At 36.0% G+C, this 922746-nt stretch carries 747 protein-coding genes, 10 tRNA genes, 3 rRNA genes, 10 pseudogenes and 2 riboswitches (2 of these 772 only partly in view); of the genes and pseudogenes, 298 read left to right on the plus strand and 472 right to left on the minus strand.

Annotation, left to right across the window (positions count from 1 at the left end; all coding sequences use genetic code 11):
• A protein-coding gene (locus AC0L5Q_RS06775) for a diguanylate cyclase (protein ID WP_473616196.1) crosses the window boundary here: on the minus strand, positions 1 to 409 show its 5' portion. It extends 224 nt beyond the left edge of the window; the window shows 409 of its 633 coding nt (coding positions 1-409); the start codon lies at positions 407 to 409; its stop codon lies beyond the left edge, outside the window.
• A gap of 128 nt (positions 410 to 537) precedes the next feature.
• Between AC0L5Q_RS06775 and AC0L5Q_RS06780 the strand changes: the two genes are divergently transcribed.
• Positions 538 to 915 (plus strand): YkgJ family cysteine cluster protein, encoded by a 378-nt coding sequence (locus tag AC0L5Q_RS06780; protein WP_473616201.1) that lies wholly within the window; start codon positions 538 to 540, stop codon positions 913 to 915.
• A gap of 90 nt (positions 916 to 1005) precedes the next feature.
• Here the strand turns inward: AC0L5Q_RS06780 and AC0L5Q_RS06785 are convergent, their stop codons facing one another.
• Both AC0L5Q_RS06785 and AC0L5Q_RS06790 read right to left on the minus strand, forming a co-directional pair.
• The gene (locus tag AC0L5Q_RS06785) at positions 1006 to 1329 is read right to left on the minus strand and encodes a hypothetical protein (protein ID WP_473616205.1); all 324 of its coding nucleotides are present in this window, start codon (positions 1327 to 1329) and stop codon (positions 1006 to 1008) included.
• A gap of 92 nt (positions 1330 to 1421) precedes the next feature.
• Positions 1422 to 1766, minus strand: coding sequence for a PBPRA1643 family SWIM/SEC-C metal-binding motif protein (locus AC0L5Q_RS06790; RefSeq protein ID WP_473616208.1), 345 nt, complete (start codon positions 1764 to 1766; stop codon positions 1422 to 1424).
• A gap of 257 nt (positions 1767 to 2023) precedes the next feature.
• Between AC0L5Q_RS06790 and AC0L5Q_RS06795 the strand changes: the two genes are divergently transcribed.
• Positions 2024 to 2947 (plus strand): GGDEF domain-containing protein, encoded by a 924-nt coding sequence (locus tag AC0L5Q_RS06795; RefSeq protein WP_473616213.1) that lies wholly within the window; start codon positions 2024 to 2026, stop codon positions 2945 to 2947.
• A 40-nt stretch (positions 2948 to 2987) separates the two neighbouring features.
• Here the strand turns inward: AC0L5Q_RS06795 and AC0L5Q_RS06800 are convergent, their stop codons facing one another.
• On the minus strand, positions 2988 to 3263 hold the full coding sequence (locus tag AC0L5Q_RS06800) for a GNAT family N-acetyltransferase (protein ID WP_473616218.1): 276 nt from the start codon (positions 3261 to 3263) through the stop codon (positions 2988 to 2990).
• Between the two features lie 28 nt (positions 3264 to 3291).
• The gene (locus tag AC0L5Q_RS06805) at positions 3292 to 4281 is read right to left on the minus strand and encodes a GGDEF domain-containing protein (protein ID WP_473616223.1); all 990 of its coding nucleotides are present in this window, start codon (positions 4279 to 4281) and stop codon (positions 3292 to 3294) included.
• A 559-nt stretch (positions 4282 to 4840) separates the two neighbouring features.
• Between AC0L5Q_RS06805 and AC0L5Q_RS06810 the strand changes: the two genes are divergently transcribed.
• Positions 4841 to 5782 (plus strand): DnaJ C-terminal domain-containing protein, encoded by a 942-nt coding sequence (locus tag AC0L5Q_RS06810; RefSeq protein ID WP_473616227.1) that lies wholly within the window; start codon positions 4841 to 4843, stop codon positions 5780 to 5782.
• 88 nt (positions 5783 to 5870) lie between these two features.
• Here the strand turns inward: AC0L5Q_RS06810 and AC0L5Q_RS06815 are convergent, their stop codons facing one another.
• A complete protein-coding gene (locus AC0L5Q_RS06815; protein WP_473616231.1) occupies positions 5871 to 6473 on the minus strand; it encodes a DNA-J related domain-containing protein in 603 nt (200 codons plus the stop codon).
• 33 nt (positions 6474 to 6506) lie between these two features.
• A complete protein-coding gene (locus AC0L5Q_RS06820; protein WP_473616234.1) occupies positions 6507 to 7286 on the minus strand; it encodes a Crp/Fnr family transcriptional regulator in 780 nt (259 codons plus the stop codon).
• A 342-nt stretch (positions 7287 to 7628) separates the two neighbouring features.
• Between AC0L5Q_RS06820 and dnaK (AC0L5Q_RS06825) the strand changes: the two genes are divergently transcribed.
• From dnaK (AC0L5Q_RS06825) to AC0L5Q_RS06880, 12 genes are all read left to right on the plus strand, one after another.
• A complete protein-coding gene (gene dnaK, locus AC0L5Q_RS06825; RefSeq protein WP_473616239.1) occupies positions 7629 to 9533 on the plus strand; it encodes a molecular chaperone DnaK in 1905 nt (634 codons plus the stop codon).
• Between the two features lie 424 nt (positions 9534 to 9957).
• The gene (locus tag AC0L5Q_RS06830) at positions 9958 to 11313 is read left to right on the plus strand and encodes a dicarboxylate/amino acid:cation symporter (RefSeq protein WP_473616241.1); all 1356 of its coding nucleotides are present in this window, start codon (positions 9958 to 9960) and stop codon (positions 11311 to 11313) included.
• Positions 11314 to 11390: 77 nt separating this feature from the next.
• Entirely contained in the window at positions 11391 to 12278 is an 888-nt protein-coding gene (locus tag AC0L5Q_RS06835) for an LOG family protein (RefSeq protein WP_473616246.1), read from the plus strand.
• A 12-nt stretch (positions 12279 to 12290) separates the two neighbouring features.
• The gene (locus AC0L5Q_RS06840) at positions 12291 to 13286 is read left to right on the plus strand and encodes a 2-hydroxyacid dehydrogenase (RefSeq protein ID WP_473616250.1); all 996 of its coding nucleotides are present in this window, start codon (positions 12291 to 12293) and stop codon (positions 13284 to 13286) included.
• 238 nt (positions 13287 to 13524) lie between these two features.
• Complete coding sequence (locus AC0L5Q_RS06845) at positions 13525 to 14937, plus strand: RICIN domain-containing protein (RefSeq protein ID WP_473616254.1); 1413 nt, start codon at positions 13525 to 13527, stop codon at positions 14935 to 14937.
• A 96-nt stretch (positions 14938 to 15033) separates the two neighbouring features.
• Complete coding sequence (locus AC0L5Q_RS06850; RefSeq protein WP_473616258.1) at positions 15034 to 16419, plus strand: hypothetical protein; 1386 nt, start codon at positions 15034 to 15036, stop codon at positions 16417 to 16419.
• Positions 16420 to 16947: 528 nt separating this feature from the next.
• Positions 16948 to 17538, plus strand: a complete 591-nt coding sequence (gene betI / locus AC0L5Q_RS06855; RefSeq protein WP_473616262.1) for a transcriptional regulator BetI — start codon at positions 16948 to 16950, stop codon at positions 17536 to 17538.
• A 45-nt stretch (positions 17539 to 17583) separates the two neighbouring features.
• On the plus strand, positions 17584 to 19047 hold the full coding sequence (gene betB, locus AC0L5Q_RS06860) for a betaine-aldehyde dehydrogenase (protein WP_473616266.1): 1464 nt from the start codon (positions 17584 to 17586) through the stop codon (positions 19045 to 19047).
• Between the two features lie 61 nt (positions 19048 to 19108).
• Positions 19109 to 20794, plus strand: a complete 1686-nt coding sequence (gene betA / locus AC0L5Q_RS06865; RefSeq protein ID WP_473616270.1) for a choline dehydrogenase — start codon at positions 19109 to 19111, stop codon at positions 20792 to 20794.
• Between the two features lie 245 nt (positions 20795 to 21039).
• On the plus strand, positions 21040 to 22257 hold the full coding sequence (locus AC0L5Q_RS06870) for a BCCT family transporter (protein WP_473616273.1): 1218 nt from the start codon (positions 21040 to 21042) through the stop codon (positions 22255 to 22257).
• A gap of 18 nt (positions 22258 to 22275) precedes the next feature.
• Positions 22276 to 22980: a TorF family putative porin gene (locus tag AC0L5Q_RS06875; protein ID WP_473616277.1), complete on the plus strand. Its 705-nt coding sequence runs from the start codon at positions 22276 to 22278 to the stop codon at positions 22978 to 22980.
• Between the two features lie 183 nt (positions 22981 to 23163).
• Positions 23164 to 24486 carry an aspartate aminotransferase family protein gene (locus AC0L5Q_RS06880; RefSeq protein ID WP_473616281.1) on the plus strand — a complete coding sequence of 441 codons (1323 nt, stop codon included), beginning with the start codon at positions 23164 to 23166 and terminating at the stop codon, positions 24484 to 24486.
• A 114-nt stretch (positions 24487 to 24600) separates the two neighbouring features.
• On the opposite strand, the gene AC0L5Q_RS06885 is transcribed toward AC0L5Q_RS06880, so the two are convergent.
• The 4 genes from AC0L5Q_RS06885 to ppsA form a co-directional block, all read right to left on the minus strand.
• The gene (locus AC0L5Q_RS06885; RefSeq protein WP_473616286.1) at positions 24601 to 25470 is read right to left on the minus strand and encodes an MYG1 family protein; all 870 of its coding nucleotides are present in this window, start codon (positions 25468 to 25470) and stop codon (positions 24601 to 24603) included.
• A gap of 224 nt (positions 25471 to 25694) precedes the next feature.
• Positions 25695 to 27014 (minus strand): type II toxin-antitoxin system HipA family toxin, encoded by a 1320-nt coding sequence (locus AC0L5Q_RS06890; RefSeq protein WP_473616290.1) that lies wholly within the window; start codon positions 27012 to 27014, stop codon positions 25695 to 25697.
• On the minus strand, positions 27008 to 27358 hold the full coding sequence (locus tag AC0L5Q_RS06895) for a helix-turn-helix transcriptional regulator (protein WP_473616293.1): 351 nt from the start codon (positions 27356 to 27358) through the stop codon (positions 27008 to 27010). Before AC0L5Q_RS06895 ends, AC0L5Q_RS06890 begins: the two co-directional genes overlap by 7 nt.
• A 270-nt stretch (positions 27359 to 27628) precedes the next feature.
• Positions 27629 to 30007, minus strand: a complete 2379-nt coding sequence (gene ppsA / locus AC0L5Q_RS06900; protein WP_473616296.1) for a phosphoenolpyruvate synthase — start codon at positions 30005 to 30007, stop codon at positions 27629 to 27631.
• Positions 30008 to 30248: 241 nt separating this feature from the next.
• On the opposite strand from ppsA, the gene ppsR reads away from it, so the two are divergent.
• Positions 30249 to 31058: a posphoenolpyruvate synthetase regulatory kinase/phosphorylase PpsR gene (gene ppsR, locus AC0L5Q_RS06905; RefSeq protein ID WP_473616300.1), complete on the plus strand. Its 810-nt coding sequence runs from the start codon at positions 30249 to 30251 to the stop codon at positions 31056 to 31058.
• Between the two features lie 164 nt (positions 31059 to 31222).
• On the plus strand, positions 31223 to 32323 hold the full coding sequence (locus AC0L5Q_RS06910) for an endonuclease/exonuclease/phosphatase family protein (protein ID WP_473616304.1): 1101 nt from the start codon (positions 31223 to 31225) through the stop codon (positions 32321 to 32323).
• 169 nt (positions 32324 to 32492) lie between these two features.
• Here AC0L5Q_RS06910 and AC0L5Q_RS06915 read toward each other — a convergent pair whose 3' ends face one another.
• The 9 genes from AC0L5Q_RS06915 to zapE all read right to left on the minus strand — a co-directional run bounded on the left by AC0L5Q_RS06915 (position 32493) and on the right by zapE (position 43304).
• A complete protein-coding gene (locus tag AC0L5Q_RS06915; protein WP_473616308.1) occupies positions 32493 to 34022 on the minus strand; it encodes a DEAD/DEAH box helicase in 1530 nt (509 codons plus the stop codon).
• A gap of 101 nt (positions 34023 to 34123) precedes the next feature.
• On the minus strand, positions 34124 to 34735 hold the full coding sequence (locus AC0L5Q_RS06920; protein WP_473616313.1) for a trimeric intracellular cation channel family protein: 612 nt from the start codon (positions 34733 to 34735) through the stop codon (positions 34124 to 34126).
• Between the two features lie 160 nt (positions 34736 to 34895).
• Positions 34896 to 35753: an RNA polymerase sigma factor RpoH gene (rpoH, locus tag AC0L5Q_RS06925; protein WP_473616317.1), complete on the minus strand. Its 858-nt coding sequence runs from the start codon at positions 35751 to 35753 to the stop codon at positions 34896 to 34898.
• Between the two features lie 2 nt (positions 35754 to 35755).
• A complete protein-coding gene (locus AC0L5Q_RS06930) occupies positions 35756 to 36034 on the minus strand; it encodes a hypothetical protein (RefSeq protein WP_473616321.1) in 279 nt (92 codons plus the stop codon).
• A 120-nt stretch (positions 36035 to 36154) separates the two neighbouring features.
• A complete protein-coding gene (locus AC0L5Q_RS06935) occupies positions 36155 to 37084 on the minus strand; it encodes a DUF4340 domain-containing protein (RefSeq protein ID WP_473616324.1) in 930 nt (309 codons plus the stop codon).
• A gap of 9 nt (positions 37085 to 37093) precedes the next feature.
• Entirely contained in the window at positions 37094 to 39997 is a 2904-nt protein-coding gene (locus AC0L5Q_RS06940) for a Gldg family protein (RefSeq protein ID WP_473616326.1), read from the minus strand.
• Positions 39987 to 40949, minus strand: coding sequence for an ABC transporter ATP-binding protein (locus AC0L5Q_RS06945; protein ID WP_473616330.1), 963 nt, complete (start codon positions 40947 to 40949; stop codon positions 39987 to 39989). The genes AC0L5Q_RS06940 and AC0L5Q_RS06945 overlap by 11 nt, the downstream gene beginning before the upstream one ends.
• A gap of 255 nt (positions 40950 to 41204) precedes the next feature.
• Positions 41205 to 41699 carry an Hsp20 family protein gene (locus tag AC0L5Q_RS06950; RefSeq protein WP_473616334.1) on the minus strand — a complete coding sequence of 165 codons (495 nt, stop codon included), beginning with the start codon at positions 41697 to 41699 and terminating at the stop codon, positions 41205 to 41207.
• A gap of 360 nt (positions 41700 to 42059) precedes the next feature.
• On the minus strand, positions 42060 to 43304 hold the full coding sequence (gene zapE / locus AC0L5Q_RS06955) for a cell division protein ZapE (RefSeq protein WP_473616339.1): 1245 nt from the start codon (positions 43302 to 43304) through the stop codon (positions 42060 to 42062).
• A 149-nt stretch (positions 43305 to 43453) separates the two neighbouring features.
• Between zapE and AC0L5Q_RS06960 the strand changes: the two genes are divergently transcribed.
• Positions 43454 to 44056, plus strand: coding sequence for a peptidylprolyl isomerase (locus tag AC0L5Q_RS06960; RefSeq protein WP_473616342.1), 603 nt, complete (start codon positions 43454 to 43456; stop codon positions 44054 to 44056).
• Between the two features lie 172 nt (positions 44057 to 44228).
• Here the strand turns inward: AC0L5Q_RS06960 and AC0L5Q_RS06965 are convergent, their stop codons facing one another.
• Together AC0L5Q_RS06965 and AC0L5Q_RS06970 are read right to left on the minus strand one after the other, a co-directional pair.
• Complete coding sequence (locus tag AC0L5Q_RS06965) at positions 44229 to 46004, minus strand: M14 family metallopeptidase (protein WP_473616345.1); 1776 nt, start codon at positions 46002 to 46004, stop codon at positions 44229 to 44231.
• Positions 46005 to 47015: 1011 nt separating this feature from the next.
• Positions 47016 to 47546, minus strand: coding sequence for a hypothetical protein (locus AC0L5Q_RS06970; RefSeq protein ID WP_473616349.1), 531 nt, complete (start codon positions 47544 to 47546; stop codon positions 47016 to 47018).
• Positions 47547 to 47968: 422 nt separating this feature from the next.
• On the opposite strand from AC0L5Q_RS06970, the gene AC0L5Q_RS06975 reads away from it, so the two are divergent.
• Positions 47969 to 48937, plus strand: a complete 969-nt coding sequence (locus AC0L5Q_RS06975) for a DUF2914 domain-containing protein (RefSeq protein ID WP_473616353.1) — start codon at positions 47969 to 47971, stop codon at positions 48935 to 48937.
• 408 nt (positions 48938 to 49345) lie between these two features.
• Here the strand turns inward: AC0L5Q_RS06975 and AC0L5Q_RS06980 are convergent, their stop codons facing one another.
• Positions 49346 to 49501 (minus strand): hypothetical protein, encoded by a 156-nt coding sequence (locus AC0L5Q_RS06980; protein WP_473616357.1) that lies wholly within the window; start codon positions 49499 to 49501, stop codon positions 49346 to 49348.
• A gap of 18 nt (positions 49502 to 49519) precedes the next feature.
• Entirely contained in the window at positions 49520 to 50242 is a 723-nt protein-coding gene (locus tag AC0L5Q_RS06985; protein WP_473616359.1) for a zeta toxin family protein, read from the minus strand.
• A gap of 834 nt (positions 50243 to 51076) precedes the next feature.
• Between AC0L5Q_RS06985 and AC0L5Q_RS06990 the strand changes: the two genes are divergently transcribed.
• Together AC0L5Q_RS06990 and AC0L5Q_RS06995 are read left to right on the plus strand one after the other, a co-directional pair.
• Positions 51077 to 51469 (plus strand): hypothetical protein, encoded by a 393-nt coding sequence (locus AC0L5Q_RS06990; RefSeq protein ID WP_473616361.1) that lies wholly within the window; start codon positions 51077 to 51079, stop codon positions 51467 to 51469.
• 12 nt (positions 51470 to 51481) lie between these two features.
• Positions 51482 to 52132, plus strand: coding sequence for a hypothetical protein (locus AC0L5Q_RS06995; protein ID WP_473616365.1), 651 nt, complete (start codon positions 51482 to 51484; stop codon positions 52130 to 52132).
• A 109-nt stretch (positions 52133 to 52241) separates the two neighbouring features.
• On the opposite strand, the gene AC0L5Q_RS07000 is transcribed toward AC0L5Q_RS06995, so the two are convergent.
• The 12 genes and pseudogenes from AC0L5Q_RS07000 to nhaA form a co-directional block, all read right to left on the minus strand.
• Entirely contained in the window at positions 52242 to 52538 is a 297-nt protein-coding gene (locus AC0L5Q_RS07000) for a hypothetical protein (RefSeq protein ID WP_473616368.1), read from the minus strand.
• A gap of 139 nt (positions 52539 to 52677) precedes the next feature.
• Positions 52678 to 53723: pseudogene (locus tag AC0L5Q_RS07005) on the minus strand (IS630 family transposase).
• Between the two features lie 556 nt (positions 53724 to 54279).
• Positions 54280 to 55365 carry a hypothetical protein gene (locus AC0L5Q_RS07010; protein WP_473616372.1) on the minus strand — a complete coding sequence of 362 codons (1086 nt, stop codon included), beginning with the start codon at positions 55363 to 55365 and terminating at the stop codon, positions 54280 to 54282.
• Between the two features lie 102 nt (positions 55366 to 55467).
• Positions 55468 to 58386, minus strand: a complete 2919-nt coding sequence (gene gcvP / locus AC0L5Q_RS07015) for an aminomethyl-transferring glycine dehydrogenase (RefSeq protein ID WP_473616375.1) — start codon at positions 58384 to 58386, stop codon at positions 55468 to 55470.
• Positions 58387 to 58824: 438 nt separating this feature from the next.
• Complete coding sequence (gene gcvH, locus AC0L5Q_RS07020) at positions 58825 to 59211, minus strand: glycine cleavage system protein GcvH (RefSeq protein WP_473616380.1); 387 nt, start codon at positions 59209 to 59211, stop codon at positions 58825 to 58827.
• An 85-nt stretch (positions 59212 to 59296) separates the two neighbouring features.
• Positions 59297 to 60385, minus strand: coding sequence for a glycine cleavage system aminomethyltransferase GcvT (gcvT, locus tag AC0L5Q_RS07025; protein WP_473616385.1), 1089 nt, complete (start codon positions 60383 to 60385; stop codon positions 59297 to 59299).
• Positions 60386 to 61044: 659 nt separating this feature from the next.
• The gene (locus AC0L5Q_RS07030) at positions 61045 to 61317 is read right to left on the minus strand and encodes a YfcL family protein (RefSeq protein WP_473616387.1); all 273 of its coding nucleotides are present in this window, start codon (positions 61315 to 61317) and stop codon (positions 61045 to 61047) included.
• A 35-nt stretch (positions 61318 to 61352) separates the two neighbouring features.
• Positions 61353 to 61763 carry a hypothetical protein gene (locus AC0L5Q_RS07035; RefSeq protein ID WP_473616391.1) on the minus strand — a complete coding sequence of 137 codons (411 nt, stop codon included), beginning with the start codon at positions 61761 to 61763 and terminating at the stop codon, positions 61353 to 61355.
• Positions 61764 to 61773: 10 nt separating this feature from the next.
• The gene (locus AC0L5Q_RS07040) at positions 61774 to 62508 is read right to left on the minus strand and encodes a M23 family metallopeptidase (RefSeq protein WP_473616395.1); all 735 of its coding nucleotides are present in this window, start codon (positions 62506 to 62508) and stop codon (positions 61774 to 61776) included.
• A gap of 164 nt (positions 62509 to 62672) precedes the next feature.
• Positions 62673 to 63890: an ATP-NAD kinase family protein gene (locus tag AC0L5Q_RS07045; protein WP_473616399.1), complete on the minus strand. Its 1218-nt coding sequence runs from the start codon at positions 63888 to 63890 to the stop codon at positions 62673 to 62675.
• A gap of 16 nt (positions 63891 to 63906) precedes the next feature.
• The gene (locus tag AC0L5Q_RS07050; protein ID WP_473618264.1) at positions 63907 to 64419 is read right to left on the minus strand and encodes an elongation factor P hydroxylase; all 513 of its coding nucleotides are present in this window, start codon (positions 64417 to 64419) and stop codon (positions 63907 to 63909) included.
• Positions 64420 to 64615: 196 nt separating this feature from the next.
• Positions 64616 to 65788 (minus strand): Na+/H+ antiporter NhaA, encoded by a 1173-nt coding sequence (gene nhaA / locus AC0L5Q_RS07055; protein WP_473616401.1) that lies wholly within the window; start codon positions 65786 to 65788, stop codon positions 64616 to 64618.
• Between the two features lie 164 nt (positions 65789 to 65952).
• On the opposite strand from nhaA, the gene AC0L5Q_RS07060 reads away from it, so the two are divergent.
• From AC0L5Q_RS07060 to AC0L5Q_RS07070, 3 genes are read left to right on the plus strand one after another with little or no spacing between them, the layout of a single operon-like run.
• Positions 65953 to 66507, plus strand: coding sequence for an RNA polymerase sigma factor (locus AC0L5Q_RS07060; protein ID WP_473616404.1), 555 nt, complete (start codon positions 65953 to 65955; stop codon positions 66505 to 66507).
• A gap of 14 nt (positions 66508 to 66521) precedes the next feature.
• On the plus strand, positions 66522 to 67241 hold the full coding sequence (locus tag AC0L5Q_RS07065) for a hypothetical protein (protein ID WP_473616408.1): 720 nt from the start codon (positions 66522 to 66524) through the stop codon (positions 67239 to 67241).
• A 20-nt stretch (positions 67242 to 67261) separates the two neighbouring features.
• Positions 67262 to 67789, plus strand: a complete 528-nt coding sequence (locus tag AC0L5Q_RS07070) for a hypothetical protein (RefSeq protein ID WP_473616412.1) — start codon at positions 67262 to 67264, stop codon at positions 67787 to 67789.
• A gap of 167 nt (positions 67790 to 67956) precedes the next feature.
• Here the strand turns inward: AC0L5Q_RS07070 and AC0L5Q_RS07075 are convergent, their stop codons facing one another.
• The 6 genes from AC0L5Q_RS07075 to AC0L5Q_RS07100 all read right to left on the minus strand — a co-directional run bounded on the left by AC0L5Q_RS07075 (position 67957) and on the right by AC0L5Q_RS07100 (position 77038).
• Complete coding sequence (locus tag AC0L5Q_RS07075; RefSeq protein ID WP_473616416.1) at positions 67957 to 70290, minus strand: agarase; 2334 nt, start codon at positions 70288 to 70290, stop codon at positions 67957 to 67959.
• A gap of 77 nt (positions 70291 to 70367) precedes the next feature.
• Entirely contained in the window at positions 70368 to 71957 is a 1590-nt protein-coding gene (locus AC0L5Q_RS07080) for a LamG-like jellyroll fold domain-containing protein (protein ID WP_473616419.1), read from the minus strand.
• Positions 71958 to 71960: 3 nt separating this feature from the next.
• Positions 71961 to 72533, minus strand: coding sequence for an RNA polymerase sigma factor (locus tag AC0L5Q_RS07085; protein ID WP_473616423.1), 573 nt, complete (start codon positions 72531 to 72533; stop codon positions 71961 to 71963).
• 220 nt (positions 72534 to 72753) lie between these two features.
• Positions 72754 to 73968 carry a glycoside hydrolase family 117 protein gene (locus tag AC0L5Q_RS07090; RefSeq protein WP_473616427.1) on the minus strand — a complete coding sequence of 405 codons (1215 nt, stop codon included), beginning with the start codon at positions 73966 to 73968 and terminating at the stop codon, positions 72754 to 72756.
• Between the two features lie 34 nt (positions 73969 to 74002).
• Positions 74003 to 75703 carry a sodium:solute symporter family protein gene (locus AC0L5Q_RS07095; RefSeq protein ID WP_473616431.1) on the minus strand — a complete coding sequence of 567 codons (1701 nt, stop codon included), beginning with the start codon at positions 75701 to 75703 and terminating at the stop codon, positions 74003 to 74005.
• A gap of 60 nt (positions 75704 to 75763) precedes the next feature.
• Positions 75764 to 77038, minus strand: a complete 1275-nt coding sequence (locus AC0L5Q_RS07100; protein ID WP_473616434.1) for a family 16 glycosylhydrolase — start codon at positions 77036 to 77038, stop codon at positions 75764 to 75766.
• 478 nt (positions 77039 to 77516) lie between these two features.
• Here AC0L5Q_RS07100 and AC0L5Q_RS07105 point away from each other — a divergent pair, with 478 nt between their 5' ends.
• Complete coding sequence (locus tag AC0L5Q_RS07105; RefSeq protein WP_473616438.1) at positions 77517 to 78002, plus strand: hypothetical protein; 486 nt, start codon at positions 77517 to 77519, stop codon at positions 78000 to 78002.
• A gap of 111 nt (positions 78003 to 78113) precedes the next feature.
• Here the strand turns inward: AC0L5Q_RS07105 and AC0L5Q_RS07110 are convergent, their stop codons facing one another.
• Together AC0L5Q_RS07110 and AC0L5Q_RS07115 are read right to left on the minus strand one after the other, a co-directional pair.
• Positions 78114 to 79109, minus strand: a complete 996-nt coding sequence (locus AC0L5Q_RS07110) for a response regulator (RefSeq protein WP_473616441.1) — start codon at positions 79107 to 79109, stop codon at positions 78114 to 78116.
• Entirely contained in the window at positions 79099 to 82452 is a 3354-nt protein-coding gene (locus tag AC0L5Q_RS07115) for an MHYT domain-containing protein (RefSeq protein WP_473616446.1), read from the minus strand. Before AC0L5Q_RS07115 ends, AC0L5Q_RS07110 begins: the two co-directional genes overlap by 11 nt.
• A 320-nt stretch (positions 82453 to 82772) precedes the next feature.
• On the opposite strand from AC0L5Q_RS07115, the gene AC0L5Q_RS07120 reads away from it, so the two are divergent.
• Positions 82773 to 83240, plus strand: a complete 468-nt coding sequence (locus tag AC0L5Q_RS07120; protein ID WP_076421007.1) for an Lrp/AsnC family transcriptional regulator — start codon at positions 82773 to 82775, stop codon at positions 83238 to 83240.
• A gap of 121 nt (positions 83241 to 83361) precedes the next feature.
• On the opposite strand, the gene AC0L5Q_RS07125 is transcribed toward AC0L5Q_RS07120, so the two are convergent.
• The 4 genes from AC0L5Q_RS07125 to AC0L5Q_RS07140 all read right to left on the minus strand — a co-directional run bounded on the left by AC0L5Q_RS07125 (position 83362) and on the right by AC0L5Q_RS07140 (position 87292).
• On the minus strand, positions 83362 to 84750 hold the full coding sequence (locus AC0L5Q_RS07125; protein WP_473616453.1) for a DUF3300 domain-containing protein: 1389 nt from the start codon (positions 84748 to 84750) through the stop codon (positions 83362 to 83364).
• Between the two features lie 82 nt (positions 84751 to 84832).
• Positions 84833 to 86230, minus strand: coding sequence for an ATP-binding protein (locus AC0L5Q_RS07130; protein WP_473616457.1), 1398 nt, complete (start codon positions 86228 to 86230; stop codon positions 84833 to 84835).
• Between the two features lie 70 nt (positions 86231 to 86300).
• Entirely contained in the window at positions 86301 to 86978 is a 678-nt protein-coding gene (locus tag AC0L5Q_RS07135) for a response regulator transcription factor (protein WP_473616460.1), read from the minus strand.
• 14 nt (positions 86979 to 86992) lie between these two features.
• A complete protein-coding gene (locus tag AC0L5Q_RS07140; protein ID WP_473616464.1) occupies positions 86993 to 87292 on the minus strand; it encodes a PepSY domain-containing protein in 300 nt (99 codons plus the stop codon).
• 263 nt (positions 87293 to 87555) lie between these two features.
• Between AC0L5Q_RS07140 and AC0L5Q_RS07145 the strand changes: the two genes are divergently transcribed.
• Positions 87556 to 88446 carry a choice-of-anchor H family protein gene (locus AC0L5Q_RS07145; protein ID WP_473616468.1) on the plus strand — a complete coding sequence of 297 codons (891 nt, stop codon included), beginning with the start codon at positions 87556 to 87558 and terminating at the stop codon, positions 88444 to 88446.
• Between the two features lie 111 nt (positions 88447 to 88557).
• Here the strand turns inward: AC0L5Q_RS07145 and AC0L5Q_RS07150 are convergent, their stop codons facing one another.
• The 4 genes from AC0L5Q_RS07150 to grpE all read right to left on the minus strand — a co-directional run bounded on the left by AC0L5Q_RS07150 (position 88558) and on the right by grpE (position 93721).
• A complete protein-coding gene (locus AC0L5Q_RS07150) occupies positions 88558 to 89373 on the minus strand; it encodes an alpha/beta fold hydrolase (RefSeq protein ID WP_473616472.1) in 816 nt (271 codons plus the stop codon).
• 121 nt (positions 89374 to 89494) lie between these two features.
• On the minus strand, positions 89495 to 90628 hold the full coding sequence (gene dnaJ, locus AC0L5Q_RS07155; protein WP_473616476.1) for a molecular chaperone DnaJ: 1134 nt from the start codon (positions 90626 to 90628) through the stop codon (positions 89495 to 89497).
• Between the two features lie 311 nt (positions 90629 to 90939).
• Positions 90940 to 92856 (minus strand): molecular chaperone DnaK, encoded by a 1917-nt coding sequence (gene dnaK / locus AC0L5Q_RS07160; RefSeq protein WP_473616479.1) that lies wholly within the window; start codon positions 92854 to 92856, stop codon positions 90940 to 90942.
• A 244-nt stretch (positions 92857 to 93100) separates the two neighbouring features.
• A complete protein-coding gene (gene grpE / locus AC0L5Q_RS07165; RefSeq protein ID WP_077340561.1) occupies positions 93101 to 93721 on the minus strand; it encodes a nucleotide exchange factor GrpE in 621 nt (206 codons plus the stop codon).
• A gap of 205 nt (positions 93722 to 93926) precedes the next feature.
• Here grpE and nadK point away from each other — a divergent pair, with 205 nt between their 5' ends.
• The 3 genes from nadK (at position 93927) to AC0L5Q_RS07180 (ending at position 95579) form a co-directional block, all read left to right on the plus strand.
• Positions 93927 to 94808 (plus strand): NAD(+) kinase, encoded by an 882-nt coding sequence (gene nadK, locus AC0L5Q_RS07170; RefSeq protein ID WP_473616485.1) that lies wholly within the window; start codon positions 93927 to 93929, stop codon positions 94806 to 94808.
• Positions 94809 to 95141: 333 nt separating this feature from the next.
• Positions 95142 to 95218: transfer RNA gene (locus tag AC0L5Q_RS07175), tRNA-Met, on the plus strand.
• Positions 95219 to 95502: 284 nt separating this feature from the next.
• Positions 95503 to 95579 (plus strand) — tRNA-Met (locus AC0L5Q_RS07180).
• Between the two features lie 625 nt (positions 95580 to 96204).
• Here AC0L5Q_RS07180 and AC0L5Q_RS07185 read toward each other — a convergent pair.
• From AC0L5Q_RS07185 to aspS, 20 genes are all read right to left on the minus strand, one after another.
• The gene (locus tag AC0L5Q_RS07185) at positions 96205 to 96918 is read right to left on the minus strand and encodes an SIR2 family NAD-dependent protein deacylase (protein ID WP_473616488.1); all 714 of its coding nucleotides are present in this window, start codon (positions 96916 to 96918) and stop codon (positions 96205 to 96207) included.
• Between the two features lie 85 nt (positions 96919 to 97003).
• Positions 97004 to 100117: an efflux RND transporter permease subunit gene (locus tag AC0L5Q_RS07190; RefSeq protein ID WP_473616492.1), complete on the minus strand. Its 3114-nt coding sequence runs from the start codon at positions 100115 to 100117 to the stop codon at positions 97004 to 97006.
• Positions 100114 to 101391 carry an efflux RND transporter periplasmic adaptor subunit gene (locus tag AC0L5Q_RS07195; RefSeq protein ID WP_473616495.1) on the minus strand — a complete coding sequence of 426 codons (1278 nt, stop codon included), beginning with the start codon at positions 101389 to 101391 and terminating at the stop codon, positions 100114 to 100116. The genes AC0L5Q_RS07190 and AC0L5Q_RS07195 overlap by 4 nt, the downstream gene beginning before the upstream one ends.
• Before the next feature lie 2 nt (positions 101392 to 101393).
• Positions 101394 to 102797, minus strand: coding sequence for a TolC family protein (locus AC0L5Q_RS07200; protein ID WP_473616498.1), 1404 nt, complete (start codon positions 102795 to 102797; stop codon positions 101394 to 101396).
• A gap of 987 nt (positions 102798 to 103784) precedes the next feature.
• Positions 103785 to 103872, minus strand: a tRNA-Ser gene (locus AC0L5Q_RS07205).
• 116 nt (positions 103873 to 103988) lie between these two features.
• Positions 103989 to 105038, minus strand: coding sequence for a quinolinate synthase NadA (gene nadA, locus AC0L5Q_RS07210; protein ID WP_473616502.1), 1050 nt, complete (start codon positions 105036 to 105038; stop codon positions 103989 to 103991).
• A gap of 208 nt (positions 105039 to 105246) precedes the next feature.
• Positions 105247 to 105322, minus strand: a tRNA-Lys gene (locus tag AC0L5Q_RS07215).
• 54 nt (positions 105323 to 105376) lie between these two features.
• Positions 105377 to 105452 (minus strand) — tRNA-Lys (locus AC0L5Q_RS07220).
• A gap of 44 nt (positions 105453 to 105496) precedes the next feature.
• A tRNA-Lys gene (locus tag AC0L5Q_RS07225) sits at positions 105497 to 105572 on the minus strand.
• 144 nt (positions 105573 to 105716) lie between these two features.
• A complete protein-coding gene (ybgF, locus tag AC0L5Q_RS07230; RefSeq protein ID WP_473616506.1) occupies positions 105717 to 106502 on the minus strand; it encodes a tol-pal system protein YbgF in 786 nt (261 codons plus the stop codon).
• Positions 106503 to 106514: 12 nt separating this feature from the next.
• The gene (pal, locus tag AC0L5Q_RS07235; protein WP_473616510.1) at positions 106515 to 107057 is read right to left on the minus strand and encodes a peptidoglycan-associated lipoprotein Pal; all 543 of its coding nucleotides are present in this window, start codon (positions 107055 to 107057) and stop codon (positions 106515 to 106517) included.
• 38 nt (positions 107058 to 107095) lie between these two features.
• Positions 107096 to 108442, minus strand: coding sequence for a Tol-Pal system beta propeller repeat protein TolB (gene tolB, locus AC0L5Q_RS07240; RefSeq protein ID WP_473616514.1), 1347 nt, complete (start codon positions 108440 to 108442; stop codon positions 107096 to 107098).
• Positions 108443 to 108476: 34 nt separating this feature from the next.
• On the minus strand, positions 108477 to 109373 hold the full coding sequence (gene tolA, locus AC0L5Q_RS07245) for a cell envelope integrity protein TolA (protein WP_473616518.1): 897 nt from the start codon (positions 109371 to 109373) through the stop codon (positions 108477 to 108479).
• Between the two features lies 1 nt (position 109374).
• Positions 109375 to 109803 (minus strand): protein TolR, encoded by a 429-nt coding sequence (tolR, locus tag AC0L5Q_RS07250; protein ID WP_077340601.1) that lies wholly within the window; start codon positions 109801 to 109803, stop codon positions 109375 to 109377.
• 21 nt (positions 109804 to 109824) lie between these two features.
• The gene (gene tolQ, locus AC0L5Q_RS07255; RefSeq protein ID WP_473616524.1) at positions 109825 to 110499 is read right to left on the minus strand and encodes a protein TolQ; all 675 of its coding nucleotides are present in this window, start codon (positions 110497 to 110499) and stop codon (positions 109825 to 109827) included.
• Positions 110489 to 110896 carry a tol-pal system-associated acyl-CoA thioesterase gene (gene ybgC / locus AC0L5Q_RS07260; protein ID WP_473616528.1) on the minus strand — a complete coding sequence of 136 codons (408 nt, stop codon included), beginning with the start codon at positions 110894 to 110896 and terminating at the stop codon, positions 110489 to 110491. Before ybgC ends, tolQ begins: the two co-directional genes overlap by 11 nt.
• Before the next feature lie 457 nt (positions 110897 to 111353).
• Positions 111354 to 112361, minus strand: a complete 1008-nt coding sequence (gene ruvB / locus AC0L5Q_RS07265) for a Holliday junction branch migration DNA helicase RuvB (protein ID WP_473616532.1) — start codon at positions 112359 to 112361, stop codon at positions 111354 to 111356.
• A gap of 61 nt (positions 112362 to 112422) precedes the next feature.
• Positions 112423 to 113040: a Holliday junction branch migration protein RuvA gene (gene ruvA, locus AC0L5Q_RS07270; protein ID WP_077340609.1), complete on the minus strand. Its 618-nt coding sequence runs from the start codon at positions 113038 to 113040 to the stop codon at positions 112423 to 112425.
• Positions 113041 to 113128: 88 nt separating this feature from the next.
• A complete protein-coding gene (gene ruvC, locus AC0L5Q_RS07275) occupies positions 113129 to 113671 on the minus strand; it encodes a crossover junction endodeoxyribonuclease RuvC (protein ID WP_473616540.1) in 543 nt (180 codons plus the stop codon).
• A 114-nt stretch (positions 113672 to 113785) separates the two neighbouring features.
• On the minus strand, positions 113786 to 115567 hold the full coding sequence (aspS, locus tag AC0L5Q_RS07280; RefSeq protein WP_473616545.1) for an aspartate--tRNA ligase: 1782 nt from the start codon (positions 115565 to 115567) through the stop codon (positions 113786 to 113788).
• A gap of 241 nt (positions 115568 to 115808) precedes the next feature.
• Here aspS and cmoA point away from each other — a divergent pair, with 241 nt between their 5' ends.
• Positions 115809 to 116543, plus strand: a complete 735-nt coding sequence (gene cmoA, locus AC0L5Q_RS07285; RefSeq protein ID WP_473616548.1) for a carboxy-S-adenosyl-L-methionine synthase CmoA — start codon at positions 115809 to 115811, stop codon at positions 116541 to 116543.
• Entirely contained in the window at positions 116540 to 117505 is a 966-nt protein-coding gene (gene cmoB / locus AC0L5Q_RS07290) for a tRNA 5-methoxyuridine(34)/uridine 5-oxyacetic acid(34) synthase CmoB (RefSeq protein ID WP_473616552.1), read from the plus strand. Before cmoA ends, cmoB begins: the two co-directional genes overlap by 4 nt.
• A gap of 57 nt (positions 117506 to 117562) precedes the next feature.
• Here cmoB and AC0L5Q_RS07295 read toward each other — a convergent pair whose 3' ends face one another.
• Entirely contained in the window at positions 117563 to 118261 is a 699-nt protein-coding gene (locus tag AC0L5Q_RS07295; RefSeq protein WP_473616556.1) for a substrate-binding periplasmic protein, read from the minus strand.
• Between the two features lie 290 nt (positions 118262 to 118551).
• Here AC0L5Q_RS07295 and AC0L5Q_RS07300 point away from each other — a divergent pair, with 290 nt between their 5' ends.
• Positions 118552 to 119898: an anti-phage deoxyguanosine triphosphatase gene (locus AC0L5Q_RS07300; protein WP_473616558.1), complete on the plus strand. Its 1347-nt coding sequence runs from the start codon at positions 118552 to 118554 to the stop codon at positions 119896 to 119898.
• A gap of 65 nt (positions 119899 to 119963) precedes the next feature.
• On the opposite strand, the gene AC0L5Q_RS07305 is transcribed toward AC0L5Q_RS07300, so the two are convergent.
• Positions 119964 to 120803, minus strand: a complete 840-nt coding sequence (locus AC0L5Q_RS07305; RefSeq protein ID WP_473616562.1) for an HDOD domain-containing protein — start codon at positions 120801 to 120803, stop codon at positions 119964 to 119966.
• A 233-nt stretch (positions 120804 to 121036) separates the two neighbouring features.
• Between AC0L5Q_RS07305 and AC0L5Q_RS07310 the strand changes: the two genes are divergently transcribed.
• The 3 genes from AC0L5Q_RS07310 to AC0L5Q_RS07320 all read left to right on the plus strand — a co-directional run bounded on the left by AC0L5Q_RS07310 (position 121037) and on the right by AC0L5Q_RS07320 (position 127267).
• Positions 121037 to 122788, plus strand: a complete 1752-nt coding sequence (locus AC0L5Q_RS07310) for an autotransporter assembly complex protein TamA (protein WP_473616567.1) — start codon at positions 121037 to 121039, stop codon at positions 122786 to 122788.
• Entirely contained in the window at positions 122788 to 126624 is a 3837-nt protein-coding gene (locus tag AC0L5Q_RS07315) for a translocation/assembly module TamB domain-containing protein (RefSeq protein WP_473616572.1), read from the plus strand. Before AC0L5Q_RS07310 ends, AC0L5Q_RS07315 begins: the two co-directional genes overlap by 1 nt.
• 181 nt (positions 126625 to 126805) lie before the next feature.
• The gene (locus tag AC0L5Q_RS07320; protein WP_473616576.1) at positions 126806 to 127267 is read left to right on the plus strand and encodes a CPBP family intramembrane glutamic endopeptidase; all 462 of its coding nucleotides are present in this window, start codon (positions 126806 to 126808) and stop codon (positions 127265 to 127267) included.
• A 272-nt stretch (positions 127268 to 127539) separates the two neighbouring features.
• Here AC0L5Q_RS07320 and AC0L5Q_RS07325 read toward each other — a convergent pair whose 3' ends face one another.
• The 5 genes from AC0L5Q_RS07325 to rppH all read right to left on the minus strand — a co-directional run bounded on the left by AC0L5Q_RS07325 (position 127540) and on the right by rppH (position 134010).
• Positions 127540 to 129120, minus strand: a complete 1581-nt coding sequence (locus AC0L5Q_RS07325) for an FMN-binding glutamate synthase family protein (RefSeq protein ID WP_473616581.1) — start codon at positions 129118 to 129120, stop codon at positions 127540 to 127542.
• Positions 129121 to 129236: 116 nt separating this feature from the next.
• Positions 129237 to 130070 carry a thymidylate synthase gene (locus tag AC0L5Q_RS07330; protein ID WP_473616584.1) on the minus strand — a complete coding sequence of 278 codons (834 nt, stop codon included), beginning with the start codon at positions 130068 to 130070 and terminating at the stop codon, positions 129237 to 129239.
• A gap of 86 nt (positions 130071 to 130156) precedes the next feature.
• Entirely contained in the window at positions 130157 to 130951 is a 795-nt protein-coding gene (locus AC0L5Q_RS07335) for a sulfite exporter TauE/SafE family protein (protein WP_473616588.1), read from the minus strand.
• A 62-nt stretch (positions 130952 to 131013) separates the two neighbouring features.
• Positions 131014 to 133284 (minus strand): phosphoenolpyruvate--protein phosphotransferase, encoded by a 2271-nt coding sequence (gene ptsP, locus AC0L5Q_RS07340; protein ID WP_473616592.1) that lies wholly within the window; start codon positions 133282 to 133284, stop codon positions 131014 to 131016.
• 219 nt (positions 133285 to 133503) lie between these two features.
• Positions 133504 to 134010 (minus strand): RNA pyrophosphohydrolase, encoded by a 507-nt coding sequence (gene rppH, locus AC0L5Q_RS07345; RefSeq protein WP_473616596.1) that lies wholly within the window; start codon positions 134008 to 134010, stop codon positions 133504 to 133506.
• Between the two features lie 140 nt (positions 134011 to 134150).
• Here rppH and mutH point away from each other — a divergent pair, with 140 nt between their 5' ends.
• Positions 134151 to 134825: a DNA mismatch repair endonuclease MutH gene (mutH, locus tag AC0L5Q_RS07350; RefSeq protein WP_473618265.1), complete on the plus strand. Its 675-nt coding sequence runs from the start codon at positions 134151 to 134153 to the stop codon at positions 134823 to 134825.
• Between the two features lie 5 nt (positions 134826 to 134830).
• On the opposite strand, the gene AC0L5Q_RS07355 is transcribed toward mutH, so the two are convergent.
• The 12 genes from AC0L5Q_RS07355 to rnm all read right to left on the minus strand — a co-directional run bounded on the left by AC0L5Q_RS07355 (position 134831) and on the right by rnm (position 146704).
• Positions 134831 to 135769, minus strand: coding sequence for a D-hexose-6-phosphate mutarotase (locus tag AC0L5Q_RS07355; protein WP_473616599.1), 939 nt, complete (start codon positions 135767 to 135769; stop codon positions 134831 to 134833).
• A 196-nt stretch (positions 135770 to 135965) separates the two neighbouring features.
• Positions 135966 to 137369, minus strand: coding sequence for a Re/Si-specific NAD(P)(+) transhydrogenase subunit beta (pntB, locus tag AC0L5Q_RS07360; RefSeq protein ID WP_473616603.1), 1404 nt, complete (start codon positions 137367 to 137369; stop codon positions 135966 to 135968).
• A 9-nt stretch (positions 137370 to 137378) separates the two neighbouring features.
• Positions 137379 to 138914 (minus strand): Re/Si-specific NAD(P)(+) transhydrogenase subunit alpha, encoded by a 1536-nt coding sequence (locus AC0L5Q_RS07365; RefSeq protein ID WP_473616608.1) that lies wholly within the window; start codon positions 138912 to 138914, stop codon positions 137379 to 137381.
• Between the two features lie 411 nt (positions 138915 to 139325).
• A complete protein-coding gene (locus AC0L5Q_RS07370; RefSeq protein WP_473616612.1) occupies positions 139326 to 139862 on the minus strand; it encodes a YcgN family cysteine cluster protein in 537 nt (178 codons plus the stop codon).
• A gap of 43 nt (positions 139863 to 139905) precedes the next feature.
• Positions 139906 to 140919, minus strand: coding sequence for a lytic murein transglycosylase (locus AC0L5Q_RS07375; RefSeq protein ID WP_473618266.1), 1014 nt, complete (start codon positions 140917 to 140919; stop codon positions 139906 to 139908).
• Positions 140920 to 141014: 95 nt separating this feature from the next.
• The gene (locus AC0L5Q_RS07380; protein WP_473616615.1) at positions 141015 to 141290 is read right to left on the minus strand and encodes a YcgL domain-containing protein; all 276 of its coding nucleotides are present in this window, start codon (positions 141288 to 141290) and stop codon (positions 141015 to 141017) included.
• Between the two features lie 134 nt (positions 141291 to 141424).
• Positions 141425 to 142576: a ribonuclease D gene (gene rnd, locus AC0L5Q_RS07385; protein WP_473616619.1), complete on the minus strand. Its 1152-nt coding sequence runs from the start codon at positions 142574 to 142576 to the stop codon at positions 141425 to 141427.
• Between the two features lie 96 nt (positions 142577 to 142672).
• A complete protein-coding gene (rluB, locus tag AC0L5Q_RS07390; RefSeq protein WP_473616624.1) occupies positions 142673 to 143530 on the minus strand; it encodes a 23S rRNA pseudouridine(2605) synthase RluB in 858 nt (285 codons plus the stop codon).
• A 119-nt stretch (positions 143531 to 143649) separates the two neighbouring features.
• Positions 143650 to 144234, minus strand: coding sequence for an SMC-Scp complex subunit ScpB (gene scpB, locus AC0L5Q_RS07395; RefSeq protein WP_473616627.1), 585 nt, complete (start codon positions 144232 to 144234; stop codon positions 143650 to 143652).
• A 24-nt stretch (positions 144235 to 144258) separates the two neighbouring features.
• Complete coding sequence (locus AC0L5Q_RS07400; protein ID WP_077340653.1) at positions 144259 to 145065, minus strand: segregation and condensation protein A; 807 nt, start codon at positions 145063 to 145065, stop codon at positions 144259 to 144261.
• Positions 145066 to 145155: 90 nt separating this feature from the next.
• Positions 145156 to 145776, minus strand: coding sequence for an L-threonylcarbamoyladenylate synthase (locus AC0L5Q_RS07405; protein WP_473616632.1), 621 nt, complete (start codon positions 145774 to 145776; stop codon positions 145156 to 145158).
• Positions 145777 to 145801: 25 nt separating this feature from the next.
• Complete coding sequence (gene rnm / locus AC0L5Q_RS07410; RefSeq protein WP_473616636.1) at positions 145802 to 146704, minus strand: RNase RNM; 903 nt, start codon at positions 146702 to 146704, stop codon at positions 145802 to 145804.
• Between the two features lie 331 nt (positions 146705 to 147035).
• On the opposite strand from rnm, the gene AC0L5Q_RS07415 reads away from it, so the two are divergent.
• Genes AC0L5Q_RS07415 through trpA form a run of 6 tightly spaced genes read left to right on the plus strand, consistent with a single transcriptional unit; the run spans position 147036 to position 153880 of the window.
• On the plus strand, positions 147036 to 148706 hold the full coding sequence (locus AC0L5Q_RS07415; protein ID WP_473616640.1) for an anthranilate synthase component 1: 1671 nt from the start codon (positions 147036 to 147038) through the stop codon (positions 148704 to 148706).
• Complete coding sequence (locus AC0L5Q_RS07420) at positions 148706 to 149368, plus strand: aminodeoxychorismate/anthranilate synthase component II (protein WP_473616645.1); 663 nt, start codon at positions 148706 to 148708, stop codon at positions 149366 to 149368. The genes AC0L5Q_RS07415 and AC0L5Q_RS07420 overlap by 1 nt, the downstream gene beginning before the upstream one ends.
• A 10-nt stretch (positions 149369 to 149378) precedes the next feature.
• Positions 149379 to 150422 carry an anthranilate phosphoribosyltransferase gene (gene trpD, locus AC0L5Q_RS07425; protein ID WP_473618267.1) on the plus strand — a complete coding sequence of 348 codons (1044 nt, stop codon included), beginning with the start codon at positions 149379 to 149381 and terminating at the stop codon, positions 150420 to 150422.
• A gap of 1 nt (position 150423) precedes the next feature.
• The gene (trpCF, locus tag AC0L5Q_RS07430; RefSeq protein ID WP_473616648.1) at positions 150424 to 151827 is read left to right on the plus strand and encodes a bifunctional indole-3-glycerol-phosphate synthase TrpC/phosphoribosylanthranilate isomerase TrpF; all 1404 of its coding nucleotides are present in this window, start codon (positions 150424 to 150426) and stop codon (positions 151825 to 151827) included.
• Between the two features lie 2 nt (positions 151828 to 151829).
• Positions 151830 to 153050, plus strand: coding sequence for a tryptophan synthase subunit beta (trpB, locus tag AC0L5Q_RS07435; protein WP_473616652.1), 1221 nt, complete (start codon positions 151830 to 151832; stop codon positions 153048 to 153050).
• Entirely contained in the window at positions 153050 to 153880 is an 831-nt protein-coding gene (gene trpA, locus AC0L5Q_RS07440) for a tryptophan synthase subunit alpha (protein ID WP_473616656.1), read from the plus strand. Before trpB ends, trpA begins: the two co-directional genes overlap by 1 nt.
• Before the next feature lie 113 nt (positions 153881 to 153993).
• On the opposite strand, the gene AC0L5Q_RS07445 is transcribed toward trpA, so the two are convergent.
• The 13 genes from AC0L5Q_RS07445 to AC0L5Q_RS07505 all read right to left on the minus strand — a co-directional run bounded on the left by AC0L5Q_RS07445 (position 153994) and on the right by AC0L5Q_RS07505 (position 173839).
• Positions 153994 to 159978, minus strand: coding sequence for a calcium-binding protein (locus tag AC0L5Q_RS07445; protein WP_473616659.1), 5985 nt, complete (start codon positions 159976 to 159978; stop codon positions 153994 to 153996).
• Positions 159979 to 160212: 234 nt separating this feature from the next.
• A complete protein-coding gene (locus AC0L5Q_RS07450) occupies positions 160213 to 161406 on the minus strand; it encodes a hypothetical protein (RefSeq protein WP_473616663.1) in 1194 nt (397 codons plus the stop codon).
• A gap of 41 nt (positions 161407 to 161447) precedes the next feature.
• On the minus strand, positions 161448 to 162086 hold the full coding sequence (locus AC0L5Q_RS07455) for a hypothetical protein (RefSeq protein WP_473616667.1): 639 nt from the start codon (positions 162084 to 162086) through the stop codon (positions 161448 to 161450).
• Positions 162087 to 162097: 11 nt separating this feature from the next.
• Positions 162098 to 163639: an HlyD family type I secretion periplasmic adaptor subunit gene (locus AC0L5Q_RS07460; RefSeq protein WP_473616671.1), complete on the minus strand. Its 1542-nt coding sequence runs from the start codon at positions 163637 to 163639 to the stop codon at positions 162098 to 162100.
• Positions 163629 to 164585 (minus strand): peptidase domain-containing ABC transporter, encoded by a 957-nt coding sequence (locus AC0L5Q_RS07465; RefSeq protein WP_473616675.1) that lies wholly within the window; start codon positions 164583 to 164585, stop codon positions 163629 to 163631. Before AC0L5Q_RS07465 ends, AC0L5Q_RS07460 begins: the two co-directional genes overlap by 11 nt.
• The gene (locus AC0L5Q_RS07470) at positions 164576 to 165844 is read right to left on the minus strand and encodes an ABC transporter transmembrane domain-containing protein (protein WP_473616679.1); all 1269 of its coding nucleotides are present in this window, start codon (positions 165842 to 165844) and stop codon (positions 164576 to 164578) included. The genes AC0L5Q_RS07465 and AC0L5Q_RS07470 overlap by 10 nt, the downstream gene beginning before the upstream one ends.
• A 221-nt stretch (positions 165845 to 166065) precedes the next feature.
• The gene (locus AC0L5Q_RS07475; RefSeq protein ID WP_473616684.1) at positions 166066 to 167946 is read right to left on the minus strand and encodes a putative bifunctional diguanylate cyclase/phosphodiesterase; all 1881 of its coding nucleotides are present in this window, start codon (positions 167944 to 167946) and stop codon (positions 166066 to 166068) included.
• 486 nt (positions 167947 to 168432) lie between these two features.
• A complete protein-coding gene (locus tag AC0L5Q_RS07480) occupies positions 168433 to 169113 on the minus strand; it encodes an aspartate/glutamate racemase family protein (RefSeq protein ID WP_473616688.1) in 681 nt (226 codons plus the stop codon).
• A gap of 7 nt (positions 169114 to 169120) precedes the next feature.
• Positions 169121 to 170068 carry an L-histidine N(alpha)-methyltransferase gene (locus tag AC0L5Q_RS07485; protein WP_473616692.1) on the minus strand — a complete coding sequence of 316 codons (948 nt, stop codon included), beginning with the start codon at positions 170066 to 170068 and terminating at the stop codon, positions 169121 to 169123.
• A 34-nt stretch (positions 170069 to 170102) separates the two neighbouring features.
• A complete protein-coding gene (egtB, locus tag AC0L5Q_RS07490) occupies positions 170103 to 171284 on the minus strand; it encodes an ergothioneine biosynthesis protein EgtB (protein WP_473616694.1) in 1182 nt (393 codons plus the stop codon).
• A 116-nt stretch (positions 171285 to 171400) separates the two neighbouring features.
• Complete coding sequence (locus AC0L5Q_RS07495; protein ID WP_473616696.1) at positions 171401 to 171781, minus strand: nuclear transport factor 2 family protein; 381 nt, start codon at positions 171779 to 171781, stop codon at positions 171401 to 171403.
• Between the two features lie 186 nt (positions 171782 to 171967).
• Positions 171968 to 172471: a nuclear transport factor 2 family protein gene (locus AC0L5Q_RS07500; protein WP_473616700.1), complete on the minus strand. Its 504-nt coding sequence runs from the start codon at positions 172469 to 172471 to the stop codon at positions 171968 to 171970.
• A 480-nt stretch (positions 172472 to 172951) separates the two neighbouring features.
• The gene (locus AC0L5Q_RS07505) at positions 172952 to 173839 is read right to left on the minus strand and encodes a helix-turn-helix domain-containing protein (RefSeq protein WP_473616704.1); all 888 of its coding nucleotides are present in this window, start codon (positions 173837 to 173839) and stop codon (positions 172952 to 172954) included.
• Positions 173840 to 174088: 249 nt separating this feature from the next.
• Between AC0L5Q_RS07505 and ycaO the strand changes: the two genes are divergently transcribed.
• On the plus strand, positions 174089 to 175843 hold the full coding sequence (ycaO, locus tag AC0L5Q_RS07510) for a 30S ribosomal protein S12 methylthiotransferase accessory factor YcaO (protein WP_473616708.1): 1755 nt from the start codon (positions 174089 to 174091) through the stop codon (positions 175841 to 175843).
• A gap of 84 nt (positions 175844 to 175927) precedes the next feature.
• Here the strand turns inward: ycaO and AC0L5Q_RS07515 are convergent, their stop codons facing one another.
• From AC0L5Q_RS07515 to AC0L5Q_RS07525, 3 genes are all read right to left on the minus strand, one after another.
• Positions 175928 to 177712 (minus strand): DEAD/DEAH box helicase, encoded by a 1785-nt coding sequence (locus AC0L5Q_RS07515; RefSeq protein ID WP_473616711.1) that lies wholly within the window; start codon positions 177710 to 177712, stop codon positions 175928 to 175930.
• Positions 177713 to 178035: 323 nt separating this feature from the next.
• Positions 178036 to 180423, minus strand: coding sequence for an AAA family ATPase (locus tag AC0L5Q_RS07520; RefSeq protein WP_473616714.1), 2388 nt, complete (start codon positions 180421 to 180423; stop codon positions 178036 to 178038).
• 130 nt (positions 180424 to 180553) lie between these two features.
• The gene (locus AC0L5Q_RS07525) at positions 180554 to 181048 is read right to left on the minus strand and encodes a zinc ribbon-containing protein (RefSeq protein WP_077338116.1); all 495 of its coding nucleotides are present in this window, start codon (positions 181046 to 181048) and stop codon (positions 180554 to 180556) included.
• Positions 181049 to 181256: 208 nt separating this feature from the next.
• On the opposite strand from AC0L5Q_RS07525, the gene leuS reads away from it, so the two are divergent.
• The 13 genes from leuS to lipA all read left to right on the plus strand — a co-directional run bounded on the left by leuS (position 181257) and on the right by lipA (position 194989).
• Positions 181257 to 183845, plus strand: coding sequence for a leucine--tRNA ligase (leuS, locus tag AC0L5Q_RS07530; protein WP_473616718.1), 2589 nt, complete (start codon positions 181257 to 181259; stop codon positions 183843 to 183845).
• Positions 183846 to 183972: 127 nt separating this feature from the next.
• Positions 183973 to 184482 (plus strand): LPS-assembly lipoprotein LptE, encoded by a 510-nt coding sequence (locus AC0L5Q_RS07535; protein ID WP_245825360.1) that lies wholly within the window; start codon positions 183973 to 183975, stop codon positions 184480 to 184482.
• A gap of 54 nt (positions 184483 to 184536) precedes the next feature.
• The gene (gene holA / locus AC0L5Q_RS07540) at positions 184537 to 185580 is read left to right on the plus strand and encodes a DNA polymerase III subunit delta (protein ID WP_473616723.1); all 1044 of its coding nucleotides are present in this window, start codon (positions 184537 to 184539) and stop codon (positions 185578 to 185580) included.
• Positions 185580 to 186269: a nicotinate-nucleotide adenylyltransferase gene (gene nadD, locus AC0L5Q_RS07545; RefSeq protein WP_473616726.1), complete on the plus strand. Its 690-nt coding sequence runs from the start codon at positions 185580 to 185582 to the stop codon at positions 186267 to 186269. Before holA ends, nadD begins: the two co-directional genes overlap by 1 nt.
• A 172-nt stretch (positions 186270 to 186441) precedes the next feature.
• Positions 186442 to 186759 carry a ribosome silencing factor gene (rsfS, locus tag AC0L5Q_RS07550; protein WP_077338120.1) on the plus strand — a complete coding sequence of 106 codons (318 nt, stop codon included), beginning with the start codon at positions 186442 to 186444 and terminating at the stop codon, positions 186757 to 186759.
• 11 nt (positions 186760 to 186770) lie between these two features.
• On the plus strand, positions 186771 to 187241 hold the full coding sequence (gene rlmH / locus AC0L5Q_RS07555) for a 23S rRNA (pseudouridine(1915)-N(3))-methyltransferase RlmH (protein WP_473616729.1): 471 nt from the start codon (positions 186771 to 186773) through the stop codon (positions 187239 to 187241).
• Between the two features lie 6 nt (positions 187242 to 187247).
• Complete coding sequence (gene mrdA / locus AC0L5Q_RS07560; RefSeq protein WP_473616733.1) at positions 187248 to 189224, plus strand: penicillin-binding protein 2; 1977 nt, start codon at positions 187248 to 187250, stop codon at positions 189222 to 189224.
• A complete protein-coding gene (gene rodA / locus AC0L5Q_RS07565; RefSeq protein WP_473616736.1) occupies positions 189221 to 190336 on the plus strand; it encodes a rod shape-determining protein RodA in 1116 nt (371 codons plus the stop codon). Before mrdA ends, rodA begins: the two co-directional genes overlap by 4 nt.
• Before the next feature lie 29 nt (positions 190337 to 190365).
• Positions 190366 to 191130, plus strand: a complete 765-nt coding sequence (locus AC0L5Q_RS07570) for a septal ring lytic transglycosylase RlpA family protein (protein WP_473616740.1) — start codon at positions 190366 to 190368, stop codon at positions 191128 to 191130.
• Between the two features lie 322 nt (positions 191131 to 191452).
• Positions 191453 to 192634, plus strand: a complete 1182-nt coding sequence (locus AC0L5Q_RS07575; protein WP_473618268.1) for a serine hydrolase — start codon at positions 191453 to 191455, stop codon at positions 192632 to 192634.
• A gap of 356 nt (positions 192635 to 192990) precedes the next feature.
• Positions 192991 to 193254, plus strand: a complete 264-nt coding sequence (ybeD, locus tag AC0L5Q_RS07580) for a DUF493 family protein YbeD (RefSeq protein WP_473616744.1) — start codon at positions 192991 to 192993, stop codon at positions 193252 to 193254.
• A gap of 117 nt (positions 193255 to 193371) precedes the next feature.
• Complete coding sequence (lipB, locus tag AC0L5Q_RS07585) at positions 193372 to 194031, plus strand: lipoyl(octanoyl) transferase LipB (protein ID WP_473616747.1); 660 nt, start codon at positions 193372 to 193374, stop codon at positions 194029 to 194031.
• Positions 194021 to 194989: a lipoyl synthase gene (gene lipA / locus AC0L5Q_RS07590; RefSeq protein WP_076418822.1), complete on the plus strand. Its 969-nt coding sequence runs from the start codon at positions 194021 to 194023 to the stop codon at positions 194987 to 194989. Before lipB ends, lipA begins: the two co-directional genes overlap by 11 nt.
• A gap of 102 nt (positions 194990 to 195091) precedes the next feature.
• Here lipA and norR read toward each other — a convergent pair whose 3' ends face one another.
• A complete protein-coding gene (gene norR, locus AC0L5Q_RS07595; RefSeq protein ID WP_473616754.1) occupies positions 195092 to 196690 on the minus strand; it encodes a nitric oxide reductase transcriptional regulator NorR in 1599 nt (532 codons plus the stop codon).
• 284 nt (positions 196691 to 196974) lie between these two features.
• On the opposite strand from norR, the gene hmpA reads away from it, so the two are divergent.
• Positions 196975 to 198156 carry an NO-inducible flavohemoprotein gene (hmpA, locus tag AC0L5Q_RS07600; RefSeq protein ID WP_473616758.1) on the plus strand — a complete coding sequence of 394 codons (1182 nt, stop codon included), beginning with the start codon at positions 196975 to 196977 and terminating at the stop codon, positions 198154 to 198156.
• Between the two features lie 138 nt (positions 198157 to 198294).
• On the opposite strand, the gene AC0L5Q_RS07605 is transcribed toward hmpA, so the two are convergent.
• From AC0L5Q_RS07605 to prmB, 3 genes are all read right to left on the minus strand, one after another.
• Positions 198295 to 199455 carry an MFS transporter gene (locus tag AC0L5Q_RS07605; RefSeq protein ID WP_473616762.1) on the minus strand — a complete coding sequence of 387 codons (1161 nt, stop codon included), beginning with the start codon at positions 199453 to 199455 and terminating at the stop codon, positions 198295 to 198297.
• A gap of 555 nt (positions 199456 to 200010) precedes the next feature.
• Complete coding sequence (gene aroC, locus AC0L5Q_RS07610; protein ID WP_473616766.1) at positions 200011 to 201102, minus strand: chorismate synthase; 1092 nt, start codon at positions 201100 to 201102, stop codon at positions 200011 to 200013.
• Positions 201103 to 201145: 43 nt separating this feature from the next.
• Positions 201146 to 202081, minus strand: coding sequence for a 50S ribosomal protein L3 N(5)-glutamine methyltransferase (gene prmB / locus AC0L5Q_RS07615; protein ID WP_473616770.1), 936 nt, complete (start codon positions 202079 to 202081; stop codon positions 201146 to 201148).
• Between the two features lie 54 nt (positions 202082 to 202135).
• Here prmB and smrB point away from each other — a divergent pair, with 54 nt between their 5' ends.
• On the plus strand, positions 202136 to 202675 hold the full coding sequence (gene smrB / locus AC0L5Q_RS07620; RefSeq protein ID WP_473616773.1) for an endonuclease SmrB: 540 nt from the start codon (positions 202136 to 202138) through the stop codon (positions 202673 to 202675).
• Positions 202676 to 202698: 23 nt separating this feature from the next.
• Here the strand turns inward: smrB and sixA are convergent, their stop codons facing one another.
• Positions 202699 to 203175, minus strand: a complete 477-nt coding sequence (sixA, locus tag AC0L5Q_RS07625; RefSeq protein WP_473616776.1) for a phosphohistidine phosphatase SixA — start codon at positions 203173 to 203175, stop codon at positions 202699 to 202701.
• 210 nt (positions 203176 to 203385) lie between these two features.
• On the opposite strand from sixA, the gene AC0L5Q_RS07630 reads away from it, so the two are divergent.
• The 3 genes from AC0L5Q_RS07630 (at position 203386) to AC0L5Q_RS07640 (ending at position 211523) form a co-directional block, all read left to right on the plus strand.
• Complete coding sequence (locus tag AC0L5Q_RS07630; protein ID WP_473616780.1) at positions 203386 to 206181, plus strand: insulinase family protein; 2796 nt, start codon at positions 203386 to 203388, stop codon at positions 206179 to 206181.
• Positions 206182 to 206401: 220 nt separating this feature from the next.
• Positions 206402 to 210979 (plus strand): EAL domain-containing protein, encoded by a 4578-nt coding sequence (locus tag AC0L5Q_RS07635; protein ID WP_473616784.1) that lies wholly within the window; start codon positions 206402 to 206404, stop codon positions 210977 to 210979.
• 244 nt (positions 210980 to 211223) lie between these two features.
• Entirely contained in the window at positions 211224 to 211523 is a 300-nt protein-coding gene (locus AC0L5Q_RS07640) for a hypothetical protein (protein WP_473616788.1), read from the plus strand.
• A 607-nt stretch (positions 211524 to 212130) separates the two neighbouring features.
• On the opposite strand, the gene fadJ is transcribed toward AC0L5Q_RS07640, so the two are convergent.
• Together fadJ and fadI are read right to left on the minus strand one after the other, a co-directional pair.
• Positions 212131 to 214299 (minus strand): fatty acid oxidation complex subunit alpha FadJ, encoded by a 2169-nt coding sequence (gene fadJ, locus AC0L5Q_RS07645; protein WP_473616791.1) that lies wholly within the window; start codon positions 214297 to 214299, stop codon positions 212131 to 212133.
• Complete coding sequence (fadI, locus tag AC0L5Q_RS07650; protein ID WP_473616793.1) at positions 214299 to 215606, minus strand: acetyl-CoA C-acyltransferase FadI; 1308 nt, start codon at positions 215604 to 215606, stop codon at positions 214299 to 214301. The genes fadJ and fadI overlap by 1 nt, the downstream gene beginning before the upstream one ends.
• A gap of 342 nt (positions 215607 to 215948) precedes the next feature.
• On the opposite strand from fadI, the gene AC0L5Q_RS07655 reads away from it, so the two are divergent.
• The 9 genes and pseudogenes from AC0L5Q_RS07655 (at position 215949) to AC0L5Q_RS07695 (ending at position 226091) form a co-directional block, all read left to right on the plus strand.
• Positions 215949 to 216905 carry an AAA family ATPase gene (locus tag AC0L5Q_RS07655; protein ID WP_473616795.1) on the plus strand — a complete coding sequence of 319 codons (957 nt, stop codon included), beginning with the start codon at positions 215949 to 215951 and terminating at the stop codon, positions 216903 to 216905.
• A 29-nt stretch (positions 216906 to 216934) separates the two neighbouring features.
• The gene (locus AC0L5Q_RS07660; protein ID WP_473616797.1) at positions 216935 to 217957 is read left to right on the plus strand and encodes a DUF58 domain-containing protein; all 1023 of its coding nucleotides are present in this window, start codon (positions 216935 to 216937) and stop codon (positions 217955 to 217957) included.
• Positions 217945 to 218460 carry a DUF4381 domain-containing protein gene (locus tag AC0L5Q_RS07665; RefSeq protein WP_473616800.1) on the plus strand — a complete coding sequence of 172 codons (516 nt, stop codon included), beginning with the start codon at positions 217945 to 217947 and terminating at the stop codon, positions 218458 to 218460. The genes AC0L5Q_RS07660 and AC0L5Q_RS07665 overlap by 13 nt, the downstream gene beginning before the upstream one ends.
• The gene (locus AC0L5Q_RS07670; RefSeq protein WP_473616802.1) at positions 218457 to 219452 is read left to right on the plus strand and encodes a vWA domain-containing protein; all 996 of its coding nucleotides are present in this window, start codon (positions 218457 to 218459) and stop codon (positions 219450 to 219452) included. The genes AC0L5Q_RS07665 and AC0L5Q_RS07670 overlap by 4 nt, the downstream gene beginning before the upstream one ends.
• 1 nt (position 219453) lies before the next feature.
• Positions 219454 to 221364 (plus strand): vWA domain-containing protein, encoded by a 1911-nt coding sequence (locus AC0L5Q_RS07675; protein WP_473616805.1) that lies wholly within the window; start codon positions 219454 to 219456, stop codon positions 221362 to 221364.
• Positions 221358 to 223049 (plus strand): BatD family protein, encoded by a 1692-nt coding sequence (locus tag AC0L5Q_RS07680; RefSeq protein WP_473616808.1) that lies wholly within the window; start codon positions 221358 to 221360, stop codon positions 223047 to 223049. The genes AC0L5Q_RS07675 and AC0L5Q_RS07680 overlap by 7 nt, the downstream gene beginning before the upstream one ends.
• 224 nt (positions 223050 to 223273) lie before the next feature.
• Complete coding sequence (locus AC0L5Q_RS07685) at positions 223274 to 223789, plus strand: sigma-70 family RNA polymerase sigma factor (protein ID WP_473616812.1); 516 nt, start codon at positions 223274 to 223276, stop codon at positions 223787 to 223789.
• Positions 223782 to 224494: pseudogene (locus AC0L5Q_RS07690) on the plus strand (DUF3379 family protein). Before AC0L5Q_RS07685 ends, AC0L5Q_RS07690 begins: the two are co-directional and overlap by 8 nt.
• A gap of 376 nt (positions 224495 to 224870) precedes the next feature.
• Positions 224871 to 226091, plus strand: coding sequence for an EAL and HDOD domain-containing protein (locus AC0L5Q_RS07695; protein ID WP_473616815.1), 1221 nt, complete (start codon positions 224871 to 224873; stop codon positions 226089 to 226091).
• 101 nt (positions 226092 to 226192) lie between these two features.
• On the opposite strand, the gene AC0L5Q_RS07700 is transcribed toward AC0L5Q_RS07695, so the two are convergent.
• Positions 226193 to 228766, minus strand: coding sequence for a glycoside hydrolase family 3 protein (locus tag AC0L5Q_RS07700; protein WP_473616819.1), 2574 nt, complete (start codon positions 228764 to 228766; stop codon positions 226193 to 226195).
• A gap of 349 nt (positions 228767 to 229115) precedes the next feature.
• Here AC0L5Q_RS07700 and AC0L5Q_RS07705 point away from each other — a divergent pair, with 349 nt between their 5' ends.
• The 3 genes from AC0L5Q_RS07705 (at position 229116) to AC0L5Q_RS07715 (ending at position 233234) form a co-directional block, all read left to right on the plus strand.
• Positions 229116 to 230444, plus strand: coding sequence for a GH1 family beta-glucosidase (locus AC0L5Q_RS07705; RefSeq protein WP_473616822.1), 1329 nt, complete (start codon positions 229116 to 229118; stop codon positions 230442 to 230444).
• Between the two features lie 88 nt (positions 230445 to 230532).
• Entirely contained in the window at positions 230533 to 232059 is a 1527-nt protein-coding gene (locus AC0L5Q_RS07710; RefSeq protein WP_473616826.1) for an MFS transporter, read from the plus strand.
• A 173-nt stretch (positions 232060 to 232232) separates the two neighbouring features.
• Positions 232233 to 233234 (plus strand): LacI family DNA-binding transcriptional regulator, encoded by a 1002-nt coding sequence (locus AC0L5Q_RS07715; RefSeq protein WP_473616829.1) that lies wholly within the window; start codon positions 232233 to 232235, stop codon positions 233232 to 233234.
• Between the two features lie 178 nt (positions 233235 to 233412).
• Here the strand turns inward: AC0L5Q_RS07715 and AC0L5Q_RS07720 are convergent, their stop codons facing one another.
• Positions 233413 to 234222 carry a helix-turn-helix domain-containing protein gene (locus AC0L5Q_RS07720; protein ID WP_473616832.1) on the minus strand — a complete coding sequence of 270 codons (810 nt, stop codon included), beginning with the start codon at positions 234220 to 234222 and terminating at the stop codon, positions 233413 to 233415.
• A 136-nt stretch (positions 234223 to 234358) separates the two neighbouring features.
• On the opposite strand from AC0L5Q_RS07720, the gene AC0L5Q_RS07725 reads away from it, so the two are divergent.
• Both AC0L5Q_RS07725 and AC0L5Q_RS07730 read left to right on the plus strand, forming a co-directional pair.
• Positions 234359 to 235126 (plus strand): phytanoyl-CoA dioxygenase family protein, encoded by a 768-nt coding sequence (locus tag AC0L5Q_RS07725; protein ID WP_473616835.1) that lies wholly within the window; start codon positions 234359 to 234361, stop codon positions 235124 to 235126.
• Positions 235127 to 235373: 247 nt separating this feature from the next.
• Positions 235374 to 236474 (plus strand): NHL repeat-containing protein, encoded by a 1101-nt coding sequence (locus AC0L5Q_RS07730; RefSeq protein ID WP_473616839.1) that lies wholly within the window; start codon positions 235374 to 235376, stop codon positions 236472 to 236474.
• A gap of 214 nt (positions 236475 to 236688) precedes the next feature.
• Here the strand turns inward: AC0L5Q_RS07730 and AC0L5Q_RS07735 are convergent, their stop codons facing one another.
• The 3 genes from AC0L5Q_RS07735 to AC0L5Q_RS07745 form a co-directional block, all read right to left on the minus strand.
• Entirely contained in the window at positions 236689 to 237957 is a 1269-nt protein-coding gene (locus tag AC0L5Q_RS07735) for a glycerate kinase type-2 family protein (RefSeq protein ID WP_473616842.1), read from the minus strand.
• Positions 237958 to 238011: 54 nt separating this feature from the next.
• Positions 238012 to 239592: a sodium:solute symporter family protein gene (locus AC0L5Q_RS07740; protein ID WP_473616845.1), complete on the minus strand. Its 1581-nt coding sequence runs from the start codon at positions 239590 to 239592 to the stop codon at positions 238012 to 238014.
• 169 nt (positions 239593 to 239761) lie between these two features.
• Positions 239762 to 242242, minus strand: a complete 2481-nt coding sequence (locus AC0L5Q_RS07745) for a TonB-dependent receptor domain-containing protein (protein WP_473616848.1) — start codon at positions 242240 to 242242, stop codon at positions 239762 to 239764.
• 292 nt (positions 242243 to 242534) lie between these two features.
• Here AC0L5Q_RS07745 and AC0L5Q_RS07750 point away from each other — a divergent pair, with 292 nt between their 5' ends.
• From AC0L5Q_RS07750 to AC0L5Q_RS07765, 4 genes are all read left to right on the plus strand, one after another.
• Positions 242535 to 243803: an MGH1-like glycoside hydrolase domain-containing protein gene (locus AC0L5Q_RS07750; RefSeq protein ID WP_473616851.1), complete on the plus strand. Its 1269-nt coding sequence runs from the start codon at positions 242535 to 242537 to the stop codon at positions 243801 to 243803.
• A gap of 21 nt (positions 243804 to 243824) precedes the next feature.
• Positions 243825 to 244817: a carbohydrate kinase family protein gene (locus AC0L5Q_RS07755; protein ID WP_473616854.1), complete on the plus strand. Its 993-nt coding sequence runs from the start codon at positions 243825 to 243827 to the stop codon at positions 244815 to 244817.
• A gap of 15 nt (positions 244818 to 244832) precedes the next feature.
• Complete coding sequence (locus AC0L5Q_RS07760; RefSeq protein WP_473616858.1) at positions 244833 to 246008, plus strand: AGE family epimerase/isomerase; 1176 nt, start codon at positions 244833 to 244835, stop codon at positions 246006 to 246008.
• A gap of 171 nt (positions 246009 to 246179) precedes the next feature.
• On the plus strand, positions 246180 to 247337 hold the full coding sequence (locus AC0L5Q_RS07765) for an ROK family transcriptional regulator (RefSeq protein ID WP_473616862.1): 1158 nt from the start codon (positions 246180 to 246182) through the stop codon (positions 247335 to 247337).
• A gap of 21 nt (positions 247338 to 247358) precedes the next feature.
• Here AC0L5Q_RS07765 and AC0L5Q_RS07770 read toward each other — a convergent pair whose 3' ends face one another.
• On the minus strand, positions 247359 to 248189 hold the full coding sequence (locus AC0L5Q_RS07770; protein ID WP_473616865.1) for a helix-turn-helix transcriptional regulator: 831 nt from the start codon (positions 248187 to 248189) through the stop codon (positions 247359 to 247361).
• 158 nt (positions 248190 to 248347) lie between these two features.
• On the opposite strand from AC0L5Q_RS07770, the gene AC0L5Q_RS07775 reads away from it, so the two are divergent.
• The 5 genes from AC0L5Q_RS07775 to AC0L5Q_RS07795 all read left to right on the plus strand — a co-directional run bounded on the left by AC0L5Q_RS07775 (position 248348) and on the right by AC0L5Q_RS07795 (position 258205).
• Positions 248348 to 248644: a SemiSWEET transporter gene (locus tag AC0L5Q_RS07775; RefSeq protein WP_473616868.1), complete on the plus strand. Its 297-nt coding sequence runs from the start codon at positions 248348 to 248350 to the stop codon at positions 248642 to 248644.
• Between the two features lie 416 nt (positions 248645 to 249060).
• Positions 249061 to 250767, plus strand: coding sequence for a methyl-accepting chemotaxis protein (locus AC0L5Q_RS07780; RefSeq protein ID WP_473616871.1), 1707 nt, complete (start codon positions 249061 to 249063; stop codon positions 250765 to 250767).
• A 393-nt stretch (positions 250768 to 251160) separates the two neighbouring features.
• A complete protein-coding gene (locus tag AC0L5Q_RS07785; RefSeq protein WP_473616874.1) occupies positions 251161 to 253920 on the plus strand; it encodes a sensor domain-containing protein in 2760 nt (919 codons plus the stop codon).
• Between the two features lie 211 nt (positions 253921 to 254131).
• Positions 254132 to 256678: a glycoside hydrolase family 2 TIM barrel-domain containing protein gene (locus tag AC0L5Q_RS07790; RefSeq protein ID WP_473616879.1), complete on the plus strand. Its 2547-nt coding sequence runs from the start codon at positions 254132 to 254134 to the stop codon at positions 256676 to 256678.
• Between the two features lie 363 nt (positions 256679 to 257041).
• The gene (locus tag AC0L5Q_RS07795) at positions 257042 to 258205 is read left to right on the plus strand and encodes a serine hydrolase domain-containing protein (RefSeq protein WP_473616882.1); all 1164 of its coding nucleotides are present in this window, start codon (positions 257042 to 257044) and stop codon (positions 258203 to 258205) included.
• Between the two features lie 17 nt (positions 258206 to 258222).
• Here AC0L5Q_RS07795 and AC0L5Q_RS07800 read toward each other — a convergent pair whose 3' ends face one another.
• Positions 258223 to 258849: a LuxR C-terminal-related transcriptional regulator gene (locus AC0L5Q_RS07800; protein WP_473616885.1), complete on the minus strand. Its 627-nt coding sequence runs from the start codon at positions 258847 to 258849 to the stop codon at positions 258223 to 258225.
• 157 nt (positions 258850 to 259006) lie between these two features.
• Here AC0L5Q_RS07800 and AC0L5Q_RS07805 point away from each other — a divergent pair, with 157 nt between their 5' ends.
• Entirely contained in the window at positions 259007 to 259492 is a 486-nt protein-coding gene (locus AC0L5Q_RS07805; protein WP_473616887.1) for a hotdog fold domain-containing protein, read from the plus strand.
• Positions 259493 to 259556: 64 nt separating this feature from the next.
• Here the strand turns inward: AC0L5Q_RS07805 and AC0L5Q_RS07810 are convergent, their stop codons facing one another.
• The 3 genes from AC0L5Q_RS07810 to AC0L5Q_RS07820 form a co-directional block, all read right to left on the minus strand.
• A complete protein-coding gene (locus AC0L5Q_RS07810; RefSeq protein WP_473616891.1) occupies positions 259557 to 264749 on the minus strand; it encodes a DNA repair ATPase in 5193 nt (1730 codons plus the stop codon).
• A 65-nt stretch (positions 264750 to 264814) separates the two neighbouring features.
• Entirely contained in the window at positions 264815 to 266797 is a 1983-nt protein-coding gene (locus tag AC0L5Q_RS07815; protein ID WP_473616893.1) for a flotillin family protein, read from the minus strand.
• A gap of 75 nt (positions 266798 to 266872) precedes the next feature.
• The gene (locus tag AC0L5Q_RS07820) at positions 266873 to 267505 is read right to left on the minus strand and encodes a hypothetical protein (RefSeq protein WP_473616896.1); all 633 of its coding nucleotides are present in this window, start codon (positions 267503 to 267505) and stop codon (positions 266873 to 266875) included.
• Positions 267506 to 267785: 280 nt separating this feature from the next.
• On the opposite strand from AC0L5Q_RS07820, the gene AC0L5Q_RS07825 reads away from it, so the two are divergent.
• From AC0L5Q_RS07825 to AC0L5Q_RS07855, 7 genes are all read left to right on the plus strand, one after another.
• Entirely contained in the window at positions 267786 to 268211 is a 426-nt protein-coding gene (locus AC0L5Q_RS07825) for a hypothetical protein (protein ID WP_473616898.1), read from the plus strand.
• A gap of 340 nt (positions 268212 to 268551) precedes the next feature.
• Complete coding sequence (locus AC0L5Q_RS07830) at positions 268552 to 269013, plus strand: (2Fe-2S)-binding protein (RefSeq protein WP_473616900.1); 462 nt, start codon at positions 268552 to 268554, stop codon at positions 269011 to 269013.
• Between the two features lie 3 nt (positions 269014 to 269016).
• Entirely contained in the window at positions 269017 to 271191 is a 2175-nt protein-coding gene (locus AC0L5Q_RS07835; RefSeq protein WP_473616903.1) for a xanthine dehydrogenase family protein molybdopterin-binding subunit, read from the plus strand.
• A 327-nt stretch (positions 271192 to 271518) separates the two neighbouring features.
• Positions 271519 to 272583, plus strand: a complete 1065-nt coding sequence (locus AC0L5Q_RS07840; protein WP_473616906.1) for a GGDEF domain-containing protein — start codon at positions 271519 to 271521, stop codon at positions 272581 to 272583.
• Positions 272584 to 273061: 478 nt separating this feature from the next.
• Entirely contained in the window at positions 273062 to 273541 is a 480-nt protein-coding gene (locus tag AC0L5Q_RS07845; protein WP_473616910.1) for a hypothetical protein, read from the plus strand.
• Positions 273531 to 275144 carry a GMC oxidoreductase gene (locus AC0L5Q_RS07850; RefSeq protein WP_473616913.1) on the plus strand — a complete coding sequence of 538 codons (1614 nt, stop codon included), beginning with the start codon at positions 273531 to 273533 and terminating at the stop codon, positions 275142 to 275144. Before AC0L5Q_RS07845 ends, AC0L5Q_RS07850 begins: the two co-directional genes overlap by 11 nt.
• Entirely contained in the window at positions 275137 to 276612 is a 1476-nt protein-coding gene (locus AC0L5Q_RS07855; protein WP_473616916.1) for a ferritin-like domain-containing protein, read from the plus strand. The genes AC0L5Q_RS07850 and AC0L5Q_RS07855 overlap by 8 nt, the downstream gene beginning before the upstream one ends.
• Before the next feature lie 302 nt (positions 276613 to 276914).
• Here the strand turns inward: AC0L5Q_RS07855 and AC0L5Q_RS07860 are convergent, their stop codons facing one another.
• From AC0L5Q_RS07860 to trmJ, 12 genes are all read right to left on the minus strand, one after another.
• The gene (locus AC0L5Q_RS07860; protein ID WP_473616920.1) at positions 276915 to 277457 is read right to left on the minus strand and encodes a hypothetical protein; all 543 of its coding nucleotides are present in this window, start codon (positions 277455 to 277457) and stop codon (positions 276915 to 276917) included.
• Positions 277457 to 279949: a LamG domain-containing protein gene (locus tag AC0L5Q_RS07865; RefSeq protein ID WP_473616923.1), complete on the minus strand. Its 2493-nt coding sequence runs from the start codon at positions 279947 to 279949 to the stop codon at positions 277457 to 277459. Before AC0L5Q_RS07865 ends, AC0L5Q_RS07860 begins: the two co-directional genes overlap by 1 nt.
• A 720-nt stretch (positions 279950 to 280669) precedes the next feature.
• Positions 280670 to 281992, minus strand: a complete 1323-nt coding sequence (locus AC0L5Q_RS07870) for a hypothetical protein (protein ID WP_473616926.1) — start codon at positions 281990 to 281992, stop codon at positions 280670 to 280672.
• Between the two features lie 237 nt (positions 281993 to 282229).
• Positions 282230 to 282568, minus strand: a complete 339-nt coding sequence (gene fdx / locus AC0L5Q_RS07875; RefSeq protein WP_473616928.1) for an ISC system 2Fe-2S type ferredoxin — start codon at positions 282566 to 282568, stop codon at positions 282230 to 282232.
• Positions 282569 to 282572: 4 nt separating this feature from the next.
• On the minus strand, positions 282573 to 284447 hold the full coding sequence (gene hscA / locus AC0L5Q_RS07880; RefSeq protein WP_473616931.1) for a Fe-S protein assembly chaperone HscA: 1875 nt from the start codon (positions 284445 to 284447) through the stop codon (positions 282573 to 282575).
• Positions 284448 to 284461: 14 nt separating this feature from the next.
• Positions 284462 to 284989, minus strand: coding sequence for a co-chaperone HscB (gene hscB, locus AC0L5Q_RS07885; protein WP_473616935.1), 528 nt, complete (start codon positions 284987 to 284989; stop codon positions 284462 to 284464).
• Between the two features lie 26 nt (positions 284990 to 285015).
• Entirely contained in the window at positions 285016 to 285339 is a 324-nt protein-coding gene (gene iscA / locus AC0L5Q_RS07890) for an iron-sulfur cluster assembly protein IscA (protein ID WP_076419319.1), read from the minus strand.
• 17 nt (positions 285340 to 285356) lie between these two features.
• Complete coding sequence (gene iscU / locus AC0L5Q_RS07895) at positions 285357 to 285737, minus strand: Fe-S cluster assembly scaffold IscU (RefSeq protein WP_473616940.1); 381 nt, start codon at positions 285735 to 285737, stop codon at positions 285357 to 285359.
• Positions 285738 to 285837: 100 nt separating this feature from the next.
• Positions 285838 to 287052 carry an IscS subfamily cysteine desulfurase gene (locus AC0L5Q_RS07900; protein ID WP_077340741.1) on the minus strand — a complete coding sequence of 405 codons (1215 nt, stop codon included), beginning with the start codon at positions 287050 to 287052 and terminating at the stop codon, positions 285838 to 285840.
• 36 nt (positions 287053 to 287088) lie between these two features.
• On the minus strand, positions 287089 to 287601 hold the full coding sequence (gene iscR / locus AC0L5Q_RS07905) for a Fe-S cluster assembly transcriptional regulator IscR (protein ID WP_076419316.1): 513 nt from the start codon (positions 287599 to 287601) through the stop codon (positions 287089 to 287091).
• A gap of 184 nt (positions 287602 to 287785) precedes the next feature.
• A complete protein-coding gene (gene cysE / locus AC0L5Q_RS07910) occupies positions 287786 to 288595 on the minus strand; it encodes a serine O-acetyltransferase (RefSeq protein WP_473616947.1) in 810 nt (269 codons plus the stop codon).
• A gap of 33 nt (positions 288596 to 288628) precedes the next feature.
• Positions 288629 to 289384: a tRNA (cytosine(32)/uridine(32)-2'-O)-methyltransferase TrmJ gene (trmJ, locus tag AC0L5Q_RS07915; protein WP_473618269.1), complete on the minus strand. Its 756-nt coding sequence runs from the start codon at positions 289382 to 289384 to the stop codon at positions 288629 to 288631.
• Between the two features lie 410 nt (positions 289385 to 289794).
• Here trmJ and suhB point away from each other — a divergent pair, with 410 nt between their 5' ends.
• The gene (gene suhB / locus AC0L5Q_RS07920; protein WP_473616951.1) at positions 289795 to 290598 is read left to right on the plus strand and encodes an inositol-1-monophosphatase; all 804 of its coding nucleotides are present in this window, start codon (positions 289795 to 289797) and stop codon (positions 290596 to 290598) included.
• 146 nt (positions 290599 to 290744) lie between these two features.
• On the opposite strand, the gene AC0L5Q_RS07925 is transcribed toward suhB, so the two are convergent.
• The 6 genes from AC0L5Q_RS07925 to AC0L5Q_RS07950 form a co-directional block, all read right to left on the minus strand.
• Positions 290745 to 292052 (minus strand): hypothetical protein, encoded by a 1308-nt coding sequence (locus AC0L5Q_RS07925; protein ID WP_473616955.1) that lies wholly within the window; start codon positions 292050 to 292052, stop codon positions 290745 to 290747.
• 8 nt (positions 292053 to 292060) lie between these two features.
• On the minus strand, positions 292061 to 292681 hold the full coding sequence (locus AC0L5Q_RS07930; protein WP_473616958.1) for an energy transducer TonB: 621 nt from the start codon (positions 292679 to 292681) through the stop codon (positions 292061 to 292063).
• 2 nt (positions 292682 to 292683) lie between these two features.
• Complete coding sequence (locus AC0L5Q_RS07935) at positions 292684 to 293097, minus strand: ExbD/TolR family protein (RefSeq protein WP_076419312.1); 414 nt, start codon at positions 293095 to 293097, stop codon at positions 292684 to 292686.
• 115 nt (positions 293098 to 293212) lie between these two features.
• Positions 293213 to 293740 (minus strand): MotA/TolQ/ExbB proton channel family protein, encoded by a 528-nt coding sequence (locus tag AC0L5Q_RS07940; protein ID WP_473616963.1) that lies wholly within the window; start codon positions 293738 to 293740, stop codon positions 293213 to 293215.
• 3 nt (positions 293741 to 293743) lie between these two features.
• A complete protein-coding gene (locus AC0L5Q_RS07945) occupies positions 293744 to 295129 on the minus strand; it encodes a MotA/TolQ/ExbB proton channel family protein (protein ID WP_473616967.1) in 1386 nt (461 codons plus the stop codon).
• A 22-nt stretch (positions 295130 to 295151) separates the two neighbouring features.
• On the minus strand, positions 295152 to 295940 hold the full coding sequence (locus AC0L5Q_RS07950; protein ID WP_473616971.1) for a DUF3450 domain-containing protein: 789 nt from the start codon (positions 295938 to 295940) through the stop codon (positions 295152 to 295154).
• Between the two features lie 322 nt (positions 295941 to 296262).
• On the opposite strand from AC0L5Q_RS07950, the gene AC0L5Q_RS07955 reads away from it, so the two are divergent.
• Both AC0L5Q_RS07955 and AC0L5Q_RS07960 read left to right on the plus strand, forming a co-directional pair.
• Positions 296263 to 296904 carry a sulfotransferase family protein gene (locus tag AC0L5Q_RS07955; protein WP_473618270.1) on the plus strand — a complete coding sequence of 214 codons (642 nt, stop codon included), beginning with the start codon at positions 296263 to 296265 and terminating at the stop codon, positions 296902 to 296904.
• Positions 296905 to 296926: 22 nt separating this feature from the next.
• A complete protein-coding gene (locus AC0L5Q_RS07960; protein ID WP_473616974.1) occupies positions 296927 to 297664 on the plus strand; it encodes a dienelactone hydrolase family protein in 738 nt (245 codons plus the stop codon).
• A gap of 111 nt (positions 297665 to 297775) precedes the next feature.
• Here the strand turns inward: AC0L5Q_RS07960 and eno are convergent, their stop codons facing one another.
• A complete protein-coding gene (gene eno, locus AC0L5Q_RS07965; RefSeq protein WP_473616978.1) occupies positions 297776 to 299074 on the minus strand; it encodes a phosphopyruvate hydratase in 1299 nt (432 codons plus the stop codon).
• Between the two features lie 187 nt (positions 299075 to 299261).
• Positions 299262 to 300899 carry a CTP synthase gene (locus AC0L5Q_RS07970; RefSeq protein WP_473616982.1) on the minus strand — a complete coding sequence of 546 codons (1638 nt, stop codon included), beginning with the start codon at positions 300897 to 300899 and terminating at the stop codon, positions 299262 to 299264.
• Positions 300900 to 301218: 319 nt separating this feature from the next.
• Between AC0L5Q_RS07970 and AC0L5Q_RS07975 the strand changes: the two genes are divergently transcribed.
• Positions 301219 to 302931, plus strand: a complete 1713-nt coding sequence (locus tag AC0L5Q_RS07975; protein WP_473616983.1) for a two-component system response regulator — start codon at positions 301219 to 301221, stop codon at positions 302929 to 302931.
• Positions 302932 to 303137: 206 nt separating this feature from the next.
• The gene (locus tag AC0L5Q_RS07980) at positions 303138 to 303518 is read left to right on the plus strand and encodes a response regulator (protein WP_473616986.1); all 381 of its coding nucleotides are present in this window, start codon (positions 303138 to 303140) and stop codon (positions 303516 to 303518) included.
• A 2-nt stretch (positions 303519 to 303520) separates the two neighbouring features.
• On the opposite strand, the gene AC0L5Q_RS07985 is transcribed toward AC0L5Q_RS07980, so the two are convergent.
• The 3 genes from AC0L5Q_RS07985 to AC0L5Q_RS07995 are packed head-to-tail and all read right to left on the minus strand — an operon-like array spanning position 303521 to position 309190.
• Positions 303521 to 305461 carry a CHASE domain-containing protein gene (locus AC0L5Q_RS07985; protein WP_473616989.1) on the minus strand — a complete coding sequence of 647 codons (1941 nt, stop codon included), beginning with the start codon at positions 305459 to 305461 and terminating at the stop codon, positions 303521 to 303523.
• A 32-nt stretch (positions 305462 to 305493) separates the two neighbouring features.
• Positions 305494 to 306576, minus strand: coding sequence for a PAS domain-containing protein (locus tag AC0L5Q_RS07990; protein WP_473616991.1), 1083 nt, complete (start codon positions 306574 to 306576; stop codon positions 305494 to 305496).
• Positions 306577 to 306619: 43 nt separating this feature from the next.
• Entirely contained in the window at positions 306620 to 309190 is a 2571-nt protein-coding gene (locus AC0L5Q_RS07995) for an EAL domain-containing protein (RefSeq protein ID WP_473616995.1), read from the minus strand.
• A gap of 395 nt (positions 309191 to 309585) precedes the next feature.
• On the opposite strand from AC0L5Q_RS07995, the gene AC0L5Q_RS08000 reads away from it, so the two are divergent.
• Positions 309586 to 310170, plus strand: a complete 585-nt coding sequence (locus AC0L5Q_RS08000; protein WP_473617000.1) for a DUF4202 domain-containing protein — start codon at positions 309586 to 309588, stop codon at positions 310168 to 310170.
• A 40-nt stretch (positions 310171 to 310210) separates the two neighbouring features.
• Here the strand turns inward: AC0L5Q_RS08000 and AC0L5Q_RS08005 are convergent, their stop codons facing one another.
• From AC0L5Q_RS08005 to AC0L5Q_RS08020, 4 genes are all read right to left on the minus strand, one after another.
• The gene (locus AC0L5Q_RS08005; RefSeq protein ID WP_473617004.1) at positions 310211 to 310594 is read right to left on the minus strand and encodes a YbaN family protein; all 384 of its coding nucleotides are present in this window, start codon (positions 310592 to 310594) and stop codon (positions 310211 to 310213) included.
• Positions 310595 to 310676: 82 nt separating this feature from the next.
• Positions 310677 to 311681: an ABC transporter permease gene (locus tag AC0L5Q_RS08010; protein WP_473617008.1), complete on the minus strand. Its 1005-nt coding sequence runs from the start codon at positions 311679 to 311681 to the stop codon at positions 310677 to 310679.
• A 3-nt stretch (positions 311682 to 311684) separates the two neighbouring features.
• On the minus strand, positions 311685 to 312566 hold the full coding sequence (locus AC0L5Q_RS08015) for an ABC transporter ATP-binding protein (RefSeq protein ID WP_473617011.1): 882 nt from the start codon (positions 312564 to 312566) through the stop codon (positions 311685 to 311687).
• 50 nt (positions 312567 to 312616) lie between these two features.
• Positions 312617 to 314800: a tRNA(Met) cytidine acetyltransferase TmcA domain-containing protein gene (locus AC0L5Q_RS08020; protein WP_473617015.1), complete on the minus strand. Its 2184-nt coding sequence runs from the start codon at positions 314798 to 314800 to the stop codon at positions 312617 to 312619.
• Positions 314801 to 314953: 153 nt separating this feature from the next.
• On the opposite strand from AC0L5Q_RS08020, the gene AC0L5Q_RS08025 reads away from it, so the two are divergent.
• Together AC0L5Q_RS08025 and pdxH are read left to right on the plus strand one after the other, a co-directional pair.
• On the plus strand, positions 314954 to 315136 hold the full coding sequence (locus AC0L5Q_RS08025) for a PA3496 family putative envelope integrity protein (protein WP_077340779.1): 183 nt from the start codon (positions 314954 to 314956) through the stop codon (positions 315134 to 315136).
• A 107-nt stretch (positions 315137 to 315243) separates the two neighbouring features.
• The gene (gene pdxH / locus AC0L5Q_RS08030; protein WP_473617020.1) at positions 315244 to 315900 is read left to right on the plus strand and encodes a pyridoxamine 5'-phosphate oxidase; all 657 of its coding nucleotides are present in this window, start codon (positions 315244 to 315246) and stop codon (positions 315898 to 315900) included.
• Positions 315901 to 316028: 128 nt separating this feature from the next.
• On the opposite strand, the gene AC0L5Q_RS08035 is transcribed toward pdxH, so the two are convergent.
• The 7 genes from AC0L5Q_RS08035 to csrA all read right to left on the minus strand — a co-directional run bounded on the left by AC0L5Q_RS08035 (position 316029) and on the right by csrA (position 320748).
• Entirely contained in the window at positions 316029 to 317162 is a 1134-nt protein-coding gene (locus AC0L5Q_RS08035) for a sodium ion-translocating decarboxylase subunit beta (RefSeq protein ID WP_076419292.1), read from the minus strand.
• Positions 317163 to 317170: 8 nt separating this feature from the next.
• Positions 317171 to 318946, minus strand: a complete 1776-nt coding sequence (gene oadA, locus AC0L5Q_RS08040; protein WP_473617025.1) for a sodium-extruding oxaloacetate decarboxylase subunit alpha — start codon at positions 318944 to 318946, stop codon at positions 317171 to 317173.
• A 20-nt stretch (positions 318947 to 318966) separates the two neighbouring features.
• On the minus strand, positions 318967 to 319230 hold the full coding sequence (locus AC0L5Q_RS08045) for an OadG family protein (protein ID WP_077340785.1): 264 nt from the start codon (positions 319228 to 319230) through the stop codon (positions 318967 to 318969).
• A gap of 785 nt (positions 319231 to 320015) precedes the next feature.
• A tRNA-Arg gene (locus tag AC0L5Q_RS08050) sits at positions 320016 to 320092 on the minus strand.
• An 85-nt stretch (positions 320093 to 320177) separates the two neighbouring features.
• Positions 320178 to 320254 (minus strand) — tRNA-Arg (locus tag AC0L5Q_RS08055).
• A 60-nt stretch (positions 320255 to 320314) separates the two neighbouring features.
• Positions 320315 to 320406: transfer RNA gene (locus tag AC0L5Q_RS08060), tRNA-Ser, on the minus strand.
• A 150-nt stretch (positions 320407 to 320556) separates the two neighbouring features.
• Complete coding sequence (csrA, locus tag AC0L5Q_RS08065; protein WP_473617031.1) at positions 320557 to 320748, minus strand: carbon storage regulator CsrA; 192 nt, start codon at positions 320746 to 320748, stop codon at positions 320557 to 320559.
• A 707-nt stretch (positions 320749 to 321455) separates the two neighbouring features.
• On the opposite strand from csrA, the gene AC0L5Q_RS08070 reads away from it, so the two are divergent.
• From AC0L5Q_RS08070 to AC0L5Q_RS08090, 5 genes are all read left to right on the plus strand, one after another.
• Positions 321456 to 322865, plus strand: a complete 1410-nt coding sequence (locus tag AC0L5Q_RS08070; protein ID WP_473617034.1) for an aspartate ammonia-lyase — start codon at positions 321456 to 321458, stop codon at positions 322863 to 322865.
• 34 nt (positions 322866 to 322899) lie between these two features.
• Entirely contained in the window at positions 322900 to 324174 is a 1275-nt protein-coding gene (locus AC0L5Q_RS08075; RefSeq protein WP_473617038.1) for a dicarboxylate/amino acid:cation symporter, read from the plus strand.
• Between the two features lie 59 nt (positions 324175 to 324233).
• Positions 324234 to 325286, plus strand: a complete 1053-nt coding sequence (locus AC0L5Q_RS08080) for a putative porin (RefSeq protein ID WP_473617041.1) — start codon at positions 324234 to 324236, stop codon at positions 325284 to 325286.
• 282 nt (positions 325287 to 325568) lie between these two features.
• The gene (locus AC0L5Q_RS08085) at positions 325569 to 327212 is read left to right on the plus strand and encodes a transporter substrate-binding domain-containing protein (RefSeq protein WP_473617047.1); all 1644 of its coding nucleotides are present in this window, start codon (positions 325569 to 325571) and stop codon (positions 327210 to 327212) included.
• Positions 327209 to 328615: a sigma-54-dependent transcriptional regulator gene (locus AC0L5Q_RS08090; protein ID WP_473617050.1), complete on the plus strand. Its 1407-nt coding sequence runs from the start codon at positions 327209 to 327211 to the stop codon at positions 328613 to 328615. Before AC0L5Q_RS08085 ends, AC0L5Q_RS08090 begins: the two co-directional genes overlap by 4 nt.
• Positions 328616 to 329323: 708 nt before the next feature.
• Here AC0L5Q_RS08090 and topA read toward each other — a convergent pair.
• Entirely contained in the window at positions 329324 to 331990 is a 2667-nt protein-coding gene (topA, locus tag AC0L5Q_RS08095) for a type I DNA topoisomerase (protein ID WP_473617055.1), read from the minus strand.
• Positions 331991 to 332384: 394 nt separating this feature from the next.
• Between topA and AC0L5Q_RS08100 the strand changes: the two genes are divergently transcribed.
• Positions 332385 to 333494, plus strand: a complete 1110-nt coding sequence (locus AC0L5Q_RS08100) for an arginase family protein (protein ID WP_473617058.1) — start codon at positions 332385 to 332387, stop codon at positions 333492 to 333494.
• 77 nt (positions 333495 to 333571) lie between these two features.
• Here the strand turns inward: AC0L5Q_RS08100 and AC0L5Q_RS08105 are convergent, their stop codons facing one another.
• A complete protein-coding gene (locus AC0L5Q_RS08105; protein WP_473617062.1) occupies positions 333572 to 335875 on the minus strand; it encodes a beta strand repeat-containing protein in 2304 nt (767 codons plus the stop codon).
• A 170-nt stretch (positions 335876 to 336045) separates the two neighbouring features.
• On the opposite strand from AC0L5Q_RS08105, the gene AC0L5Q_RS08110 reads away from it, so the two are divergent.
• Positions 336046 to 337386 (plus strand): dicarboxylate/amino acid:cation symporter, encoded by a 1341-nt coding sequence (locus AC0L5Q_RS08110; protein WP_473617066.1) that lies wholly within the window; start codon positions 336046 to 336048, stop codon positions 337384 to 337386.
• Between the two features lie 112 nt (positions 337387 to 337498).
• Here AC0L5Q_RS08110 and AC0L5Q_RS08115 read toward each other — a convergent pair whose 3' ends face one another.
• The 7 genes from AC0L5Q_RS08115 to AC0L5Q_RS08145 form a co-directional block, all read right to left on the minus strand.
• Positions 337499 to 337975 (minus strand): FKBP-type peptidyl-prolyl cis-trans isomerase, encoded by a 477-nt coding sequence (locus tag AC0L5Q_RS08115; RefSeq protein ID WP_473617070.1) that lies wholly within the window; start codon positions 337973 to 337975, stop codon positions 337499 to 337501.
• Between the two features lie 36 nt (positions 337976 to 338011).
• On the minus strand, positions 338012 to 339571 hold the full coding sequence (locus AC0L5Q_RS08120) for a glycogen synthase (RefSeq protein ID WP_473617074.1): 1560 nt from the start codon (positions 339569 to 339571) through the stop codon (positions 338012 to 338014).
• Between the two features lie 140 nt (positions 339572 to 339711).
• Entirely contained in the window at positions 339712 to 341934 is a 2223-nt protein-coding gene (gene glgB, locus AC0L5Q_RS08125) for a 1,4-alpha-glucan branching protein GlgB (RefSeq protein ID WP_473617078.1), read from the minus strand.
• Between the two features lie 19 nt (positions 341935 to 341953).
• Positions 341954 to 343219 carry a glucose-1-phosphate adenylyltransferase gene (gene glgC / locus AC0L5Q_RS08130; protein ID WP_473617082.1) on the minus strand — a complete coding sequence of 422 codons (1266 nt, stop codon included), beginning with the start codon at positions 343217 to 343219 and terminating at the stop codon, positions 341954 to 341956.
• Between the two features lie 55 nt (positions 343220 to 343274).
• The gene (locus tag AC0L5Q_RS08135; protein WP_473618271.1) at positions 343275 to 345683 is read right to left on the minus strand and encodes a glycogen/starch/alpha-glucan phosphorylase; all 2409 of its coding nucleotides are present in this window, start codon (positions 345681 to 345683) and stop codon (positions 343275 to 343277) included.
• A gap of 46 nt (positions 345684 to 345729) precedes the next feature.
• Positions 345730 to 347832, minus strand: coding sequence for a glycogen debranching protein GlgX (gene glgX / locus AC0L5Q_RS08140; RefSeq protein WP_473617085.1), 2103 nt, complete (start codon positions 347830 to 347832; stop codon positions 345730 to 345732).
• Between the two features lie 263 nt (positions 347833 to 348095).
• Positions 348096 to 348392 (minus strand): isoamylase early set domain-containing protein, encoded by a 297-nt coding sequence (locus AC0L5Q_RS08145; RefSeq protein ID WP_473617089.1) that lies wholly within the window; start codon positions 348390 to 348392, stop codon positions 348096 to 348098.
• Positions 348393 to 348968: 576 nt separating this feature from the next.
• Between AC0L5Q_RS08145 and AC0L5Q_RS08150 the strand changes: the two genes are divergently transcribed.
• Both AC0L5Q_RS08150 and AC0L5Q_RS08155 read left to right on the plus strand, forming a co-directional pair.
• Positions 348969 to 351953, plus strand: a complete 2985-nt coding sequence (locus AC0L5Q_RS08150; protein WP_473617093.1) for a TonB-dependent receptor — start codon at positions 348969 to 348971, stop codon at positions 351951 to 351953.
• A gap of 545 nt (positions 351954 to 352498) precedes the next feature.
• Positions 352499 to 353989: a tryptophan halogenase family protein gene (locus AC0L5Q_RS08155; protein ID WP_473617096.1), complete on the plus strand. Its 1491-nt coding sequence runs from the start codon at positions 352499 to 352501 to the stop codon at positions 353987 to 353989.
• 113 nt (positions 353990 to 354102) lie between these two features.
• Here AC0L5Q_RS08155 and sohB read toward each other — a convergent pair whose 3' ends face one another.
• Positions 354103 to 355146 carry a protease SohB gene (gene sohB, locus AC0L5Q_RS08160; RefSeq protein ID WP_473617099.1) on the minus strand — a complete coding sequence of 348 codons (1044 nt, stop codon included), beginning with the start codon at positions 355144 to 355146 and terminating at the stop codon, positions 354103 to 354105.
• Positions 355147 to 355308: 162 nt separating this feature from the next.
• The gene (locus tag AC0L5Q_RS08165; RefSeq protein WP_473617102.1) at positions 355309 to 357708 is read right to left on the minus strand and encodes a VolA/Pla-1 family phospholipase; all 2400 of its coding nucleotides are present in this window, start codon (positions 357706 to 357708) and stop codon (positions 355309 to 355311) included.
• A gap of 239 nt (positions 357709 to 357947) precedes the next feature.
• On the opposite strand from AC0L5Q_RS08165, the gene AC0L5Q_RS08170 reads away from it, so the two are divergent.
• The 5 genes from AC0L5Q_RS08170 to AC0L5Q_RS08190 all read left to right on the plus strand — a co-directional run bounded on the left by AC0L5Q_RS08170 (position 357948) and on the right by AC0L5Q_RS08190 (position 361570).
• Positions 357948 to 358697, plus strand: a complete 750-nt coding sequence (locus AC0L5Q_RS08170; protein WP_473617105.1) for a YciK family oxidoreductase — start codon at positions 357948 to 357950, stop codon at positions 358695 to 358697.
• A 419-nt stretch (positions 358698 to 359116) separates the two neighbouring features.
• Positions 359117 to 359377 carry a DnaJ domain-containing protein gene (locus tag AC0L5Q_RS08175; protein WP_473617109.1) on the plus strand — a complete coding sequence of 87 codons (261 nt, stop codon included), beginning with the start codon at positions 359117 to 359119 and terminating at the stop codon, positions 359375 to 359377.
• Between the two features lie 21 nt (positions 359378 to 359398).
• A complete protein-coding gene (locus tag AC0L5Q_RS08180; protein WP_473617111.1) occupies positions 359399 to 359860 on the plus strand; it encodes a hypothetical protein in 462 nt (153 codons plus the stop codon).
• A 56-nt stretch (positions 359861 to 359916) separates the two neighbouring features.
• Positions 359917 to 360564 carry a hypothetical protein gene (locus tag AC0L5Q_RS08185; protein ID WP_077340810.1) on the plus strand — a complete coding sequence of 216 codons (648 nt, stop codon included), beginning with the start codon at positions 359917 to 359919 and terminating at the stop codon, positions 360562 to 360564.
• A 70-nt stretch (positions 360565 to 360634) separates the two neighbouring features.
• The gene (locus tag AC0L5Q_RS08190) at positions 360635 to 361570 is read left to right on the plus strand and encodes a DUF6178 family protein (RefSeq protein WP_473617117.1); all 936 of its coding nucleotides are present in this window, start codon (positions 360635 to 360637) and stop codon (positions 361568 to 361570) included.
• A gap of 113 nt (positions 361571 to 361683) precedes the next feature.
• Here AC0L5Q_RS08190 and AC0L5Q_RS08195 read toward each other — a convergent pair whose 3' ends face one another.
• Entirely contained in the window at positions 361684 to 362565 is an 882-nt protein-coding gene (locus AC0L5Q_RS08195) for a LysR family transcriptional regulator (RefSeq protein WP_473617121.1), read from the minus strand.
• Positions 362566 to 362710: 145 nt separating this feature from the next.
• Here AC0L5Q_RS08195 and AC0L5Q_RS08200 point away from each other — a divergent pair, with 145 nt between their 5' ends.
• From AC0L5Q_RS08200 to AC0L5Q_RS08225, 6 genes are all read left to right on the plus strand, one after another.
• Complete coding sequence (locus AC0L5Q_RS08200) at positions 362711 to 363430, plus strand: outer membrane protein (protein ID WP_473617124.1); 720 nt, start codon at positions 362711 to 362713, stop codon at positions 363428 to 363430.
• A 54-nt stretch (positions 363431 to 363484) separates the two neighbouring features.
• Positions 363485 to 363991 (plus strand): nuclear transport factor 2 family protein, encoded by a 507-nt coding sequence (locus AC0L5Q_RS08205; protein WP_473617128.1) that lies wholly within the window; start codon positions 363485 to 363487, stop codon positions 363989 to 363991.
• Positions 363992 to 364181: 190 nt separating this feature from the next.
• Positions 364182 to 364598, plus strand: coding sequence for a MoaF-related domain-containing protein (locus AC0L5Q_RS08210; protein ID WP_473617131.1), 417 nt, complete (start codon positions 364182 to 364184; stop codon positions 364596 to 364598).
• 98 nt (positions 364599 to 364696) lie between these two features.
• Positions 364697 to 365401, plus strand: coding sequence for an outer membrane protein (locus AC0L5Q_RS08215; protein WP_473617134.1), 705 nt, complete (start codon positions 364697 to 364699; stop codon positions 365399 to 365401).
• Between the two features lie 145 nt (positions 365402 to 365546).
• A complete protein-coding gene (locus tag AC0L5Q_RS08220) occupies positions 365547 to 365939 on the plus strand; it encodes a hypothetical protein (protein WP_473617137.1) in 393 nt (130 codons plus the stop codon).
• A gap of 245 nt (positions 365940 to 366184) precedes the next feature.
• Entirely contained in the window at positions 366185 to 367990 is a 1806-nt protein-coding gene (locus AC0L5Q_RS08225; RefSeq protein WP_473617141.1) for a YfiR/HmsC family protein, read from the plus strand.
• Positions 367991 to 368104: 114 nt separating this feature from the next.
• Here the strand turns inward: AC0L5Q_RS08225 and AC0L5Q_RS08230 are convergent, their stop codons facing one another.
• The 6 genes from AC0L5Q_RS08230 to AC0L5Q_RS08255 form a co-directional block, all read right to left on the minus strand.
• Positions 368105 to 368692 carry a Tll0287-like domain-containing protein gene (locus tag AC0L5Q_RS08230; protein WP_473617143.1) on the minus strand — a complete coding sequence of 196 codons (588 nt, stop codon included), beginning with the start codon at positions 368690 to 368692 and terminating at the stop codon, positions 368105 to 368107.
• 57 nt (positions 368693 to 368749) lie between these two features.
• Positions 368750 to 370483, minus strand: coding sequence for a thiol reductant ABC exporter subunit CydC (gene cydC / locus AC0L5Q_RS08235; protein WP_473617148.1), 1734 nt, complete (start codon positions 370481 to 370483; stop codon positions 368750 to 368752).
• Positions 370480 to 372225 (minus strand): thiol reductant ABC exporter subunit CydD, encoded by a 1746-nt coding sequence (gene cydD, locus AC0L5Q_RS08240; protein ID WP_473617152.1) that lies wholly within the window; start codon positions 372223 to 372225, stop codon positions 370480 to 370482. The genes cydC and cydD overlap by 4 nt, the downstream gene beginning before the upstream one ends.
• 68 nt (positions 372226 to 372293) lie before the next feature.
• The gene (gene cydX / locus AC0L5Q_RS08245) at positions 372294 to 372419 is read right to left on the minus strand and encodes a cytochrome bd-I oxidase subunit CydX (protein ID WP_076419258.1); all 126 of its coding nucleotides are present in this window, start codon (positions 372417 to 372419) and stop codon (positions 372294 to 372296) included.
• 36 nt (positions 372420 to 372455) lie between these two features.
• Positions 372456 to 373610 carry a cytochrome d ubiquinol oxidase subunit II gene (gene cydB, locus AC0L5Q_RS08250; protein WP_473617159.1) on the minus strand — a complete coding sequence of 385 codons (1155 nt, stop codon included), beginning with the start codon at positions 373608 to 373610 and terminating at the stop codon, positions 372456 to 372458.
• Between the two features lie 10 nt (positions 373611 to 373620).
• The gene (locus AC0L5Q_RS08255; protein ID WP_473618272.1) at positions 373621 to 375207 is read right to left on the minus strand and encodes a cytochrome ubiquinol oxidase subunit I; all 1587 of its coding nucleotides are present in this window, start codon (positions 375205 to 375207) and stop codon (positions 373621 to 373623) included.
• A 328-nt stretch (positions 375208 to 375535) separates the two neighbouring features.
• Between AC0L5Q_RS08255 and AC0L5Q_RS08260 the strand changes: the two genes are divergently transcribed.
• Positions 375536 to 376303 carry a sigma 54-interacting transcriptional regulator gene (locus AC0L5Q_RS08260; RefSeq protein WP_473617162.1) on the plus strand — a complete coding sequence of 256 codons (768 nt, stop codon included), beginning with the start codon at positions 375536 to 375538 and terminating at the stop codon, positions 376301 to 376303.
• Between the two features lie 347 nt (positions 376304 to 376650).
• Here AC0L5Q_RS08260 and AC0L5Q_RS08265 read toward each other — a convergent pair whose 3' ends face one another.
• A complete protein-coding gene (locus AC0L5Q_RS08265; protein WP_473617166.1) occupies positions 376651 to 377988 on the minus strand; it encodes an MFS transporter in 1338 nt (445 codons plus the stop codon).
• Positions 377989 to 378159: 171 nt separating this feature from the next.
• Positions 378160 to 378849 carry a glycerophosphodiester phosphodiesterase gene (locus tag AC0L5Q_RS08270; RefSeq protein WP_473617170.1) on the minus strand — a complete coding sequence of 230 codons (690 nt, stop codon included), beginning with the start codon at positions 378847 to 378849 and terminating at the stop codon, positions 378160 to 378162.
• 592 nt (positions 378850 to 379441) lie between these two features.
• Here AC0L5Q_RS08270 and AC0L5Q_RS08275 point away from each other — a divergent pair.
• From AC0L5Q_RS08275 to AC0L5Q_RS08285, 3 genes are all read left to right on the plus strand, one after another.
• The gene (locus AC0L5Q_RS08275; RefSeq protein WP_473617174.1) at positions 379442 to 379579 is read left to right on the plus strand and encodes a hypothetical protein; all 138 of its coding nucleotides are present in this window, start codon (positions 379442 to 379444) and stop codon (positions 379577 to 379579) included.
• Positions 379579 to 381834, plus strand: a complete 2256-nt coding sequence (locus tag AC0L5Q_RS08280) for a TonB-dependent receptor (RefSeq protein ID WP_473618273.1) — start codon at positions 379579 to 379581, stop codon at positions 381832 to 381834. Before AC0L5Q_RS08275 ends, AC0L5Q_RS08280 begins: the two co-directional genes overlap by 1 nt.
• A gap of 108 nt (positions 381835 to 381942) precedes the next feature.
• Positions 381943 to 383919, plus strand: a complete 1977-nt coding sequence (locus tag AC0L5Q_RS08285; RefSeq protein ID WP_473617178.1) for a tetratricopeptide repeat-containing sulfotransferase family protein — start codon at positions 381943 to 381945, stop codon at positions 383917 to 383919.
• Between the two features lie 521 nt (positions 383920 to 384440).
• Here AC0L5Q_RS08285 and rimO read toward each other — a convergent pair.
• Positions 384441 to 385883, minus strand: coding sequence for a 30S ribosomal protein S12 methylthiotransferase RimO (rimO, locus tag AC0L5Q_RS08290; protein WP_473617182.1), 1443 nt, complete (start codon positions 385881 to 385883; stop codon positions 384441 to 384443).
• A 370-nt stretch (positions 385884 to 386253) separates the two neighbouring features.
• Here rimO and AC0L5Q_RS08295 point away from each other — a divergent pair, with 370 nt between their 5' ends.
• A complete protein-coding gene (locus AC0L5Q_RS08295) occupies positions 386254 to 386844 on the plus strand; it encodes a PEP-CTERM sorting domain-containing protein (RefSeq protein ID WP_473617185.1) in 591 nt (196 codons plus the stop codon).
• Between the two features lie 154 nt (positions 386845 to 386998).
• Here AC0L5Q_RS08295 and AC0L5Q_RS08300 read toward each other — a convergent pair whose 3' ends face one another.
• From AC0L5Q_RS08300 to fabB, 8 genes are all read right to left on the minus strand, one after another.
• Positions 386999 to 388480 carry a CotH kinase family protein gene (locus AC0L5Q_RS08300; protein WP_473617189.1) on the minus strand — a complete coding sequence of 494 codons (1482 nt, stop codon included), beginning with the start codon at positions 388478 to 388480 and terminating at the stop codon, positions 386999 to 387001.
• Between the two features lie 317 nt (positions 388481 to 388797).
• On the minus strand, positions 388798 to 389649 hold the full coding sequence (locus AC0L5Q_RS08305) for an SDR family oxidoreductase (RefSeq protein ID WP_473617192.1): 852 nt from the start codon (positions 389647 to 389649) through the stop codon (positions 388798 to 388800).
• Between the two features lie 276 nt (positions 389650 to 389925).
• Positions 389926 to 390312, minus strand: coding sequence for an SMU1112c/YaeR family gloxylase I-like metalloprotein (gene gloA2 / locus AC0L5Q_RS08310; RefSeq protein ID WP_473617195.1), 387 nt, complete (start codon positions 390310 to 390312; stop codon positions 389926 to 389928).
• The gene (locus AC0L5Q_RS08315; protein WP_473617199.1) at positions 390305 to 391360 is read right to left on the minus strand and encodes a sensor domain-containing diguanylate cyclase; all 1056 of its coding nucleotides are present in this window, start codon (positions 391358 to 391360) and stop codon (positions 390305 to 390307) included. The genes gloA2 and AC0L5Q_RS08315 overlap by 8 nt, the downstream gene beginning before the upstream one ends.
• A gap of 97 nt (positions 391361 to 391457) precedes the next feature.
• On the minus strand, positions 391458 to 394904 hold the full coding sequence (locus AC0L5Q_RS08320) for a FimV/HubP family polar landmark protein (RefSeq protein ID WP_473617202.1): 3447 nt from the start codon (positions 394902 to 394904) through the stop codon (positions 391458 to 391460).
• Between the two features lie 278 nt (positions 394905 to 395182).
• Positions 395183 to 396202 (minus strand): aspartate-semialdehyde dehydrogenase, encoded by a 1020-nt coding sequence (locus AC0L5Q_RS08325; RefSeq protein ID WP_473617205.1) that lies wholly within the window; start codon positions 396200 to 396202, stop codon positions 395183 to 395185.
• A 23-nt stretch (positions 396203 to 396225) separates the two neighbouring features.
• A complete protein-coding gene (locus AC0L5Q_RS08330) occupies positions 396226 to 397344 on the minus strand; it encodes a 4-phosphoerythronate dehydrogenase (protein ID WP_473617209.1) in 1119 nt (372 codons plus the stop codon).
• Positions 397345 to 397518: 174 nt separating this feature from the next.
• Positions 397519 to 398730 (minus strand): beta-ketoacyl-ACP synthase I, encoded by a 1212-nt coding sequence (gene fabB / locus AC0L5Q_RS08335; RefSeq protein WP_077339572.1) that lies wholly within the window; start codon positions 398728 to 398730, stop codon positions 397519 to 397521.
• Positions 398731 to 398906: 176 nt separating this feature from the next.
• Here fabB and mnmC point away from each other — a divergent pair, with 176 nt between their 5' ends.
• Positions 398907 to 400952: a bifunctional tRNA (5-methylaminomethyl-2-thiouridine)(34)-methyltransferase MnmC2/FAD-dependent 5-carboxymethylaminomethyl-2-thiouridine(34) oxidoreductase MnmC1 gene (gene mnmC / locus AC0L5Q_RS08340; protein WP_473617215.1), complete on the plus strand. Its 2046-nt coding sequence runs from the start codon at positions 398907 to 398909 to the stop codon at positions 400950 to 400952.
• A gap of 93 nt (positions 400953 to 401045) precedes the next feature.
• Here mnmC and AC0L5Q_RS08345 read toward each other — a convergent pair whose 3' ends face one another.
• Genes AC0L5Q_RS08345 through napF form a run of 6 tightly spaced genes read right to left on the minus strand, consistent with a single transcriptional unit; the run spans position 401046 to position 405647 of the window.
• Complete coding sequence (locus AC0L5Q_RS08345; RefSeq protein WP_077339570.1) at positions 401046 to 401636, minus strand: NapC/NirT family cytochrome c; 591 nt, start codon at positions 401634 to 401636, stop codon at positions 401046 to 401048.
• Positions 401637 to 401657: 21 nt separating this feature from the next.
• Complete coding sequence (locus tag AC0L5Q_RS08350) at positions 401658 to 402116, minus strand: nitrate reductase cytochrome c-type subunit (protein ID WP_077339569.1); 459 nt, start codon at positions 402114 to 402116, stop codon at positions 401658 to 401660.
• A gap of 33 nt (positions 402117 to 402149) precedes the next feature.
• Positions 402150 to 404639 (minus strand): nitrate reductase catalytic subunit NapA, encoded by a 2490-nt coding sequence (gene napA, locus AC0L5Q_RS08355; RefSeq protein ID WP_473617223.1) that lies wholly within the window; start codon positions 404637 to 404639, stop codon positions 402150 to 402152.
• Entirely contained in the window at positions 404636 to 404935 is a 300-nt protein-coding gene (locus AC0L5Q_RS08360) for a chaperone NapD (RefSeq protein WP_076420502.1), read from the minus strand. Before AC0L5Q_RS08360 ends, napA begins: the two co-directional genes overlap by 4 nt.
• Positions 404936 to 404995: 60 nt before the next feature.
• Positions 404996 to 405133 (minus strand): TIGR02808 family protein, encoded by a 138-nt coding sequence (locus tag AC0L5Q_RS08365; protein WP_473617229.1) that lies wholly within the window; start codon positions 405131 to 405133, stop codon positions 404996 to 404998.
• Complete coding sequence (gene napF / locus AC0L5Q_RS08370; protein WP_473617232.1) at positions 405120 to 405647, minus strand: ferredoxin-type protein NapF; 528 nt, start codon at positions 405645 to 405647, stop codon at positions 405120 to 405122. The genes AC0L5Q_RS08365 and napF overlap by 14 nt, the downstream gene beginning before the upstream one ends.
• 309 nt (positions 405648 to 405956) lie before the next feature.
• On the opposite strand from napF, the gene AC0L5Q_RS08375 reads away from it, so the two are divergent.
• The 5 genes from AC0L5Q_RS08375 (at position 405957) to AC0L5Q_RS08395 (ending at position 414286) form a co-directional block, all read left to right on the plus strand.
• Positions 405957 to 408488 carry a glycoside hydrolase family 2 TIM barrel-domain containing protein gene (locus AC0L5Q_RS08375; protein WP_473617235.1) on the plus strand — a complete coding sequence of 844 codons (2532 nt, stop codon included), beginning with the start codon at positions 405957 to 405959 and terminating at the stop codon, positions 408486 to 408488.
• Positions 408489 to 408678: 190 nt separating this feature from the next.
• Complete coding sequence (gene prfC / locus AC0L5Q_RS08380) at positions 408679 to 410259, plus strand: peptide chain release factor 3 (RefSeq protein WP_473617238.1); 1581 nt, start codon at positions 408679 to 408681, stop codon at positions 410257 to 410259.
• Positions 410260 to 410478: 219 nt separating this feature from the next.
• On the plus strand, positions 410479 to 412248 hold the full coding sequence (gene argS / locus AC0L5Q_RS08385; RefSeq protein ID WP_473617241.1) for an arginine--tRNA ligase: 1770 nt from the start codon (positions 410479 to 410481) through the stop codon (positions 412246 to 412248).
• Positions 412249 to 412271: 23 nt separating this feature from the next.
• Positions 412272 to 413387 carry an HDOD domain-containing protein gene (locus AC0L5Q_RS08390; protein WP_473617245.1) on the plus strand — a complete coding sequence of 372 codons (1116 nt, stop codon included), beginning with the start codon at positions 412272 to 412274 and terminating at the stop codon, positions 413385 to 413387.
• Between the two features lie 17 nt (positions 413388 to 413404).
• On the plus strand, positions 413405 to 414286 hold the full coding sequence (locus AC0L5Q_RS08395; RefSeq protein WP_473617249.1) for a TatD family hydrolase: 882 nt from the start codon (positions 413405 to 413407) through the stop codon (positions 414284 to 414286).
• Here the strand turns inward: AC0L5Q_RS08395 and AC0L5Q_RS08400 are convergent.
• The gene (locus AC0L5Q_RS08400) at positions 414239 to 414847 is read right to left on the minus strand and encodes an AhpA/YtjB family protein (protein ID WP_473617253.1); all 609 of its coding nucleotides are present in this window, start codon (positions 414845 to 414847) and stop codon (positions 414239 to 414241) included. The two genes, AC0L5Q_RS08395 and AC0L5Q_RS08400, sit on opposite strands and share 48 nt — an antisense overlap.
• 192 nt (positions 414848 to 415039) lie before the next feature.
• Here AC0L5Q_RS08400 and serB point away from each other — a divergent pair, with 192 nt between their 5' ends.
• On the plus strand, positions 415040 to 416107 hold the full coding sequence (gene serB, locus AC0L5Q_RS08405; protein ID WP_473617257.1) for a phosphoserine phosphatase SerB: 1068 nt from the start codon (positions 415040 to 415042) through the stop codon (positions 416105 to 416107).
• A 50-nt stretch (positions 416108 to 416157) separates the two neighbouring features.
• Here the strand turns inward: serB and AC0L5Q_RS08410 are convergent, their stop codons facing one another.
• The gene (locus tag AC0L5Q_RS08410; RefSeq protein ID WP_473617260.1) at positions 416158 to 418608 is read right to left on the minus strand and encodes a PilZ domain-containing protein; all 2451 of its coding nucleotides are present in this window, start codon (positions 418606 to 418608) and stop codon (positions 416158 to 416160) included.
• 335 nt (positions 418609 to 418943) lie between these two features.
• Between AC0L5Q_RS08410 and radA the strand changes: the two genes are divergently transcribed.
• Positions 418944 to 420323, plus strand: coding sequence for a DNA repair protein RadA (radA, locus tag AC0L5Q_RS08415; RefSeq protein WP_473617264.1), 1380 nt, complete (start codon positions 418944 to 418946; stop codon positions 420321 to 420323).
• Between the two features lie 77 nt (positions 420324 to 420400).
• Here radA and metH read toward each other — a convergent pair whose 3' ends face one another.
• From metH to AC0L5Q_RS08450, 7 genes are all read right to left on the minus strand, one after another.
• Positions 420401 to 424093, minus strand: a complete 3693-nt coding sequence (gene metH / locus AC0L5Q_RS08420; protein WP_473618274.1) for a methionine synthase — start codon at positions 424091 to 424093, stop codon at positions 420401 to 420403.
• 88 nt (positions 424094 to 424181) lie between these two features.
• A complete protein-coding gene (metA, locus tag AC0L5Q_RS08425; protein ID WP_473617267.1) occupies positions 424182 to 425123 on the minus strand; it encodes a homoserine O-succinyltransferase MetA in 942 nt (313 codons plus the stop codon).
• 234 nt (positions 425124 to 425357) lie between these two features.
• On the minus strand, positions 425358 to 426395 hold the full coding sequence (gene recA, locus AC0L5Q_RS08430; protein WP_077339552.1) for a recombinase RecA: 1038 nt from the start codon (positions 426393 to 426395) through the stop codon (positions 425358 to 425360).
• A 249-nt stretch (positions 426396 to 426644) separates the two neighbouring features.
• Positions 426645 to 427193 carry a phosphoglycerate mutase family protein gene (locus AC0L5Q_RS08435; protein ID WP_473617272.1) on the minus strand — a complete coding sequence of 183 codons (549 nt, stop codon included), beginning with the start codon at positions 427191 to 427193 and terminating at the stop codon, positions 426645 to 426647.
• Between the two features lie 20 nt (positions 427194 to 427213).
• Positions 427214 to 427966: a sulfite exporter TauE/SafE family protein gene (locus AC0L5Q_RS08440; protein WP_473617276.1), complete on the minus strand. Its 753-nt coding sequence runs from the start codon at positions 427964 to 427966 to the stop codon at positions 427214 to 427216.
• Between the two features lie 113 nt (positions 427967 to 428079).
• Positions 428080 to 431142 carry an efflux RND transporter permease subunit gene (locus tag AC0L5Q_RS08445; protein WP_473617278.1) on the minus strand — a complete coding sequence of 1021 codons (3063 nt, stop codon included), beginning with the start codon at positions 431140 to 431142 and terminating at the stop codon, positions 428080 to 428082.
• A gap of 8 nt (positions 431143 to 431150) precedes the next feature.
• On the minus strand, positions 431151 to 432245 hold the full coding sequence (locus AC0L5Q_RS08450) for an efflux RND transporter periplasmic adaptor subunit (protein WP_473617282.1): 1095 nt from the start codon (positions 432243 to 432245) through the stop codon (positions 431151 to 431153).
• Positions 432246 to 432839: 594 nt separating this feature from the next.
• Here AC0L5Q_RS08450 and AC0L5Q_RS08455 point away from each other — a divergent pair.
• The 5 genes from AC0L5Q_RS08455 (at position 432840) to AC0L5Q_RS08475 (ending at position 441060) form a co-directional block, all read left to right on the plus strand.
• Positions 432840 to 435356: an EAL domain-containing protein gene (locus AC0L5Q_RS08455; RefSeq protein WP_473617284.1), complete on the plus strand. Its 2517-nt coding sequence runs from the start codon at positions 432840 to 432842 to the stop codon at positions 435354 to 435356.
• Between the two features lie 125 nt (positions 435357 to 435481).
• Positions 435482 to 437260 carry a thiamine pyrophosphate-binding protein gene (locus tag AC0L5Q_RS08460; RefSeq protein WP_473617288.1) on the plus strand — a complete coding sequence of 593 codons (1779 nt, stop codon included), beginning with the start codon at positions 435482 to 435484 and terminating at the stop codon, positions 437258 to 437260.
• 95 nt (positions 437261 to 437355) lie between these two features.
• Positions 437356 to 439461, plus strand: a complete 2106-nt coding sequence (locus tag AC0L5Q_RS08465; RefSeq protein WP_473617290.1) for a TonB-dependent receptor plug domain-containing protein — start codon at positions 437356 to 437358, stop codon at positions 439459 to 439461.
• Positions 439461 to 440258, plus strand: coding sequence for a citrate synthase family protein (locus tag AC0L5Q_RS08470; RefSeq protein WP_473617294.1), 798 nt, complete (start codon positions 439461 to 439463; stop codon positions 440256 to 440258). The genes AC0L5Q_RS08465 and AC0L5Q_RS08470 overlap by 1 nt, the downstream gene beginning before the upstream one ends.
• A complete protein-coding gene (locus tag AC0L5Q_RS08475) occupies positions 440251 to 441060 on the plus strand; it encodes a citrate synthase family protein (RefSeq protein ID WP_473617297.1) in 810 nt (269 codons plus the stop codon). Before AC0L5Q_RS08470 ends, AC0L5Q_RS08475 begins: the two co-directional genes overlap by 8 nt.
• Before the next feature lie 17 nt (positions 441061 to 441077).
• Here the strand turns inward: AC0L5Q_RS08475 and AC0L5Q_RS08480 are convergent, their stop codons facing one another.
• The 4 genes from AC0L5Q_RS08480 to AC0L5Q_RS08495 all read right to left on the minus strand — a co-directional run bounded on the left by AC0L5Q_RS08480 (position 441078) and on the right by AC0L5Q_RS08495 (position 445320).
• A complete protein-coding gene (locus tag AC0L5Q_RS08480) occupies positions 441078 to 442637 on the minus strand; it encodes a sensor histidine kinase (protein ID WP_473617300.1) in 1560 nt (519 codons plus the stop codon).
• 5 nt (positions 442638 to 442642) lie between these two features.
• On the minus strand, positions 442643 to 443560 hold the full coding sequence (locus AC0L5Q_RS08485; protein ID WP_473617302.1) for an ABC transporter substrate binding protein: 918 nt from the start codon (positions 443558 to 443560) through the stop codon (positions 442643 to 442645).
• A gap of 554 nt (positions 443561 to 444114) precedes the next feature.
• Positions 444115 to 444519 (minus strand): hypothetical protein, encoded by a 405-nt coding sequence (locus AC0L5Q_RS08490; RefSeq protein ID WP_473617305.1) that lies wholly within the window; start codon positions 444517 to 444519, stop codon positions 444115 to 444117.
• Positions 444520 to 444603: 84 nt separating this feature from the next.
• A complete protein-coding gene (locus AC0L5Q_RS08495) occupies positions 444604 to 445320 on the minus strand; it encodes a peroxiredoxin-like family protein (RefSeq protein ID WP_473617308.1) in 717 nt (238 codons plus the stop codon).
• A 163-nt stretch (positions 445321 to 445483) separates the two neighbouring features.
• On the opposite strand from AC0L5Q_RS08495, the gene yegD reads away from it, so the two are divergent.
• Both yegD and def read left to right on the plus strand, forming a co-directional pair.
• Positions 445484 to 446839: a molecular chaperone gene (gene yegD / locus AC0L5Q_RS08500; protein ID WP_473617311.1), complete on the plus strand. Its 1356-nt coding sequence runs from the start codon at positions 445484 to 445486 to the stop codon at positions 446837 to 446839.
• Positions 446840 to 446861: 22 nt separating this feature from the next.
• Positions 446862 to 447401 (plus strand): peptide deformylase, encoded by a 540-nt coding sequence (def, locus tag AC0L5Q_RS08505; RefSeq protein WP_473617316.1) that lies wholly within the window; start codon positions 446862 to 446864, stop codon positions 447399 to 447401.
• A gap of 72 nt (positions 447402 to 447473) precedes the next feature.
• Here the strand turns inward: def and AC0L5Q_RS08510 are convergent, their stop codons facing one another.
• Entirely contained in the window at positions 447474 to 449417 is a 1944-nt protein-coding gene (locus AC0L5Q_RS08510; RefSeq protein ID WP_473617321.1) for an alpha/beta hydrolase family protein, read from the minus strand.
• Positions 449418 to 449632: 215 nt separating this feature from the next.
• Between AC0L5Q_RS08510 and AC0L5Q_RS08515 the strand changes: the two genes are divergently transcribed.
• Complete coding sequence (locus AC0L5Q_RS08515; RefSeq protein ID WP_473617324.1) at positions 449633 to 450220, plus strand: TetR/AcrR family transcriptional regulator; 588 nt, start codon at positions 449633 to 449635, stop codon at positions 450218 to 450220.
• Between the two features lie 125 nt (positions 450221 to 450345).
• Complete coding sequence (locus AC0L5Q_RS08520; RefSeq protein ID WP_473617327.1) at positions 450346 to 450951, plus strand: MlaC/ttg2D family ABC transporter substrate-binding protein; 606 nt, start codon at positions 450346 to 450348, stop codon at positions 450949 to 450951.
• Positions 450952 to 451259: 308 nt separating this feature from the next.
• Here AC0L5Q_RS08520 and AC0L5Q_RS08525 read toward each other — a convergent pair whose 3' ends face one another.
• Positions 451260 to 451718 (minus strand): RNA methyltransferase, encoded by a 459-nt coding sequence (locus tag AC0L5Q_RS08525; protein WP_473617331.1) that lies wholly within the window; start codon positions 451716 to 451718, stop codon positions 451260 to 451262.
• Between the two features lie 150 nt (positions 451719 to 451868).
• Here AC0L5Q_RS08525 and AC0L5Q_RS08530 point away from each other — a divergent pair, with 150 nt between their 5' ends.
• Positions 451869 to 452381 (plus strand): YgjP-like metallopeptidase domain-containing protein, encoded by a 513-nt coding sequence (locus tag AC0L5Q_RS08530; protein ID WP_473617335.1) that lies wholly within the window; start codon positions 451869 to 451871, stop codon positions 452379 to 452381.
• A gap of 32 nt (positions 452382 to 452413) precedes the next feature.
• On the opposite strand, the gene AC0L5Q_RS08535 is transcribed toward AC0L5Q_RS08530, so the two are convergent.
• Positions 452414 to 453121 (minus strand): pseudouridine synthase, encoded by a 708-nt coding sequence (locus AC0L5Q_RS08535; RefSeq protein ID WP_473617339.1) that lies wholly within the window; start codon positions 453119 to 453121, stop codon positions 452414 to 452416.
• Between the two features lie 201 nt (positions 453122 to 453322).
• Here AC0L5Q_RS08535 and AC0L5Q_RS08540 point away from each other — a divergent pair, with 201 nt between their 5' ends.
• The 3 genes from AC0L5Q_RS08540 (at position 453323) to AC0L5Q_RS08550 (ending at position 455253) form a co-directional block, all read left to right on the plus strand.
• Entirely contained in the window at positions 453323 to 454303 is a 981-nt protein-coding gene (locus AC0L5Q_RS08540; RefSeq protein WP_473617343.1) for a methylenetetrahydrofolate reductase, read from the plus strand.
• A gap of 57 nt (positions 454304 to 454360) precedes the next feature.
• Complete coding sequence (locus AC0L5Q_RS08545) at positions 454361 to 454987, plus strand: DsbA family protein (RefSeq protein ID WP_473617346.1); 627 nt, start codon at positions 454361 to 454363, stop codon at positions 454985 to 454987.
• Between the two features lie 74 nt (positions 454988 to 455061).
• Positions 455062 to 455253 carry a hypothetical protein gene (locus AC0L5Q_RS08550; RefSeq protein WP_245825421.1) on the plus strand — a complete coding sequence of 64 codons (192 nt, stop codon included), beginning with the start codon at positions 455062 to 455064 and terminating at the stop codon, positions 455251 to 455253.
• A 174-nt stretch (positions 455254 to 455427) separates the two neighbouring features.
• Here AC0L5Q_RS08550 and AC0L5Q_RS08555 read toward each other — a convergent pair whose 3' ends face one another.
• Both AC0L5Q_RS08555 and AC0L5Q_RS08560 read right to left on the minus strand, forming a co-directional pair.
• Positions 455428 to 455772 carry a YajD family HNH nuclease gene (locus AC0L5Q_RS08555; RefSeq protein WP_473617352.1) on the minus strand — a complete coding sequence of 115 codons (345 nt, stop codon included), beginning with the start codon at positions 455770 to 455772 and terminating at the stop codon, positions 455428 to 455430.
• Positions 455773 to 456004: 232 nt separating this feature from the next.
• The gene (locus AC0L5Q_RS08560) at positions 456005 to 457654 is read right to left on the minus strand and encodes an electron transfer flavoprotein-ubiquinone oxidoreductase (protein WP_473617356.1); all 1650 of its coding nucleotides are present in this window, start codon (positions 457652 to 457654) and stop codon (positions 456005 to 456007) included.
• A gap of 303 nt (positions 457655 to 457957) precedes the next feature.
• On the opposite strand from AC0L5Q_RS08560, the gene AC0L5Q_RS08565 reads away from it, so the two are divergent.
• The 4 genes from AC0L5Q_RS08565 (at position 457958) to AC0L5Q_RS08580 (ending at position 460873) form a co-directional block, all read left to right on the plus strand.
• Positions 457958 to 458710: an electron transfer flavoprotein subunit beta/FixA family protein gene (locus AC0L5Q_RS08565; protein ID WP_473617359.1), complete on the plus strand. Its 753-nt coding sequence runs from the start codon at positions 457958 to 457960 to the stop codon at positions 458708 to 458710.
• Positions 458707 to 459633, plus strand: coding sequence for an electron transfer flavoprotein subunit alpha/FixB family protein (locus tag AC0L5Q_RS08570; protein WP_473617363.1), 927 nt, complete (start codon positions 458707 to 458709; stop codon positions 459631 to 459633). Before AC0L5Q_RS08565 ends, AC0L5Q_RS08570 begins: the two co-directional genes overlap by 4 nt.
• A 78-nt stretch (positions 459634 to 459711) precedes the next feature.
• On the plus strand, positions 459712 to 460038 hold the full coding sequence (locus AC0L5Q_RS08575) for an SUI1 family translation initiation factor (protein WP_473617366.1): 327 nt from the start codon (positions 459712 to 459714) through the stop codon (positions 460036 to 460038).
• A gap of 37 nt (positions 460039 to 460075) precedes the next feature.
• Entirely contained in the window at positions 460076 to 460873 is a 798-nt protein-coding gene (locus AC0L5Q_RS08580) for a response regulator (RefSeq protein ID WP_473617368.1), read from the plus strand.
• Positions 460874 to 460949: 76 nt separating this feature from the next.
• Here the strand turns inward: AC0L5Q_RS08580 and AC0L5Q_RS08585 are convergent, their stop codons facing one another.
• The 3 genes from AC0L5Q_RS08585 to ylqF all read right to left on the minus strand — a co-directional run bounded on the left by AC0L5Q_RS08585 (position 460950) and on the right by ylqF (position 462890).
• Positions 460950 to 461111, minus strand: coding sequence for a TyrR/PhhR family helix-turn-helix DNA-binding protein (locus AC0L5Q_RS08585; protein WP_473617370.1), 162 nt, complete (start codon positions 461109 to 461111; stop codon positions 460950 to 460952).
• Between the two features lie 414 nt (positions 461112 to 461525).
• Positions 461526 to 461948 (minus strand): HIT domain-containing protein, encoded by a 423-nt coding sequence (locus tag AC0L5Q_RS08590; RefSeq protein WP_473617374.1) that lies wholly within the window; start codon positions 461946 to 461948, stop codon positions 461526 to 461528.
• Positions 461949 to 461957: 9 nt separating this feature from the next.
• Complete coding sequence (gene ylqF, locus AC0L5Q_RS08595; RefSeq protein ID WP_473617378.1) at positions 461958 to 462890, minus strand: ribosome biogenesis GTPase YlqF; 933 nt, start codon at positions 462888 to 462890, stop codon at positions 461958 to 461960.
• A gap of 165 nt (positions 462891 to 463055) precedes the next feature.
• On the opposite strand from ylqF, the gene AC0L5Q_RS08600 reads away from it, so the two are divergent.
• The 6 genes from AC0L5Q_RS08600 to AC0L5Q_RS08625 all read left to right on the plus strand — a co-directional run bounded on the left by AC0L5Q_RS08600 (position 463056) and on the right by AC0L5Q_RS08625 (position 466345).
• Entirely contained in the window at positions 463056 to 463451 is a 396-nt protein-coding gene (locus AC0L5Q_RS08600) for an ExbD/TolR family protein (protein ID WP_473617381.1), read from the plus strand.
• A 51-nt stretch (positions 463452 to 463502) separates the two neighbouring features.
• Positions 463503 to 463985 (plus strand): helix-turn-helix domain-containing protein, encoded by a 483-nt coding sequence (locus AC0L5Q_RS08605; protein WP_473617385.1) that lies wholly within the window; start codon positions 463503 to 463505, stop codon positions 463983 to 463985.
• A gap of 1 nt (position 463986) precedes the next feature.
• Positions 463987 to 464364, plus strand: coding sequence for a transposase (locus AC0L5Q_RS08610; RefSeq protein ID WP_473617388.1), 378 nt, complete (start codon positions 463987 to 463989; stop codon positions 464362 to 464364).
• Positions 464365 to 464406: 42 nt separating this feature from the next.
• Positions 464407 to 464889, plus strand: coding sequence for a helix-turn-helix domain-containing protein (locus AC0L5Q_RS08615; RefSeq protein WP_473617392.1), 483 nt, complete (start codon positions 464407 to 464409; stop codon positions 464887 to 464889).
• A complete protein-coding gene (locus AC0L5Q_RS08620; RefSeq protein ID WP_473617395.1) occupies positions 464886 to 465263 on the plus strand; it encodes a transposase in 378 nt (125 codons plus the stop codon). The genes AC0L5Q_RS08615 and AC0L5Q_RS08620 overlap by 4 nt, the downstream gene beginning before the upstream one ends.
• A gap of 102 nt (positions 465264 to 465365) precedes the next feature.
• Positions 465366 to 466345, plus strand: a protein-coding gene (locus AC0L5Q_RS08625; RefSeq protein WP_473618254.1) for an IS630 family transposase whose coding sequence is annotated in 2 segments (ribosomal slippage) — positions 465366 to 465764 and positions 465767 to 466345 — 978 coding nt in all. Because the reading frame shifts where the segments join, the coding sequence is not laid out codon by codon here.
• A 112-nt stretch (positions 466346 to 466457) separates the two neighbouring features.
• Here the strand turns inward: AC0L5Q_RS08625 and rrf are convergent.
• The 5 genes from rrf to pssA form a co-directional block, all read right to left on the minus strand.
• A 5S ribosomal RNA gene (rrf, locus tag AC0L5Q_RS08630) occupies positions 466458 to 466572 on the minus strand.
• A gap of 141 nt (positions 466573 to 466713) precedes the next feature.
• Positions 466714 to 469604, minus strand: a 23S ribosomal RNA gene (locus AC0L5Q_RS08635).
• A gap of 450 nt (positions 469605 to 470054) precedes the next feature.
• Positions 470055 to 470130: transfer RNA gene (locus AC0L5Q_RS08640), tRNA-Ala, on the minus strand.
• 153 nt (positions 470131 to 470283) lie between these two features.
• A 16S ribosomal RNA gene (locus AC0L5Q_RS08645) occupies positions 470284 to 471826 on the minus strand.
• Together the 16S, 23S and 5S rRNA genes with 1 tRNA gene alongside form the textbook arrangement of a ribosomal RNA operon.
• A gap of 918 nt (positions 471827 to 472744) precedes the next feature.
• A complete protein-coding gene (gene pssA, locus AC0L5Q_RS08650) occupies positions 472745 to 473557 on the minus strand; it encodes a CDP-diacylglycerol--serine O-phosphatidyltransferase (RefSeq protein WP_473617399.1) in 813 nt (270 codons plus the stop codon).
• A 213-nt stretch (positions 473558 to 473770) separates the two neighbouring features.
• Here pssA and AC0L5Q_RS08655 point away from each other — a divergent pair, with 213 nt between their 5' ends.
• Positions 473771 to 474217 carry a DUF4124 domain-containing protein gene (locus AC0L5Q_RS08655; protein WP_473617400.1) on the plus strand — a complete coding sequence of 149 codons (447 nt, stop codon included), beginning with the start codon at positions 473771 to 473773 and terminating at the stop codon, positions 474215 to 474217.
• A 45-nt stretch (positions 474218 to 474262) separates the two neighbouring features.
• On the opposite strand, the gene clpB is transcribed toward AC0L5Q_RS08655, so the two are convergent.
• The 3 genes from clpB to rluD all read right to left on the minus strand — a co-directional run bounded on the left by clpB (position 474263) and on the right by rluD (position 478746).
• Entirely contained in the window at positions 474263 to 476839 is a 2577-nt protein-coding gene (clpB, locus tag AC0L5Q_RS08660; protein WP_473617403.1) for an ATP-dependent chaperone ClpB, read from the minus strand.
• 184 nt (positions 476840 to 477023) lie between these two features.
• Positions 477024 to 477785 (minus strand): peptidoglycan editing factor PgeF, encoded by a 762-nt coding sequence (gene pgeF / locus AC0L5Q_RS08665; RefSeq protein WP_473617406.1) that lies wholly within the window; start codon positions 477783 to 477785, stop codon positions 477024 to 477026.
• The gene (gene rluD / locus AC0L5Q_RS08670; RefSeq protein WP_077341230.1) at positions 477772 to 478746 is read right to left on the minus strand and encodes a 23S rRNA pseudouridine(1911/1915/1917) synthase RluD; all 975 of its coding nucleotides are present in this window, start codon (positions 478744 to 478746) and stop codon (positions 477772 to 477774) included. Before rluD ends, pgeF begins: the two co-directional genes overlap by 14 nt.
• A 221-nt stretch (positions 478747 to 478967) precedes the next feature.
• On the opposite strand from rluD, the gene AC0L5Q_RS08675 reads away from it, so the two are divergent.
• A complete protein-coding gene (locus AC0L5Q_RS08675; protein ID WP_473617411.1) occupies positions 478968 to 479729 on the plus strand; it encodes an outer membrane protein assembly factor BamD in 762 nt (253 codons plus the stop codon).
• 58 nt (positions 479730 to 479787) lie between these two features.
• Here the strand turns inward: AC0L5Q_RS08675 and glnB are convergent, their stop codons facing one another.
• Positions 479788 to 480126 carry a nitrogen regulatory protein P-II gene (glnB, locus tag AC0L5Q_RS08680; protein ID WP_076421106.1) on the minus strand — a complete coding sequence of 113 codons (339 nt, stop codon included), beginning with the start codon at positions 480124 to 480126 and terminating at the stop codon, positions 479788 to 479790.
• A 186-nt stretch (positions 480127 to 480312) separates the two neighbouring features.
• Here glnB and nadE point away from each other — a divergent pair, with 186 nt between their 5' ends.
• The 3 genes from nadE to AC0L5Q_RS08695 all read left to right on the plus strand — a co-directional run bounded on the left by nadE (position 480313) and on the right by AC0L5Q_RS08695 (position 482448).
• Complete coding sequence (nadE, locus tag AC0L5Q_RS08685; protein WP_473617415.1) at positions 480313 to 481146, plus strand: ammonia-dependent NAD(+) synthetase; 834 nt, start codon at positions 480313 to 480315, stop codon at positions 481144 to 481146.
• A gap of 92 nt (positions 481147 to 481238) precedes the next feature.
• Positions 481239 to 481802, plus strand: a complete 564-nt coding sequence (locus tag AC0L5Q_RS08690) for a GspH/FimT family pseudopilin (RefSeq protein ID WP_473617418.1) — start codon at positions 481239 to 481241, stop codon at positions 481800 to 481802.
• Between the two features lie 73 nt (positions 481803 to 481875).
• Positions 481876 to 482448 carry a GspH/FimT family pseudopilin gene (locus AC0L5Q_RS08695; protein WP_473617421.1) on the plus strand — a complete coding sequence of 191 codons (573 nt, stop codon included), beginning with the start codon at positions 481876 to 481878 and terminating at the stop codon, positions 482446 to 482448.
• A 255-nt stretch (positions 482449 to 482703) separates the two neighbouring features.
• Here AC0L5Q_RS08695 and AC0L5Q_RS08700 read toward each other — a convergent pair whose 3' ends face one another.
• The 12 genes from AC0L5Q_RS08700 to murJ form a co-directional block, all read right to left on the minus strand.
• Positions 482704 to 483030 (minus strand): hypothetical protein, encoded by a 327-nt coding sequence (locus AC0L5Q_RS08700; protein WP_473617424.1) that lies wholly within the window; start codon positions 483028 to 483030, stop codon positions 482704 to 482706.
• Between the two features lies 1 nt (position 483031).
• On the minus strand, positions 483032 to 483442 hold the full coding sequence (locus AC0L5Q_RS08705) for a type IV pilin protein (protein ID WP_473617427.1): 411 nt from the start codon (positions 483440 to 483442) through the stop codon (positions 483032 to 483034).
• A 5-nt stretch (positions 483443 to 483447) separates the two neighbouring features.
• Positions 483448 to 487038: a pilus assembly protein gene (locus AC0L5Q_RS08710; RefSeq protein ID WP_473617431.1), complete on the minus strand. Its 3591-nt coding sequence runs from the start codon at positions 487036 to 487038 to the stop codon at positions 483448 to 483450.
• 1 nt (position 487039) lies between these two features.
• A complete protein-coding gene (locus AC0L5Q_RS08715; protein WP_473617435.1) occupies positions 487040 to 487504 on the minus strand; it encodes a PilX N-terminal domain-containing pilus assembly protein in 465 nt (154 codons plus the stop codon).
• The gene (locus AC0L5Q_RS08720) at positions 487495 to 488484 is read right to left on the minus strand and encodes a PilW family protein (RefSeq protein ID WP_473617437.1); all 990 of its coding nucleotides are present in this window, start codon (positions 488482 to 488484) and stop codon (positions 487495 to 487497) included. Before AC0L5Q_RS08720 ends, AC0L5Q_RS08715 begins: the two co-directional genes overlap by 10 nt.
• A gap of 8 nt (positions 488485 to 488492) precedes the next feature.
• The gene (gene pilV / locus AC0L5Q_RS08725) at positions 488493 to 489035 is read right to left on the minus strand and encodes a type IV pilus modification protein PilV (RefSeq protein WP_473617440.1); all 543 of its coding nucleotides are present in this window, start codon (positions 489033 to 489035) and stop codon (positions 488493 to 488495) included.
• Between the two features lie 377 nt (positions 489036 to 489412).
• Positions 489413 to 490342, minus strand: a complete 930-nt coding sequence (gene ispH / locus AC0L5Q_RS08730; protein ID WP_473617443.1) for a 4-hydroxy-3-methylbut-2-enyl diphosphate reductase — start codon at positions 490340 to 490342, stop codon at positions 489413 to 489415.
• A gap of 23 nt (positions 490343 to 490365) precedes the next feature.
• Positions 490366 to 490797, minus strand: coding sequence for an FKBP-type peptidyl-prolyl cis-trans isomerase (gene fkpB / locus AC0L5Q_RS08735; RefSeq protein WP_076420188.1), 432 nt, complete (start codon positions 490795 to 490797; stop codon positions 490366 to 490368).
• A gap of 31 nt (positions 490798 to 490828) precedes the next feature.
• Positions 490829 to 491335 carry a signal peptidase II gene (lspA, locus tag AC0L5Q_RS08740; protein ID WP_473617448.1) on the minus strand — a complete coding sequence of 169 codons (507 nt, stop codon included), beginning with the start codon at positions 491333 to 491335 and terminating at the stop codon, positions 490829 to 490831.
• Positions 491336 to 491483: 148 nt separating this feature from the next.
• Positions 491484 to 494321, minus strand: coding sequence for an isoleucine--tRNA ligase (ileS, locus tag AC0L5Q_RS08745; protein ID WP_473617452.1), 2838 nt, complete (start codon positions 494319 to 494321; stop codon positions 491484 to 491486).
• Positions 494322 to 494413: 92 nt separating this feature from the next.
• Positions 494414 to 495346, minus strand: coding sequence for a bifunctional riboflavin kinase/FAD synthetase (ribF, locus tag AC0L5Q_RS08750; protein ID WP_473617455.1), 933 nt, complete (start codon positions 495344 to 495346; stop codon positions 494414 to 494416).
• Positions 495347 to 495497: 151 nt separating this feature from the next.
• Positions 495498 to 497066 carry a murein biosynthesis integral membrane protein MurJ gene (gene murJ / locus AC0L5Q_RS08755; RefSeq protein WP_473617458.1) on the minus strand — a complete coding sequence of 523 codons (1569 nt, stop codon included), beginning with the start codon at positions 497064 to 497066 and terminating at the stop codon, positions 495498 to 495500.
• Positions 497067 to 497334: 268 nt separating this feature from the next.
• Between murJ and rpsT the strand changes: the two genes are divergently transcribed.
• Positions 497335 to 497595 carry a 30S ribosomal protein S20 gene (gene rpsT / locus AC0L5Q_RS08760; RefSeq protein WP_076420193.1) on the plus strand — a complete coding sequence of 87 codons (261 nt, stop codon included), beginning with the start codon at positions 497335 to 497337 and terminating at the stop codon, positions 497593 to 497595.
• A gap of 175 nt (positions 497596 to 497770) precedes the next feature.
• Here rpsT and AC0L5Q_RS08765 read toward each other — a convergent pair whose 3' ends face one another.
• The 4 genes from AC0L5Q_RS08765 to AC0L5Q_RS08780 form a co-directional block, all read right to left on the minus strand.
• Positions 497771 to 498217 (minus strand): DUF3010 family protein, encoded by a 447-nt coding sequence (locus AC0L5Q_RS08765; protein ID WP_473617462.1) that lies wholly within the window; start codon positions 498215 to 498217, stop codon positions 497771 to 497773.
• 340 nt (positions 498218 to 498557) lie between these two features.
• Positions 498558 to 499343: a DUF2884 family protein gene (locus tag AC0L5Q_RS08770; RefSeq protein WP_473617466.1), complete on the minus strand. Its 786-nt coding sequence runs from the start codon at positions 499341 to 499343 to the stop codon at positions 498558 to 498560.
• 354 nt (positions 499344 to 499697) lie between these two features.
• Positions 499698 to 499904, minus strand: a complete 207-nt coding sequence (locus tag AC0L5Q_RS08775; RefSeq protein WP_070376065.1) for a cold-shock protein — start codon at positions 499902 to 499904, stop codon at positions 499698 to 499700.
• A 608-nt stretch (positions 499905 to 500512) separates the two neighbouring features.
• Positions 500513 to 501034, minus strand: a complete 522-nt coding sequence (locus tag AC0L5Q_RS08780; protein WP_473617471.1) for an RNA methyltransferase — start codon at positions 501032 to 501034, stop codon at positions 500513 to 500515.
• 226 nt (positions 501035 to 501260) lie between these two features.
• On the opposite strand from AC0L5Q_RS08780, the gene AC0L5Q_RS08785 reads away from it, so the two are divergent.
• Both AC0L5Q_RS08785 and AC0L5Q_RS08790 read left to right on the plus strand, forming a co-directional pair.
• Positions 501261 to 502001, plus strand: coding sequence for a DUF748 domain-containing protein (locus tag AC0L5Q_RS08785; protein WP_473617474.1), 741 nt, complete (start codon positions 501261 to 501263; stop codon positions 501999 to 502001).
• Between the two features lie 76 nt (positions 502002 to 502077).
• The gene (locus AC0L5Q_RS08790; protein WP_473617476.1) at positions 502078 to 502677 is read left to right on the plus strand and encodes a hypothetical protein; all 600 of its coding nucleotides are present in this window, start codon (positions 502078 to 502080) and stop codon (positions 502675 to 502677) included.
• Between the two features lie 3 nt (positions 502678 to 502680).
• Here the strand turns inward: AC0L5Q_RS08790 and AC0L5Q_RS08795 are convergent, their stop codons facing one another.
• The 10 genes from AC0L5Q_RS08795 to iscX form a co-directional block, all read right to left on the minus strand.
• Positions 502681 to 503187: a thioredoxin family protein gene (locus AC0L5Q_RS08795; RefSeq protein ID WP_473617477.1), complete on the minus strand. Its 507-nt coding sequence runs from the start codon at positions 503185 to 503187 to the stop codon at positions 502681 to 502683.
• A gap of 31 nt (positions 503188 to 503218) precedes the next feature.
• On the minus strand, positions 503219 to 504355 hold the full coding sequence (gene tyrA / locus AC0L5Q_RS08800; RefSeq protein ID WP_473617479.1) for a bifunctional chorismate mutase/prephenate dehydrogenase: 1137 nt from the start codon (positions 504353 to 504355) through the stop codon (positions 503219 to 503221).
• 45 nt (positions 504356 to 504400) lie between these two features.
• Positions 504401 to 505471, minus strand: a complete 1071-nt coding sequence (locus AC0L5Q_RS08805) for a 3-deoxy-7-phosphoheptulonate synthase (protein WP_473618275.1) — start codon at positions 505469 to 505471, stop codon at positions 504401 to 504403.
• A gap of 265 nt (positions 505472 to 505736) precedes the next feature.
• A complete protein-coding gene (gene acs, locus AC0L5Q_RS08810; protein ID WP_473617482.1) occupies positions 505737 to 507683 on the minus strand; it encodes an acetate--CoA ligase in 1947 nt (648 codons plus the stop codon).
• A 190-nt stretch (positions 507684 to 507873) separates the two neighbouring features.
• Positions 507874 to 508227, minus strand: a complete 354-nt coding sequence (gene rplS, locus AC0L5Q_RS08815) for a 50S ribosomal protein L19 (protein WP_077341269.1) — start codon at positions 508225 to 508227, stop codon at positions 507874 to 507876.
• Positions 508228 to 508239: 12 nt separating this feature from the next.
• Positions 508240 to 509022 (minus strand): tRNA (guanosine(37)-N1)-methyltransferase TrmD, encoded by a 783-nt coding sequence (gene trmD / locus AC0L5Q_RS08820; protein WP_473617486.1) that lies wholly within the window; start codon positions 509020 to 509022, stop codon positions 508240 to 508242.
• A 30-nt stretch (positions 509023 to 509052) separates the two neighbouring features.
• Positions 509053 to 509586: a ribosome maturation factor RimM gene (gene rimM / locus AC0L5Q_RS08825; RefSeq protein ID WP_473618276.1), complete on the minus strand. Its 534-nt coding sequence runs from the start codon at positions 509584 to 509586 to the stop codon at positions 509053 to 509055.
• A 26-nt stretch (positions 509587 to 509612) separates the two neighbouring features.
• Entirely contained in the window at positions 509613 to 509861 is a 249-nt protein-coding gene (rpsP, locus tag AC0L5Q_RS08830; RefSeq protein WP_076420269.1) for a 30S ribosomal protein S16, read from the minus strand.
• A 245-nt stretch (positions 509862 to 510106) separates the two neighbouring features.
• Positions 510107 to 511798 carry an NAD-dependent malic enzyme gene (locus AC0L5Q_RS08835; RefSeq protein WP_473617488.1) on the minus strand — a complete coding sequence of 564 codons (1692 nt, stop codon included), beginning with the start codon at positions 511796 to 511798 and terminating at the stop codon, positions 510107 to 510109.
• 131 nt (positions 511799 to 511929) lie between these two features.
• The gene (iscX, locus tag AC0L5Q_RS08840) at positions 511930 to 512130 is read right to left on the minus strand and encodes a Fe-S cluster assembly protein IscX (protein ID WP_473617490.1); all 201 of its coding nucleotides are present in this window, start codon (positions 512128 to 512130) and stop codon (positions 511930 to 511932) included.
• A gap of 224 nt (positions 512131 to 512354) precedes the next feature.
• On the opposite strand from iscX, the gene AC0L5Q_RS08845 reads away from it, so the two are divergent.
• The 4 genes from AC0L5Q_RS08845 (at position 512355) to AC0L5Q_RS08860 (ending at position 517475) form a co-directional block, all read left to right on the plus strand.
• Positions 512355 to 512600 carry a DUF2164 domain-containing protein gene (locus AC0L5Q_RS08845; protein WP_473617493.1) on the plus strand — a complete coding sequence of 82 codons (246 nt, stop codon included), beginning with the start codon at positions 512355 to 512357 and terminating at the stop codon, positions 512598 to 512600.
• A 102-nt stretch (positions 512601 to 512702) separates the two neighbouring features.
• Positions 512703 to 513908: an NnrS family protein gene (locus AC0L5Q_RS08850; protein WP_473617497.1), complete on the plus strand. Its 1206-nt coding sequence runs from the start codon at positions 512703 to 512705 to the stop codon at positions 513906 to 513908.
• 95 nt (positions 513909 to 514003) lie between these two features.
• Entirely contained in the window at positions 514004 to 514957 is a 954-nt protein-coding gene (locus tag AC0L5Q_RS08855) for a D-2-hydroxyacid dehydrogenase (RefSeq protein ID WP_473617501.1), read from the plus strand.
• A 118-nt stretch (positions 514958 to 515075) separates the two neighbouring features.
• Complete coding sequence (locus tag AC0L5Q_RS08860) at positions 515076 to 517475, plus strand: Ig-like domain-containing protein (RefSeq protein WP_473617504.1); 2400 nt, start codon at positions 515076 to 515078, stop codon at positions 517473 to 517475.
• An 81-nt stretch (positions 517476 to 517556) separates the two neighbouring features.
• On the opposite strand, the gene AC0L5Q_RS08865 is transcribed toward AC0L5Q_RS08860, so the two are convergent.
• Positions 517557 to 519101, minus strand: coding sequence for an aminotransferase class V-fold PLP-dependent enzyme (locus AC0L5Q_RS08865; protein WP_473617508.1), 1545 nt, complete (start codon positions 519099 to 519101; stop codon positions 517557 to 517559).
• Between the two features lie 319 nt (positions 519102 to 519420).
• Positions 519421 to 520677, minus strand: coding sequence for a molybdopterin molybdotransferase MoeA (moeA, locus tag AC0L5Q_RS08870; protein ID WP_473617512.1), 1257 nt, complete (start codon positions 520675 to 520677; stop codon positions 519421 to 519423).
• Between the two features lie 349 nt (positions 520678 to 521026).
• A riboswitch (molybdenum cofactor riboswitch) is annotated at positions 521027 to 521173 on the plus strand.
• Between moeA and moaA the strand changes: the two are divergent.
• The 10 genes and pseudogenes from moaA (at position 521160) to AC0L5Q_RS08920 (ending at position 528041) form a co-directional block, all read left to right on the plus strand.
• Positions 521160 to 522130: pseudogene (gene moaA / locus AC0L5Q_RS08875) on the plus strand (GTP 3',8-cyclase MoaA). It overlaps the preceding riboswitch by 14 nt.
• A 3-nt stretch (positions 522131 to 522133) precedes the next feature.
• Positions 522134 to 522850 carry a molybdenum cofactor guanylyltransferase gene (gene mobA, locus AC0L5Q_RS08880; protein WP_473617516.1) on the plus strand — a complete coding sequence of 239 codons (717 nt, stop codon included), beginning with the start codon at positions 522134 to 522136 and terminating at the stop codon, positions 522848 to 522850.
• Positions 522851 to 522852: 2 nt separating this feature from the next.
• On the plus strand, positions 522853 to 523395 hold the full coding sequence (moaB, locus tag AC0L5Q_RS08885; protein ID WP_077341295.1) for a molybdenum cofactor biosynthesis protein B: 543 nt from the start codon (positions 522853 to 522855) through the stop codon (positions 523393 to 523395).
• Positions 523395 to 523931, plus strand: coding sequence for a cyclic pyranopterin monophosphate synthase MoaC (gene moaC, locus AC0L5Q_RS08890; RefSeq protein ID WP_473617522.1), 537 nt, complete (start codon positions 523395 to 523397; stop codon positions 523929 to 523931). Before moaB ends, moaC begins: the two co-directional genes overlap by 1 nt.
• Complete coding sequence (locus AC0L5Q_RS08895) at positions 523928 to 524176, plus strand: MoaD/ThiS family protein (RefSeq protein WP_473617526.1); 249 nt, start codon at positions 523928 to 523930, stop codon at positions 524174 to 524176. The genes moaC and AC0L5Q_RS08895 overlap by 4 nt, the downstream gene beginning before the upstream one ends.
• Positions 524177 to 524180: 4 nt before the next feature.
• A complete protein-coding gene (gene moaE, locus AC0L5Q_RS08900) occupies positions 524181 to 524660 on the plus strand; it encodes a molybdopterin synthase catalytic subunit MoaE (RefSeq protein ID WP_473617531.1) in 480 nt (159 codons plus the stop codon).
• A 1-nt stretch (position 524661) separates the two neighbouring features.
• A complete protein-coding gene (gene modA, locus AC0L5Q_RS08905; RefSeq protein ID WP_473617535.1) occupies positions 524662 to 525450 on the plus strand; it encodes a molybdate ABC transporter substrate-binding protein in 789 nt (262 codons plus the stop codon).
• Positions 525447 to 526163: a molybdate ABC transporter permease subunit gene (modB, locus tag AC0L5Q_RS08910; RefSeq protein ID WP_473617539.1), complete on the plus strand. Its 717-nt coding sequence runs from the start codon at positions 525447 to 525449 to the stop codon at positions 526161 to 526163. Before modA ends, modB begins: the two co-directional genes overlap by 4 nt.
• A complete protein-coding gene (gene modC, locus AC0L5Q_RS08915; protein ID WP_473617542.1) occupies positions 526163 to 527293 on the plus strand; it encodes a molybdenum ABC transporter ATP-binding protein in 1131 nt (376 codons plus the stop codon). The genes modB and modC overlap by 1 nt, the downstream gene beginning before the upstream one ends.
• 1 nt (position 527294) lies before the next feature.
• Positions 527295 to 528041 (plus strand): HesA/MoeB/ThiF family protein, encoded by a 747-nt coding sequence (locus AC0L5Q_RS08920; protein WP_473617546.1) that lies wholly within the window; start codon positions 527295 to 527297, stop codon positions 528039 to 528041.
• Between the two features lie 81 nt (positions 528042 to 528122).
• Here AC0L5Q_RS08920 and rmf read toward each other — a convergent pair whose 3' ends face one another.
• From rmf to tviB, 9 genes are all read right to left on the minus strand, one after another.
• Positions 528123 to 528296: a ribosome modulation factor gene (gene rmf / locus AC0L5Q_RS08925; RefSeq protein ID WP_076420222.1), complete on the minus strand. Its 174-nt coding sequence runs from the start codon at positions 528294 to 528296 to the stop codon at positions 528123 to 528125.
• A 307-nt stretch (positions 528297 to 528603) separates the two neighbouring features.
• Positions 528604 to 529563, minus strand: coding sequence for a DHH family phosphoesterase (locus tag AC0L5Q_RS08930; RefSeq protein WP_473617552.1), 960 nt, complete (start codon positions 529561 to 529563; stop codon positions 528604 to 528606).
• A gap of 46 nt (positions 529564 to 529609) precedes the next feature.
• Positions 529610 to 530212 (minus strand): adenylyl-sulfate kinase, encoded by a 603-nt coding sequence (gene cysC, locus AC0L5Q_RS08935; RefSeq protein ID WP_077339442.1) that lies wholly within the window; start codon positions 530210 to 530212, stop codon positions 529610 to 529612.
• Positions 530213 to 530265: 53 nt separating this feature from the next.
• On the minus strand, positions 530266 to 531993 hold the full coding sequence (locus tag AC0L5Q_RS08940) for an SLC13 family permease (protein WP_473617557.1): 1728 nt from the start codon (positions 531991 to 531993) through the stop codon (positions 530266 to 530268).
• A gap of 60 nt (positions 531994 to 532053) precedes the next feature.
• Positions 532054 to 533463, minus strand: a complete 1410-nt coding sequence (gene cysN / locus AC0L5Q_RS08945; protein WP_473617561.1) for a sulfate adenylyltransferase subunit CysN — start codon at positions 533461 to 533463, stop codon at positions 532054 to 532056.
• Between the two features lie 125 nt (positions 533464 to 533588).
• Positions 533589 to 534488 (minus strand): sulfate adenylyltransferase subunit CysD, encoded by a 900-nt coding sequence (gene cysD, locus AC0L5Q_RS08950; RefSeq protein WP_077339436.1) that lies wholly within the window; start codon positions 534486 to 534488, stop codon positions 533589 to 533591.
• Positions 534489 to 534683: 195 nt separating this feature from the next.
• Positions 534684 to 535580: a UTP--glucose-1-phosphate uridylyltransferase GalU gene (galU, locus tag AC0L5Q_RS08955; protein ID WP_473617565.1), complete on the minus strand. Its 897-nt coding sequence runs from the start codon at positions 535578 to 535580 to the stop codon at positions 534684 to 534686.
• Between the two features lie 58 nt (positions 535581 to 535638).
• Positions 535639 to 536658, minus strand: coding sequence for an NAD-dependent epimerase/dehydratase family protein (locus AC0L5Q_RS08960; protein ID WP_473617568.1), 1020 nt, complete (start codon positions 536656 to 536658; stop codon positions 535639 to 535641).
• A gap of 232 nt (positions 536659 to 536890) precedes the next feature.
• A complete protein-coding gene (gene tviB / locus AC0L5Q_RS08965; protein WP_473617570.1) occupies positions 536891 to 538171 on the minus strand; it encodes a Vi polysaccharide biosynthesis UDP-N-acetylglucosamine C-6 dehydrogenase TviB in 1281 nt (426 codons plus the stop codon).
• 369 nt (positions 538172 to 538540) lie between these two features.
• Here tviB and AC0L5Q_RS08970 point away from each other — a divergent pair, with 369 nt between their 5' ends.
• The 4 genes from AC0L5Q_RS08970 to serA all read left to right on the plus strand — a co-directional run bounded on the left by AC0L5Q_RS08970 (position 538541) and on the right by serA (position 542921).
• Positions 538541 to 540061, plus strand: coding sequence for a peptide MFS transporter (locus AC0L5Q_RS08970; protein WP_473617573.1), 1521 nt, complete (start codon positions 538541 to 538543; stop codon positions 540059 to 540061).
• Positions 540062 to 540152: 91 nt separating this feature from the next.
• The gene (locus tag AC0L5Q_RS08975) at positions 540153 to 540752 is read left to right on the plus strand and encodes a 5-formyltetrahydrofolate cyclo-ligase (RefSeq protein ID WP_473617577.1); all 600 of its coding nucleotides are present in this window, start codon (positions 540153 to 540155) and stop codon (positions 540750 to 540752) included.
• 157 nt (positions 540753 to 540909) lie between these two features.
• Positions 540910 to 541566, plus strand: coding sequence for a ribose-5-phosphate isomerase RpiA (gene rpiA, locus AC0L5Q_RS08980; RefSeq protein ID WP_473617580.1), 657 nt, complete (start codon positions 540910 to 540912; stop codon positions 541564 to 541566).
• Positions 541567 to 541685: 119 nt separating this feature from the next.
• Positions 541686 to 542921 carry a phosphoglycerate dehydrogenase gene (gene serA / locus AC0L5Q_RS08985; RefSeq protein WP_473617583.1) on the plus strand — a complete coding sequence of 412 codons (1236 nt, stop codon included), beginning with the start codon at positions 541686 to 541688 and terminating at the stop codon, positions 542919 to 542921.
• Positions 542922 to 543017: 96 nt separating this feature from the next.
• Here serA and AC0L5Q_RS08990 read toward each other — a convergent pair whose 3' ends face one another.
• The 4 genes from AC0L5Q_RS08990 to ribH all read right to left on the minus strand — a co-directional run bounded on the left by AC0L5Q_RS08990 (position 543018) and on the right by ribH (position 545513).
• Positions 543018 to 543485, minus strand: a complete 468-nt coding sequence (locus tag AC0L5Q_RS08990; protein WP_473617585.1) for a phosphatidylglycerophosphatase A family protein — start codon at positions 543483 to 543485, stop codon at positions 543018 to 543020.
• A gap of 2 nt (positions 543486 to 543487) precedes the next feature.
• Positions 543488 to 544459 (minus strand): thiamine-phosphate kinase, encoded by a 972-nt coding sequence (gene thiL / locus AC0L5Q_RS08995; protein WP_473618277.1) that lies wholly within the window; start codon positions 544457 to 544459, stop codon positions 543488 to 543490.
• Between the two features lie 106 nt (positions 544460 to 544565).
• Positions 544566 to 544982, minus strand: coding sequence for a transcription antitermination factor NusB (gene nusB / locus AC0L5Q_RS09000; RefSeq protein WP_473617589.1), 417 nt, complete (start codon positions 544980 to 544982; stop codon positions 544566 to 544568).
• Positions 544983 to 545048: 66 nt separating this feature from the next.
• Positions 545049 to 545513 carry a 6,7-dimethyl-8-ribityllumazine synthase gene (ribH, locus tag AC0L5Q_RS09005; RefSeq protein WP_473617592.1) on the minus strand — a complete coding sequence of 155 codons (465 nt, stop codon included), beginning with the start codon at positions 545511 to 545513 and terminating at the stop codon, positions 545049 to 545051.
• A 221-nt stretch (positions 545514 to 545734) separates the two neighbouring features.
• Between ribH and AC0L5Q_RS09010 the strand changes: the two genes are divergently transcribed.
• From AC0L5Q_RS09010 to AC0L5Q_RS09025, 4 genes are read left to right on the plus strand one after another with little or no spacing between them, the layout of a single operon-like run.
• A complete protein-coding gene (locus tag AC0L5Q_RS09010) occupies positions 545735 to 546925 on the plus strand; it encodes a glycosyltransferase family 4 protein (protein ID WP_473617596.1) in 1191 nt (396 codons plus the stop codon).
• Positions 546922 to 548163, plus strand: a complete 1242-nt coding sequence (locus tag AC0L5Q_RS09015; RefSeq protein ID WP_473617600.1) for an O-antigen ligase family protein — start codon at positions 546922 to 546924, stop codon at positions 548161 to 548163. The genes AC0L5Q_RS09010 and AC0L5Q_RS09015 overlap by 4 nt, the downstream gene beginning before the upstream one ends.
• A complete protein-coding gene (locus AC0L5Q_RS09020) occupies positions 548153 to 549067 on the plus strand; it encodes a glycosyltransferase family 2 protein (protein WP_473617604.1) in 915 nt (304 codons plus the stop codon). Before AC0L5Q_RS09015 ends, AC0L5Q_RS09020 begins: the two co-directional genes overlap by 11 nt.
• Positions 549067 to 549789 (plus strand): WecB/TagA/CpsF family glycosyltransferase, encoded by a 723-nt coding sequence (locus AC0L5Q_RS09025; protein WP_473617607.1) that lies wholly within the window; start codon positions 549067 to 549069, stop codon positions 549787 to 549789. Before AC0L5Q_RS09020 ends, AC0L5Q_RS09025 begins: the two co-directional genes overlap by 1 nt.
• A 345-nt stretch (positions 549790 to 550134) precedes the next feature.
• Here AC0L5Q_RS09025 and AC0L5Q_RS09030 read toward each other — a convergent pair whose 3' ends face one another.
• The 65 genes from AC0L5Q_RS09030 to AC0L5Q_RS09350 form a co-directional block, all read right to left on the minus strand.
• Positions 550135 to 551052 carry a GNVR domain-containing protein gene (locus AC0L5Q_RS09030; RefSeq protein WP_473617611.1) on the minus strand — a complete coding sequence of 306 codons (918 nt, stop codon included), beginning with the start codon at positions 551050 to 551052 and terminating at the stop codon, positions 550135 to 550137.
• A gap of 151 nt (positions 551053 to 551203) precedes the next feature.
• Positions 551204 to 552505: an oligosaccharide flippase family protein gene (locus AC0L5Q_RS09035; RefSeq protein ID WP_473617614.1), complete on the minus strand. Its 1302-nt coding sequence runs from the start codon at positions 552503 to 552505 to the stop codon at positions 551204 to 551206.
• Entirely contained in the window at positions 552495 to 553736 is a 1242-nt protein-coding gene (locus AC0L5Q_RS09040; protein ID WP_473617618.1) for a glycosyltransferase, read from the minus strand. Before AC0L5Q_RS09040 ends, AC0L5Q_RS09035 begins: the two co-directional genes overlap by 11 nt.
• Complete coding sequence (gene wcaK / locus AC0L5Q_RS09045; protein ID WP_473617622.1) at positions 553733 to 554983, minus strand: colanic acid biosynthesis pyruvyl transferase WcaK; 1251 nt, start codon at positions 554981 to 554983, stop codon at positions 553733 to 553735. Before wcaK ends, AC0L5Q_RS09040 begins: the two co-directional genes overlap by 4 nt.
• Before the next feature lie 97 nt (positions 554984 to 555080).
• Positions 555081 to 557144 (minus strand): secretin N-terminal domain-containing protein, encoded by a 2064-nt coding sequence (locus AC0L5Q_RS09050; RefSeq protein ID WP_473617626.1) that lies wholly within the window; start codon positions 557142 to 557144, stop codon positions 555081 to 555083.
• Entirely contained in the window at positions 557131 to 557631 is a 501-nt protein-coding gene (locus AC0L5Q_RS09055; protein WP_473617630.1) for a hypothetical protein, read from the minus strand. The genes AC0L5Q_RS09050 and AC0L5Q_RS09055 overlap by 14 nt, the downstream gene beginning before the upstream one ends.
• The gene (locus AC0L5Q_RS09060) at positions 557628 to 558173 is read right to left on the minus strand and encodes a hypothetical protein (RefSeq protein ID WP_473617634.1); all 546 of its coding nucleotides are present in this window, start codon (positions 558171 to 558173) and stop codon (positions 557628 to 557630) included. Before AC0L5Q_RS09060 ends, AC0L5Q_RS09055 begins: the two co-directional genes overlap by 4 nt.
• Positions 558170 to 559336, minus strand: coding sequence for a hypothetical protein (locus AC0L5Q_RS09065; RefSeq protein WP_473617638.1), 1167 nt, complete (start codon positions 559334 to 559336; stop codon positions 558170 to 558172). The genes AC0L5Q_RS09060 and AC0L5Q_RS09065 overlap by 4 nt, the downstream gene beginning before the upstream one ends.
• A gap of 77 nt (positions 559337 to 559413) precedes the next feature.
• Complete coding sequence (locus AC0L5Q_RS09070; RefSeq protein ID WP_473617641.1) at positions 559414 to 560280, minus strand: hypothetical protein; 867 nt, start codon at positions 560278 to 560280, stop codon at positions 559414 to 559416.
• A complete protein-coding gene (locus tag AC0L5Q_RS09075) occupies positions 560270 to 561016 on the minus strand; it encodes a PulJ/GspJ family protein (protein ID WP_473617645.1) in 747 nt (248 codons plus the stop codon). The genes AC0L5Q_RS09070 and AC0L5Q_RS09075 overlap by 11 nt, the downstream gene beginning before the upstream one ends.
• On the minus strand, positions 560964 to 561425 hold the full coding sequence (locus tag AC0L5Q_RS09080; protein ID WP_473617649.1) for a prepilin-type N-terminal cleavage/methylation domain-containing protein: 462 nt from the start codon (positions 561423 to 561425) through the stop codon (positions 560964 to 560966). Before AC0L5Q_RS09080 ends, AC0L5Q_RS09075 begins: the two co-directional genes overlap by 53 nt.
• Entirely contained in the window at positions 561425 to 561898 is a 474-nt protein-coding gene (locus tag AC0L5Q_RS09085) for a type II secretion system protein (RefSeq protein WP_473617652.1), read from the minus strand. Before AC0L5Q_RS09085 ends, AC0L5Q_RS09080 begins: the two co-directional genes overlap by 1 nt.
• Before the next feature lie 14 nt (positions 561899 to 561912).
• The gene (locus AC0L5Q_RS09090; RefSeq protein ID WP_473617656.1) at positions 561913 to 563112 is read right to left on the minus strand and encodes a type II secretion system F family protein; all 1200 of its coding nucleotides are present in this window, start codon (positions 563110 to 563112) and stop codon (positions 561913 to 561915) included.
• Positions 563109 to 564809, minus strand: coding sequence for a GspE/PulE family protein (locus tag AC0L5Q_RS09095; protein ID WP_473617659.1), 1701 nt, complete (start codon positions 564807 to 564809; stop codon positions 563109 to 563111). The genes AC0L5Q_RS09090 and AC0L5Q_RS09095 overlap by 4 nt, the downstream gene beginning before the upstream one ends.
• Entirely contained in the window at positions 564784 to 565221 is a 438-nt protein-coding gene (gene gspG, locus AC0L5Q_RS09100) for a type II secretion system major pseudopilin GspG (protein WP_473617663.1), read from the minus strand. Before gspG ends, AC0L5Q_RS09095 begins: the two co-directional genes overlap by 26 nt.
• A 110-nt stretch (positions 565222 to 565331) precedes the next feature.
• On the minus strand, positions 565332 to 566135 hold the full coding sequence (locus AC0L5Q_RS09105; protein WP_473617667.1) for a DsbA family protein: 804 nt from the start codon (positions 566133 to 566135) through the stop codon (positions 565332 to 565334).
• A gap of 128 nt (positions 566136 to 566263) precedes the next feature.
• Positions 566264 to 568003, minus strand: a complete 1740-nt coding sequence (locus AC0L5Q_RS09110) for a hypothetical protein (protein WP_473617671.1) — start codon at positions 568001 to 568003, stop codon at positions 566264 to 566266.
• A 445-nt stretch (positions 568004 to 568448) separates the two neighbouring features.
• Positions 568449 to 569501, minus strand: a complete 1053-nt coding sequence (gene wecA, locus AC0L5Q_RS09115) for a UDP-N-acetylglucosamine--undecaprenyl-phosphate N-acetylglucosaminephosphotransferase (protein WP_473617675.1) — start codon at positions 569499 to 569501, stop codon at positions 568449 to 568451.
• Positions 569502 to 569636: 135 nt separating this feature from the next.
• Entirely contained in the window at positions 569637 to 572381 is a 2745-nt protein-coding gene (locus AC0L5Q_RS09120) for an SLBB domain-containing protein (RefSeq protein ID WP_473617677.1), read from the minus strand.
• Positions 572382 to 572539: 158 nt separating this feature from the next.
• The gene (locus tag AC0L5Q_RS09125; RefSeq protein WP_473617680.1) at positions 572540 to 573301 is read right to left on the minus strand and encodes an MlaA family lipoprotein; all 762 of its coding nucleotides are present in this window, start codon (positions 573299 to 573301) and stop codon (positions 572540 to 572542) included.
• A 145-nt stretch (positions 573302 to 573446) separates the two neighbouring features.
• Positions 573447 to 573836, minus strand: coding sequence for a DUF2802 domain-containing protein (locus tag AC0L5Q_RS09130; protein ID WP_473617684.1), 390 nt, complete (start codon positions 573834 to 573836; stop codon positions 573447 to 573449).
• A gap of 81 nt (positions 573837 to 573917) precedes the next feature.
• Positions 573918 to 574412, minus strand: coding sequence for a chemotaxis protein CheW (locus AC0L5Q_RS09135; RefSeq protein ID WP_473617687.1), 495 nt, complete (start codon positions 574410 to 574412; stop codon positions 573918 to 573920).
• A gap of 47 nt (positions 574413 to 574459) precedes the next feature.
• Complete coding sequence (locus AC0L5Q_RS09140) at positions 574460 to 575230, minus strand: chemotaxis protein CheW (RefSeq protein WP_473617691.1); 771 nt, start codon at positions 575228 to 575230, stop codon at positions 574460 to 574462.
• Positions 575230 to 576009, minus strand: a complete 780-nt coding sequence (locus AC0L5Q_RS09145; protein WP_473617694.1) for a ParA family protein — start codon at positions 576007 to 576009, stop codon at positions 575230 to 575232. Before AC0L5Q_RS09145 ends, AC0L5Q_RS09140 begins: the two co-directional genes overlap by 1 nt.
• 64 nt (positions 576010 to 576073) lie before the next feature.
• The gene (locus AC0L5Q_RS09150) at positions 576074 to 577165 is read right to left on the minus strand and encodes a protein-glutamate methylesterase/protein-glutamine glutaminase (RefSeq protein WP_473617697.1); all 1092 of its coding nucleotides are present in this window, start codon (positions 577163 to 577165) and stop codon (positions 576074 to 576076) included.
• A gap of 11 nt (positions 577166 to 577176) precedes the next feature.
• A complete protein-coding gene (locus AC0L5Q_RS09155; RefSeq protein ID WP_473617700.1) occupies positions 577177 to 579246 on the minus strand; it encodes a chemotaxis protein CheA in 2070 nt (689 codons plus the stop codon).
• A gap of 11 nt (positions 579247 to 579257) precedes the next feature.
• A complete protein-coding gene (locus AC0L5Q_RS09160; protein WP_473617704.1) occupies positions 579258 to 580001 on the minus strand; it encodes a protein phosphatase CheZ in 744 nt (247 codons plus the stop codon).
• A 45-nt stretch (positions 580002 to 580046) separates the two neighbouring features.
• Positions 580047 to 580430, minus strand: a complete 384-nt coding sequence (gene cheY / locus AC0L5Q_RS09165; protein ID WP_473617708.1) for a chemotaxis response regulator CheY — start codon at positions 580428 to 580430, stop codon at positions 580047 to 580049.
• Positions 580431 to 580481: 51 nt separating this feature from the next.
• A complete protein-coding gene (locus tag AC0L5Q_RS09170) occupies positions 580482 to 581201 on the minus strand; it encodes an RNA polymerase sigma factor FliA (protein ID WP_473617711.1) in 720 nt (239 codons plus the stop codon).
• Between the two features lie 26 nt (positions 581202 to 581227).
• Positions 581228 to 582070: a MinD/ParA family ATP-binding protein gene (locus AC0L5Q_RS09175; RefSeq protein WP_473617715.1), complete on the minus strand. Its 843-nt coding sequence runs from the start codon at positions 582068 to 582070 to the stop codon at positions 581228 to 581230.
• 173 nt (positions 582071 to 582243) lie between these two features.
• On the minus strand, positions 582244 to 583764 hold the full coding sequence (gene flhF, locus AC0L5Q_RS09180; RefSeq protein ID WP_473617719.1) for a flagellar biosynthesis protein FlhF: 1521 nt from the start codon (positions 583762 to 583764) through the stop codon (positions 582244 to 582246).
• A 40-nt stretch (positions 583765 to 583804) separates the two neighbouring features.
• Positions 583805 to 585910 (minus strand): flagellar biosynthesis protein FlhA, encoded by a 2106-nt coding sequence (flhA, locus tag AC0L5Q_RS09185; RefSeq protein WP_473617723.1) that lies wholly within the window; start codon positions 585908 to 585910, stop codon positions 583805 to 583807.
• Between the two features lie 95 nt (positions 585911 to 586005).
• Positions 586006 to 587136 carry a flagellar biosynthesis protein FlhB gene (gene flhB, locus AC0L5Q_RS09190; RefSeq protein ID WP_473617727.1) on the minus strand — a complete coding sequence of 377 codons (1131 nt, stop codon included), beginning with the start codon at positions 587134 to 587136 and terminating at the stop codon, positions 586006 to 586008.
• Positions 587136 to 587918 (minus strand): flagellar biosynthetic protein FliR, encoded by a 783-nt coding sequence (fliR, locus tag AC0L5Q_RS09195; protein ID WP_473617731.1) that lies wholly within the window; start codon positions 587916 to 587918, stop codon positions 587136 to 587138. The genes flhB and fliR overlap by 1 nt, the downstream gene beginning before the upstream one ends.
• A 15-nt stretch (positions 587919 to 587933) precedes the next feature.
• Complete coding sequence (gene fliQ / locus AC0L5Q_RS09200) at positions 587934 to 588203, minus strand: flagellar biosynthesis protein FliQ (protein ID WP_076416947.1); 270 nt, start codon at positions 588201 to 588203, stop codon at positions 587934 to 587936.
• Positions 588203 to 588925: a flagellar type III secretion system pore protein FliP gene (gene fliP / locus AC0L5Q_RS09205; RefSeq protein ID WP_473618278.1), complete on the minus strand. Its 723-nt coding sequence runs from the start codon at positions 588923 to 588925 to the stop codon at positions 588203 to 588205. The genes fliQ and fliP overlap by 1 nt, the downstream gene beginning before the upstream one ends.
• Before the next feature lie 94 nt (positions 588926 to 589019).
• Positions 589020 to 589439: a flagellar biosynthetic protein FliO gene (gene fliO, locus AC0L5Q_RS09210; RefSeq protein WP_473617736.1), complete on the minus strand. Its 420-nt coding sequence runs from the start codon at positions 589437 to 589439 to the stop codon at positions 589020 to 589022.
• 10 nt (positions 589440 to 589449) lie between these two features.
• Entirely contained in the window at positions 589450 to 589842 is a 393-nt protein-coding gene (gene fliN / locus AC0L5Q_RS09215; RefSeq protein WP_473617740.1) for a flagellar motor switch protein FliN, read from the minus strand.
• A 74-nt stretch (positions 589843 to 589916) separates the two neighbouring features.
• The gene (gene fliM / locus AC0L5Q_RS09220) at positions 589917 to 590984 is read right to left on the minus strand and encodes a flagellar motor switch protein FliM (protein ID WP_473617745.1); all 1068 of its coding nucleotides are present in this window, start codon (positions 590982 to 590984) and stop codon (positions 589917 to 589919) included.
• A gap of 75 nt (positions 590985 to 591059) precedes the next feature.
• Positions 591060 to 591608, minus strand: a complete 549-nt coding sequence (gene fliL, locus AC0L5Q_RS09225; protein WP_473617748.1) for a flagellar basal body-associated protein FliL — start codon at positions 591606 to 591608, stop codon at positions 591060 to 591062.
• A gap of 78 nt (positions 591609 to 591686) precedes the next feature.
• Complete coding sequence (locus tag AC0L5Q_RS09230) at positions 591687 to 593693, minus strand: flagellar hook-length control protein FliK (RefSeq protein WP_473617752.1); 2007 nt, start codon at positions 593691 to 593693, stop codon at positions 591687 to 591689.
• Positions 593694 to 593797: 104 nt separating this feature from the next.
• Complete coding sequence (gene fliJ, locus AC0L5Q_RS09235; protein WP_473617756.1) at positions 593798 to 594238, minus strand: flagellar export protein FliJ; 441 nt, start codon at positions 594236 to 594238, stop codon at positions 593798 to 593800.
• 57 nt (positions 594239 to 594295) lie between these two features.
• Entirely contained in the window at positions 594296 to 595651 is a 1356-nt protein-coding gene (gene fliI / locus AC0L5Q_RS09240; protein ID WP_473617759.1) for a flagellar protein export ATPase FliI, read from the minus strand.
• Positions 595652 to 595680: 29 nt separating this feature from the next.
• On the minus strand, positions 595681 to 596457 hold the full coding sequence (gene fliH / locus AC0L5Q_RS09245; protein ID WP_473617762.1) for a flagellar assembly protein FliH: 777 nt from the start codon (positions 596455 to 596457) through the stop codon (positions 595681 to 595683).
• A complete protein-coding gene (fliG, locus tag AC0L5Q_RS09250; protein WP_473617766.1) occupies positions 596457 to 597515 on the minus strand; it encodes a flagellar motor switch protein FliG in 1059 nt (352 codons plus the stop codon). The genes fliH and fliG overlap by 1 nt, the downstream gene beginning before the upstream one ends.
• On the minus strand, positions 597508 to 599229 hold the full coding sequence (fliF, locus tag AC0L5Q_RS09255) for a flagellar basal-body MS-ring/collar protein FliF (protein WP_473618279.1): 1722 nt from the start codon (positions 599227 to 599229) through the stop codon (positions 597508 to 597510). The genes fliG and fliF overlap by 8 nt, the downstream gene beginning before the upstream one ends.
• Positions 599230 to 599302: 73 nt before the next feature.
• Positions 599303 to 599644: a flagellar hook-basal body complex protein FliE gene (gene fliE / locus AC0L5Q_RS09260; protein ID WP_473617769.1), complete on the minus strand. Its 342-nt coding sequence runs from the start codon at positions 599642 to 599644 to the stop codon at positions 599303 to 599305.
• 203 nt (positions 599645 to 599847) lie between these two features.
• Positions 599848 to 601191, minus strand: coding sequence for a sigma-54-dependent transcriptional regulator (locus AC0L5Q_RS09265; RefSeq protein WP_473617772.1), 1344 nt, complete (start codon positions 601189 to 601191; stop codon positions 599848 to 599850).
• On the minus strand, positions 601178 to 602404 hold the full coding sequence (locus tag AC0L5Q_RS09270) for a sensor histidine kinase (protein ID WP_473617776.1): 1227 nt from the start codon (positions 602402 to 602404) through the stop codon (positions 601178 to 601180). The genes AC0L5Q_RS09265 and AC0L5Q_RS09270 overlap by 14 nt, the downstream gene beginning before the upstream one ends.
• Positions 602405 to 602649: 245 nt before the next feature.
• A complete protein-coding gene (locus AC0L5Q_RS09275) occupies positions 602650 to 604116 on the minus strand; it encodes a sigma-54 dependent transcriptional regulator (protein WP_473617779.1) in 1467 nt (488 codons plus the stop codon).
• A 125-nt stretch (positions 604117 to 604241) separates the two neighbouring features.
• Positions 604242 to 604970, minus strand: coding sequence for a nucleotidyltransferase family protein (locus AC0L5Q_RS09280; RefSeq protein ID WP_473617782.1), 729 nt, complete (start codon positions 604968 to 604970; stop codon positions 604242 to 604244).
• Entirely contained in the window at positions 604967 to 606451 is a 1485-nt protein-coding gene (locus AC0L5Q_RS09285) for a PfkB family carbohydrate kinase (RefSeq protein ID WP_473617785.1), read from the minus strand. The genes AC0L5Q_RS09280 and AC0L5Q_RS09285 overlap by 4 nt, the downstream gene beginning before the upstream one ends.
• 15 nt (positions 606452 to 606466) lie before the next feature.
• Complete coding sequence (locus AC0L5Q_RS09290; protein WP_473617789.1) at positions 606467 to 607510, minus strand: alcohol dehydrogenase catalytic domain-containing protein; 1044 nt, start codon at positions 607508 to 607510, stop codon at positions 606467 to 606469.
• A 13-nt stretch (positions 607511 to 607523) separates the two neighbouring features.
• Positions 607524 to 608291 (minus strand): phytanoyl-CoA dioxygenase family protein, encoded by a 768-nt coding sequence (locus tag AC0L5Q_RS09295; protein ID WP_473617793.1) that lies wholly within the window; start codon positions 608289 to 608291, stop codon positions 607524 to 607526.
• A gap of 1 nt (position 608292) precedes the next feature.
• Entirely contained in the window at positions 608293 to 609150 is an 858-nt protein-coding gene (locus AC0L5Q_RS09300; protein WP_473617797.1) for a sugar nucleotide-binding protein, read from the minus strand.
• Positions 609151 to 609209: 59 nt separating this feature from the next.
• Entirely contained in the window at positions 609210 to 610034 is an 825-nt protein-coding gene (locus tag AC0L5Q_RS09305; RefSeq protein WP_473617801.1) for a phytanoyl-CoA dioxygenase family protein, read from the minus strand.
• Positions 610035 to 610036: 2 nt separating this feature from the next.
• The gene (locus tag AC0L5Q_RS09310) at positions 610037 to 611113 is read right to left on the minus strand and encodes an alpha-ketoacid dehydrogenase subunit beta (RefSeq protein WP_473617805.1); all 1077 of its coding nucleotides are present in this window, start codon (positions 611111 to 611113) and stop codon (positions 610037 to 610039) included.
• Positions 611106 to 612101: a thiamine pyrophosphate-dependent dehydrogenase E1 component subunit alpha gene (locus tag AC0L5Q_RS09315; protein WP_473617808.1), complete on the minus strand. Its 996-nt coding sequence runs from the start codon at positions 612099 to 612101 to the stop codon at positions 611106 to 611108. Before AC0L5Q_RS09315 ends, AC0L5Q_RS09310 begins: the two co-directional genes overlap by 8 nt.
• Before the next feature lie 8 nt (positions 612102 to 612109).
• Entirely contained in the window at positions 612110 to 612763 is a 654-nt protein-coding gene (locus AC0L5Q_RS09320; protein ID WP_473617812.1) for a class I SAM-dependent methyltransferase, read from the minus strand.
• An 8-nt stretch (positions 612764 to 612771) separates the two neighbouring features.
• Positions 612772 to 613764 carry a GDP-mannose 4,6-dehydratase gene (locus AC0L5Q_RS09325; RefSeq protein WP_473617817.1) on the minus strand — a complete coding sequence of 331 codons (993 nt, stop codon included), beginning with the start codon at positions 613762 to 613764 and terminating at the stop codon, positions 612772 to 612774.
• A gap of 18 nt (positions 613765 to 613782) precedes the next feature.
• Positions 613783 to 614439 carry a class I SAM-dependent methyltransferase gene (locus AC0L5Q_RS09330; RefSeq protein WP_473617820.1) on the minus strand — a complete coding sequence of 219 codons (657 nt, stop codon included), beginning with the start codon at positions 614437 to 614439 and terminating at the stop codon, positions 613783 to 613785.
• A gap of 28 nt (positions 614440 to 614467) precedes the next feature.
• Positions 614468 to 615595 carry a class I SAM-dependent methyltransferase gene (locus AC0L5Q_RS09335; RefSeq protein ID WP_473617824.1) on the minus strand — a complete coding sequence of 376 codons (1128 nt, stop codon included), beginning with the start codon at positions 615593 to 615595 and terminating at the stop codon, positions 614468 to 614470.
• 8 nt (positions 615596 to 615603) lie between these two features.
• Entirely contained in the window at positions 615604 to 616167 is a 564-nt protein-coding gene (locus tag AC0L5Q_RS09340) for an SIS domain-containing protein (RefSeq protein WP_473617827.1), read from the minus strand.
• Positions 616164 to 617108 (minus strand): NAD-dependent epimerase/dehydratase family protein, encoded by a 945-nt coding sequence (locus tag AC0L5Q_RS09345; RefSeq protein ID WP_473617829.1) that lies wholly within the window; start codon positions 617106 to 617108, stop codon positions 616164 to 616166. The genes AC0L5Q_RS09340 and AC0L5Q_RS09345 overlap by 4 nt, the downstream gene beginning before the upstream one ends.
• Positions 617109 to 617122: 14 nt before the next feature.
• Positions 617123 to 618658 (minus strand): TIGR04372 family glycosyltransferase, encoded by a 1536-nt coding sequence (locus AC0L5Q_RS09350; RefSeq protein WP_473617832.1) that lies wholly within the window; start codon positions 618656 to 618658, stop codon positions 617123 to 617125.
• A 251-nt stretch (positions 618659 to 618909) separates the two neighbouring features.
• On the opposite strand from AC0L5Q_RS09350, the gene AC0L5Q_RS09355 reads away from it, so the two are divergent.
• Positions 618910 to 621408, plus strand: a complete 2499-nt coding sequence (locus tag AC0L5Q_RS09355) for a 6-hydroxymethylpterin diphosphokinase MptE-like protein (protein WP_473617835.1) — start codon at positions 618910 to 618912, stop codon at positions 621406 to 621408.
• A gap of 55 nt (positions 621409 to 621463) precedes the next feature.
• Here AC0L5Q_RS09355 and AC0L5Q_RS09360 read toward each other — a convergent pair whose 3' ends face one another.
• Positions 621464 to 624676: an ATP-binding protein gene (locus tag AC0L5Q_RS09360; protein WP_473617838.1), complete on the minus strand. Its 3213-nt coding sequence runs from the start codon at positions 624674 to 624676 to the stop codon at positions 621464 to 621466.
• 499 nt (positions 624677 to 625175) lie between these two features.
• On the opposite strand from AC0L5Q_RS09360, the gene AC0L5Q_RS09365 reads away from it, so the two are divergent.
• From AC0L5Q_RS09365 to AC0L5Q_RS09375, 3 genes and pseudogenes are all read left to right on the plus strand, one after another.
• Positions 625176 to 626465 carry an ammonium transporter gene (locus tag AC0L5Q_RS09365; protein WP_473617842.1) on the plus strand — a complete coding sequence of 430 codons (1290 nt, stop codon included), beginning with the start codon at positions 625176 to 625178 and terminating at the stop codon, positions 626463 to 626465.
• Positions 626466 to 626891: 426 nt separating this feature from the next.
• Positions 626892 to 627770 (plus strand): annotated as a pseudogene (locus tag AC0L5Q_RS09370) (sugar-binding domain-containing protein); the annotation flags it as partial.
• A gap of 96 nt (positions 627771 to 627866) precedes the next feature.
• A pseudogene (locus AC0L5Q_RS09375) lies at positions 627867 to 629957 on the plus strand (glycoside hydrolase family 2 TIM barrel-domain containing protein); the annotation flags it as partial.
• A gap of 411 nt (positions 629958 to 630368) precedes the next feature.
• Here AC0L5Q_RS09375 and AC0L5Q_RS09380 read toward each other — a convergent pair.
• From AC0L5Q_RS09380 to AC0L5Q_RS09400, 5 genes are all read right to left on the minus strand, one after another.
• Complete coding sequence (locus tag AC0L5Q_RS09380) at positions 630369 to 633617, minus strand: choice-of-anchor I family protein (protein WP_473617845.1); 3249 nt, start codon at positions 633615 to 633617, stop codon at positions 630369 to 630371.
• 143 nt (positions 633618 to 633760) lie between these two features.
• Positions 633761 to 634798 carry a TIGR04552 family protein gene (locus AC0L5Q_RS09385; RefSeq protein ID WP_473617847.1) on the minus strand — a complete coding sequence of 346 codons (1038 nt, stop codon included), beginning with the start codon at positions 634796 to 634798 and terminating at the stop codon, positions 633761 to 633763.
• Positions 634799 to 634909: 111 nt separating this feature from the next.
• On the minus strand, positions 634910 to 635668 hold the full coding sequence (locus AC0L5Q_RS09390; RefSeq protein WP_473617851.1) for a hypothetical protein: 759 nt from the start codon (positions 635666 to 635668) through the stop codon (positions 634910 to 634912).
• Between the two features lie 114 nt (positions 635669 to 635782).
• Positions 635783 to 637597: an alkaline phosphatase family protein gene (locus AC0L5Q_RS09395; RefSeq protein ID WP_473617855.1), complete on the minus strand. Its 1815-nt coding sequence runs from the start codon at positions 637595 to 637597 to the stop codon at positions 635783 to 635785.
• 10 nt (positions 637598 to 637607) lie between these two features.
• A complete protein-coding gene (locus AC0L5Q_RS09400; protein ID WP_473617859.1) occupies positions 637608 to 639194 on the minus strand; it encodes an alkaline phosphatase in 1587 nt (528 codons plus the stop codon).
• A gap of 151 nt (positions 639195 to 639345) precedes the next feature.
• On the opposite strand from AC0L5Q_RS09400, the gene AC0L5Q_RS09405 reads away from it, so the two are divergent.
• The 3 genes from AC0L5Q_RS09405 (at position 639346) to AC0L5Q_RS09415 (ending at position 643153) form a co-directional block, all read left to right on the plus strand.
• The gene (locus tag AC0L5Q_RS09405; protein ID WP_473617861.1) at positions 639346 to 640476 is read left to right on the plus strand and encodes an aldose epimerase family protein; all 1131 of its coding nucleotides are present in this window, start codon (positions 639346 to 639348) and stop codon (positions 640474 to 640476) included.
• A gap of 292 nt (positions 640477 to 640768) precedes the next feature.
• Positions 640769 to 641884: a phosphoserine transaminase gene (locus AC0L5Q_RS09410; RefSeq protein ID WP_473617865.1), complete on the plus strand. Its 1116-nt coding sequence runs from the start codon at positions 640769 to 640771 to the stop codon at positions 641882 to 641884.
• Between the two features lie 99 nt (positions 641885 to 641983).
• On the plus strand, positions 641984 to 643153 hold the full coding sequence (locus tag AC0L5Q_RS09415) for a phosphoglycerate dehydrogenase (protein WP_473617868.1): 1170 nt from the start codon (positions 641984 to 641986) through the stop codon (positions 643151 to 643153).
• 85 nt (positions 643154 to 643238) lie between these two features.
• Here the strand turns inward: AC0L5Q_RS09415 and ffh are convergent, their stop codons facing one another.
• The gene (gene ffh, locus AC0L5Q_RS09420) at positions 643239 to 644627 is read right to left on the minus strand and encodes a signal recognition particle protein (protein ID WP_473617872.1); all 1389 of its coding nucleotides are present in this window, start codon (positions 644625 to 644627) and stop codon (positions 643239 to 643241) included.
• 247 nt (positions 644628 to 644874) lie between these two features.
• On the opposite strand from ffh, the gene AC0L5Q_RS09425 reads away from it, so the two are divergent.
• Together AC0L5Q_RS09425 and AC0L5Q_RS09430 are read left to right on the plus strand one after the other, a co-directional pair.
• Complete coding sequence (locus AC0L5Q_RS09425) at positions 644875 to 645678, plus strand: cytochrome C assembly family protein (RefSeq protein WP_473617875.1); 804 nt, start codon at positions 644875 to 644877, stop codon at positions 645676 to 645678.
• Positions 645679 to 645761: 83 nt separating this feature from the next.
• Positions 645762 to 647048: an HlyC/CorC family transporter gene (locus tag AC0L5Q_RS09430; protein ID WP_473617879.1), complete on the plus strand. Its 1287-nt coding sequence runs from the start codon at positions 645762 to 645764 to the stop codon at positions 647046 to 647048.
• A 562-nt stretch (positions 647049 to 647610) separates the two neighbouring features.
• Here the strand turns inward: AC0L5Q_RS09430 and AC0L5Q_RS09435 are convergent.
• Together AC0L5Q_RS09435 and AC0L5Q_RS09440 are read right to left on the minus strand one after the other, a co-directional pair.
• Positions 647611 to 649140 carry an OmpA family protein gene (locus AC0L5Q_RS09435; protein ID WP_473617883.1) on the minus strand — a complete coding sequence of 510 codons (1530 nt, stop codon included), beginning with the start codon at positions 649138 to 649140 and terminating at the stop codon, positions 647611 to 647613.
• A gap of 1023 nt (positions 649141 to 650163) precedes the next feature.
• A complete protein-coding gene (locus AC0L5Q_RS09440) occupies positions 650164 to 650772 on the minus strand; it encodes a transglycosylase SLT domain-containing protein (RefSeq protein WP_473618280.1) in 609 nt (202 codons plus the stop codon).
• Between the two features lie 193 nt (positions 650773 to 650965).
• Here AC0L5Q_RS09440 and bluB point away from each other — a divergent pair, with 193 nt between their 5' ends.
• Positions 650966 to 651610 carry a 5,6-dimethylbenzimidazole synthase gene (gene bluB / locus AC0L5Q_RS09445; protein ID WP_473617886.1) on the plus strand — a complete coding sequence of 215 codons (645 nt, stop codon included), beginning with the start codon at positions 650966 to 650968 and terminating at the stop codon, positions 651608 to 651610.
• 164 nt (positions 651611 to 651774) lie between these two features.
• Here the strand turns inward: bluB and gshA are convergent, their stop codons facing one another.
• Positions 651775 to 653346: a glutamate--cysteine ligase gene (gene gshA, locus AC0L5Q_RS09450; RefSeq protein ID WP_473617889.1), complete on the minus strand. Its 1572-nt coding sequence runs from the start codon at positions 653344 to 653346 to the stop codon at positions 651775 to 651777.
• A gap of 252 nt (positions 653347 to 653598) precedes the next feature.
• Between gshA and AC0L5Q_RS09455 the strand changes: the two genes are divergently transcribed.
• Both AC0L5Q_RS09455 and AC0L5Q_RS09460 read left to right on the plus strand, forming a co-directional pair.
• Positions 653599 to 654960, plus strand: coding sequence for a Na+/H+ antiporter NhaC family protein (locus AC0L5Q_RS09455; RefSeq protein WP_473617891.1), 1362 nt, complete (start codon positions 653599 to 653601; stop codon positions 654958 to 654960).
• A 3-nt stretch (positions 654961 to 654963) separates the two neighbouring features.
• Positions 654964 to 655671 carry a TIGR01621 family pseudouridine synthase gene (locus AC0L5Q_RS09460; RefSeq protein ID WP_473617894.1) on the plus strand — a complete coding sequence of 236 codons (708 nt, stop codon included), beginning with the start codon at positions 654964 to 654966 and terminating at the stop codon, positions 655669 to 655671.
• A gap of 11 nt (positions 655672 to 655682) precedes the next feature.
• Here AC0L5Q_RS09460 and AC0L5Q_RS09465 read toward each other — a convergent pair whose 3' ends face one another.
• On the minus strand, positions 655683 to 656561 hold the full coding sequence (locus tag AC0L5Q_RS09465; RefSeq protein WP_473617898.1) for a LysR family transcriptional regulator: 879 nt from the start codon (positions 656559 to 656561) through the stop codon (positions 655683 to 655685).
• A 122-nt stretch (positions 656562 to 656683) separates the two neighbouring features.
• On the opposite strand from AC0L5Q_RS09465, the gene trxA reads away from it, so the two are divergent.
• On the plus strand, positions 656684 to 656995 hold the full coding sequence (trxA, locus tag AC0L5Q_RS09470; protein WP_076416989.1) for a thioredoxin: 312 nt from the start codon (positions 656684 to 656686) through the stop codon (positions 656993 to 656995).
• A gap of 108 nt (positions 656996 to 657103) precedes the next feature.
• Here trxA and AC0L5Q_RS09475 read toward each other — a convergent pair whose 3' ends face one another.
• Together AC0L5Q_RS09475 and AC0L5Q_RS09480 are read right to left on the minus strand one after the other, a co-directional pair.
• Entirely contained in the window at positions 657104 to 658450 is a 1347-nt protein-coding gene (locus AC0L5Q_RS09475; RefSeq protein WP_473617905.1) for a sodium-dependent transporter, read from the minus strand.
• Positions 658451 to 658700: 250 nt separating this feature from the next.
• Positions 658701 to 659183, minus strand: coding sequence for a YajQ family cyclic di-GMP-binding protein (locus tag AC0L5Q_RS09480; RefSeq protein WP_077339278.1), 483 nt, complete (start codon positions 659181 to 659183; stop codon positions 658701 to 658703).
• Between the two features lie 235 nt (positions 659184 to 659418).
• Between AC0L5Q_RS09480 and AC0L5Q_RS09485 the strand changes: the two genes are divergently transcribed.
• Entirely contained in the window at positions 659419 to 659718 is a 300-nt protein-coding gene (locus AC0L5Q_RS09485) for a VanZ family protein (RefSeq protein ID WP_473617910.1), read from the plus strand.
• Positions 659715 to 660659, plus strand: coding sequence for a ketopantoate reductase family protein (locus tag AC0L5Q_RS09490; RefSeq protein WP_473617914.1), 945 nt, complete (start codon positions 659715 to 659717; stop codon positions 660657 to 660659). The genes AC0L5Q_RS09485 and AC0L5Q_RS09490 overlap by 4 nt, the downstream gene beginning before the upstream one ends.
• Before the next feature lie 21 nt (positions 660660 to 660680).
• Here AC0L5Q_RS09490 and thiI read toward each other — a convergent pair whose 3' ends face one another.
• The 3 genes from thiI to pomA form a co-directional block, all read right to left on the minus strand.
• Positions 660681 to 662135, minus strand: coding sequence for a tRNA uracil 4-sulfurtransferase ThiI (gene thiI / locus AC0L5Q_RS09495; RefSeq protein ID WP_473617918.1), 1455 nt, complete (start codon positions 662133 to 662135; stop codon positions 660681 to 660683).
• Positions 662136 to 662322: 187 nt separating this feature from the next.
• On the minus strand, positions 662323 to 663261 hold the full coding sequence (locus AC0L5Q_RS09500) for a flagellar motor protein MotB (RefSeq protein ID WP_473617922.1): 939 nt from the start codon (positions 663259 to 663261) through the stop codon (positions 662323 to 662325).
• A gap of 11 nt (positions 663262 to 663272) precedes the next feature.
• Complete coding sequence (gene pomA / locus AC0L5Q_RS09505; protein ID WP_077339274.1) at positions 663273 to 664037, minus strand: flagellar motor protein PomA; 765 nt, start codon at positions 664035 to 664037, stop codon at positions 663273 to 663275.
• 223 nt (positions 664038 to 664260) lie between these two features.
• Here pomA and AC0L5Q_RS09510 point away from each other — a divergent pair, with 223 nt between their 5' ends.
• The 4 genes from AC0L5Q_RS09510 (at position 664261) to AC0L5Q_RS09525 (ending at position 668600) form a co-directional block, all read left to right on the plus strand.
• Positions 664261 to 664512 (plus strand): exodeoxyribonuclease VII small subunit, encoded by a 252-nt coding sequence (locus AC0L5Q_RS09510; protein WP_473617927.1) that lies wholly within the window; start codon positions 664261 to 664263, stop codon positions 664510 to 664512.
• Positions 664513 to 665403: a (2E,6E)-farnesyl diphosphate synthase gene (gene ispA, locus AC0L5Q_RS09515; protein ID WP_473617931.1), complete on the plus strand. Its 891-nt coding sequence runs from the start codon at positions 664513 to 664515 to the stop codon at positions 665401 to 665403.
• 36 nt (positions 665404 to 665439) lie between these two features.
• Positions 665440 to 667302: a 1-deoxy-D-xylulose-5-phosphate synthase gene (dxs, locus tag AC0L5Q_RS09520; RefSeq protein ID WP_473617935.1), complete on the plus strand. Its 1863-nt coding sequence runs from the start codon at positions 665440 to 665442 to the stop codon at positions 667300 to 667302.
• Positions 667303 to 667601: 299 nt separating this feature from the next.
• Positions 667602 to 668600 carry a LamG domain-containing protein gene (locus AC0L5Q_RS09525; RefSeq protein WP_473617940.1) on the plus strand — a complete coding sequence of 333 codons (999 nt, stop codon included), beginning with the start codon at positions 667602 to 667604 and terminating at the stop codon, positions 668598 to 668600.
• Positions 668601 to 668788: 188 nt separating this feature from the next.
• Here the strand turns inward: AC0L5Q_RS09525 and AC0L5Q_RS09530 are convergent, their stop codons facing one another.
• The 8 genes from AC0L5Q_RS09530 to AC0L5Q_RS09565 all read right to left on the minus strand — a co-directional run bounded on the left by AC0L5Q_RS09530 (position 668789) and on the right by AC0L5Q_RS09565 (position 681544).
• On the minus strand, positions 668789 to 671728 hold the full coding sequence (locus AC0L5Q_RS09530) for a TonB-dependent receptor (RefSeq protein ID WP_473617941.1): 2940 nt from the start codon (positions 671726 to 671728) through the stop codon (positions 668789 to 668791).
• Between the two features lie 806 nt (positions 671729 to 672534).
• Positions 672535 to 673611, minus strand: coding sequence for a class II fructose-bisphosphate aldolase (fbaA, locus tag AC0L5Q_RS09535; RefSeq protein ID WP_473617946.1), 1077 nt, complete (start codon positions 673609 to 673611; stop codon positions 672535 to 672537).
• A 17-nt stretch (positions 673612 to 673628) separates the two neighbouring features.
• Positions 673629 to 674246, minus strand: a complete 618-nt coding sequence (eda, locus tag AC0L5Q_RS09540; protein ID WP_473617950.1) for a bifunctional 4-hydroxy-2-oxoglutarate aldolase/2-dehydro-3-deoxy-phosphogluconate aldolase — start codon at positions 674244 to 674246, stop codon at positions 673629 to 673631.
• An 87-nt stretch (positions 674247 to 674333) separates the two neighbouring features.
• The gene (locus AC0L5Q_RS09545; RefSeq protein WP_473617954.1) at positions 674334 to 675293 is read right to left on the minus strand and encodes a sugar kinase; all 960 of its coding nucleotides are present in this window, start codon (positions 675291 to 675293) and stop codon (positions 674334 to 674336) included.
• A 4-nt stretch (positions 675294 to 675297) separates the two neighbouring features.
• A complete protein-coding gene (locus AC0L5Q_RS09550; protein ID WP_473617958.1) occupies positions 675298 to 676599 on the minus strand; it encodes an MFS transporter in 1302 nt (433 codons plus the stop codon).
• Positions 676599 to 676976 (minus strand): cupin domain-containing protein, encoded by a 378-nt coding sequence (locus tag AC0L5Q_RS09555; protein ID WP_473617962.1) that lies wholly within the window; start codon positions 676974 to 676976, stop codon positions 676599 to 676601. The genes AC0L5Q_RS09550 and AC0L5Q_RS09555 overlap by 1 nt, the downstream gene beginning before the upstream one ends.
• 12 nt (positions 676977 to 676988) lie before the next feature.
• Entirely contained in the window at positions 676989 to 679262 is a 2274-nt protein-coding gene (locus AC0L5Q_RS09560) for a heparinase II/III domain-containing protein (RefSeq protein WP_473617966.1), read from the minus strand.
• Positions 679262 to 681544, minus strand: a complete 2283-nt coding sequence (locus tag AC0L5Q_RS09565; protein WP_473617970.1) for a chondroitinase-B domain-containing protein — start codon at positions 681542 to 681544, stop codon at positions 679262 to 679264. The genes AC0L5Q_RS09560 and AC0L5Q_RS09565 overlap by 1 nt, the downstream gene beginning before the upstream one ends.
• A 630-nt stretch (positions 681545 to 682174) precedes the next feature.
• Here AC0L5Q_RS09565 and AC0L5Q_RS09570 point away from each other — a divergent pair.
• Positions 682175 to 682915, plus strand: a complete 741-nt coding sequence (locus AC0L5Q_RS09570) for a FadR/GntR family transcriptional regulator (protein WP_473617974.1) — start codon at positions 682175 to 682177, stop codon at positions 682913 to 682915.
• 221 nt (positions 682916 to 683136) lie between these two features.
• On the opposite strand, the gene AC0L5Q_RS09575 is transcribed toward AC0L5Q_RS09570, so the two are convergent.
• Together AC0L5Q_RS09575 and AC0L5Q_RS09580 are read right to left on the minus strand one after the other, a co-directional pair.
• Complete coding sequence (locus tag AC0L5Q_RS09575) at positions 683137 to 684018, minus strand: NAD(P)-dependent oxidoreductase (protein WP_473617977.1); 882 nt, start codon at positions 684016 to 684018, stop codon at positions 683137 to 683139.
• Positions 684019 to 684604: 586 nt separating this feature from the next.
• Positions 684605 to 684982 carry a PH domain-containing protein gene (locus tag AC0L5Q_RS09580; protein WP_473617981.1) on the minus strand — a complete coding sequence of 126 codons (378 nt, stop codon included), beginning with the start codon at positions 684980 to 684982 and terminating at the stop codon, positions 684605 to 684607.
• A 234-nt stretch (positions 684983 to 685216) separates the two neighbouring features.
• Here AC0L5Q_RS09580 and AC0L5Q_RS09585 point away from each other — a divergent pair, with 234 nt between their 5' ends.
• Positions 685217 to 685582: a DUF4156 domain-containing protein gene (locus AC0L5Q_RS09585; protein WP_473617985.1), complete on the plus strand. Its 366-nt coding sequence runs from the start codon at positions 685217 to 685219 to the stop codon at positions 685580 to 685582.
• Positions 685583 to 685711: 129 nt separating this feature from the next.
• Here AC0L5Q_RS09585 and ribBA read toward each other — a convergent pair whose 3' ends face one another.
• The 8 genes from ribBA to AC0L5Q_RS09625 form a co-directional block, all read right to left on the minus strand.
• Positions 685712 to 686821 carry a bifunctional 3,4-dihydroxy-2-butanone-4-phosphate synthase/GTP cyclohydrolase II gene (ribBA, locus tag AC0L5Q_RS09590; protein ID WP_473617989.1) on the minus strand — a complete coding sequence of 370 codons (1110 nt, stop codon included), beginning with the start codon at positions 686819 to 686821 and terminating at the stop codon, positions 685712 to 685714.
• A gap of 10 nt (positions 686822 to 686831) precedes the next feature.
• A complete protein-coding gene (locus AC0L5Q_RS09595; protein ID WP_473617993.1) occupies positions 686832 to 687491 on the minus strand; it encodes a riboflavin synthase in 660 nt (219 codons plus the stop codon).
• Positions 687492 to 687535: 44 nt separating this feature from the next.
• Positions 687536 to 688672, minus strand: coding sequence for a bifunctional diaminohydroxyphosphoribosylaminopyrimidine deaminase/5-amino-6-(5-phosphoribosylamino)uracil reductase RibD (gene ribD, locus AC0L5Q_RS09600; protein ID WP_473617998.1), 1137 nt, complete (start codon positions 688670 to 688672; stop codon positions 687536 to 687538).
• Positions 688673 to 688693: 21 nt separating this feature from the next.
• A complete protein-coding gene (gene nrdR, locus AC0L5Q_RS09605; protein ID WP_473618004.1) occupies positions 688694 to 689155 on the minus strand; it encodes a transcriptional regulator NrdR in 462 nt (153 codons plus the stop codon).
• A gap of 108 nt (positions 689156 to 689263) precedes the next feature.
• Entirely contained in the window at positions 689264 to 690520 is a 1257-nt protein-coding gene (glyA, locus tag AC0L5Q_RS09610; RefSeq protein ID WP_473618008.1) for a serine hydroxymethyltransferase, read from the minus strand.
• Positions 690521 to 690843: 323 nt separating this feature from the next.
• Positions 690844 to 692007: an ABC transporter permease gene (locus AC0L5Q_RS09615; protein ID WP_473618012.1), complete on the minus strand. Its 1164-nt coding sequence runs from the start codon at positions 692005 to 692007 to the stop codon at positions 690844 to 690846.
• Complete coding sequence (locus AC0L5Q_RS09620; RefSeq protein ID WP_473618015.1) at positions 692004 to 692753, minus strand: ABC transporter ATP-binding protein; 750 nt, start codon at positions 692751 to 692753, stop codon at positions 692004 to 692006. Before AC0L5Q_RS09620 ends, AC0L5Q_RS09615 begins: the two co-directional genes overlap by 4 nt.
• A gap of 10 nt (positions 692754 to 692763) precedes the next feature.
• Positions 692764 to 694212, minus strand: a complete 1449-nt coding sequence (locus tag AC0L5Q_RS09625; RefSeq protein ID WP_473618019.1) for an alpha/beta fold hydrolase — start codon at positions 694210 to 694212, stop codon at positions 692764 to 692766.
• Between the two features lie 66 nt (positions 694213 to 694278).
• On the opposite strand from AC0L5Q_RS09625, the gene AC0L5Q_RS09630 reads away from it, so the two are divergent.
• Positions 694279 to 695190 carry a PhzF family phenazine biosynthesis protein gene (locus AC0L5Q_RS09630; RefSeq protein ID WP_473618022.1) on the plus strand — a complete coding sequence of 304 codons (912 nt, stop codon included), beginning with the start codon at positions 694279 to 694281 and terminating at the stop codon, positions 695188 to 695190.
• A gap of 59 nt (positions 695191 to 695249) precedes the next feature.
• Here the strand turns inward: AC0L5Q_RS09630 and AC0L5Q_RS09635 are convergent, their stop codons facing one another.
• Both AC0L5Q_RS09635 and AC0L5Q_RS09640 read right to left on the minus strand, forming a co-directional pair.
• Positions 695250 to 695972 (minus strand): DUF1499 domain-containing protein, encoded by a 723-nt coding sequence (locus tag AC0L5Q_RS09635; protein WP_473618025.1) that lies wholly within the window; start codon positions 695970 to 695972, stop codon positions 695250 to 695252.
• Between the two features lie 444 nt (positions 695973 to 696416).
• Positions 696417 to 696602: a nitrate- and nitrite sensing domain-containing protein gene (locus AC0L5Q_RS09640; protein WP_473618281.1), complete on the minus strand. Its 186-nt coding sequence runs from the start codon at positions 696600 to 696602 to the stop codon at positions 696417 to 696419.
• 23 nt (positions 696603 to 696625) lie between these two features.
• A riboswitch (cobalamin riboswitch) is annotated at positions 696626 to 696830 on the plus strand.
• A gap of 127 nt (positions 696831 to 696957) precedes the next feature.
• Here AC0L5Q_RS09640 and AC0L5Q_RS09645 point away from each other — a divergent pair.
• The 8 genes from AC0L5Q_RS09645 to AC0L5Q_RS09680 all read left to right on the plus strand — a co-directional run bounded on the left by AC0L5Q_RS09645 (position 696958) and on the right by AC0L5Q_RS09680 (position 704095).
• Positions 696958 to 697770 carry an ABC transporter ATP-binding protein gene (locus AC0L5Q_RS09645; protein WP_473618028.1) on the plus strand — a complete coding sequence of 271 codons (813 nt, stop codon included), beginning with the start codon at positions 696958 to 696960 and terminating at the stop codon, positions 697768 to 697770.
• On the plus strand, positions 697767 to 698771 hold the full coding sequence (locus AC0L5Q_RS09650) for a FecCD family ABC transporter permease (RefSeq protein WP_473618031.1): 1005 nt from the start codon (positions 697767 to 697769) through the stop codon (positions 698769 to 698771). The genes AC0L5Q_RS09645 and AC0L5Q_RS09650 overlap by 4 nt, the downstream gene beginning before the upstream one ends.
• A gap of 12 nt (positions 698772 to 698783) precedes the next feature.
• Complete coding sequence (cobT, locus tag AC0L5Q_RS09655) at positions 698784 to 699824, plus strand: nicotinate-nucleotide--dimethylbenzimidazole phosphoribosyltransferase (RefSeq protein ID WP_473618035.1); 1041 nt, start codon at positions 698784 to 698786, stop codon at positions 699822 to 699824.
• 302 nt (positions 699825 to 700126) lie between these two features.
• Positions 700127 to 700999 (plus strand): adenosylcobinamide-GDP ribazoletransferase, encoded by an 873-nt coding sequence (locus tag AC0L5Q_RS09660; protein WP_473618037.1) that lies wholly within the window; start codon positions 700127 to 700129, stop codon positions 700997 to 700999.
• Positions 701000 to 701004: 5 nt separating this feature from the next.
• Positions 701005 to 701712, plus strand: a complete 708-nt coding sequence (locus AC0L5Q_RS09665; protein WP_473618041.1) for a histidine phosphatase family protein — start codon at positions 701005 to 701007, stop codon at positions 701710 to 701712.
• Positions 701713 to 701733: 21 nt separating this feature from the next.
• Complete coding sequence (gene cobO / locus AC0L5Q_RS09670; protein ID WP_473618046.1) at positions 701734 to 702339, plus strand: cob(I)yrinic acid a,c-diamide adenosyltransferase; 606 nt, start codon at positions 701734 to 701736, stop codon at positions 702337 to 702339.
• A gap of 5 nt (positions 702340 to 702344) precedes the next feature.
• Entirely contained in the window at positions 702345 to 703247 is a 903-nt protein-coding gene (locus AC0L5Q_RS09675; RefSeq protein WP_473618051.1) for a cobalamin-binding protein, read from the plus strand.
• A 179-nt stretch (positions 703248 to 703426) separates the two neighbouring features.
• Positions 703427 to 704095: a hypothetical protein gene (locus tag AC0L5Q_RS09680; RefSeq protein WP_473618055.1), complete on the plus strand. Its 669-nt coding sequence runs from the start codon at positions 703427 to 703429 to the stop codon at positions 704093 to 704095.
• Positions 704096 to 704117: 22 nt separating this feature from the next.
• On the opposite strand, the gene AC0L5Q_RS09685 is transcribed toward AC0L5Q_RS09680, so the two are convergent.
• Positions 704118 to 705716: an AAA family ATPase gene (locus AC0L5Q_RS09685; RefSeq protein WP_473618059.1), complete on the minus strand. Its 1599-nt coding sequence runs from the start codon at positions 705714 to 705716 to the stop codon at positions 704118 to 704120.
• Positions 705717 to 705852: 136 nt separating this feature from the next.
• Here AC0L5Q_RS09685 and AC0L5Q_RS09690 point away from each other — a divergent pair, with 136 nt between their 5' ends.
• Positions 705853 to 707094, plus strand: a complete 1242-nt coding sequence (locus AC0L5Q_RS09690; protein WP_473618282.1) for a multifunctional CCA addition/repair protein — start codon at positions 705853 to 705855, stop codon at positions 707092 to 707094.
• Between the two features lie 158 nt (positions 707095 to 707252).
• Here AC0L5Q_RS09690 and AC0L5Q_RS09695 read toward each other — a convergent pair whose 3' ends face one another.
• Entirely contained in the window at positions 707253 to 708728 is a 1476-nt protein-coding gene (locus AC0L5Q_RS09695; protein WP_473618063.1) for a tetratricopeptide repeat-containing sulfotransferase family protein, read from the minus strand.
• A gap of 75 nt (positions 708729 to 708803) precedes the next feature.
• Positions 708804 to 711428, minus strand: a complete 2625-nt coding sequence (locus tag AC0L5Q_RS09700) for a TonB-dependent receptor plug domain-containing protein (protein WP_473618283.1) — start codon at positions 711426 to 711428, stop codon at positions 708804 to 708806.
• 912 nt (positions 711429 to 712340) lie between these two features.
• On the opposite strand from AC0L5Q_RS09700, the gene AC0L5Q_RS09705 reads away from it, so the two are divergent.
• Positions 712341 to 712559 carry an EF-hand domain-containing protein gene (locus AC0L5Q_RS09705; RefSeq protein WP_076417046.1) on the plus strand — a complete coding sequence of 73 codons (219 nt, stop codon included), beginning with the start codon at positions 712341 to 712343 and terminating at the stop codon, positions 712557 to 712559.
• Between the two features lie 63 nt (positions 712560 to 712622).
• On the opposite strand, the gene AC0L5Q_RS09710 is transcribed toward AC0L5Q_RS09705, so the two are convergent.
• From AC0L5Q_RS09710 to guaB, 3 genes are all read right to left on the minus strand, one after another.
• Positions 712623 to 712973: a RidA family protein gene (locus AC0L5Q_RS09710; protein WP_473618068.1), complete on the minus strand. Its 351-nt coding sequence runs from the start codon at positions 712971 to 712973 to the stop codon at positions 712623 to 712625.
• Positions 712974 to 713442: 469 nt separating this feature from the next.
• Positions 713443 to 715020 carry a glutamine-hydrolyzing GMP synthase gene (guaA, locus tag AC0L5Q_RS09715; protein ID WP_473618072.1) on the minus strand — a complete coding sequence of 526 codons (1578 nt, stop codon included), beginning with the start codon at positions 715018 to 715020 and terminating at the stop codon, positions 713443 to 713445.
• Positions 715021 to 715238: 218 nt separating this feature from the next.
• Positions 715239 to 716711: an IMP dehydrogenase gene (gene guaB, locus AC0L5Q_RS09720; protein ID WP_473618076.1), complete on the minus strand. Its 1473-nt coding sequence runs from the start codon at positions 716709 to 716711 to the stop codon at positions 715239 to 715241.
• A 180-nt stretch (positions 716712 to 716891) separates the two neighbouring features.
• Between guaB and xseA the strand changes: the two genes are divergently transcribed.
• Positions 716892 to 718244 carry an exodeoxyribonuclease VII large subunit gene (gene xseA / locus AC0L5Q_RS09725; RefSeq protein WP_473618080.1) on the plus strand — a complete coding sequence of 451 codons (1353 nt, stop codon included), beginning with the start codon at positions 716892 to 716894 and terminating at the stop codon, positions 718242 to 718244.
• A gap of 5 nt (positions 718245 to 718249) precedes the next feature.
• Here the strand turns inward: xseA and AC0L5Q_RS09730 are convergent, their stop codons facing one another.
• The 12 genes from AC0L5Q_RS09730 to AC0L5Q_RS09785 all read right to left on the minus strand — a co-directional run bounded on the left by AC0L5Q_RS09730 (position 718250) and on the right by AC0L5Q_RS09785 (position 731423).
• Positions 718250 to 718927, minus strand: a complete 678-nt coding sequence (locus tag AC0L5Q_RS09730; RefSeq protein ID WP_473618083.1) for a PilZ domain-containing protein — start codon at positions 718925 to 718927, stop codon at positions 718250 to 718252.
• 146 nt (positions 718928 to 719073) lie between these two features.
• Positions 719074 to 720537: a ribosome biogenesis GTPase Der gene (der, locus tag AC0L5Q_RS09735; protein WP_473618087.1), complete on the minus strand. Its 1464-nt coding sequence runs from the start codon at positions 720535 to 720537 to the stop codon at positions 719074 to 719076.
• Positions 720538 to 720674: 137 nt separating this feature from the next.
• Positions 720675 to 721880 carry an outer membrane protein assembly factor BamB gene (bamB, locus tag AC0L5Q_RS09740; RefSeq protein ID WP_473618090.1) on the minus strand — a complete coding sequence of 402 codons (1206 nt, stop codon included), beginning with the start codon at positions 721878 to 721880 and terminating at the stop codon, positions 720675 to 720677.
• Positions 721881 to 721988: 108 nt separating this feature from the next.
• Positions 721989 to 722624, minus strand: a complete 636-nt coding sequence (locus AC0L5Q_RS09745) for a YfgM family protein (protein WP_473618094.1) — start codon at positions 722622 to 722624, stop codon at positions 721989 to 721991.
• A gap of 9 nt (positions 722625 to 722633) precedes the next feature.
• Positions 722634 to 723908 (minus strand): histidine--tRNA ligase, encoded by a 1275-nt coding sequence (hisS, locus tag AC0L5Q_RS09750; protein WP_473618098.1) that lies wholly within the window; start codon positions 723906 to 723908, stop codon positions 722634 to 722636.
• Between the two features lie 111 nt (positions 723909 to 724019).
• Complete coding sequence (ispG, locus tag AC0L5Q_RS09755; RefSeq protein ID WP_473618102.1) at positions 724020 to 725138, minus strand: flavodoxin-dependent (E)-4-hydroxy-3-methylbut-2-enyl-diphosphate synthase; 1119 nt, start codon at positions 725136 to 725138, stop codon at positions 724020 to 724022.
• A 31-nt stretch (positions 725139 to 725169) separates the two neighbouring features.
• Complete coding sequence (locus AC0L5Q_RS09760) at positions 725170 to 726102, minus strand: RodZ domain-containing protein (protein ID WP_473618107.1); 933 nt, start codon at positions 726100 to 726102, stop codon at positions 725170 to 725172.
• Between the two features lie 13 nt (positions 726103 to 726115).
• Entirely contained in the window at positions 726116 to 727504 is a 1389-nt protein-coding gene (gene pilW / locus AC0L5Q_RS09765; RefSeq protein WP_473618110.1) for a type IV pilus biogenesis/stability protein PilW, read from the minus strand.
• 52 nt (positions 727505 to 727556) lie between these two features.
• Positions 727557 to 728714 carry a dual-specificity RNA methyltransferase RlmN gene (gene rlmN, locus AC0L5Q_RS09770; protein ID WP_473618113.1) on the minus strand — a complete coding sequence of 386 codons (1158 nt, stop codon included), beginning with the start codon at positions 728712 to 728714 and terminating at the stop codon, positions 727557 to 727559.
• A gap of 263 nt (positions 728715 to 728977) precedes the next feature.
• Complete coding sequence (ndk, locus tag AC0L5Q_RS09775) at positions 728978 to 729409, minus strand: nucleoside-diphosphate kinase (protein ID WP_473618116.1); 432 nt, start codon at positions 729407 to 729409, stop codon at positions 728978 to 728980.
• Positions 729410 to 729600: 191 nt separating this feature from the next.
• Positions 729601 to 730071, minus strand: coding sequence for a transcriptional regulator ArgR (gene argR / locus AC0L5Q_RS09780; RefSeq protein ID WP_473618121.1), 471 nt, complete (start codon positions 730069 to 730071; stop codon positions 729601 to 729603).
• A gap of 161 nt (positions 730072 to 730232) precedes the next feature.
• Positions 730233 to 731423, minus strand: coding sequence for an acyl-CoA dehydrogenase (locus tag AC0L5Q_RS09785; protein ID WP_473618125.1), 1191 nt, complete (start codon positions 731421 to 731423; stop codon positions 730233 to 730235).
• Positions 731424 to 731670: 247 nt separating this feature from the next.
• Here AC0L5Q_RS09785 and AC0L5Q_RS09790 point away from each other — a divergent pair, with 247 nt between their 5' ends.
• From AC0L5Q_RS09790 to AC0L5Q_RS09830, 9 genes are all read left to right on the plus strand, one after another.
• Entirely contained in the window at positions 731671 to 733749 is a 2079-nt protein-coding gene (locus tag AC0L5Q_RS09790; RefSeq protein WP_473618129.1) for a TonB-dependent receptor, read from the plus strand.
• Between the two features lie 152 nt (positions 733750 to 733901).
• Complete coding sequence (locus tag AC0L5Q_RS09795; protein ID WP_473618132.1) at positions 733902 to 734792, plus strand: MipA/OmpV family protein; 891 nt, start codon at positions 733902 to 733904, stop codon at positions 734790 to 734792.
• Positions 734782 to 735195, plus strand: a complete 414-nt coding sequence (locus tag AC0L5Q_RS09800; protein ID WP_473618136.1) for a DUF3019 domain-containing protein — start codon at positions 734782 to 734784, stop codon at positions 735193 to 735195. Before AC0L5Q_RS09795 ends, AC0L5Q_RS09800 begins: the two co-directional genes overlap by 11 nt.
• Positions 735196 to 735204: 9 nt before the next feature.
• The gene (locus tag AC0L5Q_RS09805; RefSeq protein WP_473618140.1) at positions 735205 to 735912 is read left to right on the plus strand and encodes a response regulator; all 708 of its coding nucleotides are present in this window, start codon (positions 735205 to 735207) and stop codon (positions 735910 to 735912) included.
• On the plus strand, positions 735912 to 737210 hold the full coding sequence (locus tag AC0L5Q_RS09810) for a sensor histidine kinase (protein WP_473618144.1): 1299 nt from the start codon (positions 735912 to 735914) through the stop codon (positions 737208 to 737210). The genes AC0L5Q_RS09805 and AC0L5Q_RS09810 overlap by 1 nt, the downstream gene beginning before the upstream one ends.
• Before the next feature lie 15 nt (positions 737211 to 737225).
• Positions 737226 to 738377 carry a phosphotransferase enzyme family protein gene (locus tag AC0L5Q_RS09815; protein WP_473618148.1) on the plus strand — a complete coding sequence of 384 codons (1152 nt, stop codon included), beginning with the start codon at positions 737226 to 737228 and terminating at the stop codon, positions 738375 to 738377.
• A gap of 149 nt (positions 738378 to 738526) precedes the next feature.
• A complete protein-coding gene (locus tag AC0L5Q_RS09820; protein WP_473618151.1) occupies positions 738527 to 739150 on the plus strand; it encodes a sigma-70 family RNA polymerase sigma factor in 624 nt (207 codons plus the stop codon).
• Positions 739147 to 739839: a ChrR family anti-sigma-E factor gene (locus AC0L5Q_RS09825; protein ID WP_473618154.1), complete on the plus strand. Its 693-nt coding sequence runs from the start codon at positions 739147 to 739149 to the stop codon at positions 739837 to 739839. The genes AC0L5Q_RS09820 and AC0L5Q_RS09825 overlap by 4 nt, the downstream gene beginning before the upstream one ends.
• An 18-nt stretch (positions 739840 to 739857) precedes the next feature.
• Positions 739858 to 740811 carry a YbgA family protein gene (locus AC0L5Q_RS09830; protein ID WP_473618157.1) on the plus strand — a complete coding sequence of 318 codons (954 nt, stop codon included), beginning with the start codon at positions 739858 to 739860 and terminating at the stop codon, positions 740809 to 740811.
• A 95-nt stretch (positions 740812 to 740906) separates the two neighbouring features.
• On the opposite strand, the gene AC0L5Q_RS09835 is transcribed toward AC0L5Q_RS09830, so the two are convergent.
• On the minus strand, positions 740907 to 741407 hold the full coding sequence (locus tag AC0L5Q_RS09835; protein WP_473618284.1) for a methyl-accepting chemotaxis protein: 501 nt from the start codon (positions 741405 to 741407) through the stop codon (positions 740907 to 740909).
• A gap of 36 nt (positions 741408 to 741443) precedes the next feature.
• Positions 741444 to 742205 (minus strand): annotated as a pseudogene (locus AC0L5Q_RS09840) (PAS domain-containing protein); the annotation flags it as partial.
• Positions 742206 to 742628: 423 nt separating this feature from the next.
• Here AC0L5Q_RS09840 and phrB point away from each other — a divergent pair.
• Positions 742629 to 744035: a deoxyribodipyrimidine photo-lyase gene (phrB, locus tag AC0L5Q_RS09845; RefSeq protein ID WP_473618161.1), complete on the plus strand. Its 1407-nt coding sequence runs from the start codon at positions 742629 to 742631 to the stop codon at positions 744033 to 744035.
• Positions 744036 to 744393: 358 nt separating this feature from the next.
• Here phrB and AC0L5Q_RS09850 read toward each other — a convergent pair whose 3' ends face one another.
• The 3 genes from AC0L5Q_RS09850 to AC0L5Q_RS09860 form a co-directional block, all read right to left on the minus strand.
• On the minus strand, positions 744394 to 745857 hold the full coding sequence (locus AC0L5Q_RS09850) for a tetratricopeptide repeat protein (protein ID WP_473618165.1): 1464 nt from the start codon (positions 745855 to 745857) through the stop codon (positions 744394 to 744396).
• Positions 745858 to 746155: 298 nt separating this feature from the next.
• Positions 746156 to 747895 (minus strand): Ig-like domain-containing protein, encoded by a 1740-nt coding sequence (locus AC0L5Q_RS09855; RefSeq protein ID WP_473618169.1) that lies wholly within the window; start codon positions 747893 to 747895, stop codon positions 746156 to 746158.
• An 86-nt stretch (positions 747896 to 747981) separates the two neighbouring features.
• Complete coding sequence (locus AC0L5Q_RS09860) at positions 747982 to 751734, minus strand: TonB-dependent receptor (protein ID WP_473618173.1); 3753 nt, start codon at positions 751732 to 751734, stop codon at positions 747982 to 747984.
• Positions 751735 to 752225: 491 nt separating this feature from the next.
• Between AC0L5Q_RS09860 and AC0L5Q_RS09865 the strand changes: the two genes are divergently transcribed.
• From AC0L5Q_RS09865 to AC0L5Q_RS09910, 10 genes are all read left to right on the plus strand, one after another.
• Complete coding sequence (locus AC0L5Q_RS09865; protein WP_473618177.1) at positions 752226 to 752690, plus strand: nuclear transport factor 2 family protein; 465 nt, start codon at positions 752226 to 752228, stop codon at positions 752688 to 752690.
• Positions 752687 to 753415: an SDR family NAD(P)-dependent oxidoreductase gene (locus AC0L5Q_RS09870; RefSeq protein ID WP_473618180.1), complete on the plus strand. Its 729-nt coding sequence runs from the start codon at positions 752687 to 752689 to the stop codon at positions 753413 to 753415. Before AC0L5Q_RS09865 ends, AC0L5Q_RS09870 begins: the two co-directional genes overlap by 4 nt.
• 4 nt (positions 753416 to 753419) lie before the next feature.
• A complete protein-coding gene (locus AC0L5Q_RS09875) occupies positions 753420 to 754691 on the plus strand; it encodes an NAD(P)/FAD-dependent oxidoreductase (protein ID WP_473618184.1) in 1272 nt (423 codons plus the stop codon).
• Between the two features lie 2 nt (positions 754692 to 754693).
• On the plus strand, positions 754694 to 755476 hold the full coding sequence (locus AC0L5Q_RS09880) for a DUF1365 domain-containing protein (protein ID WP_473618185.1): 783 nt from the start codon (positions 754694 to 754696) through the stop codon (positions 755474 to 755476).
• A gap of 12 nt (positions 755477 to 755488) precedes the next feature.
• The gene (locus AC0L5Q_RS09885) at positions 755489 to 756751 is read left to right on the plus strand and encodes a class I SAM-dependent methyltransferase (protein WP_473618186.1); all 1263 of its coding nucleotides are present in this window, start codon (positions 755489 to 755491) and stop codon (positions 756749 to 756751) included.
• The gene (locus AC0L5Q_RS09890; RefSeq protein WP_473618187.1) at positions 756726 to 757229 is read left to right on the plus strand and encodes a DUF2878 domain-containing protein; all 504 of its coding nucleotides are present in this window, start codon (positions 756726 to 756728) and stop codon (positions 757227 to 757229) included. Before AC0L5Q_RS09885 ends, AC0L5Q_RS09890 begins: the two co-directional genes overlap by 26 nt.
• 45 nt (positions 757230 to 757274) lie before the next feature.
• The gene (locus tag AC0L5Q_RS09895; RefSeq protein WP_473618188.1) at positions 757275 to 757889 is read left to right on the plus strand and encodes a chalcone isomerase family protein; all 615 of its coding nucleotides are present in this window, start codon (positions 757275 to 757277) and stop codon (positions 757887 to 757889) included.
• A 62-nt stretch (positions 757890 to 757951) separates the two neighbouring features.
• Entirely contained in the window at positions 757952 to 758485 is a 534-nt protein-coding gene (locus AC0L5Q_RS09900) for a DUF3833 domain-containing protein (RefSeq protein WP_473618189.1), read from the plus strand.
• 128 nt (positions 758486 to 758613) lie between these two features.
• Positions 758614 to 760254, plus strand: coding sequence for a FecR domain-containing protein (locus tag AC0L5Q_RS09905; protein ID WP_473618190.1), 1641 nt, complete (start codon positions 758614 to 758616; stop codon positions 760252 to 760254).
• Between the two features lie 23 nt (positions 760255 to 760277).
• The gene (locus tag AC0L5Q_RS09910; protein ID WP_473618191.1) at positions 760278 to 762710 is read left to right on the plus strand and encodes an EAL domain-containing protein; all 2433 of its coding nucleotides are present in this window, start codon (positions 760278 to 760280) and stop codon (positions 762708 to 762710) included.
• A 982-nt stretch (positions 762711 to 763692) separates the two neighbouring features.
• Here the strand turns inward: AC0L5Q_RS09910 and AC0L5Q_RS09915 are convergent.
• The gene (locus AC0L5Q_RS09915) at positions 763693 to 765780 is read right to left on the minus strand and encodes a putative bifunctional diguanylate cyclase/phosphodiesterase (RefSeq protein ID WP_473618192.1); all 2088 of its coding nucleotides are present in this window, start codon (positions 765778 to 765780) and stop codon (positions 763693 to 763695) included.
• Between the two features lie 301 nt (positions 765781 to 766081).
• Between AC0L5Q_RS09915 and AC0L5Q_RS09920 the strand changes: the two genes are divergently transcribed.
• The 19 genes from AC0L5Q_RS09920 to AC0L5Q_RS10010 all read left to right on the plus strand — a co-directional run bounded on the left by AC0L5Q_RS09920 (position 766082) and on the right by AC0L5Q_RS10010 (position 790104).
• Entirely contained in the window at positions 766082 to 767287 is a 1206-nt protein-coding gene (locus tag AC0L5Q_RS09920; RefSeq protein WP_473618193.1) for a hypothetical protein, read from the plus strand.
• On the plus strand, positions 767287 to 767718 hold the full coding sequence (locus AC0L5Q_RS09925; RefSeq protein ID WP_473618194.1) for a hypothetical protein: 432 nt from the start codon (positions 767287 to 767289) through the stop codon (positions 767716 to 767718). Before AC0L5Q_RS09920 ends, AC0L5Q_RS09925 begins: the two co-directional genes overlap by 1 nt.
• Positions 767719 to 768261: 543 nt before the next feature.
• Positions 768262 to 769977: a DUF4856 domain-containing protein gene (locus AC0L5Q_RS09930; protein ID WP_473618195.1), complete on the plus strand. Its 1716-nt coding sequence runs from the start codon at positions 768262 to 768264 to the stop codon at positions 769975 to 769977.
• A gap of 123 nt (positions 769978 to 770100) precedes the next feature.
• Positions 770101 to 771351 (plus strand): imelysin family protein, encoded by a 1251-nt coding sequence (locus AC0L5Q_RS09935; RefSeq protein WP_473618196.1) that lies wholly within the window; start codon positions 770101 to 770103, stop codon positions 771349 to 771351.
• Positions 771351 to 773651: a TonB-dependent receptor family protein gene (locus AC0L5Q_RS09940; RefSeq protein WP_473618197.1), complete on the plus strand. Its 2301-nt coding sequence runs from the start codon at positions 771351 to 771353 to the stop codon at positions 773649 to 773651. Before AC0L5Q_RS09935 ends, AC0L5Q_RS09940 begins: the two co-directional genes overlap by 1 nt.
• Before the next feature lie 13 nt (positions 773652 to 773664).
• Positions 773665 to 774666: a sterol desaturase family protein gene (locus AC0L5Q_RS09945; RefSeq protein WP_473618198.1), complete on the plus strand. Its 1002-nt coding sequence runs from the start codon at positions 773665 to 773667 to the stop codon at positions 774664 to 774666.
• 225 nt (positions 774667 to 774891) lie between these two features.
• Positions 774892 to 775614: an ABC transporter ATP-binding protein gene (locus AC0L5Q_RS09950; RefSeq protein WP_473618199.1), complete on the plus strand. Its 723-nt coding sequence runs from the start codon at positions 774892 to 774894 to the stop codon at positions 775612 to 775614.
• Entirely contained in the window at positions 775611 to 777035 is a 1425-nt protein-coding gene (locus tag AC0L5Q_RS09955) for an ABC transporter permease (RefSeq protein WP_473618200.1), read from the plus strand. Before AC0L5Q_RS09950 ends, AC0L5Q_RS09955 begins: the two co-directional genes overlap by 4 nt.
• A complete protein-coding gene (locus AC0L5Q_RS09960) occupies positions 777035 to 778306 on the plus strand; it encodes a DUF3526 domain-containing protein (protein WP_473618201.1) in 1272 nt (423 codons plus the stop codon). The genes AC0L5Q_RS09955 and AC0L5Q_RS09960 overlap by 1 nt, the downstream gene beginning before the upstream one ends.
• 27 nt (positions 778307 to 778333) lie before the next feature.
• On the plus strand, positions 778334 to 780472 hold the full coding sequence (locus AC0L5Q_RS09965) for a TonB-dependent siderophore receptor (protein ID WP_473618202.1): 2139 nt from the start codon (positions 778334 to 778336) through the stop codon (positions 780470 to 780472).
• 433 nt (positions 780473 to 780905) lie between these two features.
• Entirely contained in the window at positions 780906 to 782594 is a 1689-nt protein-coding gene (locus AC0L5Q_RS09970) for a phosphoethanolamine transferase (RefSeq protein WP_473618203.1), read from the plus strand.
• Positions 782594 to 782959: a diacylglycerol kinase gene (locus AC0L5Q_RS09975; protein ID WP_473618204.1), complete on the plus strand. Its 366-nt coding sequence runs from the start codon at positions 782594 to 782596 to the stop codon at positions 782957 to 782959. Before AC0L5Q_RS09970 ends, AC0L5Q_RS09975 begins: the two co-directional genes overlap by 1 nt.
• A 119-nt stretch (positions 782960 to 783078) precedes the next feature.
• The gene (locus AC0L5Q_RS09980) at positions 783079 to 785070 is read left to right on the plus strand and encodes an LTA synthase family protein (protein WP_473618205.1); all 1992 of its coding nucleotides are present in this window, start codon (positions 783079 to 783081) and stop codon (positions 785068 to 785070) included.
• 80 nt (positions 785071 to 785150) lie between these two features.
• Complete coding sequence (locus tag AC0L5Q_RS09985) at positions 785151 to 785447, plus strand: hypothetical protein (RefSeq protein ID WP_473618206.1); 297 nt, start codon at positions 785151 to 785153, stop codon at positions 785445 to 785447.
• 233 nt (positions 785448 to 785680) lie between these two features.
• Positions 785681 to 786247 (plus strand): CBS domain-containing protein, encoded by a 567-nt coding sequence (locus tag AC0L5Q_RS09990; RefSeq protein ID WP_473618207.1) that lies wholly within the window; start codon positions 785681 to 785683, stop codon positions 786245 to 786247.
• A gap of 127 nt (positions 786248 to 786374) precedes the next feature.
• On the plus strand, positions 786375 to 787619 hold the full coding sequence (gene nhaD, locus AC0L5Q_RS09995) for a sodium:proton antiporter NhaD (RefSeq protein ID WP_473618208.1): 1245 nt from the start codon (positions 786375 to 786377) through the stop codon (positions 787617 to 787619).
• Between the two features lie 14 nt (positions 787620 to 787633).
• On the plus strand, positions 787634 to 788305 hold the full coding sequence (locus AC0L5Q_RS10000; protein WP_077340891.1) for a YoaK family protein: 672 nt from the start codon (positions 787634 to 787636) through the stop codon (positions 788303 to 788305).
• 327 nt (positions 788306 to 788632) lie between these two features.
• On the plus strand, positions 788633 to 788932 hold the full coding sequence (locus AC0L5Q_RS10005) for a hypothetical protein (RefSeq protein WP_473618209.1): 300 nt from the start codon (positions 788633 to 788635) through the stop codon (positions 788930 to 788932).
• An 80-nt stretch (positions 788933 to 789012) separates the two neighbouring features.
• On the plus strand, positions 789013 to 790104 hold the full coding sequence (locus AC0L5Q_RS10010; protein ID WP_473618210.1) for a hypothetical protein: 1092 nt from the start codon (positions 789013 to 789015) through the stop codon (positions 790102 to 790104).
• An 88-nt stretch (positions 790105 to 790192) separates the two neighbouring features.
• On the opposite strand, the gene AC0L5Q_RS10015 is transcribed toward AC0L5Q_RS10010, so the two are convergent.
• From AC0L5Q_RS10015 to AC0L5Q_RS10040, 6 genes and pseudogenes are all read right to left on the minus strand, one after another.
• Positions 790193 to 790507: a hypothetical protein gene (locus AC0L5Q_RS10015; RefSeq protein ID WP_473618211.1), complete on the minus strand. Its 315-nt coding sequence runs from the start codon at positions 790505 to 790507 to the stop codon at positions 790193 to 790195.
• 284 nt (positions 790508 to 790791) lie between these two features.
• Positions 790792 to 793926 (minus strand): efflux RND transporter permease subunit, encoded by a 3135-nt coding sequence (locus AC0L5Q_RS10020; protein WP_473618212.1) that lies wholly within the window; start codon positions 793924 to 793926, stop codon positions 790792 to 790794.
• 17 nt (positions 793927 to 793943) lie between these two features.
• Positions 793944 to 795443: an efflux RND transporter periplasmic adaptor subunit gene (locus tag AC0L5Q_RS10025; protein WP_473618213.1), complete on the minus strand. Its 1500-nt coding sequence runs from the start codon at positions 795441 to 795443 to the stop codon at positions 793944 to 793946.
• A 2-nt stretch (positions 795444 to 795445) separates the two neighbouring features.
• Positions 795446 to 796876: a TolC family protein gene (locus tag AC0L5Q_RS10030; RefSeq protein ID WP_473618214.1), complete on the minus strand. Its 1431-nt coding sequence runs from the start codon at positions 796874 to 796876 to the stop codon at positions 795446 to 795448.
• Positions 796877 to 797022: 146 nt separating this feature from the next.
• Complete coding sequence (locus tag AC0L5Q_RS10035) at positions 797023 to 797397, minus strand: hypothetical protein (protein ID WP_473618215.1); 375 nt, start codon at positions 797395 to 797397, stop codon at positions 797023 to 797025.
• 265 nt (positions 797398 to 797662) lie between these two features.
• Positions 797663 to 798202, minus strand: a pseudogene (locus AC0L5Q_RS10040) (PhoH family protein); the annotation flags it as partial.
• A 110-nt stretch (positions 798203 to 798312) separates the two neighbouring features.
• On the opposite strand from AC0L5Q_RS10040, the gene AC0L5Q_RS10045 reads away from it, so the two are divergent.
• The 11 genes from AC0L5Q_RS10045 (at position 798313) to AC0L5Q_RS10095 (ending at position 811283) form a co-directional block, all read left to right on the plus strand.
• Complete coding sequence (locus tag AC0L5Q_RS10045; RefSeq protein ID WP_473618216.1) at positions 798313 to 801585, plus strand: hypothetical protein; 3273 nt, start codon at positions 798313 to 798315, stop codon at positions 801583 to 801585.
• Positions 801575 to 803944 (plus strand): hypothetical protein, encoded by a 2370-nt coding sequence (locus tag AC0L5Q_RS10050; protein ID WP_193332411.1) that lies wholly within the window; start codon positions 801575 to 801577, stop codon positions 803942 to 803944. Before AC0L5Q_RS10045 ends, AC0L5Q_RS10050 begins: the two co-directional genes overlap by 11 nt.
• Positions 803937 to 804641, plus strand: a complete 705-nt coding sequence (locus tag AC0L5Q_RS10055) for a hypothetical protein (RefSeq protein WP_473618217.1) — start codon at positions 803937 to 803939, stop codon at positions 804639 to 804641. The genes AC0L5Q_RS10050 and AC0L5Q_RS10055 overlap by 8 nt, the downstream gene beginning before the upstream one ends.
• Positions 804642 to 804644: 3 nt before the next feature.
• On the plus strand, positions 804645 to 805097 hold the full coding sequence (locus AC0L5Q_RS10060) for a hypothetical protein (RefSeq protein ID WP_227009439.1): 453 nt from the start codon (positions 804645 to 804647) through the stop codon (positions 805095 to 805097).
• On the plus strand, positions 805088 to 807319 hold the full coding sequence (locus AC0L5Q_RS10065) for an AAA family ATPase (RefSeq protein ID WP_473618218.1): 2232 nt from the start codon (positions 805088 to 805090) through the stop codon (positions 807317 to 807319). Before AC0L5Q_RS10060 ends, AC0L5Q_RS10065 begins: the two co-directional genes overlap by 10 nt.
• Positions 807312 to 808661 carry a hypothetical protein gene (locus AC0L5Q_RS10070; protein WP_227009438.1) on the plus strand — a complete coding sequence of 450 codons (1350 nt, stop codon included), beginning with the start codon at positions 807312 to 807314 and terminating at the stop codon, positions 808659 to 808661. The genes AC0L5Q_RS10065 and AC0L5Q_RS10070 overlap by 8 nt, the downstream gene beginning before the upstream one ends.
• Before the next feature lie 450 nt (positions 808662 to 809111).
• Entirely contained in the window at positions 809112 to 809291 is a 180-nt protein-coding gene (locus AC0L5Q_RS10075; protein WP_473618219.1) for a hypothetical protein, read from the plus strand.
• Between the two features lie 134 nt (positions 809292 to 809425).
• The gene (locus AC0L5Q_RS10080) at positions 809426 to 809803 is read left to right on the plus strand and encodes a MerR family transcriptional regulator (RefSeq protein WP_193332408.1); all 378 of its coding nucleotides are present in this window, start codon (positions 809426 to 809428) and stop codon (positions 809801 to 809803) included.
• A 60-nt stretch (positions 809804 to 809863) separates the two neighbouring features.
• Positions 809864 to 810253, plus strand: a complete 390-nt coding sequence (gene merC, locus AC0L5Q_RS10085) for an organomercurial transporter MerC (protein ID WP_008109712.1) — start codon at positions 809864 to 809866, stop codon at positions 810251 to 810253.
• Positions 810241 to 810465: a GDCCVxC domain-containing (seleno)protein gene (locus AC0L5Q_RS10090; RefSeq protein ID WP_227009437.1), complete on the plus strand. Its 225-nt coding sequence runs from the start codon at positions 810241 to 810243 to the stop codon at positions 810463 to 810465. Before merC ends, AC0L5Q_RS10090 begins: the two co-directional genes overlap by 13 nt.
• Positions 810466 to 810530: 65 nt before the next feature.
• On the plus strand, positions 810531 to 811283 hold the full coding sequence (locus AC0L5Q_RS10095) for a phosphoribosyltransferase family protein (protein WP_138628172.1): 753 nt from the start codon (positions 810531 to 810533) through the stop codon (positions 811281 to 811283).
• Positions 811284 to 811516: 233 nt separating this feature from the next.
• Here the strand turns inward: AC0L5Q_RS10095 and AC0L5Q_RS10100 are convergent, their stop codons facing one another.
• From AC0L5Q_RS10100 to cadR, 41 genes are all read right to left on the minus strand, one after another.
• The gene (locus tag AC0L5Q_RS10100) at positions 811517 to 813259 is read right to left on the minus strand and encodes a hypothetical protein (protein WP_193332407.1); all 1743 of its coding nucleotides are present in this window, start codon (positions 813257 to 813259) and stop codon (positions 811517 to 811519) included.
• A gap of 47 nt (positions 813260 to 813306) precedes the next feature.
• A complete protein-coding gene (locus AC0L5Q_RS10105; RefSeq protein WP_193332406.1) occupies positions 813307 to 813981 on the minus strand; it encodes a hypothetical protein in 675 nt (224 codons plus the stop codon).
• 1 nt (position 813982) lies between these two features.
• Positions 813983 to 814645 (minus strand): Cap15 family cyclic dinucleotide receptor domain-containing protein, encoded by a 663-nt coding sequence (locus AC0L5Q_RS10110; protein ID WP_193332405.1) that lies wholly within the window; start codon positions 814643 to 814645, stop codon positions 813983 to 813985.
• Complete coding sequence (locus AC0L5Q_RS10115) at positions 814645 to 815562, minus strand: nucleotidyltransferase domain-containing protein (RefSeq protein ID WP_193332404.1); 918 nt, start codon at positions 815560 to 815562, stop codon at positions 814645 to 814647. Before AC0L5Q_RS10115 ends, AC0L5Q_RS10110 begins: the two co-directional genes overlap by 1 nt.
• Positions 815563 to 815611: 49 nt before the next feature.
• Positions 815612 to 815857, minus strand: a complete 246-nt coding sequence (locus AC0L5Q_RS10120) for a hypothetical protein (protein ID WP_085282030.1) — start codon at positions 815855 to 815857, stop codon at positions 815612 to 815614.
• A 76-nt stretch (positions 815858 to 815933) separates the two neighbouring features.
• A complete protein-coding gene (locus AC0L5Q_RS10125) occupies positions 815934 to 816080 on the minus strand; it encodes a hypothetical protein (protein ID WP_175474806.1) in 147 nt (48 codons plus the stop codon).
• A 296-nt stretch (positions 816081 to 816376) separates the two neighbouring features.
• On the minus strand, positions 816377 to 816943 hold the full coding sequence (locus AC0L5Q_RS10130) for a hypothetical protein (RefSeq protein WP_085282028.1): 567 nt from the start codon (positions 816941 to 816943) through the stop codon (positions 816377 to 816379).
• Positions 816944 to 816981: 38 nt separating this feature from the next.
• Positions 816982 to 817911, minus strand: coding sequence for a hypothetical protein (locus AC0L5Q_RS10135; protein ID WP_193332403.1), 930 nt, complete (start codon positions 817909 to 817911; stop codon positions 816982 to 816984).
• Positions 817912 to 817931: 20 nt separating this feature from the next.
• Complete coding sequence (gene qatD, locus AC0L5Q_RS10140) at positions 817932 to 818711, minus strand: Qat anti-phage system TatD family nuclease QatD (protein WP_193332402.1); 780 nt, start codon at positions 818709 to 818711, stop codon at positions 817932 to 817934.
• On the minus strand, positions 818708 to 820042 hold the full coding sequence (gene qatC, locus AC0L5Q_RS10145; protein WP_193332401.1) for a Qat anti-phage system QueC-like protein QatC: 1335 nt from the start codon (positions 820040 to 820042) through the stop codon (positions 818708 to 818710). Before qatC ends, qatD begins: the two co-directional genes overlap by 4 nt.
• The gene (locus tag AC0L5Q_RS10150; RefSeq protein WP_473618220.1) at positions 820035 to 820922 is read right to left on the minus strand and encodes a hypothetical protein; all 888 of its coding nucleotides are present in this window, start codon (positions 820920 to 820922) and stop codon (positions 820035 to 820037) included. Before AC0L5Q_RS10150 ends, qatC begins: the two co-directional genes overlap by 8 nt.
• A 1-nt stretch (position 820923) precedes the next feature.
• Entirely contained in the window at positions 820924 to 822684 is a 1761-nt protein-coding gene (locus tag AC0L5Q_RS10155; RefSeq protein ID WP_473618221.1) for a KAP family P-loop NTPase fold protein, read from the minus strand.
• Positions 822685 to 822695: 11 nt separating this feature from the next.
• Positions 822696 to 823271: a recombinase family protein gene (locus tag AC0L5Q_RS10160; protein ID WP_473618222.1), complete on the minus strand. Its 576-nt coding sequence runs from the start codon at positions 823269 to 823271 to the stop codon at positions 822696 to 822698.
• 154 nt (positions 823272 to 823425) lie between these two features.
• Complete coding sequence (locus AC0L5Q_RS10165) at positions 823426 to 823800, minus strand: hypothetical protein (RefSeq protein WP_473618223.1); 375 nt, start codon at positions 823798 to 823800, stop codon at positions 823426 to 823428.
• A 19-nt stretch (positions 823801 to 823819) separates the two neighbouring features.
• Positions 823820 to 824077, minus strand: a complete 258-nt coding sequence (locus AC0L5Q_RS10170; RefSeq protein ID WP_473618224.1) for a DUF5676 family membrane protein — start codon at positions 824075 to 824077, stop codon at positions 823820 to 823822.
• 36 nt (positions 824078 to 824113) lie between these two features.
• Entirely contained in the window at positions 824114 to 824374 is a 261-nt protein-coding gene (locus tag AC0L5Q_RS10175; RefSeq protein WP_473618225.1) for a hypothetical protein, read from the minus strand.
• A 137-nt stretch (positions 824375 to 824511) separates the two neighbouring features.
• Positions 824512 to 824883 carry a cation transporter gene (locus AC0L5Q_RS10180; protein ID WP_473618226.1) on the minus strand — a complete coding sequence of 124 codons (372 nt, stop codon included), beginning with the start codon at positions 824881 to 824883 and terminating at the stop codon, positions 824512 to 824514.
• Positions 824884 to 824893: 10 nt separating this feature from the next.
• Positions 824894 to 825316 (minus strand): hypothetical protein, encoded by a 423-nt coding sequence (locus AC0L5Q_RS10185; RefSeq protein ID WP_473618227.1) that lies wholly within the window; start codon positions 825314 to 825316, stop codon positions 824894 to 824896.
• Complete coding sequence (locus AC0L5Q_RS10190) at positions 825300 to 825965, minus strand: methyltransferase family protein (protein ID WP_473618228.1); 666 nt, start codon at positions 825963 to 825965, stop codon at positions 825300 to 825302. The genes AC0L5Q_RS10185 and AC0L5Q_RS10190 overlap by 17 nt, the downstream gene beginning before the upstream one ends.
• A complete protein-coding gene (locus tag AC0L5Q_RS10195; protein ID WP_473618229.1) occupies positions 825958 to 826293 on the minus strand; it encodes a DUF2933 domain-containing protein in 336 nt (111 codons plus the stop codon). The genes AC0L5Q_RS10190 and AC0L5Q_RS10195 overlap by 8 nt, the downstream gene beginning before the upstream one ends.
• Positions 826283 to 826621, minus strand: coding sequence for a P-II family nitrogen regulator (locus AC0L5Q_RS10200; protein ID WP_473618230.1), 339 nt, complete (start codon positions 826619 to 826621; stop codon positions 826283 to 826285). The genes AC0L5Q_RS10195 and AC0L5Q_RS10200 overlap by 11 nt, the downstream gene beginning before the upstream one ends.
• Positions 826622 to 826644: 23 nt before the next feature.
• Positions 826645 to 826998 (minus strand): cupredoxin domain-containing protein, encoded by a 354-nt coding sequence (locus AC0L5Q_RS10205; protein ID WP_473618231.1) that lies wholly within the window; start codon positions 826996 to 826998, stop codon positions 826645 to 826647.
• 25 nt (positions 826999 to 827023) lie between these two features.
• A complete protein-coding gene (locus tag AC0L5Q_RS10210; RefSeq protein WP_473618285.1) occupies positions 827024 to 829267 on the minus strand; it encodes a heavy metal translocating P-type ATPase in 2244 nt (747 codons plus the stop codon).
• A gap of 101 nt (positions 829268 to 829368) precedes the next feature.
• Complete coding sequence (locus AC0L5Q_RS10215; RefSeq protein ID WP_473618232.1) at positions 829369 to 829782, minus strand: MerR family transcriptional regulator; 414 nt, start codon at positions 829780 to 829782, stop codon at positions 829369 to 829371.
• An 82-nt stretch (positions 829783 to 829864) separates the two neighbouring features.
• Entirely contained in the window at positions 829865 to 830392 is a 528-nt protein-coding gene (locus AC0L5Q_RS10220; protein ID WP_473618233.1) for a c-type cytochrome, read from the minus strand.
• Between the two features lie 13 nt (positions 830393 to 830405).
• Entirely contained in the window at positions 830406 to 831611 is a 1206-nt protein-coding gene (locus tag AC0L5Q_RS10225) for a porin (protein WP_473618234.1), read from the minus strand.
• A 113-nt stretch (positions 831612 to 831724) separates the two neighbouring features.
• A complete protein-coding gene (locus tag AC0L5Q_RS10230) occupies positions 831725 to 832147 on the minus strand; it encodes a hypothetical protein (protein ID WP_473618235.1) in 423 nt (140 codons plus the stop codon).
• Between the two features lie 146 nt (positions 832148 to 832293).
• Positions 832294 to 833145: a formyltransferase family protein gene (locus AC0L5Q_RS10235; protein WP_473618236.1), complete on the minus strand. Its 852-nt coding sequence runs from the start codon at positions 833143 to 833145 to the stop codon at positions 832294 to 832296.
• A complete protein-coding gene (locus AC0L5Q_RS10240; protein ID WP_473618286.1) occupies positions 833133 to 833792 on the minus strand; it encodes a heparan-alpha-glucosaminide N-acetyltransferase in 660 nt (219 codons plus the stop codon). Before AC0L5Q_RS10240 ends, AC0L5Q_RS10235 begins: the two co-directional genes overlap by 13 nt.
• Positions 833793 to 833805: 13 nt before the next feature.
• The gene (locus AC0L5Q_RS10245) at positions 833806 to 834279 is read right to left on the minus strand and encodes a YybH family protein (RefSeq protein ID WP_473618237.1); all 474 of its coding nucleotides are present in this window, start codon (positions 834277 to 834279) and stop codon (positions 833806 to 833808) included.
• 29 nt (positions 834280 to 834308) lie between these two features.
• Complete coding sequence (locus AC0L5Q_RS10250) at positions 834309 to 834773, minus strand: YybH family protein (RefSeq protein WP_473618238.1); 465 nt, start codon at positions 834771 to 834773, stop codon at positions 834309 to 834311.
• A gap of 21 nt (positions 834774 to 834794) precedes the next feature.
• Entirely contained in the window at positions 834795 to 835691 is an 897-nt protein-coding gene (locus tag AC0L5Q_RS10255) for a copper resistance D family protein (RefSeq protein WP_473618239.1), read from the minus strand.
• A gap of 18 nt (positions 835692 to 835709) precedes the next feature.
• On the minus strand, positions 835710 to 836057 hold the full coding sequence (locus AC0L5Q_RS10260; RefSeq protein WP_473618240.1) for a copper resistance CopC family protein: 348 nt from the start codon (positions 836055 to 836057) through the stop codon (positions 835710 to 835712).
• Positions 836058 to 836081: 24 nt separating this feature from the next.
• Positions 836082 to 837914, minus strand: coding sequence for a 2Fe-2S iron-sulfur cluster-binding protein (locus AC0L5Q_RS10265; protein ID WP_473618241.1), 1833 nt, complete (start codon positions 837912 to 837914; stop codon positions 836082 to 836084).
• The gene (locus AC0L5Q_RS10270) at positions 837914 to 838534 is read right to left on the minus strand and encodes a PepSY domain-containing protein (protein ID WP_473607314.1); all 621 of its coding nucleotides are present in this window, start codon (positions 838532 to 838534) and stop codon (positions 837914 to 837916) included. Before AC0L5Q_RS10270 ends, AC0L5Q_RS10265 begins: the two co-directional genes overlap by 1 nt.
• A 79-nt stretch (positions 838535 to 838613) precedes the next feature.
• Entirely contained in the window at positions 838614 to 841778 is a 3165-nt protein-coding gene (locus AC0L5Q_RS10275; protein WP_473607318.1) for an efflux RND transporter permease subunit, read from the minus strand.
• 15 nt (positions 841779 to 841793) lie between these two features.
• Entirely contained in the window at positions 841794 to 843551 is a 1758-nt protein-coding gene (locus tag AC0L5Q_RS10280) for an efflux RND transporter periplasmic adaptor subunit (protein WP_473607322.1), read from the minus strand.
• Complete coding sequence (locus AC0L5Q_RS10285) at positions 843551 to 844978, minus strand: TolC family protein (RefSeq protein WP_473607326.1); 1428 nt, start codon at positions 844976 to 844978, stop codon at positions 843551 to 843553. The genes AC0L5Q_RS10280 and AC0L5Q_RS10285 overlap by 1 nt, the downstream gene beginning before the upstream one ends.
• Positions 844978 to 845475: a DUF411 domain-containing protein gene (locus tag AC0L5Q_RS10290; RefSeq protein ID WP_473607328.1), complete on the minus strand. Its 498-nt coding sequence runs from the start codon at positions 845473 to 845475 to the stop codon at positions 844978 to 844980. The genes AC0L5Q_RS10285 and AC0L5Q_RS10290 overlap by 1 nt, the downstream gene beginning before the upstream one ends.
• A 107-nt stretch (positions 845476 to 845582) precedes the next feature.
• A complete protein-coding gene (locus tag AC0L5Q_RS10295) occupies positions 845583 to 845822 on the minus strand; it encodes a hypothetical protein (RefSeq protein ID WP_473607330.1) in 240 nt (79 codons plus the stop codon).
• Positions 845823 to 846448: 626 nt separating this feature from the next.
• Positions 846449 to 846838: a Cd(II)/Pb(II)-responsive transcriptional regulator gene (cadR, locus tag AC0L5Q_RS10300; protein WP_473607334.1), complete on the minus strand. Its 390-nt coding sequence runs from the start codon at positions 846836 to 846838 to the stop codon at positions 846449 to 846451.
• A 78-nt stretch (positions 846839 to 846916) separates the two neighbouring features.
• Between cadR and AC0L5Q_RS10305 the strand changes: the two are divergent.
• From AC0L5Q_RS10305 to AC0L5Q_RS10315, 3 genes and pseudogenes are all read left to right on the plus strand, one after another.
• Positions 846917 to 847576, plus strand: a pseudogene (locus AC0L5Q_RS10305) (cation efflux transmembrane domain-containing protein).
• Between the two features lie 10 nt (positions 847577 to 847586).
• Positions 847587 to 848312, plus strand: a complete 726-nt coding sequence (locus tag AC0L5Q_RS10310; RefSeq protein ID WP_186507792.1) for a transglutaminase-like domain-containing protein — start codon at positions 847587 to 847589, stop codon at positions 848310 to 848312.
• The gene (locus AC0L5Q_RS10315; RefSeq protein ID WP_473607340.1) at positions 848305 to 849198 is read left to right on the plus strand and encodes a cation diffusion facilitator family transporter; all 894 of its coding nucleotides are present in this window, start codon (positions 848305 to 848307) and stop codon (positions 849196 to 849198) included. Before AC0L5Q_RS10310 ends, AC0L5Q_RS10315 begins: the two co-directional genes overlap by 8 nt.
• Positions 849199 to 849265: 67 nt before the next feature.
• On the opposite strand, the gene AC0L5Q_RS10320 is transcribed toward AC0L5Q_RS10315, so the two are convergent.
• The 5 genes from AC0L5Q_RS10320 to AC0L5Q_RS10340 all read right to left on the minus strand — a co-directional run bounded on the left by AC0L5Q_RS10320 (position 849266) and on the right by AC0L5Q_RS10340 (position 856689).
• Entirely contained in the window at positions 849266 to 852394 is a 3129-nt protein-coding gene (locus AC0L5Q_RS10320; RefSeq protein WP_473607345.1) for an efflux RND transporter permease subunit, read from the minus strand.
• Positions 852395 to 852404: 10 nt separating this feature from the next.
• A complete protein-coding gene (locus AC0L5Q_RS10325) occupies positions 852405 to 853295 on the minus strand; it encodes an efflux RND transporter periplasmic adaptor subunit (RefSeq protein WP_473607349.1) in 891 nt (296 codons plus the stop codon).
• Between the two features lie 52 nt (positions 853296 to 853347).
• On the minus strand, positions 853348 to 854640 hold the full coding sequence (locus tag AC0L5Q_RS10330; protein WP_473607353.1) for a TolC family protein: 1293 nt from the start codon (positions 854638 to 854640) through the stop codon (positions 853348 to 853350).
• 437 nt (positions 854641 to 855077) lie between these two features.
• On the minus strand, positions 855078 to 855725 hold the full coding sequence (locus AC0L5Q_RS10335; RefSeq protein WP_138522019.1) for a class I SAM-dependent methyltransferase: 648 nt from the start codon (positions 855723 to 855725) through the stop codon (positions 855078 to 855080).
• A 61-nt stretch (positions 855726 to 855786) separates the two neighbouring features.
• Positions 855787 to 856689, minus strand: a complete 903-nt coding sequence (locus AC0L5Q_RS10340) for a cation efflux transmembrane domain-containing protein (protein WP_138482548.1) — start codon at positions 856687 to 856689, stop codon at positions 855787 to 855789.
• A 178-nt stretch (positions 856690 to 856867) separates the two neighbouring features.
• On the opposite strand from AC0L5Q_RS10340, the gene AC0L5Q_RS10345 reads away from it, so the two are divergent.
• The 4 genes from AC0L5Q_RS10345 (at position 856868) to AC0L5Q_RS10360 (ending at position 863071) form a co-directional block, all read left to right on the plus strand.
• Positions 856868 to 857221: a hypothetical protein gene (locus tag AC0L5Q_RS10345; RefSeq protein ID WP_193332377.1), complete on the plus strand. Its 354-nt coding sequence runs from the start codon at positions 856868 to 856870 to the stop codon at positions 857219 to 857221.
• An 82-nt stretch (positions 857222 to 857303) separates the two neighbouring features.
• The gene (locus AC0L5Q_RS10350; RefSeq protein ID WP_473607364.1) at positions 857304 to 858521 is read left to right on the plus strand and encodes a TolC family protein; all 1218 of its coding nucleotides are present in this window, start codon (positions 857304 to 857306) and stop codon (positions 858519 to 858521) included.
• A gap of 54 nt (positions 858522 to 858575) precedes the next feature.
• Positions 858576 to 859859 carry an efflux RND transporter periplasmic adaptor subunit gene (locus tag AC0L5Q_RS10355; protein WP_184424877.1) on the plus strand — a complete coding sequence of 428 codons (1284 nt, stop codon included), beginning with the start codon at positions 858576 to 858578 and terminating at the stop codon, positions 859857 to 859859.
• 11 nt (positions 859860 to 859870) lie between these two features.
• Positions 859871 to 863071, plus strand: a complete 3201-nt coding sequence (locus AC0L5Q_RS10360; RefSeq protein ID WP_473607372.1) for an efflux RND transporter permease subunit — start codon at positions 859871 to 859873, stop codon at positions 863069 to 863071.
• A 157-nt stretch (positions 863072 to 863228) separates the two neighbouring features.
• On the opposite strand, the gene AC0L5Q_RS10365 is transcribed toward AC0L5Q_RS10360, so the two are convergent.
• The 6 genes and pseudogenes from AC0L5Q_RS10365 to AC0L5Q_RS10390 form a co-directional block, all read right to left on the minus strand.
• Entirely contained in the window at positions 863229 to 863576 is a 348-nt protein-coding gene (locus tag AC0L5Q_RS10365) for a hypothetical protein (RefSeq protein WP_064435649.1), read from the minus strand.
• A gap of 13 nt (positions 863577 to 863589) precedes the next feature.
• Positions 863590 to 863907, minus strand: a complete 318-nt coding sequence (locus tag AC0L5Q_RS10370; protein ID WP_064435648.1) for a hypothetical protein — start codon at positions 863905 to 863907, stop codon at positions 863590 to 863592.
• Complete coding sequence (locus AC0L5Q_RS10375; RefSeq protein ID WP_473607381.1) at positions 863904 to 864941, minus strand: hypothetical protein; 1038 nt, start codon at positions 864939 to 864941, stop codon at positions 863904 to 863906. The genes AC0L5Q_RS10370 and AC0L5Q_RS10375 overlap by 4 nt, the downstream gene beginning before the upstream one ends.
• Before the next feature lie 208 nt (positions 864942 to 865149).
• Positions 865150 to 865512 (minus strand): hypothetical protein, encoded by a 363-nt coding sequence (locus AC0L5Q_RS10380; RefSeq protein WP_193332372.1) that lies wholly within the window; start codon positions 865510 to 865512, stop codon positions 865150 to 865152.
• Between the two features lie 194 nt (positions 865513 to 865706).
• A complete protein-coding gene (locus AC0L5Q_RS10385; RefSeq protein ID WP_193332371.1) occupies positions 865707 to 867089 on the minus strand; it encodes a PhoH family protein in 1383 nt (460 codons plus the stop codon).
• Between the two features lie 258 nt (positions 867090 to 867347).
• Positions 867348 to 868193: pseudogene (locus tag AC0L5Q_RS10390) on the minus strand (PIN domain-containing protein); the annotation flags it as partial.
• A gap of 604 nt (positions 868194 to 868797) precedes the next feature.
• Between AC0L5Q_RS10390 and rapA the strand changes: the two are divergent.
• The 3 genes from rapA (at position 868798) to AC0L5Q_RS10405 (ending at position 873766) form a co-directional block, all read left to right on the plus strand.
• Positions 868798 to 871707 carry an RNA polymerase-associated protein RapA gene (rapA, locus tag AC0L5Q_RS10395; RefSeq protein ID WP_473607390.1) on the plus strand — a complete coding sequence of 970 codons (2910 nt, stop codon included), beginning with the start codon at positions 868798 to 868800 and terminating at the stop codon, positions 871705 to 871707.
• Entirely contained in the window at positions 871707 to 872375 is a 669-nt protein-coding gene (gene rluA, locus AC0L5Q_RS10400; protein ID WP_473607394.1) for a bifunctional tRNA pseudouridine(32) synthase/23S rRNA pseudouridine(746) synthase RluA, read from the plus strand. Before rapA ends, rluA begins: the two co-directional genes overlap by 1 nt.
• Positions 872376 to 872833: 458 nt before the next feature.
• Positions 872834 to 873766: a DUF3530 family protein gene (locus tag AC0L5Q_RS10405; protein WP_473607398.1), complete on the plus strand. Its 933-nt coding sequence runs from the start codon at positions 872834 to 872836 to the stop codon at positions 873764 to 873766.
• Between the two features lie 27 nt (positions 873767 to 873793).
• Here the strand turns inward: AC0L5Q_RS10405 and djlA are convergent, their stop codons facing one another.
• The 3 genes from djlA to AC0L5Q_RS10420 are packed head-to-tail and all read right to left on the minus strand — an operon-like array spanning position 873794 to position 876408.
• Complete coding sequence (gene djlA, locus AC0L5Q_RS10410; protein WP_473607402.1) at positions 873794 to 874594, minus strand: co-chaperone DjlA; 801 nt, start codon at positions 874592 to 874594, stop codon at positions 873794 to 873796.
• A gap of 33 nt (positions 874595 to 874627) precedes the next feature.
• Positions 874628 to 875359 carry an N-acetylmuramate alpha-1-phosphate uridylyltransferase MurU gene (murU, locus tag AC0L5Q_RS10415; RefSeq protein WP_473607405.1) on the minus strand — a complete coding sequence of 244 codons (732 nt, stop codon included), beginning with the start codon at positions 875357 to 875359 and terminating at the stop codon, positions 874628 to 874630.
• On the minus strand, positions 875356 to 876408 hold the full coding sequence (locus AC0L5Q_RS10420; RefSeq protein WP_473607409.1) for an aminoglycoside phosphotransferase family protein: 1053 nt from the start codon (positions 876406 to 876408) through the stop codon (positions 875356 to 875358). Before AC0L5Q_RS10420 ends, murU begins: the two co-directional genes overlap by 4 nt.
• Positions 876409 to 876586: 178 nt before the next feature.
• On the opposite strand from AC0L5Q_RS10420, the gene lptD reads away from it, so the two are divergent.
• The 7 genes from lptD to AC0L5Q_RS10455 all read left to right on the plus strand — a co-directional run bounded on the left by lptD (position 876587) and on the right by AC0L5Q_RS10455 (position 885377).
• Positions 876587 to 878875: an LPS assembly protein LptD gene (gene lptD / locus AC0L5Q_RS10425; RefSeq protein ID WP_473607414.1), complete on the plus strand. Its 2289-nt coding sequence runs from the start codon at positions 876587 to 876589 to the stop codon at positions 878873 to 878875.
• 16 nt (positions 878876 to 878891) lie between these two features.
• Positions 878892 to 880193, plus strand: a complete 1302-nt coding sequence (gene surA / locus AC0L5Q_RS10430) for a peptidylprolyl isomerase SurA (RefSeq protein ID WP_473607418.1) — start codon at positions 878892 to 878894, stop codon at positions 880191 to 880193.
• Complete coding sequence (gene pdxA, locus AC0L5Q_RS10435; RefSeq protein ID WP_473607422.1) at positions 880193 to 881173, plus strand: 4-hydroxythreonine-4-phosphate dehydrogenase PdxA; 981 nt, start codon at positions 880193 to 880195, stop codon at positions 881171 to 881173. Before surA ends, pdxA begins: the two co-directional genes overlap by 1 nt.
• Positions 881173 to 881988, plus strand: a complete 816-nt coding sequence (rsmA, locus tag AC0L5Q_RS10440; protein WP_473607426.1) for a 16S rRNA (adenine(1518)-N(6)/adenine(1519)-N(6))-dimethyltransferase RsmA — start codon at positions 881173 to 881175, stop codon at positions 881986 to 881988. The genes pdxA and rsmA overlap by 1 nt, the downstream gene beginning before the upstream one ends.
• 3 nt (positions 881989 to 881991) lie before the next feature.
• Complete coding sequence (gene apaG / locus AC0L5Q_RS10445) at positions 881992 to 882375, plus strand: Co2+/Mg2+ efflux protein ApaG (RefSeq protein WP_473607430.1); 384 nt, start codon at positions 881992 to 881994, stop codon at positions 882373 to 882375.
• 1 nt (position 882376) lies between these two features.
• Positions 882377 to 883204, plus strand: a complete 828-nt coding sequence (locus AC0L5Q_RS10450; RefSeq protein ID WP_473607434.1) for a symmetrical bis(5'-nucleosyl)-tetraphosphatase — start codon at positions 882377 to 882379, stop codon at positions 883202 to 883204.
• 154 nt (positions 883205 to 883358) lie between these two features.
• A complete protein-coding gene (locus AC0L5Q_RS10455) occupies positions 883359 to 885377 on the plus strand; it encodes a methyl-accepting chemotaxis protein (RefSeq protein ID WP_473607437.1) in 2019 nt (672 codons plus the stop codon).
• A 78-nt stretch (positions 885378 to 885455) separates the two neighbouring features.
• Here the strand turns inward: AC0L5Q_RS10455 and folA are convergent, their stop codons facing one another.
• From folA to rplU, 4 genes are all read right to left on the minus strand, one after another.
• Positions 885456 to 885944, minus strand: coding sequence for a type 3 dihydrofolate reductase (gene folA / locus AC0L5Q_RS10460; RefSeq protein ID WP_473607441.1), 489 nt, complete (start codon positions 885942 to 885944; stop codon positions 885456 to 885458).
• Positions 885945 to 886051: 107 nt separating this feature from the next.
• Positions 886052 to 887212: an Obg family GTPase CgtA gene (gene cgtA / locus AC0L5Q_RS10465; RefSeq protein WP_473607443.1), complete on the minus strand. Its 1161-nt coding sequence runs from the start codon at positions 887210 to 887212 to the stop codon at positions 886052 to 886054.
• A gap of 257 nt (positions 887213 to 887469) precedes the next feature.
• A complete protein-coding gene (gene rpmA / locus AC0L5Q_RS10470) occupies positions 887470 to 887727 on the minus strand; it encodes a 50S ribosomal protein L27 (RefSeq protein ID WP_076417120.1) in 258 nt (85 codons plus the stop codon).
• Between the two features lie 15 nt (positions 887728 to 887742).
• The gene (rplU, locus tag AC0L5Q_RS10475) at positions 887743 to 888054 is read right to left on the minus strand and encodes a 50S ribosomal protein L21 (RefSeq protein WP_076417121.1); all 312 of its coding nucleotides are present in this window, start codon (positions 888052 to 888054) and stop codon (positions 887743 to 887745) included.
• Positions 888055 to 888288: 234 nt separating this feature from the next.
• On the opposite strand from rplU, the gene ispB reads away from it, so the two are divergent.
• Positions 888289 to 889260 (plus strand): octaprenyl diphosphate synthase, encoded by a 972-nt coding sequence (gene ispB / locus AC0L5Q_RS10480; protein WP_473607449.1) that lies wholly within the window; start codon positions 888289 to 888291, stop codon positions 889258 to 889260.
• Between the two features lie 67 nt (positions 889261 to 889327).
• Here ispB and AC0L5Q_RS10485 read toward each other — a convergent pair whose 3' ends face one another.
• The 3 genes from AC0L5Q_RS10485 to mdh all read right to left on the minus strand — a co-directional run bounded on the left by AC0L5Q_RS10485 (position 889328) and on the right by mdh (position 894411).
• Entirely contained in the window at positions 889328 to 891223 is a 1896-nt protein-coding gene (locus AC0L5Q_RS10485) for a sulfatase-like hydrolase/transferase (protein ID WP_473607453.1), read from the minus strand.
• Between the two features lie 31 nt (positions 891224 to 891254).
• Positions 891255 to 893135: a sulfatase-like hydrolase/transferase gene (locus tag AC0L5Q_RS10490; RefSeq protein ID WP_473607457.1), complete on the minus strand. Its 1881-nt coding sequence runs from the start codon at positions 893133 to 893135 to the stop codon at positions 891255 to 891257.
• A 340-nt stretch (positions 893136 to 893475) separates the two neighbouring features.
• Entirely contained in the window at positions 893476 to 894411 is a 936-nt protein-coding gene (gene mdh, locus AC0L5Q_RS10495; protein WP_473607460.1) for a malate dehydrogenase, read from the minus strand.
• 216 nt (positions 894412 to 894627) lie between these two features.
• Between mdh and argR (AC0L5Q_RS10500) the strand changes: the two genes are divergently transcribed.
• Positions 894628 to 895101 carry a transcriptional regulator ArgR gene (gene argR, locus AC0L5Q_RS10500; RefSeq protein ID WP_473607463.1) on the plus strand — a complete coding sequence of 158 codons (474 nt, stop codon included), beginning with the start codon at positions 894628 to 894630 and terminating at the stop codon, positions 895099 to 895101.
• 87 nt (positions 895102 to 895188) lie between these two features.
• On the opposite strand, the gene AC0L5Q_RS10505 is transcribed toward argR (AC0L5Q_RS10500), so the two are convergent.
• From AC0L5Q_RS10505 to AC0L5Q_RS10530, 6 genes are all read right to left on the minus strand, one after another.
• The gene (locus tag AC0L5Q_RS10505) at positions 895189 to 896112 is read right to left on the minus strand and encodes a Dyp-type peroxidase (RefSeq protein WP_473607467.1); all 924 of its coding nucleotides are present in this window, start codon (positions 896110 to 896112) and stop codon (positions 895189 to 895191) included.
• A 112-nt stretch (positions 896113 to 896224) separates the two neighbouring features.
• On the minus strand, positions 896225 to 896908 hold the full coding sequence (locus AC0L5Q_RS10510) for a 2'-5' RNA ligase family protein (protein ID WP_473607470.1): 684 nt from the start codon (positions 896906 to 896908) through the stop codon (positions 896225 to 896227).
• Between the two features lie 126 nt (positions 896909 to 897034).
• Positions 897035 to 898318, minus strand: coding sequence for an ammonium transporter (locus tag AC0L5Q_RS10515; RefSeq protein ID WP_473607474.1), 1284 nt, complete (start codon positions 898316 to 898318; stop codon positions 897035 to 897037).
• Between the two features lie 13 nt (positions 898319 to 898331).
• Positions 898332 to 898670: a P-II family nitrogen regulator gene (glnK, locus tag AC0L5Q_RS10520; protein ID WP_076417128.1), complete on the minus strand. Its 339-nt coding sequence runs from the start codon at positions 898668 to 898670 to the stop codon at positions 898332 to 898334.
• Positions 898671 to 898977: 307 nt separating this feature from the next.
• A complete protein-coding gene (locus tag AC0L5Q_RS10525; protein ID WP_473618287.1) occupies positions 898978 to 899823 on the minus strand; it encodes an HDOD domain-containing protein in 846 nt (281 codons plus the stop codon).
• 97 nt (positions 899824 to 899920) lie between these two features.
• On the minus strand, positions 899921 to 900754 hold the full coding sequence (locus AC0L5Q_RS10530; RefSeq protein ID WP_473607481.1) for a DUF2797 domain-containing protein: 834 nt from the start codon (positions 900752 to 900754) through the stop codon (positions 899921 to 899923).
• 163 nt (positions 900755 to 900917) lie between these two features.
• Between AC0L5Q_RS10530 and AC0L5Q_RS10535 the strand changes: the two genes are divergently transcribed.
• Positions 900918 to 901193 (plus strand): GIY-YIG nuclease family protein, encoded by a 276-nt coding sequence (locus AC0L5Q_RS10535; protein ID WP_473607484.1) that lies wholly within the window; start codon positions 900918 to 900920, stop codon positions 901191 to 901193.
• 151 nt (positions 901194 to 901344) lie between these two features.
• Positions 901345 to 902052, plus strand: coding sequence for a DUF3581 family protein (locus AC0L5Q_RS10540; protein WP_473607488.1), 708 nt, complete (start codon positions 901345 to 901347; stop codon positions 902050 to 902052).
• Between the two features lie 31 nt (positions 902053 to 902083).
• On the opposite strand, the gene AC0L5Q_RS10545 is transcribed toward AC0L5Q_RS10540, so the two are convergent.
• Both AC0L5Q_RS10545 and AC0L5Q_RS10550 read right to left on the minus strand, forming a co-directional pair.
• Entirely contained in the window at positions 902084 to 902326 is a 243-nt protein-coding gene (locus tag AC0L5Q_RS10545; protein ID WP_473607492.1) for a PGPGW domain-containing protein, read from the minus strand.
• A gap of 150 nt (positions 902327 to 902476) precedes the next feature.
• A complete protein-coding gene (locus tag AC0L5Q_RS10550) occupies positions 902477 to 902977 on the minus strand; it encodes a hypothetical protein (RefSeq protein ID WP_473607496.1) in 501 nt (166 codons plus the stop codon).
• 113 nt (positions 902978 to 903090) lie between these two features.
• On the opposite strand from AC0L5Q_RS10550, the gene AC0L5Q_RS10555 reads away from it, so the two are divergent.
• The 3 genes and pseudogenes from AC0L5Q_RS10555 (at position 903091) to AC0L5Q_RS10565 (ending at position 904535) form a co-directional block, all read left to right on the plus strand.
• Positions 903091 to 903246: a hypothetical protein gene (locus AC0L5Q_RS10555; RefSeq protein WP_473607499.1), complete on the plus strand. Its 156-nt coding sequence runs from the start codon at positions 903091 to 903093 to the stop codon at positions 903244 to 903246.
• Between the two features lie 12 nt (positions 903247 to 903258).
• Positions 903259 to 903921 (plus strand): annotated as a pseudogene (locus AC0L5Q_RS10560) (DNA ligase); the annotation flags it as partial.
• Positions 903921 to 904535: a LysE family translocator gene (locus AC0L5Q_RS10565; protein ID WP_473607503.1), complete on the plus strand. Its 615-nt coding sequence runs from the start codon at positions 903921 to 903923 to the stop codon at positions 904533 to 904535. The pseudogene AC0L5Q_RS10560 and the gene AC0L5Q_RS10565, both read left to right, overlap by 1 nt.
• A 244-nt stretch (positions 904536 to 904779) precedes the next feature.
• Here the strand turns inward: AC0L5Q_RS10565 and AC0L5Q_RS10570 are convergent, their stop codons facing one another.
• From AC0L5Q_RS10570 to AC0L5Q_RS10585, 4 genes are all read right to left on the minus strand, one after another.
• On the minus strand, positions 904780 to 905673 hold the full coding sequence (locus AC0L5Q_RS10570) for a class I SAM-dependent methyltransferase (RefSeq protein ID WP_473607506.1): 894 nt from the start codon (positions 905671 to 905673) through the stop codon (positions 904780 to 904782).
• A 98-nt stretch (positions 905674 to 905771) separates the two neighbouring features.
• Positions 905772 to 907190, minus strand: coding sequence for a sodium-dependent transporter (locus AC0L5Q_RS10575; RefSeq protein WP_473607510.1), 1419 nt, complete (start codon positions 907188 to 907190; stop codon positions 905772 to 905774).
• Between the two features lie 199 nt (positions 907191 to 907389).
• Positions 907390 to 908235, minus strand: a complete 846-nt coding sequence (locus tag AC0L5Q_RS10580; protein WP_473607514.1) for an HDOD domain-containing protein — start codon at positions 908233 to 908235, stop codon at positions 907390 to 907392.
• A 98-nt stretch (positions 908236 to 908333) separates the two neighbouring features.
• Complete coding sequence (locus tag AC0L5Q_RS10585; RefSeq protein ID WP_473607519.1) at positions 908334 to 908816, minus strand: winged helix-turn-helix transcriptional regulator; 483 nt, start codon at positions 908814 to 908816, stop codon at positions 908334 to 908336.
• A gap of 140 nt (positions 908817 to 908956) precedes the next feature.
• On the opposite strand from AC0L5Q_RS10585, the gene putA reads away from it, so the two are divergent.
• Positions 908957 to 912799: a bifunctional proline dehydrogenase/L-glutamate gamma-semialdehyde dehydrogenase PutA gene (putA, locus tag AC0L5Q_RS10590; RefSeq protein ID WP_473607523.1), complete on the plus strand. Its 3843-nt coding sequence runs from the start codon at positions 908957 to 908959 to the stop codon at positions 912797 to 912799.
• Between the two features lie 87 nt (positions 912800 to 912886).
• On the opposite strand, the gene AC0L5Q_RS10595 is transcribed toward putA, so the two are convergent.
• Positions 912887 to 915466, minus strand: coding sequence for a sensor domain-containing phosphodiesterase (locus tag AC0L5Q_RS10595; RefSeq protein ID WP_473607527.1), 2580 nt, complete (start codon positions 915464 to 915466; stop codon positions 912887 to 912889).
• Positions 915467 to 915718: 252 nt separating this feature from the next.
• On the opposite strand from AC0L5Q_RS10595, the gene AC0L5Q_RS10600 reads away from it, so the two are divergent.
• Positions 915719 to 916558 (plus strand): 2OG-Fe(II) oxygenase family protein, encoded by an 840-nt coding sequence (locus AC0L5Q_RS10600; RefSeq protein WP_473607531.1) that lies wholly within the window; start codon positions 915719 to 915721, stop codon positions 916556 to 916558.
• A gap of 66 nt (positions 916559 to 916624) precedes the next feature.
• Here AC0L5Q_RS10600 and AC0L5Q_RS10605 read toward each other — a convergent pair whose 3' ends face one another.
• A complete protein-coding gene (locus AC0L5Q_RS10605) occupies positions 916625 to 919846 on the minus strand; it encodes an efflux RND transporter permease subunit (RefSeq protein ID WP_473607535.1) in 3222 nt (1073 codons plus the stop codon).
• A gap of 2 nt (positions 919847 to 919848) precedes the next feature.
• Positions 919849 to 921045: an efflux RND transporter periplasmic adaptor subunit gene (locus AC0L5Q_RS10610; RefSeq protein ID WP_473607539.1), complete on the minus strand. Its 1197-nt coding sequence runs from the start codon at positions 921043 to 921045 to the stop codon at positions 919849 to 919851.
• A gap of 358 nt (positions 921046 to 921403) precedes the next feature.
• Here AC0L5Q_RS10610 and AC0L5Q_RS10615 point away from each other — a divergent pair, with 358 nt between their 5' ends.
• Together AC0L5Q_RS10615 and AC0L5Q_RS10620 are read left to right on the plus strand one after the other, a co-directional pair.
• On the plus strand, positions 921404 to 921856 hold the full coding sequence (locus AC0L5Q_RS10615; protein WP_473607541.1) for a tellurite resistance TerB family protein: 453 nt from the start codon (positions 921404 to 921406) through the stop codon (positions 921854 to 921856).
• A 398-nt stretch (positions 921857 to 922254) separates the two neighbouring features.
• Positions 922255 to 922746, plus strand: partial view of a CvfB family protein gene (locus tag AC0L5Q_RS10620; RefSeq protein WP_473607545.1) — the 5' portion only. The gene runs 339 nt beyond the window's last position; 492 of the gene's 831 nt are visible here — the first part of the coding sequence; its start codon is at positions 922255 to 922257; the stop codon falls past the right edge of the window.

The following is a 922746-nucleotide window of genomic DNA, read 5'->3' on the forward strand; positions in this document are numbered from 1 at the left end:
GTAAAGAACCTAAATAGGTATGCGCATGCATTTCCCATATTGATATTTCACGCTTTGGAGCAGCATAACGAACATCCCAATGAGCAACAATTTCATGCGATATCCAAGTTATAATACAAATAAGCAAAATAAGTACGTTCACTTCAAACATCAAGCACATCAATATAGGAACCCCCATTTGAATGCCCATTAAAGAATGCATTAACGATTCTTGAATACCCGAAGTAACTTCAATTTTTGTTGCTCGATGACAACACCAATCCGCAAAGCCCGCAATTCCCCACAAAGGTAAAAATACATACAACATCGCATTAATCAGTAATACCGAGGTGTCCATTTCAATAATTCCATTATTTTTGAAAAAAACAAATACTACTTGAATCAGTACTAAATATATAGGTGTTGCCATTGAAGATATATATTTAGTAACACCCCATACAAAATGGTTTAATCATCATTTAGACTCGATTCAAATAAATCCCCCTCATCAATGATACAATACGCTATTAATACCTATCAGTGACTTATAAATAGCCTATGAAAGATTGTAATCAATGCGGTAAATGTTGTATCAAATACGGCGGAGAAGATCTTTCAGTAACAAAAGAAGAAGTTGACCTTTGGGAGATGTTTGAACCAGACATATTCAAATTTATTAAAGATTACAAAACTTGGTTTGATCCTGAATCTGGCGTTAGGCTGAAACAATGCCCGTTTCTTGAAATAGCACCTAAAGAAAAGCCTCTTGCTGTTAATAAGTATACTTGTAGTATTTACTTCAACAGACCTGAAGATTGTCGCCTTTACCCTAGTCTTATTCCTGAAATGATCAGAGATGAATGTGAAATGATTGAAGCCGTAGATATAGCAAATCCAAAACAAGCTCAAATAAAATTAGATGTATTGATGATATAACGCTATCAGTAAAAAGAATAAGCTTTACTGATAGCGTTGAGCTACCAGTAAAGTAAAACTAACGCCAACATTTAGATAACATGAGCAAACTTAGCGTTTTGCGCCACCTGTTTTTTTCATTTGTACAACTTTTCGCGCTATGGCTAGTAGTTCTGGTGCAATATCGTCTGCGCCATCTTTTATTAATTTACTTACATCGCCCGACGAAAAAAATGAACCTCGTTCAGCTTTAATACCCAAAGCCCTCACAAAGTCTTTAGTTTTTCCTGTACTACCTGTATCTATATATTTAAAGATGATTTGTTCGTTAAGACTATGAGGCTCTTGCTTTAACATAGTGACATCATCTGTAAGCTCTTTTATTTCAGCTTCTAAATTTTCAATTAATTCGGCAATATTATTGTATGGCTTCATTCAGTGTTAACTCTCTTAATTATCGCTATAGCGAAAAACGGGTGTGCTACTAAAATATAAACATTGTAACGCTAAAATTTAATGAGTAGGTATTAACCACAACACTTTTTATACTTTTTACCACTACCACACGAACAAGGATCGTTGCGACTAGGTGTTTTTTCAAAAATAGTCGTAGTGGGTTTATTCAGAATAGCGTTAAGTTCATTAATATTTTCATCAGCATCGCTGTTTAAAGCACTATCAACAGTAATATCTGCAAACAATTCGTTATCAATAACTAAAGTTGCTACTTCTAGTTTTCTTTCTTCACTGGCAACAACCAGTGTTAAAGGATTTTTTTCTGTGCCAAGTTTAACGGTACGCTTAGTGTTATAACCTGTTGTTACATGATTTTCTCTGGTATGGATACGCCCTTTGTAATACAGATCGTGCATATATGCTCCGCTAATAAAAACCTTGAACTGAGCGCGGCAGTATAACGGAATACGATAAATAGTCACTGGATAATAAAAGGAATTGATATTTTTATACTGCTTTAGTAAATAACTGACTTATTTTTTATTTTTTCAGAGCACATTATAAAAAATAACCTACTATTTAAAGTAAGGTTATATATCAACTCCAATCTTCTGTATAATAAGCATTAAAAAGATATATTGGCGTAACATGAACAAAAACATGGACTTAATTAGTGTCAAAATTGACAAATAATAAAATTAAAAAAATATTAATCGAATCATTATTATTAACAAAAGATGGTGTAGGCCTTTTTGATCCCGACGATCGGCTTGTATTTTGTAATGAAGCTCTTGGTGAATTCTTTGGCTCATCTGCGAGCAAAGCACTCAATAAAACCTTTTCTGAGTTATGTTTAGGCTGTTTTAAAACAAAAAAAGGCGCCCACATAGAAACCGATAATTTTGAAACATGGATCAAAAAAGCATTAGCAAATAGAAGAAGCCGTAACTATAGAACCTTTGAAACAGATACAGTAGACGGGAAATACTTTATCGTTACTGAACAAATGGCCCAAGAAAATTTTTTATATTTATATATTACAGATATAACAGAAAAGAAAAAAAGCGAGCTTCAATTAAAACTTATGTCGCAAGAACTAGAAGAACTTGCAACAACTGATTATTTAACTGGTATACGAAACCGCCGCTACTTTTATCAAATGGCTCGAGCCGAATTTAATCGTAGTAAAAGAAAGTCTATTACCCTATCACTGCTTATTTTAGATCTTGATAAGTTTAAATCAATAAATGATAACTATGGACATAAAGCAGGCGATCTCATATTACAAACAGTTACACAAACTATAAGTAAATTATTGAGGGAATATGATATTTTTGCGCGTATAGGCGGTGAAGAGTTTGCTATTTTATTACCTTCAACAGATTTAAACTCAGCCTATATTATCGCAGAGCGAATCCGAAAGTCTGTAGAGTTAATAGAAGTTGTATTCGAAGATAAAACGTTAACCATAACTACGTCCATAGGCATGACTGAGAGTTCAGAACACATTACCTCTTTTGATCAGCTCGTACAAACAGCAGATAAATACTTAAATCAAGTTAAAAACCAAGGAAGAAACAAAGTATTATTTGGTTAGTCCTGCTTCTTCCCTCTTACATCGCATCTCCCTAAAAAACTTAAACAAAAAACTCACTTTTTTCAGGATACTTTTCTTGGTATTTAATAATGTAAGTACATTGCGCCACGGCTTTTTTATTATCTTTTTTAATCTGCTCAAGCACATCTTCTAACAATGTTTTTGCTAATCCCTTACCAGCTAACTCATCAGGTACAAAGGTATGGGTTAAGTGCATTTCGCCGTTTTGATCATCATAAATAATATAGGCGATATAACCATCAATATGGTATTCATATTTACATTCTTTAGCATTATGTATCAGTGTGTAAGGCATAAATTTTAAACTCTTTAATTAAGTGGCTTTAGGAGGTTTGTGTTTTAAATGCACATTTTTCAGCGTACATACTTTTATCTGCCTGATGAATAAAATCATCTGGTGATAAATAAGCTTCAGGCCCAGTTTGAGCATAACCTATACTCATGGTTAATTGATCTAATTCATTATGTACGTTTTCTAATAACCTCTGCCCGTAGCTATTTTTTGCTTGTTCTAAAGTACAATTTGGAAAAACAATACAAAACTCATCTCCACCATATCTAAAAGAATGATCTTCAGCGCGAGTAATACTCTTTATAGTATTAGCCACGCTTAAGAGTATTTCATTACCTTTTTGATGGCCCTGAGTATCATTTATTTTCTTAAAATCATTAAGGTCTATATAAGCGATAGTAACTGATTCACCACGACGTTCAGCACTATACAAAACAGAAACAAGAATCTCATTTAAATTTCTTACATTTAACAACCCTGTTAGTGGATCTTTTGTTACTTGCTCTTTTAACCGAGCAATAACCGCTTCACTTTTAGATTCGTACACATAAACCATCGACCAAATAGCTATTACACAAAGTCCAAAATTCCCCATAACAATCCAATGTATATCTGAGTTCATTTGAAATACTAAACGCCCAAGAACCCCTAAACCAACAAATACACTTATTGTTGTTAATATGGTTCCTACTTTACGTCCTAAAAGTAAATAAGAAATGATAGGGAAAATAAAAAGCCAAGCAAATAAACCACTTCGATAATTAGAGAAATAAATTCCATATAAAACAAGAGAATAAAAAGTACATAAATAGATAAAAGACCAACGTTCCAAATGTTTTGTTGTTGATACAATACTCAGAATATAGAGCCAAAAAAGCGCTATAACCCCTTCCATAATAGCGAAAGAGTGCCACCCGCTTATCCAGTTTTTTATCGCAAAAAATGTTGCAGAAAAAATAGTGACTATCAACAGTATACGTAAAGCGAATCGCCTGTAATCATAGCTTTCTTGTTTAATCATTAAAATTTACCATCATAAAAATCAATTAAATATTTAATTGGTTACCTAAATAATCCTAATAAAAGTTCATTTAAAACGCAGCTTCCCATTATTTAAATATATTGATTAACATAAATACTATGTGGAGTGTAAATTTTTGAAAAATCATTGCTGGTAGTATCTAAATTCAGATGTTATATAACGACAACAAGCTAATGATGTTATTCATACATCTATAACGCTCACGGTATGGGCATTTACAACAATCCTTTAGTTGTACTGTTATTACTAGCATAGCTGATAAAATTGAATTTGTTTATTGAATATAAAAATATTTATTGTGAAAAATTAATATGTTGAACAATAGATAACGAGTCTAAAACCTAATTACGGAGATTTTTTTAAGTGTCACATAACTGACATTCATTATTTTTAATTGTTCTATAATACCATCACATTGGCTCATTTTTTCCACCTAGTTTGGACTAAATAGTTATACACACTGTTTTTAATCCGCTTATCTACAATTAAAACAAATCTGTAGTAGCTAACTTAGGTGTTATTTACGCAGGAGGTTATCGTGAATTATAAAGATTATTATAAAATTATGGACGTTTCTAAAACAGCGTCTCAAGATGAGATCAAAAAATCGTATCGCAAATTAGCACGAAAATTTCATCCTGATGTTAGTAAAGAAAAAGACGCAGAAAGTCGCTTTAAAGATATAAACGAAGCTTATGAAGTACTGCGCGATAAAGAAAAACGCGCCGCTTACGATCAACTTGGTAGCAACTGGAAATCAGGTCAATCAGGATTTACACCTCCACCTAATTGGAAAGATCAATTCAACCAAGGTAATACTAACGCAGGTGACCAAGGTGACTTCAGCGACTTTTTTGAATCACTCTTTGGAAGCGGTTTTGCTGGGAATCAGCGTGCTCCAAGAGGCCGAGGCTCGTATCAAAAGCAAGGTCAAGACAGCAATGCGAAAATCATGATAGATTTGCAAGACTCATACACAGGAGCCACACGAAGTTTTACTCTGCAAGATCAAGTTATTAATCAACACGGACAATCGCAACCTAAAGAGCGCACGTTAAAAATTAATATTCCAAAAGGGATAAAAGCAGGCCAAAAAATTCGCTTAAAAAGTCAAGGAGGGTCTGGCGTTGGCGGTGCAAACAACGGCGATTTATATATTGAAATAGGCTTTAACCCTACTCCATTATATGAAGTTGATGGAGCAAATATTACAACAGAAGTAAACATTAGCCCATGGCAGGCAGCCTTAGGTGACAAAGTTAAAGTACCTACACCAACAGGAGTTATCGACTTAAGCGTGCCTAAATTAAGCAACAGCGGTAGTAAAATGCGTTTAAAAGGTCGTGGATTACCGAGTAAAGTGCCAGGAGATTTTTTTGTAAAACTGAAAATTGTTCTACCAAAAAGTTTATCCACTGAAGAAGAAAAGCTGTATCAATCTTTAAAAGCGCTAACGGCTAATAATAAGGAAAAGGCATAAGCCAAAGAAAATATTTAGCTATTCCCATAACACTTCAAGCTCCAACTTATGTATCTTGAAGTGGCATGGGGATAAGATTTTCTAATCTTTACAAAAGCTTATCTAAAACCGTTTTAGCTTGGCGAATTTTACTAAAGGTTTCAGCACAACCGCCTTTATCTGGATGATGCTTTTGAGCGAGATGTAGGTACTGAGATTTAACCATTTTTGCATCGGCATTCGCCGGAAGATTTAACGTTTCAAGCGCCTCTTTCTTGTGGTCTTGTGCGATATGTTTTTGCCAAAATGATTTGAGCATGTCATTTATTTCGTCTTCTTGTGTTTCAAAATAATGCGTTGAATTTAAGTAATAACTTTCTAGGGGATCGATTGTTTCAAGTATTGTTGGTAACTCATTATTGCTTAGCCTAGGTTCATTTATCGCTGTTCTTTGTATTCGTACCGACTCAATCATAAGTTCAAAGGTTTGCTCGCAACGATATTGTTTTTTTAAATGATAAAGCCCGTGCATACAAAGAAAATGCGCACTAAATAAATCTTTAGTATTCGCCAATGAAAAACACTCAAAAGGTGCTACTTTATTATCCTGCAAATGCTTGATTATCTCATATTCATTGGTTAGTGGGGAACTATTCAAGAATTGATCTATTTCATCAAGTATTGGGGTTAAGTAAGGATTTAATGTCTGCATTTAAATAGCTCTGTTTAACATAAGTTTCAGCTATTAGTTTTTAAAAAATGAGTTAGTTGATAAAGGCGCATTAGGTAAAACCTCTGTGTACTTAGCTTCTTTTTCTAATGCTTCTAAATCTTTAATAATTAACTGATTACGTTTTTTATCAAGGGTGTCTTCTTGCTTCCAAAGTTGTAATTGTTTATTAATGACCTGCCGTACAGATCCCGTCATTCGCGCTAAGGTTTCATCGTTTAAACCATTCACTAAATGATGCTGATGCTCTTCTTCTTTCGCACCCGTATAAAACTTAATTTTATTAATATGTTCTAAAATAATTCGACTTAAACGTGTAGGAACATCGTGCAATATTAAATTGCTTGCCTGCTGTTCTTTTTCACGCATTTTTTTAGCTAAATAAGGCATAAACTGCTGGTTAAATTCAGGATATGTCCACAACCAATGGCGCATGGTTGCCAACTTAACCGACAGTAATTTAACCGTTGTTAAAGGTGAAATAATAACATCGTGTGGTTGGTCATCAAACAGCACCATTAAATCAAAACAATCGCCCGCATAAAGCATGTCTAACGAGGCTTCTCGACCGGTTTCAGCATTGCTTTGTTTAATTTCTAATTGCCCTTCAATCATCACAAAAAAGCGCTGAGTCAGTATATTTGAATTTATATATTCACCTTTATGCCATTCGTTCAGTTGAAATTCTTGTTGAAAATCTTCAATCAGCTTGGTAGGTAAATCAGCAAAAAGATTGGCTTGCTTTACTAAAACGGGGCTGGCTTTTTGTGGTAAATGATTAACATCTTTATTCATAGATAAAATGATTTGGGCCGTAACATAAGCGAGTGTTTTTATTCTACCTAGATGTTGATATATAGCAAAAACTAATAACCTAACTTAGGTAATTCACTTTAACGATTATCTCTTAATTCAATAAATTTCCATTATAAAAATAAAGTTTTATTAACTGTCACTTTTGTGACAGAAGCATTTCTCCAGCTCCCCTATTATAGCCTCACTAACCAAGCAACCTTGTATAAGCCATCAAAACAGTAGATTTATACAAGGTTGTTTATCGGGTCAAATTGCTGATTTGGACATTACCAAAAGCATAAGACTTTTTATTAAATACTTTCAAAGTAACAGGTGATTATTATGACTAAAACAATTGGTATTGACTTAGGTACAACAAACTCATGTGTAGCAGTTATGGAAGGCGGCAAAGCACGAATTATTGAAAATGCAGAAGGTAGCCGTACAACCCCTTCTATTGTTGCTTATGCAAACAACGAAACCTTAGCGGGCCAACCAGCCAAAAGACAAGCAGTAACAAACTCAAAAAACACCTTATTCGCTATTAAGCGATTAATTGGTCGTAAGTTTGATGATAAAGAAGTGCAAAAAGATATTAAATTAGCCCCTTATAAAATCATAAAAGCAGACAACGGCGATGCTTGGGTTGAAGTAAACGGCAAAGCGTTATCGCCACAAGAAGTATCAGCGCAAATTTTACGTAAACTGAAAAAAGATGCTGAAGCTTATTTAGGTGAAACAGTAACCGATGCCGTTATTACAGTACCCGCTTACTTTAACGACTCGCAACGCCAAGCAACGAAAGATGCAGGTAAAATTGCCGGCCTTAACGTAAAACGTATTATTAACGAACCAACCGCAGCAGCATTAGCTTACGGCGTTGATAAAAACAGTAAAGCCGACCAAAAAGTTGTCGTTTACGATTTAGGGGGCGGAACATTCGATGTATCGATTATTGAAATAGCCAATGTAGACGGTGAAAAACAATTTGAAGTATTAGCTACTAACGGCGATACCTTTTTAGGTGGTGAAGATTTTGACTTACGCCTGATTAATTACCTTGCAGATGAGTTTAAAAAAGAAAGCGGAATTGATGTGCACGAAGATTCTTTAGCTTTACAGCGTATTAAAGAAGCGGCTGAAAAAGCGAAAATTGAATTATCATCAGCTATGCAAACCGACGTAAATTTACCGTACATAACTGCAGATGCAAGTGGCCCTAAACATTTAAACGTAAAAGTTACACGTACTAAATTAGAGTCATTAGTAGAAGACTTAGTAAAAAGTACCATAGCGCCATGTGAGCAAGCGTTAAAAGATGCTGGTATAAGTAAAGGTGATATTAGCGAAGTTATTTTGGTAGGTGGTCAAACACGTATGCCAAAAGTACAAGAAGCCGTTAAAAACTTTTTTGGTAAAGAACCACGTAAAGATGTAAACCCAGACGAAGCCGTTGCCATAGGTGCAGCCATTCAAGCGGGAGTGTTATCTGGAACGGTTGGCGATGTGTTATTACTTGATGTAACACCACTATCGCTAGGTATTGAAACCTTAGGCGGTGTAATGACCAAGCTTATTGAAAAAAACACTACAATACCAACACGTGCTTCTGAAACCTTCTCTACAGCTGAAGACAACCAAGCCGCGGTAACCGTGCATGTATTGCAAGGCCAACGCGAAATGGCAAGCGATAATAAATCGTTAGGTCAATTTAACTTAACGGATATTAAACAAGGTCCGCGTGGTTCTGTACAAGTTGAAGTAACCTTTGATATTGATGCAGATGGTATTTTAAATGTATCGGCTAAAGACAAAGCTACAGGTAAGGAGCAAAGTATTAAAATTACCGCATCGAGTGGTTTAAGCGAAGATGAAATTAACAGCATGGTAGAAGATGCCGAAAAACACGCAGCTGAAGACAAACAAAAACGCGAGTTAGTTGAGCAACGCAACCAAGCAGATCAATTAATTCATACCGTACAAACCTCGATGACAAGTTTAGCTGAAGATCAGCAAACAGAGCTTAAAACATTAATTGAACAACTAAAAATGGCAGTTAATGGCAATGATAAAGCAGCAATTGAAATACGAAAAAATGCATTACAAGAGGCCTACAGTAAAATGCAAGCCGAGCAAGCACAGTCACAACAAGCTGAGCAACAAGGTAATACTACCAATAGTGCAGCAAACGACGGCGCCAAAAGTGAAGATGTGATAGATGCCGAATTTGAAGATATATACCCGTAACCATTCAAGATGCAGGTTTCAGTGGGAACAAAAAACAATTTAGGCAAGGCATTAAGTTTACGTCATGGTTATTCCCTTACTAAAGTTAATAACGCGGCATAAATTGTTTTTAGACCCATCGAAGAAGCGCTTGAGCAAAATCACTTCGTCGTTAATGCTTTTTATAAGGGAACGACCATTATTGCAAAGCATTGCCTTGAATTGATATCGCTCAAGCACTCTGAAATACGCATATTGATTGGTAACGGGTATAAGTAACGGTTAATCATTTAAATCTTAAATCTTAAAGCTTTAAATATTAACTAATATTGATTCATATCAGTATATATCCATGAATAAAGTGCCAAACTCTTAATCGAGCTTGGCACTTTTTTCTAATAGCTAATATCTATTGTTAAGCGTACTCAAACACACGGACTATAAAATGAATACTAAATTTTCGAACCCACTAAAAAATCTTTCAAATCAGTTTGAAAATATGGTTAGAGGACGCCTTTGGTTAAAAGTATTATTTGCACTCGCCCTTGGTGTAATTGCAGGTATTCTCTTAGGGCCAGATCTCGGTTTACTTTCAGCTGACACAGTAAAAAATATTACCTCATGGCTTGCCCTGCCTGGCCAAGTGTTTTTAGCTATCATTCAAATGATTGTTGTACCGCTTGTACTTGCTTCAATCGTGCTCGGCTTAGCAGCAAACAATAATCCCGACGCAATGAAGAAAAATGGCGTAATCGCAATTCTTTTCATTATGTTTTCAACCGCATTAGCTGCCATCATAGGTATTGCCTTAGCATTAAATATTCAACCGGGTAATTTTGTTGATGCCTCAGCGTTAATGGAAGCAGGAACTGACCAAGTTGCAAATGTAGCAGCCAAAGGCTTCCCGTCTATGGCAGACTTACCGAGTAAAGTTTCGGGTCTTATTCCTAAAAATCCTTTAGCTTCTATGGCCTCAGGCGAAATGCTACAAGTTATACTCTTTTCAGCTGTACTCGGTGCGGCTTTATTATCTATTCCTGCAAAGCAATCTAAACCCTTATTTGATCTACTTAGCGCACTTCAAGAAGTGAGTTTACGCATTGTATCTTGGGCGATGTTATTAGCGCCTTTAGCTGTTTTTGGTTTAATTACTCGCTTAGTTGCCAACCTTGGCGTAGAAGTTCTCGGCGGTATAGCCGTTTACGTATTAACCGTGCTAATAGGCTTATTACTGGTTGCCTGCTTTTACTTTATTGTGGCTAAAATAACCACTAAACAAAAATTCAGCCTATTTTTCGTTAACGTTAGAGAATTATTATTGCTTGCATTTTCAACCAGTAGTTCAGCCGCTGTTATGCCAATATCTCTAAAAGTTGCTGAAGAAAAGCTAAACATTAAACCCGAAATATCACGATTTTTAGTACCACTGGGCGCCACCATAAATATGACAGGTACAGCTATGTATCAAGGCGTTGCAACAGTATTTCTTGCACAAGTGTTTAATGTCGATCTTAGCTTGTCGAGCTACTTATTTATTATCACCATGTCGGTTGCCGCATCAATCGGTTCACCAGCTACTCCCGGCGCTGGCATCATTATTTTAAGTATGGTGTTAGAAGGTGTTGGTATTCCAGCAGCTGGTATCGCGATTATTCTGGGTGTAGACCGCATACTCGACATGTGCCGAACCTCTATCAACGTACTTGGCGATATTGTTGCCTGTACCACGGTGCAATATTTTTCTAAAGAAAACGTTATTGAAGATAAAAACATAGTAATTTCAGAGCAACCACTTAAATAATCTAATACACTGATTACAATTAGAGAGTTAAAAAAATAACCTCTGCCCTGAAGTTAATAACGAGATAACGTTTAAGTATGAACAATAAAGAAAACAACAATAGCGCAACACCAACACAACAGTTAGAAACACAAAGACAAGCCATTATGGATAGCGAATCTTATAGTTTAGCCTACACTGATAACGACTTTATTTTACGTGACGATTTAAAAGCGGTGCGTTTACAGCTTGAAATGCTAAAAGCCGATTTAATTCTAAAAGAAAACCAAATTGAATCAACCGTAGTGATTTTTGGTGGAGCACGAATACTTGAAGACCACAAAGCAAAGGCAGCTTTTGAAGAAGCCAGTAAAGCATTATCTGAAGATCCTGAATCAGCGATTAAACAGCAAAAAAGCAAACTTACCGAAAACGCAGTAAAGCACAGTTATTATTACAATGAAGCGCGAATATTAGGCCAAAAAATTACAGAACTCTCTTTGCAACACCAAGGTAAGCAATTCGTTGTGGTTACCGGTGGAGGCCCTGGTGCAATGGAAGCAGCAAACCGCGGAGCGGCTGATGTAGGCGGCAAGAGTATCGGATTAAATATAGTGCTGCCTTTTGAGCAAAAACCTAATCCCTACATTACGCCTGAGCTATGTTTTCAATTTGACCATTTTGCTTTACGTAAAATTCACTTTCTTAAACGAGCAAAAGGTTTAGTCGCCTTCCCCGGTGGTTTTGGAACCCTTGACGAATTATTTGAAGCACTAACCTTAATACAAACTAAAAAAATAAAACCAATCCCCATTGTATTAGTAGGAAAAGACTACTGGAGCAAATTGATAAATTTTGAGTTTTTAGTTGAGCAAGGCGCTATAGCAGAAGCCGATCTTAAAATATTTCATATTGTAGATACCGCAATAGAAGCGTATGAATATTTAGAACAGCACTGGCCCCAAAATAACAACAGTAAATTATAGGATTAAAATAGCATGAAAATATGTATGTATAGCAGCAAACCTTACGATGAAAAATTTTTCGGTTTGAATAACCCTAAAAATTTAGAAATATCATACTTTTCATCGCACCTAAACGAAAAAACAGCAAGCATGGCGCAAGGCTTTGATGTGGTTTGCTGCTTTGTAAACGACAATCTTAATGCTGAGGTTTTGGAACAATTAAAAAACCAAGGCGTTCAATTAATAGCTCTACGTTGTGCAGGCTTTAATAACGTAGACCTAAAAGCGGCTAAAGCACTTAACCTTCCAGTGTGTAGAGTTCCTGAATATTCCCCATACGCAGTCGCAGAACATGCTTGTGCTTTAGTACTTGATTTAAATCGTAATATACACCGAGCCCATAACAGAATACGCGAAAACGACTACTCCCTCGATGGCCTTTTAGGTTTCGACCTACATGGAAAAACCGTAGGCGTAATAGGAGCAGGAAAAATCGGACGTGCCTTTGTAAAAATAATGAAAGGTTTCGGCTGTAATGTACTAGTGTACGACCCATTTCTTAAAGAGCAAGATGTTAACGACAACTTCACTCAAGCCAGCTTACAAACCTTATTAACCCAATCCGATATTATATCGTTGCATTGCCCATTAACGACTGACACCCACCATTTGATCAACGCTCATGCAATAGCATCAATGAAACCCAATGTTATGCTCATTAATACCAGTCGAGGTGGATTAGTTGATACCGTTGCTATAATTAAAGCACTTAAATTGAAACAAATCGGTTATTTAGGTATTGATGTTTACGAAGAAGAAAGTGAAATTTTCTTTGAAGATTTATCAGATACCTTTATTCAAGACGACGTCTTCGCACGTTTACAAACATTTCCTAATGTTATTATTACTGGGCACCAAGCTTTTTTTACGAAAGAAGCTTTAAATAAAATAGCTGATACAACACTTACTAATGTCCAAAATTACTTTGCTGGAAACCTTGAAAGCGCGAATACAGTCAGTTTAGATTAATCCAATAACATCTTGTTACACCTAAGTCATTATAAAATATAGAAAAATCAAAATAACGATATAAAAACCAATATATATTGGAATATTTCAATATTAATACATATTCTTAATCCGTTTCGGAATAACTACCTTAACAGCAGTATCGCAATTCAAAATGTGCCAATTTGTTATGCAAGAAATAGCATCAAGGCAAATAGCACATAATCAACCACAAATATTCAAATAAGGCGTAGAAAAAATGGAAAAATCTCTAACACTTATAATGATACTTGGATCTTCTACATTAACTTCATATTCATTTGCTCAAGACCAATGTAACACAACAAACCAATGCGTCACTACCTATGGTAATCAAGCTACAGATTGCCGAGATAGTGCAAGTAGTAATAGCATTTGTATGTGTGGAACAGCAAGTTGTGATTCAATAGTTAGCCCTCCTCCCTTAAGTGAAGGGAGTGTATTTTTACGTAAGCGTAATGCCTCAAGCTTTGCCATAGATGGAGGTAATGGCGGTGCCAATAATCAAAATGTTTACATATGGTCAGCTAATACTGCAAACGTAAACCAAGCTTGGGTAGAAATCGATCGCGGTAACGGCTTTTTCAGCTATCAAAAACAAGACACAAATTACTGTTTAGATGGAGGCGATGGCGGTAGTAATGGACAAAACGTTAGACTATGGACCTGCTCCGATACTAATCAAAGTCAACACTGGAACAAAGTAAATATCTCTGCTAATAATTATCGACTAGAAAAACGTAATGCGTCAGGATATTCAATTGATGGGGGTAACGGTGGAGCCAACGGCCAAAATCTCTATTTGTGGTCAAGTAACAATACCAATCAAAATCAACATTGGACATTTAGCGATGTGAACTCAGATGGAAGCAGCGACATACTTGGGCGCTTTGATAAGAGTAAAGACTTATTGCTCTGTAACTACGATGGTAAACCAGATGAAGATGATCTACATTCTGTTGCTGGTTTAGCTACAATGCTAAGTGATGCACGTTTTTCAGGAGTACAAATTCATTGTACCGCTGGGGCATACGGGATCCAAGGTGGCACCTTTTTAGAAGAAAACAATTTGTTTAATTTAGCTTTTGGTGATCGATGGGCAAGCGCCCACAACAACTACAACAATGCCGTAGATCAAGCTTATAATAAAGTTGCTACTACGTTAAATGCAGGTGGCGATATTTGGGTTGCCGAAGCTGGACAATCTGACTTTACTGCGGATGTTGTACGTAAAGTAAAATCAGAAATGCCTAGTATTAATACCAACAACCGCATTCATGTAGTTCAGCATAGTGATTGGAATGAAGATCAAACGACTCCAGCCGATTTAACTTATACCAAAAATAATACTGATTACAATAAAATTGCAGATGGAAACTCCCAAGGTAATGGTACACCTGGTTTAGCAAGTACTGACGGAGGAGAGTGGACACGAGCAACAAGCGATACACAGGTTGGCCCAGTATGGACAGAAGCCAGAGCAGCGGCACTGCGCTGGATGGGTATTAATTGGGATAACGAAAAAATTAAAAGTGGAGGTATGGACTTTTCAGACACTGTTGAACCTATGTGGATCTTCGGATTTGAAGCACAAACAGGTGGTATTACAGGCTTCTTTGATGCCTACCTATAGCTCTATAAACATCTAATGAGTAAGTATTAAAAAGGAATACCTAATGTATTCCTTTTTAAATAATATCTTTTTATTCATCCTACATTAAAAAGGGAAATGATGACTATCATTAAGACACGGATTTTCAACGTCAAAAATATTCTCCACACAGTTATATTGTTACTTGCCTTCATCTTAGGTATTTTCACACATAAATATTTATTAAATGAGAACAAAGCAACTAGACTTGATTCAAGCTCACATAATCAACACTCACTTTCATTCAGTAACTCCCAACAACAAACCAATACAAACCTAGAGTCAATTGAACAAACGAATACAATTCAAGATCAGCAAAGTAGCGAAAAATTTAATAACAAAGCCCGTGAATTAGCTGAAAAAAAACCTAATATATTGAATAACTCTATGCTCAATATTACTATTGCTTCTTGGGCAATAGAAGATCCTATTGCCGCGTTAGAATTTGCTTTATCTCACCAAAATCATTTCATCCTAGCAGATTTAGTTATGTCGATTAGCGGAAAAAATCAAGAGCCTATAATACTAGAATGGCTTTTAGCAAATAAAAATCACCCGCAGTACACCTATTTAGAGCAAAGTTATTTTACCGCTTTTGCTACAGAGGATCCTCTACTGGCATTAGATAAAATGCAAAACGCTTACCCAGAAAAAGCGCAAGGTAATATTTTAATGGCCATAATTGATTCTTGGGCAACACAAAATGCTGAAGCCGTTCTTACTTGGTTAGACTCAAGAGAAAAAAATGCACTTACCGTAGATCTTCAAAACATAGCAATGAATCACTATATTAAACAAAATCCACAAGATGCTGCAATCGACATAACACACATGCGTACTGGAGATAATAAAAGGCAGCTTATTTCAGCAGTAGCCGATACATTGGCCAAACAAAATATTGATGAAGCAATAAAATGGGCTGAAACTTTACCTATAGAAGAACAAAAAAATGCCATTTCAACAGTCATGAATCAGTGGGTAACAAATGGTTACTCTGAAACAGCTTTAAATTATTTACTTGCTCGAGACGACCTGCAAGCTGATGCCACATTGCTAAGTTCAACCATAATAAATATTGCTCAAAATGATACCGATTTGCTTATTAATCGACTCGAAGAATTTTCAGACAATAATAAAAATATGGTAATACAAGAAATAGCTTCAGCATTAATTTATCAAGGAAATAATAGCGATTACGAAAATTGGTATCAAAGTTTACCTATGGGAGCAGAAAGAGAAGCCGCAAGTATACCTGTTATAGAAGCCAATATTCGTACAGATCCTGAACTTGCTTTTAGATACGCTGAAAATATTATTTCAATAAACACTCGAAAACTCTACCTAATAGAAGCAGCAAAATCTTGGGCAAACTACGATCCTAATCAAGCTCGCTCGGCAATAGAATCAAGTGATGTGCTCACTGTAGCGCAAAAAAATGAAATACTTGCCGAGTTTCAATATTAGAGCCTGTTGATCTTTTCTGATTATTTTTACAGCGGTTTATTACAAGGTAAATCATATGTTTCGTCGTTATTCTACTCTAAAGTGCGATAACGTAGTAGAAATGGCTAATATACCCATAACCATTCAAGATGCAGGTTTCAGTTGGAACTAAAAACAATTTAGGCACAGATTTTACGTTCCAAACAAAATCTAAGGTCTACATCCATACAGAAACCTGTCTAAAGTTAATCACGTGGCAATTCCCTTATAAAAACAGTCATTTTAAACATAAAAAATTTTTACATACGTCAAAACACACGCTAAAACCCTAAAAATATAATTAGAACTCTAACCTTTGATTAAAAATAACAAACCTATTCAGTAACTAACACGACTAAATAACCGTTATCTCCTGCATAAAAAACAATAAAAAGCCTAATAAATAAGGTTTTTTGTTAATCTACACCTTAAAAACCTCATTTGATTATTACTACAAAAACCATTAGTATAGTTATTAATTGAGCGTTCAATAAAAAAGACACCAAGCATATGCCCAAAGTTGGAATGAAGCCCATACGCAAACAACAACTTATCGATGCCACATTAGAATCGATAGGAGAATACGGTTTACAAAGTACAACCATTATTACTATTAGCCGCATTGCAGGTTTATCATCAGGCATTATTAGTCATTACTTTGGTGGTAAACAAGGTTTGATAGAAGCTACGGTTATGCACCTTTTAGAGCAACTGAGATTATCTTTACTTGTGCGTATTTCAGTTAAAAGCCTTACAGCAGATGAACGTTTAAAAATAATTATAGAAGCCAACTTTACGCAGTTTCAACAATCAACCCCGGCAATAAAAACTTGGCTTAGCTTTTGGACAGAGTCAATGCACGACCCTAAGTTGAAAAGACTACAACATATTAATAGTAAGCGTTTATACAGCAACCTGCTTTTTTCATTTCGTCAAATATTAGACGAAAAGGCCGCAAAAAACACAGCTAAACAAACGGCCGCTATGATTGATGGATTTTGGCTACGTTGTGCTTTAAGCCCAAATCCAGATGAAGAATTTAAACAAGCTGAGCAGTTATGTAAAAGCTTTATAGATGCTCAACTTAACTTAGCAAAATAACCCTATTCAAATAAACAAATACATTAACGAAAGCGGAGATATTACTTGTCATTAATACGCCACAAAAATTATGTCGATGGTACTTATATTGAAAATACTCATGGTGAAACCTTTGATGTGATCAACCCTGCAACGGGAAAAGTTATTTATCAAGTTGAAATTGCCGACGAACAAGTGAAAGAAAAAGCGATAGCAAGTGCTAAGCGCGGCTTTGCTACTTGGTCTGCTATGAGCGCTATGGAACGTAGCCGTATTTTATTAAAAGCCGTTGCCTTATTGCGTGAACGTAATAACGAGTTAGCCCAAATTGAAGTACTTGATACAGGTAAACCATGGCAAGAAGCCTCCGTAGTTGATGTGTTATCAGGTGCTGACTCTATCGAATTTTTTGCTGGATTAGCCCCTGGCGTTGAAGGTAATCAACAATCAGTAGATGGCGACTTTTACTACACACGTCGTGAACCATTAGGTATTTGTGCTGGCATTGGCGCTTGGAACTACCCTCTTCAAATCGCCTGTTGGAAAGCCGCACCTGCATTAGCTTGCGGTAATGCTATGATTTTTAAACCATCAGAAGAAACACCACTTGGCGCATTAAAGCTAGCGGAAATATTCACTGAAGCCGGTGTTCCTAACGGCGTATTTAACGTGGTTCAAGGTGCTGGTGAAGTGGGTGCATGGTTAACTCATCATCCTGAAATAGCTAAAGTTTCTTTTACCGGCGAAGTAGGCACAGGTAAAAAAGTGATGACAGCCTCGGCGAGCACACTTAAAGATGTCACTATGGAGCTTGGTGGTAAATCACCCTTAATTATTTTTGATGATGCCGATATCGACAATGCCGTTTCTGCTGCTATGTTAGGCAACTTTTATACTCAAGGCGAAGTGTGTACAAACGGTACTCGCGTATTTGTACAAAAGTCTTTATACCCTACCTTTATTGAAAAATTGATTGAACGCACCAGCAAAAATATTGTAATTGGTGATCCTATGGATCCTAACACCAACTTTGGCGCACTTATTTCTGAAAAACATCAAAAACTCGTACAAAGCTATATAGATATTGGCATTAAAGAAGGCGCTACATTACTGCACGGCGGTAAAGCACTTCAACCAGAAAACGCGCCTAATGGCTACTTTACTGCTCCCACTATTTTTGGTGATTGTACTGACGACATGACCATTTGCCGCGAAGAAATTTTCGGGCCAGTTATGAGCGTACTCACCTTTCATGATGAAGACGAAGTGATCCGCCGAGCTAATAACACAGAATTTGGTTTAGCCGCAGGTGTATTTACCCAAGATATTACGCGCGCTCATCGTGTTGTTCATCAAATAGAAGCAGGGATTTGTTGGATCAATAGCTATGGCGCATCGCCAGCACAAATGCCTGTTGGCGGTTACAAGCAATCAGGTATTGGTCGAGAAAATGGCCTTTCTACACTGAACTACTTTACCCAAATTAAAGCGGTATATGTAGGCATGCAAAAACTTGATAGCCCTTTTTAGCAGCTAAATAGCTAATAAAATTTCAATCTCTACTTCTTCACATTATTAAAACGGGTTTTAAATGAATAGCGAAAATTTTGATTACATTATTGTAGGTGCTGGTTCTGCGGGTTGCGTATTAGCAAATCGTTTAAGTGAAGACAGTACTAACAATGTATTGCTTATTGAAACAGGCGGTAGCGATAAAAGTATTTTTATTCAAATGCCAACAGCCTTATCTATTCCAATGAACACAAAAAAATATGCTTGGCAATTTGAAACACAACCTGAGCCATTTTTAGATAACCGTCGTATGCATTGTCCTCGCGGTAAAGTATTAGGTGGTTCTTCTTCAATCAACGGCATGGTTTATGTGCGTGGACACGCTAAAGATTTTGATGAATGGCAACAACATGGCGCACAAGAGTGGGATTATGCTCACTGCTTACCTTATTTTAAAAAGTCTGAAGATTGGGCTTTTAGAACAAACGAGTATCGTGGAAAAGCAGGACCTCTTGGTGTAAACAACGGCAACAAAATGAAAAACCCACTTTACAAAGCCTTTGTTAATGCAGGTGTTGAAGCGGGTTATTTTGAAACTAAAGACTACAACGCCGAACAGCAAGAAGGCTTTGGCCCAATGCACATGACCGTTAAAAACGGTGTTCGTAGCTCAACAGCTAACGCATATTTGCGCCCTGCTATGTCGCGCAGCAACTTAACCGTTGTTACTCATGCATTGGTACATAAAGTACTGCTTGAAGGCAAAAAAGCCGTTGGCGTTAGATACGAACGCAAAGGCAAAGTAGTTGACGTAAAAGCCAATAAAGAAGTTGTTTTATCTGCAGGCCCAATTGGTTCTCCACATTTATTACAACTTTCAGGCATAGGCCCTAAAGCGGTACTTGAAGCGGCAAATATTGAAGTAAAACACGATCTACCCGGTGTTGGCCAAAACCTACAAGATCACCTAGAGTTTTATTTTCAATTTAAATGTAAACGCCCTATTACCCTTAATGGCAAACTAGATTGGTTCAGTAAGTTAAAAATAGGTGTGCGCTGGATTTTAACTAAAAAAGGTTTAGGTGCCACTAATCATTTTGAGTCTTGTGGTTTTATTCGCTCTAAAGCGAGTGTTGAATGGCCTGATTTACAATATCACTTTTTACCAGCAGCAATGCGCTACGACGGTAAAGAAGCCTTTGCAGGTCATGGTTTTCAAGTACATATTGGCCATAACAAACCTAAAAGTCGTGGGTATATTAAGGCTATTTCAGCCGATCCTACCGCGCATCCAGAAATTTTATTTAACTACCTTGAACACGAAGAAGATCGTGAAGGGTTTCGTGCTTGTGTTCGCCTAACGCGCGAAATTATTAATCAACAAGCGCTTGATGAATACCGCGGCGAAGAAATTCAACCGGGTACACATATTCAAACAGATGATGAAATAGACACCTTTGTGCGTCAATCTGTTGAAAGTGCTTACCACCCTTCTTGCTCGTGCAAAATGGGTACAGACGAAATGTCAGTAGTTGATCCACAAACACGAGTTCATGGCATTGAAGGTCTACGCGTTGTTGACTCGTCTATCTTCCCAACCATTCCTAATGGTAATTTAAATGCGCCTACTATTATGGTTGCTGAGCGCGCAGCCGACATTATTCGTGGTAAAGATCTGCTTGCACCTTCAACAGCGGCTGTAACGATAGATCCTAATTGGCAAGAACAACAACGTTCAGCAGTACCTAAAAGAACAATCAGCTAAATTTTATAATATATCCCCGTAACCATTCAAGATACAGGTTTACACATCTTGAATGGTTACGGGTATAAACGCGAGTATCTTTCATCTCTTAATTTTCGTCATCTTATATTTTATAAGACCGCGGAAATTAAGCTTTGAAGCCTATAGTAACAACTATTATTAGGCGATTCTAAATACTCAAACTATAAACAGAAACAGGAGTAAATCATCTCTAAATTTATTGAAATAACCACCAAGGAGCTATCATGACACCTTGGCTATCTGCAGGCATATTATTCACCTTTGCCGCTATCATATTTGTACTATATCGCTGGGGAAATATTCGCTGTGTTGGCGTAACCCCAGTTAGAACCTTCACCTTTATTGCTATTTTGTTTACTTCAGGACTTGATGTGGGACTTATTATGTTCCCGCTCACAGAGTTTGCTGGCTATGCCGATTTAGCCACCAGCCCTGAATACGGATTCACCAATCCGTTAGCGGTAGAATTTGGTTTTTGGGCCTTTCTTATTTGGGCTTTTTACTTTTTAACCTGTTTTTACTTTTGTGTACTTGAACCCCGCGTACGCTTTTTTGAACTCCCTTTGGTTAAAATTATTAACAACATTGTCATCATAGGTACTTGTGCCTTTACCGCCAATTTATTACTGATCAACCTACCTTGGTACATGCCAGAACTTGGCGATGGCGAATCTATTATTGCTAGCTTTTATGCCATTGTTTTCTTAGTTATAGCCTTTGCTGTTTATTCAAGTACCAACATACGCTACGTGCGTATTTTAAGTTTAGCCACTACTTGGCTTTTTCTTGGCTTAATCGCATTAATGTGGAGCGGCGCTTTTCTTGGTGAAAACTCAAGCATCGGCGAGTTTGCGAACACCTTTGCCATGCTCGGCGGTTACTTTGGTAACATTCACGAATTTGTTTTACCTATGAACGACTACCACGAGTTTTACCTTTATTGGTGGTTTGCATGGAGTATTATGATCGGCCAATTTACGGCTCGTTTTGTGGGTGGTTTACGTACCTACCAAGTACTTGTGGCTATGATGGTATTTCCGTCTATCCCAATTGCTATATGGTTTACCGTATTGTACTACTACAACTTAAACGGCATAGAAACAGCCGGTTTCTATAACATTGCCATGGTTGTTGTGGGTATTACCTTTGTGATCAACTCACTCGATTCATTAGTGCGTTTATATACCGACAATTTGAATATTGGCGTTGCTCGTATAGGTAAAGTGAAATACTTAATAGGCAACCTCGTTGCACTTAGCTTACTCACTTTATTATTTAAACTCGATTTTTTACAAATTCAATGGGTTGGTGCTGTAGTGATCGGATTATTCTTCACCTGTTTTGGCTATATTTTATTCGCCAAATTCAAAGAAGTAGCAGCAATAGAAAGCTCGCCGAAAGAAAACAAAATCGATTTCACCAAAATAGAACACGTGACTTAATAAATGAGAATTAAATTAATGAAAAAAAGCATTATCACACTAGCAATAAGTTGTTTACTAGCGCTATCTACCAACGCCTTAGCTGACGTTTCTTCAACCGTTAACTTAACGTCTGACTACACTTTTAACGGTGTAAGTAACAGCGACAATGGCCCAGCATTACAAGCCAGTTTAGATTACTCAAACGACAATGGTTTTTACACCGGAACATGGGCAACCAACGTAGACTTTGGTAGCGGAGATAACACTCAACTCGAATGGGATATTTACGCCGGACAATACTTTCAGTTAAACGAAAAAGTAGGACTTAATGCAGGTATTGCTTACTACACTTACCACGGTTATTCAGGAGCAGATGAGCTAAATTACCCTGAGGCTTATGCCAAATTTGGTTATAACTCATCGGTGGGCGATACCGAACTCAACTTCTGGTACAGCTGGGACTATTTTGGTCTTGATGTTGGTCACTACATTGCTATGGTTGCTCATACCTTTGAAATTGCACCAGGACATAACGTTAGAGCGAGTTTCGATCGTTCTACCTCACGTGATGAAAACAAATGGGCATGGAATGGTAAAGAAGCTTACAACCACGTTCGTCTTGAATACATGAGCAGCTATAAAGGTTTTGATTTTAACCTCGCGCTTGAAGACACCAATATGAACATAGATACCGCAGATACGCGCGTTGTGTTTTCTGTATCTCGTACTTTTGGTTTATAAAAATCTGAATCTAGTTTTATGATGACATGACTCATCTTTTAAAGCTCTTACATGTCGCGTGTAAGAGCTTTTTTATTGATAAATAACCTTTAACACTTCCTGCTGTCTTACTATCCCTGTATTATCTGCGCCATAAATTTCGACAACCTTTGTTGACACCCATCCTTTAGATTGGACCCTGTTATGACCAAAACACACAAACCCAATAGTGCCGCTATGCTTAAAAGAGCTCACCAAAATATGCCTTTAGGCGTTGCTGATAGTTACAGATATTGGGGCGAAGACAACACCGTATTTTTAAGTAGCATGAAAGGCTGCACGATTACCGATTGCGACGAGCAAACTTTTGTTGATTTTCGGTTAGCTTACGGCCCTATTATATTAGGTTATCGCGATGAACGTGTGGATAACGAAGTGATAAATGCCATTACTAACATTGGTACTATTTCTGGTTTTTCTACGGGTCTTGATTCTGACGTTGTTGAATTGGTTAAGTCGCTCTGCCCTAACATTGACCAAATGCGCTTTGCTAACTCAGGTACTGAAGCGGTAATTGGCGCGGTACGTACAGCGCGTGGTTTTACTCAACGTAATAAAATTGTTGTAGTTGAAGGTGGATTTCATGGTTTGCATGACGAAGTGATGTGGAAATCAGACGTTGATAACTGGGAAGTAAGCGATAACAAATCGCCCGAAATCATTCCTTTTGGCGCAGGTATTCCACAAAGTACACGCGAACATCAAGTTAGCGTACCGTTAAACGACTTTGATGCGATTGACGCGGTATTTGCAGAATATGGTAACGATATTGCAGCTATTTTAATCGAACCAATTATGGGTAACTGTGGCTCTATTGCTTCTACACAAGAATACATGCAAAAGCTACGTGATATTTGCGACAACAATGGCTCGTTATTAATTATGGACGAAGTTAAAACGGGCTTTCGCGTAGCTAAAGGTGGCGTACAAGCTTTATATAACATACATGCCGATATAACCACTTACGCAAAAGCTATGGGTAATGGTTACCCTGTTGCAGCTTTTGGTGGCCGTGCAGATGTAATGAGTGCAATTTCGTTTGATAAAAATGGCGTAACACATGGCGGTACTTATACTGCAAACATGGTGGCGTTAAGTGCAGCAAAAGCAACGTTAACCTTACTAAAAGAAACCGATGCGCTAGCAACTATCGACCATGTTGGCGAAAAAATTCAAGCCTTGCTTTCTCGTGTATTTACTAAGTTTGATGTTGAACATTGCTTCGCAGGACCTAATGCTATGTTTGGTGTGCATTTTGGCGCTAACGTTCCACAAAATTATCGTGACTGGAAAAAAACCAACAGCGATTTATATACGCAATTTGCCATGAATTTAATCGACAATGGCGTAATGCTAGAACCCGATTCGCGCGAACCTTGGTTTATTTGTGAAGCGCATCAAACGTTAGATTTTGAATGGTTAGAACAAGTGGCTGAAAAATCGATGGCTGCGGCAATTAACGCATAAGCAGTTAAAAAATTAACGCGTAAAACAGTAAACAATCAGCTGTATTTAGCACAATCTTTATCATTCAAATTGATTAAATACAGCTCTATTCTTACATTCGAAGCTTACTGTTTATTATGCTTCAAGTGCAATAGAAGCCATTTTCATGGTACTTTCAAACGATTCAGCGCCGGCAATAAATAAACCGTTATGACAGAACATAGCGTCGTTAAGTCCCGTAACTTCTTTCAACTTATCACCCGACAAACCAGCCCATGGTGCAGGTAGCGATTTTCTATCTTCAAATGATCCAGGTTCTACAGGTACGGTTTGAATGCGCCATTGACCCGATTGAGATGGATAAACCATATATAACGCTTCAGTAGATAGCGCATGTACGGTTCTTTTCCATGGTGTGTATTTGTCTAGCACGATAACTCGTGGATCTTTTGCATTATCAATGGCTTTCGCCACAATATCTTTTGCGCTAATTCCACCACTAGCTGACGCTATAAATCGCGTTAAAATACGCGCAGCAAACTCAACGGCTTCATCAAAGCAAGTATCAAAATGACTGTCTTCTTGCCATGTAGGGTTAAACATTGAAATGGTTTGGCTAAGGCTAATACCTTGAGCAACACCTTCAGCATAACCACAGTCAATAGCGTCAATCGTTGACACTAAGCCCGCATCAACCGCATCAGCGACTTCTTGATTGTTTTGGCATATTTCTAAACCATATTTTTGCCAAATTAAACCAAACGAAGAATAAGGAATACCATTTTCACGTGCGCCAGCACCACCACGTTGATGATGATCAAAACGCCCTGCGTCTGCGTTATATTCGCCACCTACATCAATCACAATATCAGCCTTGCCGATAATCTCTAAATCACGCGTACGTATCAACTTAAAAGAAGGAATAATGCACTTAAGTGCAGCAACACTAAACACATCGTCTGCATGAAAATTACCATCGTGAGTTGCTATTGTTTTATCAGTCATTTGTATTCTTAATTTAAATAGTGATTTTGAGAAAGGGATAAGAAGATATCGCGAGTTAAATGTTACGTTTAAAAATAAGTAACCAGTAATACTTGTCAGTAAAATTACACGGCGAATTCTATACGAAGACGCCTAATAACAACAGTTAGTTTTTAAATATCGTACCTAAACAATACCTAAAGATACTCAATATTTATCTCAACATCATGAATAAAAAACGATAACTACAAGAAAAGTCTTAAATTTTTACTGACCTCTTGAATAAGTGATTTTGGCACTTCTTGTTCTTTGGCGAGTTTGTCCCAATGTGATACTGCTTCAATCGTTTGATTTAAAACATCATCTATCTTTCGTTTACTAAAAATAGGGCTAAGTTTTTCAAAGCTATAAAAATCATCTCTTGTGAAATTATCTTGCTTTCCGTTAAGTGTCATCCAGTGTTTACTTACCCAATGGCTATCAGGTTTATAACTATAGGCTAGATCGTAAGCGGGAGCTAATTGCCACTTATTATTTTTATCTAATGTAAAACCAAAGTTTTTAGCGTGATCATCATGGTTTCGAGCAACGACATTAAACACCATACGTTTAAATAGCTGCATAGCATCGTCTGGATTAAGACTAAGCTTTCTTGCTGTGCCAAATAATTCCGCATAAGAATACGAACCTATTTTTTTATAACTAACATGTTCAAGCCCATTAAGCGTTTGAACATGTATTTTGTCATTACCGCTGCGATCAAATCGTTCGGTGATAAAGTGCCTGCGTTTTCCTTCATTAAGGAGATGACACGGCATCATGTCTATACCGCACTCTTTAGCTAATAAGTGATAAGTATATTCCATAGCCCCATATCCCATAGGATCACCAAAGGTTTCCTGATTTTTGTTGTGCTCGCTAACACCATCAAATTTCATGAGGTAGTGAGTAAAGCTATCAGGTGCATCTGTTTGACCTGATCTTACTTGAGTAAAATCTTTATTAAAGGCAAGCACAGCTTTAGGTCTTGCTCCACCAGCGCTCATACCCACAGACATAAGAGACATCATTGCTTCTTTATTTTCTTGTCCGTTACTTGTCAAATTAACGCTAAATTGCGCGCGTTTATCTAACACCTCTTGAGCTATAGAAATAAGCGATTCAATATGTATTGGCTGAGAAGCATTAAGATTTTTTCTTTTTATCGCGGGCGAAAAAGTTAAAGCTCCCATACCGCGCATACCTGTATACTGTAAGCGCTGTAAAGGTGTTATATCACTTGTTGATTTACCTTGGCTGGCTATCCATGCATTCATAACAGCATTACCAAAATCATCAGGTAACGAATCGGCTATAAGTCCGGGTAAACCTTTGAAAGTGGCATGATCTATTTGAGGAAATGAGTAAATCTTTTTAGCTAAAGGCATTTTAATGGGAGATAATTCAATACCTGTTTTAATGAAACTAGGAAAGTATTCAAATGCTCCTATTTGAGTATCTGCATTATAACTAACAGCACCAACGTCGTACTCTTTATAATTAACCTTTATGACTTCAGTTACCATTTTAGAGTGTCCTTACTTGGCTTATTATTATGACTTTGCTTATTACTTAGAGTGGAACCTGTAGCTCTCTTTCGTTCCTTTCCCATCATTTCGATAAGTTGAATTGGAGATATTTCTTGTTTTGGTATAAAAAAATTTAATTGCTCTGTTATTTCAAGCCCAATTAGAATAGCGATTAGTGATTCAAGCGTTGATTTCCCTTTTTCACTATTAATTACAGCTTTAAGAGAGACTCCCGATTTTTTAGCTAATTCTTTTTGAGTAAGATTAGCATTAAGTCGAGCCATTTTAATTCTATCGCCCATTTCATTTGCAATGGCATGAGGTGTAAGTTCATCAAACATAACAATAACCCTTAAAAGAAGTATTATAGTAAATATACGCAGTAATAATCCCTACAAGGATTATTACAAGATAAAGAACAAAATACAACCATTAACCACAAAAAACCTTTTAAGGATAATTAAATCAATAAAAATAGATAAAAACCCCTTAAAGGACTTTTAACTTACACAGCAACAAATATATTTATTTACTTGTTAGTTACCCTAATAACAAAAAGGTGAGCTAGTTGCTCACCTTTGTGTTTATAACATGTTGGTTTTACTTAACAATTAAGCTTTACCATGCTGCTCAGCTAGGTATAACCAAGTTGGTATAACGGTATCTGGGTTTAGTGATACGCTATCGATACCTTGCTCTACCAGCCAAGCGGCAAAGTCTTCGTGGTCGCTTGGGCCTTGGCCACAAATACCCACATATTTACCTCGTGCTTTACAGGCTTTAATCGCCATAGACAATAAGGCTTTTATTGCAGGGTTGCGCTCATCAAACAAATGCGCAATTAAGCCTGAGTCTCTATCTAAACCAAGCGTTAACTGAGTTAAATCGTTAGAGCCAATTGAAAACCCATCAAAGTGATCTAAAAACTGATCAGCCAATAAAGCGTTTGAAGGCAGTTCACACATCATAATAACGCGTAAGCCATTCTCGCCACGTTTTAAGCCATGTTCAGCTAATATATCAATTACCTGTGTTGCTTCTTCTAATGTGCGAACAAATGGGATCATTATTTCTACATTGGTTAAATCCATATCGTTACGTACACGTTTTATCGCTTCACACTCAAGAGCAAAACAATCTCTAAAGTCTTTAGAAATATAACGCGCTGCACCACGGTAGCCAATCATAGGGTTTTCTTCTTCTGGCTCGTATTCTTCACCACCCACTAAATTTGCGTATTCGTTCGACTTAAAGTCAGACATGCGCACAATCACTTTTTCAGGTGAATAAGCAGCCGCTAAGGTAGAAATACCTTCGGTAAGTTTAGCAATGTAAAATTCTACAGGGCTATCGTAACCCGCGATAATATCGGTAATTTCTTCTTTTAAATCTATCGATTGTTCATCAAAGTTAATCAGTGCTTTAGGATGCACACCAATCATTTTGTTAATAATAAACTCTAAACGCGCTAAACCTATACCTGCATGGGGTAAACGAGCAAATGCAAAAGCTCTGTCTGGATTACCCACGTTCATCATTATTTTTAGTGGTAACTCAGGCATTTTGTCGACTTCAGAGGTTTTAACCTTGTATTCAAGCTGTCCTTCATAAATAAAGCCGGTATCACCTTCAGCACACGACACGGTTACTTTGTCGCCATTGGCTATTTTACTGGTTGCATCGCCACAACCTACTACAGCAGGAATACCCATTTCACGGGCAATAATAGCAGCATGGCACGTACGGCCACCACGGTTGGTAACAATGGCTGAAGCACGTTTCATGATAGGTTCCCAGTCAGGATCTGTCATGTCAGTTACTAAAACATCGCCCGGCTGGATCTTGTCCATTTCATCAAGCGAGGCAAGCACTTTGGCTTCACCACTACCAATTTTATGGCCAATTGAACGACCTTCAGCAATAACTTTTGCGGTTTCTTGTAATTGAAATTGTTCTATTACATTAGTGCTTTCACGGCTACGTACAGTTTCAGGTCGAGCTTGTACAATATATAGCTTTCCGTCGAGGCCATCTTTTGCCCATTCAATATCCATAGGACGTTGATAGTGCTTTTCAATAATAACGGCTTGTTTCGCTAAATTCATTACCTCATCGTCGGTTAACGAAAAGCGATTAGATTGCGCTTCGTCTACATCAACAATTTCAACTTGCTTGCCATGTTCAGGGTTGTCTGCGTAAATCATTTTAATAGCTTTACTACCAATATTTCGGCGAACAACAGCAGGTTTACCTTTAGCTAACGTAGGTTTATGTACATAGAATTCATCTGGGTTAACAGCGCCTTGTACCACCATTTCACCAAGACCTAAGCTTGAAGTTACAAACACTACATCTTCAAAACCCGATTCAGTATCGATAGAAAACATAACACCGCTTGACGCAATATCACTGCGCACCATACGTTGAATACCCGCTGAAAGCGCCACACCACGGTGATCGTAACCTTGGTGTACTCGATATGAAATAGCTCGGTCGTTAAATAAAGAGGCAAATACATGCTTGATAGCAATCATTACTGCGTCAAGTCCACGTACATTTAAAAAGGTTTCTTGTTGTCCTGCGAAAGAAGCATCAGGCATGTCTTCAGCCGTTGCAGATGATCGCACAGCAAAAGAAGCTTCATTTGAAAATTCACCGGCAAGCTTAGCATAGGCTTGCTCAATGTCAGTCTGCATTTGTGGTAAGAATGGCGTATCAATAATCCATTGACGAATAGTTGTACCGCATTCGCCTAGTGCGTTTAAATCATCTACATCAAGAGTATCTAAAAGTTGATAAATTTTGTCGTTTAATCCGCTTTGCTCTAAAAACTCGTTAAATGCAAACGAGGTAGTAGCAAAACCTCCTGGCACCTGTACGCCAACATTGGCTAAGTTAGAAATCATTTCGCCTAATGATGCATTTTTACCGCCTACGCGATCAACATCATTCATTCCAAGCTCTTCATACCAAAGTACATATTCTTGCACGACAACATCCTCAAGTTATTTAATTAAAAGTGTATAATTAAAAAACTTTATTCAAATAAAACATTAACATATGAAAAGTTTCTTAGGTATAAACTTTATTTTTAAACGATTAAGTGTTTATGTTCAAATATTACTTATTCGTAATTAAATAAAAATCATTGATGTTTATAGAGTAAACATTCTACACTGTGATCAATAAAATCAAAACCCCTTTCGTAAGTTTTCATACATAGGAACAAAAATGAGAGCAGCTTTTTATATTTCAGACGGAACAGCGATTACTTCAGAAGTATTTGGTCATGCGTTGTTGTCGCTATTTCCTATGGAATTTGAACATCACACCATTTCTTTTGTTGAAAGTACCGAACAAGCTTTATTAGCCAAAAAACAAATCAATAAAGCGAGTAAACGCGCAGGCGAGCCACCTTTAGTTTTTCATACCTTTGTAAACCCTGAAATAAGAGAGATTATTGATGGCTGCGACGCCATTATTTATAACTTTCTTGAGCATTTCATTCCTCCTCTTGAAAAAGAATTAGGTATAAAAGCGAACCCGCAACCTCATAGAACGCACAGCATTCATGAAAAAAGTTATGATAATAGAATTGACGCCGTTAACTTTGCATTAGCGAATGACGACGGAACAAATATCAGTAACTACGAACATGCCGACGTTATTTTAGTAGGTGTATCTCGTTCAGGAAAAACCCCATCAGCTCTATATCTGGCCTTACAATATGGCATAAAGGCGGCAAACTACCCTTTTATCGACGAAGACATGGAACATTTAAGAATTCCTGAATTTTTAAGAAAATTTAAAAAGAAAATATTTGGTTTAACCATTGATGCCGACCGATTGATGGATATTAGAAACAATCGAATGTCTAACAGTAAATATGCATCGTCACGTCAATGTAGAATGGAACTAAGAGAAGTTGAAAAGCTTTACAAAAAAGAGAAAATTCCGTTTATAAACACCACTAAATTTTCGGTTGAAGAAATTACCGCCAAAATTCTTTCAGAAATGAAGCTACAACGAAATAAGTATTAATATCAATACCACGAGTAAAATAGATAATACAAAACTAAAGCTTTATTTTATAAACAATGAGGTATAATTGTATCTCATTGTTTATTTGAGTTAATACCATCAAACATACTGATCTAAAAGAAAATCTACCCGTCATTACTTCAAGCGCTGAAGCAAGTTCAAATATGCCCGTATCAGAAAACAACACCCAGTTAAAAATTGCCACGTTTAACTTATTTAATTACCTTGAGCCACCTAATGCTTGTTACGAATTTGAGCGTATTTATAGCGCAGAGCAATGGGCTAAAAAGCAAAACTGGATCACTACATATTTACAAGAATATCAACCTGACATTATTGGTTTTCAAGAGGTATTTAGCCCTGATTCGTTAAAAGCACTCGTGGCAAAGCAAGGTTATGAGTATTTTGAGGTAGTTGATCAACCTGAAATAGTTGACGACTTTATTTACCGCAGCCCTGTTGTAGCTATAACCTCTCGTTACCCTATTGTTGATATAGCTAGCGTAAAACCCAATATGGAACTGGCACAAAGTTTAGGGTTAACTGACGACTTTTCTTTTAGCCGAAAAGTGTTAAGAGCCACCGTTAATGCTCCTCATATCGGCAACACAGATTGCTATGTTGTGCATTTTAAGTCGAAACGTTCAATGTTTGAAATAGACGAACAAAATAATACATGGTCGCCAGAAAAAACCATTATTGAAAGCCTAAAAGCTAACGTTGCAGGTAGTTGGGGTTCAACCATACAACGCGGCAGTGAAGCGACCTTATTAATGATTGAGATGATAGAACGCCGAGAAGCGACTAATTACCCTATGGTGTTAATAGGCGATTTTAACAATACACTCACCGATGGTGTGTTGAGTCATTTACTTACCGACACATTACGCTTTGTTTCCGCTATAGATCGCGATGCCTATTTGGCTAAATATTGCTTACAAGACGCTTGGAATTTATTTGAAGCAGTTATTGTTAATGACAATAAAGAGATTTCAGAAAGTGATGAGGCTGTTGATTCGAACAAATCTGCTGACATAAATCAGCTTACCGCAGCTAGAACACCTACCCATTATTACGGCGCGAGTAATTCAGTGCTTGATTACATCTTGTTGTCGTGTGAGTTTGATGCCAGTTATCACGATAGTCTTTATCAAGTCAGCGATCATCACACTTACGATAGGCATTTAATTAATCCTATTTTTGATCGGGATGGCGAGAGTACAGATCATGGGGTTGTGTTGGTGACATTGGCATTGAGATCGTAATACGTCTAGCCTATTTGAGTGTTGTTAGTGTAGCTATAACACAAATTTTAACGATGGTTTACCTTTCTTTGTCGTGGTAATGACAGCACTCAAAAGACGGCAGTCTCACTTGTTTTTTTGAAATAAGCGCTATTATTAAAATGTTCACTAGCGCTCTTATATTCCTGTTTTACAACGAAGCCAACAATTCTTTCTTAGCAATGGCGGTGATCAAGTTACTCACTCGGGTTAATAAGCCTTTTATAGAATTATTTTGAGCATGTAGTTCTTCAACTAAATCAACACAACTATCAACTAATGCATCACTGTAGGCGAAGCCGATAAGCGCAACAATTTTAACCATTTTTTCTTGTTCAAGCATTTTATGCTCGTCGTTTTGTTGTTCGTAAACGGCATTTACTAACTCAATAGTACTGACTAGTTTTTCCATTTTAGGGCTTAGTCTAATTAATGCATCTGCCCGCTTACTTTCTGTTTTTTCAATTTGTGCTTTACTTACTACGACTCTAGGTCGAGGCTTTTTACGTGACGGTTTCTTTTTAATGACTTTACGTTCAATTGAATCGCTATAACTAAACTCGCCATCAACAAACTGATGAATGTTGGTAACACTCAATCGTTCAGACATGATAGCAGCAGATTTAGCGGTTTTACGGGTAAAGTCGCGGTGATCTTCAGCAAAACCATGTGTAGATATACATTGTGCTAAATCGAGTATCAACGCGTCTTTCTTGCCTTCAGATGCACGTAAGCATCGGCCGATAATTTGTAAATACAATCTTAATATTTTGGTGGGTCTTGCTAGTACAACACAATCAGTTTCAGGATCATCGAATCCAATGGTCAGCATAGACATATTAATAATCAGTCTAACTTCGTTTGATTTGTATCGGCGTATGCTTTCATTATTTTCATCAATTGAACGTTTTGAATGAACACGGTCATGCTTAACACCCAACAAGTGAAACGCGTCAGAAAGTGCTTCTACATGGTTGATTGAGTTCGCAAAAAGCATAACCTTACGACCTTTTGAAAGCGCGTTATCAACGGTTTGTTGCGCAACAACAGAACATTGTTCAAGTAGTATTTGATCTAGGCCTGAAACACTAAAGTCGCCTCGGTACATTTTTACAGCGCTGTAGTCTATTTCTTGAGAAAGGCTAGGTACTTTGTACACGGGCTTAGCCAGTTCGCCTCGTTCTATAAGCTGTTTGGTAGTGGTTTCTTCAATGAGTTGCATTGACGGGTCAATATAAACACCAAGCCTATCAATGGGGGTAGCAGTTAAGCCTATAATTAAATCTGGCGAGAGTTCTTCGCGCATGGCGATGTAAACGCCCCCCATGCAACCTACATGATATTCATCGCGCAGTAATACATCGCATTGTATGTTTAAATGCTTTCTTCGGGTAAAAGACTGTTCCATTACTAAGGTGACATCACCACCAGCAACGTATTTGTAGCCTGATTTAACAACACTAACGGTTAAACCATTAACGGTTAAGGTGTTTAATAATTGAGGAATTAATGCTGCATTACGTAGGCTAACAACCACTTTTTTGTTAGACATTGCTTGGCACAGTTTGAGTATACAAATACTCTTACCGCCCCCCGTAGGTAGTGCGATAATGGAGTTAGTTCCTGCTTCTATCGCTTTGCGAACACTGTTAATTTGGTAATCTTTTTCTAATATCTGCACGCAATACAACTCGGGCTTATTTCTAGTGTTGGTCTGCTAAACCTGTTATTTCTGAAGTTAACTTTATCACATACGAGCCTGTACCATAAGCATGATACTGATTATTTGTTCTTATACGTAAATACATGCAAAGCCAATTGCCATTTTATTGCCATTAATCTCACGAATAAAATAATAGTAAATGCGACAGAAGCACTAATGGTATCTGAAAAATAGGGGATTAAAAGTACATAAGCTGAACCACCAGCAATACAGCAAGCGGCGTAGAGTTCTTTTCTAAATATCAGAGGAATTTCGTTGGCTAACACATCTCTGATCATGCCACCGAAACAGCCGGTTATAGTACCCATAATTACCGCAATTAATGGTGGTGCACCTGTACCTAAAGCCTTTGCAGTACCCATAACAACAAACAACGCTAAACCTAATGCATCGGCTATTTCTAACGATTTTTCGGGTAATTTTTTTGAGCTATTAATCCATAAAATAGCAATTAAACTAGAACAAATAATCGCATATATATAGCTAGGTTGAGTTACCCAAAAAACAGGTACGTTTAATAATAAATCTCTTACTGTTCCACCACCTATAGCGGTAACGGCACCTAAAACAATAACGCCTATGCCGTCCATCTTTTTTTGATAGGCAATAATAGCTCCCGACAATGCAAAAACGCCGCATCCGATGAGATCAAACATAAATATGTAAGACATTTTATTTCTCTTAAAAAATGTTGTTTATTTTTCTATAAAAAAAGGCAAGTCAGTAACTCGCCTTAATCAGATCAATATAACATTTTACTCAAGTTTGTTAATACACATTCGAACGTTCATTTTCATTCTTGTAACCAATAGCCTCTTTGAGTAATAAAAACTAGGCAGCAAATATCGCCATTTTTTTTCTAATGTTATTTATGGCTCTTTCTTCTAATTGTCGAATACGTTCATGAGAAATCCCATATTTATCTGCAAGAGATTTATGGGTTTGTCGCTCTTCAGATAACCATCGGTTAATAAGAATATCTTTACTGCGATCATCTAACGTATCGATAAACTCTTTAACTTTTTCTAAGGATTTTTTGGTAAAGTCTTCGTTTATGAGTTTGTTAGAAAACGATTCAGATTTGTCTTCTAGTAAATGGCCTAAAGTAGAAGATGAACCTTCTTCGTCGTTATCTGCTGAAGCATCAATAAAAACATCAGGCTGACTTAACTGCACCTCCATATCGTTAACATCGGCTTCGCTAACACCTAAATGATCAGCTATCTCTTTTTTTTCTTTATAGCTTAACCATTCAGTTTTCGCTTTTAAACTTCTTAAATTATAAAACAGTTTACGCTTCGCCTTTGTGGTTGCTGATTTAACTAACCGCCAATTACGCAGCACATATTCTTGTATTTCAGCTTTAATGTAATGCACAGCAAAACTCGCTAACCTCACGCCAAAATCGAGGCTAAATTTTTTTACCGATTTCATTAATCCAATAGTCCCTTCTTGAACCAAATCTTCTATGGGTAAACCATAGCCTTGATATCCTTTGGCTATATAAGCAACAAAACGTAAATGCGACATAATAATTTGTTGCGCTGCGGCTAAGTCATTATTTTCTTGGTAATTTGAAAACAATGTTTTTTCTTGCTCTTCATTCAACGCCGGTATGCTATTAACATGCGTTAAGTATGATTGAAAACACCCTGTATTGGTTAAGGAAATAGGAAGTTGAATTGACATAGTTATCCCTCCTTATGACTAGATTTGTTTGTTAACGTTTTATTTAAAAAGCGCGAATTAAAGCGCTTAGTTCCCGGTACGAGCATACTTAGTTCTTTTTGCATTTTTCTATCTAATGTTGAGGTGTTAACCAAGCGTTTTTGTATATGACTTTGCTGTGGGTAAGTACTTTTAATTGTTTGGTTTTGTTTAACAGTAGTAAAAGCGGAAACTCCTATACCTATAACAACCGTTAATAACACCAGTAAAATTTTGAATATTGATTTATTTTTTGAAGTCATGATATATCCTCATTTAAGCAATATAAAACAAGCTCAAATAATGTACTTTAAAAAGCTACACGTATTTGTAATAGTCGTAAATGGGGCTTAATATTTTTGAATAATACCTGCCCCATTGTATTACTCTGAAATATTATTTGCTTCGTCCTCCTCTGGTTCTGAAGTTTCTGAAATAAACTTATCTACCGATATATTAGCCAGGGTTTCAAATTTTAGCTTAGGTATAGTAAACCATTGGTTAATATCGTTTCTTTTTACAAAGTAATTATCGTTATTAGCAGAAAATGAGTAGATATACTCTGTATTTTTATCATCATGAATAATCAGTTTATTTGTCGCTTCGTATGTTTCGTCTGCAATTCCCGATACCGTTAAGCTCGTTAATTGATTAACCAAGTCGGTTATGTTTTCTGTATTTAACGATTGCTGATCATTAAGTTTGGCAGGCGATGTTAACTGCCACTCATTGTCATGCTTTTCTAAATTAACGGTTGAATGGCTTACTTTGCTAATGCCGTTAATTGAAAGTAACGACTTATCTAACCAGTCGCTTGCCTTAGTACTCAATTGATAAGCACTATACTCGATAGAAAAAACCTCATCTTCATCCGCATTACGCACATAAAGCTGCTTATAACTGGGCGATTCACCCAATAATAACTCGTGCTTATTGTTGTTTTTATCTGTAAACACAATGCGTTTTTCAAAGTTATCTTCAGCAACTTTAAAGCGCTCATGACTACTTGCGGTACGCGTGACAGGCCAAGTGACTTGCGTACCTGTTAATTCAGAAGTTAAAGAGGCTATTTTACTTGCCACTAGAGGTAGCTCTGGATGCTCCTTTAATCGCCAATCTCCTTCATGTTTAGTGAGTATGAGTTCAGTATCCTTGGCAATTATTTGTATCTGGTTCAACTCGTTTTTATCCATATGAACAAGTGATTGAGGGTTTATATTACTTTGCATCCCTGAATTAGTAGAAAACAATAGACCCGCAATAATTAATTGCAATAAAAATAAGGCCGACAATGTAGTAATGTGTTTGCTCATTTTATTCCCCTATTGTGCTAACCAAGTTAAATAATGGCGTTGTTTGTTCTTTCTACGTTGCCGCTCTAATATCGCAATCCCCGCTAACATAACAAGCGCTAAAATATAGTTACCGTATTCCCAAAACAGCTGTTCGCTATGCTCCATTGGCGGTAATGTTCTATTAAAGTTACCGCGAGAACGAATACTCATTAGCGCTCGGTCTTCTAGAGACCAATCAATAGTATTCACTAAAAGCTGTAAGCTATTTAGGTAGTCGGTTTGCGATACTCCCCCCGTAAACTGTAGTACTTGGTCTTGAACAAAATCATTCGAGCTAAACAAAATAATACGCGCACTTTCAGGTGCATGATTAATAACGCTAGTAACATCGAATGAATTTTCTTCTGGGTTAGATGACGCAGAACTTTCTTCTGCTGTGTTTTTGTTTTCAGCCGTATTGTTTTCAACAAGTAACGGTGACTCTTTATCAGCAAAATAAGACGTAAATTTACCTTGAGCAATAACTCCCATTAACTGCTCTTTGGTGTCACCCTCGGCACTGTAATTTGTTTCACCTAATTCATTCACCGTAGGCATAATATTAAGTGAAGACGATGTCCATGCTTCAGCTGAACTTGATACTAATGGAGTAAAGCTAACATTCGACTTTTTGTCATCAATATTTATTGGCGAAGACCATGCCATAGTTAACTGCGGAAGTTCAGACGTTATTAAGTTGTCTTTATTTAACCCCGCTCTAATGTCGGCAAAATATGGATAATCTAGCATGCGCATTTCTTGTAGCTGAAAACCGCCAACATTACGAGTAACAGGGATAGGAAACGAAGCATTACTTGGGTCCATCACTAAACTGTTTTCAATACTTAAACCATGATGCGATAACCATTGAGATAAGCCACTTTCAACAGGCGACATAGATAAACTACCACCGCTAAAATTAACGCTATATGGCGAAGTTGCCGCGATAACCGTACCGCCTTTCATCAAAAATTGGTCAACCGCAAAAAGTTGTTTTTGATCTAATGATTTGGGCGACATTAACATAAGAATATCAGCTTCGCCGGAAACACTCCCATCAGATAAATCTTCTTTTAATACATTAAACTCAGCACCTAACATGCGCTCTAGTTGACTATATTTAGCGCTAGGCATTGCATAGCCGTTGTAGGGTTCTGCATCGGGAGTAACAAGGGCTACATTTTTATTAAAACCTGAAGCAAAACGTTTAATGGCGGCATCTAAGTTTCGATCAAAGCTTGCTTCGCTAAAGTCATCAAGTGGTATTTGAACCATTTGTTCGCCACCCACAAGTGTTAAATAAAAGTAGAACGATTGGTTTGAAAATATGCTGGTAGACATAGGTTGAAAACCGTAATCTTCAGCAATTTGTTTAGCTAAGCTGCCACCATTTTTTTCAGGTTCAACAAAGTTAACCGTGAGTTTGTTGTTTGATTTAAGTTTTATGTTTTCAAGCTGTTGTTTAACCGTTTTTTTAAATTCGATTAATTGTTCAGGGAGTTTATCGTTTGCTGATATATAACCTGTAAACGTTATATTTTGCTTAACGGTATCAAACAAGTTACCCGCACTCTGATAATTTTGTAACACCGTTTTTATTGCACGTGTAATATCATGTTCAGGGTTACGTAAAAGCACTTCGACATCTGACTCTGCACGAGCGCTTACTTCAATTAAATCTCTAAAACCTAACACCTCATGCTCGTCACCATATTGCACAAGTACATTAAAATATGAACTCACAATAGAAGCTTGATAACGGTCTGCTACTTGGAATGGCATAGGTTTTATACCAAAGCTGGTGTTGGCTTCTTCTTCAAGTTCTGGATTTTTTTGTGGGTCTATAAATTCAACTCTTACTCTGCCCTTAGCTGCGACTTCATATTCTTGTAGTAGATCTTTTATTTGCGGTACAAGGGGGGCCAGTAAAGGGTGCGTTTTTTCACTAAAATAACCACGGATCAACATAGGCTCTTGTAATTGAGTAAGATAACTTTCTGTAGCCTCAGAAATAGAATACTGTTTACCCGCTGTAGTATCCCAACGTAATTGAGGTAACTGGCTAAGCCATAAATTAGCTGCCAGTAAATTTATGGCGAGCAAGCTGGTAATAAACTGCCAATTTTTATGGTGTTGAGTTTTTTGCTGAGTAACCCAACGCTCTTTCTCTAAAAAGTATGTGTTAAGCGCTAAAAACACGAACGTTAAAGAAACGTAATAATACAAATCTCGCAGGTCAATAACACCACGCGTAATATCTTCAAACCGAGATCCGGTACCTAATTGTCTTAAAAATTCAGCGCTTTGATGATCTAAAAAACCTGTAATAGCAGCAGAACCAATAAAATAAAATAAACCGCAAATAAAACAAGCTGTAATTAAGCTTACTATTTGATTATCACTTCTTGCAGATACAGCCAAACCAATGGCTATATACGCACTACCAAGTAGTAATACCGCTAAATAGCCTGATACAACCGGCCCCCAATCAAGATCCCCTAAAAAGCTAACGGTTATAGGTAAAGGTATGGTGATAAGCAGTGCTATGGCTAATAAAAACAAACAACTTAAAAACTTACCGATAACAAAATGCCAAAGAGGCACTGATAAGGTATGAACATATTCTATGGTGCCACTGCGTCTTTCTTCGCTCCAAAGCTTCATCGTTAAAGTTGAACACAAGAAAATAAGAAGCAACGGCATCCACTCAAACATAGGACGAACATCAGCAATGTTTCTTGAGAAGAAAGCCTCGCCCCAAAAAAATATAAATAAAGTAATCGCAACAAAAGCGCCAATAAATAGGTAAGCAATAGGTGATGAAAAAAACAACGCTATTTCTTTTTGTGCAATACGTAATGTATTAAATTGAGCTGATTGATCAGGCTGCATTTTTAGCCTCCTTGCCTTTTTTAACCGCTTGTTTTTTACTTGAATAAACATCGTTATTAATTTGATTAAATACGGTTTCTAAATCTCTTTTTTGTGGGTAAAGCGCAAATAAATTAGCGCCAGCTTCAACAATAACTTTACTCATATCACTACAAATAGTGCGCGAAAACTCTTGTTTAGATATTTCGACAAGTAAGGTGTTGTTATTATTTACTTCAATATTTTTGACACCTGAAACCTTTTTCAACATGTCTAAGTTTTTACAATCTGTTTCAACAATAAGGTGCTTGCTGTGTTGCAGTACATCTAATTTTTCGTCAAGCACAAGCTGCCCAGATTTAAGTATGAGAACACGATCACACAAGGCATTAACTTCTTGCATAATATGTGTTGAAAGAATAACCGTAGCCTCTTGCGCAATATCTTTAATTAACTGGCGCATATGCTGTGTTTGTTCAGGGTCTAAACCATTCGTTGGCTCGTCTAATATAAGTAATTTAGGTTTTCCTAAAATCGCTTGTGCAACCCCTACCCTTTGTTTATAACCTCGCGAAAGTGTTTGAATAGGTGCCAACAATTTAGCACTTAAATCAGTGGCTTTGATCACTCGCTTTATTTCTTCAACTTTTTCTGTAATTTTTAACCCTTTTAGATCAGCTGCATAATCCAAATATTCAGCCACACTCATTTCAGGATAAACAGGTAAACTTTCAGGTAAATAACCTAAATGCTTTTGTAATAGTTTGGGATTTTTTTTAAGAGAAATACCGTTAAAAGATACTTCGCCTTGGTCAGCTTCAAGGTATCCGCTCACTATTTTCATAATAGTGGTTTTACCTGCACCATTGTGTCCGAGCAGACCAATGATCTCACCTTTTTTAATTGAGAAACTCACATCATCTACAGCAACAAAACTGCCATAGTTGCGAGTTAAATGACTCACGTTAAACATGGTAGTCTCCGAAAATTACTGAGAAAGAGTTATATTAATTATTGGTTTTACAAGATTAGTTTTTAACGTACACATTACGTTAAAAAGGGTCGAATAATACATTGTTAAAATCTCCATAGTTATAAAGGGAATATTCCCAAAACAAAGTACATAACGAGTTAAATGGCTTGATATGGTCTAAAAATAAAAATTCAATAACACCAACTAACACCCAAAAAATAGTTTGAGGGTGTAATAACTACACCCTCAATTTTTTTAGGCCACTTTATCTGCTTTTGATTCTTTAGTGGCTTTTGGATTGTCTTGCGTTTGATGTTCAATCGCTTTTGCCTGTTGATTAATTGCAATCGACTTAGGCTTCATCGCTTCAGGAATTTCTTTCACTAAGCTAATAGTGAGCAATCCATTAGAAAGATCCGCATTGGTTACTTCAACATAATCAGCCAAGTTGAACTTGCGCTCAAAACTACGGTTTGCAATTCCTTGATACAGGTATTTACGCTCTTCTTTCGCGTTTTTATTACCTCGTACCGTTAGCACGCCTTTTTCAACCTGAATATCGAGTTCGTCTTGTGTAAAACCAGCTAATGCTAACGTAATGGCATATTGGTTTTCGTCAATAACCTCAATATTGTATGGGGGATAAACACTAGCGGATGTGTCTGATGTAAAAGCATGGTCAATTAACGATGCTAAACGATCAAAGCCAACGCTATTGCGGTAAAGTGGGGTTAAATCAAGTGAGTTCATAATATATCCTCCGTTAGAAGCAACATAAAAATAAAAACAATTTAAGTGATTAATACCAAACGCATTAATGAATTGACCTATTTTATACGAAGAATAAATTGTCAAATACAAGGCATTTATTTTAATAACTAGTTGTTCTAATTATTAAATAAATAACGATGTAATTGGCCATTTAGACAAGTATAAATGATCAATTGGTTATTGTGATTGGTATAGAGTTCTTTTAAAGACACCTCTATCACAGTGATTTATTTAGGGTCTTTGAAAAGTAAAACAAGACTTTTTTTTATAAAAATTTTAAATAAAAAAATAAAATTTTATAATGCTGAGGAATATTTATCTCGGTCTAATAAAGGGGTTTTACAATAGAGTATTATCTCTATATTCCACCGAAGCCATTTCTCTTAACCGGCTTTTGGTACGTTCAAATTCAAACATTAATGAACCACTATTATAAAGTTGCTCTTGTGGCACGTAAGCCGTTATAAATACATTCAAATTACAATCGTAGCATTCATCAATTAGGGCAATAAAGCGTCTTGCAGCATCGTCCATAGGCGCTAACATAATTTCACGCTCACCTGTTGTTCCTGCTGACACATTGATATTTGAACCATTATCTTCGGTGCCTCTCGCTTTTATTCTTTCATAGGTTTGCCCACTCATGGGTGGAACATTAAACAATAATAGGGTGCTAAACTGTTTCGCTAATTCTATGTAATCAAAATGGCTACGCGCGCCTTGGCATAGCTGGGGAAAGTCAAAACAAATAACAGGTTTATTTATTTGAGTGTTTTTAGCAATGTAGTTAATTTGTCGGCCTAAAATATTAATCGAACGATGTTGATCAAACTCAGGCTGAGTTTCTTCCAAAGCATTCAAATTAAATCGGCTTAATAAGTTTTGATGCAGTTCAATTTGCTGCTGGGCGCTATGAGGTAATTCAAAATAGTTTTGAGCATAAGTTAACGCACGGTGGCGATGATCTTGTTCTCCATTTAAATGTAATACTTGCGTGTGCTGTTTAATAGCCGCAATGGCAGGTAAAAATCGATCTCGCTGTAAGCCATTTCGGTACAACTCGTTAGGCGCACAATTACTGGTACTTACCACAACAATGTTCAACTCGAACATAAATTGCATTAAATTACCCAGCAGCATAGCGTCACCAATGTCTGAAACAAAAAACTCGTCAAAACATAAAACCCGATATTGCTGACTAAATTTTTCAGCAATACTTTTTAATGGCTCGGGTTTACCTGAAAGCTCTTTAAGTTGGCGATGTACGTCTTGCATAAAGTGATGAAAATGTTGTCGCTTACATACTGTATCAAGCTCTTTGTTAGACTCTTTATTAGGTAATGTATTAGCCAAACTACTTACAAATAAGTCCATTAAAAAGGTTTTGCCACGCCCTACTTTCCCCCACAAATAAAGGCCTTTAACAGCTGTGCGACTTTCGCTGTTTTCACTAAAATTTTCTGATTGAAGCGTTACATATAGTTGTTGCAACAATTCAACCGCTTGTTGCTGAGCAGGATCAAAGCTTATTTTATTTGAACTAACTAAAGCTTGGTATTGTTTGATAGGTGAACTATTTGGCATTGGATATAGATATTTAAGCGTAATGAATAACAAGTGTATTCTATCGTAAAACACGAATGGCGTCAGCGAATGTGTTTTATCTTAATTTATAAATAACATCTGTTAAAATAAATCAGACTTCCTCAATTCCATAATAAAAAGGGTTTTACGTGTTTAGAATTTCACTACTTATTATTAGCGTACTCATGTCGTTTCAATTATTGGCGGCTAATACCAAAGGCCAATATATTCAACCTAATAACCTATCTCCTAAAGTACGTATAGAAACTTCAATGGGTAATGTGGTTATTCAGCTTGATCGATATCGAGCTAAAATTACTGTTGATAACTTTTTAGGCTACGTAACTCGCGGACAATACGATAAAACCTTAGTGCATCGTGTAGAAGAAGGCTACCTTATTCAAGCGGGTGGCTTTATGACTAACTACCAAGAAATTGAACCCGACACGCCTATTTTTAATGAGTCTGGCAATGGATTAAAAAATAAAGAGGCGACGATTGCTATGGCAAAACAGCTAAGCGATGCACATTCAGCCACTAGCCAATTTTTTATTAACTTAAACGACAATAGCAATTTAGACCCTGGAGTATCGTGGGGCTATGCCGTTTTTGGTGAAGTGATAGAAGGTTACGATATTCTTGAAGCAATTGCGCAGGTTGAAGTAGGTTATAGCGAACAGTTAGGTTATCCAACAGTACCTAAAAAAATGATCACTATTAACAGAGTGGTTATTCTTGATGAAGAAAAATAGATAAAATTTATTTGTTATTGTACCAACAGACCCAGAGTGAACGTATCACTGTTACCCATTTTTTAGTATACAAAAAATGTCACCAACCTTTTATTCAAAAGTAGGTGACATTTTTAATTGCAACAATCAAGGTATGTCTTAGTCAACAAAGATATTGAATTAAATACCTTATTTATAAGGCGACTACTTTTCTAACTATACCTGCACGTTGACCATTCACCTTAATTTCAACTTTAGAGTTTTTGTTTGTTTTTTCTACAATAAGTTCAATAAATTTAACGTTTCTTCCGCCTTCTTTTCGATTTGCTTGAGTAACTTTCGTGTCTTTCCATCCATCTAGCTGACCCAGCACTAACCCTGAGCTACCATACAAATGACCTGATTCGGCTCCAGTCATTGCTAGTACAGAAGCGCCAGAACTCTCTACTGTTAAAAATATGGGTTTAACCATTTCGGTAGTAAGCGCACGATTTGTTACGTTAGTAGGCATATAACCCGTGTTAGATATTTTTACTATAATTTTATACTGATTTTTCTTTAAGGCTTTAACATTTGTGTCAACCGCTAAGTAAGGAAGTTTTTGCCATACTTGTAGCATCCAAGTTGTTATTTCATCAGCAACGCGCTCTACATATTTTCCCATTGGATTATTAGGCATTGGCTTGTTCCAACCTCCTAACTCGACGGTTCCCAAATCAGGATGCTCAACTTCATACCAATCGGTCCATACTTTAGGCCCAAAATTCTTAAGCGCCCAATCGATTTTTTCACTTTCTGTCGCATTATTTCGTGTTTTGTTATTTTTATCGAATGGGAAGTTCCACAACTCTGGCGCAAAAGAAAATACACCGAGATGCTGATAGGCCCAGTCAATCATTATTCCATTGCCATATATTCCACGTTTACCCGCTGCCTGTCTTTTAGATAGCGGAGTCCATACTGCGCCGTTAGTGACATTAGTATATAATTTTCCCATAACCTGATAGTGATTTAAGTCTTGCAGATCCATCATTTCGTCCGTATAAACGGATGAGGGACGATACAGAATATTTCCCGTCGAGTGTAAGTCGATAATCATGCCAATATTCGGATGATTTAAATAAAATTCAGCTAGACTTCGCGTTTCAATTTCAGAAAGCGGGTATGGCCCAGCCCAGTCCTGAATGTACTCTTGTTTCCAATGCGCCGGCCAATTTCTATTTGGATCAATGCCTCCAAGAGGATCTTCATTAATCAAGCCATCTTTGTCATTGTCGATACCTTCTCGTGGATAGAAATCATAAAAAGGTCCATTGTTATTCAAAGCTAAAGGATCACGAGCAACCATTACACGAGGATCAGTCTTACTTAATTGGTAGCGACCCAATGGATTTTTTACACGCATATTCAGCACTCTACCGTCACCGTCGATATCATCTTGGTCATCTTCGTCGACAAGGCCATCATTATCGTTATCGTAGGGACGTGTAGTGGAATCTCGAACATTAGCAGGGAGGTGATGATAGCGCTCAGATTGATCAGGAATAAGATTAGGTAAGAGATATAAGGTATAAGAATCGACAAGCTTAGTGATATTTTCGTCAGCTCCATATTTAGTGAGTAATTTATTCAATAAATACATAGCTGACTGTGTGGAAATGACCTCATCAGAATCAATTCCGCCTTGTACATATAATGCGGGTTTATCTTGAGCAGCCCCTTTTTTTGAATTAGTAACCGTAACTAGCCAAAGCTCTCTCCCCTCATAACTTTTTCCAATAGAAGATAGCGAAGTTAATTCTGAATTATTAGATGTCCATTTTTTTAAATAGTTGGTCATCTCCTTATAATCCATGTAATCCGCCCAGCGAACTTCCTGAGCCATAGCGCCAATATGAATATTGAACAACCCCGAAAACAACAAAATCGTCCACAAAAAACGACCTTTAGAAACCATATTTATCAACATTAAAATTCCCCCTTTTATGTGATTTATCATCGCAATAAACATCAAAAAATAAAGAGACTGATGCATGCAATGACCAATAAACATATCATCGTTTTAGTTGATTTAATATTCTTTGGCACATCGGGAAAACAATGAAAATTAAGTAATTATTTTGTTTTTTTATTACCTAAAATGACAATATCAATGCAAATATAGAAGTATTATTTAGCTATACAGTTTCTAGTTAAATAGTAAAAAAAGAGACATTATTTTTAATAACTATTTCTTTGATTTAGGTGGGTTACAGCGAACAATTAAGTTAATTAATCTACCTAAAAATAAATGAATTAATAGCAAAGAGATTAAAATTGAAGATGATAATTTTTCGTATGATATTGAATATAACTGGACGTTTTTCTTTACAGAATCTTATTTAGTGTAATAAAAAATTATCGTATAAAGTCTGTTATACGATAATAATACCAATTGTATTAAGTTTGCTAATAAACCTCAGCTCGGGATAAGCAAAGTTACTCAACAAGCTATTTTTATGCCTAACTTCGTTGAATTTATTACTAATAGCTAGCTATTAGATAGAAAAATTCGCCTTGTTATACACAAAAATATCAATGTTGAGAGACTAATATAACTTAGGAAAACAACGGTACAGGTTAAGGTTTTGATAAATAATAATTTTAATTCATTATCTAACATTCATTAACCCGAGTTGAGGTTAATAAGCTCCCAAGCGAGAGTTAAAAAATTTAATGGACTTGGTATAACATTTTACTTTCTTTAGGGTGTGTTGAACTTCGCTGATTATTTTCACAGCTGTTTATTAGCCTTTTATACAGGCAGGCATATGTTTGTCGTTATCCTACTCTAATATGCATGGCGTAGTAGAAATGGCTACTAAACGCTGTCCTACGGATCCGCTTAAATGCTTATTACTCATTGTTGCAAGGAATTTACATAAAATAACTAGGCTCACTCCTTGCGCCGCGATCAACAGACCTTAGTATACCTTCTAATTTATTGAGTGAAAATTACACTTCCCCCCACAACTTCAAAGGTATTTTGACCATACTCAGGTAAAGATGGGCAGTTATTGATTACACCTTTCAACAAAATAAAACTTCCCTGCTCAATACCCGCATAAATACCAGTACCGGCTACTAAGTGTAGGGTTTCTTCAATTTCAAAAGGTATTGAACCTGTACCATTTTCACACGTTGCATCGCCCGCCAAAATATTAGTCATGGAGTCATTGGCAGTATATAGAACACCTGTTCGTTCTTTATTCACAAATGTATGATTTAAGGTAAAGTTAGAGTTTAAAATCCCTTTAATTGTCCCTTTTAAAACCAGTTTTTCTGCACTAAGTTCTCCTCCATCCCGACGAGACTTTAATACCGCTTTAAATTTACCTAACTGCTCTGTTTGAGATACAGAGAAAGTTTTTGCAAAGCCACGTTTTACTTCAAAAACTTTCGTTGTATTGTCAGCTAAAACGTAAAAACTGGTTAAAGATAATAAAGTTGCACCTACTAATGTTTTTTTCATAATAATATTCCTTTAATTTTAATTATATCCATTGATTTTTATTGTAATAATTATTTCACTCATGTTTTTAAGATGATATTGCATGTAAACATCCAAAAAACAAAGAAAAAATATCATAAGGATTGGGGACTAGCAATAAAATGTATTATACCAATTCCATTAAGTTTGCTCTCAACTCAGAGCTACATTAGCGAGCTTAAAACAAGCAAAATCACTATTCTATATTTCATTAACTTTGTACCATTATAAGCTTACTAATGACCTCCCAAGAGTGAGTTTAACAGGCTTATATGTCGTTTTATCGATTTTGACAAGGAGACACCACATAAACAGCATTTTTTAAAAACTCACATCTAATTCATTTCGCTTTTTAGTTCACACTGTTTTATTATGCAGCCCCAGACAACAAAGGGAGTTAAGCTGTGCAGCTAAAAATTAAAATTAACGTATCTAAAGAACCAATATCACCACCTGAGCCTGCGCCATTTGATCCTGTAAAAATTAGAAACTTTTTATTACTCCTCATTACTTTGTTCAGCCTTATAGGTTTTGGCGTTTACAGCTTGTGGACTAAAAAATCAGAGCCTTCTTCACCTAGTACACTTAATACTCCAAACAATGTCTTATCAAGTAAAACAGTGGTAAACGATACTGATTCAAATAACAATAACGTGAATACCGCCGAGTCAAACAGCACCACAATAAATACAAAAACTTTTGCAAGCTCAACACTCACTGAAGATACAATCGCTAATACAGTCGACAGCACAACAGCTAATGCAGCTATGAACACAACCAGCCATACCGTAAGGGATACAGCAACTAATGTAATGCATACTGAATTACTTAAAAACAACATCACAAGCAATGAAGCAGTAACACAAACTAAAACAACAATAGCCATTACCTCTGACGCTTCAGCACAAGAAACTGATAAAACCGAACCTGAACTAGTAGCAGAAACCAAACCAGAAATAAAAACACAAAGCCCAGTTAACGTCACACCAAAAACAGTGAACAACGTTGAGCAGAAAGAAGCTGATTTATTAGCACCTACTCAAGCCATAAATAACGGTGTTTACCGAGCACAATTAACCTCAAATATACTCTCTAGAGAACCAAGCGATAATATTCAACACCTGAGTTTACAGGAGCAAAATAAGTTATATTTCTTCACTGAAATTCACGGAAAAAACAACCAAAAAATTTATCATCGTTGGATATTTAAGAAAAAACGCTTAGCTGAAATAACACTCAACATTAGCAATGAACAATGGCGCACTTATTCAAGTAAAAACTTTGATGAAACTATGGTTGGTCAATGGGAAGTTCAGGTGGTTGATCAGAATGATAATATTTTGAAAACGGTCATGTTTGAGGTTTCACGATAGAAAAGTACTAAAGAATATAGAAGTATCAGATAACGCCCTACCAGTTTAAACAAGCAAAAGAAAATGTCGCATAAACGCAATATTGTCGTATAAATGGTTTTATGCGACAAATAATAATATGGCTAAATCACCGCTAAGTAACCTCTATTTAACTCTGTAAGATCTTCTATAACCTCAAACAGTCTTTGCCCATTAATTATTTAGCTCTAAATGGCTAAATCATTACAATTAGCCATAATTGAATCGCTGAGATAGGAAATGGTGATCGCGGAAATTTTTCGGAAAAAGGTTTAGCTAATATCAAATTGGCTAACCCTTTGATCTTTTATTAATTTTTCTGAGAAATACTTTATAGATCAAAAAAGCCGCTTTATAAGCGGCTTAAAGTTTAAAAGTATAACTACAAAATTAACTACAAACTTTAGACTTTTCAATCATAGCCTTTTGCACTGCAACTGTCTCTTTAATAACTTTATCAAAGAATTTACGTTTATCTTTAGATGAAGCATTACGAACGAATTCAGAAAAAGGTGTAGACTTAACTTTTTCACGGGATTTAAACATGTCGTACTCCTAATTAATTTATGTTGATTTGGTTATGCCGGCAATGGCTTCAAGTGAGGCGCGATTATACTTTTTGCCAAGTAATACGTCAATATCCGTTACATTAAAGTAAGGCTTTTCTCTCGTACCATCAAGGTTTTTTTCCATAAATATTATATCTACTTGATTAGTGAATAATTTTTTAAGTTCACTTACAACTTGTTGAGATTCTAAAAACTGATTAACAAAAACCTCTGGTGGTACACGCCTTCCTTCAACAATTTCACGTGCCTTAACTAAACACCAAGCTTGCTCAGGATCTTGATACACAAATATGATTAAAACATATCGATCTTTTTTCAAAGATCTCTCAATATTAGATTTTGCTTTTTCAAAACTAGAAAGTGTTGAATCAAGTAAAAAGCTGACCTTCTTCTTTAACGCCCTATCGTGTATTGCCTCCACTAAAAGTGTTGCAGGTGTTTGAAAAAGAGGGGAATTTAAACCCTGATAGTCTTCAAACTCTTTCCTTAACTCATCATTTTCAATATGAACAACTTCAACATTATGCTCTTGCCTAAATTGAGATATTATACTTTTAGCTGTTTCTGTTTTTCCTGCGCCTGGTGAACCAGCCATAAAAACAGAAACGGCACTCTCCTCCTCAGGTAAATGATCAATCATTCTTTTAGCTATTTTTTTCTTTAAAGACTTAGCTTGAACTATTGCCTTTGCTGTAATTTCATCATCATTAAGAGGCATAATTTTAACCTAGTTTTCATTTTGATATAATCGTAAACATTATAAATTGAGTATCATAGATCCTTGTACTGTTATGATTTACTCTATCATAAAAGTACAACGTAATTTATTAGTCTTTTTATCTCTTAGTTTTAGTAATAGCTAATCTCTATCTGTCGCGGTGGCGACGGCACCCAAGGGGCGTTACACGCCAAAAGCCCCTCTGGACTCCCCATGGCGCCCTTCTCAGTGAAAACATAAATATCTATTTTGAGCTTACATTCAATACCTGCCGAATATCATCCCTGAAAAGCGGCAGTCTTCGACTTCCTGTCTCGGGTCGAGGCCTACTATCGCTAATATCTAATTGAATCGCTGAGATGGGAAATGGTGATCGCCAAAGATCCACAGAAAACACTTTGAACATAAATAGCTCATAGTTCTCAGCATATAAAAATATAAAAGATGGAATACATAAACTTCAGCTAGCGCCTAGTCTGCTTGAACAAACGCTGAAATGAAAAAAAGTGTTCACGTATTTTCATCATGGATGATGAAAAAAGCGATGTAGGGTTGGATTATGTTCAGGACGAACGGTAAAACGCGATGCCATGGATGGCAAAGAGCGTAGCCCGTTCAGCGCTTTTACGTCGAAAACACTTTTATGAGTGAAATAATACGTTTGTTAGCAGCGCCATGGGGGTTCAGAGGAAGATAAAGAGTGGCGTTAGCGTCACTCTTTTCTTTTTCTGTGTAGTCGCCACCGCGACAATAATTTAACTTATATAGAATTCAAAACAATTATGATCTTTTTACTTCTTAAGCAGATATCAAGTTTGCTGACCCCTTGATATTATGAAGGCTGACCCTATATTAGGCGCTAGAGCAGATGGTATTGTAACCGGCCCTGTTGGAAAGAGTTTTACCGTACCTGAAGAGCAATTTGCTTATCGTATAGAATTTACAGGTGAGTATAAAACAAGAATAAGAGAAGGAATACAGTATGAAGTACCTGTTTATACCGAAACACAAGTTAATGTCATTACGTTAGACAATACCGGTACTGCAATATTAGAAATTAAAACAGGTGCTTCATCTAAACTCACTATTAATCAAGCTGTTGAATACCAAATGGCATTAGATGGTTGTGGAACGGTTTGTGGACCAAAGTCTAATGATTTACAACTTTTTAGTAATGGCAATAAAGCGCCTACTGTAGGGTATATTATTCGTGATACCGAACTTTAAATAGGAAAAATAATGGCTTCTCACAAACCTAAAATACTTGCCTTGTGTAAAAAAATTGCTAGCGAACATGACGGTTGGCAATTTATCGGCGGTAAATTTGTAAATAAAATCGGTAAAGATGTACATTTCATTATCAACCCGACTTTTACTTTCAAAGGCAGTTACATGTTTTTTAGCGTGTGGGGGGGGGTAAAACTGCCTAAAATTTGTAAAATGGTAGATAAACTTTCAAGTTTATCTTTTAAAATAAATATTACAATTAATGAACAGCTACATGAAATTGACCTAAACTCGTCAACGGGGGCTAGTTCATTTACTTTTGAAGGCAGTAATACCGACAGTGATGAACTTATTATCCAAGAAATTCACCGGTGGATAAATACCGCCAGTGAATACCTTACCCAAAAATGGCCTGTTGATAATTACCATACGTTATTTGAAGCAATGAAAAAGCACCCTCCTTGTTATATGGGGGCATACGGAACTTCACTCTATTGTTTAGCAGCCTATTTAGGTCAATTCGACTTCATTGAACAGTACTTTGCTGGCGAGTTAGAGTATGCTGATATAAGACCCATCAAAAAAGACACAGACGAAAGGTTATTAGCTATATTGCCTGAATGGAAAGCCGAGTGGGAGAAAACAGGCACAATAAAAGTATAAAATAAAATTAAGGAGGTAAAAAGGGACACTCCTAAACGGTATTAATTTTTAACTTTCTACGCTTAGCCTTTTTGATGTATTTTTCATCAAAAAGGCTAAGCGTAGAAAGTTAGTCTTTACAACGAATTGTCATCAACATTGTTTGGTATGAGGTGGAATGCCCTGTTGAATAATTTTTTTGCTTAGCCCATGTTGTACCTTCTCTAGCTAATCGTTCATAGCCTTTGCCGCTACATAAAAAATCAGCTTTTTTATTAATTTTTTCTTTCATTTTATCTCGAGAAGCAAAACTATTACCGACAGCGCTAATAGTGAAAACACCTTCTTCAACTTCATGTACGTTTGCAGGAAACCATGCTGCGCAGCCTGTTAATAAGGCGATAAACATTAAGCTTAAATATTTCATTTTTTCATTCTCTATTTAAAGTTAATATTGCGTATAAACAAGTATCACAGTAATGAATATGGAGATAAATGGCTAATTCTTTAGATTCTCTGAATTTTATTCAAAAAACGGTACGAATTGGCTGTTATACCATTCCATCTTAAGTTTTCCCCACCTTAATCCAATCTCTACTACACATTTTCATGACCCGCTTTGCATCACTCACAAATGAGTTCCATGCATCAGAGCAAGCATCGAGGATGTCATCATAGCCTTGAAAGCACCTATTCGCTAAATGATGTTGGCGCAACCAACTCCAAACTTGCTCTATTGGATTCAACTCGGGTGAATACGGTGGTAACTTAATGATCGTTACGTTGCTAAATTTATCAGCAAGGTAAACTTGGTGCCATGCAGCACCATCGACAACGATCACCGCATGTCGTCCTTCTTGAGTTTTTTGAGAAATTAAAGCCAAATGTTGTTCCATTACATCCATGTTCATTACTGGAGAAATCAGTGCCTCAGTTGCGCCTGTTGATGGGCAAACAGCACCAAAAAGGTAAGCGTATTCAAACTGTTGTTGCCTAACGGCTCTCGGTCTTGTTCCTTTCTCTGCCCAGAGCCTTGTCGTTGTATTTTGCTGTCCAAAACGTGCTTCGTCTTGGAACCACACATCTATCTCTTTAAGCCTCACATTCCATGGGAGCGTGCGGATCATTTCACTTTCGAATTTTTTTAAAATCTTCTTGTACTTCATCAGACTGTTTTGGGTGTCGTGAGCGACTTGTTATCCAGCTAAATCCCATTGATTTTAATAACTTATAAATGGCGTTGGGATGATAATCAACATCAAAATTAGCGTTGATATATAGTCGGATACACTCACCCGTTAGTCGTCCACCCATATCGGATTGGCATTGAGCCTTTATATATTGACTCAATATTTCTTTATCTTGCTCTGTAAGATAGCTAGGTCGCCCTGTAGGTTTTTTACTCTCAAGACCAAGTAAACCTTTGCTGATGTAGTTCGCAACCCAATCATTAACAATTCTTCTACTTATATTAAGTGTTCTAGCAACTTCTGATCTATTCTTACCCGATTTAAAGTGTGAAACGGCTAGCAAGGCGCAGCCTCATTCGATGATCTTTTACTTTGTTGGAGAGTATTTTTAATTCTTGTGAGCTATGAGTGTTCAATGTCATTTATTATGAGTAAATAAATGACATTAGATCACATAATTAGACTAATTGGTATAAACCTCGAAACCTGCCGATTTGTCATCCATGAACAGCGGCAGCCCTCGACGTCCTGTCTCGGGTCGAGGCCTACTATCGCTAATATCTAATTGAATTGCTGGGATGGGAAATGGTGATCGCTTGAATTAAAGCGTAAATAAAAAAGCATGGTGGATTACGATATCAGTAGCTAGCGCCTAATCTGCTTGAACAAACGCTGAAATGAATAAAAATGTTCACGTATTTTCATCATGGATGATGAAAAAAGCGATGTAGGGTTGGATTATGTTCAGGACGAACGGTAAAACGCGATGCCATGGATGGCAAAGAGCGTAGCCCGTTCAACGCAATTACGTCGAAAACACTTTTATTAATGGAAGAAAACGTTTGTTAGCAGCGCCATGGGAGTCCAGAGGGAGGTAAAGAGCTGCGTTAGCGTCACTCTTTTCTTTTTGGGTGTCGTCGTCACCGCGACCAATTTACTTGTTTCGCAACACTTACACACTTATTAAACAAAGGAGTTTTATCTAAATTCGAACTGAACTTCTTCATTGCCTGTAAGCATTTCTAAACTACTTTCAACGTGTCGTTTTTTTAATTTAGATGTTTTTGGCTCTAGTAGCGCTTTTAATAAAGATTTATACCGAGCATTTTTACTTTGGCCTAGTATTTTACATAACCATGCTACCCCATCAAGCATATACCTGTCTTGATGATTTCTTTCTTTCCAAATTTTCTCTGCAAAAACGTCTAGTATTTTAACATCTTGAATATTCATACCGTAATACTCCTTTGCAAGCTCTCTAATTGTTCTTCCTGTTGCGGGCTCAATTAAAGCCCTTACTGAACCTACCGATAAACTATCATCATTAATAGTTGGTATGGTCATATACACATACGCTTCGCTTTTTGACTGTCTTATAAACTTAACTTGCCCTAGTCCATTATAAATAAAAGTAGAATTTTTATTTGGATGTAATATTTCATCAGGTTCTCCAAATTTATAAGTGATTAACTGATAACTTTCCCCTGTCATAATTGTTGAAAAAAGTTCTTTTTGAGTCTTATTAACTTTATTATTTTTATCGAGCTTTAAATTAAATTTTTCATTTCTTGCCTGTTCATTTGTCAAATACTCAGATTCAACTAATTCTGAAACAATATTACCTCGCCCATCTTCTATCCATACAGCTGTGTAGTTTTTTAAAATAACGCCATTAACTAAATAGTGTTTACCTACTTCTGGAGTAAATGAAATTTGGCCATTAATGTTTGAATATCCTTCATCAGAAGCTAAAGTATTAAATAATGTCCTAAATAGTTTTTGTGCTGATATTGTTAAGTTCAGCTCTTTTGCTTCTATATTTCGAGTAAAGCCTAATTGACTATAATTATTTGAAGACTTATTCCTATCACGCTGGAAAGCGTTATAAACCTTTGAATCGTCGATTTTTTCAATAAAGAAATAATCAGTACCTCCACCAAAACTTCCGTTATTACGATAGCTATCATCCATCACAGCATAATTACCGTTGAAAGTATTTTTAGGTTGCGTTGTAACACAAGAAATAATAAAAAAACTGCATATAAATATTAAAGCTATTTTCATTTTAAATTCCTTTTCATAATCTAGAGAATAATTAATATAACAATATATAACAAAAAAACGAGCATTAAGCTCGCTTTTTAATATTAATTTTCAACCAGTTAACTAGTCTTTATACGCATCAACCGGCGGACAAGAACAGATCAAATTCCTGTCCCCAAACACGTCATCTATACGATTAACCGTTGGCCAAAATTTATTTGCCGCAGCGGCTGGCACTGGGAATACTGCTTCTTGAATTGTGTAACCACGATCCCATGTATCGGTAATATCCGCTAACGTATGCGGTGCATTGTGTAATGGGTTGTCGTCGCCACTCCATTCACCTGACTCAACTTTACGTACTTCGTCACGTATGCACACCATAGCTTCAATAAAGCGGTCTAGCTCTACTTTCGACTCTGATTCTGTAGGTTCAATCATAAACGTACCGGCAACTGGGAACGACATAGTTGGCGCGTGGAACCCGTAATCCATTAAACGTTTAGCCATATCTACTTCTGTAATACCTGATTCCGCTTTAATTGGGCGTAAATCAATAATACATTCGTGCGCTACACGGCCATTTTTACCTGTATACAAAATGGGGTAATGTTGGCTTAATTTTTTAGCTAAATAGTTGGCGTTGGTAATCGCGTATTTAGTTGCGTCTGTTACGCCTTTTTTACCTAACAATGCGATGTATAAGTAAGAAATACATAAGATACCTGCACTACCGTAAGGTGCTGCTGATACTGCGCCGTTACCTTTGTTAGCTTCGTTTACATTCACTAATGCGTGATCAGGTAAGAATGGAGCAAGATGCGCTTTAACACCTATTGGTCCCATACCTGGGCCTCCGCCGCCATGTGGAATAGCGAAGGTTTTATGTAAGTTAAGGTGCGAAACATCTGCGCCAATAAAGCCTGGAGATGTTATGCCTACTTGTGCGTTCATGTTTGCGCCGTCAAGATAAACTTGTCCGCCATGTTCATGAATAATATTACAAATTTCAGCAATGGTACTTTCGTAAACACCGTGTGTTGATGGGTAGGTGATCATGATACATGCTAGGTTTTCAGCCATTTCGCTTGCTTTGTTACGCAAGTCGGTCATGTCTACGTTACCTTGTTTGTCGCAGTCTACTACTACAACTTTCATGCCTACCATTTGTGCTGACGCTGGGTTTGTACCGTGCGCTGAAGCTGGTATTAAACACACGTTACGATGTGCATCGCCACGACTTTCGTGGTATTTAACAATGCTGATTAAGCCTGCGTATTCACCTTGTGCACCTGAGTTAGGTTGCATTGAGATGTTGTCGTAGCCTGTTAGTTCAACTAACCAGTCGCCTAGTTCGTCGATCATGTGCTTGTAACCTAGAGCTTGATCAACCGGTGCAAATGGATGCATGTTGGCAAATTCAGGCCAAGACACTGGTATCATCTGCGCTGTTGCGTTTAATTTCATGGTACAAGAACCTAATGAAATCATTGAGTGGTTTAACGCAAGATCTTTGTTTTCAAGCTTTTTGATATAACGCAGCATTTCAGTTTCGCTGTGATACGAGTTGAATACTGGATGCGTTAGTATTGCTGTGTCGCGCACTAAGCTGTTTGGAATTGAATCACTGCCGTTAGCAATTACTTGCTGGTCTAAGTCTTCAACACTTAGGTTGTGCCCTTCACCTAATAAAATAGTAAATAAGGTATCGATGTCGCTACGCGTTGTGGTTTCGTTAATTGAAATGCTGATTTGATTTTCAACATCAATACGTAGGTTTACGTTGTTTGCTAAGGCACGCGCTACGATAGTTTCTTTACTGTCGAAACCTGAATTACCTAACTCGTTTAAGTTAAAGGTAAGTGTGTCGAAGTAGTTGCTGTGCAATGGTGTTAAACCTTTGCTTAATACGCCAGCCGCTAAAATATCGGTAAAACGATGAATACGTTCTGCAATAACTTTTAAGCCTTTAGGACCATGGTAAACCGCATAAAACGCTGCCATGTTGGCTAATAATACTTGTGCTGTACAAATATTTGAGTTGGCTTTTTCGCGACGGATATGTTGCTCGCGTGTTTGCATGGCCATACGTAATGCTGGGTTGCCGCGTGTATCGCGTGATACACCGATAATTCTACCCGGTAACGAACGTTTGTATTTGTCTGATGTTGTGAAAAATGCAGCATGTGGTCCGCCGTATCCCATAGGAACACCAAAACGTTGGCTTGAACCAATAACCGCATCAGCACCTAAATCACCTGGCGCTTTTAACAATACTAAGCTCATGATGTCGGCAGCTACAGCAACAATACCTTTGTTGTCGTGAATTTTAGCAATAAGGTCGCTAATGTCTGTTACTTCACCCGTTGCACTTGGGTATTGAAGTAAAGCACCAAAAATGTCGTGGTCAACTGCTTCGTTTGCTGGAGCAACAATTATGTCGAATCCGAACATGTCAGCACGTTGTTTAACAAGATCAATCGTTTGTGGAAATACGTCGTTTGAGATAAAAAACAAGTTTGATTTTTTATTTTTAGAAACACGTTTTGCTAGCGCCATTGCTTCGGCTGCTGCTGTACCTTCATCAAGTAACGACGCTGATGCTAGGTCTAATCCTGTAAGGTCTAAACACATTTGTTGGTAGTTTAATAAAGACTGTAAACGACCTTGTGCAATTTCAGGTTGATATGGTGTGTAAGCGGTGTACCAGCCTGGATTTTCTAACACGTTACGTAAAATAACGTTTGGCGTTAATGTTGGGTAGTAACCTAAACCAATGTAGCTGTTGTTAACTTTATTTAAGCTGGCGACTTTTTTTAAATCAGCCAGTGCTTGTACTTCAGTTTTGCTTTCTTCAATCGCTGGCAAGTTAGCTAAACGAATATCGCTTGGCACAATTTCGTCAATTAATGCATCTACCGACTCTGCACCAATGTCGTTTAACATGGCTTGAGTTTGCTCTGCGTTAGGCCCTATATGTCGGCGAATAAAACCTTGCGATTGTTCTAATTCGTTTAACGTTGATTGAGATTGAGTAGTCATAAAACAGTTTCACTTAAATAATGTTACTAATAAAAATAAAGCCTCTGTTTCAATAGAGACATGAGGCTTAAAATATTTTTTGGTTCGTTTCTACTTTGCAAAGATAATCGAGAATTAGGCACAGGTTTTACGTTCCTGACAAAACCTAAGTACCTACATCCATGTAGGCAACTCGATTAGCGAAGCAATAATTTGTAAATAGTCTGTTGTTAGGCAAGGCACTGAAGTTGTGAGACATTTGAGCTTAGTGTACTAAGTGATAATGTCGAGCAACTAAAGTAACGAAGTATAACTACAGAATATGACCAAATATTTTGCAAAGATAATCGAGAATTAGGCAAAGCCGTCAAACGTTAAAGAGCATGAGCTTAGTGTACTAAGTGATTGCGATTTAACGTGTAGACAATGAAGCATAAACTCGATTAGCGAAGCAAAAAGTTATTCAGCGATAGACGCTGCATACCCCTCTGCATCAAGCAAGCTATCTAACTCACTTTCGTCTGCCACTTTAACTTTAAATAACCAACCTTCACCAAACGCGTCTGAGTTTACTAGCTCTGGTGAATCTTCTAATTCTTCGTTTATTTCTACTACGGTACCTGTAATTGGTGCGTAAATGTCTGACGCCGCTTTAACTGATTCTGCTACCGCAACATCATCGCCTGTACCTATTTCGTCATCCACGTCTGGTAATTCAACAAATACCATATCGCCTAATAGCTCTTGTGCGTGTTCAGTAATACCTACAGTTACAATACCGTTACCGTCGTTACGTACCCATTCGTGAGTCGTTGCATATTTTAATTCTGAAGGGACATTGCTCATTTTTATTAATCCTGTATGTAAATATTATAAATTATGTTTGGCTACAGCTAATTACTATAGCTTAAAAATAGTACGCTTTTAACGATTAAAAAACTTTTTTACCATTACGAACAAAGCTTGGTTTGATCACTTGCACATCAACGAGTTTTTTACGCATTTCTACTTGAATTGTATCGCCGAATTTTACTGAACGAGGTACACGAGCCATAGCAATACTATGACCTAATGTAGGAGAAAATGTACCTGAAGTAATAATACCCTCACCATCTGGTGTGATAACTTTTAAGCCCGTACGTAATACGCCTTTTTCTTCAAAAACTAAACCAACAAGTTTAGGTTGGTCGCCAGCTTCTTTTTGCGCTTCAAGCACTGAACGACCAATAAAATCGCGGTCTGTTGGTTCCCAACTAATAGTCCACGCCATGTTAGCGGCAAGTGGAGACACTGTTTCGTCCATGTCTAAGCCGTATAAGTTCATACCTGCTTCTAAACGTAGTGTATCGCGAGCACCTAAACCACATGGCGTTACGCCAGCGTCTAATAATTTTTGCCATAAGTCAGCAGCCTGCGCTTCTGGTACTACAATTTCGTAGCCGTTTTCGCCCGTGTAACCGGTAGTGGCGATAAATAGTTCGCCTGTTTGCACACCAAAAAATGGCTTCATTCCTTCAACTGCCTTTTTTTGCTCAGGAGTCAGAATCGTTGCAACTTTTTCGATAGCTTCAGGGCCTTGCACAGCGATCATGCCAAACTCAGGACGTTCGGTGATCATTACATCAAAGGTGCCTGCTTGTTTATTCATCCATGCTAAATCTTTTTCACGTGTTGCAGAGTTAACCACTAATTTATAACGTGTGTTACTAAAGTGATAAATAATAAGGTCATCTATTACACCACCTTCTTCATTTAACATGCCTGTGTATAAGGCTTTACCTTCAACAGTTAGCTTGGCAACATCGTTTATTACTAGTTTACGTAAGTAATCTTGAGCGTCAGCACCTGTTATATCAACTATGGTCATGTGCGAAACATCAAACATGCCTGACTTTTGACGAACAGCATGATGTTCTTCTATTTGAGAGCCATAGTTAATTGGCATTTCCCAACCATAAAAGTCGACCATTTTAGCGCCGGCTTCAATATGTTTTGCATGTAAAATAGTTTTGTTGCTCATATAACATCGCCTAAAAAAAGTGTGTACGGAAGTAACTCGATTATAACCACTGATTTCTGTTGATTCAACAACAAAATAGCAATAATTGAAATATAAACCCACATAAAAACATTAAACAGAATTATATTTTATAAAACGCAATTATAAAAAATAATAATCGAATTTCAGTTAAGTGAATATGCTGTTTTTGTGAATAATTTTAAAGAAAAAATAAATAAATTTTCAAAAAAATATAAATACTCAGTTTGAATATCCCCTTTACCAATTAAGAGGCTATTTCAGAGCACTTGAATGGTTACGGGTATAAATAAGATTAGAAGCTCTTAAGAAAAGAGTATTTAACCTCAGCTCGGGATAAGCAAAGTTACTCAACAAGCTATTTTTATGCCTAACTTCGTTGAATTTATTACTAATAGCTAGCTATTAGATAGAAAAATTCGCCTTGTTATACAAAAAAATATCAATGTTGAGAGACTAATATAACTTAGGAAAACACGGTACAGGTTAAGACTTTGATAAATAATAATTTTAATTTATTATCTAACATTCATTAACCCGAGTTGAGGTTATTTAGTTTTGATAGGTAATAAAATATATCCGTTGTACTTCAAGGTGCTGAATTCAGCTGAAGCCTGCACCTTGAAAGATATAAGAATGGGTTACGCACCAAAAAAACTTTTTAGTTCTGCCCAATAATTACTGATGATTTGTTGGTCTTGCGGTGTTAACTCTGAACGCGAAGCCGTGAGTTTTTCAGAAATATCGCTAGCTAGTTCAGCAGATAATACTTGAGTTTCGTCACCAAACTGACTGGCTGATAAGGCAATAAAACCTCTTATGTAGCTACTTGCAAACAACTCATCGTCGTTATTTTCTTTCAAACATAAATCGTCAAAGTGTTGATATAGTGCGTTAAGGTTTTTAATTGACATGCTTTTTCCTGTACTAATAATATTCTAAATTGAAGCTAATTTTTTAATTTACAATCGACTTCCGATTTTTTACGTATTTTAATAATTTGATTAACATAAATATTTCCGTCATAGCTAGCCGCAAAGCCATCATCAGATTGCGCTAATAATTTAGCCGTTAATTCAACATATACGTCTTGGTAAGGCTTTACTTTAAGAGCGTCATAGCTTTTTTCTAGCTGTTCTAAAGTATTACTATTGCCTTCAACCCAAAACTGCTTGTCACTTAAACAAGGTTGAAATGAATTAACTTCATGTCCAAAGGTATAGTGTCCGAAAAATACTGTTTGGTCGCTTATGTCTTTAGTAGGTGAGTTATTTGATAAATTAACACTATCTGCTGAATAACAAGACTGAAACAATACAGAAATAAATAAAACAAGAATGCTGGCAGTTAAATTTTTCATAAATTATTACTCACTTGATCACTATACTAGGGTCAACTTTTGATCCATTTCGATTTTGAATTCGCACATGGACATGATCAGTAATACCATTTTTATAGCGATTTTTTAGAGTTCTAGCGATACCGATACAACTAACGCCCGCTTTAACAACGGTTCCAACAATGTTTGCTGCAGGTTGCATATACCATATCCAACATTTAGTACCATCTGAAGAAATAATTTGCACACCTGATAATTCTTTCGCATCAATACCTGATGAGTAAGGTTTAGATATTCTGCTAACCACTCCTGATAAAGGTGCCTTTACTGGCTGCCCAGGTATAGAATTATAATCGGCCCCATCATGTGTTCTATTTCCTCGAGAAGCACCAAAAGCGCCGGAGCCATAAGCATCAGAACCTCGAATCGCTAACCCTGTAGGTTTTCCATAAATACTAGGCCACATTTTTGTTATAGTAAGACCATATGGTTTAATACAGCCGTTAAATATATACAAAATACCACCGGGTTCTTTTTTATATATAGATTCGATGTCATCTATAATTTTTTGTAATTCTCGACTATATTTTCCATCTTCAGCTACAAGAGGCATAGGCTTGAGTAGTAGAGCTGGTAACATAAAGCCCAACGTATTTAACTTGGCTATTGCAACTCGTAAATCAACGCGTAAATTGATTATTTGCTGAATAATTTTAACATCTTTTGATTTATTCTCGCCTCTTCTACCCACTGAACTTTCTAACATAAATATCCCTATTATTTCCATTGTATTAATTGAGGTTATTATTAAATAACCTTTCCATTCGTAATTTATTTCAAAAATATAATATTGAAACTGAAATAAATATAATACGATCCTAACGTAGTTCTACAAAAAAGTAATCTATTGTTTATCCACTAAACAATCACCTATACAGGGCTACTAGCCGGATATAAAATCTGATCTTTATAACCCGTAATAATAGGAAAATAGCCTGATAAAGCTTGATCAAGTTCAGTATCGCCAGTATCTATAATAAGAGGTCGGCTATTTAAGCCTGCCAGTTTTGTTTTAGTGGCAACAATAATGATATTGTCTTTACCTATCGCCTTAATAACTCTTGGACTAAGTTGTTGATTGCCACGACCGAAGATATGCCCTTGCCCACCAATTAAAGTGATAACTAATTTAATGGTTTCTTTTGCAGAGCTGTTATCAGCTGTTTGGTTTTCTAAAAGGTGATTTTCTATCAGCGACCATAATTGAGGCTCCGTTACATCGTTTGCAATTACAGCATGGTCTTGCAGCACATCTACACCTAATAAGGTATTGGTTTCGCCTAACTCATCCATTATAAAAGCAGTAGTTGAACCTGACCCCATAATATAAAGCTCGTCGTCCATGGTTTCTATTATGTGCGCGGCTATGTCTTGTAAAACTAATTCGTCGGTCTCTTTACCGCCAGATTTAACCGCTTGTACATAACGTAACTCACTAGGTATTTGCATTTCACCATAACGTTTAGCTTTTACTACGCCTTGCCTAAACAAACTTTCGTCTATATCCATTACGTCGGCGTCCATTAACGTAACCAGTTGATTAGTAACTAACATTTCAACCACTCGCCCTGCTGCTTTGGGCGTTACGGCATAAACCCCTGAATGAATTTTACAACCCGCTGGAATGCCTAATACCGGAAATTTATCGTTAACAGTTGCGCAAATATCGCGAGCCGTTCCATCGCCGCCAGCAAATAAAAGTACGTCTACTTGGCTTTCCATTAAGGCAACTACTAGGTTTGTAGTGTCTTGCGGGCTTGTGTTTATATTCTGTGGTGAACTGTTTTGCTGTTCTGCTAATGCTGGCTTTTGTGTTAACTCAGAAGAGTGATAAACAACTTCAACTTCAAAACCTAATGCTTTAGCGCAGGTTTCGCCCATAGAGGCATTTGCCGTATAAATAACAATTTGATTTTTATAAGGCTCAAGCACGCTTAACGCCGTACTTGCGCGTTGATTAGCTTTAAACTCTGCACCTAACGACAAGGCTTTTTCGGGTGTAGATTCTCCGTCGCTTCCTTTTAAAGCAACGCTTCCACCGACTCCAGCAACAGGATTAATAACAAAGCCAAGTTTGAACTTTTTCATGAGAATAACCTTAAGCCTATTTAAATTGAGTTAATGATAGCGTTGAAGACATAGCAGCAGAGGTTTGATAAAAAACAGCTAGTGCATCAATAAACTGTTGTGCTCTTTTTGGAAAGCCTTTTTCAATATAATGTTCTACCTGCTTAAATACAGCGGCTTTGAATGCCTTTGTATCGGCTTCTGCACCATTTAAATTATCAGCAGACACCGTAAATTTTTTATTAGCCGCAACGCAGAACGCCCACTCAATGGCTTGTGGTTTTATTTCTACCGATTCAAACTCTTTTTGTTGTTGTTCATTTCTACCATCGGGTTCATACCAATAACCAAAATCTTCTTTTAATCGACGTTCTTTACCCGCAATACACCAATGAGCGATTTCATGTAAGCCACTTGAATAATAACCATGAGCAAAAACAATTTGATGATATGAACACTTATCTGATGCTGGTAAATATACCGGTTCGTCGTCACCTTTAATTAATAACGTATTATAATCAGTAAAAAAAGTTGCTGAAAATAACGCCATTAAGTCTTGGATATTATGTGTTTTTTCCGTTTGTTCATTAACTTGTAAAACATTAATAGACAAAGGAATGTGAGATGGTGTGTGTTGCATGTACAAAAAGTTCTACGGTAAGACAAACGCTATTTTTGCGTCACTCTAACAAAAATCGGCGATAGATGCATCGCCGATTTAATATTACCAACCTAAAATACTTTGGTTATTTTTGTTTATTTAAACCATTCCTAATAACAAAATAGCCTAGTACTCCAGAAATTAGTGAACCAATAACAATACCTAATCGGTCTTGAAATAATGAAGAATTGACAGATTGTTCAAACGCTAAAGAGCCAATAAATAAACTCATGGTAAAACCGACACCACAAAGTAATGCTACGCCATACAAGAGTTGCCAGTTAACATTTTCAGGTAATTTAGCTAAACCTAATTTTATTGCGATAAAACAAAAACCAAATACACCTAACTGTTTACCTAGTAATAGCCCTGCAATAATACCTAATGGTACAGGTGCAACAATTTGGTCGATACCAATTCCAGTAAAGTTAATACCCGCATTCGCGAAAGCAAAAATAGGTAACACAATAAAAGCGACGGTTGAATGTAAATTATGCTCTAAAGACTTTAATGGTGACGGTTCTCCTTCTTCCCCTTTGATAGGAATAAAAAAGGCTAAAACAACACCTGCTAATGTTGCATGTACACCCGATTTAAGTACGGCCACCCAAAGTACAATACCGAGGAAAATATAGGGAGATGTACTTGTTACACCTTTTCGGTTTAAAACAAATAAAATAGAAATAACAATCGCTGAAACCACTAATGAAAGTACAGATAGTTGTTCGGTATAAAATAAAGCAATAATAATAATTGCGCCCAAATCATCAAAAATAGCGAGAGATGTTAAAAACACTTTTAACTGTAATGGTACTTTACTGCCAATAATGGCTAATATACCTAAAGCAAAAGCAATATCAGTTGCTGTAGGAATTGCCCAACCATTTATTGCAGCAGGATCGTTATAGTTTAGTGCGACATAAAAAAGCGCAGGGGCAACCATTCCACCAACAGCCGCTATAGCAGGCAACGCCACTTGGCTAGGTTCAGATAAGTTACCCTCTAAAAATTCGCGTTTAAGCTCCAATCCTACTAAAAAGAAAAACAATGCCATAAGGCCATCGTTTATCCATAATAATAGAGGTTTTGCTATTTCAAAGCTGCCAACAGCAATAGCAACAGGTACATCAAGTAGTAAATCGTAGTAATTTGCCCATGGAGAGTTTGCTAAAATCATAGCAAAAACAGCAGCAAACATAAGTATAATGCCGCTAGAGGCTTCTTGTTTTAAAAAGTTTTGAATAGTTGAAAGTGCCATAGTTCCCTTAAATAAAATAAATAATAGTAACAGCGAGACATAATATGTCATACGTTAGCACTATTTGTAAAGATCATATACAGTTAAAAGGATGCAACCTTTCTGCATGTTACTTCGTTAATAGTAGTATAGATGGTTAAAAACATATTGGATTAGCTTATTTTATGAGTAAAGTTTTGTCTTTTTTAGGCATAAAAGAAAAAGAGCAATCGTTTGAAGCGATAATATTTCCGCACATGAGTAATTTGTTTAAAGTGGCTTATCAATACACTGGCACAAAACATGATGCTGAAGATTTATTGCAAGACTTGCTTGAATATTTATTTACCAAACAAGCTGAATTGCGAAAAGTTGATAAACTCAAGCCTTGGCTTATGCGCTGTTTATATAACAGATTCATCGATTTATATCGTAAAAATCAACGTCAACCAAATTTAGAAGATATTGATGACGAAAAAATACAACCTTTATTTCGTCATGTCGATAATCATCACCGAAGCGATCAAAACAAAGAAATTTTCCAAGCCATGAATCAACTATCAGCTGATCAACGTGCCTTAGTCACTTTACACGACATTAACGGGTATACCCTTCCTGAGCTGGCTAACATCATGGATACTCCATTAGGTACATTAAAATCCAGCTTACATCGTGCACGGGGTATATTAAGACAAAATATTAGTTTGCAACCTTCTGAACTTAACGTTCGTCATTATTAACAGAGGATAAAATTATGAATTGTAAACGTGTTAATAATACGATTGAAACACTTAACCTAGCTGATTTCACGTCAGGTTTAGATAGCCAATTAACAACACATATAAAAACTTGCGAAGCTTGTGAAAAAGCATTGCAAACGCAGCATTTATACTTGAAAAAAATGTCGCAAATACAAGCGCCTGAATTTAGCGAAAGTGAAGCTTCTGCCATGCTAAGTCATGTGGTTAATTCAGCCCGCAATAATATAGATACCAACAAGCCAGCTAAAAACGATAGTGGTTTTTTACGAGGATTTATTGCTGCATCCGTGTTAGCTATTTCGGTATTTGGTGCATGGAACATATTTAATACTTCTCCTGAACAAGCGCCTTTAATTGCAGATGCAGCACCAGAGTATTTTACAACCGAAGTCGTATTAGTTATTAACGCGCCTGAAGATATGTACGATGCCGATTTAAATCTTGTTTTACCGCAACAAATTGCTTTAGAAGGTTACGATAACATTCAAGACTTAAGCTGGCCTGTAGATTTAAAAGCAGGAACCAACACGCTATCTCTGCCTATTCGTGTAAATAAAAACAAAGGGATAGAACAACCAATAAGTATAATGGCAACCCTTTATCATTATGCTGAAGAACGTGAGTTTGAAATAACAGTAGACCTTGAAAAAATGCAAGCACAACAAAAAAATTCAGCGCATTTAGTACCCGAAAATAACACGACACGTGTTTAGTAACGTAAGTGAGTATTAATATGAAAAACAGCCAAATAAAAAATAACTACTATGTATTATGCTTATTAACCTTTGTATTATTTAGCATCGCATTTACATTAATAGCTGCTGAAGACATGGACAATGTTACAATGGAAATAGCCACAAAAGAGGCTAAGTATGGTCATCGTATTCATATGTATAGTAACGATATTATTTCAGATTATATGATAAAAAAAGGAGACATTACTGTTGAAGAAGTTAAAGAGAAAAAACGTAAGCGTAATCTACAACGTGAAGAATTAAAAACACTAAAACAAGAAGGTGATAGAGAAGCGTTTAAAGCTCGTTTAATGGAAATAAAAGCAGAACATTATATTGAACGTAAAAAACTCGAAGAATACATTAATAATAATGATGAATTAAAGCAACAACTCAACGAAAAACGAAGTAAATATAGAGATAAAAAAGCAAATGACATGCATGACCGCCACCGTAAAGAAAAGTTCTTTAAAAGGTGGGATGACAACCAAGAAAGGGAACGTCATCAATATCCGCATCCCCAATAATGAATAGACTGGTTATAACAACTTCTTTCACCTTAAAGAGCTTATTCTACCTCTTGAGAAGAAATAAATAGAAAAGCATAAAAACCCGTTATCATTCAAGATGCAAAAATATGCATATTGATTGGTAACGGGTATATCTCTTTCTCAATCCTACTTTAACAAAGCTATTATTTAATATCGCCATAGCGTCGACGATATAACTTTGTATGAATATCTTTTGCTGCAGACACCATATACGGAAACGGAATATCAGTCGTAGTAACAAAACCGACATTATAATTTTCACCGTCATGTGCCCGCCCTGTTAATGGCGAGTCAATATACTGAAACCAATGCGCACCAATAACATAAGGGTTATCAATAGCGGTGTTCATATAGTCACGATACATGTCAGCACGTACTTTTTGATTAGGCGCATGGATAATTCCGGGATTAGGATGACCTACATCGGTGGAACCAATATGATATTCGCCAATAATTACCGGAGCATCTAGCTCTTTTAAGAAAGACCAAGTCATTTCATCAAGTCCTTCTCTGTAGTAATTATAACTCACCACATCTGCATACTTTTTAGCGGCTTTAAGTGCTTCTGGTGCGGTTCCCCACGTAGTAAAACGCGCTCCCATATACATATGATTAGGTAATACGTCTTTAATTGCATTTTTAACAACTTTGAAGTATTCGTCAGCATAAGTTTGAAGTAACCAACCAAGATCCACTAGCATTTCGTCGCTGTAGCCATCATCTTTTTTATAATTAACGCCTTCTGATAACTGCTCCCATGAGGCTAGATTTTTACCCCATACAATATTCAATGCATGTATATTTTCATATTTCTGCTTAAGCATTTTTACAAAAACCGCTTTGCTTGGGCTTTTTTTTGCATTTTTTGATAAAGCATCAAAAACAATACCGTAACGACGAATAGGCGGTCCTTCTCCTCCCCAACTTTGTTCGTTATCAATAAATATTCCAACACACCAAGGGCTATCTTTAATTTCTTGTGCAATAACTTGCGTGGTAATGTGAGCACGACGAACAAATTCAGGATCAAACACATCAGGCATTTTACCCCATATATCAAACCCTGAACTTAATGTTTTGAATTCACCTATGATCCAGCCATTAGCAAAGTAAGGCATTTTTTTATTGTCGTAGAACATAGGATCTGTCCAGTTACCAAAAGAGGTAAAACCCCAGTCAACCATGCGATCTAACGTTGTGTCATGCCAGTTTTTCAGATAAGACTGTTCAGTGGTTTCACCATATCGTCGTTCTAAATTTGCTTGGTAGAAGCTATAAACCTCACCGTGTTCCATTGGCCCTTTATGCGCTTTTCGACGATACCCGTAATGATTAGCTAGCTCGTTGTCGTAATCAGGCAACCACTCAAACATATTTCTCCGCTGTTGATTGGCAACATAACTCGTTTTTTGAGCTTGACGATAGTTACCACTAATACCTTGTGAATCTTCTGGTGTTACATCATTAGGGTCAATGTAGCGTACCGAGTCATCTTTATAATCAATCCCTGTAAATGTAGAGGTGTTCGACATACGTGAATTAGCAATACCACTAGAAAAATATAAATAGCCCTCAGGATCTATTAACGCCCATTTATTTGCTACTTTTTGGGTACGAAAGTAACCTGTAGCATCAAAACGAGGACCTTCTTTCCAGCCACCAAATTGACTGCGATCAGGCCAGCCTTTTGAGTTTTTTAGCGCGATCAATTCTTTATCAGCATAAGCTTTAAGCTCTGCTGTTGATTTAACCTTTAGATCAAAATCAATATCAGCACGCTGGCCAAACTTATCAACAATATGAGTTACATAGTTTTTATTAGGTGTTGGCGTTGTTTCAAAACGTAAGTTATCAATAACAATTTCGGTGGGCTTTATTTGTGTTTCAGTATAGATTTTAATCGCATGTACTTGAGAAAAATCAATGATCTCTTTACTACCACGTATAGGCATTTTTCGAGCGGTTGTTTTAAAAGCAGGAGGCGTGTCGCGTAAGCCTGTATCGTGATCTAATTCAAAACCTTTTAATTCAAAATAAAGCGTAATTGTTTCGTCTTTATCTACGGCAACAGTACGTCGCTGAGTTTTATTATTTTCACCGGTAATATTCACACTTAGCATGATAGATGATTCACTGGTATTCTTTGCTGCAAACATAAAAGCATTATTACCTAGATGAGACGTTACCCATGGTTTTTCAGGTTTAAGTTCGATACCTGATGAAGCATGCTGAGTAGAAAATTTTATTTTTAACGCCTGACTATTTAACGCGTTTTTATTCAATGATATTCCAGCATAAAATGGCTGTACCAAGGTAGTTAATTGAGCTGGTTCAAAGTCAGCGACCATAACACTTTTTGTAGGTTTTATATTTACAGGTGCAGAATTATTCACCTCGGAATTACAAGCGGCTAATAAAGATAATATAGCTGCGCTAGCGACAGCAAACGTTACTTTTGATGGATTAAAATACTTCACAAAATAGTATACCTTTTAATAGAGTTTACTAAAGATGTAAGTAAACAATAAAAGTGACACTATTTTTTAAGTGAGTTTTAATTAAACTTATTTTTTAGCATCAACTGTTTTATCTGTTTTGGCTCTAGAGCTGCTTCAACAATAAATAATTCATCGACACTGCCCCTAAAATGATTTTTATTCAAGCCTTTTGAGTGGTTGATATAACCAATATCCCTTCCAAGACTTAATGAACGAGATAAAGGGTCATTTAATGTTGTGTTAATTTTAGCTATAGATTTTTTCTGTGTTTTTTCTAATTTTCCATCAACATATAATAAAACGTGTGTGGAAATATCTGATTGTTCGCCACCGTATAATACAACCGCGATATGATGCCATTGCCCGTCACGTAAATCCGTAGAACCAACCACCTGAGCTTGAAAAGTACCAATACGTAACCGACCTAGTGGACCATCAACCGTTTCGGGGTTAGGAGATATTTGCCAAGCGGCATAATCTTTATGTAAACCCCAACTAACAATGCCGTAAGCTTCATCAACTGAAAAATCGTTTGGTACTTTCACCCAAAAAGCCACCGTACGGGGATCATCACTTCCTATACCGGGAAAGTCAGTTGTAAGCCAATTTGTTTTTCCGTCAAAACTCAATGCTTGCCCAAATTTACCGTCAACTTCTGCTATTTTTTCCATATTAGAAGACTTATCAACAGCTAAGTAATGTTTACCGTCTATACCTTTACCAATAGAAGAGTAATTATCGCCATTTTTATCATCAAAAGACCAATGCAAAAAGTCGGGGTTATACACTGACTCTCCTGGTAGTACTCGCATGAACTCACCTGTTTCATTTTTGATACTGACCATTTCATTTTTTAAATTAAACGATAATGCTTGGTTTTTTCTGACATGTTGATAGCTTTGTAGGTTATCTGCTCGCGCCTTTACTTCACCTTCGATAACATGAACTTGCGACTCACCATTTTGGCTAACTTCAACACCAAACTCAGTTCCTAAGTCGATAATTTCAGCACTTGGTGTATCAATACGAAAACCAATAGCTTTTTGGGGTACACGAGCAACTAATTTTCCTTGTTGTAAAATAACTTGATTAACTGATTTTAAATCAAGCCTGATAGGCGCTTCCAGTACCAAAACCACACCATTATTTAATTTAATTTCACTATAGCCTTCGCTAAGTTCAATCTCTCCACGGCCAAGGTTTCTACCTAATTGTAAAACTTGTTCTGTAGGCGAAACCGCTGCTATTTTAGTCACTAATGCAAAATCAGATTGAGAATTAATATAGCTAGAAATAAATAATGTTCCTACTAAAAAAGCAATACTAGCCGCCATTGCCCATGGTTTACCAAACCAATTTCTAGAAGCGTTACCTGCTAATAAATTTTTATTAACAGTAGGCGTAATATCTGGTTTAGATCGCAAGTTAATACGTGACATGACACTGTGAGTGAATTGTTGTTTTTGACTTAACTGTTCAAGTTCAAAACTTAATAATCGATCGTTAATAACTAACTTGCTCACTTCTTCTAAAAGCATCGGATCTTTTTGGCAAGCTGTTAACAATTCTTCAGCAACATTTTCTCCAGCTAAGTATGCCGCTATGAGTTTTTCTTGCGCTGACGACAATTGATAATGGTTACTCATCACTTAATCCTTCATCTTATTTTCGACACAATTTTTAAGTTTTTGTCTTAGTCTATACATACGCATGGTCATAGCAGAATGACGATCCTCATATTTACGGCAAAGTTCAGCCAATGAAAATCCTAAGGTGTAATGTTCAGTTAATAACGTACGCATTTTATGATCGAGTGCATTTAAACAAAGATGTAAATATTCTAATAATTCCGATTCGTTATTTTGATTAAGATGCTGTTCAACTTGCTGATCTATTAATAACTCTAATTCTGCGCTTCCCCCTATAGCTAAAGCTTTTAGCTTACGTTGATGATTGCGTAGCAAATTAATTGCAATACTTCTAAGCCAACCTTTAAAAGAAGCATCATAATTAAAGTCATTCAACTTATCGTAGGCAAGAATAAAGGTTTCTTGCGCTAGATCTTCAGCTTCATGAGAGTTACTGAGTCGCGATCGTAAACACGCACGCACCGAAGAACCGTAGCGTTGTACTAACACGGAGTAAGCTTCAATTTCACCAGACTTAGTAAGCTCTATGAGCTTTTTATCATTATGTTCTATTATCTGTACGTCTCTCATCATAGCGAAGAATAAAAGTTAATCTTTATATTACCGTTAATCTTCAACTTTATTTTATCCGTTACAATAAAGGTTAAGCTTATAAATTTATTAAGAATATTTTGTTAAAGAGTTTCCCCCTTCAAATTTAACTCGAAGATAATGGTGTAATTTAAAGCTCAAATTACACCATAAGTACATACGATAAATATAGGAACTAGCTCCTACAATAACAAAATAAGTGTTAGCTATTTTTACTTTTTAGAGCGATACGCTGTGCTTCTTGACTTCGTTGTTGACGAATTTCTTCACTTAAGCCTTGCGCAAAGAATACACTAGGATCATGAATAACATCAGTATTATTCGCTACTTTTGAACGTGGCATTTTGTTCTGTAAATCACAATCAAAACGCCCTAAAAAGCTAAATTTATTCTTAACAGCTTTATGATCACAAAAATGAGATAGACCCCAAGTAAAGCCTTGTCCTTCACCTTCACTAGTAAAAATATCAGGTATATAAGGGCCAGCTCCCACTGGCATTAACGATGTAACCGCTGCTATATCAAAATTTACACCGTCTTCAGAATATTGAATGGTGTTCGCCTCAATTCCATTACGAATAGCAAAAGCAGCAATGCCTTTACCAAAACGAAACATAGTGGTTTCATGACCAGAGTTGAGTATTGGATTTAATGGATGCTTGGTATATGGCCCAAGAGGATCATCAGCAATAGCTAATCCATTACCCACCAGGTAATCAGGTCGAACGCCTAAAGCCGCTTTGTAATAAACATAAATTTGATCGTTTACTACCATAGGATATGGCCCATGAACTGAATACTGATCCCAATCGCCTTCAGGTCCATTACCAACAACGATATGGCCACATGGTGTCCAAGGTCCGTCTGGCGAATCAGCATAAGACACAGTTACTGGACAATTGTCTCCCTTAGTTCCACTGGCTTCTTCAAACGCTTGGTAATATAAATAATACTTCCCTTTCCATATTAAAATGTCTGGTGTGCAAACCGCTCGCCATCCTAATGCTGGTTTTTTAGGGCGAGGCACTGCAACACCTTGTTCTTGCCAAGTAAAGCCATCTTCACTTGTTGCATACCACACTTCACTTAAATCCCAATCCATTGATGGTATTTCATCAGTACATAGATCAGCTCCTTGTGGAGGTGAAATAGTGTCGCGCTTGGTATACCAAATATAATAACGGCCATTTTCACAGATGATTTTTGAAGGATCACGACGTGAAATTTTTCCATCTCTATCACCGTAATCAAAGCCTTCAATTTCAGTATATTTAAAGCTCGTAAATAACGGGTTATCTTCTGGCCTAGGCGTTGGGTATTTACTGTAAAGGCGCTCCATTGCTTGACTTAAATCACGTTCAGGCCGAGTTGGGGGCAAGTGCCAAGGAAAACCTTCGGTGTCATATTTACTCTTCATAAAATCCTCTAAGAATTCAATTTAATTTAATTTTTTAAATAATTTGATCGGTATTTTGTTGATCAATTGAAATTGGCTTTTCACGGCAAACATAAAAGATTATTGCCCCCAATGCCAAAATAATAGCCCCCATGATCGCAACAACTAGTTGTCCTTTATCAGCTATAATCGCTAGTGATAACATAATTGCGCCAATTGCCGTGATCCCAAAACCAATCACTTTAATACCTTTAGCATTATCTGATTGATGTTGTTCATTTGAAACGAATTCCGCAGCTGCGGTTCTCACTTCTGTTGCTTCAATATAGGCTTGATACAATGGAGCTTGTTTTTTACGAGCACGTAAAATAAGTTCAAAAACAGCTAAAATAACCATAGGTAAACCAACACCTAACATCATTTCTTGAGCACGATCTAACGATAATGATAATAATGTAGGGCTGACAAATTTAAAGAAGCCATTCACGGCTAATGACACTATAGTTGTGGTTAAAATGCTCGTACCTGTTTGATAGCGTGAGAACAATAACCAAATGGGTGGTAAAAACAGTGCTCCACCGGTTAATGCTGCCATAGTCATTACAACCTCAACCACGCCTCCCATGTAAGGGACTAATAGGGCTACAACAATAGTAACAACACCTAATACCCCTGTAGCAATACGCCCTACTTTAACTAATGTTTTTTGAGATGCATCAGGTTTGAAGCGCTTAAAAATATCATTAGTAATAACACCTGCGGCAATATTTAATGAGGTATTTATAGAACTAGAGGTAGCAAAGATCATCGCCCCTAACATTAGACCTAACATTCCAATAGGCAATACTTCTTTACTCATTAATAAGTAAGCGCCTTCATTTTCAAAGCCTGCTAATTCAGGATTTAACGCACGATAAATCATTGGTGCAATCATCCAAATTACAGGGCTAATTAAGTATAAACCGCCAAACAACCAACCCACTTTTTTAGCGTCTTTAGGCTTAGAAACACTAGTAAAACGTTGAATATAAGCCCAGTTTCCCGCAATAAAAAATAGGTTGTATAAACCAAATGCAACAATAAAGCTCCACGAGTATTCGCTATTCGTCAGGTTGAAAAAACCTTCAGGTGCTTTATCAATAAAATTACTAATGCCGCCTATTTTATCTAACGATAACGGAACAACGATTAACACGGCAGCCGTTAACACTACAAACTGTAAAATATCGGTAACAATTACAGCCCATAATCCACCAATAGCGGTATACAATAAAATGAGCAAACCTAGTGCAACAATTGTATATTCAATTGATAATCCGGTAGAAACTTCCACAATCTTAGCCACTGGGTACAAAAAAGCACCTGTTGAAAAACTCGCTATGGCTAAAAATATATAGGTATATACTTTTTGTACCTTGATACCCAATCGATCTTTAATAAACTCAGCAGCAGTTAATACTCTCGTTTTTTGCCATTTAGGCGCAATATAAAAGCCAATAATGAGGCCAGCAATACACATGGTCCATTGAATAGTGACAGCCACCCAACCATGTTTATAAGCAATTGAGCCCCAAACAACAAAAGTGCCTGCCGAGAAGAAGCTCATAAATAACGATAAGCCGCTCATCCACCAAGGCAGTGCTCCACCAGCAGAAAAAAAGCTTTTCATATTTTTACCTGAGCTTGAAAAGCTTAAACCACAACCAACAACTAACAAGGTGAATAGTAAAATGACACTTAGATCAATGATATTCATCGTTTACATCCTAATATATTGTTAAAAAAAGTACTTCCATCGTGAAATATAATTAGGACACTAAGGTTTTTTGGTGTAATAACGCACCCAATCAATCGCCATACTCGTACCATCAATATCATCAGTAACAGGGCCAGCAATAGCGGCTTTTAAAATAGCTAAGCTAAATAACATAGTCGTTTCACTGAAACAAACATCGTTACGCATAGTGTGATAAAGTTTTCCATCAAAATAGAATTTAAAATAATCTTCATCCCAAGCTATACCATAAGTATGATATTCCTCTGAAAAGTCGGCAACATTTGCAGAATCATAATTAGCAATTTCAACCCATTCATTACCATTGTGATATTCAATTACATAATCACTGATCAAATTACGGTATAAACCTTTAGATGGACCCGACTCTTGTAACCAGCCATTGATAAATTGCACCGCTCCTATGTTTTTTTCTGCATTCCAGTTAAGCTCTATAAATTTATCGCCATGCTTATCAGATACCCAGCGAGTGTCTATGCGATCATCAATAGCATATTTTTCTTCAGACACTAATCGCTTATATATACCGTTAGTAGCTAAGGTCATATCTTTGGCTAAAGCATGGTTTGTTAATGTTTTTACTTGCTCTTCATCAAAAGCTTCAGGGTAACCTGAGGCAGAAGGAGCAAAGACTCTAAACTCATTAATATGAATAGATGCTGGATTTTGTGAACGTAAACGAATTCTTTTAGTTTTTATAGGTTTTGCTAAAACAATTGTGTGATCTGGTTGACCAATTAAAGTATGGTGCAATTGATTATCTGAGTGACTAACACGGCCATTAGGCAAGGTATAAGTATCAGTCCAATTATGAACATTGGTATTCATTATATTAGGGTAGTGGCCTTCATTAATATCCACTTCACAGGCTTTTTCACCTTCGCTAACCCCTTGTTTAGGCCAAAACCAAAAAGAGTTATTGGTACCGTAAGCGCCAGCGTATTTATAACGAGCTTCAAAATAACCATAATGAAATGCACGTTTTGACCAAACATTTCCTGTTGTCCATTCTTGTCCGCCACGACTTTCTTTTTTACTCATTAAATGCAAAACACCGTCTTTTACAATAGCGTTATCTCGCCAGCGACTACTTAGCACCCATGCGTTTTCTGTAGGTCCATTTTGAGATATCCAATTACGGTCTAATTGCTTATTAGGATAATTAAATTCATCACTCCAATTTAACTGCCATTGACTTAAATCTATCGCGTTGTCATTTGCTAATGATGTTTTAGATAATGATAATATAAATACCAATACCGTAATAACATTGCGCATTACAATCTTTTTTTCCATGTTGACACCTATTAATTTCACTGTATTTAGCCGTATATACGTTTGAGTTAATAGGTAATGTTATCAATGAAAATAAGTGACACTTATTTTTTATGTATTAAATAACCTCAGATCGGGATAAGCCATGTTACTCAACAAGCTATTTTTATGCCTAACTTCGTTGAATTTGTTACTAATAGCCAGCTATTAGATAGAAAAATCCGCCTTGTTACACACAAAAATATCAATGTTGAGAGATTAATATAGCTTAAGAAAATAACGATACAGATTAAGTTTTGATAAAGAAGGGTTTTAATTCATTCTAACATTCATTAACCCGAGTTGAGGTTAAATAAAATAATGGAAAACGTTAACGATCGACTTTTAATTATTTGCTCAATATGCAACCTTTTATATTTTATTTACGTTAATAGTTATGAAAGCAGCAAACAACCTAAGACTTAATTCCACAAACAAATACAATATAGAAAGGTGTTTTATGAAAATTAAATTAATTTCAATCGCAGCGATTTTAGCTCTTACAACAGGATTTACAGTAAACGCATTTAATACTGACAGCACAGCGACCGACGTTAAAAAATCAGCATTTAAACACGGTCATAAAATGAAACATCATCATAAAGGCAAGCATCACATTAGTGAGATAGTTAACAACTATATGCTAGCGCAAGGTGATATTACACAAGGCGAAATTGACCTTCAAAAAATTGAACGCGAAACAACACGTACTGAATTGAAAGCGATGAAAGAAGCTGGAGATAGTGAAGGGTTAAAGGCTAAAAAAGCTGAATTAAAAGCCAAGTATGAAGCGCGTAAAACAGCAATGAAATCATACATTGATAGCCACGAAGAACTACAAACATTAATTAAAGAAAAGAAGCAAGAGTTTCGTGCTAAAATGAAAGAGCGCCGTAAAGAAAAAGAGAAGCAAGATCAAATGAAACTTCTGAAAGTTAACATTTAATCTGCGCTTACTCACGAGTAAAATGGAGAGTTTCATTTTGCTCGTGAATACTTTTTTATATCACTTTATAATGCTCCGTCTCTCCTTATAATAATTCACAATAAACTCACTTTATTCATCAAGCCATTTTTCTTTAATACTTAATATTTTATCAAGCTCATTTTCTATAACAATAACAAGTTCTGGATCAAAGTGTTTACCGCTTTGATTACGAATATAATCCATGGTTTTTTCTACGGTCCAAGCCTCTTTATATGGGCGCTTACTTGTAAGGGCATCAAACACATCAGCTAAAGCAACAATACGTCCTTCAATAGGTATTTCTTCACCTTTTAATTGATTAGGGTAACCTGTACCATCCCATTTTTCATGATGAGTTAACGACACTATTTTAGCTAAACTTAATAATTCAGAATCAGTTTCACCTAAAATTTCAGCTCCTATTTGAGGGTGTGTTTTCATAATAGAAAACTCTTCATCTGTGAGTTTTCCTGGCTTGAGCATTATACTATCAGCAATGCCTATTTTACCTATATCATGCATAGGAGCCGCATTAAGAATGTTTTCAGAGTGAGCTTTAGATAATCCGTAAGCTAAAGCAATTACTTGAGAATAATGACTCATGCGCATAACATGCATGCCCGTTTCATTATCTTTGTACTCAGCAGCCCGACCTAAACGTTGAATGATTTGCAACCTAGTTCGTCTTAATTCTTCTGCCTGCACTAACGACAAATGTGTTTTTACACGCGCTCTAACTACTGCCGGTGAAACGGGTTTGGTTATATAATCAACCGCTCCTACTTCAAAACCTTTAGCTTCATCTGTATCGTCGTTCAAAGCAGTAACAAAAATAATAGGTATAGACTTTGTTTTATCAATATTTTTAAGCGTAGAGCACACTTCAAAACCTGTCATCCCAGGCATCATAACATCAAGCAAAATAAGATCAGGCTGTTCTTTTTCTGCAAATTTCAGCGCGTCTTCACCGTTTTTAGCAAAAGATAATCTATAACTGTCTTGAAGAATTTGTTGAAGTACTCGTAAATTAGTAGGCTCATCATCTACTACTAATACTTTATACTGATGCTCTTTCTCATTTCTCATTAACAGCTCCATCTTTTTTTACTAGGGTAATTAGTTCCTGTATTAGACTTTTTGCACTTTCATATTCAAAGTCGTTCACCGCGAGTATTAACTTTTGACTTAATTCTTGTATCGATGAGTAAGCTACGTCATTTAAAGTGTTGAGTAAGGCTTCATCAAAACCTTGACGTTCAATCATTTTTTCAAGCTCATAGAGTAAGTTCTGCCACTCTTGTTCGGTTAACTTCACAAGTTTATTTTGTACTAGTGTAATGTTCTCGTCGTTTGGTTTATTGGTAATAAATTCTTTCAAACTTATTAATGTAGCATCAATATCATCAATACATACAATACATGATTTTTCGTCTTTATTATTCGCCGATTGCTCAATACCTGAAAAAAGTCGATGTAACTTAGTTAACGCTAAATTGCCACTTAAGCCTTTAAGTTTATGGCCTTCTTCGGCTAACTTTTTCCATTGTTTATTTTTACATAAGTTTATTAATTGTTGAGTAATATCACCATAATTTTTAACAAATAAGCTAAGCTCTTGAATTAGTCTTTGTTGGGTTCCCCATAATACCTTCCCTTTTTCATAATCAATTAATGCTGAAGGAGATACTTCGTTTACGTTATTTATCTCAGGTTGTTCAAGCTTAATTCCTAATGAATGGGCTAACTCTATATAAACTATATCAATATCGACAGGTTTGCTTGCAAAACCATTCATACCTGCATTTTTAGCTGCGCGTCTATCATCTTCAAGTACGCTAGCAGTTAAAGCAATGATGGGAATATTTGGAATGTTATTACTCGTTTCATATATTCTTCTAGCTCTTGCCGTAGCTAAGCCGTCCATAACGGGCATTTGAATATCCATTAACACAGCATCAAATTCCTCTGCTTCCATCATTTGTAGAGCTTGTTTTCCATCTAAAGCAGAATTCACACTATGGCCATCACGCTGCAGTAGCCTTGTTAGTAATTCAATGTTTTGCACAATATCATCAACAACTAAAATATTTAGTGGGGGTAACTGAATTTTTGTACTAGGTTTAATTAGCACTTTATTTGCTGATGCCTTTAGAGGAATAACAAAGGTAAATGTAGAACCTTTATTTTTTTCACTTGTCGCTGAAAGTGTTCCTCCCATAAGCTCGACTAGTTGCTTACTTATTGTAGTACCTAACCCAGTGCCGCCATAAATACGACTCATAGAAGCATCAGCTTGAGAAAAGGCATCGAATACTTTATTAAGCTGCTCAGGAGACATTCCAATGCCTGTATCTGTTATCGAAAATTCAACTGTATTATCTTCACGTGGTTTTACACATAAGGTGACTTGTCCTTTTGCTGTAAATTTAACAGCATTACCAATTAAATTGGTTAGCACTTGTCGTATTCTGTCTGACGCACCGTGGTAAATAGGAACAAGTTGCGGCGATATATCAAGTGATAGTGCTAAGCCTTTATGTCTTGCTTCTAACCATAAAGTTGATACGACTGTATCTATCTCTTCAATGAGTGAAAAGTCTCTAAATTCGAGTTCAAATTTACCCTTGTCCATTTTGGCACTGTCTAAAATGTCATTCAGTAAATGGAGTAGAGACTTAGCAGATTGATTAATGCTTTTTAAATGCTTAGTGTCTGATGTATCTTTTGCTTCATCTAACATTATGTCGCTAAAGCCAATAATTGCATTCATTGGGGTGCGAATTTCATGACTCATATTGGCCAAAAATGATGTTCTAGCTGCTACCGCTTCTTCTGCTCTATTTTTCTGGTTAACTAACTCTTCTTCCATTTTTTTACGATCAGTAATATCCATAATAAAACCGTCTAACCAATGTTCTTCTTTTGATGGGCTTTGTATATGGCTACCTTGCCCTATCAACCATTTTATAGACCCAAAGCGATCCGTTATACGAAATTCTAAATCGAAGTTATTTTTTTTAAGCGCCATTTTTTTTTCAATTTCAGGTATATCTTCTGGGTACACTAAATCAGAAAAGTAGCGGACAGGGTTAGGTAAAGTAAAGTCCTTGGCAGGGTAACCTGTAATACGTTCAACAGCGTCACTAATAAATATCATCGGTCTTTTTTCAGTAACTACACAACGGTAGGCTATGCCAGGAATGTTAGTAATAAGAGAACGGTATTTTTCTTCATTTTCTTGTCGTTGACGTTCTAAAGATAATCGTTGGCGTATATCCGTTACAAAGGCAATAAAAAAATCATCGTTATCTATTTTTACATGTCCAATGGATAGCCTTACAGCAATTGTTGAGCCGTCTTTATGTAATGCTTCAATATCTCTTTCTACAGCAACGGTTGTTACTTGTTTGGTTTCAATAAATCGCTCAAAGTAGTTTTCATGCTCAGCTTTAAAAATTTCTGGCGCTATAACATACACATGTTTACCAATAAGCGCTTCACTAGACCAACCGAGTAAACGCTCAATTGCTTTATTTGAACTAATCACTCTACCTTGTGAGTCAATTGTAAGGATCCCATCAGCCGCGGTATCCATCATGGCTGTTAATCTAACTTCTCTATCTTTTATAGCTGCAGATATATCTTTGTATTTTAAAAGTATATTAGCGCCTAAAACCAACGCTGTAATAACCAGTGTAGCTACAGTAACTAAAATAGCTAAATACATTGAAATACTGGAAGATTGACTTGAAAGCTCAAACCCTTCAGGGCGAACAAATCTTGCTGCCGCCATACCTGTATAATGCATACCAGCTATAGCAGACCCCATAACAATACTCGCCAAAAGAGATATTTTAGTATCCCCCAAATAGCTATATCGGCTATCGCGTAATCGAGTATAAACCCACAAAGACAGCATAGCTAAAGCTGCAGCAACAACAATAGATAAAGCAAACATAGGTAGGTCGTATCGTAGTAATAATGACATTTCCATAGCAGCCATACCTACATAGTGCATGGTACCTATACCTAAACCCACTAAAGTACCGCTAACCGCTAATTGGCTCCATGTTATTTTAGACCGAGTGATCATATTCAATGTTACCCACGAAGCGAAAACACTAGGCAACATAGAGATTAACGTTAATTGAAACTGATAGTTAACAGGGGTACATAACTGAAAGGCGATCATACCAATAAAGTGCATTGACCAAACACCACCGCCTAAAGCAATACTGCCAATTAACAACATGAATTGACGCCAAAAATCAGAGCGATTATTAGTAGCATGCGAAGCTACATGCATGCCCATAAAAGAAGAAAAAATAGCGATAGCAACAGATAAAACAACCAACCACGGTTTAAAGCTACCAACAATGAGTAAATTATCTGAGGGGTACTGGAAAAGGGCTAAAATAGTATCAAACATACGCTATAAACCTTGATTTACGAAAGACTAATAATTTCATAAAGTTATTTGTTGAGTACTATAATATAAATGAATATAGCCATTAATTTAACGTTTATTTCCTTATATTAAAGCGCACACGCTTATTTAGTATATATTCCCCGCTGTAGTTATTATGTTTTCTAATAAAAATTCGGTATAAATCAATTTTAACGAAAATAATTCAATATAACTCAACCCTCCCCTTTAATTTCTGTATTAAATAAGTATAGTAAACAACACTTAATTTAACTAAGGTAATTTATGTTGCTTTAGTTAACCGCTGCTGAGGTAAATAATTTTTGAAAAAACTAGACGATATAGATTTACGTATTTTAACCCTACTGTATAACGATGCAGACATTAATAATAAAGACTTAGCCGCTAAAATTGGTATTGCCCCTTCTACCTGTTTAGAGCGTGTAAAACGGCTTAAATCAAGCGGTATTATTAAAGGCTCATTTATCGAAGTTAATCTTAAAAGCATTGGTGGTAATATAGAAGCGATAGCAGCTATTCGTTTACAGCCATATTCTGAAGAGATTGTGAACAAACTCCGTGACGATTTACTTCAGCTACCTGAAATAATCAGCTTATATCACATGGGGGGTAACTACGATTATTATATACACATGTCGGTGAGCGATAGCGAGCATTTAAGGCAATTTGTTTTCCAAGAAATCACCTCGCGCGACGAAGTACAAACAGTTGAAACTTCTTTAGTTTTTGAACACAGTAGAAGTTCTGTATTGCCTCAATTTGATGATTAATATTAACTCTCTTCAATGGTTTATTACCTATTTTTACAATAATTAGAAACAAAAAGCGGAATAACTTATCATTTAAATTTAATAAGTTATTCCGCTTTATTTTAGCTATTGACTCTTTCGACTAACGACGTTCGTGATGGCCGCCTCGTGAACGTGATGATTGGCCTGAATTTCTTGAACTTGAATGTGATCTACGTACTTCTGTGCGTTGTGTTCGTTGAGGCTTAGATTGCATTTTTACTGTTGTTTCTCTTTTTACAACTCGATTTGGCTGAGTTTCTTTAAACACAGGTCGTTCTGTTCTGTGTTGAACGGTACTTTCTTTTCTTACTGTTTCTCTATTTTTACTATATGTTTTTTTTTGCTTAACATCTTTTTGTTGTTCTTGCTTTTGTCTCCGATCAGAACCTTTATTTACCACCTGATTTTTTACCGTATTTTTATGTACAACAGCTGCCGATTTATGTGCTGGTAAAATATTACGCGTTTTGAATTTATTTTGTAACGCTTCATGCTTGGTAACTTTATGACTCTTATCTTTATACTTAACAACTTGTTTGTTACTACTTTGGTGAGTTCTATAATCCTTTTTATGAGGATAAAGCTCAGGGCTGTTGTAGTGTTTAGTTACCGTTTTACGAACAACTGGACGATTAGTGCTATAACGTTTATTTACTTCGTTATTACGGTAACTTACACCTCTTCTATGGTGTGGATTATGAACCCAACGATTAGCATAACCACTTCTAACAATACTTCTTTTCGGTGTATAGCGACTCGTATTTCTATGGTTAATAACAACTACATGTCTGTTACTCCAGTGAAAATCACTAAAAAAATAGTTCCACGAAATATGTATCCCACTGTGCCAGCCAAAAGGTCTACGATGCGAATAACTTACGCTATGTCCCCAATCCCAATATATTGGTGGGTTTAATGACCAATGCCAGTTACCGTAAACATATCGCGTATCGTAATAAGGTACGTAAATCACTTCTTTTTGAATAGGTTGAATAATAATATCTTTATCTTCGCGACTTACTTTTACGTTTTCCATTTTGTCTAAGTTACCCGCTTCTTGTGCTTGGTAACGCAAATCTTGAATAGCTTGAAGAACGCTTTCTTCGCTTTGTAAAAAAGCATCGCCTAGTTGCTGAGTCCAGCTTAAATCTTCACTTAAGCGCTTTAATACTGGAGGAAACATAACTAATGCTTTTATCGAAGGCTCCCAGTCTTCACCTTCTAATTTATTTGCTATTTGAGATGCCGATAGATCTTTGTTTTTTGTGATCCAGCGATCCGCTTGAACCACTTCAATGGGGTAAGTAGATGCAATAAGAATATGCGTTAATAAACTGTCAGGATATAGTGCCACAGGTGCTAACATTTGAGCTAGCTGTGCTTGGTTATATTCAGTGTCAGCCGATACTTCTTTAGCACTTAATGTTGTGCTTAATAAACTAAACGTTAAAGTAAAAAATAATCCGATACCTAAAATTAATTTTTTCATTGTTATGTCCTTTAGGGAAAATACATTACATACGCTATATTAGCTAAAGTAAACTGAACGCTTCCTGAACACTAAAATAGATTTAAATAAAAGTAATCACAAATAATGCACCACCTAAGGCTGATGAGTTTTGAATAGTAAGCTCGCCATTATAACTACTCACTAAGTCTCGCACTATGGCTAAACCAATGCCGTGACCTTTATCGTAAGTATCAGCGCGCGTTCCTCGTTCTAAAATCGCTTTCCGTTGTGACTCTTCAATACCTTGCCCATCATCAGCGATGGTAAAACGTAAACAATGAGCATTAAAACTTACGTCAAAATCAATACGCGACTTTGCGGCTTTGCAGGCGTTATCGAGTAAGTTACCTAGTATTTCCATTAAGTCAGCTTCATCACCTTTAAATAAGGCTTTATTTTGTATATTAACGGATATATCTAGCTGCTTATCTCGATATATTTTATTTAGGGTATTTACAAGTTTATCTGTGGTTTGTTGAATATTAACGCCTAAATGCCAAGCTGATTCTCCTGCACTTTGCGCTCTTTTAAGTTGATGCTCTACCATGTTACTGATATTGGTTATTTGCTCTTTAGTTTCTTGTGGTAGTGCCTGTTGGCTTTGAATAACAGCTAAGGGTGTTTTTAAACTATGCGCTAAATCAGACAAAGCATTTCGATACCGTTTGCGCTGATTTTGTTCGGTGCTCAATAAAGTATTTAGCTGCGAGGTCACTTGTTCAAGCTCTAACGGATAAGCTTTTTCAAGGGCGTTTTGTTTTCCTTGTTCAACTTTTTCTAGTTCAGCCGTTAATGTGTTTAATGGTTTTAATGTCCATTTCAGCCAAATAAACTGAGCAATAATAAAAATAACAATCAGTAAAATTAACCATGTCCACAGCTGTTGCTTAAAACCGTTGGTAATTGCAAGAAATTCAGCTTGGTTTTTAAAAATATGTAAAGTCACTGGAAAAGCTTGATCTAATTCACCAAAACTTACACTAATGCTGTAAGCCATATGTGGCTCATTTTCTATCAACATTTCAGTAAATACAAAATCGCCTATTTTAGGTGACGGTAAATGATTGCTAAGGTGAATACCTAATAAGGAGTCTGATTGCCACAAACTTTTTGAAACTCGTTTAAGTTGAGCTTTTTTACTTTTTAAAGTATCTGGATGTATGCTGTTTATTTGTGCGTAAAGACCTGATTGAATCACGTTAAATTGATTTTCAAGTAACATTTCTGGCATGACTAGTTGATTATCTTCAACTTCAGCCACAGAGAATATTGAGTAGCTGTATGCACGCAATTCGTTTTCTAAAGCACTTTGTAATTGATCGTTAAACGCATTACTTAACGTAATACCAATAACGGGTAACATAACTACAACCATAAACATGGCACTTAACATTAAACGTACTTTAAGGGATTGCGTTACCCAATGTTTAAACGAATAAAGTTTATTGAAAAGTTTCAATTTTTCACTTCTCAGGTAGGGTGGAGAAAGTCGTTCGGTTTGACTGTATATTTGAAGTCATAACAATCAACTAATCCGTTAAGGCTTTCATTTTATAACCTTGGCCACGTAATGTTTCAATAAAACCATATTTACCATCAGGATCAAGCTTTTTGCGTAAACGCCTAATAAATACTTCAATCACATTAGAATCTAAGTCGAAGTCTTGATCGTAAATATGTTCGGTTAAAACCGTTTTCGATTTAACCTCATTAATATGCATCATAAGATATTCAAGCAGTTTGTATTCGTAGCTACTTAAACTTACGTCACTACTATCAACACTTACCGACATGCTTTTAGTATTAATACTAATAGGTCCGTTTTCTATTACGGGGCTTGCTTGCCCTACCGAACGCCTAATAAGTGCATTTAAACGTGCTGTTAATTCTTCAGGGTGAAATGGTTTGGTTAAATAGTCGTCTGCGCCGGCATCTAAACCAGCGACTTTGTCTTGCCAACTATCGCGTGCTGTTAAAACAATTATGGGAAAGGTAAATTGTTTATCACGCAAAGATTTAATCACGCTAATGCCATCAATAATAGGTAAACCAATATCGATAATCGCCGCATCGTAAGGATGTTCCATACCTTGGAATAAACCTGACTCACCATCACTTGCAACATCTACTGAATAGTTTTCAAGTATCAACTGCTTTTTTAAATTACTTTGTAATTCCAAATCATCTTCTACTAAAAGTAAGCGCATATTATATCCCTTTACTATTTACCTTTTACTCGGCCTGACTTTGCATCTACCGTAACATTAATAATATGACCATCATCTTTTATCACTTTAACTTTGTATCCTGAACGTCCATCATTTTTAACTTTTAGTACTTTTCCACCCACCCTGCTTTTAACAATACGGGCAGCTTGGCTAGAATTTTGAACTTTATTTTGTTTAGACGACGAACCATCTGCTCTTATAAATGGCACACTATCTCCACCCAACGCAAAAACAGGTAAAGAAGAAAATAAAATAATGGAAATAACCAACACAATGGCTGTAGTGTTTTTCATTGTACTCCTCAAAATCTTTTAGAAAGCTTTGTAACAATCAACTCATAATAACAGTGTAAAAGATTGATCGCCTAACGAGAATCAATAAATTTTCTGTACTCTATATTAACAATAAATAACTGAACCAAAGCTGAACGAATAAAAGCTTTAAAATGTTCAGGTTACGTTCAGATAAAATAGGTTTTAATAGCATCATCAATAACGCTCGGTAGATAAAATTAATGCAACAACATGAGCTTTTAAAACGATTAAGGATATTTGTTATGAATAAAAACCCAATCACATTAAATACACAAGAAAGACCATCACAACAAAAACGTGTACATAAAGTTAATATGTTAAAAGGCATTGCACTTTCACTGGTTGTCTTAGGGTTTCTTGGTTTTACAATTAGCAATGTATCCGCTAACGAATTAAACCAAGCGAGTATTTCATATGGTGGTAAAACAAATCAACTTGACGACGACACGCGTAATTTAGTGATTGCACAAAACGGTCATTCAAAAGTTTATGACCAATTAATAGGTAAAGCTAAAACGAAAACCAGAGCTCAAGTGATCGCTGAAAAACAATCAACACCTGCAACCAAAGCAAAAACCTTTAATGGTATTGAAAAAAGCTTTGCACCTTTCAATACGCGTGTTTATACACCTGAATTTACCGTATACGACGCGACTTCATTTCTAGAAGATGATATTGACGGTGATGGCTATTACCAAACTTTTGGTGTGGTATTTGATGTCGATGTATATAACCCTAATGGTAATGAAAACAGCGTAATCTATGCTGAGCTATACATAAGTTCAGACGGCGTTAACTGGGAACATTACTACACCACTGACGATTTTTTAATTCAAGGAAGTAACGACCAAGATCAGTTTGAAGTGATCACAACATTTGCTGAAGGTTACCGTACTAATCATTACGATATTTTAATTGATATTTACGAAGTTGGCTTTGCCGATATTGTTGCAACGTATAGCTCTGACGATAATAATTCGCTGTATGCATTACCTTTAGAAAGTGCGGAATACGATAGAGTTTATGTTGAAGAAGTTGTGGTGCATGCGGGTAGCAGTTCGATACCTTTCGTACTATTTATTGTATTAATGGCTTTAGTAAGAATAGTAAGAGTTCGATCAAAAACAGCCTAGTAACAAAACTGATTAACAGAATCATTCCCAAAAGCTTTATACAAACATCCCGCTTATTATTTAATAATAAGCGGGATGTTTAATTTTAGCATCAGCTTAAATCGGCTAGTTTTAAATATTGTTTAAAACAAAATCAGTAACTGAGGTTAATACCTGTTCTGTTTTTTCTTTATGAGGAGCATGACCACAATCTTTTAGCATAACGAGAACATTCTTATTTCTATTTGCCCCCCCGCTATTAGCAACTTTATTAATAATAAATTCAGGGAAGGCTTTAGATCCATATTCATCTTTATCACCATGTAGAGCTAATACAGGACATTGTATTTTGCCAATACAATTTTCTAAACTCCACGTTGAAAACTCAGCTGAAAGCCAAATATTAATCCACGAAGACAACAACCATTTTGCTCTAGCGCCATGGTATTTTTCTAAGCGTTGCATTTGCTCAGCGTTTTGGAACATAGCCTGCGCTTCTTTTATTCCCTTTCGAGTTAACGGTTCAACAAAAGCTTGGGAAGAAATAGTAATTACACCTTGGCAATCAGCATCATTAGCCGCAATATTAATAGCAATAACACCACCAACACTATGGCCTAATAATAAGTAATCACGAATATTTAATTGTTTTTTAAGATGTGGAAAATGTTGAAGAGATTCTTCTTTTATAAAATTTTTTGTTGCCAGTGTTGTACACTCGCTTGATTGACCAAAACCTAATCTATCATAAGCAATTACCCGTTTAGATAATGCTGTAGCAAGTGTTTTGGGGAATGAACGCCAAAGTTCAACACAACCTAAAGAGTCATGCATTAACACTAAAGGAACGTTATCTACGAGGTTATTTGGGATCCATTCTTTTACAAAAATATTCCCTTCAATCCCTGAAAACACATATTCTTTTGTTTTAATATTATGTTCAGTCAAGCTGACTCCTCAAAAAAAGTTAAACAGATATAAAAAATCCCATTTATTTTATTCAAATAAATGGGATTTTATTTAGCAAATCAAGTTAAGTTAAGTTAAGTTTCAATAAATTTTGTAAAGCTTAGCCTTTTAAATCATCAAAAAAGCTTTTTACGCTGTCAAAAAAACCTGACTCTTTAGGACTATGTTTGCTATTGGTTCCCATTTTAGTCTCAAGCTGTCTTAATAAATCAGCTTGATCACCAGAAAGGCTAACCGGTGTTTCTAATACCACTTTACACATTAAATCGCCCGTTACATGACTACGTACTGATTTAACACCTTTGCCACGTAAACGGAACATTTTACCTGTTTGTGTTTCTTTAGGTATTTTAAGTTTAACTTTACCAGCAAGTGTCGGTACTTCAATCTCACCACCTAATGCAGCGGTAGTAAAACTGATTGGCATTTCGCAATATAAGTCATTCTCATCACGCTCAAAAATCTTATGCGCTTTTACATTCGCTTGAACATATAAGTCACCTGCTGGTGCTCCATTCTCGCCTGCTTCACCTTCACCAGTTAAGCGAATACGATCACCAGTATCAACACCTGGTGGAATTTTCACTGATAGTGTTTTGTTCTTTTGCACGCGCCCTTGACCATGACATGAGTTACAAGGATCAGAAATAACCTTACCTTGACCATTACACGTAGGACATGTTTGTTGAACAGCAAATAACCCTTGGCGCATTTGCACTTGGCCATGACCATGACAAGTAGAACACGTTTTTGCACTGCTACCTTTTTTAGCGCCACTACCATCACACGGCTCACACGCCACGTATGTTGGCACTTTAATTTCTAACGTTTTACCTTTAACCGCTTCTTCAAGCGTAAGCTCTAAATTGTAACGTAAGTCAGAACCACGTTGTTGACGTTGACGTCCGCCACCGCGACCACCACCAAAGATATCACCAAAAATATCACCGAAGTCTTGAGCACCACCGAAGCCGCCGCCAAATCCACCGCCGCCACCGTGACCACCTTGTTCAAACGCTGCATGACCATATTGATCGTAAGCTGCACGTTTTTGATCGTCTGTTAATATTTCATAAGCTTCTTTAACTTCTTTAAACTCTTCTTCTTTGCCTTTGTCACCTTGGTTTCTATCAGGGTGCAATTTCATAGCTAAGCGTTTATAAGCTTTTTTAATATCTCTTTCTGGTGCACTTTTAGATACACCAAGTACTTCATAGTAATCGCGTTTTGACATAGTGAATTCTTTTACTTACTTTGTAGTTAATACCAATTTTCTTAACAACTTTTATCTGTAAAGATAAAACGGGTCGTTGTACCCTTTCGATTAAATTCGGCTAAGAAAATTAGAATTAATATTAAACGGTTAACATAACAAAGCGCCGATATATCGACGCTTTGTAATTTAGTAAAGTTCAACAATATTGTTGATGATTCAGATTAAGCTGTTTCTTTTAAGTTCAAGGAGAAGGCACGGAGCTTAGTTCACTAAGTGAGTACCTTCGACAAAGAAATTAGAATGAAACAGCAACAGCTGAATCTATCAACTTATTTGTCTTCCTTTACCTCTTCAAATTCAGCGTCTACAACATCATCGCCAGCTTGACCAGCATCTGATGCTTCTGGAGCTTCGCCACTTTGTGCTTGTGCTTTAGCTTGGGCAATTTCCATTAACTTAGCTGAAGCTTCAATAGCCGCTTGTTGCTTCGCGTCAATCTCTTCTTTGCTATCGCCTTTAATAGCTGTTTCAAGCTCAGATAATGCAGTTTCGATTTTCTCTTTATCTTCAGCAGGTAAATCATCACCAGCTTCAGTAATTTGAGTACGAGTTGCGTGAATCATACCATCAGCTTGGTTACGAGCCGTTACTAGTTCTTCAAACTTTTTATCTTCATCAGCGTTAGCTTCTGCGTCACGTACCATTTGATCAACTTCTTCATCAGATAAACCAGATGAGGCTTTAATAGTGATCTTCTGCTCTTTACCTGTATTTTTGTCTTTCGCCGTTACATGTAAAATACCATCAGCATCAATATCAAAAGTTACTTCAATTTGAGGTGTACCACGTGGAGCAGCATCAATACCTTCAAGGTTAAATTGACCTAAAGATTTGTTTGCAGACGCTTGCTTACGCTCACCTTGTACAACATGTACAGTTACTGCTGACTGGTTATCTTCAGCTGTAGAGAATGTTTGTGACTGTTTGGTTGGGATAGTTGTGTTTTTGTCGATAACTTTAGTCATCACACCACCCATAGTTTCAATACCTAGTGATAATGGTGTTACGTCTAATAATAAAACGTCAGTTACATCACCAGCTAAAACACCCGCTTGAATCGCAGCGCCCGCAGCTACCGCTTCATCAGGGTTAACATCTTTACGAGGTTCTTTACCAAAAAAGTCTGTTACTGTTTTTTGTACTAGTGGCATACGTGTTTGACCACCCACTAATATAACATCGTTTACGTCACTAATAGATAAGTCTGCATCTTTAAGTGCTTGTTTAAGCGGTTCTAAAGTCGCTTTAACCATGTCTTCAACTAATGATTCTAATTTTGCACGACTGATCTTAATGTTCATGTGCTTAGGACCAGAAGCATCAGCAGTAATGTAAGGTAAATTTACATCTGTTGATTGTGCTGATGAAAGTTCACATTTAGCTTTTTCTGCGCCTTCTTTAAGACGTTGCATTGCTAATGGATCTTTTGTTAAATCCATACCTGAATCTTTCTTAAATTCAGCTACTAAGTAATCAATTAAACGGTTATCAAAATCTTCACCACCTAAGTGAGTGTCACCGTTAGTCGCAAGTACTTCAAATGTGTGCTCGCCTTCAACTTCATCAATTTCAATAATTGAGATATCGAATGTACCACCACCTAAATCGTAAACAGCAACAACTTTATCGCCTTCCTGTTTATCCATACCGTAAGCTAATGCAGCAGCAGTAGGTTCGTTGATAATACGCTTAACATCTAAACCAGCGATACGACCAGCATCTTTAGTTGCTTGACGTTGTGAATCGTTAAAGTATGCAGGAACCGTAATTACGGCTTCAGTTACTTCTTCACCTAAGTAATCTTCTGCAGTTTTTTTCATTTTCTTTAAAACTTCAGCAGAAACTTGCGGTGGAGCTACGTTTTTATCACGAGCTGTAACCCATGCATCGCCGTTATCAGCTTTTACAATACCAAATGGCATAATGCCGATATCGCGCTGAACTTCTTTATCTTCAAAGCGACGACCAATTAAACGCTTAATTGCGAATAATGTGTTTTTTGGGTTAGTTACTGCTTGACGTTTAGCAGGTTGACCAACTAATGTTTCGCCTTCTTCTGTGTAAGCGATAATTGAAGGAGTTGTACGATCCCCTTCTGCATTTTCAATAACACGCGCTTTACCGCCATCTAGTACAGCAACACAAGAGTTTGTTGTCCCTAGGTCAATACCAATTATTTTGCCCATCTTTAGGATCTCCGAATACTATTATAAAAAATATGGTTTAATCTTTCGATGAACAATTAGTGGGGGCAGTAAAAAGTGTTTTCAATAGAAAAATTAAAAAAAAGTGTTTTTTTTGAAAGAAAATATGAAAACCACGGTGTAATGCTAAAAATAGCGCAAATTAAAGAAAGAAAATCGATAAGATCAAAAAAGCCAAACAATTTGTTTGGCTTTAATAATACAAAAATTTGAAGTTACAAGTTAATTAAGCGCTAGTATCAACACTTGCTGCTTTTGAAACCATTACCATTGCAGGACGAACTAAACGACCATTTAATTCGTAACCTTTTTGCATAACAGCAATAACCGTATTAGGTGCTACACCTTCTACTTCTTGCATTGACATAGCTTGATGTAACTCAGGATTAAATGGCTGGTCTTGAGGATCAACAACTTTAATACCAAATTTATCTAATCCAGCTAATAAACCTTGTAACGTTAGCTCAACACCTTCACCGATAACTTTTTGTTTTTCGTCTTCAGCATCAATGCTAGCAATAGCACGTTCTAAATTATCAACGGTTGGTAATAATTCAGCCGCAAATTTTTCTAAAGCAAATTTACGTGCTTTTTCTACGTCTTGTGCTGCACGTCTACGTACATTATCAACTTCAGCCTTTGCACGTATTACAGAATCTTTTTGATCAGAAACTGTCGCTTGCGCTACAGATAAAGCTAATTCAAGCTCATTAATTTTTTCTTGCTCTTCACTAATGTTCTCAGCAGCGGCTTCAAACTGTTCTTCAACTTGTTCTTCAGCTTGTTGAACGATTTCATCAGCTAAAATTTCTTCAGCGCTTCTATTATCTGTTGACTCATTTGTCATGAAAAACTCCAAGGTAAAACGTACTTTTTAATAAAGTTTATAAACGTAATTAAAATATAATTAACGCTAATTATGGGGATTTGTTTCCACGATTCAAGCTCAAATGTGAATCATTTATAAAAAAGTCGACTTTACAATGAGATAAATACCAGCGAAACTTTGTATACTACTTAGCATCACTACTCAAAATCATAATAACAACACTATGTCTCAATTATATAAAACAGTAGGATTAATAGGCAAACCTCATCATGAGGGTGCAAAAGCCACCATTGAGGCATTGCACGAATATTTACGTTTACACCATTACCACGTGGTAGTTGAGTATTCTTTAGCGCAATCAGTTGATATTAAAAACATGTCTGTTCATCCATTAACTGAAATAGGTGAATTAGCAGATCTTGCTATTGTAGTTGGCGGCGACGGTTATATGTTAGGTGCTGCAAGAGTGCTAGCTTGTTATGATATTGGTGTAATTGGTGTAAACCGAGGCAACTTAGGTTTTTTAACTGATTTATCTCCTGATAATGTAATAGAGCCACTTGAAGCAATTTTAAAAGGTGAATCTCGATCTGAACAACGTTTTATTATTGAAGCAGAAGTTTACCGACACGGGAAACTGAAAAGCTCTAATAGCGCTGTAAATGAAGCGGTTTTACATGCGGGCAAAGTTGCCAACATGATTGAGTTTGAAGTGTATATAGACAATAGTTTTATGTTTAGCCAACGCTCAGACGGTTTAATTATTTCTACGCCTACAGGTTCAACAGCTTATTCTATGTCTGCAGGTGGGCCAATATTAACACCTAATTTGAATGCTCTGTCGTTAGTGCCTATGTTTCCACACACATTAACAAGTCGACCTATTGTAGTAGATGGTAATAGTGAAATTAAGTTAGTACTCGCTAATGAAAACTACGAAAATCTGCAAGTAAGTTGCGATGGCCACGTAATTTTGTCTGTAATGCCAGGTGATGAAGTTATTATTAAAAAAAGCGCAAATGCGATCAGATTAATTCACCCACTTGATCACGACTATTTTACGGTATTACGTAATAAATTAAGCTGGGGTAATAAACTTTATTAAAATCTGTTTAATCTAAATTCGGGTTATTTATTCTTTACGTTACATAGCTGAATAATTTTTCAGCTATGTAACACTCATAAATTCTCATTTCCTTAGTCATAAATTCCTTCCTACTTTAATATAGTATTCAAATAACGAACGATTTGATTAAAGAATCAACTAAGTCGAAAAATTATCATAAAAATGACATAAACTAGTTGCAATATTCTTTAACAATCCTTAGTATACGCCTCGTTCTCAGGGGACAGGTTTCAAACCTCCTTTTGTTAACTTTCTTTAGTAATAGAAATAAATAATTACTGGCTTGTTTAAGTTTTACTTAAACCATTCGGACGCGGGATGGAGCAGCCTGGTAGCTCGTCGGGCTCATAACCCGAAGGTCGTCAGTTCAAATCTGGCTCCCGCAACCAATTCTTTATATTAATTAGAATCAAAATAAATTAATGATGGGATATACGACCTAGGTCGTCAGTTCACTCTTTTCAAAATAAGTGGCTCCCGCAACCAATTCTTTATATTAATTAGAATCAAAATAAATTAATGATGGGATGTACGACCTTGGTCGTCAGTTCACTCTTTTCAAAATAAGTGGCTCCCGCAACCAACTTTTTACTCAAGTATAAAAGAGTTGTTCTTCTAAAGAGAATTAAAACCTTTAGGGCTTTCTTCTTATTTCTTAAGAAGTTCATTCGGACGCGGGATGGAGCAGCCTGGTAGCTCGTCGGGCTCATAACCCGAAGGTCGTCAGTTCAAATCTGGCTCCCGCAACCAATTTCTAATATTCTATATAAATACTCGAAAATACTGTTAACTATTAGTCACGACTTATCGTCAGTTCACTCTTTTCAAAAATAAGTGGCTCCCGCAACCAATTTCCATATATCCATATATATCCATATATATCCATATATATCCATATATATCCATATATATCCATATATATCCATATATATCCATATATATCCATATATATTCAAAAAAATACCGTTAACTTTTGGTCACGACTTATCGTCAGTTCACTCTTTTCAAAAATAAGTGACTCCCGCAACCAATTTCCATATATCCATATATATTCAAAAAAATACCGTTAACTTTTGGTCACGACTTATCGTCAGTTCACTCTTTTCAAAAATAAGTGGCTCCCGCAACCAATTTCCATATATCCATATATATTCAAAAAAATACTGTTAACTATTGGTCACGACCTATCGTCAGTTCACTCTGTTCAAAAATAAGTGGCTCCCGCAACCTATTTCTAATTTCTATATAAATACTCAAAAATACTGTTAACTATTAGTCACGACTTATCGTCAGTTCACTCTTTTCAAAAATAAGTGGCTCCCGCAACTAATTTCTATATAAATACTCAAAAAATCAAGTTAAACAATACGCTAAATTATGAAAAGCTTTCTTTAAGTGCTTTAACTAACTCTGGAACACCAATAGCAGCTGTATTTTTAATGACAGTAAGGTTTGCGACTGATTCAAGCTCTATATTTGTAGCGGGATCAGCATCGATATAATAGACAGGAACATTAGGTCGTATAAACGAAACCAAACCTGCTGCAGGATAAACTTGTAAAGAGGTTCCGATAATAATGAGAATATCTGCTGACATAACTTCTGCTATTGCATTGTCTAGTTTATCAACCGCTTCACCAAACCAAACAATATGGGGTCTTAGTTGACTACCTAACGGGCATCTATCGTTTAAAGTTATATCGCCTAAACAATCAAAAGTGAGGTTGGGGTTAGCTGAACTTTCACTTTTCAGTAATTCACCGTGTAAATGAATGACGTTTTTACAGCCTGCTCTTTCATGTAAATTATCTACATTTTGCGTAACAATAGACACATCGGCATGTTCGGCTAACTCAGCTAGCGCGATATGCCCTAAGTTAGGAGATACATTTAATAAGTGGCGTCTTCTTTCGTTATAAAAATCAAGAACCAATTGGGGGTCTTTACGCCAACCATCTAGAGAAGCAACCGTTAAAAAATCATGTCCTTCCCATAAACCATCAGCATCTCTAAAGGTATTAATACCGCTTTCTTCGCTCATTCCAGCGCCAGAAAAAACAACAACTTTTTTACTCATAGGTCTAATCATTCATATTCCGTTATTTCAAATATAATAAACGTGAATTAGCTCAGATAGCAATTGAAGTATTTTATTCTCTTATACTTTTATTTAGTTATTCTTTTATCGCTGGAATATCTTCATTGAGCATACGGCTACGCCACTTTTGCCAGTTTTCAGTTAACTCAACACTTGCCCAATAAAGACACGGTACAAAGACTAAGGTAATAATAGTTGCCGCAATAACACCATAAGCAAGTGACACTACCATGGGGATCAAAAATTTAGCTTGAACACTTTGAGCTGACAGCATAGGCATTAAACCAATAAAAGTAGTTAAAGATGTTAATATAATAGGTCTGAAGCGAGTTTTACACGCCAAGAAAACTGCATCTTTGGCGTTTTTACCTTCTTTAACAAATCGATTAATCGCATCGACCAACACTAAGTTATCGTTTATAACAACACCTGATGCAGCCAAAATACCTAACATTGAAAACATCCCATAACTTACATCATGAATAAGGTGTCCTAATAAAGCTCCCAAAAAACTAAAAGGTATAGCTGACATAATAAGTAACGGTTGGCTATACGAGCGGAATGCAACAGCCATTAACATATAGGCAACCATAATAGCTAAGCCTTCTAACACGATTACCGTTTGCTGAAATTCATCTTCAGCTTGCATTCTTTCGCCACGACCAAAACCTACCTGTGGATGTCGTTTTTGCCACTGAGGTACAAAGTTTTCTCTGATATCTTTTATCATGGCAGCTCTTTCATCACCTGAATATTCGCCGTAAACATAACCCGATTTATAACCGTCTATACGAATAATACGTTGAATACCTGCATGAATTTCTAAATCGACAACCGCCATAAGAGGAATAGTTCTGCCATCCCGACTTCTTATTTTTAAGTTATTTAACGTTTCAATCGACTCTCGCTCTACTTGCGAGTACATCACTTTAACTTTTACATCGCCACCTACTTTGGGGAGTCGTTGAACCTCTTGACCAAAATAAGCTTGCTTAATTTGTTTACTAACCTCTTTAATACTTAAACCTAAAGCTTCTGCGCCTGGCTTTAAGTGAAAAACCATTTCCTGACTGCCTTTATCCATATTATCGCGAAGTAAATAAACGCCTGAATAGGTAGCTAAATGTAATTTAAAATCTTCTACTGCATCTTTTAATGCTTCAATATTTTGAGAATTAAAACTAAACCCAATTCTAGGCTCTTGTGTATTTAAGGTCGATTTTAGCTCTATTTCTTCCGCATCAGGTATATCTCCAATAAACTCTTGTAGCTTGGCTGAGGCCTCTTCAATATTCATCGCCCTTTGCTCAAAGCTTACTAATTTAATTTCACTAACTATTCGTGTAGAAGATAATTGAGTATAAGCATGTTCAACAAGTTGAGGGTTTTCCATTGTTTCAACATAAGACAAAAGCGATTGTTGCCCTAATTGAATTTGATTAAGTACTTGCAACATACGATCGTGAGTCGCCGTAGGTGGCAAATTTACAATAAGTCGTATTTTGTCATCAGCTATTTGTGGCATAAAAGATTTATGAATGTAGTTATTATTTAATAAACTTAACCCAATAAATAGGCTGCCAATAAATAAAGCTAAAACACTGTGTTTGTGTTTATAACTCCATGTAAGAGTAGGTATATATAGATGTTTATTTAACCACTCCAAACTTCCTGCAAACTTAGCTTGTATTCGCGCTAATTTTGATTGCTTCGCATTAGGATCTTGGTGCTTTAAGTGTCGAAGATGCGAAGGTAAAATACATAAAGCTTCAAAAAGTGAAAACAATAAAGATAAAATAACTACGGTTGCGATAGCGCGAGTAAACTCCGCGGTATTACCCGGTAAAAAAACCATAGGAGCAAATACCACTACCGTAGTTAATACACCAAACAATACAGGTTTTGCAACTTGAGCAACGCCTTCAATTACCGCCTCTTCTCCATCTAATCCTGCTTCATGACTTAAATGAACACTTTCGCCAATAACAATCGCATCATCAACCACAATACCTATAACCATTAAAAAAGCGAAAAGGGAGATCATATTTAACGACACATCAAACGTAGGTAACAAAGCGAAACTAGCAGCAAATGCAGTACCAATACCAGCACTTACCCATAAAGCAATTTTAGGTTGTAAAAAAAGTAAAAGTAAAACAAATACCAGCGCGAGGCCACTTAAAGCATTGGTAAAAATAGTCGATAAACGTCCTTGATAAGCTTCGTTCCAATCAGACCAAATAGTCAGTTGTACGCCTTCAGGTAATTGCGCATTTTTTTTATTAACAAAGTTATGAACATTTTCAGACATGCTAGGAATGTCCATATAATCGCTGTTCAGTACATCAATTAAAATGGCAGGTTCACCATCAAATGTGGAAATAAAACGGGTATCAGCCAAACCGTCTTTTACCTGCGCAACATCACGCAGGTATAAAGTAGCGCCGTCTTTATTTTGCCTAATAACAATATCTTCAAACTCTTGTTGTTCATCTGCTCGGTTTCTTACCGACAGCATTAATACACCGGCTTCGTCCCGAACGGTACCGGTAGAAATATTAATAGATGAATTACGAATAGCTGTGGAGACTTCATCAATAGCAATATCATAGGTCGACATCGCTTCTTCAGTTACTTCGATAGCAACCTCATATCTACCCTGCCCCTTTAAAACCACACTAGAAATAAGCGGTAAAGCTGAAACTTGCTGACGAATTTGATGGGATAAAGCAGCTAAGGTTTCTCGCTCCATTTGCCCATGCAGCGCAATGCGGATCATTTCTTTACGATTAGTTCTTTCTGTTACAACAGGGCGCTCAGAGTCACTAGGCAAACCATTAACTGAGTTTATTTTTTCTCTTATTTCTTCTGCAAATTTACGCTTATCAACACGTTCCTTACCTGTAACAGTTACTGAAGCTCTACCTTCTGAAGCTCTAGATACAACGCGTTTTATGCCTTCAACATTTTTAATCGCGTCTTCAAAGCGCACAATGATTTGGTCTTCAATATCTCTAGGACCTGCCCCCGGCCAACGCATGTTAATATCCATAATAGCCATTTTCTCAGTTGGAAAAGGCTCTTTTTCAATACTGTAAAAATAGCTAACTAAACCTGCAACAATAAGGCAGACCATAGCAAGGTTAGCGGCAATAGGATTTCTTACCCACCAAGTGACGACTGACCTCATGCCCCTAGTCCTTCATTGGTGTTTTGCTTTTTTCTGTTTTTTGGGTTCTTTTTAACGACGTTGCCAGTCTTTATTTCTTTAGTATTTGTATCATCCGTTATATTTGCGTGTTGAAGCTCTGTTGTATGTATGTTTTTTAATGGTTTGACAGCCATCCCTGGCGTAGGGGCAACTAAGGCTGAAATAATAATATCGGTATTGTTAGCAATGCCTTTAACCACAACCGATTGGTTATCTCTATGAATAAGCTCGATCGTTTTAACTTGTAAATGACTTTCTTCGTCAACATACCAAATTCTATTACTCGATCTGACAGCAGTACGAGGCAAGGTACTAGCGTTTTTAACAACACGACCTTTTATTTTTCCGTTTACAAATAAACCGGGTAAAATATTACTGTGGTTTTGATCTTGATGAATTTCAGCAATAACATTTAAGGTACGAGTACGCGGATCAAATTGACCCGAAGTACGAACAATACGACCTTGCCACGACAATATTTTATTCCCCATTTCTGCACTAAAAGTAACATCAACACCTTTATTGTAATCTTCCTGATAAAAGTCGATAGGCAATTCTAAAATAGAAAGCTGCTTGCCATTTAAAGCTAAATTAACTTCCATTATTTCAGCATTATAAATAGAGGTTAGTGTCGTATTTTTATTAATTTGCTGGCCAACATTTACATTTTCACTTCTTACTACGCCGGAAAATGGCGCTAAAATTTCTGTACGTTCTAAATCTAACTTGGCTTTGTCTAACTGTGCTTTAGCTGATTTAAGCTCAGCTTCAGCATGCTCTAATTGTGGTAACCAACGAGCTAAGTCATTTGCATTATCACGCCCTAAATTGACCAACTCTTGCTTAGCTACATTAGCTTGCGCTTTTACTTTTTCTAACTGTTGTTTAGCTTGTGCTACTTTAGCTTCACTTTGAATAACATTTAGCAAGTAATCGCTATCATCTACTTTTAATAGCAATTGGCCTTTATTCACTCGACCTCCTTCTACTAAATTAGCTGCAACAAAAAGTAATCGCCCTTCTACTTGGCTACGTAAATCAACTTGTTGTTTCGGTTTAACTTCTCCTTGGCTGTAAGCAAAAAGCTGTATATCTTGCAGATGTGATTTTTCAACAAACACTTTAAGTTTTTTGGGTTTGTAGTTATTTTTTTCAGCAACGGGCTTAAATACATCTAATGCATATAATGTCGTTAAAATAAGGCTTACGATAACGATAAAGGGTATTGAGTCGACAAGTTTAACTTTTAACATAATTATATAGACTTAGTTAATGATTGAGGTACGCCTAAGGCGAGAATGAGTTGAATTCTATTTTTCAGTCGAGCTGTTGATAATACCATCAGGTCTACTTCTACTGCTGTACGTGTTCGTTGTGCTGATAATAATTCAAAGCTATTTGTTACCCCCACGTTGTACTGATCTTCTGTTTGCCTTTCTGCTTCTTTCGCTTCATGAAAAGCTTTTTCTAATAATTCTTGGCGACGGCTTAATAAACTTTCGTTTTGAATAGCCGCTTCAACTTGTTGCCAAGCATCTAACAACGTGGCTTTGTATTGTTCAAATTGTATTTGTTGCTGTAAATAAGCTTTTTCAGCTTGCTTACTTAATGTGCCTTGATAAAAAACAGGTTGCACTAATGAAGCCGTTAAAGAACCTAACCAGTAATTAATATCGAATAATTCACTAACATCTGCACGTCGAGCATCGTAGTTAAAATTAAGCGTTAATTTAGGTAACATTTTTTTCTTGGCGACGTCCCAACTATATCCCGCAGCAATCAGTGTTGCTTCTGCTGCTCTTACATCAGGTCGGTTAAGTAAAATATCTTTAGGGGCTAGTAGATTAATGCCTTGCTGCAATTCTGGTAGAGTAAGCTGTAGTTCTAATTTTTGTTCTGAGTAATTACCAAGTAATAAATTGAGTCGACGCTTAGCTTGCTCACGTTTATAATTTATTCTTTTTTGACTTTCTAACAAACGGTACAAATTGGTTTTAGCGTTACGTATATCAATACCTGTAGATAAACCATTATCTAACCGCGTTATCGACATATTTAAACGACGTTTTTGGTTTTCTATATGATTTCTATTTAATTTAAGCAGATTGTTTTGCTCAATAACTTCTAAGTAAGTTATTAATACTTGAGATTGTAACGACTGCCTTGCCGCAACAAGAGCAAACTGCTGTGCTTTAGCGGTCCATGTTTTTTGTTTTTCAGTGCTGGCTAACTTTTGCCATAAGTCGAGCTCCCAATTAACACCAACACCTAACGTTGCTAATTGATTAGTCGATTTATTTAAATCAGCATCTGACGATAAACTTTGATTAACACGTTTTGAGCTTTGTAAATTAATTTCAGGCCATAGTGACCCTGAGGCTATTTCATAATCGGTAATAGCTTGCTTTACTCGTAACGCGGTAATGCTTAATTGAGGGTTGTTTTTTTCAGCTAGTAGTAATAATTCTTGTGCTTGTGTTGGGAGTTGCATACCCCATTGTAAATCTTCACCTTCAGGTAAGAATTGTTGTGACTGGTTTAACCAATTGGTAGAAGCTAAATCAGCCAGATGTGAAACTGACTGTTGTTGTTCTTGGCTAACGTTAGTACTACAGCTTGTTAACAGAATGAGAAGGAAAATACTGAAAGTTCTGAACATGTACGTACTTAAGTAAAACGATTCCCCTAAACTCCATTTATTTTTCAACATACACAATTTATCATACCTAAATTCCACCTGTTTAATTAGATTTAACATAAAACAATGAGTCACACCTTATTTTACCTATAAAAAACAAATTTCAAAAGAGAAATGAGTTTTTATTAAGATAATACCATTCACTTTGCAAAAATCTGTTAATTATTTTGCTGAAAAATAAACGTGATTGGAGGATAAAAAGATTTTGATAGAGATAACACCAAACCCATTAATGAATTAACCGATTTTATACGAAGAATAAATGGCCAACATCGTTCCAGCCTGAACCTAAGCACCTACGTCCTTTAGCCGAGGCATTTATTTTAATAAGGGGTGTTCAAATGATTAAATAAATAACGATGTAATTAACCTCAGCTCGGGATAAGCAAAGTTACTCAACATTGATATTTTTATGCCTAACTTCGTTGAATTTATTACTAATAGCCAGCTATTAGATAGAAAAATTCGCCTTGTTATACACAAAAATATCAATGTTGAGAGACTAATATAACTTAGGAAAACAACGATACAGATTAAGGTTTTGATAAATAATAATTTTAATTCATTATCTAACATTCATTAACCCGAGTTGAGGTTAATTAACTCGAGTTGAAGTTATTGCGATGAGTATGATAGGTAGGTTTCAAAAAAACTCTTCTGCTGAGCATTCAGCAATTGTCCTGTTTCAATACAGAGACGATGTTAAACTTGATAGATTTTAATGCGTTACAAGGTAGCGAACAAACAGAAAATTCAATTTTGATAATGAGAGTAGTTTAGCAGGAGGTACACTAATTATAAGCAGCTATTGGTTATTTACTTCTTAGACAATATAACCTGATGAAGATAAATTTAACGAATTAAAGCAACGCTAAACAACTAATGAAAGTAAAATGTAAAGACGATTTACAGCTATTAACATTCGATCTTTAAATAATTATACGAGAATGGCGGTGAGGGAGGGATTTGAACCCTCGAAGGCTTGCGCCTTACACACTTTCCAGGCGTGCTCCTTCGGCCACTCGGACACCTCACCATTTGAAACTTTGTTTTATTCTTTATTGCTCTGGAAAAAGCAGCGCTATGGTAGGGAAATTAACAACATAACGCAACTACTAAGTGTTTTTATTCACTTATTTATCAATAATATTTTTAGTTTTGGCTCGCGGCTAATTCTGCATTAAAATTTAACATTCTGTTTAACGACTTTAATGCCCCCTCACGTAAAGACATATCGACAAAAATTTCTTTACCTGAACTATCTTCTAGTGCTTCTTGTATTGCTTTAAGACCATTCATTGCCATCCAAGGACAATGAGCACAACTTCTACAAGTAGCACCTTCTCCTGCAGTTGGCGCTTCAAAAAATTCTTTATCAGGACACAACTGCTGCATTTTATAAAAAATACCGCGGTCAGTTGCCACAATAAATTTATTGTTAGGTAAGTTTTGAGCGGCTTTTATTAATTGGCTTGTAGAACCTACAGCATCGGCTAAATCAATAATGTCAGCAGGTGATTCAGGATGAACTAATATAGCAGCATCAGGATGAAGCGATTTCATGTCACTTAATGCTTTCTTTTTAAATTCGTCATGAACAATACAAGCACCTTGCCACATTAACATGTCGGCACCTGTTTGCTTTTGTATATAAGCCCCCAAATGGCGATCTGGGCCCCATAAAATCTTTTCGCCTAATGAGTCTAGGTGTTCAACTATTTCTAACGCACATGAGGATGTGACAATCCAATCAGCTCTTGCTTTAACTGCTGTAGAGGTATTCGCATAAACAACTACTGTTCTATCTGGGTTTGCATCACAAAATTCGTTAAATTCTTTTATAGGACAACCTAAATCTAAAGAACAAGTCGCTTCTAAATCAGGCATAACAACTGTTTTATTAGGTGTTAATACTTTAGCAGTTTCCCCCATAAACTTAACACCAGCAACAATTAAAGTAGTCGCTGGATGATTATTACCAAAGCGAGCCATCTCAAGTGAGTCTGCTACACAGCCACCAGTTTCTTCGGCTAATGCTTGAATTTCAGGGTCTGTATAGTAGTGAGCAATAAGTACGGCATTTTTTTCAATCAATAATTTTTTAATTCGATCTTTATACTCAACTTTTTCATTAGGTGATAAAGGTAAAGGTTTCGCAGGAAAGTGAAAATCAAACTCTACAGCTAAATTAGATTGTGACATGAATATTCTCGAATTGATGATTGAATTTAACACTGAAATTATACGGTAATATTATTGTAATGTGTATAACGCGTTTAATTATCTTATAGTATTAATTAAGATAAGAAGAAACACTGAAATAGTTAAACTAGATAATAATGAAAAAGATGAAATAGTAGATTGGATATTAAGGATTTTGTAGGATTAATAAATCAGACCAGAAAAGAAGTGGTCGGTCGTGAAGGATTTGAACCTTCGACAAATTGGTTAAAAGCCAACTGCTCTACCAACTGAGCTAACGACCGATTTAAAACTCCCAAATGAATATATTCACTACCTAATACTTTAGTAAAGAGAAGTGGTCGGTCGTGAAGGATTTGAACCTTCGACAAATTGGTTAAAAGCCAACTGCTCTACCAACTGAGCTAACGACCGATATATATTCTACAAATGCCAACCACATACCTTGGTAAAGTAAGTGGTCGGTCGTGAAGGATTTGAACCTTCGACAAATTGGTTAAAAGCCAACTGCTCTACCAACTGAGCTAACGACCGACATTTGTTCGCGTCACACTACTCGTCTAACGCGCCGCATATAATACTCATAATTTCTTTTAGTGCAACAACAAATTTAAGTTTTTTCAACATATGCGTTTGTTTGCATAAAAAGAAAGCAAAAAGGATAAGGAACCAACAACTTTATGGTAAGTTTGCCAATCTTGGTTTGGCTAACTTAGCCGCACTAGATGTTGGATACTTAGCAATAAGCTCTTTCAATAAACTTTTAGCGGTTGCCATATTGTTTAATTTTTCTTCAACAATCGACAATTTAAGCATTGAATCACTTCTTTTTGGAGAATCTTTAAATTGATTATAAACAATTTCAAATTCAGTTTTGGCTGCAGCTAAATCGTTTTTATTAAAAAGTAACTGTCCTAACCAATAATGAGCATTGGCTGCATAAGCAGAATTAGGGAATTTTAAATTAAACGCTTTAAATTCTGGAATAGCTTCTTCATAACGCCTTTCTTTCAGCACTAGATTAACAGCCCTGTCGTAGGCTTCATTTTCTGGTACGTCAGAACTATACACAACGTCATTAACATTAGATGCATTATAAGTAGGCGTAGCTACTGGGGCAGGCGTTGCTGTAAGGGCTTGTGACACTCTTCTATCAAGCTCTTGGTATAGTTCGCGTTGACGTTCTAATACCTGACTAAGCTGATGAGTATGTAACTCTGTAACACCACGCAATTCATTCAATTCATTTTGTAAATCATCTAATTGCCTTTGAACATTAACTTGAGCTCTATTACGAGCATCCATTCTTTGTTCTAAGTTTTCAATTCGTTCAGATATACTTTTAGATGAAGCGTTTGAACCGCTATGTTGACTGATATCGACAACTGGAGCTGGCTCCGCTGCCAGCACACAAGATGTGCTAACAGACAGAATCATTCCAAATAAAACTTTATTCAGTTTCATTTACATTCCTGATTAGTAAACTAATACTGCACGACGGTTTTTAGCAAAAGCACTTTCACTACGATCTTTAACCATCGGCTTCTCTTCACCGTAGCTAACTACAGAAATTTGAGAAGAAGAGACACCCATATTTTCTAAATAAGTAACAACAGCTTTAGCTCTACGCTCGCCTAATGCAATGTTATATTCTGGAGTACCACGCTCATCGGCATGACCTTCAATTAAAACGTTTACATTTGAGTTTTCAGTTAAAAATTTAGCATGAGCATCTAGTAAAGATGCAAACTGGCTGTTTAATGTAGACGTGTCAAAATCAAAGTATACGATATGTTCAGAACGTAACGCTTCAAGTTGCTGACGTTTTTGCTCTGCAATTTCAGCTTCACGTTGTGCAGCTGATACTTGAACATTGTCAGTTTGTGTATCAGTAGAAACTTGTGTATTTGTATCTACTTGGCTTTGTCCTTCAGTTTCGTCAGAAGTAGAACTACATGCAGCTAATGCTAACATGGGTAATGCAATAGCAAGAGCTTTAACAGTTTGATTCAAGCGCATTTTATTATTCCTTATGTTTCAATAAATTTACTTTTGTTTTATAAAAAAGGTGACCATGCGGGAGCTTTTACTTCCCCGTTTTTAACAGGCAATCTAGCTTTAAATCGCCCATCAACAGACACTAAGCTTAGTACCTGCCTATTATTATGTAAGGTACTATAAATAATCATCCCGCCGTTAGGAGCAACACTAGGAGATTCATCTAAACGAGTTGTCGTTAAAACTTGGAAAACATTAGAACTTAATTCTTGTTTTGCCAAATGATACTGACCCCTTGTTCTATTAACCATAATCAATTGACGGCCATCAGGCGTTAGAGAACCGCCAAGATTCATTTCGCCGTCAAATGTTAGACGTCTTTTTTTACCGTCGACTAAATTTACGCGATAAAGCTGAGCTTTTCCACCCCGTTCTGAACTAAATATCAATGAATTACCATCAGGCGACCAACTTGGCTCTGTATCGATAGCTCTATGACGAGTAATTCTTCGTAATTTTCGAGTGGCTATATCCATCACATAAATTTCAGGGTTACCATCTTTTGATAATACCATGGCAAGTTGTTTACCATTAGGTGACCATTTAGGTGCACTATTAATGCCTTTGTAAGATGTCAACATTTTGCGCTGACCGCTATATATGTCAATACTATAAATTTGTGCTTGGTGGTTTTCAAACGTTACATAAGCTAATTGGTTACCATCTGGACTCCAACTAGGCGACATTAAAGGTTCTTTTGAGCTTAATAATACATGCTCATTAAAACCATCATAATCAGCGATAACTAATTGATATGGATAATTACCACTATCTCTAACAATTACGTAAGCGATTTTAGTTAAAAACGCCCCTCGAGTTCCTGTTAATTTTTCATAAACAACATCACTAATAGTATGAGCATAACGTCTAAATTGGCTTGCCGTAATTTCAGCAGATTTATCAACATAAATATGATCAGTCGCTTTTACTAATTGGCCATTACTCATCATTTGAGTTTTACCACCCGTAATTTGACCTCGAATAACATCAACTAATTGATATTTTACGAGGTATCGACCAATTGAAACCTCACTTACTTCACCAACTAATACCGCTTCTACGCCTTTGTTAGCCCATGCAGAATAATCAATTTGGTGAACAGAGCTTGGTCTTTGGGGAAATGTAGCTGCTGAAATAGGATTAAACTTCCCACTGCGACGAAGATCATTACTGATCACACTAGATAAGCTTTCAGGCATAGCACCAGAACCATTCCATTTAAATGGAAGTACAGCGATAGGCCTAGCACTATCGACCCCTTCTGTTATTACAATTTCTAAAGCAGCAAATGCTTTAGGAGTAAGGCATAAAATAATTAACGCGATAAATGTATTAAGTTTCTTCATATGAATATTTTATAATCTACTTAGTGAATAATGGTTAAAATTCAGGAACTACCGTTAAACTGATCGTTCTCATCTCTTTAAAAACTTCTGGGTCTTTCGAAACAGGTAAAGTACCGGCTTTATATATAGCAGTTTTAGCTGCTGCACAAACCGTTGGATTACCTTGCCCTAATTGAACGTTAGTCACAAAACCTGATGGTGCAAGACTTATGGTCAATTTACAAGACTTTCCTTCCATTGTGCTTCTATCAGTAATTAAATTACGAATTATCGTTTGTTTAATTAAAGCGGTATAACGACCTATTTCAGTCATAACCTGCTGTCTTCTCGCTTTTTGTCGAGATGCCATTTCTGAAGCCATTTGCTCTGCCAGCAACTTATCTTGTCGTTCACGTTCTTTGGCTAGTTGTTCTTGACGTTTTTTCTCAGCGGCCTTTTTCTTTCTTAAATCTTCAGCTTTTTTAGCCTCAGCTTGCTCTTTAAGCCTTTTGGCTTTTGCATCAGCTGCCGCTTTTTCTGCTTTTTGCTTTTCAGCTACTTTTTTCTTACGCTCTTTTTCTGCTGCTGCGGCTTTAGCCTTAGATTTTTTAGCTTCAGAGTCAGCTTTTTTCTTTTCTAGTTCTTTCTTCTTGCGTTGTCTTTCTAAATCTTTAATGCGTTGTTCTTCTTTTGCTCGATTCTTTTTAGCTGAAGCAACTTTTTGTTCAAGTTCTTTTAACTTACGTGCGTCATCAGCCTTTTGTTGCTTAATTTTTTTAACTTGTTCTTCTACTTTACTTTTATCAACGGCAACAGCTTGAATAGGCTCCATAGGTGCAGGAGTAGGAATGGGTTTCGGCTCTGAAGTAAAATCACCTAAAAATAAGAAAATGGCTAATACTAAATGTAAAGCCACGCTCAAGAGCAATGCAATAGAAAACTTTTTATCCACGTTATTTTTTCTCCTCAGAGTCAGTCATAAGACCAACCGAAGGCACGCCCGCTTTCTTTTGTAATAACACCATAAGTTGAATAACAGCATCATAAGAGACGGCACCATCACCATTAACAACCACAGGTGTACCAGGTTCCACTTCTAAATGTGCAGCAACTAACGTGGCAACTTCTTCTGCAGACATAGGTTCATTTTTACTGGTTCCTACCGCTAAATAATACTTTCCATCAGCATCAACCGAGGCAACTAAAGGTACTTTACTATCTTTATCTAGTGGCTCTGAATCAGCTTTGGGTAAGTCAACTTTTACTCCCTGAGTAATTAAAGGAGCTGTAACCATAAAAATGATCAGTAGTACCAACATTACATCTATATATGGAACAACATTTATGTCAGCAACTTTACGACGTCTAGCTCTTTTATACATAAGGTAAACCTATTAACTCAATTATTCTGACGTTGCTTGACGTTGTAAAATACTCGAAAACTCGTCCATAAAGTTACCGTAACTATTCTCTAGTTTCTCAACTTGATGACTAAAACGGTTAAATGCCATTACAGCAGGAATAGCAGCAAACAACCCCATGGCTGTTGCAACAAGAGCCTCAGCAATACCCGGAGCAACTTGTGCTAACGTTGCGTTTTCTGCAGACCCCAAAGCAATAAATGAGTTCATTATGCCCCATACTGTTCCAAACAAACCGATATAAGGACTAATAGAACCAACAGTTGCCATAAAAGGTAAACTTTTTTCTAAACCGTCAACTTCTCTAGACATAGCAACACGCATTGCTCTGTATGTTCCGTCAACAATAGCATTAGAGGAAGTGATGTTACTTTTTCTTAATTTTGCAAATTCTTTAAAACCAGCAACAAATAAACTTTCTATGCCTGTTACCTTACTGCGAGCTGAAATTTCATTAAACAATTTACTTAGATCAGCTCCGCTCCAGAATTTATCTTCAAAGACTTTTAATTGAGTTTGTGCTTCTTTTAAAATTTTTATACGTTGAAAGATCATTGCCCAACATGCAACTGAGAATCCGAGTAAAATCAACATAACTGATTTTACTAATAAACTCGCTTGTAAAAATAAATCTAAAATAGAAATTTCAGCTGACACTTTTAAGGGCTCCTAATATGCTTTCGGGGATAGAACACGGTTTAGCTAATAGTAAATTAACACAAGCAATACGAATTTTAGCAGTACATATGACTTGTTGATTTTTCATTATTTTTTGTTGAAAAATCAAACTAGCTCGCTTAATTTCACTAATTTCAGAAACCACAACAAGTGCGTCATCAAGTTTTGCAGAGGCAAGATTATCCATTTCGACCTTTCTGACTACAAATCCTAAATTTTGTTCTAAAAAGAATGATTGATGTATATTTAATTTTCTTAGCCATTCTGTTCGTGCACGCTCAAAAAATTTCAAATAATTTGCGTAATACACTATACCACCTGCATCGGTGTCTTCGTAATAAACGCGTATTTCAAATTGATCTTGAGTCTCTAACATTAAAAACAGTCACTTGTGTATAACATTTACGGCTAGGTTAATAAATTTATGGTTATACTAATAGATAACCCCTTTAAACAACAAGCGTTTAAACGCTTTGAGTTAAATATTTTTTGTTATTTAATCAATAATTAGCTAATTATTTTGTATCAATTTATTAATATGATTGTTAAAAACAACAAATACATTAGTTTTTCTAATGCAAATTTATAATTTAAATAGTTTGAGACATGCTTTTAAAATAACTAAAATACCTTATCTTTCTGATTCACAGATGAAAGCATCTAATTATTCATATGTATTGTGGGTAATGCTATTGATGAAGAAAGTTCCTCTTTTGATATTTTATATATTTATTCCCTCGAACAACTTACTATAAGTTGGCCCACATAATTATGTGGGCTTTTTTTTGTCTGAAATAAATGAAAATTGAAAAATAATATATGAGGATTGTTGATTATCTGTCAGGTTTGTCTAACCCAAAATGTTGATAGGCTAAATCTGTTGCAATTCGCCCTCTAGGAGTTCTTTGCAGAAAGCCTTGTTGAATTAAAAAAGGCTCGAGTACATCTTCAATGGTTTCTCGCTCTTCGCCAATAGCTGCAGCCACATTATCTAAACCTACGGGTCCACCCATAAATTTATGAATAATAGCTTCTAGCAGTTTTCTGTCCATAATATCGAAACCTTGGTGATCCACTTCTAGCATATCAAGCGCTAAAGCTGCGGTCTCTTGGCTCACAATCCCATTAGTTTTTACATCGGCGTAATCTCGAACTCGCCTTAATAAACGGTTAGCGATACGCGGTGTACCACGAGAACGTCTTGCTACTTCAAAACTGCCTTCATGATCTATTGTTAAATTTAGGAAGTGAGCGGAGCGTTTTACAATTTCAGTAAGATCTTTGGTGTTGTAAAACTCCAATCTTTGTACAATACCAAAACGGTCTCTTAATGGGGATGTTAATGCTCCAGCACGTGTCGTTGCACCTATTAGAGTAAAGGCAGGTAAATCCAGCTTTATTGATCGTGCTGCGGGTCCTTCACCAATCATTATATCTAATTGGTAATCTTCCATTGCGGGATATAAAATCTCTTCAACTACAGGGCTTAAACGATGAATTTCATCAATAAACAACACGTCGTTTTCTTCAAGATTGGTAAGTAAAGCAGCTAAATCTCCGGCTTTTTCTAGTACAGGACCTGAAGTTGTTCTAATACTAACGCCCATTTCGTTAGCAACAATATTGGCTAATGTTGTTTTTCCAAGTCCAGGAGGTCCAAAAATAAGTAAATGATCGAGGGGTTCTTCGCGTTTAATTGCCGCTGAAATGAATATTTCCATTTGTACTTTAACGTGATCTTGACCAGTATAATCAACCAACATTTTAGGACGTATAGCGCGATCTATGGTTTCTTCTTCGTGCATAACTTGTGGTTCAATTAAGCGGTCAGCTTCAATCATTTCAATATTTCTCTGTAATTATTTGGAGTTTTTCTATTAATATAAAAACTATAGTGTCATTTTATAGCATGGCTTTTAGTGCATTGCGTATGATGTTTTCGCTTTTCATGCCTTTTTCAAATACCGACTTAACAGCCTTATCAGCTTGGGATTGATTATAGCCTAAAGAGATCAAAGCATTAATAGCATCGCCTCTCTCATCATTAACGAAAGTATTCTCAATTTTATTAGGTACTAAAATGTTATCAATTTCTGAAGAGCTATTATCAAGTTGCCAATCTTTTAATCGATCACGCATTTCTATCAATAATCGCTCTGCTGTTTTTTTACCGACACCGGGAATTTTAACTATGGTAGATAAGTCGTCATGAATTACGCAACTCACAAATTGATCAGCAGACATGCTAGATAAAATAGCTAAGCCTAATTTAGGACCAACACCGTTTACTTTCATCAAAAGTCTGAATAATTTACGCTCTGTTTTATTGGCAAAACCATACAGTAACTGAGCATCTTCTCTTACAACAAAGTGAATATAAACAATCGCTTCTTGATTTATTTCAGGTAAGGTGTAAATGCTCGTCATTGGCATAGTGACTTCATAACCCACGCCATTACACTCAATTAATACTTCAGGTGCTGTTTTCTCAAGTAAACAACCTCGTAAACGACCTATCAAAACATTCTCCAGATAATTTATTTTTCCATACGATAACACTAGTTATATATACAGTAAACTTTTAACTAGTGGATTATTACTGAAGTATTTATCTTAACCTTCCCCTAACCGTTTTAAGTCCTTGACCCGACATTTTTCCTAACAGTTCGTAACTATGAGCATGGCATAAGGCTACAGCTAAAGCATCGGCAGCATCGGCTTGCGGTGTACCGGGTAGTTTTAATAAGGTTTTAACCATATGCTGAACCTGACTTTTATCTGCGGCGCCGGTTCCTACAACTGATTGTTTAATTTGGCGGGCTGAATACTCTGCAATAGGAAGACCTCTATTAGTGGCAGCAACAATTGCAGCCCCCCTCGCTTGACCCAACTTAAGCGCACCACCGGGGTTTACGCCCATAAATACTTCTTCTATCGCAAATAATTCAGGTGAGAATTGCAATATTAATTCTGAAACGCCAGAAAAAATGGTTTGTAGTCTATCGCTAAACTGATTATCTCCGTCTTCTTTTGAAGTAGAAAATGCCTTGATACAACCGCTACCAAGATAGGTTAGCTTACGACCTTCAGTTTTAATAACACCGTAGCCAGTGATTCGAGAGCCTGGATCAATGCCAAGAATAATAGTCAAAAAATTAACCACCTTATTCGGGTTAGATACTTATACATAGGTAATATACATAAAAAATGCAGTTAAGATTTATCTTAACTGCATTTTATTTTCACTCAACATTACAGATAATAATTAACTATCAGTTTCAGTCTTTTTTTCTTTAGGCAAGATAGCAATACCTAGTTCAGTTAACTGAGCAGGATTAGCTTGACCTGGAGCGTTAGTTAAAGGACATGCCGCTGTTGTTGTTTTAGGGAATGCCATTACGTCTCTGATAGAAGTAGCGCCAGTCATTAACATAACTAAACGGTCTAAACCAAACGCTAAACCAGCATGCGGTGGAGCACCATATTGTAATGCTTCAAGTAAGAAACCAAATTTCTCTTGAGCTTCTTCGTCACTAATACCTAAAATTCTAAATACTGCGGCTTGCATATCTTGATTATGGATACGAACAGAACCACCACCTAATTCACAACCGTTTAATACCATGTCGTATGCGTCAGATAACGCACCAACAGGATTAGCTTCAAGTTGTTCAGCGGTTAAATTAGTAGGTGCTGTAAATGGATGATGAATAGCGTGCATATGCCCGTCTACTTCTTCAAACATTGGGAAATCAACAACCCATAACGGCTTCCATTCACCTTGCAGTAAGTCTAAGTCTTCACCTAATTTAAGACGTAAAGCACCTAAAGACTCTGTTACTACGTTGTATGTGTCTGAACCAAAGAATACAATGTCGCCATCTTTTGCATTAGCTCTATCAAGTAAAGCATTAACAGACTCTTCAGTTAAAAATTTAAGAATTGGCGATTGTAAACCTTCAAGCCCTGCAGCTCTGTCGTTCACTTTTAACCAAGGCATACCTTTAGCACCGTAAATACCAACAAACTTAGTTAAGTCGTCGATGTTTTTACGTGAAAACTTAGATGCGCCATCTGGTACACAAATAACGGAAACACGACCTTTAGGATCGTTAGCTGGACCTGAGAATACTTTAAATTCAACGTCTTTTAAAATATCAGCAACGTCTACAATTTCTAATGGATTACGTAAATCTGGCTTGTCTGAACCAAAACGCGTCATGGCTTCTGAGTAAGGCATACGTGGAAATTCACCTAAATCTACGTTTAGTAGTTTTAAGAAAAGCTCACGGATCATCTTTTCAGTAACAGCCATTACTTGATCAGACGACATAAATGAAGTTTCAATATCTATTTGCGTAAATTCTGGTTGGCGATCAGCACGTAAATCTTCATCACGGAAACATTTTACGATTTGGTAGTAACGCTCCATACCCGACATCATCAACAATTGTTTAAATAATTGTGGAGATTGTGGCAATGCAAAAAATTGACCTTTATGAGTGCGACTTGGTACTAAGTAATCTCTTGCACCTTCAGGGGTTGCAGCCGTTAAAATTGGTGTTTCAATATCTAAAAAGCCTAAGTTTTCTAACGATTCACGAACTGAAGCAGTAACTTTTGCGCGGAAACGTAAACGCTCTGTCATTTCAGGACGACGTAAATCTAAATAGCGATATTTTAAACGTTGCTCTTCAGAGTTTGTTTGGTTTGAATCTAATGGTAATGGAGCGGCTTTGTTTAAGATGTTTAGCTCTAAACCTAATATCTCAATTGCGCCAGTTGCCATATCTTTGTTGATTTGACCTTCAGGACGTGCACGAACTTTACCTTTAATTTGAACACAAAATTCGTTTCTTAAGGTATTCGCTTTAGCGATAACTTCTGGTAAGTCTGGATCATAAACAACCTGAACCATACCTTCTCTATCTCTTAAATCTAAAAAGATAACTGCGCCTAAATCACGACGGCGATTAACCCAACCACAAAGAGTAACTTCTTGACCAACATGAGATTCGTTAACCTCACCACAATACATAGTACGCATTTAGCAATTCCTGAGCATTTGCACTTGTGATTAATTCACAAGCTAATGAATATAAAAATTGGCGATATTATATAGTAATGAGTCGCAATGTCACCTCTGCAAGACTAATAAACTCTATCAGGGAATGATAATTAAAATAACAAATATCCATGCGAGTTAATTAATCGTGCACTGTTTATGGTTTGCCTTATAAATTTCAGTTAAAATAAGCGCAATAAAGCTATTTTCTTAAAGATTTTGCATGATAAATTCTGATACTGATCTCATTTTTTCAAGTAAGAAAGCTCAAATAAAAGACTTTGCCTTTGATAAGCAAGTTGTTGAAGTTTTTCCTGACATGATTTCGCGCTCTGTACCTGGTTACAATACCATTATTAATACCATTGGTAATTTGAGTAAAGAGTACGCGCAAGCCAATACCAACATTTACGATTTAGGTTGTTCCTTAGGTGCTGCAACACTGGCGATGAAAAAGTCGATCACCGTAAAAAACTGTTCAATCATCGGTATAGATAACTCTTCAGCTATGGTTGAACGTTGTAAAATGCATGTAAATGCGTTTAAAGGTGAGTCTCAAGTTGAAATTTGTGAAGGTAATATTTTAGACATTGAGCTTAAAAATGCTTCTATGGTCGTGCTTAATTTTACACTGCAATTTATCGAACCCGATGCACGCCAAAACCTCATTCAAAAAATTTATGATGGTTTACAACCCGGTGGTATATTAGTGTTATCTGAAAAGTTAAAAGCTGCAGATGATGTGTGTAATGAACTATTAATCGATTTACATCATAATTTTAAAAGAGAAAATGGTTACAGCGAGTTAGAAATCGCTCAAAAAAGAACGGCGATTGAAAATGTAATGCGCCCCGATACTTTAGAAACCCATTTATCTCGCCTTCAAGACTCAGGTTTTAATCACGTTAATCAGTGGTTTCAATGTTTTAATTTCATGTCACTTGTTGCAATAAAATGATCTCATTTAATAAGTTTTACCAATTAATCGCACAAAACCGTTTAAGTTCTTGGCTCAATGTTTTACCTGCTCAATTAACCACTTGGCAAAAAAGTGAGTTACATGGTGAGTTTTCTCACTGGGAAAAAACCTTAGATGCTCTGCCTAATACTACGCCTTCTTCAATCGATTTAAGTAATAGCGTAACCATTGGAGCAGAAACAGATATTAATGCCGGTGAGTTTAAGCGCATTGAAAACCTACTTAAAAAGTTTAAACCTTGGCGTAAAGGTCCTTACCATATTCACGGATTACACGTAGATACCGAGTGGCGATCAGACTTTAAATGGGATCGACTCGCTCCACACATTAGTGACTTATCAAATCGATACGTTTTAGATATTGGCTGCGGCAGTGGTTACCATTTGTGGAGAATGCGTGGTGCGGGCGCTAAATTTGTAGTGGGTATAGATCCTACTCAATTATTTTTTATGCAATTTAATGCTGTCAAACATTTCGCACAAGACGATAACGTACATTTATTACCCTTAGGCGTTGAAGATTTACCTGAGCTAAAAGCCTTTGATACGGTGTTTGCTATGGGTGTGCTTTATCACAGAAGATCGCCTATCGACTTCTTATACCAATTAAAAGCACAACTGGTTAAAGGTGGCGAATTAGTATTAGAAACTTTAGTGGTTGATGGCGATATTAATACCGTATTAGTACCAGGCGAACGTTACGCAAAAATGAGAAACGTTTGGTTTTTACCAAGCTGTGACGCTATGGTTGCTTGGATGGAACGTTGTGGATTTAAAGACATTAAAGTGGTAAATACCGACGTTACTGCCTTAGATGAACAACGAAAAACTGATTGGATTGATACAGAGTCTTTAGAAGATTTTCTTGACCCTAACGATCCAACTAAAACAATAGAAGGTTACCCGGCCCCTAAACGCGCAATTTTTATAGCTCATACTTAATCAAGTTACCATGGTACAAGTACGATTAAGTATTTGTACCATTCAATAAAATAGATATCACCACAAATACTTAGACATAAGTTTATCGTATAAACCACGGTATTTTATTTCATCAATACCTTTATCAAACTTATCTTTAAGTTGCTCAGACTTAAAACCAGCCGAATACTGCTTTTCATCAAAAATATAATGTACTTTAAATGAATTCTGATACATGGATTTTTCATGACTGTTACAAAAGTAAATAAAAATATTTAAGTCCAAAATAATCACTTCTGCTTCACCCGTGAACAACATATCTACTTGTTCTCGTTGCTCTGCCACCTCTCTATACTGATATGAACTCGCAACTTTGAGGTTATATTCATCGCCCATGTGCTTACGGGCTCTTTGAAAAGCCACGATTGTTAGTCCAGCTAAATCATCTATGTCCTCAATAATTAATTCTCTTTCCGCTAACGAAACTGCAACATTTTGATAAGTAATATAAGGTTTTGAAACGTACATACCCGGATATATGTAATTTGATGGTACGATTGATATAGCATCTACATTAGATTTTTGAAATCCTAAAACAGTTCGAGATAGCTGGACATGCTGAAACTCAGGCACAATATTTTGAGTTGATAACGCATCTCTAATAATATCCATTTGTAAACCACCACCATTTTCACTCGTAATAAATGGCGGCTTAGGTAATCCCGCTAAGAACAATACCCTTTCACGTTCGCCAGAAACTGCAGCACAGCATTTCACAGCAACAAAGGTAAAAGTAGCAGCTACAACACGATATTTAGCTTTTTGAAAAATACTAATTATAGACTCCTCTATAAATATAACTTTAAGCAGGTAAAAACATCATATAAAGTTGAGGGGGTGGGTAATATCCAGATATACCCGTTACCAATCAAGATGCGTATTTCAGAGCTGCACCTTAAATGGTTACGGATGCACACATATTGTATACTGTATACCTAAAACTGGTCAACCACCTTGTTAACATTATCACATGATTTACGACATTTTTATTACAATAAAGGAAGAATATGGAAACGCCTTGGTTAGAAAGACGACAATTAAGTATGACAAAGCGTCAAAATGATCATAGAACACCATTTCAAAGAGACAGAGCAAGGATATTGCATTCTGCAGCATTCAGACGTTTACAATCTAAAACACAAGTAATGGGAAGTGGGCAAAGTGATTTTTACAGAACACGACTCACCCATTCATTAGAAGCCGCACAAATAGGTTCGGGGATCACTTCACAGCTTCGTTGCAAATATCCTGATGTTTGTAGCAGTATACTTCCTGATGACGATACGTTGATTGAATCAATTTGTTTAGCCCATGATATTGGACACCCACCTTTTGGTCATGGTGGAGAAGTCGCTTTACATTATATGATGCGTAACCACGGTGGATTTGAAGGCAATGGTCAAACCTTAAGAATTGTTGCTCGGTTAGAACCTTTTAGTAAAGATTGTGGTATGAACCTTACACGAAGATCTCTACTGGGTTTACTAAAATATCCGCAAACTATTGATGTATTAAATACTCAAAAAAATCAGGAAGAACCTAAATCATTCAGGCAACTAAAAGCTTCCCAGTGGCATCCACCTAAAGGTATTTATTCTGATGATTTAGATATTTTATCTTGGATTTTACAGCCATTATCAGAGCTAGATAGACAACATTTCCAACAAATTCAAAGCCAAAAGAATAAACACCATAAAACACAGTTCAAATCATTTGACTGCTCTATTATGGAGTTAGCCGATGATATTGCTTACGGAATACACGATTTAGAAGACGCGATAGTTACAGGTGTAGTGAGTCAAACTGATTTCGATATTCATGTTATTGATAAATTAAAAGCCATAAATAACGAATGGTTGTCTGTGTATTGTAACGATTTATCTAGTAAACTTTTTAGTGACCAATTCTATTTACAAAAAGAAGCTATTGGTGGTTTAGTTAATTACCTGATCACTGAAATTATATTAGTGGATTTAAACGAGTTAGAATCTTTAAGCTTTGCAGAACCATTATTACAACACAACGCTAAACTTCCTGACGTTGCGGCAAAAGTATTACAGGTTTTTAAAGATTTTGTTTTTGAATTTGTGATCAAACAAACAGATATTCAAAGACTTGAATATAAAGGCCAACAAATTGTTATGGAATTATTTGAAGCGTTTGAATCAGATCCTTTACGATTATTACCTAAGCCTACGGCTAAGCGCTGGCAATATGCCAAAGATAACAACCTGAATCATCATAGAGTGATTGCCGATTATGTGGCTGGAATGACGGATGATTACGCAACAAAACTCTATAAGACCTTATTTATACCTATGGCGCAAAACAGTATTAAAGAAAACAATTACTAATAAAAATGCCAATCAGTACAACTGATTGGCATTTTCTTTTCAATAAACAATTATTAACAACAGCATTAAAACATTTTTTTAACGTCTGCTACCGTCGATAAAAACTCATCGCTTTGCATAAATTCAACATCAGGTATAAGACCTTTATCTACATAACTTTTTATCAATACTTTACAGGTTGATTCATTTTTAAAGATATCATTAGCAATAGCTCCAGCTCTGATAAAATCGATATAATGAACTTCTTCAGGGAGCATGGTTAAGTCACTCCAACTTTTTACTAATTCAATAAATTGATCTGAAAAACCCCAAGCTTTTGTTACTTCAGCACCAATGTTACTTGATAATTTAACAATAGCTTGCTGTAAAAAAGTAGGATTAGCAAAAACGTCTGGATGATTTTCAGCTTCAGTTAATATAGGTAAAACACCAATAGAGTGTACTAAAGCAGCAAGAGTTAGCTCGTCTAAAGACAAGGAACTATGTTTATTTTTTTGTTTATAAAATGTCATCAATGCAATAGCAACAGAGGCCACATCAATAGTTTTTTTCCATGATTTTTTCAAATACATTGCCACTATTTTATTTTTAGAAACAAAAACTTGCTCTATAGCCATAGCGGTTGCAATACTTTTAATTTGCCTCAAACCTATACGAGTAACGGCTTGATTTACCGTTTCAACTTTTACAGCGCGCCCAAGTAAAGGGCTATTAGCTACCTTTATCATACCTAATGAAAGCGCAGGGTCATTCGCAATAATCTCGCTCATTTGAGCTAAGTTAACATCGGGATCATCTGCTGACTCACGTACTTTGAGTGCTATTTTTGGCAGCGTGGGTAATACCAATGCATCTTGTTTAATCTTTTCAACTAAAATGGTATATAGTGCGTTTTCAGTTCCCATAAAATGACCTCTAATTTTTATTAAGTACAACTTTAACATAGCACATTATGATTAAATCGATAGTTAATTTTTATAAAAATATATAACTTTTTCAACTAAATATATTATCATTTAAACTGCTAGTTCACTTTCAATATTCTGTTACTAAAGCTTACTTTATTGTGTAATAACTTTTCGAACAATACGTTATAATGAACCGTTATTTTTAGTCTATTTACTCATAAAGGAATTTTATGTTGAAGTTATACGTTTGCTTTTTTACCCTACTCTTTGTAGGTAAAATATTTGCGAGCAATATAGCCTTATCACTACCTGAAAACTTACCCGATGAAGTTAAAAGCAACATCAAAGCTTATTTAGGTGAACTTCCTGATAACCCTCAATCTAGAGTGTCTTTTATTTACTCAGCAAAAAATAACACAATTAAAGCACTACAAGCTTTAGGTTATTATCGTTCAGTGGTTAGCACTAACTTAATTAAAAGTGAAGACGATACTCCGTGGAAGCTTGCTTTAACCATACAATTAAAAGAAGTGACTTTAGTTAACTCTATTAACGTAAATATAAGTGGTGAAGCGCAAAACGATAAAATGTTTAATTCACTCACGTCAAACTTGGCAATTAAACCGCAAGATCGTTTACATCATGGTAATTACCAAAAAATAAAGTCAGAGATTATCGCGTTAGCGCTACAACGAGGTTACTTCGATGGCTATTTCGAAACCGCTAAAATAGCTATAACGCCAGAAAATACCGCAGATATTTCTCTTACCTATAAAAGTGGTAAGCGCTATAAATTTGGTAAAATTGAATTTATAAATAACACCATAGATCAAAATTTTATCAATAAATTAGTCCCCTTTACTTACGGAGACGATTATCAAGTATCTACACTTCAACAATTTCAAAATAACTTAGAAAAAACTCAATATTTTAGCAATATTGTTATTGTCCCTAACCAAGATGATCCATCTGCAGCAAAAGATAAGTTTGTTCCTATTCAGGTCACATTAAAAGAAGCTAAAAAACACTATTTTGATATAGGTTTAGGTTACGCTACTGATACAGACTTTAGGATTTCTGGTGGCTGGAGAACACCATTAGTTAACAAGTATGGCCATAGACAAGAAACACAAATAAAGTACTCAAAAATAAATCCAACAGGACGTTTTATTTATTCAATTCCCATCAATGGCTCTCTTAACGATACGATTCAATTCAAACTACTATTAGAAAATAATGAATATGGTGATGTTGATAGTAATTATTGGTCATCTAGAATAAGTAAAATAAAAGTAAGTGATACTGTAAATTCTGAATACTATGTTCGTTTTCTTCATGAAGAATGGGATATAGACACTTTAGACGACATGGCCGACTATTTTTTATTGGGCTACAGTTGGTCTAATACACACAGAGATGGCAGTTTAATAGATCCCAGTGATGGCTTTAGTCAATATTATAATATTGAAGGCACTCATACCGAGATATCTTCTGAAACGAGTTTTTTAAAATTTTATGCCCATTGGCGATATATAAAAACCATCAAACCCAAACACCGTATCGTTACACGTGCTGAAATAGGCTATACCTTGTTAGATAGTTCAAATGCTGAAGAATTGTCACCTTCTTTACGTTTTTTTGCGGGCGGAGATCAAAGTATTAGAGGCTTTGCCTACCAATCGATAGGACCTACACGCCGACAAGTCAATTCAGATCAATCAAGTGAAGATCTCGTTGTGGGCGGTAATCGATTAGCTGTAGCAAGTATTGAATATCAATATTATTTTACACCTACCATTAGAGGCGCAATATTTGCTGATATAGGAAGTTCATTTGATACAGGATTTCAAAAGAAATACTCTGTAGGACCTGGTATTCATTATATATCGCCTATTGGCGCGATAAAACTCGATGTAGGATACAGCTTAAGTGAAGATAATCCTTCGTGGCGATTACATTTAAACTTAGGTGCTGAACTATAATGACATCACCTAAAGTAACCCCAAAAGACGCTAGTCCAACCAAAATAAAAAACAAGAGCTTACGCCGTAAAGTAACTTCTTATACGGCTATTTTTATTACGAGCTTACTCTGCTTGTTAGCCATCCTTTACAGTAGCCCATGGGGAACTCAGGCCAGTATTTCACTCATTAATAAATTTTCTGATGTGACATTAATTTATAAAGGCGGCATGTTTTCAGAAAAAATAGAATTTTCAGATTTTATTTATCAAAACGATGACGTAAAAGTGCACGCTAAAAACGTGACATTAAAATTTCATTTACGCTGTTTTTGGCAAAAGCAACTATGTATTGATAGTTTAAACATAGGCGATTTGTCATTAAAAATTAAATCATCAAATACGCCAAAGTCAGAATTTACTCTGCTTGAAATACCTATTGCGATAAAGATCAAAAAACTGTTAGTTGCAAAAACAGCGATAGAGTTAACTGATCAAGTAATTAATATTACTGGCTTTACTTCTCCTATTAATATTAAAAAAAGTACCTTTACCTTTAATAGTCCGAGTATTAAAGAAATTGCTGTAGCTGATTTTGTGAATAACAAGGTTGCAGGAAAAACAGCAGCAACTAAACCAGCAATAATCAATAAACAAAAAAGCGATACCTCTACGTTAGCTTTACCTGAAATAGAGCTTCCATTTGAATTAAAGATCATCAATTTTAAAATGGATACGTTATCAAATAACCTTGCTACATTAGATAACCTACCTAACAAAATAACTGATATAAATATTGGTTTAACATGGTTCAAAAATGATCTATTTATTACCTTATTCAAAGTAAATTATGGTACTGGATTAGCTGATATTAATGGCAAATTATCATTAATCAAAAACTACCCGCTAGACATTCAACTTAAACATCAGCTAAACAATAATACTTATTGGCCTGAAGTTAACAACTCTGCACAAATAGTTAATATTAAAGGTGATTTATCTCAACTTGATTTGCAGTTTAAAAGTGAAGGCAGCTTAGCGCTTACAGGTAACGCTAACCTTAATATTATCGACAATAACTTCCCTTATAATCTTAATTTAGAAGCAACTAAACTCCCTGTATATAATCAGGTAAGTCAGCACCTTCACCCTTCTGTGTTGTCTTTAACATCACAAGGCGACATTAATAAGCAAATATTATCATTAAATAGTGTACTCAATGGCTTAGGCTATAAAAATGCAAAAACATCGTTAAAGCTTACACATAACAAACTCATAGAAAATAAAATAACGATTGAAGAATTTGGCTTAAATGATGCGAAAAACAACCTGAGCATCAAAGGTCATATTGCTTTAAGCGACAAACCATCGTGGAATTTAAAAATCAAATCTACAGGCTTTACTTTTCCTCAATTTAAACATTTAGATGCTCAATACGACAATATTAAAGAATGGTTATCAGGACGGATCAAAGGTAACTTAGATACCACGGGCATATATGATAAAGAAAATTCATCCATCACATTAACTAACACCCATCTCACGGGTGACATTAATAAAATGCCTTTTGAATTATCAGGCGAAATAAATTTAAGTGAAAACTTACAACTTAAACCCAGTAAATTAAATTTATCGCTTTTTGATTCTCGCATGAGTTTTTCTGGCTATAGCGATAATGAGTGGCACGTAAAAGGAAATATAGAGGTTCCAAGTGCTAATAAATTTTATTCTGAAATAAACGGCAGTGTTTCTACTCGTTTTGATGTAACGGGTAATATCGATAAACCCAATATTTTATTTAAACATGATATTACTGACTTTGCTTTCAAGAAATCAGCCTCTCCTTTTATTACCATTCAAGGCAGTTATTCTCCCTTTGAAGAGCACTTAATCAATGCACAAATAAAAAGTAAAAGCATAAATTGGTTAAGTACCGAGTTAACACAAGTTGTTGCTAAAATTAACGCTGATATGAATCAACAAACATTTGATGTTAAGTGGGAAGGTGACTTTAAAAGTAAGTTTTTACTTAATGGTCTACGAAATGAAGACTCAAAAAATTGGGTAGGTATTATTGCTGGTGCTGAATTTAATTACTTAACTCAACATTGGCAGCCTGATACAGACATTATTATTGATTATAACGATCAAACACAAAAATTATCCTTGAATAAACATTGCTGGAACAATCAAGGGCTTAACATTTGTTTGCCTAAAGAAGTCTCATTTTTAGACTCAGGAAGCATTCCTCTAACTTTATACCTGAATAGTTCATACTTTAACGAAACCTTTGCCCCTAACGACATACTCGTTAATACCATAATTGAAGGTGGTGCAACGATAAATTGGACACCTGATAAACATTATGTAATAGAAGGCGATTTATCGGTTTTAGCAGGGAATATTTTACTTGATGAAAAAGAAATAGGTTTACCTGTTAAAGTATTAAGTGCTTGGGATCAAGGTCGATTAACCTTTAAACTTAACGATGATTTTGTACAAACACAACTAACGTTAACCCCAGATAAACAAACTAATGCCAATAATAATTATGACTTTTATTCAAATATAAATTTAGCAGGTAAAGTCACATTTAAAGATGATTTTCCCATATCTGCAAATATCGATATAGATAACTTTAATTTACGGCCGTTTCAATCAATCAGTCATGAAATCACCTTGCTTGAAGGCACTCTACATACTCAAGTTAATGTAACAGGTGATCTTAAAAACCCTAAAATTAATGGTGAAATTAATTTAGACAAAGGCCGTGTAAAATTATTAAAGAGTCCTAATGTAATTAACGATGTAAAAGTTAACTTAGCTCTTGAAAACACCAACGCCAAACTTGATGGCACCTTTAATATTGATAAAGATACTGGTTTTATTACAGGTGATGCTGACTGGAAAAAAGAAAAGTTACTTAACCTAAGCGTACATGCTGACCGTTTATCTATACTTGTTCCACCACAAATAGAGGCAACTATCGCTCCGCAGATTAATGCGGTGTTAACGCCAAACAACCTAAAAATATCAGGTAAAGTTAATGTGCTTAGCGGAATACTACGCGTAATTAACTTACCAGAAGGTAGTGTAGAGTTAACTAATGACGTTATTTTTGTTGATACCAAAGGTAACGAAATAGTTAAAGAAAAACGCTTTAATATTGAGTCTGATATTAGAGTATTCATTGATGAAGCTTTTCAACTTACAGGCCAAGGATTTAACGGTAACTTAGCAGGTGATATACGAGTACAGCACAGCAACCAGCAACCCATACAGATATTTGGTAATTTAAACATTCCTGATGGTCGCTATCATGCTTACGGACAACGCCTACAAATAGAACGAGGTAAAGTCGCGTTTAATGGCCCTATGGAAAACCCACATATAGATATTAAAGCCACAAGAACTATTCCTAAAGAAAACATAAAAGTGGGTGTTGAAATTAAAGGATTAGCAAACGCCCTTACACTCAAGCTTATTTCTACACCAGCACTGTCGCGAGCACAAACTTTGTCTTATTTATTAAGAGGGCAAGGACTCAAAAATGACGCTCCAGACGATTCAGGTATAGGTGTGGCTTTAGGTGCAGCTTTAGCAAACTATTCTGGCATTTTAAAGCAAATAGACAAACTACCGCTTATTAACAATGTTGAAATAGAAGGTGATAGCAGCCAAGTATCCATAGCCGGATATTTAGGTAAACGCATTTATGTAAAATATGGTGTTGGCGTAAACGAACCGGTTAATGAGTTAACCGTTAGATTATTTTTAATGAGTCGATTATGGGTAGAAACGATTTCAGGCTTAGAGAACTCGGCAGATATTTATTATTCTTTTGATTCAGATTTGTAATAGGTTAATTTAATTAATGCAGTCTTTACGCTATAAAATAATCGAACTTTTTATCTTATTCATAATATTGCCGAGTAGTTTTACTCTACATTACCCAGTTTGGATAAAAGTAATTATGGGTGTTATTGGGTTCTCATATATTATATTTGTGCTTTTAAAAGTAGAAAGTTACAAGTTCAAAATGACTACGAATGTAAACTGGAAAGCATTTTGGAAGCGTGTTGTTTTACCTCTTCTCATTATCACAACTGTAACTACTTTTTATGTTTGGTCTACTGATAAGGCACAACTTTTTCATGTTATGTTAAATAATCCTAAACTCTGGTTATTTATCTTATTTTTTTATAGCCTATTTTCAGTATACCCACAGGAATTACTCTACAGAACATTCTTTTTTAAACGATACCAAGCTTTGTTTAAGAGCGAATGGCTATTCATTATTGTTAACGCTGCCCTATTCTCTTTAGCGCATATTTTCTTTAAAAACACATTAGTTATATTGCTCACGTTTATTGGTGGGATCTTATTTGCTTTAACTTTCAAAAAAACTAAATCGACCTTATTAGTTTCTATTGAACATTCAATTTATGGTTGTTGGTTATTTACGGTAGGCATGGGGAATATGTTAGGCTTTCCTTCTTAAAGTTAACACTCAAGTCATATGAGTAACTCGAGATAACCTGAGTTCGGTTTAAGATATTGTTAACTCATTGAAAAGTAATCACTAAAAACTCGGTTCGCTTCTAGCTTGATAGTTTTACTTAATTCAAGGCAAATTTACGCGTCAATATCTGGCCTATTGCAAGTGAATTTAACGCAGAAGTTAGTAAAAGTAGCTGCTAGAAGAACATTTATTAAGCCGAACTCAGGTTAGATAGTTACACTGGTTATCTACTTTATCTTATCTAAAAACAATTAGTTCCAAGTTTTTTCCGACACTAAATGCCAATCATATTGCCATTCTGGTGGAATATTTTGTTCATCAAGTAAACTATCCGGAGCAATATAGTTATAGCGTTGCCCTAAATGTTCAATACTATTTTCTGAAACACGTGTTTGAATATGGTGTGGCTTAATATCACTTACATTTTCTAAGCCCGCGGCTCCTACTAATTCAGCTAAGTTTTTGATCATAGCCGCATGAAACTTATAAACTCTCTCGCCCTTCTCTTCATAATCTAAAGCGTTATAACGGGCCGCGTCTTGTGTTGCTATACCTGTTGGGCAGGTATCATTATTACAATGACGAGACTGAATACAACCTAAGGATAACATCATAGCTCTAGCACTATTCACCGTGTCTGCTCCTAAAGCTAATAATCGCAATACGTGAAAAGCAGAGAGTGCTTTCCCTGAAGCGATTAATCGCAATTTATCTCTAACACCACAGCCAACCAGTGCATTTTGTACAAAAACCAAAGCATCTCTTAAGGGCATCCCCACTGAATTAGTAAACTCGATTGGCGAAGCACCTGTACCGCCTTCACTACCGTCAATAGTAATAAAGTCAGGAGAAGATCCTGTCACTACCATAGCTTTACATAAGGCTAAAAATTCACGTTTACTACCTATACATAATTTAATGCCAACAGGCTTTCCTCCTGAAAGCTCTTTTAAACGATCAATAAAAGCTAAAAGCTCTATTGGCGTATTAAAGCTGCTGTGTGCAGGGGGAGAAATAACGTCTTGGCCCAAAGGTACTTTTCGAATTGCTGCAATTTCAGGGGTTAGTTTTACTGCAGGTAAAATACCTCCATGTCCGGGTTTAGCGCCTTGCGAAAGTTTAATTTCTATCATTTTCACATAATCTTGGTTCGCTGTTTCTAAAAATAAAGGCTCACTAAAATTACCTTTGTTGTCTCTACAACCAAAATACCCTGTACCAATCTGCCATACCAAATCTGCGCCATATTGAAGATGATAAGCACTTATGCCGCCTTCACCAGAGTTATGATAAAACCCACCTTTTTTAGCGCCTTTGTTTAACGCTAATATGGCATTTTTACTCAATGCACCAAAGCTCATAGCTGAAATATTTAATAGCGAAGCTTTGTAAGCTTTTTCTCCATGCCCAAAGGTAACTCTAGGGTCTTGATCTTTAAGGTGTGTAGGCTTTATCGAGTGGCTCATCCACTGATAGCCCACTTTATAAACATCAAACTGAGTACCAAAAGGACGTGTGTCGTTTACTCCCTTTGAACGTTGATAAACAAGATCTCTAAATTCTCGATTAATGGGTCTACCACTTAGATTAGTTTCAATAAAATATTGTTGAATTTCAGGGCGAAAAGATTCTAATAAGTACCTAATATGACCTACAACTGGATAAATGCGTAAGATGGTGTGTTTACTAAAAAAAATATCATGCAAACCCAAGATGATTAAAGGCAAGGCAATCACCAACAACCAAACAACACTAGGCCAATAAAACTGACCAAAAAAGATAACAGCAAGAGAAGCAACTGAAATAAAATAAAACCACTGACGAGCAAGCATAACTACGATCCTAAATACCTAAGTAGAATAATCCTATATGGAGTCTTTTGTTAAATAAAGAAAATAAGCCATTGTTTTATAACAATGGCTTAGCTTTGAAGTTTGTATCTAAAAATTTAAACTGAAATAGGCGCTTTAATATGTGGGTGAGCTTCGTAACCTACCAATTCAAAATCTTCAAAGGTAAAATCAAAAATACTCGCTACATTTGGATTAATTTTCATTGTAGGCAATGGCAAAGGCTTTCTTGAAAGCTGCTCTTGAACTTGTTCCATATGGTTTGAATATAAATGAGCATCGCCAAAGGTATGGACAAAGTCACCTAATTCTAAATCACACACTTGAGCAATCATCATAGTGAATAAAGCGTAGCTCGCAATGTTAAATGGTACACCTAAGAATATATCAGCACTGCGTTGATATAGCTGACATGACAACTTTCCATTTAATACATAAAATTGAAACAAGGTATGACACGGCGGTAAAGCTTGCTTACCTATTGCCGCATTTTCTGATGGTGATATTGAAGTATCAGGCAATAACGCAGGATTCCACGCTGTAATAATATGCCGGCGAGAATCAGGATTTGTTTTAAGGTCATGAATAAGTTGCGCTAGTTGATCAATAGTTTCACCATTTGATGCAGGCCAATTACGCCATTGCACGCCATATACGGGGCCTAACTCACCTTCTTGCGTTGCCCATGCATCCCAAATTTTAACGCCATTTTCTTTAAGATAAGCAATATTAGATTCACCTTTTATAAACCAAAGTAATTCATGAATAATTGATTTTAAATGACATTTTTTTGTAGTCACTAAAGGAAAACCTTTAGCTAAATCAAACCGCATTTGATAACCAAAAACACTGCGTGTTCCTGTACCTGTTCTATCTGATTTATCTACACCGTTATCGTGTACATGTTTCATTAAATCTAAGTACGCTTGCATGAAAATATCCTATGAAATAGCGTTTAAGGTGAAGTTTATTACCTAAAAATTAGTGACGTTATAATAATAGATTAGTTAATTATTGGCTAACTAAAGATCATTTTCAGCGCGACAATTAATAAGAAAAAAGAAAATAAGCGCTTCAATGTTTTTACTGGTAGCTTATTCGCATACTGCACACCAAAAGGTGCAAAAAAAGTAGACGTAATAACTATAGATATTAATGCAGGCAAATAAACATACCCCATACTCCATGGCGGAAGTTCATTTACACCAATACCTGATATTATGTAACCTGCGCTGCCAAATGCTGCCACCAATGCACCACACATAGTAGCAAGCCCTATAGCATGACGAACCGATACACCAAAAATAGTTAAAATAGGGATCAAAATAACCGCGCCTGAAATTCCCATTAAACTTGCCAATACACCACAAGCATAAGCAATGATAAAAATAGCAGCGTCATTTGGTAAAGGCCAAGTCTTAACAACCCTAACTGAAAGCAACATATAAAGGGCCAAGGTGCTAACCGCTACGGCAAATATAGTTTTTAAAACCGTAACCGAGAGTAAATCAGCAACTAACGCCCCACTTAAAGAACCTAAAGAAATCGCGACAATAAATTTTTTCGTTAATGACCACGGAATATTACTGTTTTTATAATGAGATAAAGTCGCTGCAGATGAAGTAACAACAATAGAACACAAAGACGTACCTAATGCTAAAGGCAATACAACGTCCATAGGAAGATCTAATAAAGGAAGTAAATAAATAAGTGCAGGAACAATGATCAGCCCTCCACCAATGCCTAATAAGCCTGATAGGAAGCCAACAACAATGCCGATTAAAACACATGATAAAAGAATAATACTTAGCATATAGCCTTTTAAGTTCGCCCTTTGGAAGCTTTAAGTAAAAACGTTACTATTTTAAATAGCAATTACATACCTGCGCGAACAAAGCCGCCAAGCCCTAAATGCTCTAATTGTTCCCTCATATAACCATGTACTTGTTTAGTAGAACTAAGCGATAAAACATGCGCTAAAATAACTTTCATTTTATGTAGTTCTACATGGCGTATAACCCATTTAATTCTAGAAATATTATGTGGATTCATACTGAGTTTATCGTAGCCCATTGCGAGTAATAATAAGGCTCCTGCAGGCTCACTAGCGAGTTCACCACATAAGCTTAAAGGAACTAAGTATTTACTTGATTCTTGGGCTATTGTATTTAACGCACGCAATACCGCAGGATGATATGCGTCGTATAAGTCAGACACTTGTGCATTATTACGATCTACCGCTAACAAATATTGAGTTAAATCGTTTGACCCTACAGAGAAAAAGTCTACTTTACTTGCAAACTCTCTTAATTGAAAAATAACTCCTGGTACTTCAATCATCATACCTATTTTAGGTTTTACAAATTTAGATTTATCAGTAATATCTAATTCTGACGAAAGTTCGTAATAGGCTTGATTGATTAAACGAGTCGCTTCATCAACTTCAGATATATTAGAAATCATAGGTAACATAATTTCTAAATTGTTATGCCCATAATTCGCTTTAATCATGGCTCTAACTTGTTGTAGAAAAATTTCAGGGTGATCTAAAGTAATTCGAATACCACGCCAGCCTAAAAAAGGATTATCTTCAACAATAGGAAAATAAGGTAAAGCTTTATCACCACCTACATCGAGCGTACGCATAGTGACATTTTTTTTAGGAAAAGCCGCTAACACTTGTCTATATAAATCAGTTTGCTGTTGTTCAGAAGGAAAGCAACTCTGATTCATAAAAGGAATTTCGGTTCGATACAAACCAATACCCATAGCACCTGTTGACGATGAATGCTCAAATCCAGAAGACAAACCCGCGTTTAATTGTAATTCAATACATTTACCATCAAGTGTAATAGCCGGTAGCTTTTCAACCTGCTTTACTTTGTCAGCTAGTGCATACTCTTCTTCAATTAAGTGCTTATATTCTTTTAGTAACGAATCGTTAGGCGCAACATATAACTCACCACTATAACCATCTACAATGGCTATTTGCTTATGTAATTGCCCAAGAGGTATTTTGTCTACCCCCATAATTGCAGGTAATCCAAGCGCTCTGGCTAATATTGCTGCATGAGAGTTATTTGAGCCAGTTAAAGAAACAATGCCTTGTAGGCCAAAGTGTTGGTACTCAGCTAACATTGAAGCCGTTACATCTTCAGCAACTAAAATAAAAGCATCAAGTGGTTCATTAACTTGGCTATTTTTTTCAAGCAAATTCGCTAAAATTCTATTTCCTAGATCTTTTATATCACTTGCTCGTTCGCGTAAATAGTTATCATCAAGTGCTTCAAACTGAACCACATAACTATCTACAACCAGTTTTAACGCACTTTGTGTATTCCAACCGTCATTAATTTTATTTTCAACTTCATGGCCAATATCTGCATTACCTAAAAGCTGCTTATACATTTCAAAAATATCTAAACTATTATCAGATATGACTCGACTTAACTCTTCAGCCATTCTTTCAAATTCATGACGAGTATCAGAAATAGCTTGTTTAAAACGTACTAATTCTGTTTCTTGATCGGTATGTTTTTCTAATGTAACTGATTGCAGCTGTACGGTTGGCTGAATAACAAATAATGGACCAATAGCGACACCTGAAGAACCACTAACGCCTTTTAGCTGCCTTGTATACTGGTTATTTTTTTCAGTTAATCCATAGCGAACTTCAGCATTAGCTAACGCCATAGCTAATTGCGCTGAAAGCGTAACAACAAAAGCTTCTTCATTTTCAGTAAAGTGTCGAGATTCTTTTTGCTGAATAGACAAAATCCCCAAAACTTTACGTTGATGAATAATAGGCGTACCTAAAAAAGCATTCAGTTCATCTTCTTGTACAATTGGGGTTTTAATAAATTGAGGATGTTTATGTGCATCGGAGATATTTAAAGGTTCTTCACGTTGGCCAACTAAACCAACTAAACCTTCTGAAAATCCTATACGAGTATTACCTAGCGCATCTTTGGCTAAACCATCAGAGGCCATTAATACAAAATGTTCGGTAGCGTAATCGGCTAAATAAATTGAACAACAGTCTGTATTTAATGCTGTTTTTACCTGAGTAACCATGCGAAATAAAGCACTTTCTAAATCAGCATCTTGGCTAAATTCAAGTATAATACGTCGTAAAGTGGTTAACATATCTCTCCTTGGTTTATACCAATCTCACTAATAAATTGATCGTATTTCTTCTAAAAAATACGGTAAATCTAATAACGCAACGGGTATTATATCATTATATAGTCAATAAAAATGGGAGTTTTTTAATCCTGTAATTTTGTACAAAAACAAAAAAATCTAGTGTTTAAGATAAAAATAGCCTACATAAATGTAAGCTATTAAATTATAACATAATAATAATCAGGCTCGACGTTTGCGTCGATCTGAACGATATGTGGGTAATGCCTGTAATGAAAACTCTTTCATTACTTTTCTATAAACCTCACGCTTAAACGATACAACTTGCCTTACTGGATACCAATAGCTTACCCATCTCCAATCATCAAATTCAGGGTGCTCTGAATGTAGTAAATCTACAGATGATTCTTTAGACGTTAGCTTAAGCAAAAACCACTTTTGTTTTTGCCCTATACATAACGGTTTACTGTCGTGTCTAATTAAACGTTTCGGTAATTTATATCTAAGCCAATGTTTAGTCGAAGCAACAACGCTCACATGTTCAGGTTTTAGCCCCACTTCTTCATGAAGTTCCCTGTACATAGCTTGTTCTGCTGATTCACCCTTATCTATACCACCTTGTGGATATTGCCAAGAATGTTGACCATAACGTCTTGCCCAGAATACTTGTCCCCTATCATTGATTATTACTATGCCGACATTGGCTCTATAGCCATCAGCATCGATCAAAGGAGCTCCCGACAAATTTCAATAGTTAACTGATTCTTCCATACAAACGGCTTTTGAGCAAATAAATATTTCACTTGATACCATACATTTAGGCTAAGATAATAGGCATATTAGATAAAACGACTTAACGATATACTCCTATTAATATAATTATTCCTCAAGACGAAAGTGCCTTATTAGAACGTGCGTATACTTTATCAGGTTTAACCTTAGGTGAAGTGGCAAAGAATGAGGGTATTAAAGTCCCTAAAGATTTAAAAAAAGAAAAAGGCTGGGTAGGATTACTACTTGAAAAAGTATTGGGTGCTAGTGCTGGCTCTAAACCTGAACCAGACTTCCCACACTTAGGTATTGAGCTTAAAACCCTACCAATTAATAGAGAAGGAAAGCCTTTAGAAACTACCTTTGTTTGCGTAACTCCCCTTAAAGATCTTGTGGGTGCTACATGGCAAAACAGTCATATTAAAAATAAATTAGCACGTGTTTTATGGGTACCTATTATTGCTGAACGCTCCATTCCTATTCCAGAACGTATTATTGGTACACCATTTATTTGGTCACCATCGCCTGAAGAAGAACATTTAATGGCAATGGACTGGCAAGAATTAACCGATATGATTGTGTTAGGTGAAGTGGAAAATATTACCGGTAAACACGGGCAAGTCCTTCAAATAAGACCAAAAGCCGCTAACAGCCATGCAAAAACACAAGCGATAGATAAAAATGGGCAACCTTTTATGACATTACCCAGAGGATTTTATTTAAAAACAGCGTTTACACATAAACTCATTAAAAAACACTTACGTATAAATTAACTTATCTACAAAGAACGAATAACAACCTTTTGAGCAAAACTGACTTTTGAACCTGCAGGTATTGATATAGGCTTTGTATTTGCTGCTTCTAAGCAAACATATTCGTTTTCACCACCAGCATGAATATCCACCATGTTTTGAGCGGTTTCATGACCAGGATTCCATAAAACCCATTGATGACAATCAGATGAACTAACCTCAATAATACGATTCCAATCTTTATCAATAATGTCTATGACACGATTTGATTCATAAACTCTATCAATGGGACCTTCGCAATTATTTAAGATTGAAATATTATTATAAGTACCGGTTAATTTATCAAAATACTCAACATCAGATAATTGATTAATATGTGTATTTTTAGGATTTCCTACAGCAAAATAACTGTGTAATGCTCCTGTATATTCAACATCTTTAGCGGATTTGTTTTCAATAAATAGTTTTTGTGAAAATGACTCACCAAACACAAGTTCTTGCTTTAACTCGTAGGCTATATCCCATGCAGGCGTTTGGTTTTCACCTTGTTTAATTAAAATAATGGTTACTGATTTTTCCGTAATTTCAATGTTTTCTACTTGCCACAACGATGTTCTAGCAAAACCATGGTTAGCAACTAAAGTTTTATTCACATCGGTAAAATCAACGCTTTTATTATGTTTAAATAAATCATTTTCAAAATCACCAAACCAAGGTAAACATACAGGTATACCACCTCTAATACCTTTTGCGTTACCAAACAGCGTGTCATTACTCAACCAAAAAACAGGTTGTTGATTTTTAGGCTGCCAAGTTAATACATGACCACCATATAAACTAAGCGATGCTTGGCAATCTTGATGTTCAATCAATAAACCTTCAGTAGTAGTTAACGAATTTTGATCTAAAAATACGCTTGTTGTTACTTTCCCAAACGCATTGTTTTGAATAATGTCTGAAGACATGGAGACCCTAATAAAAAATAAAGCAGATAATAAATCTATTTTAAAGCATAGTTATAAGGTGTGAAAGGATAAAAGTTTTCTTGAATTTGTTAACCAATAAAAAACAAAACCACTTTTCAATCAAATTACTGATCAGAAAAGTGGTTTAAACTTTCATTAAATAAATTTTAGTTTATCTCTAAAGCAAGCTAAAACCTTATAAAGAACGACAAATGGCTTCTACTGAGTCTTTGGCATCGCCAAATAACATTTGTGTATTATCTTTAAAGAATAATGGATTTTGAACACCAGCGTAACCTGCACTCATTGAACGTTTAAATACTACAACATTCTTAGCATTCCACACTTCAAGTACTGGCATACCTGCTATAGGGCTAGTAGGGTCTTCTGCCGCAGCAGGGTTGACCGTATCGTTAGCACCAATAACAAGCACTACATCAGTTTCAGGGAAGTCATCATTAATTTCCTCCATACCTAATACAATGTCGTAAGGCACTTTTGCTTCAGCTAATAACACGTTCATATGGCCCGGTAAACGACCTGCAACAGGGTGAATAGCAAACCTGACATTAATACCTTTATCTTTTAATATTCGTGTCATTTCATACACAGGGTATTGTGCTTGAGCAACGGCCATGCCATAACCTGGAGTAATTATTACCGATTTCGCATCACTTAATAAAGCAGCTACCGCTTCTGCTGTCGCTTCAACATGCTCACCATAGTCTTTATCTGTATCGAGAACTACGTCAGTACCAAAACCACCGGCTATAACACTAATAAACGAGCGATTCATTGCCTTACACATAATGTAGGATAATATAGCACCTGAAGAGCCCACTAAAGCACCTGTAACTATTAATAAGTCGTTACTTAACATAAAGCCTGCCGCCGCAGCTGCCCAACCAGAATATGAATTAAGCATAGATACAACAACGGGCATATCAGCTCCACCAATTGATGCAACAAGATGCCAGCCAAATAAAAGCGCAACAATAGTCATAATATAAAGAGCTGTTGCGCTACCATCATCCCCAACAAAACTTAACATCAACATAAAAGAAAACAATAAAGCGGCAAAATTAAGTTTATGACGGTGAGGTAACATAAGCGCAGCTGAATTAATAAGCCCTCGTAATTTAGCAAAAGCCACCACAGATCCTGTAAAGGTAACCGCACCAATAAACACGCCTAAGAAAATCTCAGTTAAATGAATATTGTTTTCCATTTGCTGAGCAGAAGTTAAATATCCAAGATGGTGTTCAGACATTTCATAGAAGCTATTAAAGCCCACTAAAACAGCCGCTAAACCAACAAAACTATGTAATATAGCTACAAGTTCAGGCATACCTGTCATTTCAACTTTTTTCGCTAAACGTAAACCAATAACTGTACCAATAATCATAACAACAATAATAACGCCTACGTTTGATACTCTTTCATCGGCAATGGTCGCGATTAACGCGATACTCATACCAACAATACCAAACCAGTTACCTCTTTCTGCTGTTTCTTGCTTACTTAAGCCTGACAAACTAAATATAAAAAGTAATGCCGACACTAGGTACGCAGCACTAATAAATCCACTAGAAAATTCCATAAGTGCCTCCTATCGTCTAAACATTTTTAACATACGTTTTGTTACCATAAAACCACCAACAATATTAATGGTGGCAATAAGGACGGCTATCGCAGCTAAAATTTGAATTAAGGTATTGTCTTGCCCTATTTGTAGTAAAGCGCCAACAATAATAATGCCTGAAATAGCATTGGTTACACTCATTAAAGGTGTATGCAGTGAATGACTAACATTCCAAACAACGTTGTAACCAATAACACAAGATAAAACGAAAACCGTAAAATGAGAGATAAAATCAGCAGGAGCAACACTCGCTACCCAACCAAATAATAAAGCAGCTGCCGCCATTAACCCGTATTTTTTAGCTGGATTAGTGGGCACTTCAGGCTCTGGTTCAACTTTAATAGCTGGTTTAGGTTTTGCAGCTGGAGCCGCACTCACTTGAATAGGCGGTGGCGGGAAAGTGATTTCGTTACCTTTTACTACTGTCATATTTCTAACAACAACATCGTCAAAATCAACTTGAATAGTTCCGTCTTTTTCAGGACATACAAGTTTAAGTAAATTAACTAAGTTATTTGCGTAAAGTTGTGAAGCTTGATTCGGCAGACGAGAAACAAGATCGGTGTAACCAATAATATGTACGCCATCAACATCTGTTACTTTACCAGCAACAGTTAGTTCACAGTTACCACCACCAGCAGCAGCTAAATCTACAATCACAGAACCGGTTTTCATTGATTTAACCATTGCTTCAGTGATCAGCTTAGGCGCTGGTCTACCTGGGATCATTGCAGTAGTAATAATAATATCAACATCTTTAGCTTGAGCAGCAAAAAGTGCCATTTCAGCTTCAATAAATGCCGCACTCATTTCTTTAGCATAACCATCACCAGAACCAGTGTCTTCTGGCTCTTCGTAATCAAGCTCTAGAAACTCAGCCCCCATACTTTCAATTTGTTCTTTAACTTCTGGGCGAGTATCAAAAGCTCTAACAATAGCACCTAAACTACTAGCAGTTCCTATCGCGGCAAGACCTGCAACACCTGCACCAATGATCATGACTTTAGCCGGTGGCATTTTACCAGCAGCGGTAATTTGCCCAGTAAGAAAACGACCAAAATTATGAGTGGCTTCAATAACCGCGCGATAGCCTGCAATATTTGCCATTGAACTTAAGGCATCCATTGACTGAGAGCGTGTCATTCTTGGTACCATTTCCATGGCAAAGGTCGTAATAGATTTTTCTTTTAAAGCTTCAAGTAATTCAGGAGATTGGGCTGGCGCAATAAAACTAATTAAAAAACCACCATCTTTCATTTGAGCAACTTCATCTAATGTGGGTGCGTTTACTTTTAATAATGTGTCTGACTTCCAGCAATCTGCTTTAGTTACAACGTTTGCACCTGCATCAATAAATTCTTGATCAGTAAAGCTAGACTTTTTTCCTGCCCCTTTCTGAACCTTTACTTCAAATCCAAGTTTTATAAGCGCTGCAACAGAGGTTGGAGAGGCCGAGACCCTATTCTCTCCAGATAGCACCTCTTTAGGTATACCAATATTCATAAATCACCTTTTTCTTATTATTAATAACTTGCTTAATATTAATTAGCCAAAGTATGAATGATGTTCATACTTTAAGCCTTTTATACCGTATCAAACACAACCCAACAATGAAAGAAAAAAGTTACAAAAAGAAAGGTATAACTTTCGTTTTGTTCGGAATGTATATTGACTATAAAATAAATATAATCAATTACATTTAAAATGCGAGAATAATAAAGAAGTAAACAAACAAAATATTGTTGATTGTATTTAAAAATCAATAACTTGATATATATCAAATGAGTTTAGGAAGTAATAAGTGTGAGAAATAAACACAAAAGAAGCTAGCTCTACGTGTTGTTCACATTAGAGCTATAAGGAAAAATATATGGGAATAATAAATAGTGGGGGAATGTTACCTAAAAAACTTAATTAATCAATATCTTCTAGAGGCCACGAAACAATATAGTCTTCAAAATTAACAATACTTACATCGTCATCTTTTACTATTTTACCTCGAACAGACATGCCAGCATTATGCATAGCTGTTTTTTTACCTTTGTGAAGTAATGGATGCCACGAAGGAATTCCACGCCCTTCTTGTAACCTTCTGTATGTACAACTCGGCGGCATAAAAAACACACCATCTAAGTTATCTTGTGTTAAACGCACACAATCAGGAACTAACTTGGTACGTTCTTCATATTTAGTACATTGACATGACTTTTCATTTAAAAGAAAACAAGCAATATTAGAGTAATGAATTTGCTCGCCTTCTTGAATATGTGTAGTAGGTAATAACTCGGTTGACTCATCAGTCGTTTCATCATCAATAAATTTATTTAAGCAGCATTTAGCACAACCATCACATAAAGACTCCCACTCTGGACGAGACATTTCTTGTAAGGTTTTAGTTTCCCAAAAAGGCTCAATAACTTTTACTGAAGCCTTTACTGCTTTTTTAGACATATACTTTTTCTCTACTTCTAGATGTTAGAAATAATTAGCTGAATTACTTAACTGGCGGAAATTTAATACGATCTGACAAGTGCCCTACTGAACTAACAAAGTAATAGCTTAAATTCCAATGCATTAAGCTTTTATAATTATCGTAAGCTAAATAAGCACGTCCACTTTCATCATCAGGAAAAACCAAAGCAGCAGTTAAATCTGCATTAGGTAAATTAGTACCATCTGTACGTCTTACTCCTAATGCTTGCCATTGGGCTAATGTTTTTTCTGTTTTGCTCCAAGCTTTTAACCAGTTAGCTCGGCTGCCTGTATTTTTAGGAATGGCAAGTTTAGTATCAAAACCTTCGGGTAGCTTAACTTGGCGTCCCCAAGTAAGTTCATCATTCCAGCCTTCATTTTTTAAATAATTAGCCATTGAAGAAAACACATCGGCATAGTTTCCCCAAATATCTTTCTTACCATCACCATCGCCATCAACGGCATAACTTAAAAAAGAGGTTGGCATAAATTGATTTTGCCCCATAGCGCCAGCCCAAGAGCCTTTCATATTTTCAATAGAAATATGACCTTCTTCTAATATGGTTAATGCTGCCCAGAGTTGTTTCTTAAAGAATGCTTCTCTGCGTCCTTCATATGCCATAGTTGATAAAGCTGAGATCACGTTATAGTTACCCATGATTTTACCAAAATTGGTTTCAAGGCCCCATAAAGCAACAATAAATCGAGGTTGAACACCGTATTTTTCACCAATTTTAGTGAGTAACTCTTTATGATTTTTATATTCGTTACGTGCTCGCTCAATTTTCCAATTGGGTACACGTTTAGGTAAATAGGTATCTAAAGTCTCCACTTTTTCAGGTTGACGTTTATCTGAACTGACAGCTCGTTGATGAAAGGTCACCTTTTCGAAGCTACTGTTAATAATGGCAGGTGAATAGCCTTTTTCAAGGGCTTCTTTTTTAATTGCTTCTATATAGGTTTCAAAGCTTGGTTTTTCGTTAACCGCATCGTTCGCAGTTAAATAGCCACTAAAAAGCAGAGCACCGCTAAGCATAACTTTACTGAATATAGATCTTAAAAGAGAACTTGGTAATGAATGATCTTTATTATTTTTCAAAAATGAGATGTTTTGCACAAAGGTAATTCCTTTTATTGATGAGTCTGTTGAGCTTTATGTTGATCAAGTAAATTTTCTTCAGGAGGCGGTAACTGTAAATAATAACCTTTATCTTTCAGGTTTTCTTTTACGGTATCAATATCAGATATGGCTAATTTTGATTTACCCGCAAGGTTCATCACAGTCACTAATACAGGTGTTCCAAATACCGACATTAAGCCCTCTGGCACATCAGAAAAATCGTTTCTCTTATTTACAAATAAATATGTTTGCTTTTTTTTAGAACTTTTATAAACGGAGCACAACATGATTAAACCTACGACCTATGGATATCTATTAAAAATATTTATGAGAAGAATATAACACGCCATTCAACGTGCTTTCACGTAATTTAACATAATAACTATGTGAGTATTTGTAACGAATACTTTATCTATATTCGCTATTTAAACCCATTATTAGCATAAGCCTGAAGTTTTTCACCAAACAAAGCTAAACGCCAACCATATAAAACATCAATAATCCCTTCATATTTATCAACGTTATTAATTTTGAAGTGGTAACTTAAAAACTGATTGATCTGTTTTTTAGAGGCTAGATTTTCAGGTAATAAATCAGCATTTTTTGCAGCAGTTGCAACAAAGGTTTTTACCTGCTTAAAGATTTGTTTGTATGCGGGGTATTCATCTAATCGAATAATAGGCTGCGGGTATTCGCTTTCAGGCACTTTATTGGCTTGGTTAAGCACTTGTAACATGGCTTTGCCTTTGTGCTTTATATCTAACAGCTCTACACCTTCAATACTAAGCATGGCGCCTACACTTATTGGGTTACGTTGTGCAACGCCTATTAAAGTATGGTCTTTAGCAATAAAGCCTAATGGCATATCTCTTTTTTGAGCTTGCTGGTAACGCCAAGCAGCTAAATATTTTAATGCATTCAGCTGTTTTGCATTTAACTTCCAATTCATTTTAATGTTTAGATACATTAAGTTTTCATCTATTGGAGAAAACTTACGGTCTATCATCAGTTGAGTTTCTTGTTGAGCTGCTTCTAACCAGCCAGCATCGATAACCAGTTGGTGAATTTTTGGATAAATTTGGTGTAGATATTCAACGTCAGCTTCAGCATAAGTTTTTTGGCGTTCAGTCAAAGGTCGTTTGATCCAATCGGTTCTCGATTCTGACTTGTCTAATTCAACGCCGGTAAAATGTTGCACCATAGCCGCATAACCTAACGATAAGCCATGACCTAAAAATGCCATCATAATTTGGCTATCAATTAAGTTTACGGGTTTACAGTTAGCTGCCGTTAAAAATACTTCTAAGTCTTCTGAACAAGCATGTAGTACTTTACAAATATCTGCATTTGTCATTAACGCCCAAAATGGAGATAAATCGTCTATAGTTACCGGATCAATGAGCGCGATAACTTCACCATCGCTAACTTGTAACAACCCAAGTTTAGGGTAAAGCGTACGGGTACGTACAAACTCGGTATCAATAGCTAACATATTTGATTTTTCTAGTGTTTTACACAATTCAACCAGAGTAGAATAATCTTGAACGTATTGTCTTTGTATTATTTTTTCCACGGAAAACCTTGAGAGTTATGAGATAACAACACTGATTGACGACGTTTATTAATGATGACAGAACTTTATGACAATTTAATAAACGCCCACAGCGCTTTACTTACGACGACGAAGTGCTTGTTGTCTGGTTTGATGTTTTTTAACTGAGCGGCGAATACGGCGGCTTTTCGCGTTGTCCATTGCCTTTTCATCCACTTTTACTTTACTTTGTGTTTCTAAGGGTAAGTTTACTAATTTACGGTAATAGTTAACATCTTTTAACGGAAGTTCAGTCCAACCACCTAAAGGTAATTGACGCTTCATTTCCATATCGCCATATCTTACACGGATCAATCGACTTACTTGTACTTCTTGGCTTTCCCATAAACGTCTTACTTCACGGTTTCTTCCTTCAGAAAGTACAACATGAAACCAATGGTTTCGGCCTTCACCACCTTTGTAAGTAATTTTTTGGAATTTAGCCAGGCCATCTTCTAGCTTAACGCCAGCACGAAGCGTTTGTAACATAGCTTCGTTTACTTCACCAAATACACGTACAGCATATTCACGCTCTACTTTTTGAGAAGGATGCATTAATCGGCTAGCTAACTCGCCATCGGTAGTAAATAACAACATACCTGAAGTGTTAATATCTAATCGACCTACAGCAACCCATCTTCCATCTTGTAGCGGTGGTAGTCGGTCAAATACCGTAGGACGACCTTCTGGATCTTTACGCGTACACATTTCGCCTTCAGGCTTGTTGTACATAAGAACACGACATAAATCGTCTTCTTTCGCTTTTATACTGACTAAATGACCATCTATTTTAATTTGTTCGTTGCCTTCAACACGATCACCTAGATAAGCAACTTTGCCATTAACGGTAATACGGCCTGCGCTAATGAAGGTTTCAAGTTCTCGGCGTGAACCTTTGCCTGCACGAGCTAGGACTTTTTGTAATTTTTCAGACATGTTTTTTCATTCTCGTTCGTCAGTAACTTCACCAATGCTAATAAAAGCATTGCTACGTTTCTGTCTCAAATAGTTGAATATATGTTATCTAATATATCCCTTAACATCAGTGTTAAACATTAAGGTTCATCAGACAAACTAAATTCAGTTAACGGTACTTTTTCTATAGAAAGAGGTTCGGGTAAATCACTCAATGTTTCAAGTGAAAAATAATCAAGAAATACCTGAGTAGTTGCATAAAGTGCTGGCTTACCCGGAACCTCTTTATATCCGACTATATCTATCCAATCTCTTTCTAATAAGGTTTTCATAATAGCGCTGCTCACGGCAACGCCTCTTATATCTTCTATTGCGCCACGCGTTATAGGCTGTTTATATGCAATAAGTGACAATGTTTCTAGTAATGCTCGAGAGTACCTTGGAGCTCGCTCTTTAAATAAATTAGCGAGTTCATTACTAAACTTAGCAACCGCTTGAAAACGATAGCCTGTAGCCACTTTTACTAGTTCGATACCACGGTTTTGATAATGCGCGCGTAGTTCATTAATTTGGGTAATTATACGCTTATTAGACACATTGTATTGCTCTAATACTGTTTTTTTAAATAATTGAACAGACATCGGCTTTTCAGAAACAAAAAGTGCGGCTTCAATTAAACATTTTAGTTGTTCGTCATTTAGCTGTTTATTATTAAGAAGAGCCATTATTTAAAAACCTAGTATAAAAATTTAAACTGTTTCTGGGTGTTTTAATTTAAGTTGAATAGGACCAAACACCTGCGCCTGAATACATTCTATCAAAGACTCTTTTAATAATTCTAAAATAGCTAAAAAAGTTACAACAACCCCTTGCCTACCTTCTTTAATATCAAAAAATTGGCTAAATTCGATATAAGGATTGTTCTGGTTCGCTTCAGTCAGTTTATTCACAATAAAGGCCATGCGCTCTCGAGTAGATAGGGCTTCTTTTTGAATATGATGATGTTCTAGCGCTTTGGTTCTATTCATTACATCTTGCAACGCGCTAATTAAATCAGACAGTTCAACATCAGCGTCTATTGTGCGTAATTGAAAATTATCAGGTACATTGGCGTGGCCAATAAAAACATCTCTATCTAATCGAGGAAGTTGATCAAGCTCTTGGGCTGCATGTTTAACTATTTCATATTCTTGAAGACGCCTTACCAATTCCGCTCGCGGATCTTCTTCGGTGTCTTCTACAGTTTGTTTTGGTAGTAATAAACGCGATTTAATTTCAGCTAGTATAGCTGCCATCACTAAATACTCAGCTGCAAGTTCGAGTTTTACATCTTTCATTAACTCAACGTAAATCATGTATTGCTTAGTAATAGGTGCAATAGGTAAATCTAAAATATCAAATTTTTGTTTACGAATTAAATACAGGAGTAAATCTAACGGGCCTTCAAAAGATTCTAAAATCACTTCAAGGGCATCAGGTGGAATAAACAAGTCTAAAGGCTTATCAATAAAAGCCTTACCGTGGATCATAGCCAAAGGTAAAACCTGTTGGATCATTTCTCCATCGTTTACTGTTGAAGTATCTTTCTGCAAAAATTTATCCACTTAAACTAACACTGTCGACTAACTAAAATGTAGTTAATCCACTTATTCGAACGGTGTTGGGTCACCTTCACCGACTCTAATGATAGAGATATCTCCATCAGAAAAGTCAACAACGGTTGTAGGATGTTCGCCTAAATGACCACCATTAATAATAAGATCAACTTGGTGTTCTAAAATGTCACGAATATGTTCTGGATCGTATTCTGCTCGACTTTCACCAGGCATAATTAACGTTGTCGACATAATAGGTTCTTTAACTTCAGCGAGTAACGCTTGGGCAATATTGTTGTTAGGAATACGTATACCTATAGTTTTACGTTTTGGATTTAATAAACGTTTAGGTACTTCTTTAGATCCTTTAAAAACAAAGGTATAAGGGCCTGGCGTATTACTTTTTAATAATCGGTAAGCGGTATTGTCTACACGGGTATATTCAGAAAGCTGAGACAAGTCGCTGCAAATAAGCGTGAAGTTATGGTTTTTCTCTAAATTTCTAATATTACAAATACGTTCTAAGGCTTTTTTATCGCCCATGTGGCAACCGATAGCGTAGCCAGAATCAGTAGGATAAACCACTACAGCGCCATCATGAATCATAGCAGCAGCTTGTTTCATTAAACGCCCTTGCGGATTATCAGGATGTACGTAAAAAAATTGGCTCATAATATCACTCCATTTTATTGAGGGTCTAACGCGTTAGCATTTCAGATCGCAGTTTTTCAGGCCACAGCGACCAAATGGGTAATGCTTTTTCTGGCATACGTAAATTACGCCCTAAATCGCTCCATTTATTTGGATGATGAAAGTCAGATCCCATTGAGGCATGTAAGTCATACTCTAAACAAAAGTTTAGCATTAATTGCCTTTGGTCGTTACTCATTTGTGGAAGAACAATTTCTAAACCATCGCCTCCCTCTTCTTTAAACTGAATAACTAAACGCCTAAGCCACTTGGTTGAAAGGTCATATCTAACAGGATGCGCCATAACGGCAGTACCACCTGCTTGATGAATGGCATCTATCGCTTCTTTAATACTGCACCAGTTAGGTTTTACATAAGCACGCTTACCTTTACCTATGTATTTGTCAAAAGCTGCCTGCATTTTAGATATACTGCCTTGCTGTAATAATACCTTAGCAAAATGCGCACGAGTTAAAGATCCCCCATTAGCAAGCTCTTTCGCTTTTTCGTAAATACCATCGAAACCACATTTGGCAAGTTTTTCACCCATAGTAATTGCTCTGCTTTCTCGAGCAACTTGTTGGCTTTCAATTAAGCTTAATAAAGCAGGATGAGTTCGATCAATATTTAAGCCTACAATATGTATTTCAAAACCTTGCCACGCCGTTGAAATTTCAATGCCGTTAATTAAATTTAGTGCGTATTTTTTTTCGCTTATATAATTATTTGCAATATCTAAGGCCGATACCGTATCGTGATCGGTAATCGCTAACACATCAATTTGAAAGTTAGTCGCCCTTTCTATAAGCTCTTGCGGAGTTAAACCACCATCAGAAAATTTAGTATGGCTGTGTAAATCAATGCGTAAATTTGAAAAATCTTGAGATTCTATGGTTGACATAACATCCATAATGAGTTCTTCTATAGGGGATTTTATTTGCCTAGTGGCAAGTTTACTGAGATGACAAAGATAATGATACAAACAAAACAAACTATTTTATTAATTTGGTGGTGGCATAATTCTACATAAGTAGGTTATGGCGATTGTTTGTATGTAAATTATACTGAAAAATAAATTCCAAAAAACCTGCTTTGCTAGCGGGTTTTTTACGTTTTACGCATTTAGAAAATAGAGATTAAAATGATAATAGTTAAAGTTAAAAGTTGGTTTATGTGGTGGCTTTTGCCTATTTACGCAGGATGACAAAACACATAGTTAATACCAAGAATTAGGAAGCACAATGAATACTCAAAATACAATGAATACAAAAAGCATTGGTCAAGTACATACACTGACTGACAATGCGAATTATCAAGCTGATCCCCTAGCGATTTACCATAAAATATGTGGTGCTAATCATCATAACATTCTACTTGAATCAGCTGAAATAGATAAAAAACATCAATTAAAAAGCTTACTCCTAACAGATGCCGCATTAAAAATCGTATGCCAAGGCAACGAAGTTACGTTTACCGCGTTAACTGATAATGGTTTAGCTGCTTTAACTTTTGCCAAACAAGCTTTAATTCAACATGCTGAACTTAAATTTTCTCAAAATAAACTCGTTGCCATCTTCCCTGAAGTTACTCAGCAACTTGACGAAAAATCTCGTTTATTAGCGGTTAATCCTTTTCAATGTTTACGTTTATTTAATGACTTAGCGCCAGCAATATCTGATGAGCTTCATGATTTTTCTGTATTTTTAGGTGGTGTATTTGCTTTCGACATGATGTCGATGAGTGAAAAACTGCCAGATGTTTCTGAAGGCGAAAACACCTGTCCTGATTTCGTATACTACTTGGCTGAAACACTGATTATTATTGATCATGAAGAGCAAACATCTGAAGTTATTGGTAATATATTTTCTGGTCCTGATGTAGAAAAAAGCAACCAAACCATTCGAGCACGACTGGCTGAGTTAAAAAAATTACTCTCTCAAAACTACACCGCGGTTCAAACAGATAAAACATCAAACCGTGTTGAATTAGAGGTAGTTACCGATATTTCAGACGAGCAGTTTTGTGCCAATGTAAATCAGTTAAAAGAAAACATTAGAGCTGGCGATATTTTCCAAGTGGTTCCTTCTCGCACATTCAGCTTACCTTGTTCAGATACACTTAATGCTTATAAATCATTAAAACAAAGTAACCCAAGCCCTTACATGTTTTATTTAAAAGACAGTGACTTTTGCATGTTTGGCGCGTCTCCAGAGTCAGCTTTAAAATACCAACATAAAAATCGCCAAGTAGAAATTTATCCAATAGCTGGCACAAGACCTCGTGGTTTTAATCCTGACGGTACGCTTTCTCCTGATTTAGATAGCCGTATTGAACTTGATTTACGTTTAGATAAAAAAGAACTCGCTGAACACATTATGCTTGTAGATTTAGCGCGTAACGATATTGCACGTGTAAGCCAAGCAGGCACGCGACACGTAGCCGATTTATTAAAAGTAGACCGCTACTCTCATGTAATGCATTTAGTTTCACGCGTTTGTGGCACGCTAGATTTAGATTTAGACGCCCTACATGCTTATCAGTCGTGTATGAACATGGGGACGCTCTCTGGCGCACCTAAAGTTAAAGCAACAGAGTTAATTAGAAACATAGAAGGTAAACGCCGTGGTAGCTATGGCGGAGCTGTTGGTTACTTAACAGGTAAAGGCGAGATGGATACATGTATTGTTATTCGTTCAGCTTTTGTTGATAACAAAGGTATGGCGCAAGTACAAGCTGGTGCTGGTGTTGTTTACGACTCAGATCCTCAATCAGAAGCTAATGAAACCAAACAAAAAGCACAAGCGGTAATTAGCGCAATTAAATTAGCTGAAAACACAGAGCTAGTGGTAGAAAACTATTCGCCTCAAAGCGCCCCTTCACTCAATACGGCTGCAACAAAGGAGAATAGATAATGACTTCTCTTAACAAAGCTATACCTAAAACGTTATCTACAATAATCATGTTAGATAACCTAGACTCTTTTACTTATAATCTGGTAGATGAGTTTCAATGTTTAGGCTACGAACCGCTTATTTACAGAAATACTTTACCTGTAGATTACATTCTTGAACAACTTAATAAAGAAGCTAACAATAACCCACAAGGTGTTATTTTAGTGTTATCACCTGGGCCCGGAGATCCAAGTCATGCAGGTTGTTTAATGGAATTAATTGCAAAAACAGTAGGACAATTTCCTATTTTAGGTATTTGTTTAGGTCATCAAGCACTTATTCAGCATTACGGTGGTGTTATTGGCCGCGCACCAGAAATTGTGCATGGTAAATCATCAAACGTAGAACACACAGGTACAGGCGCTTTTTTAAATATTGCTAATCCATTACCTGTAGCGCGTTATCATTCATTAGTTGCCACAAAAATGCCAGATGCTATTGAAATGATTGCCCAATTTACCACTGATAATAACGATGTATTACCTATGGCAGTTCAGCATTCAAAAGATGCTGTTTTAGGATTTCAGTTTCATCCTGAGTCAATACTCACCACCTACGGTAGTCACTTATTAGCACAAAGTTTAGAACATTTAATCGCTTTGAATCAGCAGAAAGCAAGTTAAGGAATTTATGATGTCGAACTCTCACTTATTACAACAACTCGTTGATGGTCAATCGTTAAGTCAGCAAGAAGCTGAACAGTTTTTTACCAATACCTTTAATGGCAATGTAGATCCATCTCTATTAGCTTCCGCCCTTACCGCCTTAAAAATAAAAGGTGAAACAGCCGAAGAAATTGCTGGTGCAGCTATTGCGGTGCGCGCTTGCGCTACTGATTTTCCAAAGCAAACAAATGATGTAGCAGACTGTGTTGGCACAGGTGGCGACGGCGCTAACACCATCAATATTTCAACTACAGCGGCTATTCTTGCTGCGGCGTGTGGTTTAAAAATGGCTAAACATGGTAATCGCAGTGTATCGAGCATGTCTGGCTCTGCTGATTTGTTAGAAGCCTTAGGTGTTAATTTATCTATGTCGCCTGAAACGGCAAGCGAGTGTTTAGCACAAGCCAATATTTGCTTTTTGTATGCGCCAGCTTATCACCCCGGTTTTAAATATGCCGGCCCCGTTCGCAAAGCCATGGGGATAAGAACCCTGTTTAATATTTTAGGGCCATTAGTTAATCCTGCATTTCCATCAACCATGCTACTTGGTGTTTATACGCCAACGTTAATTCCTGTTATTGCACAAAGTTTATTATTAACAGGCGTAAAACGCGCTTGGGTTGTACATGGTAGCGGATTAGATGAAATAGCTTTGCATGGCGAAACGCAGCTTATTGAAATAGCTAATGGTACAATGCAAGAAAAAACCATTTCGCCTGAAGATTTTGGTTTATCACGTTACACCCTTGAAGATATTAAAGGCGGAACACCTGAAGAGAATGCTCTTTATATTAAAGACATATTAAAAGGTAATGGGCTACCTGCTCATAACGCTGCGGTAATCATCAACTGTGCAGCATTGTTATATTTGCATGATAAAGCTGACAACTTAAAAGATGCAGCAATTATGGCAAAAGACGTTTTAGCATCAGGCATAGCATTCGATACACTTAGTAAACTGGTTGAAGTGTCGAACCAAACACCGAATGAAGCAGTAAAGGTAGAAAAATAACATGGCAAATATTTTAGAAAAAATCGTCGCAGATAGACGCATTTCAATTGAAGCATTAAAGAAAACTTTACCACTAGAATCATTTAAAGATTCACTTGTTCCTACAAACAAAAGTATGTACAAAGCGCTAACACGCACTGAAGAAAAACCATATGCTGGCTTTATTTTAGAATGTAAAAAAGCATCGCCATCAAAAGGCCTTATTCGTGCTGACTTTGATGTAAAAGAAATTTGCACCATTTACGACAAATATGCGGCTGCAATATCAGTACTTACTGAAGAAAAGTACTTTCAAGGTTCATTTGAATATCTTGAAATAGTAGCGAACACTGTAAAATGCCCTGTGCTTAACAAAGACTTTTTTATTGATACTTACCAAGTTTATTTAGCTCGCTATTACGGCGCTGATGCCATTTTATTAATGCTAAGTGTTCTATCTGATGAAGAATACAAAGAGCTAGCAGCCGTTGCAGAGCAATACAATTTATCTATTTTAACTGAAATCTCTACTGATGAAGAACGCGACCGAGCAATTGCGTTGGGCGCAAAACTTATTGGTATAAATAATCGTAATCTACGTGATCTTTCTACCGACATATCTCGTACATTTGATTACGCGCCTACAATTCCTAACGACAGACTCGTTATTTCAGAATCAGGTATTTATACCAATGATCAAGTAAGAGAGCTAGCTCCTGCTGTAGATGGCTTTTTGGTAGGTAGTTCAGTTATGTCGCAAAACGACATCGACCTTGCCTGTAGAAAACTCATATTAGGTAACAACAAAGTATGTGGTTTAACAGCGCCAGAATACGCACAAGCAGCACGTGAGTCAGGTGCTGTATACGGTGGATTAATATTTGCTGAAAAATCTCCACGTTATGTTACCAGCGAACAAGCAAAAGAAATCGTAACGCAAGAAACATCACTGAACTATGTGGGTGTTTTTGTAAACCACCCGATTGAAGAAGTTGCGACACGCGTTAAAGCCTTAAACCTTTATGCGGTTCAGCTACACGGACAAGAAGATCAAAACTACATCAACAAGTTACAAGCACTATTAAATGAAAATGGCGCAAGTACTTGTGAAATATGGAAAGCGCAAGGTGTAGAAACCACAATACCTGAATTATCGCTAACCAATATACAGCACACTGTTTTAGACGGTAAAAACGCAGGCAGCGGTCAAACGTTTAACTGGCAAGGGTTAGCCGATAGCGAGCAAGATTTATCAAGCTGCTTTTTAGCAGGCGGACTGAACGTTGAAAATATAAAACAAGCAGTCAACTTACTGACTGAACACGACTTATTCGGCTTAGACCTCAACTCTGGTGTTGAAGCTAGCCCTGGCATTAAATGCAGCGAGAAGCTTACTCAAGTTTTCGCAGAAATACGGAACTATTAGCAATGACAACTAATACAGAAACAACAGAAGTTAAAAAATCATTACCCGCTTACTTTGGTGAGTTTGGTGGCATGTTCGTAGGTGAATTATTAGTACCTGCACTTGAACAGCTTGAACAAGAATTTATCGCGTCGCAAACAGACGAAGCATTTTTAGCAGAATTTAATAAGCTACTTACAAGCTACGCAGGCCGACCAACGCCTTTAACCCTTTGTAGAAACTTAGTTAAAAATCCTTTAGCTAAAATATACTTAAAGCGTGAAGATTTATTACACGGTGGTGCTCACAAAACTAACCAAGTATTAGGCCAAGCTTTACTGGCTAAACGCATGGGGAAAACTGAAATAATTGCTGAAACAGGTGCAGGTCAACATGGTGTTGCTACTGCTATTGCTTGTTCATTATTAGGTTTAAAATGTCGAGTTTACATGGGCGCCGTAGATTGTGCTCGCCAACAACCTAACGTATTTAGAATGGAATTAATGGGTGCAACGGTTATTCCTGTAACCGCAGGTAGCGGTACATTAAAAGATGCCGTAAACGAAGCACTTCGCGACTGGTCTGCTAATTACGAAGACGCTCATTACCTTTTAGGTACCGCAGCTGGCCCTCACCCATTCCCGACGATTGTTCGTGAATTTCAGAAAATGATCGGTGAAGAAGCTAAAGCACAATTACTTGAAGAAGAAGGTCGACTACCTGATTACGTAGTTGCTTGTGTGGGCGGTGGTTCAAACGCTATTGGTATGTTTAACGATTTTATTGAAGATAAAGACGTTAAATTAATTGGTGTTGAAGCAGGTGGTAAGGGTGTAAATACTCATCATCACGGTGCAACATTAGTCGCAGGCACCAAAGGTATGTTACACGGTAATTATACCTACATTATGCAAGACGATAACGGTCAGATAGAAGAGAGTTACTCTATTTCAGCAGGTTTAGACTACCCTGCTGTTGGTCCTCAGCACGCATTTTTAAAAGATACTGGTCGTGCACAATACGTACCTATTAATGACGATGAAGCTTTAAACGCTTTTCAAGCATTAGCCATGAATGAAGGTATTATTCCTGCGTTAGAATCTTCTCACGCACTGGCTCATGCGCTTAAAATGGCTGATGCCGTTACTGAAGAAACCATTATATTAGTGAACTTATCAGGCCGTGGCGATAAAGATTTAGCTCACGTTCATACCGTTTTAGAAGCTCAGAAAGGAGAAGCGTAATGACTCAATCAACTAACAATGCCGGTTATCGTTACGACCAATGCTTCGCAGACCTAAAAGCTAAAAACGAAGGCGCTTTTATCCCATTCGTTACCATTGGCGATCCAAACGCAGAACAGTCATTAGCAGTAATTAAAACCTTAATTGATGCCGGTGCCGACGCCCTTGAATTAGGTATTCCTTTTTCAGACCCAAGTGCCGATGGTGTAACCATTCAAATGGCTGCTTTACGAGCCATTAATGCAGGTACAACAACGGATACATGTATTGATATACTCACTAAAATACGTGAATACGCACCTAACATTCCTATTGGCTTATTACTTTACGGCAACTTAATTTTTGCTCGTGGATTAGATAAGTTTTATGGCGATATGGCAAAAGCCGGTGTCGATTCAGTATTAATTGCTGATTTACCGATAAGAGAATGTAAACCTTTTAGAGAAGCCGCACTTAAACACGGTATAGCCCCTATTTTTATTGCACCACCTAATGCAAGTGAAGAAAGCTTACAAAAGGTTGCTGAAAACGGTTGTGGCTACACTTATGTATTAAGTAGAACAGGAGTTACAGGCGCAGAGACTAAAGCGGCAATGCCAGCCAATGCGTTAATTGAAACCCTAACTAAATACAAAGCAGCTCCACCGGTATTAGGTTTTGGTATATCAGCACCTGAACAAGTTAAAGAAGCACTTTTAGCAGGTGCAGCTGGAGCGATAAGTGGTTCAGCCGTAGTTAAAATAATTGAGAATAATTTAGAAGATTATTCAGCAATGAATAAAGAATTATCTACTTTTATTAGCAGTATGAAAGCCGCGACTAAAGCATAGTTATTTATATAAGTTTTACAAAAAACATATCGCTTAATCAAAAAAGGCTTCTAATAAAATTATTAGAAGCCTTTTTTCTCAAACGTACTCAGTTAAGCAAACGTTTTAAAACACTAAGAAGTTGTCCATACTTCACTCCATACTGCATCTAAACTACTCAAAGCTTCTGAACTTATAGAGCTACCTTCGCCAATAGGAGCATCGTATGTCGACATTGCTGTTACAAGTTGTTCTAACTGACTATTTAATAATACAGAGTCTCCAACTTCTATTTGATCAAGCTGATGTTCATTGCCAGTAAACCAATCGTTAATCGTAATTTGATCATCGGTTCCTACAATATTTATTTGTAAGTCGTCAGCACTTTGACTAAACCATAGATCATTAATCGAAACACCATCCTGAATAATTAATATATCATTACCTGCTGCATCATTTTGCATAATAGTGTCTTGCCCATCACCCACATTAAACATGTAATAATCATTGCCTTCACCGCCAATCAAAGTATCGTTACCCGCTCCGCCAGCGATTATATTGTTACCTGCTCCGCCGATGAGTAATTCATCACCCGAAGATCCAAATAAGCCTTGATCTGATGAGTCACCCTGTATTACTTGTGTGAACTGTTGTTGATCAGGAAGTAGTACCGCTTGATCTGACTCAGTAACACTTGGTACAGGTAAACCATACGCACCAAAAATTTGTGCTGCAGATAATTCACCACCAGACTCAAATGTAAACTTATCTACTGCGTAATCGCCACCAAGAAAGAAGTTAGTAATAGTTACTTGGCTATCACCACTGCCTAGCACCAAATCATTACTTCTCTTCATTAAAGATGAAGCTATATCACCAAAAGAAATACCGTTATTAAAATGAATAGTATCTAAACCACCACCTGCTGCATTCACTGTATCTTGGCCATCACCAGCGTTTAAGACGTAAATGTCATCCCCTTGACCACCAATTAATAAATCGTTACCTAAACCACCTATTAAAGTGTCATTACCACTTTGTGCGTTAATTGTGTCATTACCCGATGTACCATTAATGGAGTTATCCGTTAAGTCACCAAAAATGACCTCGGTCTCAGCTTGTGGTATTGCGGTTGCTTCAGCTAAACCATATGCCCCAAAAATTTGTGCTGGCGTTAAATTACTACCATCAGAAAAACGGAAATCGTTAATGGTATTACTGCCATAAATAAAGAAGTCTGAAATAGTGACTTGGTCTGGCCCGCCCGCTATTTTTAATACTAGATCATCGCCTGATTTAAGTAAGTTAAAGGCAACATCTTGCCAACTAATATCACTCGCGAATTCAATAGTGTTAACACCACTACCTACAGCAATAACATCTTGTCCGTCGCCTTTTGCAAAAACAAAAGTATCGTTACCATTACCACCTATTAATAAATCGTTCCCTTTACCACCATTAAGTTGGTCATAACCTTCACCACCAAATAAAATATCATTGTTCATTGTACCAACAATAATATCGTCACCACCAACGCTTGGTGTAGGGGTCGGTTCTGGTTCTGGTTCTGGTTCTGGTTCTGGTTCTGGTTCTGGTTCTGTAGGAATAGTATCAGTAAGTGTATTAATATCATCAGTATTTAACCAAACACCGCCTTCGGTATAAATTCTATCTAAAGCAGATTCACCACCTAAAAAGTGTTCTAAAACACGGATGGATTGTGTAACACCATCACCCACTACTATTAACAAATCATCTCCCTCACGCGTAAAAGTTAATGATGATTGATTTAAGTCTTGTAAATACAGTGTGTTTTGTCCGCCATCAGCAACATTAATAATGTCATGTCCGTCGCCAACATTAATAAAGAAGTTGTCATTACCTGCTCCACCTACAAAAGTGTCATTACCCATGCCGCCGGTAATAGAGTCGTTACCATCACCACCTATAAGAAAATCGTCACCACCTTGACCAAATAATTGATCGTCGCCCCCCAAGCCTAATATTTTATCATTACCGGTCGAACCCACTATTTGTTCGGCGTTTTCTGTACCTAATTGCACAACAAGGCTTTTCACTTCATCTACATTTAAAGATGTGCCATCATTGAATTGAAAGTTATTCACTAAGAAGTGTGCTGTATATGTTTGAAACCAGTTTTCGATGGTTACGCTGTCAGATGTGCCCTCTAACTTTATAACTAAATCGCTACTTTGACGTGCAAATATCAAGTCGCTAGTAGCAATACCAGCACCAAAAATCAAGGTATCGTTAGAGGCTGTAAAATTACTATATGCTTGAGTTGAGCGCGTTTCAATAATACGGTCTTGACCATCACCCAAATTAAATTGATAAGTGTCATCACCAAAAGAACCGTAGAGGGTATCATTTCCTTGCCCACCGATGAGAATATTACTACTGTTGTCGTAAATATTATCAAAAGAAATTAAGGTGTCGTCACCTTCACCTCCATTTAATACATCACTGCCTTGACCGCCTTCTAAGGTATCATTACCTAGGCCGCCAAATAGCTCGTCGTTATCGCTTCCTCCGATTAAGGTATCATTACCGGCCCCCCCCCTTAAAATATCGGCACCGCTCTCCCCTTGGAGCATATCATCACCAGTACCGCCTTCTAATGTATCAACAGAATAAGAGCCTATTAAAATATCATTACCTGCATCACCATATAAATAATTATTGCCACTTCCTGTAACACTTATCGCATCATTACCTTCACCGCCATATGCGACATCATTACCTTCACCAGCATCTAACGTATCATCTCCAGCGCCACCAGAAAGATTATCATTTCCTATACCACCATTTAGTGTGTCATCCCCTTCAAGACCATTTAGTTCGTCATCTCCTCCATGACCATTAAGAACATCATTACCTTCACCACCATTAATCGTATCATCAATAAGGTGAATACTGTCGCCTTCTATCTGAGTATAAATCTCAGCGGCAGTCCACGTAACACCATCTGAAAAGACAAAAGAATCTATTATCGTATTGCTTTGATCATAACTAAACTGAGAGTTAACTGTTAGTTGGTCTGTACTACCTAAAAAACTAATAAGTAAATCATTTCTACTAGAACCTTCTATAGCATTACGCTGAAAAACAACATCTGTAGAAGCAATATCAGTAAACTTTAAAATATCTGCGTCTACGACATTATCAGTGATTAAGTCCCATCCATCCCCCAAATTAAAGAAGTATGTGTCTCTGCCATCACCACCATTAAGTATATCATTACCACTATTACCTATGAGCCAATCATTACCTTCGCCAGCGTTAAGTATATCATTACCATCACCACCACTTAGTGTGTCGTAACCAGTCTCACCGTTTAACGTATCATTACCACTTTCACCGTATAACATGTCATCATCACTACCACCGTTGAGTGTATCATTTCCCCCACGACCATAGAGCTTGTCTTCAAAGCCAAGACCATTGATAACATCATCACCACTACCCCCGTATAAAAGGTCATGAATAGTATTAGAACCATCAATAACTTGATTTAATTCTCCATTTCCCGCTATAGAAGCATAAATCTCAGTGGCCGTAATTGTAACGCCATCTGAAAAGACAAAAGATTCAATGACAGTATTAGCTGAATCGTACATAAATTGTGACCCCACAATTACACGATCGTCGCTACCAGAAAAAGTAATAAGTAAATCTTCAATACTATAATTTTCAAGATTATTAAGCTGGAAAGTAACATCTGAGGAAGTAATATTAGTAAATTCAATAACATCAATACCTACTTCACTATCAGTATAAACGTCATCGAAGAAAACATCTTGACCATCGCCAGCTGAATATATGTACCTATCGTTACCATTACCGCCAGAAATAACATCGTTTCCTGTTCCACCAATTAATGTGTCATCTCCACCATAACTATATATATAATCGTTTCCAGCTTTACCTGATATAACATCATTTGTTGTATAACCAACAAGCTCATCATCGCTATCCGTTCCGGTAAGAACAGCCAACTTTATACCCTCTACATCTAAAACAGTACCATCAGAAAATACGATTTCATTTATAATATGTTGATGAATTCCTTCAACAAAGAAATTTGGTACTGTAACTTTGTCATCAGAATTATTAATGCTAATAATTAAATTACCACTGCCTGTTTCTCTTAATAAAGTAATATCTGATAAATTAATATCGTCGCCAAAGGCCAAGGTATCAAAATAGTCTATGTTGGAACTAAATAAGCTTTGCACAATAGAATCTTGCCCATCACCTCTAGAGAAGTGATAAGTATTATTGCCACCACCACCATTTAGAACATCATTTCCAGTGCCACCAATAAGTATGTCATCGCCAAGTTTCCCATATAATATGTCATCGCCCAGACCACCATCAAGCGTATCGTTTCCGTCTCCTCCGTCTAACGAATCACTCTCTGCGTCACCAGATAATATATCATTACCTGAATTACCATAGAGTGTGTCACTACCTGTACCACCAATAAGGGTATCATCTCCGCCATTGCCTACTAGTGTGTCATTGCCCTCAAAACCATTTAGAACGTCATCACTCTTATAACCGATGAAGTTATTCACACCATCATCCCCAAGCAGTACTTCCGCCCTCATGTCATCAAAGCTTAAGCTACTGCCGTCATCAAACGCAATACTATCAATTGCATTAAACGTAGAATAGAAAAAGGAACCTATTACAATTTGATCTGTTGTTCCATTAAGTTTCACTAATAAGTCATAATCAGAGCGCGTTAAATTAATATCCGCGGCACTAATTCCTGCACCTAAACGTAACGTATCGACACTATTTTCATCCAAATCATAATTCTTTATTATATCTTGACCATCGCCTATATTGAAAAGATAGGTATCACTACCACTATTACCAATTAAGGTATCATTACCCACTCCACCAGTTAAAGTATCATCACCTGAGTTACCAATGAGCGTGTCGTCACCTTCACCGCCACTTAAGCCATCATAACCTTCCCCACCAGTAAGGTTATCGTTACCTGCCCCACCAATTAAATTATCACGCCCTTCGCCGCCATCGAGGTTGTCATTACCTGCTCCACCATTTAAAGTATCATCACCTGAATTGCCTGTAAGTGTGTCGTCACCTTCACCACCACTTAAGCCATCATTACCTTCGCCACCAAAGATATGGTCAATACCACCTAAGCCGTAAAGAATATCGTTGCCAAAAGAGCCTGATATATTTTCATTATCAGTTGTGCCTATAAATATATCATCGCTATTAGTGGTTGAATCAGTTAAGCCAAATTCACTTAACGTTGTAATTAATTCAGGTGTTAATGCTATATTCTCAAATGCTTGAGCAAGATAACTATAAGCATCAAAATTCATAGACATTAGCTGCGCCCCTGAAAACTTCGCTAATTCCATTAAATCAATTAACCCATTAACTTGATCTGTAGAAATATTACTATCAAGCATGCTTACAAGTTCAGAAGAATCGAAAGATAACCCACTTTCTTCAGAATAAGCTAAATCGACACTCTCCAAATAAGGTTTTAAACGAGTTTGTATAACAAGCGAGGCGTACACTGACTCGATTAAAGTATCATAAGCAACATTAAGCCCTTGATTATTAAATCTAAAATTACTCAACATCAATTCCAAGTTAGGAACAGAGTTATTATCCAAACCAACGGACTCAATACGAAGTAAACCTCCATCAATATTTATTAGCCTACCGTTAAAAGCTTCCAGTATAGCTATTTTTGATAGATCACTCCCCAGTGAAAACCTATTGAGATCAAAAGGTGCATAATTTCCACTTTCATCGCTATCTTTTTGATTAAAATCAACTGCTACACCATAAGAAGTTATCGTGTTAGACGTTAATGACCACTCCCATAAAATTTCATCTAATAGTCTTTTTTGTTCTTGAGCTGTTGTAGTTGCGCTGAATAACTCTAACTGATTTACTAACTCAACATTTAACGTTGCAGCTTCACGTAAACTTCTTAAACCACCAGAGCCTTCTATATTGGGTAAATGTTCTATTTCTTCAGGAATATCTAATACATCTAAAAACTCTGAATCGAATGTATTTGCAGAATAATTTACTTGCCCCACCTCATATTCTTCACCATTACGGACAAAATTAGAGGTGATCGATATTTGATTGCCATTTTGATTAATATTAACGTTTTCAGTTTGATTAACTTCAATTGAGGTTATGCCAAGATTGGCTAATGTTTCTAATTCGTTTACTTGACTAATACCATCTTGGTTAACATCTTGCCAGACTTGTAGTTGGCTATAAACACTATCATTTTCATCAATAACACCATCATCGTTATTATCAAGTTATTTAAGCGCAGCAAAGCCATTTTCTGCATTTGTGCCATCAGTAAGTAACGTGTTATCACCAAAAAGTTCACGACCTGAATCAATAGCACCATTTCCATCAATATCTAATACTAATAAACCGTCATCAGCGGCTACCCACCCTGTTCCTTGTTTCAAACCATCAGCAGTGTGATCAAATAAAACCCCTATATCAATATTAACCGTTTCAATACCATCGCCATCCAAATCAAGTAAGAGTGGATCCTTAATAATAGGACTAGCAGAGGCTTCGACTTGAGTAAATTGAGTACTCACAGACTCCGGCATAAAATGAATAAATAAATTACGATAAAGAGTCTGAGCTAGCACATTCATCAATGATATTTCTGGATTTTCAAGAAGAAGGTTAAACGGAGTCCCTGGCGGTTGATTTGCTTGAATAAAATCCCACATTTCTTGACGTACACCACCTAGAACTGAATTAAGGTAAAGTTCATCATGGCTTGCAACTAAAGGTGATGCTCTTAAACTTTTTCTCCAGAAGTCATCCAAGAAATCCGCATCATATTCATTTCCATTAAGGTTATGGTGATTTTCCTTATCATTAATAAATACAATATGGTTATTGAAACTATCGTATACAATCTCAAGGTTAGATGTTTCCTCGTGAAAATATCGCGGGCTGTTATAATCGTTAAGCCGTTTTCCTAACGCTACAGCAAAGCTCGCCATGCCAGCATGTAATGTTCCAATAGAAAAAAATAAAGCTAACGAATCATCAAGAGGGGCTTGAATATTACCAGGAAATAAGTTGCCCATACCTTTGCGTCTCCATACCTCATAGTCTGCTGTTTGCATTTGTTCTTCATTTAATATACCTCCATTACCATTTGGATCATTAAAATCATTTACTATAGCTGCAAAAGTTCCTAACACGATATCATTCGAGAACTCGTCTAACGTAAGGGTATAATTTACAGGATCGGTAGATTTAGCAAGGTAGTTTCCTGCCGCAGCAGCGCCTCCCCAAGCACCACTGTACGTTGTAATTTGGGCTTGAACAAGTGCTTGAACCTCTCCTGTAAGTTCATAATAGTGAAGATAAAAACCGCCTCTATCTCCATCAGTAATAAACTGCTGAAGTTCATTAATATGATCTTGTGTTAATGTATCTACTCTTTTACTCGTGTCTTCTTCTAATTCTAATGACATAATAAATTCCTTTTTATAAACTTTACTTTTTATAGATAATGTTAAGATGGATCAAACATTGTTATTTGATATTTTTTATAACTGGTTTTATATTTTTTTATGAAGGTAGGAATAGCTGGTATAAGCTCACTAAAACAGGCTTTATATCGTTCAGGAAAACTAATTGTAGCTGTTAACATATTCTCATCAAGTAATGCTATCTCACAATTTCCAGAATTTACACATAATAGGTAAATTTCAGGTTCATATTCCATTATGGGTATTAAGCCATAATCAAGGTAACTATATTTAAAATCATCTACGTATATAAACACGTCATTTTTATCTCTTACCTTACCAGCATCTATAATTCTCTTATTACCGTAAAAATTATGACCTTTCATCTCTGGTGAAATAAATAAGCTTAACCTGTAGTTAACTTTTATTTGTGCTTTTTGATTTTCAATACATAAATAATAATTAGAGAATATGGTATCTCCTTCTGAGCGATTATCTGGCCAAATAAGGCTCATAAACGCGTTCTCTTTAGATATTCGATTGTGATATTTTGTTGGATAAGAAAAGGTCCACTCACTGTTTTTGTCAACCAGTGTTACTGTGGTGTTTCGTTCACAGCCGCTCAAAGTAACAACTACGGTAGCAACAACAAAAAATAAAAATAGTTTTACTAAATTACTCATAGAACACTCCATCATCTTTCTCTCACCCCTTCACTCACACCTTTCATCAATGGCGCAAGCAAGAATTCCATTAATCGTCGTGAACCTGTTTTTATCTCAACCGTCACCGACATGCCCGGTTTAAGTTGTACCCACTTACCATTGACATTAATTTGTTCTGTTTTCATTAACACTTTAAGAGGAAATAACAAACCGCGTTGTTCGTCTTCAATTGCATCGGCTGAAATATCCATCACCTCACCGTCAATCACGCCATATTTGGTAAAAGGGAAACTATCAATTTTAATTTCAGCGATTTGTCCTGTTTCTACAAAACCAATGTCTTTGTTGAATAAACCTGCTTCGACTTCAAGGGTTTGATTGTTAGGCACAATACGTAATAGTTCTTGTGCTGGGGTCACAATACCACCAATCGTGCTCACCACTAGCTCTTCAACCACGCCATCTACAGGTGATGTAAGTATTCTCAGTTGTGTTAGTCGATTAGCTTTATGCAATTCTTGCTCAAGGCTGTCACGTTGACGCGTTAATTGATTGATTTCTTGTAAGGTATTACGACGCATTTCTGATTGATAGGCGTAAAGGTTTTGTTTCGCTGATTCAATACTTGCACTTATTTGCTCTACATTCGCACGTTGCAGTAATAAGCTTTCTTCCTGGTCGATACGTTGTTGCTTTAACTCTAGGTATTGATTACGCGATACAGCAGAGGTTTCTAATAACGAGTAATAGCTTTGCTCTCGCTCTATTACTAACGGTAAAGTTTTTTCTAAACGGCCTACGTCTATTTTTCGGGATTTTTTTTCAGCGTTAAGTTTGGTTATTTCGCTGGTAAAACTGTTAAGTTTTGATTGGTATTCTTGCCAACTACTGGTTAAGAGTGATTGTTGGTTGATGGGTAACAATGAAAAAGCAGTATCGTAAAGATCTTGCTCCTGTTGTTTATTAGTAGCCTTATTGTTTATGTCAGTATTATTGGTTTGTAGTGTTTCTTCTTGAGACTGTTTAAGCTTTTCTATAACAAAATTGAGTTTTTCAAGAAAAAACGTTTGTCTTGCTAAGTCTTCTTTATAGCCCGTTAATTCATTGATTAATCGGTCGGCATCGGCAACATTAGAGGTGTTGTCTAAGGCAATTAATTTATCGCCTGCTTTAACATGTTGCCCTTCTTTGACAAAAATGGTTTTAACCACCCCTGTTTCATACGGCTGAATAACCTTTACTTGCCCGCTGGGGACTATTTTCCCTTGAGCAGTCGCAATAATGTCTATTTCGGCCCATGAGGCCCAAATAATCAATATGACGATTAAGCCCATAATCGCCCATAACAGTGAACGGCTCCATTTAGCCGGAGGTGAGGCTTGAATTTCTAAAGCTGCAGGTAAAAAAGCCAGTTTTTCTAACGAGATTGATTTAGCTGCTTTTTCAGTGGTATTTGAGGAGTGAACGTTTGACGAATTAACCTCTGCTGAACCATCAGGTGCATTATTTTTTGTTGCTTGGCTATTATTTAAGGCTTCGCTGTTATTGGCTGTTTCATTATCAGGTTGCATTGTCGCTCCCCTTTAATGTCGCTTGGTTTGCTGTTTGAGTTTTAGCGTGGTTTTGGTTCTGCATTGTTGGTTTAGCTGCCATACCTAAACCATGATGACTTTGTATGGAGTACAACTGTGCGTATATACCACCATGCTTAACCAGTTGGTCATGATTGCCTTGTTCAACTAAGCGACCTTTATCAACCACCATAATACGGTTTGCATCTTTTACAGCTGATAGCCTGTGAGCAATAATGAATACTGTACGCCCTTGACTAATACGGCGCATATTCGCTTGAATAATACTTTCAGACTCGTAATCTAAAGCACTGGTTGCTTCATCAAAGATGAGTATTTTAGGGTTAGTAACAAGTGCCCTAGCAATGGCAATTCTTTGGCGTTGTCCGCCTGATAATGATGAACCTTGCTCACCTACTACGGTATCGTACCCTTCAGGAAGTTCTAATATAAATTCATGTGCGCCCGCAAGCTTTGCTGCATTAACAACATGTGCCATGAGCATTCCAGTATCAACGAGTGCGATGTTTTCACGTACGGTGCGATTAAATAAGAAGTTTTCTTGTAGTACTACGCCCACTTGACGGCGCAGCCATGCAGGTTCAACCATGGCCAAATCTACACCGTCTATCATCACCCTGCCTGACTCAGGCACATAAAGGCGTTGAATAAGTTTAGTTAAGGTACTTTTTCCTGAGCCTGAACGGCCAACAATACCAATCACTTCGCCAGGGCGACATTGAAAGCTAATATTGTTTAGAACTGGTGCACGGTTTGGCCCGTATCTAAACAGTACATTGTCGAATAATACATGGCCTTTTATATCGGGCAATGTTGCGCGATTAGGGTCGTACCCTGGTTCTGGTGGTGCGTTTAGCACATCACCTAAGCGTTGAAGGGATATGTTAGCTTGTTGAAAGTCTTGCCATAAGTTAACTAAACGCATAATAGGCCCACTAACGCCTGCGCTAACATATTAAAGGCGATAAATTGTCCTATAGTTAACTCACCTGTAACTACGGCAATAGCGCCAAAATAAAGGGTAAGTAACCCACCCACCTTATTGATATAAGACGCCACTTGGCTATAAATATTATTGAGGTTACTGGTTTTGAATGAGGTATTAACGTAATCAGCTAGCTTGTCTTCCCATGCATTTCTTAATTGGGGTTCAACCGCCATGGCTTTGATGGTTTCAACGCCGTTAACTGATTCAACAAGAAAGGAGTGATTTTCTGCACTACGTTGGAACTTTTCATTTAACCGTTTACGTAAGGTAGGTGTAATAATAAGGGAAAGAACAAAATAAAATGGAATAGTCCCGATAATTATCCATGTTAAGAGTGGTGCGTAATAAAACATAACGCTGAAAAAAACAAAGCTAAAAAACACGTCTAATACAACGGTGAGTGAAGAACCTGTTAAAAACTCACGAATGCTATCTAACTCTTTTACACGAGCGACAGTATCACCAACACGTCGGGCATTAAAGTACGCAATGGGGAGCGATAACATGTGTTTATATAACTTGCTACCTAATTCAACATCAACGCGGTTGGTGGTGTGTGAAAACACATAGGTTCGAAGCCCTGTTAAAACAACTTCAAAGGTAATAACAATAAAGAAGCCAACCGCTAAAACATCCAATGTTGTCATGCCTTTGTGTACAAGTACTTTATCAATCACCACTTGGAAGAATATAGGTGTTGCTAGTCCTACAAGTTGAATAAAAAATGAGGCTATAAATACATCAGAAAAATACGGTTTGTATTTAATAAGTGCAGGGATAAACCAAGAGAAACCAAATTTAGCGCTTTCGGTTAATAAACCATTACGTTTTGAGAGTAAGAGTAAGTCACCTGTCCAAAAGTCACTGAGTTCTTCATGAGTATGAGTAACAGGTTTACCTTGTTGTAAATCTTGAATAAGTACATCATCGTCAGTAATTTTGGCGATGATAAAGAAGTGGCCTTCTTTATGTCGAGCAATAGTGGGTAATGTTTCTGCCTTTAAATCTTTAACGGTATCAACAATAAATTTGGCTTTGAAACCTAAGCTTTTTGCGGCACGTATTAGGTTAATGTCGGCTAACGATTCATCTTCGTGTTGAAATTCTCGAAGTAACGCACTGGGCTCGGCTGGAATTTGGTGAAAACGGGCAATCAATGATAAACATTGAATACCCGAGTTAAAGTAACTCGACATCTTTTCCTTGATATTAAATATCATCCATAATTAATTGCCGGATATATTAATAGATAAGAGCTATGGTGTATAGATGAAAAAACATCCTTTCTTTTGGATATACTACTTATTTCTACTTATCTAATTAAAGCTAATGCCTTTAAGTTTTGCTATATTCAAAATTACTAAAAATAGGAATAAAAGTATTTAAGTCGGCATCAATTTGAAATGGTTAATTACTATCAAATAACACGCGATGTTGATGGTGTCCAAGTTCCGGTCCCTAACTGTGCTAAATGATTCATTCCTTGCTTTAACACTTTATCCCCCACGTTTCTTGAACTTTCAGGACGACTAATTAAATAGCCTTGAATATATACAACACCTAAAGATTTTAATAACTCTAGCTGTATTATTTCTTCAATACCTTCAGCAACAATTTTTAAATCTAAACGTTGAGAAAGCTCAACTATCGATTTTAATATTTTGCGGTATTTTTCGTTATGACTCGCTTCAGATACAAACATACGATCAATCTTCAACACATCTACAGGCAGTGTAGCTAAAACAGAAAGTGAACTAAAACCGGTACCAAAATCATCAATGGCAATAAAAACACCTTCTTTTCTGAGTTTTTCTAACTCCGAAATAATATTTTCTGAAATATCGATAAAGCATGACTCAGTTATTTCCAACATTAAAGAGCTTGGTGGTAGGCCTGTTTTATTGAGAGTTCCCATAACCCAATCATAAATGGGTCGATGTTTTAATTGTACGCCAGACACATTCACAGATATTTTAGTTTTAGTCATACCTGCATTATGCCAAGCAGCCATTTGACGACACGCTTCGATAAGGATCCAATCACCTAGCACCAAAATTTGATTTGAATCTTCGGCAATAGGAATAAACTCAGCCGGTGTAACAATACCTTCAATCGGATGCTGCCATCTAACTAATGCTTCAAAATAACTAATGACACAACCATCAACATGAATAATAGGTTGAAAAGCTAAAAAGAAGCTATTTGATGCTATACCTAACCTCATTTCTTCTAATAAATAATGATAACGTCTTAATTTACTGCCCATTTCTGGTGAGTAAATACGATAAATACCACGTCCTTCTTTTTTAGCTCGGTACATTGCAACATCTGCCATTTGCACAAGTGCTTCAGGACTATTAGCACTATCAGGATATGCAGCAATACCAATACTGGCACTAATCTTAATAAGCTTATTACCTAAAATAAAGTCGCGCTCTAACTCTTTTAATACATGTTTAGCTATATTTACGGCAATCTCTGGTTCTTCAATATTTTGAAGGAATAAAGTAAATTCGTCTCCGCCTAGTCGTGATAAGTTATATTCTTTATCTTCTTCGTTATCACTAAAATTTAAATTTTGGCTTCTTACAACACTTTTTAAACGTTCTGCTACCTGAATTAATACTTCATCTCCAAACGAATGCCCAAACGAGTCATTCACTTGTTTAAAGCCATCTAAATCGATAAATAATAAACCGCATCTTATTTTTGTTTCATCTGCAATAGAGATTTGTTCGTTAATATGTTCTAAAAATTTATGCCGGTTAATGAGCGATGTTAACTTATCGCAATACGCACTTTGTTCAGAGTTGGCTTGATAAATTCTTGCGTATTTAGTGAGATCTTCAATATAAATATTAAGTTGCGACAATGTTGAATATGATTTTTTTTCGGTGCTATTACTACCAAAAGTATCAATTAAATTTTTGGCTTGATCACACATTGGCATTAAAATTTTATCTAATTTTCTAGATTGATAATTAATTGCTACCGTAAAAACGACATACGATATAATGAAAAATGCAGAAATAGGAAATAATAACCCAAGCAAAACAATAAAAGTAAGATGTTGTAACGGTATAACTAATCCTGCATCTGTATTTAAAGAAATTAGTAGTTGGTTATTTTGTTTTTTTAGAGGAAGTAATAAAGCGCTACTGATAAGACTATCTATAGTATTTAAGGGGTCTGATTTTTTTAATGTAAAGGTTTCATTTGGATAATTAAAAAATGGTGAGTTAACCTCTTTAGCTAATTCAGTGACAAATAAAACATAAATAAATATAATAAAAATCACCGATAGCAATCCTAGCATCCTCCAAAACTTAGTTCTTACACTTGTCAAAGTAACATCCTTTCTGCTCGTCAGTAAATTTATAGGCGTTTCATTATTAAATTGTTCTATTTTAACCAGTAAAAATACTCAATTAATAGGTGAGGTTTTCGCACTAGTTGTACTTAATAACCACAAGCCAACTCTTAAAAAAACGTCCCCTACCTAATAAATAACTATATTTATTATTAATCAAGATAACACTCAAAGCGCTTGAACAATATCAAGCCAAAACAGCGCTTGTAATTATGCTTGTTCTAAATAGTGTTACCTCTTCACGTGTGTTTTGATAGGCCTAAAACTACACCTTAAATGACAACAAATATACACTCTCTTAATCGTATAACATATATATAAAAAGAATAACATAATGAAAATGACAATAAAAAGCAAAGACATAAATTTTTGATATTACAATATAGCGTCCCTTTCAACCTCAATATGCCAAATTTAGTGGGGATAAACTATAGCTGCCTGTATCTGTATTCTTGCCATATCAAAAACAGAACATATAGCTTCTTCATCGAGTAATATTGACAGTTCAGTACAAGCAATAACAGCAGGCGCTATTTGCTGATAATGCTTGATTAAAGCGTTATAGTTTTTTTTATCATGTTCTGTTTCTTGCCCTAGATAAGTGCGCTTTCGTATTTCATCAATTTGTTCGATATCCTCATTATTAGGCCTAATAACAAGAATGTTGCTTTGACTAAAATACTGCTCTAAACGAGATGATAATACGCTGTATTTTGAAGCGATTAGCGTAATAGTTTTTATTTTCTTAGCTTGTAAGCAACGTATGGTTTCAGTCACTGGATGTATAATTTCAATGCTAGAGAATAATGTAAGATCTACTTGCTCAATTGCTTCATGCAAGGTGATATTAGGTACTATTAGGGTATTAACTTTTGCATGAATGCATTGCTGAAGAGCTTCACTCACAAGGGGCTTAAGATAATCGAATTGGTCAGGTAAATAATTATTGATCACTGAAAAGTCGGCAGGAATCATTAACAAACTACAGGCCATTTTGGGATGGTTTGTCGTTTGATGAAAGATTTCTTCTTTATAAAAACTAACCGTGCGCTTACCTAATTCCATTAAGCCCACGTTACACAATGTTTCTGTCATTGTTGTTCTACTTTTTACTTAATATATAATCAGCAAAATAATTCTTTTTATCTGTCATTTTTTCACAAAGTTTTAGCTTAGTGCCTGTAATAATTTGATCAATAATGCTGTCGTTATATTTCCTAGAAATTTCAGTATGAATCTTTTCACCAGCACTAAATTGGTAAACTTTACCTGTTGCTTTAATTGCTACATTTTGGTCACTCTTACTTTTCAAATAACTTTTAGCAATGCCATCTTCTTCATCATATTCAGGCGCATGTTCAAACTCTTCAATATTAAATGTTGCCTCTAGCTCATTATTAATTCTATGTAATAAATTAATATTAAAGGCACGAGTAATTCCACTTTCGTCATTGTAAGCAGGCATAATTACCGAAGCAGGTTTAATTAAATCAACACCAAGTAACAATTTGTCACCCGTATTTAAATCATTGCTCAGTTTTTGTAAAAATTGTTGCGCTACATTGTCAGGCATATTACCTATATTAGAACCTAAAAAGAGAACCACTTTAGGGTGGTGGCTATTTTTTAACGAATGTAAACAATCAAAGTAATCACCATGTTGAGGTTTTATTGAGGTGTTTGGCAACTCAGTTGCAATACTGTCAGCTAATGTATCTACTGCATTTCTAGATATATCAATAGGGATATAATCATAACGGTAACCTTGTGCATTTAGGGCTGCTAATAGCTTTTTAGTTTTAGTTCCGTCACCGGCTCCTAACTCAATTAATTCAAAATGGCGTGTATGGTCTAACTCTAAGTGTTGTATCATCTGAGACGTTTGTTCTGTAAATATTTCTAGTTCAGCTCGAGTAAGATAATATTCAGGCATATTCATTATTTTAACGAATAATTCATCGCCTTGTTTATTATAAAAATATTTAGATGATAGCTTTTTTTCAGTACTGCTTAATCCTTCATCTACATCTTTTGCAAATTGTTCTATCATTACTTTATCTCTTTCTTTTTAAATAATGGCTTAGCTATTTATTTTCTGTTACCAGACGGATACCGGTATATTGCCACTGAAAACGTGGATGAAAAAAATTACGATACGTTGTTCGAGAATGTTTAGGTGAAGTAATACTAGAAGCTCCTCGCAATACCATTTGGTTAATCATAAATTTACCATTATATTCACCAACAGCCCCTTCGCTAACTTTAAAGCTAGGGTAAGGTAAATAAGCAGAAGACGTCCATTCCCAACGTTTCCCCCAATTGAAATGGCTACTTGCAACCTCCCATTCAAATTCAGTAGGTAAACGAGCTCCTTTCCAATGTGCGTACGCATTGGCTTCATAATAAGATACATGGCAAACCATTGCATCCAAATCTATGGCCTGTAAGCCTGCTAGAGTATAGTAAAACCACTCACCATTAATTTTATGCCAATATAGTGGATGCGTAATATTATTACTACGCACCCAAGACCAACCTTCATCTAGCCAATATGAAAACTTTTCATAACCTCCTGCTTCAATAAAAGCGATAAACTCTCTATTAGTCACTAATTTTGTTGATATATCGTAAGATTGTAAATAAACCTTATGTCGTCCTAGTTCATTGTCAAAACAGAAACTATCTCCTGTATGACCTATAGCATAAACACCTTCATCAATGCTAAGCCAATCATTTTCAGAGGCTATATTTTTATCCCCCACAAAAGCAGTATTTTCATCATAAACGGGAAAAGTAGGGTTATATGAAAGTGTGTACTTTAAATCGCTAAGGAGTAATTCTTGATGCTGTTGCTCATGTTGAATTCCTAAAGTGATGAGTTCGTGAATACGTACTTGTAATGCTTTATTCATTGTCACTAGGGCAACGTTTAATAACTGAGTAATATATGTATCTACATATTTTCTATATTCATAAACGCTAGCTACAGTGGGACGGGTCATAAGGCCTCTTTGACCACGCACTGCTCGTTCACCAACCCCTTGATAATAACTATTAAACAAAAAACTAAAATCAGTATCAAAAACAACGTAGCCTTCAAGGTATTTGTTTAGCAGCATTTCTTCAAAAAACCATGTCGTATGAGCTAAATGCCATTTAGGAGGGCTAGTAAAATCAGCAGATTGAGGAATATAGTCTTCAATATTCAATGGTTTACAAAGTAATTCCGTGTACTTTCTCGTGAGATTAAATTGTTCTAGTAACATAACCTGTGTCCGTAATTCGCAAGTATTAATAAAGAAAGGAAAATTGAATAGTTAACAATACAAACGACTATTATCTAATTTAAGATTTGGTGATATTATCTCGTGTTAACAGAGATTTAAAATTTGCCTGCGTTAACTAAATCTTTAGTCTCAGGAACGGGTTCTGAAGCATCCCAATGTTCGATAATTTTATCATTTGCATCGGTATCAAAAAAGTCCATCGTGATCCATTTAGCTTCACCGTGATTTAAGCTTTGGTAAGCATGAACAAATACATACTTGCCATCTTCAAATGTTCGAACAATATCAATACTGCGAACAGGGTTTCTTTCAATAAATGGCATAAAGAACTCAATAAACCCTTCTTTACCGTCACGTACACCCGTTGAATGTTGAGTGTATCTATCGCCGGTATATTTTTCGACAGCTTCTTTTACATGACCATCTCGAATACCTTCAAGGTAAAGTAATTTTGCATTTTGGATTTTTTGACTCATATATATCCTTATTTTATTAATGAAGTTTGTAGCATCTGCATTGATGCAAAAAAACAACTAATGCCTAGTTAATTAATTTATTATTCAAGCTGGTATATAATTAACCGTTATATTAAAGGCTGATAATTTCCATATATGCCCGAAAATTAACCAGCCTTTACTTGCTCTGTACTCAATTAATAAAAACTATTTTTTTGAATGGTATGCTTCTGACACTGCGTAACTGTTTTCAAACCAATTCCAGCTTTTCACTTTTCCATTTTCAACATGTACACGAACAGCCCAACTAAATTTACCGGTATCAACTCCACTGTTATTAGCAATGGCACTCATTGTTCCCATAAATACAGCTTGGTCACCATTTGAAAAACTATAATCAGTAGTCCAACTGGTTACTTTTAATCCTGCGCCAAACTTTGGTAAAAACTTATTCAATACAGTGTCCTTGCTTTTCCAATTACCTATCCAAGGAATTTGTTTATCACCTTCATTATGCCAAACAAAATCATCAGCCATTAATTTGTCTAATGTTGCCATATCACCACTTCCTGCAGCAGCAAGAAAAGCATTAGCTGTTTTTAATGTTTGAGCCGATTGCATATCAAGCGCTTTATCATTAGCGCTAGACGTTATTGTAAAAAAAGTTAAAAAAGAAGATATAAGCAGTATTGCAAACTTTTTGTTAATCATAGTTTTTCCTAATATAAGAGTTATTTGAGTTAATTTTTAAATTATACTTTTTATTATTCAACTTTAAGTAAATATAAAAAGTAATATGCTCGTTGAAACAACACCATAATATCTTATTATATTTATCTTCGAGCGTACTGACCTTTTGAGTATAAATTTTATTCAAATTAAACACGATTTAATTTAGGCGTTGTGATTGTGGCATAGTCATGCCATGTAAAAGAGCAACAACAACGAGTAAATCGCGTTTAAATAAACCTGTAAGGCAAGGCGAGTTTGGCATTTCTGCTGTGTTATCGTTTTTTTATGTAGAATAACGGCATATCAAAAACGAAGCCTTACATAATAACCTAACTAGCTGTAGCAAAAACATACCGCAAAGGTCAACTCGCGCTAATAATTTAACAATAAAATATGACAATATGATGTTATGAAAACAAAGAAAAAAGGAGGTGTAACTCAACCTTAAAATGGTAAATATCAAACATTATCTCTAAAATGACTAGGAGATATTTGTGTATGTCGCTTAAAAAATTTAGTGAAATTTGTGGTTTCTTTAAAACCTAGGTATTCAGCTAAGCTATCTATATCACATTGTTCAATCACCAATCGCCGCTTAGCTTCAAGAACAACATAACGATCTATATAAGATTTTGCAGTTACCCCACTTATTTTTTTACATAAAAGATTTAATGTCTTATAAGTGATCCCTAACTTATCCGCATAAAATCCAGCTTCTCTGGTGTCGTTATAATGACTCTCAATTATTTTTTGAAACGCAACAAACTTTTTAAGATGTGAACTAGGTAAGGTATAAGTTAAATTTTTTCTTTCCCTTGATAGTATCATTATCAAGGCACCAAATAGAGATATTATAATTTCAAGAAATGGATTAGCTTGACTGATTTCAACATTCAATTCATCGATTAATCGCATCGTACTTTGTTCCAAACTTTTATTTAAACTTATATGAGGAACAAAAGTCTTAGGCATAGTCGAACCTAAAGAAAATGGAATAGATAATTTACTATGTAAACGAGTAAGAAATAACTCTGTATAAATAATGACTTTACCTTTTAATTTATTAGAAAAATCAAATGCCTGTATTTGTCCCTTATTCACAAAAAGAACACTACCCGCTTGAAAATATGTTTTCTCAAAATCTATTAAGTGATAACCAGTTCCTTGTTCAATAACAATCAAAATATTAAAACCAAGTCTGTGTGGTAAATTAGGTCGAGTTTCCCATTGATTAGAGCGTTGTTGAAGAGTTTCTAATTCCACAACCTCCAATTCAAACGCATCAGACCTATAGTAAAATGACACTTCTGGCACATATTTAATTTTAGACTTTTGTTTAGAAAGCATATAGCTTTATCCTAAAGGTAATGAAACAAGAACTGATATACCCGTAGCCATTGAATATGCGGGGATAAAATAAAAACAAAGCTAGCCACACAATAATACGATTAGAGCCACTAACTATACCCGTAACCTTTAGCGTGTCTTAATATTAAAAGTAAAATCTTACACTTTGAATGGTAACGAGTATAGCTTTCGGTATAATAATCTTCATAATATGCATTAACTTAATATACCCACTGCCGAGACATTTTCATGACTGAAAGCACAAACGAAAAAACCTTTATTAAAGGTAAAGATCGCGACCTTGAATCATCTATTTCTACCATGCAAGAAAAGCTTGTTTCTTTCGGTTTTGATATTGTAGAAGCGTCATGGTTAAACCCGCTTGCTAATTGCTATTCTGTTCACATTAAAGATGCATCATGCGGATTAATGTTCACTAACGGTAAAGGTTCTTCCGCAAAGTCATGTTTAGCCAGTGCTTTAGGTGAGTATTTTGAGCGTTTAAGTTGTAATTACTTTTTTGCTGATTATTATTTAGGTGAAGAAATCTCGAATAGTGAGTTTGTTCACTACCCAAATGAAAAGTGGTTTTTCAGCGAAGACGATACCATTCCAGAAGGTATTCTTGACGAAGGTTTATGGGATTACTTTGATCCTAATAAAGAAATAACCGTTGATAAACTTTACGACATGAACTCAGGTAACGGTGAGCGTGGGATTTGCGCCCTACCTTATATAAGAGAGCGTGATCAAAAAGCTATTTATGTGCCTGTAAATGTTATTGGTAATGTGTTTGTTAGTAATGGTATGTCGGCAGGTAATACCCAAAACGAAGCGCGCGTACAAAGCTTGTCTGAAGTATTTGAACGCTACGTAAAAAATAAAATTATTGCAGAAGGTATTTGTTTACCTGAAGTACCTCTAGAAGTATTAGAGCGATTCCCAACTATTTTAGCCGATTGTAAAGAACTAGAAAGCCATGGTTTTCACTTACGTATTGCTGATGCATCCTTAGGTGGCTTATACCCGGTAATGAGCGTAACCTTAATTAACCCTAAAGACGGAAGTGTATTTGCGTCGTTTGGTGCTCATCCAAGTTTTGAAGTGGCATTAGAACGTACCGTAACTGAATTATTACAAGGTAGAAGTTTAGATCAATTAGACGTATTTCAACCGCCAAGTTTTGATGAAGACGAAATAGCCTCACCTCATAACATTGAATTACACTTTATTGATTCAAGTGGCTTTATTTCTTACGACTTTTTTAAAGAAACGCCTGATTACGAATTTGTTGATTGGGATTTTGACGCCGATACACAAAGCGAATATGACAACCTTGTAAAAATTATTCACGACATGGGTCACGACATATTGATATCTGACTATAACCATTTAGATGTATACGCTTGTCGTATATTAGTACCTGGTATGTCAGATATTTACCCTGTAGATGAAATTGTTTGGAACAACAATAACGACGGGGCCTTATTCAGAGAAGCCTTTTTAACATTAAAAGATGGTGATCCAGAGGAATGGCTAGAAATTTTAGACGCATTAGAGCAAGGCGGATACAACGACGCACTTGCTGCCGCAGAATTTATTGGTTTAGCGCCAGACGCTGGGACAACGTGGGCAGACTTCCGCTTGGGAGAGATGAAAGCTGTACTTGCACTAGCAGCACAGGATGAACAAGCACTTGATTGGGTTAACTGGGCATTACATTTAGACCAAAACAATGAAGAAAACACACGTAAATATCGTTGTTTACAAGCACTACTTGAAATAAAGTGGGATGAATCGCGTGACTATAGCCAATACATGACCTCTTTAGGATTAATGTACGGTAAAGAGCTTTCAGAGCGTTGTTTAGATATTGTTGAAGGTAAGATAGTATTTGATGGTTTACATTGCCCAGGCTTGAGCTTAGAAGGTTTTGAAACGCATCAAAAGCTACTTGAAGGATATAAAAAGCTGCAAGCTGCAAAAGTTAAAAACTGGAAGTAATAATTATATTTCAATCATAAAAAAAGACGCTAATTAGCGTCTTTTTTTGTTTCTGTCACCCTAATGAGGATGAATCAAACTAAATTAGCTTGGTCTACGTTCTGTACGACGAGGACGTTCTGCTGGTGCAGCTGAAGCATCAGAAACACTAATATCAATAGCTTGACGACGAATACGTACATTCTTCAATTGCTTAAACGACTTCTCAGGCATACCTTTAGGTAACTGAACAAAACTATGTTTTTCGTGTAAGTTAATTGCGCCAATATAGCTGCTATCAAGAGAAATTTCGTTAGCAATAGCACCAACAATATCGCCAGGCTTAGCGCCATGCTCTTTACCTACTTCTAGGCGGTATGTTTGCCAATCAACGTCTGTACGGTTTTCTTTCGCTTTACGAGGAGCTCTTTCACCACCACGACCAGCATCTCTTCCGCCACGACTATCTCTTGCGCCACGCTCATTTCTTCCACCACGGTCATTTCTAGCGCCACGATCATTTCTGTCGTTACGTTCACGAGTATCACGACGAGGCTTAGGATCTTCTTTTGGTTGTAACGGCTGGTTAATCTGTCTTTCAAATAATAATGCTGCCGCTAAGTCTGTCATTGAAAGCTCTGACTGTTCAGCCATTTGCTCAACAATTTCACGCATTGCTTTAATATCTCTATTAGCAACAACATCAGCTATTTTAGTACGAGTACGTTCAATACGTGCTTTACCAATATCTTCAATATTTGGTAACTCATAAGTATTGATTGTGCCAGACGTTAAACGTTCATAATGACGTAATGAATACATTTCACGAGGACGACAGAAAGCAATTGACATACCTTCACGACCAGCACGGCCTGTACGACCAATACGGTGAACGTAAGCTTCGTTATCACCTGGTAAATCGTAGTTAATAACTAAAGTAATACGAGGAATATCTAAACCACGAGCTACAACATCTGTTGCTACTAAGATTGAAGATTTACCTGATTTCATTTGATCAATAGTACGTTCGCGTTGTTGCTGGTTCATATCACCATTCAACGGAAGTGCTGGGTAACCTGCGCGTTCTAATTTTTCAGCAACATCTACAGTATCGTTACGAGTACGAACAAAAACAATCATTGCATCGTATTCAACACTTTCAGCAATACGTTCAAGTGCTGTAATTTTGCTAATGCCACTAACTTTCCAAGCAAACTGTTGGATGTTTGCTTTAGATTTTTTAACAGCTGCAATTTTAATATGTTCAGGATCTTTTAAGAAACGGTTAGCGACTTTACGAATTTGCGCAGGCATAGTCGCAGAGAATAACGCCATTTGCGTTTGCTTAGGTAAATGCTCAAGGATCCATTCAATGTCTTCTAAAAAGCCCATGTTTAACATTTCATCTGCTTCATCTAATACACAGAAAGAAAGGTTATCTAGTTTTAAGCTTTTACGACGTAAGTGATCCATTAAACGACCAGGAGTACCTACTACAACTTGTGCGCCACGCTCAAGTTGTTGAAATTGTGGTTGGTAAGATTGGCCACCATATAAAGTAGCAACCTTTAAACCTTTCATGTTTTTAGCAAATGTTTCAATAGCTGCGGCTACTTGAATTGCTAATTCACGCGTTGGTGCTAACACCATTAATTGAGGTTTTTTAATTGATGTATCAATTTTTGCTAAAGCAGGTAAGCCAAACGCAGCAGTTTTACCTGTACCAGTTTGCGCTTCACCTAAAACATCTTTACCCGCTAAAAGTGGCGGAATAGTTTGTGCTTGGATAGCAGTTGAAGATTCAAAACCTAAGGTTTTTAATGCAGATAATAAAGTTTCAGGCAAGCCTAAAGAGTCAAAGCTCACAGGAGCATCGTTAGTTGTTGTCATAATATTGTCTTCTCTTGGCAAGATTTGATTCAGGGAAAAAATATTTTAATCAAAGATCTCGCATACATATATACGAGGAAACCACCAGGAAGACTTAAGGCACAATCGGGATGCTAAATATGAACATTTAGCTAGGCAAGTCTATTGGGCGGATATACCCCACTCATTTCACATCAAGCATTGCTTATTGAAGTCAGCTTAAGTGAGGCGCGCATTATACAGACTATACAATTTTATACAAGATAAATATGAGTATTGTGTGTAAATAATAGACTTCTCTTTTATATTATTGAATATTTACTCTAACTTTTTACGTACTGACCTTACTCACCACCTTCTAACATATCAGCAAAAGAAGAAAGTTTTTCTAATGCTAAGCTATGCACTGTTTTTCTTGGATATCGTCCTAAACTATTCGCTTTTCCCGCAGTAACTCCTAGCAGTAATTCTAACGATTGATCAATATCTTCAACAGCATGTATAGCAAACACGCCTTCTTCTACCGCATTAATCACTTCATCAGACAGCATGAGGTTGATGACATTGGTGTGAGGAATGATAACCCCTTGTTTTCCAGTTAAACCTCGGTCTTTACATAAACGATAAAAGCCTTCTATTTTTTCATTCACGCCGCCAATAGACTGTACTTCACCGTGCTGATTAATTGAGCCTGTAATAGCAATCCCCTGATCAATAGGCAGTTGGGTAATTGATGAAATTAATGCGCACAATTCGGCCATTGAGGCACTATCACCATCAATATGGCCATACGATTGTTCAATCGCAATATTAGCTGAAATTGAAACAGGAAATTCTTGACCGTATTTATGCCCCAAATACCCCGTCAACAATAAAAATCCTTTTGAATGAATAGATTTTCCTAAATCGACTTCGCGTTCAATATCAGTAACACCTTGGCTACCAGCATACACAGTAGCGGTAATACGGGCAGGAGTACCAAAAACACTCTCACCAATTTCAAGTACAGTTAAACCATTTACTTTGCCCACTTGCTTACCTTGCGTGGTAATAAGTACTTGTCGTTCTTTAATTTCGCTCAACCATGTTTCACTAATACGTCCTGTTCTTCTTTCCTTAGCCGCAAGCGCTAACTTGATATGTTTAGCGGTAAGTTCACCTTCTTCTTTGAGCTTATTCCATAAATAATGAGCTTCATCTAATAAGTCGTTAGAATGAACGATATTAGCTGATATTTTATGTTGATGTTCTTCTCTTCTTAGCGCGTACTTTATCAGCTCCACAATGGCATCGTTTGATACCGTTGGATATTGATTTTTTTGTGCGCGTTGTCGAATTAAATTCGCATAGGCTATAAGGTTATCGTCGTTTTTATCAAGGTATCGATCAAAATCAGCAAGCACTCTAAACAGCTCGTTAAACTCTTGATCGTAAGCGTGCAAGGTGTAATAAATGTCAGCGTCGCCTAAAAGTATAATTTTTACTTTTAACGGAATTTTTTCAGGTTGAAGGCTATACGAACCAGGCTGAGAAAACTCAGAATATGGATTTTCTATAGTAACTTCTTGAGTTTTTATCGCTAATTTAAGGCGTGCCCACACTAATGGCTGGTTTAAAATTTTCTCAGCATCTAATAATAAATAACCACCATTAGCTTTATGTAGAGCGCCCGGTCGAATCAAACGATAACTCGTATAAGAACTGCCTTGAAAGCTAGCAAAATCAACATGCCCAAATAAGTTTTGATAAGTTGGATTTTGCTCATAAACAACAGGAGCGCCGCCATTCGCTTCTCGCGAAACTAATAAGTTAGGTAAAAAATGCTCTACCATAAGTTTGCGATTATCTTTGGCTTTTTGTTTTTCGTTATCTTCCCCTACTAAAATATCAAGTACCGTATCAACTACGTGCACTTTTACTTTAGATAAGTATTTTAAAACACCTAAGTTACTCGAAAACTCATGTTCTAACTCTTTTAATAAAGGCTGAATACTTTGAGCTGCAGTTTCATTTTTAAGCTTTTTAAGTTTATCAGTAGATAAACGTTTCCACTTAGGCAGTTCGATTAACTCTTCCGAGAGTAGGTTTTCTAACTCTGTTAACGACTGATAAAATGCGCTGCGCTTTTCTTCATCTAAGCTTGCTAGTTCGTTTTCACTTAACGGCTTTCCATCAACAACAGGAGAAAAACCAATCTCGCCGTTTTCTTCAAATAACATAACGTTGCACTTTAAAGCGGTTTCTTCAACTTTACTGATCGCTTCATCATACTGTTGGTTAAATTCACGATCGATTGCTGCTTTTTGACGCTGATAACTAGGGTTATCAAACAGCTCTGGAAATAATGCAATTAAATCATCAATAAAAGTATTAATACGAGCAACCAGTTGTTTGCCATCTCCCGGACTTAAATATAACTTATACGGGGCATGAGTATCATCAAAGTTATTGATATAACACCATTCTTCAGGCGTATTTTGATTTTTAGCTGACTCGGTAAGCATTTGTTTTATTAATGTTTGTCTACCCGTTCCATGCTCCCCCATTGCAAACACATTAAAACCAACTGAGTTCATGGCTAAACCAAATTCTAACGCTTCTTTAGCTCTTTCATGCCCAACAAAAGGCTGTTTGATTTTTTCAATATCGTCTGACTGAGTGAATAGAGATTCTGGTAATTGCGCCGTTAATTTTTGAGGTTTGACCAAGGTGGTAACGGTTTCTGATGTCATGAAGATCTCACTATAAAGGTTAGGAAAACAAGCACTTTGCTGGGAAAAAGCTATTTAAAGCCATAATAAAGGCATAGTGTACTCTTACATTAAGCTAGATAGCAAAGCACAGATTAAAAAATAAATATATTTATGGTGTTAAGCTTTTTCGACAAAAAGTCGTACCATTACATTTGATACAAGATGAGAGAATAGTGACGTGGTGTATTTGCTGTAAATGATGACAAGTTAAGCATTCTACTTCGCCAAAGCCAATATAGTCGCCTTCCTTGTACAAACCATCATGAACAAAGTCTTCTTGAAGTTCAGCCCATTCAACACGTGTTTGGTCAGTTACGCACGCAAGATTTTTCCAAAAAGTTTCTTTTAATAATTGAAGATATAAAGAATGTTGAATATCTGATTGTGACTGTTGATAAAACTCGATTAAATCTAACTTAAAGTTAGCGATAAATTGTTGGTACTTTTCTTCTGGAATACTTTCGGCAGATTTTACCCACTTTTTAGCTTCTTCTACTAATTCAACTACATGCGTAAGCTCATGTGATTTTAAATCATCAAACCAGCTTACTAAATCATTACCGCTAGTATGTGAATTATTGTGAGTGTTAGACTTTTTAGTCATATTATCCCCTTCAGCTAAACTGATAACAAAGTGACATACAGCTAATTTGAGTATAGACAATATTCCTAAAATACTTAAATTAGTTTATTTATAGTGTGTAGATAAGGTATTCTATAGGTATTAATTTATCCCCTTATATGATCAAGAATGCAATCAATAATTTCTTGAAAATAATAAGCAATTTTTTTGAATACCTGAGAAATCGTTAATGGAATCCATCTACAATCCCCAATCTATAGAAGCCGAAGTTCAACAACATTGGACCGAAAACAAAACATTTGCTGCAGTTGAAAAACCTGAGCAAGAAAAATTTTATTGTTTAGCCATGTTCCCTTACCCAAGTGGTAAATTACATATGGGCCATGTTCGTAACTATAGCTTAGGCGATGTTATTTCTCGATATCAGCGTATGCAAGGCAAAAACGTAATGCAACCTATGGGCTGGGATGCGTTTGGTTTACCTGCTGAAAATGCGGCAATCAAAAACAAATCAGCACCTGCTAAATGGACTTACCAAAACATTGACTACATGCGTAATCAATTAAAGTCGTTAGGTTTTGGTTACGATTGGGACCGCGAATTTGCTACCTGCGATAAAGACTACTACCGCTGGGAACAATGGTTTTTCACTAAACTTTACGAAAAAGGCTTAGTGTACAAAAAAAATGCTACTGTGAATTGGGATCCTGTTGATCAAACCGTTCTTGCTAACGAACAAGTTATTGATGGCAGAGGATGGCGTTCAGGTGCAATAGTTGAGCGTAAAGAAATCCCACAATGGTTTATTAAAATTACCGATTATGCTGAAGAGTTATTACAAGATTTAGATCAATTAACTGACTGGCCTGAACAAGTAAAAACTATGCAACGTAACTGGATTGGTCGCTCAGAAGGTGTTGAATTAACCTTTAATGTTGCCGATTCAAACGAAAGTTTTGATGTTTACACAACTCGCCCAGACACTTTAATGGGTGTAACGTATGTAGCCGTAGCTGCACAACACCCGCTAGCTTTAGAGGCGGCTAAAAATAACGCTGACGTTGCTGCGTTTATTGAAGGTTGTAAAACCAATAAAGCTACTGAAGCCGACATGGCAACAATGGAAAAGAAAGGTGTTGATCTTGGCTTAAAAGCTATTCACCCGATTACCGGTGAGTTAGTTCCTGTTTGGGCAGCAAATTTTGTATTAATGGATTATGGTTCAGGTGCTGTTATGTCGGTTCCTGGACACGACCAACGCGACTGGGAATTTGCTACTAAATATGGCTTAAACATTACGCAAGTGATTGCGGGTGCTGAAGGCGAAGATATTGCAACAGCTGCTATTACAGAAAAAAATACCTTAATTAACTCAGGTGAATTTGACGGATTAAACTTTGAAGAAGCTTTTAAAGCCATTTCAGATAAATTAATTGCTGAAAACAAAGGATCTATTAAAGTTAACTATCGTCTACGTGATTGGGGTGTTTCTCGTCAACGTTATTGGGGCACACCGATCCCAATGATCAACTTAGCTGATGGTACCTCTGTTGCTGTTCCTGAAGATCAGCTACCTGTAGAGTTACCTGTAGACGTAATTATGGATGGCGTAACATCGCCTATTAAAGACGACCCAACATGGGCTAAAACAACATACAATGGCGAAGACGCACTACGCGAAACCGATACATTTGATACCTTTATGGAATCGTCTTGGTATTACGCACGTTTTTGTTCATCTGACGATAAAACACAAATGCTTGATCCAGAAAAAGCAAACTATTGGTTACCTGTTGACCAATATGTTGGCGGTATTGAGCACGCTATTTTACATTTACTTTATGCGCGTTTTTTCCATAAATTATTACGAGATGTAGGCCTAGTTGATTGTGACGAACCTTTCAAAAAGTTACTCTGTCAAGGTATGGTATTAGCGGATACTTATTACCGTGAAGCTGAAAATGGCTCTCAAGACTGGATAGCACCAACAGACGTAGAAGTTGAACGTAACGAAAAAGGCCAAATAACAGCAGCTAAAAGTAAAATAGACGGTGAAGCGGTTATTTCAGCGGGCATGAGTAAAATGTCTAAATCTAAAAATAATGGTATTGACCCACAAGCAGTTATACAACAATACGGTGCTGATACCGTTCGTTTATTTATTATGTTTACTTCACCACCGGAGCAAACGTTAGAATGGTCTGACTCAGGGGTTGAAGGCGCACATAGATTCTTAAAACGTGTTTGGAAGCTTGCTTACGACTTTACTCAAGAAGAAGCTTTAACACCTGAACAAACACTAGCAAATGTGACATTAAATGCAGATCAAAAAGCATTACGTCGCGAATTACATAAAGCAATTGGTAAAGTAAGTGATGATATTGGTCGTCGTAATACCTTTAACACGGCAATTGCTGCGATTATGGAGTTAATGAACCATTTAACCAAAGCAAAATTAGATACGGTTGAAGATCGCGTTGTCATGCAAGAAGCCGTCAGAGCTGTTATTTTAATGCTTACTCCTATTGTTCCGCACTTAAGTCATCATGTTTGGAACATTATTGGCGATGGTAATGCTGTTGAAAATACACCATGGCCTGCCGTTGATGAAAGTGCCTTAGTTGAAGACAAAAAACTAATTATCGTACAAGTAAACGGTAAATTACGTGCAAAAATTACCGTTGCAGCCGATGCAACTAAAGAGCAAGTAGAAACAATAGGTTTTGCAGACGAAGTTGTCGCTCGATTTATTGAAGATAAAACGATACGTAAAGTGATATATGTTCCAGGTAAGTTATTAAATATAGTCGCTAACTAAAAACACATATCTATTGTAATTCAAGGGTAGAAATATTATTTCTACCCTTTTAATACTTAATTTTATTATTAAAAATTCATATCAACTCATTCGTAAAAGTTGGTAGAACAATCAGAGAAATGTAACATTGAAAATAAACGTTAAATCAAATAGCTGCACTTTATGGTTATGCTTAATTTTAACATTCGGCTTAATTCAAGGATGTGGATTTCAATTACGCGGCGATTATTTACTTTCTCCTCAATTACAAAACATCTATGTAAGCTCAGTTGATAAACATGGCGAGCTAACACGTTTAGTAAAGCAACATTTATTGTTTAATAAAATAAACATTACTCCGCAATTAACACAACAAACACCTGAATTACGTATTTTAAATGACACCTTAGATAGAAGAACCCTCTCGGTATTTTCTAATGGTCAGGTAGCAGAATACGAGCTTATTTATTCAGCTAAATATCAATTGATTTTTGAAGACCAAGAAGTCAGAGATTATGAAATTGAATTAAATAGAGATTATCAAGACGATCCTAATTTAGCGCTTGCAAAAAGTCGTGAGTTAACGCTAATGTTAAGTGAAATGCGTCAAGAAGCAGCAGATAAAATTTTAAGAAACTTATCAAGTTTAAAATTATAAGTTTTACTGTTTACGCTGTTCTAAATACCACACAAAGAAACTAAGCTATTCATTATGCGTATTTACCATAACAATTTGTCAGGTACACTTAATCAAGGCTTCAAACCTGTTTGGTTAATATTTGGTGATGAGCCATGGCAAAAAAATGATAGCTTAGCCACAATTAAAAACACTTACTTACAACAAGGCTTTGACGAGATTATTCGTTTTACTGCCGATGATAAGTTTGATTGGTCAAATGTCACTTATGAATACCAATCAATGAGTTTATTTTCCAGTCAACGTATTATCGAAATAGAAATAATATCCGGCAAGGTCAATGAAACCGCAAGTAAAGCACTCATAGCGTTAAGTGAACAATTTAATAACGATGTTATTTTAATTATTCATGGTGCAAAGCTTGATGCCGCCCAACAAAAAAAGAAATGGTTTAAAACCTTTGAAAACCTAGGTTGCTTTTTACCTTTATACGATATTGAAGGTAAACAACTCCACCAGTGGCTAAACCGCCAAATTAAGCAGCTTAATCTAAATATTCACCCTGATGTTCTTCCCTTGATGATTGAGCTATTTGAAGGTAATTTACTAGCTTTAGATCAAGAACTTCAAAAGCTTTCTATTTTGTTTGGTCAAAATCTAATAACAATACAAGACGCTGAAAAAATCATTATTAATCAGGCTAAATTTAATCCTTTTCAAGTGATTGATACCTTATTAATAGGCAATTTAAAAAAATGCGTTTCTATTCTTGATCAGCTTCAACATGAAGGGGCTCCAATAGGTCAATTAGTGTGGTTTATGCACAAAGAAATATCTCAATTAATTGCAATGCAAGAAAGGCTTAAACAAGGCGAATCAATCAACGATTTGTACAAGTTTTATCGTATATGGGATAAGAAAAAGCCCTTATATCAAAATGCCTTAAACAATATGAGTATGCATAATTTACAGCAGGGTTTAAGTCGATTAGCACAAGTTGATTTGATCAGTAAAACCGCCAGCGACTTTAATCCCTATTTGTTACTTTCAGATGTTTGTATCACCTTATATTTTGGGCAAACAACGTCAAACTTACCGTTAGATTACGAATATAGTTAATGAACACCTCAGAGAATATAAAAGATAAAGCACTAAAAATAGGCATTTTAGGTGGTACTTTCGATCCTATTCATAAAGGCCATATAGAGCCTGCTAAACAAGTCATCAAACAGTTTTCTCTCGACAAAGTCCTCGTAATTCCGGCGCATAAGCCACCTCATAAAAATAGTACAAATGCTTCAACAGAACATCGTGTAAACATGGCAAAACTGGTTTGTAAAAAAGAACCTTTTTTTGAGTTAGACATAAGAGAAATAAAACGCTCTACCCTATCGTACACAATAGATACGTTGAAAGAAATTAAAGCAGAATACCCCACAAGTGAACTGTATTTTATTATGGGAATGGATTCATTATTAAGCTTTACCACCTGGTATTTATGGCAAGAAATTCTGCAACAATGCCATTTAATTGTGAATACTAGGCCCGGTTACGATTTATCAACCATTAACAATGAAAGCAAAAAATTATTAGCTACACACCAATATTTATCTTCTTCTGCGGATATCACTACAGATAATAACGCAGTAAAAAAGTCAGGATATATTTTTTTACACAATTGTGACGACGTAAATATTTCATCCACTGAAATTAGAAAAAATCTAGTCAATAACCTTGACTGCTCACAATGGTTACCTAGCGATATTATTGAATATATTAACGCTAATCAGTTATATAGAAATAAATAGCCCATATTAAAAACAGACCATAGTTCTCTTTTATTCATCGAACGTGCTAATAACTACTCTAAATTATTAAGTAAGTTTTCGATTCAAGTAAAATGCACGCTTACCTAAGAATTTAAAAAGTGATATTATGTAGCTCATATATAACCATTAATAAAACCAAAGAGAACACACGTTGGAAAATACCGCACTTAAAGCCTTTGTTATTGAAAAACTAGAAGACATGAAAGGCCGAGATATTACCGTTTTAGATATATCAAAAAAATCAAGTTTTGCTGATTACATGATCGTATGTTCAGGCAACTCAAACAGACATGTAAAATCAATTGCCCAATCAGTTGCTATGGAATGTAGAGCTGAAGGTTTAGAACCTTTAGGCATTGAAGGAAATGATGTGGGCGAATGGTCACTCGTAGATCTAGGTGAAATTATCGTTCATGTTATGACTGACCCTACTCGAGATTTATACCAAATAGAACAATTATGGGAATAGTATAGTTTATTATGCGTATTACCCTTTACGCGGTAGGCAATAAAATGCCATCGTGGGTCACGGAAGGATTCAACGAGTATTGCCGAAGATTTCCGCGTGATATGTCATTTCATTTAGTTGAGATCCCTCCAGGTAAACGGGGGAAAAACGCAGATATTTCTCGTATTCTCGAAAAAGAAGGTGAACTAACCTTAGCGGCTATTCCAAAAGGAAACCGTATTGTTACCCTTGAAGTAGAAGGCAAACCTTGGACAACACCTCAATTAGCTCAACAACTTGAACGCTGGCACCACGACAGCAGAGATGTTGCGTTGCTTGTGGGTGGACCTGAAGGGCTAGCACCTGCTTGTATTCAAGCATCTGAACAAAAATGGTCTTTATCACCACTCACTTTACCTCACCCTATGGTAAGAATAGTTGTTGCTGAAAGTTTATACCGTGCGTGGAGCATTAATAACAACCATCCATACCACAGAGAATAACCTTAAGTGTCAGCACGTAAACGCATTTCTATAAAAAACCATACGGCAGAAGCTAACTTATTTGCACGTAGAGCTTTTATTTCATTTATCGGAATACTAATTATGTTGCTGATCTTATTCAGTAATATATATAGTCTTGAGGTTAATTCTTACGATAAATACCAAACAAAATCTAACTCTAATCGTATAAAGTTATTGCCTGTTGCTCCTAACCGCGGTCTTATATTTGATCGAAACGGCGTTTTATTAGCTGAAAACAAACCTATTTATAGTTTAGAAGTCATTCCTGAAGATGTTAAAAACATACAAGAAAAACTAACAGAAGTAAGTCAATTATTAGATATTAGCGCAGAAAAACAAGAAAAAGTTCTAAAGTCAATTCGTAGCAAACGACGTTTTAAACCTGTTGAAATACACTCTAGGTTGAGTGATCAACAAGTTGCAACTTTTTCGGTAAATCAACATAAATTCCCTGGTTTTTTTATTGATGCTCGATTAAAACGTTACTACCCATTTGGTGATTTAACGACACATTCAATAGGTTATGTGGCTAGAATAAACCAACGCGACAACATAAAACTTGAAGATCAGGGTAAAGCTGATAACTATGCTGCAACCCGTAATATAGGCAAATTGGGCTTAGAAAAATATTACGAAGACGTGCTACATGGCACCATTGGTCACCAAGAAGTAGAAATAAATAACCAAGGTAGAATAATAAGAACCCTAAGCTTTAATCCTCCTGTACCAGGAAAAGACATTACACTAAGTCTTGATATTGAATTACAAATGGTCGCTAAACGCGCCTTATCGGGAAAACGCGGTTCAATCGTTATTATGGATCCTCGCAATGGTGAAATACTCGCAATGTATTCAAACCCTAGCTACGACGGTAATTTATTTGTTCACGGCATTAGTAGTAAAAATTACAATAAATTAAGAAACTCTAAAGACTTACCTTTTATCAATAGAAGTACGCAAGGCCTATTTCCGCCAGCTTCAACCATAAAACCTCTTATCGCCTTAACAGGTCTAGAAGAGAAAATGATCACCCCAGAATATGAAATTTTTGATCCCGGCTTTTATCAACTTAAAGGTGTGAAAACCAAAAGGCGCGATTGGAAAAAATGGGGGCATGGTAAAGTCAATTTAACCAAATCTTTAGAAGAGTCTTGTAATGTGTATTACTACGACCTTGCCTTTAGATTAGGCATAACGCGTATAAGTAACATGATGGAAAAGTTTGGCTTTGGTGAGTATAGCGGTTTAGATATTCATGAAGAACGAAGCGGTACTATGCCAAGTATTGAATGGAAAAGAGCTAAATATAATCAACAATGGTATACCGGCGAAACGCTATCTGTGGGTATAGGGCAAAGTTATTGGACAGTAACCCCCATTCAACTCGTTAATGCAATTACAATTTTGGTCAATAAAGGTGAAGTAAAAATACCACATTTATTAAAATCAACGACCGAAACAACCAATATCATCATTGATAATAAAAAATCAGTGTCTACTGTCACTAAAGATGTCATTTACGAAGACAAACCCCCTATCATTATACAAGATCCTAAAAATTGGGATTTAGTATTAGATGCTTTACATAACACTGTTCAAAAATACGGAGCAACAGGTTATAACGCATTTAAAGGAACAACTTACGATGCAGCAGGTAAAACTGGTTCAGCGCAAGTTGCCAATATTAAACAAGATGAAAAATACGATGCTGAAACTACACAAGAGAATCAACGCGATAACGCTATGTTTATCTCTTTTGCTCCCTATGAGTCACCAGAAATAGTCGTAGCGGTTGCTATAGAAAACGTAGCAAAAGGTGGTGGTGCATCAAACGCAGCGCCAGTAGCAAGACAAATGATGGATCAGTATTTTGGTGACAGAGTGATTATCAGTAAAGATCCAAGTCGCCACCCACATCACACAAAAGTTTATGGTGAAAAAAACGTGAGTAACCACAAGTGAGAACAGCAGGCCAAGATCATCAAAGGCATAGAACCCTACTTCAACGTATTCATGTCGACCTTCCTCTATTAATTGGTATTGTATGCTTAATGATATTAGGCCTCTTTGTTGTATACAGTGCTGGTGGACAAGAATTAGATATTGTCATTAGACAATCTATTCGCTTAGGCATAGCCTTAGTCGTTATGTTAGTTGTAGCACAAATTCCACCTATGTCTTATCAAAAATGGGCTGTACCTATGTTTGTTTTAGGCTTAATGTTACTTGTGTCTGTACTCTTATTTGGACACATAGGTAAAGGTGCGCAACGCTGGTTAGACCTAGGTTTTATGAAATTTCAACCCTCTGAAATAATGAAACTTATTGTACCTATCACCATCGCTTGGTACGTAAGCCAATACGATCTACCAGCAAAAATATCTAATATCATTATCGCTTTTATTTTAGTACTTATGCCTACACTACTCATCGCTAAACAACCCGACTTAGGCACCTCTTTACTGATTGCTTGCTCAGGTATATTTGTTATATTTTTAGCAGGCGCTAGTTGGAAGTTAATTGGTGTTTGTGTGGGTTTAGCTTCAGGCTTTGCACCTATTTTATGGTTTTTCTTGATGGAAACTTATCAAAAGCAACGTGTATTAACCTTCTTAAATCCAGAACAAGATCCTTTAGGCAGTGGATACCATATTATTCAATCAAAAATAGCTATAGGTTCAGGAGGAATTCATGGCAAGGGTTGGTTACAAGGTACACAATCTCAACTGGAATTTTTACCTGAACGACATACCGACTTTATTTTTGCCGTATTTAGTGAAGAATTTGGTTTAATAGGCGTTTCTGCATTACTGGCCGTTTATCTAGCCATAGTTATACGAGGGCTTTACATTGCCATTAATGCTCAACAAGCCTTTACTAAATTGTTAGCGGGTAGTTTAACCTTAACTTTTTTCGTTTATGTTTTTGTTAATATTGGTATGGTTTCTGGTTTATTACCTGTTGTAGGTGTCCCCTTACCTCTTGTAAGCTACGGTGGTACATCTATGGTAACCCTAATGGCTGGGTTTGGCATGATCATGGCAATAAGCACCAATAAACGCGTACATGCATAATAAGTACAAATAAATAAACAAGGCTGAGTATGAGACACGAGAAATGGTTAGTTTTATTAATAATATTGATTAGTGCTTGTAGTACTCAAACAGGTCGATACCACCAGAAAGATGACAGCACCCCCACTCGAACACCTACAGCGGCTGAATTGTTAGATGCAGTACCCAGAAATGAAGCCCATAGTAGAGGTGGAAATAAAAATTACAATGTCAGAGGTAAAAACTATCAAGTTATAGAGTCTGCCAATAACTTTAAACAAACGGGTGTTGCTTCTTGGTATGGCAATAAATTTCATGGTCATTTAACATCAAATGGTGAAGTTTATAACATGTATAGCATGAGTGCTGCCCATAAAAACTTACCCCTGCCCACTTATGTAAAAGTAACAAACCACCTCAATAAAAAATCAGTGGTTGTTCGAGTAAACGACCGTGGTCCTTTTCATGAAAACAGAATTATAGATTTATCTTACAGTGCGGCCTACAAACTTGATATGCTAAAAAAAGGTACGGCAATCGTTACCATTGAAGCCATTAATACTGATCAAACTCTTGAGAAAAACACATCTCCCATCGGTTATATTCAAGTTTTTGCAACTCAGCATAAACATATAGCGATAGAAACATCTAATGCCTTAAAAAAACAATATACCTACAAAATTAGCACTCCATATCAAGACGGGGTTTATCGAGTAAAAATAGGCCCATTCATCAGTCAAATGAAACTTGAACAAGCACTCACTAAAATCAAACAAAGTGGGTATCCGAAAGCATTTAAAAGCTACATAGAATAGTCTAAGTTAAAGATAAATAACCGCAGCTCACATTATTATTTATCTTCAATTAACTTTATTTGGAGTAAATACCCTTTACCACTTAAGAGGCTATTTCAGAGCATCTTAAATGATAACGGGTATATAAAGCTAAAATTTAACCAGCGACTACCACTAAAAATAATAAAAATATCAATTCACTCTATATTTTTTGTATAAAATACACGAAAAGTAACAACTTCCTCCTTACTAGACCATAGTAATAAAGAATAATAATGCTATACTGCTGAAAAATATTTTGGCTTTTATAACAGTAGAATAAAGGAACATTATGCTTATTTTTATGACGAAGAAACTGCTTTCGTCACGCGCAAAAATCTTCACATTACTAGGTACATTATCTCTTAGCGCATTCTCCCCCGTACATGCAAATAATATTATTCCAGCTCCACCAACTGTAAACGCAAAAGCACATATATTGATCGACTTTACAACAGGTAAAGTTATCTCTGAAGAAAATGCTGACAGTTTATTAGCGCCTGCTAGTTTAACTAAAATGATGACAAGCTATATTATCGGTAAAGAATTAACCTCTGGTAATATAAAAAATACCGACAAAGTCACCATTAGTGAATCAGCTTGGGCAAAAAACTTCCCTGAATCATCTAAAATGTTTATTGAAGTAGGCACTGAAGTATCCGTAGAGCTACTTAACCAAGGCATTATTGTTGCGTCAGGTAACGATGCCTGTGTTGCCATGGCAGAACATATTGCAGGTAGCGAAAGCGCCTTTGCTGATTTAATGAATGCTCATGCAGAACAACTCGGTATGAACAGCAGTTACTTTGAAAACAGCCATGGCCTAGACAGCCAAGAACACAAAACTACAGCACGCGACATGGCCACTTTAGCCAAAGCTCTTATTAACGATGTACCTGAAGAATATAAAATATACAAACAAAAGTCTTTTACTTACAACAACATAAAACAATATAACCGTAACAGCTTGTTATGGGACAAAAGTATGAATGTTGACGGCTTAAAAACAGGACACACTTCACAAGCCGGTTACAGCTTAGTAACATCTGCAACTAAAGGCGATATGCGTTTAATCAGTGTGGTTATGGGTACCGAAAGCGAAAGAGCACGTAAAGTAGAAAGTAAAAAACTACTCAATTACGGCTTTAGATTTTTTGAAACTTATACACCATACAAAGCAGGCGAAAAATTTGTTACCAATCGCGTTTGGATGGGTGATGTTCCTGAAGTTGACTTAGGCATTATGGTAAGCACTCCAATTACCATTCCTCGCGGACAACGTAAAAATTTAGAAGCTAATTTTGAATTAAGTAAACAACTTACGGCACCTTTAGGTAAAGGCGAAGTCGTAGGTAAAGTATTTTTACAACTTAATGGCGAAGATATAGCAGAATATCCACTAGTAACCCTTCAAGAAATTAATGAAGGTAGTATGTTTAGTCGTTTAATGGACTACGTAAAGCTACAGTTTGCAGATCTACTTTAAACAAAATTAAATCTTATCGACTAAATTTGAAGGGATACGTTTAACGTATCCCTTTTTCATTTTCAGTAAACTAAAGTATTGTCGGTCTTGAGTTGAGCCAACTCTTATTTTATCTTTATAACAAGTAGTTAACTATCTCTTAAACCCAATTCAGGTTAAATAAATATTCGTTTTCGATCATCACTCTTTATTTTGAATAAAATATCTCATGAATGAAACAAGTATAAACTGTGTTTTCAGCTTTACAGTAGTAGCAGCTAAATTTCAAAAACATATCAGATGAGGTTAGCGCTAAAGCGCAAATTAGTGATAAAATAGTTTATATCACTATAATCTGAAAGTCCCTAGGTACAAAAATGCAAACTAAGTTTGATGAATTATTAGAGTTTCCTACCGTTTTAAACTTCAAAGTAATGGGTGTTGCTTGTGATGAGCTGCCAGATCTTATTATTGCTGAATTACAAAAACATACTCCGGATGATTATTCTCCCAAAATAAAACCTAGTTCGAAAGGAAACTATCATTCAGTTTCAATTGCGGTAACAGTAACAAGTAAAGATCATATTGAAACAATTTATAAAACACTTACTGCTATTGAAGAAGTACGTTACGTACTTTAATACGAATAATCGCACCATAAATATAAATCCTTATAAGCTGTACAATGTAATGTCATTTTTATTCTTTTATAATACGTTTAACACATCAGTCCGTTTACTATATACCAAGGCCAATGTATGAATGACTCCTTGATTGTTAGACAATTAAATCAAACGGATTACACAACCGTTTGGCATGCCATGCAGAGCTTTACGGATAATCGTAATGATGAAACATTAGATGAAATTTGGTTAGTTGAGCACCCTGCTGTTTTTACACAAGGACAAGCAGGTAAAGAAGAGCACATACTAAGTACAAGTAATATTCCTATTGTAAAAGTAGATCGTGGCGGGCAAGTAACTTACCACGGACCAGGACAGCAAGTTTTATACGTATTAATTAACCTTCGTAGAAGAAAAATGGGTGTAAGAAATCTTGTTACACTAATTGAAAATGCGATTATTGATTCACTTAATGACTATGGCATTACAGCAGTAGCAAAACCTGATGCTCCAGGCGTTTATATAGATAACAAAAAGGTAGCATCGTTAGGCTTAAGAGTAAGAAAAGGTTGTTCTTTTCACGGTTTAGCATTGAACGTTAACATGGATTTGTCACCATTTTTACTCATTAATCCATGTGGCTACGCAGGTTTAGAAATGGTTCAAACCTCTACCTTAAATGGACCAAAAAACGTATTAGAAGCAGGAGAGTCTTTAGTTAAGCATATAAGCACTCTTTTAAACTCAAACACTATTGTATATAAAACAGGGTTGGAAACATTAAATGACAACTAAATCATCACGTATAGAAGCTGGTACTAAACTGCGTGACGCCGATAAAATGGCGCATATCCCTATTAAAGTTGTTCCTTCTGAAAGAGAAACAATGTTACGTAAACCTGAATGGTTACGTATAAAATTACCAAGAACAACAGATCGTATCGACGCGATAAAGTCAGCTTTACGTAAACATGATTTACACTCAGTATGTGAAGAAGCCTCATGCCCTAACCTATCTGAATGTTTTAACCACGGTACAGCAACCTTTATGATTTTGGGTGATATTTGTACACGTCGTTGTCCGTTTTGTGATGTAGGTCACGGTCGTCCTTTAGCCGTAAATCAAGACGAACCTAAAAAACTAGCTCTTACCTTGAAAGACATGGCACTTAAATACGTAGTTATTACCTCAGTAGATAGAGATGATTTACGTGACGGCGGTGCACAACAATTTGCTGAATGTATTAAAGAAATTAGCGTACATTCTCCACACACCAAAGTTGAAATATTAGTTCCAGATTTTCGTGGTCGTATGGATAAAGCATTAGAAATACTGAACGCTCATCCTCCTCATACTTTCAACCATAATATGGAAACAGCACCACGCTTATATACCAAAGCTCGCCCAGGTGCCAACTACCAATGGTCATTAGATTTATTGAAGAAATTTGGCGAAGCTAATCCTACTGTTCCTACTAAATCAGGCCTTATGGTTGGTTTAGGTGAAACTAACGAAGAAATACTAGAAGTAATGCGTGATTTACGCGCTCATGGTGTAACCATGTTAACCATTGGTCAATACCTACAACCAAGTAAGCATCATTTACCAGTTGAACGTTACGTACACCCTGACGACTTTGACATGTTTCAAAGAGAAGCTATGAAAATGGGCTTTGACCACGCAGCCTGTGGCCCACTAGTTCGCTCTTCTTACCATGCTGATAAACAAGCTGCAGGTGAAGAAGTTAAGTAATTTCTATTACTTTTAACCTTGATAAAGGTGAACTGAATTCAGTTCACCTTTTTTATATCTATTTTTCGTTAACAACGACCTATTCCTAATACAATAATATATTTAGACGACTGTTTTTATTACATTAACCCCCAATCTTTTTGCTAAACGATTTAAATTTGCTCTATCCGTATTTAAACGTTTAGCGGCCATACTCCAACTCCCCTTTTCTTCAGTTAATACTTTACTGATCAACATCTTTTGAAATTCATCGACTTCATGCCGTAAGTTCATTGACGACTGAACAGAGCTTTCAGCTATTCTTTTCATTTTTTCTTGGAGAGTTGTTCTATTTTGATTAAAAAACTCATTACTTAAATTATCACAATCACTTAATGTTATTTTAACCACCGCTTTATTTTTTTGTTTAGCAAAAGCCTTTAAAGCGGCTCTGCTTAATAAATGTTCTAACTCACGAATATTACCCGGCCAATGATAAGCAGATAAATACTCAATAACATCTGGTGATGTTTTAAGTTGCTTAATACCTAATTTACGTTTCGTTTTTTCAATAAAGAATCCTGTTAATAAGGCAATATCCCCTACTCTTTCTCTTAGAGGTGGGACTTCAATTGGATACACATTTAAACGATGAAATAAATCGGCTCGAAAGTTTCCTTTTTCAACTTCATTTTGTAAATTACGATTAGTGGCTGCAATAATTCTTACATCTACAGTGATTAGTTTGTCTTGCCCTACTGCTTGAATTTCATTACTTTGAATAGCTCTAAGTAGCTTACTTTGTGCAGCTAAAGGTAACTCACCTACTTCATCCAAAAACAAAGTACCACCATCAGCAATAACAAACTTCCCTGCTCTATTTTTATCAGCTCCGGTAAAAGCGCCCTTAACATGACCAAATAACTCACTTTCGATTAAATTATCAGGTAATGCGGCACAATTAACATAAACAATAGGTAAAGTGTTTCGAGAAGATTGTTGATGAATGTCATGTGCCACTAGCTCTTTGCCTGAACCACTCTCACCTTGTATTAATACGTTGTAATGTGATGATGCCACAAGTGTTATTTCTTTCTTCAAATGTATCATTTTGGCGCTTTGGCCAATTAATTCATTTTGTTCAGAAACAACATTAGGTTGACTTAATGCAGCAACAACTTGGTTGGAATGATCAATATTTCGCTCTAACTGTTCAAGTGTTAAAGCAGTATTTAAACTCACTGAAGCCATTGCGGTGATCAATTCCAATGTACGTTCAGGAATGTTGTCAAAAAGTTCAGGAATTAAACTATCTAAAGTCAAAATACCAATTAATCGGTCTTCAAAGTGTAGCGGTATCCCCATACATGAATGAATAGGTAAATCGCCGTCATGAGCAATTAACAAACCATCATACGGATCGGGTAATGGGCAATTACTTGGAAACCTAACAAATTTTTCTGATTGGCAAATTTTAGTTAAACGCGGGTGTTCAGCTATAACAAAGCGTCTCCCTAGCGTGTCTTTACTTAACCCTTGTAGCGCTAAAGGCACCAAGTATTCACCTTTAACTGCAAGTACAGCAACGGCTTCGCAAGTAATAGCTTTTCTGATCGTCGATAACAAATTATCAAAACGATCATTACTAGTGAGACTTTTAGTTAAATTTAACGACAATTCAATAAGTGCCGCTGAAGAAATTTCATTCATAGCATCAATCATTTAAGTAAAACACAGTCCCAGTGTGTCAAATAAAAAACAAAAAGTCAAAAAGACACAAAAATCAAGGAGTCATTTTGACTCTTAAAATCAATAAAAAATACAAATAAAAACATAAACCTTTGAAATTAAAATATAAATAAAAGATGGCTCAACTATTGTAATGCTTAATTCATTACGTTTTTAACAATAATTTACCCATTTTTTAATTAGGCTTTATTTACCTTGTAGCAATGTAAATGAACTAATAGGTGGGCATTACATATTTAATCACTTAGGAGCCATTAATGTTAACTACCGAACATATTGCTGTTGTAAAAAGTACAATTCCTTTATTAGAAGCTGGCGGGCCAGCTATTACCGATCACTTTTATCGACGTATGTTTACTCATAATCCCGAATTACAAAATATTTTTAATATGAGTAACCAAAAAACAGGACGCCAGAAAACCGCTTTATTTGAAGCAATTTTAGCTTACGCTAAAAATATTGATAATTTAGCCGTACTAAAACATGCCGTTGAGCGCATTACACAAAAACATACGAGCTTTCATATTCAACCAGAGCATTATCAAATTGTAGGCTTGCATCTTATTGAAACCTTACGAGAGCTCCTGCCTGAACAATTTACTGAAGAAGTAGAGTCTGCGTGGACAGCTGCTTATGGCGTATTAGCTACCATATTTATTAACCGCGAAGAAGAGTTATACCGTGAACGCGAAGCAAGCTATGGCGGTTGGCGAGGCAAACGTGCTTTTTGTTTAGTGGATAAAACAGTGGAATCAGCCTTAGTTACAAGCTTCGTTTTTGAACCAATGGATCAACAACCTGTTCTTGATTATCAAGTAGGGCAATATATTGGAATAGAATTAACACCCTCAGGTAGTGAACATATAGAGATACGCCAATATTCTCTGTCCGATAAGCCAAATGGTAAAAGCTATCGTATTTCGGTAAAACGAGAGCTAGGTGAACAAAATGGTTTAATGTCTAATCACTTACACGACAACCTAAATGTTGGCGATTTAGTAGATTTACATGCACCAGCGGGTGACTTCTTTTTTGTGAATCGTGAAGCGCCAGTGGTTTTAATTTCTGCAGGTGTAGGTATCACTCCTATGCAAGCTATGTTAGAAAAACTGGCTGATGAAGATTACGACAATCAAATTCATTATATTCACGCTTGTGAAAACGAGGATCAACATTCATTCGCAAAGCGTACTCAAGATTTATGTCACAGCAAGGGCTGGTCTTACAATACTTGGTATAAAGAGCAAGCTATCGAAAAAGAAAATACTCATCATGGTTTTATTAATTTTAACCAAGTTGATCTACCGTTAAACGATGGTAATTTTTACTTATGCGGACCTGTTGGTTTTATGAAATTTGCTAAAACAGACTTGATGAAACTAGGTGTTTGTGAAGAGCGTATTCATTATGAAGTGTTTGGCCCTCACGCTTCATTGTAATATGAATTAATCTCAGGAAAACCTGTAGTTTCCCTGCTCATAGAGCCGACTAGAGCTCCCTCTAATCGGCTTCAATTTATGCTTAAATAGATTAACGACTTTTTTTAATCTAATAAAAAATCAAATAATTAAATCGGATTAAGTCTTTTTGTCTCGATCACTTACCTTAATAAATAAAGCGAGAATAGCACCAATAAATGCAGCAAGCATGGCCATATCAAAAGCAGTAGTTGAACCTGCACCATTTAACCAAAGCACACCCGCTAAATACGCACCTATTGCACCACCAATACCATAAACACCACCAATATATACGGCTTGACCTCTGTTTTGTTGACTAGGATCGAAATGTCGTTGTAAGAACTGTATTGACGCACTGTGATATAAACCAAAACTTGCGGCGTGTATTGCCTGAGATAGGATCATAACTAACATAGAGTCACCTAAATGCCCCATCAAAAACCAGCGAAAAGATGTTGTTATAAGGCTAAAGACTAAAATATTTTTAATACTAAAATGTTTAAATATTTTACCTGCATAAATAAAAATAGTGATTTCAGCAATAACCCCTAAAGAAATTAATATGCCTACGGCAAAACCGGGATATTGCAAGTCTCTTAAATACAAAGCAAAAAAACTATAATAAGGACCAAAACTTAATTGTAATAATAAACCCGCAATAAAAAACACAGCAAAATTTATATTGAAAAGTTTCCTTTTAATGGATGAGGTTTTGGTAATTTGAGACTGCTTAATTTTAGACTGTTTAATTAATAACGTAGATAAAAACAAACCCAATAAAATAATAAAACCTATGTAAGTAAAAGCTTCCGAACTAAATTGCTCAATGACTTCCCCTGCTACAACGGCAAAAAATATAAAACCAATACTTCCCCACAATCTAATACGTGCGTAAATTTTGGCACTTCGCCTGATAGAGTTAAGTGTCATAACTTCAAGCTGAGGTAAAATTGCGGTCCAAAATAGGCTGAAAGTTGCTAAACAAAAAACAACGGGCCAATAATCATTTAGCCAAAAAAGAAACGTAAAAAAAGCACAGGCTAAAAAAGCCCCTAACCTGATAATTCCTAGCTGCTGGCCTGTTTTATCAGCCAAAACAGCCCATAATGTAGGCCCAATAATTTTAGTTGCTGTAAAAATAGCAAGTATTTCTCCTATCTCCACAGACGAAAAATTTTTTCCATCTAAAAACAGTGGTAAAAAAGGAATGATCAAGCCAAGTAAGCCAAAATACCAAAAGTAGCTAAATGACGAACGTAAAAACAATGCAGACTTCATTTATTTTCCTAAGAACAATCACAATAACCAATTGACCATTTAGCTTCGTTTAAAATAAGTCTATTCATTAATGCGCTTGATATATACCCGTTACCACTCAAGCTGCGTATTTCAGAGCACTTGAGCGATATCAATTCAAGGCAATACTTTGTAATAATGGTCGTTCCCTTATAAAAAGCATTGTTGATGAAGTGATTTTGCTCAAGCGCTTCTCCGATGGGTCTAAAAACAATTTATGGGGCTTATTAACTTTAGTAAGGTTCCTACACGAATGTAGGACATTAGGGTAACGCAGGAACAGTTACCGAGAATAACCATGACGTAAACTTAATGCCTTGCATACATGGATGTATGTACTTAGATTTCGTCTGGAACATGAAATCTGTGCCTAAATTGTTTTTAGTTCCCACTGAAACCTGCATCTTGAATGATAACGGGTATAAATAACGCTTGAATGAGAAGCAAAAACATAAAAAAGTAAGCCAATATAAAGTAAAGTTTTATATCGGCTTATGATGATAAATTATACTATTCCCCTTAAAGGAATAGGATTAACTATTTTGATATATCAGGCGTTTCGCACATAACATCAGCATTTTGCGCTCTATTACGCATATAATGGTCCATTAACGTTAACGCCAGCATAGCTTCAGCAATAGGAACAGCTCGAATACCAACACACGGATCGTGTCTACCTTTAGTAATTAAGTCAGTAGACTCACCTTGTTTGTTAATGGTTTTACCACTAACACCAATGCTTGATGTAGGTTTAAGTGCAATATGTGCAACAATATTTTGACCTGAAGAAATACCGCCTAAAACACCACCAGCACTATTTTTGGCAAAGCCATTAGGCGTAAGTTCATCACGGTGTACAGAGCCTTTTTGATTAACTACTTCAAAGCCGTCACCAATTTCAACACCTTTAACGGCATTAATCCCCATTAGCGCATGAGCAATATCAGCATCTAATCGATCAAAAATTGGCTCACCTAAACCAACAGGCACATTTTCAGCAACAACCGTTAATTTGGCGCCAATAGAATCTTTTTGGCGCATAATGTCGCGTAAGTATTCATCAAGCTGTTCAAGTTTGTTGGCATCAGGGAAGAAAAACGGATTAGTTTCTACAATATCCCAATCGTACGTTTCCGCTTTTATATCAGCAATTTGTGTTACACAAGCACGAATAACAATACCGAGTTTTTCTTTTAAGAATTTTTTAGCAATAGAGCCTGCGGCCACTCGCATAGCAGTTTCACGAGCAGAAGAACGCCCGCCACCACGGTAATCACGAATACCGTATTTTTGCCAATAGGTATAATCAGCATGCCCAGGGCGAAAGCTTTCAGAGATATTGCCGTAATCTTGCGAACGCTGATCTTTATTTTTGATCACTAAGCCAATTGGCGTACCTGTTGTTTTACCTTCAAATACACCTGACATAATGGTAACTTCGTCATCTTCGCGACGAGCTGTAGTAAATCGAGATTGACCAGGTTTACGTCGATCTAAATCAACTTGCAGATCTTCTTCCGTTAAGGATAAACCAGGGGGGCAACCATCAATAATGGCGCCTAAACCTAAACCATGGCTCTCACCATAAGTGGTTACTGTAAATAATTTTCCGAACGTATTACCTGACATACTAAATTAACTACCTTTACTGAAAATAAAACTCAAAATAAATCTATACATTTTGTTTAAAAATGTCTGAAAATTCTTCTAATTGTGCTTTGGTTAACATAAACACACCATGACCACCATGTTCAAACGTTAGCCACTTAAACGGTACTTCGGGATATACTGATGCAACATGAATTTGTGAGTTACCTACCTCACAAATTAATATACCATTTTCTGATAGGTACGCTGCACTTTCCGCTAATATTTTTCTAACAATGTCTAACCCATCTTCGCCACATCCCAAGCCCATTTCAGGCTCATGTAAATACTCTTGCGGAAGGGAATCAACATCATCTTGATCAACATAAGGAGGATTAGTCACAATTAAATCATAAACTTGCCCTTCAACCCCAGAAAAAACGTCAGATTGAATTGGAATAACTTGTTCTGATAAACCATGATTTTCTATATTAATGTTGGCAACATTTAGCGCATCAATCGATAAATCAACAGCATCAACTTCAGCTTCAGGGAATGCATAAGCACATGCGATAGCGATACAACCGCTACCTGTACATAAATCTAAAATTCTATGAGGTACGCTGTTTTCATCAATTAAATTTACAAATCTATTTTCAATTAGCTCTCCTATAGGAGAACGAGGTACCAAAACACGTTGATCAACATAAAAGGGTAAATTGGCAAAAACGGCTTGATTAGTTAAATACGCAGCAGGGATTTCTTCAACAATACGTTTTTCAATAATCGATAATACGTTGTTTTTTTCGTCTGAGGTTAACTGACAAGAAAAAACTTGCTCAAATAAACTTTCAGGTAAATTTAGCGTAAACATAATTAATGAAATAGCTTCATCCCAAGCGTTATTTGTACCATGCCCAAAATAAAGATCTGCCTGATTAAATTGGCTTGTTGCAAACCGAACAAAATCGCCTGTTGTATTTAATTGTTCATTAATAGATGAAAAGTTCAACTCTTTCACATGTTTTCCTATAAGAGGCTTGTGATTACTGATAGATGTTTTTAAACTGACGACATGAAACTAAAAGACAGCTTAACGCCAGAAGAAAAACAACTATTCAAAGATGCTGTAGGTAAAGTAAAGCCTATTGTACAGGATAAAATTCAACCCTCAAAGAAAAGCACTAAAACCAAAAGAATTATTAAAGATAAAGAATCAAATAAACAAAATGCACAATTTTATTTTTCTGATGACTTTGAGCCGGATCTTAATCAGCAAGGACCATTAAAATATATACGTGAAGATGTGGACACATTTGAAGCTAAAAAATTACGCAGAGGTGATTACGCGCCGGATCTTATATTAGATTTGCATGGACTTGATCAGCAACAAGCTAAATTAGAAATTGCGTCTTTATTATTTGCCTGTCAAAAAGAGCATGCTCACTGTATTTGCATCATACATGGGCTAGGCTCTCGAGTACTCAAAAACAAAGTACCTCATTGGTTGGTACAACACCCTGATGTAATGGCATTTCATCAAGCACCATTAGAATGGGGGGGAAATGGCGCCATTTTAGCGCTAATTGAAATAGAAGATAAGTTTACTCTATAAAAACCAGCTAAACTTATCACAAATTAACACAGCTCATTTGGAGAAGTTAAACTTACCATATGCCCTTTCATACGTTTTGTATCGTAATCAATATGAGCAATTCCAGCGGTTTGAAAAATAGGCCCATTACCATCAACGGTTAACTCTGCCACCAAGTAACTAACTAATGGCATATGAGAAACGATAAGCAAGGTTTTGATCTTATCCGTAACACATACACCGTCTATATAATCATGCATTTGCTCAGCAGAGCCTGAAGGAGTAATAAAATCTAGCGTGGTAACTAATATATCGTCACCTAAATAACTAATTAACTCTTTTGTGGTTTCCTGAGCTCTGATAAATGGACTTACAATAATTTGATCGATAGAGATTTTTTCAGAATCTAGCCACTTAGCCATAACGTGAGCTTCTAACTTACCTTGAACCGTTAATCCACGAAGTGCGTCACTACTACCCGAAGTAAATGCTTGACCATGACGCATTATATAAACTTGCATAAATTATCCACGCATACTCAATGTATGCAACAGCTTTCCCAAATTGAGGCTATAGTAAAGCAATACAACTTTTTTTTATAACAACTGTTAAGAATATAATGGACTCATCTTATTCCATACGGTAATTTAAAAGCTAAAAATAGATTACAACACATCGCTTAGTTTTCGTGTGACGTATAAAAATACAACAAACTAAAGCGGGAGCCTCCTTTGAAAACAAGCCCTAATGATCATAAGCACTATTTAGCTATTACGTTAAATAACGGTTTACGTGTTTTATTAATAAATAATAATGAAACCAAAAAGTCTGCAGCGGCACTAGCTGTTAATGTTGGTCATTTCAGTGATCCTTGTGACAGGCAAGGCTTAGCTCACTTTTTAGAGCACATGTTATTTTTAGGAACTGAAAAATATCCTGATGGTAGTGAATATCAAAAATTTATTAGCCAACACGGCGGAAGCAATAATGCATGGACAGCAACAGAGCATACTTGTTACTTTTTAGATATTAATCATCAATTTTTTGAAGAAGCTTTAGACCGTTTTAGTCAATTTTTTACCTCTCCCCTTCTCTCTGAAGCATTTGTACAATCAGAAAGAGAAAATATTGATGCTGAATATAAATTAAAATTAAAAGATGATATTCGACGACTTTACGATGTGCATAAAGAAACCATCAATCAAGCGCACCCTTTTTCAAAGTTTTCTGTTGGAAATCACGAAACACTTGCTGATAGAAACAACAAAAGTATCCAACAAGAAATAAAAGCATTCTATAACAAGTATTATCAAGCAACAGCAATGACACTTGTTATTGAAGGCCCTCAATCACTTAGCGAGTTAAAAGTATTAGCTGAATCTAAATTTTCAAATATTCCCAACACTAAAAAACAGATCAATAAAATCAATTCCCCATTATATTTACCAGAGCATCAATCAACATTAATTAATGTAAGCCCAGTTAAAAACGATCATCAGTTAATTATTAGCTTTGCAATGCCAGCGATAGATGATTTATATAGAAATAAACCCGAATCAATTTTAGCTTACTTATTAGGGCATGAAGGTATAGGAAGTATTTATTCTTTATTAAAGAAAAAGCAATGGATAATAGGGTTAACGGCGGGTTCTGGAATTAATGGTTCGAACTTTAAAGATTTTAATATCAGCTTTCAGTTAACACCCATAGGTGAGAAATACATAAACGACATTGTCACAATTGTTTTTCAATATATTCAATTAATGAAAGAAAAACCTTTAGCTGGTTTTTATTATGAAGAAAAACAAACCTTAGCTAATATTGCTTTTCAGTATGCTGAAAAATTAAAACCGCTAGACTCCGTTTGTCAATTAGTCATCAACATGCAACATTATCCAGAAAATGACTACATTTTTGGTGATTACGCTATGGATGAATACCGCCAAGAAGAAGTGAACAATTTACTGCAATACTTATCTCCGAGTAATATGCGTCTTATTCATATAAGCAAAGAAAATACCTTTGATCAAACTAGTAAATGGTATGAAGTTCCTTATATGGTATCTAAAATTAACACTGAATTATTAAATCTTTGGGAAAATTGTCAAACTATCGACGCTTTATCACTTCCCGGTAAAAACCCTTACATAATTAAAAATCCGTCAGTATTATCAAATGAGCTTACCGAACAAGAAAAACAAAGTTTACCTTCAGTACCTACATGTATCGACAAAGAGAATGGTTATGAACTGTGGTTTAAACAAGATGCAACATTTAGTGTTCCAAAAGGTTACGTATATATCGGTATTGACTCGCCTATAATCATTCAATCAAATGAAAACATTGCAATGACTCGGTTATTTGTTGATCTATTTAGCGACTCTATTATAGAAAAACATTACGACGCAGAAATAGCAGGCATACAATATCATTTATATGCACATCAAGGAGGAATGACACTACAACTCTCAGGTTTTACTGACAAACAAAGTCATCTACTTACACGATTATTGGAAGACTTAAAACAAAGTGAATTTACTAAAGAGCAATTCTCTTTACTAAAAAAACAATTAATTCAACATTGGAAAAATACTGATACAAGTAAATCAATTTCACAACTTTTCTCTTTTTTAAGTTCATCAATTCAACCTAACAACCCAAGTAGCAAAGAATTAGCAAATACATTAACAAAAGTAACATTTGAGCAATTCACTCTATTTATCAATAATATTTTTGAACATGTTTCTGTAAAGTCATTAATACATGGAAATTGGCACAAAGAACACGCTAAAAATATAGGGAATATAATTAAAGAGTTTTTCATCAATAATATAGATAGAAAAAACAGCGTTAGTCCTTCAGTAATTACAATAAAAGATCAAGGTAGAATCACCTTTCCTATTGTATTACCGCAGCATGATCATGCCACAATCACCTATTACCCAATGCCAAATAAAGATTTACAGTCTGTAGCAAAAAGCATGTTAACCAGCCAATTGTTATCTCCTTTATTTTTCCAAGAAATGCGTACCGAAAAACAATATGGTTATTTAGTAGGTGTTAATTTTATTCCTATTAATAGATACCCCGGTATTGCTTTTTATATCCAGTCACCTAATACGGAATCTACACACTTATCAATAGCGATTGATACTTTTATTAATAACGCCTATGAAAATATTGAAGAAATGGAAACCGAACATTGGGAACATGTAAAACAGGGGCTTGCCAGTCAGTTATTAGAAAGAGACTCTAGTTTACGTATTAAAAGCCAGAGGTTTTGGGCTGCTATTTGTACCGATGAGTGTAATTTCAATCAAAAAAAACAACTCATCAAAGAAATTAATAAATTAACCTTACCTGAGATAAAAAGCTTTTTGAAAGAAACATTAAAAACAACAAACTCACCAGACAGAATTAATTTATTATCTTTTACAGACAAAGATCAATTAGAAAGTAGTCACTTAGAAAATAAAAACATTACAAATACTTTATATTTATTAAATAATTACGCAAGAAAACATTAAACCTGCCGATAACATTAATACATGGGTCAGTCTATTTATGTCACCTCCTTATATTATGCCAGCTCTAGTGAAGAGTTGACTTAATCACAGTCATGACTTTAAATAGCAGTGTGATACCAAAATAATTATAAAATCATAGTGATTACGCGTTTAAAATATGAATAATTTAGACGAGTTATTGTGATCATTTCTAAACGCATATACTTTCAAGGCTGTTGTAGTGTTTATTGTTTTAAGCCGTCTTTGGGCTACCCCATTAAAAAAAGTGATTTTTACTTTCTCATTATTTTTTGCGCTGTTAAGCTCAATAAATTACGTATTTGCTAATGAAAGCATTAGTGCCCCTCAATTAAAATTCAAATCATTAACAATCAAACAAGGTTTATCACAAAGTTATGTTTTCGATATAGTCGAAGATAAACAAGGCTTCATGTGGATAGCTACACAAGAAGGCCTCAATAGATACGATGGTAAAGAGTTTGTTCATTATAAAAATAATATATTAGACAAAAATTCAATTGCTAATAATTTTATACGAAAAGTTTTTATTGATAACACTGGCGTACTTTGGATAGGCACCCAAAATGGCTTAAGTCGATATAATGCTAACACCGATAATTTTGAAAACTTCTATCATGATAAAAACAATACAGCGACTCTCCAAGATAATATTATTTGGGATATATACCAAGATCAAGAAAATGTAATTTGGGTAACGACCGCATCAGGTATTCATTACTATACCGAAAAAGATAATAGTTTCAATCCAGTTAGAATTCGAAATCATGAGAAAAAACTTAAAGAAATCAAAGTTTTTTTTCAAGACAGCCAAAAAAACTATTGGTTAGGTACATACGAAAATGGCATTTATATCTTAGGTGAAGACTTAACAAACGCTATATCATTACAATCAGAAAACAAGTGGGGGTTATCGATTGATGCTAACAAGTTATCTGATATTACCGTAGTAGATAATGATTATTGGCTAGCTACAGACAAAGGAGTGTTTATAGTTGGTAAAGACTATAAGCTCAAAAAACATTTGACTACAGAGTCAAAAAACTCTCCTATTTCATCTAATATTATTAAATCAATTATTCAAAAAGATGATACTCAAGTTTGGATTGGAACACAAAACGGCTTAACAACCTTTAATTTGCATAATCAAACAACCGTTCAATATAAGGTAGACGAATCAAATAATTCTTTAGTAAATGATCTTATTCATAATTTATATAGAGATTCATCCAATAAAATATGGATATGTACGGATGGGGGGCTTAACACATTTTCTCCTATTTCGATGAGTTTTAAACATCACCTGTTTGATAATAAAGCAAAAAGTCAAATATTAGATGCTTTGGCTGAATTACCAAATGAAAATATACTTTTAGCTAGAGGTGATGGAGCTATATTTAGTTTCAATAAACAAGAAAGCCATAAACTTCCAATTCAACTTGAAGAAAGTATATTCAATATACTCAGTCAATCTTCCGACAATATTATTGTTTTAACCATTAATAACAACTTATTTGAATATAATTTAGTTAAAAACGCATTAACACCACACAAAAAATGGAAATCAAACTCTAATTACCCTTACGAAAGTAGTATTGTTTTAGCTAACAATGCTCTTTGGTACTTCAATAATGAGAACATACTCACTAGCTACGAATTATCAACACACGAATTTACTAAATATCAAACGAATATTAACAACCAAGCCTACCGCACCAAAATAACAAGCCTTTATTTAGATAAAGCTGAAGATGGAAATTTTATTTGGGCGACTTCAATAGATAATGAAATCGTAAAGTTTTCATTAGAAACAAAATTATTCACAAGCATTTATAATATACAAACCAATAATTACCTGATTAGTAACTCAAAAAGTTTAATAAAATCAGGTAAGTGGTTGTGGTTAGGTTCTTTTGATCAAGGCATTTTATTGTTTGACACCGAGACACAAGAATCTCAGGTATTTAACGAAAGTAATAAATTAACTAACAATACCATCAATGGTATGTTTGTTGATGATAAACATAATGCTTGGTTTAGTACCAACAAAGGTATTTCCTCAATTAATCCCTTTAAAAAAACAGCAATTAATTATGGTGAACAATTTGGTATTGAAGCAAATGAATTTATTAACGGTAGCATTTTATATTCATCTGAAAAGGTAGCCTACTTTGGCGGACTCAATGGATTTCATAGTGCTAATTTAAATGAAGTAACAAGTATAAAACAAAAAATACATCAGCCTATTATTACCAATTTATTAATCTCTAATAAAAAGGTTGATATTAAAGCTAAAACCGAAAATGATAATCAAATCAACCAATCAAAATTTACATTGGCCAGCCACTTAAATAATACAGACACACTGACCTTACAGCATGAACAATCACCATTTAGTTTAGAGTTTATCTCACCTAATGCTAAAATCTTGAATCAGATAGAATACCGATATCGTTTAAAAGGTTTAGAAACAAACTGGATTGAAACCGACGTTAATAACCGGAGGGCCACTTATACCAATTTAGACGCGGGTTCCTACGTATTTGAAGTTCAAGTTATAGACTTATTAAACCCAACAATAAGCCAAACTAAAACATTAAACATTACCATCATGCCCCCTTGGTGGTTATCTAAATCAGCTATTATCTTATATACCTTATTTACCCTTCTTTTGTTTGGCTATTTCATATTTCAATTAAGACAAAAACGTTTATCTCATCTTCAAATAGAACTCAGTGAAGAGCGCTTAAAGCTTTCGTTATGGGGAAGTGGTGATGAAATGTGGGATTGGAATATTAAAAGCGGTAAAATATTCCGTTCTAATATATGGGGAATATTAGAATTCCCTCAAGATGGAAAAAGAAACGTCGGTGCAGAACAAACCAATATACACCAGCACGATATTCCTAGAGTTAGAGAAGCCTTAGAAGCGCACTTTAACAAACAAACCGATCACTTTGAGGCAACCTACCGAGTAAAAGATAAAAACGAGCGATGGATTTGGGTGCTTGATAGAGGAAAAATCGTAGAGCGAGATGATACTGACTCTCCAACACGTATGACAGGTACCTTAAAAGATATTAGCCAAATAAAAAGAGCGGATGAACGATTAAAATTATTTGCAAAATGTATTGAAAATATATCTGATGCTGTTGTTATTTTTGATCGTCAATTTACAATTGTAGATGTAAACAAGGCCTATCAACGTATTACCCAAATCAATAAAGCGGATATGCTAGGTAAAAGCTTACGATTTGTACAATATCCAGAAAGCTTCACTCAAAACATCAAAAAACATCTCATTACACAAGGTGGTTGGCATGGTGAAATTGAAGATAAACACGCTAACGACGATATTTATATCATCGATTTAAATATCGACATCATTAAAGACGAAAACAATAATATTTCTCATTTTGTTGGTGTATTTTCAGATGTTACAGAGCGTAAAAGAAATGAAGCCGAATTAAGAAAACTGGCTAATTCTGACACCTTAACAGGATTACCTAATCGCTCTTATTTCCAAGCGAATCAAACACGATTAGTAAAAACTAAAGTCCCTCATGCTTTATTAGTTTTTGATCTAGATAATTTTAAAAAAATAAATGATTCAATGGGTCACGGTGTTGGCGATGCTTTATTATGTAAAGTTGCGCAACGCATTATTGCCTCAGGGAGAAAAAAAGATACTGTATATCGCCTTGGTGGTGACGAATTTAGTATCATTGTTGAAAACACCAATGATATTCACACCATAACCACTATAGCTAAAAACATACTTAAAACTATCGCTCAACCGATGAAATTAAAAAATCAGGAAGTGGTACTTTATAGCAGTATCGGTATTGTTTTATTTCCTGAAGATGGCGCTTCGTCACAAGAATTACTTAAAAATGCAGATACAGCGATGTATCACGCTAAAAATACAGGTGGTAATAAGTATCAATTTTTCAGTGAGTCTATGAACAAAAAAGCCGTAAAAAGACTCCAAATTGAAAACTTAATTCGTTATGGATTAAAAGAAGATTATTTCTCTGTATTTTATCAACCTAAAATAGAAATAAGCACAGGAAAAATTGCAGGTATGGAAGCGCTAGTTCGGTTTGAAACACCTTCAAAAGGGATCATCAGCCCTGTTGTTTTCATCCCTGTATCAGAAGAAACAGGCCAAATTATTGATATTGGTGAAATCGTTTTAAGAAAATCTTGTTTTGCCACTAAAAAATGGGTCGACTCAGGTCTCTTTGAAGGCAGGATAGCCGTAAACCTATCTGCTGTTCAATTTACCCAACCCAATTTGGTAGGCATGATTTCAGATATACTCAAAGAAAGTCAACTGCCTGCAAAACATCTAGAATTAGAAATAACAGAAGGAACTGTTATGGACTCACCACAACAAGCCATTGATACTATGTTACAAATAAGAGCTATGGGTATTCACTTATCATTAGATGACTTTGGTACGGGGTATTCTTCTTTAGCTTATCTAAAAAAATTCCCATTAAATACCTTAAAAATAGATAAAGCCTTTGTCGATGATATTGAAACATCAGAACAAGGAAGAAATATGGTAGCAACTATAGTAACAATCGCCCATAACTTAGGTTTACACGTTGTAGCAGAAGGGGTTGAAACCAACCAACAACTCAGTTTTTTATCGGGTTTACGTTGTGAACAACTTCAAGGTTATTTATACAGCAAACCTTTACCTGAAAATGATTTTCAAAAATATTTGCTGTCACATCAAATCACTAATAAATCGACTTCATTTAATAACTAGTCAGACTCATACTAATCCCCTCTTACTGCTCAAGATGCATATTCAGAATATTGACTGCAAACTATCTCACTAATTAATTGAACGGTATTACTCGCGTCAAAATTACGACTTATCACTTCACCATTTAATTGATGTCTTGCTATACAAGATGTAGAGCCAACATTTAATTAATGGCATGTATTTCGCTTTACTCATTATGCTAATAACAATAGCACTAATAATAATTAATAAACGAGGAAGAAACATGCTAAGTTCAATTATTTTATCACTAGTAATGGCACAACCAGCTCCAGTTGCAGATGTAAACCAAATCGAATTAAAAGAAGCTGCTCGCCGTGGTTACCGCATGCACGATACATTTTCTATCGATGAGGCTGCTCGTCGTGGATACCGCATGCACGATACATTTTCTATCGATGAAGCTGCTCGCCGTGGATACCGCATGCACGATACATTTTCTATCGATGAGGCTGCTCGTCGTGGATATCGCATGCACGATACATTTTCTATAGAAAAAACGGCTCGTCGTGGCTATCGCATGTAGGAGGCAATATGATTTCAATTTTTAAAGCTTTATTCACTCAAAAACCAAAAGAAAAAACTATTGCTGATCGCATTGAGATTAAAGAAATGCCAGCAAATTCATGGTGGTCTTAATCATTGATTACTCATTATAAATAGCGTCACAGGGATGTTCGCCATTTTATTATTTATACTTATCTACTTTAATATTAAGCTCTAAATATCAAACTATTAAACCCAAACTTCTTATTTATTTTCATTCTCTTTTGCATACAAAACATTGGCCATATAAATGGACCAAACAGCATACCAGCTAGAGTCCAACGCTTATAACCTAAGCCACTTCTTAATGCCTGACAATAAAAAAAAGCCGCACAAACTATCCCAACAACGAATAAAAGAAACAACATAAATACAGCCAACCTCAAGAAGAAAATAGAGTATAAACTCTTAATATTTTATGGGTGCGAAATATAGCAATTATCAATCACTGCCTCAAGACAAAAGCTAGAACAAATTCAACTATCTATATACAAAAAAAAGAGGCATTAAATTACCTCTTTTATGGAAAAAACAGTCCTATAATGCGGCTATTTCTAACCTATCTGCTACTTTTTAAATAGACTTAATCAATGCTGCTCTTTATTCTCTTGTGCCATTTTGATCAAAGCTTCACATGGAGTATAACGCTCACCGTACTCTTGTGCCCAAAACTTTAATTTTTCAACAATATAATTCGCTCCTATTTTATTTATATATTGAAACGGACCACCTAAAAATGGAGGAAAACCAATACCAAATATAGCACCAATATCACCATCTCTAGTACTTCTTATAATTCCTTCATCTAAACATCGAGCAGCTTCGTTTAGCATTAAAAATACAGCGCGTTGACTAATAGTTTCATTTGATAATTTAGCGTTTTTAACAACCCCTAATAAAGCATAAATTGATTCATCTGCTTGTTTACCTGTTACTTTTTTTCCATAACTGTAAAAGCCCTTGTTTGATTTTTTACCTAAACGACCATCATCAATTAATTTATCAAACGCAGGAGGAGTGGCAAATCGATCACCTAACTCATTATATAAAATAGGACTGATTTTTGAACCAACATCAATACCTACTTCATCAAGTAGTTGTAATGGTCCAACAGGAAAACCAAATGACACTAATGCCTTATCTATGGTTTCAATAGCTTCACCTTCTAGCAGCATAAATGCAGCTTCATTTACATAAGGCGCTAAAATTCTATTCACATAAAACCCCGCTTTATCGGCTACAACAATAGGCGTTTTACCTTGTTTTTTAGCAAATTCAACGGTAGTAGAAATCGTTTGTTCTGAAGTGTTTGCATGAGGAATAATTTCTGCCAAAGGCATTTTATCTACTGGTGAAAAATAGTGTAGGCCAATAACATTTTCAGGCCTTTCGGCTTTTTCTGCTATTTTTCCAATAGGTAAACTTGAAGTATTACTCGCAAAAATAGTCTCTTCACTACAATTTAGTTCTACTTCTTTAACCATATTCTGTTTCAAATCTAAATCTTCAAATACAGCTTCAATCACCATATCGCAATGTTTAAAACCCGTATAATCAGTAGATCCTGTAATAGCTGAAAGCTGTTTTTGCATTTCGCTCGCACGAATAAATCGACGTTGAACTTTTTTATTCAATAGCTTGTAGGCATACTTAAGTGCGTAACTAATCCCTTTATGTGAAATATCTTTAATACGAACGGGAACATTCGCTTTAGTTGCTGTTACAAAGGCGATACCACCTCCCATCAGCCCACCGCCTAATACACCTACACTGTTAATTTTTTTAGGTTTAACACCCTTAACACCGTATTCTTTCTTCATTTCAGTTGTAGCAAAAAACAACTGACGTAACTGCCCTGAAATCTCACTCTTAGCTAATTCACCAAAATGATTAGCTTCTGTTTGATAGCCTTTAGCTGAAGCTTCTTGAACTCCCACTTTTACGCAATCAATAATCTTAAGGGGAGACGGATAATTCCCTTTTGTTTTAGACAAAACAGTTTTCTTAGCTTGACTAAAAATAATACTACGACCTAATGCATTGCCTTCTAACAACTTATCCATCAAAGATATTTTACGTGTTGTATTTAAATAGCGTGCGTTGACAGACAAAGACACCTTGTTAGATAAAATAATATCTTCAGCTGTTTTTATTAATATACTTTTAGGAACTACATGATCAACCAAGCCAGATTTTAATGCTTGAATTGGGCGTAAGTGTTTACCTGTTAGCATCATATCTAAAGCTTTTTGAATACCAACAAGTTTAGGTAAACGTTGCGTACCACCACCGCCAGGTAGCAAACCCAGCTGAACCTCAGGTAACCCTAAAGCCGTTTCAGCACTATCGCTACATACTCGTGCATGACAAGCCATAGCTAACTCTAAGCCACCACCTAAACATGCACCATTAATCGCCGCAACAATAGGGATAGATAAAGTTTCAATTTGTTCAAAAACCGCATGTGCTTGTCGAGACAAAGCTTTAGCTTCTTCTACAGACTCACAATTAGCAATCATTGTAACATCTGCACCAGCAACAAAAGAGCTTGGTTTACCGCTAAGCAGTACAATACCTTTAATTGAATCGTCAGCTTTTATTTCAGACAACACACCCACAACTTGTTCAGCAAATTCAGCTTTTAGCGTATTCATAGCATCGCCAATAACATCCATAACCAAGTGGGCAATACCGTTATCCTGTTTGATCAATGTGAATGTACTTTGAGGGTTTTCTTTAATTGCTGTTTTAGTCATTAGTCTGTCTCCACTATCATTGCTACGCCTAAACCACCTGCCGCACATGCCGTGGTTAAACCTGTTCCACCACCTCTTCTGTTTAATTCATTTAACGTTTGAACAATTAAACGTGTACCTGTGGCCGCAAACGGATGTCCATAAGCTAGCGAGCCTCCCATTACATTAAATTTGTCCATATCTATTTCACCTATCGCTTTATCTCTTCCTAAATGTTTTTGAGCAAATGATTGACTACCAAACATTTTCACGTTAGCTAAAGCTTGTGCAGCAAAAGCCTCATGCATTTCAATTAAGTCTAAATCTTTTAACTCCATGCCCGCTCTTGCGAGTGCAATAGGTGTTGAAAAACTCGGTCCCATCAACATATCTTCCCAAACATCAATGGCAGAAAAACCATAACTTTTAATATAACCTAACGGCTTATAACCTAGCTCTTTTGCTCTCCCCTCACGCATAAGTAAAATAGCAGAAGCGCCATCGGTTAACGGTGAGCTTGTTGCCGCTGTAACACTGCCATATTTACGATCAAATACAGGGCGTAATTTCGCGTAGCTTTCCAAAACAGAATTTTCACGAATACAATTATCTTTATCAATAAAGCCATTATAAGGTTCGCTATGAGCAACCATAACCTCACCAGCCAACTTCCCTTCAGCCCAAGATTGCGTGGCTAAAGTATGAGAACGATGAGCTAACGCGTCTTGCTCTTCTCTTGATATGGAATAAGTTTTTGCCATTTGCTCAGCCGTTTGCCCCATTGAAAGACCCGTTGAGTATTCAGCAACAGCAGGGGGAACAGGAAGCAGATCTTTAAAACCTAACCGTCTAATTAAGGCTAATTTTTGCCCTAGCGTTTTCGTTTTAGTTAAATCTAATAAGGTTTTTGCCAGATTTTTAGTGACCCCAACCGGCGCTACCGAAGTAGAATCAGCCCCCCCAGCAACGCCTACATCAATCATACCTGCCATAATAGACTCGGTAATATTTACGGCTGATTGAAAGCTTGTTGCACAGGCCCTCGATACACTGTAGGCATCGGTACGAACATTCATACCTGTACCTAAAACTATTTCGCGTGCAATGTTAGGAGCTTCAGGCATTTGAACCACTTGACCAAAAACTAACTGCTCAATAATATCAGGATCAATGTCATGCTTTTTAAGGAGTTCATTAACAACCATTTTACCTAAATCAACAGCAGGCACTCCATGAAATGCAGTTGCTTGTTTTGCAAATGGTGTACGTAGTCCAGCGACAACTGCGATACGCTCGCCACTTGATGTGACTAACTTAGTTTGTTTCATATTATTTCCCATTGATAGCGATTGGTATAAATTCTAGCCATAAAATCTTAAAACATCTTTTTATATTATTTAAAGCCAAGAGGTCCGACCTCTTAACTATTGATTTAATTCTAACCTTTTTTTTCAAATATTCAATAAATATAACGTCTCTTAATTTGTTTACGTTGTTAAATTTTTAAATATTAAATGAAAAACTTACTTACAAATTGAGACTAGCAGTTGTTTTCTAAATGATTAACCATATATCTGTACAAACTATGAGTGCTTTATCGTTAATTTTGCAAAAATCGTTAACATTAAAGCCTTTTAACCCCAAAACTAAGAACTAATTAAGTATTCGTTATGGCAATAGCACATTTCTCATCGTTAAAAGAACATTTATCTGAACAAATTATTGGACAAAAAGCATTAGTAGAAAACTTACTTATTGCTTTATTAGCTAATGGACATTTAATTGTTGAAGGTCCTCCAGGCTTAGCAAAAACTCGAGCAGTAAATGCGTTAGCAGATGGTTTAGAAGCAGACTTTCATCGTGTGCAATTTACTCCTGACTTATTGCCAGCAGATTTAACCGGTACCGATATTTATCGTCCTGAAGATGGAACCTTTGTATTTCAACCGGGCCCACTTTTTAGGAACTTAGTATTAGCAGATGAAATTAACCGTGCGCCAGCGAAAGTACAATCAGCTTTATTAGAAGCGATGGCGGAAGGACAAATAACTGTTGGTAGAAAAACGTATCCGCTACCTGAACTTTTTCTAGTTATGGCCACACAAAACCCTATCGAACAAGAAGGTACTTACCCTTTACCTGAAGCACAACTCGATAGATTTTTAATGCATCTTGAAATTGATTACCCCGATGCTGAAAGTGAGTTAGCTATTTTAAAACTGAATCGCGGCGAAGCCTTAAAAGAAGCTAAAAAAGCCATCAGTGTTATCTCGCAAGCCGATATTTTTTCAGCTCGCGACGAAGTCATGAAAATTCATATGGCGCCTAGTATTGAAAACTATATTGTTGATTTGATCATGGCAACTAGAGCACCTGAAAAATACGACGATAAATTAAAGCTTTGGTTAGCTTATGGCGCCAGCCCAAGGGCAACTATTGCTTTAGATCGATGTGCACGAGCCAGAGCATGGTTACATAACAGAGACTTTGTCAGCCCTGAAGATGTTCAAGCCGTATTTCATAACGTATTAAGACACCGAATTTTACTGACATACCAAGCTGAAGCTGAAGGTATAACCAGCAATCAATTACTTGATCATTTATTAAGTTTAGTTGCTGTTGCTTAGCCCCATTTATATAAAACAAGAAAAACATTATGTGGTTTAGTCAGAAAAAACAAAAAGTAACGCAACATAATACAACGCAAGTATTAGCGAATATACTCTCAAATGGTATTGATGTGTCAATTAATGAACTCATTCAATACCAAACGAAAACCTCACTAATTAATTTAGCCGCTCGAAAAGATCTACACGGTAAAATGTCAGGTAATTACCTTGCCCGAAGTAAAGGGCGTGGAATGGAATTTGATGAAGTAAGACACTATCAAACCGGCGACGATATTAGAGCTATTGATTGGCGAGTTACAGCGAGAACAGGCATAACCCATACAAAAGTATTTCGTGAAGAAGTAGAACGCCCCGTATTTATTGCAACCGACTTAAGCGACAACATGCTTTTTGGTAGTCAATTGTTATTTAAATCAGTTCAAGCATCACATTTAGCAGCATTGGTTGCATGGCATGCAAAAGAACGCGGCGACCGTATTGGCGGAATTGTGTTTAATCAGTATAAACATACGGAATTAAAGCCTCGCAGCCGCCAGCAAGGCGTTTTACATTACCTGTACTCGTTATCAAACATTCATCAAAACACCTCTGAAGCATTATTTAATAAGCACTCAGAGAATGGTATAAACGAAAATTCAGCCCAAAAATCTTTTGATGAAAACTGTGGACGAATAAGACAGCTATCTAAACCCGGAAGTTTAATTTATTTAATTACTGATGGTAATCATTTATCGCAAGAATCACTTAGGCACTTAACCAATATAAGTCGTCATTGTGAGCTCGTTGTATGCCTGATTAGTGATCCACTTGAAGTCGAACTTCCAAAAAGTGATAAAAAAATCAATGTAGCAGTAACTGATGGTAAGAAAAAACAGCAGCTATTAATTGGCGATAAAAACTTAGCTCAAAAATACAAACAGCAAGCAGAAGAATTAACCCAAAATAAAGAAGCATTACTCGCTAAAGCGGGTGCTCGTATTTTACATTTTTCTGCTGGTACAACCTTAGAAACTCAATTAAAAAATGGGATTACGTCGTGGACCCGTTAGCACAACTGCAAGATATTCAACTACCCGATAAAATACACAACTACCCAATTGCAATTGGTTGGTGGATTTTAGCTATTATTTGTATAGCGCTGCTCTTATTTATTAGTTTTAAAATAATTAAAAATAAAAAGCTAAAACACTCTCAGCAGCAAGCCATATCAAAACTTAGCTCTACCGAAACAACGATAGAAGAATGTGTTACGGTACTAAAATGGGCCGCTTTACAGTATTTTCCAAGAGAAAACATTGCAAATTTATACGGCGAAGGGTTTCATTTGTTTCTACAAAATACACTGCCATTACAGCATCAAGAAAAATTTAAAACATTAAGCGCCGACTCATTACAAAACATGTACCAAAAAAATAGCTCAGTTGAAGAGAATGATAATTTTCATCAAGCATCAATATATTGGCTGAAGCACGCATTACCTCCTAAGAACAATGTAGCTACTACAACAAATAGTTTAGCGACAAATGAAGCATTACCGGAGAGCAAATCATGATCCATTTTGAATGGCCATACCTATTTTTTGCTCTACCACTTCCCTTACTTATTTACTGGTTACCGTCAAAGAACAAATCAGAAGTTGTTCCTTTAAAGGTACCTGTATTACTCGAAGGTATGAATAGCGCTACCGCTACTACTTCAAATAAAAAAGCATCATTAATATTACTCTCTATTATTTGGATATTATTAGTGCTGGCATCTACTAGACCACAATGGCTGGGTGAAGCAGTAAATATTCCTTCGGAAGGTCGAGAAATGATGATAGCCGTTGACCTTTCAGGCAGTATGCAAGTTGAAGATATGTCATTAAACGGTCGAGCCGTGAATCGCCTTGATATGCTCAAAGTGCTATTAGGTGACTTTATTGAAAGAAGAACAGGCGATCGCCTAGGTTTAATTCTTTTTGGTGATGATGCTTACATGCAAACGCCCATGACTTTTGACCGTAAAACCGTACAACAAATGCTCGACGAAACAGTATTAGGCTTAGTAGGTCAACAAACAGCCATAGGTGACGCTATCGCTTTAGCAGTAAAGCGGTTTAACGAAGCAGAAGAATCTAACCGTGTTTTACTGCTACTTACCGATGGGCAAAATACCGCAGGAAAAATAACACCTGAAGAAGCATTAGAAATCGCTATTGCTAAAGATGTTACCATCTACTCAATTGGTATAGGGGCTGATGTTATGCTTCAACAGTCTATTTTTGGTACTCGACAAGTTAACCCTTCAAGCGACTTAGATGAAAAATCTCTTAAAAATATGGCCGAAAAAACAAATGGGCATTATTTTAGAGCGAGAAGCAGCGCTGATTTAGCACAAATTTATCAATTACTCGATACACTAGAACCCGTAGAACAAGACCAAAAACAAATGCGCCCTCTTAGCGCTTTATACTACTGGCCTTTAGGCATAGCACTGGCTTTATGCTTTATTTACTTAAGTTTAATAAATATTACTTCTCGCATATCAAATAGGAGTATCTAGCATGGCTGATTTCCACTTTATTCGTCCCTATTGGTTTTTAGCACTTATTGCGCTATTTATTGCCCTTTATTTATTAAAAAAAATGAGAATAAGCCAATCAGGTTGGCAAGGTTTATTACCTAAACATTTAGCTAATGTATTAATTAAAAACGCTCAAGAAAGTAAACCACTTTCATTAATTATACCTTTTATTATTGGGCTATTAGCCATTATCTCGATGGCAGGTCCTAGTTGGCAAAAACTTCCTCAACCTGTATACCAACTCGCTCGTGGCTCGGTATTGATCATGGATATGTCTTATTCAATGTATTCAACTGACTTATCACCCAACAGGCTAACGCGAGCACGTTATAAAGCGATAGATTTACTCGATAATATTAACGAAGGCGAGATGGGCCTAATAGCCTACGCTGGTGATGCTTTTATAATAAGCCCGTTAACGGAAGATATTAATAATATAAAACTATTACTCCCCTCTCTTTCTCCCGAACTTATGCCAGAGTTAGGAAGTGATCCTATGAGAGCACTCACTCTTGCCGATGAAATGTTAAAAAATGCAGGACATATAGACGGAGATATTTATTGGTTTACTGACGGTATTGAAAACAGCGAAATTCAAGATATTACCGAGTGGTCTAGAAACCATACCTATCGATTAAATATTTTAGGCGTAGGCACAAAAAACGGTGCGCCAATTAAATTAAGCAATGGCGAATTTATGAAAGACAACAATGGCGCTATCGTTGTTCCTAAATTAAAAGGTAATTCACTAAAAGGTTTAGCTGAACGCGGTAACGGCCAATACGTTAAATTACAAACTAACAGTGACGATATTAAAAAATTACTTAAAAATGCCAATAGTTTATCCGATAACAAAGAAACTGAGAAAAAGGAAAGCTCCAATACAGGAGACCAATGGGAAGAAGCTGGTCCTTATATTATTCTCATTATTTTACCCTTCGTATTAATGTATTTTAGACGAGGCCGATTACTCGCTTTATTTCCGCTAGCTATACTATTAACTCCTACAGACCAAGTCTACGCAGATGTTTGGGATGACTTATGGAAAACTAAAAATCAACAAGCACAAGCAAAGTTTGATCAAAAACAATACAAAGAAGCCGCAGAACAATTTAATGATCCGCTTTGGCAAGGCAGTGCTCAATACAAAGCTGGAAACTTTGAAGAAGCCTTAAAATCATTTCAACAAAGTGATACAGCCCAAGCCCTATACAACCAAGGCAATGCTTTAGCAAAATTGAATAAACTCGATGAAGCAATACAGCATTACGAAAAAGCACTCGAAAAAGATCCAAATCTTGAAAGTGCTAAAGCCAATAAAGCGTTGATCGAAAAACTAAAAGAACAGCAACAACAATCAGATCAAAATCAAAAAGGTGATAATCAAGAAGAAAAAGATGGCGATCAAGAGCAATCAGAACAAGAAAGCCAGAATAGTGAAAATAATCAAGATAATAACGAAAACAGTGAAAATCAGCAGCAAGGTGATCAACAAAATAGCCAGCAGCAAAACGACCAACAAAATGGTGAACAAGATGACTCGCAATCGCAAAATGAAGAAAGCGATGAAACAGATTCAGAGCAAACAGAAGAACAAAACCAATCTGAACAAAACGAATCTGAACAGGAGTCAGAAGAAAGCAAAAATAACGAGCAATCTCAAAGCGTAGCCGAACAAGAAGGTGAAAACGATTCAGAACAAACTGAAGAACAAAAAGCACAAGCAATTAGAACAGCTGAAAAACTCGCTCAAGAATCGGAACAAAAACATCAACAAATATTAAATAAAGTGACTGACGACCCTTACCAATTATTACGCAATAAAATGCAATTGGAATACAAAAAACGTCGTCAAAACAGAAGTAATTTAGGAGCAACTAAAAAGTGGTAATAAATTTTATTCGTTTAATAGCTTTATCAACATTAACAAGCTTATTACTTATTCAGTCAGCTTTTGCATTAACGCAAGTCACAGCTACAGTTGATAAAAATCCAGTAATGGAGAAAGAATCCTTTATTTTAGAAGTTACTGCTGATGACGATGTTGATACCAATGCATTAGATACGTCTCCCCTGCTGAAAGATTTTATTGTTGGGCGAACATCAGTAAGCTCACAAACCAGTATGGTTAATTTTAATACCACGCGCACAACAAAATGGACAACAGTTCTTATTGCTCGTACAGCAGGTAATTTTACTATTCCAGCGTTAACGGTAGAATCCTTATCTACCCGCCCTATCTCATTAGAAGTACTAAAAACAAGTAATCAAACAACGTCAGCTTCTCAAGATATTTTTATTACCACAGAGGTTTCATCAAAAGAAGTTTACGTACAAGAACAGCTCACCTTAACTATCAAGCTTCACTTTGCTGCAGAATTAAAACGTGGCAGCTTATCAGAACCGACTTTAGATGGCGCATCAATCACTCAAATAGGTAAAGATAAAGAAAGTGATACCATCATCAACGGTAAAAGATATCGCGTTATTGAACGAAATTATGCAATCAACCCACAAAACAGTGGTGAATTTATTATAAAAACACCAGTTTTTTCTGGTGAAATCATCTCACAAACAAATCGTAGAAGTAATTTTTTAAGCTTTGCTGACACTAAACCCGTCAGTGCGCTAGGCGAAGATATTAACTTAACAGTCAAACCTATTCCTGATAACTATCAAGGCTTTTGGTTACCTAGTGAAATACTCACCTTACACCAAGAATGGCAACCTAATAACGAAAGTTTCATGGTAGGCGAGCCAATAACAAGAACAGTAATATTGACGGCCGCAGGCCTATCTGAAGAGCAACTACCCAAAATTGAAATGAGTGTTCCATCAGGAATAAAAGTTTATCCTGATCAAGCCGAACTTCATACCGGTATGAATAACAACAAGTTGGTCAGCCAGAAAAAACAAAATTTTGCACTCGTTGCAAGTAAAGTAGGAACTTATCAGTTACCTGAAATTCGTATTCCTTGGTGGAATACCGTCACCAATAAAATGCAATATGCGGTTATTCCAGCAAAAAACATAACCATTACTCCTAATGAAGAAATGGCTAATGATAAACAAAATAACAACGTAACCAATAACACTGCACAAGCTATCCCTACAACGGTTAATGAAAATAAACCATTAGAAACTAAAACCGTTATAGTTAAAGAAGCCTCGTGGCTACAATGGCTATTTTTAGCCCTTTGGTTACTAACCTCCTTTGCTTGGTTAATCTCTTCATTTAATAAAAAGAAGAAAAACACTAAAACAATAAAAACAGTCACTCAAAATAGTTATAAAGCTTTACTTAATGCGTGTGACAAAAATAACGGAGAAGAAGCTCTACAACTTATTGTGCCATGGAGTATAGAGTTATTTTCTAATCCGAACATTTCAACATTAGAAGACGCGAAAAACATTATTAATCAAGCCGAATTTAACCAAGCAGTAGCTGATGTGCAACAATGCTTTTATGGTAAAACAGCGCAAAATTGGAATGGTAGTACATTAAAATCACTTATTGTCGATATCAATAAACACCCTAGTAACACTCAAAGCCAGACAATAACACTCAATCCGTAATACTCCCCCCTATCTTTTATCAATCCAAAAGATAGGGGTTCGCAAAATCACGCAAAAATGTCATAGTAGCCCCCAGCTATCCTTTGTTATCCCCGTTACCATTCAAGATACGTATTTCAAAATATCTTGATTAGTAACGGGTATAGAAACCACCTTATAAAATTATTTGAATGATAAAAAAACTATTTGGAAATAAAAAAGCTTCCTCTCAGGTCTCTTCTAACATGACTACTAAACAAGTTAGATACGAAGCACTCGTTAAAGCTCTTCATGCCGATATATATCGTTATGCATACTGGTTATGTCACGAAAAACAAGTCGCAGAAGACCTAGTGCAAGAAACCTTTTTACGTGCTTGGCGCGCTTTAGATTCGTTAAAAGATGAAAAAGCAGCTAAGTCTTGGCTGATCACTATTTTAAGACGTGAAAACGCTCGTCGTTTCGAACGAAAACGTTTCGATATGAGTGAATACGAAGAAGCCACGATAACAGATACCCAATCGATTAGTTCTGAGCAAGATATTGAAAATCATTGGTTACGTGAAAAGATTGGCTCACTTCCAGAAGAATACAGAGAACCTCTAGTTTTACAGGTGATAGGTGGTTTTAGCGGAGAAGAAATTGCAGGCCTTCTATCTTTAAACAAGAACACAGTAATGACACGCTTATTCAGAGCAAGAAATCAGCTGAAAGAAGCATTAGAAAAAGAACCAGAAGTACGAGGTACATACAATGGATGATTTGCAGTTTAGACGAAATATATACGCAGATCCTCAATGCGCAGACGAAGATATTATTAACGCAAAAGCGTCAGATCCTAGTAAACAAAAATTTGCTAGAGAAATAGAGCTATTGGATCAACAAATATTAAACGCACTTAAAGTGCCTGTTCCTGATGATATGGCGCAAAAACTTATTTTACGCCAAGCGCTCGATAGTCATCAGCAGCAAAAAAGAAAAAAAGAATTCATTTAGCTTTAGCGGCATCAGTAGCGTTTGCTATGGGATTAACCATTAACTTCATGCAATTTTCAAACGCTTATACAAATATGGGTGACTATGCGTTTGCACATACAGCTCATGAAGCTGAATATTTTTCGAATAATGACGAAGCCACAGTTACCCTAGCCTCATTAAACAAGAAAATGGCTTCGTTTCATGGTAATTTTTCAGACAAACTAGGTAACTTGATTTTTGCGGATTACTGTCGCTTTGATGGGATGAAAAGCTTACATTTAGTCTATAAAGGTGAAAACTCACCAGTTAACGTTTTTATTATCCCTAAAAGTGAGCATTTAGCCTTTATTAATAGTTTTTCTAATCAACAGCTAAACGGGAAGTCTCTACAGTTTAAAGAGGCTGATATTATTGTTGTAGGCGATAAAACCGAGTCATTACAAAAATGGCAGGAAAATATAAAATCGAATGTAACTTGGTCAATCTAATTTTTTGATTATTAGTTATAAAAAAGGTCAACAGCCCCTAGTCTCTCAATATTGATGTTTTTGTGTATAACAAGGCGAATTTAGGCATAAAAATATCTTGTTGAGTAACTTTGCTTATCCCGAGCTGAGGTTAATTATACAATTGAGTAAGCTATTATTAATAATATGACTTTTAAACAAAAAAAGTAAAAAAATTAATGAAATAAGTTACTAATTCAAATATATTCTTATTACTCGTTAAAATCTCTAAGTAAATCACTTTTTTACTTATTTTTTAATCTTCCTAGGCAAAATTTTGGATCTCAGTGTATAGTTTCTCTGTAGAGGAAAATTTTTCAGAGTAATTAGGACTAATAAATAGAATACTAGGAGTAATATGTATTTTTACGCGGCTAGACAGCCCATTTTGGATCTAAACAAAAAATTATATGCTTACGAATTACTTTTTCGAGATAGCATTGATAATGTTTTTCCTGATGTTGATGGTGATGAAGCAACCAGTAAAATGGTTGAAGCTAGCAAGTTCAATATGGGTATATCTGAATTCACTTCAAACAAACCAGCCTTTATTAATTTTACACTTGAAACATTAAGTAAGGGTTATCCTGAAATGTTAACTACTGATGAAGTAGTTGTTGAAATTTTAGAAACAATAAAACCAGGAAAACGCTTATTAGCCTTATGTAAAGATCTATACGAAAAAGGATATACACTCGCACTTGACGATTATCAACATCAAGCTGTTTGGGCGCACTTTTATCCTTATATAAAAATAATCAAAATAGATTGGCAAATATCCACTGTTGATGAAATTAAAGAAGTTATTAGCGCAATAGAAAAATTCCCTCATATAAAGTTACTGGCTGAAAAAGTAGAAACATATGAAGAATATAACCAAGCCGTAGAGTTAGGCTGTGAATTATTTCAAGGGTTCTTTTTTGCAAAACCTGAAATGATAAAAACAAAAACATTATCACCTTCACAAATGGCAATGGCAGAGCTCCTTTACGAAACATCAAAACCTGATTTAGATTTAGTCAATATTACCTCTGTTTTTGAGCGTGACGTAACACTGTCTTATAAACTCTTACGCTATGCTAACTCAGCTATTTTTAGAAGAAGAGCTGAAATATCTACCATTAAACAAGCTTTAGTAACCCTTGGATTAGTGGAGTTAAAACGATTTATAGGGTTAATGTTTACCGCAAACGTAAATCCAGATAAACCTTCTGAGTTAATTAATTCAGCGATGGCACGAGCTAAGTTTTGTGAACTTGCCGCTGAGAATATAAAACATAATTTAGACAGTTCAATAGCTTTCTTAACAGGTTTACTTTCATTGATAGATGCAATACTTGATGAAGACATTGAAAGTGTTTTAGCCAAGCTACCACTAGCCCAAGAAATTAAAGATACATTACTAACAAAGCAAGGCGATATGGCCCAATTAATTCAATTGGTTGAATTTATAGAACATGCTCAATGGGATGAATCTGCAGCCACAATGGAAAAGCTAGGATTAACAAAAGATCAAACGGTGGAATATTACAACCAAGCACTCTCTTGGGCTGATGAGCAAAGTTTATTGGCTAGTTAATATTAAAATCAAAGCATAAAATTATAAAAAAGGGCTCGTTAATTCATATTAACGAGCCCTTTTTTAATAGCTTAAAAATATCAAAGTCAATTTACTAAAAACTAACGGCAACTTATTGTTAAAGCATTTGTCTTAACGGGTTCAATCCTTATATTAGCTAAACCTAACGATACTTTACCTTGAGGCATTAACTTAAATGGAACCACTAAATCGCCCATTTTCATACCAGCTTTACTAAAGCAAGCTAAATCAATTGATACGGTTTCCCATGTATTCGGCGTTAATTGATTTAATGCCTCATTAATATCCATAGACGCACCACAGCTGCCCTCACCTTCGCACTCCATAGACAAAGCTAACCCTTGCGTAATTTTACCTGTAGTTCTCACCATAAATTTAAGTGCAGAACCTTGAGCTAAATCAGGTCGAAAATCTTCCCTGAAGCTACTTTTACTCGCAATCATAATACCTGCCTGTAGCGTTCCATCTAATTCAATTTGCATCGCATCTTCTTGAACAATACGATCTATCGTTCGGTATTTTAATCCCTCTAACGTATGTGAATTTGCATTCACTTCAACTTGCTTATTACCAGACAATAACCACAACAACCAAGGTTTGTGCATTGTTCCGGTGTATATTCCTCGAGTAATCGTTTCTGAAGTGTTCCACTCAAACGTTTCATTTAAATGATCAGCTAACACATTTTTATCGCCGTAGCTCAAACCAAAGCCATAGGGTAGTAACGGATCATAAATAGCATCATGCCTATTAACGGCTGTTTGATTAGGTAATTTAGGCCAAGAAAATGAAAGCTTCCCAGTAAAGTCATATTGAATATTATCGTCTGTTGACTTTAATATAACATCAGCAACCCCTTGCCCTTCTGAGCCCGGTAACCAAATAGCGACAAAAGCGTCTGAGGCGTTTATTTCTGCATTTACCCACATAGGTCTGCCACTAATAAATAACGCAACAACAGGTATTCCCTTTGATTGAAATGACTTCAGTAAGGCTAAGTCTTGTTTTTCACCTAACTGAAACTCAAGATTTGCTCTATCTCCATGGCCTTCTGCATAAGGATCTTCTCCAAAAACAACAACTGCAACATCGGGTTTTTGTGAATATTGCCCATCAATACTTAATGTAGTTGTGCCCCCCGCTGCTTTTACTTGCTCTGCAATTCCTTGATAAATAGAAGTTCCGCCTGGGAACTCAGCATTGGTATTTTGTGTACCTTGCCAAGTTACCGTCCAACCACCTGATTGTTTGGTAATATTATTGGCTCCGTCTCCTGCCACTAAAATATGTTGCTTAGGAGAAAGGGGTAAAATATTATTTTTATTTTTTAACAACACTAAAGACTGACGCACAGCATCTCGAGCTACCGCTCTATGCTCTTTCGCACCTATTAACTCTGTTTTTCCAGACAATGCTCTATTAGCTGGGCTAGGTTTATCAAATAAGCCTGCTCTTAATTTAACGCGTAAAATACGGCTAACCGCATCGTCAACACGAGAAACTAGAATTTCACCTGCTTTAACTTGAGCAATCGTATTTTCAAGCAAAGGCTTCCATGCAGAAGTAGGTACCATAAATATATCTAACCCTGCATTTACAGCTTGAGCACAACTTTCATTTGAGCAACCTTTGACTTGTCCGTGGCCATTCCAGTCACCCACAACAAAGCCGTCGAAGCCCATTTTTTCTTTTAAAACATCATTCAATAAATACTTGCTGCCATGATTTTTTTCACCGTGCCAACTATTAAAAGAAGCCATCACAGACTGAGACCCAGCAGATAATCCCCCCATATAACCTTGCGCGTGAAGTTTGAAAAGATCTTCTTCTGAATCAATATTATCACCTTGATCATCTCCGCCAACGGTTCCGCCATCACCTAAAAAATGTTTAACGGTACTAATAACCCGATTATCTCCTAGAAAGTCTTTATCCGCATGGCCTTGCAAACCTTTAACGATAGACGCAGCATATGTTTTCACTATGTCAGGATCTTCAGAATAACCTTCGTAAGTTCTTCCCCAACGATCATCACGTACTACAGCAACTGTTGGTGCAAACACCCAATCAATGCCCGTTACCATAACTTCTTTAGCTGTGATTGCAGCAATTTTTTCGATTAAATCAGGGTTATTAGCAGCACCTAAACCAATATTATGTGGAAACAAAGTAGCGCCAATAACATTGTTATGGCCGTGTACAGCATCAGTCCCCCACATGGTTGGAATATTAATACCATCTAAACTGTCATCTACTGACGCTTGATACATATCCTCTGCAAGCTTTATCCAATCATTTGGTGTTGAATGTTTGTTACCATTTGGGAAAGAGCCGCCGCCATTTAAATACGAACCAAAGCCATATTTACGCATATCGTCAACGGTAATATCTCTAATTTCAGGTTGTATCATCTGAGCAACTTTTTGCTCTAACGTCATACTATCCACTAAAGCTTTTACTTTACGCTCTAATTCAGGATCGGTTTTCACTTCGTATGCTAATTTTGGCCAAAGCTGATTGTTATTCTGTTCAAGCGCACCTTTAATCTGCTTTGATGATTGCTCTTCAATTTTGTTATGTTCAACGCTATTACACCCCTGAATAAGGAATAATAAGGTAAAACTTAACGCTAATGTTGAATTATATTTTTTCATAAAGAAACCCAGAATATTTAGAAAATATTATTGTGTTTATTCGCCTATTTATATAAATAGACGAACAAGCGCCATATAAATATTTTCTTTAAAAAACAGTTATTAATCGTTATAAATAAAAAGAAAAATAAAGACTTACTTCAAACTCAAACAAATAGTAAATAATTTGTAGATAGCGTATTAAATAAAACTTATTGACCTTTTAGGTATAAAACACTAACCTAAATGTAAGCGCTTTCATAGTGGTATTTTAAATAATAGCAATTTTGATAAATCGTTAAAATATTGAATCACTAATATTCAATAAAAATTACAGAACTAAATTCTTCTACTATTTCTTGGACGTAAAATGAGAAAACTATCTTTACCCGTAAATTCTAAAATGCTTACACCTTCGTTTACCTTTGGTGTAGCAACAGCTTCATTTCAAATAGAAGGAGGTATCGATTCAAGATTGCCCTGTATTTGGGACACATTCTGTGCAACCCCAAATAAAGTAGCTGACGGCTCTAATGGTGCAACCGCTTGCGATCATTATAATTTATGGGAAGATGATTTAGATTTAATTGAATCTTTAGGTGTAGATGCATACCGATTTTCAATTTCTTGGCCCAGAGTTATGCATAAAAATGGGGAATTAAATCAAGAAGGTGTTAATTATTACCTGAATATTTTAGAACGCTTAAAGCAAAAAAACATCAAAGCGTTTGTAACGCTATATCATTGGGATTTACCGCAACACCTTGAAGATAATGGCGGTTGGCTAAACCGTGAAACAGCTTTCGAATTTGCTGACTATACAGATAAAATAACACAAGCTATCGGCCATAAGGTTCACTCTTTTGCGACCCTAAACGAACCCTTTTGTAGTGCCTATTTAGGCTATGAAATTGGCGTACATGCCCCGGGTAAAATGGGGCAAGGGAACGGAAGAAAAGCAGCACATCATTTATTATTAGGCCATGGTTTAGCTATGGAAAAACTCAACAAAAACTGCCCTCATGCTCTTAACGGCATTGTACTTAATTTTACGCCTTGCTATCCCGCTAGCGAAAAAGAAGAAGATATTAAAGTGACTCAGTTCGCTGACGACTACTTTAATCAATGGTACGCAAAGCCAATATTTGATGGTGAATATCCGGAAATATTACACGAATTACCTGAAGAAAATCGTCCAGAAATATTAGCCGGAGACATGGAGATAATTTCTCATCCAATTGATTTCTTGGGTATTAATTTTTATACGCGTGCTATATACAAAGCTGACGACACTGAACATTTTATTCAATTAGCTCCACCATCACCTAGAACTGATATTGGTTGGGAAGTATATCCACAAGCACTCAACAAACTACTTACATCACTTAATGAAACCTATAAACTGCCACCTGTTTACATCACCGAAAACGGTGCTGCTATGGCTGATATAATGGAAAACGGCCAAGTAAATGATTTTGATAGAGTTAACTATTACCAACAACATTTAACCGTGGTAGATCAAGCAATTAAAAATGGTATCACCATTGACGGTTATTTTGCTTGGAGTTTAATGGATAATTTTGAATGGGCAGAAGGTTACTTAAAACGCTTTGGTATTGTTCATGTTGACTATGAAACACAAAAAAGAACCATTAAAGCTAGCGGACATGCCTTTAAATATTTGATATCTAATAGATAGTTAAAAAGTTAAATTATTATCCGTAATCAGATACGATGAAGTTAATATTCATCGTTTACCATAAACTAACAATAATAAGATAATCAATATGACCAAACTGCCATTCTATGAAAAAGTCGGTTACGCCATGGGAGATGCTGCTGCTAATTTAGTGTGGCGTGGAGCGTTAGCTTACTTAGCCGTATTTTATACCGACACGTTTGGAATCACCGCCGCCGCCGCCGCCATGCTATTTTTAGTGGTTAGATTATCTGACGGAGTTACGGATATTGTAATGGGCATGATCGCCGACAGAACAAACACGCGTTGGGGTAAATTTAGACCTTGGATTTTATGGTCTACTCCCGTTCTTGGCTTATTTATGGTGCTATGTTTTACCACACCGAACTTTAGCGATAATGGCAAACTAGTTTATGCCTACTTTACCTACATAGGTTTAACCTTAGCTTACACATTAAACAACGTGCCCTACTCTGCCTTGATGGGTGTGATGACAGACAGCGATACAGAAAGAACAAGCTTATCGGGCTTCAGATTTGCTGGAGCATTTTTAGGAGGCCTTTTAGTGATGGGATTTCTGCCTGATTTAGTCGCTTACTTTGGTAATGGCAACGATGCTCAAGGCTATCAATATACTATGTACGTATTTGCATCGTTACTTATTGCTTTAATGGTGATTACATTTGCAACAACAAAAGAGCGCGTAGAAGCTCCGGTTGATCCAAACTCTAATTTAAAAACAGAGCTTTGGGATTTAACCAAAAACCTACCTTTTATTATTTTACCCTTATTATCAATGACCTTATTTTTTTACTATCGCGAAATATACAGCGGTATATTCTTCGTTGTTGTAATGACAGCTATGGCTATTTTTATCAAAAAACTCGTCAAAAACACACCTGAAAACATGACAGGAACTCAGCGCGACATGGTTGATTTGTTAACCAACAAACCTTGGTTAATTCTTCTTGGTATGGGATTCTTAACTATGATGTTTAATGGCATAAAATACGGTGTAATCGCCTACTATTTTAAATACCATGTAGGTGACGAACTTATGGCAGGTCAGTACTTTGTTGCTTTGCTTATTGTTTCTATTTTAGGTGCTTTAGCCACAGAACACTTATCTAAATGGCTGGGTAAAAAGAAGGTATTTATTATCTCACTCATACTGAGCGGCCTTTTAACAGGCGCTTTTTATTGGGTACCACAAGGCAATGTTACCGCTATTTTTGTTTTAGGTTGTTCCGCTGAATTTTTCGCCGCTATGATGCCAACGTTATTTTTTACTATGCTAGGTGATTCAGCCGATTACTCTGAATGGAAAAACAAAAGAAGAGCCACTGGATTAATTTATTCCGCGGGTACTTTTGTACAAAAAACAGGTGGTGGTTTTGCCGGAGCGTTAGTATTAGTTGTACTGGCGAGTTACGGCTATAACGGTATGGATGCATCAACAATTGATCAGTCTTTACCTGGCATGCAATTATTAATGAGTTGGATCCCCGCCAGTTTTGCTTTTATTGCTGCAGGACTTATGGTTTTATATCCATTAACAAGTCAGCAAAATGCATTAATTGGTTCTGATCTAATGCAACGTAGAGTAGAAAACTAAAGAGATAAACTTTTTAGTCTACTGACCTCTTTAAGAAGAATCATGATAAAATATAAAAATTAATTTATAACCTATTTTTAACATGTCACCTAACGTAAAATAGACACTTAAATAACATTATTGTATAAAAATAGTTTACCCCGAACAGGGGTTAATAATAACAATGGATAATCATGGCAACTATTTACCAAGTTTCTGAACTTGCAGGTGTATCATTAGCAACCGTATCTCGTGTTTTAAATAAAAATACCCGCGTTAGTGATAAAACACGTGAGAAAGTTGAGAATGCCATGAATGAATTAGGCTATCGACCTAACTCTATCGCTCAATCTCTTGCATCCAATCGCTCAAACAGCGTTGGTATCCTTGTCGCTGAACTGCACGGCCCTATTTTTGGTCATATGATGGCAGGGGTAGAATCTGAATTAAGAGCTGCAGGTAAACACGTTATTATTACCACCGGTCACAGTGAAGAAGAAAAAGAAAAAGACGGTATAGAATTTTTACTCAGTAGAAATTGCGATGCACTTGTTTTGCATGTTGAGGCTGTTTCAGATGAGTTCTTAATCGAATTAAGTAAAGGTAAAGTACCTGTTTATTTAATGAGCCGTTACGTAAATGAACTAAAAGATCACTGCATTAGTATAGATAACCGCTTAGGTGGTTATTTAGCAACTCAAGCCGTTTTAGCGCAAGGTCACACCGAGATTGCGTACATTACAGGTCACCAATATAAAGCCGACTCTGTTAATCGTCTTATTGGCCATAAAAAAGCATTAGCTGAAAAAAATATAACTTTTGATGAAAACCTATTTTTTGTGGGCGACTACAAAGAAACAGGCGGAAGCGCAGGATTAAAACACTTTATTGATAATAAACGATCATTTTCAGCTTTAGTTTGCGCCAACGATGAAATGGCATCAGGTGCCATGAAATATGCACGAGAGCATGGTTATGAACTCCCTGAAGACTTATCAATAATGGGCTTTGATAATGTTATTTTTGCTAACTATTTATATCCTAAATTAACCACCATTGATAATCCCGTAAACGAGATGGGAAAGATGGCGGCTAAGTTAGTCCTTAAAACCGTGTATAACCAGAAAAATATTGAGATTCAAAATATCTTTGAACCTAAAGTTATTATGCGTAAGTCTGTTATTAAATATAAATAACACTCATTAAAGTGATGTATCCCCCTTCAGTGCACGGCATCTGAGCAGTTCATTGTCAAAAATATATTTTTATCAAGCCTTATTCAATTTAACCTGACTCCTACATGAATGTAACGCATGACGTTGAACGCAAGATCTGTTATTGCGACCAATCACAATAACCAATTGATCATTTATCTTATCTCACAGGATGTTTTAGCTTACATGGAGGCTTCCCATTTACACCTACATAAGCTCGATAAAACGAAGAATAATCCCCAAAGCCTACATCTAATGCAGCATTCAACAGCGATAAATTTGGTTTAGATCTAATAGCGGCTTCAATCGCATTGAGCCGTAATTGAGTCCTATAAGCCGTCATTGTTACCCCTACTTCACGCTTAAACACTTGACCTAAATGAGTATTACTCGCCCCAGCTTGATCCGCTACTTGTGCAATAGTTAATGTTAGATCATTTCGCATTAGCCTTAATGCTCTTGCAACTGCAGGGTGTGCAGTTAAAGTTGTAGTATGCTGAGCTTGCTTCCAATGCTGATGCATACGATACAACCACCAACCTAGCCCAATATTTAGTGCATCCGCATCATGAGTATTAATTAATATATCCGACAAAGATACCAATTCATCTAAAGCTACTTCAGATAAACGTCGTGGTATATGAGAAGAGTCTCCATATTCCTCTGGGTGTAAGGGAGGAGACATTAATAACGATGGTGAAATTGCTGCAACAATCATATCAGCGTCATCATCCTCTTTTACCAAAAAATGTGCATCTGCCGCCCGCGCTAAAAGCAAAGTACCTCGACCTAAAACAATCAATTCACCATTGATAAAATACTGTATCTGCCCAGTCAGACCAATAAAAATATTTAATTCTGGAATACGTCTAGGGGCAGGATCAAATAATCGTCTAGTGCTACGTCGCCATATACGACCTCGCTCATCAGGTGCTAAGAGAGGAATTAATGGAGGCGGATTATTAATCAACAGATATTCCTTATATAGAAAAACGCAATGATATACATGTAAAACGCAAATAATACGGGGTTATTCTCTGATATTGTACACTTAAAAGCAATATAACCAATATAACTAAACAAAACCAAATTTAAGGAAAACTAAAATGTCAGATATCGCCACTCAGTTTGCCGAAAATGGCTTTTACCATGCTAAAGGTTTATTCAACGCAGCTGAAGTTAGTGTACTTGAGAAAGATTTTGAACAAATTGTTACACAACTAAATAACAGTAATGAAAACATCGACGCTACATGGAACGGAACAGAAACCAGACGTATAGCGTCTAAAAACGATACCATCTTGCATACTCATAATGTACAAAAGTATTCACGCAACTGGCTCGATGCATTCTTACACTCAAAATTCTTACATGTCGCTGAGCAAATATTAGGAAATGATATTATATTGCATCACTCTAAGCTGTTTCAAAAACCATCTGAAAATGGTTCTCCTTTCCCAATGCATCAAGACTGGTCATATTTCCCTACAGTCAAAGACACCATGATCGCAGGCATTATACATGTGAGCAATGCTACTGATGAGATGGGTTGCTTAAGAGTTTATCCTGGCTCCCATAAACTGGGAAGGATCGAAGGATCGAATGGCCGTCAGCCTAATAAGATTCTGGATCAATATCCTATTAAAAATGCTCAAGTGATTGAAGCCGAACCTGGTGACGTCGTTTTTTTCCACTACTTCACATTACATGGCTCCATGCCCAATCGCTCGAATAAAGTACGTAAAACTGTTCTTTGTCAACTTTATAATGGAGCTGATCATGTTGAACCAGAGAACAACCACCCCAACGAACGACTGGTGCTGCAAGGATGGAACCATCATATTTCTCGAGATGAAGCAGGCTACAAACTGTAAAGCAACTTCATAAAAACTCTTTAATTTTTCGTTGAAGATAGTGCTATTTTAATCAAAATTACCAGAGCCAGTTGACCTTTACGGTATGTTTTTACAACCGCTAGTTTGGCCTTTATACCAAGCTAGCATTACCTTACAGGTTTGTTTAAACAAAATTCATACCCAAAAGTTCAAAAACCTCTAGCATCTAACTTATATTGATTGCGATAGGGTTATCTTCAACATTTAAGCTTTCAAGTGATTAATAATGTCAACAATAAAAAATGCTATTACCCCTCCACATAACCTTACATCTGAATCAATAATTAACCCACACGGTATGATAGTTGGTGAAGGCAAATTTAAATATCGAATAAACACCAATTGGGGAAAACTTGATCCAGCAAAAATACCTGTGGAAAATTGTCACGACATCACCCTAGATTCAAAAGACCGAGTTATTATGGTGACTGATAATATTCAAAACAATTTTATTATTTACAACAAAAATGGAGAGTTACTCGAGCATTTTGGTACCGAATTCCCTGGCGCGCATGCCATAAAAATTGTTCACGAAAATTCTGAAGATTTTATGTATATTGTTGATAGCGGCTGGAAGTTAAATAGAAACTGGGATGGAGTAACAACTGGCAAGCCTGACTCCCCTTACAACAAAGTTATTGGCCAATCAGGCTTCATTGCCAAATTAAATATGCAAGGCGATATAATATTCACTATTGGTCACCCGCAAACTATTGGAATATATACACCAGACATGCCGTTTAAGCCAACTGATATAGCAATAGCCCCTAATGGGGACATATATATTACTGACGGATACGGCTCCGATTACCTTATACAATACGATAGTCAGGGGCGATATATTCACCATTGGGGTGGTCACGATAATACAGATACTCACTTAAACTTATCAAATACACATGGAATCAATATCGATTTACGAAATCCATTAGATCCCCACCTAGTGGTTAGCTCTAGAGCTGAACGAGCATTAAAATTATTTTCATTAAATGGTGAATATCGTAAAACTATTTCTGTACCAGGAGCATGGATTGGAGGTCCTGTTTTCAAAGGTGAATATTTTTATGCCCCCGTTTGTTGGTCTGATGTTGACGGTAAAAAAACTGATAATTCAGGGTTTATTTCTATTTTTGATAAAAATAATCAAGTAATAGCTAATATTGGTGGTGAAAAGCCAATATATATAAACGGCGAACTACAGCCAATGAAAAGCACCAAGGATATATTTCATCATTGCCATGGAGTGTGTGTAGATGATGATGGAAACTTATATGTTAGTCAGTGGAAGGCAAATCATACATATCCGATTAAACTAGAAAAAATATAATTCATAATGATTTAACCTGAACTCGCTTAATAAATGCTTCTCTAGCAGCTATTTTTTATATTTCAATTTGTTAAGCATCTCTTAAACCGAGTTCAGGTTAATTAAATGCTGTTGATCTTTACAATAAAAAAGTAAACAACATTTGGGGCAGTTATGATGATTTAACATAACGCTCCCAAATGTGAGATTTATATTAACAGTAGATAACTAGAAATTACTGCCTAGGCTCAACCATAATAACTCTAAAGTCATTCACATTGGTATGTGTTGGGCCTGTAATAATTAAATCATTCAGCGCTTCAAAAAAATGAAAACTATCATTCTTCATTAAATAATACTCAAGCGACAACCCTTTCTCTTGTGCTCGTTCTAACGTAGCTTCATCAATAAAAGCACCAGCAACATCTTTATTTCCGTCAACGCCGTCTGTATCACACGCTAACGCTGATATTCCTTTAGCACCCTTTAATTCTTTAGCTAACGCAAGCATGTATTGTTGATTAGGTCCGCCATCCCCAGATTCTTTATCTAAAGTAACCGTAAGCTCTCCACCTGAAAAAAACAATGTGGGTTCATTCAACGTTTGCGCTTCTAAAGCGATTTTTGCATGTTCTGCGGCGACTTTATTCGCATCACCCACTTCATCATAATTAAGAACTTTAATTTTCCATTTCGACAAATCAACACTCGCAATCGCTTTATCAATAGACTGTCGAGCATTAGCCATAATAGTAAAATTTTTAATAAGCTCTGGAGATATTGACTGATCAGAAATGCTTTCTTTAGCGGGTTCAGCAAGCAGCGCCTTTTCGACTGAAGCAATAGGCTCCCAATGGTATTTCCTTAATACACTAAGAGCTTGTTCACCTGTAGTAGAATCTTTGACCGTAGGACCCGAAGCTATAGTTGCAGGATCATCGCCTACTACGTCAGAAATAATTAAGGTATAAAACTCGCCTTTAATGGCTTGAGCTAGCTTGCCACCTTTTATTTGAGACAGTTGTTTGCGCACACAATTAATTTCGTCAATAGAAGCTCCAGAGCCTAATAAAAACTTATTTAATTGCATTTTTTCTGCAAAACTAACACCTTCAATAGGTAATGAAAGTAAAGCAGAACCTCCGCCTGAAATTAAAAAAACGACTGGTACATCTTTAGGTACGCTCTGAGCTAAAGCTAAAATTTCTTTACCTGCGTTAATACTCCCTTCATCAGGAATAGGATGACCTGCCGTTAATATTTTAATACGACCAATACTTGAGTTATTGGTATAGCCATGGCGAGTAACAACCGTTCCATAACATTTTTCTCCAAAGAACTCGTGCATAGTATTAGCCATATCCACAGCGGCTTTTCCTGCTCCTATTACACATAAACCGTTACTGGCATCTATATTTTCAAGATGTTTTGGCATACATACCGACGGTAGACTTTCGTTTACTGCGATTTCAAATAAATTTTGTAAGAATTTTTTAGTTTTCATTGTATTACACACATAAAATAAAAAACAAAGGACCTTTCGATCCTCTGTTAAAAGCTAACTAAATAACAGCGGGATTGATAAACAAATAGCGATCATCACAAAAAAGTAAGCCACTAAAATAACGATATCTTTTTTTGTTAAAATAGCAGGAGTATCAGCTAAAGAAGTTAATGATGGGTTATAAGCCATACGCTCTGTTTTATTAAAAAGTAAAATTCCATATGCAACAACACAAGTCACAATTAACCCAACCAAGTTCCACCAAAACCAAAACAATTCAGGCACGCATAACCAGAGGAAAATATTAAATGCTACCCCCGAAAGAAGTCCAATATTAATCTGTAAAGCACATAAACGTTTATCAAAAACAGCCAATAAGAAAATGGCTAAAATAGGTCCATAAAAAACAGAGCCCACTTTATTTATAGCTTCAATCACGGTTGCGGCGATATCACCTGCATACAGAGAAAGTGTTAAAGTAACCACTCCCCATATAATCGACGTATATTTCGCGTATTTCATATACGTTTCATCGTCAGGCTTCTTACCAGAAATACGACAATAATCCTCTACCGTAACCGCTGATAATGAATTAATAGTTGAACTTAATGACGACATTGCCGCAGCTAAAATAGCCACAATTAAAATACCTATCATGCCATGAGGAAGATAGTTAATAATAAACACAGGCATCATCATATCGCTTTTATCTTGCGGTATTAACTCAGCAAAACTTGCATCAGTTAAAGCTAACGTACCAATAATTAAGCCTGAAAAACAATAAAGTAAAGTAACAGGAAAGCGTAAAAAGCCATTCGCCATCATCATTTTTTTAAGTTGGCTGGGATCTTTTGCCGAAAGTGCACGTTGGGTTTGAGTTTGGTCACAACCGTAATAAGAGGCATACAAAACGATACCGCCGAATACCATAGGTAAAAAACCAAAGCCATCACCTTCCACACCATAGGATGAGAAATTAATCGCCTGTAAACGAGATTGATCTACGTTTTCCAATAAACTACTAATACCACCGAGATGACTTAAGCCAAAATAGATACAAGCAACCGTACCTAATACGATAATAATCATTTGAATCGCATCACCATATACAACGGCTTTCATTCCACCCTGAAGTGAATATAACAGAGTGATAACACCTACCAATACAATAGACTGCCATAATGTTATGCCCATAGTAGCAATAAGAATAAGTGACACAGCATAAATCATGATACCGGTAGAAAAAGCACGGCTAAATTGAAAAACAAAACTGATAACCAATCGGGAAGAACGCCCAAACCGTTGCTCTAGATAGTCGTAAATACTAACAACCCCCGAACGATACAAAACGGGTAATACAGTAGATAAAACCAAAATCATAGCTAGTGGAACAGCTAATTCGTAAGACAACCACTGCATTCCACCACCTTCTCGAAGTCCAACAAACGCAGGTGCAGATACAAAACTAATCGCCGAAAGTTGTGTTGCCATTACTGACAACGTTAGAGGCTTCCAGCCTAGTGTTCTACCACCTAAGAAATAATCAGATTTAGTTGATTGTCCCCTAAGTTTGAATCCCATATAAACAAGTAGGAAAAGATAAACAGCAATAATGCCATAATCAAGAATATTCATTGAAGTAACAGCCTTAGCCCAAATTTAGTGATTTAAGCAAGAATAAAATATAGTTATATGCTTTTACGCTGTGTAAATTACATCGGGTATTTTTTACATAACGTATAACTTTATGAAAAAGGCAATACTTTTATTGGTATTGCCTTTTATTGGTATAACTTAATATTGATTAAAAGTCATATCTTGCTGTAATACTAACTCTACGAGGTAACACAGGACGGCCAACGAAGAATTCACCACCATTTACTTGACTATTACCTTGTCGTGGAGACCCTTCAGAAATACCTTCACTATCAAATAAATTCCAAACCCCTAAACCTAAACGGATTTGTTGTTCATTCATAAGCTCCCATGTATAACCTAATTCTAGTGTTGAAATAGTATGACTGTCTAATACAACACTATTACTGTCGTTAGCAAAAGCTTCGCCAAAATAGCTAAATGCTATACGAGCATCAACTGCGCCGTTATTATATGCAAAGCCAATATTACCTGATAAATCTGGCTGTCTACTTGGTTCTTTACCGTCGTTATTTCCTTCTGCAAATTGAGCATCTTGATAAGTTAAGTTACCATCAATAATAAACTCATCAGAAATATTCCATCGAGCAATAACTTCAACACCCGTTGTTTCAGTTGATAGCGTTGTTACTGTTTCAACAATCTCACCATTAAGGCCATTTTCAAACGTAACGCCACGTCGATTATCTAAATTCGCCATAAATATTGATGCATCAATATATAAATCATCAGGAAAATACTTAATACCTAAAGTTGCTAAGGTAATATCTTCACCCTCGTAACTTTGCGGCTCACCATTTTCATTAAATTGAATACTTCTTAATTGCGGGAAGAAATACCCTTTTGAAGCATTACCATAAAGGTTAATGTCATCATCTAATTTATATAAAGCGGCTACTGAAAATGCAGCTTCTGTAGTACTAACTTCACCGTATAAAAACTGCCCATTACCAGTAGTATTAACTTGTAAATTTGGTGCTAAACTTGGGTCATCATTTACAACAACACTTGTACTGCCTTCTGATTTTTGAGTTCCTTCAGAACGTTCAATCCTCATACCCACGTCAAACGCCCAATCATCATTTTCCATTTGATCGGTAATATATAATGCAGTACGGGTATTAGTAAGTTGCTTATTGGTATAACCAATTCCTGGCCCAACAACACCATTTTTAGAATATTGAACTACATTTCCTGCACCATCTGTAAATGATAGATCAACTAAACGAGCATTTTTACCATCACTAAAATCAGCTAAATAACTTGAAGTTATATTATAATCCATTTGTTCAGCATGAATAAAAAACGTACCTATATTTAACGTATGCTCAAACCCACCGCCTTCTAAAGTACCAGTAAGGTTAAATTCAGTACTGAAAAAACTACCATCACGTTGGCGATCTAATAACCTATTACCAAATAATAACGTATCATTAGGTACAGCTTTGCCTGTTTCAGACCATGTATAGCTAGGTGTACCATATAAATCTGTTAAAGATTGTTTAGTACCATCACCATTCACATCAAAACCATGAGCTGCATTATCGGCATAACCTGCTAACGGCTCTGGAGAATTAGCAATACCATCACCATCTAAAAAGAGGTTAAATTGATGGTCATAATCAGCTCCTTTTGCTTTAGCATTTAATGTCCAGCTATCATTTAAGTCTTTTTCAAACTCAATAGCAATTGAGCCACCAATTGTAGAAACACCATTTCTAATAGGTGATTCATAAGTACCATCTGCTGTTGGATAAGATAACTCAGCAGCAGAAACTGTTTGACCTACATAAACGGTACCACCATCATTACCTGTTAACCTTTCTCTGCTCTCTCCATCAAGAGGTAATGGTAAGAAAAACTGTACTTGATCATCGATCATTTGACCTGATATTTTGAAAAAACCATCATCAAATTCTTTAAGAATGTTACCGCGTAATTGATAACCTTTGGTAGGTAAGCCTGAATCTAATGGCCCTTCGTCGTATCTATAATATCCAGACATAGCATAATATAGATTATCTTGGCTTGATAATGGTCCGCTAGTATAAAAATCGGTTCTTAAACGACCATCTTCTGCAATTTCTACTTGAACGGTACTTTCTGGATCATCTGATCCCGTTTTAGAAATATAGTTAATAATACCAACTACAGAGCCAGGTCCAAATAAGTTAGAGACACCACCGCCAACAAATTCAACACGTTCGATACCTATATCTGCACGATAATAAACATCTTGTGCTGAAGATGTTAGTCCAGACTGAAATGTTGGCATACCATCAAAATTTAAAGGTGTAAATTGAAATTGCCCGCCAGAAGGTAAGCCTCGAACAAAAGCGTTAGTTGCAACTTCACCACCACCGCCTTCAACTTTTATTCCCGGAACACTCATTAGCATATCAGCTTGGCTACTAAAACCTTTACGAGCCATATCTTCATTACTAAACCATGTAGTTTTTGCTGGAGTATCAGCTTCAGTACGCTGTACGCTTGAACCTGTTACAAGAATAACTTCAGTATTTTCTGCTGCTTTTTTCTTGTCTGCAGACACTTCTTCTGCAGCCCACGTAAATGTAGATGATGTAGCTAAAGCAACCATAATAACTTTAGATAATATATTTAATTTCATTTCTTACTTCCCCGTATAACATGTTGATATTTAATTGTTTTAAAATTCATGTCCAGTTATTAATAAACAAAATGTTTGCAGTTAACTCAATTTAATATAGTTCATTTCACGATAAATTCTATCTTAGATTTTAGTTAACCTATTTTTTGCTTGTTTACTAATTACTCACTACAGTAAAACATATAGTTTTTTTCATTTCAACCCAAAATAGGTTTTATTTATCTTGATATCGAGTTCGATTTAATGATTTAATACCCATAACGAGTTATTTATATTTAGAGAGAGTATAAAAATGACAGATAAAAATGCATTAATAGAGCAAGCAAAAAATATTTTAAAACGGAACGATGTAGACGGTTACACAGTGCCTACACATGACTTATATCCCTTTCAGTGGAATTGGGATGCCGCTATTACCGCCTTAGGATGGATGAAATTTGATGAAAGCCGTGCATGGCTAGAAATAGAAATGCTATTAAAAGGTCAATGGGATAATGGCATGGTGCCACATATTATTTTTCATAAGCCTGTAGATACCTATTTCCCAGGACCAGATGTTTGGGGGGTTAAAAATGAGATCCCAACAACGGCAATATCACAACCTCCTGTACTTGTTAGTATAGTTAAAATTATGGTTGAGCAAGCAACTGACAAAGCCCTAGCTGAAAGCAAGTTAGCTGAAATGTTACCTAAACTTATTGCCTATCATCAATGGTGGTACAACGACCGAGATCCCGAAAACACAGGCCTTGTTGTGAGCTATCATCCATGGGAATCGGGTATGGATAACAGCCCAGCTTGGGATGAAAGTTTAGCTGCCGTACCTCCGGTAAACTATACCTATAAACGTAAAGATCTCGATCATGTTGATTCAGACGAACGACCTCATGCAGAACAGTATGACCGCTACCTTTACCTTGTTGATTTTTTCAAAGAATCAAACTTTGACAGTGAAATCATTTATAAAAATTGTCCATATAAAGTCAATGACTTAGGTATCATTACAATACTACACAAAGCCACTAAAGATCTTATTTCTCTTTGTAAAAAATCAAACTCAAACGAGCAAGAAGTGACTTGGTTTAATGAGCAATTGGCATTAACAGAAAAAGGGATTAATACCCTTTGGAGCAATGAACATAACAGCTTCTTGAATAAAGATGTTATCACTCAAAAATTATCTCCTGTGTTAACCACCGGAACCATGCTCGTTATTTATGCTGAACTTGCTTCAACCGAACAAATGAATGTTCTGAAGCCTTTATTAAATGACTGGTTAAACGAAACTAAATATTGTATGTCTTCAACCTATGCTAAATGTGAAGCGTTTGAGCCACAAAGATATTGGCGCGGTCCAGTATGGTTACATATTAACTGGATGATCGCATTAGGCGCTGACAGCTATGGCTTAACCGAAGAAAGCGCACAATTAAAAGCAGAATCAGAAGAGCTATTAGTAGAGTTTGGTTACTTCGAATATTTCAATAGTAAAACAGGTGTAGGCTGTGGCGGTGACGATTTTTCGTGGACTGCAGCAATCGCATTACATTGGTTTTTATAAAGTATAAAGAGAGATAGACTAATGAAATCAGTCATTTGTTTTGGTGAAGCCCTTATCGATTTTTTAAATACTAATCGATTTGAAGAAAAGCCTTTATGGTTAAATGAGTTTCGACAATACCCCGGCGGCGCGCCAGCAAATGTTGCTGTAGCCATAGCAAGGTTAGGTGGAACATCTTTATTTGCAGGACAAGTAGGTAAAGACAGTTTCGGTGATTTTTTAGAGCAAGCACTTACTTGTTATCAAGTAGACACTCGATTAATGAGCCGTCACCCCACTGCAAAAACAGCACTTGCGTTTGTTACACTCGATGAAGAAGGTGATAGAAGTTTTACCTTTTTCAGAGAAGCTACAGCTGACTTATTGTTTAAACCTTCTCAAGTAGATGAAAACTGGTTTACTCACTCTTCTATCTTTCATTTTTGTAGTAATACGTTAACCAATGCAGATATTACCGAAACCACACAATTTGCAGTAACTATGGCGAAAACAAAAGGACTAACCATTAGTTTCGATGTTAATTTACGCCATAATTTATGGCTAAATGAATCGGTAAACATTGAACGTGTTAATGCCTTAGCTGAACAGGCTCATGTATTAAAATACTCAAAAGACGAATTAGATTTCCTCGCCCAAGGAAAGCAAAAAGCTTATATCAACAAATTAATCACCCAAGGTGTAATGCTGGTGCTTGTAACTGATGGCCCTGATACCATTCATTACTATAGTAGTACTTGTGCTGGAACGGTTAATCCACCATGTGTAAATGCTGTAGATACTACCGCAGGTGGGGATGCCTTTATTGGCGGCTTTTTATTTGGTTTAAACAAAATTAGCCAAACAAGCTCAACTAAACAACATCTAACTTCAGTAAACTCAATCATTCCTTTAATCAACTTTGCAGCAGCTTGTGGTGCGCATGCCGTTACTAAACCCGGCGCATTCCCAGCACTCCCAATATTTGATGATGTATCTTCAAGTTGGCAATTAAACTCATTCGATAATAAATCGTAAATAAAAAGGCCGAATATGAATTTTTATAGCTCTGAATTTTTAACACAACATAGCCAATCTATTCTTGATTTTTATGACAATAGTGTTGTTGATCAAACTGGCGGTTATTATCAAAATTTTTATGATAATGGCGAAGTTTTTAATGGGGGTTTTCGCCAATTAGTCAGTAGTACACGTATTATTGTTAACTATGCTATGGCAGGAATAGCCTTTAATAAACCAGAATACTTTACGATTGCAAAGCATGGTCTTGATTACCTAGAACAAATACATTGGCAAGAAAAAAGCCAAACCTATGCATGGACTTTAGAAAATCATCAGCCTCTTGATATGACACAACAAGCCTATGGTTACGCATTTGTTTTATTAGCCTATGCCGCTGCTAAAAAAGCCAATATTATAACAACCGATGAGCCATTATTAAAAACTTATCAGTTATTAGAGCAACGCTTTTGGCAACCTGAATTTGGTTTATACGCCGATGAAATTAACATGCATGGAGAGCTGAATGACTATCGTGGCCAAAATGCCAATATGCATTTATGTGAAGCTATGATTGCCGCTTATGAAGCAACCCATAATAATTTATTTTTAGACAGAGCTTTTCTCATTGCTGAAAATATAGCTCAACGTCAAGCAAGTTATACCAATGGTTTAATTTGGGAGCATTATAAAACCGACTTTTCTCCTGATTGGGAATACAACAAAAATGATCCTAAAAACTTATATCGTCCTTGGGGATTTCAGCCAGGTCATCAAACCGAATGGACAAAGCTATTATTAATGCTTAACCGTCACAAACCGACTGCTTGGTTAGTTGACACAGCAAAAGTATTATTCGATAAAGCGATGGATGTTGCATGGGATGAAACTCACGGCGGACTTATTTACGGTTTTGATCCTCAAGGAAATTGGTGCGACGACGACAAATACTTTTGGGTACAAGCAGAAAGCTTTGCCGCTGCCGCCATGTTACATAAAGCAACAGGTGAAGAAATCTATTTAACTCATTACAATAAACTGTGGCAATATAGCTGGGATCACATGATCGATCATACCTATGGCGCATGGTTTAGAGTGTTAACGCGTGATAATAAAAAAATGTCTGATGAAAAAAGTAGCGCTGGTGCAAAATGCGACTACCACACGTTAGGCGCTTGTTTAGAAGTATTAAGAACAATAACACCCTAATGTTAAAAATACTTGTTATCTCAATATGCGTGTTACCTAAAGCACGCATATTAATAATTCAGTAGATAACAATATCTGATTAAACAAAACAAACCACCAAAGGTTTTAACTTATTCTAAAAAAGATGTTTTAATAACTGCCTGTTACATAATATAAATTTTGGTTACTTGAATGCTAGCGTACAATGATAAAGGTTTACTTAGGTCTGGCTTTACTCTAGGCAAAGGAGATAAGCTTTTTCAACATAATGAGCGTGCAATATTAAAGCACGTTTTTTGGAATAAAAATGTCACCCAAAGCCAAATAGCAGAAGTGACTAAAATACCACAACAAACCATGTCTCGTATGGTTAAATCTCTTATTGATCTAGGCGCATTAAATCAAACTGATACCATCAGCTCTTCATCTCGCGGTAAACCAGGTACGAACTTAGAACCTAATCCTAATTACGCATATACCTTTGGTCTTTCTATTTTATTAAATGCAATAGCCATTACCGTGATGAACTTTAAAGGTGAAGTGGTAGGTACACAATTAATAGAAATGGAAGACATGAGTATAAAACACGTATTAAAAAACGTGAGTCTATTAATTGATGAATTATCGTTAAAGTATGAAATTCCGTATGAACGCATATTAGGTATGGGCGTAGGAATATCAGGATTTTTTAGTTCTATGGATGGAAAAATGAACACTCACCATGCATTAGAAGAATGGGCGCAAATTAACATAGCCAAAATAGTAGCAGATACTTTTAACCTACCTACATGGGTAGTGAACGATGGTACAGGCGCTGCTGCAGGAGAAGGTATTGTAGGAAAAGGCAAAGAATATAAAAACTTTGTTTACTTATTTATTTCTTCGGCTTTTGGTGGTGGGTTAATTAACAATCTCGATATACTAAAAGGCACATATGGTAATGCTGGAGAGATAGGTGACATGCTGCCTCCTAAACTCTATAGCCACCCTAACTTAGAACTATTTCGCCGTATTTTACTTAAAAATGGCATTGAGATGCCGTCTATTTATAGCTTAAACGAAACTTACGATCCCCAATGGCCAGGTGTAGATGAATGGATATATAAAGTACAAGACTCGTTTGATCTAGTTGCAACCTGTAGCTCTGCCCTATTAGATACTCAAGCCATTATTATTGGTGGGCATATCCCGAAACAACTCGCTGAAAAAATAATTCCCCGCATTGATGTTTATGCTCAGTTTCGTCGCGGAGAAAAAAGACCGCAACCTAAAATTGTATGTGCCGAAGTTGTTACTAACCCTGTAGCTGTAGGTGCTGCAACACTCCCATTACGTGATTGGTGTTTTTAAGTTAAACAACCCGCATTCGGGTTAAATAAGATCAGTTTTCCTAAATAATCCTGGGGGCAAACCAATTGATTTTTTGAAACGTTTTGAAAAATTAAAAACATCTTTGTAACCCACTTGTTCCGCTATTTGTTCAATTGACCACGTGGTATTTTTTAATAAATACTTTGCCCGCTCCATACGTAAAAAGATCAAATGCTGGATAGGACTCCTCGTAAAATGTTTTTGAAATAGTCGATATAAATGTGGCGATGAGTAATGAATAATCTTCCCCATATCTTCAACAGTCCAATTGAAATGAAGTTTTTTTTCAATATCTCGTATAAGTTGAGCAAGTTTTTGATGATCAGATGCACCTAAAGACTCTGCACATAAGGTTTCGTCTAAATAGTATTCAAGCTGTTTAACTGAAGGCTGTCGTAAAATACTGGAACGTTCGTAATAAATAAAACTTAATATATGAAAAATTTGCCTACCGCTTTCACACAATGCGACCGAAGGTCTATTCTCACATAACGTTCTCCAATGTAAGCAATCGTTTAAATCAAACCATACCATCGAAAAACTTTCACACTGTAACTCTATTAAAAAAGGTTTATGAGCAGGAAGCGTAACTAAATGGCCTTTATCAATGGTTTGTTGACCTTTTTCAGTGTGTAGCTCTAATGAACCATCAACAACATAAAAGATGGTATGGCACATAGGATCTGCCCTACCCACACAATACTTACCTGATAAAAATGAAACGCCACACAACTTAATTTCAAGCTTGTCTAACTCAGGCACTTTATTACACTCAACAAAGCGTTCATTGCATTCTGGGCCAATTTCTAATACATCTAACCATTCGGCCATACATGCTCCTTTTTCGAACAATGATAGTTTTGGATAAATATAAGATAGATTCCCCCATAAAACAATAATCCATTACATATTAAAATAGCATCAGTAGTTAGTTAACCCACTAACAAGTTTTTACTTAGTAAGATATATTTTTATTTGAGGAGTCACTTATGACCAACATTGAAATCTTAGGATTTACATCAGCATTTTTAACAACATTTTCTTTTCTTCCTCAAGCAATACAAGTGATAAAAACACGTGATACTGCATCGTTGTCTTTAGCTATGTATAGTATTTTTACGGTAGGTGTTGGTTTTTGGTTAGTATATGGAATAATTAAAGAAGACAGTGCCATGATAGTTGCTAACATGATCACTTTTATTTTATCTTCTATAATATTATCAATAAAAGTATATAACGATTTACAGGTTAAACGTCATACAGAGCCCTTGACTGAATCTATATAATGATCACAGATTAAGGTAATAACCTTATGTTTATTACCTTAATTAACCCCTTCTAACCATACTATTCATTTTCTATTCATCACGTACAAGTCACAAAACTAAAAAACTCCCCCACTAAATTTAAGTTATTCATTTTTTGTGCAAATTAAAAAATAGATACTATAGTTTTTAATAATTAGGAATAAATAACCTAACGCGGTTTAAAATTTTTTAATAAATTGAAATACGTAATATTCTTTCAACTGATGATCTAACTTGATAATTTTTCTTACTTCAAAAAAATTTCGCGTCCGTAGCGGGTCTATTGCAAATAAATTTAACGATGAAGTTAGCAAAATAGTTACTAGAAAACATTTATTAAACCGAGCTGAGATTTAATAGTACTAACCTTCTACTATAGTTAATAAGGAATTTACATGACGATAAAGACTCGCCTAATGGCAATACTTATTGCCATTATCATCTTACTACTTGGCGGCATTGCTGCGGAAAACATAGCAAGCCACAAAAATACAATTCAAACAAAAAGTAGTACAACTCGTTACCTTTCCTATCTACTTGCCGATGAGTTTCGTCAAACATCAATGGATCTTACGAGACTTTGCCGTACTTTCGTCGCAACCGGTAACAATGAATACTGGGAAGCTTACTGGGATATTGTTAAATGGCGAAATGGTGATATTGAAAGACCTGAATATGTGGATGTAAATTTATACCGAGGAAAAAAGAAAAAACAAAGTGACATCATGAAAGAATTAAACTTTTCTCGTGCTGAATTCGCCTTACTAGACGAAGCAAGTAAAAATTCCAATGGATTAATAGAAACAGAAACACAAGCAATGGAATCAATAAAGGCAGGTAAAATTGTAACAGGCCCATTTAAAGCTTTACCTAACGAAACTGTTAACGATTTTGCATTACGTATCGTTTTTAACAAAGCCTATCATCAAGAAGTAAATAATATAATGGCACCTGTCGATAAGTTTTTCTCTAATCTTGATCATCGAACTTCAACTGAATTGAAAAATTCTCAACAGGAAGCTGCTTTTTGGCTAAATATCAGCTTAAGCATTCGAATACTTATCGCGCTTCTAGTGATCGCATTAATGTTTTTTATCATTCAAACATTATTCAAGCCTCTAAAACACGCTACTTCTGCTATGTTAAATATTGGCGAAGGTGATGGTGATTTAAGTAAACGTTTAGATGAAAGTGGTAAAGATGAACTATCTTCTTTGGCTCGTGGTTTCAATTTATTCGCTAACCATATTCAACAAGTTGTAATAGAACTACGCGACGCTATTAATGATATTTCAGCATCTTCCTCTCAATTAAGTTCTACGGTAACTCAAACTGACCAAGCAATTTCAGAGCAAAAAAATGGTATCGAAAAATTATTAAAATCTCTAGAAGACATATTACCTGCCGTTCAAGAAATTGCGACAAATGCCTCTCAAGGTGTTGAGTTAGCAAAAGAATCCAATCACGCTGCAGCAGAAGGATTAAAAGTTGTTGATCAGGCTATCAATAATATTAACTTGTTAGATACCGATATAGAGAATGCCTCCGATGTAATAGACACATTAGCAACCGACACAGATAACATTGGCTCGGTATTAGATGTTATACGAGGCATTGCAGACCAAACTAATTTATTGGCATTAAACGCCGCGATTGAAGCGGCAAGAGCTGGTGAACAAGGCCGAGGATTTGCCGTTGTCGCTGATGAAGTTCGTACCTTAGCCCAAAGAACCCAAGACTCTACATCTGAAATTCAATCAATGATTGAAAAGCTACAGGTAGGCGCTAAACAAGCCGTTGAAGTGATGTTAGAAAGTAAAAACCGCACCGCAGCCTGCGTCAGTAATACAAGAGATACTGGCGATTCACTAGGAAAAATAACAGAGTCTGTCGCATCTATAATGCATATCAATACGCAAATAGCTTCTGCTACTGAAAAGCAGAACAACACAATAGATGAAATAAAAAGTAATGTAGACAATATTAACCAACATATTGAACAAACAGCTCAAGGCTCAAGAGAAACCGCAAATAATAGTCAATATACGAGTCAATTATCTGGAAAAATCAAAATACTCGTTGATCAATTTAAAACGTCATAAGCTACAAAACTTAAGCTTTGTCCATATCACTTCGAACTGTTTGAAGTGATATGGAGTATCAATAAAGATTGAATCACCTAAAGCAACTTATAAAAATATCTCCACCCTATAATATTCAACGAAAATCAAAAAAACTTCCTTTCAAAAGTGGCAAAAATTTCAAATGTAACTAAGACTTAGAGTAATACGCATATCAATCACGAAGTGCTTAACAAAAAATTAAAAACAATGAAGTAATAGCAGCTAAATTAAGGTCTGCAGATCTATTTGATACAAAATAAAACTGCCAACTACAACGTACATGAACTTATTCCCCTAAAGATAAGTTTATTAGCAAATAGCTATAACTCCTTCACGGTAGAATTAGAATTAGGAATGAAAAAGGTTAGTTATTTGAAATCACGCCAACAGTCTATTAAAAGCAACATTCAAAGCGTGGTGTTAAGAGCATTAATGCTCTGTTTACTATTAGTTTTTATTGCCGTTTTAACTGTTGAGTACCTCAATACAGACACCATCTTTCGCCAAAACATTAAAAACATATCATCTTTAGTCGCCAAGTATAGCGCTCCTACTTTGATCTTTGATGATGAACAAGAAGCAAACAATACTTTAAAAATTTTAGAAATAGACGATAGAATAATAAAAGCTCAAATCAATAAAAAAAATGGACAAACATTAGCTGAAAAAACTTTTTTACCTAAAAAAAACTTACGTAGTGCCTATGTTGTAAACGTAGATATTATAGAAGACGAAGTAAAATTAGGCGTACTAACATTGTGGGTTGACTTATCTGCTCAGCAATTCAATCTCATCAAAATATTTTTTATTTTACTTTTATTAAGCTTATTAAGTTTATTTATTGCGTTTATTCTTAGTAAACAACTCCCCTCACCAATTACACTCGCTATTTCAAGTGTTGTTAATATTTTTAAAGAAATCCGAAAAACACAAAATTTCGGTCGACGAGTTGAAAGTTCCAATATATCGGAAATGAATACCATTATTGATGGTTTAAATGCCATGTTAGAACAACTTAATAGTAGAGATTATCAACTCCAACGACATAAAGAAAAATTAGAAATAGCGTTAAAAAGTAGTGGCGAAGGTATTTGGGAATTTGATCCTAGATTAAAAATAATCACCAGCGATCACACAACTCAACTCATTATAAAAAATACTGAAAACAACACCTTTACCGATAAAAAATCAACACATTACGAACACCATTACATTACATGGTTAAAGCGTTTTTATCGAGAAGATAGAGCAGCCATTTACAACAATATTAAAAATTTACTGCAAGGAAGTATCAGCGGATTTAAAATTGAATGTCGAATAAAGCTTACCGAAAACTCTTTTCATTGGGTTAATATTCATGGCTTATTATCTTATGATCAAACAGGTTATCCCGCGAGTATAATAGGTACTATTGTTGATGTGCACGAACAAAGAAAAGCACTACAAGAAAGCCAACTACTCTCTGCTATATTTCAACAAACGCAAGATCCTGTTGTTGTTATAAATTCAAATTTTATTATTCAAGCAGCTAATAATGCTTTTAGTAAACACACACATATTAAACCTCAAGGACAACACCTAGAGCAATTTTTCGATAAAAAATATCACGACAGATACTTTTTTGATCGTATCAAAAATTCAATATTAAAAAAGCAGACTTGGGAAGGAGAGCTGCGCTTTCTAACAGCTAACAAGGAAGAACGACCTATATGGCTATCTCTTGTTCCTGTCAGTAAAGGTGAAAATATCAATTATTTAGGAACTTTTTCAAAATTAACTCAACGTCAAAGTATAGAAGATGAATTACGCTATTTAGCCCACTACGACAGTTTAACCGACCTGCCTAATAGGCGTATGTTTAACGACCGCCTAAATCAATGTTTAAAAGCATCTAAACGAAACAAATATAATTTCGCCATTGTTTTTATCGACGTAGATGACTTTAAAAATATTAATGATACTTTAGGTCATAAAGTGGGTGACGAAATATTAATTGCTTTCGCTAAAGCCTTAAAAATTCCCTTACGAAATGTTGATACCGTGTCACGCCTAGGTGGAGACGAGTTCGTTGTTTTATTAGAACAATGCGGACTTAGAGAGCAAGTTGCAGCGGTAACCGAACGACTATTAGATGAAATATCAAAACCACTTTTACTGCAAGGCCATAAACTTAACCCTACATCAAGTATTGGTGTCGCATACTATCCTGACGACGGACGTACTGCTGAAGAGCTCATGATAAATGCTGATTTAGCCATGTATAGAGCTAAAAAAGATAAAAAGTTACCTTATCGTTTTTTCAAAAAAGAATGGGGAAAAATTGCAGAAAGACAATCAAAGCTCCGTTACGCCCTTGCAACAGCCATTGAGCACAATGAGCTATTTATTACATTACAGCCCAAGTTTGATCTGCAAACACTACAAATAGAATCTGCAGAAGCACTGCTGCGTTGGGTACACCCTGAATATGGTTTTATATCACCAGTAGAATTTATTCCGTTAGCTGAAGATAGTGGTTTTATTGAAGAGATTGGTAACTGGGTCTTACATCAAGTAGCGGCTATTTTAGAACGTTGGAAAGAAACAAATCTATCTCACATCAGTATTGCTGTTAATGTTTCAGCAGTTCAGTTTGATGAAGACAAGCTCCTTAAAGAATTAAAAATATTAATAAATTGTTATGATTTCCCTATCGACAAGTTAGAACTAGAATTAACTGAATCTATCTTATTAAAATCTGAATCTAAAGCCACTGAAATACTTAATCAGATTAAAAATATGGGTTTTGTTATATCTATTGATGATTTTGGAACAGGTTATTCATCCCTTCAATATTTAAGTAAGTTCCCTGTGCAAGCACTGAAAATAGATCGTAGCTTTATAATTAATTTTGAAAATGATCCAAGAAATAACACCATAGTTAAAGCCATTATAGCTATGGCTCAAGGGCTTGAAATGAAAGTAATCGCTGAAGGCGTAGAAAACCTGAACCAATTGCAGCTGTTGGCCAAAATGGGAGCCAATATCGGCCAAGGCTATTGGTGTTCAGAGCCTATAAAAATAGTTAAATTTGAAGTATTTGTTCAAGAATGGAGTATAAAAATACTCGATAAAAATTTAAAGACTAATTAAGGAATACAACCTTACCTGTGCATTTATTTTCCCTGTTCTAACAATTTTAATACCCGTTACCACAAATAATAGCTGTTTTAGCTATTATTTTTTAGCAACATTGTATGAGCAAAATCGTGATATATTTTATATTTAAAGTAACATATTTACAAATAAACAGGTGTTATAGTGAATATAGATTATTTGACAATAAAAAATAACAAGGTCTTACATGATCCCAAAAACACATAGAACGCTATCAACACTGTTCATATTGTTCTTATACAGTATATCTATGCTGGCTCAGGCAAAATCAATTGAAGACTTCAACTTCAATTGGAAGTTTACCCTAGAAAAACAACAAGCTGCCCACCAATACACTTTTGATGACAGCACATGGTTCCCCGTCAGATTACCACACGATTGGGCTGTTGCATTACCCTACACTAATGAAAATGCAGCAGCGAGTACAGGCTTTAAAGCAGGTGGAATTGGCTGGTATCGTAAAACATTCAACTTACCTAAATCAGACAAAAATAAAAAAATATGGGTTGAGTTTGATGGTATTTATAACAACTCGGCTATTTGGCTTAATGGTCACTATATTGGTGGCAGACCTTATGGCTATTCCAGTTTTCAAGTAAATTTATCCCAATACGCCAACTACGGTGACAAAGCTAACGTTATCACTGTAAAAGTGGATCGTACCGCATATGCAGATTCACGATGGTACACTGGGTCAGGTATATACAGAAATGTACGTCTAGTTAAAACCGAGCCTGTATATATACCACAGTGGGGTATGCAAGTTACAACCCCTGAGGTTTCCTCGAAAACAGCAAAAGTAAGCATAAATACCCAGATTATTGCCAATAAATATCAAGGCGAACATGCTAAATTAAAAATTGAGTTATTCGACCAAAAAGGTAAAAAAGTTGCTCAAGATAAAGAGTCGTTTGATCTAAGTCATGAGAATAAAATCACTCAAACTCTTACAGTAAAAAAACCTCAATTATGGTCGTTAGAAACACCTCATCTTTACACAGCGAAAGCTACTGTTTATGTTGATGGCGACAAAACAGAAGCAGATATAACTACCTTTGGTATTAGAACCATCAAGTTTGATAGCAATAAAGGGTTTTTCTTAAATGGTGTTAACACAAAACTTAAAGGTGTTAACTTACATCACGATGCTGGTGCAGTAGGTGCGGCTGTTCATAAATCTATTTGGCGTTCTCGATTAGAAAAACTGAAAAGTATTGGTGTAAATGCTTTACGATTATCACATAACCCTCATAACCCAGGGTTACTTGAATTAGCTGATGAAATGGGATTTTTAGTGAACGCTGAAGCCTTTGATGATTGGGATAGAGCTAAAGAAAAAAGCAAAGTGCATGTTGGCGATAATAAAGCGAAAGGAGATTCTGTAATATCATACAGCAAACATTTTAATGAATGGGCTGAACGTGATTTAAAAGATCTTGTTCGTCGAGATTTTAACCATCCGTCTATCATAATGTGGAGTATAGGAAACGAAGTAGAATGGACTTATCCTTATTATAGAAAATCAGCATCTTATGAAGAAGACGGTACAACATATTTTACAGACGCTGCTGACTTTAACCCTTCGCGTATAAAGAAAAAAATTAAGAAATACAACCCTGACAAAATTGACAATTTACCTATCATTGCAAAAATGCTGTCTGGTTTTGTTAAAGAAATAGATACAACCCGTCCAATTACCGCAGGACTAGTTCTTCCATCAGTTGGCTTTGCAACAGGTTATGCCGACGCTTTAGACTTAGTTGGCTTTAATTACCGCGCACCTTCTTATGAAGCGGCTCATAAAATGTATCCCAATAAAGTTATTTATGGATCTGAAAATTGGGGGACATTATCAGAATGGCTGAATGTAAAAGATAAAGATTATATGTCTGGTATTTTTATATGGACAGGTTTTGCTTACAAAGGTGAAGCTGGTCCCTTACCTAAAATGGGATTAGAAATATCTCTGTTTGATTATGTAGGCAATAAAACACCCAGAGGACATTTTTTCGAAACTTTATGGGGTAATAAACCCAAAATATTTTTAGGTACTACATCGGCTAAAGAGTCTGAATTTTCTTATTCAAACGATAATGGATGGATATTTACAAAACGTAAAATACCTGAACATTTATGGCAAGGACTTCGTCGTTGGGAGTGGTTTGATATTTATGAAATGTGGAAGTACAAAACAAATGAAAACATTGTTGTACAAAGTTATACCAATACAGAATCAGCCGAATTATTTTTAAACGGAAAGTCTCTTGGCCGTAAACAACTTAAAGACTTTGATGATCAAATTATAAAATGGATGGTGCCCTATCAAGCAGGCGAGCTAAAAGTTGTTGGGTATAACAGCGGTAAAGCAGTAACTCAAAGTATTTTAAATACTCATGGTAAACTTGCTTCCATTGAACTTAATGCTGAAAAACAAAGCTTAACTGCAGATCAATACGATACAACCTATATTCATGCTACTTTGTTAGATAAAAACGGCAACCTATTGTCTGATGCCGAAATTGACATAAAGTTTACAGTTGAAGGCAACGCTAAAATAGCAGCTGTAGATAACGGATGGGAAAATAATATTCAAGATGTATTAACTGATCATGTTATTACCCATAAAGGCAAAGCGGCACTATTGTTACAAGCACAAGATAAAGCAAGCCAAGTAAAAGTGTATGCAACAGCTAACGGCGTAAAATCTAAGCCTATTTTGATTAACCTAAACTAGGCTTAATTAAGGTCTGTTGACCTTTCATGTTTAAATTTTGTTCGGATTAAAGGCTTGTTAGTCGCGGCGCAAGGGAACTAGCATAATTGTTCTATGTAAATTCCTTGCAACAATGAACAAGAAGCATTTAAACGACCTCATAGGACAGAAAAATCAACAAACCTTAATTTCCTTCAAGATAAAAGTAAAACGATAAAAAACCTACTTTAGCAGAGTTAAAGTAGGTTTTTTAATTACATACCTTAGGAAAGTATAAAGAATATTCGTTAAACCCTGTAAAATAATATAAACTCCTTCCCTTATTTTTAATCGCCTCTGTTTATGTATCGAGTAAATTAGCGTTTACTTGCAAGGTTTACTGTTATGCTTTTTCGTATTATCTTTATTTTTTATTGCCTTATCTTTATCCCTTTATCTTACGGGAAAGATTTTACTGAAGTTAGAAAAAAGTTTTCAAAAACAGTCGCCAGCGAATTAAAAAAACATAACATTCCTGGTGCCGCCTATGTCATTATTCAAAACAATAAAGTCGTTGCGTTAGAAACCTTTGGTTATACAGATAAAAGTAAATCAAAAAAAATAAACGCCGATACAGTTTTTAGATTAGCATCAGTTTCAAAACCTTTTGCAGCAACAATTACCACCATGCTAGCGCAAGAAAAGCGCTTAAACTTATCAGATCCTATTACCCAATATATTCCTAACTTTGTACTTGCTAAAAAAAACGCATCTAAAAAAATTCAAATTAAACACCTATTAAGTCATTCAAGTGGTTTAATGCCTAACGCTTACGACAACTTATTACATGAAAACTGGAATATGCAAAAAATCATAGGCAGATTTGATCGCGTAAGCCCTATTTGCCAACCTGGAATATGCTACGGATATCAAAATATTGCCTACGGTTTTTTACAGTTTGCTATAGAAAATAGTCAACCTAAAAGCTACGCAACGCTATTACAAGAACGTATATTTACCCCTTTAAAAATGGATAATGCTTCAGTAGGTATTGATAACTTTTTAAACAATAAAAATATAGCAAAACCACACGTACTTATTAGAAGTAAAAGAACCGGTAAAAAAGATAAAAACGGAAGATACATCAAGCAAAACGTATGGCATCCCGTAAAAGTACAACCTGACTATTACAAAGTTGCGCCAGCAGCCGGAGTTAACGCTAGCATCACAGATTTAGCTAAATGGTTAAATGCTAATATGGGTAATAATCCTGATATTTTATCACCCAACTTACTTAACGAATTAACAACACCCAGAATAAAAACCAAAAAAGATTTAAGACGTAGATACTGGAAAGAAAGCCTTAAAGATGCCTATTACGGCTATGGATGGCGTATTTACCAATTAGACAAAAGCTCCATAATTTACCATTCTGGCTGGGTACAAGGCTATCGCGCAGATATTGGCTACTCGCCTGAACTTGGGATAGGTTTTGCTATGCTAATGAATGCAGAATCTAACTTAATCAATAAGTTGTCTCACGATTTTTGGAAAGCAGTTCAGCAGTAAAACAACGACCTTTTGACTTAACTCGGCTCAACAACAGACATTAAAGCAAGGTTACGTCCTTCAAGATCTTCGAAAAACACCATCCACTCTTCAGATCCATCATCATGTTTATGGATCATATGGGGTGCATTAACAAATTTAACTCCTAGCGTGGTTAATGTTTCGTATGAAAAATGTATATCAGAAACCCTGAGGTACAAAATTGATTCAACGGTATTAACGTCTTCACTCTCAGACAGCATTAATCGAACGCCCCCTAAATCAAAAAAAGCTAATTTTCCAAAGGTATACAAATGAGCTAGCCCTAAAACATCACGATACCAAGCCTCTGATTTTTTAATGTTTTTAACGGTTCTGGCCGTTTGCCCTAAAGCTAAAATACTATGTTGGTTATTCATATTTTCTCCTTGGATTATCAGTAAACTCTCTTTAGGTACTCCCACCCAACACATTAAAGCTTTACGGTTTTTTAAACCTAATTTAGCTATTGCATTTGCAACGTGATATTTCACTCCGTCTAAACTAATCTTTTCAAGATCAGCAATTTGCTGATTGGTTAAGCCATGGCGAACAGCATTAGCTGTTCGCCATTCAGCAAGAGTGAGAATATCTTTATGTGGCGGTCGACCGCGTAATTTTTTCATATGAATAGATTAGCTTATTAAAAGTTTATTTACCCTCCCCTTTTTTAACCTTTTTATTCCTATAAATAACACAGAGTAATAACACTAACATTGACATATTCATATTATTGAAACAAACTCATTAGACCAGTTGTTTTTTATTTAGGAATAAAGATAAATGTCGTATAAACCTTCCAAAAGTCTCATGCTAAAATTGTGGAAAATATTCGGTGGTTTCACTATAGGACGGTGGATTGTAGGTAAGGCTTTATGCTTTACAGCTCCTTATTTTGGTACGATTAAACCTAAGTTAATTATTGTAAAACCGGGTCATGTAGAACTTACCATTAAAAAACGTAGGGCTGTTTATAATCATTTAAAATCAGTTCATGCCATTGCCATGTGTAATGCTGCTGAACTTTCTGCAGGTGTTTGTATAGACATATCTTTAAGCGATGATCTACGCTGGATACCTATTGGTATGACGGTTCAATACTTGAAAATTGCCAAAACAGACTTACGCATAATTTGTAAAATAGATAGGTTTGATTGGGAGAAAGCCGAAGATGTCGTGCTACCTGTTGATGTTTATGATACGGAACACAACAAGGTTTTTCATGCTGATATTACTATGCGAATTTCACCAAAACCATCACAACCATAAATGAAAAAGGTAATAACATTCTCTGCTATTACCTTTTCATAATTAACCTATAGCCATAAAGGTTTTAATCAAAAATGGCTCCTCCTGTATTATGACTCTCTCTACTTGTTGCCAACTCTTTAGTAACTTTTTGAACCGTCATAAAATTAAGAGTTTTTAATGTCTCTATTATTTCTAAATCAACATTTTTATTGCTGTTAAGTACAGATAATAACGGCGTTATAAACGATTCCATATGCTGCGTAAATAAAGACAAGGTTTGTGTTAATTCAGCGTTATCTGGCTTTTCAACATTTACTTGTAACTTTAAACTAGACAGTGTTTCGTTCAATGTGTCTAAACTACCAGACTGAGACTGTTGCAGTACTTGGCTAATTTGATTCAATCCCTTTTGCAATAATGATATTTGGCTCGCAATAGCAGCCATTGGATTGTCGTTATTACCTAAGTTTTGATGACGAACAAAATCATCTTTTATGATTTTCCAGCGCTCTGCTTGCTCACTAGTTTGGTTATTACGAAGTTCAGCTAATTTAAGTAGATTTTCTTCAGCACCTATTGTTAATGTTTGAGCTTCACCTCGGTAATGATCTGCAATCAGTTGTTCAACTTCTTCGTCAGTCATCACAGGTACAATTTTTTCTACCATTTTATTCATGTTTCGGTAGCTACCTTGTAACTTAAAGGGTGGCTCGGTTCTGTATTTGTCGTCTTGGGCAGCAGATGCAATATATTGTTCATTCGCTTTTAAAACGGTTTCTTGAACCTTGCGAATACGCTTAATAACCGCAACAATTTCATTCACTTCGGCTTGTGAATAACTATGTTTAAGATCCGTTGCAGCAACCGGTTCTCCATCTGCCATTTTAACTAAATTATACAAGTCATCCATATCGCGTGTAGCAAGTGGCGCAATGTAAGAGTTACTGGTTAAGCTATTTTCAATAAAACTTAAAGAAAACTCATGTTCACGACCACTTAGCGTATCACCCAAATTATAAATATCAGCACGGTTAGCTAACATGTCTGGAATACTAAATGCTTCGCCTGACTCGGTATACGGATTACCCGCCATAACAACTGCAAACTTTTTACCACGCATGTCGTAGGTTTTACTTTCGCCATTCCACACACCATCTACCCGTCTTGAACCATCACAAAGAGAAATAAATTTTTGTAAAAACTCAGGATTAGTATGTTGAATATCATCAAGGTACAACATAACGTTGTTACCCATTTCAAAGGCTAAGTTGATTTTTTCTACTTCATTCTTTGCCGTTGAGTTATTTGCCTGCGCGGGATCAAGCGATAATTGGTCGTGTCCAATAGACGGACAGTTAATTTTAACAAAGGTCATACCCAGCTTACTGGCTACGTATTCGATTAATGTTGTTTTACCGTAACCCGGAGGAGAAATAAGTAATAATAACCCCATTAAATCTGAACGTTTGTTATTACCTGCAGCACCAATTTGTTTAGCTAAGTTAGTACCTATTATTGGAAAATACACATCGTTAATCAGTTTATTTCGTACAAAAGAAGATAACGCTCTAGGTTTGAACTCTTCAAGTTGTAGTCGTTTACGCTGTTTTTCTAATACCTGTTGTTTGGTTTGATGAAACTGCTTAAATGCAGGTACATGTTCATACGTAAATTTACGTAACTTTGTGATAAATTCTTGATAGTTAATTTTTAATTTTCGATCATTAATCTGTTTATGCTGACCCAATAAGCCTTCTACAATACAATAGGTTTTAGCCGCAGAAGTATAAAACTCACTGTGCTGCTCTAACGTCATCAACATAGAAGCTTCAATTAATACATCTAAATGAATGTCTAATTTTTGATGATGAGCAAAAGCTTGTAACCACGCTAAATGGAGTTGATATTTTTGTTCTAAAGTTGAACAGCCTGATAGCGCGCTTTCAATTTGCTGTTCTAAGCTCTTATGTTTAAGTTGTGATTTTAGTTGTTTAACTAGATCTACACTTTCTTCTTTTATAACAAACTTTTGTTCAGCTAAAGCAAGCTCTTGAATAAGATACGTTGCTGATAAGACCGTGTCGCCGTTTAACCAAGGTTGCTCTTTAATATAGGTAGTTAATACACTTGACAATTCATCCGTTAGCTGTTGCCTAAGCTGATTATCGCCGAAGGTTTCTTCCATTAAGTGTAAGTTATGACAACGCTGTACTAAGTCTTTACGTTGGTTATCTTCTAATTTTGTTGAAAAGAAAAACACAGCGAGTTTTCTCTCTAACGCGGGGTAAGCTAATAGGCCTATAGATTCTCGTAACGATAATAGCTGTGTTAAAATTAAAGCGGCATCGGCGTCATGTACACCTTTATCATAACCTTCTTGATAGCGTGGCTCTGCCGCTTTTCTAATAAACTCTACTAATTGATTATTTTTTACCGCGTCTTTTAAGTGATCAATTTGAGTTTTACCAGACAATTCAGCTTCAAATAATAAGCTAGCGGCTAAGTATTCACCTCGGTATACATCACCACATTCAGAAATAAGTTCTTGCTGCCATAAATATTCAGTACCCGCAAATAGTTCAGCGTCTAGGTTTTCAAAATACTCACTGCCACTAATGTGTAATACCATTGCCTTGTCACGTGGCAATAAGGTTAGTTCTAGTTTTTGCTTATTAACCGAGAACTGATGTTCGCCTATTTTAACTAAGCTACCGTCGGCTGAATAAATATCGGTTTTATCTCTAAGAGCTCTTATGCCTTGTTCTTTAGCATTTTTTAGCTGAGCATCAATGTCATCAGCTCTAACATTGTCATCAAGTTCTCTTAATTGCTCTATCAGTTGTCTTAACTTAGACACCATAGGGTCGCCAGCAAAATAACTATTGAGCTTGTCTTGATCATTAAAACCTTGGCTACGACGAATAACACCTTCGATAATACGCTGTGCCGCTGTCATTAAATTAAGACAACGACGCTGCTGAGAATCCATAAGCTGTTGTTTATGTTGCTCGAAGTTATCGTAAATTTCGTCTCGTTTAGCGAGGATCTCAGTATAAAACTCCTCATAATCGCTAAATTGACTTTCTAAGTCTTCAAGCTGAATAAGTATTTGAGAGAGTTGTTGATCGCAAGATTGCGGTGTATCACTCGCATTTAAGCCACTGGTAACACTTTGGCTTAGTAGTTTAAATCTGGCACCAAATTCGGCTCTAGCCTCTTCACTGCCTACACTTTTTGCGGCTAAATCTGCGTTCGCTTTAACACGATTAATTTGACTAAATACACCTGATATATCTTCGAGTATACGTGTGCGCTGCCTGCTGTCTTCAATATCTAAAGACAGCATGGTGCGATTAAGTAATTCTAAACCTTGAATAAGCTCTTCAATGGCTAAACGTATAGGTTTTAATGCGGTGATTGACTCACTATCTGTAATCGCTGCTTCTAATTCTGCGATGGTAGTTTGGTAAGGGGTAAGTGCATTATCTTGCTGTAAAAAATCAGCCGTTGCTTGGCTAAGTCCTTTAGTGAGTTCGTCTAAAGTAACTTCCATGGTGTTAATTTCATCTACGTCAACATAACGTAATTCTTTATGAGAAATTAACTCGCCTTTAAATTGTGCTAACTCAGATAAATTATCAACAAATTGCTTAGCGTTATTAAAGCGATTTAATTGGAGATTTTTGGTTAACTCAGTAAGCTTATTTCGAGCTTCTGACATAACGGCATCAGAGCTTGCTTTAATGCTAACGACTTTTTCAAACTCATCTAATACGAGTTCTGAAGTCGTAACAACTTGTTTGATCAGATCATTTAGAGTCGATAAGCTTGTATCATTCAACCAATGATATTTATCAAAAAGCTGCTTAGATTCTTTAACTAAATCGTTAAAATGATGCTCGCTAGGCGCTTCAATAGAAATTAATTTAACAACGCTATATAAATCAGACACGCCTCTAACAAGTTCAGGATTACCTATTTTGCCAAAAAAACTTGTGTCGGTAGGTTGGTTGCTCGCATATTCTTCGGTACAAAATGGGGTTTGCCATATTTGCATAGCATGCACACGCGAAGGTTCAGATTCTGCACTAAAAACTACAGCCCTTCCATTATCGTACAAGCTTTGACCGTGACCATAAATAGGGTTTTGTAATGTTCTCGTGATCAGGTTATAGCCAAATAAAGCATACTGACCTGCATTAGGTTCATAAAATATATAAAGAAAATCTTCACCGTTGGGTGATTTAACTACACGGTGCAGTTGAAGATCTTCAGCATTGTCTTCAAAACTCTTATGTTCTCCATTTTGCAGATAGTATCCACCAGGAAAAATAATACCGTGATCTTCAGGTAATTGAATACACGCATGTGCGATTGCGTCTTGGCGTAATACAGTTTTGGTTTTGCAGTTAAAAATTAAATGTCGGGTTTGCTCTTCACGGTAGGGCTTTATTTTTAATAAAATAAGTTCGCCCACTTTAGCGTAGCGAATATCCGCATCGTCTAAAGATTGGTGTTCATCATCAACAGGCTCTGAATATATACCTTGCCCTGCTTCGGTATTATTTTCTACTTTAAGGGTAAGTGACCCGCCCATGGTTTCAACAAAAAGCATATCAAATAAATTAAAGTGCGGATGCTTACCTTGCTCTTGTTGTTCTCGTGATACTTTATGCCATTCAAAATCAAAATTTTCTGGCTGTTTTATATCTCTTTCACCACGGTTATCAATGTAAGTGACTTTATAATCTGGGTCGATCCCCCAGCGAAAAACACGTATGTCATCAATACGCTCACCAATTTGAAATATTGCAAAAACTTTGCTGCCTTGACGGTAAACATGAGATAAAAAGGTTTTTTTATAGTAGGTATATAGCTCATCAAAATCGCGAACAAATTCAGGATCATCAAGAAAGCTACCTTGTATTGGCAAGTCTACAATTTCAATCTCACCATTGTTATCTTGAAGTTGATGCAAACTAAATACATCAGAAATGGTGATATTACGTTGTAAACCTAAAAAAACGTTATACCCAAAAAGTAAGGTGTCTCCAATAGCCGCTATGTCTCTCGCAACACAATTATGCTCGGTTCTCACTCTTACACGAGCATCAACGTTCATATCAGTTGAGCCAAATGTTGAAATACGTTCATCATTTAACTGTTTTATTTGTGTATTAAGTTCACTACCTAAGGCGGATAGTCGGCGTTGTATTAGCTCGTATGAGCCACCTTCTGCAACGGCTTGATTGGTGACACTTTCCTTATTTGTCATTTAAGACTCCATGATGCTGTATGAAGCCTTTAATGGTAAAGGCTTCATCTATTTACTGAAAAAATTTACTTAACGTCTGAAGTATTTTGGCTACCTAAATTTAATAGCGCCGCCAAAGCACCTTTTTGTGTGTCATCAGCATTATTTAATGTTGATAACAGTTTAGACATATTGAAATTTTTCATGGTTTCACTTGTTTGTGCAGCACCTGATAACACACCACTCAAATCGTCCATAATATTACGATCACCATTTAAATGATCTTTAAGTAAGGTTTTTACTGTATCGCTTTCATTGACTAAACCATCGATAGATTTACCAACAGTAATAGACTTCATAAATTGATGTAGGAACTCACCGTCTCCTCCCATAATATTTATGTTAGCTTCGCTTAATGCTGTCGCTAAAACGCCTGCTTGTTTCTCAGCTAAATCTACGCTGTTGTCTAGTCTAGCTAAGGTAAGTTCTCGCTCTTGATTTAAGCGTAAACCAAAAGTTTCAAACTCACGTGCTTGTTCAGACATTGCGTTAAGCACTTCTTGCTTCTCACGTAAGCCAGCTGCTTCAGCAAATGCTTTTTCTTGAATACCTTTCGCCTCGGCGGTTAGTTTTAACTCAAGCGCTTTAGCTTCAGCTTCACCTTGTCTTTCATGTGCATCGGCTTGTGCTAGCGTTATTTGTGCTTCTGCTAACCCTTGTGATGCAGCTTCAGCTTGGTGCCCTTCTGCTAATATTTTTTTAGACTCAGACTGCTTGCTGGCAGTTTTTAATTCAGCTTCAGCAATAGTTTGCATTTTTCTTGCGGTATGCTCTGCGGCTTGCTCTTGTGCTTTAGCTGATTCAATATCTTTCACTAAAGCTTCTTCGGCTTCACCTTTCGCTTTAATCACTTTTTCATCTTTCTGGCGATTAGCTTCAGACACTACACGTAAATCTTTAATACGCTCTTCTTCTTCTGCAACGCTTTTATCTACCATAATTCGTTCTCTTTGAACTTCGGCGATGTTTTTGCGCTCAACCTCTAACGCTTTTTCTTTATCAATGCGTAGCGTTTCCACTTCTTTTTCACGGTCAATTGACTCAATTTGACGTGCTCGTGTTACTTTTTCTTCTTCGATTGCAACGGCTCTGAAGCGATTTTGTTCTGCAATATCAGCCTCACGTTGTTTATTTTCTTCGGCAACGGCAATTATTTGTTCAGTGCCGATTCTTGCTTGTTCAGACTTACAACGCTCTTCTTCAACAATTTTTGCAGTTTCGGCTTCTTCGCGCGCTTTTACTGAAGCTATTTCTCTAGTTTGTTTAGCTTGCGAATCAGCTAATTGTCGTTCTAACTCTAAGCTTTTTTCTTCTGCTTCAATATTTTGACGTTTAATACGAATTTCTTCTTGGCGTTTTAAGTCATTCGTTTGTACACTTTGTTGAGCCGTAAGCTCAGTTATACGTCGAATACCTTCTGAATCCATTATATTATTAGGGTCTAAATCACTAATTGATGTTTGCTCTAAAAAGTCGATTGCAACATCTTCAAGTACGTAACCAGATAAGTCTTGACCGATCACTTCTTTAATCTTGTCTCTAAACCTATCGCGCTGGGTAAATAGTTCGGTAAAGTTAAGTTGTTTACCTACGGTTTTAAGGGCTTCTGAAAACTTAGCTTCGAATAATTCTTGTAATGTTTCAGGGTAAGATGAACGTTCACAACCTACCTGTTTCGCAACTCGTAAAATGTCTTCTTTGGTTTCGTTTACTCGAATATAAAACGTAATAATAATATCGGCGCGAATGTTGTCTTGACAGATCAAACCTGAGCGCCCTTTACGTTCAAGCATCATACGCTTGGTTGAAATATCCATAATTTCTTTTTTATGAATAATAGGAATAACCAAGCCGCCTGTGGTGCTTATTTCAGGCTCTGCTCGCAATTTGTTAATAATTAACGCCTGCCCTTGTTCTACTTTGTTATAAAACTTTGCGACCATGATTAACAATGAAAAGACGAAAAGAGCGCCAATTCCGATAGCTAAATAAAGTGGTTCCATTACCATGTGTTTTTCCTCTTATTTAAAACATAGCCACACTATTGGCGGCCAAATAGATTGTAATTTTGTAAAATGAATAAGTTAGTGAGAGTAAGGTGCAACAATATAAGTGTGGCTGTCTTTTAGGTACTCAATTACGAGTACTTCATCCCCCTTTTTTAGCGTGTGCTGCGGATCACAGCGTACATCAAAGAGTATTTCGGCCCCCTCGTTAAATAAACGTGCTTGGCCAAAGCTGTCGCTTACGGTACTTGTAGCTATAATGGCATTTTTACCAACTAGATGATGACTTGTCGTAGTTTCAACGCTTGTAAACATGCCCTTTATAGGACGAAGAATGACCGCAGCAATGGGAAGTGATATTGCAAAAACAATAACATCAGTTATAGCCCCCATCACGTAATATAACCAACCGTCAGGTAACCAAGTAAGTAGGTATAATTGAAGATAAAAACTGATCAACCAACAAATAAGAACAATAATGCTGATCACAAGTGTAAAAGGCACGCCAGTTAAACCAAAAGTAAGCATTAAGCCGGTGAGTCCACCAATAGAAATTTCAGGATCCAGATCTATATCAAGTTCAGCATCACCTGAAAAGCCTAAATCGACAAGTCCCAACATACCTACAAGCCAATACACGACCACAACACCTAGTAGGGTTGAATATATAACAGTGGGGAATTGTGAAGCGACTTGAAGCAGTTGTTCCATATTTCATCCTTAAAATAAATAACATAACGCTTATATGTTTTGTTATTTTGAAATTTGATTTTGTGTAGATTAATCATACCCATTTGACATAATATGTCAAATGGGTATGATGACTAACATCTTTTATTGGGATAAATTATCATATAGCTTAGTTAAAATCATTTAATAAAATATTCATAGGTAAATTATTTGATTCATTTATCTAGTGGCATGTATTAACCAATAATTATATGATTAGTCTAAACATTTCAACATAAAATAACGTTAATAAGGATTTTAAATGAGAGGCGCAGGTGGTACTTCAGGTGGATTAGGACACTTTTTTATTGGCCTAATTATGATGTGTGGTGGCTTTTATATGTTATTAAATGCAATCACTGTAACGTCAAGTTTTGGCATGGGCATGCGGTTATATGGCTTTTCAGCGGGTGGTGGAAGCTTTAATGTAACGAGCGGTATGATCATGATCCCTTTTATTTTTGGTGTGGGTTTAATTTTTTATAACAGTAAAAATATTTTAGGTTGGGTGTTATCTGTAGGCTCGATAACCGCGTTAATTTTTGGTGTTATCTCTTCTATTCGTTTTTCTTTTAGAACCATGAGCTCATTTGATCTTATCGTTATATTGGTTTTAGCTGTCGGCGGCTTAGGTTTGTTTTTACGTTCTTTAAAAACATTAGATCAAAAATATCCTGATCAAAAATAAAACGATTAAATAAAGAGGAATTTTTCAAAATAACATAGGTATAAAAACAGGCCGTTGCCCCTAAGGTACACCATAGAATAGCGAATACCAGTTGATCGATTTATTATTCAAAAGGTATTCGTGATTTTTTAGAATTGAAAGAATAACTACTTTATCCCTCCCCTATCTGGCGCTAAAAGCGAGAGTAAACTAAAAACTTACAATATAGTAACTTATATATTTTAAGTTACAATTTTTGCTTGTAATGTTTCATCTGCTATTTATATGCTATGTTAAAATCCTTGTCTTTAAAATAAATTACATTTTATTTCAATCTGATTCTAACGAAGGACTAATAGCAATGACGTTAAAACTTAATATTAATGGCGTTAAAAAAAACGTGGATGTTAGTGATGACACTCCCTTATTATGGGTTATACGTGATGAACTCAAGCTTACGGGAACAAAATTTGGCTGCGGTGTAGCTCAGTGTGGAGCTTGTACTGTACACATTGATGGGCAACCACAACGTTCATGTGTATTTCCAGCTAAATCCGCTGAAAATATGGAAATAACCACGATTGAGTCTGTATCAGGTAAAGAAGCTCAAGCGATTCAAGCGGCATGGCAAGAGTTAGATGTTCCACAATGCGGTTATTGTCAATCAGGACAAATTATGAGTGCTGTTGGCGTATTAAAAAACACCCCTAAACCAACAGACAACGATATTGACGCAGGCATGTCAGGTAACTTATGTCGTTGTGCTACTTATGTGCGCATTCGTAAGGCTATTCATTTAGCAGCTGAAAAATTAGAGGGATAAAAAATGTCAGATTCTATTAAAGAAATATCTAAATCACGTCGTCGCTTTTTAAAAGGTAGTGCTGCCAGTCTAGTTATCAGCATGCATCTCCCTATGTTACTTTCCAATCGTGCTATAGCAAATATAAAAGAAACAAAATTGACTGCGAATGCATTCATTAAAATTTCAGAAGATAATACCGTTACCGTATTAATAAAGCATATCGAAGTAGGACAAGGCGCATTTACAGGTTTAGCATCTTTAGCCGCAGATGAAATGGATGCTAGTTGGTCACAAATACGTGCTGAACATGCACCTGCTAATATAAAACTTTATGCTAACTTGTCTTTTGGAGTTCAAGGTACAGGTGGTTCAACTGGACTTGCCAATAGTTATATGACTATGCGTAAAGCTGGCGCAACAGCAAAGCAGTGGCTCATAAATGCAGCAGCCAAAAAATGGCAAGTTAATGCTAATGAAATATCCGTACAAAACGGTATTGTTAGCCACCCTTCTGGAAAACAAGCCAGCTTTGGTGATTTAGTCGCTATAGCAGCAACCCTTTCGGCTCCTACAGAAGAGCCTAAGTTAAAAAATGCCAACCAATTTACATTCATTGGTAAAGAGTTACCTAGGTTAGATACCAAAGGAAAAACAACAGGTAGTAGCATATATGGTTTAGATATCCATAAACCTAATATGATAACGGCAGTTGTCGCTCATCCTCCAGCTTTTGGTGCAACAGTTGCTTCATTCGATGCAACTGAAGCAAAAAAAATTGAAGGCGTGAAAGATGTTAAGGCGATTCCATTTGGTATTGTGGTATATGCAAACAGTACCTACAACGCTATTAAAGGTCGTAGAGCCTTAAAAATAGAATGGGACTATAGCAAAGCTGAAACCCGTACGAGTAAAGAACTATTCAAAACATTTAGTACAACGGTATCTAAGCCAGGTATTCAAGTAACCAAAAAAGGTAACGCTGAAGCGGCAGTAACTCAGGCTGATAAAAAACTTGAGATTGAACTATCTTTTCCTTATTTAGCTCATGCGGCAATGGAACCATTAAATGCGGTAATGCAATTTAAACGTGGAAAAGTTACGGCTTGGTTTGGTAGTCAAATCCCCACTTTAGATCAAGGCACTATTGCAAAAGTATTTGGTATAGAACCAAGTAAAGTTGATATTCAAACACAAATCACTGGTGGGAGCTTTGGCCGCCGTACTCAACCTGACGGAAGTTTTGCAGCAGAAGCGGCTTATGTAACAAAAATGGCTGACGAAGGTGTGCCCGTAAAATTAGTTTGGACAAGAGAAGACGACATTCAAGGTGGACATTACCGCGCGATGTCAGTACATAAGATGGCTGGTGCACTAGACGAAAAAGGTAAAATAATAGGATGGAAACATAGCATTGCGGTTCAATCTATTAGAAAAAATAGTCCTTTTGAAGCACAAATTAAAAACGGTATAGATGAAAGCTCTGTTGAGGGAGCTGAACACATACCATACGCTTTACCCAACATAGATGTGCAACTGCACAACATGGAAACTGGCGTCCCCGTACTTTGGTGGCGTTCGGTAGGTCACTCCCACACGGGTTATGCCGTTGAAACAGCGATTGACTTATTATTAGATATGGCAGAAAAAGATCCTATCAAAGGTCGCCTTGAGTTGATGGAAGAAAACTCAAGAGAAGCACAAGTACTAAAACATGTTGCTAACATGGCAGAAAAGTCAGGACCTGTACCTAAAGGACGAGCCAGAGGTGTTGCTGTAGTAGAGTCTTTTGGCAGTTATGTAGCTGAAATAGCTGAAATTTCAAAAGATAACAACGGCATGCCTAAAGTACATCACGTTTGGTGTGCGGTTGACTGCGGAATTGCCGTCAATCCCGATATTGTTAAAGCTCAAATGCAAGGTGGCATAGGTTTTGGTTTAGATGCTGCGCTTCATGGCGAAATAATTTTAGGTGAGAAAGGAAAAGTAGAACAAAGTAATTTCCATAATTATACAGCCTTACGAATAACAGAAATGCCAGAAATTGATATAGAGATATTACCATCAGACGCCGCACCTACAGGTGTTGGTGAACCAGGCACACCACCAATAGCACCAGCCGTATCTAATGCGTGGCGCCGTTTAACCGGACAATATGTTACTACACTTCCCTTCAGTAAAGGAACAAAGCTAACTTAGCAACAAATGGGATAGGCGCTTAATCTGCCGTCTATCCCTTTATTAATATACCTTCACTTATCACGTCTCAAGCAATATGGTGTTTTTACATTTATACAGCTATAGTTTTAATTTAAAATTCACTTTTTATACGAAGAATAAATGGTCAAATACACAGCTTAATCGTTCCAGACTGAACCTAAGCACCTACGTCCTGTAGGCGAGGCATTTATTTTAATAAGGAGTGTTCTAATTTCTAAATAAATAACGATGCAATTGGTATTAAACATATGAAAATCATCTTTTAAGCAAGAATATACTATATTCTTAGAGGAATAGTTTACTGTAATGAAAAACTATGAATTAAAGCTTAATACAACTCGATGGGTGTTACTCGCAGTAACAATCGCCATGGGTTTATTTGCAATTTTAGACCTATCTATTTTACCAACGCCCCTACACGATGAGTACATAACAAGCCGATTTTTGATTCAAGTTCCAACAATGATAGCCCTTCTGTTATCTTCATACTTTGACCACTTTAAAAAGCACCGACATAAGCTTTATTTTGTTGTATTAACGACCCTTTCTCTATCGAATATTTGGTTTATAAAACAAGCATGGGTGATAGACATGTTTAGTTTTCCTTATGATGGGCTACTCATTTATTCTGTGTTTGCCTTTTTTGTACTTCGGTTAGATTTTAAACTATCAATTTTATATGTACTGTTGTGCTTTTTAGCTTTGGCCAAACTATTAACTTTATATCCAATTTATGCTGACCTTAACTCAATTTACTTAGGTTTTTATTCTATTGTAAGTTTAATTTGTTTAGTGGGATTATATACCACTGAAAACTCTTTCAAGCGGGCTGAAGAACTAACAAATAAGCTTGAAGAGCAAAGTCAAACAGACCAACTATCAGGCTTACTTAATCGAAGAGCTTATGAAAAAGAAGCATTAAAGTGTTTTACATCTGATGATAAGAATAAGCCAGTCTCTATATTTTTAATCGACATCGACGACTTTAAAAAATTTAATGACAAGTTTGGACACCTCGAAGGTGATGTCATCATTAAAACGCAAGCAGATATATTAAAAGAAGTATTTAAAAGAGACCAGGATATTGTTGGTCGTTATGGCGGAGAAGAATTTATTGTTATAGCACCAAATACCCCTATTACTGAAGCTGAAAAAATGGCAGCTCAAGTAAATAATTTATGGCAAAAGTTTAATCAGGAAAATGAAAAATATAGTGATCTTTCTTGTTCAATTGGCTTGGTTAACCTCAAAGATTTGTCAATTAATTGCGATTTAAAATCATTTATTTTACAAGCAGACAAAGCCCTTTATCTTGCAAAAAACAGTGGTAAAAATTGTTATAAATCGACTGATTATTCGATATCAGAATAATGCTATATTTTTTCATTTCCTTACACAACATCTATACCGTTACCATTCAAGAGGCTATTTCAGAGCGCTTGAATGGTAACGGGTATATAACTATTATCGCATTTTAAGGCATAAATTGAGACCATAAAATAAGACAATTACTCTTGATTTAGTTTTTATTCTAAAATTAGACTACAGTTAGTGATGGCTATAAAATTTAAATATTGTATAAAATAGCCAATACCAGTGCAAAAACTGATATAAATAAAAAACGTTTAGTGATATTACTTTTTATTTGCTGAGTATAATTCGAAATTTAACAATCTTTGTTAGGATACAAAGTTATATAAAATGGATTTTTAAATAGTGCTCTTTTTAAATCCCTCTTATATTCCCCATAATTCTACAATATAAAACTTTTGTTTATATTTCTTATACTACCTTTTAAGTCATTGATAACTTAATGTAAGTTTATCAAAAACATGGAATGGAATATAAAATGAATAAACAACCTGTCATTCACCCTATTAGTAAAAACTTTGAAAAACTAAACCAAGATATCTTTGAAACCATGTTCAAGTTATTTGAGCATATAGGTGTCTATTGGAAAAACATGGATAACTCGACCCCCTATCGATCAGAGCTCTATGTTTTTATGCAAAACCGAATAAATTTATACCCCATTTATCAAGAATATTATAAAACAGCTTACACCACGATTAATCAAATGATTTTAGAAGTAGGAGCTGAAAATTGTTACGAAATAATATTTACGGATCCTTACGCTAACCTCCCTCCTGTAGATTCAAATTTATCTATTGTTAGACAAAAAGTATCAAACGAATTTATTGATTTTCAACTCTCTATTGGTGGATTTAAATCCTTTGGCGCTAAAAATTATCCTGGATATATTGGCGGAGCTTTTATCCCTGGAGAAGCAGTACCTTACCGAACTATGGAGAATAACAATGAAATATGATCTAGTTATAATAGGCTCTGGGATCGCTGCTACAGCTCTTTCCCATAAGGTATTAGAAAAAAATAAAAATGCATCTATTTTAATGTTAGAAGCTGGACAAAAAGTAAAAATGCAAGATGCAGCCCTTTGGCAAGATTACATTGTAAGCGGCAAACTACCCTACTCTAAATTTAATGATCAAGCATACCCAGAAAGAGATATACCAGGACAAAATCAAAATATTGGAGCAACCGTAGTTCCATTAGCGGGGTCAAGAGTAATGACATATGGAGGATCAACAATACATTGGGGTGGTTGGTCTTTCCGTTTAAAGCCTGAAGATTTTTTAATGAAAACCAATACCAACACAAGTATTGATTGGCCCATTGATTACGAGACTCTAGAGCCTTATTACGGACAGGCTGAACACTATATTGGCGTTTCTGGAGATTCAAAGAACTTAAATCCACCACGCTCCACACCTTATCCATTTCCTGCGTTTCCATTCACATTTGAAGACAGCAGCATAGCTTCAGCAATAAAATCTCTTAATATGGACTTTTCAAATGTACCTATTGCAAGACACGGTATATTAAGTAGCTCAACGTTCAACGCACCTTGTAAAACAACCGGTACATGTAAATATTGTCCTTTTGGTGCTAGGTACGCTGCCACGAATTTTTTAAATCATATGAGTGATGAAAAAGATTACCCTAATTTAGAAATTCGAATTAACAGCATAGTTAATACCATTGATATGGATACTAAACAAAGAGCAAAAGGAGTGACTTATTTTGATAAAACAACTAAAAAAACTATGAGTGTATCCGCTAAAATAGTAATTGTGGCTGGTGGAGCTATCGAATCTCCTAAATTATTACAACGTTCAACATCTGACTTTTGGATAAATGGAATAGGTAATGATGAAGGAAATGTTGGTCGCTACTTTGTTACTCACCCTTACTTTATTTTTAGCGCCAATATCGCAGAAAATAAATCCCTTAAACAACCAGAAATGAACTTCCCTACACTTTGTAGTCGTCACTACGACAATGAATTTGAACAAAAAAAAGGAAAATTTATATTAATACACCCACCTAGTTCACCTCAAATTGATATTGCCACTTTAATGAAAAACGGTAATACGCGAGAAGAAATTGAAGAAAGTATTAGAGGTTCAAACACGGTTCAAATACACGGAATGGTGGAAATATTTAGCGAATATAAGAACAACATAACTAACTTACCAGGAGCCAAAAACCAAATAGGTCTACCTCAAACCATTGTAGATTATTCTCAATCGCCAGAATTTAACGATCGTATGACTTATATTCAATCCAAAGTTGAAGAGATTTTTAAAAAAATGGATGCAAAAATACAAGGAAAACCAACAATTTCATGGCGAGCGGATCATTCTGCATGTACTTGTAGAATGAGTGAAGACCCCAAAAAAGGTGTTACAGATAAAAACATGAAAATACATGGCGTTGATAATATATATGTTTGCTCAAATGCTGCATTTACCTCTACGGGTGCAATCAACCCCACATTAACATTAACCGCTTTATCTTTAAGGCTTGGCGATCATATAAACACACAACTGGAGGCGTTAGATCATGAATGATTTACAACTTCGCAAACAAGAGTTAATTGATAATTTGCATAAAGCACTGGAATTAGAGTTATCAACTATACCGCCTTATTTAACTGCACTTTTAAGTATTAAGCCAAATACTAATAAAAAGTCTGCCGCACTTATTCATAGTGTAGCCATGGAAGAAATGTTACATATGCTTCTCGTGTGTAACTTAATAGCGAGTATAGGTGGCAAAGTAACCTTTAATAAAAAAAACGTTCCCACTTACCCTCTTACATTAGAATTTAAGGGGGAAAAATTTAAAGACCGTGAATTTGAGATTAACTTAGAAAAATTCAGCGAATCGGCAATTGACACATTTTTAAAAATAGAAATGCCGACTGAATTTATTGGTCGTAAAAAAAGTATGCTGCGTTCATCAGAAATGGAAATTCCGGGTATTACCATTGGTGCATTTTATGAACAGCTAAAGCACCAACTCAATGAAGCGTGTGATGTATTTTCTGAACCAGAAGTCTTTAGCGGAGATCCTGCCAATCAACTCGGTGAGAACTTTTATTGGAAAGGCGATGGCGAGCCAATTAAAGTAGTAGATTTAGCATCAGCCCATAAAGCAATAGACCTAATAATAACCCAAGGTGAAGGTTGCTCAGATTCAATTTTTGATTTAGACACTAAATACTTTAATCAAAGAGCAGATATAGCACATTACTTTAAATTTAATGAAATAAAGCACCATAGATCATATCAAGAAACGGATACACCAACAGAGCCACCTACTGGTGAAGCCTTTGATGTTAATTATCACCAAGCTTATCCATTATTAAAAAACCCAACAACACAAAGTTATGAAAACAGCCCTGTACTATCAAGCTTAAACAAGCAATTTAATAGCAACTATTCAGTTATGCTGTATCAAATTGCTGAAGCGTTTAATGGCTCACCTAATGTGTTGTACACAGCAATAAATAATGGCATGAGAAGCTTAAGCCCTATTGCACTGCAAATGATGGAAATACCCGTTCCTAACCATGAAAACTACCGTGGCACCCCCTCCTTCGAATGGATAGAACCCGAATTTGATAAAAAGAGTCAGGTTCAAGAAATATCACTTATTTCAAAATGGCAATTATTAGATGGCTGCCCTCCTGAGTTATATCAAGAGCTAAACAACCTAGCTAATAAAGTAAAAGAAGAAGCTGGCACATTGATGTACTTAGTACATCTACAATCGGAAAAGCCGCTTAATCAGGAGAGTAAACCTATAATACCCGAGCCTTCAGAAATCCCCTTAACACAACAAACCGAAGTTATATTTATAGAAATATATAAAGATGCTCAAGCTTTTAGTGATCATGTAACAGGTGAAATTTTTAATACATTCAAAGATAAATATTTTAAATATTTCAAGCCTGATCCAATAACAAAAGGCTGGCCATTAACCAAAACAGAATTTTTAACTCGTAGATCTGGTTTTATTAAAAACGGAATTTGAGCATTTCCAAAACACAATTTTAGAAATAGCCTAAAATAATAGAAAAGGGTAATAACATCGCTGTTGTTACCCTTTTTAATATTCTTTACTTTTTGCAATCATTAAAATACTAGCTATTTTCAGACATCGTATTAATGGTATATACACATTAAAACAAATTAAAATTACAACTTATCTTAGGCTATCTAATAATAAATTCAGACTTATAAAAACCTGTGTTGTATTATTAGACGCCTTTATTAAAGAGAGTAAACTAACATTGTTTTTAATCATTAGATTACCCCGTTTAGACGGTATCTAGATTACTTATTTTGACACTTTTGAACTAAATACTTTCTTAACAATATAAAAACACCTAAAGCAAATAATGCGATTGCAGGAGACTCAGGAACCTCCTGTGCGGCAATTGATTCACCTAAAAAGTTTTGCACATCTAAGTAATCTAAGCTGGTATTTATTGGCGAATTAGTATCCATCAACGCAGTAAAACTAGCAGTACCTAATTTGAATGAGGTACTTAACTCGTTTTGCCAGTCATCTAAAAACTCAACTTGTAACGTTAACGGTGAAAACCCAAAATCGTCAAAAGCATCGGTATAGGTACTATTATTGAAAACGTTATTATCAAAAATAAAACCATCAAAAGCTAAATCAGCGTCATTGAATGATAAATCGAATTCCAACCAATATGTTTCTGAATTTATTGAATTAACAAAAACATCCATCGTAACTATATCATCTTTGTTATATGTAACTTCATCAAAATCAACAATGATTAATGATGCCGTACTAGCCCATGAAACAAAGAGTGAAATCACGGCAAGGCTTTTTATTAAATTTAACATTATTGAACTCCACAACGGCTATATGTACATAAGTTAACTAAGTAACGACTGTCTTGACGATTAATCACACCATCATTATTTAAGTCATATACTTGATGTAAATTATGAGTGCCTCGTAATGCAGAGGTAAATGCTCTGACATCCATAGTATCAACATCTTGATCACCGTCTAAGTCACCTAAAACACCTATGTTCTTATCAAACGGTAAGTGATCAATCTCATCATTAACACCATCGTTATCATCATCTGAATCAATAAGGTCACCTAAATCATCATTATCAAAGTCGTTATCAATAGTTAATCTTGCAATGCCTTTATCGTATGTTTTGCCATCAGAAGCCGTGAATTGTGCATATAAGAAATAAAAGTTTCCTTCAGGAAGCTCGCTGTTAGCTTTTGCTCCCGCCAACGGAATAGAGAGTGTTGAAGTCGCGGTTTGTTCTCCAATAACGCTACCGTCAATTACCACTATATCGTTCACCAAACTCCAATCAGAACGAAGTTCGCGTAAAAATACTTTTAAACCGCCAACACCATCTGTAACAAGGTTACCAGTCCCCGCTTCAACATTAACTTTTACCTGCATAGGTTTAGTCGTTAAATGCGTTGTATTACGGTACTTTGCGTCATCATCAAATGAAAGAGATGGTTCTACCGGTGTAGGTTCTGGCTCAACACTTACACAACCTTCACATAACAATTTAAAAGTACGTACGTAGTCATATGATGTAGTACGTTGCTCTTCTGTACCAGCTTTAACCATTCCACCATCTTCTGGCACTTCATTCCAGTCATAGGTTTCTATTGCCATTTGAATCCACATTTCCTGATCAAATGCAATGGGATGCACTATGCTGTAAACAAGCTGACCATCTAAGTAAAAGTCGATTTCATTCTGTGATTTCCAGTGAGCGCCATAGATATAATAACGTTCAGTTGTTTTCTTGCCAGCTGGCACCATTGTAGAATTTTGTCGTCTGTTTTCGTCATTACAACTTGTTTGACGATGAAACATATTTGAATGATAAATATGTTCCCAATCCATTGCCCAACTGTGAGTCAAACCTTCGTTAACTTTACCGATAGTTTCTTGGATATCAATCTCGAACATTGTCTTACAATCACTATTTTTACTCATTAACCAAAACGTTGATGACATTTCTGTTTGGTTAGCTTTCATTTTGGCTTCGTAGTAATAAGATACACCGTCCTTAGGTGCGCTTGTTGGGAAAATAGAACGAATTATTGCGCCTTTATATTTAAAGTAGGCTTGTTTAAAGTTTCCATTTGCATCTTTATAAGGAGTATCTAACCATTGCGGACCACCTTCTAATTCATCAACGGTAATTTTTAAGTTGCCGTCATTAACGCTAACCGTATCTGTAGTAAATAAACCTGGTGCTCTACCTGTCCATAACCAACCGTTTCCTACTGGCTCTACTTGCCATTTATCAGCATTAATATTAGCACCTTCAAATTCGTCAGACATGTTATCGATTTTCAGCCAATTCATACCTGGAAAAGCCGGTGTTTGTACCCCTTGGAAAAACGGAACGTCAGTTATTGCACCAACACTAGCGTTTCTTGGCGCTGAATCTATTTCATCACTCGCACCATCATTATCGTCATCTGTATCAATTGAATCGACAATACTGTCACCATCAAAATCACTATCGATATTAATATTTGCGATACTACTGTTATAAACATTTCCATTTGATGAACCAAATTCAGCAAATAAGAAATAGAAATTTCCGTCAGGAAGTTGATTGCTTGGTACTAAACCATTTAACGGAATCAGAATATTTGAAACGGCTGTTTGCTTACCAATTACACTATCATCGAAAACTACAGTGTCTTTTACTAGCTGCCAATTAGATTTTAATTCGCGTAAATAAACTTTAAGACCACCTTTAGTATTATTTACAATATTGCCAGCACCCGCTTCAACATCAATAGTTACGTTAAGTGAACCTGTATTAGCATAAGTGCTAGTTTTTATATGATCACTTCCTTGAATAGTCAAAGAAGGAGCGACTTGTGCAGCTTCTATGTTTATACCGGCTACATTTACTGTGTAAGCATTTCCATCTGAAGAGAAAAACTTTACAAATAGGAAGTAAAAGTGCCCATCAGGAAGGTTTGCTGTTGCTGTTAATCCTTGTAAAGGGATCTCAACATTTGAAGTGCCACTCGTTTTGCCTATTGCTGATGCATCTGAAACAATTGTGTCTTTCACTACAGACCAATTTGAACGAAGTTCTCTTAAAAAATATTTAACTCCTCCTAATTGGTTCGTAACCGTGTTGTTATCACCAGCATGATAATTCACACTTACAGGTAAAACGCTATTGGTTTGATATACGTTTTGCGTATATTGTGTTGCATTGTCAAAAGTTACCGAAGCTGCAGTTTGAGCATTACTCTCAAACGGGAGCCACGACAAAACGACGGTCAAAAATATTCCGAACATTGTTATTGTTTTATTCATTATATTTACCCTATTAATTGATCACTAAATAAACCTAAATTAAGGTATTTATTAGAAATCAAATATTGATTTTTTAATCTAGTGTTCTTGTTACTTAGTTTGTTATAAAAATTTGTAACATTAGCCACTGCATAGAAACGTAATAAAAATATAATATTTTTCTTTAGTCATAACCATGGAACTCATTAATTGAAAGCTCCAAAATAGACCAAAGATAAAATCCCCGATTTATCAGCGTTACCTTCATAAATTCCTCGACTTTACTTCCCTATAGGAGTTAATAGTTAAGGATAATTACTCTTAAATACTATATTTTTAGGTTTCTTTAAATCAATTCATTTACTTACTTTTAACATGTAAGCCAATGTTTTAACTTACGTTTACTAACAGTAAAGTTTGGTAATGGAAGGTAAGGACTCTTTGGCTTACGTAATTTAACGTTAAACACGTAGAAACAGTTTTAAAATGAATAAATAAGTAACTCTTACTATAAAAAAACACTGAGCAAACATTCATATGTCAGTTTAGCTCGAATTAAAAGAACCCTTTAAGATTAATAGGTTTCAAAGGTTCTGAATATTTTGTTAAATTTGTTGTGTTTTTTAACAGAATTGTTTTTAACAGATGCTAAAAGGCCAGTGATTTCTAAAAAAAACACTGCATAATTAAGTGAAGCCTATCTTATTGAATCTAAGCGACATCACGTTAAGAGATGATCAGCTAATCATTATTATTCCAGATTGCATTTGCATCTACTTTATCAATACTCAAAATTTTGGAATTTAGGTGTGAATGATTAAAACTAGCGACTTCAAAAAGTATTTCGAAATTAGTTAAAGATTTATCTGATACATTTGCTGAATCAACATCTAAATTAAGAGAAGATAAATTTTTTGGATTTGTTATGAATTGGGAAACAGACATAATAGCAGCATCAGTAAATCCAGATATTATGTACAATACATTACCTGTCGCTCCCTGATATTTCGAAAAAAGACCATAATCAGTATAGCCTGAATAAAATGGTGGAATTAATTTATAGTTTTTACCTGTTTTCTTATTTATAAAATTAAACTGTGCGCTTAAATCGTAATTTGACCCCTGATAAAAGCCATATAACTGGTCAAAATCTACAAATTTACCTATATACACAATGTTATAATTATTGATCTCTTCAGCAGATAAATCTGATGACATTTTTACTTTATAAAGCTCCTTGTTTTGAATAATAGGTACTATGTCAGCCAACGCAATTACTGCACCTTTTGGTGCAAATTTTTTATTGGGTAGGTTCTGAAAATTTAATTCAGGTTTTTCCTTAAGAAATGTCATTAACTCAGTTGTACCATTCACAAAATGATTTCTCATTAAGCTTTCTATTTTTTTAGGTGAGTTATCTACAACCTTATAGAAAAATGAATCACCAATAACAATAAGCGTTTTTTTGTTATTTTCGTTTAAGTCTTTCCATATAGGGTGATTTTGTATAACCATTTCAGGATCATTATTTAGATAATCGTTATTAATAATCACGAATATATTCAATAATAGGGATAATGAAAAAATAACACCTAACGTCCAAATTAATGGTGAACTATTTAATTGATACTTTGGCTGAGGAATATTTAATAGAGAGTTTTCGACAACATCTATGTTCGCTAAGTCAGCTGATTGTGATTCAGTTTTAAAAAAGGTTAATTCATACTTCCCATGAGGTATGGTTAGTTGAAAGCGTTCATTTTCACCTTCATTTACATAATATCTTTCTAATTTTTTTCTTAAGTTTGAAATGTAAACTCTGACTGAAGCGTCGTCGGAAGGATTATATTCATCCCCTTTATTAAATACTGCTTTAGCAATCATCACTTCGCTAGGCGGCGAAGACGTTTCTGATTCTGCTGCTATTTGCGCTACCGTATTGTCTACAAGGTAATTAAGTAATGCTATATATTTGTCTGAACGACCGAAAGACTGGCTATCCTTTATCCGTTCTAGCTGAACAAGTAACTCTTCCTTTTGAGGAAAGAACTTTTTTTGCTTCATTAATCACCCCTTATTTTGTATATAAATTAACAATATCATATTCAATAGAAATAAGTCACTGCATGTTTATTTAGCAGAAGGGCGAACTTCAAGTTAAGTTAAAACTGTTCTAAATTTTTAGTGAAAAATACTGGAGAAATATAGGAATTGAAGTTAAAAATCTAAAGTAAAAAAGGATAATAACATCACTATTATTATCCTTTTTTTTATCATTCTTTTTTCACAATCAGTACAATATTAGTGGTTTTCAGACACCATATTTACCGTGTATTTTGGAATTTCAACAACAAGATCAATATCACCAACAATGGCTTGGCAACCTAAACGAGAATCAGGTTCTAAACCCCATGCTCTATCTAGCATGTCTTCTTCAAGCTCGTCGCTTTCTGCAATAGAGTCGAAACCTTCACGAATAATAATATGACATGTTGTACATGCACATACTTTTTCACAAGCGTGTTCAATACCTATGTCGTTTTTTAGCGCAACATTCAGTACACTTTCGCCTGGTTCTGCATCTAATACAGCACCGTCTGGGCAAAGTTCTTCGTTAGGTAAAAATATAATTTTTGGCATGTTACTAAACCTCGTCTACTGAATGGCCTGCTAATGCTGTTTTGATGGATGAATCCATGCGTCTTTCAGCGAAAATAGCAGTACTTTCGTTTAATTTGTCGATAGCCGATTCAATATCATCAGCTACATCTGATTGTATAATTTTATTTAATGCTGTAATAGCTTCGTTAATAACATTCGCTTCATCTTCGCTTAATAAGTTGCCATCTGCAGCTAAGGCCGATTGAACAGACTCTATTACGCGCGCTGCTTCAACTTGTTGCTCTTTTACCATACGTGCTTCTATGTCTTGTTTAGCATTGCTCATAGAAGCTTTTAGCATAGAAGCAATTTGATGCTCTTCTAATCCGAATGAAGGTTTAACTTCGATACGTGATTCTACGCCCGTAGATTTCTCCATAGCTGACACTTCGAGTAAACCGTCGGCATCAACTTTAAAGGTTACACGAATATGCGCCGCGCCAGCAGTCATTGCTGGAATACCACGTAATTCAAAGCGCGCTAATGATCTACAGTCTTCAACTAATTCACGTTCACCTTGTAAAACATGAACAGCCATAGCCGTTTGTCCGTCTTTAAAAGTGGTAAATTCTTGTGCTTTGGCTACAGGAATTGTGGTGTTTCGTGGAATAACTTTTTCAACCAAACCGCCCATGGTTTCTAAACCAAGCGATAGTGGAATTACGTCAAGTAATAACATGTCGCTATCAGGTTTATTACCCGCAAGTATATCCGCTTGAATTGCAGCGCCTACGGCAACAACTTTGTCAGGGTCGATTGAAGTAAGAGGCGTTTTCTTGAAGTATTTTTCTACTTCTTCACGCACTAGCGGTACTCTTGTAGAACCACCAACCATAACCACTTCTAGTACTTCTTCTGTTGTTATATCAGCATCTTTCAATGTACGTTTACAAGCTCGTAGTGTTTTATTTACTAGGCTTGAAATTAAGCTATTAAAAGTTTCTTTGGTTAAAATACCTTGCCATTTTTCACCGTTCTCTAATACTAAGTTGATCTCGGTTGAGTCATTTTGGCTTAATTGTTCTTTAGCATTACAGGCTTGTTGAGAAAGCTGACGCTCTAATTTACGTGATAAAGGTCGTGTAAGCTGTGCTTGTTCAATAAGGTGATCAACAAGTGTTACGTCGAAATCATCGCCACCTAACGCGGCATCGCCACCTGTAGATAAAACTTCAAATACGCCTTTATTTAAACGTAATACTGAAATATCAAAGGTTCCACCGCCTAAGTCGTAAACAGCAATAACGCCTTGTTGCTTACCTTCATGTTTAGTATCTAACCCATAAGCAACAGCCGCCGCAGTTGGTTCGTTTAATAAACGTAATACATTAACATTAGCTAACTTGGCTGCATCTTTAGTGCTTTGGCGTTGTGCATCATCAAAATGAGCAGGTACGGTAATAACGACACCTTTAAGCTCTCCACCTAATGCATTTTCAGCACGGGCAACTAAGGTTTTAAGAATTTCAGCTGACGCTTGAACCGGATTTATCGGCCCGCGACGTGTGTTAATTTCAGGATGGTTTTCGTCACCACAAAAATCGTAAGGTAAAGATGGATATTTAGATTGAATATCACTCAACGAACGACCAATTAAACGTTTTGCAGAAACAATAGTATTTTCAGGATCGTTAACAGAAAACGCTTTTGCTGCGTTCCCTACTAAAATATTGTCGGCTTGGTAGCTAACAATTGACGGTAGAATGTCTATACCCTGTTCGTCTTGTAGAGTTTCAGCTAAGCCACTTTTTACGCTAGCCACAAGTGAGTTTGTTGTACCCAAATCAATACCTGCTGCTAGATTATGTTCATGGGGTACTGTACTTTGTCCAGGTTCTGCAATTTGTAATAAAGCCATAGGGGATCTTTTAATTAATCATCTAATAGAGAGTCTTCGAGACGATCTAACTCTATATGAAGTTTTTGATAAAATTTAAGTTTGCGTAAATTGTCACACGCTAGCGTATTCGATTCTGGTGAGTTTTCATTTAACTGAGCTTGCATCATTTTAAAGAGCTGTTCGTATTCAGTGTCTAATGTTTCAGTTGCACTAAATATTTCAGCTTCTATGTCATCGGATCCTTTGATCTCAGATAACATTTCGCGTAATTCCATTTGATGCATTAAAAAAGCGGTATCACCAAATGATGCTTGTTCATTTGGCATTTCAGTTCCGCGCTGCGTTAATATATAAGTCGCTCGAGTAAGCGGATTTTTTAATGTTTGATATGCATCATTGATCATTGACGACTTTTGAACAGCAAGTAATTGCTCTTGTGAAGATGCACTAGCAAAACGGTCTGGATGAACCGTTTTTTGTAATGATTGATATACTTCAGCTAATTTTGTTGTATCGAGATCAAAGTGGTCTTCTAAACCAAATAATTGAAAGTAATTCACTATAAATCCAGTATTAATACAATAAATTAAACGTTGAAGCTTTCGCCACAACCACACTCACCTTTTGCATTAGGATTGGTGAACTTGAAACCTTCGTTTAGTCCTTCTTTAATGAAATCTAGCTCGATACCACTTAAGTAAACTAAGCTTTTAGCATCAATAATGATATTCACACCATTAATGCTAAAGAGTTCATCGTCTTCGTTAAGGTCGTCTACAAACTCAAGTACATATGCTAAGCCAGAACAACCTGTAGTTTTTATACCTAAACGTAAGCCAAGACCTTTGCCTCGGTTAACCATGAACGATTTTACTCGTTCAGTGGCTGCAGGAGTCATTGTAACACTCATACTAATAACCTCTTTTACTAAACTTTTTTACTGCGGTAATCTGCAATCGCTGCTTTGATAGCGTCTTCAGCTAAAATTGAACAGTGAATTTTTACTGGCGGTAATGCTAATTCTTCAGCAATAGCTGTGTTTTTGATTTCGCCAGCTTCGTCGATAGACTTGCCTTTAACCCATTCAGTTACTAATGAGCTTGAAGCAATAGCAGAACCACAACCGTATGTTTTGAATTTTGCATCTTCAATAATACCGTCTGCAGAAATTTTAAGTTGTAACTTCATTACGTCACCACATGCTGGTGCGCCAACCATACCGGTTGCTACATTTGGATCATTTTTATCCATTGAGCCAACGTTACGTGGGTTTTCATAATGATCGATTACTTTTTCGCTATAAGCCATGATATTTCTCCTAAGTTGTTTAAGTGACTTATTATTCGCCTCTTACAGGCATGAAAATAAATAATAAGTCTGTAAACAATACTTGTTTAATAGGTGCTAACTAGTGAGCAGCCCATTCGATTGAATCTAAATCAATACCATCTTGGAACATTTCCCAAAGTGGTGACATGTCACGTAAGTGACCAATAGATTGTTGAATGATGTTAATTGCGTGGTCAATTTCTTCTTCGGTAGTAAAACGACCAAAGCTGAAACGAATTGAACTATGCGCCATTTCATCATTTAAACCTAAAGCACGTAATACGTACGAAGGCTCTAAACTTGCTGATGTACATGCTGAACCTGAAGATACGGCTAAGTCTTTAAGTGCCATAATTAATGATTCGCCTTCAACAAAGTTGAAGCTTACATTTAAATTACCAGGGTAGCGTTTGTCTGCATCACCATTAATGAAAACTTGTTCCATTGAGCTAATACCAGCCCAAAGACGATCTCTCATTTTCGTTACGTGAATACGGTCTTGCTCTAATTCTTCTTTAGCAATTCTAAATGCTTCGCCCATTCCCACAATTTGATGAGTAGCTAAAGTACCAGAACGCATACCACGTTCATGACCACCGCCGTGTGTTTGAGCTTCTAAACGAACACGTGGTTTACGGCTAACATACAATGCGCCAATACCTTTAGGCCCGTATATTTTATGTGCTGAGAATGACATAAGGTCAACTTTCAGGTTTTCCATATCGATAGCAATTTTACCTGCACTTTGTGCGGCATCAACATGGAAAATAATCTTTTTAGCACGACACATTTCGCCAATTTCAGCGATGTCTTGAATTACACCAATTTCGTTGTTTACATGCATGATGCTTACAACAATAGTGTCTTCACGAATCGCGTCATTTAGCTTATTTAAATCAATTAAACCGTTTGATTCAGGATCTAAATAAGTAACTTCAAAACCTTGGCGTTCTAATTCTCTACATGTATCTAAAACAGCTTTGTGCTCAGTTTTACATGTAATGATGTGCTTACCTTTTTTCGAATAAAAGTTAGCTGCACCTTTAATCGCTAGGTTGTTTGATTCTGTCGCGCCTGATGTAAATACAATTTCACGAGGATCGGCGTTAATTAAATCAGCAATTTGGTTACGAGCAATGTCTACTGCTTCTTCAGCCTGCCAACCAAACTTGTGTGAACGAGACGCAGGGTTACCGTAAAAACCATCAGTAGTCATATACTGCATCATTTTTTCAGCAACACGCTTATCTACAGGTGTTGTTGCTGAATAATCAAAATAAATAGGAAGCTTCATAAGCTAACTCTCTCCAACTTTGTAGATCGGCAAATATTATTGCAAATCAGGTAAAATGCTTTGGGTTGTAATTAAAATATTATTTGAATGAGTGCTTTCACGCTTTTGTTTATGCATGTCGTCTTGGCGTTGTGAAACCATTTTAACGTTTCTTTCCTCAACGAGCTCTGAAAGCGAAATATTCTGTAAAAAATCTTCTATGCGTACGCTTAAATCTTCCCATAATGAATGGGTTAAACATTGGTTACCACCTTGGCAGTTACCTTGTCCGGAACATTTAGTTGCATTAATGCTTTCATCAACCGCAAAAATAACGTCTGCTACAGCAATTTGAGCTGAACATCTACCTAAGCGATAACCACCACCAGGACCTCGCACGCTATTAACCAAACCATGTTTACGTAAACGCGAGAATAGCTGTTCTAAATACGACAATGAAATACCTTGTCGTTCAGATATGTCAGCTAATGATACAGGACCTGAAATGGCATGAATGGCAACATCAAGCATTGCGGTAACCGCATAACGCCCTTTTGAAGTCAGTTTCATTATGTTCTCCTGTATTTTTGCTGCGCATTTTACATAACCATGTAAAATAATCAACTATATAACCAAGTAATTTAGTCAAGTATTTTACGCGAGATAAAAATAGAGTCAACATAAATACCTGAGTATTTTACTCAAGTATTTATGTTTAGCATAATGGCTTACCCCAAATTAGGGTTAACTAATATTATATTTCAGGATCGAAGGCAGTAACGATAGATTCTCTACGTTTTGCAGCTTCTTTTTCGTCTTCAACAAATTCACCAACACGTAATTCAGGTAACGATTGCTGACAAACATTACCCCCGAGTTGATTCACTTCTTTACATAAATCTTCTACTTTGGTGTCCATTAAATGCATGTGATCTAATAAACGTCCTATCGCTTTCGCGACAGGATCTGGATTATCGCCAGAGACAGCATAAGCATCGAAGCCAAATTTTTGCGCTGTTTTTTCTCGTTCAGACATTTCTGCTTCAGACTTCTTAATATTAACAATGCGGGCTGGTATACCAACCGCGGTTGCATTATCGGGTAAGTCTTTTACAACAACAGAGTTAGAGCCCACTTTGCCACCATGACCAATAGTAATAGGCCCTAAAACTTTAGCTCCAGCTCCAATAACAACGTTATTACCTAGTGTAGGGTGGCGCTTACCTGCATTCCAACTTGTACCACCTAAGGTAACACCGTGATATAACGTACAATCTTCACCAATTTCGGCGGTTTCACCAATCACAACACCCATACCATGATCAATAAAGAAACGTCTACCTAATGTTGCGCCCGGATGAATTTCAACACCCGTTAGCCAACGAGAAAAAGTTGATAATAAGCGAGCTATAAGTTTCCAATCAGCTTTCCATAACTTATGACTTACCCTATGTATCCATATCGCATGCATGCCAGGGTAATTAGTTAAAACTTCAAACGAATTACGCGCTGCGGGATCTCTATCAAAGACGCTTTTAATGTCTTCTCTAATACGGCTAAACATATTTTATCCTTTACTCTTAATGCTTTTTATCAATTAGGCTTTATTTTTTGCTGCGCGTTCTACTGACGCTAACATACCGCGTAACATTTTAACTTCTTTGTTATCGGGTCTTGCACGATTTAATAAGCGTCTTAATTTTGTCATCACTAAACCTGGATGGCTTGGCACAATAAATCCTGTTGCTTTTAAAGCATCCTCGAAATGTTGATATAAACGTTCAGTTTCTTCTAATACTGGGTACTCTTCATCTTCTTCAACATTTGTTGCTTTAACTAAAACATTATTATGCTTTTGGTTTTCAAGCGCTAAATAGCTCATACGAACTTCATAACTTAGTGTTTGAACCGCCATAGCTAAGTTCAATGAGCTGTATTCAGGATTTGCAGGTATCTGTACATGAAAGTGACACAGTTGTAGTTCATCGTTTGTTAAACCACTACTTTCACGACCAAAGACAAGAGCTACAGGAAAGTTATGTGCTTCTTCAATCAGCTTTTCACCACAACCTCTTGGTTCTAACATTGGCCATGGTAATGTTCTTGAACGCGCACTTGTACCTACAACTAAACCACAGTCAGTAATAGCTTCTTCTAGTGTGCTAACCACTTTAGCATTGGCTAAAACATCTGATGCACCTGCAGATAAAGCTTGAGCTTGACCATTTGGCATCTCAATCGGGTCAACTAAAACGAGTTGACTTAACCCCATTGTTTTCATTGCTCGAGCGGCAGAACCAATATTTCGACAATCTGACGTGTTCACTAAAACAATACGTACGTTATCTAACAAACTTCCTAAAGAAGGATCTAACATTATTTTTTACTCTCAAAATTTGGGGTAATTTATATAAAATTAAAGACCGTGATTTATTCTTTTTAACTTCACAAATGATAGATAGTGAAAATCTGAATATAAATTATCTATCTAGACGTCTAAAACTATAAAATAATTTTATCACAGAACCTTTCACTTGTACTGAGAAAAATCATCTTGTTTCATCCCTTTGATTAGCGCAAAACAATCTGATTTATGTCGTTAAATTATAATTAACACGGTATTGCTCAACATAAAATTCCGCGCCAGTGAATTTTGGTCGCCATCTAGTATTTATTTTGCTATACTTCGCGCCGCTTGATTTTCGCTCTGCGTTCAAGTTTCTCGTTCTTTTAAAATGCTGTTTATAAAATAAGGTAGTTGTTATGCATCCTATGCTTAATATCGCTATACGTGCGTCTCGTGTGGCTGGAAAAGTAGTTGTTCGTGCTTTTGAACAAGTTGATAAAATTGAAGTTCAATCTAAAGGCACAAATGATTTTGTGACTAACATTGATGTAAGCGCTGAAGAAGCTATTATTGAAACGATTCGTAAGTCTTACCCTGATCACACAATTATTGGTGAAGAAAGCGGTATATTAAAAGGTAAAGACGATGACTACCAATGGATTATTGACCCGCTTGATGGCACAGCTAATTTTATAAAAGGCATTCCTCACTTTGCAGTTTCTATCGCATTAAAAGTAAAAGGTAAGTTAGACCAAGCAGTAATATACGATCCTATTCGTGGAGAGTTATTTACAGCAAGCCGCGGTAAAGGCGCACAACTAAACAACTTTAAAATTAGAGTTAAAGCAAATAAAGAACTAGGCGGCACTGTACTAGCGACTGGTTTCCCGTTTAAATGTAAGCAACACACAGATGCTTACTTAAATATTTTTAAATCATTATTTATGAAAACAGCAGACATACGTCGTGCAGGCTCTCCAGCACTCGATTTAGCTTATGTAGCTGCTGGCCGTATTGATGGTTTTTTCGAAATTGGTTTAAAACCATGGAATTCAGCTGCTGGTGAATTATTAGTGATTGAAGCCGGCGGATTAGTAACAGACTTTACGGGTGGTCATAATCACACATCGTCAGGCAATATTGTTGCTGCTAGCCCAAGATTAGCAAAAGAAATTTTACAAGACATGCGTCCTCAATTAGGTGAAGCATTAAATAAATAATTTACCTTATTGATTAAAGAACGAGTAAAAAGACACAAAAAAAGGCTAAAGAAGATATTCTTCTTTAGCCTTTTTTCTGTTTAAATTTAAGTGCTATACCGAGTTGTTCAATATGTTATTTAAATTGATATGAGTGATATTTATTTTTACTCATTTAACATCGCTAATTGCATTTCTGCACTTTGCTCACGCTTAACGTATTGATACCATTGTTCCGCTGTTTTTGCCGACTCTTTTAACTTTTGGGCATCAGCAAATGCAGTTAAAGACGCATCAAACTTCTTTAAGTTAAAGTTAGACATGCCAATCACTAAATGCATGTTCCCTAAACGATCGACCCCACCACGTTTAATGGCTTTTTTAGCTGACGCTATTGCAAGATCCCACTTTTCTAAATTCAAGTACGATTGTGCTAAGAAAGCGTCAAACTTACCTGTTTCTGCAATTTCAGAAGCTTTAACTAATACAGGAATAGCTTTTTCGTCATTTTTAGCAGAAATATAAGATTGAGCCAGCATATCTAAATACTTTTCTTCTGCTGCTACTTGTCCTTTATCTATAGCAGTAGAAAGTAGTTTAGCGGCTTTATATGGTACGCCATGAAAACGATACAATTGCACTAAAGTAATAATATCTTGTGATGAAGTAACGTAACCGGCTTGATATGCACTTTCCATAACCGCAAGTTGTTTTTCTTCTTCACCTATTTCACCGTACATACCACTTAACTGTATCCAATATTTAGGTTTATCGTGAAAACGCACTAAATCTTCAATCACCTTTACAACATTTTCAGGTTGCTTAAGTTCATAGTAATTTGCACGTTGTAAAATAAACCAGTTTTCTTTAGGCACTTCGTCTTTAGAAAGAGAAAGTTCAACGGCTTCATTTACATATTTTAGTGAATTTTTGTAATCTTTATTTTGGTAATAGATTTGTGCAAATAATACTTGTTGTGTACTGGTTAACGGCTTAGCGTTAATTTTTTTCCACTGTCCTAAATACTTTAACGATTGATTATAATCTTGTTGCTGCATAGATAATTGCGCTAAAGAATATAAAGTTGATGTACGTAAAGTAAGAGGAATCGCTTCTTCAGCGATAACTTTTTCAAAGCTTTCAATAGCTAAAGGTAAGTTGTCACTACCGTAATACATAAAACCATAAAAGTTCCATAACATGGCTTGCTCGTAGCTATTTAAACTACTAATGCGATCTTTTACTTCGTCGAGAACTTCTAGCCCTTCTTTCTTGTTGCCTTCATCAGCCAGCTTTTGTGCACGAGCTAATTGCGAATAAACACGATTACGCATGGCGGGGACTTTAACAGTTTCAGTACTTTGCGCTTTTTCTTCTGCCTGCGCTACCGCTCCACCAAGTTCATTGGGTATGAAACTCGCCGTACTAAAAAGTACTGCTGCTGAAATTAAAGATAATGATAATTTTTTAATCATAATGTCTCCTAACCGTCTATTTGGAACGATATTTTATTTTGTACGCCAGCGACTTCCATAGCGACACCGTCAACAACGCGCGGCTTGTATTTAAATTTAAGTGCTGCGTCCATTGCTGCTTGGTCAAAAATGCTTTCTGGGTTTGATTCAACCACTTTAGCGTCTCGCACTGAGCCATTTTTAGTTACAACAAACTCTACAATTACGTAACCTTCAATACCTCTTGATTGTGCTCTTCGTGGATAAATAGGCGCCACTTTAACAATAGGTAAATAATCTCCATCACCTGTATCTAAACTTAACCCACCGCCTAAAGCCGTATCCGCTTGTACATTGGCTGCAAAACTTGTACTTACTGCATCGGCATTAGGGTTAGCTTGTTGCATTTGTGGTTGCTCCATTGGTGGTGGAGGCGTTTTAGGTTTAGCCGGCTTTTGTGGTTTACGTTCTTTCTTAGTTACGTCTTGCTCTTTCTTTAATCGAATAAAGTCTAGTACGTTACCTCTTGGTGCTTCGGTTAATGCATTGTTACCGCCAGAAATAAGCGCCTGCATTCCCCACAGTAAAGCAAAGGTAACAACAACAGCGAAAGATAAGCCAAATAAATAACGGCCACTTTTATTCATCATGGTTAGGCCTCTTGCGCCGCAATTGAAACATCGTAAACACCAGCTGCACGAGCTGAATCCATTACTTTTATTAATACGTCTGTTGTTGCTTTTTTATCGGCTTGAATAACCACCGTACCTTGTGGATTTTCAGCTTTTAAACGTTCTATGTTGGCTTGTACAGCACGAACATCTACACGACGTTTATTGATCCAAATTTCACCTTTGTCACTGATGGCAACTAATATATTTGCTCGTTCTTTTTTAACGGCGGTTGCTGCTTCAGGTCGGTTTACTTCAATGCCGGCTTCTTTTACAAATGAAGCGGTTACAATGAAGAAAATTAATAGAATAAAAACAACATCTAGCATAGGCGTCATGTTAATTTCTTCTGCTTCTTCTTGCTCTTGCAATACTTGTGATAATTGAGAACGCATCTTTTTACCTTACTGTAAACTTTTTATGTAAATCTCCTTGAGATCATTACCAAGGAGTATTCATTATTTCCTACGGCTTGAATTAATTCAGCCAAGTAGAGTTAAAATTTTTAAATTAATGAGCCAATGGCAAACTATCTTCAAGCTGTTGAGTTCTGCGTTTGATCTTGCGTTGTAACCAAGTAACAACAAAAACACCCGATAATGAACCCACCATGCCAGCCATTGTTGGAATAGTTGCTCTTGAAACACCTGACGCCATAGAGCGTGCATTACCACTACCCGAAATAGCCATAACATCAAATACTTCAATCATGCCAGTTACTGTTCCTAATAATCCTAATAACGGACATAAAACCACTAAACTTTGAATAAGCGCGACATTTTGCTTTAGCATTTCAGTCACTCTTGAAACATTGGCTATTTTAATTTGTTCAGCACTCCATGAGCTTTTATCTGTTCTTTTTTCCCAACGTTGAACTATGTCGGCTTTTACGTATTTATAGCTACGTAAAAAGAAATACATGCGTTCAAATATTAAGAGCCACATCAAACAAATAACAAAAGCGATAACGGTGAGCACTTGCCCACCTGTATCAAGAAACTCACGAATGCTATTCATCATTTCGATGAATAAAATCATGATTTACGCTCCTTTACCTGTATTTTCATCTTCAAAACGCTCAGCAAGAATACCAGCACTTTGATGTTGTAAAATATTAATAATGCCACGGCTACGCGTGTTTAAGATGGTAGAAATAAATACCATTGGAATAGCAACAACCAAACCTAATACCGTGGTAACAAGTGCTTGCGAAATACCGCCAGCCATAAGTTTAGGGTCGCCTGTACCAAATAACGTGATTGCTTGGAAGGTGTTGATCATACCCACAACTGTACCCAGTAAGCCGATAAGTGGCGCAACAACGGAAATAATTTTAATAAAAGTTAAGCGTGTAGTAAGTACCGGAACTTCTTGCAGTATACGTTCAGAAAGCTTGAGCTCTAACGTTTCAGCATCTGAACTCTTGTTTTCGTCTTTAACTAACATAACGCGACCAAGTGGGTTGTTTTTAGACGCTGTAGTGTTTTTAAGTTGGCTGTTAACTTTACCACCAATAATGGTTAATGAGATAAAACGCTCTACACCAATGAGTAAACCAATTAAGCCTATCGCTAAAATCACATAACCCACTGAACCACCTTGGTCTACGCGCTCTTGAAGGTTCGGAGCTTGTACAAGTAAACCTAAAATTGAACCACCTGTTGGGTCTAAAGCAAAAGGTACAACGCCTGATGTATTAGATGTTAATTCTGCTGCGCTTGCTAAATACCGATCTGAAGGTTGTCTCATTAATTCAACAACACTACCTGTTTCGTCTACATATTCTAAGTATTTGCCATCAGAAATTAAGTTAAAACCGCCCACTCGAACAACATCTGTTTTTAATTTTTCGCCGTTTGCTGTAACCACTTCACGACTAAATTTATGTACTTTACCGCTTTGCGTCATTTCACGTTGTAGTTCAAACCACAGGCGTTCAATTTCTTCGATTGAGGCTAATTTTGAAGAAGATCCCATGCTTTGAGCAAAATCATCTAAAAACACGCCACGGTCTGCTATTTGAGCCGAAATTACAGAGGTTTGAAATTTACTTCTTGTATCACCAGCAACTTGCTGAAGTACACCAAACAGCTCTTTTAATTCACCCATGCGTTTCGTTAACGCTTCTGATTTATTTGCTAATTCAATTTCGTTATCTTGAAATGTTGCTTCTAATTCAGCACTTACCTTGACTTCATTATCACGTATATTTTTAGCTTGTTTAAGTAAGTTTTCTTGCTCTGACTTTTTAGCATTAAACTCAGCCTCACGTGCTGTATTTTGTTTGGTTTGAGCAATTTTACCTTGTTCAAGTTGCTTTAATAATTCATCTAATGATGAAGCATCCTGAGCACTTGCGCTTGTTGTTATACTTGTAACTGATAGAGCTAATACAACCAGTGAAAAAAGTTGGCTTAATTTTTTCATTTTATAATTCCTATTACCGTACTTATTCGGCTGAGTTTTGCGCTACTGGCACAATGATTAAATCTGGGGCAAGCTGTTTACGTGCAATGCGTAAACCCTTATTGATGTTTGAACGATATTCTGCAGGAAGATCATCCCAAGACTTAGTCTCGTTATTCCATAAACCTAATTTTTGACCATCACGTGTTTGATACACTAAACTCACACGACCAATACGTAAAAAGTCTACGTCACGTTCGCTGCCATCAATTGTTAATAAACCGTTGTAAGCTTCAATAGTACGACCATATTCAACTTCAACTTGGTAAGCTTCTAATACACGACGAAATTTTTCAGATACTGAAACGTCAGCGCGTTCCATCATTTTCTTTAAACCTTCAATTCGTTCGCTACGCTCAGTCGGTAAAAACTGAACATCTAAACCAACAAAAGCTTCTAATGTATCTATCATACGTGCCATAAGTGGTGAGATTTGACGTTCGATAATACTCACTTGTTCCATTGAAACTGCTAGCTGAGTTAATTCTTTTAGCTGATTATCAATTTGAGTATTCATTTGTTGGTTGTAAACGCGTAAACCATCAACTTCTTTATTCACGGTTTTAAATTGTTGAAGTTTGGTTTGAATTTGTTCGCTAATATTATCTACACGACGTTGTGATTTATTTGCAGACTGGTTGATTTTTTTGCCAGCATCTACCACTTGTGATAAGGGTTCATCGTCAGCTGGAGCGGCATTTACAAGTGTAGGTAGGCTTAGTGCACTTGCACTTAAAAGCAAACTTGCTTTAGCCAAAGTAGACAATTTCATATTAAAACCTTTTGTTGAAATTCAATAGTGTTAAACGCTTTTAGCAAAACGCCTATTCAATATACTGCTATAATTGGGCACATTTTAAAGGCCAAATATGACAACTTGGTTTCACGAATATTGCATATTTGTTACATGACAGTTAGGTGACATTTTTTTTACAGGAAAGGTTTTATTAACAAAGCGTTAATCGTTATAAGGTTATATTTAAAGATTTGAGATAGTGTTCATCATCACTTTCCCCTAAAATGCGGTAACGTAAATCAGTAATAAATTAGATCACCCAACATGAGTTACCTTTAAACCTACTGTTATGAATAAACTGTCAAAAATATTCGTTTTAGGATTACCTCGAACAGGTACAACGAGCATTTGTTCTACTCTACTCTCTCTTAACTATTGCGTAGCTCATACTGCTTATACTCAAACAACGTTCGATAAAGCTAACGCGATAGCAGACACTCCTATTTTTAATGACTACAAAGCTTTACATCAACATTACCCTAACAGTAAGTTTATTTATTTAACGCGCGATGCCCAAAAGTGGCTCCCTTCAATAAAACAGCTTTTATTACGTATGTATAACAATGTAGTACGAGATGATGGTGGGTTTAACCCCATAATTAAGCGTTGTTATACTGAAATATTTTCCCCTTTTACCTTAGATAATATTAATAACGATGATTTCTTATTAACTTGCTACAACACGCATAAAGCCGCAGTTACTCAGTATTTTGAACAACAAGGCCACCCTGTGCTATTTATTGATATATCTAAACAAGGTGATTATCAAAAGCTATTAACGTTTTTGAATAAAGAGGATAACGATCCTAATACTTCAAACTCAGATTTTCCTGTACTTAATCAGGGCGGGAAAGTCACTGCATGGAAAGATTTAAAACATCCGCTTAAAGTTGATTCAACTAAAAATGGCCGTTGCTCTACCCTAAACCATATTCAATAAATATTAAGGACTTATACACACCATGATCATTACCCATAGCCAACACGATATTGCTACCCCAACAGGTGATATGCGCACTTATATTTATCAGCCTGAAGAACAAGGTAACTATCCTTGTGTTATTTTCTATTCAGAAATATTTCAACAAACAGCCCCTATAGCACGTAGCGCAGCTATTATGGCAAGCCATGGTTTTATTGTATTAGTGCCTGAGGTTTTTCATGAACTAAACCCTATTGGTACTGTATTAGGGTACGATGATGCAGGTAAAGACAAAGGCAATGAAGATAAGTGGGCAAAACTTTTAGAGCATCACGACTCAGACACTCAAGCATTAGTAAACTTCGCTCAAACACTTGATAATTTTTCAGGCAAGGTTGGTGCAATGGGCGTGTGTATTGGTGGTCATTTAGCTTATAGGGCGGCATTAAATAACAATATTTTAGCGGCGGCGTGTTTATATCCTACCGACATTCATTCAAACACATTACCTTGTAATAAAGGTAACGACTCATTAACGAGAACACCCGATATTAAAGGTGAACTATTAATGATTTTTGGTAAACAAGATCCTCATGTACCAGATGAAGGACGAATGAAAATTCATCAACATTTATTAACAAGTAAAAACACATTTACTTGGCATGAGTTTAACGCACAACATGCGTTTATGCGTGACGAAGGTGAACGTTACGATGCTGCTTTAGCCATAAAAGTTTACTTAATGGCTGTCGAGTTATTTAAACGAAAACTCACTTAAATCATTCATAATTTGTCATAAAAAGCGTACATAAAAAAACCCGACATTACTTTGTAATATCGGGTTTTAAATTTTTAAGGTTTACTTAATTAATAACGAAAGCGTTATTAATTACTGACCTTTAACTTCAGATAAACCGTTAAAGATAGCTTTATCACCTAAAAATTCTTCAATTCGTAATAATTGGTTGTACTTAGAAACACGATCAGAACGACATAAAGAACCTGTCTTAATTTGACCTGCAGCAGTACCAACCGCTAAATCAGCGATAGTTGCATCTTCTGTTTCACCTGAACGATGAGAGATAACAGCAGTAAAACCAGCATCTTTAGCCATTTTAATAGCCGCTAATGTTTCAGTTAAAGAACCAATTTGGTTAAACTTGATTAAGATAGAGTTACCAATACCTTGCTCAATACCACGAGCTAAAATCTTAGTGTTTGTAACGAATAAATCATCACCAACGATTTGGATTTTGTCGCCAAGTAATTTAGTTTGGTAAGCAAAACCATCCCAATCTGACTCGTCTAAACCATCTTCGATAGAAACAATAGGGTATTGCTCACAAAGTGTTGCTAAGAAATCAGAGAATTCGTTAGCTGTAAATTGCTTGCCTTCACCTTTAAGATCGTAAATACCTTTGTCTGCATCGTAAAATTCAGAAGCAGCACAATCCATTGCTAAAGTAACATCTTTACCTAATTCGTAACCAGCAGCAGATACAGCTTCTTTGATTACCGCTAAAGCATCAGCATTTGAAGCTAAATCAGGAGCAAAACCACCTTCATCACCAACAGCTGTATTTAAACCTTTTGCTGATAATACTTTTTTAAGTGCATGGAATATTTCAGCACCCATACGTAAAGCTTCGCGGAAGTTAGGAGCGCCAACAGGTTGTATCATAAACTCTTGAATATCAACGTTGTTATCAGCATGTTCACCACCATTGATGATGTTCATCATAGGTAATGGTAAAGAGTAAACACCTGGAGTACCGTTTAGGTCAGCAATATGTTCAAACAATTGAACGTTTTTAGCATTAGCAGCCGCTTTAGCTACAGCTAAAGAAACAGCAAGAATAGCGTTAGCACCAAATTTTTCTTTGTTTTCTGTGCCATCTAAGTCGATCATGATTTGATCAACTTTTGCTTGTTCTAAAGCACTTTGACCTAATAAAGCAGGAGCAATACTGTCATTTACTGCCGCTACTGCTTTTAAAACACCTTTACCTAAATAACGAGCTTTATCACCATCACGTAACTCTAAAGCTTCGCGTGAACCAGTAGATGCGCCAGAAGGAGCAGCAGCTCTACCCCAAGCACCTGATTCTAAATAAACATCAGCTTCAACAGTTGGGTTACCACGAGAATCCATGATTTCACGAGCAATAATCTTACTAATATTCGACATTTTTCATCCTATTTTATTAAAAAGCCGCTCGGTATTTATATACAGCGAGCTTATAAATACTATTAACGACAACATTCATACTAATTATATCTAATTGAATATTTTTTTTTAGAACATTCAATTATTTTAAATACCCTAAATAACAATTTTAAATAAAAAACCGCAGCTCAAGGCTACGGTTTTAATATTATGATTGTTTATTTTTTTGATGCTCAAATGAAGCAGCAACAAAACTTTCAAATAAAGGGTGTCCATCACGAGGTGTAGAATTAAACTCAGGATGGAACTGCCCTGCTATAAACCAAGGATGGTTTGGTATTTCAATAACTTCTACTAATGTTTTATCTGTAGAAAGACCTGAAAATACTAAACCAGCTTGACTTAATTTATCTCTATAGTTGTTATTTACTTCATAACGATGACGATGTCTTTCATAAATTGTGTCGCTACCATACACTTCATGCACTTTAGTATTTGGCGTTAAATGACACAATTGAGAACCCACACGCATAGTACCACCTAAATCAGAATCTTCGTGACGGTATTCCACTTGCCCTTCTTCATCTAGCCATTCATTAATTAAACCAACAACTGGGGCCGATGTTTCTGGATTAAACTCTGTACTGTGTGCGTCAGTTAAACCAGCAACATTACGAGCATAATCGATAAGAGCAACTTGCATACCTAAACAAATACCTAAGTAAGGGATTTTGTTTTCACGGGCATATTTTGCCGCTAATATTTTACCTTCAACACCACGTTCACCAAAGCCACCAGGAACAAGAATCGCATCAAGTTCTTCAAGAATATCAGCACCTTTACTCTCTACATTTTGAGAATCAACGTATTGAATATTTACTTTAACTTGATTTTTAAGTCCTGCATGTTTAAGGGCTTCGTTTACTGATTTGTAGGCATCAGGTAATTCTATGTATTTACCCACCATACCTATAGTCACTTCACCTTTTGGATTAGCTTCTTGATAAAGTACTTGTTCCCATTCACTTAAATCAGCTTCAGGTACGTCTAATCCAAAACGTTTAACCACTAATTCATCGGTGCCTTGCGCTTTTAATAAAGCAGGTACTTTATAAATACTGTCAACATCACGCATTGATACAACAGCTTTTTCTTCTACGTTGGTAAATAACGAAATTTTTGCACGTTCATTGGCAGGAATAGCTTGTTCGCTACGACAAACTAAAATGTCAGGAAAAATCCCAATTGAACGTAATTCTTTAACAGAATGCTGTGTTGGCTTAGTTTTAATTTCGCCTGCAGCGGCTATATATGGCACAAGAGTTAAATGCATAAACATAGCGCGTTCACGGCCTAACTCAACACCTAACTGACGAATAGCTTCTAAGAAAGGTTGTGATTCAATATCACCTACTGTACCGCCAATTTCAACCATAGCAATATCGTAACCTTCAGCCCCCTCAATAACGCGACGTTTAATGTCGTTAGTTATGTGAGGTATAACTTGTATGGTTGCACCTAAAAACTCACCTTTACGTTCACGCGCAAGAATATCTTGATAAATACGGCCTGTGGTAAAGTTGTTACGTTTAGTCATTTTGGTACGAATAAAACGCTCATAATGACCTAAATCAAGATCGGTTTCAGCACCATCTTCTGTAACAAATACTTCGCCATGCTGAATCGGACTCATTGTACCTGGGTCAACATTAATATAAGGATCAAGTTTAAGCATAGTGACATTAAGGCCACGGGCTTCAAGAATTGCAGCTAATGATGCAGCAGCAATACCTTTTCCAAGAGACGATACAACGCCACCTGTTACAAAAATATATCTAGTTGTCATGTGATACCAAAGTCAGAATAAGCAGAATTTTGCGTTAAATTGATAAACTGTTTAGTGAAACAATTCAATCTAACAGGACGGGAAAGCATTATACTTAACTTACCCTTAAACGACAATATATTAGATAGGTTGATCTTTGATTTTTACATTTAAATAACCTAAATATAAAACGCGAAAGCATTATTTGAAATTAAGGCTATAATTATGAAGTGTTTTTGCGCAAACAAGCATAAAAAACAGTTATGCACCCAATAAAAAAGACTATAGGTAATAATGTTGACTTTATTATAAATCAACATCATTAACATAAGGAATTCATGTGAATATACTCTTAGTCGACGATGATGAAGTCGATAGAAAGCTAATTAAAAGAGCGCTTACAAATGACGTGAATGTTAGTAACTTATGCGAGGTTTCTTCGGCTATTCAAGGCCTTAAACTTGCTGAAGATGGTAATTTTGATGTTTTATTACTTGACTATATGATGCCTGAGATAGATGGCATTGAAATGGTAATAGAAATTAGAAATAGACCAAACTTAGGCGAAACAGCCATTATAATGATGAGCTCATCTGAAGATGAAGAATTAGCCTTAGCCTGTTTACATGCTGGTGCTCAAGACTTTATTACCAAAAAAGAAATAACCTCATCCAAATTAAAACGTTCAATTCTTCAAGCTAAAAAACGCTTTGAGATGGAAAAAAAGCTTCATGATAGTTTTTGCCAAGTAAGAGAATTAGCTGAAAAAGATTCGCTAACGGGGCTTTCAAATAGATACCATTTTGAAGATGCACTGAATGTTTCAATTAATAATAACAAAAGATCTTCAGATATTATCGCTTTACTCTTTTTAGATCTTGATCACTTCAAAAATATAAATGATACCTATGGTCATGAAATGGGTGATTTGTTTCTCAAAGAAGTCGCCCGACGTACAAATGAATGTTTACGTGGAAACGAATTATTTGCTCGCTTAGGCGGTGATGAATTCGCTATTTTATTAACCGGATTAAAAAATGATCATGATGCCACAACAGTAGCTAGGCGAATTATAAAAACACTTGGAAACCCTGTAGAAATTAATAATAACCAACTACAATGTGGCGTTAGTATCGGAATAGCCTTGTATCCAAGTGATGCTGATTCAGCAGAAACCCTTAAAAAATATGCTGATATTGCAATGTATCGAGCCAAAAAAGAAGGTCGTAATCAACTTTGTTATTTTGAACCTTTAATGCAACAGCAGTTTTCACGTAACTTTCAAATTGAAACTGAACTCAAAAAATCAATCAAAAATAATGGTTTTGAATTACATTACCAACCCGTAATTAGTACTTCCCATAAAGAAATCATAGGTGTAGAAGCATTGATTAGGTGGCCTGACTGCCCCTTTATATGTTACCCAGATGAATTTATACCCGTTGCGGAACAATCTCGTATTATAGAAGAAATTGGTAAGTGGGTATTAGACACGGCCGTTAAACAACTTTCTATTTGGCAATCTAGTTTTGGTAATGAGTTCACAATGGCTGTGAATATTTCAGCCATCCAATTAGAAAACAACAGACTTGTTCCTACCATTGAGGGTGTACTAAAAACCTATAACGTTCCCGCTAAATCTTTAATACTAGAACTGACAGAAACCGCATTGTTTGTTCAAGATGAGAGTAACCACATACAAATCAATCAACTTTGTGATCTTGGTTGTAAATTAGCTTTAGATGACTTTGGTACCGGATTTTCTTCACTTTCTCATTTAGTCAATTTCCCAATTAACACGGTTAAATTAGATAAATCATTATTACCAACATCAAACGATGAGGTAAGGCACTTATCTATAGTAAAAGGCATTACAAAAATGGTGAACACCATTGGGCTACATATTATTGCGGAAGGTGTTGAAACAGAATATCAATATGAGCTGTGTAAAAGATTAGAGATAAGTGAATTACAAGGTTACTTTTTTGATAAGCCGATGCCTGCAAACGAATTAGAAAAGAAATGGTTACTCTCAAACCCTAATCAAGTTTAATTAACCTGAATTTGAGTTAATTAAAAACTTATCACCTATGCCCATAGAAACGTGGGCATTCCTTCTAAAAACAATGTATTTTATATAAACACTCTATTTTTACAAAGTAAACCTTAACGTCAAGATACCTGTGATCAATTTAAATTATATTAAAATATCCTTGGCAAGAAGAGAAAGTTTGATTTTATATTTTCCAAAAGAGCTTAATGATGACAGATACCGTAAATATTTTTTATGTAGAAGATAGCAAGGATGAAGTGGAGTTAATGTCTTTATACCTCAACAGGTATAATCTACAGCCCAAAATAGTGCTGCATGTAGCCGACACCGTTGATGAAGCCAAACAAATATTTAATTTAGAAAAGTTTTCTATGGCGTTAATTGACTGGAATTTACCTGACGGTACTGGTGATGAAATTGCTATGTATATACGTAATCAAACTCAATCTTTCCCCATTATATTTTTAAGTAGCTTAGTCACCGATACTCTTATTAATCAAGCAAAAGCATATACACCTGAAAATTTTTTAGAGAAAGGTTATAACAAAAAGTTCATTGAAGAAATTTATGCCATTTTAAAAAGATAACATTAAACCTCACTGACTAACTTTGGCACAGCTATATCCTTTTTACATTCCGTTATATTTTTAGGCCACGTAAAATAGAATGTACTTCCCTTTCCTATTTCTGACTCTACTGATACATAACCACCATAGTACTTTACAATTTTTTTAATTATAGCGAGTCCCATTCCACTTCCTTCAACATCATCACGAGGCTTTAGTGTTTTAAACATTTTAAAAATATTAATGTGATTATTATGGCTAATTCCTGGACCATCATCTTCAATGAAGAATTTATAATAGACATCCTCTTCATCACAGCTTACGGTTATATTGCCGTTATTTTTGTCATGATGTTTAATGGCATTATTTAATAAATTACGAAGCACTTGTTCAAATGGAGCACTAACCGTTAAAAAGTCAGGAAGGTTTCCTTTAATATGTAATTGAAAGCCCTTAGGTGGGGCGATAAGAGCAAATAAATCTTCAATTAACTCATTACAATGAATGTGGGTTAGCTTGTATTCTTGCCGATTAGCACGGGAATAATCCAACAAATCATTCAACAATGAATCTAAACGCTGAACTCGAGAACGCATTAATCTGATGTTTTCAGGTACTTCATCTAAATTTCCTTCTTCAACATCTTCAGCTACCCAATTTGCCAGTTGATCAATTCCGCGTAAAGGCGCTTTTAAATCATGGGAAGCGATATAAGCAAATTCATCTAGCTCTTTATTTGATCGCGCTAAATCTTTTGCTTGTTCTTCAGCATTATTTTTCGCCACTTTAGCTTCAATCATTAATGCCGAAAGCGTTTTACGCTGCTGAGTTAATTCTTCAACATGCTCGTTAAGCTGAATGTTTTTCTGCTCTAGCAGCTTTGTTCTTTCTTCTACTGTTGCTTCTAATTGATTATTTTGGTCCTTTAACTGCTTACTCAACTTTTTAATGTGTTGAGAACGGTAAACAACAACTTGCAAACCGTATATACATAAAGCTAACAACACACTTATCGTGATACCAGAAATTAACACCCCATAAACAATAGCGGGCGATTCAATGCTACGCAATAAGTCCTTATTAAGCGAAACCTCCAACTGCCAACGGCGATCAGGAATAGTTACATCAAAAGTAAAAGCTGTACTTTCATTCCCGTTGCCATACAAAATCCCTCCATTATCACTTTCTACATCGAGCAATGTTAAAATCAAACCTTCTTTATCTGCTTTTTCTCTAACATTTTCCATTAAGTTATTAATGCGAAACACGCCTGTTGCATAACCAATAAGGAAATTAGAGCGTTCCGCTTCTGTAGTCACAGATACGTTAGTTCGATAAACAGGGGCTATCATTAAAAAACCATAAGAGTCTTCGTTTTCTTGTACAAGATTTATTTTAGACGTAGCTGTTATTTGCCCTGTATTTTTAGCTTTTTGTAAAGAAACTCTACGAATACTATTACTACTTAAATCAAAACCTTGAGCAGCTTGGTTGATATCATAAGGACTAATAAAGGTAACGGGGGTATAGTAAGGTTTGTTGCTACTAACAATTAACTTACCTGTTTCTGTCCGTTCAGTAATATTAAAATTAGGATGTTTAATTTGAATATTGGCTTCAAAAATTTTTCTATCTTCTGCAGCAATATAAGGAACCCAGCTTAGTGCCTGAATATAATGACGCTTTTCAATATTGACTACGTCCATATAACGATCAAAATTATCTTGAGAAAGATTATCTTGGCTTGAACTATAAAATGCCTGTAATGCTTGTAAATCATTAACAGACATATCAATAGCATCTTGAAAACGAATTGAAACTTGTTGAGCAATATTTTTAAGTTTAAGATAACTTTGTTTTTTTAATTGCTCGCCCACTTGTATTGATAAGTAATAAGTACTACAAACTCCCATACAACCAATAATAATAGAAAAAAACAAAGCTCTAATTAATAATTTACTCATTATGTTAATAGCTCAAACGGTTAATATTATGCTTACATTTCAAATTGCTGAACAATGCTTCTAATTTCCTTTCTTTCCAATATATAATCAATACACCTTATTAATAATGCTTTAGATAAGTCATTTTTTTTAATAGAGTCATTAATTTCATTCATTAAAAATTCATTATCCATTGTTGACTCTTCTTGGCCAGATAACAAAATAACCGGTACATCAATTTTTTGAGACTTTAATGCTCGGGAAAAGTCTTCAGCTGTATTACCGCCAAGTTGATAATCCAGTAAGCAAACGTCTATATCCTTTTGTTGTAATATTGCAATGGCTTCATCGATACCTGAAGATTCAATTATTTGATATTCACGCTCATTAACGTCTTTTAAATAGCGCTTAATTATTTTGCGATCAATAACATCATCGTCAATAACAAGCACCGTTATGTTTTGGTTTTTTTCGATACGGTGGTGTAAACGCTCTGAACGACTAATTAACAAACTTTTAAATTGCTCTTGTGCTTGAGTTAAAGCATTTTCAACAAATTTCAAACGAGAAATATTTGTAATCGTAATTAACACGCCTTGTTTTACTTCGTGAGTATGTTCATCAAGGGTGTGAGGCATTATTTTTAATAGAACGGCTTGTCCTGATTTAGTCAGTATATCTCTTTCAATACTGATGTTTTTACTACGAACAATAGCAATTTGGATGAAAAACTCACTGTAATCTAATTGGTGCGTAATATCTTGTATAGGATGACCAATATCGCTTGGTCTTAAATTAAAGTAATGAGTAGATTGTAACGTATATTTTCGGATGGCTAATTGCTCATCTAAAAAAACGATACCAATATCAATAGAGTTGATCACATTATCAAGATCTGTGTTGGCTTCAGTTAATTGAGTAATTTTTTCTTGGTATTCATTATTTACGGTATACAACTCTTTATTAACTAATTGTAATTCGCTATTCGTTGTTTCTAACTTTTCTATTGCTAATTTTAAACACTCAAGCTCTTTGTTAGGCTCACCTTTCAAAACATCATTTCTTTTTTGAGTTGTTTCTTCTGTTTCAGCAGATGCATGATATGAGCTTTTCAATGTTTGTGATGACTTGTCCATTAAAGATCCACTTAAATTTTATTTATCATTTATAGCTAAATTATCAACTTGCTATAGTAGCGAGTGCGGCAGCATTAAGGAGTAACGATTGAGTATCAGTTTTCGTTAATGGTCGATTAAAGTAATATCCTTGATGGGTATAACAATCGTTGGCAATCAACCAATCTTTTGTTTGTGCGTTTTCAACACCTTCAGCAATAACACCTAAATTTAACATTTTACATAACCCTATAATCGCTTTAACAATTTTAGCTGTATCATCATCAGATAAAACATCTTTAATAAAGCTACGATCTATTTTTATGTAATCTAACGGCATTCTTCTTAATAAATTTAAAGATGAGTATCCTGTACCAAAATCATCTAGAGCAATTAAAAAGCCAGCTTTTTGAAGTTTTTTCAAATTTTTGCCCGCAATAGTAGGATCTTCAATAAAAGCGGTTTCAGTAACCTCTAGAGTAAACCACGTCGGTGATATATCTTTACTGGCAAATAAGGTAATAACTTGATCAGAAAAATCGTGGAAGTGTAACTGCTTAGCAGACAGATTTATCGCGATCCTTTGAGGTTGCTTAATAAGCCCTACTTTAACCCATTGACTCACCGTTTTGATAGCTTCATAAAATAACCACAATGAGAATTCATAGATTAAGTTATTATCTTCAACAAGTTTAATAAATGTATCAGGACCTATATGACCTAAAATATCATTATTCCATCGCGAAAGTACCTCAAATCCTGATATTTTATTTGAATTAATGTTTACTTGTGGTTGAAATACAATGGTAAATTCATTTTTTGATGGGTTATTTAAACTTTCACGAAGCCTGTTTAGCATAGTGATATTATGTTCAAGCTGACTATCATAAAAATAAAATTGATTTCGCCCTAATTCTTTCGCTTTATATAAGGCTAAATCCGCTTTATTTAACATATCTGTTGGAGTATGAAGCATCTTATCTTCATCGGTCATTGCAATACCAATACTACAAGACATAGCTATAGGATGCTCATCTACTGTAAAGGGTAAGTGCACAGCATTCACAATTTTTTGAGCGATTGAAGCAAGCACATGAATTGTTTTTATATCAGTAAAAATAATAGCAAACTCATCTCCTCCCAGACGAGCAATGGTATCTTCATTTCTTACCGTTGATGCCAAGCGTGAAGCCACTTCTTGAATAACTTTGTCGCCAACAGGGTGGCCTAAGGTATCATTAATATTTTTAAACTTATCTAAATCTAAAAACATCAATGCCGTAATACCATGCCGACTAGAACGCGACAATGCTACCGCTAATCGGTCATTAAAAAAGCTCCGATTAGACAAGCCCGTTAAATGATCATAATTAGCCATTTTTTCTAATTTTTCTGCATGGAGATAACTCTCTGAAATGTCATGCAAGGTCAATATAAAACCAGTTAACTCACATTTATCATTAAATAAACCAATGGCATTAATAGACACCCATAAATTAGATTGATCAATTCTTTTTAATTGTATTTCTCCTGTATAGTTTTTGGCGTAAAAAGTGACTCTTTGTATAGTAGGTAATATTTCTTGAATGTCAGATTGATGTAAACAAGAGAGCCAACCTTGCTCTTTTGAGTCTTTAATATGTTGTCCTGTATATCGTCCCCATGTTTCATTTACATAAGAACACCGCCAATGCTTATCTAGTTGTAAAATAGCCATAGGAACAACACTGGTTAAGGCATTAAATCGTTGTAAACTCGAAAAATAATCTTGTGCTGTAATTTCCGCATCATATTTTTCGTTCAGCATTACCCCAAAACATTGAGTGCCTAAATATTCTATTTCAAACAACTGAATATCAACCTTAACTGATTGGTAAGAATTGTGTTCAAACTTAACATCACACCACTGTTCTTTATTTAAGTGTCCAAGAAAGCCATATTTATTAATTGTATTAAGTAAAGCTGTTGCAACGCTCGGTATAGATTTTTCGAGTAGCTTATCCATAGTAGGCCAGCCACGTTCAATATTTGAATGAAATAATTTCTGTGAAGCCGAGTTAGCTTTCAATACTTTGAATTCGTCATTAAATATAAACGTTGGGTGAAAAGTGTTTTTTAATAAAGACTCTACAGCTTTTCTATCATTACCTATGTTTGTTTGGGGGAGTTTAACGGGGTAAAGTTCAGTGCCTTTGATTGAATGTTCGAACGACTTTAAAGAAGAGGCAACGAGTGATGTAATATCAGGTAATTTTTGAGTGACTTTAGATAGCTTCACATTAACTAATAAAATTACGGCGTAAATCCCTAACTCGTCCTTAATAGGAATATAGCGTATATTATTGATATTTTTGTTATTTAATACATTTGAATTGTGAAGGTTACTGTTTTTATCAAAAAATAGTGTTTCTCCTGTACAAGCTTGCTCAAAGAAGTTTCGTTCTAAATGGCGAGTTAATTTAATAACATCTTTTTCAGGTAAATCGAGAGAATTAATAACAACCTTTGTTTCTAAATGCACAAAGTTCGGTTTTACTGTAGTACTGACCACAAAACCCAAAGCAAACTCCGCATTGTTTAATTCAACAAATGCTTCAATACATTCTTTAAAAATATAATGGCTTATACTATTCATACTTAGATTTTCAACCTAATTTCATCCTTGGATAACATAAAACATAGCGCTAAAGTTAAAGCGCTTCTCTGTATTTTAAAGTTAATTACTTACATATTAGTGTATATCAGTGAAAAAGCGAGAAAGTAGAGCTTTTCATTACAATTTATTTGAATACGCATTTTTAGCTCGTCATAACTATTTATAAGCTTGTAAAGAAAATGAATAACCACTTAACTTTCATGATTTAAAGAGGACATACTTATAAATAAAAATCATATACTTACAGCTTTAAATCACAACTAAAAGTTAATGAATTATAAATAATTAAAGTCGACGCTAGAGTTAAATAGAGTATTACTGGAAAATAAATAATAAAAAGCTAAAATGTAACTCTTTATTTTTTAGGTACGATCATGAAAAACACCCAACTACACTCTGTTTTCACTGCAATTGACGATATTAATTCCGAAGATCCTAATACCACAATTGTTAACGGAAAAACTCAACCTAAAGAATTATTATATGGTCAGTACATGAGTGCATGTATTAATCAATATTGGCCAGAAGCCAATGAACTATTACAAATAGCGGTTCGTGCACAACATATCAAACGCTGGCACCTAAAACGAACTGAATTTGATGTGGGTAAAGCAGGTTATTTAAAATGGCGAATTGAGCAAGGTAAGTTTCACGCAGAATTAACTAAAAATATTATGATTGAACATGGATATTCTGAAGAAGATGCAGAAACTACGGCCAAGCTATTACGCAAAGAAAAAATCAAATCAAACCCTGATACTCAAACTTTAGAAGATGTTGCTTGTTTGGTGTTTTTACAGCATTACTTTGATGAGTTTGCAGCAAAACATACCGAAGAAAAAATCATTCGAATATTACAACTTACGTGGCGAAAAATGTCAGACCAAGGGCATGAAATAGCGCTTAAGCTAACACTACCTGAACATTTAGCCGCTTTAGTAGGTAAAGCCTTAGCATAATTTTTGTATTTAGATTGCAAACTAACAAACTCTAGACTATTTATTTGCTTGCTCGTTTAGCAATAGGTAGTCTATAAACGAAAATGGCTGGCCCTATCATTAGAACAATAACTAAAACCTTTAACCATATATTGCCCAGCATGTAACACGACCACGCCCCAGCTAACGCCATAGAACATAAAGAAATCATTTTAGACTTTTGCGATATAGATCGTGAATCTTGCCAATCTTTGATCAACTGACCAAACAATTTACTGTTTAATAATTTGTTATGAAAATAAGGTGACGACTTTGCAAAGCACCCTGCTGCTACCAACAAAAATGGCGTTGTCGGTAGCAATGGCAAAACAGCGCCTAAAATAGCTAAAAAAACAAATATACAGCCAGTGCTTTTTAAAAGAAAATTTTGAATAGATAACCTCATATCTCATCAATAAATCTATACCTTTAAGTATAGCTAAAAAGAAAGCCGCTTCAATAGCTCCGTTTGTTATAATCAACTAAGCTTATCGTTCTGTATTCCAACTAAATAAATAAGAACCTAAAATTAAAAACAATGAACACATAGCTACCAAGCACCATATGTGAAAACTAATATCAGCCAAACTAGCCCCTTCCGTAATAATTTTACGTGCTCCTGTCACAATATGAGTTAAAGGCAAGAAATTAGAAAACATTTGAATCGCACTTGGCGCTCCTTCTAAGCTAAACCAAACACCTGATAATAACATCATAGGCCATGAGGTTAAGTTTAATAAACCACCAATGAGCTCTTCACTTTTACTCCTGCTCGCCACTAAAAGTCCCAAGGTTATTAAGCTAAAAGCACCTAAAGCGCCAATAATAAAAAGATCTAAATAGCTACCTAACATGTAAAAATCGAAAAAAACGTTACAACCAATATAAACAACACTCGACATAAACATAACAATAAACAATCGCGATACAAGTTGGGCTGACACAAATTCAAAAGCGGATAAAGGAGTTGCCTTCAAGCGTTTTAACACTGAGTTTTTTCTGTACCTAACAATAACGTAGCCAACACCAAACAAGCAGCTAAACATCATATTCATACCTAAAATACCAGGTAAAACCCAATCAACATATCTAATAGGCTTTCCTTGTGTAGTTAAACGCTGATAGTTTGTATGTTCACTTTGAAATATTTTTTCCACTAAATAGCTATTAGGCGCACCTTCATTTACCCAATATTTCTTTAGGGTAAAATCTACTAAAAAATCAATTCCATGATGCTCAAGTTTAGTGGTAGCTAACGCCACATCGTTATAGTTAACAAAGTCTATGTGTTTGGTTTTAATAAAGTTTGATTGTGCTGTAGGTAAATTAATCACCCCTACTTTATAAACACCACGACCATCTCCTGAAAAAACAAACGACAAGCCCGCGAGCATTAATACAGGAAAAAGTAAATTCCATCCTAAAGAAGATCTGTCTCTAAAGAACTCAAGATTACGGGCCTTTACTACGGCTAAAAATCGCTTAAAATTCATCAATTAATCCCTCAAAGAATAGCCCGTTAGTTTTAAAAACAAATCATCTAAATTAGCTGACTTCACATGTAATCCTTCTAATGAAACGTTATTCTCAATTAATAGCGTTAAAGTTTTTTCCACATGTTGTGTCGTTATTTCGACTCTATCGCCTTGTACTTCACCATCAAACTTATCAATTAACTCAACACTGAGGTGTATTGCAGGCAAGTAAATAAAAATGCTTTCAAAGTGCTTATTTAATAGGGTTTCAGGTGTACCCGATTCAATAATTTTACCGTGATCCATAATTACCACTTCATCACACAGCTGTTCGGCTTCGTCCATATAATGCGTGGTTAAAATAATGGTTTTATCTTCTGCTTTAATATTTTTAATAAGTTGCCAAAAGTTACGTCGTGCTTGTGGATCTAAACCTGTAGTTGGTTCGTCGAGGAAAATAATTTCAGGATCATTAATCAAAGCAAGTGCTAGCAATAATCGTTGCCTTTGCCCCCCCGAAAGTAATCGATTATTTTTATTTAAAAATTCACTTAAATCGCACAACTCAATAAGTTTATTTTGAGGTACCGTTTTATCATAAAAAGCAGCAAATAAATTTAATGTTTCTTTTACTGTTAAAAAATCTTGTAGTGCAGTATTTTGAAATTGAATACCTATTTGTTGAGAAATAGACGGGTCAACGTCCTTGCCGTTATAAAGGACATTGCCTTTAGTAGCGGGAATAATACCTTCCATTATTTCAATCGTGGTTGTTTTTCCTGCTCCATTAGGACCCAACAGTCCAAAACAATGACCTTTTTTTATTGAAAAACTCACATCGTCCACAGCATTCAATTCACCATACTGTTTTACTAAGCTTTCAACTTTTATCACTTCCTGCATATTTTTTCCTGTTGTCAAACCACAAACGAGTTATATAAAAACAAAATATCTTATTTGCTCTGCTTTTGATAATAGCTTTGTGTAAATTGAATTAAATGATTATTAAATGCTTTTTTACCTGTAAATCCATAAGATTCAGCTAGGTTTGAAATTTCTTTCCGTTGGAATATTTTACTAATAATAGGGGCCATAGCGGGATCAAAAGGCATTATCATTTGATGCTGTAACCATTTATGTAAATGATAAACACAAACACTATATTGACGTTTTTTAGTAAAAAAATCTTCTATAGCTTTTAAATCTGAGTTATTCAATATAGGCAAAGAAGATAATGGACAATACGTCATAATTTGCCAAACAAGATCTGGCATCAGCTCTTTATATTGCTCAGCTAATAAGTAGTCAAAACTCTGATAAAAACTATTTTCAATTTTATCGAGGTATTCACTGTGTTGTTGATTAATGACTTTTAAGAGTAACGCCGAATGTTCACCGCTGGCTTTATCTTTAGTAAAACCTATGCGAGCAATTTTATAGTCTTGCTTTTGCCAAAAGTTAAGTAGAGATTTATTTGCACCAAAACTTGTTCCAACAAAGTCTACTTTCGTTTGTTTAGCATATTCTTCAATACGCGATAAAAACACACTACCTAAACCTTTCTCTTGTAGCTCTGGCACAATAGCAATACGCATAACTCTTAAATATGAATAGTTAAAACTACTCTCTTCACCGCAATGCGTGAGCAATGATTGTGGAATAAACTGATCTTTTAAACGTCTTTGATTCGTCTGAATTAACCCTTTTAATTGTTCATTTGCATTTGAACCTTCTTTTAATAATAAGGCGACACCCAGTAATTGCTTTTTATACGACAGAGTCACTAAAGTAATGTTGTTGTTATCAAGCAATAATCTAAGGTCGTTGGGCGACGTTTGATAATGTGCGGTAACCAGCACTGCAAAAACTTGCTCTAAAAGTAACTCGTTCAACATTAAAGCCTCTGTACTTACCTGTTCAAACTCAAGAGTTCTTTGCTCATTAATATTTGAAGATAACAACTGCGGCAATGAAAAATTTTCAGGTAACGGTGGCACCTCAGCATTCAACAAACAAAGTTCATAAATAAAAGTTTCAACAGGATCATTTTCTGCCCACCTAATTGGCTGACTAATATTTAAGGTTTTACCTTCAGGATATTTTTGTACGACATGCTTTTGAAATTTTAATGTAAAACTTCTGCCTGCTCCCTCGTATCCATGAACCGTACTAGCAAAAACCATTCGATGATGTTTCGCCAATAATTGATTTAAAAAATACAAAGGTATCGAAGCGGCTTCATCCACTAAAACTAAATTAAACACAGTTTTAGTTTTTATTAATTCATCTACAGCAATAAATTGTACATAACCGTTTTTATGCTCTAATTGGTTGGCATCCATACGAGTTTTATTTTTTTGCGCTAAACTTTTTGCTAGCTGCATAAAAAACACATCTAAAGATTTTCTATGAGTCGCCGTAATAGCTATCCTTAATTCAGACTTTGTATTATCTAATAAGTGAGCACATGCTATAGCTAAAGCTGATGACTTACCTCTTCCTCGATCGGCTGTTAATATTAAAGGCCTATTTCTATGACCTTTTACCACTTGGATAATATGTTTGACTGCAATGAATTGTTCTTCAGTTACGCAGTTCATTGCTATAGGATATTTTTTGAAAACAGTTGGATGAGTTACTGATTTTGGTATAAAGCTGTTTTCTATATTTAAACGACTTGAATCAACTTCTTTTATAATTTTAAAGGTCGAATCATTAAATATTTTATTAGCCAAACGTTGATTGAAGAAGCTATTTTTAAAAAAGCTTGAGTCCTCTATCTTGTTAGGTAAAACGATAAAAAGAACACCTCCCGCAACCAAGGTTCCAGATAAGGCAGCCAAAGCATCTACATTAAGCTCTTCACTATAAAAAACGACAAAATGACTTTCTGTGCCTAGCTGATTTCTATACGTTTGTTTATTTACATTGCCCCGTTTTAAATTATCGCTGTAAATATACCAACGTTTAGTTTGCTTATCTTTTTCCTCTTCAACAAAAGGATATGAATCAATTTTTTTAAGTAACGAATTAGCCCATTGCTCACTTCCTTGTAAAATAACTAGCTGCCTCTTAAAACAATTAAAAGCATTTATAGATACGTTATTTATCCACGAAGAAAAGTTGGTTAGAGTCATTTATGTACATCTAGAATATTAAATCAACATTTAGTTTATCAAGCTATTAAAAATATCTAAACAAACATAAATAAATTATTGATATTCAAATTTGAAAAGTTATAATTTTTTACCTATGTTCAAAGTATAAAGTTGTAAAAATTTAGGTGTTATATGAGTGATGATCTAGATAGTAGTGATGAAATAGATAGCATTGACGAAAGTGATTATGATAAAGATCTAGCAAAAGGAACAAAAGCAGAGCGTAACAGCAAAGTAAGAAGACGTATCGACGACCTTTTAGAAAGAAAACGCTTGAAAGAATTATTAGACGATAGCGATGATTGGGAGTTATAAAAAGCAAAATACACTATATAATCAATACCTTTAACCCCCCTTATTATTTTTATTATCCTTAGTATCTAAAGCTGATAAAATAGTAAAAAATCATTTGAATTAACTTAATGAATTTACTCGAAAAACTAAAATGTTTACTCACCTTTGGTCAAGGGGTCGCTCTACCTTTACCTGATATTTCTTCAGAAACCGATCCATTAGCATTATTTGAGCAGTGGTTTAACGATGCCCAAAAATCGGGAATATTGTTACCTGAATCTATGTCGATCAGTACTTGTGATACAAACGGTCAGCCACGTTCTAGAATGGTATTACTTAAAGAATATAATGCTGATGGTTTTGTTTTTTATACAAACTATGGCAGCAGTAAAAGCCAAGAATTAGAAGCAAATAATAAAATATCACTGCTCTTTCATTGGAATGTTTTACAACGCCAAATTCGTATAGAGGGTGAAGTATCAAAAACATCGGCCGAGCAATCTAAACGGTATTTCCATAGCCGAGATAGGGGTAGCCAAATTGGTGCTTGGGCGTCTAAACAAAGTACTAAGTTAATATCTTCTGATGAGTTAAAAGAACGTGAAGCTTATTATAAGAAGAAGTTCGCAGGTTTAGCTGAAATTCCTTACCCTGAGTTTTGGGGTGGTTGGAATGTTAAACCTACTTATATTGAATTCTGGCAAGGTAGAGCGAGTAGATTGCATGATAGGATCTGCTTTGAAAAAAATGACAATGCATGGACTCACTTCAAACGTCACCCATAGCAATTTGAATTTATTACACACATAATAAAAAACTAAGATAATAATCTTAGGGCAATAAAAAACGCAAACAGTAATGTTTGCGTTTTTTGTTTTATAACACGTTAATAATTCTTTAACGCTTAGTTGCTTTAACCGCCAACTAAGGCTAATAAAATCCCCGCAGCAACTGCAGAACCTAGTACACCAGCAACATTTGGTCCCATAGCATGCATTAACAAGAAGTTATGCGGATTAGCTTCTAAGCCAACCTTATTTGCTACACGAGCCGCCATAGGTACAGCAGAAACACCTGCAGCACCAATTAAGGGGTTGATAGGGTCTTTACTCACTTTATTCATAAACTTAGCCATCAGTACACCTGATGCAGTACCAATTGAGAATGCAACAGCACCTAAGCCTAAAATACCTAAGGTTTCCACGTTTAAAAACGCATGAGCACTTAATTTAGAACCAACACCTAAACCTAAAAATATCGTCGTAATGTTAATTAATTCGTTTTGAGCTGTTGTACTTAAACGATCAACAACACCCGATTCACGCATTAAGTTACCTAAACAGAACATACCAACCAACGGAGTAGCTGACGGTAAAAAGAATATTGTCATTAGCAACACACCTAATGGGAATATAATTTTTTCTATCTTAGTAACATGGCGAAGTTGAGCCATTTCAATTTTACGTTCATCAACACTGGTTAAAGCGCGCATAATTGGTGGTTGAATAATAGGAACAAGCGCCATGTATGAATACGCGGCAACAGCGATAGCCCCCAATAATTCAGGCGCTAGCTTAGAAGCTAAAAATATTGCTGTAGGCCCATCGGCACCACCAATAATCGCAATAGCAGAAGCGTCTTTCAGTGTAAATTCAATACCTGGGATCGCATTTAAAGCAATAGCACCAAATAAAGTAGCAAATATACCAAACTGAGCAGCAGCACCTAAAAACAACATTTTAGGGTTAGCAATAAGCGCCCCAAAGTCTGTCATGGCACCTACCCCCATAAATATAATGAGAGGGAATATACCCGTATCAATACCTGCGTAGTAGATATAATGTAATAATCCACCCACTTCTGAAAAACCAGCAACAGGAATATTCGTTAATATTGCACCGAATCCCATAGGAAGTAACAATAAAGGTTCAAAATTGCGAGCAATGGCTAAATACAATAAGCCACAACCCACCAGCATCATTACCACTTGGCCAACTTCAAAGTTAGCTAAGCCAGTAGACAACCATAATGTATGTAATGCTTCCATTATTTCACCTATGTCAAACTTAGTAAGGTGTCGCCAACTGTTACAGAGTCACCCTCTCTAACGTGTACAGCAACAATTTCACCTGCGCTTACAGCACGAATTTCTGTTTCCATTTTCATTGCTTCCATCACAATAACAACTTCACCAGCTTCAACCGTTTCACCTTCATTCACTAACACTTTAAAAATGTTACCTGCTAATGGTGCATTTAGTGTTTCTGCAGCACTAACCGACGTTGACTGCTTAAGCATTTCACCACCGGGAGCATGTGAAACACTTTCAAGGCTTCCACCTGGAGCAACAACAACATCATAAACTTTACCGTCTACGCTTACCGCATAATTCTCAGTAGGCTTATCTTCTTTCGATGCTGGAGCAGAAGCTTTAGCTGATTCTTTAGTAGGAACCGGTTCAAAAGCAGATGGATTGTTACGGTTTTCTAAAAACTTCAAACCAATTTGCGGGAATAATGCATAAGTTAATACATCATCAATTTCATCATCAGCTAGCGTGATTGACTTCTCTTTCGCTAAATTAGATAACTCAATTGATAAAGCGTCCATTTCTGGTTCAATTAAATCAGCAGGACGACATGTAATGGCTTCAGTACCATCAAGTACTTTAGCTTGTAGCTCAGCATCAACAGGAGAAGCAGTAGCGCCATATTCGCCTTTTAAGATACCAGCAGTTTCTTTTGTAATAGACTTATAACGTTCGCCTGTAAGTACGTTTAGTACGGCTTGTGTTCCAACAATTTGAGATGTAGGAGTAACTAAAGGAATATTACCTAAGTCTTTACGTACACGAGGGATCTCTTTTAATACTTCATCAAATTTATCTGATGCGCCTTGCTCTTTTAATTGGCTTTCCATGTTAGTTAACATGCCACCAGGTACTTGAGCTAGGAGAATACGAGCATCTACACCTTTTAAGCTACCTTCAAATTTTGCATACTTTTCACGTACGTCTCTAAAATATGCAGCTACTTCAGCCATTTTAACTACGTCTAAGCCTGAATCACGTGGCGTACCATCAACAATAGATGCGATAGTTTCTGTTGGTGAATGCCCATATGTTTGGCTCATTGAAGAAATTGAAGTATCAATTACATCAATACCCGCATCAATTGCTTTCATGTGTGTTGCAACACTTAAGCCTGTTGTAGCATGACAATGTAATGAAATAGGTAAAGCTACTGTTTCTTTTAATTTACCAATTAACTCAGCTGCAAAGTAAGGTTTGAGTAATCCAGACATATCTTTAATACATAAAGAGTGAGCGCCCATATCTTCTAACTTTTTGGCCATAGTTAACCAGCCTTCAAGCGTATGAACAGGGCTTTCGGTATAACTTAATGTTCCTTGAGCATGTGCTCCAACTTTAACCGCAGCTTTAATTGATGTTTCTAAGTTACGAACATCATTCATAGCATCAAAAATACGGAAAACGTCAACACCATTTACGTGTGCACGCTCTACAAATTTTTCTACTACGTCATCAGCATAATGGCGGTAACCTAAAATGTTTTGTCCACGAAATAACATTTGTTGTTTCGTTTTAGGCATCGCTTTTTTCAGGGCACGAATACGCTCCCAAGGATCTTCACCTAAATAACGAATACATGAGTCGAAAGTTGCTCCACCCCATGACTCGATTGACCAATACCCAATTTCATCTAATGTAGAAGCAATGGGTAGCATATCTTCAAGGCGTAATCTTGTCGCTAATAGTGATTGATGACCGTCACGTAGAACGACCTCAGTGATACCTAAAGGCTTTGACATGAATATGCTCCTATCTATTTTTAATTATGTTGACTACGATATTTTGAAACAGCCGAAGATATAGCAGCAACTACACTTGGCGAAACACTATCTGTAGACTTGTTCGAAGCTTTATTAGCTCTCGATGATTTAGTTTGAGGTATAGCATCCGGATATTTAATTGCTAACTTAGCTAATACAGCGTTAATAAACACTACCAATAAACCAAGAAATGCAAAAACAAAAACCATACCAGCAAGCATTAATGTGCCTGCTTCAATAAATAATTCGTTTAGATGTTCCATTTTATAACCTCAGGTCACTCTAAAGATAATTAGAATAATCACTCCAATAACTAAAAACAAATTGTTTTTTCTATTTTCAGAAAAATAACATTTAGTCAATAGCATAAAATACTTAATATTCACTATTATTGATAATTATTCAGAACATAGTATTACAAAAAACAAATTGTATACAATTTAGCGTCAACAGAAACAAGAGCTATAGAGGATAATTTTATTTTTGTATACAATATACATAAGACGTATCTGTAATCATAATTATTCATATTTATGTGAATAAAATTTACTATATAAACGATGTTTTTCGTATTAAGTGTTCATTAAATATGATTAATCAATCAGAAAAGAATAACCTAACTTACTGTAATAATTTTAGGCTTAGCTATGACATGCAACCAATACAACTTATCTGCTCGTATCAGTCATTAAATATTAAATAGGATAACTTTATTATTTTTATGAGCGCTATATAAGCTAATCAACTTAACATTAACCCCAACTCGGGTTAATAAATGTTAGAGAATGAATTAAAACTCTTATTTATCAAAAAATTAATATGTATCGTTGTTTCCCTAAGTTATATTAACCTCTCAACATTGATATTTTTCTGTATAGAAGGGATTTTTCTATCTATATAGCTGACGATTAGTAATAAATTCAACGAAGTTAGGCGTAAAAATAGCTTGTTGAGTAACTTTGCTTATCCCGAAGTAAGGTTAACATTATTAACTTCATAAATTTTAGGCGAAAAAAAACCAGTCATAAGACTGGTTTTCTTTTTAAAGTGGCGGACGCGGCAGGAGTCGAACCTGCGACCGCCTGGTTCGTAGCCAGGTACTCTATCCAGCTGAGCTACGCGTCCGCAATAAACTTGTTTTGTATCTACGTTAAAAGATAAATGTTCACCGTATTCTCGGTCTTTTATGTTTAGCCACTTAAAAGAAAAGTGGCGGACGCGGCAGGAGTCGAACCTGCGACCGCCTGGTTCGTAGCCAGGTACTCTATCCAGCTGAGCTACGCGTCCGTAATAAACTTTTTTTATATCTACGTTAAAAGATATTTTCTTCACAACCATTATAAATAATGGCGGAGAGGGAGGGATTCGAACCCTCGATCCGGGATAAACCAGATACTCCCTTAGCAGGGGAGCGCCTTCGGCCACTCGGCCACCTCTCCAATGGACGCGAATATTAATAGATATAAAAAATAAGTCAAACGTTTTTTGTAGATTTATTTCTGTTTGGTGAGATTTCAGGCAAGACGTTTAATTTTCAGCCATAAATATACAAAAAGCCGACAACAGCCGGCTTTTAAGATTTATCAGAATTAACTATCTGTTTGCTCTGCGTTGCCTTTTTCAGATTGAATTCTCATATAAATTTCTTCTCGGTGTACTGAAATTTCTTTTGGGGCATTTACACCTATTCTTACTTGGTTGCCTTTAACACCTAAAACAGTAACGGTAACTTCGTCACCAATCATAAGAGTTTCGCCTACACGACGCGTTAATATTAACATATTGATTTCCTTTTTATTTAATTCGGGATCCACTAAAGATTTATAAGCTAGTAATAAATTTAAATTTAGTCTAAAAATTATAATAAAGCACTATATCTATTCAAAAAACTTTAAATTTTTTCTAAAAAAGCATTTTAATATTTAAATACCACTAATATATCCAAATATTAATAACAAAATTAAAGCAACAGTAAGTACATATATTATTATTGTGTATATTAACAAGCTTATCGTTGCAATAAACACCAAAATTTCTATTTTTTGTATAATATTTTATAAACGTCTTAAAAATAGTTGTAGCAAACACACCAAATAAATGTAATTGACTATCATGTAGAGTAAAACTCCAACTCTAAGTTGAACAATTTATAATTCCAATTACTCTAAGTTCCCATTGAGTATGAATGGTACTAAGTATTAGGATAATACTCTTTTATACCTCTCCTCTCCCCTTATAACTTTAACTATAAATATAATAAAAGTTATAATCACACCTAAGCAACTGATAACAAACAAAAAAAATAAAAAAATAAATACTATTACTAAATATTACAAAGATAATTCCATCTAATTATTACAAAAGTTATACATTTGAAAAACGTCAAAAAAAAACAATAAAACACAAATAAATCAGCAACATAAAATATAAATAAACTCTGGTATCAATAATGCTATACAACATCTAATTAACAATGTGGATGTACGCTATGTCTCTAGATACAAATACTCGACAAGAAAAAGACTTACTTGGTATGGCTAACGTTCCAGCTAATGCCTTGTATGGCATTCAAACGCACCGAGCAATTGAAAACTTCACTTTAAGTGGTGTTCCTATTAATCACTTTCCTGAAATGATTAAGGCACTCGCTATGGTAAAACAAGCTTGTGCTATAGCAAATAATCAACTTGGTTTATTACCCACTGAAAAGTTCAACGCGATAGTAGTCGCTTGCGAAGATTTAAAACAAGGTAAGAATCATGATTCTTTTCTTGTTGATATGATCCAAGGCGGTGCTGGTACTTCCACCAATATGAATGCAAATGAAGTTATTGCTAACCTTGCTCTTAAAAACCTTGGTCATTCATTAGCAGATTACAAATACCTTCACCCAAATGATGATGTTAATCTTTCACAATCAACGAATGATGTTTATCCAACAGCAGTACGCTTATCTATTTTAATGAGCCACGGTGCCTTAGTGGAGTCGCTAAAGTCATTACGAAACGCTATGACAGTTAAAGCTAACGAGTTCACTCATGTAATTAAAATGGGTAGAACGCAATTACAAGACGCTGTACCTATGTCGTTAGGTCAAGAGTTTCAATCTTTCGCTTCCACTTTAACTGAAGATGTAGATCGAATAGCTCACTTATCTGAGTTATTAACAGAAATCAACTTAGGTGGTACGGCAATTGGTACTGGCATCAATGCTCACCACGAATTTGGCGAAATATCAGTTAAAGCATTACGTGAATTATCAGGTTTCCCTATGGTATTAGCCAGTGACTTAATCGAAGCAAGTTCGGACATGGGTGCCTTCGTATTGTTTTCGAGCATGTTGAAACGTCTGTCGATCAAACTATCAAAAATTGCCAACGACTTACGTTTATTAAGTATGGGACCTCGCGCAGGTTTAGGTGAAATAAATTTACCGGCACAACAACCGGGTAGCTCTATTATGCCTGGCAAGATTAATCCCGTTATTCCAGAAGCAGTATCCCAAGTAGCTTACAAAATAATTGGTCATGACTTATCAGTCACTATGGCTGCAGAGGCTGGTCAATTACAGCTAAACGCTATGGAACCTTTAATTGCTTATAGCGTACTAGATTCTATTGCTCTACTTACAAGAGCAATGCATATGTTTGAGCATAAATGTATCAGCGGTATTACAGCCAATGAAGAACATTGCCGTGCTCAAGTTAACAATAGTATTGGCATTATTACCGCTGTGAGTCCGTATATTGGCTACGAAAATGCTTCTCGCATTGCAAAACTAGCCTTAAATAGTGGTAAAGCCGTTTTAGATATAGTGAGAGAAGAAGCTCTTCTTAGCGAAGATAGATTACTTGAAATAACCGATATAAAAAACCTTATAAACCCAGTAGTAAAATAATCTTTAATTAATATAAAAAAAAAGGAAGATAAAAATGACAAACACAATAACTCCCCCCAACAGTGCATCTAAAAAGATGCCTTTATGGTTAAAAATACTCGTAGGCATGATTGCCGGTATTATTGCAGGTTCTTTACTAGGAACCGATGCAGAATTACTTAAACCGATAGGATCACTATTTATCAGTGCGATAAAAATGTTGATAGTTCCTCTTATCTTCTGTTCATTAATTGTAGGTGTTACCTCGATACAAGACACTTCAAAAATGAGTCGTATAGGCATAAAGTCAATGGCTATATATCTTTGTACTACAGCGGTAGCCATTTCTATTGGTCTAGCACTTGGAACTTTTTTCGAACCAGGTGCAGGCTTAAATATGGTAGCAACTACAGTTACTGAGGCAAAAACGGCTCCAAGTATAATTGATACATTAGTTGGTTTGGTTCCTAAAAATCCAGTAGGAGCATTAGCAGCAGGTAATATTCTACAAATTATTGTATTTGCGCTTGGTTTAGGTATAGCACTAAACTTATCAGGCGAAAAAGCTAAGCCAGCCATTAAAGTTTTCGAAAGCTTAGCTGAAGCAATGTATAAGATGACTGAACTTGTTATGAAATTTGCTCCTTACGGTGTTTTTGCATTAATGGCATGGGTATCTGGTAAGTACGGCTTAGATATTCTATTACCATTAATTAAAGTTATTGCGCTAGTTTATATTGGCTCTATCCTCCATGTATTATTCTTAGGTGGTGGCTTAGTTGGCCTAATGGCTAAACTTAACCCTACACGTTTTTATAAAGGCATAATTGAAGCACAAATCATTGCATTTACCACCACAAGTAGCTCAGGAACATTACCCGCTAGTATAAAGTGTGCAACTCAAAACTTGGGTGTATCACGTAGTATTTCAAGCTTTGTTTTACCTATGGGCGCTACCATCAACATGGACGGTACTGCACTTTACCAAGGCGTATTAGCACTATTTATTGCTCAAGCTTTTGGTGTTGACCTATCAACCGCTGATTACTTAACAATTATTGCTACAGCAACATTAGCTTCTATTGGTACTGCAGGTGTACCAGGTGCAGGACTTATCATGTTATCACTTGTTCTTAGTACCGTAGGTTTACCGCTTGAAGGGATTGCTATTGTAGCCGGTATTGACCGTATTCTCGATATGGCTCGCACTACTGTAAACGTAACAGGTGACATCATGGTTACCTTGTTAATAGGCAAGAGTGAAAATGAACTTGATCTAGATATATACAACGGTACAGGGACTAATAAGCCTCCCCTAGAGACTAAGTAATTAAAACTAACTTACAACTTAATAATTAAAAAAATAACTATAATAATAGGAACAACATAATGTTAAATAAATCCTTATATTTGTCGTTAGTGTCAGCTGCACTAGCAACAATTAGCCCAGCACAAGCAGATGTTTCAGTTAACGGTGTTGATGCAGTTAAGCTTTTTGGTGATATGCGATTACGCTTTGAACGTACTGATGGCGACACTATTGATACAACAAGTCGTGCGCGTTTACGCGCTCGTTTTGGAATTAAATATGCGGTTAATGATGATTGGTCTGCAGTAATGCGCTTTAGAACAACATCAAGTGCACATGATTCAACTCACCAAACGTTTGGCATTACAGATACTAGTGACAATGACGACTTCGGTCTTGATAAAGCGTACATGACATACAAAGGTATAGAAAATGCAACAATAGTTATTGGTAAAGCATCACCTGTATTTATGCACTCTTCAGAATTATTATTCCGAGATGATATTGCGCTTGAAGGTATCCAAGGAAGTTGGAGTAATAATGGATTTAGCGTTAATGCTGGCCACATTATTCTTGAAGAAAACAAAGATAATGGTGATGGTAAACGAGATGCTAGCTGGCAACAGTTACAAGGTGTTTATGAGGGTAAAATTAACAACGTTAAATACAAATTAGGCCTAGGTAAGTTATTTGTATCAGCTTCAGATAGTGCCTATTCTAGCGCAGAATCAGGACTTCATGCAGATCAAGCTGGCGATGTTATGACAATGAATGCTGACTTTAGAATGGGAGCTTTTCGTTTAGCTGCCGATTATTACACCAGCGATGCCGATAGTGAAGATACAGCTTATACAGTACACGCTCGATACCAAATGAATGATGTGATCGGTATGCGTTTCTATGTGATCCATACCGAAGCTTATGCCCTACCAATGAATGGGGCGTTTACACAAACAAATACTCCGGGTTCATACACCAACATTAAAGGCACTCGTTTACAGTTCGATTATAAAGTAGCGGACAATCTCAATGCTGACTTAAGATGGTATAGTGTTGATAATATTAACGAAAGCCTTCCAACCAACAACGCTGGTCGTGACCGCTTTCAAGTTAATTTAAATATGAAATTCTAACAATTATTCTATAATGCATAAATTAAAGCGACATAAAGGTTTATAAATGTCGCTTTACACCATTCAAAGCTAACGCATCTACTTTACTAATACTCAAAACATTATAATTTAGTACTCACTCACTTTATAACATAGTAATATTATTAAACTTATGATTTTTATTCATCGATTATTAAGCTTTTCTCAAAAGAACAAAAGCTACCTGAATCAAAAGGAATAACCACATTGTTTTCATACCGCCAAGCGCTATATCATCTTATTGATATCATACTAAAGAGCCTGATGATATGTAGTATTGGGGGATTTTTCGTATATGCTGATGAACAACCGATTAAAACAATTATTATTGGTGGCGATTATAGTTATCCGCCCTACGAGTTTGTTGATAAAGATGGTAAAAGCACTGGCTACAATGTCGAGTTAAGCCAAGAAATTGCCGAAGTAATGAACCTAAAGATAAAAATAAAGCTCGGTAAATGGTCAGATATTAGAGCACGATTCGATGAAGGTGAAATTGATATTATGCAAGGAATGTCTGCCACTAAAGAACGTGTAAACCTTTATGAATTTAGCCCTCATACTTTTGTTAATCAATCAATCTTTTCTCGCGATAATAGCTCAAATATTAATTCACTTAATGATTTAGAAAATCATGAAGTTATTGTGCAGCACAACGGCTCAGTTTATGACATGCTCAATAATTTAAACGTAAATATTAAAATCATTTCAGTTGAAAGTCACGCCGACGCTTTACGCTTATTATCTTCAGGTAAACATGACTATGCGATGGTATCTAACCTTCCTGGGCTCTACATTGTTCGAGAACTTGGCCTATCAAATATAAAACCAATATTTAATATCGAAGGGATAAGTAAATACGGCTACGCAGTGAAAAAAGGAGATGAGGTATTACTTTCACAATTCGCTCAAGGGTTAGCCATTTTAAAAAATACGGGCCGGCAACAAGCACTATACGATAAATGGTTTGGTGTTTCACAACGAACAGCTTGGTCAGAGTTTGGGTTAATTGCCGCGGCTATTGCCGTAATGCTGCTATTTATAAGTACTGCCGTTGTTATTTGGAATAAAGCGCTACGTAAAAAAGTTGAAAGCAGAACCCAAGAACTCAAAGCTCAGCAACTACAGTTATTACACGCCGATAAAATGACATCCTTAGGGGTTTTAGTCTCTGGTGTTGCCCATGAAATCAATAACCCTTGCAGTATTCTAACGCTCAATTTTCCATTTATAAAAGAGGTGTTTGAGCAGATTTCTGAAATTTTAGACGAGTACGAAACAGATGATCTCACCATTGCAGGTGTAAAATACAATAGACTAAAAGAAGTACTCCCAGAAACACTAGAAGACATGCATTTAGCCAGCGGTAAAATCCGAGGGATTGTAGAAGATTTAAAACATTTTGCACTTAAAGACGACGCAACGGTTAGTTTAACCGAATCACTAGATATTAATACGTTAGTTAAAGTATCAATTCGCCTAGTGGCCAACCAAATCAAAAACTCCACAGATAGTTTTGAGGTTAACTTTAGTAATAACATCCCAAATTTTAAAGGTGCAGGACAACGAATTGAACAAGTTATTATTAATTTAATTCTTAATGCCTGCCAAGCATTAACCAATAAAACTCAAAAAATCATCGTAACAACTTATTTTGATATAAAACGACAGCATGTGGTATTAACTGTTACTGACCACGGGGTTGGTATAAAAGAAAGTGATTTAAATAAATTAACAGATCCTTTTTATACCAGCAAACGTAAACAAGGAGGTACAGGTTTAGGCTTATCGATTTCTGCAGGGATCATAAGAGATCACCAAGGAATATTAAATTTTAGCTCCACGGAAGGTAAACACACTAAAGTAAAATTATCACTGCCATTATCCCATCAAAAGAGTAAGTTATGAGCACGAATCTATATCCTAATTTTCAAGTATTAATTTGTGACGATGATACTAGTTTTTTACGTAGCATATCTTTCGCCATAGAGCGCTACAGCGGGATCAATAATATTATCCAATGCAGTGATAGTCGAGAAGTACTGACTCATTTAAATACTGGTAACATTAGAGTAGTTTTACTTGATTTAAATATGCCACATATAACCGGAGATGAGCTACTTCCTCAAATCATTGAACTACATCCACATGTTTCAGTGATTATTATTAGTGGTATCAATCAAGTAAAATCAGCAGTGCAATGCATTAAATTAGGGGCCTATGATTATCATATAAAAACTGAAGAACCAGAACGTTTAAGTAGTAGTATTCTTCGTGTAATTAGGTTTCAAGAGTTAAGTATAGAAAATAACGCTATGCGTGGCTGTTTACTTAACAATCAAAAAGATTTACACCCTGCTTTTGCAAAAATAATTAGTATTAATAAACAAATGATCTCCATATTCCAATATATTGAATCACTTTCTAATAGCCGACAACCTATACTCATCACGGGAGAAAGTGGGGTGGGTAAAGAGTTAATTGCACAAGCAATTCATCAGACAAGTGGTTGTAGTGGAGAGTTGGTATGTGTAAATGTTGCAGGGTTAGACGACCACTTATTTTCAGACACTTTATTCGGCCATAAACGAGGTGCATTTACAGGCGCGGAACAAGCAAGAAAAGGAATGATTGAACGAGCTTCTGACGGCACGTTATTTCTCGATGAAATTGGCGATTTAAGTTTAGCTTCTCAAGTTAAATTATTGCGTTTATTACAAGAAAACGAATATTACCCCGTAGGAAGTGATACACCAAGACGTACCAATGCACGGATAATTTCAGCAACTCATCAAAATCTTCACATAAAAAAAGAACAAGGGCTATTTCGTAACGATTTATTTTACCGCCTTAAGATCCATCATGTTGATATTCCCCCACTTAGACAACGTAAAGAAGATATCAGACTCCTACTTGAACATTTTTTAACTCAAGCAGCTAACGAATTCAATAAAACTGTTGCTACTATACCCAAAGAGCTCATTCTGTTATTAGAAAATTATGTCTTTCCGGGTAATATTAGAGAGTTACGAGCTATGGCCTTTGATGCAATGAGCACGCACCAATCGGGGGTTTTATCGATGAAAACATTTAAAGTAGTTATTGATTCAATACCAGAGGCTGATAAATTAACTCAACCCGAGTCATTTTTTGTTACCTCATCAACGTTACCTACTCTTAAACATTCAGCCGAATTATTAGTTGATGAGGCAATGAAGCGATCTAATGGAAATCAATCATTAGCAGCACGGTTACTTGGAATATCTCAGCCCGCTCTCAGTAAAAGATTAAAAAAAACATTAGATAATTAATATCAATCGCAATAACACATTGATCATTTAATCATTAGAATAACTAGGGGCTGTTGAACTTTCATGTTTAAATTTCGTTCGAATTAAATGTTTATTGCTCGCGGCGCAAGGTATGTAACATAGTTGTTCTATATAAATTCCTTAACAATGAGCTGAAGTATTTAAATGGATCCGTAGGACTGCATTTATTAGCCATTTCTACGACGTTATAGCCTATTAGAGTATAATAACGGTGAAACATATGATTTGCCTTGTATAACAGACTAATACACTGCTGAAAAAACATTCAGAAAAGTTCAACAGCCCCTAGTTAACCTGAACTCGGCTTAACAAATTCTTCTCTAGCAGCTATTTTTCCTAATTTATGCGTTAAATTTACTTGCAATAGACCAACTATTGACGCGAAATTTGCCTTGAATTAAGAAAAAATATCAAGCTAGAGGAACAATAAAACTATTTTTTTTCTTATATTTCATTTTGTTAAGCATCTCTTAAACCAAGTTCAGGTTAGTTATTTGAATGCCTCGCCTACAGGGAGTAGGTGCTTAGGTTCAGTCTAGAACGATGAACCTGTGTATTTGACCATTTATTCTTCGTATAAAATAGGTAAATTCATTAATGTGTTTGGTATAATACGAACAGAAATAACAATATTAAAAAGCACCAAAAGGTGCTTTTTAATAAAATAGAACAATACATCAAATAAACTTAAGCTTTTACGGCTTTCTTAGCTTTAGGCTTCGCTTTAGCCTTTACGGCTTTCTTTTTAGCTTCTTCAACCCATTTATTATCAATGTACTTTGCCGTCCACCCTGTTGCTTTACCGTCAACTTCAGTCATAACATACTGCTCTTTAGTTTTACGGCTAAATCGAACAACAGCTAAATTCCCATCAGGGTCTTTGACTGGAGCATCAGCTAAATAATAAAATTTAGATGATATTCTATCTCTGAACCTCAGAAGCTCTTCTACTTTAGGCGCTCTAGTTTCACGTGATTTAGGAAAAGTATTCGCGGCTAAAAATATTCCAGCAGCGCCATCTCTTAGAACAAAATGTGCATCAGATTTTTCACAAGGTAACTCAGGTAATTGTACTGGGTCTTCTTTCGGCGGCGCAGCTTCACCGCTTGCTAAAAGCTTACGTGTATTTTTACATTCGCTATTTGTACAATCAAAGTACTTACCAAATCGACCTGATTTGAGTTCCATCTCAGATTCACAACGATCACATTCTAAAATAGGCCCTTCATAGCCTTTTATTTTAAATTCGCCCTTTTCAACTTCAATACCATCACATACTGGGTTATTACCACAGACATGTAATTTTCGAGTTTCATCGATAAGATAACTGTCCATTGCTGTATTACATTTTTTACAGCGATGCATAGCTCTTAGCGCTTCAGTTTCTTGATCTTCAGCTAAAACACTTACGGCTTCTTCACCCGGAGTCAGGTTCATTGTTGTTGTACAACGCTCCTTCGGAGGTAAAGCATAACCCGAACAACCTAAGAAAACTCCGGTTGAAGCGGTTCTAATCCCCATTTTACGCCCACACGTTGGACACTCAATATCAGTTAAAACAGGTTCGTTGTTTCTCATGCCACCTTCTTCTGTTGGCATGTCAGCTACACTTAACTGTTTAGTGAAGTTACTATAAAAATTATTTAGAACATCTTTCCAATTCGCTTTACCACCTGCAACCTCATCAAGCTCTTGTTCCATATTTGCAGTGAAGTCATAACTCATTAGGTTAACAAAACTTTCAGATAAACTGTCGGTAACGATTTCACCCATTTTTTCAGCATAGAAACGTTTTTTATCTAAACGCACATAACCACGATCTTGAATAGTAGAAATAATCGATGCATAAGTAGAGGGTCGGCCAATAGAACGTTTTTCTAATTCTTTAACCAGTGAAGCTTCACCAAAACGTGCTGGTGGTTTAGTAAAATGCTGAGAAGGATTAAGCTGTTCAAGCGTTAGCACTTCACCTACCGATAAATCAGGTAAATGTTTATCATCACCTTTAGACAACTGAGGGTGAACACGTGTCCAACCATCAAATTGCATGACACGACCTTTAGCTTTCAAATCAAATCTTTCGGCACCTATAGTCAGCGTACTAACCGTATATCTTGCCGCTGTCATTTGACATGCAACAAACTGACGCCAAATTAAGTCGTAAAGTTTTTTAGCATCGGCTTCAATACCTTCCATAAAGGCAGATTCCATCTTCACATTTGATGGACGTATCGCTTCATGGGCCTCTTGTGCATTACTTTTACTACTATATAATTTCGCTTTCTCTGGTAAATAATTTTCACCAAACGTATCAGCTATGTAGCCTCTACACATTTCAACAGCATCTTTACTTAAGTTGGTCGAATCAGTACGCATATAAGTAATATGACCTGCTTCATATAAACGCTGAGCCAAGCCCATAGTACGTTTAACACCAAAACCTAATTTAGTACTTGCCGCTTGCTGTAATGTAGAGGTAATAAATGGAGCTGACGGTGTACTTTTTGACGGTTTATCTTCACGTTTATCAACCGTATAAGTCGCGTCTTTTAAAACAGATAAGGCTTTATCTGTATCTGCCTTATTTGTCGGTTTAAATGCTTTTTTATTTTCATGGGTTACATCTAGTTCAAAATCTAACCCTGTATTTGTTTTAGTATCTGCGGTAATTTCCCAAAACTCTTCAGGAACAAACGCTTTAATTTCACGTTCTTTTTCTACAACTAACTTAACCGCAACTGATTGAACGCGCCCTGCGGAAAGACCACGAGCAACTTTCTTCCACAGTAAGGGGCTTACCATAAAACCAACAACGCGGTCTAAAAATCGACGAGCTTGTTGAGCATTAACACCCGGCATACTTAATTCGCCAGGTGTTGAAAAAGCTTGCTGTATTGCGTTTTCTGTTATTTCATTAAAAACAACACGTTTAAACTTGTCATCATCACCACCAATTATCTCTTTTAAATGCCACGCGATTGCTTCTCCCTCGCGGTCCAAATCGGTTGCGAGATAGATAGTATCTGCGGTACTGGCTAATTTAGTGAGTTCAGTAACAACTTTTTCTTTACCTGGAAGTATTTGATAGTTAGCTTCCCAATCTTTATCTGGGTTAATCCCCATTCGATTAACTAAAGCTTCTTTATCTCTTTTTTCTTTATATTTAGCTTTGGCTGCTGGTGTCATTTTACGAACTTCGGCAGGAGATTTTGCAGGAACTTTTTTACCAGTACTTCCATGGGGTAAATCACGTACATGACCTACACTAGATTTTACAATAAAGTCTTTACCAAGGTATTTGTTAATTGTCTTCGCTTTGGCTGGTGATTCGACAATTACCAGAGATTTTCCCATATGATTTTACATTCCTAGTCACTAATTGAACTAAATCAATTAGATATTATATAGAGTTTAAACTGTTCAATAATTAGGCGAGCAACCAATATATGAGAACAATTCACAATAAAATTGATGATTTAAGTGCTATTTACTATTAGATATATCTGCAATTATACAAAGTAACAAGCAAATATTTTGATTATATTCGCCTGCATTAATGCTTTTAGCTATAATGCTTGAGTAATTTCTGGCGTAATCATAATCGACTTTTATAAAAAAAATAAGGGCAAATGAAAATAATCATTAATTAATTTTCTTTTACAGCCCTTAAAAAACAATGAACCGCTGCATTCCTCCATAATTATTACTTTTATATATTTATCATTAACACAACATAGTGAGATCTCACATGACCACATCATGGCTAAATTTAAAAAATAAATTTACGCATTGTTTATGTCCTCCAGGAAACGGAGTTTTTACAGTAAACACGGCTAAAGAAAGAAAAGAAAAGCTACATCAATCACTTTTTGGACAAACTGAAAATATTGAACAACTATGGGCATCATCTTTAGATAATTTACCTTCTTCATCTAACGCTGTTATTTTAGGTATAGCTTCAGATTGTGGTGGCGGCATATTAAGGGGAGCAAATTGGGGACCTTTATTTGTTCGTTCAACGTTATTAGAACAATACAGTGGATTAAGTGCTTATGATTTAGGTGATGTGAGAGTTATTCCGCACTTATTACACGATAAGTACTTAAATGAGGCCACCATTTCAAATTGCCGAAAAGCATTATATAAAGATGAAAACAGTGAATATCCTGTTAGCCCTTTAACAATAACAGAAGATGTATTACACGATTTTTATGCTGAATTTCCTAAAAAAGGGATATTTGGTATTGGTGGCGATCATTCAGTGAGTTATCCGCTCACTAAAGCCTATTTACAAGCTAAAAAGAAACAAGGTATACGTGCTGCAATAATTCATTTTGATGCCCACACAGACCTATTAGTGGAACGCTTAGGGATAGATCTCTGTTTTGGCTCATGGTGTACACACATACTTGACGATTTACATGACCATAGTCATTTAATTCAAGTGGGCATTCGCTCAAGTGGAAAACCAAAGTCTCATTGGGAAAATACCTTTGGCGTAAAACAACATTGGTCTCATGAAATAAAAGAAAATGGTGTTGAAAGTATCATTGAAAATATTTTAAAACAGCTAAAAGATGAAAACATTGATGAGTTATACGTAAGTTTTGATATTGACGCACTTGATGCATCAATTGCATCAGCTACAGGCACTCCTGAACCTGATGGCATGGATATGAAAGATACAATGCTGATACTACGTTCATTAGGTCAAAAGTATCCGATTACTGGTGCTGACATGATGGAAATAGCTCCATTTACCGATAGCTCAGGTTTAGGTGAAGAAAGCAGAAACAAAACATTAACAGCCTGTGCTGAGATATCTGCATTTTTGATTGAAGAGATGTCGAAAACCTAATTTATAACTTTTTAAGGCTATATTTAGAACAATAAAAAAGCTCCTTGAGGAGCTTTTTTATTCATCCCTATTTTATCTTAATTAGCAGTATTACAATTATTTACATAGCCAAAGGGGCTATTTAAACCAATACCAGCAGTAGGCGGAGTAACATCTTCATCCAGAATATCTTCAGCCGATGTCGATAATGTAAATGTTGTCTTAGTTTGGCTTTCGGTGCCATTAACTTTCGCTGAAACAATTAAGTCTATATCAGCCCAACTACCACTACTTTGAGGATATCGAATATCAATAATGGCTTTACCTTGATCATCAGTTACAATGTTACCTAAAGCACCAACTACATTACCAGGAGTTAATGCCCCGTTACCATTAGTATCTTCCCCTGCATCCAATATACCATTAATATTTCCATCTTCATTGGCGCATGCAAAACTTCCATCATAACCTGTTAAATTTCCATCAACATCAAAAGTCAAATTACTCGCAGTAATCCAGCGTACAAAAGTTCCACCTATATCATAAAGTCTTATCCAACTACCTTTATAATAAGTTTTAGGAACAGCAGATACAGTCAATTCAACATTTTCAACAGGAGTAGAATCAACATCTGTAACAAATACACTAAACTGCTTGTTATAATTGGTAATATCTATTTCTTCAATGGTATTCCCCGTACCTAAAGTAATGAATAACTCTCTATCAGCTACTGTTAATGTAACCGTATCACTTACATTGGTTGTACCTATTGTATCCCTTACAACTGCTTTAATAGAAACAGCGTTTTGAGCTGATACTGCATTTGATGTATACACTGTAGAAGCATTACCGTTACTATCGGTTGTTGCACTAGCAGGAAAAATTGAACCGCCGTTAGTATCAGTTAGAGTAAAATCAATTTGCTTATTTTTAACCAAATTACCTGTAGGATCTTTAACTACGACTGAAATTGTAGATTTTTGCCCATTAGGTCCAATTGAATTTGGTGAAGCTTGTGCTACTACTCTTTCAGCTGTTTCGGCAACAAATTCAAACTCTAATTGATTATTTAAAGCAATATCACCATCGACCCCACTAAAGGTGACTAACGATTTACCTGCATTATTAGAAGTTAAGGTTGTTGATACTTTACCGTCAACAGTTGTTGCTGAGGTTGAAGACAAGTCACCTCTTGTTGCGGTAAAGCTAACTAGAGTACCATCAGGAACTAAGACACCATTTCGAGACCATGTTAATGTTAATGTCGCTGTTTTTGATAGCAACACATCAGGGATCGCACTTAAGTCTTGAGTGCTTAAGTTAATATTTGTACCGTTACCATCATTAAATGAAGAGAACAAAAAGGAATCAGCTTGAACGGCTACATTTTGAGTTGCTATAGCACCTAAAGCACTTGCTACAATGCTATTAACTCCTCCTGTTGTACCAACAACGGAAACTGTTGCCTGACCAGTAAAGTCAGTTGTTACAGATTCCGGAATTGTAATCCCTGCAGCTGTACTTCCATTTGAACTATTACTCGTTGATAACATAACTAAAGTATTAGCAATTCCCTTACCATCGGAATCAAGTACTCTTACAATAAAGTTATTTGAATCGTTAATAGCTAAAGAAGAAGATCCAGTTAGCTGGATACTAGTTCCTACAACTTGAACATCAACAGAGTCAGAAAATTGTGCCGTTGTTGCTGTAGTATGTATAATACGATTAGTCGGTTCATTACTTGTTTTTAGCGTTGCTGTTGCCTTACCATCAGCGCCTGTCAATGCTTTAACGACTTCAATCTGTCCAGAAGTTGCAGCAAATGTTACTAGTACATTTTCTAATAAGTTATTGTTCGCATCTTTTGCTATAGCTGAAAGAGTAACCTCTTGTGCACCACTCGATGCAATTTGTTGGCTACTTGCAAATAAAGAGATATTAGATACATCAGGTGTTGTACCTGTATTAGCGTCACCAGCACTATTAAAAGAAAGTGTTGCAATAACCTCTTCATCTACAGCTAAAATTGTCGCACTAACTTGCCCTGCACCAGCTGTTCCACCGGCATTAAGTGTCATAGTAGCAATCCCATCAGCGTCGGTTACACTAGTACCGAAGGTAGGAGTAAAATTAGCTAAAACGTCTGCGCCCTCGCTTAATGTAAAAGTAACAAGTACATTTTGCTCTGGTTCACCATTTTTTAGAACCGTAGCATTAATAGTTGCGGGGCTGGCATCTGATATATTTTGATCTGATATAGTCAAAGACATTGTAATAACATCTTTATCCTCTGGGTCTTCTGGATCTGGAGTTGTAGTTCCAAACCCCCCTTCACCACCTCCACAGGCCACTAACGTAAAAAGTAGTATGATTAAACTAAAGCGTTGAAGTAGCGCCATAAAAAGCATCTCCCTGGTAAATTTTTATTATCAACTTTGCCATCTTAACTGAAAAATCACAAAAAGGTCACTACCTTATTAAAAAAACTGACAATTGTTGCCTTTTTAATAATAACTTTTACTGTTAATCTTACAAATTAAACTCTAAATATAAGAAGTAATTCTAAATTATGACAAATAAACCTTCTTCAAGCCTTACTACACGCATCGTTATTGCAATGGTTGCCGGTATTTCAGTGGGCGCGTTCTTGCAGTGGTTAATGCCTGATCAATCAGACGTAGTTGTTCCTCTTTATTTGTTTGACCTATCCATTAGAGGAGTATTGGTTGACGGAGTATTTGAAGTGGTTGGCAAAATATTTGTTGCCAGCTTACAAATGCTTGTGGTTCCTTTAGTCTTTGTTTCACTTATTTGTGGTACATGCTCACTAAAAGATACAACAAAACTGGGTCGAATTGGTGGTAAAGCCATCGCGTTGTATTTAATAACTACAGCCGTTGCTATTAGTTTTGCTATGTCGTTAGCTTTATTTATAAACCCAGGTGAAGGCGTTAACATGGTGGCTAACACAACATTTGAGAGTCGAGAAGCGCCATCACTTGCTCAAGTACTCATTCAAATGTTTCCAAGCAATCCTTTTGAAGCTTTTGCTCAAGGTAATATGCTACAAGTTATCGTATTTGCATTACTTTTTGGTATTTCCATTGCATTATCGGGTAAAGCAGGTGAAAGAGTAGCAAGTCTATTTGAAGACTTCAGTGTCGTTATAATGCGCTTAGTTACCGTATTAATGAACATTGCACCATACGGTGTTTTCTGTTTATTAGCCGGATTGTTTACTGACGTTTCAATAGAAACCTTTGGTAATTTAATTAAATACTTCTTAGTGGTTTTTGTTGCTTTAATTTTACACGCGACGGTAACCTACCCTGTTTTACTGAAATTATTAACGGGATTAAATCCGCTTATTTTCTTAAGAAAAATGCGTAATACAGCTATTTTTGCTTTTTCAACATCAAGCAGTAATGCAACGCTTCCTATTACCATGGAAACTGTTACTAAGAAGATGGGCGTTAAAAACTCTATCGCTTCTTTTACTGTGCCTTTAGGGGCAACAATAAATATGGATGGCACGGCTATTATGCAAGGTGTGGCCACAGTATTTATTGCACAAGTCTTTAATGTAGATTTAACCCTTTCTGATTATTTGATGGTTATTCTTACCGCAACATTAGCGTCTATAGGCACAGCTGGCGTACCAGGTGTAGGATTAATTATGCTTGCCATGGTACTTGATCAAGTCGGTTTACCTGTTGAAGGTATTGGCTTAATTATAGGTGTTGATAGATTATTAGATATGACTAGAACAGCTGTAAATGTTACAGGTGATAGCATGGTTACTTTAATTGTAGGTAAATCTGAAAATCAATTTGATGAAGAGGTATATAAAGATCTTAATGCAGGTCAACAAATTGAGGATATTGATTTTAGTGATTTAAAACATAATTAATCTACATTTTAATAAACCGATACTTATCAGCTACGACAACTATTATACAAATAAAAAGGGAGATAACTTAATTAAGTTATCTCCCTTTCTTTTAAAGATATTTTTACAGCGTTTATTCGTTAATACCCAATAATTCAACTTCAAATATTAGAGTAGAAGCAGGTGTTATTTTTCCTGCGGAGCGGTCGCCGTAAGCTAAATATGATGGTATAAAGAATTTAAATTTATCACCTACTACCATTAACTGAACACCTTCAGTCCAACCTTTTATCACTTGATTTAAACCAAAGCTTATTGGTTGATTACGATCTACAGAGCTGTCAAATACTGTCCCATTTAGTAAAGTGCCATGATAGTGTACTTTTACTTTGTCAGAACTTTTGGGGTGTATAGTACCCTCACCTTTGTTTAATACTAAGTATTGTAAACCAGAGTCTGTTTCAATAACGCCTTCTACATTTCTATTATTATTTAAAAAAGTCTCGCCTTCTTGCTTATTTAAACTCGCAGCTTCTTTATTGGTATTAGAGCGAAAATAAAGTAAAACAACAATCACTAGAATAACAACAACTACAATAACTTTACCCATAATTTAATATTTACCTTTAATGTATTTTTTGAAATTTTATCTATATAAATCTGATATATAACGTTTAGCTGAATCGCTCCATAAAAGTCGTGTTTTACTCGCGTTATCCGATATTTCTTTATATTTTTTAGGCTCTTTAAGACATAAAAATAATGTGTTTTTAAAGCAACTAATCATATTCGTTGCTTGGTTAAACTGTGTATCACCATCAAATAAAAAACCATTTTCATGATCTTTTATTGTATCGGTTAAACCGCCTACACTATGAGCGATACAAGGTTGCCCCGCACGCATAGATAACATTTGGCTAATACCACATGGCTCAAAAGAGCTTGGCATCATAAACAAATCGCCCATGTTATAAATAGCTTCAGATAAGGTTTCAGAATAGCCTTTTAAAAAGATGAAGTTTGAATTTCTCCCTGCGGTTTTAGTTAAAAACTGCTCAAACCCAGCATCACCACTGCCTAATAAAAGAAAAATTCCTTTATCGCCTAATTCGTTCAATATGTGCTGTAATGCTGATTGACCATCTGCCATTTGCTGTTGTAACAATAATACTTTTTGATTGGTAATTCGACCAACAGACGTCATGATGAAAGGACGTTTAGCTATTTTTTTAGAGGTTAACTTGCCTAATCTTGTCGATGCAATTAAATGAGCACTCGCTAAAACAGCTTGGTTACCTGCCCACTTTAGGACCTCATTTTCGCATAAAGAAAAGAAGTGATTTAATGATAACGGTTTACGCTTCGAGTCATCGTATTCACAACCATTTAAAATACCAAACAGACGGTTTTCATTCGAAGCTCTTTGCAAATCATTTTCTAGTCCTTCACCACCAAAAAAACCTTGTTCATAGTTACTTGGTTTAACAATTTCTTTCGTATAATTAGGTGATACCGCATGAACTTTATCGCATAAATTAATAGCAGCCCTCATAGGGTTAAAGCAGTGAAGGTAGTTAGGGTCATTAATCACATTTACATCATAATTTAAATGTGGAAACCAAGTTTGCAACGAAGATTCATCATTCGATAACGGGCGAATACCTTGTAATGCAAGGTTGTGAATCGTGTAGGTTGTTCTTATATGTTTTAAATCTTGATATTGAGGATCGTACGCTCGTAAAACAGATAAAACAGCCGTATGCCAATCATGTAGGTGTAATACATCTACATGCCCAAAGATATGATCTATTATTGCCTGCCCTACCGCAGCATTAAATAAAGCAAATTTAGTTGCATCGGTAGCGAAAGGTCGATTATTAGGATCATCACAATAAACACTTCCAACACCGCAACTTGAAAATAAAGGGTGATGAGCTATCCATTGAGTTACGTTTTCATTACTGTTTGTAACAGCAAATTTATAAAAACTAACTTCTTGCGATTCTCCCGCAAACATCACAGTAACACTTTGTATAAATTCTGCTTTGTCTACTTCATGTAATATTCCATAATTTGGCATAACAACGTTTACTTGTTCGCCTTCGGCAGCTAATGCTTTAGGCATATCTCTTACAACATCGCCAATACCGCCAACTTTTCCGCCGGGTAATGCGTCATTTTCAGCCGACACCATTAATATATTCATGAATCACCTTTTGAAAGCAATGAATAATCACTCGCTTTTAGCCAGTGATTAAAAATTTGAATTTTATTTTAAAGAATAGAAACACATTTTAGGTTTATTTGAAATTAAATTAAAACCTAAAATGTGGCTTGTACAGGGTTTTACGTTTTTTGAATTTCAAATATTACCGTTGATAAAGGAGGTATAGAAACCTCTATATAATGATCTCTGCCATTATATTTCCCCACTTGAGATTCAATAATAGGAGTGTTCTTTACATTACTACCACCATAAATAACGTTATCTGAGTTTAAACGTTCAATATAGTGCCCTTTGTTTGGTACGCCTATTTTGTACCCCTCATAGGTTGAAGGAGTCATATTAACCATTACAAGTACTAGCGCTTCACCTTTTATGCTTTTACGTAAATAAACGAGTATTGATTCTGAAGCGTTCTCTGAAATCACCCATTCAAAACCATTACCATCACAGTCTAATTCATGTAAAGCCGGTGTCGTTTTATAAAGTGCATTCAAATCCCTTACTAAGGTTTGAACACCTTTATGTGGTTCATATTCAAGCAGATGCCAATCTAAACTTTGGTCGTGGTTCCACTCATCACGTTGTGCAAACTCACAGCCCATAAAGAGAAGTTTTTTACCTGGATGTGTCCACATAAAACCATAATATGCGCGTAAATTAGCAAATTTCTGCCAATCATCACCTGGCATTTTTTGTAATAAAGAACCTTTACCATGAACCACTTCATCATGGCTTAACGGCAATATAAAGTTTTCACTAAAACCATAAACCAGTCCAAAAGTTAGCTCATTATGATGATGTTGACGATAAATGGGATCTCTTTCCATATACTTTAAAGTATCGTTCATCCAGCCCATGTTCCACTTAAAACCAAAACCTAAGCCGTTTTCACTTACTGGTTTTGAAACACCTGGCCAAGCGGTAGATTCTTCAGCCACCATCATAATGCCAGGGTAGTTAAAGTAAGCTCTACTATTTACTTGTCTCAATAATTCGATTGCTTCTAAATTTTCTCTACCACCATGAATATTAGGTACCCACTCATCAGCTTCTCGGCTGTAATCGAGATATAACATAGAAGCAACAGCATCCACTCTCAATCCATCAATATGGAATTGATCTAACCAATAAAGCGCATTACTAATAAGGTAACTAACAACTTCTGCTCGCCCATAATTGTATATCAATGTTTTCCAATCAGGATGAAAGCCTTTACGTAAGTCTTCATGTTCGTAAAGACTACTTCCATCAAACTTTCCTAAACCATGCATATCTGTTGGAAAATGCCCTGGCACCCAATCAAGCAATACGGCAATATTTTGTTTATGACAACAATCAACAAAGTATTTAAAGTCTTCAGGTGAGCCAAATCGACAAGTAGGAGAAAACATTCCAATAGGTTGATACCCCCAAGAACCATCAAAAGGATATTCACTTACAGGCATCATTTGTATATGAGTAAATCCCATATAAGCAACGTAAGGTACTAATTGCTCCGCTAAATCTCGATAAGTTAAATATTCGTTATATTCACCACCAGTGCGTCGCCAAGAACCTAAATGAACTTCATAAATAGAAACAGGACCATGGTATTGATCAATATCCGTGGATCTTTTTTCCATCCACTCGTTATCTTTCCATTGATAAAGGCTTTTATTCACTGTTACCGAAGCATTCTGTGGTGCATGCTGCATTTGAAACGCATAAGGATCAGCTTTTAAAGGTAAAACTTCTCCAAATTTACCTACAATCTCATATTTATAATTAACATCGCCTTTAACACTTGGGATAAAAATATCCCATACTCCGCCACCGGGATGCTTGCGCATGACGTGACAACGGCCATCCCAAAAATTAAAGTCGCCCACCACTGAGACTCTTTTAGCATCAGGAGCCCATACGGCAAAATTAGTACCTTCTACACCATCAACTTCTTTAGAATGAGCCCCCATCCATCGATAAGCTTGCTCATGTGTCCCTTCACCAAATAAGTAAAGATCATCATTTTCGAGTAAAGAAGGAAAACGATAAGGGTCCTCTATTAGCAACTCAGATGATTCATAGGTCACTTTAAGTTGATAATTCAAGCTATTTTCGGTGCTATCTATATAACCTTCAAATAAACCAGAATGCTCTATTATTGATAAAGAAAAAATTGTTTCTTGGCTAACTTTATTAATAACATCAACAGCTAATGCAGTAGGCAAAAAACTTCTAATGATTAATCCACTTTTATCAGGATGACGATGTATTCCTAAAACAGAAAATACATCCTCGTGCTTACCTGAAACTAAGGCGTTAATTTCTTGTTGACTCAAAATACTCAACGCTTCTTTATTCATTTAGCTTACCTCTGATGTGTTAATCATGACTTATTGCTGCGATCATATCTCGTGTTACTAATACAACACCTTTTGCTGTTACCCTAAGGCCATTTGCTCTATCAGCATCATGATCAATACCAATTTCCATACCATCAGGAATAACACAACTTCTATCAATAATCGCTTTTGAAATTTTACAATTTCGTCCAATAATAGCGCCAGGTAAAATAACCGCGTCTTTGATTTCGCAGAAAGAATTAATTCTTACTTTTGAAAATAACAATGACCTTTTAACCGTTGAGCCCGACACAATAACACCACCAGAAACGGTTGAATCAACAGCCATTCCTCTTCTACCATCTTCATCAAAAACGAATTTAGCTGGGGCTGTTTGCTCTTGATAAGTCCAAATAGGCCAGCTTTCATCATACATATCAAGCTGAGGTTCAGGGCTGACAAGTTCCATGTTAGCTTCCCAAAAAGAATCTAACGTACCAACATCGCGCCAATAAGGTTGTTTTTCGCCATTAGGATCACGAAATGGAAAGGCAAAAACCTTATGCGATTCAATAATTTTAGGAATAATATCGTTACCAAAATCTCCACTTGATGAATCTTGTGCTGCATCTTTTGCGAGTTCATCAAATAAAAACTGTGTATTAAAAACATAATTTCCCATCGAAGCTAAAGTCATCCCTGGCTTACCAGGCACTTCTGATGGATGTTCTGGTTTTTCATCAAAACGGCATACACGGCTATTTTCATCAACCGTCATAACACCAAAAGATCCAGCAGCTTCTTCCACAGGCACTTCAACACAACACACGGTCATATCAGCGCCAGTTTCAACATGTTTAGCAAGCAACTCACCATAATCCATACGGTAAACATGATCGCCTGATAAGATCATGACATATTTAGGTAATTCGTGACGGATAATATCAATATTTTGAAAAACAGCATCAGCCGTACCTGAGTACCAACCATCACCTTTTCGCTGTGATGCGGGAAGTATTTCTACTGATTCACCTAATTCTTTTTTAAAGTGTCCCCATGCTCGATTTACATGACGTATTAATGAATGGGATTTATATTGTGTTGCTATACCAACACGACGAATACCCGAATTAATACAATTTGATAAAGGAAAATCTATGATACGGAATTTGCCACCAAAAAAAGTAGCTGGTTTTGCTCGCCAATCTGTAAGCTCATGCAGTCTTGAACCTCTCCCCCCTGCTAAAATTAATGCGTAAGTGTCTCGAGTTAAGTTACTAATATATCGATTTTCATATGTGGGCATAAAGCCTCCTTATATCGTATTAATTACCGTAAGCTATTTTTTTGTATTGTTATATTTAAAGCTTCCAAATTTCATCTCGATACTGCTTGATCGTACGATCACTCGAAAATTTACCACTTCCCGTAGTATTGATGATACTCATTTGAGTCCATTTTTCCTTGTTCTTAAAAACACAATCTACTTGACGTTGAGCTTCATAGTAAGAATCAAAATCGTAAGCGGTTAACCACATATCGTCGTGACTACGGATTGAATTGATAATTGAATCGAATATGCCAGGTTCAAATAAATTGAAATGTCCGCTCTCTAGTAGCTTCATAACAGCAGACAAATGAGGTGAGTTATTAATAATTTCGTTAGGATTATAGTTAGCTCGTATATCTTTTATTTCATGTGTTTGAGCACCAAATAAAAAAAAGTTTTCTTCGCCAACTTCTTCTCTTATTTCAATATTTGCGCCATCAAGCGTTCCTATAGTTAATGCGCCATTCATCATAAACTTCATGTTTCCGGTGCCAGAGGCTTCTTTGCCTGCGGTAGATATTTGCTCAGACAAATCAGTCGCTGGGCAAATAACTTCCATTGCCGTAACATTGTAATTAGGAATAAAAGCCACTCTTAAATATTGCGATACTTTAGGGTCTAAATTAATTGTGTCTGCAACATTATTAATTAATTTAATAATTTGCTTCGCCATAACATACCCCGGCGCAGCCTTTCCACCAATAAGTACGCATCTAGGCGCTAAGTGTTCTGTATCACCATTTCTTATTTGTTCATATAAACCAATAACATGTAAAACATTCAAAAGCTGACGTTTGTATTCATGTATGCGCTTTACTTGAACATCAAACATCATATTTACATCAAATTTAACACCTGTATTTTTTTCAACAAATTCAACCAGCGCTTGTTTATTTTGAGTTTTACATGCTTGCCATTGCTGCTGAAAAGCCTCATCACTTGCATATTGTTTAAGTTGCTTTATATGTGAAAAGTCAGCTACCCAATCTTCACGTATTTTACTACTAATAAGCGCTGATAACGGTTTATTACAATGAGACAACCAACGTCTCGGTGTTACACCGTTAGTTTTATTATTAAATTTTTCAGGCCATAATTGATAAAATTGATTGAATAAGCCTTCTTTTAATAATTGCGTATGTAAAGCAGCCACACCATTAACTGAATAACTACCCACAATAGCTAAATGCGCCATTCTTATTTGAGGTTCGTGGCCTTCTTCAATGAGTGATAAAGAACGTTGCTTATCCATATCACCCGGCCAAGAAACGGCAACGTACTGTAAAAAACGTGCATTAATTTCATAAATAATTTCTAAAATGCGAGGAAGCAAATTTTCAAATATTCGAACGGGCCACTTTTCCAAAGCTTCAGGTAACAAAGTATGATTAGTGTACGCCATGGTATTCGATGTAATATGCCAAGCTTTGTCCCATGATAATGAATAGTCATCCATTAATATGCGCATAAGCTCTGCCACAGCAATACTTGGATGTGTGTCGTTCAGTTGAAATGATTGCTTATCAATAAATTGCTCAAAACTATCACCAAACAATTCAACATAATTATTTACGGTATCTTGCAATGAAGCCGAAGACAGGAAGTACTGTTGACGTAACCTTAATTCTTTACCATTTTCGCTGGTATCATTAGGGTAAAGCACCATGCTAATTTGTTCAGCTAAGTTTTTTGTTGCAACCGCTTCTGTATAACCTCCAGCATTAAATTCATCTAAATCGAATTCGTCTGTTGCTTCAGATTTCCATAACCTTAATGTATTTACTATGCCATTTTTATAACCAGGGATAGGCATATCATAAGGTACAGCTAGCACGTCATGGGTGTTATTCCATTGTCGAAGTTGATTACCGTTACGTTCAGTAATCACATCAACTTGCCCAAAAAATTTAACTCTAATAGCCTTATCTGGAACAGCAATTTCCCATGGGTTACCTTCTCGTAGCCAACTATCAGGATGCTCTACTTGCTCTCCATTTTTAATTTGTTGGTTAAACATGCCGTACTCGTAACGAATACCATAACCAATAACAGGTAAAGTTAAACTTGCACAACTATCTAAAAAGCATGCTGCAAGGCGACCTAAACCGCCATTTCCTAAACCTGCGTCGTGCTCTGCCGTTTCAACTTCTTCTAACGCACAGCAATAACCTTTTAACGACTCCCGTACCGTCTCATCTAAGTCAAGATTAAGTACGGTATTGTTTAGGGTTCGCCCCATAAGAAACTCTAATGATAAATAGGCAACTGAACGTTCTTCAACTCTGTTAGCTCGAGTTTCTCGCCATTGAGCAACTAATCTATCTCTAATCGTTATTGCTAAAGCATTGTATAAATAAAGGTGAGAATCATTAACCTTGTCTCGACCTAGAGTAAAATAAAAATGTCGAGATAAGTCATCAGCAAAAGTGTTGTTGTCCATTAAAACACTGTCATCTAACGACGTTATTTGGCAAAAATCATCTGTGTTATTCACTAGGCTCAGATCCCTTATTCTCATTAGACAAAACAATTGTTGTACGTGGTTGAAGTGTTATTGCTCTTTGCGCTGGTAATTTAGGAATTTCGTTGTTTATTGCACTTGACGAGGTGTCTACCATCACATCCCAATATTCAACGTTATTTATTTCAGGTAAAACAAACTCAACAGGCTCTGCGCCGGCATGAAATATACAAAATACAGATGATGCATTATCTGTTTTTCCTTGAACTAAATAGCCAACAGTAGACGCATGGTGAGAGTGCCAGTTTTCTTTATGCATAATATTACCTGAACAGTGATACCAAGTAATATCCACATCAGATTTAGGATCATCTTTATGAATAAATCGATGATAAGCCAACATAGGGAAACGCTTTCTTAATTCAGACAAACGCGCTAACAAAGCGGACAATTCGCTAGCATATAAAGCATCCTCTTGCCAATTTAGCCAATTAATTTCGTTGTCTTGGCAATAAGCATTATTATTACCTTGTTGGGTACGCCCTATTTCATCGCCAGCTAATACCATAGGCACGCCTTGCGACAGCATAATCGTAGACAACATGTTTTTAATTTGCTTTAAGCGTAATGCAAGTATTTCAGCATTATCAGTAGTGCCTTCTACGCCGTAATTTTTAGACAAGTTTTCAGAATGACCATCACGGTTTTCTTCGCCGTTGCGTTCATTATGTCGCTGCTCATAACTCACTAAATCATGCAATGTGTAACCATCATGGCTCGTTAAAAAATTAATGCTTGCATAAGGTTGACGTCCATGATGTTCAAAAACATCGCTCGAACCATGAATTCTTCGTGCAAATTCAGGTAAGAGGCCTTTATCACCACGCCAAAAGCGTCTTATAGAATCTCTGTATTTATCATTCCACTCTGACCAAGGTGCTGGAAATCCACCTAACTGATATCCACCAGGACCAATATCCCAAGGTTCAGCAATAACTTTTACGGTGTTAAGTAATGGGTCTTGTAAAATTGCATCTAAGAAACCACTGTTTTTATCAAAACCATGAGGTTCACGGCCTAAAATAGTCGCTAAATCAAACCTGAAACCGTCAACCCCCATCACTTCAACCCAGTAACGTAAACTATCCATGACCATTTGGAGCACTCTTGGGTGGCTTAAGTTCACCGTATTACCACAACCTGTATCATTAATGTAATAACGAGGTTCAGATGGATTTAATCGATAATAAGAGGCGTTATCTATTCCTCTAAAGCTCAGTGTTGGGCCTAAAGCATTACCTTCTGCGGTGTGGTTATATACAACATCTATTAATACTTCAAAACCAGCTTGATGCAATTCATCAACCATGCGTTGAAATTCAAAAACTTGGTCGGTACTTAAATAATCTGAATGAGGAACAAAAAATGAAATACTGTTATATCCCCAATAATTACTCAGATCTTTATCATGTAAAAACTTTTCAGAAAGAAATTGCTGTACAGGTAATAACTCAATGGTTGTAATACCAATAGCACGATAGTGTGCAATCATTGATGGGTGACTAATACCTAAAAAAGAACCTTGTAATTCAGGAGGAACTTTTGAATTTAACTGTGTAAGGCCTTTAACATGCCCTTCATATATCACAGTATTTTGCCATGAAACAGGCACACGTTGTATTTGAGGTTTTGTAGGATCTATCACTACTGATTTAAGCATAACATCAGCATTGTCCCTGTCATCAAACGACAGATCTAGGTCAGGAGAATCCGCTTTATAGCCTAAATGACGATCAGACCAAGTAAACTTGCCTTTCAACGCTCTAGCGTAAGGGTCTAATAATAATTTATGATGGTTGAAACGGTGTCCCGCTTCAGGGTGATAAGCTCCATACACACGGTATCCATAAACTAATCCGGCTTTTGCACCTTTTAAGTAACCATGCCAAACATGATGTTCACAAGAAGGTAAAACGAATCGCATTAACTCTTGATGACCCAACTCATCAAAAACACACAATTCAACTTTTTCAGCATTAGCTGAAAAAAGAGAGAAGTTCACACCTGAATCATTAACTGACGTACCTAATGGGTAGGCACGACCAGACTCCATACTATATTGTTCCATTAATCACCTTTATTCTTTTTACTTAAAACAAAACGACTACACAACACGAAGGTAATTAATATTAACATGGTTAAATTCAACCAATGTCTTCTCTAAACCATATACCTATTACAAAACAGCTACAAATTAAAAATACATTAAAAACGTTTTATGTCTAAAAACTTTTTCTTATATAAATATGAGGAATAACAAAGGTAGTTGTTACCGATCAAACAAAGGCAACAACACACCAAAATAACCAGTTGATTTATAATGAAGTTATACTATGGGCGTGTTGATACAACACTATCTTCTGAACCAAATGAATTAGGTATATATTGATCCGCTTGATAATCATTTTCCCACTCAGCACCATTTAATAAATACTTAAATTGGAACTGACCGTCTTTAGGTAGCCTAACTTTTGTACGAAATGCTTTTTCTTTTTTACTAAATTTCATTTCAAGTGGTTGCCAATCAGTAAATTCTGCCACTAAAGCGACAGACTCAACGCCATCTCGACTAAACTCAAAGGTTATTTCTGCTTCATCTTTTGTTTTAAAAAACTTCTTAGTTAACATCTTTGTTCTCCATGCTTAATAAATAGTATTCACACCTTCTAACTATATTGTAATAATTTTATGACAATTCAATTACATTTATTTGGTCTTATTTAAGCCAAAAGAGGTGTTTATAGCTTTTATAAAAATAGTTACTTGATGTGAAAAATAATGAATAGCCATAAAGCCGACTCTCCACTATTCTATTTTATAGGCTTAAACGGATAAGCTTGCAAATATGATCTGTATAAAAAGCCTATAAGTGATAAAAAATCATCTATATTTTCTTTAATAATTAATAAATTTGTAGCAATAGTTATTTTATTCATTTTTTCTGACACTTTGGTTTCTCAGTTTAATGTCGGTATATTCACCAACAATCAAGATAAAAATAAAACTAACGATATCAAAGACTAGAAAAAAACACCTATAAAAAAGTAAATATATGTTGAAAAAAAAACAATAATAAATTAGCTTAATGTAAGCGCTTCCAAATACAAATACCTAATATATAAAATTGAATTATTATTTAATTGTACAAAATAAAATGTAAGCGCTTACAAATTAAAGAAATGATTGCAAAATCTAGGGGAAATAATGAGACATAATAAATTTAATAAAACAAAGCTGGCTACCAGTTTATCTATCGTTTTAAGCGCTACAGCAATATCACCTTTATCTTTTGCCTACGCAGAAGAAGCAAATAAAGATGAAGTAGAAATAATTCAAGTAACAGGTATGCGCTCAAGCATTAAAGAATCAACAGCACTAAAAAGAGATGCTAGCGGCGTTGTAGATGCTATTTCAGCTGAAGATATTGGGAAGTTCCCAGACACCAACTTAGCTGAATCATTACAACGAATTACAGGAGTTTCAATTGATAGAGCAAGTGGAGAAGGAAGTAAAATAACAGTACGTGGTTTTGGTCCTGACTACAACATGGTTACCCTTAATGGTCGTACTATGCCTGCATCTAGCTTACCTGATGGTGGCAGCGTAGCCAACTCTCGTGCATTCGACTTTTCAAACTTAGCTGCTGATGCGGTTAAATCTGTTTCTGTTTATAAAACAGGTAGAGGTAATATTGCTACAGGAGGTATTGGCGCAACGGTTGATATAGTAACAGCTAAACCGTTAGATAACCCTGGAATGCAAGTGAGTGTTGGAGCCAAAGCTTTAATGGATACAACTAATAGAGTTGGTGACGACGTAACTCCTGAATTATCAGGACTATTTAGTTGGACTGATGATGAAGAAGTTTTTGGTGCATCTTTAAGTTTTAATGCAAAAGAACGTCATAGTTCAGCGTCTGGAGCATTTGTTAATGAATGGCGAACAAGCGCCTATGATGGCACAATTCCGCAAGCCGCTGATAACATTATCTTAAGCGGTCAGCCTGAAATCGGACAGTTTTATTCAATGCCTTCCGATTTACGCTACTACATTACAGATGAAGAACGTGAAAGAACAAACGCTCAATTAACCCTACAATTTAGACCAATAGAAACTTTAACCACAACCTTAGATTACACTTATTCCAAACAAGATATTTTTCAAGCTAGGGCTGAACAATCTATTTGGATGGATACCTATAAATCAAACTTAGGCTTTGACGGGGAAACCGTTAAAACTCCAGTAGATTACAATGAAGATAGAGGTAATCAGGCACCTCGCGATTTAGGATTAGCTTTACAAGAATTAAATCAAGTTAATGAAAATAGTTCGATTGGTTTAAATATAAGTTACGACGTAAACGATAATTTTAATATTACTTTTGATGGACATAAGTCTAGTGCAGAAAGTACGCCTGATGCTGATTATGGCTCTTGGTTAAATACAGGATTAGGCGCTAACATTTCAGCAGGTCAAGGAGTCGACTTTACGAATGACTTCCCTACTATGTATATTAATTTTGATGACTGTAACGCAGAACGAGGACTCAATTGTAATGGTGTTCTTGACCAAGACGATGTTGGTACATCAATTTTAGATATGAGAGTTGCCTCACAAAAATCAGATATTGATCAATTTCGTTTAATGGGTACGTATGAATTTGAAGAAGGCAGTATTGAATTTGGTGTTGAATCTCGTTCAATGGAAAGTCACTCAACTCAAAGTTTAACTCGCCATACCATGGGTAACTGGGGAATAGAGAATCCAGGTGAATTACCAGACAACTTTTTAACGCTTATAGATTTTACTAGTGAAATCAGTGATTTTGATAAATCAGGTGCTTTCAACCAAGGATTTACTGGTAGCGCCTCTCAAGTAGCTGCTTGGGCAGCGGGTGAATATGGATTCGACTTTGTTGCTGATGGTGCTTTAGCTACAGATAGAACCATTAAAGAAGACGTTACTTCAGCATACTTTCAATTAGATTTATCAGGTGAATTAGCCGGTCGCCCATTTAATATTGCAGCAGGCGTTCGATTTGAAAGTACAGATATCACATCATCGGCTAATGTATCACTGCCTAATGCTGTTGCATGGGAAGGAAATAACGACTTTAACGTAAGGTTCGGTGAAGGAAAACAAGACTTTTCAACTGATGCTAGTTATACGCATTTATTACCAAGTTTTGATTTTGACATAGAAGTGCTTGATAACGTAATCACGCGCCTATCTTTTAGTAAAACTATTGCTCGCCCTACTTATGATCAACTAAGTGCTGCGGCATCAGATGTTAGTGGCCCAAGTGGACCAACAACATTAGCAGGTGTTCAATTAGGAACAGCCTCTAACGGTAACCCTGAACTCGTTCCCCTTGAATCTGACAATTTTGATATATCAGCCGAATGGTATTTTGAAGAAACAAGTTATGTCTCAATTGGCTACTATGAAAAACGTGTGAATAATTTTGCCGGTCGTCAACCTGTTATAGAGAACGTATATGGACTACGTGATGCAACCGCAGGTCCTCGTGCACAAGCCGCAGAAGCTGCGTTAATAGCTTTAGGCGAAGAAATTACTGATACAAACCTTTTTGCAATGGTTGCTGCAACAGAAAATAATGTAGATTTTTACTCAAGAAGTGCTGAAAGCTTTGAGGTTGACTACGATGTTTTACCCAATGCTGATGACCCATTGATGGATTTTACAGTCACTAAATTTGTAAATAACAAAGAAGCAAAAATTGACGGTTTTGAAATTGCCGTACAACATTTCTTTGGCGAATCTGGTTTTGGTATACAGGCCAACTATACAACAGTAAACGGTGATATCGGTTTTGATAACAATGGTGATCCATCCGTAACACAATTCGCCCTTGTTGGATTAAGTGACACAGCTAACCTAATTGCAATGTATGAAAACGATGATTTTCAAGCGCGTATTGCTTATAACTGGCGTGATAAATTCTTAAATACCCAAGCTCAATATATTAACGAGCCGGGTTATACTGAAGAGTATGCTCAAGTTGACTTTAATGTTGCATACCAAGTTAACGAAGAATTATCTGTCTTCATAGAAGGTATAAATATTACGGGTGAAGATACTAGAACTCATGGTCGTACAAAAGTACAACTATGGAAGTTAGCAGAACAAGGTGCACGTTTTGCTTTAGGTGCTCGTTATACTTTTTAAGCATTCTCTTTAACAGCAACTTATACCAAGTTACTTAGCGAGAATTAAAAGACTTATAGACACAGATGTTTAGTGCCAAGCTGAATCTAAACATCCGTGTCCGTGTAGATGTTATTGATTAAAGAAAATAGTTATTTAGGGTAACTGCTCTTGCATCCCCCTAAATAACCCTATAAATAGAGTAAATAGTTTTGTTTGGTATAAGGCTGTTTATCTTTCAGGGTTAAATTTTCAAGGCTCCAAAGAACTGCAATTTATAGGGATTATCATATGTTCGAGTAGCTAGTTACACGTCACATACTCACCCTATCTAAATATCACTCAACTTGCGGTAAAAGTAACTTCGAAAGTTCAATAGACCCTATTCAAATTGGTATAAAAACGGTTTAATGTAGAGCAACTACATAGCTTGTTATCTTGAAAAACAATCGAGAGACAAGGCTAAAATTAATAAACTCTAGCGATACCTATTTATTAACTTCATTGGTATAAAGCTCATTAATTGTATTTACCAAAATGTTCATAAGCATTAATCGAGGTATATTTTGCAACAAAAAAACATTAAAAACGTAGTTATTGCAGGTGGCGGCACAGCAGGTTGGATGGCTGCGGCAGCTATATCAAAACTGATAGGTAAAAATTTAAACATTACATTAATCGAATCTGATGAAATAGGCACAGTGGGCGTTGGTGAAGCAACGATCCCTCCCATTAAAACCTTCCATAAATTACTCAATATAAATGAACAAGAATTTATGCGAGAAACTCACGCCACTTTCAAATTAGGTATTAGCTTTAAAAACTGGGGAGAGATAAATGATGAATACATTCATTCATTTGGAGCAACAGGAAAAGAATGCTGGGCAGGAGAATTCCATCATTTTTGGTTACAAGGACGACAAAAAGGTTTAACAAAAGAATTTGGCGACTATTGCTTTGAACTACAAGCAGCCAAAGCCAATAAATTTGGCTTATCCAAACAAACACCGATTAATTATGCCTATCATTTAGATGCGACCCTCTATGCAAAGTATTTACGAAAGTTCAGTGAAAATTTAGGTGTTAAGCGTATTGAAGGTAAAATCAATAAAGTTAACAAACACTCCGATACGGGCTTTATTTCGTCTTTAACGCTAGATTCTAAACAAATCATCGAAGGTGATTTATTTATAGACTGTACAGGCTTTAAAGGATTACTCATTGAGCAAGCTCTGCATACTGGTTACGATGATTGGTCACATTGGTTACCATGCGATAGCGCCATTGCAGTTCAAACAAAATCTGTAGAACCAGCCATTCCATATACCAGATCTATTGCTAGAAATAGTGGTTGGCAATGGAAAATACCTTTACAACATAGAGTTGGCAATGGCTTAGTTTATTGTAGTAAATACATATCTGACGAAGCCGCGACTAAAGAATTATTAGCGAATATTGAAGGCGAAACCATTACAACACCAAGAACAATAAAATTTAAAACAGGACGCCGACGTAAAGGCTGGAATAAAAACTGTGTAGCTTTAGGCCTTTCTAGTGGCTTTATCGAACCATTAGAGTCAACCAGTATTCATTTAATTATGTCTGGTATCATTCGTTTATTACGCTTATTTCCGTTCCAAGGAATTGAACAAACAATGATAAACGAATACAACAGCAAACTCACTTCAGAACTCAATGCTGTTAGAGACTTTATTATTTTGCACTACCACGTAAACAAACGATCTAATAGTGAGTTTTGGCAGCATTGCCAAAATATGGAAATACCAGACTCTTTAGCACATAAAATTCAACTATTTAAATCATCGGGACGAGTGTTTTTAGATGACGGTGACATTTTCCGTGTAGATTCATGGACACAAGTGATGCTTGGGCAAGGTTTAATGCCAACACAACATCATCAAATTGCAGATATCATGTCAGACGATGAATTAAAGAACTTTCTTAACAGTTTGAAGCAATCGATTGATAACGCAGTAACCAAACTCCCGCAGCATCATGATTTCATTAACCAGTATTGTAAATCAGACCTAGCTTAGTGATTTTAAGTAACTCCCTAATAAACAGGTATTAAATAATATTAATTTTCAAACGTAAAAAAGGAGACAAACGTCTCCTTTTTAATAGCTATAAAACCAATTTATTCAGTATACTAGCTTGGGAAAATTCGATTTTTTTGCCACAAGTTACTAAAAATACGATCTACCGACATAGACGCCGCTTTAGAAAATTTTTCAGCTAAGCCTTTTTTAACAACGTATTTAATCGAGATAACTTTATTCGACTTATTCGCCAGTTGCAGATAGTCATCACTTGTTTGAATATCATCAACTAAACCTAACTCTTTAGCCTTTATGCCAAACCAATGTTCACCTGTTGCCACTTTGCCTATTTCAAGACTTGGACGATGATCTGACACAAACCCTTTAAAAAGTTGATGAGTTTCTTCTAACTCTTCATTGAACTTTTCACGACCTTTATCGGTGTTTTCACCAAACATAGTTACCGTACGTTTAAATTCGCCCGCGGTAAACTGTTCGTAATCAATATCGTTTTTCTTTAATAACTTATTAAAGTTTGGTACTTGCGCAATAACGCCAATAGACCCCACAATCGCAAACGGAGCAGATATAATTTTGTTAGCTACACATGCCATCATATAACCACCACTCGCTGCAACTTTGTCTACAGACACCGTTAACGGTATATTATGTTGGCGAATACGATCAAGTTGAGACGATGCTAAACCATAACCATGCACCATACCGCCACCACTTTCTAATCGAACAAATACTTCATCTTTTGGTGTAGCTACAGATAACACTGCAGTAATTTCTTCACGTAAAGAAGACACTTCTTTAGCGTCTATACTGCCTTTAAAATCAAGTACAAATACACGAGTTTCTTGCTCTACTTCACCACTTTTTACTGATTTTTTATCTGCTTTTGCGGTTTCTTTAGCTTGTTTTTTTTCTTCTTTTTCTTTTTGTTTAATTTGTTCTTTAGTTAATAGATGTTGCATAACATCATGCTCTACATCATCAAAGTGCTCAGATAAATCGGTAATTTCTAATTCACCTTTTTTAGTGCCCTGCTTAATAGCTGACGATGCAATTACCGCAACAATAGCGATAATTGCCAAAACAAAAGTAAGTGTTTTGGCAAAAAATAATCCGTACTCGTACAAAAATTCCAAGCTTATTCTCCTAAGCGTAAACCGCTTTAACTTTATTTATATTTAACTAACACCAAACGGATTAATCAAGTTGGTATAAATATGGGGATAAAAATGTAAAAAAAAAGCCCTTAAAAAGGACTTTCTCTCTCAAAGATCTTCATTATAAATGAAGTTTCTCCATTATTGTACAACTGCAGTATTTGTTACGTTAATCAATTGTCCTTTGCTTGCAAAAAAAGCAACAATTTGAGACTGCATTTCTAGCGTCGCGGCTCCTGTTAACATAGCGTCTGGAGCTTCAGGCCTAACACTAGGATCTAAAATAGAACTATGATGACCATTTAAAAATCTAACTACACCAGAACCTGCATTTGTTGTACTTACACTAGGCAATCCCAATAAAGCCACAGCACCTTCAGTACCACCAATTGGAGATGTTGATACCCTATTAGGTATAACTTGATCTGAAAGGTTTGTTCCACCATCACCCACTACTTCAATTAAATGAGTCGGGGTTTGAGTTACAGCCATTTGTGCTGCGTAGTTAATGGGGTCGCCAGAACCTACAATTGTTTGAGCAGCAAAAACAAACTGTGAGAATATTTCATTAAGACCCGCTTGTTGCTCCGCAGTTAAATTAGCATAAAATAATCGATAAGCTCCAACTAACTCAGCTTCTGTAGGGTTTGTGTATTGGCTAACCACAAAATTTTGAAAATCTTCAGATTGAGCAAAAGCTAAGTTAGATTTAATTACATCTTCAAAAGCGCCTGACTCTAATAAGAAATTAGCCACCATAATACCTGGCATAGCTAAAGAGTTAGACGCTATTTTAAACATAGGATCTAAAGCTGGATTAATTGGCGCATTAGCAAGAGCAACAAAATTAATACCTGTTATCGCTCCTAATGAATGCCCTAAATAATGAACTTCAGACGTATCAAGGTTTACACCTACTGTTGCGTTCAACCCTAAGCGTAAACCTAATGTATCAGCCGTACTTTGACGTAAATTATCACGCGTAGTTAACAAGCTCGCTAAGTTCATATAATGAGTTGCAGATACTGTAGAAGCATTAATTTCATCACCTGGTTTAGTTGGGTCTAAATCAAATCCTCGGCTACCATGTAGTGGGTGATCGATTGCAATTGTTGCGAAACCAAATGTTGATAAAATACCTGTTATCGCCAGCATATCTTCTTTTTTAGACGTAATACCGTGCTGAAGAATAACAACAGGCCAACCATTCTCTGGTGTTTCTAAAGCAGGTAAACCGTAATTCGCTCTGACCGCATCAGTAACAGGTGATAATTTAGGTGTAGTCATTTGAACATCAATATCTCCCGGATGAGAAATATAAGGGATATCACTCTCGCCTTGTGGCATAGGTACAGGGTTAAACTTTGTTAAGTTTCGCTCCGTATCCAGAGGTAAAGCACTGCTTAAATCTCTTAAACCAACCGCCATACAAAAACCGTCATTTTCACTTAGAGGCTCTACTGGAATTGCAGCTGGATTTTGTGCTGCTAAACCAGCAATCATAGCGCCAGAATCACATCGAGCTTGCCACCAAGAATTAACAGGGGCTTTAGGATTTGCTACACTAGGAATGGGTAAATAATACGGAAGTGTTACATTACCAGTATGATAGTTAGCCGTAGAATATAAAGCTTGTAATGATTCAGATAATACTCTGCCTTGCGATAAAAACACATCATTCACCGTAGCTCCCGATGGATTAATAGTAATAACAGGAGGTAAACCACCAGCAGCTAAATTTGCCGCCATTAAACCTTTAATTGTATTTAATACTTTCGTTGTTGATTGTGTGGTCATCGCCATAGTGTAAATTAACGAATCAGCTTCAACGCCTTCGCTTATTACAGCTTTTTCAAAACTATTAATAACAGCTTGTAAACCTAATTGAGCTTCAGAGCCTAATGGCTTTGTATTAATATCTTGGCGAACTGATTCATAGGTTGTGGAACCGGCGACGGCTTTACCATTAGTATCTTTAAGAGAGTTAGTTAGAGCAAGTAAATAAGTTGTCTCTGCTTTTAGCGGACTTAATGGCACAACAGCAATACTGTCACCTGATTTTTGTGCAATAAAATCAACACCAAATGTTAACTCACCAACTATTTTACATGCCAGTCCACGAGTAACATCGGTACACTCAGGATCATTTAAATCGCCCCCCATTGTTGCTTCAAAAAGCTTAATAGAATTCGCGACCGAATCGCCATCAAGAGAAGTACCTGCAGGAAAATCAACACTTAAAAGAAATGGATTAACAGTAGACCAGCCATCTAAAGCGCTTAACGCAACAGAAGGATCGCTTTCATCGGTAGGATCATCAACGGGTATATTCAATGTGCCATCTGTGGTTCCTTGAAATAACAAATCATTCGGTACTGATAAAATGCCATTTGAAGGATCAAATACAATCCGTGCCGAAGCCGTTACTGTAGAGTTATTTTTTTCTACGTTCTGTTGTACGTCATTAATCGTTTCACTATCGCATGCAGATAAGCCTAATAGACTTGCAATAGACATACTTAATATTACTTTTCTCATCATATCTCCCCAGATTAATTCTTTCCTAATACAAAGTTGTAGTCGTTTTAGTGAATTTTGCCTAATATTTATGACTAAAACACAACTCGTTAGACCAGTCAAACTTACCTTAAGAATTTGCTTTGTGCTAGTTGTTTTTTAAAATAACGACGGGTTTATTGAATTTTTATAACTTTTTACTCGTTTGTTTGCTCTGCTCAGAGTAGAATTCCCCCCATATTTTTTACGGCTTTCTAATGATTATGTTTGATTTTAAATGTGGAGCTAGTGCGCTAGCCAATAAAGTTATTTTAGTTACCGGTGCAGGAGATGGCATCGGTAAACAAGCAGCACTTACTTATGCAAATTTAGGTGCAACCGTTATCTTGTTAGGTAAAACAACTAAAAAATTAGAAGATGTTTACGATTTAATTGTAGAACAAAATTCGCCACAACCCGCAATTGTTCCTTTAGACTTAAAAGGCGCAACTAAGCAAAACTACATAGATATGGTTTCAACAATCCAAGAACAGTTTGGTCGACTTGATGGTGCCTTACTTAACGCCGCTATATTAGGAGAGTTAACACCATTTACACAAATTCACGAACAGGTATGGGCAGACATAATGCAAGTGAATGTAAATGCGCAATATTTACTTTCACAAGCACTTTTACCTTTACTGCAAAGTACTAAAAATTCTTCGTTAGTATTTACCACCTCAGGTGTAGGCAATAAAGGCAAGGCTTATTGGGGAGCTTACAGTATTTCTAAATTTGCTACCGAAGGTATGATGCAAGTTATTGCAGATGAATATGACACAACCTCAGTACGTACTAATGCCATTAACCCAGGCGCGACAAATACAAACATGAGATCTATCGCTTACCCTGGAGAAAATACTGAAGACTTAGCTTCTCCATCAGACATAATGCCAGCTTATGTTTATTTAATGAGTGACGAAAGTACAGATATAAATGGACAAATTATTAACGCACAAGCTACGTCAAATTAATTTTTGAATTAAGCACTTATTACCTCTGTCCAAAAAAATATTTAATTAGGGCCTGTTTGATATTTCTTACGTCGTTATAGTGATTTTATGTGGAACGCCACACATCAATCACTATAACTCTTATAAAAATCAAACAGACTGCTACAAAAACATACCTGCAAGTTCAACAGCCCCTCATAATACCTTCAAAGCGTATTACTAATTAAATTATCCTTATATTACTAATCTAGTAACGACAACAATTAAGTAAAAAACACTTAATGTAGGTATCCTCAAGGTTCGCACCTTTTTAAAATAAAAAATTAATAAATAAACATAATGATTTGAATAAACTGATTGCAGAGGTAGAATTGCATTACTCATGACAATTATGCCAACAGGCATTGTTAAGCTGTTTAGCAGAAGGTAGTAATACGTTTATGGATCATTTTGAACAGTTAGGTGTAGGTAGAGCATCTACAACCATCGAAATTAAAAAAGCCTATCGTAAGCTTGCAAATAAATATCATCCCGATAGAAACGATAGCGCAGAAGCAAAAGAAAAGTTTCAATTAATTCAGCAAGCGTATGATGTTATTTCTGACCCGAAAAAACGCGCGTTATACTTAAAAAGCAACTATACCGTAATAACAGATCCCCGAGAAATTGCTGATTCTTTTTGGCACAGTGCATTAAGTTAAGCTTCTCTACTAGGAAAAAAAATGCAAACTGAAACAAGTATACCTGACTATTTAACCGCTGACTTTTCTATGTATTTAGAAAACATGAACTCATTAGCTGATCCTGAAAACCCTGATTTATTATCAAATTATCTATCTAATTTATTCGAACAATTAACACAAATGCCTTTATTATTTAATGGCATGGTTGATCAACTTGCTATGGCTATATCAACCAAAGTAAGAATAAACAGTAAAAGCTTAGCAGCATTACCACTTTCGCAAGAACCTACATGGGAAGAAGTAAAACCTTTTGTGGGTGTTCATGCTGATGCAAGAGCTTGTATTACTGAAATAATGACTCACGCAGAACAAGACTTAAAAACAGCGATTTTACTTATTCATTTTTATAACAGCTACGATTCAAAACCTTTAAAAGCTGAAGACGAAGATGATGACCAGCACGATAATTATGACGATAATGACTACGATGAAAACTACTAATATTTGTCATTAACCATTAAATAAAACGAAAAACATATAAGTATTAAGGAATAATCTTGACTAAAAATGCATTAATTCTAGCGACCGACATTATTGAACAAGCACAACACAGCGGTAGACGCGCTGGCACCTCTTTAGAAGCTATAGCTTCTGAACAGGGCGATGCAACTATGTTAGCCGTATTAACAGAAATGGATATTTTAACTGTCGCTAAAATTGTTCGTGAGCACGACGCAACCATCCCTTCTATTGCAACTTGGTTAATGGATGCTGAATCAATTAAGCAATTATTAAATGTAGAACCCTCTTATTGGCAAAATATGGATGAAGACACCGTATTTTGTGCACAAACCGAAGCTCACAGCTTATTAACTCAGATATTTTTATCTTCAGACGACGAAGAGAAACAGCTAGAAGTACTTAAAGCCATAGTTGAAGACGATTTTGGTCTTCTATATTTGTCACTACCTTTTGTGGGTCATGACTTTTCTGAATTAGAAGAAGATGAAGAGCAAACATCGGGCAGTGTAGAAGAATTGTTAATGAAAATAAAAACGTTAAGCGAAGAAGCCTACCGTGAAGTAATGGTAGTAAGTACCAACGGCACACTCGACAACATTGAAAATGCATTAAAACAAAATGCTAATAAACAAAGAGTTACTGCTGTTGAAATGGATACCGACGATATGTTTGCGCCACTTTAGTTTTAGTAGCATACCGTATTTACTTATATACAAAACGTTATTTTCAGTAAGAATTGATTAGGATCCATCGATGACCGATTCATCAGTAAGCATTGCAGAATTAAGAAATCACCCTTTCCTACTTTTAGTATTAAAAGACGGAGAAAATGAAGGCTATTTTACGCCAGAATTTATGCACAAAACCAAACAACAATTATCTGATATGTCGTTAAGAATAGCCTCAGACAACTTATCAATAATTTATGCCGACCAAATAAGAAAAGGTTGTGAAATTGTACTTGGTATGTGTAATTTAGGTTTATTAGAGCTTTGCGATAACGACACCGAAAAAGCTAAACAAATTATTCAAACCGAAAGCATTGTGTACTGCTTTAGAGCCGGTTGGGCTAAATACGCCGAACTGAAAAAAATATCGCCTTCATACTTTGAAGAAATATCTATCACAAGTTATGCCCAAGCTATTAACGACACATCAGATATTAGAGCAATGCATAACGTATTAGAAAAAACTGGCCAACAAAGTGCCATGCTATTTAATATCTATAAAAGTATTGCCTCAGTTTACAGCGCAAATACCATTCTTGTAGATAATGACGAAGAAATTTTACAGTTTGAAATACAAAAATTTCTTAATTCAGCGATTACCCTATTACTCATAGATACTGATAAAAAGAAATACACCAATAGTTTATACGAAGAATTAATCACCTATCTCACCACTACAGAAAAAGACGAAATATTTGATAAAGTTGAAACGGCTATAGCCAAAATTAGCCAACAACTTCCGTTATCAGCAAGAGAATACCTACAAGATAAAGGTTTATTAGAATTTACCGATTTAAAAGGCTTAATTGAGCAACAACTCGATATTGAAGTGTTTATTCCTGACATATTAGAACTGCCCATCAGCGTTATTAATGAATTACATGACGACTTTGACGGTGGTTACGACTTCCATGCTGATGACGATGAAGATCTTGCTTATTTAATACCTGATGGTAAATAATAATCAAGATAGACTTCAGCTAAGTAAATTTTTTATACCCGTTATCATTCAAGATGCGTATTTCAGAGCATCTTGAATGATAACGGGTATATAACACCTATATAACGGCACTATTATCGATTTTGTTCAGCCAGAAAACGAACTAACATCAGCGTTAGGTTTTCGCGACGAGACTTATCTGGCCACACGGCGTAATACCCCATTGGTTTAAGTTCCCACTCAGGTAAAACATGCACAAACTCACCAGACTTAATCTGCTCTTCAACCAAATGCTCAGGTAAAATTGTCAGACCTAAATCTTGACTGGCAAAATACAATAACGCATTCGCACTATTCACACTAACACGAGCGTTTTCAGAGATGCTAACCTTCTCACCTGAAGGCGAAGTAAAATCAACCGTGCTCGACCGCATTTCAAAGCGCACCCAATCCCACATTTTCAAATCAGATGGGTGCTTAGGAGTTGCACGATTTTTTACATATTCTTTGCTTGCAACAAGAAATCGTTTACTTTCACCAAGTTTGCGAGACATCATCGAGCTATCTTCCAACCAACCTACCCGAATACTAAGATCTAAACCTTCATTAATAATATCTACCCTTTGATCTGTATAACTTAAAGAGAGAGATACTTTAGGATGTTGCCGAGCAAACTCAGCTATTCCGCTAGAGATAATAGAAGATGTTAGAAACGCAGGAAGTGATATTTTTAGTTTTCCTATATGCTTTTGCGAAAGCGTTTGTAGTTCATTTAATCCCGCTTCAGCATTCCTTGTTATTTCTACTACATGCGCATAAAAATTACGCCCCTCGTTAGTAAGAAAAAGCTTGCGTGTTGTTCTATTCAGCAAAGTAACGTCAAGATATTTTTCAAGATCAGATACTGTTTGGCTCACTCGTGATGGCGCCAAACCAAGGTTTTTAGCCGCTTTACGGAATGATCCTTCATCAACCACCATGGCAAAAACAGCCATATGTCTTAGGTAATTTATCATAGTTCTGTTTATCGGAATTATAAAATACAATTATTCTATATATTAAGCACAATAAGTAAAGGATATAATTGCTTCAGATTTATTAACATGAAGTCTGTCAGAAGAGAAACTCTGGCAAACAATAAAAATATCAATGGGAAATATTATGAATAGTTATAAAAAATTAATTTTAGCTACAACAGTAGCTTTGGCTATACCGTCAATAGCTCAAGCAGAAGGTTTTTACGTAACGGGTCAAATAGGTGTAAGTGAGCAAGCAAACGACTCTAAACCTTATGGTAACAATATCGCCATTGATCCAGACTTCCCAGGAAAATTTGATAGCGATGGCGGCACTGTTGGAGGCATAGGTATTGGTTACACATTCAACGACCAATATCGTATTGAAGGCCGTATTGGCTACCGTGATAGTAGCTTTAACGACAGACAAATAGGAACGGGTGCACGTGCAGGCGAAGAATATATTCTTAATGGCGAAATAGAAAGCACAACCTACACAATAGAAGGCTTTTATGACTTCTCAAATAATACGGATTTTACTCCTTATATTAAAGCAGGTTTAGGTATATCTGATAATAGTTACTCTGCTCGTTTAGGTGGCGCAGGTGTAGCAGCCTTTGATGCATTTGATGGAGCCGCTGATGGTTACTACGATGCTTATGCTGATGATGATTCCACTGAATTTTCTTGGAATGTAGGCTTTGGTGGTAACTATCAATTATCCGAAACAATCTCTTTATATGGCGAATATCAATATGCTTCATTCGGTGATGTAAAATCAGGGCAAGACTCATTCACTGATGGTTTTAAAATTGACGATACCGCAGCTCATGAAGTTATGGTGGGTATTCGTATTAAACTTTAAGTATTTTTTATTAAAAGATTCAAACTAAATTAACTCACTATAGGAAAACAAAAAATGAATAATAAATTAATTTTAAAAATGTTTGTCGTTATAAGCTTTATTGTCTCTGCTGGTACACAAGTAAACGCAAATGATATGAAAGACCAATCGCAAAATACACTTGCTACAGCACAAGCATTTTTAGAAGCTGCGGGTTCAGGTAATGGCGATAAACTCAATGAACTAATGGCTGACGACTTTGTTTGGCATAACGAAGGTGACAAAACAATTCCTTGGATTGGCAACTGGGAAGGAAAAGAAACCGTATTTAAAAAGTTTATGCCTAGCTTTGGTGCGGGTTTAAAAGTTACAAGCTGGACAACAGATTATAGTTTTTCTAATGGTGAACAAGCTGTTTTCATGGGAACAATGAGCGCAATTGCTACTAACACAGGCGTAGATACAGGCGTATTTAGCTGGGCTGTTCGCGTTAATGTAGTTGACGGAAAAGTTAAAAGCTGGAATTGGTTTGAAAATAGCTATGCCGTTTCTAAAGCTTATCACGCGAAAACAACTAAATAACAAAGCCGATATAGCTAGTGAAGATATATTTATTTACTTTTGATACCCCACGTATTTCAGGTAAATATTCTATTGTTATCAACGTTAGATAAATAAATATATTTTTCGCTAGTATTGTTTTTTATATTCTTTCCCCGCTATTCAACATATAGCCGTGTAGCTGGTATTTAACCTTACAATGAGAAATAACATGAAAAAATTAATGCTTATATTTATCTTCGCTTTTACATTTTTCAGCACTGGCGCTAATGCAGCTGATAACAAAAAACCTGAACACCTGCTCGATGGAAGTTCTATGAATTATTATTATCAAACAGGTAATGGAATTCATATGGAGTTTTATGACGGTATGCTTAAATATGAATGGATCACAGGTTCAAGAAAAGGCAATAGCAATAAAGATTTAGCGTATCAGTCACGTAAAATCGGACCTAAAATGTACATTGTTAGCTGGTTAGAAGAAGCTCACCCCGATTACGTTACACTTATTTTTAACTTTGATAGTGGCGTTATGTACTCTTCAGGTATCGCACGTTTTGGCTCAAAGAATCAATTCATAGTATTCGATGGCGGTATTATCGAAGATTTAAAGTTAATTGAAAAGTAACACCCATTTTATTATTAAATTATACAAATAAAAATTGCCATAAATAAGGCATTTATTTAACAACCCCCTAAATTCATAAATAACTAAACGGAAAAATCATGTCAAAAAAATACAACTTACTATCGGTTGCAGCTCTACTAACTACCGCTGCAATATCATCACAAGCACATGCAGGAGATTGGTACATATCTGCAAATGCTGGCTATTCAGACCCATCATCAAAAGTATTTAACGATGGTACAAATGGCCCTGGAACACCTAAAAGCTCAATAGACTCAGATATGAGATACGGTATTGCTGTAGGCTTTGAAGTATTACCAGCGCTAAAGGTTGAACTAGAATATTCACTTGCCAGCTATGATACTGACGCTAACCTTGCATTAGGTAATGACTCTAGAGCTTTAGATAACTTTGCAATTGATGCAAACCTTGATGTTGATTTACTTACACTAAACGTATCTTACGAGTTTAAAAACACATCTCAATTTACTCCATTTATTAAAGGTGGTGTTGGCTCTTCATTTTACGATGCATCTGGCGACCTTTTTGTAGGAAGTTTTGGTGGAAGCGATTTTGGTGGATTCTTACCTAGAACTTTCGAATATGAAGGAGATGGTAACGAGTTTGCTTATTTTGTTGGGGCTGGCGTTGCTATGGAAGTTTCAAATCAAGTAGAAGTAACACTAGAATATCGTTACAGCGACTTAGGTGAAGTGGCTACCGGTTATGATGAGAACGGCGATCGTCTTCAAACTAATTTAGACACAAACGACATTCAATTAGGACTACGATACAGTTTTTAATAAAATCTGCATCACAGTTATTTAAAAGTAAAGATGCAAGCGTTATATATTTCAAACCAATGTATAAAGTAACGCTTGCCTACCTCTTTCATTAGTTTCGAGTCACTTTATACCTCCTTAAACAAGGTCTCCTTGAGGAAGAAAAATGTCATTCAACAAACAATATATTGTTCCACGAATTTTAATTGCCCTTATGGCTCTCGCTATGGCGGCTGCAACAATCCCTGCATATACTAATCCCACATTTAACCCTGGACTAGCTGATTTGGTTGGTAACGCTCTTTCACTTGGTGAAACAGCGGGCGCATTCCTTGGTCGACAGTTAACGTTAATTATCATAGCCCTTATTGGTGCTGTTATAGGAAAACGTGACCTCGTGATGATCGGTGGTTTTGGTATGATGTTTATGAACGGTCACGATGCGATTTTCATGGGTTTAATGGACGGCCCAATGGCAGCAGCAATTGGAGGGCTTATTTTTTCGATTATAGCTGCAGTAGCCATTTTCCTAGTTTGGCGTACACCAGCAGATAATTAATCCCCTAAGTCGAGTAAGATAAACTCTCTTGTATTGAACACACAACTTATTAATAACAATCGCAGGATTACTGTCACAGACCCCTTACCAATCAAGATGTCTATCTCTGAATACATATTGAATGATAAGGGGTATATATGTGGTTATATAATCAATAAAGATAACCCACTAATAACCCTATTGATTTTCTTTTAATTCAACGTAGAATGTAAATACATTTTGTTATTTCCCTATAAAGGTTTTACATGGAAGTTACGACAACACGATTAAAATCAACTATTGCTCTATTGATTATCAGCTTAAGTTTCTTTATTGGTAGCCAAGTCTGGGCTCAAGCCATATCGCTTGATCAAGCAAAAGCACAGTTAGTAAGTAAATTCGCTAAGTTTATTGATTGGCCTGACGAAAACGAGCAACCTAAATTTATCATTGGTGTTTATGATGATATGGAAAAATATATCTATTTTAGTGATTATTTTGAAAACAAAGGCGTTAAAGGTAAAGATATTGAAGTACGTTTAGTTAAAACATTTAGAGAAGCCAAAGACGCTAATATTTTATATATTGCTTCAGGTAAAAGAAATATTTTAACTTCTGCGAATAATACGCTTAGTAACTCCCATGTTCTAATTATTACTGAAGACCATAAAGATGTTAAAAACACAATGATCGATATTTCTTACGATAAAGAAGAATCAAGTATTGTGTTTAAAGTTAACCAAGAAAATATTACAGATAAAGAATTAATATTTCCTGAATTATCTACTTTCTTAGATAAAAACAATAATACAAACGAAGAAATATTAACATTGGGTCCTACTGCAATTTTAAAGCAAAAGCATAGAAATGAATTACTAGCACTGCAAAAGAAAATAGAACAGCAAGAAAAATCATTAAATCAACTCAATACAAAATTAGAGTTAGGTGAAGAAAATTTAAAAAAATATAGCTTAGTTTTACAAAAAACTACCAAACGTTTAAATAATGCTGAAAAAGAAAGTGATACAAAAAGCCAAGAAATAAACTCTAAAGAACAAAAATTAAAAGAGTTAGAAAAAAAATTACAAGTTCAGATCTCACAGTCAAAAGAGAATAAACAAGAGTCGCCTGTTACCGAAAATACCTTGCTACTTGAAGAACAAGACAAATTAATAACAGAGTTAAGCGAAAAGCTGATACAACAAAAGAAAGTTTCAAATAACAATGCAACTAAATTAGCCAATATAACTAAAGAAAATAAAGCCCTAAGTCACTTTGAATTGTTGTTTTATATCTTTGCCGTTATGACCGTAATTGCTCTGCTTAGCGCATTTGTCATCTGGAAAAAAGCTAAGAACTTGGCCACACAAACCACATCAGAACCTAATAGTGCAAGCAATACATTATTATCCACTCGGGAAGGTCAACTTATAAGGTCAGAAAACTTTGCAGCTTTAGGTTATGTCGCCACCGATATTACCTATGCTGTTAACTTATACTTACTTGATTTAGAGACTGAACTTAAATCAAATAAAGATTTAAAAAGCCTTAATATTTTACAGCCCGTAATTACATTATTAGACAACTTTAACCTAATAGCCGCAGATCAAGATGACACTGAAATTCAGAGTTTTGATGTTATAGCCTATATGCAAAAAATGTTGATGCTTTATGATTTTGAATTTAAACAGGCCGATATTAGTTATAGTTACTTAGGTGAAGAAGCATTAAAAATCAAATCAATACCAAGTTATATTGCAGTAATATTAATCAACCTAATAAATAACTCTTTAAAACACGGTTTTGATAATGAAGGTAATGGTAAAATAACGTTAGAAGCCAAAAAAACAGGTAACGGTGTTAAAATCACGTATTCTGATGATGGCATAGGAATGAATAAAGCTACTTTAGAACAAGTATTTATACCTTTTTTTACTACACGTAAAGAGCGCGGCTATGTGGGTGTAGGTATGAGCACCACCTACGACATAGTTAAAAATAAATTAGCGGGTGATATAAAAATAGAGAGTAAAGAAGGTAAAGGAACAACCGTTATAATTACGCTACCGTAAGTTTTACATATCAATCTTTATAATTAATAACTTATGTCGCTTTAGAAAACGAATAAAATTCTGTTTACTAAAGCGATATAGGTTACATGATACAACTCATCAAATTAAATAAACCTACTCGACACTCAATGTTTTTATTAGAGTGAAAGCTCCTCTTATATCCCCTACATTAAAGCCTATTGCTTTGTCTTCAGGATATAATGCTTTTACTTTATCGTGAACGTCGTTAGAGAGTTTTGTGCCATGGCATGTCAAGCATAAGCCAGCTGTTGGTATTGGTTTCATGTAACGATAAACCGATTTATCGCCACTTTTAATGACTTCAGAGTACTCCATATTCTTCAGGTCTTCCCCTGCTTTTTTTCGCTTTTCAAATTGTTGTAAAACTGAAGTTTCCCATTCATCTGCAATGTTGTTCTCATTTCTCACTCTCAAAGAAGTTCGACCTATATTCCAAGGTGATACAGATGAGTTTTTGTCAGCAATAGGCTTTGCCTGCACATTACAAACCTCTAATGCCTTTAGCGGTCCCTCAGTTTGCATTGCCGTTTTTAATACCTTTTTTAAATCACTTCCAAAAGATTTTACTAAAGAACGTGCTTGCTGAAGCTCTTGATTAGGGAGTGTCTCAATAGCTGCAGCCAAAAAAGGTAATGATATGAGCGTACCAGCGAAAAGTAGCTTTGTAGTTATTGACTTCATTTTTTACCTCATTGCTAACGTGTTTATCTATATTTTGTTTATATTAAAATCATGTACTTAAAAATAATTGAGTAGCTTTTGATAATAATTATTCGTGTTAATCAGTTCATTATGACTGCCTTGGGCAATAACTTTTCCTTGTTCCATCACTATTATTTTGTCCATTTTTTCAAGCATAAAGGGTTTATGAGTGATCAAAAGTAAACTTTTTTGTTGCTGCTCAACATGCGTTAATAAACTATTCATCACTATTTTTTCGTTATTTCTGTCAAGGCCTTTTGTAGGTTCATCTAACACTAAAATTTGCGCCGAGCGAATGAATACTTGCGCCATTTGTAATCGTTGAATTTGGCCACCCGATAAACCTATACCTGTAGAACCTAACCAGGTATTAAAACCATTAGGTAAACTCTCAATGAATTCGAGTAAGTTAACTTGCTTGCAAGCATTACGCATTTCTTCGTTAGTCACATCATGTTTAGCTAAACGTAAATTATCAGCGATACTCGCATCAAAAATATGACCTTGCTGACTCATTAAAGCGATATTTTCGCGTAATGATGCTTGTTTTAATTGACTTAATTCATGATCCGCAATAGAAATTGAACCTGTATTTACACCATTTTCTGTTGGCCAAAACCCCATCAGCAAATTAACTAAGGTTGACTTACCTGCGCCACTCGCACCAACAATAGCGACTTTATCAGCCATTTTTATGGAGAGTGTTATATCCGTTAAACTCGCTTTGGTTTGCTCAGGATAATAAAAAGTAAATTTATCAAATTGAATATCCCCTTGTTGCACTTCTCGGCTTCCTACATCAATGGGTTTATCTTTATCTATAATGGCAAAAAGTCTGGCTGCACTAGCTAAGCTTTGTGGCAGTAGTTGTAATGCAAGTGGCATGCTGCTTACGGTTTCAAAGCTAACCAGTACAAGTAAAATAATGGCAACTAACGATTTACTATCAATCTCACCCGTAGCAAGTTTTGGCAATAAAATGAATAAACAGGCTAACGCCGATAAATGTATAAACAAAAAGATCAGTGCATTTAAAGCGGCATTAATTTTTACTAATTTGTAACGAATATCATAATACTGCTGCGTAATACTAGCGATAGAACGCTGATAACTAATAGCCACTTGATACACTAATAAGGTTTTAACAGCACTAATACCATTAACTAATGTTTCTGTTAGGTGGCTTTCTAAACGTGTTTTTTCTTTTGCTAGTTTTTTAGAAGAGAAATAACTCATCATGGGTAAAACAATAGCGACAATCAACAAAGCGCTAAGCATGAACCAAGCAACCGTTATTGAAAATAATGCCAAAGCATAACAAACAATGGGTACTGAAATGAGGGCAACAAATATAGGTAACAACACCCGTAAATAAAAGTTATCTAAGTTGTCTATGTCTTGCTGTAATCGAGCTAGCAAGTCGCCAGATCTTAAATCCATTTGATAATAAGGCAACAATGGCTCTAGCTGTTGATAAAAATAATGGCGCATATGAGCTAATGCATTAAAAGTAGCTCTATGGGTTAACATTCTTTCGGCGTAACGCCCTGCGGTTCGCACTATTGCTAAAAATCGTATTATCGCTGCAGGCGTAAAGTAGTTAACGGTTATGCCTGTTATACCACCAATCGCCATCAAGGTAATAAACCAACCCGAAATAGCAAGTAAACTAATATTAGCTAATACTGTAATTACAGATAAAAGCGCCCCCAATAACATTAAAGGTAGCTGCGGTTTAAGAAGTTTAATTAAACGGAAAAATATCTTCATATATTAATCTGCTTAGCGTAATAGTTATTTTGAGCGAACAACTCTTGGTGCGTACCTGACTCAATAATTTGGCCTTGTTCAAGTACAATAATATTTTTTGCGTTTATAACCGTATGTAAGCGATGCGCAATAACAATAACAAGATGATCTTTAGCATAAGCATTAATTGACTCAGTAATGATCTGTTCAGTTTGCTGATCTAAATGGCTTGTAGGTTCATCTAAAATAAGTACATCAGGTTGATGATAAAAAACCCGCGCTAATGCGAGCCGTTGTAATTGTCCTCCAGAAAGACCAGCGCCAGACTCACCGACTTGGGTTTCTATACCATTTTCAAGGCTTGATAAATACTCAGCTAAACCCGCTTTAGTAAGTGCTTCATGCACTAAGTCATTATCATAGGTTTCTGACAAAGCGACATTAAAGGCTAATGATCCATGAAACATTTCAGCTTGTTGAGCAATCCAGCCGCAATGTTGTAACCAAGCATCACGATTATCTGATGTTAAAGGAACATGGTTAATAAGCACTTGGCCTGAGTTAGGTTGTACAAAGCCTAATACCATATCAATTAAAGTTGATTTTCCCGAACCACTGTCACCAATAACCGCATATAAACCTTGATCCGCAAAGCTGGTATTTATATTAGTTAAAGCATTCGTGCGATCTGGATAGGCGAAATTGGCTTGCGCTATATCAATAGTAAAAGGTGAACAGAATTCTTGACTGTTATTTTGTTGAGCTTGAGATTTTGTTTGTGCTTGATTAAGAACCTCAACAAGATCCTCAGCAGCAGTAACACCGGCCATTTTTGCGTGATATTGCGTACCTAACTGTCTAAAAGGTAAATAGAACTCGGGCGCTAATAGCAAAACCCATAAGGCAAATACATAATCAACATCGCCGTAATACAAACGAAAACCGAGTACAACAGCAACTAATGCAATAGAAATAGAAGCAAGAAACTCTAAAACAAATGACGAAAGAAATGCTATTTTTAGAATTCCCATGGTTTCGTCACCATAATCATCACTAATGGTTTTAACAGCAGCTATTTCTCTGCGCGAGGCATTGAATATTTTAAGCTGAGTTAAACCTTGAATAATATCAAGAAAATGACTACTCATACGCTGAAGCTTAGTCCAATGTTCTTGGTTTAAACGTTGTGCTTTATGACCGATTAAAATCATAAAAAACGGCACCATAGGCGCAGTAAATAATAAAATTAATCCCGATTGCCAATCGATAGGAAATACGGCAATCAATATAGCGAAAGGAATAACCGCACAATAAGCGATTACCGGTAGGTATCCAGCAAAGTAGTCTTCTAACGAATCGATTCCTTGATTAAGTAAACTGGCTAATTTTGCACTACCTTTAGTTTGCGTATAACTAGGCCCTAATTGAAACAAGCGATGCAATAAACGTGAACGAATATTAGCTTTAATCAACATAGCGCCACGGTGGCTATAACATTCGCTAAAATAACCAAATACAGCACGAATAAAAATAACAGCCACTAATACAAAGCTAACTTGAGTAAGCGTAAATGTTGGTTCTTCTTCGCTCGTAAATATAACAATATCAATTAAATAAGCTAATATTGCCGTTTGTAGGATCATTAACAAACCACTTAATGATCCTAATGCTATCGCTCGACTTAATCTGCCATGGGCATGTTTTTTTTGAGCTTTGAGCCAGCCATTAACTTGTTTCTTTTGTTGTTCAGTTTTCTCTTTCATTTAACTCACTTTATTCTCTGCTATCACTGAACGCTGGCTCGTTTTCTAACGTAAAAAAAACGATAGAATTAATCGTCGTTATTTTGATCATCAGCCACGTTATCTACATGCTGCTCCATCTCATACCACATGACATTAATGATCCCAAAAGACACGGCAAGTAAAACACCTAAAATCCAACTAAAATACCACATACATAATTCCTCTAAACTGACTTAATATATTCTGAGCTAATACGCGGTGTGATTATTTTGCTCAATTTCTTCAATCGTAACGGTACGCCACATTTTTCGGTAACACCAAAAGGTGTAACCTAAAATAATTGGTGTAAAAACAGCAACAACCATTAACATTAAACCTAAGGTACCTTCACTTGATACAGTATCCCACATCAATAAGCTATGATTCGGTTGGCTGCTTGAAGGCATAACAAATGGGAACATAGCGATACCTGCCGTTAAAATAACGCCCGCAATTGTTAACGAACTAGCCAATAAAGCTGTAGTTTTTACTGAGGTACTTTTATTTTTGATACCTAATAGAAAAGCAGCGACTAATGGCATAAATACACCGGTAAACGGCACTAGCCACAATATTGGGTTTTCAACAAAGTTTGTTAACCAAACACCAGAACCAGTACTGACTTCTTTAGTGGTTGGCTGCGCTTGTCCCATAGTATCGATAGTACTAACAACTGAGTAACCATCAACACTTTGCCAAACCATAACACCAGCAAGAGCAAACGTAATCGCTAAAACCACAGCTACAACACGACCAATATTGGCTGAGCGCTGTGCGACATCAGCATCTGTTCTTAGCACCAACCAAGTCGAGCCATGTAGCAACATCATACATACACTTATGACACCCGTTAATAATGTGAAAGGCGTAAACAAAGCAAAAAATGATCCTGTGTAAGTTACTCGCATTAATGAATCGAATCCAAAAGGTACACCTTGTAATAAGTTACCAAAGGCAACACCAAATACTAACGGCGGCACCATCGAGCCGACAAACAAAGCTTTATCCCAGTTAGTACGCCATTTGTCAGACTCTATTTTACTGCGATAGTCGAATGCTAACGGTCTTAAAAACAAACTAAAAAGTGTTAGCATCATCGCAAAATAAAATCCGCTAAACGCTGTGGCATACACTAAGGGCCAAGCAGCAAAAAGTGATGCACCTGCAGTAATAAGCCATACTTGGTTTCCGTCCCAATGAGCGCCTACCGTGTTAATAACCACACGACTTTCAACATCTTTTTTGGCAACAAACGGAAGCAAACCACCTACTCCCATATCCATACCATCAGTTACGGCAAAACCGATAAAAAGAAAGCCGATCAGACCCCACCATATAAATTTTAATGTTTCGTAATCAAACATATATTGCTCCTTAAGAATTCTGACTGCGAAGACCAGACGTTAACTCTGGTGTTTTTTCAAAATGATAACGCCCTGTATGTAATGAACTAGGACCTAATCGAGCAAACTTAACCATTAAATACATTTCGATAATAAATAAAATGGTATAAACAACAATAAAGGCAATAAGAGAAAACAGTACATCGCCAACCGCTAGATCTGAAGTCGACAAAAAGGTCGGTAATACTTCACTAATCGCCCAAGGTTGACGACCAAACTCAGCCACAAACCAGCCTGTTTCTATGGCTATCCATGGCAGTGGTAAAGCAAACAGTAATGATTTTAATAACCAAGGTTTAGTCTCTATTTCACGACGAGCATTAAAGTAAAAAGCTAAAACAAAAAGTAATAACATTACTACACCACAACCAACCATTACTCTAAATGCCCAAAACACAGGAGCAACTGGCGGAGTAGAGTCTTTAACCGCCTGTTGAATTTGTTCTTCGGTGGCATCAACTACATTATTGGTATAGCGTTTAAGTAAAAGTCCGTAACCTAAGTCATGTTTAGTCTCATTAAAGCGAGCAATGTTTTCAGGCGTTTCTTCACCATTACGTAACTTAGTTAAATATTCATAAGCGATCATGCCATTACGAATACGAGGTTCATGGGCTTTTTGTAAGTCACGTAAACCAATCACTTTTTCATCTAAAGAACGAGTCGCAATAATTCCCAAAACATAAGGTATTTTTACCGCATAATCGGTTTCCATCGTTTCATCGTTTGGTAAACCGACTAAAGTAAATGCAGCGGGGGCAGGCTCTGTATGATATTCGGCTTCAATTGCAGCAAGTTTTACCTTTTGTACTTCTCCTGTTTCATATCCAGACTCATCACCTAGTAAAATAACCGATAAAATGGCTGCTAAACCAAAACCGGCAGCAACCGAAAAAGAACGTTTAGCAAAAGCTACATCTCGGCCTTTCAGTAAGTAATAACTACTAATACTTAAAACAAACATTGACCCAGCAACATAGCCACCAGCAACGGTATGAATAAATTTAACCTGAGCAACAGGGTTAAAAATAATTTCACTAAAGCTCACTAACTCCATGCGCATGGTCATGTAATTAAATTCACTACCAATAGGGTTTTGCATCCAACCATTGGCGATTAATATCCATAACGCAGACAAGTTAGTGCCTAATGCCATTAGGAAAGTCCCTATTAAGTGCTGTCGTTTACTTAAGCGATCCCAACCTAAAAAGAACATACCCACAAAGGTAGATTCAAGGAAAAAAGCCATCAAGCCTTCAATGGCTAATGGCGCACCAAAAACATCACCCACATAATGAGAGTAATATGACCAGTTGGTACCAAACTCAAACTCCATCGTGAGGCCAGTAGCCACACCAATGGCAAAGTTAATACCAAATAACTTGCCCCAAAACTTGGTCATGTCACGATAAATTTCGCGGCCAGTCATCACGTAAACCGACTCCATGATGAACAAAATCCAAGTTAAACCTAAAGTTAGTGGTACAAACAAAAAATGAAATAATGCCGTAACAGCAAACTGCCACCGCGATAGTTCTACTAGGGTTTCACTTATCATACTCATTACTCTCGTTATTGCTCTTTTGTGTTAAAAAACATATTACTATGGCTTGAGCTAGCTTTGGTTTCTATCTAACTAATCATTGATTGAAATCAATAGTTTTTCAAATTCTCTTTTTAAATAAAATTAATGCTCTTATTAATCGATAAAAATAAGGTTCAACAACTTTATTCAGCAGCTCAGTATTTTCTGTACTTCATTAATTAACTACTTAAAAAGCAACAAAGATGCCACAAGACAAAACAAAATTAAAACCTATAAAAAACAGTTTATTAACACTTACAATAAGAATATTTCAGATAAAAACCTTTCAATAGAGACATAAATGACATTAAATAAAAACATCAAAGTCATAAATGTCACAAACAAGCAGGTAATCGTGGTAAATCAAACCATTCAAGCAATAATAGAATCAATTGAAAAACCAGCGATTACCAGTAAAAAAGGCTTAGTTTGTATGGCAAATGGCGGCACCCTATTTTTAGATGAAATTGGCGATATCCCCTTAAACTTACAAGTAAAGTTATTACGATTACTGGAAACAGGATATTACCGACGAGTTGGCAGTACTGAAAAGCAAAAAGCCAATTTTAGGCTAATTTGTGCAAGCCATAAGAACATAGAAGAAATGGTAGAACAAGGAGAGTTTAGAGAAGATTTATATTATCGAATTGACGCTTTTCCTATTCACTTACCCACATTAAAAGAAAGAAAAACCGATATTCCATTACTCGCCGAACATTTATTACTAAAAAGTGAATTTCCAACTAAAAAGTTTTCACCCGAGGCATTAAACGCATTAACCCTTTATCATTACCCCGGCAATGTACGAGAGCTTAAAAACATTGTTCAACGCAGTGCTTTACTGAGTGATGATGATTTAATTACTATTGAATCATTACCACAAAAAATTATTGTCTTAAATCAAACACAAAACAGTACTACAAACCTCATCTCAAATGAAAAAAAACACATTACTGACTTGCTTAAACAATACGGTAACCAACCTAAAGTTATTGCTGAAAAATTAGAAATAAGTGTGAGAACGCTATACAGAAAGTTACAAAAGCACGAGTTAAATATAAAAAATTAATTATTAATAGAAGATAACCGTAAGCATAGGAATTCGTTCAGATTGATTTAGGAAAGTTAAGTAACACTGAGTTAATTAAGTTATATACCCGTTACCAATCAAGATACGTATTTCAGAATACTTAAGCGATATTACTTCTTCGATGGCTCTAAAAACAATTTATACCAAACACATTAATGAATTGACCTATTTTATACGACGAATAAATGGTCAAATACATAGGTTCATCGTTCCAGACTGAACCTAAGCACATACTTCCTGTAGGTGAGACATTTATTTTAATAACGAGTTGTTTTAATAATTAAATAAATCACGATGTCATTGGCCATTGCGATTAGTATTAAACCTTACACTGACTTTGCCGCTTTATATTCTGAATGCATAAAACCCCATACGGAGAGAATACCCACAGCAGAAATTAAAATTAACATATTCATAAAGCTAGACCAGCCACCGGCACTATCAGCTAATCTACCGCCAACAAAGCCAAATGTAGCACTTGCAGCAAAACCAAAAGCATCAATTAAACACACGAGTTTCGCGCTATGTGGTCCGCCATATTCAATAGAGAATATTGACATAGGTAAGTAATAAGCCGGTGATATTGAAAAAGCGAATAAGAAAATAGCCGTTAGCGCCACCAAATAATTAACTTCGTTACTAAAAGCAAACCAAGATAAATACTTCAACGTTAGTACACTCAGTAAACTAATAGTTAACGCTATGGTTAGAACGGTTCTAATGCCCTTTTTGGAGAAGCGATCATAAAACGCGATAGAAGCTAATAGCCCACCTAAAGAACCTATTGGGAATATAGTAGAAGCCATTGCAGCTTGCGAAGGTGTTAGCTTGTAGCTTTCCATCAAGTAAACCGCTACAAAATCTAAAAATGCCATCATACAAGTTAGCATCATCAACATGATCACCACTAACCAAACTCGTGGGCTTTTAGCAAAAGCGAGCATTCCACCCATCATGCTAGTGCCTTCCAGCGGATGATTGTACTTATTATCAAGGGCTTGTTTTGATGCTAAGGCTAGTTCAATTTCTTCAGGACTTGCATTAGTGTTGTCATTTTCACCTTCATTATCTTTAAAGAAATTAGGGTTTTCAGGCTTTTCTTTTAAGAAAATATAACACCCTAAAAATATAACCAAAGCAAAAACAGCAGCGATAATGGCCACTGTTCGCCAATGCATAAAGCTTAATAACCAACCAAAAAATAAAGTAGCAAGTACAACACTAAAACGCGAACTGGTTGATAAAATACTCCATACTCTTCCGTAATGATGAGGATGATACCAATCGCCTACTAACTTAGTCATACCCGGCCAGCCAGCTGATTTAGTAAGGTAAAGTAAAAAGGCAAATACTGAAAATACCATCACATTAGGTGAAAACCCAAAGGCAATAATAAATAACGCAGTAAGTAACACACCAGCTAAAAAGGTAAAACGTCCGCCAATTTTATCAGCAAGAGGTCCCCAAATAAGTTTTCCCACCAGAGCACCTAAAGTACCGTATGCGGCAAAGTCCCCTAAGTTTGTTTTTGTTAAGCCCAAAGTCTCATCAGCAAGCATAGCAGGGCTGAGAATGGTGATCATTTGTCGACAGATCATCATGGCGGCATAACCCAAATACATATAGATAAGGATGTTTAATTGTTTAGGAGGTCTACTAGACATAATTTCTCGTTGAACGCTGTAATATAGTTTCTGACGCTGCTATAAAACTCTGGTTCTGTTGGTGTGAATTAACATTAACTGTACATGCACTATGATATTCAATTGTTTACGTAAAACTGACGTATATACTCATAGCTCAATTCAATTAAATTCTTATTTTTATATTTTTACTTAAAGCCGTTCTGGAAAGTTACTAAAAACACCATCAACACCTAAAGCTTTCACTTTAGCAATGTCATCGTATTCATTAACTGTCCAAACATATACTTTCAAACCTTTTTCATGTGCATCATTTACAAAATCTTGATTAATAAAATCTAAGCTCAAATTAACAGAATCTGCTTGAAGTTGAACAGCACATTCACTATACGAAAGTGGAACACCTTCAATTAATGCTCCAATCGATATTTCAGGATAATGCTGTTTAAACTTACTTAATTCGTGATGATCAAATGAAGAAACCATAAAGTCACTTTCAGCCCAGCCTTTCGTTTTTATATATTTTTTAATAACTTGGATAGTGGCTAATGCAGTGTCTTTACCTTTTAGCTCAACGTTCACGATAACTTTCTTATCTATAACGTCTAAAACTTCCTCAAGAGTGGGTACAAGTTCACCTTTACCCGCATCAAGAACTCTTAACTCGGCAAAGGTTTTATCTTCTGTATAACCTTTACCATTTGTCGTTCTATCAACTTTATCATCGTGCATAACAATAACTTCACCTGTTTTGCACACATAAACATCTAACTCTATAGCATCTACATTTAACGCCAATGCTTTTATAAAAGACCGAATGGTATTTTCAGGCTCATGCCCCATTGCGCCACGATGGCCTATTTTTAAAACGTTTTTATCCAAAATTCAATTCTCATTATTCTTTAATAATTACTTTCAACACGAACAATAAAGTAAATAAAAGCCTTTCATTTCAATCTAAGTTTAGCATTAAGCTTCTCTATATTGGTAAATATCTTAACAACACTTCTTTCTGTATCGTAGAAAATTCGGCATTATTCCCGCAATACAACCACAAAACAAGAACTTTCACACAAACTTAATAAGCAAAGCAATAAGTTCATCGGTTTTACCACAAAGTTAGAGAACGAATAATTTTTCACAAATAAACCGCTTGAAACTGCCCCCTTATTTGCTTCATTTGTTATAATCCCCCAAACGATCATTCAAACGGTTCCTTTGAGATCGTAAAAAACAGGTTAAGTAACTACGTTTCTTCTACCTATACTCTGTATATTTTTAATATATAAGTATGTTGTTACAGAACAATTAAGGCAAAACTTAAAGACAAAGTATCTAACAGTAAATTTCGAAGCTAATGGCCATTGAAAGTTATTTTATGGTTTGCTGCTAAGGGGAAAATATCGCTGTTGAAGAAGCTCTGTCTTAAATGAGTACTTAATATTTTTAGGAACAATAAATACAAAGGATACATATGTCTCACATAAAAAGACCTACTAAAACAGTATTAACTGTAGCAGTAGCGCTTGCATTGAGTAATGGTGCAATTCAGGCTCAAGAAAATAATGTAGAAAAAAAGAAGCTGACAGTGATCGCCAACTCGAAAGAATAATTGTTACATCAACCCGCCGCTCTGAAAACCAACAAGAAGTTCCACTTGCTGTTCAAGCAATGAGCGGTCAAAAGCTCCAAGAACTTGGTATTGATAGTTTTGAAGATTACGTTGCTTTACTTCCAGGTGTTAGTTCAGAAGGTCAAGGTCCGGGTAAACAAGAAACTTATATCCGTGGTGTTTCTGCAGGACGTGCAGATGTCAGGCTTGCAGGTATCGGCGGCGAACCAAGTGTAGCTTTTTACCTTGATGAGGCCCCTATCACAACACCAGGCCGTAATATTGATTTATATGCCGTAGATCTACAACGAGTAGAAGTATTAAAAGGCCCCCAAGGTACATTATTTGGTGCTAGTTCACAGGCCGGTACTGTACGTCTTATTTCTAACAAACCAGATTTAACTGACTTCAGAGCTGGTGGCGAATTAGGTATATCGTCAACGAAGAGTGGTGGCATCAGTAATAAAACAGAAGGCTTCGTTAACATTCCTCTTGTAGAAGACGTATTTGCAATCAGACTTGCGGGTTATAGCTCAACTGATGCCGGTTTTATTGATAACCAGCTTGCAACCACTAAGATACCACTAACAAACCCAGGCTTAGGTGGAACCGTTCCTTCATCTCGATTAGAAGTAACTAACGGCATATATGCAAAAGACGATTACAACGAAGCAACCTACAGTGGCATGAGAGCCAGTGCGTTATGGCAAATCAACAACGAATGGGATTTGTTAGTACAACATACAAGCCAGCAACTTGATATTGAAGGTTCTTTTGAATATGACCCATCAATCAGTACAGATGATGACTTAAACGTAACGACCTTTTCACCTGTTGAAGGTGACGATGAAGTTAACCTAACACAATGGACTGTGAATGGTATGCTTGGTGATCTTGAAGTGATCTACAACGGTTCATATACTGACCGTACCTATCAAGGTAATACTGATTACACAGCTTACATCGAAGTAGGCCCTTACGTACCTTATTATACTTGTGCCTCTGGTTACGATGAATGTTTTAGCCCAGTAATGACCACATCAGAGCAATTTGAAACTAAACGTTCTGTTCATGAGATCCGTGTTTCTACTAATGCTGAAGATCGTTTAAGAGCTATTGGTGGGGTTTTCTATGATGATCAACAACTTAACAGCTTAACTGATTTTAACTATGCCGGTTCTGTTCAAGCAGGTTTTTCACCAAACTTTCCTATACCAGGTGCCTTTACTAATACAGACGGCAGTGCTCGCCCTGCAGGTGTAACTTATTTCAATGATTACCAATCAGATCGTGAAGAAGTCTCCGTATTTGGTGAAATAGCTTACGACGTGACTGACGATGTAACGGTAACTCTCGGCGCTAGACATTATGAAATTGAAATAGGACTTAAAGGCCAATCTCCTTTCGGACAAAAAGCAGCGGGACCAGAAGCTGATGCAGGAACCAATGTAGATAAAAACCTTGCCGGCAAAACGCCAGCAACGTTATCAGGAACCATTTACAAAGGTAATATCCGTTGGAAAATGGATGAGAATACAATGTTCTATGCAACCTACTCTGAAGGCTTCCGAGGTGGTGGATTCAACCGTACGTTTGGCACTGGAGACATTCCTGCGACTTTTGATACTGATGATGTAGTGAGTATAGAATTAGGTTGGAAAACAACTTGGTTAGACAATACTTTACGTTTTAACGGTGCAATATATAATGCTGACTTCACTGATCTTCAACAAGGTGTTCTTGATCTAAGTATAGCTAAAAGCTCATTTTTTGATAATGTTGGCTCAGCCGAAATTAACGGCCTTGAATTTGAACTAAATTGGACCGCTAACGACTACTTAGATCTATTCGGTTCATTCAGTTATATTGATTCTGAATTAACAGATATACCAGATACGCTTATTAATATTGCTCCTGTAGGTTCAAATCTACCTTACGCTCCTGAAACGGAAGGTGTAATTGGCGCTCGTATCTACCAAGAAGCCGATGATTTTTCTGTTGTTTATCAAGCTGTTTTCAAATGGACAGATTCACGCTTCAACAGTTTAGTTGCTGATGACCGTGTTGAGTTACCATCTTATAATCAACTTAACTTATCAGCGAGTATAAGCAAAGACGACTGGAGAGCAACTTTCTTCATCGATAATGCGACAGACTCGTTAGGTCAAGTAGCTGCTGGTTCTGCGGATAACGTGTTCAGAGTCTCTCCAACTAGACCACGTACTATTGGTTTTAGAGTAAGTTACGACTATTAACATTTAAAAATTATGTAAGGTTGGCGTGTAAAATCGCCAACCTTTTTTAATTTTTGCTTATATAAAACATTCAACACACAATACACCTGATATTCACTGGACATTACTTTGCCTGAACAATTAAATACTCAACAACCTGAACAGATTATTAAAAAGTCTCAGCAATTGATCCAAAAAGGTCAACTTAATGAAGCCGCTGAAAATCTTAATAATATGCTTAATGAACATCCAGAACATATTGAAGGTATTTATTGTCTTGCGGTGTGTCAGCGCAAACAAAAAAAATATAACGAATCTATGGATAACCTTAACCAAGTACTGGTCAAAGTTCCCGAGCATGCAAGAGCGTATCAAGAACAAGGTTATATTTATAAAGCCTTAGGCGAAACCTCAAAAGCTATTGCTGTTTTTGATAAAGCCGTCACTTTAAACCCTGCCTTATTTGGAAGTTGGCGTGTGTTGGCTAATGAGCCTAGTTATTCAAAAAAGCTTGAAGCTAAAAAACATTTTGATTGGCTATCTAGCTTACCGCCTGAATTAGTTTCTGTTTCAAGCTTAATTTATCAAAAACATTTACACAAAGCTGAATGGCTATGCCGTCACTTTTTAAAAGATAACCCGCATCACCCCGAAGCAATGCGCTTATTAGCGGAGTTAGGTTCAAAATTCCAAGTGTTTGACGATGCTGAATTCTTATTAGCAAGCTGTCTTGAGTTTGAACCAAAATATCACAGAGCACGTTTAGACTATGTTAATGTTTTGCATAAACGTCAAAAGTTTAATAAAGCATTAGAACAAGCAAAAATCCTTTTAGCGGCAGATCCTAATAATTCGAATTTCAAAATAGCATTAGGTAATGCCCAACAAGCAACAGGCGATTTTGCTGCGGCTATAGATACTTTTGAAACAGTTTTACAAAGTAATCCAAACAATCACTCCATTCACTTAACACTAGGGCATGCCCTTAAAACTATGGGCCGAGTTGAAGATGCTATCACTGTTTATCGAAATGCCTATACTAGCAAGCCTGATTTTGGCGATGCATTTTGGAGTTTAGCTAACCTAAAAACTTACCGATTTACTGAAGAAGAACGCCAACAAATGCGAGAACAAGAGGCAAGTTCTGAAATTTCAGTAAATGATAGAGTTCACTTTTGTTTCGCTATAGGAAAAGACCTAGAAGACAGAAAAGAATTCGATGAAGCGTTCACTTTTTATCATAGAGGCAACAAGCTAAAAAATGAGCTAGACAAATTTGATAGCAAAAGTCTTGATACCTTATTTGATATTCAAAAAAGCGACTTCGATGCAGACTTTTTTGAACGTAATAAAGAAGCTGGTTGCCAAGCGCCAGATCCTATATTTATTGTTGGGCTACCACGTGCAGGCTCAACCTTATTAGAACAAATTCTCTCGTCACACTCACAAGTAGATGGCACTATGGAATTAGCCAATATCATAGGTTTAGCTCATCGTTTAGGTGGACGAAAGTTAAAACAAGAAATACCTAAATACCCAGGTATTCTTAAAAAAATATCAGCTGAAGACATCAAAAAAATGGGTGACCTTTATATTGAAGAAACTCAACATCATCGCCAAGGTGGAATGTTTTTTATTGATAAAATGCCAAACAACTTTCGGCATATCGCCCTAATACATTTAATTTTACCTAACGCCAAAATTATAGACGCAAGACGCCATCCAATGTCTTGTTGCTTTAGTGGTTTCAAACAGTTATTTGGTGAAGGACAACAGTTCTCTTATGATCTTGAAGATATTGGACATTATTACCAAAGTTATGTCGATATTATGGAGCATTGGGACAAAGAGTTACCCGGTAAAATATTACGTGTTCAGTACGAAGATGTAGTTGCCGATTTAGAAACTCAAGTACGTCGTATACTCGATTATTGTGGATTGCCTTTTGAGCAAGCTTGTATCGATTTTCATACCAACAAACGTGCCGTACGTACACCAAGCTCTGAGCAAGTTCGACAACCTATTTATCAAAGTGGTTTAGAGCAATGGCGCAATTATGAAGCACATCTTGGACCTTTGAAAAAAGCACTTAAACAAGCAGACTAACTCTCATACATTTACCTGAAATTCGGTTAGAGTAAATTAATAACCTTGCCATCAAAAAAACTTAAAAAGTAAACTTTAACCAAAAAGCTTCACATACAAAAAGCCTAACTAAATGGAGCATGTTCATCGTTAGGCTTTTATTTATATATTCGTTTTCTTATATACCCGTTATCATTCAAGATACAGGTTTCAGTGGGAACTAAAAACAATTTAGGCACAGATTTCACGTTCCAAACGAAATCTAAGGTCTACATCCATGTATGCAAGGCATTAAGTTTACGTCATGGTTATTCTCGGTAACTGCTCCTGCGTTACCCTAATATCCTAAATCCGTGTAGGAACCTGACTAAAATTAATAAGCCCCATAAATTGTTTTTAGACCCATCGAAGAAGCGTTTGAGCAAAATCACTTCATCAACAATGCTTTTTATAAGGGAACGACCATTATTACAAAGCATTGCCTTGAATTGATATCGCTCAAGTGCTCTGAAATAGCCTCTTGATTGGTAACGGGTATAAAACTAATCTTCTACGCGAACACCCCAAACATCATGTTCATCCGCATGAATAATTTGGACCCAAATAAGGTCGCCCGGCTCGGCATCGTAATCGTCAGACAAAAAGACTTTACCGTCTATTTCAGGTGCATCCATGTATGAACGACCGACAATACCTAAGCTGTCTATTTCATCAACAAGAATAAGGTATTCTTGACCAATACGCGCTTGTAATTTTGCAGAGCTTATTCTGGCTTGTACTTCCATAAAGCGTTGTAAGCGTTCTTCCATCACGTCGTCAGAAACATGATCAGGTAACGCGTTTGCCGTAGCGCCTTCAACTGGCGAGTATTTAAAACAACCCACTCGGTCTAGCTGGGCTTCTTCTAAAAAGTCTAACAACTCTTCAAACTCTTCTTCAGTTTCACCCGGAAAACCAACAATAAAAGTTGAACGAATCACTAATTCAGGACAAATTTCACGCCACTTTTTAATACGCTCTAATACACGGTCAGAGCTACCAGGACGCTTCATTAATTTAAGAATACGTTTGTTAGCGTGTTGAAATGGAATATCTAAATAAGGCAGTATTTTACCTTCAGCCATTAATGGAATGATTTTATCTACATGCGGATAAGGATAAACATAATGTAAGCGGATCCAAACGCCCTGCTTCGCTAGCTCTTCACACAATTGTTGCATGTGAGTTTTAACGGGCATGCCATCCCAAAAATCTGTTTTATGCTTAACATCAACACCGTAAGCAGAAGTATCTTGCGAAATAACTAATAACTCTTTAACGCCAGCATTCACTAAACGTTTTGCTTCACCTAATACATCACCCACTGGACGCGAGTCTAAATCACCACGCATCGACGGAATAATACAGAAAGTACAACGGTGGTTACAGCCTTCCGATATTTTTAAATACGCGTAATGCTTAGGCGTTAACTTAACACCTTGAGGCGGCACTAAATCGATAAAGGGATTATGAACAGGCTTAGCAACATGTTGATGAACTTGTGTTAACACTTCGTCGTAAGCATGCGGACCAGTAACACCTAAAACATTAGGATGTAACTCAATAATTTCGTCTTTTTTCGCACCTAAACAACCGGTAACTAACACTTTGCCGTTTTCAGCAAGCGCTTCGCCAATGGTATCAAGCGACTCTTGCACCGCTGAATCAATAAAACCACAGGTATTTACAATCACCATTTCAGCATCAGCGTAAGAGTTAACCACATCGTAACCCTCAGTACGAAGCTGAGTAAGTATACGCTCGCTATCGACTAAGTTTTTAGGGCAACCTAAACTCACAAAACCAATTTTAGCGGCTTTAGCTGGCTGTTGAGCGTTAGCTTGTTCTTCAATCATTTTAGATGGAATGTTTAACGTAGTGGTTTGGCTTTCAGCCGAGTTACTACTTTTTTTAGATGCTTGCGGGTCGAATTGTTCTACGGTCATATTGTGCTCTGTTGCTTTAACTGGCTTTGAACCAATCGGTTAAAGCGTTATAAATAGGTGTTAACAGCCTAAATTAAGGTTTTAAAAAGGCTGTTGTTTAATGCGTGGGATTATACAGCAATGTTTTGTTGGGTGGTAACAATTGCAAATGTTAATAAAAGCAGAATAAAAAGTTAACAGAGGTTTTTCGAACTAATTAAATGTCTATTTCTTTTACAATCTATATTTATTTAAAACACAAAATAAAAAACAACTTATTGATTTTAAATGATTTTTAAAATCCGGCATGTTAAATGCTTAGATTTGTATACAATATAAAAAATCTAATATACATTATTAATTCAATAGAGTTTTAAATGAAGGAAATACTATGTACATAAAATACTTAAAAGCAGCTTTTGCAGGATTAATCTTATCTGTAAGTGGAATTGCAAATGCAAGCATTATAACTTATACAGACTCTCAAACCTTTAGTGGCAATTTGAATTTTCCAAATGTAATTACATTCAATTTTGCAACGCCTACTTTTGCACCTGTAACAGGGGCTACGTTAATAACGACCTCTATGGGCGATTGGTCATACGAAGGAGTTGCAGGAGCATTGAGTTCTTCAGAATCTCTGAGTGTTTCATTAGATGGAAACCTTATATCAAATGACCTTTTCCATTTAAATGCTAATCTTGACGCGTTAAGTCCCACAAAGAACGATAATTCACAAGCTATATTTCAAACCATATTTATACCTCAAGTGTTATTATCTTCCCTTGTCATTGATGGTACATTATCTTTAGTTTATACACCAAGAACAGAGGTGAATGTATCTAGCTCTTCAAGCTTTCTAACTGCTCAGATATCTTATGACTATACCGATGATGTAGCTTCTGTCCCTGAACCTTCTACTCTTGCTATATTCGCATTAGGCATTATGGGTTTAGCATCACGTAAGTTTAAAAAATCATAATCTGATTTCCTAGTATACGAAGCACCATTTATTGGTGCTTTTTTATTGCCTGAAATTCTCTAAACTCTTAAGTGAAGAAAAGCTCAACCGCAAGCGATTGAGCTTTTATTAAATCGTGATTTTATTTAGACATTTTACCCAACGTTAATAGGTATTATTGACTATTCAAATATGTTTCAACCGCTTCTGCTCGACTTTCTGCATGTTCGTTAAGTTGTTCAATCGCTTGATAAAAGTTATTACTACTGTTCAAAAATGAGAATCCTGAAAGTTCTGTAGTCGCATAAGGCTCTACTAATGAGGAGTAATCGCTATATATGCCTTGAATACTATTGGTTTCGAAGGCATCGCCAATAACGTATTGCAGGTAATTGTTGTAGCGTGCTTTATAAGTTTCATCAGCATACAGTTTTGCAATTAACGGCCAACTACTTGATTCAAGGTTAGAGAAATCAAGCGCTAATGAGCCCCCCATTTTTCCGTCTTGTAATGCTTCATTGTTATCCCATGGGATCCATGTAAGTTTTGATGTTTCAGGGTTGTTGTAAAGATAATAGTTATGTGGCATTCGACCATAGGTATCCCAATTTTGAATAATACCCGTTACGGCTAAGTATTTTAAAAACCCATCAACATCAAATACTGCTTCTAAATTAGTTCGCCAAGTTGCTGGATCACTTAATCGTGTTTCATCATGCAGAGCATCAAATAATGCAATAATATCTGACCAGTCTTCGTCATCTTCATTGGTTTTCTTTTCAAAGTTCTCTGTATTAAAGCTACCTTCAACAAAGTTTGCTCCGCCGTCTTCTGGCTTATATAAGTTACCATCATCATTAACAAATTGGGTTTCAAGAACTGTGCTGTCTATTTCTTCAACAAGGGTATATAAACCGAAGTATTCTGGACCATTACCATGGTCAATATATAAAGCGTAAAAGGCGGTATTAGACACGGCTATGCCTGCACGTTTATAAACATCTGCGGCAACTTTTTCACGTAATAGCGATTGATCGTCGTAGTTGTTTTTCAAACTAAATTTTTTAAAACCGTAAAATCGTTGATTGTCTATTTGCGGGTAATCATCTTCAAATTCGTCAAAGTCTAATTTGAATGACAGCTTAAGTATGCCTTGTTGCCAGCTGGTTTGTAATGATGAGTTTCCTTTGAAGCGAATACCTACTCGGTACCATTGCTTATCGTTATAATATACATCTGAAGGAACAAAAATAGGATCTTCATCTTGATCGCTTAATCCGCCAGCGGGGCTTGCTGTACGTTGACCAAATTCACCATACAAGTCTGTCATGTTATCTAACATACTTTGCCAGCGCTCTGGTGTTACCACGAAATCGAAACGTTTAACTTGTGTGTTATCGAATACCTCATCAAAATCTGGATCTGCACTTTTGCTATGAGTAGCATCGGTCCAGTCGGTTGTTTCAAAATCTGTATCTGTAATTTCATTTGAATCATTATCAGAAGGTTCTTCTATAACAATTTCTTCTTCAACTATCTCAGTTTCAGTATTATCACTGCCGCAACCCGATATGATGAAAAATAAGCTTAAGGTAGTTAATAGAAGAAGCTGCTTTAACTTCTGACTTTTGTTATTACTCGATATATGGCTAAACATATAAAAATCCTTACATTATTTTATGTTGCTTTAATTGATAAAATTCTATCGAAATAATGTGCAACAACTGTGTAAGGAATGAGGAAGTTTATTAGATAAGTGTATTTTAGGTGCTTTTATCTAAGTGGTTAATTGTGATTAACTTTTACTATTAACATATTTAGCTTAAAACAAGGAGGGTTTGATGATGCTAAATTTCCGTAGTTATTCCCTTGTAAAAATAATGCTCTACTAAGTAAAACTTAGTGATGAAGTCGCGTTTCATAACAAAACACGACTACTATCCATTCGAATAAATTTGCTTGACACTTTTTAGCTTATATTCCTGATTTTATATTGGCAAAGTACTCATTCCAACTTTGATGTTCTCTACCTGCGGCTTGTTTAAAATGACTCAAATTATTAGCTTTACCCTCACGAATACCCTCATAGATACCTGCAATCACTGTACCCATAAATTCACCTAACTCGCTAATACGTTCCTTACGATACTCTTCTACAGTCATAGACTTAAAGACTAGATCAGTACCAAAAGCAGTATTCATATACTCAGCAAGTTGAGACTGTGTTATCGCTTCGCCGTGCAAGTTGTAAACTTGTCCGTTATGCCGATCTTCAGTCAACATACGGGCATATGCATAAGCTAATTCAGCACGATTTGTGTAACCACATTTACCATTGTCGGCACAATTAAAAATACCTCCAGATTTTTTATAGTTTTCAATATATTCAATATCAGGTTCTATATAAATCCCATTGCGGCCAATAACCCACTCTAGCCCACTTTCTTGTATATCTTTTTCGGTTTGCCTGTTGCTTTGAATAACAGGAGAAAAAGCAGTACCTTCTTCGGCACCTTGTACGCTTGTATAAACAATTTTTTTTACTCCTGCATTTTTAGCAGCCTGAATAACATTGCGGTGTTGTTGAATACGTTTGTCTGGTGCGTCTATGCCAGACACTACTAATAGGGTATCAATCATTTGTAAAGACTGTTCTAATTCATCTGCATTATTGTAATCGCCTGGGCGAATTTCAATACCTAAATGTTCAGCCTTTTCAGGAGTACGCGCAAGGCCAATGACATTATCTTTTGAGATCAAAGCAATACAAGCTTTAATAATTGCAGCTCCGAGTTGTCCACTGGCAGCAGTAACAGCTATCTTCATATTATTAGTCCTTTTGGTTATAAGCTAAACTAACCAGTATTAGCTTTTAAGTGGTGAATTTTCATACCAATATAAATAATCAATTGATCATTTAGACTCGTTTAAAATAGGTCAATTCATTAATGCATTTGGTATAACCTAGATTACATAAAACAATACTAAAATTACCATTATGAATATAGGTTAATATTGCCAATAAAATGGTACAAAGCGAACGGAATGAATAGAGTCTGCTGCTCTTTCTAGCATGACTTTTGTTTAAGTTAACGATTGGAGTTATAAGTCTGCGTATAACTCTAAGGGTAGTCCGTCTGGATCAGAAAAAAAGGTGTATTTTCTGTTAGTGTATTCATCTATACGAATGGGCTCTACAGGTATGTTTTTTGATATGAGGTGAGCTGATGTTGCTTCAACCGAGTCAACACAAAAAGCAAGGTGTCTTAAACCTAAAGCTTCAGGAAAGCTTGGTCGTGCAGGTGAATTGGGAAACGAAAACAACTCAATTTGTCCTCCGTTTGGCAATTTTAAATCAAGCTTAAATGAATCTCGGGCTGCACGATAGTTTTCTGCAATAATTTCTAAACCTAATATTTTGGTATAAAAATGTTTAGATTTCTCGTAGTTAGAACAAATAATCGCTGCATGGTGAATTGATTTAAGCACTTGTATTTCCTAGCTGTTCACCTTTGATTTCAATTTCAACTTTATTTCGACCTAAGTCTTTGGCCCTATAAAGGGCTTTATCTACTCGATGAAATAAACTTTCAATGGTATCGCCTTTACCATATTCAGTTACCCCAAAACTGCAGGTAATAAATAAGTCAGGCTCAATTTCATACTGACTGATCAACATGCGCAATTTTTCGCTCACCATAATGGCATGTTTAAGTGCTCGACAAGGAAGAATGAGCACAAACTCTTCTCCACCCCAGCGTGCAAAAAAATCTATGCCTCGAATATTATCAGATACAAGTTGAGTCATTTTCCTTAAAACATTATCACCTGCTTTATGGCCTAAGGTGTCGTTAACACGTTTAAAAAAGTCGATATCAAAAATAACTAATGCCAGTGGATGGCTATAACGGTCAGCACGTGATATTTCTTTTTTGAGGTCTGCTTCAAATTTCTTACGATTGGCGATGCCTGTTAAAGGATCTGTATTTGAAATACGCTCTACTTCAATCATTTTTTCTTTGAGTTCTTTATTCGCTTTTTCAAGCTCTTCTGCTTTTATTCTGATGATGTTTTCTAAGGTTACATTGCCTGCTTTCAAGAGTTGATTTTTCTTAAAAAGTTCTTCCTGAGCTATTTTTTGTTCGTTAATATCTTGGTGCGCACCAATCATCCGCGCAATAGTTCCGTCTTGATTATACACAATGACTTTTGCTCTATCAGCTATCCATAAATAGCTACCATTAGATTTTTTACAACGATACTCTATTGAATATTGATTGATTTTTCCTGTTGTGACTAATTCAAAGGTAGCCATTACACTTTCATAATCATCAGGATGAATGATGTTTTCCCACGTAAAAACATCTTTATTTAAAATACCAACTTCGTAGCCAAGCATTCGAAACCAGCTAGGGCTTCGTTCAACGTGTCCGGTATTTCGATTCCAATCCCATGTTCCTTCGACGATTATGTCTAAGATGTTATTTAATGTGTTATCTGCATCTTCCGTGACTTGATGTTCATAAGTTTTTATCATAGATGAGATTTTTAAACTTTAAAGATATAAATACAGCATACTATAAAATGATCACCTAAACCGATTCATATGAGCAAATATTTTAACTTCTTATATTTTACATTAAGTTATCAAGTAGTTGTTGGGCGTCTAGCTGTTGTTGTGGATCACCATTGGCCACTACATCTAATAAAATAACTTCAGCATTTTCTTTGTCGTCTATTTCGATATAAACCTTGGCTAGATCTAATTTGGCTTCCATTCCGCTGTCATCATCCCCATCATCTAAATTTAAGTCACCACTAAATTCAGGGAATTCATTTAAACCAACATCAATATTAGTTTTATCGTATGGTTCTTCTAAACTATTACCTTCAAAACTGTCTGATAATAATGAATCTACAGAAATAAAATCTTCTTTCGATGTATTGGTAGACTCATTAAATGCCTGATCAATTAAGTCGTCTCCAATGTCTAATTCCATATCAAAGTCATCACTTAATTCAAACTCTTCAACTTCTCTTGACGCATTTTCTTCTTCTATATTTGACAATAACTCATCAAAATCTAGATTATCTAATTCTTGTATATCTTCTAATTCGTTAGCTTCTGTTGTGGTTACTTTTTCTGTTTCATCATCAGCTAATAGATCGGCTAATACATTACTGTCACTAAAATCCGGCGATAACTCTATTGGCTCATTTGATTCAAAATCATCACTTTCGTTTAATAAATTACTTAACGCAGCTTCATCAAAGTCGCTTTCCATTGCTTTTAATGTTTCTTCATCAATCGCACTTGATGTATCTTCTACTTCTTCAACCTCACTAATTTCATTATTAGATGGCTGAGGGCTTAGCTCATCAATTAAGCTATCAATATCAAGTTCGTCACCAATATCAAGCTCATCATCAAGACCTAATTCATCATTAGTATCAAGTTCGTCACTTTGTTCTTTTTCAGCGTCTGCAATTAATTGGTCTATATCTAATTCATCACTTAAATCATCTGAGCTATCATCTTGCTCTACTACCAAAGCCTCATTTTCAGGTGTATCTTCTTGCGAATGAATATCACTAAAATCAAAGTTTAAGAAAGGTGCAGCACTTTCTTGTGTAAAGTTGTTAATTAAGGCTTTATTATCTGCTTCAGGGTTTGAGTCTGTATCTAAAGACTCTTGTTCTGAAATATCTTTAAGTATTTCATCAACTTCTGAATCTGAATTTAAAAGTTCATCTATGTCATCTGAACTTGATATTTCAATATTTTCTTCTTCAGATAAACTTTCTAAAAATGAATCCAAATCATCTGAATCCTTTAATTCTTCTGACGAACTCGATTGAGATATTTCCTCATCTTCATCTGAAATAGACGCCATTAGCGCGTCTATGTCGTCTGGATCGGTTAAATCGCCCGACATATCTTCTTCTGATTCTGGTGTTGCTTCTGGTTCAGGGCTTGGTTCAAGTGCAGAAACTGACGCCATTAATGCGTCTATGTCGTCTGGATCGGTTAAGTCGCCCGACATATCTTCTTCTGATTCTGGTGTTGCTTCTGGTTTAGGGCTTGGCTCAGATTCAGGTTCAGGTTCAGGCGCAGAAACTGACGCCATTAGTGCGTCTATATCGTCTGGATCGGTCAAGTCGCCCGACATATCTTCTTCTGGCTCAGCTGAAGCTTCTGTTTCAGGACTTGGTTCAGGTTCAGGTGCAGAAACTGACGCCATTAATGCATCTATGTCGTCTGGATCGGTTAAGTCGCCCGACATATCTTCTTCTGGCTCTGGTGTTGCTTCTGGTTCAGGGCTTGACTCTGGCGCAGAAACTGACGCCATTAATGCGTCTATGTCGTCTGGATCTGTTAAATCGCCCGACATGTCTTCTTCTGGCTCTGGTGCTGCTGGCTCAGGGCTTGGCTCTGGCTCTGAAACTGACGCCATTAATGCGTCTATGTCGTCTGGATCAGTTAGGTCGCCCGACATATCTTCTTCTGGCTCTGGTGTTGCTTCTGGTTCAGGGCTTGACTCTGGCGCAGAAACTGACGCCATTAATGCGTCTATGTCGTCTGGATCTGTTAAATCGCCCGACATATCTTCTTCTGACTCTGGTGCTGCTGGCTCAGGGCTTGGATCTGGCTCTGAAACTGACGCCATTAGCCCATCTATGTCGTCTGGATCAGTTAGGTCGCCCGACATATCTTCTTCTGGCTCTGGTGCTGCTTCTGGTTCAGGTTCTGGACTAACAGAGAAATCTTCTAGTTCATCAGTCCCCCCCAGTAGATCATCAATACTATCTTCCTCAGGTTCATCTTCTTTGGAAGACTCTAGAGGATCGTCATCATCAAAACCCGCTAATAAAGCATCTAAATCGTCTTGCCCTAATTCGCCGCCTTCAAGCACTTCTCCAGCTAACGAGATATCTTCTAAGTCATCTATTTCATCATCTAAATGTATTACATCATCGTTAGATAAATCATCAGAAAACAAGTCATCATCACCATCTTCAGCTAAATCGATAGCAAGCTCATCATCTAAAGATAATTCGTCATCTAATGAAAGCTCATCATCCAACGTTAGCTCATCTTCAACTTTTTCCTCAACTGGAGGTTTTTCTTCAGTTTTAACTTCAGCTGGCGGCTCTACTTCTTTGGCAATAACTTTTTCTTCTTCAGGCTCATCTTTTGATTTTCTTTTAAGTAGAAACCAAATAATGCTCCCAACGAGTAAGCCCATGAATATGGCAGAAAGAGTAATATAAAACCAAGCGCTTGCTAAAATTTTTGATATTAAGGTATTATTTTTTTCTTTATTTTCTTGCTCAAGACGTAAGGCTTTTTCTTCTGCAGCATTGGCTTTGTCTATTAAGGCTTGTTGCAAAGCTAACATGTCATCCATTTGAAGCTTAATTTCTTTACTTTTAGCAACTTCATCTTGCATAACATCTAGTTGCTCATTAAATGAAGAAAGTTTATTTCTTAATCCTTCGTTTTCTTTAAGTAAGGCTTGTAAACCGTCAATAGAGTCAAGAACATCTTGTTGAATGGTTGATAAACGTTGAGTTTGATCGTTTCCGAAGGTTTGCAGCTGTTCGTTTATTTCTACTTTAGCAGCATCTAAATCTTTCTTTTTAACTGATAATTCTTCTGGTTTAATAACTTTTTTAGGTTTCGATTTAACAACTTTCTTTTCCCAGTTTTTATCATCATTACTAGATTTTTTTTGAGCGGCTTCTTTATCTACTGATCGCATTTCATCAATAGAAGGAATTTTTAGATAAGCACCTGTAACGAGGTGATTGAAATTATTGTCAACAAACGCTTGGGGGTTGCGCATGTATAAAGACTGCATCACTTGATAAACAGATAAACTGTTTTCAGGCCTTACTTTTAAAGCTATGTTCCATAAAGTATCTTGCGCAGTAATAGGACCATATTGCTCATATCGAAAAACATCTGACGATTTTGGCCCTTTAATACGTATACCTGCTTCTTCAGCCGCAACTGTAGAAGCAGTGAAAACAGTAAACATAATAATCTGCCACAGGCACAGACGTAAAAATTGTTGCATTACAACATTCCTATTTATTATTAATGGAGCCAATAACTTGTCACATAAAGATCAGATAAAACAAAGCAAAGTTTATTCCAACTCATTACATAATACTAGGGGCTGCTCTTTAACTGCCCAGAAATTGCTATAGGGGTATCTAATTTTATCTTTACTATATCGGTAATTTCTTGTTTTTCTATAGTTTTATTTAAGAAATGTAGCATTATTCTCATAAAAAAACCCACTATTAGAAGCTAATAATGGGTTTAAGGTATATCCGATGATAAATTATTAAATTAAGATAAGTGATCTTTTATTAATAGTTCGGCAATTTGAATACTGTTTGTTGCAGCACCTTTACGCGTATTGTCGGCAACAATCCACATGTTTATGCCGCAGTTGTGGCTAATATCTTCACGTACACGACCAACAAATGTAGCATCTTTACCGCTAGCTTCGCCAATTTGAGTTGGGAAGTCTTCATCGTTACGACAAAGTACAACACCTTCAGCTTTTTCTAATAAGTCTTTAACTTCTTCAGCTGAAATAGGTGAGTTAGTTTCAATATGAAGCGCTTCACCATGCCCAAAAAACACTGGAACACGAACAGCAGTAGGATTAACTAGAATATTGTCGTCGCCGAAAATTTTCTTAGTTTCCCAAACCATTTTCATTTCTTCTTTGGTGTAGCCATTTTCTAAAAACACGTCAATTTGTGGAATAACGTTAAACGCTATTTGACGAGAGAAGTTTTTAGACTCAACAGGCTTACCACTTAACAAATCAGCTGTTTGTTTAGCTAACTCGTCCATTGATTCTTTACCGCCACCTGATACAGATTGGTATGTACACACGTTAATACGTGAGATACCCACTGCGTCTTGAATGGGTTTTAATGCAACTAACATTTGAATAGTTGAACAGTTAGGATTAGCAATAATATTACGGTTACGGTATTCACCTAATGCTTGAGGGTTAACTTCAGGCACAATTAGTGGAATATCGTCTTCGTAACGAAACTCTGATGTGTTATCGATTACAATACAACCTGCTTCGCCAGCGATTGGTGCAAATTTAGCTGAGGTAGCGCCACCTGCTGAAAAGAAACCAATTTGTGCTTGGCTAAAGTCAAAGTTATCTGCATTTAAAACTTCAATACTTTCACCTTTAAATTCAATAAATTCACCAGCAGAGCGTGCACTTGCTAATGGGTATAATTTATTAATTGGAAAGTCTCGTTGTTCAAGAATTTCAATAATGGTTTTGCCTACTAAGCCTGTTGCGCCAAGTACGCAAACATCAAATTTCTGTGCCATGGTCCTCTCTCTTTTTTAATTAACTATTTGCTAAAGCCAAGACGATGCGGCACATCTTCATTGGCTTGATGATTCATAGAAACGGTAACTGCCGAAAACTCCCTGCGAGCAGGGTATGTTTTTCGAATGTGATCGAATCCTTTGGTGTTTATTTGCTGGCGAAATATTCCATCATCGCGCCTTACATCGTAAACCATTTTTACTAGCTGGTTTAGTAATATTTCATCAAAGTCTTGTTTTATTTCAACCGCGTTAATTGACGCACTAGGTAATAAGTCTTTAAGTACTTTTTCTACGGGAATATTGAGCTGTTTACATAATGCCTGATAGAGCATTTCTGTGCCACGAGCTTTTCCTTCTAAGCTATAACCAGCAATGTGTGCGCTGGCTATTTCTGCATATTCAATTAACGGATGTAGTAAGTTAGGTTCGCCTTCCCACACATCGAGTATTAATTTAGTTTTCATACCATTTTGTTTAAGAGACAGTAATGCTTTATTGTCTATAACTTCACCACGACAAGCATTTATTAATATTTGCTCATCTGTTAACTGACTTAAGCGATCTGAATTTAATAAATGATAGGTTGGATGCTCGCCGGTTTCTGTAAGCGGTACGTGAAGAGAAATCACATCACAAGCTAGCGCTTCATCTAAGGATACAAAGTTTCTCGTATCATTTGGGTTATCAGCTAACACAGGATCACACATTACATAATTAATACCTAATGCGGTAAGCTTTTCGCTTAACCGAGTACCTGTATTTCCTGCGCCTACAATGCCAACATTAAGTGAAAACAAATCAATTAAATAACGTTCACTCATTACAACTAATGCACTTAACACATATTCAGCCACTGAAATTGCGTTACAACCAGGAGCTGAAGTAAAAAATACATCACGACTTTTTAAATAAGCTTGATCGATGTGATCAACGCCTATAGTTGCAGTACCTACAAATTGCAGTGATTTATTATTAGCCAGTAAAGCTTCATTAACTTTCGTAATAGAGCGCACTAATAAAATATCAGCATTTTCTACCATATCAGCAGTTAGTTCACGCCCTGCAAAGGGGTAAAGAATACCTAAATCGCCAAAAAATTCTTTGGCGAAAGGCATGTTTTCATCGTGGTATATATTCATAATACTTTAAAATGGAATATTTTAGTGTAATAACACTATTTTACCCTACAAAACAAAAAACCACTAAAGCTATCTTTAGTGGTTTTAAATTTAATTACTATTACACTTGTTTATTTGTAACTAGCGTATGTTATTACACCTTAACTTTCTGAACGATGTTGCGTTCAATCAAGGTTATTTATATTTTTGCATCACTAATGTTGCATTAGTTCCGCCAAAACCAAAGCTATTCGACATAGCAAGGTTAATTTCAGCATCACGAGCTTCAGTAACAATATCTAAACCTTCAGCTTTTTCGTCTAATGTATTGACGTTAATTGAAGGAGCAACAAAGTTGTTTTCCATCATTAATAGAGTATAGATAGCTTCATGAACACCAGCTGCACCTAGTGCATGCCCTGTCATTGCTTTTGTTGCTGAAATAGCTGGAGAATCTTTACCAAATACTTCTTGAATAGCGCCAAGCTCTTTAACATCACCTACTGGTGTTGAAGTACCGTGGGTGTTTAAGTAATCTACTTTACCTTCTACGCCCTGCATTGCTTGTTGCATACAACGTATAGCGCCTTCACCACTTGGAGCTACCATATCGTAACCGTCTGATGTTGCACCGTAACCAACAATTTCAGCATAAATATGCGCGCCACGTGCTAATGCATGTTCAAGTTCTTCAACAACTAACATACCGCCGCCACCAGAAATAACAAAACCATCGCGGTCTGCATCGTAAGTACGAGAAGCCGTTTCAGGAGCATCGTTATATTTAGATGATAATGCGCCCATGCCGTCAAACATCATAGCTAATGACCAATGAACTTCTTCACCACCGCCAGCAAATACAATATCTTGTTTGCCTAGTTGAATAAGCTCAGCAGCATGACCAATACAATGAGAACTTGTTGCACAAGCTGAACTCATTGAATAGTTAACACCTAAAATTTTAAATGGTGTTGCTAAACAAGCTGAAACCGTACTCGACATTGTTTTAGGTACAGCATAAGGGCCAACACGTTTTACGCCTTTTTCACGTAAAACATCAGCACTTTTAACAACGTTTTCTGATGATGCACCACCAGAACCAGCTACGATACCTGTACGAAAGTTAGATACTTGCTCAGGTGTTAATTTTGCGTCGTCAATAGCTTGCTGCATAGCAATATAAGAATAACCTGCTGCATCACCCATAAAGCGCATAGCTTTACGATCAATATGTTCAGCAACGTTAATGGTTGGCATGCCCCAAACTTGGCTGCGTAAACCTACTTCAGCAAAACTCTCTGAACGAGAGATACCTGAACGCCCTGTTTTTAAAGACGCTAAAACTTCTTCGCTATTGTTGCCAATGCTTGACACAATGCCTAATCCAGTGATTACTACACGTTTCATTTATATAACCATTCAAAAATTTAAAAATTCGAGCATATCATACAGATAATTACCCGCCATCTGGTCTGCTCAGTGTACACCTGTACACTGATTTCTTCAATTCAATATCAATTACATTTTAAAAAAGATAAAATGTTGTTGAACTGTTCATTTACTAACATAAGATTTTATACCTAGTGAGCTCAAAAACTTCTCTTATATTTCAAGATAATGGCGCGCCTTACTCCACTCATTTTGACGACATTTATTTTGATAGTAAAACCGGTTGCGACCAAAGTAAAACCGTTTTTATACAAGCTAATAATATTGTAGAACGACTAAAAAATAATGATAGTTTATTTACTATTGCTGAAACCGGCTTCGGCACAGGATTAAATTTTTTATTAACGTTAGAAGCTTATAAAGAAAGCGTTTTATCTACTTATTCAGATGTTCTAAGCACTGAAAATAAAAAAACTGAAGAAAAAAACACACATAAACTTCATTTTATTAGTGTTGAAAAATTTCCATTAAGCAAAAACCAACTCACTCAGTCACTCCAGTTATTTCCTGATCTTGCTGAGTTTTACCAACCTTTTCTTGAGCAATATCCTGATGATATTGAAACAGTAACAAACAAGTTACTATCATTTAGCTTCTATGATGGAAGTGTATCTTTATCTCTTTATTTAGGTGACGCTACCGAAACTTATACAGCGTTAAAATCGCCAAAACAAGGCTTAGTAGACGCTTGGTATTTAGATGGTTTTTCACCAAGAAAAAATACAGAAATGTGGAGCCTTGAGTTATTTGAACAAGTTGCTCGCTTAGCCAAGGAACAATCGACATTATCTACTTTTACTATTGCTGGTTTTGTTAGACGCCAGCTAATAGATGTGGGGTTTCGATTACAAAAAATAGAAACGTCAGGACTCAAAAAAGAAGTATTACGCGCGGTTTACCAACAAACAAAATTGATAGGAAAAGGTTATCAATCACGCCCTCGCATTACTAAACCACAACACGTTGCTATTATAGGTGGTGGCATTGCTTCAGCATGTGCAGCTTATTATTTAACAACACAAGGTGTAAAAGTAACCTTATATTGTAAAGACAATACGGTTGCCCAAGGTGCATCAAGTAATGCTATAGGAGCACTGTTTCCTCTACTGCATCAGCAACGAGATGATATTAGCGAATTTTACGAAACCGCATATTGGCGTGCTCTACATTTATATCATTCATTATTAAAGCAAGGTTTTCATTTTTCACATCAATGGTGTGGATTATTAGAAATATCTTACAAAGACGCCCTTAAAAAACGCCAAACTTTATTTGAAGAAATACAAGCGTGGCCTAAAACACTCATTCATTCAGTTACTGCTGAACAAGCAAGTCAACTAAGTAACTTACCTTTACAGCATGGTGGTTTATTTATGCCATCAGCCGGTTGGATTGCCCCACAAGAGTTGGTATCAGCTTTACTAAATGCAGCTAAATCGACCAACAGGTTAAGAGTAGAAAATAGTATAAAAGTTGAGTCGTTAACACAAAAGGCGGATCAGTCATGGATACTCAATACTGATAAGGGTAGTGTTAAAAAACAGCTGAAAGAAAGTATTGTTATTGTATGCGGTGGCGCTGACTCTATTCACATGAACACCATTAACCAGCTACCTTTAACTTCAGTTAGAGGACAAATAACAAGTATGAAAACCGATAATAGTATTGGTAAACTTTCAACGGTTATTTGCCATAAAGGTTACTTAACCCCTGCACATAAAAATATTCATTGTATCGGCGCAACCTTTGATAAAAATAGCTTTGATATTACAGCAAATCAGCAAGGCGATGAATATAACCTCAGCATGTTAAACCAATGTTTACCTGAATTAACTAACTGGAGCATAAACGACGTAGCGTCAGCAAAAGCAAGGTTAAGATGTATGACACCAGATCACTTACCTATGGTAGGCGCCATGCCAAATATTGAAGCGCATACAGCAACTTATGCCCATTTACGTAAAGACAAGAATTGGAAGTTTTATCAGGCCGCTCCTACTATCAATAATTTATATGTGTTAACGGGCTTAGGTGCTAGAGGTTTATGTAGCGCACCACTTGCAGCTGAAATTTTAGCCGCAGATATTTGCGGAACACCTTACCCTATAGATAGTAAAATGTTATTTAATCTGTCACCGAATCGTTTTGTGATAAGAGATTTAATTAAACGAAAAATATAAGTCCATTAACTCGAAGAAATAAAAAAGCATCGGCAGTATTAAATACTATCGATGCTTTATTTTTTTTGCATGTATTGTATAAAAAATAAATGCTTACCAGTTTTCAACGCCTTTCATATCAGGTAGTTGATGTGCAATACCTTTGTGGCAATCAATACACGTTTTTTCACCTGAAGCTAGCGCGTCAGAATGCATTTTAACACTGCGATTTCCTTGCTCTGAAAAGTCCATGTATTCAAAGTTATGGCAGTTACGACACTCAAGCGAGTCGTTATCTTTCATGCGCTTCCATTCACGCTCTGCTAGTGCTCTACGGTGTTCTGTAAATTTCTCTCGTGTATCAATCATACCCGTTAACATACCCCATACTTCTTTACTGGCGGCAATTTTACGTACAATTTTATGTGTCCATTTTTTAGGAACATGACAATCTGGGCAAGTAGCACGAACACCCGAACGGTTAGCATAATGAATAGTTTCTTTGTACTCTTCGTATACGTTGTCTTCCATTTCATGACAACTGATACAAAACTCTTCAGTGTTAGTTATTTCTAAGGCGGTGTTAAATCCCCCCCAAAAAATGACACCACCTGCAAAACCAAGCGCTAAGATAACCCATAAAGCGGCACTACTTGGAGATTTCAAATACTGCCATATTTGTTTAAATTTTGATTGTTGAGACATATGACCTCCTACATTCCGTAATTAATTGTTGGTTAATGACTCAACGGGTTTAAAAGTATTTTCAACTAAAGGTCTAACGTCTGCTTGCGTAACATGACATTGAGAGCAAAAGTAACGACGAGGCGATACATCACTGAGTACCTTGCCATCACGAGTTTCAAAGTGAGTTAAACTTACTTTGGTTGCTCCTGTTTCTGCTGCATATTTCCAACCATGACATGTTAAACACTTGTTACTGTTTAAATCTATACGATACCCACGTGTTTGATGTGGAATAACAGGTGGTTGATGCACATAATTACGTGCTATTGGATTTTTGTCTTTTATCACACGTTTAAACGGATCTGCTTTACGTGTTTCGTCTAAGCTAGCTGCGCCTCTAATCGTATCTAAAGAACCTGTATTTACGGTTACTTTCTCCTGAGATAAAACAGCAAAAGAAAGACCTAGTATGGTGACGATAATTATTAATAATTTCATGTTTTCCTCCACCTTAATTGGTGTAAGTTTAATTTAAACCTTGCTAACTTTTACTGCACACTTTTTGTAATCCGTTTGTTTTGACAAAGGATCGGTGGCATCAAGGGTTAACTTATTTACAAGCTGCTTTGCATCAAACCAAGGCATAAAAACAAGCCCTTTTGGTGGTCTATTTCTTCCTCGCGTTTCAACACGCGATTTAACTTCTCCACGTCGAGATTCAATCAGTACTTGATCTCCTCGGCGTAAACCGCGTTCTTTCGCATCGTCTGGATGAATAAATAACACAGCATCAGGAAAGGCTTTATGTAATTCAGGTACACGATTTGTCATAGAACCTGAATGCCAATGCTCTAAAACACGCCCGGTACTTAACCAAAGATCAAACTCCTCATCTGGTGATTCAGCTGCAGGTTCATAAGGTAAGGCAAAAATAATCGCTTTTTTGTCAGACTTACCATAAAACTGAACTTCACTTCCTTTTTCTACATAAGGATCGTGCCCTTCTCTGTAACGCCATTTAGTTTCTTTACCATCAACAACAGGCCACCTTAAACCGCGCTCCTCATGGTAACGGTCAAAAGGAGCTAAATCATGTCCATGACCTCGACCAAATTCGGCATACTCTTCAAATAAGCCTTTTTGGATATAAAAACCAAATTCATCACCCTCAAAGTTTAAATCGCCTTTAGATTCACTCATCGGAAATTTATTCACATTGCCATTAGCATATAAAACATCAAATAATGTTTTTCCGCGTACTGATGGCATTTTTGCAATTAACTCTTCTGGCCATACTTCTTCCACTTTAAAGCGTTTTGAAAATTCAACTAATTGCCATAAGTCTGAGCGAGCATCGCCCGGTGCTTTAACTTGCTGATGCCAAAACTGAGTACGACGTTCCGCATTGCCGTAAGCGCCTTCTTTTTCAACCCACATAGCTGTAGGTAAAATTAAATCTGCCGCTTGTGCTGTAACCGTTGGGTAAGGATCAGAAACCACAATAAAGTTTTCAGGATTGCGGTAACCCGGAAATGCCTCTTCTGTTATATTGGCCGCCGCTTGCATATTGTTATTACACATTACCCAATACGCATTCAGCTTACCGTCTTTTAACATACGGTTTTGTAATACCGCATGGTAGCCAGGTTTAGGAGGAATAGTACCTTCGGGTAGTTTCCAAATTTTTTCCGCTATGGCTCTATGTTTAGGATTATTTACCACAAGATCAGCGGGTAATCTGTGTGAAAACGTTCCAACTTCTCGCGCTGTTCCACAAGCAGAAGGCTGCCCAGTTAAAGAAAACGGACTGTTACCCGGTTCAGATATTTTTCCTGTTAATAAATGGATGTTGTAAATTAAGTTATTTGCCCAAACACCTCGGGTATGTTGGTTAAATCCCATCGTCCAAAATGATGTAACTTTCACTTTAGGGTCAGCATATAGCTTAGCCATTTCAAGTAAATTAGCTTCAGGAACACCTGATATTTTAGACGTATATTCAACACTATATGTACTAACAAACTTAGCGTACTCTTCAAAGCTCATTGGCATTGAAGCACCACTGCCCGCATTTTTAGCTGACTTTTCTAAAGGATGAGTTGGGCGTAATCCATAACCGATATCAGTGACACCTTCACGAATGTTTACATGTTTCTTTAAAAACTCTTTATCAACAGCATCATTTTGAATAATGTAATTTGCAATAAAGTTTAAGATGGCTAGATCTGTTTGAGGTATGAACACCATACCGTTATCTGCAAGTTCAAAACTACGGTGCTTGTATGTTGATAATACATTGACTTTTACGTGTGGTGCGCTTAATCGACGATCTGTTAAACGTGACCATAAAATAGGATGCATTTCGGCCATATTTGAACCCCAAAGCACAAAAGCATCGGCATTCTCTAGATCATCGTAACATCCCATAGGCTCATCCATACCAAAGGTACGCATAAATCCACCTACTGCAGATGCCATACAGTGACGTGCATTTGGGTCAATATTATTGCTAAGAAAACCCGCTTTCATTAATTTTGACGCGGCATACCCTTCCCAAACAGTCCACTGACCAGAACCAAACATACCTACAGACGTTGGGCCTTTCTTTTTAATAGCCGCTTTAAATTTTTCAGCCATTACATCAAAAGCTTTATCCCAGCTTACTGGAGCAAAATCACCTTCTTTGTCGTATTTACCATTTGTCATTCTTAACAATGGCTGAGTTAGGCGATCTTTACCGTACATAATTTTTGATAAAAAATAGCCTTTAATACAGTTTAGGCCTTTATTCACTTCGGCTTCAGGATCACCTTGCGTAGCAACCACTTTGCCTTCTTGAGTTCCTACTAAAACGCTACAACCTGTTCCACAAAAACGACAGGGAGCTTTATCCCATTTGATTGTGGTATCTGACGATTTAGTCATAAGGTTTGATGCTGAACTTGGTATTGCCACACCGGCAGCAACAGCAGTTGCAGCAATAGCATTTGCTTTAATAAAGTCTCTTCTTGTTACTTTCATGATTTTACCTCTTGGTGTTGTGGCAATCCGGCATCGTTATGATGAAAAATTAAAGAAGAAGAAATAACACCATTCACTAATCCCATGTCTGTAATAATGTCTATTAATTTACTCTTTTTAGGATTAGTGATAACTTCCTCGATCGTAACAACCATGTTGCCGGTATTACCGGTTACATGTACCTCTGCTCCAGGAAACTGACCCAATTCCTTTGCAACAGCAGATACTTTAGAGGGATGAGCTACAAACATAACTCCTGCTATATTTACTGGAGTTTCTTCTAATAAATTGATCAAAATATTCGATCCTTATTTTTATTTGTATTTTCGCTTACACAAAAAATACAAGATAATTGTTTATTTTAGTGGTTTTGCACCGATAATTTTTAACGCCAGCATTGATACACCAGCCGTTGCAATAAAACCCATCAAGAAAATAATAGGCATAGATGAATAACCTAAAATATTCCAAATTAAAGATTCAAGAGCGCTCATAAGCTTCTCCAATTGTGTTTAAAAATTCATTTTTGGGTGATAATTCAATAGCCGTTTGTGGACATACAGCAACACATGCTCCACAGCCATTACAGCTATCTAAAGAAATTTGAGGTTGAGGAGTTGACTGATTAATATAAGTAAATGAAATAGCTTCGGTTTCACAGTTATCTTGACAACTTAGGCAATACACTTGTTTTTTTGCTAAACAATTAGCCTTAATTTCAATCGCTAAATCCCAAGGTTTTTCACTTTCAACTTGAGTAAAAATAGGCTCTTTACATGCTTCTACACATTTATTACAAAACGTGCACTCGCCTTTATTAAAGTCAATTTCAGGAAAACCACCATCTCCTTTTACAATAATTTTTTCTGGGCAAACATTTATACATTCCTCGCATTGAGTGCAATTATCTGTAAAAACTTTTTCATTAATAACATAAGGTAAGCGTATAGCTGGCTTACTGTTTTTTTTAGTTACATTAAAAAAATTTCGTCTGGCGAGATCAACCATTACACACCTAAAAGAATGACTTACGCATATCTACATGATTATAGATATTTAACTTTGGTACATAAGCTGAACAATACATTACTACCTTTAAAATAAAGTTGATTTAGGTCAACTTTGTTTAGCTTGTATAAAAAGATTCTTTTTATACAAAATTTAACAAACGAAAAGCTATTTTATATTTAAATACATAAACTCACTTATAAACATCATTTTGTTGACAATTAACCATACATATTTCAAGATTGAGTTAACAAAATTACAAAACATCAATTTAATCACTTCTACAAGAACCTATTTCGGAGCAACATTTTGAGAGTAATAACCACATTAATTCTAATAAGCATAATGTTTGGCTTTACCGCTAAAGCAGAGACCCCTCCGCGGGAAGTAGATTTCAATTTTAATTGGAAATTTACCCTAGTTGACTCCACTGAATTACCTGAGAAGTTACCCCTTAATGATAAGGAATGGCGTAACTTGCGCTTACCTCACGATTGGAGTGTTGAAGCATCTTTCTCTGAATCGTTAGAAGGCGCTACAGGATATTTACCAGGGGGAGTTGGCATATATCAAAAGCACTTTAAAACAACCGCTGATTTAGCTAACGAAAAAGTTTTTGTGATGTTTGATGGCGTATACAACAATGCCACTTTTTGGCTTAACGGTAAGAAGCTAGGTCATAACCCTTATGGTTATTCTCCTATTAACTTCGATTTAAGTGATAAATTAACGACTAACGGTAGCGACAATATATTAACCGTACATGTTGATCATTCACGTTATGGTGATAGCCGCTGGTATACCGGTAGCGGTATTTATAGAAATGTAAAACTCGTTACCGTCAACAAATTACATATTCCTATTTGGGGAACTTTTGTAACAACGCCTGAAGTATCAGCCGAACAAGCTAAAGTGAATATAAAAATCGATGTTGAGAACAAACACAGCTCAACAAATCGTTTTCAATTAACAACTCAAATCATTGATAATAAAGGTAACATTGTTGCTACAAGTACGAAAAAAGAGCGCTTAAAATCAAACAAAAAAGATACCTATACAGCCAAATTCACTATTGATAACCCTAAATTGTGGGATATTGATAAACCTAATATGTACTCTGCAGTAACAACATTATCTATTGAAGGTAAAAATGTAGATACCTACACAACTCCATTTGGTATTCGTAGCATTGCTTTTATTCCTAAGAAAGGCTTTTTTCTTAACGGAAAATCAACTTTAGTTAAAGGTGTTTCTTTACACCATGACGGCGGCTTAGTCGGTGCGGCAGTACCAAAAGAAGTATGGCGTAGACGCCTTGCCTCACTAAAAGATGCTGGATTGAATGCAATAAGAACAACGCATAACCCATTTTCTCAAGAATTTTTAGACTTATGTGATGAGATGGGCATATTAGTTCAAAACGAATTTTTTGATGAATTTGATTACGCTAAAGACAAACGTCTTAACTACCATGAACGCCACGATGACAATATTACCAAAGGTTACGTTGAACATTTTCAACAATGGGCAAAAAGCGACTTAACACGTACTATGCTTCGTGATCGAAATCACCCCAGTGTATTTATGTGGAGTATAGGTAATGAAATTGAATGGACTTATGTACATTACCGTTACGTTACTGGATTTTGGAGTGACTTAGATGATCCAATGAAAATGGATGGCAGCTTTTGGGGATCCGCTCCTAAATTTACACCCAAAGAGCTAAAGAAACGATACGATGAATCTACCAAAGGTGAGCATGTTCTTGCTGATACTGCTGTTAAGTTAAATAAATGGGTAAAAGAACTTGATACAACGCGCCCTACAACAGCTAACTTTATTTTACCCCAAGTAAGTCATGTAAGTGGATATGCTGATGCAGTAGATATCGCAGGATACAGTTACCGCAACAGTGTTATTCCTTGGGCACAAACTCACTTTCCTGACAAACAAGTGACTATTAATGAAAATCCAGGTAGTTGGGATGATTGGAAACAAGTACTGCAATTTCCTGGTGTATTTAGCCAATTTATGTGGACAGGTATTGACTACATGGGCGAAAGACACAAAAAATGGCCAGCTAAAAGTGGCTGGGGCGACATGCTTAATTTAGCTGGTTTTAAAGTGCAAGGTTGGAATTACTTTAAAAGTGTTTGGGTTAATGAACCACATATTTCATTAGGGACTTTACCTTTATCTGAATCAGGTTTTGAAGCTGAACCACTATCAGGATTGGCTGTAGCTAAAGATCAAGCAAGTTACAAATGGCGTAATTCTAATATGCATTGGAATTACAAGAAAGGCGAACCTGTACTTGTTGAAGTGACCTCAAATCACTCTATTGTTGAGCTACTACTCAACGGTGAATCACTTGGGTTCCGCAGTATGTCTGAATCGCCTGATAGAATTTTCCGCTGGGTTGTTCCATATCAATCAGGTGTGCTAACAGCAAGAGCCGGTTTTAAAGGCCAAGAAATTGCAGCCAAGCTTGAAACCGCAGGAAGAGCAGTAGGTTTTACTTTAACAGCAGATAAAACCACATTAACGGCAGATGGCTACGATTTAGCACATTTAGTGGTTCAGCTTATTGATTCAAAAGGCCGCCCAGTAAAAACCGATAATACTAAAGTCACTTTTAGTGTTGACGGTGATGCTAGATGGTTAGGTGTAGATTCTGGAGTTCCTGAGAATATACAAGACTTTCAATTAAAAAGCATAGTAACAGCTAAAGGACGAACTCTTGCTATCGTACAATCAAATACTGTAGCAAATAGAGTAACGATTACCGCTACAGCTAAAGGCTTTAAGCCACAATCAATTAGTTTAAACTTACAAAAGTAACTCATAGAAAACAGGTTGGTTTTATATAAAACCAACCTGTTTTCTCACTTATTTATATCCACTTCTAGATAACTTCTAAAAAAACACACATTTCCGACATATTGTTACTGCCCTTCGGCCGACTTTTCGCTATAATATCGCGCTCTTAATTTCATCTATTTTCATTTATATCTAACAATAGGTAATTTGCATGTCGGTACAACAGCAGGAAGTCGATTTACGTCGTACCTTCGCTATCATTTCTCATCCTGATGCGGGTAAAACAACCATTACTGAAAAAGTATTACTTTTTGGTCAAGCTTTACAAAAAGCGGGAACCGTAAAAGGTAAAAAATCAGGTCAACACGCAAAATCTGATTGGATGGAAATGGAAAAAGATCGTGGTATTTCAATTACTACCTCAGTAATGCAGTTTCCTTATAATAAATGTCTAGTTAATTTACTTGATACTCCCGGCCATGAAGATTTCTCGGAAGATACCTATAGAACATTAACCGCAGTAGACTCTTGCTTAATGGTAATTGATGTTGCAAAAGGTGTTGAAGCCCGAACCATTAAATTGATGGAAGTTACTCGCTTACGTGATACACCTATTATTACCTTCATGAACAAAATGGACCGCGATGTACGTGATCCTATGGAAGTTATGGATGAAGTTGAAGACGTATTAAAAATTAAGTGTGCGCCTATTACTTGGCCAATTGGCATGGGTAAAGAATTTAAGGGCGTGTACAACCTGTTAACTAACGAAACCTTTCTGTATCAAACGGGCCAAGGTCATACTATTCAAGAAAAACGAGTAATAAAAGGCTTAGATAACCCTGAACTTGATAAAGCAATTGGTAACTATGCTGATGATTTACGTGAAGAACTTGAACTTGTTCAGGGTGCATCGCACGAATTTAATTTAGAAGAATTTTTAAAAGGTGATCTAACCCCTGTATTTTTTGGTACAGCATTAGGTAACTTTGGTGTTGACCACATGCTAGATGGTTTAACCAAGTGGGCACCAAAACCCTTACCACGTTTAACGTCAACTCGTGAAGTTAAAGCTGAAGAAGATAAATTCTCAGGCTTTGTATTTAAAATACAAGCCAACATGGACCCTAAACATCGTGACCGTATTGCCTTCATGCGTATTTGCTCAGGTAAATATGAAAAAGGCATGAAAATGAGACAAGTACGTATTGGCAAAGATGTAAAAATTGCCGATGCGGTAACCTTTATGGCAGGTGACAGATCAAACGTTGAAGAAGCTTACGCAGGCGATATTATCGGTTTACATAACCACGGTAGTATTCAAATAGGTGATACCTTTACCGCTGGTGAAGACATGAAATTTAGCGGTATTCCAAACTTTGCACCTGAAATGTTCCGCCGTATTCGCTTACGTGATCCGCTTAAAATGAAACAACTTCAAAAAGGCTTAATACAGCTTTCTGAAGAAGGTGCTGTACAAGTATTTAGACCATTAAATTCAAACGACTTAATTGTAGGCGCTGTAGGTGTACTACAATTTGAGGTGGTTGTTCAACGTTTACGCACAGAGTACAAAGTTGAGGCTATATACGAGCCAATTAGTGTTGCAACAGCTCGTTGGTGTACATGTGATAACGAACGCACGTTAGAGCAGTTTAAAAAGAAAGCTTACGACAACTTAGCGTTAGATGGTGGCGATAACTTAACCTATATTGCTCCGACTATGGTTAACTTGAGTTTGGCGCAAGAGCGAGCGCCGGATATTGTATTCCATAAGACACGTGAACACTAAATTGGTGTTGTAGATAGTATTTTATCGGCATTATTTTATTATTTTTATTCGTCACTTAGTAAACTAAGCTCCTCATAAAAATAATAAAATGCTTTGATAAAAAACTATCTACTTAACCAAATAAAATTATTTACGAGCTGCGTTTTTTAGCAGTGATGGTTTTAAGTTTGTTTATATAAACAAAGATAAAACCGAACAACAATAACAGAGCTTATTAAAATGAATATTAAGAACTTACTTGCTGACATCGTTTCTACTGCAATGCTTTCTGCAGGTTTACCTGAAGGTACTAACCCTGCAATTAGTCTTTCAACTAAACCACAATTTGGTGATTACCAAGCAAATGGTGTAATGGGCGCAGCTAAAAAACTAAAAACTAATCCACGCGAATTAGCGACTCAAGTTGTAGCCGTGTTAGAGCCAGAATTAGTGGCGAAAGGTATTGCTGAAAAAATTGAATTAGCAGGCCCTGGCTTTATTAATATTCATTTAGATAAAAAATGGTTAAGTGAGCAATTAGTTAATAGTTCAAGTGATATAAATTTAGGTGTAACCCAACGTGGTTCACTACCTAACGAAAAAGCTCAAACCGTTGTTGTTGATTATTCAGCGCCAAACCTTGCTAAAGAAATGCACGTAGGCCATTTACGTTCAACCATTATTGGTGACGCGGTTGTACGAGCTTTAGAGTTTCGTGGCGACAAAGTTATTCGTCAAAACCACATGGGCGATTGGGGTACACAATTTGGTATGTTACTCGCTCATTTAAGTGACAAACTAGCCTCTGATGAAGTGGCTGAAACCGCTCTTGCCGATTTAGAAAACTTTTACCGTGAAGCAAAAGTAAGATTTGATAACGAAGATGGTTTTGCTGACAGAGCGCGCGACTACGTTGTTAAGCTGCAAGGTGGCGATGCTGATTGTGCTGTACTTTGGCAACAATTTATCGATATATCTATCGCACACAGTGAAGACATTTATAAAAAATTAAATGTAACCCTTACCCGTGACGACATTATGGGCGAAAGTGCTTACAACCCAGATCTTCCTAAAGTTATTGATGAGTTAATGGCTCAAAATATTGCTGTTGAAGATCAAGGCGCTAAAGTTGTATTTATTGATGAGATGGCAAATAAAGACGGCGAACCTTCTGTATTTATTGTTCAAAAATCAGGTGGTGGTTACTTATACGCAACAACTGATTTGTCAGCCTGTCGATACCGTAGCGGTGAATTAGCAGCAGATCGCATTATTATATTTACCGATGCTCGCCAAGCGCTTCACTTTAAACAAGTAGAAATTGTTGCACGCAAAGCAGGTTTTTTACCTGAGCATGTTGGTTATGATCATTGCCCGTTTGGTATGATGATGGGTGACGACGGAAAACCATTTAAAACCCGTACGGGCGGTACAATAAAACTAGCTGAATTACTTGATGAAGCCGTAGTACGCGCATCCGCTTTAATTAAAGAAAAGAATCCTGATTTTTCCGATGAGTTATTATCTGAAATTTCTGAAAAAGTAGGTATTGGCGCAGTTAAGTTTGCTGACTTATCAAAAAACAGAACCAGCGATTACATCTTTAACTGGAAAACCATGCTAAGTTTTGAAGGCGCTACAGCACCTTATTTACAATATGCGTATTCTCGTATTCAAAGTATATTTACTAAAGCTGGGATTTCAGCTGAACAATTAGATTACTCACAATTACAGCTTATAGAGTTACAAGAAAAAGCGTTAGCGATGAAATTATTACAACTTGAAGAAGTGATCGACTCAGTAATTTCTGAGTGTACACCTAACTTACTTTGTAATTATTTATATGAGTTAGCGAGTTTATACATGAGCTTTTACGAAGCTTGCCCTATTCTTAAAGACGATATCAGTGAAGAAGTGAAAAAATCTCGCTTAGCATTATGTGCTCTCGTCTCTAAAACCCTAAATAAAGGATTAGATATTTTAGGTATTGAAGTTATGGAAAGAATGTAGCAAATCACCTTATAAGGCGCTTCATGAAAATCTTGTTGATAGATACACAGCAACACGTATTAGATGTAATAAAACCAGCATTTAATACAAGTAAAGATGAAATTACTCATGTTACTAATTTAGCTATTTTGCAAAAACTACTACAACAAACAAAGTTTGATGTAGTAGTTACTCCCTCTTTACTTGGTAAAATAAATGGTGACGAATTACTAAGAACCTTAGCAAACAGCTTTCCGCATATGGTTCGTGTGCAAGTCATTAATCACGAACATAACACCACACAACATGCTCATTTTAATTTTACTCAACCACTTAATTTAGCTGCTATAAAAACTAAATTGAGTCAAAGTCAGCAACATAGTCAAGCCATTACCAAAGATCTGATTATTAAAGCAGTAGCAGGTATAAAAACATTACCTAGCCCGCCTAAAGTGTATATGCAATTAAACCATGCGTTAAAAGATGCTAAGACTGACTCACAAAAAATAGCCGAGATAATTCTTCAAGATCCAGGATTAACAGCTAAAGTATTACATTTTGCTAATAGCTCCTTAATGTCGAAAGGTAAAAATATTACCAGTATCAATGACGCTATTACTAAAATGGGTGTTGATACTCTTTGTTGTATAGTAATGACCGCAGAGTTATTTACTTATTCACCAGATATTCCCAATTTTTCATTAGAAAAAGAGCAATTACATAGCTTTGCTACTGCTAAATTAGCAGCCTCTATTGTGAAACCTGAATTAAAACAACAAGCTATGATAGCTGGGTTATTACACGCTATTGGTAAAGTCGTACTTTATGAAATAAAGCCTAATTTAACAGAAAAGTTTTTTCAACTTCGTAACCCAAAAGAAGATAACACTCCTCTTGAATTCAAAGTTTTTGGAACAGATCATTGTCATGTAGGCGGATACCTATTGCATACATGGAGCTTTTCTTATTCATTAATTGAAGCGGTTATTTTACACCGCAGTCCTGACAAATTATTAAAGTCGTCATTTGGTGTAGCGCAAGCCGTTTATTTAGCGAATACATTATTAAAAGAACGCGAACCTGATGCTGCTTTTATTAAACATTATAAAATGGAAGCTGTGCTAGATAAGATTAAACAAAGAGCAAATAAATTACGTTAAACACTAAAGGGAACGTTATGCTATTAACTGATAGCCACTGCCATATAGATTTTGATAACTTTACAAATGAGTTAATCTTACTTTTAGAGCAGTGCTATCTTCAAGGCATTCATCGAATAATTGTGCCATCTATTGCCCCTAAAAATTGGCAGAAAGTTTTAGAGCTATCAACATATAATAAATCAATCTCCTCGCCCTCTTGTTCAATCATTTCAAACAAAAATAATAATCAACAATCACACGCTAAATCATGTCAGCTATTTCCATGCTTGGGCATTCACCCATGGTTTTTAAATGATTTAGATGAAAGCGCGTTAGCACAACTTACTTCGCAAGTAGCGAAACATTCAGACAAGATAGTTGCGATTGGTGAAACCGGCATCGATAAAGTTATCGCACAAAATCATAATAACTTAGATAAACAAATAGCCTTTTTTGAGCATCAACTCTCGTTAAGTAACCAATATAACTTACCGATAATAGTGCATCATAGACGCTCTCACGACACTATTACCACACTATTAAAAAAACATCAGCCTAAAGCCGGTGGGGTAATTCATGCTTTTTCAGGCAGCTATCAAGAGGCGAAAAATTATATAGACTTAGGTTTTAAATTAGGAGTGGGTGGCACTATTACTTATGAGCGTGCTCAGAAAACAATTAAGGCGATTAAAAAGCTACCACTAGAAAGTTTATTATTAGAAACCGACGCACCAAGCATGCCATTACAAGGCCATCAGGGAGAAGACAATTCTCCCTTACGACTTATCAATATAGTAAAATGTTTAGCTGAAATAAGATCCGAAAGTGTCGATGAAATGGCTCAAGCCATTGAAAAAAACATTGATAATTTATTTTTCAGCAGAGAGTCTGAAACCTTGGCGACTAAAACGATTTAAACCTCGAGTAAGTAAAAAACCAATACACACTGCAATTATCATCATTAAACGTAACAGGGCGTGATTATCGTAACTCGTGGTATCTAAATCATCCGTAAAATAGTTTTTCTTCACGGTTATACGCATAAAACCAATAAGTTTATCTGTTCTAATCTCTTGGATAAAAGGAATATTCTCATCACTTTTATTACTTTTATTTAAGGTAATACCGTAAACATCTTTTATACTAGCGCTATTACGTGAAGACGCGATTGTTTTTCCGGTTTCATCATATATATGCGCATCATAAATCCACTTAGCGTCTGCTACACCATCGACATATTTTTGTAATTCGTCATTATTATCAATAAGCTGTAAAGACAAAACACCAGTAATAGCCTGCTCTAAATGTTGTTCCGCTAAAATATAAAAATGATCATGTATCGCTTTTTCAGAACGATAATTACTTGTTACCCATAAATTAAGTAAAACAATAATCAAAACAATCGCTATAGCTAATTGCATTAATTTATTATAAATAGATGATAATTTAGGGTATAAAGGCAGATTAGATGTTTCCATAATCCTCTATGATATTTGCTTTGCTATGGATACACTATAGAGGGTTCTTGGTGTATTTAAAATATCTATAGAACATCTTTTTAATGATGAGTACGATTAAGTTTAATTATTGCGTTATTAACTGCTGAATAATTAAACTTAATCGTATTCAAATATACAAATAAACTTACCTCAATCATAGTAGGCTTTAAAGTGACTAATAACGTACACAACTTTATTCTAGAAAAAATTAATACACTTCCACTTTCACAAGTAATATTACCCACTCAAGCGCCAGAGTTATTCCCTTTTAGTGTTGTTTTATCAACAAGTACCTTTACTATAGATTCGAACTGCCAATGTGAGGAGTCTCTTAAGGAAGATTCGCAACAAATAAATACAGTAACCAATGTAAATTCAAGAATTGAGCTTGTTGTATTCAGTGATATTTCTCTCGCCCTACTTTCACAACTTACACAAACTTGCGATATTTCATTAACGGCATTAACCGCTATTAACCATAGAAATAACCTAATAAGTTATCGCTTTGCTATCACAACAGCTGAGCTAAGCCTATCTAGACAAAAGCTGATTACTTTTGCTGAAAATAACAACATAGAAGCCGCTATTTTATTTAATGCGCCTAAGTTAAACGTTCCTGGCTTATTAGTAATGGACATGGATTCAACCACAATAAAAATTGAATGTATTGACGAAATAGCGACATTAGCTGGCGTAGGTGAACAAGTATCAGCCGTTACAGAACTAGCTATGCAAGGGAAATTAGACTTTTCTGAAAGCCTATATCAGCGTGTAGCAACTTTAGAAAATTCTTCAGAACAAATACTTGCCGACGTAGCTAAAAATATTCCGTTAATGGAAGGCTTAGAAACATTAATTGCTGAATTGAAAAAGCACCAATGGCGTGTAGCAATAGCCTCTGGTGGTTTTACTTATTTTGCAGATCACTTAAAAGACATGTTGTCATTAGATGCGGCTTACGCAAATACATTAGAAATTATTGATGGAAAACTTACCGGTAAAGTACTTGGAAATGTAGTCGACGCACAAGTGAAAGCTGATTGCTTATTAAAATTAAGTGACGAGTATAACATTCCTCATCAACAAACTGTTGCTATGGGTGATGGTGCTAACGATTTAGTTATGATGGAAGCAGCTAACTTAGGTGTAGCATTTCATGCTAAGTCAATCGTAAAAGCAAAAGCCGATACCGCAATTAATACATCTGGCTTAGACTGTATGATTCATTGGCTAGCATAAATAAATGAACAATTTAACACATTGATATTCCTTATCAATGTGTTAAATACTTACACTCCAAGCTTAACTCTTAACAGTGTTTCTTTCGTAATGTCTACAATTTGAACCACCCCTGAAACATTCCATATATTTTGCTCTATTTGCTTGCCTCTATGTATCGCATAAGAACTAATGTAACCCAGTTCAGGGCTTAAATATTCCATATCAGGTGCATCAGTTCTAGATAACTTTAATTGTAAACATAAAAAGTCACCTGTTTTTAAAGCATTTTTTATAAACATATCTTGTAATTTAATTGTACCTAAATCAGTAGATAGTTTTGTGATGACTGAGTTTTCAACAAGCTCTACACCCGGTTTTATTGCAACATACAATATAGTAGTAATAGGCGTATCTGAAGCATGCATCTTTTTAAGACTAATCATTAAATCGTTAGTTGCGTGTAGATGATTTAATAACGGGTATAAATTATATGTATTTTTTTTATCACTTATTTGGCGCATAAATGATAGTAACTTTCCGTTTGCTTGCCCACTAGCAATCGCTTCAATTTTATATCGGCTACCACTTGTTTGAACAATTAAGTTAGGAATATCAAGTACACTACTATAAATATTACGAAGCGGTTTAGCTAAACTTGGCACCATCAAAGCATATTCGTCAGGCGTTAATTTATCTTTGTTTTTATCTATTAGGGCTTTAAAAAAAGTTCTTCCAATATGTTTATGTTTTTCAACATAAACCCTAAGGTTAATGATTGTTTTTTTCTTATTAACTCTAACCACTTCATAAGGCAAAGCTTTTAAATCAAATGCCGAGGTAACTTTTTGTAATTCCGGAAAAGATAAATAAACAATGTCACCTTTATTTAGTGCTACATCATTTTCAAATTCTATTTTAAGACCTGAAGCCGAAAAATCGAGAGACTTTGCTGGCCATTTAAGGTTTTGGCATGTTACATCAACAGACGTTCTATATTTAAATCGGGCTTCTTGTCGGTGGTCTTTATAATGAATACCCAATTCTTCTATATAGATAGGCGCAATGGAGCGTTTATGACCAAATGCTTTAATTCGAGATGGCTCAATATTATCAAAATTGTATTCTCTGTATGTCTTGGTTAAATATTCATCGGTAATATCGTTAACAACCACTAAACAAGATAAGGCATCAATTTTTGCTAAGTTTTCATTACTTACAGGTAAGTTTAAATATTTATTTTTTGCAACAAGAGATTCAGACAAGGTAAAAAAGGAATTCGCTTTTTCTTTATTAATTCCTTTAATTGATAAAGTACTAATAGCAAAATGAGATTTATTAGCGGCAAAACCTAAAAATTGACTCATAAAGCTTGAATCAGCTTTTAACTGAATTTCATCAGCAGTATAAAAGTAGTATTTATCTTGGCTTTTATGGATAAAGCTATAAACCAAAAGATGATTACCCATAACAGCAACTTTCTTTAAGCGCTGAATTCGTTCAGCAGAGAGTAAAAAGTTAAGCGTAGAATGCTTATCTTCATCTTGCCAATATTGGAAAACATTCTGATTATTGGGGCAAGTTAGAGCATATTTAGGTAAAAAACCTTCCTCTTCTTTTCCAAGAAAAACAGGTAATTCATTCAGCTTAGGTAAAACATATTGTTCAAAGTTACGAGCTTGTAAGGCACTAATAGTATTGTCTAAATTAATTTTATAACGTCTTTTGTTACCTTGTATAAAACCTTCTAAAAACTGTTTAAAACCGTCTCTAAAATTTTCATTTGGGTAAACACGTTTCACACCAACAAGCTGAATATTATCAATTAATTGTATATTCTTTACTTCATATTCAAAAACATCATTTGAGCCAAACTCAAATTCTTCTTCTAAGCCTAAAAAGCGTATGGCAATTATTTTACCTGTGATAAGTTTTTCAATGCTAGGGATCCTAAACTTACAACCATTAACGCTAATATCAGAGCTATTACACTTAATTGCTTTACCATCTAAAGTAACTGATAGCACAATTGAGAAGTTCATTCTTTCTTCTTTGCGATTCAAATAATCGCCGAATTTAAATAATTGTGCAGGGTATTGTGTTTTTTCAAACACTTTTTGAGCAGGCTTTTTATTAATTTGAAGGGCTTTAATACCCGCTTTCTCTTTTTGGTATATAACTCTAAAATTATTTTCTGTATTGGTTACCGCTTCATAAACACCAAATGTATACTTTCCATAAAATGCTAGGTTTTCTTCAAAAACTTTAATGGCAATATCATCTAAAAAATGAGATCGACCTTCGTTTTCATAGACTTTACACTCACCATCAACATGACCTCGTAAATCAACTAATCGAGTACATGGGCCAGCCAAACGTTTTAATTCCATTTTTAAGAGGAAACGTTCAGTTTTTGGAAGATGAGATACTTTCGCAGTAAATTTAGTCTCAAAATCCTTATTTAGAACTTGACCACGAAACTCATCAATTATTTTTTGGTACTTAGCAAGATTATTAGTCATTCAAGTTTGTATATCAGTTAAAAAGAGGTAACAATTCAGTATATTTAGTCATATACAAAATACTCATGTAATTGTATATCACAAAACAATTATCAAAACACAGCAATTTTCATGCCTCTAGAAGATTAAAATCATTAACTGTTAATGTTTTTGCTCAAGCGCTTGTTTGCTGGGCTTAAAAAAACTTATAGCATTATTAATTATTACTCCTAAGGTTTGTCATAAATTTGACCTTTTTTGATAAATTTAATATTGCATACATTATTTATACGATAAAAATTTATAACAATATAAATCACTTATCAAACAATACGTTTAAAAATAGGTAAAACCATATGGCAAAACCGTCAAAAATTGAATTTGTGTGTACCGATTGCGGAATGAATCATCCTCGTTGGCAAGGTCAATGTAAGTGTGGAGCATGGAATACACTCACCGAAATGAAACTTCCCACAAGTCAGGTTAAAAAAGCGACTGGCAATAGCGGCGGTTATGCCGGTGGTATAGGTGGCGGTTCAAAAAAAATAAATGAAATAGACTCTGTTGAAGCTGAAAAACAACTTACGGGTATAGGAGAACTTGATCGAGTGTTATGTGGTGGTGTTACTACTGGCTCTGTCAATATTATATCAGGCGACCCCGGCGCAGGAAAAACCACACTACTTTCAGATTTAGTTGCTCGCATGTCTGAAACAACCGCTTCCCTTTACTGTACGGCTGAAGAATCACTTTCTCAGTTTAAAAATAGAGTAAATCGTTTAAAGTTGAATTATAACGAAGATAACCTTTACTTGCTGTCTGAAACAAGTGTTGAATCAATTATTGCAGAACTTGATTCAAAAAAAATAAAGTTTGCTGTTATCGACTCCATTCAAGCGGTAGTTACCGATAACGCCAATGGTAGCCCAGGTTCACCTTCTCAAGTAAAAGGTGCTGCGCAATTACTTACCCAATATTGTAAGCAAAATAATGTCACCATGTTTCTTATCGCTCATGTAAATAAAAACAATGAAATTGCAGGCCCGCAAACCTTAGTTCATATTGTTGATGCGTTATTACATATTGATACCAACGACGGCCAAATACGTACACTCAGAGCCAACAAAAACCGTTTTGGTGATATAGACACTGTAGGTATTTTTAGAATGTGTGAAAAAGGTATGCTCAGTGTTGATAACCCTAGCGAGATTTTTCTCTCAGGATCTACTACCGAATCACCCGGCTCGGCAATTACCTGCATTAGAAAAGGTAACCGAAATATTTTATTAGAAATACAATGTTTAACGACAGAAACTGAAGCAGAGTTTCCGCAAAGAGTATGCGTAGGATTAAACATGAACCGTATAAAAATGCTCACGGGGATATTACGTAAACATACAAAAACAAAGATTTTTCATGATACCTTTTTTAATATCGTGGGTGGTTTAAAAATAGATGAATCTGAAACCTGTATTGATCTTGCGCTAGTTACCGCACTACTGAGCAGTTTAAATGATTTTATTATCCCGCGCACAACTTGCATTATGGGTGAGCTAAGTCTAAACGGTGATGTACGCCCTATTGATAGCGGCGTTCCTCGCGTAAAAGAAGCCGCCCAACATGGTTTTTCTCAAATAATTATTCCGTTTAGAAATTATCATAAGTCTATGGAAGGTTTAGGAGCGACCATTTCTGCAGTTAAAACCATTCATGAGTTACTCGCGATAATTAAATAATCACTTATTTGTAGACCCAAGGTCAAAAAAGGCTACTTAACAGTAGCCTTTCAACTTATCACTTAATATTAAACCTATTACTCAGGTTCATAATCTAAGTTAGCCGATAACCAACGCTCAGCTTGCGGCATAGTCATCTCTTTTCTTATAGCGTAATCCTCTACTTGGTCTTTCGCTACTTTAGCTACAGCAAAGTACTTAGCTTCTGGGTGAGCAAAATACCAGCCACTTACGGCAGCACCTGGCCACATTGCGTAGCTAGACGTTAACTCCATACCAATGTTATTTTCAACATCAAGTAACTTCCACAACAAGCCTTTTTCAGTATGTTCAGGGCATGCTGGGTAACCAGGAGCAGGACGAATACCTTGATATTTTTCACGAATTAAATCATCGTTTTCTAGATTTTCGTCTTTAGCATAACCCCAGTATTCTTTACGGATTTTTTCATGTAAATATTCTGCGGTCGCTTCTGCTAATCTATCGGCTACAGCTTTAGCCATTATGCTATTGTAATCGTCATGATTCGCATCAAAGGCTTTTACAATTTCTTCAACGCCAAAACCTGCTGATACAGCAAAGGCACCAACATAATCTTTAATGCCTGACGCTTCATCTGCAACATAATCAGATAAACAGCGGTTAAACTGCCCTGCGGGTTTTTTACTTTGTTGACGTAATTGATGTAAGCGTTCTAATTTAGTGGTTCTGGTATCATCAGTAAAAAGGATCAAATCATCATTTTCACGATGAGCAGGAAATAAACCAAATACCGCTTTACCTTTTAGTTTTCCATTACCTATCACATCATCCAACAAGGCATTTGCATCATCAAACAACTTAGTTGCTTCTTCACCTACCACTTCATGTTTAAGGATCAATGGGTATTTACCCGATAGTTGCCAAGTCATAAAGAATGGCGTCCAATCGATGTACTTTCTCACAATCGATAAATCAATATCATCTAATACTGTTACGCCTAACTTTTTAGGTGTCGTTGGCGTGTAATCATCAAAACTTATTGGAACAGCATTTTTACGAGCATCTTGTAATGAAATGAGCGTAGAACGAGGACCTTTTTTATAATGACGTTCTCTTACACGTACATATTCTTCTTTTTGACGCTCCATAAATGCTGGGCGAAGTTCATCAGACAACAAGGCACTTACTACAGAAACCGAGCGCGATGCATTAGGCACATAAACAACAGGATGATCATATTGAGGTTCAATTTTAACCGCTGTATGTGCTTTAGATGTTGTTGCACCACCTATTAACAGAGGTAAATTAAAATCTAGTCGCTTCATTTCTTTAGCAACATGTACCATTTCATCAAGTGATGGCGTAATAAGACCTGACAAACCAATAATGTCGCACTTTTCTTCTTTTGCTACTTGAAGAATTTTCTCTGTTGAAACCATAACGCCAAGGTCAACAATATCGTAGTTATTACATTGTAAAACTACGCCTACAATATTTTTACCTATATCATGTACGTCGCCTTTTACCGTTGCTAATAGCACTTTACCATTAGACTTAACTTCGGTTTTTTCGGCTTCAATAAACGGATTTAAGTGAGCTACAGCCTGCTTCATTACACGCGCAGATTTAACCACTTGCGGTAAAAACATTTCACCGGCACCAAATAAATCACCAACTACGTTCATGCCGTCCATTAACGGACCTTCAATGACATCTAGTGGGCGAGCTGCAATTAAACGCGCCGCTTCGGTATCTTCAATAATAAATTCGTTAATACCTTTAACCAACGAATGTTCTAAACGTTTATTTATAGGCAATTCGCGCCATGTTAAATCAGCTTTATTATTCGCTTTGCCGCCTTGCCCTCGATAACCTTCAGCTAAATCTAATAAGCGCTCAGTAGCTCCGTCATCACTGTTCTGAATAACGTCTTCAACAGCTTTTAATAAATCTTTCGGGATATCTGAATAAATAGCTAACTGACCCGCATTTACAATTCCCATGTCCATACCATTTTTAATGGCGTGATATAAAAATACGGCATGAATCGCTTCACGTACTGGGTTATTACCACGAAATGAAAATGAAACGTTCGATACACCACCTGAAATCATGGCGTACGGTAGGTTGTCTTTAATATCTTTTACGGCTTCAATAAAATCAACGGCATAATTGTTATGTTCTTCAATACCGGTAGCTACAGCAAAAATATTAGGATCAAAAATGATATCTTCTGCTGGGAAGCCAATCTCATCGACTAATATATGGTAAGCACGATGACAAATTTCGTATTTACGCTCACGAGTATCTGCTTGACCTACTTCATCAAAAGCCATAACAATAACGGCTGCGCCATAACGACGTAACAATTCAGCTTGTTTGCGGAAGATATCTTCTCCCTCTTTCATACTGATAGAGTTAACAATACCTTTACCTTGAATACATTTTAAGCCTTCTTCTATGATGTCCCACTTAGAGGAATCGATCATAATTGGTACTTTGGCGATATCGGGCTCACCGGCAATTAAATTCAAAAAGCGAACCATCGCGGATTTTGAATCCAACATGCCTTCATCCATGTTGATATCGATGATTTGCGCGCCGTTTTCTACTTGTTGTAGAGCTACTGCGATAGCTTCATCAAACTTCGCTTCAGTAATTAAACGTTTAAATACAGCAGAACCGGTAACGTTAGTTCGTTCACCTACGTTAACAAATAGGCTATCACCATTAATCGTTAAGGCTTCTAATCCAGATAAGCGGCAAGCGACTTCGCGTGGCTTAATTTCGCGAGGTGTTATACCCGCAACTGAATCAGCCATACCTTTAATATGTTCAGGTGTTGTACCACAACAACCACCAATAATATTTAAAAAGCCAGATTCAGCCCATTCACTTACGTGTGAATTCATGTCCTCTACTGTGAAGTCGTATTCACCAAATGCATTAGGTAAACCCGCATTAGGGTGAGCAGATACAGCAGTGTCTGATATACGACTTAATTCTTGTACGTATTCACGTAATTCAACCGGCCCTAAAGCACAGTTCAAACCAAATGATATAGGTTTAGCGTGACGTAAAGAGTTATAAAATGCTTCAGTTGTTTGCCCTGATAATGTACGACCTGATGCATCGGTAATCGTACCGGAGATCATTACGGGGTATCGCACACCGAGCTCTTCAAATACACATTCAACCGCAAATATTGCGGCTTTGGCATTTAACGTATCAAATATAGTTTCAATCAAGATCAGATCTGAACCACCTTCAATTAATGCTTTAGTTGATTCAATATAGGCGTCTTTTAATTCGTCAAAAGTTACATTTCGAAAAGCAGGATCATTTACATCAGGAGATATTGAACAAGTACGGTTTGTTGGCCCTAAAACACCAGCAACAAAACGTGGTTTCTCTGGGTTTTTAGCCGTAAACTCATCAGCTGCTTGGCGAGCAATTTGTGCAGCAACCAAGTTAATTTCAGCGCTGTACTCTTGCATATCGTAATCAGCCATAGCAATAGTTGTGGCATTAAACGTATTGGTTTCGAGTATGTCTGCGCCAGCAGCTAAATATTCGGTATGTATTGCTTTAATAATATCGGGCTGAGTAAGCACCAACATATCATTATTGCCTTTTACATCAGAATGCCAATCGGCAAAACGATCACCTCGATAGTCTTGTTCTTCAAACTTGTATGCTTGGATCATAGTTCCCATAGCACCATCAAGTATTAAAATATTTTTACGAAGTTGTTGTTCAAATGTTTCAAAACTGGCTGACTTTTGCATCATTTTTTCCGATAAAAGGTCGTTAATAACAATCTCATGAATGAAACTGGTATAAATGTATTTACTATAAAAAGAACCTTGGTTCTATTTAATCATTAGGGTTAATAGCTTTTATGTTATTTGCATCTAATTTGTATGGGGTAATTTGATAAACGTAGTAGTTAAGCCAATTAGTAAATAACAAACTACCATGACTACGCCACGTACTACTCACCTCGTTTTCAGGATTATTATCAGGGTAATAATTTTCCGGTATAGCAGGCTTTCCTCCTGCATTTATGTCGCGCATAAATTCCTCATGTAAGGTTTCAGCGTCGTACTCCGGATGACCTGTTAAATAGACCTGTTTTTTATTTTTACTGGCAGCAACATACACACCGGCTTGCTCCGATTCGGCAATAATTTTGAGACCTTCTATAGATAAATAATCTTCTCTATCTATGTAGCCATAACGAGAATGAGGTACTTTAAATAAGTCTTCAAAACCACGCGTGAGCGGTTCTTTTATATCATTAGGTTTATGAGTAAAAACGCCTGAAAGCTTTTGCTTTCTTAAATGCCTTTGCAAACCATAATGATAGTATAAAGCAGCATGAGCTCCCCAACACGAAAACATAGTAGAAGTTACGTTGTCTTCGGCCCAATCAAATACTTCACAAATTTTATCCCAAAAAGTCACTTGATCATAATCCATTAAAGCTAATGGAGCCCCTGTAACAATTAACCCATCGTACTGTTTATGCTTAATATCATCAAATAAACAATAAAAATTTTCTAAGTGCTCTTTAGGTGTATTTTTCGATTCGTTGGCATGAATACGTACAAACTCAATATTAATTTGTAGTGGTGTATTCGATAACATTCTTAATATTTGTACTTCTGTCTCAATTTTATTGGGCATTAAATTGAGTATTGCCACTTGCATTGGGCGAATTTCTTGACGGGCAGCTCTATTCTCAGACATAACGAAAATATTTTCATTATTCAAAATAGATAAAGCAGGCAATTGATCAGGAATTTTAATGGGCATAAGACTCAACCTATAGAATATACAAAATTTAGCTTGAATGATTATAGCATTTTTCATTATGGCTATGTCAACATCTAAACGTATAGACGTCTAAACAGATTGTAATATTTTCTAACTTAAAAAATATAATGACATAAGTTTTAAAAATACCCGCTGAATTTAATATTAAGCTTTATAAATTTAGATCAAAAAAAATCTCGGACATGCCGAGATTTTAGTGAAAACGATTGCTGATTATTCAGCAGCTTCTTCTACTTTTTCAGTTTTTTCACTCTCAGGTACTTTCTTAGTTAAAAGTTCTGCGCGTAAACGTGAATCTAATTCTTTAGCTATTGCCGGATTTTCAGCTAGATATTTTGTTGAGTTAGCTTTACCTTGACCAATTTTATCGCCATTGTAGCTATACCAAGCACCAGCTTTTTCAACCATGTTATGCTTAACACCTAGGTCAATTAACTCGCCTAAGCTGTTAATACCTTCGCCATATAAAATTTGAAATTCAACTTGTTTAAACGGAGGAGCTATTTTATTTTTAACAACTTTAACACGTGTTTCGTTACCGACAATTTCATCGCCATTTTTAACAGCACCAATACGACGAATATCTAATCTTACTGAAGCATAAAACTTTAATGCGTTACCACCCGTTGTGGTTTCTGGAGAACCAAACATTACACCAATCTTCATACGAATTTGGTTAATAAAAATCATCATGGTATTTGATTGTTTAAGGTTACCTGTAAGTTTACGCATTGCTTGAGATAACATTCTTGCTTGAAGACCCATATGCGAGTCGCCCATGTCACCTTCAATTTCAGCTTTAGGTGTAAGAGCTGCAACAGAATCGACAACAATTACGTCAACAGCACCTGAACGCGTTAACATGTCACAAATTTCTAAAGCTTGTTCACCCGTATCAGGTTGAGATACTAATAATTCATTAATATTTACACCTAGTTTACCTGCGTAAATTGGGTCAAGTGCATGCTCGGCATCAACAAAAGCACAAATTTTTCCATTACGCTGAGCTTCCGCGATAACTTCTAATGTTAAGGTTGTTTTACCACTAGACTCTGGTCCGTATATCTCTACAACACGGCCTAATGGTAAACCGCCAGCACCTAGTGCGATATCTAATCCTAACGAACCTGTAGAGATTGTTTCTACATCCATACTACGGTTATCACCCAACTTCATTATTGAGCCTTTACCAAATTGACGTTCTATTTGACTTAACGCAGCAGAAAGTGCTTTTTCTTTATTCTCGTTCATTATTTATTGCTCCAAGATGATTTAGGTGCTTAATTCATTTTAATGAAACAAGTATACTGTATAGTCGTACAGTATCAAGTTTTTTATTAATTTATTTTTTATACTGGAAAATAAATCAATAACAAGACTTGCTATCCATTGAAAAATAACAATTTTATATTAATTAGTAACTTTTTAAAAAAATTTAAAAAAAAGTTACTCTTTTAATTTCTATTAGTTTTATACAGTAAATTATATTAATGCGTACAGTTATAATTTTAATTGAGTTACTCCCCAATAATCGCTACTTTTAGTTGTTAATTTCCAGCCTTTTTTGATAAGTACTTTTCGAATAAAGCGATTAATTAGCCCATGCCCAAAAACAACTATTTTTTCTTCTTTTTCAGCTAATCGAATTAAAGTAAGTGCCGCTCTTATAGAGCGTATTTTAGATTGTTTATAAGTTTCAAAGTGCCCTTTAAACCGAAGTAACCAAAAAATACGACAGCTATAAAGCCAAACCACTGTAGGTAAATATAAGGGAAGTTTATAACGTGGTAATTCCATTTCTCTTAATGTTTGATCTATTAATTCAGGTGATTTTCCGGTAAATATATGTGCTGAATGCAGTGCTCTTTTAAGATCACTTGATACAACAAAGTGAGACTTGTAGTCTTGAACATGTTGATAGTTGGGCCTACTGTTATTTGATATTTCGGATAGGTGGTATTGCCTTACCCATTTGACATAGCTGATAGCATTCATCATGCTGTTAACTGCAGCGACAGGCTTACCATGCCTAATTAAAACGATTTCCATATCTTCCTTATCCTAGTTTTTTATAAAACCATAAAAACAGCCGCTAATACCGTCATACCAATAACCCACCACCTATATTGTTTATTGGGTATTCTTTTAACAATAAATACCCCCGCATATGCGCCTAATGCGATAAACGGTAAGCTTATGATATTCAATAAGAATGAATCTATAGTGATGGTTTCCCATACAAAAATATGAAATGGTACTTTGAATAAATTTACCGCTAAAAAGAAACAAGCAGCTGTTCCTATAAATTCATTTTTGGGTAATCTCATACTTAATAAGTATAAGGCCATTACCACTCCAGCTAAGTTCCCCACCATGGTCGTTATACCGCCTAATAGCCCCATTAAAATAGCGAACCACATATAATCAGGCACATTTACGCGTTTATTTTGCTCTTGCCAAATCATTAGGGCCAAACTACCAAATAAAATAATCCCCATAAGTTGACGAAATATTTGATCATCAACATATTCTCCTATCAAGGTACCAATAATTACTCCTATAGCAGCCCAAGGAAATAGCTTTTTTAAATAGTACCAATTAGCGCTACGGTGATAATAAAAAACACCAAAAATATCGGCCATAACTAATAGAGGTAACATAATGCCTGTTGATTCTTTACCACCAAAGTTTAACGCGAGTAAAGGCACGGCAAACATTGAAATACCGCTAACACCTGTTTTAGCCATACCAATAAAAAAAGCCACAAGAAATAACAGTAATAAAGCGTTATAAGAGAGTTCGTAAGAAAAGAGAGACAACATTTAGGAATATTTTCCAATTGTGGTTTAAATTAAAGAAATAAAAAAGGATAGGTTTTAAAGAGAATTGAGTTCTCCTGCCTATCCTTATTATGCTAACGAATATTGTACGTTACTTACATAATATCAATGGTTTTTTCTCGTTTTTCAGCAAACCATAAATAAAACACGGGTAATATAAATAATGTGAACACAGTACCAATTAACATACCGGCTACTAATATAATACCAATACTGTTACGTGCTTCTGCGCCAGCACCTGTTACAAATACTAATGGGAGATGCCCAAAAACAGTTGCCGCCGTTGTCATCATAATAGGTCTTAATCGTGTTATAGCCGCTTCGGTTACCGCTTCTAATTTTGTTTTACCTTGTTCTTGAACATGGTTAGCAAATTCAACGATCAAAATACCATTTTTAGCAATTAAGCCCACCAAGGTGATTAAGCCTATTTGTGAATAAATATTGATTGTTGTTAACTCAATAAAAGGTAAAAGCAATGCGCCTGATAAAGCTAAAGGTACACAACCAAATAACACCACTAACGGATCTCTAAAACTATTAAACTGAATCGCTAAAATGAAAAATACAATAATAGATGAAACCCCTAATACGCTCATTAACGTACTACCTTCAGATCTAATTTGGCGAGACTCACCCGCGTAATCTAATCGATATGATTTAGGTAATATATCAGCAGCCGCTTTTTCCAATGTAGCTAATGCTGCTTCTTTACTTACCCCTGGTAAAACACCGCCAAAGATTTTAATAGAGTTTTGCTGATTAAATGTGGTGAGTTGTCTAGGACCAATCAACCATTTAATTTTAGCAAAGCTAGAAACAGTCACTAAACTGTTACTTGGCGTTTTAATGGTTAAACTTAAAATATCTTCTGGGTTAGCTCTTACCTTATTATTTACCATAGGAATAACTTGATAAGCTTTGCCGTTTGAATCAAATCGATTAACGTAGTTACTTGATAAAAAAACACTTAGCTGTTGATTTATGTCTGCAAAGCTAAGCCCTAAATCAGAAATTTTTTGTCTATCTATACTGAGTTCCATTTGTGGTAAATCAATCTTCAAATCAGTATCAGCAAATAAAAACTGTCCGCTGGCAAAAGCTGCACCAACCAATTTATCGGTATAGCCTTTCATGGTTTCGTAAGAATCAGGCGATTTGATCACCAACTCAACATCAAATTGCCCTGCTGTTGGTAATGATGGAGGTAATATAGGAAGTGAATCTAACCCCGAGTTCCCGACTAAATTCATATAAACCATAGGAACAAGATCTTCAGCACTTTCTTTACGTTCATCAGGTTTTACAAAGTTTAAGCCACCAAAGCCACCACTTTTAAAAACCACTTGCCAAATAGCTTCACTGTTAGGAATAGTTAATAATTTATCTACCATTTTAATAGTATGTTCTATGTTATACGCCATAGACGATTCTGGTGGTGATTGAATAATAACCACTACCATACTTTGATCTTCAATGGGGGCTAACTCTTTAGCAGAATATAAATAAAAGGGTACGGTAAGCATTGCAACAATGGCAGCGACTAAAACAATTTGAGTTTTAATCGTAAAAACGAAATCTAACAATTTTGCATAGGCACGCTGAATACGGAAAAATATAGCGTTTACATATTTGGTCATGCTGCCCTCTTTTCCGTCAGACGGAGAGATATGGGCACTCATAATAGGCGACAAAGTTACAGCTACAATACCCGAGAACAACACAGCAATTGCTAATGTAAAGGCAAACTCTTTAAACAACATACCCGTTAAACCTGATAAAAAACCAATCGGTGCATATACCGCAGCCAAGGTTAATGTCATAGATATAATAGGTACAAGTAATTGTCTTGAACTTTGTAGAGCCGCTTCAGTACGGGTTTTACCATCTCGCATATAGCGCGCAACGTTTTCAACAACAACAATCGCGTCATCTACCACTAATCCCACAGATAGAACAATGGCAAGTACAGTTAATAGGTTTAATGAAAAACCCATTAACGACATAGTCCAAATAGCACCTAAAATTGAAATTGGAATAGTAATTAATGGCACTAATGCACTTCTAAACGATCCCATTAAGGCTAAAACCACTAAACCCACAATGGTGATTGTTTCAAATAAGGTGATAATTATTTCTTTCAGTGAGTCACGCATATACAGCGTGCCGTCGTAAGCAAACTCAATATCAATACCATCTGGTAATGTTTTATTTATTTCTTCTACGGATTGATAAAGTGCATCTCCAATTGAAATTTCATTAGCTCCTGGTAAAGGCCAAACTGAAATATAAATGGTGTTGGTGTTATTGATTCTTGCCGTAACATTCGCTTCTTCTGCTCCTAAAGAAATATTCGCTATATCTTTTAAATAAATAACGTCGTCATTAATTTTTGTTACCACCAAGTCTTCGAATTCTTTAACGCTAGATAACTGAGAGTTAGTCACAATATCAATTTGCTGACGATCGTTTTGGCTGTATCCCAAAGTTGCTATGGTGTTGTTAGCTCTTAAAGCGTTAAAAACATCAACGGTGCTTAGCTTGTAGGCGGCGATACGTTCAGGATTTAAATTTACGCGCATGGCAATTTTTCGACCGCCTTCGAGTTCAACCTTCTGTACTCCATCAATGCTGGTAAGAGCTGGAAGTACCTGTCTTGTTAAGTAGTCACTTAACATAGAAGGATTGTTTTTATTTGAATTAACGTTTAAATAAAAAGCCGCAAAAGATCGATCAGCACGAACAACAGACACCACAGGGTCTTGTGCTCCTTCAGGCAACTCAAAGCGAATTTGACTCAACTTAGTGTTAATTTCGGCTAAAGCTTTTGTACTGTCTTCATTCAAATTTAAATGAACGGTAACCGTACTACTTCCCGCTGTTGTTGTTGAATCAACATAATCAACACCTGGTATTGTAGAAGATACACGCTCAATAGGATCAGTAATAAAGCCCTTAACAACTTTAGCTGAAGCGCCTGTGTAATAAGTATTAATGACTAACGATGAGCTTTCCATTTGCGGAAACTGAATAACAGGTATATCAAACGCGGCCCATATGCCCGATAAACAAATCACTAACGACAAAACAATAGACAATACGGGTTTACGAACAAACATATCCATTATGCTGGCTTTATTGTACTCAAGTGTGGCCATAATATTCCTTATTGTTCAGCAGTTGGGGCAGCTTTTGCGATAAAAACCTTCATACCGTCACGAAGTTTAAAAGCACCAAGAGTCGCTATGGTTTGCCCTTCTTCTAAACCATTTTTCAATACAACGTCTGTTTCATTTTTCAGCGCTATCGTCACTTGTTTACGCTTAGCACGATAACTACCTTGCCCACCTTCTTCTGGTGTTAGTATGAATACGTAATCACCAAATTGGTCATGAGTTAACGCTACATCAGGAATACTAATGCGGTTTTCAACATCACTGATAGGAGCGACTACATTCACTAATGAATTCGGTTTAATGGCATTATTTTTCACACTAAACTGCGCTCTATATGTTAAATGACGAGATTGTGAAGTCAGTACAGGTTCTACCGCAATAATATTGGCAGATAATGCTAAACCATTTGAACTGTTAATCATGACTGTTTCATTAATAGCAAGTTCAGAAAACGACTGAGGCAATGAAAACTCAACCCATAAATGATCAGTTACACCAACTAAATCAGCTATTTGACTATTACTATCTAAATATTGGCCTTGTGTTAAATTATGTAAGCCAACAACAGCATCAAAAGGCGCGGTAATGGTCTTTTTTTCAATTTTAGTATTAAGAGACATAACTTCAGATGTTGCGATAGCGAGGTCAGATGTCGCTTTATCAACTAATTCAGCACTAATCTCATTACGAGAAACAAGATTTTTATAACGCTTTAATGTTTGCTCAGACAAAGTAACACGCGCTTTAGCCGCAATTAAACTGGCCTCTTCGTTACTGGTATCAAGTGTTAATAGCGTTTTACCTTTTTTAACAATTTCTCCAGAAGTTAAAAATAATCCAGTGATTTTCCCAGCAAGTTCGTTTTTTAATATTAACTGCTGTGGTGCTTTAATGTTCCCTGTAACTTGAACGGTGTTTTGAAACACACTCATTTTAGTTTCAGTGGCTTCAACAGTTGCAGCAGGCTCAAAATCACCAGCAGATGCACCGCCACTAGGCGACATTAAATATTGCTTGTATGAATACAAACCAAGCAATACCAATGCAATAACAATAAGAGTAATTATCCACACTTTAATTTTCACTGAGCTTCCCTAATTTTAATTTTAATTTTAATACGCTTTATTGTACTTTAACTATAAGTTATTTTAATAAAATAAAACGCTGTAATATGATAAAAACACGATAAATTACCACTTACTTTGTTATTAAAAGCACCTCATTTAATAAGTACAAATTTATAAATGTAGTTTTAAACAAGTTTTTTTAAACGCCCAAACACACGTAAAACAACAACATAAATACAATATCATTGTTAACAATAGTAACAAATGAAACTTAAGATATAAGCCTTTTATTTAACAACCAACTTTATTTTTTAAAAAGAATAAAGCTACCATGGATAACTATAAATATTTATCAAAAATTTAAAATACTCCTTTCAACTAAAGTAGGCAGAAAACCAGAAAAGTTAAAAAGTAGAAGTTGCTTGAACTCCAGAGCAATGGTGCTTCTCGAGTTCAAACATATTAATTTACAGACTAACATCAAACACCAAACTAACATTTTCTCATGAAACAAATCGGACCTTTCAAAAAAATATTTACATTTAATTCATTGCTTTAATTGAAAAAATATATAAATATAGCCCTATTGCCATCAAGTAGTTTGAAAAAAAAGTGCTATTTAAAAAATTACAAACTTCTCGTAACAAACCATTAACCTTATTAATCATTACTTCAAATGATTTGATTATTAATAAAATTAATTTAAATCTATCTAACAGTGAAACGCTGCTTATTCATGCCAAAAACAGTATAGAAGCTGTTGCAATTCTTCGTTCAAAAAATATTGATGCTGTTATTACTGAAGTCGCTATTGGACAAGTAGATGGTTGGAAATTAACTCGATTAATTCGCTCTGGCATATTATCCGAAAACGCTGACATTCCCGTTATATTAATTACTGAAAATCATAGTGAACGTATTGCTGAAACAACCGCAAAAATATTTGATATAAATAAGGTGGTTTCATTTCAAGAAATTGACTTACTTTCAAGTATTGTTCAAGAAGCGATAACAGGAAAAGATAATTTAAACCAAAAAACTAAAATATTAGTAATTGAAGACACCTCCGATACAGCTCAGCTCATTGAACGCATGTTAAGACATAATTATGACATTGAGTTAGCTGAAAACGGCTTGATTGGTTTACAAAAATTCAAAAATAAATCATACGACATTGTACTTTTAGACATTATGATGCCGGGAATGTCTGGCGATGAAGTGTTAGATCACATTATAACAATGGCACCAAGTCAAACGGTTATAGCAATGACAGCACACGGCAATGCTGATTTAGCCGAATTAATGCTAAAAAAAGGGGCTTCTGATTACATTCAAAAACCTTTCAAAGCTGAACAATTAAGAAAGGTGTGTAGTATTGCCGAGAAACGCGAAGATTTTATTATAGCTAATGAACAGTTTTCGACTAAAGCGCAAGCCCTAAGACAAGAACAAGAAAAATTTGAGTCATTATCAAAAGTTCATTACAGAATATTAAATAGCCTAAATAATATTGTTATAGAGCTAACAGCTGAAGGTATTATATCTTTCTTAAACAGTGCGTGGCATCAAACTACAGGTTATTTAATATCTGAAAGTATAGGAAAACATCTTACTGATTATGTTCATGAATCAAGTGATAAAATAAAACCGTTTTTAAATGAAACCTATCAAACATTAGTGCAAGGCAAACAAGAAAAAGAAATAATAGAGTTTACTTTAAAAACATCATCTAACTCATTTTTTTGGTGTGAATTAACACTTTCATCTTATTACGATGAACACCATCAATTCATGGGTATATCTGGCACTATTGATGATATTTCATTAAGAAAAAAAGCAGAAGAAAAATTACAACACGTCGCTTTACACGATACGCTAACAGGTATACATAATCGCTATTACTTTGATGACGTACTGGTTAATATTGCTAAAGCAACGGCCCGCTCTAACACTGTAAACTCGTTACTCTACGTAGATTTAGATCATTTCAAAATAATTAATGATTCACAAGGTCACCAGCAAGGCGATTTGGTTTTAAAAGAAATCTCACACTTACTGTCTGAAAGAGTAAGAGGAAGCGATTACTTATGCCGAATTGGTGGTGATGAATTTGCTATTATTCTGCAAAACACGAATGTAAAAGAAGCACAAAAATTAGCTCAACAAATTTGTAAAACTATAGAAGAAGCCAGTTTTCGTTTTGGTGACAAAGTTTATAAAGTCAGTTGTAGTATAGGTATTTCAGCCATTGACGGTAAAGCTTTATCAAGCGACATTTATTTACAACAAGCTGATATAGCCATGTTTGTCGCTAAAGATAATGGACGAAACCGAGTTCATACTTTTACCCAAGAAGACAAACTGACAGATGAAATTAAACAAAGTTTTGAATGGGCCCAAAAACTACAAAAAGCGCTCAGTGAAGACAATATAGTATTACACTTCCAACCAATTATTGATGTAAAAACGCGTAAAACAGAATGCTATGAAGCCCTAGTACGACTTATTGTTGACGATCAGCTCGTTTATCCTGACAAATTCATACACCACCTCGAAAAAGCAGGTGATATGAATATACTCGATCGCCATGTAATAGATAAAGCCATGAAACTAGTGCATGAATACGATCTATTAGAAAAAGTTGCCATTAACTTATCTGCTCAAGCCTTTAGCGATGATCGCTTAGTTTTATATATAGAAGAACGATTATCTCAATACAACATTAAACCTTCACAAATTATTTTTGAGCTCACCGAAAGCGCTAGCTTATCAAATATTACCGGTACTCAACGCCTAGTAAACCGCTTAAATGAAATTGGTTGTAGCTTTGCTATTGATGACTTTGGCACGGGTTTTAGTACTTTTACTTACTTAAAACAAATTCCGGCAGAGCATGTTAAAATTGACGGTTCTTTTGTAAAAGACATGCTAAAAGATTCAACAGATGCGGCACTAGTAAAAGCAATCAACGAAACGGCGAAAGCACTCAATAAAAAAACAATCGCTGAATTTGTAGAAAATGAAGCAACTCTAATAAAATTGAATGAATTAGGCGTTGATTTTGCACAAGGTTATCATATTGCCAAACCCAAATGCATCAAGGAAATATATCAAGATAAATTAAATTAACTTAACAGCAACAAGCACTAAAATTTAATCAAGAAATTGTTCTATTACATTTAATTTTTATGAGGCTAATTTTTAGCTCTATAAATAATTGTCGTATTTTAATAGTAAGTTTAACTGAGAAAATTATGAGTCACCAAAATTTAGTAGCGCCTCAAGAACATGCATTTGATTATGCAGACCTAATCATTACATACCTTAAAGAACTCAAAATTGACTGTGTTTTTGGGGTACCTGGAGGCGCAATTGAACCCTTTATAAATGCTTTAGCACGTTCAGAAAGAAATGGCGGGCCTAAACTTGTTATCGCTAGGCATGAGTGTGCTGCTGCATTTATGGCAGATGGTTATTTTAGAGAAACAGGTAAATTAGGTGTTGTATGCTCAACAACAGGCCCAGGTGCAACAAACCTTATAACCGGAGTTGCCTCAGCCTCTGTTGATAAATCATCAATGCTTGTAATTACAGCACAAACAGCTTTACCCAAGTTTGGTAAACGTTCTTTACAAGACTCCAGCGAAACAGCCATTGATACCGTTAGTATATTCAGAAACTGTACAAAATATAACGCATTAGTTTCCCACGAACTACAACTAGAAAGTAAATTAATATCAGCCCTAATGGAAACATACCAAACTCCACGAGGCCCTGTTCATATAAGTATTCCTTCAGATGTTTTGCGTATGCCTTACGGGCATGAAAATCCAAATGTTCATATCAATTACTTAATGAATAAAGCCTCTTTAGAAGACACAATTGCCGTAGAGCAACTGATTGAAGAAATTATCAAAGTAAATAAAATTGTTATATATGTTGGACATAGTTGCGCTGGCGCATACCAGCAAATTGAAGCATTAGCTGAAACCATTAATGCCCCTTTTGTGTCTGGGCCCATGGGGAAAAGATGGGTAAATGAAAAGCACCCTCTTTACTACGGTGTATACGGTTATGCTGGTCATAGTTCTGCGCGTGAGCTTTTTAAAAATGATGATATTGAACTCATTCTTGCTTTTGGCACCTCAATTACTGAAACAGGTATTGGTGGCTTAAGTAGTGACTTATTAAACGAGAAACTTATTCATATTGACTCTTCTGTTGATAGCTTCAGTCGCTCTCCTATGGCGAAACTTCATGTATGTGGCCACCTGAAAGGCATTGTAAATAGATTATTAAATAAAATATCTCAACAAAGCTGGCGAAGAACTTGGGAAGGTATAGAACTAGAATGCAATAAAAATGTATTAGGTGGGTATGCAGAACTGATTGACGAACATAAATGTATATCTAATGACATTCCCATCAAACCACAACGACTCATGGGTTACCTATCCACACAACTACCCGAAGATACACGTTTTTTTATTGATGCAGGAAATATTTGGGCTTGGGCAACACACTATTTAACGACTTCAAACAATTCAGGTTGCTATCGTATCGCCATGGGGTTTGGCAGTATGGCTTGGTCAATGGGCGCTGTAATTGGTTCTGCTATGGCATCTCCCGACAAGCCTCATGTATGTTTAATTGGTGATGGTGCTTGGCAAATGAGCTCTCACGAAATAGGCGTAGCGGTTGATAATAAACTCCCTATACTTTTTATCGTACTTAATGATAGTGCTTACGGCATGGTTAAATTTGGTCAAAGAATGAGTAATGCCGAGCAAGTGGGCTGGAAGTTGAACCAAGTTGATTTTGCTTTACTCGCTCAAGCTCAAGGGGCTGACGGTTATATATTTGAATCACCACAAGAGCTAATGGCTTTAGATATTCACGCTGTTTTTAATAAAAACGTGCCCACCGTTTTAGATATAAGAATAGATAGTAACGAAATCCCTCCGATGATGGATCGCGTAAAAAGCTTGCAAGAAGGCGCTGTTTTCCTCACAGGAAATGATGATATTACTTAAAGATTTAAAATAATGTACTTCACTAAAATTATCATGTATAAATTTGATATTGTTAATTTTATTCTATTTTTTAACATCAGGAAGCTGTACTGTTTATGAAATTGATCACCCTTTCTTTATTAGCTGCATTTTCAGTAGTCCCCAATGTATTTGCGCAAGGTTATGACCTAGAAGAGAACGATGATTATTTTGTAGATTTTTACGGCAGTGAAGAGTTGGTTGAAATAGCAACAGGAATAAAAACACAAATATATAAAGCCCCTGCTGTCGCCAGTGTATTTACCAGTCAACAAATTAAAAATATGGGGGCTACTGATATAGATGAAGTATTAGAAGCAGTACCTGGTTTACATGTATCTAGAAACGCTGTTGGTTACAACCCTATTTATAGCTTCAGAGGCGTACATAGTTCCTATAATTCTCAAGTGTTAATGTTGGTTAATGGTATTCCAATCACTAATAACTTTGTAGGAGATAGAGGCCAAGTTTGGGGTGGAATGCCTGTTGAAGCCATAGCGCGTATAGAAGTTATTCGCGGGCCCGGCTCTGCTATATATGGCGCTGATGCATTTTCGGGTGTTATTAACATCATAACGAAAAATGCTGACAATATTCAAAAAAACGAAATTTCGGTTAGGTTAGGCACTAATTCAACAAATGATGCTTGGTTCAATATATCAGGCCAACAGCAAGACCTAAAATATTCAGCGATAGTTGAATACCATAAAACAGATGGATCCGATAAAGTTATAGAACAAGATGCGCAAACCTTATTAGATAATGTATTTAATACTAATGTCAGCAATGCCCCAGGGAAATTAAATTTAAGCACCGAAAACATCGATATAAGAACAGAAATTAATTATTTAGATTTTACCTTAAGAGCTGGTTACCAATTAAGAAATAACACAGGTGTTGGTACAGGCTTAGGGGAAGCATTGGACCCAGATGCTCAACAAGAAAGTAAGCGTTATAATATAGATATCAATTACGTCAAATACTTAACTGATAATTGGCAGTTAAATGCGCAAGCAAGCTACTTCAACACATCCCAACAAGTTAAAAATAATTATTTAATTTACCCCAAAGGCGCAGATATTGGATTAGGGGCTCCCTTTAAAGACGGGGTGATTGGTAACCCCGAAAATTGGGAACAGCAAAGTAGAGTAAATATATCTTCAATTTATAATGGTATTGAAAAACATACACTAACATTAGGTGTCGGGTATTTTTATAGCGACCTATACCGAACACAAGAAACTAAAAATTTTGCATTAGGACCTAATGGTGAATTTATCATCCCTAATAGCCCATTAGTTGACGTATCTGATACTCCTTACGTTTTTTTACGTGAAACAGATCGAACCAATAAATATATATTTGTTCAAGATTTATGGAGTATTGCCAATGATTGGGAATTAACCGCAGGAATTAGATATGACAACTATTCTGATTTTGGGAATACAACTAATCCTCGATTAGCTTTAGTGTGGTCTACCAACTTAAACCTATCTACAAAACTTCTCTATGGCAAAGCTTTTAGAGCTCCTTCCTATGCTGATATAGGGAATATTAATAACCCCGTTGCTTTAGGTAATCCTGATTTAAAACCTGAAGTTATTGAAACCACCGAACTCGCTTTTGACTATCACCCAGGCTCAGGTTTTGGCGCTATTTTAAGTTTTTACTACTATGAATGGGATAATATCATCCAATATATTCCTAATCAAAATGGTAATACAGCTCAAAATTTTGGTACACAAATAGCGTATGGTAGCGAATTAGAAATTAACTGGAAACTTACCAATAGCATTAGTATTTCAGCCAATTACTCTATTTCTAAAGCAGAAAACAAGAATACTAATACCAAAGTTGCTAATGTACCTGAACAGCAAATGTTCACTCAAATTAATTGGAATATCAGCGATACTCTTCTACTGAATATGAAAAATAATTTTGTCAAAAACAGGTTACGCAGCTTTGACGATCCCCGTGATGATATTTCTGATTATTGGACGAGTGATATCAGTATGCGTTGGAAAAGTGACGATACCCCTATTGAGCTAGCCATAATTGCTAAAAACATTTTCGATAAAGACGCTAGAGAGCCTTCATTTAATAATGGCTCAACTGTAAACATTCCAAACGACCTTCCTTTATCTGAACGTTATTTACATACTGAACTTAGGTACACATTCTAATGAAATCATCTTTTAGTGACGTAAAATCTCGTGGTGAACAATTTTCTGTAAAAATAGAAACTAAAATCACCCTAGAGCAACCACCTGAACACAATCCATATTTAGTTGATAAACAATTTATACATGGATACGACCATTTAGATCTATTAGAAAACTGTAACTTTGCTGATGTTATTTTTTTGCTCCTTAGAGGAGAGCTTCCCTCAAAGGAGCAGAGTATATTGTTTAACAAACTGGCTATCGCACTAATTAACCCAGGTGTACGTCACCCTGCGGCTCAAGCCAGCATTATTGCAGGTGTAGGAAAATCAGATACTGTAAATATCCTTCCTATTTCCTTAGGTATTTATGGTGGTACATTTGATGGTGCTGGTGAAATAGAAGCCACTATTCGTTTATTTAGAAAATATGCTAGAAAACCCGCGGAAGAAGTAAAAGAAGAAGCTTTACAAGAAAAAATCCCCAGTATTACTCAACATTATGGTGATGCTGATACTTATGCTAATACGCTTCTTGAAAAGCTAGTGCCTTATGCCAACGATGGAAAAGTATTTTCTTGGTTATACCAACTACAATCTCTTATATATAATGAAAATATAGGCATAACTAAAGCCAGTATATGTGCAGCAATATTAGCAGACTTAGGCTTTCAACCACGCCAAGGCGCCTCTGTAATGCAACTATTCGCAGCCCCTGGGTTATTAGCGCACGGCTTAGAATATAGCAACAAGCCCTTAACTTCTATGGTATTTGAAACTGATGAAGCCTACACAATTGAGAAATTACATAATGAATAATTATCAAGACTGGGAATATTATCATGGCCGTATAGTAAGCGCGCGAGGTGGTTGGAAACTAGGGGAAGGTGTTCAATGTTGTGGTTACGACATGATGGAAGACCTTGTTGGTAAAACTAGCTATATGCAAGTGGTAATATTGAACGCAACTGGACGTCTTCCCTCTAAAGCATTGGCTGATTGGATTGAAGCAATACATATTTGTTTGAGTTGGCCAGACCCTAGAATATGGTGTAACAGAATTGGAGCCTTAGCAGGAAGCGCGAGAACAACTTCAGTTGCAGCATCCACTTTAGGTGTATTAGCGGCAGACTCTAAATCATATGGTATAAAACCTCTTATTAGCGGAGTTAAATTTATTCAACGAGCGTATCAAGAAATAACAAAAGGATTATCCATTGATGACTTCATAACAAATGAAGTAAAGAAAAATGGTGGAAAACCATATTTAATGGGCTATATAAGACCTATAGCTAAAGGTGATGAGCGCATACCCGCTATGGAAAAGGTAACTAAAGATTTGAACTTTAGTATTGGGGAGCACCTTTCATTAGCCTATAAAATAGAAGAGCAGCTGAACAAAAGGTTTGAGGAAACCATGAATGTAAATGGTTATGTTTCCGCTTTTTTATCAGATCAAGGTTACAGCCCTCAAGAAGTCTACCGAATTTTTTCCTCTGTTGTTATTAGCGGTGTTACCGCGTGCTATACCGACACTAAAGAGAGAATTAAAGGCGGTTTCTCTCCTTTAAAAACTGAAGATGTTACCTATACAGGTAAAGCATTTAGAACTGTCACATAATACGAATATGTGTGTACCTACTCGATAACTTGGGTAGGTAACTTAACAACAAACACAGACCCTTTACCTAACTCACTTTCTACTCTTATAGTACCATCAATGAGTTCAACAAAACCTTTTGAAATGGCTAACCCAAGCCCTGTTCCACTAAACTTTCTAGATTGACTAGAGTCTACTTGGCGAAACTCTTCAAAAATATAGATTTGCTGTTCTTTCGTTAGCCCTATGCCTGAATCTTTTACAGTAAATTCGATGAAATCTTTAGAACTACTTACAGTGAAGGTTATTTCGCCATTTTCAGTAAATTTACAGGCGTTACTCAATAAATTAATAAGTACCTGTTCAACTTTTTCTTTGTCTGTTTGAAGCGTGCTGACCTTTTGGTTTTGAACAATTAAAAATGTATTATTGTTGCTCAATGCTAAAGGTGAAATGGTATCACTAATCGTTAAAATTAATGCTTCAAGGTCTACTTCTGAAATACTTACATCAACTTTACCTGATTCAACTTTAGCTAAATTCAACAAGCTATTAATCATATTGAGCAATCGTTGAGAGTTTTTAGCGATACGGTCCATATCATCAATTAACTCAAACTGCCCTTCCAGCTCTAATTCTTCTGTAACTAGCTCTCCATACCCGATAATAGATTGAATGGGTGTACGTAATTCATGACTCATGTTCGCGATAAATTCAGATTTATGACGACTTGCCGTCAGTGCTGCATCTCGGGCTTCAATTAATTCAGACGTTCTTACTTTGACTTCGCTTTCAAGCCTATCTCTATGAAGCTTTATATCGTTTTCTTGTTTTTTCAATACTCTCATCATGCTATTAAAGGCATGCGCCATGCTTTTAATTTCTTTAGCACCCGTATTTTCAGCAAACACATATTCCCCCGTAGTTTCAGCTAGCTGCATGGTTACAGCTAAATTACGTAGAGGTATGAATAATTTTACTAATCCAAAATGTAAAACAATACTCAAAATAACGATTGAGATTAAACCAACTAAAGCAATAAGAAGTGTAACTTGGGTTTGCGCCTCAATTAGGTGAGATTTACTATAAAGAACTTCTGCATAGCCGATAACTTCATTAGCAACTTGGGTCTGCTCAAAACCAAGTTCACTACTTTCATCATCATTATTTTCTATTTTTATAAGTATAGGAGAAGTTATAAACCAGAAATCATCGGTTTCAACTGAAATATTACTACTAAGTAAATGAGAATGTCCCGCTTGAATACTTTCAGGAAATTCACCTCGGCTAATAAATGGTTCGTAATTGTCTGACAAAATACGCGCTGCAGAAACTGACTCAAAACCTTGCACTTGCTCCATAGCTTCTTGAGCATTTTGTTCTGAACCGGATAAAACAGAAAATACCGCTTGTTTCGCTAATCCATCAGTTATTTGCATCGCATTTTTTAGCATTAATTGGCGGTATTGTTGATTAACCCCAGACGACGTTACCCAACTCAGTACAAAGATCATTAAGGTAATAGCAATAACGATGAAAATGATAACTTGCGCTTTTATACTGCGCTCAGATAATTTTGACGGTTTCACGTTATCCATATAGCCTACTTAGGAAAAATCAAAGCAAAGTCTGATACGACACTAGGTTGGTAGTTATAACCTAAGTGAGCAGCAGTACGTAAGTTTACCGCAAGTTGAATAGTATTTAATGGTTTAACCACAGCCGACTTCTTATTGCTTTTTAAGGTTTGCATCAAGGTAACGAGTTGCTTACCTAAGTTTTCATTATCTGGCAGTGCAGAAAATAATGCACCTCGTTTGGCATGAGTTGGTTTACTCGAAAAAACGACAATTTTCTTCTCCCAAGCTTTTTCGAGTATTGTGGGCACAATAATTTTTTCATTAGCCGTTATAGGATCTAAAGGCAGCCAAATGGCGATATTTTCTGTTTTAGTTTTTTCAAATAAATCATTGTATGTTTGAACTGCCATTTTCAAATCATCTACATGAATAGCTTTTAATGTTAATCCTTTATTTTTGGCTTCTTCTTTTGCTTCTTCAATCAACCAAGCAGAAGACTTGCTATATACAACGTTTATTACTTTTATTTGGGGAGCTAATTCATTTAGAGAGTTAAACAATGCACTAGGTGAAGCCATCAAACTAACACCTGATAAATGATTAGCTATTAAGGGTAAGGCGCCTATTACTACAGATTTGTCTTGATAGATTTCTTTAGCAATACTCATTCCGCGTTTACCAAGAGCAATAACTTGTTTTGTTGAAATGTTTTTTGAAACTTGCTGACTATCAAAGGTACGAGAGAGTTTTAATGTAATAATTTCACCTTTAAATTCTGCTCTAACCCCCTCAATTATTTGAGAAAATATCTTATCGTAAGGAGCGTTTACATCAGGGTATATTACAGTAACTTTATTTACTTCATCACTAAACGAATAACTACTCAGAAAGAGTAATGATAATAAGATACAATAAATAAATATGTTTTTTGTATAAGTCATTAAATCTCTAGCACTAATTAAAAAATATTAATTCGCATTTCCATAAGATGAAGGTACGTTTTTTCAATGAAAAAGTCCTTTTAATACCTAAACACTTCCAGCAGTAAGTATATAATAATACTCTTATTATCTTACTATATAACCTCCGTTCGCGTTAAGTTATTTTGCTTATTAATAATATTTAATCCCCGATCAAGAGTATATTGTCCTCGTTGGGTCAATAATGAGTCTTAACAAACTATTTTACTCATTTTCTAATGATAAGTTTTTATTCTTAATCACTATACCTGTTACCACTCAAGAGGCTATTTCAGAGTGCTTGAGCGATATCAATTCAAGGCAATGCTTTGTAATAATGGTTACTCCCTTATAAAAAGCATTAACGAAGAAGTGATTTTGCTCAAGCGCTTCTTCGATGGGTCTAAAAACAATTTATGCTACGTTATTAATTTTAGTCAGGTTCCTACATGGATGTAGACCTTAGATTTTGTTTGGAACGTAAAATATGTGCCTAAATTGTTTTTAGTTCCCACTGAAACCTGCATCTTGAATGGTTACGGGTATATAAGTTTTGATAGTTTTTCAACTTGTGCCAATTCTTCTAATGTTAATTCTCCATATCCTTTAGGGTAAGGCCAACCATATCCCCATCTAAAACTTGTGGGTAAATAGGGAGTACCTCCAACTCTTACCCCTGATAACATCAACATTGCAATTTTAGGCTTGCCAACTTTAGTGACACAGCGCTTTAATTCAAGATCAGATGCCATACGTTGATCAAAAGTGCCACCTTTCCAATAATCAAAATCATGTTTTTCACAACATGCTAACCAAAGCTTCTGCTGTTTCAAAGTTCCATCCGGAAAAGCACTGCAACCATCACTTGTAAAAGGCTTTAACGTATCAGCGCCAGCACTTAAAAAGCTCATCAAGGTAAGAAGTATATAGATATATTTCATTTTTTTACTCTAAAAACAAAAACGCTTTTTAGTTTACCTAAAAAGCGTTTTATATAAGATTTTTTTCTAATAAAAATTATATTATTAAAGTTCAGACAATGCCTTAATAATATCAGCCGATTCCATACGAACTTTATAATCTGTTTGTGCTGTCATAGCTCTCACTATTCCTTTAGTGTCAATAACAAAGGTACCAGGCACTGGTAATGCCGTACGACCTTCCCCATTAAAGTCTTCTAAATCTAAACCATGCTTTTTGTATAATTCAACCAAGGCCTTAGGAACTTCAAAATACAATTTGTAGTCTTTCATAACTTGATAGTCTAAATCGCTTAACACTTCAAACGGGTAACCTTCTTTCTTAAATTGCGCTTCTGATTTATCAGGTGTTTGAGGAGTAATAGTAACTAGTTGTGCATTATATTTTTCAAACTCGGGTAAGTTCTCTTTTAATGAACGCAACTGCATATTACAGTATGGGCACCATGCTCCACGGTAAAACACTAAAACGACAGGACCTTTAGCTAATGCACCTTCTAAAGTAATGTTTTCACCTTGTGAGTTTTTTAAAGAAAAGCTTGGGGCTTTTTCTCCTACTTGAATACCCGGATTAGGCAATGCTTTTGCTAGGTTATCGCTAGCATCTTGCATCATTTGTTTTTCTTCCGAAGTCCAAGAAGATTTTTTCTTTTTCATCTTTTCTATTTTTTCATCAATAGACTTTTTATAACTTGCTGTATCTTGATATGCTTGAGCACTAAACACAGACAAGATTAAAGATAAAATAAGTAATGAACGCATTTTGTTCCCTTTTATTTTTAGTAAATTTTTTAATATTCATGAATAATTTTATTCATTCTGATCCTCAACAAAACTAAGCTAATACGGCTAAGCATTAATTCTCACTTGCACATACTACATATCATCAGTATCCTACGCGATTTTTTAAACGTAGGTACAGCATATGATCGGTTTTGATTACGGCACATCAAATTGCGCAGTGGGCGTAATGCAAAACGGTGTTCCATCTATATTATCTTTAAACGAACACGGAAAATATGTTGCCTCTACTTTATATGCACCAAGCAGAGAAGTTATTGTAAGTTGGCTTCTCAAACAGTTGACCGAAGAAGAGCAAGTATTATTTCAAGCACAGCGTAAAGTTCAACTACAAAAGAGTAACAGTGTTTTACGAGAGTTAAAACAAGATGGCATTTCATCTGACTTGTTTTTTGGTCAACAAGCATTACAGGCTTATTTAGCCGACCCCGAAGAAGGTTATTACATTAAGTCACCTAAATCCTTTTTAGGAGCAAGTGGCTTATATCCTCAGCAAGTACAATTATTTGAAGATATTGTTGCCGCTATGATGGCAAATATAAAAAACTTAACGGAACAATCATTAGGTAGAGAAATAACTCAAACAGTTATTGGTCGTCCTATTAACTTTCAAGGCTTAAAAGGCGAAGAAAGCAACCAACAAGCGATCACCGTATTAACTAATGCAGCTAAACGTGTAGGATTTAAAGATGTAGAGTTTCAATATGAGCCTGTTGCCGCTGGTTTTGAATTTGAATCGACTTTAAGTAAAGAAACTAAAGTGCTTGTTGTTGATATAGGCGGTGGAACAACTGATTGCTCAATGCTATTGATGGGACCAAACTTATGTGATCTCGATAATAGGACTCATCATTTACTTGGGCATTGCGGTGAACGCATTGGCGGTAACGACTTTGATATTGGTTTAGCATTAACGGGAATAATGCCCGAGTTAGGACTTAAAAGTTTTTTGAAGTCTGGCAAACCTATGCCAGTAAACTCCTTTTACCAAGCACTGGCTATTAATAAAATTAATGAACAAAGTGAATTTTACAGTAGTGAAAATCAACGTTTCCTTAAAGAATTAATACGTGATGCACAACAGCCAGAGCTAATAAGTAGACTACTTAAAGTACAACAAGAAAAACTCAGTTATCGACTCGTTAATGGTGCAGAACAGGCTAAAATTGGTTTAACTGATTATGACGAACATACGATTGAGCTTACTGACTTAGATAATTCGTTAAAAAGCATAGTAACTAAAGACACATTACTTGCAGGCATAGCCCGCGAACTAAAAGGTATTGCTCATTTAATGCATGAAGCGGTAGCCCAATCAGGCCATCAACCCGACGTAATATTTGTTACAGGTGGTACCGCACAGTCTCCTGTACTTAATGAATTTTTCAAGAAGCAATTTAAAGATACGCCCATAGTATTAGGTGATAATTTTGGTAGTGTAACGGCAGGATTAACTCGATGGGCCAATAAAATTTTTTAATTATACGAAAAGGATTAATAACTTGAATAACTCCGTTGAAATTCTCCAACTAGGTAATCCTGTTCTAGCTCAAATAGCACCGTCTGTTGAAAACATACTATCTGACACCACTCAACAGACCATTGATATAATGCTAACCACAGTAGCTAAAGCAGGAGGTGTAGGTATTGCAGCACCTCAAATCAATATTAGCCAACGTATATTTATTATGTGTTCAAAGCCCAACAAACGCTATCCTGAAGCTCCGCTTATGGAACCAACCGCTATTATTAATCCAGAAATATTAACTACCAGCAAAGAACAAGAAAAAGATTGGGAGGGCTGTTTAAGCGTGCCATCAATAAGAGGCTTAGTTCCTCGGTATAAAATCATTAACGTTAGCTATTTTGACCTAAAGGGAAATAAGCATAATAAAGAATTAACTGGCTTTTTAGCGCGTATTTTTCAGCACGAAATGGATCATTTAGATGGATTAACTTTTATTGACAGAGTGGAATCAGTTAAAGACTTATGTAGCGAAACCGAGTGGTATAAACAATATGTGGATATCAACTCAAAATAAATAATAAAGGTGAATTAAAACGAAAGGGAGCACTTTACCCCCCCTTCGTTTTAATTAATTTTTATACTATTTTCAACCTAAATATTTATCTAAAAACTCTGAGATTAATTTCATCGCGTCTTGCCTATTGACCGCGTCATCTAAATTATGAGTTCCATATTCATACACTTGAATCTCAACATCTTTTTTCGAATGTTTCAATGCATCATACATGTCTTTAGATTGATAATAACTAACAACGGTATCTACCTTTCCGTGAATTAATAGTACGGGAGTTTTAAACTCTTTAGCATGATTGACGGGAGATAACCTTTCAAAGGCAGCTTCATCTTCAGTAACTGCATTATCTATATAGTTCCTATTCCCCCATTTTTTCCAATCAGCTAAAGTCAGTTCCATATTTGCGGTTCCTGCAATGCTTACAATACACTTAAACAGATCTGGAGTTTGATATCCTGCCGTGAGTGCTGCATACCCACCATAGCTAGCGCCAACAATACATGCTTTATCAGTATTAGCCCTTTTACTTTGCTTCAACCAATTAAATGCATCAATCAAGTCGGTTTGCATTTTACCGCCCCACTCGTGATAACCAGCCGTACGATACGCATTACCATATCCAGTAGAGCCTCTATAATTAACCTGAAGTACAGCATATCCTTTGCTCGCAAACATTTGTACAAACGGATCAAAATATTGACTATCTCTTGCAAAAGGACCACCATGTGGAAATAAAACAACAGGGGGATTTGTAACATTATCAGGTAAAGTTAAATATCCATGGAGTTTTAGACCATCCCTTGCTACAAAATCAATAGGCTGAACACTTGCTAATTTAGCATTTTCTAAATCAGGGTATTGCGAATACCATACGCTTAGTTTTTTCTTAACTTTATCATAAGTAAAAAACTTACCTGGTGATTTATCGCTAACGGCATAAATCAAATACCTTGTTTTACTTTCGCTCCAATCATAAAGGTTTGCTTTTAAATTGTTTTTTTCAAAAATCTGACTAATTTGTAAAGCTAACTGATTACTGTTTTCATCAAAATAAACACGCTTTATAAAATTATTATTATATGTAAACCCTATTAATTTTTTAATATTTCCAGATCGTTTTATTATTGGCCCAGATACATCTAAGTTTTCAGGAGCTTCAGCAATTAATGTATATTCGGATGTTTTAATATTAAAACGCCAAAGGGCTTTTTTATTGAACTTATAATCAGACAATACAATAATAGAATCTTTTTCTGGTTCAAACAATATTGGTTCAAACGTCTCTGTCTTGTAGGCCTCATAAGATTTAACCATTAGCCAATCAGAATTTACATCTTTACGAACATATATATACCTTGTCTTTTTTTTATAATTATCATCAACCCCAATGCCCAATAACACCTCGCCTGAAGGAGTTACTCCCCATGAAACTATTCGATTTTTGTTAGGTATATATTTTTCAAACTCGCCATTTGTAACGTTTACTTTAAATATTGAAGAGTAGTTATTATCTCTAGGATCTCTTATTGTCACTAAAATATGCTTTTCATCATTATGCAATAAGCTTAATAAATCAGGACTGTTTCGATAAAAATCTTGTTTCTTTTTACTTTTTGATCTTTTTCTTAATTCAAAAACATCACTACCATCTAAGTTTGCTGAATATAAATGATTCGTTCTAACTCGAACATTCCAGTCATCGATATATAATGGTTGTGACACTTCAATAAGTAGCCTTTCATTATTTGCCCAATTAAGTTGATGTAAGCGATATTTTTTGGCTCCTAATTGTAATACGACCTTCATTTTACTTTTATCATCAAAAGGAAAAATAGCAACTTGTGTATTTTCTCCTTGATTGAGTATTACCGCAATATTTTTACCATCTGGAGATATTGTAGGAATTTCAACCATAGGCATTTGATTAAAATATTCTAATGGAACACTAGCATTTTTAGCCATTAAAACAGGGGATAAAAAGAGACAGAAAAAGAAAGGGAATAAATTTTTGAACATAAATAACATCCTTGTTTTTATAGAAATAAATATGTATCGAATACTCAGCTATAAATGTAAATAAATCAAGTTAAGGCCATTAAAATTAATAAGTATTTTATAATTGACACGTAACATTTCACATTTATTTTACAACCGACCAAGTGGTCTGTTAACATAGGTTTAAGTTGTACTCGATATTCGTATACATTTTAAATGTAAATTAGGTTGTAAATATGAGAGACGCAGAGCAAACCAGACAAAAAATATTAGATGTTAGCGCTGATGAAATTCATAAACATGGTTTCACCGCTACAAGTTTGTCAGTAATTTTAAACAGATGTGAAATATCTAAAGGTGCTTTATATCACCATTTTGCTAATAAAATGGAATTAGGGTATGCCGTATTTGAAGAAATATATACACCAATGTTTTTAAACACTTGGTTACCCGCTGTAAACAACGAAGATCCTATTGAAGGTCTTTGTGCGTTTTTCAGTGAAATGAGTGTAAATATGAGCTGCGATGAATTGATATGTGGTTGCCCACTTAACAATTTATGCCAAGAAATGGCTGGGGTTGATGAAGGTTTCAGACTACGAATTTTAGATCTGCAACTACAGCTTAATCAACTTATTTCAGATAGTTTACGTAAAATAGAAAAACAACTTCGAAATGATATTGACTATAGTCAGGTCTCTTACTTTATCGTTTCTACCTTTCATGGTTCAACCAGTTTAAGTAAAAGCTCGCGAAATAAAGAGTTATTTGAACATGTTATGAACGAGCTATGTAAATACCTAAGAAACTTAAAACACAGTTAACGTTATTTAAACCTTAGTATCTATAACATAAAAATATATACAAATTACTTTTTATTACTAGCAGACCGAGCGGTCGGTATGCTAGTATTACTACAATATAAATTTACCGTTATTAAGGCGCATCCATGAAAAACTTAATTTCTATTTTCTCATTTGTTTTTACACTATTTATTAGTGCCTCTGTTTTATCTGCTGAAGTTTCTCCATATAAAGTAATAGAAAGTGTCGGTAATAATTTATTTACGCGCATTGCTAATAACCAGCAAGAAATTGAGAAGTTCCCAGATCTAATGAGAAACATTGTTGATGAAGAACTTATGCCTCATATCGATTATAAATATGCTGCTTATAAGATTTTAGGTAAAAACTTAAGATCTACATCTAAAGAGCAACGAGAAGATTTTGTAGTTTCTATACGTCAATATTTAATACGCACTTATGCTAATGCTTTAACGCAGTATAAAAACCAAAAAGTTATTTTTGAGAAAGAAAAAAGTACTGAAGGTCAAAAAATAGTTTCTGTTGGCACACAAATTATTGATGGTAACCGTCCTACTATTGATATTAATTTTAAGTTACGTAAAAACCCAAAAACACTTGAATGGAAAGCATACGACATGGTTGTTGAAGGAATTTCATTACTTTCAAGTAAGCAAGCAGAGTTAAGTCAACGCATTGCTAAAGAAGGTATTGAGCAAGTTACATTAGAACTAGCTTCAATAACTAAATAACCTTAACTCGGTTTAAGAGATGTTTAACAAATTGAAATATATATAACAAAAAATATTTTTATTGAGCCTCTAGCTTGATAGTTTTTCTTGATTCAAGGCAAATTTCGCGTCAATAGCTGGTCTATTGCAAGTAAATTTAACGCAGAAATTAGGAAAAATAGCTGCTAGAGAAGCATTTGTTAAGCCAAGTTCAGGTTAAATATCAATTCAGAGTTTCCCTATTAAGAATTCATTGTTCGCTGTAATTCTTGGTCCCCATTAAGTTTTTAATGGGGATTTTTTTATCTCTTATTTTTATACCAATCGCATTAATGATTAGAAAAATCATCACCTTTTGCCATTCTGTCGTACAAAATAACATTTACAGTTGCCGCTAAGTTCATACAACCATTAGTGGGTATATAAATAGTTTCTCGACAAAAATCAGTAATGTGTTTTTTTAACGTGCCATCTTCTGGGCCAAAAATGTAAAAAGCTCTAGGTGGATGTTTATAGTTAACTAGCGATTTAGCCCCTTCAACCAATTCAACGGCTACTGGCACACAATCTAATGGAATGGTATTTTTTAAGTCTTCAACACCAATTAATGGAATGTCTAAATGAACTTTATTTTTATCGGTGTAAAACGCTTTAGCTAAATCGTATCGTTTACCTGTGTAATAAACCGAATGTACACCGTAACAACCTGAAGCTCGCATCACTGATCCTACGTTCTCTGGTGATTTAGGATTAAATAATCCAATGCATGCGTATCCTTTTTTACTCATTTTAAACAACTCATTTTATTTATTAATTTACTAGCCAACTTAGAACGGCGAGATTATACCTATTTTTGATTCTGAAAACATGTAAGCCACATAGATAGTTGTTAATATAAAACATATAATGCTGCTAAGTTTTAAGCTAAATAATTTATTATGACTACGCCATTAAAATACCTTTCTGCATACTCACCTGAGATTAAAGATAAAATTCAAATAATGTTGAATGAGAACACGTTAAAAACGTTTTTACTCAATAAATACCCTACCCCTCATACGATTTATAATGATAAAGCCTTGAGGGAATATGTAATGAATATAAAAAATCAATATTTGAAAAAATCGAATCCTTTAAGTCAAATAAAGTACGATGATAAAATTCACGTGATTAATAATGCGTTAGGATTACATACTTATGTGTCTAGGGTACAAGGTAGCAAGCTAAAAAGTAAAAATGAGTTAAGAGTTGGTAGTATGTTTAAAGTCGCTCCAGAGCCTTTTTTACAAATGATAGTGGTGCATGAATTAGCACACTTAAAAGAAAAAAATCATGATAAGCCGTTTTATAAGCTCTGCGAGCACATGTTGCCTAATTATCATCAATTAGAATTTGAATTACGCGTATATTTAACTCAGCTTGAATTGAAAGGCCCTGTGTATGGTGAGTAAGCTATGTTTATGTTGATTTAAATAACAATAGTTTATCGGTTAAAAATATTTTTTACTTCATCAGCCGTTAATTCGCGGCTTTCGCCAGCTTGTAAATTTTCATCTAATAACAAACTCCCTATTTTACTGCGATGTAACGCCATAACTTGATTTTGAAAACGGCCAAACATGCGCTTAATTTGATGATACTTTCCTTCCATTAAAATAACTCGAGCAATATAGTCAGATTCAATAGTGAGTTCAGCGGGTTCTGTTGTTATATCTTCATAGCCAAAATACATACCTTGTTTAAAAGCCTCAATGTAATCGCTTGTTAATTTGTTTTTTAAGGTAACATGATACACTTTAGGTACTTTACTGTTGGGTAATGTTAAACGTTCAGACCAACTACTGTCGTTAGTTAAGAGCATTAAACCTGAAGTATTGAGATCTAAACGACCAACAATATGTAGATCTTCTTTAAATGAAAAAGATAATAAGTCGATTACCGTTTTATGAAGCTTATCTTTAGTCGCACTTACCACACCTATAGGCTTATTCAGCATAATGTAGGATGGTTTATAATCTTGTAAGACCTTATCGCTAACTTTTATAAACGAGAACTTATTTATTTGGAGGGCCGCATCAGTAATAACAACCCCATCTACTTCAACTTTATTCTGCGCTAAAAGCAGCTTAACGTCTCGTTTATTAATAGCTAATGCGGAGCTTATAAATTTATCAACCCTGCTTTTTTCCATTACCTTTCTTTACTCTACTGTAGGTTCTAGTTGTCATTACAACAAATAATATCAGTATCAAAAGTAAATCGCATAACTCTGACACTTAAAAACACATAGCTAATATCCAATTAATGCATTAACTCGATGAATGAACCTTGACAAATTTTAGAAACTGTAAGACTATATAGACGTCTAAACGTCTATAAAAGAATTTAACTTGTGAAAACAGAATCTGAATTAAAAGCACGATACAACGATATTCACCGAGGTGTTTATTTTATTGGTACAACTCCTCCTAAAAGTGACACACCACTTGAAGAAGTTGAAAGCATAGCAAATAAATTATTAGAGCGTGTAAGCGATATAGATTTTGATGGTTTAATTGTATACGACATTCAAGATGAAAACTCACGCACGAATAAACCACGACCGTTTCCTTTTAAATCGACCCATGATCCTCGATTATATTCATCACTGTTAAACAAAAAGTCTAATCGCCCAGTGATTACTTATAAAAGTGTTGTTCAATCAAACGCTGACGACTTTAATTTGTGGGCAAGTGAAGCTTGGGAAAAATATGGCGTTAAAGATATCGTGTTAGTGGGCAGTCCATCTAAAAACAACACGATATCTCTTTCTTTAAAAAATGCTTACAACACACTAGTTTGCAATGAAAATAATTTTTTTATTGGTGGTGTAACCATAGCTGAACGCCACGTAAGTAAAGGTAATGAACACCAAAGATTAATTGAGAAACACCAACAAGGTTGTAACTTTTTTATCTCACAAGCGATTTATAACCCACAAGCAACAATTGATATGCTGACTCGCTATGCCATTGAATGTAAAGAGCAAGGCTTAAAACCACAGCGTTTAATATTGACTTTTTCACCTTGTGGTAGTCAAAAAACGTTAGAATTTATTGATTGGTTAGGTGTAAGTGTTCCTGAGGCAACAAGTTTGCGTATACTAAATGCTAACAACTCGTTATATGAATCTATCCGTATTTGTTCAAACAGTTTACAGCAAATTTTAGATGCTATATTACCTTACGACTTACCTTTAGGCTTAAATATTGAAAGTTTAACCAATCGTAAAGAAGAGATTGATGGCTCAATTCTGCTTTATAAACTATTACGCTCAAAAATGGAAAACTACTTAGCTAAAAAAGAACTTAATCTATTAATTAGCAAAGTTTAATCTGTAACAATTAATTTTCATATCGGCTACCGAGCGATTAAATCATAAGGACTTATTTTGGATAAAATACTTATTTATGTTCATGATCCTATGTGTAGCTGGTGCTGGGGATTTGAACCCGTTAGAAAGAAACTTTTTAACAGTTTACCGCCTGCAATTATCATTAAGCGATTTGTTGGCGGCTTGGCTTCAGACTCTCATGATCCTATGCCAAAACAAATGCAAACTATGCTACAAAACACATGGCGTAAAATAGAACAGACAATTCCTGGTACTGAATTTAATTATGATTTTTGGACTAATTGTCAGCCAAGACGTTCAACTTACCCTTCAAACCGTGCTGTTATTGCTGCTCGCCAGCAAAGCTCTGAATACGATGAATTAATAACACACCGCATTCAACAGGCTTATTACACTGAAGCTAAAAACCCATCAGATGAAAGTACTTTAATTGAATTAGCCAAAGAAATAGGATTAAACGTAGAACAATTTACTCAAGACATTCAGTCAGAAAAAATCGATGAATTATTCCAACAAGAGCTAAACTACACACGAAAGTTAGGTATGAATAGTTTCCCAAGCTTAGCGTATCAAGTAGGTAATAAAGCGTATTCTATACAGTTAGACTACAATAATATGGAAAGCATGTTAGACCAAATCAAACAAATTGATCAATTAAGCTAATATCGATTTATTAGTGAGGTTGATATAGCTTATCTGCTTATTATAAAGCACAAGGAGTTACTTTGAAGCTAATAATGAAAACTGAATTTGATAATCTTAGATTAAATACAGATCATCAATATGACGTAGATAACAATGGCGACAAGCATGTAGTCAAGATATATTGCAATAACCAACTTATCGCAAAAAAAATCAAACTTAAAAAGTCGATCCGCTTTTTTGGTGCAGAGGGTTATCAAAAGCATTTAACTGATACTGAAGAGTAACCTCCCTATTTACAGCGAATAAAAACAATTGAAGCCTAGCTGCTAAGTTGAAAGTAGGCTTCTCAATCCGTCTAAACTTCCTATATATACCAATCGCAATAACCAATTGATCATTTATACTCGTCTAAAATAGCTCAATTCATTAACGCGTTTGGTATTATATATTTTTAAATTCTATTTTTTTAACATAGATTTTAAATCAGCAAATGGATTATAAGTGGCTTGTTCTTGCTGGCTATCGCCCGGTTTAACTTCAGTACTATAATTCGCATGATCTGTGTATTTAGCATGTTCATTATCATGGCAATAGATACATAAGAGCTCCCAATTAGAACCATCATTAGGATTGTTGGTGTGGTCGTGATCGATATGATGAACCGTTAATTCTCTAATATTAGAATATTCAAATTCTCGAGCACAACGTCCACAAACCCAAGGATATAATTTTAATGCTCTATCTCTGTAGCCTTTTTCTTGGCTTTTATAATTAGCACTAGTGCCGTATCTATCTGAGGACATACTCTACTCTCTTATTTCTTTTTATGATTTCTTCTCACACCAATTAATGCAAAGTCATCATCTTTATAAGTCTTTAAGGGGATTATATAACTACCTAATGAAAAACAAACAATTAATTTGGTGTTAATTGACGTAATAAATATAGAGACTCTTCAAGCGACACATATAAAAAAGCCCACTTAAAATTAATTAAGCAGGCTGTTATTAATAAAAATTGTTAGACATGATGAAATTACATATTCGGATAATTTGGTCCACCCGTACCTTCTGGTGTTACCCAAGTAATGTTTTGACTTGGATCTTTAATATCACAGGTTTTACAGTGAATACAGTTTTGTGAATTAATAACAAACTTATCACCTTCACTTGTCGATTCAATTTCGTAAACGCCAGCAGGACAATAACGCTGTGCGGGCTCTGCATATTTAGCTAAGTTTACACTAATAGGAATACTGGCATCGGCAAGTTTTAAATGGCATGGTTGCTCTTCAGCATGATTGGTATTTGATATAAATACCGAAGATAGTTTATCAAAACTAAGTACGTTATCAGGCTTAGGGTAATTAATTACCGGTGCATCCGCCGCAAGTTTAAGTTGCGCATGATCTAAAGAATCGTCTTTAAAGTTAAAAGGTAATTTACCGCCAAAAAAGTTTTGATCAATTGTGTTATACGCACCACCTACAAAGGTACCAAACTTATGCATAACAGGGCCAAAATTACGCGTTTTATAAAGTTCGTCGTATAACCACGAAGCTTTAATTTTATCAGTAAACGAGGTAAGGTCTTTTCCGCCTTCATCGCCTGCTGAAATGGCCTCAAAAATAGCTTCGGCGGCAAGCATACCTGATTTCATAGCGGTATGATTACCTTTGATTTTAGCGTAATTAATTGTTCCAGCATCGCAACCAACAAGTAAGCCACCCGGCATTGTCATTTTAGGTAAAGAATTCAAACCACCTTTTGCCATAGCACGAGCACCGTAAGATACGCGTTTACCACCTGCTAAATATTGACTAATTTGGGGATGATGCTTATAACGCTGAAATTCATCAAATGGACTTAAATGTGGATTGCTGTAACTTAAATCAATAATCAAACCAACAAACACTTGATTATTTTCTGCATGATATAAGTAGCCACCGCCGTTAGTATCTGACTCTAAAGGCCAACCAGCACTATGTATCACTAAACCTTCTTGGTGTTTTTCTGGTGCTATATCCCAAATTTCTTTAAAACCAATACCATAATGCTGAGGTGAAGAATCAGCATCTAAACCAAACTTAGCAATCAATTCTTTACCTAAATGTCCGCGACAACCTTCAGCAAAAACGGTATATTTCGCGCGTAATTCCATACCCGGCTCAAATGAATCTTTAGGGTTACCTTCTGCATCTAACCCCATATCCCCCGTAATAATCCCTGCTACGCTATTATCATCATTATAAATAACTTCTTGAGCTGGAAATCCAGGAAAAATTTCAACACCTAATTGCTCTGCTTGTTCTGCTAACCAACGACATATATTGCCCATACTTACAATAAAGTTACCTTCGTTATGCATTGTTTTAGGCACAGCAATGTTAGGTAATTTAATAGCTTTTTCTTCACCAGTGAAATAGTAAATATCATCACCTGTTACAGCTGTGTTTAATGGTGCGCCTTTTTCTTTCCAATCGGGAAATAATTCATTCATCGCTGTAGGTTCGAATACAGCACCAGACAGAATATGAGCGCCAACCTCAGAGCCTTTCTCTACGACGCACACCATTAATTCTTGTTCATTTTTTTGTGCAAGTTGCATAAGTTGACATGCTGTAGCTAAACCTGATGGCCCTGCTCCAACAATTACAACATCAAACTCCATAGATTCACGTTCCATAATATCCCCCTGAAAAAATAGACAATCAAATTATTTCAAACACTCGTTTGATTTTCAAACACCTGTTTGATAATATCAACAATTATAGATAAATGGTATGTAAATACTATCTTGTAATGAAATATTTACTGAGAAAGTTTTTTATCGCTTAGTTTACATTGCGTGATTTACACAATATAGCTAAGCTTCGCTTACTCTACACAGCTAATTTTTCAAACAATCTTTGTATTAGCGACTAAGATTAAACATAGAAAAATTTAAATACTTAATAATTACAAACAACATGCACCATCAGAGGCTACGATGAAAATATTAGTACCTATAAAACGTGTAATTGATTACAACGTAAAAGTTCGCGTTAAAGCAGACCATTCAGATGTTGATCTTGCTAACGTAAAAATGTCACTTAACCCTTTTTGTGAGATTGCAGTAGAAGAAGCTGTTCGTCTTAAAGAGGCTGGAACAGCAACTGAAATTGTAGTGGTTTCTATTGGCAATAAATCTTGCCAAGAACAACTCAGAACCGCATTAGCGCTGGGTGCTGATCGTGCAATACATATTGATACTGAAGAAAAATTAGAATCAATCAATGTTGCTAAGTTACTTCAAAAAATCGTTGAAGAAGAACAACCTCAATTAGTTATTTTAGGTAAACAGTCTATTGATAGCGACAATAACCAAACAGGCCAAATGCTTGCAGCCCTAACAGGTATGGCACAAGGTACATTTGCTTCAAACGTTGTTGTTGAAGGTGATAAAGTTAATGTTACTCGTGAAGTAGACAGCGGTTTACAAACCGTTGCGTTAAATTTACCTGCAATTGTAACAACTGACCTTCGTTTAAATGAACCACGCTATGCTAAATTGCCAGACATAATGAAAGCTAAGCGTAAGCCTTTAGATGTTAAAGCTGCAGCTGATTTTGGTATTAACTTAACACCTCGCAGTAATGTTATTAAGGTAACTCCACCAGCAGAGCGTCAAGCAGGTATTGTTGTTAGTAGTATTGATGAATTAATTGAAAAATTAAAAAATGAAGCGAAGGTGATCTCATGAGTATTCTAGTATTTGCAGAGCATGATAACAAAAGCTTAAAAGCAGACACTTTAAAAACTGTAGCGGCCGCTCAAGCCATTGGTGGCGATATTCATATACTTGTTGCTGGCTCAAATTGTGCTGATGTTGCAACTGAAGCAGCAAAAGTAAATGGCGTAAGTAAAGTTTTAGTTGCTGATAATGCCGCTTATGAACACCAACTAGCAGAAAACATTAGTTTACTTGTAACCGAACTTGCTACTGATTATGACTACATTTTAGCAACAGCATTAACAACGGGTAAAAACTTTATGCCTCGCGTTGCTGCTTTATTAGATGTCGCTCAAATTTCAGATATTATTGCTGTTGAGAGTGCTGATACTTTTGTACGACCTATCTATGCTGGTAACGCTATTGCTACAGTGCAAAGCTTAGACAGTAAAAAAATAATCACTGTTAGATCTACAGGTTTCGATCCTGTTGCTACCGACGGTAATGCTGAAGTAGTTGCTATTGATTCAGTTCAAGATGCAGCTATTTCATCACACGTTAGTGACGAAATATCTAAATCAGAACGTCCAGATTTAGGTGCGGCTAACATCGTTATTTCTGGAGGTCGCGGTATGCAAAATGGTGAAAACTTTGCATTGCTTGAAGGTATTGCTGATAAACTAGGAGCCGCTATTGGTGCTTCTCGTGCTGCTGTTGATGCAGGCTTTGTACCTAACGACATGCAAGTTGGGCAAACAGGTAAAATTGTTGCTCCTAACTTATACATAGCTGTTGGTATTTCTGGTGCTATTCAGCATTTAGCAGGCATGAAAGACTCTAAAATTATTGTTGCTATTAACAAAGATCCTGAAGCTCCTATTTTCCAAGTAGCAGATTATGGTTTAGTGGCAGACTTATTTGATGCTTTACCGGAATTAGAAAGTAAACTATAAAATTTATTATTCTCGCCGTATAATAAAGCCACTAATATGTGGCTTTTTTTATATTTAAAAATCAATAACTAGGTATTTATGAACGACAATAACTCAACTTTGGTCTACTCTACTGATAGCGGAAGGATTAAAGAACAAGATAAAAGCAATACAATTACCCCGTCAGATGGTTTTGCAAAAGTAAGGCGTGAAACCAAAGGACGTAAAGGAAAAGGTGTAATTACTATTTCAGGTTTGGGTCTTGATACTGCTGCATTAAAAGATCTTGCGAAAAAATTAAAGAAAACCTGTGGGACCGGTGGTAGTGTTGTTGGCGAAGTTATTGAAGTTCAAGGCGACAAAAGGGATACTATCAAGCAAGTACTTGAAAAAAATGGTTTTAAGGTTAAATTTGTTGGTGGTTAAATAGCACTAATAAATTGTGTTCATTTAAAGGAAAAACATGACAACAATGAATCCGAGTGACATCTCTATTTTAGTAGTAGAGCCATCAGATACTCAACGAAAAATAATTACCAATGAGCTGAAAAAGCAAGGTGTTACTGAATTATCATCAGCAAAAACAGTAAGCGAAGCATTAAGTATTGTTGAGCGTCATTCCTACGACTTAATTACTAGTGCTATGTATTTTGATGACGGTACTGCATTAGATCTTCTCAAAAAAATCCGAGCAAACGATAAGATTTCTGATACCGCTTTTATGCTAGTAAGTAGCGAACATAAGAGAGAGAGTTTAGAAGAATTTAAACAGTCTGGAGTTATTGCATTACTTCCTAAACCTTTTACCCACGATCATCTCGCAGCAGCGATTAATACAACGATTGATTTATTATCTGTTGATGAGTTAGAACTAGAACATTTTGATGTTCACGAAATTAGAGTATTACTTGTGGATGACAGTCGTTTAGCCCGTAATCACATTAAACGCGTGCTAAACAACCTAGGTATGATGAAAGTAACTGAAGCTGTAGATGGTCAACAAGCAATAAACTTGTTACAAGACAATATGTTTGACCTCATCGTAACTGATTATAATATGCCAGAGGTAGATGGAAGAGAATTAACCCGTTATGTTCGTGAACAAAGCCAACAATCACACTTACCTATTTTAATGGTAACCAGTGAAAGTAATGATACTCACCTTGCTAACATTGAACAAGATGGCGTCAATGCACTTTGTGACAAACCCTTTGAGCCTCAAGTGGTTAAGCAGATTTTATATAAACTTCTTGAGCATTAAGCTCCCTAGTTTCAATAGCTTGATTCATTATTACCTTATTAATAACTAATTTATTAATAAGGTATAAATTAGCTTTTCAATATCCCATATTTTTTAACTTTCTCGCTATTTTATTATGGAATACTTCTAATCGTTGAGCTAACAAACGCGTAGTAGAAAACTCAAGATAAAGATTAATGAGTAAATTACACTCAAAGTTTTCTTTTTCATATTCCCAATTACCATAAGAAATAAGCATATCAGTAGGGTTAGTATATATACCACCTCAAGATGCTCGTTTCAGGACGACTGAATGGATCATGATCAAGGCGCATATTTTTATTAATGGTTACTCCCTTAAAAACAGATGGAACAATGATCATGGTTTCCTCATCCGTCTCTGAAAGTCTGTTTTATAAACGTTTTACACGGTGTTATTGATTTCGAGAATGTTCCGACATGTATGTACTTAGATTTTGTTTAGAACGTCAAATCTGTGCCTAAAGACGTTTCTAATTACAGCTGAATCCTACATCTTGAAGTGGTTTGGGTATAGACGATCTAATACCTGACTTAAAAGAAGCTTTATATAAAGTGATACTTATAATAAAAGTGTAGGATAACAACTAAACACTTCAAGATAAGTAGTCTATTACTTATTCAAAGTAACTTATTATCCAGCCACTTTAGTTAAAGCAGCTTTCACTTCATGTTTTATCTTATCTAGTGCATTATTATCATATGCAATTGCAGGAAATGCTCCCCATACAGGCTTAGGCCAAGCGATATCATCATTAAATCTCACAATATGATGAACATGCAACTGAGGACAAATATTACCAATAGCAGCAACATTAAGCTTGGTCCCTTTAAACATTGCCATTAACACTTCGCTTAATAAACTCGATTCATTTAAAAATTGAATTTGTTTTTCCCATTCAAGCTCATAAATATCTAAAACATCATTTATTTTAGGTACTAAAATAAACCATGGATATTGGCTGTCATTCATAAGCAATACCTTACATAATGGAAATTCATAAACTTCAATACAATCTTTAGCTAACATTTCGTGAAGTTGAAAATCAGTATTCATCTTACTTTCCTATCTTTTATTTTTACGACCGCGACCACGCGCTAATTTTTTAGCTTCTCTAGCTGCTATTTTATCTTCTTCGACTTTATCAAAATGAATAATTTCTTTTTCTACCATTTCAGGTGATTCGAAGGTTATTGCCCCCAGTGTTTTATCGCGAATCTCATTAATTAAAATAGCAGATGCTTTATGGAAGTCTATGTGACCACCACTTTTCATACATCCTCTAACACGACCAATTTCTTCTAATAGTTCAATTTCTGTATCAGGTAAAATATCTAACTTATAACGTTCCCGTAATCTTTCAGGATATGCTTCAAGTAAGTACTCTGCAGCAAAACAAGCGATATCATCATGATCAAAAGCAGTATCTTTAACCGCACTAGTAATTGCTAAACGGTAACCGCTATTTTCATTTACAATTTTGGGCCACAACATACCGGGTGTATCATAAAGATATAATCCTTCTTCAAGTTTAATTCTTTGCTGACCTTTAGTAACTGCGGGCTCATTCCCTACTTTAGCTTTAGCTTTACCCACTAAAGTATTAAGCAATGTAGATTTACCTACATTCGGGATCCCCATAATAACAGCATTAATTTGCTTACCTGTTTCATCTTTATTTGGTGCTAGCTTACGAATTAACGCTGGTAGAGTTTTAGCAACACTTGGATTATCGGTAGTTAAAGCGATAGCTTTTACATTTTGTTGAGCTTCTAAATAGTCTAACCACATTTGTGTTTTAACAGGATCGGCAAGATCGGATTTATTTAATATTTTAATTAATGGCTTATCACCTCTTATCTCAGTGATCATAGGGTTTTCACTACTGAAAGGTAAACGTGCGTCACACACCTCAATAACCACATCAATCTGAGGAAGAATGTCTTTTATTTCTCTTTGAGCTTTATGCATGTGCCCAGGAAACCAATTAATCGCCATTTTATTAAATTTTCATGAAGTATAATTATTTATATTTTATCAAAATTCAGTCAACACAACATTACTTTTAAAAAATAGAACAGTGAGTTTACCCTATTTTATGACAAATTAGACTTACGATACTCTTCGTACTATATTTATAAAAAACTTATAAAGGAAATGACTATGAGCCGAAGAGATCACAAACATGAGATAGAGCAAAGCGAAGTAGATATGACACCAATGTTAGACATTGTGTTCATAATGCTGATATTTTTTATTGTAACTACATCATTTGTTAAAGAAGAAGGGATACTCGTTAATCGACCAGAAACTTCAAAATCACCTAAGAGTAATGATCCAATAATACTAGTTAAGATAAATGAAACAGGGCTAATCACATTTAACGGAAAACTTGTCGACATAGAAAGACTACCCGCACGTATCGAAAATTTTTTAGCAAAAAGCCAAACAAAGAGTGCGGTAGTAATACCTAGCGATGAAACTTCTCATGAAAATGTAGTTAAAGTACTTGATCAAATCAGAAATTTTAATCAATTAACCATATCTATTGGTAAGTAATACCAATTAGTCTAATTATGTGATCTAATGTCATTTATTTACTCATAATAAATGACATTGAACACTCATAGCTCACAAGAATTAAAAATACTCTCCAACAAAGTAAAAGATCATCGAATGAGACTGCGCTTGCTAGCCGTTTCGCACTTTAAATCGGGTAAGAATAGATCAGAAGTTGCTAGAACACTTAATATAAGTAGAAGAATTGTTAATGATTGGGTTGCGAACTACATCAGCGAAGGTTTACTTGGTCTTGAGAGTAAAAAACCTACAGGGCGATCTAGCTATCTTACAGAGCAAGATAAAGAAATATTGAGTCAATATATAAAGGCTCAATGCCAATCCGATATGGGTGGACGACTAACGGGTGAGTGTATCCAACTATATATCAACGCTAATTTTGATGTTGATTATCATCCCAACGCCATTTATAAGTTATTAAAATCAATGGGATTTAGCTGGATAACAAGTCGCTCTCGACACCCAAAACAGTCTGATGAAGTACAAGAAGATTTTAAAAAAATTCGAAAGTGAAATGATCCGCACGATCCCATGGAATGTGAGGCTTAAAGAGATAGATGTGTGGTTCCAAGACGAAGCACGTTTTGGACAGCAAAATACAACGACAAGGCTCTGGGCAGAGAAAGGAACAAGACCGAGAGCCGTTAGGCAACAACAGTTTGAATACGCTTACCTTTTTGGTGCTGTTTGCCCATCAACAGGCGCAACTGAGGCACTGATTTCTCCAGTAATGAACATGGATGTAATGGAACAACATTTGGCTTTAATTTCTCAAAAAACTCAAGAAGGACGACATGCGGTGATCGTTGTCGATGGTGCTGCATGGCACCAAGTTTACCTTGCTGATAAATTTAGCAACGTAACGATCATTAAGTTATACCAATTAGTCTAATTATATGATCTAATGTCATTTATTTACTCATAATAAATCACATTGAACACTCATAGCTCACAAGAATTAAAAATACTCTCCAACAAAGTAAAAGATCATCGAATGAGGCTACGCTTGCTAGCCGTTTCACACTTTAAATCGGGTAAGAATAGATCAGAAGTTGCTAGAACACTTAATATAAGTAGAAGAATTGTTAATGATTGGGTTGCGAACTACATCAGCAAAGGTTTACTTGGTCTTGAGAGTAAAAAACCTACAGGGCGACCTAGCTATCTTACAGAGCAAGATAAAGAAATATTGAGTCAATATATAAAGGCTCAATGCCAATCCGATATGGGTGGACGACTAACGGGTGAGTGTATCCGACTATATATCAACGCTAATTTTGATGTTGATTATCATCCCAACGCCATTTATAAGTTATTAAAATCAATGGGATTTAGCTGGATAACAAGTCGCTCACGACACCCAAAACAGTCTGATGAAGTACAAGAAGATTTTAAAAAAAATTCGAAAGTGAAATGATCCGCACGCTCCCATGGAATGTGAGGCTTAAAGAGATAGATGTGTGGTTCCAAGACGAAGCACGTTTTGGACAGCAAAATACAACGACAAGGCTCTGGGCAGAGAAAGGAACAAGACCGAGAGCCGTTAGGCAACAACAGTTTGAATACGCTTACCTTTTTGGTGCTGTTTGCCCATCAACAGGCGCAACTGAGGCACTGATTTCTCCAGTAATGAACATGGATGTAATGGAACAACATTTGGCTTTAATTTCTCAAAAAACTCAAGAAGGACGACATGCGGTGATCGTTGTCGATGGTGCTGCATGGCACCAAGCTTACCTTGCTGATAAATTTAACAACGTAACGATCATTAAGTTATACCAATTAGTCTAATTATATGATCTAATGTCATTTATTTACTCATAATAAATCACATTGAACACTCATAGCTCACAAGAATTAAAAATACTCTCCAACAAAGTAAAAGATCATCGAATGAGGCTACGCTTGCTAGCCGTTTCACACTTTAAATCGGGTAAGAATAGATCAGAAGTTGCTAGAACACTTAATATAAGTAGAAGAATTGTTAATGATTGGGTTGCGAACTACATCAGCAAAGGTTTACTTGGTCTTGAGAGTAAAAAACCTACAGGGCGACCTAGCTATCTTACAGAGCAAGATAAAGAAATATTGAGTCAATATATAAAGGCTCAATGCCAATCCGATATGGGTGGACGACTAACGGGTGAGTGTATCCGACTATATATCAACGCTAATTTTGATGTTGATTATCATCCCAACGCCATTTATAAGTTATTAAAATCAATGGGATTTAGCTGGATAACAAGTCGCTCACGACACCCAAAACAGTCTGATGAAGTACAAGAAGATTTTAAAAAAAATTCGAAAGTGAAATGATCCGCACGCTCCCATGGAATGTGAGGCTTAAAGAGATAGATGTGTGGTTCCAAGACGAAGCACGTTTTGGACAGCAAAATACAACGACAAGGCTCTGGGCAGAGAAAGGAACAAGACCGAGAGCCGTTAGGCAACAACAGTTTGAATACGCTTACCTTTTTGGTGCTGTTTGCCCATCAACAGGCGCAACTGAGGCACTGATTTCTCCAGTAATGAACATGGATGTAATGGAACAACATTTGGCTTTAATTTCTCAAAAAACTCAAGAAGGACGACATGCGGTGATCGTTGTCGATGGTGCTGCATGGCACCAAGCTTACCTTGCTGATAAATTTAACAACGTAACGATCATTAAGTTACCACCGTATTCACCCGAGTTGAATCCAATAGAGCAAGTTTGGAGTTGGTTGCGCCAACATCATTTAGCGAATAGGTGCTTTCAAGGCTATGATGACATCCTCGATGCTTGCTCTGATGCATGGAACTCATTTGTGAGTGATGCAAAGCGGGTCATGAAAATGTGTAGTAGAGATTGGATTAAGGTGGGAAAAACTTAAGATGGAATGGTATAAAAACAATGTATGTTCGACCTTGGAACGACTGCTGCAATGTTTAACACCAGACAGCAAAAAGCCCAACTCTTTCGAGTCGGGCTTTTCTTAATGAGAAGCCTAGCAATGTCCTACTCTCACATGGGAACTCCCACACTACCATCGGCGCTAATGCATTTCACTTCTGAGTTCGGAATGGGATCAGGTGGGTCTACATCGCTATTGTCGCTAGACAAAAAAGGTCAATCTTGAAAGCCTTTCAACAAAAAATTATTTTCATTGAACTATAAATACGTTTTAATCTCTTATTCGCACATGTGTACGTGTCACTCATAGAGTGTGTCAAACTTCATACAAAACTATTTAGGTGTTGTATGGTTAAGCCTCACGGGCAATTAGTATCAGTTAGCTCAAGGCCTCACAACCCTTACACACCTGACCTATCAACGTTGTAGTCTCCAACGACCCTTTAGGGAGCTTAAAGCTCCAGTGAGAACTCATCTCAAAGCCTGTTTCCCGCTTAGATGCTTTCAGCGGTTATCAGTTCCGAACGTAGCTACCGGGCAATGCTATTGGCATAACAACCCGAACACCAGCGGTTCGTCCACTCCGGTCCTCTCGTACTAGGAGCAGCCCTCTTCAATTCTCAAACGCCCACGGCAGATAGGGACCGAACTGTCTCACGACGTTCTAAACCCAGCTCGCGTACCACTTTAAATGGCGAACAGCCATACCCTTGGGACCGACTTCAGCCCCAGGATGTGATGAGCCGACATCGAGGTGCCAAACACCGCCGTCGATATGAACTCTTGGGCGGTATCAGCCTGTTATCCCCGGAGTACCTTTTATCCGTTGAGCGATGGCCCTTCCATACAGAACCACCGGATCACTATGACCTACTTTCGTACCTGCTCGACGTGTCTGTCTCGCAGTTAAGCTGGCTTATGCCATTGCACTAACCGTACGATGTCCGACCGTACTTAGCCAACCTTCGTGCTCCTCCGTTACTCTTTGGGAGGAGACCGCCCCAGTCAAACTACCCACCAGACAGTGTCCCCAAGCCCGATGAGGGCCCTAGGTTAGAACATCACGCATACAAGGGTGGTATTTCAAGGTTGGCTCCAACACATCTGGCGACGCATCTTCAAAGCCTCCCACCTATCCTACACATGTAGGAGCAATGTTCACTGTCAAGCTATAGTAAAGGTTCACGGGGTCTTTCCGTCTAGCCGCGGGTATACGGCATCTTAACCGCAATTTCAATTTCACTGAGTCTCGGGTGGAGACAGTGTGGCCATGATTACGCCATTCGTGCAGGTCGGAACTTACCCGACAAGGAATTTCGCTACCTTAGGACCGTTATAGTTACGGCCGCCGTTTACCGGGGCTTCGATCATGAGCTTCGCAGAGCTAACCCAATCAATTAACCTTCCGGCACCGGGCAGGCGTCACACCGTATACGTCATCTTTCGATTTTGCACAGTGCTGTGTTTTTAATAAACAGTTCCAGCCACCTGGTTACTTCGACTCTCCTGTGCTTACTCCGCAAGGGATTCACACCAGAGAGCGTACCTTCTCCCGAAGTTACGGTACTATTTTGCCTAGTTCCTTCACCCGAGTTCTCTCAAGCGCCTTAGTATTCTCTACCTAACCACCTGTGTCGGTTTGGGGTACGGTTCCTATATATCTGAAGCTTAGAAGCTTTTCCTGGAAGCATGGCATCAATGACTTCATCTCCGTAGAGACTCGTCTCGACTCTCAGTGTTAACAGCAACCCGGATTTACCTAAGTCACCCACCTACAGTCTTTCACACGGACTACCAACGCCGTGCTCACCTAGCCTACTCCGTCCCTCCTTCGCAATATATAGAAGTACAGAAATATTAATCTGTTTCCCATCGACTACGCGTTTCCGCCTCGCCTTAGGGGCCGACTTACCCTGCCCTGATTAACATGGGACAGGAAACCTTGGTCTTTCGGCGGGGGAGTTTTTCACTCCCCTTATCGTTACTCATGTCAGCATTCGCACTTCTGATACCTCCAGCATGCTTTACAACACACCTTCAACGGCTTACAGAACGCTCCCCTACCACTTGAACCTAAGTTCAAATCCGCAGCTTCGGTGACTAGTTTAGCCCCGTTACATCTTCCGCGCAGACCGACTCGACTAGTGAGCTATTACGCTTTCTTTAAAGGATGGCTGCTTCTAAGCCAACCTCCTAGCTGTCTATGCCTTTCCACATCGTTTCCCACTTAACTAGTACTTTGGGACCTTAGCTGGCGGTCTGGGTTGTTTCCCTCTTCACAACGGACGTTAGCACCCGCAGTGTGTCTCCCGCATATCACTCATTGGTATTCGGAGTTTGCAAAGGGTTGGTAAGTCGGGATGACCCCCTAGCCTTAACAGTGCTCTACCCCCAATGGTGTTCGTGCGAGGCTCTACCTAAATAGATTTCGGGGAGAACCAGCTATCTCCCGGCTTGATTAGCCTTTCACTCCGACCCACAAGTCATCACCGCATTTTTCAACATACGTGTGTTCGGTCCTCCAGTTGATGTTACTCAACCTTCAACCTGCCCATGGGTAGATCGCCGGGTTTCGGGTCTATACCTTGCAACTAAACGCGCAGTTAACACTCGCTTTCGCTACGGCTCCCCTATTCGGTTAACCTTGCTACAAAATATAAGTCGCTGACCCATTATACAAAAGGTACGCAGTCACCCGACTAAATCGGGCTCCCACTGCTTGTACGTATGCGGTTTCAGGTTCTATTTCACTCCCCTCACAGGGGTTCTTTTCGCCTTTCCCTCACGGTACTGGTTCACTATCGGTCAGTTAGGAGTATTTAGCCTTGGAGGATGGTCCCCCCATGTTCAGTCAACGTTTCACGTGTGCCGACCTACTCGATTTCATGGTAAGTTTATTTTCGTGTACGGGGCTATCACCCTGTATCGCTCTACTTTCCAGTAGATTCCACTAACTTACAAACCACTTAAGGGCTAATTCGCGTTCGCTCGCCGCTACTAACGAAATCTCAGTTGATTTCTTTTCCTCGGGGTACTTAGATGTTTCAGTTCTCCCGGTTCGCCTCGCTACCCTATGTATTCAGGTAGCGATACCCGCCTTACGACGGGTGGGTTTCCCCATTCGGATATCTTTGGCTATAACGGTTTTTATCACCTCACCAAAGCTTTTCGCAGATTAACACGTCCTTCATCGCCTCTAACTGCCAAGGCATCCACCACATACGCTTAGTCACTTAACCATACAACCCTAAATAGTCTCGAAAGAATATTAAGTACACCGTGGTGACTAAACCACAGTAATTGTAAAGTCTGACATTTTCACGCACACATTGTGTGTCTTGAATAAGAGTTGATATATTCTTACGAATATATCGGGTTGATAGCGTCTCCGAGGAGGAGCCACTATCACCATCATCACTTCCCGATAAAAGAAGTAACAATAGCTTGGTATTTATACGTTACAAACAACAGCGCGACACCGTTGAGTGCTATATAAATACCGGTATTTATATCAGCTTTCCAGATTGTTAAAGAACTTAATCTCAGCACGCATTCGGCTAAAATTTTGGTTTGACCTCCACGGATGGAGGAAAACCCGAGAAACGTACGGAACGTTTCCGGTAAAAAACCAAACTTAATGTGTTCACTTAGAACAAGTTAAGTTTGGTCTCTTTCTTTTGAAGAAAAAGTGGTGGAGCTAAGCAGGATCGAACTGCTGACCTCCTGCGTGCAAGGCAGGCGCTCTCCCAGCTGAGCTATAGCCCCATATTTTTTATGAGGTGTGCACTTCTTCTATTTCGTTATCAGGCAATTTGTGTGAACACTCTTGGTACAGGATGTACCTGTGTCGATTAGCCACGGATGGCAAATAATCGACCTAAATAAATCTTATACCCATTAAAACGTTTTACTTCAAGATAAGGAGGTGATCCAACCCCAGGTTCCCCTAGGGTTACCTTGTTACGACTTCACCCCAGTCATGAATCACAAAGTGGTGACCGTCCTCCCGAAGGTTAAACTAGCCACTTCTTTTGCAACCCACTCCCATGGTGTGACGGGCGGTGTGTACAAGGCCCGGGAACGTATTCACCGTAGCATTCTGATCTACGATTACTAGCGATTCCGACTTCATGGAGTCGAGTTGCAGACTCCAATCCGGACTACGACAAGCTTTGTGGGATTCGCTCCACCTCGCGGTATTGCTGCCCTCTGTACTTGCCATTGTAGCACGTGTGTAGCCCATCCCGTAAGGGCCATGATGACTTGACGTCGTCCCCACCTTCCTCCGGTTTATCACCGGCAGTCTCCTTAGAGTTCTCGCCATTACGCGCTAGCAAATAAGGATAGGGGTTGCGCTCGTTGCGGGACTTAACCCAACATTTCACAACACGAGCTGACGACAGCCATGCAGCACCTGTCACTACTTTCCCGAAGGCACGAAACCATCTCTGGTAACTTAGTAGGATGTCAAGGGATGGTAAGGTTCTTCGCGTTGCATCGAATTAAACCACATGCTCCACCGCTTGTGCGGGCCCCCGTCAATTCATTTGAGTTTTAACCTTGCGGCCGTACTCCCCAGGCGGTCAACTTAGCGCGTTAGCTACGCCACCCACAGATCAAGTCTACAGACGGCTAGTTGACATCGTTTACGGCGTGGACTACCAGGGTATCTAATCCTGTTTGCTCCCCACGCTTTCGTGCCTCAGTGTCAGTATTTGTCCAGGTAGCCGCCTTCGCCACTGATGTTCCTTCCAATCTCTACGCATTTCACCGCTACACTGGAAATTCCACTACCCTCTACAATACTCTAGCTTGCCAGTTCAAAATGCAGTTCCCAGGTTGAGCCCGGGGCTTTCACATCTTGCTTAACAAACCACCTACGCACGCTTTACGCCCAGTAATTCCGATTAACGCTTGCACCCCTCGTATTACCGCGGCTGCTGGCACGAAGTTAGCCGGTGCTTCTTCTGCGAGTAACGTCACAGATGCAGAGTATTAGTCTACACCCTTTCCTCCTCGCTGAAAGTGCTTTACAACCCGAAGGCCTTCTTCACACACGCGGCATGGCTGCATCAGGCTTTCGCCCATTGTGCAATATTCCCCACTGCTGCCTCCCGTAGGAGTCTGGGCCGTGTCTCAGTCCCAGTGTGGCTGATCATCCTCTCAAACCAGCTAGAGATCGTCGCCTTGGTAAGCCTTTACCTTACCAACTAGCTAATCTCACTTGGGCTAATCAAATGGCGAAAGGTTCCGAAGAATCCCCTCCTTTGGTCCGTAGACATTATGCGGTATTAGCAGTCGTTTCCAACTGTTGTCCCCCACCATTAGGCATATTCCCAAGCATTACTCACCCGTCCGCCGCTCGACGCCGAATAGCAAGCTATTCTCGTTTCCGCTCGACTTGCATGTGTTAAGCCTGCCGCCAGCGTTCAATCTGAGCCATGATCAAACTCTTCAATTATAAATCGTTTGTGCATCTTGCGATGCTGCTCAATGAATTCTGTCGTGTTACCAACCGAAGTCAGTAACTACATAAAACGTACAATCTAATCAAAGATTAAATTATACTTTTTTGTGTGACATCAACATAAGCTGTTTTACGTCTTTTCTATTTATTAAGTAGTAAACTACCTAACGCATAAAACCGACTATGTAAAATCAATCTTAATGTGAGTGTTCACACAAATTGCATGATAACTAATTTTTAAAGAAAGGCTTCTTTTTATAAAAGAAGCAAGAGGTTAATCGCATTCGTTAAGCTCTTTTGCTGCAGGCCTTGCCTAAAGCGAGATGCGCATTCTACGCGCCTCAGTTTTGATGTCAACAACTTTTTGAAATTCTTTTTAAAAGATTTTAAAAGTTATCTTTCGTTTAATTCGTCAATTAAGCCTAACTAAACCTATCAAAACGTCCACTTCGCTGTCCTTATTCTGTGAACTCAGTATTTCCTATACTTACCTTCTCTGGGTTTCCCTGAAGAAGTGGAGCGCATTTTAGAGATTTTTGAGGTGACGTCAACACTTATTTTGAAAAAACTTTCTGTTTGTTGGATTTTCACACAGACGTTGGTTTTATTGTGTTATTTACCAACATTTAGTGTATTTAAAGAGCTATTTATCAGTGGTATACATGACTTGATATACGTTAACTGTTTTCTTTTTTTTATGTTAACGGCTGTCTTTTTTTAATGTTAACGGCTGATTATATGTACTTTGATGGTTTAACCTTAAATAATAGAGCCGAATCTAAACCTTAAATGTTTTAATTAATATTTACCTGTTTAGAATCTCTAGCAGTAAAAAATAAAAACACTATTGATAAAGACTAAAAAAAGTCCCCCCATCCAAAGTAACTTCTTGTTCATTAATACCGTTATAATCTATTTATCAGAGGACTCTTTTTCAACTTCATCTGCGCACTCTTTGAAGTCTGCATCTTTATCATCACCAACAACATGTTCTAATTTAAGCTTCCTTACTCCACGAATTGTAGTAAATGGGCCAGAAAAAGCGTAAATAACAAATATAATCAGTAATACATTTTCAGGACTAGAAGCAACGATGATAAAAGCGAGGACTATGAGTAGTACAACTACAAAATTAACTCTACCTTTCCAGTCAACATCTTTAAAACTACTATATCTAAAGTTACTCACCATTAATAACCCCGTCACAATAGTAATAACCCCCATTAAATAACCATAATCATTACCAACGACTTGATAAGATGTTCCTACCCACACTATACTAGCTACTACACCCGCTGCTGCTGGGCTCGCTAATCCTTGAAAATATCGTTTGTCTGCCACACCAACCTGTGTGTTAAATCGAGCTAACCTTAATGCGGCACTCGCTACAAAAACAAAAGCAGCTAGCCAACCAAACTTTCCAAAATCAGCTAAAGCCCAGTTATAAACAACTAACCCGGGGGCTATTCCAAATGAAACCATATCAGCCATGCTGTCGTATTCAGCTCCAAACTCACTTTGTGTATTTGTCATTCTAGCAACACGACCATCTAAACCATCGAAAACCATTGCCACGAATATTGCGATAGCCGCACTTTCAAAATGTCCATTCATTGAAGAAACAATTGCAAAAAAGCCAAAAAATAAGCCAGCTGTTGTTAATAGATTTGGAAGAAGGTAAATCCCTTTATTTGGATTTTTTCCATTTGAAGAATTTTGTGTCATTTTAAAGCCGTTCTTTTATACGAAATGTTTACGTGAATTTAGCATAACTATAATTAACTACGATAGCGTATTTGAGTTTATTCAGGTAAAAAGCTATAAAATGTTTGAATAATAAGTAGGTATTGTTATAAATTCATATATTAAATAACTTAAGTTAGTAGATAAGCCATATAATTTACTAAAATAAGCTTAAAAAAATAAAGAGTTTTTAAAATGAAATGTTTATCAAAAGTCTTATTACTTGCTTTTAGTTTCAATGTCATTGCTGATGATGTAGTTATATATAGATGGGTAGATGAAAACAATGTGGCTCACTTCAGCCAAAACCAGCCCAAAACTGGTGACTTTACTGAAATAGTAATGGCTAAATCTAATATTCCAAATATAAAAAATAACACCTCACCTTCAGAATCTAATGTAGCCTCATTAGAAAAAGATAAAAAAGAAGAACAAACATCAAAAAACAAACTACTTGATACTGCAGGAAAGTGTGAAGAAGCTAAAAATAACTTAGCAACACTAACCGACTTTTCTCGTGTACGCTTTGTTGATGCTAATGGTGAAACTCAAATTTTAGATGAAGAAAAACAAGCGGAACAAATAGCAATTAATAAAAAACGAATTGAAGTTTACTGTACTAACTCATCCAACAAGAAATAATAAAATAGCTCCTATAATAAAAAATATATTATAGGAGCAAATATTTTAATTAAATTTAAATACTAACTTATCTTGTTCTAGTGCTATACGGATAGAACTATCAGGTGTAACTTCACCTGACAAGAGAGCCTGAGCCAGTGGATTTTCAATTTCTTGTTGAATAACTCTTTTTAAAGGCCTCGCACCAAATAAATGGTCAAAGCCTACCTTACCTATATAATGTAACGCCTCATCAGAGATAGTTAATGTTATATCTTTATCTTTTAAACGCTTAGCCAATGATTGAATTTGTATTCCTGCAATTTTCTCAATTTGGCTTGTTTCTAACGAATGAAAAACAACTGACTCATCAATACGATTTACAAACTCGGGTTTAAAGTACTGATGGACTTCTTCCATTACTTGACTTTTCATTAATTCATATTGCTTTTCGGAGCTTAATTTCTGTATAACATCAGAGCCAATATTAGAGGTCATAATAATAACGGTATTCTTAAAGTCGACAGTCCTGCCTTGCCCATCAGTTAACCGCCCGTCATCGAGTACTTGTAATAAGATATTAAACACATCGTTATGTGCTTTTTCAATTTCATCTAACAAAATAACTGAATAAGGTTTACGACGAACAGCTTCAGTTAAATACCCTCCTTCTTCATACCCTACATAACCTGGAGGAGCCCCTATTAAGCGAGCAACAGAATGTTTCTCCATAAACTCTGACATATCTATTCTTATTAAAGAATCTTCACTATCAAACAAAAAGTTAGCTAAAGCCTTAGTTAATTCAGTTTTGCCTACACCTGTAGGACCTAAAAATAAGAATGATCCTATCGGCTGATTTGGATCTGCTAATCCTGCTCTTGATCTTCTTATTGCATTAGAAACTGATGAAACCGCTTCATTTTGTCCTATAACGTTTTGATGGAGACTCTCTTCCATGTTTAACAGTTTATCGCGTTCACCTTGTAACATTTTAGATACAGGGATCCCTGTTGCTTTACTCAGAACGTCTGCAATTTCAGTTTCCGTGACTTTATTTTTTAATAATGTCATTTCTTGCATTTCCGCCTGGCTTGCTAAATCAAGTTGTCTCTCTAACTCAGGAATTGTACCATGGTGCAATTCAGACATTTTATTTAAATCGCCAGCACGTGTTGCAGCTTCAAGAGAAAGTCTGGCTTGCTCTAAATCTGTTTTTATAGCTTGTGTTCCGTGTAACGCAGCTTTTTCGGTAGTCCATACTTCATCTAATTCATCATATTGCGTTTGCATTATTGATATTTCTTGTACAATGTTTTCTAAACGCTTTACTGAAGCTGCATCTGACTCTTTGACTAACGCCCTTTCTTCTAATTTCAATTGAATGAGTCTACGTTCTAATCGATCTAAATCTTCTGGTTTTGAATCCATTTGCAAACGAATACTTGAAGCAGCCTCATCTATTAAGTCGATTGCTTTATCGGGTAATTGGCGGTCGCTAATATATCGATAAGATAAAGTAGCAGCTGCAACAATAGCAGGATCAGTAATTTCAACATTATGGTGTAATTCGTAACGCTCTTTTAAACCGCGCAGTATGGCAATAGTGTCTTCAACACTAGGCTCATCCACTAACACTTTTTGAAAACGGCGCTCTAAAGCAGCATCTTTTTCAATGTATTGACGGTACTCATCCAGTGTTGTTGCTCCTACACAGTGTAAATCACCTCGAGCTAATGCGGGTTTAAGCATATTACCAGCGTCCATAGCACCGTCAGATTTACCAGCACCTACCATGGTATGTAGTTCATCAATAAAAAGGATAACCTGCCCTTCTTCTTTAGCTAGCTCGTTTAATACTGCTTTTAAACGTTCTTCAAATTCGCCTCTATATTTAGCTCCTGCAACTAAAGCTCCCATATCTAAAGATAAAACTCTTTTATTTCTGATACCTTCTGGTACGGCATTATCAATAATTCGTTGTGCTAAACCTTCAACGATAGCCGTTTTACCTACGCCTGGCTCACCAATGAGTACAGGATTATTTTTAGTTCGGCGTTGCAAAACTTGTATTGTTCTTCTTATTTCATCATCTCGACCAATAACGGGATCAAGTTTTCCTTGCTCAGCTCTTTCTGTTAGATCTACGGTATATTTATTTAACGCTTGTCGAACATCTTCCGCATTTTGATTATCAACCGATTCTCCACCTCTTACGTGCTCTATAGCTTGATCAATTCTCGTTTTATTAGCCCCAAGCGAGGTTAATATTTTGCCTAAAGCGCCTTTATCTTCAATAGCAGCCAAAACAAAAACGTCCGACGATATAAATTTATCACCCAATTTTTGGGCATATTTATCACATAAATTGAACATATTAGCCATTGATGGTGAAAGCTGAAGATCGCCACCTGTTCCTGTAACTTGTGCTAAATTAGCAAGTGCTGCATCTATTTGGTTACGTAGACTATGAACATTAACGCCTGCACTTTTTAATAAAGGAATGACGCTACTATTATTTTGATTTAATAAAGCCATCATTAAATGAAGAGGTTCAATAAATTGATGATCTTTACCTAAAGCAAGTGACTGAGCATCAGAAATAGCTTCTTGAAATGTTTGAGTAAATCGATCTAAGCGCATGGCACACCTTTGTAAATAAAGTAATTGAACAAAATAAACTTCAATGGAATCTCTAATCTCACAACGAATATAAATCGTTTCAATGATTATAAGTTTCTATACCCTATTAATAAGGGCAAATAGGAATATTTCAATCAAATTCAAACGAACTATTGATCAAGAACAATAATGTAGTTTAATTAAACTAAGCTCGACAAATAATAGTAGCCATACGGCCAGTTTTATTATCACGTCGGTATGAATAGTAGTTGTCTTTCATAGAAAAGGTGCAATGTGGTAGCGAATAAATATGATTAACACCTAAGTGTTTAAGTTGAATCTCAGCTATAAGTTGTAAATTAGCTAAATACTTATTTTTATGTTCTTGAGGATCCACAGATGTAAAAGCACGAGAAAATTCATTATGTTGATCCATAAAAATACCATAAACATCTTCCCCTACTTCAAACTTTTCAGGCCCAATACAAGGGCCTAACCAAACATAAAGCTCATTCGCTGGTGTTTTCATTTTTTGAATAGTGTGTTGGATGATATTTTTTGAAAGAGGTTTCCAGCCACCATGAATAGCGGCTATATCACTACCATCTAATGATGAAATTATAATAGGTAAACAATCCGCCGTCATAATAGCAAGCGCTATATGACGTTGCTGAGTAGTTGAAGCATCAGCGATATGTGGTTCAGATTCTTGCTTGATAACTTCTACATTATTACCGTGAACTTGATCTAACCATTGAATAGAGGTGTTAGCAGGTAAATAGTCAAGTAAAAGCCGTCTATGACTTAAGACTATATTTTCTTCATCTCCAACATGTAGTCCTAAATTAAAATTTCCGTATGCTGATAAATATTCTAATTGGTTTGGATGATGAATAGTTGTAGTAAAGGCCACTACATTTTGTACTGGCCAAATCACATGGTTAAAAAATGAATTAGTACGGTTCAATAGAATGTAGCTTTGTATCTTCTCGTAACAGATCTGTTAATTTCACCATATCTGCAGGAACATCAGCATGCCACGTCATTTGTTCGCCTGTAATAGGATGAAACAAAGATAACATAGCAGCATGTAATGCTTGTCGATGAAAACCTCTTAACATATCACGTAATGCTTCGGTGGCATTTTTAGGAGGTCTAGGTCTTCCACCATAAACAGGATCACCAACTAGTGGATGTGTTATATGAGCCATATGTACTCTAATTTGATGAGTTCGACCTGTTTCCAAACGTAAACGCAACCTTGTATGAAGTCTAAACTTTTCCATGACTCTATAATGAGTTACTGAAGGTCTACCTGAAAAAGTAACAGCCATATGTGTGCGCTTAGTTGAATGTCTACCAATAGGTTGATCAACAACTCCGCCAGCAGTCATAATTCCAGTGGCGATTGCTTCATATTCACGTGTTATTTCTCTAGCTTGTAACGACTCAACTAAATTTGTTTGCGCTGCAATAGTTTTAGCAACAACCATTAATCCCGTAGTGTCTTTATCTAAACGATGAACAATCCCTGCTCTAGGAACAATTTCAACTTGTGGACAATAATGTAACAAAGCGTTTAATACGGTACCATCAGGATTACCTGCTCCGGGATGAACAACAAAACCAGCTGGTTTATTAATAACTAAAATATCATCATCTTCGTAAACAATATTTAATGGTAAATCTTGAGCTTCAAACCTTTCTTCGGCTTCAATTTCAGTATCAATGGAAATATTTTCCCCACCATACATTTTCTCTCTAGCCACTTGTATTACTTGGTTATTTACACAAACATGTCCGGCTAAAATCCAGTCTTTTAACCTTGTTCTTGAATAATCAGGAAACATTTCTGCAATTGTTTGGTCCAAACGTTTACCTAAACAAGATTCAGGGACTATACCATTGTGTTGAATTTTTTCGGCCATTAAGTTCTCTTTAATTTTACCAAGCAAACTAAATAAGTTTTAGTGCTGTGCAAGGAATGTTTGCTAGGTTAGAATGCTTGGAATATTTTACCTGTTTGTGTGATGGGATGAAACCAACTTCATTAAATAAATATGAATGTTGCCTTTATTGAGGTAATCATGTTTCACTTAAATGAATCCACATTAACTTTAGTTAAACCAACGTTGTGATTTTTAAATCTATGGAAAAAATATCAATAAAAGTACTACTGACCGCACTTAGTTTAAGTTTAATAGGGTGTTCTTCATCTGATAATGTCAATATTGACAATGTACCTAACAAGTCAGCCCAAACTTTATTTTCAGACGCGCGTAAAGCGCTCGATGATGGCTTATTTCAAAAAGCTATTCAATTACTATCAGCAATAGACGCCCGTTTTCCATTTGGGCCAATATCTCATCAAGTACAAATAGATTTAATTTACGCTTATTACAAAAGTGGTAATGCAGATCAAGGGATAGCGTTAGCAGATAGATTTTTAAAATTAAACCCTACACACCCTAATGTTGATTATGTTTACTATATGAAAGCATTAATTAATTTATCAACAGAAGAAAATTTATTTCAAGATCTGGTAGGAATTGACCGTGCAGATCGAGACCCTACGGCATCTAGAGATGCTTTCGACGGGTTTAAGAGAATAATTACAGACTTTCCTGAAAGTCGATATGCTGCCGACTCTAGAAAACGTATGATTGATATAAAAGATCGATTAGCTCGATATGAATTATCTGTTGCACATTTTTATTTAAAAAGAGACGCATGGGCTTCTGCTGCCAATAGAGGGAGATACATCATTGAATACTATTCTCCAAGTGAGCATGTTGAAGAAGCATTAGAAGTTATGATTGAATGTTACGATAAACTAGGACTGGAAGATCTTAAGAATAACGCTAAACAAGTTTTAGCTGCCAACTTCCCTGATAATAGATTATTAAAATAAGATAAATTATCAAAGCACTAATTCAATGTTAGTGCTTTGATATATTTCAGTCTTTCACTTATATAGCTGACGCGTCTTCTTCGCCTGTTCGTATACGGATAATACGCTCTACATCAGTTACGAATATTTTACCGTCACCAATTTTTCCTGTTTGCGCTGTTGACATTATTGCCTCAATGCAACGTTCTACATCTTCAGAAGCAATAATAAGTTCAATTTTTACTTTTGGTAAGAAATCGACCATATACTCAGCTCCACGATAAAGCTCAGTATGTCCTTTTTGACGACCAAAGCCTTTAACTTCAGAAACCGTCATACCCGTAACACCTATTTCACCTAATGCTTCTCTCACATCGTCTAATTTAAACGGTTTAATAATCGCTTCTATTTTCTTCATCATCGGTTCCATTTTCAAAAAGTTAAATTCATTGTACACAATTCACAACATCAATCAAAAAATTCAATAAATAGCGTATTCTTAATGCTAATAGTGTTAAAAATTTTGATACACTTACCTTATTATCTACCGAAGAATATAATCCTTCAAATAAAATAAACATTTAATTACCGTTAAGGAAAGTACATGGATCCTCAATTCATTATTAACGAAATGAAAGTTTTACCCGCTATTGATACTCAATATGAAATTACCCGCCGAGTAGATTTTATAAAACAACAGTTAATTAACTCTGGATTAAAAACTTTAGTGCTTGGTATTAGCGGTGGAGTTGATTCATCAACATGCGGAAAATTAGCCCAGTTAGCTGTAGATGAACTTAATACTGAAAACGAAGGTAATAACTATCAATTTGTCGCAATCAGATTACCTTACGATATTCAAGCAGATGAAGAAGACGCGCAACTTGCATTAAGCTTTATTAAACCATCGCATAGTATTTGTACTAACATTTTAAATGGTGCAAACGGCATACATGAAGAAACACTCAAAGCATTATCAGACAATAACCTCTTAAATGCTTCAGACGCACAAAAAGACTTTTCAAAAGGTAATGTAAAAGCACGAACTAGGATGGTAATGCAGTATAACGTAGCTGGCATATTAGGTGGTTTAGTACTAGGAACAGACCATTCAGCTGAAAATATTACTGGTTTTTTTACTAAGTGGGGTGATGGTGCCTGTGATTTAGCCCCTCTATTTGGATTATCTAAACGTCAAGTTCGACAAGTTGCGCAAACTTTAGGAGCACCAACACAATTAATAGAAAAAGCACCAACAGCGGATTTAGAAGAATTATCTCCAGGTAAAAAAGATGAAGATGCATTAGGGGTATCATACGATCAACTAGATGATTTTTTAGAAGGAAAACTTACCGACTCAAAAATAGAAGAGATGATCATTAATATCTATTTAAAAACTCAACATAAACGAGCCGCAATACCAACAATTTACAACTAGTTTACATTTTCATATAAAAAATATACTATCTGTATTGTTTTATAATTGTTCATTAAACCAACAAAAAATATAAACGACTAAGGATAGTTGAAATGAATAAACACTACGGCTTTACATTACTTGAATTACTCACATCAATGACCATTTTGATGTTACTCCTCACTATAGGCATGCCATCAATGGCGAATTTCACGGTTAAAATGCGAGTTGACCGTGAAATATCTAGCTTACATAAAATGTTAGTATTTACTAAAAACACCGCGGTTAACTCTAATACCTATATCACGATTTGCCCACTAAACAATTCAAATGTTTGTACTACTAATTGGCACTTAACGTTAAGTGTATTTAGTGATCATAACAAGAATAAAAAATTTGAACCTTCAAAAGATGAGTTTATTCTAAAAATAAAAGAACCTATTGATAAGAATGATAAGCTTCAATATGGTAAAGATAGAACAGCTTTAGTATATGGTCCTACAGGACATTTAGCTATATGGGGAGGTAATGCAACCTTCAAATATTGCCCCAAAGACGATAAAGATAAAAATAGAGGTCTTATCGTTTCTCGAGCTGGACGGGTTTATGAAACCTCAAATTATAAAAATGATGGTTTAGACAGAAACAGAAGTGGTAACTTAATTGTTTGTAAATAGGTTAAACTCATAGCTAGATAGGTTATCAGTAAAATGTTATAAATAGGTCTTTGCTGTTGATAAATGAGATCTTATGCGTACTAAAATAATAAACATTAAACAAAAAGCTTTTACACTGGTTGAGCTTTTAGTTGGTATAGCTGTTATTAGTATAGTAGCAATGATTGCCTTACCAAGTTTAAATACATTTGTTGTTAATATGCGGGTAGACAACCAAATTACAGAATTACATCGCCTGTTGCTTATAGCAAGAAACGCTTCTGTGAATTCAGGTCAAAACGTTGTTATTTGCCCTCTAGTTGCTAATACATGCACAAATGATTGGACTAAGGAAATTAGCGTTTTTATAAATACTAGTAACGATAGCAGCTTAGACTTACCTTCAGACGAAATAATAAGAGTAAAGTCAGCATTGAATAATAATGATAAATTTCAATACTCCGGTGGTGCATTCTTAACTTACAATGCATTGGGCAATCTAACAACAAGTACTGCTGGAGATACATTTAGTTATTGCCCTAATGGCGTTACTGATGCATCTCGAGGAATTATAATCTCAGCTTCCGGTAGAGCCTATATTAGCCAAGATAATAACAATGATGGAGTTGACGAGGATCGCGATAATAATACAATCACCTGTATATAATTTGTGGCTTAAAACCTAATTTGATATTTATTACTTTTTTGGAGGATTATCAACTTAATATTATTGTTTTTGCGTTTATTAAAAACAAACTATAACGAATTCTTATTCGATGCTCGCCCTGGGATTATTAAATAGTTTAAGTTAAGAGCTAGCTTTTCAAAAGTCTAACTCTTAACTTTAATTTTCCCCCAACGTTTAGGTGAAATTTAACACAATTACATTAAAATATATAATGAACCTCTTACATTGATATTTTTATCCTTGGGTTTTAGATTCTTCATCTAATTTATTTGCGATTTCATCGTTGAACTTCTTGTCTATTTCAACACATTGATTAACTCTGTATATTTTATTTTTAGAAGGTATATTAAGAAGATCAGCCTCAAATGTACCTCGTAATTTTATTGGTAAGTCATAATGATAATGAATATCCCTTACTCCTCCCATATATAAAATGTCACATTTTAGGGAAACCTTTTTAAGGTTTTTAAAATGATTTTTATTATCTGATGTATTACTCAAAGCTATATTTGAGATAATTACAAAAAAGAATAATACTATTAGCTTATTAAATGATTTCATATTATTTTTCCCAACATGTAGCTGTTTTAGCTGTTTTTTGACCTGTTTCAGATATATTTAATGTCGTACAATCGTTGTCCCTTGTAGCTTGCGCCCCTCTTGCCGTAGCTGTTAACGTATAAGTAGTATTTGTTTGTGCTGAAGTATCAATACTGTAATTACCTGATTCAGTAATAAAAGGATCTGCAGGTAAACCTAAAAGCTTCATATCTGCAGTATACCTTCGGGTATCAACAAAATATTGTTCCATCTTATTTGCTATACGCAATAATTCTCTTTGGGCCTCACTACGATTAGATTGACTAACATACTCAACATAAGATGGATAAGCGACAGCTCCTAATATCCCAACAATAGCTACGGCAATCAATAGCTCGATCAAAGTCATTCCTATTTGATTTTTAATTATCATTATAGCTACTCTGTTATATATTGATAAGTACGATATATTGATGGCCCAACGCCAGTATTAATAACTCCTGGATTAGTTCCCTCACCTTCTCCGCTACCAGTCAGAAGTCTTATCGTAGGACTGTCTGAACCGGGTGGAGATCCTGGAGGTACGCTAGTTACATCAACATGAGGAATATAAGGCGTAGGAGTATCGGGCATAGTTGTGGTTGTGACTATTTTTTTCCAACTGAAAAACTTTGTACCTTTGTATAAATCTACAGCATATAATGCACCTTCACCATTTACCAAAGAACACGAATTAGTTCCAGCTGGAGTAAAAGAAGTAAAATAAGCAACGCCTTTAAGAACTATAGCTCCTGCAGTACTTTTTTCTCCTGCAGATTCGTAGTTATAGCGCCAACCAGATTTTTGACTTACAATTAGATCAAGTGCTTTAATATCAGCGGTTGTAGTTAGAGAACCATATGGGTCAGAAGTAAAATCAGCTAAGTCATTATATGTTATTACAGTAGGAATATCTTTAGCAGGTGCAACGGCCCCAGCCACAAAAGATTGAGTAATAATATTTTCATCTTGGATCATAAAAAACTCATCATTTGTATCTGTTGATGAAGGGGTTGATCTATCCCCACTTCCCAATAATACAGCCTCATATGGCGTTTCCTTACTGGTAATAATAGTTGTTGTACCTATTGTGCTTTCATAAGTATCAGTAAAAAATGTTCTTACAATAGAGGGAGCATCAAAAAAGCGTCTATCATCTACATTTGTCGTTCCACCTAACTCAGCTAATTTAAAAGCGGTCCAAGGAGTAGTGCTACTAAAAGGATTATCACCAGGCATATCGATTCTAAATACATTTCCCCCAGTATCACCAGTGTACAACCTATCGACTAAACCATCACCATCACTATCTAATATACCAATACGTGAAGGGATACTATCAGTAAAACCAGTAAACTGTGTATTCTTACCTGTAGTAGCTGCTGGTGTTACACTCCATAATAAAGCACCTGACTCAGCATCTATCATATATATACCTCGGCCTACGCTATCAGGAGTACCAGGTCCAGTAATATCTTTTGCAATAGAGTAACCAGCGCCAAATATTAATACAGGTTTTGCTTTTCCACCTGAGATATTTAATGCTGAATAAGTGACTTGAGGTTGAGACCATGTTTGACCTAATTCTTTAAAGTCACCAGTATTTGCTTTAATTTCCCACATAAGCTTAGGAGTATCAGGATCTGTTATATCTAAAGCATAATATGAAGATCCACCTCTTCGTAATCCAAAAAAGATCCATGCTTTATCTCCAGTCGAACTGATTGAACCGTCTAAATCAGCATCAATTAAATGTGTAGTTATGCGCCCATCAATTCCATATACTTTACTGGAAGCAGGTAAATTATCGCGTAATGTTTTTATTTCTGGAAAAAATTTCTGAGGCATAAATGCCCATGATTCATCAACAGTAGCTCCACTGTCTTTAAACATATGTAATACACCAGAATTAGTTCCAACAAGAATACGAATATCAGGATTAGACTTACTACCGCCATAATTAACCGTAACAGGTTTTGAATGTAACGGATCACCAAACAAATCAGGTCGGTAATCATCTTTATCACCGTCTTTATCTGCATCATCAACATCAAGACCTAAAGCCCAATTTAAATATTCTTTCGCTTCAATAGTATCTGTAACTCCCATTAAAGACTGTACATTAACCGCACTTCCTGCCGCAGTTTCAAGGTTGTCATATGTTAACGATGTCAGTATATTTGATGTGCCAATATCACTATATACCTTTCTTGAATTTTTAGTTTTAGCACTAAACATACCAACAACGCCTCCAGCATTTACATTGTTACCATCTGGTGTTGCTGAACTTTGCCAGTAAGTTTTAGCGGTATCGATGATACTACCTGAAGCATCTACTGCTGAATTACCTTCCCTATCAACCTGTTTATCATCTTTAATTTTTAATTTTTTAAGATTGCCTTTCCATCTAGCACCATTATTAGGAATAAACATCCCATAATAAGCCGAATCAAGGGACTCAGTTCTATCAAAACTATTAGTAGCAACTGATGGAGCTGTAAAAGTAGTATTTACAGCTAAAATTGAACTCAAGGCCTTTTGTAAAGCTGAACCTAATTTAGTAGGGTCTGTCGCATCATAATATTCGCCCCCTCCTTTAGTTGCTGCTGCTTCTAATAATTTAGTTGCAGCACTTGCTCCTTCACTAAAGCCTACGGTATACAAAGTTGCTATTTGAGTTCCGGGGAGGCTAGCATTAATATCATTGCTATGAACATATTCAGCAAGTGCTGGTAAATAGTTATTATCAACATCTACCGCTGTTGAAGAAGGTGTAGCTCCCGCGTGTAATGCTTTAACCAAGCCATCTGATGCTTTATCATTTGTGGGTTCACCATCTGTAATTAAAATCACAAAAACTTCATTACTACAACCTTTATATGGTGCGATATAGTTTCCACCACTTTCAATGCTCTTGTCTCGATCTGGCAAGGTCTTATTATGGTATTTTACACCATTAAAGCCATTTTCATCTTGTGAACCATATTTAACAGGCAAGCCTGCAAAATAGCGATAAGCTTCATAATAAGACTCACACAAAGGTGTCCAGCCAGAAGCATGTAAATCATTTTCAATTATAGAAAGTAATGACTTTTTGGCTGTAGCCGTCATTTCTTGTATACCAAAAGCAATTCTTCCGCCATGAGAATTACTTTGATTACTATCGGAATACCTATTAAAATTATAAACTTCAAGACCAAATTGAACTGATGGGATTGAGTCAATTAAATTTGTTAAGGTTCGCTGAGCAATTGCAATTCTTGTCGTATTTGTAGTACCTATATCAGCACCATTACTATACTTTGTGCCTTGCTCCCATCTTAGGTAGTTATCAGTATAAATAGTAACAACATCCCCTCCCCATGAAGCATCTACTTTAGTAATATCCGTATCGTAATATACGGGGGAAGCAACAGTTCCTAAACCATCAATTGGGTATCCAAATGTAACACTACCGTTGACTTTATTACTATTATGTTCAACCGTTGTACTATTTTTTATGTGCTCTAAATCTAGGCTAATATCATCTTCACAATCAATTATCGAAATGGATGTTCCATCACTATCAGGAATATCTTGCCAACTGCCAGAGTTACCTTGAAATGTATATTCTTTTATACGACCAGTATAAAAGCCAACTTTATTAAGTCGAGAAACAGCGGTAGAACAATTATTAATACTTGCCAAAAATCGTCTTTTTTCAGTTGGAGAATCAACAGAAGGTAAAGATGTTGGTGTCCCTACGACATAGTACAAATATTTATCGCCTTTACCAGAATATGACCCAAGAGTTTTATATGTTTTAGCTGGGTTATAAGGTGTTTTAATTGTTTGAGATCCCGTCATACTACCTGAAGTATCAACAATTAATAATACTTGTGGTTTTGTTTGGGCACGTAAATTAGCATTCCCTACATATAATTCTATATCTTCGCTATAGGCATATAAGGAACTAAATATTAAGGCCGATAATAAAATATATTTTTTCATATTAATATCCTAGTGATAATTCTTGAGCAATGCCGGCATTAACTTGAATGACATGGTTATTGTTTCTTCCATATGTTCTACTAACCACAACATTTGACATTCGACACTGAGCGTCTGAAGATGCGGGTTTAACACGTGGGCAAGATGGCGCAAGAGAAAGTAGATTGTCTGGCGATGCTATAGCTGTAGTTATCGAAGGTTTTGTCACGGATAATATAGGTGTAGGGGTATTCAGTTCCACAAATATATTTGGTCCATTAACTCGACGTTGTTCATTAAAAATAATCCTATCCATTTCACTAATAGTTTCTTGTGTAACTATTGATTTTTCTTGACTTGCACCTGCCATTTTAACATCCGTTGTCGTATTTTGCATTAGTGCCGCAGCAACGGCAGTTAAAGCAACTAAAAAAACAAGGGATACAATTAAAACTACGCCAGATTGATTAAATTTTTTTATTGCCATTCGGTTATCCCTTGATTATATAATGTAACAGTTGAACTAAATAATAAACGCCTAAAATTATCGCCACCCGCATTAAATACAGTATCCCCCATTTGATATGTATTATTATTCTCATAATTAGGGTCTGCTCTAATAGATCTAACTAAAACATAAAATTTTACAGCTAAAATTTTTGTATTATTAGTATTATCCCAATAATCTCCAATCATATCAGCTGGTGCCATATAACCATTAACGACGTCATCCCCATCAGTATCTACACCAAACATATAATGAACACGTTCAATACCTTCAACTAATAAGTTAAAAGATATTGGTGTAGCTGTATTTTGTAATCGCCCTTGCATCAACACAGGAACAAAATTAGCGGTAGTGCCAATGCGATCATTTCGAATATAATAAATATGATGCTGATATTCCCAAATGCGTGAATTGTTACTAACAAAAGGAATTGCCGCGGCGCTTCCTGGAAATAAAGTAGCTTGAGTATAACCTGCGTTCAAATAATAACGTTCATTATCAATCGCTCCTGGTAAAATGGGACGAGCGAGTACTCTTTTTATTTGCAAAACATCTGAACCAGGTACTGCATTATTTATACAGCCACCAAGTATAGTCGCAGCTGTTACATTAGCAGCCCAAAGCGTTCTAAAATGAAAAAGATTACCTTGTGGAAAGCTGCTATTATTTTGTCCTCCTCCTATACAATCGCCAATGACAGGTGGGAGATCTACCCCTGAATATACATCAGACGAAAAACTTAATTGTAAATCTCCCCAAAAATTTTGTCGTAGTAAGTCATCAGTTAATATAGTAACAGCAAAACGTCCATTTTCTTGCAGCTCTCCTATGCTTGAAGTTTCTTGCGTGGTGGTTTTCATTCCTACAAAAACACTTAACACCCCGCCAATCAATACTAACCCTATAGCTAAAGCTACAAAAATTTCTAAAAGTGTAAATCCATTTTGTTTTTTAATCATATAAGCCTCTAAAAAATAAATGCATCTACGACAATTTGTCTACGTTTAGTACTTGTAGTACCACATCCGCTTCCAAATGTTGTATTAAATTTAGCACCGTCTGATGTTTCTTCCCGCCCTTCCCAACTAATAGCAACTGAGACAGCATTATTTACATGTTCAATACAGGCAACAACACCAGTTAAGCCACCATTACCTTTCGATAAATTTTGTACATCTTCGCCAATTAAGCTTTGTTCCCACTCGTACAAGTCGTTAGCTGTTAGTTCAGCGGCGTTGCATAAAGCTGTTGGTGTATCACAACGGACTGCTGGTGCAGTAAGAGGAGTAACACCATAAGTACCGTTATAACCATCAAGTACATTGAGTCCCACGGTTGCATCATTTCCTCGCATACGTTCAATAATATTTTGCGCTAAAGAAGAAGCCATAGAACGCTGCATAGCATCAAAACTTCCTTTTTTGGCAGAAGCTTGCATAGCTACAGCGCCTAAGATTCCTGTAGATAAAATAAATAAGGCTACAAGAACTTCAATTAAAGTCATCCCCATAAAAGAAGTTTTTTTAAACCGACACTGTTTATAGGGTCGTGAATTATAAAGCCGCAAAATTATTCTCCTTGAGAATCAAAAATTTTATATTACTAAAATACTGAAAAGTTATACGGATATTGAAAGGGGACTTTGATAGCGGCAATAGTGCGCCAAAGCTTTTAATTACATTGATTAAAAGCTTTAAAAGAAGATCATATGTGTTAAAAATCACTAATGTGAACCGCATTAACTCATACCTTAATATCCATATTTAAGCAGCATTCCATTATATGCCATGTGATGACTACTTACAATTTATACAATAAAAACCTAGACTTATATTACATACAATATACACAAGCCCATTTCATGTTTAATTTTTAAACAGCTTAAGATTAACGCAATTCGAGTGGAACTGCAAACACTGTATTTTCTTCCCTACCTGGGTACTCTACAACCTCTTTACCACCATAACTTTTTAATCTTTCAATGACCTGATTAACCAAAATTTCAGGAGCGGACGCTCCAGCAGTTACACCTACTTTATTAATGTTGTCTATCCAACTTGGAATTATGTCTTCAGCTGTATCAATTAAATAAGAGGTAGTGCCTATTTTTTCAGCAAGCTCTCTGAGTCTATTAGAATTAGAGCTATTTTTTGCACCAACTACCAAAAGTAGATCAACTTGATTAGCTATTGAGCGAACCGCGTCTTGACGATTTTGTGTTGCGTAACAAATATCATCTTTACGAGGACCTTGTATATTTTTATATTTCTTTTGTAGAGCGTCAATAACATCACTTGTATCATCTACCGATAACGTTGTTTGACTGCAAAAATAAAGTTCGTCCGGATTTTTGACGTTTAGTTTTTCAACATCACAAGCAGATTCAACTAAGTAAATACCGCCAGTTTTACTTTCATATTGACCCATTGTACCTTCCACTTCAGGGTGTCCAGCATGACCAATAAGAATACATTCAACATTTTTACGGCTTGCGCGAGAAACTTCCATATGTACTTTTGTCACTAATGGACATGTTGCATCAAAAACCTTTAAACCACGATCTTTAGCTTTATTGCGAACAGCTTTAGAAACACCATGAGCACTAAAAATAACAGTACTATCATCTGGAATTTCATCTAATTCATCAACAAAAACAGCACCACGTTCTTTTAAGCCATTAACAACAAACTTATTATGAACAACTTCATGACGTACATAGATAGGAGCATCGAATAAGTCTAATGCTCTATCGACAATACTAATTGCTCTGTCAACACCAGCACAAAAACCTCTAGGGTTCGCTAAAATAATTTCCATTGGTATTCTCTAATTGTTCGTATCTATTGAATTTCTACTACGTCAATAACAAAAGTGACTGCTTGACCAGCTAATGGGTGATTAAAATCGACAGTAACAGATGAGCCTGAAACGTCGGTGATCATACCCGGTAATTCACCACCAGGCTGTGTAAACGTAATAATATTACCTACTTTAGCTGGTGTTTCACTGTCAAACTTTGTGATATCAACATAATGGATATTATCAGGGTTTTTATCACCAAATGCGTCTATAGACTGAAGTGTAAACTCTTTAGATTCTCCAACTTTTAAACCCAGTAGATTCGCTTCAAATGCTGGAGAAATGCTTTGATCACCCATAATTATTTTAGCAGGTTTATTATTTACTTTTGTGCTATCTGCTGCAGAACCATCAGCAAGCTTCATTGTTATATGTACAATTATTTGAGAACTTTCATTAATAACTTTAGTCATGATTTGCCTTTTATACTACTAAATATTTCTGCTACTTTTTGCTCGTAGTGCTGTCTTTATCGCTATTTTTAAATGAATCAAAAATCATTAAAGCTGCACCTATAAAAATCATAGAGTCTGCAACATTAAATGCTGGCCAATGATTATTACCAATATAAAAATCTAGAAAATCGATAACATAACCAAATAGCACTCTATCAATTAAGTTTCCTAAAGCGCCACTTAATAATAAAGCAAAAGCAATACTTAATAGCTTTTTATCTTTAGGGGTTTTGGCTAACCAAATAATAAACACAATACTGGCTATAGCTGCTATCGCGGTAAAAAACCACCTTTGCCATCCACCTTGATCAGCTAAAAAACTAAAGGCCGCTCCTAAATTATGTACATAAGTAATACTAAAAAAAGAAAGTACTTGAATTGATTCATAAAGCTCCATAGAACCAACAACTTGATGCTTAGTAATTTGATCTACAACCAAACACAACAGAGTTAACCACAACCAACTTAACCCTGTATTCATTACATTTTTTATCATTGAAAACTTAAACCTTATTAAATGATTAAAGGTGTATAAATATAAAATAAGCGTAAATTAATAAATAATATACGCTTATCTCTCTTCTATATTTAACCACGTTGCGTACTGTTAAATACTATAAATTATGTAAGTAAATACAAAAGTTTTATGCAAACTTACGCTCTTCACCTAAACCATCTACGTTAGTTACACAACGACCACATAACTCAGGATGAGCTTCTATTTGACCAACATCGTCAGTAAAGTGCCAACAACGATCACATTTACTACCTGACGCTGGAGTAACCGATAACCATAATCCTTCAACATCTGTTTCTATCATTCCTTCAGGTGCTGAAGTTACAAGTTCAACGGTTGCTGCAGAAGTAATTAAAACAAAGCGTAATTCTTCTTCTAATTGTTTTAATTTATTCACAATGTTTTCGGTGGCATAAATAGTTACTGCGGCTTCAAGAGCTTTACCTACTTTTTTATCTTTACGTGCAGCTTCTAAAGCTTTGTTAACTTCTGTTTTAATTAATAAAATTTCAGCCCAATAATCATCACCTAAACGTGAATTTTCAGGTAACTTAGCTAAACCATCAAACCAAACATCAGTAAATACAAATTCATCTCTTACGGTATTAGCTGGTGTTGGTAAAGCTTGCCAGATTTCTTGAGCTGTAAAAGATAAAATAGGAGCCATCCAACGAGTCATAGCTTCTGCAATTAAATACATAGCTGTTTGACATGAACGACGAGCCAAGCTATCGCCTTTAGCTGTGTACTGTCTATCCTTAATAATATCAAGGTAGAAACCACCTAATTCAGTTGTACAGAAGTTCATTAGCTTATGTACAACAACATGAAATTCATATTCTTTATAAGCTTTTTCAATATCTTCTTGAAGTTGTGCAGCCTGCCCTACTACCCAACGATCTAAAGCAACCATGTCATCTAAAGCAACAGAGTGTTCTTTTGGCTCAAAACCATTTAGGTTCGCTAATAAGAAACGTGACGTATTACGAATTCGTCTATACGCATCAGCTTGGCGCTTAAATATTTCATCCGATACTGTAATTTCTTGCGTATAGTTTACTGAAGCTACCCACAATCTTAAAATATCAGCACCTAACTTACCGGTAATTTGCGAGGGTGTTATAACATTCCCTAACGACTTAGACATTTTGTGACCATTAACATCAACAGTGAAACCGTGCGTTAATACTTCACGATAAGGTGCTTTACCTGTCATTGCTACTGAAGACATCATAGAAGACATAAACCAACCTCTATGTTGATCTGAACCTTCTAGATATAAATCAGCTATATCATCAAACTCTTCGCGTGCATCAATAACAGTTGAATGTGTTGTACCAGAATCGAACCAAACATCTAATGTATCTGGTACTTTTACAAAATCATTCGCGTCGTCACCAATCAGTTCTTTAGCTTCTAAATCAAACCATGCTTGGATACCTGACTTTTCTACTTTTAGTGCAACTTCTTCGATTAGTTCAATACTACGAGGATGTAATGCGCCAGTATCTTTATGAATAAATAGCGCAATAGGCACACCCCATGTACGTTGGCGAGAAATGCACCAATCAGGACGTCCTTCTACCATAGATTCAATACGGCTTTGGCCCCAATCAGGGATCCATTTTGTTTTTGCTATTTCACCTAAAGACTCTTTGCGTAGTCCTTTCTTATCCATACTAATAAACCACTGAGGTGTAGCACGGAAAATTATTGGAGTTTTATGTCTCCAACAATGCGGATAAGAATGCTCCATTGCATGGTGATGTAATAAAGCGCCTTTTTCTGTTAGTACTTCAACTACAGAAGCATTGGCTTTAAATACGTGTTGTCCAGCAAATAAAGGAGTATCTTCAAGATAAACACCATTTGCTCCAACAGGGTTATAAATTTCTAAATTGTATTGTTTACTTACATTGAAATCGTCTACACCATGACCACCCGCTGTATGAACACACCCTGTACCTGAATCAGTTGTAACATGGTCACCACATACTACAGGAACAACAATGTCATAAAATGGATGTTGTAATGAAACTAAATCAAGGTCTGAACCTTTACAAAATCCTAGTGCATGATATTTACTAATACCGTATCTATCCATACACGACTGTACAAGATCAGTAGCTAAAATTAATCTTTGTTTACCTGAATCTGTTTCGCATTGTACTAATGAGTATTCAACTTCAGGGTGAACAGAAACAGCACGGTTAGCTGGTAAAGTCCAAGGAGTAGTTGTCCAGATAACAATAGATATATCACCTTCACCTACATGATTTTCAGGGTGTGAAAATTTATCGGCAACACTCGCATCTTCAACTAAAAATTTAACGTCTATCGCAGGAGATTGCTTATCTTTATATTCAACTTCAGCTTCAGCTAAGGCTGAACCACAATCTGTACACCAATGAACAGGTTTAAAACCTTGTTGTAAATGTCCATTTTCAGCTATTTTGCCTAAAGCTCGAATAATGTTAGCTTCAGTACCAAAATCCATCGTTAAATAAGGCTTGTCCCAATCAGCGAAAACACCTAAACGTTTAAAGTCTTCTTTTTGACCATTAACTTGCTTAACAGCATATTCACGACATTTTTCTCTAAATTGAGCTGCTGTGACTTTATGACCGGGTTTACCTACTTTTTTCTCAACCATTAACTCAATAGGTAAGCCATGACAGTCCCAACCTGGCACATAAGGAGAATTGAAATCAGATAGCGTTTTAGATTTAACAATAATGTCTTTTAAAATTTTATTTACTGAGTGTCCTAAATGAATATCACCATTTGCATAAGGAGGTCCGTCATGCAAAATAAATGATTTTTTACCTTTTTTAGCTGCACGAATTTTACCGTACAAGTCTTTTTCGGCCCATTCTTTTAACATATTAGGTTCACGGTTTGCCATATTCCCTTTCATTGGAAATGAAGTATCCGGCAAATTCAAGGTATGCTTATAGTCACTCATTTAAATTTATATCCACTCGTATTTTAGTTAACGCCCAATCATTACGTTGCAGCAGTTAATATTAAAAATTTAATAATATGTTGCGATTCACTCTATGTACTTAACTCAGCCACGTATTGAGACGCTAGTGCGCTATCAATCGTTATTTGATTTGTTAAGGCAGAAAGAGAATCAAATTTCATTTCTTTTCTTAATTTTTTCAGTAACACCACTTCAATTGTTTGACCATATAGATCAGAGTCAAAATCAAAAATGTGTACTTCAAGCTGTTGTCTTATACCTGAAACTGTAGGTCTCGACCCTATATTGGCAACACCAAAAAACAACCCGACATTCGTTTTTACTTTAACAACATATACCCCATTTACAGGTGATACACGCCTTTTCAATTTTACATTAGCCGTAGGAAAACCTAACTGACGCCCTCTTTTGTCACCATGAAAAACTCGACCTATTATAGAATAAGGCCTACCAAGCATAACTTCTGCTTGTTCTAAATTATCGGCTTCAAGTGCTTGGCGAATTTCAGTACTACTGATCCTTTGATCTAATATTTTGTAACTTGCCGTATCAGACACATTAAAGTGAGATGTTTTTCCAGCCTTACGTAACATTTCATAATTACCTTTTCGATTTTTACCAAATCGAAAATCGTCGCCTACAATCAAACTTTTAATGCCTAATTTGTTAACTAGCAACTCCTTAATGAAGTTCTCAGCTGACTGTGTTGCAAATTTAGCATTAAAATTAACACAAATTAAACGCTCCACACCTAACGACTTTAATAATGTATATTTATCCCTTAGCCTACATAATCTCGCTGGTGCAGTCTCTGGAGAGAATAATTCTTGAGGCTGAGGTTCAAAAACCATAACCGCAGCTGCACAGTTAAGCTCTTTCGCTTGTTTAATTAACGCATGTATAACTTGCTTATGTCCTAAATGAACGCCATCAAAATTCCCTATCGTTAGCACGCAGCCATGATGTTCTGGTTGTATATTATGAATACCGCGTATTAACTGCATTTATTAAGGAAACCTTTTTTACTAAACTTTTGCTAGACTTTATTTATATTCAAGGAAAAACCGACGAATTATATATTACTCAACCATAAGAATCAGCACCTGAACGCAATTTCATCAAATTTATTTACGATTAGCTGTAGTTAACCTATAGCTAAGTATGCACTTTAATATCCTTCGTTCTTATACCCAATACAACAATAGATATAAAATAACTGCTCACTCCTAACCCGATACACATACCAAGCTGAATAAGTTGTTCTAATTTAGTCATACTTAACCATTCTATGAACGGAGGCGAAATAACATAAACCACTCCCCCCATAATTCCAGCTGAAATCATAATACGGGCCATAAACCACCACGCACATTTAGTTAAGCTAAAGACATCTTGTTTTTTTAATCCACGATACAACAGAAACGCATTTAATGAGGCTGACATGGTTGTAGCTATAGCTAACCCCACATATCCAAAGAAAGGTGCCAACATTACATTAAATGCCATGTTAGCTACCATAGCTTTAATACCAATAATTACTGGAGTTTTAGTATCTTGTCTTGCGTAATAAGCAGGAGCTAAAATTTTAATAAACATAAAGCTTATTAGTCCTGATAAATAAGCAAAAAGTGCATATGATACATTCATTACAGTTTGTTCAGAAAATTCTCCTCGCATAAACAAAACCATTACAATAGGCTGAGCCAACACCATTAAGCCAGCCAAAGCAGGCCAGCCAAATAAAGACACTATTTTAAGTCCCCACTCAACCGTACTTTTAAATTCTTGTGAATTTTGTTTGGCGTGTAATTTAGATAAACTAGGCAAAATTACCGTTGCTATGCCAATACCAAATAACCCCAAAGGAAACTCTAAAAGTCTATCCGCATAATATAACCAACTAATCGATCCTGTAACTAATACACTCGCTATTAATGTATCAAGCAATAGATTGATTTGTGTAACCGACACGCCAAATAATGCAGGTACAATCAATTTTCTAATTTTAGTTACACCTTCAGCTTTCCATGCCCACTTAGGCTTAACTAAAGCTCCAGCTTGTATTAAAAAAGGTATTTGAAATAAAAATTGAACAACACCGCCTATAAATACGCCAATAGCAAGTGCATAAGCAGGGTTAGGCATCGACGAAGAAAGAAATAAAGCACAACAGATAATACAAACATTAAGTAAAACAGGCGTAAAAGACGAAACAGCAAACTTGCCAACAGTATTCAAAATCGCCCCAGCTAAAGCTGTAAAACTTACAAAAAACAAATAAGGAAACGTAATTTTCAATAAAATTGAAGCTAATTCAAATTGTTCAGCTTTAGGTCCATCATGTAACCAATCCCAAAACCAGCCAAAGCCAAACAAAATAACAAATACAGGAGATGCAATCACACCAACAAGTGTAACTAAAGTAACTAAAACGCCTAAAGTACCTGACACTTGTGCGATAAGTTGCCGTGTTTCAAGCCCCAATTTATCGCCGTCTTTTGCATGATATTCGCTTAAAACAGGTACAAAGGCTTGAGCAAAAGCACCTTCGGCAAATAATCTCCGTAAAAAGTTAGGGATCTTATTTGCAAAAAAGAATACGTCTGCCGCAACACCAGCCCCCATAACATTTGCAATAACAACATCTCTTATTAAACCTAACACTCGAGAAACGAGTGTCATAATGCTAACAATCAATCCTGATTTTATGAGTTTTTTACTCAAAATTTATTTCCTACACCGCGATTTATAATAATTCAAGGTAAGTACTTATTATGCGTTTTTTTAATAAGCAGAAACAAGCGTTTAAATTAACTTAAACACCTATTTCAAAAAGTATATGGTAAAATAGGTATTCACCCCTTTCGTTTAGTTTTCAATTTAAACCTAAATATTAAAAATTAAAGCGAAAGGGTTTGACAAACGCCTTTAAAACAGGCATATTTCGTCGCCTTAAATCTAGGCAATATTTATTCAATTTTAGGAGTTCACCTTGGCTAACTCAAAGTCTGCTAAGAAGCGCGCAGTACAATCTGAAAAGCGCCGTCAACACAATGCAAGCCGTCGCTCAATGATGCGCACATTACTTAAAAAAGTAATTGGTGCTATCGAAGCCGGTGACAAAGATACAGCAACTAAAGAATTTGCTGCTGCAACACCAATTTTAGATCGTTACGCAAGTAAAGGTCTTATCCATAAAAATAAAGCTGCTCGTAGCAAAAGTCGTTTAAACGCTGCTATTAAAGCTCTTTAATTTTTATAAAGACTTTAAAAAACCGACATTTGTCGGTTTTTTTATATCTAAAATTTACTTATCTTACGCAAAGTAAAAGTTATAATTTAAAGAGCAATAGTTAGCTAGACAAAGCTTAGTAATAAAAAAGGAAGCTAAAAAGCTCCCTTTCAAATTTATATATTTAAATTAAAAGTTAAATACTATTAGGTCTATAAGCTGATTGTTCAAAATAAGAAAAAACGGTTTCAAATGCGCTTTCTTGATATTGCTTTAAACCAGTATCCCTAAAGTCTATATCAACCTGACTTTTCGCCAATGACTTTTTAACAGCACTACCCGCAATAATTTCAACAGGCAAGTCTTGAATAAGTTGGATAGCAGCTTCTAATTTAAAACCAACAGGTCCACCAGAAAACTTTCCTTTTAATGCTCGACCACGAATAACCACTTTATCAACTTTATAATCTTCCATTAACTTAGCAAATGTAAATTGGAAAGCTCGTACTTGTTCAGCATCCCCTGCATCTGCGATTGCTATTTTCTGTACTCGTATACTTGGAATATCATACAATCCATTTTCTCGCGACATAATACAAACAATCGCGTCATTACCTTTTAATTCAACACCACATATCTTCATGTAAAAAAACCTCATTTATCTAATGAGGTCATTATAAAGTACTTTTCCTTTTGGTGCAGTTTCTTATACAAAAATATAGAGTCAAAGAAATAGGTAAATAAACTCATCTTCAATTTAACTTAAATAGTTAACCTCAACTCGGGTTAATGAATGTTAGATAATGAATTAAAATTCTTATTTATCAAAACTTTAATCTGTATCGTTGTTTTCCTAAGTTATATTAGTCTCTCAACATTGATATTTTTGTGTATAACAAGGCGAATTTTTCTATCTAATAGCTAGCTATTAGTAATAAATTCAACGAAGTTAGGCATAAAAATAGCTTGTTGAGTAACTTTGCTTATCCCGAGCTGAGGTTAGTTAATATATTGATGTCTTCAAGTTGTTCAATTTCCTCTTTTAGTTTTTCTTCTAACTGATCAATTTTAGCAACAGCATTGCATAAGCTTGTCGCACGTTTTTCAATTTCTGCCCCACGAGCTTCCATCTCAGTTTCTATTTTCTTGCCAAACATTTCCATTTTAGCATCAAAAGAATCCACACCTTCACTAGAAAACAGTAACTCTTGCCCTAAAGCAATCATAATGCTCCCAATAGATTTTTGAACAGTTTGTTCTACTACACTTTCAATTCTTTTTTCAAAATTTTCACCGAAAAAGTCATCTCCAACAAAACCATCTTCGTCAAAATGAACCGTTTTATTAGCAGAAAAATTTTGATCAATTTCATAACTAATCGCCTCAAAGTGACCTGTTAAATCGTGACTTAATGAATTATCTGGCCCTAACAATTCAGTAAATGCCAAATTAACACCATCAGAAGCTAAGGTAATAGCATCTGTAGCTAAAACCTTTATTTGTGGTAACAGCGCACGTATTTCATTAGAGTAACTAGAAACGAGTTTTTGCTGACTTGTGTTTAATGATATTTCTTTATTATTAACGATAAGTATATTGTCATTAACTATTTTATATAAAGGCTCCTTTTTGTATGAAAACTCAATTTCCGCTGGAGAAATACGAACACCGCCTTTTACGTCAAAATCACAAGTATCGTTACCAAAAGAAGAGCCATGAGCAAAAACATTAGAACTTACTAAAATAATACCTGTTAATAATATTTTCATAATTTAATACCTAATAATATCGTTAGAATTAACCAGAACATTACAAGTCTAATGCCAAAAATTAAATTAAGTATTTTCAACATGTTAGTTTAATTAAATTTATAAAAACAAAAAAACAACACATGCCTTAGCGTAATACACTAAAATATAGCTATTTTAATCAATTCGTTTTTACTATTTTATGTGCTTAATAGGTAAACAGTAGAAGTATTATTTAATGGAAAGAATAAAGATGGGATAAGCGCTAAATTTAAATAGAGGAGTAGTATAAAATGAACAAGCAGACATAAAAAAGGCAAGAATAATCTTGCCTCTTATACGCTTTATTAATAACCGAACGAATCGGCAATTAAATTAAAGTGCTTGAATGTTTTCTGCTTGAGGACCTTTTTGTCCTTGAGTAACAGTAAACTGAACTTTTTGACCTTCAGCTAAAGTTTTGAAACCGTCGCCAGAGATAGCACTAAAGTGTGCAAACACGTCTGGACCTGATTCTTGCTCAATAAAACCAAAACCTTTAGATTCATTAAACCATTTTACTGTACCAGTAGTAGTAGACATTGTATATCCTATTCTTTTTAAGAGTAATTTTTTTGCCCCAACATTAGGGCGGTGTTGCTGGAAGTGAAGCTATTACTTATTAAACAGGACGAGCTACTAAATATAACATCGAAACGGCGTACATAAATATAGGTATTACTTTCAAGCTAAAAACATTCTAGCTGAATAATATGGTTAGTCAAGTAGTTTTGTTTATATATACCCGTTATCATTCAAGATGCAGGTTTCAGTGGGAACTAAAAACAATTTAGGCACAGATTTCATATTCCAGACGAAATCTAAGGTCTACATCCATGTATGCAAGGCATTAAGTTTACGTCATGGTTATTCTCGGTAACTGCTCCTGCGTTACCCTAATGTCCTACATCCATGTAGGAACCTGACTAGAGTTAATAACGAAACATAAATTGTTTTTAGACCCATCAAAGAAGCGCTTGAGCAAAATCACTTCATCAACAATGCTTTTTATAAGGGAGCAACCATTATTACAAAGCATTGCCTTGAATTGATATCGCTCAAACACTCTGAAATAGCCTCTTGATTGGTAACGGGTATAAAAATAAGCGACTTACTATTCGTTGTAATGTATTGGCTAATAGTCAGTCTATTTAGCGTACTACTTTTGTGCGATTATTTTTATCTCGGCTATTTACAATTAATTCATCTCCTATCTGAAAATCATTTAACTTCACCATTCGATCGTATAACACTACATTTACAGTTGCAGCTAAATTCATACAGCCAACAGTTGGTATATAAACAGTTGCATCAGCTTTATTAATAATGGATTGAGATATAGTGCCGTCTTCAGGCCCGAACACATAAATCGCGTTACTAGGATGTTTGAAGTATGGCAGAGGAATAGCCCCTTCGACTAAATCAACACAAACTACTTTCATACCATTAGACATAGCTTCGGTTACTTCATCTACAGCGATTAAAGGTATTTTATCTTTTATGTTTTTAGTATCAGTATTAAATTTTGCCGCATGTTCGTAACGTTTTCCGGTATAATAAACTTTATCTACTTGATAACATCCTGCAGCACGCATTACTGCACCTACATTGGTAGGACTCTTCGGGTTTATTAACCCAACCTCTACTTTATAACTTAATTCTAAATTGCTCATGAACTACAACAGACTATTAAACATTGTGGAGCATTATAAAGAATTAATTTTTCTAATAAACTAAATCACAGCTTTAGATCTAGTTATCAATTATTTTTATATTTTTCAGCTCATACATCTATTAACTTTACAGGTATTTTTTATATGGTAGATGATTTATAATTTTCGTTAATATAGAGATACTCTCTGTATTTTCTATTCATTTTTTACACATTAAGGATTATTCGTGAATAAATTAGCCTCTTTCGTTATTATTATTTTATTATTTTGTGGCGGCGCATTATGGTTTTTAGCAAGCGGCTCACTAGATGACTTTATTAAACAACAAATAGAAAGCCAAGGAAGTAAAATTACTAACCAGACAGTACTGGTTAAAAATGTTGAGATGAAGCTGGTAAAAGGTTCTGGTGCTATAAATGGCTTTAGTTTAAGTAATCCAAAACAATACAAGTATCCATATGCTTTTTCTTTTGAAACTGTTTTATTAGATATTAATATTAAAAGCCTAACTGAAGACCCTATCGTTATTGATGAAATTAGAATTAATAACCCACAGGCTTTTGTTGAACTAACCCAAAATGGTAGTGCCAATTTATCAGACATATTAGATGATATAGAAAAAAACCTTCCAAAAAACGAAGAAGAAGTTCAACAACCTGAGAGCTCATCACAAAAAGAACCTAACATTCGCGTAAGTAAACTTATTCTAGCTGGCACAAATCTATCGCTAGATTTATCAGCGTTAGGTAATAAAGAGCACCAAATTACCCTACCAGACATTAACTTAACAAATATAGGCGGAGATAATGGCTTACCAGCGAGTTTGTTAGGTGCAGAAATAGCAAAACAAGCTTTATCTTCAATATGGAAACAAGCTAAAACTGAACAAAAACGAAAAATTAAAGATAAAATTAAAAACAAACTAAAAGAAAAAGCATTAGATAAATTAGGCAACTTTTTAAATTAATAACAAAATCTTTTTATTAACGTTATGATAAGTTTAATAGTATGATAAAAATAAGAACAAATAAAAGGGATTAAATATGTCAAATTCAAGCAATATATTACCGAAATCCATCGGTATATTAGCCTTACTTACTACCTCAACAATGGCAACTCAATTTGAAGTAACTCCTTACGTAGGGAGTATGTCTAGTTCCGATTTAACTGTTCCAAATACGAGTACTTCTATATCTGTTGATAGTGCAACCCACTTTGGGGTTGGTGTAGCTTGGCAAGAATCACCTAATGGACAAGGACAAATACTTGTAAATTATGCAAGCCATGACTTTAAGTTTGGTGAAGATAATCAAACAAGTTCTGTTGACGTATTGTATGCTCATTTTAGTGGTGTAGCGCTATTCAGACAAAAAGGCTACATAACAACAGTATCCGTAGGTTTAGGTGCCGCACGCTTTAGTGGTGATGGAGGAAGTGAAATATCACCTTCTTTTACAGCTGCTATAGGCACTCGATATGAAATATCTAAAGAAGCAGCTATAGTAACTGAATTAAGAGGTTATGCTAGTTTAATGCAAGATGGTGAGACTTTATTTTGTAAAACTGATATTTGTGCGGCAGAATACGACGATACCCCATGGATAGACACAAGTGTTTCTATCGGATTTTCTTATAAATTTTAATTCTTAATCAATCACTTTTAACGAATTAACATACATAGCAGTAATATCTTCGATAAAATTCTGAGTAGGTCGTTCAATAATACGACCTATCTCTTTCTCCTCTATAAAAACAACAAACGTTGGCGTATATTTTATACTGTTATTTTTAGCTAAATATTGAGGATCTTTCTTATCAATATCTAAAGCAATAAGTTGAAATGTCACATTTTGATTATTATCTAAAATAGAAAGTATTCTAGGCACCTCTCTTTGACTATCGTGACACCAAGTCCCAAAATATATATCAATATGTAAGTTGCTCGGCCAATCCTTAATCTGTAGTTTTTCTTTTTCTGTCACTGAAAAAGCCTGATAACCTTCGTTAAATAACACTTCATTCATCAATAAGTTATCTTTAGTGATCACGCCAGAAACAATATTATCTGATGTTGAGGCTCCACTAGTACAAGAGGCTACCAACATAAAACCTATTAACATAATAACTTTTGAAGTATGGCAAAAACCTAGCATATTGTTTACCTATTGAAGATTAACCCAAATGTTATTTCTTTAATTCATTTGCTTTAAGTAACATAGATTTACTTTCTTTTAAAAAAGCGCCCGCATAATCTCCAAACCAATCGGAGACCTGATTAAACATATTAACGAAAGACTCTTTGTCTCCTGTTTCTACATCTTCAAGTAACTCTAAAAATCGATAAGCAAAACGTTTCATCATATCAATATTATCCGAATTAGAAAAAATAATATCGCTATACAACACAGGGCTTTGCGCAAACAAACGTCCTACCATAATAAGTTCTAATCGATAAATAGGCGAACTCATTTCCACTAACTGCGCTATGTCAGCGCCTTCTGTCATTAAATGATATCCATAAGCGATAGTTGAAAAATGTCTCATAACTTGTACCATAGCCATAGCTTGGTCATGAGCGGCTGCCTCTACAGCATATATTTTGGCACCCCAAATTTTTATTTGTTCTAGAAGCCATTGATAGCTTTCAGGAGAGCGCCCTTCACACGCAATAACGGTTTGTTTTACTAAGCTGGTAACATCAGGCCCAAACATTGGGTGTAAACCAACAACAGGACCTTTATGCACTTTAAGCATTTCGTATAAAGGTGATTCTTTTACGCTAGTAACATCAGCTAAAATACATTCTTCTGGCAAGTCGTTAAGCTTTTGAATAATAGATGTTGTTAAACGAATAGGTACTGCAACAATAACAACACTTGCACCACTCAATATGTTGGTGCTGTTAGGCCAGTCTTCTTGCTCTATAACTTCTACCTGGTAATTAGAACGAGTAAATAAGTCGACAAAAATTTTGCCTAATTGCCCCCTCCCACCTATTACAACAATTTTTTTACAGGTAGGATTTACACATAAATAACCACTCGCATCTTGACTAAGGTACGAATCGCTCATTAAACGACGGAGCACATCCTCAATAACATCGGGGTTTAAGCCAGCATCTTGCGCTTGTTGCCTACGTTTAGAAAGTAAGGCTTCTTCACGCTCAGGAGCATAAATAGGCATACCTACTTCACTTTTAAGCTCACCAACCTTAGTGGTAACCGTACGTCGCTTTTTTAATAAATCAACTAACTGACAATCAATATCATCAATTTCATCTCTTAATACTGCAAGCTTTTGATCAAATACTATTTTTTCCATTGGTGTCTCATCAATGTACGGTTAATATTTTAAATATAAAATTTATTAAGCAATACGTGCTTTTAAAACAGTTTGTAATTTTTCATCTGCTGTTGATATCAATTCTTTTGTTGTGGCTAAATCAATACAAGCGTCAGTTATAGAAACACCATAAGCACGTTCAGCAATAGGAATACTATCGCTCTGGTTACCTGCGTTCAGGTGACTTTCAAGCATAATACCAATAATTGACTTATTACCATCAACTATTTGATCAAAAACATCATTTGCGACGATTGGCTGACGTGAATAATCTTTGCTTGAATTACCGTGAGAACAATCCACAACAATGCCGGGCTCTAAACCATGATTAGCTAATTCTTGTTCACATAAAGCAACATCTTCAGCGCCATAATTAGGTTTTTTACCGCCACGTAAAATAACATGTCCATCTGGGTTGCCTGATGTTTTAATCAACGCCACTTGGCCTTGTGTATTAATACCCATAAAGCGATGTGATGATGCTGCTGATTGCATTGCATTAATGGCTACATCTAAACTACCTTTAGTGCCATTTTTGAAACCAATTGGCATAGACAAGCCTGAAGCCATTTCTCTATGAGTTTGAGATTCAGTTGTTCTTGCACCAATTGCAGACCAACTAAATAACTCAGCTAAATATTGTGGGCTAATAGGATCTAATGCTTCAGTTGCTAAAGGTAGTCCTAATTCAGTTAAGTAAATGAGTAACTCTCTTGCCTTTCTTAAGCCTGATTCAACATCGAATGATCCATCCATATGAGGATCATTAATTAAACCTTTCCAACCAACTGTTGTTCTTGGTTTTTCAAAGTAGACTCTCATTACTATGTATAATGTGTCTTTATATTCTTCATGAAGTTTTTTAAGTTCGCGAGCATATTCTTTTGCTGCATCAACATCATGCACAGAACATGGACCACTAATAATTAATAAACGGCTATCTTTTTTATGAATGATATCAGCAATAACATTTCTTGCTTGCTGTACAAACACTCGACCCGCTTCAGGTAAAGGCAATTCATCTCTTAAAGCTTGAGGAGTAATAAGTACTTCTTCAGCATTTACATGAATATCGTTTAAACGACTTTTTTTAATTTCTGTATTTATTTCTTGTGTCATAACTCTCGCCTTATCATAGGTAATTAAATAAGAATAAATCAATTAGTCATACTCAAATGTAATAGTAAAAAGCCAGAATAGTTATAAAATCAATCAAAACCCTTACAAATACAAACTGTAAACTTTTATTTACTCAATTTGTATTAAATATTTTACACATATTTTATGGTCAGGTACATAGAACAAACAAAAAAAAAGCACCTAAAAGGTGCTTATTCATTACAAAACTGTAAAGATTTTATTATTCACCATGAATAATTCGCTTATCTATTAGGTTTTCTACTACAGTAGGGTCCGCTAATGTAGATGTATCACCTAATGTATCAAGATCATTTTCTGCTATTTTACGTAAAATTCTTCTCATAATTTTACCTGAGCGGGTTTTGGGTAATCCCGGCGCATATTGAATATAATCAGGCTTTGCAAAACGTCCAAGCTCATTTGCGACAAACTCTGTAAGTTCTCCGATGAGCTCATTTGATTCTGTCGCATTTTTCATTAAAGAAACATATGCATAAATCCCCTGCCCTTTAATTTCATGCGGGTAACCCACAACTGCAGCTTCAGCTACAGCAGGATGAAGTACTAGCGCACTTTCAATTTCAGCAGTACCTAATCGATGACCTGATACATTAAGCACATCGTCTACTCGCCCTGTTATCCAGTAATAACCATCTTTATCACGTTTAGCACCATCACCTGTAAAGTAATTTCCGGGGTATTGCCCTAAATAGGTATCATAAAAACGTTTATGATCACCATAAACACTTCTTAATTGTCCGGGCCAACTACCTGTCATCACAAGTAAACCACTATTTTCACCTTCTAATGTATTTGCTTCTTTATCAAAAAGAGCAGGTTTAACACCAAAAAACGGCTTACCTGCTGCACCCGGTTTCATATCCACAGCACCAGGTAAGGAAGTAATTAAAATTCCGCCAGTTTCTGTTTGCCACCAAGTATCAACAATCGGACAAGTAGACTTACCCACGACTTCATAATACCAATGCCAAGCTTCTGGATTAATTGGCTCGCCTACCGTACCTAATAATCGTAACGATGAAAGATCGGCCTTTTCAACTAGATCATCACCTACACTCATTAATGCTCTAATCGCAGTAGGAGCGGTATAAAAAATATTAACTTTATGTTTTTCACATACTTGCCAAAATCGACCAGCATCTGGATAAGTAGGAATTCCTTCAAACATCAATGTGGTTGCACCATTTGCTAATGGCCCATAAAAAATATAAGAATGTCCTGTGATCCAACCAGCGTCTGCTGTACACCAATATATTTCGCCATCTTTGTAATCAAAAACATATTTGTGTGTCATGGCAGCATATAACAAATAACCACCGCAAGTATGAAGTACTCCTTTTGGTGTTCCTGTTGAACCTGATGTATATAAAATGAAGAGAGGATCTTCAGCATCCATGATTTCTGGCTGACACGTAGCAGGTAGGTTCTTTATTTCTGTGGCGTAATCTACATCAATACGATTATTCCACGTAATTTCTCCACCGGTACGCTTAACAACAATAACGGAATGTACATTTGGGCATTCTGTTATGGCTGCATCGACGTTTGACTTCAATGGAATTGCTCTACCACCACGTAAGCTCTCATCTGCCGTTATGACCACTTTACAGTCGGCATCTTGAATACGTGCTTTAATTGATTCCGTTGAAAAACCACCAAAGACTACAGAGTGCACAGCACCAATTCTTGCACAAGCTAACATCGCATAGCTCACTTCGGGGATCATAGGCATATAAATACAAACTCTATCGCCTTTTTTAACGCCTCTGGCTTTTAATAAATTAGCAAAACGACATACATGATCATGCAGTTGTTGATAACTAATGTGGTCATCTTCACTTGGATCGTCACCTTCAAAAATAATCGCGGTATCGTTAGCTTTAGTGGCTAAATGTCGATCGATACAATTATAAGAAACATTTAATTTACCACCTGAAAACCACTTTATATCGGCCGTTTTTAAATCAACATCAGATACGCTATCCCAAGGTTGGTACCAATCTAAAAATTTTTCTGCTTGCTCTGCCCAAAAAACATCAGGTTGTTCAATAGATTGCTTATACATTTCGTTGTAAGTTGCGCTATCAATATGGGTGTGCTGTTTAGCACTTTCTAAGATAGGGTAAATAGCTTTCAGTTCTTGCATGTGCATACCTTTATTTTTTAATTTTAATGCTGAAATTTTTTAGTATCACAAAGCTTATATGAAAAGGAAGGAAAAGGTAACGGGTATATATTGATATTATAAAATGATGAGTTATAAAAACAAAAAACCTGTGTAGTTTCCTACACAGGTTTTATTCAAGCTAATAGATAATTTTTTAACTACTAAAAAATTACTTTTTACCCAATTTTTCTTTGATACGTGCAGAGCGACCTGAACGTTCACGAAGATAGTAAAGTTTAGCTTGACGAACATCACCGCGACGTTTGATTTCAATTGAATCAACGATAGGGCTATGTGTCTGGAATACACGTTCTACACCAACACCGTTAGATATTTTACGAACAGTGAATGCAGAGTTGATGCCACGGTTTTTTATAGCAATAACTACGCCTTCAAATGCTTGTAGACGAGATTTATCACCTTCTGTAACTTTTACTTGTACAACAACAGTATCACCTGGTGAATATGCTGGTACATCTTTTTTCATTTGCTCAGCTTCAAGCTGTTTAATAATATTACTCATAATACCTTCTTCCTAGGGTTCACAGTCATCAACAATTTTTTCACCACTTTTAATTAAAAGTAAGTGTTTTTCTTGTTCCGCTGTCAGAGCTAGGTTAGTTAATAGTTCTGGTCTTCTGTTCCACGTTCTTTCCAAAGACTTAAATTGACGCCACTGTTCAATGCGCTTGTGATCACCACTTAACAACACTTTTGGTACTGATTTTTCTCCCAAAGAAGAGGTATTCAATACTTCTGGCCTTGTGTAATGTGGACAATCTAATAAACCTTCAGAAAATGAATCCTGTTCGGCTGATTGTTCGTGTCCTAATACACCAGGTACAAAGCGTGCTATAGCATCGATTACATTCATGGCAGGTAATTCTCCACCACTTAACACGTAATCACCAACAGACCATTCTTCGTCGATATCCGACTCAATTAGTCTCTCGTCTATGCCTTCATAACGTCCTGCTATAAATATCAGTCGGTCATGTTGTGATAATTCGCGTACGCCAGCTTGATCTAATTTACGTCCTTGCGGAGATAAATAAATAACCTTTGCCTTCTCTTTATGAGAAGTACCATCAACATCTGCTGCAGCGCGTGCAGCAATAATGGCATCTCGTAATGGTTGAACCATCATCAGCATTCCTGGACCACCGCCGTAAGGTCGATCGTCAACAGTGCGATGTTTATCATGCGTAAAATCACGAGGATTCCACGTATGAAAGTCAATCAAACCATTACGAATTGCTCGGCCTGTTACTCCATACTTAGTGATAGCATCAAACATTTCTGGAAAAAGGCTTATCACCCCTATCCATAATTTGCAGTTACTCACAAGTTAAAAACCTGGATCCCAGTCAACACAAATTTGTTTATTTTCCAAACTAACTGACTCTACAACTTGCTCAAATAAGTAAGGGATTAACCTTTCTTTTTTGCCAAATCCGTCATTTAGATTAGCTTTTACAACAAGTACGTCGTTAGCGCCCGTCTCCATAACATCAGAAACTCTACCAAGGTTATAACCTTCAGTAGTCACAACAGTCATACCAATTAAGTCACGCCAATAAAACTCCCCTTCAGGTAGTTCAGGTAGCGCTTTTTCATTAACAATTATTTCAGATCCTACATATGCTTGCGCAATATCTCGGTCATCAACATTTGCAACTTTGACAATAAGTGAATTACTGTGTCGACGCCAATCAGTTATTTCCACTAATTGCGTTTTATTCCCTAATTTTAAAGACCAAGGAAAATAGTCTAAAATGGCTTCTTGGTCATCAGTAAATGAATGGATTTTCAACCAACCTTTGATACCGTAAACAGCGCCTACTTTACCTAAGATGATTTCTTTACCTAATTCTTCCACAATCGACTCCTAAAACCTTCTAAGTATAATTAAGCTGCTACTTGAGCATCTTTAACTAACTTAGCTACACGATCAGATAAACCAGCACCTTGACCAACCCAATGGTTGATACGATCTAGATCTAAGCGTAATTTCTCAGCTTGACCTTGTGCTGTTGGGTTGAAGAAACCAACTTTCTCGATGAAACGACCATCGCGAGAGTTACGGCTATCTGCAACTACAACCTGATAAAATGGACGCTTTTTAGCGCCACCACGAGCTAAACGAATGGTAACCATATCGCCCTCTATTATATTAAGTGTTAAAACGGATTTTCCAGACACTTCCGCCACCATATGTGACAGAAAAGCTCGCGTATTCTACGCTTTTGAATAGAAAATGCAAACGATATCTAGCTTGAAAGTAAAAACTTGCTGATAAATGAACTGTGAACGATTTATATACCCGTTATCGCTCAAGCACTCTAAAATAGCCTCTTGATTGGTAACAGGTATATATCAGCAAATATGGGCAATTAACCTTTTTAAGTGCTAATTCTTTTATATTGACGGTATTCAGGGTTCCAAAAATTACGATCAATTTTTGCCAATAACATTTCGTCATTTATTTCTAATGCTAGACCCTGCTTGTAAGCCACTTTAGCCACAGCAAAGGCTATTTTTTTACTAAGCTGTGCAATAGAAGTTAAAGGCGGCAACAATTCGCCTTTTCCTGTATTGGCTAAAGGAGATTCATTAGCTAACATTTCACTGGCTACCATTAACATTTCATCAGTTACTCGACTAATATTTGCAGCAACAACACCTAAACCTAAACCTGGGAATATATAGCTATTATTACATTGAGGGATTGGGTAAGTTTTCCCTTGAAAATTGACCGGGTTAAAAGGGCTACCTGTAGCAATAATTACTTCACCATCACACCATTCAATAACATCAATAGGTTTTGCTTCAACTTGTTTTATAGGGTTACTTAATGGAAAAATAATAGGTAAGCCACAATGTGACTTCATTGTTTTTATAAGTTCTTCAGTAAATAAACCTGCAACACCAGAAACACCGATTAATACATCGGGTTTTGCATTATTTACAACGTCTAATAATGAAGGGATTTCATTATTTATATCCCAATCACTTATGTTAGATAAAGACTGACAAAGCATACTTTGAAAATCTCTTAAACCTTCCATGCCTTCTATTAACAACCCTGAACGATCAACCATATAGATTTGACTTCGAGCTTGTTCAGGTGAAGCTCCTTCACTGATCATTTGAGTTATTATTTGTTCTGCAATACCACAACCTGCAGAGCCAGAACCAACAAAAACGACCTTTTGTTCGGAAAGTTTAGCGCCTTTTGCTCTACAAGCAGCAAGCAAAGAGCCTACTGTTACACAAGCAGTTCCTTGAATATCATCATTAAAACAACATATTTCGTCACGATATTTCGTTAACAATGGCATCGCATTAGGTTGGGCAAAGTCTTCAAATTGAAGTAATACATGCGGCCAACGACGCTTAACCGCAGTTATAAACATATCAACAAATTCATTATATTCTGCTTGCCCTATACGTTTATGGCGGCGCCCCATATACATAGGATCAGCTAATAGCTTTTCATTATTTGTTCCAACATCAAGCATTACAGGCAATGTATAAGCAGGGCTAATACCACCACACGCGGTATACAATGAAAGCTTACCAATAGGTATTCCCATACCACCAATACCTTGGTCACCTAAACCTAAAATTCTTTCGCCGTCAGTTACTACGATAACTTTAACTTTATTTTTAGTTGCATTACGCAGAATATCGTCCATGTTATGACGCTCTTCGTAAGAGATAAATAAACCTCTTGAGCTTCTATATATATCTGAAAATTGCTCACACGCATCACCTACTGTAGGTGTATAAATAATAGGCATCATTTCAGCTAAATGAGCTTGAACAAGCTTATAAAATAATGTTTCGTTATTGTCGTGAATCGCTCTTAAATAAATGTGTTTATTTAAATCTTCATCAAAACTTTTGTATTGCATATAAGCACGTTCAACTTGTTCATCAATAGTTTCGTAGCGCGGCGGTAAAAGCCCTGTTAAATTAAAGTTTACACGTTCTTCAGAAGTAAAAGCGCTACCTTTATTCAATAAAGGGGTTTCTAATAACGAAGGTCCTGCATAAGGTATATATAATGGATGTTTTTTGTTGTTGGTCATAATAATTTAGTAACTTTTATAGTTTTATATAGCTATGTGAATAATGAATATTCACGAGTTTCGTGCAGGCTAACACAAGTCTTATTAAAGATTAATAAAACTTGTTGTAAAACCAGAAAATAATAGAAAAATTAATCAACTTCTGACAGCCATGCTAATTGAATGGCTTCCAACACCCTTTCGCCGCAATGTTCTGGATCATCATCAAAGTTTTCTAAAGCTAAAACCCATTGACTTAATTGTGTAAAATTAAGTTTCATAGGATCGGCATCAGGGTGTTCTTCCATGAGGTCTAGTGCTATATCTAACGAATCTGTCCAACGGTATCCCATATTTCCACCTTACTTATTAGAAATTTATTAACAAATGAAACCACAATGCATCGGCAAGTAGCATTAATATCAACCATAAAAGAATCATTCGTGCTTTTTTACAATACTGGCATTGCGTATGCCACCAAGCAAACCAATTTTTTTTCATTATTTTCAAACATCAACATTCTACTAATTGTTATTATAACAGTTACAGTTAAATAATAAGCTAAGGTTTGAATATTATGTCTACTATTGAATTTTCATTACAACAAAAAGAACAAATAATCATTAAATTACAAAAATATTTTTTGAAAGAATTAGACAGTGAATTGGAGCAATTTGATGCCGATTTTCTTTTAGACTTTATAGCTAAAGAAATGGGTGTTTTCTTCTATAATAAAGGGCTGTACGACGCTCAAGCAATTTTAAATGAAAAACTAGACACCATATCAGACGCTATTTATGAAATTGAGCAACCCATTCCATAATACCTACTTAACAAAACCTTTAAATAAAAATTGATTTGAGGCAAATATTCCTCCCTTGATCAGGAGTACACTGAATGAAAATAAACAATAACGTAGACTACTATGCTTCAAATTACCGATCCTGAAAAAGAGCAAAAAACGCTCCCATTATTAAGATTAGGCTTTCGCCCTTTTTTCTTATTTGGTTCTGTTTTTTCGGTTGTAGCCATGATTTTATGGTTATTCATGTTGAAAGGTAGCCTATCGCTATCACCATTAGGTGGAATGCAGTGGTGGCACATTCATGAAATGACCTTTGGTTTTGGCTGTGCGATTACTGTAGGTTTCTTACTAACAGCCGTTCAAACATGGACGGGGATTAAAGGAGTACAAGGCACTCCATTACTCTTATTATTTATTTTATGGATGCTTGGGCGAGTTTTTGTTTTATTTCCTCATATTTTAGGGGGTTCTTTATCATCAATAATAGATATAAGCTTCCTCCCAATATCCGCTTATATGCTAGGCAAGCCTATTATTGCGATAAAACAATATCGAAACTTATTTTTCGTTCCCTTATTATTATTGTTTACTCTCGCTAATATAACGATGCACTTATCTTTAAGTTACCCAGAAACATTCTCGTATCAACTATCAAGTTATACAGGCATCATATTGATTGTATTGTTGATGTCGGTTATATCAGGTCGAGTTGTCCCTATGTTTACTGCGAATGGTACTAAAACACCTAAAGCGGATCCTTCTCCTGTTTTAGATAAATTAACAAATATTCCGTTAGCTCTTGCGATGTTTATGTTGTTGCTTCATCCGCTAATAACTTTTAATACCTTAGTCTTTGGTAGTTTGTTAACTTTTTCTGGCATATTTCAAACGCTTCGTTGGTTGAAATGGAAACCTTACCGAACACTTAACGTTCCTTTAGTTTGGGCCCTTCACAGTGGATTAATGTTTATTTCTTTTGGACTAATTTTATTAGGACTAAGCTACATACTCATTGAATTACCAAGTAATCACATTTGGCACTTAATCACTATTGGAGGAATTGGTGGACTTATAATCGCAATGATAACACGTGTTTCATTAGGTCATACTGGAAGACCATTAATAGCTCCTAAAACAATACCACTCGCTTATTTTCTTATAATTGTTGCAACTATAATAAGAGTATTTGCTCCGTGGATATGGCCTGAAAGTACCGTAATATTTATTGATATAAGTGGTTTTTTATGGATTTTGTCCTTTACGCTTTTTATCTATCATTATATGCCAATCCTTCTATCCGCTAGAGCAGATAATAAATCAGGGTAAATTGTTCAATACGGATATTTAATCCCTAAGTCTATTGAGAATATAACGGCGACTCCGTATGCTAATAATCAAATAACATACGGAATAGCCTTCAAATGTACGCAGTTTTTCTTGATAAAAAAACCTTCAACGCCTCTAGTTCAACAGTAAATATAAGCAAACAAGTCAATAAACTTGTTTGTTACGATACAACAGCAACAGAATATATTATTGAGCGGTGTATAAACGCAGATATTATCATTACCAATAAAGTTGTTTTATCTGAAAGTACTTTAGAGCAACTACCTCAACTTAAATTAATTTGCATCACAGCAACAGGAACAAACAATGTAGACTTAAAAGCCGCAGCTCGACTAAACATTGCTGTAACTAATGTTGCTGGTTATGCAAAGCAATCAGTTGCTCAATATGTATTTGCACAAATACTTGAGTACTATAATCAAACTACGCATCACCACCATAATGTAGAAAATGGTTTATGGTCTAAAAGCGATACCTTTTGTGTATTAGGGAATCCAATAACTGAAATAGCTAACAAAACATTAGGTATTATTGGTTATGGTGACTTAGGAGAGAGCGTTGAAAAAATAGCATTAGCGTTTGGTATGAACATCCTTATCGCTGAGCGTAATGATGCTAAACATATTAGAGAAAACAGACATTCTTTTGAATATGTATGTAAACATGCTGATATTATCAGCTTACATTGTCCACACGTTCCAAGTACTGAACACCTAATTAATACGCATTCGCTTACGCTAATGAAACCTTCTGCGATGTTAATTAATACAGCAAGAGGCGCTATAATAGACAACTCTGCCCTGCTTTATGCATTAAATAATAAAACGATTGCTTATGCAGTTTTAGATGTACTTGACTGTGAGCCTCCACCATCTAACCACATATTATTGAACAACCCTCCTGAAAATTTAAAAGTTACAGCACATATTGCTTGGGCAAGTAATGAAGCACAATCACGACTATTAGATTTAGTTGCACAAAACATAAAAGCCTTTATTAATAATAAACGAGTAAATCGTGTAGATTAGCCCTAACAAAAACCCGCTAATTTGTTAAAAGGTTCTTTATATTCATGGACTTTTAACGAAATGACTTTTATTCTTATTAATAAGCGAAATTATTGTATTCCATTAGGGTATTTCTAACATGAAAACACTTTTTACCTCTTTACTGTTACTCAGTTTATTTATTCTTACGGGGTGCAATGGTAGCTCTGGCGAAAATGAGGAAGTTGTTAGCGGCTCTGATGTCGTAGTTTCAAATCTAACACTTACCAGTTTAAATAAAGAACTTGAATCACAACAGAGCTTTGAAAGTAACTCATCTATCACACTGCAAGCAAAGGTATTAGATCAAAATGGTGACGCTGTTAGTGGTAAACGTGTCAATTTCACTGTTGATTTAGGAAGCCTATCGGTTCCTTCAAAACTAACCGACAGCTCTGGTATTGCAGAAGTTTCTATTTCAAATAACTTAGCAAGCTTAAGTGCAGGTACAGCATCTGCAACTATTGATGATTTATCCGCCAGTATTGATTATGAATATATAAGCAGCTCTTCAGAAGTTATTTCATCAGCCTCCTTAAGTGTTCAAATGCTAGTGAATGGAGCTTTAACCAATAGATTTAAAGCGGATGAAAGTGCTCAAGTTATAGCAACTCTTCTTGATGAAAATGGAGACCCTTTTAGTAATCAACTTATTAATATAAGTGCTGATGTTGGTGAATTAACCTCAACGACTGCATTAACAACCGTAAGTGGCAATGCCTCTTTCTCTATAACAGGAGGCACTTCTTTAGGTGCTGGTGTTATTACACTTTCTTTAGCCGATGATACGAGCGTTAATAGCCACTTAAATTATGAGATAGTTTCTGCAGACGCCACCATAGAAGATAATGTTCGCTTAGGTTATTTCAACGATAGTAATGAGTTTATTGAAGGCAAAATTAAATTATCTATCAGTGATAACACTATCAGTGCAGGTGGAACTTTAGGGGTTTCAGTTGTACTGGTAGATAGTCAAAACCAAAGGATTAATACTCCCACACCTATATCTTTTTCATCTAACTGTGTATCAAATGAAAATGCCGTTATCGATACTACCGTATTTAGTATTAAAGGCAGTGCCAGTGCCACATATGAGGATATTAAATGTGCCGGTATAAATGGTACTGAAGATGTAATTGTCGCTACAGTTACAACAAACGGTATAACAAGTACAGCTTCTGAAACTATCGACATTACAGGTGAACAACTTGGTTCTATTGAATTTTTATCTGCGTTGCCTAACTCTATTGTATTAAAAGGCAGTGGTGGTCAAGAAACCTCTATTTTAACTTTTGTCGTAAAAAGCGCTTTAGGTAATGTTGTTGCTCAACAAGAAGTTAATTTTACTTTAGATACAATCGTTGGTGGTATTAGCTTAGGTCGAGTGTCAGGTCTAACTAATAGCCAAGGGCAAATCACCACACAGGTATTATCTGGAACGGTTCCTACAACGGCGAGCGTTACAGCAAAAGCGACTAGAATTATTGATGGTGAAGAAGTATCAATTCAAACTCAATCAAAAGAATTAAGTATAAACACAGGGTTAGCAGAACAAAGTTCGATTACCATTGCTCCCAGCATTATCAATCCAGAAGCCAGCACTACAGGTGCGACATCACAAATTTCAGTTTGGCTAGCTGACAGCTTTAATAATCCTGTGCCTGATGGAACTCCTGCTAACTTTACAACTGAAGGTGGCACCATAGAAAGTCAATGTTTAACTGTAAATGGTACTTGTTCAGTTGAATGGCGTGCTACAGAGCCTTATTTAGATGATCATCGTTCAACTATTCTGGTTACTGCCGATGGACATGAAACGTTTTACGATACGAACGGTAATAACACCTTTGACGATGACGATGGTTTAGCTATAACTGATCCTAATGTATCTTCGGGGTTAGGTAGACGCGCACCTGAAGCTTCAGGCTTTATCGATATGTCTGAAGCATGGCGTGACGATAATGAAAACGGCGTTAAAGATGATAACGAAACCAAGTTTTTTGATGCCGATGGCGATGGGGATTTCTCTGATGCTGATGAAATGTTTAATGGTCCACAATGCGAAGGGAGTTTATGTAATTCAAGTGCCAAAATAGCTACCATCCGTAAAGCATTTGTTTTAATAATGTCTGATGCTAATAATCCCATTTATGAATTAACAGGCAACGGACAAACTTATGCGAGCAATAGCCAAGCTGATGTTCAAATAGAACCAATTGCTGATGGTGAATCACGCTCTTTTAACTTTAAATTTGCCGATAGTGCTATGCAAACACTACCTAAAGATAGTGTTATTTCAGTAGAGTTTACTGGTGGGACAATCAATGGTACTACAAACTACACAGTAGGTAACACTCGTAGTGCGGGATTTAAATCTATCGACTTTATCTTAAAAAATGAACTTGATGGTGAACCAGAACTAGCTACCTTATCAATTACTATTTCAACACCAGGAACGGGTAATAAAATATACTTTAGCCAATTAATTTCAATGCTTTAATATAGTTGATAAATTAACTTAATGAACACAAAAAAGGCGAATAATGATATTCGCCTTTACTTTATCTATTTATCTTTAAACTTACCTAAACATTTTCTTTAAAAAAGATCCCTTTTTATGTTCACTGGTTGTGCTTGCTAACGGTAAATTCATACACGGTTCAGGCAATGGTTCAAATGAAGATAAGGTTGGAAACTTCAAATCTTCATGCTTATATTCAAAGTCACCTAACGCTGGATTGAAACGATAGCCAATACTCCATTGATCAATATTTTGAGATACCTGATTAATGGCATTAATAATATAATCAACTTCTTCATCTAACATCGTTGGGTGAAAAGAAGCTCTAATCCAGCCGGGCTTTTCAGCATAATCACCTGAATCAATTTGTTGAGTAATTTTATCCGATGTATCATGATCAACATTTAATAAAATATGACCATAAGTTCCTGCACAAGAGCACCCACCTCGTGTTTGCACACCAAACTTATCATTTAATAATCTCACCACTAAATTGTAATGAGCATTAGGAATGTAAAAAGAAACAATAGCCAACCTATCTTTAATACTAGGTTCTAACATAACGACACGATCATTTTTGGCTAATGCATCCATCACCTTCTCAGTAATCTCAGTTTCACGCTTAGCTATATTTTCTACTCCCATAGCGTCTTTCAATTGAATCGCTAACGCTGTTTTTATACATTGTAAAAATCCGGGAGTGCCACCATCTTCACGTACTTCAATATTACTAAAAAAACTATGTGCGCCCCATGGATTTGTCCACGTAACCGTTCCACCACCGGGATGATCCGGTACTTTATTTTTGTACAGCTGTTTATTAAAAATTAAGACTCCAGAGCTACCCGGCCCGCCTAAAAATTTATGCGGTGAGAAAAAAATAGCATCTAAACATTGTTTAGAATTTGATGGGTGCATATCAATATCAACATAGGGAGCTGAAGCAGCAAAATCGACAAAACAAAAACCATTATATTCGTGCATTTTTTCTGCTAATTGATAATAAGGAGTTTTAATGCCAGTTACATTTGAACAAGCAGAGAACGAACCTATTTTTACTTTGCGTGCACTGTACTGCTGTAATAAAGCGTCTAAATGCTCAATAGAAGGTAAGCCGTTCTCATCAGGATTAACGATTTCAAGTGTTACATCACATTCATACCACGATGTTTGATTAGAATGATGTTCCATATGAGTAATAAAAATAACAGGCTTGTCTTGCTCATCAAAAGACACTTGGTTTTGCATTCTTTCAGGAATTCGTAACCCTAAAATACGTTGAAACTTATTTACTACATCGGTCATCCCCGCACCCGATGTAATTAAAATGTCGTTATCACAAGCATTTACATGTTTTTTAATAATGCCTTGAGCCTCATGATAAGCATGAGTCATGGCACTACCTGTTAAGTTGGTTTCAGTATGAGTGTTAGCAACATAAGGTCCTAAAGTATGGGTAATGTAATCTTCGATTGGTTGATACAAGCGTCCACTTGCCGTCCAATCTGCATAAATAATATCAAGATCAGTCCCATGGATACGATGAGATAACTCAGTTCCAATGACGTGCTTTCTAAAAGGTAAAAAATAATTTTCGAGTGACATGAGCGTACAACCATCAAATAAACATTATGTAAATTCTAACAAATAAGAGATTAACAGCAATTAAAAACCACGTAACCAACAAAACTCGCAATTTAAATCTAAAAATAAAAACAAATAACATTTTAAATTCTAATAAGACAGAATAAATATTAAATAATAAAAACGATATTCTATGAATTATCAATAACTGAAATAACGTTTCTAGAACAAGCTATTTAAGAGAGAAAGAGGAGGAAAAAATTAAGATATTCTAAAAAAGAAAGTGAATGAGAGATGGTATATACCATCTCACTAGTTAATGATAAATTAATACGGAACTTTAATGATTAATGATTGAATCAAACAACTGCACAGTAACAAGGTCGCCCGCTTGTAAGTTGCTCTGCTCTGCGGGTAAAACAATATAACAATTCGCTTTTGCTAAACTGGTTAATACACCAGAACCTTGATTACCCGTACTGGTAACTAGCATTTCACCTTTATTATTTGTGCTTAGAATACCTCTCTGAAAATCCATTCTACCAGGTGCTTTTCGAATATCCGTAAGCGTTTTTACTGTCAATTTTACAGGTGCCGCATTGATGCAATTTTGCATTTTAGCTAAAGCAGGAACCGCCAGCATATGCGCCGTTACCGTCGCTGATACAGGATTACCCGGTAAGCCAAAAAACACACTATTGGGTAATTTTCCAAAAGCAAAAGGCTTACCAGGCTTCATAGCTATTTTCCAAAAACTAATATCACCAAGTTCATCCAGTACCTCTTTTGTATAATCAGCATCACCTACTGACACACCACCAGAAGAAAAAATAGCGTCTGCCTCTTTATCGGCTTTTATAAATGCATCGGCAATAGCTGCTTTATCATCTTTAATAACACCTAATTTCAATACATTAATATTCATTTTTTCGAGCATTGCTGCAAGAGTAAAACTGTTACTCTCAAAAATATCGCCTTCGGTTAATGCTTCCCCCGGCAATTTAAGTTCATCACCTGTAGAAATAAGCGCAACCGTGAGTTTTCTAAATACAGTAACCGTTGGAACACCTAAAGACGCTAAAACACCAACATCGATAGCTGATAATTTTCTTCCTTTTTCAAACACCACCTGATCTTGCTTAATATCTTCGCCTGCATACCTAACATGACTGCCCGCTTTTTTTGGTTCTAAAAACTGAACCATTTGAACCTGTTTTTCTATATCATCAGCTACTAGGCAATTTTCTTGCATTTCAACGGTATCGCAACCTTTAGGCATTTTTGCCCCTGTCATAATACGAATGCATTCCCCTGTTAAACATTCACCTTGAAAAGGTTCGCCAGCCATAGAACGCCCAGCAAGCTTTAATTTGTCTGATGTTTCTAAGCTACTATGAGCAAAAGCATATCCATCCATCGCTGAATTATGGTGAGGCGGAACATTTAACGGACTCGTTATAGGTTGTGAAACAACTCGACCCACAGCCTCTTCAATTAAAACCTGTTCTGTTTCCTGTACTGATGAAACATTAGCTAACATATTTGTTAAGGCTTGTTCAAAAGGCAATAAGCCTGGCGCTGAGCAACAATCAACCATAGTATTTATTCTCTTTTAAGTTTCTTATTTTATTGAAAACACATGCAATTTTATTTAGATAAAATCTGTCTACTCTATAACGCTAATACTATCAGGTGTTAAACATATAGCGACTTGATGTGAATCAATATTTAGTTTTGAAATTGTATTACTATGGTAAACCAAAATTAAGGTATAGTAACTGGGCTGTTGACCTTTCAAATATGTTTTTTTGCAACAATAAATTTGATTTTTAGATAAAGCATAGTTATTGATATGTAGTTATTCACCACGCAATCGCTATAACCTAATATAAATATCAAACGTATACTGCCAATATGATTAACATTTGAAAGGTCAAAGCCTCAAAAAAATTATTATTCGCCGAGCTATTGTAGCTACCCCAGCCTATTTGATTGGAATGTTACCTTAGCCGTGGTTATTCAACTAACCGCCAGGGTTTGCATGGAAACGTGTATGCCTCCCGACATTGGAAAGGTGAGATGTTAACAGACAACTTTGGTCGCAAGTTTTATTACTTGCGCCTATCAATTACCGACGTGTGTAACTTTAGTTGCAACTATTGTTTGCCTGATGGTTATCAATGCGATCAGCCGCGCGATTTTTTATCGCTGCCTGAAATAAAACGCATTGCTAAAGGTTTTGCGCAATTAGGCACTGAAAAAATACGAGTTACGGGGGGGAGCCCTCACTCCGTAAAGACTTGCCCGATATCATTGCTGCTTGTAAAGAAACAGAAGGTATTAAGCAAGTTGCCATAACAACCAATGGATATAAGCTCCCTGAACATTTACCTAGTTGGTTAGATGCGGGGATTGATGCGATTAATATTAGTATTGATAGCTTAGACCCTAGACAATTTCATAGCATTACAGGTCACGATAAATTACCTCATATACTGAAAGGTATTGATATGGCCTTGGCAAGTGGCCAACCTACGGTAAAAGTAAATACCGTACTTATGCGTGAATACAATGGCTACGACATTCAAACGTTTTTAGATTGGCTTAAAGATACGCCCATTACATTACGCTTTATTGAGCTAATGCAAACAGGTGATAACAAAACGTTTTTTGATGCGCAACATGTACAAGGTTCACGTATTCGTCAAAATTTAATTTTAGACGGATGGTTACCTGCCATTAGAGATAGATCATCTGGCCCTGCTCAAGAATTTTATCATCCTGATTATGCCGGCCGTATTGGTTTGATCATGCCTTACAGCAAAGATTTTTGTTCAACCTGTAATCGATTAAGAGTGAGCTCTCACGGTAAGTTACATTTATGTTTATTTACTGAAGAAGGTTTATCACTAAAAGACCATATTCAACATGATGATGTAGAGCCATTAAAGCAACATATTATTGAAATGATGGGAGACAAAAAAGCCACTCACTTCTTACATGAAAAGCTAACAGGTGCTACCACTAATTTAGCTATGCTAGGCGGCTAGTTTATGATCATAGTACCCAACACTAAAAACAACCAACCTAAACCAAAAAACCAATGCTTAGGTGTAGTATTAGCAGGTGGTTTGTCTTCTCGTATGGGAGTAGACAAAGCGAGCTTACTTCGAAATGAAGTGAGCATGCTAAGTTATAGTAAGCAGTTACTTACTGAAATAGGCTTAAATAACATAGTCATTAGCGGTGAACCTTCATGTGCAACAGCTCAAGATGTGATTATTGCAGATAAATATGCAGAGATGGGACCGATAGGAGGCATTGCCAGTGTTATTGAAAAACATCAACCTAGTGCTCTCTTTATTCTCCCTGTCGATTTACCTTTAATCACGGCAGACGCATTACAAAAGTTAAAACAAATTGGTGAGTTAAGCCAACAAGCTTGTTTTTATAACGACAATTATTTACCTCTGTATTTGCCGGTAAATGCACATACAGAAAACTTCTTGAAGAGTGCATTCAGTCAACAAGCTAATTCACTAGATAAAAGTAAAACGTCTACAGCTAAAAGTGGCCCTTCTATCCGTGCTTTACTTAAACAAGTGCCGCATAAAGCTATTGCTATTGAAACACCCTCAAGTTTATTAAATACCAATACACCTGAAGAATGGGCTACAGCACAAAAAAGTTTTACTCAGCTAAGCTTGTCTCAGCAAAAAAATACACATGTAAAATATTCAAAAAACAACTTATTAAATTCTAGGAAATAACTATGTCTAAGCATGAAAAAAGTGCCTTTATTCCTTTATCTATTGCTGTGTTAACGGTTTCAGATACACGTGATGAATCTACCGACACCTCGGGCCAAACGTTGGTTGAACGAGTGACATCAGCAGGACATAACCTTGCCGCTAAAAAAATCGTAAAAGACGATGTATACCAATTGCGTTCAGTGGTATCTCAGTGGATAGCAGACGATAGCATTCACGCTATTATTACTACAGGCGGCACAGGCTTTACCGAACGAGATAATACACCTGAAGCTTTATTACCTTTATTTGATAAAAACGTTGAAGGCTTTGGCGAAATATTTCGTGCTATTTCACTCACTGAAATTGGCACATCAACCATTCAGTCACGCGCCTTTGGTGGCATAGCCAATAAAACCGTTATTTTATGTGTACCGGGTTCAACCAATGCGTGTAAAACAGCGTGGGACAAATTAATTGCGGAGCAACTTGATGCAAGCCATCGTCCTTGTAATTTTGTACCTCATTTAAACATATCAGCAGAACAATGTGAGACTCGCCAGTAATGACAGATAACCCTTCACAATCAGTATCGCTAAGCCATATTAATCAAAAAGGCGAAGCTAACATGGTAGACGTTACCGAAAAAGCGCTTACCTCTCGCACCGCAACGGCTCAAGGCAGAATAACCATGTCGGCGGCTACGTTAACTTTGATCACTCAAGGCGAAAATAAAAAAGGTGATGTTTTTTCAGTTGCTCGTATTGCTGGTATTCAAGCCGCTAAAAAATGCAGTGACTTAATTCCTTTGTGTCACCCTCTTATGCTGACAAAAGTTAAAGTCGACTTTGATATTGATGAACAAAACAACCAAGTCATCGTTAATAGCCTGTGCCGTTTAACAGGCCAAACGGGCGTTGAAATAGAAGCATTAACCGCTGTTTCAGTGGCTTGCTTAACCTTATTTGATATGTGTAAAGCTGCCGATCCTTTTATGGAAATTCACGGCATTAAAGTATTAACAAAAGAAGGTGGAAAATCAGGAAGTTGGGAAGCTAAAGCCGAAATAGCGAATCAAACAGCTAAACAGGATAACTTATGATCAAAGTCAGCTTTTTTGCCGCATTAAGAGAACAACTCAATTGCAATGAAACACAGCTTAACGTATCTGAACCTATTACAGTAGAACAAGCAAGAGTGTTATTGGTTGAGTCGCACCCCGAATGGGAACAACATCTAAAAAACAACTCGCTTTTAACAGCAGTAAACCACGACCTTGTGGATGATAATTTTATTGTAAAGCCAAATGACGAGTTAGCATTTTTCCCACCCGTTACTGGCGGTTAAGTCTATGTTAAAAACTAATACAAACATCCACTTAAATGATCGTATTGTTATTCAAACTCAAGATTTCAGCCTAAGTGAAGAAGTTAACTTATTAGAAGAAAACAATAACGAAGACGGTGCCGTGGTTACCTTCTGTGGTCGTGTAAGAAATAACAATTTAGGATTAGATGTAAAAGGATTGACCCTTGAGCATTACCCTGGAATGACAGAAAAATCATTACAGAAAATTGTACTTACCGCCCGCAAAAAATGGGAGCTAGGCCGAGTAACCGTTATCCATCGTGTGGGTAAACTATTCATTGGCGAACAAATTGTATTTGTTGGGGTTACCAGTAAACATCGCGGTAATGCCTTTGCTGCAAACGAATTTATTATGGATTTCCTCAAAGTAAAAGCTCCTTTTTGGAAAAAAGAACTCACCTCAGAAGGTGAAAAATGGTTAGACGCAAAGTCGTCAGACACCAATAAAGCACAAGAGTGGTAACATGAGTAAGTGGCTACGTACCTTATATAAAAGCACTCTATGTATGAGTATTTTTATTTGTTTTTTCACAGCAACAACAAGCTACGCTAAAAGCAAACCGCTACGAGTTGCCGTATCATCAAACTTTGCTCCGGTATTAACTCAACTTGCCCCAGCTATTTTTAATGAAACTAATATAACGATCGACATAATCAGTGGTTCTTCAGGTACTCTTTACCAGCAAATAATTCATGGGGCGCCTTACGACATGTTTTTATCTGCTGATGACATTCACCCACAGAGATTAGCGTCTGAATCGTTTATTGTAAAAAATAGCCTGCAAACTTATGCCGTAGGCCAACTCGCATTTTGGTCTGCCGATAAAAGCTTTAACCCTCAGCAAAGCCTCCCTAATTTATTGAATGAATATCTTATTAATTCATCAAAAATAGCAATAGCTAATCCTAATACGGCACCTTACGGGCAGCGTGCTTTAGAAACCTTAAACTCATTAGACTTATGGGAAAAATTTAAAGATAAAACCATTACTGGCATTAACGTCAATCAAACGTTTCAACAAATTAGAAGCCACGCTGTAACTGCTGGATTTATTGCATTAAGCCAATTAAAACTGAATAACTTACACGGAATTGTTGTACCTGAAGACCTTTATTCTCCTATAAAACAACAACTGGTTATTTTAAAAAATAGTAAAAAAATAGCAGATGCTAAAAAATTAGCGCTATTTATTCAAACACCGGCTATTCAAAAAATCATTGCGAGTTACGGTTACAAAGCAGCAAGCTTATGATAGAAAATTCTTTATTCGAAAATAGCGATTTAATCGCTTTATTCACCACATTAAAAATGGCCTTTGTCACCACGATTATACTCATGGTAATAGGTACACCATTAGCGTGGTATTTAGCAAAAATGAAGAGCCGCTATAAAATTGCCATTGAAGCCATTATTGCCTTACCTATTGTACTACCGCCTACCGTATTAGGCTTTTATTTACTTATTGCCTTTTCGCCACAACATTTACCTGGGCAGCTTTGGCAAAGTATTACAGGCCAACAACTTGCTTTTAGTTTTAGTGCTATTGTTATAGGTTCTATTTTTTATTCATTACCTTTTGTTGTTCAGCCCTTACAAAAAGCCTTTGAACAGTTAGGCGACGATGTTCTTGAAGCAGGTGCTATGCTAGGAGCTAATGCGCTCGATAGATTTTTTACACTTGTACTACCTATCACTAAAGCCAGCTTTATTACCGCAGCCAGTTTAGGTTTTGCTCATACAGTCGGTGAATTTGGTATTGTGCTTATGATAGGTGGCAACATATCAGGTGAAACTAAAGTGCTCTCTATTGCCTTATTTGAACATGTTGAAGCCTTTAATTACGCTAAAGCCCATTTACTTGCCGGTAGTTTACTTATAGGTTCTTTCGTTGTGCTGGGGCTTATTTATTTATTAAATTATTCTAAGCCCACTACGGTACATACTAAAAACGAAGTAAATAACTAATGAATAATATATTGAAGGAGCTTAGCTTCAATTTTAATAGCCAGTTTGATGGTTTTGCTCTATCGGTAAAGCAAACACTTCCAACGAAAGGTATTACAGGTATTTTTGGCCATTCAGGTTCAGGTAAGTCTACCCTGCTTCGGCTTATATCTGGTTTAGAAAATTCAACAACAGGTCAACTATCCTTAAATGGGAACGTTTTATTCGACTCAGATCATAAATTAAATATCAAGCCCGAAAAAAGACGCATAGGTTTAGTATTTCAAGACTCTCGTTTATTTCCGCATTTAAATGTACAACAAAACTTAGCATATGCGCATAAACGTTGTTTGCATAAGCAACTCAACATCGATGATATTATTGATTTAACACAGCTAACACCTTTACTTCACAAAAAGGTTACCTTGTTATCTGGTGGTGAGAAACAAAGAGTTGCAATAGCAAGAGCCGTATTGTCAGAACCCGAGTTGTTATTATTAGATGAGCCATTAAGCGCGTTAGACAATCAAAATAAAGCCTTGATGATCACCCTATTACTCAATGTTCAACGTACTTTAAATATTCCTATGTTATACGTAAGTCATAGCTTAGCTGAATTACAACAAATTGCAGATAACTTACTTGTGATGAAACAAGGTAACATTCAACACTTCGGGCCAATTCACCAAATTATTCATACTTTAAATAACACTAAAGAAACGCTACAACAAACCAGCTTATCGTTAATAGTGAAAGAGCATTTACCTGAATACGGCTTAACGTCTTTACAGCTAACAACCGATATCGTTATATATTTACCATTACAATCTAACACTACCAGTACTAACGCTGTTAATGATAAAACCTTAACGCCGAAAAAAACACGCTGTTATATAGCCGCTAGCGATATTAGTATTAGCCGACACGAAGCAACAGACTCTTCAATTGTTAATCATTTTCAAGCTAAAATATTGAATATACAACCACAAAATAACACCGTATTAATTACCTTAACTTGCGCAGAGCAAGTATTTTATTCTTCTATTAGTTTATGGTCTGCAGAACGTTTATCGCTAAGCCTGCATGATCTCGTTTATATTCAATTTAAAGCCAGTGCAGTGCACAGCTTAGCGGATATTGGAGAGCTTTAACGTGCTTACTCAAAAAGAACAACTCAGGTATAGCCGGCAAATCATGCTAAAAAACATAGGGGAAGAAGGCCAAATAGCCCTTCGCAATGCCAATGTGATGATTGTGGGTATGGGAGGCTTAGGCAATCCTGTTTCTCTTTATTTAGCCGCGGCAGGCATTGGCACATTATTTATAGCCGATGGCGATACGGTTGATATTACCAACCTACAAAGACAAATATTATTTACCGAAAACGATATTGATCAAAACAAAGCTGATACCGCCGCTGAAAAACTTCAGCAGCATAACAGCGATGTAACAATTGAAGTGATTGATGAAATGCTGGATAACGAATTATGCGACTATTATGTTCCTAAAATGGATGTAGTGATTGATTGTAGCGACAACATTCAAACACGCTATTTGGTTAATCAATATTGCGTTACTCATAAAGTCCCTTTAATTGTAGGTGCTGCCACTGGGTTTGATGGCCAACAACTCGTTGTAGATCCTCGTAATGACGAAAGCGCTTGTTATCAGTGCTTATTTCCAGAAAGTAAAAAAGCACCTGAAAACAACTGCCAAACTATAGGTATTGTTGGGCCAGTATTAGCTATTGTGGCCGGTATGCAATCATTACAAGCTATAAAGTTACTGACAGGCAATACAATACACATTAATCAGCTAAATTTGTTTGATGGTTTATCGAACCAATGGCAACAATTTAAAATAAAAAAACAAAGCAATTGTAAAGTCTGTGGTAACTAAACAAGAAAAAGCCCTTAGCTTAATGTAATAAGTTAAGGGCTTAATTCGTTTTAAAATTAATGTTTTGTTACGACAAGTTAGTTATTTAAATAATCCAGTGCTTCTATCGGAAACCGCTTCTCTCCATCCTCCTAACCATTCCGATCTAGCGTTGATACTCTGGTAAGGACATTTTTCCTTTGCTTTGCCATTAAGGCCTGCTTGATAACCGTTAGCATGTGCTCTTCCTAAACGATCCCTTTTTTGTCTTCTCATGAACTACACCTCTTAACCATTTGATAATAAAAATAAAATAATATATCTAGCGGTCGAAACTTAACTTCAGTCGACAATTAATTCTCGACCAAACCTAGTTAGAATGCAAGAGGATAAAGGTTACAAATGGGCGCAAAAAATGCTTAAAACAAGAATAAAAAACGGCTCAAAAAAACTAAAAATGACTTTTATATTACAAAACAGCTTCTTAATAAAAGTGTAATATTCCAATAGGCAATAATAATAAAATTAATATAAACATTTGGTTTATAAAAACTCATTTTTCAATTAAAAAATCGCACACAAATTAACTTGTATAATAACTATCTAGTGTATTAATAAATGTTGCGAGCATATCTTGCGGTAAATTATTAATACCTGCTGCACCTGCTCTACCACCACCGGTTGGAAACTGAATGCATACTTCATCAGCACCTTGCTTGTTATTTAAAGGGGCTCTAACACTTACGGTATAAGTATTATCTGCGTTCAATGTAATAACAGCATGGGCTTTATTTGGCGACTGGTTAGCTAAGTCATTACCAAAAACACCACTAACACGCCTAGCCCAAGGTTCATCGTCTAACTGAACCACTTTACTTATGTCGCTATCAGCCAGTACCTTCGCAGTTAAGGCTTTTTGCATATCGGCTTGATAGGCTTTTTCTAATTGGTGGAATATAGAACCTTCTTCCTTAATTAACGTAAGAGGATCAGGGTAAGCTAACAAGGCTTTATAAAGATCCGCTGGATGAAAATGTAAATCATCAACATCACGCCCATAGCCGTTGTAGTTAATGTAAATACCAAGGGCTTTTAGCTGTTCTTGCTGGCCTTTAGATAAACCGACACTTTCAGCTAATGTAATAGCCGATTGAGTCATGTTATCGCCAAAAGCAGCAGCAACAGCCCAATTCACGTATGCGCCTTTTAAATAGTCATTAACAAGTAAACTGGTGCAAGTATTCGCATCGGTATTAATTAAGGTAGTTAAATGTTCTGAACGAGGAATATCGCCAGCACGATGATGATCAATATAAAACACTTCCGTATTATTTTCTAAATGTAACTTAAGCGCTTCAACGTTCTTTTCAAGAGAAATATCAAGCACGGTAATAGAATCAGCAGCGGTAACATCAACTTGTTTTAATAAGCTAATATCGCGTTTAACACCTGTTATTAACGTGGATTCTTTCGGCTGGGCTAATCGTAATTGAACCAGTGCAATAATGCCGTCTGCGTCACCATTAAATACATCAAAATGCATGAATTTTCTTCCTCTTTCTACCAAGCTTTTATTTAAGCAAACAAGCTTACTGAATAAATTGATTATCAATTAAATGTTGCACGATTTGCTCAGCACATTCTTTAATTGATTTTTCATCAGTTTTCACATGAATTTCTGGAGCACTTGGCACATCGTAAGTTGAATCTATTCCCGTAAAGTCTTTAATTTCACCTGCGCGGGCTTTTTTATATAAGCCTTTAGGATCACGCTGTTCACACACGGCAATAGGCGTATCAATATAAACTTCCATAAACTCACCTTGCTCAAGCATCTCACGCGCCATCGTTCTATCAGCAGCAAAGGGTGAAATAAAAGCAGTTGAAACAATTAAACCCGAATCAACAAACAGTTTAGCGACTTGGCTAATACGGCGAATATTTTCAACACGGTCTTCATCACTAAAACCTAAATCACCATTTAAACCATGACGAACATTATCACCATCAAGTAAATAACTGTGGCATCCTCGCTCAAATAATAAGGCATCAACGGCATTAGCAACGGTAGACTTACCAGAACCACTTAAGCCTGTGTACCATAGTAAGCATGGTTTTTGATTTTTTTGCGCTGAACGCTGCTCTTTAGTGATATTTTGTTCGTGCCAAACGGTATTTTCTGTTTTCATCATTCTTCTCTATATTCTATGTAGATATTTAGTCTAATCATTGCGCTTAAGTCGCTTTAAAAAGGAAATACCCAAGGTAACATGGCTAATACAACCACACTATATGTAATAGAAACGGGTAAACCAAATTTTACAAAATCAGTTAATGTATATTCACCTGCGTTGTACACCATAATATTGGTTTGATAGCCATATGGACTCATAAAACTGCCGCTTGCCGCAAAAGCTACTGCCATAACAAAAGGTAACGGACTTACACCTAACCCGACACTCATGCTGTAAGCAATAGGAAACACTAAAGCAGCTGCCGCAGTATTGGTAATAATTTCGGTTAATAACAAGGTGATAATAAAAACTAAAATCAGTGCGACATAATGGCTTTGACCTTGTAACAAGCCTTCTATGCCATTGGCTAATAGACTAATAACACCACTATTTTCTAACGACTTCGCCAAAGTTAACGCGCCAAGTACTATCATCCATATTTCTAATGGGAAGCGACGTTTTATTTCGTTTACTGTTAAACAGCCCGTGAAAATAAGTAAGGCAATATAAAAAATCAAACACGTTACTAACGATACAGGCGTAAGTGCTGATGCTGCTATTGTAACTAAAAAACCACCAACCGTTAAAGAATCACGCCAGCCACTCAACATATTTTCTGGTTGATGGCCTGACAAAATATAAAAGTTTTTTGATAAGTTGGTGCGAGAACTAAAGTCGCTACCTACGGCTAAAATTAGAAAGTCGCCCGATTGAAGAGTAATTTCACCTAGCTTACCTGATAAGGTAGAGCCTTCTCTTCTTATCGCCACAACAGCAGCGTCGAATCGTGCTCTAAAGCCTGCGCTTTTTAATGTTTTACCTATTACGGCTGAATCAGGTTTTATTAAAACTTCGGTTAAGTTTTCACGTAGTAAACCATCTTGTTCTGCAAATAGCGTTAAGCCGTCAAACTGCTGAAGAGTTAATACTTTAGATATATCACCACTAAAAATAAGCTTATCTTTGGCTTGCACCACTTCATCAGGACTTACAGGAGAAAGTAATCGTCCATTACGTACTAGCTCAACTAAAAATAACGAGTCTAAATTTCTTAAACCATTTTCTTCAATGCTTTTTCCTACCAGTTTTGATTCTAAGCTAACTCTGGCTTCAACTAAGTATTCGTTGGTTGAAAGCTCTTGCAGCTCCATATCAGGTAAAGTATTAATACGTAAAAAAATCACCAGTAAACATACAGATAAGGCACACACACCAATAATAGTAAAATCGAAAAAACCTAAACTCTCATGACCTTGATCAATCAACATACTGTTTACGATCAAGTTAGTAGATGTTCCTACTAAAGTTAATGTGCCACCTAAAATTGCAGCAAAAGATAAAGGAATTAACAACTTACCGGGGTTAACCACTTTGTTATTTTTAATAGTGGAAATAAGCGAAGCAACAACAGCCGTATTACTCATTAATGCTGACGATAACGCCGTACCAATTAAGGTTTTAACTGAAGAAGCAAATGGAGAACCACTGATCATAGAAGTCGATAAGCGGCGTAATACACTGGTTCGTTCGAAGGTAAAAGAACATAAAACCAATAAAATGAGAGTGACTAACCCCGGATTAACCGCATTAGCAAGAATGTCTTCATAAGAAACAAAAGATACACCTAAACACACCAGCATAGTTGCAGAGAATACGCGTTCAGGTACATGTTGAAACTTTACTAGGCCGGCAAAGGTTGCTATAAAAATAGCAACCATTAACCATTGAGATACGTCCATTAAAAAGAGCCTTTGGTGTATAAATTATAATAATTCATAGAGTCTAGCTCTTTAAAAGGGCTATTTAGATTTTAAAATATCTCGAGCACCCCAATGAGGGAAGTGTTTACGAACCAATGTATTAAATTCGATTTCGAACTCTGAATAGGTTTTTGCATCTTTAGCATCAATCGCATGATTAATCATACCCGCACCTACCGTGATATTACTTAAACGGTCGATAATAATAAATGCGCCAGATGTCTTGTTGTCGTTGTAAGCATCAAAATGTAACGCTTCTTCCAACTCAAAGTTTACTGAACCAATTTCGTTTAATGCCAGTTGGTCAACATCAATTTTTTTCATGTTGTTTACATCGATACGATGTTCAACATTAATCGCATGCCCTGCTGTCATTTTACTACCATGTTTAATGTAGTAATCACGACCCGGTTCAAGCTCGTCTTCATGCATCCATACCACTGTGGTATTAATTTCTTTAGACGTGATCGGTAAGTTATCTTTCTTAACAATTAACTCACCACGGCTGATATCAATTTCAGTGTCTAATGTTAGTGTAACCGCCATGCCTTTATCAGCACGCTCAATTTCACCTTCAAAAGTAACAATAGACTTAACGGTACTTTCTTTACCTGATGGTAAGGTAACAATTGAATCACCAACACGTACATGTCCTGATGCCACCGTCCCCGCAAAACCACGGAAGTCTAAGTTAGGACGGTTTACATATTGCACTTGAAATCTGAACTGAGTAAAGCTTTCATCACCATCAACTTTAATGGTATTTAATAGCTTCATCATAGTAGCGCCTGGGTACCAAGGCATGTTTACACTTTCGTCTACTACGTTGTCGCCGTTTAACGCTGAAATAGGGACAAAACGAACATCTTCAAACGCTAAATCGTCAGCAAATTCACGATATTCTTTTTTGATTTCTTGGTAACGGTCTTGGCTATAATCAACCAAATCCATTTTGTTCACAGCAATTAATACATGCTTAATACCTAATAATGAACAAATAAATGAATGGCGACGTGTTTGTACTTGTACACCATGACGCGCATCAATCAATATAATCGCTAAATCACATGTTGAAGCACCCGTTGCCATGTTACGTGTATATTGCTCATGGCCCGGAGTATCTGCAATAATAAACTTACGCTTATCTGTAGCAAAATAACGGTAAGCAACATCAATAGTAATACCTTGTTCGCGCTCTGATTGCAGACCGTCAACTAATAAAGCTAAATCAACAGCTTCGCCGGTAGTACCTGACTTTTTGCTGTCTTTTTCGATGGCAGCTAATTGATCTTCAAAGATCATTTTTGAATCGTGTAGTAAACGACCAATTAAAGTACTTTTACCATCATCAACGCTACCACATGTAAAGAAACGCACCATTTCTTTGTTTTCATGCTGTTTTAAATAAGCTTCAATATCTGTTTCAAGTAAGCCTGTGTTTGGACTCATGATTGTTCCTTTCGAAATATATGTGACGCGCTTATGCTGTCACCTAATTTACGTTTAATTTTTACTGTATTGCTAGGTGTTCTAGGCAATACGAATAATGTTATCTTTACGAATAAAAGAGTTATTTAGAAATAACCTTCCATTTTCTTCTTCTCCATTGAACCAGATGAATCATGGTCAATTACACGCCCTTGGCGCTCAGAAGTTTTTGTTAATAACATTTCTTGAATAATTTCAGGCAAAGTTGTCGCGTCAGACTCAACAGCCCCTGTAAGTGGGTAACAACCTAATGTACGAAAACGTACATTTTTCATTTGTATCTCTTCGCCTTCTTCAATCGGCATACGATCATCATCCACCATAATTAATGTACCATCGCGTTCAACAACAGGACGTACAGCAGATAGGTATAAAGGAACAATTTTGATGCTTTCTAGATAGATATATTGCCAAATGTCTAATTCTGTCCAGTTAGATAATGGGAAAACACGAATACTTTCACCTTTATTTACTTTACCGTTGTAGATATTCCACAACTCTGGACGTTGGCTTTTTGGATCCCAACGGTGATTTTTATCACGGAAAGAGTAAACACGTTCTTTAGCGCGAGATTTTTCTTCATCACGACGAGCACCACCAAAAGCAGCATCAAAACCATATTTATCAAGGGCTTGTTTTAAGCCTTGAGTTTTCATAATATCGGTATGTTTAGCACTACCATGAGTAAATGGGCCAACACCGGCGTCAATCCCTTCTTGGTTTTTATGTACTAATAATTCAAAGCCATATTCTTTAGCCATTTCATCACGAAAGGCGATCATTTCTTTAAACTTCCACGTAGTATCTACATGTAATAAAGGAAATGGAATTTTACCCGGAGCAAAAGCTTTACGAGCAAGGTGTAATAATACAGCTGAATCTTTACCTACGGAATAAAGCATAACAGGGTTATCAAACTCTGCCGCAACTTCGCGCATAATGTGGATTGATTCAGCTTCAAGTTTCTGTAAGTGAGTTAAATTCATCGCTGTAATACTAACTTTTAGTAAAATATAAGTGCGATTATAATGACACAGCTAAGTCAACACTTCCATATAAGAAATGACTTGGTTAGACGAAATAAGAATAAATAAAATTAGAAAGATTGGTGTGTAATAAAAAAGACCTATAACAAACGTTATAGGCCTTTACATTTATAAAGAAGGATTTAAGTTTTTCTATTAACAAACAAGTTGCTTTACGTAAGCTCTAAATTCTTCAGCTATTTCAGGATGGCGTAAACCATACTCAATATTCGCTTTCATATAACCTAGTTTAGAACCACAATCATGTGATTTACCTGTCATATGAAATGCTTCAACGGTTTCTTTTTCCATCAATGCATCTATTGCATCAGTTAACTGAATTTCGTCACCGGCACCTGGACGTGTAATAGCCAGTAGGTTCCAAATTTCAGCTGATAATACATAACGACCTACAACGGCTAAATTAGATGGCGCATCTTCAACATCAGGTTTTTCAACAACTGCCGTCATAGCTTTTGACTCGCCGGCAACTAACTCTTCGCCACCGCAATCAACTACACCGTAGTTTTTTACTTGATCCATAGGTACTGGCTCAACCATAATTTGGCTATGTCCTACTTCGTCAAATCGCGCAAGCATTGCAGCTAAGTTTTCTGTTTTTAGATTAGCGGTAGTTTCATCTAAAATGACATCAGGTAACACAACAACAAAAGGTTCATTGCCTATAATTGGGCGAGCTTTTAATACCGCATGACCTAAACCTTTTGCTTCGCCTTGGCGTACATGTAAAATCGTAATACCTTTAGGGCAAATAGCTTGAATTTCTTCAAGTAGCTGGCGCTTAACACGTTTTTCTAAGGTTGTTTCTAATTCAAACGATTTATCAAAATGGTTTTCAATCGCGTTTTTTGATGAATGAGTTACCAACACAATTTCTTTGATACCTGCGGCAATACATTCATTCACAATGTATTGAATGAGAGGCTTATCAACTATAGGCAGCATTTCTTTTGGTATTGCTTTAGTGGCAGGTAACATACGAGTTCCTAGACCGGCAACTGGAATTACTGCTTTTTTAATTTTGTTAGTCATCAATTTTCCTTATTGTCTTCGCTTTTTTTAAACTGTTTATTAATCATAACGTTATGTTTTATAAATTACTTACGTACCAAGTCATAGCTTTTTCAATACCTGACTGAATACGATATTCAGGATCGTATCCTAATAAGCTATTGGCTTTACCTATATCAGCTTGAGAATGCCGAACGTCTCCAGCTCTAAACTCTCGGTAAACCGGCGATTTTTCATAGCTAATATCATTTGTTTTTAAGGCATTTTTTAAACTATCAAATAAAATATTTAGTGTTGTTCTATCGCCAACAGCTACGTTGTATACATTGTTTTTAGCTTCATCATTTGAGGTAGCGGCTAAAATATTCGCTTGTACTGCGTTTTCAATAAAACAAAAATCTCGACTAGTTTCGCCATCACCATTAATAAATACATCCTCATTATTAAACATGGCCGATGTCCACTTAGGAATAACGGCAGCGTAAGCACCATCAGGATCTTGTCTTTTACCAAATACATTAAAGTAACGTAAACCTATAGTATTTAAACCATAGGTTTTAAAAAACACATCAGCATAAAGTTCATTAACGTATTTAGTTACGGCATAAGGTGATAATGGATTACCAATATTTTCTTCAATTTTAGGCAGTGCCGGATGATCTCCATAAGTAGAACTAGATGCAGCATAAACAAATGTTTCAACTTTAGCTTCTTTTGCTGCAACCAGCATGTTTAAGAAGCCAGTCACATTTGCTGAGTTTGTCATAATAGGATCAACAATCGAACGGGGTACAGAACCTAAAGCAGCCTGATGTAGAATATAATTAACATCGGTTACAGCTTTATGACAGTCTTCTAAGTTTCGAATGTCACCTTCAATAAAAGAAAATTTAGCCCACTGCTCTGTTGATACTTGAGCTTGAACTTCATCTAAGTTCTTTTGGTGGCCTGTAGCAAAGTTATCTAAGCCGACAACTTCTTGATTTAATAAAAGTAATGTTTCAATTAAGTTAGAACCAATAAAACCTGCACAGCCAGTCACAAGCCATTTTTTAGAATTATTTTTTAAGTTGTCTTGAATTTCTTGATATCGATTCATTGAATGTTCCATTTATGGATGAGAGATAATTTTATTATAATAGAGATATGAACCACCTAAATACAAAAACAGTATAACATTAATAAGTGAAGGATTTTAAGCCTCAAAAGCTATAGCTGAATAAATTTCAGGTCTTATAAAAATAATCAGTATCTAAAAAAGAAAAAACCAAACGTTTACATGAGTAAAGGTTTGGTTTATGTTTTTGATGTTTAGATTTGTTAAATACCGTTTATAAGCGGATATCCGAAAAATCCATGTCTAACATATATTTTAAATCATAAATAATATGCTCGGTTTTCATCAGTGCTTTAATATCACTATTGCTCATTGCTTTAAACTGATTATGTGCCACGGCAAAAATAACAGCATCGTAATTACCTGCCTTTGGCTCAGAGATAAGATCAACATTATATTCATGTTTTGCATCTTCAGGATTTACCCAAGGATCGTAAACATCTACATTCATTTGGTATTCAGCAAGCTCAGATAAAATATCCACAACTTTAGTATTTCGAACATCAGGACAATTTTCTTTAAATGTTAGCCCCATTACTAATACATTTGCACCATTCACTTGTAACTTACGCTTGATCATTGTTTTAGTTAATTGAGAAACAACGTATTCAGCCATACCATCATTAATTCGACGACCAGCAAGAATAACTTCTGGATTATAACCAATAGATTGAGCTTTATGCGTTAAGTAATATGGATCAACACCAATACAATGTCCGCCAACTAACCCAGGACGAAATGGTAAAAAGTTCCATTTAGTGCCTGCCGCTTTTAATACTTCTTCGGTATCAATACCTAATTTATTAAAAATTACAGCGAGTTCGTTAATAAGAGCGATATTCAAATCACGCTGAGTGTTTTCAATTACTTTTGCCGCTTCTGCCACTTTAATAGATGAAGCTTTATAAGTACCCGCAGTAATAATTGAACCATAAAGCTGATCAATAAACTCTGCTATTTCAGGCGTTGAACCTGATGTTACTTTTAGAATATTAGTAACACGATGCTCTTTATCACCCGGATTAATTCGCTCGGGGCTATAACCAGCAAAAAAATCTTTGTTAAAAATGAAGTCTGAATGCTTTTCTATCTCAGGGATACAAACTTCTTCCGTTGCACCGGGGTAAACCGTTGACTCATAAACAACGATATCATTTTTAGAAATGACTTTTGCCAGCATTGCGCTTGCTTTCACTAAAGGTGTTAAATCAGGTTGTTTGTGTTTATCGATAGGTGTTGGTACCGTAACAATATAAACGTTACAGCTTTTTAGGTCTTCTACATTACACGAATAGCTAATATGCTTTGATTCTGCTAATTCTTCAGAAGAAACTTCTAGCGTGAAATCATGCCCTGATTGTAATTCTGTAATGCGTTTTTCATGTATATCAAAACCGACCGTTTGATACTTTTTACCAAATTCAACAGCTAAAGGTAAACCTACATAACCTAAACCAATGATACCAATTTTTACATCGTTTAATGATTGCGACATTACTATGCAAACCCGTTCGTTAAAATTTCAAATAATTATTCTTATCTTACTATTAAACAATAAACAAAATAAACCTATAACGTAAATAATACTCGTACGACTAATTTATTGTTATCTCTAATATAAAAAAATTTTACATATCAAATATTTTATACTTTATATTAGTTCTGTATTTATAAACTCAATGCCTGCTAAGTATTATAGAAAATCATGTACTTTTAGAGTTATTGAGCTTTATATATAAACAGTTCAACTGATTTATTTGCTTTGTGTGGTATTTTTTAAATAAAGTCAATTTCACACGGTTTAATGATTAACTTTCTTTAGAAAAAATCAAACGATAATACAACAATAAAAAAGGTAATGTGAATGGAACAATCATCACAAGATACAAAATTTTTCGGCCATCCTACTGGGTTAACAACGCTATTCTTTACAGAAATGTGGGAAAGGATGAGTTATTACGGTATGCGCGCCTTACTTGTTCTCTTTATGACAGCTACCCTGCAAGAGGGCGGATTGGCATTAACCGTAGCAACAGCTGGTGCGATTTATGGTTTGTATACAGGTAGCGTTTATTTTATGGGGCTTCCCGGCGGTTGGATTGCCGACAGGTTACTAGGGGGGCAAAAAACCGTTTGGTATGGCGGTATAATTATCACCATAGGGCATATAGTACTTGCCCTACCTAACGATAAAACGTTTTTTGTTGGTTTAATACTCGTTATTTTAGGTACTGGATTATTAAAACCGAATATTGGCGCTATGGTAGGCCAGCTATATTCATCAAAAGACAGACGCAGAGATGCAGGTTATGCTATTTACTATATGGGCATTAATTTAGGTTCTTTCTTTGGCTATATTATATGTGGCTACTTAGCAACCAATATGGGATGGCACTGGGGCTTTGGTGCTGCTGCTGTTGGTATGGGCTTAGGCTTAATACAATATAAGTTAACATCTCCAAAGCTAAATGGTGCGGGCCTTGTCCCCCCATCTCCTTTATCACCCAAAGGAGCCAAAACGGCCTGGCTAGTTATCGTTGGCTTTTTAATTACGGTAGCCGTTATTACAACACTTGTTTTTCAAGGAAAAATTATAATTAACGCGGTTGTTTTAGCTCAATACACGGCGATTACGTTCTCTGCTATTTTTGTATTATATTACGCTGCTATTTATATGTTTGGAAAACTCTCTAAAAGCGAAACACTCAGGTTAACCGCATTATTATTAGTATGTGTTGCTTCCGCTTGTTTTTGGTCTGGATTTGAGCAAGCTGGCTCATCACTTAACCTATTTGCAAGAGACTACACAGATAGAATGATAGGTAGTTTTGAAATCCCTCCTGCATGGATGGGTTCTGCTAATGCCTTTTTCATTATTATTTTATCTCCCTTTTTTGCTGCTTTGTGGATGAAACTAGGCCAAAAATTAGTAACTCCTGCTTATGGCCTTAAATGTGCTATTGGTTTAATCATTATGGCAAGTGGCTTTCTTATTATGTTTTTTGCCGCGCAATACGCAGCATCAGGATTAAAAGTAGCCCCGTATTGGCTTATAGCAACTTATTTTCTACATACCGTGGGTGAATTAATTCTTAGCCCCACCGCATTAAGTGCGGTTAGTAAATTATCACCTAAGCGTTTTGCAGGGCAAATGATGGGCGTATTTGTATTGACCTACTCTATTGGTAATATTATTTCAGGTTTACTAGCTGGAAGTTTCGATCCAAATAACGTTGAACAAATGCCATCACTGTATATTCAAATTAGTTTATTTAGTATCGGTATAGGTATCGTAATTTTATTGCTTAGCCTTAAAACTCGATTTTGGGAATTACTCGCAGAGCAAGAAGGTAAAGAAGAAAAAAGCTCGCCTCAAGTAGCCTAGCCAATAAATTTCCTCTAACATATGCTCGTATGTTAGAGGACTCCCTCCTCTATAGAAGCAAAGTTAAAGCAACAATACAGGTGATGTTATTTTGAATAGCAGAATAGAGCTAAGAAAAACGATTAGAGAAAAACGATCATCATTAACTCAGCAAGAACAAGCTAATGCTGCAGCACAACTACTTAATCAATTAACGTCTCATACCAGCATACTTTCAGCACAACACATTGCTATTTATTTAGCTAACGATGGTGAGCTGAATACCTCTGCTTTTATTGATTGGTGTTGGAAACACAATAAGCAGGTATATTTACCGGTAATTCACCCTTTCAGTAAAGGCCATTTGTTATTTTTAGAATACACGCCAACGACCCCTATGCTTAAAAACCGCTTTGGAATTTTAGAACCTAAACTCGATGTTCGTCTTATTCAGCTAATACATAACATAGATATTATTTTTACCCCCTTAGTTGCCTTTGATAAATCAGGTGCTCGCTTAGGTATGGGCGGTGGGTTTTATGATAGAACGTTACAAAAATGGTTTGAGCACTATAAAACCAATAAAAACGCACGCCCTTATCCAATAGGTTTAGCACATGATTGCCAGCTTGTTGATTCTGTTCCTGTTGAAGATTGGGACATTCCTATTCCTAACATTATAACCCCCAGCCAAAACTACTCATTTAAATAAATATCCAACGCTAGCCGCTCAACCTATCGCTTTCATTACGATAGTTGGTGTATAATTACGCGCATAAAAAATGTTCATTATCCACGCTATGTTGCTTCAATAAAATTCAGCACTAGAGTGATACTTTGTTTGCTCATATATAAGTTTAAGGCTCATCATGACACAAGACGATATGAAAAAATCTGCGGCAATTAAAGCTCTAGATTTCATTAAAGATGACACGATTGTAGGTGTTGGAACAGGTTCCACAGTTAACCACTTTATTGATGCTTTAGCGACGATAAAAGATCGTATTACTGGCGCTGTTTCAAGTTCTGAAGAGTCAACCAAACGTCTTCAAGCACACGGCATTGAGGTTTTTGATTTAAATAACGTTGACGGTATTGATGTGTATGTAGATGGTGCTGATGAAATTAATTCACACATGCATATGATCAAAGGTGGCGGTGCAGCACTCACACGAGAAAAAATTGTTGCAGCCGTAGCAAAAACCTTTATATGTATTGCAGACAGTTCAAAACAAGTCAGAGTTTTAGGAACATTTCCATTACCTGTTGAAGTTATTCCTATGGCCAGAAGTTATGTTGCTAGAGAAATAGTTAAATTAGGCGGTGATCCTGTATACAGAACAGGTGTAGTAACCGATAACGGAAACGTAATTCTCGATGTATATAACTTAGACATAATTGATCCAATCACATTAGAGAAAGACCTTAATGCCTTGGTAGGCGTTGTAACTAATGGCCTGTTTGCTAATAGAGGTGCCGACACACTTATTATTGGTACACCTGAAGGCGCAAAAATAATAAATTAGTGCTTTAGAGTTTAAGCACTATATGCTAGTTTATACATACATTTGGACATCTAAACGTCCATAACTTTAAATTTTGTTAGCCACTGGCTAAACCCATTCATTAAGAGAATTTAAATATCATGAGTACTAATTCACTCGCTAAAGAAAAAATTAAAATTTTATTGTTAGAAGGTGTTCACGAAAGCGCACTTGAAGAACTAAAGTCACAAGGTTATAACAATATAGAATATTTAAAAACGTCTTTGTCGGAAGAAGATTTAATAAAAAAAATTGCTAATGTTCACTTTATTGGTATTCGTTCACGTACTAACCTTAATGAAAAAGTACTTAGCCACGCTAAGAAACTTGTTGCTGTTGGCTGTTTTTGTATTGGTACTAACCAAGTAGATATCAAAGCAGCCCAATCATTAGGTATCCCAGTATTTAACGCACCTTTCTCAAATACTCGTTCAGTTGCTGAATTAGTATTAGGTGAAACCTTATTATTACTTCGTGGTATTCCTGAAAAAAGTGCTAAAGCACACCGAGGTGAGTGGGATAAATCAGCTGCGGGTTCATTTGAAGCTCGTGGAAAAACACTCGGTATTATTGGTTACGGCCATATCGGTATGCAGTTAGGTGTTCTTGCTGAAACTGTTGGTATGAAAGTTAAATTTTATGATGTAGAAACTAAATTACCATTAGGTAATGCAAGCCAAACACCATCATTACGCGCATTACTGCAAGAATGTGAAGTTATTAGCTTACACGTTCCTGAAAACCCGCAAACTAAAAACATGTTTGGTGCTGAAGAAATTGCTAACATGAAAGATGGCGCTATATTAATTAACGCATCTCGCGGTACAGTCGTTGATATAGATGCACTAGCTGACGCATTAGCAAGTAAAAAGCTATCTGGCGCTGCTATCGATGTATTTCCTGTTGAACCTAAAGGTAATGATGAAGAGTTTGTTTCACCATTACGTGCTTTCGATAATGTTATTTTAACACCACACATTGGTGGTAGTACAAAAGAAGCACAAGAAAATATTGGTTTAGAAGTAGCAAGTAAACTTGCTAAGTATTCTGATAATGGTTCAACTTTATCAGCAGTTAACTTCCCTGAGGTATCATTACCAAGCCATGGTGGTAAAGGTACAAGCAGGCTATTACACATACATCACAACCAACCAGGTATATTAAATAAAATTAACTTAGCATTTGCTAAATTAAATATTAATATTGCCGCTCAATATTTACAAACAGACGATAAAATTGGTTACGTTGTTATAGATATTGAAACAGAAGATAGCGTATTAGCGCTTAAAGAATTAAAGAAAATTGAAGGTACGGTTAAAGCTAGAATTCTTCACTAAAAGCAATTTATTAGATACAAAAAAGGTAGACATAATGTCTACCTTTTTTATTGCTTATTTTTTATGGAATATTGAGGCCTATAAACCATCAATCGTTTAAAAGATAAAATGCATACATGCAAGTGCCATAAACCCTGCAACTACATCATCAATCATAATACCAAAGCCGCCGTGTACGTACTTATCTAAATAAGAAATAGGCCAAGGCTTTACAATATCAAATATACGAAACAGTACAAAACCAACAAGAATACTTTGCCAGCTAATAGGTACTAAAAACATAGTGATTAAATAACCAGCTATCTCATCCCAAACAATAGCCCCATGATCGTGTACACCAACATCTTCAGCCGTTTTACCGCAAATATAAATACCAGCGATGCACACAACGAATACGGCCAAGAAATAAAATAAAGGCGTAAATAAAGTAAATAAAAGAAAAACAGGAATAGCAGCTAATGTACCAAATGTACCAGGAGCTTTAGGGCTTAAACCACTACCAAAACCCAATGCTAGAAAATGAATAGGATTTGATAACGTAAACTTAACCACGGCCTTATTCATATTTACGGTTCAGACTTAGAAAAATGTTCAAAACCATTAACGCTCATTGTCACATTTTCACCATCTAAAACAGTTGTAATTTTTTCAGTTCCGTTTAACTGCCCAATACAAGTAGTTGGAATACCTATGTTTGCCAAAGCTGTTGCCATCCCTACTTTATTGTCTTCAGGTACAGTAAAAAGTAACTCGTAATCATCACCACCCGATAGTGCTAGTTCTATAGCTTTGTCTCTACCGAGAGTTTCACGCATTACCGTCGAGATAGGAATATTCTCTAAGTTAAGCTTAGCTCCAACTTTTGAGGCTTTACAAATATGCCCTAAATCTGAAATAAGCCCGTCAGATATATCAATTGCTGAAGTAGCGTAATCTCTTAACGCCTGTCCAGCTAAAACTCGAGGTCTAGGGTAGTCTAATTGCTCAAAAACTTTACCTTTATCAGCATCGACAAGATCAACTTTACCTTGTAGGTTTTTTATTGCTAATGCAGCATCACCCAATTCACCCGTTACGTAAAGCCAATCACCAGCTTTAGCATTTGAACGCGTGATATATTTATCTTTGGGTGTTAATCCTTGAGCGGTAACCGTAATGCTCAAAGGCCCTTGAGTAGTGTCTCCACCAATAAGCTGAACATTATAAAATTCACATAACTCAAAAATACCAGCACAAAACTCTGACAACCATTGTTCATCAACTTCAGGTAATGTTAATGCTAACGAGATCCATGTAGGCTCTGCGCCCATTGCCGCTAAATCAGATAAATTAACCGCAATAGCTTTATGGCCAATAGCTTTTGGTGATGTATTTTCAGGAAAATGAACACCAGCCACTAAAGTATCTGTAGTTACAGCAATAAGCTGATGTTCTGCCGGAGCTAACAAGGCACAGTCATCACCAATACCTAAAATAACATCTTTGCGTTTAACTATTTGCTCTGAGAAATAATGCTTAATTAAATCAAATTCTTTCATAGGGGAATATTCAGTTTTGATTATTTGATGTGTCACAAAAACACATCAAATAATTGAGTAGGCTTAAAGTGTGTTGATTAAAACTACAGAAAGTAGACTTTACTCACTAAGCTTCTTTACGGATTAGTTTAACGGCCTTATCTAAAACACCATTAACAAACTTGTGGCTGTCATCTGCTGCAAAAGATTTAGCAAGTTCAATGGCTTCATTGATCACAACTTTGTATGGCACATCTAAACATTCCTTTAATTCAAAAATAGCCACTCTGAGAACCGCTTTTTCAACATGGTCAACATCATCTATAGGTCTATCAACATGAGGAGCTATAAGTAAATCTAACTCGCTGGCTGATGATGTTACACCACGAAATAATTGCTGAAAAAATGGAATGTCAAAACGGCGAGCAGCGTTGTCCACTAAAAAATTAGCTTCGATATCGTTAACAGCATTTTGACTTAATTGCCAAGAATAAACAGCTTGTACGGCTAATTCTCTGGCTTTTCTTCTAGGTGATGGCTTCACAGGTACATCCAAATATAAAATTAAAACTTATTATAACTAACGCAAACGAGTATAAGATTTGAAAACTTATAACAACTCTAAAACATTAATCATTTCTAAAGCACTTAAAGCTGCTTCAGCGCCTTTATTACCCACTTTGAGGCCAGCTCTATCAATAGCTTGCTCAATAGTGTCGGTAGTAATAACACCAAAGGCTACAGGAATAGTAAACTCCATTGCCACTTGCGCTAAACCTTTATTACACTCGCCAGCTACAAAATCAAAATGCGGCGTACCACCACGAATAACCGCACCAATAGCGATAATAGCGTCGAAACCACCTTTTTGAGCAACACGCTTAGCTGCTACAGGTAACTCATACGCACCAGGAACACGAATAACTGTAATATCGCTGTCTGCAACGTTACCATGACGTTTAAGTGCATCAACTGCACCTTCTAATAAACTCTCAACAACAAAACTGTTAAAACGAGAAACAACAATGGCAACTTTTTTGCCCTTAGCATCGAAATTAGCTTCAATTACATTCATGGAAATAACCTCTCGGTAAAAAATTGACGCGATTCTATCAAAAAATGGAGGATTTAGGTACTCGTTTATCCTCAAATATAAAATTAGTAGTGTTTATTATTTTAAATTCAAATACTAAATTTATTTATTCTTAAGAAACATAATTTTTTTTACTGGCGACACATGAAATGAAACAAGTTAAAATAAGAATAAGTTAAACTTATCACTAGATAAATAAAGCAATGAAAGAAACGATAGTAATAACAAGTAATGCGTATTTTCCAAATATTGGTGGAGTAGAAAACTCCTTAAAGTATCTAGCAGAAAGTTACATCAACTTAGGGTATAACGTCATTATTGCTATTAGCGATGTTTCAAATAAAAATCATATTTTACCTCATAAAGAAATTATCGATAACGTAACTATTTACAGATATAACTCATACTCCCAAACTAAATATGCACATAAGTATTTCAAAGGAATTAGAGCATTATTCAATGCATATGCTTTACTTAAATATATCAAACAGAATAACAATGTTATATTAACAATAAGTCGTTTTCATACGACAACAGTACTCGCAAAATTATGTAAATTATCTAATGTTATTTATTTAGTTCCTGGCGTAGTAATTAATCAAAATAACAATAAAAACTTAATAAGCAATACTGGTTTAGCAAAAATAAAATTAAACATATCAAAAATATTACACCATAACATTCAAAAAATGGCTTTAAAGTATTCCGATCAAGTTATAGTCTTTAGTGAGAACATGTCTACTCAAATATCACAAATAATTCCCTCACTGAAACATATACCTATTGTAAAACCTGGAGTAGATCCAGAGCGATTCATTCCTGTTCAAAACAAAATATCACTAAAAGAAAAGTTTAGTATTCCTACAGATAAAATAATATTACTAACAGTAGGGCGATTTGTTAAAGCAAAAGGGTTTGAAATGGTTATAGATGCATTACTTAACTTACCAAAATGCCATCTTGTGATGGTAGGAGATGGTGAAAACTACACATCAATCAAGCAACAAATAACAAATAATAAATTAGAAGATAAAATCACGTTAACGGGTCCGCAAAGCGATACCGCACCATACTACCAGTTGGCGGATATATTTGTAATGTCTTCTACTTATGAACCTCTTGGACAAACCATCCTTGAAGCTCTATCTACTGGTTTACCTATAGTAGCCTTTAAAGGATCAAAAATTACTACCGCGACACAAGAGCTATTAAGTGAAAAAGAAGCTCTTTATACTGATTCTGTAAACGAAGCAGGAATTACAAAATGTATAAGGTTATTAATCGATGAACCATCCTTAAGGAATTCAATGTCAAATAATAGTCGTAGGATAGCAATTGATAGATTTTCTTGGAATAAATTAGGTGCTCAAATTTTAAAGTATAAGAAAAAATGAGTTTTATCATACCTAAAAAAATCCCGTTATTTTCACTGTTTTTTTTCCTTGTTATTATCTTACTACCTGTTGTAGATAACTTAACGGGAGCGCTTTTTAAACTAAAAATAACGTCTGAAAATACTATAGGCTCCCCTTCACAAATAGCTAGATTTATTTTATTTGCTCTTGTAATCTTGATGTTAGATAGAGCAAAATTTCGTTCTTCACTTAAAATCATTATCTACGCAATGTGTTATCTTTTTTTAACTGAAGTATTCATTGCATGCTTCCATATGAACTTAAAAGCGTTTATCTCTGGCATTATTTTCTCTATAAAAATTCTATTTTCACTGAGTTGTTATTATTATGTGGCTAATTGGATTAATTACGATAGAACACGGACAATTTACGTAATAAAGCAACTAATAAATTACGGCACCATCGTTTCATTATTGGTATTAACTGCATACTTTTCTGGCTTTCATATTTCAAATTACCAAATAGGTATAGCAACAAGAGGATTATTTATATCAGGGAACGGGTTGGGTGTAGTTTTGGGTGTAAGTACTATATTACTTATATGCTTTAATGATAAAATAACACTAAGAAAATTTTTTCATATAGTGCTTTTAATTATAACTACAGCATTATTAGGTACAAAAGCTAGCCTAGTATTTTTATTAATAGCCTTAATATTATTAGCATACAAATTATCTAAGCAATCACCAATAATATCAGCAGTGGCCATTACTATATTAGCTATTTATTTATTACCTACACTTATCAGCGTAGTTAGCAGTGTATTTGAGAATATAATATTCAAATTTAATAGTATAGATAACAAAATGCACTTTATAGCAAGTTCCAGAGATACATTTATTCGGGATGCCTTTACAGAGCTTAACACAAATGGCCTTTATTCATTTAGAGTGTTATTTGGAGGAGGAGCATACTACGCTTATACTGACTTCAGCTCCGGAGCATTATTATTACGAAAAACTTTAGAAAACGATTTATTTGAACTATTTTTCTCATACGGTATTATTACTGTCTTAATTTACGTATCTGTTTATTTTTTCGCGCTTAAAAAGAGTTTGCATAAGAAGGAGTTTGCAATAGCACTCACAATGAGTTTAGCTTTCTTTCATTCGATCACCGTTGGGCATGTATTGTTTAATGGTACATCAGCCATAACTTATGTTTTATGCCTTGCGATAGCGACAAAAGGTTCTAAAGTAAATAACCATGACTTCTAAATTAAGCGCTGTAATTCCCCTTTTTAATAAATCACAATATATAAAAAGAGCAATAGAGTCTATTTTAAATCAAAATCACCCCGTTGATGAAATAATTATTGTGGATGATGGCTCAACTGATAATAGTGTAGAAATAGTTAACTCAATTAAAAGTAATAAATTAAAAATAATTTCACAGAAAAACCAAGGCGTATCTTCTGCTAGAAATAATGGAATAAAAAATGCTTCAAATGAATACGTATTATTAATTGATGCTGATGATATTTGGTTACCACATTTCACTACAGAAATCATCAAATTGATAAAAGCCTATCCAACAGCAGGAATGTTTGCTACTGCTTATTCATTTATAAAATTCAAAAAAATCACACCCGCAAACTTACGTTTTGTTCCTAAAGATTCGGGCCTCATTCAAAACTACTTTTTATCTTGTATAAAAGCTGATCTTCCTGTTACGGCATCATCAGTTGCGATAAAAAAAGAAGCATTCTATCAAGTTGGAGGTTTTATCCAAGGTATGGCTATGGGAGAAGATCAATTATTATGGTCGCGAATTGCATACAAATACCCTATTGCGTTTAGCAATACTATTAGTGTTTACTATGATATTTCTATTGCAAATAGTGCATGTAAAACACATATTATAACAAGCTTAGCCCCCCATATTTCATACTGGACTGAAGACTTAAAGAATGAAGAAGTACCTAATAACTTCCGTAATAGCTTAAAGCAGTTATTGCACTTTAGCGCTTTATATTGCGTTAAAAACAACTTAAAAGTAAACAATAAGAAACAAGCTAGAAAAATTCTCTTTAATGAACCAACATTACTTAAAGACAGTTACTGGTTTATTAGTATATTTCTTACATTTTTACCATATTTTATTATTAAAAGAATATTTTAATGCACCCTTTATTAGCCATTGTAAAAAAAACTCCAAACATTCAAAGAGAATTACTTAAAAGTATTCATAACAAAGATTACTCTTGTAAAGCAATTTCATTTATTAACCCATTTTCCTATCAATTGTTAAGGAATAAAAAAGACTCATATAAAAATATTGACCACTATCACAGCGATGCAATAATCTCTAGCTGGGTATTTAAAAAATTACTCAATCAAGATACTCCAAGAGTCAGTTTTGACTACGGTTCTTTTGCCAAATATTTTTTTGAAACAGCAGAAGAAAACCAATTAAAGATTTTTATTTTAGGAAGTAAAGAAAGTGAATTAAAAGGCGCTATAACACAATTTAAAAAATATTATCCTAAGTTAAATATTTGTGGATATCATAATGGTTATTTTGATGACGACAATAAAATATTAGAATATATAAAATTAAGCAAAGCCAACTATGTTATTTGTGGTCTTGGTACACCTAAACAAGATGAATTTGCACAATTAATAAAACAAAGTTTACCCCTACAAATAAAACAAATATATACTTGCGGAGGCTTTCTGCACCAAAGTAAAAATAAAGTAAACTACTACCCAAGAGTTATTAATAAATACAATTTACGTTGGTTATACCGTATGTTTAAAGAACCTAAAGTAGCAAAAAGGCTGGCAACTCAATACCCTATGTTTTGTTTTTTTGTTTTATTCGACCATTTAAAAAAACAATAAGTTCAATTTTGATATTCTCAATTTATTAAATATTATTCAAGGGTACATAAAAGCCACTAAAGATCATTAAAAGAGTTACCTCTAATACCAACTGTGAATATGATCTTTGATCAGCGTATTTTAATCTCTACATACTCACAAGTTTGTTTTATCAGCCCTAGACTTTCAGCCCACATTACCAATAAATAAACGATAGCAATACTTCGTTACCCAAATAAAATGGTAATTATTTTATATTTGATATGCATACCATTACAATATTCCACACCTATATAATAAACATAACTACTAGCCGAAAGCTATACAGTTTAAAGTCTAAGGGGTAAACCAATTCCTTCAAACGAATCAATTAGATTTTAAAAGATATCTTATAGAAAAAAATATAAAGCAGAGAATACCGCCTATAAAACCGCCCAAAACAGTAATCAAAGCACGTTTAGGAGAAGACTTTTCTTCTGGAAAAATAGCAGGATCAATAACTTTAAAAATGTATTCGTTGCGTGCCTTTGCTAAAGTTAACGATTTTATTTGCTCTTCGATAAGAGAATAATAAACGTTACGAATACCTGCGTTTCTTTCTAACTCCAATTGATGCTGCAAAAAAGCAATTTGTTTTTCCCCTCTACTTAAATCATCTTGGCGTAGTTCATTGTTTAAAGTTTTAATTAGCTTAGACAGCAATAATTGAGCATCATTGGGATTAAGTGACGTAAAACTAATTTTAGTGACTCTATTAGTTGTATCCATATCAACAGTCAAAGACGACTTTACAAGTTCATGGATTTCTAGATCAGTTGGATAGTAGCTAATAGGCTTATCTGCGCGCTGTAACCACACACCGTTTTCTTTGTCATACTTATCTTCATAATAAACATACTTATCTGTGGTAATATCCCACTTTTTTACAGCAAATAACTTTACCTCAAGTTTATTAAACTTAACAAAATCAACTAAAAATCTACGTGATTTTAATATTTGTAATGCTACAAGCTTATTTTTTTTTGAGTTACCTACATTAATACCAGCTAAGCTTGCTAGCCCCCCAAGTTGGCCGGACATACCATCCAATCCACTGGTCTCGTCATCTGCTTCTGTTAATAAAATTTCTGATGTATATTGGTTTGGTAAGTCGATTGATATGTAAGCAAAAACACCTGCTACAACAAAACCAATAACTAAAAACCATTTCCATTTTGATACTAGATAAGCAATAAGTCTACCCAAATCAAATAAATTACTCTCGTGTTCTGAAATATTGTTCATCAACAACCTTTGTTATCTAACGTTTAACTTTAGTGAATATATTATCTTTCATTAACTTACTCTATTCTACGTTACTCTGATAAAAATAATTATAAAATTAACGTAATATTACTTTTTCTGTAATTCATTTTAAAAATAGAAAAATATAGCTTTAGTATTCATTAGGCAGACTGTATTTAATAATACAATATAAAAAAACAATAAAAACGATTCTTATTAAATGTTTTTTATGATCAATACCACCGATATATTTTGAAAAATATATCGGTGCATAAAAGGATAACAATAATTGTGAACCAATCATTGCTAAAGCAAATGCTTCTAATGTCTTAAAAGGAAAAGCCAAACATAGTACAACTACGGATAACATTGCAGATATAAGGTTCCATCTAAACTCAATATTACTCACACCTTGTGATTGTGCTAGTACGCCAAATAAACTACCTATAGGCCTTAGCAAGCCAACCAACAATAGAGTTGTATATATTTCAAATGAATATATATAATCTTGACCAAAAAACTGCGGAATTAAATAGTAAAGTGCAATGGTTAAAATCAAATAGACAATCATATTAAGAAGTAATATAGCTTGACTGGCTTGATTAAAAATTAGTTTAGTGCCTTTAACTGAAGTTTGAACTTTAGCAAGTCTAGGTAGAGCCAGCTTGGAAGTTATTGGGGCTATTAACTTTGTTGGTTGCATAATAAACTCTTTAGCTAATGAATAAACACCGAGAGCTTCAATCCCTAACCACTTTCCGATAATTAATTGATCTAATTGTGTACGTAATTGATTAATTATTTGAGACCCCATCTGAAAAAAACCGAACCTAAGTGCAGGCTTGATTATATTTTTATCAAACGAAAAAGAAGGATGCCACTCTACAGGAGATATAAACAGAATGAGTAATAACTTAACAGCTGAACCAATCAATACGGCATAAAGATAGCCAAACAAAGACATATTTAAATAATAAACAAAATAAAGAACAAAACATAATAATATTACTTTTGAAATAATTTCAATTTTAGCAAGTAAATCACTCTGCAACATTTTTATAAAATGTGCTTGATACTGCGATGTTGCACCAATGATAATAAAGTTAAAAGCTACAATTTGAAGACCTTTTGTAATATTATCTGATACATAAAAAACACCAATAGGAATCGATAAAAAAAAGACAATAATAGTTGCTAAACAACCTAAAGCTAAATTAATACTAAATAGTGTAGATTCTTCTTTTTTACTTATGGATTGTCTATGAATAAAATAGCTAGACAAACCTAAATCCTGCAAAGAAAAAGCAAAGAAAAGCACTATATTAATAATAGCTAATTCACCTAAAACCCCTACATCCTCAGATTGCGATAGAAGTATTAATACAATTATCTGACTAAGCGCACTTATACCTGTTGAACCAAAAATCCATATTGCTTCTTTTTTAATGCTCATAAACTGATGTTGCTATCTCTTTAAGGTCTTTATATAAGGACTTTTGGTTAAATTTTTCAGCAATTGTATTCAATGCGTTAGCTCTTATTTGAGCGATATCAATTTGGTCATCATTAATTACCTTAGCTAAAATCTCACATAATTGTCTTGGCGAAGATTCCGATGCTAAAAAGCCTGAACAACCATCTTTAATAAGCTCAGGGATGCCACTATGAACAGTTGACACAACAATAATCCCCATAGCCATAGCTTCCATTAAAGCAACAGGAATCCCCTCCATATCACCATTTTTTGCTGTTATTGAAGGTAATAAAAAAACATCTGCTTCGTTTAAGTAATTTTTTACCGTTTCCTGCGATTGAAAACCAGTTAACTCTATATCACTTTCTAAATTCAAATTATTAATATGTTCTTTCAGTTTTTCTTCAAGCTCTCCGCCACCTACAATTTTATAATTAAATTCAACTCCCCTTTGTTTCAACAAATACATTGCTGACACAGCATCAAACAAGCCTTTTTTCTCCACAAAGCGAGCCACAGTAATAATTGATAAAGGTAAATTTAATGGTTTCTTTAAATCTCTACTTGAAAAATCGTCAAGGTTTATTCCCATTCTATTAATATAAATTTTATGAGCAGGGCACCCCATCTCAATTAAACGTATTTTCCATAACTCACTTATAGGTAACATTACATCACCTTTTATGAACAATTGAGCATATTCATTCTGAAAGTTATTCAAGACATCTTTTACTGATATATCAGCTCCATGAAAAACAGTCATTAACTTACCCTCTAATAAGCCAAGAGTTTTAAGATGATTTGCAATAACTCCTACAACACCGAAATGGGCAACGATAACATCGGTTTTGATTGACGATTTAATAGATGCTGTAACTGAAGGCAAGAGAAGTGACTTACTCATTTTACCAAATTTTTTAAAATTTAAAGAATGAATAATACGTTTTGTTAATAAACACTTAATTATTGAGCTACAACGCTGAAATATACAATAAATTTTTGAATCTTGATTTTTTTCTGTTATTAGATAACGAGTTTTAGCCAGTAAGTCATGTTTTATAAGCTCCTTGGCTTCTAACGCTTTCGAAGACCCTCTTCTTAAAGCGAGTACTTCCACTTCAAGACCTAAGTCTATTAAACCATTAATTTGATTTATTATAAAAGTTTCGGACTGTACTGGAAATTCACCTAAAAAAAAAGTTACTTTCATTTATTAAGGTCTCTAATATCAGATATTACAGATGTTACCATTTTATGGGCGCGATATTTTTCTGCATCAACAAAAGGTTTAAGCCCCCCCCTTTTTTCATCAACATTGCTTAAGACTGTATTGATAGTATTACTGAGAGAACCATCAAACAGACTTTGTATTTCTTTTGAATACTCACTCAAACCTAATTGTTGCATTATTCCTTCTGATTTATGCTCATAATTTAAAGCAATTGCGGGAGTATTAAAATTCATCGAAATAATAGCGCTATGCAAGCGAGTACCAATAGTAAGCTTACAATATGAAAGGAAATGGCCAAGTTGAACATCATTAAGCTCGTCCATCACTACCGTATACCCCAATTTCGACTTAACTTTTCGCCCAACATTGAGAGCTACCATACGGTCATCTTTATGATAACTATCAATACCTGTACATGTTGACACTGCTACGACTTGATACCCTTTAGCAATAAGTTCATCTACAAGTTGAGAAAAAGCAGTTTCATAATCATGCTGACTTACGTTTAAACGTTTGTCAAAAGGAGCAAGTTCTCTTAATGTTATTGCTACTGTAGGCGCCTGATTAACCAAACTAAGTAAGTCTCTCGGTATATAAACAGGAGAAGTATCAACTAACCAAGCAGTATCTGCACCTTTATGCACTTTAGAAACAGGTATTCGAGCCTCTTCCATTAAAGATAAACTAACTGGCTCTCTCAGCGAGAGTAAATTAACTCGTCCAAAAACAGCTTTTGCTAAAGCATTAAATTCAGAAATTTGAAATGGTCCAACGGAGTGTCCAACCATATACAATGGCTTTTCAGCAATAAGTGCACATAAAGCGTGCTCGAATTGCGCACAACCATATAAATCAACAAAAAAAGATCCCCCAACCTGAATCACAGCATCATATTTCTTTAAATCTTTTATGTGTTGCTGGATATGATGCGGTAGTTTCCCCTTCCACCAACCTTCAAGCGTCAAAAAAAGTAACTTAGGCAACAATTTTTGGCTAAACTTTTTCCAAATTCTATCTAGCCTACCGCCTCGTTTTTTATGATATAAATAAAGAAGATCAGAGTGTAATGTTTCACCTATTAGGTAAGATGAACTTATTGGATAACGTGTAATTGCATCAATTTCAATATTAGGCTCAATTCCTCTTAAACTAGAACATAAGCCACGTAATATTGCACCATCCCCTCTGTTCCCACAGGTATGATTACCAACTAATAATATTTTCATTTTATTTTTCGTTTTAATACTTGTTTTTGTTATTGACCAAACACCAGTTATTTATTAGATATATAACACCTAAAATGGAATGTTAATCAACAATGAGTTACTTCGAGTTATCAAGAGGGAAACTATATAAATCTAAGATTTTATCTCTAAATTCATCTACTTCATTTACATCCGTTACAATTCTTGTGGTAATTAGCATCATAAGCTCTGTACGAGCATATGAGTCTCCATTCGTACCAAATAGTTTCCCTAAAATAGGAAGAGAGCTTAAAAAAGGAACGTTTTTACTAGTGTCATTTAATGTTTCTTGGATAAGTCCACCTAAAGCAACGGTCTGGCCATCAGCACTAAAAACATTTGTTTGTATTGAACGACTATTAATAGATGGTGTTAATGAATCACCAGTAGGACTACTAGAAGACATTGATATCTCTAGATTGATTAAGCCTTTAGCATTTATAGTTGGCGTTATTGCAACTTGAATACCTGTCGTTATGTATTGGACAGAATTAGTTACTCTATCTGTATCACTCGTACTTGTTTGAGTAATTGTAGGTACCTGGCTACCCGAGTTGATTGTCGCACTTTCACCATCTTTTACTATAAAAAAGGGTTTTGATAAAACTTTTATATTTTGTTTTGACTTTAAAAAATTTAAAGCAACTCTCCAATCCCCATCAATTCCAACTAAATTTAAAGCACCTGAACTCAGCAAACTTCCGGTTAATGATGTTGGTAAAACATTAGTTGATCCATCTTCAGTTTGCCCTTTCGAATCATAAAACCAATCAACACCAGAAGAAATACCATCTGAAAGTGTAACTTCAGCTATTGCTATATCCAGAATAACTTGTCCTGGTAGCAAATCAAGTTTCTGCAATAATTGTAGTACTTTTCTATACCTTTCAGATGTAGTATAAAATACTAAAGCATTCTGTGTTTCATCAACTGTCATAGATGAAGTAGATCGACTTGATGATGCTCCTGAATTGCTCTTCGCGTCAGCTTTAATAACTGAATTTTCTGAAGATTGTGCATCATTTAAAATAGAATTTATTATAGGCGATAAAGAAGTTTGTAAATCATTGGCTTTATTGAATAGTGGTCTGTAAACAAAGAACTGAGGTTCATTACCAGCAACGGCAACATCAAGTTTCTGACTCCATAACTCAACTCTTTCTACAGCATCAAGGCTAACAGCATAGACAACTATAGCCCCTAAGCGAGGCATAGTAACAAAAGTTATATCCTTATCATTACCAACTTCAAAGCCATCGTTTTGTAATAGTTCAGCTAATTGTTTAACCAAGTCATCAGGGCTAATATAAGCAAGATCAATCAATCTAATTTCTTTACCCGATGAGCTAGGGACATCAAGCATACGAAGAACTCTCATAACTTCATGTATTTCTTTTTGTGCTCCCTCTGCCATCACTATTTTTCGCTTACCATCAATTTGAACTTTCACACCTGTAAGCTTTGTAATAACACTAGAAAGACTGGAACTATTTGTATATACATAAGGAATAATTTGTACTATTTCACCTGTAGTATCAGGCACATCCCCATCTAAACGCCCTATTCCTACGGATGCTGTTTTATAACGTTTATTTTTTGCTTTCTTTTGAAAATAAATAATATTGTCTTTTCTTAATAAGGCAATATCATTTTCTGCAAGTAATTGCTCTGACGTAGAATAAAGTACATCTTTATCAACAGGATCACTTAGGTTTAAAGAAACTTTATTAGTATCACTTTGTAATTGAGTAGATATGACATAATTTAAATTCAGTAACTCATCAAAAACATAATGAATAAACTCAACAACAGTCATACCATCAACACTTATAGTTACTTGTTCCGTATTTTCAAATATTGGAGGTGTTTTATCGTTTGTTTCCAAAACGCCAAAACCAGCTATATTATCAACTTTTTCAGTAGGTTTTTTCTGTTCAATTTTAGCTTTCTCAATCTCAAGTTTATTTTCTACAAATTGATTTCTTTCTTCGGCTGATTTAGCAACAATTGATTCTTTAATACTTAAAGAATCAGGCTTGATCATGTCAACTTTTTCTTGAGGTATTGAGCTACAAGCATTTAACACCAAAGACAATGCAACTATTGGTAGATGATACTTAATGGATTTATTACTTAATGTCATTTTCTAGTCTATTTTGGTTGATTTCTTTGGGATGAAATAATTTAATCGTGTATTCTTCTTTATCTTTTTCTAATATCAATAACTTATTGTTAATTGACTTAATTAAAAAGCCTTTCACTATAGTGCCTTCCGTTACAGATATTCGTTTAGTTTCATTTGGTGTAACAATGTCTAACAATGTATTTAAACGCCCGCCAATACGAGATTGAGCTACAATTTTCACATTGACATTTTCTAGTGCCAACAACAAAGCATCAGTATCTACAAATGAATCAACTTCAAAACCAAACATTTTGAGTAAAGGTATTAATAAATCACTTGCTTCATTATTACTATCCATAGAAATAAAAACTTGCTCATCTTTATTCGTAGAATAAGACGGTTTACTCTCAAAAAAAGAAAAAAATAGATTAATAACAAGAAATAAAACTCCCACTATTATACCTACCCCCACAGATAACAACGTTTCTTTTTTTATTTTATTCACTTTTCATTCTTATTAATCGTTGTAAACCATGCTCTCAAGTATATCTGAACAACTAGGTCTTCTTTATTCTTGCCCTGACTACGAATAAGCTTCAATTGTTCTAAAAAAACATATGGAGATTTAGATTCCAGTTTTAAGACAGCCGCCATAACATCTTTAGCCAATCCTGACATATAAAACACACCTGTAACATAGGCAACATCGTCAGTGACATACTCTTCGAACTCAACACGCTGATTATAAACTTTTATTTCCTCTTTTTTTATTGTATCAATAAGTGAAAACCAGAGTGTGTTTGCTTTATCCCCCGATTTTACAGTGGGTAGATTTTCAATAAAGAGAGAAAAATTAGCTTGATATTTAACAAGCTCATCTCGAATCAACAACTCATTTTCAATAACCTGTTTTTGTTTACTTTCAAAAACCTTAAGCCTAGATATATCACTTTCAGTCTCGTTCACCCAATCATTCCACGGTAAAAGTAAAAACTTAATTAAAACAAGTGATGCCAATATAACTAAAGTAGTTTTTTGCTTATTCATTGAACTAACTCTTTAGCTTTATCTTGATAATGAGTAATATTCTCATCAAAAAGTAATTTTATAAAAAATCGTTCGCCTCCACCCTTCAGGCTTGTCGGAGGAGAATTAAATTCTACCTGATTAAAACCATGAATGTTAGAAAGTGTAGTCAATAAGTTAGCCGCATTATTACATGTTCCACGTAATTGCATCTCAGATGAATAAATATCAATTATTGAAAATTCTAAACCATTATCCTTAGTGGTTAAGCTAGATAATATGTTTAATAGCTGCGCTTTAGATAACTGCAATTTTATCGATGTATTTATTTTTTTTACATCTTTTGTTATTTTTTTTAATTGATTTGAAAATGCTAATGAATCAACAGCAGCCTTTTTTGATTCAGTAATTTCGTTTGTAATATAATCATGGCGCCAAGAAATGAATGCAGACTTACCAATAATAAAAGTTAACAAGGCCATAAGAAATACTGTAGCAAAATAACGTCCTAAATACCCCTTTTTAGTAACAATTCCTTTAATCCCTTCATTAACCTGCGCGATCAGATCAATAAATTTTAATGAATTAAATTGCTCAAATATGACTTCAATATTATTTTGTTCAATCACATCTGCGTCTTTAATCATTGCAGTGGAAAACATGTCTAGGTTCTCCCTTTCCACAGGTAATGAAGAATAGTTTTCCCCATCATTTTTTATTAACAATTCATTACTGACTGATGTATCGCAAACTTCAACGTTATTTTCTTTGGTATTGATTAATAAGGCAGATAAGTCGAGTTTTGATAGGTAAACCCCCGTTTTTCCGAACAAGTACCTATAATAAGGTAGTGTTTCAGGAAGTAAACGCCATAGATTATAGGACTTAACTTTAGAAACAATAGCCTCTGGAAAACAGCAATATAATACCGTAGTTCTTTTATTTGATAAATTAACTATATAAGCATATGTATTACCATCTACAGGAGAAATATAATCTATCTCTGATTGTACGATTTTACGTACTTCAAGGAGGTTAGTTGTAGGATAATGGACAATACGTTCCCAATATAAGCTCCGCCCTATATAACATGTAGAAAAAGCAAAGCGAACAGCATCAATTAAGTTGTGTTTTTTAAACTTTTCTTGTGATTTTTCATCCCGTTTATTAAATAAACGGAACAAGCCATTAGGCTCCAACAATAAATATCGACTACTCAAGCGACAACCTTTTAAATAATGTTCAAAACAAGCCTAAGTGCTTAATTTTCTCGTTCCTGCCAACGACTAATAACAAAAGGGCGATGTTCCCCAAAGCGCTTTAACAAATGCAGTATCTTACTCGATTTAGCTTGCCCATAGCTAGTACTAACTTTAATGATCCAATTTCCTGTTGGATAATTATTAGTTGTTAGGATCCCTTTTTTTCGGTTCTCATTTCTTTCTTTAAGAATAAGTTCGGCATCATAATCAGTATTAAAAATAGATAACAAATCATTAGGTGCATAACCAGGGGTATTAGCCCCTACACCAAATAACATCAAATTTTTATCTATTGCTAGGGACTCAAGGCGTTTAACATCTACTTTCTCAAATAAAGTAATATCTTTAAGTGCTTGCAAATTTTGATTTAGTGGGTAACCAAACACACCATATTCAAATGCTTCTGCACCATTTATTCGTTTAAACCCATCAATGTCTTGCCAATCTAAAAGCACATCAATAAAGCGATAAATTTCACTTTCTGGCCAATTCAAGTGCTTAAGATATTTTATAAAACGTGTTTGCTCAAGAGGATTTATTGAAATAAGCCCTCCCATATCTTGAATAGACACATTAGAGTCTTGATACAAAAAAGGAATTCCTTGTAAATTAATTCCTTCCGGTAAATCAAACAATGAAAAATCAGTATTGTCTCCCATAATCGCATAAGGTGTTGTTTGAGTAACATATATGAGATTGTTTATATCCGTAATAAGTTTACGTTCAGCAGACATAAAGTCTTTTGCAATAGTTATTCTCTCCACATGTTGCTTTGTTTTCACTATCATCAAAGCAGCAACACTCGCTAATATAGCAGCAATAAAAAGCACTATAATCAATGCTGCCCCACTCGATTTATTCTTCATTATTAGAACTATTAACATTAAATTGTAAGGGGTCTGCATCAGCAATATGAAACCATAGCTGTTTAGGCTGGTAAGGCAAAACCTTTTCACTATAAGTAAACGTTATTTTAATATATTGAGGAAGTAACCCTAACTTTGTTGCATCCCATGTTTCAGCCCACACTTTTTTATTACTTAAACCATTAGAGGGTGCTGCAGCCCCTTCATAAAGCGCATTCAATGAGGACCATCCAAAATAATCAAATTTTACTTTTTCCACATTAGTTATCAATACTCTAGGTCTCTCGCATTCAGACTTGATACTCTTTACTGGAAAGTTTTGTTTATTATTGTACTCACAATAAACAAGATCGGTCATATCCAATGACGTTCTTCTCGTTGTAACGGATATGCGAGTAGGTTGTTTATCAAAATCAATAGAGTTTAACGTGATCCCAGTAAAACCATCGCTATTCCCCAAGAAGAATGGTTTAGACTCTTTTAGGTTGATTGCACTTTCAGGCAAGTAATAATGATGTAGGCCTTTTATAGAGCTCCTTATTTTTATTATTCTCATAGTATCTTGCATAACTTGTTCACTATTAATTGTACGAGATCCTATCGACATAAAAAACTTAAATGCAGAGGATGCAATTAATAAAACTGCCGCAAAAATAGTTGCGGCGATAAGAGCTTCTAATAGACTAAAACCCTGTTGATGCTGCCGTTGCATCAACGGTAAGTTGAGTGATCTCAAAGGACTTTTCCGGATATTGTTTAAGGTGATAACTAACTCTATATAATGAAATATTATTAAAGGCCAAATACTGTTCGGCCGAATTTAACTCTGGATCAAAAGAACTTATTACAGGCGCCTCTTTAATGAGTTTAGCTTCCCATATTAGCTGATAATCACTTATTTCAAAGTTTCCTGAAAAAATTTTCTGATCTAAAGAATAAGAAAGATAATCAAAAAAGAATTGCTCGTTGAGTAATAATGCATAGTCAGCCAAATTTTGACGTTGGTAATGATTTAACGTTCTATGAACTCCTGATACAGTACCTATTGCTGCAAATAAAATAACAGAAGCGATCATCACTTCTATTAAAGTCATCCCTGAATTTATTTTTAGCCATTTATATCGAATTCTATTCTGGAATAACATTATTGAGTATTATCCTCAGATTCACTATATTCTACATCTACAGTTTTTATTGGTTCATTACCCTCAAACAAAGCAAAAGTAGTTAACTTATTTTCAGGACTTTTAACTAACTTTATATTATAACTTCCTATCCAACGACCATTATTAATTACCAAGTGTGTTTCTTCAAAAATAAAAAATTCACTTTCTATTTCTCTTAAAATATTAATTTCTTCTGTAGCTAAGGGGTTAACTTGTGAAAATACAACGGTATTATCTTTAAATATTATATCTATTGTACTTGCTGAAAAAAAACTTCTTTCAACGCTCAACTCAGCAATAGCTTTTATTTTTTCTAGCTCTGTTTTTGCCTGAGCACGCTTAACAATTGAAAACATATCTGGCGCTACCAAACTTGACGTTAGCCCTAATATAACCATCACAACTAATAACTCAATTAAAGTAAAACCAGGATTTCTAGAATATATAATCAAATTATAGAACTCGTTTATAATGAAATATCATTAACAGAAACGATACTTAATAACATAACAACAACAACACCGCCAACGATGCCCCCCATTATTAAGATTAATAATGGCTCTAACAATGAAGTAAGTTTAATCATCCATGATTCAAAGTCGGTTTTTGCTCGACGAGTTACTTCAGCAAAAGAACTATCAAGTGTGCCACTTTGTTCCCCAACCTTAATTAGTGATAAAGAGATCCTATCTAAAAAGTAGCTTGATGAAAGACTTTCAGCTAAAGGTGCTCCATTATCAACTTTAACTTTAGCCAGTTCTAATTGCTGTTTATTTACTACTGAATTTAATGTTTTTATACTTAAAGATAGTGAATCAGATAAACTCAAACCACTTTGTAATGTTAGACTCATGGCCGAAGAAAAACGAATTTGCTCAGCCTTATCAATCATAGTTCCTAAAAATGGGATAACTGAAATCCATTGCATTAATAATTGCCTAGTTTTATCTTGTCGCCACAATGCAACAAGTACCAACACACCCCCTCCCATCAATAAAAAAATAAGTAAATTATTTTGACTTACAAAACGACTGCTATCTAGCAACCACTGAGTGTAAGCTGGCAATTCTTTTGCTGAGGTAAAAACGCTTTCCATATTAGGTATAACAAAATTAAAAATAGCAAATATGGCACTTAGGCATACCATAAAAATAATCATAGGGTACGTTAACGCTTGTATAGTTTTACTTTTTAGATCGCGCTGGAAAGCTAAATTATCTGACAAACTACGAAACACGGTTGGCAATGTACCAGTGTTTTCGGCGATATTTGTCATTTCAAGATACAGAACATCAAATAATTCAGGATATTTATACAGAGCCTGATATAAACTAGTACCAGCTTGTACATCAGTATATATTTCGTGCCATACTTTACCTAATGCTTGCGATGGCGCTGTATCAACAAGTACTTCAAGTGCATCATTTATTTTTAATCCATTCTCTAATAAAGTTGCTAACTGATTAGTAGATTGCTCAATATCGGATGCACTCGCTTTTTTTTCAAAACTTAAAAAACTAGTTGACGATTCTAGCTCTAAAGATACAACAACTAATGATTGTTTCTTTAAAACTGACCTAGCAGACTTTTCGTCAACCGCAAACAGATAATCAGCAACCTTATCACCTGAAGCGGTGAGTGCTTTATATTTATACTTTTGGCTCATCCTGCAACTCTCAGCACTTCTTCTAAAGTAGTTTGCCCTTTAATCGCCTTTAAATAACCATCTTGTTTCAAAGTCCGTAAATTATTTCTTTTCATATATTCAGCTGCTTCATGAAAAAAAGTTTCCCCTTTTGGTAATTGCTTTATTTCATTATCACAGGGTAAATATTCTAGTAGCGCGACCCTACCTTGAAAACCTGTATGACCACATTTATCACATCCCACAACGTTTTTTAATTCAATGTTATCGACGTGATATTGGTTAGCTAATGTAATTAAATCATATTGATTTGCCAGTGCAGAAATTTCATCTACTGATTTTATTTGAGCACAGTCACATAATTTTCGTACTAAACGTTGTGCTAAAATTGACACCAATGCAGCGTTAAGCAAATACTCTTGTACGCCTAAATCAAGTAAACGTGTATAAGCAGTAGCAGCATCATTTGTATGAACAGTACTAAATACCAAATGACCAGTTAAAGCAGACTGTAAAGCTATTCTTGCTGTTTCATTATCTCTAATTTCACCAACCATAATAACATCGGGATCTTGTCGAACAATACTGCGTAACCCTTTAGCAAAATCAAACCCAATTTCATTATTTATTTGAACCTGATTAATGCCTTCTAATTGATATTCAATTGGATCTTCTAAGGTTATAATTTTTACTTCAGGTCTATTAAGTTGATTAAGATATGAATACAAACTAGTAGTTTTACCTGAACCTGTAGGTCCGGTCATTAAAATAACACCTGCTGTTTTTTTCAAATCCGCTTGAACACGTTCAGCTAAATCACTCTCATAACCTAATGTTGCTAAATCATATTGTACTGAACTTTTAATAAGAAAGCGCATAACCATACTTTCGCCAACACCTAGAGGAAGAGAAGAACAACGAATATCTAAATCAACATTATTCGCTCGAGTTTCAATTTTTCCATCTTGCGGGCGTCTTTTTTCAGCTATATCCATACCTGAAAGAATTTTAATACGAGATATAACAGCTAACTGTAAATTTTGTGGGATTGCGTCTGCTTCATGAAGTATACCATCAACACGATAACGCGCTCGGTATCGTTCAGCTACGGGCTCAATATGTAAATCCGATGCACCTAGCTTGACCCCCTCTGCAACAAGATTATTTACAAATGAAACTGTAGGAGCTCCTTGGGCCAATTCTTTTAAGCGCTCTATTTCACCTTCACCCACATACTGCTGACCTACTTGGCTTTGTTGAGCTATATTGAAGTTTATTTCATATTTCTCTTTAAGTAATGCAATCTGTTTACCTGTACAAAAAGCATACTTAATTTTCAAAGGTAATAAACGCAAATAATCAATTAACGACCACTGCTCTGTATCACTTATAGCAATTAAGATAGTATCTTCAAATAAATTTATTGGTACAGCATTAGATTGCAATAAAAACTCACTGTTAATAACAGGTAATAACTTAGCAATATTTTCAGGGGCTAATACCTCTGTGTCGTTTGCTAGAACACTACCTTGGTATAACGTGGAGTAAATATGAGGTAATTGTTTTTCATCTAACACACCCATTGAAATTAAAGTACGCTCTAAGGTTGTACTTAAACTTTTTTGTAATTTTTTAGCTTCAGCTATTTTTTCATTGCTAATACCTAACACTTCAGTTAGGTGCTCAGTAATACTAGTAGGTAATATCACTGGCTTCATCGCTACCGCCTTCTTTTCCATCACTGCCATAACTAATCAAATCGTATTCGCCATTATCGCCAGGAAACTTATAATAATAGGGATTACCCCAAGGATCATTAGGTATTTCTTTTGGTAAATAAGGACCTTGCCAGCTTGGGTCATCTGATGCTCTAAGCTTACTTAATTCATTTGGGTAAGTGCCTAAATCAAGACGATACATATCAAGAGATGTAGAAAACAATTCCATTTGTGTTTTAGCTGTTCCTTGTTTAGAAGAACCAATTTTACCAAACATTTTTGGGGCAACTAAAGAAGCTAGCAACCCTAAAATAACCATAACAATTAATAATTCAACTAGCGTAAAACCCCTACTGTTTTTTTTCTTAAAACACTTAAGTGTTAAACTTCTTACACTACGTTTAGACAACATAGAAAAACAACTCCAATCAAAATTTCATATTACAAATAAGCTTGCTTGCTCTTGTTTGAGTATACACAATAAAGAACAAGCGATATATTAGAACAATCTAATCCCATAGATTAATCTGTAACATTTCCTAATGCTTCAAATTCAGCAATAGCTTTACCAAAGTTTTCTACTGACTGTGCGCCTGTTATGATTTTCCAATCAACTACCTCTCCATCTTTTTGCAAACCTATAGCAAATGAAGGGGTTTGATTAACACCAATAACTTGTGCAATTTTCATATCATTATTTATTTGTGCAGCCGTAGCTGGAGATTCTACACACTGGTTGAATTTGTCGGCGTCTAAACCCATCGCTGTAGTAAATTCATCCATAGCATCTTTATTAAAGGCCTTACCTTTTGCAAATAACCACGATTTTGCTTGCTTATAATCACCAGACTCTCTAGCACATTCTAAAGCAAATGCTGCCACAGCTGCATTTTTATGAAGCTGTACAATTGGATAATTTTTTCCTACAAAACGCAATTTGCCCGTATCAATATATTGTTTTTCTAAATCAGGTAAAACATTGTCATGAAATTTTTTACAAAATGGACAATGTAAATCGGTAAATTCAACCAAAACTACTTTTGCGCTTTCATTACCTATACTCGCACTATTCCCTATCGTTAGAACGGGCTGCTTCTTAGTTGACCCCATACCTAACTTTTTAGCAATTGCTTTTTGATTACGGCCTAAAATAGAAAGTTGTTTCGCTAACTGTTGAACTTGAGATTGCAATAACGTTATCTGTTGCTCTTGTGTAGGCTTAATCTTTGGTTGAGGTTGTTTTTCATCAACAGCAAAACTCATAAAACTGACTAATGAAAAAGCCAACGTAGCAACAGTAAAAACAGCTGTACAATATGAACGCATAATTTTCCTTGGTATATTAAATTAATTTAAATCAAATAAAAAAGCCTCCGTAAGGAGGCTTTAAATTAGTAGTACTTACTTATATTAACAACTTACTATATAAAATAATTCGTTAACTAAAGTAATAATTACTGAGACCAATCGTTTTGGTCAAGAACAGGCATTACGCGGTCAACACCACCAACGATTTTCTGAACTGATACACCGTGAACTTTGTTCTTAGGTGCAGTAACAGTGAATGTCATTGTATGACGAGCACCAGTACCAACATAACCATCAGCTACAGCAGCAGCTAATAAGTCTTCAGTTTTAAATACGTTAGAAGCTTTATTTGCAATTTGTCCTAAGTTAACATTTTTAGTTTCGTTAGAAGACTCATCAAAAATGTCCATAAAGATTGTTGCTTCAGTTGTATGCTCACTCGTAATACGTACAAAACCACCATCAAGTTTAGTGTAAGTATATGGAACTTTTAATACAGCACCGTTAACACCAACTTCGAATGGAGTAGGAGTTTGACAACCAACTTTATCTAATAAGTCTTCGTCTTTAAAGTTCATGCTCCAAGTTGTTTTAACTTCATAGTTGAAGTCCATAACTTCTTCGTCAGCATTCATTAAACGTGCTACAGCATAAATATCACTAGTTTCGTCTGAACGGAAAATATCGTTCGCATCAATAGTGTAAGTAGTAGGAGTTTCAGTTAATGTAATTAAGTCATCAACAGCAGAAGTTTCTTCAATGTCAAGAAGAATAATATCATCATCAACACCAACAGCTAAGTGATCAGCTTCACCTGCGTCTAATACAGTACCATTACCAATATCTAGTTGACCATTTTGACCAATGTTAGCTAGGAAAGATAATGTAACACCATCACCTAAACCAGAAGTCGCACTTGCCATAACGGTAATTTCGTCATCAGCATCCATATCTACAGCAGCATCTAATGTATCGTATGCGTTTGTAAATTGAGCTTCCCAGTATGCAGTTGGGTTTATAGCGCCATCTTTAGCAACAACTTGACCAACCCAATCACCACCAACTTTAGAAACAACAAATTGTTGACGGAAAGAAGGATCTTCAGCATCTACTAATATTTCGTTAGTATCTTGTGCGTTTGCAACAATAGCAAACTGCTCGCTGATGTTTAAAATTTCTTGAGGTTCAGCTGAAACAGCACCCGCAATTGATTGACCAGCATCAGAAAGCGCTTTAGTTGCAGCAATTGTTACTTTAGGTGTAATAGTACATGTTTCATCATTAGCAATGTGTAAATGAATACCTTCAATCAAAGTACCATCAGTATTATCACCAGCAGTTACGCTTTTTGAAGATAATAATAAACGACTACCAGCAGGGATAGGGTCATTACCTACGATGAAAGTAATATCGCTTGTATTGTTAAAGCTACCATCAGAAGTTGCTACTGTTTCAAAAGTAGTACCATTATCTAATACTAAAAAGATTTGGTTAGCGTTGTCTTCACCAAAGTCAGCACCAGTAATTTTCATTGATACACGTGCAGAAGCACTTAATTGACTTGTTGGAATATATACAATGTGATGACGAGGATCTGCAGCACCTAAGTTTTCTAAGTCAACATCTAAATCACCCGTTAATTCCCAAGCGATTTTAGCGTTTACTGTTGCAGCTAAATCAGTTGTAGATGCACCAGTACGGTCCTCTTCAGCTATACAAGAAGCTGGAGTATATAATTCTTCATGTGCTGTTACTAAACCAGCAGCAGGGCCACCAGCTGCAACACGATATACTTCAAAACAAGCTTCTGTACCAGCAAATGCAGAAGTAGATGCTAAAACACCGGCAACTGCTAATGGTAATGCTGCTAAATTAAATTTTTTCATTCTAAGTTTACTCCATTTATATATTTTAAGCCTTTAATTACTTATATGTAACGTTAAAGACTTGTGAACACGTGTTCTTTTAAAACTATATTAGTTTTCTATCATTGTATTTATATTTTGCTATTAATTAATTGTTTCAATTCGTTCAGCCATAACAAATAAATAAAGAAATTTATTGGCATGCCCTCCCTCATTTATCAATTAAGCATCACTGCATCATAACTACTAACTAAATGCTCAATTAAATTACAATGAGTGTGAAATTTAATGATTACTTGGCCTATTGTCAATAAGTTAATACAAAAAAGTGCTTATTAGTGTCAATAAACCGTGCTTTACAAGCAAGCGTATAAAATTCAAGCAAAAAATATCAATTCTATAACAAACCTATAACAATAAGTCTGCTTGCGTATTTAACGTAATATATCATTATTTTATTACGTTATTATTTAAGCGCTCTTACTAATTTCCATGAATGTTGAATAGCAAACGAATATAATAAAAATAAAGCTATAAAACAATGTAACATTATCGACTCAGGAACTGAAGCAACTTCTCCTATAATACCAATTAATGCACATAATATAGCTAAGACGCATATTGTCCAAAGCGCTTGACGAGAAGAAAGTCCTAACCTTAAAAAAATATGATGAAGGTGGCCATTATCAGCCTTAAAAGGAGATACTCCTTTCCTAATTCTTCGGATCATAATGGCAAACATATCCATAATAGGAATAGCTATTATCCATAGTGCAGTAACAGGCCTAAAAGCAGCTTCTTGTGTTGCGGTATGCTGAGTACCAAGCGTTAATAACCATATAACGGTTAATCCCATAAACATGCTACCAGCATCCCCCATAAAGATTTTTTTCCCTCTGGGATTACGTGTACTTACGTTATAAAACAGGTAAGGAATAATGGCCACCACAATAATAAGTGGTAGTAACACATCTCGTTGGGTATCGGCGAGAAGAGTCAAAATTGCAATTGATGAAATAGATACAATACTCATTGAACCAGCCAAACCATCTATTCCATCAATCATGTTAAAAGCGTTTATAGCAGTAATACAAGCAAGCATGGTGAATATAATTCCATACATACCGATATTAATATCCCCCAACATGAAGAGTTCACCAAGATTGCTGATGTATATCCCCCCACCAAAAACCATGATCGCGCCGACTAGGCTTTGAAAGATCATACGGGGCGCTACACTTAAATCATATATATCATCCATTGTGCCTATAAACACAAGAAGTGCTGATGAAATTAGGTATAGATTTAAAAGTTGACTCTGCTCTACAAACAAAGATGAAGCAATAAGTACGCCTGTAAATATTGATATTCCTCCAATAAGAGGAATAGCGCCATCATGATTTTTTCTATCTGAAGGATAGTCTATCAGGCCAATTTGCGGTGCTAGCGGAAGCAATACTTTAATAGTAAAAATAGATGAAAAAAAAGCTACGCATAAAGCAGGTATTATAAATAACATTTAATGTATACCAGTTAAAAAAATTAAAATGACATTAGTCAGAAGTATTTCAACGTCATGACTAAATTGAATGTGCATAGTATATCTCGGTTTACATACTTTGCACATAAGCGTTACATTCTATTACATAAATATTTACAGTCCAGCTACTGCGGCCAGTGCAACAACTGCTTGATACACAATTTGAGTAGCTGTTTGCCATAAAGTCAAATCATCCATAAAGTAAGAATCTAAAGGCACTACAATAGTATCGCCTGGCTGTAATTGACTGCTGTTAGAAGCAAACCAATTACTATCATTTGGTATCTCTACAGCCCCATTAGCTTTTATAATATATATTCTCTCTTGATCAGCTTGCTTTTTAGCACCACCACTTAACTTTATATAATCAAATGCGGTTAAACCTTTTTCATATAGATGAGATGTTGCTATTTGAACTTGTCCCACAACATTAATTGTATTTTGCTTCGGTGATACATACAAAGCGTCGCCGTTTTCTAAAAAGATATCAAAAGAATTACCTGAAAGCATTTTTTCAATGTCAACAACTAAGCGTCCTACAGGCTCAACTTTAGTAAGATCCGCCAATAATAAGTTGGCTTGCTCATAATCTAAAATTTGACTACCTTCTCTTTGAGATAAAGATTTAGAAGCAATTTCATTTCGTAAATTTTGCGATACATCAATTAAATTTTGTAATTCAACTTGTTTTAGTTTTTCGCGCGTAAAGAGTGACGATTTAATATCTGCATACTCAGTAAAGCCACCCGCCCTTTCAATTAATTTAGCAAGAGTTTCACCTCTTCTAACGGTATAACGCCCTGGAAATTTAAACTCTCCAAGTAACTCTACGGTTTGATCTTTTTGCCATGCAGGTATGTGATTTATGTTTAAGCGGTCTTTACTCTTTAAACTAAGACCTTTTTCTGAACGAGATAGGACATCTTGTAAATTAACATTAATGAGTGTTTTATTTGCAGTTTTATTGTTTACTTCAAATCGTGATAATTCGGCCTTTTGTAAAAAAGCAGATTCTAACAAGCCACCAGCAGCCTTAATTAAATCAACTACAGTTCCATTATTGGCTAAAGGATAGGTACCAGGATATTTTACGGCTCCATCAATAACAACCAGTTTTAATGGTTGGTTTAATGAGGCTTGTCTTTTAAGTTGTTTAATTACTGGGGCTAATAATCTTTGCCTTGAAAAGAAACTTATCTCGTTAGGTTTTAGTTCTTGCTCAATATTTTTTTCTTTAAGATCTTTTAATGATTTCTTAGTAGCATTGTAAGTTTCTTCTGCTTTATCTTCTTCTTTAAATGGGTTTATAGGCTCAGCATTTTCACCATATTGTTCCCAAAACAAATTATCTTCGTAGCTTTTAATTAACACTTCTTTTTCTTTTTCTAGAAGCTCATTTTCCGTCAACAAGAATTCATCTAAATTGGTAAGTTCTTGACTATTTCTCTCAATATTTGAAAACACTAGTATTTTATCTAAAGGTTTTAATTCAACATTATCTGCAGACATTTTTTCTGACAAAGCATTGGCAATACTAAACTGTACAATTTCAATATCACGAGAGTTATTTAGCTGCCTGACAATGATGCTATAAGTTAAATCAGCATTTTCAAGTAAGTATGAGGAAATATTTGGCAATAAATCTGATACTTTTTGCTTCGGTTTCCATTGATAATTCCCCGGCCTTGAAACAGCTCCTATAATAGATACACTATCCTCAAAATTGCTAGATGTAGCCATTACACGAATATAATCTCCAGCTCTAGCTTTTTTAGCAAGGTTATTAGCAATTGATAAATCGACATTGATAATAGAACGTAAATTACGATTATTATAACGTTCAACAATAGTTGATGAAGGGTAGGCTGAAGGTAACATTCCCCCTGCCATGGTTAAGATAGAATCAAAGCTTTCTTCTTTTTTTAACTCGTAAATTGCAGGCCTTTTCACTTCACCATCAATTGAAACTCTATTTCCAACAGGCGGAATAAAAATAACATCTCCAGATTTGAGTAAAACATCGTTGCTTGAATCACCATTTATTAGTAAGTCGTATAAATCAAGAGAAGATATCAGTTTACCTGCTCTTTTTAATTGTATATTACGTAAAGAACCTATATCACTGATACCACCAGCCGAAAAAATAGCGTGCGTAATACTGGATAAGGAACTAAGTAGGTAATTACCGGGCTTAAAAGCTTCACCTAATACAAAAACCCGAATAGATCGCAATTCAGCTAATGTTATAACAACATCAACACCTAAAATTTTATTTTGAATTTCATTTTTTAAGTATTTTTTTACTTCTTTAAAAGTCATACCTACAACTTTGAATGCCCCTAGTTCAGGAAAAACCACTTCTCCTTCTCTAGATACAGCAAGTTCGTAATCATTATTTTCTTTACCAAACATTTGTACGCTAAGTACATCTCCCGTTCCGATAGTATAATTATCTGGTATTGCAATATCGATTGAAGGTGCGAAAGTTAATGGTGCATTAGCAAATACATCATAACCAAAAGGTTTTAACTCACCTTCATCTTCTTCAGCGAGTTCTTCCTCTGATAATCCAATTGGATTACCCATTTCATCAAACTGAGTACCTCTAGGGTAATATTGCTGTAAATTTTTTGTTTCTTCATCATTTGGATTGTTTTTTTTAATTTGAGATTGAATTGTACTTAAGTCAATCCCCATAGTTGATGCTAATGACTTTTGCTGCGCCGGAGAAAGCTTTTTAAATTGCTCTAACTGTTGCGGTGATATATTACTAGGTAGCTGTGCTGAAAGGGTGATAAAGGAAAAAAGTGATAAAAACACTGTGGATAATAGTGTTGATTTATAAGAAAATAATGTCATTAAAAAGCTAATCCTAGAGCAAAAAAATAATATAGATACCATAAATTAGGTATAAACCTTTAGTGATGTGAAGTCTATCATCTAAAGGCTTAACCATAAAGTAGCTTAGAACGTTATTATATAACTCTAAACGTCAAATAAAGCCTTATTTATTCGTTTTAGTCTATTTCATCTAAATATGCTTCAAGTTCAGCTTCGTCAGCCGCATTAACTTCAATAGGTGGATTACCATCATAAACTTTAAACTTTAAGTTTTGAAAATAAGCATTTTTTACAAATTCATAAGAATCTATAGATTCATCAATCAGTTTTTCTTGCTGCGATAATGAAGCTCTTTGCTCTAGCCCAACAACAGCCATTCTTACAATATTGGGCCAAAAGTCTATGGCAGCTAACGGCCAATAATATTTATCAACATAGTCCCCAACCTCTTCTCTTACCGAAGATGGACCTAAGCCAGGAACAACAATATAAGGCCCATCACCTACGCCATAGCTACCTAATACTTCGCCAAATTCTTCTTGTTTTCTGGCCCAACCAAAGTCACTCGCTGGGTCAAAAAAGCCGAATAAGCCAATAGTAGAATTTAGTAAAAATCGACCTGTACTTACGGCTGCGTCAGAAAACTTGGCTTGTAGTAAGTTATTAATAATTGCAGAAGGTTCGTTAAGATTAAGCGCCATATTATAAACGCCTACTCTTAAATCGGTAGGAACATACTCGGCATAAGCTGAAGATGCAGGCCTTGCTACATATTTGTCAGCGTAATCCCACGTAAAGGTCCAAAAAGGTCTATTAATTGATTCCAAAGGGTCTTTAGGATCACTATTATTAGTAGACGGAGTCGAAGAACACCCCGTTAAAGCTAGAAAACAAACAATAAAGAAAGTTATAAAGGATTTTTCTGATCGATTAATCATGCGACTATTCACTGTTCCATAGGTTAAATAGAAATCTATATCGTGTAGTTATAGAAATTTCATATAAAATTATTTTAACACGATGCACATTCAATAATCACAGTTTTTATAAGTAAAAATGTTAAATATTGTAAGAAGTTGAACGTTAGGAAGGGTTTTTCTTTTGATGAATAGCAATGAGAATATCGGCTTCTGCTCTAGGAATATCACACTCTTTGATCAATTCTGCGGCATCAGCACCAAGTTCAATCATTTTGAATGCCCTGCTATATAATTTATCTTCAGGTTGTTGTGATTGTACTTGTTGTAATTTTACAATGTCTCCTTGAAGGTTTTTGATACGATGTTCTAACTGTTTAGATACTTGATTTAATTCAGTATATTTTACTTTGTTTTGTTTAACAGATTCCGCTAACGTTTTATCTATTTGTATAAATAATGTTTGTAACTGATTAACAAGTAATTCATTAGATGAAATGTTTGTTTCAGTTAAACGAATTTGTTTTTTTAGTGATCGCAGAGATATAAATAACATTAATATGAGACATAACATTAATGTTATTACAACAAATAGCACTATCAACTCAGGAGTATTAAACATGTTGATTAACAGTAATTAAAACTGTTTTAACTCATCCCATTCATCATCAGAAAGTAACTTATTTAAATCCACTAAAATAAGAAGCTCTCCTTCTCTATTTGAAACACCTTGAATGAATTTTGCACTTTCATCATTACCTACATTTGGAGCAACATCTATATCAGATGCACGTAAATATACAACTTCAGCTACGCTATCAACCAAAATACCAATAACCTGTTTTTCTGATTCAATAATCACAACACGAGTATTATCTGTTATTTCACTTGACTCTAATCCAAATCTTGAACGTGTATCAATTACAGTAACCACATTTCCACGTAAATTAATGATGCCTAATACATATAATGGCGCGCCTGGGACAGGTGCAATTTCACTGTATCGCAAAACTTCTTGTACTTGCATTACATTAATACCGTAAGTTTCACTGTCTAATTTAAAAGTAACCCATTGTAAAACTTCATCATCATTAGCTTTATCTGGATTCTCTTTACGTCTTTCGTCAGACATTTAACACTCCTCAATTTATAATATTTTAATATAATTAAAACAAGCACTTATATTTGTTGCACATCGATACCATTATTCAACAATTGAATTAATGATTCTACTTCTAACAGAGCACACATTCTGTTTTTAACTAATCCTGCCAACCAAGGCCGTTTAGAAGAAGAATTTAACCATTTTACATCTTCAGGCATTAATGTAACGGTATCTACTAAGGTTTCGGCCAGTAATCCCCAACGACTATTACTCAACATAATAACATATTGATAATTTAGCGCGTTTTTAAGCTCTTCATTGTATTTCTCTGGCATTACCCAAAGAGCAGTATCCACCACATTAATTTTTTCTTCTCTATGGATCATAACACCTTCAAACCATTTGGGTTTCCCCATTAAGCTGGTTATTTTATTTACGTTATGAATCCCCCCTAACTCTACTAAAGGTACAGCTACCGTTAACCCAGCTACATCAAAAAACATAGCTTGAAAGCTTTTATCACGATAACTCTTATCAATACTTGTAGTATTATGCTCCGCTGAATATTCTTTTATTTCTACAACTGTATCAACTGGTTGTTTATTTAATTCAGGTACTAATTCTTTATTATGGCTAATAATTTCATTATCGGCAGATTTATTTGAAACTATAGTATCTAGTACAGCCTCTTCATTACGTTCAGCTACACTAATTTTTTGAAAAAGCTTGTTTAGCTTTTCAGTTTCTACTGCCTTTTTTTCAATGAAGTCATCGGTGTCTTCTGTTAACAGCTCTGATAAGTAATTTTTCATCAATTTCTTACTAGCGGTTAATGATTTATCCATTAAGATATCAAACCTTTTTGTTCTTCTATTAAAGAGTATAATAGCTTCTTATATGCTGTTACGCCTCTTGAACTACTTAAATAATCAGATGGAACTTTACGAGCTTGGCTTGCATTCCTAAAATTTGTATCGATTGGAATAACACCAGACCATACTTTTCCAAAATATATATCTTGAAGTTTTCTATAGGTTATTAATGATGCTTTTGTGCGTTTATCAAACATAGTCGGTACAATTGTATATTTAAAAGGCTCCGCCTGTTCACCTTGCATAATTTCTAACGTATTAATCATTCGTTCTAAACCTTTTAACGCAAGAAACTCGGTTTGAACAGGTACTATAATTCGATCTGACGCAGCAAGTGCATTTACCATTAAAACGCCTAAAATAGGTGGACAATCAATTAAAACATAATCGTATTCACTTTCTATTAATTTAATCGCTTTTTTAAGAACTAGCCCCATTCCCCCTTTACTGCCTAAAGCACGATCTAATGTCGCTAGCCCCATTGTTGCAGGAAGAATATCTATATTATTATATTGAGTAGGACATAAACTTTGTAAGATCTGTTCTTTTGTTGACGACTGAATAAATAAATTATAGACGCTTAAATCTAATTCTTCCGATTCAATGCCAAAATAATAACTTAATGATGCATGTGGATCAGTATCAACTAATAACACACGAAAACCTTGATCAGCCAATAAGCCTCCCAACGTAATCGTAGACGTAGTTTTACCAACCCCGCCTTTTTGATTTGCTAAAGTCCAAACTACCAATTAAGCTTCCTATAAAGTTATTAATGCTCATTGAATATATCTAACCTCAAACGGGCTAAATATTTTATTTCAAATCAAAAACTTTTAATATTGCAGAAGAGATCTTATCTAATGGCAATTCTGCACCAGACAAACCGGCATTTACCACAGCTTGCGGCATACCATAAACAACACATGACTCTTCATCTTGAGACCAGATTGTAGCCCCTTTATTTTTTAATAAACGACAGCCATCTTTTCCGTCAGAGCCCATACCCGTTAATATAATAGCCAAAACATTTTCACCGAAAACTTTGGCTGCAGAAGCAAAAGTAACATCTACGCTCGGTTTAAAAGCAACTCTTTCTGAAAGGTCATCTATTATCTTTAGTTTAGCTTTAGAATTTGTTCCATCAATTACCATTTGTTTTCCACCTGGTGCTACATAAGCATTGCCTGGTTTTAATTCGTCGCCGATAGCCGCTTCTTTCACATTAACGTTGCATAAATTATTTAATCGATTAGCAAAAGCTTTAGTAAATGATGCTGGCATATGTTGAATGATAAGAATTGGAACAGGAAAGTTTGCAGGTAATTGAGCAAGTACTTTTTGAAGTGCTATAGGACCACCGGTTGAGGTACCTATTGTTAGTAATTTATATTCTTGGGATGTTTTTTTTATTGCTACACTATTTTTTTGTGTAACATCAATTAATTCTCTTGTTGTTGTTTTGTTAGATACTATTTCTCTATGGTTTGATTTTACTTGTATTCTAGATTTTTTACGCGCTAATTGAATCACACGTTCACGCAATACCATTCCAGCATCTGATGTGCTTTTAGCTATTTCGGAGAATTTTTTTGGTAGAAAATCTAACGCCCCTGCATCAAGGGCATCAAGTGTTATTTTAGCTCCTTCATGAGTCAGAGAAGAAAACATAATAATTGACGTTGGTGAATGTTTCATTATCTGTTTTACCGCGTCAATACCGTTTAATTGCGGCATTTCAATATCCATGGTAATAACATCAGGTTTAAGTAGTTTAGCCTTTTCTACAGCTTCTACACCATTTACAGCAACATCAACAACATTTAGGTTGGGATCAGCATTTAAAATATCGGCTACTCGACGTCTAAAAAAGCTGGAATCATCAACTACTAATACCTTATATGGCATTAACTATCTCTTTATCTTGTACGTAATTTTTTATGAACACTAGATTTCTTAGCGTAATATTTAAGCAGGTTAGGAACATCAACAATTAATGCTATGCCACCATCACTCGTGATTGTAGCTCCTGCCATACCGGGAGTTCCGTGTAATAAACGGTCGAGGGGTTTAATAACAACTTCTTCTTGTCCAATTAAACTGTCAACAACAAAACCAACTTGCTGGCTCCCTACTTGTACAATAACTACATGCCCTGTATCTCTTGGTTTTTCAACATAATCTCGAACTAACCATTGATCAAGATAAAATAATGGAATGGCTTTATCTCTAACAATAATAGTTAATTGACCATCAACTATATTAGTACTCGTTAAATCTAAATGAAATATTTCATTTACACCCGCTAATGGCAAAGCGAATGTTTGTTTGCCAATAATAACCATAAGAGTAGGCAATATGGCTAAAGTCAGTGGAACTTTAATTTCAAGTACAGTACCAATACCTAATTCAGAATCTATATTAACAGTACCGTTTAATTGCGTAATTTTGGTTTTTACAACATCCATTCCTACACCACGACCAGAAACTTCTGAAATTTCGGTTTTGGTTGAAAATCCCGGTGCAAAAATCAAATTAAAAGCTTCACTATCCGACATACGAGCCGCGGCATCTGCATCTAATACACCACGCTCTATAGCAATTTCTTTCAATTTTTCAGCATTCATTCCAGCACCATCATCTCGAATGGTAAGAAGAATATGATCACCTTCTTGTGAAGCTGAAAGTATTACGGTTCCTTCTCTTTCTTTACCTTTTGATTCTCGAACATCAGGATCTTCAATACCGTGATCAACTGAGTTTCGCACTAAATGCACCAATGGGTCAGCAAGAGCTTCAACTAAATTTTTATCTAAATCAGTTTCTTCACCTTCAAGAATAAGTTTAATTTCTTTATTTAAGCTTCGAGCTAAATCACGTACAACCCGAGGAAAGCGGCCAAAAACCTTTTTAATAGGCTGCATACGCGTTTTCATTACAGCGCCTTGTAAATCAGTTGTCACAGCATCGAGATTAGAAACAGCTTTGGTTAAATCTTCATCTTCTTTGGTCATTCCTAAACTAGTTAAACGATTACGAACTAGTACTAGTTCACCCACCATATTCATGATTTGATCGAGTCGCTTAGTATCCACTCGAACGGTTGTTTCACCTTGTGAAGCAGTAGCTTGAGGTGCTTTTTTCTCAGGTGTTGATGGTTTGCTCGCGGGTGCTGCTTTTACGGCGGCTACAGGAGCAGGTTTAGGCGTTGCAGGTGGTGGTGTTACTTGTTGAGGCTGAGTATTAGTTGTTGCATTTTGTGGCCCTTTTCCTTGGCCATGAAGTTCATCTAATAAATTTTCAAATTCGTCATCATTGATTTCGTTAGGATTACTTTTAGCTTCGGCCTTATTAACTTCTGGAGAAAAAGCACCTTGCCCATGTAAATCATCAAGTAAGCTTTCGAACTCATCATCTGTAATTTCATTACTATTATTATTTGATACATTAGTAGGCGTAGCCGGAGGTGTTACAGAACCGCCGCCATGTAATTCATCTAATAATTTTTCAAATTCGTCTTCAGACATTTCATCTGATGAACTTGAAGATACAGGAGCTGCAGGCTCCTCGACTACCGTTGCAACAGGAACGTCTTCAGATTCTGGTACACTTAAACGATGTAATTCAGCTATTAATTCAGGGGCAGCGGGTACGAGAGGCTCTCCTCCTTGAACTAAAGCAAACATTTCATTGATTGAATCTGTTGCCTGCAGAATAACATCCATTAAATCAGAGGTAACCGTTCTTTTATTAGTTCTTAAGAGGTCAAATATATTTTCAGCGCCATGACAAACATCCACAAGCTCTGTTAACGATAAAAAGCCTGCTCCGCCTTTTACAGTATGAAATCCGCGAAATATTGCATTTAATAAATCAGCATTATCGGGGTCATTTTCAAGCTCTACTAATTGTTCAGATAAAGCTTCGAGAATTTCACCTGCTTCAATTAAAAAATCTTGTAAAATCTCTTCATCTTGCTCAAACGACATTTAGCAACTCCTTAAAACCCTAAACTTGATAAAAGATCGTCAACATCGTCTTGATCTGAAACAACGTCATCACGCTCTTTACTATTTACAATCGGACCTTCAACCAAATTTTCACCCACTGAAGGTTTAGCTTTATTTTGAATTGAGTCTGAAGACATGCCAAATGCGGTTAGCATTCCAATCAAACCATCTTCAACTTCCCTTACTAAATCAATAACTTTACGAATAACTTGGCCTGTTAAGTCTTGAAAGTCTTGCGCCATCAAGACATCAGTCATTAATATACGAATTTTATCTGTTTCACTTCCTGTTGATTTTAATAACAAATCAATATCTAAACATAACTGTTTAAACTCAGGTAATTCTAATTTATTTTGTATAAGTTTTGTCCATAAAGGATTAACCACTTCGACTCTATTTTGTAATGACTCAAGCACAGGAAAAATAGATTCAACTGCATCCATTGTTTTGTTTGCAGCTTCTTCCGTTCGTTCTATAACATAGTTAAGTCGTTCTTTAGCATCAGGTATATCAGCTTTTGCTAAATCAGTGAGTCGAGAGTCAACTTGAAAATTATTCAAAGAATCATGTAACTGACGGGTTAATTTACCTATTTCAGCAAACAGCTCTGTATTGATTGGACTTTGAATATCTGCAACCAATTCATCAGCCTTGTCTTGCTGATCTGTTTCTAAATATTCAACCAACAATTTAGCTTGTTCTAATGAAACATGTACTTTAGGCAAACTACTCATGCAAAATATCCTTTATTTATTTAGGTATTAAAGAAAGATTTTCAATTAACCTAAGCGTTCGAATATTTTATCGAGTTTAGTTTTTAACGTTGCAGCAGTGAAAGGTTTTACAATATAGCCATTTACACCCGCTTGAGCGGCCATAACTATTTGCTCTTTTTTCGCTTCAGCTGTCACCATTAAAACAGGAATATGGGATAAACTAGCGTCTGCTCGAATAGCTTTTAATAAATCTATTCCTTGCATACCAGGCATATTCCAATCGGTTACAACAAAATCAAACTCTCCTGACTGAAGCATAGGTAAAGCGGTGCTACCATCATCAGCTTCTTGAATGTTAGTAAAACCTAAATCGCGTAACAAGTTTTTCACTATTCGTCTCATCGTTGAAAAATCATCAACTACAAGAACTTTCATATTTTTATCCAAGGCACCCTCCGGTGAGAACATTCAAAAATTTTAAATTACTTATTATTCTACTTAACTTTGCCAAGAATGCATACGAGCTTTTAAACGATGCATAGCTTGACTGTGAATTTGACTTACTCTTGACTCGCTTACATCAAGAACTTGTCCTATCTCGCGTAAATTAAGTTCTTCATCATAATACAATGAAAGTACTAAACTTTCTCGTTCAGGTAAAGTAGAAATACATTCACTTAACGCTCTTTTAAAAACAATCTCTTCAATTTGATTATAGGGCTCGTCACTTATTGATTTATTTTCTAAATTCAAAGCGTCTTCACTAACACCTAAATCATCTATTCCGATTATTTTCCCAGAACTTACATCATTAAGAATATGATGGTATTCATTTAAAGAAATATCAAGTTTATCTGCTACTTCCTTGTCAGTTACATCTCTTCCTAACTCTGACTCTAACTCTTTTATCGCATCACTCACCATACGACTATTCTTATGAACAGAGCGAGGAGTCCAGTCTCCACGTCGAATTTCATCCAACATGGAACCTCTAATTCTTATCCCTGCAAATGTTTCAAAGCTTGCGCCTTTTGTATGGTCAAAGTTATTTGATGCTTCGAGTAGACCGATCATTCCTGATTGAATAAGATCATCTACAAGTACACTTGCAGGTAATCTTGCAAGTAAATGGTAGGCTATACGTTTAACTAAAACAGTATATTGTTCTATTAAAACAGATTTATCTGTTTGAGTACTGTAGGCATCTGCTTTTCCCAAACTATATACTCGCGATAATTAGCATATTAATGTTCTAATAATTGTTCAATAAAGAACTCTAAATGGCCTGAAGGTTGGTGAGGAATTGGCCATTTCATGATATTTTTTGCTAAGTTTTTAAAACCTATTGAAGCGGGTGAATTAGGAAATGCTTCAATAATTGCTTTTTGCTTACGACCTGATTTACGTATGTTTTCATCAAATGGCACAACGCCAACAAGTTCTAAGCCTACATCTAAAAATCTATCACTTACTTTGGCTAGTTTTTCAAATAATTGCTGCCCTTCGTTAGGGCTTCGTACCATGTTAGCAACAACCTTAAATTTAAATACATCATGATCACGACTTAATAATTTCATTAACGCGTAACAATCGGTAATTGACGTTGGCTCATCACATACTACTAACATAATATCTTGTGAGGCTCGACAGAAGCTCAATACCATGTCGGAGATCCCTGCTGCGGTATCAACAATAAGAATATCGAACTCTGTTTGCATATCACTAAAGGCTCGAATTAATCCTGCATGCTCACTAGGTGTTAAATCAACCATAGATTGAGTACCTGAAGTGGCTGGAATAATTTTAATTCCTGCAGGGCCTTCGATGATAATATCGTCTAATTCACATTCACCAGACAACACATGAGAAAGGTTACGTTGAACACGTAGACCTAACATAACATCAACATTGGCAAGCCCTAAATCTGCATCTAGAACAAGTACTTTTTTACCCAGTTGAGCTAATGCTATAGATGTGTTTAAAGACACGTTAGTTTTACCTACGCCACCTTTACCACCTGATACTGCAATAACTTTAATTTGTTGTAAATCTTGCATCTTACGTAAACCACTCGCTTGGTCTATCATTTAAATCTTCTCGTCACTGACACATACACTATTTTCGAAAAGATGTTGCTAAGTAAATACATTATAGCTTAGTACATCTTAACTCGTGAAGTTATAAGCGGTTTTTATCAATGTTATTCAATTTAACTAATTTAATTAGTTTAAGCTAGCTTGTTTTGCTAAACATATTCAATTTATGCTGCACTTGCTTCTTTTTTAGGCATTGGTCGCCATGTACTAGTGTGTTGGTGGTTTATTCGACTACTCATTTTGTCTGCTAAGGCAACTAATTTTTCAGCATTTGCTACCTTAATATCTTCAGGAACTCGTTGTCCATCGGTAAGGTAACCGATAGGTAATCCGTTTTGAATAGCGGTAGAAATAATTTCACCAATACTAATACTCTCATCCAGTTTAGTATAGATACAGCCAGCTAATGGAATTTTTTTAAATCTTTCTACATTTTCTTGCATAACACGCTGCTGAGTATTGGCTGATAACACAAGATAATTACGAATTCTCACACGTGCATTGGCAATTAAATCTGTTAAATGCTGTGCTAAGCGCATGTCTCTCTGTCCCATACCCGCAGTATCAATTAATATAAGTTTCTTTTGTCCAAACTGCTGTAGTAATGAGTCTAATGCTTGTGCATCGTTAGCCAACTTAACTTGGCAACCAATAATACGTCCGTAAGTGGTTAATTGTTCAAAACCACCGATCCTAAAACTATCAGTAGAAATTAATACTACTTCATCAGCACCATGAATTTGTGCAAACCTTGCAGCTAATTTAGCAATAGTGGTAGTTTTACCTACACCTGTTGGACCCACTAAAGAAATAACACCGCCATGATGAATAATATCGTTATTGGTTGTATTTAGTTGCTGTGCTATAAATTTTTTCGCCTGCTCCCAAGCATCTTGTTCATTTTGTTGAGGAGGAATAAAACCAGCTATTTGATCTGCCATATGGTCTGTTAATCCCAAAGCAACTAGCTTGTTTATGAGCAATGCTTTTTGAGGGTTCTTTTGTGCCATATCTTGCCACATTAAACCCGACAACTGATGTTCTAAAAGGTGTCTAATGGTATGCATTTCTTTTTTCATTGTTTCAAATTCATTTGAATTATCATGAGAAAAAGAAGTTACCGAAGGATCATTAAAAACGTCTGTATCATTTGTTTCATCATTAACGATAGCAGCGTCCTTTTGTAATGACGGCATTGAGGAAGTATTTGATTGTTCTATATTTTGTTCTGCGTTTCTTTGCTGAGTCGAGTGTTGTAAACGGTCAGTGAAATTTTTAAATTGTAATTCAATATCATTGCTTGAAGATGTTTTTTCTCTTGAGCTATTATCGTGAGACTCCGCTTGAGCTTCTTGTTGAACTTTACGATTCAACAAGGCTGATAAACTATCAACAGGTGCTGCTCCAATGTCTACACTTTCTTCTACATGTTGAGTTTTGGTTGCAGAACGTCCACTTAAACTCACAACATCATTACTTAAATCTTGAGGATTATTATTTGTTACTGATGCTTCTGGAGCAATACTCTCTTTGGCTTGTGATGGGTAATAGTCAATAGCCGCCATAATTTCGACGCCCTCCACAACCTTTTTATTCGACATAATAACGGCATCCGCACCTAGCTCTTCTTTAATTTGCGCTAATGCAGTCTTCATATCTGCGGCAACAAAACGTCTAATTTTCACTATGGACCCCTTATTTATCTATTATCGCGAGCGAATAATGCTATGTATTACCTATCGCGCTTATAATCTTGATTTGTTTATCGTCTGGTATTTCTTGATAAGAAATAACTCTTAACCCTGGAATTGTATATTTAACAAACTTAGCTAATACCGTTCGTAATATACCTGAGGTTAATAGAACTGGCGTGTCTCCTGCCATTTCTTGTTGTTGAGCGCCTTCCATTAATGAAGTTTGTAATCGCTCAGCCAAACCAGGTTCAATTCCAGCGCCGTCATCTCCAGCCATTTGCATAGACTGGTGCAACATCTGTTCCAACTCTGGTGACAATGTTATGACAGGTACTTCATTAGCTGGCCCTACAAGCTCTTGTACTATAAATTTACGGAGTGTGATCCTAACAGCCGCAGTAAGAACTTCAGGATCTTGGCTTCTAGGTCCATATTCAACAAGTGTTTGCACAATACTACGCATGTCTCTTACCGGCACACCTTCGTTCATTAAGTTTTGTAAAACTTTAACCAAACAACCAAGGGTTAGTGTGTCAGGAATAAAGCCTTCAACTAATTTAGGATAAGACTTAGCAAGTATGTCTAATAGGTTTTGAACCTCTTCATGTCCTAATAATTGAGCCGCGTTATTGGTCAAAATTTGACTTAAATGGGTCGCTAAAACTGTTGCGCAATCAACAACGGTATAACCTAAAGATTGTGCGTATTCTCTTTGTGATTGATTAATCCAAACAGCATCTAAACCAAAGGCTGGATCTTTAGTCGGCGTGCCTTCTAAATTACCAAATACTTGTCCGGGATTAATGGCAAGTTCGTGATCATGTCTTATTTCTGCCTCACCAACGGTTACACCCATTAATGAAATTTGATAAGTGTTAGGGTCTAAATCTAAATTATCGCGTATATGAACAGCAGGAACTAAAAAGCCAAACTCTTGAGATAACTTTTTACGCACCCCTTTAATTCTATTTAATAATTCGCCGCCTTGTGCTTTATCTACCAATGGAATTAAGCGATACCCTATTTCTAAGCCAATAATATCTACGTGATTTACGTCATCCCAACCTAAATCTTTTACTTCTGATTCTATTTGCTGACTTTCAATTTCGGCTGCTTTTTCTTTTTCAACAATATCAGCTGCATTTTTCTTTTTCAGCTTAGCCCCAAAAAACGCTCCCGCAAGAATAATTACAGCAAAAGTTAAAAAAGCTACATGAGGCATTCCAGGAATGACGCCCATAATAAACATAACGCCACCAGCAATATAAAGCGATTTCTCTTGGCCTAGTTGAGAGCTAACTTGCTCTCCCATGTCTTGAGAGGTGTTTTGTCTAGTAACGACAATTGCGGTACCTACCGATAATAATAACCCTGGAATTTGTGCAACTAAGCCATCACCAATAGTTAATAGAGTATAAATTTCAACAGCACTATCAAAAGATAAGTCGTGCTGAACCATGCCGATAACTAAGCCACCAATAATATTAATTAATAAAATGAGAATACCGGCTATTGCATCCCCTTTTACAAACTTACTGGCACCATCCATTGAACCATAAAAATCAGCTTCACTTGTTACTTCAACACGTCGCTCTCTTGCTTGTTCAGCTGTTATAAAACCGGCATTTAAATCAGCATCAATTGCCATTTGTTTACCAGGCATCGCGTCTAAGGTAAATCGAGCGGTAACCTCTGAAATACGTCCAGCACCTTTAGTAACAACCATAAAATTGATAATAATTAGGATTAAAAACACCACTAAACCAACAGCATAATTACCGCCAATAACAACAGAACCAAACGCTTCTATAACTTTACCTGCAGCATCGGGGCCTTCATGGCCTTCAAGTAGAACAATACGCGTACTCGCAACATTCAAAGCCAACCTTAAAATAGTTGCAATAAGTAGTACCGCGGGGAAAGAGCCAAACTCTAATGGTTTTAAGGTATAAACCGTAATTAACAGCACAATAAGGGATAGCGCGATATTAAAAGAAAAAAGCACATCTAATAAAATAGCTGGCATAGGTAAAATAACCATACCTAGCGCTGCCATCACTAAAAACGGCGTACCAATACCTTTTAATTGGCTAAATCGAAGTTGCTTTGCTTGAGTTATTGCTGATGAAAATTGCATCTAAAGGCTGCTAATTAATTGACACATACTAGTGTCAGAGCAATATCCAGACCAAATTTAGGGTTAAATTGTTATTTAAGAAAAAATAGCAAAAACTAATATTTGAACTCATCTGGAATAGGGAGGTTTTTGGCTAAAGCTTTAGGTCGTTTACTTTTTCCTTTTTTATGTTCATTTAATTGATAAACAAATGCTAATACTTGAGCGACGGCAGCAAACAATTCTTCGGGGATATCTTTATTGACTTCAGCAGTATAATAAAGGGAGCGAGCGAGTGCGGGTGACTGTATAATTTCTACTTGATGTTCTTTAGCTATAGTGCGAATGTGCATAGCCATTTCATCTATCCCTTTTGCCACTAGCTGCGGAGCTCCGCCTGAAGAACCGTCATATTTTAACGCGATGGAATAATGAGTTGGGTTAGTAATAACTACATCTGAATCAGGCACGTCTTGCATCATTCGACGTTGCGACATTTCGTATTGAACACGTCTGATACGCCCTTTGATTTCGGGGCTACCCTCAGAATTTTTAAATTCGTCTTTAATCTCTTGTTTTGTCATTTTTAACTGTCGATTATGTTCCCATGTTTGATAAGGGGCATCGATAGCAGCAATAATACCAATAGACAAAGCTAACACTAAAAACATCCACAATAGCATGTCTGTAGCATGCTCAAAATTAATGGGAATAGCTTCTAAACTTAAGCCTAATATTTGATCGAATAGACTCGTTAGTAGAAGAAAGGCAACAATGAACACAACAAAAAACTTGAGTAATGATTTAATTAGTTCAACTAAAGCTTTAACCCCGAACATTCTTTTAAAGCCAGCAATAGGTGACATTTTACTTAACTTAGGTGCCATAGCCTCTGCCGAAAAGCTTATACCTCCTAACATAGTATTACCGATAAAAGCAGCTAACATGATAATAAAGAAAATCCATAAAAGCGGAGCAATAATGTCGGATACCGTACCTTGGGCAACATTAAATAAGGCATGAATATCTAAAGCTTCTTTTCGTGATAAGCTAAAAAAACGGGTCATAATATGCGACAGTGACTCCACTAAAGAGCTGCCTACCATCATGATCGCCACAGCGCTTCCTACTAATACAAACATTGTACCTAGGTCTTTAGAACGTGCTATTTGGCCTTTTTTTCTCGCTTCAGAAAGCTTTTTGGCCGTGGGTTCTTCGGTTTTTTCACCACTATCAGACTCAGCCATTATGCAGCCTTACAGCCAATTAAATAACAAGAGAACTCAAGCGCCCTTTGCCATTGTATTTGAAAATGTGTGAAAAAGTTCCCCATGGTTAGCCACATAATAAGTAGGCCTGCACACATGGTAATAGGAAAACCAATAGAGAAAATATTCAATTGAGGAGCGGCGCGTGTCATAACACCAAAAGAAAAGTTAATAAGTAACATAGCGGTTAATGGCGCAATAGATAAAGATAATGCTGTAGCAAACATCCAACCTCCCCATTCAACCAACTCCCTAAACTTTGTACTATCAAAATCGTTAGAGCCGATAGGAAGCGTATCAAAACTTGTGACTACAAACTGTAAATAAGCTAAATGCCCATCCATCACCCAAAAAAGTAGCGAAGATAATATAAGAAAAAATTGACCAACAGCAGGTACATTCATACCACTGGCAGGATCGACTAAAGACGCAAAACCCAAACCTGTTTGCATGGCTATAATTTGTCCCGCTAGAATAAACGTATTGATCACAAGCGTGGTAACAAACCCCAGCATAATGCCGATAATAATTTGCTTAGCAATTAATAAAGCCGTTGCGAGGGAAAATATATTACCTACATTTGATGGAGGTATAGCAGGCATTACAGCAACAGTAACAACAACACATAAACCTAGTTTAATTGATGACGGAATAGTTTTAGAACCAAAACCAATCATACTCATAATTAATGCAGAAATACGCGTAAAAGGCAGAATAAAATCAGCAATAAATTGGTTAATTACTGCGTCGGTAAATTCCATTAGCTGAACACGCCATTAGCTAACAACACTGGGAATACTACCTATTAATCGAATAGTAAAATCCATGAGCTGTCGTACCAACCAGTGCCCACCAAAAATTAAAGCAAGCAAAGTAACAATCAGGCGAGGTAAAAAACTTAATGTTTGTTCGTTAATTGAAGTCGCCGCTTGAAAAACCGCAACCACTAACCCTATAAGTAAACTAGGAATAATAACCGCACTTACTAATATAATAACCAGAAATAAAGCATCGCTGAGGATGTCTACAAAGACCTCTGGATTCATTAGCCGGCTCCCATCCCATAGCTGGTTGCAATAGTACCAATGACTAAATTCCAACCATCTACTAATACAAAGAGCATCAATTTAAAAGGTAAAGAAACAATCATGGGCGATAACATCATCATCCCCATCGCCATTAATATACTGGCCACCACTAAATCGATGATCAAAAAAGGAATAAATAACATAAAGCCTATTTGAAAGGCGGTTTTTAGTTCGCTGATGACAAATGCAGGCACGATAACCGTCATAGGTAAATCAGTAGGTTCATCTACTTGTTCAATGCCCGCCATACTTGCTAAGGTGTCTAGATCTTTTATACGTGTTTGCTCAAGCATAAAAGCTCGCAATGGAACTTTTGCTCTGTCTATCGCTTCAACGGATGTTAATTGGTCTTGCAAGTAAGGTTGAATAGCGCGCGCGTTAATTTCGTTATATACCGGAGTCATAATAAATAGGGTCATAAACAAGGTTAAACCTACAACCACTTGATTAGATGGTGTTTGCTGCAACCCAATGGCTTGACGCAATATAGCCATAACAACAAGAATACGAGTAAAAGATGTCATCATAATAACCGCCGCAGGAATAAAGCTGAGGGCGGTCATAAAAATAAGGATTTGGAGGGTTACTGAATATTCTTGCGAACCATCTGGATTAGTAGTGAGTTTTAATGCTGACATACTTAAGTCTTCAGCATAACTAACACCGCTAAAAGCAAACATAGATAAAAGAATAAACACCAAGATAGGCAAACGCTGTTTAACAGTGTTTATGATTGCTTTGAGCTCTTTATTTCTCACGTTACTTACCATAGGTTTAATCATTTTTTTTGATGCTTTTTTTTAGCATATTAACAACGGATTTATCAAAAAATTCAGTTGCACTTTTACCTGTTTCTAGCGGTTTATCTAACGTATCTAAAAGTGTAATTTGATTTGCAGTAACACCTAATACCAATTGTTTATCTGCAACTTGTACCACAACAACACGCTCTTTAGTTCCTAAATGTACACTGGTAACAACTTTCAATCCCTGATTGTTACCTTGAGCGGTAATTTGAAATTTCTTTAAAAGGTAAGCACTTGCAATAACTACCAATAACACAAGAAATAACGATAAGATCATAGTGACTGGATCGGTACTCGCCGTCACATGTTTACCTACTTGTACGGTTTTTTCTTCTGCAAAACTTGTAGAAGAAAAAAATGCGCCAACAAAAAACCAAAATGTTTGCATTAATAATCCATTATTTAAGTTTTTTAATTCGCTCAATTTGACTAATAACATCGGTTAAACGAATACCAAATTTGTCATTAACCACAACAACTTCACCGTGAGCAATTAAGGTTCCATTTACCATCACATCAAGTGCTTCACCTGCCACACGATCTAACTCTACAACAGAACCTTGATTTAACTGTAGTAAATTACGAATACTAATATTACTACGCCCTACTTCCATAGAAATAGTCACAGGAATATCTAAAATGGCATCAAGTTTACGCTTTTCATCTCCAGTTATTGGAGCGTCAGCTTCTAATTCGTCTAACTCAACGGGTTGCGCATCAGCCGCTTCGGCTTCTGCTTGCTCTTCCATTGCCTCATCCCACATGCCTAAATCTTCATTGTCATCGCTCATCGCCATTGACCTCTATCATATTTTTATTTAATTCTATTTATCTACAACACATTGGTATTCATTTATGTGTATAGCTAATATTCTAAATCATCTTCCAAAAGATGAAGTTCGGCATCACTGTCTAAGCGTTTACCGCCTTTAGTTAAAATAGTAAGTTCATTTTTAACTGATTCTGGACGTTTAATTTTTTCTTCTATTTTTAAAGCTAAGTGGTCGCGACTACGACCTAATTTAGCTCTAAAACTTGGTAAACTTTCAACTAATACGGTGACATGCTCTGGCATATCGATAGGAATAATATCACCAGCTTCGAGTTCCATTATTTGTGATAAAGGTAATTCTACTTCTATGAATTTTGTTGATATACCAATTGGAACATCCATGATTTCATCACGTAATGCTTTAGACCAACGCATATCAGTGTCTTCTTTATCACTTTGAACACCTGCATCTAATAATTCTCGAATAGGCTCAAGCATTGAATAAGGCAACGCTACGTGAAAATCACCTCCACCACCATCAAGCTCAATATGAAATGAACTAATAACAACGACTTCGGTAGGGCTAACAATATTTGCCATTGAAGGGTTAACTTCTGAATCTAAATATTCAAACGAAACATCCATTACCGGCGACCAAGCTTCTTTATAATCTTCGAAGATTAATTTAAGTAGCATTTGAATAATACGACGCTCAGTAGGGGTAAACTCTCGCCCTTCAATTTTTGCATGGTAACGACCGTCGCCACCAAAAAAGTTGTCTACTAAAATGAAAACTAACCGAGCTTCCATGGTGATTAGCGCTGTACCTTTTAACGGACGAAATCGAACCATATTCAAACTTGTAGGTACAAATAAGGTGTGAACATATTCACCAAACTTGATCATTTGAATACCGTTAATTGAAACTTCAGCCGTTCGACGCATCATATTAAACAAACTAATACGCATATGCCGAGCAAAACGTTCATTCACCATTTCAAGTGTAGGCATACGCCCACGAACAATTCTATCTTGTGATGAAAAATCGTAGTCAGACATGCCATCAACGTCGGCACTGTCTTCTACTAATTCTTCTTCTTCAACGTCATCAACACCATGTAATAGCGCATCAATTTCATCTTGCGATAATAAATCACTCACTCAATAGTCTCTTTATTAGTTATCATATTTATTGTTATTTATATTTTATCTGGCGCATTATAACGAGATGTAAGATTACTGCATTACAAAACCCGTAAATAACACTTCTTCTACAATTTTCTTATCTTCTATATCCATTAATACTTTTTGAATTTCAGACAAGGTTTTTTGTTTTAATGACACTTTACCTGCACTCGTAGCTAAATCGTCCGCATTTGACTGAGAGAAAACTGCCAATAATGTACTTTCAATTAATGGTATGTGTTTTTTAGCGGTTTCTTCATCGTCACCACCTCGAACTAAAAGCTGAGCGCGTATTTCAACAAATCGATCGCGTGCCGCACCAGGTACATTAAATCTAAACGGCCTAGGCATAGGAACATAGATTGCTGTTCCCATTTCTGCTGTTGCAGGGCCTTCTTCAGAAGTTGCACCTTTACTTTCTCCACTATCGAGTGCTGCTTCTACCTCTGCGGCTGTAGGTTCGTCACTTCCTCCCATAAAGAAAAAAGCCCCAGCACCAACTGCTGCTAAAATAACAACGGCAGCAATAATGATGATCATTTTCTTTTTGCCACCACCTGAATTATCTAGTTCTAACTCTTCTTCTTTACCATCAGCCATTTCAATTCCTTAAGCTTATATACAACAATGGCTTAACTATAGCCTTGAATGGCAGCCTAGCCAATGTGTTTTATTCATTTAAGCGTAGTAATCAATGCCTGTTGATGAAGCTTTAATCACTTTTGATTGTTGTGCGCTTATAGACTGCTCTAAAGAGCCTTCTTCTTGTTGCTCAAATTGGCCATTTGAACCTTGACTATTTTGCTCTTGCATAGACGATTGGTTCGATTGTTGTTTAACATTTGCGCCACCAACATCAACACCACTATCTGCCATCATATGTCTTAATTTATCCATGTTTTGTTCAAGAGCTTCTTTAGCTTGTTGATTTTGTACTACAAAATTCACTACAGCTTGTTCGCTTTGTAAATTAATACGTACTTGCATACGGCCTAATTCTGGAGGGTCTAATTGAATATCAACTTGCTGTATTTTTTGATTAATCATCACCATCACTTTATCTTTTACTGCATCGGTAAAATCTTTACGCATAATAGATATAGTTTCAGCTTGTTGAATAATTGCCGTTTTTTGCGTTTGAGCTAAATCTGCAGATATATTTTGCATCGTATTTTCAAACGAAAGCTCATGTTCAATAAATCGCTCTTCTCCTTGAGAAATATGATTAACATCTCTTTGAGATAGGGTATCAAATAAAGGATTAATACCTGAATTTAATTTAGCGTTGCTATTCAGAGGCTTTGATTCATTATTCATTATTTCATCAACAACACTCTCTTCTGTACTTTCAGTTTCCGTTTGTAGTTCAGACTCTATAGTTGCAGCAGACGATTGAGCAGTACTTTTATTTTGCTCAACTTGACTTTTTTCACCTATGATATTTTTAATCGCATTATTTTTTGTGCTAATAATAGAATCATCACCAGATGCTGTATCAATAAATTCTTCTGATAATTCACTTGAGGCTTGAATATTTTTACTTTCCTTCTCGTTATTATCGATTTTATTGGTATCTTTGGGTAGTGTTTGAAATTTTGATTGTGCAATAACTTGATCGGGGTTAGTGCCCGCTTTTTCAGCAGCAGTAACTACATTAAGATTTTTTTCAATGACATTATCTACCAGTTCAGGCTTTGGATGAGCGGCGTTATTTACGGTCCCATTTTTACTATCTGATACATTTTCAGATTTCCCGTTTACCTTTGCGTCTAGTATTGCGGGTCCTTCTTTTTCTATACTAATACTGTTTTCTTCAACCAGTGTTTTGGCAACACCTGATTGAACTAACATTTCAGGTGATACCTTTTTATCTATGTTTTCTGCACTATCATTACTATCTACTTCACCTTCGATGCCTTTAACATCAGCTTCTGCACTATTTTTAACAGATGTTTCAAAGGTATTTTTAAATGATGTGTTAGTGCTTTCTGTTTCTTTAGACTTAAGTAGTGCTTTTACTTTTTGTAGAATATCTGAATCTTCTGTTTCTACTTGGCTAGATACAGATTGTGCTATCAGTGTTTTATCTGTTTTGAGTGTGTTTGCATCTTCTTTCGCTTCAGGTGAATCCCCTACATTTTTATTAGGTGCATTAGCAGAATTTCTCTCTTTATTAATATTAGAAATATTCGACACTGCCTCATCCGTAGCCATTTCACTACTTGCACTTACTGTATTGTTTTGAGTATTCAATACTTTTTCAGAAGCATTTAAAAAAGATAATAATTGATCTGGTTGAGTAGTGGCTTGCTCTTTTGATGATTGAGTACTTTCGGGATCAACAACTTCAGTTTCTGAAAGGTTTTTATCTTGTTCTTCATTTTTTGTTTTAGCGGTTAATTCAGTATCAGTACTATTCTTGCTTTGTATTTCTTCACTTTTATCTTCACTTGCGTAGTTGTTAATCTCATTTTCTCCATGAGATTTTTCATTGGCACATGAATGCTCCTCATTTTTGCCGTTTGTTGTAACACTGTTGCCGCTTTGAGCTTGCCCTTTATGTTTTTCCATTACATCAGAAAACAGTAAAGAACTTTCTTTACTTGAATCGTCAAAGCTACCACTTAACGCTTTTTTATCAGTAGGTTGAGTCGATTCTAGTGTTAACAAAGTCATATTAGACATAAATATTCCTGCAAAAAATTTGCTTCCATTACCTTTTATTTAATAGGTATAAAAGGAGCTACTTTAAAATTAAAGCAAAACATGTTCCATACTGATATAAATCATTACCTTTTTCGTCGAACAAATTGCTGAGTGGCTATTTCATCAAACATTTTTTGTTCTCTTTTGTTTTCAATTGAAGCTAATACTTTTAATTTTTTGTCTCTTAATAACTCAACCGCCTGTACCTTTTGTCTTTGTGCTAACCATTCTTGTTTACGCTTTTTCACCATAGCTTGGGCTTGGTTTAACGCTATTTGAACTTGTTCTGACGCATTATCTAGTTTTTTAATAAAAGCATGGAAGTGACTAAATGTATGACTATCAATTCCCTCAAGCGAACGCTGGTTCAGTCGTTTCATGTACTCCAGTCGATATTCACTTACGCTATCTAAACGTTGTAAATTTTGTTGGTATTCAAATTCAGCTTCTCTTAAATTTTTAGCTGCCGTATTTTCATTTGTTTGCTCGTATTTATATAAAGTGTTTAGTTGCTTCATCGGCATAGAAAACCTCCTTTAAAAAATAGAGATAGCACAATAAGGTCATCATTACGCATGAGTTTATTGGCCTTGCTGAGCATGGGCTTGTGCCGCAGATATAATCTCTTGTAGCTGACTTAAGCTTTGTTCGTATGGAATAACTTCTGATATTTTTTGCTGTAAAAAGAAATTAATAACCGGCAGTAAGGTAATAGATTGATCAATACGCGGATCACTACCTTTACTGTAAGCACCAATAGAAATAAGATCTTTGTTTTGTTGATACAAGGAATAAACTTGTTTTAATTGCTGGGCAAGTTGTTGATGTTCTGGGCCTGTTACCATAGGCATTACACGACTAATTGAGGCTTCAATATCTACCGCAGGGTAATGCCCTGAATCAGCTAAATCGCGTGAGAGTACAATATGCCCATCGAGTATTGCTCGAGCTGCATCAGCAATAGGATCTTGTAAATCGTCACCTTCTGTTAATACGGTAAAGAAGGCTGTAATTGAACCTTGTCCTTCGCCACCATTACCTGCTCGTTCAACCAATTGTGGTAATTTAGAAAATACTGAAGGTGGATAACCTTTAGTTGCCGGTGGTTCACCTACAGCCAGCGCAATTTCACGTTGAGCTTGGGCGTAACGAGTAATAGAGTCGATAAGTAATAAAACATTCAATCCTTGATCACGAAAATACTCACTAATTTGTACGGCCGTTTCACAACCTTTTAGTCGCATTAATGGCGAGTTATCGGCAGGGGCCGCGACAACTACAGCTCGTTTCCGCCCTTCTTCCCCCAGTATTTCTTCAATAAATTCTTTGACTTCTCGACCACGTTCACCAATAAGTCCTACTACAATAACGTCAGCTGTTGTACCTTTGGTCATCATACCCAAGAGAACACTTTTACCTACGCCTGAGCCAGCAAAAAGCCCCATACGTTGGCCCGTACCAACGGTTAAAAAGCTATTGATTGATCGAACACCAACATCTAAGGGTTCAGTTATCGCTCGTCGAGATAAGGGATTAATAGGTTTACCACTGTATTGATAGGTATCGAGATTTTTAATAGGCCCTTTACCATCAATAGGTTTACCCACACCGTCAATAACACGGCCAAGTAACTCCATTGAAAAAGGTAGTTTAGCTTTTGTCGCTAAAGGGACAACACGTGCGCCAGGTAAAACACCTTGTAGGCTTTCTTCTGGCATGAGATAGGTTTTTTCTTGCTCGAAACCAACCACTTCAGCAATTAAATCGCCTTGTGATGTTTCAACTAAACATTGGCTACCTACGGGGGCTTTAACACCTACGGCTTCTAAGGTTAAACCCACAACACGCACTAATCGACCCGCCACTGATGTTTTGTGAGGATGGATCATGGTTTCGCAATTTTTAAGTCTTTCGGTGATGCGGTTATAGTCAAGCATAATAGTTTTTTGACGTTATGACCTTTTACTTACTGATGTAATGCATCCTGCAAAAATGATTCCAATACGTCTTTCATGCGGGACTTAATACTTAAGTCGATATTAGATGTGCTGTTTTCTATTTGGCAGCTTCCTCTTTCTAGCTGAGGTGCCGCAAGTAATTTCCAACCTTGTTCAATAATATAGTCTGCGCCAAATTGCTCTTCGACTATTTTTATATCTTCAGGATGAACTAATATTTGTGTTTGGGCTTCTTGGCTAGGAAGCATTTTTATCCCTTCGCCTATTGCTGCGGTAATAATGTCTGGATTAATTTTTGCTTCTTGTAGCGTAATGGCTTGGGTAAGTTGTACGACTAAATGTAATAGCTGTTCTTCTACATTTTTTTCAACATCAGCTAATGGTGTATGCAGTTGTTGAACTAGGGTTTGCCATTCTTGCGCTAGGTTATCAATGGTTTCTTTACCTTCGCTAAGTCCTGTTGCAACACCTTCTTCATGACCTGTCTTTAGCCCTTCTTCATGGCCTGAACTTTTCCCTTCATCATAACCTTTAGCAAAACCTTCTTCTTTACCTTGATTAAAGCCCTCTTCGTGCGCCGCTTGACGTATTTCTTCAATATCTTCTGCGGTTAATGGTGTCGGCTCTTCAATCTCAGTTTCTTCAGGTGGTTCATATTTCCAACTACTCTTTTTACCTAAAGCATTGGTTTTGCCATCGTCAACTTGTTGTGCTTGTTCAACATTAGGAATAGACCAAAGATCAGACTCTACTTCAGAAGAACCTTTTACAATTTTTTGGCTCATTATAAGAACTCATCTCCACCGCCTGCACCACCCAGCATGATTTCGCCTGCATCAGACAGTTTTCTCGCTACAGCAAGAATTTCTTTTTGTGCGGCTTCTACTTCTGTAATGCGCACAGGTCCCATGGCTTCTAGATCATCCGCCATCATTTCAGCAGCACGTTTAGACATGTTAGCCATAATTTTTTCTTTAAGAGCATCGTCGGCGCCTTTAATGGCTTTCATTAATGCATCTTGCTGAACATCACGTAGGATCGCTTGAATACCTCTATCATCAACATCTGCAAGGTTTTCAAATACAAACATAAGATCTTGAATTTGTTGACTCATTTCTTCGTCGTGTTCGCGAATTGCGTCCATTAACGCGCCTTCGATATTGGTATCTAAATAGTTCATAATATCGGCCGCAGCTTTTAAGCCACCCATTTTCGCCGATTGTGCCCCTGCTTGTCCGGCAAACTGTTTTTCCATAATTTCGTTTAATTCTTGTAATGCAGCTGGTTGCACTTCTTCTAAATTAGCAATACGCATGGTTAAATCTAAACGAACTTTGTCAGCAAATTGACTTAATATTTCAGCCGATTGATCCGGCTCTAAATAAGATAATACGATGGTTTGAATTTGTGGATGCTCATTACGAATAATGTTGGCTACTTGTTTAGAGTCCATCCATTTTAATGAATCTAAACCTTTAGCGCCGCCGCCCATAACAATTTGGTCAATTAAATTGCCCGCTTTGTCTTCACCCAATGCCGCTGTTAATGCTTTACGTACAAACTCTTCACTTTGGAAACCTATGGTACTAAAGTTTTGAATTTCGTTAATAAACAGCTTATGTACTGCGGTAATTTTTTGTTGTGTAAAGTCTTGCATGGCAGCCATGCTAGTACCTACTTGCTGAACTTGCTTGGGCTCTAAGTGTTTTAAAATTTGCGCAGCATCTTCTTCAGACAAGCTCAGTAGCAAAATAGCTGCTTTTTCTGTGCCGTCTAATTTGTCAACATCAAACCCCGCAGGGGCGCTAGCCATAGGTGCTAGCCCTTGATTTTCATCACTCATCTTCGCTTAACCAACTTTTAACTACTTGAGAGGATAATTCAGGTTCATTTGCTACAAGAGCCCGAACAGCTTTTAATATGTCTTCATCACGATGTAAATCTGGTAGCTGCAAGCTTCCGTCTGGCGCAAAACCTACAGCGCCAGCATCAAATTCCGTGGTTAACATATCCATAGTTTCATCACCTAAATCAATATGACTATCAAGTGATTTGTCACCGTAATCGTCTGGTGTTTGGTCTGGATAAATTAAACGTTTCAACATTGGACGAACTACAGCCATTATTAATACGATAATAACCAATGCGCCAAGAACCAATTTCAAGGTTTTCATAAACCAAGGTTGAAGATAAATAGGCACTTCTTTTTCAACAATTGCAGCTTCGCGAGAAAACGGTAACGAAATAACTTCTAATACGTCGCCTCGCTGTAAGTCAAAACCCACACTACCTTGTAATAAGCGACGAATATTTGCTATTTCAGCTTCAGCTCTTGGTACATAAGACACAACAGGAGCCGTAGTAGCAGCTTCTTCGCCATCGGCACCTTCAGGTGCTGGTGTAGCAGGCGCGGTTGAGGTTAAATAATCTAACGCTACCGAAACACTCACACGACGAATAACACCCGTTTGTTGTTTAGTATGGCTGATAGCTTCATCTAATTCATAGTTTTTCGTTGATTCTAAATGATTACGGCTTGGCATTGCTCTTTTTTGCTCGCCGCCTGTCGCATTTTCAGGAATATCTGAATCTAATGGTGGCTGGTTTGATAGTGCACCCGGTATACCGCCTAACATGCCACCTATAGTTTTATCTTCAACTTTCATTTCACTACGTAAAGCAGGTAAATCAGAATTATAACGGCGTTGAGTTTCTTCGGTATTGGTAAAGTCCATCGTTACATCAACTTGCGCTGTGTAATTACCTAAACCCACAACAGGAATAAGGATTGAATCTATTTTTTCCATATATTCTGATTCACGTTTTTGTTCTATTTCAAATTCTTTACGTGAACGAGATGAAAGCGAACTTTGTGAACCTGAATTTAATAAACGACCATTTTGATCAGTAACAGTTACTTTGTTGGGTTGCATGCCTTGAACAGCTGAAGCGACAATATCGACTACAGCATCAACTTTTTCTTCCGATAATTGGCGGCCTTTTTGTAAGGTAAGTACCACAGTTGCGGAAGGAGACTTTACGCGTTTTGCGAAAATATTATCTTTTGGAATAGCTAATAAAACTTTAGCTCTTGCAATAGTTTGTAGCTCTTCAATGGTTCGAGCTAGTTGTTGTTCACGAGAATGTTTAAGTCGTTCACTTTCAAGACGTTGGCTTACACCAAAGCCCATGTCTTGCATAATAATTTCGTTACCTTCTTTTTTCTCGTAGGTTAAACCTTCACGAGCAAGTAACATTTTAACATTTTGATATTCGTCTGTAGGTACTGAAATAGTGTTGTTTTCTTGAAGGTAATCGACTTTATTCGCATCAAGAAAATCCATTGTTTTAATAAGTTGTTCGGTAGGAAGCTTAGTGATCACTCGATATTCAGCTTGGTTCGCCCACATGATCACAAATATAGCGATAACTAAACAAATAGCTAATGCCATAATTAGGGTTAATTGTCTTAGCACATCTACATTGCCAAGAGCAGATGAGAAACCTGACTTTTGTTCTTCAGATATGCTATCTGAACCGTCGTCAGTTACGACCATACCTGTATTATCAACTGTATCAGACACTTAATTTCTCCGAGAATTTTGGAAAGTTACAAACAAAAAGTCATACCTAAACAGGCATATTCATAATTTCTTTATAAGCTTCTACAAATTTATTACGTACTTGAACCGTTGCATCAAATGCCACACTTGCTTTAGATGCAGAAATCATGGTTTGCGCAAGCGTTACGCTAGAGTCACCTAATTCAAAAGCTTGACGCTGGGCCCCTGCGGTTTGTTGAAGATCGTTAACAGTATTAACGGCGTCTTTTAATAAACTTCCAAAATCGCTACCTGACTTATTTACTGACGGTATTGCATTATCAGATGAAACGGCTTGCGTATTATGGTTCATTGCCTCTAAAGACATGCTTTGCATTTGTGCAAATAAGGAATTTGATTTGATATCCATAGCAATCTCGCTTGTGTCAATTTCTTGATGTTTATATTGTTATTATGGATAAAGCAATCATGATGCCAAGGTAAGCGAACGTATAAGAGATTAAAATAAAAACTTTAAAATCAAAAGCTTGAAAGTGACTTAATTAGAAGGAATATAGATTATGCTTATATATAACAAAAAGCCCAGCATTGTTAGACTGGGCTTTAAGAAACTTAAGCAGGTATTTGAATACCTGAATCTCGCATTCTGGCTATTTTATAGCGTAAAGTTCTCGGGCTTATACCCAAACGTTCAGCTACATTTTTACGGCTACCTTGGCATGCGTTTAAGGTATCTAAAATAATTTGATGTTCTTGAATTTTTAACTCGTTACCGAGTTTGTCTTCAGAAAGCGTTTGAGTTTCATTTGTACTTGGGAGCGTTGTTGTTTCAAATTGTTCAATAAGTAAGTCGCTCGCATCAATCACATTATTACTATATAAAATAAGTGCTCTTTGAATAACATTATCGAGCTCTCTTACATTACCTGGCCAATCATAGGCAATTAATTTACTACGAGCTGCTGTGGTAAATTCTGGGATCATGTCTGAATTTTTTTGCACAATACGTTCAACTAAATGTTTTGCTAGAGGTAAAATATCATCTCGTCTTTGCGCAAGAGCTTTCCAAGTAAGAGGAAATACATTTAATCGATAATATAAATCTTCTCTAAATACACCTTCAGCTACGGCTTGTTGTAGATCTCGGTTACTGGTTGCAATCACTCTTACATCTAATTTAATGGTTTTACGGCCACCTAATCGCTCAACTTCTCGCTCTTGTAAAACACGTAAAATTTTAGCTTGTAAGCCTAAATCCATTTCGGTAATTTCGTCTAGTAGTATTGTACCACCCTGAGCTTGTTCAAATTTCCCCGGAGATGCTTGAATAGCTCCCGTAAATGCGCCTTTTTCGTAACCAAATAAGGTAGCTTCTAACATATTTTCAGGAATAGCGGCGCAATTTATAGCCACAAAAGGCGCTTCTGCACGATCTGAATTGTAATGAACATACTGAGCAAGTACTTCTTTGCCTGAACCACTAGGTCCTAGCACCATAACTGACGCTTCGGTTGCCGCAACTTTTTTCGCAAGAGATAGTAATTCAATACTTTTAGGATCAGCGACCACAGGTTCAAACATATTAGTTATTTCAAGAGGTACGTATTGATTCACCATATTCAATAGCACTTCGGGTGAAAAAGGCTTTGCCATATAATTACTAGCACCATCTTTCATTGCTTGTACAGCATCATCAATAGTGCCATAGGCTGTCATAATTAATACAGGCATTTGAGGAAGATTATTTTTGATACTTTTAAGAAGAGATAAACCAGACATCCCTCCCATTTGTACATCACTTACCACTAAATCAACTTTATGATTTTTTAGTAATAATAATGCTGCTTCACCAGATTCAGCTTCTATACACTGAAATCCCGCGAGTAGTAATGTATCAACTAAAGCTTCTCTTAAACCTGCGTCGTCTTCAACAACTAAAATTTTACTTGTTTTCATTAGCATTCTCCATAGGTGAGGCATGAAAGTTCGCTACTGATGAATATTCGTTCGAGGCTGCACTCGTTGGCGTTGAATCGTTATTAGCTGACGGATTAAATGTTGTTTCGAGTAAAGGGATGTGAATACAAAAATGTGCTCCCTCTCCCGCTTGACTCAATAGTTTAACGTCGCCTTGGTGCGCATTAACTACAGATTTAACAACAGCTAAACCTAAACCCGTGCCTTGAGAGCGTGATGTGTAAAAGGGTTCAAATATTTTATCTGCTAATTCTTTATCTATACCTTTACCGTTATCTCGTACACTGATAAGCGCATAGCCGTCTTTACAGTAAGAAGACAACTCAACTTTAGCGCCTTCTTTAATAACTTGAATGCTATTGAGTACTAAGTTTTGAATAGCGCCTGTAAGAGCACTTTTATTACCTAGTATTTGGCAGTCGTCTTCACATAGCGAAAATGTTATTTCGGCATTTTCTTTTTTAATAATGGCATCAATTGATTGAACCGAACTAGATAAAAGTTCATTAATAGATAAAGGTTCTACAACCTGTTGTTTACCACTTTTAGCGAAAAGCAGCATGTCGTTAACTTGTTGTTCTAAATCACTTAACCTTGTCATTAGCTTATCTTGAAAGTTTTCTCGTGATTCGTTAGTTAACTTTTTATTTTGTAAATTTGCACCATACAACATAGCAGCTGAAAGCGGTGTTCTAATTTGATGTGCTAATGTTGATACCATTCTCCCTAAAGAAGAAAGACGTTGTAATTGGCCTAATTTGTCTTGCAGTAAACGAGTTTCGGTTAAATCGGTGATCATAATGAGTTGCCCCGGCTGATCGCCTAGCGCAGTAATTTCTAATTTAACTCTTCGACCGTCCTTTAAAGACACTTCATGCCAATCGTCTGCTCTTGGTTTAAAAGAGCGTTTGATCACATCAAACCATGGTTGACCTAAAATAGGTTCATCAAGTAATTGACGAGCGACATCATTAATTTTTACAACAACACCATTGCCATCAAGAATGATCATTCCTGTTGGCATAACATCAATAACTTGGTTCAATTGTTGAATTTTTTCTTTTAATGAATTTATTTCATTTAAATTAGAATGCAGAGTTACATTTGCAGAAGGGCCTACCGCATTGTAAGAAAAAGCGGTTTGATCAAATGTATTATTGATATTGGAAACGGTTGAAGCTGCATATGTCATAATTCATCACTCAATTATTGATAACACATACAACAAAGCATTTACCATGCCAAACAAAAAATCATTAATTTTCAATAAATTAAAACGTAATAACATTAAAAACGGATATTCTAAATGGGTCAATTTTTTGGCTAAAAGCAAAGATTAATAGCTTTTTATTAAGACATTAATAAGATGGGCGTAGCTAAAAGACAATAAAAAAGGATATCAATACAATATCCTTTTTCTTCTGATAAATTGTAAAGTTAGCTTTTTTGTAAACTGTATTTACGCATTTTCTCAACAAGTGTTGTTCTACGCATACCTAAAGTTTCAGCAGCTCTAGCAACGACCCAATCGTTTAGTTCTAAAGCTTGAGTCACCAAGGAAACTTCAAGATCAGCTAAATAATCTTTAAGGTTAAAACCTTCAGATGGTAATACTAGAGTTTCTGTAAAGTCAGGTTCAGGTGTTTGAATCTCTTCTTCATCACCGTCATCATCGCCATAATCAAAGCCTGAAAACAGGTCATTAATGGCATCGCGCTCTTGTAATTCTTCTGGGTAGTCTTGTTGGTATTCGTCAACTTCAATATGTCGATACTTAATAGGAAGCTGACCAACATTAACAACTTGCTCGTTGTACATTATGATCATACGTTCAATTAAGTTAGATAGCTCACGTACATTACCTGCCCATTTATGTTCTTTTAAAGACTCTATCGCCTTTTCGGTAAAACGAACACTATGACCTTGTTCAGCAGTAAAACGAGAGATTAATTCTTTCATTAATAAGGGAATATCCTCTTTACGTTCTCGTAACGCAGGGGTTTCAATGGGAAATACATTTAATCGGTAATATAAGTCTTCACGAAATTCGTTGGTTTTTATCATTTCTTCTAAATGCTGATGGGTTGCTGCAATAATACGTACATCAGCTTTAATACTTTTACTCCCCCCTACTCGTTCAAAGGTACGCTCTTGCAGAACACGTAACAATTTAACTTGCATAGGCTGTGGCATATCACCAATTTCATCTAAAAATAGTGTTCCGCCTTCTGCCATTTCAAAGCGCCCTTTACGGGTAGAAATAGCGCCAGTAAAAGCACCTTTTTCATGTCCAAATAACTCACTTTCTAACAAGTCTGGTGGAATAGCGCCACAGTTAACGGGTACAAAAGGCCCTTTAGTACGATCAGACAAGTTATGTATATTACGTGCAACAACCTCTTTACCTGTACCTGATTCACCTAAAATTAATACATTTGCCTCAGTACTTGCTACTTGCTCAATTAAAAATCGTACTTGTTGCATTGGCTCACTAGCGCCCACCAATGAACGAAAAAGTACATTAGGGCAATTACCACTACGTTTATTAGGTAAATTATTGTGGTAATGATGACTATGATGGATCATTTCGGTTAGCTGCCCATAATTTAATGGGAGCGTTAATTCACCAATAACGTTGTTGTAGCCAGCAATGAGCGCTTTATCGATAAGATCATGGTAAATAAATGGGCAAGCAGGATGAGATTTAATAATGGCCTGTAAATGTTCTGATATTTCACCACATAATATTACGGTGAGAATATTAGGTACATCAACCAAGTGTTGAACTATTTCATCTTCAGGAAAAACATAAAAATGCTCTCCCACAAATGCTAATACAGTTTCTATTTGACTTCGTCTTGCCGGATCATTATCGACAACTAGAATATGTTTCTGTCCTTGCATAATTCCCTGATGATGAATATTTGTTTTTCTATGCTTTAATCATAACTTGCTTAAGTGAATAATCAATAAAAAATTGACGCTTATTAGCCATTTATTTGACATCGTTTAAAATTCAATCACTTAAGCTAGATTGGAGCGTCATTATTTGCTATTGCTAGGCTTTCAGGCGTACCAATATCACGCATATATCCTTTATTTTCCCAACCATTAACTTGGTTAATAAGGTATGGCATTAAATGGTAACTAATATCTGACTCATCATTTGCAAGTGTACTTAACATACCGTTAACACGCTTATCAAATAAATACACGGCGGCATTAGCTAAATTAGATGGCGGCTTTTTAACTTTTTCATGAAAAGCAACAACACAATTAGCGTCATCAAGTTCAACTATGCCACAACTTTGAGGGGAGTCTGTTTTAAATAACATTAAGGTTCCCAAACAGTTTTCTTTGCGTTGCTTAAAACTTGCGATAAAACTTGTCCAATCGCAAATACAGAGGTTGTCTGCATGGGCAATTAATACATCGCTATCACACCAAAATGCTTTTGTAGCCTTTAAAGTACCTAATGTACCGAGCAGTTCTTCTTCATGAAATGTGGTTATTTGATCTTTAAAAGGAGAATTTTCAATAAATTGGTTAACTTTCTCGGGTAAGTAGTGTGTATTAATTAAAAATTCAGAAAAGCCCGCTTTAGATAATTGCTCTAACCATATTTGCAACAAAGGTGTTTGATTAATAGAAACCAAACATTTAGGTATATTGTTAGTAATAGGCTTTAAACGTGTACCAAAACCTGCGGAAAGTAAAATAGCTTTTTTAATAGGTGATACTTTAGTTGCGTTACTCATGTTAATTGCTCTAACGCTTGCATCAATTCTTTAAACTCAAGCGGTGTATTACCCACGCGAGATACTTGGCATGCCGCGGCAACAGAACCAATTAAAGCCGACGTCCATAAATCGCCACCACTCACCAAAGCCATCGCAGTAGCCGCTAACATACAATCGCCAGCGCCAGCAGGATCTATAGGGTTACTCGCTAATGCTGGTATTTTATCGTTGTTCCAATGATGTACTGCACCCTTTTCGGTTCTGTGTAATAGTGCCCCTTCATCAGCAAGGGTAACGATAATATTAGGGCATTGCATTTTTTGATGCAGTTTATCAGCAAGAACAACTAAACCGTCTCGCGTATTGTTAAGGGCAACACGTATTTCACGTTCAGTAGGCGTGATTAAATCGACGTTTTTAAAACGCGCAATATCCCCCACCTGTGATGAGGTTTGGCTATCTGCAGATACCATAACATTATGCTTGTTACATAAAGCAATAATGCCATCAACTAATGGTTGAGGTAAAATTCCGTAGTTAAAATCTGAAAAAATAACTAAATCTGTTTGAGAAATTTCTTCTGCGAGTTGTGTCATTATCGCTTCTTGAATATCTATACCAATATCATGCTCACGAAAGTCATTCACTCTGAGTAAGGTTTTATTACCCACACGGTAACGGCGTTTTTTTGTGGTTGGCCTTGTATCATCAACAAAAGTTCGAGCTTTAAGCTGATACTCGCGCATTTTCTCGTAACCATAAATGGCCGCTTTATCTTCACCAAGGACAGTATAAAACGATACATTTTTCGCGCCTAAGCCTTTAGCATGTGCAGAGGTAATACCTGCACCTCCTAAAAAGAGCTTTTTCTCGTCGGGCGTTACAACAATAGTAGGATCTTCTTGCGACATACCTACAGCGTTACACTGCATATATTCATCAATAATGGTATCGCCAATGACTAATATATTAAGCTTCGAAAAATTTGCCATAACCCGCTCAATATCAGCCTTGTTAATATGATGGCGGCTCATATAATTGCTTAGTTTACTGACGTTTAATACGGGTTGTTCGGTTTGACGATTAAAAACAGAAGACGATTTTACATGAGTATAACCTGAGCTAAATATTAGCTTACCACCAAAGGTTTCTATCGCCTTTTGCTCAGGGTTAAGTTTGTCTTCGTACTCTTTACCTTTTACAACAACATGAGGCTTCAATTTTTCAATAAGTGTTGTGGCTGAATCGTAATTAATAAAACAATAATCAACAAAGGCTAACGACGCGACAATATCTGAACGGTGAGTAGCATCGTTATAATCGGTTTGAGTTAATAATTCATCTGCATTTACTCCAACAACCAGAGTATTACCGCATTCTTTAGCAAAGCGAAGCAAGCGGATATGGCCGGGATGAAGAATGTTAAAATCGCCGGTGACTAAGACTATTTTACCAAGTGATTTTCGAATAGACTCAATATCTTTAAATAAAACAGTCATTAAATAGACTCTTCCCTATATTAAATTTTCAAAATGTATTAATGCGCGTGTAATCTTTCTTTGTTCAAGATCAGTTAAAGCTTGGTTAATATCCATTAACGAATATTCATTCGATAATAACTTCTCTACAGGTAAAGTATATTTATTAATAATATCTACAATAAACGGAATATCTTTATCTGGTTTAGAGGCGCCCCCCCAACTACCTTCAATTTGCTTTCCACAAATAAGATCAAAAGGATCAAGTTGAATGGTTTCACCTGATGGCGGATGAGAAGCAAAAATGCATTTTCCTCCTCCTTTTTTAACTAATGAAAACGCAGCTTCAATTGTTGATGTTTTTCCTGCCGCTTCCACGATATAGTCAATACCTTCAGGGAAGTCAATTAAAAACTGTGCACGTCCTTGCTCACCTACTTCATAGCAATGAGTGGCTCCTAGCTCTTTGGCTAGTATTAACTTACTTTCTTCAATATCAAAAGCAATAACGTGACTCGGTTCAAAATGCTTTAAAGCTAATAATGCACTTAAGCCAATTCCACCTAAACCATATACACCAACAGACTTTCCAATTTTTGGTTTTAGCTGATTTAATACAATGCCAGCGCCTGTAGGTAATGCACAACCCAAAAGAACCGCTGTTTTTTTGTTTATACCTTTAGGTAGCTTAACCAAACGGTTTTCAGATACTACGGCATAGTTTGAAAATGTAGTTACAGCACCTGCATTAATCTCTCGTTCATTATGCAAATATTTACAACCACCAGCATCGATACCTTCTGACTTTATCCAGCCTAATATAACGTCATCACCGACACTAATTTTCTGAACTTTTTCGCCTACAGCGACAACCCTACCAACACCTTCATGCCCTAACATATGAGGGAGAAATTTATCTTCGCCTCGCCTGCCTTGTACTTCCATAAGCTGGCTATGACATACGCCTGAATAATCAAGTTTTATCAATACCTGTCCTTTTCGTAAAGTTGGTATGGTAATGTTTTCACAAAGAGTTAGGGGCTGGTTAATTTGTTCTAATATAGCGGCAGTTATTTTCATTTTTATCGCATTTTTAAGTATTGTTGAGGTTAAGATCAGGCACTAATAAAGTTGCTTCTAAACTGACTCTTGTTTTATCTGATTTATTTTCCATACCACGATGAATTAATCCATCATGAAAAACAATGAAATCACCAGATTGTGTAGGTACATCATAGATGCTTAATTGCGATACATCTTCATCAAATTTTGGTTTAGCAATACCGGTGTGATCGACTTCTCCATGATATTTCCAATCGTTTTTAAGATGGGAACCCGGAATAACACACAAACCGCTTTTATTTTTTACCACATGAATGGCTATCCAAATCTTTAAGCGCCTCATACCTTCAGGCATAGTCCCGTGACCTAAATCCCAAAACCATTTATCGGCATGATAATCACCAATATCTGAATTTCCAGGGCGAACAATTCGCCAATACATTTCCTGCCAACCGCAACCTTCTTCAGTAGCTACAGCTTGAATATCGAGACGCTCTTTCAAGGTTTGAAAAAAAGGTAATGCTAATATTGTTTCAAAAGCATTGGGCCCTAATATACGTACATTTTTCGGCCACATTTTTCGATGTTCAACTTTATCAGAAAGTTCATGATAATTTGACATATCAGTGTGATAAAAATGCTTAACTTCTTTAGGTGCTAACATTAACAAACGTGCTAAATATTGATCTCGGATAAACGCACGCAAAATTTTTAATTCACCTTCTGACATAGCACCAACAAAAAATCCTTGGTCTTGCTCAATATTATTAATAGCTACTTCATAATGATTAACACGCATACTAATTTCCTTTGCCATATACTGCAGATAATAATTCAGTAAAGCTTTGATTATTTAATTTTAACTCAGAAGAACTAATAGCATTTAATGAACCAAAAAGTACTGGTGTAATACCTTTTGAAGTAGCAGAAATTTTAATTATTTCTGCCTTTAAATCTAAATAAGATAAGAGTAATTCGGCCATTTTTGCATAAGATAAATCTTCAGCCCCCGATAACTGATAAATGCCTGATTTTTTCTCCTCGCAAATAGCGATTAAAGTATCAACGACATAATTTAAGGAAATAGGAGCTGCACAATAATCATCAAAAAGAATGATATTTTGCTGTGTTTTCGCTTTATCAACAATGCCATCAAATAAAGCGTAACCTTTACCTACTACTTTAGTTAAACGTAAGATTGCGGTATTTAATTTATTCTCGGTAATAAATGTTTCTACTTGTACCTTTTGCTGACCATATAACGTAGTTGCTGAATAATCACTTTGCCATTCAATAAATGGAGTTTGATGATTGAATACTTGAGAGCTAGAAAGAAAAATAGAAAATACACCTAATGCATTTAATTTCGATAGTAATAATACCGTATGATTCACATTAACCAAGGTAGAGAAATGCGGCTGTTTAATACACGCAGCGTTACTTGTCATTCCAGCGCAAAATATCACTGTATTAATATCTTTTATTTTAATATTTTCAATTAAGAAATCCATACTGTCTATATTAGCTAAATCGAAATACCAATTTCCCCCCTTTTGCTTTCGACTTGTTGTATAAACATTAACTTCTGCATTAGGTAAAGCAGTTTGACACGCTGAAGCAATAAAACCATCACCACCAATAATTAAAATATTATTCATAATTTGCCGTTGAGATATAAAGTTTAGTGATTTTATTTAAGTTTCAGCATTACTTAAATTCAAGGTTTAGTTAACAACTGTTTTTCATCATCATTTAATGCGTAATAGTCATCACCTAAGCTGCCAATCACACTACTTGTTAAACGAGTGTAATAACCTGCTTTTAAGTTTTTAGTTAACGGATGAAAACTGTTTTTTATTCTAAAATCGATTGCCCATCGAGTCATATGACTTTGATTAGCTTTTTGACCATGAATAAGCCCAAGTGTAAAACCCAGTCCGGAACCAAAAGGGAGAGAAATACAAGTTAATTTAGACTCGTCTAAGCCTACAATTTTTTTAGGCGCATATAAGAAACCCATTTGATTTTTTGGTGTACCACGAACAACATCTTCTCGGTTAAATTGCTCAAGTTCACTATCAGGAATAAGGTGACTTTGCGGAATAACATTTAAACCACAACCTTCAACCTGATCCACTAAAGGTAATGAAAGTGATACTTCATAAGCGGAATTACCATAATGCGTATCTCGGTGAATTCCGATGTTGTCTGTAAAAACACCTGGCCTTGCAATACGTAAATATAAATTAGTTTGGACATCTAAATCTTGTCCAAAAATACTTGTAAAAAAATCAAGGTTATCTTGTACAAAATATCGGTGTTTTTTATCGTTATTCAATTGCGTAAATACAGCAAACTGAAACTCATCATGCTGCTCATTTGTTAACTCAATGTCATGATAATTTTCTAACGATGTAAATTTTTTACCAAAGCTATCTCGTGCAATACGCTCACAAGTACTTTTAATTTCCTGTAAAAACTCAAGGTTATCAAAACAGTAAGTAAAATAACCTTGCTGCTTAAAACGATCAATATCAATCATAACTAAAATGGCCCTTTAAAATATTCTCCAGGAATATCATGATGTCCTTGACGAATGAGATGTTGATAAAGATCACCTATCGTTCCACTTTTTACTATTTTATGTGCTTTCTCTGCAATTTCTTTGGCACCAAAATAATATTCTTTAGTTAAAGCGTAACTTGTTGGCTCAGGAATATCAGGCATAGCTAAACGTACTGGTGCGCACTTTAATAAAGAAAAATAGTTTTCAGATACATAGCTAACAATTTCACTGGCAACAGAGCCTGTAGTAGCACCACTATCTAACACTAATAAGCGTCCTGTTTTTGCAACAGACGTACTAATGGTTTCCCAATCAATAGGCTTAATAGAGCGTAGATCAATAAGCTCAGCAGAAATACCCTGTTTTTTTAATGCCTCGACAGCGTTAATCGCTTCAATCGTTAAATATGACATTGAAACAATCGTAATATCACTCCCTTCTTTAACTACTCTTGCTTTATGCATAGGTAAATAGTCAGGGTGTTCAGTTACATTGTCTGCAACTACCCCCTGTTGATTATGCAACCAACGATGCTCTAAAAATATAACGGGGTTATTGTCAAAAACACTCTCTAACAACATGCTTTTTGCATCTTGCGGTGTAGTCGGCATTAACACTTTTAAACCAGGAATATGAGCAAATAATGCTTGTAAGTTTTGTGCATGTGTTGGACCTTGCCCCCAGCCTCGGCCAATTAATAACCGAATAGTTAAAGGAACACTACGTTGCCCGTTAAACATATATTGCCATTTAGCGGCATTATTAATTAATTGATCAAGTGCTAATAAAAAGAAGTCTAAACGTTGATGAACCATTACGGGCCGCATGCCAGCAAGCGCAGCGCCAATGCCTATACCCGTCATTGCATTTTCAGCCGTTGGCATATCAAAAATACGTTCTGGGTAGGCTTCAACAAGATCTTTAGTGGTGCCAAAAATACGACCTGGGTCGTCGATACCTAAACCATAACAAAACACATCATTAGACTGTTCCATCGCACTAAATAACGCTTGATTAATGGCTTGTGTATAAGGGATTACTTTTAAGTTATTCATAATGCCCCTCATTATAAACGTAATGAGCCAATGTATTGTTATCTGGAAATGGTGATTTCTCAGCAAATTCAAACACTTGAGATATTTGCTCTTTAATATTAGCTCTTAATCTTGTCATTTTTTCAATAGAAAATATGTCTTGCTCAACTAACCAGTTTTCAAAACGTGAAATAGGTTCTTTTGCCTGCCAAGATAAAAACTCTTCTTCACTACGATAGCCAATATGATTATCATAATTTGGCCCGCAGTGCTCACGCCAGCGATAAGTATCAAGCTCAACAAAGCAAGGGCCGTTCCCCTTTTTTATATTGGCAATTATTTGCTTAAATAGTTGATAGTTAGCAGTCACATCATTACCGTCACCATGGTAGCTATCTAAACCGATAGCTTGCGCTAATTGATGAATTTTACGATTTTTGGGTTGGCGTTTATCTAAGCTGGTATACACTGAATATAAATTATTTTCACACACGAATAATACGGGTAGCTTTTGTAGTACGGCGAAGTTAGCAGCTTCATAAAACGCGCCTTCTTCTGTAGCGCCATCACCTAAATAAACAACGGTAACATTTTTTTCATTACGCATTTTTTGGCTCAAGGCTAAACCAACCCCTAACGGAATAGTATTACCAACTATAGCGGTTGAACCTTTAAAACCAACACTTTCGTCAATCAAATGCATTGAACCACCGCGACCACCACTGCAACCTGTCGCTTTACCATAAATTTCAGCTAACATTGCTTTAGCACTACCACCTTTACCAAGGTAATGAGCATGCGCTCTATGGGTAGAAACCGCATAATCTTGATTCGACAATAAAGGTGATAGCGCTGCAGGTGCACCTTCCTGCCCAATAGATAAATGAGTTGGGCAACGCATTTTACCTTCGCTATATTTATCAGCAATTGCTTCTTCAAGATCTCGTATTAAATAAAGTTTATTTAAAATAGTTAGGCAATGCTCAGGGCTCATTACTAAATCTGTCATAAATTACCTTATGGGATAAACCAGTAAAAATCGCCAGTGTAATCAACCTTTTTGAAAAAGGCCTGCCATTCATCAACATGCATAATCGTTTTTGCTGTTAAATTCCAAGCATACATACGTTCTTTTTCTTCATCATTACGATAAGCATCAACTGTGATAAATGCTCTACCTTTACTCACTCGCATAATTTCTTGTAAAGCAATAGCGCAATCATCTAATTCGAGGTTATGAACGGTGTTGATACTAAAAACGGCATCAAAACTGTTATCTTCATAAGGTAGTTTTATCGCGTTACCCACTTGTAATTGTTCTTTTACTTCTTCTTTCGCGTTAGCAATAGCATATTCTGAAATATCTAGTCCTTGTACTGCAATACCCGGTACAAGTTCAGTAAAGTCATACAACATAAAGCCTTTAGCACAACCAACATCTAAAATTTTACTACTTGGAGATAATTGAAAATGTTGAACAAAGTCAGGAATAACAGGTTGCCAAAAGCGCGAAAAATACTTAAAGCCACCATAACCATATAAACGGTCACCATCAAAAAAATCTTTACCAAATTGACGAGCGATAGCACGCATTTCTTCAGTCAAAGCATCTTGTCTTGCATGCGGATCTCGTTTGCTTTGAGGGTAATTACGTAATAAATCAATTTCCATTTTATAAATTATGCCTTATGAATATAATCAAGGGGTTGCTGCTGTAGTACAGCAATATTTTCTTGCGCCCACTTTATGGTGCGGCTAATACCAGTGTCGAGACTAATACTATCTTGCCAACCAAGTTCATTTCTTATTTTGCTCGTATTTAATAAATAAGCCGCATCTTTACCTTTACGATCGTCACTAACTTCGCAAACTTGATTAAAGTCTGCCGACATATTTTGGCAAATTAATTCAACTAATTCTCGAATAGTTACCGTTGACGGTGTCGCAATATGATAACAATCGCCAAGTCTACCTCGCTCGGCAATTAAATGAGTTGCTGCTGACACATCATCAATATGAATAAATGAGCGTTCTGAATGACCTCCGCCATGTAATGATAATTTTTTGCCTAATAGGATATATAGAATGGTTCTAGGAACAATACGGTAAAGTTGCTGCCCTTCACCATAAACATTTGCAGCACGAGTGCTAATAACGGGGAACTGATGCACATTAAAAAAAGTTTTTAAACTCATATCAGCTGCTGCCCTAGAAACAGCATAAGGTGTACTCGGGTTAAATACTTGTGATTCGTCAATATACCCAGTACAACTTCCGTATACTTCAGGCGTTGTAATATGAATATAGCGGTCTAAGTAGTCTTTATGCCTAAGCATATTATGCAGCTTAATCATCGATACAGCATTAGTCATAAACCAATGTTCTGGAAAGTCCCAGCTTTGCCCAACCATACTTTGCGCAGCAAAATTATAGATATGACTGGGTTTTAACTTATCTAATAATATCTCTATTTCTGGTAAATGATGATTAACATCAAGTTGAAAAAAGTTAACTTGGTTTTTACTGTTCGCCCACGAATATGGCAATAATGCAGCAACAGGTGCTGCTGAACGACTAATACCAATAACTTGGTACCCCTGCTCTAATAAATATTTACAATAACTAGCACCTGAAAACGAGTTACTACCAATGACACAAACGGTCTTATTCATAAAGTACCCTAATAATTTTTATTTAACACATAAAGCGAATAAATAATGAGCCATGGGATAAAAACCAGTATGAACAACTTCATCATTCATCGAAAATAAAAACACATGCTTAAAATGCTGCTCTAATAACGTTTTAAAGTCATTACCTGATTTACAGTTAACATGCCCTTCAATACTTTGTGGTGATGCATAATGTTGAGATTCAAGCGAAGGTATACCAATAATAGCTACCCCATTATCATGGGTTGATTGGTTTAAATGTTTAAGTATGCCATGTTCATACTCAGGTAAAATGTGTTCAAAAACATCTAAACAATAAACCGCATCGTGCTTTGTTACAGTTGGCCCAGATAAAATATCGTGTACTTGAGCATTTTTTTGCCAATCATAACGTGCATTTTGTTGTACTTTTTCAATAAAAACAGGATCAAAATCGCTCACTGTAAGCTGTTCAACAGAATCAGCTACAATGTGAGAACCAAAAGCATCAGCACAACCAACTTCTAATACTCGAGCCTTTCCCGCTAGCATTTTTGCGACAAATTTATAGCGGGATAAAACAAAAACTACACGTTTAGGATCATCTTGCCATACTTGGTTGGTCATAAAGCCAAGTTTAGTTTCAGGGTATTCAAATAGAGTATTGTATTGAGCTTCTTTTGTATCTTTTTGCATATTAACTCTCTGTTAAATATGTATTTTATTAACGAACAACACTTAAATATTGTTGACCTCGCCCAAACCACTTTCGAAACAAAGATAAGTCACAATCGAAGTCACCATTTTTTAATAAAGGAATAGCGGCTATAAAATTATTGATAGCTAATGATGTTTCTATCATATTTTCACCAATTAATTTGTCTATGCTTTTAAGCACAAGAATAAAATTGTCTAAATCTTTTTCTAAACAAGATGTTCTATATACATTATGTATTTGCATTGCTTTATCGCAGAGTCTTAATAATTCTTGCGATTGAGATTGCTCAAAGGCAATTTTAGGCGTTACTCGATAATCAATTAAATAAGGAGACCACTCTGTATAACTTTGAAGTATGGTATTTTTATTACCTGAATGGCTTTCTTTATACCAACGCCAGTCTTGAATAAATTTTGGCGAACAGCCAAGTACATTAAATTCATCAGGTAATGCAACTAGAGCCTCTTCTAATGAAAAAAGACTGTTTTCAGTCCAAGAATGAATTATATTATCTAAAACCCAATCTTTATGGTGTCGGCTCATTCCCGATAGGCTATTTAGATCTTCCTTAAAAAATAATGTAAGGTAATCGAATAAAGGCTCATCATCGATAAATTTTTGCTTAAATAAAGGTAATAATATTCGTCGACAGATTTCAGCTAGATAACTAACAGAACTAACCGTTGTAAAGACACAAATGCCATTGGGTTTTAAAGCAGATAATACATTGTTAAGAAATTTAGCAGGGTCCTTTTGCCCAGGAATCAAACCTTCACATAACACTAAATCAAATTGTTCGGGAAATGAATATGATGATACATCGGCTTGAATAATTGATGCACTATTACCATATTCACCATTATCTATTCTTTTTTGAATATTGCTGACAGCCGCATTGGCGCCATCAACAAAAGAAATACTTTTAGGAGACCAGGAAGCTAAATGAAGCGCATTATCTCCAGATCCCGGACCTATTTCTAACAAAGTCCTACTTTTAATGACTAATTGTGTAATACCTAGACTCAGAAAAAGAGCATTGCGTTGAGCAAAATGTAATGCAGATCCGGCACCATGTTGGTGAACGGGTATTGAGTTTAATTCATCATAGAAATCAAGAAATGCACGATCTGACATAAAGAGTCCTACCCTAAAAATTCATGTAATAAACGCATTAACATATGACCTACCACTAGTTGTAAATCTTCTGAAATCTGCATATCGTCAATTTCAAAATGGATAGGTAAATCTAGAATTTCTTTCGCTTTTCCGCCCGAAAATCCAAGAACTCCCGCAGTAAACACTCCCTTAGTTTTAGCACTTTCTATAGCTTTTATAATATTAGCTGAGTTACCACTACCTGAGAGTACTAATAATAAGTCACCTACGTTTGCTTTTACATCCAACTGATGTGAAAAAATAGCATTGTAACCCACATCATTTGCCAAACAAGTAATAACTGAGGCATTAGCTGATAATGCCTCTACCTTTAATGAATTTTTATTTTTAGGGCTAACCCCATATAGAAAATCGTTCGCTAAATGTTGGGCATTTCCAGCACTACCACCGTTACCGCAAATATATAAGTTACCGCCGTTGTTAATTAAAGTTAATAATTTATCAGCTAATAGCTCAACGTCTTGCCAGTTGGTATTTGAGAGCAAGGCCGTTAACTTGCTTGCATAGTTTGCACAGGTAAATTTTTTCATAAGACTGTCTTTTGCATCCACTTTAAATTATACCAACGATCTTCGTCTAATAACTTCCCTTGATGATAGGCTTCAATCATTTCTTCAATAGCAATTCTGACATTCTTTTTAGGTTTAAAACCTGTTGCCAATAGCTTATCTGAATTTACTCGGTATGAACGCGGATCATTAGAGGGCGTAACAACAACTTCAGCATCTATTTTCTCTTTAATAATTGCAGCAATCTCACCCACCGTTATGTTTTCGAAACCGGCATTGTATACGCCAGTTACTTGCGGGTTTTCTAATAAAAACAAATACAAATCAGTTATATCGTCGATATGGATATTAGGCCGAGCTTGTTCACCACCAAATACCGTAATACGTCCATTTTTAAGTGCTTGCATGGTTAACATATTAACCGCGACATCAAGTCTTTGGCGGGGTGATAAACCACAAACAGTTGCTGGCCTAACTATTTGTACAACCATATCGTCTGAATAACTTAACAATACACGTTCAGATACCATTTTAGTTTTGTTGTACTCAGATATTGGTTCTAATGAAAGTTCTTCCGTGACATTCTCTTCATCTTTTATGCCATATACACTGCCTGACGATGCATAAATAAAATGCTTAATGCCTTCTCGTTTAGCTCTGTCAGCTAATTGCATTGTAGCTAAAGCACTTGTTTCCCATGTTAATTTAGGATCTAAATCACCACAGGGGTCATTAGCAATTGAAGCTAAATGAATAATAATATCAACTCCATCAAGCGGAATGGATGGCGTATCAATCACGCTACCTTTTACAACAGTTAAATTGGTATGTTCAGGTAAGAAGTTACCAAACCACTGGGTATCAAAAGCAATAACTTTATGCCCTGCACTTAGTAATTTAGGAACTAAAATACTCCCCTTATAACCCGTTGCACCAGTTACTAATATTTTTTTTATATTCATAATTAACTAATTTATTAAAATAATTCAGGATATTGTGACAAAAAGCTGTCACAGACTAAAGAAGAAGAGTCTTTAAAAACAAAATCTGTAGGTAAACGTTCTATATATTTCTTTTGTAGAGGAGTTACTTCATTCAAAAACTCTCCATCAACTATTTGCTTTTCAAATTCATTAACGGCGGATAAAATTTCCTCAGGTGTATTCTCAACATATTGATAGCCATACTTACTTAATTTTTTTCCGTTAAAACACAATAAAATTGTTTCATTACTGTCCTCACTCAATACCTTACCTTTACAGACATCAATTAAATTCACTTCTTCGTTATTATGAAATAAATGCTTGGGTATAAACCTAGTATTTCTTGAATATTGAGGATTAAATGGAGTGGAATTTATTAATAAAATAGGTACGTCGAACAAGGCTGCCACACTAAATGGACCGGAAAGAGCGCCAATATAAAAGTAACATTGACTTATTAAAAGTAATTCAAAAAAGTCACCATATTCTTCATCTCTATCTAAACATAAATCTAAATAGTTTTCTGAGAGTATATTTAACTGCTGGTTTGACCCATTGCCAATTCGAACAACTTTATAGCCCTTATCAATCAACACTTCTACTGCTTTTTGATAATTAGCAATATTCGCGTCTCTATAGTCATGATAAGAAAAGTCAGCGTTTCTTGATATCTTACCTAAATAGTCGCTGTCTCTAACATGTAAACAGACTATTTTATCTGATTTTGATAATCCATAATGACCTAGGAGCTCCCATCCTTGAGCTATATCAGCTGGAGCAAGTTGTAATACAGAAGAATAATTATTATATATACGTATTAATTCTTGATTACCTTTAGTAACAATATTTTCATTTGTATTTCCTCTCATTACAGAATGTATATCATAAGGAAACTGAATAAAAAAAACCTCATCTAATAATTGAGCTCGAGTTGAATAAAAATCAAACCAAACTTTACTTTCAATAATATGAACATTATTTTTCAATAAATTATATAAGGCTGTGTTTGCAGGTGTTATTCCATTAGATATAAATACATAAAGACAATCATCTTCATGTACTTCATTTTTTTGACGACGCAACCATGGTTCTATTTCAACAGCTAAATGACCAATTCTATTTAGAGTTAATATGTTAATTTTTAATTTAATATACTTAGGATTGATATCTGCTAGTGTTTTATTAAATAGGTACTGACATTCTTCATCTTTAGGATCAATACTTAGTGCATAAGCTAATGCTATCAAAGCATCGGCCACCATATTTTTAGACATATAGGCTTTATATAATAATAAATACCCCGTAACGTCAGAGCTACGCATATTTACATAATGATGTAATAAATTAAAATCTAAGATTTCTTCTTGCTGTGCGTCTAAAACTTGTAGTTTCCATAATAGGTATTCTGAATTATTGGGATCTTTTTTGAGTAAAGTGTTGATTACAGGTAATAATGTATCGTATTTACCCATTTCTTGATGAATCCTAACATGTTCCACTAACTGCTGAATACTTGGGCTCTTTTGCATTTTTATACCTTTAGTATGATTTTAGTAACATTCTAATAATAATCAGATAAACTCTATCTAACGATTAAAATTTTGACGCTTTTCTATAGTAAAGTATTCAAGCTAATATTATGCCAATAGTCATTAAATCTTAGACTATTGGCATAATATTAGCTTTATACTAGTTTAATAGACACAGTAATATAATTTTGACAAACAAAACATAAGTAGACCAACTTACCCACATCATTTACAAAATATAGGCTTTAAAAATGACATCAAGCGAAGACGTGCTATCTGAACAATTTCAAATAAGTCGCTACAATGAAAAGTATTTACACTCCGTAAATAGAAAATTATTTGAAAGAGAAAGTTCATCTTCTATGTTTGAAAGACAATTTGGTGAAAAACTTCAAAAAGAAGAAAAGCTATACATTATATTGGGAACCGACTCAGGTTTATTACCCACTTATTTGCTACAAAATAAAACACCTAAAAATACACGGTATTTATTTATAGAACTCCCTTATATCATTGACAAAATAAAAGAAAACATTCCAACTAATTACGATAAAGATACTTTTCAATTTACCACGTTAGATCAATGGCAAAAAACAGCAGAAGCATTTGAGATCAATGTTTATATTTATAAAGATAGTATCGAATATATAAAATCTTTTTCGGCTATTGATTCATTTTTAATAGATTATCACTCAACCAATTTAAAAATGATTAAAGAGTTAGAAACAATATTCTTTTTCACTCGAGCATTGGTGGGAGTTTTCCCATTCATGACACGACAATTAGTGAATATTACTGAGAATAAAAATTCATTAACCTTATTAAACAATTTATTTAAAGGTAAAACCTGTGTAATTCTTGGTGGTGGGCCTTCTCTTGATGACGACATAGAATGGATAAAAGAGAACCAAGAAAATTTAGTCATTATCGCAGTATCACGTGTTTCTAAAACATTATTAAAAAATAATATAACCCCACATATGGTGGTATGTGTTGACCCTTACGATGTCAGCTTTGATGTGAGTAAAGAGCTTTTATTAATGTCAAAAGAAGTACTTTTTATTAATGCTAACTGTGTAACATCACCGTTGTTATCACAATGGTCTGGCCGTAATGTTTGTATTGGCGCAAGGTTTCCTTGGAAAGAAGAGTCAGATGAAAACTGCAGCATAGTAGGTGGCCCCACAGTAACTAATACCGCTCTAAAAGCCGCAATAGAGATGGGCTTCGCTAATATTTTATTAACGGGTGTAGACTTATGTTATGCGTCATCAGGTGTTACTCATGCAAAAGACAGTAATGAAGCTAAAGTTGGTCCTACACTTGGGCAACCCGGTATATGGGTACCAACATATGCAGGTGATAAAGCAGAAACACAAATAGCATTCGACAATGCGATATCAGCCCTTTCTAAGCAGGCAAAATCAGCCTTAGACATGGGGGTAACCATATATAACCTTTCAGCGAATGCCGCTGTTGCAGAATATATTGATCATATTCCTACATCAGCACTTTCATTTGAGAATGAAGCAAATAACGCATGGGAAATCATCAATAATGCTCTTCCTCCTATGAGTAAAGATGCCATTCAAGAAGATAATAATTTTGTATTAACGAAAGTTAGTAAAATATTAAAAGATATAAAACAGATCAAAATTCTCGCAAAAGAAGCACTTGAATGTAATGAAAAAATATTTTCGATAAAAGGTAAAGAAAGTGAGAATTTTAAATACAAATTGCGAATGGATAAAATAGAAATAGAGCTTGATAAAAAATATAAAAAATCATCGGCTTTTGTTAAAAATTTTGGCCTAGATAAATTTATTAAGTCAGTACAAACATCTCATGAGGATTGGTCTGATGATCAAGTAAAAAATACTGGCCAAATATATTATCAAGCGTATGTAGACTCAAGCACAACACTTATTAAACATTTAGAAGAGACTGTAAATCGAATAAAAAGTAGAAAAGAAGAAGAAAAAGCATCACCTGATATTACTAAACTCTTTGAACAATGGGAAAAAGATAAGCACTTTGGGCGAGTAAAAGTATGGCAAATAAAACACCCTGAACATACCAATATACTAGAAAATAACTTCCCTGAAGAATTAGAACGTTTTAATACAAAGTTTCAAGATATTCTAAGTGATGAAGAATCGCAGCATATGAAAAAAATGAAGCTACAGTCATCTTTAGATGGTGTAAAACGTAAAATTATTATTTTATTTAATCAAAAAAATATTGATGCCTTAAATGTGTTGACTCACAGTTTGAAGCTATACGATAAAAATAATCATCAAGCACAAGAGCTTTACATAAATGCAGAGGCTTACTTAGCGATTTTACGACAAGATCATCAGTCTGCTTTAAGTTATTTTGATCAGCTAGATTCAGACACATTTTCAGAGGATGAATTACAGCAAATAGCTTTTTTAGGTATAAATTTATCTTTATATGAAAAAACATCTTGGGCATTAGAAAAGCTATCTAGCATCTCACCTAAATTTACCCCTCAATATGGAAAAGTATTATATTTACTAGGTGAATACGATAAATCAATTAATGTGTATAGCCAATATTTAGAAGACTTCCCTGAAGATTTAATAACATGGTTAGCACTTGGTAAAGTATATATAAAAATTAATGCTATCGAATCAGCACAATTAGCCTTCAAACATGTTTTAGCTAAAGAGCCAAACAATATTAATGCCCGTGAATTATTACAAAGCATAACGGATCTAACACAGTAAAATCAGAATAGAGGTTACCTTGTGGAAGCCTCTTATTTTTCTATCTAGGTATAAATCAATTCTCGTTAGTCAACTTAAGAATAGTATTTAGTAACGTATCGTACTCAACGGGTTTAGCCATATGTAAGTTCATGCCTGCGGCAAGAGAGCTTTCTCTATCTTCTTTTCGGGCGTGAGCTGTCATGGCTATAATAGGTAAATCAATAAACTGCTTTTGTTGCCTAATGAGTTTTGTTGCGGTTAAACCATCCATTACAGGCATTTGTATATCCATCAGAACAATATGAATAACGTTTTTCTCAAGTAAATCGAGAGCCACTTGACCATTTTCAGCAATTATAACTTCTGCTTTCATACTAATTAAAAGCTCTTTTGCAACGAGTTGGTTAACTAAGTTATCTTCAACCAATAAAACAACAAGGCCTTTTAAGTTTTCACTTTTTTGTAAAATAGTTGAAGGTTCTGTTTTATTTAAACGTGATATAGATTGCCCAATAGCACTCAACATATACCGATACAGAGGCTGTTCTTGTAAAATATATGGCACAGTAAGTTGCTCTAAAATAGGTTCGTGTACACTTATGTTGTACCCTTTAGTTTGGCAAATACAAAGTAACTGAATATATTGTTGAGACTCACTTTTAAGAAGGTCGAGTAAATTAACTTCAGCTGCTAATAGCACAACGTTATCATTTTTAGCCAACGTTTTAATTTCGTCTAACTTTGATATTTCGAGGTATTTCCAGCCAACTGTTTCAATGGCTTCAAGTAATGTATCAGGTAAATTAATTCCTAAATTACACAGTGTTAACGGCTTAGTTATTGAATCATCGATCTTGTTGTTATTTAACTCAAAAGGTAATTCTATTGTAAACTCACACCCTTGGTTTAACTCACTTTCAAATGAAATATTACCATCAAGTAATTGTACAATTTGCTGACAAATAGATAAGCCTAAACCTGAGCCGCCATACTGTCTAGTCATCGAATCATCGGCTTGCTTAAATGCTTCAAACAAATGAGATTGTTTATCAAGTGCAATGCCAATACCTGTATCTTTTATTTTAAAACAGATAATCGCATTTTTTGAACTTTGATTAAGCACCTCTACCGATATACTGATTTTTCCTTCTTGAGTAAATTTAACCGAATTTTGTAATAGATTGGTTAATACCTGCACTAAACGCATTTCATCGGTATTAACAAATTGAGGAACATTAGGATGAACATCAACAAAAATATGTAATTGTTTTTTATTGATCTGCCCTAGGTTGAGCATTATCGCTTTGTTAATAATAGCATCTAGACTTGCTCTTTCTTTCACTAATGTCATTTCACCTGACTCTATTTTTGCAAGATCAAGTAGCTGGTCAACTAAATATAAAAGTGATTTAGATGCACCATAAGCGTTATCAATATGCTGACGTTGATTATTGGTTAAAATAGAACGACCTAATAAGGTGATCATTCCTTGTATAGCGTTAATAGGCGTACGAATTTCATGACTCATATTGGCTAAGAATTGGCTTTTCGCTTTGTTAGCAAACTCAGCTTGGTTTTTGGTATTTTCTAACGCAGCTTGAATAGCGTATTGCGTGGTTACGTCACGAATAACATCAATAGTGCCAACTTCTATCCCTGTATCGCTATGAATATTCGTACAGTAAATATCATAAGTACTATTTTTAGTGTGAACAACACGTTGTAGGCCTTCTTTTACATTTTTAGACGTACTTAATTTGGTTAGCTCGGCACCTAATTCATTACGAATAATTTCATTCGCCTTAAAGCCTAAAACTTCGTCACGACTTTTTTCTATAAAATCACCAAACGTATCGTTAAAACCTACAATATTACCGTCTATATCATTAAAAATAATATATTCAGGTATAGCATTCATTACCGATTTTAATAAAGCGTAATCACGTTTATGCTGAACAACCTTCTCTTGTAATTCTTGAGTTTTTTCATTAACTCGCGTATCTAATAACAAGTTTTGATCCGTTAAGCGCTGTAATAAGCTTCTGTTTTGCCCGAAAATATTTTCTACTACTTGAAACCAGCGTAACCAATCAGCTGTTGGTTTAATTTTACCCGGATCACCTTGTGCACAATATTCAATATGACTAATAAAACGTTTAGTTGGTTTAACAAATGTGCGATGTGTTATCCAATAAATCAAGGCAAAAAATATAACTAAACCCGCAAATAAAATAATGAAAACGACACAGTAATGCTTTAAAAGAGGTTCACGAAAATCTTGATAAGACTGATATTTAATGACAGTCCAACCATTAATAGGCAACGTTTGTTTTTGTACAAGCCAATCGCCTATTTCTTGGTAAACCGTGAAAGAATTAACATCATTCTGAGTTAATGACGACAAACTTGCAGGAACAACACTTTTCCATTTTTCTATATTGTTAACCGCCAGACCGCCTAGCTTATGATGAATTAACACATTATTATTACGATCAAGTACTACAACCCCCTCCTTTTCTTTTGTTATAGGCGAAAATTGCTTTTGTAAACGAGCTAAGCTTATATCAACGTATAAGATCCCCGCCATATCAACTTTGTTAAAAATACCTATACCTAATGACGCATTTAGGCCCGAACCAGCAGAACCAACATAAGGCGCAGACCAAACAATTTCTTGTTTATCTAAACCGTTTTTTAATATTTTTTGCGTGTGCTCCCCCGCTAATAAAACATCACTATACTGCCAACTATTACGATTAATTGAGGGGTAAATACTTACAAATCGCTTTTTAGATACGTAATAAAACCATACGGCTTCTTCGTTAGCTTGTTTAGTGGCGACAAAAGCGGGTGTTAACATGTTTGACATGGCTAACTCAGCTTTATGGGCTTTATCTAAAGAACTAATATCACCAATACCGGTAATATTATTTCTTACATAGTCTTTGTGGTCTATCACATCATAGTGTCGATGTTTAATGTAATAATGTTCGCCGTCTTGAGTCAGCTTTGGCGTTTTGGTAACAAGATCATCAGGATATTTTAAGAAATAATTAGCAAATTTTTGAATACTCAACAAAGCTTCAGTATTAGCAACCAATGCATTATCAAGCTGTTTAACTTGCTGAGTTAAATCTTTAATTTCAATTTTTTTATGCTCAGATAAGTCTGAAAAATATCGATAGGTAATAAAGGAAAAAATAGATAAGGTAATAAGTGAAAAAACAACAATTATAGTTATATTGTATTGACTAAAAACTTTATTCCCCCCCCTCACTTGAAACACTAATTAAGCCCACCTGAACATTATGAAAATTATAGTTTATATCAAGCAATATTATATACCCATACCACTTCAAGAAGCGAGTTTCAGGTCGTTTGAGAAAGTCACAATAAACGAACAATTTTTATGGTTGTACTATTAAAAATAAATGTAACTATGTATATGTTTTACTTATCACGATAACAGCATGATTTAATAGAGATAATATCTAAAACATTAATTTGTTAACTATCGAATAATCAATAAAAAGCACCTACACACATAATGACACAAGCCTAGCAAATTGCACCAACAAAACAATATAGCGCACCAAAATAAAGCATAATAAACAACAACAAGCACACCTGTGGTGCACACAGAAGCACATAACAGGGAATAAAAAACATAACAATTTGTTTTAAAACAACAAATAAAAATGGCCTATTTTGTGCAGACACCCCACTCGACTTAAATAAAAAATTCAAAATTTCTAATAATGATAAAGTTGTAGGAACAAAACACTATGCGTCAATTACTTACTTTAATTTTTCTATGTTTACCTTCATTAGCATTTGCGAGTGAAGGTGAATTAAATGGAGCAAATACAGCGTGGATTTTAACATCTACGGCACTTGTTTTATTAATGACCTTACCTGGTCTTGCCTTATTTTACGGTGGTTTGGTTCGTAAAAAGAATGTTTTATCTATTTTAATGCAATGTTTTGCCATAGGTTCATTATCTTCAATTTTATGGCTTTTAGTGGGTTACAGTCTTGCCTTTAGTGAAGGTAATGGCTTTATTGGCGATTTTAGTAAAGTGTTTATGATGGGCATAACAAAAGAAAGCTTATCAGGTGATATTCCTGAAAGCTTATTCATGTTATTTCAAATGACATTTGCCGTTATAACACCAGCCCTTATTATTGGTGGCTTTGCTGAACGCATGAAGTTTTCTGCTGTATTAATTTTTAGTGGTTTATGGTTATTAGCTGTTTATGCACCCGTTACTCATTGGGTATGGGGCGGCGGCTGGTTAAGTAAAATGGGCGTATTCGATTTTGCTGGTGGTATTGTTGTTCATATTACTGCGGGTACAGCAGCATTAGTTGCGGCACTTGTTTTAGGCCCTCGCAGAGGTTTTGGTACCACGCCATTATTACCACATAACTTAACCATGACAGTAACAGGCGCAGGTATGTTATGGGTTGGTTGGTTTGGTTTTAACGGTGGTAGTGCTTTAGCGGCTAACGGTGACGCTTCAATGGCTATGTTAGTTACTCATATTTCTGCAGCCGCAGGTACATTGACTTGGGCATTTATTGAATGGAAAAAGTTTGGTAAAGCAAGTGTTATCGGTGCTGTTACAGGTATGGTAGCAGGTTTAGGTACCATTACTCCTGCATCAGGTTTTGTTGGGCCTGGCGGGGCATTAATTATCGGTATTTCCGCGGGTTTTGTTTGTTACTATTCTACTGTATATATTAAACAAAAATTAAAAATTGATGACTCGTTAGATGTTTTTCCTGTGCATGGTGTTGGCGGCATTTTAGGGACATTTTTAGCCGGTGTTTTATCAGCAACAAGCTTAGGCGTATTTAGTGGTTTTGGGTTTGCTGAAGGTATAACAACCATGAGCGAGCAAGTTTTTGTTCAGTTAACCGGTATTGTTTCAACCCTTGCTTATACTGCTATCGTTACATACGTTTTACTTAAAATTGTTGGTTTAATGACAGGCGGTTTACGTATTGATGAAGAAGGCGAAGAAAGCGGTTTAGACTTAGTAGATCATGACGAGTCTGGTTATAACCTATAAATTTTAATATTTATCGTACACCCTAAAATAACAAGATGGAAAACGCCATCACTTGCGGCTTTGAATTTTATAATAATTAAATTCAAAGCCGTTTTTATTTCATTTATTTATAAAAAAGAACTATCATATTTAAATTTTAATAATTTGAATATAATAGGTGCTTACATGAAGTTTCAAGGTCGGCTGTTAACTGGCAGTATGCTATTAATTGCGCTTACTACCGCAGGTTGTGTTACGGCAGTAAAAAATCAACAAACAACGGCAGCTGTCCCCTCTGCTACTAGTGCTTACCATAGTAATGTTGGCGTGGTAAAAGATTGGGAAAACCCTGCGATTGTGTCAATTAATCGCCTACCTACCCGTGCCAACCCTTATTCTTATACTAATACCGCCGACGCGTTAACAATAAACCGTGACAAGGCTTTGATGTTAAGCCTAAATGGTCAGTGGAAATATCGTTATCAACCAGACGATGAAATGATTGATCATAACTTTATTGCCGCCGATTTTAACGCTGCAAGCTGGTCAACTATTCCAGTGCCATCAAGCATTGAACTTTTTGGTTTGGGTATTCCTTATTACACGAATACTCAATTACCTTTTTATTCTAGTCATGACACGCCGTTACCTGATACTTCACCGTTAATTACCAACGCAAATCCAGTAACTGCTTATATTCGTGAGTTTGAATTGCCTGAGAACTTTACCGGCAACGATATTATTTTACATTTTGGTGGTGTTTCTTCGGCTTTTTATGTGTGGATAAATGGCACTAAAGTAGGTTATAGCCAAGGCAGCCGTTTACCGGCAGAGTTTGATATAACGCCATTTTTGAAAGCAGGTAAAAACAAATTGGCTTTACAAGTCATGCGTTGGAGCGACGGCAGTTATCTTGAAGGCCAAGATATGTGGAAACTCAGTGGGATTCATCGCGAAGTTTTATTATTGGCGAGACCCAAAGTAGCTATTCGTGATTATTTTGCCAAACCTAAATTAGCCGCCGATTATCAAAGTGCAAGCTTACAAATTAGACCGTTTTTAACTATGTCTAATAACTCAGCTTTAAAAGGTTGGAGTTTAGAAGCGCAGTTGTTCGATCAAAATAATCAACAAGTAACAGCCCAAACCATTGCCGCTGATCAAGTAATGGAAGGTTACCCGCAACGTGAAGTTATTCAATTTGATTTACTTAACCTAAAAGTAAAACAACCTAAGTTGTGGTCAGCAGAAGCGCCCAATTTATATAAATTAGTACTGCAATTAAAAGACGATAAAGGCCAAGTGATTGAAGCTAAAAGTAACCAAGTGGGTTTTCGTGATGTACGTATAGACAAAGCTTCTGGCAAGTTATTAGTAAATGGTCAAAGCATAAAAATTATGGGCGTAAACCGCCATGACCATAACGCACTTCGTGGTAAAGCATTAAAACGTGAAGATATTTTGCACGACGTATTGTTAATGAAACAATTTAATATTAACGCTATTCGTACTTCACATTACCCTAATGATCCTTATTTGTTAGAACTAGCCGACCAATACGGCTTATACATAATGGATGAAGCGAATGTTGAAAGTCACTTTTTTGGTGGCCAAATGTCTAACCAGCCACAATGGTTAGCAGCTATTATGGACCGTGTTGTACGTATGGTTGAACGTGATAAAAACCATGCTTCTATTATTTCATGGTCGTTGGGTAATGAATCAGGTATGGGGCCAGCGCATGCTGCTGCCGCAGGTTGGATCCACGATTATGACAGCAGTCGTTTTGTTCATTATGAAGGTGCACAAGGTCAGCCTGAACACCCAGATTTTATTCAACCGCCACGTGGCTGGTATTGGGTGCCAGAAAAACTTGATAATCTTGGTCGTTTAACACCTATGGCTAACCCAACAGATCCAACGTATGTTGATGTGATCAGTCGTATGTACCCAAGTGTTGAGCATTTACGAGGTTTAGCCGACAGCCCTTATATTAAACGTCCTATTTTAATGTGTGAATACGACCATGCTATGGGTAACTCGTTAGGTAATATGGACGAGTTTTGGGATTTAATTTGGGCTCGTGATAACTTAATTGGTGGTTACATTTGGGATTGGATGGATCAAGGTTTAGAACATAAAACCGCTGACGGCGTTAAGTTTTTAGCTTACGGTGGCGACTTTGGTGACACCCCTAATTCAAAAGCGTTTAACCAAAATGGTATTATTGATTCATACGGTAATGCGACGCCAGAATTATGGCAAGCCAAGTATATTTTCCAACCAGTAAAAATTAGCGCGGTAAATATTGCGGCAGGTAAAATTAAAATCACCAGTCGTTTATTCCATACCAATGTTAATCAATACCAGCTTAAGTACGAATTGTTAGAAGACGGCAAGGTTATTCATGCTGGCGAATTAGCAACACCGTCAATTGCTCCTCGCGCGAGTAAAACCTTAATGCTACCGTTAATTAAACGTGGTTATTTACCGCATAAGCAATATTGGCTAAATGTTACCTTACATAGCAAAACAGACAAGCCTTGGGCCAAAGCAGGTTTTGAAGTGGCCAAAGAACAGTTTTTGTTAAAAGACAAACAAATTCCAGTAACGGCGAAAGCGTTTAATTATTTACCGCAGCAAGCGTTAAACCTTGATAACAATGCCGCGCAAATTAACATTAGCAATAGCCATGTTAAATGGATAATTAATAAAAATACTGGTTTGTTAGAACAGTTTACTTACCAAAATAATCCTATTTTGACGACGCCTTTAGCACTGAACTTTTGGCGTCCACAAACCGATAACGACAAAGGCGGTTGGAGAACAGCAACGAATGGCATGCAAATATGGCGCGACTTACCGGCTAATTTTACAGTAAAAGCGGTAAACGTTGTGAGTAACAGCGCGGAAAAAATCGTATTAGAAAGCCAATTGGCGTTCCAAGATAAAGTACAAGTAGTACAAACGTTAGCGTTTTATGCCAATGCCACGGTAAAAGTATCGTTTAACATTATTGCCGACTCAACTATGCCTGAAATGTTACGCATTGGTAGCCAAGTTGGTATTAACAAAGATTACCAGCAAGTTAACTATCTTGGTCGCGGGCCATTTGAAAACTATCGTGACCGTAATTCAGGTGCAAAAGTAGGCCACTACCAAGCAACGGTTGACTCATTACATACTAGCTACATGGTGCCACAAGAAAATGGCAACCATACCGATGTTAGCTGGTGGCAATTAACCAATAAGCAAGGTAATGGCGTAAAAGTGATTGGCGAGCAGGCATTAAGCATGTCGGTATGGGCGTGGGATCAGCAGCAACTTGATCAAGCGTTACATACTTATGATTTACCTGCTTCTACCCAGAACACCCTAAATATTGATTTAATACAAGCAGGTGTTGGTGGCACCGATTCATGGTCAAGCTTAGCAGCGCCACTTGATGCTTATCGTGTAAAAGCGGGTAACTACCAATATGGTTATTGGTTAGTACCCGTTACAGCTAAATAAAAAATTCGTTTAGTTGTAATACCAAACGCATTAATGAATTGACCTATTTTATACGAAGAATAAATGGTCAATTTATGATTCAAATCGGTATAAATTATCTCTATTAAAAAAGGCATAGCGTTTTAGCGCTATGCCTTTTTATTTAGCCTTGCTGTACAAAATTTACATAGTTTTTAGACTATTTAACATCAACTCGGGTTAATGAATGTTAGATAATGAATTAAAATTATTATTTATCAAAACCTTAACCTGTACCGTTGTTTTCCTAAGTTATATTAGTCTCTCAACATTGATATTTTTGTGTATAACAAGGCGAATTTTTCTATCTAATAGCTAGCTATTAGTAATAAATTCAACGAAGTTAGGCATAAAAATAGCTTGTTGAGTAACTTTGCTTATCCCGAGCTGAGGTTATTTAATTTCGTATACGTTAGTACTACCGCTTACTTCATTACCTACGATCAATAATGCTTCACCTGTTGGGCTTTTATCTGCAGGAACAAACTTCATTCCTTCAGGGCCTACGTCGCCAGCTTCCGTTGATTCAGTTGGATCTTTAGTAAAGTCACGGTTAATAACGTATTCGATAAACTGCACACCATTAGGGTTGGTAATGTCGTACATCATAATACCGCCAACACGTTCTAAGCCTACAAATGCGTAAGTTCTACCGTTTACTTCACCTACAGTAAGCGCTTCAGGTTCAGCACCTTTAGCTGAAGAGCGATCATTCTTTTTATCGTCTGCTTCTTTGTCGTTTGAAGCATTAAAGAACTCACCTACTCTACCTGCTGTAATTTTGGCAATGTCTGAGCCTGAATCAAATACTAACTCGCCTGACTCTGTCCAAATACTGAATGAGCGTGCGCCGTAACTTTGTAGTTTTGTTACTGTACCCGTTACTTTGTTTAGTGCGTTTACGGTAGTTATTTTTAAACGACCTAGCGCTTCGTCTGTAATTTTTTCTGTTATTTCAGCACTAAAGTTATCGGCTATTTCAGCAACATTGGTTGGAATTGGTGCAACAAAATCACCGTAAGAACCATTAACAGTTAAGTCTTCAACTCTAAATTCTTCAAGATACGAAAAACACGTTTCGTTTTCTAGGTTAAGTAAACCTTTTGTTGCACACATAGTGGGTGTATCACCATCAAAACAAGCTTCTTGAGTAGCGTCCCAATTTAGCCCTTCAGCTTCGCAACTAACTTGTGTTTCAAAGTCATTGTTAAGCTCGCCAGATATATATTCGCGTGCATCACCTTCGTTAGCGGTAACAATATAGTTAACACCATTTACCGCGTAACTTGCGATAGTGTCGGGTTGATATGTACCAACAACATTGTCCCAAGTAGTGATGTTAATACGGCCTTTACCGTTGTGGTGTTTAGTGCCTGAAACTTCAGCGTCTTTATCTTTGTCTGATACATCTAAAGCATTTTCTGCTTGGCTATAATCTTTATTACCCAAAGCAATAATACGGCTAATTTTACTTGTAGTTAAATCAACTAAAGCTATTGCGTTGTTTTCTTGCAAAGAAACATAAGCCATCGAGCTATCGTCTGCAAAAGCTACGTATTCAGGTTCTAAGTCTTGAGCAACTGTTGATGGTGTTCCACCAAAAGCGCCACCAAAAATACGTACACTCTCAGGTAATTCATTGGCTCTGCTACCACCAGCATTAAAGTCAGTAAAACTTAAAATAGTGGCTGATGCTGCAGGAGATTGGTCAGTAATATTAATAAGTGCGATTGAACCTTCAGGATCTGACAAGTAATCGCCGCTTGGCTCACCTTCACACGCGACCACAAGCTTAGTGCCGTCTGGTGAAAATTGAACGTTATCAGGTAACGCACCTACGGCAACTTGGCTTAAGTAAGTTGCCGCGCCTGTTGTTGCATCTAACTGATAAAAAGCAACCATGCCGTTGGCTTGTTTATTGTCATGCTCTACCGCAACCGCTAATAAGTTACCGTGAACAGCAACACTATTTATACCACCAGATTCTGTAATATTCGCACTTACATCAATTGATGCGTCTTTTGTTAAGTTAGTCGCTGTTAAAGGTGCAACTAACGTTTCAGAGCTTGAAATACCTGATAATATATCGACTTGGCTCGATTTAGCGTTAATCACATAAACACGTTTACTTTCTGAATGAAAAGCAACAATTTCAGCGGCACTTTCACCCAAAATGTTAGATTGATAACGTGCAATCATATTCATTGCCGGCTTTTTGATTGACGTAGCCGCCGACATAAATTTGTCTGCAATATTTAACACTAATGCTTGTGTTGCATCACCAAAAATACCGAAGTCGTTGTCGTTAATCAGCAATACATGTTCATTGTCTAATACTGCGATACCTTCAATTTTTGTTGGTGCTGTCATACCTGCAGGCATGTCGGTTAAGGTATTAAAAACTAATTCTTTACTGACCGCTTTCGCGTTATGAGAAGCTAAGTCGTACACTTGTTCTAAGGTTTTTTCTTCTTCAGATTCGTTATTTGCCACTGTACCTGTAGCAATAGCTTCACCTAAAATATTATCGCCTGTAGTTAAGTTAACACGATAGAATTTAGTAACACCGCTAATACGCTCAAGTATCACTAACTCATCGTTACCTACCGCCACCATTTCTGAAATTTTAACGTCGCTTTGCTTTTTACCTTGATCACCTGTGTTATTAAGGCCAGCATAAGAAGAAGCTCGATCCATGTTATAAACATATTCGCCTTCAACCGAGGTAATATTCCCGTCGGTAAGTGCTAGCTTAAATAAACGCACATGGCTTGATGTTTTATAAGCGTTAGCATCTGGAAAGGCTAACGGGCTTTGCATAATAAAATATAATGATTTTTCGTCTTCAGATAACGCGATAGACTCAATGCCACGGTTAAGTTTACGATGTTTTAATGCATCAGGTAATAAACCTTCAACAGGATAACCCGCATTATCTAAATCAGTTGCTACGGTTTCAGGCACAACACGTTTTAAAATAGTACCATCTACATCAACATGAACTAATGAGGGTCCGTATTCGTCAGTTAACCAAAAAGTACCGTCTTTTAGGCGCACTATCGCTTCAGTATCTAAACCTGCGTTATCGTAATCGATTAATTCACCATCAGTACCAATCGATGTTTCAGAATCAGTTACCGTTAAATTATTAGTAATACCTGAAATATTTTCGCCAAGGGTATTTTTAAGAGGTAGCTCTTCTAAAACTTCATAACCATAAGCGCCACTTTCTGCTTTAGTTAATTTTATTTTGTAGATCGTTGGAGTGAAATCAGGTTGCGGGAATACTTTATCGCCACCAGGCATACAAAAATCTTCAATGCCAAACACGGCGTTAGTATCTGAACATTTAATATTCGGACCACGGTCAGTAATGGTATAAAAAACATTGCTGTCGTCACCAGCTCGGTGATAAGCACCTGAACCAAAACCTACATCTAATGCTAACGGTGCAGATGAAACGCCACCTTTGGTAAACACTACATCGCCTAGCGATTTAGTTAATGTTAGAGAGCCTTCGGTTAGGGTAACTTTTTCTGCGGGTGGTGTAGCCGGTGTTTCAATTACGGGGCTATCGTTACTATCATTACATGCGGTTAATAAAGCACTGCAAACGGCAATGCTAACAAGTTTTTTATACATTTTGTTAAGATCCTCAATTTAATTACTTAAAGGATCTCATTGTTTTATGACCATTATGTGACTAACAGATTAAGCTATTTTTACACAAACTTTATTGTTAATTATTAAAAACTTAAACAAATAAAGCCGATATAATTCAAAAATTATTTATGCGCTAAAAAAGGAAATACCCTCTCTCTAATCGCTTGTTTTTGACGTTTTTTATACTCGTCGTGAGACGCTAAACCTTCTCTGGTATCTAAAAAGCTTTTACGATCCATTAATTGTATTTCAAAAGGGAAAAAGAAAGACATATTAAAACCATTTTCTTGCCTTATTTTAATACGATGGCGGCAGGTTATTTGAACAGATTGGTAACTTACTCCACTGAAGGGATTTTTTTCTGTCTGTGTAGTTGAAATGCTTTTTGGGGCTAAGTGTATGGATTCCATTTCATGGCGTATTTCGTCGGTTGACATACCTCGTTTCAAACACTTATCTATCCATTCTAAATCAAGTAAATTATTACGCGAGCGAGACGGTTTAAGGTTCGCATAAGTAATAACATGATTAACTCTTAAATAGGCTAACACATCTAAAACATCGGCACGGTGCTCAGTTATAAAGCGTATACCTATCCAATCAAAAATATCAGCTGAAACATTTTCAGCTTTATGTAATAGCTTTAAAGCAACTGAACGGCGAGATTTCGCTTCTCGAAACTCTATATCATCAAGTTTAATATTTCCTAAAAAACAACCTTTGTCATTACGAATAATATGTTGAGAAAAACGATTGAAAATTTGTTCTCTTATAGGATTATGATAAATGTCGTTGAGATAAGAATGACTATGCGACAAGGTATGAATAACACGTAATATGGCAGCACTCCAAGGTGCTAATGCACGTTCTCCATGGCCTGATGCACTAATTAAGTATTTTCTAATATCTTGTTCTTTTAACAGTACTTCAGGTATTACTTCATTGTCTAATAAAAGTTCTTCTTGAATAAGTTCAATCGCTTCCTTACGTAAACTCTCTAATTCAAGAACATCCATCGCATCTTCAAGATCAAAGCCATAACTTTCTAAAAAGTTTTGGGCTTCTTGTTCACCATGAATATGCATGCGTTTTTGATCGATAAAAGATGAGCCATTTAATGCCGCCCTAACAGAAGTACTACGCCAAGGATTTATGTTCATTATTTGATATCCATACGCTTATCAGGTAAATATTTTATCTGATAAGCGTAGCTCAATCTTTTGTTTTTAGCGATACAAAAAAAAGGTAATTATCATTGAATACATTGAAATTTAATGACGGTGATGATCAGGTGAAATATTATCGCCTTGGCTATTGTAAAAGCCTTTTGGTGTGTGGTCGATAAAACCTAAGTTGATCATTTTAACTAAAAAAGGATCTGACTCATTATCGCCTATATCCGAATAATCAGTACTTTGATATTGATAGTGTTTAGCAAAAAACTGGTTAACATTATCTAACGACGATTCAACATTATTCAACTGCCAAGTTTTACTATAATTGTTCTGTGTCACCTGTAATATTTTCACTAAGTTTAATTGTGGTAACCAAGTTAAATGAACCTTGATACCTTCTTTCGTTAACTGATATTCTTCTTGCTGATAACAGCCACTACCCGCTTTAGTTATAAAGCTCATTTCTTTAATTTGTGTGGGCGTAATTAATTGATATTTGGTTTGCCAATTAACTTTTCTTTTAAGCTCGGTAGGCTGATATTCAATAGAGCGTTTCTGTTCTTCAAAATAACGATTTAATGCTACTTGATTATTAGGGTATTTAACCCAAACATCCGTTACATTGTTATGTGGATAAACATAAGCCACTTGATTTTTATTACGTACTAAATCTAACTGCGTTTTGTGATTGCCAGCAGAACCTTTGGTTTTAATATTGCTTTCAGTTTCAATCATGTAATGAGCTTCTATAATATTAGCGTTTATATCACAGGTTTCTGCACTTACGTTTAATGACAATGCTAAAGTAAATACCGTTGTAATTTTTATCGTGTTAGCAATAATATTTTTATACATAGTTTTTCACAAAGTGCTTTTCAGCACATAAATTAAGTTAGAGGGAATAAAATAAAAACAAAAGGTTGAAGTAAATCTCCAACCTTTTGTGGTTTAGCAGAAATGTCGCAATGCTTATTCCATAGCGGCTTCAGCGTTTTGAACTAAGTTACCTGCGTAATCCATTACATGGAAAATCAAACTTTGTTCGTTAGTACCTGTTACCAAATGCGCGCCTGGTCCCATGGCATATACACCTACATCTTCACCTGCATGTGTTTCTGAACTTAATGGAACAAGAGCTTCTTGATGATAGCCTGATGACGTTGTATCAACTGCAGTTAAGTCTTGACGACCCACAGCAATATCTAAACTATAACCAGCATCTGCATCGGTTTCAGTCATTAAGTTTCTGAAACCATTACCATTGGTATAACCTACAGTGGTATATGGCATACCATCGGCTGCTTTAGTCGGTTCGGTTTTCCCAACTTCAACAACTTTACCTAATATAGGATTACCGCGTTTAGGGTAGCCAGCAATGGTGAATACATGACTGTGATCAGCCGTTACAATAATAAGCGTTTCTTCAGGGTTGGTATTTTTAACTGCTTCTTCAATCGCTTTAGCAAATTCAATCGTATCAGTTAATGCGTTGTAAGCACTGCCCGCATGATGACCGTGGTCAATTCGACCCGATTCAACCGTTAAGAAAAAGCCTTTTTCGTTGTTGTCTAAAATATCAATCGCTTTGCTTGTCATTTCAGATAATGAAGGTTCGCCAGCAATATCATTTTTACGGTCAGCTTCATATTGCATATGAGATTCGTTAAATAAACCAAATACACGTTCAGTTGAATTTGCATTTAATGCTGCAAAACCAGCTTTATCCATAACATAGTTGCCACTTGGGTAAGTCGCTTTCCATTCAGCGGTTAAGTCGCGACCATCAGTTCGGTCACCTTCAACAGCGCTGACTGCATCCATACTGTTAAATGCGGCATCTTTCGGTAAGAAATGACGACGACCACCACCTAGTACCACCTCAAGACCATCTACATTAAGGCCAGTAAACTTAGCTTCTAAATTTGCTTCAAAGTTAACAAGTTGCGACGCTATATCTTCACAACCTGCAGTTACTGCATCAGCAGGCATATCTGAAACATCTTCCCAGTTTCGGTCCGCTGATTTAGCGTAAGTTGCTGCTGGCGTTGCATGAGTAATACGTGCAGTAGAAATAAGGCCTGTCGATTTACCTGCGATTTCAGCTAACTCTAATGCGGTGACTAATTCGTTACCTGAAACCGTATTACATTTACCACGTTCAATCGCCTCAGAAACACCAATAACACCTACATCAGTTTTAACACCAGAGATCATTGCTGTCATTGTGCCGGCAGAATCAGGTGTTTGAGAGTCAACATTGTAAGTTTTAGCAAAGCCAGTAAACGGGAATTTATCAAAGCTTAGCTCGTGCTCTTCACCCATTTTACCCATTTGTTGTCCCGCTAAAATACGCGCTGCAGTTATGGTTGAAATCCCCATGCCGTCACCTACAAATAAGATCACGTTTTTCGCTTTACCACGGGTGTTTTCAATGTTTTCACTCTGCATTTTGGCTGTTTTAACTTGCGCTGCGCCAGCAGTATACCAAGGACTTGATACCGTTTTAGTTACTGCTTTACCAGTAGCTTCAGTTATAGCAGCAGTACATACATATTGTGTAGAATCTACTTCGCTCTCATCTAACATGCTGTTGCTGTTGTTGTCTAAACCTGAGTCTATTTGAACGCCGCCGTTGGCACAGTTTGCATTACCTATAGCAAGTTGCGTTTGTTTAACTAAGCTGTTTAAACCGTTTGCGCCATTGGCACCATTTTTACCGTCATCACTGTTACATCCTGTTAATGCTACAAGCACAGATAATGAGACTAATTTTAAAGATTTCATTGTGTTTGCCTTATTGATTAGGAATTAAGTTAAGTGATTGGTTAATTAAGTGAAATACAACACTTTGCTCTACAGTACCTTGAGCTAAATGAGCACCAGGCCCCATTGCATGTAATGAAATATCTTCACCTGCATGAGTTTCAGAACCTAATGGTACGAGGGCTTCTTGATGGAAACCTGATGTCGTTGTATCAACTGTGGTTAAGTCATGACGACCTGCTGAATCTGCTTCGCTATACGTTGCATCTGCGTCAGTTTCATTTACCAAATTTCTAAAACCTAAACCGTTGGTATAGCCTAAAGTTGTATACGGCATTCCGTCTGAAGCTTTTGCAGGTTCAGTGCTACCTACTGAAACTACTTTACCTAAAATTGGGTTACCACGTTTTGGATAACCAGCAATGGTAAATACGTGGCTATGATCGGCTGTTACAAGAATAAGTGTTTCTTCAGGGTTGGTTGAATCAACGGCAGCCTGAACAGCTTTGGCAAATTCAATGGTGTCGGTTAACGCGTTATAGGCACTACCAGCATGATGACCATGGTCAATACGACCTGACTCAACCACTAATAAAAAGCCTTTATCGTTATTGTCTAAAATATCAATCGCTTTAGCGGTAAGTTCAGTTAACGATGGTTCACCTGCTATATCGTTCGCACGGTCAGCTTCATATTGCATATGAGATTCGTTAAATAAACCAAATACACGTTCAGTTGTAGCTGCATCAATCGCGTTAAAGCCGGCTTGGTCAATTACATATTTACCGTTAGGGTAAGTGGCTTGCCATTCTGCCGTTAAATCGCGACTATCTGTACGATCACCTTCTACTGCGCTAGACGCATCGGCACTGTTAAACGTGGCATCTTTTGGCAAGAAGTGACGACGACCACCGCCCATAACCACTTCTAAACCATCAACATTTACACCTGGAAAACGCATTTCTAGGTTTTTCTCAAAATTAACTAATTGAGAGGCAATATCTTCACAGCCTGCAGTAACCGCAGCTTCTGGCATATCTGAAATATCTTCCCAGTTACGGTCTGCCGATTTAGCATAAGTAGCTGCTGGCGTTGCATGAGTAATACGTGCTGTTGAAATAACACCCGTAGATAATCCTTTTATCTCAGCAACTTCAATCGCGGTAATTAACTCATTACCTTTTGCTGTATCACAATTACCACGTTCAACGTCGGCATCAACACCAATAACACCAACATCGGTTTTAACACCTGAAATCATTGCGGTCATAGTACCTGCTGAATCAGGTGTTTGAGCATCAACGTTATAGGTTTTAACTTGAGCTGAATAAGGAAAAGTTTCAAAGCTTAAGTAACCTTCTTCGCCTGAATTTCCTTTTATTTGCCCGTCAAGAATACGTGCAGCCGTTAATGTAGATATGCCCATACCATCACCAACAAACAAAATAACGTTTTTTGCTTTATCGCGCTTAGTTTGTTTAGTTTTATTGATTACGGTTTGTTTTGCTTCGCTATACCAAATACTGTCTTTTTGTACTGCTGGAAGTACATCAGCTGTTGCAACAGCAGACAATAACATTGATGATAAAGCTGATACTGAAACCCAAGATGAGTTCATCGCTTATTCCTTTTCAAAAATTATAAAAGAGTTAAAAGTTGGTTAACTTTTTAGACAGAAAGAGGATAAGAAAGAAATGTGACAAATCAGTAACGATAATATGAAGCTGACATAACACTTTTATTGCAGAAAAAAGACATAGAAAGAACAAATGAAAAAAACAACGACACATTTAAATACTTTGGCTATTACAAAATCATCATTTGGATTATTAAGTTCTGGTGAGGAAGCTCATTTATTCTCCTTAACCAATAATAAAAACACGCAAATTTGTATTACAAATTATGGTGGAGCCATTGTTTCTATAAATACTCCCGGCAACAAAGGTGATCTTGCCGACATAGTACTTGGCTATGATTCTATTGAAGGGTATGAAAATGACTCGGATTATTTAGGTGCAATTGTTGGCAGATACGCTGGTAGGATAAAAGAAGGTATTGTTACTTTAGATGAACAAATAATGACACTTTCATTAAACCATGAAAATAGCCAGTTACATGGTGGAAAACAAGGCCTAAATAAACAACTATGGCAAGCTGAAATAGAAACATCACCTGAACAAGTATCGTTAACGCTCAAACACACTTCACCAGATGGTCATAACGGTTTTACAGGAAAAGTTCAGTTTTGTGTTAAATACACACTAAATAATAACAACGAATTAACGGTTGAATATTTTGCACACACCAATAAAACCACGATTATTAATTTAACTCAGCACAGTTATTTTAATTTAGCAGGACACGATCAAGGCAGTATTTTAAACCATCAAGTACAGTTAAATGCAGATTATTTTCTGCCAATGAATAATCAAGCCTATCCAACAGGCGAAAAATTAAAGGTAAAAAACACGCCACATGATTTTACTGCGCTCACCTCTTTATCATCAGTTATAGACGTATCAAACGAGCAAATCAAAATAGCAAAAGGCTACGATAATTATTGGTTAGTTAATGCCTCTGATACGATTCAAACCTTAGATGATTATGCCGCCAAAATAGTAGAACCTATGTCAGGAAGAAAACTTACACTCTATACCGACCAACCGAGTGTTATTTTATATACAGGGAATTACTTAAATATGGGCTTAGATGGTAGCCAACAAGGTAAAAAAGGTAACGTTTATCAAGCTCAACATGGGTTATGTATAGAGCCACAGTGCGCATTTGATCATTCAATATCTAATGCTAGCTATAAACCTTTTTCAAGCTGTATATTAAAACCAGAACAGCCTTTTTACAGTAAGAGCATTTATGTGTTTGATGTAATAATTCCGCGATAAATTTTATAACAATATATACCCGTTACCACTCAAGAGGCTATTTCAGAGTATCTTGAATGGTAACGGGTATAACTTAAAGCTAATCTCATCTTCCTTCCCTATTTATCCCACCTTGTATTTTTATTCTTTTTTATACGATAAATATTCATTAATTTTAGAGTTTCATTGCCAAACTCTGCAGATATAGGTTAAATTTAAATCACTTATTTATTCAAACATTTTCATTACCACTATTTTAACAACATTTAAAATTAAAGGCTCACAACACTGATGAAGCCAACAAGGAACATAAATGAAACCTAATGTTAAACCAGCAAACCCAAACTTCTCTTCAGGCCCTTGTACTAAACGCCCCGGTTACAATCTTAGTTCGCTAAATACTGACAGTTTAGGCCGCTCTCACCGTAGTAGCATAGGTAAAGAACGTTTAAAAAAAGCCATTGATGAAACCTCACGATTATTGAATTTACCCCAAGGTTATAAAGTAGGCATAGTACCGGGTTCAGACACTGGTGCTATGGAAATGGCGATGTGGTCGTTATTAGGTCAACGTCCTGTAGATGTTTTTGCGTGGGAATCTTTTGGCTCTGGCTGGGTAACCGATGTTGTTAATCAACTAAAACTTGAAGATGCAAATGCATATATTGCTGAATATGGTCAACTGCCTGATTTTACAAAAGCTAACCCTGAGCACGATACTATTTTTACATGGAATGGCACCACTTCAGGCGTAAAAGTTAATAATGCCGATTGGATAAGTGACGACCGTACAGGCCTAACGATTTGTGATGCCACAAGTGCCGTTTTTGCTATGAACATTGATTGGCCAAAAATTGATGTTGCTACCTTTAGCTGGCAAAAAGTACTTGGCGGTGAAGGCGCACACGGCATGTTGGTTTTAAGCCCTAGAGCAGTTGAACGTCTTGAATCATATACGCCTGCATGGCCATTACCTAAGGTATTTCGTTTAACAAGCAAAGGGCAATTAATTGATGGTATTTTCAAAGGAGCTACGATTAATACACCTTCGCTATTATGTGTTGAGGATTACCTTGATGCTTTATCTTGGATTGAAAGCATTGGCGGCTTACCCGCTGCTATTGAGAAAAGTGAAGAAAACTTAAAAGTTTTAGCTGCATATGTTGCAGAAAACACTTGGATCGACTTTTTAGCGCAAAGCCCTGAAATATGTTCTAACACCAGTGTTTGTTTTCAATTAAAAGCAAGCGATGAACAAATTAAAACCATGATCAAACTATTAGCAGATGAACAAGTTGCTTTTGATATTGGGGCATACAAAGATGCTCCTTCAGGTTTACGTATATGGTGTGGAGCAACGGTTGAAAAATCAGACCTAATAGCTTTACTCCCTTGGTTAACTTGGGCTTACCAGCAAGCTACAGCATAACTGATAAAGGCGTTAGTAATTATTATTACTAACGCCTTTTTCTTTAAGTACAACAAACATCATTGATATTTTTCCATAATAATAATTTAAGAGTAACTCATGAAGAAAATCAGAACATACAACAACATTGCAGTAAAAGGTTTAGATAAATTTCCACAAAACAGCTATCAAGTATCTTCAACGTGTGAAGAGCCCGATGCTATTTTATTACGTAGTCATAAATTACATAATGAAACATTACCCAGCTCAGTTTTAGCTATTGCTCGCGCGGGTGCTGGTGTTAATAACCTCCCCGTGAGCGATTACACTCCGCAAGGTATCGTGGTATTTAATACCCCTGGCGCCAATTCAAATGCGGTAAAAGAATTAGTATTAGCCAGCTTGTTATTAGGTTCTCGCGGTATCACTCAAAGTATGAGCTATGTTGATTCGCTCGCCTCAGAAACAGACCCCGTTGAACTACACAAAAAAGTTGAAGCGGGTAAAAAACAATATGGCGGTAGCGAACTAGAAGGTAAAACATTAGGTGTAGTAGGTTTAGGCGCTATTGGCGCCAAAATTGCCAACTTAGCATTAAATTTAGGTATGAATGTTATAGGTTATGATCCTAAATTAAGTGTTGAGGCTGCATGGCAATTATCATCTAATGTTACTCGCGCTGAAAATCTAAACTCTTTATTAGCACGCTCTGATTTTATTACTTTGCATGTACCTGTTATTCCTCCAACGTTAGGCTTTATCAATGAAGACGCATTATCTGCCATTAAAGAAGGTGCACAACTGATTAACTTAGCACGTGGTGAATTAGTGGATGAAAAAGCGGTTATTGACGCGTTAGATTCAGGAAAACTTAAGCGTTATATTGCCGACTTCCCTAGTGAAGCATTAATTGCCCACGAAAAAGTTATATTATTTCCTCACCTTGGTGCCAGTACTGTTGAAGCCGAAGAAAATTGTGCTGTAATGGGCGCTAACCAATTAATCGATTTTCTTGATAATGGTAATATTGTTAACTCGGTTAACTTTCCCACTATATCAATGGAGCGTACTAAGGGTTACCGAGTTACTTTTGCTAACGACAATGTACCCAAAGTATTAGGCACCGTTTTAAACTTACTTGCCGATTTAAATATTAACGTATTTGATATGATGAATAAAAGTCGTGATGAAATTGCTTATACCATTTTAGATATTGAGCAAGAACCGACACCCGCTTTAATTGAGAAAATTTCAAACGTTGAGCATGTTTTTCACGTAAGAAGTGTTTAGATCAGGTTTGATTTTTGATAATAAAAAAAGGCTATAACTTGATATAAAGTTATAGCCCTTTAATTATATTTCTGATTATCGAATTTTAACGACCGCCGAACATTCCACCCATTCCGCCGCCACCGCCTGGAGGCATCATACCTTTCATGCTACGCATCATTTTTTGCATACCGCCTTTGCCAGACATTTTCTTCATCATTTTTTGCATTTGGGTAAATTGTTTAAGTAACTTATTCACGTCTTGAATTTGTGTACCTGAACCTAAAGCTATACGACGTTTACGCGAGCCTTTAATAATTTCAGGACGTTGGCGTTCACCTGGAGTCATAGAGTTGATCATAGCTTCCATACGGATCGTTATTTTATCATCCATTTGGCCTTTGATTTGCTCAGACATATTACCCATACCCGGTAATTTATCCATTAAGCCCATCATGCCGCCCATATTTTGCATTTGTTTAAGTTGATCACGAAAATCTTCTAAATCAAACCCTTTACCTGACTTCACTTTTTTAGCTAATCGTTCAGCCTGTTTTCTATCAACTTTTTGTTCTACTTCTTCAATAAGAGATAAAACATCACCCATACCTAAAATACGAGAAGCAATACGATCAGGATGGAAAGGTTCTAAAGCGTCAGTTTTTTCACCAACACCCATAAATTTAATGGGTTTACCAGTAATATGACGAATAGATAAAGCTGCACCACCGCGTGCATCACCATCGGTTTTCGTTAAAATAACACCTGTTAATGGTAATGCATCACCAAATGCTTTTGCAGTATTCGCAGCATCTTGACCTGTCATCGCATCAACAGTAAATAAAGTTTCTACTGGGTTAATAGCAGCATGAAGATCTTGAATTTCAGTCATCATGCTTTCATCAACGTGCAAACGACCCGCGGTATCAACAATGACTACATCAAAAAAGTTAAGTTTTGCATGTGCAATGGCCGCATTACCTATATCAATAGGCTTTTGAGAAATATCACTCGGGAAAAATTCAACATTAACTTCTTTTGCTAACGTTTCAAGCTGCTTGATTGCCGCAGGTCGGTATACATCGGCACTTACGACTAATACTTTTTTCTTTTCACGTTCTGTTAAAAATTTAGCCAATTTAGCAACAGAGGTTGTTTTACCCGCACCTTGTAAGCCAGCCATTAACACAACAGCAGGAGGAACAGCTTTTAAATCAAGCCCTTCATTTACTTCCCCCATGGCTTGTTCAAGTTCAGATTGAACTATTTTTACAAACACTTGCCCCGGAGTTAGGCTTTTAGAAACGTCTTGCCCTACTGCGCGTTCTTTAACTTTATTAATAAACTCTTTAATAACAGGAAGCGCTACATCAGCTTCAAGAAGTGCCATACGCACTTCACGTAACGTATCTTTTATATTATCGTCAGTTAAACGGCCACGGCCACTGATATTTTTGAGTGATTTGGTTAATCGATCGGAAAGATTTTCAAACATGAAGAACTCTATATATTACGGATACCACAAATTACTTGGTATTATACCTGTTGAACAAATAAGCGAAAGTATAAAATTCTTTGCGCTAAAATTTGTACCCTTTATTTTGAGGGAAATCATTAAAAATTTAATTTAAACCGTTATTCAATCATTAACTATGGCGTAGCAAAATCAATCTGATAGAATCGACGTTATAGGAATAGTTCTTATTTACTTTTATAGTTCTGTAATAAGTGTGGAGCACTTTGTGAGTTTACCTGATATTTTATCAATAACAGCATCCGTAAGTTACTTACTAGCAGCTGTTATTACTATAACAACCCTATTTACACCTAAAGGCCCAAACATAGTATTGGTATTATTTTTAGGTTGCTTAGGTATTATTACTCATGCACTCAGCAGTAGTAGCCACTTAATATATTCACCAGACGTTATTAACTTTAGCTTACCTAATGTTGTTTCTTTAGTAAGTTTATTAATTACATTAAGTATTTCAGCTGTTGCCATTAAATTTAAAGTTAATTTATTATTACCCGTTGTTTATAGTTTTGCGGGCTTTTGGCAACTTGTTTTATTTTTAATTCCTGAAGGCCACGAAATTCCAATAATTTCAAACAAAATAAGTGTTATTAGCCATGTAAGTTTATCGTTAATTGCTTACTGTATATTAGTTATTGCGACCTTATACGCATTTCAGGTTTCTTATATAAACTACAAATTAAAACAAAAAAAATTACAAGCGGTAAACCATTTACCTCCATTAATGCAAGTTGAAGGTCAGCTATTTACCTTACTAGCAATGGGAACTTTGTGTTTAAGTATAAGCTTACTTGTAGGCTTCATATTTTTAGAAAATTTCTTTTCGGCACAAAACGGCCATAAAATGGTATTTTCTTTTCTTGCTCTCATCACTTATATTGTGATTTTATGGGGTCACTTTAAACAAGGCTGGAGAGGCCACAAAGTGCTCGTTTTAACCATTATCGCGACATTTTTATTAACATTAGCCTATTTTGGTAGCAGATTTGTGAAAGAGTTTATATTACAATAAGACACAAATAACTGCGGGTTGTAATCAACTAACAGCTTAGTTAACCAACACCCGTATTTTTTAACAAACATAGGATCCACTTTTTGGATAACATATCAACGGAAACACTCTTTGTTATATTGGGTGTTTTGATACTCGTTTCAGCATACTTTTCTAGCTCTGAAACAGGCATGATGTCTATTAACAGATATCGTCTACGACACTTAGAAAATCAAAAGCACAAAGGTGCTATGCGTGTTAGTAAGTTACTAGCAACGCCTGATAAACTTATTGGGCTCATATTAATAGGTAACAACCTCGTTAATATTTTTGCCTCATTAATCGCTGGTATAATTGCTGAACGTTTATATGGTGATGCAGGTATTTTTTATGCCGGACTACTTTTAACCTTTGTTATATTAATTTTTGCAGAAGTTACCCCTAAAACTCTTGCAGCTTTGTACCCTGAAAAAGTCGCCTTCCCAAGCTCAATCTTACTTAATATATTATTAAAATTATTATACCCATTTGTTTTAGCGGTTAACTGGCTAACCAACGGTATTTTAAAAATTATTGGCGTAAGCTCAGAGCAAAGAGAGCATCATACGTTAAGCTCTGACGAACTTAAAACAGTGGTGAACGAAGCGGGGGCATTGTTACCAAAACGCGACCAAAGCATGCTGGTAAGCATATTAGAATTAGAAAAAATTACCGTTGAAGATATCATGATCCCCAGAAGTGAATTACAAGGTATTGATATTAATGACGATTGGAAAGTTATTCAAAAACAGTTAACCCAAGCAAATCACACCAGAGTCTTGTTATATAGAGATTCTATTGATGACGTTGTGGGTTATATTCACATGCGAGACGCACTCAAATTACTGTCTAAAAATCAGTTTACTAAAGCTACTTTAGTAAGAGCCGTAAGAGAGCTTTATTTCATTCCTGAAGGTACAACACTTAATGTACAGCTATTAAAGTTTCAGCATGCTAAAGAGCGTTTAGGCTTAGTTGTAGACGAGTATGGCGACATTCAAGGCTTAGTTACTTTAGAAGATATTCTTGAAGAAATAGTAGGCGACTTTACAACAACTATGACACCCGCCACCAGTGAAGAAGTTAACTTACAACCTGATGGAAGTTACCTCGTTGATGGTAGTGCAAACATTCGAGATATTAATAAAGAAATGTCTTGGAATTTTGCATCAGACGGCCCAAAAACCCTTAACGGCCTGATCATAGAACATTTAGAAGATATTCCAGAAGCTAATTTAAGCGTAAGAGTTTCAGGTTACCCTGTTGAGATTATTGATGTAAGCGACAACATGATTAAAACAGTACGCATACTGCCTGAGTTTTATCAGGAAATAAAAGAGACTGAAGAATAACGCCTTTCTAATAATATATTGTATTTAACCTCAACTCGGGTTAATGAATGTTAGATAATGAATTAAAATTATTATTTATCAAAACCTTAACCTGTACCGTTGTTTTCCTAAGTTATATTAGTCTCTCAACATTGATATTTTTGTGTATAACAAGGTGAATTTTTCTATCTAATAGCTAGCTATTAGTAATAAATTCAACGAAGTTAGGCATAAAAATAGCTTGTTGAGTAACTTTGCTTATCCCGAGCTGAGGTTATTTACTAATACCAATTAAAATCGTGCATTCAATTGGTATTAGTTTTTTAGCAGCCTAAATCTTGCTATTCAAATATTAACTTAGATATTTAATTACTTAAACTAAACAGGTTAACAGTAATAAATAATATTCGCTAAGCTGCTCTAATACATTTATACAGTATATATCACATTTTTCGAGTATAGACTCTACACTAAGATGCTCAATATACTAAATACAAAAAAGCCGCTTAATGAATAATCCATTAAGCGGCTTTTAAATCAGACATTACTTATACAATCTCACTAATGAGATTGAAGGGTAATATTATTCTGCTTCGTTATTTACAATAAGTATTTCAACTCTTCGGTTAGCTGCACGACCTTCTACACTGTCGTTGCTTGCTACAGGTTTAGATTTACCGTAACCCGTTGATTCAACTCTACCGCTTTCAACTTGACCCACTTCACTTAAGAAATTAGCCACTTTATTACCACGTTCTGTCGATAATTTTAAGTTGATTTCGTCGCTACCTCTGTTATCTGTATGTCCTGAAACAACGATATTTGAGTTAGGAAACGCTGAAATTGCTTTTGTTATTTTATTTAATAAAGCAAAGTTAGATGCATCTATTTCACTGTTACCCGATTTAAACGAGAAACCATGAGCACGAATAAGTACATTATCTCCTTGGCGATATACATCAGCTTCTTGTTGATTAAATAACGATTGAACACCTTTAAATTTAGCGGTAATTGCATCATTACGACGTTTTTCACTTTCAGCTTTCTCTTGTGCTGCTGCTAATGCTTGCTCTTTTTCTTGCGCTATTTTCATTTCTCGTTCTTTGGCTTGAGACATAGCAACATTCATTTCAGCTTGTGCTGCTGCAAGTGCTAACTCTTTTTCCTTAGCTATTTGCATATTTCGTTCTTGCGCTTCTGTCATAGCAACCGTTACGTTGTCTTTTTCTGAAACAAGGCGTTGTATTTTGCTATTAAGCCCTTTAACCATGACTTTGTTAGAATCATCAAACGCGACTTGTTGCTCAATTGGAGAAACAATACGTGTAACTTGTTCTTGATACCATAGTACTTTATCTTCTTCTTCATAGTCTGATTGACGGAAATGCGTAATAACCTCAGCAATACCAACAGCACGCTCTACATTCCAAATAGCTCGTTGGGCATGAGCATTCGCTTTTTCAGTTTCTCTGCGATCAGCATCTAAGGTATTTAATGCTAATTGGTAATCTTCTTGAGCTAATTTCATAGTGCGTGGAGCTAAATCGTCAACGTCTTTCTTTTTAGCATTTTCAATCGCCACTTTAGCTGCATCTACAATGTTCACTTTAATAGAGGCTAATTCGATTGCTGCATATGCACGCATGGTTTCAGTACGCTCTTCTTTTGCTTCTTGTACGTCGCCATTTTCAATTAACTTAGTTAATTTAAGTAGCTGTTTCTCTGCTTTTGCAAAGGCTTCAGGGCTAGCAGCTGAGGCTTTACTTTTAATAGCTTTAGCACGAACAGATAACACTTCTTCAAGTACGTCTCTGTTTAACATTTCAGTTTTTTTAGCTAAGGCTAATTGTTTTAAACCTTCTTTAGCTTTTTCCAATGCTTTTGGATCGTCTGCTTTAGCAAGTTTCATTGCTTCGCTATACAGTTCGTTTGCTTTGGCGAAAGACTTTGGAGATAAAACATCTAGCTCGCTATCAAGCTCATTGGCTAACTGTGCTTTTAATGTAGACACAGGTAAATATTTTTGTATTGCCTGATCTTCTTTTAGTGATGGCTTACTAGCACAACCAGCAAAAGTTAAACAAACAGTAAGAAACACAATGTAATTTTTCATTTAGGATTTATCCCTATTAAGCAATTTAATATGCAATGCAATTAAATATATTGAACACTAAATTAATATTTAGAGCATTTTTTAATCGTCGGTCCAAAACCATTGGGCTTAGGTCGCGATCGTGGCAAGTATAGTCGATAAAAAAATAAATACATAATATTTATTCATAAAATAATTACATTAAATTTACATAAAATTAACAACCGTATTGTTGAAAATTTTACCACTTTAAGTTCAACGAGTTACCTTAATATCCTGAAAGTCTTGATAAGTATTCTCCCCTCCTGATCAGATAATGTTTTCAGTATTTGAGCTAATCTCGCTTAAAAATAGTTATAAATATTTTTTATCTCTTGGCTGAAAAAGTTTCGAATTGTTAGTAAATTTTCTGTTGAGTTCAACATTAACTATTCAACATTATATTAGGCTCAATATAGTGAAATTTAGATACATAACTCAGGCGAGTAAGTTATTTATTTTTAAAGAAAAAGCTATTATTTGTGGATAATACCTACATTAGAACAAGTTAACAACAGACTTATCCACAGGTAATTTTTTGTGTGATAATTTTCCACAATTTCTGTGGATAACAAAAGCAAGGCCAGTAGATTTCTGACTTCAGATTTTGCAAACGATTTTTTGCAATTTTATGAAGTTTTTTTAACAATTGTTTTTGTCATTTATTTGGCGCTCATTTACGATAAATTAATCAATAAAATGATGCAATTGGCAAGAAATATGCGTAATAAGAATAATGCCAATAGTTTCTAATCTTGGCATTATTTAGGGTCTATTGATTTTTTCTTATTATTTTTGCAGCAGTTTATTAGCCTTTTATACAAGGCAGAGCTTATGTTTCGTCGTTGTTCTACTCTAATAGGCGATAACCTAGTATAAATAGTTAATAAACGCTGTCCTACGGAGCCGTTTAAATACTTATTAGTCATTGTTGCAAGGAATTTACATAGAACAACTAGGCTACCCTCCTTGCGCCGCGATCAACAAGCATTTAATGCGAATTAATCAACTCGAAAACAAGCGTGACCACCAACCTTGGTTAAACGAGGCTTCGCATTTTTTCAATTGAGCACTATAGCGTTTAGCGCGCTTTTCTACTTTACGAGAAACAGCCATTAGCCATTTCTTTTTATAATAACTTTTACGCTTAAAACCTCCCCAGCCCTCATGATAGTTAAGGTACTGATTGTAAGCATCCCATTTTGAGGTTTTATTCAGCTTTTGAGATTTATAAATAAACCAGCCCATAAAGTCCATCGCATCATCAAAGTCATCACGATCGGCACCGCTATTGCCCGTTTCTTTCATGTAATCGTTCCACGTCATGGTTTTAGCTTGCGAATAGCCATAAGCAGAACTTACACGACCAATAGGAATAAAGCCCAGAAAATAATCCATAGGAGGAATAGCATCATGTTTAAATGAGCTTTCTTGATACATCATGCTCATAGGTACATGAATAGGCACCCCCCATTTATCTTTGGCTTTTTTAGCAGCAAAGTACCAATCAGTATTCTGTTCAAAGATGCTGCATATATTTTCAGGATTCTTGGGGGGTAATGTAGAACAAGAAACTAACGAGAATAGAATAAAAATAATAAAAATATGTTTAATAGACAAATGTACAACCCTAATAATGTCTTTTCCCTAGAAATAAAGTTTAGCATTAAGTTGAATGGAACATCTAACAAAGTTCCATTTCAACAGGTTTGTTATTGTTGTTATTAAATATTCTCCTCTAATTTCCATCGTATTTCTCTGTTACTATTCAAGAGAGTAATTAATAAATACTAAAACGATAAATACAATGAGCAAAGAATTTACCCCTGAAGATACCCATATTATAAAAGAAATCATGCAATATCGCCGAGATGTTCGTGGTAACCGTTTTACTGATAAAAACGTACCGAGTGAGGTAATTGATCAAATATTAGAAGCCGCTTTGTATGCGCCTTCGGTTGGCTATTCACAACCTTGGCAGTTTATTGTTATTGATGATCAAAACATAAAGCAAAAAGTGTTTAACTCTTTTACCGAAGAAAACAATCACGCAAAAACGCTTTTTTCCGGTAAAAAAAAGCAAAGCTATGCCCAATTAAAACTTGAAGGAATACTTGAATCTCCTATTAATATTGCAGTTTTTTATCAACCATCAGAAAAAACTATATTAGGGCAAACCAGTATGAGCGACATGGGAAGGTTTAGCGTTGTTTGTGCAATTCAAAATATGTGGTTAATGGCACGTTCACTTAATGTAGGTGTAGGTTGGGTGAGTATTGTGGATCCTAAAAAAGTAAAGGCAGCTGTAAATGCACCAAAAAATAGTGAGCTTATTGCTTATTTATGTGTGGGTTATGTCAATGAGTTTTTGGATGAACCTGAATTGAAAACTAAAAAGTGGGAAGAAGAAAAACACAAAGAAGATATTATTTTTAAAAATACCTTTAAATAACATCACTCAAATAAAAATCAAAAATAAAATGAACTTTTTATATTTAAACCACTCATACCTTTGAAATATGTATTTCCCACATAGTATTTCACTTTTACGCATTTACTTTTGTAAATGCGTTTTTTTTGCTTAAAAAAACATAAACAACTGTTTATAAATAAATTTTAACGAGAAAAGTAATCAACTAAAAACTGATCAAAGTCTACTGTATCTGCCTCTTCAATTGCTCGCTGATCTTTATGTGATTTATTTACACTATCAATGAATTCTTGCTCGCTAAACATATTATATTCTTGTGCTAATAAATCATCTCTATATGTTTGTGCCATAGACAGAGCAATTTGGGTTAAACTTTTATTTTGATTTACTAACAAATCAATAACTTTAGCTGAAGGGGTTAACTCAGGCTGATTAATTTTGTCGAGTTCATCAGACAGCACTTGTTGATATTTAGACGTGTTATTTGCTTTATCCAATAATTTGGCAATAGGTAACATTTCATCAAAAATACTGTTACCCCATTGCTTAATAGACTTAAGTTCACCTTCGTCCTGTAAACGTAACTCTGGATCTCGCCCTCTTAGTACAATTTCATCCATGTTTTCTTCATAAATATTTTGCTGTTCACAGTTTAATTCACCGTGTTCAGTTAACGCACAATAGGTTAAAAATATATCTAAAAAGTAAACTTGTTCTAAGCTAACACCCGTGGATACAAATGGGTTTACATCAAGAGCTCTTACTTCAATATATTCTACACCACGCCTCTTTAACGCTTCAGACGGTTTCTCGCCCGCTTTAGCCACTCTTTTAGGTCGAATAGGTGCATACAGTTCATTTTCAATTTGTAAAACATTGCTATTAAGTTGTTGGTATTTTCCGTCAACTTTTATGCCTATTTTTGCAAATTCGTCAGACGCTAAATTAATCGCGTTTTTAACACCCTCAACATAACCATCTATATGGTTATAACAAATGTGTAAAGAAGACTGCTCATGATTGGTATAACCTAAATCACTCATTCTTAAAGACGTTGCATGTTCTAAATACAAATAACCTTTAGGCGATTTTTTAAAAGGTAAAACCTGCGGTTTATTTTGTAGAAATGAACTACAAATACTGGGTGAACTACCGTATAAATAGGGGATCAACCAACAAAAACGTTTGTAGTTTCGCAATAAAGAAAAGTAACGCTCTGAAACAAATTCATCTCGAGGTTGCGTATCTTTAAGTGTACTTTGTAATACATTCCAAAATGAGTCAGGAAAAGAAAAATTAAAATGAATGCCTGAAATAACTTGCATCATACTACCGTATCGGTTTTTTAAACCTTGGCGATAAACGGTTTTCATTTTACCTATGTTTGACGAGCCGTATTGAGCTAAAGGAATTTTATTCGCATCATCAACAAAACAAGGCATACTCATTGGCCACAAAAGTTCACCATCAATTTGGCTTAAGGTAAATTTTTGTATATCTTGCAATTGCGCAATTACATCTTCAGGACTTTTATTAACAGGAGTAATAAACTCTAATAACGTTTCAGAGTAATCTGTTGTTATATAGGGGTTAGTTAAAGCTGAACCTAAATTATAAGCATGAGGTTTTTCTGATAACTTACCTTCAGCTAGTACACGTAGGGCTTCACGTTCTATACCCCTTCCAAAACCAGTTAAAGAAGATATATTAGCTTCTTCATTAAAAACAGAAAGATACTCAGTTAAAGATAATTTCAAAATAATTCCTATGCGTTGTACGCAAGAGTTGATAGAACCTATTTATGGCCTAAAAAACATATTTCAATCCCATTCAGTATTTAAATAGCCAATAAGATTGTGTGAATTCCTTGGCAATATTACTACATTAAATACGTAGCGTGTTATTAGAGTTTACTATTAGAGGCGCTTTATTGAATTGCAATTTATTGTCTATACAGTAAAGTTGCCTATCCAGTAAATTGACTTAAAACCTTAAAGGTCTATCGAAAAATGCAAGATAGCGCACTAAGCTTACTTCCCCCTTTAATTGCAATTATTATTGCCGTATGGAAAAGGAACGCCCTAATCGCATTGTTATGTGGGCTAATGTTTACTTTTCTGATGATAAACCACTTCAATCCATTAACTATGCTCACCGACAGTGCTCTAGGCATAGTGGGTGTGTTTAGTTCAACTGGAAATAGTTATATTGTCGCTTTCAGTTTATTAATAGGCGCGTTAGTTACCTTGATGAATCAATCTGGTGCGGTAAATGGGTTTATTGAAAGTTTAGCCAAACTCAATCTGGTTAAAAATAAAAGACAAGCCGCTATGCTACCTACCATAATTGGCACCAGCATTTTTACTGATACTAATTTAAGTATGTTTACCGCAGGCATGGCAAGCCAAAAATTATTTGATACCCATAAACTTAGCCGTGCAAGACTGGCCTATTTACTTGATTCAACCTGTGCACCCGTCAGTATTCTTTTGTTAATAAACGGTTGGGGAGCTTATGTTTTAGGGCTATTAGATGGTTATAACTTTAACGATCCTGTTGGCATTCTTATTGGTACAATTGGCTATAACTTTTACGCTATTATTGCTTTAGCTTTAGCTTATTACACCGCATTTTCAGGTAAAGCTTATGGTTCATTACGCTTAGCTAAACCGATAACGCAAGAACAAAATAGTGAAGAATTGATCACTAAAACTGCGCCAGCTATGGTTATGTGGTTTCCTTTATTAACATTATTAGTCACCACCCTAGGTTTACTCTGGTTTACGGGTAATGGAGACATTCGCCAAGGTTCAGGCTCATTTTCCGTCTTTTGGGCAATAATAAGTGCTTTAGTATGTTTAACCCTATTCATTTTAAGTTATAAACTTTTATCGGTTACCGAAATTTTGGCTGGCATAGTAACAGGCACTAAAAAAATGTTACCTGCTGTTGGCGTGTTAGTTTTATCTTTCGCTTTTGGTAGTGCTATAAAATTATTAGGTACAGGGCTTTATGTTAGCCAACTCATTAATGTGGAATTTCCTTTATTTTTAATGGCCCCTATTTTATTTATTGCTGCAGCAATTATGGCTTTTGCTACTGGAACCTCGTGGGGAACTTTTGCCATTTTAGTACCCATTGCTGTACCTGTAGCTCAGCAAAGTGGCTTACCTATTGAGTTTATGGTGGCCGCTGTTTTAGGTGGTGGTGTATTTGGAGATCACGCTTCTCCTATCTCCGACACAACCGTAGTTGCCTCTATCGCCAGTGGTTGCGATCATTTCGAACACGTTAAAACCCAATTACCCTACACGCTATTTGGCGGAGTGATCACTATTGTGATTTATACGTTAATCGGATTGAGTTACTAATTTATGGAAACAACATTCGATATAATTGACGAGCAACCCGACTTTATTGTGGTAAATAAACCTGCAAATACCAACTTTCATGATGAAGGTGAAATAGGCTCAGGTTTTTTTAATGAAGTTAAGCTGTCACTTAGTCCTACAAGCGAGTTATACCCAGTACACCGTTTAGATAAAATGACGTCAGGCATGCTTATTTTTGCCAAAAATAATGAAACAGCAAAAACCTTCCAACAATTATTTGAACAACACCACATTCAAAAATATTATCTCGCTCTCAGTGATAAAAAACCGAAAAAGAAACAAGGCCTAATTAAAGGCGACATGACTAAAAGTCGCCGTAGCGCATGGAAACTACTAAGAAGCCAAGAAAACCCAGCCATCAGTCAATTTATGTCTTACAGCATAGGTAATGGTATAAGGCTTTATTTAGTTAAACCTCATTCAGGAAAAACACATCAAATAAGAGTTGCACTAAGCAGCATAGGTTCACCTATAATTGGCGATACCTTATACGGAGGGAGTAGCACTACAGATAATCCTATGTTCGACAGAGGGTACCTACATGCCTACGCCTTACAATTTACTTTAAATAATATTCAGTACGAATATATACAAGCCCCTAGCTCTGGCGAGCTATTTTTGTCAGCTGAATTTTCAGAACAACTCAAACAAATAGAATTACCTTGGCTTTTACCTTGGCCTAGAGTGTAACGGCTATAGCTTTAAGACAAACTTCCCATTTTCGATTGAAAATACTCTAAAAACATTCGTGTTTTAAAAGCAATACTTCTACTTTGATACAAAACAGTAAGCTGTAATGCCACTGGATCGTGGCTTAGTTTCAGCCTTTTAACATTCAGTAAATGTCCTTGCGATTGGCACAAGTAATCAGGAAGTTTTGCAATACCTAAGTGTTGCGATGTTGCCTCTAACCTCATTTGTGGACTGGATAAAATAACTTTTTCATGCACAGAAATAAGTTGAATTTTATTATTCTCCCTAAACAACCACTGTTCGTTGTTATTCGATGTTATACACTTTTCATTTTGGAGATCTTCAGGCGTGTGTATATGATCAACCGATTCATTAACACCTGAATAAATAGATTGTGGAAAACTTAATAACTGCTTACCTACCCAACTCGAATGGGCTAAATCGGTTTCATGTAAAACAAAAATCAAATCATAGTAATAATTTTCTTCAGGAAATTCAGAACTGTAATGACTGCAATGCACCACAATATCAGGATATATTTTCGCGAAGTCGGTAATAATTTGACTAATAATCTGACTAAAAAATTCTATAGGCAGCAAAATATTCAACCGACCTTTAGGTGATGTATTAAGCTCGTGAATATCGTTTTCAATACTACTTAGCGCTTCTAAATGAGGCTTGCAAGAACGATAAAGTAACAAGCCACTTTCGGTTAACTCTTGCTTACGCGTAGTACGAATAAGCAATTGATAACCCAGTTCAGCTTCTAAATTAGCTAATCTTCGGCTTAATTTTGATTTAGGCACGCCCATAGTTCGGGCTGCTTGCGTTAAAGAGCCTGAATCAATAATGGTAGAAAAGAAAATAAGATCATCTAAATTAAGCACAAAGTTTGTCTCATATATAGAACAATAGATTCTATTAAACCATCTATTAAGTTAAATGAAAACCACCTAGAATAGCTCTTCAATAAATAAAGACCTTATTAACATTAAAAGAGAAGTAAATAATGAGCAATGTAACAGTAATTAAAGCTGAAGATTTTGAACAAGAAGTAACGGCACACAAAGGTGCAGTATTAGTAGACTTTTTTGCTGAGTGGTGTGGACCTTGTAAAATGATTGCACCATTACTTGATCAAGTATCTGAAGAAAATAGCGAATTGAAAATCGTAAAAATTGATGCAGACCATGCACAAGAGTTAATGACTAAGTTTGGCATCAGAGGCATCCCTACTTTATTACTATTTAAAGATGGCGAATTAAGTGCAACTAAAGTTGGCGCATTATCTTTAACACAGTTAAAAGAGTTTGTTGCTTAATTAGCACTTATTTAACCTATTCACCATAGGTAAAGATCAGAAAAGCCTGTAATGATATCACTATCATTACGGGCTTTTTTATAAGCGAATATTCTACAAATTTGGTATCTAAAGCGAATGTAAAAACACCATAGCAATGGCCGTTGGACAAACTACCTTGGTGTAAACAGGCCAAACCTTCCAGAAAAAACTCTCTTCAATTGACTCGTTACCTTGCTTAATTTCGTCTAGCAGCGAATTACGTTGCCATATCCAACCCACAAATACACAACAAAGCATAGCTACAATTGGCTGTCCGTATTTAGTAGACAAGGTAATTACTAAGCCAAACAAGCTCTCGAAATTAGCCATAATAATAACGCTCAGTAAAAAAATACCAATACCAATAGTAATAGAAGCTTTTTTACGTTCTATATTATGTCGCTCTACCGCATAAGAAACTGGCCCTTCAAGCATTGAGATAGAAGATGTTAGCGCCGCAATCGTCATTAAAGCAAAAAAGCCGATAGCAACAAACAGCCCTACTCCACCCATGCTTTCAAATAAACTAGGTAGTACGGTAAATACCAAGGTATCTTCTGATAATAAACTGCCGTCAGCAGCAAATATTTCTACACCTTGTGCTTGAGCCACATACATAGCAGGAATAATTAATAAACCCGCTAAAAAAGCGATTGATACATCAATTAACGTAACCTGTGCACCTAAGCTCACCATATTTTCTTTTTTAGAAATGTAAGAGCCGTAGATCACCATAACACTCGTACCTAAAGATAAAGAGAAAAAAGCTTGCCCTAAAGCACTTAACAATAGCGTGGGTTCAAAAATACGGGAGAAATCAGGATTAAGGTAAGCTTCTAAGCCTTCGCTAGCCCCCTCTAAAGTAAGCACATAGCCGATTAAAACAAGCAGCAAAGTAAGCATTAATGGCATTAATCGTTTAGACCACTTTTCAATACCCTCTTCAACACCACGAGAAATAATAAAAATAGTTAAACTAACAAATATTGCCGTAAAAATGAGGTTTCGTTCGAAGGAAAAAGCCACCAGCCAATGAGCACTTTCTACACTACCTATTAATTTAGCCACAGGTTCAGCGGTATGAGCAATCATCCAACCTGCAACTATCCCGTAAAAGCTTAAAATTAATGCTGCACATATAACGCCAGCAAAACCTACAACAAAAGCAAAGCGTTTTTGAAATAAGCTTTTAGACATTTTTTGAAGTGAAGTAACCGCATTAGCTTGCCCATAACGACCAATTAATATTTCGGCCATAAATGCAGGATAGGCTAAACAAAATGCTAACACCAAATACATAAGTACAAAGGCAGCACCACCATTACTGGCTGTTTGCGTAGGAAAGCCCCAAATATTGCCTAAACCAACCGCAGAACCTGCAGCCGCCATAATAAAACCTAGTCGCGAACTAAATCCGCCTCTACTTCCAGCCATGAACATCTATCTTTTTTATTAGGATCATAACGGAGTAATTTACTTAATGTATTCGCAAAACAACAGTATTAATTTAATAAACCCGTGTTTAGGTTGAAGATTGCACAATTTTAAGTGTAAAGATTTTAGTACCGGTGAGTTGACATAAAATAGATAAATAAAGGAATAATATTAAAAAGAAGATAAAGAAAGCCTCTTTATTTTCATTCATACATATGAAGATAAAGAGGCTCATATAAACAACGACAACTTAGTCTCTAAAGTTATTAAACTGAAATGATTGCTCTAAATCAGCTTCGCGCACAAGTTGCATAACTTGTTGTAAATCATCGCGCTTTTTACCGGTAACACGTACTTGCTCGCCTTGAATAGCGGCTTGTACTTTTAACTTACTGTCTTTAATTAATTTAACCACTTTTTTCGCTACGGGTTGTTCAATACCTTCTTGAAAAGAAAGGGTTTGAGTAACGGTTTTGCCTGAAAACTCAGCTTTAGACACAGTAAGTGCTTTAGCATCAATATTACGTTTAGCCAGATTACCTCGTAACATGGTAACTAACTGTTGTAATTGCATTTCTGCTTCTGCTTTAATGATAACGGTTGGTTTTTTCCATTCAATACTTGCTGTAACACCTCTAAAATCAAAACGAGTTTCTAGCTCTTTTTTAGTGTTGTTGGTTGCATTAAGTACTTCTTCCATATTAATTTCAGAAACGATATCCATTGATGGCATAATTTTTCTCTTTTTAAAACAAAATACGATAGGCAAATAATAACAGTCTGATACTCGATAACCAATATTAAGCTGATAATAATGCTGAATATTTGCCTACATTTAAACGAATATACGTTGGAATAGGCTTATTCCATCATGTTATGATGAGGGTAAATCTTCTCCCTTTGTTGTTAACTTTATGAAATATCTCCATCACTTACTTTTTTTCCTTGTTATATTGGTGTCTGTGGTGATGCTAACTATTTCAAATGAAGTACGAGAAGTCGTTTTTCAATTGACTAAAATTGATACTATTGGCCATTTTATTGGTTTTTTCTGCTTAACATGGATTTTAAATAGTTTATTTAAATTACCTTTGTTTAATTTAGCTATTTGTTTGGTTTTATATTCAGGACTTACTGAAATCGGTCAGTATTATTTAGGCTTTAGAAATGGTGAATTTAGAGATTTTATTGCTGACGTTATTGGTATTGGAACCTTCGTTATTATTAAATGGATGGTAGTGGTTTACGGTAGAAAAGAAACGATATGACCAGCGTTTCGGCTTCAGTGACCACTCAACCGACAACCAATGTAATGATTGTCGGTTCTGGAGCTATTGGTTTATTATGGTATAGCCATTTTTATTTATGTAGCAACAAAGCTGTTAACTGTTTTTTATATCAGTCCCCTACTCGAAAAACCTTACAACGTTCCATTTTATTTACCTCGCTAAGTAATCAAAAAACAACCTTTCCAAGTAAAGTGATCACTAGCAGCAACGAGCATGCAATAGATATTATTTTAGTGTGTGTTAAAAGCTATCAACTCAATCAAGCCATTGCTGACATACACCCTTTTATTACAGCTAATACTCTCGTAATAACGACTCATAACGGTTTAGGGGCTCTAAATACTGAATCTGCACAGTTTTTACAAAACAATAATGTATTCGACTTACTTACCACGCACGGTTGCTTAAAACTTTCTGATAATGAGATAGTTCATACGGGTGCAGGTATTTCTCATCTAGGCCGAAAATTTGGGAAAGAAAGTCCGTTACTTGAAACAAAAACAACACAGTTACTACATTCGGTATTACCTGATGTTATTTGGTGTGACGATATATTATCGAAACAATGGTTAAAGTTAGCGATTAACTGTGTAATAAACCCATTAACAGCCTTATACGATATTAAAAATGGCGATCTAATTCACGAGAAGTTTGAGAATACAATCAACCAACTAATAGATGAAATAGTAGTTATAGCCCATTTAAAAAACATAAGTTTGAATAAAGAAAGCTTAAAAGAAACCGTATATTTAGTTGCGCAAAATACCGCAAAAAATAGTTCGTCAATGCGATGTGATGTACAGCAAGGTAGGCAAACAGAAGTGGAATATATTAATGGTTATATTCACCGATTAGGGCAAGAATTGAATATTCCTACCCCAAAAAACACTGAGCTATATCAAAGGGTGTTAGCCTTATAGCTCAGTAATGATGAATGTAAATTACGGACGGTAAACTTTAACATTGGTAAAGCCATTATCTAATAAATACAAGGCTTGCAGCTTACTCATAACACCTTGGTCGCAATAAAGAAAATAGTCTTTGTCTTTCGCTAAATCGCCAAATTTTGTCGCCAGTTTATAAAATGGAATGTGAATAACTTCTACTTTATCTAATTCTAGCGGGTTATTGTCTTCTTCTTCAGGGCTTCTAATATCAACAACAATGGCGCTTTCATCAAGTTGGTCGACCATTTCTACCGCTTTAATTTCAGCTTCTGTTTCTGTAGCAATATCACGAATATCATATAAACGAGTATTCTTTACTACGTCGTCTAAAATATCAAAATCGAAGTTACTTTCTTCCTGTTCAATTTTAGATAACACCGCTTTAACCGTAGGTTTGTTTGAGATAACACCACAGTATTCAGGAATCGTTTTAGAGAAGTCTTCAGTACCTATTTGACGAGCAATATCGATAATGTCTTGTTTATCGTAAGCTGTTAATGGCCTTAGAATTAAGGTCTCGGTTACACGATCAATCACATTTAAGTTGGTTAGCGTTTGGCTAGAAACCTGCCCTAATGCTTCACCAGTAACTAACGCTTGTATTTTAGCGCGTGCTGCCACTTTTTCTGCTGCACGCATCATCATACGTTTTAGAATAACGCCCATTTGACCGTTTTCTACTTTCTCTAAAATTTCAGCCACTACAGGTTCAAAATCAATAGCAAAAAACTTAACTTTATGAGACGCACCAAACTTGTTCCATAAATAGTAACTGACTTGCTTAACACCAATTTCGTGAGCTGAACCACCTAAGTTAAAGAAACAATAATGAGTACGAGCACCCTTTTTGATCATTTGATAACTGGCAACCGCTGAGTCAAACCCCCCCGACATAAGCGATAATACGTCTTCTTGCGTGGCAATTGGAAAACCACCTAAACCTTTATGACGTTCAGTAACAATAAACAGTTTTTCATTTTTAATTTCTAAATGAATAGTAACGTCTGGCTTACTTAATTTTACTTTAGCTGACTCAACCGCTTGATTTAAGCCGCCACCAACATATTGCTCAACTTGAATAGATTTAAAGTCGTGGTTACCCGTACGTTTTACGCGAACACAAAAGGTTTTGTTTTCAATCGTTTTGGCATGTAAAGCAATTGTTTTTTCGTAAATGCTATGCAAATCAGTAAAATCTGTTTGCTCAACCTCTAAAAACATCGGAATACCAGGAACGCATTTCAGGGTTTCAATCACCTTTTTACGATTTTCTGGAGAATCGTTAGGTGTGTTTACTTCAATGTTGTCCCACGTCATACGGGCAGTAATTTGTTCGTCTACACGACGAAGCACAGTTTTAAGATTAGATTCTAATATTTTAGTAAAACGCTTACGTACAGGCCTACTTTTAATGGTGATTTCAGACTGCAACTTTACAATAAATTTCATGGACGCTAATACCTAACAAATGTACTTCAAAAATAATGGCGCGAATTATACACGATAAATAAGGCTATTTAGGATAATTTTTTCTCATGAAGGTAATCTCAACCTTACTGGATGTAAGCGAGGTATATACCTGTTACCAATCAAGGTACGTATTTCAGAGTGTATCTTGAATGGTAAAGGGTATATGTTATTGAATAATAGACACTGGCTCTGTTTCTTTTGCTTTACCTTGATTAATCGCAATTTCAACACGGCGATTTTTACGTCGATTAAGTGCATTATTATTAGGCACTAAAGGTTGAGCATCGGCATGGCCAGCAACCACTAATCGGCTTTGATCAAAGTCAGGCACTTTTATAATTTCATGGGCTATTGCTACCGCTCGCTTACTTGATAAATCCCAATTTGACGTAAATAACTCAGAGCTAATACCTTGGTTATCGGTATGGCCTGATATCATTATTTCTCCAGGTATAGTCATTAACAGCTCACCTATTTCTCGAATAATAGGTCTGAACTGCGGTTGTAAAAAAGCTGAACCAGATGGAAACGAGCCGTTTTCACGAATACGAATAATAACTTGTTGCCCTAAAGATTCTAACTCTATGGCACCATCTTGAATTTGCTTGTCTAGCTGGTCGGCTATTTTCTTTATTAATTCATTAACTTGTTCTTGAGAGGCCTTTTGTTCATCTTCTGCGGATTGCTTAACTTCTTGAGCAGCTTGCTCGTTAGCCGTACTTTGAGACTGGCCACCACGCTGTGTGCCACGTTGTTCTTGACGCCCCCCCGCAGATGTTTCATCACCCGCCTGAAACTCTAGCATTTGCTGAGTCATTTCTACGGTTTGTTGTTGAATAACTTCAATTGGCGTGGGTTCAGGCTTACCCGGTCTAAATTCTTGAGCAATAATACTGGTGCCTTTAGGGATATCTTTTACTTCAATTTTATTTTGTACACCAAAGGCAAACTTCATTGAGCCAGCGATTTGCTTAAATTTCAAAACATCCATTTCAGAAAAAGATAATAGCAACACGAAAAAGCACATTAGCAATGACATTAAATCAGCGAACGTTCCCATCCAAGCAGGCAGACCTGGGGGCGGACATTTACATTCTTCTTCCATTCTAGCCTCCCCTATTCTTCATTTGTGTCGATGGTTCGCTTACCTTCAGCTAAATAATTTTTTAACAGCCCTTCAATAACGCGTGGGTTTTGACCATCTTGAATACCCAATACAGCATCTAAAATAAGTTGCTGATTCATTTTTTCTTCATCGAGTCTTAGTTTTAATTTATTCGCGATAGGAATAGCAATTACGTTTGCTAAAAAAGCACCATAGAGAGTCGTTAAAAGTGCAACCGCCATTGCCGGACCGATAGCTTTAGGATCATCCATGTTTGATAACATAGCAACCAAACCAATTAATGTACCTATCATTCCCATAGCGGGAGCAACATCGGCAATGGCCATCATCATACCTATGCCTCTTTCATGGCGCTCGCTGGTAAGTGTGATATCTTTTTGCATGGTACCGCGGACTACATCGGCATCATGCCCATCTACCAACATATCAACGCCTTTTTGCATAAAAGCATTGGTAATTTCAGCTTCTTCTAATGCTAAAAAACCACCTTTACGAGCTGCGTCTGCCATTTCAACAGATTTTTCAATTAGCTCTTCTGGCTTTTCAATTTTAAAGAGGAAGGCTTTACCACATATTTTACCTATACCGAAAAACTGCCCCATATTATAATTTGATAATACAACGAATAAAGATCCACAAAACACGATCAATATAGACTGAGTATCAACAAACATGCTGATATCACCACCTAAAATCATCGCCATTACAATAAAACCTATGGCGCCAACCATTCCAAGAAGCGTAGCTAAATCCACAAAATTCTCCTGTTCACATGCTTTCGTTGTACTTCATAAAATAATAATACATTAACGATTTGGGTTACGCGAATACTAATAGCTTTATTATCGCCCGCAATGTCAATAACTTAAGTTCTTTTCATTAAAAGATAACAATCAATTAATAAATCGACGCTAATTGACCAAAATGTTAAGCTAAGGTACCTTTGCGCCCATCTATTAAATGTAGCAGTAAAAAATAATGGCTAGAAAAAAAATTGAAAATTTAAGCTTTGAAGAATCACTCAATGAACTTGAAGAAATTGTTCAAGACTTAGAGCAAGGAGAGCTTAGTTTAGAAGACTCGATGAGCCTTTTTGAAAGAGGTTTACATCTCAGTCAGGCTAGCCAAAATAAGCTTCAAGACGCTGAACAAAAAATTCAAATATTGATTGATAAAAACAATCCTGATGAAGGGTTAGCAACATTTAAATTAACACAGGAAGACAGCTAAGTGAGTCAACTTCCTCAATTAGATGAATACCAGCAACGTGTTAATCAATTTCTTACCCATAAATTAGATCAGTTAGCGTGTAACGATGAGCGCTTATTAGAAGCCATGCGTTATGGCTTATTAATAGGTGGTAAACGCATGCGACCTTATTTAGCTTATATTACCGGTATAAGTGTTGGCGCTAAGTTAGAAGATATTGATGGCGTAGCTGCCGCGTTAGAATGTATTCATGCATATTCGTTATTGCATGACGATTTACCTGCAATGGACGACGACGATTTAAGACGTGGCAACCCCACATGCCATAAAGCCTTTGACGAAGCGACTGCAATATTAGCTGGCGATGCTTTACAAACACTCGCGTTTGATATTTTAGCTAATCATCGTTTTTCAGAACCACTACAAAATAAACGTATTGGTTTTGTGCAACAATTGGTTAAAGCTTCAGGTTATCAAGGTATGTGTGGCGGACAAGCATTAGATTTAGCCGCAACAGACAAATCTATTTCGTTAGAAGCACTGCAACATTTACATTCATTAAAAACAGGCGCTTTAATTGAAGCTTCTGTACTTATGGCAGCTGATTGCAGTAACAGTGTTTCTAATAAAGACAAAGAACAATTAAAACTTTTTGCACAACTTGTTGGTTTAGCTTATCAAGTAAGAGATGATATTATTGATATTACCTCAAGCGAAGAAGAGCTAGGAAAACCAGCGGGTTCAGACCTAGCAGCCAACAAAAGTACCTACCCAGCCTTACTCGGCTTAGAAGGTGCGCAACAAAAAGCTGACAACTTATACCAACAAGCGCTTCAAGCTTTGTCTACTTTACCTTACAATACCCACAGTTTAGCTGAATTTGCCACTTTTATAGTAAAACGCACCAGCTAGTTACCCGATATACATTAATAAGAATAATCAATAAACATGACAATTGATCTGAATGACTACCCTCTTTTATCTAATATCAATACACCTGATGATTTACGATTATTAGGTAAAGATAAACTCACTCAAGTGAGTAAAGAACTGCGTCGATACTTACTCAGCTCAGTTAGTAAAAGCAGTGGTCACTTTGCTTCAGGCCTTGGAACAATAGAGCTCACCGTTGCGCTGCATTTTGTTTATAACACTCCTTTTGATCAACTCATCTGGGATGTAGGTCATCAAGCTTATCCTCATAAAATATTAACAGGTCGACGCGATCAGCTTCATACCATTCGACAAAAAGATGGTTTACATCCGTTCCCGTGGAGAGAAGAAAGCGAATACGATGTGTTAAGTGTCGGTCATTCGAGTACTTCAATATCTGCTGCGCTTGGTATGGCGGTAGCTGCTGAGAAAGAAGCCAAAAACAGAAAAGTGGTTGCGGTAATTGGCGATGGCGCAATGACTGCAGGCATGGCGTTTGAAGCATTAAACCACGGCGGCGATATTAATAAAGATATGCTCGTTGTATTAAACGACAACGAAATGTCGATCTCAGAAAACGTAGGTGCATTAAATAATCATTTAGCGAAAATGTTATCAGGTAGCATATATACTGGTCTTCGTGAAGGTAGTAAACGCATACTAAAAGGCATTCCACCGATTAAAGAATTAGCTAGCCGAGCAGAAGAACATATTAAAGGTATGGTGGTTCCTAGCACCTTTTTTGAAGAGCTTGGTTTTAATTATATTGGCCCAATCGACGGGCACGATGTTAAAGGTTTAGTTGATACCATTAGCAATATGCGTAATTTAAAAGGACCTCAACTTTTACATATAGCGACTACAAAAGGTAAAGGCTACGAAGCCGCAGAGCAAGATCCAATAAAATATCACGCGGTTCCTAAATTTAACCCTGAAGAAACTACGCTGCCAACCAGTAAACCAAGCTTACCGACTTATTCTAAAATTTTTGGTCATTGGCTATGTAATACGGCCGAAATAGACGAAAAATTAGCAGCGATAACACCAGCAATGCGTGAAGGTTCAGGCATGGTTGAGTTTAGCCAACGTTTTCCAGAACAATATTACGATGTTGCCATTGCTGAACAACATGCAGTAACGTTTGCTGCTGGTTTAGCGATTGGTGGTTATCATCCTGTTGTGGCTATTTATTCAAGCTTTTTACAGCGTGGTTACGATCAACTGATCCATGATGTAGCGATTCAAAACTTACCTGTTTTATTTGCTATTGACCGTGCAGGTATTGTGGGCGCCGACGGCCCTACGCATCAAGGCGCATTCGATTTAAGCTTTTTAAGATGTATACCTAATATGGTTGTAATGGCCCCTTCAGACGAACGTGAATGTCAATTAATGCTCACTACAGGCTACCAACACAATGGTCCTGCAGCAGTTAGATATCCTAGAGGTTCTGGCACTGGTGCCGAGACACCACAAATTTCAGAAACGTTAGAAATTGGTAAAGGCCTAATAAAACAGCAAGGTAAAGATATTGCTATTTTAAGTTTTGGTACCTTGTTACATGAAGCAAAAATAGCCGCTGACTCTCTAAACGCAACCTTAGTTGATATGAGATTTATTAAACCTTTAGATGAATCTTTAATTGCACAAATAGCCAGCACGCATTCTTGTATTGTAACCCTTGAAGATAATGCGATAGCAGGTGGCGCAGGTTCAGGCGTAAATGAGTACATACTTAGTAAAGGTATAGCGATAAAAGTATTAAATATTGGCTTACCTGATGTGTTTATTAAGCACGGCACTCAAGAAGAAATACATAAAGAGCTAGGGTTAGATAGCGAAGGGATATTAAGTAAAATTAACAAATTCGTTAGTTAACTCCCCTCAATTAAAGATTAATCATCTTATAATCAAACATAAAAACGAGCTATAACAGCTCGTTTTTTATTTATACCGTTTTTATTTATACCATATAGTGGCAAGTATAATGTAGCAAGAATACGATACTTTTAGTGCGTTTATTGTGAGTTTTAACATCATAAAGGTCATATTATGATTGTTTGAGTATGAATTGGATAAATGGCAAGTATCATTTTAATCATGCCCTTTCTCTAATAAAAATTAATTTCAAACAATAAGGAAAGAGCTGTTTACTAAAACCAGCCTCAACATTTAATATGAATAAATTTATCCCCCTTTGTTTACTAACGTTCGCTTTTTCTGCGTCTGCCGCAGATTGGAGTGAGTACCCTGTTCCGGCCAAGCTTGATAAAGGTCAAACTTGGCAATTAGATCCACTTTCAGACGATTTTAATTACAATGCTCCAGCAAAAGGAAAAAGTAACGAGTTTTTTAGTCGCTGGAAAGAGGGTTACATTGGAGCATGGTCTGGGCCCGGCAAAACCGTTTGGGAGCCTCTGCATTCGTCGGTAAAAGACGGTAAACTCGTTTTAATAGCAAGTCGCGTACCTCTTGACTACCCTGAAAAAGAAAAAGCTGGTGGGGTTTTTGCTGGAAGTATCACATCAAAAAAATCCGTTCTCTATCCAATATTTATGGAAGCCAGAGTCAAATTTAGTAATACCGTATTAGCATCAGACTTTTGGCTACTGAGCCAAGATTCAACACAAGAAATTGATATTATCGAGCACTACGCTGGTGATGGTGTAGATATTGACGGTGATGGTGTTATTGATAATGACAACAGTTATTTTGCGAAAAAATTACATATAAGTAACCATATGTTTATCCGTAAGCCTTTTACTGATTACCAACCTTCAGATAAAAATGGAGTATTTGGTACTTATTATTGGGAAGAAAGCAGAAAAAATTGGCGTGATGATTATGTGCGAATAGGTACATATTGGAAGTCTCCCAACCATATTGAGTACTTTGTTAATGGTAAATGGGTACGTACAATTACCAATACGGGTTATTCATTTGTGAACCCCAAAGGTAAAGTAGAAACTTACCAAACTGATTTTAATCCTATGGACAAGTTTAATTACAATCATGGTAAGGGCTTAGATAAACCAATGCGCGTTATTTTAAATATTGAAGATCAAGATTGGCGTAATAAAAGAGGGTTAACACCTACAGATGCTGACTTGTTAGATGATAGTAAAAATAACTACATTATTGATTGGGTACGTTTTTATAAACCTATTAGTCAATAACGGCTAGCGCTAATATACCATTGAATACAAGCAACGAATATCGTCTGTCGTTGGATCAAAAGGCAAAGTAAGACAATTAATAGATTAAAAACTCCCCAATATAATAGCTATATTGGGGAGTCTAGTTAATGACACTTATCAAGCACTAAATTCTGCACTTTTCACTGTCATAGGTATATCAAAAGATATTAGAACTTAGCGCGTACACCAACTGTGTAACGACGATCCGCTTCTGTATATTTCCAAGCTCCACCTAATTCAGATAAGTAGATAGAAGGTTCACCTGTTAAGTTAGTGGCGTTAGCTACTACCGTAAAGTGTTCGTTAATATCCCAACTTGCTGAGAAATCTAACTGGCCTCTATCGTCGCGGTAGTTATTACCATAAACCGTACCTTCTTCAGAAATACCACCCGTAGCATTAATGTTCTCTACACGTTTTTCGTTTTCTGTATCTAAGAAGCTATCACGGTAGTTATACGCTAAACGGGTTGAAACGCCTTCATATTCCCAGAACAACTGTAAGTTATATGTATTTTTAGAAATATCTAATAATGGGTTACCATTTGGTTGCTCACTGTCAGCATATGTGTAGTTTGCACTAACACCTAAACCAGACCAAGCATCAGGAAGAGAAGTAAAAAATTGCTGATAGCCTATTTCAAACCCTTGAACTTTACCGTTTTCACCATTGGTATCTTTCGTTGTATCAATACCAGTGTTTCCTGAAGCTCTTAGCGCATCAACAAAAGCAAAACCGTCAGCATCTACTGGGAAGTCTGTACTATCAGAGAAAACTAGGTTGTCTTGTGATACGCCTGCTGTAGTTAACTGACACACCTGATTCCATTGCGTCACGTTTTGGCCAACAGTAGAAGCATCTGCCACACAACTGCTTTCGTTACTTAAGAAAGATTCAACATCTTTGTAGAATACTGCGAAAGACACCATGTTGCCTTCGCCAAAATAATGCTCTACTGATAAATCAAACTGAGTTGCACGGAAAGGTTCTAAATCGATAGCACCTTGAGTCGCCCCCGTTATATCGTTATTAATATCAAATGCCGGACTTAATTCATTGAAGTTAGCACGACGCATTACTTTAGCTGCAGCAAAACGAAATAGAGTTTCGTCTGAGTAGTTATATGTTACGTTTAAGCTAGGTAAAAAGTCGCTGTAATCATTTTCGCCTGTTACTTTTTCACTATCAAGATATACGCTTGATTCAAGATCTGTTGTTACATATCTACCACCAACAATCGCGGTAATATCATCAAAATCTAAATGCGCTGATACATAAATTGCTGCTGTATCTTCAGTAACCTCTCTGTAAGCACTGTCTTGAAATTTCAAGTTGTCGGCTAAACTACCCGTTGTTGCTAAATTAGTACCTACCAATAGTTGCTGTAATTCATTAAATACATTTGCAGGGTTAGATAATCCGTTATAAGTCGCGAAAGTTAACAAATCATTTTGGCCTGTATGCCCTAATTGATCGAAAGAGTTATCGTGGCTCATGGTGGTAAAACTACCAGCAAACTGGTCGTTGTAATCGTCAATCCATAATGTAGCTAAAGAACCGTCTGAATCATTTTTAGCATTTTTGTAAATATCTTTAATTTCAACTTTATATTGCTCATATTCGTATTCACGTTTTGTTGCACGAACACCTGCCTTTAATGTAGACACCCACTCTAAACCTAGTGGTTCAGTTATTGCGATATCAAAACGTACAGCTGTTTCATCGTTATTCGTTATTTTTTCTTCACTTTTAAAAGTACGTAACGCTAAGTTATCAGGGCTAGTAAATGCCGTAGGATCTGAGTGAATAATACTTGGAAGTTTATTACCTGATTGAGAAAAAGCACCGTCATAAAGGTGATTTACAAGATCTGTACCACCGCTAGCTTCAAACGTACTTTTTTCAATAGGTCGTAAAGTAAATTCTGAATCAGGTCTAATACTTTCTGACGATGCTACAGCAACTTCACCCGATATTTTCACGTCATCAGCAATATTCCACTCAGCACCTAGTGCATGTGAAAAAGACTTAGTTTCGCGGAAATCACTGTAAGTTTTAGGAATAGCAAAGTCGTTTGTAAGAGTATAGTTATTTACACCATTAGCATCTTGCGTCGTATTTTCATCTGTAGATAAAGAGCCAACAACACCAAGAATTGAGTTACCATTTTGCTCACCAGAACGCTTAGTTGTGTTTAAATCAAGGTAGATCATACCGTCATTCGATTTAGGCGCCCACTGAAGTGATAAATTTAAAGCTGTACGTTCACGTTTTTCTACGTATTGTTCAACACTATGCTCATCTCTAACAATTGCATTACCGCTTGGAGTGTTGCCGTCTTGACCATTAATTTGAATGTCTTGCGGCTTAACACGGCTAGAGGTTTCATCTTGACGAATTTCGCGATCTTGATATGAAAGCATAGCTAAAGCACCAAAAGTACCTGCATCACCTAAGTCCCAGTTATTACCAATTGAACCACTGAAAATAGGTGCAATGTTTTCAGTTTTATCTGCATACTCAGCATCTAAAGACATAGCGCCAGTGAGCTTTTCTAACTCTAATGGACGAACGGTTTTAAGGCTTACTGTGCCGCCTAGCGCACCTTCAATCATGTCTGCAGTAGGAGATTTAACAACTTCTACCGCTTTTAAGAAACTTGATGGAAAATCTTGAAGGCTTACACCGTCGCGTGAATCACCGATAGTTGAACGACCATTTAATTCAACACGGTTTTGAGGTAGACCACGGATTGAAACGCTATCGCCCACACCAAAATCAGTGTTAATTGATACACCAGTAATACGCTGTAATGCTTCAGCAATGTTGTTATCTGGTAACTTACCAATATCTTCAGCAACAATAGCGTCTACAATACGACCATCAGTACGCTTAAGTAGAGAGGCAGCTTTCATACTACCTAACATGCCCCTTACTTCGATAACTTCAATCGCCTCAGCTTCGCTTGCATCTTGAGTGTTAGCTTCTTCTGCTGCATAAGCAGGCATTGCTAGCATGGCAACTAAGGCAGAACTATATAGAGCTGATTTATTACTTAAACGGTTACGTTGTAATGCTGAACTTATTTTATTTAATTGAATTGTCATCTTTTCCCCTAAACCTTACATGATGTTCATTTTTTATTTGAGCTTACCAATTTAACAATTATCATCAGCTCAAAAACTAAACTAAATCTAACCAACAAAACAATCATTGTCAACCATTTTGGTAAACCAATTAAAAATAAAAAACGAAAATAGTCTTTACCAATAGGTAGAATCAATTTAGTTATCTCTGTAAGTGGTGATATGTAAAGGAATAATATTTAAAATCCAAGTGACAGCTAACATAATTAATTAAACTATTAGTAACAGTAGCGAGTGAAGGAATTAATCAAATAAACAGATTAATAACAAACTTCTTTCGTTTTCAGTACTTGTACTATCTATTATAAATAATAGAACACTTTTATTATTTTGCTAACAACAATAAAAAAATAATAAAAACAACAACTAGAAACACAAATTATAAATATAAATTAAAATATATAGATGGTATTTAAATTAAAATTAACTTAATTAAATTTATTCAATATTAGGAAGGAGATAAGATTAAGCTCACCTTAACATAATGATATTTTTTTCAATGAACATGTAAATTCATAATATAAACACCATAACTGGTAATACCAAAGAAGGATAAAATACAAAATTGGCATTACCAATAAATAAAACCTCATAAAATAATAAGAGAATAAATAGAATATTAGAATCACATAAAGCGCTTAGCGTAATAAAGAAGAGAGGTAATGAGCAGGTTACTCAACCGTGGCAGGAAACTTATTTACCCGTTTAAAATGCCTATTGCTACATCTTAAACGGATAGTTAATTGTAATTCAGGTTAATTAGACAATTAGTATCTATTTAAACAATTTAAATCTTCAAACGTTTGAAGTAACCTTTGAACCATACTGTCTTCACCTTTGCGTAACCAAGTACGAGGATCATAAAAGGGTTTATTGGGCTTGTCGTCCCCTGTAGGATTACCTATTTGCTTACCTAGATAACGCTTTTTCTCGTTATAGTAATTCAGTATTCCTTGCCAAGTAGCCCATTGAGTATCGGTGTCTATATTCATTTTTACTGTACCGTAAGAAATAGCTTCTTTGATATCATCTACGTCAGATCCTGAACCACCATGAAAAACAAAGTTCAATGGTCTAGCTGGCAATGCAAACTTTTCAGATACATAACTTTGCGAATTTTTTAAGATCATTGGCGAGAGCGTTACATTACCCGGCTTATAAACACCGTGCACATTACCAAATGAAGCCGCTATGATAAAATTTGGGCTGATTTTTATCAGTCTTTCATAAGCATATGCGACATCTTCAGGCTGGGTATAAAGCTTAGCGCTATCAATATCGGTATTATCAACACCATCTTCTTCGCCACCAGTACAACCTAGTTCAATTTCTAGCGTCATATTAATTTTACTCATACGCTCTAAATAACGAGCACATGTTTCAATATTTTCTTCTAAAGATTCAGCCGATAAGTCAACCATATGAGAACTAAAAAGAGGTTTACCTGTTTTTTTAAAGTGTTCCTCTCCTTCAGTGAGTAATGCATCAATCCACGGTAGTAAATTTTTTGCAGCATGATCCGTATTCAATATAACAGGTACGTCATAATGCTTAGCGGCTAAATGTATATAGTGAGCTCCAGCTATTGCTCCTTGAGTAGACGCGTCCATTGCTGAAAGATTTGCACCTTTACCAATAAAAAAAGCAGCGCCCGAATGTGATAGCTGAATAATAACCGGTGATTTTACTTTTTTAGCGGCTTCTAAAGTTGCGTTAATGGAATGATTACCAATAACATTAACTGCTGGATAAGCAAACTGATTGTCTTTAGCAAAGTTATAGAGATCTCTGACACTTTGCCCTGTTGCTACTCCCACTGACACCCTATTAGATAATGTATTCATAAGCTTTGTTTATCATCCTATTGAAGAGCATTTTTACAAGCTGATGTAATTAAATCCCACTGCTGTGATTCAACCCAAGCAGCTGGTGCCACCCAAGTTCCGCCTACCGCAAAGACATTACTCAAATTAAGGTAATCCGCTTTGTTGTCTGCGTTAATACCACCTGTAGGGCAAAAACTTACTGACTTAAATACAGAGCCCATTGCTTTTAAAAACGGCGCACCACCAGACAGTGATGCTGGAAATAGTTTTAATTCACTATAACCAAATTCTGTTGCTAGTAAAATATCTGCAGATGTAGAAACACCGGGTAATACAGGTACAGAACAGTTTTCAAGCGCATTAAGTAATGTCGGCGAACTTGCTGGTGTAATAATAAAATCAGAACCGACGCTTAAAGCGTTATCTAAAATAATAGCATTTAATACAGTTCCTGCACCTACCAATAATTCTGGTAACTCTTTTTTGATCTGTTTAATAATATCTAACGATGCATCAGTACGTAAAACCACTTCCACTAAGTGAATGCCAGCTTCGTGCATAGCTCTTGCTATATTAACGCCTTGCTCTACCGTATCTGCTTGAATAATAGGCAATAGTGTTTGGTTTCCCATGAGTGATGAGAATGTTTTCATGTTTTTTTCCTTTAATTAGATAGATTCGAATACCATTCTTATACAGTTGAAATAGTGATGGTTTATCAATGAGTTTTAGGTTGTAAGTTACTTAATAATTGATAGTAGCTCTTGATCAATAAAGGTTTGAAAGGCCTTTGAATCGACAATGGCTCCCTTATGTTGAATAACAACAGCGGCTGACGCAGATGCTAACTTAATGGCATCAATCGTATTTATCCCAGAAGAACATGCTCCCAGAAAGACACCATTAAAAGAATCCCCTGCAGACGTTGTATCGACCACATCTTCTACAGGTGTTATTTCAATATTTTGTATTATTTTATTTTTAACACACACAACGCCTTTTTCACCGTTTTTAATAACCAGTTCATCAAGTGCATATGGCTTACAAAATTCGATAACATCTTCTGCGGTTGTTAAATTATAGAGCTGCTTAAAGTCGTCTATACCCGGTAATGCAATATTACTTAAGGTGAACGCTTTATTAAATTGCTGCTGAGCTTCTTCAACAGACTCCCACATTCTCGCTCTATAATTAGGGTCAAACACTATATTGAGCCCAGCCACTTTTAATTGCTCAACCATTAGCCAAAACTTTGGACGATCTTCGGGTTTAATAACCGCTAAAGAAATACCAGAAAAAAAGAACACGTCTCCATGTAACATCTTTTCTGTTTCTGAAGCGTCAATAAATTTCATTACATCGCGAGCGGCCGAGTTTTCACGCCAGTAGGTAAATGTTCTTTCACCTTCGCTATCGGTTTTAATTGAATAGAGGCCTGCTATTTTATCATTTGATCGATAGACGAAATCGGTTGCGATATTTTGCTGCGAAAAATACTCAACCATATTAGAGCTCAGTTCGTCTGTACCTACCGCAGTAATTAAATTCACCTGCATTTCAGAAAACACACGTTTGAGATAAACAGCCGTATTAAATACATCGCCAGCAAACGATTGCTTTAATGTTTGCGGTAATTGATTGTTAGGTGAAACATTAAGTAGCTCCACCATACACTCACCAAATAGGAAAATTTTTTTCACTCACCTACTTCCTTTTTAAAGGTTCTATTTTTGGAATAAGAACCCAAACAGATAGCATCGCAATTACCGCTAAAGAAGCACCAATAACAAATGCAGGCGTATAGTTTCCGTCAGCCGTTAAAATAGGTACTAAAGCCGTTAACCCGAGTGCTCCCAATTTTGCAGCCATACCTGCAAAGCCAGACAATGTTCCTACGGCTTTTTTACCATAAAGATCACTTGGTAGTGTTTGCACATTACCAATTGCAGTTTGAAAACCAAATAAGATAACTGCCATAATAATTACCGCAGTTGTTGGTCCGCCAGGGTTTGCCATAGCTAACAAAGCAGGCAACATAATCAAACAACCTAAAGTAATGGTTAACTTACGTGTTTTGTCGGTACTCCAACCAGCTTGTAAGCGATTTTGTGCAAGTAAACCACCAAACCAAGCACCAACCATGGCTCCTACATACGGAACCCAACCATAGATACCGATAGATTTAACGTCCATTGCATAAACTTCGTTAAGATAAATAGGGATCCAGAAAACAAACAGCCACCAAATAGGATCAATCGCTGCAGAGGCAATTATTACGCCCCAGCTTTGTTTACGTGAAAGTAATTCTTTAGTTGATGGGTTATATTCTTCTTCATCTGTAGCTGCACTATCATCAACGTCGCAACTTCTTTGACCTGTTAAAATGTACTCACGTTCTTCGTCAGTGATCCAAGGATGAGATTTAGGTGGCGCTTTCACTAAAATGATCCAAGGTATAAGCCATAATAAACCCGCTACACCAATCACAACAAAAACCATTTGCCAGCTAAAATAAACCGTTAGATAAGCAATTAAAGGAATAGCCACAATACCGCCAATAGCAGCACCTGAGTTAAAGATACCTTGAGCTAAAGCACGTTCTTTAGTTGGAAACCAATCAGCGTTACTTTTGGCTGCACCGGGCCAGTTACCTGCTTCTGCCACACCTAATATTGCACGGAAAATACTAAAGCTCAGTACACCTTGTGCAAAAGCATGAGCAGCCGTAGCTAAAGACCAAACACCAATAGATAAAACAAAACCTAAACGTGTACCAACCCAATCAAATATTTTTCCGAAAATGGCTTGGCCGAAAGCATAAGATAAAATAAAAACAATAGAGATATTTGCATAAATTTGTTTACGCTCTAAAGCCGATTCATCAGGGAAAAGGTCTTCTACTATATCAGGCCAAAGAACGGCAAGCGCAGAACGATCTATGTAGTTAATAACGGTAGCTAATGCAATTAATGCAATAACCCACCAACGTAAATTTTTCATTTTCATTAGCTGCTTTCCTTATTATGAATATGGTCAAAAGTACCTTCTTCGACAAAGTCTTCACGAGCAGGACTAAAAGTATCAATTAAAATACCACCTGTAGGACACGTTGCACCGTGATCAGCATGTGGAGGGATCATACAACTGTCACCTGCTTTTAATATTTTAGTTACACCATCAATATTAAAATGAAATTCACCTTCAACCACGTAAGTCACTTGCGAATGTCTATGCGCATGGTTGTAACCTATAGCGCCTTTTTCAAACCAAATTTTTACCGCCATTAATTCGTGGTTATAGCCCAACATTTGACGCTTTAAACCACCGCCTATGTCTTCAATTACTGCTTCATTACCTAGGGTAAAATGTTCACTTTGACTCATGTGGTGCTCCTACTACTTATTAATTTCGAACAGTTTAAAATGGCCAGTAAATTCAAAAGATTTACCGTTATAAGAAAATTTATTACGTGTTGCGCTATCTGCTTGTTGGCTATTAAAAACCAGTATGTAATTCACTTGGTTGTCAAAACTAAAAGCGACAATATCTAACCCGTTAATTTTTTTGTGTTGTAATGTTTTGAGCTTGCTCGTTGCATCTATAGTGAATTCTTTTGACGGGTTATATTCACCATGAGGTTCAAATACACTGACAAAACTATGTTTTTTAGTATTATTTACGCGAGCAATAAATGCATTTTCGTTACGTAAATTAAAGTTAGGATCGTTAGCGCCTAACTGGGTAAATAACATCTCTGACTTACCATCAACTAACGAAGTTTGCGTATAGAAACGTCCGTTATCTTCATTCAACCAAGTGATTTTAGCTAAGCCCGCTTTGGGTGAAGACTGAGCTTTTAACCACATGTGCTGATAACCATTATTTTTACCGAGTGCGGAAATACTTTCGGTTTTGGTGCCTAGTTCAAAATTGGTTTCAATTAAGTGACCTTTGTAATGTACAGGTAAATCTAACTGGTGCGCTTTATCACTGCTTACATCAAATACATCAACCACTAACGACTGATTTAATTTAGGTAAGTTGATCAACGCTAAAGTACGTTTGAGTTCAACGCCTTCATAAGCGGTATCAATTTTTGCTGACGATATTTTTACTTTATCGTTCACGTCAAAGAAAATAACCTCTGGATGATTAGCATTACCCACTGTTACATCGCTGTTAAAGTGCGATGTTTGATCTACCACTACCGTGTTATGAGCAATAGTATGCTTTGCATAGCTGTCGTTTTCAGGTAAGTAACGCCCACCAAATTTGGCTTCAACATTTAAGAAGCGAGCAGCACCGTAATCCGATACGATTTCTTGTTGGCGATCGTAAAACTGCCAAGTTAATTTATCAAAATGACCATGTCCTAAACCTTGAGCGGCAGGTTTAAATAATAACGCTTGTTCGCCTTCCACATTTTGGCGCATAACAACCAAAGCACCTTGCTTACCATTATTACCGTCGCCAAAAGCTACAGATTTAAATTGATAAGGTGTTGCTAAACCTTGATCTATCGCGTTAGCGACTTTTAAGCCATCGCCCGTTAAAACAATTTGATCTTGCTGTTTGGCAATATCTAATAAACCTGCATCTTTCGTTAGTCCGTATGCGATAGTTACGCCATTCACTAATTCGATAGTGTCGATGCCTTTACTTTTTATCGCATCGTTAATTGGAAAGAATAATTTGTTGTAGCTCAGCTGAATCGTGGTATCTATCGCTTTTAATAAAATACCATCGCGATATTCGAATATTTTACGTTCAGGTTCATTCGTTTGAATTGCTTTTGCAAAAGTAACAAAAGGCATTAAGGCATAACGTTGATAATATGGTCCTTCGTTGTAATAACCTTGAGGTGAAAACAATTCATCAAGTTGTTTCATAAAGCCGCCTTTACCTGATTTTTCTAAATCGTAAAGTGCTTGTTCAACCCATTCTTGCTCACCTAAAACATAACCTGTCATGCCTACAGCAGCGGTTGTCCAAGTACCATGATTATGAACTTTATTAAAAGTAGCCGGCGACTCTACCGATAAAAATCTTACGATAGGACGAAATAAACCGGTTTCAATTGTGTTTTTTTCAGCGGTGTTCAGCGAAGCTAAAATAAGGTCGTAAGCTTGGCTGGTATACACTAACCAAACGGCTTCATTTAAACTTTGCCAAAATAGTTTACCCGGGTTTTGTTTGCCTATTTTTCTTTTAGGATGAGGAGGTAAAGTAGGATACAAGTCAGCGTAAGCAAGTAGCATATCGCGAACATAGTCAGCATATTTTGCTTCACCTGTTAATTGGTAAATAACGCCAGCATCGTACATAACTTTGTAGTTTTTCTTATGACGTTCGTGGGTATAACCACCACCACCATCTTTTGGTACAGGTACGGTAATCACTTGCTGTAATTGTTGATCTACCCATGCTTTATTCGCTAGGTAAGCGTCTTTAAATTTACCTTGTTGATGAATGGCAGCTTTCATTGCAACAACATCATCAGCATTAATCACCAATGTAGGATGCGATTTAGCTGATACAGCCGTTGACGATAAACATAACGCCGCAAATACTAAAACAGAGCGTATTAAAACTTTAGTTACACCACTCGGTAATAAAGCCGCTAATAAGGTAATCGAATACCTCTGTGTTAAGGATTGTGTTGTCATCATTAAAGTACCTTATTGCCTTGTAAAATTGCCGTATGTGGACCTTTAACTCGTAATTCCACGATAATAGGTTCGGCTGTTTTATTTAGAGTGTTATTTGTTATATGTGTAACAGGCTCCCCTACGGTATGCTCAACATTAATTAAGGCGCTATCAATAAAGGTATTACCTTCAAGGTTAGTTACTTGCACCCCATGTAACTGCAGTGCAGATTTCGACTTGTTGCGTTTACCCTTACCTACATTAGTTATCATGTTGTTTTTGAAAAGTATATGTGGACCAAAAGTACTTTCGTCTGAACCGCCGCGATATAAGTTAACCAAAGTACCTTCAACATTTTTAAAGGTGTTGTTCTTCACATTTAAATATTCTGCGTTATAAATACCTAAATCATCGGTTTCTTTATTTAATCTAAAAATGTCACCCGTAATATTTTCAAAAACATTACTTTGAACATCTATTGATAAAGCGAATGCTCTGCTACCTGAATCAAAAAAGTGAAATGAATGGTTAATATCGAGATCTTTAATCACGCTATTTTTCATGGCAAAGCGATAGTTTTTAAACATGCCCCATTTAGCCGTTCTCACAAAAGTATTGCCCGAGTAATCAGCACTGTTTTTACCACTAACAACAATACCGTCGATACTTAAACTGCCACCATTATTAATTTCAAATAACGTTGAGCGACTAAAATCTACTAGCACCTTATGTTGATTTTTAGCTTTAATTGAAAGCGTTTTATCGAGTTTAATAATTTTTTCTACGCTATAGCTGCCATTTTCTAAAACTAAAGTATCGCCTGACTGAGCTTGCTCAACGGCTTGATATAACGACTCACCGCCCGCTTTAACCGTAGTTATTTTACCTGTACCAAAAGCAACTTCAGGTTCAGTTTTTTTATACCACGTAGGGCCAGTTTGATCTTTTAGCGTGGGTTGCAAGTCTTTCGAAACCCCTGCAGAGCTAGCTGAATAATTACTTGGGTATAACAAGCCGTTAGCAGCTCGCTTTAACACAACATTTTTTTCTGATATACCTGACGTAATTTTATTATTTTTCAATTTATTAGAAATATTATCGGTAAAAGTAATACCGCTAATATCGTCAAATACAGAAAATGGCGCTTTGTTGTTTTCATTAACAAACAGGTTGTTTTTAATGGTACTTTTGATAGGAACAGCTGTACGCTCTGCATCACTACCTGCGGCTAAATGAACATGGTCAACATTAATCAATGTGTTATTGGCTATTTGTGCATTAACCACTTGATGATAACGATTAATACTTGAGTTAGGCACACCATTCATTACCGTTAAACCACTACCAAAACGGTAGCCAGTTAAACCTTCTAAATAATTATTTTGCACAACTTGGTCACGGTTAATCACTCTAATACCGCCGGTATGGTCAACACCATTACCAAAAAATACGTTGTTTTTAATAATGTTTCCATTTCCGTGGCGAAGCGTTAACGTGCCACGTGATTCAAAAAAGGTGTTATTAAGAATGCTATTTTTACCCGATTTAACTGAAATAATTTCAACTTCGCCGTTACAACGATCAAAGTAGTTATTCTCAACCGTAGTAAATGAGTGAGTTAATGAATGATGACTGGTACCAATTCTTAATGTTTCGCCACCGTTTGAACCAAAGATAGGACGAGGGCCAAAATAGTTATGATCTATTCTATGATGATTTTGTTGGCTTTCTTCTGTAGTTAAACGCACAGCAACCGTAACGCCTTTATTACGTTTACCCACTAAATGGTTGTGGTCGAAACGATTATATTGACCATAAATACCGACCCAATAATCTGATTCAAATCGGTCTGGGTTACTGTAATTGTCAATCACCACTTCCGTTACACGAGAATAATAAGCAAGATCTTCTTTGTTACGTCTAAACGAAATCACTTCACTACTTGGCGTAAAACCATTTTTAAATACCAAGCCAGATACAACTAAATATTTACCGGCTAAACGTAAGTTAGAAGCCCCCGATAAAATAACCTGCCCTTTAGTTTCAGCTTTAAGAGTTACTGGAGAGTTTTCAGTGCCCATAGCTTTAAACACTATTTCAAAGTCTTGCCAAACACCGTTAGCAAGTATAACCGTGTCACCTGCTTTTAAATCTTTAGCGGCAGCAAAATATTCTTTTTGATTTTTCACTAATATTTCATTACGACTTTGTGTGTTGTCAGCCCCACATGATGCAATAAGTAAAGTGGTTAATATAAAAACACATAAACGAGTAAACGTTAGCTTTTTATTATGATTGTTCATTAATAACTCTCTTGTAATTTAGCAAGTATCCAAATTAATTTTCGCTTTAGTGGCGTGATTCGTTGGATAAGTAATGCATGAATTCTTCAGTAACGCTTCTAGTAATGAAAAGGTTTACTGAAAAAATGGAGTTCTACTGAATAAAACAAGATAGAACTCCTTTATTTCTAATTAGTTAGATAATAGTAGAGTTTTCCTCTATTAGTTAACCTAGGTTTCAGTAAAGTTGCACCAAACAATGCACCTTTATTTATTGTATTTATACGGCTTGCTTTTAACGCTGAACTTATTTTATTTAACTTATTTTTGTTCCTGCTCATGTGATCCCCCCAGATTGTATTTTTAAGTTTTAATTGCTTTTAATTTTTTCTTAAAATTTTAGTTATTTTAACAGCCTGCTAAATCTAACCAATCACCACACCAATTGTCAACCATTTTGTTATACCAATTAAATTAAAAATACTGTACACTTTATTACCAAAGAGATTTAAATAAAGACAAACCACATTAATACCAAAGCATAAACATAATTTAAAATCGAAAAAATATAATGTCTTTGCTATGGGTTTTGTAAATAGATACTATATAAACACTGTATTTAGTATTGCTAAAAAATTAAGGGAAAGAAAAATGAAGAATCGTCGATTATTTTGGCGTATCGTCGAGAATATAGAGGCTTCTATCGATAAAGGTGATTTTACACCTGGAAGTCGACTTCCTCCTGAGCGGGAACTTGCAGAAAGATTTGATGTAAGTAGACCGACTATTCGCGAAGCCATAATAGCACTTGAAGTGCGAGAGAAGGTTGAAGTTAAAACTGGCTCAGGCGTATACGTGTTACAAACTGCAACTCAAAACCATAAAAATCAAAACATCAGTGCATTTGAATTAACACAAGCAAGAGCATTGGTTGAAGGTGAAGTGGCAGCTTTAGCGGCAACCGGTATCACTGACGATGAATTAGAGGCTTTGCATAAAACTCTGGTTATGATGGAAAACCCTAAAGACGCGAACAGCATTGAAGAAGCCGACAAAATGTTTCATAACATTATTGCAGGCGCAACACGTAATGGTGCGATGATATTATCTGTTAACAACTTATGGGCGTTGCGAGAATCAACAAATGAAATTATTGACGATTACAAAAGCGTTTGTAGTACAGACAACAACCTTACGTTAACTGAACACACAGCCATTTATAACGCATTGAAAGAAAAAAATGCGACTAAAGCTCGCTTAGCCATGCATCAACATTTCAATCGCTTAATTAATGCTTTATTTGATGCCGTTGAAACCAGAGCATTAGAAGAAGTTAAAAGAAAAAATAGTGAAAAAAGAGGTTTATACTCTTTAGAAAGCTTAATTAAATAAACGTTAAAACCAGAAGGTTAACCAAACAAGGTTAGATAAATCAGTTATTTACTAACCTAACACCTAGTATTTGTGCTCAAAAACTTACCTTCAAAGCTAAAAATCTGTTTTTAAACTTCCAAAAAAAAGGCCTCAAAAAGAGGCCAATGAGCACTATAATTTATCACTGAGTATTGCCCGCTAGTTGTTCTAAAATATAACAACTAGCAGGCATTATCCGATCACTTCTCTAGTTTAAGGAAGTAATCAAAAATCTCTGGAACATTCCCTCTACCCATATCAGCATCACATGCTGCTTGTAGGTTTGCAGAGGTACCTTCAGCAATTTGAGAGCGTGTACCTAAATCACGGACCATTTCAAGGAAATAGCCTAAATCTTTATTCGCATTACCAATCGAGAAGCCTAGATCACTTACACCATCAACAGCGTAGTTTTTACAAAATTGCATAAAAGGTGAACTCGACGGGCCTGACGACATAATTTCAAAAAGTTGTTGGCGATCAACCCCCGCTTGTTCTGCTATAGCAAAGGCTTGCGACATAGCTGCTACGGTTGTCATTCCCATAAAGTTGTTAATTAACTTAGTTGTATGACCTGAACCTAGTGCACCAAGATAAAATACGTTTTCGCCTTGTTGCTCTAATACCGGTTTAACTTTATTAAAAGTTTCTATATCGCCAGCGGCCATAATGTTAAGTAAACCATCTTTAGCGTGAGCTGGTGTACGCCCTAATGGCGCGTCAATCATTCCTGCGCCTTTAGCCGCAAGGTCTGCACCAATTTTACGTGTAGAAGCCGGAATAGAAGTACCAAAGTCTACTAATACAGAACCTTCTGACATGCCCGCTAATACGCCGTTATCGCCGTAAACTACCATTTCAACTACTTTCGACGTAGTCAGTGCAAGCATTACAATGTCGCTTTTCTCAGCTAATTCTTTACCTGAAGTAACTTCAGTGGCATTACCACGAGCAATTACCGTTGCAACAGCATCTTTATTAAGATCCATTACATTAACTTGAAAACCACGTTTTTGCAGATTTTCAACCATGTTGCCGCCCATTAGGCCAAGCCCGATGAAACCTATGATAGGTTTTGTCATATCTAACTCCTAAATATATTGGTGTTGTTTGTCTAAGTCTAAAATCGCTAACGCCACGTTGGACGTAATATTTTCTTTATAAAAGAAAAATTCACTTAAAACTCAGATTAATGTCTGAATAAATAACCCATTGCACTAATGCTTTGTGAATCAGCTTTATAGGGAAGCACCATTGATAAGAGTGCATGTAAAATTCCGCTATAAATCCAGATTTAATAAGTTTGAGTACAAATACTAATCTCGCTCTAACCTAACTGACCATAAAAGCTAAATAAAAAACACATCTGTATATTTATTAGCCTCACTAAACACTTTAAAAATTCTAATATTAAGTGTTCTTCAGTTTTACAAAAGATATTACCAGCTAAGCAATACTAACCAACAATAAAATAAGTGTCAACCAATTTATGATTTATTGTAATACCAATAACAATTACCTATAGAAAAAAAACATTACCAATAATATTTACCTTAATAGAAATAAGGAAAACGGGATTAAATAAGAAATGAGAAGTGAATAAATAAAAATTCATAAAAAAAGCTTCAATATTGAAGCTTTTTTTATGGTAGGAATAGAGTATAAAGGTTATTCAAGAACGTATTGGCTAATTAAACGATTAAAACCAACAATATCGAAACTACCTTTAATTTCGAAATTAACTTGGCCTAATTCACTGATATATAATTGTATTTCGCAATCTAAATCTAACGTGCCTGAAGTCTCAATAGAGAATGCATTAATTTTGCTGTAAGGAAGAGAGGTATAATCAACTTTAGATCCTGTAATACCTTGCACGTTGGCTGAAATTACACGTTTATTGGTGAATACCACTTGATCTCTAATACTTTTGAACGTGGCAAAAATCGTTTCGTCGTTAATTAAAAAGGCATGAAAGTCTTCTCTCGCATCTTCATTATCAATTCGCTTTAGTTTAAATACAGATGAATTTTTAAAATCGATCATAAATAATTCCTTTTTCGAGGCTGTTGTCAGAGATAGTTACCTTAACCTGAAGATTTTCAATGCACAACGAATTTACTGTCATGTTTTCAAACGTTAAACAGCTCCATTTTCATAAATTGTAAAAAACTGATCGCGATTTGTAAGTTGTACTTACATTATTACAACACTTTGTAAGTATTAATAATTAACGAACATCATAAAATAATCGAATCAAAATACTTATAGGAACTAATAATGAAAGCTGTATTCACCATGATATTTGTAACAACATTAGCGGCATGTTCTTCAACAGCCATAATCCCTGAAGCTAATAGCGTAAGATTAACCCATAATGAACCTGGGCAAGAATGCGCATTTTTAGGAGATATTACAGGTAGCCAAGGCGATTTTTTTACGGGCTCCTTTACCTCTAATGCTGATTTAGAAACAGGGGCACGTAACGATCTAAAAAATAAAGCCATGATGCTTGGCGGTGACACTATTTATATTTTAACGCAAAGAGCTGGTCAAACAGGCCATTATGATGATGGATTTGGCGGCGGAAGCCAACAAACCAACGTAACATTATCTGGTAATGTTTATAAGTGCCGTAAGGAATAACCGTGATCATTTCTAAATAGTTGAATGGTTGAATGGTTGAATGGTTGAAGGCTCTAATTTACACAGAGACAAATAAAAAACGCTACCTCAGTAGCGTTTTTAAGTTACATCACTTAATACTTATTAAGCTTACTCAGCAATATATTCAACCACTTCTAAACCAAAGCCTGATAAAGAGTGATATTTACTTTGCGAGCTTAATAAACGCATTTTACTTACGCCTAAATTAGATAAAATTTGTGAACCTACCCCAACATTACGTGAACCCACATGACGTTTAACTTCTTTAACCTGTTCGCCAGCGTCTTGTTTTGCGTATTTTTCAACTTGCGCGATCAATGTTTCTGTTGATTCATGCTTACCTAGCAATACTAAAACACCACCTTCATCAGCGATTCTTTTTAACGCATCAGCCATTGGCCATTGTGAAACACTTTCGCGCTCGCTAAATAATAAATCTCTAAAAGTATTCTCAAGATGTACACGTACTAAAGTTGGCTCATCAGCTTTAATTTCACCTTTTGTTAAAGCAAAATGTGCCTGTCCGTCAATCGTATCTTTAAATACAGTTAAGTCAAACTCACCAAAAGCTGTAGGTAATTTACATGAAGTTACACGTTCTATTGTAGTTTCGTTAGCATTACGGTATTCAATTAAGTCTGCAATGGTGCCCATTTTTATACCGTGCTTTTCAGCAATAACTTCTAAGTCTGGGCGACGCGCCATAGTGCCGTCTTCATTTAATACTTCCACAATAACTGCTGCAGGTTCTAAGCCAGCTAATCGAGCTAAATCAACAGCAGCTTCAGTATGACCAGCTCGATTTAAAACGCCGCCATCTTTCGCCATTAACGGAAAGATATGCCCTGGTTGAACAATACTTAAATGGCTAGCATTCGGTCCTACTGCCGCTAAAACTGTTTTTGCTCTGTCTGCTGCTGAGATACCCGTTGTTACACCTTCAGCCGCTTCAATTGATACAGTAAAGTTTGTGCTAAATTGTGCGTTGTTGTTGTCTACCATTAACGGTAGCTTTAACTGTTTACACTTTTCTACAGACATAGGCATACAGATCAAACCACGACCATGAGTGGCCATGAAGTTGATTGCTTCAGGTGTTACCTTTTCAGCAGCCATAATGAAGTCGCCTTCATTTTCACGGTCTTCATCATCCATTAAAATAACCATTTTACCCTGAGCTATATCATCGATAATCTCTTGTGGGGTATTTAATTTCATATTTACCTCTTTATTTGATAAAACCATTGCGTGCTAATAGTTCATGCGTAACACCTGATTGTTGGTTATTTTCAGCTGTTTTGTGTGTTAGCAATCTTTCGATATACCGTGCTATCAAATCAACCTCTAAATTCACTTTAGCGCCCACTTGATAACTGCTAATAATTGTTTGTTCAGTAGTATGCGGCACGATAGTTAATCTAAATTTATTATCCGATAAACTATTTACCGTTAAGCTTGTGCCGTCAATAGTTACAGAACCTTTCTCGGCAACATATCCGGCTAAATCATTAGGCATTGATACCCAATAATGAATGCTATTACCATCATGTTCAACTGCTACTATTTCAGACAAAGCATCAACATGCCCTGAAACCATATGCCCACCAAAACGCGTAGTGGGTAACATAGCTTTTTCTAAGTTAACCTTTTGACCACTTTTATAATGAGCAAAGCCAGTACGCGCTAAGGTTTCGTTAGAAACATCAGCACTAAAGCTGTTTGTGCTAAAATCAACAACCGTTAAACAAATGCCATTAGTGGCGATTGAGTCACCTAATTTTACATCGTGCATATCAAGCTGACCGGTTAACACCGTAATACGCGCACCTTGAGCATTGATTTGAATAGTACCTATTTGGCCTACGGCTTCTATAATTCCTGTAAACATGAATAACTCTTGTTAATTATGTATCGTTAAATTGATTATTTAAGTTAATTTTTAGCTATTTTTGCTGTTATACGTATATCTTTTCCAACCATGCGTACATCTGAAAACGTTAGTTTTTTCGCTTGCGATAATGTTTCAATGTTAGGCATGTTAAGTAAACTTTTACCGTCTGCTCCCATCAATTTAGGCGCTTGAAAAAGAATAAGTTCATCTACTAAATTCTGCTCAACAAAAGCCCCTGTTAATTTAGCGCCAGATTCAATAAGTACATCATTAAAGCCACGTTCACCTAAAATAGATAAAACAGCTTTAAGATCTAACTTGTTTGACGTTAAACCTTGCGCATAAGGAACGCTTATATGTTCTACAAAATATGGCCACTTATGGCTATTTTCAATGTTATGAGTAAATATAATTACAGGAGATTCTGTTTTAAAAAGATCTAATTCTGGCGACAATCTATTTTGAGAGTCGATAATAACGCGAATGGGTTGTCGTAAAGTATTTTCACTATAGGTATTTTTAAGCTCGCCGAGCTCATTCCAGCGAACATTCATTTTTGCATTATCAAATAATACAGAATCAGCACCGGAAATAACCGCACAACTTTGTGCACGTAAGCGCTGTACGTTTTGTCTCGCTTCAGGCGATGTTATCCATTTACTTTCACCACTTGCCATAGCTGTTTTGCCATCAATACTCGCCGCTAATTTACAACGAACATAAGGCAGCTTAGTGGTCATTAGCTGAATAAAACCAACATTTAACGCTTTTGCTTCTTGCTCTAATAAGCCATGTTGCGTAGTAATACCCGCGCTTTCAAGCATTTTAAGACCATTCCCCGACACTTGAGGATTAGGATCTACCATGGCAGCTATTACATATTTAACACCTGCTTTAATTAAACCTTCAGCGCAAGGTGGCGTTCGACCATAATGGCTACAAGGCTCAAGCGTTACATAAGCTGTAGCACCTTTAGCTAAACTGCCCGCTTGTTTAAGTGCGTTAACTTCCGCATGCCCAAGGCCTGCTTTAACATGATAACCTTCGCCCACAATTTCATTGTTTTTTACCAATACACAACCCACTCTGGGGTTAGGCGAGGTCGTATAGTGAGCACGCTTAGCTAGCGATAATGCTCGCTGCATATACTGATAATCTTGCTTTGAAAATGATGTCATAAACTTTAATATAAACTCAGGTTAGCTACTTTTTTCATCACCTAAACGGGCAATTTCTTCACCAAATTCTTTAATATCTTCAAACGAACGATAAACCGAAGCAAAGCGAACATAAGCCACTTTATCTAAATATTTTAGCTGTTCCATAATGGTATTACCTAGCATTTCGCTAGAAATTTCGCGTTCGCCTGTTGCGCGTAATGTCGATTTAACTCTATTGATAGCAAGCTCAACATTTTCAACACTTACCGGTCTTTTTTCTAATGCTCGTACTAAACCATTACGCATTTTGTCTTCATTAAACGGTTCTCTTGAACCATCTCGCTTAATGATTTTTGGCATAACAAGTTCAGCTATTTCAAACGTTGTGTATCGTTCGCTACAAGCTAAACATTCACGTCTTCTTCTAACTTGATGTCCATCAGCGACTAATCTTGAATCAATAACTTTAGTCTCTGTTTCAGAGCAAAAAGGACAATGCATGGTGTGATCCTATAACTGATGTTAAACCATTTTATTTAATAAAATAAAAATGGCCGCTAATGCGGCCATTCTATTCGATATTAATAATTCAAACTACTGTTTAAAAAATTAACCGTAAACAGGGAAACGAGAACAAAGCTCTTTAACTTTACCTTGAACCGCTGTAATAGTTGCTTCATTAGTAATATCGTCAAGAATATCACAAATCCAGCTTGTTAATTCTTTAGTCTCTTCAACACCAAAACCACGACGTGTAATTGCTGGTGTACCTAAACGTAAACCTGAAGTTACAAACGGTGAACGTGGATCATTTGGTACTGAGTTTTTGTTTACGGTGATATGTGCTTTACCTAATGCAGCATCGGCATCTTTACCGGTAATGTCTTTATCAATAAGGTCAAGTAACAATAAATGGTTTTCAGTGCTATTTGATACAACTTTATAACCACGATCTTGAAGTACTGACACCATAGTTTTAGCGTTATCTAAAACAGCTTGCTGATACGTTTTAAATTCTGGCTGTAAAGCTTCTTTAAATGCTACTGCTTTTGCGGCAATAACGTGCATTAAAGGACCACCTTGGCCACCTGGGAATACAGCACTGTTTAATTTTTTATAGATGTCTTCATCATCACACGCAGAAACAATTAAACCGCCACGTGGGCCAGCTAATGTTTTATGTGTAGTTGTTGAAACTACATGAGCATGTGGAACTGGGTTAGGGTATAAACCAGCAGCAACTAAACCTGCAACGTGAGCCATATCTACGAAGAAATATGCGCCAACTTTATCTGCAATTTTACGCATGCGAGCCCAGTCAACAATACCTGAAAATGCTGAGAAACCACCAATGATCATTTCTGGTTTATGTTCTACCGCTAAACGCTCTAATTCTACGTAATCAATATCACCGGTTTCTGGATCTAAACCGTATTGAAAAGCTTCATACGACTTACCAGAAAAGTTTACGTGTGAACCATGCGTTAAATGACCACCATGAGCTAAGCTCATACCTAATACTTTACCGCCTGGAGTAACTAATGCTTGGAATACTGCAGCGTTTGCTTGTGAACCAGCATGTGGTTGAACGTTAGCATATGTTGCACCAAAAAGTTCTTTAGCGCGATCAATAGCTAATTGCTCAGCTACATCTACGTATTCACAACCACCGTAATAACGCTTACCTGGGTAACCTTCAGCATATTTATTCGTTAATTGTGAACCTTGAGCTTCAAGTACACGAGGGCTACAGTAGTTTTCTGAAGCGATAAGCTCGATGTGCTCTTCTTGGCGAACAGTTTCTTTAGTGATTGCTTCATACAATTCAGCATCGAAATCTGCGATATTCATATCACGTTTAAGCATGTAAAATCCTCAAGTAGTCAGCCAATAACTCTACGTAGGCTGTGGGGTATAATTCAATAAAAAATCAATAAAATTTATGGGCAGTATTTTGCCTGAAACTAGCTATTTTGTACATGCTAAAACAAACAAATGTTAGTCGATTTAGTAATCTAATATATCCTATAGATCCTAGTAACGTCTAAAAAACAACAAACCACAATAAAACAAAATATAATACGGAATAAAAATTAAATCAACGAATTTAATTTCACTTATACATAAAACAAATACATATTATAAAAATAACGACTTATTTGATTGAGCACAATACAGGAAAAAAGACGTTAACTTAACGCTAAAACTACTTTTTCAGATTTTAATCGTAGCGAAAGTATGATCACTAGTGCAGCGGTTAATCCAATAGTCACTAAGGCTGTACCTGCAAAGGCTGCCCAGTTAATCGGAATACCTTTAAATAAATCGTCCATTAATAAAGATTGCCCAGAAACAGGTAACCAATCTAACCATTGAGGTTTATCATCAATAAACATAAGAGCAACAGGGATCATCGCGGGTAACATGATAATCATACTGACGGTTGATTGTGCTTCTTTAAAACTCTTTGCCTGAAAGGAAACAAATAGCTGTAAAGCTGAAGCAAAGAAACTAATCGGTAATAACAATAAAATTAAAAATAACACCATGATAAAGTCGAGGTTAAATGTTGCGCCAATTTTAGTTAAATCGACAAAGCTGACTGAAAAAGACGTGAGCACTAACGTTAACGTAACACCAATTATAGAGATAGTACTGGCACAACAAAGCTTAGCGGCAACTATTTTAAAGGTGCTTACCGGTTGGCAAAGTAGCATTTCAAGTACATTACGTTCTCTCTCGCCAGCACTTGAGTCAATAGCGACGGAAAGGCCCGACATAAAAGCAGCCATTAATACATACAAGCCCAACATTAAAGAAATAAACATAGCATTACTGCTTGGCTGTGCAGTATCTTGATCGTTAATTTTTATAGGTCGTAAAATACGTGGGTCTATCCCTCTAACAATTAACCGCTTGGCACCTATACTTTGTGCATATTGATTAATTTGATTTTTAATTCGTCTGATAGGCGCATTCAATGCTTTTTCACTAAAATCAGCACGTAAATTGATGGTAATAACCCGCCCTTCTTCCATATATTCAGCAAAATTTTCTGGAATAATGAGTTCAATATTACGCTCTGTCCAAAGGTTTTTGATATCTTCTGGTGCGTCGGTTAATGGGTAAATATTATTTTGCTTAAGTTGTTTAATTAACTTAGGTGCGAAACTTTCGCCTGTTACATTTAAATAAACAGGCGGCGTTGCCACCATTTCTTTGATCATGGTTTTTGACAATACTAAAATCATAACAGGTGCGAGCATAGCCATGGTCATGGCAACCATAAGCGCACGCTTATCGCGAAAGGCTTCTTTAAATTCTTTTATTAATAACGCTTTAAACTGAATCATGCGGCAACCCCTTCGTCAGATCCTATTAATTTAACAAAGGCATCTTCTAATAATGCTTCGCCCGCTAAGTCACATAGCTCAGTAGGTGTTCCTTGTGCGGCTAGTTTGCCGTTAGCTACAATAATGACGCGATCACATAAAGCAGCGACTTCTTGCATAACATGAGACGAAAATAATATGCAGTGACCTTTGTCTCTAAACTTAGCTAAGTGATTACGTAAAACACGAGTACTCATTACATCTAAACCACGAGTTGGCTCATCTAAAACAAAGTTTTGTGGTTGGTGAACTAAAGCTTGCGCTAGGGTAACTTTCATTCGCTGACCTTGAGAAAAACCCTGAGTTTTACGGTGTGCGAGTTCTTCCATTTCAAGATCTTTAATAATGTCTTCAATCGCTTGATGTTTAACTGCGCCTTGCAAACCATGAATACTTGCAAAATAATCTATTTGCTCGTAAGCGGTTAGTCGTTCATATAATCCAAATTTATCAGGAAAAATACCTAACTTAGCACGAGCTTCAATAGGTGACTTGGTAACCTGTATCCCATCAATAGTAGCGGAGCCAGAATCCGCTTTTAATAAACCATATAATGTACGTAAACAGGTGGTTTTTCCTGCTCCGTTAGGTCCTAAAATTCCAGTAATTTCGCCATCTTTTGCGGTAAAAGACAAACCGTTTAAGGCGATGACTTGTTTCTTTTTAGCGCCTAAAAAAGATTTATGTAAATCATTAACTTCAATCATAATTATTTCCTTATATGCTGCCGTTTAGGCTTGTCATAAATGACTCAGCAGGTATATCTAACAAACACGTTTGATCCACTTTTTTAGGATCTAAATGTTGTAAAAATTCATTAATCATTGCTACACCACAAGCGGAAGAAGCCACAATATGCGCACTGTTTTTTGAAATAATATGATGGCTATTAGGTAAAGTACTCGCTGACTTTTCGCCATTGCTTGGCGGTGTAACGGGATCTAAATCACCCGACAATATTAAGGTAGGAATATTAGCCACTACGGGCTTGTAAAAAGCTTCATCAACCTGATATTTTGGCCATACATCACAAGCTGTTTTAAAAATAGCGTGGCTACTACCACCATCAAAACTATTGTTGCTGTCTTTAACGCGCATATCATGGGTAATTCTTGGCATATCTTCATTACATACAATATTAAACGTTAGTCCCACGTACATGTTTATAGCACCTTCTCCTGCAGAAATAATTCCTACTAATGGCTGGTAGTTTTCCAGAAAGGCTTGATGAATAATTAAAGGCACTATAGTGCGAGTTTCTGTACTGTAAAGTTGCTTAAATAGCGTATTGATGAATTTTCCTTTACTTAATTTAAAAGGCGTTTTAGTGCCTAATCGAGGATGACTTATAGATAAAGCAACCACTTCGTTAGATAAACGCTTAATAACAGTTTCAAACTCTTCTTTTAAATTAGGGTAGGCTTTATTACAGGTTTCTTCATTAGCGCAATGTTCAAGCAATAAGTTAAATGATCGCTCTGAGCTCAAACCAAATAAACCGATAGGTACTTCAATCGGCCCTACGCTATCTAACACAACACTTTTAATATTTTCGGGAAATAAACGCATATAAGTAAGCGCCGCTCTTGTTCCATAAGAGCCACCATAAAGATTCATTTGCTTGTAACCTAATGCTTCTCTTACTGCATCAAAATCACGGATTGCATTTTCTGAGTTGTATTGGCTTAGCTCGTTAGTTTCTTTTAATTTTGTAATACAATCTAGCGTTTCTTGTTCAGAAAACTCTTCAGGAATCATGCTATATAAATTCCCTTTGGTAGCTTCATCACACAACATGGGTTGAGATAAACCAGTACCTCGTTGATCAATTAAAATAATGTCGCGTGTTTTTCTAATTTCTACAAAGCTTCGACGTATATGTGCTGCTAATTCAACAGCTGCTTGACCTGGCCCCCCGGCAAGAAACATAAGTGGCGCATTATTTTTTGAGCTATCAATCGCTGGTAACACAGCATAATTAATGGAAATATTTTTGCCTTCAGGCTTATTGTAGTTCTCGGGGACATTTAAAGTGCCACATTTTACTTGCGAGCGAATACCATCAATGTGGCAGTTTTCAACAGCAGAGTTTTCTTCATTCGCCAACGCAGCATTAGCTGTAATACTTAACAAAAATGAAAATAGAACGAATCTTGTTTTCTTCATTACTTTCCCTTGTAAAAATTTTAAATTTGGTGTCTATTAAAATAAATTATTTGACTAAAAAATCTCATGAATACTTATATGGATATAACAGTTTATTACCTTAATTCTTTTACTTACAATGGCTCAGGCGGTAACCCAGCAGGTGTTGTATTAAATGCAGATAATCTAACACCGCAGCAAATGCAGTATATTGCCACACAAGTGGGATACTCTGAAACCGCTTTTGTATCAGCGGATGTTGAATGCGACTTTAATGTTCGATTTTTTACTCCGAATCATGAAGTTGATTTTTGTGGACACGCGACTTTAGCAACATTTTCATTATTGTTCGAAAAACAGATCATTGAAGCGCAAGAGTATACTCAACAAACTAAAGCGGGAAAGTTAAAGGTAAAAGTGGCCACTGATACCTTAGTGAATATGGAACAAACACTCCCGCAATATTTAGGTGTAGTTGAAAGCAAAGAAGTAGCTGAGTTATTAAATATTTCTGAAACGTTATTTGCTACGACTAATCTACCTTGTGAAATTATTTCAACGGGCTTAGCTGATGTAATAATACCTGTACCCTTTGGAACTTTAGATTCAATAGTGCCTGATTTAGATAAAATATCGCGTTTTAGTGAAAAATATAATGCGATTGGCATTCACCTGTTTGAGTTATCTCCAGCCCAAAAAAATATCTCAGAAAGTAATTCAAATAGTTTAACAGCCAGCTGTCGAAACTTTGCACCTTTATTTGGTATTCCTGAAGAGTCTGCTACGGGTAGCGCTTGTGGTGCTCTCGCCTGTTATTTAGATAAGTATAAGGTTATAGATGGCCAACACTACACGTTTGAGCAAGGTAGAATAATGGAGTCGCCTTCTTTACTGAAAGCTTCAATCTTTAAACGTGATAGTATAATTACGAAAGTAGAAGTGAGTGGTTTTGCTTATTTATTTGATTGTAAAAAGATAAAATACCCTAGGATCTGTTGATCTATCAAGATTGTTTTTTCAGCCCCCTGAAAGATCAACAAACCTAGTTAAAAGCATAATTAAAATGATGATATAAAGCTTTTTATACGTTTGGCATTAGCTCCAAGATCTGTTCCACCAATACGAGAAATGGATCGTAGATCTATCTTACTTCCTGTATCCGTTGCTTGAATACGAATAGCTACATCGTCTTTAAAACCCCAGAGTAAACTGGTATCAACTGCTTCAATCATTCCTTGCTTAATATCTTTAGCAACAATTTCCCAGCCTAATTTTATCGCCGTATCAATAGCTTTATTAAACGCTTGCTCTGTGTTCAAGATGCTTACAATGGGTTGTAGTTCTGGATAAACTTTTTGTTGTAACGGAGCTAATTTTTCGCTGTCGTATTCTAGTGGATTAGTTCCTTCGCCACGCAAGGCTAAAATGGCTTTAAATTGAGGTAAATTAACCGTGTCAGTACTTACCTGATGTAAAAAAGGTAAAGACTTAGCTTTAGCCGCTTGCATTGATAAACCAACAGCCGGTATAGCTAATAAAATAGCGACTATAGCACTACTTTTAAGCACACGTTGTTGCTTTGTAAAAAACGCAAATAAACCAATTACTATCGCTATTACCAGCACAACAATACTAGCATACCCTGTAAATTGAATGATTTTAAAAGACGTTCCCATGCCCCATAATTGCAAACGATAAGCAATAACGGCAAGAGGAAAACCCAGTAACAAAGGAATAGTTAAAAACTTACAAATAGTTATAATTTTTTTAATGAACATCATGTTGCCTTAAGATCGGTATTAATAGAAGCCCATATATTTAGCAGGCATGTGGATAATTGTACTACGAAGTATATCTAGACCTTAGAATGGCTTACATTATTTCATTGCTCAACTTCGGTTTCAAAAGTGAAAAAATAATATCCACTTAATATTCAAAGCTGTGTTCAAGTACGCTGTAGCGTTGATCATTTATTGATTTTAGGTATGAAATTTTAGCTTAGCTCACTTTTATCAATGTATTTAGTTCTAACGGTTAAATCGTTTTCTTTTCTAACTTGACTAAAGACGGCCATTAAATCTTTTATGCGATTATCTAAATCTTTAATCACGACGTAGCTTATAACTATAACTAAAAAACTTATAATAAAAATAACATCAGCGCTTAACATTAACGAGCTATTCGCTGAATTTTTAATATATCAGTTAGTTTCATTACTGATATATTTAGTTTGTTTTCAACTTGTTTAACTGCTTTATTCTATCTGTTGCTTGTTCGAACCAGTAGCTTGCATCAATACCAAATTTCCCCGTTGCTGACTTTTCCATTGCAACTTTTCGTAGTTTTTCAACTTCAAGTACAGCAGGTTGTTGCATAGCATTGGTAAATATTGATAAAACAAATACTGTTATTTAATTAAAAAATAACTGTGGTAAGATGTCGGCGCTTTTAAGGTGTTTTTTACTCTTATTTATTAGAGGAAAAACTTAAAGGGGAATATGGTGCAAGACATGGTTAGTTTTATTAACAACCACTTAATTCCATAACTGTTCCCGCAACTGTAAAGAGAGTTTAGTGACGGTTAAAATAACATCACTAAACACTTAAGTCAGAACACCTGCCTTAATCGCCTTTAGTGAACGTGCGGGTAACGCGAAAAACTAAGAATATCTCTCATATAATTATGAGTGACTTCTTATGATGTGTCCTTGTATTTCCTAAAATTGTATTCGCTATGTTTTATTCGCTATTATGGTTAAGGCACATATGTCACCCTTTGTTCTACAAGCAAATAATGTTACTTGGTCTGCAAACCCAAAAAAGGTTATTCAAGGTATTCACCTACAAATAAAAGCAAGTGAAACCGTTGCTATCGTTGGCCCCAATGGCGCAGGAAAAACCTCTCTTCTTAAATGTTTATACGGCGAATATTCAGATTATTCTGGTAATATTTATTTGCATGGCAAGCCCCTTAAAAACCTTAATAATAAAGATATAGCCAAAAAAGTCGCTGTGGTTAGCCAACATTCAGAGTCTGCATTCAACTTAACTGTTTTAGATATTGTAGGTATGGGGCTTATCCCTCATAAAGGATTGTTTGACATAAATACAGATGCCGACAAACACAATATTGAACAAGCGTTAATCAAGGTTGATCTGATAAAAAAACAGCATCAATTATTTAGTACTTTATCAGGCGGTGAGCAGCAGCGAGTATTAATTGCTAGAGCTATTGTACAAGCGCCTGATATTTTGATTATGGATGAACCTACGAATCATCTTGATATGTACTATCAGCATCAAATATTAATGTTAGCCAAGTCCCTCAACATAACCTTATTGATCACTATTCATGATCTTAATTTAGCCGCCCAATATTGCGATAGAGTGCTCATGTTAAACAACGGTCAACTTGTAGCAGATGACACACCTGAAAGTGTATTTACCGCCGAAAACTTAACTGATGTATTTAAACTAGAATGCGCTATTGATAAAAACCCTTTCACTCAAAAAACAAGAATTACCTTTGCTGGTATAAACAACCAAGTAAATGACGAATCAAAGTGGCTACAATCATGAAAAATCACTTATTAACAAAAAAGCTACCGTACAAATATTCGCTCTTGTTAATTGTTAGCCTCGTTGTTATCACGTTATTGTCTTCTATTGGGTTTGGTGTTGTTGAATTAAACCATAAAGCAGTATGGCAATGTGTAACTCAAGGGTGTGAAAAAGGTATTTACGATACCATTTTATGGGAAATACGCTTTCCGAGGGTATTGCTTGGTTTTATCGCGGGCTTTGGTTTAGCTTTAGCAGGCGCTTTAATGCAAAACGTGACACGTAACCCACTTGCCGACCCGTATTTATTTGGTATTGTTTCTGGAGCAGGCTTAGGGGCAACTTTAACTCAGTTTTTACCGGTATCAATGCAGCTTGTTTCGTTACCTTTTGCCTCTTTTTTAGGGTCTTTATTAGCGGTTGGACTTATTTTAATTGTGATATATCAAAATAATTGGCGTCGCATTGAGCACTTACTGTTAGCAGGCGTAGCGGTTTCCTTCTTATTAAGTTCTTTAACCACCTTTATTCTTTACAGCGGTGATGCTTTTTCAAGTAACCGCGTTATTTTTTGGCTCATGGGCAGTTTAGCCAGAGCAGACACCAACGCTCTACTGTTGATATCCCCCGTAATTATTATTGCTACGCTTATTGCACTTTTATTAGGACGCCAGCTTGATGCGCTATTACTCAGTGACGACAGCGCTCGCACCTTAGGAGTAAAAGTTGAACGCTTGCGTGTTATTACCCTTATTTTATGTGCTGCAATAACAGCCGTTATTGTGTCTTATTGTGGCGGCATTAGCTTTATTGGTTTGATGATCCCACATATTGTTAGGCCTTTTGTGGGCATTACCAGCGCTAAATTATTTATAGCCGTAGGCTTAGTTGGTGGCTGTTTTTTAGTGTGGGTAGATGTTGTTGCGCGTACGGCATTAGGCGGACAAGAAATACCAATAGGTGTTATTACTTCAGCGATGGGCAGTTTGTTTTTCTTAGCCCTATTACGAAAAATGTAAGCGAGATTTTTTATGGAAATAAAAGCGTTAAATCTTGAATTTGAAAGTAAAATTCAAGATAAAATCAATCAAAAAACCAAACCTGTTGGCTCTTTAGGCTTATTAGAAAGCACGGCTTTACAGCTTGCGCTTATTCAAAGTAATAAAAGCAATAAGCTTATTTCACATATTTCAATTAACAAACCTACTGCCTTAGTTTTTGCTGGAGATCACGGTATTAGTGAAGAAAGTGTTTCAATTGCACCAAGTTGTGTAACTCGCCAAATGGTACAAAATTTTATCGCTGGCGGCGCCGCAATTAACTGTTTTTGTAAGGTAAACAATATTGATTTTAAAGTCGTTGATGCTGGCATTATAGACCCCATTACCGATAGTTCATCTCGATTAATTAACATGAGATTAGGGGCTGGTACAAAGAACTTTGTACATGAATCAGCAATGACGATGGAACAAGTTGAACTTGGTCTTAGCTATGGTGAACAAGTGGTAGCGCCCATCATTAAAAATGGCTCTAACCTACTTATATTAGGCGAAATGGGAATTGGCAATACCAGTTCAGCTACGGCAATTACAGCTCGTTTAACCCATTCAGATGTTGATCTTTGCGTAGGTGTAGGCACAGGCATAACCGCAGAGCAACTTTTTAAAAAGAAAACGCTTATTGAAAAAGCCCTCGCACGTTTTGATTCAGACGAACCTTTAACGGTTCTAAAAGAAGTGGGTGGATTTGAAATAGTTGAAATAACAGGCGCAATTTTAGCGGCAGCACAAGCCGGAATTTGTATACTAATTGACGGTTTTATCCTAAGTACAGCAGCACTAGTTGCCTGTAAAATAAATTCTAATGTAAGAGATTATTTAATTTTCGCTCATGAATCTCATGAATTTGGTCATCAACTATTATTGCGCCATTTAAAAGCCAAACCTTTACTAAATTTAGGTTTACGTCTAGGTGAAGGAACGGGGGCAGCAGTCGCATTACCGTTATTAACGGCAGCAGCTGCTTTTTACAATAATATGGCAAGTTTTGAAGATGCAGGTGTAACCGTTTGAGCATACAAAAGAGTTATATACCCGTTACCATTCAAGATGCAGGTTTCAGTGGAACTAAAAACAATTTAGACACAGATTTCATGTTCCAGACGAAATCTAAGTACATACATCCATGTATGCAAGGCATTAAATTTACGTCATGGTTATTCTCGGTAACTGCTCCTGCGTTACCCTAATGTCCTACATCCGTGTAGGAACCTGACTAAAGTTAATAACGCAGTATAAATTGTTTTTAGACCCATCGAAGAAGCGCTTGAGCAAAATCACTTCGTCGTTAATACTTTTGATAAGGGTACACCATTATGGCAAAGCATTGCCTTGAATTGATATCGCTCAAGTGCTCTGAAATACGCATCTTGATTGGTAACGGGTATACAAGCAACAATAAATATAGACGGTATTTAAAGCGTCAGCTTAACTTATGTTACTTAGCGCTGAGCTTTTTTACTCGTATACCTGTACCACAAAGCATGTATTACAGCCCCGCGCTTTTAAATAAGTCTGGCCGTTATTTTTCTTTAATAGGGCTTTTATTAGCAGGTATTTTAAGCTTACTTTTTAGCCTTATTTCTCCCTTATTTCCTCATACTATTAGCATCGCGTTACTGGTTGTTTTTAGCTTACTGCTCACTGGTGCTTTTCATGAAGATGGTTTAGCAGACATGGCCGATGGTATTGGCGGTGGTATGACAGTAGAAAAACGTTTAACCATAATGAAAGACAGCCGCATAGGCACCTATGGCGCAGCAACTTTATTTATGGCTTTAGCGCTAAAGCTATTGGTATTAATAGAACTTGCTCAACTAGCGTATTTAATTCCTTCATTATTTTTGGGGTATGCCTTATCAAGAGCGGTTGCGGCTAGTTTAATATATGACTTACCTTATGTAGCTGATACCGATACCAGTAAAAGCAAACCTTTAGCGAATAAGCAAAGCCCCTTTGAATTAAGATTACTTTTTATTGTTGGCCTTGCCCCTTTGGTGTTTTTTTCAATAACTACAGTCTTATTGTTAATACTCACGCTTTTTATTTTTAGAGCGGGTTTTAAACAATGGTTAATAAAACGAATAGGGGGTTATACTGGCGATTGCTTAGGTGCTTGCCAACAATTAAGTGAATTACTTATCTACCTAGTAATACTTGCTAGTTTTCCCCTCTTTGCTCAGGCATAACCTTTATGCAAAAAGGCACTATGCAAACCACCACAATCTATTTATTACGCCATGGAAAAGTGAGCGGGCCTGCTGCCTTATATGGTCAAACAGATATAGGTGTAACTGATGAGGTAAATACGAAAATATTAACTGAATTAAATCAATTACAACAAAATTTAATCAACAAAATTAGCCATGTAGTAACGTCTCCCCTTCAGCGTTGTCAAAACGTTGCTCAACAATTTGCTAAAAATAACAAGTTACCAATAAACGTTAACACGTGTTTTCAAGAAATGAACTTTGGTCAATTAGATGGCATTTCATTTGATGATATTAGAGACTCAGAAAACAGTAAAAAAACTTGGCTACAGTTGGAAGATTTTTGGCGTGAACCAGACGCGTTTCCTCTGCCTAAAGCTGAATTGTTATCAAGCTTTTATCAAAGAGTTGAACACTCATGGTGTGAACTATTAACATCACACGCAGGGAAAAGCATATTACTCGTGTGCCACGGTGGTGTTATACGTATGATTTTGGCTCTCTTACTCAATATTGAATATCATAATAAAGCACTCTTTAGTCAGTTAACCATTAAAAATAGTAGTATTACATTGGTTAAAAATCTTACTGATATAAGCTCAAGTACACCCGCTGCTACTCAGCATAGTAATGTAATAACAATTTCTACACCTTTAAAAGCGATATCGCAGAACCCTGAAGAATTTGAATAAAAAGAAATAGAGGAATAACACATGATTGATGACGAGAAGAAAAAAGAAAATCATAAAAAACGCCAGCAAAAATTGAAAGAAAAAGTAGACGAGCGTATTGCCGCTGCTACAGAAGACAAAGGTCTACTACTGGTAATTACCGGCAATGGTAAAGGCAAATCGACTTCTGGTTTTGGCATGATCACTCGTTCTGTGGGTCATGGATTAAGTGCTGGTATTATTCAGTTTATTAAAGGTACATGGGAATGTGGCGAGCTTAATTTATTAAAACAACATGGCGTAAAGCACCACACAATGAAGACAGGTTTTACGTGGGAAACACAAAATAAAGAAGCCGATACAGCAGCAGCTCAATTAGCTTGGGCTGAAGCGAAAAAGCTCCTCACCGATGAAAGTGTTCATATTGTATTACTCGACGAATTAACCTACATGGTGACTTACGGTTATATTGATTTAGAAGAAGTGTTAAGCGTATTAGCAAATAGACCGTCAATGCAGCACGTTATTATTACAGGTAGGGCTTGTCATAGAAAAATAATCGAAGTAGCCGATACCGTGTCTGAAGTGCAATCTATCAAACATGCTTTCGATAGCGGCATAAGAGTTCAAAAAGGTGTAGATTGGTAATGTTCATGCAGCTTCAACGTAAAATTTTCGCTTTTGTACTTGCCGCACTCGCAAGTACATCTACTATGTTATATGCCAATGACTCTAGCGCCATTGATAACGTAGATAACAATAAAAGTGAGTTTAAAAAACAACGAATTATCACCTTAGCCCCACACCTAATAGAGATGCTTTTTAGCTTAGGTATAGGCGATCGTGTCATAGCAACTACCGAGCATTCCGACTTTCCTGAAGCCGCAAATAATGTTCCTCGTATTGGGAATTATGCTCGCTTAAAAATAGAAAAAATACTCGCCTATGAACCCGATTTAATTATTGCCTGGCGCACGGGAAACCCTTTAGATGATTTAGACAGACTCAAAAAGTTAGGATTAAATGTTGTATATTCAGATCCTAAAAACTTAGAAGATGTTGCAACTGAGTTACGCTTATTAGGTAAATTAACAGGAACCAATAACCGTGCTGAAGAACTAGCAAGCCAATATGAATTGGACCTGAAAAATTTACGTAAAACTTTCGCCAATAAACCACCTATAACCGTATTTTACGAACTTTGGTCGAATCCATTAACCACAGTGAGTAATAATTCGTGGCCGCAACAACACCTTAATGTTTGTGGGGCAACAAACCCTTTTGTAGAAAGCATAACTGACTATCCACAAGTAGGTTTAGAGCAAGTGGCAATCGCTAAACCACAATTAATTATTCAACCTATATCGAATGGACACGCAACTCCCGATGCTGTTAATTGGTTACAGTGGAACGACATACCCGCCGCAAAACATAAACAATTAATAACCCCTAATTCAGATAAATTACACAGAATGACACCAAGATTGCTAGGTGAATTAGAAAAGCTTTGTATCAGTATCGACGATTCGAGAAATTATTACCTAAGCATAAAGTAAGTAACTCTTCGACTGAAAATATAAGCGTAAACTTGTTATAAATTTTAATACATTTACGCTTAATTCACCCTATACAATACAAGGCATTAACTTTCATAAAAAAATTAAAGTTTCCTGCTAATGTTTATCAATATAACTGCTAGAATAATAATTAAATACGACTCGAATTATTGAACTTCATGATCAAAATTATTTTATCTCTTCTTATATTCTCTTTATCTCATATTGCTTTTGCAGAAGAAGAATCTGAGCCGCTTCCTCCCTTAGATCCAAAATATATGGGGATTCATGGCATGAAGCTTTTCAACAAAGGTCCCAGCGTATTTGCTTCTCATATGCTGACTTTAAAAGAGCCTAATAATATACAAATTCTTTATAAACTAGATATTAACGAACTGTCTTTACTGCAATTGGTTAAAGACGCTGATTTGGTTACCCTTAAGCCTGAAGCATTTAATTTGGAACGCTTAATGCGTGGTGAACAAGTAGAAGTCAATGCTGATATATATATGGGAAACTATAAAAAAGACGGCATGCTAACCTACAAAAACATGAAGATAATATTTGATAAACAACTCTTTGTAAAAGTAATCGACAAACCGGAAGAATCAAATAAAAGACAAAAATACGATATAGTACAACTTCGTAATAATGAAAGAATTTTAATCCACCAAATTCAACAGCCTCCAAGTTATGAACACCTTATTTATCTTTCAGATGATGTAAATTGTGTAACTAACTTCACGGCATCTTCAGCCGTTCCAAAAGAAAATGAGATCCACTACAAGCTTACTTATTGTGGTGCAATGAAACCTCTTTATTATAATGCAGAAGATTTTGCGCAATAGGCCTATTGTGCACTTATTTGAACTACCACGAAGATAAAGCAGGCATAGTAAATTTCTCACCTCGAAAATTTAACACTACTTTTTGAGGGAGAATTTCTACTAAGATCAATTCTCTAGCAATCGTATCGCCTTCATAGCGATCTCTACCATTTACCTTTACCCAGCCTTGACCATCACTAGCATAAATATGTTGTTCAAACTGTAATTGCGGAATACCGTTTTGTACCCACAAAGGCATTTTTTCGATAGGGTCTATCTCTTGGTCTCTTTCATCAATGTTATTAGTATATTCGTTAGTATTATTCGTATCGTCTTCATTATTTAGCGCTTTTTTAAACTGATTCAATAACTCTTCTGATACACCTTCAACCTGAGTAAGTTCGATATCTTTAGTCTGAACTTCTTGTTTAACTTGCTTAGCCTCAACAGGCGCTTGTTGGGCAATCACTTTAGGTGCTGGCGTACTTTCTTTTTCGGTAATAGGTAATTCAACTTCTTCCTGCTTTTGCTGCGCACTAGCATCTACCGGCAATACTTCATTCGTTTTTTTATCTGCTATTGAGTTCGTTATTTCATCAATTTGAGTATCAACGTTATTAACTACAACCTTTGATGTGCTCTCAATTTGGTTCGACGATTTAACATCATTAAGAGCTTTTTCAGCGGCATCAGTAATAGCTAATGGTTGTAAGGTATTATTCTGAGTTTGATAGCTACCAAAAAAATAGGCTCCAGCAGAAATAACACCTACCGATAAAACGATTAGCGCTATTTTAATTGTAGGGTTTTGCCACCAAGATGTAACCTCATAATCATCTCCAAGCGCTTCATGAGCAGACAACAACACAATGCGTTTATTAACTACGGCAATATTACTGCTATAAGCATTAATGAGAGAACGTTCGCACACTAAATTAATTAAACGAGGAATACCGCCGCAAATTTTATGGATAGTATTTATAGCCGACACTGAGAACAGCGATCTAATGCCCTCTGCAATAGATAAGCGATGTTTTATATACTGCGCGACTTCTTGCTTATTAAGAGGGAGTAAATGGTACCTAGCGGTTATACGTTGTGCTAATTGACGAAGGTCTCTTCTTTTTAATAGAGTTTGTAATTCAGGCTGACCAATAAGAATGACTTGTAATAGCTTTTTAGTATTTGTTTCTAAGTTAGTTAATAATCGTAATTGCTCAAGTACTTCAGGTTGCAAGTGTTGAGCTTCGTCAATAATTAATAAAGTATTAGTATTTTCTTTATGGTTTTTTAATAATTTTTCTTGAATTTTATCCGTTAAGGTTTTTAACGTAGCACCTGTTTTACGGTAACGAATTTTTAATTCATCGCAAATAGTCGCCAGTAATTCGTGACTTGATAGCGTAGGATTAAGTATAAAAGCCGCTTGAGTATTTTCAGGTAAGCGCTCCATTAAACAACGGCTCACGGTTGTTTTTCCTGTTCCTACCTCACCTGTTAACAGCACAAAGCCACCAGCATCACCTAAACCGTAGGTTAAATGCGCAAGTGCTTCACGATGACGATCACTCATAAATAAATATTGAGGATCAGGAGCAATAGAAAATGGCTTTTCTTTTAAGCCGAAATAAGCGGTATACATATCAACAACTTCATAAAAAATAACACCATGAAACTAACCTTTACCTTACCAGATGTCAAAACACTATTTTCTTTTATGATAAACTTAAATTGTAATAATTTAATCGGATGTATAAATGGAAAACCCAGTATCACAAATCACCAGCTACTTAGTGGGCGGTGCAGTTAGAGATAAACTACTCAACAGAAAAAGCTACGATCACGATTACGTTGTCGTAGGCTCAAGCGTTGAACAAATGTTGTCGTTAGGTTTTTCACAAGTTGGTAAAGATTTTCCTGTATTTTTACATCCAAAAACAAAAGAAGAATATGCGTTAGCACGTACCGAAAAAAAAGTAGATGCTGGCTATACGGGATTTGCTTGTGATGCTTCCGAATTTGTAACCATTGAAGAAGACTTACTCAGACGAGACTTAACTATTAACGCCATGGCATTAAAACCAAACGGTGAAATAATAGATCCTTATAATGGTCAAGCAGACCTTAAAAATAGAATATTTAGACATGTCTCCGATGCCTTTATTGAAGATCCATTAAGAGTATTGAGAGTGGCTCGCTTTGCTGCGCGTTACCATAGCTATGGATTTACTATTGCCGAAGAAACCATGGCCTTGATGACACAAATATCTCAAAGCAACGAGCTACAATCTTTAAGTAGCGAACGCATATTTACAGAACTCAATAAAAGCCTACTTGAAGAGCACCCTGAAGTATTCTTCGAAACCCTAAAAGCCTGTGGTGCATTAAAGGTTCTATTACCTGAAATTGACACACTTTGGGGAATTCCTAACCCTGCACTATGGCACCCTGAAATATGCTCTGGCATTCATACTATGATGGTTTTACAACAAGCAGTAAAGCTATCAAAAAAACCTGAAGTACGCTTTGCTGCATTGTGTCATGATCTAGGCAAAGGCAATACACCTGAACCCGAATGGCCAAGCCATAGAGGACATGAAAAATCGGGCTTACCTTTAGTAAAAAATGTTTGTGATCGTTTAAGAGCACCTAATTCATATCAAACATTAGCCCTTAAGGTGTGCGAATACCACCTACATTGCCATAAAGCCTTTGAGTTAAAGCCTAGTACTATATTAAGGTTATTTAATGCCTTAGACGTGTGGAGAAAACCTGAGGAATTTAACGACTTTATTTTAGCGTGCACCGCTGATATGCGCGGCAGAACAGGATTTGAAGATAAAGATTATCCACAAGCAGATTATTTACACCAATGCCTTAAAGCTGCAAATACCGTAACGGCAAAAGTGTTTGTTGAACAGGGCTTGAAAGGTAAGGAAATAAAAGAAGCGATAGAAAAAGCAAGATTAGACGCGATTAAAAATATAAAACAGATTGTTCCGCTACCAGAAAATAAATAACCCGAATTCAGGATGATTATTTTCGTAATCTACTGATTTATAAATAAAAGGTGACAAATACTATTCAAGTGACACACTTATTATTTACTCATGTTGAAATTTATTAACTCCCTAACCGAATGAATTATTCAAATCAGTATAACCTCAGTTCAGCTAAATTATTTTTGATCCAATAAATCGAACATGGCTTTTAATTCATGTTCGTATGGTGTCCAATCAGGTATCGATCTTTTTTGAATTCCTTTACGTAGTTGTGTATCACTGAGCGTTTTTATTACCCGCTTTTTTGAAGAAAAATTTAAACAATCTTTTTCAAAAGCCAGTCCGCAATATGCTAACACTTGTGTTATCTCATTTTCAGGTGAATTAACCAGATCCTCATATTCAATATCGTACACTTCTTTAGGTAACACGCTTTTCCAATGTAACATCACCTTTTGATAGAGTTGATGATACTGACCAATTTCGGTTTGCGAACAAAAATTCGGTTCTAATGCTCCAAAATTATTTTTAAAAATAGACCAAGACACATCTCGTGGGTCTCTTTTTATATGAATAATTTTAGCCTGTGGCAAGAGTAATTTAATTAACCCAATAAATTGATAATTAGCCGGCATTTTATCAATAACAAATTTATGATCCCCACCGGAAATTTCTTTCAGTTTTGTCAAATAATGTAAAGCTAAAGACAGACATTGTTCTTTTGTTAAAGATTGGCAACCTAACGGAAACCCTTCACTAGTTACCTGTGTAATAGCGTTTACAAGATCATCCCCAATATGTGGGATCTCACCCGCGCTAACAATATCGTTATGCCCTATCAGCATTTGTTCAAGCAATGTAGAACCAGATCTTGGCTGACCTACAATAAAAATAGGCGTAATATTTATATGAGAGGTTAAAACAGTACTTGCTGGTGATATATTTGAAAATGATTGAATAACCGAGGAAGTAAAAGCCTTCAGTAATAGATCAATAGAAGGTTTCATATCACTAACAGAAAAATTAATTAATTGTTTTTGTAGGCGGTTGGCTTCTTTGTAATGGTAAAAAGCTTGAGTGTATTTTTTACTTAAATGGAATAAATCACCAAAGCTATAATTCAATAAAACCTTATCATGAACTAATAAATCACCTTCTCTTAGAAGATTTTCATACTGCGTAATTAATGGATTAAAAGGGCTACCCGCACCTATTTTTTTTATTCTCACTAATAATGAAAAAGCAGGTATATTTTCTTGATCAATTGTTAATATTTGATTTAAAAACTGCTCACTTTTATCTAGGTTGCCACTTTCACAATAATAAACACTTAAAGCATATAGCACTTTTATTGAGTGAGAACTTAGTTGATAAGCACTTAGTAATGCTTGCTCTGTTTTATCGAAGCGCGTTAATGCTGAACATGCTTGAGCTAATGAAAGATAAACATCAGGTATCTTCGCATTAATATGTAAACATCGAACAAATAAATCGTAAGCTCGCTGATAACTATTTTGAGCTAAAGCAACTTTACCTAAACCCCACATTGCCTCAATATTGTTAATGTTTTCCTTTAATAAACGTTTATACATCTGCTCTGCTGATGAAAAGTCTTGTATTTTAAGGTAATGTTCTGCTCTTTCTATTGTCATCTATTAAATTAATCCAAAATCAACTATAAAAAAACCACATCAATTGATGTGGTTTTTTACAAACAAAATTATAACTTAAAAGTTATAAGATGCTTTTACGTAGTAGAAACCACCGTTAAAGCCAAATGGAGAGGTTTCATAATATTTGCCCCCCCAATTGTTGTTATCACCAGACCAATCAATTTTTTCTGCTTCTTGGTCAAAAATGTTTTGAGCCCCTAAAGAAACAGTAATATCGTCATTTACAAAGTAACTCACTTCAACATCAACAGTTACTGCAGCATCACCTTCTTTGATAGTGGCATCATAATCAACATGAACACCTTGATATTTGCCGTAGTAGTTTACACGAGTAAACATACTAATCATTTCCCAACCTTGAGACCATGTAAATGTTCCTCTATGGTTCGGTAAATCATTTTCTAAACGAGATACTTTGAAATCACCCGTAATTTCAGGAGAAAACTTATCAACTTCAGTTTCATTCCAGTTATAAGCTAATGCAAACGTTGTATCACCATCGAGCAATGAAGTTGAGTAGTTCGCTACAAAATCAACCCCTTGAGTGGTTGTATCAAAATCATTAGTAAAGAAACTCACTTGTTGAATAGAGTCAACATTGGGTACACCTGCCGCTTTTAATACGTCTTTATCATTATCGTCTAAATTATATTTAGCTGATTGAGAAATACGATCTTCAACTTGGATGTTATAGTAATCTAATGTGAAATAGAAACCATTAATATCCCATACAGCACCAAAAGCATAACTTTCAGACTCTTCAGGTGTGAGCTCTGTTGCGCCTAATTGGATCGCTACTGGGTTTGTCGGTGGTAGTAGGGCTGAGTCGCTTAACACACCATCACTTAAGTTTGTTTGTACATTTGAATAGTTAGCTTGACCAACTGTAGGCGCTCGGAAACCTGTACTTAATGAGCCTCGAAGTGAGAACTCATCAGTAATATTGTACTGAGCTGTTAACTTGTAATTTGTTGTATCACCAAATGAGCTGTAATCTTCATAGCGTAAAGCTGCGCCCATTAAGAAATTTTCAGTAAATTGTGCTTCAACATCAACATATAAAGCATAATTTTGACGAGAGAATTTACCGGCGGCAGAAGGTTTAAAACCAGGAAAACCATTTGAACCAATACCAAAACCTTGAGAAGTTAATGGACCCGCTTCAAAAGCCGCGACATCACCTGAAGTCACTTCAAATGACTCTGAATGCCATTCGTAACCCCCAGCAACAATTAATGGAGACTCCATACCTGCTTCAAATTCTTTCACTAAATCAATGTTAAATGATTTTTCTAATTGAGTATGTTTACCCGGACTAAAGTCACGCGGAGTGACAGGACCTAAAGAAGCATTAAGCGTATCATAGATAACATAAGTGGATTCGTTGAAACCAACTGAGCCGCTTACATCATATTTAAGTGTATCGCTTATCTCACCACGAGTCCCCATAGTAATAGCTGTATCAACGATGTTACCACCGAAGTTAGGTGTAAAACCACCTGGTAACATTTCATTAAATGCGAAACAGTTTTGACCAACGGCTGTATTATCATCCGCAATTAAAGCGTAATCACTTTGTGTTAACACATTACTACTGGTGACATTAACTGTAGGACAAGCAATACCATTATCAAGCCCATCTAAATCAGCAATAAGAATGTTAGGTTGATAGTTTTCATCTTGAACGCCATTAACTATATCACCATTGATTTTACCATCACCATTGGTATCTACGCCGTCTGTATCACCATTACTATATACACCACTACGAGTATGTGGGTTACGGTAGTAAAAACCACCTTTAATGTTACGTTCAGAGAAGTTACCAAACATGTAAGCTTCTTTACCATTTCCTAAATCTAGACCAAAGTTACCAAAAACAGTCAGATCATCTTCTACTTCAGGAGAGCCCCAAACTTGAGCTAAACTATCAACATCCGTGTTACCGGCTTCGATTAAGGCGGCGGCATCAGCACGCTGTACACTTCGGCTTGTAGCATCAGCGGTTTTATATTGAAAACTTAAATTAGCAAAGCCATTGGCAGATAATGGTAAGCCTATGTTACCGGACACTTCTGTAGTATCGCCATCTCCTTCGTAGTATGAACCATGACGCACCGTAAGGTTTCCACCCTCATCATCATCTTTTAAAACAAAGTTCATTACACCCGCAATAGCATCTGAGCCGTATTGTGCCGCAGCACCATCTCGTAATACTTCAACTTGCTTTAACGCAGCACTTGGAATAACAGAAATATCTGGACCTTGTGCACCATCATTAATACCACCACCTAATAAGGCAATAACAGAGGCACGATGACGACGTTTGCCGTTAACTAGGATTAATGTACTGTCAGATGAAAGACCACGTAAGTTAGCGGGTTTTACTAAACTAGCCGCATCTGAGATAGGATTTTCATGAACGTTAAAAGAAGGAACGGTTCCTTTAATAAGGTCTAGCATATTAGTGTTACCTGCTTTACCTAATTCGTCAGCTCCAATTAAATCAACGGGAACGGGTGAATCATTTACTGAGCGGGGCGCACCACGTGAGCCTACTACAGCGATACGTTCAACTTTTTCTTCTTTTGCGCCGGTTTCATTCTCAGCAGCAGAAACAGTGGTTGTTCCTAGAGCAACACTCACAGCAAGCGCTAACGTAGTATTACGAAATTTTATAGACATATTTTTCCCTTATTAAATTTGAAGACTAATTCTTATTATTGAATTTTTAATTATTTTTATGTAAACAACTTGTAAAAAGCTTAATTATTTATAGGACAGGAAGTATTGCTTTACAAGTGTTCAAAAATTTTCTTTTTCTTGTTTTCTCTCCAAAAAAACAACATTAACGAAAATGTTTATTTTTTTGTGAAAAATAAAAGACAAAAAAATAAAAATAAAAACAAACAAATACAATTAATTAAGAAAATTAACGAATAAAAAACTAATAAGGGTTTCGTACTATAACCTAGTTAACAAAGAAAAAAATGTAACACTCCCTAGACATAATAATGAAAAAATTTCATGTATAAATAAAGAAACTGGTTAAACATTAGACACATTTAACCTTGAAAATAAATTAAAAAAATTAATAGAACGTATATTTTTTTTATTCACCTTAAAGATAAATGAATATAAAATCACATATTTAGAATAAAAAAACAAAAGAGTTATAGCTTATATCATTTAACTATCAGGCTAAGTTGTCGTATAAAGCTTTGATGATATTGCAAACCTACTCTTTATTTTTTATTTAAGTTTTCACCTTTATACCTATTACAATTCAATATGTAAGTTTCAGTGAGAACTAAAAACAATTTAGGCACAAATTTAACTTTCCAAACGAAACATAAGTACATACATTTATGCATGCAAGGCATTAAGTTTATTCCATGGTACGCCCTGGATAAATTATGTTGGTCCCCCCTTAATTGGTCACGGGTATATAAAGCACTCAAATAAAAAACGACAATTGATCTTTTTATTATCTAAACAACAAAAGTTACAATTAAATATTCACATAGCGTGTGATAAAAGATAAAGTCTATCTAAATATTAGGTAAGTAGAAATTCTAACGAGGAATACTCATGGAACTTAATCAATGGGTTGATGAATTATTTGAAGTATTTGACGAAGATAAAGACGGTGTTATTAGCCGTAGTGAATTTGTTGAGTTAATTGACGTATTATTACAAGACAAAGGAATTAGAATGTGTGAAACCATTTTCCATCGTTTTGATAAAAATCACGATAATTCCATCTCCAAAAGCGAACTTAAAGACATGGTGATAGAACTAGCGCTTTAATACTATATTTAATGAATGTCACACTTCATTTTACAACATAGAGTGACATTCATTTTTTAGCAGCTATTTCTCAGCGGCGATTACGCTAATTTCAACAAGTAGTACATCTCTTGCCATTTTAGCTTCAACACAGGCTCTTGCTGGAGCATGCCCTTCTGGTACCCAAGCATCCCATACAGCATTCATTTCTTGAAAGTCAGACATTTTATTAAGATAAATAGTGGCTGATAATATATGCTCTCGTGAGCTACCCGCAGCAATTAATAACTCGTCAACTTTATCAAGCATGGTTTGAGTCTGCTCTGTAATCCCTTTTGTCGCATCAGCACAGACTTGCCCACATAAATAAATAGTACCGTTATTCTTTACAATACGGCTCATACGTTGTTTTGTTTCAATTCTTTCTATTGTCATTTTTATCACTCTTCTAATTTATTCTTGTCAGAAGAAAACCCCAATGCTTTTCAACAATGAGGTTTTATCAAATATACAGCTTAAGCGTTGTTTAAACGACGATGTAATTTATTAGTTCAAGGAAATCGCACGGAGCTGACGCTAGTCAGTGAGTACGTTTGACGATGAAGTTATATACCCGTTGCCAATCAAGATGCGCATTTCAGAGCACTTGAGCGATATCAATTCAAGGCAATACTTTGTAATAATGGTCGTTCCCTTATAAAAAGTATTAACGAAGAAGTGATTTTGCTCAAGCGCTTCTTCGATGGGCCTAAAAACAATTTATGCTGCGTTATTAACTTTAGTCAGGGAATAACCATTACTGAAACTTAATACCTTGCCTAAATTGTTTTTAGTTCCCACTGAAACCTGCATCTTGAATGGTAACGGGTATATATTACAGCAAGTTAAAACATCGCTTAATAAATTATTCCCACTCGATTGTCGCAGGCGGCTTCCCCGATATATCGTAAACCACACGAGAAATACCATCTATCTCGTTAATAATACGATTAGAAACCAAACCTAAAAAGTCGTAAGGTAGTGGTGCCCAAATAGCCGTCATAAAATCAATAGTTTCAACCGCTCTTAAGCTAACAACCCAATCGTACTTACGACCATCGCCCATAACGCCAACAGAACGTACAGGTAAGAAAACAGTGAAGGCTTGGCTTACTTTGTTATATAGGTCATGCTTGTGAAGTTCTTCAATAAAAATATGGTCTGCACGACGTAATAAGTCACAATATTCTTTCTTTACTTCACCTAGAACACGTACACCTAGTCCAGGACCTGGGAAAGGATGACGATAAAGCATGTCGTATGGCAAACCAAGTTCTAAACCAATTTTACGTACTTCATCTTTAAATAATTCACGTAAAGGCTCTACTAAGCCTAGCTTCATGTAATCAGGTAAACCACCTACGTTATGGTGAGATTTTATAACGTGTGCTTTACCTGTAGCTGATGCTGCAGACTCAATAACGTCAGGGTAAATAGTACCTTGCGCTAACCACTTTGCGTTTTCTAATTTATTTGACTCTTCTTCAAAAACGTCAACAAACACATTACCAATAATTTTACGTTTTTTCTCTGGATCATTTTCGCCCGCTAAACGGTCTAAGAAACGATCTTCGGCATCAATTTTAATAATATTTAAACCAAAATGATCACCAAACATTTCCATAACTTGTTCGCCTTCGTTTAAACGAAGTAAACCATTATCAACAAAAACACATGTTAACTTGTCACCAATAGCACGGTGTAACAACATGGCAACAACTGAAGAATCAACACCACCTGATAAACCAAGAATAACTTCGTCATCACCTATTTGCTCTTTCATTTTGGCGATTGCATCTTCAATAATAGAAGCGGAAGTCCAAAGTTTTTCACACTGACAAATATCAAGTACAAAATGCTCTAAAATGCGTAAACCTTGTTTGGTATGAGTAACTTCTGGATGAAATTGAACACCATAAAATTGCTTATCTTCATTCGCCATTGCCGCGTATTTACAACTTGGCGTTTGTGCAACCGTTACGAAACCTTCAGGTATTGCTGAAACTTTATCCCCATGACTCATCCATACGTCTAACAATGCATTACCTGCATCATTCACACTATCTTCAATATTTTTAAATAAAGCAGACTCAGTGATCACTTCAACGGCAGCGTAACCAAATTCTTTATGTTCAGAACTTTCTACTCCCCCACCTAGTTGCTCAGCCATAGTTTGCATGCCGTAACAAACACCTAAAACAGGTACGCCAGCGCTAAACACATACTCAGGAGCGCGAGGTGAATTATGTTCAGTGACACTTTCTGGGCCACCAGCAAGAATAATACCAGTAGGATTGAAACCTTTAATTTGCTCTTCAGATACATCCCAAGCCCATAGTTCACAATAAACACCTATTTCACGTACGCGACGTGCGATTAGTTGAGTGTATTGTGATCCAAAATCTAAAATTAGTATGCGGTGATCATGAATGTCTTTACTCATGGTTCTCTCTCATATTTAACGGCTCTAACTTTGTTTTAATCTAGAGCGATATATTTAAAGTAAAAAGGCTGAAATAATTAATATTTACTTCAGCCTAATATTATTTCTGTTTCAATATTTTGAGAAATAGTTTTGATTGATAACGAAGAAGAAACACGAAGCTTACGAATGTAAGTGAGTATTTCTGATAAAGTTATCAGCAAAAATATAAATCAAAATTAGCCCATGCGGTAATTAGGCGCTTCTTTAGTGATGGTCACATCATGTACGTGCGACTCGCCCATACCTGCTGACGTTATTTTCATAAACTCAGGTTTAGTGCGCATGGTTTCAATATCTTTTGAACCTGTTAATCCCATAGATGAACGTAAACCGCCCATTTGCTGATGAATAATTGCCGCTACAGGGCCTTTATAAGCAACGCGACCTTCAATACCTTCTGGCACTAACTTATCAGCTTCACCATCAGATTTTTGGAAGTAACGATCGCTTGAACCTTCTTTTTGGTTCATTGCGCCTAAAGATCCCATACCGCGATATGATTTATAATAACGACCTTGATACAGCTCCACTTCACCTGGAGACTCTTCAGTACCAGCAAACATGCTGCCTACCATTACACAATGAGCACCAGCAACAAGTGCTTTAGCTATATCACCTGAAAAACGAATGCCACCATCAGCAATAACAGGAATTCCTGTACCTTTTAGCGCTTCAACTGCATTTGAAATAGCTGTTAATTGTGGAACACCAACACCTGTTACAATACGCGTTGTACAAATAGAACCTGGGCCAATGCCCACTTTAACAGCATCGACACCAGCATCGGCTAACGCTTTAGCACCTGCGCCGGTTGCTACGTTACCCGCAATAATTTGTAAATCTGGATACTTAGCACGAGTTTCAGCTACGCGATCAAGAACGCCTTGAGAATGTCCGTGAGAGGTATCAATCAGTAGTACATCAACACCCGCTTCAACCAATGCATCTATACGTTCATCAGTACCTGCACCTACGCCAACCGCAGCACCTACACGTAAACGGCCTAGCTCATCTTTACATGCGTTAGGTTTGCTTTCTGCTTTTTGATAATCTTTTACTGTAATTAACCCTTTAAGCTTAAACGCATTATCAACCATCAATATTTTTTCAATACGATTTACGTGCATTAAACCTAAAATCTCTTCGCGTTCAGCACCTTCTTTCACAGTGATCAGCTTGTCTTTTACTGTCATTAATTCAGAAACTTGTAAAGAAAGGTCTGTTTCAAAACGTAAATCACGCCCCGTGATAATACCCACTAAGTTATTATCTTTATCAACTACAGGAAAACCTGAAAATCCAAGTTTATCAGCAAGTTTCATTACTTTTGCAATAGGTTCATCTGGAAATACAGTAACGGGATCTGAAACAATACCACTTTCAAATTTCTTAACTTTAGAAACATTTTTGGCTTGTTCTTTAATTGTCATATTCTTATGAATAAAGCCTACGCCACCTTCTTGTGCAAGCGTAATAGCTAAAGGAGCCTCAGTAACTGTATCCATTGAAGCTGAAATCATAGGTACATTAAGGTTTATTTTACGAGTTAATTTAGTTTTTAAATCAGCCGTATGGGGAAGTACCGTAGAGTGGGCAGGTACAAGTAGAACATCGTCAAAAGTTAACGCTTCTTGGGCAATTCTTAGCATCACAATATCTCACTAATAAGGGGTGATCAGGAGTAAATATTGCGGCAGAATTTTAACCGTTTTCATCGTCAAGGTAAACTTAAATTTTAGTAAAAACCAAAATAAATTCCCTTTAAAACAATTAACCGCTATATAATACGATTTCCTTCCGAATAAAACGAAATTTTAACGAATACAAAAATGAATCAGCATATTTTACAAGTTAGCGAATTAACCAAAAAAGTACGTTTTATATTAGAAAGCGAATTAAACACGGTTTGGTTATGCGGTGAAGTTTCTAATTTTATTGCTGCAAGTTCTGGACATTGGTATTTGTCGTTAAAAGACAGTAAATCGCAAGTAAAGTGTGCGATGTTCAAAGGTAATAACCGTAAAGTTAGATTATCGTCTGGCTTACCTAAAAATGGTCAACAAGTACTGGTAAGAGCAAAAGTTTCTTTATATGAACCAAGAGGGGACTTTCAACTTATAATTGAACAACTTGACGATGCAGGAGAAGGAATTTTACGGCAACAATTTGATCAACTTAAAAATAAGCTTAACGCTGAAGGTTTATTTAACCCTTTAATTAAAAAAGAAATTCCTAAAAATATTAATACTGTTGGTATTGTTACCTCACCTACTGGTGCTGCTGTAAAAGATATACTCACTGTATTAAAACGACGAAATCCGTTACTTAATGTAATTATATACCCTGCCCTAGTGCAAGGTAATGAAGCAAAATTCGAAATTGAGCAAGCCATTAATACCGCAAACTACAGAAAAGAATGTGATGTAATAATTGTCGGGAGAGGTGGCGGCTCATTAGAAGACTTATGGAGTTTTAATGAAGAAAATGTAGTGCGGGCGATTTATAACAGTAAAATACCAGTAATTAGTGCTGTAGGCCATGAAATTGATACTACACTTTCAGACTACGCTGCCGATCTTAGAGCTCCTACGCCTTCTGCTGCTGCAGAATTAGTCTCTTCAAACCTTGAAGATAAATTACAAAAGCTTGCTGCTTTTAATCAAAGAATACGCCAAGTTAATCAACGCAATTTACTTAATAAAAAAAATAAACTGAGTAACATTCAGCATAGATTATCTTTATTACATCCTGCTCAAAAATTAACAGTACAACAACAAAAGTTTGATGAGTTAAGTTTTAGGCTTAATCACAACTTACAACAATTGAAAACGCGATTATCACTGCAATCAACACAACTTAGTAAAAGATTATTATTACAATCCCCTCTTAAAACGATTCAACATAATCAACAAAAAGTTAATGCATTAGAAGTAAGATTAATCAACGCGATACAAGCAACTAACAAAAATAAACAAAGACTATTCAAACATACTATTGAGCAGTTACATTTAGTGAGTCCACTAGCAACCATAGCACGCGGCTATAGTGTGACTAAAAGTATAAAAGGAAAAGTTATTACAAGTATTGAACAAGCTCATATTGATGAAAACATTTCAGTACAAGTAAATGATGGGTTTATTTCAGCGAAAATAATAGAATTAAATAAACTTAAAGAAAAGTGATCGCTTTACAAATCAGCAACAACAGCGTGTTGCACTAACTTTATAACATCGTCTTTACTTTCTTCAGCAAATTTAACACCTAAAGAAACACCTTCAACTTGAGACTTAATATTACAAACATTGGCTGATAAGTTTATATTTTTCATACCTTGAAAGTCTTCAACAATAAGGCTAATGTTTTTATCTGAAACTAAAGTTAATGATTCACCATTACTGACGTTAATTTGGCAACCATGTGCTGAAATATTACGTACTGAGGCTTTCCAATATTCATTGTCTACTTTTATCTTCACATCAATATCAACATCAATTCTGAGTGAGGAACGTAAGCTTTGAAGTGTTACTTTTTTAGGAAAATCTAATACAATAATACGCGAAGGTATCTGCAAGGTTTGCTTAACCTTAGAAATAAAGGCAACAACAGAGCCTTCATGCCCTTCAATTAATCCACGAACGGTAATTGCTGAGCCTTGAGTAATATATTTAGAAAAGCTCCCTAATTTACTTGAGTCGGGATATTGAACAAGCGTATATTTTTTAGGTAAATAACCAATAAATATCGTTCTAAATTTTGCACGCTGCCCAGCAGGAGTTGCAATATCTAATGACACCGTTGTACCAGGTAAAAGCAAAGCTAAATGATTACTTAACCTGTTTGATGTATCTATTTCTTTTGCACTCACGCTTTAGCCTTGCAATGAATAATTAAATAATATTAATTACAGTAGCTAAATCAGTGGTTAAAAGCAATATAACTGGATTATTAGCCATAAAAAAAGTAGCTCTTTAAGCTACTTTTTCTTGTTTTGAATGAATCACTTAAAAGCCATTAATCTTTCTTATAACCTTGTGTTGCTCTAGCAAGTTTCTTTTGCTCGGTATAAGTTAACTTCTTCTTACCTGCAAACGGATTACTTGTTTCTCTAAATTCAATTCTTATAGGTGTGCCCATTATTTTTAATGATTTACGGTAATAGTTCATTAAATAGCGTTTATAAGATGGCGGTAACTTTTTAGCTAAATTACCATGAATAACAATAATAGGTGGATTATAACCGCCTGCATGTGCGTATTTTAATTTAATACGGCGTCCTTGATGCATAGGAGGTTGATGATCAAATACCGCCATATCTAATATTTTAGTGACCATTGACGTTGAAATACGTTTAGTTGCTGAAATAAAAGCTTCTTCAACAGACTCATATAAATGCCCAACACCAGTACCATGAAGAGCTGATATAAAGTGGATACGTGCGAAATCGATAAAGCCTAAGCGTCTATCTAATTCAGTTTTTATGCGATCTTTTACGTGATCGTCTAAACCATCCCATTTATTAACAGCAAGTACTAAAGAACGACCTGATTCCAAGATAAAACCAAGCAGGCTTAAATCTTGATCAGTGATCCCTTCTTGCGCATCTATTATTAATAAACATACATTCGAGTCTTCAATAGCTCTTAACGTTTTGATAACAGAGAATTTTTCAACTATATCAGTAACATTTTTACGACGTCTGATACCTGCAGTATCAATTAACGTGTACTCACGGCCGTCATGTTCCATTGGAATATATACACTGTCGCGTGTTGTACCTGGCATGTCATAAACAACAACACGTTCTTCGCCTAAAATGCGATTCGTTAACGTTGATTTACCCACATTAGGCTTACCAATAATGGCCAGCTTAATACGATCATTTTCTTCTGGAGCAGCATCAATTTTTTCTTGATCTGATAACTCGCTTTCCATATCGCCATCAAATTCGTCATTTTCTTCTGCTTTAGGTGCTGATAATGCTTCAATATGCGGTGTTAATGCTAACGTTAATAGCTGAGTAACACCTCTACCATGAGCCGCAGCAATTTGATGAACCGTATCACCTAAACCTAAAGAATAGAAATCGGCAACGGCTGAATCAGCGTCAATTCCGTCGACTTTATTGGCAACCAGAAATATTTTTTTATCTTGCTTACGTAAATACGTTGCAATACCTTGATCTGCCGAAGTTAAACCCGCTCTCGCATCAACCATAAAAAGTACGGCATCAGCTTCTGCAATGGCCATTAATGACTGCTCAGCCATTAATGCATCAATTCCTTCTTCATCTCCTTGAATACCGCCAGTATCAATAACGATAAACGGGTGCTCTTCAACTTCTGCCTTACCATATTGGCGATCACGGGTTAATCCCGGATAATCGGCAACAAGTGCATCTCGACTACGAGTAAGACGATTAAATAGCGTTGATTTACCTACATTAGGACGACCAACAAGCGCTACAACTGGAAGCATGAATACCTCGATTTAAAAAGAATGATAAGTTTTGTGCTAATGCCAAAACTCAATATATATTTATGTTTTTTAAAAATAAACAACGGCTCCAACACGTTATGTGAGGAGCCGTTATTAATTTAAATTGTTAAAGTGACTTAAGGTGTTTTAATTGCCTGAAGATCACCATTACGTGCTTGTGAATAAATAATACCATCTTGAACAGTAGGCGTTACATGAACACCACTTGAGTCTATATGATGACGAGCTACAAACTCTCCCGTAGTACTATCTAGCCAATGTAAGTAACCTTCGTAGTCACCTACAACAATGTAACTTCCCACTTCAACAGGGCCAGTTACATCACGATTTGTTAAAGCAAGTTGGCTCCACTTCTCAGTACCATTTAATCGATCAACAGCATACACATGCCCTTTAATATCGGTTAAATAAATATTATTAGTGCTAACTAACAAATCAGTATAAGACGAATATTGACGTTCCCATACTATTTGACCAGTTCTTAGTTCAAGCGCAACTAAATTCCCTCTTGATGAGATAGTATAAATCTTATCACCAAATACTGCTGGAGATGAATCTACATCAATAACACGTTCAAATTCTGTAGAGCCTGTTGGTTCTCCAACTGGAGCTGACCAACCTTGTTGACCGTTTTCTAAAATATAAACAGATATGTTACCGTCAGGAGTACCAATAAATACACCACCTGATGAAATAGTAGGAGCACTAATACCACGTAAAGTTAATGCTGGGGTATCTTGGTCTATTTTCCAAAGCTCTTCACCTGTAGCAGCATTATAAGCTTTCATAACACCTGATGAACTGTTAACAACCAGTATACCTGCATCAATAGCTGGTGCTGATAAAACTTCACCTTTAATGGTTGATTGCCAATCTAACTTACCCGTTGCAGCGTCAAGTGCGTAAATTTTACCGTTTTCGCTACCTAAAAATATTTTGTTAATACCGGCAACTGGCCCACCGCTAATTAATGCTGGTTTATTACTTTCAAAAAAACCACTTTCGCCATCAATATCACTTAAATTAACAGACCAAATTTCTTTACCTGTTTTAGGCTCTATCGCAGTTACTTCACCTTCACGACTACTAGTAAATAATTTATCGTAAGCAATCACAGGAGCAATGCGAGAAAAATACTTTCCGGCTCCGCCGACGTTTTCTTGCCATAAAACTTCAGGTTCAAATTGTTGGTTAATTTCTTCTAAATCAACAGGTAAACTTTCATCGATATCATCGGTAGATGAACATGCTGAAATACCTAGCGCGATTAAACAAACAACAGCTATTTTCTTTTTTAAACTATTTTTATCAAAAATTAACACATCAAGGTCCACTTATTTAGTCATTAAACATATTGAGCTTTAGCTTCAGACAACTGAATTCGAAAAAAAGTCACTCAATATGTTATTTTTTCACATTATTTTAAATGTTTATTTTAAAACAATATTTTCCGCTAAATCATCTAACTTCATTTGAAGTGATTGACTTGCATTACCTGGCGTTGCCGCAATAGCTTCTTGGTACGAAGTACGTGCTAAATCTTTCTTATCTTGTAATAAATAAGCATCACCTTTTATTTCTTCAATTGAAGACTTAAACGATTTTGGTAATGGTGCCGCCAATGTGCTTAATGCCGCATCAACTTTATCTAATTGAATTTGAACTCTTGCTAAACGCAGTGTGGCAATAGCTTTCATGCCTTCGTCTTTAGAAGACTCGATAGCCGTAGTTAAATACTTTTCAACTTGAGTCCAATCTTTATGAGTTGCAGCCTTTTTAGCTAGCGTTAAAGCGGTTAAAGTTGCATAACTTGAATCTTTGTTGTCAGCAATAAACTTTTCGCCAGCAGCAATAAATCCGTCAGGTTTAGTTTCTGATGATTCAACTAATGTTTGATAAGCATCTGATACAGCTAACTGTTTCTCTAATTCTGCTTCTTTATAAAAGTTAAAACCCACAAAACCTGATAAACCAATAACTAAACCAGCAATAATGGCATTACCATTTTTTTTCCAGTAGCTTTTAATTGCATCAACTTGCTGTTCTTCTGTTTCGTAAATTTCCACGTTTTTCCCTTATATTAATTTTTTTAATAAGCTTGGCACTTGCTCTAATAACACGGTTTCTTGGTCGTGTTGGCCGCGCAAATATTTAACTGTTACTTTTTGTTCTGCTAATTCGTTCTCGCCTATAATAAGGGCGATTTGAGCACCTGACTTATCAGCACGCTTCATTTGTTTTTTCATGTTTCCGCCACCACAATGGTTTTGTAATCTACATTCTGGTACAAGATTACGCCATTGCTCAGCGAGTTGAATTGATTTTAATTCAACTTCTTCACCTAACATAATAAGGTAAGCGTCTACTTGAGGTCGAACATTGTTAACTTTTTCTAAGCTCGTTAACATTAACACTAATCTTTCTATACCTAAGGCAAAACCAAATCCAGGGGTTGCTTTACCACCAAGTTGCTCAACTAAACCATCGTAACGGCCGCCAGCACAAACAGTACCTTGTGAGCCTAAGCTTGTTGTTACCCATTCAAACACAGTACGGTTGTAATAATCTAAACCACGTACTAAGCGGTCATTTATTACATAGCTAATGCCTGCAGCGTCTAAACGACGACAAACCTCTTCAAAGTGTGTTTTAGATTCTTCACCAAAATAATCTGATAATTTAGGTGCGCCTACTAAGGCTTCTTGAACAGCTGGGTTTTTACTGTCTAATACACGTAAAGGATTACTATGCATTCTACGCTTGCTGTCTTCGTCTAACTGATCTTCTCGTTCAGTTAAAAAAGCAACTAATGCGTCTCGGTATTCTGCTCGCTCTAGATTAGAACCTAAAGAATTAAGCTCTAATGTTACATGTTCACTAATACCTAGCTCACGCCATAAGCGTGATGAAAGTGTAATAATTTCGGCATCAATATCAGGTGTTGCTAAACCAAAAGCTTCAATACCAAACTGATGAAACTGTCGGTAACGACCTTTCTGTGGGCGTTCATGTCTAAACATGGGTCCCATGTACCATAAACGTTGTTCTTGGTTATATAGCAAACCATGTTGATTTGCTGCTCTAACACAAGAAGCCGTTCCTTCAGGTCTTAGTGTTAAACTATCACCATTTCGATCATCGAACGTGTACATTTCTTTTTCAACAATATCAGTTACTTCACCGATAGAACGTTTAAAAAGCGCAGTAGATTCTACAACAGGCATACGTATTTCAGCAAAACCATAATTGCTAGCAACACGTCTTAATACAGTTTCAACCATTTGCCATATATTGGTTTCAGATGGTAGACAATCGTTCATGCCTCTTATTGCTTGAATTGCTTTACTCACTAATGTACTTCTCTCTACAAAATCAGAATGGTTAAAATGCTGCGCGCATTATAGGCGCATTACAGCTAAACGTAAATAAGGCCTTGAATAGACCTTATTAATAGTACGGTATTAATCAATTTCTTTTACGTCGATACTATTTGCTTTATCCAGCAACTTGGCTTTAGCACGAATACGAGTTTCAAGTTGATCAACTAAATTAGTATTATCAAACCGTTCTTTTTGTCTAATACCATCAAGGTAATAGCCACTTTTTTTACTGCTACCTGTTAAACCTAAATCGGATACTATTGCTTCACCAGGGCCATTTACGATACAGCCAATAATTGAAACATCCATGGGTGTCATAATATCTTCAATACGCTGCTCTAATGCGTTAACAGTGGCAATAACATCAAATTCTTGACGAGAACAACTTGGGCAAGCAATTAAATTAATACCACGGCTACGTAATTTAAGTGATTTTAGAATATCAAAACCGACTTTAATTTCTTCAATAGGATCTGCAGCTAAAGATACACGCAGAGTATCGCCTATTCCTTCAGCGAGTAATAAACCTAAACCAACAGACGATTTTACAGAACCAGAACGTAAGCCACCTGCTTCTGTAATACCTAAATGTAATGGGTTATCTATTTGCTTGGCCAGTAATCGATAAGCACCCACTGCTAAAAATACATCGGAAGCTTTAACACTCACTTTAAATTGATCAAAGTTCAAACGGTCTAGAATATCGACATGACGCATTGCTGATTCAAGTAATGCTTCAGGTGTTGGCTCGCTATACCTTTCTTGAATGTCTTTTTCTAAAGAACCACCATTAACACCAATACGAATGGGAATATTATGATCTCGAGCCGATTCTACAACTGCTCTAACGCGATCTTCTCTGCCAATATTACCGGGATTTATTCTTAAACAGTCAGCGCCGTATTCAGCTACTTTCAACGCGATGCGATAATCAAAATGGATATCTGTAACTAGAGGAACATTCACTTGTTTTTTAATTTCTTTGAAAGCTTCTGCTGCGTCCATTGTAGGAACACTAACACGCACAATATCTGCACCAACAGCTTCTAATGCTTTGATCTGAGCAACTGTAGCGGCAACATCTGTTGTTAGTGTGTTTGTCATTGACTGAACCGTAATCGGCGCATCGCCACCTACTGGAACATTCCCCACCATGATTTGGCGAGATTTACGTCTGATAATAGGAGATTCTTTAAACATAGTTATTCTTTCAGTTATTAATTACTGGCATTTATGATTGTGAAAGCAAGGGCAACTCAAATTTAGCAATATGCCCCTGAGGGAAAGTAGACATATCAATACTTTCACCATTAAAATTAATTTGTACTAGTTCAGGTTTACCTATGGTTATATTTAAAGGCGCTTTTGCTTCTATGGTCATCACGTAACCTGATTTTTTTATACCCCAAGCGATCCTTTCGCCTAATGCATCGTGAATATTAACCCAGCAGTCACCAGAAAAAGTAAATATAACTTTCGAGAGTGTAATCTCGTCTGATTCAGTTGAAGTGACCGCTTTAGCATCAACACTTTCCAGTGATGCATTTTGTTCTAGGTTGTCAATATTAGAAGTATCAAGCTCGTTCTCTATTTCAGAGTTGCCTACTGCAGAAGCAACTGACTCGGTAGTAGATAATTCTTCGCTTGAAGAAGTGGTTTCAACAACTTCTTCTATATCAGTACTGTTTGTCGTATTTTTTATTAGAGTCTCAGAGCTAACAGCTGCTTTAGGTTCAGCTTCTTTGTCATCTTGTAACCACCACATCACCGTTAAGCCAATAAAAACAGTAAGGATCAAATAGGTGATCCACATTAGCATACTGTTTTCAGCTTTTTTCATTGTGCCACGAGAAAAGCTCTGCATTTTTGTACTGTGTACTTCTAGAATATTCAGTTTTTCGTAATACGCGATAATATCGCTAACAGGAAGATTAACTAATTTAGCGTAATTTTTTATATAGCCTCGGTTATAAGTATCTGGCAAAGTTTGGTCGAAAATATCGGCTTCAATATTTTTCACTAATGCAACTCGAATATTTAAGCTACTGGCAACATCATCAATACTTAAGCCTTTTTTAATTCTAGCCTCAGCTAACATACTACCGGGGCCACTCACTTCTACTTGTACTTCAGTTTCTTCTACTTCGGGTAATTTTTTACTCATGTAAGTAAGCTCATTAATGTTTAAGTGCTTTTTTAGGATCAGCCAAATAGATAACATCTCCAATCTTTAAAATTTTTGACCGTTTAAATCCATTCCAGCGTTCAATTTGCTGCATTTTAATATTATATCGTTTAGATATAGAGAATAAACTATCCCCTTTTACAATCACATGAATCGGCAAAGTTAACATTTCATTACCATCATCATCGATTAAAGAACTTGCTAATACATCATCTTTTTCTAATGTATCTAAAAGCTTTTTAGCTTTCTTTTCAATTTTTTTCTCATCTGTTTTCACCTCATTTGAGGTAGTTCCAACTTCTTGTGTGGTTTTACTCACATTTTTAGCTTTATCATTAAGCGCTACAATATCAGTTTTAATTTTTGCTGTTACAGTCGTTGCTTGTGTTTCAGCCGCGGCAACCTCTTTTTTTACAGGTTTAACCGTTTTATTTCTTTCGTCATTCAAAGACTTAATAGCTGTTTTTCTTTGTGCTGATAATGAAATACCTGATTTTTTATTAGGCGATAATACCATTACGCGCTTTTTAGGTTTATCACTATTGCTTTTGTTCACTAATAAGAATTCAGATGCTAAATCATCCGCTTCAATATGCTGTAATCCATTTAAAATATATTGTTTAGCTTCATACGAATTTGGAAACATTTTAACCAATAGACTGGCATAGTTTTTTGCAATGCTTCGGTTATTCATTTTTTCGTAAACTTTATAAGCTAAACCAAGAGCGTCAGGCGTAAAACGTCTTGTTGATTTTTCGTAACGCCTTAAATAAGCAACAGCTTCATCGTATTTTCCCATCACATATTGTAAACGTAACATTTGAAATAATGATGATGCGCTACCTGGGCTATGAGAAATTGATTTAGCTAAATACATTTCTGCTTTTTCAAAACGTTTATCTTCAAGCTGACATAACGCTAAGTTTTCATAGCTTTGGGAAACTAACAAATAACTAGGTACAGCAATAGCTTTTAGCATGTATTTTTCTGATTCGTCGTATCTTTCACGCTTACAAAGAAATACACCGTAATTATTTAACGTATCAGCGTCATCGGCATCTAATGAAAGCGCGTGCTCAAATGCCGCTATTGCCTGCTCTGGTTCATCTACTACATCGTAATAATGAGCAAAAGCGGTATAAACTTGAGTTAAGTTAGGCGAAAATCTTTTTGCTTTTTCTAAATTGAGTTTTGCCTGCGTGGTATTTCCCATATTTAAATACCCCATACCTAATGAAATACGTGTTAACGCAATATCGTCATCGGTTGAAGTACGTTCAGTCACTGGGTTTTCAGCATTATTTTCGTAATTCTGTGTAACGCAAGCAGAGAGTAAAGATGATAATACACCTACCGTTATTATTTGGTAAATTTTAGGCATGTAGGTAAGATCCCTTTAATTGAGAATTATTTGCATACGCATCATAACTATATCAGACAACTTTTACTGTTATTTCTTCTATTTTTGCTTGTTTTTTTTCTTCATTTAATACTGTACGCTTAGTTCTATCTAAAACATCACCAGCTAATTGTCCACAAGCCGCATCAATATCATCACCACGAGTACGACGTGTAATAACCGTTAAACCATAACTTTGTAGTACTTTATCAAAACGATCTATGCGTGAATTACTTGATCTTTTATATGGAGAACCAGGGTAAGGATTGAAAGGTATCAAGTTGATTTTGCTTGGTAAGTCTTTTAAAGCAATCGCTAATTCATGCGCTTGTTCTGTACTATCGTTTACATGATCTAACATTACATATTCAATCGTGGCTTGTTTATTTGCTTTTGAACCTTCTATATAGCGACCTGCCGCTACTAAGAACTCTTCTAGTGGATATTTTTTATTAATGGGTACTAATTCATCTCGTAACTTATTATTTGGCGCATGAATTGAAATAGCTAAAGCACAATCAATTTTTTCTTTTAGCATGTCTAATGCGGGTACAACACCTGAAGTACTCACTGTTACTCTACGTTTAGATAAACCATAACCTAAATCGTTCAGCATAGTATCTAATGCTGGGATCAGGTTTTTCATATTTAATAAAGGTTCACCCATGCCCATCATTACAATATTTGTGATAGGTCTTTTACCTGCGATACGTGTTGCGCCAATATCGTTAGCTACACGCCAAACTTGACCAATAATTTCAGCCATAGATAAGTTACGATTAAAACCTTGTTGCGCAGTTGCACAAAAAGTACATTCAAGCGCACAACCTACTTGTGAAGAAACACATAAAGTAGCACGATCGTTTTCAGGTATCCAAACGGTTTCTACTTCTTGGCCGCCTTCAAGTCTTAATGAATATTTTATCGTGCCATCTTTAGAGACTTGTTTTTCTGAAATAACAGGTGCAACAATTTCAGCCCTACGTTGAAGTTTTTCACGCAGTTTTTTATTGATATTTGTCATCTGCTCGAAATCATCATAACCAAAGTGATAGATCCACTTCATTAATTGATCGGCTCGAAAGGGTTTTTCACCTAGCGATGCTAAAAACTCACGCATCATTTGATGGTCCAAATTAAGTAGGTTTACTTTTTTAATAGACTCAGACGGTGTTTCGGCCACTTCACTCATGATAAATAAATCTCAGAAATACATTTAATAGGTAAAGTAACTTTCTTATTAATAAAGAAAATTACTTCATAAGGTTTAACGATATAACACCGTTAAAATTTTAATATTGAGTATTCTAATAAAAAACACTCAATATTGAAATTTTTACGTAATACCAATAGGCAAGACTATCGTAAAAAACAAAAGGATTTTACCGAGTATTCAGTAAAATCCTTTCATCATACATTTATATTATGCTCTGTTATTATAAATAACAGTTAATATTAACGAGTACGAGGGCAAATCTCATCGTCAGAGAAGAAATAAGCAATTTCACGAGCCGCAGATTCTAAAGCATCAGAACCGTGACATGCGTTTTCGTCAATCGAATCAGCATAATCAGCACGTAAAGTACCCGCTAATGCTTCTGCTGGGTTAGTTGCACCCATAACTTCACGGTTTTTTAATACAGCGTTTTCGCCTTCTAACACTTGAACCATTACTGGGCCAGATGTCATAAATTCAACTAAAGCACCAAAAAATGGACGTTCGCTATGTTCAGCGTAAAAGCCTTCAGCTTTTTCTTTAGATAAGTGAACCATTTTTGAAGCAACAATTTTTAAGCCTGCAGTTTCAAAACGGTTATATATTTGACCAATAACATTTTTTGCTACTGCATCTGGTTTTACAATTGAAAAAGTACGTTCGATAGCCATGAGAGCCCTCTGTAATAATTAAGTAAGTATAATTTTTGCGCGAGATTATAGACGAATTATAAGGAAAAAACTAACACTATCCGATGAATAAAGGACTTATTTCTCAAGGCCTCACAATAACTGAATGTTTATAACAAATGCTTAAATAACTATTCAATTAAAAACAGCCGATAGTAGTTTACTCAATAAAACTACATATCTAATATTTGTTTAATATCTGCAGTTATTTGATCGATATCCTTCACGTCGGCAGGAGCAATAAATATAGTATCGTCGCCAGCCAAGGTACCTAAAATACCAGCTGACTCGCCCATGCTGTCTAACATTCTAGAAATGAGTGGTGCTCCACCAATACCTGTTTTTACGATAATTTGTACACCGTTATTTTTAACACTAATAACAACTGACTGTATGGCTTGTTTCGTGCGAGGCACAGCTAATTCATCAGGTAAAATATAAACCACTTGGCTCGATGCATTTCTCATTTTTACAGCGCCTAACTTAGACAACAAACGAGAAATTTTAGCTTGAGACATGTTATCAAAGCCATGTTTAGCAAGACCTTCAGCCAATTGACTTTGCGAACCATAACATTGATCTTTTAACAAACCTTTAAAAGTTTGAATTAAGGCGGATTCATTTTTTTTACGGTTACTTAGCATATTAACTCTATGATTTACGGGTTATAGAAGACATTTTATTATAATCTCAAAAAATGATAATAGATATGTCATTTATGTGTATTAATACCAAATTGAATAACTATTTGCATAACGAGTTCGTTAATAAATATTACAATATGATAATTCATAGTGACTATCAACTAACAAAAAGCTTGAATACCCGTTTGAGCTCTACCTAAAATAAGTGCGTGAATATCGTGCGTCCCTTCATAAGTGTTAACCGTTTCAAGGTTCATCATATGGCGAATAATATGAAACTCGTCACTAATACCGTTAGCGCCTAGCATGTCTCTCGCTGTGCGGGCTATATCTAAAGCTTTACCACAAGAGTTACGCTTAATTAAAGAAATAGCTTCAGGTGCTAATTCTGATGAGTCCATCAATCTACCGGCTTGTAAACAAGCTAGTAAGGCCATGGTTATTTCTGTTTGCATATCAGCGAGCTTCTTTTGAACCAATTGAGTAGCCGCTAGCGGTTTATTAAATTGTTTGCGATCTAATACGTACTGCCTTGCGCCATGCCAACAAAATTCGGCTGCACCTAAAGCTCCCCAAGCGATGCCAAAACGCGCTTTGTTTAAACATCCAAAAGGTCCTGACAAGCCTTTGGCATGAGGTAATAGAGCATCTTCATTCACAAATACGTTGTCCATTACCACTTCCCCCGTAATAGACGCTCTGAGTGAAAACTTACCTTTAATTGCAGGTGCAGATAACCCCTCTAGACCTTTATCTAGAATAAAACCTTTAATCACACCTTCAAGCTTTGCCCAAACAATAAAAACATCAGCAACAGGTGCATTGGTTATCCACATTTTATTACCTGTAATGCGATAACCACCTTCAACTTTAACAGCTTTAGTTAACATACTTGCAGGATCAGATCCTGAATTAGGTTCAGTTAAACCAAAACAACCAATATATTCACCCGTTGCTAATTTAGGTAAATACTTGAGTTTTTGCTCTTCGCTGCCGTAAGTATAAATAGGATGCATAACCAAAGAAGATTGCACACTCATAGCACTTCTGTAGCCACTATCTACACGTTCTATTTCACGGGCGATTAAACCATAACTTACATAATTAATATTAGAACCGCCATATTGTTCAGGTAATGTAGCGCCCAGCAATCCTAATTCGCCAAGCTCTTTCATAATATTGGTATCAAAATGCTCATTACGATTAGCTTCAAGAACTCGAGGTTGTAATTTTTCTTGGCAATATTGATAGGCGCTATCTCTAATGAGGCGCTCTTCTTCGCTTAATAAAGACTCAAGCAGTAATGGATCTTCCCAATTAAAAGAAAGTTTCTTGTGAAAATTATCAGACATGAAAACGCACTCGGATTATAGATAGATAAGGCTATTGTATTGAAAAAAAGAGCGGAGTAAAAATAGTAATATATTGTAGTAACTATAATGTTTGGCTATAAATCTTTACAGCTTTTGTACAACAGAAAATGATTTAACGAATTATTACATTTATCTACAAAGAACCAACAAATAGCTAACGGATTTAAACACGATTCTCATCAACAATATGCTCAATTAATGACATCACTTATTATTTGAGAATCTTATGTTTACTCATAAATCGTCCCAACATAAATTAACCTTATCATCACTAATAATTTTAGGGTCAATCATCACAACTCCAACTTACGCTTTTACTCCTGAAAATAGTATTGATGAAAATTTAAAAGATAGAAACCCTGAGGTTATTACGATTGAAGGGAGAAGAAACCAAGCTTTAACAGAACTAACGCCTGAAACTGAAAAACTACTTAGCATCGCAGGACTTGATCACGATCCGCTAAGTGCCGTTTATTCAATGCCTGGTGTTGTTTACGCGGGGGGGGATGACGGCGGAGCACCCGCAATTAGAGGCTCATCTCCAGACGATAACGCTTTTTATATTGATGACTTACCTTCAGGTTATATTTTTCATTTGTTTGGCGACAGTATATTTAACGAAAATGTTGTACGAGACTTCAGCCTAAAACCAGCTGCTTTTGATAGCCATTATGGTAATGCAACAGGTGGTGTATTTGATGTGAAACTCCGTGATCCACGTAATCAAGATATATCAACAACCTTAGATATGAGTTTACTCAAAGCCAGCGCAATGATCGAAGGAGGCATTGCTGATGATCATGCTTTTTACTTAGCTTATCGCAGAAGTTTAATTCATTTATTTCTACCTGAAGGTGAAGAAGACGAAGGTTACACCATATTTAAAGCGCCAGTGAGTGATGATTATCAAGGGAAATACCAATGGCTAATTGGTGACAAGCACAAACTAACATTTACCATAACAGGCGCCAGTGATGTAGGAGGTATTAATATATCTGCGGCTTCTGAAGCCGGCCGAGTTGATCCTGATTCAATTGGCGACTTAAAAATAAAAACTCAGTTTGATAGCCAAAGTGCTTCGTGGCAATACTATGGCGACAATCAAAAAATAATGCATTTTACTGTTGGCCATACCACCGAAAAAGAAAAGCAATCCTTTGGCCAAGGTCAATTTATTAATATTGATTCTGAAATTTACAATGCTAGATTTCTTTATCAAATTGACTGGTTTGAATCACATAAATTGATTACAGGCGTCGACTTTAAACAAGAAGATACCAAATACTCTTACGATGCTATTCCTTATTACTGTACAGATCATGACAGCGATTGCGAAAGCCGAAAAGGTGATCGCATTCAAGATGCTGACGCCTTAACTAACAAAAACATTGCGGCATATATACATGACCAATGGACAATCACCGACAGCTTAATGTTAGATATAGGCTTACGAGCTGAGCATGACGACTACACCGACCAAAAGTTTATACACCCAAGAGTTGCGCTACATTGGTATGCTACTAACAACTTAACTGTTAACACAAAAGTGGGCACCTATAGTCGTTTTCCAGACATAGACACGGCATTACGCAAAATAGGTAACCCCCAAATTAAATCGCCTAAAGCGACACATTACGCTTTAGGGTTTGAATACAACTTAAACGGCATTTGGCAAACCTCTTTAGACTTATACTACAAAGACTTAAGCGACATGGCTCGCTCAACCGACGAAGGTGAAATTAACGAATACCTTCATTACACAAATGACTTATCAGGAAGTGCTAAAGGTATAGAGTGGGTTGTAAGGCGTGAAAAACAAAATGGCTGGTATGGCTGGGCATCTATTAGCTGGTCGAAAAGTGATAGAACTGATGACATTACGGATATTACCACCGAATACTACTTAGATACCCCCTTACTAGCTAACTTAGTAGCAAATTATGAGCTAAACGAACGTTGGGATTTTGGCGTAAAATTAAGTATTAGAAGCGGTCAAAAGTACACCCCCATTATAGGGTTATACGAAAACCCTGACTATGACGGGCATTATTTACCACAATACGGCGAGCTCAATTCAAAAACCTTACCTGTTTATCATCGTTTAGACTTACAAGCTAATTACAAAACTAGCTACTTTGGCAATAAAGCTGAGTGGAGCTTTGCTATGCTAAATGCGCTAGGCAGCGATAATATATCAGGCTATTACTACGCGCCAGACGGCACCGAAACCTTAACCGACTACACCATAGAAGGTGAAAAAGGTATGGAGATGTTTCCATCAATTGGCTTAAAAATGCAGTTTTAACTCGATAAAACTAAATGAACCTGCATTTTCAGGTTCATATAATGAGCTGAGCTATTTCTTACAATTTTTAAACACTTTAACAAAAGGTCTTACCTGCACAATGCTCACTACATTTGCTAACATGGAGAAAAAGTAAAACAAAAAAGATAAACATGAAACTCACTAAAAATTTGTTGTATAAAATAAAACTCACATTAGGAAAAGCCGTGTTAGTGGCGCTGTGCTTTTTTCCTCAGTTAAGTTTTGCGGTGGAACAACAGCTAGACAAAGAAACAACCTTGTTTAACCAAACATTTAGCTGGCAAGTAATGATGGGGCTTTCTGTTTATTCGAGCCACAGTCCATTAAAAGATGTTAAGCAAGAAGACGTCGTTGATTACATGTCGTTATCGATAATGATTGACCTTTATTACAAAGGCTTCTTTATTCAATCGAACCATCGTCGTTCAGTTGCTATTACTCAAGGAGCAGAGGTTGGCTACCAGTTACATGTCGACAATGATTGGTCTGTAGATATTTTAACTAAAACATATATTACTGGTTACGACCCCGATATTTTAATAGAAAAGAAAAATCAAAGTATACCCACACTTGAAGGATTAAAAGAAAGAGAAATAGGTGATGCAATAGCACTTCGTTACTCACGTTTTAATGACGATTCTATTTTCTCGATAGATTTTGCCAACCTAACCCATTGGAGTAAGGCTAACGGTTGGTTAATTGACGTATATTACAACGAAGTATATATCTATAAAAATTGGGATATTTATATTGGTGGCGGTGTTACCTATTATTCCAATCAGGTAATGGATTATTATTACGGCATTAAAGAAGAAGAAGTAACAAACGCCAGAGCCTATTATGATCCGAACACCGGCTTTAAAGGAACATTTGAAGTTTACGCTCAATACCCTATTTCAAAAAAATGGTCTTTTAGTGCGGGTGTAACTCAAACCTATTACTCCAATACAATTGGTAAAAGCCCATTAATTGATAGGCAAAATATTACTCAATTTCTGCTTGGGGTAATATATGTATTTTAAGTTAAGCAATGGAGCTGCTTTTCCGCCCATTATATTAATAATGTGTTTATTGCCAAAGGTAAGTTTTGCACAACAGCAACAAGGTATTGTTTTTCAAATAAAGCCCGCTATGTGCGTCGCTTTAAACCAAGGCAGAACCTGTTATGCACAAGTAAAAATACAGTGGAGTACATTACATAATGACAACTTTTGTATTGTACAAAAACAATCAACACAACCTCAACAAACCATAAAGTGTTGGAAAAATAGCAAAGGTAATTCATTTTCGTTTGAATTTGAATCAAGTGAATCACTCACTTACCAATTAATAAATAACAATAATGAACCACTTGCAGAAGCAACAGTAGACGTAAGCTGGGTTCATAAAAAATCACCTCGTAAACGCAGATGGCGATTGTTTTAGGAGTACAAGATGACTACACAAAATAACATATTGCTGGTCGAAGACGACATAACCTTAGCCAATTGGGTGTCTGAATATTTAGTAGAACAAGGTTTTAATGTTCAACATGTTGACCGAGGCGACTTAGTCATGAACGAATTAAAAAACTACAACGCCGACATTGTATTATTAGACGTAATGTTACCCGGATTAAATGGTATTGAAGTCTGCCGTTTAATTCGCGAAAACTCACAAATCCCTATTATTATGTTAACAGCACGTGCTGACGAATTTGATGAAGTTATCGGCTTAGAAGCCGGCGCAAACGACTATGTTATTAAACCAGTAAGACCACGCGCCCTACTCGCACGTATCACCAGCGCATTAAAAAACAATCATGCGCCTATTCAACAAACCAATGAAATACAACATGGCTGCTTACTCATTAACGAAGATGCCAAACGTGTTATCTATCAAGGCAAAGAGATTGAATTATCCACCAGTTTGTTTTCATTTTTGTTGTTTTTAGCCACTCATGCGGGTCAAGTAGTTGATAGAGATTCAGTCTTTAAAGCACTAAAAGGCAGAGAATACGACGGACAAGATCGCCGTTTCGACGTTATGCTCTCAACCCTACGTAAACTCTTTAATGATGATCCTCAAAAACCGAAAAAATTTAAAACCGTATGGGGCAAAGGCTACTTATTTGTGTCTGACGCTTGGGCTGAAGAAAATTAATGAGACGTTTATACATCAGCATTGTTTTTGCAGTGCTTGGCTCGTTATTTATTATTAGCTGGGGCCTAGACGCTCTGGTTGAAGAACATGCCGATTATGAAGACAGCAGCGATATTGTTATTTATAAAAAATTGATCGAAGGCATAAGTCAGCAGCTTAACCTAATACCTCACAACCAACTATCTAGTGAAGTTAAAAAATTCAGTCAATATTACCAAATAGATATTTCTTTAGAACAAGCGAGTAACGTCGCTTTGCCTGAGTCTTTATCAGTACAGCTATCACAAACAGGCGGTTTATTATTAGCGTCAGAAAGTAATCCCTATTTATTAAGAAAGCTACACGCGCACCCCGATGCATTAATTGAAATTCATCTACCAACCGATCCAATAGAGAGCCAAAACGTAGATATTATTCTTACCTCTATTTTATATTTAGGTGTGTGTAGCATTATTATTTTATGGCTGTTTCCGTTAACTCGTCGACTATTTATTCTTACTTCTGTGGCAGAGAAAATAGGCGAAGGTAACTTAGAGCTTCGTATATCTTCTAGTAAATACTCGTATATTCGCTCTTTTGAAAATAGCTTCAACCAAATGGCAGCAAAAATAGAAAAACTCGTGAACGACAACCAAATACTCGCTCGAAGTTTATCTCACGACATAAGAACCCCAATGTCGTGTTTACGCTTTGGCGTAGAAGCTGCGCTAGACGCGAAAAGTCTTGAGAAAAAAGACATTTACATAAACCGCATGGAAGCTGAAATCACGCGGATGGAAGACATGACCTCAGCGTTTTTAGAATATGCTGGCATGGAACGAAAAGCGTTTAATCTCAAAAAAGAAACCGTTGATATTAACGATTTTTTACAAAACGTAACCGACGAACTGCAATCACTGGCTCAGCAATATAATATTGCATTAATTTATCATAAAACCTCAAAACCCATAACCGCCTTAATTGACGAATACTGGTGCCAACGAGCCATACAAAACTTGGTTGGCAATGCTGTTCAGTACGCGTCTAAAAGTGTTCATATAAGCATAATAAGCAGCTCAAATTTACTCACTATTAATATAGAAGACGACGGTAAAGGTATACCTGAAAACAAACTCGATGTTATATTTGATCCTTTCGTAAAACTTGATACCAATCGCTCAAGAGAAAATGGCCACTTTGGATTAGGTTTAGCTATTTGTGCGAAAGTTATGGATTGGCATCAAGGTAAAATTGTAGCTAAAAATTCAACACAGTACGGAGGCGCTAGTTTTAGCTTATCGTTTCCTTTAAAAAAATAATCATACATAGAGCTTATGCCAAATACACACGAACACCTAACGAACAGCAAACTAAGCGACAGCATAAAAAAAACACTCACGCACATATTGCCTTTGTATAATTGCTCATTAAATACCAGCAAAATCACTTGTATTGGTAATGGTTTAATTAACGATACATTTTTGGTTGAATCGTCAGACACCTGTTTTGTATTACAACGCATTAATACGCATGTATTTCCACAACCTCAATCTATCGTTGAAAACGCTGAATTAATTCATCAGCATTTACAGCAAAAAACACAAAATAAATCTTACCCGTTCAACAGTATTGGACACGTTAAAAACATTCATCAAAACGCACTTACTTGTTATGAAAATAGCGATAAAAAAGAATATTGGCGCGCACTTGATTACATTTCCAACTCAGTCACTATTGAAGCGATTGAAACTACACAGCAAGCTGAACTTATGGCCAATGCTTTCGCTCAATTTACAACAACGCTAAGTGATTTAGACGCACGAAAACTTAACGAAACCATTCCAAACTTTCATAATATAAATACCCGACTGCAACAACTAAACACTGCATTAAATGCATGTTCTAATAGTGATTCAGATAAAAAGAAAGCGCAGAGAATACAAGAAAGCCAAACGTTAATTTCTTTTATTGAACATCAAAAAGCGTTTGTAAAGCAAGTAAACGAACTGAGTACTCACTTACCTTTAAGGGTAACTCACAACGATACAAAAATTAACAACCTGCTATTTTCACATATTACTCTGCAACCCGTAGCGGTAATTGATTTAGATACCTGTATGCCTGGTTTTTTAATGAATGACTTTGGTGATTTAGTTAGAACATGCTGCCCTAACATTGATGAGAACAGCACTGATTTACATAGCATGACTATTCGAATGGATATATTTAAAGCTATTGCGCGCGGCTACCTTACTGCATTTAACAACAACCTTTCTACACACGAAAAAGAAAGCTTAGTGGTTGGCTCACAACTCATCCCTTTTATGCTGGCTATACGGTTTTTAACTGACTATATAAACGGTAATGTTTACTTTCAAACAGCCTATGCCGAACAAAATTTAGATCGTGCTAAAAACCAATTTCATATCTTTGCACTGTTGCAGGAGAAACATAACGAGTTGTTTGAAATAGTGAATGCCATGTGAGTTATTTGTTATTACACAAATTCTCCTTTCCTATTATTTTTTCAAATCAACTCATTTAACACTTTTACTGGAACAGAGTGATCCCTAATATAAAACAATGCGTATAACACAACAGAGCCTCAACTTTATTTGCTGTTAAGTGTTATATTATGAATACACCTTGGAACTATAACTCAGCGCCAGCTGAAATCATTTTAAGAAATTCAACAATGGATCCTGATGAACAACAGCAATTAAAAGGCTGGCTATACGATATAGCTACCGATAGAGATAAAGCTGCATTTACTGCGCTATTCTCTTGGTTTGCGCCCAAAATAATTAGATTTGGCATACAAAAGCTGAATACCGAAAGTGCAGCCAACGAGCTTTTACAAGAAACCATGAGTAATATTTGGAGAAAAGCTCACCTTTTTGATGGCGACAAAGGTCAAGCAACCACTTGGGTTTACAGCATTATGCGTAACTTATCGTTTGATATGTTAAGAAAAGTCAGATCAAACCGAGAAGACACACTTAGTGATGATATTTGGCCAATAGCAGAAGCTGAACTTGTAGAAGACAATATTTTTGATGATCACCTTATGAGCTCACACATTCTCAAACACATTAATACACTACCTGAAGCGCAAAAAGAAATTGTGAACGGTTTATATTTTCAAGACTTATCACAAGAACAATTGGCGACCAAACTCGCCATTCCAGTAGGAACCGTAAAGTCGAGATTAAGGCTAGCTTTGGTTAAATTAAAACAACAAATAGGAGAATCGAAATGATCACTCATCATCCAACACACGAACTCCTTAGTGCTTTTGTTGAAGGCGAATTACCTGCATCATTAAGCGCAGCAATTGCTGTGCATGCCGAGCTGTGTGAGGTTTGTGCGAAAAACATTCAGCACCTTACAGAAGAGTCTGCCGCTAACTTTTTTTCACCTGACGCTAAAACTTACAACAGTTATTCAGATAAGCCTACTACTAATACAGCAGCTACAGATGAGCTGAGTTATGAATTTATGATTGATTCAATCACTGAAGATGAATCAATTGCTGAACTTGTTGTGCAAGAGCCCCTAGAAATTGAAATTAAAGGCTCTACTTATCAATTACCTACCGCACTTCGATCTATGTCGATGATGGGATGGCAAAAAATGGGCAAATTAAGCCGAGCACGACTAAACTTAAATGAAGGTGCGCTACATTCAAGCTTATTGCATATAGACAAAGACGGTGGAGTTCCTTCGCACACTCATAAAGGCTTTGAACTAACCCTATTGCTTGAAGGTAGCTTTGAAGACGAAATGGGCACTTACGTTAAAGGCGACTTTATTTGGTTAACCGATAAAAACACCCACACACCACATACAGCAGAGGGCTGTTTATGCTACACCGTAGCTGATGATGCATTACAGTTTACCCAAGGCTTAAGTAAGTTACTAAACCCTATTGGCGCTTTTATTTATTAACTTTTGTAAAGGAACACCATGAAAGAACCCCTTAATAAACCAGTAATAGGTATGAGTGCTTGCGTTCATGGTGAACCTGTTCGTTATGATACAGGCCATAAAAAATCTGACTTTTGCATGAATGAATTAAGCAAACATGTAGATTTTAAAACTTATTGCCCTGAAGTTGCTATTGGTTTACCTATTCCTCGTCCAACCATTCGACAAATTATAAAAGACGATATCATTACTGTTAGCCAACCAGACGGTTCAGGCGATGTAACAAAAGCCTTAACGGAATATGGACAAAAAACAGCAAAAACTTTTGACTCACTCAGTGGTTTTATTTTTTGTCAAAAAAGCCCAAGCTGCGGTATGGAACGTGTAAAAATTTGGTATGACCATGGAAAAGGCTGCAAACACGATGGTGTAGGTTTTTTCGCTAGAGAAGTCATGAAAGCTAATCCATTGCTACCTTGTGAAGAAAATGGCCGTTTAAATGATATGCCATTGCGTGAAAATTTTATCATTCGTATTTTTACTTATCGCCATTGGCAAGATCTTATCGCTTCAGGCCTTACAAAACATAAACTCATCAAGTTTCATAGCGAACATAAATATTTGGTGATGAGCCATCATATCGATAGCTATAAAGCATTAGGTCAACTTTTAGCAAGAGCTGATTTACCGTTAGAAGAACAAGCCGATTTGTATATTGCTGGATTAATGACAGCATTGAAAAAACTGTCAAACAGAAGAAGCCATGCTAATACCTTAATGCATTTACAAGGCTACTTTAAAAAGCACTTAGACAAATCTCAAAAACAAGAATTGGTTGAAAAAATACATCAATACCGAGAAGGTATTTTACCTTTGTTAGTACCACTCACTTTAATTAATCATTATTTAAGAGAGCACACAGAGGAGTATTTATCTGCACAAGTGTATTTATCTCCTTATCCTGATGATTTAAAACTTAGGTACGGGTTTTAGAACTGATGTAATTTGACACTTAATACTTTATGTTGATAAACACGCTGAATAAGCTTAGTTTCAACATAAAGTATTAAGTTTTATAACACCAATAATTAAGTTTGAGATAATGCTGAAACGGTATTAGATATATTAGCGGCCCCACTCTTAATATCATCCATCACCTCTGCAACTTCAGATATTTGCACTTTACCTTTCTCTACAAAATCTGAAACTGAATTCATCCCTTCTTGAACACTAGTCGTGATAGACTGATTATTAAGCACTACACTTTCAATTTCGCTTGTTGATTGACTAGTGCGAGAAGCCAATTGTCGTACCTCATCAGCTACTACAGCAAAACCTCTTCCTTGCTCTCCAGCTCTTGCGGCTTCAATAGCGGCATTAAGTGCTAATAAATTAGTTTGGTCTGCTATACTTTTAATCGTTAATACTATGGCTTGTATGTTCTCAGACTGCTCACTAAGCTTAGCTATTTGCTCGGTAGTAATTTTAGCTTTTTCAGAGATTTCATTTGACAATTTAACTGATGAATCAAGTAACTCGCTGGCATGTTCTGTTATTTTAACCGTTTCAAGTGATATATTATGTGCCATATTAGATGCGTCGCGAACAGCAAATTCTTTTTCAACATTCGCAGTAATATTATGAGCAAACTTAATAACTTTAATCACATCACCATTGCTATCAATAATAGGATTGTAGGTTGCTTCAAGCCAGATAGGAGTTCCGTATTTATCTTTTCGTAAAAATTGACCACTTTTAAACTCCCCGCTTTTCAAATCATCCCAAAAATTTGGGTTTTCTTCGTAGAACTGACTTTCGCAGAATATTTTATGATGTTTACCTTTAATTTCACTTAAGTCATATCTAACAGCATCTGTGAAGTTTTGGTTTGCTTTAAGTATGTATCCATCGGGAGTAAATTCAATGATGGCTTGTGATTTATCTAAAGAACTTAGTACTTGCTCTGTCGCTAATGCTGCTAATTTTTCCGCGGTAACATCAGAAGCAATTTTCATTATTTTCACAACGTTATTATTTACTATAACAGGAAAATAAGTCGCCTCTAACCAAATAACATCACCTTGTTTATTTCGACGTTCAAACGTTCCATTGTTTGTTTTTCCTGCACGTAAATCTTCCCAAAAGTTTTTATAAGCCTTACTCGATACATAGTTAGACTCACACATTACTGAGTGATGTGCCCCAATAACTTCATTCTTTTTATACCCGGCGATATTGAGAAAAAGTTTGTTCACATCAAGAATATTACCTTCAGGTGAAAACTCGATAGTAGCAACCCCATGCTTAATAGCAGCAATTGTCGATTGAGCTTCTACTAGTTGGTCTTTGCAATTTTTTAATTCTTCTTTAATTTTTTGATTAAACATATGGACTCGTTTATTAAACTAATTATTTGATTAAAAATATCCATATAGCTTAACCACATTAAATAAGAGCTAAACAATAAAAGCACACAAACTGATCTTATTGTTGATTTCTCACGTATTACCTTAGCTAGAGGTATTAAAAATGAACACACATTCTATTGTATATTTAATTTCTTTTATGAAATCAAAATAAGCACAATTAAATATATACCCGTTATCATTCAATATGTAAATATAATGTTAACACTCTCTTGTATAGTAATAAATATAACAAAAGTATTTTCTTATATTTCACAACGGGTATAGACAATAAGTATAGATAATAAAAAATAAATTAACCTACTACTCAGTCACCAATAAAATAACTTAATAGTATTAATAATGATTATACCTTTTAATATTATTAAGTTAGGTACATAAACTATGAACGTTATTTGGTTTAGAAAAGATTTACGTATTTACGACAACCCAGCCCTTACACAAGCTATAACAGATAAGCGCTGTAAAGCTGTATATATTTCAACGCCCCTGCAGTGGCAACAGCATGATATGGCACCGATTCAAGCTGACTTTATTGAACGCCATCTCAACTTACTGGCAGAACAATTATCTGAATTAGGCATAACCTTAGATTATATTGAATCTACTGACTATAACGACCAAATATCACAATTATTAAGCTATTGTGAACAGCACAATATTGACAATATATATGCCAACAGCGAAGTTGAAATAAACGAACAAAACAGAGATAACAAATTACAACAAGCTATTAGTAACACAGATCTATCGCTACATCTTTTTGAAGCTGACGTTATTGTAGAAAAAGGTAAAGTACTTAACGGTGATAAAGCCATGTACAAGGTGTTTACTCCTTTTAAAAATAACTGGGCTGATCAGTTAGCTAAGCATTCTTTTACAATGAGCTATCCACCAAAAGTCATGAATACGGTAACCAAGCCACCAATAGTTACGCTGGCGAAAATAACATTAAATACTCCTAAAGTTTGTTCAAAAAAATGGCCATTAGTGTCTGACGTATTGGATCAGATTATTCCCAGTTTTATTGAAGATAAACATGACGAATACAAAGAATACCGTGACTTCCCTGCGCTAAAAGGTACTTCTGGGCTATCGCCTTATTTAGCGATTGGAGCCATTAGCGCTAAAGCCTTACTGTTTAACGTATTACAAAAACACCCTCACCTATTAGAAAATCCAAAAGCAGATAAATTTTGTTGGGTAAATGAACTCGCATGGCGTGATTTTTATAAGCACTTGCTGTTTCATTTTCCGCAATTATGTAAGCATAAAAACTTTCAAACTAAGTACGACCACTTATTATGGCGTAATACTCCGCAACACTTTCAAGCGTGGTGTGAAGGACGCACAGGTTATCCGTTAGTTGATGCAGCAATGAAACAATTAGTGACCACAGGTTGGATGCACAATCGATTACGTATGGTAGTTGCCAGCTTTTTAACAAAGCATTTATTAATTGATTGGCGTTTGGGCGAAAGATTTTTTATGCAAAACTTAATAGACGGCGACTTTTCAGCAAATAATGGCGGCTGGCAATGGGCAGCTAGCGCGGGGTGTGATACTCAACCCTATTTCAGAATATTTAACCCCATTAGGCAGAGTGAACGCTTTGATCCAGATGGCAGTTTTATTAAGAAATATATACCTGAGTTGAGTGATGTACCTGCAAAACATATACATTTTCCTCATAAGTATCTCGCGAGTATTGGAGCAACACAGTCTTACCCTGAACCTATTGTTGATCATAAAACAGCAAGATTAGACGCTTTAGATTTTTACAAAGTCTAAATCCCCCCAATTAGGATTAAATAATACTAACTGGCTAAGGTAAAAGAAGCTGATAAATTATTCATCTTTTTTTACCTGCATTGTATATACCCGTTATCATTCAAGATGCAGGTTTCAGTGGGAACTAAAAACAATTTAGGCTAGGCATTAAGTTTACGTCATGGTTATTCCCTTACTAAAATTAATAACGCAGCATAAATTGTTTTTAGACCCATCGAAGAAGCGTTTGAGCAAAATCACTTCATCAACAATGCTTTTTATAAGGGAACGACCATTATTACAAAGCATTGCCTTGAATTGATATCGCTCAAGCGCTCTGAAATACGCATCTTGATTGGTAACGGGTATATACCCGTTATCATTCAACAATATATACACTTCCTGTTGTCCATTTTTCAAGTAACCCTTGCCAATAACCAACATCCCAGTTGTATTTTTCACCTAAATCTATCGCTTTTTCTATATATCTAATAACTTCTCTAAAGTTTCTATTTTCACGATTTTTATGAGAAACAGATAGTAAAAAATAGTATTCAGGGTTATTTATTTGGCTGTCTTCCAGCTCCGTCAAATAAACTATTGCACCAGGAATATCATGTAAACTAGAGTCTATGGCTAATAATTTAAGTGCTGTTGCTTGTAATTTTGCAGCTTGATGATCTTGTTTTATCGCTGATTCAAACCAAAACAATGCTTTCTTTTCATCTTGCTGTACCCATGGACTATGCAAGAGAATAGTTGCCAGTAAATATTCAGCTTTAGCTAAACCATATTTACTGGCTTGTGATATCCAATGTATACCTTGTTGTATATCTGTTTGCTCACGGTACAGCTTGGCACCATATTCATATTGAGCGAAAGGATGACCTTGCTCTGCAAGATTCTTTAAGCGTTGTTCGGCTTCACCTTTTTCTTGTTCTAGCCAAGTAAAGGTACATAGCATCATAGCGTATTGATATTGATCATTAAATTGGTTGCTTTTTTTAAGTTTTTTCGCATGCCGTCTAACACGATCAAAGAGTAATTCGTTCTCTTCCTTCATTCTAAATTTGGAATAAAATGCAGAACCAATATAACTACGATTTAAAAAATTAATACGATTTTCTTTAAAATTAGGTGCTGGAAATGTTGAAAAAACAAAGGTTTCTAAAATCGTTCTAGAGTAACCGATTTCTTGTACTTTTCTTACGTTTCTAATTGAACCGTCTGGGCCTACATCATAATCAACGATTAAAAAAGGAACTTTTCTGGCCATAGTGTTGGTTGGTCGTTGAAAAGCAGGATTAGAATCCTCCTCAGCAAAAGGATCATCTTCATCAATAAAAAAGGGATCATTTTCTCCTGCATCATCTGCTATATTGCTTTCAAAATTAGTATCAAAACTATCTAATATAAGTTCAAAATCTTGGTAATTAACTTCTAATTTTCCAGCACCACCAAAAGTTACTTTTTCATTTAATAACTCTTGATTCAATAAAGGAAAGTACCGTTGATTAATAACAGACTTACCCAAGTTTTGTTTAAGTGATGTTAATAATTTTTGACTTTGTTCTTGTGATTTTTTGGATAATAGCTGGTAGATTTTGTCGGAAACTTGCTGAGCATCATTAAAGTTATATTCTGCAGCCAGAGAGAACCATATATACGAACTAATAGGATCTTTAACAACATCTAACCCTTGGTGATAAATAGTGCCTAATTGATAAAATGCGTGTGGACTACCTAACTTTACTGAAGCCGAATAAGCCTTTCTTGCTTCTTGATATTGCTTTTGTTTGAATAATTTATCCGCTTCAAAAATATTTGTGCCGAATACTGTCATGGGACTGAAAGCTAATATAGTAAAGAGAAATAAAGTGTATTGGGTTAATTTACACATTAGATAAGTCAAATCCTTTGTTTGGAGGGAGATAATTTATTTTAGAGATTAAAATGGCATAATTCGGGACGGTTTAAATATAATAATCGGCTAAGTTTTTTACCCTATAAATATAAGGATGGTTTAAGCTATAAACCATCCTTCATATTATTTACTATATTCGTTTATTTTTAAGCTATGTAATAAGGTGCATCTAAAATAGCTATATAAAAAGAGTATATAGCTATTTAAAGTACAATAATTATTCTTCTTCTACTTTGTAGAAACGAATATTATCAATATACCACTCCAAGTTTTCTATTAGTGCACTTCCGTTATTTGCAAACAATACTATTTGGTATAATTTTTTACGTCCACTAATGGTAAATTCATGCTTTTTCAGAGCATTAACCGAAGTACCTAACCCTCCCCACAATACCTTTGCAGATGTTTGTCCTTTATTAAAATATGCATCATCAGCACTTTTAGGACCTTGGGCATCGATACCTTCATACCATAACCTTACGTGACCATTATTATTCAATAAGCTTGATATCATGGTTGTACGGTATTCTAAAATATAAGTAGTATCTTTACCAAACTCACCTATCAATTTAGGTGCATTAGGGTTTTCAACAGGCTCTCCATTTGCATCAACTTCATCATTATCGAAAAATCGTAGTGCAATACCCGCTTGTCTAAATTTAAGAATGTTTGAACCAGTTACTTTTAAATCATAATTACCGTCAAGTGGATTAACTGAATTAATTTCAATAGCATCACTTTGTGGTGTAGGATTTCCACCTAAAACTTGTCCATATGTTTGCCAATCGCCAACCTCTTCAAAAACGCCAGATTCAAAGTCAGAATTATGCAATTTAACTAGACTTGGGTCACCAATGACTTCTACTTGTAAAAATTGTACAAATTCCTGTGCATCAGTAATCACTCCGATTAAAGCCGAACCTACGTTAACACCCGCAGTTATTACACCATTTTCATCAACAGTCAGTAGATTTTCATCAGAAGATATAAATCGAACCGCGCTATTTGAAGAAGAAGTATCAACACCTGCTTGAAATAAAACTTCAACATTTAACGCAGCGCTCGTTTTTTCTTCTATCGAGAACTGAGTTATTGGTTCATTAGCACCATTTAAAAATTGAGCACCTATCGCTTGACTAGTAGTGTCAACTACATTCACAACACGTGTAACAGAAACAGGTTTTTCTGGAGACAAGGTTGAAATTGTAACCGTAGCAGTTCCTTCAGAAATAGGTTTTGCAAGACCTGTTTCAGCGTCCACTTCAAGAACAGCAGGATTATCACTAATATATGTAGCTCTTTTTATTGATGCATTATCAGGTAAAACGCCAAGGTTATAAAATTGAAAGAAAGGTAAAGAAAGCGGAACTTCAAACTGAGGTGAATGAGATGCCGTTATGCTTTCTGCAACATGTTCTTTTGCAATAATTTTAATTTCAACATTTCGTGCAACACTAACAGGAAGAACTTCTGTAATCGTTTCAGCTTCGCTCTCTCCTTCAGTTTCGCCCACTGTTTCAACTTCTTCTAATGCAAAATTATCAATATTGTAAGTACAGGTGTAAATTATTTCCTCTGGGCCATCTACAGTATACTTTACTTGGTTTTCCCATACTGAAGGATCAATTTCCATAAAATTGGCTCGCATAAATAAGCCACCTTCTGGAATTAATATCTCCTTACCTTCTTCATCAACCTTATTTTCTCCTGTTTCAGGATCAAGCTGACATACAACATTAGTGACAAAGCCTTGCTTACCTTGTAAGTCAATATTTTCTAATAAGTCTATACGTGCAATAGGATCTTCTTCTATAAACTGAATATAAAGTGTTGTATCGCCATTGTCATTTGAAGGAACAATAGCTTTTGGGCTGAGCCCTTCGTTATTATCACTGTCACTGCCACATGCACCTAACAAGACAGATATAGCTAATAAAGAAATGATTTTAGATTTCATAAATAAGTACCTAATTTATCGTGATTGCCCGAACTTTGCATCGGGCTATCTTATATTTTGAATTTATTTTTATTAAGAATACGATTTTAAAAGTTCAAACGTAAGCTAAGTCTATAATGTCTACCAGTACGGTACTCTGTACGAGTAAAACTAGTATCTACTGACGAATCAGTCATAGGGTTACCTTGTTTGTAAACATATTGTTCACGCTCCCCTGACTCATTAATTCGATCAAGTTTCACTTTATCTGCAGTTAAGAACGTACGTACTTTAGTATCAGTTAAATTCAACCCATCAAAACGAAATGAAAGATTTTTATTAAACTTGTAATTAATTGCTAAATCTAAGCTTTCTTTAGCGTCTTGCCACTCTAAGTAATCTGAAAATTGTCGACCAACAAATTGAACTGAGTTATAACGATGCGTTAATCGTACAGAATGTCCTGATTTTTCCCAGTATAGTGAGGTATTTAATGTATGTTGCGGGGTAAACGCTTGCGGTACTGATGAAACATCGCTATCTCCCGTAATTGTAAGTGTTCCTGGATTTGAACTAGATTTAGCATAGGTATAGTTAACATTTGAACCTAAACCAGATAAGAGTCCCGGTAAAAAGTCATACGTTTGACGATATGTAAACTCTATCCCTTCAACTTTAGCTTTAGCACCATTGAGTTTATATTCTAAATTAACGATGGCACATTGATTAATCCATTCAGATGGATTCTCCCAAGTTAAGTTAGTAATACGGTCTGGATGACACATTCGCTGATCGCCTTCCATACCTATTGAATCTAGCGTTTCTCCAGGTCTAAGCTTATCTGCTTCGGCTTTAGCGCTTTCTGATTCAACAATTGGAATAATAAAATCTTCAAGAGTTAACGTTTCAATATCAAGATTTCTTCTAATATCAGTTACATAAACATCAGTATTAATTTTATCAACATAATCTTTAATATCTTTCTTAAAGTAAGATAATGATAACTGACTACTTTTATTAAAGTACCATTCTAAAGATAAATCTAAATTGGTAGATACCATCGCATCTAATTCAGCATCACTTGCGTTTCTGATATTATGCTGGTCTGACTGTTCTGTTTCTCTGAATGTGAAACCACCTCTAACATCCTCAAACTTAGGTCTAGCCATTGTTTGTGAAACGGCAAAACGACCAATCAAATCTTCCTTAATTAGGTAGTTCAAGTTAAAACTAGGAAGTAAGTTAGTATAGGTATGCTTAAGGGTTGCATCATATTGTCTAGCTTGATTTCCAGTTACAGCAGCTGTTGAAAGATCTGAGTGTATGTCTGGTCTAGTCAAAGGTGAGCTATTACTTGTCCATGGGTTAGCTAAAGTAGCAAAGTTTTGATCAACACATTTAAGTGAGCTATTTGGATCAATTGAATATTGAGCTTCAACAAAATCGCCAGCAACTAACGGATCACCACCTCTAACCACATCGGTATAGATAACACCGCCGTCAAAAGCTTTCTTATCAGGTAATATAATTGGATTTCCATTAGCATCATATCTATTAACGACCTGAAAAGTACCATCAAATGAATCTCTCCATTCCACAGGGTTGCCTGCAGGCCCTTGATCAATACGTACTACTTGGCTATATTCATCAGGAGAAGAAGCTTGGAATGAACTACATTCATCAGCACCACCACCAAATAATCCTGCATCTCTTAATTCATGCCAAGTCCACATATTTGGACTACCATGATAATTAACGGCTGTTTGATCTCGTAATACTTCAACTTCAGTTCTTACATAACGTAAACCAATATCACCCGTTAAACGTCCATCCATAAATGAGAAGTCTGCTTTAGCGTATAGTGAACTTGTTTCCTGTTCAACATCAGCGCGAGTAGTGTTTTCAGGCACCCATAATAAATTTTCAAAACGAATATCTTCACCATCATAATATTCTTCATATAATCTAACGGCTGCTTTTTGAGTATCAATTAAATACCAACCATTTAACATATCGCTAGAATAAGCTGAGTTAGTACCGACTAATCCTTCCATAAATCCATCAGGAACAAAAGGCTGTTCACGAGCAACATCAGCAATAGGAATTTGCGAGAAAACTTGCCAAGTATCTACAGGGGTCAATTGCTTAAAGTTACCATTTTCATCAACTTGTGATGTGTCAAAATGTTGTGTGGTAGCGTTAGTAACTTGATACCATTGTGATTCAAACTCTTTAACTCGTTGAGCCCATTTACCACCAAACTCAATCTGGTTAATGTTTTCATGATCAAGATCCCAATCAAAATCTAAATATATAGATTTATTTGTATCTTTAGTACTTCGATTCGTACGGGTGATTTGCTGTACCGTATTAGCATAAGGGTCTGTTGGGGAATAACCACCAAATGCACTAGCAGAACTACCTGCTACGCCATCAGGTTGTGCACCTAATGTTAAATCAGGTGGAACAACAACCATTTGGCATCGACCTAAAGTACAATCGTATCCATTAGGTATGATCTGATCTGATGGTATTTCAAATTTTTGATTGTTGGTTAATCGTCGAGTACTAATACCTAGCGTGTTGCCTGAACCGGGTAATAAATCTAAATCGGTTTTAGAAAGCCCCGCTGATAAATCCATTCTAAAATTATCAGTAAAATAATGACTTAAAGATAATGTTGCTACTTTGTTCTTTGTTTCATTAATACTAACAGATTCGTTATTTCGACCAAATGATTGACGGTTTAAAAATTTAACAAATCTTTTATTATTTGGATCAAGTGTCCACCAATCTTCTTGAGGATCTAATACTCTATCACCGCCGTCTGAACCTGGAGTGGGATCGTAATAGTTATCTCCATCAACGTTACCTGTACTCTCATCTATATCGCGTACATAGCCACTAGCATACAAAGGGCTCATCATTAATTCTTGATTATTAGTATGCACAGTTTGGTTGAATGCACTTAAACTTAACTTAATTTCAGTGTCTTCAGCAGGTACATACTGAAAAACCGCATTGAGTGAGTCTCGGTCTCGTGTATTTTGAAACATTTGATATTTCATTTCTTTGTATACCATACCACCAACACCAGCACTGTTATCACTGCCATCAGTGGTAGAGTAACGCCCGCCTTGTGCAAAAATTTCTTCTGGGGAGGTTTGGAATTGATCGCGTCTTATATCTTGTGTTTCTGTTGTTCCGGTGATCATTGCAGCAAAATTATCGGTAAATTTATGAGAAAAAGTACCCGATATTTTATTATTATCTTTTTCTGAAAATTCATTGTATCTATATTGAACTTCAAGCTGACGTCTATCTTTATCAAAGCTAAGTGGGCTTGGGGTTTTTAATACAACATTCGCGCCCAAAGCTCCTTCATCTTGATCTGCGCTAGATGTTTTGTATACTTGAATTGAAGCGAGTATATCTGATGAGAAACCACTCAAATCTACAGCTGATGAACCATCATTACTCGTTAACTGAACACCATTTAAACTAATATTATTAAAGCTGGCTTCAGTTCCTCGAACTGAAATACGAGTTCCTTCTCCATCTTCTGTTTGAATAGAAACCCCTGTAACTCTTGATAATGCATCAGCAATGTTTTGATCTGTATTTTTACCTATATCTTCAGCAAAAATAGAGTCAACAATACCTGATGAGTTACGTTTATCTGAAATAGATCTCAGAATACTCCCTCTATAACCAGTTACTTCAATTACCTCTACAACATCTTTTTTGTCTTTAGCCTTCTCATCTTTGACTTCATTTTCAGCAGCGTATGAGACACCACTCACTACAAATAATGATGCTATTGCTAGCGACAATGGTTTTAATTTGAATTGATTGACCACTTCGTAACCCCTTTATTTTATTATTTTATAGAAAATACGTTCACAGATTGAAGCTGCTAAAAAGTAACTAATATTTTCTTTATTTTATTTGATTTGAACAAAGCTTACTTTTATTTAAACTCATTCCATTAATGAAAATTGAAAATCATAAACAGTAGCCAACATCATAAACAAACCAGAAACCGTACAGTAATTGTACATTGAAACATACTAACACCCTCAAAAAGAAAACAATAGGTATTTTTTATTTAAAAAACGAAAATTAAATATGATTTTATCTTGTTGGTGATTATATGATTAGAGATCTATCAAGTGCTCTAAAATATGCCTATTAACGAGTTAAATATTTAGAGATATATTCCTAGCTGCTTATTTGATAATGGTTATTTCCTAATAAATATGATCCTAAAACGTATTCGCTTCGTAATAATAGAGTAGCCGTACTATTGTTTATTAAAACAAGAAAATAACTTAAGGATAAAAAGGTATTTATGAGTGATATAACTTCAAATTTACTTAATGATATAAATACACCTGATTGGTTGGTTCAATTTCAGGTGGTATATCAGAGCTTGTCTAAAGACGACTTAAATTCATTAACTCTGGTTTACCATGAAAATATCGTATTTGAAGATCCACTACATAGAGTTGAAGGGTTGCACAACCTAATAACTTATTTTGAAAATTTATACACTAATGTAATTAGCTGCACCTTCGAAATAAATCATTTTATTCATACCTTTGACGAAGCCGCTATATATTGGGAAATGCGATACCAGCATCCAAAACTTAATGCAGCTAAAGTCATATCTGTATCAGGGCACTCTCGTTTAAAAACCATGAATAACAAAATAATTTATCACCGAGATTATCTCGATGTTGGTGCTATGTTATATGAACATGTTCCATTACTAGGCAGTGTTATTGGTTTATTGAAGAAAAGAATAAACAAATGAAAACTATACTGATCACCGGAGCGTCTTCAGGAATAGGAGCTGCAACCGCACTACTTTACGCGCAAAAAGGTTTTACTGTTTTTGCCGGTGGGCGTAATCAGCAACGTCTTAATGAGCTCTCAAAGCAACATGAGAATATTACAACATTCTCTTGCGACTTAACCAGCAAAGCAAACATACAAAACATTGCACTAAGCTTCCCAAGTTTAGACATATTACTGCTAAATGCTGGTGGCTGTGAATATATTGATGATGCTGTAAATTTTGATGGCGATTTATTTGCCCGCGTTATTCGCGATAATTTGATTTCAATAGGCTATTGCTTAGATGTTTGGTTAAAACTCATTAAACCCAACGGACAACTTGCAATAACCAGCTCATGCGCAAGTTTTTTACCTTTACCGCGAGCTGAAGCCTACGGCGCATCAAAAGCGGCTTTGAACTATTTAGCTAAAACATTAGCTATTGATTTAACCCCACAAAAAATAAATGTCAGTGTGATCAACCCTGGGTTTGTTGAAACTCAATTAACCAATAAGAATACCTTTAGCATGCCTTGCATTATTACTTCTGATGCTGCTGCTCAATATATTTTTAAAGGTTTATCCCGTAAGCGTTCAGAAATCAACTTCCCTAAACGCTTTACGTACTTATTAAAACTACTCTCTTTGCTACCATTTTTTATATGGAAATTCCTTGCAAAAAAAATGGTAAAAGGACAATAAAATTATGAAAAATATCGCTATTATTGGCTCTGGCATATCAGGCTTAACCTGTGCTTATTTACTTAATAGAAAACACAGGGTTACCGTATTTGAAAAAAACAATTATATCGGTGGACATACTGCCACTAAAGACATTGTACTTAATAATAAGTCATACGCTATAGATACCGGATTTATTGTATGTAACGATAAAACCTACCCTAATTTTCTTAAATTATTAAAGCAACTTAAGGTTGATTTACAGCCTACAGAAATGAGCTTTAGTGTATTCAATAAACAGTCAAATTTAGAATACAACGGCCATACACTAAACAGCTTATTTGCTCAACGTAGTAATATTTTCAGCATTAAATTTTGGCGTCTAATTAAAGCGATTGTTCGTTTTAATAAACGCTGTAAGGCACTCTATCTAGAAGATAATATTAATAAAAGTGTAACTTTAGGTGATTTTTTAAAACAACATAATTTTTCTGATTACTTTAAGCAAAACTACATTTTACCTATGGGAGCTGCAATATGGTCTACCAGCTTAATAGAAATGGAAGCTTTCCCACTACATTTTTTTATTCGCTTCTTTCATAATCATGGTTTATTAAATATTACCGATCGCCCGCAATGGTATGTGATACCTGGAGGTTCAAGAGAATACATAAAACCATTAACCGAATCATTAGCTGATTGTATTAAACTTAATATTCATATTCGCCATGTAATTCGTCATAAAAACAATATAGAAATAGTTTTTGAAGATGGTACTACAAGACTTTTTGACGAAGTGGTTTTTGCTTGCCATTCAGATCAAGCATTGGGGTTATTAAAAGCACCAACAAAATCTGAAATAAATATACTCGGGAATATCTCCTATAGCGGCAATGAAGTGGTATTACACACTGATACTAATTTGTTACCCAAGCGTAAATTAGCATGGGCCAGTTGGAATTATTTGTTAGACAACACCAGTACAAAGGAACAATTAACTCGTCCGTCTTGTGTTACTTACAACATGAATATTTTACAAGGTTTAAGCGATACTGATGAAACATTCTGTGTAACACTCAACCAAACAGATAAAATTGATCCTAGTAAAATTATCGACATTTTTGTTTATCATCACCCTATTTTTAACCAACAAAGTTTAGATGCCCAATATAGGCGACATGAAATTTGTGGACAAAACCACACCCACTTTGCCGGAGCCTATTGGCGAAATGGATTTCATGAAGATGGTGTGGTGAGTGCACTTGTTGTTGCTAAACGATTCGGAATTGGACTTTAACTGTGCAACCTACTGCAGAAATAAAAAAATGTGAAAGCGGCATCTATCAAGGTGTTGTTTCACATAAACGCTTTTCGCCTAAACATCATGAGTTTTCGTATCAACTATCTATGTTGGGTATTGTAGTAGACGAACTTGATCAAATAACCAATCAACACTCTTTGTTTGGCACTCAATGGTTTAACCCTATTCGATTTAATGAAAAAGATTACATAAAAAGTGAACTAGGTACGTTAAAGCAACGTATAGCAAATAAAGTAAGTCGTTTAGGCGGTGAATGGGACGGACATAAAGTTTTAATGATTGCCCAATGTCGCTGTTTAGGTTTGTATTTTAGCCCAATTAACTTTTATTACTGTTTTGATAAAAATGAACAATGTTTATTTATGTTGGCAGAGGTAAGCAATACTCCTTGGAATGAAAGACATTATTACCTTGTAAATTTAACCGTAGCATCAGAATGTAAAACAAAGAATAAATTAAAAATAACTAAAAAAGAATTTCATGTTTCACCCTTTATGGAATTAAACATGAATTATCACTGGCGTATCAGTCATCCGTCAGAAAAAATATTAGTTAATATTCAAAATTTTACACCCAACAACAGTGAAAAAGTATTCGAGGTAAATATGAAGCTAAACAAACAGCCTCTTAAATCACTCACACTAATAAAGTCATGGTTATGCTTACCTTTTACTATAGTAAAGATTGTAACGTTAATTTATTGGCAGGCTCTACAGCTATTTATTAAAAAAATACCGATTGTAGACAAAGAAAAGCATTAATTTGAGGTAATTATGGAACAAACAAATCATTTAGTACTAAATAACAAACTCAGCTGGTTTGAACAAAAATGCAGAACGCTTGTTTTAAATACTCTCAATAATATGAATGATGCTTGTATTGAAATACATGAAAATTCTTACAGTGAGATATGCGGCGATCCAAAAGCCTCATTAAAAGCCCATATGCAAATTCACGATGCCTCAATTTATGCAGACATCGTAAAAGGCGGCAGTATAGCGGCAGCTGAAGGTTATTTATCACAAAAATGGACATCAACAGACTTAACGCAATTAGTGCGTGTTTTAGCTCGTAATCAAAAAGCGCTTGATAGTGTTGAAAACCAAAGCAGTTGGCTAAACACACTACAAAATAAACTACTTAATTTTAAAAACGCCAATACATTGGGTGGTTCAAAGAAAAACATTCTTGCTCATTACGATTTAGGTAATGATCTTTATACACGCTTCCTTGACCCAGAAATGATGTATTCATGCGCACTTTATTCCGATGAACATACCACATTAGATCAGGCACAAAGGCTAAAGTTAAAAAGCATATGCGATAAATTAGACTTAACAAGCGAAGATCATTTAATTGAAATAGGCACGGGCTGGGGCGGTTTAGCTATTTATGCAGCAACCCACTATGGCTGCAAGGTAACCACCACCACTATTTCAGATGCACAATTTGACTACGCCAAAGAGCGAGTTAATAAGCTAGGATTAAATAAGAAAATCACCTTATTGAAAAAAGATTACCGCTTACTTGAAGGTCAATACGACAAACTTGTTTCAATAGAAATGATTGAAGCCGTTGGACACGACTTTATGGGTGAATTTTTTAAGCAGTGTAATAACTTACTCAAACCCAACGGTAAAATGCTTATACAAGCTATAACCATTGCTGATCAACGTTACGATAATTATCGGAAAAGCACCGACTTTATCCAAAAGTATATATTTCCTGGTGGTTGCTTACCTTCTATAGCCGTAATAAGTGATCATATAGCCCTATCTACCGACATGATGATAGATAACATAACGGATATGGGCTTACATTACGCAAGAACACTAAGTGATTGGCGCAAAAACTTTGATAAAAATTGGGCTAATATTCAACCTTTTGGTTTCGATGATCAATTTAAACGTTTATGGCATTACTATTTTGCTTACTGTGAAGGCGCTTTTATTGAAAGGGTTATAAGCACACATCATATTGTTGCACGCAAACCTGAATATAAAGATGTGAATGATGAGACTATTCTCACTTATTAATTTTATTACCTTTCAGCTTTGTTGGTTTGTATCTGCAACATATCAACAAAGCGGAATATTAATAATCATTGCCTTACTGTGTACTCATTTTACATTAAGTCCCAAAAAAATAGCCGACATTGAAATACTTCCTATTGCTTTAATAGGTATAACCGTTGATCAGTTATTAATTGCAATACAAATAATACAACTGCCTGAAAATTCTGTGTCACCTTTCATAATACCCGTTTGGCTGATGTTTTTATGGTGCGCTTTTGCTTGGTGTTTAAATCATAGCTTACAATGGTTAATTAACTTATCAACAACGAAAGTAACCGTTATTGGCGCGATTTTTGGGTCGTTAAGCTATTACGTTGCTTTACAGCTAAATGTATTTAACAGTGTTTTATCACCTCTATATTTTGCACTGGTTATGGCATTTATTTGGGCCTTACTACTGCCACTATTTACACATATGCACCGCTATATTTTCAAGTAACAGTTAATTTAGCTGCAAAAGAGTTTTATAAACAAGGTAAACACAATGCGTTATATATTATTGATTATAATTATTTTTTCGACTACAACGTATGCTGAGCAACTAACTGACTACGACATAAAAGTTGCAGCTAATGCTGCTAACGTTAATACCGACTCATCATTACTGTCTTCATTAAACAAAATAGGTGAAGGGCAAATGAAAGTACTTTTTTGGAAAGTCTACAAAGCTGAATTTTATACATCAGGAAGCGTTTACCAAGAACAAACATACCCAAAAGCACTAAAACTTACCTACCAAAGAGATATAGAGCAAAAAGAATTTATTGATGCAACAAAAGATCAATGGAATAAATTAAATGCTCACTTCAACGAAAGAATAATTTCTGAAACACTAGAAGCTCAATGGGTAACACAACTCAAAGATATTTTTCCTAATATTACAGAAAAAGATGTGATCCTTTTTATTTTAACTGAACAAAAACAAGCTCACTTTTATCTTAAAACCTTCGATAACAATAAAAATCAATATAACGAAACCTACCAAGTATTAGGCACAATAAAAGACACCAATTTCGGTGATTACTTCCTGTCTATATGGTTATCTGAACACACCACAGAGCCAAAATTAAGAAAACAACTTATTGAAAATAAAAAATAATCAGGCGTACTGATTAACTTACCTATCACCCATATCATCAATAAAAGAAGCGAGATAAACGAATGAATCAATTAATAAAAAGCTCGGTATTGTTAATCTTGTTGTTCTGCGTAACGTCTTGTTCGTCACCCAAAATAGAAGATTACAAAAACACCACACCTGATTTAGTGTTAGAAGATTTTTTTAATGGAAAGTTAGTTGCTTACGGTATAGTACTTGATCGTAGCGGTAAGCTTTCTCGTCGATTTACCGTTAAACTTGAAGCCTATTGGGATAATAACAAAGGTACGATTAATGAATGGTTTGTGTTCGATGATGGTGAAAAATCAACAAGAACTTGGCAATTAATTAAACAAAAAGACAATATATATACCGGAACCGCAAACGACGTAGTAGGAACAGCAAAAGGACAAACAAATGGTTCCGCACTTTATTGGCAATATGACTTATTAATCACTGTTGATGGAAGTGAATATCAAGTTACCTTAGATGATTGGATGTATTTAATAGATAACAAACGATTATTTAACAAAACCGATATTATAAAATATGGTTTAAAGGTAGGCGAAATCATTCTTTACATCGAGCAACTTTAATTGACAACAACGTAAGCTTTACATAAGATTTACACAATATTAACACTAAAAATTTTCTTCAGTGTAAGATTCAGTGTAGTATTAACGATAACTATTATTATTAAAATACTTTAGCAGCTAATCCATTGATGAAAAATTTTATTGTATACTTAATTACCAGCTCAATATTACTATTTGGCGGCTTTAAAACAGTTTACGCAGTAGAAAAACAAGACTGGGTTTATGTTGTTGCTAATGGCGATAGCCTTTGGAATATCACCTCAAAATTCCTTAAAAAAATAGACTATTACACACAGCTACAAAAATTAAATAACATAAAATATCCTAAAAGAATTCAACCAGGTAGTGTCATTCGCATTCCAATGGAATGGATAAAACACACACCAGCCTCTGCCAAGATATCTTTTATACAAGGTGAAAGCTTACTCGTTAGAAATAAAAAATTAAGTCCCCTTACTGTATCTACTAGTTTAATTTTAGGTGATGAAATTCGCACCTCAGATAAAGGCAGTGCAACCGTTGTATTTGCCGACGGTAGTGAAATGGTATTATTTAAAAACACAATTATTGCTTTTGACCATTTATCGTCGTACGGAAAAACCGGCATGGTGGATACGCGCGTTAGCGTAATTCAAGGTAAAGTAGAAACTAACGCAAAGAAAAATAAAGGCCCTGGTTCTCGCTTAGATATTTCAACACCCTCTGCAATTAGCTCAGTTAGAGGAACCATGTACCGCGTATCTAATACTCAAAAAAACATATCAACCGTTGAAGTTATCGAAGGAACAGTGGCTGTTGCTGGAGAAAAATCAAACAATTCTATAAAAGTCGCCACAGGACAAGGTACACGCATAGAAAAAGGAACAGAGCCTACTAAACCCGTTCCGTTATTATCACCTCCTAACATATTAACCACGCAAACATTTTTCGAACAAGCACCTATAGTAAAATGGGATAGTATCGATAAAGCTCAGCGATATAATATTCAAGTTTCACCACAAAAAGATTTTAAAAGTATTGTCTGGGGGCAACTAACTACAGAGACCTCAATTGTATTACCTGAACTTAATGATTCCATGTACTACTATCGCATTACGGCTATTGACTCATTAGGCATTGAAGGTAAGCCTGCCTATAAAAATTTCACGTTAAACTTATCACCTAGAGCACCTCAATTAAAAAATACACCTGAACGTATATTAGGTAATAACGCATCATCTATACTTAGCTGGGAAAACTCTCAAGATCCCGTTGACCGTTACAAAATAGAAATAGCCAAAGATGAAAAGTTTACTCAGCTAGTATTAAATAAAAGCATGACTGGCAATCAATTAGCTCTGCCGAATAACTTAGAGTTTGATCATTATTATTGGAGAGTATCTTCTATTACTGATACCGATAAAGGTCCTGCTTCAGCTCCATTAATGTTTAATTGGACAACAACAATAGAAACACCTAACTGCAATGCCGTTGCCTCATCAGGTATTGTTGATATTTCTTGGAAAACAATAAAAAACGATCGCACTATAATCATTGAAACAGCTCAAAATGATCAATTTACTCAAGGCTTAAAAACTTATCAAATAAGCTCTGAAAAAAATCATATTCAACACACTACAAACGATGAATTATTTGTTCGATGTAAAATAACCGCATCATTAAACGATTCCACACTAGAAAGCCCGTGGAGTAAAACTCAACATGCAACTCAAATAGATAAAGGCATAATGTCTCTATTTGGCCTAATATTGTTAATCATATTAATATGAGTTTAGCTGTTGGCACTCAACCAATGAACTCGCCAACAACTTGGCGCAACAACAAGTTGCGTCTCACTATATTTTTATTAGGTATTTTAGTTTTATTTACAAATGAATTTAATAAATTAGATACCTTGATTTATGATTGGTTATTAACTAAAAATCCTCCCGTTGTTGAAAAAAATACCGTTATTATTGCGATAGACGATAAAAGCATCGGTGAGATTGGTCGTTGGCCTTGGTCAAGAGATGTCCATGCAACGCTGCTCAACACCTTAGAAACATCAAAGGCTAAGGCAATAGGTTTCGATATACTCTTTACCGAGCCAGACAAAGAACATCCTATTCGAGACACTAACTTTGCTAACGCAATAGAAAGAAACAATACGGTAGTTTTAGCTGTAGCTCCCCTTGCTCCACAAAAGAATATTACTTCAGAGCTTTTACCCTTTTCAATTTTAGCGGATAAAAGTGCAGGTCTTGGACATGTAGACTTAGAAGTCGACAACGATGGGCTTGTTAGATCTGTGTATCTATTTGCTGGATGGAAAGAATCAAAATGGCCAAGTTTTTCTTTAGCGCTAGCAAGGCTAGCTGAACCCAATAAAACGTTTGAAACCACAACACTTACTGTTGGCAACTATTGGACAAGACGTCAGCCTATTCTAATTCCTTATACAAGTACTTCAGGCTCAGTCCCCATTTATTCTTATATTGACGTGTTAAACAAAACGATTGATGTTAATACGTTTAAAAACAAAGTTATTCTAGTAGGTATAACCGCCACAGGGCTAAGTGAAAGATTTACAACACCTTTCTCATCAAACCATCAAAACATGGCAGGTGTCGAGATCAATGCACATATTGTTAACGGTCTAATTAACAAAAAATTTATATTAAAAACAGAGCCTTGGTTAAGTCATTCAATTAAATTTATTATTATATTACTAAGTCTTTTATGTACTTATTTTATCGCCAACTTATGGTTAATTCCGGGACTGATTGCCCAAGTGTTATTCAGTGTGGCCATCAGTGCTTTCTTATTATTTGGCTTCAATTTATGGTTTGAACCAGCATTAATGATTATTGCTCAAATACTTATTTATTGTTTAGCCTCATTTATTCACACTAAAAACAATCACAAAACCATAGCCGTATTGGAAAAACATATTGGTTACGATCCCGTTACCTTACTTCCCACTCAGCAGCAACTAAAAAAGAATATTGTAAAAGCACTTAGACAATCTAACGGTAGTTTGAATTTCGCTATTGTTGTCATTAATTTAGGTAAATTTAAAGATGTTAATGAGCTACTAGGATTTAAAGCAGGTGATCACTTATTAAATATTGCATCTACTCGTATTAATACCTGTATAGATCATAAACACGAATGTGCAAGATACAGTGGTCCAGAATTCACCATATTTTTTAAAGATATATTAAACAAAGAACAGCTAAGTCTATATTGCGATGCATTATACGATCTTCTCGGTAAACCTTATCAAATACAAAATGAAAGATTTATATTGCCTATTAGTATTGGTGCTAGCTTCTACCCGGAGCATGCCAATAAAATAGACGATCTATTTGACACCGCTATTACCGCCATGCAAAAAGCTAAAAAGCAAACAGATCGAGGGATTTGTTATTATGATCAAACAATCAAACTCGATATTATTGAACATAATAAACTCATTAATGATCTTCATAACGCATTAAGCAGAGATGAACTTGAAATCTATTACCAACCTCAAGTTACAGCTAAAAACAGTAAAATAATTGGTGTTGAGGCACTTGTTCGATGGAATCATCCTCAACGTGGGCTTATCCAGCCGGATGACTTTATCCCTATGGCAGAAAGCACAGGGTTAATTATTCCGATTGGAAATTGGATACTACAAACAGCATGTCTTCATTTAAAATCTTGGCATAATGCAGGCCACCGTCACTTAAAATTAGCCGTTAATTTATCTACTGTTCAGTTTTCTACTCCTGATCTTATAGAACAAGTATCATATGCACTGAATAATGCACAGTTATCTGCTAACGACCTTGAATTAGAACTTACAGAAAGCTGTTTAATGAAAGATATGGATAGAGCAATAGATATACTTACCAAGCTAAAGGGTATGGGAATTAGATTATCTATAGATGACTTCGGTACAGGCTATTCCTCATTAAGCTATTTAAAACAATTCCCTATCGACAGAATAAAAATAGATCGATTATTTGTAAGTGAGCTAGACACAAGTGTCGATGCAAAAGAAATTACTCTTGCTATCATATCGATGGCCCATTCATTGAAAATGTCGGTTATAGCTGAAGGCGTAGAAACCGTTGAGCAACAAAATTTTCTCGACACAAATAATTGTGAAGAACTACAAGGGTTTTACTTTAGTAAGCCAATCACACAAAGCGACCTAATAAAATTACTAAGTACATCTCCCCTTCACAAAGAATGCTAATTTCAACCTCTATAAAATTCGGGCAAAAAAAAGCGCAAATACAAAAGTAAATGCGCTATAAATAAACATGAAACACTAAGGGAATTAAGGTCTCTATTAAGTAAGAACATGCAATACACATTTAGTTCAAAAATTTTTGTACAATTTTATCTTCTTTTTATAGTCCTATTTAACACCATAAAATTCAGACAAAAAAAAAGCGCAAATACAAAAGTAAATGCGCTATAAATAAACATGAAACACTAAGGGAATTAAGGTCTCTATTAAGTAAGAACATGCAATACACATTTAGTTCAAAAATTTTTGTACAATTTTATCTTCTTTTTATAGTCCTATTTAACACCATAAAATTCAGACAAAAAAAAAGCGCAAATACAAAAGTAAATGCGCTATAAATAAACATGAAACACTAAGGGAAATAAACTTTACATTAAATAAGAACGCTCGAATTCAAATAAGTTCAAAAATTTTTGAACAATTTTTATCTTCTTTTTATAACCCTACTTAGCTCCGTAAAAATCAGGCAAAAAAAAGCGCAAATACAAAAGTAAATACGCTATAAATAAACATGAAACACTAAGGGAATTAAGGTCTCTATTAAGTAAGAACATGCAATACACATTTAGTTCAAAAATTTTTGAACAATTTTTATCTTCTTTTTATAACCCTACTTAGCTCCGTAAAAATCAAACAAAAAAAAGCGCAAATACAAAAGTAAATGCGCTATAAATAAACATGAAACACTAAGGGAATTAAAGTCTCTATTAAGTAGAACATGCAATACATATTTAGTTCAAAAATTTCTGATCAATTTTTTATCTTCTTTTTATAGCTCTATTTAACACCATAAAATTCAGACAAAAAAAAGCGCAAATACAAAAGTAAATGCGCTATAAATAAACATGAAACACTAAGGGAAATAAACTTCACATTAAGTAAGAACGATCTAATTCAAATAAGTTCAAAAAATAATGAATTAACTTTAATTTGTAGAAATATTCAATTTTTTTGTGAAACGGGTAGTAAGAGTATTTAACTTATCGATACACAAAGGTTTGCTATATAAATACCCTTGTAGTTGATAACACCCTTGTTCAATAAGAAAATCAGCCTGAAGTTGAGTTTCCACCCCTTCACAGCAAACCCTTAAATTTAGCTGTTTAGCCATTTCAATAATAGTTTTAGTGATTGTAGTAGCATCATCAGAAATGCCCACATCATCTATAAACTGCTTATCAATTTTTAGTGTATTAATAGGTATCTTAGTTAAGTAGCTTAATGATGAATATCCCGTACCAAAATCATCTAACGCAACGGTTGACCCCATATTGGTTATTTGTGTAAAAAAAGCATTAGCTTGTTCAAAGTTTTCTAAATAAGCAGATTCCGTCACCTCAAACTCAATACATTCAGGTAAAACATCATATTTAATAAAGAGCTGCTGAATAAACTCAAGTAAGCCTTCACCTCTAATATCATGAGCCGATAAATTAACAGACACTACAGTATCTATATTAAACAATGCATATATTTTGGGTAAGTCTTTACAAAGTTGTTCTAACACCCAATGAGTTATCGGTATTATTTTACCAGTCTGCTCAGCTATAGAAATAAATTCATCCGGTGGAACCGTACCTAAAGGACCTTTATGCCAACGAATAAGAGCTTCAAAGCCAACAACTTTTTCTTGTGGTGATAACTTACATTGATAATACAATTCAAATTCATTGTTGTTAATGGCTGAAATTATAGAGTTTGCAATAAATAGCTCACGTTTATTATTATCCTTCATTTCTTGAGTAAAAAAGGTATAACGACCTCTTCCTCGATCTTTAGAACAATACATAGCTATATCGGCATGATGAACAAAATCACCTACATCAAAATCAGCATCTATAGCGCTTGCTATACCGCAGCTTGCTCCCACATGAATTTTCCAGCCATCAATTAAAAAAGCATTATTGAGTTCTTCCACAATATCTCTAGCAATATTTTTAACCTTTAAGTAACTGGTTTTTTTGTCCATTAATACTAAAAACTCGTCACCTGAAAGCCTAGAGATAAAACTTTTTTTTGCTGTTGATTTTTGTAATCTATTTTTAACTTCTATTAATAACTTATCTCCCGCATCATGCCCATAAGTATCATTAACCGCTTTAAAACCATCTAAATCGATATAAATTAAAAAAAGATTATTATCTTCTCGCTGCGCATCTGCTAATTCTTTTTTTACTTTTTGCATAAAATGCTGACGATTAGACAAACCAGTTAAACTGTCGAAATTAGCTAACTTTTCCATTGCATACTGTTGTTGCTTCAACTGCATCGTATATTCGGCATTAATTTGTGTTTCTTTATTTATAGCCTGCATCATTGAGTTAACATTATGGCTTAAGCTAGCGACCTCCGTTTTTCCTTCCACATCAACTCTTAAAGAATAATCTTTTGTATTTTCTATTTTTTTTGCGAGTAAAGAAAGGCGAGTAAGGGGAGAAAGTAGTTTGTTGTGAAGCCACAAGGAAAATAGAATAACAATAGCCAAAACAGCTAATATAATAGGAAGCGCTTGTTTTAATAGACTAAGTTTACTTCTATCTAAGGGGCCTTGATAGTCATTAATAATTAATAAATAACCTAGAGGCAAATGTTTATCGCCAATATATTTAAATGAAATAAGTTCTTCTTTATTGGTAGATATACCAAATGGGATAGTATTTAAATTATATTTATTAAAATAATATTTTATATCTTCTGAAGGTATATTAGCTTTACCTATATAAGTTTCAACAGGCGTGAATTCAGGGGTTAGTACTGCTGCAAATTTAACGTTTTCATAATGGTCTAAACGCAATAAAACCGTTGTAATATAAAATACATCTCGTGTATCTCCTATCAAAGGAACTAGGTCATTGGTTATATTTTCAGATAAACCATCAAGATCACTTTTTACGAATTTTTGATAAAGATTTTCATGCTCAAATATCGATACAACAAGCACACTAAAACTAACAGTAATAATGGTAAAAATAGTTAATGTTGCTAATGTTGATTTTACACTTTGAAAAATCATTTTTTCCTACTTATCAGAGAGAATTGTATTGCCCTCTTCTCTAGTTACTAAAAATAAAGCTAATTTTCTAGAACCTTTCGTTCCTTCGAAATGTTTTTTGTTAAAATTGTACATATTATACACAGCAAAAATATGACTAAACTCACTTCCCTGAAGAAAAACCAAGCTTAATTTTAAATATGCCGTAAAATCATCCATATACTAACAAAAATCATCAATTAAAGTTGAATTAATACTCACAAAAACACAGATTTTTTTGTTAGACTGTTACCACATTATACAAAGTTAAAAGTACCCCCAAGTGTCTGTATTTAGTCCTTCATCTCAGTTCAAATATATTTGGTTAATTATTATTCTAATAACACCTTATAAAACATATGCAACCACTGATAAAGTTAACATATCTGGCTTTGCCCGATTAGTTGGTGGGTACCTCGATGAGAGTTCTGCTGAATATCAAGGTTATGACAATAGTCTAACTTTTTCTCCTGATAGTTTACTCGGTATTAAAGGTGAATACAGATACAACGACAAACTATCTTTTGTTGCTCAAGGTATATTTACTGAAAGTAGTTTACGTAAATCAGGTTTTGATTGGCTCTATGTATCTTATAAACCCTCAACAGATTGGCAATTTGACTTTGGTCGTTATCGCACACCTTTTTTTGAATACAGTGAAGTAATTAATGTAGGCTTTGCTTATCCTTGGGTTATTCCTCCACAAACCACCTATGTAAATGCTTTATTTGCCTCTATTGATGGTGCTAGAGCCACCTATTTATTCAATATAGATAAGTTTAATTTTTCACTGAGCGCTTTTGGTGGTCAGTTTGACAGTAATGTATTTAATGTAGAAAACAGTACAACTGTTGATAGTGATTTACTGACCGGTATTAACCTGCGAATGAATACAGAAAACTTTAAAACTAGAATAAGTTACGTGACTGGAAATTTCAATTTAGAAATCAATGACTTGCCAAGACTTCAAAATATACTCAAATCATATCATTTCGATAAAACTGCAAATGAATTAGAAATAAAAGGCGATATAGATATTTATCAATTTAGCGCTGCTTATGAAACCTTAAATTATTTTGCACTAACTGAAGCGACCTTAATTGCAGGTGATTCAAAATTGATCGCTAACATAGAAAGTTATAACTTAACTTTAGGTTTATTTCACAATAACTTTACCTATTATGGATCAGCCTCAAAATTAAGAACAACAAATAGTAACGTCGAGAATCAAGTTCCTCTGGGCGTATCTCCTGAATTAACAGTATTAAATAATCTAATAGAAAAATTACTTAACGGTAGGCTCAATGAAGATGTAGACATTACAAGCATTGGTGTTAGATGGGACATAAAATCTAATTTAGCATTTAAAGCAGAAATAGATTTGATTAAAGGGAAAGATGGTCAACGTTCTACTTTTAGTAGAATAGATAAGTCTAACTTTAATAATTATTCTACCTTATATTTATTTAGTATCGATTGGTTATTTTAATGAGTAAATGGCTCGTATTTTCGATAATTTTTAGCCTATTGCTATTTTCTCAATTTGCTTTCGCAAATAAAAATAGCACAGAGGTTATTATTGTTAAAAATATTGAAAACCCAATAAAATCCATTACAAAAAGCCAGCTACGTAATGTATTTTTAGGGAGAAATACGATTATGTTTGAACCTGTTATTCCTCCTGTGGAAACTATTACTCGTATTATTTTTAATACAAAAATAATTGGCTTAAATGAATCTAGAATACAGTCGTTTTACGCTCAAATGCGTTTTTCAGGTAGAGCTAGGCCACCAAAAGAGCTTCCAACAACGGAGGCCTTACTACATTATATATCAACAACCCCAACTGCTATTACTTACGTTCCTCAAGGAACAAAACTACCTGAAAACGTTGAAATTATTTACACTATTGTTATTTAAGTAATAAAATAATCACACTGTTTTATTTGTCTCATTCACTATTTTACCCACATAATTTATACCCGTTACCAATCAAGATGTGTATTTCAGAGTGCTTGAGCGATATCAATTCAAGGCAGTGCTTTGTAATAATGGTCGTTCCCTTATAAAAACGCTAACGAAAAAGTGATTTTGCTCAAGCGCTTCTTCGATAGGTCTAAAAACAATTTATGCTTCGTTATTAACTTTAGTAAGGTTCTTACATGGATGTAGACCTTAGATTTCGTTTGGAACGTGAAACCTGTGCCTAAATTGTTTTTAATTCCCACTGAAACCTGCATATTGAATGGTACGGGTATATATCCTTTAAAAAAACTTAACCGAATTTTGTTCTTCATCAAAAAAAACAATCGTAATGATATTGGTTCTTATTTGTATTACATTTGTTTGTTGTATAGAATACCTGCAATTAAGCAATACAAAACTAATTGAAATCATGAACCTCATAAAATTTGAGGTTACTTCTTCAGTTGATGTAGTTATTAAAATTTATTTTGGTGAATTATGAATATTAAAAAAAGTGCACTTAGCTTAGCAATTATCTCTTCGTTATTATTAACCGCATGTGGCGGTTCAGGTAGTGATACATCAACGCCTAAAGTAGAAGAGAATACAGCTCCTACAAACATCACATTAAGCAATATGGCTGTTACTGAAAATAGCATGGCTGCGGTATTAGGTAACTTATCAGCAGTAGATGCTAACACTGGTGACACTTTCACCTTTTCAGTTTCAGATGAAAGATTTACTGTTTCAGGTAATGAATTAGCGCTTGCTGAAGGCGTAGTTCTCGATTTTGAAGTAGAACCAACAATTGAAATAGAAGTAACCGTAACTGATTCAGGTTCAAAAACATTCACGAAATCATTAACCATTGCAGTAACAGACGTATTAGACACTTATACATTTGATAGCAAGTTTATAACTGGCGAATCAAGTGTTTCATATAGCGGTCAAATAGCTCGTCATACCTTAATTGCCGAATTAAACCACTACATTGGTAATCAATTAAAAGCAGACTTAGACGACGGTACATTACTTACTAGAGAAGCAGTTAAAACTAAACTAAACAGTTTTTACCAAACATCCGCGGAACAATACGACAACTTCCCTATTACTTTTATGGCCGATACAAAACAAAAATTTCTTGCTGATATTTCAGGAAGCCTTAAAAATTTAAGTGGTAAAATTGCAGGTAATGACTCTGGTCAGCATAAAGATTGGAATACAAATTTTTCTGGTTGGGGCGCTACAGGGTCAACCACACCAGAAGGATTAATTGGTATTTTCTTTGATCAACTTGCAGATAATGCTGAACAACATATTAACGGTATTGTTCGTCAATCTGTTACTAATGAAGCCATAACAGATATTTATTTAAATACTAACGGAACAGATCTTAAGCAATTAATTCAAAAATTCTTATTAATGGCAGTAACTTACTCTCAAGGTACTGACGATTATTTAGATAACGCTGATGCCGGTAAAGGCTTAAATTCTGACTTTATGCAAGACGGCTCTAAAGCATATTCAGTTTTAGAACATCAGTTTGATGAAGGCTACGGATACTTTGGTGCTTCACGTGAATACTTAGCCTATAACGATAATGAATTATCGGGTAAAGCAGGCGAAGGTGATAGAGCTGATTGGAACAATAACCATGATACGAATGCTGATGGTGAATTTGATCTGACCTCTGAAGTTAACTTTGGTAATTCTGTAAACGCAGCAAAACGTGACCGCGGTACAGTCGGTAATACAATGCCAACTGATTACACTAAACAAGTGATGGAAGCCTTTATTGAAGGTCGTAAAATAATTAACGATAATGCTGGCGTTGCATTAACTACAGAGCAATTTACTGCTTTATTAGCACAACGCGACATTATTGTAGACGGTTGGGAACGAGCTATTGCATCAACAGTTGTTCATTATATTAATGACACTCATGCAGATTTAGCTAATGTAGGTACTTCAGAGTTTAACTTTACTGATACGGCTAAACACTTTTCTGAATTAAAAGGTTTTGCATTGGGTTTACAGTTTAACCCCTATTCAAAAATAACAGACGAGCAGTTTGCTGAACTTCACACATTAATTGGTGACAAGCCGGTATTAGAAAGTACTGATATTGCGGCATACCAAGAAAAACTAATAATGGCTCGTGGTATTATTGCTAGCGCATTATCATTTGATGCTGAGAATGTGGAAAACTGGTAGTCTAATGCTGCAATTATTTATGCCCAAATAATGGGTATAATTTACAGGGTTAATAATATTATTAAGCATGGAGCTTAAGCTAGAAATAGCTTGAGCTTTGTTCGTATTTAAGGGTCCAAATAAGTGTTACATACAAAAGCAAAATTACTCTCTGTTGTCGTTAGTACAGCATTACTTTTAACGGCGTGTAATCAAGATGTTAGCAGTTCACAAGGTGAAGACTTTAACAGAGGAAGTGGCGGAGAAAACACCAATACTGATTTTAATCAATTAACCCTAATTACTAGCCTTACAGATAATGTTATTTCTCCAACGTTTGAAGCATTTAAAGTTGAAGCAAAAAAACAGCAAGAGCTGGTCGCTAGTTATTGTAGTAGCGAATATAGCTTTGCTGAGAGCACCATAGAACAATCAGCTTTAGAGCAAACAAAAAATAACGCTAAAGAACAATGGCGTGCCACTATGAATATTTGGCAACAAGCTGAATTAATGCAATTAGGCCCGCTATTAGAAGATGATAACTTATTACGAAACAATATTTATTCTTGGCCAACAGTAAGTACCTGCGGCGTTGATTTTGATGTCATGTTTTTTAAAGATGGTACCGTAAATGGGCAACCTTACGACATCAGATTTCGAACAGTTTCAAGAAAAGGGCTAGACGCCTTAGAATACTTACTTTTTAATGAAAACCTAGAACATAGCTGTGAAACCAGTGCTGCGCCTACAGGCTGGAATAACCTTACCAATACCGAACGTAAAACTACCCGTTGCGACTTTGCAGTAGAAGTAGCTAAAGACATAGTAAACAACGCTGATATTTTATTAACACAATGGAATACTGCACAAGGTTATGCAACTCAGTTAAAACAAGCAGGAACCTCAAATAGCCTATTTACTACCGAACACGATGCAGTAAATGCTATTAGCGACGCACTTTTTTATATTGATTCATTTACTAAAGATGAAAAATTAGCGATTCCTCTTGGCTTACTTGCAAACAAATGTGGTTCAAGCGCTTGCCCTGAAGATGTGGAATCACCGTACAGTAACCACTCACTTACCAACATTAAAAATAACTTATTAGCCTTTCAGAAATTTTTTACGGGTAGCGAAACAAGCATTGGATTTAACGATTATTTAGTTGATGTAGGTAGCACAATCACCGCAACAGAAATACAAAAAAATATCACCAAAGCATTAGCCTCAATTGAGAAAATTAACTCAAGCTTAGCTGACACATTAGAAAACGAACCAGATCAAGTTGAACAAATACATACCGACGTAAAAGGTATAACGGATCAGTTAAAAGCAGACTTCATTACCAGTTTAGCCTTAGAACTCCCTGCAACCTCAGCGGGAGATAACGACTAATGACATTTTCTCTTAATAAATATCAAGATAAATCTATAAACATGATTTCAAATAAAACGTCAAATACGAACTCATTTACTAAAGTAGCCTTATCAATTGCACTATCACTTGCAGTTGCCTCAACAGCATTTGCAGAAGAAACTAATACGCAAATAGCAGCAAAAAGTGCCGCTACCGAATTAATCGAGAAGTTACAAATTATCGGCCACAGCGATAAATTACGTAAAGAAGCGGGTTCAGCAACTTTAATTGGCGAAGTAGAATTAGAAAAGTTCAAATTTACCGATATCAACCGAATTTTGTATAGCGTACCAGGCGTAAATATTAGAGAAGAAGATGGTTATGGCTTACGCCCTAACATTGGTTTTAGAGGCGTAACACCTGAACGTAGTAAAAAAATCACGGTCATGGAAGATGGTGTTTTAATCGGCCCAGCCCCCTACTCTGCCCCCGCTGCTTATTATTTCCCTATGATGAGTAAAATGACCTCATTAGAAGTCTTTAAAGGTCCTGCGGCAATCAAATACGGCCCTAACACGGTTGCTGGTGCTTTAAACATGACAACCCGCGCTATTCCTAAAGCTAGTGAAGGGAGTATAAATATTGCTGCAGGTAGCGATGGTTTTAAAAAGGCATCTGGCTATTACGGCAACACCAATGGCAACTTTGGTTACTTGCTTGAGCTAAACCACTTACAAGCAGACGGTTTTAAAGAACTTGATAGTGCTGATGGCAAAAGTAAAGATACAGGCTTTAAGAAAAACGACGCCATGTTAAAGCTTCAATACGATTTAAGTTCAGATAACAACTTACAACTTATTGAATTAAAACTCGCAACAGCTAATGAAAAATCGAACGAAACGTATTTAGGTTTAACCGATGCCGATTTCGCTAAAAATCCTAACAGACGTTATGTTGCCAGCCAAAACGATTTAATGGACTGGGATCATCAGCAAATACAACTTACTCATTTGTTTTCTAATGATAACTTTGATGTAACCACGCGCTTATATCGTAATGATTTTGAACGTTCGTGGAACAAAATTAACGGTTTTAAAGATGGAGCGACGAGCCAAGACTTACAAACCATTTTAGCTCAACCTGAAAACTACGATCCTTTATATCAAATACTGACAGGCGTACGTGATACACAGCGCGAATCAGAAAAAATAATTTTAGGGGATAATGCCCGTAAATATTATTCTCAAGGTATTCAATCAGAATTAAACACAACGTTTACTCTTTTTGATTTAAACCATAAGTTAACTGCTGGTATTCGCTTTCATCAAGATCAAATTGAACGAAACCACACTGAAGATGCATTTTTCATGCGTTCTCAACAACTTGTTAGCGATGGTTCCGATACGCTAAAAACAACAACTAATATTGAAGAAACCAACGCACTAGCTGTATTTATGCAAGACACTATTAGCTTAAATCAACTTGATTTAAGCTTTGGTTTGCGTGGTGAATACTTTGATTCTTTATATCAAAACAAAGCCCCTAATCAAGAAAAAGATTGGTTAGAAAAAAGCTCGCATATTTGGTTACCAAGTATCAGCGGTTTTTATACTATTAACGACAACTTAGGGTTTCTATTCGGTATTCATGAAGGATTTGTACCAACCAGTCCACAAGAAAGTCCAGAGATAGAAATTGAAAACAGTGTTAATTATGAGTTAGGTGGTCGATATAACAACGGCAATACTAAATTTGAATTAGTCGCTTTTTATAACGACATTAAAAACTTAAAAGAAGGTTGTACCTTTTCAACCGCTTCAAGGTGTAGCAATAGTTTAGATGCCGAGTTTAATGGCGGTAAAGTTGAAGTATACGGTGTTGAACTATCAACAAGTCACAATGTGTCATTAAATAATGGCTGGGAAGTCCCTCTTTCATTGGTTTACACGTATACCTCGTCAGAATTTAAAACAAGTTTTACTTCAGACTTTCCTATGTGGGGCGAAATTACCGCTGGTGACGACCTCCCTTATTTACCTGAAAATCAATTAACCGCAAACATTGGGTTAATTGCCAATAAATGGGAAATTAACGCGATTGTTCGTTATATAGATGAAATGAAAGAAGCTTCAGGCGAAGGTGTTTTATTATCTGGCGTTACAACCTCAAGCTATACCATTGCAGATTTATCAGCAAGTTACAGCCTTGAGCAATACGGTAAACTTTATCTCAAACTAGACAACTTATTTGATAAACAAGAAATTGTGAGCAGACGCCCTTATGGAGCTCGCCCTAGCAAACCTCAACAATTACAAATAGGTTATCAATACAGTTTTTAAGCTGTGTTAGAAAATGACTATTATTGATTTTTTTACGAGTAACTTAGCAGAACTTGCTTCATACATTAATGACGCAAATAAACGCCTTTATTGGGTTTATTTAGCGTCTGCTATTGTATTCGCGATACCTGTTTATTATTTACAAACGAAAAAACAAAAAGTCCTCAATAGTGCTAACGACAAAAGCACTATTGAAAACACCAGTAAAACAGATACTAAACCTAGCAATTTTTTTACCTTTTTATTCCCTAAAAAAGTCTATTTAGCTCAATCGTCGCGTATCGACTACCAATTACTTATTGTTAATAAATTTATTAAAGCCGCGCTATTTCCGCTCATTATTTTTACCATGGCGCCTATCGCGTTATCACTATCATCAGCACTAGAAAGTATTTTAGGTACTCGAGATTTTTTACCTTGGTCTTCCACCACGATCGTTGCTATTTTTACCTTATTACTTTTTTTAGTTGACGACTTTTCGCGTTTCTTTCTACATTACTTACTACACAAAATTCCTTTTTTATGGGAGTTTCACAAAGTACATCACTCAGCTACAGTACTAACACCTTTTACTATTTATCGCTCGCACCCCATAGAAAACTACCTGTACGCTTGTAGAATGGCGTTAACTCAAGGTGTTGTTGTGGGTATTTGTTATTATTATTTTGGCCCTACATTAAAAATGGCAGACATTTTAGGGGCTAATGTGTTTATCTTTTTGTTTAACTTTTTGGGCTCAAATTTACGCCATTCACACATTTGGCTTAGCTTTGGAAACCCTATTGAAAATTGGATAATAAGCCCAGCTCAACATCAAATTCATCACAGCACCAACCCCAAACATTTTGATAAAAACTTTGGTACGGCTTTAGCAATATGGGACAGAATGTTTGGCTCTCATATTACAGCGAAAGGCGAACAAGTTTTGTCCTATGGTGTAAGTAAACACACCCCCGATCACTCCTCTCTTATTAAAGTTTATTTCTCTCCTTTTAAAGCACTCTTTAAAAAATAATTAAGCAAAACTTCAACTGACCTTAAGTTTCATTTATTACCTTTATCGCACGATATGCCAACACAGTAAGTATTCGGTTGAAAATATTATTGATAGAGGCATACCTAAAACCCATAAAAAGTAATTCGTATATCTTCTCTCATTTATCAATAATAAATTCACTTCATAAATGTTATGTTATAACATAACACGGTATTCACTTAAAAATTAAAAAAAGGGACGGTAATGCAAAAAGACATGATTGTATCCTCATCGCTAAGTGTTCGCTTTGAGCAGCAAACAGTACTTGATGAAGTTAACTTTAAAGTAGGACAAGGGGAAGTGTTTGCCCTACTAGGTGGAAACGGTGCAGGAAAATCAACCACACTTAAAACCTTTTTAGGCACGGTTTCTCCAACAAGTGGCTCAGCTACCGTGATGGGAATGTCGGTTGCAACAGATATCGACTTAATTAGAAGAAAAGTTGCTTACTTACCAGAATCAGTGATGCTTTACGGCCACTTAACAGGCGTAGAAAACATTGAGTATTTTCTGGCATTAGCAGATATCAAAAAATCTGAATCTGAAATCGAACAAGCTTTATTGCGCGTAGCATTACAGAAAAGTGCTTGGCATAGAGCAATGTCAAATTACTCAAAAGGTATGCGCCAAAAAACAGCGATAGCACTGGCTTTGCTTCGTGATGCGCCTGTACTGTTTCTTGATGAGCCAACATCAGGCTTAGATCCTAACGCCATTGATGAATTCAACCAACTTATTACTACCTTAGCATCAGAGGGTTCAACGATCTTTATGGTAACCCATGATGTTTATGGTGCGTGTCAAATTGCCCACCGAATAGGTTTGTTAAATAACGGAAAAATTGTCGGTATGTTTGAACGTGGCAATAATACTCATATCGATACTGAAGAAGTGCATGCAGCCTTTTCAGCGAGAAATAAACAATGAAAGTCATCAATCAAGTAACACGCGATGAATGGCGCTTTTGGCATCGCACTAAATTAGCAGCCACCATTCTGGTTATAGGTACATTATTAACCATTGTTTCCGCCATAGTGAACACAATAGAAATAGAGCATGCTGCGCATGAACGCGAGCACCTACAGCAAACGTCTGAAGCGCAATTTTTAGAACAACCCGACCGTCATCCACACCGTATGGTGCATTATGGTCATTATGTATTTCGTACCCCTTCGCCACTTAGCATTATTGAACCTGGGGTAGATGCATTCACGGGTACTTCTATCTTCCTTGAAGGGCATAGACAAAACAGCGCAATGTTTTCTGATCAACGTCAAGCATCGGGAATGACAAGGTTTAGCAGCTTAACACCTAGTTTTTTATTACAAGTGCTGGTACCACTTTTTATTATTTTGATTGGCTACGCCAGCGTTACCCGAGAAAAAGAAGCAGGTACACTCCATATAATAATCACCCAAGGAGCTAATTTATGGCACTTATTATTAGGTAAATACCTTGCATTAGTCAGTAGCGGATTACTCATGTTGCTGCCTTTAGTGATTGCCGCGATTTGGGCGACATTCACAGGTGAGTCATTACTGGTAACAAGCAGTTTTGTTATTGGCTACGTACTTTATATTTTAGTGTGGAGTGGTATTGTTTTAACCGTATCAGCGCTAAGTAATAAGAATGGTGTAAGTTTCGCCACCTTAGTGGGTTTATGGATTGTTTTTTGTATTTTAATACCTCGAATTGGTAGTTCTAGCGCTGCAGCCATTGCGCCTTCACTAGGTAAATTAGAATCTGACTTTGCCGTAGTAGAAGAATTACGAAAATTAGGTGACGGACACAATGCTGCCGATCCCGCATTTGAGCAACTCAAGAAAAACCTATTCAAAAAATATAATGTCGACAAAGTAGAAGACTTACCCATTAACTTTCGCGGTACCGTTGCCCAATACTCAGAGGCAAAACTTACCAAAGTACTCAATAAATTTGCCGAACAACGTATGCAAGAAGAGCTTTCGCAAGCCAAAATAGCTCGACAATTTGGCTGGTTAACCCCAACAACAGCAATACGTTCTTTTTCAATGATCATTGCAGGAACAAGCTTGGAAACCCACCATAGATTTCTTCGTGAAGCAGAAGATTTGAGATTCGACTTTGTTCAATCTCTCAATAAAGTCCATCAAGATAACTTAAATTATCAAGCGGATATGAATCGCCATAAAGATAATAAAGCTGCGCGTGTTAATGCTGATAACTGGCAAGTATTGTCTTCGTTTTCTTTCCAGCCTGACACCGCAACAACAAGGTTGTCACGCAGTGTTCATTATATTTTTCAATTAATTTTTTGGGCAGCCTTAGTATGTTTTTCCTTACGGTTTGCCGTTAGGAGAATAAGCTAATGACTTTATTTTCAAATATCGGTAGAGAAGCCAAATTCCTCGCTAAACAGCGATATATTTTAGTATTGCTGAGCATTGTTTTTTTGTTGTCTGTGTTTGCAGTATGGTCTGGCATCAGCGAAACTCGCTCTCAAATAAGTACTATTGAAAGGCTTATTGAAAAAGATACTATCGATCGCGACAGCGTACTTGCCAAACAAAAAGATTATGGCAGTGCCGCCTACTATAGCTTTAATTTAACCTACTCTTCTCCGTCAGATATCGCTTTTGCGGCGATGGGACAACGCGATATCTATCCGTGGAAACACCGTATTCGTATGCTTGCCATCGAAGGGCAAATATATGAAACCGACGCAGATAACCCCGAGTTATCATTTTTAGGACGATTTGACTTTGCGTTTATTGCCAGTGTTTTGTTGCCACTATTTGTTATCTTGTTGCTGCATGACTTGCGTTCAGCCGAGCGTGAAGCCGGTCGTTACGATCTACTCATTACTACCGCGAGTAAACAACAAAATCTTTGGCTATCAAGAGCTATGGTTTTATGTTCAGCGCTTGCCATTGCGCTACTTGTGCCTTTTCTTATAGGCGCTTTAGTTACGCAAGCACCTTTAATATCAGTTGGCTTTATGGCACTTGTTGTTATAGCGCATTTACTGTTTTGGATGTTATTAGCCTTATTGTTTACGGCGAGTAAAGTTGCCGCTAAGCAAAGCTCAGCACAAACCGCTTCCGTGTTACTTGCAATATGGCTTGTTGTCACTGTGCTTATTCCTGTTGGTAGCGATATGGCCATTGATGACATGGTAGAAAGCCCGAACGGTGGTCAAATAGTACTAACACAACGAGAAGCCGTAAATGATGCTTGGGATCTTCCATTTAATGCTACTTGGGAGGAATTTTTAGCAACACACCCTCAATGGAAAGACAAAACTCAAATGGGCGAATCTTTCGAATGGAAATGGTACTACGCCTTTCAGCAAGTTGGTGATCAAAAAGCAGAAGCACTATCAAAAGCATACCGCGCTGCAACGTTAGAAAAAAACACGCTAGCACAACGCTTTGCCTTAATATCTCCGCCTATGCTGACGCAAAGATTGATGTCTGCCATCGCAGAAACAGATACAAACGCAGCCATAAAATATGAGCTAGCAATACGTGAATACCATAAAGCATTACGCCAATTTTATTATCCGCTAATGTTTAACGAAGCAGAATTTACGCTCGAAAACATGTCTGGTTTACCTAAGTTTTCAAACACAAAAACATAATTAAAGCCTAAAAAGGAAAGAATTAACATGAAATGCCCCCCTTTCAATCGACAGATAAAACCGTTAAGTCTGTGTATCTGTGTTGCATTATCATTGCCATTAACCGCTCAAGGCGCTGATGTAAAAAAAACAATAAAAGAGGATGTTGAACGCATCGAAGTAACGGGGTTACGCCAAGCTTATCGCGGAAATGTGCCAACAAAAGATCTACCGCAATCTATCGCTACAATACCTTTTGAAACGTTGGAACTTGCTGGTATTACTAACCTACAAAGCTCACTTGAATTAGTAAGCGGTGTAACAAGGCAAAATGATTTCGGCGGTTTGTGGGATATGTTTGCAATTCGTGGCTTTGCCGGCGATGAAAACTTACCTTCAGCTTATTTGATTAATGGCTTTAGCGCAGGGCGAGGCTTTAGTGGAAACCGTGATATTTCTAATGTTGAATTAATCGAGGTGCTTAAAGGCCCAAGCTCTGCACTTTATGGACGAGGAGAACCCGGAGGTACAGTTAACATTACCACGAAAAAGCCACAGTTTAATCAAGAAGGCTATATCAAGCTAACTGCGGGTAGTTTTAACACTTATCGCACTGAAGGTGATTTCACCACAGGATTAACTGATGATCTTGCTTTCAGAATCAATGGAGCCTATGAAGATGCTGAAAGCTACCGAGATACCGTCACCAAGAAAAAGACAGTCCTTACACCATCATTTCTCTATAAATTAAGTAATGACACACTCATAAGCTATGAACTGGAATATTTAAACCAAGAAGCCGATATGGATCGCGGTGTTGTGTTTGTTGAAGGTAAAACATTCTCAGATTCAAATTTTTATGGCGAACCTGCTGATGGACCAGTAGAAATTAAAGCCATAGGCCATCAACTAGAATTTCAGCATGATTTATCTGACGACTGGGCAATTAATGCAGGTTTAAGCTATCGAACATCCTCTTTTGAAGGCAGTGTTTCAGAACCGCGTTGGTATGATGCCGATAGTAACTCTATTATTCGCCAACGTCGTTACCGCGACTTCGATGCTGAAGATCTTTCTGGTCGCTTCGAATTGAGTGGTTCAAGCAAGTTATTCGGTTTAGAACACAACCTACTGATTGGTGCTGATGCTTATGATTATGAATTAGATCGCACAATTTTACGCTATCGCCATAATACCGCACTAGCAGATAGCCCAGAGAGTGATTCATCGTATTATGCAATCGACTACGATAATCCAGTGTATCGAGATACTCTTCCTAACATGATTGATAATACTTCTGATCTTGAAGAGCAAAGTGGTCAAGGGATCTACCTACAAGATCAAATTAACCTGTCAGCTGATTGGAAGGTCATGTTTGGCATGCGATACGACAATTTTGATCAAGACATCACCAATAGATTAACAAACAACACTAAAATCAGCGTGTCTAAATCTTACTTTAATCCTCGTTTTGGTCTAGTTTATGAAGTATCAGATGAAACACGTATTTACGCTAACTACTCAGAAGGTGCTCGTCCTAACTCAGGTGTAGATGCCAATGGAAAGGGTCACAATCCTGAAGAAAGTAAATCTTATGAAATTGGTTTTAAATGGGATCTTCCTACGCAAGGCTTCAGCGGTACAGCAGCAATATTCACAACAGAAAAGTCTAACATTCTAGCCAGTAGCCCTAATGGTGATGGCTCTACTGAAGCGTTAGGTGCAGCCGAAAGTGAGGGCGTTGAGCTTGATATGTCTTATAAGCTAGCACCTAATACCGTTGCTTCAATGTCATACGCTTATGTTGACGCGCAAAACTCAAAAGAAATAAAATTATGGGATTTTTATGTCATAGAAGAAGGTGCTCGTTTAGGTAACGTACCTGAACACAGCGGTAGCATTATGCTTCGTCATTTTACTGAAATTGCAAATTATGAAGGTAGCGTCGGCTTAACCATTCAATACGTTGGTACTCAATTAGGTGACTTTCTTGAGCAAGACTATGAACTACCTAGCTACACACTAGTAAACTTATTTGCCAACGCAACCTTAACCGACAATTTAGATTTGACCATCAACATCGATAATCTACTTGGTGAAGAGTATTACGCTAATTCGTATTTTGAAGAATGGACAATGCCCGGCGCGCCGCGATCAATTAAGGCGAGTGTGAAATATTCATTTTAATAAAAACTCTTCGTTCGTTTTATTTAAGTCGGCGTAATAATACGCCGACGTTCACAACACGATTAGATTGGTTTGTATTGAAAAACGAAGTATTACAAAACTTATATCGATAATAATAAGATAATAATATCAGACAACACTAGGTGCTTTAATCATTTCCTATGCACATGTTAAAAACTTTACCTTATGCCAACACCACGACAAATGTGGTTGTTCAACTAGTGAAAGTTAGCAAAGTAACCAACCTTCTCTTACCCTTCCACTCAAACAAGTTAATCTAGGCTAATTATCTGTTTAGGCTAAGTCTATCTTAAGTTTGCTTCAATAAAATAAAAACACTGAGTAAAAGGTGTTTTACCAGTAACGTCAGACAGCAATGTAAACAGCGTTGAATTTCGTATTACCACTAAACATTCATTTTAAGACTTATACAATGACAAACATTATTCGTTATTTTAAACAGATCCAATTAACCACTAACCAATTGTTATTAATTACTTGCAGTTATATTGCGCTGATATTAAACCTGCCATTTTTAATCAAAGTTTCAACAGCTATTACCTCATTAAATAATTACAATATTTGGTTTTTATTATCACTCCCTATTTTTTTACTGTGTTTAATCCTTATAATTCAAGGGCTAGTAGCCTTTCGGTGGATAACTAAATGCGTTTTAATATTAACGGTTGTATGTGCTGCTTTAATTTTTTATGCAACTGTTACCTATGGTATTGTTTTCGATTATGGCATGGTACAAAACACGGTTGAAACAGATACCGCCGAAGCCCTTTCTTATGTAAATATTTACGCTATTGTTTTTTTTCTCATATTTGCGGTTATTCCAGCTTGGTTAATTTACACCGTTCAATTAACGTATAAACCTTTTGTAAAAGAGTTACTGGCTCGTATAAAGCTACTCAGTGTAAGCCTAATGGTTACCGTTATTATTGGTTGTCTATTTTCTTCTAACTACGCTTCTGTCGGGCGAAACAACAAAGATCTTATTAGCTATATAACACCTTATAAAATGTTTGATGCTTCATTCAAGTTTGTTAGAAATCATTACTTTTACCCACCACTTAAATTTCAGGTATTAGATACAACACCATCCATTGAACGAACCAACCATAAAAAACATGTAACAGTTTTAGTGTTAGGAGAAACCGCTCGTTCAACAAGTTTTTCCTTAAACGGTTATAAAAAAGAAACCAATAAATATACGGATAAATTAGGTGTTGTGTCGTTTTCTAACGTGACATCTTGCGGTACAGCTACTGCTGTTTCAGTACCATGCATGTTTTCAAGACTCAATAAAAACAATTACGATAAACGCAGAGCCATATCGCAACAAAATGTGATTGATATTGTACGATTAGCTGGAGCTGACGTGCTATGGATAAGCAACAATAACGGTAGCTGTAAAGGCGTTTGTACTCGAGTTCCATCTGAACAAATACCAACAGATAAAAGCAACCCTTTATGTGATGGCGAATATTGTTACGACGAAGCTTTACTTCAACCACTACGAAAAAAGCTGAATAACTTAACCAATGAAAATACTTTAATTGTGCTCCATATGATTGGCTCCCATGGCCCCACGTATTTCAAAAGATACCCAAAAAATAAACGAGTATTTACTCCAGACTGCCAGCGAAGCGACATTCAAAATTGCACGCATGAACAGTTGGTTAATAGTTACGATAATACAATCGCTTATACCGACTATGTGCTTTCACAGGTGATAGCTGAAATAGATACGTTGGCAGTAGCTGAAAATGTTGAAACGTCTATGTTATACGTTTCTGATCATGGTGAGTCGTTAGGTGAAAAAGGTGCTTATTTACATGGTTTACCTTACGCATTTGCGCCTGATGAACAAACTCATGTTCCTATGATTTACTGGAATGATGACAAACAAACAGACTTCAGCCTAAATTGTCTTGATGGAATATCTCAACAAGCGCTTAATCACGATAATATTTTTGATACTGTACTGAGCATGATGTCTATTAGAACTAAAACTTATCATCCTAACAACGACCCTTTTATACATTGTAAATCGCAAATAGCTATTGCACGAACGACTGTTACTAACAAATTAAATCAAGAGAGAATAAACTAGTGTTTGATAATAAAAACAAGCCAAAAGGCTTAAAACGCATATATCTTGCCTCGTTAAATTCTTTTAGAGCATTTAAATGGTTATATCAAAACGAATCAGCTTTTAAGCAAGAAATACTCCTACTGATTGCAGCTATACCCGCCACATTTTTTTTTAATATTAGCTATAAAGAACAAGTTGTTTTAATTTTATCTATCCTCTTTATTATTTTTACTGAGGTCATAAATACAGCGATTGAAGCAGTTGTAGATCGAGTTGGATTAGAAATACATCACCTATCAGGATTAGCGAAAGACTTAGGATCTGCGGCAGTTTTTATTAGTATGATAATCGCGGCAAGCATTTGGGCGGTGATATTACTATAAGTCCTTAATCTTGATATTTCTGCTCTTTTTTCCAAGCTAAATATCAGTTTCAGTTAAGTAATCCTTAAGTTTCGTTATTTAAAGTAAGCATTGTGTTTTATTTAAAGATATTCAATACAATGCTTACTACTGCTTTTTACTTAATACGTCCTTTTTTACTGTTTACCTTGTTACTAGTTTTTACCTTGTTTATTTCTAGACTGGGCTTAGGACTCTGGCAGTTTGACCGTTTTGACACCATTCAATCTTTTATCACGCTTTTATTAAGTGGTATCAGAATCGATTTAAGTACTATCGGTTACCTGTTAATTATTCCGGCCATTATTCATCCTTGGGTAATGGCGCTGTTCAAAAAAAACTACCTGTGGTTAAAAATACTTAACGTAATATTTTTTGTAATATTTATTAGTATTTTATTTTTTGAACTAGCGACGCCAGCCTTTATTATTGAATACGGGTTTCGTCCTAACCGCTTGTTTATAGAATATTTAGCATACCCTAACGAAGTAATGAAAATGCTTATTAATGGGCATTCAATCACATTAATTATTGTGTTCGTTTTGCTTATACTGCCTTGTAAAATTTGTTTAAAAGTATTTACCAATATCCTTGCACAAAAAAATAATCCTACGCAAAATAACATCGCCTCATCAGCTATTTCGTTTGTTGTATTGTTATTAGTATTATTTTCATTTGCTCGTGGTACTTTTGGTCATAGGCCTATAAATCCTTCTTTCGTTTATTACTCAACAGACCCATTAATCAACTCGTTAACACTTAACTCTATGTACAGTGTGGCTCATGCCTTTAAACAACTTGGAGACGAGAAAAATGCAGCTAAAATGTATGGAAAAATGGAGCAATCTAAAGCTATAGAAATAATTAGACATGAAACCGGGCTAGCAACTAATACTTTTAAATCTTCCGATCAGCCCTCATTAAATACCCGTTTACCGGTTTATCAAGGTAAACCCAAAAACCTTGTTATTATTCTTGAAGAAAGCTTAGGCGCACAATTTGTCTCTTCTTTAGGTGGGCTCCCACTTACACCAGAGTTAGATAAACTCAGCAATAATGCTTGGGCCTTTAAAAACTTGTATGCCACAGGTACTCGCTCGGTTAGAGGCATTGAAGCGGTTATTACCGGATTTACTCCAACCCCTGCTAGAGCTGTTGTAAAATTAGATCAATCTCAAAGTAACTTTTTTACCATTGCTAATTTATTAAAAGCTAACAATTACGCGACACAATTTATTTATGGTGGTGAAAGCCATTTTGATAATATGAAAAGCTTCTTCTTAGGTAATGGTTTTACCGATATCGTTGACTTTAACGATATAGAAAAACCTAAATTTGTTGGTTCGTGGGGAGCAAGTGATGAAGACTTATTTAACCAAGCCGACATTGAATTGAATAAATTACATCAATCAAATAAGCCCTTTTTTAGTTTTATCTTCTCATCAAGTAATCACGACCCTTTTGAAATACCAGACAATGTTGTTACCCCAATAAAATATACTGAAGATCAAAAAGAACACTACAACGCAAAAGAATTATCTCGCCATAAAGCTATTCAATATGCTGACTATGCCTTAGGAAAATTTATAGCCAAAGCCAAAACACAAGCTTATTGGCAAGACACGGTTTTTTTAATTGTGGCAGATCATGACGCAAGAGCATTAGGTAATGATTTAGTGCCTATTAAAAACTTTCATATTCCTGGCGTTATACTCAACTCAGGTAAAAACGCAAGAATGGACGAAAGAGTGATAAGTCAAATAGATTTAGCGCCCACTCTGCTTTCGTTAATAGGCATTGAAAATACATCACCTATGTTAGGCCATGATCTTAACCAAAAAGAAGCATCAGGAAGAGCCATGATGCAATACGCTGATAACTTTGCCTATATGAAAAACAATGAAGTGACGATTTTACAACCACAAAAAAAACCAATGAATTTTTTATACGATTCAGAGAGTAAAAAACTCACCAACACAAAAGACAATATATTACTCGCAGAAATAGCTCTAGCCCATGTATTATGGGGTTGTTTAGCGTATGAAAACCAATGGTATAAATTTGAAAATACACAAATACTTACCAACAATTGAAAATAAATACGAAATTCTATTGGAAAGCCATCGAATGCACCCTATATAATAGAAAGTAACTCAACAATAAAAGCATTAAGATGTTAAAACTTTTATATTCGCTATCATTATTAATTATCTCAAGTCTCTCATTATCTAATGAGCGAATTGATGTTGACCTAAATAATGCAAGCAATATTAATGTTCAATTTAATTTAGACACGCCTCCAGAAGACGAGCATGAATTAGATATAAAAGCTAAACCGCCTTTATTCTATTTAGGTTTACACGCATTACCTAAAACTAACGAAAAACCAGTTTCTACACAGAGTAACTCCCTCCTTCTTAATTATATTTTAACTTTTAAACAACAACGCGCTCCTCCTCTATATTCCTAAATTTTTGTTTTATAAAAATTAGACTTATTAATACGTTTAAAAATTATTTGTTTTAACCACAAATAATGCAATTAAGTGATGTTAATGATCTCAACAATAATTTTTATAATCTCACCTAAAAAAATACAAATTTTTAGCTAATAAGCTGTTGTTTTAAAAATAAAAAAGCAATTTCGATACAACATAACTGTTTCTCGATTGCTGATTTTAAAAAGATTATTAAGGAATACCTCATGAAAAAATTAACATTACATAACTTAGAGTTAGTTGACGAAATTATATCTCCCGATCAATTCATCGAAATGACATTACTTTCACCCGCGACTGATTTTTTTACTGACTTTAAAAAACATAAAGCATTAGTGATTGAAGCAAATACTTTAGCCACTGACGCATTAAAGTTAATGCAAAAATCTCATGTACAAATGGAAATTGTGGTATCTGAAAATTCAAAATTTTTAGGCGTAATAAGTACTAAAGAGTTAACAGAGCGCCACATAATGCAAAAAGTATTCAACGGAGCAATAAGAGAAGAAATCACCGTTGAAGATATGATGATACCTCGTAATGATTTACATGCATTTTCTTATAGCGATATTAAGAAATCGAATATTAATAATGTAATCAATACGCTAAAAAATTACGGGTTACGTCATTGTTTAGTAATAGATAAAGAAAATCACCATATCAGAGGCGTAATTTCATCAAGCGATATAGCACGCAAGTTACAGCTACCTATTGAAATTAATACCGCGACTTCTTTTAGTCGTATCTTTGAAAAGGTTCAAGCTGTTATGTAATACCCATTACTATTAACGTATATCCGTTAACAACTAAGAAGAGGTGCCAATAATATTCGCACCTCTTTTGTTATATACCGCACTATTTTTATTAACTAACACTATTGTAAAAACTACTGGAACCCCGATGCTAGAATACATCCTTATTTTCATTGCCTTACTTGCACTGTTAAGTATTGTTTTTGAAGAAGTTACTCATATCAACAAAGCAACTACCACACTTTTTTTAGGCTGTATTTCATGGCTTATTTTATTTATGAATGCCGCACCGGGTCACGATAAACTTATCACTCACCAGCTCAACGAAAACCTTTTAGAAATAGCCGTACTATGGCTGTTTCTTATGTCTACCATGACCTTTGTCGCCTATTTAAATGCCAAAGGTATTATACAAATGGCGGTTCAGCGTTTATTTCCCGCTGAAATTTCCGCTAAAGCCTTAATGTTTCTTGTGGCTATATTTTCTTTAGTTCTTTCTGCAATTTGCGACAACGTAACCGCAACCTTAGTTTCATTAACATTATTAGAATCTTTTAACTTACCTAAAAAAACTAAGCTTAGAATGGCAATTTTAATTGTATTCGCGGTTAACTCAGGCGGTGTAGCGCTTATAACAGGTGACGTTACTACACTAATGATATTTTTAGATGGCCATGTAAAAATGTCGCAATTATTTCTCTTACTTTTACCTTCTTTAGCCAGTGTCATGTTTTTAGCCGCTTTACTATCAAAAGGAGCCAGAGGAAAAGTGATTACTGAATCTATTCCTAATAACTACGAACGCGTTGATATTTATATCGCTGTTATATTTTTTGGCACAATAGTAATGACCATGCTAATGAATGTTCTGTATGGCATTCCACCTGTACTTACCTTTTTAACAGGCTTATCACTCATGTTTTTAATCGGCAGAATTTATAGAAACGATGCCGAAGAAACCCAAATATTAGAATACATACGTAAAATAGAATACGACACTTTATTGTTTTTCTTAGGAATTTTATTACTTGTTGGTATGTTAAAAGAAATTGGAATATTAACCCTTGTTGCTCAAATATATGCCAACTTCGATCCTAATATATCAAGCTATTTCGCAGGTATTGGTTCAGCATTATTAGACAACGTACCTTTAACCGCGGCCTTATTAAAAGCAACACCTGTACTTAATACTCCACAATGGTTAGCATTAACATATGCAGTGGGTGTAGGTGGTTCGTTACTGGTTATAGGATCTGCCGCGGGTATTATTGCCATGAGCAAAATGAAAGAAATTACGTTTATGTCTTACATGCGCTACATTCCAGCATTACTTGCCGCCTATACTTTAGGTTATGTATTAACGATACTATTGGCTAATTACTTTTTTAATTAATATCAGGTAAAGCATTGATAAATAAGTTACCCCAGTGGATAAAACACAGCGCATTTATTTTAGCCCTCGTTGCAGGGTGCATAAATGCGATAGGTTTATTGGGTTTTGAACACCAATCGGTATCTCATGTTTCAGGTACCGTTACACTGGTAGGAACCACTTGGGTTAATGGCTCAACACACGCCTCGCTACAATTATTAGGTATATTAATATCGTTTCTTTTAGGTGCAAGTTTGTCTGGTTTTATTGTGCATTCAAGCACCCTTAAAATAGGACGCAATTATGATGTTTGCTTAGTTGCAGAATCTATATTGATATTTATCGCATACTTCTTATTAACCAATCATTCTTTTTACGGACTATTTGCCGCCACAGCAGCATGTGGCGTTCAAAATGCTCTTGCCACAAGTTATAGCGGAGCTATTATACGCTCAACGCATTTAACCGGTATCTTTACAGATTTAGGACTTATGTTAGGTTCAGCCCTGAAAGGAAAACCATTCGACAAAGGTAAAGCAAAACTATTTATTTTTATTATTTTAGGATTTGTTTTAGGTGGAACCTTAGGAACTTACTTATTCGCTTATTTTGAGTTTTCTGCGCTGTTATTTCCCGCCGTTATTTGTTTACTGCTCGCGGCTATTTATCATTTCACCATTAAGCACACAGTAAATGCAAAAGTGTAGATAATCCAAAGTTGGGTTAGGTAAGATAAAAGCAGTGTCAACCTCATTAGTCGGTTATTACTGAGAAGTATCCGTAACAACCCGTAACTTGAGATACATTAACACTCACAAATTAACCCATTAAAAATTAAGTACTTAATAACCATTCTATAAGTATAAATCACTAATAAGTCTCAGTAATATTCAATAAGAGTTTATTTTGGAAATATTACTGTTTCTAATTCATTGAAATTATGGAATATTAAGCAATAATAAATTAATTTTATGAGACGGACATTAGTGAGAAGTCTCAATAATGAGCTGTTAGCAACCTAAAAGGGTTTGAGTGTGAATCTAAATTCTAAGCAGAGAAAAGTATTTGTTCTAGGGCTATTTTTAATTATTGGTATTTGCTTATTTCCGCCTTGGATTCAAACTTTTTCGAACAAAAGTACCTATTCAGAATCTCCGCTGGGATACAGTTTTATTGCAGAACCTCCAAGTCCTATATCTTTTAAACGCCAATACGGTGTTAAAATTGATATTGAGCGTTTAATTCTACAACTTATAGCTGTAATGGCTGTAAGCGGTATTGGTATAATAGCATCCAGAGAGAAAGCATCTAACAAGAAAATCAACAACACGTAACAGTTGGCTACGCTTCGCTACATGATTTTAGTCAACCATGACTTAGCCTGTTATTTGGGCTTTTATATTTAAGGACGAATATGAGTACCTCTATCCATACAGTTGATGCCCGTGGACACATAATACTTGAAACTATGCGAGACTATTTTGGAGCTACGCCAGATGTAATGCTTCGTGAAATACAAAATATGGTAGCCACAACTATCGACGTACTTAAAGACAAAGGAATCAAATACCAGGAATTACGAACAGCATTGGTTCCTAGAACAGATAGAATTGAAGCAGGTTTTATTTTTAACACACAAGATATAGTGTCTTATGGATATGGGAATGAGGTAATGAAGCAATTGTTGCCACTCTTGAATCCTAAATCAAATTATAGCATTCAGTGCGGGGACTTAGTTGGAGAGGATCAAGAATTCATATTTTCGACTCTCCAAGAATTTCTGTTACTTTCAAGAAACTTAGATTTTGTTCATGGTAGCGCCCTGTATTGCGTTTACATAAACAATTTAACTGAAGCAGGTTTAGAACGAATAAATAAATCTCTTTCTAGCTTTAAATCATATGTGGGCTATATTCCGTGTACATTCTCATCGAGAGCAAGAGTTTATTTATCCACAATACTCGTGAATAGTTTCCTAAAGCATGGCAATAAAGTGATTATGGGGCATGAGGATGATCGATCCAATAAAGAAAATATAAATATAAAAGGTTATCCATTCGAAGACTTTGGAATGGATGTATTTAGTCTCCAGTCAGTTTATTTTGACGTATTTTTAAGTTACAAAATTGAAAGACCTGTCTTTAAAGGCTTTGAATCAGATACTGAACTTTCATTGAACGCAATATCCTCTCAGATACTACCAATAGATAAATTTAATGTAGAAATTGAAGAAGCAAAGCATGGATATTTAAAATCTGATAAGTGCGGCAAGCTTGAGAAAGCAGGCATTGAAGCTTTAAGTAAAGATGAACTTTCCAACCTGATCCGTTCAAAAATATCTGAAAGCTATATATATAATTTGTCATATTCATCAGAGTATGATGTATCAAAGTTTAACATTATGCTCGAAATTCCGAGGTTGGACGGTGGATATCCAACAAGAGTAGTGGCGGCTCTTGAATATAAACCAAAAGACCAACTATTACGTGTAATTACTATGCACTAAAAACATACAAATCACTATAGTTAAATCCCCCACCTTTATTTAGAACATCAGAACATCAAGGGGTCAGCTAACTTAGAACATCAAGGGGTCAGCTAACTTGATTTTCGTTTTTACTACTAACGATTAGATTACAAGCACTTACCACATCAGCTCGGTAAGACTCTATAATTTCAGCTAGCTCTTTATCTGATTTAGCTAAAAACTCAGCGGAACATCTTGCTCTAACATGCCTTAAAGGTAAATGATCCGTATCTGATGAAATTACGCTAAAAACATGAAATTCAGTATTCCAACATTGACCATATTTTTTATTTCCAATTCGACAAAGACTTATAACTGTATTTAAGTAATCATCATCACTTTGAAGTAATTTAGTAGCAAGCTTTATAGCGTCTTCTGACATTTAATTAACACCAAACTTTAGAAACGTATAATGTCTCAATAAGAGACAAATGATAGTTAGTTAAAATAAGCGACAAAGGAATAAAAACCAACTGTTATTTATCCTTTTGAATGACCTGTATTGCTATTTTTATGACTCCTATAGTAGCAACCCCAACTATGCTGCGAATGTTTTTAGTACATCACTAATACAATTAACTGCTGATGCTAGAAGTCATTTGGTGGATCTAGCTATAGCCACTCCCACCCTTTCATTAAAAATATAATAACGCTATAGCACTTCCTCTAGCTATTGGCGTTTGCTCTAAAAGCTGAAACCTTGGTTAAATAATAAATAGCAGGCAGTACGAGTAAAGTAAGTACTACAGCGCTTGCCATACCACCTACCATAGGCGCGGCAATTCGGCTCATAACTTCTGATCCCGTGCCTGTGCCATATAGAATAGGTAATAAGCCAACAATGATTGCTACTGCCGTCATCATTACGGGTCGAACACGCATGCCTGCACCGTCTAATACCGCTTTGGCTAAATCCGTTTCGTTAGGCTCTCTACCTTCCGCAACACAATGCTCTTTCATTGCTTTAAGTGATTGATTTAAATAAACCAGCATAATCACACCTATTTCAACGGCAACACCTGCTAGTGCTATAAAGCCAACACCTACCGCGACAGAAAAATTAAAACCTTGTAGGTACATTAACCAAATACTGCCAACCATGGCTAACGGTAAGGTCCCCATAATAATGGCAACTTCAGTAAAATTTCTAAAATTTAAGTAAAGCAGCACAATAATAATGGCAAGCGTTAATGGCACAACGTAAGTGAGTTTTTCTTTGGCGCGTAACATGTACTCATACTGACCTGCCCAAGCAATAGAATATCCTGCTGGCAGAACAAGTTGGTCGGCCACAATTTTTTGCGCGTCAACCACATAAGAGCCTACATCAACGCCTTCAATATCTACAAGTACCCAGCCATTAATACGCGCATTTTCACTCTTAATACCCGGAGGTCCATCTTCAATAATAATATTAGCAACGTCTGCTAATAAAATATTCATGCCATTTGGCGCAACAATAGGTAAGCGCGATAACGCTTCAGGTGAGTTCCGGTAGTCTTGTGGATAACGTAAATTCACCGGATAACGCTCTTGCCCTTCAACCGTTTGTGTTACGTTCATACCACCAATAGCTGATGAAACAATTTGTTGTACGTCAGCAATATTTAGCCCATATCTCGCGGCTTTTTCTCTTTGAATATCTACTTTTATATATCGACCGCCAGCAACACGCTCAGAATAAACAGAAGCGGTGCCACTTACATTCATTAATATTTTTTCAAGTTGCTTTCCAATATCTTGAATTACCTCAAGATCAGCACCTGCTACTTTTATACCTACAGGCGTTTTAATGCCGGTTGCTAGCATATCAATTCGGGTTTTAATCGGCATTACCCAAGCATTAGTAACACCGGGGAGCTTCACTAAGTCATCAAGCTCTTTTCTTAAACTTTGCGTTGTTACACCTGCGCGCCATTCAGATTTAGGCTTAAATTGAATAATGGTTTCAATCATGGTTAATGGCGCTGGATCTGTTGCTGTTTCTGCTCGGCCTATTTTGCCAAATACCGTATCAACCTCAGGCACTGTTTTAATCAGCCTATCAGTTTGTTGCAACAACTCTCTGGCTTTACCAATAGAAATACCGGGATAAGTGGTTGGCATGTACATTAAGTCGCCTTCATCAAGTGGCGGAATAAACTCACTGCCTATTTTGTTTACAGGCCAAAAACCAACAATAGTCACTAAAAGCGCAATAACAAGGGTAAATTTAGGGAATTTGAGTACTAAATTTAACGCGGGTAAATATATCGTTGTTAATAATTTATTCACCGGATTTTTATGCTCAGCTAATACTTTACCTCGAATGAAATACCCCATAAGTACAGGCACTAAAGTAATCGCTAAAGCCGCTGAAGCCGCCATGGCATAAGTTTTAGTAAAAGCTAAAGGCGAGAACATGCGCCCTTCTTGTGCTTCTAACGTAAATACTGGCACAAAAGATACGGTAATAATGAGGAGTGAGAAAAACAATGCGGGCCCCACTTCGCTGGCTGACTCTGCTACAACCTGCCATCGGTTTTCTTTAGTAAGCGGTGTTTTTTCCATGTGTTTGTGCATGTTTTCAATCATGACTATTGCGCCGTCGATCATAGCGCCTATGGCAATAGCAATACCACCAAGCGACATGATGTTGGCGTTAATTCCCTGTATATGCATAACAATAAATGCGGTAAGTATGCCTACAGGTAAACTAATAATAGCGACTAACGATGAACGAACATGAAACAGAAATACGATACAAACTAGCGCGACAACAATAAATTCTTCTAGCAACTTATGCCAAAGATTACTCACCGCTTCACCTATGAGTTTAGAGCGATCGTAAACCGTCACTATTTCAACGCCGTCAGGTAAACCTTTTTGCAATAATGTAAGTTTAGCTTTAACACCATCAATGGTTTTTTGAGCATTTTCGCCGTATCGCATAACAACAATACCGCCCACTACTTCACCCTCACCATTAAGTTCTGCAATGCCTCGGCGCATTTGTGGACCTGTTCCTACTTGAGCAACGTCTTTTATACTTAACGGTGTACCTTGCTCGGTAAGCCCTAGCGGTATAGCTTCAATATCTTCAATACTTTTAATGTAGCCTGTTGTGGTTACCATGTATTCGGCTTCAGCCATTTCAACCACTGATGCGCCTGTTTCTTGGTTCCCCCTTTTTAACGCCATTTGAACGTGGCTTAGCGGAATGTTATAGGCTCTTAGTTTGTTAGGATCTACCTGTACTTGGTATTGCTTTACCATACCGCCTATAGCAGCAACTTCAGACACTCCTGCAACTGTTTGTAATTCATATTTTAAAAACCAATCTTGCAGGCTACGCAATTCGCTAATATCTAAATTACCGGTTTTATCGATAAGTGAATAAAGATACACCCAACCCACACCGGTAGCATCTGGTCCTAATTGCGGACGAGCACTTTCTGGTAAAGATGGAGCCACTTGGCTTAAATATTCCAATACTCGGCTTCGCGCCCAATATAAGTCTGTAGCTTCATCGAAAATAACGTAAACAAAGGAATCACCAAAAAAGGAAAAACCACGCACAGTTACTGCTCCGGGTACTGATAACATAGCCGTAGTTAATGGATACGTGACTTGGTCTTGAACCACCTGTGGCGACTGCCCTGTATAGCTTGTTTTTATAATAACTTGCACGTCAGACAAATCAGGTAAAGCATCAACTGGCGTATTTTTAAGTGAATATAAGCCTCCACCAATTAATATCAGCGTTGCTAAAATAACAAGAAAACGATTGCCGATAGACCATCTAATAATAGCTTCAATCATGTTAATTTATCCCTACCTTAATGACTTAAATGGTCTGGTTCTGATTCAACTTCGGCTTTACCCATAATATGAATAACGGTTATTTCATTGCCACCTTCATCTGTTTTTCTCACCTCAAAATGTAATGATTGTCCTGCCTGTAGCGTATCTACGTTTATGCTATCTGCAAGGTCAAAGTTCATTGTCATTTCGGGCCAGTCCCAAGCTTCTACAGGTCTGTGAGTTATATTAATCATACCTGCGTCTTTCATCACATTATTGACTTCACCCTGTATCCAAACCGAAGTTGGCATTTCTTCATGAGTCATACGTTTAAAGTCTGAATTTTTACTCGACTCTGAATCAATTAAAAATTGTGCTGATGTTACTACCACATCATCTTCATTAAGCCCGTTAAGTATTTCAATGCTTTCTTGATCAACTCGTCCAATCATCACCTCAATGGATTTAAACTGACCGTCGCCTAATGCAAGTACCACACGGTTTTGTTTACCTGTACGTATAACCGCTTCTTTAGGAACTAAAAGTGTATTTTCAACACCATTGGCATGTATAACCACTTGAGCAAACATATTAGGTTTTAGCTCAAGGTTTTTATTATCAAACCTTAAACGAACGCGCAGCGTACGACTTTTCGCATTTAATGTGGGATAAACGTAATCAATTTCTCCCATCCATTCTTTACCGGGTAAATAATCTAAGGTCATCGAAACCGTTAAACCTGCTTTGATTAAAGCCGTATCTCTTTCAAAAACGTCAGCTTCAACCCACACTTGATTGAGCTGAGCAATACTCATTAAGGTTTTTGCGGGATTAACATAAGCACCTTCTCTTATGTTTAATGCTTGAAGTACACCTGATTGTGGAGCATAAAAAGTAACATTTTGTGTTAACGCTCGCGTTTTCTCTAATGAGTTAATAAGGTTAGGTGAAATCTGTAATGTTTCTAATCTCGCTTTTGCCGCTTTGATTAAGGCTGTGTTATTTCGCTTTAAAGCAATCAAAAACTCTTCTTGGGCGTTTACCAATTGTGGCGAATACAAGGTATACAAGGGCTGCCCTTTTTCTACGGTATTACCTGTTGCTTTAACAAAAAGTTTTTCAACCCAACCATCTACACGTGGAGCTATATGCACCAAGCTATCTTCATTGTATTTAACATAACCGACTGTTGAAATTTCGGTATGCATTCGCTTAACTTCAACGGAAGCGGTTCTTACACCAAGGTTGTTAATTACGTGCGGAGCTACTTTTACCGCACCGGGGCCAAAATCGTCTGAAGACTCATCTTCTGCATAGACAGGAACAAGATCCATTCCCATAGCTGATTTTCCCGGCTTGTCTCTGCGGTAATTAGCGTCCATAGGCGCAACCCAATAAAGAGGTTCTTTTTCTGCTGACTGCATGGCTTCACTGTTATTTTCAGGTGACATTGATGGTTGAAAAAGACTAAGTGCGCCAGCTCCTAAAGCAACACCAACGATTAAAGTTATAAAAGTTTTAGTATATGACGACATGGTTATTCTCCAGACATTGAGTTGTTAACTGTTTCAGAAGCAATGTCTGATTGAGTAAAAAAGTAATTAATGCGCGTAACCGTTTTTAACGCGTCAATATCAATATTAAGTGCGGAAATTTTTGTATTAAGTTCGGTGATTCTTGCTCGAACCACTTCTGAAAAATCGCCATCATCGTTGGTATAGGCACTAAGCGCGACTTCAGCTTGTTCATGTGTTTGGGTTATTAGTTGAGTTGAATAAAGGGTTTGGCGTTCTGACAAACGTTTTAGTTGTCTCACTTCTTTTTCGATATTGCTGATCATCATTTTAGTGAGCAGTAGTTTGTCTGTTTTAATCGCTTCAGACTGAGCAATAGACGCTGCGACTTCTTTATCTTGGCGGTTTTCAGTAAACAATGGCACGTCAAACGTTACTCCAACAGAGAATAAATCAGCGCGGTCAATACCTGACGGCATATCGTCTCGGTAGGCGTAACTTGCATTAACACCCCACTGAGGTTTGTATTGTTGGTTAGCTAAATCAACGTCTTTTTTAGCGGCTTGTTGTGATAAGTTAATAACCAACAAAGAAGGATGATTAACTAGCGCTTGAGCTAATTTATTTCGGGAAAATGGAAGTTCTTTAAGTAAAGCAGCGTTATTTAAACGAATAACAGGTAATGTATTTGAAACTTTAAATGTTGCGGCTTGTTCGTCAAAATTAATGGCATAATTTGAATCGCTCTCATCGTAACTATGTAACCATTCGTTTAGCTGGGCGATTAACGATTCAAACTTTTGATATTGCACGCTTAAACGATCTTCTAGCTGTATTAACTCAAGCTGTGCACGAATAACATCTTGTTGTCTTGTTTTGCCAACCCCTGTTGAATAACTCGCTTTAACCACATCAGCCATTTGTTCAAATAGCCCTTTGTCGTGATTAATTAATTCAATGGTTTTTTGAGCAAGGTAAGCATCTAGCCATAGTTGCGAAACTTGGGCTTTCAACTTAGCTTTTCTGTCTTCGCGTAACAACGGAAATTTATGCGACTCAACCTTCAATTTTGATTGCCTGATCGCTAAAGAATCTCCTCGTGGAAACATTTGACTAACGCCCACTTTCAGCTGAGTCATGGCTTCTTGATCAAGATCCCAAGTATCTGTTGGAGTATTCAACAAACTTAATGACACTTGAGGATCAGGGAGTGTTCCCGCGGCAATACTTTTAAGTTGAATAGCCGATTGTTTTAACTTGTTTCCATGGAGCCAAGGATCGTTATTTTGAGCCTTTTCAATAGCATCATTCAATGAAATCACTTGTTCAGCATTTACGCTTGATACTGATAAGTTTAATAACACACCAAGTAAAACCATGGTTATTTTTGATGTATAACCAAAAGAATTTACAGCTACTGATTCAAATAAGAAGCGAGATTTATTTACAAACATTTTACCCTCCAGAATATCTGGAATAAGCTTTAGTACGCGTGAACAACACTAAAACGATTAATAAAGAATTGAGTTATACGCTTAGTTAATCAATATGATTATTAGCGGTATATGTGCAGTCAAATTTTAGATGCACTGATCCTGTATTAGGTAATAATTGGAGGGCGGTAAAGGGATTTACTATAAGAAATGGGGGTTACAGAATTGAAAAAGTTAATCGCTTCTGAAGATTCTTCAATTTTAAATAAAGAATATTCTGAGTGAAAAACTGAAACCGATGAACATGCTTGAGTTGGGCAATCACAATCAGTGTCGCAGCAGTCGATGTTAGCACTAGATTGTTCACCCATCATGCTATGGTCCATATTACTCATATCGTCCATTGAAGAGTGGTCCATCATCATTGATTTATTATGATCACAATCCATCATATTGCATGGCATAGCCGTATACGCCAGCGCTTGACCAATAAAGGTCAGCAACATAGTCGTAATAACTAATACTTTTGCAAATGATTTCAATAGAACATTCTCAAGATAACAATCTCTTTTAAAGTACATTTTAGATGTATAAAAGTAAAGCGTTTTAAAAGACTGCAGGGATATACGATGCAATTTAAAAGGGTAAATTATCTTTTAAATACAATAACTAAAACACATAAAAGATAAAGTGACAATTATTACCTAAGGTATTTCATGGAAACAAAACTCAAGCAGCACCGAGTACAATTTAGGTATTGCTTAAGTTCATAAAAACTGAAAACTATAACTAACACGCGCTTAAATGTTATAAATTTTCTTCCGCAAACGATGCTAAACGGCTACGAACTACTCCATTTAAGTGCACGGTTGTACTACCTGGGAAGTTTTTAAAACGTTCAACAATGTAAGTTAAACCTGATGTTACTGCGGTTAAGTAATTACTGTCTATTTGCGCTAAGTTACCTGAACACACTAACTTAGTCCCCTCACCACAACGAGTAATAATAGTTTTTAACTGTGACGCGGTTAAATTCTGACACTCATCAAGTAATACAATGGCATTTTGAATACTGCGACCGCGCATAAAGTTAACGGATTTAAATTGAATATTTGCCTTATCCATAATGTAATTTAAACTGCCATTCATGTTCTCGTCACTCTTATGCAGTACTTCTAATGAGTCTGTAATAGCTGATAACCACGGAGCCATTTTTTCTTCTTCCGTACCGGGTAAAAACCCGATAGATTCAGCTATCTCTGGCGTACTTCGGGTAACAATAATTTTATCGTATAAACCTCTTTCAACTACTTGTTCTAATGCCGACGCTAAGGCTAAAAGGGTTTTAAGGTATTATAAATTCAAAATAGATACACCGACCGACCGATTAAGTGTTATTATTTGCAATCATTTATCTGAAAGTCGATACAATTTTAAGGTATACCTAAGCTAGTCCTATGAATGACAATAAAAATAAAAGCATCCTCAACATCGACAATACAATTTTTCAAAGCTTAGCCCCAAAAGGCAGCTTTTTACAACATTGTTTAATCAATTCTAAATGGGATGATGAAAACGAAAAAACCTCATCTCTAGCGCATTATAATTTACGATTAGCGATATCAAAATTGCTACAGCTAATAAATACTGATGAAGAAGATCACCAAGCACTAATCCATTTATTAGTGAGTAAACCAGAGACTGTAACCATCAAAGATCTAATCCAAGGTTACAAGTCAGTTGATCTAGCATTAGTAAACAGCTTTCCTTTGAGCAGAGCCAAAAGCTACAGCACCGCAGTCAGAAACTTTTTCAATTCATTCAGTGCTCCCATAGAAAATGGTTTTAATGCATCAGAATTAACATATGAAACACTATTATCAACAAATGTAGACTTTAAGAAAAATCCCAACATCGATCTTTTTGCCATTGATGTAAAAAATAAGATTAAGTTTACCGTTATTGATCCCGACACTTTGCCAAATCTATTTGTTAAAGACTCGGTTTTACACGATCTTCTGATCAATTTAGAAAACGCTTCAAAAGAACAGCCATTTGAATACTCCGTCATCGCAGGCTTTAAAAATGTGTTACGCGAAATTGACAAGTGGCCTGAAAATTCTCAGATAAAAATACTACTCAACAGCCCATTAAACGAATTAACGCTAAATACAATTATCGATTCGCTAATCGATTTTGAGAAAAACTTACATAAGGCTTTACCAAATAGAAAGTTGAATCAGCCAAGTACACTGTTTAGACAGAAGCTCTTTGAGCATGGGCTAACTGCTCCTGAACTAAATAAAGCGAAAGACCTCTTCAAAACCAACTTTAACAAAGCTGGTCAGTTAAAATTTAAGCCACGCTTCATAATACAGTGTGAAAACAATGAGCATATTGTAGATTCATTTCAACTACCATTAGTTCTGCCGTTGGAGAGTGTGGGCGAGGATTGTTTTAGTCAGTTCGAAAAAATATCAGAAACCAGCCCTGCCGATACGGACAGCGTAACTGACCTAATAGAAATCTTGATACTGCTTCAGCAAGGGGGATATAGTGATGGGAGATTACTATTTGCTAAAAAGCCCGAAGACTTGATTACTTATAATGTTTCCAAGGGCTTAATCGATCTAGAGTTATTAATCACCGAACACTTCCCAAACAATAAGCAAGAAAAGCTGCAACTCATTCGTGACTTTCTGAACCTATGCGAAACCCCAACTCAAAGTGGAAGGTTACTAAAAGATTTTGAGATTGATTCGACTATTAATCCAAAAGAAAAAATTAATACAATGGCTTTTCAAGGTTATTCCAAAGCTAACGGTAAAAAGAATGATATCACCGTAAAATTTAACCTGACCAAGCTAAAACCTTTGTTGAAATTAAACAGTGTCTTAGTCACAGCTTTGAATAAATTACAAACGCACACAGCGACTACACCAATGCCTGCCACATCTTTATCTGACATAGAGCGGACTTTGGGCTATATCGTAGATACATCACTAGAGTCAGCACAAATAAAGCATATCCTTACCAACCCACTGTCTGAATTAGAACAGCGAGATTTCAGGTTAGGTTTTGCTCAGCTTGAAGACATCATCGATGAGATGGATATACAATTAAAGGCACTTAGAAGCCAAGGTCTACGTACATTCTTAAGTAATCATGCTGGTAAAATCAACGGCTTGATTGATATAAAAAACTGTGGTTTTAAATCTAGATTTAGCGCATCTGACGAAATGAATGCTCAAAAGCTAATTGAGCCTGTTGATGAGAATGGTGATGTATTACCCAGCCCTATTCAAAATCAACAACAATCGCTATCAGAGTTAAGAAAAAATGTACAAGAGTACTTTGAAAAGCCAATTAACCAGATACTAAATTCGTGTAAGAAAGAAGTTGAATGCTATAAGCAGCTTGTATCTACTTTTAACACTTACACGAAAAAAGACGAAAATGGGGTTCACATCAAAAATATCCCAGAAGAAGTTACTGCTTTAGTTAAAAACAATCAAGTTGAGGGAGGTAGAGGAATTCTAAAGTCACAAGCGAGTGCCATTAGAAAAGAATTTACAAATGAAGTTGTGATGGGTGCTTACCTTCGGCATCAACTATCCATTGGAACAACAAGCACAACCTACTGCTCTCAAAAATCTGAGTTAATCCCAACTTATGTGAAACATTGGTTTCCTAACTCAAGTACAGGTATGAGAGACTTCTTTTGGTCAGGCATATTTTTACCAAAAAACATTCTTCTTGTGTGCTTTATCAGATTAGCTATTAGAACCACTTGGAATAAAGATGTAATAGCTACGTTGACTCGTGCAAATTTGCCAGAGCAAATACCAGAAGGACCTTTTGTACTTGCTGGGTTCAAAGAAAAAGTAGGTAAAGAGGCTACGCCCGTTACGATTGAGCCACATGAAAAAGAAATTCGTGAGGTGATCAGCTTTCTTATCCAACATCATGACAACATGGTGCGAATGGGCTTTAAGCAAGAGAGTATTTGGGATACTCCGGGTTCGACAAAACTAAATTTCCTATCGGCAAGTATTTTAGACAGGCTACGCGATCACTATACCCTTCCTTATTTTCGGATGGAGTTATTAGCCAAACATCAAATGAATCTAAGAAAAGGTATCGACGGTAGCTTAGTAAATTCACAACGTGAACGAAATCATGCAACCAGTAGAGTAACTTCTGCTTATCTAACGCACCCTATCGCCGTGATTGAATATGAAGCCAACAATGCAGACTTCCAGCGAAAATTTGAAACAACCGTTCAGTTTAGACATAAAGAAGCATCTATAGAGAAATACGGCTTAGATCGTAGCAACATTGACGAGGATTTGATCGTAGCACCAGCAGAGCATAAAGAAGAATTGCCTGAATGGTTTATTTTAGCAGACGGCTCATCATGCACAGACATCTTCGCTGCTGTTGATAAATCTAAACAGGATAGTATCTGTAAAGGTCGAAAGTGCCATTCAGGAGAAGGTTGCGAGTTCAATCGCGTTGAATTGGGTGTTGATGAATTTGTACGAACCCTGCGACATCAGGCTTATTACATAGCACGTGGAGAGGTGCTGTTGGCAAAGCATGGTAGAGAATATTTTGATGAGTATATTGCACCTGACATGCGATTTACGTTTGGTTTGGTGAAGTATGTAGAGTTATCCAATCCTCTAATGTTCAAAGAAGCTAAAGGGAGATTAGAAAATGAACAGTAATCTTAAGTACCAATTCTTAGAAGATATAAAGCCGGAAGACATACTGGAAGAGCATGATGATCTGCTTTTAGAAAATGCAAAACTGTTGCAAGTTACAGATGAAAAGCTCTCTATTGAAGGTACTGTTTTACATTATCACGCAAAGATAACTGGCGCTAAAGCCAATGAAACGGTGCTACAAAAAGGCTCTGTAGATCTGCGAGATATATGGGTTCCCGGTGCTGCGGGGTGGCAGCACCCAGTGCCTATATTGGTTTACCCTGACTATGCCAAGGCACTTGTTGAAATCATCGATATCTATGCAAACAGAGCTAAACATACGCCGACATTTGTAAAAACAGGGGTAATGTCGCAAGTTAACGTTGCAGCGCAATTCATTGAATATATGTGCTTACATGGTCATCTCGTACTAAATGGAGTAAATCAAAAGCAAATCGATAAGATGAAAGTAACGCTCAAAGAAGGTGGTATTCCAGCAACGCTGGCCTTGCATGACCGAGTTAATTCATTTGTCGATTTGTTAATCGAGAATGACGAACTAGAGCCATTTTTAATCAAAGACGGTAATACCGAAAACTCTAAAGTAACGAGTATAAGAGTACCTAAAATTGCCCAATGTATCGGTGCGGTTAGTCTTGAAAATCAAGTTCCAACTAGTGTTTACCAAAGAGTAACAGAACACCTAAAATCAAAGGGAGTTAAAGTCGGTGCTCGTTTAGCATCCAAAGGCGCATCTTCACCTTCTCAACCAGCCGTTAAATCTTTGAATAACTGGTTTGGTACTTGGAATAGGTTTGCAAAACTAGATAACGAAGATCGGATGCAGTTTATTCCTTTTCCTAACCCTAACCAGCTTTCTAAAAAGCTAGGTAAAGTAGCTGGTCGCACAAAAAACTTGGATTTAGAACATGTTGTTGATCTATTGGGCGGTTCACACCTTTGGGTATACGAATATTCATCCAAAATAATTTCATTAGTAAATGAAATTACCAACTTAAAAAATCAATACCTTGATGAAGGGCTTCGCCATCGAACACTGACTGAAGGTAGATTTCCAGAATTTTTAGTTAGCTCAAAAAAAGTTAAAGAGCTTGAAAAGCTGCTTGGCATTGAAATCCATAAATCGAGTTTAACTGCTTCAGATAAAGAATCAGAGGCGTTCTCTGTAACCGAGGTAATCACGTTATTGATGACCGCATGTTATGTCATATTGCAAACTTACAACGCAAGAAGACAAGCAGAAATCCAGCACCCTCTCATCGGTATTACAGAAGAGTTCTTCCGTTGCAAAGATAAAAAGTTCAATTGGTATCAAGCCTGCTTTTATAACGAGAAAAATGGTGAGCGCCGCTGGTACACAACTAATAACGGTAGTACCAAAGCAATTCAATGCTTAATTAAATTGAAAAAAGCATGGGGGGCTGTTGATGTTGACGGCTTGTTTAATGTGCCAACCTTTAGAATTGATGAACAAGATAACTTCAAACACTATAAATATCATTTTAATAAGGGAAAAGATTCAAAGATCACTGGCAACGCCTTCTTAAAAATGATGCTAGGTGATGCAGAAGTGGATATGAAAAGCCACCCATTCAGACGTATCTATGCCGTTATTTACCATTATCAGTACAAAAACGCAGACTTACTAGCATTATGTCACCAGCTAGGACATGTTGATCCCGATGAAACAACTGTGTATGTGACGGAGCCTGCCGCTAGAGAAACGCATGAGCAACTTCATCATAAAACCAAGCTGACTCGAAATGAGAGAGCTGAATCTACCATTGCGATTAAAGAAGAAAACAAAGCACTAGATAAAATAATTGCTGAAGTAGGTGTTGAAACAACGGCAAAAGATATTCTGGCTCTACTTATGGGCACCGAAGAAATGGCAGGTAAATATACTTCTTATTTGAAAAAGGTTTACCGAGTTTTACAAAAGAGTGTCAGATTCAACAACTATACCAAAGACAAGTACGGTAAAGGCTTTAGCGAATTACCTGACGAAGAAAAAAGTAATGAAATGGCTCAAGTGCTGGATGCTAGAGGCCACAAACACAAACCTAAACCACATGCTACTTGCCATAAAAAAGAGGGAGAAGCTAAAAAGCATAAGGCACCTTGTGAACCATCTGTGTGTAAAGGCTGTGCATACCAAGAAGTAAAACGAACCCAGCTTAATATTATGAAAGAAGACTTAATCGCGCTAAAGGCAGTCCAAGCTGATTATTTGACGCTCCCTGTTGAACGTATGCGAGCTAAGGAACAAAGCGCTAATTTAGAGATTTTAATTGAAAGCCATGAACGCACAATGAAAAGAAGTAAGAGTATTTTCCAAGCGGAGCAACCTAATGGCTAAGACAAAACAAACCCAAGATCCCCAACAAAAAGAAGCTTTTGAGCGCATTGAAAGAAAAGTGGAAATACTTGAAAAGTGGGCAAGCGAGGGAATCCCCTTTGTATTAGTTAATGGTAACAAACAGGTTGATGACAAAGGAAAATATGTCCTTGAATTCTTCCCTACCAGCCCTACAGGGCTTAGAAAGTGGAACGGTAAACAAAATAGTAAGGATGTTGTTAAGCAATATGATATTCCGACATATACAACATCTGCAAAGTCTCTGGATGCAATACCTACGAGCTTAAAGCTAAGAATTTATGGCGATAAAAATAAACTAAACATTTGGGAAAGACTGAAGTTTAAGGCCAAGCTGCAAGCCAACACTAAAGAAAAGAACGCCCTGCAAGAGCTAGAGGAAGAGCTTAAAGTATCTAAAGTTAATCACCAAGGGCTAGCAAACGAATTAATTGAACTTAGAGTGACTAACAAATACTTGGAAGAAGAGAACTGCACGTTAGAAAACCAGATTGAAAGTATACGTTTGTCTATAAAATCCCAGCTTGATCTGAAGAAAAAATTACTTAAGCAGTCTGAGCTAAAAAGTAAGAAACTCAGTATCGAAAATACAAAGCTGAAAAAGCTTTTAGACGAACATGGTATCGGCTACGAAAATGCTGACGAGAGCACCTCTATTATTGATTTTTCGGGGAAGTAAATAATGGTGAATAAGCGCAGAAAATCTTCTCAGGATATCGGTAAACAGAATGCTAAAAAGATAGCTGATTGGGTAAATACTTCGCCTGTTATCCCTTTGTATCAAGGTCGGGTTAACAAGACTCAAATTTTCAAGATGCATAATGTGCCTAAATCAACCCTAGATACGAATGAAGATCTACAAAAATTATTTGATCCTGATGGTCCAATAGAGAAGCTAGTTCGAAAACAAAAAGGGCTTGAGATTGAGCTGTCTAATGATGTTGAAGAAGAAAATTCAGTAAAAGAAAATCTAGAAAATACGGTTTCAAATAGTGAGCTTGAATTGAAAGTTAAGGCATTAGAGACACAGCTTAACTCTATTCAATTAGATCTGGCTTCAGAAGAGTTTTTGTTGGCAACAGGTCGGTATATTCCAAAACTTTACTTGGATGATGGTGACGTGTCATGCAAATAAGCAATATATCGTTTCACGAAGATGTTAAGCAATTAACAGGCGTAGTCACTTTAGTTCGGCACCATACACAAGATAAACGTGGTATTTCATCTATTTTTTTATTAAAGGTTGCACGTGAAAAAATAATCGTGAAGGCTGAATTCGGTGCAATCACCTCAATCCCACAAACAGGAGAAATCTGGAGGGCGACTGGTGATTATTTCTTTGATAAAGAGTATGGCTCACAGTTTGTTGTTAATGAGGCTTCAAAGCAGCACCCCAGCGCAGAAATTACAACAGATGTTCTTTGTGATTTTCTTATCTACAACGCCCATTTCGTCGGGATAAATAGCTATTGGGCGAAGAAACTTAAGCTCGCTTTTGGTGAAGATTTATTAGCTGTTTTACAAAGTTACTCAGCTAAAAAGTTATCTAACTGTAAAAAGCTAAAAATCTCACCAGTTATGGCCCAAAATCTTTGTGATGGTTGGGCTAAAGCTGTTGGTGAAACTGAATTAAATCTATTTTTTGAACGACACGATTTACCAGTTGAGTATGTTGAAGCGACTCGTCAGCTATTAGGACATGACGCAAGTAGCCTGATAAAAAAGAATCCATATCTGCTCTATCCTATAACCTCTGTAAATGCTGCAAAGCGGAGATGGAAATCACTAGACAAAAAATTAAGAGTTAATTTTGATATCAATTTGAACGATAAGCGTAGAGCGATTTCATTTATTGAATCACTACTCTATTCAGCACTAAGCAATAACGGTGATATGGCATTACCTGCTGATGAAGTCAAAACTGAGCTGATTGAAGCGGGAATTGAGCTAGAACTTGATGAAGTTGAAGACTGTGCTTTTCAGACGCTTTGTTTCAACAAACAAAATAACACTATACAAATTTTAGGTCATCAGGCGATTGAGAAGGCAATAAATGCATTATTTCACAGGCGTTTATCTAAGATAAAGCAGCTATTTGATAGGAGTTCATTGGCGTTTGGCGAAACGTTATCAGTACTAGAAAACAATAATATTGAGCTAAATCCTCTCCAGTTACAGGCATTAGGTAATGCCTTTAATCAGCCTGTTTCTTTTATTGTCGGGGAAGCTGGAACAGGAAAGTCTTTGCTATCCCAGATCATCATTGATGTATGCCTTAATAATGGTATTAACGTTTGGAAAGTTAATTCAGTTGTTCGTAATGAAGATAATATACTGCCTAATTTAAAGGGAGAATCTATTAATCGCTTCATTTCACAGGCAAAAAAGCGAAACCTAAAAGGCGCATTGTCTGAGGCACTTATCCTGATAGAAAATTCAAATTCAGTTGATATGTTAACGCTGTATAAACTTTTAAAGGTTATTCCTCTTAACGTTCACATTTGCTTTATTGGCGATAAATTTAAATTACCCCCTATAGGTCCGGGATCGTTTTTCAAACAGGCTGTTGAATTAAAAGATGAAGCCCTAACAGAGTTAATTGAAGTGAACGGTGCCGAGTCCCAGTCTGATATCCAACGGCTGTATAGCTCTTTAATTGGTGGCGCTGCATCATCAGTATTTGATGCTATTCCTGCATTTGACGTGTCAGAAGAACAAAGCCTAAGTATTTACCATACTGAAGATAAATCTCACGAGATGCTTAGTACCGTTGCGACCAATATTTGGTTTGAATTGACTTCAATGTTAAGTGATGTACCTAAGATCATTTGCTCTAGTCCTCAATTGTGCGATGGCATAAATTCCCAAATTCAACGGGTTCGTTTTGATCGGAAAAAAGTAGCAAAGCTAGAAATTGGAGAATCTATTTTCTACGCGGGGGAGCCAATTATTTTTGCCAAACCTAATAAATTTGTCGATGTACCAGTTGGCACATTAGCAGACATTGTAGAAGTTTACGAAAAGCCTGTCGTTGCATATGGACGTGAGTGTTGGATGAAGATAGACATTGGCGGTGATTGTATCGATTTGTCATTAAATGATATTGAAAGTATTGCACTTTGTTATGTAATTACGGCTCAGAAGGTTCAGGGTAATCAATTTAATCATTCTTTAGTTATTTTGGATAATTTCTATTTGATTGATAAATCATGGCTTTACACATGTATAAACGCATCTAGAGAGTCGATGTTATTTATCGGCAATAGGAGTCAATTAGTCAATGCGGTTGATGCCTCAGAGTTTAGCGCTAAGAGACATTGTGGCGTTCCGCTTAAATTGGAGGTTTCAGATGAGTAACGGTATTACTGAAACAAAGATACGCTATGATCGTCAAGACCACTATGTTTACCAAGATATCAACGGAGAGGTCCTTTGGGGGCCTACTGACTTTCTAATCAATCTTGATAGAGATCCTAAGACCAAGCGCACTTATCGAAAGGCTATCAGACGATTATTTAAATTCTTAAACTCTGGCAAACATAAAATAAGCTGGCTTGAAATGAACGACTCACGCATGAGGGAGTTTAGGGCATTCTGTTTAAAAGCAACAAAAGCAGATTCTCGCTACAGAGGTAATGAAAACGTTGCCAAGCAAACGGTCAACAGTGATTTTTTGATGCCAATCTATAACTTTTATCATTGGGTACAAAAGCAAGGTACATATCACCCAAATATTCTTGGTTTTGATCCGGCCAATAAGTTTTCATATCAAATAACATCATCATTATTATTGAAAGAAATCGCCGTATCTAGAAATGAAAAGCCAAATAATAATTCACTTTATCCAGAATTATTTAGAGATTGTGATACGAGAAGCCGAAACAGAAAAGATGCAAGTGAGTATGAGCTAGAAGAACTAAATAATTACATAGTTAATGAATATCAGGGCTATGAGCGAGCGTCACTACTCTTAATTGCACAGATCATGAATGAAACGGGTAGCCGCCCGATTTCAGTTAGTAGCTATCGTAGACTTCAATTTTCTAAAGAAATCATCGAAAAAGAGTTCTTCCTCAACAAGCAAGATAGTTTATCAATTGTTCCAAAGCTGGCTAAGCAAGGAAATACTATGCCAGTGAGCTTTAGATTCTCAACAGTGCTCGCTGTCAGGAATTTCGTTGAGAATGATTTGGAAGAGTTTCTCACCAACATTGATACTGGCAACTACGATGGTCATTTGTTCATAGACCCCAACAACTTTAAACCATTAACGGCGGAAAATATCAGCAAGCTCTTCAGTGAAATCACCACAGAACTTGGCTGGCCTAAAGGTAAATCGATATACTCATTACGTCATAAATTTTCAGGCGATAGCCTTGATAAGCATTTGGACGCTGCAATAGAGCTAGGCTTTAGTGCTAATGAAACCGCAATTGCACTTCAGATGGAAAAAGAGATGACCCATCGTAGCTCCGGCTCTCTAGAAGACTATATTTCGAGTCGTAAAAGAACGATGCAACAAACTGAATCTTTTAAGAAGTCATTAAAAATTAGTGAACTAGAATCAGATAAAACTCGCCTTGAGTTAGAAAGGCAAAAAGCGATAGAAAGCGCAGAGCAAAAAGATGCAGAGAATCAGGCACTGTTATTAGAAATTCAAAAGCTACAAAGCCAACTAAAAGACGGCGATATTAATTAGTAAATATCTGAATCGGGGATCTCAAGATCTCCTAGATCACCAACCTGCGAATAAAAAGGATGAGTCTCAAATGTATATATTTTATCATCGGACTCGTTATCTTTCGAAACGGCATAGTCAAAGCTTGTAGTGTCGGATTCTAACGAGTCGAGAACGTCACTAAGTTTTGGGTACTTGAATTCAAGTTTCCTATTCATCGTAAACCTCTATAGTTCGCCCTGAGTAATTATAGTATAGAATGAGGGTCATAGACTCTCCCGTTCAGCAAATGCTAAGAAGTGGTGCTTACGATTGAGTTTTTGAAAAAGTAACCTTTGAGAGGTTACTTTTCAAAGGAGTACAAAATAGTAACCGTTGAAAGGTTACTACTTGGCGGCAAACTAAATCTATAGTAGATCTCAATTCTAGTTTTGGTGTTACTTTGAATACGCAAGCTTAAGACTATAATCAGTGAAAATAAAAAATCCACACACGCTCAAACAAGCTTTAGCAAATATGAAGCTCGAAAACTTGTCTCCATCTCCTGAAGTTAGTGTACTTCTGCAACAAGCATTAGTGGATGAGAACATTGACACAGATGACATAAGAAGCCTATTACGTGCTGCTCACCTAACTGATGAAGAATGTTAGTACACTGAATATCAATCGACTCGGTGAGCAATTACAAAACCGTGACCAATAATAATTGAGAGAATTATTTCTTCAACATTAAGGGCAATTTTGAATATTGGTATAATGACACTTATTAATTGAAGAGCCTGTTTATGAAAACCATAGGTAAACTTGCTAAAGAGCTTAACATTAGCGTTGAAACAATCCGTTTTTATGAGCGTCAAGGTCTGATAGAGCAGCCTTTAAAACCAGAATCTGGTTACCGAATGTATGGCGATGCCCTTGTCAATCAACTCAAATTTATTCTGAAAGCTAAAGCATTAGGGTTTACGCTGAAAGAAATTGAATCACTGATGTCACTCAGCGGAAATTGCGCAGATATAGAGTCGATGGGGTTGCAAAAGCTGCAACTCATACGAGATAAGATCGATGATTTACAGCGATTAGAGAACGTGATTCAAGATATGACAGATTCTTGCAAGGCCAATCAAGACCCAAAAACCTGCCCCATTATAAATTCACTTAAATAGCTATTGACCCCGTACTTATGTACGGAGTTTATACTACCTTAAAAATTGAGGTAGATAGTTATGATCAATAAAATTCTAGATAAAGTAGGTTCTGGTGGCGTTTGGCTAGCCGCCCTTAGCTGCACAGCATGTTTTCCGGCACTCGGCTCATTGGCATCCGCTCTTGGGTTAGGTTTTCTTTCACATTTTGAAGGGATAGCGGTGAACACCTTATTGCCATTATTTGCTTCACTAGCGTTGTTAGTTAATTTCTATAATTGGTATCAACATCGAGATTCATTGAGAGGCGTTTTAAGTGTCATTGGCCCAATTGCAGTATTGCTGACCCTGTATCCTTTATGGCAATACGACTGGAGCACTTACTTATTTTACTTTGGGATCATTTGGATGGTCGTAATGTCTATTTTAGATATTGTTAAGCCCATTAAGGAACCAGTATGCAAGGTATAGAACTAGAATCTAAAATCACTTGCCCCGAATGTGGATTTAGCAAGGTGGAAACCATGCTAACAAACGCTTGTCAGTGGTATTACGAATGCGAAAGCTGTAAAGCACTGCTTAAACCGTTAAAAGGTGATTGTTGCGTTTATTGCTCTTACGGAACAGTTAAATGCCCTCCTATTCAAAAAGGGACGACCTGTTGTTCAAAAAACGAATTGTGAAGATTCCATATTAGCCAATAAATAGATAGACTGAGTACAATAATTACATCTATTTGAGGTGACAATTGGGGCTTATAGTACAAGGAAATGTCGTTAAAGTTGATCACGATAATAAAGAGTGGTTGAAAACCAGACCTCAAGGAAATCCAACCAAAGAAGAGATAGGCGGCCTAACAATTTATTCTTTGTTTAAGAGATTATTAGCTTCGGCTAAATCAAGAAGAAAGCACCGTAAGATCCCCGGTGATAACTGTCCAATAATCTACGCATTAAAAGGCAAAGATAACCTTACTACTGATATTACCAGCATTAAACTACTCAGAGAAAGCTATAGTGTTATTGTTAACAGTTTTCAAGCTGAAGAGCCTAATGGCTATGACCTGATTATCTCGATGCCCTCTTCACACAATATTAGCCGCCTTATTGGCAAGCGTTTAGCAAATATTTTTACTGCGCATCACTCATCCGACTTTTTACGTAAGTTGACTATTGAAGAAGCTCTTGCACTATTAGATAGAGCTGATATCAGCGTGGAAGAGCATAAAACATTATCACATAGGCTGAGAAAGCAATTGACCGAGAAAGGATTTCAAGGCGATTTTTCTTTAAAAGGAATTCCCGTTCCATACAGAAGTGAATTTCCTCCGTTATGCTTGAATAACACTACAGTGGTTAATAACGAGCCTCAACGAATTCTATTAGTAGATGATCTTCTTGCCACTGGTACTACATTGAAAACAGCACATGATCTGGTAAAATCCTGTTACCCGCACGCAGTAGTGCATGGTGCGAGTCTAATCAGCTCATCTGCTAAATGATCTTGACGAATACGTCAATTAACATCATAATTGTAAATATAGAGTGTGCTTGAGTCTCCCCGCTCTTAAAATCCAGACGAGACCCGCGTAGGCACCTTGCTGAAGGTCGGTTCGTAAAGGACGAGTATTTGGCAGGTTAGGCAGCGGCTAACCCTTCAACTCTTTGTTGTCGTATTAGTAACTTTAGGAGAGCTTTTTGCTCTCCTTTGTTCTTTCTGGGATTTGATATTTAATTAGACCCCGATTCCTTCTGCGCTGACTTTTATTCCATTTATTGTTACGCTTCTCGTTATATACCTTGCTCCGTCAAAATGCTTCAATTCAGTAAATCTAGTCTCTCGGAGATATACATCGATGACATTACGAGGGTTGGAAAGATCAACACTGTTTTGACCATTTGATTCAGTAAAAGAGCTTTCATAATAGCCATTTTGGTAAAACTCAATTGACCCCCAACACCCAGATAGTACCTTCTTAAAAGTATATAAATCGTAAAGGCAGATTCCGTTGTGGAGTGTAATGCAGTCAAGGGAACCAATATTATGAACGACAATTGGTTTTAGATTTAAAATTTCATCTTTAGTTAAGCCATTTTCAATTAGGTACTCCCTTGCTGAGCTGGAGTTATTGACGACTTCATCTAACCTTTCAAGTTGAAGTATTCCCGTATTAAGCTTTTTGTCTTCCTGCCCGATAAGCTTGAACCACGATTTCAAACCAGCTTCCGTATCTGTAGTAACATGTTTTAGCTGAACCGCGTATACGATATTGATTGATTTATCTCGAATGAAAAAATCAACATCTAGTCTTAAATCAGGGTAGTCAGACGAATCAAATTTATCAGGCTTTAGTTCAAATTCGAGAACATCAAGGTGATTACATTTTATCAAATCATCGAGTAAAAAACGGGTTTGCTCTTTTTCAAGTAATGAGTGCCAATCAGGTCCTTGCTTTTTCAAAGCAAAATATTCCATCTGTTGGATTAGGCCACGTACCAATTTCAGTGGCCCCAAAACTAGTCCTCCATTTCTAATATCAAAGAGCCTATCTTCTGGTTTGTTCTTTTTCTGAAATTCCTTGATCAGCTCATAAGTTCTCAATAGTCCTTTTCTCTCTGGGTATTGACGGATCATTCGTTTAACCTCGCCCTTACTTAAAGGTTTTTCAGATTTATCGATCTCCTTTCTTTGAACAACATTTACCAAGAAAATTACCAGATCTGCGATTTCATGAAATAGTTCCAACGTTCTACTGCCTAAGCCTAATCGCCAGTGCTGAGGAATAATTGAGAGTACTCTGGCATGTAGACCTTGAATTGAGTCTGTCATAGGCTCATCATTTTGGTAAGTCGCAACAGCGAAGCTTGCGATAGCATTTGTTGCTGCTTTTAGGGATAAAAACTCTAATGAATCGCCAAACCAAATTGGAGTGAAAAGTTCCGGCTCAATCTGTTTAAACAAAAATGAACCATCTTGTTGTACCTCCAACTTTAATGTTCCTGAGGTTAGCAAAGCAAAATGCTGCACAATCCAAGCAATATCTAAGATTTCTGATACTAATTCAGTATCTAACTCTCCATTATTCAATAAAATCTGTTGATCATTAATAAGTTCAGCAACATTCATATTAACGTTACATACGTGGTTATCAATACCAATTGAAGTTAGCGTTAAAGGTGTGTCATCTTGAAATTCCGATTGAACATTTACGTAATTCGTCGTTTGATCAGAAATAACATCCTTAATCCTTTTATACCCTTCTACATCTTTGGAAGAAAAATCCATATAATTAGCAAGCTTGAGTTGTGATTTGTTGAGCAAATCAATTAACTGTTCGGCTGGTTTGTGACCTTCGAACATCTTATTTAACCGAGGAATGTTTGCGGGATTGGCAAAATATTTATGAGGAAAACTCAACATAGAAAAAGCGGCTTTCATGGCTCGTTGATCTTGGGTGTTAATTAAAGGCACTGACATAACGACTATATGTATTCCTTACTGGTGTTAACAAATTCTATGTGGTTCTATTGCTGAACAGGTTTAGATTGAAGAGATTTAACAGCATTGTGATTAAATACAGATGATGTTACTCCGTCAAAATATGCACATTGGTGGCTGTTACACGCTATTGAATAGCCAGTATATTTTTCAACCACCCCTTTATTAACTTCGACTAATAGTTCATCAACCGCAACCTGATTATTCTTGATCTTTTCCATATATTGCTCGGCATTTTCTTTGCCTACATGTTCAGCCGCAATAAGCACCAGTATTACAGAAAGATAAAAAAACACTCCAGCACAAACATACCAAAACACTTTTGCTGAAAATTCTGCAAAGTCTTCTAATGCAGGATGTAGTTCAATTTTATTGGGTTCTTTATTGAATGCATTTCTTAGCTTTGAAAATGCTGGTTCGACAAAATTGGAGCGTTTCGCTATTTCGATAACCAAAATAGCTAAATATGCCGTAATCAGTACGCCAGAAGCGCATAATAAAACAAAGCTAATATTAGGAGCGGTTAAATTAGCAAAGGCAAAAAAGCCCTGATAAAAGATCCTATCAATTGACAATGGAAATTGCGTTTCTTCTATGCCAAACGTTTTGAGAAAACTTAAATGATACATCAACCCAAGCGCATATAATGCCGCTAAAATCAGGCTAATGATCACTGACGCATGATTTAAAAGTCCTTTCATGTTACCTCTGGTTTTCAGGCTCTGTTTTCGGATGTTCACGGTGATCATCAGGCAACTCTTCAAGTAAATCATCACTGTAAAAATCGAAGATCATCTCACCAGTAGTTTGTCGCTCAGTCCAATAGCGCCCTTTTAGCCTACGCTTAGGGTTTTCAATAATGGACAAGACACATGCGCCATCATGGGGGTTACTCCTATGCGACAAACTAGCTCGTGGTCTACTCGTATAGCTGTATGTAAGCTCTTTTTGCTGACGCTGTTCGTCAATTAAAAAACCTTCTACATAAGAGTCACTCTGCATTTCAGAAGTTCGAACAACATATGATGTTGAGAAAAATGTCTGTTTAACGGTGAGCATTGCAGGTATAGGAGCTATTTTATTACCTGTAGCTTCGTCTACCCAGCTAGAATATACATAACCAACCCACGTACCGTTTAGATCGGGAAATGGTACTAGCCACCCCCTAAATATTTTAAACTTCCACCCCCATTTGACAAAAATAGCTATAAGCAATAAATCAGCACTAACAACTTTAGGTACAAGGCTAAAAAAATCTTTAGCTAAAGATAGGTTCAGCCCACTAATCCAAGCAAAACCAAACCAGATAAGCGCTGATACTCCAATTAAAACGTAAATGGTGCTTTTGAGTACTATATTTTTCATTATTCGTACCCAACATAATTCCATGCCGCAACTAACAACTTACGGGCCTGCTGTTTTGTCCATTTTTGATTGGAACCAAATAAATATTTTAACTCACTAACTTCACCCCATTCATCAGACGATTCTTTTCCCAATTCTGCGTACAGATATACTATCGCGTTGCGTAAAACGTCATAAAAAGTAGTGTAATTGAAATATTCATTTGGCACGTTCCAGATCAAACACTCACATAAAAATCCCGGAATGCCTTTAGCATCCTCAATTCCATTTGCGGCCATTTCATTCGTTAATTTTTTAAAGACACGGACAGTTCGCTTATATTTTCTTGAAGTAAGTGTATTTTTACTAACACCGTTTTCGTAATGTTGTTCAGGCCAATTGATGATTTTTTTACCATCGTCAGAAAATTGTTGGACACCTGTAATATAGCTTCCATTAGTTTTAAATCGCCTGTGTTCCATAAATGGTGCAACATCTGCTTCAACTCTATAAGTGTTAGCTTTGATATCAAAGGCTTTGCTTCCCCGTGTTACCGCCGCCCTACCAAACTTGTCAACTAATGCCTTTTCTATGTCATCTTTGAAGTCATCAAAGCTATAAGATGCAGCAACATAGCCAAACGAATCTCTGTTATACCCTTTAGGGTAATGTCCAAAAAAGACATCCGAGCAAACAATCCCGACATCAACGTCAGAATCGGCCTGTACATTTACTTTATTTCGATAAGATCCCTGCAAAAAAACATTAATCGACTTGCTCTTAAGTTTTTCGGATGATTCTATTGCACTTTTAATCATACTAATGGCATTTTCGCAGCGCACTCGCTCTGTTTTTCCCGGACCTGTTGACCAGTCTTTAAACTTGTGTTCCCAATTTGATGTACCCAAGGCTTTAGCTGCGGAATTATTAAAAGACATATGTCCCCCTTCTGCGCTCGAAAGCGCAGGTAATAGTTGCAATTATTTACTATCTTGCTTTATTTGATTGAGATAGTACTGACGCAGCGAAAGACTTAGTCTCATCACTATATTTGCTACTTTTTAATACCTCAGAAGCTTTTGTTTCCATCTCACTACTAGTCTGGTTGCTTGAACTTGACTGGCTTAATACAGATGCTGCAAGCGACTTTTGCACTTGCGATGCAGATGGGTCGTTTAATGTGGACGCTGCTTTTGACGCTAACGCCTTTGAGGATTGCTTAGAATTAGTCATTTAAACTACTCCGTAAAAAATTAATAAGAATTTGGGCATCAAACATCAAGCAAAATGCCCTAGTTTTAGCTAGCTGTTATTCAGCAGGAACCAAAAGAGGCCAAGCCTTACAACCATATTTTCGAGCATCTAATAGTTGTTTTGACTTGGGATCTTTACGATATCTGCGAAAAATCAACTTCATGCCCTTAGGAACACGGATCTTCTTTTTCTTATCGGCCATCGCCAACTCCTTAAAGTTTTAAAGAGAGGCTAAAGGTTGAAATTAATTACGAAATAGACTAAATTTAGCCGCGCTTGGAACGTAAAAAATTCCTTAGATGTGCCTCTCAAGTATGGTTCATCTTTGCCTGATCTTGCTGGTAACTCGATCAGGCAGTCCTTTCCTTGATAAGCTTTTTTGACTTTCATAAACCTAATGATTCAATCTAATGTACAACAAAGCTAGACCATCAAAATAAATTTTGATGGTCTAATTATACATATTCGAACAAAAGGATCAAAGTTTTTTTTGATGGTCTATTTAATTGCGTAATATTTGAATTCAACACCGCCAGTTTCTGACTTATCTTCTACACGAAGTAAGAAGCCATCTTCATATAGCGATTTTAGTTTTGTACTAGCGTTATTCACTTTAAAACCAAGGTATTCAGCAACATCACTTGCACTTGAAATACCATTCTTATAAACGAAATCAAATATAGGTTTATTAGTTTTTGAAGGACTGCCGACTTTGTCCATTTTGATATGATCATAATGATCGCCATTATAAAAAGGCATCGGCTGATTTAAACTCAAGACGGGAGCAAGAATGTTAAGTCTTAACATTTCTTTTTCTGCATCTATAAGACAAATTCCTTTTTCTTTTCTGTAATGCTTTGCCAAACGAACAAGACCTTCTCTAGCAAAAGATGCGTCAAATACAACATCTTTAATAGAGATATAGAAAATTCTATATTCTGGTTTTTTGTCGATAAAAAAAACAAGCTCGTTAAAAACTTGCTTGCCTTCATCGTCCCCGATCCCTGTCAAAGAATTCTTTTCAAAAATTCTTACGAGACTTATAACATTTTCATTCTGTTTCATATTTTATATTGAAGCAGATAACTCTACATTTTGTCAAACTATTTGTTAAATGGTACAGCAAAAGAAATGAATGTGCCTGTGAGTTCTAGTAACTGCTCACTAATCATTAGGGAATCGATTAAATTAGGTTTGTCTGCGACTTTGAAAAAGTGGTAGTAGGTTTCAGATAGTCTAATGTGCATATCAGAATTCGTTAATTTTGCATGATGAAAACAAGTACAAAGGCCATTACCACCTTGATCGCCTTCTTTACTTGAAATACCTTTAGTCAACATTTCCAATATAAGTTCAACATCAGAGTACCCTGTATAGGCAGCATTATGGCTTGCTAAGCTAGGCTTAAGTGACTCAAGTAATCCGATCCCACTGTCACAAACCACAATTTCAGCTCTATTTTTATATATTTGTAATGCTGCCAATCCATTTAATTCCGTCTGGCTATGTTCGCAAACGTTTCTAGTTAGTTCACTAAATAGAGAAAAAAACTGAATATAGAGTTCGCTACGCTGTTCTTCAGTAATATTGGGGATCTTATCAGTAATTTTTGCTGCCAGCTTTTTAGGTAACGATTTATCGTGTACAGAACCAGATATTTTATTAATAGAAATATATGAGTTGCCAGATTTTTTGATCCTACTGACTTTATTGATTCCATTTGGAGATTTAAGTTTTACGCCATCAGAAAGGCATTCAAAAAAACCCATCGTCTCACAGTAGCCAAGTAATTTATTAGTTTTTCCAGAAAAATCTAATGTTACTTTCACGCCTTTATGATCAAGCTGGTTGGCTACATTAATCAAGCGTATTAAGGTGTTTATTGGTGCATTTGCTCTGGCTTGAATAACTATAGTTAGAGCTTTTTTATTGGTGAAAATCTTGTCTTTAACTTCAACTAGGAGCTTCTCAAGATCGTAACCAGAAACCCAACCAGATTTTTTTTCCGTTTTAAATTGAATTGTTGCAGCCATTTATTTTAATTCTTATTCCTTTATTTATTGTAAATGGGGCGAATATCCATATTTTCAATGTGGTCACACTGTTTTTTTGTAACTAGGCATTTTAAATTATTAGATAAAGTTTCTATCACCAGCGCTTCATTAACTTCCCACTCAATAGCTAAGTAATCAATCACTAAGTTTACATTTGATGGAAATAATACATTGCCATTGAATCTTGCAAATGGGCCGTCAGTTTCCAATAGGACCTTATCCTGCGGTAGCCATGAAATTACTTTTTTAGCTCTGGAAGAGTTAATCATACTAGGACCAATGGAGAAGTAACACCCTAGCTCAACGGCTTCAAGAACTTGTTTCTTTGTACCTAAAAACCAGTGGAGGATTGAAGTACCAGCTTTTGGGTGCAACCCTAGTTGTTTGAGTACTTCCCCTGTAGCGTTTAGACTATGAATAGTAAGTATCTTGTCCTCGAACATTTCACACTTTTTTAGAATATGTGTAAAAACCTCTAATTGATCATCAAAATGATCTTTAAAGCCCTTCGAACCGTCGAGACCAATTTCACCTATGTATCTAGTTCTTCCTACTAACTGGTCAAACAACGTAAGTTCATTTTTTCTTAAATGCGCTAATTGTGGGTGTAGACCTAGCGCAGTTTTGCATTTGTTTATACCTTTGGTTAGATTCACAGTGCCTTCAAAAGCAGAAGGCACTGTTGTTACGGATAATACGTAGTATCCACTTTGCTGTATGTCATTTAAAACCAGCTCGTGATCGGGATATAAATCAACATGACAATGAAGATCCATCATGATTTAAATTCATCTTTAATAAACGCTTCAACTTCAGCTAGACCACGTTTAATCGTTGACTCCAGCTTTTCACGCTTGTCCAATTCTTGAGGTATCGGCCCCGACATTCGTAGCCAAGAACGATAATTATCAGTCTGTTTCAACCTAATAATGGCTGTTTGAACCGCTTGTAGATCATCTCGCGTATCTTTTTCTTTGATAAGCCCTCTCAACCGCTTTGTCTTGTATGGCGCATCTTCCTTAAATCCTGCATGAAAAACTGACGCTCTTCGAATTAGACAAGGCACACAATGCCCACACTGTTTATGTTCTCTGTGCCAATGACTGCATGATACGCTCAAGGGAACTGCTTTTTTAATTGCATCTTGATCAACGCATTCAGCTAACATTTCACCTTTGGTTTTAAATTGATAAGGGTTTACAAATTTTACATGGAACCCAGTATCTCTAAGCAAAGATTCAAGCCTGTTCAGAAAGTTTGGGTGAGTAGTTCTAGTACTATGGCTACCAATCCGTCTTCTGGTTAGCGGTGGATTTATTGAAATATAGCCATTCTCAGGGACGACAATAGTCTCAATACTGCTATCGCAATTAGCATTTCTTAAGGCTGATATACCAAGTACCGCCATAGCTAGGAAGTTGAAGCTTCTTCCCCTCATGCTAATGTCAGTTTTACCTTCTAAATGTTTTATTATATGAGGAGACATTGAATAGGCCAATTCGCCGAATGGCGGGGATAATAATTGCTTAATATCTTCCTGTTTAGCGCCATCACCACGATAAGCGTGACTAACCAAAAGCGGTTTTAAGTCTGACTTTCCGTTTAAAATGTCAATTGCACCAACTGCGCTATCAAGGCCACCAGAAAAAAGGCAGACTGAATTAAGTCCTATTAGTGATTTTGCTTTTGCTTTCGCTTGCTCACTTTTTTTAGGAGCAGGCATCGGCATAGTTGTTTTTTCAAACGTAAATTGCCATTGATCGCCTGTAAGAAAGTTAAGCAATGAGCTAAGTTCAGGTTCAACAGTATTCCACATATCCTCATCTGTAACAGGAACATGCAAATGCATTTTTCTAGCCCATGCATTTTCTGCATTATCCCTCAATTCAAATGTATCAGCGGCAGTAACGGCGGTTGCAATTGTTATGAGATCTATTGCATCAGCATCTACATGCAATCCTAAATCACGAACTGTTTGTAGTAGTTGTTTTGACACTAAGCTGTGCTTAGTGATGTCATTTTGATGCGTGTGAAACATTTGGACAGGATGACAATCATCAGAAAAGTCAGGCAAGTTATCAGGGTCATGGTTAAAATAAAAATTAGTCATCAAAGCTCTCCCATTCATCCACTGTCATTGCAATTGCATCAGCTTGAATTTTAGTAATATTTTCCTTGCTAATAGTACTAGGGTTGCCATTAGTTACTTTGTCTAACTGCTCTTGTGTGATCACTTTTATTAATTCCCTTAATTCAACTTCCATTTGATGATGCTTGCTTGCAGGCTCAACATGAAACCAAGCTCTGCCCATGCCTTCAACCACATCTTGAAAAATAAGATCTGTTAAATAACAGCCTATGGCTTCTTGAATAACTTCGTCAGTAAAACTGTTTGGGTCAAATTCTTCTGTATCGGGGAGTGCTTCTTCTAGTGCGTAATCCAACGCAACTCTGACAGCATCCGAATCGGCATTATCAGGCGCTAAATGGCTAGCAATTTTGTCAATTGCTTGGTCAGTCGATAACCCAGTTAAGTCACCTAATGACAAGCTTTGATTATTAACCGTTACGGTGTCGCCACGCATGACACCAAGCAATCCAGAACCAGCCGTTATACCGCTTGCTAGTCTCCGGCTTGTGCTTTTACCTCCGCCAGAGCCTTTTCTAGAGTAACTTTTTAATGAACGCCTTAGATCTGAGGTTGAGCCACCTGTTTGAGCGTATTTACCAAATGCTCTTCTGGCACTGGCAAACCTATTTGGAGGCGGCGTTGTTGTTGGCGAATCACCAATTTCTTGTTGAACCTTGTCATTGTCAATATCATTGCTATTGTCATTCTGATCATCAGCTTGATTATTATCAGAGCCAGTTTGATCATCCCCATCAGTACCTGATGCAGGTTCTATTGTGACGGGGTCTCCTTGCTCTGCCCACGATGGAATGAGTGGACTTCTATTATTCGGTCCCGTTGACGACGCTGAAGTACCCATATTACTTAGTTCCCTCTAGTTCTTTTAAAATTGGATTAAGCCATCTTTGACGAGGCAAGCTTTTTAAGAATGTAAAAAGACTTAAGCAACATTTATCATCCTGCTTGGCAAGTAGCACAGCTCCATAAATGCCTGTTGGTCTTTCGGTCCAATCACCAATCAACTTAAAGTTTTCAATCAAACCATCCATGACTGACATGTATTCTTCCTTAGGAGTTGCGGTAATCGCAGTAGAGTTAACGCCACTGACCCTTACCTTTTGCTTCATTAATTCTTCTACTAGTTTTTGAGCTGCTCCCGACATGACCGCATTAACAGCGCCCATTGGAATGCTTTCTCGACTCAGATATGCCGCTGGGGTTAAATCCATCTCAGTAAACATTGGAGGCAATTTTGACCATTTATCAATAAAAGCTAGGTCTAGCTTCCACTCTTCAGGTAACTTTATTTCGTCAAATTCAACTTCTGGATTTTCGAGATCCGCTAATACTTTTGGATATCCGTTTTCCTTATCAATTAATTCATAAAGCTTATTGGTAGCCTGAGTGCCTAAGCACCTCTCAAAAATTACCAGCTTAGTGATAGTTTTTTCATCTAGCTGCATTCCTCGACGGTGAGCGGTTTTCTTTCTCATCTTTACTTGGTTCAGTAATCGCTTAACTATGCGAGGGTTACCGTTAATGTTTGTGGATTCAGCTAATAGTGGAGCTAACTGTTCAGCTACTACAAATTTACTTCTGAGTTCGGAATGCTTTTCAATCGTGTGATCTTGAAGTAGCTCGTCAACGGTAATTTGTGGTTGTTTCCACGACAGCCTTAATGATTCTTCAAGGGCACATCTTATCGTTTCTAACTGAGCATCGGTAACGCCGTGATCTTGGGCGGTAAGCATCATTAAGTATGCCCTTATTTCAAGAACTCCGGGTCTTGGTACATGCACAGGAATTTGAATAAGCTTGTCTAAATAATCAGTTTGATGTCGTTGAGATGCACCTTTGTGATATTCCGGCACCGCCAAGCGGATCATGTCCTCATCGGCAGCAATTACAAATGCGGTATTTGGTAAAAATAGAAATAACCTGATCGCCTCAAGTGTTGAAATCGCATTAAATGGAGAGCAGCGATCTAAATTATCGACATAGACAATAAGTGGCTTATCAAACTCCTTTAACAGATCAGAATATGCTTTTCGGAATTCTTTAATTTCTTTAGGAGGTGAAAATGATTTCTTATCTTTGATCAAACCTTTGTTTTTCTTCGCGACATCCTTAGCGCCATCGACAGCACCTTTTACATCACCAATATCCAATTCACCATCGTCGCCACCACTGAATAGCCCCATAAACTTCTGTATACCACCCATAGTTGGTATACCAGCTAATGCCGCACCGCCATCCATTAGTAGCCCCATCAGCCTGATCTTATCTATACGTCCAGCAAACTCTTTTGCTTTTGCACTTAGATTTTTATCATCTGCTGCTTTTTTAACTAAAGTAGATGCGATTGTTTCTAATAGCGCAGCTTTAGCATCATCGTACCCTTGGAAAGTCCATGCATCGAAATGCACTTGGATATATTCTTGTTCATCAGTTTCCAAAGATGCTTTGGTAAGTTCAAGAATAGTCGATTTTCCAGCGCCCCAATCACCAAAGACACCTATGCTAATCGGCATTAATTCCTTTTCAGTTATAAGATCTTTAATCGACTCAGCCGTTTCATTAAAATTTAAAAAATCAATTTTTGATTCTTTATCAGACCACATAACATCTCCTTTTATTTGTTATTTTGCTGTTCCATTCTTGCAATTGTTCGGTGAACCGTAGGGCGGCTAACAGAATATTTCTTAGCTAATGCAGAAATCGATTCACCCTTTATTTTATCTTTATATAATTCTTTCGCTTGCTTGTCTGACAATGCAGGCAATCTGCCCATGTGTTTGCCTTTAGCTTTAGCTTCTTCACGACCTTCTGCGGTTCTGGCTTTTATAAGATCCCGCTCAAGTTGAGCGAATACTCCACATAGGTTGATCATGGCGGTGGCAAACGGATTATCATTTTTGGTATTGAGAGAACCGTCAATAATATTTAAACAAGCACCTTTTTTGTGGATACTTTCAATTGCCTCAAGAATAGACTTTAATGATCGGCCCAGTCGATCAAGGCGGGTAACAATAACTTCATCACCTTCCCTGATAAAATCGATGAGTTCCTTTAGCTTTTCTTCATTTCTAACTGAAGCACCAGACTGTTTGCCTTGAAATATTTTTTCACAGCCATGAGCGTCCAACTTGGACAATTGAACATTCAAATCTTGTTCTTTAGTTGAAACTCTTGCAAAACCAACTTTCATATGTACGAAACCTGTAACTTTCGTACACCTTAACAATTAAGTGAACGAAAGTCCACAAAATACATTTCGTTCATGAACGAAACTAAATACTATCTTTAGTTTAACATCCGTTACTTTTATTTATACTTTTTAATAATCAGGCAAATAGTAAGCATCATTGAATCCACCTTAACGCGCTACTCAGGTCACTAAAGTGTTCAGTATTATTAATAGAGCATCCCGGAAACTCGGTTATATCTATTTGAACAACTTTTGACTTATCTCCAACAATAGCTTTCCTCGCTGAAGTCACTCCAGTAGAGCGTATTTGCATTGCTATTGGCTCTACGTTACAGCAACTACTAACAACTACACCTTTAAAACAAGATAGATCCAAAATAAAATTAACAGGCTGGTTGACCGAAGATAGCTCATCGGTAATCTCTTCCAAATATTGGTTTATTCCACTAACGGTTAATTCACCAATTAACTCTATAATTAGTGTACTGCCCAACCATTGCTTCAAATAATGACCTTGAGATAATTCCACTAAAATTAACCTTCTCTTGCTAACTTGATTGCATATTATAGATTTTAGCGATCAGCCAGCCAGTGATCCCCATCAATAACGCCCACAAAAAACCACCAATAAATACCCCTATAAAGGACATATGCCAGCCCATACTTTTCCAATCCGTATGTAACATGTTTCCAGTCATACTGGACATCATATCTGGCATCACCATAACCAGAACTGAACACACAACCCAAACAATGCCAAAGGCGGCGGCACAAGCCAACGCAAAAGCTTTTTCATTAAGTTTCATCGTTATTCTCCTGTGGTGGCTTTCGCCACCACCTTATTAGTCTTCAAGTTCCACCATATCTTTCGCCGCGATGTCACCAGATAGGAGTTTTACCGTTGCGAAGTGATCATTCACAATTTTAGTAATTTGAACAGTCCCTACTTTTTCAATGGTGTACGGGTCATCACCTTCACCCGGCGCAATTTCCTCATGGAATCTAATAACACTGTATTTTTGTCCAACCTCTGCACCATGTTTGGCACCAATACAAATCAGAGTTCGATCAGTAGACTGCTCAACCACTTGGCCCCTCATCATATTTTTGTGATAAAACGCAGTATTGGAACAACCCGCTAAAAAGATACCGAACACAAATAACAGAAGAATTTTAATATTGGATGTTTTCATCATTTTTTCCTCATCTAACTTATTAACTGAGCAAGCTCTTTGGAAGCTTACTTATTTTTCCGGCTTGCACCCGGAGGAACTTTGTGACAACTCCACGGTTTATGAGCGGCGTTGTCTTTAACATTCTGATCAACAAATTTGTAGTAACTTTCTTTAGTGTGCGTCCACCAATCATCATGAACATCGGCACCATGTTTGCGAATAACTTCCTCAATCCCATCAAGGTTTATATTTGCCGCATCATAGGCAAGGTGTATTTCACCTTCTTTGATGTTGTAACTGACTTCATCTATACCAAAAAGCTGATCAATTTCTTTTACTAACTTGTCACTGTTTTCTTCTGTGACATTACTTAGCCTTAAATTTCGAACAACTAAATTCTGCTCTCTAACGCCAACTCTATGATCTAAATCGCTCATAATTTATCTCCTAATGTGAGTGCGAGTGTTGTTGTTTTTTGTCTTTCATTTCTGCCATTTTGTCTTTCATTTGTGGCATCATGTTTTCCATCATTTCCAGATGATGTTCAGCCATCTTGATTTGCTTATGCATTGGCATTGCTTCCATGTTTTTGTGCATGGATTGCATCATCTTCATCATTGAGCGGTGATGTTCAGCCATCATCTGCTTTTGCTTTTCAGGATCTTTTTCAGCTTTTATGGCATGGACTTCCTTTTTCATTTCCATCATTTTTGAATGCATTTTTCCCATGTTCTCATGCGACATTGCCATGCCTTGATGCATATCCGATTTGTTCTCACCTTCATGTTTATGCTCATTGTTTTGAGCAAATAAACTTGTGGCCGCCAATAGTGAGCTGACAAATAAAATTGATTTACCTAACGTTTTCATGATTTTTACCTTCTATGTTCTTATTAAAATTTGGGACCCAACTTGGTGTCGATTCCATATACCTGTGGTACTCAGAGCCAAACTCAGCAATCGCTTGTGCTTCTTCGCGTTTCGCTAGCTTGACGTAAACAACGACTAAGATCGGAAACATCGCAAGTGTTGGGATTGTCGGCCACTGCAATAAAAAGCCGAACATGATTAGAATGAAAGCTACGTACTGTGGGTGGCGACACCTTGCATACCACCCTGTAGTAGCCAATTGATGGTGTTTTTGCGCGTGATGTAATACGTTCCATGCTGAAGACAACATAAAGAAACCTGCAACAATAAACGCCATACTTGCTATATGAAATGGGTCCCAATGGGCATCACCTTCAAAACCAAAGAAAGTATGTAACAAGTGCCCATTTTCATGCGCAAAGAAGTTTACTTCTGGATAGGTCTCAGTAAGCCACCCCGATAGAAAATAGATAGTTAAAGGAAAGCCATACATTTCAGTAAATAGGGCAACAATAAAGGCGGAGAACGCTCCAAGGCTTCGCCAATCAGTCGATGTTTTTGGTTTGACAAAACTAAAGGCAAAAAAGATAAAAATTGCTGAGTTCAGTATCACCATTGACCATAGACCATAATCATATGTCTCATTCATCACTGTTCTCCTTTTTATGAGATCCTTTTCGTCCTTCTTCTAAACCTTGTATGTAGCCGTCACGATAGGCAGCATTTTTATCCGTGAGTTCTTGAAAGCTCTCTTCCTTTTTCTCATCAGGCGCATGTGAATGATCGTGACCATGTTTGCCATGACTGCCATGCATAAATACGTGCATCAACGGGCATAGCAATAAAATTAAATAAGGAAGAAATTGCAGTACATGCTGTCCATGTTCAAAGATTAAAAAATAGGTGGCTGCGGCAATAAGCACCAATGCAGCCCAACCCGTGGGTGTTGACCAAAATTTAGGGTGCTCATTTTTCATGTTGGCCTCCTATTGACCGTAAATCTTCTGCTAAAGCTTCAGACTTAGAATTTATCCAGTAGAGATTATCCACAGGAGAGACGCTAACTAATCCTTCTCCTTCAACGTTGGTATGCGCTGCATCAAGCAAAACTTCAGCAACATGTTCTGCATCGTCGAAGGCGACGTAAATGGTCATCACTATATGTGCTGATAAGTGATTTCTATTGTAGGTATCAGCATATACGCCTCTGCCCATCGCTTTATGGATAGTAAAGCCTTTATAGCCATGTGAAAGTAGCGCCTCTTCTACTCGCGCTAATACCATTTCATCAAAAATGGCTGTCACTTTTTTCATGTTCATAAACCCTCCTAAACAACCTTTAAGACACCGCGATACATTTGCATCTGACAATGAAACTCATGCTCTCCCGGTGATAAGTTCAATAAGGTAATTTGAGTAATTTCATTTAATTTAAGCTGCTCGCTTATCTCCAATGATGGAATAAGCATTGTTTCAGCGCAGGATGATTGATCTTTGCGCATAAACTTCAGAGTGACAGGTTGACTAGCAGACACTTGGATTGAGGATGGTGAATACACGCCATCTCTCACTTCAATGAGTACCTCATTATCTTGAACAATTGTTTTATTGGGTTTGTATAGCCAAAACCACCAAACAATCAGTGCGATTAACACTAAGCCTAATAAGTTAATTACCATCATCGTGTTTCTCCTTAATGCTTACTTTCTATGAGTTTTGGGCTTTAAAAAAGCGAAGTCGATTTGCATTTGACACTACAGTCAGTGACGAAAACGCCATTGCAGCACCTGCAATTACAGGGCTAAGCAGAATGCCAAAGAAGGGATATAGAATCCCCGCAGCAAAAGGAATCCCGGCTACGTTATAGACAAACGCGCCAAACAAGTTTTGTTTGATATTTCGTAAAGTGGCTTTGCTTACCGCTATGGCATCAGCAAGGCCATGAAGTGAACCACGCATTAGGGTAATGTCAGCACTTTCGATTGCTACATCAGTCCCTGTGCCTATGGCGAAACCAACATCGGCTAACGCTAGTGCAGGGGCATCGTTAATGCCATCTCCTGTCATACCAACAGTTTCGCCGTTGTCTTGTAGCTCTTTAACTTTGTTGGCTTTGTCTTCTGGCAGCACTTCAGCAAGAAACTCACTAATACCCGCTTTTTTGGCAACAGCGGCGGCGGTTTCCTTGTTATCGCCCGTTAGCATGATGACGCGAATCCCATTGGTTTGAAGCCGTTTAATCGCGGAGATTGAGTCTGACTTGATTGGGTCTGAGACAGCAATAATTGCGGCCAGCTCACCATTAACAGCAAAATACATTGGTGTTTTGGCTTCTTTTGCTAAAGACTGTGCTTGTCCAACAAAGCCAGTAAGGTCAATGCCTTTTAACTGCATTAATTTATCGTTACCGAAAAGCAGGGCTTTGTTGTTGCAGCTTGCTTCTACACCGAAACCCGTAATGGCGTTAAACGATTCAATTTTTAGTAACTCAATATCCTTATCTAATGCACTTTCAACAATCGCTTGCGCTAAAGGGTGCTCTGAGCCGCTTTCTAAACTTGCTGCAAGCTGTAGTACGTCTTTTTCGTCAGTAGCTTTTGCTAAAACAATATCGGTTACCTTAGGTGCCCCTTCAGTAATAGTGCCCGTTTTATCTAAAATCATGGCAGTGATTTTAGAGGCGGTTTGCAGTGCTTCACCGTTTCGAATAAGCACTCCGGCTTCTGCTGCTTTTCCTACTCCGACCATCACCGACATAGGCGTTGCTAAGCCCAAAGCACATGGGCAGGCAATAATGAGTACGGTAGTTGCTGATACGATGGCAAAAGCAATTGCTGGCTCAGGTCCAAAGTTAAGCCATGCTAGCGCACTTAACACAGAGATGATCATCACGACAGGCACGAAAAAAGCTGAAATAACATCGGCCAAGCGGCCAATCGGCGGTTTTGAATTTTGTGCTCGTTTCACCATATTGATGATCTGCGCAAGTGCCGTGTCTTTGCCAACGCGTGTGGCTCTAAATAAAATCATGCCTGATTTGTTCAAAGTACCAGCGACAACCTCATCTTCTTCGGCTTTTTCAACAGGCATAGGTTCGCCTGTCAGCATGGATTCATCAATAGAGGTGTGTCCTTCCAATACCACACCATCGACGGGAATTTTTTCACCCGGTTTTACCTTCACAATATCATTCAGCAAAACCTGCTCAATACCAATCTGAACCTCTTTATTATCACGAACTACGGTTGCCGTTTTGGCTTGCAAGCCGATAAGACGTTTAATGGCCTCAGAGGTTTTGCCTCTGGCTTTTATTTCTAATGCTAGACCTAAATCAATTAAGCCAATGATCATGGCGGTAGCTTCAAAATAAACATGCCGTGCCATCAATGGAACGGCTTCAGGTGCAAACACGACAACCATCGAATACAGCCAAGCTGTACCTGTTCCCAAAGCTATTAGGGTGTCCATATTAGCGGAGTGGTTTTTAAAGCTTTTCCAAGCGCCAACATAAAAATGCTTACCTGAAAAATACATAACACCAAAAGTTAAAATGCCTACAACCAGCCAAGACATGCGTTCAAGATTTGTTTCAACCGTCATTTCTCCAACCACAATGCTGTAGATCATCAAAGGAACGCCGAGTGAAAGGGCAATAAACGTATCGCGCATTAGCTTTTTGTAATACGCCCAATCAGCCGCCTCTTTCTCATCAAGCGCATCTGTTGCCGAGCTATCATCAATTGGCTTCGCGTTATACCCCACAGACTCAACAGCTTTGATCAATTCTTCTGTCTTAGCTGTCCCAGAAACTGTTACAGTCCTATCAGCAAAATTCATTTCCGCACTGACTACACCAAGAGTTGTCTTTAACGCCCCTTCAATTTTGCCTACACAGCTAGCACACCCAGCTCCTTCAATGATGAGCTGTTGGTTATGTGATACTTTCTCCAACGTATTCTCCTTACTTTTACACGAAGAGGATTGAGCTTTTGCCTGACAGCAACAGCCTGATTCGGTTTCTATATTTGTATTAGTAGTCACCATTTTTCCTCCTATGCCTTTTTAATTTGTTCAAAGTTTTCGATGAGATGACAAACCATGTTTGCAGTCGGTGCTTTGTCTTCCATTTCTTCCCATTGAGAAAGAGCTGAAGACATTTTTCCTCGAAGTGCCAACATTGCTTGAAACTGTTTTTCTGTTTCTTCAAGCCGCTCTTTGATAAGGCTTCTGACTAATGGGCACGCACTTTTACCATCTTCAGATTCATTAAGAATTTGCTTGATATCAGCAACGGAAAAACCAAGGCTTCTGGCACTTAAAATGAATTTAAGTCTCGATACCTCTTTATTCGAGTATGACTTGTAGCCGTTCACTGACTTAGCAGGTTTTAACAGTCCCAATCGCGTGTAATAGCGCACCGTATCAGCAGTCGTTCCAAGGCTTTTTGCCAGCTCTGTTACTTTCATATTTACTCCTTAGTTTTTCACCTAAGTTTGTACTCTCACCTACAGCATAGACCTGTGCCTAAGACACAGGTCAAGCGCTTCCTTATGATTTAATGTACTCAGCTATCGCTTTTATCTGTTGCTCGTTTAGCGGCATTTTAGGCATAGGAGAAGATGAGTTATTAAACTGAGGGTTTTGGAGCTTCTTAATAAAGAAGCCGATCCCTTTGCTTTTAATCGTTTCATCTAACGCTGGGCCAACAGTGCCACCATCACCTTTCAATGAATGGCAGCCTTGGCAACCAAATTGAGTAAACAATTGCTTTCCATCAGGCGCTATCATCTTTTCTGGCGCTACTTTTTTTGCCAAAGGTACGCTTTGGCTAGTTAGTTCCAAAAATTCAAGAACAGCTTGCGTTTCTTTACCTGTTAAATGCGCCTTTTCTCGCATATGCGGCATAATGACTTTCCATTCAGGCATAGAAAATTCATGAACAGCACGAGCGTTATGGCATCTTGCACAGTTGTTATTGATCACTTCTGCACCTGATATTTTCTCTTCGGCATAAATGCTAAAAGCAGACAAAAGAGATAAACTGATAACCAGTAATATTTGTATAATTGATTTCATTTGAGTATCCCCCTTAAAAGCCATAGCTGTATTGAATAGCAAAGCGCTTATCATCTTCACCATCATGAACGGTGGTATCTTCATATGTCGCCTTAATGACGGCTCGACTGTCTAACCAATAATTAACTCCATAAGCCCAACGCTCCGCTTCGTTAATTTTATTGGTCTCAGCATATTCAACGACGAAATCTGTTCCCTGCAATACATTGAACATTTTTCCAGCCATAAAGGTTGCTTGGAGATACCAGCCATTGCGGTCAAATGTGATCACTTTGTTTTCTTCATGTTCATCTTCTTCGAAGGCATCGGTTTCAGTTTTGATGTATTCCCCTCTGACAATGTAATGGTTACCAATCCAGTTGATATCAAAGCCAGTTGCTGTAAATCCTAGCTCTTCATCATCATCATATTTTGCCGTGTAATAGGAAGCGCCAACCTCAATGCCCGGAAGAAAGGCATACGCAATACGACCCCCAAATGCTTTGTCAGAGTTGTTATCCGCACTCGTTGCTTCAAACGCTAGTTCAGGAAGTTCCAAAGCGTGATCATCAACTTCTTCATGCTCGTCTTCCTCTTCAGCATGTTCATCGACAACCTCTTCTTCGTGTTCATCCTGCACAGGCTCTTCATCATGGGCATCATCTTCATCGTCATGTGGAGCCTCGGCAGCAAGCCCGTTTGTCATGTATACATCAAAGAAAATTTTCTGATTTTTACCCAAAGGAATTATGTGTTGAATGCCAACACCAATATCACTCATCACAGGCAGTAAACCTTGCATGGGTTGATAGCCACCATGACCTCCTAACCCGCCATAAATACCGGGAGAGAACGCTGAGCGATTAATCCAGCTAGGATGTAGATTCGGCCCATACTGGCCAAATGGGAGTAGAAATTTACCTGCGGTAAAAGTAGTTGTATCTGAAAGGAAATAATGAATATCAGCGTATTCAAGCTCGACTTCAGTTTCCCCATTTTCATCGACTGAGATTTCAGTTTCAGCTTCTATATGCATTTTGTCATTGAGACTAAACAAGAAAATAGGTACAAATCGCGCACTGAATGCACTTGTATCCATCAATTTACTGTCTTTGTATTTTACGTCTCCATACCCCGCTAACGCGAAGCGACTATTATTTTGTTGTTCATTCGCTAAGAGATGTCCACTCGCAACAGCGGTAGCTATTGCAAATGGCAATAATTTGAGCATGTTCATCATGCCTCCCAAAAATATTGTGCTAATTGTTCAAAACAGTTGGTTATTTAAACCAATGAATAAATCGTTCTATTTTTGATGGGACTGGCGAAAAAAAAGACGCACTGATCCCGTGATTAGCCAATAATTGGGGGACGATAAGGTAAGAGATGGATGCCAGAGGCTGGCGGGGGTATCCGTTGAATAATTAAGTCTAAGTTAATACTGATGTTACTTTCTTCTTCCTCTTGCACAAGATAGGCATTTAAATGAAAGCTTGCACAAAATCCACCTTCGCAGCAAAGACAATCACCCGCTTTACATTTTTCACACTCTTCATCGGCATGATTGTGTTTAGAATCTTGCAAATTTTCAGTGTGATGGTGGGTATTGTCATGCATTGTTTGATGGTGCATATTTTTGCTTGGTTGCATAATATGCGTATCGGAAGAGTCCTTATGATGTTCTTCACAATTCATTGGTTTAGCAGTAGCAAAGCCATGCTGCGTAAGCAACACGGTAATCACCACTATTTTAAACCACTTGAAAAGTCTAAACATTTTAATTCCTTCTATAACAACATTAACACTAACAGCTTATGCAAATATTTCAATGATCTTGGTCAAAGTTTGAACTAAAACCTACGTTCTAACCTAGCCCTTAAAGCCAGCTTCAAAACATTTTGTACACACTTTTAATATATGAATTACTCTAGTACTGCCGAGTTTACTAACTCCATTCTACTTTTAATAAGAACAGCAAAACCTCCATTGATAGCCACACTAATCAACGCTTGATCTTCAAAAATAATGCCGCCTAGCTTGTAGTCATGTTTGAAATCGGTCACCTCTAATTGGCTGACAATAACAAGCTCTCCTTTCAATTTTACTAAGATGCCAAAATGCCCATATTGACGTACTGCTTGCCTAAATTGTTGAGTGTCATTGCGCCACGACATTATTCTTCTTTCTATACTAGGATGCTTCCAATAAGTAGCTAACAGTTCTTGTTGTGGCGTAGCGCTCTCATAGATAGTTTCGAGAGCATTTAATAAGGTTTGCAGTAAAGATTCCGCTAGCAAGCTTGACTTCACCATTAAGGAGGAGATGGATTCATTTTCTACAACTTCAAATTGCTCTTGGAGCAAGATATCTCCACCATCGAGCACATCCGTGAGTTTATGTATACTAACGCCTGCAAATTCTGGTAGTTCAACTAAATATGTTAGTGGAGTAGGGCCTCTTCCTTTAGGTAAAAGCGTGGGGTGAATATTGAAAGCATATTTTACATCTGTTATCGGCAGTCTATATCCATAGTCAGCAACGACAAAAAGAGTCACTCCAGATTTTATATGCTCATCAAGCTCTTCTTTCGTCGGTTTTAATGAACGTGTCATGATTTTATGTGTATCACAAATTTGTTTAACGAAACTTGCGTTTTCTAATGGTTCATTGGTAAAGACGACTTCAACACTTAAGCCTTGCTTAATCAATAATGCTAAACAGTTTGAAAATAGATTGTTTCCAAAATAGACGACTTTCATATTCAATTTATCCATTCTATAGCGCTAAAACCAGCAAAAAGTAACGGTTGATGAAGCAGATAAATCAGTAAAGAGTGTTGACTAAGCGATGTCACATAAGGGGATATTGCTTTTTGATTGGCTGGACCCAAACCAAAAATTCTGAAATGTGTAGCCCAGATACCAAGCAAGGGCAAGGCTAGCCAAGGAAACGGAGTAACTAAGTCACTAGGATGTTTTGAAATATAATCTTCAATATAGTTAAAAGGCCAATTCCAAGGTATCTCTAAAACTATATATGCTGTAAAAGTAAGCATAGATAATAGCAAAGCAAGTTTAGGTCTTCCGACCAACCATACTAACAATACTGTTGCGACTGCAATAAAGTGTAAAACACCAAAGTAAATCCAATGCTCAGGGAAAGTAATAAGTGACGATAAGGTCACTAAGAACGCCGCGCTAGATATCTTAAATAGCCGCCAACACAACTTCTTCGGTGATATACCACCTTCGTAGGAATAAACCAAACTGGCACCAACCGAGAATAAAAACAAGCTTACAATTATTGCTCTTAACTCTTTCCAGAAAAAACCATTAGGTATGTCTGTTGTAACATAGCCAAAATGGTTTAAATCCCAGACAAGATGAAAAGCCACCATCAATGTAATTGCGGTAGCTCTCATCAAGTCAATGTAACTATTTCTTTGCACGATTTCGACTAGAAGAATGGCTGTGTAACACCTTCCACTCACCATCTACTTTCTTAAATAGAAACGTTTGAAACCCTGTTTTATCGAAGGTTTTACCTGATTTTCTCACCTCTCCCTTTACCGCTGTATCGGCAAGTGCCCAAGCAAACTCATCTTCAATATGAATTTGGATATTGGAGAAATCCAAGTTCAAGAAAACCAATGCGTCTTTTTCTGGTTCAACGTGGTGCTCTACTAAATCGTTAAGTCCAACATTTTGACCGCCCGATTCAAAATACCTTGCTCCTTTAAAATCAAGAAAGTGCTTGAGAAAAGGCTTACCATCGCCATTTTCCCAACCATATTTAATTTGATGAATGATGTGAGTAATTTGCTTTTCGTCATTCATGTGGCTTTTATCATGTGCATTTGCAAAAAAAGTCAACATACTCAACATCGTTATTGCGATATATTTAGTCATTTGTTGTTCTCCGTTGTTTGACTATTAATTTAATGTGACCAATGAATGTGCTTGATTTTCCATTCACCGTTTTGCTTTTCGAGAACCATTGTTTCCATGCCTTGATAATCACGCTCTTTGCCTTTGTATGTACCTTGAGTGTGGCTACGTGAAGCAGATATAGCGGTGTTTCCAAGTACCGTCACTTGGTGTTCTAGTGTTTTGATCTTCACAGAAGCAAGATATTTCATATCCGACAGCATATGGTGATGGGCGTATTCATCAGCACTTCTTTCAACACGGCCTCCCTCGTAGATGGTCACATCATCAGCCAACTGTGCTCTTGCTAGATCCTTATTACCCGTTTCTAGTGCTTGATGAAATGCCAAAACAACTTTTGCGGCAGGGGTATCTATACCTTTAAACAAACCGTTGTCTTTGTTCTTATCACCATGAGCGTTTGCTGCGAAGCTAAACGTCATTAATAAAACGAGTAATATATTTATTGTTTTCATTTTTATTTTCTCTTTTAAGTTTTAATTTGCAGGGCCAACAACACTAGTAAGTCCAGCCGTTACAGATAAAATGGCAAAAGCTACTACCATTTCTATCGAGATAGATTTAGATAGTGCTTCTCTGCCATCGTTATTTTTAAGTTGTGGGACGAGTTTTAATTTATGCTTAGCTGCGATGCCCAATATCGAAGTCACGAGAGCTAATTTAAGTAACAGTGTTTGCCCATAGCTTGAACTAAACAGTTCTTCAACATTTCCGACTAATTGAAAAGCTAACCAAAGGCCAGCAATTAACAATAGACTCACCGCGATACTTGCTTGCCTTCCAAACTTGTCCATCAATGAGTAGAGCTGCTCATAGTCCGGTTCATGGCAAGCTTGTTTAAGTGGAAACAACGCTCCAAACCACCAAGCCATAACAAGCACATGGAGCATCAACAATACTTTTTCGAACACTCCTAGTTCAGATACATGACCGAACAAGCTAAATGTGTAGGAAAGTAGTACAAGGCTAAGCCCTAACGAGCTTTGTTTTATGCTGTTGCTCAGCGCAACAGATTTGAATTTAAGGTGTGACGTTATCGCGAATATAGCTAGAACTAATCCAAGACCTCTAAGTAAAGTTCCATCACCGACAGATGAGTCCCAAATAATAGCCAACATATCGGGGTCCAACGCCCCTTGAATGCCTTCTTCTGCCATCGCACCAGTACTAGCGAAGAACCAAACACCATTAGCAATCAAAGCGACGAAAATCGAAGCTCTTATCCATTTTAGGTTCGCTATTACCGAATTGTTATGAGATTCGTTGTGCTCAAAAATTTGCCTGAAAAATGTATAACCAGCAATACAGGCAAAGCCGACGTAAAATACAATTTTTGACAGTACAATGACTGTATTCCAGATATACATTTCCATAGCAATCACTCCATTAGACTAGTGAACCATAAAGCCAAAGCTATCTTTCATTTTATGCCCGTCTTTACCTAAGAAAGTCACATCAACTATATAGTTCGCAGGTGTTAGCTTCGGTAGTTTCCATGTAAATTCAGTGTGTGCTTCTTTAGTAGGTTTAAAGCCAAACTTAACCTTTTCACCTTTTTTGTTTTTCAATGCAATTTTGACTACACGAACCTCTTTACTAAATGCCAACCTTAACTCTTCTGGAGTCTTCATTAGCATTGCATTATCAGCAGGCACGCTTTTTTCAAGATGCACATGCGCGAAAACCGCACTACTAAAAACAACGCTGATTACGGTTAAAAATTTAATTAATGTTTTCATATTTACCTCTGTTTAATTTATGAATTAACGACTAAATTTGTCTTTGAAAATTTGATTGCTGGGTATACCAACATCAGTAATTATCCTTTCTAGCTCATTCATCATTGCTTCAGGACCACATAAATAAAACTCTGTTGAAAAGGCTTCTATTCCTTTAACCAAATGAGTCAATAGCACATGCTGCACATAGCCTGAGTGTCCTTCCCATTGTTCTGAAGGGTTAGAAAGTGTAGGAATATAAGAAAAGTTTTTATGCTGCTCACTCAATGAGTTCAACTCTTCGCGGTATAGCAAATGTTCTTCAGTTCGCGCACCATAGATGAGTGTCATATCACCTTGAAAATGGTGCTTTTTCAACTGTTCAAAAATAATGGATCTCAGTGGGGCAAGTCCTGATCCAGCACCAATAAAAATGCGAGGAACCTTTTTATTTGAAGTAGCGTAAAAATCAGAAAAAGGACCTTTTGCGATTATCGTTTCACCCACTTGTAGTGAACCTAAATAGCTTGAACCTATACCTGCTCTAAAACCATCCTTAGCAGTTTGCCAGCGGATATTAAACGTTAACTCATCTGATTCCTCGTCAAAGTTAACTAATGAGTAGTGACGAGTTACACCGTCATGAGAAAACCTTCCATGAGAGTAACTTTCCCAGTATTTTTCATAGTTCTCTGGCATATCATCTGGGCGTAAACTATTCATCCCTGCTGGCACTTCAAATTGCATATATGCACCAGCTTTAAACGCCAATCGTTTTCCTGATTTCACTTTAAATTTCACTTCCTTGATAAAAGGAGTAATGAAGTTAGTCGCAACAACAACCAGCTCATGATTTTCAATATTGCGATCCGTATTAACTTCAATCGAGCTAATTTCAGAGAACCGATGCTGACACCCTAACCGATAACCTTCTTTTAGCTGCTCATCTGATAAATGTTCCTGCTCAGAAAGTGTGATAGGTAATTGAGTTGAACTTAAGAACATGCATTTGCCACATGTACCGCCTCCACCACAACTTGACGGAAGGTAAACATGTGAACTCGCTAGTCCTGCTAATACCGTTGAGCTGCCAACTGCTGAGATGTCAGTAATTGTATTTTCATTGGAAAAAGTCACAGCCACTTTTTGCTTGTTGCTACTCCAAACAGGCTTCAGAAAACCGTTTTGATATTGCTGTATCAGCCAAGTTACGCCAGTAACTGAAAGTAATAGCGTTGAAAAAGCAAATGTAATGATCAACCAATGGTTAAACCCTCCATAGTTGCCATAGTCCATAAAGTGAAGCTTCATCATCAGATCTTTCAATCTGAAATCATCATTGGCATGGCGAAGCACTTGGCCTGTAATACTATCTAAATAAATAGTTGTATTATTCTCATCCTCAACGACAACTTGCCACATAGGATTTTGTTGCCTTACGTGATTAGAAAATGGGGGCTGAGATAACACTGGTGTAGTTAGCTTGCCCTCACCTGAATAGGAGTTTTTTGCCAAAGTTAGTACTTGTTCTTCAGACAGGTTAAATGGCTCTCCTGTTAAAGCATCAAATAGCTTTGAGTGACGTTCTTGGTAGCTATGCTGGCCCTTCTCGAACACAAAATGATAGTAAGGCTGATGTAAAATCCATATAAGTTTTACTTCTTGAGGTGCTTCACTAGTAATGTCTTTAATAGGGATAAATCTAAAGTCTGTAATGTTACCTTCATGATGAGAATGAACTCTAAGCTCATTACCACTGGCTTTACTGTGATCCATCAAATTGAAGTAAAGACCCGTTCCCAACCAAATAAGCAGTTGTAAACCAACAAATAAAGAAAGCCACTTGTGTAACGTTGTATTCAACTTAAATAGTCGCATCAAATGACTCCCTTTTTATTTGGGGAAAGCACTCGATAATAAGTCAATACTGCGCCAGTAATTGCTCCCATTAGACCTAGAGTTGCGACCAAGAACAAAAACCAGTTAGATACGTTTTCTCCATCATCGTAATCCATAATATGAAAACGCCACATCCAATCAAACAACCTCCAGAAATCATGTCGCTTGGCAACAAGTGCGCCTGTTTGTTGACTGATATAAAATGTCGGTGTGGCGAATTGGTCAAAAGTTACTCTCCAAACGGGTAAGTGTCTTGGCGACAACTCAGCAGGCATATTTTTCGCTGACTTAATCAACCTTATGTTGTCGATCTCATGATCCAGCGCATAGTAATATTGCGCGATTTCTTTAGCCTTGATTTCATCTACAAGGGCCTGAACAGCCCCTGTTTTAGCATCAATTGCTACTTTCCCCTGTTCTCCATTAATAAAAGAATACAAGGGACGGCCCATGCTTTGGGTAAGCGAGACTTGGCTAGCTTGAGGGTAATCCGCAGCTAGCTTTGCAATGGAGTAATCCACACTAGCTAAATCTATTTTGGCTTCCTCGCTCTTAGCCAAGGTTTCGCCGTGTATATAGTGAATATCCATAGTCACCATATACACACCAGTAATAGACCAGAACAGAAATTGTATTCCGACAAATGCCATAAGCCATTTGTGATATTTTCTAACTCTGCTAAGCATTATTCTCTAGATCCAAGTTAGAAAGCCCTTTGTTAAAGGCATTTACTTCAGGCTTTTTAACGATTGAGTAAATCGCAGGAAGTACAATAAGAGTGAGCAGCACAGCACTTGTCATTCCGCCTACCATAGGTGCAGCAATACGACTCATAACCTCTGAGCCAGTTCCCGTACCATATAAAATAGGCATTAAGCCGATAATGATTGTGGCTACCGTCATCATTACTGGGCGCACACGTAAGCCAGCGCCGTGCAATAATGCATCTTGATATGTATCATCAGAGATAGGTTCAGCTCGCTCTTCGGCTTTTTCCTTCAGTTCAGCAAGCGCTTGGTTGAGATAGACCAGCATTATCACACCAATCTCAACCGCTACACCAGCCAGAGCAATAAAGCCGACACCAACAGCTACTGAGAAGTTGAACCCTTCTAAATACATCAACCATAAGCCACCGATCATCGCCATTGGCAAGGTCACTATGATGATCGCAACCTCACTAAACGCTCTGAAATTCAAATAAAGCAAAATAACAATTATGGCGAGCGTCAATGGAACAACATAAGTTAGCTTGGCCTTCGCTCTTTCCATATATTCATATTGGCCAGCCCACGTAATTGAATATCCTGCTGGTAATATTAGGTTGTTGGCTAAGTGTTTTTTTGCACTTTCAACATAAGTACCAACATCAACGCCCTCTATATCAATGAATGTCCAGCCATTAATACGAGCATTTTCGCTTTTAATCCCCGGAGGACCTACTTCTACTTTTATTTCAGCTACGTCACCTAAAGCGATACGTTGCCCATTAGGAGTGACAACGGGTAATCGTGATAACTGTTCCGGAGAGTCTCGATAATCTTGTGGGTATCGCAAGTTGACAGGGTAACGCTCTTGCCCTTCAATAGTTTGAGTGACATTCATCCCTCCAATAGCAGTTGACACTACTTGCTGCACGTCATCGATATTTAATCCAAAACGGCTTGCCTTTTCACGCGAAATATCAACTTTAATATATCGTCCACCTGCAACTCGTTCAGAATAAACTGAAGCTGTCCCTGTCACCTCTGGTAACAATTGCTCTATTTGTTGCCCTATCTCTTGAATCGTATTTAAATCAGCTCCTGCTACTTTAATACCTACTGGCGTTTTAATACCTGTTGCCAACATATCAATACGAGTTTTGATTGGCATAACCCAAGCATTCGTCAAGCCCGGAAACTTAACCAACTTATCAAACTCAGCTTTTAGAGATTCTGTTGTAACTCCCTCACGCCACTCTTCTTGAGGCTTCAACTGAATGAAGGTCTCAATCATAGTTAAAGGCGCGGGATCAGTTGCAGTTTCAGCTCGTCCAACTTTACCGAAAACAGTTTCAACTTCTGGCACTGTTTTAATTAGCTTGTCTGTCTGCTGTAGAATTTCTCTTGCCTTACCAATAGAAATTCCCGGATAGGTGGTCGGCATATACATAAGATCGCCTTCGTCTAAAGGAGGTATAAATTCACTACCGATTTTATCGACAGGCCAAAAACCAACAATCGTCACTAATATTGCTGCTACTATTGTCGATTTAGGAAACTTCATAACTTGCTTTAAAACAGGCATGTAGATAGCAATTAGCAGTCTGTTTAAAGGGTTTTTCTTTTCTGAAACAATTTTTCCTCGAATAAAATACCCCATTAAAACAGGCACTAATGTTATCGCTAAGCCTGCTGATGCGGCCATTGCATATGTTTTTGTGTAAGCAAGAGGAGAGAACATTCTTCCTTCTTGCGCTTCCAAAATAAATACAGGCAAGAATGAGACTGTAATGATGAGCAAACTAAAAAATAGTGCAGGACCTACTTCACTTGCAGCTTTCGAGACTATTTGCCAACGATTTTCATCTGTTAGTGGTGTTTTCTCCATATGCTTATGCATATTTTCAATCATCACGATCGCACCATCTGTCATCGCGCCAATAGCAATAGCAATGCCACCTAATGACATAATGTTGGCATTAATTCCTTGCATGTGCATGATGATAAATGACGCTAAGATGCCAATAGGTAAAGTAACAACTGCTACAATCGATGAGCGTAAATGAAATAGAAATGCAACACATACAATTGCAACGACCGCAAGCTCTTCGAGTAATTTACCCCAAAGATTTTCTACCGCCTCTCCAATTAGGCCAGAACGGTCATAAACCGTGACTATTTCAACTCCTTCAGGCAGCCCTTTTTTTAACTCTTCTAATTTAGCTTTAACACCATCAATTGTTTTTTGTGCGTTTTCGCCAAAGCGCATAACAACAACACCACCAACGACTTCTCCTTCACCATTTAGTTCAGCGATGCCTCGCCTCATTTGTGGACCTAGGTTGACTTCCGCCACATCGCCAATGGTAAGCGGGGTTCCTTGTGCGTTAACACCAAGAGGGATCAACTCTATGTCGGAAATACATTTGATATAGCCAGTTGCGGTAACCATGTACTCTGCTTCCGCCATTTCAACAACTGAGGCACCTGTTTCTTGGTTACCACGTTTAAGTGCCATTTGAATGTGACTAAGTGGTATACCGTAGGCTCTTAATTTATCGGGATCGACTTGTATTTGATATTGTTTAACCATGCCGCCAACAGCAGCAACCTCAGAAACTCCGGGTACAGTTTGCAATTCATATTTTAAGAACCAATCTTGAATACTACGCAATTGGCTAATATCCAAGCTGCCCGTTTTGTCAACAAGGGAATATAAATAAACCCATCCAACGCCTGTGGCGTCAGGTCCTAGTTGTGGACGTGCGGTAGCGGGTAGCGAAGGGGCTACTTGACTTAAATATTCAAGTACTCTGCTCCTTGCCCAATATAAATCGGTGTCTTCATCAAAGATGACATAAACAAAGGAGTCTCCAAAAAATGAATATCCCCGAACAGTAACAGCCCCCGGAACTGACAGCATTGCTGTTGTTAAAGGGTAAGTAACTTGATCTTGCACTACTTGTGGTGCCTGACCGGGATAATTCGTCTTAATTATCACTTGAACATCAGAAAGATCTGGTAATGCATCAACTGGTGTATTTTTAATTGAGAATAACCCACCACCAATCAAAATTAAGGTAGCTAAGATGACGAAAAAGCGATTACCTATCGACCACCTAATAATTGATTCAATCATTATTTATCTCCTAACTTAATGATTTGAATGGTCAACAGCACTTTTTGGTTCATGCTTATGTTGCTCATCTGATTCAAGAGAGATTTCAGTGATAACCAAATTATCTTTCACCTCGAAAGTGAAAATGACGTTATCACCAACGTTGAAATCAACTATTTCTATTTTGTCCGCGACGATAAAATCCATCGTCGCAGCAGGTCTATCCCATTTACCTATTGGGCCTCGGCTAATATTTAGAATCCGTGTATCAATATCAATCGTATTGATTAGACCTGATACTGTTGCAAAAGATACTTCTTCACTCATATCAGCAGACTCACTCATGATATGAACTCCAGTAATTTCATATCCACCATCTTCGGTTTTACTCACCTCAAAATGTAAAGATTGACCAGACTTTAAAGAGTCAATATCGACTTTTTCAGCCACAGTAAAATCCATAACCATCTCAGGCCAATCCCAAGCTTCAGCAGGGCCGTGACTGATATTAACCATGCGGTGCCCAGCCATAACACTATTAACATCACCTTGCATCCAAACAGAGTTCGGTACTTCATCATGAGTCATTCGTTTAAAGTCAGAGCTTTTACTTGATTCAGAATCAATCAAGAATTGAGCTGATGTCACCACAACATCATCTTCATTTAAGCCGTCTAATATTTCGATGCTGTCGATATCAACCCGGCCAATAGTCACTTCAATAGATTTAAATTGCCCATCACCTAACGCAAGTACTACTCTGTCTTGTTTACCTGTTCTAATAACGGCTTCTTTAGGCACGAGTATGGTGCTATCAGCTTGATTAGCGTGAATAGAGACTTGTGCAAACATGTTTGGTTTTAATTGATAGTCTGGGTTGTCAAACTTCAGTCTCACTCTGAGTGTGCGTGTTTTACTGTTCAATGTTGGATAGACATAATCAACGACACCTGCCCAGTCCTCACCGGGTAAATAGTCAAGTGTCATTGATACAGGAAGTCCCTCTTTAATTAAGGCTGCGTCACGTTCAAACACTTCTGCTTCAACCCAAACTTGATCTAGCTGACCAATGCTTAATAAGGTGTTTCCCGGCTTTACATAAAAACCTTCTCTAACCTTCAAACCATCAACAACACCTGCCTGAGGGGAGTAGAAGGTGATGGTTTGCTGAACCTTTCGTGTCTTTTCAAGTTTTTGAATAAAGTCTGCCGAAAGCTGTAACGCTTTAAGCCGATCTTTGGCCGCCGCAATTAAAGAACTATTATCGCGCTTTATAGCTATTAATAGTTCTTCTTGCGCGTTAACTAGCTGAGGAGAATATAGTGTATATAGAGGCTGCCCTTTCTCTACAGGATTACCTGCGGCTTTGACGTAGAGCCTTTCTATCCAACCATCTACACGTGGATGGATGTGAATTAGCTTATCTTCATCATATTGAACGTAACCTACGGTTGAGATTTCAGTATGCATATTTTTAAGCTCAACAGGAGCAGTGCGAACCCCAAGATTATTCACTACATGAGGCGCGATTTTTACGGCTCCGGGGCCAAAGTCATCACCAGATGATCCTTCTTCATACACAGGAATTAAATCCATACCCATAGGCGACTTACCGGGCTTGTCCCGGCGGTAATTAGAATCCATCGGTGCAACCCAATACAGCGGTTTTTTCTCTCCTGATGTAGCTTCATTGCCATTACCGCTTGAACCTGTACCTTGATATAAACTTAATGCTCCAGCACCTAGTGCTGCCCCAATGATGATGGCAATAATTGTTTTTGTATTCGTTGACATTATTTTTCTCCAAATTGCTGATTGGATAAGTGCTGATTCATTCTGTGCGAAGTGTGCATTGGCTTATGCTCAGCATTTGAGTTAGTTTGAGAGTACGAAAAGAAATAGTTGATGCGAGCAACTGTTTTAAGTGCGTCAACATCAATTTTTAAGGCTGATATTCTGGCATTCAATTCTGCGATTCTTGCTCGAACAACTTCGGCAAAATCACCATCATCATTGGTGTAGGCCGTCAATGATGCTTCCGCTTGGTCATGAGTTTGTTTGAGAAGTTGTTTTTGATAAATAGACTGCCTGTCAGATAAACGTTTAAGCTGTCTAAGCTCCTTTTCCACCGCACTGATCATTTGTTTTGTTAGCAATAATTTCTCGGTTTTTACAGCTTCTGAATCAGCAATAGAAGCTGCAACTTGCTTATCTTGCCTATTCTCAGTGAACAACGGCAAATCAAACGTTACCCCAACAGAAAATAGGTCAGCTCGACTATCACCAGACGGCATATTGTCACGATAGGCATAGCTCGCATTAACCCCCCATTGCGGCTCATATTGCTGTTTAGCCAATTCAACACCTTTTTCTGAAGCTTTGCGTTTCACATCAATTGCAAGTATTGCTGGATGATTAGCAAGTTCCTGAGCCAATAGATTTCTTGAGTAATTAGATGCTTTTAGGACTGTTGGATTATTCAATCGAATCGAAGGCAATTCTTTTGAGACGCTAAACTCTAGTGGTTGCGCGTCAAAGTTGAATGATTCATTCAATCGGTCAGCATCGTAAATATGAAGCCACTCATTAAGGCGAGCGATTGTCGTTTCTAGTTTCTGCTTTTGCGAAGTTAATCTGTCATCTAACTGTACGATTTCCAATTGAGCACGAATAACATCTTGCTGTCTGGTTTTACCAACAACGTTTGAGTAGCTAGCTTTAGCCACTTCCGCCATCTGCTCAAAAAGCGCCCAATCTGCTTCAATCAATTTAATGGTTTGTTGGGCTAAGTACGCTTCTAACCAAAGCTGTGACACTTGGCTTTTCAACTTCGCTTTACGATCCTCTCGTAGCAATGGAAATTTCGTGGACTCGATTTTTAACTGGTCTTGTTTGATCTCTAGACTATCTCCTCTCGGAAACATTTGAGAAACACCAACCTTTAGCTGAGTCATTCCTTCCTGATCTAAATCCCAAGTATCTGTTGGTAAATTCATTATCCCTAGCGATACTTTCGGATCAGGTAAAGTACCTGAAGCGATACTTCTATTTTCAACCGCAGTTTGTTTCAATCGGCTACCATGAAGCCAAGGGTCATTTTGCTGAGCTAAGGTTATAGCTTGTTCAAGTGTCACTACATTCTCAGCTTGAGCTGAAAATACAGATAAGCCGAGTATTAGTGCAGTTGAAAGTGAAGTAAGGTTTGAAGGGTTCAATTTCATTAGAATTGCTCCTCGTATGTCTTAACTTTTGCATAGACTTTGCTCGTTCCATCTTTAAATAGAATTAACACGTTGTATGGCATAAAGCGGTCACCGACTTCCATACCGGGAGAGCCAACTGGCATTGCTGGAACTGAAAGCCCAATCGCATTGGGATGTTCTTCTGATAAGAACTGCTGAATAAATTTAGCGGGTACATGACCTTCAAAGGCAAATCCATTTCTGCTCACTGCCGTGTGACAGGAGCGGTAATTAGGCTTAATACCATACTTAGTTTTGATATTGCCGATGTTTCGGAAATCTTTGGAATGCGCAACGACCCCTTCGTTTTCAATATGAGTTATCCATTTTTTACAGCACCCACAAGTAGGGGTTTTATAAACGATTAACTCCAAAGGTGTTACGTCGTGATTGTCTATATGGTTATGTTCATTAGCGTTTGCAAACGCAGATGAAAGCAGCATTACAACTGCTATTTTTAAATACTTATTGATCATTTTTGCCCCCAGACATCGCTGGAAAATATCTATAGCGCTGCGACGCTATATTGACTAACAGAAAAATTAATTACATGTGCGCGAAATTTGGACGCACTAATCCTGTATTAGGCAAAAATCGGTGGACGATAAAGAGAGGTTGAAATTGAATGAGGTTGATTAAATTGCAGATCAGCTACAGATTCACTCAATAATTGAATATCTGTCGAATCAATACTGGAATTTAGGACTGTCGTAGATGAACAAGCATTTGCCGGACAAACACATTCAACATCACAACAATCTTCTGATTGACCATTGCTGCTTTTATTCATTTCACCATGATTCATTCCTTCATGATGACTCATCTTGGAATGATCCATGTTCATGTGTGACTCGTGAGAACCTGATGACATTTCACAAGACATAGCAGAATACGCAAATGCTTGCCCTACAAAGGCAACCAGCATAAGCGTTATTACTAAGACTTTTGAAAATGCTTTAGACATAGAATTCTCTTACAAATACACAATTCCAATACTAATGTAAATTTTCGACTAAGTAAATTGATACTGTGTAAACATTTATGAATATTTGATTATCGTCAGTTTTTTCAAAGGGGTACATGTAGCATTCATAATCTCATTTGACGGTTAGTAGTCAAAAGTTATACCAGTGCACATGGTTGATACATCTCTAATTCTGACTCGTTTATCTTGTAAATGCATATACATCCCCGTCAAAGGTATTGATATACAGCGAAGGAGTATGCTCGCTTATTGATAAACAATACGTCCTTAATGACATTAATTTAATGTCTCGTAGACTCAAAATGGTCACGTTAGGTGCTCACGATACTAGCGATAAATCGCTATTGTTAGTTGAGAGAGTTTGCCGGGGAACTCAAATCTGTTCGTGTGGGTAAGAAAATAACTATTAATTAGCCTGTATCAATAATCAAGGTGAGTTAAAAAAGAGTCTTTTATACATCACTTTAGCTATCTAATGACTTAATTATCCCACACCCTTCAATGGTATTATCAGAATTACACGTACTAGCCATTTGTTGTAATTCGTTTTTTAAGGCTTTTAATTCTTTTATGCGTTTATTAACTAAATCTAATTGCTGTTTAATCAGTTCATTTACACTTGAACAACTTTCTTCTGGTTTATTTTTTAGGTCGATAAGACGTTTGATATCAATCAGAGAGATATCGAGACTGCGACAATGTTTTACGAATTCTAATTGCTTCAAAGCGGTAACGTCATACAATCTGAAGTTACCTTCTGTCCGCTCAGGCTCAGAAAGTAATCCTTCTTTTTCATAGTATCTAATAGTTTGTATAGAACAACCGGATGTTTTCGATAATTCACCTATTTTCATAATATTTTCTTTTAAACTTGACCCTATAGTTACTATAGGTTTTACACTTGAATTATACAAGTAAGGCGGAGTTAAAAAATGAGCGGTTGTGGCTGTGAAGTAGAATTAAAAGATGACCAACAAAAAACAGTGCTTTATTGGCTTTTAGCTATAAATGCCACGATGTTTGTATTTGAAATTGGTTTAGGTTGGTTATCTGAATCAACCGCATTAATTGCTGATTCGTTAGATATGCTAGCTGATGCTATCGTCTATGCCATTGCCTTATATGCCGTGGGGAAGTCAATCCAACATAAAGCTAATGCAGCATTAGTAAGTGGTTATTTCCAATTGGGGTTAGGGGTTCTAATTCTTCTCGATATAGCTAGGCGACTAGTTGGAGAAAGTGAGCCTCATTCTTGGTTTATGATTTGAGTTGGTTCTGTGGCTTTAATCGCTAATGTCATTTGTTTGATGCTTATACGAAAACACAACAATGATGAAGTGCATATGAGGGCTAGCTGGATATTTTCAGCTAATGATGTGATCGCAAACCTTGGTGTCGTACTTGCTGGCATACTTGTCATGGTGCTAGAACAACGCTGGCCTGATATTGTTATTGGTAGCATCATTTCAATGTTAATTCTTCGAGGTGCTTACATGATATTAACGGATGCCAAACAAGAATTAGTATCGGCTCAATATACATCTGAAGTATCAGATAAAAATAAACAATCAACCTGCTGCAATTCAAAGTAAGGAAGCTCTTATGAATCAAGAATATCTTAAAAAAACTGAGATAGTTAATTTTGAACACCCCACTATCCAATCATTAATAACAGAGCGAAAATGGCATGAACTTGATGACTACAACAAGATTGGCACTGCTTATCAGTTTGTAAAAGACGAAATACTATTTGGCTATAACGAAAGCGACGATATTTCCGCAAGTGAAGTTTTATCTGACGGATACGGGCAATGTAACACTAAGGGCAACCTTTTAATGGCCTTATTACGTGGATTAAGAATTCAGTGCCGATTTCACGGGTTTACAATAGATCAGCAATTACAAAAAGGAGCTATTCCTACCTATGTCTTTTGGTTAGCGCCCAAATACATTATTCACAGTTGGGTTGAAGTTTACTTTGAAGGACGTTGGATCAACTTAGAGGGCTTTATTTTAGACAATCAATATCTCACTTCAATACAGCAAAAGTTTAATCAAATAAAAGACAATTTCTGTGGTTATGGTGTTGCAACAAAATGTTTTTCATCACCAGATACAGATTGGCGCGGAACCGACACATATATTCAAAAAGAAGGGATTCACGACGACTTTGGACTTTATAATTCCCCTGATGAGTTTTATCTTGAAAAAGGCACTAATTTGTCTGGAGTCAAACGCTGGATGTATCAAAAAGTGATCCGCCACCTAATAAATTTCAATGTCACTAATCTAAGAAAAAATAAAGCGCTGGAGGTACAAAATGCATAGTCATAGTCATAGTCATCAACATGGAACAGACGACAGGATTGGTTGGGCATTTTTTCTGAATGTTACCTTTACGATCATCGAATTTATTGGTGGTTGGCTCACCAACAGTACCGCTATTATGGCTGATGCGGTGCATGACTTAGGAGATAGTTTATCGATTGGCTTTGCATGGATATTAAGTCGTTTTTCAAACAAAGCAGCGCCAGATAAATACAGCTATGGTTACCGCCGACTTACACTGTTCGGGGCATTGGTAAATGGCGTTGTATTAGTAATTGGCTCAATTTGGGTGTTGTTTGAAGCAATTCCAAGGCTAACCAACCCTGAAATGCCTGTAGTTGAAGGAATGTTAGGGCTTGCGATACTCGGTGTTGCCGTAAATGGATATGCCGTTTTCAAATTAAAAGCTGGGGAAACTTTAAACGAAAAAGTACTAACTTGGCATTTACTTGAAGATGTTCTGGGTTGGGTTGCAGTTCTTATTGTTTCAATCGTATTATTATTTGTAGAATTACCAATATTAGACCCACTGTTATCAATTGGCTTTACATTATTTATCTTGTTCAATGTTTTCAGAAATCTAAAATCTACACTTGTCTTGTTTCTTCAAGCCGCACCGGATGAACAAACTCAACAAAGTATCAAACAATCTCTTATTAAATTACCTGAAGTTAATGACGTTCATCATATACACTTTTGGTCATTAGATGGAGAGAGTCATGTATTAACGGCGCACTTGGAGTTAGCTCAAGATTTAGATATAGATAAACTTATCGAGCTTAAACAAGAAATATCGATAGAGCTTTCATCATATAATTTGTCACATACAACAATTGAATTTGAATTCCCTAATGAAAATTGTCGAGATACAATGTCTAAACTTTAAGCTTTCCGTCCTTTAGCCTTAAAAAAGCAGCTTAATTTTAATAGCGAATTAAGCTGCTAGGCTTTACTTATATATCATTTGAAAGTTGCTTACTACTACCTGAGCCATGTACCCATTGGTATAAAACTGGCAATACAAATAAAGTTAAAATGGTCGAAGATATGATGCCTCCGATGACCACGGTAGCAAGTGGACGTTGCACCTCTGCACCAATGCCTGTGTTTAAAGCCATTGGTATAAAACCTAAACTTGCCACTAGGGCTGTCATCAATATTGGTCTAAGACGAACAATAGCTCCCTCTACAATAGCTAAATAAAGATCGCCTTTTTCGTGCCATAAATCGCGAATAAAAGCCAACATAACTAAGCCGTTTAAAACAGCTACTCCTGACAGTGCAATAAAGCCAACACCTGCTGAAATTGAAAGAGGCATATCTCGAAAATAGAGCGAAAATACCCCGCCAGTTAAAGCCAAAGGCACACCACTAAAAATGATCAAGGCATCTTTAATCGAACCAAAAGCAATAACTAAAATACCCAATATAACAACCAATGTAATAGGCACAACCAGACTCAGTCGCTTACTTGCCGACTCAAGTTGCTCAAATGTACCTCCATAATCAAGCCAATAGCCTGCTGGAACTTCACCCTCACTACTTATTTTGGCCTTAACTTCCTTCACAAAACTTCCTAAGTCCCTGCCACGAACATTAACGGTAACTACAACTCTGCGTTTTCCATTTTCTCGGCTAATTTGTGCTGGCAATGACTCCGATTTGAGTAATGCAACTTCTTCAAGAGGTACATAATTACCGTTGCCAAGCGGAAGTGGTAATGACTTCAACCATTCAATATCCATTCTGATTAGTTCAGGGAGGCGCACCACTAATTCGAATCTGCGATCACCTTCATATATAATTCCGGCTGACTCTCCTCCTATTGCAGCCGCTACCCAATCTTGAAGCTGAGTTACATTTAACCCGTACCTTCCCAAAGATTCTCTTTTAGGAAGAATTGATAACGATGGTATTCCTGTAACTTGCTCCATACGTGCATCGGCAGCTCCATCAACTGTTTTGACAATATTGAGTATATCGTTAGCAGTAAATAACAATTGATCCAAATCATCCCCGAATACCTTTATACCTAGATCTGCTCGAACACCAGAAATCAACTCATTAAAACGCATCTGGATTGGTTGAGTAAATTCATAATTATTTCCGGGAATACTTTTTAATGCCTCTTCCATTTCTTCAACAAGTTCACTCTTCGCCTTTGTTGGTTCGCTCCACTCACTTCGAGGTTTTAAGATGACAAAAATATCAGCAATGCTCGGTGGCATTGGATCTGTCGCCACTTCAGGCGTCCCTATTCTAGAAAAGACTTTATCAACTTCAGTAAAAGCTTTTATTCTCTGTTCTAATACTTCCTGCATTTCAACAGACTGATCTAGACTGGTTGATGGTATTCTTAAAGCCTGCACGGTTATATCGCCTTCATTTAACTGCGGGACAAACTCTGTACCCAGCGTTGTCGCTATCCACAGGCTATACCCCATTAAAGCAATTGATATTGATACAATGACCCAACGAAATTTTAATGCCAGAATTAATAGCGGCTTGTACAAAGATTTTGTAGAACTGATCACAACACTTTCTTTTTCACTAATCTTACCTTTCATAAACACTGCTACAGCAGCAGGTACGATAGTAACTGACAAGATCATTGCTGAAATTAAGGCCATAACTACTGTTGCAGCCATTGGGTGGAACATCTTACCTTCTACACCTGTGAGCGTGAAAATAGGTATATAAACCACTGTGATAATGGCAACACCAAATAAACTGGGGCGTATAACTTCAGAGGTCGCTTCGAAAACGGTATTGAGTCGTTCTCTTAAATCTTGCCTATGCCCATTGTGTTGAGCTTCAGCAAGACGACGAACTGAGTTTTCGACGATAATGACGGCACCATCGACGATTAAGCCAAAATCCAATGCCCCTAAACTCATCAAATTTGCAGAGACGCCTGTTTTTACCATACCTGTTATTGTCATCAACATTGATAAAGGTATTACCGCCGCAGTAATAAGGGCAGCACGTAAATTCCCCAATAATAGGAATAGAACTACAACGACTAAAAGCGCCCCTTCAACAAGGTTTTTTGTCACTGTTGCAATTGCCTTATCAACGAGCGTTGTACGATTATAAACAGGCTCTGCTATTACACCTTTAGGAAGAGATGTTTGAATTTGTTTAAGCTTATTTTCAACTTCCAATGCAACTGTGCGAGAATTTTCGCCAATCAACATCATAGTGGTGCCCAAAACGGTTTCAATGCCGTTTTGAGTTGCGGCCCCAGTTCTAAGCTCTTTACCAATGGCGACACTGGCAACATCACTAATTTTTACAGGAATGCCATTATCTTTTTTAACAACAACATTGAGAATTTCATCAATCTTAGCAAGTTGACCTACAGAACGAACAAGCACTTGTTCCCCATTTTGCTCTATATAACCCGCTCCACGGTTATCGTTATTATTTCGCAACGCGTTAGACAAGTCTTCAAAGCTTATTTGATGATACAACAACTTCTCAGGGCTTGGAGTGATATGATATTGCTTGTTATATCCTCCAATACTATTGACTTCAATGACCCCTTTAACTTGGGCCAATTGAGGCTTTATGATCCAGTCTTGTATTTCTCTTAATGCTATGGCCGTATATTCTTTACCATTAGGCATTCTTGCATCAGGTGAAGCTTGCACGGTATACATAAAAATTTCGCCAAGCCCTGTCGAAATCGGCCCCATTTCAGGTTCCAATCCATTAGGGAGAGCACTTTTAATCGCCCCTAATCTGGCATTGATTAAATTTCTTGCGAAGTAAATGTCAGTCCCTTCCTCAAAGATGACAGTCACTTGAGACAAGCCATATCTTGACAGAGATCGAGTGTGAGAAAGCTTTGGCAACCCAGCCAATGCTGTTTCTATCGGAAACGTTATCCGTTGTTCAGCCTCTAAAGGGGAATAACCGGGGGCAGACGTGTTAATTTGTACTTGCACGTTGGTAATGTCAGGAACTGCATCAATAGGGAGTTTTTGATAGCTCCATAAGCCAACACTAACAATGACAAACAGCATACTTAATATTAGATAGCGCCTATTTATAGCTAGACGCAAAATTGATTCAATCATCTTACGTCTCCTAATCGTCGTCTTCTACTTCAGATTTTAAAATATCCGCTTTAATCAAAAAGCTATTTTTACTTACATACTCAGAACCTTGTACAAGTCCATCGATAACTTCTATGTAATTTTTGTCTGAACGGCCCAATATTAACGGTGTAAATTCGTATTCTTCACCTTCTTTAACAAATACACCTAGCTGCCCACCTAGTTCTTGTAATGCAAGCTTTTCGATTGCTAGGTCAACGTCGAATTGATTTGTCGTAATATATCCTTTTAACAGTTGGCCTGAAGAAAGGTTAAATTTTGTATTATCTAAAAGTGCTCGAACAAAGACGAATGGCTGATCTTTAGTTGGAATAATATTGGTTACTGTTGAGGTGATTGCCTCCCCATTAAATTCAATTTCGATTTCTTGACCGACCTCAACTTTATTAAAATGAGTAGCAAAAACTCTAAATTCCGCCCACAGCGTATCGATATTGGCTATTTCAAATAAAATTCGTTGTTGTGTTGTTGCTCCAACATTCCCATTTCTTTGTATAACTAAACCTGATACCGGAGACCTTACCTCGTAGGTATTTAAACTTTCATTCGATTCAATAACAGCTAGAAGATCTCCTTTTTTTACCTTATCTCCAATAGTGTAATTAATCGTCTTTATAACGCCATTGTATCTAGCGTTTATCTGATACAGTTGCTCTACCCCTATGGTTGTCTTACCATAAACAGAAATTTCTTGATTAAGTCTTCTAGGTGATAACCTAGTTGTTTCTATGCCTACTTTTTCCGACATCTCGTTTTTTATTTTACTTATACTCTCTTCGGAGTCCTCATCACTTGCCCAAACCAATTGAGACAGCGACGAAATCCCTACAAAAATAAATAATGCAATTAAATAGTTTTTCATTTTTTTTCCTAAGTAATTCGATTATCGGTCGAATTAAAAATCAATTTTTAAATTAAAGTGATAACGCTTCATTCGTTAATTTTTCAATCTCGGCCCCGTAAAACAAAGCAGCTGAAGCAGCATCAATCAGCGTGCGACGAGCGTTTAGTAGTTCTTGTCTAGCTGATACATAGTCAAGATAGCCATTACGACCTTTTTGATAAGCAATTTGGGTATCATCTAGTGCCTGATCTAACATTGGAATTACCGACTGTCTTAGTGCATTTGTCGTCAAAATAGCTTGCTGCCTATTCGAGTATGCTCGCAGCAAATGATTTCTAAGCTTTAATTTCGTTACATCTTTTTCAATGGCAACTTGATCACGCTCAGCTAAGGCACTCGCGATTGCTCCTGAGTTTCGCTTGTCAGCAAATAACGGTAGGCTAAAGCCTGCGACTAAGGCAGTATCATTACTTTCTTGAGAGCGTCTAACCCCTACAGACCACTGAATATTGGCAGTTGACTCAGTTCTGGCTAAACGCAACTCAGCTTCCTTAAGTCGCTCCTCATTGGCGTAAATTTGAATGGCAGGATTTGTTTCTAACTTTGCAAAAAGCGTCTCAAAATCACTATCATTTCCAAATTGAAATAAATCACCTGTTACCTTCGAGAAGTTCAGCGTTGATTCTCCCCAAAAAGCGGCTAAAGACAGCCTTAAATATTCTAGGCGTTTCTTTTCTGATTGAGAGGTTAGCTTAGCTTGGGCAATCGCTGCCCTCGCTCGCTTTACCTCAGCATTAGGGGTTGCTCCTGCACGATTACGTTCATCAACAATATTGAATGCTTCTTGAGCTAGGCTTAACGCATTATCGGCTAATAAGACTCTTTCTTGTGAGGCGAGCACTTCGATAAATTGTTGAGTAACTTGAGCTATCAAATTTAACGCCTCAACTTCCGTTTTAGCATTCAACAGCTTTTTAGAATTAGAAATAAGTCCAATTCTTGCAGAACGCTTATCTCCCATTTCAATCACGGAAGAAAGAGCAATCGTTAATTCAGCACTATCAAATTTATTGAAATCACCTGAACCTACAAAGTTCTCAGCTTCTACTTCAAGCTCAAATGCCGGATTTAAGCTTGCTGTTTGTTCTTGTCCAATTAAAGCTTGTTGCTTGAAATCAAATATTTTTAACTCTGGATTTTGCTTGAGTGTCCAACGTATTGCCTCTTGTAGATTAAGCTCCTTTTCAAAAGCGTTAACATTAAATGTTAAAAGCGAAATCATTAAGCACGCAAAATATTTATACCGAGGTGTTATACACCTCACCTTAGCTACCTTTCGGTGCGGTGATACATTAAGTCTCATGTATACTTTCCTATTAATTTTATTCTATAAAACTGTGGGAGTAGAAGATGGCTCTACCTAATTCTTGGGGGAATCTAAGCTAGTTTTGGTGGTCGAAATGGCAAGGATATATAACCTTTTTGCTCGCTAGAAACTATGGTCTCAGCAAAAGGAAAATCAATCACTTGGTTAGGCTCGGAAGGCACATCTGTATATATGAATAATTGGCAACAACAAAAATTGCACTCATCTACTAACGAGCTGCTATTCTGGAGCTGAGTAAGCTCCGTAGCTTCTGTTGATTGCTCTAAAACATAAGAAGAATTTATTGGCGAAAAAAAGAAAGATCATCAAAATCATTCGGCGAACAAATCACAGAATGTGCTGCAATTAATAACAGCATCACATATGTTAAATATGTTGTGTAACTAGGTAAGCGTAGAAAGGTCATTTCAGGTCTAACATGCTTTAATCAATCTAACTGTCCCTAATACAGTAGGGATAGCATCTTGTTCATAAACGTTGACAAACCCCGCTTCTACTATCAATGACGGGAGGTATCCATCAACATTATCTTTTGTCGTTTTAAAACCATCTAAACATTGAACTATTAAGAATAATGCTCGTTGTAAAATGGAGGTCGGCTTGCCCCAATCAGCAATGTACAATACCCCGCTCGGTTTGAGCGCTCTACGAATTTCTTTTAGTGTTGCTATTTTATCTAAACGAGTAAGGTGGTGAAAAAACAAACTCGAAACAGCTATATCATAAGAGTTTTCACCAAAAGGCATATCTTGACCAAAACCTTGTATCAGCGAAATATTAAGTACTTTCTCACTGAGTTTTTTTCGAAGAATATCTAATGCTGTTTGGTCAGCATCCAAGCCTGTCACCTTAAAATGAGGAAAATTTTCAGCAATTGTTTTCGTTAATGTTCCTGTACCACAGCCCACATCTAGCAGTTCATTTCCTTTGGTTTGAGCTATTTTCTTCACAATTAAACTTTTAAAAAATTTTTCTCGTGTAGTAATTGCAACGATTCTGTCATAGTAACGAGTCAACCAGTGAAAACGTAACGGAGGTATATAAGGTGTATTTTTTTTCATTGTAAATTTCCCTGTCTTGATACTGAATACGTTGCTTTCAAACAGTCATGAATAATGGCTATTAGTACTTTAACTGTAGAATTCGGCGTGCGCCGTTCAATACAACAAGGGAAATTATTAACCCGATAACTAAGTCTGGATAACGGCTATCTGTCAGCGTCACGAGAAGGCCAGCTAAGATAACACCAACATTTGCAATAACGTCGTTGGCTGAAAATATCCAACTCGCTTTCATATGAGCACCATCTTCTTTATTTCTATAAATTAAAAACAAACAAGCTACGTTAGCAATTAGTGCAACCCCACCAAATATCATCATCAACGATGAAATCGGTTCACTCCCATAAATAAAACGTCGAATTACCTCACTTAAAGCTCCAAGCGCTAAAATAACCTGCAATAATCCAGATATATGTGCTGCCCTTAATTTCAGGCTAACTGTCTTACCAACAGCATATATAGCTAGTCCATACACAGCAGCATCCGCAAACATATCCAAAGAATCCGCAATGAGTCCGGCAGATTGAGCAATAACTCCGGCGACCACTTCAACAAAAAACATAACTCCGTTAATCAATAACAGCCATCTAAGTGCTGACATTTCACTTGCTTTGTTTGATTGATCTAACTTTCTCGCTCTTGCAGCTTCTTTACTGCAACTTTCACTTGTTGATTCTAGTGAAGCACCTAAATTGAGAGATTGCAGTTTGTTAGTAATCTCATCCAAATTGTCATCATGGAAAACTTTAACTAACCGACTGGGGATATCAAACTGCAACCCAATAGTTGTGCTAATTCCTTCTATAGCCAGTCGAATTAAACGCTCCTCAGAAGGACAATCCATTTGGGAAACCTTAAAAGTACTGACAAACTTTCCGCCAAAATCATCTGAATCGATGTGGTTATTATTCAGGTCATTGCTAGCTGGAGAGGACTGACATTGCCCAGAGCATTTTTCTGACATAAAATCTTTCCATTAAATATTTTGCACTAGTGTAAACTCTATACCAACTATAGAGTCAAGAATCTTTATCTAACAATAGATTTATAAAAAGTAATTGTTTGAACTTGACTGAAATCACTAGCTCCACAGAAAACTATATGCTAACGTTTATATGTTATATTCCCATTAGGTAGTCACTTTGAACTTGGCTGTTGCGCTTAAATTACTGTTAATAGTTTCGATTGTGTTGCAATCGATAACTGCTGTCGCGTCTGCAACTTCACAAAGCCACCAAATAGATATTGAACACATACAAACCCAACATGATCACCAAAGTGATTTTAAAATTTTTGACGACAATTCAGATGAAAAAGCAGGCCACGACATCAAAGATTGTCATCATTGTGGTCATTGTAGCGGCAGCCACTTATCTTGGATATTAATTAGCAATTCAAATAGTGCAACAAAGTTATATAACAACAACCTAATACCTTATCAATTCGATCAAACAAAAGAATTTTTAGACGCTATATTACGCCCTCCTATTTCTTAAATTTCTAAATTTATATCCGTCCATTTATCGATTAAAAATCGGTAAATGAGAGATGATTAATACTTAAAATTTAAGAAGTCTTATGTATAAATATATAAAAAATACAGGCACTTGCCTGTCATTCTGCCTGCTTGTAAGTATTTCATATGCCGCTTACAGCAAGCAAAAAAGTGAGTCGTGGTTAGACACACAAATAAATAAAGATCCCGAAATAATTGAAGCAAGAGAGTTGTTAATCGCAAGCAATCATCATGCAAAAAGCTTAACTCAGGCAATATATAACCCTGAGCTTGACGCAAGTTTTGAGAAAGAAGGTGATTTTAATAACTATTCAATCGGTTTGAGTCAGACCATTGATTTTTGGGATAAACGCTCTGCCAATACGTCAATTGGCGAGATAACTCTTTATGCCAGCCAGCAGCACTTATTGAATTTAATCGATTCAAAAAAGGCCGATGCGTTAATTGCTTTGACAAATTGGCAATCAGCGAAAGATACTGCACAGCTATCTACGGAGAGAGAAAGTCAACTGCAAACCTTACTTAGTATTGTGGAAGACAAACAAAAGGCGGGAATACTTGAGCCTCTAGATGCTGAGCTGGTTTACTTAAACTTGTCTCAAGTTTTTAGTGAAATAGCTGAATATCAAATAGAGCTAAAAAATGCTGAGGTTAAAGTTAAAGAGCTGCTGCCTGATTGGACACCAGAGTTAGCCAGTAAAATCTCTATTGATTTCGATGTTGAAAACTATTCATACAAAGCTGAATGGATTGAACAACACCCCCAAGTACAATTGGCTAAAGCAAAATGGAAAGAGCAACAAGCTAAAGCACAACTAACAACCATAGAGAATAAAGCTAATCCCACCATAGGGGTTAGCGCAGGAAAAAATAGTGACGATAATATCGTTGGCTTAACATTCTCTATGCCTTTGAATATCAGAAATAACTATTCCGATGCTACTAAAGCGGCATATTCAGAAGCCGTTGCTGCGGAAGCTTATTTCCAATCCATTTATCGAAAACGCTCTTTTGAAGCTCAGGCCAACTATGAATCCCTCATGATCAGTAAAAAATACTATCAGCGATGGCAAAACCTTATGCAAAACCGAATTGATAATAGCGCGAGGTTGCTAAACGCTCGTTGGGAGGCTGGAGACATCAATACTTCAGACTATCTAATAGCGTTGAGCCAAAGAGCTAATGGATTGCACTCAGGCATTCAACTAGAAAAACAATTTAGACTCTCTGAAATAGCCTTCATTTGGAGCATGGGTCAATTATCTAAGTTCAAGATTTAATTAGTTAAAACGGCAATTAGAAATCTTAAACTTTAAAAGAATATAGGTAAAAAAATGAATACATTATTTAGCAAAAAAATATTAGCAATACTAATTAGTGGACTTTTTTTAGGTGGGACATTAAGCGGTGAAGTGTATGCTCTACAAGTAAATACAATTGACCCTGTAACAGCAAAACCCAAAGAACATAAACACTCGGAAAGTGAAGAAAATCATGTAGAAGAAGGCCATCAGGAAAATGAAGGCAACCATTCTGAAAAAGACACAGAACATGACGAACATGGTCACGACCAAGAGAGCAAAAATAAAGAAACTGAAGAGGAACATGAAGAAGGTATTACTCTAAGCCCTCAAAAAATGTCACTAGCCAATATTAAAGTTCAAAGCATAAGACCTGATTATCAATTCAGTACAATCTATGCGCCCGGAGAGGTCAAAGTAGATGGTTATAGCAGCTATGTCGTTTCTCCCCGTACCGAGTCAGTGATAATAAGCAGACATACTGCACTCGGTGAACACGTAGAAAAAGGACAAAAGCTGGTCACCCTATTTAGTGAAGCAATGGCTCAAGCTCAAGCTGACTACTTGATTGCGTCAACTGAATGGCAGCGAGTAAAGAAATTAGGCAACAAAACAGTAAGTGAAAGTCGTTTACTTCAGGCTCAAACCACATTTAACGCCACATACGGAAAACTTATCGCACTAGGGTTAACTGAAAAAGCGATAAAAGACATATCAAATAAAGACATAACTTCGTTTGGCCAATATTCGCTAGTAGCTCAGCGAGAAGGAGTAGTTTTACAAGATGACTTCACCCAAGGCCAACGAGTCGATGCGGGTGATACTATCATGCTTTTGGCAGATGAAAATAAGCTGTGGGTGGAAGCTAAAGTATCACCCAACAAAAAGCTCAATCTATCAATCAACTCTCCGGCAATAGTTAAATTAGAAGGAGAGGATTATAAGGCAAAAGTTATTCAGGAAGCCCACACGATTGATCCCATCACTAGAACTCGAATCATTCGCCTAAGTGTTAATAATGCAGATGACAATCTCCATTCAGGCATGTTTGTTAAAGTATATTTTCAATTTGCCACTGAACAAAAAGTTATGGCCGTTCCAGAAGAAGCGCTAATTAGAAGTGCGGACGGAGATTGGACCGTATTTGTTGAGGATCATCCCGGTGAATTCAAAGCGACAGAGGTTGAGTTAGGTCGTTCTCTAGGTAATTTCAGAGAAATATTTGGTTTAGAAAGTGGTACTCGTGTGGTCACTCAAGGAGCGTTTTTTGTTGCTTCTGAAATAGCTAAAGGCGGATTTGATCCGCATAACCATTAAGGAGAGCCGCTATGTTTAATAAAATTATAGATTGGTCTGTAAACAACCGACTCCTTATTTTGATTGCCTTATTTGCCACTATTGTTGGCGCAATAATGGTGATCCCAAAACTGAACTTGGATGCTTTCCCTGATGTGACTAATGTTCAAGTCGCGGTTAATACAGAAGCGCCGGGGCTTGCCGCAGAAGAAGTAGAACAACTCATCACTTATCCGATTGAAGCGGTCATGTATGCGTTACCTGATGTTGAACAAGTACGTTCAATTTCCAAAACGGGGCTGTCTGGCGTTACTGTCGTTTTTAAAGAAGGGACTGATATCTATTTTGCACGGCAGCTCGTCTTTGAACGGCTTCAAGCTGCAAAAGAGTTGATACCTGACGGTGTAGGTACGCCTGAAATGGGACCAAATACGTCAGGGTTAGGTCAAGTATTTCAATACTTGCTCGTGTCAGATAAAGACGCAGGATATGACTCAATGGCACTCAGAAGCCTCAATGATTGGATAATCAAATTGCTAATTATGCCAGTTGATGGTGTCACAGATGTCTTATCTTTCGGAGGTAATGTTAGGCAATATCAAGTGAACATAGCTCCCTCTAAGCTCCTTGCATATGGATTGTCGCAAGAAGATATCGTTAATGCACTTGATAGTAACAATGCCAACGTTGGCGGTTGGTATATGAACCGAGGACAAGAGCAGCTTGTTATTCGAGGAACGGGTTGGTTCGAAAGTGGTGAAGCAGGCATTAGCAACATTAAGCAAGTACCTGTAAAAACCGTAGATGGTACTGTTGTGACGGTTTCTGATGTCGCCAAAGTTGAACTAGGTAGTGAAATTCGACAAGGTGCGGTCACTATGACCCGTAAAACGTCCGAAGGAAAAGTTGAAAACCTAGGTGAAGTTGTATCAGGCATTGTACTCAAGCGTATGGGTTCCAATACAAAAGCAACCATTGATGGTATTAATGCACGAATTCCACTAATCAATCAGGCATTACCTAAAGGTGTTCGATTCGAACCCTTCTATGATCAAGCTGATTTAATCGAACAAGCTGTCAGTACTGTAGTCAATGCACTAGCACTTGCCTTTATCTTTATTTGTATCGTGCTTGCCCTGTTCTTAATGAATTTAAGAGCAACGTTTCTTGTTCTTATTTCCATTCCAATATCGGTAGGTATTGCATTAATGATCATGGCTTGGTGGGGAATTTCTGCCAATCTTATGTCACTAGGTGGCATTGCCGTAGCTATTGGTATGCTTGTGGACGGCTCAGTGGTCATGGTTGAAAATATGTTTAAACATTTAAACCACCCTGATTCAACACACCAACAAAGTGTAGAAGCACGTGTTCCTAGTGATGATACTGATCCCTTTGCAATAGAAAAAGATGATCATGGTATCGAGTTGCGGCTAAAACAAGCAGGCAAAGAAGTGGCTCGCCCAGTATTTTTTGCTGCTTCTGTCATTTTAGTCGTGTTCTTGCCTTTGTTTAGCTTTGAAGGCGTCGAAGCAAAATTATTCCAGCCAATGGCAATTAGTATTATTTTAGCCATCATTTCAGCTATTGTTGTTGCCTTGTTTATCGTACCAGCACTCGCCACTTTCATGTTCAAAAAAGGCATAAAAGAAAGAGAAAGCTTTGTCGTTAAACCTTTAGATAAGCTATATAAAAAGGGGCTTAAGTTTGCACTTAAACGTACCAAGTTAATTGTTGTTACCTCGCTAATTATGGTTGTTTCGGCTTTTTCAATTATACCTTACATAGGTACTGAATTCGTTCCAGAGCTAGAAGAAGGAACAATTAACTTAAGAGCAACTCTTGCTCCTTCTTCTAGTTTAGATACTGCATTGATGGTTTCACCTATATTAGAAGAAAAGTTGATGGCATTTCCTGAAGTTACTTATGCGCTAAGCCGTATCGGGCGACCTGATATTGGCGGCGATCCTGAACCAGTTAATAACATCGAGATTTATATCGGACTTAAACCTGTATCCGAGTGGACCAGTGCTTCAAACCGTTATGAACTGCAAAACAAAATGGAACAATCGCTTGAAGAGTTTCCGGGACTTTTACTGAACTTTTCTCAACCAATTGCCACCCGTGTAGATGAGTTACTATCTGGTGTAAAAGCACAACTAGCGATAAAGCTGTTTGGGCCAGACCTCAATCAATTGGCAGTTAAAGGGCAAGAAATAGAATCGGCAATTAAAGAAGTTGAAGGCGCTAGAGATGTTGCGCTTGAACAAATAGCTGGTGAAGCTCAATTAGTTGTAAAGCCAAACAGACAAGAGCTTTCACGTTTTGGCCTATCGGTCGGTGATATAATGGAAGTGATACGAGATGGTATAGGTGGAGTTGAAGCAGGACAAATCATCAACGGGAATGAGCGTTATGATATATATGTGCGTTTAGAAAAAGAATATCGTAGTAATAAAGAAGCTATTTCTGATATTCGCATTCAGTCTCCAACAGGGGCTTGGGTTCGTCTTGGTGATGTTGCAACAATCTCTTTTGCGTCAGGCCCTCCGCAAGTGAGAAGAGATGATGTGCAACGACGTGTTGTTATCCAAGCCAACGTACAGAATCGAGATATGGGCAGTGTTGTTGCCGATATCAGACAAGTAATCGCCGAGAAAGTCGATTTACCTGCTGGCTACTCTGTTGCCATTGGTGGTCAATTTGAAAGTCAACAACGAGCACAACAACGGTTAGCTATAGTGGTTCCTTTATCTTTGGCGCTAATTGCTCTTTTGCTTTACTTCGCATTTGGCTCAGTTGGTCAAGCCATGTTGATTTTAGTTAATGTCCCATTAGCTGTTATCGGCGGTGTTTTCTCCTTATATTTCTCTGGGCAATACTTGTCCGTGCCAAGCTCCGTTGGCTTCATTACACTATTTGGTGTTGCAGTGTTAAATGGTGTGGTTATGGTTGAAAGTATAAACCAGCGAATTAGAGATGGCTTAGAAGTCACTGATGCTGTTTTTGAAGGAGCAACTTCTCGTTTGAGACCTGTTCTTATGACAGCAATAACATCTGCATTAGGTTTAATACCGATGTTAATGTCAAATGGTGTAGGAGCTGAAATACAACGACCACTGGCAAGTGTTATAGTTGGTGGTTTGATAACAGCAACATTACTCACATTGTTTGTTTTGCCTGTTTTATATCGCTGGTTCTCCAAAAAGAAAATTGAGGAGTTATCCCGCTAATTCAATTTTCATCAATTGTGAAGCTTCCGAATCAAGGAATATGAATTGGAAGCTTCGCTTTATTGCTATCACTAAAAAGCTAGCTATTACGTAAAATTACTAATCTGATCGAATATTGAATTTGTTGAAGTCATTCTAGACTCCTTATTTTCGTTATTTAATGACTTTTATGTTGAGACTTAAGTTGCTCTCTCATTTCTAAAACTCGATCTGCCGAATAAGCTCCTGCTCTCATAACAACCAATTCAACAAACGAAATATCAATTAACTTGTGGTCAACATCAATCACATAGTAACTCCCATTATGTGTGGTTATTTCTAGTTTATCCTCGACAGCAGTTTTGCTAATAATCTTTGAAGTTACTATTTGCTCAAATGGCCGAAATCTGAATGTTTCATCGTCAATAACCACCCCTGATAAAAACTCGCCAATAAATGATTTTTCAAATTCTTTATAGTCATAGACTGAGACTATGTAGGCATCCTTTAAAAATGTTTTATCCATGTGTTACTCCCTACTAATAGCTAGCAGGGAGCATATCTCGCAACTCTAATAACTCATTTGGAGAATACATACACTCATGCATTAAATTGAACTCAAATACATTTACATCAAACTCTTTTGGTTCAGCATCTAAGGTATAAAAGTCAGCACCAAAAGTTCGGAACTCAAGGCCATTGATTTCGATAACTTTTGTTGTGAACAAAACTTCTCCCTTTTTACCGCAATCACTATCTTCAGCAAATGTGGCGTAAAGCACCTGTTCAACTTTTTCCTCTGTATCAGATTGAATTGAGATAAGTGTGGCGTTAGTCAGTTTGATTTTTGGTCTCATGCTTTCGCTTCCTTGTTATCCTCAATGCTAAACGGGCGAAAAAAACTTAGATATTTAACCCCATCGACTTCTAGTAAATTCTTGTCAGCATCAAAATGTGACAGAACACTAGATTGATACAACGAAATGTATTTTTCATAATCTATGGTGTTAAAAAAATTGGTATCAACGCGACGGGCATAGAAAATTAAGCTCTGCTGGTCTATACGAATAGTAAACTTTTGATCTCCATCTACGTTTTTGACCTGTAGACATAAATCGGGTTTGTGCCAATCAGATACATAGGAAGGAACCAGTGGGAAGCCATAAACCAAATAACGCATGCCCTCGATTTTGAAGGTTGTTGGACTGAACTGAGTCTTGCTTACTTTGCAGCTGTTGAATAGTTCGAGTGTCAACATCAGCCAATGTTCATGTTTCGAAAAGCTATTTCCGTCGGATATACAGCCTTCGAATTCACCATCATGGTTTACATGATTGATGTACATGTATTTTTTAATGTTATCCAAGGAAAGCTTTTCAAACGGAAACTTTGAAGCGATGAGCCTGAAATAACAACCATGAACTTTTAAATCTGCATATTGAACTATCAACGGATCATCAAAGGCATCAAAGTATGGTCGCCACTCTAAGCGGAAGTCAGCTCCTGTATTTACAATAAACTTGGAATCTTCAGGTAACCCTAATACTTGGTATATCACTGAAACTAACTCTAAAGTTTCGATATCTACCAGCATCAAGCTTTCAATTTCAGATGCCATTGAGGTGATTTCCTGATGAAGTGATTCAATGATTTCCGAATCATCGTATTCATTGATCATCAAGTATTTAAATGATTCGTGTTCTAGAATTGAATTAAGATTGTGGGTATCAAAAGCTTCATGCAGACGCTCATGCGCTTGTGTAAAGTGAGCACAGCTATAGACACCTCTACTCCAAAGTCCTTGTGCATATAAATCTGGTAACTCAAAAAGTAATGCGAAGTCTTTAGCTTGTTTATTTAACTTATTTTTTAATTGATATAGCGAGATCATTTAGTTCTCCAAACAATACTGCAAAAGAACAATGGCCTACAAACACATTGTTTATTTGACTATTTGAATCACTAATTTTTACGGATGCTCCGCTTCACTGTTCACGTTTTTCAAGTGGAAAAACATGCGTAGGCGTAGGCTGTCCGTTCAGCCTTCATCATATAATATCGCCAAAAAACAAAATGACAACTTACGTATTTGTACAATCTTAGGTAGATATTTTGAGTTTGAACTGCTCAAAGCTAAGCCCAAATAGGGATATAACCATTTCCTCATCTATATTGGAGCCGGGAAATTTTTTTTCAAAATTTCCGATGATGCTATCTAGGTGGCTAGCCAATATTTTTACTAAAAATATTTCCGAGTTTGGTGATAGAGCAGATAGTGCTATCAATGAGTTGTCAAAGGATTCAGCTTTTATTTTTACTAGTAAATCGCTGTAACTGTCACAGCCATACAGACAAATAGCAACCCCTTCTTGGGCTTGTCCAAGGGGAATTGATAACTTTTTTGACAACCTCTTTGCCTGACGCTTTATATTACTTATAAGCGCTTCTGATTCAAAAGACATACGCACACCAAAACATAACAACTAAGGTCCACAGCACCTAAGTCATTACATCTTCAATGTATGATTAATCTTTTAAACCCAGAGTAAATCCATTTCGTCCGCAAGTGTGGAAACTGGCTTCTCTGAAAAGCCACTACAATAAGCAGTGGCTATTGTCGCAATATTATAAGTAAATGTGAATTGTAGTTTGATGTCTACATGTTCTTTTCAGTGAACTCAGCTAAGCTACTACGCTCTACTTCATCAAAAATTAGAACAGACCCTTTCTCATAGTTTCTATACACATTAACAGCCGCACTTGCACCAGACGAAGCAGGTGTTACAAACTTATCATCAATCTGGGCAAGGTTACCAAGTACAATTGTACGACAATTTTTACCTCCCCTACTAAGCATCCCTTTAATTTGAGCGCGTGTCATATTTTGAGCTTCATCAATGATTAAAACAGCATCGTCTATTGAACGGCCTCGAAAGTAAGCCATACTAGTAAATTCTATATTGGCTTTTTCGATCACATGCTCAACTGTTGCATGAATATTTGTTTCATGATTATCATCTGAATGCATTGAAATTAATGCATCGGTAATGCCTGCCAGAAGAGGCATCGATTTTTCAGTTAAATCCCCCGGAAGAAATCCGGGATCGTCGTCCATGAAGTCTCTAGAGCGTACCACAACGATTTTTTTGTACTTTTTCAACTCCAATACTTGATGCAGCGCCGAAGCAACTGCCAAAAAAGTTTTTCCGGAGCCAGCAGGGCCAAGGATAATATTTAAGTCATAGTAAGGGTCTGTTAATTGGCTTAAAGCTACCGCTTGACGCTGATTTTTTGGCAATATGCCCCATACCTTTTCTTGCTTACGAGGCAATAACTTTGTGTATACCTCAGTATCAGTCACTTCTGAAATCCGGCCAATGTGTCCGGCTTCATCGTACCAATACATGTTTGGCTGAACTTCATCGTTGAACAAGCTGATTGGGAATGTATAAACCTCTCCTGAGACTTTGAAATCTTTATCTGATTCAATTCGATCAAAAAGATCACCTTCAAAGGCTTGTACGCCTGTATAAAGCAAATCTATATCTGCGATTTGATTATCAACGGATACATCTTCAGCCATAACACCAACAGTTCGAGCTTTTAATCGCATATTGATGTCGCGGCTAACGATGGTAACGTCTTTATCTAACTCTTTCTGAAGATGGAGTGCATAGTTAATTATTCTATTGTCAGCATCGCTACCTATCGTGTGCTTTAATTCTTTTGCCATGTCCAATTGAGTATCAATACCAATGAACAACTTGCCTCTTTTAGCTGTTTCAGTAGAAGGCAGTGGAATACCTGCTTCCATTTCTTCTGCACTGTGCCCATTAATTATGTCTTCAAGCATACGAATACATACACGAGCATCAGCACTTACCGATTTATTGGTTCTTTCTTTTAAATTATCTAACTCTTCTAAAACTGTTAGACAGATGTATACATCTTCACTGTAAGCGAGCAATGACTTTGGATCATGAACTAGTGCCGATGTATCTAATACTCTTGGGTTTCTGTGTTCACTTAGATTATTCATTTTAGTTCTCCTTTGAGAACGATTTTCATTAATTAGCATTTTAGATTTACCTTAGGTTTATTATTTTTGTTTGTGCCTTCTTGCAGGTTAAATCCGTTATTTATATTTATTGATTAATGGTTCTGTTCTTTAAGTCACACTTAATGACATGTTAGAGAGATTAGATCTGAGCTTGTTATAAATACTCAATTTCTTCAGTAAGAATAAGGTCTGTAGATAGGTCTGCACAAATATTGGAAAAAAGCTTGCAGTAATACCTGTTTTACCACTCCCTGCTGCGCCTGTTAAAATAACTAAATCAATGGTGGGATCTAGCAAAGCATCCATTGCCATACCTTGATAGATGTTTTTAGGATTAATTCCCCACGCTTGTTTAGCCATTAAACGTTCATAAGATAAATCAGCAATGGCGAGTCTTCCTTCATCCCAACCCGTTATTTTACCTGCAAAGTGTTGGCTATCATCTAAAATATATTCGTTCATATAGCTATTAGGTAAAACATCTCTGTTGACGTAATGAGTGGTATTTCTTCCCTCACTTTCGCTATCGCATTCATCAATATGCTGCCAAAAATCACCTTCAAACTTATGGTAACCTTTTGATAAAAATTGAATATCGTCAATAAGTTGATCTGTTCTATAATCTTCAACGTGCGCTAATCCGGCTCCTTTAGCTTTAAGTCGCATGTTGATGTCTTTTGTTACCAGTACAACTTTTTTCTTTGGATTTTCTTTCTGAATATGTAAAGCGGCATTAATAATACGATTATCATTTTCATTAAACGACAACGTACCTGCGGTTTGTTTTAAGGTGTAATCATTAAAAATAGATAAATGACCACTAGGATGTTCAGGATCATTTTCAGGTAACTTAACACCTGAAAGAACTTCTTCAGGCGATGCATCAACTAAGGAATCTTCTAGCGCTCTTATGGCAACTCGTGCATCTCTGCTCACATCTCTCTTTCGATCTTTTATGGAATCAAGTTCTTCTAATACCGTCATAGGGACAATAACGTCGTGTTCTTTGAAAGATAAAAAAGCGAGAGGTTCGTGGAGTAATATATTGGTATCTAAGATATAAATAATTTTATGTTCATTCATATAGGCATCCTTAGTTTAGGCACTAGGTATAATTTAATTGAGGAGGAAAACATAAATACGATTTCACTCAAATGCTTTGCCAAGCTATGTATCGATATTTTTTGATAAAATGATCCTCTACGTTAATGAATACTACATCGAATCATAAGAGTATCTAAGCTTTATTACGATTATATGAAGTCATGTAGAGCATACTGCTTCATATTTTTTTAACTCTTATAAACTAAATATAGACCATATTGAGAGATTTATTGTTGATTTATTAAGATCTTAAAATCAATATTTTATAATTAATATTACTCGACTTTGTGCGGTTAAATATAAAGCAATAAAAGTTCATTTATTAAACTAAACTCTATTATCTTTACTATTATTACAAAAAAGAGAAAGCATTGACCTGTATGAGTTATACCCATTTAAAAACAATTTACCGAAAATATTTTAAGTAAACAGCCATGTTTTTATATAAAAATTATATGACTAACTAAATTCTTTCTCTTTTTAGCACTTTTTTAATGACCCATTTTACGAAAAACGTTACTATAGCGCCCGTTTTTCAAGCCCTATTACCTTATAAAGCTAAATTTTAAAAGTTGGAGTTGTTATGTCGTTTCACCCTGGTCAACGTTGGATAAGTGATGGTGAGTCAAATCAAGGACTTGGTACTGTTACTACTGTTGAACACAGATTTGTAAGTATTGTTTTTACCGCTACTGGAGAGTCAAGACAATACGCAATAGCGAACGCTCCGCTTACACGCGTTATATTTAATGAAGGCGACACTATTCCTAGCCATGAAGGTTGGACGTTGGTTGTTGAATCGCTTGAAGATATTAACCATTTAATTACTTATCACGGTACTCGACAAGATACAGGTGAAAAAGCCTCGATAAAAGAAGTGATGATCGATCACTTTTTAAAATTCAATAAACCTCATGACCGTTTATTAAATGGCCAAGTAGATCGTTTAGATTGGTTCCAGCTTCGTAAAGACAGCCTAAAACATCAGCATACTCAGCAACAATCAGAACTTATGGGCCTAAGTGGTGGCCGAGTGAGTTTAATTCCTCATCAGTTATATATAGCTGAAGAAGTAGGAAGTCGATTTGCTCCACGTGTTTTATTAGCTGATGAAGTTGGTTTAGGTAAAACCATTGAAGCGGGTTTGATCATTCATCAACAGCTGGTAAGTGGCCGCGCACAACGCATTCTTATTATTGTGCCTGAATCACTCATGCATCAATGGTTGGTTGAAATGCTACGTCGCTTCAACTTACCTTTTAGTATTTTTGATAATGAACGCTGTGTAGAAAGCTCAAGTTCAGAAGATGGCGCTAACCCATTTAGCTCTGAACAATTAGTATTAGTAAACTTAAACTTTATTACTGAAAATCCAAAATGGTATGAAGCACTTATTGCCGAAGACTGGGATTTAATGGTAGTTGATGAAGCTCATCATTTAAATTGGACACAAGACGCTCCAAGTATTGAATATCAATGTATTGAGCAATTAGCACAAGTAATACCTGGTGTATTATTACTTACGGCAACACCTGATCAATTAGGCCATGAAAGTCACTTTGCTCGTTTACGCTTACTCGATCCTGATCGTTTCTTTGATTATCAAAAATTTATTGCTGAAGAAGAAAACTACACTCAAGTAGCTGATGCCGCCAATACACTTGTAGCAGGTGAGCGACTAACTCAAACACAATTAGATACACTGACTGACTTATTAAAAGAGTCAGACATTAGCTCGCAATTAGCGATTATTAATGAAGACGACAGCGAAGCCGACGAAGCCCGCCAGCAAGTGCTTGCGCAATTATTAGACCGTCACGGCACAGGTCGTATTTTATTTAGAAACTCGCGTAATACCATTAAGGGCTTTCCTGAACGACAATTATTACCTACGCCTTTAGCAATGCCAGAGCAATATCAAACCATTATTAATGATTTGTTATTAAGTGATAGTGTTGACAATTTACGTGAGCTTTCACAAAGTAAATTCGTATTTACTCCAGAAATATTATTTGGTTTAGAGCAGCATGATAATTGGTATGACGTTGATCCAAGAGTTGATTACTTAATCAATTTATTAGACAGCTTAGGTAAAGAAAAACTACTTGTTATTTGTGCACACGCGCAAACGGCTATCGATTTAGAAACCGCGCTTCGTGTTAAAGAAGGCATACGTGCTGCAGTATTCCATGAAGGTTTAAGTATTTTTGAACGTGATAAAGCCGCGGCTTACTTCGCACAAGACGAAGACAGTGCGCAGTTATTATTATGTTCTGAAATTGGTAGTGAAGGTCGTAACTTCCAATTTGCTCATCACATGGTGTTGTTCGATTTACCAAATAACCCTGATTTACTTGAACAACGTATCGGACGTTTAGATCGTATAGGTCAAAACCAAACAATACGTATTCATGTACCTTACTTTGAAGATTCACCGCAAAGTTTATTATTTAATTGGTATCACCAAGGTCTTAATGCTTTTGAACATACTTGTGTTACTGGCCATGCAATATTTAAAGAATTTGGTGCTAAATTACAAAACTTAGCTTTATCTGCTCAATGGCAATCAGACGAGTCTGCTCAGCTTATTGAAGCAAGCCAACAAAAACATTTGATCATTAAAAAAGAATTAGAAAGCGGTAGAGATAAACTACTTGAACTTCATTCTTCAGGCCAAGGTAAAGCCCTTGAATTAGTGAAGAAAATAGAAAAACTAGATGAACAAATTGAATTACCTCAATTTATGTTTCAAGTACTTGATGTGTTTGGTATTCAGCAAGACGATAAAGCCGATAACTCTATCGCATTGCAACCGTCTGAACATATGTTGAACAGCAACTTCCCTTGTTTACCTGAAGATGGAACAACGATTACGTTTAACCGCGACACGGCACTAGTTTCTGAAAACTATCAATTACTGACTTGGGATCATCCTATGGTACGTGGTGCTATGGACTTAGTGCTTTCTGACGAAATTGGTAATTCGTGTATTGGTTTATTAAAAAATCCAGCGCTACCTGTAGGAACTTTCTTTGTTGAATGTTTATTTACCGTTGAAGCAACAGCGCCAAGCAACTTACAATTAGGCCGTTACTTACCTACCACACCAATACGTGTATTAGTGGATAAAAATGGTAACAACCTTGCTGATAAAGTGGGTGAAGAAGTGCTTGATCAACAACTTAGCCCAACCAAAAAACAAGTAGCCCTTCAGTTAGTTAAGGCGTTAAAACAGCAAATTACACCACTGGTGACTAAAGCTGAAGCACATGCCGAAACCAGTGTTGCTAGTATCCAACAAAATGCGCTTGATACCATGCGAAACAATTTAGATAAAGAACATGCTCGATTAGCCGCGTTAGCGAAAATTAATCCGAGTGTTCGACAAGAAGAAGTAGATTTTATTCAGCTACAAAAATCTGAGCTTGAAAGCTATATCAACAAAGCACAGTTGAAGTTTGAAGCGATAAGACTGATTGTTGTAACTCATTAATGAGTGCTAACCCTGACTTTGTCTATCAACCGCCACTCGATCCCTATTTACACATAGTTTATAGGGATAACGACCTTATTGTTTTAAACAAAGGTAGCGGACTGTTAACCGTTCCGGGGCGATTACCTGAACACAAAGACTGTTTAGAAAACAGAGTAGCGCGGGTATTACCTAGCGCTACTGTTGTGCATAGGTTAGATATGGCAACGTCTGGCATCATCATCATGGCGCTAAACAAACCTACCCATGTCGCTATTAGCCAACAATTTGAAAAACGTAAAACCAAGAAAAAATATATCGCTAGAGTATTTGGCCGTGTAAAAGAAGCCCAAGGCTCTGTCGACCAGCCGCTTATTTGCGATTGGCCTAACCGCCCTAAGCAAATGATTGATCACAAAAGAGGCAAACCCTCTTTAACTCATTACAAAGTGCTCAGTTATGGCGACAATTCAACCTTAGTTGAACTAACACCTATTACAGGTCGCTCGCATCAATTAAGAGTTCATATGCTTTCAATAGGTCACCCTATTTTAGGAGACCGACTTTATGCTCATACTGAAGCTCTCGCGATGGCTAACCGACTAAATTTACACGCTCAAATGCTAAGTATTTCTCATCCCGTAACGCATGAAGAAATGACTTTTTTAGCTGATTGCCCGTTTGAGTAGCCCTCTTTATATACCCGTTATCATTCAAGATGCAGGTTTCAGTGGGAACTAAAAACAATTTAGGCACAGATTTCATGTTCCAGACGAAATCTAAGTACATACATCCATGTATGCAAGGCATTAAGTTTACGTCATGGTTATTCCCTTACTAAAGTTAATAACGAAGCATAAATTGTTTTTAGACCCATCGAAGAAGCGCTTGAGCAAAATCACTTCTTCGTTAATGCTTTTTATAAGGGAACAACCATTATTACAAAGCACTGCCTTGAATTGATATCGCTCAAGCGCTCTGAAAAACGCATCTTGATCGGTAACGGGTATATGCTTTAAGCTATAGTTTTATATTCATCTAAGTTTATTTATCTCATTTTTTATTAAACAATCATCTAAGCAAGTCGATACATACTTATACCTGCTCATTTTGTAGGTATAAGTAAACCTCTTCACTTTAGGAATTCATGTTGTTGCGTATTTTATTTATTACTGCCCTTTTCTATTTAATACCTAATATACTTGGGTATAACCACGCACAAGCGTATTTTTATTTTGCCGAGGAAGAAGAAGCCGCTGAACCAGAAAAGGTTGATGAAGATAAAAAGCAGCCCTCAAAAAGTATTCAACGTAGTGATATAAAAATAGTAAAACCCGTCAGTTCATTCGAACAACAAAAACAAGATCTCACCCATTATTTATCCGGTAGTAAAACTCAATCAATTAAAGCGGGCGATAGCGAATATATTATTATTGAAGAAAGCAGTTCAACACAAAACAATAAAGGCGTGGCGATTTTAATACCTGATTGGCAACAAGGCGTAGCAAATCCAAAAGCCATGAATTTTTTACGAAAAAATCTTCCCGATGCAGGCTGGTCTACAATCAGTGTGCAATCACCTAATAAGCCAATGAACTACCCTTCGGTAGCATTAACAAAAGAAGAAAGAATAGAACAAAATAAAGCGGCGCTTATGCCCTATCAAAATGAATTAAAAAGCTTAGTCACCGCAGTAATGGAAAAAGCTAAAAATTACCCCGGTATTTTTTTGGTGATCACAGAAGGAAGCCAAGCAGCGATACTGATAGATCTTTATAAAAACAACCAAGATTTATTACCCGCAGCACTGATTACATTAAGTGCAGGCATGTATTCTGAATTAGAAAACGATACTTTTGCGAAAAACATAGCGATGTCTGAGTTGCCTGTTTTAGACTTGATACTAAAAAAAGACCGTAATAGCGTGCTAGAAAATGCCATGTTAAGAAAGAAATACGCTACAAAGGAATTGAAAGTTTATTATCGCCAAAAATATCTACACAATATGGTTCCGGGCTATTACCCAGAACAAACATTATTAACTGAAGTTAATGGCTGGTTAAAAACAATCGGTTGGTAATTTATTCAGAATAAAAATATTCTCCTCCTAACCTCTTGCTTTAGTCACCGCTTCATATGCTGATTGAATATCTTGTGTTTTTTGTTTAGCCATTTCCATCATTTCAGGAGGTAAACCTTTTGCCATCAGCTTATCAGGATGATGTTGAGACATGAGTTTACGGTAAGCTTTTTTAATTTCTTGTTCGCTCATTTCAGGCGTACAACCCAGTGCTTTATAGGCATTGCTAAGTTGTACCTTTGATGATTGTGGAGATCTATTGCCTTGTTGATTAAATTGGTCACCCGCAATAATCATTTCCAGCAAGCGATCTAAATCTCGGGTAGAAAAGCCTAAAATTTTAGCTATTTGGTGCAGCGCTTCACGCTCTTCCTGATCTAATGTGCCATCAGCAAAAGCCACTTGAATTTGAATTTCTAAAAACATCAGCAGTAAGTCATGACGCTTACCGCATTTGTGAGTAAAGTCATCCAATCGTTCTTTTAAAGGAAAACCGACAACTTTTCCGTCTCTAAAGGCGTCTTGAGCTTGTTGCCTAATATCGCCCGTTAAGCCCAATTTATCCATGTAAGCAGTAGCAAAGGCGATTTCTTGAGGAGTAACTCTACCATTAGCTTTAGCAACATATCCCATAACAGAAAAAGTTGTAGAGAAAAAAGCTTGTTGCCGCTCTGCATCTGTAAAACTTTGACCTGCCAAGTTATTAAAATTAAACCCACGTCCTTTATCAAAGCTATGACCGATCCAAACGCCTAGCAAAGCACCAAAAATATTTTTACTCAGCATGAAGCCAAATAAACCACCTAAAATTTTTCCCCAAACTTTCATGTTACTTTTACTACTCTAATTATGTGTTTATGTTTAACAAGATATCGTATTGTTAAGTTCATTTAATCGTTCTGGTGTGCCTACATCAGTCCATTGACCTTTCAATATAGTACCAGAAAGCTCTAAGTTTTCCGCGGTTTCTCTCAATAATGGCCCTAATGGCAATACATTTTCATTGGTATAAGCGGTAAAAAATTCAGGTCGATATAAAGCAATACCACTAAAAGTGAAAGACTGCTGCTGTTGGTGCTGATTAGCTTCACTTGTAAGATTATGTACTTTATTACTTTTGTTTAGCTCAGAAGCCTCTTCCGCAAATAAAAAATCACCTTTTATATTATGCTCTGGATTAGCGACCAGCCAAATATTAGCTAAGCAGTCTGATGGTAATAAAGGAATATGTGTAAAATCAAAGTCGGTATACACATCTCCATTTACGACTAAAAAAGGAGCATTAGGTTCATCTTTTTCTACTAATAATGGTAAGGCTTTAATAATACCGCCTGCAGTTTCTAAAGCCCCTTGTGTTTCTCGACTATAATGTATTGAAACTCCCCATTTGCTACCGTCTTGTAAGTACTCTTCAATTTTATCACCTAACCAAGCATGGTTAATAACAATATCGGTAATACCCGCTTGCGCAAGCTTAACAATATGATGCTCAATTAAGGGCATGCCTGCTACTTTCAATAAGGGTTTAGGGCAATCATCTGTTAACGGACGCATTCGCTCACCACGTCCTGCGGCTAATATCATCGCTTTCATGAATGATTATCCTTACTTTTTACTTTATTTTCTAACCGCGGTATTACTTTATGTAATACCAAATCATGTATAAAACTCAACTCTGGATACTTAGCACTAATATCAACAATATAAGATAAAGTTAACGGAATATCTTTTAAGTAACCGTTTTTGTGATCTCGATGATATAAACGAGCAAAAATACCACTGGCTTTTACATGGCGTTGCATTCCCATTAAGTCAAACCAACGAAGCCATTGCTCTTGTGTAACATCAGGATATTTATTATCGACATCTATTAATTGGCAGAAGTAATAAAAGAGGTCTTTTACTTTTGCATCAGGCCACCTTACATAACAATCTCTAAGTAGCGACACGATATCGTAAGTAATAGGGCCAAAAACAGCATCTTGAAAATCAATAACACCTAACGCTATCTCACTTTCGGTGGTATCTGCAGCCTCTTGTTCAGAGTTTATTAGCATCAAGTTACGACTATGGTAATCTCTATGCATTATCACTTGAGGCTGTTCAAGGGCGTTATCTACTAAGACTTTAAAACAAGATCGCAGCTGCGCTTTTTCTTCCTCATTAAGTGTAATGTTTAAATGTACACCTAATAACCATTCTGTAAAAATATGGCACTCTACATTAACAAAGTTGGCATCGTATTGAGGTAATGAGTAATTTTGAGGTAATTGTGCATTCGCTATTTTTGGTAAAAGCTTTATAGCGGTTTGATACGAATATTCCATATTCTCAAGCGTTAATAAGTCACTAAAAAGCTCATCACCAAAGTCACTTAAACACAAAAAACCTAATTCTAAATCTGAAAATATAATCTCGGGAACGTTAATAACTTGTTGTAATACTTTTTGAATTTCAACAAACGCAAGATTATTCGACATTGCAGGAATGGCATCAACAGCAATATAAGACTTATTGTTAATATTAAACCGATAATATTTTCTAAAACCCGCATCGCCGGTTAGTGAATGTAATTTTATTGAATTAATATCAAAATTGTTACATAGCCATATATTCAGTTGTACTAATCTTGATGGGTTCAATATTGCTACTCGCTTTAATTAACTGACAAAGAATATTTTATTTTACTATGATTTAAATTAGGGAAATACATAAAAGCCCTATATTATTGCAATATTTAACGTTAAAATGCGCGAAAATTTAATTTCTCCTTATAAAATTAAAAGCAAATTATAATTAAAGCTAATTTCCGGAATATAAATGCCTTTTCCCAAAACCATTACATTGCTTTTTTTAAGTTTATTCAGCGCAAAATACGCAGCTGCAAACGATAACTTTACTGCATATCAACAATGTCCTATTCCTAGTTACGCTAAATTAGCGACAGAAGAAATACCTAGTGATGTAAAATCAATAACCATTACATCTCAACATGCCAAAATTGAACAAAATCAATATGCTAAATTTACCGGTGGTGTTACTTTATTTACCCCTTCGGAAACTATTATTGCTGATGAATTAGAATTAAATAGACAAGATTTATTAGTTAATGCACAAGGTAATATTCACTTTCAAAATGATGGTATTGACGTATTTGCGTCTCAGCTTAATGCAAGTAAAGCTTTAGGTAGTACAACCTTAAGTGATACCTCGTATCAATTAATATCAAATGCGGGCCATGGTTCAGCAAAATCTATTTCGGTTAATCAGCTAGGCGTACTTTCCTTAATCGACTCGTCTTTTACTACCTGCTTTGGAGAAACGCCTGATTGGAATATTCAAGCAAGTGAATTAAGAATTAATGCCGCCGAACAACAATTAGAAGCATACCATGCTCGATTTAAAGTATTTGATGTGCCTGTATTTTATATCCCTTACTTTACTATGCCTATTGGCACTGAACGCCATTCAGGTGTTTTATTTCCAAGCATGAAATCTTCAAGTAAGTCTGGCTTTGAAATGGAGATCCCTTATTACATCAATATAGCTGAAAATATGGATGCAACATTAACACCTCGCTTTATGTCTGAGCGCGGTACACAGTTAAATACAGAATTCAGGTACTTATTCGGCCAGCAATCAGGCAAGCTTGATATTGAATATTTAAATAGAGATCATAATTTAACTCAAAATGACGATGCTCGTTATTTAGCACGTATTCAGCATGTGGGTACTTTTTCAGACCGTTTTCGCGCTTATGTTGACTACACAACCATTAGTGATGATAACTATTTAGTGGATTTAAATAGCGATCAATATAACTCAAACGATGCTTACCTGTATCAAATAGGTGAACTCTCTTATTTTGGCGATACTTGGAGTGCAAAAGTTCAACTACAAGATTTTGAAATTTTAGGTAATTACACACCTAGTTATCAAACAGAACCTCATATTGAGCTGAGTAAAACTCATCGCCTTCCTTTCGGTAATGCAATGTTTAACATGTATTCTGAAATGACTCGATTCACCACTGACGAAATAAATTTACCAACAGCTGAGCGTTATCATTTTGAAGCAGGGTTTACTTTACCTATATCTCGCCCTGCTTGGTTTATCAATTCAGAACTTAAATTATTACAAACCACTTACAGACAAGATAATATCCCTGTAGGCAGCTTACTCAAAGAAAAAGTCAATCGCACTTTACCTAAAGTGAGAATACACGGCGGGATGAACTTTGATAAATTAATTACTTTTAAAGATAAAACTTACACGCAAACACTAACACCACAATTACAATATTTGTATATACCCAATAAAGATCAAACAAGTATTGGTTTATACGACACAACTACACTACAAGATGATTTCAACGGATTATTTAGAGATAAAAGGTTTAGTGGGTTAGATAGAATTGCACAAGCAAATCAATATTCTGTGGGGGTTACAACACGTATATTAGATCCCGAAAATCAAGAGCGCTTAAGAGTGAGTCTTGGCCGCATTATGTACTTAAATAGCAAAAGTGATAATGAAGATCTTAGCTCATCTCAAAATATTGCTGTTGCTGAATCAGCCTTAGCAACAGAAGTCTATTTAAGAATTAATGATGTCTGGCAATTTACCAGTGATATTCAATACAATACAGAAAACAGCACAACGAATAAGAGCCAAAGTAAAATAGATTATCAATTTAGTAAAAATCAAACAATTCAATTGAACCATCGCTATACTCGTAATGTCTCAGGTAATAGACTTGAGACATTGTCGCTGTTAAGTAATGTGAATTTAGGTTCCAACTGGCAATTAGTAGGCCGTGTAACTCAAGACATTCAAAACAAACGCAGTTTAGAAAGCTATTTAGGTATGCAATACACAAGCTGTTGCTGGGGTATTCAATTCTCTTTTCATCGAAACATCAACACAACAATTGATGAAGAACAGAACAACCTAGTAAGCAACAATGATAGCCGTGATGCATTTGATAGCGGATTTAAGTTTAAATTTGTATATAATGGCGTGGGCGATAAACAAGCATCAGATAGTATATCGGACATGTTTAACTCAAGTATATTTGGCTATAAACGCCCTTACTTTCTCAATAATTAAAAGAATTCAACTGAATATGAAAAATACATTATCAGCATTAACCTTTATTACAACCTGTTTATTAAGTAGTACATTTCATGCTAATGCCAAGGAAGTAGAACTTGATCGAGTAGCCGCTATAGTCAATAAAGGCGTTGTTTTAGAGTCTGATGTAAAAAGCTTAATAGAAAATATTAAATCTCAATCAGCTAGAAACAATCAAAGCCTTCCCTCAGACAAAGCTTTACGTACGCAAGTTATTGATAAATTAATTAATACCGAATTAATTTTGCAAATAGGTGAACGTATGGGGCTACAAATTAGTGATGCTGAACTTGATCAAACGTTAACGAATATGGCAAAAGAAAATAAATTAACGTTAGAACAATTTCGTAAAACGATCATCGACAGTGGTTTAGATTATGAAGTTTATCGTGAAAATATCAGAAATGAAATTATTACAGGTGAAGTAAAACGCGCAGGCGTTGGACGTAGAATTTACGTATCCCCCCAAGAAATCAATAACTTAATGGGTTTAATGAAAGAGCAAACCAATAATAATATTGAATATCACTTAGGGCACATATTAATTGCTTTTCAGGGCGAACCTGACCAAGCACAAATTACGTCAGAGAAAAAACGAGCTGAAAAAGTTATTGAACTACTTAATAGTGGTAGCGACTTTACTAAAATAGCGATTGCATCGTCAGGTGACTCAACAGCCCTAGACGGCGGTGACCTTGGCTGGAAAGGGATAAACGAAATGCCTACATTATTTTCAGAGCTTGTAGATGGCAAAGAAAAAGGTACGGTTTTAGGACCTATTCGTACAGGTTTAGGCTTCAGTATTGTAAAAATATTAGACATTCGCGGTAAAGAAATTGTTGAAGTTGAAGAAGTAAAAGCCAGACATATTCTGATCAAACCTTCAGTGATCATGAGTGAAGCTAAAGCAGAAGCCACATTACAAGGGCTTTTAGATAAGATTGCCGCAGGAGAAGCTGACTTTGCAGAATTAGCTAAAGAATACTCTGAAGGTCCAACTTCAGTACGTGGCGGTGATTTAGGCTGGTCAGATCCTAAAAATTACGACCCTGCTTTTAGTGACGCTTTAGCCGCTCTTAAAATCGATGAATACAGCAAGCCTTTCCGTTCATCTTTTGGTTGGCATATTGCTCAGTTAACGGGCCGTAGAACACAAGACGCTACCGATGAAACAAACACGCGCAAAGCTCATAATATTATTTACAACAGAAAATTTGGTATGGAAAGCGCTCGTTGGATGAAAGAAACACGCGACGAAGCTTATATAGAAATTCTGGATAGAGGAAATCAATAATGGTACATCGCATAGCGATTACTCCAGGTGAACCAGCAGGAATAGGTCCTGATTTAGCAATAGCTATCGCTCAAAAGGCATGGCCAGTTGAATTAGTAGCCGTTGCTTCACCACAGCTTTTACAAGAAAGAGCAGCTTTACTTAACTTGCCTCTAAAGCTAATAACTTATGATCAGGAAAAACCGGCGCAACCATCACAGCCTGGTACTTTATCGATTTTACCTGTTGAATTAGCAGAAAACTGTATTGCTGGTGAACTTAACCAAGCAAATGGCGCTTATGTTGTTGAGACATTAAGAGTTGCCTGCGAAAAAAACATGAAAGGTGAATTTGACGCCGTTGTTACAGGTCCTGTACATAAAGGCTTAATTAACCAATCAGGCATCGCGTTTAGTGGCCATACTGAATATTTTGCACATCAAGCAAACTGTTCTGATGTAGTGATGATGCTAGCAACTGAAGGTTTACGTGTAGCATTAGTAACAACTCATATACCTTTAGCTTATGTATCAAAAGCAATTACCAGTGAAAGGCTTCATCGCGTTACCACTATTTTACATCACGATTTAGTTAACAAATTTGGTATAGAAAAACCTGTTATTTATGTTTGTGGTATAAATCCTCATGCAGGAGAAGGCGGTCATTTAGGCAAAGAAGAAATTGAAGTAATGACCCCAACATTAGATATTTTAAGAGCTGAAGGTATCAATGTAATAGGCCCATTGCCTGCTGACACCATCTTCCAAGAAAAGTACTTAAAAGAAGCCGACGCCATATTAAGTATGTATCATGATCAAGGCCTTCCGGTACTAAAATATAAAGGCTTTGGCTCATCGGTAAATATAACATTAGGCTTACCTTTTATTCGCACATCTGTTGATCACGGTACCGCAACAGATTTAGCCGGTAAAAATTTAGCCGATGCTGGAAGTATGATAGAAGCATTAAAAACAGCCATCGAATTAGCGAATAATCAATAATGAATTCAAGTACACATTTAGGCCATCAAGCAAAAAAAAGATTTGGTCAAAATTTTCTTAATAATGAAGTGGTTATTGAAAAAATTGTTGACGCTATTAATCCAGAGCCTAATGAAAATTTGGTAGAAATTGGCCCAGGATTAGGCGCATTAACAGAGCCCGTTGTAGAGCGTGCTGGAAACTTATCTGTTGTTGAATTAGATAGAGATCTTGCTCACCGTTTAAGACATCATCCCTTTTTAGCTCCTAAACTAACTATTTATGAAGAAGATGCCCTTAAATTTGATTTTTCAAGTTTAATAAAAGAAGGCCAGCCTTTAAGAATATTTGGTAACTTACCCTATAATATTTCTACTCCCCTTATTTTTCATTTATTAACGTTTAAAGATAACGTTCAAGACATGCACTTTATGCTTCAAAAAGAAGTAGTAGAGCGCATGGCGTCGGGTGAAAACAGTAAGTCTTTTGGTCGACTATCAATAATGACACAGTACCAATGCCAAGTAATACCTGTAATGGAAATTGGCCCTGAACACTTTACGCCGGCACCTAAAGTTGATTCAGCTATTGTTAGACTAGTACCTCATAAAGTCATTAAAAATCCAGTTAAAGACATTAAACTATTAAATACGGTTTGTTTAACAGCGTTTAACCAACGTAGAAAAACAGTCAGAAATAGTTTTAAAAAATTAATACCTGTAGAGATTTTGCAAGAACTGAACATTGATCCTACTTTAAGGCCTGAAAATTTAGCTGTTGATGATTTTATTAAATTAGCTAACTACCTTTATGATAATCCAGTTGAAATAAAATAATCTATGACTAACATGAAAAATGCGCTTGAGACAATAACGGTACAAACACAATTTATACCCGACCAATCAGATCCAGAAAACTTACGCTTTATATTTAGTTACACAATTACAATTACCAACAATACAGATAAAGCTTTTCAAGTGTTAACTCGCTATTGGTTAATTACTGATGCAAACGGCGAAACAACGACTGTTGAAGGAGAAGGTATCGTCGGCGAAAAACCTCATATTATCCCTGGCACAAGTTACACCTATACAAGTGGTTGTTTACTTAAAACCCCATTAGGGACTATGCAAGGCTATTATCAAGTTATTGATGATCAACAAAATACAAGCATTATCGATATTCCTGTATTTCAATTAGCTCTACCAAATATCATTCACTAATATGGCTATTTATTTTGTTGGAGATATTCAAGGATGTTTCTCTGAGTTATCTCTTTTACTTAAACAAGTAGAATTTAATAAAAACAAAGATGAACTTTGGGTAGCCGGTGACATGGTTGCACGTGGTACACAATCCCTTGAAACCCTCAGATTTCTTATATCGCTGGGTTCATCAGCTAAAGTCGTATTAGGCAATCACGATTTACATTTACTGGCCACCTATCACAAACTTAAAAAAGTAAAAGAACGCGACCATTTAACCGATGTACTCAATGCTCCTGATGTTGACAACATAATGAATTGGCTAGCCAGTCAACCTCTGATACAAAAATTGCCTAACGAAGAAGTCTATATGTCGCATGCAGGACTTTCTCCACAGTGGTCAGTTAAAGTGGCTTTAAAACAAGCGCAAAAAGCACATAAGCTTATAAAGTCTAAAAAAAGAATTGAATGGCTGAGTAAAATGTATGGTGAACATCCTAATAATTGGAAAAAAGCCAAAACAGACGTAGAAAAATTTCGTTACACTATAAACGCATTAACTCGTATGCGCTTTTGTCATGAAGATGGTTCATTAGATTTTGACTGTAAAAACACACCCAATAGTGCTCCAAAGCATTTAAAACCTTGGTTTACTCTGTCGGATCAATTAAAAGATGTACAATGGATTTTTGGTCACTGGGCGGCGCTAATGGGTGAATGTTCAAATTGTAATGTGTATGCGCTTGATACAGGCTGTGTTTGGGGAAGTCATTTAACCTTACTTCGTTGGCACGACAAAACCATATTTACACAAACATATGTACCCAAAAAAAATAAATTTCTTTAAATTCCCTTTACTATTATACATATTAGTTGAATTCACTCGTGAATACGGTAGAGTAATTGACTATAAGATAAATATTAGTCTAAGTACTAATTTTTTCTCAATCCGAGTCGATAATAACAATAATATTTAGATGTAACTTTATCAGGTGATATATATGAATTTAACCGTCGCGATAAAAATAATTGGTGGTTTTACCATTATTTCTATTTTCTTAATAGCAACAAGTCTTATCTCTTTAAATAATTTAGATACCATCCACTCTTCAACAACAGAACAAAATGAAGTTGCGATTCCTACATTAAAAGGTAGTAATAGGTTAGCTAATAAATTATCAAAAATTGGTAATTTAACATTAAAAGGCTATTACTTAACCGAGTTAACGCCATTATCTAATGAATTGGCTAGACTTAATACTACAGAAGCCGAATTTACTAACGAGCTAAATGATCTCAAAACCGTTGTAAAATCCAAACAAACACTTTTAGATAACTTAGAAAAAGTTGATGAATTATACGAAGCTCTACTAAAAGATGTGACTAGCGTATATACCAATAGAAAAATATCCATTGAGCAAAAAGCACTTTTAACAGAAAGAGTAGACTCTTTAGAAGAAAAAGCAGACGACTCTGTTACCATGTTACTTGATTTAGCAGACCACGATCTTGCAGATACTAAGTTACAGCGTGCTGTTACTTTAGGCGAAACGATTGAAACACGTTTTAATGGTATTGTTAGTTCTTCTTTTGAGTATAGAGACACAATTAATGCAACAACTGTCAATATAATTGAAAAAGAAATATCAAGTAACCTTTCTGAAATTAACACCTCTATTATTGAAATTCAAAACGAGCTTAACCAACTAGGCTTAACCGAGATATCGAACGACCTGTCTACTTCTCTTGTTGATATTTACGCGCTTATTTCTGGCAATAACAGTATTTTTAATAATAAAAAATTACAAATACAAGCTTTAGAAAATGCAACAAAAAGCTTAGCTTCTGCTGAATATGAAATTGATACCGTTAATGAGATTTTAACGAATCAAGTTAAACTTGCTGATGAAACTACATACAAAGCAGGTCAATCTGTAGAGCAAGCAGTTTCGGACGGTAATACACAAACTATCATTATCATGATTATATCTATTATATCTGCCTTGGGTATTGCTTGGGCAACACTCATTAGTATTACTCGCCCACTCAGTAAAGTTAACGAAATGCTTAATGTTGTTGCTTCAGGCGATTTATCTAAAAAGCTTGATGAATCAGGCCACGATGAATTTGCTCAGCTTGCTAAAAACTGTAATTTATTAATAGATAGTTTACGTACCCTAATCCAAGGTATCGTAAGTCGTTCAACTCAATTGGCTACAGCAGCAGAACAAACTTCAGCTGTTACAGCACAGGGTAGTGCAGCGATTGAAGAACAAAGAGCACAAGTTGAACAAGCAGCCTCAGCAACAACAGAAATGAGTAGTACTTCACAAAGTGTATTAACAAGCGCTAATGATGCTTTAAATGAAATTAAACAAGCAGACGATGAAGCTGAACGCGTAAAAGTTATTTCAGAACGAAATCGCCACACGATTGAAACATTAGCAAGTGAAGTAGAAGATGCTTCTCAAGTAATTAATCAGTTACAACAAGATAGCGCTTCAATTGGTGGTATTCTTGACGTGATTAGAGGCATAGCAGACCAAACTAACCTATTAGCATTAAATGCTGCTATTGAAGCCGCACGAGCAGGCGAACATGGTCGAGGCTTTGCTGTTGTTGCTGATGAAGTTCGTACACTTGCAAGTAGAACACAAGAATCAACTCAAGAAATTCAAACCATGATCACTGCCCTTCAAACAGGGGCTGAAAAAGCAGTATCAGTTATGGATACGGGTAAAATGCAAGCGTCTAATTGTGTAAAACAAAGTGAAGAAGCTGATAAAGCTTTAGAAATTATTACACATGCCGTACACGAAGCTTATGATCGCTCATCTCAAATTGCGACAGCTGCCGGAGAACAAAGCACGGTAGCACATGAAATAAGCAGTAATTTAGAATCTATCGTTGCGATTGCAGAACAAACAACCGAAGGCTCTAAACAAACAGCTGAATCAAGCAATGAAGTGGCTAAACTTGCAGAAGAATTACAGCAATCAGTACAAGAGTTTAAGTTGTAAGAAACGCTCAACAATAATTAGACAATAAAAAACCGCTAAATCAGCGGTTTTTTATTGTCTAATAAAGCAGGGTTAGTATTAGCTTTTTTCATACACACAAAAATCTAAATTATATTGATTTTTTTCATCGGCTAAAAATTTATTACTAACAACTTTTTTCCAAACATTTTCATCATAAAATGGAAATTGAGTATCTCCCTCAATATCCGCCTCTATATGAGTAATATACAAACGATGTGCCGCAGGTAAACAGTGTTGGTATATTGCACCACCACCTATCACCATAACCTCTTCAATTCCCTCTACTAAGCCTAACGCAGCATCAACTGTAGTTACAATATCAACGCCTTCAGCTTTATAATTAATATCACGAGAGATAACAATATTACGTCGACCCGGTAAGGGCCGCCCTATCGATTCATAAGTTTTACGTCCCATGATCACCGGTTTACCTAAGGTTGTTTTTTTAAAGTAAGCAAGATCAGCCGGTAAATGCCAAGGCATATCATTGTCTTTGCCAATAATACGATTATTAGCAGTAGCAACTATCATAGAAAGTATGGTCATATTAGGATTCTGTATTAAGTAAATTATAAGTAACTTGAATTTAAGTTAATAAAAAAGGTGCCTGTATTACTACTTATGCACCTTTATTAAGTGATAGATTAAAATAACTATTTACGATATTCCACTTCAACATCGTATTCGTCTTCATCCCAATCTTCATCGTCTAAGTCGTCATCTAAATCAGACATCGCATCTTCATGATACGTATCCCACTTAAATTCTACCGACTTACCATCAATAATTTCTTCTTCAACTTCTTTTGGTAATGCATCGATAAAATCCATTACATTATAACAAAGCTTTTCAGTCCCTGTTTTGTTAAAAGCAGAGATACTCTGAACATCACCTTCCCATGCTAAACCTTCAAGAATTCTATCAGTAACTTCTTTAGCTTCTTCTTCTAATAATAAATCTAATTTATTAAAAACTATCCATCTAGGTTTACTGGCTAACTTTGGAGAATGACGTTCCAGCTCGCTAATAATAGTTTTTGCATTCTCAAGTGGATCTGAACCGTCAGCAGGTAGTACATCAATAACATGGAGTAATATACGACAACGCTCTAAATGCTTTAAGAACTGTGTTCCTAAACCAGCACCTTCTGCAGCACCTTCAATTAATCCAGGAATATCAGCAATAACAAAACTACGCTGAGTATCTAATCGTACTACACCTAAATTTGGTACTAACGTAGTAAATGGGTAATCAGCTACTTTAGGTTTCGCTGCAGATACGCTACGGATCAAAGTTGACTTACCTGCATTAGGCAGTCCTAATAACCCAACGTCTGCTAATAAAAGCAACTCAAGTTGTAGGTTTCTAATTTCACCTGGTGTTCCATCAGTTTTTTGACGAGGAGCTCTGTTAGTACTACTTTTAAATCGAGTATTACCTAAACCATGCCAACCACCTTTAGCCACTAATAACTTTTGGCCATGAGTGGTTAAATCTCCAATTTGCTCGCCCGTATCCATATCAATAGTACGAGTTCCTACGGGAACCTTAAGCTCTAAAGCAGGAGAACCTTTACCTGTACAATCTCGGCTACGTCCATTTTCTCCACGTTTTGCTCTATGAAAACGTTCAAAGCGGTAATCAATTAGTGTATTTAAATTTTCATCTGCTACTAAATAAACATCACCGCCGTCTCCGCCGTCGCCGCCATTAGGGCCACCAAATTCGATATATTTTTCTTTTCGAAAGCTAACGCAGCCGTTTCCGCCGTCTCCAGCTTCAACTCTAATTTCAACTTCATCAACGAATTTCATTTCAGTTAGGCACTCCAAGTGATGCTTAGTTATATCTATTATACTCATTGCAATAATCAATTCACTATTTAGTGAGTAATCATTCAATGTGCATTATACCAATCGCAATAACCAATTGATCATTTATACTCGTCTAAATGATCAATTGATTAATACGTTTGGTATTATAAGCTATTTTCATTGCTTACAATATTTTATACAAAAAAAAACCCGCTAGCTGCGGGTTTTAGAACAATTTTGATTGTTATTAAATAAAACTACTCAGCAACAATACTTACAAATTTACGGCTCTTAGGACCTTTAACTTCAAACTGAACTTTACCGTCAGTTAAAGCAAATAATGTATGGTCTTTGCCGATACCCATGTTAGTACCTGGGTGAAATTTAGTTCCACGTTGACGAACAATGATGTTACCAGCCAAAATTGATTCACCACCGAAACGTTTAACACCTAGGCGTTTAGCTTCTGAATCGCGACCGTTACGTGTACTACCTGCAGCCTTTTTATGTGCCATGTTATAGTGCTCCTATTAGCCGTTAATACCAGTAATTTTCACTTCAGTGAACCATTGACGATGGCCCGCTTGCTTACGTGAATGTTTACGACGTTTAAATTTAACAATTTTAACTTTATCAGCGCGGCCTTGAGATACGATCTCAGCCACAACTTTACCACCAGCAATGTAAGGTGCACCTACATTAATAGCTTCGCCATCGGCGATCATTAAAACATTTTCAAACTCAACTGAAGAACCAACTTCAAGTTCAAGTTTTTCCAGACGAAGGGTTTGACCTTCGGTTACACGATGCTGCTTACCACCGCTTTGGAATACCGCGTACATAGCTACTCCGAACTGCGCCATCATTTAGTATGACGCTTAATTTTTAAAATATAGGGCGCGAATTCTACTCGAAGAAACCTATAAGGGCAAGCATAAAAGCGATCATTTTTAATTATTTTCTATTAGGTGTAAAAGAGTCAACATTGTGCGCTTCATTCTATCGTAAGATCGTGTAAACTCATCCACAATCTCGCATAAATTTTATCACGAAAAACAGGTTACTTTCTACGCTTTATGGATCTCAAAAACATACAACAACTTGCCCATGATGATATGTCATTGGTTAATGACCTAATTTACTCACAGCTTCAATCAGACGTTGCTTTAATTAATCAATTAGGTATTTATATTGTGAACGGTGGCGGTAAGCGTATGCGCCCAATGTTAACCGTTTTAGCTGCAAAAGCATTAGGTTATGATAGAAATGAACATATTTCTATTGCTGCCATTATTGAATTTATACATACAGCTACCCTATTGCATGATGACGTGGTAGATGAGTCTAATATGCGTAGAGGACGTGAAACAGCCAATGCATTATTTGGGAATAGTGCTAGCGTACTCGTGGGTGATTTTTTATATACACGTTCTTTTCAAATGATGACAAAACTCAATAATATGAGAATTATGGATATTTTGTCTGACGCTACAAATATTGTTGCTGAAGGCGAAGTGTTACAATTAATGAATTGTAACGATCCTGATACAACTGAAGAAAGTTACTTAGAAGTTATTTATTGTAAAACTGCAAAATTGTTTGAAGCTGCCACTCGTTTAGCTGCTGTAGTATCAGAACAGTCTGAAGAAATAGAGCTTGCAATGCTTAATTACGGCAAGCACTTAGGTACTGCTTTTCAACTTGTTGACGATATTATGGACTATACCGCTGACTCGAAAGAAATGGGAAAAAATGTAGGTGACGATTTATCGGAAGGCAAGCCTACACTACCACTACTTTATGCTATGCAACAGGGTTCTGAAGTCCAAAAACAGTTAATTAAAGATGCTATAGAGCACGGTAATGGCATGGATAACCTAGAAGCGATTCTTACCGCCATGAAAGAAACAGGCTCAATAGAATACACGCAGAAAAAAGCGGAAGAAGAAGCCGATAAAGCTATAACTTCGTTACACTTGCTTCCTGATTCACAATACAAACAAGCATTAATTGAACTTGCTCATGTTGCAGCTAATAGAAGTAGTTAATTAGTCTTTTGCCTTTACCTATCAGAGTCTGTTGTGCGCCATCATCAGACTCTGTAATTTTCATGCTTTAATGACACTCTTTAGGAAATAAGTTTTCTACTCCATTAAGCTTTCTATCATGGGCACCTATCGAGAAATCACTTACGTAATATCTATTGGGTTTGAGCCAATTAACCTCAACCCTACCATCACCAACAATAATATCTGTTAGTTTTTTTCTAAGCGCTATAGCCACTTTTTCATATGCTTTATCATAAGCGACATTATTTTGTTCGTTCGTATCACAATGTAAGTCATAAAGTGCCATTTCTACTTGTTCTGCTGAAGCAGAATATACCCACTTGATATTTTCACCAGGTTCATAGCCATGCCCAGGAAAACCATTTTCTTTACGTACTCTCATTGAAAAAGCAAATCGCTCTGCTCTAAGGTACGCTCTAGGAGTATTAAAAACATTAAGTTCACCAATAACATAATCCCTTTTAAGTTCTTTATCGCGAATAATTTGAGCTAAATCAAAGCCATCTAAATGCTTTCCTTCTGCGGCTAAATCAATCCCTGCTGCGCCTAATAAAGTTGGAGCTATGTCAACGTATTCAGTGAACTGATTAAATACGTGCCCTTGAGGAAAACGCTTTTTAGTTGAATCTACCGCAATAATAATACCTTGATTAGAAGTGTTCCATGGTGAAAATTTCGCTTCTATACCTTGCTCACCTAACTGCCATCCATGATCTCCAACCGTTAATAAGATTAAATACTCTTGATCTAATTTCTTATTATATTCCTTAAAAGATTCAACTGCTTGTCCAATTAAATAGTCTCCATATGCACAAAAAGCATAATAATCAGCAATAGCTTGTTGTTTCTCTTCAGGTGTTAATTCATCTGTTTTTAAACGATTAAATACGGTCCTTAATTGTGGAGGTAATTTCTTCAATTCATCGCGGCTAAAATCAGGTACATCGTAATGTTTATTTTTAAACTTATCGCGGAATGATTTTGGCGGTAATACTGGTGTATGAGGAAAATGAAATCCCAAGTTAACCATCAAAGGTTTAGATGTATTTGGCCCAGACAACTTTTTATTATAATCGGTTTGATAAGACTGATTTTGATTACTTAGATATTGTTGAAACGACTTTAAAATATAGCCGTCCAATGTTTCACCAGCAGGTTTAGAGCTAACACCACCAATAATAAGCGTTTCTTGAGAACGAGTATAAGATCGTAGAATATCGAGTTCTTTATCAATGGCGGATGTTGATGAATCAAAACCTTTATTAACCGGTAGATTAACAACACGTTCTTCAGGGAAAATAAAACGCTCTGTTTTTCCTATATGTTTCCATTCTTTATCAAAGTGATCAATTTTCACAAAATCTGTTAAGTTATTGTGAGCAAGATCATTTTTCATATCCACTACCGTGTCGTAAAAACCTAAACTATTCCATGTATTACCATTTTTATATTCATAAATTCGAACACCTTGCTTGCCGAATAATGCCGTTTGATAGCCTTTATCACGTAATGCCACAGGAATAGGTTTAGTCATTAAATCATGCTGATCATGTGTTCGTTCAAAACCAAAGCGACCGCTATGATGTGGGTACAATCCCATGATCATTGAACTACGAGATGGCGCACATGCTGGCGAGTTATTGTAGGCATGAGTAAACATAACGCCCTCTTGCGCAAGCTTGTCAATATTTGGCGATTCTACATATCCTAATGCACTCGCATTTTCTCCACGTTGATCACGATTGAAAGCAGCAATTGAATCAGCACGCTGATCATCAGTAATAATCCAGAGAATATTAGGCTGTTTAGTTACTTTTTTTAACGCTGGCAAGTTAGCTTTTATTGGACTAGCTAATTGACTATCCGTAGAAGCATTGGTCTGACACCCTTGTATCAATAAAATTGTAGCTAGACATGACCATGTTGTTAATCTCTTGAACATTTTAGTTCCTATTTATTACTAACTATTTAAACTAGTTTGGTATTATTTCAGCAGGAATATCCGCCTTTTTATCATCGGCACCTTTAGAAAAGTCACTAAAATGATAAACATTTGCTTGTGACCAATCAGCTTCTATTCGACCATCACCCAATACAATATTGCCTAATTTATTTCTAAACCATTTAGCAAGGGCTTGATATTCTTTATTATCAGCAACATTATTTCTTTCAAGAGGATCGTATTTTAAGTCATATAAAGCCAATTCCACTTTTTCATTTGGCGCAGTTAACCCCCATTTAATATCTTTACCTAACTGCTCAGATCTAAGGTTGTTATTGTTATGTGGACGGGTTCGCATAGAAAAGCGGAAGCGGTCTGTATGCATGTATGCGCGCGGACCATAAACAAGATTAATTTCACCTAAAATATAGTCTCTTTTAATTTTGCCATTCATTACATCAACAAGGTTAACGCCATCTAAATAATCGAATTGATTATCAGCGGTATTAACACCAGCAGCATTTAAAATCGTAGGAGAAAAATCTACAAACTCAACTAAGTCATGATTAACCTGATGCGATGGAATAAGATTTTTATTAGAAGAAACAACAATTGCAGCATTGTTAACTGATTGTACCCAAGGACCAAATTTAGCTTCAATACCTTGCTCACCTAGATGCCAACCATGGTCACCTACCGTGAAAATAATTAAATATTCTTGATTATTATCAATGCTGTATTTTTTGAACGTTTCAATAGCATCACCCATTAAGTAATCGCCATAAGCACAAAAAGCATAATAATCTTGAATAGCTTTTTGTTTTTCTTCATCAGTAAAACTATCAACCTTCATCGTTTTATAAAGTTGTAGTAACTGCGGAGGTAACTTGCCGAGCTCTGCTTTTTTATCAAAATCAGGAATATTGTAAACTTTGTCTTTAAAACGATCTCGAAATGATTTTGGTGGTAATACTGGCGTATGAGGTAAATGAAAACCTAAGTTGATAAATTGTGGCTTTGAAGTATCTGCCCCTTGTGCCTTTTCGCCCCAGCTAGTTTTAAATATCTGATTGGGATTCTCTAAATAATTTTTCATCTCTTTAACGATATAACCATCAACCGTTTCACCTGCTGGCTTAGGGTTAACACCAGACAAGATTAATTCTTTATTACCGCCACGTGTATAAGAACGAATTAAGCTAAACTCTTTATCTGATTGATTTTTCCCTGCAATATCTTCTTTTGTTAATGGCCCTTCTTGGCGTTTTAAATAATACGACCTTTTATCACCATTAGCGTACAAAATATTTTCTGTATAGCCTGTAATTTCGTTCTTCTCATTGTACCCAGCTTTAGTATATATATCCCCAAAGCCATTTTTTTGAATGTCATGCTTAAAATGAATTTTATAATCAAATAACTTAGCATCATGAAAACCTTGGCCAGGGCCCCATTTGTATATATAGCTATCCACCTTTCCAAAAGAAGAGGTCGAATAACCACTACTTCTCATTGTTTGAGACACAGTAGGCTTAACAAAATCAGGTTCTTGATGAGTTAATTCAAAAGCATAATGACCATTTCTAAATGGGTACCTTCCTGAATGTATGGATCCCCGTGATGGACCACAAGCAGGCGAATTGTTAAATGCCTGAGTAAACAACACGCCTTCCGCTGCAAGTTTGTCAGCATTTGGGGATTCAACATAACCTAATGGACTATTTTTACTACCATAAACAGCTTGATTGTAAGCCGAAATAGAGTCTGGTCGTTGGTCGTCAGTTATAATCCAAAGAATATTAGGTTTTTTTTCAGTTGTTAGTTCTTGTGGTGAAGAACCAAGTTCAACAGAACAAGCGGTCAATGCTATACACGTACTTATAAAAAATATTATTAAAACTTTTTTGATCATTATTATGTCTCTATAAAGAACAATATACGTAAAGGTGACTCATCTAATTCAGGCTCTCACCATGTTAACGTTAACATGGTGAGAATTTACAATACTTAACAGACAAATACAATGCGTAATTTGATAGCCTAAACCCGAATAATAGAGAAGTAAAAAATGAATATAAAAAGAAATTTACACTATTTTAATTTCACTTGGATTAATTTAAAAAACAAAGACACTAAAATAACTTTGTATTAAATACATCAATAATAGAAGCGAAATAAATTTAAAAAAGAATAAAAAAAACCAGTCATTGACTGGTTTTTCATAAAGAAATTAACTTACATTTTTAATAATGTTAGCCATTGATAAAATCAATACCTTCTTTAATGTCACTCTTAAGTGTATCAAGCATATCTTCTTTCGCTTTTTGCTCAAATGCACTTAATTCACCGTAAGGTAATAATTCAACAACGCCGTTAGGACCTAAGCGTACAGGTTGAGCAAAGTATTGTGCATCTTCGCCATTACCTTCAACGTATGCATAATCTACAACGTCTTCGCCTTGGATACCTTTCACTAAAGACATACAAAAACGAGCAGCAGCAGCACCCATAGATAAAGTAGCAGAACCACCACCAGCTTTAGCATTCACAACTTCAGTGCCTGCATTTTGAATGCGAGGAGTTAATGCTGCAACTTCTTCATCAGTGAAAGTAGCACCTTCAACTTGTGAAAGTAGAGGTAAAATAGTAGTACCTGAATGGCCACCAATTACTGGAACTTTAACATCAGCAACATTTAAGCCTTTAAGTTCAGCAACAAACGCTTCACTACGAATAACATCTAGTGTTGTAATACCAAATACACGATTTTTATCGTAAGTACCTGCGGCTTTAAATACTTCAGCAACAATTGGCACAGTACCATTTACTGGGTTAGTAATAATACCCACTAATGCTTTAGGGCAGTTTGCAACTATACCTTCAGCTAATGTTTTAATAATACCTGCGTTTACTGCAAATAAATCAGAGCGATCCATACCTGGCTTACGTGGCATACCTGCTGGAATTAATACAATATCAGCTTTAGTTAATGCATCACCTAAAGCGTCAGCACCAAAACCTTCAACTTTAACTGCTGTTGGGATATGGCTTAGATCAACCGCTACACCTGGAACAACTGGTGCAACATCATATAAAGATAATTCAGAACCCGCTGGTAATTGAGTTTTTAATAATAAAGATAACGCTTGGCCAATACCGCCAGCAGCGCCTAGAACAGCAACTTTCATGTGGTGTCTCCGTTATTTGAGTAAATACGTAAATACTGATGCACGAAAGATATAGTATTGGTCATAAAAAAACAATTATTATTAAGAAATATACGATATAGCTTATAGTTTAATGACGTTTTTATTAAAAACACATATACTAATATGTTTATTCAGGTAAGTTGTTGTTATAACACTTAACAACCTTTAATTTACTCAATTTCAGAATAATAAATCATGGCGGAACAATTGAAACAAGAAGCGTTAATACAAGCCTTTAAAGAACTACTTAAACAAGAACAGTTTGCCTCTCAAGGTGAAATTGTTGATGCACTAAAGGCCCAAGATTTTGATAATATTAGTCAATCAAAAATTTCAAGAATGCTCAGTAAATTTGGTGCAGTAAGAACTCGTAATGCACGCCAAGAAATGGTTTATTGTTTACCGGCTGAATTAGGTGTGCCAACAGCTAAAAGCCCTCTAAAACAACTTGTATTAGATATTGAACATAATGATGTAATGATTATTATACGAACGAGTCCTGGTGCTGCTCAGTTAATTGCGCGTTTATTAGATAGCTTAAGTAAAAGTGATGGCGTATTAGGAACTATTGCCGGAGATGACACAATATTTATAGCGCCAACCAATGTGACTACTATTAAAAAAACCATTGCCAAATTAAAAACATTATTCTCGAAGAACTTACCTTAATAATTAAAAAACATCTTCACTCATGTTTAAATTGCATAACGATAAATAGTTATGCATATCTGAGCTGAAGTTCTTATTTTAGTAAAATTAATCAGCCAATTTTTCCAGAAAACTTAAGCTTGGAGCAAAAAAAGCAGCCCCTGTTTCAGCTTGTGTATATTTAAGCATGTGATCAAAGTGACCATCTTCATCGCCAAAAATCATACTTTTCAACATCATTTCAAAAGGTTTTGGCGATTGACAATAAGATACAAAAAATAGCCCTTGATGTTTGATATCTCCGTACGGCATGCTTTGTCTTAATATTTCGATACTATTACCATTATCATCTTTTAAACCTGTGCGTTTAATATGAGAAGTCGGTAACTTGTTTTCTGTACTGTATTCTTCATTGTCTATTTTGGTTCGAGAAAAAACATCTTCTTGTGCTTTAACCTCTAAAGTATTCCATAAATTTAAGTTATGACGATAACGCTGAATGTGTAAATAACTTCCACCTGAAAAGTTTTCATCGTCAGCCTCGCTTACTAGAGCAATTTCCCTTCTATGTTGACCTCTCGGGTTTTCAGTGCCGTCAACAAAGCCAGTTAAGTCTCTTCCGTCAAGAAAACGAAAAGCTCGTACTTGTTCCACTAATTCAACACTGTCATCTAATAAAGCACACACTTTAGTGCTAACAATGTGATTTACATCTAATCTGTCACTTCTAATTTCTATATAAAGATCATAATTATTTGCCGGAGCAATACGATCTTCACAAGCCATTAAGGGAAAATTAGTCAGTTCTTTAGGGCGAGCTTTAGAATAAAACTCATCCCAATAACCCGCACCAATAGCAAAAACACCAATAAGATTAGCCTCAGAAAACCGGTCTGCGTATTTATCAAGTAAAGCAGGCAATCTTGATAATGCTTGACGTAAATGATCGTTTTTATCATCTAAAACATTAAACAGTAAATAACTCCCATGCAAATTAGGTTCTGCACAAATACCAAATTGCTCTCTAGCCATAAAATCTTATTCACCTATTTCATTACTTTGTTTTAACAAAGTTTTATTATTTATTATACCACCTCAAACTGTGAGTTTCTGCGCATTACAGCTGACATAGATATATGTTTAATTATAATTTTATTGTAGACAAAATAACTGTGTTGTCTTCTTTATGATACCAATCATTATAAACTAATTGTAATTCCTTTACGTGCAAAACACCTAAGTCTAATTTTCTAAATTGTTCTAATAACTGAATAAATTCTTTCATCTGCTCTAATTTATGTCGAAAACGAATGGCTGTACTATGTGCAGTATCAATTTTATAACGTTCATCTATTGTATTAAACAAGCCTGATTGAGCAAATATCTTACGCAGGTTATTTCTTAAGTATAATAGTGAATCATCCAACGGAAAGCCTTGAAGCATAATACAAGATGAAGATGCAGTTATTCCTTTAAAGCGAACTTCAAATGGTTTTATACCCACCACAGACTCAGATATTAGCGACTTGTATTGATTAATATTTATTTGTTCTATTGTGAAGTTCTCGTTACACGAAATCAAAGATAAAACAGTTAAATGCAACTCGTTTTCTGAATAATAATATTGCTTTGGTTCTATACATTTTAATTTTTCAAAAAGCTGATTAATCTCAACACCTAAGTCTGATGAAAACTTAGCAATAACGGTGATCCCTTTCCTATTATCGTAATTTGAATAAAGATTAGGATCTATATCTACACCTTGATCTGCAAAATGCGCTTGTGATGTTTCCCACATCGCATTGTATTTTTTCTCTAACATATCCATAAAAAAACGATTCGCCTCGTTATACTTACCACCGATACTATTGATTAAGTTATATCACTTTTATTATTGTGAAATAAAAAAAAGCAGCCCTAGGGCTGCTTTGGAAAGTGTTATTAAAATTACACGTTATTGTCCGCGTGTAAACTCTGGGTATGCTTCCATACCACAGTCAGATTTATCAACCCCTTCATATTCTTCTTCTTCTGTTACACGAATACCCATAACCATTTTCAATACAAACCAAACAATGAAACTTGTTACAAATACCCAAATAAAGATAGTAGCAGCACCAATTAACTGACCACTGAATGAAGAACCATCGTTAGTTACCGGCACTAATAATAAACCGAATAAACCAACCACACCGTGAACAGAGATAGCACCTACAGGATCATCAATCTTAACTTTATCTAAAGCAAGAATAGATAACACTACGATAACACCAGCGATAGCACCGAAAATTGTTGCTTGTAATGGTGTAGGTGTAGAAGGTTCAGCAGTAATAGCAACTAGACCTGCTAATGCACCGTTTAAACACATAGTTAAATCAGCTTTCTTAAATAAGATTTTAGCAAATAATAATGCAGCAATTGCACCTGCAGCAGCAGCAGCGTTAGTATTTAAAAAGACCATAGCTACTGAGTTTGCGCTTGCAATATCACCCAGTTTTAATACAGAACCACCGTTAAAACCAAACCAGCCCATCCATAAAATAAATGTACCTAATGTAGCCATTGGTAAGTTAGCACCTGGAATAGCGTTTACTTTACCGTCAGCAGTATATTTGCCTTTACGAGCACCAAGTAAAAGAACACCTGCTAAAGCAGCAGCAGCACCCGCCATGTGAACAATACCCGAACCAGCAAAATCAGAGAAACCTAAGTCACCTAAAGTGTATAAACCAAATACAGATTCACCGTTCCAAGTCCAGCTACCTTCCATAGGGTAGATAAAACCAGTTAAAACAACAGTAAATGCTAGGAAAGCCCAAAGCTTCATACGTTCAGCAACAGCACCAGATACAATTGACATTGCAGTAGCAACAAATACTACTTGGAAGAAAAAGTCAGACGCATTTGCGTATACTGAACCGCCATCAAAACCAGCTTCAGCAGATTCAGCTAACACAGTTGAGACTAAAGCATCAGCATTCGCAGCACCATCTAGTTCAATTCCACTTAAAAATACACCACCACCATACATAATGTCGTAACCAATGACTAAATACATAATGCAAGATATAGAATACAAGGCTATATTTTTAGTTAAAATTTCAGCTGTATTTTTAGCTCTTACTAAACCAGCTTCTAACATAGAGAAACCAGCTGCCATCCACATAACCAATGCACCACATACTAAAAAGTAAAAAGTGTCCATTGCATATTGAAGTTGAAAAATATTTTGTTCCATTATGACTTACCCCTTAAAGTGCTTCAGCATCGTTTTCGCCAGTACGAATACGTACAGCTTGTTCTAAGTTGTAAACGAAAATTTTACCATCGCCAATTTTACCGGTATAAGCGGCTTTAGTGATCACTTCAACCAAGCGATCAACTATATCGTCATTTACAGCAACTTCTAATTTCACTTTAGGTAAGAAATCTACTTGATATTCAGCGCCGCGATAAAGTTCTGTATGCCCTTTCTGACGACCAAAACCTTTAACTTCACTTACGGTAAGACCTTCAACACCTATTTCAGATATCGCTTCGCGAACATCGTCAAGCTTAAAAGGCTTTATAATTGCATTAACTATTTTCATGTATGTACCCCTATTTTTGTTTAATAAGTACTATACAAATCACATGCCAAAGAATTAATCATATAAAAAACATATAGATAGTGGGTTTTGTGGATTTACATCTTTAATTATTGCACCAAAAACACACACACTAAGGGCAAGTTGACATAAGTTGGTGCACATAAATAAAGGATTGTAAAAAAGTAGAAAAAGTGAACATTTAGAGGAAGTTTAATAAAGAAGATTGTAACCTATACCTCTACTATTCAAGGTATAGATCCCTATTAGAACTAAAAGTATTATCAAAAGAAGTATTCAGCTATCACTTTTAATAAACAAATGCAGAGCCTGGCGATAAAATCGATAAAATACTTAATCGCTCGATATTACAAAAATGATTAGCCGCAACAATCATTTTTGGAGAAACATTTAAATCAGTTAAAATATCTTTTTTTATCAATGAAGAGGGTTTATGAGTTTTACATTGATAATTTAATAGCATGACACGCTTAGATAAATACAACAGTTTAGCTTCAACAGTGGCATGTTCAACATCATATTCATCTTGACTACGTATAGGCTCAATTAAGCTATAAGGTAATTGCCATTGTTTAAGTAATTCACCACTACATTGCCCATAGGTAAAATCAATAATGCTCTGTTGTTTATCCCATGGAAATTCAGAAGTAGTAATCGAGTTACATGCCTTAATTTTACTTGGCATACTTTGATGAACAGCTAATTCACCAATATTATGTAATAAACCTAATATGAATAAGCGCTCAGCATTAATCACATTTAATTCTACACCTAAAAATTTGATGATTAACGCACAATCCACCGCTTGTTCCCAAAAATTATCTAAATACTCAGGAGCTGCAGAAATAGATTTAAACGCATCAGTTGTAAAGTAAGCGATAACTAAGTTATATACTTCTGTTATACCTAGTACTAACACAGCTTTTGAAATGGTTTCGATCTTACCGGGGTAATTAAAAAAAGAACTGTTAGCTAATTTAAGAATGGTTATCGAGAGTGTAGGATCTAAAATAATAATCTCGGCAATATCATCAATGGTCGATGAGTCATTATCAATTAATTCTTTAATACGAGTAAATGAATCAGAAAGAACAAAAACCTCTTCAGCATTTTCTGCACATTCAAATGCATTCATCACACTATCTCCAAAATGACTAAGATTAAACAACCAGTAACTAAATTGTAGTAGAAAACGTGAGTAAATCACAGCTAACTTATTAATAGAATAAAGGTTAACTCCACTTAATACTAATATGATAAGAAGTAAACTTTCTCATATTTATAACACCTTTATCAAAAATAAGGTATTGCCCTTTAATTCCTAGCAAAACTCCCGACACTACAGGTGTTTTATCAAAATTAAATGAGCTGATTTTTTCTAAATATTCCTGCACGGGGTAATGTAGTTCGACAACCTCACTTTCTAATGATTCAACGGCATCTTCACCATATTTTAAGGCAATATCAGCCAGCTTTTGAGCTATTTTAGGTTTTAACTCTTCAGCTTTAGCTTTTAGATCTATTTTTTCAGGCGAACCTTTTAACATTGCCCGCCAGTTAGTTTTATCAGCAACAAACTCAGAAAGTGCAACTTCTACTAACCCTGATTGAATTCTAGAAGCCACTTTAAATATAGGTAAGGCCTGTATTGCACCTTGATCAATCCACCGAGTTGGTATTTGTGTGTGCCTTGTAATTCCTACTTTCAAACCTGAACTATTTGCTAAATAAACATAATGAGGAACAAAACAGTTTTTGGTACCCCATTCAGGTTCACGGCAAGTGCCTAAATGATGATGACAGGTTTCTGGTTTCATAATACACATATCGCATTGCGCTAGTTTTTGCATACACGGATAACAAAAACCTTGTGAATAACTCTTTTTGGTCTTTCTACCACAATGACTGCAATTAATAGTACCAACATGTTCAAGTGTAATATGTTTACCAATAAGTTCATTCAAAGGAATACTTTGCTCACCAATAGGTAATTGATATTGAATATTTCCTTGAGAATCGAGCTGTGCGGTGAGTTTACTTAATGAACCTATTTCGGATGTGAACATGAATAAAACCTAAAATTAATGATAAATGGATAAACTATTAACGATAAAGAGAGAAGAAAACGTTTATCTAGGACTGTTGCACAGTATACTATGAAAATATCAGACAAACCGCTAACGTTTATAAGGAATAATACTTAAAACGTTACCCCACTAAAAAGTTAACATGTCCTCTAATTGGTACGTATATTTTGTAAGATGCTCTGATAACAGTCTCTATACTGGTATAACCACAGATCTACAGCGACGAATAGATGAGCATAATCATTCAAATAAATTAGGCGCAAAATATACACGTGTACGCCGTCCTGTTGAATTAGTTTATTGGGAGCAACAGCTTGATAGAAAAACAGCAAGTCAGAGAGAATACCAACTTAAACAATTAAAAAAAGCAGCTAAAGAGAATTTAATTGCAATGCAGGATAAAAAAGATAACATATAGTGTTACACGTGTACGCTGAATCTCTCTATTTTATTAACATTCCCCTAATAAACTTCTCTTTTAGTTTTCGATTTTTTAGTTTTACAGTGGTAGAATGCCCCCGTTTTTTACACCCGTAAATTAAATATATTAAAAGTGAAAATAACCTACTATGTTTCTTGATGATTTCTATAACACTTCAAACAACAAAATAAACTTCACGCGCATACAAGCAAGTAATTTTGCTAAAAAAATTGCAGATGACTTTAACCCTTTGCATGATATTGACGCGAAAAGATTTTGTGTACCAGGCGACTTATTATTTTCACTCGTGCTTGCAAAATCAGGTTTGTTTCAACAAATGGATTTTACCTTTTCAGGCATGGTATCAGATGGTGTTCATTTAAACTTTCCAAATGATATTAACGGTGAAGCGAGTATTTCAGACGATAACAATAAAGAATATATGCATGTTAAAACGTCTGGTAACTCAACCAAAAATGAGAAAACGATTGAAGCTCTGATCAGAGCTTATGTAGAGTTTTCTGGCCATACCTTCCCTCATATTTTAGTCAAATTAATGGCTGAAAATAACGTAATGATTAATCCTGCTCGCCCTATGGTGATGTATGAGAGTATGTCTATTCAGCTAGAAAACATTGACTTTACTACTGTTAAGCTAATCGAATCCACGTCAAAACTTACTATTGACGGTAAACGTGGCAATGCTTGTTTAGCCTTTGATCTACTATCTGATGGTGTTACTGTGGGTCATGGTAAAAAACACATGTTGTTAAGCGGATTGCGTGAATACTGCCAAGAAACCATTGATGTTATCGTTAACGACTTTAACAACACCAAAGCAGCTTATATTAAATAGCCAGACATAAAGCGCTAACAAAGATCCATTGTTAGCGTTTTTTATATTTAAAGAGCTTAGCTATTAAAGCATCGAATTTAACCGCACCATTTCTCATCCACCGCTGACAGCGCCTCAACCACACTTTAGCCCATATATACTCCAAGCTCAAAATAGCTAAACCTATGGGTAAAAATAAAAAAGCGGGTCCAGGCAGCAGAATAAAAATAGCACCTATTAGTACTAAGCTCCCACCAATTAAATTAATAAGCCAATACTTGATCTGTTTTTGCATCTATTCGCTATCCTTAATATTTACTCACTATGAAGTAATAGCAAACTTAAGGCCATAAATTTAAATCTTATTAATCAATAGATTAAAAAAAACATAACGCTCAACATTTAAATAAAACAATAATATTTAGTGAGATTAACTACTGGATAGTTAATTTTTATATTGTTGTTCAAACTTATTCTGCTGAGCTGTTTTATCTTCCATGCAAAAAGCAAATACTTGGGTTGTTTTTGGCCTAGCACACTTTTTAGGCCGCTTATAAAACGTAAGCCATTGTAATTGCTTATCTCCTGTGTACTTACCTTTGATCACAATATTTCGGTTTGAAGAGAAAACACTCGGCGCATCATTAGAAGGTTTAGTTGGGTTTTGTGATAATTTTATTGTTTTCTTTTTAGAAGGACTTTTAGTTTTATTTGTTTTTTTCTTTTTACTTTTCGGTTTTAATTTATTGTTTTCGCAATCCCACCATTTTTCTCGAGCTTTATCTTCTTTTTTTCGTAAACTAATACTGCTTTTTAATGAGTGTCCCTGTCGCTGTTGGGATTGAACATTATGATATTTTTTTAATAACTCAGCGCATTCTTTCTTGGCTGCATGTGATTGAAATGACGTTATAAAGATAACAACTAATAAATAAATCCTTTTCATTTTAGCTCCTTTTTACACTTATATTTGTGTATTTTTTATACTTCAATCATATTTAAAACTATTGTACAGTACAACATAATTTAACCATTTTAATTAAGAACAGGACGTTCGATATGAAATACTTCACAATACTTATTCTTCTCTTCACCTCTTTATGTGTTGCTTATGAAACGCCTCCAGCAATACAACTCGCAACCCAGTACAACTTAAAACACGATATTAAGCAGTATTGGATCAGTGAAAAGCTTGATGGCATAAGAGGATATTGAAACGGCTCAGAATTACTAACTAAAAAGGGTAATCTATTACATACACCTAAATGGTTTACCGCTAATTGGCCGACTTATCCTATTGATGGTGAACTATGGATAGGCAGACATAAATTTGAGCAAACCATTTCTTGTGTTAAGCAACAAAAGTCTAATGCATGTTGGAAAAACATCCGTTTTATGGTTTTTGATTTACCCCAAAGTAAAAGGACATTCTCGCAAAGAATTGATGAAATAAAAGCATCGGTAGAAAAAGTTAACTCGCCTTACTTTCAAGCAATTTCACAATTTAAATTATCATCAATCACGCAACTCAATCAAAAACTCGAGGATATTGTTAAACACAAAGGTGAAGGGCTTATGCTCCATTATCAAAATGCCCTTTATACCGTTGGACGCACAAATAATATAATGAAATTAAAACCCTACCAAGATGCTGAAGCTATAGTGTTAAAACACATTACCGGCAAAGGAAAGTATCAAGGCATGTTAGGTGCTATTCAAGTTAAAACACTTGACGGTATTACCTTTAAGATAGGTTCTGGTTTTAGTGATAAAGAAAGAAAAACCCCACCTCCCATTGGCTCTATAATTACCTTTAAATATATTGGTAAAACTCAAAAGGGTGTGCCAAAATTCGCGAGTTTTTTACGTATTAGAGAGCAAGTACAATAATGGAATTACATCTGTGGTTATCTTTCGTCGTTATTTGCTTATTAGGTGCTTTATCTCCAGGTCCAAGCTTAGCTTTAGTTATCAAAAACACTGTAAATGGTGGTGTGGCTAAAGGTTATGCAACGTCTATAAGTCATGGCTTAGGTGTTGCACTATACGCTGCAATAACAGCTACTGGCGTAGCGGTCATTATTGTAAATACCCCTCTGTTGTTTACCCTGATCCAATACGCCGGTGCGGCATTCTTATTATATTTAGGGGTAAAGTCTCTACTCAGTAAAAAATCAGAGTTAACACAATTTGAACAGAGTACGGTTCCGGCCAGCACAATAAACGGTTGGCGAGACGGTTTTTTAATTGCCTTTTTAAACCCTAAACTGGCTATATTTTTTATTGCACTGTTTAGTCAGTTTTTAAATAGCGATTCAAGCGAGCAACAAAAAGTCATCATGACCCTTACTGTAGGGACGCTAGACGCCTTATGGTACTGCTTTGTAACCCTGCTATTATCTAAAGGAAATATTATCAACAAACTTAAAGAAAATAGTCACATTGTAGATAAAGTTACAGGCTGCTTTTTAATTGCTCTCGCTGTTAGAGTTGTTATTAACTAACCTCAACTCGGGTTAATGAATGTTAGCGAATGAATTAAAATTATTATTTATCAAAAACTTAATATGTATCGTTGTTTTCCTAAGCTATATTAGCTTCTCAACATTGATATTTTTGTGTATAACAAGGCGAATTTTTCTATCTAATAGCTGGCTATTAGTAATAAATTCAACGAAGTTAGACGTAAAAATAGCTTGTTGAGTAACTTTACTTATCCCGAGCTGAGGTTAACTAATTAAAACAGTATTAAAGTCTTGGGCTGTATTTAAATAAGAGTACTTTTAGACCTTTACCTTGATGCGCTTCTTTAAAAACTTCTGGTGATTCTATTTTATGAACAAATGTACAATCAGGGCATTCTCTTGCAACTTCAGCTAATAAAAATTCTTCGGCTAAGCTAGGCGAATTCAAACATAAAATAACATCGCCTTCAGGTGACATTAACTGTGGAATTCTTCTAATAATTTTACTGTAATCTCTTTCAATATCGACACTACCTTTTTGAAACGAAGGTGGATCACAGATAAGTAACTCATAAGGCCCATGCTTTTTCAGTCGGCCGTAAGACTTAAATATATCAACACCTTCAAACTTAACATTCGAGGTATCTTGCGAGTTTAATCTATGGTTATCTCGCCCTTTTGAAAGAGGAGACTTACTAATATCAACATTAACGACTTTTTTAGCTTCACCGGCTATAGCAGCCACAGAAAAAGCACAAGTATATGAAAACAAGTTAAGTACATTTTTGTTTTTAGCAAACTTTCTCACCCAATCTCGACCATTTTTCATATCAAGAAAAAGTCCGGTATTTTGAGACTTACCAAATTCAATATTGTATTTAAGGCCTGACTCTACAACAACAGTATGAGATATCTCTTTTCCCCACAATACTTCTGTTGGCGCAAATTTCTCATATCTATGCTGTACTTGAATTGATTCACATAGCGGCACTAATTGCTCTAATGCGTTTACTTGCTTTTCGAACCACTCTTGTTCAACTGCTTGATATAAAGTAATAAGAACAACAGGAGGCAACCAATCAACATTAACATGTGCTAATTCAGGATAAGCGTGCCCTCTACCATGAAATAAACGTTGGCATTCATCAAAGTTAGTCGCTGTAATATATTCAATCATGGGTTCCACACGTAGTTTTATCAAAAAGCAGACAATAAAAAAGCCGTATGATACGGCTTTTTTGTATTTTTGAGGATAAATATCTTAAATTAAAAAATCTAGAACAGATTATATCCAAAGAATTTTTGAGCAATAGTATTTAAGAAAATACCCAAAACAATAACAGGAATAAAGGTACCTAACGAAAAGTTAACATATTTCTCAACCCACGATCCCATATATCCTTCACTACCTATAGCAAGCTCTTCTGACAAGTTATGCTTTTTCCAACGGTAACTTACAAAAATACAAAGCAAGAATCCATTTAACGGTAAAATAGTGTCATAAAAAATATCGTAAATCACATCAAAGAAAGAATTAGTTTTACCTGCATAATCAACAAATTCAGTAAAAAATGAAACCATTCCAAAAGAAAGCGTAGCGAAAACAGTCAAAATTCCCGCAGTCATCAATAAGGTTGATAATGCTTTTTTACGTGTTTGGCCTTTTTCAGTAATAAGGTAAGAAACTGGAACTTCTATAATAGAAACTAATGAGGTTATAGCAGCAAAAAACACTAATAAAAAGAAGGAAGCCGCCACTATGCTTGCGCCAATGTAACCGATGGAAGTTTGCAGCGCTAAAAATATTTTAGGTAAAAAAGTAAAAATTAATGAAACAGAACTATCACTTAAATCAGCAGGATTTATTGCGGGATCAAATGAGAAGATAGCCGGTAAAATCATTAAACCTGCCGTAAATGCTACTGCAGTATCGGTAATGGCGACTAATTTAGCGGAATTAGCAATATTGGTATCACGATTAATATACGAGCCATAAGTAATTAAAATCCCCATTCCAAGCGATAATGAAAAGAAAGCTTGAGATAGTGCACCGTTAATTACACTCGGTGTAATTTTAGTAAAATCAGGGATAATAAAAAACTTAACTCCTGCCATCGCATTATCTAAAGTTAATACAAATATCACCATAAGTATTAGCATGATAAACAAAGCTGGCATCATAATCTTTGCTGCTTTTTCAATCCCGTCTTTTACACCGGCAACTAAAATAAAGTTAATTATTAACGCAACAACAGCCATAACCCCAAATAAATATGGGCTATTGATAAACTCACCAAAGCCTTGTTCACTGGCTAAGTAATCTAAATTACCTGTTAAAGTTAGAGCAAGATAACCAAATAACCACACAGTAATTACCATGTAAAAAACGGCGATCATAAAAGGAGTTAATACACCAATAAAACCTGCGGCCCCCCATAATTTATCATTATTGGTTAGTGCTTTATAAGCTCCTACAGGCTGCTTCCCTGTTTTACGGCCTACGGCCATTTCAGCAATCATTACAGGCAAACAAATAATAAATATAAAGAGTCCATAAACGAGTAAAAACGCCCCTCCACCGTTTTTTGCTGCATTTACAGGAAAACCAACCAAGTTACCAATACCTACTGCGGAACCTGCTGCAGCTAATATAAATCCAAGTCGGGAACTAAAGTGTTCTTTTTGTGTGCTCATAGATGTCCTTGATTATATTTTTTTTAGGGCATAAATATTGTTGTAAGTTATGTAATACCAATCGTTCAACAAACTGGCCTAAGCATTTAATATGCTTATTTTCGATGCTAGCAAGAATTTATTTTCCTGTCTTGTTTTCAATTAAAGTAAAATTCAAACAAGTGTATAAATTTCGGTCCAGTTTCTATTCTTGTATATTTTACTTACGAGTAAAAAATTTTACATTCATTATGTTAAGAATGTTTTCTGCTTCTTTACTGGCAAAAGAAGCCGCGTCAATCAAATCTTCTGACGATATTTTTAAAGCACGACACAAGTTTTCATCAATGGTGTCGTCATAAGAAAACTCATCTGGATGACTATCAACCAAAGCTAATCTAGCTGCTAAATACAATACTTTTACATCTTTATTAATTTCATTAGAACTCGCTTGGTTGTAATGACGAATAGGTAAAATGATTTTTTCAGGTATCTGCCAAATTTTTAAAAGTTCAGCCGAAACATCAGTATAAGTAAAACCTAAACGTTCTTTTTGTAAATCCCAAGGTAAACGTTCTGCTGAATATTGTTCACACTCTTGAGCAAGTTCAGGTGATATTGTTGCTACAATTAATTCACCAAAATTTTGTAAAAGTCCCGCAACAAATAAGCGTTCGATATCTCTAATACCTGATTTAATGGCTAAGTTTTTAGTGGCTAAACCACAAAAAACGCTCATTCGCCAAAAACGTTTCAAATCGATTGCTTGGTTAGAAAAGTGTTTAAAAGCTGTTGCCGCAACATCCACTAACATCATATTGTAAATAGCTTGCGTACCTATGATCGTAATAGCTCGCGAAATAGTGCTAATTTCACCGGGAAAGCTATAAATTGCGCTATTCGCAATTTGTAACAGCCTTGATGTTAATGAAGGGTCAACACTAATTAAGTTTGCAAAATCTTCAATAGTTGAACTTTCATCTTCCATTAATGATTTTATTTTGAAGCAAGTATCTGGTAAGGCAAAAGAACCGTTCGCCTGTGTTGCGTAGTCATGTGCATTCATAGTTTTATATCTTTAAAAATTAACTTAAATACAGTGTAACTCGAAGTTTTTAAACATAAAGATAAAAATCAAAAAAACACCTGTTTACTTAAATACAATTAAACACTAATAGGCACACCTTGATCATTTTTCACGTGCTCCATTACAACATAAGTATGGGTTTGTGAAACTGCCGGTAATTCAACAATTAAACCTAAAACCTCCCGATATGCGGCCATATTTTCAAAACGAAGTTTTAATAAATAATCAAAACCTCCTGCTACCATATGACATTCCGCAACTTCTTTAATTTTAACCACCTCTTCTTTAAAGCGATTAAAAACATCTGAAGTTGTTCTATCTAAGGTAACCTGAATGAAAGCTGACATACCATAATTGAGTTTTGCTGAATTTAAAAAAGCACCATACCTTTCAATATACCCCTCATTTTCTAACTTTTTAACTCGATCTAAGCAAGGACTTGGACTTAAATTAACATTTTTAGCTAATTCAAGATTCGAAATACGCCCATTCTTTTGTAGGGTATTAAGAATAGTTAAATCAATACGGTCTAATGTTCTATTTTTGGGTGAATTATTCACTAAAACCTCACTTCAGCATTTATTATTGCATATATAACATTTTACCAAATAAAATATGGCATAAAACAAAAATAAGCTAGCACATTCTGAATAAAAAACTCTAATATCAGTTTTATTAACTATTCATTTATTGGTGACTTATGCTTTTTAACGGCTCTTTACAAACAAATAACTCATTACGTCAAAAAATTAGAGATCATTATCGTGCTGATGAAAACTCAACACTACAAACCTTATTACCTATCGCAGAAATTAGTGTTGATAAAAAATCAAAAGCTTGGGAATTCTCTCGCCAATTAGTGATTAATATTAGAAAAGATCAAAAAGGTAAAGGCGGTGTAGACGCACTATTAAACGAATTTTCATTATCTAGCGATGAAGGTGTTGTATTAATGTGTTTAGCTGAAGCCCTACTACGCGTGCCAGATAAAGACACAATTGACTCACTCATTAGAGATAAACTGATTAAAGGCGATTGGAGCTCACACATTGGTAACAGTGATTCATTATTTGTAAATGCTTCATCATGGGGGCTTTTATTTACCGGGAAAATCGTTAATTATTCAGATTCTGACGAAACCGTTATCAAGCCCAAAAGCCAGCTCAATTTACTTAAAAGAACTGTCGGCCGATTAGGCGAACCTGTCATTCGTCAAGCCGTAAAGTATGCCATGAAAGTTATGGGGACCCAATTTGTAATGGGTCACAAAATATCTGAGGCAATAGAAAGAGCAAAAGAAACTGAGTCTAAAGGTTATACCTATTCCTACGATATGTTAGGTGAAGGCGCAAGAACCATGGAAGATGCCCAACGATATTTTGATAGTTACCAATCAGCCATTGAAGCCATAGGTAAAGCAGCAAATAACAAAGGTCCAATGAAAAGCCCTGGTATTTCAATTAAACTTTCAGCAATTCACCCACGTTATGAATTATCTCATCGTCAACGTGTAATTGATGAGTTAGTTCCTAAATTACGTACTTTAGCTCTTGCCGCTATGAAATACGACATAGGTTTTACGGTAGATGCTGAAGAAGCAAACCGTTTAGATTTTTCATTAGATATTATTGAAGCTGTTTACAGTGATAGTGCTTTTGATGGCTGGGATGGTTTTGGTATGGCAGTACAAGCTTATCAAAAACGTAGTTTATATGTTATTGAATGGATAAGAGAATTAACGCAAAAACTGAATAGAAAAATGATGATCCGCCTAGTAAAAGGTGCTTACTGGGACAGTGAGATAAAAGATACACAAGTAGAGGGTTATAACGACTTTCCTGTATTTACTCAAAAAGCGGCAACCGACGTATCTTACCAAGCGTGTGCGAAAAAATTATTAGAATATAGAGATACTATTTACCCTCAATTCGCTACTCATAATGCCTATACCGTTGCGACTATTATTGAAATAGCTGAAAACAATTCAGGGTTCGAATTTCAACGCTTACATGGCATGGGTGAATCTTTATACGATCAAGTGGTTACAAACAAAAAGATCCCCTGTCGTGTTTATGCACCTGTAGGTAAACATTCTGACTTGCTTGCTTATTTAGTGCGCCGTTTATTAGAAAATGGCGCTAATAGCTCATTTGTTAACAACATTGTTGATGAAAAAATTCCCGTTGAATCATTATTGTCAGATCCTGTTGAAACCGTTCAACAGTGGGATAATGCTTACAATGAAAATATCCCTCAGTCGATTAATATTTATCAAACTGAAAGCAAAGCTGGGCGAATAAATTCTAAAGGTATTGATTTAACAGACATTGATGATCTTATTCAAATGCGAGATAACTTGCTTACTCAGGTTACTCAACAAGCTCAAAAAGTAACACAACAAGCATCATCTATAACTGAGAATACCCATGCGGTGACTAACCCCGCCAATATAGATGAAATTGTTGGATATATTACTCACCTCGATGAAGCAGGAATGAAATCAGCTATAGATCGCGCTGAATTAGCTTTTAATACTTGGTCTCAAACCCAAGTTAATGAAAGAGCGGATATTTTATTAAAAACAGCCGATGCGTTAGAAGCCAATCGTGATGAATTAATCGCCTTGTGTATTAAGGAAGCTGGGAAAACAGTTCCAGATAGCGTATCAGAAATAAGAGAAGCTGTAGATTTTTGCCGCTATTATGCAGCGCGTGCAACTGAGATGTTTGAAAAAGGTGATATACAACCCAAAGGTATAGCACTTTGTATTAGCCCTTGGAACTTCCCGCTTGCGATCTTTTTAGGCCAAGTATCAGCAGCCATAGTTGCTGGTAATACTGTTATAGCTAAACCTGCAGAACAAACGAGTTTAATTGCTTTAAGAACAATTGAAATTATGCAGCAATGTGGTTTACCTAAAGGTGTAGTTGAAATTGTAATAGCTCAAGGTAGTGTTGTTGGTCAACACATAGTGCCTGATGAACGTATTAAAGTGATTATGTTTACAGGTTCAACAGAAACTGGAAATTGGATCTCACAAAAATTAGCCGAACGCGATTCAGAACAAATACCACTGATTGCCGAAACCGGCGGACAAAACTGCATGATTGTTGACTCTACCGCTTTACCTGAACAAGTAGTAGATGACGTAATTGCTTCTGGCTTTCAAAGTGCAGGGCAACGCTGCTCGGCCCTTCGTGTACTTTTTGTACAAGAAGACATTGCCGATAAACTCATCAATATGATCAAAGGCGCAATGAAAGAATTACATATTGGAGATCCCAGCTATTTGTCGACTGATATTGGCCCTGTAATTGATAAAAAAGCGCACAATGCACTAACTATGCATGTGGAATATTTGAAAAATCAATCCGCGTTACATTATGTTTGCGATACGCAACACCTTGACGAATATAACAATTACTTCTTTGCACCTAGACTATATGAAATTAGTAATCTATCGCTTCTTAAAAAAGAGGTTTTTGGTCCTATTGTTCATGTTATTCGTTATAAATCTAAACATCTTGAGCAAGTTATCGACCAAATTAACGATACAGGTTTTGGCTTAACTATGGGTATTCACACGCGTATTGAAGAAAGAAGCCAATACCTAGCAGCACGTTCAAAAGCAGGTAATGTTTATATTAACCGTAATATGATAGGTGCCGTTGTTGGTGTTCAACCATTTGGTGGTAGAGGTTTATCAGGAACAGGTCCTAAAGCAGGCGGACCACACTATTTAACAAGCTTAGTGGAAAATAAATCTGACAACGACTTATCTAAAAAGGCTAAAAACACTCAAACAGTAAGCGATACTTTTACGACAAATCTTAGTGCAACAACTGAGCAAACGACTCAAGCCCAAAGCTTGCTCTCTAACGCGAAAGTTATTGAACTAGAATGGAGCTTCACTCCATTGTCTCAACGCATTTCAATTATTAGACAATCACTCGCTCACCTTGCTTCAAACGATTCGGGTTTCAATGCAAATACAGCTGAAGTAAGCGCTTGTTTAACTACAATAAGAGCTATATTGATCCGTATTGAAAAAACACTAAAAAATCCAACTATTTTGCCAGGACCAACAGGTGAATCTAACGTATTACATTTAGAGTCGCGAGGAGTTTTAATTCACCCAATTTGTGAAGACAGTTACCTTGAGTTCTATTTAACATCAATGCTTTCAGCAATAGCCTGTGGCAACTGCGTGATTGTTGCTAATAGCTCTTCAAAAAATAAAACCGTTGAAGACATTATCGATGCGCTAATAAAATCGGGGCTACCTAATGGTGTTATTCAGTCTACCAATCTAAACACCTTACCTGCGTTGTTACAGGATAATCGTATAAGTGGTGCTGTTATTATGCCTAATAGTAGTTTACTGAATTACGTTAAAAAGACGATTGCGGCGAGAAAAGGAGCCATTTTACCTGTGTTATCAACACAAGATTATGTTTCATTATTTCAAAAGATGATGACTGAAAAAACAGTCACGATTGATACTACCGCTGCAGGAGGAAATGCATCACTGATGACAATGTAAATAAAGTTAAATAAGTTATAGGTGCACTGCAGCTGAACAATACGTTAGCTGCAGTGCTACACAGGCTAGCACCTGTCAATATTTGTATTAATTATTTTTAAAAGACTCTAATAAAACGTATTCAGCATCACTTGCTTTCATGGGTTTAGAAAAATAATAACCTTGACCAAACTTACAATCCATTTTTTTCAGGATTTCAGCATCTTCAAAACTCTCAATCCCTTCTCCAACAGTAGCCATACCTAAATTTATTGCTAAATCAATAATCGTTTTAATAATAGCTTGATGACTTACATGGTCATGCACGTTAGTGATAAATGAACGATCTATTTTTAAGACGTCAATAGGAAATAAATGTAGGTAACTTAAACTCGAATAGCCTGTGCCAAAATCATCAAGAAGAATTTTAACACCAAGATCTTTAAGTGCTTTCATATTTTCTAAAACGACATCGCTATTATTCAATAATGCGCGCTCTGTTAATTCAATACGTAAATGTTTTGACGCAATACCTACTTTTTCTAGTATGTTTGCAATTTCCTCTGCTAACGATAGTCTAAAAAAGTGATCACAGTAAAGGTTACAACTAATGTATAAATCTTTACAACCAAATTGATTTTGCCATTTTTTTAACTGTAAACATGACTTTTCTAATATTTGTAAATCTATCGCCATCACTAAATTACGTTCTTCCGCTAACGGAATAAAATCATTAGGATATACAAACCCTCTTTTACCGCTTTCCCATCGAGCTAGAGCTTCAAACCCCTTTATTTTTCCTGTGTCCAATTGCACTATAGGTTGGTAATAAGGTGTAAATTCTTTGGCTTCAATTGCATCACGAATGTCGGCTTCCAGTGTTAATGCATTTTGAATATTACTGTGCATACTTGAATCAAAAACTTCATACCGGCCTCTTCCCTTTTCTTTAGCATGATACATAGCAGTATCTGCGTCACGTAGCATAATATCTGCGGTATCGTAACGTTCGTTATTAAATAACACACCAATACTCGTTCCTATATAAACAGGGTGATCATCAATAACAAAAGGGCTAGATAAAAATTTAGTTATTCTGCCAGCAACTTCGTGGGCTCTCTGTTCAGACTCTAAATCTTCAATAAGAATAACAAACTCATCACCACCAAAACGAGCCACCGTATCTTTAGTGCGAACCATGTTAACCAGTTCATTGGCAACAATTTTAAGTAATTTATCACCAGCATGATGTCCTAAACTATCATTTACGACTTTAAAGCGATCTAAATCTAAAAATAAAATAGCAAATAATCGTTCAGGGAAGCGTTTACTTGAGGCTATCGCATGGTTTAGCAAGTCAATAAAAATAATTCTATTGGCTAACCCCGTTAAGTTGTCATGTGAAGCGGTATGGGTAAGTTGTTGTTCAGCGAGTTTACGTTGCGCAATTTCTTCCTCTAACGCAAGTGTTCTAATTTTAACTTGTTGTTCTAAAACATCATGGCTTTGACGTTCTATGGTAATAAGATCTCGTCGCCTAATAGCTGAAGAAATATGATGAGAAACAAAATTTAATAATTCAGCATCTTGTTCGGTGTACACAATTTTATTTTGATAACTTTGAATAACCATTGCTCCTAATACATTACCAGAATGTATTAAAGGAACACCCAGCCAAGTTGTTGTATTTCGGTTAAAGTCATCAATTTCCCCTTGCTCATAAAGCGCTTCAATATCTTTATGACTAAGGAATAACATTTCTCCTTTTCGTATCACCAATTCAGTTAAATAATTCGACATGACTCTAGGTTGAAAATCAGTATTTGCATCATTCGCCAGTTGATCCGAGTAATAAACAAAAGTTAATAAATTCGATTCTGTGGAATGCTTTGCAATATAAAAATTAGCCGTATTAATTAACTGCCCAACAATATTATGTACTTTAGAATAAAAATCTGAGATATCGAGCTTAATATCACTGGTTAATTCTGAAATTTTAAATAATGATTCTTGTAATAAATCGGATTTTTCACGATCCCTTATATGTTGCATCAATTCACTGGTACGCGCATCAACCGCTTTATTTAACATTTCAAAATTTTGTAGGCAATTAATTCCTGACATCACTTGTTGAGCAACAAAGCTTAAGATATCTAATTGAGATTCATCATATATCGTATGTTCATCGCGACTTTCTATTGCAATTACGCCCGTAACATAACCTTCTTTAACTAAAGGAACCCCCAACCATTGCTGTGTATCATTATTGATTAAATTAGCTTGGTTCGAATCTATAAGTTGCTTTATTTTATCTTGATCCGCTAACAAAGGCTGTTTAGTTTTTAAAACATAGCTGATGAGAGAATCTTTGTATTTCTCAGCGGCAACAGGACGATTAGGATAAATAGTTTTTTCGTCAACCCAATAAGGGAATTCTATTGTTTGAAAAGTAGGTTCAAAAATCGCAACACAAATGTTATCTGCTGTAGCAAAAGACTTTATAATCAGGTGAATTTGTTTTAAAAAAAGCGGAAGTTGGTTAATTTCACTCGACAACTGATTGATTTTACATAGCACATCATGACGACGTTCTAATTGTTGGTATTTATCACGCAGCTTAATAGCTTCTTTAACAAGCTCTTTTTCAGAGTCTCGTAAATCATCTAAATTTTCTGAAGATAAATCCATTAATCAACTTACTATAAAATAAAATATATGTTTATTTTGACCTTAAATAGGATAAATATCCACCTTGTTGTTTTAAAACCGAAAAAACTCGATTAAAAAAAATTAATGTACGTGAATAACTACGTAATCACTATATGCTCTAGAGTTAAATTTAAGTAAAAATTTTAACCTGTGAAAGCACATGATATATTTAATAAATTCATTCTTAATATCTCAACCTTTGTTGTGAGATGCATACTCTAAGGAAAATAAATGAATGTTCAAGTGGTCGACTACCTAGCTGAAAATGCTCCTCAAAAATTTGTTGAAAGCTTACATAACACAGGTTTTGGTGTACTTATAAATCATCCTATTAAGCAAGAGTTAGTCGAATCAATTTATAGAAATTGGCAAGATTTTTTTAATTCTGAAGAAAAAGAACATTATGCTTTTGATCCTGAAAAACAAGATGGTTTTTTTTCAAGCGAAATTTCTGAAACCGCTAAAGGCCATGCAAAAAAAGATATTAAAGAATACTTTCATATTTATCCGTGGGGAAGAATTCCGCCATCACTAAAAGAAGAGATATTACATTACTATCAATTAACTTCCACTTTAGCTGAAGAATTACTCGACTGGGTTGAAAAACATAGCCCTGAAGATGTTGCCAAACATTATTCAGAGCCTTTATCAAATATGATAAAAAACACACCTAATACTCTATTACGTGTATTACATTACCCTCCGTTTGAAGGCAAAGAAGAAGCGGGGGCTATTCGTGCGGCTGCACACGAAGATATTAATTTACTCACCATTTTACCTGCCGCAAATGAACCAGGCTTACAAGTTCAAGGGACTGATGATCAATGGGTTGATGTGCCTTCTGACTTTGGGCATTTAATTATTAATATTGGTGATATGTTACAAGAAGCGTCTGGTGGTTACTTTCCTTCGACAAGTCACCGAGTTATTAATCCAACGGGTAGCAGTAAGTCAAAATCTAGAGTGTCTTTACCCTTATTTCTTCACCCAAGAAGTGAAGTTGTATTATCTGAAAAACACACACAAGAAAGTTACCTATTAGAACGATTAAAAGAATTAGGCGTAAAATAGCTACAACTCAGCATACAAAAAAGCCATCATAATTCGATGGCTTTTTCATACATCACTATCAATCACCTAATCAACAGACGTATTTTCAGTTAACGCTTTATTAAGTGGTGTTAAAGGTTTCTCATCTATTTCTTTATGTTTACGACGAGTAAATAAAGCACGAATATCTTCAATAATAATATAAAGAATCGGTATCAATATTAGCGTAACCACTGTCGCGAATAACACACCAAACGATAAAGAAACCGCCATAGGTATTACAATTTGAGCTTGCATACTTTTCTCAAAAAACACAATCGGCACTAGCCCTATAAAAGTGGTTAGCGAGGTTAATAGTATGGCTCTAAAGCGTTTACTACCTGCGTGCATTACCGCATCGTGTAAACGAATCCCCTGTTTTCTTGAGTTATTAACATAATCCACCATCACCAGCGAATCGTTAATAACAACACCTGCTGCGGCAATAATACCAAATACAGATAATGTACTAAGCTGCATACCCAGTAATAAATGCCCAATAATAGAACCGACAATGCCAAAAGGAATAACGGTCATGATCATTAACGGCTGTGAATATGAACGAAGTGGTACAGCTAACAACGAAAATATAACCATTAATGAAATTACAGAGTCACGTAATTGAGTATTGGCACTTTCCATTTCTTCTTGAACTTTACCTGATATTTCACTTTGAACGGCAGGATACTTTCTTAAAAGTTCAGGAATAAAATTATCACGAATATCGTTTGCGACTTTAAAAGGTTCTACTTGTTCAGCATCAACACTTGCCCAAACATTTATCGTTCTATTCCCATTTTCACGACGAATACGCGTAACACCTTCAGTTAATTTTATATCGGCCAATTCAGAAAGCGGCAGTTCGGCACCATTCGGTGCTTGGATCATCACCTCACTTACATGACCAATAGAACTACGTTGTTCTAGCGGATAACGTAACATCACTTTAACTTCTTCAGTATCACGTAAAATACGTTGAGCTTCTAATCCGTAAAAGCTATACCCTACTTGAGAAGCGATATCTGCCACAGTAAAACCAAGGCTATAGGCAAGTGGTTTCAGTTCAAATTGCACTTCTTTAGCGCTGGTTTGGCGGCTATCGTTAACGTCTCCAACCCCTTTCAAGGTTTTTAATTTTTTCGAGAGTTCTTTAGCTGCTAATAGTAGTTGTGGATCATTTTGACTTTCTAGTCTGAAAGCAATATCGCCATCTTCACGACCATTACCAAACAAGTTATCAGAAATGGTTAATGACTTAACTCCAGGAAAGTTAGGAATAGCCTTGCGCCACCTATCTGCCAATGCGAAAGTGTCCATGACACGTTCAGTCGGGTCTACAAGTTTAACGGTCATTTCACTTTCTACTCGTCCTTGCAACCTCACTTCAACATCAGCAATCATTCTTTTACCAAATTCTTTTTCTATTTGGTCGTCAACATCTTGAAGTATGTTTTGAATATTCAATACCGTAGCAAGTGTATGTTTTTCAGCACTATCAATATTCATTTCTACTTTAATACGCGGAAAGTCGTGCGGTATTTTAGGTTGCCCAATAAACTTGATAACGCCGCCACTAAATAGTCCTGCGCTTATCAGCAATATACTCATAAAAAACATAAACACGGCGTAACGATAAGTTATACACACCTGAAGCGCAGGCGTATAATAATTATTGATAAAATTCTTTAATGCGCCATCTACAGCTCTACGTAATCGATCTAGAGGGTTTTTAGGGTTGAACACTTTAGGTTTCATTTGCGCTAAATGTGCGGGCAAAATCAACTTAGATTCTATTAATGAAAATATTAAGCAAAAAATAACAACAAAACCTATCGCCTTACCAAAGGCAGATGAAGGCCCGTCATCTAAAACAAAAGGTACAAATGCCGCAATAGTAGTTAATACACCAAAAGTTGCAGGCATCGCTACGCGTTGTACACCACGTATTACACTTTCAATACTATGACCTTTTGCTTCAATTTCATCATGGGCGCTTTCTCCCATCACAATGGCATCATCAACCACAATGCCTAACACTAAAATAAAGGCAAACAAGCTCACTACATTGATAGTTACATCAATAAACTCCGCAGGCATTACTAGCAAAGTACCTAAGAAACAAACAGGTAATCCCATCATTACCCAAAAAGCTAAACGTACACGTAAAAAAACAGCCAAAATTAAGAAAACTAATATGGCGCCACTTTTCATGTTGTCGAGCATCATATTCAAGCGACCTTCAAGGTAGTAAGTTAAATCTACCCATGTTTCCATATGAATATTTGCAGGAAGAACCTTTGATTTTTCAGCGACGTATTTTTTAACCACGTCAGCTACATCAGTAATACTTTGATTATCAGCAGCACCAATAAAAAAGGTTGTAGAGTTTTGACCATTAAATTTAGAGTATTGAAGACCTTCTTCAAAACCATCATTAATGGTGGCAATATCACCTAAAAGAATTTTAGTTCCGTCATTCAGTGTAACCACGGGGATTTGTTCGAACTCGTATCCTCTGTAAGCTTGCTCTTCAACACGTAAGTTTATGTAACCATTTTCAGCTCTTATTTGCCCAGCCGACATATTGCGTGAACTGCTACGAATAGCTTGGGCTACTTGATTAAAATTGAGTCCATATTCTCGAAGTTTATCTTTACTCACTTCTACCGATATTTCGTAACCAAGACCACTATAAAATTCAGAAATATTCACTTGAGGTAACTGCTGAATTTCATCATGTATATTACGACCTAATTCTTTAAGTTCAGCATTACTGACATCACCATAAAGACTGATATACATAACTTCTTGTCTATATTTAATTCGCTCAACAGTTGGCCTTTCCATGCCATCAGGAAAACTTGGAATTGAATCGATTTGTGATTTTACTTCGTCTAAAACTATTTGAGGATCATAACTTTCATCAACACGAAAATAACCACTCGATGAATTTCGGTTTGAATAAGTAATTACGCGATCAAGGCCTTGAACGGTTTCCAGAGCCTCTTCAATTTTAATGGTAATACCTTCTTCAACTTCTTGCGGTGCAGCTCCAGGATATGGCGCTCGAAACTCAATCCAGTTTATTTTTACTTGAGGAAACATTTGTTTATTAATGGTTAAGGCTGTTAAAAAACCTCCCACTAAAATGAAAATCATTAATAAATTGGCAGCCACCGGATTACGGGCAAACCAAGCTATAATTCCTTTATTTGTTGTATCGTTACTTGAATCGCTAACGGCTGCACTATCCGTTTTAGTGTTATCCATAATTAATCCTTAACACTCGCTATTTGTGTTTCAGTTTCATCACTTTTTTCTTCTAATTCACTTTTATTAGCGGGCAAAGCCAGTTTCATTCCATCAATAGGGTAATCAAGCGCTGATACAATCATTTGATCTCCTGACTTTAAGCCACTAGAAATAATAACGTTAGAGCCTTCTTGGCGAATAATATCCACCACTGCAAAATGTAATTTTGACTCATTATCTAAAATGGCCACTCGACCATTTTTAACTAAATAACGAGGAACTGAAGTGGCTTGAGCAATTTTTTGTCCAATAATATTAGCATTCACATATGATCCGAATCTAAGCGGTAAAGTGTTTTCGTTATTAGACGTTAATAAATAAGGGTCTTGAATTTCTGCAACCAAATAACTCATACGACTCGTTGTATCAATAACTCCTTCGCTTCTGTTAATTTGAGCCGTCCATTCTTTAGTCGCGCCAGAATAAGTTCCTTCAAGTAAAACGGTTGAATTAACGCCATTCCCATCTAAAAACTGCAATTGGTTATCAGCAACAGGTAAACGAATTTGAGCAACATCTGTACCTAAAAGCTTACCTACTTGAGTTCCTGTTCCAACAAATGAGCCTAAACCAACCATTCGGCTTTCAATCATTGAATCATACGGCGCTCGAATCTCTGTACGTTCTAAATTTCGTTTAGCTCTAAGAATTGAAGCTTGTGCTGATTTAACTCGTGCAATTTCTTGCGCCAATTGTGGCTTACGTAAACTAAGTTCAGTTGGTGAAGTATCGGTAATACTTTTCCAATCACTTTCAGCCACCTTACCTTGTGCCCGCTCTTGTTCTAACGAAGCTCTTGCCGATGCCATATCTGCTTCTGCGTCAATGAGTGCAGCTTGATAATCATTTGGATCAATACGTGCAAGTAACTGCCCTTTTTTAACAAAACCACCACGTATAAAGGTAGGAGATAACTCAACAATTTGTCCGCTTACTTGCGCAACCATTTCTGTTTCATATTTAGGTTTTACAATACCGTATGATTCTACTTTTAGCGTCATTGGCGACACAGTAACTTCTTCAACAGCAACGATAGGGATATTTTCTACTTCAGGTTTTTCTTCTGGTGGCTTTTTTAGGTTTTTAAAAACAACAAAAAGTATGGCACCTATAAGAATAATTAAGATAGGTAATATGATTTGTTTTTTCCGTGTCACAGTGTAACCCTCTTGTAAATACCCCTCTTGTCTGCTTATAAAAACAGCGTTTAAAGGGTGAATAACATTTTTTAATTGTGAATATAATAACTAATTTTTACATACAAAAACTAATTTTGTTGCAAATACTTGTTACAAATTTCAAGCCGATAATTATCAAAACCTCATATTAAAAAATAATAAAATAAAAGCATTAAAAAACAATAAACTAAGTTATAAATAACGAATATATTATGATTAACACGATATAACTTAAAAATAAAAACTAGTGAATTAGACTACTTTGTTAATTTTTACGCTAATTATTAACGATATACTTACTGCTAAATACGATGTATAGCCGCAACAAGGATCTAAAATGATTGATAAAATTAATGCTTTTTTCAAAAAATTAAATACGCCATTTCAAGATACTGATAAAACTGAACTTTCTTTAGAAATAGCGTGTACGGTACTTTTATGTGAAGTAATGAAAGCTGATGGGATTCTACAAGAAGAAGAACAGATATCACTCAAAGCTTTTATTGCAAAACAATTCCAGCTTCAAAATAGTCAAATAGACGAAATAGTGAAAACAGCTTTAACTTTAAGCGACAACGCTACTGATTTTTACCAATTTACTCGTAAAGTAAACGAGCATTACACCATTGAACAACGCATGGAGATTGTAGGCTATTTATGGAGACTTGCTTATATTGATGGCGAACTTGCAACGTTAGAAGAACATATTATTCGTAAAATTGCTGACTTATTACATTTAAGACACAGCGAATATATTCAAACAAAGTTAGCAAATACTCCCTCATCTTAAGCTGATGATGTATCATACCCGTAACCATTCAAGATGCAGGTTTCAGTGGGAACTAAAAACAATTTAGGCACAGATTTCATGTTCCAGACGAAATCTAAGTACATACATCCATGTATGCAAGGCATTAAATTTCAGTAATGGTTATTCCCTTACTAAAATTAATAACGCGGCATAAATTATTTTTAGACCCATCGAAGAAGCGCTTGAGCAAAATCACTTCTTCGTTAATGCTTTTTATAAGGGAACGACCATTATTACAAAGCATTGCCTTGAATTGATATCGCTCAAGCACTCTGAAATAACCTCTTGATTGGTAACGGGTATAAGTACCCAACAACGTATTTAATTATTTTAATAAAATACAACTTCTTATTATTTCTAGAAAACGGCGAACATAAATGGCTGACTTAGGTAAATTTAATACACTTTCTGTAATTACAGTAAATGACACAGGGGCATATTTAAATGCCGATGACTTAGGTGAAGTACTGTTACCTAATCGTTTAATGCCCGAAGGTTGCACTACAGGTTCACAAGTAAGTGTCTTTTTATATAAAGATTCAGCCGATAGAGTTGCCGCAACCACTCAACAACCTTTAGGTGAAGTTGATCAGTTTGTTTCGTTAAAGGTTTCAGCTATTAATAAAATGGGCGCTTTTTTAGACTGGGGGCTGCCTAAAGAATTACTTGTTCCATACAACGAACAACATACTGAAATGGAAATAGGTAAATATTACCTCGTGCGTATTTATTTAGACTTACGTACAGAACGTATTGTTGCCTCAAGCAAGTTAGATAAATTTATTGATATATGGCCTGCTGACTATCAAAAATGGGACAAGGTTGAGCTTATTATTGGTGGTAAAACAGATTTAGGTTTTAAAGCTATT

This window comes from Pseudocolwellia sp. G5-9 (assembly GCF_055808995.1).

What these genes read in the sequence shown, in the direction of transcription:
- AC0L5Q_RS06780 (WP_473616201.1), top strand. Translation starts at nt 538, where the DNA reads ATGAAAGATTGTAATCAATGCGGTAAATGTTGTATCAAATACGGCGGA.
- AC0L5Q_RS06785 (WP_473616205.1), bottom strand. Translation starts at nt 1,329, where the DNA reads ATGAAGCCATACAATAATATTGCCGAATTAATTGAAAATTTAGAAGCT.
- AC0L5Q_RS06790 (WP_473616208.1), bottom strand. Translation starts at nt 1,766, where the DNA reads ATGCACGATCTGTATTACAAAGGGCGTATCCATACCAGAGAAAATCAT.
- AC0L5Q_RS06800 (WP_473616218.1), bottom strand. Translation starts at nt 3,263, where the DNA reads ATGCCTTACACACTGATACATAATGCTAAAGAATGTAAATATGAATAC.
- AC0L5Q_RS06805 (WP_473616223.1), bottom strand. Translation starts at nt 4,281, where the DNA reads ATGATTAAACAAGAAAGCTATGATTACAGGCGATTCGCTTTACGTATA.
- AC0L5Q_RS06815 (WP_473616231.1), bottom strand. Translation starts at nt 6,473, where the DNA reads ATGCAGACATTAAATCCTTACTTAACCCCAATACTTGATGAAATAGAT.
- AC0L5Q_RS06820 (WP_473616234.1), bottom strand. Translation starts at nt 7,286, where the DNA reads ATGAATAAAGATGTTAATCATTTACCACAAAAAGCCAGCCCCGTTTTA.
- dnaK (WP_473616239.1), top strand. Translation starts at nt 7,629, where the DNA reads ATGACTAAAACAATTGGTATTGACTTAGGTACAACAAACTCATGTGTA.
- AC0L5Q_RS06830 (WP_473616241.1), top strand. Translation starts at nt 9,958, where the DNA reads ATGAATACTAAATTTTCGAACCCACTAAAAAATCTTTCAAATCAGTTT.
- AC0L5Q_RS06835 (WP_473616246.1), top strand. Translation starts at nt 11,391, where the DNA reads ATGAACAATAAAGAAAACAACAATAGCGCAACACCAACACAACAGTTA.
- AC0L5Q_RS06840 (WP_473616250.1), top strand. Translation starts at nt 12,291, where the DNA reads ATGAAAATATGTATGTATAGCAGCAAACCTTACGATGAAAAATTTTTC.
- AC0L5Q_RS06845 (WP_473616254.1), top strand. Translation starts at nt 13,525, where the DNA reads ATGGAAAAATCTCTAACACTTATAATGATACTTGGATCTTCTACATTA.
- AC0L5Q_RS06850 (WP_473616258.1), top strand. Translation starts at nt 15,034, where the DNA reads ATGATGACTATCATTAAGACACGGATTTTCAACGTCAAAAATATTCTC.
- betI (WP_473616262.1), top strand. Translation starts at nt 16,948, where the DNA reads ATGCCCAAAGTTGGAATGAAGCCCATACGCAAACAACAACTTATCGAT.
- betA (WP_473616270.1), top strand. Translation starts at nt 19,109, where the DNA reads ATGAATAGCGAAAATTTTGATTACATTATTGTAGGTGCTGGTTCTGCG.
- AC0L5Q_RS06870 (WP_473616273.1), top strand. Translation starts at nt 21,040, where the DNA reads ATGACACCTTGGCTATCTGCAGGCATATTATTCACCTTTGCCGCTATC.
- AC0L5Q_RS06875 (WP_473616277.1), top strand. Translation starts at nt 22,276, where the DNA reads ATGAAAAAAAGCATTATCACACTAGCAATAAGTTGTTTACTAGCGCTA.
- AC0L5Q_RS06880 (WP_473616281.1), top strand. Translation starts at nt 23,164, where the DNA reads ATGACCAAAACACACAAACCCAATAGTGCCGCTATGCTTAAAAGAGCT.
- AC0L5Q_RS06885 (WP_473616286.1), bottom strand. Translation starts at nt 25,470, where the DNA reads ATGACTGATAAAACAATAGCAACTCACGATGGTAATTTTCATGCAGAC.
- AC0L5Q_RS06890 (WP_473616290.1), bottom strand. Translation starts at nt 27,014, where the DNA reads ATGGTAACTGAAGTCATAAAGGTTAATTATAAAGAGTACGACGTTGGT.
- AC0L5Q_RS06895 (WP_473616293.1), bottom strand. Translation starts at nt 27,358, where the DNA reads ATGTTTGATGAACTTACACCTCATGCCATTGCAAATGAAATGGGCGAT.
- ppsR (WP_473616300.1), top strand. Translation starts at nt 30,249, where the DNA reads ATGAGAGCAGCTTTTTATATTTCAGACGGAACAGCGATTACTTCAGAA.
- AC0L5Q_RS06910 (WP_473616304.1), top strand. Translation starts at nt 31,223, where the DNA reads ATGCCCGTATCAGAAAACAACACCCAGTTAAAAATTGCCACGTTTAAC.
- AC0L5Q_RS06920 (WP_473616313.1), bottom strand. Translation starts at nt 34,735, where the DNA reads ATGTCTTACATATTTATGTTTGATCTCATCGGATGCGGCGTTTTTGCA.
- rpoH (WP_473616317.1), bottom strand. Translation starts at nt 35,753, where the DNA reads ATGTCAATTCAACTTCCTATTTCCTTAACCAATACAGGGTGTTTTCAA.
- AC0L5Q_RS06930 (WP_473616321.1), bottom strand. Translation starts at nt 36,034, where the DNA reads ATGACTTCAAAAAATAAATCAATATTCAAAATTTTACTGGTGTTATTA.
- AC0L5Q_RS06935 (WP_473616324.1), bottom strand. Translation starts at nt 37,084, where the DNA reads ATGAGCAAACACATTACTACATTGTCGGCCTTATTTTTATTGCAATTA.
- AC0L5Q_RS06940 (WP_473616326.1), bottom strand. Translation starts at nt 39,997, where the DNA reads ATGCAGCCTGATCAATCAGCTCAATTTAATACATTACGTATTGCACAA.
- AC0L5Q_RS06945 (WP_473616330.1), bottom strand. Translation starts at nt 40,949, where the DNA reads ATGTTTAACGTGAGTCATTTAACTCGCAACTATGGCAGTTTTGTTGCT.
- AC0L5Q_RS06950 (WP_473616334.1), bottom strand. Translation starts at nt 41,699, where the DNA reads ATGAACTCACTTGATTTAACCCCACTTTACCGCAATAGCGTTGGCTTT.
- zapE (WP_473616339.1), bottom strand. Translation starts at nt 43,304, where the DNA reads ATGCCAAATAGTTCACCTATCAAACAATACCAAGCTTTAGTTAGTTCA.
- AC0L5Q_RS06965 (WP_473616345.1), bottom strand. Translation starts at nt 46,004, where the DNA reads ATGTTGATAAATATGGTTTCTAAAGGTCGTTTTTTGTGGACGATTTTG.
- AC0L5Q_RS06970 (WP_473616349.1), bottom strand. Translation starts at nt 47,546, where the DNA reads ATGAAAAAAACATTAGTAGGTGCAACTTTATTATCTTTAACCAGTTTT.
- AC0L5Q_RS06980 (WP_473616357.1), bottom strand. Translation starts at nt 49,501, where the DNA reads ATGTTTAAATCCCGTGAAAAAGTTAAGTCTACACCTTTTTCTGAATTC.
- AC0L5Q_RS06985 (WP_473616359.1), bottom strand. Translation starts at nt 50,242, where the DNA reads ATGCCTCTTAATGATGATGAAATTACAGCAAAGGCAATAGTTCAAGCT.
- AC0L5Q_RS06990 (WP_473616361.1), top strand. Translation starts at nt 51,077, where the DNA reads ATGAAGGCTGACCCTATATTAGGCGCTAGAGCAGATGGTATTGTAACC.
- AC0L5Q_RS06995 (WP_473616365.1), top strand. Translation starts at nt 51,482, where the DNA reads ATGGCTTCTCACAAACCTAAAATACTTGCCTTGTGTAAAAAAATTGCT.
- AC0L5Q_RS07000 (WP_473616368.1), bottom strand. Translation starts at nt 52,538, where the DNA reads ATGAAATATTTAAGCTTAATGTTTATCGCCTTATTAACAGGCTGCGCA.
- AC0L5Q_RS07010 (WP_473616372.1), bottom strand. Translation starts at nt 55,365, where the DNA reads ATGAAAATAGCTTTAATATTTATATGCAGTTTTTTTATTATTTCTTGT.
- gcvP (WP_473616375.1), bottom strand. Translation starts at nt 58,386, where the DNA reads ATGACTACTCAATCTCAATCAACGTTAAACGAATTAGAACAATCGCAA.
- gcvH (WP_473616380.1), bottom strand. Translation starts at nt 59,211, where the DNA reads ATGAGCAATGTCCCTTCAGAATTAAAATATGCAACGACTCACGAATGG.
- gcvT (WP_473616385.1), bottom strand. Translation starts at nt 60,385, where the DNA reads ATGAGCAACAAAACTATTTTACATGCAAAACATATTGAAGCCGGCGCT.
- AC0L5Q_RS07030 (WP_473616387.1), bottom strand. Translation starts at nt 61,317, where the DNA reads ATGTCAATTAAAAACCTTAACGCACTATATCAACACTTTGACGATTTA.
- AC0L5Q_RS07035 (WP_473616391.1), bottom strand. Translation starts at nt 61,763, where the DNA reads ATGAAAAATTTAACTGCCAGCATTCTTGTTTTATTTATTTCTGTATTG.
- AC0L5Q_RS07040 (WP_473616395.1), bottom strand. Translation starts at nt 62,508, where the DNA reads ATGTTAGAAAGTTCAGTGGGTAGAAGAGGCGAGAATAAATCAAAAGAT.
- AC0L5Q_RS07045 (WP_473616399.1), bottom strand. Translation starts at nt 63,890, where the DNA reads ATGAAAAAGTTCAAACTTGGCTTTGTTATTAATCCTGTTGCTGGAGTC.
- AC0L5Q_RS07050 (WP_473618264.1), bottom strand. Translation starts at nt 64,419, where the DNA reads ATGGCGTTATTTTCAGCAACTTTTTTTACTGATTATAATACGTTATTA.
- nhaA (WP_473616401.1), bottom strand. Translation starts at nt 65,788, where the DNA reads ATGGCACTTTCAACTATTCAAAACTTTTTAAAACAAGAAGCCTCTAGC.
- AC0L5Q_RS07060 (WP_473616404.1), top strand. Translation starts at nt 65,953, where the DNA reads ATGAGTAAAGTTTTGTCTTTTTTAGGCATAAAAGAAAAAGAGCAATCG.
- AC0L5Q_RS07065 (WP_473616408.1), top strand. Translation starts at nt 66,522, where the DNA reads ATGAATTGTAAACGTGTTAATAATACGATTGAAACACTTAACCTAGCT.
- AC0L5Q_RS07070 (WP_473616412.1), top strand. Translation starts at nt 67,262, where the DNA reads ATGAAAAACAGCCAAATAAAAAATAACTACTATGTATTATGCTTATTA.
- AC0L5Q_RS07080 (WP_473616419.1), bottom strand. Translation starts at nt 71,957, where the DNA reads ATGAGTAACCATTATCAATTGTCGTCAGCGCAAGAAAAACTCATAGCG.
- AC0L5Q_RS07085 (WP_473616423.1), bottom strand. Translation starts at nt 72,533, where the DNA reads ATGATGAGAGACGTACAGATAATAGAACATAATGATAAAAAGCTCATA.
- AC0L5Q_RS07090 (WP_473616427.1), bottom strand. Translation starts at nt 73,968, where the DNA reads ATGAAGAGTAAATATGACACCGAAGGTTTTCCTTGGCACTTGCCCCCA.
- AC0L5Q_RS07095 (WP_473616431.1), bottom strand. Translation starts at nt 75,703, where the DNA reads ATGAATATCATTGATCTAAGTGTCATTTTACTATTCACCTTGTTAGTT.
- AC0L5Q_RS07100 (WP_473616434.1), bottom strand. Translation starts at nt 77,038, where the DNA reads ATGGAAAAAAAGATTGTAATGCGCAATGTTATTACGGTATTGGTATTT.
- AC0L5Q_RS07105 (WP_473616438.1), top strand. Translation starts at nt 77,517, where the DNA reads ATGAAAATTAAATTAATTTCAATCGCAGCGATTTTAGCTCTTACAACA.
- AC0L5Q_RS07110 (WP_473616441.1), bottom strand. Translation starts at nt 79,109, where the DNA reads ATGAGAAATGAGAAAGAGCATCAGTATAAAGTATTAGTAGTAGATGAT.
- AC0L5Q_RS07115 (WP_473616446.1), bottom strand. Translation starts at nt 82,452, where the DNA reads ATGTTTGATACTATTTTAGCCCTTTTCCAGTACCCCTCAGATAATTTA.
- AC0L5Q_RS07125 (WP_473616453.1), bottom strand. Translation starts at nt 84,750, where the DNA reads ATGAAAAAATTAATTTTAGGTATCGGATTATTTTTTACTTTAACGTTT.
- AC0L5Q_RS07135 (WP_473616460.1), bottom strand. Translation starts at nt 86,978, where the DNA reads ATGCGCTTACTTTTAGTAGAAGATGATTTGGAATTACAAAGTAATTTA.
- AC0L5Q_RS07140 (WP_473616464.1), bottom strand. Translation starts at nt 87,292, where the DNA reads ATGAAAAACACTACAGCCATTGTGTTGGTTATTTCCATTATTTTATTT.
- AC0L5Q_RS07145 (WP_473616468.1), top strand. Translation starts at nt 87,556, where the DNA reads ATGAATAAAAACCCAATCACATTAAATACACAAGAAAGACCATCACAA.
- dnaJ (WP_473616476.1), bottom strand. Translation starts at nt 90,628, where the DNA reads ATGTCAAAACGCGATTACTATGAAGTACTTGGTGTATCTAAAAGTGCA.
- dnaK (WP_473616479.1), bottom strand. Translation starts at nt 92,856, where the DNA reads ATGGGCAAAATAATTGGTATTGACCTAGGGACAACAAACTCTTGTGTT.
- grpE (WP_077340561.1), bottom strand. Translation starts at nt 93,721, where the DNA reads ATGACAAATGAGTCAACAGATAATAGAAGCGCTGAAGAAATTTTAGCT.
- nadK (WP_473616485.1), top strand. Translation starts at nt 93,927, where the DNA reads ATGTCTCAATTATATAAAACAGTAGGATTAATAGGCAAACCTCATCAT.
- AC0L5Q_RS07185 (WP_473616488.1), bottom strand. Translation starts at nt 96,918, where the DNA reads ATGATTAGACCTATGAGTAAAAAAGTTGTTGTTTTTTCTGGCGCTGGA.
- AC0L5Q_RS07190 (WP_473616492.1), bottom strand. Translation starts at nt 100,117, where the DNA reads ATGAGGTCAGTCGTCACTTGGTGGGTAAGAAATCCTATTGCCGCTAAC.
- AC0L5Q_RS07195 (WP_473616495.1), bottom strand. Translation starts at nt 101,391, where the DNA reads ATGTTAAAAGTTAAACTTGTCGACTCAATACCCTTTATCGTTATCGTA.
- AC0L5Q_RS07200 (WP_473616498.1), bottom strand. Translation starts at nt 102,797, where the DNA reads ATGTTCAGAACTTTCAGTATTTTCCTTCTCATTCTGTTAACAAGCTGT.
- nadA (WP_473616502.1), bottom strand. Translation starts at nt 105,038, where the DNA reads ATGTCACAATCTAATTTAGCTGTAGAGTTTGATTTTCACTTTCCTGCG.
- ybgF (WP_473616506.1), bottom strand. Translation starts at nt 106,502, where the DNA reads ATGAAACTGAATAAAGTTTTATTTGGAATGATTCTGTCTGTTAGCACA.
- pal (WP_473616510.1), bottom strand. Translation starts at nt 107,057, where the DNA reads ATGCGCTTGAATCAAACTGTTAAAGCTCTTGCTATTGCATTACCCATG.
- tolB (WP_473616514.1), bottom strand. Translation starts at nt 108,442, where the DNA reads ATGAAGAAACTTAATACATTTATCGCGTTAATTATTTTATGCCTTACT.
- tolR (WP_077340601.1), bottom strand. Translation starts at nt 109,803, where the DNA reads ATGTATAAAAGAGCTAGACGTCGTAAAGTTGCTGACATAAATGTTGTT.
- ybgC (WP_473616528.1), bottom strand. Translation starts at nt 110,896, where the DNA reads ATGTTAGAGACTCAAGATCAATTTGAAATACGCGTTTATTACGAAGAC.
- ruvB (WP_473616532.1), bottom strand. Translation starts at nt 112,361, where the DNA reads ATGATTGAAGCTGACCGCTTAATTGAACCACAAGTTATGCACGAAGAA.
- aspS (WP_473616545.1), bottom strand. Translation starts at nt 115,567, where the DNA reads ATGCGTACTATGTATTGTGGTGAGGTTAACGAATCTCATGTTGGTCAA.
- cmoA (WP_473616548.1), top strand. Translation starts at nt 115,809, where the DNA reads ATGATAAATTCTGATACTGATCTCATTTTTTCAAGTAAGAAAGCTCAA.
- cmoB (WP_473616552.1), top strand. Translation starts at nt 116,540, where the DNA reads ATGATCTCATTTAATAAGTTTTACCAATTAATCGCACAAAACCGTTTA.
- AC0L5Q_RS07300 (WP_473616558.1), top strand. Translation starts at nt 118,552, where the DNA reads ATGGAAACGCCTTGGTTAGAAAGACGACAATTAAGTATGACAAAGCGT.
- AC0L5Q_RS07305 (WP_473616562.1), bottom strand. Translation starts at nt 120,803, where the DNA reads ATGGGAACTGAAAACGCACTATATACCATTTTAGTTGAAAAGATTAAA.
- AC0L5Q_RS07310 (WP_473616567.1), top strand. Translation starts at nt 121,037, where the DNA reads ATGTTGAAGTTATACGTTTGCTTTTTTACCCTACTCTTTGTAGGTAAA.
- AC0L5Q_RS07315 (WP_473616572.1), top strand. Translation starts at nt 122,788, where the DNA reads ATGACATCACCTAAAGTAACCCCAAAAGACGCTAGTCCAACCAAAATA.
- AC0L5Q_RS07320 (WP_473616576.1), top strand. Translation starts at nt 126,806, where the DNA reads ATGACTACGAATGTAAACTGGAAAGCATTTTGGAAGCGTGTTGTTTTA.
- AC0L5Q_RS07325 (WP_473616581.1), bottom strand. Translation starts at nt 129,120, where the DNA reads ATGCTTGCTCGTCAGTGGTTTTATTTTATTTCAGTTGCTTCTCTTGCT.
- AC0L5Q_RS07330 (WP_473616584.1), bottom strand. Translation starts at nt 130,070, where the DNA reads ATGCAAGCGTACTTAGATTTAATGAAACATGTACACGATAACGGTGTA.
- AC0L5Q_RS07335 (WP_473616588.1), bottom strand. Translation starts at nt 130,951, where the DNA reads ATGCTAAGTATTATTCTTTTATCATGTGTTTTAATCGGCATTGTTGTT.
- ptsP (WP_473616592.1), bottom strand. Translation starts at nt 133,284, where the DNA reads ATGTTAACCACTTTACGACGTATTATACTTGAATTTAGCCAAGATGCT.
- AC0L5Q_RS07355 (WP_473616599.1), bottom strand. Translation starts at nt 135,769, where the DNA reads ATGTCTTCAGACATTATTCAAAACAATGCGTTTGGGAAAGTAACAACA.
- pntB (WP_473616603.1), bottom strand. Translation starts at nt 137,369, where the DNA reads ATGGAATTTTCTAGTGGATTTATTAGTGCTGCGTACCTAGTGTCGGCA.
- AC0L5Q_RS07365 (WP_473616608.1), bottom strand. Translation starts at nt 138,914, where the DNA reads ATGAATATTGGTATACCTAAAGAGGTGCTATCTGGAGAGAATAGGGTC.
- AC0L5Q_RS07370 (WP_473616612.1), bottom strand. Translation starts at nt 139,862, where the DNA reads ATGTCTAAAAAAGCAGTAAAGGCTTCAGTAAAAGTTATTGAGCCTTTT.
- AC0L5Q_RS07375 (WP_473618266.1), bottom strand. Translation starts at nt 140,919, where the DNA reads ATGCTTAGCGGTGCTCTGCTTTTTAGTGGCTATTTAACTGCGAACGAT.
- AC0L5Q_RS07380 (WP_473616615.1), bottom strand. Translation starts at nt 141,290, where the DNA reads ATGTTGTGCTCCGTTTATAAAAGTTCTAAAAAAAAGCAAACATATTTA.
- rluB (WP_473616624.1), bottom strand. Translation starts at nt 143,530, where the DNA reads ATGTCTGAAAAATTACAAAAAGTCCTAGCTCGTGCAGGCAAAGGTTCA.
- scpB (WP_473616627.1), bottom strand. Translation starts at nt 144,234, where the DNA reads ATGGCTCTTCTTAATAATAAACAGCTAAATGACGAACAACTAAAATGT.
- AC0L5Q_RS07400 (WP_077340653.1), bottom strand. Translation starts at nt 145,065, where the DNA reads ATGATCCAACAGGTTTTACCTTTGGCTATGATCCACGGTAAGGCTTTT.
- AC0L5Q_RS07405 (WP_473616632.1), bottom strand. Translation starts at nt 145,776, where the DNA reads ATGAGCCAATTTTTTTACGTACATCCTGATAATCCGCAAGGGCGTTTA.
- rnm (WP_473616636.1), bottom strand. Translation starts at nt 146,704, where the DNA reads ATGGATGTTATGTCAACCATAGAATCTCAAGATTTTTCAAATTTACGC.
- AC0L5Q_RS07415 (WP_473616640.1), top strand. Translation starts at nt 147,036, where the DNA reads ATGAATACTCAAAATACAATGAATACAAAAAGCATTGGTCAAGTACAT.
- AC0L5Q_RS07420 (WP_473616645.1), top strand. Translation starts at nt 148,706, where the DNA reads ATGACTTCTCTTAACAAAGCTATACCTAAAACGTTATCTACAATAATC.
- trpD (WP_473618267.1), top strand. Translation starts at nt 149,379, where the DNA reads ATGTCGAACTCTCACTTATTACAACAACTCGTTGATGGTCAATCGTTA.
- trpCF (WP_473616648.1), top strand. Translation starts at nt 150,424, where the DNA reads ATGGCAAATATTTTAGAAAAAATCGTCGCAGATAGACGCATTTCAATT.
- trpB (WP_473616652.1), top strand. Translation starts at nt 151,830, where the DNA reads ATGACAACTAATACAGAAACAACAGAAGTTAAAAAATCATTACCCGCT.
- trpA (WP_473616656.1), top strand. Translation starts at nt 153,050, where the DNA reads ATGACTCAATCAACTAACAATGCCGGTTATCGTTACGACCAATGCTTC.
- AC0L5Q_RS07450 (WP_473616663.1), bottom strand. Translation starts at nt 161,406, where the DNA reads ATGTCATTAGAATTAGAAGAAGACACGAGTAAAAGAGTAGATACATTA.
- AC0L5Q_RS07455 (WP_473616667.1), bottom strand. Translation starts at nt 162,086, where the DNA reads ATGAGTAATTTAGTAAAACTATTTTTATTTTTTGTTGTTGCTACCGTA.
- AC0L5Q_RS07460 (WP_473616671.1), bottom strand. Translation starts at nt 163,639, where the DNA reads ATGCAACCTGATAATGAAACAGCCAATAACAGCGAAGCCTTAAATAAT.
- AC0L5Q_RS07465 (WP_473616675.1), bottom strand. Translation starts at nt 164,585, where the DNA reads ATGCGTTTAGTTAACTTATGGCAAGACTTTCAACAAGCTAACATATCC.
- AC0L5Q_RS07470 (WP_473616679.1), bottom strand. Translation starts at nt 165,844, where the DNA reads ATGTCGAGTTACTTTAACTCGGGTATTCAATGTTTATCATTGATTGCC.
- AC0L5Q_RS07480 (WP_473616688.1), bottom strand. Translation starts at nt 169,113, where the DNA reads ATGACAGAAACATTGTGTAACGTGGGCTTAATGGAATTAGGTAAGCGC.
- AC0L5Q_RS07485 (WP_473616692.1), bottom strand. Translation starts at nt 170,068, where the DNA reads ATGATAGAACAATTTGCAAAAGATGTAGATGAAGGATTAAGCAGTACT.
- egtB (WP_473616694.1), bottom strand. Translation starts at nt 171,284, where the DNA reads ATGTTACTAGAACAATTTAATCTCACGAGAAAGTACACGGAATTACTT.
- AC0L5Q_RS07495 (WP_473616696.1), bottom strand. Translation starts at nt 171,781, where the DNA reads ATGAGTCAAAAAATCCAAAATGCAAAATTACTTTACCTTGAAGGTATT.
- AC0L5Q_RS07500 (WP_473616700.1), bottom strand. Translation starts at nt 172,471, where the DNA reads ATGATTAACAAAAAGTTTGCAATACTGCTTATATCTTCTTTTTTAACT.
- AC0L5Q_RS07505 (WP_473616704.1), bottom strand. Translation starts at nt 173,839, where the DNA reads ATGCTTTCTAAACAAAAGTCTAAAATTAAATATGTGCCAGAAGTGTCA.
- ycaO (WP_473616708.1), top strand. Translation starts at nt 174,089, where the DNA reads ATGACTGAAAGCACAAACGAAAAAACCTTTATTAAAGGTAAAGATCGC.
- AC0L5Q_RS07515 (WP_473616711.1), bottom strand. Translation starts at nt 177,712, where the DNA reads ATGACAACAACTAACGATGCTCCTGTGAGCTTTGACTCTTTAGGCTTG.
- AC0L5Q_RS07520 (WP_473616714.1), bottom strand. Translation starts at nt 180,423, where the DNA reads ATGACATCAGAAACCGTTACCACCTTGGTCAAACCTCAAAAATTAACG.
- AC0L5Q_RS07525 (WP_077338116.1), bottom strand. Translation starts at nt 181,048, where the DNA reads ATGACTAAAAAGTCTAACACTCACAATAATTCACATACTAGCGGTAAT.
- leuS (WP_473616718.1), top strand. Translation starts at nt 181,257, where the DNA reads ATGGAATCCATCTACAATCCCCAATCTATAGAAGCCGAAGTTCAACAA.
- holA (WP_473616723.1), top strand. Translation starts at nt 184,537, where the DNA reads ATGCGTATTTACCATAACAATTTGTCAGGTACACTTAATCAAGGCTTC.
- nadD (WP_473616726.1), top strand. Translation starts at nt 185,580, where the DNA reads ATGAACACCTCAGAGAATATAAAAGATAAAGCACTAAAAATAGGCATT.
- rlmH (WP_473616729.1), top strand. Translation starts at nt 186,771, where the DNA reads ATGCGTATTACCCTTTACGCGGTAGGCAATAAAATGCCATCGTGGGTC.
- AC0L5Q_RS07570 (WP_473616740.1), top strand. Translation starts at nt 190,366, where the DNA reads ATGAGACACGAGAAATGGTTAGTTTTATTAATAATATTGATTAGTGCT.
- AC0L5Q_RS07575 (WP_473618268.1), top strand. Translation starts at nt 191,453, where the DNA reads ATGACGAAGAAACTGCTTTCGTCACGCGCAAAAATCTTCACATTACTA.
- ybeD (WP_473616744.1), top strand. Translation starts at nt 192,991, where the DNA reads ATGCAAACTAAGTTTGATGAATTATTAGAGTTTCCTACCGTTTTAAAC.
- lipB (WP_473616747.1), top strand. Translation starts at nt 193,372, where the DNA reads ATGAATGACTCCTTGATTGTTAGACAATTAAATCAAACGGATTACACA.
- lipA (WP_076418822.1), top strand. Translation starts at nt 194,021, where the DNA reads ATGACAACTAAATCATCACGTATAGAAGCTGGTACTAAACTGCGTGAC.
- norR (WP_473616754.1), bottom strand. Translation starts at nt 196,690, where the DNA reads ATGATTGATGCTATGAATGAAATTTCTTCAGCGGCACTTATTGAATTG.
- hmpA (WP_473616758.1), top strand. Translation starts at nt 196,975, where the DNA reads ATGTTAACTACCGAACATATTGCTGTTGTAAAAAGTACAATTCCTTTA.
- AC0L5Q_RS07605 (WP_473616762.1), bottom strand. Translation starts at nt 199,455, where the DNA reads ATGAAGTCTGCATTGTTTTTACGTTCGTCATTTAGCTACTTTTGGTAT.
- aroC (WP_473616766.1), bottom strand. Translation starts at nt 201,102, where the DNA reads ATGTCAGGTAATACGTTCGGAAAATTATTTACAGTAACCACTTATGGT.
- smrB (WP_473616773.1), top strand. Translation starts at nt 202,136, where the DNA reads ATGAAACTAAAAGACAGCTTAACGCCAGAAGAAAAACAACTATTCAAA.
- sixA (WP_473616776.1), bottom strand. Translation starts at nt 203,175, where the DNA reads ATGCAAGTTTATATAATGCGTCATGGTCAAGCATTTACTTCGGGTAGT.
- AC0L5Q_RS07640 (WP_473616788.1), top strand. Translation starts at nt 211,224, where the DNA reads ATGCTAAGTTCAATTATTTTATCACTAGTAATGGCACAACCAGCTCCA.
- fadJ (WP_473616791.1), bottom strand. Translation starts at nt 214,299, where the DNA reads ATGACTAAAACAGCAATTAAAGAAAACCCTCAAAGTACATTCACATTG.
- fadI (WP_473616793.1), bottom strand. Translation starts at nt 215,606, where the DNA reads ATGAAACAAACTAAGTTAGTCACATCAAGTGGCGAGCGTATCGCAGTT.
- AC0L5Q_RS07655 (WP_473616795.1), top strand. Translation starts at nt 215,949, where the DNA reads ATGGCAATAGCACATTTCTCATCGTTAAAAGAACATTTATCTGAACAA.
- AC0L5Q_RS07660 (WP_473616797.1), top strand. Translation starts at nt 216,935, where the DNA reads ATGTGGTTTAGTCAGAAAAAACAAAAAGTAACGCAACATAATACAACG.
- AC0L5Q_RS07670 (WP_473616802.1), top strand. Translation starts at nt 218,457, where the DNA reads ATGATCCATTTTGAATGGCCATACCTATTTTTTGCTCTACCACTTCCC.
- AC0L5Q_RS07675 (WP_473616805.1), top strand. Translation starts at nt 219,454, where the DNA reads ATGGCTGATTTCCACTTTATTCGTCCCTATTGGTTTTTAGCACTTATT.
- AC0L5Q_RS07685 (WP_473616812.1), top strand. Translation starts at nt 223,274, where the DNA reads ATGACTACTAAACAAGTTAGATACGAAGCACTCGTTAAAGCTCTTCAT.
- AC0L5Q_RS07695 (WP_473616815.1), top strand. Translation starts at nt 224,871, where the DNA reads ATGTATTTTTACGCGGCTAGACAGCCCATTTTGGATCTAAACAAAAAA.
- AC0L5Q_RS07700 (WP_473616819.1), bottom strand. Translation starts at nt 228,766, where the DNA reads ATGAAAAAATATAATTCAACATTAGCGTTAAGTTTTACCTTATTATTC.
- AC0L5Q_RS07705 (WP_473616822.1), top strand. Translation starts at nt 229,116, where the DNA reads ATGAGAAAACTATCTTTACCCGTAAATTCTAAAATGCTTACACCTTCG.
- AC0L5Q_RS07710 (WP_473616826.1), top strand. Translation starts at nt 230,533, where the DNA reads ATGACCAAACTGCCATTCTATGAAAAAGTCGGTTACGCCATGGGAGAT.
- AC0L5Q_RS07715 (WP_473616829.1), top strand. Translation starts at nt 232,233, where the DNA reads ATGGCAACTATTTACCAAGTTTCTGAACTTGCAGGTGTATCATTAGCA.
- AC0L5Q_RS07725 (WP_473616835.1), top strand. Translation starts at nt 234,359, where the DNA reads ATGTCAGATATCGCCACTCAGTTTGCCGAAAATGGCTTTTACCATGCT.
- AC0L5Q_RS07730 (WP_473616839.1), top strand. Translation starts at nt 235,374, where the DNA reads ATGTCAACAATAAAAAATGCTATTACCCCTCCACATAACCTTACATCT.
- AC0L5Q_RS07735 (WP_473616842.1), bottom strand. Translation starts at nt 237,957, where the DNA reads ATGAAAACTAAAAAATTCTTACAAAATTTATTTGAAATCGCAGTAAAC.
- AC0L5Q_RS07740 (WP_473616845.1), bottom strand. Translation starts at nt 239,592, where the DNA reads ATGAATATTCTTGATTATGGCATTATTGCTGTTTATCTTTTCCTACTT.
- AC0L5Q_RS07745 (WP_473616848.1), bottom strand. Translation starts at nt 242,242, where the DNA reads ATGAAATTAAATATATTATCTAAAGTTATTATGGTTGCTTTAGCTACA.
- AC0L5Q_RS07750 (WP_473616851.1), top strand. Translation starts at nt 242,535, where the DNA reads ATGACAGATAAAAATGCATTAATAGAGCAAGCAAAAAATATTTTAAAA.
- AC0L5Q_RS07755 (WP_473616854.1), top strand. Translation starts at nt 243,825, where the DNA reads ATGAAATCAGTCATTTGTTTTGGTGAAGCCCTTATCGATTTTTTAAAT.
- AC0L5Q_RS07760 (WP_473616858.1), top strand. Translation starts at nt 244,833, where the DNA reads ATGAATTTTTATAGCTCTGAATTTTTAACACAACATAGCCAATCTATT.
- AC0L5Q_RS07765 (WP_473616862.1), top strand. Translation starts at nt 246,180, where the DNA reads ATGCTAGCGTACAATGATAAAGGTTTACTTAGGTCTGGCTTTACTCTA.
- AC0L5Q_RS07770 (WP_473616865.1), bottom strand. Translation starts at nt 248,189, where the DNA reads ATGGCCGAATGGTTAGATGTATTAGAAATTGGCCCAGAATGCAATGAA.
- AC0L5Q_RS07775 (WP_473616868.1), top strand. Translation starts at nt 248,348, where the DNA reads ATGACCAACATTGAAATCTTAGGATTTACATCAGCATTTTTAACAACA.
- AC0L5Q_RS07780 (WP_473616871.1), top strand. Translation starts at nt 249,061, where the DNA reads ATGACGATAAAGACTCGCCTAATGGCAATACTTATTGCCATTATCATC.
- AC0L5Q_RS07790 (WP_473616879.1), top strand. Translation starts at nt 254,132, where the DNA reads ATGATCCCAAAAACACATAGAACGCTATCAACACTGTTCATATTGTTC.
- AC0L5Q_RS07795 (WP_473616882.1), top strand. Translation starts at nt 257,042, where the DNA reads ATGCTTTTTCGTATTATCTTTATTTTTTATTGCCTTATCTTTATCCCT.
- AC0L5Q_RS07800 (WP_473616885.1), bottom strand. Translation starts at nt 258,849, where the DNA reads ATGAAAAAATTACGCGGTCGACCGCCACATAAAGATATTCTCACTCTT.
- AC0L5Q_RS07805 (WP_473616887.1), top strand. Translation starts at nt 259,007, where the DNA reads ATGTCGTATAAACCTTCCAAAAGTCTCATGCTAAAATTGTGGAAAATA.
- AC0L5Q_RS07810 (WP_473616891.1), bottom strand. Translation starts at nt 264,749, where the DNA reads ATGACAAATAAGGAAAGTGTCACCAATCAAGCCGTTGCAGAAGGTGGC.
- AC0L5Q_RS07815 (WP_473616893.1), bottom strand. Translation starts at nt 266,797, where the DNA reads ATGGTAATGGAACCACTTTATTTAGCTATCGGAATTGGCGCTCTTTTC.
- AC0L5Q_RS07820 (WP_473616896.1), bottom strand. Translation starts at nt 267,505, where the DNA reads ATGGAACAACTGCTTCAAGTCGCTTCACAATTCCCCACTGTTATATAT.
- AC0L5Q_RS07825 (WP_473616898.1), top strand. Translation starts at nt 267,786, where the DNA reads ATGAGAGGCGCAGGTGGTACTTCAGGTGGATTAGGACACTTTTTTATT.
- AC0L5Q_RS07830 (WP_473616900.1), top strand. Translation starts at nt 268,552, where the DNA reads ATGACGTTAAAACTTAATATTAATGGCGTTAAAAAAAACGTGGATGTT.
- AC0L5Q_RS07835 (WP_473616903.1), top strand. Translation starts at nt 269,017, where the DNA reads ATGTCAGATTCTATTAAAGAAATATCTAAATCACGTCGTCGCTTTTTA.
- AC0L5Q_RS07840 (WP_473616906.1), top strand. Translation starts at nt 271,519, where the DNA reads ATGAAAAACTATGAATTAAAGCTTAATACAACTCGATGGGTGTTACTC.
- AC0L5Q_RS07845 (WP_473616910.1), top strand. Translation starts at nt 273,062, where the DNA reads ATGAATAAACAACCTGTCATTCACCCTATTAGTAAAAACTTTGAAAAA.
- AC0L5Q_RS07850 (WP_473616913.1), top strand. Translation starts at nt 273,531, where the DNA reads ATGAAATATGATCTAGTTATAATAGGCTCTGGGATCGCTGCTACAGCT.
- AC0L5Q_RS07855 (WP_473616916.1), top strand. Translation starts at nt 275,137, where the DNA reads ATGAATGATTTACAACTTCGCAAACAAGAGTTAATTGATAATTTGCAT.
- AC0L5Q_RS07860 (WP_473616920.1), bottom strand. Translation starts at nt 277,457, where the DNA reads ATGTTAAATTTAATAAAAAGCCTTGCCGTGATTTCACTCTTTGTTTCA.
- AC0L5Q_RS07865 (WP_473616923.1), bottom strand. Translation starts at nt 279,949, where the DNA reads ATGAATAAAACAATAACAATGTTCGGAATATTTTTGACCGTCGTTTTG.
- AC0L5Q_RS07870 (WP_473616926.1), bottom strand. Translation starts at nt 281,992, where the DNA reads ATGAAGCAAAAAAAGTTCTTTCCTCAAAAGGAAGAGTTACTTGTTCAG.
- fdx (WP_473616928.1), bottom strand. Translation starts at nt 282,568, where the DNA reads ATGCCAAAAATTATATTTTTACCTAACGAAGAACTTTGCCCAGACGGT.
- hscA (WP_473616931.1), bottom strand. Translation starts at nt 284,447, where the DNA reads ATGGCTTTATTACAAATTGCAGAACCTGGACAAAGTACAGTACCCCAT.
- iscA (WP_076419319.1), bottom strand. Translation starts at nt 285,339, where the DNA reads ATGAGTGTTACAATGACTCCTGCAGCCACTGAACGAGTAAAATCGTTC.
- iscU (WP_473616940.1), bottom strand. Translation starts at nt 285,737, where the DNA reads ATGGCTTATAGCGAAAAAGTAATCGATCATTATGAAAACCCACGTAAC.
- AC0L5Q_RS07900 (WP_077340741.1), bottom strand. Translation starts at nt 287,052, where the DNA reads ATGAAGCTTCCTATTTATTTTGATTATTCAGCAACAACACCTGTAGAT.
- iscR (WP_076419316.1), bottom strand. Translation starts at nt 287,601, where the DNA reads ATGAAACTGACTTCAAAAGGGCGTTATGCGGTTACCGCAATGCTTGAT.
- cysE (WP_473616947.1), bottom strand. Translation starts at nt 288,595, where the DNA reads ATGTTTAGCCGTATTAGAGAAGACATTAAAAGCGTCTTTGATAGAGAT.
- suhB (WP_473616951.1), top strand. Translation starts at nt 289,795, where the DNA reads ATGCATCCTATGCTTAATATCGCTATACGTGCGTCTCGTGTGGCTGGA.
- AC0L5Q_RS07925 (WP_473616955.1), bottom strand. Translation starts at nt 292,052, where the DNA reads ATGATTAAAAAATTATCATTATCTTTAATTTCAGCAGCAGTACTTTTT.
- AC0L5Q_RS07930 (WP_473616958.1), bottom strand. Translation starts at nt 292,681, where the DNA reads ATGATGAATAAAAGTGGCCGTTATTTATTTGGCTTATCTTTCGCTGTT.
- AC0L5Q_RS07935 (WP_076419312.1), bottom strand. Translation starts at nt 293,097, where the DNA reads ATGCGTTCTCAATTATCACAAGTATTGCAAGAGCAAGAAGAAGCAGAA.
- AC0L5Q_RS07940 (WP_473616963.1), bottom strand. Translation starts at nt 293,740, where the DNA reads ATGATTTTATTCATCGAAATGATGAATAGCATTCGTGAGTTTCTTGAT.
- AC0L5Q_RS07945 (WP_473616967.1), bottom strand. Translation starts at nt 295,129, where the DNA reads ATGAAAAAATTAAGCCAACTTTTTTCACTGGTTGTATTAGCTCTATCA.
- AC0L5Q_RS07950 (WP_473616971.1), bottom strand. Translation starts at nt 295,940, where the DNA reads ATGAAATTGTCTACTTTGGCTAAAGCAAGTTTGCTTTTAAGTGCAAGT.
- AC0L5Q_RS07960 (WP_473616974.1), top strand. Translation starts at nt 296,927, where the DNA reads ATGATCATTACCCATAGCCAACACGATATTGCTACCCCAACAGGTGAT.
- eno (WP_473616978.1), bottom strand. Translation starts at nt 299,074, where the DNA reads ATGTCGAATATTAGTAAGATTATTGCTCGTGAAATCATGGATTCTCGT.
- AC0L5Q_RS07970 (WP_473616982.1), bottom strand. Translation starts at nt 300,899, where the DNA reads ATGACAACTAGATATATTTTTGTAACAGGTGGCGTTGTATCGTCTCTT.
- AC0L5Q_RS07980 (WP_473616986.1), top strand. Translation starts at nt 303,138, where the DNA reads ATGATGACAGATACCGTAAATATTTTTTATGTAGAAGATAGCAAGGAT.
- AC0L5Q_RS07985 (WP_473616989.1), bottom strand. Translation starts at nt 305,461, where the DNA reads ATGAGTAAATTATTAATTAGAGCTTTGTTTTTTTCTATTATTATTGGT.
- AC0L5Q_RS07990 (WP_473616991.1), bottom strand. Translation starts at nt 306,576, where the DNA reads ATGGACAAGTCATCACAAACATTGAAAAGCTCATATCATGCATCTGCT.
- AC0L5Q_RS07995 (WP_473616995.1), bottom strand. Translation starts at nt 309,190, where the DNA reads ATGAATAGTATAAGCCATTATATTTTTAAAGAATGTATTGAAGCATTT.
- AC0L5Q_RS08000 (WP_473617000.1), top strand. Translation starts at nt 309,586, where the DNA reads ATGAAAAACACCCAACTACACTCTGTTTTCACTGCAATTGACGATATT.
- AC0L5Q_RS08005 (WP_473617004.1), bottom strand. Translation starts at nt 310,594, where the DNA reads ATGAGGTTATCTATTCAAAATTTTCTTTTAAAAAGCACTGGCTGTATA.
- AC0L5Q_RS08010 (WP_473617008.1), bottom strand. Translation starts at nt 311,681, where the DNA reads ATGAATTTTAAGCGATTTTTAGCCGTAGTAAAGGCCCGTAATCTTGAG.
- AC0L5Q_RS08015 (WP_473617011.1), bottom strand. Translation starts at nt 312,566, where the DNA reads ATGCAGGAAGTGATAAAAGTTGAAAGCTTAGTAAAACAGTATGGTGAA.
- AC0L5Q_RS08020 (WP_473617015.1), bottom strand. Translation starts at nt 314,800, where the DNA reads ATGACTCTAACCAACTTTTCTTCGTGGATAAATAACGTATCTATAAAT.
- AC0L5Q_RS08025 (WP_077340779.1), top strand. Translation starts at nt 314,954, where the DNA reads ATGAGTGATGATCTAGATAGTAGTGATGAAATAGATAGCATTGACGAA.
- pdxH (WP_473617020.1), top strand. Translation starts at nt 315,244, where the DNA reads ATGAATTTACTCGAAAAACTAAAATGTTTACTCACCTTTGGTCAAGGG.
- AC0L5Q_RS08035 (WP_076419292.1), bottom strand. Translation starts at nt 317,162, where the DNA reads ATGGAAGCATTACATACATTATGGTTGTCTACTGGCTTAGCTAACTTT.
- oadA (WP_473617025.1), bottom strand. Translation starts at nt 318,946, where the DNA reads ATGTCAAAGCCTTTAGGTATCACTGAGGTCGTTCTACGTGACGGTCAT.
- AC0L5Q_RS08045 (WP_077340785.1), bottom strand. Translation starts at nt 319,230, where the DNA reads ATGGAACATCTAAACGAATTATTTATTGAAGCAGGCACATTAATGCTT.
- csrA (WP_473617031.1), bottom strand. Translation starts at nt 320,748, where the DNA reads ATGTTAATATTAACGCGTCGTGTAGGCGAAACTCTTATGATTGGTGAC.
- AC0L5Q_RS08070 (WP_473617034.1), top strand. Translation starts at nt 321,456, where the DNA reads ATGTCTCTAGATACAAATACTCGACAAGAAAAAGACTTACTTGGTATG.
- AC0L5Q_RS08075 (WP_473617038.1), top strand. Translation starts at nt 322,900, where the DNA reads ATGACAAACACAATAACTCCCCCCAACAGTGCATCTAAAAAGATGCCT.
- AC0L5Q_RS08080 (WP_473617041.1), top strand. Translation starts at nt 324,234, where the DNA reads ATGTTAAATAAATCCTTATATTTGTCGTTAGTGTCAGCTGCACTAGCA.
- AC0L5Q_RS08085 (WP_473617047.1), top strand. Translation starts at nt 325,569, where the DNA reads ATGATATGTAGTATTGGGGGATTTTTCGTATATGCTGATGAACAACCG.
- AC0L5Q_RS08090 (WP_473617050.1), top strand. Translation starts at nt 327,209, where the DNA reads ATGAGCACGAATCTATATCCTAATTTTCAAGTATTAATTTGTGACGAT.
- topA (WP_473617055.1), bottom strand. Translation starts at nt 331,990, where the DNA reads ATGGGAAAATCTCTGGTAATTGTCGAATCACCAGCCAAAGCGAAGACA.
- AC0L5Q_RS08100 (WP_473617058.1), top strand. Translation starts at nt 332,385, where the DNA reads ATGACCACATCATGGCTAAATTTAAAAAATAAATTTACGCATTGTTTA.
- AC0L5Q_RS08105 (WP_473617062.1), bottom strand. Translation starts at nt 335,875, where the DNA reads ATGGCGCTACTTCAACGCTTTAGTTTAATCATACTACTTTTTACGTTA.
- AC0L5Q_RS08110 (WP_473617066.1), top strand. Translation starts at nt 336,046, where the DNA reads ATGACAAATAAACCTTCTTCAAGCCTTACTACACGCATCGTTATTGCA.
- AC0L5Q_RS08115 (WP_473617070.1), bottom strand. Translation starts at nt 337,975, where the DNA reads ATGGGTAAAGTTATTGTAGTTGTTGTTATTCTAGTGATTGTTGTTTTA.
- AC0L5Q_RS08120 (WP_473617074.1), bottom strand. Translation starts at nt 339,571, where the DNA reads ATGAATATATTAATGGTGTCGGCTGAAAATGACGCATTACCCGGCGGA.
- glgB (WP_473617078.1), bottom strand. Translation starts at nt 341,934, where the DNA reads ATGAATAAAGAAGCGTTGAGTATTTTGAGTCAACAAGAAATTAACGCC.
- glgC (WP_473617082.1), bottom strand. Translation starts at nt 343,219, where the DNA reads ATGCCCACATATGAAAATCGATATATTAGTAACTTAACTCGAGACACT.
- AC0L5Q_RS08135 (WP_473618271.1), bottom strand. Translation starts at nt 345,683, where the DNA reads ATGGACAACAACACTTTTGCTGATGACTTATCTCGACATTTTTATTTT.
- glgX (WP_473617085.1), bottom strand. Translation starts at nt 347,832, where the DNA reads ATGGAACAATATAGTATGGAGTCTGGTCGTGCCTACCCATTAGGTACG.
- AC0L5Q_RS08145 (WP_473617089.1), bottom strand. Translation starts at nt 348,392, where the DNA reads ATGTTAACTAAGAAGTTTTTTAAAACAAAAGATGAAGCAGAAATAACC.
- AC0L5Q_RS08150 (WP_473617093.1), top strand. Translation starts at nt 348,969, where the DNA reads ATGAGACATAATAAATTTAATAAAACAAAGCTGGCTACCAGTTTATCT.
- AC0L5Q_RS08165 (WP_473617102.1), bottom strand. Translation starts at nt 357,708, where the DNA reads ATGATGAGAAAAGTAATATTAAGTATGTCTATTGCAAGTCTATTAGGC.
- AC0L5Q_RS08170 (WP_473617105.1), top strand. Translation starts at nt 357,948, where the DNA reads ATGTTTGATTTTAAATGTGGAGCTAGTGCGCTAGCCAATAAAGTTATT.
- AC0L5Q_RS08175 (WP_473617109.1), top strand. Translation starts at nt 359,117, where the DNA reads ATGGATCATTTTGAACAGTTAGGTGTAGGTAGAGCATCTACAACCATC.
- AC0L5Q_RS08180 (WP_473617111.1), top strand. Translation starts at nt 359,399, where the DNA reads ATGCAAACTGAAACAAGTATACCTGACTATTTAACCGCTGACTTTTCT.
- AC0L5Q_RS08190 (WP_473617117.1), top strand. Translation starts at nt 360,635, where the DNA reads ATGACCGATTCATCAGTAAGCATTGCAGAATTAAGAAATCACCCTTTC.
- AC0L5Q_RS08195 (WP_473617121.1), bottom strand. Translation starts at nt 362,565, where the DNA reads ATGATAAATTACCTAAGACATATGGCTGTTTTTGCCATGGTGGTTGAT.
- AC0L5Q_RS08200 (WP_473617124.1), top strand. Translation starts at nt 362,711, where the DNA reads ATGAATAGTTATAAAAAATTAATTTTAGCTACAACAGTAGCTTTGGCT.
- AC0L5Q_RS08205 (WP_473617128.1), top strand. Translation starts at nt 363,485, where the DNA reads ATGAATAATAAATTAATTTTAAAAATGTTTGTCGTTATAAGCTTTATT.
- AC0L5Q_RS08210 (WP_473617131.1), top strand. Translation starts at nt 364,182, where the DNA reads ATGAAAAAATTAATGCTTATATTTATCTTCGCTTTTACATTTTTCAGC.
- AC0L5Q_RS08215 (WP_473617134.1), top strand. Translation starts at nt 364,697, where the DNA reads ATGTCAAAAAAATACAACTTACTATCGGTTGCAGCTCTACTAACTACC.
- AC0L5Q_RS08220 (WP_473617137.1), top strand. Translation starts at nt 365,547, where the DNA reads ATGTCATTCAACAAACAATATATTGTTCCACGAATTTTAATTGCCCTT.
- AC0L5Q_RS08225 (WP_473617141.1), top strand. Translation starts at nt 366,185, where the DNA reads ATGGAAGTTACGACAACACGATTAAAATCAACTATTGCTCTATTGATT.
- AC0L5Q_RS08230 (WP_473617143.1), bottom strand. Translation starts at nt 368,692, where the DNA reads ATGAAGTCAATAACTACAAAGCTACTTTTCGCTGGTACGCTCATATCA.
- cydC (WP_473617148.1), bottom strand. Translation starts at nt 370,483, where the DNA reads ATGAAGATATTTTTCCGTTTAATTAAACTTCTTAAACCGCAGCTACCT.
- cydD (WP_473617152.1), bottom strand. Translation starts at nt 372,225, where the DNA reads ATGAAAGAGAAAACTGAACAACAAAAGAAACAAGTTAATGGCTGGCTC.
- cydX (WP_076419258.1), bottom strand. Translation starts at nt 372,419, where the DNA reads ATGTGGTATTTTAGTTGGATTTTAGGTGTTTTACTTGCCGTGTCTTTT.
- cydB (WP_473617159.1), bottom strand. Translation starts at nt 373,610, where the DNA reads ATGTTTGATTACGAAACATTAAAATTTATATGGTGGGGTCTGATCGGC.
- AC0L5Q_RS08255 (WP_473618272.1), bottom strand. Translation starts at nt 375,207, where the DNA reads ATGATAAGTGAAACCCTAGTAGAACTATCGCGGTGGCAGTTTGCTGTT.
- AC0L5Q_RS08260 (WP_473617162.1), top strand. Translation starts at nt 375,536, where the DNA reads ATGACATTAAATAAAAACATCAAAGTCATAAATGTCACAAACAAGCAG.
- AC0L5Q_RS08265 (WP_473617166.1), bottom strand. Translation starts at nt 377,988, where the DNA reads ATGTCTAGTAGACCTCCTAAACAATTAAACATCCTTATCTATATGTAT.
- AC0L5Q_RS08275 (WP_473617174.1), top strand. Translation starts at nt 379,442, where the DNA reads ATGTCTCACATAAAAAGACCTACTAAAACAGTATTAACTGTAGCAGTA.
- rimO (WP_473617182.1), bottom strand. Translation starts at nt 385,883, where the DNA reads ATGACCGTAGAACAATTCGACCCGCAAGCATCTAAAAAAAGTAGTAAC.
- AC0L5Q_RS08295 (WP_473617185.1), top strand. Translation starts at nt 386,254, where the DNA reads ATGTACATAAAATACTTAAAAGCAGCTTTTGCAGGATTAATCTTATCT.
- AC0L5Q_RS08300 (WP_473617189.1), bottom strand. Translation starts at nt 388,480, where the DNA reads ATGTTTAGCCATATATCGAGTAATAACAAAAGTCAGAAGTTAAAGCAG.
- AC0L5Q_RS08305 (WP_473617192.1), bottom strand. Translation starts at nt 389,649, where the DNA reads ATGAAGATAGCTGTTACTGCTGCCAGTGGACAACTCGGAGCTGCAATT.
- AC0L5Q_RS08315 (WP_473617199.1), bottom strand. Translation starts at nt 391,360, where the DNA reads ATGATAAAAACTTATGAACATCAAGTCACGGAAGATGCAGATAACACA.
- AC0L5Q_RS08320 (WP_473617202.1), bottom strand. Translation starts at nt 394,904, where the DNA reads ATGCAACAATTTTTACGTCTGTGCCTGTGGCAGATTATTATGTTTACT.
- AC0L5Q_RS08325 (WP_473617205.1), bottom strand. Translation starts at nt 396,202, where the DNA reads ATGGCACAGAAATTTGATGTTTGCGTACTTGGCGCAACAGGCTTAGTA.
- AC0L5Q_RS08330 (WP_473617209.1), bottom strand. Translation starts at nt 397,344, where the DNA reads ATGAATATATACCACGATGAAAACATGCCTTTCGCCAAAGAATTTTTT.
- fabB (WP_077339572.1), bottom strand. Translation starts at nt 398,730, where the DNA reads ATGAAACGTGTAGTAATCACTGGATTAGGCATTGTGTCAAGCATTGGC.
- AC0L5Q_RS08345 (WP_077339570.1), bottom strand. Translation starts at nt 401,636, where the DNA reads ATGTCTCAACAATCAAAATTTAAACAAATATGGCAGTATTTGAAATCT.
- AC0L5Q_RS08350 (WP_077339569.1), bottom strand. Translation starts at nt 402,116, where the DNA reads ATGAAATTATTAATAATTATCGTCACCATACTAGGTCTTTCTTTTGCT.
- napA (WP_473617223.1), bottom strand. Translation starts at nt 404,639, where the DNA reads ATGAAAGTAACAAGAAGAGACTTTATTAAAGCAAATGCTATTGCTGCA.
- AC0L5Q_RS08365 (WP_473617229.1), bottom strand. Translation starts at nt 405,133, where the DNA reads ATGAGCGCTCTTGAATCTTTAATTTGGAATATTTTAGGTTATTCATCT.
- napF (WP_473617232.1), bottom strand. Translation starts at nt 405,647, where the DNA reads ATGGTTGATCTCGCCAGACGAAATTTTTTTAATGTAACTAAAAAAAAC.
- prfC (WP_473617238.1), top strand. Translation starts at nt 408,679, where the DNA reads ATGTCGGTACAACAGCAGGAAGTCGATTTACGTCGTACCTTCGCTATC.
- argS (WP_473617241.1), top strand. Translation starts at nt 410,479, where the DNA reads ATGAATATTAAGAACTTACTTGCTGACATCGTTTCTACTGCAATGCTT.
- AC0L5Q_RS08390 (WP_473617245.1), top strand. Translation starts at nt 412,272, where the DNA reads ATGAAAATCTTGTTGATAGATACACAGCAACACGTATTAGATGTAATA.
- AC0L5Q_RS08395 (WP_473617249.1), top strand. Translation starts at nt 413,405, where the DNA reads ATGCTATTAACTGATAGCCACTGCCATATAGATTTTGATAACTTTACA.
- AC0L5Q_RS08400 (WP_473617253.1), bottom strand. Translation starts at nt 414,847, where the DNA reads ATGGAAACATCTAATCTGCCTTTATACCCTAAATTATCATCTATTTAT.
- AC0L5Q_RS08410 (WP_473617260.1), bottom strand. Translation starts at nt 418,608, where the DNA reads ATGACTAATAATCTTGCTAAGTACCAAAAAATAATTGATGAGTTTCGT.
- radA (WP_473617264.1), top strand. Translation starts at nt 418,944, where the DNA reads ATGGCAAAACCGTCAAAAATTGAATTTGTGTGTACCGATTGCGGAATG.
- metH (WP_473618274.1), bottom strand. Translation starts at nt 424,093, where the DNA reads ATGCAAAAGTCAGCCAGTTTTGAAACATTTGAACAACAACTTCGTAAA.
- metA (WP_473617267.1), bottom strand. Translation starts at nt 425,123, where the DNA reads ATGCCCATTAAAATTCCTGATCAATTGCCTGCTTTATCTATTTTGAAT.
- recA (WP_077339552.1), bottom strand. Translation starts at nt 426,395, where the DNA reads ATGAACGAGAATAAAGAAAAAGCACTTTCTGCTGCGTTAAGTCAAATA.
- AC0L5Q_RS08435 (WP_473617272.1), bottom strand. Translation starts at nt 427,193, where the DNA reads ATGGAAATCGTTTTAATTAGGCATGGTAAGCCTGTCGCTGCAGTTAAC.
- AC0L5Q_RS08440 (WP_473617276.1), bottom strand. Translation starts at nt 427,966, where the DNA reads ATGTTGTCTCTCTTTTCTTACGAACTCTCTTATAACGCTTTATTACTG.
- AC0L5Q_RS08445 (WP_473617278.1), bottom strand. Translation starts at nt 431,142, where the DNA reads ATGGCCACACTTGAGTACAATAAAGCCAGCATAATGGATATGTTTGTT.
- AC0L5Q_RS08460 (WP_473617288.1), top strand. Translation starts at nt 435,482, where the DNA reads ATGAGTCACCAAAATTTAGTAGCGCCTCAAGAACATGCATTTGATTAT.
- AC0L5Q_RS08465 (WP_473617290.1), top strand. Translation starts at nt 437,356, where the DNA reads ATGAAATTGATCACCCTTTCTTTATTAGCTGCATTTTCAGTAGTCCCC.
- AC0L5Q_RS08470 (WP_473617294.1), top strand. Translation starts at nt 439,461, where the DNA reads ATGAAATCATCTTTTAGTGACGTAAAATCTCGTGGTGAACAATTTTCT.
- AC0L5Q_RS08475 (WP_473617297.1), top strand. Translation starts at nt 440,251, where the DNA reads ATGAATAATTATCAAGACTGGGAATATTATCATGGCCGTATAGTAAGC.
- AC0L5Q_RS08480 (WP_473617300.1), bottom strand. Translation starts at nt 442,637, where the DNA reads ATGGATAACGTGAAACCGTCAAAATTATCTGAGCGCAGTATAAAAGCG.
- AC0L5Q_RS08485 (WP_473617302.1), bottom strand. Translation starts at nt 443,560, where the DNA reads ATGACTTATACAAAAAACATATTTATTTATTGTATCTTATTATCATTA.
- AC0L5Q_RS08490 (WP_473617305.1), bottom strand. Translation starts at nt 444,519, where the DNA reads ATGAAATATATCTATATACTTCTTACCTTGATGAGCTTTTTAAGTGCT.
- AC0L5Q_RS08495 (WP_473617308.1), bottom strand. Translation starts at nt 445,320, where the DNA reads ATGCGTTCATTACTTATTTTATCTTTAATCTTGTCTGTGTTTAGTGCT.
- yegD (WP_473617311.1), top strand. Translation starts at nt 445,484, where the DNA reads ATGATCGGTTTTGATTACGGCACATCAAATTGCGCAGTGGGCGTAATG.
- AC0L5Q_RS08510 (WP_473617321.1), bottom strand. Translation starts at nt 449,417, where the DNA reads ATGTTCAAAAATTTATTCCCTTTCTTTTTCTGTCTCTTTTTATCCCCT.
- AC0L5Q_RS08515 (WP_473617324.1), top strand. Translation starts at nt 449,633, where the DNA reads ATGAGAGACGCAGAGCAAACCAGACAAAAAATATTAGATGTTAGCGCT.
- AC0L5Q_RS08520 (WP_473617327.1), top strand. Translation starts at nt 450,346, where the DNA reads ATGAAAAACTTAATTTCTATTTTCTCATTTGTTTTTACACTATTTATT.
- AC0L5Q_RS08525 (WP_473617331.1), bottom strand. Translation starts at nt 451,718, where the DNA reads ATGAGTAAAAAAGGATACGCATGCATTGGATTATTTAATCCTAAATCA.
- AC0L5Q_RS08530 (WP_473617335.1), top strand. Translation starts at nt 451,869, where the DNA reads ATGACTACGCCATTAAAATACCTTTCTGCATACTCACCTGAGATTAAA.
- AC0L5Q_RS08535 (WP_473617339.1), bottom strand. Translation starts at nt 453,121, where the DNA reads ATGGAAAAAAGCAGGGTTGATAAATTTATAAGCTCCGCATTAGCTATT.
- AC0L5Q_RS08550 (WP_245825421.1), top strand. Translation starts at nt 455,062, where the DNA reads ATGAAAACTGAATTTGATAATCTTAGATTAAATACAGATCATCAATAT.
- AC0L5Q_RS08555 (WP_473617352.1), bottom strand. Translation starts at nt 455,772, where the DNA reads ATGTCCTCAGATAGATACGGCACTAGTGCTAATTATAAAAGCCAAGAA.
- AC0L5Q_RS08560 (WP_473617356.1), bottom strand. Translation starts at nt 457,654, where the DNA reads ATGGAACGTGAATCTATGGAGTTTGATGTTGTAATTGTTGGAGCAGGG.
- AC0L5Q_RS08565 (WP_473617359.1), top strand. Translation starts at nt 457,958, where the DNA reads ATGAAAATATTAGTACCTATAAAACGTGTAATTGATTACAACGTAAAA.
- AC0L5Q_RS08570 (WP_473617363.1), top strand. Translation starts at nt 458,707, where the DNA reads ATGAGTATTCTAGTATTTGCAGAGCATGATAACAAAAGCTTAAAAGCA.
- AC0L5Q_RS08575 (WP_473617366.1), top strand. Translation starts at nt 459,712, where the DNA reads ATGAACGACAATAACTCAACTTTGGTCTACTCTACTGATAGCGGAAGG.
- AC0L5Q_RS08580 (WP_473617368.1), top strand. Translation starts at nt 460,076, where the DNA reads ATGACAACAATGAATCCGAGTGACATCTCTATTTTAGTAGTAGAGCCA.
- AC0L5Q_RS08585 (WP_473617370.1), bottom strand. Translation starts at nt 461,111, where the DNA reads ATGCTTATTTCTTATGGTAATTGGGAATATGAAAAAGAAAACTTTGAG.
- AC0L5Q_RS08590 (WP_473617374.1), bottom strand. Translation starts at nt 461,948, where the DNA reads ATGAATACTGATTTTCAACTTCACGAAATGTTAGCTAAAGATTGTATT.
- ylqF (WP_473617378.1), bottom strand. Translation starts at nt 462,890, where the DNA reads ATGGCGATTAATTGGTTTCCTGGGCACATGCATAAAGCTCAAAGAGAA.
- AC0L5Q_RS08600 (WP_473617381.1), top strand. Translation starts at nt 463,056, where the DNA reads ATGAGCCGAAGAGATCACAAACATGAGATAGAGCAAAGCGAAGTAGAT.
- AC0L5Q_RS08605 (WP_473617385.1), top strand. Translation starts at nt 463,503, where the DNA reads ATGACATTGAACACTCATAGCTCACAAGAATTAAAAATACTCTCCAAC.
- AC0L5Q_RS08610 (WP_473617388.1), top strand. Translation starts at nt 463,987, where the DNA reads ATGATCCGCACGATCCCATGGAATGTGAGGCTTAAAGAGATAGATGTG.
- AC0L5Q_RS08620 (WP_473617395.1), top strand. Translation starts at nt 464,886, where the DNA reads ATGATCCGCACGCTCCCATGGAATGTGAGGCTTAAAGAGATAGATGTG.
- pssA (WP_473617399.1), bottom strand. Translation starts at nt 473,557, where the DNA reads ATGACACAAAATTCTTCAAATGGAAAAAATCCAAATAAAGGGATTTAC.
- AC0L5Q_RS08655 (WP_473617400.1), top strand. Translation starts at nt 473,771, where the DNA reads ATGAAATGTTTATCAAAAGTCTTATTACTTGCTTTTAGTTTCAATGTC.
- clpB (WP_473617403.1), bottom strand. Translation starts at nt 476,839, where the DNA reads ATGCGCTTAGATCGATTTACTCAAACATTTCAAGAAGCTATTTCTGAT.
- rluD (WP_077341230.1), bottom strand. Translation starts at nt 478,746, where the DNA reads ATGGCCGAAAAAATTCAACACAATGGTATAGTCCCTGAATCTTGTTTA.
- AC0L5Q_RS08675 (WP_473617411.1), top strand. Translation starts at nt 478,968, where the DNA reads ATGGAAAAAATATCAATAAAAGTACTACTGACCGCACTTAGTTTAAGT.
- glnB (WP_076421106.1), bottom strand. Translation starts at nt 480,126, where the DNA reads ATGAAGAAAATAGAAGCGATTATTAAACCGTTTAAATTAGACGATGTG.
- nadE (WP_473617415.1), top strand. Translation starts at nt 480,313, where the DNA reads ATGGATCCTCAATTCATTATTAACGAAATGAAAGTTTTACCCGCTATT.
- AC0L5Q_RS08690 (WP_473617418.1), top strand. Translation starts at nt 481,239, where the DNA reads ATGAATAAACACTACGGCTTTACATTACTTGAATTACTCACATCAATG.
- AC0L5Q_RS08695 (WP_473617421.1), top strand. Translation starts at nt 481,876, where the DNA reads ATGCGTACTAAAATAATAAACATTAAACAAAAAGCTTTTACACTGGTT.
- AC0L5Q_RS08700 (WP_473617424.1), bottom strand. Translation starts at nt 483,030, where the DNA reads ATGAAATCATTTAATAAGCTAATAGTATTATTCTTTTTTGTAATTATC.
- AC0L5Q_RS08705 (WP_473617427.1), bottom strand. Translation starts at nt 483,442, where the DNA reads ATGATAATTAAAAATCAAATAGGAATGACTTTGATCGAGCTATTGATT.
- AC0L5Q_RS08710 (WP_473617431.1), bottom strand. Translation starts at nt 487,038, where the DNA reads ATGAAAAAATATATTTTATTATCGGCCTTAATATTTAGTTCCTTATAT.
- AC0L5Q_RS08715 (WP_473617435.1), bottom strand. Translation starts at nt 487,504, where the DNA reads ATGGCAATAAAAAAATTTAATCAATCTGGCGTAGTTTTAATTGTATCC.
- AC0L5Q_RS08720 (WP_473617437.1), bottom strand. Translation starts at nt 488,484, where the DNA reads ATGATTAAAAAACAAAATGGATTTACACTTTTAGAAATTTTTGTAGCT.
- pilV (WP_473617440.1), bottom strand. Translation starts at nt 489,035, where the DNA reads ATGGGGATGACTTTAATTGAAGTTCTTGTAGCCTTATTTATTTTATCT.
- ispH (WP_473617443.1), bottom strand. Translation starts at nt 490,342, where the DNA reads ATGGAAATTATTTTAGCGAACCCTAGAGGTTTTTGTGCTGGTGTTGAC.
- fkpB (WP_076420188.1), bottom strand. Translation starts at nt 490,797, where the DNA reads ATGACTAAAGTTATTAATGAAAGTTCTCAAATAATTGTACATATAACA.
- lspA (WP_473617448.1), bottom strand. Translation starts at nt 491,335, where the DNA reads ATGATAAAAAATGTAATGAATACAGGGTTAAGTTGGTTGTGGTTAACT.
- ileS (WP_473617452.1), bottom strand. Translation starts at nt 494,321, where the DNA reads ATGAGTGACTATAAGCATACCTTGAATTTGCCGGATACTTCATTTCCA.
- ribF (WP_473617455.1), bottom strand. Translation starts at nt 495,346, where the DNA reads ATGCAGTTAATACGCGGTATTCATAATATACAACCAGAACATCATGGC.
- AC0L5Q_RS08765 (WP_473617462.1), bottom strand. Translation starts at nt 498,217, where the DNA reads ATGAAGATATGTGGTGTTGAATTAAAAGGTAATGACGCGATTGTTTGT.
- AC0L5Q_RS08770 (WP_473617466.1), bottom strand. Translation starts at nt 499,343, where the DNA reads ATGAAAATATTATTAACAGGTATTATTTTAGTAAGTTCTAATGTTTTT.
- AC0L5Q_RS08775 (WP_070376065.1), bottom strand. Translation starts at nt 499,904, where the DNA reads ATGTCTACTACTACTGGTACAGTAAAATGGTTTAATGAATCTAAAGGT.
- AC0L5Q_RS08780 (WP_473617471.1), bottom strand. Translation starts at nt 501,034, where the DNA reads ATGAGCAATTTAGAATTAAGTTATAAAGTAGAGGTTGGGTTAATAAAC.
- AC0L5Q_RS08790 (WP_473617476.1), top strand. Translation starts at nt 502,078, where the DNA reads ATGTCAAATTCAAGCAATATATTACCGAAATCCATCGGTATATTAGCC.
- AC0L5Q_RS08795 (WP_473617477.1), bottom strand. Translation starts at nt 503,187, where the DNA reads ATGCTAGGTTTTTGCCATACTTCAAAAGTTATTATGTTAATAGGTTTT.
- tyrA (WP_473617479.1), bottom strand. Translation starts at nt 504,355, where the DNA reads ATGGAAAAAATAGTATTTGATCAAAAGCTTGCAGTATTAAGAGATGAA.
- acs (WP_473617482.1), bottom strand. Translation starts at nt 507,683, where the DNA reads ATGCAAGAACTGAAAGCTATTTACCCTATCTTAGAAAGTGCTAAACAG.
- rplS (WP_077341269.1), bottom strand. Translation starts at nt 508,227, where the DNA reads ATGAGTAATATTATTAAACAGCTTGAAGCTGAGCAAATGAAAAAAGAT.
- rpsP (WP_076420269.1), bottom strand. Translation starts at nt 509,861, where the DNA reads ATGGTTACCATTCGTTTAGCTCGTGGTGGCGCTAAAAAGCGTCCATTT.
- AC0L5Q_RS08835 (WP_473617488.1), bottom strand. Translation starts at nt 511,798, where the DNA reads ATGACCAACAACAAAAAACATCCATTATATATACCTTATGCAGGACCT.
- iscX (WP_473617490.1), bottom strand. Translation starts at nt 512,130, where the DNA reads ATGGGATACCGTTGGACAGATTCGTTAGATATAGCACTAGACCTCATG.
- AC0L5Q_RS08845 (WP_473617493.1), top strand. Translation starts at nt 512,355, where the DNA reads ATGTCTACTATTGAATTTTCATTACAACAAAAAGAACAAATAATCATT.
- AC0L5Q_RS08850 (WP_473617497.1), top strand. Translation starts at nt 512,703, where the DNA reads ATGCTTCAAATTACCGATCCTGAAAAAGAGCAAAAAACGCTCCCATTA.
- AC0L5Q_RS08855 (WP_473617501.1), top strand. Translation starts at nt 514,004, where the DNA reads ATGTACGCAGTTTTTCTTGATAAAAAAACCTTCAACGCCTCTAGTTCA.
- AC0L5Q_RS08860 (WP_473617504.1), top strand. Translation starts at nt 515,076, where the DNA reads ATGAAAACACTTTTTACCTCTTTACTGTTACTCAGTTTATTTATTCTT.
- AC0L5Q_RS08865 (WP_473617508.1), bottom strand. Translation starts at nt 519,101, where the DNA reads ATGTCACTCGAAAATTATTTTTTACCTTTTAGAAAGCACGTCATTGGA.
- moeA (WP_473617512.1), bottom strand. Translation starts at nt 520,677, where the DNA reads ATGGTTGATTGTTGCTCAGCGCCAGGCTTATTGCCTTTTGAACAAGCC.
- mobA (WP_473617516.1), top strand. Translation starts at nt 522,134, where the DNA reads ATGATCATAGTACCCAACACTAAAAACAACCAACCTAAACCAAAAAAC.
- moaB (WP_077341295.1), top strand. Translation starts at nt 522,853, where the DNA reads ATGTCTAAGCATGAAAAAAGTGCCTTTATTCCTTTATCTATTGCTGTG.
- moaC (WP_473617522.1), top strand. Translation starts at nt 523,395, where the DNA reads ATGACAGATAACCCTTCACAATCAGTATCGCTAAGCCATATTAATCAA.
- AC0L5Q_RS08895 (WP_473617526.1), top strand. Translation starts at nt 523,928, where the DNA reads ATGATCAAAGTCAGCTTTTTTGCCGCATTAAGAGAACAACTCAATTGC.
- moaE (WP_473617531.1), top strand. Translation starts at nt 524,181, where the DNA reads ATGTTAAAAACTAATACAAACATCCACTTAAATGATCGTATTGTTATT.
- modA (WP_473617535.1), top strand. Translation starts at nt 524,662, where the DNA reads ATGAGTAAGTGGCTACGTACCTTATATAAAAGCACTCTATGTATGAGT.
- modB (WP_473617539.1), top strand. Translation starts at nt 525,447, where the DNA reads ATGATAGAAAATTCTTTATTCGAAAATAGCGATTTAATCGCTTTATTC.
- modC (WP_473617542.1), top strand. Translation starts at nt 526,163, where the DNA reads ATGAATAATATATTGAAGGAGCTTAGCTTCAATTTTAATAGCCAGTTT.
- rmf (WP_076420222.1), bottom strand. Translation starts at nt 528,296, where the DNA reads ATGAGAAGACAAAAAAGGGATCGTTTAGGAAGAGCACATGCTAACGGT.
- AC0L5Q_RS08930 (WP_473617552.1), bottom strand. Translation starts at nt 529,563, where the DNA reads ATGCATTTTGATGTATTTAATGGTGACGCAGACGGCATTATTGCACTG.
- cysC (WP_077339442.1), bottom strand. Translation starts at nt 530,212, where the DNA reads ATGATGAAAACAGAAAATACCGTTTGGCACGAACAAAATATCACTAAA.
- AC0L5Q_RS08940 (WP_473617557.1), bottom strand. Translation starts at nt 531,993, where the DNA reads ATGGACGTATCTCAATGGTTAATGGTTGCTATTTTTATAGCAACCTTT.
- cysN (WP_473617561.1), bottom strand. Translation starts at nt 533,463, where the DNA reads ATGAGTCCAAACACAGGCTTACTTGAAACAGATATTGAAGCTTATTTA.
- cysD (WP_077339436.1), bottom strand. Translation starts at nt 534,488, where the DNA reads ATGAATTTAACTCACTTACAGAAACTTGAAGCTGAATCAATCCACATT.
- galU (WP_473617565.1), bottom strand. Translation starts at nt 535,580, where the DNA reads ATGACTAACAAAATTAAAAAAGCAGTAATTCCAGTTGCCGGTCTAGGA.
- AC0L5Q_RS08960 (WP_473617568.1), bottom strand. Translation starts at nt 536,658, where the DNA reads ATGAATCGATATCAAGAAATTCAAGACAACTTAAAAAATAATTCTAAA.
- tviB (WP_473617570.1), bottom strand. Translation starts at nt 538,171, where the DNA reads ATGTCGCAATCATTAAACGATGTAAAAATTGGTATCATTGGTTTAGGT.
- AC0L5Q_RS08970 (WP_473617573.1), top strand. Translation starts at nt 538,541, where the DNA reads ATGGAACAATCATCACAAGATACAAAATTTTTCGGCCATCCTACTGGG.
- rpiA (WP_473617580.1), top strand. Translation starts at nt 540,910, where the DNA reads ATGACACAAGACGATATGAAAAAATCTGCGGCAATTAAAGCTCTAGAT.
- serA (WP_473617583.1), top strand. Translation starts at nt 541,686, where the DNA reads ATGAGTACTAATTCACTCGCTAAAGAAAAAATTAAAATTTTATTGTTA.
- AC0L5Q_RS08990 (WP_473617585.1), bottom strand. Translation starts at nt 543,485, where the DNA reads ATGAATAAGGCCGTGGTTAAGTTTACGTTATCAAATCCTATTCATTTT.
- thiL (WP_473618277.1), bottom strand. Translation starts at nt 544,459, where the DNA reads ATGAAAGAATTTGATTTAATTAAGCATTATTTCTCAGAGCAAATAGTT.
- ribH (WP_473617592.1), bottom strand. Translation starts at nt 545,513, where the DNA reads ATGAATGTAATTGAAGCTAATTTCGATGCTAAGGGCAAAAAAGTTGCC.
- AC0L5Q_RS09010 (WP_473617596.1), top strand. Translation starts at nt 545,735, where the DNA reads ATGAAAGAAACGATAGTAATAACAAGTAATGCGTATTTTCCAAATATT.
- AC0L5Q_RS09015 (WP_473617600.1), top strand. Translation starts at nt 546,922, where the DNA reads ATGAGTTTTATCATACCTAAAAAAATCCCGTTATTTTCACTGTTTTTT.
- AC0L5Q_RS09020 (WP_473617604.1), top strand. Translation starts at nt 548,153, where the DNA reads ATGACTTCTAAATTAAGCGCTGTAATTCCCCTTTTTAATAAATCACAA.
- AC0L5Q_RS09025 (WP_473617607.1), top strand. Translation starts at nt 549,067, where the DNA reads ATGCACCCTTTATTAGCCATTGTAAAAAAAACTCCAAACATTCAAAGA.
- AC0L5Q_RS09030 (WP_473617611.1), bottom strand. Translation starts at nt 551,052, where the DNA reads ATGAACAATATTTCAGAACACGAGAGTAATTTATTTGATTTGGGTAGA.
- AC0L5Q_RS09035 (WP_473617614.1), bottom strand. Translation starts at nt 552,505, where the DNA reads ATGAGCATTAAAAAAGAAGCAATATGGATTTTTGGTTCAACAGGTATA.
- AC0L5Q_RS09040 (WP_473617618.1), bottom strand. Translation starts at nt 553,736, where the DNA reads ATGAAAGTAACTTTTTTTTTAGGTGAATTTCCAGTACAGTCCGAAACT.
- wcaK (WP_473617622.1), bottom strand. Translation starts at nt 554,983, where the DNA reads ATGAAAATATTATTAGTTGGTAATCATACCTGTGGGAACAGAGGGGAT.
- AC0L5Q_RS09050 (WP_473617626.1), bottom strand. Translation starts at nt 557,144, where the DNA reads ATGACATTAAGTAATAAATCCATTAAGTATCATCTACCAATAGTTGCA.
- AC0L5Q_RS09060 (WP_473617634.1), bottom strand. Translation starts at nt 558,173, where the DNA reads ATGAATAAGCAAAAAACTACTTTAGTTATATTGGCATCACTTGTTTTA.
- AC0L5Q_RS09070 (WP_473617641.1), bottom strand. Translation starts at nt 560,280, where the DNA reads ATGAAGAATAAATCGAGTGGGGCAGCATTGATTATAGTGCTTTTTATT.
- AC0L5Q_RS09080 (WP_473617649.1), bottom strand. Translation starts at nt 561,425, where the DNA reads ATGTTATTCCAGAATAGAATTCGATATAAATGGCTAAAAATAAATTCA.
- AC0L5Q_RS09090 (WP_473617656.1), bottom strand. Translation starts at nt 563,112, where the DNA reads ATGAGCCAAAAGTATAAATATAAAGCACTCACCGCTTCAGGTGATAAG.
- AC0L5Q_RS09095 (WP_473617659.1), bottom strand. Translation starts at nt 564,809, where the DNA reads ATGAAGCCAGTGATATTACCTACTAGTATTACTGAGCACCTAACTGAA.
- gspG (WP_473617663.1), bottom strand. Translation starts at nt 565,221, where the DNA reads ATGTTGTCTAAACGTAGTGTAAGAAGTTTAACACTTAAGTGTTTTAAG.
- AC0L5Q_RS09105 (WP_473617667.1), bottom strand. Translation starts at nt 566,135, where the DNA reads ATGCGTTCATATTGTACAGCTGTTTTTACTGTTGCTACGTTGGCTTTT.
- AC0L5Q_RS09110 (WP_473617671.1), bottom strand. Translation starts at nt 568,003, where the DNA reads ATGAAAAAATTTAATTTAGCAGCATTACCATTAGCAGTTGCCGGTGTT.
- wecA (WP_473617675.1), bottom strand. Translation starts at nt 569,501, where the DNA reads ATGTTATTTATAATACCTGCTTTATGCGTAGCTTTTTTTTCATCTATT.
- AC0L5Q_RS09120 (WP_473617677.1), bottom strand. Translation starts at nt 572,381, where the DNA reads ATGACATTATTTTCTTATAAATCAACACTATTATCCACAGTGTTTTTA.
- AC0L5Q_RS09125 (WP_473617680.1), bottom strand. Translation starts at nt 573,301, where the DNA reads ATGATTAATCGATCAGAAAAATCCTTTATAACTTTCTTTATTGTTTGT.
- AC0L5Q_RS09130 (WP_473617684.1), bottom strand. Translation starts at nt 573,836, where the DNA reads ATGTTATTTATATCTCTGCGATCACTAAAAAAACAAATTCGTTTAACT.
- AC0L5Q_RS09135 (WP_473617687.1), bottom strand. Translation starts at nt 574,412, where the DNA reads ATGTCTGACGAAAGACGTAAAGAGAATCCAGATAAAGCTAATGATGAT.
- AC0L5Q_RS09140 (WP_473617691.1), bottom strand. Translation starts at nt 575,230, where the DNA reads ATGGATAAATCATTAACCGCTAGTAAGAAATTGATGAAAAATTACTTA.
- AC0L5Q_RS09150 (WP_473617697.1), bottom strand. Translation starts at nt 577,165, where the DNA reads ATGCCATATAAGGTATTAGTAGTTGATGATTCCAGCTTTTTTAGACGT.
- AC0L5Q_RS09155 (WP_473617700.1), bottom strand. Translation starts at nt 579,246, where the DNA reads ATGTCGTTTGAGCAAGATGAAGAGATTTTACAAGATTTTTTAATTGAA.
- AC0L5Q_RS09160 (WP_473617704.1), bottom strand. Translation starts at nt 580,001, where the DNA reads ATGAGTAGTTTGCCTAAAGTACATGTTTCATTAGAACAAGCTAAATTG.
- AC0L5Q_RS09175 (WP_473617715.1), bottom strand. Translation starts at nt 582,070, where the DNA reads ATGATAGACCAAGCGAGTGGTTTACGTAAGATGCAAGATTTACAACAA.
- flhA (WP_473617723.1), bottom strand. Translation starts at nt 585,910, where the DNA reads ATGCAATTTTCATCAGCAATAACTCAAGCAAAGCAACTTCGATTTAGC.
- flhB (WP_473617727.1), bottom strand. Translation starts at nt 587,136, where the DNA reads ATGGCTGAGTCTGATAGTGGTGAAAAAACCGAAGAACCCACGGCCAAA.
- fliR (WP_473617731.1), bottom strand. Translation starts at nt 587,918, where the DNA reads ATGGAATTTACCGACGCAGTAATTAACCAATTTATTGCTGATTTTATT.
- fliQ (WP_076416947.1), bottom strand. Translation starts at nt 588,203, where the DNA reads ATGAATCCAGAGGTCTTTGTAGACATCCTCAGCGATGCTTTATTTCTG.
- fliP (WP_473618278.1), bottom strand. Translation starts at nt 588,925, where the DNA reads ATGTTTGCTTTTAGCGGTGTTAGTTATGCTGAAGACTTAAGTATGTCA.
- fliO (WP_473617736.1), bottom strand. Translation starts at nt 589,439, where the DNA reads ATGCAAACATTTTGGTTTTTTGTTGGCGCATTTTTTTCTTCTACAAGT.
- fliN (WP_473617740.1), bottom strand. Translation starts at nt 589,842, where the DNA reads ATGAGCGATGACAATGAAGATTTAGGCATGTGGGATGAGGCAATGGAA.
- fliL (WP_473617748.1), bottom strand. Translation starts at nt 591,608, where the DNA reads ATGGCTGATGGTAAAGAAGAAGAGTTAGAACTAGATAATTCAGGTGGT.
- AC0L5Q_RS09230 (WP_473617752.1), bottom strand. Translation starts at nt 593,693, where the DNA reads ATGTCTAATATGACTTTGTTAACACTAGAATCGACTCAACCTACTGAT.
- fliJ (WP_473617756.1), bottom strand. Translation starts at nt 594,238, where the DNA reads ATGCCGATGAAGCAACTAAACACTTTATATAAATACGAGCAAACAAAT.
- fliI (WP_473617759.1), bottom strand. Translation starts at nt 595,651, where the DNA reads ATGCTTGACTATAACCGCATCACCGAAAGACTTAAAAATTGCGAAACC.
- fliH (WP_473617762.1), bottom strand. Translation starts at nt 596,457, where the DNA reads ATGAGCCAAAAAATTGTAAAAGGTTCTTCTGAAGTAGAGTCTGATCTT.
- fliG (WP_473617766.1), bottom strand. Translation starts at nt 597,515, where the DNA reads ATGAGTGATGAAAATCAAGGGCTAGCACCTATGGCTAGCGCCCCTGCG.
- fliF (WP_473618279.1), bottom strand. Translation starts at nt 599,229, where the DNA reads ATGGTCGTAACTGACGACGGTTCAGATAGCATATCTGAAGAACAAAAG.
- fliE (WP_473617769.1), bottom strand. Translation starts at nt 599,644, where the DNA reads ATGGATATCAAATCAAATTCCTTATTTGCACAAATGCAAAGCATGTCT.
- AC0L5Q_RS09265 (WP_473617772.1), bottom strand. Translation starts at nt 601,191, where the DNA reads ATGAAAACAAGTAAAATTTTAGTTGTTGAAGACGACGCAGGTTTAAGA.
- AC0L5Q_RS09270 (WP_473617776.1), bottom strand. Translation starts at nt 602,404, where the DNA reads ATGACATATGCAGCTTCAACCGTTTCCAATATCAATAATACATTTGAT.
- AC0L5Q_RS09275 (WP_473617779.1), bottom strand. Translation starts at nt 604,116, where the DNA reads ATGCAAGGACAGAAACATATTCTAGTTGTCGATAATGATCCGGCAAGA.
- AC0L5Q_RS09280 (WP_473617782.1), bottom strand. Translation starts at nt 604,970, where the DNA reads ATGAGTAACGCAACTAAAGTATCACCTATTAAAAAAGCTATTTTACTT.
- AC0L5Q_RS09285 (WP_473617785.1), bottom strand. Translation starts at nt 606,451, where the DNA reads ATGACTGTTTTATTTAAAGATATTGAGTCTATTCGAAAATCACTTGGT.
- AC0L5Q_RS09290 (WP_473617789.1), bottom strand. Translation starts at nt 607,510, where the DNA reads ATGAAAATAACTGCCGCTATATTAGAACAAATTAACCAGCCCCTAACT.
- AC0L5Q_RS09295 (WP_473617793.1), bottom strand. Translation starts at nt 608,291, where the DNA reads ATGCGTGTTAATCATTATGAAGTAGCTATTAATAATATTGAGCAAGAC.
- AC0L5Q_RS09300 (WP_473617797.1), bottom strand. Translation starts at nt 609,150, where the DNA reads ATGAATAATATTTTAATTATTGGTGGTGATGGTTTTATTGCTTCAGCG.
- AC0L5Q_RS09305 (WP_473617801.1), bottom strand. Translation starts at nt 610,034, where the DNA reads ATGATTGATATTGATCGTTTTAAGCAGCAAGGTTATTTTACTTACTGT.
- AC0L5Q_RS09310 (WP_473617805.1), bottom strand. Translation starts at nt 611,113, where the DNA reads ATGAATAACTTAAAAGTAATCCCTTATACACAAGCCATTAATCAAGCG.
- AC0L5Q_RS09315 (WP_473617808.1), bottom strand. Translation starts at nt 612,101, where the DNA reads ATGACAGATTTAGTAATGAGCCCTGAGCATTGCCTAACTATTTTAAAT.
- AC0L5Q_RS09320 (WP_473617812.1), bottom strand. Translation starts at nt 612,763, where the DNA reads ATGGAAATTGATTTATTACGTAATTACCCTCAAAGCAAACGAGATCCG.
- AC0L5Q_RS09325 (WP_473617817.1), bottom strand. Translation starts at nt 613,764, where the DNA reads ATGAATAAGACCGTTTGTGTCATTGGTAGTAACTCGTTTTCAGGTGCT.
- AC0L5Q_RS09330 (WP_473617820.1), bottom strand. Translation starts at nt 614,439, where the DNA reads ATGCAAAAAGATACAAAAGAAGCTCAATACAATACTCTATTTGAATAC.
- AC0L5Q_RS09335 (WP_473617824.1), bottom strand. Translation starts at nt 615,595, where the DNA reads ATGTCAGATCGTGCATTTCTTGATTTCTATGATGAATTAAACTCAATA.
- AC0L5Q_RS09340 (WP_473617827.1), bottom strand. Translation starts at nt 616,167, where the DNA reads ATGAAAAAATTTACCTGTGCAAACTATGCAAGCAAGTTAACGGCCTTG.
- AC0L5Q_RS09345 (WP_473617829.1), bottom strand. Translation starts at nt 617,108, where the DNA reads ATGAATATAAAAAAAATATTAGTAACTGGTGCAACGGGTTATAAGGGG.
- AC0L5Q_RS09350 (WP_473617832.1), bottom strand. Translation starts at nt 618,658, where the DNA reads ATGCAAAAGAGCCCAAGTATTCAGCAGTTAGTGGAACATGTTAGGATT.
- AC0L5Q_RS09355 (WP_473617835.1), top strand. Translation starts at nt 618,910, where the DNA reads ATGACATCAAGCGAAGACGTGCTATCTGAACAATTTCAAATAAGTCGC.
- AC0L5Q_RS09365 (WP_473617842.1), top strand. Translation starts at nt 625,176, where the DNA reads ATGCGTCAATTACTTACTTTAATTTTTCTATGTTTACCTTCATTAGCA.
- AC0L5Q_RS09380 (WP_473617845.1), bottom strand. Translation starts at nt 633,617, where the DNA reads ATGTATAAAAAACTTGTTAGCATTGCCGTTTGCAGTGCTTTATTAACC.
- AC0L5Q_RS09385 (WP_473617847.1), bottom strand. Translation starts at nt 634,798, where the DNA reads ATGAACATAAATCCTTGGCGTAGTACTTCTGTTAGGGCGGCATTAAAT.
- AC0L5Q_RS09390 (WP_473617851.1), bottom strand. Translation starts at nt 635,668, where the DNA reads ATGTATAAAAATATTATTGCTAACACGATAAAAATTACAACGGTATTT.
- AC0L5Q_RS09395 (WP_473617855.1), bottom strand. Translation starts at nt 637,597, where the DNA reads ATGAAATCTTTAAAATTAGTCTCATTATCTGTGCTTGTAGCATTAACA.
- AC0L5Q_RS09400 (WP_473617859.1), bottom strand. Translation starts at nt 639,194, where the DNA reads ATGAACTCATCTTGGGTTTCAGTATCAGCTTTATCATCAATGTTATTG.
- AC0L5Q_RS09405 (WP_473617861.1), top strand. Translation starts at nt 639,346, where the DNA reads ATGAAAAAAACAACGACACATTTAAATACTTTGGCTATTACAAAATCA.
- AC0L5Q_RS09410 (WP_473617865.1), top strand. Translation starts at nt 640,769, where the DNA reads ATGAAACCTAATGTTAAACCAGCAAACCCAAACTTCTCTTCAGGCCCT.
- AC0L5Q_RS09415 (WP_473617868.1), top strand. Translation starts at nt 641,984, where the DNA reads ATGAAGAAAATCAGAACATACAACAACATTGCAGTAAAAGGTTTAGAT.
- ffh (WP_473617872.1), bottom strand. Translation starts at nt 644,627, where the DNA reads ATGTTTGAAAATCTTTCCGATCGATTAACCAAATCACTCAAAAATATC.
- AC0L5Q_RS09435 (WP_473617883.1), bottom strand. Translation starts at nt 649,140, where the DNA reads ATGAAAAATTACATTGTGTTTCTTACTGTTTGTTTAACTTTTGCTGGT.
- bluB (WP_473617886.1), top strand. Translation starts at nt 650,966, where the DNA reads ATGAGCAAAGAATTTACCCCTGAAGATACCCATATTATAAAAGAAATC.
- AC0L5Q_RS09455 (WP_473617891.1), top strand. Translation starts at nt 653,599, where the DNA reads ATGCAAGATAGCGCACTAAGCTTACTTCCCCCTTTAATTGCAATTATT.
- AC0L5Q_RS09460 (WP_473617894.1), top strand. Translation starts at nt 654,964, where the DNA reads ATGGAAACAACATTCGATATAATTGACGAGCAACCCGACTTTATTGTG.
- trxA (WP_076416989.1), top strand. Translation starts at nt 656,684, where the DNA reads ATGAGCAATGTAACAGTAATTAAAGCTGAAGATTTTGAACAAGAAGTA.
- AC0L5Q_RS09475 (WP_473617905.1), bottom strand. Translation starts at nt 658,450, where the DNA reads ATGGCTGGAAGTAGAGGCGGATTTAGTTCGCGACTAGGTTTTATTATG.
- AC0L5Q_RS09480 (WP_077339278.1), bottom strand. Translation starts at nt 659,183, where the DNA reads ATGCCATCAATGGATATCGTTTCTGAAATTAATATGGAAGAAGTACTT.
- AC0L5Q_RS09485 (WP_473617910.1), top strand. Translation starts at nt 659,419, where the DNA reads ATGCTAACTATTTCAAATGAAGTACGAGAAGTCGTTTTTCAATTGACT.
- AC0L5Q_RS09490 (WP_473617914.1), top strand. Translation starts at nt 659,715, where the DNA reads ATGACCAGCGTTTCGGCTTCAGTGACCACTCAACCGACAACCAATGTA.
- thiI (WP_473617918.1), bottom strand. Translation starts at nt 662,135, where the DNA reads ATGAAATTTATTGTAAAGTTGCAGTCTGAAATCACCATTAAAAGTAGG.
- AC0L5Q_RS09500 (WP_473617922.1), bottom strand. Translation starts at nt 663,261, where the DNA reads ATGGAAGAAGAATGTAAATGTCCGCCCCCAGGTCTGCCTGCTTGGATG.
- AC0L5Q_RS09510 (WP_473617927.1), top strand. Translation starts at nt 664,261, where the DNA reads ATGGCTAGAAAAAAAATTGAAAATTTAAGCTTTGAAGAATCACTCAAT.
- dxs (WP_473617935.1), top strand. Translation starts at nt 665,440, where the DNA reads ATGACAATTGATCTGAATGACTACCCTCTTTTATCTAATATCAATACA.
- AC0L5Q_RS09525 (WP_473617940.1), top strand. Translation starts at nt 667,602, where the DNA reads ATGAATAAATTTATCCCCCTTTGTTTACTAACGTTCGCTTTTTCTGCG.
- AC0L5Q_RS09530 (WP_473617941.1), bottom strand. Translation starts at nt 671,728, where the DNA reads ATGACAATTCAATTAAATAAAATAAGTTCAGCATTACAACGTAACCGT.
- fbaA (WP_473617946.1), bottom strand. Translation starts at nt 673,611, where the DNA reads ATGAATACATTATCTAATAGGGTGTCAGTGGGAGTAGCAACAGGGCAA.
- eda (WP_473617950.1), bottom strand. Translation starts at nt 674,246, where the DNA reads ATGAAAACATTCTCATCACTCATGGGAAACCAAACACTATTGCCTATT.
- AC0L5Q_RS09550 (WP_473617958.1), bottom strand. Translation starts at nt 676,599, where the DNA reads ATGAAAATGAAAAATTTACGTTGGTGGGTTATTGCATTAATTGCATTA.
- AC0L5Q_RS09555 (WP_473617962.1), bottom strand. Translation starts at nt 676,976, where the DNA reads ATGAGTCAAAGTGAACATTTTACCCTAGGTAATGAAGCAGTAATTGAA.
- AC0L5Q_RS09560 (WP_473617966.1), bottom strand. Translation starts at nt 679,262, where the DNA reads ATGATGACAACACAATCCTTAACACAGAGGTATTCGATTACCTTATTA.
- AC0L5Q_RS09565 (WP_473617970.1), bottom strand. Translation starts at nt 681,544, where the DNA reads ATGAACAATCATAATAAAAAGCTAACGTTTACTCGTTTATGTGTTTTT.
- AC0L5Q_RS09570 (WP_473617974.1), top strand. Translation starts at nt 682,175, where the DNA reads ATGAAGAATCGTCGATTATTTTGGCGTATCGTCGAGAATATAGAGGCT.
- AC0L5Q_RS09575 (WP_473617977.1), bottom strand. Translation starts at nt 684,018, where the DNA reads ATGACAAAACCTATCATAGGTTTCATCGGGCTTGGCCTAATGGGCGGC.
- AC0L5Q_RS09580 (WP_473617981.1), bottom strand. Translation starts at nt 684,982, where the DNA reads ATGATCGATTTTAAAAATTCATCTGTATTTAAACTAAAGCGAATTGAT.
- AC0L5Q_RS09585 (WP_473617985.1), top strand. Translation starts at nt 685,217, where the DNA reads ATGAAAGCTGTATTCACCATGATATTTGTAACAACATTAGCGGCATGT.
- ribBA (WP_473617989.1), bottom strand. Translation starts at nt 686,821, where the DNA reads ATGAAATTAAATACCCCACAAGAGATTATCGATGATATAGCTCAGGGT.
- AC0L5Q_RS09595 (WP_473617993.1), bottom strand. Translation starts at nt 687,491, where the DNA reads ATGTTTACAGGAATTATAGAAGCCGTAGGCCAAATAGGTACTATTCAA.
- ribD (WP_473617998.1), bottom strand. Translation starts at nt 688,672, where the DNA reads ATGACATCATTTTCAAAGCAAGATTATCAGTATATGCAGCGAGCATTA.
- nrdR (WP_473618004.1), bottom strand. Translation starts at nt 689,155, where the DNA reads ATGCATTGTCCTTTTTGCTCTGAAACAGAGACTAAAGTTATTGATTCA.
- glyA (WP_473618008.1), bottom strand. Translation starts at nt 690,520, where the DNA reads ATGCTTAAACGTGATATGAATATCGCAGATTTCGATGCTGAATTGTAT.
- AC0L5Q_RS09615 (WP_473618012.1), bottom strand. Translation starts at nt 692,007, where the DNA reads ATGATTCAGTTTAAAGCGTTATTAATAAAAGAATTTAAAGAAGCCTTT.
- AC0L5Q_RS09620 (WP_473618015.1), bottom strand. Translation starts at nt 692,753, where the DNA reads ATGATTGAAGTTAATGATTTACATAAATCTTTTTTAGGCGCTAAAAAG.
- AC0L5Q_RS09625 (WP_473618019.1), bottom strand. Translation starts at nt 694,212, where the DNA reads ATGAAGAAAACAAGATTCGTTCTATTTTCATTTTTGTTAAGTATTACA.
- AC0L5Q_RS09630 (WP_473618022.1), top strand. Translation starts at nt 694,279, where the DNA reads ATGAATACTTATATGGATATAACAGTTTATTACCTTAATTCTTTTACT.
- AC0L5Q_RS09635 (WP_473618025.1), bottom strand. Translation starts at nt 695,972, where the DNA reads ATGATGTTCATTAAAAAAATTATAACTATTTGTAAGTTTTTAACTATT.
- AC0L5Q_RS09645 (WP_473618028.1), top strand. Translation starts at nt 696,958, where the DNA reads ATGTCACCCTTTGTTCTACAAGCAAATAATGTTACTTGGTCTGCAAAC.
- AC0L5Q_RS09650 (WP_473618031.1), top strand. Translation starts at nt 697,767, where the DNA reads ATGAAAAATCACTTATTAACAAAAAAGCTACCGTACAAATATTCGCTC.
- cobT (WP_473618035.1), top strand. Translation starts at nt 698,784, where the DNA reads ATGGAAATAAAAGCGTTAAATCTTGAATTTGAAAGTAAAATTCAAGAT.
- AC0L5Q_RS09660 (WP_473618037.1), top strand. Translation starts at nt 700,127, where the DNA reads ATGGCAAAGCATTGCCTTGAATTGATATCGCTCAAGTGCTCTGAAATA.
- AC0L5Q_RS09665 (WP_473618041.1), top strand. Translation starts at nt 701,005, where the DNA reads ATGCAAAAAGGCACTATGCAAACCACCACAATCTATTTATTACGCCAT.
- cobO (WP_473618046.1), top strand. Translation starts at nt 701,734, where the DNA reads ATGATTGATGACGAGAAGAAAAAAGAAAATCATAAAAAACGCCAGCAA.
- AC0L5Q_RS09675 (WP_473618051.1), top strand. Translation starts at nt 702,345, where the DNA reads ATGCAGCTTCAACGTAAAATTTTCGCTTTTGTACTTGCCGCACTCGCA.
- AC0L5Q_RS09680 (WP_473618055.1), top strand. Translation starts at nt 703,427, where the DNA reads ATGATCAAAATTATTTTATCTCTTCTTATATTCTCTTTATCTCATATT.
- AC0L5Q_RS09685 (WP_473618059.1), bottom strand. Translation starts at nt 705,716, where the DNA reads ATGTATACCGCTTATTTCGGCTTAAAAGAAAAGCCATTTTCTATTGCT.
- AC0L5Q_RS09695 (WP_473618063.1), bottom strand. Translation starts at nt 708,728, where the DNA reads ATGACAATAGAAAGAGCAGAACATTACCTTAAAATACAAGACTTTTCA.
- AC0L5Q_RS09705 (WP_076417046.1), top strand. Translation starts at nt 712,341, where the DNA reads ATGGAACTTAATCAATGGGTTGATGAATTATTTGAAGTATTTGACGAA.
- AC0L5Q_RS09710 (WP_473618068.1), bottom strand. Translation starts at nt 712,973, where the DNA reads ATGACAATAGAAAGAATTGAAACAAAACAACGTATGAGCCGTATTGTA.
- guaA (WP_473618072.1), bottom strand. Translation starts at nt 715,020, where the DNA reads ATGAGTAAAGACATTCATGATCACCGCATACTAATTTTAGATTTTGGA.
- guaB (WP_473618076.1), bottom strand. Translation starts at nt 716,711, where the DNA reads ATGCTAAGAATTGCCCAAGAAGCGTTAACTTTTGACGATGTTCTACTT.
- xseA (WP_473618080.1), top strand. Translation starts at nt 716,892, where the DNA reads ATGAATCAGCATATTTTACAAGTTAGCGAATTAACCAAAAAAGTACGT.
- der (WP_473618087.1), bottom strand. Translation starts at nt 720,537, where the DNA reads ATGCTTCCAGTTGTAGCGCTTGTTGGTCGTCCTAATGTAGGTAAATCA.
- ispG (WP_473618102.1), bottom strand. Translation starts at nt 725,138, where the DNA reads ATGTTTAAAGAATCTCCTATTATCAGACGTAAATCTCGCCAAATCATG.
- AC0L5Q_RS09760 (WP_473618107.1), bottom strand. Translation starts at nt 726,102, where the DNA reads ATGAGTAAAAAATTACCCGAAGTAGAAGAAACTGAAGTACAAGTAGAA.
- pilW (WP_473618110.1), bottom strand. Translation starts at nt 727,504, where the DNA reads ATGCCTAAAATTTACCAAATAATAACGGTAGGTGTATTATCATCTTTA.
- rlmN (WP_473618113.1), bottom strand. Translation starts at nt 728,714, where the DNA reads ATGAGTGAAGTGGCCGAAACACCGTCTGAGTCTATTAAAAAAGTAAAC.
- ndk (WP_473618116.1), bottom strand. Translation starts at nt 729,409, where the DNA reads ATGGCTATCGAACGTACTTTTTCAATTGTAAAACCAGATGCAGTAGCA.
- argR (WP_473618121.1), bottom strand. Translation starts at nt 730,071, where the DNA reads ATGCTAAGTAACCGTAAAAAAAATGAATCCGCCTTAATTCAAACTTTT.
- AC0L5Q_RS09785 (WP_473618125.1), bottom strand. Translation starts at nt 731,423, where the DNA reads ATGTCTGATAATTTTCACAAGAAACTTTCTTTTAATTGGGAAGATCCA.
- AC0L5Q_RS09790 (WP_473618129.1), top strand. Translation starts at nt 731,671, where the DNA reads ATGTTTACTCATAAATCGTCCCAACATAAATTAACCTTATCATCACTA.
- AC0L5Q_RS09795 (WP_473618132.1), top strand. Translation starts at nt 733,902, where the DNA reads ATGAAACTCACTAAAAATTTGTTGTATAAAATAAAACTCACATTAGGA.
- AC0L5Q_RS09800 (WP_473618136.1), top strand. Translation starts at nt 734,782, where the DNA reads ATGTATTTTAAGTTAAGCAATGGAGCTGCTTTTCCGCCCATTATATTA.
- AC0L5Q_RS09805 (WP_473618140.1), top strand. Translation starts at nt 735,205, where the DNA reads ATGACTACACAAAATAACATATTGCTGGTCGAAGACGACATAACCTTA.
- AC0L5Q_RS09810 (WP_473618144.1), top strand. Translation starts at nt 735,912, where the DNA reads ATGAGACGTTTATACATCAGCATTGTTTTTGCAGTGCTTGGCTCGTTA.
- AC0L5Q_RS09815 (WP_473618148.1), top strand. Translation starts at nt 737,226, where the DNA reads ATGCCAAATACACACGAACACCTAACGAACAGCAAACTAAGCGACAGC.
- AC0L5Q_RS09820 (WP_473618151.1), top strand. Translation starts at nt 738,527, where the DNA reads ATGAATACACCTTGGAACTATAACTCAGCGCCAGCTGAAATCATTTTA.
- AC0L5Q_RS09825 (WP_473618154.1), top strand. Translation starts at nt 739,147, where the DNA reads ATGATCACTCATCATCCAACACACGAACTCCTTAGTGCTTTTGTTGAA.
- AC0L5Q_RS09830 (WP_473618157.1), top strand. Translation starts at nt 739,858, where the DNA reads ATGAAAGAACCCCTTAATAAACCAGTAATAGGTATGAGTGCTTGCGTT.
- AC0L5Q_RS09835 (WP_473618284.1), bottom strand. Translation starts at nt 741,407, where the DNA reads ATGGCACATAATATATCACTTGAAACGGTTAAAATAACAGAACATGCC.
- phrB (WP_473618161.1), top strand. Translation starts at nt 742,629, where the DNA reads ATGAACGTTATTTGGTTTAGAAAAGATTTACGTATTTACGACAACCCA.
- AC0L5Q_RS09850 (WP_473618165.1), bottom strand. Translation starts at nt 745,857, where the DNA reads ATGACAGTATTCGGCACAAATATTTTTGAAGCGGATAAATTATTCAAA.
- AC0L5Q_RS09855 (WP_473618169.1), bottom strand. Translation starts at nt 747,895, where the DNA reads ATGAAATCTAAAATCATTTCTTTATTAGCTATATCTGTCTTGTTAGGT.
- AC0L5Q_RS09865 (WP_473618177.1), top strand. Translation starts at nt 752,226, where the DNA reads ATGAGTGATATAACTTCAAATTTACTTAATGATATAAATACACCTGAT.
- AC0L5Q_RS09870 (WP_473618180.1), top strand. Translation starts at nt 752,687, where the DNA reads ATGAAAACTATACTGATCACCGGAGCGTCTTCAGGAATAGGAGCTGCA.
- AC0L5Q_RS09875 (WP_473618184.1), top strand. Translation starts at nt 753,420, where the DNA reads ATGAAAAATATCGCTATTATTGGCTCTGGCATATCAGGCTTAACCTGT.
- AC0L5Q_RS09885 (WP_473618186.1), top strand. Translation starts at nt 755,489, where the DNA reads ATGGAACAAACAAATCATTTAGTACTAAATAACAAACTCAGCTGGTTT.
- AC0L5Q_RS09890 (WP_473618187.1), top strand. Translation starts at nt 756,726, where the DNA reads ATGATGAGACTATTCTCACTTATTAATTTTATTACCTTTCAGCTTTGT.
- AC0L5Q_RS09895 (WP_473618188.1), top strand. Translation starts at nt 757,275, where the DNA reads ATGCGTTATATATTATTGATTATAATTATTTTTTCGACTACAACGTAT.
- AC0L5Q_RS09900 (WP_473618189.1), top strand. Translation starts at nt 757,952, where the DNA reads ATGAATCAATTAATAAAAAGCTCGGTATTGTTAATCTTGTTGTTCTGC.
- AC0L5Q_RS09905 (WP_473618190.1), top strand. Translation starts at nt 758,614, where the DNA reads ATGAAAAATTTTATTGTATACTTAATTACCAGCTCAATATTACTATTT.
- AC0L5Q_RS09910 (WP_473618191.1), top strand. Translation starts at nt 760,278, where the DNA reads ATGAACTCGCCAACAACTTGGCGCAACAACAAGTTGCGTCTCACTATA.
- AC0L5Q_RS09915 (WP_473618192.1), bottom strand. Translation starts at nt 765,780, where the DNA reads ATGATTTTTCAAAGTGTAAAATCAACATTAGCAACATTAACTATTTTT.
- AC0L5Q_RS09925 (WP_473618194.1), top strand. Translation starts at nt 767,287, where the DNA reads ATGAGTAAATGGCTCGTATTTTCGATAATTTTTAGCCTATTGCTATTT.
- AC0L5Q_RS09930 (WP_473618195.1), top strand. Translation starts at nt 768,262, where the DNA reads ATGAATATTAAAAAAAGTGCACTTAGCTTAGCAATTATCTCTTCGTTA.
- AC0L5Q_RS09940 (WP_473618197.1), top strand. Translation starts at nt 771,351, where the DNA reads ATGACATTTTCTCTTAATAAATATCAAGATAAATCTATAAACATGATT.
- AC0L5Q_RS09945 (WP_473618198.1), top strand. Translation starts at nt 773,665, where the DNA reads ATGACTATTATTGATTTTTTTACGAGTAACTTAGCAGAACTTGCTTCA.
- AC0L5Q_RS09950 (WP_473618199.1), top strand. Translation starts at nt 774,892, where the DNA reads ATGCAAAAAGACATGATTGTATCCTCATCGCTAAGTGTTCGCTTTGAG.
- AC0L5Q_RS09955 (WP_473618200.1), top strand. Translation starts at nt 775,611, where the DNA reads ATGAAAGTCATCAATCAAGTAACACGCGATGAATGGCGCTTTTGGCAT.
- AC0L5Q_RS09960 (WP_473618201.1), top strand. Translation starts at nt 777,035, where the DNA reads ATGACTTTATTTTCAAATATCGGTAGAGAAGCCAAATTCCTCGCTAAA.
- AC0L5Q_RS09965 (WP_473618202.1), top strand. Translation starts at nt 778,334, where the DNA reads ATGAAATGCCCCCCTTTCAATCGACAGATAAAACCGTTAAGTCTGTGT.
- AC0L5Q_RS09970 (WP_473618203.1), top strand. Translation starts at nt 780,906, where the DNA reads ATGACAAACATTATTCGTTATTTTAAACAGATCCAATTAACCACTAAC.
- AC0L5Q_RS09980 (WP_473618205.1), top strand. Translation starts at nt 783,079, where the DNA reads ATGCTTACTACTGCTTTTTACTTAATACGTCCTTTTTTACTGTTTACC.
- AC0L5Q_RS09985 (WP_473618206.1), top strand. Translation starts at nt 785,151, where the DNA reads ATGTTAAAACTTTTATATTCGCTATCATTATTAATTATCTCAAGTCTC.
- AC0L5Q_RS09990 (WP_473618207.1), top strand. Translation starts at nt 785,681, where the DNA reads ATGAAAAAATTAACATTACATAACTTAGAGTTAGTTGACGAAATTATA.
- nhaD (WP_473618208.1), top strand. Translation starts at nt 786,375, where the DNA reads ATGCTAGAATACATCCTTATTTTCATTGCCTTACTTGCACTGTTAAGT.
- AC0L5Q_RS10010 (WP_473618210.1), top strand. Translation starts at nt 789,013, where the DNA reads ATGAGTACCTCTATCCATACAGTTGATGCCCGTGGACACATAATACTT.
- AC0L5Q_RS10015 (WP_473618211.1), bottom strand. Translation starts at nt 790,507, where the DNA reads ATGTCAGAAGACGCTATAAAGCTTGCTACTAAATTACTTCAAAGTGAT.
- AC0L5Q_RS10020 (WP_473618212.1), bottom strand. Translation starts at nt 793,926, where the DNA reads ATGATTGAAGCTATTATTAGATGGTCTATCGGCAATCGTTTTCTTGTT.
- AC0L5Q_RS10025 (WP_473618213.1), bottom strand. Translation starts at nt 795,443, where the DNA reads ATGTCGTCATATACTAAAACTTTTATAACTTTAATCGTTGGTGTTGCT.
- AC0L5Q_RS10030 (WP_473618214.1), bottom strand. Translation starts at nt 796,876, where the DNA reads ATGTTTGTAAATAAATCTCGCTTCTTATTTGAATCAGTAGCTGTAAAT.
- AC0L5Q_RS10045 (WP_473618216.1), top strand. Translation starts at nt 798,313, where the DNA reads ATGAATGACAATAAAAATAAAAGCATCCTCAACATCGACAATACAATT.
- AC0L5Q_RS10050 (WP_193332411.1), top strand. Translation starts at nt 801,575, where the DNA reads ATGAACAGTAATCTTAAGTACCAATTCTTAGAAGATATAAAGCCGGAA.
- AC0L5Q_RS10055 (WP_473618217.1), top strand. Translation starts at nt 803,937, where the DNA reads ATGGCTAAGACAAAACAAACCCAAGATCCCCAACAAAAAGAAGCTTTT.
- AC0L5Q_RS10060 (WP_227009439.1), top strand. Translation starts at nt 804,645, where the DNA reads ATGGTGAATAAGCGCAGAAAATCTTCTCAGGATATCGGTAAACAGAAT.
- AC0L5Q_RS10065 (WP_473618218.1), top strand. Translation starts at nt 805,088, where the DNA reads ATGCAAATAAGCAATATATCGTTTCACGAAGATGTTAAGCAATTAACA.
- AC0L5Q_RS10070 (WP_227009438.1), top strand. Translation starts at nt 807,312, where the DNA reads ATGAGTAACGGTATTACTGAAACAAAGATACGCTATGATCGTCAAGAC.
- AC0L5Q_RS10080 (WP_193332408.1), top strand. Translation starts at nt 809,426, where the DNA reads ATGAAAACCATAGGTAAACTTGCTAAAGAGCTTAACATTAGCGTTGAA.
- merC (WP_008109712.1), top strand. Translation starts at nt 809,864, where the DNA reads ATGATCAATAAAATTCTAGATAAAGTAGGTTCTGGTGGCGTTTGGCTA.
- AC0L5Q_RS10090 (WP_227009437.1), top strand. Translation starts at nt 810,241, where the DNA reads ATGCAAGGTATAGAACTAGAATCTAAAATCACTTGCCCCGAATGTGGA.
- AC0L5Q_RS10100 (WP_193332407.1), bottom strand. Translation starts at nt 813,259, where the DNA reads ATGTCAGTGCCTTTAATTAACACCCAAGATCAACGAGCCATGAAAGCC.
- AC0L5Q_RS10105 (WP_193332406.1), bottom strand. Translation starts at nt 813,981, where the DNA reads ATGAAAGGACTTTTAAATCATGCGTCAGTGATCATTAGCCTGATTTTA.
- AC0L5Q_RS10110 (WP_193332405.1), bottom strand. Translation starts at nt 814,645, where the DNA reads ATGAAAAATATAGTACTCAAAAGCACCATTTACGTTTTAATTGGAGTA.
- AC0L5Q_RS10115 (WP_193332404.1), bottom strand. Translation starts at nt 815,562, where the DNA reads ATGTCTTTTAATAATTCCGCAGCTAAAGCCTTGGGTACATCAAATTGG.
- AC0L5Q_RS10120 (WP_085282030.1), bottom strand. Translation starts at nt 815,857, where the DNA reads ATGACTAATTCTAAGCAATCCTCAAAGGCGTTAGCGTCAAAAGCAGCG.
- AC0L5Q_RS10125 (WP_175474806.1), bottom strand. Translation starts at nt 816,080, where the DNA reads ATGGCCGATAAGAAAAAGAAGATCCGTGTTCCTAAGGGCATGAAGTTG.
- AC0L5Q_RS10130 (WP_085282028.1), bottom strand. Translation starts at nt 816,943, where the DNA reads ATGAAACAGAATGAAAATGTTATAAGTCTCGTAAGAATTTTTGAAAAG.
- AC0L5Q_RS10135 (WP_193332403.1), bottom strand. Translation starts at nt 817,911, where the DNA reads ATGGCTGCAACAATTCAATTTAAAACGGAAAAAAAATCTGGTTGGGTT.
- qatD (WP_193332402.1), bottom strand. Translation starts at nt 818,711, where the DNA reads ATGATGGATCTTCATTGTCATGTTGATTTATATCCCGATCACGAGCTG.
- qatC (WP_193332401.1), bottom strand. Translation starts at nt 820,042, where the DNA reads ATGACTAATTTTTATTTTAACCATGACCCTGATAACTTGCCTGACTTT.
- AC0L5Q_RS10150 (WP_473618220.1), bottom strand. Translation starts at nt 820,922, where the DNA reads ATGGGTACTTCAGCGTCGTCAACGGGACCGAATAATAGAAGTCCACTC.
- AC0L5Q_RS10155 (WP_473618221.1), bottom strand. Translation starts at nt 822,684, where the DNA reads ATGTGGTCTGATAAAGAATCAAAAATTGATTTTTTAAATTTTAATGAA.
- AC0L5Q_RS10160 (WP_473618222.1), bottom strand. Translation starts at nt 823,271, where the DNA reads ATGAAAGTTGGTTTTGCAAGAGTTTCAACTAAAGAACAAGATTTGAAT.
- AC0L5Q_RS10170 (WP_473618224.1), bottom strand. Translation starts at nt 824,077, where the DNA reads ATGAAACTTAATGAAAAAGCTTTTGCGTTGGCTTGTGCCGCCGCCTTT.
- AC0L5Q_RS10175 (WP_473618225.1), bottom strand. Translation starts at nt 824,374, where the DNA reads ATGATGAGGGGCCAAGTGGTTGAGCAGTCTACTGATCGAACTCTGATT.
- AC0L5Q_RS10180 (WP_473618226.1), bottom strand. Translation starts at nt 824,883, where the DNA reads ATGAGCGATTTAGATCATAGAGTTGGCGTTAGAGAGCAGAATTTAGTT.
- AC0L5Q_RS10185 (WP_473618227.1), bottom strand. Translation starts at nt 825,316, where the DNA reads ATGAAAACGTTAGGTAAATCAATTTTATTTGTCAGCTCACTATTGGCG.
- AC0L5Q_RS10190 (WP_473618228.1), bottom strand. Translation starts at nt 825,965, where the DNA reads ATGAATGAGACATATGATTATGGTCTATGGTCAATGGTGATACTGAAC.
- AC0L5Q_RS10195 (WP_473618229.1), bottom strand. Translation starts at nt 826,293, where the DNA reads ATGAAAAATGAGCACCCTAAATTTTGGTCAACACCCACGGGTTGGGCT.
- AC0L5Q_RS10205 (WP_473618231.1), bottom strand. Translation starts at nt 826,998, where the DNA reads ATGATGGTAATTAACTTATTAGGCTTAGTGTTAATCGCACTGATTGTT.
- AC0L5Q_RS10215 (WP_473618232.1), bottom strand. Translation starts at nt 829,782, where the DNA reads ATGAAAGTAACAGAGCTGGCAAAAAGCCTTGGAACGACTGCTGATACG.
- AC0L5Q_RS10220 (WP_473618233.1), bottom strand. Translation starts at nt 830,392, where the DNA reads ATGAAATCAATTATACAAATATTACTGGTTATCAGTTTATCTCTTTTG.
- AC0L5Q_RS10225 (WP_473618234.1), bottom strand. Translation starts at nt 831,611, where the DNA reads ATGATGAACATGCTCAAATTATTGCCATTTGCAATAGCTACCGCTGTT.
- AC0L5Q_RS10230 (WP_473618235.1), bottom strand. Translation starts at nt 832,147, where the DNA reads ATGTTTAGACTTTTCAAGTGGTTTAAAATAGTGGTGATTACCGTGTTG.
- AC0L5Q_RS10235 (WP_473618236.1), bottom strand. Translation starts at nt 833,145, where the DNA reads ATGGATAAATTGAATATGAAAGTCGTCTATTTTGGAAACAATCTATTT.
- AC0L5Q_RS10240 (WP_473618286.1), bottom strand. Translation starts at nt 833,792, where the DNA reads ATGAGAGCTACCGCAATTACATTGATGGTGGCTTTTCATCTTGTCTGG.
- AC0L5Q_RS10245 (WP_473618237.1), bottom strand. Translation starts at nt 834,279, where the DNA reads ATGACTAAATATATCGCAATAACGATGTTGAGTATGTTGACTTTTTTT.
- AC0L5Q_RS10250 (WP_473618238.1), bottom strand. Translation starts at nt 834,773, where the DNA reads ATGAAAACAATAAATATATTACTCGTTTTATTAATGACGTTTAGCTTC.
- AC0L5Q_RS10255 (WP_473618239.1), bottom strand. Translation starts at nt 835,691, where the DNA reads ATGGAAATGTATATCTGGAATACAGTCATTGTACTGTCAAAAATTGTA.
- AC0L5Q_RS10260 (WP_473618240.1), bottom strand. Translation starts at nt 836,057, where the DNA reads ATGAAAACATTAATTAAATTTTTAACCGTAATCAGCGTTGTTTTTAGT.
- AC0L5Q_RS10265 (WP_473618241.1), bottom strand. Translation starts at nt 837,914, where the DNA reads ATGCGACTATTTAAGTTGAATACAACGTTACACAAGTGGCTTTCTTTA.
- AC0L5Q_RS10270 (WP_473607314.1), bottom strand. Translation starts at nt 838,534, where the DNA reads ATGGTGACTATGGATATTCACTATATACACGGCGAAACCTTGGCTAAG.
- AC0L5Q_RS10275 (WP_473607318.1), bottom strand. Translation starts at nt 841,778, where the DNA reads ATGATTGAATCAATTATTAGGTGGTCGATAGGTAATCGCTTTTTCGTC.
- AC0L5Q_RS10280 (WP_473607322.1), bottom strand. Translation starts at nt 843,551, where the DNA reads ATGTCAACGAATACAAAAACAATTATTGCCATCATCATTGGGGCAGCA.
- AC0L5Q_RS10285 (WP_473607326.1), bottom strand. Translation starts at nt 844,978, where the DNA reads ATGAAATTGAACCCTTCAAACCTTACTTCACTTTCAACTGCACTAATA.
- AC0L5Q_RS10290 (WP_473607328.1), bottom strand. Translation starts at nt 845,475, where the DNA reads ATGATCAATAAGTATTTAAAAATAGCAGTTGTAATGCTGCTTTCATCT.
- AC0L5Q_RS10295 (WP_473607330.1), bottom strand. Translation starts at nt 845,822, where the DNA reads ATGAGTCATCATGAAGGAATGAATCATGGTGAAATGAATAAAAGCAGC.
- cadR (WP_473607334.1), bottom strand. Translation starts at nt 846,838, where the DNA reads ATGAAAATAGGTGAATTATCGAAAACATCCGGTTGTTCTATACAAACT.
- AC0L5Q_RS10310 (WP_186507792.1), top strand. Translation starts at nt 847,587, where the DNA reads ATGAATCAAGAATATCTTAAAAAAACTGAGATAGTTAATTTTGAACAC.
- AC0L5Q_RS10315 (WP_473607340.1), top strand. Translation starts at nt 848,305, where the DNA reads ATGCATAGTCATAGTCATAGTCATCAACATGGAACAGACGACAGGATT.
- AC0L5Q_RS10320 (WP_473607345.1), bottom strand. Translation starts at nt 852,394, where the DNA reads ATGATTGAATCAATTTTGCGTCTAGCTATAAATAGGCGCTATCTAATA.
- AC0L5Q_RS10325 (WP_473607349.1), bottom strand. Translation starts at nt 853,295, where the DNA reads ATGAAAAACTATTTAATTGCATTATTTATTTTTGTAGGGATTTCGTCG.
- AC0L5Q_RS10330 (WP_473607353.1), bottom strand. Translation starts at nt 854,640, where the DNA reads ATGAGACTTAATGTATCACCGCACCGAAAGGTAGCTAAGGTGAGGTGT.
- AC0L5Q_RS10335 (WP_138522019.1), bottom strand. Translation starts at nt 855,725, where the DNA reads ATGAAAAAAAATACACCTTATATACCTCCGTTACGTTTTCACTGGTTG.
- AC0L5Q_RS10340 (WP_138482548.1), bottom strand. Translation starts at nt 856,689, where the DNA reads ATGTCAGAAAAATGCTCTGGGCAATGTCAGTCCTCTCCAGCTAGCAAT.
- AC0L5Q_RS10350 (WP_473607364.1), top strand. Translation starts at nt 857,304, where the DNA reads ATGTATAAATATATAAAAAATACAGGCACTTGCCTGTCATTCTGCCTG.
- AC0L5Q_RS10355 (WP_184424877.1), top strand. Translation starts at nt 858,576, where the DNA reads ATGAATACATTATTTAGCAAAAAAATATTAGCAATACTAATTAGTGGA.
- AC0L5Q_RS10360 (WP_473607372.1), top strand. Translation starts at nt 859,871, where the DNA reads ATGTTTAATAAAATTATAGATTGGTCTGTAAACAACCGACTCCTTATT.
- AC0L5Q_RS10365 (WP_064435649.1), bottom strand. Translation starts at nt 863,576, where the DNA reads ATGGATAAAACATTTTTAAAGGATGCCTACATAGTCTCAGTCTATGAC.
- AC0L5Q_RS10370 (WP_064435648.1), bottom strand. Translation starts at nt 863,907, where the DNA reads ATGAGACCAAAAATCAAACTGACTAACGCCACACTTATCTCAATTCAA.
- AC0L5Q_RS10375 (WP_473607381.1), bottom strand. Translation starts at nt 864,941, where the DNA reads ATGATCTCGCTATATCAATTAAAAAATAAGTTAAATAAACAAGCTAAA.
- AC0L5Q_RS10380 (WP_193332372.1), bottom strand. Translation starts at nt 865,512, where the DNA reads ATGTCTTTTGAATCAGAAGCGCTTATAAGTAATATAAAGCGTCAGGCA.
- AC0L5Q_RS10385 (WP_193332371.1), bottom strand. Translation starts at nt 867,089, where the DNA reads ATGAATAATCTAAGTGAACACAGAAACCCAAGAGTATTAGATACATCG.
- rapA (WP_473607390.1), top strand. Translation starts at nt 868,798, where the DNA reads ATGTCGTTTCACCCTGGTCAACGTTGGATAAGTGATGGTGAGTCAAAT.
- rluA (WP_473607394.1), top strand. Translation starts at nt 871,707, where the DNA reads ATGAGTGCTAACCCTGACTTTGTCTATCAACCGCCACTCGATCCCTAT.
- AC0L5Q_RS10405 (WP_473607398.1), top strand. Translation starts at nt 872,834, where the DNA reads ATGTTGTTGCGTATTTTATTTATTACTGCCCTTTTCTATTTAATACCT.
- djlA (WP_473607402.1), bottom strand. Translation starts at nt 874,594, where the DNA reads ATGAAAGTTTGGGGAAAAATTTTAGGTGGTTTATTTGGCTTCATGCTG.
- murU (WP_473607405.1), bottom strand. Translation starts at nt 875,359, where the DNA reads ATGAAAGCGATGATATTAGCCGCAGGACGTGGTGAGCGAATGCGTCCG.
- lptD (WP_473607414.1), top strand. Translation starts at nt 876,587, where the DNA reads ATGCCTTTTCCCAAAACCATTACATTGCTTTTTTTAAGTTTATTCAGC.
- surA (WP_473607418.1), top strand. Translation starts at nt 878,892, where the DNA reads ATGAAAAATACATTATCAGCATTAACCTTTATTACAACCTGTTTATTA.
- pdxA (WP_473607422.1), top strand. Translation starts at nt 880,193, where the DNA reads ATGGTACATCGCATAGCGATTACTCCAGGTGAACCAGCAGGAATAGGT.
- rsmA (WP_473607426.1), top strand. Translation starts at nt 881,173, where the DNA reads ATGAATTCAAGTACACATTTAGGCCATCAAGCAAAAAAAAGATTTGGT.
- apaG (WP_473607430.1), top strand. Translation starts at nt 881,992, where the DNA reads ATGACTAACATGAAAAATGCGCTTGAGACAATAACGGTACAAACACAA.
- AC0L5Q_RS10450 (WP_473607434.1), top strand. Translation starts at nt 882,377, where the DNA reads ATGGCTATTTATTTTGTTGGAGATATTCAAGGATGTTTCTCTGAGTTA.
- AC0L5Q_RS10455 (WP_473607437.1), top strand. Translation starts at nt 883,359, where the DNA reads ATGAATTTAACCGTCGCGATAAAAATAATTGGTGGTTTTACCATTATT.
- folA (WP_473607441.1), bottom strand. Translation starts at nt 885,944, where the DNA reads ATGACCATACTTTCTATGATAGTTGCTACTGCTAATAATCGTATTATT.
- cgtA (WP_473607443.1), bottom strand. Translation starts at nt 887,212, where the DNA reads ATGAAATTCGTTGATGAAGTTGAAATTAGAGTTGAAGCTGGAGACGGC.
- rpmA (WP_076417120.1), bottom strand. Translation starts at nt 887,727, where the DNA reads ATGGCACATAAAAAGGCTGCAGGTAGTACACGTAACGGTCGCGATTCA.
- rplU (WP_076417121.1), bottom strand. Translation starts at nt 888,054, where the DNA reads ATGTACGCGGTATTCCAAAGCGGTGGTAAGCAGCATCGTGTAACCGAA.
- ispB (WP_473607449.1), top strand. Translation starts at nt 888,289, where the DNA reads ATGGATCTCAAAAACATACAACAACTTGCCCATGATGATATGTCATTG.
- AC0L5Q_RS10485 (WP_473607453.1), bottom strand. Translation starts at nt 891,223, where the DNA reads ATGTTCAAGAGATTAACAACATGGTCATGTCTAGCTACAATTTTATTG.
- AC0L5Q_RS10490 (WP_473607457.1), bottom strand. Translation starts at nt 893,135, where the DNA reads ATGATCAAAAAAGTTTTAATAATATTTTTTATAAGTACGTGTATAGCA.
- mdh (WP_473607460.1), bottom strand. Translation starts at nt 894,411, where the DNA reads ATGAAAGTTGCTGTTCTAGGCGCTGCTGGCGGTATTGGCCAAGCGTTA.
- argR (WP_473607463.1), top strand. Translation starts at nt 894,628, where the DNA reads ATGGCGGAACAATTGAAACAAGAAGCGTTAATACAAGCCTTTAAAGAA.
- AC0L5Q_RS10505 (WP_473607467.1), bottom strand. Translation starts at nt 896,112, where the DNA reads ATGGCTAGAGAGCAATTTGGTATTTGTGCAGAACCTAATTTGCATGGG.
- AC0L5Q_RS10510 (WP_473607470.1), bottom strand. Translation starts at nt 896,908, where the DNA reads ATGGATATGTTAGAGAAAAAATACAATGCGATGTGGGAAACATCACAA.
- AC0L5Q_RS10515 (WP_473607474.1), bottom strand. Translation starts at nt 898,318, where the DNA reads ATGGAACAAAATATTTTTCAACTTCAATATGCAATGGACACTTTTTAC.
- glnK (WP_076417128.1), bottom strand. Translation starts at nt 898,670, where the DNA reads ATGAAAATAGTTAATGCAATTATAAAGCCTTTTAAGCTTGACGATGTT.
- AC0L5Q_RS10525 (WP_473618287.1), bottom strand. Translation starts at nt 899,823, where the DNA reads ATGAATGCATTTGAATGTGCAGAAAATGCTGAAGAGGTTTTTGTTCTT.
- AC0L5Q_RS10530 (WP_473607481.1), bottom strand. Translation starts at nt 900,754, where the DNA reads ATGTTCACATCCGAAATAGGTTCATTAAGTAAACTCACCGCACAGCTC.
- AC0L5Q_RS10535 (WP_473607484.1), top strand. Translation starts at nt 900,918, where the DNA reads ATGTCCTCTAATTGGTACGTATATTTTGTAAGATGCTCTGATAACAGT.
- AC0L5Q_RS10540 (WP_473607488.1), top strand. Translation starts at nt 901,345, where the DNA reads ATGTTTCTTGATGATTTCTATAACACTTCAAACAACAAAATAAACTTC.
- AC0L5Q_RS10545 (WP_473607492.1), bottom strand. Translation starts at nt 902,326, where the DNA reads ATGCAAAAACAGATCAAGTATTGGCTTATTAATTTAATTGGTGGGAGC.
- AC0L5Q_RS10550 (WP_473607496.1), bottom strand. Translation starts at nt 902,977, where the DNA reads ATGAAAAGGATTTATTTATTAGTTGTTATCTTTATAACGTCATTTCAA.
- AC0L5Q_RS10555 (WP_473607499.1), top strand. Translation starts at nt 903,091, where the DNA reads ATGAAATACTTCACAATACTTATTCTTCTCTTCACCTCTTTATGTGTT.
- AC0L5Q_RS10565 (WP_473607503.1), top strand. Translation starts at nt 903,921, where the DNA reads ATGGAATTACATCTGTGGTTATCTTTCGTCGTTATTTGCTTATTAGGT.
- AC0L5Q_RS10570 (WP_473607506.1), bottom strand. Translation starts at nt 905,673, where the DNA reads ATGATTGAATATATTACAGCGACTAACTTTGATGAATGCCAACGTTTA.
- AC0L5Q_RS10575 (WP_473607510.1), bottom strand. Translation starts at nt 907,190, where the DNA reads ATGAGCACACAAAAAGAACACTTTAGTTCCCGACTTGGATTTATATTA.
- AC0L5Q_RS10580 (WP_473607514.1), bottom strand. Translation starts at nt 908,235, where the DNA reads ATGAATGCACATGACTACGCAACACAGGCGAACGGTTCTTTTGCCTTA.
- putA (WP_473607523.1), top strand. Translation starts at nt 908,957, where the DNA reads ATGCTTTTTAACGGCTCTTTACAAACAAATAACTCATTACGTCAAAAA.
- AC0L5Q_RS10595 (WP_473607527.1), bottom strand. Translation starts at nt 915,466, where the DNA reads ATGGATTTATCTTCAGAAAATTTAGATGATTTACGAGACTCTGAAAAA.
- AC0L5Q_RS10600 (WP_473607531.1), top strand. Translation starts at nt 915,719, where the DNA reads ATGAATGTTCAAGTGGTCGACTACCTAGCTGAAAATGCTCCTCAAAAA.
- AC0L5Q_RS10605 (WP_473607535.1), bottom strand. Translation starts at nt 919,846, where the DNA reads ATGGATAACACTAAAACGGATAGTGCAGCCGTTAGCGATTCAAGTAAC.
- AC0L5Q_RS10615 (WP_473607541.1), top strand. Translation starts at nt 921,404, where the DNA reads ATGATTGATAAAATTAATGCTTTTTTCAAAAAATTAAATACGCCATTT.